Origin of the sequence: Streptomyces sp. Tu6071 (genome assembly GCF_000213055.1) — a bacterium.
In the GTDB taxonomy this organism is placed as follows: Bacteria; Actinomycetota; Actinomycetes; order Streptomycetales; family Streptomycetaceae; genus Streptomyces; species Streptomyces evansiae.
In genome coordinates this window covers 1,030,276-1,953,021 of record NZ_CM001165.1, presented here as the reverse complement: position 1 = coordinate 1,953,021, position 922,746 = coordinate 1,030,276, and the positions used below count along the sequence as shown (strand labels likewise).

Below are 922,746 nucleotides of genomic sequence, written 5' to 3'. Positions count from 1 at the left end.
ACGACTGCCTGTCGAGACGTTCCGGCGGGACGTCCTGCGCGACGGCGCCGCGGCGTTCCCGCACCCGTCGGGCCGGCGCGACCTCCCCGCGCGCTCCGTGCCGCACGACCTCGCCACGGGCCAGGTCCGCCTCGGCGCGACCCTGGACGACGCGCGCAACGCCTACGCGTACCGCACCGCCGGCTTCGCCCTCGGCTCGGAACTCCTCGCGACGTCCCTCGTCGCCGTCGGCCCCGCGGGCTCCGGCAAGACCGGCGCGCTCGTCCACCCCGTCGCCGAAGCACTGTGCCTGCAAGCCCTGGCGGGCCGCGCCGCGGTCGTCGTGGTCGGCGCGGAGAGCGCGGGGCTCGGACGTGCCGACAACTACGACATCGTCATCCGTCTCGGCCACCCCGACTCCGTCTACGACCTCGACCTCTACGGCGGCACCCACGACGCGGAGGAAGCCGCGACGTTCCTCGCCGAAGCCCTGGTCGGCGACCTCCCGCAGGCATCCAGTTCGGGGCGGCGCCCCAGCACCGTCCTCGCCCAGGTGCTGGGCCCCTTCCGCGCCGTCCACGGCCGTTTCCCGTCCGTGGCGGAACTGCGCCTCCTCCTCGACGGCTCCCCGAAGCACCTCGCCGCGCTGCGGGCCGCGCTCGCCGCCGCGGGCCACAGCGCCCTCCTGCGCGACGTGGAGTCGCGCGAACGCCAGGCCGGTCAGCCCGGCGACGCCGCGCCGCTGCTCGTCGACCGGCTCGCGCTCCTCGATCGCCCCGCCTTCGCCGACTTCTTCGACACGTCGGGGGAGGGCGCGCCGTTCTCCTTCCGCGCCCTCGACCATCCGGTACGCGTGCGCATCGAGCTGCCCTCGCGCAGCCACCCCGACGCCGCGCGCGTCCTGGCGCGGCTGGTTCTCGCTCAGTTCACGGCGAGTGTGCTGGTACGCGGCGATGTCTCGCTCTTCGCGTGCCTCGCGCTGGACGACACGGCCGGCGTCGTGACAGCCGAGTCCGTACGCGCCATCCAGTCGCTGCGCTCCGCCCACGCCGGCGTGCTCCTCGCGCTGCGCACGCTCGACGACGTACCGCAGGAACTGCGGGCGCCGCTCCTCGGCGCTGTCGGGTGCCGCATGGCGCTCTCGGGGGTCGCGCCGAGGGACGGGCAGGACTTCGCCGCTGCGTGGGGCACTGAGTGGCGCGAGATCCGCGACGTCACGGACCGGCAGATCGTCGCGGACGAACCCCTCACCAAGGTCAGCCACTTCCTGCGGAAGGCCATCACGGGCAAGGCGCCGACCGCGCAGTCCGTCACGGTGCGGCAGGTGGAGCGCGAGCGCTGGTCGGCGTCGGAACTCGCCCACGCCCTGCCCCCGGGGCACGCGGTGGTCTCCCTCACGACGGTGCGGGGCGAGCACGCGCCGCCCCTCCTGGTCGACCTGCGCCACTGACGACGCACAGGCAGCGGGGCGGCGTCGGCGCGCGTAGCGCGACGTGTGATGCGACGCGACGTGGCACAGCGAGGCGACGTGGCACGGCGAGGCCCGACGTTCAGGCGACCACGCGTCGTGCACGCCACGCGGCGTGCACGCGATCCCGCCGACGACGCGGCATGGGCGCGACGTACGACCAAGCGCCGCGACGTCCCGCCGCGCACCCACGCGCCGCACTGCGACAGCCGCGGCGCCGCCGTCGCGCCACCGCGTCCGCCCCATCCTTCCCACGCCCCATCCCGCCCCGTCCCCTCATGCATACAGTGAGGCAGACTTGGAAGCGTCGCTCGTACGCGACGGCCAAGAACCCAGCAGCACGTTCGTGCGTGCCGCGCGCGACGCCCGGAAGGTCTCATGCCGCCCACGCTCGCCTCTCTCGTCCACCACTCCGCGCTCAAGCTCACCGTGCTGGCCGGAGCGGACCGCCTGGACACCCCCGTCCGCTGGGCGCATGTGAGCGAGCTGATCGATCCGGTGCCGTACATGAACGGGGGAGAGCTCCTTCTGACCACCGCGCTCACCCTCGACGCGGAGAACCCCGAGAAGGTCCGCCCCTACGTCCGGCGCCTGGCGCGCGCCGGCGTCGTCGGGCTCGGCTTCGGCAGGGGCGTCAACTACGACGAGGTTCCCGCCGCGCTCGTGGCGGCGGCCGAGGCGGAGTCGCTGCCGCTGCTCGAAGTGCCGCGACGTACCCCCTTCCTGGCGATCACGAAGGCGGTCTCGGCGGCGATCGCGGCCGAGCAGTACCGCGCCGTCACCGCGGGCTTCGCCGCGCAGCGCGAACTCACGCGACAGGCCCTCGTCGGCGAGGGCCCCGAGGGCCTCATCGGCGCGCTCGCCGCGCAGCTCAACGGCTGGGCCGCCGTCTACGACGCGTCGGGCGCCGTTGTCGCCGCCGCGCCCGAGTGGGCCGCGCGACGTGCCGCGCGCCTCACGCCCGACGTGCGCCGCCTCCGCGACCGCCCGGCGCCGGCGAGCGCGGTCGTGGCCGCCGCCGAGGACAGGGTCGAACTGCACTCGCTCGGCGCCGCCCGCCACCCCCGCGCCGCCCTCGCCGTCGGCACCGAGGGCACGCTCGGCACGGCGGAGCGCTACTCGGTCCACGCCGCGATCTCCCTGCTCACCCTTACCACGGAGCGCTCCCGCGCCTTCCAGGCCGCCGAGCAGCGCATCGGCGCCGCCGTCCTCGGAATGCTCCTCGCCGGCGAGTCGGGCCACGCGCGCGCCGCGGCGGGGGACCTGTACGGCGCGCTGCTCGACGCGCCGTTCCGCCTCGTCATCGTCGCCGCGACGTCGCCCGTGCCGCGACCGCCCGCGACGTCCCGCGCGGCCGATCCCGCCGAGGGAGACGTGCCGCCCGAACCAGCGGCAGACCCCTTCACAGCCATGGTGGAGCGCGTCGAAGCCGCCGCGGCGCGCGCCGGTGAGCCCGTCCTCGTCGTCCGCGAGGGCGACCGCCTCGTCCTCCTCGCCGTCGACCAGGGCGCCGTCGCCGACGCCTGCGCGACGTACGCCGGGGAAACGGACCGCGCCCGCGACCCCGGGGCGGCCGCGGCGCCCGCCGCCGACAGCGCTCTCGCCATCGGCCTCTCCGCCCCATCGGGGCCGGTCGCCGCCGCCACCGCCTACAAACAGGCCGAACAGGCCCTCTCCGTGGCGCGACGTCGCGGCCGGACGCTGGTCGAGCACGAGGACGTCGCGGCGGGCTCCGTGCTTCCGCTCCTCGCGGACGACGCCGTACGCGCCTTCGCGGACGGCCTCCTGCGCGCGCTCCACGACCACGACGCGACGGGGCGCGGCAACCTCGTCGCGTCCCTGCGCGCCTGGCTCGCCCACCACGGCCAGTGGGACGCCGCGGCGGCCGAGCTGGGCGTCCACCGGCACACCCTCCGCTACCGCATGCGCCGCGTCGAGGAGATCCTGGGCCGCTCCCTCGACGACCCCGACGTACGGATGGAACTCTGGCTCGCCCTCAAGGCCACCACCGCGTCGGGCGGCGTCGGCTGACGGATGCGCTGGCACGTCACCTGGCGACGCGGGCGGTACGTGCGGAGGCGACGTGACGGGCGTGGCGCGGGGCGACGTGAGCGGCGGGCGCCGGGGCGACGTCGCGCCGTGCGTCGCGTGAAACCGCCCACACGTCGCGTCGTCCCGTACGCGACGTACGCGCAGCGCCATGACGTCCGAGGGCCCCGACGCCGCGCCGTGCGCCCTCACATCGCGGCCTCATGTCGCCTCGTCGGCTCCGTCTCCCACCCCCACGGCTATCGCCAATACGGCGCGTCCCGCTCCCCGGCCGCTACGCGACGGACAAACGATGCGGCGCGACACGGCCCTTACGGTGGCCCTGCTGAGGCGTACCGCCTCGCGCGACGCCGCGCCACGCGACGTACGCACACCCACCACTGCACTGCTGAAGGGCCGGGACTCGCGATGACTTCCACCCATGCCTTCTGGCTCGCCGGCCGCCAGGCCACTGGCGAGACCACGTTCGACGTCACCTCGCCGTGGGACGGCCGCCTCGTCGGGAAGGTCGGCATTCCCACCGAGGCGCAGGTCGAGGAGGCGGTCGCCGCCGCGTACGCGGTGCGCGAGGAGTTCGCGGCGAGCCCCGCGCACGTACGCGCCGCCGCGCTCGACCACGTCGCGAAGCGGCTCACCGAGCGCACCGAGGAGATCGCTCAGCTCATCTCGGCCGAGAACGGCAAACCCATCAAGTGGGCGCGCGGCGAGGTCGGCCGCGCCGTCTCCGTCTTCCGTTTCGCGAGCGAGGAAGCGCGCCGCTTTAACGGCGGCGAGGGGCTCCGGCTCGACACCGACGCGGGTGGCGAGGGACGCATCGGGCTCACGCGGCGCTTCCCGCGCGGCGTCGTCCTCGGTATCGCGCCGTTCAACTTCCCGCTCAACCTGTGCGCCCACAAGGTCGCCCCCGCCCTCGCGGCCGGGGTGCCCATCATTCTCAAGCCGGCCCCCGCGACGCCTCTCTCCGCGCTCGTCCTCGGCGAGATCCTCGCCGAGACGGCGCTGCCTGCGGGCAGCTGGTCCGTCCTGACCGTCGAGAACGACCGCATGCCCGCGCTCGTCCAGGACGAGCGCCTCCCGGTGATCTCGTTCACGGGCTCGGAGAAGGTCGGCTACGCGATCATGGACTCCGTCCCGCGCAAGCACTGCACCCTCGAACTCGGCGGCAACGGCGCGGCCGTCGTCCTCGCGGACTACGCCTCGGACGCCGACCTCGACTGGGCCGCGAGCCGCATCGCGACGTTCTCGAACTACCAGGGCGGCCAGTCCTGCATCTCGGTCCAGCGCGTCATCGCCGACGCCGCCGTCTACGACCGCCTCGCCGAACGCGTCGTCAAGGCCGTCGAGGCCCAGGTGACGGGCGATCCCTCCGACTCGGCGACCGAGGTCGGCCCGCTCGTCAGCGAGGACGCCGCGCGGCGCGTCGAGTCCTGGGTCGACGAGGCGGTCACCGCCGGCGCGACGCTCCTGACCGGCGGCGAGCGCGACGGCGCGTCGTACGCCCCCACCGTGCTCGCCGACCTGCCCGCCGACACGACCCTCGCGCGCGAGGAGGTCTTCGGGCCCGTGCTGTCCCTGATCAAGGTGAACGGCGAGGACGAGGCGTACGCCGCGGTCAACGACTCGAAGTACGGCCTCCAGGCCGGAGTCTTCACGCACGACGTGCAGGCGGCGTTCCGCGCCCACCGCGCGCTGGAGGTCGGCGGCGTGATCATCGGCGATGCGCCCTCGTACCGCGCCGACCAGATGCCGTACGGCGGCGCCAAGCTCTCCGGCGTGGGGCGCGAAGGCGTCCGCTCGGCGATGGAGGACTACACCTACGAGCGGATCATGGTCTTCACCGGCGTCCAGCTCTGAACGGTCCGGACCGCACGCCCGGCACATCGCCGTACGACGACGTGACGACGCGACGCCCGCGCGACACCAGCGCGGGCGCCGCGTCGCGTCGTACCCCCGTACCGACGTCGCGGCGTCGTCGCGTGCGGGTTAAACCCCTTTGACCAGGCTCCCGCCACGCGTCATGGTCACCCCCATGAGCAACTCACAGACACCGCCCCCAGCCCCTTCCTCCGCCGAGCTCGACTCGTCGGACGAAGAGCTTCGCCGCATCCTCCTCGCCGCCTACGACGCGCAACTGCGCGGCGAGAGCGAGTTCGCCGACCCGCGCGCACGCGTCGAGCACGACGGGCCCCTCGTGCGCTTCACCGGAGTCGAAACCGGCTACATCACCGGGCCGAGGGATCTCGGCGTGGAGGGCGACGCCCTGGACGCGCTGATCGCCAGGCAACGCGACAGGTATGCCGAGTTGGGTATCGAGGCCGAGTGGAAGACGCGCGGCCACGACGCCCAGAAAGACCTGCCCGAGCGGCTCCGCGCGGCGGGCTTCGTCCCCGACGAGCCCGAGACCGTCTTCGTCGGCCGCACCGAGGACCTCGCCCGGCTCGAACCGCACCTGCCGGAAGGCTTGCGGATGCGCAGCGCGACGTCCCTCGCCGACCTCCGCCGCATCGACGCCATGAACGAGGAGATCTGGGGCGAGCGCCACGCCCACGCCGACGAACTCCACCGCGTCCTGACCACGTCGCCGGAGAACGTGACCGTCCTCCTCGTCGAACCCGACCCGGACGCCGCAGCCGCGGCCACGTCGCTGACGCCGCGCCCCGACACGCCGGACGCCGCGTCCAGCGTTGCGCCAGACGCCGCGCTCGACGCCGCGCAGACGGCCGCCCCCGATGTCGCGACGCACGCCGCGCAGACCGCCGCGCCCGACGCCGCGTCCCACGCCCCGCAGACCGTCGCCCCCGCCCCGTACGACGCGACGCGCGACGCCGCGCTCCACGCCACGCCGAACCCCACACCCCACACCACCCAGAACCCCGCACCCGCGACCCCCGACGCATCACCCACCCCCACGCCTCCCCCCATCCCCCTCCACGCCTCCCGCATCGAATTCGTCCCCGGCACCGACTTCGCCGGGCTCTGGGGCGGCTCGACGCTCGCCGCGTGGCGTGGGCGCGGCCTGTACCGCGCGACGGTCGCGGCGCGCGCCCGCATCGCCGCCGCACGCGGCGTCCGGTACCTCCAGGTCGACGCGAGCGCCGACAGCGCGCCCATCCTGCGCCGCCTCGGCTTCGTGGCGCTCACGACCACGACGCCCTACATCTGGACGCCGCCCGCCGGGTGACTTCCGGGACTCGCTGTCCTCTCGCACAGGTCTTATGGCGAGAATGGGGGGATGACCGACAGTCCTGCTCCACTCGCCGACCCCCACCTCCGCTACGACGCCACGCCGGGACGCCGCGACATCGTCGTGCTCGGCTCCACGGGCTCCATCGGTACGCAGGCCGTGGACCTCGTCCTGCGCAACCCGGACCGCTTCCGGGTCACCGCGCTCTCCGCGGCGGGCGGCAGGGTCGGCCTGCTCGCCGAGCAGGCGTACCGCCTGCGCGTGGGCCACGTAGCGGTGGCGCGCGAAGACGTCGTGCCGCAGCTGCGTGAGGCGCTCTCCGCGCAGTACGGCGCGGAGCCGCTGCCGGAGATCCTCGCGGGCCCCGACGCCGCGACGCACCTCGCGGCGTCGCCGTGCCACACAGTGCTCAACGGCATCACCGGTTCCATCGGCCTCGCCCCCACGCTCGCGGCGCTGAAGGCCGGGCGCACTCTCGCGCTCGCCAACAAGGAGTCGCTCATCGTCGGCGGCCCGCTCGTCAAGGAGCTGGCGGCGCCGGGTCAGATCATCCCCGTCGACTCCGAGCACGCCGCGCTCTTCCAGGCGCTCGCCGCCGGCACGCGTGCCGAGGTGCGCAAGCTCGTCGTGACGGCGTCGGGCGGCCCCTTCCGAGGCCGTACGAGGGCCGAACTGGCCACCGTCACCCCGCAGGACGCGCTCGCGCACCCCACGTGGTCCATGGGCCCGGTCATCACCGTCAACTCCGCGACGCTCGTGAACAAGGGCCTGGAGGTCATCGAGGCGCATCTCCTCTACGACATCCCCTTCGACCGCATCGAGGTCGTCGTGCACCCGCAGTCCTACGTGCACTCGATGGTCGAGTTCGTGGACGGTTCGACGCTCGCGCAGGCGACGCCGCCCGACATGCGCGGCCCCATCGCGATCGGCCTGGGCTGGCCCGAGCGCGTGCCCGACGCGGCGCGCGGATTCGACTGGAGCGCCGCGTCGACCTGGGAGTTCTTCCCGCTCGACGACGACGCGTTCCCCTCGGTCGGACTCGCCCGGCACGTGGGGCGGCTCGCGGGGACGGCCCCGGCGGTGTTCAATGCCGCCAACGAGGAATGTGTGGACGCCTTTCTCAAGGGCGCCCTCGCCTTCAACGCGATCATGGACACGGTGACCGCCGTGGTGGCCGAGCACGGCACGCCCGCGGCGGGAACCGCCCTGACGCTTGAGGACGTTCTCGACGCGGAGACCTGGGCACGGGCCCGGGCCCGCGAACTTGCTGCGAAGGCGACAGTGGAGGCCACTGCGTGACCGTATTGATGACGATCCTCGGCATAGTCGTCTTCGTGATCGGGCTGCTGTTCTCGATCGCCTGGCACGAGCTGGGGCACCTTTCCACCGCGAAACTCTTCGGCATCCGCGTGCCGCAGTACATGGTCGGCTTCGGGCCGACGCTCTTCTCGCGCAAGAAGGGCGACACCGAGTACGGCGTCAAGGCCGTGCCGCTCGGTGGCTACATCCGCATGATCGGGATGTTCCCGCCAGGACCGGACGGCCGGGTCGAGGTGCGTTCCACGTCGCCCTGGCGCGGCATGATCGAGGACGCCCGCTCCGCCGCGTACGAGGAACTCGAACCGGGCGACGAGACGCGCATGTTCTACACGCGCAAGCCCTGGAAGCGCGTCATCGTCATGTTCGCGGGCCCGTTCATGAATCTGGTGCTCGCCGTCGCGATCTTCTTCGGCGTCATGATGACCTTCGGCCTGAACACGCAGACCACCACGGTCAGCACGGTCTCCGACTGCGTCATCAACCAGAGCGAGAACCGCGACACCTGCGCGAAGGACGATGCTCCCGCGCCCGCCAAGGCAGCGGGACTCAAGCCGGGCGACAAGATCATCGCTTACAACGGGCAGTCCGTCGACGACTACGGCGTCCTCCAGTCCCGCATCCGCGCCTCGCACGGCACGGCGACGATCACGATCGAGCGCGACGGCACCCGTCGTACGCTCCACGCCGACGTCATAGAGAACCAGGTCGCCAAGACGGACGGCGACGGCGGCGTCGTCGACGGCGAGTACGTCACTGCGGGCTTCCTCGGTTTCACTCCGGCCTCGGGCATCGTCAAGCAGTCCTTCGGTCAGTCCGTCGACCAGATGGGCACCATGATGGAGAACGGCGTCCAGTCGATGCTGGCGCTGCCCTCCAAGATCCCCGACCTGTGGAACGCGGCGTTCGACGGCGGGGAGCGCAAGCAGGACTCGCCCATGGGCGTCCTCGGCGCGGCGCGGGTGGGCGGCGAGGTCTTCACCCTCGACATCCCGCCGGAGAACCAGATCGCGATGATGCTGTTCCTCGTCGCGGGCTTCAACCTCTCCCTGTTCCTGTTCAACATGCTGCCCCTGCTGCCCCTGGACGGCGGTCACATCGCGGGCGCGCTGTGGGAAGCGGTACGCCGCCACACGGCCCGCGTCTTCCGCCGCCCCGACCCGGGCCCCTTCGACGTCGCCAAGCTGATGCCGGTGGCGTACGTGGTCGCGGGCATCTTCGTGTGCTTCACGCTGCTCGTGTTCATCGCGGACCTGGTGAACCCGGTCAAGATCACCTGACGGCGCATGTTGGCCGCCATACGTCGCGCGCCACGCGGACACGGCGCGTGGCGCTTCGGCGCGACGGCGCGTCGTGTCCACGCGGCGAGTGCGGCGCGGCACGCATCGTGCCTGGTCACACGCGACGTGGCATATGCGACGTCGCGTCGTGGCGTACGCGTCTCCGCTACGTGCACGAGGGCGCCGCGCCCGTACACGTAGCGAGGCCGCCACGCCGCGTCCCCGGCTCCACGCCGCGCCCCGGGCCGCGCGTCGTACGTCGCCTCACGCACTCCGTGCCAACGGCGTACGACGCGCGACGTAGCGCCCCGTACCGCCGCGCGCGACGACGTCAGGACGCGACGTACCGCCGCGCGACATCGCGTCGTACGTGGCGATGACGAGGCCGCACGCGACGTACCGCCGTGGTCCGTGCGGCGCCGGGCAGGTGGCGTACGACCGACGAACAGGTGACCCGGTGCGGGTCCGTGTTCCCCCGATCCGGTAGTGACGTAATCTCGGGTGACGGAGCCCGAGGATTCCGGGACCGATATCCACACGTTGGGGTTGCACTGCAGATGACTGCGATTTCACTGGGAATGCCGTCCGTTCCTACCCAGCTCGCCGAGCGCAGGAAGAGCCGGCAGATCCAGGTCGGGAGCGTCCCCGTCGGTGGTGGCGCCCCCGTGTCCGTCCAGTCGATGACCACCACACGTACCTCCGACATCGGCGCGACGCTCCAGCAGATCGCCGAGCTGACGGCCTCCGGCTGCCAGATCGTCCGCGTCGCCTGCCCGACGCAGGACGACGCCGACGCGCTGCCCGTCATCGCGCGCAAGTCGCAGATCCCCGTCATCGCGGACATCCACTTCCAGCCGAAGTACGTCTTCGCCGCCATCGACGCGGGCTGTGCGGCGGTCCGGGTGAACCCGGGCAACATCAAGCAGTTCGACGACAAGGTCAAGGAGATCGCCAAGGCAGCGGGCGACGCGGGCGTGCCGATCCGCATCGGCGTCAACGCCGGCTCGCTCGACAGGCGCCTGCTGCAGAAGTACGGCAAGGCCACGCCCGAGGCGCTCGTCGAGTCCGCCCTGTGGGAGGCGTCGCTCTTCGAGGAGCACGGCTTCCGCGACATCAAGATCTCGGTCAAGCACAACGACCCCGTCGTCATGGTCAACGCCTACCGCCAGCTCGCGCAGGCGTGCGACTACCCCCTCCACCTGGGTGTCACCGAGGCCGGGCCGGCCTTCCAGGGCACCATCAAGTCCGCCGTCGCCTTCGGCGCCCTGCTCGCCGAGGGCATCGGCGACACGATCCGCGTCTCCCTCTCGGCGCCCCCCGCCGAGGAGGTCAAGGTCGGCCTCCAGATCCTGGAGTCCCTCAACCTCAAGCCGCGCCGCCTGGAGATCGTCTCCTGCCCCTCCTGCGGTCGCGCCCAGGTCGACGTCTACAAGCTCGCCAACGAGGTCACCGCCGGCCTCGACGGCATGGAGGTCCCGCTGCGCGTCGCGGTCATGGGCTGCGTCGTCAACGGTCCGGGCGAGGCCCGCGAGGCCGACCTCGGCGTTGCCTCCGGCAACGGCAAGGGCCAGATCTTCGTCAAGGGCGAGGTCGTCAAGACCGTGCCCGAGTCCAAGATCGTGGAGACCCTCATCGACGAGGCGCAGAAGATCGCCGCCCAGATGGAGGCCGACGGCATCACCTCCGGCGAGCCCGAGGTCTCCATCAGCTGAACCAGACCGCTGACGGCCCGGGGGCGCGACGCCTCCGGGCCGCTCGTGTGCGCGGGGCCGTGGTTCGGCGCGACGCTGCGGTGGCGCGAGGCCGCGACGCTGGGATGGGTCGACGGCGCGACGCCGCGCGAGCTCCACGAGCGACCACGTCGCGCCAGGGCTGTCGCGTCGACCGCATCGTGCCTGGTCATACGCGACGTCGCATATGCCACGTCGCGCACCGGCTGGGCGTACGCCGCGCACCGTGCGATGCGTCGTCCCCTCGCCAAGGCGGCGTTGTATGTGCCACCGGCATATGCAATGCCGCGTGCCGCAGCAAGGTGCCTCTGCCGCCCCGCCCTCCCTGCCCCGCACGGTCCGCTCCTCCCCGTCCCCGGAGCGCGTCGTCCCCGCTGCGGGTACAGTGCCAAAACCAGTAGCCCGTACGGTGAGGCGCTTCGAACGTGTTGACTCAGACCACCACCAGGGTCCTCGGTCCCGAAGACCTGGACGCCGCGTTGGCCGTCCTGCACCAGGACCCGGTGGCGAACGCCTTCGTCACCTCCCGCGTCCAGGTGGCCGGTCTCGACCCCTGGCGGCTCGGTGGCGAGATGTGGGGCTGGTACCAGCGCGGCCATCTCACGTCGCTGTGCTACGCGGGCGCGAATCTCGTCCCCATCTGCGCGGTGCCCGAGGCGGTACGGGCCTTCGCGGAGCGAGCACGTCGCGCGGGCCGTCGCTGCTCGTCGATCGTGGGCCCGGCCGAATCCACGCGCCTGCTCTGGTCCCTGCTGGAACCGTACTGGGGCCCCGCCCGGGAGGTCCGCGCCTGCCAGCCCCTCATGACCACGGACCAGCCCTCCGAGGTGCCTCCCGACCCGCTCGTACGCCGCGTACGCCGCGACCAGGTCGAGACGCTGATGCCGGCCTGCGTCGCGATGTTCACCGAGGAGGTCGGGATCTCCCCGCTGGCGGGTGACGGCGGGCTCCTCTACCAGGCGCGCGTCGCCGAGCTGGTCAACGCCGGCCGCTCCTTCGCGCGCATCGACGACGGCAAGGTCGTCTTCAAGGCCGAGATCGGCGCGGCAACCCCCGAGGCGTGCCAGATCCAAGGTGTCTGGGTCGCCCCGGAATTCCGCGGCCAGGGGCTCGCGGCCCCGGGCATGGCGGCGGTCCTCGCGTACGCGCTGCGCGACATAGCCCCGGTGGCGAGCCTGTACGTGAACGACTTCAACACCGCGGCGCGCGCGACGTACCGCCGCGTCGGCTTCCAGGAGACGGGCACCTTCACGAGCGTTCTGTTCTGAACGGAGAGCCGGGCTCCGTGCCGGGGCCGGACCCGGCCCGCACGAGGCGACGCCGCGCGGCGGCCCACGCGACGTTCGTGCAGGTCGCACGCGACGTGGCACCACCCGCGCGACGTCCCCGCACGCCGCGTGCCGGGCGCCCTCACATCCCCCGAGAATCGAGGCAAGACATGACTGACCCCACCGACGGCGCCCCCACCGACGGCGCCCCCGCGAACGGCGACGCCGCTTCCCGCGACGTCGCGACGGAGCGCGCCGCCTGGGACGACTGGCGCGCGCGACGTCGCGCCGCCCTCACCGCCCCGCAGGGCAACCTCGCCCTCGTTGAGACCCGGTGGGCCCCGCCGGGCGAGCGCCCCGACATCGACGCGGCGCGGGCCGCACTGGGGGAGGGGCAGACCCTCACGACCCTGGAGCGCACCGAGCCGGTCAGTGGGCGCCCCGAGTACGGACTGCGCCGCTGGGACCCGCGCTCGCCCGCCCTGCGCCACTTCGACTCCGTCGACACGTTCCCCTACCGCCCCGAATGGGTCCTTGAGGCCCAGTACGAGCCCGTGGAGGGCGCCAGGACAGTGCCCTTCGAGCACATCCGTGACAACGGCGGCACGCGCGACCTGGTCGTCCCCGGCGACCTGCGGCTCACGCTCGATGGGACCGACTACACCCTCAGCGCCTTCGACGACGACGGCACGCTGCTGCTCGTCTTCGGCGACCCGACGAACGGAACGAGCACCTACGGCGCCGGCCGCTTCCTCTTCGTGCACCTGGACGAACGGGACGCCGGACCGCAGCGCGTCGTGCTCGACTTCAACCGTTCCTTCGTCCCCCCGTGCGGTTTCTCGGACCAGTACAACTGCCCCATGCCGCCGCGCCAGAATCGGCTGCACGTGCCCGTCGAGGCGGGCGAGACGGTGCCGGTCTTCCGGGACGGGTACGGCGCGCAATGAGGCGTCGCGTACGGCGCGTGGCAGGCGACGGGGGACGTCGCGCCCGTCACGTACAACTCACGCGACGTGTTCCCGAGTTGAGGCCCTGCGTCGCGCGGATGCCGGAAGCGCCGCACGCGACGTCGCATATGCCACGACGCCCCGCCCCCGCGCGGCACCGCCGCGGCCCGGCCACGTCACGCCCCGTGCAACGCCGCCCCGCCCCGCCCCCGCCACGTCCTCCGCCCCCGCGCCCCACCCGCACGCCCGCCCCGCTCGCTCCCCCACTCCCTCCCCGCCGCCCCACCCCCTGCGCCCGGTAGTCTCGCCGCATGTCGAGCAACCCCGGGCACACCCCCAGGACCCCGGACGAGATCACGGTCGGCCCGCTCGATCTGGCCGCCCGCGTCGACGAGGCGCTGGCCGTACAAGCGCTGGCCTTCGGCCTCACCGACGAGGAGATCGACGTACGGCACCACATCGTGCTGCGGCACCTCGGCGTTCCCGGCGCGCGGGCGCTCGGCGCCACGACGGCCGAGAACCGCCTCGTCGGTTTCGTCTACGGCCTCCCGAACGACCGGGCCCACTGGTGGTCGACGGTCGTGCAGCCGTACCTGCGCAGACTCGGCAACGACGAGTGGCTCGACGACTCCTTCGTGATCACCGAACTGCACGTCCACCCGCGTCACCAGAACCGCGGCATCGGCCGCGCCCTCATCACCGGCCTCACCGACGCCGCGCCGCAGCCCCGTTCGATCCTCTCCGCCATCGACCGCGACAGTCCCGCGCGCGGCCTCTACGCCTCGCTCGGCTACCGGGACCTCGCGCGGCAGATCGCCTTCCCGGGCGCGCCGTTGCCCTACGCGGTGATGGGCGCGACGTTGCCTCTGCGCGGCCCGCGTTCCCACCGGGCATAACCGATTTCCGCCAGCCCCTGGGCCCCGGCTAACCTCGTCACCATCACCCTTTCCTCGCAGGAGTTCACCATGGCCCAGGTCCAGCGCATGTCCCGATTGATGGTCAAGACACTGCGTGACGACCCGGCGGACGCCGAGACGCTCAGCCACAAGCTGCTGGTCCGGGCCGGCTACGTGCGCCGTACGGCCGCCGGCATCTGGTCCTGGCTGCCGCTCGGCAAGAAGGTCCTCGACAACATCTCGCAGATCGTCCGCGAGGAGATGGACGCCATCGGCGCCCAGGAGGTGCTGCTGCCCGCGCTCCTCCCGAGGGAGCCCTACGAGGCGTCGGGGCGCTGGGAGGAGTACGGCGACCTGCTGTTCCGGCTCAAGGACCGCAAGGGCGCCGACTACCTGCTCGGTCCCACGCACGAGGAGATCTTCACGCAGGTCGTGAAGGACCAGTGCACCTCGTACAAGGACCTGCCGGTCATGCTCTACCAGGTCCAGACGAAGTACCGCGACGAGGCGCGTCCCCGCTCCGGGGTGCTGCGGGGCCGCGAGTTCGTCATGAAGGACTCGTACTCGTTCGACACGACCGACGAGGGCCTCGCCGAGTCGTACGCGCTGCACCGCGAGGCGTACCGCAAGATCTTCGCGCGCCTCGGCCTCGACTACCGCATCGTCTCGGCCGTCTCGGGCGCGATGGGTGGTTCGGCCTCGGAGGAGTTCCTCGCGCCCGCCGCCGCCGGTGAGGACACCTTCGCCGACTGCCCCAACTGCGGCTTCGCCGCGAACACCGAGGCCGTCACCTTCAAGGGCGCGGCGATGGACGGTTCCGCGCACGGCCCGGTCGAGGAGCTGGACACCCCCGACACGCCGACGATCGAGAGCCTCGCCGAGCACCTCGGCGTCCCGGCCTCCGCGACGCTCAAGAACCTGCTGGTCAAGGTCGACGGCGAGATCGTCGCCGTCGGCGTCCCGGGGGACCGGGAGGTCGACCTCGGCAAGCTCGGCGAGCACCTGGCACCCGCCGTCGTCGACCTCGTCACGGCCGAGGACTTCGAGGCGAATCCCGAGCTGGTACGCGGCTACGTAGGCCCCCAGGGCCTGAAGATCCGCTACATCGCCGACCCCCGCGTCGCCCCCGGCACCGCCTGGGTCACGGGCGCCAACAAGCCCGACACCCACGCGCGCAACGTCGTCGCCGGCCGCGACTTCGAGGTCGACGACTACCTCGACGTCGTCGTGGTCGAGGAGGGCGACCCCTGCCCCAACTGCGGCCAGGGCCTCCACCTCGACCGCGCCATCGAGATCGGCCACATCTTCCAGCTCGGCCGCAAGTACGCCGACACCTTCCAGCTCGACGTCCTCGGCCAGAACGGCAAGCCGGTCCGCGTCACGATGGGCTCCTACGGCATCGGCGTCTCCCGCGCCGTCGCCGCGCTCGCCGAGCAGACCGCCGACGACAAGGGCCTGTGCTGGCCCGCCGAGGTCGCCCCCGCGGACGTCCACGTCGTCGCCGCCGGCAAGGTCCTCCAGACCGAGCTGGCCCTGGAGATCGCCGACAAGCTGGCCGCCGCGGGCGCTCGCGTCCTCGTCGACGACCGCGCCGGCGTCTCGCCCGGCGTCAAGTTCACCGACGCGGAACTCATCGGCGTCCCGAAGACCGTCATCGCCGGCCGCCGCTCCGCCGAGGGCATCGTCGAACTCAAGGACCGTCGTACGGGCGAGCGCGAGGAACTCTCCGTCGAGGAAGCCGTCGCCCGCCTCACCGCCTGAGCCGGCCGAAGCCCCCGCACCACAGAAGCGCGGGACGTCACGCGACGTTCCGCGCTTCGGCGTGCGACGGGCGCGGGCGTGCGGGGGACGGGGCGGTACGGGAACCGGGCGGGGCTCTCGGTGGTGCGCGGCGTCCGCTGGGGGTACGTCGCCATGCCGCGCGGCACGCGACGTCGCGCCGCATCGTGCCTGGTCGCACGCGACGTGGGGGTGCGTGCGGGACGCGACGCTGGGTGCGCGACGTCGGGAGGGGGCGTCGCGTCGTCGGATGCCCAGCGAACGCGACGTGGCGGAGGTCGCGCACGTTCCGTGCCGGGCCACCTCCGTACGTGACGTCGCCTCATGCACCGCGACGTCGCGCCCACCCGCTCACGGGCTCACAGCCAGGCCGCGAACTCCAGCAGCGTCTCGCCCTCCTGCCGACGCCCCGCCGTGAGCGCCGCCACCCCCGCCACCGTCGCGCGGAAATGAGCCCAGCCCTGCACCCGGTCGCGGTCCAGGTCGAGCGCGTCCGCGAGCTTGGTGACGCGACGTCGCGCGGCGCTCGCCCCGCCGTCGCTCGCGACGAGGTCCTCCAGCCGGTCACGCGCCAGGCGCGCGACATCGTAGGCGCGCTCCCCGATCACGGGCTCGGGGCCGACCGCGAGCCACGGCAGCCGCTCGCCCGCGAGGACCTTCGCCTGCCGGAAGGCGCCGTGCAGCAGCACGCGTTCCGCGTCCGGCCGCGCGGCGTCGGCGAGCAGGTCGCGCCGTACCGCGAGGGCGTTCTCGACGAGGGGCAGGACGAGCGGGCCCGCCGCCTGGCGCATGCGGGTCGCCTGCCGTTCCGTGCGCGCGGTGAGCGTCTCGAAGGGCGACTCGCCGGTCAGCGGCACCCACAGTCTGCGGACCGTCTCCGCGGCTTCGAGCATCGCCTTCGCCTGCGGCAGAGAACTCAGCGAGATCTCAGGACGCAGGCGCTCCAGGAGCAGGCCGCGCTCACTCGCGAGCGCCGCCGCCCACCCCGTCGCGTCGCCGCCGGGCGCCGCGCCGCGCCTCGCACCGTCCTCCGTGCCCGGCTCGGGCTCGGAGAGGAGGCGGCACGCGCCGAGGCCGTCCCAGCGCGCGAGCGCCGCCGCCTCTGTGGCAGGACGCGCGCGCGGCGGCGCGAGCTTGAGGACGGCGGGCGCGTCGTCCGCGTGACGTACCAGCAGGACCACGCCGCTGCGTCCGCCCGGCTGGAGCAGCCGCTCCACACGGACGCCGTGGTGCCGCGTGGCCGCCTCGACCAGCTCGGGGAGCCGGTCCAGCCAGGCTGCCGCATCGTCCGCGCCGGGGTCCTCTGCCAGGGCCCGTACGAGTCGCCGGGGAGGTTCGAGGACCATGCGGGGCGCGTCCTTTCGGCTGGTACCGGGTGGTCAGTCCTGCGGTGACGGGGAAGCCGGACGCTCCTTCCCGGACTCCTTGGCCGAATTCGATCGTTCCGCCAGACCTGGGAAGGCTACGCCGTCACCGCTCCAGCGCACCGCGCGGACCGCCGCCTCGCGCAACGCGGAGGCGGCGTCCGCGCGGCGTTGCCCCGACGCGGCGCGCACCAGGTCGGCGTACACCGCCGCGACGCGCTCTTCGAGGGCGCCCGCCAGCCGCAGCGCCGCCGCGGCATCGGGCACCGCGAACGGCAGCGTGTATGCCGCGGCGGCGGGCTCCGGCGTGCCGCCGAGGTCGGTGACGTCGCGTTCCAGCGCGTCACGTCGCGCGCGGTGCGCGTCGTACGCCGCTCGTGCGTCGTCCCGGCGCTCGGGGGCGATGCGCCCGCCCACGACTCCGTAGCCGTAGACCGCGGCGTGCTCCGCGCGCAGCGCCGCCTCCGCGGCCTTCCGCTCCCTCTCCTCGGCATCGGATTTTCCGACGCGCGTACGAGCATTTTCAGACACCGGTGACTCCTCCTGCTGGCTCCTGGTCCACCCGCCCCCGTCGGGGGCGGCTCGCGCGCGGCCTCACTTGGCCGCGGCGCCGAGTACGTAGGCGTGCGCGGCGCCGGCGGCGGCCACCGAGGCGAGCAGCCGCGCCAGTTCTCCCGGAGCGTCCACCAGGACGCGTGCGCGGTGGTCCGCGAGCTTCTTCTCCGCCGTGGCGAGGTCGCGCAGCGCTGTCTTCTGGTCGGACGCGACGGTGGGGCCGGGTGACGCGCTCGTGGCCGCCTCGTCCTCCGCGCCCGCCGCGCGCCCGGGCGCGGAGGACGAGGCGCCGGGCGGCGGGCTGCCAGTCGCCTCGCGCCCCGCGGCGTCGAACGCCTCGCGGTGCCGCGTCACCTGCGCGCGCAGCGGGCGCAACGTCGCGTCGAGCCCGGGATGCGCCGCGAGCGTCGCGTCGTAGCGCGCCGTCAGGTCGGCACTGTCGCGTGCCGCCCCGCGACTCAGCTTCTGCGCGGCGGTGGCCTCCGCCTTCGCGCGGCGTCGTGAGGCGGCGTCGGAATCGTCCGAGCAGCCGGTGAGCAGGCTCGCGCCCGCGAGCGCCGTACCCGAGGCGAGCAGCAGACGGCGCGAGAGACGGGGGAGGGGCAGCGGACCCGGTGCGGGCAGTGGCGGCACGGCGTACTTCCTCGGCGGATGCGGTGCCGACGTCGCGCGCACGTCGCGTCGTCACCCGGCGCCCACGGCGCGACGTCGCGTGGGGATGCGACGCGCGCGGCGCGGGCCGGGGTGGTGACGTGCGAGGGCGACGACGACGGCGGACGGACGACGACGGACGGGGCGACAGCGATACGACGGAGCGGCGGCGACAGGACGATGCGGTGGTGCGACGAGGCGGTGGTGCGACGAGGCGACGGTGCGGTGCGAGTGCCTCACGCCTCCGGAGCGCGCGACGCAGGACCCGGCGCGACGTGCGGTTCGGCGCGACGTGTCGCCGAAACGGCGCCGCACACGTCGCGCCGTGCGTCGCCCGCGACGCGACGTCGCGCACGGCGCCCGCGCCTCGGCCCCCGCGCCGCGCGACGTGTGTGTCGCGTCACGTCCGCGACGCGACGTCGCGCCGCCGACGACGTACCGCCCGCTCCGGAGTGTGGTGGCACTGCGGTGATCACCGTACCCGCGTCCGTGGCTCGCACAGAGGCACGGGCGCCGCGTCCGCGCCGTTCGTCCACCGGAAGGCGGCACGCGGGCGGCGACGTCGCGCCGACGCCGCGTCACGACGCGGCACGGGCGCCGTGCGCGCCGTGTCGCGCGAGGTCGCCCCGGTGCCGTACCGGGATACACCCGGTCGAGTGGCACCACTCCGTGTCGCGACCGGATACCCTTTGAGCCGAGACATGACGCACCACAACAGCACACGCGGCCGAGGAGTCACCCGGATGAGCACCACCCAGAGCGAGAGGCTGCGGGAACTCGTGGAGCCCCTCGTCACCGCCAGGGACCTCGATCTCGAAGAGGTCACCGTGACTCCGGCCGGCCGGCGCAGAGTGCTGCAGATCGTGGTGGACGGCGACTCGGGCGTCTCGCTCGACACGTGTGCCGAGCTGAGCCGCGAGATCTCCACCGTGCTGGACGACACCGACGCCATGGGCGAGAACGAGTACGTCCTGGAGGTCACCTCGCCCGGTGCCGACCGTCCGCTCACCGCCCACCGCCACTACGTGCGCGCCACGGGCCGCCTCGTGCGCTTCCAGCTCGCCGAGGGCGGCGAACTCGTGGCCCGGCTGCTGAAGGCGGACGACGCGGGCCTGGACCTGGAGGTCCCCGGCGTCAAGGGCCGCAAGCCGACCAGCCGCAGGCTGGAGTTCCCCGAGATCTCCAAGGCGCGCGTGGAGATCGAGTTCAACCGCAAGGAGAGGACGGCCGAGGCCGGTCCTCAGCACGCCGAGCAGGCCGAGGCCGAGCAGGCACCGAAGCCGAAGGAGGCGTAGCCGTGGATATCGACATGAGTGCCCTGCGGGGTCTGGTCCGGGAGAAGGAGATCTCCTTCGACCGTTTGGTCGAGGCGATCGAGTCGGCGCTCCTCATCGCGTACCACCGCACCGAGCACAGCCACCGCCGCGCGCGCGTCCACCTCGACCGCGAGTCCGGCCACGTGACGGTGTGGGTGAAGGAGGAGGAGGCGGACCTCGCCGATCTCGGTGAGGACGCCCGTCCGCGCGAGTTCGACGACACGCCCTCCGACTTCGGGCGCATCGCGGCGACGACGGCCAAGCAGGTCATCCTCCAGCGGCTGCGCGACGCGCAGGACGACGCGACGCTCGGCGAGTACGCCGGGCGCGAGGGCGACATCGTGACCGGTGTCGTCCAGCAGGGCCGCGACCCGAAGAACGTCCTCGTGGACATCGGCAAGCTGGAGGCCATCCTGCCGGTGCAGGAGCAGGTCCCCGGCGAGGAGTACACGCACGGGCTGCGGCTGCGGTCGTACGTCGTACGCGTCGCGAAGGGCATGCGCGGCCCCTCGGTCACCCTGTCGCGCACGCACCCGAACCTCGTGAAGAAGCTCTTCTCCCTGGAGGTCCCCGAGATCGCCGACGGGTCCGTCGAGATCGCCGCCATCGCCCGCGAGGCCGGGCACCGGACGAAGATCGCGGTCCGCTCGAACCGCTCCGGTCTCAACGCCAAGGGCGCGTGCATCGGCCCCATGGGCGGCCGGGTGCGCAACGTCATGGCTGAGCTGAACGGCGAGAAGATCGACATCGTCGACTGGTCGGACAACCCGGCCGACCTCGTCGCCCACGCGCTCTCCCCGGCGCGCGTCAGCCACGTCGAGGTCGTCGACCTCGCGACGCGTTCCGCGCGCGTCACGGTGCCCGACTACCAGCTCTCGCTGGCGATCGGCAAGGAGGGCCAGAACGCCCGCCTCGCCGCCCGCCTCACCGGCTGGCGCATCGACATCCGCCCCGACACGGAGACGACGGACGAGGACGGGAACGCGACGGGGAACGGGAACGAGGACCGCGACGGGAGGCGGGGCGGCGGTCGCGAGTCCGGCACCGTCGCTCCCGCCCGCGGCGCGGACCGCCGGCCGGCCCGGGGCTGACGTCGCGGCAGACGGCCAGGCGCGCCGTCGCGCGGGGCTGACGTCGCGACGCCACCGCCGCGTCATCCCGCCACGTCGCGCCGCCCTCGTCCGCGTCGCCTCGTACGTACGACGCGACGTCGCGTCGCCCCGCACCACGCGCCGTGGAATATGCCACGGCGCGTGGCGGTTCCCGATACGTAGCGCGAGGGCGACGTAGCGACGCGGCCACGTCGCGCCGCGCGGCTCACGCGCCGTACGGGCCACATGCCGCGCCGCCCACGCGCCGCACGGCCCACGCGACAGCCGCGACGCCGTACGGCACCCCCGCCCCCGACGCGCCCCGCAAGGCACGATCCCCCCAGCGGCCCCGCACCCCGCGCGGCCCCCGTGGAAGAACGTTCGCGGAACACCCCCGCGGAACACAGCACAGAACAAGCGGACTCCGCCGCGCGCGGCGGACCGCCACAGATGGCCGTTCGATCTTTCCCCCGTAGGGATGGGGTCGTTACGGGGAGGTAGACTGAAGAGTGTCTGGTCGGACGCACGCCCGCCCCTGCCCTGAACGCACATGTGTCGGGTGCCGGGAACGAGCGGCCAAGAACGAACTGCTGCGCACTGTGATGGTCGACGGAGCCCTGCTCCCCGACCCGCGCGGTACGCTGCCCGGCCGGGGTGCGTACGTACACCCCGTACCGGCCTGTACGGAGCTGGCGGTGCGCCGCCGCTCATTCCCCCGGGCCCTCCGGGTCCAGGGACCGCTCGACACGGCGGAACTCCGTCGCTATGTCGAGCAGGCAACACCGTAAGAAGCGCCGCACGGAACCGCCGTGCGGCCCAGGTACCTCGCGAGTCGGAAGTAGGTCGAGATTGCGATGAGCACTCGATGAGTACGCGATGAGTACGCCCATGAAGTAGCGACGGTCCGGCGCCCCCCGGACCTCAAAGGAGCGAAGTGGCTAAGGTCCGGGTATACGAGCTCGCCAAGGAGTTCGGCGTAGAGAGCAAGGTCGTCATGGCCAAGCTCCAAGAACTCGGTGAATTCGTCCGTTCGGCGTCCTCGACGATCGAGGCGCCGGTGGTGCGCAAACTGACTGACGCATTCCAGCAGGGCGGAGGCTCCGGCAAGTCCGGTCCCCGTCCCGGCGCGCCGCGCAAGCAGGCGCCCGCACGGCCGGCGGCACCCTCGCCGTCCACCCCCACCCCTTCCCCGGCGCCGCGTCCCGCGGCGCCCAAGCCGGCCCCCGCGCGCCCCGCCGCGCCCGAGGCCCCCGCCGCGCGCACCGAGGCCCCGGCCTCGCGCCCGGCTCCCGGCCCCCGTCCGGGCCCGGCCCGTCCGGCCGCCCCGGCGCCCTCCACGCCGGAGTTCACCGCGCCTCCCGCCGCGCCCGCTCAGAGCGGCCAGTCCGCTCCGTCGGCCCCGCGTCCCGGTAACGCGCCCAAGCCCGGCGGCAGCCGTCCCCAGCAGGGTGGCGGCCAAGGCCGTGGTGACCGTCAGGCCCCGCGTCCCGGTGGCCAGGCCCCGCGTCCGGGCGGTCGTCCCGCCGGGCCGCGTCCCGGCAACAACCCCTTCACGTCCGGCGGCTCGACCGGTATGGGCCGCCCGCAGGCGCCCCGTCCCGGTGGCGGCGCCCCGCGTCCCGGCGGTGCCGGTGCCCCCGGTGGCCCGCGCCCGCAGGGTGGCGGCGCCGGTCAGGGCGGTCCCCGTCCCCAGGGCGGCGCGCGTCCGACCCCGGGCGGCATGCCCCGTCCGCAGGCCCCGCGTCCCGGTGCCGGGCCCCGCCCGAACCCGGGCATGATGCCGCAGCGTCCCGCTGCCGGCCCGCGTCCCGGTCCTGGTGGCCGCGGTCCCGGTGCCGGTGGTCGTCCCGGTGGCGGCGGCGGTCGTCCCGGTGGCGGCGGCTTCGCCGGCCGTCCCGGTGGCGGTGGCGGCGGCGGCTTCGCCGGTCGCCCCGGTGGCGGTGGCGGTGGCGGCGGTTTCGCCGGTCGTCCCGGTGGCGGTGGCGGCGGTCGTCCCGGCTTCGGCGGCCGTCCCGGTGGCCCGGGTGGCCGCGGGGGCACGCAGGGTGCCTTCGGCCGTCCCGGCGGTCCGGCGCGTCGTGGTCGCAAGTCGAAGCGGCAGAGGCGCCAGGAGTACGAGGCCATGCAGGCCCCGTCGGTCGGCGGCGTGATGCTGCCGCGCGGCAACGGCGAGACCGTTCGCCTGTCGCGTGGTGCCTCGCTCACCGACTTCGCCGAGAAGATCAACGCCAACCCGGCCTCGCTGGTCGCGGTGATGATGAACCTCGGCGAGATGGTCACGGCGACCCAGTCCGTCACGGACGAGACGCTGGAACTCCTCGCCAACGAGATGAACTACAAGGTTCAGATCGTCAGCCCGGAGGAGGAGGACCGCGAGCTTCTCGAGTCCTTCGACCTGGAGTTCGGCGAGGACGAGGGCGGCGAGGAGCTGCTCACGGCCCGCCCGCCGGTGGTCACCGTCATGGGTCACGTCGACCACGGCAAGACCCGCCTGCTCGACGCGATCCGCAAGACCAACGTGATCGCGGGCGAGGCCGGCGGCATCACGCAGCACATCGGCGCGTACCAGGTGGCGACCGAGGTGAACGGCGAGGACCGCCGCATCACCTTCATCGACACCCCCGGTCACGAGGCGTTCACCGCCATGCGTGCCCGTGGTGCGAAGTCCACCGACATCGCGATCCTCGTGGTCGCGGCGAACGACGGCGTCATGCCGCAGACGGTCGAGGCGCTCAACCACGCCAAGGCCGCCGAGGTGCCGATCGTCGTCGCCGTCAACAAGATCGACGTCGAGGGCGCCGACCCGACCAAGGTGCGCGGCCAGCTCACCGAGTTCGGTCTCGTCGCCGAGGAGTACGGCGGCGACACGATGTTCGTCGACATCTCCGCGAAGCAGGGCCTGCACATCGACAGCCTCCTGGAGGCCGTCATCCTCACCGCCGACGCCTCGCTCGACCTGCGCGCCAACGCGGAGCAGGACGCGCAGGGCATCGCGATCGAGGCGCACCTCGACAAGGGCCGCGGCGCCACCGCGACCGTCCTGGTGCAGCGCGGCACCCTGCGGGTCGGCGAGACGATGGTCGTGGGCGACGCCTACGGCCGCGTCCGGGCCATGCTCGACGACCTGGGCAACACGGTCGAAGAGGCCGGCCCCTCGACGCCCGTCCAGGTGCTCGGTCTCACCAACGTCCCCGGCGCCGGCGACAACTTCATCGTCGTCGACGAGGACCGCACCGCCCGCCAGATCGCCGAGAAGCGCGCGGCCCGCGAGCGCAACGCCGCGTTCGCCAAGCGCACCCGGCGCGTCTCCCTGGAGGACCTGGACAAGGTGCTCAAGGAGGGCGAGATCAAGCAGCTCAACCTCATCATCAAGGGCGACGCCTCCGGTTCGGTCGAGGCCCTGGAGTCCTCGCTGCTCCAGCTCGACGTCGGCGAAGAGGTCGACATCCGGGTGCTGCACCGCGGCGTCGGTGCGGTCACCGAGTCGGACATCGACCTGGCGACCGGCTCGGACGCCATCGTCATCGGCTTCAACGTGCGCGCCGCCGGGCGTGCCACGCAGATGGCCGAGCGCGAGGGTGTCGACGTCCGCTACTACTCGGTCATCTACCAGGCGATCGAGGAAATCGAAGCGGCCCTCAAGGGCATGCTCAAGCCGGAGTACGAAGAGGTCGAGCTCGGTACGGCGGAGATCCGCGAGGTCTTCCGCTCCTCCAAGCTCGGCAACATCGCGGGTGTCCTCATCCGTTCCGGCGAGGTCAAGCGCAACACCAAGGCCCGGCTCCTCCGCGACGGCAAGGTCATCGCGGAGAGCCTCAACATCGAGGGCCTGCGTCGCTTCAAGGACGACGTCACCGAGATCCGCGAGGGTTACGAGGGCGGTATCAACCTCGGCAACTTCAACGACATCAAGGTCGACGACGTCATCGCGACGTACGAGATGCGCGAGAAGCCGCGCGTCTGACGCCGGGTCCCCGCGCCGGGCGTGCGTGAGCACGACTGACGCGGGCCGCGGCTGACACGGTCGAGCACGGGGCCGGTCGGCGGAGAATTTCCGTCGATCGGCCCCGTGCGTCGCGTGTACGGTGGGGAGGTTGCCGCCGCACGGAGGCGGCGCCTCGTACCCCGAACCGGCGGGACATCCGGACCAGCATGTATGTGGGGACCCTGTCCTTCGATCTGCTCCTGGGCGACGTGCACTCGCTCAAGGGCAAACGCTCCGTGGTCCGCCCCATCGTCGCCGAGCTCCAGCGGAAGTACGCCGTGAGCGCGGCCGAGGTGGGTGCGCAGGACCTCCACCGCAGGACCGAGATCGGCCTCGCCGCCGTCTCGGGCGACGCGGGCCACCTCAGCGATCTCCTCGATCGCTGCGAACGCCTCGTCGCGGACCGTCCCGAGGTGGAACTGCTCGCGGTACGCAGACGCTTCCACGGGGACGAGGACTGACCCCCCGCCCCGCAGCGGCGCGCGACGTCGCGTCGTACGGGGCGTCGCGCACGCGTCGTACGGTGCGCGGTACGCGTCGTACGGGGCGTCGCCTCGTGCTCGTACGGGGCGCGACGTCGCGTTCATGCGCCGCGCCGCGTACGCGACGTACCCCCGGAGGCCCAGCCCTCCACCCAGACCAACCGAGACACAACAGCACCAAGTAGGGAGACGGACCGGTGGCCGACAACGCTCGCGCCCGCAAGCTGGCCGATCGCATCCAGGTCGTGGTCGCCCAGACCCTGGAACGGCGTATCAAGGACCCGCGACTGGGCTTCGTGACCATCACCGACGCACGCGTCACCGGTGACCTCCGGGAGGCCACGGTCTTCTACACGGTCTACGGCGACGACGAGGAGCGCGCCGCGTCCGCCGCGGCGCTGGAGAGCGCCAAGGGCGTGCTCCGCTCCGAGGTGGGCCGGCAGACCGGGGTGCGCTACACCCCGAGCCTCGCCTTCGTGCCCGACGCGCTGCCCGACACGGCGCGCACCATCGACGACCTCCTGGACCGCGCCAGGCTGCGGGACGAGGAGGTGCGCCAGGTCTCGACCGGCGCGGCGTACGCGGCGGGCGCCGACCCGTACCGCAAGCCGGCCGACGAGGACGACGAGGACGACGAGGACGGCGTGGCCGGGGAGGGCGTGGCCGAGGACGGCCCGGCCGGGGACACCTCGGCGGAGCAGGGCAGGGGCAGCGGCACCGCATGACCACGCAGCGCACCACGACCCCGGACGGCCTCGTCATCGTCGACAAGCCGTCCGGGTTCACTTCCCACGACGTCGTCGCGAAGATGCGCGGCATCGCCGGCACGCGACGTGTCGGCCACGCCGGCACGCTCGACCCCATGGCGACGGGCGTCCTCGTCCTCGGGGTGCAGCGCGCCACCAAGCTGCTCGGCCACCTCGCCCTCACCGAGAAGGAGTACGTCGGTACGATCCGGCTCGGCCAGGACACCGTCACCGACGACGCGGAGGGCGAGATCACCTCGGCCACCGACGCCTCGGGTGTCGCGCGCGAGGCGATCGACGCCGAGGTCGCGAAGCTCACGGGCGACATCCTCCAGGTGCCCTCCAAGGTCAGCGCCATCAAGATCGACGGCAAGCGTTCCTACAAGCGCGCGCGGGAGGGCGAGGACTTCGAGATCCCGGCCCGCCCCGTCACCGTCTCCTCCTTCCTCGTGCACGACGTGCGCCCCGAGACGGCGCCCGACGGCACCCCCGTGCAGGACCTGCTCGTCTCGGTGACGTGCTCGTCCGGTACGTACATCCGCGCCCTCGCGCGCGACATCGGCGCGGCGCTCGGCGTCGGCGGGCACCTCACGGCGTTGCGCCGCACCCGCGTCGGGCCGTACCGCCTCGACGTCGCGCGCACCCTCGACCAGCACCAGGAGGAGCTGACCGTCATGCCCGTCGCGGAGGCCGCCGACGCGGCGTTCCCGCGCTGGGACGTCGACGCCCGCCGCGCGGGACTCCTCCTGAACGGCGTACGGCTCGCCATGCCCGAGGAGTACGCGGGCCGCGGCCCCGTCGCCGTCTACGGCCCGGACGGGGCCTTCCTCGTCCTTGTCGAGGCGGACCGCGGCAAGGCGAAGAGCCTCGCGGTCTTCGGCTGAGAGATCCGCTGCGGACGACACCGCGTCACGGGGCGCCGACGCGCGACGTGGCGGGGCCGGCGACGGGCGGCGTGGCGGGCGCGGCGACGCGACGTCGCGTGCGGAGCGGGAGGGCGAAAGGCCAGGTCGCACGCGTCGTAGCGCGCGACGGGCCCGGCGTGGCACGGACGTGGTGCGGGGTTCGGCGCGACGTGGTGCGTTGTGTGGCGCGGTGTCGTACGTCGTGGGGCGCGGCGTGGTACGCGGCGTCGGCCCCCCGCGCCGCGTCGTGGCCTCGGCGCCCGCCCGTTGCCGTGTGCACGCGACATGGCACTCTTAGACCTGCGGATTCGTGGAATCCCGACAACCGGCTCATCCCACAGGTGCGACAAGGAGCGGTCACAGTGCAGCGCTGGCGTGGCTTGGAGGACATCCCGCAGGACTGGGGGCGCAGCGTCGTCACGATCGGGTCCTACGACGGGGTGCACCGCGGACACCAGCTCATCATCGGCCGCGCCGTGGACCGCGCCAGGGAGCTGGGGCTGCGGTCCGTCGTGGTCACCTTCGACCCGCACCCGAGCGAGGTCGTCCGTCCCGGCAGCCACCCGCCGCTCCTCGCGGCGCACCACCGGCGCGCGGAGCTGATGGCGGACCTGGGAGTGGACGCGCTGCTGATCCTTCCCTTCACGACGGAGTTCTCGCGGCTGTCGCCCGCCGACTTCGCCCGCACCGTGCTCACCGAGCGCCTGCATGCCAAGGTGGTCGTCGAGGGCCCCAACTTCCGCTTCGGGCACAAGGCCGCGGGCAACGTGACGATGCTCGCCGAGCTCGGCCGCGAGGACGATTTCGAGGTGGACCTCGTCGACCTCTACGTCAGCGGCGACGCGGGCGCGGGCCAGCCCTTCTCCTCGACGCTCACGCGCCGCCTGGTCGCCGAGGGCGACGTCGCGGGCGCGGCGGAGATCCTCGGCCGCCCGCACCGTGTCGAGGGCGTCGTCGTGCGTGGCGCGCAGCGCGGCAGGGAGCTGGGCTACCCCACCGCCAACGTCGAGACGCTCCCGCACACCGCCGTCCCCGCCGACGGCGTCTACGCCGGCTGGCTGCACGTGGCGGACGAGGCCATGCCCGCCGCGATCTCGGTCGGCACGAACCCGCAGTTCGACGCCAAGCACCGCACCGTCGAGGCGTACGCCATCGACCGCGTCGGCCTCGACCTCTACGGCCTGCACGTCGCGGTCGACTTCCTCGCCTACGTGCGCGGCATGGAGAAGTTCGCCTCGATCGACGAACTCCTCACGGCCATGGCCGACGACGTGAAGCGCTCGCGTGCGCTGATCGCGGAGTACGAGGCGAACCACCAGGACTGAGCACGCGACGCGTCGCGACGTCGCGGGCGTGCAACGGGGCGGCGCCCCCCCGGGCTGGATGCCGGGAGAGGGGCGCCGCCCCGTCTCGTACGTGGCCTGCCGCCGCCCGTACGGGGCGCGACATCGCCAGCGCGACGCGTGCCCCGCACGCGACGTAGCGCCGCCTACCCGCCCGTGGTGCTCGCGACGTCGCCGCCCTGCGCCCCGTCATCGGTACGCGACGTGTCCCGGGTGCGCGACGTACCGGCGTCGCGCGACGCGCCTTCTCCACGCGACGTGTCGCCCTCGCGCCCCGTCGCCGCCTCCTCGCGCGCCGTCGCCCAGTGACACGCGACGCCCGCCTCGTGCCCGCCCAGGACCGGCAGGTCCTTCGTCCGGCACGCGTCCGCGACACCGGCCCGTTCCGCCTCGCCCGAGGCGAGGATGTGGCAGCGCGCGTGGAAACGGCAGCCGCCGGGGATGTTCGTGGGGTCCGGCGGCTCACCGCTCAGCACCACGGGCTCACCCGGCGCCTCGGGCAGCACCGAGAGCAGCGCCTGCGTGTAGGGATGACGTGGCCGTGTCAGCACCTCCTCGACGGGTCCCGCCTCGACGATGCGGCCGAGGTACATGACGGCGACGCGGTCGGCGATGTTCCACGCCAGCCCGAGGTCGTGCGTCACCACGAGGGCAGAGAGCCCCAGTTCCTCACGCAGCCGCAGCAGCAGCGCCAGGATCTCCCCGCGCACCGACGCGTCGAGCGAGGCGACGGGTTCGTCCGCGACGATCAGCTCCGGCTCCAGGGCGAGCGCGCCGGCGATGACGACGCGTTGCCGCTGCCCGCCGGACAGCTCGTGCGGGTAGCGCAGGAAGAACCGCTCCGGCGGGCGCAGTCCGGCGAGCGAGAGCGCCCGCGCGACGGCGGTGCGTTCGTCGCCCGGCGTGCGGTGGATGCGCAGCCCCTCGGCCACCGCGTCGTACACGGTGTGGCGCGGGTTGAGCGAGCCGCTCGGGTCCTGGAGCACCAGTTGGGCCCGCTTGCGGTAGGCGCGCAGTGCCCGTGAGCTGTACGAGAGCGGCTCGCCCGCGAAGGTGATCCGCCCCTCGGTCGGCGGGACGAGGCCCAGGAGGGAGCGCGCGAGCGTCGTCTTGCCGCAGCCGGACTCCCCGACGAGCGCGACGATCTCGCCCTTGCCGATGTCGAGATTCACCCCGTCGACGGCACGCGCACGCGGCGCGCCACGTCGCCCGGGAAACGTGATGCCCAGGTCCCGCGCCCCGAGCAGGGCCTGCTCCCGCGTGGTCGTACTCATGCCTGCGTGCTCCTCGCCTCGTCGGCACCGTCGTGCCCCGCGTCCCCGGGCCCTGACGCCGCGTCGCGCGCGTCGCCAGAGCGCGACGTCGCGCCGTTGGCCGTACGCGACGTCGCGTCGTCCGCCGCGCCGTCATGCGATGTCGCGTCGTCCCGCGACGTCGTGTCGTCTTCCGCGCCCCTACGCGGCGTCGCGGCGCCCGGCACGTCCTCGCCATCTCGCGACGTCGCGTCGCCCGGCGCCGTCGCCCCGTCCGGCGTCGCCTCGCCCGGCGCCGTCGTCCTGTCCGACGTCGCGTCGCCCGGCACCGGCTTCCCGCCCCGCGACGTCGCCCCGTCCGACGCCTCCTCGAACCCCTCGTCGACCCGTACGCACGCCGCGCGACGTCCCGGCCCCGCCGCGCGCAGCGGCTGCGGCTCCGTCGCGCAGGAGGGCAGCGCGACGGGGCACCGCGGATGGAAGGTGCACCCCGTCGGCAACGACGCGGGGTCCGGCGGGTCGCCCGGCAGACCGCGCGGGGCGAAGCGCGACGCCGGGTCGCCGATGCGCGGGAACGCGCCGGAGAGCGCCGCGCCGTAGGGATGTATCGCCTGCGCGTACACCTCGCGCGCGGGACCCTCCTCGACGACGCGCCCCGCGTACATGATCGCGAGCCGGTCGCACGTGTCGGCGAGCACCGCCAGGTCGTGGCTGATCATGACGAGGCCGATGCCCTTCTCCGCCACCAGGCCCTCGATGAGCCGGAGGATCTGGGCCTGGATCATGACGTCGAGCGCCGTGGTCGGCTCGTCGGCGATGATCAGCCGCGGATCGCAGGCGAGCGCCATGGCGATCATGACGCGTTGCCGCTGCCCGCCGGACAGCTCGTGCGGATACGCCGTCGCGCGCGACACCGGTAGACCGACGTGCCGCAGCAGCTCCTTGACGCGACGTCGCCCCTCCTCGGGGCCCGCCAGGCGGTGTAGGAGGATCGGTTCGAGGATCTGGTCGCCGATGCGGTGGACGGCGTTGAGCGAATGCATCGCGCCCTGGAAGACGATCGACGCGCCCGCCCAGCGCACGGCGCGCAGCCGCCCCCACGCCATCGTGCGGACGTCCTCGCCGTCGAGCAGGATCTCGCCCTCCAGCGTCGCCCCCGGCGGCAGCAGCCGCAGCAGGGCCATCGCGAGCGTCGACTTGCCGCAGCCGGACTCCCCGGCGATGCCGAGTTTCTCGCCCGCGCGCAGTGTGAGGTCGACGCCGCGCACCGCCGGCACGGCGCGCGCGCCGCTCCCGTACGTGATGCGCAGGTCGCGCACGTCGAGCAGCGGACGCGACGTGTCCCGCGACGTCGCGTCGCCCTCGCCCCGCGACGTCGCGTCGCCTTCCGCGCCCGTGCGCGACGTCGCGTCATCGGACACCGTCGCGTCGCCGCGCGACGTCGCGTCCCGCGCTCCGGCGTCCGTCGCCTGCGAGGGAGCGGGGGCCTGCGTGCCCCGCGTGGTCGGTTCAGTCATCGTCGGTCCCCCAGCTTGGGGTTGAGCACGGACTCGATGGCGCGTCCGCACAGGGTGAAGGCGAGGGCCACGAGCGCGATCGCGAGGCCGGGGGGCGCGAGGTACCACCAGTCGCCCGAGCTGACGGCGCCCGCGTCGCGCGCGTCCTGGAGCAGCCCGCCCCAGGACACCATGATCGGGTCGCCGAGTCCGAGGAAGGCGAGCGTCGCCTCGGTGAGGATCGCGTTCGAGATCACCAGGGTCGTCTGGGCGAGCACGAGCGGCATGACGTTCGGCAGGACGTGCCGCAGCATGACGTGCTTGTGCCCGCCGCCGAGCGCTCTGGCCCGCTCGATGTAGGGGCGCGACTCGACGGACAGCGTCTGCGCCCGCACCAGTCGCGCGGTCGTCGGCCACGTCGTGACGCCGATGGCGAGGATCGTCGTCCAGATGGAGCGGTCGAGGACGGTGGCGAGCGCGATGGCCAGGACCAGCGTCGGCATGACGAGGAACCAGTCGGTGACGCGCATGATCACCGTCGCGTACCAGCCCTTGAAGTGCCCCGCCGTGACGCCGACGAGCGTCCCGATCGCGACGGTGAGCACCGCCGCGAGCAGCCCGACCGCGAGCGACACGCGGGCGCCCCACACCATCAGCGCGAGCAGACTGCGCCCGAACTGGTCGGTCCCGAGCGGGAAGCGTCCGCTCGGCGACTCCAGCGACTTGCCGGGGGCTTCGGTGACGCTGCGCGAGTCGCTCCCGACGAGCAGCGGGGCCGCGAGCGCGAGCACCGCGATGAGCAGCAGCACGACGAGGCCGACGAGGCCGCTGCGGTGCGTACGGAACGTGCGCCAGAAGTCGGCGAGCGCGCGACGTCGCCGCGCCCACGCGAGCGCGCGCGGCGACGCGACGTGCGCCGCGTCGTCCGGCTCGGGGGACGCGCCGTCGCGCGGCGTGGCCACGTCTGTCGTGTCGGTCGTCATCGGCCCACCCGGGGATCGAACAGCGGATAGATCAGGTCGGCGAGGGTGTTCATGACGATCACCGCTGCGGCGAAGACGAAGAACAGCCCCTGCACGAGCGGCAGGTCGGGAATGCTCAGCGCCTGGTAGAAGAGCCCGCCGAGACCCGGCCAGGAGAAGACCGTCTCGACGAGGATCGCCCCGGCGACGGTGTTGCCGAGGTTGACGAAGAGGAGCGTCACGGTGGGCAGCATCGCGTTCGGCACAGCGTGCTTGCGCCGCACGTTGTCGTCGCGCAGGCCCTTGGCGCGCGCCGTCGTCAGGTAGTCGCTGCCCATCTCGTCGAGGAGCGAGGACCGCATGACGAGCAGCGTGCGCGCGTACTCGACCGCGACGAGCGTGAGGACCGGCAGCACCATGTGGTGGGCGACGTCCGTGAAGTACGCGAAGCCCTCCTTGCCCCCGGTCTCCATGCCCCCGGTCGGGAACATGCCGGGGATCGGCCCGATGCCCACCGACAGGACGATGATCAGCAGCAGACCGAGCCAGAAGGACGGCACGGAGTACAACGTGAGCGCGAAGGCCGTGTGGAAACGGTCCCCGAACCGCCCGTGCCGCCACGCGCCCCGCGAACCGAGCCAGACACCGAGCGCCGTGTACAGCACGAACGCGGTCCCGGTCAGCAGCAGCGTCGCGGGCAGCGCCTCGGCGATCTTGTCGATGACGGGCGTGTGGAACTGGTACGAGGTCCCGAGGTCCCCGGTGAGCGCCTTGCCGCAGTAGTCGGTGAACTGGTGCCACAACGGGAGGTCGAGCCCGAACTCCCGGCGCATCGAGTCGAGCTGCTCCTGGGAGACCTGCTTGCCGCCGGTCATGGCCTTGACCGGGTCTCCGGGGATGAGCCGGAAGAGGAAGAAACTGGTGACGAGTACGGCGAACAGGGACACGACCGCGCCGAGCAGTTTGCCCGCCACGTAGCGCAGATATCCCGTTCCCGAGCGCCGTCGGGGGCCACGGGGCGTGGCCGCGGCAGGAGCCGCGACCGCGCCGCCGGGGTCCCCCGCGAGCGCGGAGGTGCTTTCGGTGCTCATGGGCTGATCGGTCTTCCGCTGAGTGGGGCGTCCTTCCGCGAGGCGCCGAAGCGCGGGGCGCGGCGCGGGGAGGAGGACCGGACGGAGGGGAGCGACGCCGGCGCGCGGTGCGCCGACGGCTCCGGAGAAGGCGGTACGTCGCGGGCGGCGACGGGGGCGGTACGTGACGCGGGGCGCGAGGCGCGGGCTGCGCGACGCGGCGGTACGTCGTGGGCGGGGGCGGTACGTCGCGTGCGCGACGTCGAGCGGTACGTACGTGGCCGACGCGACGTCGCCTATGCCACGTCGCGTGCGACCTGCGAAAACGTCGCGACGTCGCGTACGCCGCCCGGGCCGTCCCACGCGCCGCGCGACGCCGCGACGTTGCCCGCCACGGCCCGCCGACGCGTCGCCGCGACGTCGCCGGGACGACGGGGCGCCGCCCGCTGCGGTGCCTGACGCTCACCGCGCCGCCGACGCCCCGTACCGCCCCACGTCGCGTCACCGCGGCGTCGCGGCGTCGCGACGGCACCGCGACATCCACCGTGCCGTCCCGACGCCACCCTGCGGCGTCATCCGCTACTCGCGGTCCCAGGCCGTCGCGCGCCGCCGCATCCCGAAGAACACTCCGCCGCCGACGAGGAGGACGACCACGACGCCGATCCCGATCCAGAGTCCGGTGTTGGAGCCGGAGTCCGAGTCCGAGGAAGCGTTGTCACCGGTCGCGCCGGAGGTGGCGCCCCCGGCGGGGACGGCCGACCACCAGCTCCAGTAGCCGTCCTGGCCGTAGATGTTGCCTGCGGCCGTGGGCATGGTCTCGATCGACTTGATCTGGTCGGTGCGGTACGCCTCGACGGCGTTCGGGTACGCCATCACGTTCATGTAGCCCGTGTCGTACAGCCGTGACTCCATCTGCTTGACGAGGTCCGCGCGCTTGGCGGGGTCGTACTCGGCGAGCTGCTTGTCGTACAGATCGTCGAACTTCTTGTCGCAGATGAAGTTGTCGCTCGCCGAGACCGCCTTCGGCTTCGTGGGCAGTGCCGCGCAAGTGTGGATGGAGAGGACGAAGTCCGGGTCGGGGTTGACGGACCAGCCGTCGAAGGCGAGGTCGTAGTCGCCGGCGACCCAGGGGTCGGTCACGTTGTCGAGGCAGTCGACCTTGAGGCCGATGCCGAGATCGCCCCACCACTCCTGCAAGTACTTGCTGACGGCGCGGTCGTTGGGGTCCGTCGCGTGGCACAGCATGCGGTACGAGAGCGGCTTGCCGTCCTTGCCGACGCGCTTGCCGTCACCGTTCTTCTTGTAGCCCGCCTCGTCGAGCAGCTTCGCCGCGGCCTTGGGGTCGTACTTCAGGTCCTGGTCGGCCGAGGGCTGCCAGGCGTAGTCGCCGAAGCGCGGCGGGATGTACCCCGCGCCTTCGACCGCCTGTCCTTGGAAGACCCGGTCGACGATCGCCTTGCGGTCGACGGCCATGAACAGCGCGTGCCGGACCTTCTCGTCGAGCAGCGAGGGGTCGCCCGTGCCGAACTTCTTGCCGTCCTTGGTCCGCGCGCCCGGGTTCGTGGCGATGGCGTAGAACCGCCGCCCGGGGCCGTCGTTGACCTTGATGTTCGAGGCACCCTTGAGCGACTGCGCCTGCGCGGGGGTCAGCGCGGGGCTGCCCGCGACGAACGAGACCTCGCCCTTGCGGAGCGCCGCGACGGCGGCGTCCTGGTCCTTGTAGTACCGGAAGACGATGTTGTCGAACTTCGGGCTGCCCCGCCAGAAGTCCTTGTTGGCCTTGAGCTTGACGTAGCTGTCGACCTTGTAGCCCGTCAGGATGAACGGCCCGTTCCCGACGATCGGAAACTTCTGGTCGTTGTTGAACTTCGACAGATCACCGACCTTTTCCCATACGTGCTTGGGCACGATCGGAACGTCCAGCGCCGTCATGGTCGCCTGCGGCTTCTTCAGCTCGATGACGAGCTTGTCCTTGCTGGGCGCCGTCACCTTCTTGAAGTTGGTGACGAAACTGCCGTTCGCGGTGGCCGCGCCCTCGTCCGTCATCATCTTGTTGAAGGTCCAGGCGGCGTCCTCGGCTGTCGCCTGCTCCCCGTCCGACCACTTCGAGTTCGACCGGATCTCGTACGTCCAGGTCAACTTGTCCTTTGATGCTGACCATTTGGTGGCCAGCCCGGGTATGACGTGGTTGTCCTTGGCGTCGTAATTGGTCAGGAAGTCGTACATCAGCCGGGAGACGCTGGTGCTGACGAGGCGCGTCGCGAGGAAGGGGCTCAGCGAGTCCACGCTCTGCGCGAGCGCGACGGTCAGCGTCGTCTCCTTGTCGGCCGCGGCTGCCGGTGCCGTCGCGGGGCTCAACGGCGTGGCGAGTCCCGCGGTGAGCGAGAGCGCCGCGATCCCGGCCGCCGCGACGAGCCGGAACCGGCCACGCACGCGACGTCCGGGCATCGGCCCCGCTGGTAGTGCTCTGCCGTACTGATCTGCTCTGCTCATGGGCCGCTGACCTCGTGTCATCGCTCGCGCTTCGTTAACTGGCGCATTACTGTGAGCCGTTGGGGTGATGTGAGTGTCTACCAGCGCTGGTCTAAACATGTCAACGATGCGTGAACACTGTGTGGCCTGCGACAACGGCCGAGGGCCCGCACCATTTGACCGGTACGGGCCCTCATTGGTCTAGTCCGCTGAAACCTCCCCGGTAAGGGGGGTGTTCAGGTGGCGGACGGAGGCTGCGGGGGCCACTGCGCCTCGTTCCCGCCCGCGCCGTCCGCCTCGTCCGGCGGCTCCTGCGCGCCCTCCGTCGGTCCGGCGTACGCCGACGGATTCGCGCCAGGCGCGGGCGCTCCCTGCTGCGGCCCGGGATACCCGTACGGCGCGGGCTGCGCCTGCCCCGGATACCCGTACGCCGCCCCCGGCCCGGCCGCCGGCTGCGCGGGAGGCTGGGGCTGCGGCGGATACGGGTACGGGTACGGAGCCGCGCCGGGTTGCGGCTGGGCCGCGTACGGGCCTGGCGCTGCGCCGGGTTGGGGCTGGGCTACGTGCTGGCCCGGCGCTGCGCCGGGTGTGGGCTGTGCTCCGTACGGGGCAGGTGGCGTGCCTGGTTGGGGCTGTGCTCCGTACGGGGCAGGCGGCGTGCCTGGTTGGGGCCGCGCCCCGTAGGGGCCAGGGGCCGCGCCCGACTGGGGCGGCTGTGGAGCTCCCGGCTGGGGCGGCTGCGGAGCCCCGGGCTGGGGCGCTTGCGGAGCCCCGGGTTGCGGCTGCGGCTGAGCGCCGTACGGCCCCCCGGGCCCAGTCGGCGGCTGCGGCGATGCCGCGCCCGGCTGAGCGGGATACGCGGCATCGGGCCACGGCGGGTATGCCGCGGCGGGCTGCGGAGCGTACGCCGCACCGGGCTGCTGCGGGTAGGCCGCGCCGGATTGCTGCGGGTACGCCGCCGGGGGCTGCGGGGGATACGTCGCGTTCGGCTGCTGCGGGTACGCCGCGTTCGGCGGTGGCGGGTACGTCGCGTGCGGGGGCTGCGCGACGTGCCCCGCGTCGCGTGCGCCGCCGGCCGGGGGAGTGGCGGGCGGCAGCGCGGCTCCGGGTGCGGGCTGGGCCCCCGACCGCGGATACGGCACACCGGCTTGCGGCCCGCCAGGTCGCGGCCCGCCAGGTCGCGGCGCCCCGCCTTGCCGCATCCCGGGATACGGTGCGCCGGCCTGCGGCACGCCGGGCCTCGCCGCGCCTGCCTGCCCCGTGGCGGGCTGCCCCGTACCCGGGTGTCCCGTACCCGGGTGTCCCGTACCCGGCTGCCCCGCACCGTACGGTGCGCCCGCCTGGGGCGGCTGGGGTGCCTGCTGCGGGACCTGACCCGGCAGCGGGGGAGCGGCGACGGGGGGAGGGTTCCCGTCCGAGGTCCACAGCCCCTGCGCCTGCTGGTGGCGCGCGAAGTCCTCGGCGACGACGGCCGCGAGGTCGAAGTACGCCTCGCGCACCTTCGGCCGCATCATGTCGAGATCGACCTCCGCGCCCGCCGCGAGATGCTCGTCGAACGGTACGACCACGACCTCCCGGCACCGTGTCCGGAAGTGCGACACGATGTCGTCGACCTTGATCATCTTGCCGGTCTCGCGCACCCCGGAGATGACCGTGATGCTCCGCGCGACCAAATCTGCGTACCCGTGCGCCGCGAGCCAGTCGAGCGTCGTGCTCGCACTCGACGCCCCGTCCACGGAGGGCGTCGAGACGATGATCAGCTGATCGGCCAGATCGAGGACGCCGCGCATGGCGCTGTAGAGCAGCCCCGTACCGGAGTCCGTGAGGATCACCGGGTACTGCCGCCCCAGGACATCGATCGCGCGCCGGTAGTCCTCATCGTTGAACGCCGTCGAGACCGCCGGGTCCACATCGTTCGCGATGATCTCCAGGCCCGAGGGCGCCTGCGAGGTGAAGCGGCGGATGTCCATGTAGCTGTGCAGATGCGGGATCGCCTGCACCAGGTCGCGGATGGTCGCGCCGGTCTCGCGCCGTACGCGACGTCCCAGCGTTCCCGCGTCCGGGTTCGCGTCGATCGCGAGGATCTTGTCCTGCCGCTCCGAGGCGAGCGTCGCGCCGAGCGCCGTCGTCGTGGTGGTCTTACCGACGCCGCCCTTGAGGCTGATGACGGCGATCCGGTAGCAGGACAGGACGGGGGTACGGATCAGCCCGAGCTTGCGCTGCCGCTCCGCCTCCTCCTTGCGCCCCCCGATCCGGAACCGCGAGCCGCCACCCGCCGGACGACTGCTGCGCGCCTTCTGCTTGTTGCCGCGCAACAACCGGTCCGAGGACAACTCGACGGCTGCCGTGTACCCGAGCGGCGCCCCCGGGTGGGTGCGCTGCCGCTGGTCGTGCTGCATCGGCTGCGGCCACGCCGCCCCGAGCCGCGGGTCCGCGGGCCCGGCCCCCTGCTCCGGCCCGGCCTGCGCCGGCAGCCGCGGGTCCTGCCCCTGCTGGGGCGGCCGCGGCGGCTGCGCCACGTCCCAGCGCGCGCCCGCCTGCGGCACGCCGGGCGACGCGTCCGGTGCGTGCGGCGCGGGGGCCACCTGCGGCGGCAAGGGCTGCGCCGGTACGGGCGGGGGCGCGACCGGCGCGGCCTCCGGCGTCGCGCCGCTCTCGGGTGCCACGGGGGCTTCGGGCGCGGGTACGTCGGCGGGCGGCGTCGCGGGGCGCACCCGGTGCAGGCGCGTGGTCTGGGGATCGACCGGCGACGGGCCGACTGGCGCTGGACCGGCCGACGACGGGCCGGCGGGCGACGGCCCGACTGGGGCTGAACCGGCCGGCGACGGGCCGGCTGGCGACGGGCCGACGGGTGACGGACCGGCTGGCGGCGGACCGGCCGACGACGGATCGGTCGGCGGCGTGTCGGCGGCGGGGGCCGGATAGCCGTAGCCGTCCTCGGCGCCGCGCGGCGGGAATCCGTACCCGGGCTGTGCGCCGGGGGAGGCCCCGGCGGGGGAGGAGGCCCCGGGGAAGCCGTATCCCGTACGCGGCGTATCGGATCGGGGGAAGCCGTAGCCGTCCCCCGGCCCGGGACGCGACGTGTCTCGTGACGGTGCCTCCGCGTCGGCCTCCTTCTCCTTGCGCGCGACGTTGGCGTGCGGCGGCGGGACGAGCCCCGGGAGGTCCTGCCCGGCGAGGGACGGCGGCGGCCACGGTCGCCGCGTCTGCGGCGGCACCAGGGGGCGCGGCGGCGCGGCATCCTGCGGCGGCGAGGTCGTCTGCGGCGCGGCCTCGTGCTCCGTGGACGGCGCGTCGTCGGCCGGGGTGGCGTCGACCAGGGCGTCGTCCTGCGGCGTGGCGTCCTCGACGTCGCCGCTCGCTTCCGCTTGCGCGTCGTCGTACGGCGCGGCGTCGGACGACGCGCCGTGGGCGAGCGCGAAGGAGGGAGGCAGCGCCAGGCCGCCGGGCGGCGTCGTGGGGCGGGCCCACTCGTGGTCCTCTTCCGCATCGCGCGGCGCCGCCGCGACGTCGCCCGCCGTCCCGTACCCCGACGGCGCGACGTCGCCGGACCGCGTACCCGCAGCGTCCGCAACATAGCCCGGTTCGGCGCCAGCCGCCTGGGCGGCGTCGCGCGGCCCCGTACCCGCTACGTCGCGCTGTTCTACCTCGCTCGCGTCGCGCGATCCCTCGTCGGCCGCGTCGCGCGATACGGCGTCGGCCGCGTGCGCGCCGTCGCCTGGTCCTACGCCCGCCGCGTCCGCGACGTCGCCCGCCTCCGTGCCCGCGACGTCGCGTCGTTCCGTGTCGGATACGTCGCGCCCCGCGACGTCGCCGAAGGGTGCCGTGCCATGCGTCGTCGCGTCGTCCACGTCGCGCGGCGTCGACGCGTCGTGCCCGCGCGCCGCGTCCTGTGCGCGTCGTGCGGAGGGAAGCGAAAAGCGCATCGTGTCGCCGCTCTCCAGGTCGCCGCCTTGCGCGGGCGAATCGGCCGGCACGAAACCGCTGCCCTCCGGGAGACGCGGGACCGCGGACAGAGAGCCGGGCGGGGGAGTGAAACCCGTCGCGGCCGGTGGCGTCGACGGCATGGGCGGCAGCATGAAGTAGTCCTCGTGCACCTCCCCCGGGACTGGCGCGGACTCGTCCCGCGACGCGGCGTCGTCGGGTGCCGCTACATCGGCCGCCGCGTCGTCTCGCGTCGCTTCGTCCCCCGCCGCCTCGTCTCGTGCCGCTGCGTCGTCCCGAACGGACTCGCTCGGTGTCACGTCGCCCGGCAGCGCAGCGTCCGGTGCTTCCGGCGGGGACGTAGCGGCGTCCGCGTCCGATGTCGCGCCGTCGTCCGTCGCGTCGTGGTCGCGCGGCGTCGCATATGCCACGTCGCGTACCTCGCGCAGCGCGCCGTCGGCCTGGCTCTCGTCGCGACGTCGCGTCTCGTCGGGCTCCGTCACAGCGCGACGTTCCTCGTCGTCGGCCGCGTCGTTGTGGGCCACGTCGCGTGCCCCGTCACCGTCCCCGTCCGCCGCGACGTCGCGCCTCTTCTCCTCGGCGCGCTCCGCGCCTCCGCCCCCCAGACCGGTCCAGGGCAACGCGGCCCCGATGGACCCGTCGCCCCCCTCGGTGCCGGAACCGGTCCCGAACGGCAGTCCCGCCAGTCCACCGAGCGACGTCGCCGTCCAAGAGGCGTCACCCCCGACTGGCCTCGCGTCGGACTCGTTCCCCGCCCGCTCCCCGAGGAGATCCCGGCTGGGCGTGTCCGCCGAAGCCCCGGCCCGCCAGTCCTCCGTCGCGCTCTTCTGCTCGGCGCCGCTGTGGTCGCGTTCGTCGCCGTGCGATGCGTCGTCGGCCGGTTCCTCGCGGCCCGGTGCCTCGTGGCTCGTGTTCTCGTCGCTCGACGCCGCCGTGGCCGTGTACCAGGCGGTCGACTGGTCGAAACGGAACTCGCCGGTGGTCTCGACGGCGGATTCCTCGTGGTCAGCGCCGGAAGCCGAGCGGCCCCCGCGATACGCGTCCCGGTCGCTGCTCACAGCTCCTCCAGGTGAATCGGCACTCGTGCGTCGGGGTGGCGGCGTCACGTTCCCCCGCCGTGTTCGTGGGCCTGGAGAACCGGCCCCCCCCCGTGGCGTGCTCCGTGGACCGGGAAGGTCCCGCAGCGCGCCCGACACCAGACTAGTCATCACGTATGCCGAATAGCAGGGCTGTCCACGCGCATCGGGTGACCATTGAGCCGCCTTCCCGCGAGATGATCTCCTGAAGTCACGCGACGTGTTCCCGAGTTGAGGCGGTCACACGCCCACGTCGACCGGCCCGCGCGCCATGGGTGAGCACTGCGAAAGCGCGTCACGGAGGGGTGACTTGCGTCAGGAGGCCGGACAACGCGAAGGCCGGGCGCCCGTTTTGGGTCCCGGCCTTCACACCATCGGGTTACGCGAGGTCGAACTCGCCGTCACGCGCGCCGAGCACGAAAGCGGTCCACTCGGCCTCCGTGTAGCGCAGCACGGTGTCGTGGTCGAGTGAGGACCGCATGGCCACGCCGCCTCCCGGCAGGTAGGCGATCTCGACACGCTCCTCGTCGGGCGAGGTACCGGGCGGGCCGATCCACTCGACACCCGAGATGTCGAGGGAGTACAGCTCGTTCTTCTCCCGCTCCTTGCGCGCCTTCGTCTCCTCGTCCAGCTCCACCGGCGCGGCCGGTGCCGTGGCCTCGTGCTCCTCGGACATGAATGACTGGCCCTTCCCCGAAGTGGTCCTGTGCCCAACGCGCCCGCAGGCGGCGCGCGGAGCGCGCGCCAACGACGAGCGGCCTCAGCGTACTTGCAGCGGGCGCGCCACGTACGCGATTCGGCAGGCTGTATGACAAAGCGGGTGACGCGGCTCCCGGAACCTTGACGGGTCACCCTTTCCGGTCATTACGGCCCCACCTCTGCCGCTCACCCCTCCGACCGTGCCGTTCGGGCCCCACCCGAGCCCCCCGCCGTCACGCCGCGTAAATAATCCGTACGGACACCTCGTGCCTCGCGCCGCACCGCGCCGTCGCACGTCTCCGCCGCGCCGCCCGCCCCCCTTGCGCCCAGCCCACCGCCCCCTCCGCGACGCCACCACGCCTCCGAGCGGTCGCGTCCCGCCCCCCCCGGCCCCCGGCGCACCCCGACAACCACCCACCCCGCCGTAACCCCCGCCACCCTGCCGCGCCCCCGACCCCCCACCCCGCCCGAAACCTCCCCCCACCACCCCCGAAACCCCACCCCCTCCCACCCTGCTAACCTTGACATCGGCCGTATGTGTACGCGCTCCCGGAATCTCTGGGAGCAGCGCCCAGCGCGCCCCGCCTCCCGAGTAACGGAAGCTCCCCGGCGATGCAGACCCGGGGCACTCGGTGGCTCATTGGATTCACTAGGAGATCGCGTGTCGCTCGACGCCGCCACGAAGAAGCAGATCATGGGCGAGTTCGCCACCAAGGAGGGTGACACCGGTTCTCCCGAGGTGCAGGTCGCTCTGCTCTCGCGCCGGATCTCGGACCTGACCGAGCACCTCAAGACGCACAAGCACGACCACCACTCCCGTCGTGGCCTGCTCATTCTGGTCGGCCAGCGCCGCCGGCTGCTCCAGTACCTGGCCAAGAAGGACATCGCGCGCTTCCGCGTGCTCGTCGAGCGCCTCGGCATCCGCCGCGGTGCGGCGGGCGCCCGCTGAGGTCGTCGTGAAGGGAGCGGTTCCCCTGCACAGGGAACCGCTCCTTTTGTCGTACGTGCGACAGGGACCGCTCAGTTTGTAGGCTGGACCCCGTACGCAAACAAATGAACAGGGGAAGCGACTCCACGCCGCCGCCGGTCCTCGGTAGTGGCCCCCGGAAAGGCCCACAGGCACGCAAGGCCGGAAACGGCCCGCAGACCTGGCAAGGCCCGCAGACCTGGCAAGGCCCGTAAGCCGAGCTGGGTCCCCGGACCGAGCAAGGCCGCAAGCCGGGCCAGGCCGAGCAGACCCGTAGCCCGCGCAAGGCCCCCAGGCCGAGCACGGCCCCTACGGCCCGCCCGTCCCCGTACAGCCTCCCAGGCCCGTACGGAGCACGGCCCGCAGAGCCAGAGCCCCCGGGTGCTTCGATCGAAGACCGGCCAGCAACCAGGAGCCGCTTCTCCACCGGCTGCACCGCGACCCGCCACGGGCGGACCGCACCGCGACCCCCACCGGGCCGCACCCCGCGCCCCCTCCCCGGAGGGGCTCCGCGCCGCGAGACCCGCGCCCCACCCGGACGCGGACCTCGCACCCCGCGCGTCCTCCGCCAGGGGGACTCGCACCCCGCGCGTCCCCGTAAGGGAACCCGCACCCCGCGCGTCCCCCCAAGGGACCCGCAAGCGCGACCCTCCCGGAGGGCCCCGCACCCCCGCGCGCCCCTCCCCGGAGGGACCCGCACCCCGCGACCCGCCACACGGGCGAGGCCGCGCGAAGACGAGACGTAAACGGAGAATCCCCTGGTGGAGAACGAGACCCACTACGCCGAAGCCGTCATTGACAACGGTTCCTTCGGCACCCGCACCATCCGCTTCGAGACGGGCCGCCTCGCCAAGCAGGCCGCAGGGTCCGCCGTCGCGTACCTGGACGACGACACGATGGTCCTCTCGGCCACGACCGCGTCCAAGAACCCCAAGGACCAGCTCGACTTCTTCCCCCTCACGGTGGACGTCGAGGAGCGGATGTACGCGGCCGGCAAGATCCCCGGCTCCTTCTTCCGCCGGGAGGGCCGCCCCTCCGAGGACGCGATCCTCACCTGTCGCCTGATCGACCGCCCGCTGCGCCCGTCCTTCAAGAAGGGCCTGCGCAACGAGATCCAGGTCGTCGAGACGATCATGGCGCTCAACCCCGACCACCTCTACGACGTGGTCGCGATCAACGCCGCCTCCTGCTCCACGCAGCTCGCGGGCCTCCCCTTCTCCGGCCCCATCGGCGGCACCCGTGTCGCCCTCATCAAGGGCCAGTGGGTCGCCTTCCCGACGCACACCGAGCTGGAGGACGCCGTCTTCGACATGGTCGTCGCCGGTCGCGTCCTGGAGGACGGCGACGTCGCGATCATGATGGTCGAGGCCGAGGCCACCGAGAAGACGATCCAGCTCGTCGCGGGCGGCGCCACCGCCCCGACCGAGGAGGTCGTCGCCGCCGGTCTGGACGCCGCGAAGCCCTTCATCAAGGTGCTCTGCAAGGCCCAGGCCGACCTCGCCGCGAAGGCCGCCAAGCCGACCGGCGAGTTCCCGATCTTCCTGGACTTCCAGGACGACGTGTACGAGGCCCTCACCGCCGCCGTGCGCGGCGAGCTGGCCCAGGCGCTCACCATCGCGGGCAAGCAGGAGCGCGAGGCCGAGCTGGACCGCGTCAAGGGCCTTGCCGCCGAGAAGCTGCTCCCGCAGTTCGAGGGCCGCGAGAAGGAGATCTCCGCCGCCTACCGCGCCCTCACCAAGGCCGTGGTCCGCGAGCGCGTGATCAAGGACAAGAAGCGCATCGACGGCCGTGGCGTCACCGACATCCGCACCCTGGCCGCCGAGGTCGAGGCGATCCCGCGGGTCCACGGCTCGGCGCTCTTCGAGCGCGGCGAGACGCAGATCCTCGGCGTCACGACGCTCAACATGCTCCGCATGGAGCAGCAGCTGGACACCCTCTCCCCGGTGACCCGCAAGCGCTACATGCACAACTACAACTTCCCGCCGTACTCCACCGGCGAGACCGGCCGCGTCGGCTCCCCCAAGCGCCGCGAGATCGGCCACGGCGCCCTCGCCGAGCGCGCCCTCGTGCCCGTCCTGCCGACGCGTGAGGAGTTCCCCTACGCGATCCGCCAGGTCTCCGAGGCGCTCGGCTCCAACGGCTCGACGTCCATGGGCTCCGTCTGCGCCTCGACCATGTCGCTCCTGAACGCCGGTGTGCCCCTCAAGGCCCCCGTCGCCGGTATCGCCATGGGCCTCATCTCCGAGACGGTCAAGGGCGAGACGCACTACGTCACGCTCACCGACATCCTCGGTGCCGAGGACGCCTTCGGCGACATGGACTTCAAGGTCGCCGGTACGAAGGAGTTCGTCACCGCGCTCCAGCTCGACACCAAGCTCGACGGCATCCCCGCCTCGGTCCTGGCCGCCGCGCTGAAGCAGGCCCGGGACGCCCGCCTCCACATCCTCGACGTGATGATGGAAGCGATCGACACCCCGGACGAGATGTCCCCCAACGCCCCGCGGATCATCACCGTCAAGATCCCCGTGGACAAGATCGGCGAGGTCATCGGCCCCAAGGGCAAGATGATCAACCAGATCCAGGAGGACACCGGCGCCGAGATCACGATCGAGGACGACGGCACCATCTACATCGGTGCCGCCGACGGCCCGGCCGCCGAGGCCGCCCGCACCACGATCAACAGCATCGCCAACCCGACGATGCCGGAGGTCGGCGAGCGCTACCTGGGCACGGTCGTCAAGACCACGACCTTCGGCGCCTTCGTCTCCCTGCTTCCCGGCAAGGACGGCCTGCTGCACATCTCGCAGATCCGCAAGCTCGCCGGCGGCAAGCGCGTGGAGAACGTCGAGGACGTCCTCGGTGTGGGCCAGAAGGTCCAGGTCGAGATCGCCGAGATCGACTCGCGCGGCAAGCTCTCCCTCATCCCGGTCATCGAGGGCGAGGACGGCGACGAGCAGAAGGACGACACGGACAAGTGACGTCACGCAGTCCGCGTACGACGGCCCGCCCCTCCACCAAGGGGCGGGCCGTCGCCCGTACCACCGAAACCGGCGGGACCGCCAAGGCCCGCACCCAGACCCTCCTGCCCGGCAAGGACGGCGTCGGCATCGTCCGCCGCACCACGCTCCCCGGCGGCCTCCGCGTCGTCACCGAGACCCTGCCCTCGGTCCGCTCCGCGACCTTCGGCATCTGGGCGGGCGTCGGCTCCCGCGACGAGACCCCGACGCTCAACGGCGCGACGCACTACCTCGAACACCTCCTCTTCAAAGGCACGCGACGCCGCACGGCGCTCGACATCTCCGCCGCGCTCGACGCGGTCGGCGGCGAGATGAACGCTTTCACGGCGAAGGAGTACACGTGCTACTACGCGCGGGTGCTCGACACCGATCTGCCGCTCGCCATCGACGTCGTCTGCGACATGCTCACGGGCTCGACCCTGGACGCCGCCGACGTCGACGCCGAGCGCGGCGTCATCCTCGAAGAGATCGCGATGACCGAGGACGACCCGGGCGACGTCGTGCACGATCTCTTCGCGCACACGATGCTCGGCGACACGCCCCTCGGCCGCCCCGTCCTCGGTACCGTGGACACGATCAACGCGCTCGGCCGCGAGCAGATCGCGCGCTTCTACAAGCGCCACTACGACCCCACGCACCTCGTCGTCGCCGCCGCGGGCAACGTCGACCACGCGAAGGTCGTACGGCAGGTACGCGCCGCCTTCGACCGCGCGGGTGCCCTCGGCCGCGGTGACGCGGTCCCGCTCGCCCCCCGCGAGGGCACGCGGCTCATCAAGGCCGCGGGCCGCGTTGAGGTCCAGAACCGCCGCACCGAGCAGGCCCACGTCGTGCTCGGCATGCCCGGCATCGCCCGCACCGACGAGCGCCGCTGGGCCCTCGGGGTCCTCAACACGGCCCTCGGCGGGGGCATGTCCTCGCGCCTGTTCCAGGAGGTGCGCGAGAAGCGCGGCCTCGCGTACAGCGTGTACTCGTACACCTCCTCCTTCGCCGACTGCGGTCTCTTCGGCGTCTACGCCGGTTGCCGGCCCAGCCAGGTCGACGACGTCCTGAAGATCTGCCGCGACGAGCTGGAGACCGTCGCCGCGCACGGCCTCGACGACGACGAGATCCGCCGCGCCGTCGGCCAGCTCGCCGGCTCCACCGTCCTCGGCCTGGAGGACACCGGAGCGCTCATGAACCGCATCGGCAAGAGCGAACTGTGCTGGGGCGAGCAGCTCTCCGTCGACGACATGCTCGCGAAGATCGCCGCCGTCACCCCCGACGAGGTCCGCGCCGTCGCACGTGACATCCTCGGTCAGCGCCCCTCGCTGTCGGTGATCGGGCCGCTCAAGGAGCGCCAGACGGCGCGCCTGCACGAGGCCGTCGCCTGAGCGACGCGCGACGTCGCACCGGGAACCGGGCGACGTCGCGCACCGGCCGCACCGCCGCGCGACGCCGCGTCGTCGACCCGACACGACGCGGCGTCGCGCGGCACCGGCGTCGTACGCGACGTCGCGACGTCCCCACGCGACGTCGCGACGTCCCCACGCGACGTCGCGCACGACGCCGCCCGACCCGCCCCGGACCCCGTACGCACCCGGAGGAAGACACCACATGAGCAAGCTGCGCGTCGCCGTCATCGGCGCCCGGGGCCGGATCGGCTCCGAGGCCGTCCGCGCCGTCGAGGCCGCCGACGACCTCGAACTCGTCGCCGCGACAGGCCGGGAGGACCCGCTCACGGCGCTCACCGACGCGGGCGCCCAGGTCGCCGTCGAGCTGACCCGCCCCGACGCCGTCATGGACAACCTCGCCTTCTGCCTCGACCACGGCATCCACGCCGTCGTCGGCACCACGGGCTGGACCGAGGAGCGCCTGACGCGGGTGCGCGAGCGGCTCGCGAAGACCCCCGGCACCGGCGTCCTCATCGCCCCCAACTTCTCGCTCGGCGCCGTCCTCACGATGAAGTTCGCGCAGGTGGCCGCGCCGTACTTCGAGTCCGTCGAGGTCATCGAGCTGCACCACCCGAAGAAGGCCGACGCGCCCTCCGGCACCGCCGCGCGTACCGCGCAGCTCATCGCCGAGGCCCGCGAGGCCGCCGGAAGCGCCCCCATGCCGGACGCGACGCAGACGGCGCTCGACGGCGCGCGCGGCGCCTCGGTGGACGGCGTGCCCGTGCACTCCGTTCGGCTGCGCGGCCTCCTCGCCCACCAGGAGGTCCTGCTCGGCGCCGAGGGCGAGACCCTCACCATCCGGCACGACTCGCTGCACCACAGCAGCTTCATGCCGGGCATCCTGCTCGGCGTACGCCGCGTCGTGGAAACCCCAGGGCTCACCTTCGGCCTGGAACACTTCCTCGACCTGAGCTGAGCGGAACCCGATGCGCGCCAAGCTGACCTACGCGGTCACCGCCCTCGTCCTCGTCTTCTACTTCGTCCTCGCGGGCGACCGCGGCGTCCTGCTCATCCGGCAGGGCACCGCGGTCACCGTGCTCTTCGGCGTCGCGGTGCTGATCCTGCCGCTCATCGGCATCTGGTTCCTGTGGCAGAACACGCGCTTCGTCACGCGCGCCAACGCCCTCGCCGCCGCGCTCGACGCCGAGGGCGGCCTCCCGCCCGACGAACTGGAGCGCACCCCCTCGGGCCGCATCGACCGCGCGTCGGCCGACGCCGTCTTCGCGCGCCGCAAGGCCGAGACCGAGGACCACCCCGACGACTGGCGCTGCTGGTTCCGCCTCGCCGTCGCCTACCAGGACGCCCGAGACACCCCCCGCGCCCGCAAGGCCATGCAGCACGCCCTGCGCCTGCACGACAAGGAGCGGGCCGCCGCACCGTCCCCCGCGGCTGACTGACGCGCCGCGGGACGCGCAAAGGGGCGGGCGGCACGTCCTGTGCCGCCCGCCCCTTCTCGCATCCTGATCCCGCTACGGGACACGGGTACGAGCCGCGCCTCAGCGCCGCCCGGGCGGCTGCGCCGTCACGTACTCGTCCGCCCACGCCTCCAGCGTGTCCGCCGCGCGCTCGAAGCCCTCGGCGCGCGAGAGGAAGTCCGCGCCGTGGTCCGTGAGCAGCGGCCCCGTGACGCTCTGCCGCCGCGCCGTCAGCACGACGGCCTGCCCCTGCACGCTGCGCGGCAGCCCCAGGACCCTGACCGGCTGCTGCACGGTGCGCACCGCGCCCACCTGGCTCCAGGGGTACGTACGGGTGCGCAGGAAACCGGTGCGGCGCACGCCGTGCGCGCTCACCCAGGCGCCCATCCGCAGCCCGCGCAGCGCGCCGACTATCAGCACCGCCGCGAAGATCACCGAACCGAGCGCGCCGCTCGTGTTCTTGGCGAGACCTATCGCGAGCGCGGCGACGAGCACGAAGGAGGCGAGCAGCAGGACGAGCGCGGCGAGCGCCACGCGCCAGGGCCCGGGGCGGTACGGGCGACGCCACACGTCGCGGTCGTGGTACGGCAGCGCGACGTCGTCGGCGCCCTCCTCGAAAGTGCGGTCCGCCGTCAGGAAGGGCAGGGGCACGACTGTTTCCTCACTCATTCCGCGCGCACACAGGGAGTTGCGACAGGGGGTTGTGAGCGGTGAGGCTACAGAGACCCCCGGCGGTTCACCACTCCGGGGGTCTGGGCGAGCACCTGTACGAATCCCCGCACAGGGGACGCGCGGAGGCGAAGCGGATCAGCGGGGATCGGACGCCTCGGAGTGCTGCGTGTGTTGCGGGGCCGTCTGCTCGGAGAGGGCCGGCAGGCCGAAGAGCAGGCTGCCCACGAGGCCGCCGACCACGGTCAGCCCCACGAGCGCGCCCACCAGGAGCTGGCCCCGGTCGGCCCGCTCGCGGGGCGGGGGCTCGACGTTGCTGCGGTACTTCTCCGCATCGGCCAGGAAGGTGAAGGGAACAGGCTCACGCCGTCGGAACATGTAAGGCGCTTCTCCTCGGAAACTCGTCGTGGACGGGTGCGGACTGTCCGGAAAGAAGTCGGAAAACCCGCATATCAGATTACGGCCTCCGTGTGCTTCCGAACACACCGGCCCTGCTCGTACAGACGCGCGGGAGGCGTCTGGGGTGCCCGTATTGGCGAGCTTCCGCGAAAAATGTCACGAGAGACCTCCGATCGGGGGGTGTCGTACCCGGACCGTAGAGTGGGCGCCGCCCCCACGAAGCGATTGGAAGGACCACCGCCGGTGACCGAGACCTCTCAGGTGACCCCCGCCGAGACCGTCAAACCCACGTTCCGCAGCGAGATCTCGGTCGAGCTGGTCAAGCACGCCGCCTCGGACCAGGACGTGCTGTGGGCCGCGCGGGTCTCCACCGCCGGCGAGCAGTCGCTCGACGAGCTGAAGAAGGACCCCGAGCGGTCCAAGGGCCTGATCAACTACCTGATGCGGGACCGCCACGGCAGCCCCTTCGAGCACAACTCGATGACCTTCTTCATCAGCGCCCCGATCTTCGTCTTCCGCGAGTTCATGCGGCACCGCGTCGGCTGGTCCTACAACGAGGAATCCGGCCGCTACCGGGAGCTCCAGCCCGTCTTCTACGTGCCGGGCCCCGAGCGCAAGCTCGTCCAGGAGGGCCGTCCGGGCAAGTACGTCTTCGTCGACGGCACCCCCGAGCAGCACTCCCTCACCGAGCGCTCGATGCAGGAGTCCTACCGGCAGGCGTACGAGACGTACCAGGAGATGCTGGCCGCCGGTGTCGCCCGCGAGGTCGCCCGCGCCGTCCTCCCGGTCGGTCTCTACTCCTCGATGTACGCGACGTGCAACGCGCGCTCGCTCATGCACTTCCTCGGCCTGCGCACGCAGCACGAGCTGGCGAAGGTGCCGAGCTTCCCGCAGCGCGAGATCGAGATGGTCGGCGAGCGGATGGAGGAGCTGTGGGCGGGGCTCATGCCGCTCACCCATGCGGCCTTCAACAAGAACGGCCGCATGGCTCCCTGAGCCGCCGCGATCGCGTGCGGGGGCAGGGTCCGGACCGGGGCGGGCACACATGTGCGGGCCGGAGGGAAAGTGTCCGTATTGCGGCTTTTCCTATGGTTCAACTAGCCTGGCCGAACGGGCCCGGCGCCGCGTGAACCCCCGAGCGCGCAGCGTCGGGTTCCTCTGAGCCGATGCCCCTGTCCCCCCGCCGCGACGCCCCGAGGGCCCGAGCGGAGCCGAGCACCGAGTAGCGTGTTACCCATGGCTTTGACCTCCACTCCGCAGACCCCCTTCGGGCGGGTCCTCACCGCCATGGTCACGCCCTTCACGGCGGACGGCGATCTCGACCTCGACGGCGCGCAGCAGCTTGCCGCGCAGCTGGTGGACGCGGGCAACGACGGCCTGGTGGTCAACGGGACCACCGGGGAGTCGCCCACCACCAGCGACGCGGAGAAAGCCGATCTCGTCCGGGCGGTGCTGGAGGCAGTGGGGGACCGGGCGCATGTCGTCGCCGGTGTCGGGACCAATGACACGCGCCACAGCATCGAGCTGGCCCGTTCCGCCGAGGCGGTCGGCGCCCACGGGCTGCTCGCGGTGACCCCGTACTACAACAAGCCCCCGCAAGAGGGGCTGCTGCACCACTTCACGGCCCTCGCGGATGCCACCGGGCTGCCGGTCATGCTCTACGACATCCCGGGCCGCAGCGGGGTCCCGATCTCCACCGAGACGCTGGTCAGGCTCGCCGAGCACCCGCGCATCGTGGCCAACAAGGACGCCAAGGGCGACCTGGGACGCTCGGGCTGGGCGATCGCCCGCAGCGGTCTGGCCTGGTACTCGGGCGACGACATGCTGAACCTGCCGCTCCTGTCGATCGGCGCGGTCGGTTTCGTCTCGGTCGTCGGGCACGTCGTGACCCCGGAGCTGCGCGCGATGCTCGACGCGCACCTGGCGGGCGACGTACAGAAGGCCCTGGAGATCCACCAGCGGCTGCTGCCGGTCTTCACCGGTATGTTCCGCACGCAGGGTGTCATGACCACGAAGGCCGCTCTGGCCCTCCAGGGCCGGCCGAGCGGTCCGCTCCGGCTGCCGATGGTGGGGCTGAGCGAGGAGGAGACGGCCCAGCTCAAGATCGATCTGGCCGCCGGCGGGGTAGAACTCGCACCACAGACTTCATAACCGAATAGCCCGCCCGGCCCCGGGCGGGCGCGGAGGACTCCGCGCCCACCGGGCCCGGGTACGGCACTGTCCACACAACAGCACGAACGTCACACACGCCACGTGCCCCGCACGTGGCGTGTGTGGTTGAGGAGAGTCTTTTGAGTCATCCGCACCCTGAACTGGGCCCGCCCCCGAAGCTTGCCGAAGGCGGCCTGCGGGTCACCCCGCTCGGCGGCCTCGGCGAGATCGGCCGCAACATGACGGTCTTCGAATTCGGCGGGCGTCTGCTGATCGTCGACTGCGGAGTGCTCTTCCCGGAGGAGGAGCAGCCCGGAATCGACCTGATCCTGCCGGACTTCACATCGATCCGGAACCGGCTGAACGACATCGAGGGCATTGTCCTCACCCACGGTCACGAGGACCACATCGGCGCGGTGCCGTACCTGCTCCGCGAGAAGCCGGACATCCCGCTGATCGGCTCCAAGCTGACCCTCGCACTCATCGAGGCGAAGCTCCAGGAGCACCGCATCCGCCCGTACACCCTGGAGGTGCGCGAGGGGAACCGCGAGCGGGTCGGTCCCTTCGACTGCGAGTTCATCGCGGTCAACCACTCCATCCCGGACGCCCTCGCGGTCGCGATCCGCACCCCGGCGGGCATGGTCGTGCACACCGGTGACTTCAAGATGGACCAGCTTCCGCTGGACCACCGGCTCACCGACCTGACGACCTTCGCGCGCCTCGGCGAGGAGGGGATCGACCTCCTCCTCACCGACTCGACCAACGCCGAGGTTCCCGGCTTCACGCCGCACGAGCGGGACATCTCCAGCGTCCTGCGGCAGGTCTTCGGCGGAGCGCGCAAGCGGATCATCGTGGCGAGCTTCGCGAGCCACGTGCACCGCATCCAGCAGGTGCTGGACGCCGCGCACGCGTACGGCCGCCGGGTCGCTTTCGTCGGCCGCTCGATGGTCCGCAACATGGGCATCGCCCGCGACCTCGGGTACCTCAAGGTCCCGGCGGGACTCATCGTCGACGTCAAGGCGCTCGACGACCTGCCGGACGAGGAAGTGGTGCTCGTCTGCACCGGTTCCCAGGGCGAGCCGATGGCCGCGCTCTCGCGCATGGCCAACCGCGATCACCAGATCCGCATCGTCCAGGGCGACACGGTCGTCCTGGCCTCCTCGCTCATCCCGGGCAACGAGAACTCGGTGTACCGGGTGATCAACGGCCTGACGCGGTGGGGCGCGAACGTCGTGCACAAGGGCAATGCCAAGGTGCACGTTTCGGGCCACGCCTCGGCCGGCGAGCTGCTGTACTTCTACAACATCTGCAAGCCGAAGAACCTGATGCCGGTGCACGGCGAATGGCGCCACCTGCGGGCCAACGCCGAGCTGGGCGCCCTCACGGGTGTCCCGCATGACCACATCGTCATCGCCGAGGACGGCGTCGCCGTCGACCTGATCGACGGCCGCGCCCGCATCAGCGGCAAGGTCCAGGCCGGTTACGTGTACGTGGACGGCCTCTCGGTCGGCGACGTGACCGAGTCCTCGCTCAAGGACCGTCGCATCCTCGGCGAGGAAGGCATCATCTCGGTGTACCTCGTCGTGGACTCGACGACGGGCAAGATCACGGGCGGCCCGCACATCCAGGCGCGCGGTTCGGGCATCGAGGACTCCGCCTTCGCGGGTGTGATGCCCAAGATCGACGACGCCATCGGGCGCGCGGCCAGGGACGGCGTGCTGGAGGCGTACCAGCTCCAGCAGCTCATCCGCCGCACCGTCGGCAAGTGGGTCTCGGACAACTACCGGCGCCGGCCGATGATCCTCCCGGTCGTCGTGGAGGTCTGACCCCGCGTCAGCTCGTACGAGGGAGCGGGGCGCCCGGATTTGCATCCGGGCGCCCCGCTCCAGTACGTTTGGGGACACCGCCGCTTCGGAGCCCGGCACCACTGTGTGCCCGGAGGACCGGAGGGGGGCGGGAAATCCGGCTCAGAACTTCTGATAAAGTCGGAAACGCCGAAAGGGAAACGGAAAGGCCGAAAGGCCGGGCCGGGAACCGGAAAGCACCGAGGAAATCGGGTCCGCGAGGATCTGGTAGAGTCGGAAACACGAAATACCGAAGGGAAAACGCCCGGAGGAAAGCCCGAGAGGGTGAGTACGAAGGAAGCGTCCGTTCCTTGAGAACTCAACAGCGTGCCAAAAGTCAACGCCAGATATGTTGATACCCCGACCAACGGCTGTGATGGCCTGAGGTTGAGGTTCCTTTGAAATACACACAGCGAGGACGCTGTGAACCTGGGAGATTATTCCTCTCCCGGTTCCGCTCTCGTGGTGTCTCCCGATGACGGGAAAACATTCACGGAGAGTTTGATCCTGGCTCAGGACGAACGCTGGCGGCGTGCTTAACACATGCAAGTCGAACGATGAACCGCTTTCGGGCGGGGATTAGTGGCGAACGGGTGAGTAACACGTGGGCAATCTGCCCTGCACTCTGGGACAAGCCCTGGAAACGGGGTCTAATACCGGATACTCACTGCCTTGGGCATCCTTGGTGGTGGAAAGCTCCGGCGGTGCAGGATGAGCCCGCGGCCTATCAGCTAGTTGGTGAGGTAATGGCTCACCAAGGCGACGACGGGTAGCCGGCCTGAGAGGGCGACCGGCCACACTGGGACTGAGACACGGCCCAGACTCCTACGGGAGGCAGCAGTGGGGAATATTGCACAATGGGCGAAAGCCTGATGCAGCGACGCCGCGTGAGGGATGACGGCCTTCGGGTTGTAAACCTCTTTCAGCAGGGAAGAAGCGAGAGTGACGGTACCTGCAGAAGAAGCGCCGGCTAACTACGTGCCAGCAGCCGCGGTAATACGTAGGGCGCAAGCGTTGTCCGGAATTATTGGGCGTAAAGAGCTCGTAGGCGGCTTGTCACGTCGGTTGTGAAAGCCCGGGGCTTAACCCCGGGTCTGCAGTCGATACGGGCAGGCTAGAGTTCGGTAGGGGAGATCGGAATTCCTGGTGTAGCGGTGAAATGCGCAGATATCAGGAGGAACACCGGTGGCGAAGGCGGATCTCTGGGCCGATACTGACGCTGAGGAGCGAAAGCGTGGGGAGCGAACAGGATTAGATACCCTGGTAGTCCACGCCGTAAACGGTGGGCACTAGGTGTGGGCAACATTCCACGTTGTCCGTGCCGCAGCTAACGCATTAAGTGCCCCGCCTGGGGAGTACGGCCGCAAGGCTAAAACTCAAAGGAATTGACGGGGGCCCGCACAAGCAGCGGAGCATGTGGCTTAATTCGACGCAACGCGAAGAACCTTACCAAGGCTTGACATACACCGGAAACGGCCAGAGATGGTCGCCCCCTTGTGGTCGGTGTACAGGTGGTGCATGGCTGTCGTCAGCTCGTGTCGTGAGATGTTGGGTTAAGTCCCGCAACGAGCGCAACCCTTGTCCCGTGTTGCCAGCAAGCCCTTCGGGGTGTTGGGGACTCACGGGAGACCGCCGGGGTCAACTCGGAGGAAGGTGGGGACGACGTCAAGTCATCATGCCCCTTATGTCTTGGGCTGCACACGTGCTACAATGGCCGGTACAATGAGCTGCGATACCGCGAGGTGGAGCGAATCTCAAAAAGCCGGTCTCAGTTCGGATTGGGGTCTGCAACTCGACCCCATGAAGTCGGAGTTGCTAGTAATCGCAGATCAGCATTGCTGCGGTGAATACGTTCCCGGGCCTTGTACACACCGCCCGTCACGTCACGAAAGTCGGTAACACCCGAAGCCGGTGGCCCAACCCCTTGTGGGAGGGAGCTGTCGAAGGTGGGACCAGCGATTGGGACGAAGTCGTAACAAGGTAGCCGTACCGGAAGGTGCGGCTGGATCACCTCCTTTCTAAGGAGCACTTCTTACCGGAGCTCTTCGGAGTGATGGTCAAGGGGCCAGTACATCGGCGAATGTCCGGTGCTGGTTGCTCATGGGTGGAACGTTGACTATTCGGCACTCTCGGGATTCCGGGATCACTAGTACTGCTTCGGCGTGGAACGTGACTCTTCGGGGGCTGAGGGTGCCGGGCACGTTGTTGGGTGTCTGAGGGTACGGCCGTATGGCTAGCCTTCTTGCCGACCCCAGTGAACTTGAGGTTCCTGCCTCGGGGTGATGGGTGGTTGGTCGTTGTTTGAGAACTGCACAGTGGACGCGAGCATCTGTGGCCAAGTTTTTAAGGGCGCACGGTGGATGCCTTGGTACCAGGAACCGATGAAGGACGTGGGAGGCCGCGATAGGCCCCGGGGAGCTGTCAACCGAGCTTTGATCCGGGGGTGTCCGAATGGGGAAACCCGGCAGTCGTCATGGGCTGTCACCCGCTGCTGAATGTATAGGCAGTGTGGAGGGAACGCGGGGAAGTGAAACATCTCAGTACCCGCAGGAAGAGAAAACAACCGTGATTCCGGGAGTAGTGGCGAGCGAAACCGGATGAGGCCAAACCGTATGTGTGTGATACCCGGCAGGGGTTGCATGTACGGGGTTGTGGGATTGTTCTTTCATGGTCTGCCGGCCGTGAGGTGAGTCAGAAACCGTTGGTGTAGGCGAAGGACATGCGAAAGGTCCGGCGTAGAGGGTAAGACCCCCGTAGCTGAAACATTGACGGCTCACTTGAATTATTCCCAAGTAGCACGGGGCCCGAGAAATCCTGTGTGAATCTGGCGGGACCACCCGCTAAGCCTAAATATTCCCTGGTGACCGATAGCGGATAGTACCGTGAGGGAATGGTGAAAAGTACCGCGGGAGCGGAGTGAAATAGTACCTGAAACCGTGTGCCTACAAGCCGTGGGAGCGTCGCGCAAGGACTTGTCCTTGCGTCGTGACTGCGTGCCTTTTGAAGAATGAGCCTGCGAGTTTGCGGTGTGTTGCGAGGTTAACCCGTGTGGGGAAGCCGTAGCGAAAGCGAGTCCGAACAGGGCGCTGTAGTAGCACGCTCAAGACCCGAAGCGGAGTGATCTAGCCATGGGCAGGTTGAAGCGGCTGTAAGAGGTCGTGGAGGACCGAACCCACCAGGGTTGAAAACCTGGGGGATGACCTGTGGTTAGGGGTGAAAGGCCAATCAAACTCCGTGATAGCTGGTTCTCCCCGAAATGCATTTAGGTGCAGCGTCGTGTGTTTCTTGCCGGAGGTAGAGCACTGGATAGGCGATGGGCCTTACCGGGTTACTGACCTTAGCCAAACTCCGAATGCCGGTAAGTGAGAGCACGGCAGTGAGACTGTGGGGGATAAGCTCCATGGTCGAGAGGGAAACAGCCCAGAGCATCGACTAAGGCCCCTAAGCGTACGCTAAGTGGGAAAGGATGTGGAGTCGCAGAGACAACCAGGAGGTTGGCTTAGAAGCAGCCACCCTTGAAAGAGTGCGTAATAGCTCACTGGTCTAGTGATTCCGCGCCGACAATGTAGCGGGGCTCAAGCGTACCGCCGAAGTCGTGTCATTGCAGCGTGAACGTCCCCAACGGAGGCTGTGATGGGTAGGGGAGCGTCGTGTGCCGGGTGAAGCTGCCGCGTAAGCGAGTGGTGGACGGTTCACGAGTGAGAATGCAGGCATGAGTAGCGATTCACACGTGAGAAACGTGTGCGCCGATTGACTAAGGGTTCCTGGGTCAAGCTGATCTGCCCAGGGTAAGTCGGGACCTAAGGCGAGGCCGACAGGCGTAGTCGATGGATAACCGGTTGATATTCCGGTACCCGCTGTGAAGCGTCAAACATTGAATCCAGTGATGCTAAGCCCGTGAAGCCGCCCTGATCTCTTCGGAGTTGAGGGGAGTGGTGGAGCCGGTGACCCAGGCTGGTAGTAGGTGAGTGATGGGGTGACGCAGGAAGGTAGTCCATCCCGGGCGGTGGTTGTCCCGGGGTAAGGGTGTAGGACGTTGGGTAGGTAAATCCGCCTGGCACATAGTCTGAGACCTGATGCCGAGCCGATTGTGGTGAAGTGGATGATCCTATGCTGTCGAGAAAAGCCTCTAGCGAGTTTCATGGCGGCCCGTACCCTAAACCGACTCAGGTGGTCTGGTAGAGAATACCGAGGCGTTCGGGTGAACTATGGTTAAGGAACTCGGCAAAATGCCCCCGTAACTTCGGGAGAAGGGGGGCCACGCTTGGTGATCACTTTTGCAGTGTGAGCTGGGGGTGGCCGCAGAGACCAGCGAGAAGCGACTGTTTACTAAAAACACAGGTCCGTGCGAAGCCGTAAGGCGATGTATACGGACTGACGCCTGCCCGGTGCTGGAACGTTAAGGGGACCGGTTAGCTGACTTTCGGGTTGGCGAAGCTGAGAACTTAAGCGCCAGTAAACGGCGGTGGTAACTATAACCATCCTAAGGTAGCGAAATTCCTTGTCGGGTAAGTTCCGACCTGCACGAATGGCGTAACGACTTCTCGACTGTCTCAACCATAGGCCCGGTGAAATTGCATTACGAGTAAAGATGCTCGTTTCGCGCAGCAGGACGGAAAGACCCCGGGACCTTTACTACAGTTTGATATTGGTGTTCGGTTCGGCTTGTGTAGGATAGGTGGGAGACTGTGAAGCGGCCACGCCAGTGGTTGTGGAGTCGTTGTTGAAATACCACTCTGGTCGTGCTGGATGTCTAACCCGGGTCCGTGATCCGGATCGGGGACAGTGTCTGATGGGTAGTTTAACTGGGGCGGTTGCCTCCTAAAGAGTAACGGAGGCGCCCAAAGGTTCCCTCAGCCTGGTTGGTAATCAGGTGGTGAGTGTAAGTGCACAAGGGAGCTTGACTGTGAGACCGACGGGTCGAGCAGGGACGAAAGTCGGGACTAGTGATCCGGCGGTGGCTTGTGGAAGCGCCGTCGCTCAACGGATAAAAGGTACCCCGGGGATAACAGGCTGATCTTCCCCAAGAGTCCATATCGACGGGATGGTTTGGCACCTCGATGTCGGCTCGTCGCATCCTGGGGCTGGAGTCGGTCCCAAGGGTTGGGCTGTTCGCCCATTAAAGCGGTACGCGAGCTGGGTTTAGAACGTCGTGAGACAGTTCGGTCCCTATCCGCTGTGCGCGTAGGAATATTGAGAAGGGCTGTCCCTAGTACGAGAGGACCGGGACGGACGAACCTCTGGTGTGCCAGTTGTTCTGCCAAGGGCATGGCTGGTTGGCTACGTTCGGGAGGGATAACCGCTGAAAGCATCTAAGCGGGAAGCCTGCTTCGAGATGAGTATTCCCACCTCCTTGAGAGGGTAAGGCTCCCAGTAGACGACTGGGTTGATAGGCCGGATATGGAAGCCCTGTAAGGGGTGGAGTTGACCGGTACTAATAGGCCGAGGGCTTGTCCTCAGTTGCTCGCGTCCACTGTGTTGGTTCTGAAACCACGAACAACCACACTCATGCCCGGGATCTTGTATCTCTGTGGCGGGGTGGTTGACGGTTTTATAGTGTTTCGGTGGTCATAGCGCGTGGGAAACGCCCGGTTACATTCCGAACCCGGAAGCTAAGCTGCGTAGCGCCGATGGTACTGCAAGGGGGACCTTGTGGGAGAGTAGGACGCCGCCGAACAAATATTGAAAGGGTGCCCCCGAGTCTTCGGACTCGGGGGCACCCTTTTTTGCTTTCCCAGCGTTTCTCTCCACTTCGCGTCGTGTTCATGTCGGCGGGCAACCATCCAGGCATGGACACCGCGAGATTGCTGCGAGCCGCAGGTATCGGAAGCGGGGACGAGGTCGTCATATCCGCGTTCGACGGCCCCGGGATCGCCGAGGCCGTGCTCGGTCTGGGTGCGCGTCCCGTCTTCGCCGACATCGATCCGTACACGTACAACCTGGACGTCGCCCACGTGGCGAGTGTGGTGGGGCCGGGCACGGCGGCGGTGGTCGTCGGGCACCGGTTCGGGAGGCCGGCGCCGCTCGGGGCGGTCAGGAAGTTGGGCGAGCGGCACGGGCTGCTCGTACTGGAGCACCACGAGGCCGGAGCGGAGCGAGTCGTGCCGACGGCGCGGGCCGAAGGGGCGCGGTACCTCGACGCGCGCTTGCGCGGCGTCGTCCCGCCGCGCGGTGGGGTGGAGCACAAGTACCTGCGCTACGTGGCGCGCGTGCCGGGCAACGGCCGACCCGACCGGGACGCCTTCGTCCGCGCGGCCCGCGCGAAGGGCATCGACTGCCGCATCCCCGTACCGACACCGCTGCACCGGCTGCCGGGATTCCGGCGCGACGTCTGGCTGCCCGCCACCGAGGACGCCGTGGCCGAGACCCTCGCCCTGCCCCTCGGCGACGGCCTGCCCAAACGCGAACTCCAGCGTCTCGTCGCGGTCTGCAACGCACTCGGCGGGGTCGTGCGCTTGCCCGTGCGGAGCTGAGGAGCGGGCGGGAGACGTGGTGCGGGGCAGGGGCGGGATCGGGGTATGATTTCGTTCGTCGCCACGCGCTTGGAGCGCGTGCGGGACAGGCCCCAATAGCTCAGTCGGTAGAGCGTCTCCATGGTAAGGAGAAGGTCAACGGTTCGATTCCGTTTTGGGGCTCCGCGAAAGCAGCGAAGAACGGGAAAGGCCCCCGCCGTGAGGCGGGGGCCTTTCCCGTTCTTCGCGTTCAGTCCTTGTGAATCCCCGGCAGGCGCATCGTGAGGATCGCCATGTCGTCGGACGGGGCATCCGCGGCGAAATTCGCGACGGCGCGCATGACCCGTGCCGCGACCGCGCCCGCCGTCAGCCCCGTGCAGCCCTTGAGGACCTCCGCGAGGCCGTCGTCGCCGAGCATGCGGGTTCCCTCGCGGCGCTCCGTGATGCCGTCCGTGACGCACAGCAGGACATCGCCCGGGTCGAGGGTGACCGACTCCTCGTACAGCTCCAGGTCGTCCATCACGCCGAGCAGCGGCTGCGGCTCCGCGGCCGGGCTCACAGTGCCGTCCTGGTGCAGACGCAGCGGCAGCGGGTGTCCCGCGCACACCACCTTGAGCAGGGCGCTCCCGTCCTCGCGCGGGTGCAGCTCGCCGTAGAGCAACGTGAGGAAGCGGCTGCGGGCGCCCTCGTCGAGGATCGCCGCGTTGAGGCGCTCCAGGACCGCGGGGCCCGGCAGGTTCTCGCGGGCCAGGAGGCGCAGCGCGTGGCGGGCGAGGCCCGTGACGGCGGCGGCCTCCGGGCCCGTACCGCACACGTCGCCGATCGCGAAGCCGTAGACGCCCTCACGGATCGGGAAGAGGTCGTAGAAGTCGCCGCCGACCTCGTTGCCCTCGCCCGCCGCGCGGTAGATGACCTCCACCTCGACGTTCGGGACAGGGGGAAGCGGCTCCGGCGGGAGCAGGGAGCGCTGGAGCGACTGGCTGATCGCGTTGCGCTCCGAGTACAGGCGCGCGTTGTCGAGGGCGAGCGCGGCACGGCGCGAGAGGTCCTCGGCGAGTTCGAGGATCTCCTGCCGGAAGTGCTCGTCGGCCGGCTTGCCGAGCGTCAGCATGCCGATGACGCGGTTGCGCGCGACGAGTGGCAGCACGACCGTCTCGCCGCCCACCGCCGCGGCCGTCGCGAGGGTGTCACCGATGCCCGAGCCGACGAGGGTCAGTTCGCCCGGGTCGAGGCTGCGCATCGAGTCGCGCAGCGCCGCCTGGTGCGCGGCCTCGGCGGGCTCCGTCCATACGCGCGGGCCCGGCGTCGTCACCGGCTCCGGCGGCGCCACGCGCGTCAGGAGCGCCTTGAGGCCGTCGATGCGGTCCTCGTCCTCGTGCAGCACGTACGAGAGATACGGCTCCGAGGCCGGGTCGGCGATCGTGTAGACCGCGCACCACGTCGCGACGTTCGGCACCGTCATCTGCGCCATGAGCGCGAGCGTCTGGTCCCTGTCGAGCGTGCCCGCGAGCAGGTCGGACGCCTCGACGAGGAAGGAGAGCGAGCCGCGGCGCAGCTTCTCCAGCTCGCCGAGGCGCGCGGACTCGACGGCGAGCGCGATGCGGTCGGCGGCGAACTGGAGGCGCAGCGCCTCCTCGTTGGTGAACCGCTCGGGGGCCTCCGCCGCGACGCCGAGCGACCCGGTGAGGCGGCCCTCGACCTTGAGCGGCACCGTCACCACGGAGCGCATCCCCGTGCCGTCGAGGAGCGGCACCGCACCCGGCACGTCCTTGAGGTCCTCGTGCACGGCGGGCATGCGCGCGGAGCCGTAGCGCCCGACGCCCGCCTCGACCTGGACGCGGGCGAAGCGCTGGCGCGCGGAGGGGAGGCCCGTGGAGGCGCGTACCTCCAGCTCCGTCTCGTCGTCCGTGGCGAGCAGGAGGAAGGCGGCGTCGCCTTCGAGCATGTCCCGCGCGCGTTCCACGGTGCGCTGGAGGAGACCGTCGAGGTCCTCGGGCGGCGGGGTGCCGATGAACGTCTCGAAGGCGTCGGGCGCCGTCGCCTGGCCGCGGCCCGCGCCGTCCTTGCGACTGGGGCGCAGCGGGGCCTGGAGAACGGCGCGCTCCTCGTCGTGGACGAGGAGGCAGACCGTGGACGGGGCGCCGTCGGCGTCGCGGACGCGCAGGTGCGAGGCGTAGACGGGGACGACGCGGCCCGAGGCCGCGCGGAGCCCGTAGCTGCCCTCCCAGCGCGACAGGCGCAGGGCCTCGGCGACGCCCGTACCGGTGCCCGGGGTGTGCGGCCAGGCGGCGAGGTCGGTGAGCGGCTTGCCGACGACCTGCGCGGCGGCATAGCCGAACATCTCCTCCGCGTCCTCGTTCCACGCCGCGATCGTCTCCTCGGCGTCGAGCTGGACGACGGCGACGTGGACGTGGCCCGCGGCGAGCGGGAGCAGTTCGTCGGGCAGGAGAGGCCCTGCGCTGCGGGTGCCGACCGGGCGCGCGGGCAGGTCGAGGCGGAACCAGACCGTCTTGTGGGTCGAGGAGTACTCGACGCCCCAGCGGGCCGCGAGCGCCGCGCAGAGCTGGAGGCCGCGCCCGCCCTCGCGCTCGGGGTCGGTGAGGAGGTGCGGGGCGGCGCGCAGCGGGACCTCGCGGTCCGGGTAGCGGTCGGCGACCTCGACGCGTACCCCGTCCTCCTCGCGCAGGCACAGCACCTCGGCGCTCGTGCCCGCGTGCACGACGGCGTTGGTGACCAGCTCGCTGGTGAGGACCGTCGCGTCGTCGACGAGGTCGGTGAAGCCCCAGCCCTGGAGGGTGTCGCGGACGAAGGCGCGGGCCGTCGCGACGGAGCGTCCCTCGGGGGCGAAGGTGGCGGACGCCCGAGCGGTCACAGCACTCCCTGTCACGAAGTCGGCGTTCTCTGTGGTGGCGCGGGGCTCCGCGACGCGGGGGGCCGCGGCTTCCGCCCGGTCCTCGTCCGTCCGCCGCGCGGGGGCGTCGTCCGCCCCGGGGCGAGAGTCCGGGGTGTCTTCCCCGGCGTAACCCAGTCCCATCCTCGGCCGCCCCTTTGTTGCCGTGGTGCCGCGCGGATGCCGTTGTGCCGCGCGGCAGGTTCGTGCCACCGTGCCCTCCCTGGACCGGTCGACCGGCGGGAGGGACAGTTCAGGCCCAGGTTACTTACCATCCGGGGCCCGGTGGATGCCGGTTCGCTGTGTTTCCGCCCCGAAGAGTGTCGCCGGGGCCCGAAGCTGCCGAACTGTTATGGCCTGCGGGGGGCGGGGTGAAACACTTGGGGGAGCCTTACGGAATGGACGGGCCCGCCGCCGCGCGGTCCGGCACGAGCACGAGGTCGAAGCCCACGGGAGGGACCACGGTGGAGTCTGGCGCAGCGACGCGACGTACCCGTACGCGCGCGGAGAGCGGACAGCAGTCGTCCCGGAGCGAGCCCTCCCGGAGCGGCCGGACGGGCGGGAGGGCCAGGAACGGGGGGACGACCGAGGTCGACACGACCTCGCTCAACCGGCTCCTCGGGGCTCTGGAGGCGATGCGGGACGGTAACTTCCGCAAGCGGCTCACGGTCTCGGGCGACGGGATCATGGCCGAGATCGCGGCCGTCTTCAACGAGGTCGCGGACCGTAACCTGCATCTCACGGGTGAGCTGTCGCGCGTGCGGCGCGTGGTCGGGCGTGAGGGAAAACTCACGGAGCGCCTGGAGACCGGCGTGCTCGAAGGGGCCTGGGCGACGGCCGTGACGGCGTCCAACGCGCTCGTCGACGAGCTGGCGCGGCCCGTCTCCGAGGTCGGCCGGGTGCTCTCCGCGGTCGCGGACGGCGATCTCGAACAGCGCATGGAGCTGCGCGGGCAGACGCCCGAGGGGACCTGGCACCCGCTGCGCGGCGAGTTCCTGAAGGTGGGCCGCACCGTCAACAACCTCGTCGACATGCTCTCGATCTTCACCGACGAGGTGACGAGGGTCGCGAGCGAGGTCGGCACCGAGGGCAAGCTCGGCGGGCAGGCGAAGGTACGGGGCATGTCGGGGTCCTGGAAGGACCTCACCGACTCCGTCAACACGATGGCGTACCGCCTCACCGCCCAGGTCCGCGACATCGCGACGGTGACGACGGCGGTCGCCGCGGGCGATCTCTCGCGCAAGGTGACGGTGCACGTCGAAGGCGAGATGCTGGAGCTGAAGAACACCGTCAACACGATGGTCGACCAGCTCTCGGGCTTCTCGCAGGAGGTCACCCGCGTCGCGCGCGAGGTGGGCACCGAGGGCGAACTCGGCGGGCAGGCGCGGGTCCCCGGTGTGGCCGGGGTGTGGAAGGACCTCACCGACTCGGTGAACCTCATGGCGGGGAACCTGACCGCCCAGGTGCGCGGCATCGCCGACGTCACGACGGCCGTGGCCAACGGGGACCTGTCGCGCAAGGTCGAGGTGAGCGCGCGCGGCGAGATCGCGCAACTCGCGCAGACGATCAACCAGATGACGCAGACGCTGCGTACCTTCGCCGACGAGGTGACGCGGGTGGCGCGCGAGGTCGGCTTCGACGGGCAGCTCGGCGGCCAGGCGAACGTGCCGGGAGCGGCGGGCACGTGGAAGGACCTCACGGACTCGGTCAACACCGTCTTCCGCAACCTGACGACGCAGGTGCGCGACATCGCGACGGTCACGACGGCGGTCGCGAGCGGTGACCTCTCCCAGAAGGTCACGGTCGCGGTGGCCGGCGAGATGCTGGAGCTCAAGAACACGGTCAACACCATGGTCGACCAGCTCCAGTCCTTCGGCTCCGAGGTGACCCGCGTGGCCCGCGAGGTCGGTGTCGAGGGGCAGTTGGGCGGTCAGGCGAACGTGCCGGGCGCCGCGGGGACGTGGAAGGACCTGACCGACTCCGTCAACACGGCCTTCCGCAACCTCACCGGTCAGGTGCGCAACATCGCGCAGGTGACGACGGCGGTGGCCAGCGGCGATCTCTCGCAGAAGGTCACGGTGGACGTCTCGGGCGAGATGCTCGCCCTCAAGAACACCGTGAACACGATGGTCGACCAACTGTCGTCGTTCGCCGAGCAGGTCACCAGGATGGCGCGCGACGTGGGCACCGAGGGCCGCCTCGGCGGTCAGGCGCGGGTCGACGGTGTGCTCGGTACGTGGCGGGAGCTGACCGATTCCGTCAACTCGATGGCGTCCAACCTGACCTCGCAGGTGCGGCAGATCGCGGATGTGACGACGGCCGTCGCGCGCGGTGACCTCTCGCAGAAGATCGACGTGGACGCGCGCGGCGAGATCCTGGAGCTGAAGAACACCATCAACACGATGGTGGACCAGCTCTCCGCCTTCGCCGAGCAGGTGACCCGCGTCGCGCTCGAAGTGGGTACGGAGGGGCAGCTCGGCGGTCAGGCGCAGGTGCCGGGCGTCGCCGGGGTCTGGCGGGAGCTGACCGACTCGGTGAACGGGATGGCCGGGAACCTGACCGACCAGGTGCGCAACATCGCGCAGGTCGCGACGGCCGTCGCGCGCGGTGATCTCTCGCAGAAGATCACGGTCGACGCGCGGGGCGAGATCCTGGAGCTCAAGAACACGCTCAACACGATGGTGGACCAGCTCTCGAACTTCGCGGAGCAGGTCACCCTCGTCGCCCAGGAGGTCGGCACCGAGGGCCGCCTCGGGGGGCAGGCGGAGGTGCAGGGCGTCTCGGGCACGTGGAAGGACCTCACGCAGTCCGTCAACGGCATGGCCAACAACCTGACGCTCCAGGTGCGCAACATCGCCGAGGTGACGACGGCGGTGGCGCGCGGCGACCTGTCGAAGAAGATCACCGTCGACGCGAAGGGCGAGATCCTCGAACTCGTCACGACCGTCAACACCATGGTCGACCAGCTCTCCGCCTTCGCGGACGAGGTGACGCGCGTGGCCCGCGACGTGGGCACCGAGGGGAACCTCGGCGGCCAGGCGCGCGTGCCCGGCGTGACGGGCATCTGGAAGGACCTGAGCGACAACGTCAACATCATGGCGAACAACCTCACTTCGCAGGTGCGCGGCATCTCGCAGGTCGCGACGGCGGTCGCCAACGGGGACCTGACCAAGAAGGTCACCGTCGAGGCGCGCGGCGAGGTCGCCCAGCTCGCCGACACCGTCAACATCATGGTCACGACGCTCTCCGCCTTCGCCGAGCAGGTGACACGGGTCGCCCGTGAGGTGGGCACGGACGGCATCCTGGGCGGGCAGGCGCGCGTGCCGGGGGTCTCGGGGACGTGGAAGGACCTCACCGAGTCGGTGAACTCGATGGCGTCCAACCTGACGGGGCAGGTCCGCAACATCGCGATGGTCACGACGGCCATCGCCAAGGGCGACCTGACGAAGAAGATCGACATCGACGCGCGCGGCGAGATCCTGGAGCTGAAGACGACCATCAACACGATGGTCGACCAGCTCTCCAGCTTCGCCGAGCAGGTCACGCGCGTCGCCCGCGAGGTGGGCACCGAGGGCATCCTCGGCGGCCAGGCGCAGGTCCGCGACGTGGACGGTACGTGGCGCGAGCTGACCGACTCCGTCAACGAGATGGCCTTCAACCTCACCGACCAGGTGCGGGGCATGGCCTCCGTCGCGACGGCGGTGACCCGCGGCGACCTCAACGTCTCGGCCAAGACGCAGGCGTCCGGCGAGATTCTGCGCCTCCAGGACACGATCAACACGATGATCGGCAACCTGCGGGACACGACGCTCGCCAACGAGGAGCAGAGCTGGCTCAAGGGCAACCTGGCGCGTATCTCCGGGCTGCTCCAGGGCCGCCGCGACCTCGTGGACGTCGCGCAGCTCATCATGAGCGAGCTGACGCCGGTCGTGACCGCGCAGCACGGCGCGTTCTTCCTCGCGGAGCCGCTGGAGGAGGGCGCGGAGGTCACGGACGTCGACGACGAGGCGTACCAGCTGCGGCTGATCGGCTCGTACAACTACGCGGCCGGCATGATGCCGACGACCTTCCGGCCCGGCGAGACCCTCGTGGGCACGGCGGCGCGCGAGAAGCGGGTCCTGACCGTGAACAAGGTGCCGGTCGACTACATCAAGATCGCCTCGGGGCTGGGGCAGGCGACGCCCGCGCAGGTCGTGGTGCTGCCGCTGCTCTTCGAGGGCAAGGTGCTCGGTGTCATCGAACTCGCGACGTTCAGCCAGTTCACGCAGATCCAGCGGGACTTCCTCGCGCAGATCGCCGAGATGATCGCGACGAGCGTCAACACGATCAGCGTCAACTCCAAGACGGCGGTGCTCCTCACCCAGTCCCAGGAGCTGACGGCGCAGCTCAAGGACCGCTCGGACGAACTGGAGCAGCGGCAGAAGGCGCTCCAGGAGTCCAACGCGGAGCTGGAGGAGAAGGCCGCGCTCCTCGTGCGGCAGAACAGCGACATCGAGGTCAAGAACGGCGAGATCGAGAACGCGCGGCAGGTCCTGGAGGAGCGCGCCGAGCAGCTCGCGGTCTCGATGCGCTACAAGTCCGAGTTCCTCGCGAACATGTCGCACGAGTTGCGCACCCCGCTCAACTCGCTGCTGATCCTCGCGAAGCTGCTCGCGGACAACGCGGAACGCAATCTGTCGCACAAGCAGGTCGAGTTCGCCGAGACGATCTACGGGGCCGGTTCGGACCTGCTCCAGCTCATCAACGACATCCTCGACCTGTCCAAGGTCGAGGCGGGCAAGATGGAGGTCTCGCCGACCAGGATCGCGCTCGTCCAGCTCGTCGACTACGTCGAGGCGACGTTCCGGCCGATGACGGTCGAGAAGAACCTCGACTTCTCGGTGCGGGTCTCGCCGGAGCTTCCGGCGACGCTGCACACCGACGAGCAGCGCCTCCTCCAGGTGCTGCGCAACCTGCTGTCGAACGCGGTGAAGTTCACGGGCAGCGGGGCGGTCGAGCTGATCATCCGCCCGGCGGGTGCCGATGTGCCGGACGCGATCAGGGAGCAGCTCCTCGAAGCCGGTTCGCTCACCGAGCCGGACGGGAAGATGATCGCCTTCTCGGTCACGGACACCGGGATCGGTATCGCCGAGGGCAAGATGCGCGTCATCTTCGAGGCGTTCAAGCAGGCGGACGGCACGACGAGCCGCAAGTACGGCGGTACGGGCCTCGGGCTCTCGATCAGCCGGGAGATCGCGCGCCTGCTCGGCGGTGAGATCGACGCGCAGAGCCAGCCGGGCCGCGGCTCGACGTTCACGCTCTACCTGCCGCTCCACCCCGGCGACGTCCCGGCGCAGGGCGGCATGACGGACCTCGCGCCCGCCGTCGAGACGGGCGACCGCTTCGTGCCGGGCGAGCGCCCGATGACGCCGACGCTCACGGGCGGCGCGCTCACCCCGGTCGGCGACAACCGCAACGGCCCCGCCGAGAAGTTCCGCCGCCGCCGCAAGGCGATGCAGGCGGAGGAGCTGCGGCGCAAGCGGGAGGAGAAGCGGGCGCGCGGGGAGACGGAGGACGGCGCGCACGGCGCGGAGTCCGCTGCGGCCTCCGACGGTCCCGGGACGGATACCGGTGCCGGGACGGGCACGGCTCCCGCGACGGGTACGGCTTCCGGCGCGGCCGGGGATGCGGGTGCCGTCGCCCCGGCGGCCGGTGCGGACGACGCGGCGACGGAGGACGTCGTCGGGGCGGACGCGCGGGGCGCGGCGGAGGACCTGGGCGCGACGGAGGACGGCGGTGCGGCCGGGGACGGCGGTGCGGCCGGGGATGGCGGCGCGGCCGGCTCCGGTGACTCCGCGGGCTCCGGTACGGGGGACGGGCGGGCCGAGAGCGCCGCTTCGGCCGAGGACGGCGCGGATGGCGGGGCTCCGGTCCGCGACGACGCGGCCGACGGCACCGCGGCCCACCCCGACGACAGGACCTGGGACGAGGACGACGACGGCGGGACGGACGGCCGGGAGGACGAGGCCGAGCTGCCCGAGCTGGCGCCCGGCGAGCTGCCGCCGCAGCGCAACACGTACACCTTCCACGACGAGAAGGTCCTCATCGTGGACGACGACGTGCGCAACGTCTTCGCGCTCACCAGCATGCTGGAGGAGAACGGGCTCTCCGTGCTCTACGCCGAGAACGGGCGCGAGGGCATCGAGGTGCTCGAACAGCACGACGAGGTCCGGGTGGTCCTGATGGACATCATGATGCCGGAGATGGACGGGTACGCCACGACGACCGCGATCCGGCGGATGCCGCAGTTCGCCGGGCTGCCGATCGTCGCCCTCACGGCGAAGGCGATGAAGGGCGACCGGGAGAAGGCCATCGATTCGGGCGCGTCCGACTATGTCACCAAGCCGGTCGATCCCGACCGTTTGCTGACGGCCCTGGAGAAGTGGCTGCGCACGAAGTGAGCGGCCTGGCGATGCGCCGGTGGGTGTGCTGCCGTGCGCCCCGCCGTGCCCCCGGTCGTGCGCCGGGGAGCGGCGGGTCCCGGGGCCGGGACCGGTGACGTGCGCCGCCGGGTCCCTGGCCTCGGCGAAGCGGGGCCGGGCGGCGGCGCACGGGAGGGGCCCGCGGCAGGTGTGGCCGGGCCGATAACGGGAACTTTCCCGTGGGCCCGGCCGTTCCCACCTCGTACAGCGTGACTTGGCGGTGACTGGGTGTGGCGACAAGTGGGGTGCGGCTACGATGACCGGCACAGGAACGGACGGCGCGACAGAGCCGTCCACCGGGGCGGAGCCCCGCGGATTGCCGGGGCGAGGAGGGCGGGCCATGGTCCAGAAGGCCAAGATTCTCCTGGTCGATGACCGGCCGGAGAATCTGCTCGCGCTGGAGGCCATCCTCTCCGCGCTCGATCAGACTTTGGTCCGGGCGTCGTCGGGAGAGGAAGCGCTCAAAGCGCTGCTGACGGATGACTTCGCGGTCATCCTCCTTGACGTGCAGATGCCCGGGATGGACGGGTTCGAGACCGCCGCGCACATCAAGCGCCGTGAGCGCACGAGAGACATCCCGATCATCTTCCTCACGGCCATCAACCACGGCCCCCACCACACCTTCCGGGGGTACGCGGCGGGCGCGGTCGACTACATCTCCAAGCCCTTCGACCCGTGGGTGCTGCGCGCGAAGGTCTCGGTCTTCGTCGACCTCTACAAGAAGAACTGCAAGCTCAAGGACCAGGCCGCGCTCCTCCGCCTCCAGCTCGAAGGCGAGAGCGAGGGGGCGGGCGCCGAGGGCACCGGTGGCGGGACACGCCGCAACGGCAAGGCCAACGGCGGGGTCGTCGCCGAGCTGTCCTCACGTCTCGCTGCGGTCGAGGAACAGGCCGAGGCGCTCTCCAAACAGCTCGACGACGCCGCCGACGCGGCTGCCGTCGCCACCGCCGCGCACCTGGAGCGCAAGCTCACCGGACTGCGCCGCGCCCTCGACGCGCTGGAACCGGGCTCGGGCGGCTCCGGCACGCCGAGCCTGCCGGCGCAGGGCTGACCGCAGGGCTGATACGAGGGGATAGGGGGCGGGGCGCGCGGTCCGGGTCTCCCGGCTCGCGCGGGCGACGCCTTCCGCTCCCGTATCGCCCTTTGGGCCGCCCCGCATGAGGTCGCGTCAACCTGGCGTTCATCCAAGGTGCGACACGAACGGGTGAAGCCGTAGTCACAGGTGTCCTCAGTGGTCGTGCCCGGTAACCTCAGCACATGGCTTCTCGTTCCTCCGGCAAGGGCTCTCCGAGCGCGGCGGGTCCCGCGCGACCGCGTGCCGGTGGAGGGGGCGGGGCGAAAGGTCCCGCGAAGAAGTCCGCCGCCGCGCCGCCCGCGAAGAGGGCGCCCGCGAAGAAGGGCGCCGCCAAGGCCCCGGCGAAGAAGGCCGCGGTCAAGAAGGCGCCCGTCAGACCGGCCCCCAGTCCCACCCACGGCGTCTACCGGCTCGTCAGGGCCGTGTGGCTGGGCCTCGCGCACGGCATCGGGGCGATGCTGCGCGGCATAGGGCGCGGCGCCAAGGGCCTCGATCCCGCGCACCGCAAGGACGGACTCGCGCTGCTCCTCCTGGGCCTCGCCCTCGTCGTCGCGGCGGGCACCTGGTCGCGTCTCGACGGCCCCGTGGGCGAACTCGTCGAACTCCTCGTCACCGGCGCCTTCGGCCGCCTCGACCTGCTCGTGCCGATACTGCTCGGCGTCGTCGCGGTGCGCCTCATCCGCCATCCCGAGCAGCCCGAGGCGAACGGACGCATCGTCATCGGCCTCTCGGCGCTCGTCGTCGGCGTCCTCGGGCAGGTGCACATCGCCTGCGGCGCGCCGAGCAGGGACGCCGGTATCGAGGCGCTCCAGGACGCGGGCGGGCTCATCGGCTGGGCCGCCGCGAGCCCGCTCATCTTCACGATGAGCGAGGTCCTCGCCGTACCGCTGCTGCTCCTGCTCACCGTCTTCGGGCTGCTCGTCGTGACCGCGACGCCCGTCAACGCGATCCCGCAGCGGCTGCGGCGGCTCGGGGTGCGGCTCGGGGTCTTCAGCGAGGAGGCCGGGGCCGACGAGGAGTTCGCGGGGCACGGCGCGCGGGAGGACGACGCGGACGAGCTCGCGCAGGCGAGGCGGCGGCGGACGGCGACGCGACGTCGCGGGCCCGCTCCGTACGACGTCGACGCGGAGGAGGCCGCACTGGAGCGGCGCCGCGCGAGCGGCAGCGGAGTCTTCGAGGACCGCGACCTCGACCCGGTGGACGTCGCGGCGCGCGCGGCTGCCGCGCTCGACGGCGCGGTGCTGCACGGCCTGCCGCCCTCCTCGCTCGTCGCCGACCTGACCCACGGCGTGGGGACGGGACGGCGCGAGGGCGAGTCGACGACGCCCGTACCGACGCCGCGCGAGAAGGCGGGCACGCCGCGCGAGGACGCGGCGTCGCGGGACGGCGCGCGCGACGGTGCCTCCGGCGCCGCCGCGTCGCGCGACGCGGGCGCGACGCGGCGCGGCGGACGCGACGTCACGGGCGAGGCGGCGTCCGGCGGCGTACCCGACCTGACGAAGAAGGCGCCCGAGGAGCCGCGCGACCTCCCGCCGCGCGCCGAGCAGCTCCAGCTCTCCGGCGACGTCACCTACGCGCTGCCGAGCCTCGACCTCCTGGAGCGCGGCGGTCCGGGCAAGGCGCGCAGCGCCGCCAACGACGCGGTCGTCGCCTCGCTCACCAACGTCTTCAGCGAGTTCAAGGTCGACGCGCGCGTCACCGGATTCACGCGCGGCCCGACGGTGACGCGGTACGAGGTCGCGCTCGGCCCCGCGGTCAAGGTCGAGCGCATCACGGCGCTCACGAAGAACATCGCGTACGCCGTCGCGAGCCCCGACGTGCGCATCATCAGCCCCATCCCCGGCAAGTCCGCCGTCGGCATCGAGATCCCGAACACCGACCGCGAGATGGTCAACCTGGGCGACGTGCTGCGCCTCGCGGACGCCGCCGAGGACGACGACCCGATGCTCGTCGCCTTCGGCAAGGACGTCGAGGGCGGCTACGTCATGCACAGCCTCGCGAAGATGCCGCACGTCCTCGTCGCGGGCGCGACGGGCTCCGGCAAGTCCTCCTGCATCAACTGCCTCATCACCTCGGTCATGATGCGCGCGACGCCGGAGGACGTCCGGCTCGTGCTCGTCGACCCCAAGCGCGTCGAGCTGACCGCGTACGAGGGCATCCCGCACCTCATCACGCCGATCATCACCAACCCGAAGAAGGCCGCCGAGGCGCTCCAGTGGGTCGTGCGCGAGATGGACCTGCGCTACGACGACCTCGCGGCCTTCGGGTACCGGCACATCGACGACTTCAACGCGGCGATCCGCGAGGGCAAGCTCACGACGCCCGAGGGCAGCGAGCGCGAGCTGCAGCCCTATCCCTACCTGCTCGTGATCGTCGACGAGCTCGCGGACCTCATGATGGTCGCGCCGCGCGACGTCGAGGACGCGATCGTGCGGATCACCCAGCTCGCGCGCGCCGCCGGCATCCACCTCGTCCTCGCGACGCAGCGGCCCTCCGTCGACGTCGTCACCGGGCTCATCAAGGCGAACGTGCCCTCGCGGCTCGCCTTCGCGACGTCCTCGCTCGCCGACAGCCGCGTCATCCTCGACCAGCCCGGCGCGGAGAAGCTCATCGGCAAGGGGGACGGGCTCTTCCTGCCGATGGGCGACAACAAGGCGACGCGCATACAGGGCGCCTTCGTCACCGAGGCGGAGATCGCCGCCGTCGTGCGCCACTGCAAGGAGCAGATGGCGCCGGTCTTCCGCGACGACGTCGTGGTCGGCTCGCAGCAGAAGAAGGAGATCGACGAGGAGATCGGCGACGACCTCGACCTGCTGCTCCAGGCGACCGAACTCGTCGTCTCGACCCAGTTCGGCTCCACCTCGATGCTCCAGCGCAAGCTGCGCGTCGGCTTCGCGAAGGCGGGGCGCCTGATGGACCTCATGGAGACGCGCAACATCGTCGGGCCGAGCGAGGGCTCGAAGGCGCGCGACGTCCTCGTCAAGCCGGACGAGCTGGACGGGGTCATCGACGAGATCCGGGGCGGCGGGGGAGCGGGGAGCGGTGGTGCCTCCGGGGCCTCGGGTGCCGGGGACGGCGCCGAGAGCTGAGGAGGGTGCGCAACCCTTTCGGCGGGTCGCGCGTCAACTGGGGCGGAAGCGATCCGGTGAACCGGCGCCGCCTCGTGGCCCAAGGCCCTTCATCCGTTCAGGTGCGGTGGGGGCGAGGGCGGGGGACGCGCGTGCGGAGTGCGGGATGTGTGGAGATTCCGGGGCCGGGGGCGCCCCAGGATTTCCGGGCATTCCGATGGCGTAAAACCCCGTCCGCCGGGTTGCCCGAGGCTTTTACAGCCCCCCTAGACTGAACCTCCAGCAGGTGGCTGCACGCTCGAAAGGCGCTCTCGTGTCCATCGGCAACTCCCCAGCAGAAGAACGCCCTTCCGACGACGGTCCGTCCCTCGGCGAGACGCTGCGGCGGGCCCGCGCGAAGGCCGGGCTCCGGGTCGAGGACCTCAGCGCCTCGACGCGTATCCGCGTCCCTCTCGTCCAGGCCATCGAGAACGACGATTTCTCGCAGTGCGGCGGCACCGTCTACGCCCGGGGACACCTGCGCGCCCTCGCGCGCGCCGTGGGCCTCGACCCCGAGCCCCTGCTCGCGCGCTACGACGCCGAGCACGACGGCGCCCCGCTGCCCACGCCCGCCGCGCCGCTCTTCGAGGCCGAGCGCATCCGGCCCGACCGCCGCCGCCCCAACTGGACCGCCGCCATGGTCGCGGCGATCGTCGCGGTCGTCGCCTTCGTGGGCTTCACCGTCGTCAGCGGCGGCGACGAGCCCGCGGGGACGAAGCGCCACGCCGCCGAGGGCGCCCCGGCGGGTGACAGCGCGAGCCCCTCGCCGAGCGCGTCGCAGAGCGGGAGCCCGTCCCCGGCGAGTCCCGCGAACCCCGCGGAGAGCGCGGTGGCCGCCGTGCCCGCGGACAAGGTGACGGTGAAGCTGAGCGTGCCCGAGCGCCGCTCCTGGGTCTCGGTCAAGGACCACACCGGGCGCAGCCTGTTCGACGGGGTCCTGGAGCAGGGCCAGCACAAGACGTTCACGGACGCCGAGCAGGTCGACCTCGTCCTCGGCGACGCGGGCGCGGTCCGGGTCTCGGTGAACGGCAAGCCCATCGCGGACAAGTTCCGCCCCGGCCAGGTCCAGCGGCTCTCGTACACGAAGGGCAACCCCTCGGAGGGCTGAGCGGCGCACGGGGCGGCGGGTACGGGCCGGGGGCGTCCGCCGCGTACCGCGCACCGCCCCCGGCGCCGGGCCCCGCCGCCTCGGCCCGACCCGCTCCCGAACCCCTACCGCCACCTGCGCGGAAGGCGCCGTCCGGGGACGAAGTAGTCTTGAGCCCATGCCCGAACGCCGCACCGTCGCTCTCGTCACCCTTGGCTGCGCCCGTAACGAGGTGGACTCGGAGGAGCTGGCAGGCCGCCTGGAGGCGGACGGCTGGGACCTCGTCGAGGACGCCTCGCACGCCGATGTCGCCGTCGTCAACACCTGTGGCTTCGTCGAGGCCGCCAAGAAGGACTCCGTGGACGCGCTCCTGGAGGCGAACGACCTCAAGGGCCACGGCAGAACGCAGGCCGTCGTCGCGGTGGGCTGCATGGCCGAGCGGTACGGCAAGGACCTCGCCGAGGCGCTGCCCGAGGCGGACGGCGTGCTCGGGTTCGACGACTACGCGGACATCTCCGACCGCCTCCAGACGATCCTGAGCGGCGGCATCCACGCCTCGCACACCCCGCGCGACCGCCGCAAGCTCCTGCCGCTGAGCCCCGCCGCCCGCCAGGACGCCCCCGGCGTCGCCCTGCCCGGCCACGCGCAGCAGGCCCCCGAGCCCGAGGACGTCGCGCCCGCCGACCTCCCCGACGGCCTCGCGCCCGCCTCGGGCCCGCGCGCCCCGCTGCGGCGCCGCCTCGGCACCAGCCCCGTCGCCTCCGTCAAGCTCGCCTCGGGCTGCGACCGGCGCTGCTCCTTCTGCGCCATCCCCTCCTTCCGCGGCTCCTTCATCTCGCGCCGTCCCTCCGACGTGCTCACCGAGACGCGGTGGCTCGCCGAGCAGGGGGTGCGCGAGGTCATGCTCGTCTCCGAGAACAACACCTCGTACGGCAAGGACCTCGGCGACATCCGCCTCCTGGAGACCCTGCTCCCCGAGCTCGCCGCCGTGGACGGCATCGAGCGGGTGCGCGTCAGCTACCTCCAGCCCGCCGAGATGCGGCCGGGCCTGATCGACGTGCTCACCTCGACGCCGAAGATCGCCCCGTACTTCGACCTCTCCTTCCAGCACTCCGCGGCCGGCGTCCTGCGCGCGATGCGGCGGTTCGGCGGCACCGACAGCTTCCTCGGCCTGCTCGACCAGATCCGCGCGAAGGCCCCCGAGGCCGGGGTGCGCTCCAACTTCATCGTCGGCTTCCCCGGCGAGACCGAGGAGGACGTCGCCGAGCTGGAACGCTTCCTCACCTCCGCGCGCCTCGACGCGATCGGCGTCTTCGGCTACTCCGACGAGGAGGGCACCGAGGCGGCGACGTACGCGACGAAGCTCGACGAGGAGGTCGTCGCCGAGCGCCTCGCGCGCGTCTCGCGGCTCGCCGAGGAGCTGACCGCCCAGCGTGCGGAGGAGCGGATCGGCGAGACGATGGAGGTGCTCGTCGAATCGGCCGCCACCGAGGACGAGCCGGCCCTGGGCCGCGGGCCGCACCAGGCCCCCGAGACGGACGGGCAGATCATTCTCACCGGCGGGGCGGCGCTCCCGGACGGTGCTTCGCCCCGCGTCGGCCGTATGGTCGTCGCCAAGGTGATCGGCACCGAAGGCGTCGATCTCGTGGCGGAGTGTCTTGAGGAGGCAGGCAGATGACGGGAGCCCCGGCAACCGCCACGAGCGGCACCGGCGCCCCGGGCGGCAGCACCGCCGCGGGCGTCGCGGGCACCCCCCGTATCTGGAACATCGCGAACATCCTCACGATGATCCGGCTCGTCCTCGTCCCCGGCTTCATCGCCCTGATGCTCGTCGCCGGGGGACACGACCCGGCGTGGCGCTCCGTCGCCTGGGCCGCCTTCACCGTCGCGATGATCACCGACCTCTTCGACGGCCACCTCGCGCGCACGTACAACCTCGTCACCGACTTCGGGAAGATCGCCGACCCCATCGCGGACAAGGCGATCATGGGCGCGGCCCTGTGCTGCCTCTCGGCGCTCGGCGACCTGCCGTGGTGGGTCACGGGCGTCATCCTGGGCCGTGAGCTGGGCATCACGCTGCTCCGCTTCGTCGTCATCAGGTACGGGGTCATCCCGGCGAGCCGCGGCGGCAAGCTCAAGACCCTCGCGCAGGGCGTCGCGGTCGGCATGTACGTGCTCGCCCTGACGGGGTGGCTCGCCTCGGCGCGGTTCTGGGTCATGGCCGTCGCGGTCGCGCTCACCGTCGCGACGGGGCTCGACTACGTGCGCCAGGCGGTCGTGCTGCGCCGCGAGGGCATCGCCGCGCGGCGCGCCGTCGTACTCGACGAGGCGCGGGCACGCGACCTCGGCACGGGGGACCGGGTGCAGGCGGCGGTGCGGGGGACGGTGCCGCCCGAGGTGGCGGAAGAGGGCGACGCCGACGACGCCCGCGAGGAGACGGGCTCCCGCGAGCCCTCCCGCGACGTGGCGGCCTCGGGTGAGGTCCGTCGCGAGGCCACGGCCGGTGACGGTGCCGCGCCCGGTGCCGGACGGGACCAGGGGGATGCGACAAGTGAGGACGCCGCGCCGCGCGGGCGGAGGAGCCAGGCGTGAGCGCGCGCGACGCCGGAGGCGCCCTGCCCGAGAACGCGGCGGTCGACGTCGTCGCGCTGGCCCGTGAGGCCGGGTGGACCGTCGCCGTCGCCGAGTCGCTCACGGGCGGTCTCGTCGCCGCCGAGCTGACCGCGGCACCCGGGGCGTCCGCGGCCTTCCGCGGCTCCGTCACCGCGTACGCGACCGAACTGAAGCACCGGCTGCTCGGCGTCGATGCCGCGCTCCTCGCCCGCGAGGGCGCGGTGCACCCGGAGGTCGCCGCGCAGATGGCGACCGGGGCGCGCGACGCGCTCGGCGCCGACTGGGGCGCCGCGACGACCGGTGTCGCCGGGCCCGAGCCGCAGGACGGGCGGCCCGTCGGGACGGTGTACGTGGCGGTGGCCGGCCCCGCCGGCGGGCGCGGCCCGCTCCCGCCCTCGCCGGAGACCACACCCGGCGCCGACGAGAGCTTCGCGGACCGGCTCGCCCGGCATCTCGCGCACCACGGAACCGTCGAGGGCGCGAAGAGCGTCGGGAACACGAGTGGTGCCGGAGAGACCGAAAAGCGGTCGGTAACAGGTTTGACCGGTGCACAGGGCGAGAAAATTCTGGCACTGCGGTTGAACGGTGACCGTACGGAAATTCGTAGGGATAGCGTGCGGATCGTGCTCGGCCTGCTCCGCGATGAACTCATCACCCATGCGCGCGCACAGGATACGGAAGAAATCGGGGGGACTTGATGTTTACAGCCCTGAGTGAACACGTCTTCGCTCCCCGCACGGCCACGGTCCCAAGCGGTACGGTGGGGCGAGAAGGATGCGGTTACACGGTCCGAGGAGGGAGCCACCGATGATTCTGCTCCGTCGCCTGCTGGGTGACGTGCTGCGTCGGCAGCGCCAGCGCCAGGGCCGTACTCTGCGCGAAGTCTCCTCGTCCGCCCGGGTCTCACTCGGCTATCTCTCCGAGGTGGAGCGGGGGCAGAAGGAGGCGTCCTCCGAACTGCTCGCCGCCATTTGCGACGCGCTTGATGTACGGATGTCCGAGCTGATGCACGAGGTCAGCGACGAACTCGCCCTCGCTGAGCTTGCCGAGTCGGCAGCCGCCGACCCGGTGCCGCCGGTACGCCGTCCGGTACTGAATTCGGTGTCCGTCACGGGTGTCCCGCCCGAGCGGGTCACCATCAAGGCGCCGACCGAGGCTGTGGACGTGGTCGCGGCCTGAGCGGTCGCACGACGCACGCGCCCCACGTATGGCGGAGCCCTCACCGGGTACTTCGGTGAGGGCTCCGCCTTTCGCGTACCCGGGCCCCGTCCGGCGCGCGTATCCGGCCGTCTTCCGGCGGTGGACCGGCTTTCTCCGTGTGACCTGCTTCACCGCGTTATGTCATGGTTGAGAGAGCGGAACGGGGGCACGTGAGTCGTGAGTGAGATGGAGGAATTCGGATGTACGTAGTGAAGAGTCCCCTTGCCGAAGCCGACCTCAAGATCGTTTCCGACGCGCTCCAGGGCGCGCTGGTCGACCTCGTGGACCTTTCCCTGGTCGCCAAGCAGATCCACTGGAACGTGATCGGCCCGCGCTTCCGCTCGGTGCACCTCCAGCTCGACGACGTCGTGGACTCGGCCCGTACGCACATGGACGAGGTCGCCGAGCGCGCCTCGACCCTCGGCGTCTCGCCGGACGGCCGCGTGAGCACCGTCGCCGCCACGAGTGGCCTCGGCAAGATCGGTGACGGCTGGATCAAGGACAACGACGCGGTCGCGGCCATGACCGACGCCCTCGCCGCCGCCATCACCCGGCTGCGTGAGCGGGTCGCGGCGACGGCCGACCCGGACCCGGTCACGCAGGACCTCCTCATCGCGATCACGGCGGACCTGGAGAAGCACCACTGGATGTTCCAGGCGTCGAACAACGAGTGACGTTTCCTCGCGGGGCCAGCACCCGTACGGCGGAGCCGGAGCCTCCGCGCCGCGCACGGCGGCGTGGGGGCTCCGGCTTTTGCGTGGGCGGGCGGGGGCTCGCGCCCGGCGTTCCGCTCAGTACGGTGCCGGGCCCTCCTGGCAGCGCGGGCACCAGTACGTGGGGCGGGCCTTCGTGCCGTCGCCCTGTTCGGCCTCGCGGATCGTGGCCCCGCAGCGCAGGCAGGGGCGGTGGGCGCGGCCGTAGACGTACAGGGGGGTGTCGCGGCGGCCTGTCGTGACGCGGCGGAAGGTGTCGCGGTTGGCGTCCAGGAGGCGCGCGGCGAGGGCGGTGGCGCGTGCGGGCCGGGGAACGTCGCCCACCGGGGTCCAGGGCGTGACGCGCAGCAGGAAACACAGTTCGCTCTTGTAGACGTTGCCGATCCCCGCGAGATTGCGCTGGTCGAGCAGCGCCTCCCCGAGCGGGCGTTCCGGCGCGGCGAGGAGCCTCGCGAGCGCGGCCTCGGCGTCCCAGTCCGGGCCGAGGAGGTCGGGACCGAGGTGGCCCACGGCTCGGTCCTCGTCGGCCGTACGGAGCAGCTCGACGACGGGCAGGCGGTAGCCGACGGCGGTCCGGGCCTCGGTGCCGAGGATCGCGCGGATCTGGTGTCCCGGTCCGCCGCGCCAGCGCTCGCCCGCCTCGTACACGCGCCACGCGCCGTCCATGCGCAGGTGGGTGTGGAGCGTGAGCCCTCCCGAGAGGCGGGTCAGGAGGTGCTTGCCGCGCGGCGTCACGTCGCGCACCTCGCGCCCGGTGAGGTCCGCCGTCGCGAAGCGCGGCACGCGCAGGTCGGCGGCCGTGAGCCGCTGCCCCGCGAGCGCGGCGTGCAGCCGTCGCGCCGTGTGGAAGACGGTGTCGCCCTCGGGCATGGGACTTCCCTCCTGCCGATGCCGATGCCGATGCCGATGCCGATGCCGATGCCGATGCCGATGCCGGTGCCGGTGTCCGCGCTCTACTGTGCCCGCAGCCGCAGCCCTCTCGGCGTCGCGTGGAAACCGGCCGCTTCGAGGACGGGGCCGAGCGGCGCGGTGAGCGCGGGCGCGCCGTTGATCCGCTCGACGGTCAGGGTGCCGAGCGCCCCGGCCCCTGCCGCCTCCGCGAGGGCGCGCAGGGCCTCCCCGACGCGGGGATCGTCCGGGTCGACGGCCTCGTCCGGTGTGGCGGGCCACACGAGAAGCGTCTTGCCGCCCCGTTCGACGTACACGGTGAGCGCCCCGTTGACGAGCACGACGAGCGAGCCCGCTTTGCGGCCCGGTTTGTGCGGGGTGTTCTCGGGGGGTTCGGGCCAGGGCAGCGCGGCACCGTAGGCGTTCGCCGGGTCGGCGGCGGCGAGGACCACGGCGCGGCCCGCCCGCTCGTCGCCGCGCTCGGCCGCCGTCGCGACGGCGCGCAGCCGGTCCACGGCACCCTCCACGGCGAACTGCGCGGCACCGAGCCCCTCCACCACGTACCCGCGCCGCGCCTGCCCGTTCTCCTCGAAGGCCGCCAGCACCCGGTACACCTTCGAGAAGCCGCCCTCGATGCCCTCCGCGGCGACGGTGCCGCGCGTGACGACGCCGTACCGGTCGAGGAGCGTACGGGCGAGGGCGTGCGCGCGGACCGTCGGGTCGCCCTCGCGCGGCGGCAGCAACGACCAGCGGCCCGCGACGGTGGGCGGCCCCGAGCGCGAGGCGGTGCGCGCGGCGGCGGTGAGGGAGCCGTACCGGCCGCGCGGCACCGTACGGCGCGCACGGTGCGCCGTCGATCCCGCCGTGCGCCCGGAGCCGAGCAGCGCGCGCAGCGGCGCCAGCGTGTCGTTCGTGAGGCGCCCGCTCCACACGAGGTCCCACAGGGCGTCGGCGAGTTGCGGGTCCGTCGCCTCGGGGTGCGTCGTCGCGCGGACCTGCCCGGCGATCTGGCGGAAGAAGAGCCCGTAGCCGCCCGAGAGCGCGTCCAGGAGCGACTGGTGCAGCGGGCTCAGTTCGAGGGGGAGCGGCTCGGGGAGCAGGAGGGGGGCGGAATCGGCCGGGTAGAGGCCGATCCAGCCGTCCTTGCCCGGCAGGGCGCCCGCCCCGGCCCACAGCAGTTCGCCCGCGGAGGTCAGTTCGTCGAGCAGCGCCGGGCTGTACGCGGACAGGCGCGAGGGCAGGACGAGGCGTTCGAGCGCCGAGGCGGGCACCGTCGCGCCCTGCAACTGCTCGACGGCGCGCACGAGGCCGTCGATACCGCGCAGCCCGTTGCCGTCGAGGTGCTGCCAGCGGGGCAGGAAGCCCGCGTACGCGCTCGGGGGCACCGGCTCCAGTTCGTGCCGTAGCGCCGCGAGCGAGCGCCGCCGCAGGCGTCGCAGCACCGTCGCGTCGCACCACTCCTGACCGCGACCCGCCGGGTGGAACTCCCCGGCGACGACGCGTCCGCCCGCCGCGAGCCGCTGGAGCGCGCCCTCGGTCACCGCGGTGCCGAGACCGAAGCGGGCCGCGGCGTCCGCGGTCGTGAACGGGCCGTGCGTGCGCGCGTAGCGGGCGAGGAGGTCGCCGAGCGGGTCCTTCACCGGCTCCGTGAACGCCTCCGGAACGCCCACGGGCAGCGCGGTGCCGAGCGCGTCGCGCAGCCGGCCCGCGTCCTCGATCGCCGCCCAGTGCGCGCGGCCCGCGATCCGCACCTCGATGGCGCGGCGCGACTCCGCCAGCTCCCGCACGTACGAGGGTTCCGCACCGCGCGTCGTCAGTTCCTCGTCCGTGAGCGGCCCGAGCAGGCGCAGCCGGTCGGCGACGCCCTCGGCGTCCTTCACGGCGCGGTCCTCGGTGAGCCATTGCAGCTCGCGCTCCAGCTCGGCGAGGACCTCCGGGTCGAGGAGTTCGCGCAGTTCGGCGCGGCCGAGCAGTTCGGAGAGCAGGCGCGAGTCCAGCGAGAGCGCGGCGGCGCGACGCTCGGCGAGGGGCGAGTCGCCCTCGTAGAGGAACTGCGCGACGTACCCGAAGAGCAGCGAGCGGGCGAACGGCGACGCCTCGGGCGTCGTCACCTCGACGAGGCGGACGCGGCGCGACGCGATGTCGCCCATCAGCTCGCGCAGCCCCGGCACGTCGAAGACGTCCTGGAGGCACTCGCGGACCGCTTCGAGCACGATCGGGAACGAGCCGAACTCGCTCGCGACCTGGAGCAGCTGCGAGGCGCGCTGGCGCTGCTGCCACAGCGGGGTGCGGCGGCCGGGGTCCCGGCGGGGCAGCAGGAGGGCGCGCGCGGCGCATTCGCGGAAGCGCGAGGCGAAGAGCGCGGAGCCGCCGACCTCGTCGGTGACGATCCGCTCGATCTCCTCCTGGTCGAAGAGGGTGTCCTGCGCGCCGACCGGGGCCTGCTCGCTGTCGTACTCGGTGCCCGGGGTCTTCTTCGGGGCGGCGTCCGCGTCGATGTCGAGCAGGTCGAGGCCGAGGAGGTCCGCGTCGGGCAGGCGCAGCACGATGCCGTCGTCCGCGTGCACGACCTGCGCGTCGAGGCCCAGCTTCTCGTGCAGCCGCGAGCCGATCGCGAGCGCCCACGGCGCGTGCACCTGCGCGCCGAAGGGGGAGTGCACGACGACGCGCCAGTCGCCCAGCTCGTCGCGGAAGCGCTCGACGACGATGGTGCGGTCGTCGGGGACGTGCCCGCAGGCGCGGCGCTGCTCGTCCAGGTACGCGAGGAGGTTGTCCGTCGCCCAGGCGTCGAGCCCGGCCGCGACGAGGCGCAGGCGCGCGTCCTCCTGGGACAGGCCGCCCAGTTCCCGGACGAAGGCGCCGAGCGCGCGCCCCAGCTCCAGCGGCCTGCCGAGCTGGTCGCCCTTCCAGAACGGCAGTCTCCCCGGGACCCCGGGCGCGGGCGAGACGAGCACGCGGTCGCGCGTGATGTCCTCGATGCGCCACGACGTGGTGCCGAGCGTGAAGACATCGCCGACCCGCGACTCGTACACCATCTCCTCGTCCAGCTCGCCGACGCGCCCGCCGCCCTTCTTCGGGTCCGAGCCGGCGAGGAAGACGCCGAAGAGGCCGCGGTCGGGGATCGTGCCGCCCGAGGTGACCGCGAGCCGCTGCGCCCCCGGGCGGCCCGTGATGGTGCCCGCGACGCGGTCCCACACGACGCGCGGGCGCAGTTCGGCGAAGGCGTCCGACGGGTACCGGCCCGCGAGCATGTCGAGCACCGACTCGAAGGCGGACTCGGGCAGCGCGGCGAACGGCGCGGCGCGACGGACGAGCGCGAGCAGGTCGTCGTACTGCCAGGTGTCCATCGACGTCATCGCGACGAGCTGCTGCGCGAGGACGTCCAGCGGGTTGGACGGGACGCGCAGCGCCTCGATGAGCCCGCCGCGCATCCGCTCGGTGACGACGGCGGACTGCACGAGGTCGCCGCGGTACTTCGGGAAGACGACGCCCGTCGAGACGGCGCCCACCTGGTGCCCCGCGCGGCCGACGCGCTGGAGCCCGGAGGCGACCGAGGGGGGCGACTCGACCTGTACGACGAGGTCGACGGAGCCCATGTCGATGCCCAGCTCCAGGCTCGACGTCGCGACGACGGCGGGCAGCCTGCCCGCCTTGAGGTCCTCCTCGACCTGCGCGCGCTGCTCCTTGGACACCGAGCCGTGGTGCGCCCGCGCGAGCACGGGCGGCGCCCCCTTCGCGGGGCCCGAGCCGCCCATGAGCTGCGCGGGGGCGTGGTCCTCGGGCAGGGGCTCGCCCGTGGCGCGCTCGTAAGCGATCTCGTTGAGGCGGTTGCACAGGCGCTCGGCGAGGCGGCGCGAGTTGACGAAGACGATCGTGGACCGGTGCGCCTGCACGAGGTCCGTGATGCGCTCCTCGACCTGCGGCCACACGGAGGGCGACTCGCCCTTGTCGTCCTCGCCGACGGGCGAGCCGCCCATCTCGCCGAGATCGGGCACGGGCACGACGACGGAGAGGTCGAATTCCTTGCCCGAGACCGGCTGCACCACCTCGGCCCTGCGCTGCGGCGACAGGAAGCGCGCCACCTCGTCGACGGGACGCACCGTCGCGGAGAGCCCGATACGGCGCGCGGGGCGCGGCAGCAGTTCGTCGAGGCGCTCCAGCGACAGCGCGAGGTGCGCGCCGCGCTTCGTGCCCGCGACCGCGTGCACCTCGTCGAGGATCACCGTCTCGACGCCCGTCAGCGCTTCGCGGGCCTGCGACGTGAGCATGAGGAAGAGGGACTCGGGCGTCGTGATGAGGATGTCCGGGGGACGGGTGGTGAGCGAGCGGCGCTCCGCCGCCGGGGTATCACCCGAACGGATGCCGACGCGGATCTCCGGCTCGGGCAGCCCGAGGCGCACGGACTCCTGCCGGATACCGGTCAGCGGGCTGCGCAGATTGCGCTCCACGTCCACGGCGAGGGCCTTGAGCGGCGACACGTAGAGCACACGGCAGCGCTTGCGGGCCTCGGCGGGCGGAGGCGTGGACGCGAGGCCGTCGAGCGCGGCGAGGAAGGCGGCGAGGGTCTTCCCCGAACCCGTCGGGGCCACGACCAGGACGTCCGACTCCTTCTGGATGGCACGCCACGCGCCCTCCTGCGCGGCGGTCGGCGCGGAGAAGGCACCCGTGAACCAGTCACGGGTGGCGGCGGAGAACCCCTGGAGGGCGGAAGCGGCCATGCTCCCCATCGTGCACCGTGGCACTGACAACGGCTGGGGGAGCGGGGGTGCCGGGGGCGCGGGTCGCCCGGGTGGGGTGGGGGCCTGGCGGGGTGTGCGGGACGTGGTGGGGCGGGTACGTCGCGTGGGGGAGGGAGGATGGCGCGCCGGCGTCGCGTGGCGGGCGGCGTACGTCGCGTCGGGGGCCGCTACGTCGCGTGGCGGTCATGCGCGTCGCCGTGGGCACCGATACGTCGCGTGGCGGAGCCCTACGTGTCGCGTGGCGGAGCTGTACGTCGCGTGACGCACCCCGGCGCTGCGTCGCGTCCGCAGCGTGGAACGCTCCGCCGCTCGTCGTCCGCTCCCTCGCACAATGGCGCCATGAGGGCGAGCGAGAGGACGGCGCGGGGAGCGGCCGAGCGGGCCCGGCACTGGCGGTACGCGGAACTGCCCGGCGTCGACCTCCTGCGCGCCCGCTACGTCCGCAAGACCTTCGCGCCGCACACCCACGAGCACTACGTGATCGCCGCCGTGACCTCGGGGGTCGAGGTCTTCCGGCACCGCGGCACCGAGGAGTACGCGGGCGCGGGCAGCCTCGCCCTCGTCAACCCGGACACTCCGCACACGGGACGCGCCCAGGGGCCCGAGGGCTGGCGGTACGGCGCCGTCTACCCGGCCCCCGGGCTCGTCGCGGAGATCGCGCGGGAGACGACGACGCTGCGCGGCGCCCCGGGCTTCGCGGCGCCGGTCCTGGCCGACCCGTACGCGACACGCCTCGTCCACCGCGTACTGCGCGCTGCGGAGGAGGGCGACGCGCTCACCGCGGACACGCTGCTGCGCGTCACGGTCACCCGGCTGCTGCGCCGCAACGGGGGGCCGCTGCGCGCCAGGACCGTGCGCGGCGCGGGGGCGCGCGTCGCGGCCGAGGCGCGCGACATCCTCGCCGGCCGCCTCGACGACCCGCCCTCGCTGGGCGAACTCGCCGCCGGGCTCGGCACCGGCCCGTACGCCCTCCTGCGCGCCTTCCGCGCCGCGTACGGGATGCCGCCGCACACGTGGCTCACCGACGCGCGGGTGCGGGCCGCCCGCCGCCTCCTCGACGCGGGCCTCGCGCCCGCCGACGTCGCCCACGCCGTCGGCTTCAGCGACCAGCCCCACCTGAACCGCCACTTCACCCGCATCGTGGGCGTACCGCCGGGCGCGTACCGCCGCGAGCGACTGCCGGGGGCGACGTCGGGCGGGGAGGGGGCGACGTGGTGCGCGGAGAGCGCGACGTGACGGGGGAGGGCGCGACGTGGCGCGCGGACGGCGCGGCGTCGCGTACGGACGGCGGCTCCACGTCGCGCGGGGTGCGGGCCTGACGTCGCGTGTGACCTGGGGCGATGTCGCGTGTCGCGACGCGCCATGTCGCGTGGGCGGCGGCCACGTCGCGTGGGACGCGGGCTACGTCGCGTGGGGCGGCCCCCGCGACGTCGTGCGGGGCGGGCGCGCGTCGGTGGCGCGCAAGAACGTACAAGACCACGCGTGCGGGCGCTCCTAGCCTGAGCCTGTGAACAGCGAGAACCGACCCCCGCCGCCCGGCGTCGCCCCGGCCTCCGCCCCCGACACCGCGCCGTCCGCCGCGGGCGACGTCGCGTCCCACGTCGCGTCCGGGGCGCACCCCACGTCGCGCAAACCCGACGCCGCCGTCGTGCGCGACGCGCTCGGCGTGGGCATCGCGGTGGGTCTCTCCGGCTTCGCCTTCGGGGTCACCTCGGCCGGAGCGGGACTGAGCATCGCGCAGACCTGCGCGCTGAGTCTCCTGGTCTTCACCGGGGCCTCGCAGTTCGCGCTGGTCGGCGCCCTGGCGGGGGGCGGCGGCGCGTACGCCGCGGCGGCGGGGGCCTTCTTCCTCGGCGTGCGCAACGCCTTCTACGGGCTGCGCCTGTCGCAACTGCTCCAGGTGCCCCGGGCGCTGCGGCCCCTCGCGGCGCAGTGGGTCATCGACGAGACGACCGCCGTCGCGCTCGCCCAGCCCGACCGGCGCGGCGCCCGTATCGGCTTCACCGTCACGGGGCTGTGCCTCTACGTGCTGTGGAACCTGACGACGCTCCTCGGCGCGATGGGCGCGGAGGCGATCGGCGACACCGACGCGTGGGGGCTCGACGCCGCGGGTCCCGCCGTCTTCCTCGCGCTCCTGGCGCCGATGGTGCGCGGCACCGCCGAGCGCGCGGTGGCCGCGCTCGCCGTCCTGCTCGGCCTGGGCCTCCTGCCGGTCCTCCCCGCCGGCGTCCCGGTCCTCGTCTCGGCCCTCGCCGCGCCCGCCGTGCTGTGGGCCCACGGCTGCCGGACGGCACGCGGCGCGACGGGGCCACGCCGCGCCGACACCGCCTCGTCACAAGCGCCCGACGCCGCGTCGTCGCACACCCCCGACGCCGCGACGCAACGCCCTCGCGACGACGCCCGCCCCGACGCCGCCCCCCAGGACGCCCGCCCCGACACCCCGCAGGAGGACGAACGATGAACATCTGGCTCGCCGTGGTGCTCACGGCGGTCGGCTGCTACGCGGTCAAGCTCGCCGGGCTCCTCGTGCCGGGCGGTGTCCTGGAGCGGCCCCTCGTGCGGCGGCTCGCGGCCCTGCTGCCCGTCGCGCTGCTCGCGGCGCTCACCGCGCAGCAGACCTTCGCGCACGGCACCTCGCTCGTCGTCGACGCGCGCGCCGCGGGCGTCGGCGCCGCCGCGCTCGCGCTGCTGCTGCGCGCGCCGTTCCTCGTGGTCGTCGCCGCCGCGGTGCTCGTGACGGCGGGGGTGCGGGCGCTCGCGGGGTGAGCGGCCCGCCGCGCCGGTCCACGCGGTGATCGCGGATACTGGCCTCATGCGGTTGACGGTCTTCTGGCGCAAGATGACGGAGCACTTCGGCGCGGGGTACGTGGAGTCCTTCGCGCACGACCACGTCATGTCCCAGCTCGGCGGGCGCACCGTGGAGCAGGCGCTCGCCGACGGCTGGGAGGCGAAGAACGTGTGGCGCGCGGTGTGCGAGGCGGCCGACGTACCGGAGAGCGAACGCTGACCGCGTCGCCCCGTTCCCGTACCCGCCGCGACGCGCGCGGCCCCGCTCCCGTACCGCCCGCGACGCTCGCGGCCCCCGCTCCCGTACCGCCGCAGGCACCGCCCGGCCCCGTACCGCCGGGGGCGGGAGGCCGAGTCGATCCGGCCATGATCGTGGCCGGGAAGCGTCGGTGGACCGAGCGATTGTCCGAATGTCCGAGGTGTAGGCGAGACTGACTGACGTGGCAGCGACAGACGAGACCACCGGACGCACAGCTCCGCCGGGCGCGGACGCCCCAGGGCCGCCCGCCTCCGGTTCCGGGGCAGGTGGGCAGGGCGGTCGCATGCCCCGCTGGCTGCCGCGCGCCATGGTCTCCGCGCTCCTCCTGATCGCCTGTTTCCAGCTCGGCACGTGGGCCTTCCACCGGCTCACGGGGCTGCTGATCAACGTCCTGATCGCCTTCTTCCTGGCCCTCGCGATCGAGCCGGCCGTGAGCTGGATGTCGGCGCGCGGGATGCGGCGCGGCGCGGCGACGGGCCTCGTCTTCCTGGGCGTCCTGATCTTCGCCGCAGGCTTCGTGACGCTGCTCGGATCGATGCTCGCGGGGCAGATCCAGAACATGGTCGAGGACTTCCCGAAGTACCTCGACTCGGTCATCAAGTGGGTCAACGGGACGTTCCACACCGAGCTGTCGCGCCTTGAGGTGCAGGACAGCGTGCTGCACTCGGACTGGCTCCAGCGCTACGTGCGCAACAGCGCCTCCGGGGTGCTCGACGTCTCCGCGCAGGTGCTCGGCGGCCTGTTCCAGCTCCTGACGCTGCTGCTCTTCGCGTTCTACTTCGCGGCGGACGGCCCCCGGCTGCGCCGCGCGCTGTGCTCGGTGCTGCCACCCGCGAAGCAGGCGGAGGTGCTGCGGGCCTGGGAGATCGCGGTCGACAAGACCGGCGGCTACCTCTACTCGCGCGGCCTGATGGCGCTCATCTCGGGCATCGCGCACTACATCCTCTTCCAGGCGCTCGGCATCCCCTACGCGCCCGCGCTCGGCGTGTGGGTCGGGCTCGTCTCGCAGTTCATCCCGACCATCGGCACGTACCTGGCCGGGGCCCTGCCCATGCTGATCGCCTTCACCGTGGACCCCTGGTACGCGGTGTGGGTGCTGGTGTTCGTGGTGATCTATCAACAGTTCGAGAACTACCTGCTCCAGCCGAAGCTCACGGCGCGCACGGTCGACATCCACCCCGCCGTCGCCTTCGGCTCCGTGATCGCGGGCACCGCGCTGCTCGGCGCGGTCGGCGCGCTCGTCTCGATCCCGGCGGTCGCGACCTTGCAGGCGTTCCTCGCGGCGTACGTGAAGCGGTACGACGTGACCGACGACCCCCGCGTCATGGGCCCGCGCCCGCGTCCCGGCGGCTCCCCGACGCTCGCCCGGGTGCGCCGCGCGCTGCGGGGCCCGAACGAGCCGGGCACCCCACCGTCGGCGGACGCGGACCGAGCGGAGACACCAGGCGACACCTCCTCGGAGACGCCCAGCGACGCCGCCCCGGAGGCACCGGGCGGCACCCCGGAGACGCCAGGCGGCGCCTCCCCGGCAACCCCCGGCGACGCCCCGCCGGAGGGCGGCGGACCGCGCGACGGGGGAGAAGAGCGCGACGGCGAGGGGCCCCGGCCGGGCCACTGATCCCGGGCGGCTTGCGCGTCGTACGCGGCGTGTCCGTCCCGCGCCGCCTCCGCATCAGGGCGCGAGCGTACGGATCAGCAGCGAGCCACCCATCACGAGCATCGTGGCGGCGACCACCCCGTCGAGGAGTCGCCACGCGCCGGGGCGGGCCAGGACGCCGCCGAGGAGCCTGGCCCCGTAGCCGAGACCGGCGAACCACACCAGGCTGGCCAGCATCGCGCCGAGACCGAAGACCCACCGCAGCGAGCCGCGGTCGGAGGCGACCGAACCGAGCAGCAGCACGGTGTCGAGATAGACGTGCGGGTTGAGCCAGGTCAGGGCGAGGCAGGTGAGGACGGCGGTGCGCACCGAACCGACCGCCGCGCCCCGCGCCGTCAGGGCCTGCTCCCCGGCGGGCCGCAGCGCGCGGCGCGCGGCGAGCGCCCCGTAGCAGAGCAGGAAGCCGCCGCCCGCGAGGCCGACCGCGGTCAGCGCGACGGGCCACGCCGTGACGACGGCGCCGAGTCCGGCCACGCCGAGGGCGATGAGGACCGCGTCGGACGCGGCGCAGATGCCGACGACCGCGAGCACCGCCTGACGGCGCGCCCCCTGCCGCAGGACGAACGCGTTCTGCGCGCCGATCGCGACGATGAGGGACATGCCCGTCCCGAACCCGGCGAGAGTCGCCGTGAGAATGCCGTTGTTCACGCTCCGACGCTAGGGAGCGCCACGGCATGAGTACAGCTAAAGTTTTTTACGTAGCATTAGCGCCCGTGATGGATTACCTGCCCCACGACCAGGTCCGCACGCTCCTCGCCGTCGTCGACGAGGGCACCTTCGACGCGGCGGCGGCGGTGCTGCACGTGACACCCTCCGCCGTCAGCCAGCGGATCAAGACGCTGGAGCAGCGTGCGGGGCGGGTGCTGCTCCAGCGCACGAAGCCTGTCAGGCCCACGGAGTCCGGCCAGGTGGTGGTGCGCTACGCCCGCCAGCTCGCCGCGCTGGAGCGCGACGCGTGGACGGAACTCGGCATCGCCGCCGGAGCGGGCCGGCCCGGCTGCCCATCGCGGTGAACGCGGACTCCCTGGCCACGTGGTTCCTGCAGGCTCTGACGCGCGTCCCGCAGACTCCGCCGGTCTGCTTCGAGCTGCGCCGCGAGGACGAGGCGCACACCGCCGCACTGCTGCGCGAGGGGCGCGTCATGGCGGCGGTGACCTCCTCGGCGGAGCCGGTGGCGGGCTGCACCGTACGCCCCTTGGGCCTGGAGCGGTACATCCCGGTCGCGAGCGAGGGATTCATGGCGCGCCACCTGGCGGACGGGCCGCTGGAGGAACGCCTGCCCGCCGCGCCCGTGATCGTTTTCGACCGGCGCGATGAACTCCAGGACCGTTTCGTGCGGTCCATGGTCCCCGGCGCGCCGGGCGCGGGACCGCTCCGGCACTACGTGCCCACGTCGGAGGGCTTCTGCGACGCGGTGCGCGCCGGCCTCGGCTGGGGCCTCGTACCGGAGCAGCAGGCGAACCCCCTGCTGCGCTCCGGCGCCCTCACGGAACTGGCACCCGGCCGGACGATGGACGTGGCGCTGTACTGGCAGCAGTGGAAGCTGGACGTCCCGGCGCTCTCGCTCGTCGCCGAGACGGTGGCCGCGGTGGCGGCGGAGTCCTTGCACGCGCAGAAGTGAGCGCTGCCGGCAGAGGTACGGACGGACGGCCGTCCCGCCGGGCGACGAACGGGGTGCTCCGCGTCAGCGCCTGACAGCGCCTGACAGCGCCTGACAGCACTTGTGCGCGCCTCGCCGACGACATGTGGGCGTGCGCCTCGGTCGCGGGCGGCGTGCCGACTTGACACGGAAATCGAACACGCATTCTTATGAAAAACCTGGTGCGCCGTTCTGCCCAGGTGCTGACCCCTGTCCCACGCTTCCCGCGTGTCCGGGACCGGGAGTTATCCACAGGTCAGGAGGCGGTCGCGGCGCATTGTCAGTGGCAGGCAGTAGCGTCTTCGACGTGAAGCGATCGACTCAAGCAAATCGGGTGGAACCCATGGCAGGCACGGACCGCGAGAAGGCGCTCGACGCCGCACTCGCACAGATTGAGCGGCAGTTCGGCAAGGGCGCCGTCATGCGCATGGGCGAGCGGCCCAACGAACCCATCGAGGTGATCCCCACGGGCTCGACGGCGCTCGACATCGCTCTCGGCGTCGGCGGCATTCCGCGCGGTCGCGTCGTGGAGGTGTACGGCCCGGAGTCCTCCGGCAAGACCACGCTGACGCTGCACGCGGTGGCCAACGCGCAGAAGGCCGGCGGCGCCGTCGCCTTCATCGACGCGGAGCACGCGCTCGACCCGGAGTACGCGAGGAAGCTCGGCGTCGACGTCGACAACCTGATCCTCTCCCAGCCGGACAACGGCGAACAGGCCCTGGAGATCGTGGACATGCTGGTCCGCTCCGGCGCCCTCGACCTCATCGTCATCGACTCGGTGGCGGCCCTCGTGCCGCGCGCCGAGATCGAGGGCGAGATGGGCGACTCGCACGTCGGCCTCCAGGCCCGCCTCATGAGCCAGGCGCTCCGCAAGATCACCAGCGCGCTCAACCAGTCGAAGACGACCGCGATCTTCATCAACCAGCTCCGCGAGAAGATCGGTGTGATGTTCGGCTCCCCCGAGACCACCACGGGTGGCCGGGCGCTGAAGTTCTACGCCTCGGTGCGCATCGACATCCGCCGCATCGAGACCCTCAAGGACGGCACGGACGCGGTGGGCAACAGGACCCGCTGCAAGATCGTGAAGAACAAGGTCGCCCCGCCGTTCAAGCAGGCCGAGTTCGACATCCTCTACGGGCAGGGCATCAGCCGTGAGGGCGGGCTCATCGACATGGGCGTCGAGCACGGCTTCGTCCGCAAGGCCGGCGCCTGGTACACGTACGAGGGCGACCAGCTCGGCCAGGGCAAGGAGAACGCCCGCAACTTCCTCAAGGACAACCCCGACCTCGCGGACGAGATCGAGCGGAAGATCAAGGAGAAGCTCGGCGTCGGCGTGAAGCCGGAGAAGACCGAGAAGCCCGAGGGCGAGCCGGCCGCGACCGAGGAGACGGCCGAGACCCCGGCCGGCGCCAAGACCGTGCCCGCTCCGGCGGTGGCCAAGGCGCCCAAGGGAGCCAAGGCCGCAGCCGCCAAGGGCTGAGCCGTGACACGACGCGGCGACTACACGCCCCCCTTCGCGGGGGACGGGCACGACGACGGTACGGAGGGAGGGGGGCCACCACCGGCAGGGCCCCCCTCCGCCCGGGGCCGACGCCGGGAGGAGCAGCCCCAGGACCCGGTGGAGCAGGCACGGGCGATCTGCCTGCGCCTCCTCACCGGAACGGCGCGCACCCGCAAGCAGCTCGCCGAGGCACTGCGCAAGCGGGAGATCCCCGAGGAGGCGGCCGAAGAGGTGCTTTCGCGCTTCGAGGAGGTCGGCCTCATCGACGACGCCGCTTTCGCCGGGGCCTGGGTCGAGTCCCGGCACCACAGCCGGGGACTCGCCCGCCGCGCCCTGGCGAGGGAGTTGCGGACCAAGGGCGTCGAGAGCAGCCTCATCGACGAGGCGGTGGGGCAGCTCGACTCCGAGCGGGAGGAGGCGACCGCCCGCGAACTCGTCGACCGGAAGCTGCGGGCGACACGCGGACTCGACCGTGACAAGCGCCTGCGCCGGCTCGCGGGGATGCTCGCCCGCAAGGGATACCCGGAGGGCCTGGCTCTGCGGGTCGTACGGCAGGCGCTGGAGGCGGAGGGGGAGGAACTGGAGGAGTTCCCGGACGGGGTGTAGCGGACGGAAGCGGGATGCGGAGGTGACGGGACGCGCGGTGCCGCCGGGCGGAGGGCGGTCACGCGGCGGAGCGGGCCGGAGGTGGGGGTGCGCGGGCTGCCGGAATCGCCAGGACGGGACATCCCGTCGGGCAGCGGTGACGGACGGGCCGTCACGTGGAGAGGACACACGCGGGGGTGGCCCCCGGGGTGGCGTGCGGTGGTGGCACGGCCCGGCTGTCGGCTCACCGTCGGGGTAGGGACGCGGTGCGGGGTGCGGGGCGCTGCGGTGATGTCCCCGGGGAGGCACCCGGGCGGTTGCCGTCGCGCTGTGCGGTGTCCGGGTGAGCCGTGTCCGGGTCGGAGGGGGCAGCTTCGGCAGGCCGATCCCCGGGGGGACCGGCTGGCCCTTCCCTTCCCTGACGTCACAGGACCCAGCCCCCCACGCCCGTTGCGACCGCTGCGCACGGTCTCGCGCGTGGGGGAGTCCCGGACGCGCCCCCGCCGTCCTCAGCTTTCGACGGCGGGCCGGGCCGCCGTGCCCGGCCCCGGTACAACCGGGAGGCCGGCCGCGCGCCATGCCTGGAAACCGCCGTCCAGGTCGGTGGCACGGTGCAGGCCGAGGCGGCGCAAGGACTCGGCGGCGAGGCTGGAGGCGTAGCCCTCGTCGCAGATCACCACGACACGCAGGTCGTGGCCGCTCGCCTCGCGGACGCGGTGGCTGCCCGAGGGGTCGAGTCGCCACTCCAGCTCGTTGCGCTCCACGATCAGCGCACCCGGGATCACCCCGTCGCGCTCGCGCAGCGCCGCATAGCGGATGTCGACGAGGAGAGCGCCCTCGGCGGCGGCGTCCCTGGCCCGAGGCGCGCTGAGCCGGTCGAGCCCGGCCCGGGCCCGGTCGACGAGTTCGTCTATCCCGGAGGGCCCGGGAGTCGGTGGGGTGGTCACTGCCAGTCCTCCGGACGTTCGACTTCTTCGAGACGGAGCAGCGGCCCCGTGCGGCTGTACCGGCGCATGAGCGGCAGCGGCGGGTAGTAGGCGTGCACGGAGACGGCGTGCTCGGCGCCGGATTCGTTGATCACCTGGTGGACGTGGTGGCGGCCGAAGGCACGGCCGTCGCCCGCCGAGAGGGCGCGGTAGCGGTCGACGCCGTCTTCCAGCTCCAGGGTGCGCCAGCCCTCGGTGGGCAGCCGTACGGCGAGCGAGTCCTCGCGCAAGGTCCCGGCGGCGGTCGCGAAGGCGCCCTGCGAGCCCCCGTGATCGTGCCAGCCCGTGCCGGTCCCGGGCGGCCAGCCGATCAGCCATGCCTCGCTGCCGCCGGGGCCTTCGAGCTGCACCCACGTGCGGTTCTCGGGATCGAGGGGGAGGGCGGCGACGAGGTCGGCGTCGGCTGCGGTGGTGCGGACGAATTCGAGGAGTTCGGCGGGGGTCGGTCCGGCGGGCGAGGGGGCCGGGGCCGCAGGAGCTTCGGTGCCGGGCGCGGGGACAGGGGTGGCGGGCGTGGCGACAGACATGTGAACCGTCCTGGGTTCGCTGAGGGGGCGCAACGCGAGGGGGGCCACGACAGGCCACGGCGCGTACGCGGGGGAGGGCACGAGGAGGTGCCGGAAAAGGAAGTCAGCGAGAACGGCGACACACGCAGCCCGCGTAGCGCAGCAGGTCCATATGGACCCGTCGCCACAGGCGCACATCGGTGTCGGTCATGATCCGGAGTAGACCACGGCGGCGGAGAGCCGTCAATTCACCCGTACCCGGCGGTCGATGGCGCGCGGGAGCGGGACGGGAGCCGTCACACGCCCCCGCGTCCGCCCGCCACGCGCCCCCGCGTCCGCCCGTCACGTACCGGCCGCGCGCCGTGCGCCCCCACTGCTTCCGAGCCCTTATCGGGAGTCCGCGCCCCGCCGCTCACTCGTTCCCGGGACGGGTGGTGAGCCGCCGGGTCTCCGTGTCGCCGCGCGCTCCGGAGGCGGCGCCCTCGCGCGCGGAGGACTCCCCGCGACGAGGAGCGGGCGGCTGGTCGTGCGCGGGACCGAGCGCCGGTGCGGACCGCAGGCGACGCGTCGGCGCGTCCCCGCCCCGACGGCCGTACGAGGTCTCCTCACCGCCGTCGCCGTATGCGCCGTCGGCCTCCGTCCCGTCCCGGTGGCCGCCGCCCGGCTCCGTCTCGTCCTGATAGGCCCCGCCGGGTTCCACGCCGTAGGCGCCGTCCGGGTCGTCGCCGTACGCGTCGTCCTCCGCCGCTGCCCGGCCGTCCGCCCCGCCCTCCGGGCCGCGCGCGTCGTCCCCGGGCGTGCCCGCGCCGCCGTACGCCGCGTCGGCCGCCCCGTACAACGCGGCGGGCTGGACGCCGTGCAGCGCCGTGACGAGGTGGCCGTCGGGCCGGACGAGCAGCACCGTGTGCGCGGCGGCGCCCGGGTAGCCCTCGGCGACGAGGAGTTCCGCGCGGCACGGCAGGGCGTTCACGGCGGCGGCGAGACGCGGCATGATGCCCGCCGTGCGCCAGTGCCGCGCGTCCCACACCCCCGTGCCCGGAGCGATGAGCAGGACGAGGAAGGCGCCGCGGCCGAGGCGCGCGGAGAGCGGCGCGGACGCGCCGTCCTCACCCGTCGCGGGCACGTCGGCGACCGGGGCGCCCGGCGCGGTGCCCACCGCGACCGCGCTGTCGGCCACGCGGGGCGCGAGCGGCGAGCGCGCGTACGAGGGCGCGGCGCCGAGCGGGCCGTCGCCGAGGTGCGCGTCGCTCAGCAGCGACTCCTGCCCGCGCGCCGTACCGGGGACCAGTTCGCGCAGCAGGCCGCCGCCGCGCAGTATCGGCAGCGACTGGTCGGCGGCGCGCAGCCGGGCGGCGACCGCGCCGAGCCGCTCGGCCTGGTAGCTGTCGAGCAGCGCGGGGCCCGCCTCGCCGCGCGCGGCGGCAGCGAGCTTCCAGGCGAGGTTGCGCACGTCGCGCAGCCCCTCGTCGAGACCCTGCGTGCCGACCGCGCCGACCAGGTGCGCCGCGTCCCCCGCGAGGAACGCGCGGTCCACGCGCCAGCTCCGCGCGAGCCGGTGGTGCACCGTGTACACGCCGGTGTCGAGAAGTTCGTACGGAGGAGTCTCGCCCCCGCACCAGCCGGCCAGCGTCTCCCGTACCCGCGTCACGAGGGCGTCCGGCGTGACGAGGTCGCCCTCGGCGGGCAGCAGCCAGTCGAGGCGCCACGCGCCGTCCGGCAGCGGACGCGCCGCGATCTCCGGGCTCGCGCCGCGCCACGGCGGCGAACGGTGCAGCAGCGCCTCGCCGGGGTGCGGCAGTTCCGCGCGCAGCGCGGCGACCGCGTGCCGTTCCAGGCCCGAGCGCCCCGGGAAGCGCACGTCGATGAGCTTGCGCACCGTGGAACGCGGCCCGTCGCAGCCGACGACGTGACTGCCGCGCCACCAGTTGCCTCCCGCGCCACGGGTGCGCACCGTCACGCCGTGCGCGTCCTGCTCCAGCGCGACGACGCGACTGTCGGCGACGAGCGTCACGAGCGGCGAACCGACGAGCGTCACGAGCGGCGAACCGACGAGCGCGCGGCGCAGCGCCACGGCGAGGCCGTGCTGCGGGACGTGCAACGGTGCGGCGAACGGTTCTCCCGTGCGCGACCTGGTACCGCCCGCCGTGGCCTCGTCCTCGTCCTCGCCGAAGGTGACGTGGCGCACCGTCTGCTTACGGCGCATCAGGCGCCAGCCGGACCACCGGAGCCCGGCCACCGGGGCGTCGCCCTGCGTGACCGGCGACGCGGCGGGGAGTGCGGCGTGCGTGAGGGCGGCCGATGCCGGGTCACGCCGTTCCGCGCGCGCGGGCGCGGTGCCCGGAACGCCCGCGGGGGCGGAGAGCGCGACGTCGGCCAGCCGTTCGAGCCAGCTCGCGGTGTCGGCGCGCAGCACCGCCGTACGCGCGAGTCGTGCCTCGTCCTTCCACGAGCCCTCGTCGAGGACGACGCAGGGGACGTCGTGCCGGGTCAGGGCCAGCGCGAGCGCGAGACCGACAGGGCCCGCGCCCACCACGATCACCGGTTCCACGACAGCGCTCCGGTGCGGTCCCGGCAGGAGGAGGCTTCGGTGATGCGTGCGAGTGGAAACCGGTGCGTGATCACAGACCGTATGCAACCTACTGCGGGTGCCCGCGTCAAGCGAAGCACCCCCGGGCGCGCGGGGCACGGACCCGCCGACGGCTCCGCCGGGGCGCGGCGTCGGCGCGGCGAGGGGGCGCGGGGGAGCACGTACAGGGCAACGACGCGCCCTCGGGGCAGGAGCGCGCGTACGCCCCGACGCGGCACGCGCAGCCGTACGCGCAGAGCCGCGAGGCGCGACGGACCATACGCGAAGCCGCCCGCAAAGCCGCGACGCCGCCCGCAAAGCCGCGACGCCGCACGCGCCGCGACGCACCACGCGCAAAGGCGGGACGACGCGAAGGCGGGACGAAAGCCCCCCAAGGCTCTCGTCCCGCCCTCTCGTGCGTGTCCGCGTCGCGTACCCCGCCGCCGACGGGGCACCCGTGGCGGGAGACCGGAGCCTCCCGCGTGCGGGCCGCGAGACCCGGATGTACCGGGAGTCTGTGGCAGGCCGTCAGGCGTCGGCCTTCGCCAGCGGCTGCACCCCCGTCGTACCGCTGCCGCCGGTGTCCACCGTGGTGGCGCTCAGGACCGCGCCGGTGGACTTCTTGCCCGCGCGCAGTCGCTTCTCCAGCCACGTGGCGAAGCTCGTCAGGGAGAAGTTCACGACGATGTAGATCAGCGCGACGATGGTGAAGCACGCGATCGTGTTGGCGCCGTAGGCGGCCGAGAGCGGGCGGACCGAGGCGATCAGCTCGGAGAAGTTGAGCAGCGAGCCGCCGATCGCGGTGTCCTTGACGATGACGACGAGCTGGCTGACGATCGCGGGGAGCATCGCGGTGACCGACTGCGGCAGCAGGATGGACCGCATGATCTGCCCCTTGCGCAGCCCGATCGCCTGCGCGGCCTCGGTCTGTCCCTTGGGGAGCGAGAGGATGCCGGCGCGGACGATCTCGGCGAGGACCGAGGCGTTGTAGAGCACGAGGCCGGTGATCACCGCGTAGAGCGGGCGGTCGTCGGTGGAGACCGATGTGTACTGCGCGTACACCTCGTTCGCCACGAGCATCATGATCAGGACCGGGATCGAGCGGAAGAACTCGACGATCGTCGCGGCGGGCCCCCGCACCCAGGCATGGTCCGAGAGCCGCGCGATCCCGAACACCGCGCCGAGCGGCAGCGCGATGACCACGGATATCGCCGCCGCGAGGAGCGTCTGCCCGAGGCCCGGCAGCAGGTACGTGGTCCACGCCTGACTGTCCGTGAAGAAGGGCTTCCACTTGACCCAGTCGAGCTGGTTCTTGTCGTTCAGCTTCGCGACGACCCACCACACGACGAGGGCGGCGACGACGACGAAGAGCACGGAGTAGACGATGTTGCGCCACTTGGCCCGGGGGCCGGGGGCGTCGAAGAGCACCGAGGTCATCGCTTGATCGCCACCTTCTTGCTGACCCAGCCGAGGATGAGCCCCGTGGGAAGTGTGAGCACGACGAAGCCGAAGGCGAAGACGAGCGAGATCAGGACGAGTTCCGCCTCGTTCTCGATCATCTCCTTCATCAGCACCGCGGCCTCGCCGACGCCGATCGCCGCCGCGATCGTCGTGTTCTTGGTGAGGGCGATCAGCACGTTGGCGAGCGGATTGACCACCGAACGGAACGCCTGCGGAAGGATGATCATCGTCAGAACCTGACGGAAGTTCAGCCCCAGCGCGCGAGCCGCTTCTGCCTGTCCCATCGGGACCGTGTTGATGCCGGAACGGACCGCCTCGCACACGAAAGTGGAGGTGTAGAGGATGAGTCCGAGCACTGCCAAGCGGAAGTTGATCGCCTTGAAGTCGCTCGCGCCCAGATCGATGCTGAGCGTCTGGAACAGGCCGAGCGAGGTGAAGACGATGATCACCGTGAGCGGGATGTTCCGCACGATGTTGATGTAACCCGTGGCGAAGCCACGCATCAGGGGGACAGGGCCGACCCGCATGGCGGCGAGCACGGTGCCCCAGATCAGGGAGCCCACGGCGGAGAGCGCGGTGAGCTTCACCGTCACCCAGAACGCCCCGAGCAGGTCGTAACCATCAAGAAAGTCGAACACGATCTCCCGTGCTTCCACGCGGGGGATGGGCCCGGTGGGCGGGCGTCACCGTCCGCGCACCGACCGCACCCCGACTACTGTCCCGCGCGGTCCCCGCCCGCCGCCGCGCGGGAGCGGGCGGGGAAGCGCACGCGAGCTGTCATCTGCTGAGCGCCGTCGACTACTTCTTGACGTCGCCGATCGCCGGGGCGGGCTCGTTCTTGTAGTTCGCCGGGCCGAAGTTGTCCTGGACGGCCTTGTCCCAGGACTTGTCGTCGACCATCTTCTTCAGGGCGTCGTTGATCTTGTCCTTGAGGTCGCTGGCCTTCTTGACGCCGATGCCGTAGTTCTCGTTCGTCATCTTGAAGCCGGCGAGCTTGAACTTGCCCTGGAACTCCTTCTGCGCCGCGTAGCCAGCGAGGATGGAGTCGTCCGTGGTCAGCGCGTCGACGGCCTTGTTCTCCAGGCCGGTGAGGCACTCGGAGTAGCCGCCGTACTCCTGGAGCTGAGCCTTCGGGGCCAGCTCCTTCTTGATGTTCTGGGCGGAGGTGGAGCCGGTGACCGAACACAGCTTCTTGCTGTTCAGGTCCTTCGGGTCGTTGATCTTGCTCTCGTCCGAGCGGACCAGGATGTCCTGGTGGGCGAGGAGGTACGGACCGGCGAAGTCGACCTTCGCCTCACGCTCGTCCGTGATCGAGTACGAGGCGGCGATGAAGTCCACGTCGCCGCGCTCCAGCATCGTCTCGCGGTCGGCGCTCTTCGCTTCCTTCCAGACGATCTGGTTCGTCTTGTAGCCGAGGGCCTTCGCGACGTACGTGGCGACGTCGACGTCGAAGCCGGCGAACTTGCCGCTCGGCAGCTTCTGGCCGAGACCCGGCTGGTCGAACTTGATCCCGATGGTGATCTTCTTGCCACCGCCGGAGCCGCCCGAAGCCTTGTCGTCGTCGTTCTTGCCACAGGCGCTCGCGGCGAGGCCGACGGTGAGGACCACGGCGACGGCGGCGGAAACCTTACGGAACTTCATGGTGAGTCCTTCGATAACGGTCGATCGTGATCGACGGCGGGTCGGAATCGGTGGAACGGCGGTGGCGGGTACGGGCCTGGGGACGCCCGCCGACCCGCACGGCGCACGCCGGTGAACGGCGGGACCGTGCGGTGGTGCGCCGGTGCCTGTGGGGGAGGCGCGGTTGTCCGTGGTGGTCTCCGGCGGCCGGTGGGGCCGGGGACCTCTGAGGTCCGGCGAACTATGCGTCCGGGGACCTGTGCGTCCGGCGGGGTGTACGTCGGGCGTGCTGTACGTCGGGCGGGCCGGGCTTTCGGCGGCCGGTGTGTGCCGGTGCCGGAGGACGCTCGGCGCCGCGGGTTGCTCAGTGCTGGAGGATCTTCGACAGGAAGTCCTTGGCGCGGTCGCTGCGCGGGGCGCTGAAGAACTTGTCCGGCGTCGCCTCCTCCACGATGCGCCCGTCGGCCATGAAGACCACACGGTTCGCCGCGGAGCGGGCGAAGCCCATCTCGTGCGTGACGACCACCATCGTCATGCCCTCCTGGGCCAGTTGCTGCATGACCTCCAGGACCTCGTTGATCATCTCCGGGTCGAGCGCGGAGGTCGGCTCGTCGAAGAGCATGACCTTCGGGTCCATCGCCAGCGCCCGCGCGATCGCGACGCGCTGCTGCTGACCACCGGAGAGCTGCGCGGGGTACTTGTCGGCCTGCGAGCCGACGCCCACCCGGTCGAGGAGCTGCCGCGCCTTCTCCTCGGCGGCCCCCTTCTCGGCCTTGCGCACCTTCACCTGGCCGAGCATCACGTTCTGGAGCACGGTCTTGTGGGCGAACAGGTTGAACGACTGGAAGACCATGCCCACGTCGGCGCGCAGCCTGGCCAGTTCCTTGCCCTCCTGCGGCAGCGGCAGGCCATCGATGGTGATGGCGCCGTCGTCGATCGTCTCCAGGCGGTTGATGGTGCGGCACAGCGTGGACTTCCCGGACCCCGAGGGACCGATCACCACGACGACCTCGCCGCGCCCGATCGTCAGATCGATGTCCTGAAGCACATGGAGTGCGCCGAAGTGCTTGTTCACCTTGCTCAGGACCACCAGGTCCTCGCTCGTGGGCGCGGCGTCCTTCGACACCGATACTGCGGTCATCGGCTCACAACTCCGTCCTCCTCGGTTGGGTGGACCCTAGTGAGCAGGTGCGAGCACCGTCAGCACATCTGAGCGGAAATTGAGCATCACGATCCGGGATCATCCGCGCACGTCGCGTGCCTGTTCCGCCGCCGCCTCGTACCGGCTGGATAACAGAACGCGCCCGAACCCCGAAGCCTCTTGACGCACGCCGGGCGAATCGGAGTACATGCCAAAGCGCCCCCGCGCGCTCCCGCCCGTACCACCCGCCTGCCCGCGCGCCCGCGGGGAACCGTGGGCGGCGCGGATCGCGTACGTACCAGCACACCCGGCCCCGGTGGGGGCCGGGCCACCCCAGCCGACGGAGGTGACGGACGGTGAGACTGCTGCTCGTGGAGGACGACAACCATGTCGCCGCCGCGCTCTCCGCCGTACTGGCCCGCCACGGCCTGCGGGTGACGCACGCCCGGAACGGCGAGGACGCGCTGCGCGCCCTGCTCCCCGGCGAGGAGCAGGAGGAGCCGTACGCTGTCGTCCTCCTCGACCTGGGACTGCCCGACCAGGACGGCTACGAGGTCTGCGGCAAGATACGTACGCGCTCCGCCGTACCCGTCATCATGGTCACCGCGCGTGCCGATGTCCGCTCCCGCATACACGGGCTCAACCTCGGCGCCGACGACTACGTCGTCAAGCCGTACGACACGAGGGAACTCCTCGCCCGCATCCACGCCGTCGCCCGCCGTACCCACTCCAGCGCCTCCGAGCCCGGGACGACCGCGCTCGGCCCGGTCCGCCTCACGCCGGAGACCCGCGAGGTGAGCGTCCACGGCGTGCCCGTCCAGCTCACCCGCAAGGAGTTCGACCTCCTCGCCCTCCTCGCCCTGCGCCCCGGCGTCGTCTACCGCCGCGAGCAGATCATCAGCGAGGTCTGGCGCACGAGCTGGGAGGGCACGGGGCGCACCCTGGAGGTCCACATCGCCTCGCTGCGCGCCAAGATCGGGGTCCCCGCCCTCATCGAGACCGTGCGCGGCGTGGGGTACAAGCTCGTCGTCCCCGGCGCCTAGCGGGTCCTGGTGCGCACTCGGCTCCTTCCCCTGCTCATCGTCCTGCTCGCCGGGGTCCTGCTCGCCCTCGGCTTCCCGCTCGCCATCAGCATGGCGGCGGGGGAGCAGCAGAAGGTGATCGTCGACCGCATCGACGACTCCGCGCGGTTCGCCTCGCTCGCCCAGTTCGTCAACACGGACGGCGGCGGCGCGGGCGCGACCGTCGAGGACGCCGAGCGCAGTGCCACGCTCGACACCGAACTCGGGCGCTACTACCGCCTCTACGGCATCCACGTCGGCGTCTTCGACCGCCTCGGTGAACCCTTCGCGACCGCCCCGCACAGCTGGCACCTGCCGCCCGCGGAAGCCGACGCCTCCCTTCCCGGGACGACCATTTCCCAGGGAGGAGCCTCGGCGCTTCCGGAGCCCACCGGCTCCGTCCACAGCCGCGCGCGGCCCTTCCAGGACGCGGGCGAGGAGGCGCGCTCCGCCTACGACGAGGCCCTCAACGGCCGTCGCAGCCCCGACCCCGAGCAGGTGTGGCCCTGGCAGACGAGCCGCCGCCTCGTCGTGGCCTCGCCGGTGATACGGGACGGCGATGTCATCGCCGTCGTCGTCACCGACTCCCCGACCGGCGCGCTGCGCTCCCGCACCCTCCAGAAGTGGCTCCTCGTCGCCGTCGGCGAGGGCGCCGCCATGCTCCTCGCGCTCGGCGCGGCCCTGCGCCTGACCGGCTGGGTGCTGCGTCCCGTACGCGTCCTGGACGCCACGACCCACGACATCGCCACCGGCAGGCTCAAGTCCCGCGTCGCCCCCACCGGCGGCCCGCCCGAACTCCGCCGCCTCGCCACCTCCTTCAACGAGATGGCCGACAACGTCGAGAGCGTCCTCGAACAACAACGCGCCTTCGTGGCCGACGCCTCGCACCAACTCCGCAACCCCCTCTCCGCGCTCCTGCTTCGCATCGAACTCCTCGCCCTCGAACTCCCCGAGGACAACGAGGAGGTCGCCTCCGTCCGCACCGAGGGCCAACGCCTCGCCCGCGTGCTCGACGACCTCCTCGGCCTCGCCCTCGCCGAGCACACCGAGGCCGACCTCACCCTCACCGACATCGGCGCCCTCGCCCAGGAACGCCTCTCCTCCTGGCGGCCCCTCGCCGAGGAGAAAGGCGTTCGGCTCACCGGCACCTGCCCCGCCGTCACCGGCTGGGCCGACCCCATCGCGCTCTCCAGCGCCCTCGACGCCGTACTCGACAACGCTCTCAAGTTCACCCCCGCCGATGCCGCCGTCGACCTCACGGTGGAGGCCAGACCCGGCGAGGTCGTCATCACCGTCACCGACGAGGGCCCCGGACTCACCGAGGAGGAACTCGGCCGTATCGGCGACCGCTTCTGGCGCAGCAACCGCCACCAGAACATCCACGGCTCCGGTCTCGGCCTCTCCATCACCCGCGCCCTCCTCGAAGCCGGCGGCGGCGCCCTGGAGTACCGCCACCACCACCCCCACGGCCTCAGCGCCGACCTGGTCATCCCCCGCAACCGCCCCGCGAACACGGCGCCGTTGACCGGCGAGTAGGGCGAGAGGTGCGTCCGGCCGGGGGAGGGGCTGGAGGCTTCTCGCTGTACGGCTTCTCGCTGTACCCCTGTCATGCCGTCAGGCGGTGGTGGCACCGGCAGTCACAACACCACGCGGTCCCAGCGCCGCGTACACGCCGTCCCAGTACCACGCGGTCACGACGCCGCCCGAGCCTGGCGCCACCCGACGCGCCCGACCCGGCGCGGTCACAGCCTCACGAGACCAACACCCTCACAAGACATGGCCCTCAAGCCAGAGCCCTCACGAGGACAGGGTCGTCGCGGGGCCAGGGCCGTCACGAGGTCAGCCACCACGAGGTCATGGCTTCACCGACCGGTAGTACTGCTGCGCGCCCTCGTGCAGTTCGAGGGGGTCGGTGTAGATGGCGGTGCGCAGATCGACCTTCTGTGCCGCGTGCACCTGCTGGCCTATGCCGTCGCGGCTGGCAATGACAGTCCGCGTGACTCCCTCCGTCAGGTCCGGGTCCAGGGAATCCCGGGTGACCAGCAGATTCGCGACCGCGAGCGTCATCACGGTGCCGTCGTTGTGCGCGGCGGGGTAGGCATCTCGCGGCATGACCGCCGTCCGGTAGAAACGCCCCTCGCCGCCCGCGTGCCGCACAGCGTCCACCAGGTCCCCGAGCGGCACGAACCGTACCGGGAACGTCTCGGACAGCTCACGCACGGAGACCGTAGGCAGACCGCCGGACCAGAAGAAGGCGTCGATCTTCCCGCGCTTCAGCTGCTCGTTCATCGTGTCGATCCCGATGCCCACCGGGGTGATGTCGTGCTCGGGATCGAGGCCCGCCTTCGTGAGCAAGCGGTCCGCTATCAGCCGCACCCCGGACCCCACCTGCCCCACCGCGACCCGCTTGCCCCGGAGATCGGCGACTTTGTGGATGCCGGAGGACTCGGCGACGACGAGTTGCAGGTAGTCGTCGTAGAGTCGCGCGCAGCCACGCAGGCTCTCCGCGCCCTCGCCGCCGTCCTCCCGGTACTTCTCCACGGCGTCGGCCGCCGCGATGGTGAAGTCCGCCTTCCCGGTCGCCACCCGGGCCACGTTCTCCTGCGAGCCCTCGCTCGCGCGCAACTCCATCCGGACACGCGGCAGATCACGGTCCACGGCGTGCTTGAGGAGTTCGCCGTACTTCTCGTAGACGCCCGAGCGCACCCCGGTGCTGAACACCACGGTCCCGCGCGGCTGCGCGCTCCCGAGGGGCAGCAGCCACCACAGGAGCAGCCCGATCACGACGGCACACACCGCCGCGCCGCCGAGCACCGTGCCCCGGCCGAACCGGGAGAGGAACGAGGTCATGGCCACGATCCTGCCAGTCACACAGGGTGAACACCAGAGGTTCCGGCAGAGATCAGGGATGCCTCAGGGTTCACCCTGATCGACCCTCGGGGAAGTCCCTGAGAGATCACTCAGGGGCTTCCCTGAAACATCCCTGAGCCTGTGCCCCGTCCGTCTCGGGGTTCCGCTCCGTCCCGACCGGGGACCGCGCCCGGTCCGGACCGCCGCATCCCAGTGCTCCCAAGGCTCCCGCCGGGCCCGCGCGCTCAGGGTGCGGTCTCCCTCGCCCTCAGGGTGGCCTCTGCCGCCCGTCCCACCGGCGGTCGGGCGCTTCTCCCCACTCGCCTACCCTTGTCCGCATGAGCAGCAGCGACCGGAGCCCCGTGGTGGACGTTCAGCAGGCCGGCACACAGGCCAGGACATACGAGATCCGCACCTACGGATGTCAGATGAACGTGCACGACTCGGAACGGCTCGCCGGCCTCCTGGAGGGTGCCGGATACGTGCGCGCCCCCGAGGGCGCCGAGGACGGCGGCGCGGACGTCGTCGTCTTCAACACCTGCGCGGTGCGCGAGAACGCCGACAACCGTCTCTACGGCAACCTCGGCCGCCTCGCCCCGAAGAAGACCGAGCGCCCCGGCATGCAGATCGCGGTCGGGGGCTGCCTGGCCCAGAAGGACCGGCAGACCATCGTCGACCGGGCCCCCTGGGTCGACGTCGTCTTCGGCACCCACAACATCGGTAAGCTCCCCGTCCTCCTCGAACGCGCCCGCGTCCAGGAGGAGGCCCAGGTGGAGATCGCCGAGTCCCTGGAGGCGTTCCCCTCCACGCTGCCGACCCGCCGCGAGTCCGCCTACGCCGCGTGGGTCTCCGTCTCCGTCGGCTGCAACAACACCTGCACCTTCTGCATCGTCCCCGCCCTGCGCGGCAAGGAGAAGGACCGCAGGCCGGGCGACATCCTGGCCGAGGTCGAGGCGCTCGTCGCCGAGGGCGTCAGCGAGATCACCCTCCTCGGCCAGAACGTCAACGCCTACGGCAGCGACATCGGCGACCGCGAGGCGTTCAGCAAGCTGCTGCGTGCCTGCGGCGGCATCGAGGGCCTGGAGCGCGTCCGCTTCACGTCCCCGCACCCGCGCGACTTCACCGACGACGTCATCGCCGCCATGGCCGAGACGCCCAACGTGATGCCCCAGCTGCACATGCCGCTCCAGTCCGGCTCGGACACCGTGCTGCGCGCGATGCGCCGCTCCTATCGCCAGGACCGGTACCTCGGCATCATCGAGAAGGTCCGTGCCGCGATCCCGGACGCCGCCATCAGCACCGACATCATCGTGGGCTTCCCCGGCGAGACCGAGGAGGACTTCGAGCAGACGCTGCACGTCGTCCGCGAGGCGCGTTTCGCCGCGGCCTTCACCTTCCAGTACTCGAAGCGCCCCGGCACTCCGGCGGCCGAGATGGAGAACCAGATCCCCAAGGAGGTCGTCCAGAAGCGCTACGAGCGGCTGGTCGCGCTCCAGGAGGAGATCTCCTGGGAGGAGAACAAGAAGCTGGTCGGCCGCACCCTGGACGTCATGGTCGCCGAGGGTGAGGGGCGCAAGGACGGCGCGACACAGCGGCTCTCGGGGCGCGCCCCCGACAACCGCCTGGTCCACTTCACCAAGCCGCAGGAGCCGGTGCGACCAGGGGACGTCGTCACCGTCGACATCACCTACGCGGCTCCCCACCACCTCCTCGCCGAGGGCACCCCCCGCGGCGTCCGGCGCACCCGCGCGGGTGACGCCTGGGAGAAGCGCACGACCGCCGAGACGGCAAAGCCGGCCGGCGTCATGCTGGGCCTCCCGACCATCGGCGCCCCGGCCCCCCAGCCGGCCGCCGCCGTCACGCAGGGCTGCGGCTGCGACTGACCCCTTCAGGGGCCTCGTGGAAGCACGCAGGGTGGGCGGGCCGAGGGCGCATGGAGCCGAGCTCCGTGCGTGGGTTTCAACCGGGCGGGGGCCGAGCCTCAGTGGGGGCTTGGAACGCGGGCCCTGGTGTGGCGGCGCAGGGATTGCGGTGACCAGCAGTAGGCGTACCGGCTGCGCCGCTCACTCGGCGAGTTGGGCAGTCGTACGGCGACGGGGCAACGCCCCCGGGCTGGGCGGATCTGCCGCGCTGATCCGCCGGGGGCTGCCCTCGGAAGGCGCCGCCCTCGGCGGCAACTCCGCCCCGTCCCCGGGGCCGGCGGACAGCCGAACGGCGACTGGGCAATGTCCCGGCCGGATGCGGCGCGCTGATTTGCCAGGGGACGCCCTCGGAGGGACTGGGCCCTCAGCGAGAGCTTCGCCCCGCACCCGGGGTCGACGGACAGCCGGACCGGACCGCGACGGGCGCAAAGACTTCGGCAGTTCGCACCTGCCCTGCGCGGACCTGCCGTGGATGGACGCTTGGCCTAGCCCGAGTCCCGGTTCTCGCCTGCCGACGCCCCCGCACCGCGCATGCCGAGGGCCGTTCCGCAACGCCTGCCGATGCCTTCTCCCCGCGCCAGTCGAGCCCCCGTAACGCCTCACGACGTCCTTGCCCCGTGCCCAGCCGAGCCCCCCGCAACGTCTCCGGACGCCCTAGCCTCGCGCCAGCCAGGTCCCCCGATGCCCGCCGTCGCCCCCGCGCCGTGCCTCACGACCCACCGCACCACCGCACCTGCCGTCACACCACCGCACCGCCCCGTCGCCCCGCCCCCGCCCCGCAACCCCCATCCCGTCGCCCCCACGGACTACGCTGCCGATCATGCTTGTCGCCGCAGCTCTCTGCCCGTGCCCTCCTTTGCTGGTTCCCCGGATCGCGGCGGGAGCCGCGGGGGAGCTCGACGCTTTGCGGGCCGCGTGTGCCGACGCGCTCTCCGTGCTCGCCGCGTCGCGGCCCGACCGGCTGCTCGTCGTCGGGCCCGTCGCGGGTGCCGGGGCCGTGCGACACGGTGAAGGCGCGCGTGGTGGCTTCCACGGGTTCGGCGTGCCGGTGAACGTACGGCTCGCGCGAGTGGGCCAGGCGGAGTCGGCGCGTACGACGGATGACAGGCCCGTGCTGCCCGCTTCCCTCGCCGTGGGCGCCTGGCTGCTGGAGAACGCCGCTTGGGCGGCGGCCCCCGTCTCCGGGCTCGCGGTCGGTGAGGAGAGCGGGACCGAGGAGTGCCTCGCCCTCGGCGAGTCACTGCGGGTCCCCGAGGAGCGCCTCGCGGTGCTGGCCCTCGGCGACGGGAGCACGATGCGGACGGTCAAGGCCCCCGGCTACCTGGACGAGCGCGCTGCCCCCTGGGACAGCGCCGTCGCGAAAGCACTCGCCGACGCGGACACCGAGGGCCTTGCCGCGCTCGACCCCGCCACCGCACGTGCGCTCGGCTGCGCCGGAAGGGCACCCTGGCAGGTGCTCGCGGGTGCCGCGCGCGGCACGGACCTCACGGGCAGCCTGCTCTACGAGGAGGCCCCGTACGGAGTGGGCTACTTCGTCGCCGCGTGGTCCTGAGCCCCGCCTCCGCCCCGGGCAACCCAAAGACAGGGGCCCCCGACGGCAGGCGGCGAGCCCGGCAGGCGGCGTACGGCACGGACGACCGCAGCCGGTGCGCCGCGCAGCTCCGACCCGCGCGGCGGAAAGGCCCGGTGCGAGGCGTTGGCCTGCAACCACCCGCACCGGCCCCGTAGCCCCCCGCACCGGCCCGTAGCCCCCGCACCGGCTCGTAACCCTCCGCACCGGCACCATCCGCACCGGCCCATAGCCACCCGCACCGGCCCCTACGAGCCATCGGACTCGTGAAGCGTCCGCGAGCGCGGCCTCAGCCTCCCGACGAGCCGGGCGGCTGCTGCGAGCCTCCGCCCCCGCCCGTACCGCCCCCGCCCGTACCGCCGTCGCCCTCGCCGTCCTTCTTGCCCATCCGTTCGACAGCGTCCTTGGCCTTGTCCGTGCCCGACTGGATGCGGTCGGAGTACTTGCCTTTGGTGCGCTCGTCCACGGTCTTGGCGGCCTTGTCGAGGCCGTCGCCGATCTTGTCGCCGTGCTGCTGGGCGAGATCGGTCACCTTGTCCTTCGCCGGGGACAGTCGTGCCCGGATGTTGTCGATGAAACCCATGGGGTCCCTCCTCGCCGGAAACCGGGAAGACGGCGCCCCCGCGCGGGGCGCCTACTGCTGGCTTACTACGGATCGGCCGCGCGCGCCTGTCGGGCTCCCGGGGGCGTCGGCTCGTCCCGGAGGGCTCGGCAGGCGCGCGGAGTGCCGCTCGCCCGCTCAGCGCCGTACGTGGTCGGCGGCCTCGCGCTCGGCGGCCTCGTCGACCGACTGCTGCTTGGGAATGCCGCCCTCGGCGGTCTCGCCCTCGGCGGTGGCGGCCGTGTCCGGCGCGGCGGCGGCCACGTCGGCGGACTTCTCCCCCTCTTCGGCGGTGGGAGCCGCACCGTCCGCCTCCGTGCCGGCGTCCTCGCCCCCGGCAGCGGCCTCCGGCTCGGTCGCGCCCTCCGCCTTCGGCTCGGCTCCGGCCGCGGGAGCATCCGCGTCGGCGGCTTCCGCGGCGGATTCCGTCCCCGTCTTGTCCGTAGCGGCTTCGCTACCGGCGGCTTCCGTACCTGCCGCGTCCGCGGCCACGCTCTCCGTCGCGGCGGCCTCCTCCTGCGGGGTCGACGCGGGATCGGTCGCCTGCGGCTTGCGGCGGAGGAAGGAGAAGAGGCCCATTGCGTGCTCCAAGGGACAGGTGGTGACAGGTGGATACGGGCGGAGGCAGCGCAGAGACGGCGCGCGGCCACGGCCCCGGCGGCCCGCGACCGACGGTCGGGACCTCGCAACGGCAAACGAGGCGGCCCGCGTCGCGTCACGTAACTCGTTCGAGGCGCTCCTCCTGGTTTGGGACACTGGTGCGGTGAGTACCGCACCTCCCTCCCCACGGGTCATCGCCGTCGTCGGGCCTACCGCCGCGGGCAAGTCCGATCTCGGCGTCTTCCTCGCGCAGCGGCTCGGCGGCGAAGTCGTCAACGCCGACTCCATGCAGCTCTACCGTGGGATGGATATCGGGACCGCGAAATTGACGCTCGCCGAGCGCGAGGGCGTCCCGCACCACCTCCTCGACGTCTGGGACGTCACCCGCACCGCGAGCGTCGCCGAGTACCAGGCGCTCGCGCGCGCCGAGATCGACCGCCTCCTCGCCGCGGGCCGCGTTCCCGTGCTCGTGGGCGGCTCGGGGCTCTACGTGCGGGGCGTCGTCGACCGTATGGAGTTCCCCGGCACCGACCCGGCCGTCCGCGCGCGCCTGGAGGCGGAGCTGGAGGAGGCGGGTCCCGCCGTGTTGCACGCGCGGCTCGCGCGCGCCGACCCCGAGGCCGCCGCCGCGATCCTCTCCGGCAACGGGCGTCGCATCGTGCGCGCCCTGGAGGTCATCGAGATCACCGGCAAGCCCTTCACCGCGAACCTGCCGGGGCGCGAGGCGTACTACGACACCCTTCAGATCGGGGTCGACGTCGCCCGGCCCGAACTCGACGCGCGCATCGCCGCCCGCGTCGACGTGATGTGGGAGCGCGGCCTCGTCGCCGAGGTGCGCGCGCTGGAGGCGGCGGGGCTGCGCGAGGGCCGCACCGCCTCGCGCGCGCTCGGCTACCAGCAGGTCCTCGCGGCGCTCGCGGGGGAGTGCGGCGAGGAGGAAGCGCGCGCCGAGACGGTGCGCGCCACGAAGCGCTTCGCACGCCGTCAGGACACGTGGTTCCGGCGCGATCCCCGCATCCACTGGCTCGATGGGGGACTCTCCGGACGAGCGGAACTTTCCGGGCGTGCTCTCGCGTTGGTCGAACGGGCGGTTACAGCCTGATCACGTGATGGCATCGGGACGCTCCGGGCGACATACGGGCCCCCGACGCCGTGCCATCATCAAGCTGCGATCGACCTGGCGGAGTCCGAGTGGGAGGGCACAGTGGCGATGGAGGCCGGCCCTCGTGACACCGGACGCGAAGAGCGGGACCAGCTCGTCCAGGACGGCCCGGCCGACGAACCTCCGGCGGCTGCCGACCGGACGGTGACGGACGGTGGTGTCGTGGCCCTGGGTGCGCTCGCGTCGGGCCGGGAGGACGTCACGGCGGACGAAGCGGTGGTCGAGGACGCGGCAGTGGAGGTCGAGCTGAGGCCGCAGCGCAGACTGCGCCTCTGGCAGCTGGCACCCATCGTCGTGCTCGCCGCGATCGGCTCGCTCATGTTCGCGTTCCCGCTCGCCTTCGAGGCCGGTGACGGCGGCGCCGTCGTCGCGATGCTCGGCCTCCTCCTCAGTTCCTCGGCCGCGGGTGGCGCCGTGATGGCGGCCCGTCGCGTCGGTTACAGCTGGCCGGGGCTCGCCCAGGGCGGCGGCAGGCCGCGCTGGCGCGCCATCGGCCTCTACGCGCTCGTCGTCCTCGTCGTGGCGGGCCTCGCGGTCTGGCGCGTCGCGCGGCTGCGCTGAGCCCGTCGGGTAAGCGGCCTGCCGCGTCACGCGGTGGCGCCGAGCCGTACACGCGCCGCGGGTGACGCGCGTACGGCTGCGCTGAAGCCACGCCCGAGGGGCTGCCCCCCGGGCCCGTACACCCGACATCGCTGCTCACGCACACCGCGCCCTCGCGCGCGGACCTCGCCCCGCCGGCCCCGTACGGCCGCGCGGACCTCGCCCCCCGCGCCGTACGATCGAGGGATGAGCACCGCGATCGGCTTCCTCAAGGGCCACGGCACGCAGAACGACTTCGTGATCATCCCCGATCCGGAGAACACCATCGACCTGGGCCCCGACGCGGTCGCCGCCCTCTGCGACCGGCGCGCGGGGATCGGGGGCGACGGGCTGCTGCACGTCGTGCGCTCCGCCGCGCACCCCGAGGGGCGCGCGTACGCCGACGAGGCCGAGTGGTTCATGGACTACCGCAACGCGGACGGCTCCGTCGCCGAGATGTGCGGGAACGGCGTCCGGGTCTTCGCCCGGTACCTCCAGCGCGCCGGGCACGTGGACGCCGGGGAACTGGCGGTCGCGACGCGGGCCGGGGTGAAGCGCGCCCACCTGGCCAAGGACGAGGCGCCCGGGGTCCCCGGCGAGATCACCGTGGAGATGGGCGTCGCGCGGCTTCCCGAGGGCGAGGTCGAGGTGCGGGTCGGCTCCGGGCTGCGCCCCGCCACGCACGTCGACATGGGCAATCCGCACGCCGTCACCTTCGTCACCGACCTGGCCGAGGCCGGTGAGCTGCGCACCGCGCCCGAGGTGCTCCCGGCGAGCGCCTATCCGCACGGTGTCAACGTCGAGTTCGTCGTGGACCGGGCGCCCGGAGCGCTCGTGATGCGCGTGCACGAGCGCGGCTCCGGCGAGACGCGCTCCTGCGGTACGGGCGCCTGCGCCGTCGCCGTGGCCGCCGCGCGCAGGGACGGCCTCGACCCCGCGCGTACGGGCCACCCCGCGACCTACACCGTCGACCTGCCCGGCGGCCGGCTCACCATCACGGAACGCGCGGACGGCGTCGTGGAGATGACCGGTCCCGCGGTCCTCGTCGCGGAGGGCACGATCGACCAGGACTGGCTGGCGGCGCTGACCGCTTGAGAGCCCTTGCATTGAGGGCATCGCCCCGCTGGCGGGCGACCGGCACCGGATCCTTCGGGGCCGAACGGCGCGTGCTCCGCACGTCCGGCCGGAGCGCGGAAGAACCCGGAAAAGTAAGCCGCGCGGGCGCCGCACCCCCCGGCGCGCGCCCGACGCGTATCCGGGGCAACGCGCGAGTGCCGCAAAGGTCACTGTCCGCGCTCGTGTCGCCCGCCGACTTCGCTCGAATGGGTGATCCCTTTCACGCTCGGCGAGAGGCGGTCGGCGGCGCGTGGTGGGCTCGATAGCATCAAGCACCGGCCCGGACGGGGACACCGCCCGCTGTCCCGGGGCCCCGTGCTCCGGGCACCCCGTCGACCGGTCGACGCAGCCGGAGGTGCCCATGAGTGCGGAGGCAATGAATCCAGTGACGCCCGGGGGGCCTCCCGAAGCCCTCCAGGCAGCCGGTGCCGCGCAGCCCCGCAAGCGCACCCGGCACCGCATCGACCTGCGCCGCCTCGGCCGGGCGGCCCTCCTCGGCCACACCGGGCGCGACCGTGCCCCGGACGCGATCGCGCACGTCGTCGACGCCCACCGCGCCCACCATCCCGACGCCGATGTCGACACGCTGCGCCGCGCCTACGTCCTCGCCGAGTCCTCGCACCGCGGCCAGATGCGCAAGAGCGGCGAGCCCTACATCACGCACCCCCTCGCGGTGACGCTGATCCTCGCGGAACTCGGGGCCGAGACCACGACCCTGACGGCGGCGCTCCTGCACGACACGGTCGAGGACACCGACGTCACCCTCGACCAGGTACGCGCCGGGTTCGGCAGCGAGGTCGGCTATCTCGTCGACGGGGTCACGAAGCTGGAGAAGGTCGACTACGGCGCCGCCGCCGAGCCCGAGACCTTCCGCAAGATGCTCCTCGCGACCGGAAACGACGTGCGCGTCATGTCGATCAAGCTCGCCGACCGCCTCCACAACGTCCGCACCCTCGGCGTCATGCGGCGCGAGAAACAGGTCCGGATCGCGAAGGTCACGCGCGACGTGCTCATCCCGCTCGCGGAACGCCTCGGCGTGCAGACGCTCAAGACGGAGCTGGAGGACCGGGTCTTCGCCATCCTCCACCCCGAGGAGTACGAGGAGACGCGCCGCCTCATCGTGGACCACTTCGCGTCCCCCGACCCCCTCGCCGCCGTCGCCGAGAGGGTGCGCGACGTCCTGCGCGAGGCGGATCTGACGGCGGACGTGCAGCTGCGGCCCCGGCACTTCGTCTCCGTCCACCGCGTCCACCGCAAACGCGGCCGGCTCGGCGACACCGACTTCGGGCGCCTGCTCGTCCTGGTCGGCGAGACCGCCGACTGCTACGCGGTGCTCGGCGAACTCCATACGTGCCTGACCCCGGTGGTCGCCGAGTTCAAGGACTTCATCGCCGTCCCGAAGTTCAACCTGTACCAGTCCCTGCACACCGCTCTCGCGACCTCGGAGGGCGGCATCGCCGAAGTCCTCATCCGTACGCGGCAGATGCACCGCGTCGCGGAGGCGGGCGTCGTCGCGCTCGGCAATCCGTACGCGGCGGGCGGCGACCAGGGCCGCGAGGGTACGGGGCGGGGCGACGCCAACCGGGGGACCGGCGAGCGGCGCCCGCAGGACGTGCCGGGCCCCGGCTCTCCCGACGGGACGGCCGCCGAAGCCGTCCCCGGCGCCGGGGACCCGTACGCCGCCGATGCCGAGCGGGCCGATCCGACCCGCCCCGGCTGGCTCTCCCGCCTCCTGCAATGGCAGAGCGCCGTGCCCGATTCGGAGCTGTTCTGGTCCGTGCTGCGCGAGGACCTGGCCCACAACCGCGAGATCACGGTCTTCCGCGAGGGGGGCGGCGCCCTCGGGCTGCCCGCGGGCGCGAGCTGTGTCGACGCGGCGTACGCGCAGTACGGCGAGGACGCGCACGCGTGTATGGGCGCGGTCGTCAACGGCCGCCTCGCGCCGCTGAGCACCGTCCTGGAGGACGGCGACACGGTCCAGCTCCTCATGGGCCAGGACGCCGCCGGCGGCGGCCCCTCGCCCGACTGGCTCGACCACGTACGCACCCCCGCCGCCGGACTGGCCATCCGCCGCTGGCTCACCGCCCACCCCGCGAACACCCCCGCCGAGGACGCGCGGCGTGAGGAGCCCCTGCCCCGTCCCACCCTCCCCGCGCCCGCCGCGCGGACGCTCGCCGCGAGCGTCACGGTCGACCAGCCCGGCGCGACGGTGCGCCTCGCGGGCTGCTGCACCCCGGTGCCCCCCGACGCCGTCACGGCGTTCGCGGTACGGGGCAACGCGGTCACCGTGCACCGCTCCGAGTGTCCCCGCGCGGTGCGCATGGCCGCGGCCGGACGGCGCACGGTCGGCGCGGACTGGGGCGACACCGGGGACTGCCGCGTCACGCTGCGCGCCGCGTCCTTCGGACGGCCGCACCTGCTCGCCGACCTCACGGAAGCGATCGCGGGGGAGGGCGTCGCCGTCATCTCGGCCACGGTCGAGCCCCCGAGCGAGCACGGGGTACGCCACACCTACACGCTCCACCTGCCCGACGCCACGCGTCTGCCGGGTCTCATGCGGGCCATGCGGGACGTGCCGGGCGTGTACGACGTGAGCAGGGCGCGGAGTTCGGCGCCCGCGTCCGGGGTCTGAGGGGCGGAGGCGGAGCCCGAGCAGAGAGGTTTCTGCACCGGCGAGTACGCGGAGGGCATGGGGCGCGGGGGCGGTGTGCCGTGAGCGGCGGAGGAGGTGTGCCGTGAGCCGGACGTCGAGCGATCGGACAGGGCTGCGTGCGGGGCGGCGAGTGTGCCGGTCAGCCGGGCGCGCGGCGCCGGAGACGTCAGCACAGCGTGGACGAACTGACTCCTTCGGGTTGTTCTGCCTGCCGGATGGTTGCTGTGTGTGTCCAGAGTGGTAACTCCGAGTCATGAACCTGGAGCACGACTCTGCGAACACCCTCGCGAGGCCGGGGCCCGGTGCCGGTGCGGAGCACGCGGGCCGACCGGCCCCGCCGCGTCCGCGCCGCCGTGCCTGCCGCACGGCCCGCGTCCTCGTACCGGTGCTCGCCGTCTGCCTCGCGCTCATCGCCGCCGCCGCGCCCTCCCCGGGGCCGCAGGGGATCGGGGACCGGCTCTTCCCCGCCCTCGGCAACCCCGGCTACGACGTGCTCGCCTACGACCTTTCGCTGACGTACAAGGGCGACAACCGAGCGCCGCTCGAAGCCGTCACCCGCGTCACCGCCAGGGCCGAGGCACCCCTCGACCGCCTCAACCTCGACTTCTCCCACGGCGAGGTCCACTCCGTCACCGTCAACGGCCGCGCCGCCCGCCACGCGAGCGCGGGACAGGATCTCGTCGTCACCCCGGAGGCCCGCGTGCGGCCCGGGGAGCGGCTGCGCATCGTCGTGCGGCACACGAGCGATCCACGCCCGCCGGGCGCGGGGCAGGGCGAGGGCGGCTGGGTCCGCACGAAGGACGGCCTGGCCATGGCCAACCAGGCGGACGCGGCCCACCGGGTCTTCCCCGGCAACGACCACCCCTCCGACAAGGCCGACTTCACCTTCCGCGTCACCGCGCCACGCGGCGTGACCGTGGTCGCCAACGGCCTCCTCGCGGGCCGGGCCGACGCGGCGGGCGGTGCCACGACATGGACGTACCGCACCCTGCACCCGATGGCCACCGAGCTGGCCCAACTCTCCCTCGGCCGCTCGGCCGTGCCGCGCAGGCCGGGGCCGCACGGCCTCCCGGTGCGCGACGTCGTCCCGGCGGCGGACCGCGAGCGCCTGGAGCCGTGGCTGCGCAGGACGCCGGGACAGCTCCGGTGGATGGAGAAGCGCGTGGGGACATTCCCCTTCGAGGCGTACGGAGTGCTCGTCGCCGACACGAACACCGGCTTCGAGCTGGAGACCCAGACGCTCTCGCTCTTCGAGCGGCGCCTGTTCACCGACAGTCGCTACCCCGAGTGGTACGTCGACTCCGTCCTCGTGCACGAGCTGGCGCACCAGTGGTTCGGCGACAGCGTGAGCCCCCGTACCTGGTCGGACCTGTGGCTCAACGAGGGCCACGCCACGTGGTACGAGACGCTCTACGCGGAGGAGCGCGGCGGACCCACGCTGGAGCGCCGGATGCGCGAGGCGTACGGCGCGAGCGACGAGTGGCGCGTGGAGGGCGGACCACCGGCCCGCCCCAAGGCCCCCGGCAACGGCAAGATCAGCATCTTCCGCCCCGTCGTCTACGACGGCAGCGCCCTCGTGCTCTACGCCCTGCGCCAGGAGGTCGGGGCGGACGCCTTCAGCCGCATCGAACGCCGCTGGGTCGCCGGGCACCGCGACGGCACCGCCGACACCGCCGCCTTCGTGCGCCTCGCCTCCGACGTCGCGGGGCGCGATCTCGGCGCCTTCCTCCACCCGTGGCTGTACGGGGCGAAGACGCCGCCAATGCCCGGACACCCGGACTGGACCGCCGACGCGCCCGGTACGGAGCAGCCGCGGAGCACGTCCCCGCACCGTCTCGCCGAGCCACCACGTATGCGGTGACCTGGGAGGTTTCGCGCCCTTGCCGCGCGCTGCCCGCACCCCGGCGCGCGAGGCCGCCGGGGCCCGGCCGGTCCGTCTGATAACTCGCGTGACTCCCCGAGGAGCGCCGTGGGACCATTTCCGGGCGAGCGGCGCCCATGGGCCCGGGAATTCCCGGGGCTCTCCGGGCGTTGCTCACATCGGCGGACAGGGTCCGCTCGTCGACCGCACTCGTCATTAAGGAACCAATGACCCACACCCCTCCCTTTTCCCAGGACACTTCCGGAGACCAGGACGCGCCCCTCGGCGCGGAGGACACCGTGAACGAGACGCACCCGCGGGGACAGCAGCCGTCCCACAGCCACGGCCTGCGGGCCGATGCCCTGATGGAAGAGGACGCCGCCTGGAGCCACGGGGCCGACGGCGCGCGGGACGGCGAGCAGTACGACCGTGAGGAGCGCGCGGCCCTGCGCAGGGTCGCCGGGCTCTCCACGGAGCTGGAGGACGTCACCGAGGTCGAGTACCGCCAGCTGCGTCTGGAGCGGGTCATCCTCGTCGGGGTCTGGACCTCGGGCACCGTCCACGACGCGGAGAACTCCCTGGCGGAGCTGGCCGCGCTCGCCGAGACGGCGGGTGCCCTCGTCCTCGACGGGGTCATCCAGCGCAGGGACAAGCCCGACCCGGCCACTTACATCGGCTCCGGCAAGGCCGTCGAACTGCGGGACCTCGTCCTGGAGACCGGCGCCGACACCGTCGTCTGCGACGGTGAGCTGAGCCCCGGGCAGCTCATCCACCTCGAAGACGTCGTCAAGGTCAAGGTCGTCGACCGCACGGCGCTGATCCTCGACATCTTCGCCCAGCACGCCAAGTCCCGAGAGGGCAAGGCGCAGGTCTCGCTCGCGCAGATGCAGTACATGCTGCCGCGCCTGCGCGGTTGGGGCCAGTCGCTCTCCCGGCAGATGGGTGGCGGTGGCTCCGGCTCCTCCGGCGGCGGCATGGCGACCCGCGGTCCCGGTGAGACCAAGATCGAGACGGACCGCCGGCGCATCCGCGAGAAGATGGCGAAGATGCGCCGGGAGATCGCCGAGATGAAGACCGGACGGGACCTCAAGCGCCAGGAACGCCGGCGCAACAAGGTCCCCTCGGTGGCCATCGCGGGCTACACCAACGCGGGCAAGTCCTCGTTGCTCAACCGCCTCACTGGCGCGGGGGTGCTCGTCGAGAACGCGCTGTTCGCGACCCTCGACCCGACCGTGCGCCGGGCGGAGACACCGAGCGGGCGGCTCTACACGCTCGCGGACACGGTGGGCTTCGTACGGCACCTGCCGCACCACCTCGTCGAGGCGTTCCGCTCCACGATGGAGGAGGTCGGCGACTCCGACCTGATCCTCCACGTGGTCGACGGCTCGCACCCGGCCCCCGAGGAGCAACTGGCCGCGGTGCGCGAGGTGATCAGGGAGGTCGGGGCCACCGACGTCCCCGAGATCGTTGTGATCAACAAGGCGGACGCGGCCGACCCCGTGGTCCTCCAGCGGCTCCTGCGCGTCGAGAAGCACTCGATCGCCGTCTCCGCCCGCAGTGGGCAGGGCATCGAGGAACTGCTCGCGCTCATCGACGAGGAACTGCCCCGTCCCGCCGTCGAGGTCGACGTGCTCGTCCCCTACACCGAGGGCAAGTACATCGCTCGGGCACACGTCGAGGGCGAGGTCCTCTCCGAGGAGCACACCCCCGAGGGCACCCGGCTCAAGGCCCTGGTGCACGAGGAACTGGCCGCGGAACTGCACAGGTTCAGCCCGGTCGGCTCGCACTGAGCCCGCGGGCGGCTCCCCGCCCGTAGCGCGACAGACGCCGAAAACGGCCAAGGGCCCGCACCCCGAGAGGGTGCGGGCCCTTCGCGTCGCGCGCGCGACTCGGTGGCCGGGCAGGCTCCGTACCGCCGGTTCCGTAACGGGGGAACGGTCGGCTGCCCGCTGTCGCGCCACCGTCGCGCGAGCGGTGCGGCGGCTCGGCAGGCGCCCGTATCGCCGATCCGGCGGCGGTCCGTCGACGCCCGTACCGCCGATCCGGCGGCGGCCCGTCGACGCCCGTACCGCCGATCCGGCGGCGGCCCGTCGACGCCTGTACCGCCGGTCCGGGGGCGGTCCGTCAACTCCCGTAGCCGGTCCGGCGGCAGTACGACCCCCGACTCCCGCAGCCGCGCCTCAGGAGAGGCTGTCCGCCTTGTCGCTCACCGCGCGGTAGACGTCCTCCGCTTCCTTGCCCAGGCGCGGGCCCGCGAGCCAGCCGCCCCTCACCGGGCCGATCGAGGTGTTCGAGACGAGCGCCGGCTCGCCGTCCGCGTTCCTGCCGACCCAGCCGCCGCCCGAGGCACCGCCCGTCATGGTGCAGCCGATGCGGTACATCGTCGGCTGCTCGGGGCCGAGCGAGAGGCGGCCCGGCTTCGCGGGGCACTGGTACAGGGCCTGGCCGTCGAAGGGCGGTGCCGCCGGGTAACCGGAGGCCGTCAAGGAAGGCGTCTTCGCGGCCGAAGCCGCGGCGAAGTCCACGGGCAGCGCGCCGCCCACGGTCTCCTCCAGAGATTTCCCGCCGCCGTTCTCCGGCGTCACGTGCAGGACGGCGAAGTCGTAGGGCGCCCCCGCACCTCCGGTGGGGCCGCCGCTCGCGATCCACTCCTTCGAGGTCTGCGCCCAGTCGCTCCACCACACCCCGTACGGAGCGATCTCCTCGCGCGTCGCCTTCTCCAGCTCGGCGGTCGGCTTCCCCGCGTTGTTGTACGCGGGCACGAAGGCGATGTTGCGGTACCAGCCGCCCTTCCGCCCGGCGTGCACGCAGTGGCCCGCCGTCCACACGAGGTTGGACTTCCCCGGGTGGGCCGGGTCCTCGACGACCGTCGCCGAGCAGACCATCGAGCCCTCGGGGGAGTCGAAGAGGACCTTCCCCGCCTCCGGCAGCGCGTCGTGGTACGGCGGGGTCACGGCGGCGGCCTCGACCGGCGCGGGTGCGGGGTCGGTCACGCCCCGGTCGTCCGCGAGGTCGCCGTCGTCCACCTTCTTCTGCGGGTCCTCGGCCCGGCGCATCCGGTCCGGGTCCCACAGGCCGTCGATGATCGGATTGACGTAGTCCTCGGCCTTGCGCAGCCAGGTGTCCTTGTCCCACTTGCGCCAGGCGCCGTCCTCCCACTTCCCGAGATCGATGCCGTGCTCCTTGAGCCGGTCCCGTACGCCGTCCGGGATACGGATCCTGTGCTCACCCGCCGAGGACTCCGAGGCGACGGGCTTTCCGCCGTCGTCGCCGCCCGCCGAGTCGTCCTCGGGACCGCAGGCGGTCAGCGTCAGCGTGAGGGTCAGGGCGGCCCCGACCGCCACCGGCCAGGAGCCACGACGCAGCCCCCGCCCCGTCCGTGCCCGTGTGGTGCGCATGCTCAATCCCCCTGGAAGTGCCGGACCTTGCCGCTCCCACACTATGACGGGGCCTCAACAGGCCCGCCGCGCGGCGGCAACAGTTGGGTCACAGCGGGAAGCCCCGGCCTCGCTCCCGCGTCTCAGCTCCAACCCCCCGCCCCAGCAGTCGCGTTCCGGTCGCATCGTCGGTTTCCGGCCGACTTCGCCGTGCCGGGCAAGGATCTTCGGATGAGCCGTTATCCGGAGCGGTCCGCGTCGTTGGTACGTACGGGGGTCGTCGGCATGCCCGCCCTCGGCCCCGACACGCCGTTCGCACCGCGGGAGGACCTACCGCCTTGGCCGTGACCGAGTCCGTGCCCATCGCACCGACGACCACGCAGGAAGGGGTGCTGCGCAGGCAGTCCCTGCGGGAGTCGGCCGCGAGGACCTATGCCCGTGCCCTGCCTATCGTCCCCGTCCGGGCCAGGGGCCTGACCATCGAGGGCGCGGACGGCCGCAGGTACCTGGACTGTCTCTCCGGGGCGGGCACCCTCGCCCTCGGTCACAACCATCCCGTGGTCCTCCAGGCGATCAGGGACGTCCTCGACTCCGAGGCTCCGCTGCACGTCCTGGACCTCGCGACCCCGGTCAAGGACGCCTTCGTCACCGAGCTGTTCCGCACCCTGCCCGGTGAGCTGGCCGCCCGCGGCCGTATCCAGTTCTGCGGACCCGCGGGCACCGACGCCGTCGAGGCCGCGCTCAAGCTCGTACGGCGCGCCACGGGCCGGCAGGCGGTGCTCGGCTTCACGGGCGCCTACCACGGCATGACCGCCGGGGCGCTCGACGTCTCGTCGGCCGCCACCTCGGTACGGGACACCCTGCGTCTTCCGTACCCGCAGGACTACCGCTGCCCCTTCGGGGTGGGCGGCGAGGAGGGCGCCGCGCTCGGTGCCCGGCTCGCCGAGAGCTACCTTGACGATCCCAAGTCCGGCGTACCGGAGCCGGCCGGGATGATCGTCGAGCCCGTCCAGGGCGAGGGCGGTGTGCACCCGGCCCCGGATGCCTGGCTGCGCCGTATGCGCGCGCTCACCCGCGCGCGCGGACTGCCCCTCATCGCCGACGAGGTGCAGACGGGCGTCGGCCGCACCGGTGCCTTCTGGGCCGTCGACCACGCGGGCGTCGTGCCCGACGTCATGGTCCTCTCCAAGGCGATCGGCGGCAGCCTCCCGCTCGCCGTCATCGTCTACCACGAGGATCTCGACGTCTGGGAACCCGGCGCCCACGCCGGGACCTTCCGCGGCAACCAGCTCGCGATGGCCGCCGGAGCCGCGACCCTCGCCCACGTCCGCGAGAACGGGCTCGCCGAGCGGGCCAGGCTCCTGGGCGCCCGGATGCTCTCCGCGCTGCGCTCCCTCGCGACGCGCCACGCCTGGATCGGCGACGTGCGCGGGCGCGGACTCATGCTCGGCGTCGAACTCGTCGACCCGGAGGCTGCCAGGCCGGGGTCGGACGGGCCACCGCCCGCCGATGCCGCGCGCGCCGTGGCGGTGCGCAGGGAGTGCCTGCGCCGCGGTCTCATCGTGGAGCTGGGGGGCCGCCACTCGGCCGTGGTCCGGCTGCTGCCCCCGCTCACCCTCACCGACGACCAGGCCACCGCCGTCCTGGACCGTTTCGCCGACGCGCTCGACGCCGTGGACCGCGATCCCCGCGTACGGGCGCCGCGCACCCCACCCGTCTGAGCCGCCCCTCCGCGTGCCAGTCCCCCCACCGGCCCCGTCCCCACAGCCGCGGGGCCACACGATCACGTCCCTCAAGGAAGCGCCCGTGAATCCGAACACCGCACCCGACGGCCGGTACCCCCTCGCCTCCGAGGCCGGAAGTACGAGTTCGGCATGCCCCGAAGACGGTGTCGTCCCCCGGCAGCACACGGCCGCCCCCACGGAACACCTCGACGGCGCCGCGGTCGACCTCCTCGAACACCCCGACGTGCCGACCGCCGCCGAGGCCGCGGCGCTGGAGTCGCTGCTGCGCTGCTGGGTGCGCGAGACCGGCGTCGACGCGGCGGAGCACGGGCCGCTGCGCATCTCCCTGCCGGCCCAGGAGGCGACGCTCGTCGTCCCGGTGCGGTACTGGTCCGCCGCCGGACTGCACCGCTTCGGCCTGCCCCGCCTCGAACACCACGGCCCCGCCCCCGCCCACCCCGGCGGCGCCTTCCCGCGCCGGGCCGTCGTCCGCCAGGGCAGGGCACCGCGCCTCACCGCGCCGCTGGACGCGGCCACGGTCGCGGAGGTGCTGAGCGCGGAGGTCCGCGCGGGGACGGTGACGGACGGCCCGGGACGCCTCGGGACGGCGGCGGACGGTACGGGATACGCCGGGACGACGGCGGACGGTGCGGACCAGGGCGGGAGCGCAGGCGCCGCGCGCGCCACCTCCGTACCGCCCGCCGCCGCTGACGAGCCCGCCCCCACGGTTCCGAGGCAGGCCCCGCCCGCTCCCGACGACGACCTCGTGGCACGCGTCAGGGACTCGGTACGCCGTACCGCCGTCTTCCTCTCCTTCCGCCGCCGCCACGCCGAGGACTCGCCCGCCCCCTTCCTCGCCGCCGAGCAGGCGCTCCTCCTCGGCCACCCGCTCCATCCCACGCCCAAGAGCAGGCAGGGACTCAGCGAGGCGGAGGCCCGGCTCTACTCGCCCGAGCTACGCGGGGCCTTCCCGCTGCACTGGCTGGCCGTGCACAAGGACGTCCTCGCCACCGACTCGGCCTGGACCGAGCGCGGCAGGACCGTTTCGGCCGGACAGCTCACCGAGCGCCTCGCGGGCCCGGGACTCACCCTCCCGCCCGGCACCGTCGCGCTGCCCCTGCACCCCTGGCAGGCTCGCGACCTGGCGCAGCGCCCTGAGGTGCGCGCGCTGGTCGACGCCGGGCTGCTCACGCCGCTCGGCCCGCACGGGGAACCGTGGTCCCCCACCTCGTCGGTGCGCACCGTCTACCGCGCCGAGGCCCCGGCCATGCTCAAGCTCTCGCTCGGTCTGCGCATCACCAACTCGCGCCGCGAGAACCTCCGCAAAGAACTCCACCGCGGCGTCGAGGTCCACCGCCTCCTCCGCACCGGACTCGGCGCCGAGTGGCACGCCGCCCACCCCGGCTTCGACATCGTGCGCGACCCGGCGTGGATCGCGGTCGACGGCCCGGACGGCGACCCGCTGCGCGGCGTGGACGTCATGATCCGCCACAACCCCTTCCCCGCGGCGACCGACGCCGCCTGCCTCGCCGGGCTCGTCTCGCCACGCCCCCTGCCCCCGGTCGGCGGGCACCCCGCCCAGCCGAGCGGGCTCCTCGCGCACGGCTCGCAGGCCCAGCAGCCCATGCGCTCCCGGCTCAGCGAGCTGATCACCCGGCTCGCCCAGGGCACCGGCAGGCCGCGCGGCACCGTCGCCACCGAGTGGTTCCTGCGCTACCTGGAGCGCGTCGTCCGCCCGATCCTGTGGCTCGACGGACACGCGGGCGTCGCCCTGGAGGCGCACCAGCAGAACACCGTCGTCCTGCTCGACGCCGAGGGCTGGCCGAGCGGCGGCAGGTACCGGGACAATCAGGGCTACTACTTCCGCGACTCGCACCGCGAGGCCCTGGAGCGACGGCTGCCGGGCATCGGGACCGAGAGCGACACGTTCGTCCCCGACGACGTGACGGACGAGCGCTTCACCTACTACCTCGCCATCAACAACGTCCTCGGCCTCGTCGGCGCCCTCGGCTCCCAGGGCCTCGCGGACGAGCACCTGCTGCTCGCCGCGCTGCGCGGCTTCCTCACCGGCGCCGCGCACGGCCCCGAAGCCCTCGGCTCCGGACTGCCCGCCCTGCTGCTCGACACCCCGGTCCTGCGCTGCAAGGCCAATCTGCTCACGCGGCTGCACGGACTCGACGAACTCGTCGGCCCCGTCGACACCCAGTCCGTCTACGTACGCTTCCGCAACCCCCTCCACAGCTGCTGACCGCGCGCGGGGCCGGCCCTCACCCGTCGGCCCCGCACCCCCCCCGCGCCGAACCCGCACCGCCCCGCCCGCCCCGTACGCGGACCGCCGCGCCCGTCCCCGTACCGCCTCGAACCGAGGAGTGCACCATGCCCACAGCGGACACCCCCGTCGCGGGGCCCGCGCCCGGCGCCGCCGACAGCGAGGCGCCGGGCCCCGGCATAGCCGGGGCCGGAGGACCTGGCCCGTACCCCGAAGGCGCGACGCCGCCCACCGACGCCCCGCCCGGCGACTGGGCGCCCGTCCCCACGCCGCACGGCCTCTTCCGCCTGCGGCCTGTCGCGCTGCCGCGCGACCTCGTCCTGATCGCGGGGTGGATGAACGACCCCGAAGTGGCGGCGTTCTGGGAGCTCGCGGGCTCGCCCGAGGTGACCGAGGCCCACGTCCGCGCACAGACCGACGGCGACGGACGCAGCGTGCCCTGCCTCGGACTGCTCGACGGGCGGCCGATGAGCTACTGGGAGATCTACCGCGCCGATCACGACGTCCTCACCCCGTACTACCCCGCGCGACCGTACGACGTGGGCATCCACCTGCTCCTCGGCGGCGGCACGGACCGGGGGAGGGGCCTCGGTACGGAGCTGCTGCGCGCCGTCACGTCGCTGATCCTCGCGCACCGCCCGTGCGCCACCCGCGTCCTCGCCGAACCGGACGTGCGCAACGTCCGCTCCGTCGCCGCGTTCCTGCGCGCCGGCTACCGCAAGGACCGCGAGCTGGAACTGCCCGGCAAACGCGCCGCCCTGATGATCAGGGACCGAGCCCCGACTCCTCCCGCCTGACACGCACGCGCCCTGCCGCCTGCCGCCTGTCCCCACACGGCGGGGCTTCGTACCCCGCAGCGGTACGCACTCACTCCGGCACGCCGCGCGGGCCCGGTCACGGCCCGCGCGCGCCGCCGCCCTTCCCGCGCGGGCGTGCGCCTCCCGCCGTACCCGCACGTCCGCACACCGGTCGCCACCGAAGGAGCCCTTCGTGCAGAACCTCCCCGCACCGCGTCCCCGGACAACCGCCGACGAGCTCACCGAGCCCGTGCTCCCGCCTGTCACCGCCCCCGAAGGCCCCCCGCCGTACGGGCTCTTCGCCCCGGCCGAACTGACCCCCGAGCTGTGGCGCGAGGCCGGGCAGCGGCTCCTCGCCAAGATGGTCGCGGAATTCTCGTACGAGGGCCTCTTCGATCCCCGCCCCGAGGACCCCGAGTCGCCCGACGTCCCCTTCCACCACCGCGCCTACCGGCTGCCGCTGGGGCGGCCGGAGGGGATGTCGCGGGCCGGGAGGATAACGGACGGGGCGGTACGCGGTGGCGAGAGTGCGGGGGAGACCGCGCTTCTCTTCCGCGCCGCCCGCAGCGCCTACGGCCACTGGGAGATCGACCCCGGAAGCCTGCGCCTCGACACAAGAGGGGTCGAGGACACGTCGGGCGCCGAACGCACCGGCGACGACCGCGCTTCCACCGGCCCGTACCCCGCCACCGATCCGCTCGACTTCCTCGTCCGCGCCCGCCACGTCCTCGGCCTCGACGGCGCGACGCTCGGGCACCTGCTGCGCGAGCTGAACGCGACGCTCGCCGCCGACGCGCGCCTTCTCCACACCGCCCTGACCAGCGCGGACCTCGCCGAACTCGGGTACGCGGAGCTGGAGGGGCACCAGACCGGGCATCCCTGGATCGTCCTCAACAAGGGTCGCCTGGGCTTCAGCGCGTCCGACGCCGCGCGCTGGGCCCCGGAGGGCCGCGCCGAGGCCCGCCTGCCGTGGCTCGCCGTCCGCACCCACCTCGCCACCTACCGCGGCGTCCCCGGTCTCGACACGCCCGAGCAGCTCTACGCCGCCGAACTCGCCCCCGCCGTGCGGGAGTCCTTCGACGCGGTCTTGACGGGGCGCGGCCTCGACCCGGCGGACTACCTCTACCTGCCGGTGCACCCCTGGCAGTGGGACAGCACCGTGCTGCCCCTGCACGCCGCGGGCGTCGCCGCGGGCGACCTCGTACCGCTGCCCTCGGACGGCGCCCGCCGCCTGCCGCAGCAGTCCATCCGCACCTTCCTCAACCTGGACGACCCCGCGCGCCACACGGTCAAACTGCCGCTCTCCATCCTCAACACCCTCGTGTGGCGCGGACTGCCTACCCGCCGCACGATCGCCGCGCCCGCCGTCACGGCCTGGGTGCAGTCGATACGCGACCGCGACCCCTATCTGCGCGAGGAGTGCCGCGTCGTCCTGCTCGGCGAGGTCGCCTCCGTCGCCGTGCGCCATCCCTTCTACGACGCGCTGCCCGAGGTCCCGTACCAGTACAAGGAACTCCTCGGCGCGATCTGGCGCGAACCGCTCACCCCGCTCCTCGACGAGGACGAACGCGCGCGGACCCTCGCCTCGCTCCTGCACGTGGACCGCGACGGCCGCGCCTTCGTCGCCGAACTCGTCGCCCGCTCGGGCCTCGCGCCGCACGACTGGCTGCGGCGCCTCTTCGGCGCCCTGCTGCCGCCGCTCCTGCACTTCCTCTACCGCCACGGCACCGTCTTCTCGCCGCACGGCGAGAACGCGATCGTCGTCTTCGACGCGCGCGACGTCCCCACGAGGCTCGCGGTCAAGGACTTCGTCGACGACGTCAACCTCAGCGCGCGAACGCTCCCCGAGCACGAGGACATGCCCGCGGAGGTACGCGACATCCTGCTGGCGGAAGACCCCGCCTTCCTCCCGCAGTTCATCCATTCCGGTCTCTTCGTCGGCGTCTTCCGCTACCTGGCGCCGCTGTGCCGCGCCCAGCTCGGCGTCCACGACGAGGACTTCTGGAACCTGGTACGTGCCGAGATCCTCGCCTATCAGGCGCGCTTTCCCGAGCTGAAGGAGCGCTTCGAGCTCTTCGAACTGCTCGGCCCGGAGATCGAGCGGCTCTGCCTCAACCGCAACCGCCTCCACCTCGACGGCTACCGGGACCGCGCCGAGCGGCCCCACGCGGCGGTGGACGGCATGGTGGCGAACCCGCTGCACGGGGACGCGTTCCGGCCACGGGTGGCGGCGGCCGGCGGGCTGGGGGACGGTGCGCTGGAAGGGGGCGCGGCTGGAGGGGAAGTGTCTGACGGGGGTTTGTCCGGAGGGGGTGCGGCTGGAGGGGAGGCGTCCGGCGAGGGCCTGTCCGGAGGGGGTGCGGTCGGACGGAGCGGAGCGGGAGGGACCCCGTCCGGAGAGGGTGCGGTCGGAGGCGAGCCCGTCACATGATCGGACGGGGCCTGTGGACGGAGCGGCGGGAGCTGTCGGTGCCGCGTCGTAGGGTGGTCTGGCTATGACGAAGCCCTCACTCCCCGAGCTCCTGCACGCCGCTGTCGCCGCCGTGGGCGGCACCGAACGGCCGGGCCAGGTGGCCATGGCCGAGGCGGTCGAAGCGGCCATCGACGACGGTTCCCACCTCCTTGTCCAGGCCGGCACCGGCACCGGGAAGTCGCTCGGCTACCTGGTGCCGGCGCTGGCGCACGGGGAGCGGGTGGTGGTCGCGACAGCGACGCTGGCGCTGCAGCGCCAGCTGGTGGAGCGCGACCTGCCCCGTACGGTCGAGGCCCTGCACCCGGTACTGCGCCGCCGCCCCGAGTACGCGATGCTCAAGGGCCGCTCCAACTACCTCTGCCTGCACCGTCTCCACGAGGGCATGCCGAAGGACGAGGAGGAGGCGCTCTTCGACCAGTTCGAAGCGGCGGCACCGTCCAGCAAGCTCGGGCAGGACCTCCTGCGGCTGCGGGACTGGGCGGACGAGACCGAGACGGGCGACCGCGACGGCTTGAGCCCGGGGGTCTCCGACCGTGCCTGGGCGCAGGTCTCCGTCTCCTCCCGCGAGTGTCTCGGCGCGAGCCGCTGTGCCTACGGTGCCGAGTGCTTCGCCGAGACGGCGCGTGAGCGCGCGAAGCTCGCCGACGTCGTCGTCACCAATCACGCCCTCCTCGCGATCGACGCCATCGAGGGCGCCCCCGTGCTTCCCTCGCACGAGGTCCTGATCGTCGACGAGGCGCACGAGCTCGTCGGCCGCGTCACGAACGTGGCCACCGGCGAGCTGAACCCGAACCAGGTCAACAGGGCCGCCCGCCGCGCCGCGAAGCTCGTCGACGAGAAGGTCGCCGACGCCTTCCAGGCCGGGGCCGAGGGCTTCGAACGGGTCATGGAGCTGGCGTTGCCGGGGCGGCTCGAAGCCCTCCCCGAGGATCTCGGGTACGCGCTCGCCGCGCTCCGCGACGCGGCCCGGCAGGTGATCACGGCCATCGGCAACACCCGCGATCGCTCGGTCCAGGACGAGGACGCGGTGCGCAAGCAGGCACTCGCCTCCGTCGAGACCGTGCACGGCGTCGCCGAGCGGATGACCGGCCTCTCCGAGTACGACGTGCTGTGGTGCGAGCGGCACGACCGCTTCGGCGCCTCGCTGCGGGTCGCGCCGCTCTCCGTCTCGGGGCTGCTGCGCGAGAAGCTCTTCGCCGACCGCTCGGTGACGCTCACCTCGGCGACGCTCAAGCTGGGCGGCGACTTCAACGGGGTCGGGGCCTCGCTCGGCCTCGCCCCGGAAGGAGTGGCGGGCTCAGGCGCCCCGGAGACGGACGAACTGCCCGTCTGGAAGGGCATCGACGTCGGCTCGCCCTTCGAGTACCGCAAGCAGGGCATCCTCTACGTGGCGCGCCACCTGTCCCCGCCGGGGCGCGAGGGCTCCCGTACGGACATGTTCGACGAGCTGACCGAGCTGGTCGAGGCCGCGGGCGGTCGCACGCTGGGGCTCTTCTCCTCGATGCGCGGCGCGCAGGCCGCGGCCGAGGAACTGCGCTCCCGGCTCGACGTCCCCGTCCTCCTCCAGGGCGAGGAGACCCTCGGCGAGCTGATCCGCGCCTTCGCCGAGGACCCGCGCACCTGCCTGTTCGGGACGCTGTCCCTGTGGCAGGGCGTGGACGTGCCGGGGCCGAGCTGCCAGCTCGTCGTGATGGACCGGATTCCCTTCCCGCGCCCCGATGACCCCCTGATGAGCGCACGGCAGAAGGCCGTGGAGCAGGGCGGGGGCAACGGCTTCATGGCGGTCGCCGCGACGCACGCGGCCCTGCTGATGGCCCAGGGCGCCGGCCGCCTCGTGCGGGCCACGGGGGACAAGGGAGTGGTCGCGGTTCTCGACCCCCGTCTCGCGACGGCCAGGTACGGGAGCTACCTGCGGGCCTCGCTCCCCGACTTCTGGTACACGAACGACCGCAACCAGGTCCGCCGCTCCCTCGCGGCGATCGACGCGGCTGCGAAGGCGGCGACGGCCGGGACGGCGGCGGTGGGGGCGACGCCCGGGACGACGGCGGGGGCGACGGGCGCGACGGCCAAGGAGCCGGAGGCGGGTTCGGGCGAGCAGGTAGGTGCTGACGCGGAGGGGTGAGACGGGGCGCCACGCGCTCCGTTCAGGGCCGCGCCGAGCGCGCGGATGCCGCCGAGTTGCGGATGCCCGGGCGAGAGTCGATGCGGCTGAGGCTGCGAACGGTACGGGGTGACTGCGTACGGTACGGGGGTCAGCCGCCGGGGCGCCTTGATGGCGCGAGCCTGCGCTGCCGGTACGCCGACGCCCCTGACCCCGGGTCGCGGTGCTGAGCAGACGGGCCTGCCTCTACCCCGCGCGGCCCCGATATCCGGAGCAAGAGGGGAACCGGGGTCGTGGACCGGATTCTTCGGCTCTCTGCCACGGCGTGTGCGCGACGGGCCCCGAGACCGGCGCAGTGAGTCTCAGGGCCCTGCTGAAGGAGGCGGTGCGATGACCACCGGGGGTGTGGCGGTCAGATGCGCCGGAGGACGGCGACGACCTTGCCGAGGATGGTCGCCTCGTCGCCGGGGATGGGCTGGTACGCAGCGTTGTGCGGGAGCAGCCAGACATGGCCGTCCTCGCGCTTGAACCGCTTCACCGTCGCCTCACCGTCGAGCATCGCGGCCACGATGTCGCCGTTCTCCGCCACGGGCTGGCGCCGCACGGTGACCCAGTCGCCGTCACAGATGGCCGCCTCGATCATGGAGTCGCCGACCACCTTGAGGACGAACAGCTCGCCGTCGCCCACGAGCTGCCGGGGAAGCGGAAAGACGTCCTCGACGGACTCCTCGGCGAGGATCGGGCCACCGGCCGCGATCCGGCCGACCAGAGGAACGTAGGAGGCGGCGGGCTTGCCGGTGGTGTCGGCCGGCTGCGGGCTCGGCTGATCCGAGCCGCGCACCTCGTAGGCGCGAGGGCGGTGCGGGTCGCGTCGCAGGAAGCCCTTCCGTTCGAGGGCCATGAGCTGGTGCGCCACGGAAGAGGTGCTGGAGAGCCCGACCGCCTGGCCGATCTCACGCATCGACGGCGGATAGCCCCGTCGCTGCACCGAATCCCTGATCACCTCGATGACCCGTCGTTGCCGGTCGGTCAGTCCGGTGCTGTCCGCCCGGATGCCAGGAGGTCGTCCAGGGAGTGAGCGCGCGGGCTTGCCGCCCTCCTGGAGCGTGGCGCTCTCATTGCCGAGCGCCCGGGCCGGCTGGAATCGTCCCTGGGAGCGGTCCTGGGCAGTGATGGTGGCACTGTCGGCTGTGGTGGTCACATTGGGCCCCTCTCGAATGGTCTCCCTGGCAGCACAACGGTAGTGGCTTTCGAAAGGTTGCGCCAAACACACGTTCGAGTGAAAAACCTGTACTTACCTACCGAGAACGGGGCTTGAGGTGTATGTGGGCGGGGTTATTTCGTGCGGGTAATGGGGGATTGCGCGAACTCGGCTCCGCTGTAGCAGCCTCCTGTTGCGGGCCGGCACTCGAACACCTGAGGCGGCGCTGAGCGTGTGACGCGCGAGGAAGAGGTGGGGGTCGGGGCGTGGGGCGTTGACGAAGCCGGGGTGCCCTCTCGTATACGCGAGGTCCCCGTACGCGAAAATGGGCGCCCCCAGTTTGTCACCCGCGCCAGCCCCCTGACGGGGCACCCCCCGCACCTTTCGCGCGGCGCGCGCGACGTACGCTCGCACCGCTCGGCGCCAACCTGAGCATCACGCTCCGTGTGCACTCTGGCGGTGCGAGTGGCCAAACCCGGCGGGTCGTCCTCGCGCGGCCCGTGGGTGCGGTGTCCGTTCAGGCGATGAATGCGCGCTGGAAGGCTTCCGCTCGTCTCCGCGGGGCGCCCGGTCCGCTGGCCCAGCTTCCGTGCCCGCCGCGCGACACGCGGGGCGCGCTCTTCGGCTGCGAGGCCCCCAAGGCCCAAGATCTAGTGGTCAGCCGTGTGGCACAACCTAGAACTTGTGGTCCGGGTGCTTGGTCCCTGCCGGCATCACCTATGCTGGGGGCTGCTTCCAGGGGCTCAAGTTCCTGGTGGGCGCAGAGTGTCGTGTCGTCTTGGAGGGTGGGAAGTCCCGTGCACTGTCCCTTCTGCAGGCATCCGGACAGTCGGGTCGTGGACAGTCGGACCACTGACGACGGGGCGGCCATTCGCCGCCGCCGGCAGTGCCCGGACTGCACCCGTCGATTCACCACCGTCGAGTCCTGCTCACTGATGGTGATCAAGCGGAGCGGTGTCACGGAGCCCTTCAGTCGTACGAAGGTGATCAACGGAGTGCGTAAGGCGTGCCAGGGTCGCCCCGTCACGGAGGACGCCTTGGCCCTGCTCGGTCAGCGCGTCGAAGAGGCGCTGCGGGCGACAGGGAACGCCGAGCTGAGTACGCACGATGTCGGTCTCGCCATACTGGGGCCGCTTCAGGAGCTGGACCTCGTCGCCTACCTGCGGTTCGCGTCCGTGTACCGGGCGTTCGACTCGCTGGAGGACTTCGAGGCCGCCATCGCCGAGTTGCGCGTACATCCCGAGGTTCCCACCCCGGCGGGCGCGCGCGAGTGAGTGCGGACGTGAACGGCAGTCCACCCGCTACGTAGCCGAAGCGCTGGAGCGGAGCAGATCGGATCGGATCTGCCTGAATGCGGCTACGTCCCATAAGGGGCATCGCCGCACTCGATCGATCACTTTTCGTGATCATTTTTGTTCTTTGAGTAACCAGCTCCGATGACCGCCTCTTCGGTGGCGGGGTGCGGTCGAGCGTGTGCTGTCTCTCCGTAAGGAGAGCGCCACGCGGAGAGATGCGAAAGCGGGGGCCCGGGCGAGCGAAGAAGCCCGGGAGCGGTACGGAGCGTCCCACCGGCGTTCCGTACCAGGTCGGGCCTGTGCGCGTCGTCCCGGCGGTGGGCGACGTATGGGGCCCATGGTCCCCGGGTGGCCCCGGGGAAAGCGGAGAAAACCGCGCCAGGACGGAAGTCTGGGGCGCTACGAGGCGTTGAAGCCTGGTACGAGGAGGCGGCATGACAGAGACGGCGAGTGGTCCGGCACGCGGGACCCGTAAGAACACGAAGGCGGGCAAGGGGCTCAAGGTCGAGCGCATCCACACCACCCCCGGGGTCCACCCCTACGACGAGGTGAGCTGGGAGCTGCGCGACGTCGTCATGACCAACTGGCGTGACGGTTCGATCAACTTCGAGCAGCGTGGCGTCGAGTTCCCCGACTTCTGGTCGGTCAACGCGGTCAACATCGTCACCAGCAAGTACTTCCGCGGTGCCCTCGGCACCCCGCAGCGCGAGACCGGGCTCAAGCAGCTCATCGACCGCATCGTGAAGACCTACCGGAAGTCCGGCGAGGAGAACCAGTACTTCGCCTCCCCGGCTGACGCCGAGATCTTCGAGCACGAGCTCGCCTACGCGCTCCTCCACCAGATCTTCAGCTTCAACTCGCCGGTCTGGTTCAACGTCGGCACTCCCCAGCCGCAGCAGGTCTCCGCCTGCTTCATCCTCTCCGTGGACGACTCCATGGAGTCGATCCTGAACTGGTACAAGGAAGAGGGGATGATCTTCAAGGGCGGCTCGGGCGCCGGTCTCAACCTGTCCCGTATCCGTTCCTCGAAGGAACTCCTCACCTCCGGCGGCAACGCCTCGGGTCCCGTCTCCTTCATGCGCGGCGCCGACGCCTCGGCCGGCACCATCAAGTCCGGCGGCGCCACGCGCCGTGCGGCCAAGATGGTCATCCTCGATGTCGACCACCCGGACGTGGAGAACTTCATCGAGACCAAGGTCAAGGAGGAGGAGAAGATCCGCGCCCTGCGCGACGCGGGCTTCGACATGGACCTGGGCGGCGACGACATCACCTCCGTCCAGTACCAGAACGCCAACAACTCCGTCCGCGTCAACGACGAGTTCATGACGGCCGTCGAGACCGCCGGGAAGTTCGGCCTGCGCTCCCGCCTCACCGGCGAGGTCATCGAAGAGGTCGAGGCGAAGAGCCTCTTTCGGAAGATGGCCGAGGCCGCCTGGGCCTGCGCGGACCCCGGCATCCAGTACGACGACACCATCAACAACTGGCACACCTGCCCCGAGTCCGGCCGGATCAACGGCTCGAACCCGTGCAGCGAGTACATGCACCTGGACAACACCTCGTGCAACCTGGCCTCGCTCAACCTCATGAAGTTCCTCAAGGACGACGGCAAGGGCAACCAGTCCTTCGAGGTGGAGCGCTTCGCCAAGCTCGTCGAGCTGGTCATCACCGCGATGGACATCTCCATCTGCTTCGCCGACTTCCCGACCGAGAAGATCGGCGAGAACACTCGCGCCTTCCGTCAGCTCGGCATCGGCTACGCCAACCTGGGCGCCCTCCTCATGGCGACGGGCCACGCCTACGACTCCGAGGGCGGTCGCTCGCTCGCCGGAGCCATCACCTCCCTCATGACCGGCACGGCCTACCGCCGCTCCGCCGAACTCGCCGCGGTCGTCGGCCCGTACGAGGGCTACGCCCGCAACGCCACGGCCCACAAGCGCGTCATGAAGCAGCACGCCGACGCCAACGGTGTCGCCGTCCGCATCGACGACCTCGACACCCCCGTCTGGGCCGCGGCCACCGAAGCCTGGCAGGACGTCCTCCGCGTCGGTGAGAAGAACGGTTTCCGCAACGCGCAGGCGAGCGTGCTCGCCCCGACCGGCACCATCGGGCTCGCGATGTCGTGCGACACCACCGGCGTCGAGCCCGACCTCGCCCTGGTCAAGTTCAAGAAGCTCGTCGGCGGCGGCTCGATGCAGATCGTCAACGGCACGGTCCCGCAGGCCCTGCGCCGCCTGGGGTACCAGGAGGAGCAGATCGAGGCGATCGTCGCGCACATCGCCGAGAACGGGAACGTCGTCGACGCGCCCGCGCTCAAGCCCGAGCACTACGAGGTCTTCGACTGCGCGATGGGCGACCGCGCCATCTCGCCGATGGGCCACGTGCGGATGATGGCGGCGATCCAGCCGTGGATCTCCGGCGCCATCTCCAAGACGGTCAACATGCCCGAGTCGGCCACCGTCGAAGAGGTCGAGGAGATCTACTTCGAGGCGTGGAAGCTCGGTATCAAGGCCCTCGCGATCTACCGCGACAACTGTAAGGTCGGCCAGCCCCTCTCCGCCAAGAAGAAGGAGGAGAAGAAGGCCGAGATCACGGAGAAGTCCGAGGAGACCATCCGCGCGGCGGTCGAGAAGGTCGTCGAGTACCGCCCGGTGCGCAAGCGCCTCCCCAAGGGCCGTCCCGGCATTACCACCTCCTTCACGGTGGGCGGCGCCGAGGGCTACATGACCGCCAACTCCTACCCCGACGACGGCCTCGGCGAGGTCTTCCTCAAGATGTCCAAGCAGGGGTCGACCCTCGCGGGCATGATGGACGCCTTCTCCATCGCCGTCTCGGTGGGTCTCCAGTACGGCGTCCCGCTGGAGACGTACGTCTCGAAGTTCACCAACATGCGCTTCGAGCCGGCCGGAATGACCGACGACCCGGACGTGCGCCTGGCGCAGTCCATCGTCGACTACATCTTCCGGCGCCTGGCCCTGGACTTCCTCCCGTTCGAGACCCGCTCCGCCCTCGGCATCCACTCCGCCGAGGAGCGCCAGCGTCACCTCGACACCGGTTCCTACGAACCGGCGGAAGCGGAGTCCGACACCGAAGCGCTGGCCCAGTCCGCGCCGGTCCAGAAGACGACGGTCGTGACCGGCACCGACGAGGCCGCCACTCCGGCCCCGCGAGAGGCCCACACCTCCGCCGAACTGGTCGAGATGCAGCTCGGTATCAGTGCCGACGCCCCGCTCTGCCTCTCCTGCGGCACGAAGATGCAGCGCGCCGGCTCCTGCTACATCTGCGAGGGCTGCGGCTCGACGAGCGGGTGCAGCTGACCGACCCGGCGCTCCCTCCGCCTGACGACAGCGAGCGTCCGTCGCGGAGCGCGACACACGGTGCGTGACGCGACGCACGGGTGAAAGGAGGGGGCCGTCCCACTGGGGCGGCCCCCTCCGGCGTACTGGGGCCCGGTGTGCCGTGGGCGGCCCGCATCCGTTCCGCTGCCCGGCGGCCCGCTTACGGTCGACGCTGAACCGTACGAGGCCGCTCGGGGGCGGACCTGAATTTGCCCTGAGGGGACGCGTACCCGGAGGACGGGCCGGGGGAGTCGGCTCGCCCGCTGAGCCGTGCTCCCCGTGGGTGGCTACCGCCGAACTGGCCGTCGACATGTGGACCCGGCACGAGCGGGCTGTTGGCGCGTGGCCTCGACCGATCGGGCTGTCAGCCGCCGCACGGCGCTCGGCTCGACCGGGGCGCCGCACCGGGGAAGGTCCGGTGCCGTGCCTCGTTCGTGTGCCCGCCTCGTGCACCTGGGGGCGGCCGTCTCCGCGGCCCGCAGCGTCCGCGGGGGAGTGACCTTGCCCCTGGTGCCCGCCCTTTTGCCCGCCTCTTTGTAGTACCAGCAGGTCAGCCCGTCGCCCGCTGGTGTCTCCTTTCGCGTGTCCCTCCTCTCCCCGGGCGTAACCACGCCCGCTCTCGCGCGTTGTGCGCGTCGTGACAAGTGCAGCCCACAGCCCGCATGCCCAGCCGGTTTTCGAAGCGATGCTGGACGGCTGGACACGCCAGCAACGGGCGGGCTCCTTGCCGTCGTACACCGTCCAGTCGCGACTCGACCTCGTCTATCGCTTCGCGGTCCACACCGACCGCTACCCCTGGGAGTGGGAACCGGGGCAGGCGGACGCCTTCCTCGACCACCTGCTCTCCGCCCACCTCCGCACCGCCCAGCGTCCCATCGGGCTCTCCACCATCAGCACGTACCGGCTCGCGCTGCGGCTTTTTCTGGAGTATGTGACCGACCCCCGGCACGCGTGGCTGCGGGAGTGCCAGGAGAAGTTCGGTCGTGTGCCCGTACCGATTCCGCCGGAGTGAGAGCGTCGGCTCACTGGCGGGAAAAGGGACGACCTCGGAGCGGGACCAAGGACCCCGGGAGGAGAAGAGTCGGCTGGCCGGCTCCTCCCGGGGTGTACGAGGCCATGTCCACGGCGAAGGTTTCAACGTCCGCGGTGGTGCAGCGGGCTTCGTGAGAGCAATCCTGCCAGCGAAAAAAGCGCCGAAACGGTACTGCGCTCGAATCCTCCTTCGAAAGGGTGACAGAGCGGAGGGCAAGGCAACGCAGGGTCCGGCATGTCGCGTCCTTGATCATTTCGCAGGCTCGGGAGCGCTCCCACGTCACACCTGATAAGCAAGGATGGTGTGGCTTACCGGCTTACCGGCTTACCGCCTGGCCGCTGCTCCCGTTGGGTGGGCCGGACCGCCTCAGCCGGCCTCGGGCTTGCCGCGCAGCAGCTGCAGGAAGTCGGGCAGTTCGGTGTCGTAGCCCCGTACCGTGGGCCGGTAGCCCCAGGCGCCCTCTTCCCCGCGCTGGAACTCGGCGACCACCGCGCCTGTGGCGCCTGCCAGGCTCGTGAAGTCCACGGGGCCGAGCTCGTCGTACCCCTCGCGCAGCCGGATGCCGGGCTGATGCACGTCCGCGAAGGTGCGGTGTCCGCCGTTCTGCTGGATCACCACTCCGATCGCGACCCTGCCGTAAGCCTCGGAGAGCCGGTTGAGCTCCAGGACCATGATCTCGTCGAAGCCCAGGCCCTGACCCGTACGGCTGTCACGGTTGAGGTTGATCGTGCCGTCCGGCGCGCGGTGGTCGAAGTGCACGACGTAGGCCGGTGCGCCGTGCGGGTCTTTCAGTGTGAAAACCGCCGCGACGAGATCCAGGTCCATCGCGGGTGCACCGTGCGGACTCGGGTCCCATTTGAGGGCGACCTCGACCTTCGTGAGTCCCTTGCTCAAGCTCTCCATCGGGCCTTCCCCTCACTCGGGACGGATGAAGCGACCGTATGCCTGACGCTTCGTCAGGCAAGCGTCTCTCCATATTCGTTGTCCATGGTGGCACGGGAACCGAACGGATGTCGGAGCCGCTGCGCAGGATGACCGGTACCCGCCCCACCGCCGTACGATGGCGCGGTGCTGTTCAAGTGGATTCGCTGCGAGGTCGCCGACCGGAACCGGTTCGACCGAGGTCAGCGGCGGTGGGCGGAACTCGCCGACGTACGGGGATTCAAGGGGCAGGCGGGAGGATGGAGCCGCGAACGACCCGGACAGGCCCACATCTTCGGCTTCTGGGAGAGCAGGGCCTTCTACGACTCCTTCATGGCGCGGACCCACGACCGGCTCGCCGCTGCCCAGGCCGGCAGTTGCACAGAGGTGCGCACCACGCTCTTCGATCACCGCTTCGACGTGAAAACGGGCTTCGAACCGCTCTTCCACGACGTGGACCTCGTCCGTATCGCGCACACCCGCGTGCGCCCCGAGCGCGTCGAGCACTTCACCCTTGCCCAGCGCCGCATCTGGAACCCGGCCATGGCCGGCTCGCCCGGAATGGTCCGCGGCTTCTTCGCCGAGGCTCCCGGCAGCGAGTTCCTCGTCCTGTCCATGTGGCAGTCCACCGCCGAACGAGGCAAGTACCGGCCCGAGGGTCTGCACCGGCTCTCGACGCGCGCCGAGGCGGAGGATGACCTCCTCGGCCTGGACGGCGCCATGGTCGAGCTGGAGCCTTCCTGGACCGTCTGACCGGGCCCGCGTTCCGGCTGAGCGCGGCGACGGCTGCTCCGGATGGAGCCCGCCCCGCCGCACGTCCTCGCCGAGCGCGTCCTAGGCTGGAGGGCATGGCACGACCACGACGCATCGTTCTGGTCCGGCACGGTGAGTCCGACGGCAACGCTGACGACAGTGTGTACGAGCGCGAGCCCGACCACGCCCTGTGCCTGACCGCCGCCGGGCGCGCCCAGGCCCTCGCCGCCGGGGACAGGCTGCGGACACTCTTCGGCGACGAACGCGTCAGCGTCTACGTCTCCCCGTACCGCAGAACCCACGAGACCCTGCGGCTCTTCCACCTGGACCCCGAACACGTCCGGGTCCGCGAGGAGCCGAGGCTGCGGGAGCAGGACTGGGGGAACTGGCAGGACCGCGACGACGTGCGCTTGCAGAAGGCGTACCGCGACGCCTACGGGCATTTCTTCTACCGCTTCGCGCAGGGCGAATCCGGCGCCGACGTGTACGACCGCGTGGGCGCCTTCCTGGAGAGCCTTTTCCGCAGCTTCGAAGCCCCGGACCACCCGCCGAACGTCCTCCTCGTCACGCACGGGCTGACCATGCGGCTCTTCTGCATGCGCTGGTTCCACTGGACGGTGGCCGAATTCGAGTCGCTTTCCAATCCGGACAACGGTGAGACCCGCTGTCTCGAACTCGGCCCGGACGGTCGCTATCACCTCGACCGTCCCTTCGAGAAATGGCGCGAGCCGGAGCCGTACGGTGTGACCAGCTGATTCTCGCGGTATGTCGGACGCATGGGGGGGAATCGTTTCTTCTCCCTCGGCGTACGGGGCATCGCTGGATAGAGTGATGCGGCCATGACCGCAGAACAGACCTCTTCCCCCGACTTCTCGTCCACCCCCGCGCGTCTCGCCCGCGCCCGCGCCAGCCTCGGCGGCCTCCGGATCGGCGACGCACTCGGCTCGCAGTTCTTCGTCCCCGGAAATCGCTCGCGCCTGACCGCCGGAGAGCTGCCTCCGGGTCCCTGGCAGTGGACCGACGACACAGAGATGGCCAGTTCGGTCGTGACGGTCCTGGCCACCGAAGGAAGGATCGAGGAGGACGTTCTCGCCCACTCCTTCGCTCGCCACCACGATTTCGACCGCGGCTACGGCCCGGGAGCCAACCGGCTGCTGCGCCTGGTACGCGAAGGAGGCGACTGGCGGGAACTCTCCACCGCCCTCTTCCACGGCCAGGGCTCCTGGGGCAACGGCGCTGCCATGCGCGTCGCTCCGCTCGGAGCCTGGTACGCCGACGACCCCGCGGAAGCCGCACGTCAGGCCGTCCTCTCGGCGCGCCCCACGCACCAGCACCCCGAGGGCATCGCCGGAGCAGTGGCCGTCTCCGTGACGGCGGCCCTCGTCGCTGCCGCGGGCGCCACCCCGCCGGAGCCCGCCGCGCTGCTCGACGCCGTCCTCGCACTCGTACCGCGCAGCGCCGTCGAAGTCGGACTGCGCCGGGCCGCCTCGATGCTCGACTACGACGACGTCACCACCGTCGCCGCTGTCCTCGGCTGCGGACGCCGCACGACGGCGCAGGACACCGTGCCCTTCACCATCTGGTCCGCCGCCCGTGCAGTCGGCGATTTCGAGCGCGCGTTCTGGACGACCGCCCGTGCGGGAGGGGACATCGACACGACCTGTGCCATCGTCGGCGGAATCGTCGCGGCGAGCCCCGCGGGCGCCCCGCCGCCCGCCTGGCGCGAGCAGACCGAACCCCTCCCCGCCTGGGCCGAACTCGCCTGCGAGACACCCGCCGACCGGCCTCTCCCACCAGGTCCAGGTCTCCGGTAGGTCTCATTACGGCAGCGGAGGGGAGCCGGGGTGTCGTACCGGATGAAGGGCGCGTACGCTGTCATCCGCTATGCCGTACGAAGCACCCACCCACAGCGTTGAGCGCTCGCTCCGCGCCACGACCGGAGCCAAGGTCGTGGCAGGTATCGACGAAGTGGGACGCGGGGCCTGGGCCGGGCCCGTCTCGGTCTGCGCCGCCGTCACCGGGCTGCGGCGACCCCCCGAGGGGCTGACCGACTCCAAACTCCTCACTCCCAAACGACGTGTCGCTCTCGTCGTGGAGCTGGAGCGGTGGGTCACCGCTCACTCCCTCGGTCACGCCTCGCCGGAGGAGATCGACGAGCTCGGCATGACGGCCGCCCTGCGGCTCGCCGCCGGCAGGGCCCTCGACGGACTCCCGGTTCGTCCCGACTGGGTGATTCTCGACGGCAACCACGACTACCTCGGAGCACCGTGGAACGTCCGCACGGTGATCAAGGGGGACCAGTCCTGCGTGTCGGTCGCCGCGGCGTCCGTGCTCGCCAAGGTCGCCCGTGACCGCCTGATGGCCGAACTCGGGGCTCAGCACGAAGACTTCGCCTTCGCCGCCAACGCCGGATACCCTTCGCCGGCGCACAAGACGGCCCTGGCGGAACGGGGTCCGACCCCGTACCACCGGCTTTCCTGGTCGTACCTCGACGCGATGCCCCAATGGCGGCATCTGAAGAAGGTGCGCGCCGGGACGGACGGGAGCCCTGCGGCGATCGAAGGACAGCTCGGTTTCGACTTCTGATCGTTCGACCGCCCGTACGGGCGACATCGCCGGGACGGACCCCGGCGACCAGCCCACCAGTCATGTCATGCCTCTCAGTCCCGAGGAGCCTCAGATTCCCGAGAGTGCCCAGGGTCCCCGCGCGACTCCGGCCGCAGGCCGCAGCGCCCAGACCCCCCGCCCCGTACCCGGCCCGCGTCCCGCGGCGCCGCCTCGCCCCGGTCGTCCGGGGCCCCCGCGCCCGGCAGCTCAGGCCCAGCGCGAGCAGCAGCCGAAGCCCCCGGCTCCGGCCGCCACGCAGATCCAGCTCATCCCGGCCCCCGCCGACGGCGCGCTCGATGCCGCCGAAGAGGCCGTCGACCTGCTCCTCGACTCGGGCCGCGCGCCCGGTGAGGTGCTGGTGGTGACCACAGGCGAGGCGCACCCCTGGACAGCCCACGAGCTGTCCTTCGGCGAAGCCGCCTACTGGGCCCAGCACGACGCGGGTGACGACGTCTTCTACGCTGACCTCCCGCACGTCGCTCGGCTCGCTTCCCGCCCCGTCGTGGTGGTGGCCCTCAACGGCGGTACGGACAGCGCCGTCGCCACGGTCCTGCCCGTCGCCCGCGAGCGTGCGAGCACCCTGTTGATCGTCTGCGGCGACTCGCAGCGCGTCAACGCGGTGCTGGGCGCGGGCGTCTGACCGACACCGCCCCCGCCCGGCCGCCACCGGCCGGGCGGAGCGGAGCCGGCCACCGTCGCCGGTGGGTCGGCCGCGAGGCGTTCCCGTGCAGCGCTCTTCGAACAGAAGGCGCGTCGCGGTCAGCGCACGGCGGTACGCGGCCACTGCTCCCGCGGCGCGTCGATCGGCCGGGACAGCAGTCCAGCGGCCCGTTCCGTGAGCGACTCCGCACGTCCGGTGCGCTGCTCCGGCCGCTCCGTACCCGTTCCGAAACGCTCTGTGCGGCCGGCACGTTGCTCCGGCAGGGGCCCCAACTGTCCCGTGAGGGGCGAGACCTTGTCCGCGCGGGGGACGAAAAGGGTGGTATGGGAGCCGAGCTGCGGATGGCGGCCACCACGCCCTTCGCCGAGAACCTGCCAGCCCGCGCCGGTCAGCGTCACGTACGCTCCACAGCGCAGGCCGTGCAACGTGCAGGCGTCGCGCAGCCCCCACATCCAGGCGCCGTCCTCGACCGTCCACCGGGACTCGCCCTCGCGGCAGTGCAGCAGTACCGCTGTGCGTACCGGCGTTCTGCGGCGCAGATCGTGCGGGATGACCCGGCGCAACTGGGCCAGCAGCGTGTTGCGGAAGACCCAGCCATCGGACTCGCCCGCGCGACGGGTAAAGGACGCGCTCGCTCTCAGACGTTCGTCCGGGTCGAGGACCCCCACCACCACGGTCCCCGCCGCTGGGCGGTGCCGTTCGTAGAGTCCGGTCACGACCTCGCGCGGATTGCCGAGCAGCGGGACGTTCGCGGCGGACCACTCCTGCGGGCCGACCGCACGGGGTGGTGAACCGGTGGGTTCCGCGGGCAGGGACGGCACTGGCACCAGGGGCGAGGGGGCTGTGGACGGGGGTGGTGGCGTCTTCCTCGACGCGGCGGACGGAGCGAATCCGAAGGTCACGGTCCTCCCTTCGGCTACGCGCCCGCGCTGCGGGCGGAATCGGGACGTGGGAGAGCGCACCACCAAACGGCAGCACCGGAGCCGGAATCGCCGCACGGGGAGCGACTTCAATTCTCGTACGACAAGAGAGCTGCGGCAACGAGCATTCGTCAAGCCGGGCCGATATCTGACGATGCATTCCCTATTTCCCTCCCCTCTGTCCATCCCCTCAACTCCCCGCCGTCCGCGATGCGGTACGCCCCGGCGGTAAGTGGGTGGTCCAGCCATTCAGTCCTCGGCGGCTGTCGGCGGGCGCTTCTCCGCAGCTCGTCCCTGTTGTCTCAGCCCTGAACCCCGAGCACCAGGGGCAGCACCTCCGTAGCGCCCGCGTCCTTGAGCAGGCCCGCTGCCACCGCGATCGTCCAGCCGGTGTCCGTGAAGTCGTCCACGAGGAGAACCGGCCCCGGATGCTCCTTCAGCGCCTCGGCGAGCGAGGTGGGCAGGGCGACGGCTCCCCGCAGGGAGAGGAGCCGCTGCGCGCTGTTTCCCCGGTGGACGCGCCGTGGCTCGTCCTCCTCGCGCAGGACCAATCCGCCGAGGAAGGGCAGTTGACCGATCCGGGCGACGCGGTTGCCCAGTGAGTCCACCAATTCGGGGTGAGTTCGCGAAGGAAGCGTGACCACCCCGGCAGGCCGCGTGAGCGCGTCCTTTTCGCCGGAGGCCCACCCGCCGGGCCCCTTGGCCCAGTCGGCGAGCACCGCCACCACCGCCTGGAGTACGTCGTCGGGCACCGGCCCGTCGGGCGCGTCGGGGCCGAGGAGGGGGCGGAGCCGGTTGCCCCAGCCGATGTCCGAGAGCCTGCCCAGAGCCCGTCCGGTCTCGGCCCGCTGCGAGGCCGGAATGCGCCCCTTGAGGGTCACGCCGACGGCACTCAGACCGGTCGGCCACATACGGCGCGGCTCCACGTCGACCCCGGGGCGCTCCAGCTCGCCGTGCGCGGAGGTGAGGGCGACCGGGGACACCTCCGTGCCGAAACGCGAGCCCGCGCAGTTGTCGCACCGGCCGCAGGGCACTGCGGCCTCGTCGTCGAGTGCGCGGCGCAGGAACTCCATCCGGCACCCGATGCCCGTCACGTAGTCGCGCATCGCCTGCTGCTCGATCGCCCGCTGGCCGGCCACCCAGGCGTACCGCTCGGCGTCGTACGCCCAGGGCTGCCCTGTGGCGGTCCAGCCGCCCTTCTCCTTCCGGACCGCCCCGTCGACGTCGAGGACCTTCAGCATGGCCTCCAGCCTGGTACGCCGTAGATCGACGAGCGGTTCGAGAGCCTGGGTCGACATCGGGCGGGAGGAACCGGCGAGGACGTCGATGGTCCGTCGTACCTGCTCCTCCGGAGGAAAGGCCAGCGAGGAGAAGTACTTCCAGATGGCCTCGTCCTCCTTGCCCGGCAGCAGCAGCACCTCGGCGTGTTCGACCCCGCGCCCCGCGCGGCCCACTTGCTGGTAATAGGCGATGGGGGAGGAGGGTGCGCCGAGATGGACCACGAAGCCGAGGTCCGGTTTGTCGAAGCCCATGCCCAGAGCGGACGTCGCCACGAGCGCCTTCACACGGTTCGCGAGGAGGGCCTGCTCCGCCTCCAGCCGGTCGGCGTTCTCCGTGCGCCCGGTGTACGAGGTCACTTCGTGGCCGCGCTGGCGCAAGTAGGCGGCCACTTCATCGGCGGTGGCGACGGTCAGGGTGTAGATGATGCCCGAGCCGGGCAACTCGTCGAGGTGGTCCGCGAGCCAGGCGAGGCGGTGGGCGGCGTCGGGCAGGCGCAGCACGCCGAGGCTGAGGCTCTCGCGGTCGAGCGGTCCGCGCAGGACGAGAGCACCGTCCCCGTCATCGCCGGTACCGAGTTGTTCCGCCACGTCCGCGGTCACCCGGGCGTTCGCTGTCGCGGTGGTGGCCAGCACCGGCACCCCTGTCGGCAGCTCGGCGAGCATGGTGCGCAGTCGCCGGTAGTCCGGGCGGAAATCGTGCCCCCAGTCGGAGATGCAGTGCGCCTCGTCGACCACGAGCAGGCCCGTCGCCGCCGTGAGGCTCGGAAGGACCTCGTCGCGGAACACGGGATGGTTCAGGCGTTCCGGGCTCACGAGGAGCACATCGACCTCACCGGCACGGATCTCCTCCTGGACCGCGTCCCACTCCTCGCGGTTCGCCGAGTTGATCGTGCGTGCCTTGATGCCCGCCGCAGCGGCGGCCTCCACCTGGTTGCGCATGAGGGCGAGCAAGGGGGAGACGATGACGGTCGGGCCACCGCCGCGACGCCTGATGAGCGCCGTGGCCACGAAGTACACGGCGGACTTCCCCCAACCCGTGCGCTGCACGACCAGGGCCCTGCGGTGGTGCACGACCAGCGCTTCGATGGCCTGCCACTGGTCCTCGCGCAGCCGTGCCCGACCGGAGGGGTCCCCCACCAGCTGGGCGAGTACTGCGTCGGCAGTGATGCGGAGGTCTTCGTCGTTCATGCCCCCATGCAACCTGATGGGACCGACAACAGGCGAACGAGGACTCCGTGAGCTGTGGATAACTTTCCCATCGGGAGATCATCGGATGAGCGAGCGCAAGGTTATTCAGAAAATCAGACGAACAATTTGTGCGACAAAACTCAATACGAGTGGTTATCCACAGGCGGGCGAGCGCAGTTTTTGCTTTTGCGTGCACAGTGCTCTCCATGACGCATCGCAACGACGCATCCGACTCGTCCGCCCTCCCTTTCACCGAGCGGACCACCGACCTCACCGAGCAGTCCGCCACCCCACTCGAAGGGCCGCCCGCCAGTGCGCCCGCCGGGCCGCCGAACGGCCCTGACGCGCGGGACGCGTCCCCTCCTGAGCCCAGGGACGCGGCTCAGGACCGGTCATCCCGCGCCGCCCGGGACCAGTCGTCTGACGCGGCCGAGGACCAGGCACCCGACATGGGGCAGGGCCGTTCATCCGCCGTGGCGCAGGGCCACCCCGCCCTTCAGGATCACCCTTCCGACCCTGACCAGCCCCAGCCGCCCGCCCCTGCCGCCGAAACGGATCTCTCCGGTCCGTCGCCGGTCCGCCACCCGCCTGCTCCGGAGCCGGACGTTGTCATTCCCGCGCAGCGCACAGGAGGGGACTCTCCGGCCTCGCCGCCCCAGAACCCCAGGGTCCCCGCTCAGCGGCGCTCACCGGAAAACGATCCCTCGCACCAATGGGATGAACCCATCCCCTTCGCGGCCTCCAACGTCGCCCCCGCCGCTTTCCTCCCCGAAGCGGATTCTCCTGAAAAAGGGCCGAAAGGGCTTCCGCAGCGACATGCGATCTCGCTGAAATCCATCGCGGATCTCGCCGACTCCCTCCCCTACCTTCTGGGCTACGTGCCCGGCAACAGCGTCGTCCTCCTCGCGCTGCACGGCGCACGGGGCCGACTCGGTCGGCGTACGGCCGTGCGCATTCCCGATGATCCGGCGCAGTGGCCGCAGACCGCCGAGCGGGCGGCCACGATGCTCCTGAGCTTCGCCGGGGACGCCCCCGACGGGGGAGCCGCCGCCGTCCTGCGGAAGCGGCGCGGGGGCTCCCTGCCCGACGGTGTCGTCGCCTTTCTTTTCCAGGAACCGGAAGAGGCCAGGCCCGGCGCGGTACCGCCGCCCGGTGCCGCGGAGCTGCGCGAGCGGCTGCGCCCCCTCGCCCAGGACATCCGCGTTGCCTGCGGCCGCTTCGACGTCCCAGTCGTCGAAGCGCTGTGTGTTTCCACCGGGCGCTCCTGGTCCTACGTGACGCCGCTGGAAGAACAGGAGCCGGCCGGCTCCGCCCTGCTGCCGGCCGGAAGTTCGGTCCTTGCCGCCACCTCCGTCTACGAGGGAATGCCGATCCCGCTCCCTGCCGCGGTTCTGGAAAGCCGGTTGCTGCCCTGGTGCACCGCCGCCGCCCGAGCACAGGAGCGCGTACTCGACCTGGTCGCCCTCGACCTCCTCCCGCAGATTCTGAGCAGCCGGGAGAACCTGCTGAAGATCCGGCGGGGGACGATCGGGCTGCTCGACAATGTTCTGACGCGCTTCGCAACCGCGCCTGTCCCCCCGGACCCGCTCGAAGCCGACCTCGCGGACGACGAAGCGCTCACGCACGAGGAAGCCGCGCGGCTCGTCATCGGTCTCCAGGATCGGGAGGCCCGCGACGAGGCGGCGAGCTTCCTCGCCTTCCCCGACGCCGCGCGTCGCTTGTGGCGTGCTCTCGCGCGTCGGTGTGTCCGCTCGTACAAGGAACACGCGGCAGCGCCCCTCTCGCTCGTTGGCTGGACGGCCTGGGCACTCGCCGACGAGAGCGAGGCCCGGCTGGCTCTGCACCTCGCGCTCGCCGTCGATCCTCACTACGTGTTCGCGGCGCTCCTGGACCAAGCCTTCGACAAGGGGGTCGAACCGGACGAGATTCGCCAGCAGTTGCGCGGGCGGGCGGGACGCCCGGCGGCGCGCCGTTCCGCCGCTGGGCCGGCGGCGGCATGCGACAGCGCAAGGGCCACTGGAACAGAGTCCGCCACTGCGGGCGAGCGGGAGGCCCGAGCATCTCAGAGCGTTGAGGGGACGCCGGAGGGCGGTCGAGGAGGGGAGACGACGGAACGGAGGGCGGTCGGTGGACGACGCCGCACGGGCTCCGGCGCTCGGAAGGGTTCCGCCGCTCGTACGGACTCCGCTGCGCGTCCGGCGACACGGCGGCGGGACGCCGGGCGGCCCGGCGGAGTCGCGCCGGGCGGTTCCGGAGGCAAGGCCATGAAGCGAAGGGAAGGCGGGGCGAAGGAGTCGTACGCGAGGGCCCGGCGACGTCTCGCTGTATCGCCTCCGGGATGTGAAGGTGCGCGCTCGCCGGAACGGGCCAACTCGCAGGAGCGGGAGAACTTGCCGGAGCGGGAGCGGGAGCAGGGGCGGGAACGGGACCAGCGGGGACGGGGAGTCGGGATGCCCGGGGCAAGCGATCGCCGTGCCGCGGTCGACCGCTCGCCGTTGACCGGGCGAGAGTGTCCCGACCCCGAGCCTTCGGACGCTTCCCTGCGGGCTCTGGAAGAGGGAGGGGAGGTGGAAGCCACGCAGCCCATGGACCGGATCGAGTCCCCCGTGACGAGCGGCGGACCGTCTGCGGAGGTCTCCGGCCGGGATGCCTCCGCCCAGGACACAGCCGCAGGCGGGTCCGAGGGGCCCGGTCCCGGTATGGATCAGGGCCGCAAAAAAGCGCCTGTGCCCGATTCGGGAGGCAAGAGCCGGAAGAAGACGATGGGGGCCGGTTCGGGTAGGGAGCGCCCGGAAGGCGCCAGGGCCGACTCTGAGCGACCGAGCCAGAAGACCCCCGGCTCCGGTCCGGGGCATGGCGGTCACGACGCACCCCTCACGGGAACGGAGTTGGGCGACCACAGTGCGCCCGCGGGCCGGGCGGAGTCCGGTCCGGCGGAAACGCTGACCGATGCGCAGCCCGGCGGTGACCACAGGTCTGCGAACGGCGCGGAATAGCGGTGGCTTCCTGAGGTGTGAGGGAGGGGGAAACGTGCGAGGAGGGGAGGGCACCAGGGGGCATGGACGGCAGCCCAGCGGTTCGGAGCAGGAGGCATGACGGACTGGCGGAGGAATGTCGGAGCAACTGGTCCGGAGCCCGTGACCCGTACCCCCCTTCGGGCGTTCATTCGGTGGCGGGGTCGTCCGGACCCTGCGACCGCCCCCGCCCCTCCTCCCGATCGGCACGCGGAAGAAGCCATCTGATGTCCTTGACCGCACCACGGCCCGGTGGTCGCGAGTACCGATCCGCACCGGGGAGGCCGGCGCCGGTGCCCGGCCCGCACGGCAGCGGGGGCCGCCCTCCGTCGGAACCTCCGGCGACGCACCGGACGTTGACCGCCGTTGCCCTGCCGGGCCTGGCGATCTCCGCCGAGCACGGGCAGCTGACCGGGCAAGGGCTTGAGGGCTTCTACAACTCGGGGAAGCGGTTGCTCTCGCTGTGCCGACTCCAGGTCGCGGGGCGGGACCCGCTGCCGGTGGAGGCACGTGGGGTGGGCGCGGACCGAACCCGGTTCGTGGGGGTGCTGCGGGGGCTCGGCGGACCGGGGCCCGACCCCGACCTGCTGGTGGAGCGCGAGCGGCATGCCGAGGGCAGTGAGCGCATCACCCTACGGAGCACGTCGGTGCGCCCGCTGCGACTCGTGGTCGAACTCACCCTGGGCTGCGACCTCGCGGACCTCGGGGCGGTGGCTGCCGGACGCCGGGTCCCGCCTCTGCGGGCCTCCGTGCACGGCGCCGGATTGCAGTGGGCGTCGCCGGCGGGCAAGGTGGCGCTCACGGCTGAGCCACCTGCTGCCGATGTCGTGGCGGCATCGGGCCTGTTGCGTTGGGAGTTGGAGATCCCTGCGGGAGGCAGGCAGTCCATCGAGTTGCGGCTGCGGCCGGAACTTCGTGGTGCCGTACGCCCGGTGGCGCGCGGCGGGACGCCGGTCTTCGCCGACGCCGAAGCCTCCGGAGACGATCCACGGGCCGCCGCCCTGCTGCGGGCCTCGCTCGGCGACCTCAACGCGCTGCTGGTACGGGAGCCGGGCGAAGCGGGGGAGGTGCACCTCGCCGCAGGGGCTCCCTGGCGCTGCGGACTCGCTCCCGCCGAGGCCCTGGCCGCCGCCCGCATGGCTCTGCCGCTCGGCACCCGGCTCGCGGCGGGCACTTTGCGGTCCCTGGCGCGTACTCAGGTGGGGCGCGGCCCCGAACAGGGCCGGATCCCGGGCCCTTTGCGGGACGCCGGGCCCCATCTGCCGCCGGGAAGCACGAGCGTGGAGGCGACCCTGCTCTTTCCCGCGCTGTTGTCCGAGGCGTGGAGGTGGGGGCTCGACGCCGCAGTCGTCGAAGAGCTGGCCCCGGCCGCCGAGTCCTGCCTCGGGTGGCTGCGGCGCGAGGCAGAGCGCCACGCCTACGTCCGGGACCGGGAAACCGGCGGTATGGCACGCGTCGAGACGCAGGCGCATGCCTACCGTGCCGCCCTCCTCGGAGCGGGACTCCTGGACGGGATCAACCGGCCCGGATCTGAAGAACTCCACGGCTGGTCAGTGGAGTTCGTCGATCGGTTCCGGACTGAATTCTGGTACGACGACCGTGGCGGTGGCCGCCCGCCCGCCGCGCTCGACACCGCGGGGCGCCCGGTGCCGCACCTGGGCAGCGCGGTGACGCACCTGCTCGACACCGGTTTGGGCCCGGCGGGAGAACAGGCTCCCTCGCTGCTCGACCCGGCGCGTACGGGGCAACTCGCCCACCTGCTCGGCACCCCGGTGATGGACAGCGGCTGGGGACTGCGGAGTCTCGGTGCGAAGGAGCACGGATACAGCCCCTTCGGGCACAGGGGCGGCGCGGTGCGGGTCCACGAGACGGCGATCGCCGTGACGGGGCTCGCCGCGGCTGGTTACGAGAAGCAGTCCCATGCTCTGCTGCGTGGGCTGCTCGCGGCGGCGGAGCACTTCGAGTACCGGCTGCCGGAGATGTTCGCCGGTGAGCAGCGGGGGGAGGGGAGCAGGCCCTGGCCGCACCCCGCCGCCTGTCGGCCGGCCGCCGTGGCCGCTGCCGCCGGGGTGCACGTCGTCGCGGGGCTCGTGGGTATCCGCCCCGATGTGCCCGAGGGGTCCGTCGCGCTGCGCCCAGTGCGGGGTGCGCCGCTCGGTGAGCTGGGACTGACCGGTCTCGGCGTCGCCGGGGAGAGCTTCTCCGCGCGAGTCACCCGGCTGGGGCTCGCGATGGTGGAGGAGGCGCCCGAGCGTCTGCAACTGCGGGCGTGAGGGCGCGGCCGTCGGACCGTCGCTCCCGATGCCGACTCGGGAGCGGCGGTTCGCGGCCACGCGGGACCGGTTCGGGTGGCCAAGAATGCGCAGATCAATGGCAGTCGGCGGTTGTATCCCCGGGGTCTGGGCGGGGTGAGCCAGGCAGCGAGGGGAAGCGCGGGGGGTGGGAGTGTGTCCGAGATCGTGCGGCCCGTGAATGCGAGCCTCGGGGGAGGCGGCCAGGGCCGGACACCGGGGGCTGCTGGTGGGCTCGGCCTCCTCAAGGGGCAGAGAGCCTCCGAGCTTCAGCGAACGACGTGTTTATCGTCAGGTGGACGACTATGATCGGTCGCATGGCTCCCTACGACCCCTCCGACTTCCCGCCCTTCGCTGTCACCGTCGATCTGGTCGTGCTCACGGTGCGGCACAACGGGCTGCGGGCGCTCCTCGTCCGCCGCGGGGAGGCCCCGTACCAGGGGCAATGGGCCTTGCCTGGAGGTTTTGTCCGTCCCGGGGAGGATCTGGCGGCTGCGGCGGGGCGGGAGCTGGAGGAGGAGACCGGCTTGTGCGCTCACGACGGTGAGTGCGAGAGCGGCTCCGACGGGGCACGGCATGGCGCGCACCTGGAACAGCTCGCCACCTACGGCGACCCCGGCCGCGATCCCCGAATGCGAGTGGTGAGCGTGGCCCACCTCGCGCTCGCCCCCGACCTTCCCTCGCCCACGGCGGGCGGTGACGCCAGCGGTGCCAGATGGGCGCCGGTCGAGCGGCTTCTGGGGGAGGACGCGGGGCGGGACGACGAGCAACTGCTGCCTCTCGCCTTCGACCACGCGCGCATTCTCTCCGACGGGATCGAGCGCGCCCGCTCGAAGATCGAGTATTCCTCGCTCGCCACTGCTTTCTGTCCCGCGGAATTCACGGTCGGCGAACTCCGACGGGTCTACGAGGCGGTCTGGGGCGTGGTGCTCGATCCCCGGAATTTTCACCGCAAGGTGACCGGCACCCCGGGATTTCTCGTGCCCACAGGAGGCACCACGACCCGGCAGGGCGGCAGGCCGGCGCAGCTTTTCAGGGCAGGGGGCGCCACCCTGCTGAATCCGCCCATGCTGCGCCCCGAGATCTGACGAGTTCCCTGCCGCCTTCGCTCATGCGTGAGACCCGCCGGTGCTGCCTCGGCGGTACGCACAAGAGTGCGCTTCTCACGGAGAGTAGTAGCTTGCGCCTCCCGAACAGGGCTTTCCTTCGGGAAGGTTCCGTTGCGTGATCTTGCGGCGGCCGGAAATCAGGTCTGCGCCGGGCGCGTTGGGGGGCGCGGAACCGTCGTGGCCGCTGTCGAGCGCGCACCGTACCGCAAGATGCCTTGTGCGGGGGGAAGCTGAGGGGAAACGCGCGCAACTCCCCGACCGTTGCTCGGTAATTTCCGATAAAGCGTCAATTGGTCAACGGTAAGCGATCACCCTTTCGTGTGCTTTTCACCAAAGAACTCAAGGCCGTTGAGGAGAGCGCCGACAAAGCTTTTGTGAGTACCGTTGCGCACACCATGATGACCGCCGCCCGTTCCGCCGACTCCGGCCTCGCCGGTCCGGGCGACATCGACCGCTACCCCTATGCCGAGGCCGCCCAGGACAGGATCGGAGTTCCTTCCTGGGGTGCCGCGGAGCCGGAACTTGGCCGGGTGCCACGACGCGGCGGTGCCAGCCGAGGCCGCGGCCTGCACGGCCAACTCGTTCAGCAGCTCGGCCAGATGATCGTCTCCGGAGACCTGGGTGCGGACCGCCCCCTCGTCCCCGAGGAGATCGGCCAGCGTTTCGAGGTGTCCCGTACCGTCGTGCGGGAATCCCTGCGCGTCCTGGAGGCCAAGGGCCTGGTGAGCGCCCGCCCCAATGTGGGGACCCGGGTGCGCCCTGTCAGTGACTGGAATCTGCTCGATCCCGACATCATCGAATGGCGCGCTTACGGCCCCCAGCGCGACGATCAGCGCCGTGAGCTGAACGAGCTGCGGTGGAGCATCGAGCCGCTCGCCGCGCGGCTCGCCGCCGGGCACGGCCGCGAGGACGTGCAACAGCGACTTGTCGACATGGTCGAGATCATGGGGCACGCGCTCGGACAGGGGGACGGCATCACGTTCTCGCGGGCCGATGCCGAGTTCCACTCCCTGCTCATCCAGATCGGTGGCAACCGCATGCTGGAGCACCTCTCCGGCATCGTGAGCGCCGCCCTGCACGTTTCGGGCGGCCCCGCGATGGGCTGCGAACGTCCCAACGAGGCTTCCGTCGCCCACCACGCCCGTATCGTCGACGCCCTCGCCTCGGGGGACGGGGGCGGGGCCGAGGCGGCGATGCGCCAGCTGCTCACCGTGCACCCGGAGGGTGAGCGCGTCGTGCCGGGGCCCCGCGAGCAGCACTAGCAGCACTGGTCGCGCGCACCTCGGCCCGGGGCCCCTCTCCGTATCGCACGTGTCGGAGGAGGGGCCCCGGGCGTTGTGCGGCGGACAGGACCGGGACCGGGCCGGAGACCGCACCCGATCGGAGCGGAGACCGCACCGGGATCGAGCCGGACACCGCACGAGTTTCGACCGGACGCCTGGCCGGATCGGACCGGAGACCGGCCCGGATGGGACCGGCTCGGACGGCCCCGCTCGTACCGCTGCGTCCCACCCGTCCCCGCAGCCTCTTTCGTCCCCTTCTGCCCCTCCACGCCCCCGCGTCACTCCGGTGTCCGTCACCGACCACTCCGGAACATTTGGTGAGCGCATATGCTCGTCTATGTGCCTCCTTGTGTCCTTTCGGTGTGTGACTCGGGCCACGCAGATTGTGCGTAACGCTCCCGGGTACAGCGCGATGACCTAAGAGGTGAGAGTCGCTCAGGGGAATACGGCCACTGGTTCCGGTGCTGTGGTCCCCGCGGCGCCCGCCCGCGTCGTCGGTCATCCCCACCGACGGTCGTCGGCCCCCGCCCTTCGGGCGAGAGCCGGAAGCCGTTTTCCAACGTTCCGAGAGGTTGTTCGTGTCGGCCAGCACATCCCGTACGCTCCCGCCGGAGATCGCCGAGTCTGTGTCTGTCATGGCGCTCATCGAGCGGGGAAAGGCTAATGGGCAGATCGCCGGTGACGATGTGCGTCGGGCCTTCGAAGCTGACCAGATTCCGGCCACTCAGTGGAAGAACGTACTGCGCAGCCTCAATCAAATCCTTGAGGAAGAGGGTGTGACGCTGATGGTCAGTGCCGCGGAGCCCAAGCGCACCCGCAAGAGCGTCGCAGCGAAGAGTCCGGCGAAGCGCACCGCTACGAAGACGGTGGCCACGAAGACGGCGGTCAAGAAGACCGCGGCAGCGACCGTGACCGCTCCGTCCGCCTCCGCAGCGGTGACCGTCGAGGACGAGACCGCCGAGAAGAAGACCGCCGCCAAGAAGACGACGGCGCGCAAGACCGCTGCCAAGAAGACGACGGCCAAGAAGGCCACCGCGAAGAAGACCGGCAAGAAGTCGGACGAGCTCCTCGACGAGGAGAGCACCGAGGAGACGCCGGGCAAGGGCGACGAGGCGGCAGAGCCGGCCGCCGGTGGCGAGAGCCAGGGCTTCGTCCTGTCCGACGACGACGAGGACGACGCCCCGGCGCAGCAGGTCGCCGCGGCCGGTGCCACCGCCGACCCGGTCAAGGACTACCTCAAGCAGATCGGCAAGGTCCCGCTCCTCAACGCGGAGCAGGAGGTCGAGCTGGCCAAGCGCATCGAGGCCGGTCTCTTCGCCGAGGACAAGCTCGCCAACAGCGACAAGCTCGCGCCGAAGCTCCAGCGCGAGCTGGAGATCATCGCCGAGGACGGCCGTCGCGCGAAGAACCACCTCCTGGAGGCGAACCTCCGCCTCGTGGTCTCGCTGGCCAAGCGCTACACCGGTCGCGGCATGCTCTTCCTGGACCTGATCCAGGAGGGCAACCTCGGTCTGATCCGCGCGGTCGAGAAGTTCGACTACACCAAGGGCTACAAGTTCTCCACGTACGCGACCTGGTGGATCCGCCAGGCGATCACGCGCGCGATGGCGGACCAGGCCCGCACCATCCGTATCCCGGTGCACATGGTCGAGGTCATCAACAAGCTCGCCCGCGTCCAGCGGCAGATGCTCCAGGACCTGGGCCGCGAGCCCACCCCGGAGGAGCTGGCCAAGGAACTCGACATGACCCCCGAGAAGGTCATCGAGGTCCAGAAGTACGGCCGCGAGCCCATCTCGCTGCACACCCCGCTCGGCGAGGACGGCGACAGCGAGTTCGGTGACCTCATCGAGGACTCCGAGGCCGTTGTCCCGGCGGACGCGGTCAGCTTCACGCTTCTCCAGGAGCAGCTGCACTCCGTCCTGGACACGCTCTCCGAGCGCGAGGCGGGCGTCGTCTCGATGCGTTTCGGTCTCACCGACGGTCAGCCGAAGACCCTCGACGAGATCGGCAAGGTCTACGGCGTGACGCGCGAGCGCATCCGCCAGATCGAGTCGAAGACGATGTCCAAGCTGCGGCACCCCTCGCGCTCGCAGGTGCTGCGCGACTACCTGGACTGATCAGCGGGGCCGGTGACAGGCCCCCACGAGCAGCTCCGCGAAGGCCCCGCCGGTTTCGACCGGCGGGGCCTTCGGCGTACGAGGTCGGCTGCTGCCGCACGTTCGTGTGCGGATTGGGCCGGTTGCCCGAAGCGCCGGGGCTGGGCGTGCGCTCCTCGGGTGGCTGAATCACGCTGAGTGCGAGTTCGGTACCCAGAGTGAAGGAGTACGGCATGCCGCTTCGCGGACTTCGCACCCGGGTGAGCGCGGGAGTGCTCGCCACCGCCGCTGCGCTCAGCCCCGTCCTCGTCCCAGGACCGGCCGCCGCCGACGGAGTGATCGTCGGTGGCAAGCAGGTGGCGGTGGCCGATCACCCCTGGGTGGTGGCCCTGTCCAGCCGCAGCCGCTTCGGGGCGGAGCGCTCGGGCCAGTACTGCGGCGGGGTGCTCGTCGGGCCTCGTACGGTCGCCACGGCGGCGCACTGCCTCAGCGGGAAGGTCCTCGGCGTCCCCCTGAGCCGCCTCAAGGACCTCCGGGTGCTCATCGGCCGCGACGACCTCTCGGGGCGGGCGGGCACGGAGGCACGCGTGACGAAGACGTGGATCAACCCGGACTACGACCCGGACAGCAACTCCGGCGACGTGGCCACGCTGACGCTGGAGGACGCCCAGCCGGAGAGCCACGTCCTGCCGCTCGCCCTCTCCGGGGACCCCGGTTACCGCGCGGGCGCCCGCGCGCAGGTCTACGGCTGGGGGGACACGACGGGGCGCGGCTCGTACGCCAGCACCCTGCACGCCGCCGACATCCAGGTGCTCCCGGACAGTGATTGCGGCAGTGCCTACCCGGGCAGCGGCGGTGGTGCCTACGACGCGGACACGATGCTGTGCGCGGGCGAGCGCGAGGGCGGAAAGGACGCCTGCCAGGGCGACAGTGGCGGACCGCTCGTCGCCGGGGGCAAGCTCATCGGTCTCGTGTCCTGGGGCAGCGGCTGTGCCGAGGCGGGCAGCCCGGGGGTGTACACCCGGATCTCCGCAGTGGCGGACAGCGAGGGCCTGCGCGAGCGCTGAGCGGCTCGCAGCGGCCCGGACGTCCCGGGGGCCGTCCGGGCTCTTGGAGGGGGACTGTGGAGCGTACGGGGGGTACGGGCGGCCGGAGACCCGGCGCTGCGCTCACGCGGGGCCCAAGGACCCCGTAGCGACGCCCACGCGGGACAGAGCCCCACAGGGCCGTACGAAAGCGGGCGGGTCTCCCTCTCGGGAGGCCCGCCCGCTCCACCGGCTCACACCGGTGCCGGCTCGTCGTGGGTGGATGCGACCTGGAGCCTCAGTGCTCCTCGTCGCTCGCCGTGCTGGGAGCTGTCAGGCGATCGGTCTCGTCCTGTATCTCAGCGGCGATCTTCTTGAGTTCCGGCTCGAACTTGCGCCCGTGGTGAGCGCAGAAGAGCAGTTCACCGCCGCTGGTCAGGACAACGCGCAGGTAGGCCTGGGCGCCGCACCGGTCGCAGCGGTCAGCGGCCGTCAGCGGGCTCGCGGGTGTCAGAACAGTAGTCACGTCGCCTCTTCTCTAGCTCGACGAGCTGTCGTACCAGGGTCAACATCCAACCAGGCCGAAAACGTTCCCGCTCGCGGCCTTTCTCGCGAAAAAACTTCGAGGGCGGCTGTCCGTTGCCGGTTGGCGGCGAATGTGCCGTATTACAGCGTGCGTGCTTTACGGTTTCGCGTGGTGTGCAGGGTCACATCCTCCCGGCTGGATTGCCGGTCTGTGCATGAGGACGTGCCCGGAGCCTAGATGGTTCATGCCTGGAAGGGAACGTGACATGAGAGTCACCGCCTCCCTTGATCGAACGGGTGTGTGATTCTGCACTAGGGTGGGTTTGAAGCGAGGGTGGCGTCACAGCGGCTCTACCTGGCCTCGGTACCCTCTGAGCGGCGTCCCGGACGGGACGTTGAGCCAATAGGCCCCAGAAGAAAATTCAGCGAGGAGCGAACCGCGTGACCGCCGATACATCCGTGTCGTCGACAGCTCTGCTGGCAGGAGCAGATCGCGACGACTCCAACTACACCGCGCGGCACCTGCTCGTCCTGGAGGGCCTGGAAGCGGTGCGGAAGCGGCCCGGTATGTACATCGGGTCGACCGACAGCCGTGGCCTCATGCACTGCCTGTGGGAAATCATCGACAACTCCGTCGACGAGGCCCTCGGCGGCTACTGCGACCACATCGACGTGACCCTCCACGAGGACGGCTCCGTGGAGGTGCGGGACAACGGGCGCGGCATCCCCGTCGACGTCGAGCCCAAGACCGGCCTGTCCGGGGTCGAGGTCGTCATGACCAAGCTGCACGCCGGCGGAAAGTTCGGCGGTGGCTCGTACGCGGCCTCCGGCGGCCTGCACGGTGTCGGCGCCTCGGTCGTCAACGCGCTCTCCGCGCGTCTCGACGTCGAGGTGGACCGGGGCGGCTCGGTGCACACCACGAGCTTCCGGCGCGGGGTCCCCGGCCAGTTCAAGGGCGCGGGCCCGGAGGGCGCCTTCGAGCCCACGACGGGGCTGCGCAAGACCAAGCGCATCCCGAAGACCCGCACGGGCACCCGGGTGCGCTACTGGGCGGACCGGCAGATCTTCCTCAAGGACGCCAAGCTCTCGCTGGAGACCCTGCACCAGCGGGCCCGCCAGACCGCCTTCCTCGTGCCGGGACTCACTCTCGTGGTGCACGACGAGTACGGCCTCGGCGAGGGCGGGAGCAAGGGCGAGGAGTCCTTCCGCTACGACGGCGGGATCAGCGAGTTCTGCGAGTACCTGGCCCGCGACAAGGCCGTGTGCGACGTACTGCGGCTGAGCGGCCAGGGCACCTTCAAGGAGACCGTCCCGGTCCTCGACGAGTACGGGCAGATGACGCCCACGGAGGTCGTCCGCGACCTCGGCGTGGACGTGGCCCTGCGCTGGGGCACGGGATACGAGACCTCCGTGCGCTCCTTCGTGAACATCATCGCGACGCCCAAGGGCGGCACCCACGTCGCCGGCTTCGAGCGCGCCGTCACGCGCACCGTCAACGACGTTCTGCGCAGCGCCAAGCTGCTGCGGGTAGCCGAGGACGACGTGGTCAAGGACGACGCGCTGGAGGGCCTGACGGCGGTCGTCACGGTGCGCCTCGCCGAGCCGCAGTTCGAGGGGCAGACCAAGGAGGTGCTGGGCACCTCGGCCGCGAACCGGATCGTCGCGAACGTCGTGGCCAAGGAGCTGAAGGCGTTCCTCACCTCGACCAAGCGTGACGCGAAGGCGCAGGCCCGCGCGGTCCTCGACAAGGTCGTCGCAGCCGCCCGTACCCGCATCGCCGCACGTCAGCACAAGGAGGCGCAGCGCAGGAAGACCGCTCTGGAGTCCTCCTCGCTGCCCGCCAAGCTCGCCGACTGCCGCAGCGACGACGTGGACCGCAGCGAGCTGTTCATCGTGGAGGGGGACTCCGCGCTCGGCACCGCGAAGCTGGCGCGCAACTCCGAGTTCCAGGCGCTGCTGCCGATCCGGGGCAAGATCCTCAACGTGCAGAAGTCCTCGGTCTCGGACATGCTCAAGAACGCCGAGTGCGGGGCGATCATCCAGGTCATAGGAGCCGGCTCGGGGCGTACCTTCGACCTCGACGCGGCACGCTACGGCAAGATCATCCTGCTCGTGGACGCCGATGTGGACGGGGCGCACATCCGCTGCCTCCTGCTCACGCTCTTCCAGCGCTACATGCGCCCGATGGTCGAGGCGGGCCGGGTCTTCGCGGCCGTCCCGCCGCTGCACCGGATCGAGCTGAGCCAGCCGAAGAAGGGCCAGGACAAGTACGTCTACACGTACTCGGACCGCGAGCTGCGCGAGACGCTCCTCGACTTCGAGCGCGAGAACGTCCGGTACAAGGACTCCATCCAGCGCTACAAGGGTCTCGGTGAGATGGACGCCGACCAGCTTGCGGAGACCACGATGGACCCCAGGCACCGCACGCTGCGGCGCATCAGCATGAACGACCTGGACAGCGCCGAGCAGGTCTTCGACCTGCTCATGGGCAACGAGGTCGCGCCGCGCAAGGAGTTCATCACCAATTCCGCGGCGACGCTGGACCGCTCGCGCATCGACGCGTAGGCGGCCGGGCCGCCTGGCCGGCGGGCCGCCCGCCGCCAAGGCGTCGGACTCTGTTTCTCCACCCCGGGACCCCGGATCTCCCCGGTTCTCCACCCTGGGGTGGAGAAACAGAATCCACCCGTTTTCCACCCTGGCTCCGATCCCCTGACCAGGGCCCTTCCGTAGTTTCGATGGTGTTCGAGACACCCCCGACCTACGGAGGCACACATGTCCGGGGCCCTTGAGATCCTGCTCGTCGTGGCGGCGGTCCTCCTCATCGCGTTCAGGCTGTTCCGGGCTCAGCGCATCGACAGCGGTCGGCGCTGGTGGCTCCTGCCGGTCGTCCTCGCCGTCGTCGCGCTGCGCGAACCCGGACTCCTCGATGACGCGCATCCCTCCGCGTCGGTCGCCCTCCTGCTGCTCAACGTGCTCGCCGGCCTGCTCACCGGCGCCGCCTGGGCATGGACCTCGCGGATCTGGCGCGAGGAGGACGGAAGCCTGTGGTCGGCAGGCTCGAAGGCGGCGGGGGCCGTGTGGTGCGGTGGCATTCTCGTACGGCTCGCGCTCTACGGGGTCGGCTCCTCGCTCGGGATGACGCGGCACACGCCGGTCCTCCTCCTGGGACTGGCCGCCACCTTCCTCGCCCGGGGTCTCCTCCTCAACCGCCGGGCCGCGCTTCTCGGGCCGACGTACGGTGAGGTCTCCGGAGCGCTGGACCCGGCTCGCCGGAATGCCCGCGCAGCCCGTCCGAAGGACCGTGTATGAGGAAGGACGTCTGGTCGGCCTGGCCCTCGCGCGAGGCACTTTCGCGGGAGAGCCGCCGCCGGGTGGAGAGCGAGGCCCGTACGGCCGCGACCCGGGGTGTCCGGGTCACGCTCCTGGGCTTCCTCCTGTGGGTCAGCCACCAGCTGAACCCGGACGCGGGACCGGCCCGGGTGATCGGCGGGCTCGTGCTGCTCGGCCTCGCGATCGTGGCCCTGCGGCGGTTCTTCCGGGTGACCAGGGAACAACACCTCCGGGCGGCCGTCCCCTGCATGGCGGCGCTCCTCCTCGCGGGGGCCGGGGCCTACGGTCTCGACTGGCACCTCGTCTCGTCCGTGGTCTGGTGCCTGTCGGCGATCGTCGCGCTGGAGCGGCTGCCTCTGGGCTGGGGCGGCGCCGCGGCGTTCCTGGGGCTCGGGGCGTACTTCCTGACGGACCAGGACAACTGGATCGCCACGCTCGTCACCTGCGGCGGGCTCGTCCTGGCCGGGCTCGTCATGCGGCTCGACGCGGAGGCGCGGGGGGCCGCGCACCGCCTGCTGATCGAGGAACGGTCCAGCCAGGCGGCGCGCGCGGAGTCCGCGGCCCTCGCGGAGCGGGCCAGGATCGCCAGGGAGATACACGACGTGCTCGCCCACAGCCTCTCGGCGCAGCTCGTCCACCTGGAGGCGGCCAGGATCCAGCTCGAACAGGGCGCCGACCGCCAGCAGGTCCTGGAGCGGGTCGTCGCGGCCCGGGGGATGGCGCGCGAGGGGCTGGAGGAGACCCGGCAGGCGCTCTCGGCGCTGCGCGGCGACATGGCTCCCGTGGCCGAGGCGCTCGCCGAGCTGGCCGCCCGGGAAGGCACGGTGCTGCGGGTCGAAGGCGAGGCGCGACCGGTCGCCGCCGAGGCCGGGCAGACGCTCCGGAGAGTCGCCCAGGAGGCGCTGACCAACGTGCGCAAGCACGCGCCGGGCGCGCGACCACGGTTGCGCCTCGTGTACGGGCCGGAGGCCATCGAGCTGGAGGTGCGCAACGGGCCCGGACGGCAGCCGTGGGGGGAGCGGGTGGTGTGGGGAGAGCGCGCGGAACGGGGCGAGGGTTTCGTCGGGGGCGGGCATGGTCAGCGGGGCGGCGGCGCGGAAGCGGGTGAGCGGGGCGGCGGCGCGGGAGCGGCGGGGCGCGGTGAGCGGAGGGGCGGCGGCGCGGAAGAAGGCGAGCGAGGTGACGGCTCGGGAGAAGCGGCTGGGCGTGGTGAGCGGGCCGGGCGCTTCGGAGGGCCTGAGTACGGGGAGGACGCGGCGCGTGCGGAGGGCGGGGCGGACGGAGCGGGCCCGGTGGACTCCGAGCGTGGCCGGGGTCCGGTGGAGCGGGAGCGGGGGGTGGGACCGGAAGACGCGATGGACAGGGGCGCGGCGGTGGGGGCCGAGGCACTCAGTGGTCCGGACTTGGCCGCGAGTGGCAGCGGCTACGGTGTGAGAGGCATGCGGGAGCGGGCCGAGTTGCTGGGCGGGACGCTGTCGGCAGGGCCTCCGGAGGACGGTGAGGAAGGGTTCGTGGTGCGACTGAGGGTTCCGGCGTGAGCGCGCGGGTGGTGGTGGCCGACGACCAGTCGGTGGTGCGCGAGGGCATCGTGATGCTGCTCGGACTGCTGCCGGGCATCGAGGTGGTGGGCTCGGCACGGGACGGCGAGGAGGCGGTGCGGCTCGTCGGGGAGCTGGCCCCGGACGTCGTGCTCATGGACCTGCGGATGCCGCGTTGCGACGGGGTGGAGGCGACGCGCAGAATCCGGGCGGAGCACCCGGGGACGCAGGTCGTCGTGCTGACCACGTACGCGGACGACCAGGACCTCTTCCCGGCGCTGCGCGCGGGCGCCAGGGGGTATCTCACGAAGGACGCCGGGGGCGCGGAGATCGTGCGCGCCATCGAGGACGTGCTGTCCGGCGAGGCGGGGCTCGCTCCGGGAATTCAGCGCCGCCTTCTCGACCGGATCGCGGGCGAGACTCCGGCCGACCCGCAGGCGCCGCCCTCTTCGACGGTCCGACCGGGGGAGGAGGGAGCGCGGGGTCGAGCGCGGGAGGCGACCTCGGGGCGTGCGGAGGTCCGGCCGCCGGGCTCTGGAGGGGCCGTCCCGCCGGGCCCTGGAGGGGCTGTGCCGCCGGACGGACTGACGGCGCGGGAGGCCGAGGTGCTGGCGCTCATCGCGCAGGGCCTGAGCAACGCGGACATCGCACGCGCGCTCCATGTGTCGGCCGCCACGGTGAAGACGCACATCAACAATCTGTTCGCCAAAGCGGGCCTTCGTGATCGCGCTCAGGCCGTCCGATATGCCTATCTGCACGGGATAGTTACGCCACCGGGTTCCGCTCTCACCTGAAAGGGTGAAATTTCCGGTCCCAGGCGTCTCGGGTCTTTCCGCACTGCTCATCCTTGTGCTCGCGGCTCAGCTCGCCGCGGACAAGGAGAGTTCGGTGGAAAAGCACGATGGTCGTGAAGCCGGACAGGTCCGGCTCGACGACCCCTGGCGGGATTCGCTCGCCTCCGGCTGGGGCGAGGTGGACGGTGTCGGAGCCTCGACGCCCGTCCTTCCCGCCCCCGCCTCCGAGCCGGAGCCGGCCCGTCGGGCGGCGGACGTCTACCTGGAGGTGCAGCACAGCCCCGCTTTCCAGGAAGTGCGTCGCCGGTATCGCAGCTTCGCCTTCCCGGCTGCCGCGGCGTTCTTCCTCTGGTACGTGGCCTATGTGATCGCCGCGACGATGGCGCCGGACCTCATGGGGCGGCCGGTCGCCGGGGTGATCAACGTGGCGATGGTGGCGGGGCTCGCGCAGTTCGCCACCACCTTCCTGCTGACCTGGGCCTACGCCCGTCACGCACGGCTCCGCCGGGACCGGGCAGCGCTGGAACTGCGGTGGGACACCCAGGAGATGACGCGAGGAGTGCGGCGTTGAGCAGCAACCACGAGACCCTGGCGCTGCTGCTGTTCAGCGCCTTCGTAGTGGTCACCCTGGGCATCACCACCTGGGTCAGCCGCAACAGGCACGGTTCCGCCGAGGAGTTCTACGCCGGCGGCCGGCTCTTCACCCCGATGGAGAACGGATTCGCCATCGCGGGGGACTACATGTCGGCCGCCTCGTTCCTCGGCATCGCGGGCCTCATCGCGCTCGTCGGCTACGACGGGCTGCTCTACTCGGTCGGCTTCCTCGTCGCCTGGCTCGTCGTCCTGCTGCTCGTCGCCGAACTGGTGCGCAACTGCGGCAGGTTCACCCTGGCGGACGTGGTGGCCGCGCGGATGAGCGCGCCGCGGCTGCGGGTCGCGACCGGGTCCGCCTCGGTCACCGTGTCGGTGCTCTACCTCGTCGCGCAGATGGTCGGCGCGGGCTCCCTCGTGGCGCTGCTCCTCGGGGGCACGAGCGGGGCGGCGCGGGTCTGGACCGTCATCGGGGTCGGCGCGCTCATGATCATCTACGTGTCGTTCGGGGGGATGCGGGCCACGACGTGGATCCAGATCGTCAAGGCGGTGCTCCTGATGGCGGGCGCCATCGCCCTGACCGTTCTGGTCCTGCTCCGCTTCCACGGCGATGTGAACCAGTTGCTGAAGAGCGCCGCCGAACGCAGCGGTCACGGCATGGACTTCCTCAAGCCCGGCTTGAAGTACGGCGGTGACTGGACCTCCCGCTTCGACTTCATCAGCCTCGGTCTTGCCCTCGTACTCGGCACGGCGGGACTGCCGCACATCCTGTCGCGCTTCTACACCGTGCCCACGGCCCGTGCGGCGCGGCGCTCGGTGGTCTGGTCGATCGGGCTCATCGGCGCGTTCTACCTGATGACGATCATCCTGGGCTTCGGCGCCGCCGCGCTCGTCGGCTCGGACGAGGTGCGGCGCTCCAACGCGGCCGGGAACACGGCGATCCCGCTGCTCGCCCTCGACCTCGGCGGCGGCGAGAACTCCACGGGAGGCACGGTCCTCTTCGCCGTGGTCGCCGCGGTCGCCTTCGCGACGATCCTCGCCGTCGTCGCCGGCATCACCCTCGCCTCCTCCGCCTCCGTCGCCCACGACCTCTACGCGACGCTGCGCCGCCCCGGGCGCAAGCAGCGCAGCGAGGTGGCCGTGGCGCGGCTCGCGGCGGTCGGTATCGGTGTGCTCGCGATCGCGCTGAGTCTGCTCGTGAGCAACCTCAACGTCGCCTTCCTCGTGGGCCTCGCGTTCGCGGTCGCGGCCTCGGCGAACCTGCCGATCCTGCTGTACTCGCTCTTCTGGCGCCGGTTCACGACGCGGGGCGGGGTCTGGTCCGTCTACGGCGGACTCGTGCCCGCGCTGCTGCTCGTGCTCTTCTCGCCCGTCGTCTCCGGGGGACCCGACTCCATCATCTCCGGCGTCGACTTCCACCTCTTCCCGCTGGAGAACCCGGGTCTCGTCTCGATCCCGCTCGGCTTCCTCTTCGGCTGGATCGGGACGGTCACGTCCAAGGACACGCCGGACGAGGCCAGGCACGCGGAGACCGAGGTGCGCTCCCTCACCGGGGCGGGAGCGGTCTGAGCCCGCCGGTCGGCGACACGGGTACGGGCGTCCTCCCCGCGGGGAGGACGCCCGTACCCGTACCTGCGGTCAGTGCGAGGGGGCGTCCGCCGTCAGCCGTGCGACCTCGAAGCGGGCGGTGAGGGCAGGTGCCGCGCCGCAGCTCTCCGGGCGCGCGTCCTCGGCGACTTCGCGCACCACCTCGGCCGTCCAGCGGCGGCCGTCGGCGTGGTCCACGCGGACCTGGAGCGGCGCGGTGCCCTCGCCCGGCGGCAGGGCGCGCACGGTGAGTGCTTCGGCCTGCTCCTCGCCCGTCGCCGCGCGTACCGCCAACTCGGCCACCTGCTCGGGGCGTTCCCACACCGAGCGGCCCCGGCAGCCGTCGAGGAGGACGCGGCCCGCGGCGGCGGCGTGCTGGGCGGCCAGGGCCAGGGCGGCGTCCGCGCGCCCGTAGGCGTAGCCGTACGGGAGGACGAGCAGCGTGGGGGAGAAGCGGTGGCCGCCCAGGTGCGTCACCTCCCACACGCCTTCGGTGCCCGCCGCCCGCAGTTCGGCCGCGAGAGGGCGGCCGAGGAGCGCGCAGCAGCGGTCGCGCTTGCCGTTGGCGCAGACGCAGACGAGCGGGGCGCCCGTGTAGGGGGTGCCGGAGACGCCGTGGGCCTCGTCGAGGAAGGAGGCGGCGTTGCCCGCGCCGAGTTCCTTCAGGTCCAGGGCCAGGAGCCGTTCCGCGTCGTCGGACGGGATGCTCGCCTCGTGTACCCAGCCCTGCCCGGGGACGACGTGCGCGGCGAAGACGCGGCGCGTCGGTGTCGGTGCGGTGCGGCCGGGGCGGCGGATGAGGCCGAGACGTACGCCGGTGCCGCGCGCGGCCTCCTCCAGGCGCCGTCCGAGGCCGGGATCGAGGCGGCTGGAGGTCAGTGCCTTGGCGCCCCACGGGCCCGGTTGTTCGATGAGGAGCCAGGTGCGGGCGGTGGCCGCCGTCCCGGCGAGGGGCTCGCCGAGGGCACGCGAGGCGGTGGCGCAGATACTCACGAAGGCGAGCCTAACCGCACGGGGACGGGGGCGCCCTCCGGCCGTGGCGTCGCGAGCGCTGTCGGCTTCCGTGTGCGCCGTGCGCAGCGGGACGAGCAGAATCCGGCGGAAGTCGGCAGCGGAATTTTCAGAATCCCCGCAAACGGCTTGCGGTCCTTGCGCTAATCTTTCGGCCATGACACGTCGACTAGCCCAGGTGGCCCAGAAGGTCGGAGTCAGCGAGGCCACGGTCAGCCGGGTCCTCAACGGCAAGCCGGGGGTGTCCGAAAACACGCGCCAGGCGGTGCTGTCGGCGCTCGACGTGCTCGGCTACGAGCGGCCCACGCAGTTGCGCGGGGAGCGGGCCCGTCTCGTCGGTCTCGTCCTGCCGGAGTTGCAGAACCCGATCTTCCCGGCCTTCGCGGAGGTCATCGGCGGGGCGCTCGCGCAGCAGGGCCTCACGCCCGTCCTGTGCACGCAGACCAAGGGCGGCGTCTCCGAGGCGGACTACGTCGATCTCCTCCTCCAGCAGCAGGTCTCCGGCGTGGTCTTCGCGGGTGGGCTGTACGCGCAGGCCGAGGCCCCGCACGACCACTACCGCAGGCTCGCGGAGCGCCGCATCCCCGTCGTGCTCATCAACGCGGCGATCGAGCAGCTCGGCTTCCCCGGCGTCTCCTGCGACGACGCGGTCGCCGTCGAGCAGGCGTGGCGGCACCTGGCCTCGCTCGGCCACGAGCGCATCGGTCTCGTACTCGGCCCGGCCGACCACGTCCCCTCGCAGCGCAAGCTCGCCGCCGCCCGCCAGCTCGCCGCGGCAGAGGGCCGCGAACTGCCCGAGGCGCACGTCGTCCGGGCGATGTTCTCGCTGGAGGGCGGGCAGGCCGCCGCGGCCCGGCTCCTCGACCAGGGAGTCACAGGCTTCGTGTGCGCGAGCGATCCGTACGCGCTCGGTGTGATCCGTGCGGCGAAGCGGCGCGGCCTGTCGGTGCCGGGTGAGGTCTCCGTGGTCGGCTTCGACGACTCCGCCTTCATGAATTGCACGGAGCCGCCGCTCACCACCGTGCGCCAGCCCATCGAGGCCATGGGGCGGGCCGCGGTCGACCTGCTCGCCGTCCAGATCGCGGGGGCGACGGCGACGGCCGAGGAGCTGCTGTTCGAACCGGAGCTGGTCGTACGGGGCTCGACGGGGCAGGCGCCCCGCTGACCCTCCCCATGCCCCCATCGCGTGCCCACCGCTGAACCGCCGTGGTGGGCCCCTGCCGGGCGGGGACCGCGCCGGACCCGGTACGGGACCTCCGGGTGGCGCCGCGCCGGACCCCGTACGGCCCCGGCGGGTCGCGCCGCGCCGGACTCGATACGGGACGCGCGTACCGGCTGCCGGGGCGTGGGTTCGTAGGCTGGGGCGGTGACAGCGGAAGAACAAGAGCGTGCCGTCCCCCAGCAGATCCCCGTCGTGGTGCTTTCCGGGTTCCTCGGGGCCGGGAAGACCACGGTGCTCAACCACCTGCTCCACAGCAGCCGGGGCAGCCGGATCGCGGTGCTCGTCAACGACTTCGGCAGTATCGAGATCGACGCGATGGCCGTCGCGGGACAAGCGGGCTCGACGGTCTCGCTCGGGAACGGCTGCCTGTGCTGCGCGGTCGACGTGAGCGAGCTGGACGAACAGCTCGCCCGGCTCACCGCCCCCGGGCTGCGCGTCGATCTCGTCGTCATCGAGGCGAGCGGGCTCGCGGAACCGGCCGAGCTGGTCCGCATGGTGCTCGCGGGCGACAACCCGCGGCTCGTCTACGGCGGGCTCGTGGAGGTCGTCGACGCGGCCGAGTTCCCCGCGACCCGCGCACGGCACCCCGGACTCGGCACGCGGCTCGCCGTCGCCGACCTCGTCGTCCTCAACAAGACCGACCGGATCACCGCCACCGCGCGCGCCGAACTGCTCGCGCAGGTACGGGACCTGGCGCGCGGCGCCGCCGTCGCACCCGTCACGCACGGCCGCCTCGACCCGGAGCTCCTCTTCGACCGCCGCCCCGTGACCGAGCGGCGCGGACAGCTCTCCTTCGACGACCTGCGCGCCGAGGAGGAGCCCGCACCGCACCTGCACGAGGGGTACGAGAGCGTGGCGAGGACCTACGAGGTCCCGCTCGATCCCGTACGGCTCATGTCCTTCCTGGAACGGCGGCCCGAGGGCCTCTACCGGATCAAGGGGTACGTGGACTTCGGCGCCGCCGACCCGCTCCACCGCTACGGCCTGCACGCCGTGGGCCGCTTCCTGCGCTTCACCCCCGAGCCGTGGCCGGAGGGCGCGCCCCGCCGCTCCGAACTCGTCCTCATCGGAGCCGGGATCGACGCGGCGGGCGTCGCCGCCGGACTCGACGCCTGCCGCGAGGAGGAACTCACCGCGACACCGGACGCGTTGAGCCTCGCCGGGGGAGCGGACGCGGACGGCCAGCGCCGCATGTGGGGCGTCCTGAGGTACGTACGGGACCCCGAGGCGGATGCCGCGGGGGAGCCCGAGCCGGAGTTCACGCCCTGACGCGGCGAAGCCGTCCTGGCGCGGTGGGACCGCCTTAGCGTGGCAAGACGTCCTCAGCCGGGACGGCGGGGCCGCCGCCCGCGTGCCTTACCCACGAGGTGTCGTGGACGGGCACGCGGGCGGCGGCCTTCCGTCAGGCCGGTCCCGCCACCGCGGCGACCGGCTTGTCGAGCGAGACGCCGGAGCCGTCGCGGCGCGGGTCGGGCTCGGGGAGCGTGGCCGGGGCACCGTTGCGCTGGGCCGCGCGGGCCGGGACCGGCCCCGTCCAGGCGAAGCTGAGGCAGTCCTCGCCCTTGAGGAAGCGCTGGCAGCGGACCCCGCCGGTCGCCCGGCCCTTGCGGGGGAACTGGTCGAACGGGGTGAGCTTCGCGGTCGTCTGCACCGAGTCGTCGAGTGTGCCGCGCGAACCGGCCACCGTGAAGACGGCCGCGTCGACAGCCGGGTCGACGACATCGAAGGAGAGCACCTTGGCCCCGTCGGCGAGCTTGACCCCGGCGACGCCACCCGCCGGGCGGCCCTGCGGGCGTACCGCCGACGCCTGGAAGCGCAGCAACTGCGCGTCGTCCGTGATGAAGACGAGGTCCTCCTCACCCGTGCGCAGCTCGGCGGCGCCCACGATCCGGTCGCCCTCGCGCAGTGTGATGACCTCCAGCTCCTCGCGGTTGGCCGGGTAGTCGGGCACGACGCGCTTCACGACGCCCTGCGCCGTACCGATCGCGAGCCCCGGCGAGGACTCGTCGAGCGTGCACAGGCACACGAGCGTCTCGTCGCCTTCGAGCCGTACGAACTCCGCCACCGGCGCCCCGCCCACCAGCGCGGGCCCCGCGCCCTCGGCGAGCTGGGGCAGGTCCACGACGGTGATGCGCAGGAGCCGCCCCGCCGAGGTGACCGCGCCGACCTCGCCGCGCGCCGTCGCGGGCACCGCGGAGCGGATCACGTCGTGCTTGGCGCGCTTCGCCGAGCCCTCCTGGAGCGGCTCGGTGCCCGGCGTGCGGGCGATGACACCGGTCGAGGAGAGCAGCACACGGCAGGGGTCGTCGGCGACCTGGAGCGGGATCGCCGCGACGGGGGTGTCCGCCGATTCGAGCAGCACGGTGCGACGCGGTGTCCCGTACTTCTTCGCCACGGCCGCCAGCTCGCCGGAGACGAGCTTGCGCAGCTCGGTGTCCGATTCGAGGATCGCCGTCAGCTCCTCGATCTCCGCGTTGAGCCGGTCGCGCTCGGACTCCAGTTCAATCCGGTCGAACCTGGTGAGCCGGCGCAGCGGGGTGTCGAGGATGTACTGGGTCTGCGTCTCGCTCAGCGAGAAGTGCTCGATGAGGCGCTGCTTCGCCTCCGCCGAGTTCTCGCTGGAGCGGATGAGCCGGATGACCTCGTCGATGTCGACGAGCGCGACGAGCAGGCCCTCCACGAGGTGCAGCCGGTTCATGCGCTTCGTGCGCCGGAACTCGCTGCGCCGCCGCACGACGGAGAAGCGGTGGTCGAGGTAGACCTCCAGCATCTCCTTGAGGCCGAGCGTGAGCGGCTGACCGTCCACGAGGGCCACGTTGTTGATGCCGAAGGACTCCTCCATCGGCGTCAGCTTGTAGAGCTGTTCGAGCACCGCCTCGGGCACGAAGCCGTTCTTGATCTCGATGACGAGCCGCAGGCCGTGCTCGCGGTCGGTGAGGTCCTTGACGTCCGCGATGCCCTGGAGCTTCTTCGCGCCGACGAGGTCCTTGATCTTCGCGATGACCTTCTCGGGGCCCACCGTGAACGGCAGTTCCGTCACGACGAGGCCCTTCCGGCGCGCCGTCACGTTCTCGACCGTGACGCTGGCGCGGGTCTTGAAGCTGCCGCGCCCGTTCGCGTACGCGTCGCGAATCCCCGCGAGGCCCACGATGCGGCCACCGGTGGGCAGGTCGGGGCCCGGCACGTACTTCATGAGCGTGTCGAGATCCGCGTTCGGATGCCGGATCAGGTGGCGCGCGGCGGCGACGACCTCGCCGAGGTTGTGCGGCGCCATGTTCGTCGCCATGCCGACGGCGATCCCGGAGGCGCCGTTGACCAGCAGGTTCGGGTAGGCGGCGGGGAGGGTGAGGGGCTCCTGCTCCTGGCCGTCGTAGTTGGGCGCGAAGTCGACGGTGTTCTCGTCGATCGAGTCCGTCATCAGCATCGCCGCGTCGGCCATGCGGGACTCGGTGTACCGCATCGCGGCCGGCGGGTCGTCGTTGCCCAGCGAGCCGAAGTTGCCGTGCCCGTCGACGAGCGGGACCCGCATGGAGAAGGACTGCGCCATGCGGACGAGCGCGTCGTAGATCGAGGCGTCCCCGTGCGGGTGAAGCTTGCCCATCACCTCGCCGACGACGCGCGCGCACTTGACGTAGCCGCGCTCGGGCCGCAGACCCATCTCGTTCATCTGGTAGACGATGCGTCGCTGCACCGGCTTGAGCCCGTCCCGGGCGTCGGGGAGCGCCCGGGAGTAGATCACGGAGTACGCGTACTCCAGGTAGGAGCTCTGCATCTCGTCGACGACGTCGATGTCGAGGATTCTCTCCTCGAAGTCTGCCTCGTCGGCCCGGGAGGTGCCCCGAGACGGGGTTTTCGTGCTGCGGCGGGCCATCGCTGCTGCGGCTCCTTCGCGTTCTCGTCACGGCATCGGCTGTACTGCGGCTGTACTGACGCGGACCATTGTGGACCGCCGCGCCGACAGTCCCGACCTCGACCCGTCCGCAGACGCCCTCGCGGGCCCACGGAGCCGGAGCAAGGGGGTACTTCCGGCGGAAGCGCCGCTCTCCACCCCGCGAGGGACGGCTCCCCCGCGGGAGGGACGCGTCGCGACCGCTCCGGCGTGTCCTCCCCCGCGGGTCGTACGTGCGGCAGCGCGGCGGGCACCGTCCGCCGTCCCGTACGGGACGCTCTCCTCCGTACGTACCGGAGCGGCGCGCGGGTACGTACCCGACCGGCGCGCGGAGCGGGTGCGAACCACCCCGTGCGCCTCTGCGCCGATCCGCGGGGAAGAAGTCCGGAGGCGGGAACTTCCCCGCTTGTCGGTGCGGTTGCATAGAGTGACAGCGCGACGAGACAACAGCGATCCGACTCAACAGCTGTACGACGAGCACGCCCGGCGCCTCGCGGCGGCCACGAGCGGTTCGGCGACACGAAGGGATGTACATGCCCATGGGTGACACGGCCACCGAGCGGGCCGGCTCCGGCGGTCTGACCGCGACGGAGCACCGGCTCGCCAACGGACTGCGCGTGGTCCTCTCCGAGGACCACCTGACCCCGGTGGCGGCCGTCTGCCTCTGGTACGACGTCGGCTCGCGCCACGAGGTCGCGGGGCGCACCGGCCTCGCCCACCTCTTCGAGCACCTGATGTTCCAGGGCTCGGCGCAGGTCAAGGGGAACGGGCACTTCGAGCTGGTCCAGGGCGCCGGCGGCTCCCTCAACGGCACGACGAGCTTCGAGCGCACCAACTACTTCGAGACCATGCCGTCGAACCAGCTGGAGCTGGCGCTGTGGCTGGAGGCCGACCGCATGGGCTCCCTGCTCACCGCGCTCGACCTGGAGTCCCTGGACAACCAGCGCGCGGTGGTCAAGAACGAGCGCCGCCAGCGGTACGACAACGTGCCCTACGGCACCGCCTTCGAGAAGCTCACCGCCCTCGCCTACCCCGAGGGCCACCCGTACCACCACACCCCCATCGGCTCCATGGCGGACCTCGACGCGGCGACCCTGGAGGACGCCCGCGCCTTCTTCCGCACGTACTACGCGCCGAACAACGCGGTCCTCTCCGTCGTCGGCGACATCGACCCGGAGCAGACCCTCGCCTGGGTCGAGAAGTACTTCGGCTCGATCCCGGGCCACGACGGCAAGCAGCCGCCGCGCGACGGCTCGCTGCCCGACGTGATGGGCGGGCAGTTGCGCGAGACGGTGCGTGAGGACGTGCCCTCGCGCGCCCTCATGGCGGCCTACCGGCTTCCCGAGGACGGGACCCGCGCCGGGGACGCCGCCGATGTCGCGCTCACCATCCTCGGCGGCGGCGAGTCCTCGCGGCTCTTCAACCGCCTGGTGCGCCGCGACCGTTCGGCCGTCGCCGCCGGTTTCGGGCTGCTGCGGCTGGCGGGCGCCCCCTCGCTCGGCTGGCTCGACGTCAAGACGAGCGCGGGTGTCGAGATCCCCGCGATCGAGGCGGCCGTGGACGAGGAGCTGGCCCGCTTCGCCGAGGAGGGCCCGACGGCCGAGGAGATGGAGCGCGCCCAGGCCCAGCTGGAGCGCGAGTGGCTCGACCAGCTCGACACCGTCGCCGGCCGCGCCGACCAGCTCTGCCGGTACGCCGTGCTCTTCGGAGACCCGCAGCTCGCCTTCACCGCCGTGGACCGCCTCCTCACGATCACCGCCGACGAGGTGCGCGAGATCGCCGCCGCCCGGCTCCGCCCGGACAACCGCGCGGTCCTCGTCTACGAGCCCACCGCGCCTGAGCAGACCCCCGCCGCCGAGGAAGCGGCCACCGACCAGGACGAGGAGGCGGCGCAGCAGTGAGCGAAGCCGTGCAGAGCACCATGGAGTTCCACCCGCGCCCCCAGCCGGGCCCCGCCAAGCCCTGGGCCTTCCCCGCCCCGGAGCGCTCCACCCTGTCCAATGGCCTGACCCTCCTGCGCTGCGAGCGCCCAGGTCAGCAGCTCGTCGCTGTGGAGGTGCTGCTCGACGTTCCGCTCGACGCCGAGCCGAAGGGCCTCGACGGCCTCGCCACGATCCTCGCGCGCGCCTTCACCGAGGGCACCGACAAGCACTCCGCCGAGGAGTACGCCGCCGAACTGGAGCGCTGCGGCGCGACGCTCGACGCGCACGCGGACCACGCGGGGCTCCGCCTCTCCCTCGAAGTGCCGGTCTCGCGCCTCCCCAAGGGACTCGACCTGCTCGCCGAGGCCCTGCGCGCCCCCGCCTTCGCCGAGTCCGAGATCGAGCGACTGGTACGGAACAGGCTCGACGAGATCCCGCACGAGGCCGCCAACCCGGCGCGCCGCGCGGCCAAGGAGCTGTTCAAGCAGCTCTTCCCGGCCGGCAGCCGCATCTCCCGCCCCCGGCAGGGCACGGCGGAGACCGTCGAGGCGATCGACGCGAAGGCCGTACGGGAGCTGTACGAGCGGTACGTACATCCGGCCACGGCCACTGTGGTCGTCGTCGGCGACTTCGCGGGCGCCGATCTCGACGCCCTGCTCGCCGAGAGCCTCGGCACGTGGACGGGCTCGGCCCCCGCCTCGCCCGCCATGAGCCCGATCACCTCGGACGACACCGGGCGCGTCTTCATCGTCGACCGGCCGGGCTCGGTGCAGACGCAGCTCCTCATCGGCCGTACGGGCCCGGACCGGCACGACCCGGTGTGGGCGGCGCAGGTGCTCGGCACCTACTGCCTGGGCGGGACGCTGACCTCGCGTCTCGACCGGGTGCTGCGCGAGGAGAAGGGCTACACCTACGGCGTGCGGGCCTTCGGCCAGGTGCTGCGGTCCGGGAGCCCGGCGGAGGGCACGGGGCTCGCCCCGGGCGCCGCGCTCCTCGCGATCAGCGGCTCGGTCGACACCGAGTCCACCGGGCCCGCGCTGGCGGACCTGTGGAAGGTGCTGCGCGACCTCGCGGCGGGCGGGCTCACGGACGTGGAGCGCGAGACGGCCGAGCAGAACCTCGTGGGCGTCGCCCCGCTCAAGTACGAGACGGCCGCCGCCGTCGCGGGGACGCTCGCCGACCAGGTCGAGCAGCAGCTTCCCGACGACTTCCAGGCCGCCTTCTACCGCCGCCTCGCCGAGACGGGCACGGTGGAGGCCACGGCCGCCGTCGTGAACGCCTTCCCGGCGGACCGCCTCGTGACGGTCCTCGTGGGGGACGCGGCGCAGATCGCCGATCCGGTGCGGGAGTTGGGGATCGGGGAAGTGACGGTGGTGCAGGGCTGAGGTCGTGGGGACGGGTGCGGCCGGGACGGTGGCCGCACCCGTCCGGTCGGGTTCGGTCCGGGTGAACGTGACCGGGCGGCCTGGTCGGCCTGGCTGGGCTTGTTGGCCTGCCCGCGACCGTCCGGCTCGGTCCGCTCGTCCGCTGCTACCGGCGGGCTCGGCCGGAGCGGGGATCGGGGGCGCGTCTTCACGGTGAGCCCGCCAAGGACTGCGTCAGGGCGTTGGGATCATCGCGGGGGCAACGCTGTGCGGTGCTGAACGGACAGCCGCGGTGAGGTGGTTGGGCCCGTTGGCCACAGTCCGGCGGCCTCCCTCGCCGTCGTCACCGTGCCGGGGGCTCTTGCGAGGGGCTGTGCGTCGATGTCCGGAGGACGGGACCCCCAGGCGCGCGCACGCGGTCCCCGGCGCACCCGCCCGCCCTCCCGCCGGGACCGACTGTTTCCCTCCCGCTCGCTGTCTCGCCGTCAGCCGAGCGCCCGGCAGGCGTGGTCGGTAGAGCGCGGATGTCCGTGACGGTTCGTCGGCCCTCGTGCTCGCCGTGGGCACTGACACAATTGCCCCCGTCACTCGCCCCCGCCACCCGTCCCCCGTCAACCGACCCCCCACCAGCCCCGAAGGCTCACGTCCCCGACGTGCCCCGCCCGTCGTCGTGCTCCCCCACGCAGCCGACAAGTCGCGGACATCGGGCAAGGCTCTCGTACCGGCGGCGGCTGTGCGTCTTTGTCCGGACACGGGGGTACCCAGGGGTCGGAGGCGGACCCGTGATCGTCCCGACGGGGTCGTCATCGTGTCCGTATTGGGTGCATGACGGCCTGTCTGGGGTGTGGCATGAGCAACAAAGGTGCGGTTCCGTTTGTTGCGGAAGTGTTGTCCCGCTTAGCGTCACTCCGGCTGTTCGTCAGGTATGCGCCGCGCCCGCGGCAGCGGACGGCCTTCGCCGAGTTCCGGGGCTCGTACCCGGGAGCCGGGGACCCATGTGTCCCATGGGGTGAATCGGATGCCGTCCGCCGGTGTCCGTAGGAGACCTTCCTGCTCCGAACCCGTCAGCTAACCCGGTAGGCGAGAGGGAAGGAAAGGAACAGCCGCTTCATGGCGTTCACGCGCCCCACGGGCAGGCACCGCCGCCCTGCCGTCCGAGCGTCCCGCACCGGTGCGAAGGTGGCCGGGATCGCCGCGCTCACGACCGGTTCCGTCGTCGGCACCCTCGCCGCGCCCGCGCAGGCCGCGCAGCATGAGGGCCCCGACACCGGCCTCACCCGCGTCATCGGCTTCGACAGCGTCGCCCAGGAGATCGCCACGCAGGCGTCCCTCGTGCACTCCGCCGCCGAGCAGGACGCCGCCGAGGCGGAGGCCGCGGCCCGGGCGAGCAAGGAGGCCGCGAAGGCGAAGCGCGAGGCCGAGCGGAAGAAGGAGGCGAAGGAGCGGGCCGCGCGGGCCGCCGAGCGCAAGCGCCTCAACACCTTCGTCCTGCCGATCCCCGGCTCGTACGTCTCCACCGGCTACCACGCCAGCAGCTCGCTGTGGTCGTCAGGCAGCCACACCGGCATCGACTTCCACGCGGCGAGCGGCACGAGCGTCCACGCGGTCGGGGCCGGGACGGTCGTGAAGGTCGACTGGGGCGGCGCGTACGGGAACGAGGTCGTGCTCCGTATGCACGACGGGACGTACACGCAGTACGGGCACCTGACCGCCGCCACCGTCGCGGTCGGGCAGGCCGTGACCGCGGGTCAGCAGATCGCGATCTCGGGCGCCACGGGCAACGTCACGGGTCCCCACCTGCACTTCGAGGCCCGCACGAGCCCCGAGTACGGCTCCGACATGGACCCGCTCGCCTACCTGCGCGGCCACGGCATCGACATCTGAGCCCTGGCCCGGCACGGGACCCGGTGCCGCCCCCGCACGGGAATCCCGCAGCGGTCTCGTCCGGCCCCCCGCACGGACCCCGCACCAGCCCCGCGTCCCCCGCGCGACGCCCCCGAAAGCCCCCGCCCCCCGGGGGCTTTCGGCATTCCGGCTACGGCCCCCGAGATCCCCCCGGCCCCGCACACCCCCGCCCTTTCCGCCCCGAACCGCCCGTAAACAGCGCACCGGAGCCCGGGGAAATCCGGGGAATGCGCCCTGCCGTGAGGAATTCTTCGCTGTTCTCATAGGGTCACTGCTCTAATGGAGTCACCTCGCGGACGTCCAGACAGCGTTTCGCGGTGATTAATGCGGAGGTCGGGTCATGAGCATTCCCGCGCACTCGGTATGCACGGCGATCAGGGACGATATCGTCTCGGGCGTGTACGAGCGGGGGAGCCGGCTCACGGAGGAATTGCTCGCGCGGAGATACGGGGTGTCGCGGGTGCCGGTGCGGGAGGCGCTGCGCACGCTGGAGGCGGAGGGCTTCGTGGTGACGCGCCGGCACGCGGGGGCGCAGGTCGCGGAGCCGGGGGCGCAGGAGGCCGTGGACGTCCTGGAGACCAGGCTGCTGCTGGAGCCGCTGTGCGCGGCGCGCGCCGCGCAGCGCAGGACCGAGGCGCACCTCAAGGTGCTGCGCGGTCTCGTCCGGCTCGGGCAGGAGCGGGCGCGGCGGGGGCAGGAGGAGGACCTGCGCTCGCTGGGCGGCTGGTTCCACGAAACCCTTGTCCAGGCCAGCGCGAGCGAGACGCTGACCTCGCTCCTGACCCTGCTGCGGCACAAGATCGCGTGGATGTACGTGGTCGAATCGCCCGCCCGCCCGCAGGAGTCCTGGGCCGAGCACGGCGCGATCGTCGACGCGGTGGCGCGCGGCGACGCGGAGCGGGCCCGCGCGCTCACCGCGCAGCACGCCGACCGCGCGCGCCGCGCCCACCGCCTGCGCGGCCCCGGCCCCCGCCCCCCGCGCCGCCCGCCGGGGCGCGACCCCGAGGAGGCCCCCGCCTGGTGAGGTCGCGCGCCCGCCCGGTGACCGCGCGAGCGGGTGTGACCGTGCGCGTCGGCCCGGTGGTGAGGACTTCGCAACATCCCGTAAACAATCCCGGCCTCCCGCATTAACACGGGGGCCGTATACAAAGGGATACGACATCGCGAGACCGTCACCTCGCCACCTTCGCCGTCCCGGCGAGCGGGCATTCCCTGCCCGTAATGGGGTGTGTCTTCGGTGGGCTTTATCGCTGTGCCCGCCCCGGAAATGCGCGAGGACCCGGACGCGTGGAGAACAATTCCGCGCGCCCGGACCCCCGCGTATTCCCTAAACGGTTTCCGGGAGTTCCTGGAGCCCCTCGGCCACGAGTTTGGCGAGCCGGTCCAGGGCCTCTTCCGCCCCCTCTCCCTCCGCGCTCAGCGTGATCTCCTCGCCCCCCTGCACGCCGAGGCCGAGCACCGCGAGCATGGAGCGGGCGTTGACCGCTTCGCCTTCGCTCTTGGCGACGGTCACGGGGAGTCCGGTGGCGGTCGATGCCCGCACGAAGAGGGAGGCGGGACGGGCGTGGAGGCCCTCCGGCCAGCCGACGGTGACGCGACGCTCAGCCATGGTGCAGCCCTTCGGGTCCGGGGCCCGCGCGCGTGCGGGCCCGGTGCGGATACGCGGTTGTGCAGCTTCCGGTGGTGCGGATCGGTGCGGCTTCCAGTGGTGCGGTCGGTGCGGTCTTCCGGTGGTGCGGATCGGTGCGGGGTCGCGGTACGGGCCTTCCCGTTCCGGGACGCGTTCTCCCCTCGTGGTGGCACGGCGCGCCGCGCGGCGCAAGGGGGCGGGGGCCGTACGAGGGGTGTGCGCGGGCACCAGGGGGACACCCCCGCGCCGCGCCCCGGCCCCGGGCCCCCACGCCCCGGCCCCCTGCGTCGCGCCCCCCTGCGCCGCGCCTCGCCCCCCTGCGCCGCGCAGCGCCCACCGGCCGAAAGCCCCCGCCGTCCGCCCCCTTCCGATCCCGTCGCCGCGCCCCCGCACGGCACCCCCGCGCCTCGCACACACGGTCGTACGCTGACCCCATGGAGACCCCGGCCGACCCGCCCCGCCCAGAGGAGCCCAGCTCAGCAGTGCCCGTTCCGGGAGGCGACCGCCCCCAGGACCGGCACCCCTCGGCGCAGGCGCCCGACGCCGGCTATCCCGCGCACTGGGAGGCCGATGTCGTACTGCGCGACGGCGGCACCGCGCGGATCAGGCCCATCACCGCCGACGACGCCGAACGGCTCGTCAGCTTCTACGAGCAGGTCTCCGACGAGTCGAAGTACTACCGCTTCTTCGCCCCCTACCCGAAGCTCTCCGCGAAGGACGTGCACCGCTTCACGCACCACGACTTCGTGGACCGGGTCGGGCTCGCCGCGACCATCGGCGGCGAGTTCATCGCGACGGTCCGCTTCGATCGCGTCGACGCGACGGGCCGTCCCGCGTCCGCGCCCGCCGACGAGGCCGAGGTGGCCTTCCTCGTGCAGGACGCGTACCAGGGACGCGGCGTCGCCTCGGCGCTCCTCGAACACATCGCGGCCGTCGCGCGCGAGCGCGGCATCCGCCGCTTCGGCGCCGAGGTGCTGCCCCACAACACCAAGATGATCAAGGTCTTCACGGACGCGGGCTACCAGCAGAAGCGCAGCTTCGAGGACGGCGTCGTCCACCTGACCTTCGGCCTGGAACCCACCGAGCGCTCGCTCGCGGTGCAGTACGCGCGCGAGCAGCGCGCCGAGTCCCGCTCGGTGCAGCGCCTCCTCGCCCCCGCCTCGGTCGCGGTCGTCGGCGCCAAACGCGCGGGCGGCGGCGTGGGCCGCAGCATCCTGCGCAACCTCCTCGCCGCCGGCTACACGGGCCGCCTCTCCGCCGTCAACAGCAGCTTCCCCGAGGACCAGGGCACGCTCGACGGTGTCCCCGCCTTCCGCACCGTCAAGGAGATCGGCGAGGACGTCGATCTCGCCGTGGTCGTCGTCCCCGCCGAGCGCGTGCCCGAGGCCGTCGCCGAGTGCGGCGAGTACGGGGTGCGCGGCCTCGTCGTCATCAGCGCCGGGTACGGCGAGAGCGTGACGGCGGGCCGGGCGCGGCAGCGACGCCTCGTGCGGCAGGCGCGCAGCTACGGCATGCGGCTCGTCGGCCCCAACGCCTTCGGCCTCGTCAACACCGATCCCGCCGTCCGCCTCAACGCCTCGCTCGCGCCCGAACTCGCCCCGCGCGGCCGGGTCGGACTCTTCACGCAGTCGGGCGCGATCGGTATCGCGCTCCTGTCGGAGCTCCACCAGCGCGGCACGGGGCTCTCGACCTTCGTCTCGGCGGGCAACCGCGCCGACGTCTCGGGCAATGACGTCCTCCAGTACTGGTACGACGACCCCGACACCGACGTGGCCCTGATGTACCTGGAGTCGATCGGCAACCCCCGCAAGTTCACCCGCCTCGCGCGCCGCGCCGCCGCGACCAAGCCGCTCGTCGTCGTCCAGGGCGCCCGGCACAGCGCGGCGACGCCGCCCTCGCACGCCGTCGCCGAGACCCGCCTCCCGCACGCGACCGTCTCCGCGCTCCTCGCTCAGGCCGGGGTGATCCGGGTCGAGACCGTCACCGACCTCGTCGACACCGGGGTCCTGCTCGCCGGCCAGCCGCTGCCCGAGGGGCCGCGCGTCGCGATCCTCGGCAACTCCGAGTCGCTCGGCCTGCTCACGTACGACGCGTGCCTGACCGAGGGCCTGCGCCCGCGCACCCCGCTCGACCTCACGACGTCCGCGAGCCCCGAGGACTTCCGGCGTGCCCTGGAACAGGCGCTCGCCGACCCGGACAGCGACGCCGTCGTCGTCACCGCGATCCCGTGGGTCGGCGAGGGCGCGCTCGACTGGCCCGAGGGCGAGGTGCTCGGCGCGGCGCTGCGCGAGGCGGTCGCCGCCTCGGAGTCGCGCAAGCCGGTCCTCGTCGTCCACGTCGAACTCGGCGGCCTCGCCCACGCACTCTCGGCGGCGACCGCGACCCTCCCGGCGAGCGCGGGCCCGCACACCCCGGGCGGCGCGGTCCGCGCGGACGTGCGCGAGACGGGGGTCGTACGGGACGAGGGCGAGGCGCGCGCGGCCGTACGGGAGCCGGGCGCGGCGGCGCGGGTCACCGGCGGCCCCGCTCCCGTACGGGAGCCCGAGGACCCCGCGGCCGAGGGCCGCCCCGCCACCCCGCGCATCCCCGCCTACCCCGCCCCCGAGCGCGCCGTCCGCGCCCTCGCCCGCGCCGTGCGGCACGCGCAGTGGCGTACGGACACCGAGCACCCCGGGCGCGTCCCCGAGTTCGACGACATCGACGAGCACGGCGCGGCCGAGCGCGTCGCCGCGCTGCTCGACGCCCTCCCGGCTGGCGCGCGCGGCACGACCCCCGGCCCGGAGGCCACCGAGGACCTGCTGCGCCGCTACGGAATCCCCGTCCTGCGCGCCCTGCCCGCGCCCGACGCCGACACGGCGGCGCGCGCCGCCGCCGAACTGGGCTACCCCGTCGCGCTCAAGATCTCGGCCCCGCACCTGCGGCACCGTCCCGACCTCGGCGGCGTCCGGCTCGACCTCGCGGACGAGAGCGACCTGCGCCGCGCGTACGCGGACCTCACCGCGCTCCTCGGCTCGCCCGCCGAACTGCGGCCCGTCGTGCAGTCGATGGCGCCGCGCGGCGTGGACACGGTGGTACGGGCCGTCATCGACCCGGCGGCGGGCGCGGTGCTCTCCTTCGGGCTCGCCGGGGCGCCCTCCGAACTCCTCGGCGACACGGCGCACCGCCTCGTCCCCGTCACCGACAGGGACGCGGCCGACCAGGTCCGCTCGCTGCGCAGCGCCCCGCTCCTCTTCGGCTGGCGCGGCGCGGCCCCCGTCGACACGGACGCCCTCCAGGAGCTGATCCAGCGCGTGTCCCGTCTCGTCGACGATCACCCGGAGATCGTCGCGGTCTCCCTCGAACCGGTCGTCGTGGCCCCCCGCACGGTCCGCGTCCTGGGCGCCTCCCTCCGCCTGGCCCACCCCCCGGCGGTGGGCGGCGAGGGACCGCGCAGGATGCCGATGTACTGAGGGGGCCGACCGGTCGCGGCAGACGGGGAGCCGACGCGGGTACGGGTACGTCCCGACCCCCGCCCGGCCACCGGGTCGACCCCGCCCGGCCACCGGGTTCGCGCACGCCAGGCGCCCCGCGGCTCCGCCCCGCCCCGCCCGTACCCCCGCCCCGCCCCAGGACGAACCCCCACGGAGTGACCGGGCAGGCCCCCCGCCCCCGTAGGATGGGCGCATGGCGAAGACCGGTACGACGACCCAGGGGCTGCGCGCGGCGATCGAGCGCAGCGGCTACTACCCGGCCCTCGTGGCCGAGGCCGTGGAGGCCGCGGTCGGCGGGGACCCCGTGGTGTCGTACCTGGTGCACCAGGAGACGACGTTCGACGCGAACGAGGTCCGCAGGCACGTCACCGTGCTGGTCCTCACCGAGCACCGCTTCATCGTGAGCCACACCGACGAGCAGGCCGCCGACGACACCTCGCCGACCCCGTACGCCACGACGTCCACGGAGTCCGTGCGCATCGAGCGGATCTCCTCCGTCGTGACGAGCCGCGTCGTCGCCAACCCCGAGTCGTACACGCCCGGCACCCTGCCCCGCGAGGTCGTCCTCACGATCGGCTGGGGCGCCGTCTCCCGCATCGACCTGGAGCCCGCCGCCTGCGGCGACCCGAACTGCGACGCCGACCACGGCTACACCGGCAGCTCCACCGCCGACGACCTGAGCCTGCGCGTGAGCGAGGCGGGAGACGGCCCCGAGACGGTCCGCCAGGCGCTCTCCTTCGCGCAGGCCCTCTCGGAGGCCACGGCGGCGCTCGGCGAGGGTCCCTCCGGGACCCGTCGCTGATGAGCGGCGCCCACCACACGGACTGGGACGCCTACGAGGCGCGGCACGCCCCCGACGCCTACGCCCCGCTCCCGCTCTCCTCGGCGCTCGTGCCCGAGTACGGGAGCGGCAGCCTCGCCGACCTCCTCCCCACCCTCGCCGCCGGTCTCGGCGTCCCCGGCTTCGCCCCGGTCATCGGCGAGCTGGCCCCGGCCGACCGCGCCTGCGTCTTCCTCGTCGACGGCCTCGGCTGGGAGCAGCTCCGCGCGCACCCCGACGAGGCGCCCTTCCTGCACAGCCTGCTCGGCACTTCGCGCGGCGGCACGGGCCGCCCGCTCACCTCCGGCTTCCCCGCGACGACGGCCGCCTCGCTCGCCTCGACCGGCACCGGCACGGTGCCGGGGCAGCACGGCCTGCTCGGCTACGCGGTGCGCAACCCGGCGACGGGCGCGCTCATGAACCAGCTCCGCTGGCAGCCCTGGACCGATCCCACCGCCTGGCAGCCGCACCCCACCGTCTTCCGCGCCGCCGACGCGGCCGGCGTGCACACCGCGCAGGTCTCGGCCCCGCACTTCCGCGAGACACCGCTCACCGAGGTCGCCCTCTCCGGCGGCACCTTCCACGGCCGCTTCACCGGCGAGGAGCGCATGGACCGCGCCGCCGAGGAACTGGCCGGGGGCGACCGGTCGCTCGTCTACACGTACTACAGCGAACTCGACGGCGCGGGGCACAAGTACGGCACGGGTTCCGACACCTGGCGCGGCCAGCTCATGCAGGTCGACCGGCTCGTGCAGCGCCTCGCCGGGCAACTCCCGCCGCGCACCGCGCTGTACGTCACGGCGGACCACGGCATGGTCGACGTCCCCGAGGACCCCGAGAGCCGCGTCGACTACGACGAGGACTGGGAGCTCGGCGCGGGCGTCGCCCTGCTGGGCGGCGAGGGCCGCGCGCGGCACGTGTACGCGCACCCGGGGGCGGCCTCCGACGTGCTCGCCGTGTGGCGCGAGGTCCTGGGGGACCGTTTCTGGGTCGCGAGCCGCGAAGAGGCCCTGGCCGCCGGGTGGTTCGGGCCGCCGGAGCTGTGCGAGGAACGGGTGCGCGCGCGCATCGGCGACGTGGTCGCGGCGCCGCAGGGGCTCTCCGCGATCGTCGCGAGCGAGACCGAGCCGCGCGAGACGGCGCTCGTCGGGATGCACGGCTCGCTCACGGCGGCGGAGCAGTACGTGCCGCTCATCGAGATCCGCACCTGAGCCCGGGGCGGCCCCCGCCCGCCGCTCACCGCCGCAGGTCCCCGCCCGCCGCTCACGCGGACCGCCCGCGGGTCCCCGCCCCCGTCCCCGCCCCGCCCGTGGCGTAGGGTCTGGGGTCGCCCCGGCGCGTACCGCCCCCGCCCCTCCCCGTACCACCGCCCCGCCCCGCCGCTCGGCGTCCCAGAAAGGCCCTGTCCGCTGATGTCCGAATTGGTTTTCTTCTCCGGGACGATGGACTGCGGAAAGAGCACACTGGCGCTCCAGATCGGCCACAACCGGTCGGCGCGCGGACTCCAGGGCGTGATCTTCACGCGGGACGACCGGGCGGGCGAGGGGAAACTGTCCTCGCGGCTCGGGCTCGTGACGGACGCGGTCGAGGCGACCGAGGGCATGGACCTGCACGGGTACCTCGTCGACCGGCTCTCCCGGGGCGGCAAGGTGGACTACGTGATCGTCGACGAGGCGCAGTTCCTCGCGCCGCGCCAGATCGACCAGTTGGCGCGCATCGTCGACGAACTCCGGCTCGACGTCTTCGCGTTCGGCATCACGACCGACTTCCGCACGAAGCTCTTCCCCGGCTCCCAGCGGCTCATCGAACTCGCCGACCGCGTCGAGGCGCTCCAGGTCGAGGCGCTGTGCTGGTGCGGCGCGCGGGCGACGCACAACGCCCGCACGGTGGACGGCGAGATGGTCGTCGAGGGCGCGCAGGTCGTCGTGGGAGACGTCAACCGCCGCGCGGGCGAGGTCGGTTACGAGGTGCTGTGTCGCCGCCACCACCTGCGCCGCGTGACGAGCGCGACGGCGAAGGCGGGCGTACGCTCCCCGGACGTCCTGCCGGTGCGGCAGGGCTGAGGCGGCTCAGCCGCGAGCGGCCTCCGTCCGTACGAGGGCGAAGACCGCGCCCTCCGGGTCGGCGACCGTCGCCGTGCGCCCGCGCGAGCCCTCGGCGGGCTCCTCCACGACCTGGCCGCCGAGCGCGACGACCCGCGCGCACGCTTCGGACACGTCGGCGACCTCGAAGCACGCGAGCCACCCGGCGCCGCGCTCCCGCGCCCGCGAGCGGCCCACGCCGAGCGCGGCGGCCACGGGGTGCCCGTCGCGCGTGAACGTCAGGTGGTCCGGGCCGTCCTCCCGCGCGCCGAAGCCGAGGACGGCGCGGTAGAACGGCGCGACGGAAGCCGTGTCGCGCGTGAGGAGTTCGGACCAGGAGTGGGCGCCGGGGACGCCGGTCACGGCGAAGCCCGCGTGCTCGGCGGGCTGCCACAGCCCGAAGGTCGCGCCGCCCGGGTCCGAGGCGAGCGCGAGCCGCCCGGCACCCGGCGAGTCGAGCGGGCCGACCCCGACCGTACCCCCGCAGGCGTGAACCGCGGCGGCCAGCGCGTTGACGTCCCGGGTGCCGAAGTACGTGGTCCAGGCGACCGGGAGCCCCGTCCCCGTGGGCAGTTGCCCGAGCCCGGCGACCGCGCGCCCGTCGAGCAGGGCGCGGGTGTAGGGGCCGAGCTGGTGCGGGCCGTCCGCGTACTCCCAGCCGAAGAGGCCGCCGTAGAACTCCCGCGCCCTGGCGGGCTCGCGCACCATCAGGCTCACCCAGCGCGGTCCCTCCTGCACCCCTCCCGCCATACCGTCCCGCTCCTTCGCCGCCCGTGCCTCAGCCATCGCGCCTCGCTCTCCGCCCACTCCCGCACCCAACGCACCTGCTGCCACGGTGCGTACCCGATTGTGCACCCCTCGTGGCGTGGACGACCCGTCCGGGACCGGCGGGCCCCGCCTTCGCCCCGTGAGCGCGCGCACCGGGGGACGTACGGGGCGCGCGGACGGGCACGGGGCGCGCGGGAGGGGGAGTGCGCGGGGGTGCGGCGAGACGGGGAGGGAGGTGCTGGTGCGGCGGGTGGGGGAGTGCGCCCGAGCGGCGTGGGCCAGGATGAGCCCATGACCACTTCGCAACCGGCCCCCGTTTCCCCGCTCATCGACGCGGACACCCTCGCCACGGCCCTCGCCGGCCCCCGTCCGCCCGTCGTCCTGGACGTGCGCTACCGGCTCGGGCAGCCCAGCCGGCGCCCCGCCTACCTCGAAGGGCACGTGCCGGGCGCCGTCTTCGTCGACCTCGACACGCAGCTCGCCGCCCCGCCGGGACCGCGCGGGCGCCACCCGCTCCCCGAGCCGGGGGACTTCGGCGCCGCGATGCGCGCCGCCGGGGTGAGCGCGGACAGCCAGGTCGTCGTGTACGACGACGGGCAGGGCTGGGCGGCGGCCCGCACCTGGTGGCTGCTGCGCTGGTCGGGGCACGCGGCGGTACGGGTGCTCGACGGCGGACTCCCGTCCTGGACCGGGGCCTTGGAGACCGGCGCCCCGGCCCCCGCCACGGGCGACTTCGTGCCGCGGCCCGGCGCGCTGCCGACGCTCGACGCCGGGAGCGCGGCCGAACTGGCGCGTACGGGCCTGCTGTTCGACGCGCGGGCGGGGGAGCGGTACCGGGGCGAGGTGGAGCCGATCGACCCGGTGGGCGGCCACATCCCGGGCGCGGTGTCGGCACCGACCGCCGAGAACGTGCTGCCCGACGGGCGGTTCAGGCCCGTCGCGGAACTGAGGGCGCGCTTCGCGGACTTGGGCGCGGACGGCGATCAAGCGGTGGGCGTGTACTGCGGATCGGGCGTCTCGGCGGCGCAGGAGGTCCTGGCCCTCGAACTGGCCGGGGTGCGGGCCGCGCTGTACCCGGGGTCCTGGTCGGAGTGGACGGCGGACAGCGGGCGGCCCGTCGCCACGGGGGCGGAGCGGGGCTGACGGGAGGGGGCCGGCGCGGGGCGGCGCTGTCGAAGGCGCCGCCCCGCGCGCGTGACGCGGCCATGTCCCGGGCCGGGCCCCTGCCTTCGCCCAGCCCCGTGCTCCGCCTCGCCCCGTGCTCAGTCCTGCTTCTTGCGCCGGGTCCCGAAAACGATCTCGTCCCAGCTCGGCACCGCCGCGCGGCGCCCCGGACGGACGCCGTCCGCCTCGGCCTGACGGTCGGTGGAGCCGATGAGCCGGTCGCGGTGGCTGGAGACCGCGCGCGGCATGAGCACGTCCGCGTACGCCGAACCCGCCGAGGCGGCGGGGGCCGGGGGCTCCTCGACCTCGGGCTCGCGCTCCGGCTCGTCCTGCCCCGTACGCTCCGCCGACGACCGCTCGGGCACCACCATGTCGCCGCGGAAGCTCGGCACCGCCTCCAGGAGACTCGTCAGCGAGTCGCGCCCGGAGTCGGCAGAGGCCGCGGGCGGCATGTCGTCCTCGTCCTCCTCCTCGACGGCGGGCGCCTGCGGGAGGGCCGGGGGCCGGTCGGGGAGCGCGGGACGGTCGCGGTCGAAGCGGTCGATCGTCCGCTCGCGCGGCAGCCGCGCGATCCGCGGCACGAACGGCATGGGCTCGGGCGAGGACAGCTCGTCGGACTCGCCGATGAGCGCGCGCGCCTCGTCGTCCACGGCCTGCACGAGCCGGCGGGGCGGGTCGTACGTCCAGCTCGCCGAGCGCGTCTCGCCCACGAGCCGGTAGACGAGGAGGACTTCCCAGGTGCCGTCGTCGCGGCGCCAGGAGTCCCACTGCACGGTCTCCCGGTCGGCCCCGCGCATCATCAGCCGCTCCTGCACGGCCTCGCCGAGCTGAGGTCCGGCGGACTCGCCGGGGCGGCGTACGGGGGTCTTGCGGGCCCGCTCGGCCATGAACGCGCGCTCGGCGAGGACGGGGCCCTCGAAGCGGCGTACGCGGTCCACGGGGATGCCCGCGAGCTGCGCGACTTCCTCCGCGCTCGCCCCTGCCCTTATACGGGCCTGGATGTCCCGCGGCCGCAGGTGGCTCTCGACCTCGATCTCGATCTGGCCGAGGCGCGGCCTGTCGCCGCGCACGGCGGCACGCAGCCGCTCGTCGATGGCGAGGGTGTACTCCGTGTTGTCGGCAGCTTTCAGCACAAGACGTGTGCCGTCGTTGCTGACGGCCACGACACGCAGTTCGGGCATGGGGACCTCCCGGGTGGTGCCTGCCGACGTCACGTGCGTCGCTGCTTCCGCTAGTCGAGTGTGGCCTGCCCGGGTGCAGCCTGCCACAACCTTGCCGAGTTGCCCGGCGTGTCGGGCAAGGGCCCTGACACTCCGTTATGGCACGGTACTCATTTGCAACGCTGAGTGACCACCCGGACCCCCAGAGGCGACGGGACTCTCCCACCACCGCCGGGTCGTCCCCTCGCGGCCGGACCCGCTCCGGCCGGATGGCCGACCGCTCCGGTGCGAAGAGTCCCGGGCACCCTGACGGGAGACCGGACCCAGGGCTCGCAACAGTACTCCATTCGGGCCATCAGTGGTGGGGCGACGCTCCGCCGAACTTCCCCCGCGCCGGGGACGCGCGGGGCCGGGGGCGGGAGCGCCGGGGGTTTCGGGGACGCTCGCGCGGGCACCGGGCGGGGTGCGTCCCGCCGCCGGGTGGCGCGCTTCACAAAATCCACGGAACCGGAACCAATCGATTCGCTCGACAGTCACTTCCTGCGGCAAGGTGGACGAAAGGCGATGTAAGGCAGGTAGATGCAGAAGGAAGCCGTGAAGGGCGACACACCTCACATACGTGGCGGACAGCCGACCGCGGGTGAGGCCGTCGCCGATGAGCCAAAGCCCGCCAGGCGCTTCGATCTGAGCGTGCCCCAGGTGGCCGGTTCGGCCGTCGCCTCGGTCGCCGCCGCGATCGCCGCGTCCCAACTCGGGGTCTACGGCACGGTCATCGGCGCCGGGGTCATGAGCATCGTGGCGACGACGGGCGGTAGCGTCTTCCAGCATCTGTTCCGCAGAACGGGCGAGCAGCTCCGCGACGCCGCCGGGCAGGTCATCCCCCGGCACGGGGTCCCGCAGGACGGCGCGGGCGAACCCGTACCGCCGACGTTCCTCGCGCACCCCGAGCGGCACCTCGCTGAGGTCCCCGAGCCGCGCGCCGAGGCGACGACCGTCCTGCCGCGCGCGGACGGCGACCCGACGAGCGTCCTCCCGGCCGCCGACGCGGACCCGACCACGGTGCTCCCCGCGGCGGTGCCGCACGAGGACGCGACGCGGGTGCTCCGTACGGGGCTGGAGGAGCCCGTCCCCGACGACGAGTCGCGCCTGATGCCCGCCGTCCCCGCCGACGAGGCGACACGGCTGCTCGGCGCCGTTCCCGAGGACGACGCGACGCGCGTGCTCGGGGCCGCTCCCCGGAACGAGGCGACCCGTGCGCTCGGAGCGGCCCGCGAGGAGGAGGCGACGCGGCTGCTCCGTCCCGCCGCCGACCCGTACAGCGCTCCCGTCACGCACCAGAGCGCCCGCAAGCTGCGCGGCTGGCGCAAGCCGCTGCTCACGGCCGTGGGCGTCTTCGCCGTCTCGATGGCGGGCATCACGGGGTACGAACTCGTCGCGGGCCACTCGCTGAGCGGGGGCTCGGGCTCCACGATCAGCAAGCTCGGCGGCAATGGCGGCAGCCACCACCAGGCGCCGCCCGAGCAGCCGACGGGGCCCGCGTCCACGGGGCCGACCGGCTCGACGGAGAAGAGCGAGAACGGCTCCACGTCCCCCACGCCGGGCGACAGTCCCTCGCCGAGCGGGTCCCAGGAGAAGAAGGACACGAGCAAGGACCCGAGCGCGCCGGGCGAGGACACGAAGCAGCGCGAGCAGCAGAAGCCGTCCCCGAGCACGACCCCCGACCCCACGCAGTCGACCCCCGGCACGGGCCAGGAGTCGGGCGAGGGCACGGACCCCGGCACGGGCGACCAGGGCGACACGGGCGAGCAGCCGGGGGAGGGCGCGGCGACACAGTCGCCCTGAGGGACGCCGCCCGCCCGCTCCGCGCGGCACGAAGCCCCCGTCCGCCCCTGGAATACGGCGCGGACGGGGGCTTCGCCGTACTGCGGACGCCGGGGCTTCGCCGTACTGCGGGGTGCCCCACCCCCGCACCGCCCGCCTCGGTCCCGCACCGCCCGCCTCGGTCCCGCACCGCCCGCCTCGGTCCCGCACCGCCCGCCTCAGTCCCCCAGCACCCGCCTCAGTCCCCCAGCACCCGCCTCAGTCCCCCACCACCCGCCGCAGGTAGGGGTTCGCGAAGAGGCGGTCGGGGTCGAGGCGGTCGCGGACGGCCGTGAACTCCGCGAAGCGCGGGTAGGTCTCGGAGAGGTAGGCCGCGTCGCGGGTGTGGACCTTGCCCCAGTGGGGGCGGCCCGCGTGGGCGGTGAAGATCTTCTCCGCCGCCGTGAAGTACTCGCGGTACGGCGTGCCCCGGTACATGTGGACCGCGATGTACCCCGAGTCCCGGCCGCTCGCCGTGGAGAGGGCGAGGTCGTCGGCGGGGGCGCTGCGCACCTCGACCGGGAAGCTCACCCGCAGGCGCGAGCGCTCGATCATCGCCTTCAGCTCGCGCAGCACCGCCGGGACCTCCGCGCGCGGCACCGCGTACTCCATCTCCACGAACCGCACCCGGCGCGGGCTCGTGTACACCTTGTACGGGATGTCCGTGTACGTCCGCGCCGACAGTGCCCGGCTGGAGACGCGGGCCACCGCCGGGATCGTCGCGGGGACCGCGCGGCCCAGTGAATTGACCACCTGGAAGAGGCCGTTGGAGAGGAACTCGTCCTCGAACCAGCCGCTGAGCTTCTTCACGGGGCGCGCCGGTCCCTGGCTGCGGTTGTTGCGCTTGGTGTTGGTGCTCTCCGTGTGCGGGAACCAGTAGAACTCGAAGTGCTCGTTCTCGGTCACGAGTTGTTCGTACTCGGCGAGGACCCGGTCGAGCGGCATCGGCTCCTCGCGCGCGGTGAGCAGGAAGACCGGCTCGACACGGAAGGTGAGGGCGGTGAGGACGCCGAGCGCGCCGAGACCGATGCGCCCGGCGGCGAAGACGTCCGCGTTCTCCTCGGGCGTGCAGCGCAGGAGCGTGCCGTCGGCCGTGAGGAGTTCGAAGCCCGCTATCTGCGCGGCGATCGAGCCGGAGTCGCGGCCCGTGCCGTGCGTGCCGGTGCTGACCGCGCCCGCGACGGTCTGCTCCATGATGTCGCCCATGTTGGTGAGGGAGAGCCCCTCGCGGGCGAGCGCGGCGTTGAGGCGCTTGAGCGGGGTGCCCGCCTCGACCGTGATCGTCATGGCCTCGCGGTCGATGTGCCGGATGCCGGTGAGGAGCTGCGGACGGACGAGGACGCCGTCCGTCGCGGAGATCGCGGTGAAGGAGTGCCCCGTGCCCGCCGGTTTGACCGTGAGGCCCTGCTCGGCCGCGCGGCGCAGCACCCCGGCCAGCTCGTCGACCGAGGCGGGGCTCTCCTCGCGGGCCGGGCGGGCCGTGATGTTGCCGCCCCAGTTACGCCAGGTCCCGCTCGGGCGCGCCGCCCCCGGCGCGCTCCTGGGCGCCGGTACCACCGGCGGTGTCCCGGCCGGCTCCGGCCCCCGCGCCTCCGGCACTGCCTGTTCGCTGCTCATCCTGCGCCCCTCCCCGCTCCGGAACCGGCCTGTTGAGCCGGTGGTACCCCAGGAACGCCACCACGACCGCGGCCGCCCCGGCAACCCCCGGGACCGCGTACCCCGCCTTCGGCCCCGAGGCGTCGATGACCCAGCCCGCCACGGAGGAGCCGAGGGCGACGCCGACGGCGAGACCCGTGCTCACCCAGGTCATGCCCTCGGTGAGCTTCGCGCGCGGCACGTGCTGCTCGACGAGGGCCATCGTCGTCGTCATCGTGGGAGCGATCGTGAGGCCCGCGAAGAACAGCGCCACGGCCAGAAACGGAAGGTTCCCGACCAGTTGGAGGGGGATCATACTCACGCCCACGAGGCAGACCCCGATGAGCCAGCGCCGGGCGGGCGGGCGGGTGAAGTGGAAGAGCCCGAAGACCGCGCCCGCGAGGCAGGAGCCGAGCGCGTAGACGGCGAGGACGAGGCTCGCCGCCGCCTTGTGCCCCCGGTCCTCGGCGAAGGCGACCGTGACGACGTCGATCGCGCCGAACATGACCCCGGTCGAGACGAAGGTGAGCACGAGCACCCGCAGCCCCACCGAGCGCATCGCGCTGCCGCGCTCGTGCTGCCCGGCCGGGTGCACCGCGGGTTCGGTGGCCTTCTGCCCGGAGAGCCAGAAGACGCCGACGGCGAGGAAGCAGCCCGCGAGCAGCGGTCCCGCCTCGGGGAACCACGCCGTGCACAGGCCGATCGAGATGATCGGCCCGAGGACGAAGCACACCTCGTCGACGACGGACTCGAAGGAGTACGCCGTGTGCAGCATGCGTGGCTCGTCGCGGTAGAGCGCGGCCCAGCGCGAGCGCACCATCGAGCCGACGCTCGGCACGCAGCCGATCCCCGCCGCGAAGACGAAGAGCGTCCAGTCCGGCGCCTCGTACACCGTCGCGAGCAGGAGCCCCGCCGTCGCGGCGAGCCCGATGAGCGTCGCGGGCCGCAGCACCCGCCGCTGCCCGTGCCGGTCCACGAGCCGCGAGAGCTGGGGGCCGAGGACGGCGGCGGCGAGCGCGATCGTCGCGGAGAGCCCGCCGGCGAGCCCGTACCGGCCCGTGAGCTGGGAGATCATCGTGACGACGCCGATCCCCATCATCGCGAGCGGCATCCGCCCGATGAGCCCCGCGGCCGAGAAGGAGAGGGTGCCGGGCGCGCGGAAGATCGCGCGGTAGGGGCTGGGCAAGGCGGGCTCCGGGCAGGCGTACGGGCACAGGGCGGACAGGGCCGTCGTGTGCGGGGGGAGGAGGGGCGGGAGGACTGAAAGGTAAGCAGTGAACCCGGTCCGGTGAGCTTACGCATTCGGGCGGGTTTTCGCACGGGTGCGGCGGGGCGGTACGGGGGCGGGCGGCGGAGGCGCGGGCGCGGGCGTACGGGCCGGGCGGGCGGGCTCGCGGGGGTGGGCCGTGGCGGCGTACGGGCGCGGGCGGCGTGCGGTGTACGGGCCGGGGCGGCCGGGGTACGAGAACCGGGCCGCCCCGCGCGGTGGGCCGGACACGCGCGGGGCGGGCGTCGTGCGCCGTACCGCTGGTGGCAGGATCGGAGCCATGGCCGAAGCTCTCGATCCCACCGCCTGGGGGGCCACCCCCTACGACGCCCTCCTGCTGCTCTCCTTCGGCGGCCCCGAAGGACCCGAGGACGTCGTCCCCTTCCTGGAGAACGTGACCCGGGGGCGGGGCATCCCCCGCGAACGGCTCAAGGAGGTCGGGCAGCACTACTTCCTCTTCGGCGGCGTCAGCCCGATCAACGGCCAGAACCGCGAACTGCTCGAAGCCCTGCGCACCGACTTCGCCGGGCACGGCCTCGACCTGCCCGTCTACTGGGGCAACCGCAACTGGGCCCCCTACCTCACGGACACGCTCCGCGAGATGGTCAAGGACGGCCGCCGCCGCATCGCCGTCCTCTGCACGAGCGCCTACGCCTCCTACTCCGGCTGCCGCCAGTACCGCGAGAACCTCGCCGATGCGCTCGCCGTCCTGGAGGCCGAGGGCCTTCAGGTTCCGGTCGTCGACAAGCTGCGGCACTACTTCAACCACCCCGGCTTCGTCGAGCCGATGATCGACGGCGTCCTCCGCTCCCTCGCGGAACTGCCCGAGGACGTGCGGGAGGGGGCGCACCTCGCCTTCACGACGCACTCCATCCCCGTCTCGGCGGCCGACACCTCCGGTGCCCCGGAGGCGCACGGCGACGGCGGTGCGTACGTCGCGGAACACCTCGACGTCGCCGCGCTCATCCACGCCGCCGTGCGCGAGCGGACCGGCGTCGACCACGCGTGGCGCCTCGTCTACCAGTCCCGCAGCGGCGCCCCGCACATCCCGTGGCTGGAGCCCGACATCTGCGATCACCTGGAGGCGGAGCACGCGGCCGGGGTCCCGGCGGTGGTCATGGTGCCGATCGGGTTCGTCTCGGACCACATGGAGGTCCTCTACGACCTCGACACGGAGGCGACGGCGAAGGCGGCGGAGCTGGGGCTGCCGGTGCGGAGGTCCCCGACGGTGGGAAGCGATCCGCGGTTCGCGGCGGCGGTGCGGGAACTCGTTTTGGAGCGGGCCGCCGTCGAGCGGGGGGAGCAGCCCGCGCGGTGCGTGCTCGGGTCCCTGGGCGCCAGCCACGACGTGTGCCCGGTCGGATGCTGCCCCGCGCGGGCACCGCGCCCCGCGGCGGCCGGGTCCTAGCCGCCCGGCCTTCCGGGGCCCGTCCCGGACCCGGTCCGTCCCGGACCCGCTCCTCACTCGTCCGAGGGACGGGGTTCCCTGCCAGCTCGACCTAGGAGAACCATGACCGACCCGCTTGCCCGGGAACTGCTCCCCCTCGCCCTCGAAGCCGCCCGCCGGGCAGGTGCGTTCCTGCGGGACTCGCGGCCCGCCGATCTCGGTGTCGCCGCGACCAAGACCAGTCCCGTCGACGTCGTGACCGAGATGGACCTCGCCTCCGAGAAGCTCATCACCGGCTTCCTCGCCGAGCACCGGCCCGAGGACGGCGTGCTGGGGGAGGAGGGCGCGAGCCGCGAGGGCACGAGCGGGGTGCGCTGGGTCGTCGACCCCGTGGACGGGACGGTGAACTACCTGTACGGGCTGCCGAGCTGGTGCGTCTCGATAGCGGCGCAGCGGGACGGCGAGACGATCGTCGGCGTCGTGGACGCGCCCGTGCGCGGCGAGGTCTACCACGCGGTACGGGGCGGCGGGGCCTGGCTCGGGGAGCGGGCGCTGCGTGTGCGGCCCCCGGCCGAGGAGGGCCGGGCGCTCGTCGGCACCGGCTTCGGCTACCTCGCCGAGCGCCGGGCCCACCAGGCCGAGGTCATCGCCGGGCTCATCACCTCGGTGCGCGACATCCGGCGCGGCGGCTCGGCCGCGATCGACCTGTGCGACGTCGCGGCGGGGCGGCTCGACGCGTACTACGAGCGGGGCCTCAACCCCTGGGACTACGCGGCCGGCGACCTCATCGCCCGCGAGGCGGGGGCCCTCACCGGCGGCCGCCCCGGCGAACCGCTCAGCCCCGAGCTGACCGTCGCGGCCCCTCCCGGCCTCTTCGAGAGCCTCCAGGCACGCCTGGAGGAGCTGGGGGCCTGGCACGACTGAGCGGGGCGGGAACGGACGAAGGGGCCGGTACGCGTGCTGCGTACCGGCCCCTTCGCTCGCGTGACGTACGTACGGGACGTGACGCGCCTCGGGCGGCGGCCGGGGGAGCCGCCGCCGCTCAGGCGTGCTGGACCGGGCGGGACGGCGCGTGGTCGGCGGCCTGCACGGCGTCGAAGTCGACTCCGTGCTCGGCGGCGAGCCGGCGCAGATCGTCCAGGTCCGATTCCTCCACGTCCACCAGGAAGTCGTCGCCGCTGCGACGCGCCCGGTCGAGGTCGGACTTGGTGTTCCTTATGCGCTGGAGCAGCGCGGCGGTGAAAGCGTCCATGGTGCGCCCCCTCGTCATGGTCGTGGGTCGGCGGCACGGGGTGTGCCAGACAGGGGCGGTCAGCCGGTGCCGCTCGGCTCAAAGCGGAGCGGCACGCCGTGAGGGCGTGCCGCGGACCGGACGTGATCGCGGGGTGTCCTGGGGTCATCCCCAGCGCGCCGGTTCCGGAAACCTCCCCGCTCCGTAGTCGCGCGAATTCGTGGACGGATACATGGATTTCCCCCGGTGGACGCGCCGGGTTTCCCTCGCGCACGTCCCGCGATCACGCGGACGCACGGTCCGTGACCGGGCGGGGGCGCGGTCCGTGACCGGACGGACGAGCGGTCCGCGATCACGCGGACCCCCGTTCCGTGATCCTGTGCACGCGCGTCCCGCGATCACGCGTCGCGCGCCGGGACGTCCCCGGCCCCGTGCACGCCCAGTGATAAGGCGTGGCTAAGCGCTTACCGCCGGTTTATGGCCGAAAGGGGCAGGATGGAGGCTCCACCATCTGTCGTCGTGCGCGCACCGCCACCCGCCCCGGAGCGGGCGGGTCCGCGCGCCGCGTCCCCCTGCCGGGGGCGTCCACGGAAAGGACCAGCCACGTGCGCGTACTCGTCGTCGAGGACGAGCAGTTGCTCGCCGATGCGGTGGCCACCGGACTGCGCCGGGAGGCCATGGCGGTCGACGTCGTGTACGACGGAGCCGCGGCCCTGGAGCGCGTCGAGGTCAACGACTACGACGTCCTCGTCCTGGACCGCGACCTCCCCCTCGTGCACGGCGACGACGTCTGCCGCCGCGTCGTCGAGCTGGGACTGCCCACCCGGGTCCTCATGCTCACCGCGTCGGGGGACGTCAGCGACCGGGTCGAGGGACTGGAGCTGGGCGCGGACGACTACCTGCCCAAGCCCTTCGCCTTCAGCGAGCTGATCGCCCGCGTCCGCGCCCTCGGCAGGCGTACGAGCGTGCCGCTGCCGCCCGTCCTGGAGCGGGCCGGGATCAAGCTGGATCCCAACCGCAGGGAGATCTTCCGGGACGGCAGGGAGATCCAGCTCGCGCCCAAGGAGTTCGCCGTCCTCGAAGTGCTCATGCGCAGCGAGGGCGCGGTCGTCTCGGCCGAGCAGCTCCTGGAGAAGGCGTGGGACGAGAACACCGACCCCTTCACCAACGTCGTCCGGGTCACCGTGATGACCCTGCGCCGCAAGCTCGGCGAGCCCGCCGTCATCGTCACGGTCCCCGGCTCCGGCTACCGGATCTGAGTTCCCCATGGCCCCGTCCCCCTCCCGGCAGGGCGCTGCCCGCGCGCCCCGGCCCCCCGGCCGCCCGCCCGTCCCGCCCAAGCCCGCCCGCCCCCCGTTCAGCGCGGCCGAGCCGCCGTTCCCCTGGCTGCGCCCGACCATCCGGATAAGGCTCACCCTGCTCTACGGCGGGATGTTCCTCATCGCGGGCATCCTGCTGCTCTCGATCATCTATCTGCTCGCCGTGCAGGCGGTCGGCGTCGGCCAGAAGCTGCCCTTCCAGATCTCCAGCGGCGAGGTGCGCTTCTCCAGCGACACATGCCCGCAGCTCGCGGACATGTCCGGCGCCGTGCACTCCCAGGCGGACTTCCAGGCCGCGCTCAACGACTGCGTGAACCAGCAGCGCCAGCGCGCCCTCGACCACCTGCTCTCGCGCTCGCTCCTCGCCCTCCTCGGGCTCAGCGTCATCGCCTTCGCCTTCGGCTACGCGATGGCGGGCCGCGTCCTGTCCCCGCTCGGGCGGATCACCAGGACGGCGCGTCAGGTGGCAGGTTCCGACCTCACCCGGCGGATCAAGCTCGACGGTCCGGACGACGAGCTGAAGGAGCTCGCCGACACCTTCGACGAGATGCTGGAGCGCCTGGAGCGCGCCTTCACCGCCCAGCAGCGCTTCGTCGCCAACGCCTCGCACGAGCTGCGGACCCCGCTCGCGATCAACCGCACCCTCCTGGAGGTCCAGCTCTCCGATCCGGGGGCGCCACCCGAACTCCAGCAGCTCGGCAAGACCCTGCTCGCGACCAACGAGCGCAGCGAACAACTCGTCGAGGGCCTGCTCCTGCTTGCCCGCAGCGACAACCAGCTCGTCGAGCGAGGCCCCGTCGACCTCGCCGAGGTCGCGGACCGCGCCATCGACCAGGCGCGCGGCGAGGCGGCGGCGCGGGACGTGGAGATCCGGGGCACGCGCGCCCCCGCGGTCGTCGACGGCAACGGCGTGCTCCTGGAACGCGTCGCCCTCAACCTCGTGCAGAACGCGATCCGCTACAACGTGCCGCCACCCCCGGCCGGGCCCGTGGAGGACGGCGAGGAGGCCGCCCCGGAGCGCGGCTGGGTCGAGGTGACCACCGAGGCCCAGCACGGGCAGGCGGTCCTCGTCGTGAGCAACACGGGGCCCGTTGTGCCCGCGTACGAGATCGACAACATCTTCGAGCCCTTCCGCCGCCTGCGCACCGCACGCACGGGCAGCGACAAGGGCGCGGGCCTCGGCCTGTCGATCGTGCGCTCCATCGTCCGGGCGCACGGCGCGCGCATCCACGCCGAGCCGCGGGAGGGGGGCGGGCTCGTGATGCGGGTCACACTCCCGCTGTGAGCGGAACGTGTCGGAGGGAATGCGATACGTGTTCGCCGGGTCGCCCGACACGGGAGACGACGCACTGGGTCGCGGTTGTCTTGTTCGCTTTGGGAGGAATTTTCGGGACCTGCGCCCGTGTTCGGCCTGTGTGATCGATCACAAGAGCGGGTTTTCAGACATTCACAATGGGTGACTCCTGAGGGCCCCGAAAAGCCCGGAAAATCGGGGTTTTCGCAGGGGTCGATCACGGGAAGTACACGGGGAGGCCCGTCCCCGGTGCGACTGTCGTACCGGTTACGGTGCGCACCAGCACTTCCCTACGCCCCTGGTCAAGGGGGCGCAAGAAGTGTCGATTGAGTAACAGACCTTGATGTGAGGCAAAATCTCCGCCTCGGGTCGGGCACAAGTCCGGCCTCTCACGCGTTACGAGCGCTGAGACACCGCACAGAACCCAGAGGGGGAGAGCGACATGGCTACGGACTACGACACTCCACGCAAGACCGATGACGACCTCAACGAGGACAGCCTCGAAGAGCTCAAGGCCCGGCGCAATGACAAGACCACCTCGACCGTCGACGTCGACGAGTTCGAGGAGGCGGCCGGGATGGAGCTGCCAGGGGCCGACCTCTCCAACGAGGAGCTGGCCGTCCGCGTCCTGCCCAAGCAGCAGGACGAATTCACCTGCATGAGCTGCTTCCTGGTGCACCACCGAAGCCAGCTCGCGCGGGAGAAGAACGGGCAGCCGATCTGCCGCGACTGCGACTGAGGGCGGGGCGGGCGTGAACGGCTCGACCCCTCCCTGGAAGCGGCGGCGCACCGCGTCGTCGGACGGCCCGGAGCGGCGTGCACGCGCGAACGAGCGAGGCCGGGCGGCCTCGCTCGACGAGCAGGACGCGCAGGACGCCGCTGCGGCCCTTCTCCCGGCTCAGCAGCCCCCCACCGGGGCCGAGGAGCCGGGCACCACCCTCGGGCGGGACACGGCAGCCGCACGGGGCGACAAGCCCCCGCGCGGCGGCAGGCTCACCACCCTGCGCTCCGGCGTGGGGCAGGGGCTCCGGCGCGGGCGTGATTCCGCCCGCGCGGCGGTCGGCTTCCTCGCCGACCGCATCATCGAGACCGCGCCTCGCGTGCCGGTGCGCGATCTCGCCACTCTTCGCCGCCAGTTCCCGGGCCTCGGCCCGGAGGAACTGGCCGACAAACTCGTCAACGGCGCGGCCCGCTCGGCCTCCGCCGTCGGTGCGTCGATCGGTGCCGCCGCGATGATGCCCGTGCCGCCCGCGCTGCCGGCCGAACTCGCCGCCGAGATCACCGCCGTCGCCGCGATCGAGCTGAAGCTCGTCGCCGAACTTCACGAGGTCTACGGGCACCGCCCGCCCGGCACACGGGCGCAGCGCAGCTCCGCCTACCTCACCGCCTGGACCCAGGAACGCGGCGTCGACCTGAGCAAGCCCCTCTCGCTCACCGCCGGAGGGCTCAGCGGCCAGGCGGCACGCGAGCTGCGGCAGCAGATCATGAAGCGCACGATCCGCAATCTGCCGAACCTCGTGCCCTTCCTCATCGGCGCCGCCGTGGGCGCGTACATGAACCGCAGGGACACGAGGAAGCTCGCCGAGCACGTGCGCGCGGACCTGCGCAAGCGCGCGATCGCGTGGGAGCGCCTGGAGGGGCTGCCCGCGCTGGAGGCGCCGGAGGAGCCGTACCCGGGGCTGCCGGGTCCGCGAAGGGATGCCGACTCCTGAGCCGGGCGCAGGGCCGGCTCCGGACGGCCCGGTGACGCACGCCCCGGTGGCGCGGGGCCCCAAAATCTTGGTCAAGCCCCCCGAAGGGGACCAAGTTCCCACAGGCTCAAGCCCCCGGAGGGCTCAGGCCGCCGGGCTCGTCTCCCGCGCCGCCTCGATCGCGTCCAGGAGCCGCCGCGGCTCGCGCGTGGAGAGGTAGAGGTACGGGGTGGGGTCGGCCGGGTCGGTGACCGGCACGCGCACCGCCGTCGGGATGTAGGCGCGCAGCAGCATGAACGCCCGCGGGTCCGCCTTGTGCAGCCGCCAGTCGCGCGCCGCCTCGGGGTCCAGGATCTCGCCCTCGCCCAGCGCGGTCACCGGGAGCTTCGCCTCCTCGGCGACGAGCGCCCCGCCCACGACGCGGATGCGCGCCGAGCCGTACGAGCTGGTGATCACCGCGGACACGGCGACCCCCGCGACGAGCGCCCCGAGCAGGGGCAGGGTCCCGAACGGCAGCGCCACGAGGGCGCAGACGATCCCGACCAGGACACAGACCGCCCACCACGAACGGGGCGCCGTCAGACGTTCTTCGTAAGGCTGCATGAATCCAAGCTTGGCACGGCGACCTGTGCCCTCTCGCGGCGCGGGTAGGGTCGGGCGCCGGACACCGAACGCGCACACGTCGTACCCGTCCGTGCCGCCGGACAGAAGTCACCGGAGTGAACAGTGAAGCCTGAGCCCCTGACCGTGCTGCTGCGGCGGCTCGACCCCGATGTGCCGCTCCCCGCCTACGGGCACCCCGGTGACGCGGGCGCCGACCTCGTCACGACCGGGGCCGCCGTGCTCGCCCCCGGCGAGCGCGCGGTCCTGCCGACCGGCGTCGCGCTCGCGCTCCCCGAGGGGTACGCGGCCTTCGTGCACCCCCGCTCGGGGCTCGCGGCCCGGTGCGGAGTGGCACTCGTGAATGCCCCGGGGACGGTGGATGCCGGGTACCGTGGGGAGATCAAGGTGATCGTGGTGAACCTCGATCCGCGCGAGCCGGTGCGGTTCGAGCGCTTCGACCGGATTGCGCAGCTGGTGATCCAGCGCGTCGAGCGGGCCGCGTTCCGGGAGGTCGGTGAACTCCCCGGTTCGGTGCGCGCGGCGGGCGGTTTCGGGTCCACGGGCGGGCATGCGGCCGTGGGCGATGGCACGGGTGGGAACGGTTACGCTTCGGTCGTATCCGACCGGGAAGGACAGTGACGTGTTCGGACGTCGCAAGAACAGCGGTGCCGCGGAAGACGCGGAGAGCGAGACCGAGCAGGTCGCGGACGCGCAGGCTGCCGATGGGGATTCCGCATCGGGTGCCGGGCGTCGCAGCCTTCCGCCGGCCCCCCGGCCCGACGGGCCCTGGGACATCTCCGAGCTGCACGAGCCGGGCGAGGGGCGCGTCGACCTCGGCGGTCTCTTCGTGCCCGGGGTCGAGGGCATGGAGCTGCGGGTGGAGGTCGCGGGCGACGCGATCGTCGCCGCCACCGTCGTCCTCGGCGACAGCGCGGTACAGCTCCAGGGCTTCGCGGCGCCCAAGAACGAGGGCATCTGGGGCGAGGTGCGCGAGGAGATCGCGAGTGGCATCACCCGCCAGGGCGGCCTGATCGACGAGATCGAGGGCCCGCTCGGCTGGGAGCTGCGCGCGCAGGTCCCGATCCAACTCCCGGACGGCAAGAGCGGCCAGCAGGTCGTGCGCTTCGTCGGCGTCGACGGCCCGCGCTGGTTCCTGCGCGGGGTCATCTCCGGCCAGGGCGCGGTGCAGCCGCAGGCCGCCGGGGTCCTGGAGCAGATCGTGCGCGACACGGTGGTGGTGCGCGGCGAGGGCCCGATGGCCCCCCGCGACCCGATCGTGCTCAAGCTCCCCGAGGACGCGCAGATGGTGCCCGAGGGCGTGCAGCAGGACCGCCAGGGCTCCGGTTCGCGCTTCGGCGGCGACATGGGCCAGCTCGCCCGTGGCCCGGAGATCACCGAGATCCGCTGAGCGCGCGGGGCGCAGCTCGTCCGCGTACGGCCGAAGGGGCCGCACTCCCAGTACGGGGGTGCGGCCCCTTCGTCGTACCCGCCCCCCCGCACCCGACTGGTAAAAGTCCCCACGGGACACATGTCCCCATGAGACAAAACAGGAGTACGGTGGAAGGCATGAAGGCCGAGGAGACGCGGCGGGCGCACTCGCCCGCACCCGAGGACCGCAGGCGCCGCAAGGCCCTGCGGACCAGGGAGGCGCTGGCCCGCGCGGCGATGGAGCTGGTCCTCGAAGAGGGACTCGACTCCGTCACCGTCGAGGCGATCGCCGAGCGCGCGGACGTCACCCGGCGCACGTTCAGCCGGTACTTCTCCGGCAAGGAGGAGGCCGCGCTCGACTTCGCGCGCGCCGACACCGAGCGCATCAACGCGGCCCTGCGCGCCCGCCCGGACCACGAACCGCCGCTGTCCGCCTATCGCGCGGCCGTCGCCGACTGGCTCGCCGACCCCGCCCACGCCTGGCAGGACAGCCCCGGATACGCGGGGATCTTCGCGCTCGTAGACAGCGAACCCACCATGTTCGCCGCCTTCGAGCGGGTCCGCGTCGAGGCCCAGGCCGAGTCGGTACGCATCCTCGCGACGCGACTGGGCGTCGACCCCGAGCGCGATCCGCGCCCGGCGGCCGTCGTCGGGGCGGCGGCGGGTGTACTCCTCGCCGCCCTCAGGCTCTGGGTACGCGGCGGCCACGCGAGCGGCGAGGACCTGCCGGCCCTCGTCGACCGCGTCTACGCGACCCTCGTCACCGAGGCGGGCCGGGTTCCGGTCCCGCCGCAGCACAGCACGGAAAGCGACATTCCATGAGCACCAACGCCACGAGCACCGTCGACACCACCGAATTCGCCGGCAAGACCGCCTTCGTCACGGGGGCCGCCTCCGGCATCGGCCTCGCCACCGCCCAGCGCCTCGGCCGCGGCGGCGCGAAGGTCGTCGTCGCCGACTACAACAAGGACGGCGCCGAGGCGGCCGTCGCCGCGCTCAAGAGGGAGGGCGTGGAGGCCGCCGCGGTCGCCGTGGACGTCACCGACGCCGCGTCCGTCGAGGCGGCCGTCGACTTCGCCGTGAAGACCTTCGGCGGGCTCGACCTCGCCGTCAACAACGCGGGCATCAGCGGCGAGAGCGCCCCGACCGGCGAGTACTCCGTCGACAACTGGGACCGCGTCATCGCGACCAACCTCAGCGGCGTCTTCTACGGGATGCGCTACCAGATCCCGGTCATGGCCGCCGCGGGCAAGGGCGCGATCGTCAACACGGCGTCCATCCTCGGCTCCGTCGGCTTCCCGAACGCCGTCGCCTACTCCTCCGCCAAGCACGGAGTGGTCGGCCTCACCAAGACCGCGGCCATGGAGTACGCGACGCAGGGCATCCGCATCAACGCGGTGGGCCCCGGCTTCATCGAGACCCCGCTCCTGAAGAACATGGACGAGGCCGCCCACGACGGCCTCGTCTCCCTCCACCCGGCGGGCCGCCTCGGCACGGGCGAGGAGGTCGCGGAGGTCATCGCCTTCCTCCTCTCGGACCGCGCCTCCTTCGTCATGGGCAGCTACCACCTGGTGGACGGCGGCTACACGGCGCGCTGACGCGGGTGTGCGGGAGCGGTCCGGGTTCCGCGCCGGGGAGCGGTGCTCCCGGCCCCTCTTCCGGGGCTCCGCCCCGGACCGCTCCCCAAGCACCGGAGGGGCTGATTTGTTGCCGCGTGAGGCATTCTTCAGCCCCTCCGGCGCTTGAGGAGCGGGGTTCGGGGCCGAGCCCCGTGACGGTGAATCGCTGACAGGCGTCAGAGTCGCGTCAAGGTCGCCCCCGCAAACCCGGCCAGGGCGACACCACCGACCGTCACCACGGACAATGCACGTATGGCCCGCGGCAAACTCCGTATCTACCTCGGCTCCGCCCCCGGCGTCGGCAAGACGTACGCCATGCTCGCCGAGGCCCACCGCCGCCTGGAGCGCGGCACCGACGTCGTGGTCGGCTACGTCGAGCACCACGCCCGTCCCCGCACGGAAGTGCTGCTCACCGGGCTCGAAGAGCTGCCCCGCGCCCACCACACGCACCGTGACGCCGCCTTCACCGAGATGGACGTCGACGCGGTCCTGCGCCGCGCCCCCGCCGTCGTCCTCGTGGACGAACTCGCCCACACGAACGTCCCCGGCGCCCGCAACGCCAAGCGCTGGCAGGACGTCGAGGAACTGCTCGCCGCAGGGATCGACGTCGTCTCGACCGTCAACATCCAGCACCTCGAATCGCTCGGCGACGTCGTCGAGTCGATCACCGGCGTCACCCAGCGCGAGACCGTGCCCGACGAGGTCGTGCGCCGCGCGGACCAGATCGAGCTGGTCGACATGTCGCCCCAGGCGCTGCGCCGCCGCCTCGCGCACGGCAACGTCTACGCCCCCGACAAGGTCGACGCGGCCCTCGCCAACTACTTCCGCCCCGGCAACCTCACCGCGCTGCGCGAACTCGCCCTGCTGTGGACCGCCGACCGCGTCGACGAGTACCTCCAGCAGTACCGGGGCGAGCACAACATCGAGTCCACCTGGCAGGCCCGCGAACGCATCGTCGTCGGCATCACGGGCGGCCCCGAGGGACGCACCCTCATCCGCCGCGCCGCCCGCATGGCCGCCAAGGGCTCCGGCAGCGAGATCCTCGCCGTCTACATCGCCCGCAGCGACGGCCTCACCGCCGCGAGCCCCAAGGAGCTGGCCGTCCAGCGCACGCTCGTCGAGGACCTCGGCGGCACCTTCCACCACGTCATAGGCGACGACATACCGGCCGCGCTGCTCGACTTCGCGAAGGGCGTCAACGCCACGCAGATCGTCCTCGGCTCCTCGCGCCGCCGCAGCTGGCAGTACGCCCTCGGGCCCGGCGTCGGCATGACGGTCGCCCGCGAGTCGGGCCCCGACCTGGACGTCCACATCGTCACGCACGAGGCGGCGGCGAAGGGCCGCGGCCTGCCCGTGGCGCGCGGCGCCCGCCTCGGCCGCTCCCGCATCCTCACCGGCTGGCTCGTCGGCGTCGGCGGGCCCGTCCTCCTCGCCCTCGTGCTGCGCTCGCTCGACGAGGGCCCCGGCCTCGCCAACGACGTCCTGCTCTTCCTCTTCCTCACCGTGGGCGCCGCCCTCCTCGGCGGCCTCGTCCCCGCGCTCGCCTCGGCCGCCGTCGGCTCCCTGCTGCTGAACTTCTGGTTCACGCCGCCGACGCACACGTTCACCATCAGTGACCCTTCGAACATCGTCGCGATCGTCATCTTCTTCTCGGTCGCCGTCGCGGTCGCCTCGGTCGTCGATCTCGCGGCCCGCCGCACCCACCAGGCGGCCCGCCTGCGCGCCGAGTCGGAGATCCTCTCCTTCCTGGCGGGGGACGTGCTGCGGGGCGAGACGACGCTCGACGCCCTCCTCGACCGCGTCCGCGAGACCTTCGCGATGCACTCCGTGGCCCTCCTGGAGCGCGAGGGCGACCGCGAGCCGTGGACCCCGGCCGGGAGCGTCGGCCCGCAGCCCGCCGCGCGCCCCGAGGACGCCGACGTGGACATGCCCGTCGGCGACCACATGGCGCTCGCGCTGTCCGGGCGCGTCCTGCCCGCCGCCGACCGCCGGGTCCTCGCCGCCTTCGCCGCGCAGTCGGCCGTCGTCCTGGACCGCGAGCGCCTTCAGCGGCAGGCCCGCCAGGCCCGCACCCTCGCCGAGGGCAACCGCATCCGCACCGCGCTGCTCGCCGCCGTGAGCCACGACCTGCGCACCCCGCTCGCCGCGATCAAGGCGGCGGTGACCTCGCTGCGCGCCGAGGACGTCGCGTGGTCCGAGGAGGACCGCGACGCCCTCCAGGAGGCCATCGAGAACGGCGCCGACCGGCTCGACCACCTCGTCGGCAACCTCCTCGACATGTCCCGCCTCCAGACGGGCACCGTGACCCCGCTCATCCGCGAGATCGACCTCGACGAGGTCGTGCCGATGGCCCTCGGCGGCCTCCCTCCCGACGCGCTCGTGGACCTCGACGTGCCCGAGACGCTGCCGATGGTCGCCGTCGACGCGGGGCTCCTGGAGCGCGCGGTCGGCAACGTCGTCGAGAACGCCGTCAAGTACAGCCCGTCCCGCACCCCCGTCCTCGTCGCCGCGAGCACCCTCGGCGAGCGCGTCGAACTCCGCGTCGTCGACCGCGGGCCGGGCGTCCCCGACGAGGCCAAGGACCGCATCTTCGAGCCCTTCCAGCGCCACGGGGACGCCCCGCGCGGCTCCGGCGTGGGCCTCGGCCTCGCCGTCGCGCGCGGCTTCACCGAGGCCCTGGGCGGCACGCTCTCCGCCGAGGACACCCCCGGCGGCGGCCTCACGATGGTCCTCACCCTCCCGGTGGCGCGGCGCCGCCCGAAGGAGAACAGTGCCGAAGCGGCCGACGAGGGCTCCGGCCCGCCGGAGGACCGCCCCGGTCCCGTACCGCCCGAGGACGACCCCCCGCGCGCCGCGCGACCCCAGCCCTCCTCCCCCGACAGGCCCGACAGAAAGGCAGCTCGTTCATGACCCGCGTGCTGGTGGTGGACGACGAGCCGCAGATCGTCCGCGCGCTCGTGATCAACCTCAGGGCGCGCCACTACGAGGTGGACGCCGCCGCCGACGGCGCCGCGGCCCTCCAGCTCGCGGCGGCCCGCCACCCCGACGTCGTCGTGCTCGACCTCGGGCTGCCCGACATGGACGGCGTCGAGGTGATCCGCGGGCTGCGCGGCTGGACCCGTGTGCCGATCCTCGTGCTCTCCGCGCGGCACAGCTCCGACGAGAAGGTCGAGGCGCTCGACGCGGGCGCGGACGACTACGTCACCAAGCCCTTCGGCATGGACGAACTGCTCGCCCGCCTCCGTGCCGCCGTGCGCCGCGCGGAGCCCGCCGGGGGAGAGGGCGAGATCGTCGTCGAGACGGAGAACTTCCACGTCGACCTCGCCGCGAAGAAGGTGCGGCGCGAGGGCCGCGACATCCGCCTCACGCCCACCGAGTGGCACCTCCTGGAGGTCCTGGTGCGCAACGCGGGACGCCTGGTGGGGCAGAAACAGCTGCTCCAGGAGGTGTGGGGCCCCTCGTACGGGACCGAGACGAACTACCTCCGCGTGTACATGGCACAGTTGCGGAGGAAACTGGAGAAGGACCCCGCCCATCCCCGGCACTTCCTCACCGAGCCGGGCATGGGGTACCGGTTCGAGAAGTGACCGCGGGGAAGAACAGCGAACACGGGGGAAACCCCTCCCCCCGACGTCCCCGATAGGCTGAGCATCATGAGCGGAACTCCCAGGCCGGGCAGGCCGGAGAAGGCGGAGAAGGCGGAACGACCGGCAGGGCGGCTGCGCCGCATGCTGGACCGCCTCGCCACGCCGCAGGAGGAGCTGGAGTCCGAAGAGCTCCAGGAGGACGCCCAGACGACCACGGGCTGCACCCGTATCGACGCGGCCGGCGACCGGCAGCTCGTCACGGTAACTGGTACCTTGCGCACGGTCACCCTGCGGCCACGCGCCGGGGTCCCGGCCCTGGAGGCCGAACTCTTCGACGGCACGGCCCCGCTCGACGTCGTATGGCTCGGCAGGCGCTCCATCACGGGGATAGAGCCGGGACGCAAGCTGATCGCCTCGGGCCGGGTCTGCATGAATCATGGCCGTAGGGTGCTGTTCAACCCGAAGTACGAACTCAAGCCCCTCGGACGGGAGTAACCGGTGACGTCCCTCGACAAGCCGACCAGCCACCGGAAGCAGGACGGACCGCCGGGCGCGACGCCCCAGGAAGCGGCCGACCGCGCCGTGACCGAGGCCGCGCTGCTCGAAGCCTTCGGCGGCCTGCGCGGCATGATCGAAACGGTCGTCCCCGGGCTGCTCTTCGTCACGATCTTCACGATCGACAAGGACCTGAAGATCTCCGCCTTCTCGGCGCTCGCGGTCTCGATCGTGCTCGGGCTCGCGCGGCTCGTGCAGCGCGGGACAATCAAGCACGCCTTCTCGGGCGTCTTCGGCGTCGGCTTCGGCGTCCTCTTCGCGATGTTCACGGGCAACGCGAAGGACTTCTACCTGCCGGGCATGATCTACACCTTCGGCCTGGCGCTCGCGTACATCCTCACGACGCTCGCCGGTGTCCCGCTGATCGGCCTCATCCTGGGCCCGATCTTCAAGGAGAACCTCTCCTGGCGCACCCGCAACCCCGGCCGCAAGAAAGCGTACGCGCGCTCCAGCTGGGCCTGGGGCCTGATCCTCCTCCTGAAGTGCGCGATCCTCTTCCCGCTCTACTGGTGGGGGGACACGACCTCGCTGGGCTGGGTCCTGGTCGCCCTCAAGATCCCCCCCTTCCTCCTCGCGGTCTGGCTCACCTGGATCTTCCTGGCGAAGGCCCCGCCGCCGATCGACGTCTTCGCGGAGATGGAGGCGGCCGAAGAGGCGGAACGAGCGGGCAAATCAAGCCCCTCCGGCGATTGAGGGGCGGGTGTCCGGGGGCAGCCGCCCCGGACACCGCCCCCGGCCGGACTACTCCTCCTGCCCCACCCCGTCCCCCCGCCCCGAAAGCAACGCTTCGAGCTGCTCCTCCCGCGACTGCGCCGCCACGAACAGCAGCTCGTCCCCCGCCTCCAGATGATCCTCGACGGTCGGCGCCAGCACCCGCGTCCCCCGGATGATCGTCACGAGCGACGTGTCCTCGGGCCACCGCACCTCCCCGACCCGCGTCCCGGCCAGCTCGGACTCCGGCGGCAGGGTCAGCTCCACGAGGTTCGCGTCCCCGTGGCTGAAGCGGAGCAGCCGTACGAGATCGCCGACGCTCACCGCCTCCTCCACCAGCGCCGACATCAGGCGCGGCGTCGAGACGGCCACGTCCACGCCCCAGGACTCGTTGAAGAGCCACTCGTTCTTCGGGTTGTTGACGCGCGCGACAACCCGCGGCACCGCGTACTCCGTCTTGGCGAGCAGCGAGACCACGAGGTTGACCTTGTCGTCACCCGTCGCGGCGATCACGACGTTGCAGCGCTGGAGCGCGGCCTCGTCGAGCGAGGTGATCTCGCAGGCGTCCGCGAGCAGCCACTCCGCGCGCGGCACCCGCTCCACGGAGATCGCGGTGGGCGTCTTGTCGACGAGCAGGACCTCGTGCCCGTTCTCCAGGAGTTCCCCGGCGATCGAGCGGCCCACGGCCCCGGCCCCGGCGATGGCGATCCTCATCACTGACCGCCTTCCTGCGGACCCTCGGCGAAGGCCGCCTCGACCCGCTCCACGTCGTCGCTGCGCATCATCACGTGCACGAGGTCCCCGTCCTGCACCACCGTCTGCGAGGTCGGCAGCATCGCCTCGCCGAGCCGCGTGAGGAACGCGACCCGTACCCCGGTCTCCTCCTGGAGCCGGCTCACCTTCTGCCCGACCCACGCCTCGGTCGCGTACACCTCGGCGAGTTCGACCGCGCCCGTCGGGTCGCGCCACAGCGGCTCCGCGCCCGAGGGCAGCAGGCGCCGCAGCATCTGGTCGGCCGTCCACCGCACCGTCGCGACGGTCGGGATGCCGAGCCGCTGGTAGACCTCGGCGCGGCGCGGGTCGTAGATGCGCGCGGCGACGTGCTCGATGCCGAACATCTCGCGGGCGACGCGCGCCGCGATGATGTTCGAGTTGTCGCCGCTGCTGACGGCGGCGAAGGCGCCCGCCTCCTCGATGCCCGCCTCGCGGAGGGTGTCCTGGTCGAAGCCGATGCCGGTCACCCGCCGCCCGCCGAACCCTGAGCCGAGACGGCGGAAGGCGGTGGGGTCGCGGTCGACGACGGCGACCGTGTGCCCCTGCTGCTCCAAGGTCTGCGCGAGAGCGGAACCCACTCTCCCGCAGCCCATAATGACGATGTGCACGACCGTCCTTCCGGCTGAATCGACTCGGGCGGCCCTTCGCTCGCGGGCCGGTCCGGAGCGCCTTCCCGCCGTGCGGACGGGCCGGCGAACGATTTCCGGACAAGGGGCCAAGCTACACACGTCCCGGGGCCGGTACGTATCCGCCCGCCCACCGGACCCGTGTCGCGTCAAGGCCGCGTCAAAGTTCGCGCGTACGCGTTAGGACTTCGCAAGGACGGGGGTGGGAGGTGGGTGCGCGCCTGTTCGAGCCCTTAGGATCGCCGCCGTGTCCAAATTGACCGACGTGCCCAAACGGCTCCTCATCGGGCGCGCACTGCGCAGTGACAGGCTCGGCGAGACCCTGCTGCCCAAGCGCATCGCTCTTCCCGTCTTCGCCTCCGACCCGCTCTCCTCCGTGGCGTACGCGCCCGGCGAGGTGCTGCTGGTGCTCTCGGTGGCGGGTGTGTCGGCCTACCACTTCAGCCCCTGGATCGCGGCGGCCGTGGTCGTCCTCATGTTCACGGTGGTCGCCTCGTACCGCCAGAACGTGCACGCGTACCCGAGCGGCGGCGGCGACTACGAGGTCGCCACGACGAACCTCGGCCCGCGCGCGGGGCTCACCGTCGCGAGCGCCCTGCTCGTCGACTACGTGATGACCGTGGCCGTCTCGGTCTCCTCCGGCGTCGAGAACCTGGGCTCCGCGATCCCCTTCGTCGTCGAGCACAAGGTGCTGTGCGCGCTCGTCGTCGTGTTCCTCCTCACTGTCATGAACCTGCGAGGTGTGCGGGAGTCCGGCAAGCTCTTCGCGATCCCGACGTACATCTTCGTGGGCGGCGTCTTCCTCATGATCGTGTGGGGCATCGTCCGCGGCGTCCTCATGGGGCACGACCTGAGCGCGCCGACCGCCGACTACACGGTCAAGGCGGAGCACAAGGGCATCGCCGGTTTCGCCCTCGTCTTCCTCCTCCTGCGCGCCTTCTCCTCCGGCTGTGCCGCGCTCACCGGGGTCGAGGCGATCAGCAACGGCGTCCCCGCCTTCCGCAAGCCGAAGAGCAAGAACGCGGCGTCGACCCTCGCCCTCATGGGCCTGCTCGCGGTCACGATGTTCTGCGGCATCATCGGGCTCGCGATGGCCTCGCACGTACGGATGGCGGAGAACCCGGCCGTCGACCTCCTGCACCACGGCGTGCCCGTGGGCAGCGGCTTCGTGCAGGACCCGGTCATCACACAGGTCGCCTCGGCCGTCTTCGGCAACGGCACCTTCTTCTTCGTCGTGCTCGCCGCGGCGACCGCCCTCGTCCTCTTCCTCGCCGCGAACACCGCCTACAACGGCTTCCCGCTGCTCGGCTCGATCCTCGCGCAGGACCGCTACCTGCCCCGCCAGCTCCACACCCGCGGCGACCGGCTCGCCTTCTCCAACGGCATCGTGCTCCTCGCGGGCGCCGCCGCACTGCTCCTCGCGGTCTACGGCGCCGACTCCACGCGCCTCATCCAGCTCTACATCGTGGGCGTCTTCGTCTCCTTCACGCTCAGCCAGACCGGCATGGTCCGGCACTGGAACCGCTTGCTGGCCACCGAGCGCGACGAGACCGCGCGTCGCCGGATGCACCGCTCGCGCGCCATCAACGCCTTCGGCGCCGTCCTCACCGGCATCGTCCTGGTCGTCGTGCTCATCACGAAGTTCACGCACGGCGCCTGGGTCGCGGTCCTCGGCATGGTCATCTTCTACGGAGTGATGACGGCGATCCGCAAGCACTACGACCGCGTCACCGAGGAGATCGCGCTGCCCCCGCCGGACGTCGAGGACACCGAGGACGTCCTGCGCCCCTCGCGCGTGCACAGCGTCGTCCTCGTCTCGCGACTGGGCCGCCCGACGATACGGGCACTCTCCTACGCCCGCCTCATGCGCGCCGACTCCATCGAGGCCCTCACGGTCGGCGTCGACCCGACCGAGACGAAGGCCCTGCGCGCCGAGTGGGAGCAGCGCGGCATCGAGGTCCCCCTCAAGATCCTCGACTCCCCGTACCGCGAGGTCACGCGCCCCGTCATCGAGTACGTGAAGCGACTGCGCAAGGAGAACCCGCGCGACGTCGTGAGCGTGATCATCCCCGAGTACGTCGTCGGCCACTGGTACGAGCACCTGCTCCACAACCAGAGCGCCCTGCGCCTCAAGGGCCGCCTGCTCTTCAGCCCCGGCGTCATGGTCACCTCCGTCCCGTACCAGCTCGAATCCTCCGAGGCCGCCAAGCGCCGCGTCCGCCGACGCCAGAACTGGTCCGCACCCGGCGCGGTGCGCCGCGGCCCGGTCGAGCGCAGGACGAAGGAACCGGCGGGCACGGGGAGCGCGGGCGGCACCGGTGCCGCGGGTCGTTCCGGTGGCGGGCCGAAGGACTGACAACGCCCGTGGTCCGTACGGGGGACGGCGGGCCCGTAGACTGGAGGGCTGTTGCCCTCAGTGGCCGCCGCACCCCCAGCCCCACCACGCTCAGGAGCCCCCGCCCCATGCAGGCAGAACCGAAGAAACCGCAGTCCGGGGCCTCCCTGGTGGGTCAGGAGTACGAGGTCGAGGTCGGCCCCGTCGCGCACGGCGGCCACTGCGTCGCGCGTACGGAGGAGGGCCGCGTCCTCTTCGTGCGGCACACGCTGCCCGGCGAGCGCGTCGTCGCGCGCGTCACCGACGGTGCCGAGGACTCCCGCTTCCTGCGCGCCGACGCCGTCGAGATCCTCGACGCGTCCAAGGACCGCGTCGAGGCGCCGTGCCCCTTCTCCGGTCCCGGGCGCTGCGGCGGCTGCGACTGGCAGCACGCGAAGCCGGGCGCGCAGCGCCGCCTCAAGGCCGACGTCCTGCGCGAGCAGCTCGAACGCCTCGCCGGTCTCACGCCCGAGCAGGCCAACTGGGACGGCACGGTCCTCCCGGCCGAGGGCGACAAGCTCCCGCCGGGCGAGGTGCCCGCGTGGCGCACCCGCGTCCAGTACGCGATCGACGAGGACGGCCGCGCGGGCCTGCGCCGCCACCGCTCGCACGAGGTCGAGCCGGTCGACCGCTGCCTCATCGCGGCCGAGGGCGTCAGCGAACTCGGCATCGAGTCGCGCGACTGGAGCGGCATGGACACGGTCGAGGCGATCACCGCGACCGGCTCCCAGGACCGTCAGGTCATCCTCACCCCGCGCCCCGGCGCCCGCCTGCCCCTCGTCCAGCTCGACAAGCCGGTCTCCGTCCTGCGCGTGGACGAGAAGGACGGCGGCGTCCACCGCGTCCACGGCCGCGCCTTCGTCCGCGAGCGGGCCGACGAGCACACGTGGCGCGTCGGCAACGGCGGCTTCTGGCAGGTCCACCCGAAGGCGGCGGACACGCTGGTGCGCGCCGCGATGCAGGGCCTGACCCCGCGCAAGGGCGAGACGGCGCTCGACCTGTACTGCGGCGTCGGCCTCTTCGCCGGGGCGCTCGCCGACCGCGTCGGCGAGAAGGGCGCGGTCCTCGGCATCGAAACCTCCAAGCGCGCCGTCGAGGACGCCCGCCACAACCTGGCGGAGCACCCCCGCGTCCGCATCGAACAGGGCAAGGTCGACCAGGTCCTCCCGCGCACCGGCATCACCGAGGCCGACCTGATCGTCCTCGACCCCCCACGCGCCGGCGCCGGCAAGTCCACGGTCCGCCACCTCACCACCCTCACCCCCCGCCGCATCGCCTACATCGCCTGCGACCCCGCCGCCCTGGCCCGCGACCTGAAGCACTTCGCGGAGAACGGCTACCGGGTACGGGTCCTGAGGGCGTTCGACCTGTTCCCGATGACGCAGCATTTCGAGTGCGTGGCGATCCTGGAGCCGGTGGCGAAGGGGGCCTGAGCTGCTGTTTCCCCCGTGCGCAATATGCGCGGTGTGGGCGTTACGGGCGAGATATTGACGCTGAAACGACGCTCGTGACGCTCATTAGCCAACGCCGTGACCTGCGGCGTCTGGCCGTCGAAGGTCGTTGACCTGCATGAATGCCCTTTCGGTTGTTTCAAGCTCGTCCTGGCTGATGCGACCGGAAGTCCCAGGAAGATCTCAGAGAACTCCCACGGGCAGGCGCCACTCTTTCGGCTCTGTACAGGGCATGCGAGTGCGCTGTGGGCTGGTGATCGTGGATCGACACCCGAATGAACGGCAACGCGCACCGCTCGAACGGCTGGCGGCCGGCGAGGAGCATCCCGCGGCCTGGACGCCGGAGGATTGGCGGTCGGCTTGTGCCTTGCGCGATCGAGGGATCGTAAAGGGCCAGTCATGTACGGGGCGACGGACCCCTTGACCCGGCTGCCGAGGATGCCGGATACACGTGGGCCGATGCAGGAGAAGCTCAGGCCGCATCTGAAAGAGCGGTCCCTGTACGGACCGGAACGACGGGCTGAGCGGTAACGGGGGAGGGAGCAGCCCGTCAACGGTTCCGGAATCAATGCTGTCAGTGCCCCGGCATGGAGTCGGCCCACGGCATCAGGCAGCCGCAAGGAAATCCCGGCGCCGGTCACCAACCCTTGTCCGGGAACCAGTGAGCCTTTTCAGAGCGGCCATCGGTCGGGTGAAGGCGATGAGGCCGCAACGCACGAGGCACGCGTACCGTTGAGGGAGGTGTTCAACGTCTCAACTCATCAGCGCAGATGCCTCGTTGGATCCCTCTCCTGCCGCACTCGACCTGCCGCAAGCCCTCGTCGAGTGGGTCACCATGCTCATCGTCACCCGCGAGGGTGACCGCCGCCGAAAGCTTTCGCCGTACCCGCGCGCGCTCGTCGCTCTGGTGTACCTGCGCAAGCACGACACCCTGGCCCAGCTCGATGCGGCCTTCGGCATTTCGGTCGGCACCGCCCACGCCTGCACCACCTCGGTCATCCGCGTCCTGGCCGACCGGTCCTCTGGCCTGCTGAAGACCCTGCGCGAGACAGACGCGGAGTACGTCCTGCTCGACGGGACCCTCGCCGAGTGCGACCGAGTGGGCGACGGGAATGCCGTTTACTCCCACAAACGCCGCCGCCACGCCGTGAACGTCCAGGTCCTCACCGACCCCTTCTGCCGCATCCTGTGGATCTCACCAACCCTGCCCGGCCGATGCCACGACCTGACCGCCGCCCGCACCCCCCCGCATCATCCGCATCTGCGAACGCCAAGGCATCCCGATCCTGGCCGACATGGCCCAAGGCCAACCACGCACGCTGGCCCGGCCGCCGCCACCTGCCGGTGGTCAGCGGTCAGACATCGCCAGCGGCGACGACATCAGGTGCATGTCGCCCGAGAGGATGGCCCGCTGCAGATCTTGCAGCGGGCGCCCGGGCTCGAGCCCCAGCTCGTCGTTGAGCGTCTTGCGTACCGACTGGTACGCCTTCAGCGCGTCCGCCTGCCGCTCCGAGCGGTAGAGCGCCAGCATGAGCTGGCGGTAGAACGCCTCGCACATGGGGTTCTCGGCGGTGAGGGCGTAAAGCATGCTCACCGCCTCGCGGTGCCGGCCGAGTTGGAGCTGGCACTCGACGAGCATCTCCTGGCACTCCCGGCGGATCTCGGTCAGCCAGGTCGAGAAACCGCCGATGATCGGGCCCTTGGCGCCGGTTCCGTCGCACCTGTGGCCCGGGATCGGGCCGCGCCACAGCGCGAGCGCCTGGCTGAAACAGGAGGCTGCCTCGTCCGTGCGCTGCTCGCGGAGCAACGACCTCCCCACATCGACGAGTTCGGGGAAGATCTGGGCGTCTATCTGGTCGTCGCCCTTGTGCAGCACGTAGCCCGGCGTCCGGGTCTCGACGGGGTTGCCACTCGCGCCGGCCAGTTTCAGGAACTTGCGGAGCCGGGAAACGTACACGTGCAGGCCCGCGGCGGCGCGTCGTGGCAGATTCTCGCCCCAGATCTCCCGCATCAGCTGTTCCGGGAAGACCAGATGGTCCGCCCTGATGAGCAGAACCGTGAGGACCATCTCCACTTTCTGCGCATGAAGCGTGAAGTACGTGTTCTCGTCCCGGACGCGGAGCGGGCCCAGCATCTCGTACCTCACCGGGTGCCCTCCCCCGCTGTCGTGGGTATCAGGGGACGGTGACCGCCGACCGATACGCCGGAGTGGGGGCGGTCCGACACAAGAGGGGGGAGAGAGGCAGGCACGATCTATCCCTTCGCCAGGAACGCTGACAACGTTCTCGCCACATCGCGGAGCTGGGCCCGATCATGCACGGCTCAAAGATTAAACGGCAATATAGAATAGGCGACAACGGGGCGGAATGAGACATTCTATATTCTGTGTCGCGCGTTTTTTGGACGCCAATGGTGTGGCATTTTGGAGAGGATCATTACCTCCCCTCGGTTGAATATGGCGAGACGCCGCTGACCTGGGAGATCATTAGGGCTTCGGTGACGACCGGAAACGCTCTGTTCTCTGAGGGGGGCCGGAGCAGGATTCATCGGCGCCACGATGTGTCTTGTTGTTTTCTGCCACGGGCCGTGCGGAACGCCCTAAACCGGTCGCCGCTGGACGGCGTCGGTGATCACCGCGGTCACCAACCTGTCGACGGCGTCCGTGGCCGGCGGGTCGGGGTCGCGCTGCGCGAACAGGAGATGGCCGCCACCGGTCAGGGAGAGCGTGAGCGAGTCGATGTCGACGTCGGCCGCGATACGCCCCCGGTCGCGCTCGGCGGCGAGATAGGCGGAGATGGCGCTCGAGGCCTGGGCGAGGATCGCGATGCCGCCACCGGGCATGACCTGCCGCAGCCGGGCGCGGAGCTCATCCCGGAACGTGATCAGCGGGATGATCGCCACCGGCACCGGCCCGAACAGGGTGAACAGCGCGCTGGTGAGGTTCTCCGCCACGGTGCCGGTCCCGGCCGACTCGCGCAGCGCGCTCGCCTCCTTCTCCAGCTGCCCGGCCCGGTCGAGCACGAGGTCGGTGAGGAAGGCGTCGAAGTCACTGAAATGCCGGTACAGGACGCCCTTGGCGCAGCCCGCCTCGTCGGTGACGGCCCGGCCCGTCAGGCCGTTCGGACCGCTGCGCAGGAGCACGCGCTCGGCAGCGTCGAACAACTGCTGTCTCGCGTCGCGAAGGTGCACCCCAGTCGGCACTCGCCCGTCCTCTCGTACGCCGGCCCGCCCGCGCCCGGTCGTCGCCCACTGAGCGCGCGCCCATAAAGATGGGCATCTGCTCATCTTACCGTGAGGCAACAACAACGTCTTCGGTCAGGGCGTGCAGGCGCCGACGACCCTCTGAAAGGGCCGCGCCCGCCGCGACGCGTCGAGATTTATCCGGCGACGATCCCGGCGGCGACCGCCAGACCGACCAGATGCGATTTGGTGCTGGCCCCGACACGGCGCCGCGCCTCGGTAAGGTGTTCGTCGACGGTGGTCTTCGAGATGCCGAGCCGCCGGGCGGTCTCCTTCGCCGTCAGACCCAGTGCCGCGAGCCGCACCACCTCGGTCTGTCTCGGCGTGAGCGCGTGGGCGACATCTGAGATGTCCGGTTCGAGGATGGCCATTCTGGTCCTCTCTCGTGCTCAGGCTCTGGGACGGGCTCGACGTGTTTCGGAAGTGCTCTGCGCTTTCGGAATATGACTGTGCGTCATGTCGCGGGGGCTGCGCGTTTTGCGACCATCCTGAAGGGCGCCCCTAAAGCTGTTCTTGCGCGAGTCTTGCGCCGGCCGGTCGCCGCATCGTCCCTCCGGCCCGGGTCCTCAGCGGGGGGCAGCTCCGCGCAAGACCCGGGCTAGGCCGGCTTCAGCCGCACGGGCCACACTGTGCCGGGCCGCCCGCCCGTGCATCGCGTGCCGGCCAACTACCGCCTGCCCCCGCAACGCCTACGGCGACGGCGAGGAGAACCCATGAGTAACCGGCTCGCGCACATCCTCGACGAGGTACGTCAGTACCACCGAGAGACCAGTGACGACAGGGAATTCGTCGCCGGCGTCACAGAGATCTGGCCGTCCGGGGCCGTGCTCGACGCCGCGGACAGGGCGGCCGTCGTCGAAGCGGCCCTGACCCTGCGGATCGCGGCGGGCCGATCGGCCCGCAAGTTCGAATCGGCCTTCGCCCGGCGCATGGGCCGCCGGAAGGCGCATCTCACCAACTCCGGTTCCTCGGCGAACCTCCTGGCCCTCACCGCCCTCACCTCACCCCAGCTCGAACAGCGCAGGCTCGTGCCGGGCGACGAGGTGATCACGGTGGCGGCGGGCTTCCCCACGACCGTCAACCCCATCCTGCAGAACGGCCTCGTCCCGGTCTTCGTCGACATCGACCTGCGCACGTACAACACCACCGCGGAACACGTCGAGAAAGCCATCGGGCCCCGCACCCGGGCCATCATGATCGCGCACGCCCTCGGCAACCCCTTCGAGGTGGCGGAGGTGGCCCAACTCGCCGCGGAGCACGACCTGCTGCTCATCGAGGACACCTGCGACGCGGTCGGCAGCACCTACAAGGGACAGCTCGTGGGAACCTTCGGCGACCTCGCCACCGTCAGCTTCTATCCGGCCCATCACCTGACGATGGGCGAGGGCGGCTGCGTGCTCACCTCGAACCTGGCCCTGGCCCGGATCGTTGAGTCGCTGCGGGACTGGGGCCGGGACTGCTGGTGCGAACCGGGGGAGAGCGACACCTGCCGCAAACGGTTCGGCTACCAGATGGGGACGCTGCCGACCGGCTACGACCACAAGTACATCTTCTCCCACGTGGGCTACAACCTGAAGGCGACCGATCTCCAAGCCGCACTCGGCCTGACCCAGTTGGACAAGCTCGACGACTTCTGCGCCGCGCGGCGGCGCAACTGGGGGCGGCTGCGCTCCGGTCTCGCCGAGGTGCCCTGGCTCTTGCTGCCGGAACCCACGCCCGGCAGCGACCCGAGCTGGTTCGGCTTCGTCATCACCGTCGACCCCGAAGCGCCCTTCAAGCGCGCGGAGCTCGTGGACTTCCTGGAGAGCCGCAAGATCGGCACGCGCCGGCTCTTCGCGGGCAACCTGACCCGCCACCCCGCCTATCTCGGCCGCGAGTTCCGCGTCTGCGGCGAGCTGGACAACAGCGACATCGTCACCGAGCACACCTTCTGGATCGGCGTCTACCCCGGTCTGACCGAGGAGATGATCGACTACGTCATCGCCTCCGTCACCGAGTTCGTAGGGGCCCACAGGTGACCGTGCCCAACTACATCCGGACTGAGCCGCGGCTCAAGGCCCGGCGGGCCGCCGCGTTGCCCGACCGGATCGCCCGGTCCGCGGCCGCGCCGGCCTGCGAAAGCGCGGACGAGATCCGCCAATGGATCGCGCGGCGCCGCGCGCGAACCTCGTTCGCGGTGGATCGCATCCCTTTCGAAGCGCTGGAGGACTGGTCGTTCGCCCCGGAGACCGGAAACCTCGCCCACCGCAGCGGCCGGTTCTTCACCGTGGAAGGGCTGCACGCCGCGATCGGTGAGCATCCCGAGCGGACGGAGTGGCACCAGCCCGTCATCGTGCAGTCGGAGGTCGGGATCCTGGGCATCCTCGCCCGGGAGTCCGACGGAGTGCTTCACTTTTTGATGCAGGCCAAGATGGAGCCGGGCAACCCCGGACTGCTCCAGCTCTCGCCCACCGTGCAGGCCACGTACAGCAACTACACCAAGGTGCACCAGGGCGCGGCCGTCCGCTACCTGGAGTACTTCACCGACCCCTCCCGGGGCCGCGTCCTTGCGGACGTGCTGCAGTCCGAGCACGGCGCCTGGTTCCACCGCAAGCGCAACCGCAACATGATCGTCGAGACCAGCGGGCCGGTACCCGAGCACGAGGACTTCCGCTGGCTCACCCTGCGCCAGATCCATCAGCTCCTGCGGCACGACAACACCGTGAACATGGACGCCCGTTCGGTCCTCGCAGCCCTGCCGGTGCGCGGAGCGCCACACGCGTTGCACTCGGACACGGAGCTGCTGTCCTGGCTGGCCCTGCACCGGGCCGCGATCCCCATCCGCAGCGAACGCATCCCGCTCGCCGGTGTAGCGGGCTGGACGCGCGGCGCCTCCTCGATCGACCACGACGACGACCGCTACTTCCGCACCGTGGCCGTGTCGGTACGGGCGAGCAACCGCGAAGTCGGCCACTGGACCCAGCCCTTGATCGAGCCTCGCGGTCAAGGCGTGATCGCCTTCGTCACCCGCACGTTCGCGGGCGTGCCGCACGTGCTGGCCCGGGCCCGTGCCGAAGGCGGCTCCACCGAGGTGGAGCTGGGCCCCACGGTCCAGTGCCAGCCCAGAAGCCATGCCCATCTGCCCGTCGCGGAGCGACCGCCCTTCCTCGACCTGGTCACGACGGCGCCCTCGTCGCGGGTCCGCTACAGCGCCCTGCACTCCGAGGAAGGCGGCCGTTTCCTGAACTCGGTGAGCCGCTACCTCGTCGTGGCGGCCGACGAGGGCGACGCGCCGCTCGACGCGCCGCCCGGGTTCTGCTGGGTCTCGCGGAACCAGCTCGCCGCGCTCACCCAGTACAGCCACTACGTCAACGTCCAGGCACGGACTCTGCTGTTGTGCCTGAACTCGCTGGACGGATACGCCTGAGTCGGCACCCGCTCACCGCCCGGGGCCACCGGCGAGCGGTTCCCACCAGGAGCGGTGGTCCCGGTACCAGGCAACCGTCTCGGCGAGCCCGGACTCGAAGTCGCGCCGAGGGCGGTAGCCCAGTTCGCTGCGGGCCTTGACGTCGAGGATCGAGTACCGCCGGTCGTGCCCCTTGCGATCCGCCACGTGGCGCACCTGGTCCCAGGTGCCGCCACAGGCCTTGAGCAGCAGCTCCGTCAGTTCGCGGTTGGTCAGCTCGGTGCCGCCGCCGAGGTTGTAGACCTCGCCCGGACGCCCGCCGGTGCGTACGAGATCCACCCCGCGGCAGTGGTCCTCGACGTGCAGCCACTCCCGTACGTGCTCGCCGTCGCCGTACAGCGGTACTTCGGCGCCCGTCAGCAGTCGGCAGACGAAGAGGGGGATGATCTTCTCGGGGAACTGCCGCGGCCCGTAGTTGTTGCTGCACCGGGTCACCCGGACGTCCAGGCCGTGGGTGCGGTGGTAGGAGAGAGCGACCAGATCGGAGCCCGCCTTGGACGCCGCGTAGGGGGAGGTGGGGCCGAGAGTGTCCTCCTCGGTGAAGCGGCCGGCCGCGACGGACCCGTAGACCTCGTCGGTGGACACGTGCACGAAGCGGCCGACCCCCCGGCGCAGTGCCGCGTCGAGGAGCGTCTGGGTGCCGGTCACGTTCGTACGCACGAACGCGTCCGCGCCGGCGATGGACCGGTCGACGTGGGACTCGGCCGCGAAGTGCACCACCTGGTCGGCCCGGGACATGAGGCGGTCCACCAGCGCGGCGTCGCAGATGTCTCCCTGGACGAAGCTCAGCCGCGGGTGCGTGACGTCCAGGTTGTCGATCCTGCCCGCGTAGGTCAGTTTGTCCAGCACGGTGACATGGGAGACCTCGACGGGGCCGGGCGCGAGCAGCATCCGGACGTACGCGGAACCGATGAAGCCGGCCGCGCCGGTGACCAGCAGACGCATCACTCCTCCATCAGCTCGCCGGGTGTCGGGTTGAGCTGGTGGGCGAGGGCGCTGCGCATGACGTACTGGCCGTAGGGCGAGCCGTCCATCTCGGCGCCGAGGCGGTAGCAGGCCTCCGCGCCGATGAAGCCCATGTACATGGCGATCTCTTCGACGCAGCCCAGGCTGATGCCCTGGTGATGCTGTATGTCCCGGACGAACCGGCCCGCGTCGAGCAGCGATTCGTGGGTTCCGGCGTCCAGCCAGGTGACGCCCCGGCCGAGCCACACCAGGTCGGCGCGGCCCTCGGCCAGGTACGCGCGCAGGACGTCCGTGATCTCCAGCTCACCGCGCCTGGAGGGGCGCAGCCCGCGGGCGATGTCCGTCACCGTGTCGTCGAAGAAGTACAGGCCGGGGATCGCGAGGTTGGAGCGCGGCTGCTTCGGTTTCTCCTCGATGGAGACAAGCCGGCCCTTCGCGTCGATCTCGGCGACGCCGAAGTGCTGGGGCTCGGCGACCTGGTGCCCGAAGAGGACACAGCCGCGCAGCTTGCGCACCGTTTTGCGCAGCATGGAGGGCAGCTTGGCGCCGTGGAAGAGGTTGTCACCGAGGATCAGGGCGCACTCCTCGCCCGCGATGTGCGAGGCCCCGACGAGGAAGGCGTCGGCGACACCCCGCGGCTTCTCCTGGGCCGCGTAGTCGATGCGCATGCCCAGTCTGCTGCCGTCGCCGAACAGCTTGCGGAACAGCACGAGTTCCGCGGGCCGGGCGATGATGAGCACGTCGTCGATGCCGGTGAGCATCAGCATGGACAACGGGTAGTACACCATGGGTTTGTCGTAGACCGGAGCGAGCTGTTTGGAACCCACGAGGGTGAGGGGCTGGAGCCGGGTCCCGTTGCCGCCCGCCAGGATGATGCCCTTCACCGGTGCGGATTCTTGTAGAGGGCCTGCCAGAGGTAGCTCCACGGAAGGGCGCGGCCGTCACCGACGCAGGTCCAGGCGGAGCCCGGCCGGTACCCGTCGACGAAGGCGGGAACCGCGGCCCGCACCGCCTCGCTGTCGTGGATGTCCAGCAGCTGTCGCAGGGGCCCGTTCTCCAGCGCCATCTGTACGGCCTCCTCGCCCTGCAGATAGCCGTCCAGGCTCTTGTCGATGTACTTGCCGACCGGGTTCTTCACGTAGAAGGCCGAGCAGGTCGCGTCGATCAGGTCGAGATAGGACCGGACCGTCTCCGGAGCCATCTCGGTCATCGAGTGGATGTTGATGCACAGGTCGAAACGCTCCGAGCGCAGGGAGGTGCCCGCCAGGCTCTCGACCTCGATGAAATCGATCAGCTTGAAGCGGGGCTCGTCCAGGACCTCGCGCAGATAGGCCCTGCTCAGCTCCAGCGTGTTCTTCAGATCGACGATGCAGTAGCCGGAGAGATCGTGGTTGGACATGATCATGTGGCACGTGCGTCCGTAACCGGCGCCGATCTCCAGGACCCTGGCGGCGTCCAGGTCGATCTCGCTCTCGATGAAACCGACCTCGAACGTTGCCTGCAGATAGTCCAGGCAGAGCGTCTCGCCCTGGCACCGAACCGTGGTCGGGCCGCCGACCTCCCGGTTGGGGGTCCTGCTGATCCGCGCCAGCTCCTGCGGGGTCAGCGCCATGCCCAGGTTGTAGGCCAGCGTCTTGAGGTAGCGGACCCCGTTCGTCGACGGGTCCCAGAGGGAGAGCTTGAAGTTCCTCGAGTCGGACTTCAGCTGCGTCAGGTCGGCGCCGGCGTCCTCAGTGATCCAGCGGTTCTGTATGCGCTCCCACTGGCGGCTGGCCTGGAAGTTGTGTTCCATTTCGCTCCATCCTGGTGTGACGATGCGGTGCGAACGCCTCGCGGAGCAGATCGGCGAAGGGCTCCGGGTGTTCCTGGAAACCGGTGTGTCCTGCGGGGAAGGCGGCCAGCGGGGTGTCGAGCAGCTCGGCGAGGGCCGCCGCGGTCCGGTGGTAGAGCTGCCCCCGGGACGTCGTGCCACCCGCCACGACCACGGGGACGGACGCGGTCCGCAGCGCGTCGACGTCGGGCTGGTAGCGCGTGGTGGGCTGGAGAATGCGGCCGAAGAAGCGGTCGAGGATCGCCCGGACGTCCTTCGGCGGCGTGTACAGCGCACGGGTCGACGCCTGCCCGGCCGGAGGCGGCGAGGCGAAGCCGACACCGGACAGGGCCGAGTACTTGCGCAGGGCCACGTCCCGGCGCCCTGCGGCGTAGTCCTCGCAGAGATCGTCGATGGCGGCCCGCACCTGCCGCGCGTCGGGCAGGAGCTCGGTCACCGGGGGCTCGTGCGTCACCAGGCTGCGCACCGCGTCCGGATGCCGGGCGAGCAGGGCCAGACCGGTGGTGGCTCCGCCGCTGTTGCCGAACACGTGCGCCGGTCCGGCGTCCAGCTCCGCTATCAGCCGGCGCACGTCGTCCGCGACCAGCTCGGGCGGGGCCGGCTGTTCCGGGTCGCTGAGGGTGCTGCGCAGGATGCCGCGGGGGTCGTAGGACACAACGGTGAAGTCCGCGGCGAGCAGGGTCGCGAGGGCTGTGAACCCCCTGCTGCCCATGGGCGAACCGATCATCAGGAGCAGGGGGCCGTGGCCGCGTACGTCATAGCAGAGCCGTGCTCCCGGCACGTCCAGGGTTCGGGTCGTGGTGGTGACGTGGGTCGGGCTCTCCTCGTCCGCGCCCTGCCGGGCGCCGTCCGTCGCCGCACCCATCAGTACGCTTCCTTGGCGTTGACCCAGTCCGGTACGTAGCGCTGCCCCGGCACTGGGCGGTAGTGGTCCCAGCGGGGCTTGTCGCCCGAGGGGGTGTCGCCGAGCACCACGACGCGCAGGCCCCGGCGGTGCTCGGAGTAGTCGTCGACCGCATAGTGCTGCGTGACCCTGTTGTCCCAGATCGCCACCGAGCCCGGCCGCCACTGGTAGCGGCAGGTGAACTCGGGGGAGGTGGAGAAGCGATAGAGGTACTGCAGGAGCGCGTCGCTCTCGTTCCGGTTCAGTTGCGCGATGTGCGAGGTGTGAGCCCTGTTGACGAACAGGGCCCGGCGGCCCGTCTCCGGGTGGACCCGCACGACGGGGTGCTCGGCCTGGCTGTCCAGGCCCGGAATGTGGATGGAGTGGACGGCGGTGAGCCCGTCGAGCAGATCGCGCAGCGGCGCGGACAGCCCCTCGTACGCCAGATACTGGTTCGACCACATCGTGTCGCCGCCCTGTGCGGGACCGTCCACGATCTGCAGGACGGAGCCGATGGGCGGGTTCGGGGCGTAGGTCATGTCGGTGTGCCAGATCGGGATCTTGCCGTTCTGCTCCGAGTCGATGATCTGGATCTGCGGATGCCCGTCCAGGTGAGGGAGGTAGGCGTGCTCCTCCAGCTCGCCGAACCTGCGGCCGAAGGCGATGCGCGACTCGGCCGACCAGCCTTCCTGGTCCGGAATGAAGATCACCAGGTGCTTCAACAGCAGCCGCCGCAGCTCGGCGAAGTCCGCGTCGGTGATGTCCTCGAGGCGTACGCCGTGGATCTCGGCGCCCAGCGCACTGGTGAGCGGCCTGACCTCGAAGGCCGTGGTGATGATGTCTGACACGTCAATCCCTCTGTCCGTTGTCTCGGCCTGCCGGGGTTCCACTGCCGGCCCGGTGCCCGGCAGATCGCGGGGGCGTGAACGACCGCGCTCGCAGATCGGGTACGACCCCCAACTGCACGAGCCGGTCGAACCTGGTGAGCGGGCGCATGCCGAGGCCCGACATGTTGTACGTGACCAGATAGCTCAGGCGGCGGCTTCCGGCGGTGCCGCGCATGAGGCGCCGGCCCATGATCCGGCCGCCGCGGGAGGTGCTGGTCATCATGCGCGCCGCGTTGTGACTCATGGCGTGCACGGCCTCGATCCTGCTCATCCGGTCGTCCTCGTAGCCGCGCAGCGCCCGGTCGACAGCGGGGCCGTCGGTGATGTCAACGTCCGCGAGCCGGGACGCCAGCCCCTCCGCCTCGTCGATCGAGGTGTTCATCCCCTGAGCCGCCAGGGGATGGACCACGTGCGCCGCCTCCCCGAGCAGGACGATGCCGGGCCGGACGAGCGCCGGTGCCCGGTAGTGCCAGACCGGCATCAACTGACGGTGTTCCAGGTGCGCTTGGAGCAACCCCGCGATCGGGCGCAGCGCGGGTACCTGATCAACGAGCCCCGCGCACCAGCGCCGCAGCCCGGCCGGTCCGGCCCCGCGGAGTTCGCCGGCCCCCACCTGGACGTAGACCCGGATCCGCGCGTCCGGCAGCGGATAGAGCATGACCAGGCCGCGGTCCGTGACGTGGGCCGACACCTCGTCGTCCACCGGCAGCGTGCCGGGCAGCTCGAAGGAGAGCAACCGGTGGTCGTACGCGACGGGCTCGGCGTCGATCCCCGCGAGCCCCCGCAGGCGCGAGGACATGCCGTCGGCCGCCACGACCAGGCGGGCCCGGATGTCTACGGCCGTGCCGTCCACCGTGGCGCGCACCCCCGAGACACGGCCCCCGCCGTCCGTGGCGAGCTCCTTGGCCAGCACACCGCGGCGCAGACGCACCGTCGGGCCGAGCGAGGCGGCCATGCACTCCAGAATCGTCGAGTAGCCGTGGGCGAGCATCCAGGGCCGCTCGCCGCCGAGCGTCGCGAAGTCCATCGCCATCAGCTCCTCCCCGTCGGCTGTGCGGGCGACGAGGCGGCTCAGCCGGACCGCCCTCCTGGCTTCGAGGTGGCCGAGCGAGCCCCACGTGTGCAGGGAGTCCAGGGACCCGGGCTGGAGCACCTCGCCCTTCCAGAGCGAGGGCTGGGTCTGCCGCTTGTCCACCAGGGTCACCCGCAGACCCACTCGGCCGAGGGCGCAGGCCGCCGCCGTCCCGGCGACCCCGGAACCGCAGATCAGCACGTCGGTGTCGAAGGCGGTGTCCGGCTGTCCGGTCGTCACGACGCCTCCCGTCGCGCCACCGGGCCGGCAGCGAGAGCGCTGCGGTAGGCGCCCAACGCCCGCAGTACGAGCCCGTTCCCGATCAGGCCGTCCGCGTAGTAGGCCAGACGCCGGATGTGCAGACAGACCGGGTTCGCGTCCCAGAGGCCGTCGTCGCCCTGCGCCGAGACGATCCATTCCGCCGCCCGCCGCAGCCGGTCGTCCTGGGCGGGCAGACCGGCGGCGAGCAGGCCGCGCAGGGCCCAGGCGGTCTCCTCGACGGTGCCCCGCGACGGATCGTCGCCGGGCGTGCCGGTATCGCCCGGGCCCCAGGAACCGTCGGCCAACTGTCCTGCCAGGAGCGCTTCGCGGGCGCGCCGCGCCGCGGGGTGGTCGCCCACTCCGCCGCGGGCCAGGGCCACGAGCGCCGTCGCCGTCGCCGCGGTGAGGCCCCGATACCACAGGGCCTCGTAGGTGCCGTCCGGCCGTTGGGCTGCGAGCAGCCAGTCCAGGGCCTTGGCGATCCGGGGGTCGCCGCGGGACAGACCGCCGTCGAGCAGGGACTCGACGCACTGGGCCGTCGTGTAGGGGCAAGGGCCGTCGTTGGCGAGTGTGGTGTCCGGGACGAAGGTCCCCCACGAGCCCCGGCCGTCCTGCCGCGAGACGAGCCAGTCGAGACCGGTCCGCAGGTGTTCCGCGGGCTCCTCGCGGCTGGCGGGGGTGAGCGCGGCCAGCACATTGGCGCTGTCCAGGAAGTTCGGCCACCCGTGGGGGCCTTCCCAGCCCCAGCCGCCCGGCGGGGCGTCGTAGAGGGGGAACGCCTGGTCCTGCTGGCACCCGCGCAGCCACTGCCGGGCCCGGGCCAGCCGCGGATCGTCCCGGTAACCGGCGTCCGCCAGGCCGCGGGCGACGTAGGACCCGCCGATCAGGTCGAGCCCCTGCATGATGTGCCAGGAGCCGTCGGGCCGTACGTTCGAGCGCAGGTAGTCGACGGTGGCGGCGATCATGTGCGCGGGGGCCCCGGTGCGGCACAGGCCGATACAGACCACGGCGGCGAGCCAGTTGTCCCCGCCGTATCCTCCGCGGTCGTTCTCCCCGCGCTCCATCTCCTGGAGCAGGCGCAGCGCGGTCGGCCGGGCCAGCCGATGCAGGAGCCCTCCGACGCCCTTCGGGGCGGCGTCGTGTGCCTGGATGAACGCCATGGCCACGAAGGGCGCGGCCCGGAAGGAGAGCCGCGGCCGCCAGAGCCGCCGGGGCAGCAGCAACAACTCCAGGGGGATGCGCCGCGATCCGTGCAGGCTCCGCAGCCCGGCGAGGGCGAGGAACGTCGTGGCCATGTGGACCATCCCGGGGTCGGCGAGCGACTCCACACCGCCGAGCGACCTGATCAGGTCCAGCGCACGCCGCGCAGGCTCCCCGGCCGTTCGCGGAGCCGTCAGCGTGAGGGCCGACGCCGTCACCACGGTGGGCACCAACTGCGAGGCGGCGCGGGGCACACCGCCCCAGCCGCCGTCCGCGTTCTGGGCGGCCACCAGCCACTGTGCCCCCCGCTCGATCAGATCGCGTGAGCGCTCCGGGTCGGCGAGGTGCAGGGCGACCACGGCGCCGGCGGTCCCCAGGACCGCGGTGGGGCGACGGTTCGGCCAGGAACCCTCTGGACGCTGGATCGCGAACAGCGCCTGCGCGGCGCGCGCGACCGAGCTGTCCACTCGGCTGTCCACGTCTGAGCACAAAACGAACCGTCCTCCTCAGGAAAAGCGGGCCGGTGCCGCCGCGTCCCCGTCGGGGCGGGCGGGAACGCCGTGCGGGAACTCGTGCCGGGCACGCATGGCCTGCTGGGTGCCGAGCGTGACGGCGAGCATCGGAGCGAGAATCCCGATTGCGACGAGACCGCCGAGGCCCGGTACCAGGAACACGGCAGCCAGCACCATCCGTTCGACGACCAGGACCTCGTGCGACCGCAGGGCGAGATGGGCCGGGGGCTCGGGTCCGGACGCGTACAGCATGCCGAAGGCACCGCCGCCGAGTCCCGCCGCGACCAGGAGCGTCACGAGGCCGCCCTCCCGGTCCCCCGCCATGGTGAGCAGGCCCGCCGCGGCCGCGGAGACGGCCAGCGCGTAGAGCCCCGCCGCCGTCCGGACGGCTGTCCGGGGCCCGCGGCGGACCGGGAAGGTGGCGTATCCGCCAGCGCGGTCACCGGCGACGTCGCGCAGCGTGCCGACGAGATTGGACGCGGCGTCGTGCGCCCAGAACACCGGGACGAACAGGAGGATGCGCACCGGAGGGAGGTCCGAGGCCGTCATTGCCCCGAAGACGAGCGCCCCGCCGGTCAGCGATCCGCGCACCAGATTGCCCAGCAGCCCCCTGGCCTTGAAGAAGCCGTTGTAGGCCAGCGCCCCGCCGATACCGGCCGCGGTCACCATGAGGGTGCGGTAGTTGACGACGGCCGCCGTGACGACGGCGGCCGCGGCCAGGACAGTGCCGCAGCAGACCGCCGTGCGGGGGCGGATCAGACCCGAGGGAATGGGCCGTTGCGGTTTGCTGACCGCGTCGAGCTCGCGGTCGAGATAGTCGCCGAGATAGTGCGCCGCGACCCAGATCAAGGTGGGCACGGCCCAGGCCGCCACCATCCGCGCGTCGTCGCGCCGGTCGCTGGTGATGGCGTGTCCGGCTAGGCCGACCAGGCCCACGTACCAGAGCGTGTACGGCCGCCAGGTGCGTACATGGGCCATGAGCGTGGCACCGAGCCCGTGCCCGCCCACCTCAGGCGCTCCTCGTCGCAGGACGGTCCGCGACGCTGCCGGCCGGCACGCCGCCGTTCACCGTCGGGTCGGGCGTCCACAGCCGGTCCGTCGCCGCGCCGACGGTGTGGCTCAGGGTGCCGATCCCTGCAAGGGACACCTCGACCCGATCGCCCACCGACAGGGGGCCCGAGCCGGTCGGGGTCCCGGTGAGGATCACATCGCCGGGAAGCAGAGACATGTGCCGGCTGACCACCGCGACGATCTCGTGCACCGGGGTGAGCAGGCCGCGGGTGCCGCCGTCCTGGCGGACCTCGCCGTTGACCCGGCAGGTGATCGGTACGTCCGCCGGGTCGAGATCGGTGGTCAGCCACGGCCCCAGCGGCGTGAAGGTGTCGAAGTGCTTCGCCCAGACCGGCGGGTGCCCGCTCGGTTCCTCCGGGGCCCTGCGCACGTACGCGGTGAGGTCGTCGGCGCAGGTGTATCCCGCCACGACCTCCGCCGCGCGCTCTGCGGGGACACCCTTGCAGGCCGTCCCGATCACCACCGCTAACTCGGCCTCGTGCCGCAGCTCCCAGGGCTCTCCGGGGTGGCCGACCACGGCTCCGTGCCCGACCAGCGTCGACGGCGGCTTGAGTACAACGGAGCAGGCCGCGGGGTTCGCAGGGCGCCCGGGGCCGGTCGGCGACCCCTGCGGCGCGTAGTTGAGCGCGACACAGGCGATCTTGGTCGGCTCGGCGGGTGGCAGCAGCGTGACCTCGCTGAGCGGACGCGCCGGACCGATGCCCCCGACCCAGCGCCGGGCCCGGCCGTCGTACCGTACGGGCGCGAGGAGATCACCGTTCTCTTCGTGTACGACGCGCCCGTACCCGCGCCGGCCGTGGTCGGTGTATCTGCAGATCAACACCTGTGTGCTCCCTGTTCACCAGTGCAGACGGTGGGTCTTACCAGGCGACCGGCAGCTCCTCGAGGCCCAGCGTCACGTGCCCGCCCCGCCAGCCGAGGCTCTCGAGCGGCACGGCCGGCCGCAGGTCCGGCAAACGCCGTAGGAGCGTCGAGAAGGCCGTCTTGAGTTCGAGCCGTGCCAGGGCCGCCCCCAGGCAGTGGTGCGCGCCATAGCCGAACGCGAGATGCGGGTTCGGCCCGCGCGTGACGTCGCAGCGTTCGCTGTCGGGGAAGACCGTCTCGTCGCGGTTGGCCGCGTTGACCGACACCTGGACCAGATCGCCCGCGCGGATCTCCTGCCCGCCCAGCCGCACCGTCCGGGTGGCCACCTGGACGCGGTTGACGTCGATGACGGGCTGGTAGCGCAGGATTTCCTCGACTGCGGGGACGACGAGGTCCGGGTCGGCGCGCACCTTGTCCAGCTGAGCCGGGTTGCGGAACAGCCGCACCATCCCGGCGCCGATCGCGGTCTGGGTCGTTTCCAGGCCGCCCGCGAGCACCACGACGGTCAGCGACAGCAGCTCCTCCATGGACAGCGCGTCCTCGCTGTCGTGGGCGTGGACCAGCCTGGTCAGGATGGACGTCTCCGGTGCGAGCCCGCCTCGCGCCGCCGCGCGTTCGACCGGCACCCGACGAGCGATGTAGGCACTCAATTCCTGCCACGCCCGCTGGTCGGGGCCGCCCTCGCCGAGTCTGGTGATGCGCTCGCACCAGCCGCTCAGCACCTGCCGGTCCTCGACGGGGAAGCCGAGCAGCTCGCAGATGGCGAGGGCGGGCAGCGGAACGGCGAGATGCGCCACGAGGTCCGCCGGTGGCCCCGTCTCCTCCATGGCGTCGATCAGTTCGTCCGTCCACGCCTGGATGCGGGGCCTCATGGCCTCGATCCGCCGGACGGTGAAAGCCTTGGAGACCAGGGCGCGCAGTTCGTTGTGGGGGCGGCCGTCCATGTTCACCGACCGTGCGCCGTCCGGTGTTTCGCCGGCCTGCCGGGCGCGCTCACCCATGACGTCCCGGGTGAAGCTCCGGTCGCTCAGCACGGTCCGGACGTCTTCGTTACGGGTGACCAGCCAGGCTTCTTGCCCATCTGCCAGCAGCACCCGCGGAAGCGTTTCCTGGCGGCTCAGTTCGACCAGGCGCGGCTGCAGTTCGCCCGCGGAGTCCGCGGAACTGAGAAAATCAAGAACACGGTCCATCGTCGGAAATCCGATCTGGGTGATCCGCGTGAAAGGGAGCCCTCATGGCTTCGCGTGGGCGGCTCGGGCGGCCCTCGCAACGTGGCATCACCCTGGCAGCTGCCCTCGGTGCCGACAAGCCCTCATTAGTGGGGGAGTTCGCCGGTGACGTAGCACGCGCGATCGCGGCATGGCCATCCCTAACTTTTCCCAGTTGTCGATGCCCGGGCCGTCCGACATCGTGACCACTCGAATATGGAAAGGCGGTACAGCCTGTGCCCGACACGCGAGTCTCTTTCTCCGAGGACGCCTTCTCCAACGACGGATTCTCCGAGGACCAGCTTTCCCGACAACGCCGGGTGGCGGAGGGTTTCGGCGCGGACGCCGCACGTTATGACCGGACCCGGCCCAGCTATCCGGAAGGACTGCTCCACCGCATCGTCGGAGCCCGCACCGGGCTCGACGTCCTCGACGTCGGCTGCGGTACGGGTATCTTGGCGCGGCAGTTCCAGGCGGCCGGCTGCACGGTGCTCGGAGTGGAACCGGACCCGCGGATGGCCGGGTTCGCCCGGGGGCGCGGGCTGGAGGTCGAGGAGTCGACGTTCGAGGACTGGAAACCGGCGGGCCGGTCCTTCGACGCGGTCGTCGCCGGGCAGACCTGGCACTGGCTGGACCCGGCGGTCGGGGCGGTGAGGGCGGCTCAGGCGCTGCGCCCCGGTGGGCAGCTGACGGTCTTCTGGAACGCGGAGGTCCCGCCGCCCCAGGTGCTGCGGTCCTTCGGTGAGATCTACCGGAGGGTGGTGCCCGACTCGCTCGTCGCACGCCAGTGGACGGCCAGCACCCTCGACGGATACACGATGCTGAGCGGCAAGGCGGCCGACGGGATGCAGCAGGCCGGTGTCTTCGACGCGGCGCAGGAGTGGCGCTTCCACTGGGAGAAGTCCTACACCCGGGACGAGTGGCTGGACCAGATGCCCACCCACGGCGACCTCGGCCAGCACTCCGCGGACCAAGTGGCGAAGGTGCGGGAGGGCATCAGCGCCGTCATCGACGCCATGGGCGGCGGCTTCACCATGGGCTACACCACGGTCGCGGTGAACGCGGCGCTGATCCTCGCGTGAGCGCGTACGAAGGGACGACCGAGATGACGGCGAGCGAAGAAGGGACCCGGCTGGCCGACCAGTCCGCCGATGCCGCGACGATGCTCGCCTGGTTCCGGCGGATGCGGGAGAGCGAACCCGTCAGCCATGACGAGGAAGCCGGTGTGTGGCACGTCTTCCGCCACGCCGACGTGGAGCGCGTCCTCGCTGATCCAGGCACCTTCTCCTCCGACTTCAGCTCGTTCATGCCGGCGCAGGAAGACGTGGACCGCTTCATCAAGGGCAACCTCCTGCGCAAGGACCCGCCCCAGCACCGCAAGCTGCGCACCCTGGTGAGCAAGGCCTTCACCCCGGGAGTGGTCGCGCGACTCGCCCCGCGAATCGAGGTGATCGCCGACGAACTGCTGGACGCGAAGGCCGGCGCCGACCAGTTGGAACTGGTCGCGGACCTGGCGTCCCCCCTTCCCGTCACCGTGATCGCCGAACTGCTGGGCATCCCCGCCGAGGACCGCCCGATGTTCGGGCGTTGGGCCGACTCCCTGGTCGCCCCGGAGAGCCAGACGTCCTTCATACCGAACGAGGACCGCACGAAGGCCATGGCGGTCGTCATGCGGGAGATGAACGCCTACTGCCTGGAGCACATCCGCCGGCGGCGGGCCGCGCCGAGCCAGGACCTGGTCAGCAAGCTCGTGGCGGCGGAGGTGGACGGCCAGCGCCTGGACGACGACGAGATCATCGGATTCGTGGGGCTGCTGCTGCTCGCCGGACACATCACGACCACCGCGCTGCTGACCAACGTCATCCTGTGTCTGGATGAGTTCCCGGACATCGCCGCGGCACTCCGCGCGGACCCGAGCGCCCTGCCCGGCGCCATCGAGGAGGTACTGCGCTTCCGTACCCCCTTGGCTCCGAGCATGCGCAGGACGACGCGAGAAGTCCGGGTCGGCGAGCACACCGTACCGGCGGGCAGGATCTTGCTCGCCTGGCTGGCCTCGGCCAACCGGGACGAGCGGCAGTTCACGGCGCCGGACACCTTCGACATCCACCGCGCACCCAATCCGCACCTGAGTCTCGGCCACGGGATCCACTTCTGCCTGGGAGCACCGCTCGCCCGCCTCGAGGTGCGGATCGCCGTGGAGAAGATGCTCGGCCGCTGGAGCGGGATAACGGTCGCGGACGGCGTCGAGTGCCACGACGCGCGCGGCATCGTCGGAGCCAAGAAGCTTCCGCTGCGCCTGCGTTGGGCCTGACGGCCCCCAGAAGTGAGGGTACTGCCCGGCGAACAGGGGTGCGAGGATAAGGCGCATCCTCCGTAGAACAGCACGAGAAGGTTGTCTCCCCCGCCGCGTCGGGGAATGACGCACCCTTCGTCAGGAGGAGCGAGGTTCTGTGGGCATGGTCACGGAGAATTCAGAGCCAGTCGATCCCGTTGGCGTTCTCGCTCGACTCGACTCGCTCCTCAGGGAAGTCTGGGACGACCTGCCCGCCGATGTGCCGGTGGATCGCGACGCGTCGTTCCTCAGCCTCGGCGTCGATTCGCTGACGCTGGTTCTGCTGCTCGACAAAGTAGGCGCGGAATTCGACATCGACTGGGAGACCGAGGTGTCACCGGGCGCCGCCAGTTCGCTGCGCTCGATCTCGGATCTGGTCGTGCGAAGGCGCTCCGACAACGCCGTTTGAAAAGGGGGGCTTGTGCGTATCCGGGACATCTACCTCGCCGGAATCGGCGTATTCCTGCCCACGGCGCAGAGCATCGGATCGGCGGTGAAACAGGGTCTCGTCCCGGCCGGCACGGCGGCTGAGTACGGGTTGTCGGGGGTCGTGGTCGCGGGACGGACCGCGGCGCCGGAAATGGCCCTGGCCGCCGCGCAGGAGGCGCTCGAGAGCAGCGGGACGAGCGCCGAGGACATCGGGCTGCTCCTCTACACGGGCGTCTGGCACCAGGGCCCCGACGGCTGGGGCCCCCAGGCGTATCTGCAACGGCACCTGCTCGGCGACGACCTGCTCGCGATGGAGGTCAGGAACGGTTGCAACGGAACCTTCGGCGCGCTGGAACTCGCGGCCGGGTACCTCAAGGCCTTCCCTCATGTCCCGGCGGCGCTGGTCACCGCGAGCGACAACTTCGGCACGCCGCTGATCGACAGGTGGAACCCCGGCGACGGGGTGGCCTACCTGGGAGACGGCGCCAGCGCCGTCGTGGTGAGCACTACACCGGGCCTCGCGGAGCTGCGTTCCTTGTGCACGGCCACGTTCTCGGCGATGGAGGAGGCCCACCGGGGCGGTGAGCCGCTCTTCCCGCCCGGCGCCACCACCGCCACCGCCCTGGACTACGGGGTCAGAGGCGCCGCCTTCCAGCGCGTGGCCGAGGAGGACGGCTCGTGGGTGCGGCTGCTCCTTGGCCACCAGAGGCACAACGTCGTCTGCACCGAGCAGGCGCTGGAGGAGGCCGGCGTGACGGCGGACGACATCACGCACGTCCTCATCCACGGCATGCCGCGCCGGGCGGCCGCCTCCTACCTCAGGATCCTCGGCTTCCCCCTCGAACGGTCGACGTGGGACTTCAGCAGGACCGTCGGGCACCTCGGCGCGAGCGACCACATGGCGGCGCTGCACCACCTGCTGGCGACGGAGCGACTCCACGCCGGGGATCACGTGCTGCTGTGCGGCTTCTCCCCAGGAGTGACGTACAAGGCGGCGGTCGTCCGCGTCCTCGGCACCGACCCGACTCGGAAACGTGAGGCCCAGGCCAGTGGAGTTTGACCTCACCGAGGAACAGCAACAACGGATCCGGCGCATTCGCGACGCCGCCGTCCGCATGCCCCGCCCCGAGCCGGGGGAGGCTGCCGGAAGAGACGTGTGGCAGGCCGCGGGAGAGTCCGGGATCACCGGCCTGTGCCTGCCCGAAATCCACGGGGGCGGCGGGCTCGGCGCGCTCGACACGGCTCTCGGCCTGGAGGCGTTCTGCGCCGGCGGCGCCGACACGGGGCTCGCCTTCGCGATCGCGGCGCACCTGCTGGCCTGCGGCACCGTCCTCGCGCAGCACGCCGGCGAGGCGGTCCGGGCCGAACTGCTGCGTGGCCTCGCCTCCGGCAGGACGATCGCCGCCAACGCGATGACCGAGGACGGCGCCGGATCGGACGTGAGCAGGCTCGCGACGACCGCGGTGTGCGACGGCGATGCGTACGTGCTCGACGGGGTGAAGTCCTTCGTCAGCAACGGCCCCCTGGCCGACATCCTCGTCACCTACGCGGTCACCGCGCCCGCCGCCGGGTTCCTTGGACTGTCCGCGTTCGCCGTCCCCACGGATCTGCCGGGACTGCGGATCGGCCCGCCCCTGGCCAAGGCGGGACTGGACGGTTGCGCCGCCGCCCGGGTGGAGTTCTCCGGGTGCCGCGTCCCCGGCGCGTACCTGATGGGTGCGGAAGGGCAGGGCAGCGCCATCTTCCAGGCATCGATGACCTGGGAGCGGGCGTGTCTGCCCGCGATCTTCCTGGGCACGATGGAGGTCCAGCTGCGGCGCTGCGTCACGCACGCCGGGCAACGGCGGCAGTTCGGCCGGCGCATCGCGGACTTCCAGGCGGTCTCCCACCGTCTGGCCATCATGAAACAGCGCTTGGAGAGCAGCCGCCTGTTGCTGTACCGGGCGTGCTGGCAGGTCGACAAGGGCAGCCAGGACGCGGGTCAGGCGGCGGCCCTCGCCAAGGTCGCCGTCGCGGAGAGCGCGGTAGCCAACGGTATCGACGCCGCGCAGGTGTTCGGGGCGAAGGGATATCTGACCGCGGAGGGCATCGGCGGTCGGCTGAGCGACCTCGTCCCCCTGCACATCTTCTCGGGGACGACGGACATCCAGCGGGAGATCATCGTCAAGGGGATGGGCCTGTGAGCAAGCCGGGCAACCTTCACGCGCTGCTCGCAGACGCCGCGGCGCGCACCCCCCGGGCTCCGGCCGTGGCGGGCCCCTGCGGCACGGCGACCTACGCGGAGCTCGACGCCCGCGCCGACGCCTTGGCCCGCGTCCTGGCAGGCCAGGGCGTCGGCCGCGGCGACCGGGTCCTCGTATGGGGCCCGAAATCGGCGGACGTGCTCGCCGCCATGCAGGCCGTCCTGCGGCTCGGCGCGGTCTACGTCCCGGTCGACCCCCAGAGCCCCGCGGAGCGGGTCGAGACCCTCGCCCACGAGTGCGCGGCACGTGCGCTGTGCGCCCCGGCCGAACTGTTCCCACGCGTTCCCGACCTCCTGCGCACTGCTCTGGCCTGCGTCGACGTCGAGATACCTAACGGCGCCGCCGGGACGGGCGGGGACGCGCGCGAGGCGCCGCATGTCGTCGTCGACGAAAACGAACCCGCCTACATCCTCTTCACCTCGGGTTCGACAGGCACGCCGAAAGGCGTCACCATCAGCCACCGCAACGCCCTTGCGTTCGTGGAGTGGGCCGTCGAGGAACTGTCGGCCGGTCCCGGGGACAGGTTCGCCAGCCATGCCTCGTTCTCCTTCGACCTGTCGGTCCTCGACATCTACGCCGGGTTCGCGGTGGGCGCGGCGGTCTGCCCCGTCCCCACCGAATTCGCGTATGCGCCCGAACGCCTGGTCGAGTTCCTGTACCGGGAGCACATCACCGTCTGGTACTCCGTTCCTTCCGTGCTCACCCTCATGCGGCGCGACGGCGGCCTGCTCGACCGGCCTGCCCCTGAGGCGCTGCGTGCGGTGCTCTTCGCGGGCGAACCCTTCCCCGTCCACCAGGTCCGGGAATTCGCCGAGTGGACCGACGCCCGGCTGCTCAACCTCTACGGCCCGACCGAGACCAACGTGTGCACGTACCACGAGGTCCACCCCGAGGACCTGGAGCGCGACGTCCCGGTCCCGATCGGCGCTGCCTGCAGCGGCGACCGGGTCTGGGCGGCCGGTCCCGACGGCCGGGCGGCCGGACCCGGTGAGGAGGGCGAGCTGATGGTCGACGGCCCGACCGTCTTCCTCGGGTACTGGGGGCGGCCGGCCCAGCACGGCCCCTACGGCACGGGAGACCGGGTCAGAGTCCGGCCCGACGGCTCCTTCGACTACCTCGGGCGCGCCGACGGACAGGTCAAGGTCCGCGGTCACCGCATCGAGTTGAGCGAGGTGTCGGTGGCACTGCACACGCATCCGGAGGTGGCCGAGGCCGCGGTCGCCGCCGTGGGGGACGGGCTCGAACGGCATCTGGCCGCGTTCGTGGCCAGGACCCCGGCGAGCACTCTGGGGAACATTGGGCTCAGACGCCATCTGGCACGGCGGCTGCCCCCGCAGATGATCCCCGACGACGTGCGTTTCGTCGACGCGCTGCCCCGCAACGACCGGGGGAAGCTCGACCTCACGGCCCTGGTCTCCGCACACAACATACGAGGGGTGTCAGTGACAGCCAGGCAGGAACGAGAAGAGATCGCAACGAAGCTGCTCGCGTTCATCCGGGAGAGCTTCCTGTCCGGAGACCCTCAAGGAGAGCTCGTGGGTGACACACCACTCCTTGAACTGGGCATTCTCAACTCGCTGAACACCACGGTTTTGATCGCCCACATACTCGGCGAGTTCGAGGTCAAGCTGCCCTGGAGCGATGTCACTCCGGAAAGCTTCAAGAACGTCGACAATCTCAGCGCGATGGTGTACGAGAGGCGGTCGTCCGCCCATGCGTGAGCTGAAGTCCGACATGTTCCTCCTGCACGCGCCGAGCGTCTTCGACTTCCGCGAGCGCGACGATCTCCTCTTCGCGTATCTGAGCGACAGTGACAGCGTCAACGTGACCTCTGTATACGAGATGTATCCGATCGGCTGGTTCTCGATCAAACAGCATCTGGCCGAGCACGACGTGCAGTGCGACATCGTCAATGTCGCCTCGCTGATGCTGATGCACCCGGAACTCGACGTCGAAGCGCTGATGGGCCGGCTCGAAGCACCCATCTTCGGTTTCGACCTGCACTGGATGACGCAGTGCTACGGCGCGATCGAGCTGGCGAAGCTCGTCAAGCGGATCCATCCGGACGCGCTGACCGTCTTCGGCGGCATCTCGGCGACCTACTACGCCGAGGAACTCGCCCGGTACGACGCGGTGGACGTCGTCGTGCAGGGCTACGACACCCTCGAACCCGTCCGCCTCCTCACCGAGAAGGTGCTGAGGGGAGACCGGGACTTCCGCTCGATCCCGAACCTTCTCTACACCTCCGGCGATGAGGTCGAATCCACGGGGTTCGACCACAAGCCACAGACCAACTACAACAACGTCGCCAACAGTTGGTCGTACTACAAGAAGTCGCCGGTGACGCCGCTCTCCAGCAAACTCATCATGACGCTGCCGAACACGGGATGCGCCCACGACTGCGGCTGGTGTGGAGGCTCCCGCTTCGCCTACCGCAACATCATGGACGTCCGCAAAACGCTCGTGCAGAAGGACAACGACCTGATCATCGAGGAACTCAGGACGATGGGAGAGGCGGCCAAACACACCTCCATCTACGCCCTGCAGTGCTACTCCGAGAACAAGACCCGCATGCACAGCTACCTCGACGCCGTGCACGACTTCGGTTACCGGAGCGTCTACTTCGAGCAGTTCAACCTGACGCCGGACGACACCCTGAAGAAGATGGGCGAATCCACTGACGCCTACGTCCTGCTCTCGCCCGAGTCCCACGATCCCAGGATCAGCAAGGCGGCGGGGCGCGGCACGTTCACCATGGAAGAGATGGAGCGGTGGATCCCCCGCGCGCTGGACGCCGGGATCAAGGGCGTCATGGTGTGGTTCTTCATCGGCATGCCCTACCAGGACCGCCAGTCGGTGATGGACACCGTCGCCTATTCCGAGCGCCTGATCCGCAAGTTCGACGGATGGCCCGCACTGCCGCTCATGTGCCCGATGGTGCCCTTCCTCGACCCGGGATGCCGCTTCTTCGAGGAACCCGACAAGCACGGCTACCGGATCTTCCACCGCACGCTCGAAGAACACCGGCAGGCCATGATCGAACCGATCTGGTACCGCCGCCTCAACTACGAGACGCAGTGGCTCAGCCGACGCGATCTTCAGGACGTCTCCTACGAGGCGATCGCACGGCTCGTCAGTATCAAGGGCGAATACGGCGTGCTGCGCAGCGAATTCTGCGAGGCCGTACTGGAGACCATCGACCAGACCCGGCGACTGCTCGGGGAGATGGAACGCGCCCTCAAGCTGGACGGTGAGCTGCCCGCCTCCCTCCGGGACGAGATGCGCGCGTACAACCGCAAGATCCTCGCCTACTCCAGCGATCAGATCCTGCCCGTGCCGCGACCCTTCGGCGGGCGCTGGTTCGACGACGTGACGGTGCCCGCCGAACTGATCAGCGAGTTGTCGGGCCCGAGCGCCCGGGAGGTGAGCCACCCCGTGTGAGACCCGCGTACCCGGCCCGACGGATTTCCGTTCCTGCGCATGAGACTTCCGAGGTGAGCTGTGCATGCCGAGACGGCAGCAACCCAAGACCTACGCAATCCCATCCCCCGGGACGCCGCGTCGAGGGCGACCCCGCCGGAGATCGAGCGCGTGAACCGGATGGTGACCCCGATCCTCCATCAGGCGGTCACCCGGTTCGACGACCGGCTCCGGCCCATGGTCGCCCACCACTTCGGGTGGCCGTCGAGTGATCTGCCGACGGCTACCACCAGCGGCAAGATGGTCCGCGCGACCCTCACCGTGCTGACCGGCGAGTGTTTCACCACCGATGCCGAGGCGATCTCGCGCGTCACGGCCGCGGGCGCCGCCGTGGAGATGATCCATAACTTCTCTCTCATCCACGACGACGTCATGGACGGTGACAGAGAACGCCGCGGCCGCCCGGCCGTCTGGCACGAGTACGGGATCCCGGCCGCCATCCTCACGGGCGATCTGCTGCTCGCGCAGGCCCCGTTGATGCTGGACGGGCCCTGGGCCGCCGACCCGCGCGCGACGCGGCTGCTGGCCGAGGCCGTGGCCCGGCTCGCCGCCGGGCAGATGGCCGACCTTTCGTTGGAGGGCCGGCCCGAGGCCAGCCCGGACGAGGCGCTCGCGGTTGCCGCGGACAAGACCGGGGCGCTCCTGGCCTGTGCCTGTGAGCTGGGCGCCCTGCTGGCCGGCGCCTCCGAGGAGGCGACACGACGGTTCAGCCGGTTCGGTCTCCGGCTCGGACTCGCCTTCCAGATCGCCGACGACATCCTGGGCATCTGGGGCGACCCCCGGCGCACCGGCAAGCCCGTCGGCTCGGACCTGCGCAGCAGAAAGGGCAGCTTCCCCGTGACGTCCGCCCTCGCCTCCGACACCCCGGAAGCCGCCGAACTGGCCCGCTTCTACGCCGACGAGGGACCGGTCGGGGAGGACGAGGCACGCCGCGCCACCGACCTGGTCACCCGGGCCGGCGGCTGGACGAGGGCGGTGCGGGAGATCGAGCGCTTCGAGATGCTGGCCCGCCAGGAGCTCAGCTCCGTACCGGGACTGCCGGTGGACCGCGTGGCCGCCCTGCTCTCGCTCACCAACTACCTCTCCAATCGGAACCATTGATGGGCCGGCACCCCGCACGAGCCGGAATCGGAGGCCCCGCATGAGTACCGTCGCGCGCGTCCCGCTCGGACGGCCCACGCCCCGGCGCCGTAAGACACGACAGATGATGGTCGGCTCCGTCGGCGTCGGCAGCGACCACCCCGTCTCCGTCCAGTCGATGACGACGACCGTGACCGCGCACGTGGACGAGACGCTCCAGCAGATCGCCGAACTGACAGCCGCCGGCTGCGACATCGTCCGGGTCGCGGTCCCCTCGCGAGACGACTGCGAGGCCTTGCCCGCCATCACCGCCAAGTCGCCGCTCCCCGTCGTCGCCGACATCCACTTCCAGCCCCGCTACGTCTTCGCGGCGATCGAGGCGGGCTGCGCGGCGGTGAGGGTCAACCCGGGCAACATCAAGCGTTTCGACGACCAGATCAAGGACATCACCCGCGCCGCGAGCGACCACGGCGTGCCGCTGCGCATCGGCGTCAACGCCGGGTCGCTCGACCCCCGCGTCCTGGCACGGCACGGCTCGGCGACCGCGGAGGCGCTGGTCGAATCGGCGATGCGGGAGGCCGAACTCTTCACCGAACACGACTTCCACGATTTCAAGATCTCCGTGAAGCACCACGACCCGATGGTGACGATCGAGGCGTACGAACTGCTGGCCCAGCGGTGCGAGCAGCCGCTCCACCTGGGCGTCACCGAGGCCGGCCCGATCCAGCAGGGCACGGTGAAGTCGGCGACCGCCTTCGGCTGCCTGCTCCGTCAGGGCATCGGGGACACCATCCGGGTCTCGCTCTCGGCGCCGCCGGTCGAGGAGGTGAAGGTCGGGGTCGAGATCTTGCGGTCGCTGGGGCTGCGCCCGCGGCAGTTGGAGATCGTCTCCTGTCCCTCCTGCGGACGGGCCCAGGTGGACGTGTACCGGCTGGCGGAGGAGGTGTCCGCCGGGCTCGAGGGGCTGCCCGTGCCGCTGCGGGTCGCCGTCATGGGATGCGTGGTCAACGGCCCCGGGGAGGCGCGCGAGGCCGATCTCGGAGTCGCCTCCGGGAACGGCAAGGGCCAGATCTTCGTCCGCGGCGAGGTCGTGCGGACGGTACCGGAGAGCCGCATCGTCGAGACGCTGATCGAGGAGGCGCTGCGGATCGCGGAGGAACAGGGGCAGGAACCGGGTCTGGAACCGTGGCACGAGGGCGGGCGGGGCGAGACGCGGTCATGAGCTTGCTCCAGGACATCACCTCACCCGCCGACCTCAGAAGGCTCGATCGGTCCCGCGACGGGGAACTGTGCGCGGAAATACGCGAGTTCCTCGTCCACGCCGTGGCCAGGACGGGCGGCCACCTCGGTCCGAACCTCGGCATGGTCGAACTGACCGTCGCGCTCCACCGCGTCTTCGAGTCCCCGCGTGACGTGCTCCTCTTCGACGTCGGCCATCAGGCGTACGTGCACAAACTGCTGACCGGCCGGGCAGAGCGGTTCGGCGGCCTGCGCTCCGCCGGCGGGCTGTCGGGCTACCCCTCGCGGGCGGAGTCCGACCACGACGTCATCGAGAACTCCCACGCCTCCACCGCACTCTCGTACGCGGACGGTATGGCCAAGGCGTTCGCGCTGCGCGGGGACCATGACCGCAAAGTGGTCGCCGTCGTCGGCGACGGCGCGCTCACCGGCGGACTGGCATGGGAGGCGCTCAACAACATCGGGGCCGCGCCCGAGCGGCCTCTGGTGCTGGTCCTGAACGACAACGGGAGGTCCTACCGGCCCACGACCGGGGCGCTCGCACGTCATCTGGACGGGCTCGGCAGACAGTCCACGGACCGCTCGGACTTTTTCGAGAGTCTGGGGATCGCCTACCTGGGAGCCGTCGACGGCCACAACTGCGCCGCGGTGGAGGAAGCCCTGCGGACCGCGGTGCGGCTGCGGCGCCCCGTGGTCGTCCACTGCCTGACCGACAAGGGGCGCGGCTACCCTCCGGCCGCCCGTGACGAGGTGGACTGCTGGCACGCGGTGGGGCGCTTCGACGCGGCCACCGGTGCCGTCGCGACGCCCGGCGCACCCTCATGGACCGACGTCTTCGCCGACGAGATGCTCACCCTGGCGACCGAACGCCCGGAGGTGGTCGGGATCACCGCGGCCATGACCGTCCCGGTCGGCCTGCACAAGTTCGCTGCCAAGTTCCCCGACCGGGTGCACGACGTCGGCATCAGCGAACAGCACGCGGTCGCCTCAGCCGCGGGGCTGGCCACCGCCGGGCTGCGGCCGGTGGTGGCGATCTACTCGACTTTCCTGGCCCGGGCGTTCGACCAGGTGCTGATGGATGTGGCCCTGCACCGTCTGCCCGTCGTGTTTGTGCTGGACCGGGCCGGTGTGACCGGGCCCGACGGACCGAGCCACCACGGCATCTGGGACCTGTCCTGGCTGTCGCTCGTGCCCGGGCTACGGGTGGCCGCCCCCCGCGACACGGCACAGCTGGGCCTTCTGCTGCGCGAGGCGCTCGACCGGGACGCCGGCCCGACGGTGCTGCGGTTTCCGAAAGGGCGGTCAGGAGCGGGCGTTGAGGCTGTCGAGCGGATCGACGGCCTGGACGTCCTGCGCGCGCCGCGGAATCCGGACGTGCTGCTGGCCGCCGCCGGCCCCCTGGCGAGCGCCTGCATGGAGGCGGCCGTGCTGCTGGCCGATCAGGGCGTGGAAGCGACCGTGGTCGACCCGCGCTGGGTGGCGCCCGTTCCCGACGCGTTGGTGGCGCTGGCGAGCACGTATCCGCTGACCGTGACCGTCGAGGACAACGTCGGCCGCGGGGGGTTCGGCGAGCGCCTCGGCCGGTCCGTCGCCGAGACCGGCGCCAGGAAGCGCGTGGCCTGCCTCGCCCTGCCGACGGACTTCCTCGGGCCCGGCGACCGGGACGCGTTGCTGCACGCTCACGGTCTGTCGGCACCGGGGATCGCGGAGCGGGTTCTCGCCTGGACGAGGGCGACCACCGGCACGGAGGAGGGCGCATGACCGACACCACGCGCACACAGCCCGGCAGCGCCGGACAGCCGCCCGGCGCGCGGGACATGGCCGGCGTGAAGGCCCTGGTGACGGGAGGGACCAGCGGGATCGGCCTGGCGACTGCGATGGCGTTCGCCGGGCGCGGTGCGGACGTCGCCGTCACCGGGCGGGACGAACAGCGTGGGCGGCAGGTCGTCAAGGCCATCGCCGAGGCCGGCGGCGTGGCGGACTTCATCGCCGCCGAACTGCGCGGAGAGTCCTCCGCGAGGCGCCTCGCGCAGGCCGCGGTGGCCCGGTTCGGACGGATTGACGTACTGGTCAACAACGCGGGTGTCTTTCCGTTCGGCCCGACCGAGCGGACGACGGAGGCGGACTTCGACGCGGTGTTCGGCCTCAACGTCAGGGTGCCGTACTTCCTCGTCGCGGAGCTAGCGCCCGCGATGGCCCGGCGCGGGCACGGCGCGATCGTCAACGTCACCACCGCGGCGGCCGCCTACGGCGCCGCCGGCCTGGGCCTCTACGGTGCCAGCAAGGCGGCCCTGGTGCTGCTGACGAAGGCGTGGGCCGCCGAGTACGGTCCGCGCGGGGTCCGGGTCAACGCGGTCGGCCCCGGCCCGACGCGCACGGAGGGAACCGCCCCCCGGGGCGCCGCCCTCGACCGTGCGGCGCTGGCCGGGCCCGCGCGGCGGCCGGGCACGGCGGAGGAGATCGCCGGTGCCATCGTCTTCCTCGCCTCGGAGCAGTCCAGTTTCGTGCACGGGGCGGTCCTGCCGGTCGACGGAGGCCGGGTCGCCGTCTGACGACAGCGCCGGTGGCCGGGACGGGGTCGCTGGTCGACCGGGGGCAGGTCACGCCCGCCTGTCGGACCAGAAGCGCACCGGGGACGGCTCCTCGAACCCCTTGCTTCCCCATCCCCTGCGCGCGAGCTTGCGGAACAGGCCACCGACCGGGCAGTCGGTGTCCAGGTACGCGTCGATGCGCTGCTCGCGCACCGCGGCCTGCATGTCCAGGTAGCCCTCGACGAAGCGCGCCTCGTCGAATGCCGCGGTGGAGGACGCCCCGATCCCCCGCGACCCCTTGGCCATTCGGGAGATCTGCCCCTTGTCGAGTTCCGCCCCCAGCAGCCCGGCGAACCTGTCGGCGGCAACGAGCCCCATCGCGTACGCGTTCCACTCGGCGCGGCTGGGCAGGCTGCGCGTATCGGTCTCTCCGTCGCGGATCCAGCCCGCGATCTCCTGGGCGAGGATGCCGAAGGAGTACTGGTCGGGCGGGTTGAAGACATCACGCTGGTCCGCGAGGTTCGTGCTCACGGTGACGCAGAACGGCTTCGCCGCGTTCGGGTAGGCGAGCGAGACGGACCACCAACCGAACGCGTAGTGGCCCACCGAACGGACGCAGTGGTCGGCCGTTGCCGGATCTCCGGAGAGATGGACACCGAACCCCACCTGGCTCCCGTCCCGCGCCGTCGTGCGCGGCCGCAGGATCTCCTTCGCGACGTCGCCGCCGAACAGACCCTCGCGGCCGGTCAGCGCCAGCATCAGCCGCGTGTAGTCGGCGCAGGACATGACCGCTCCGACCGCGTGGTAGGTACCGCACTCGTGCCACGGCAGCGGGACGGCGCGGTCGCCGAACACCATGTGCCCCGTCGTGCAACGGCTCCGTACCTCGTCCCAGTCGGGGCTGTCGAGCCAGGCGGTGGAACGCATGTCGAGCGGGGTGAGGATCTCGGCCTTCACGTACTCGCCCAACGGCATCCCGGTCACCGCCTCGGCCGTCAGCGCGGCCACCTGGTACATGAACGAGGACGACTGCCATCCGCTCGCGTCCGCCGAACTCACGAAGCGGGGCGCGTTCGTGCCGTACTCGTGGACGACACCGCGCTTGACCACGCGCTCGATGTAACGCATCGCCGGCTCGGGCCGCTCGACCCAGTCGTATCCGTCCGTGGCGGCGCCGCTCATCATGGACAGGGCCTTGGCCAGCGTGATCGTGCCACCGAGCGCATTGACGACCGGAAAGGGCAGATGCGCGTCGATGGGCGCGTCCAAGTCGAGCGCGCCGGAGTCGGCCAGGCGCGCGATCGCGGTGGCCACCAGGAGTTTGCCGAGGCTGCCGACGCGCATGGTGTGCGACTCGGTCACCGGAGCGCCGCTCTCCACGTCGGCGATGCCGTACGCCATGGTCAGGGGGGTCTCATTCGCGAAGCCGACGCTGATGAGAGCGCCGGGGGTGCTGGTGACTTCCAGCACCGGGGGAGCGACCCGGTCGACGGCCGCCCGCAGCGCTTCCGGCGTCAGGCTCATCGGGGTTCCTCTCGATCTTCTTCCATCGGCCCGCCGGGGGCGGACCTACCAAATGACAGGGAGGGACGTGGGAATGGCGGCGAACGAACCCGGGCGGACCGTCAGGTCCTCGACCGGAACCGTCAGGCGCATCCGCGGAAAACGCGTGGTCAACTGGGTGAGGGCGGCTTGCAGTTCAAGCCGGGCGAGGGGAGCCCCGATGCAGTACCGCAGTCCGAAACCGAAGCAGAGGTGCGGGTTGTCCTCGCGGGTGATGTCGAACCGGTCGGGGTCGGGAAAAATGCTCTCGTCATGGGTCGCCGCGTAGATGTCGAGCATCACGAGCTCGCCGCGGCGCACCTCGGCCCCGGCGATCTCCAGGTCCTCACGCGTGTACCGGATGACCGGGGGCAGCAGCCGGCTGACGACCCGCACGCTCTCCTCCGCCGCGGTGGGCGCCAGTCCGGGGTTCTCGCGCAGCGCCCGCCACTGCTCCGGGGAGTCCAGCAGGAGCGCCGTGCCGACGCAGAGCGCCGTCGCGGTGGTCTCGTAGCCGGCGAACAGCACACCCATCGCGAGCTGGGCGACCTGATCGTCGGAGAGGGTGCCGTCCTCGCACAGCCAGGAGACGACGTCCTGCGTCGGGTGCGCGCGCTTACGGGCGGCCAGTTCGTGGCCGTAGCGGTGCAGGGCGGCAAGTCCAGCCGCCGAGCGCTCCCTGTCGCGGGCGTCGCTCACCGCCGTCGTCCACTCGTCCAGCAGCTCCCTCTCCTCCACCGGGACACCCAGGAGCTCGCCGATCACCTCCCGTGGCAGGAGCAGCGCGAGGGCCTCGGCCAGATCCGCCGGCGGGCCCTGCTTCTCAAGACGATCCAGGAGTTCGCCGACCAGCGCCTCGACCCGGGGGCGCATCGCCTTCACATGTCCCGCCGAGAAGAACGGCTGGAGCCGCGAGCGCATCGTCGCGATCCATTTCTGCTCGGTGTCGTAGTCGCCGCGCGGACCGTCGAGCAGCTCCGACGCGCCACTGCGCGCGGCGTTCTCGGGGTCGTGATGGCTGCGGCCGAGACGCGGATCGGCGAGCAGCTGTTTGATCTCCTGATACCCGGTCACGAGCCAGGCGGGGTCTCCCACGGCCGTGCTGACCCGGTGCACCGGAGCCCGTTTCTGCAGCGCCCGTAGGTTGTGCTGGGGTCGAGCGGGATGCGGTGGGTCGAGCGGAAGTTGAATCTGGGCGGCCATACCTGATTACCTCTTCCTGTAAGCACCGGACGTCACCTTTCCGAAGGCCGTCGGGGTCGAACAAGCCCCGATTTTGCGGGGGGTTCCCCCGTCCGTGCCCCCGGCGTTAACATCCACCATGTCTGTGGAAAAGCGACCGGGACCGGTGAGATTCGGTGTGATCGGTTGCGCCGACATCGCGTGGCGGCGGACACTGCCGGCGATGCGGGCTGAGCCCTCCATCGAGATACGCGCGGTGGCGAGCCGCGACCTCACGAAGGCCGAGCGGTTCACCGGCAGTTTCGGCGGAGCGGCCGTAAAAGGCTACGCGGAACTGCTGAAGCGGGACGATGTGGACGCCGTCTATATTCCGCTGCCTGCGGCATTGCACACTGAGTGGGTGGAGCGTGCGCTCTTGGCGGGCAAACACGTCCTCGCCGAAAAGCCGCTCACTACCCGGTCGCCGGAGACCGCACGCCTTTTTGACCTCGCGAGCGAACGCGGGTGCCTGCTGCTGGAGAACATGATGTTCCTGCACCATCCGCAGCATCGCCGCGTCGACGAACTCGTCTCCCGCGGAGCCATCGGTGAACTCCGTTCCTTCGAGAGCACGTTCACGATTCCGCCGAGGCCGCCGGAGGACCCCCGCTACCTGCCCGACGTCGGGGGCGGCTCCCTGGTGGACATCGGGGTCTATCCCCTCCGTGCCGCACTTCACTTTCTCGGGGCACGCCTCCGTCTCGTGGGCGGGGCGCTCCGCGTCGAGCGGGCGCGGGGCGCCGTGGTGGGCGGCAGTGTGCTGCTGTCCGACTCGACCGGTGTCACGGCACAGCTCCACTTCGGCATGGAGCACTCCTATTGCAGCGCCTACGAGGTGCGGGGCTCGTCCGGGCGCCTCCGGCTCGACCGGGCGTTCACGCCGCAGCCGGACCATCGCCCCACCTTGTGGGTCGAGGGGCGGGACGGAGCCGAGGAGATCACCCTTCCCGCAGGAGACCAGTTCGCGAACATCGTCGCCGCCTTCGCCACCGCCGTACTGTCCGGCGACGGCGACGTCGCACGAGACCTGGCCGCCCAGAACGCCGACTCGCTCCGACAGGCCGAGCTCGTCGACGCCATCCGCGACGGGTCCGAGTACGCATACACGTCCTGAGCCGCGCCTCCCGGGCCGCATCAAACATGTCCGGCCGACGCGTCGAACGCGTCGGCCGGACAGCGTGACAGGCTGGCCTACGGAGCCGCGATCCCCTTGGCCCACCGCAGCATGAGGGCGCTCGTGGCCGGCGCGGTCGTCGCCAGCGCCAGATCGTGACCCGTCTGCGGGACCATTGCCACCTTGAGCTTCGCCTCCGGCAGGTAGAACTGCGACTCGTGGGCGAGCACGCTACTCGGGTCGGCGCAGTCGTACGCGGTCACCCCCTGGCACTCCAGCCAGTCCTGCGCGCCCGCGACGACGAGCACCGGCACCCTGATCCCGTACGGCGGAGCCGCCGGCTGGGTCACCGCGACCGGCTGGACGTCCTTGGTCTCCTCGTCCTTTGCCACCACCGCCGGGTCGGTCGTGGCCGGGTAGTAGAACATGGAGCCGCGCGTGCCCGGCCTGGTGGTCAAGTACCCGTTGTCGTAGCCGCTGTCCGCGAACTTCGGGTCCTGCGTCGCCGGATACGTGTTGGCGCTCACGATCGCGGCGTGATCCGGGTTGTGGCTGTTCAGCGCGCTGGTGAGGATCGCCCCGTCCACGTCGCCGTACCGCGGTATCTCGCGCCACGCGTAGAACGAGCCGAGTGCGTGTCCCACCCAGAGCACCTTCTTGAACGCCTGCCCGCCGACCGTCCCCTTGCGCAGGGCGGTGATGGCGTCGTGCAGCGCGACGGTCCCGGCGTCGCCGGTGACCACGCTGCTCTGCGGGTGTGAGCTCTTGCCCGAGCCGATCGGGTCCACGTTGAAGGTGGCGTACCCGGCCGCGACGGCGTGGCGCACATAGGAGTAATAGCCCTTGCCGACCGGGAAATCCCAATAGGCGTGATTGTAGAACCCACCGTGCACGAGGAACTGCACGGTGGTGGGGTGGCGATCGGCGGGCCGGCACAGCTCACCCCACATGGTTTCGGTCGCCTCACCCGAATCGGAGAGACGGACCGGCAGCGAGTACGACGTGCAACTCATAGCCTGCGACGCGTCTTCCGCCGCCGTGGCGGGCGTAGACGTGGCGACCAGGCCGCTGACCGTCATGAGTGCCGCAATGAGTAAGTATTTCCAGGATGCATGTCTGACTGACAAAGGATCACTGCTCCGCAACCGAAGTGAACGAATGGCACGGGGAGTTCCGGTGGCACCAGGGTCCGGACCGGAGTGGGCACCAGCTCACTATGGGGCCTGTGTTCACCTTGTCAAGAGCGCGCAGCCTCCCGTACCAGATATGCCCCTGCGGCGGTACCCCGATCAGCAAGGCTTGTCGCGACGGCCGCGGAGAGGCCACGCTGGGGGCCCACCGCCACATCTGCTGAAGAGAATGGTCGGGTATCGGATGCGCATACTGTTCATTCCGGCTTCCGCGCCGTCGCACTATTTCCCGATGGTGCCGCTGATGTGGGCCTGTCGTACCGCCGGTCACGATGTCTGTGTCGCCGCGCAGCCCTGGGGCGAATCGGTCGTCGTGAGTTCCGGGATGCCGATGGTCACCATCGCCGAGTCCTTCGACATGACCGAGGAACTGGCGAGGCACCGGAGGAGGGGACCGGTCGAGACCGCGCCGGGCGCCCCGCCCGCGCTGTATCAGACGCTGGTCGAGGCCCAGGTCCGCTTCGCCGTGGAAGCTGCGGACGAGGTCGTGTCCCTGGCCCGCGACTGGCGTCCCGATCTGGTGGTTGCCGACCCGCTCGTGCTCGCCGCGCCCCTGGCGGCAACGGCGGCGGACGCACCGCTGGTCCACCACCTCTGGGGTCCTGACCTGCTGCGCGGCTCCGGGTACGGCTACCCGGGATGCGGCATGGCGCCGGACGACTGGCCCGAACCCCTGCGCGAGCTGTACGCGCGCCATGACTGCGAGCCCCGCACCGAGAACGCGGTCACGGCGGTCGATCCCTGGCTGGAGAGCATGCAGATCTGCGAGATCCCCTCGCGGATCCCGCTGCGTTTCGTCCCCTACAACGGGACCAATGTGCTGCCGCCCTCGGTTCTCGCGCCCGCGAAGAAGCGGCGGGTGCTTCTCACTTGGGGGTCGATGCTGGTGATCAGGGACGGTATGGAGGCGTTCCCGGTCGCCGACATCGTCAAGACGCTCCACGAGCACGACGTCGAGATCGTTCTCGCGGTCAAGGGAACCGACCGCGGCCTGGTCCCCGACCTGCCCCCGGGGGCGACCGTGGTGGAGAACGTCCCCCTCAACGCGATCATGCCGTCCTGCGACGCGGTCGTGCACCACGGCGGAGCGGGCACGATCATGACGGCCGCGTACTACGGGGTCCCGCAGCTCGGCGTCGCGGCCACGCGTGACGTGCAGACCTGCTGCGCCCGGCTCGCCGCGACGGGCGCCGGTATCGCGGTCAACAGGGAGGACGCGACCGTGGACGCGCTAGCGAGCGCGGTCGCCTCCCTCCTGACCAGTGATCGGATCGGACCCGCCGCCACGGCGCTGCGTGGGGAGGTCCTCGCCCAGCCGAGCCCCGCCGAGGTGACCGACCGCCTCGCCGTCCTCGCCGCCGGCACCTCCCAGTAGCCGAGGCCGCTCGGAGGGGCGTGAGCCCCTCCGAGCGGTCAAGAAGAGAGCGCGTCCGCCACGCCGACGAGGCCGTCGTGCAGCCGGACGCGTGGCTGCCAGCCCGTGGCCGCGGAGAAGGACGACGGATCGGTGTGCACGTTGCCGAAGTCGGTGGTGTCCGCCCAGTCCGGCGGCGCCACGGTGACGACGGGCACGGGCGGGCGTCCGGTCCGCGCGGCGACGAGTCCGGCGAGCGTGCCGAACACCTCCCCGAGCCGCGCGGACCGCCCGCTGCCCACCGGCCAGCTCGCACCGCTGAGCGCCTCGGGCGCGCGCATCGCGGCGACGAAGGCGCGCGCCGTGTCCGTGACGTGCACCAGGTCCCGCTCGACGGTGCCGTCGTGCCACATGGTGATGGGCTCGTCGGCGAAGGCTTTACGGGCCATCGCGGCGACCACGCCGCGGCCCGTCGCCCCAGTCAGCGGGGTACTCCCGTAGACGGTGGCGGGACGGAGCACTATCCCGCGTACCGCGCCGTTGCGGGTCGCCTCCCGGAGCACCTTCTCGGCCGCGATCTTCTCCCGTACGTAGTCGTTGAGCGGTGTTCCCTCGGGGGCCGCCGCCTGGATGGTGCTGGCGAACACGACGATGGGCGGCTTGCCGCGCACGGAGCGGACGAGCGTGTCGAGCAGGCCCGTACTCAGCCGCTCGGAGTCGCTGCCCGGCGCACGCCACGAGCGCCCGTCGGGGAGGTGGGCCGCCAGATGGATGACGGCGTCCGCACCGTCGACGGCGACCCGTACCGCACGTGGATCGGTGAGGTCCGCGAGGTGGGTCTCGGCCGAGGAGGCCGGCAGCGGAAGTTTCCGTTCGCGGGAGACGAGTCGAAGGCGTACCGGGGCGTCGATGAGTTCGGCGGTGACCGCGGCGCCGAGAAAACCGGATGCGCCGAGTACGGCTACGAGCGGTCGGTTCCTGGTCGAGGGCAGCACGGTTGCTCCTCTCTGTCCGTCAGGCGGGGCCGGTGTAGCGGGGGAGTATCCCGGACGCCGCTGCCTGTCGCAGACCCGGCGCGGCCCTGTCCTTGTCGGAGATGACCGGTTCCTCGGAAAGGTCCCAGGGCAGGGCGAGTTCCTGGTCCAGCGGGTTGATGTCGATCTGGGAGCCCGGGACGAACCGCTCCGCGCACAGGTAGGTGATCCGGGTGTCGTCGGTGAGCGCCTGGTAGGCGTGGCCGAGACCGGGGACCAGGAAGATCAGTTCACCGGAGTCCTCGGTGAGGGGAGCGGCCTCGAACGTGCCGAAGACCGGCGAGCCCACCCGCAGATCGACCACGACGTCGAGCACCGCGCCGCGCGCGCAGCTGATCAGCTTGGCCTCGCCGGAATCTCCTCCGGTGCCGTGGACGCCGCGGATCGTCGAGCGCCTGCTGACCGAGACATTGCCCTGGCGGACCTGGAAGGGGAAGCCGGTCGCGCGCCGGAGCTCCTCGATCCGGAAGGCCTCGAAGAAACACCCTCGGCAATCATGGTACTTGTCCGGGATGATGCGGAATGCGCCCGCAATGGCCATTTCCTTGATCTCCAACGGTCGACCACCTCCGATCCGGAGACGCCTGCTTGCGTCATTGTATTGAGAAAGTAAAATACTGGTCATGCGTTCTCCAGTATTTTGCTGGAGGGGTGACCCGACGTCATCCCCCTATTTGTTGGGGTTGCATTCCCGAGTGGTTTTGCGGCTGCTTTTCTGGCTCATTCGTGACCAGCGGAAACGTGCATGGTGAAAGATTTGACCGGCGTCCGGTCGCAACCATCCATCACGGTTATCTGCCTTTACCTGGATTGGCATGTTGGTCAGGCGGGCGGACGCTTGTTAGCATCATGATCATGACTGAATCCCTGGAAACAACTTCGCCCGACCCGACTCGGAGCGGGAATTCCGATACCGGCGCCACCCCGGGTTATACGGTGCCGAAGCAGGTCAACGATATGTGGCGGGAAAAGCCTGTACGCAGATTCTCGATGCGGGACGGCCGCGAAGCCTGGCTGGTGACCGGAAGGGCCGAGGTGCGCACCGTCCTCGCCGATCCGCGGTTCAGTCGCGTCGAGGCGCGGCGGCTCGACGCCGTGATGAGCCCGGCCGTGATCTTCACCAGGCCCGGCATCCTCGACATGGACCCGCCGGAGCACACCCGGCTGCGCCGTCTGGTCGCAGGAGAGTTCAGCGCCCGCCGGATGCGCGCTCTTCGTCCCCGTATCCAGCAGATCGCCGACGAACTGATCGGGACGATGAAGGCGGCCGGGCCGCCCGCGGACCTTGCGGAAGGGCTCTCCTACCCCTTACCGATCGCCGTGATCTGCGAAATCCTCGGCGTCCCCTACGCGGACCGGGAACGCTTCCGCGCCTGGGCCGACCGGGTCAGCGCCCCCGGGACGCAGCCGCAGGAGGCGATGGCGGCGCTGCGCTCCCTCTTCGACTACATGGGCGGATTGGTCGACGACAAGCACGCACACCCGGACGGCAGCCTGCTCCACGGCCTTGTCACCGCCCGCGACGAGCAGGGCCGCCTCGACAACGAGGAGCTGGTCACCCTCGGCTGCGGTCTTCTGCTGGCCGGCTACGAGACGACCGCGACCATGCTCGGCAAGGGGCTGCTGGCGCTGCTGGACAACCCGGACCAGCTGGCCGTGGTGCGCAGCGACCCACGGGCCGTGCCCGCCGCCGTCTCCGAGGTGCTGCGCCACGTCACCCCCGGCGTCGACCCGCACACCGGGCTGATCCGCGCCACCACGGCCGACGTGGAGCTGGGTGGCACCGTCATACCCGCCCACAGCGTGGTCGTCGCGTGCAATACGGCCGCCAACTTCGACCCGGCGACGTTCAGGGACCCGGACCGCTTCGACGTCACCCGTGAGAACGCCGCGGCGCACCTGACGTTCGGACACGGGATGCACCGCTGTGTGGGTGCGCAGCTCGCTCAGATCGAACTGGAGGCCGCGTTCGCTGCCCTCTTCCCGGCGATTCCCGGACTGCGGCTCGCCGTCCCCGCTGACGAGATCACCTACACCCAATCCACGCTCATCAGGGGTCTGCGCTCTCTTCCGGTCCTTTGGTGAGTGTGGGGCAAGTGCTTGTGAAGAAGGGCGCAACCCTGGGTTGACGTAGTGGGCGCACGCCCACTACAGTCAATCCATGGCGAATTCGAAGCTCGGCGGAGAACTCCATCAGCAGCGTGGCACAGCCGAGAACTACGGCCTGGACGCAGAACGCTACGATCGAACTCGACCCCGTTATCCGGATGGCCTGGTGGACCGTATCGTGCGGTCGTGCCCGGGTGAGGAACTACTGAATGTAGGCGCGGGCACGGGTATCGAAGCGCGTCAATTCCAGGCGGCTGGATGCACGGTTCTCGGAGTTGAGCCGGATGCCCGGATGGCGGAGTTCGCGCGGACCCACGGGACGGAAATCGAGATCGCGCGCTTCGAGGAATGGGACTCGGCGGACCGGCGCTTCGACGGCATCATCTCGGGCCAGGCATGGCACTGGGTGGACCCCGAGGTGGGTGCGGCCAAGGCGGCGTCGGTGCTGCGCCCGTCGGGATGCTTCGCCGCGTTCTGGAACGTCGCGGAGCCCCCGGCGGCGGTCCGCGAGGCCTTCCGGAAAATCTACGTCGAGGTGGTGCCGGACGCGCTGGCCACGCGGGCCTACAGCATGCCAGCCCCGCCCCAGATCAGCAGCACGCCGCTGCTCACCAAGACCATCGAGGGCATCCGCAAGGTCGGCGGGTTCGGTGAGCCCGAGCAGTGGCAGTTCGAGTGGGAGTACGTCTACAGCAAGGACGAGTGGCTCGACCAGCTGCCCACCCAGGGGGATCACGGCCAGTTCCAGCCCGACAAGCTGGAGAGGGTGCTGACGGAGGTCGGCGCCGTGATCGACGTCATGGGCGGCAGCTTCGACATGAAGTACACCGCTGTCGCGGTCACCGCGACGCGTTCCGCGTCCTAGCCAAGAACGTGCCGGAAGGGCGCCTGAGCATCCTCCGACCAGCACTGCTGCTGCCCCCGACCGAGACAGTCCGGTTCGGGGGCAGCAACCTGTCGGGGGGAGCGACGCAACCCCGACGGCCAGGACGGGGGCTTCGTCCCGCAGCCGAAGCGGTGTCGAGCAGGCCAACGGCACCCTCAAGCTGCACCGGTGCCTCGCGCGCGACTACGACCGCCGACCCGACAGCCTGGCCGAGCTCGCCGCCCGCAAGGTCATCGACGGCCTCGCCCCTCCCGACCATGCAACGGCCCCCGCGGAGACCGCCACCGCCACCGTCTACAGCGCATCCGTGACCACGTTCAACGAGAACCCCTGGAAGGTGTTCCGCGTCCGCGATCCGCACGAGCACCTCGGCCTGTCCACCGACGAGCCCTCCATCAACGTCACCCGCTCCCGCCTGGGAAGACTCGTCGGCCAAGGAATCCTCGAACCGCCCGGACGTGGCCGGGCGGTAGTGCGGTTGGGCATTGGGGCGTGATTCTGGTCGTCGCCGCGACGCTCGTTTGACGCTCTCGGCCGGGTGAGGACGCCCAAAGGACCTTCTGACCCGCATCTTTGTTCGTGACAAGGCTCGTCACATGTTTCCGATGACGCAACGTTTCGAGTGCGTGGCGATTCTGGAGCCGGTCGAGAAGGGCGCTGAGCCGGGGTTCGTGGCGCAGGCGGTGCGACCGTCCTGTTCCTCTCCGGGCAGCGGGCCGAGTGGGTCGATCGCTCCTTGAAGGTCGTTCGAAGGCAGCTCACCGTGAAGGGGTCGCCCGCACGGTGCCGGGGCACACCACACGGTCGTCCTGGTCATCGCCGAACTCGTCGCTCAGCAAGGGCCTTTGGGCGAAACGGGGGTGCCGCCCCGGCGGGTTCGCGGGGCGGCTCCTGCCCAGGTCAGCGCGTCGGCGGGCGCGTCCGGGCCGACTCGATTTCGGGGACGTGCTGTTCGGCCCAGAGCCGCACCGCGCGCAACGGGACGAGCAGGGAGCGGCCCAGCGAGGTGAGCTCGTACTCGACGCGGGGCGGGTTCTCGTCGTACTCCCGTCGGCTGATCAGGCCGTCTGCCTCCAGGGAGCGCAGGGTCTCGGTGAGTGCTTTCGACGTGATCCCCCGGATGTGCGCCTTCAGTTCACTGAAGCGGCGCGGGCCGTCCTCCAGGGCGTTGACGACGAAGACGGTCCAGCGCGCGCCGATGCGGTGGAGCACCGTGCGGCTCGGGCAGGTCGCCGCCATCACGTTGTACGCCTTTCCCATGACCGTCCCGGTTTCGTTGAAGATACCGGTATCGAATCTATACCGTCAGTCGCGATTCGGAGAAGGGACGTGGAGTACGTGGACAGGATTCTGGTGATCGGCGGGGCGCGTGCGCTCGGTGCCGCCATCGCGAGGCGCGCCGCGAAGGATGGGTACGAGGTCGTGGTCGGCGCGCGCGACGTGGCGGCGGCCGAGGCGTTGGGCGCCGAGATCGGTGGCGGGGCCTTGCGGATCGACCTCCAGGACGAGGCGTCGATCGCGGCGGCGGCTGAAGTGCTGCGGGACGGGGTCGCCCACATCGTGACAACCGGTTCGGCGCCGCACGACGTGCGCGTGACGGAGCTGGACCGGGAGGGCTTGCTTGCCGCTTTCACGGCCAAGGTGATCGGCCCGATGCTCGTGGCCAAGCATTTCGCCCCGGTCCTGCGGCCGGGCGGTTCGATGGTGCTGTTCTCCGGTGTGGTCGGCTGGCGGCCGGGGCCGGGCTCGCTGGTCAAGGGGGTCACGAACGGTGCCGTCGAATACGCGGCGCGCCACCTCGCCGCGGAGCTGGCTCCCGTCCGCGTCAACGCCGTGTCGCCCGGCGTCGTGGATTCGGGTGCCTGGGACCGGCTAGGCGAGAAGCGGGCCGCTGTGCTGAGCGGAAGTGCCGCCAAGACTCTCGCCGGACGGCACGGCGAGAGCGAGGACATCGTGGACGCCGTGATGTGGCTCCTCGGCGCGGGTTTCGTCTCGGGCGAGACCATCCACGTGGAGGGCGGCTCCCGGCACAAGTTCGTCTGACCGGCCGGACGCGCGCGTCCGCTGAGGGGACGGGATTCTGCAGACCACTCAGGCCCGTCCCCCTGCCGCCGGGACGCCCCCGAGCAGGAGGGGGTCGACTTGGCGATGGCCGTGCACACGACCGAGTCGGACTCGTTCCCGTACACGGCGATCGTGGAGACGCCGGGGTTGCCCGGCCACAGCCGGGAGACCGTGACCCCGGCGCACGACAAGGCTGCGATGCGCGACAGACTGCGCGAACAGGGCGTCGACGCCACAGCCTCGCGGACCTGCCCCGGCTTTTCGCGCGCGCGGAGGAGCCGGGGGAGGACGAGCCGGGGCTCCGCGACGCGGTTCGGGCTGAAGCCGAAGGTGCGGCGCAGCGAGAGGGGCGCCGCGCTGCCCTCCACGCGTACGGTCGTGATGTCGTACGCCTCGTGCGGGGCCCAGCTCGCGCGGAGGGCGACGGAGACGCCGCCGGAGGTGGGCGGAAGCCGCGCGCGGTGTCCTCGACGTCGCCCGCCGGCCCCCGGCCCGCGCGTCGGCGCCGCGCCAGGAGGTGGCGTGGGACTGCCCGAGGAAGTCGGCCGAGACTGAGCCGAGTACCCGCGTGTAGTGCGCGACCGGGCCGAGCGACGGGCCGACCGCGTCGAGGGGGTGCCAGCCGAGATCCACGAGGGCACCGCCGTTGGAGAGGACGCCGCGGGTGAACCAGCCCCCCAGGTCCGGCACCCCCTTGGCCCGTACCCACGTCGCCTTGCCCGCCCACTCCGCGCCGTGCGCGTGCGCGGCGTCCTGGATGAGCGGGACTCCGCTGTCCGCCGAGAGCTTCGCGCGCGCGTCCATGCCGCACTTCTGGTCCGTCATGTGGACGGGCATGATCGCGGCGGTGCGCGGGGTGACCGCCGCGGCGGCGGCCGTTGTTCGCGAGCGGCAGCACCGGCGAGCGGGGATGCGCCAACTTCGCCCGTTACTTCTTCCTCGACCCCGGCTCCCGGGACTCCTCTGTCCACTGGCCGGACGGCGCGAGGGCCACGGTCACTGTGCTCCGCGCCGAAACCGGACGTGAACCCGAGGACCGGGCCCTGCGCGAGCTGATCGGGGAACCGTCCGCGCGAAGCGCCGACTTCCGCGACATGCGGGCCCGTCATGACGTCCGCATCCGTCACGAAGGCACCGAAGGGCTGGAGCATCCGGACCTCGAACGCCTGGAGTTGACCTTCCGGCACCTTGAACTGCCCCTGTCCCGACGTGCCGTCCACGACTCGACCGTCTACGCGGCCGAGCCGGGTACCCCCTCGGAAGACCGTCTCGGAGTCCTCGCCCGTCGGACCGGTTCCGCGGGCCTCGACCGCGGAACCGGTCCACCCGCCCCACTGATCTCAGGCGCTGAGGGACCGTGCCGCCTGCTCCAGGAGTTCCTGGATGCGGAGGCCGCGTGCCGCGTCCGGGGCGGTGGTGACTCCGGTGCGCACGGCGGTGGCGAAGGTGGTTCGCAGGATGGGCCAGCACTCCTCGTGGTCGATGCCCGCCGTGTCGTAGACCAGTTCCTCGTCGGGGCCGAAGAGTTCGACGCGCGTGCGGGTGCGTGGCAGGCGTACGGCGCCCGAGAGCGAGGCCTGGCTCGTCGCGCCGTTCTCGTGCGCGCAGGTCAGTTCCGTCCAGCGGCGCGGGTCGCCCGTGGCGCGGACCGAGACGATGGGGGAGACGGCCGCGTCGAGCAGGTCGAGCAGGTGGGGGCCGAGGTCGAGGAGGGCGCCGTGCTCCAGGCGCCAGGCGGTGGCCTGGTCGCCCTCCAGGAAGGCGCCGTGCAGGTAGCAGGAGCGCGCGCCGCTCGTGTCGTGGTGCGCGGCGCGGGCCAGGAAGTCCTGGGTCGCGGGGTGGTAGCGCTTGGTCAGGACGAGCTGGGAGACGACGCCGTGCTCGGCGACGGCGTCGGCGACCGCGCGTGCGGCGGCCAGGTCCGCGCCGAGCGGCTTCTCGAGGAGCAGCGCGCGACCGGCGGCGGCGGCCCGTACCGCGAGCGGGGCCTGGACGGCCGGGGGGACGGCGAAGGCGACGGCCTCGCAGGTGTCGAGCAGTTCCTCGAAGGACCCGGCGGCGGTGGCGCCGTGCTCGGCGGCGAGCGCGGCGGCGGCCTCCGGGCGGCGCGCCCACACGGCGGTGAGCCGGGTCTCGGGGCCCGCGGCGAGGACCCGCGCGTGCATCGTGCGGGCCCAGGGGCCCGCGCCGACGAGTCCGACGCGGACCGGGGCCGGGTTCCCGGCGGTGGGGGCGGCGGGGTCGTGCATGGTGTTCTCCGGGTGGTACGGGCGGGCCCGCGAGGTCAGCGGGCGGCGCCGGTGGTGGCGCGGGTGAGCGCGTGCAGGCGCGCGTCGGCCCGCTCGGGTGCGTAGAGGTGGTCCACGACCATGATCGCGGCGCCCAGGAGGCCCGCGCGGTCGCCGAGTTCGGAGGTGAGGACCTGGAGGTGGGCGGTGGTCCGCGGCATGGCGCGCTGGTAGAGCAGTTCGCGTACGCCGGTGAGGAAGGGGGTGCTCGCGAGGTCGCCGCCGAGTACGAGTACCCCGGGGTTGAGGAGGGTGACGACCGTGACCAGGACCTCGCCGATGCGCTGCCCGGCGCGGCGGCTCAGGCGGACCGCGTCCGGCTGTCCGGCGGCGAGGTGGGCGCGCACGTCGTGCCCGGAGGCGGTCGGCACGCCCGCCTCGGTGAGCTGAGCGGCGATGGCGCCCCCGCTCGCGACCGCGGCGAGGCAGCCGGTGGAGCCGCACATGCAGACGACGTCGGGCCGGTCGTGCAGCCGGATGTGCCCGATGTCGCCCGCGCCGCCGTCGATACCCCGGTAGAGGGCGCCGTCCACGACGACCCCGGCGCCGATGCCGGTGGACGCCTTGACGAAGACGAAGGCGCGGCAGTCGGGGTGGAGGGCGCGTTGCTCGCCGAGTGCCATGAGGTTGGCGTCGTTGTCGACGAAGACCGGCAGCGGTTCCTCGCGCGGCCGGCGGCCGACGTGGGCGGCGTAGTACTCGCGGAAGCGTTCGCGCAGCGGGTAGCCGTCCCAGCCGGGCATGATCGGCGGCTGGACGAGCAGCGCGCGTTCCCAGTCGACGGGGCCGGGCACGCTCAGGCCGACGCCGCAGACGCGTTCGGGCGGTTGGCCGCTCGCGTCGAGCAGTTCGGCGAACCAGCGCGCGAGTTGGTCGAGGACCACGTCGGGGCCGTCCGCTATCACCAGGGCGTCGCGGTGCTCGGCGAGGACCGTCCCGGCCAGGTCGACGACGGCCGCGCGGGCGTGCCGGGTCTCCAGGTCGGCGACGAGGACGACCGCGTGCCCGGGGTCGAACTCCAGCCGCGCGGAGGGCCGCCCGCCGGTGGAGGTGCCGCTGCTGCCGCGCAGCCAGCCGGCGGCGAAGAGCTGGTCGAGCCGGTGGCCGACGGTGGAGCGGGAGAGGCCGGTGGCCTCCTGCAACTCCCCGCGCGTGATGGCCGCGCCGCTGCGGATCAGCCGCAGGAGGTGGCCCGCGCTCGCCTGGGTGTGCGCCATCAGCGTCCTTCGTCCCCCTCAGTCGTGGCCGGGACTTTCCCCGGCGCTCACCCGGTCAGCATGCCGCGTCCTTGTTACGGGCCCGGGGCGGCCCCGTGTCCCCGGGGTCCCCCGTTCCCATGATCCACGGCTGTCGCCGTACCCGGCAGACGGTACCGCCGGTGGCGAGGGCTCCGTCCGGGACCTGTCCGGTCCTCAGCCCTTGTCGGCGCCCGCCGTCAGACCCTCGGTCAGCATCTTCTCCGCCGCGAAGAACAGGGCGACGACGGGGATGGTGAGGACGACCGAACCGGCCATCAGGACCGTCTTGGAGACCTCGATGCCGTTGGCGAGTTGCTGGAGTCCGAGGGAGACGGTCCACTTGCCGGGGTCGGCGGCGAGGAAGAGGAGCGCGAACAGGAACTCGTTCCAGGCGATCATGAAGACGTACAAGCCGGTGGCCATGAGGGTGGGCAGCGCCAGCGGCAGGATGATCTTGCGGACTGTCTGGAGCCGTGAGGCGCCGTCTATCGCCGCCGCCTCCTCGATGCTGTACGGGATGGTGACGAAGTAGTTCTTGAGCATGTAGATCGACACCGGCACCGTCTGCGCGATGTAGACGACGGCGAGGCCGACGAGGCTGCCCGAGAGGCCCATCTTCGCGAACATGACGAAGAGCGGGACGGCGAGCAGGGTGGCAGGGAAGAGGTAGACGGCGAGGAAGAGGGCGCCGACCTGCCGGTTGCCGAAGAACTTGAGCCGGCTGACCGCGTAGGCGCCCGGAACGGCCGCCGCGAGGGTCAGCAGCACCGTCGCCACGGCGACGAGCGCCGAGTTGAGGAGCATCCCGAGGAAGCCCTGCCCGCCCTCTGAGGTGGGCTTGAGGACGCTCTCGTACGTGGCGAACGTGAACTCGCGGGCGCTGATCCACAGCCGCCCCGGGTCGAGCAGCAGCGCGTCGATGGGCTTCAGCGACAGCAGCAGCATGTAGTAGAAGGGCACGATCGTGATGAGTGCCAGGAACAGGATCACGACCCAGCGCAGCACGCCGAAGAGGCGTTCCTCGAACTGGGCGCGGGTCATGCGGGACGCGCGGCTCATGCGGACTCCTCCTGCACCTTCTTGGCGAAGAACTTGAAGTAGACGCCCAGCAGGAGCATGAGCACGACGGCCAGCACGAGCGCCTGGGCGGAGGCGGCTCCCACGTCGAAGCGCGAGGTGAGGAAGTCGTAGACGCGCACGGCCACCACGTCGGTGCCCGAGCCGCCGCCGGTGAGCAGGTACACGTCGTCGAACTTGTTGAACGTCATGATGAAGCGCAGCACGCTCAGCAGCGCGATGACCGGCATGAGCTGCGGCAGCAGGATGTGCCGGAAGCGCTGGGTGGGGGTGGCGCCGTCCACCTGGGCGGCTTCCTCCAGCGAGTCGGGTACGGCCTGGAGGCGGGCCAGCAGGAAGAGGAAGGCGAAGGGGAAGTAGCGCCACGTCTCGAAGGCGATGACCGTCAGGAGTGCCAGCGGGATGTCGAAGTGCGCGCCGAGCAGGCTCACTTCGTAGGACCGTGTGGACAGGAAGGCGATCGGGTCGTCCCAGCCGAAGAGCTTGCGGCCCCACTCGTTGACGATGCCGTACTGCGGGCTGAGCGCGACCTCCCACACGAAGGAGACGGCGACGACGGGTGCCACGTAGGGCAGCAGCATCGCCGCGCGCAGCAGGCCCCGGCCGCGGAAGGGCCGGCGCAGGGCGAGGGCGGCGACGAGGCCGAGGATCACGGAACCGGCGGTCGCGCCGACGGTGTAGGCGAGTGTCGTGCCGAGGCTGCTCCAGAAGCCGGGCGAGCCGAAGACCTGGGCGAAGTTGTCGAGCGTCCACCGGCCGAAGAGCCCGTTGTCCTGGATGTCGACGAGCTTGGCGTTCTGGAAGGCGAGCAGGACGGTCCACAGGATGGGCACGATCACCACCACCAGCACCACGAGGAAGGTGGGGGTGACGAAGGCGATGCCGGCGCGGTTCTCCCGCCGGCTCGCGGTGCGCGGGGTGGCGCGGCGCTTCGTCGCGTCGCGCGGGGGTGTGCTCATGGAGTTACCTCAAGGGGGTACGGCCAGGGGAAGGGGCCTGCGGGGGACACGGCCCGGGGGAGGGGGAGCGGGGCAGGGCGGGAGGCGGACGCCCGCGGTGCCGGGCGCGGGGGGCGTCCTACGGCACCGCGCGGGGCGTCACTGGAGGGACTTGCGCAGGGCCTCGACCTCGGAGTTCGCCTCCTCGGCGGCCGAGTCCGGGGACTCCTGACCGCCGGTCATCGCGCCGATCGCCTTGGCGACGGGGAGTTCGCCGTTGGTCGCGCCCACCAGGGTGCCCTGTCCCTCGGTGAGGCCCCAGCGCCGCATTCCCTTGATGCCGTCGAGCAGTTGGTCCGTGAGGCCGTCGGGGTACGCCTGCTTGAGCGAGCGCTTCTTGTCCACGCCCATGTCCGCCTGGCGCCAGGCGGTGCGGAAGACGTCGGGGTCCTTCGGCGTGCCGTTGCGGACCGGGATCTTGCCCTCCGGGGCCATGCCGAACCAGTCCGCGTAGCCCTTGCCCATCATGTAGTCGACGAAGGAGCGCGAGGCGGCGGTCTCGGCGGTCCGGGTCACGGCCCAGGAGGTGATCTCGCCGAACTGGGCGGGCCGCTGGGCGTCGGGGCCCTGGAGCGCGGTGACGATGCCGGTGTTGCGGGCCAGGAAGTCCGGGTCCTTCTTGCACTGCGGGCAGCTCGGGAGCGCGTCGGAGCGCAGACCGGCCAGCTCGTCGAGGAGGAAGGAGGACCAGACCATCATCGCGGAGCGCCCGGCGAAGTAGGTGGCGCGGGTGGTGTCCACGCTCTGGGTGCCCGGGGCGCCGTGCTCGCGGGCCAGGGTGTCGTAGGTCTTGAAGGAGGTGCGGCAGGCCGGGGAGTCGAGGGTGACCTCCCCCTTGTCGTTCACGAGGCGGCAGCCGTTGGCGAGGGCCAGGTCCTCGAAGCTCTGCTGGGTGAACACGTCGGAGGGGTCGGTGGCGAGTGATATGCCGTCCATGTCGCCCTTGTCCAGCTTCGCCGCCGCCTTGAGGGCGCTCGCGTAGCTCGTCGGCGCCTTCAGTCCGGCCTCGGCGAAGAGGTCCTTGCGGTAGACGAGCAGTTGAAGCCACGCGTCGGACGGGACGGCCAGCCGCTTGTCGCCGTCGGCGGTGAGCGAGAGCGCGTTGGACTGGAAGGTCTTCGGGTCGAGGTCGGCGACGATCTTCCTGGTGACGTCCGTGTTGAGCAAGCCGTTGCCGTACATCTGCCAGACCTGGCCGAGCGGGACCGCGCCGATGACGTCGGGCAGCTTCCCCGCCGCCGCCGCGGACATGATGAGCTGCGGCAACTGCGCCTCGTCCACGCCCACGAGGTCGACGTGCACGCCCGATTCCTTCTCGAAGCGCCGCACGACCTTCTTCGTGGCCGCCATCCGGGGCGGCAGGTTCTCCTGCGTCCAGACCGTGATCCGTTTGTCCGGCTGTTGTTCGCCCGAGTTCCCGCACCCGGCGAGCAGCCCGGCGACGAGGGTCGCGGCGAGCCCTGCCAGAGCCGTCCTGGTCCCTCGGGCCTTCCACGCCATGCTGTTTCCTCACGCTACTTACGTTGATCGTCAACGCATCTCAGCATCACTTTTGCTTCTTGACAAGACATAAGCCTGGGATATCTTCGACGGAAGTGAGTGATCACCCGCACCACCTTCCCCTCACGACCGGAGCAGTCCCGTGGAAAGCGTCGTCCAGTTCACCGGCCCCCGACAGGTCGAGGTCGCCTCGCACGAGAGCGCCGAACTTCCCCCCGGCCACCTGCGGGTACGCACGCGCTACAGCGGGATATCCGCGGGTACGGAACTCACCGCGTACCGGGGCACCAACCCCTACCTGACGCGCACCTGGGACGCCGAGGCCCGCCTCTTCCGCGACGGCGCGGCCGGTATCGAGTACCCGGTGGCCGGCTGGGGCTACTCCGAGGTGGGCGAAGTGACCGAAGTCTCGCCCGAACTCGTCGGCCGCCCCGGCGTACCCGCTCCCGGCGACCTCGTCTGGGGCATCTGGGGCCACCGCAGCGAGGGCATCGTCCCCGTCGAGCGCATGACCGGCCACACCCTCCCGAGCGGCCTCGAACCGCTCGCCGGTGCCTTCGCCCGGGTCGGCGCCATCGCCTACAACGCCGTCCTGGCCGCCGACATCCACGTCGGCGAGGACGTCGCGGTCTTCGGACAGGGCGTCATCGGCCTGCTCACCACCCGGCTCGCCCAGCTCAACGGCGCCCGCGTCACCGCCGTCGACGCCCTCGACGGCCGCCTCGCCACCGCCCGCTCCTACGGCGCGACCCACGCCCTCAACGCCCGCACCGACGCCGTCGCCGAGCGCATCCGCGAAGCCACCGACGGCGCCGGAGCGGACGTGGCCATCGAGATCAGCGGCGCCTACCCCGCCCTGCACGAGGCACTGCGCTCGGTCACCGTGGGAGGCCGCGTCGTCGCCTCCGGCTTCTACCAGGGCGACGGCGCCGGCCTGCGCCTGGGCGACGAGTTCCACCACAACCGCGTCCAGCTCATCTGCTCCCAGATCGGCGGGGTGCCCCCGCAGCTCGCGGGCCGCTGGACGGTCGAACGTCTCCAGCGCACCTTCCTCGCCCTCGTCGCCGAGGGCAGGGTGGACGTCTCCGGCCTGGTCAGCCACGTCGTCCCGGTCGCCGAAGCAGCCGACGCCTACGCCCTGCTGGACGAGCACCCCGCCGACGCGCTCCAGGTCGTCCTCAGCTTCTGAGAGCGCGCGGGACGCGGCGGAGAGCCCCGGTTCTCCGCCTCGTCCCCCCACGCCGCATCCGGCCCCGCCCCATCCACGTCCCCCGCGTGTCGCGCCCGCGGCACGGAAAGGCCCCGCCAAGCCATGTTGAAGATCGCCTGCCAGGAACAGCTGCTGCCCGGGGGGAGCCTCCAGGAGAAGTGGGACTTCGCCCAGGAGGCCGGCTACGACGCCGTCGAGCTGCGCTCCCAGGGCGAGTTCCGCTTCCGCGACCGGCTCCCCGAACTGCTGCGCGCCCGCGCGGACGGGGTCGTCATGCCCACCGTGTGCGTCGAGATGCCGCACTTCTTCGCCGCCTTCGACGACGACCTGCGCCGCGACGCCCTGGAGCAGATGAAGTCGCAGCTCAGCGTCGCCGCCGAGATCGGCGCGCTCGGCGTGCAGACCCCCGCCTCGTACGGAATGTTCTCGCGCCGGCTGCCGCCCTTCGAGCCGCCGCGCTCCGAGGAGGAGGACCGCGAGGTCCTGCTCTCCGGGCTCACCGAACTCGGCGAGCACGCCCGCGCCGAGGGTGTCACCCTCTTCCTCGAACCGCTCAACCGGTACGAGGACCACATGGTCAACCGGCTCGACCAGGCCGCCGGACTGATCGCCGCCGTCGGCCTCGACTCGGTGCGCATCGGCATCGACAGCTACCACATGAACATCGAGGAGTCCGATCCGGCCGCCGCGATCCTGGCCGCGGCCCCCTTCATCGGGCACGCGCAGGTCAGCGACTCCAACCGCTTCCAGCCCGGCGCCGGTCACCTCGACTGGTCCGCGTGGCTGGGCGCCCTGCACACCATCGGCTTCGACGGCTACCTGGCCGCCGAGTGCCGCCTGACGGGCGACCCCCTCGAGGCCGTCCGCTCCCTCCCCGCCTTCCTGCGGAGGTCGGGGGCGTGACCGAGCCGCTCACCGCTCCCGTGCCCACCGCCGCCACGGACCTGACGCTGTGGCGCGGTGCGGCACGGGTCCTGCTCCAGAACTGGCGGGGGGACTCGACCGTCCCCTCGCCGGGGCTCTACCCCCACCAGTGGAGCTGGGACTCCGCGTTCATCGCCATCGGCCTGCGCCACCTCTCGGTGCGCCGCGCCCAGCGCGAACTGGAGACCCTGACCCTCGCGCAGTGGGGCGACGGACGCATCCCGCACATCGTCTTCAACCCCGCCGTCCCGCTCGCCGCCTACTTCCCGAGCCCGGACTTCTGGCGCTCCTCGCGAGCCGGGGCGGCGCTCGGCGCGCCCCGCCACATCGAGACGTCCGGCATCGTGCAGCCGCCCGTGCACGCGCTCGCCACCTGGCTCGTGCACCGCTTCGACCCCGCGCTCTCCCGGCGCCGCGGCTTCCTGGAACGGCTGCGCCCCCGGCTCGCCGCCTGGCACGACTACCTCACCGGGCAGCGCGACCTCGGCGGCGGCGGCCTCGCGGCCGTCGTGCACCCCTGGGAGGCGGGCATGGACAACAGCCCCGCCTGGGACGGGCCCCTCTCCCGCGTCGAACCGGTCCCGGCCGCGTCCTACCGGCGGGCCGACCTCGACCACGGCGCCTCCGCCGAACGCCCCACCGACCTCGACTACGGCCGCTACGTGCGCCTCGCGACCGACTACCGCGACGCGGGCTACCTGGACACCGCGCCGTTCTCCTTCGCCGTCGAGGACCCCTGCGTCAACGCCCTGCTCATCGCCTCCGAGCACGCCCTCGCGGACATCACCGCCGAACTGGGCGGCGACCGGGCCCCGCACGAGCGGCGCGCGGCCCGCTTGACGGACGCGCTCGTCACGCGCCTGTGGTCGCCGGAGGAGGGCATGTTCCTCAACCGCGACCTCGGCCCGGACCGGCTCGTGCCCGCGCGCAGCGCCGCCGGACTCGTGCCGCTCCTCGTCCCGGGGCTGCCCACGCACGTGGCGGACACGCTCGTACGCACGGCCAAGGGCGCGAGCTTCGGCCTCGGCACCCTGCCGCTGGTCCCCTCCTACGACCTGCGCGGCCCGGACTTCGACCCCTCCCGCTACTGGCGCGGACCCGCCTGGTTCAACATCAACTGGCTGCTGGAGCGCGGACTGCGCCTGCACGGCTACACGGGCGAGGCCGACCGGCTGCGCGCGTCGATGCTCCGCGAGGCGGGGGCCAGCGGCTTCGCCGAGTACGTCGACCCCCGCACCGCCGAGGCGCGCGGCACCCGGTCCTTCGGCTGGACGGCGGCCCTCGGCCTCGACCTGCTCGCCGCCCCGAGCCTTCCCACGCCTCGCGGGGGCGGGGACCCCGCCCCCGCCGCGACCCGGCCCGGTGCCCGAGAGAGGACCGCCGTATGAGCACCACCGACACCACTGTCCTCGTCCACGAGGGCACCTTCGCCGTCCTCGGCGCGGACGGCGGGCTCACCGGCCGCCGCGGCAGCGGCCCGGACGGCCTCTTCCGCCGCGACGCCCGCCACCTCAGCCGGTACGAGCTGACGGTGGACGGGGCGGCCCCGCAGGTCCTCGTCCCGTTGCGCGAGGAGGACGGCGGCGCCACCTGCGTGCTCGCCCCGGCCGGCACCCGGGACACCCCGCCCGCCCACACGGTCGTCCGCGACCTCGCCGTCGTCTCGGGGGCGCTCGTGGAGCGCGTCCGGCTCGTCAACAACGGCCCCGGGGCGCGCACCGCGCGCCTCGCCCTCCTCGTGGACGCCGACTTCGCCGACCAGTTCGAGCTGCGCTCCGACCAACGTGTCTACGCCAAGGACGACGCCCGCCGCACCGTGCGCCCCGAGGCGGACGGCCTGCGCTGGACCTACACGCGCGGGACCTGGGAATCGGCCACCACCCTCACCGCCTCCCCGGCGCCCGCGGCCGTCGAGGAGGCCGGGACCACCGCCCGGTGCTTGCTGTGGGACCTCGACCTGCCCGCGCTCGGCTCCGCGGAGGTCCTGCTGCGCGTCGAGGCGCGAGCGCACGGCGCCGCGGAGCCCGCGCCCGGCACCGACCCCACAGCCATCGCCGCTCGCGCCCGCGCGGACACGGGTGCGAGGAGCCTGCCCGTGCCGCCGCAGGCGCCCTCGGGACTCGCCGAGGCGTGCCGGCGCGGGCTCGACGACCTCGACCGGCTGCGCGTCACGGCGCACGGCCCGGCCGGTGCGGAACTGTCGGTCCCGGCCGCCGGGGTGCCCTGGTTCCTCACCCTCTTCGGACGCGACTCGCTGCTCACCTCGTTCTTCGTCCTGCCCTACCGCCCCGCGACCGCCGCCGCGACCCTGCGGGCGCTCGCCGCCCTCCAGGGCACCGCCTACGACGCGGAGCGCGGCGAGGAACCGGGCCGTATCGTGCACGAGGTGCGGCACGGCGAACTCGCGCACTTCCGCCAGGTGCCCTACGGGCGCTACTACGGCTCCGTGGACGCCACCCCGCTCTTCCTCGCGCTGCTCGGCGCCTACACCGAGACGACCGGCGACCCGGGCCCGGCCCGCGAACTGGAGCGGCACGCGCGCGCCGCCGTGGACTGGATGCACGGCGACGGCGGGCTCGACGCGCACGGTTACCTCGTCTACCGGCCTGACCCGGACGGCCTCGTCAACCAGAACTGGAAGGACTCGGCCGGGGCGATCTGCTTCCGCGACGGCACCCAGGCCGAGGGCCCGGTCGCCGTCGTGGAGGCCCAGGGCTACGCCTACGACGCGCTGCTGCGTACCGCCCGGCTGGCAAGGGAGCACTGGGACGACCCCGCCTACGCCACGCGTCTGGAGGAGACGGCGACGGCGCTGCGCGCACGCTTCGCACGTGATTTCTGGCTCGCCGACGAGGACTTCCCCGCGCTCGCCCTGGACGGAAAGGGCCGTCAGGTCGACGGCCTCGCCTCGGACGCGGGCCACCTGCTGTGGTCGGGCATCCTCGACGAGGACCGCGCCCGCCGCGTGGGCAACCGTCTGCTGGAGCCGGACTTCTTCACCGGCTGGGCGGTGCGCACGCTCGCCGCGGGCCAGCCCGCCCACCACCCGCTCTCCTACCACCGGGGCAGCGCCTGGCCGCACGACAACGCGGTCATCGCCCTCGGCCTGGCCCGCTACGGGATGGGGGAGGCGGTGCGCACCCTCACGGCGGCGCTCGCGGAGACCGCCGCCCACCACGGCGGGCGCCTCCCGGAGGTACTGGCCGGGTACGACCGGTCCCTGCACGCGCGCCCCGTCCCCTACCCGCACGCCTGCAGCCCCCAGGCGTGGGCGGCGGCTACCCCCCTCGCGCTGCTCACCAGCCTGCGCACGGTGGAGGAGGGGACGGCCGGTACGCGGGGCTGAGCCCGCTCCGCCCGCACGGCCTTCCGCGGGCGAAAAGCCCGGCCCGGCCCCGCGTGGTGCGGAGCCGGGCCGGGGTGGTGCGGGAACGGGACCGTGGGGTCAGTTGCCGCCGGTGGACACGGGCTTGGTCGTGAGGGCCGCGTCGAAGAGGTGCAGGACGCCCTTGTCGCTGGACTGCGGCAGGACCACGGACTTCACCCGCTTCGCCGGGTCCAGGGCCTCGGGGGCTGTGCCGAAGACGACCGTGCGGGTCGTGTCCGCGGTGCCGTCGGCGCGGTTGCGGCCCGTCGTATCCACGAGCGGCACGTTGCCGAAGCGGTAGTCGGTGCCGGGGGTCCAGTCGGTGAGCGCCACCGTCACGTCCTGCGTGGTGCCGTCCGTGTACTCGACGCGCGCCGTGCCCTGGGCCGGGCCGTTGGTGGCGAGGCCGAGGAAGGAGATCCCGGCCGCCGCGGTGCCCGTACGGCCGCCGAGGGCGATCCGCTGGCCGTGCGGAATCCAGTTGTCCGGCTCGCCGGGCGCGGTGCGCGGCCACGTGAAGGTCACGCCCGTGTCGCCGAGCGGGATCTTCGCCCCGGGAGCCGCGCCCGCCGCCGAAAGGCGCTCACGGGACAGGGAGTTGTCGCTCAGGTCGAGCGAGCCCGCCGACTTCGCGCCGTCCGCCGTCGTCCCGACGTCGTTGCGCGCGTCGGAGCCCGCGTCGTACGACGGCGGTACGTCACCCGCCCGCGTGCCCCAGTCGCCCGGCTTCGCGGCCATCGTGAAGTCCAGCGTTCCGCCGCGCCGCGCGAAGTCCTCGCCGACCCAGCTCGCCGTGCTCGTCCGGCCGTTGACCTTGAGCGAGCGCACGTACGGGCGGTCGCCCGTCGTGCCCCGCGCGTTGAGGCGCAGCGTGCGCGCGCTGTCCTGGCTGCGGATCGTGACCTGGTCGAAGAGCGGGGCGCTCAGGACCAGGTTCGCGGTGCCGTAAATGGTCGGGCTGAGACCGAGGTTGGCCCACACGTACCAGGCGGAGAGCGCGCCGAGGTCGTCGTTGCCCGGCAGGCCGTCCGGGCCCGTGCCGTACAGCTCGCTCGTCGCGCGCCGCAGCGTCTCACCCGTCTTCGCGGGCTGCCGCAGCCAGTTGTAGACGTACGGGGCCGAGAAGCTCGGCTGGTTGGAGAGGTAGGCGCCCTTCGTGCCGTACACGCCCGCGTCCAACTGGCTCAGGTGCTCGTCGAGTTCGGCGCTCACCTTCGCCTCGCCGCCGCGCGCGGCGATGAGCCCGCCGATGTTCTGCGGCACCATCCAGCCGTACTGGTAGCCGGTCGCCTGGTCGAACTGGTTGCCGCGCTGGCCGAGGTCGAAGGCGCGGTCGAAGCCGTTGCGCGAGCGCGGCCGGATCTCCCGGGTGACCGGGTCGAAGACGTTGCGCCAGTTCTGGGCGCGCGCCATGAAGCGGCTCTCGGTGTCCTTCTCGCCGAGCCTGCCCGCCAGTTGGGCTATCGCGAAGTCGTCGATCGCGTACTCCAGCGTCTTCGAGGTCGCCGAGTCGCCCTTCGCGTTCTCCACGAAGCCGGTCCCGAAGTACTGGAGCGCGGCCGTGCGCCGCGTGTTCGTGGCGGGGAGCGACTGCGTCCGGACCATCGAGCGCAGCGCGCCCTCGCGGTCGTAGTGCGTGCTGCCGAAGGCGTCGATCGCGGAGAGGACCGCTTGGAGCGAGTCGCCTGTCATCTTCTGCTGCGCCTGGTTCAGGTGCGGCCAGTTGGGCCAGGTGCCGGTCTGCTCGACCATGTCCACGAGCGACTGGTTGACGTCGTCGCCGACCTTGGGGAAGAGCAGCGCGAGCAACTGCGCCTGCCCGCGGTAGGTGTCCCAGCCGGAGTACGTCGTGTAGACGTGGTGGCCGCGCGCGACCGTGCGCACCTTGCCGTCGTAGCCCGGGTAGCGGCCCGAGACGTCGTCGGTGACGTTGGGGTGCAACTGCGCGTGGTAGAGCGCCGTGTAGAACTTCGTCCGCTCCGCCGCCGTGCCGCCCTGGATCTGGACGGTCCCGAGGTTGCGGTCCCAGGCGCGGCGGGCCAGGGCGCGTACGGCGTCGAAGGAGCGTCCGGCGCTCTCGGCCCGTACGTTGGCCGCGGCGCCGTCCACGTCGACGTAGCTCAGCCCGGTGTGCGAGGTGACCTTCGCGCCGCGCGCGAAGGTGAGCCAGGCGCCCGCGCCGTGCTTCCGGTCGCCGCCGTCCGCGCTGTCGGCGCCGGGCGTGACGCTGTCGCCCTGCCAGGTGCCGTGCGCCGTGAACGGCTTGTCGAAGGTCGTGGAGAAGTACGCGCGGTAGTGGCCGCCGCCCTCGCACACCGAGGCGGCCTCGACCCAGCCGCTCACCGTCCGCCCGGAGACGCTGACGTGGCTGTCGTAGACCTTGTTGTTGGAGCCCGCGACGTCGAGCAGCAGCGTCGCGCTGTCGCCGTCGCGCGGGAAGGCGTACCGGCTCACGGCCGAACGCGTCGTCGCCGTCAGCTCGGCCGTCACACCGTCGCCGAGCCCCGCGCGGTAGTAGCCGGGCGCCGCGTCCTCGGCGGCGTGGTCGTAGTCGAGGTAGTAGGGGGTGATGTCGGCGGCCGGGCTGCGCGGCAGGCCGCTGTCCGGGAGGGCGCCCGTGTACGGCAGGACGGGGAAGTCGAAGGCGCTGAACCGGCCTTCGCAGCCCGTGCCCGACAGGCGCGTCATGCCGAAGCCGCGCAGCTTGTCGGCCGTGTACTCGTAGCCGCCCTTCTGGTCGCCGTCCGAGGTGCGGTACGTCGTCGGGCTCGACTGGACCATGCCGAAGGGCAGCGCGGCGCCCGGCCACGTGTTGCCGTAGGCGCTGTTGCCCTTGTTCTGCGTGGTGTCGAGCTTCGTGCCGATGAAGGGATCGACGGAGTCGTAGGCGCTCGCGGCGCGGCCCGGCGCGGGCCGGGCGTGGGCCTCGGCGGCCGGGACGCTCGCGGCGATCAGGCCGAGCGAGGTCACGGCGGCGAGGAGGAGGCCCGCGCCCCGGCGCCGGGCGGGCGGTGCCGGTTCGCGGGCGGGTGTACGGGGCGTGCGCATGGCGCTTTCCCTTTCGGCGCGGTGCCCGGGGCGGGGGAGCCGGGAAGGCTGCGGCCCTCGGACAACGTTGTCATGGTGAGGCACGGTGACCGTATCCCGCTCGTGGCCAACGGGGGAGGGGCTGGTACGCGAATTCTCGGCGCCCCGCGAGGAAAGTCCCCGCGCCCTGTGCCGCCCTGCCCGGGGACGATGCGCCTGGGCAGGGCGAGTCCGAAGCCGCCGAATCCGGCCAACACGACCCCAACTCGCCGTTCGGTGAGCGTTGTTGTGGCCTTGACAGGTTCCCGGCGGCCCCGTTTCCCTGGCCCTGGAACGTATCCGCGGCCAAGAGGGAAGGTGTGGCGAGGATGAGAACGTCCGTACGCTCTGGGAGGGCGGCCCTGCTCGGCTGTCTGCTCGTCGCGACCGCGCTGGCGGTGCCGGCCACCGCCGCGCACGCGGCGGGGCAGGTGTGTAACAAGTTCTGCGACACGCGCGACCCGGCCGCCGCGAACGGCGAGCGCACCCCCGTCAGCGCCTCGCTCTACGGGAGGACGATCACCCTTCACCTGTCCGACAACGATGTCATGGGCTGGGGCTCCCTCGACAACGGCAACCCCGGCGACCAGGTGTGGCTCGACCGCTCCTTCGACGGCGGGCGGAGCTGGTCCTCGGGCAGCAAGCTCGGCGTGACCGCCGTCCCGGACGGGCGCAAGAGCTGGCGCACCCTCATGTACAACGTGGACGACTGGAACACCGGCGGCATCGGCGCCCTGCGCGCCTGCGGCAAGGCCGGGGACCGCGCCGAGATCGCCTGCACCGGCTGGGCGCGCACCGACTGGAACTCCTGGAGCCGCAGCACGGCGGCGGCGACCGCGCTCATGGCGAACTACGACCGGGGCAGCGGGAAGTTCGCCGGCTGGTGGACCTCGGCGACCGCGCTCACCTCGGTCATCGACAACATCCGCGTCAGCGGGATGCCCAGCTACAAGTACGCCATCTCCACCACGTGGGAGAAGCAACGTGGCGCCGAGGGCGGCGACTTCACCAACAGCTACCTGGACGACACCGGCTGGTGGGGGCTCGCCTGGGTCGCCGCGTACGACGTGACCCACGAGCAGCGCTACCTCGACACGGCCCGCAAAAACGCCGACCACATGGCCGCCTACTGGACCGGCACGTGCGGCGGCGGGGTCCAGTGGGCCACCGACAAGCCGTACAAGAACGCCATCACCAACGAGCTGTACCTCCACCTCAACGCGGCCCTCCACAATCGCGTCGGCGGCGACACGACATACCTCAAGCGCGCGCAGGACGAGTGGTCCTGGTTCAAGGGCAGCGGCCTCATCAACTCCGGCCACACCATCAACGACGGCCTCAAGGACTCCTGCGCCAACAACGGCGACACGACCTGGACCTACAACCAGGGCGTCGTCCTCGCGGGGCTCGCCGAACTGCACCGCGCGACCGGCGACGCGGGCCTGCTCGACAGCGCCCGTACCCTCGCCGACGCCTCCACCTCCTCCGGCTACCTCAACCCGGGCGGCACCCTCCACGAGCCCTACGAGCCGGACGGCACCGGCTGCACGTCGGACGGCGACTCCTTCAAGGGCGCCTACGCGCGCGGTCTCGGCATCCTCGACAAGGAGCTGCCCGACCACCCCTACCGCGCCTACCTCGACCGTCAGGCCGACACGGCGTACGCCAAGGACCGCAACAGCTTCGACCAGTACGGGCCGCACTGGGCGGGCCCGCTGACCGGCACGGGCAACGGCTGCCAGCACAGCGCCCTGGACCTGCTGAACGCGGCGGAGGACGACTGAGTCCGGGCGGGCGGCGCCGCACCGGCCGGGTGCCGCACCGCCCGCACCCGCCCCGGCGCCGTACCGCCCCGCACCCGCCCCGGCGCCGTATCGCCCCCACATCCGACCGGACGCCGCACCGCCCCGCACCCGGCCGGACCACTCCGCCCCGCCCCCCGGGAGGAAGCGCACCGTGACACCTACCCCCAGAGACCGCACGCGGCCCGTCGCCGCGGCCGTCCTCCTCGCCCTGCTCGCCGCCTTCCTGCCGCTGGGCGGGACGACGCCCGCGGCGGCGGCCGAGGGGGACCTGCTCACCGGGCAGTGCCCCGGGGCCGTACCGGCCGGGAACACGAGCGTGACGACGAAGGACCCCTCCTACGGATCGAGCGACCGCATCATCGACCTCGCCAACATCGGCGCCGCGCTCGCCTGGGACATCGGCGCCGTCATCGGCGCGATGATCGTGGACGAGGCGCAGAAGGCGCAGCGTGTCGAGACGTTCGTCGGCGACGTCCAGGACTGCTTCCCCGGCTACAACGTCATGGTCACCCAGCCCAAGGGCCTCACGACGCAGCACATGAAGGGCATGCTGCTGGCGAAGACGGTGTCGATCTCCAGCACCTCGTACCGCGTCCTCGTCTTCAAGGAGGGCACGTTCCACAAGGACGGCGACCTCGGCTACAAGAACTGGGGCTACAGCGGGTACTTCTCGCGTACGGACGAGAACCGCACGGTCACCTTCACCGCCCCGCCGCGGGTGACCCGCAAGAACGACTGGTACGCCTCCTCGGTGGGCGAGGAGACTCCCATGTCCTGCGAGGTGAACGGCGTCACCGCCCCCGACGCCGACCTCCAGCTCGCCGTGGGCGACGGCAGCGACGAGAACCGCGCGCGGGCCGACGAGAAGCTCCTCGCCCGGGCCATGCACTGCTGGCCCAGCCACAACATCCTGCTCCTGCACGACGGCGGCGCCGCGAAGTTCACCGGCACGGACTCGCTGAGGATGGCGGACGGCAAGCCCGCGTACAAGAAGAAGTTCGACATCGGCAACCGCACCTTCTGGCTGTACGTGACGGACACCGGGAAGGTGACCTCCACCGGGGACGGCGGCTGGCTCAACTGGGGCTACGGCGGCCACTACCAGCGCACCGAGAAGGACGGGGACGTCACCGTCGACTTCACGCGCCCCGCCGAGGCGGACCTCAACCCCTCGGGCCCCTGGACCGGCGCGACGACCGATCTCGCGCTCCCCGACGCCGCCCACTACGTGTGCGCCGGGCCCCCGCCCGACGGCGACGGCACCTTCGCCCAACGGGCCGCCGCGCGGCTCGCCGTCTGCTACCCCGGCACCAACATCCTCGTCGTCAAGAGCCTGAACGACATGCAGTTCGCCCGCGCCGAGGGCCTCCGGCACGTCTGGGAGGGCAGCGACGGCCACACCGGCTACGACGCCTTCGTGCTCCGTTCCGGCGACGTGCTCAACACCGGCGACGGCGGCTACACCAACTGGGCCTTCTCCGGCTGGTACGAGCGCCCCGAGGGCCAGGACGGGTACGTGTCCTTCTCCGCGCCGCCCGGCGACGGCGGCCAGGACCCCCGGGTGCCCGAGCTCGGCTCCCGTCCGGCGACGTTCACGGTCCGCTCGGGGAGCTCGTCCTTCGACGTCTCCCAGCCCGCCGACTCCCTCGCCACGTACGTCCTCAAGGACGGCCAGAAGCCGAGGATGACGCTCAGCGCGGCGGACGGCGCGAAGCTGAAGTACACGATGGACGACTTCGACGTGAGCGCGCAGGGACGGCAGCCCACGGCCACCGTCACCGTGGACACGGCGAAGACCCACCAGAAGATCGACGGCTTCGGCGGCGCCATGACCGACTCGGCCGCCTCCCTCATCGCCGCGTCCCCGCACCAGGACGCGATCCTCTCCCAGCTCTTCGGCACCGGGGACAAGCAGGCCGGACTCACCCTCGTGCGCTCGCCCATGGGCTCCAGCGACCTCATGGCGAACGGCACCGACGTGCACACCTACGAGGACACCAAGGGCAGCTTCTCGGCCGACGCCACCCCCGCCGACAAGCGGCAGATCGCCATGCTCCAGGCCGCGAAACGCGAGACCGGCGGCGACTTCAAGCTGCTCGGCACCCCCTGGAGCGCCCCCGCCTGGGCCAAGCGGGGCGGCAAGCTCCTCGGCGCCGAGTGCGGCACCGAGCAGAACGAACTCGACCGCGGGAAAGTGAACGAATACGCCGACTACTTCGCCAAGTACGTCAGCGCCTACGACAAGGCGGGCATCAGGCCCTGGATGGTCTCGATGCAGAACGAGCCCGAGAACTGCAAGACCCAGATGCCCACGACCCTCCTCAACCCGGACGACGAGGTCGCCCTCTCCAAGGCGCTCACGTCCCGGCTGCCCGGTGACGTCGGAGTCCTCGGCTTCGACCACAACTGGAACGACCCCGACTACGTCCGCACCCTCACCGGGCAGGGCAAGGTCGACGCGATCGGCTACCACTGCTACGACGGCACGCACTACGGCGCTCAGACCCGGAGCGTGAAGACGCTCATGACCGAGTGCTCCGGCTTCGTCGACCAGTCCTCGGACGTCGCGGGGAACATGGGCTGGGAGGTCGCCAACCTCCTCATCGGCCCGCTGCGCAACGGCTCCACGGGCTCCGTCTACTGGTCCCTCGCCCAGGACGCCCAGGGCGGCCCCGCCCTCTCCACGCCCGACGCCTGCCACACGTGCCGGGGCATGATGACCGTCGGGAGCGACGGCAGCTACACGCCCTCGCAAGACCTCTGGTTCTGGGGGCAGTTCGGGAAGTTCGTCCGCCCCGGAGCCGTACGCGTCGACTCCACGAACACCGGCGACCTCTCCACGGTCGCCTTCCGCGACGGCGACACCACGACCCTCGTCGTCCTCAACTCCCGTACCCACGCGGACGGTGGCGCGCCCGGCTCCAGCGAGTCCGACTTCCGCGGCAAGATCGTGCAGTACAAGGACGACGGGAACGCGCAGAAGACCTCCTGGCTCGTCGGCGCCGACGGCTACCGCCGCTGGGTGAGCGATCTCGACACGTACGGCTGCCTCAAGGACGAGGCCGGGAAACCGGACGCGGGCGGGCAGCCCGGCGGGACCCTCGACAAGTACGTCAACCTCAAGGACGTGTGGGCCGTGTGCGGCGCGAGCGTCATGGGCACCAACAGCGAGCTGGAGACCGGCACGTACCTGAAGTCGGGCGGCGGTGCGCGCCTGACCCTCGGCAAGGACGGCAAGCTCGTCGCCAAGGACGCCTCCGGGACCGTGCGCTGGACCGCGCCCGCCACGGGCGACCGGCTCGTCCTCCAGGAGGACGGCAACCTCGTCCTCTACGACGGCCCGTCGGCGCGCTGGGCGAGCGGCACCGACGGCAAGGGCGCCGCGTGGCTCTCGCTCCGCGACGACGGCACCTTCATCCTCTCCACGAAGGCCGACAAGACGGTGTGGACGAGCCCCGTGGACGCCGCCGCCTACCGGGGGCAGATCGTGCAGTGGGACGGCGACAAGGCGGAGCAGAAGACGTCCTGGCAGGTCGGGCACGACGGCAAACGCCGGGTCGTCCACGACTGGGACACCTTCAAGTGCCTGCACGACGCGGGCGAGGGCGACTCCCGCTCCGTCTCCAGCGACACCCTCGACAGGCTCCCCGACCTCACCGGCGTCTGGGCCACCTGCGGCGCCGACCGCGTCGGCGCGCGGGGCTCGCTGGAGAAGGGCGCGTACCTGAAGGCCGGCGACTACACCCTGGAGATGCAGACGGACGGCAATCTGGTCGAGTACCGGAGCGGGAAGGCGGTCTGGTCCACCGGCACCAAGGGGAAGGGCACCGTGCAGCTCACGCTCCAGTCCGACGGCAACCTCGTCGCGTACGCGGACGACGGCCACGCGGTGTGGGCGAGCGGTACGAAGGGGAAGCGGCCCGGCTGGCTCGTGCTCGGGGACGACGGCTCGCTGCGGCTGTACGACGCGGACGGGAAGCAGATCTGGACGCGCTGACCCGGGCGGCGGGGTCGGCCGGGTGCGTTTCGTTCACCCGGCCGACGCTGTGCGCTTGTTCCGCGGGGCGAGCCCGGCGTGCGTGTTCCGTCCAGCCCACCCGGTCAGGGCCGGTGCCGTCCGGTCGGGCGGATCAAGCGGTCCCGGCCGCTCAGCGGTCCGTCTTCACCCAAGGGGTCACGCCGAGCTTGCCCGTCGTGCCGAGGTCGATGTGTTCGGGGAGCGTCACCGGGGCGGCCCCGCTCTTCGCGCGTACGCGGGCGTAGGGGGCTGTGACCGGTGTGCCGAGGTCCGTCGTGTTGCGCCAGACGAGGTCGGCCCTCGCGGTCTCACCGGGCTTGAGGGTGACCGGGCGCGGGGGCCCGTCCCCCTCGATCGCGCTGGTGATCTCCCGGCTGCCGCGAAGGACGCGGACGCCGTCGATCGGCTCGCGGGTCTCGTCCAGGAGTTCCAGTTCGGGGTAGCCCTCGACCTCGTACTCGCGCTTGCCGCAGTTCACGAGGTGCAGGCCCACGACGCGCAGGCCCATGGCCGCGTCGCCCTTGTCGGTGCTGACCCGGACGCCGGAGGACGGGCAGGTGCCGTCGGCGCCCTGGGCCTCGGCGGCGGGCACCTCGGCGACCTCCGTCACCTTCGCGCCCGTGATCCGGGGGGTCGTGGGCGGCAGGGTTCCGGCCCCGACCCTGCCGCGCACGGTCTTTCCGGGGCGGACGCCGGGCACGGTGGTGGTCTCGTTGGCCATCGCGCCGCCGTCACCGCTCGTGAACGTGATGGTGACCGTGTAGGTCAGGGTCTCGGTGCCGTGGTTGATGATCTCGTACGCGGCGCTGATGCCCGAGTCCCCGCCGAGGTCGAGGCTCTCGGCGGAGACGGACCGGCTCCGGGAGGGGCTCGGCGAGGGGGAGGGGCGCGGCAGGGTCAGGGAGGTGACGCGGACGCCGTCCTTGCCGGGGTCGTCGACGCTCGTGCGCGAGAACGCCGCCGCCGGGGCCCCGGCCGTCGCGGAACCCGCGTCCTCCGCCCCGCAGGCCGTGAGCAGCGCAGCGGTCGCGGCGAGGAGCGCGAGGAGGGGGACGGGACGAGCGGCGGCCGGGCGGAGCGGCGTGCGTCTGTGCATCCGGTCATCTGATCAGCACGTTTCGTCGCCCGTGTGTGACGGAGGCCATAGTTCCGGTCACAGCGCTGTCACAAGTCGCCGGGGCGGGAGAATGCGGGCTGTGACTGATGACGATCCGAATCTGTGGCTGGAAGACATCGAGGGCGAGGCGGCTCTCGCCTGGGTGGGAGAGCGGAACGCCGAGGCGGAGGCCGCCCTCGCGAAGGACCCCGGGTTCACCGCGCTCGAAGCACGGGTGCGCGAGGTGCTCGACGCGGGCGACCGCATCCCCTACACGACGCGAAGGGGCACCTGCCGGTACAACTTCTGGCGGGACGCCGAGCACGTGCGCGGGCTGTGGCGGCGCACCTCCACCGAGGAGTACCGCGAGGACGCGCCCGCGTGGGAGGTACTGCTCGATGCCGACGCGCTCGCCGGGGCCGAGGGCGTCGACTGGGTGTGGGGCGGTGCCGTCGTGCGCGAGCCGGACCGGGAGCGGGCGCTCGTGCGCCTGTCGCGCGGCGGCGGCGACGCGGTCGAGGTGCGCGAATTCGACCTCGTGCGGAGGGAGTTCGTCGCCGACGGTTTCCGCGTCGCCGAGGCCAAGACCCGCATCGGGTGGATCGATGAGGACACCGTCCTCATCGGCACCGGGCTCGCGGGCGGCTCGCTGACCGACTCCGGGTACGCGCGCACGGTACGGCGCTGGCGGCGCGGGACTCCGCTCGGCGAGGCCGCCGTCGTGTACGAGGCGGAGCGGGGCGACGTCGTGGCCTGGGGCTGGCACGACCGCACACCGGGCTTCGAACGGGACTTCGTCGGCCGGGCGATCGACTTCTTCACCAGCGAGCTGTACCTCCTCGCTCCCGGCGACAGACTCGTCAAGATCGACGTGCCCGACGACGCCGAGGCGTACGCGCACCGCGAGCACCTGCTCGTGACGCTCCGGAGCGACTGGCTCGGGCACCCGGCGGGCGCCCTCCTCGCCTTCGGCTTCGACGCCTTCCTCGCGGGCGACCGCACCGCCCGCGTCCTCTTCGCGCCGGACACCCGCACGGCTCTCGTCGGCCAGGCGTGGACCCGCCACCACCTGCTCCTGACGACGATGCGCGACGTCAGCACCCGCGTCGAGGTGCTCACGCCGACGCCCGAGGGCCCCTGGACGCGCGCGCCGCTCGCCGCCGTACCACCGCTCTCCGACGTCGCCGTCATGAACACGGACCCGGACACCGACGACGCCTACGACCTCGACGTGGAGGGCTTCCTCCAGCCGTCCACGCTCTCCCAGGGCCGGATCGGCGCGCCCGCCGAGGTCCTCAAGCGCGCCCCGGCCCGCTTCGACACCGAAGGGCTCTCGGTACGGCAGTACTTCGCGATCTCGCGGGACGGCACGCGCGTCCCGTACTTCGTGACGGGCCCCGACCACGAGGCGCGCGGTCCTGGCCCCACGCTCCTGTACGGCTACGGCGGCTTCGAGGTCTCCCTGACCCCGGCGTACGGGGCCGTGGCCGGCCGGGCGTGGCTGGAGCGCGGCGGCACGCGCGTCGTCGCGAACATCCGGGGCGGAGGGGAGTACGGGCCCGGCTGGCACCGCGCCGCGCTGAAGGCCGAACGGCCGCGCGCCTACGAGGACTTCGCCGCCGTCGCCGAAGACCTCGTCGCGCGCGGCATCACCACCCCCGCCACACTCGGCGCGATGGGCGGCAGCAACGGGGGCCTCCTGATGGGCGCCATGCTCACCCGGTACCCCGAGCACTTCGGCGCGATAGTCGCCGAGATCCCCCTGCTCGACATGCTCCGCTACCACCAACTCCTCGCGGGCGCCTCGTGGATGGCGGAGTACGGGAACCCCGAGGACGAGGCCGACCTCCCGCACCTGCGCGCCCTCTCCCCGTACCACGGCCTCCGCGCGGACCGCTCCTACCCGCCCCTCCTGCTGCGCACCTCCACCCGGGACGACCGCGTGCACCCGGGCCACGCCCGCAAGTTCGCCGCGCGGATGCGCGAACTCGGCCACTCCGTCCTGCTGTACGAGAGCCGGGGCGGCGGGCACGGGGGCGGGAGCGACAACACGCAGGCGGCGTTCAACAGCGCGCTCGCGTACACCTTCCTGTGGCGCCACCTCGGTCCGCGGCGTGCCGGCGGATCAGCTCGGCCAGACCGGGCGTGAGCCGCAGGCGGTCCAGGTCCTCGGGGGCGAACCAGTGCACCAGCACGCCCTCCCGCAGGTCCACCGACTCCGCCGGGCCGCTCCACCGGCCCTCGTAGACCCGCACGGGAATGCTCAGGCCGTCCGGGCTCGTCTCGTACTGGTCCTCGTACGGGGACAGCCCGGTCGGCACGAGCCCGGGAACCTCCTCGCCCAGCTCGCGCCGCAGCGTGGCCTCGGGACTGTCGTCGCCGGGCTCCCGGCCGCCGCCCAGGAGCGCGAACGCGCCGGGCTCCCAGATGCCTTCGCGCATGTCCCGGAGATGGAGGAGGTAGCGCCCGTGCCCGTCGTGCAGGAGGAGGGAGGCGTTGAGCGGCTGCGGGGTGCCGTCCAACTCCCTCTCAGCGGCGAGCAGTTTGGCACGGAGCGTGGTGGAGCGGATCGCGGGGAACGGGAGCCAGGTGGCACCCGTGACCTCCTCCTCCTGGAGCGCGAGGGCAGGCGGGGCCTCGTCGGTGAGGTAGAAGAGGAACCGGAAGTCGTAGTGCTCGTGCGCCGGTTCGCCCTTCTCCGGTCGCGCGTCGATGGCGTGGACGTCGATGTCGAAGGGGGCGTCGAGCGCGTACGGGGTCAGGCACAAGCGGCTCGCGGGCAGCCCGGTCTCCTCGCCCACCTCGCGCACCGCGACGGCGAGGAGGCTCGTGTCGGCCTCCTCGGCGTGGCCGCCCGGCGTCAGCGTGAGGCCCGAACTCCGGTGGCCGATGTGGAGGACGCGCCGGGCGCGGTCGATCACCACGGCGCCGCACGTGACGTGCCCGGGGAGGGTGGTGCGGGCGGCGGGGAAGCGCTCGCCCGAGTCGTCGGCCAGGAGGGCGAGGAGACCGGTGAGTGCCGGGCGGTCCTCCGGGTGGAGGGCGAGGTACGTGTCGACGAGAGGGCGGAGGGCGGCGGGGGTGAGTGGCACGGGGGCACCTCGCGTGTCGGGGTGACCAGCGAAGCACGGCTCCTCAGCGCGGGACGGTCGATTCCCGCACGACCAACCTCGGTTTCAGACACAGGTGTTGGTGCCGGTGTGCCGGGTCGTTCTCGTCCAGGAGGAGCCGCGTCGCGCGCGTGCCCAGGGTGTGGGCGGGCTGGTGGACGGAGGTGAGGGGGACGGTCGCCGCGGCGGCGAACTCGATGTCGTCGTAGCCGACCAGGGCGATCTCCCCGGGCACCCGGACGCCCGCCGTGTGGAGGGACTGGAGCAGGCCGAGGGCGAGGAGGTCGTTGGCGCAGAAGACGGCGGTGGGGCGCCGGGAGAGGCCGAGGAGACGGGCGCCCGCGTCGCGGCCGCCCACCACGTCGAGGCGCTCGCCGGCCACTTCGCGCAGGGCCGAGGGAGGCAGGCCCGCCTCGGCGAGCGCCCGGAGCGCGCCGGTCCTGCGGTCGCGCACCTGGCGCAGGTGCGCGGGCCCGCTGACATACGCGAGGTCGCGGTGCCCCCCGGCGAGCAGGTGCCGTACGGCGAGCGCGCCGCCCGCCACGTCGTCCACGCCCACCGCGCACCCCTCGCCCCCCGCCGCGCACCGGTCGACCACGACGAAGGGGATGCCGTGGCGCCGGAAGTCGCGCAGCGCCGCGGGCCCGGGACCGGTCGGGGCGAGGAGGACACCCCGCACGCGCTGCTCGGCGAAGAGCGCGAGGTAGGAGGACTCCTCGGCCGAACTCCCCGCGCTGTTGCACACCATCACGCCGAGCCCCGCGGCGCGGGCCGCGCGGTCGGCGCCGCGCGCGAGGGCCGCGTAGAAGGGGTTGCCCATGTCGTGCACGAGCAGGGCGAGGATGCGGCTGTGCCCGGCGCGCAACTGCCGCGCGGAGTCCCGGCGTACGTAGCCGAGCCGCTCGATGACCGCGCGCACGTGCCGCCGGGTCGGCGCGGCGACCCGGTCCGGCTGGTTGAGCACGTACGAGACGGTGCCGGTCGAGACCCCGGCGGCGCGGGCCACGTCCTTGATGCCGAGCGGGCGGTCCGGGCGCGCGGGGGCGGGGTCCAGCGGTGCGGGTCCGGGGTCCGGCGGCGGGCGGTGCGTCACGTGCCGTCCTCCCCGTCCCCGTACCGTCGCCGCCGGACCCGTACTGTCGCCCGGCACCCCAACCGTCGCCCGGAGATCCGTACCGTCGCCCCGGGACCCGCGCCCCTCAGAAGTGGTAGTCGCCGATGTTCTTGGCGTCGAAGACGGTCGGCTTGCCGAGGCTCACCACGCCGTCCTCGCCGATCGTGAACGAGCCGAGGTCGCCGGCTTCGAAGGTCTCGCCCTGCTTGCCCGTGATCTGCCCGGACTCCAGCGCGACGGCGGTGTGCGCGGCGAGCGCGCCGAGCTTCGCCGGGTCCCACAGCTCGAAGGCGTCGACCGTGCCGTTCTTGACGTACGCGCGCATGTCGTTGGGGGTGCCGAGCCCGGTGAGCTTGACCTTGCCCTTGTACTTCGAGCCGGAGAGGTACTGCGCCGCCGCCTTGATGCCGACCGTGGTCGGCGAGATGATCCCCTTCAGCCGCGGGTGCTCCTGGAGGAGCCCCTGCGTCTGCTGGAACGACTTCTGGGCGTCGTCGTCCCCGTACACGATCTTGACGAGCTTGATGCCCTTGTACTCCGGCTTCTTCAGCTCGTCCTTCATGAAGTCGATCCACGTGTTCTGGTTCGTCGCCGTCTGGGCCGCCGAGAGGATCGCGATCTCGCCCTTGTCGCCGATCTGCTTCGCCATCTGCTGCACCTGCGTGCGGCCGAGGTCCTCGGCGCTCGCCTGCGAGACGAAGACGTCGCGGCAGCCGGTCCTGGTGTCGGAGTCGTACGTGACGACGCTGACGCCGTTCTTCATGGCCTGCTTGAGCGCGGTGCACAGCGCCCCGGGGTCCTGCGCCGAGACGGCGATGCCGTCGACCTGCTGCTGCGTGAGGGTGTTGACGTAGGAGACCTGCCCGGAGGTGTCGGTGCCGCTGCTGGTGCCGACCTCCTTGTACGTCGAACCGAGCGCGGCGAGCGCCTTCTTGCCGCCGTTGTCGGAGGTCGTGAAGTACGGGTTGTTGACCTGCTTGGGCAGGAAGGCGACCGTGAGGCCCTTCTTCGTGGCGGCGCCCGGGTCGGCCTTCGCCGCCGAACCGGAGGAGGACTCCTCCTTCTCGGTGTCGCTCTTCGTGGTGCCTCCGCAGGCGGTGGCGCCGAGGACGAGGGCCGTCGTCACGGCGAGCGCCGCGGAGAGCCTGCGGGTGCGGGCGGTCATGGACATGAGGCTTCCTTAGGGTCCGTACGGGAGGGGCGGGACGAGCCGGGGGATCAGCCGGTGGCCGGGGCGGCCTGCGTGCGCGCGCGGGCCCTCGCCAGGGCGACCCGGCGCCCGACGCGCGGCGCGAGGACGGAGACGACGAGCAGGACGCCCGTCACGACGATCTGCGACTGCGCCGAGACGTTGAGCAGGCTCATGACGTTCTGGAGCGTCCCGAGCAGGAACACCCCGGCGATCGCGCCGCCGAGGGTGCCCCTGCCGCCGTCGAAGTCGATGCCGCCGAGCAGCACGGCCGCGATGACGGAGAGTTCGAGCCCGGTCGCGTTGTCGTAGCGGGCGCTCGCGTAGTGCAGCGCCCAGAAGACGCCGGTCAGCGCGGAGAGCACGCCGGTCGTCACGAACATCGACAGGCGCAGCCGCTTGACCCGTACCCCCGCGAACCGCGCCGCCTCCTCGTTCGCGCCGATCGCGAAGAGCGACCGGCCCACGCGCGTCGCGTGCAGTACGACGACGGCGAGCACGAGCAGTACGAGAAAGGGCACGGCAGCGTACGGGAGGAAGGTCTCGCCGAAGCGGCCCGCGCCGAAGTCCAGGTACGGGGAGGGGAAGTCGGTGACCGAGTCGGAGCCGAGGACGATCTGCGCGATGCCCCGGTAGGCCGCCATCGTCCCGATCGTCACGGCGAGCGAGGGCAGGCCGAGCCGGGTCACGAGGAGCCCGTTGACGAGCCCGCAGACGACGCCGAGGAGCACGCACAGCGGGATGATCGTCTCGATCGCCATGCCGTGGTTCCACAGCGCGCCCATGACGGCGCCCGAGAGCCCCACCGTCGAGCCGACCGAGAGGTCCACCTCGCCCGAGACGACGAGCATCGTCATCGGCAGCGCGATGAGCGCGATCGGCAGCGTGTTGCCGATGAGGAACGAGAGGTTGAGGGCGTTCCCGAAGTTGTCGACGAAGGAGAAGGAGCACAGCAGCAGGACGACGAGGAGGGCGCCGACGGCGGTGTCCCAGCGCACGGCCCCGGCGAGGCGCGAGGTGTCCGGGCGCGCGGTCCCCGCGGCGGGCCGGGGGCTCGTGATCGGCTCAGGCATGACGGGCACTCCTCTTCCGCCCGGCCTGCTTGCGCAGCACGGCGGCGACGCGCAGGGCCAGGACACGGTCCACGGCGATGGCGAGCAGCAGCAGGACCCCGTTGATCGCGGTGACCCACACCGAGTTGACGCCGATGGCCGGGAGCACGCTGTTGATGGAGGTCAGCAGCAGGGCGCCGAGCGCGGCGCCGTAGACGGTCCCCGCGCCGCCCGTGAAGGCGACACCGCCGACGACGACGGCGCTCACGACGGTGAGTTCGTAGCCGTTGCCCGTCGCCGAGTCCACGTTCCCGAAGCGCGCGAGGTACAGCGCGCCCGCGAGGCCCGCGAGGACGCCGCACAGCACGTACGCGGTCAGGACGCGCCTGCGCACAGCGACGCCCGCCAGCGTCGCGGCCTCGGGGCTCGACCCGAGCGCGTACAGCTCGCGACCGCCGCGGTAGTGGCGCAGCCAGTACCCGACGGCGAGCAGCACCACGAGGGCGAGGACGGCGAGGTACGGGACCGCCCACACGCCGTCGTGCCCGAAGTCGACGAAGCCGTCCGGGAGATCGGCGGCGACGATCTGCCGCGAGCCGACCCACACGGAGTCGATGCCGCGCACGATGTAGAGCGTGCCGAGCGTGACGACGAGCGCGGGGACCTTGCCGAGGCTCACGAGCGCCCCGTTGAGCAGCCCGAAGACGGCGCCGACCGCGACCGCGTACAGCACGGCGATCCAGGGGCTGCCCCCGCCGTGCAGGTAGTCGCCCGCCGCGAAGGCGGAGATGCCGAGCACGGAGCCGACCGAGAGGTCGACGTTGCGGGTGAGGACGACGACTGCCTGCCCCGTCGCGACGAGGACGAGGATCGTCGCGTTGAGCAGGAGGTCCTTGATGCCCTGCTGCGAGAGGAACCCGGTGTGGGAGAGCTGGGTCGCGAGGAGCATGACCACGAGCACGGCGGCGACGGCGAGTTCGCGGGCCTTGAGGACCCGGTCGAGCAGCTTGCGGCCCGGGGCGGACGTGGTGGCGGGGACCGGGGCGGTGGACGCGCTCATGCCGCCCTCCCCGTCGCCGCGGCCATCACGGACTCCTCCGTCGCCTCGGCGCGCGTCAGCTCCGCCGTGAGACGGCCCTCGTGCATCACGAGGACGCGGTCCGCCATGCCGAGGATCTCCGGGAGGTCCGAGGAGATCATCAGCACCGCGACCCCCTCGGCGGCGAGCGAGGACAGCAGACGGTGCACCTCGGCCTTCGTGCCGACGTCGATGCCGCGCGTGGGCTCGTCGACGATGAGCACGCGCGGCGCGGTCGCGAGCCACTTGGCGAGCACGACCTTCTGCTGGTTCCCGCCGGAGAGCGTGCCGACGACGTCCGCGAGGCGCGTGTACTTCACCTGGAGCCGCACGGCCCAGTCCAGCGCGCGGCTGCGCTCCGCCGCGCGGTTCATGAGGCCCGCGCGGCTCGTGTCGGCGAAGCCGGTCAGGCCGATGTTGCGCGCGATGGACATGTCCATCACGAGGCCCTGGGCGCGCCGGTCCTCGGGTACGAGGGCGAGCCCGGCGCGCATCGCGAGGCTCGGCGCACCGGGCGTGAGCCGCCGCCCGAGCACCTCGACCTCGCCGCCGTCGAAGCGGTCGACGCCGAAGACGGCGCGCGCGACCTCGCTGCGCCCCGCCCCGACGAGCCCGGCGAGACCGACGATCTCGCCGCGCCGCACCTCGAAGGAGACGTCCGTGAAGACCCCTTCGCGCGTCAGGCGCCGCACGCCGAGGGCCACGTCGCCGACCTCGGCGTCCTGCTTCGGGTACAGCGCGTCGAGGTCCCGGCCGACCATGGCCCGTACGAGGGCGTCCTCGCTCAGCCCGTCGAGCGGGCTCGTGGAGACGAGGGCGCCGTCGCGCAGCGTCGTGACGCGCTGGCACAGCGCGAAGATCTCCTCCAGGCGGTGCGAGATGAACAGGACCGCCGCGCCCTGCTCGCGCAGAGCCCTGACGACGCCGAAGAGCCGCGCCACCTCGCTGCCGGTGAGCGCGGCCGTCGGCTCGTCCATGATCAGGACGCGCGCGTCGAAGGAGAGCGCCTTGGCGATCTCGACGAGTTGCTGATCGGCGATGGACAGGCCCCGCGCGGGCTGGTCCGGGTCGAGCGGGACGCCGAGGCGCGCGAAGAGCCCGGCGGTCGCCTCCCTGACGGCCCGGTGGTCGACGCGGCCGAGGGCGCGGCGCGGCTGACGGCCCATGAAGATGTTCTCGGCGATCGACAGATCGGGGAAGAGCGTGGGCTCCTGGTAGATGACCGCGACCCCCGCGTCCCGCGCGTCGGCGGGGCCGTGGAACTGGACGGGGGCGCCGTCGAGCAGGACGCGCCCGCTGTCGGCCCGGTGCACACCGGCCAGGGTCTTGATGAGCGTCGACTTGCCCGCGCCGTTCTCGCCGGCGAGGGCGTGCGCCTCGCCCGCGTACAGCCGCAAGGAGACGCCGCGCAGCGCGCGCACCGCGCCGAAGGATTTGGTCACCTCCTCCAGCGCGAGGACCGGAACGGACTCCGGTTCGGGATGCGACATGACGTGTCTCCGTGAGAGGTGCGAAGGGGGGAGCGGCCGTACGGACGCGGAGGTGACGCACGGGAGCGGCAGGGACCGGATCGCCGACAAGCAGCGTGTGAAATGTTTCAGCGAAGTTGCCGGGAAGCTAGCCCGCTCGCGGAGGGGCGGTCAAGGGGTGAGACGTGGGATGTCGGCGCGGGGAGCGTCGGGGGCCTCGCGCGTGCGACTGCCTATTTCTGCGTATGGGGCGATACGGGCGGGCGGAGTGCGGGATTGGTGGTGTGGGGCACGATTGGGTAACGCGCGGGTGGAGGGCTGCCGGTGGAGCGGGGGATGCGTTCCTGGTGGGGGGTGTGAGGGTGGCTGTGTCTATGAATCGATTCATGAAAGGGGGTCGGGGAGCCTTCGCGAGAGGCCGGCTCCCGCCGCTCGACGGGGGATCGCTGGGTGGGTCGCGGATCACCTGCCGGGCGGGGGTGGCGCGGAGCTTGCCGTGTCCCGCCCCGCGACCCGGTCCGGGGTGCCGGTGGGAACGTTCTTCGATCCGCGGGGCAGTGCCCAGGGGACCTCGCGGGGGCGCTTTCTCGGCGGTCGGCGACGCGCCTCCGGGGCATCCCTCCGGCAGAGGGGTTGGCTCAACTCTGCTGCCGGGAGCGGAACATACGATGCCGCGAGCATTGACACCTCTGGTGGGCGGCCGTCACGCTCGACGGTGCTGACAACGTTGTCCGCGTGAGGCCGTCGTCGTCTCGCCGGGAGGTCGTGAGGCCAGGAAGTGGGTGCGTGCGCGTGTTCGGGAGATCCGGCCGTGGACTCGTGGCGATCCTCGCCGCTCTGGTACTGGTCCCGCTCGGCGGGCAGCCCGTCGCGGCCGTGACCGGCGGACCGCCGGACGATTCCCCACCGGCCGGAGGGTACTGGTCCGCCTCGTACGAGCCCGGCACCTCGCGGCCCGCCGGGTTCCCGGCGGCGGGAGCGGCGCGCAACCTGCGGGGCGAGACGGCGGGACCCACCGCGCGGGTAGTGAAGGCGCGTTCGGACCACGCCAACGCCACCAGCGTCGACGAGAACGCCGACAGCCTCTTCGACCAGGACAGCGCGACCAAGTGGTACGCGAGCGGCAGCGGCCGGCCGACGGACGCCCGACCGGTCCACGTGATCTACGAGCTGCGCTCGCCGCAGGCGCTCTCGGGCTACTCCCTCACCTCCGCCAACGACGCCCCGCCGCGTGACCCCGCCGCCTGGACCGTCCTGGGCAGCAACAGCGCCGCCGCCGCCGAGAACGCCGACGACAGCTCGTGGAGCGCGCTCGGCGAGGAGAAGGACCAGCGGTTCGCCGCCCGGGGGCAGAGCAACTTCTACGCGCTGGCCACCACGCGCGCGTACCGCTACTACCAGCTCCGCCTGACGGACACCTGCGCCGACAGGTGCGAGGGCGCGACCGGTGACCGCACCAAGCTCCAGCTCGCGGACTGGACGCCGCGCGGCCTCCCGGACGCCGGGACCTCGCCGCTCGGCGTCGCGGTCGAGAACGCCGACGCGGGCGGAGCCGCCGACGGCTCGTACGCGCTGCGGTACGCGGCGCAGGTCCCGAAGTCCGGCCCGGCGCGGTCCTCCGTGGTGCTGCGGTCCGGCCTCGACGTGCCCCTCGGCGAGGGCGCGACGCTGAGCTACGCGGTCCGGCCGCAGGACGCCGCCTCCGCGCACGTGAGCGTCGACGTCGTCCACACCGCCGCGAAAGGACGCCACCCCCGCGTCCGCACCACCCGCCCGGCCGGTAAGCGCGAGGAGGCGGCGGCCCCCGGCGGGTGGCGTACCGTCTCCGTCGGCCTCGGCGCCCTCGCCGGGAGGCGCATCACCGAGGTCAGGCTGCGCTACGACGATCCGGCGGCGAAGGCCGGTTCCCGGATCTCCGGCTGGATCGACGACATCAAGCTCGGCAAGCCCCTCCTCGACGCGTCCACCACTTGGACCTATCTCGACGCGCCGGGCGTCGACCCGGCGGCCGGGGACGCGGACCGCACGGCCTGGACCCGCCCCGGTTCCCCGCCGCGGGGGGTCCCGTGGAAGACGGCCGCCGGTCCCTTCGGCGTCAAGAACCAGGGCACCGACCTCGGCCCGGACTTCCCCGTGCGCACCCGGCTGAACCTGCACAAGGACGGTTCCACGGGCGACACCGTCGAGGCGTACTTCTTCCGCACCGACTTCACCATGGACCGAGCGACGATCGACGCGAGCGGCGGGCTCGTCGGCACCGTCGTCCACGACGACACGGTGACGGTCTACCTCAACGGCCGGCGCCTCGCGGGACGCAACGACGGGGCGATCACGAAGAACCTCCAGTACCAGACCCCCGAGGGCACCTCAGGGCAGGGCGACCCTCTCCGCACCGCCTTCGTCGTCCCCGCCTCCGCCCTCCGCGCGGGCACCAACACGCTCGCCGTGGAGGTGCACCAGTGCGACCGCACCAGCTCCGACGCCTACTTCCGCCTCGAATCGCTGGTACCGGCCCAGGGTTCACTGCCCTTCACCGACGAGCAGCTCAGCACCGTCCACGACTCCGACCGGCTGCCCGCCGCTCCCGACGGCGGCGACTACTTCACGTGGCTCCTGCGCTCGTTCACCGAGGCGCGCGACACCCCGTCCCTCATGGGAGAGAACCAGGCCCTGCCCGCGGGGACGCGCTACGACGAGCTGACCGCGCTGAACGACCGGACGGTCGTCGACATCAACAACGCGCCCGCCGACGCCACCGACCCCGAGGTGCACGAGGCACTGATCGACGGCAGGAGCAGCCCCTACCGGACGATGGCCGACGGCCTGGGCGCCCGGCTCGGCACGCTCTACGCGCAGGCGCTGAAGAACGGCGAACTGCCGCGTACCGAAGCGCTGTTGTCCGGACGTGTCGAACACACCCCGGGCTCCTCGGCGGACTGGTACCAGACGGCCAAGAACACCTACCAGTACAAACGCCCCTTCGTCCGCATGGGCTTCACCGATGAGGACGGTCTCATCAAGCCGTGGGACAGTCGCGGTGGCTACGACGGCCTGGCGAAGGACGGCTCCTTCCCCAGCGGGCACACGAGCCACGGCTACGCGCAGGGCATCGTGCTGGCCACCCTTCTGCCCGAACTCGCCCCGCAGATCCTCGCCCGCGCCTCCGAGTACGGGGAGCACCGCATCCTGCTCGCCTTCCACTACCCGACCGACATCATGGGCGGCCGGATCGTGGGGGAGCGGACCGCGCAGGGCCGCTGGTCCGACCCCGGGTTCCGCACCCTGCTGGAACAGGCCCAGGACGAACTGCGGGCCGTGCTCGCGCGGAAGTGCCGCGAGTCGGGAGCCGGTGACACCCTCGCGCGGTGCATCGCGCACGACCGTCCCTACCTGCCCACGGACGAGGCGCTGGACGTCTACACCCACCGGCTGACCTACGGCTTCCCCCGGATCGGGACGAAGGACCTGCCCCCGGCCGTGCCCGCGGGTGCCGAGGACCTCCTGCGCACGGCCCTGCCGAAGCTGTCCGCCGCGCAGCGCCGCACCGTCCTGGCCGCGACCCAGCTCCCCTCGGGGTACGCCCTCGACGAGGACGGAGCGCCGGGAAGCTGGCAGCGGCTGAACCTCGCGGCGGCGATGACCGCGAAGGTCGCCGCGCACCGGGACGGGACCCTCACCGTCAACGGCGTCCACGTCGACCGGGAGGGCGTGCCGACGCACTGACGAGCGAGGGGACGAGCACCCCCACGCGACTGGGCGCCGCCCGGGGGAGGCCGAGCGCCACCCCGGGCGGCGCCCGTCTCGTACTCCGGCCGGGCGCCGCCCGTCTCTTGTTCCTGCCCCGCCGCGCCCGCCGCGCGAGTGGGTACCGCGAGGGCGGAGGCTTCCCCGACGCGGTCCCTCCATGGCAGCGCGGCCTCGTCGGCGGGAGGGCCGATGAGCCGAGCACACCGACCGCCACGCGTACGCGCTTCCTGGCCCCTACCGGCAGCGGCCGGGGTCTCCTGTCTCTGACCCACGGCGCAAATCAGCGACAGAGCTCGCAGCGGTCAGGCGCTCGTCAGTGCCTCTGCCTCTTCGTCGTGTTCGCGCCGCGCTCGCATGACGGTGGCCGGTGAGGAGTGCTGCCCTTCTCCGTGCCCGTGATGACGAGCCGCTTGGCGATGTCGCGCAGGCTCATGTCCTTCTCGTCGCGCAGGCGGAGGGCCATGGAGGGCATGCCGCCGGTGTCGCGCGGGCCCTTCAGCTGTCCGGGAAGGAATTTGCAGCCGACGTCGCTGCCCTTCCTGGGCGGACATGGCGAGAGCGATGCCGAGGCCGCGCCGTTTGTGCTCGTGGACGGCGAGGGGTGACGTGCACGCCGGAGGAAAGGATCTCCCCGGCGACTCTGACGGCCGCCTCCGAGTGTGGGCGGATGGCGGCACGGGCGGGGACTCTCTCCGAAACCCGGGTCACCCCGGCCTCGGCGGTGGGGTGCGTCCAGGTACTGCCGGGCAGCCGAGGCACGGGCGTACCCGAGTCGGACCTCTCCGACCGTCTCGGCACCGGTGCTCGCGGGCCCGGGGCGCCTCGCGCTCGCGCTTCGGCTCTCCGGCACCAGCACCGGGGCGCTTGCTGGACTCCGGGAGGGCCCGCCGCACCGGCGTGGCCCGACAGGAAGAGGACTCCGGGGTGGACGACCTCGACCCATGTGACGACGCGGCGCAGCAGTTGACCGCGGCCAGGAACCGTACTGCAGCAGCGCGCGTCTCCCGCACCATGATCCCAAGCGAGCGCCAGGAGCACTCGATTTCCACCAAGCTGGTCTCGCCGTCCGCAGTGAGTGTGGATCCGTCGAAGGCCAACGACTACGACGGCTTCGCTGAGGCGTACGCGGCCGCAAACGAAACCAATCTGGTCAATGCCTACTACGAACGGCCCGCGATGCTGGCCCTCGCTGGAGACGTGACCGGCCGGCGGATCCTCGACGCCGGTTGCGGCTCGGGGGCCCTGTCTGCCGCGCTGCGCGACCGTGGCGCCGATGTCAGTGGCTTCGACACGAGTGCCGGGCTGCTGGAGCTGGCCCGGCAGCGGCTCGGCGACGCTGCGGACCTGCAGGTGGCGGACCTGGGCGGCCCGCTTCCTTACGCTGATGACACGTTCGACGATGTGACGGCGTCCCTGGTGCTGCACTACCTGGAGGACTGGGGACCGGCGCTGGCCGAGCTGCGACGCGTACTCAGGCCCGGGGGTCGGCTGATCGCGTCTGTCGACCATCCGTTTGCCATCAATCTCATCCACCGTGAGGCCGGTCGCGAGGCCGAGTGCACATACTTCGACACCACGAGGTGGACCGTGGAGTGGACCATCGGCGGCCAGACCGCCCTGGTGAGCAGATGGCACAGGCCGCTGCACGCGATGATCGAGGCTTTCCTCGGGGCCGGTTTCCGGATAACGGTCATCAGCGAGCCTGATCCCGATCCCGCCGCCCGCGAGATGTTCCCCGAGGCCATCGCGGCCGAGCCACGATTCCTCTGCTTCCTTTTCTTCGTCCTGCAGGCCGAGTAGCAACCAGAACGACGTGACCGCTGGGGAGCGGTCAGCTGATCTCGTCGTCGGCCGCTTTCTCGTCGGTGTCCGGATCAGGCACCGGGCGCGGCCGGGCCGTCGGCGGGCGGGTGAGGGCGTAGCGGCCGAGGAAGTCCGACGCGACCTCCGACGAGAGCTGACCTGCGACGAGCTCCGGGCCGCCGAGGCCAAGAACAAGAAGGGCGGGCACCGCCCAGCCGTCCCGGCCGACAAGATCGACACCGTCCGCACCGCCTGGCGGGCCACGGTGGCGGGGTGGTGCGGGCGACCGGTCTCCCGCAGGGCCCGGAGGGTGTCGTTATAGGTCGAGCGGACAGCACGAAGCCGAGCCGGTCGGAGCGGACTTGTTCGCGACCGGTTCCCAGTCCCTGCCTACCGGTGTGTAGCACGCCACCACGTTCTCGGAGCACCGTTCCCGACACGTGCACGCCCTCCTTCGCCGACAACACGTCCGCCTCACGAGGTGGCCGACCGCGAAGCAACGGGCCCGGACAAGCGAAGCGACGGCTGCTTTTCACCGTGGGTCAGAAAGAGGAGACCGGGGCCCACAGGGGGCCCGAGCCCTCCACGACGGTACGAGACGGCGCTCGGGGCCGCCCCGGCGTACCGGACTCATCCCGGATCGTTTGCCCTTGACGACGCCCCCGCCACCTGCGCGAACGGCGTGAGCCGTGAGGCGCCGTCGCGTTGGCGCGAGCCGCCCCGGCCGACGCGTGCCCGGCCCCGCCTCTTGTGCCGTTCCCTCCGTCCGGCTTCGTTTGCCGCTCCACCCCTCGGGTACTCGCGCCGAACCCCGGCAATCGATCAATACAGGAGCATTTATGAGCGAAACGCGCGGAAACAAGAGCCTCAACGTCTTCGTCGTCGGGCTCGACGACGACAACCTCGAAACGCTCCGCGAAGTTCCCGGCGCCGACGCGCTGACCTTCCGTCCGCTCCTCACGGTCGCCGAGCTCCAGGAGGGCGAGATCGACTTCGACGGTCTGCTCGCCAAGGCGCGCGCCACGCTCGACGCGTTCGACGGGAGCGTGGACGCCGTGGTCGGGTACTGGGACTTCCCGGTGAGCGCCCTCGTACCGCTGCTGTGCGCCGAGCGCGGCCTGCAGGCGACGAGTGTCGAGTCCATCGTGCGGTGCGAGCACAAGTACTGGAGCCGGCTCATCCAGCGCGAGGCCGCGCCCGAGGCCGTGCCCGGGTTCGGGCTCGTGGACCTCGACGAGACCGAGCCGCGCCCGCCCGAGGGCGTGTCCTTCCCGATGTGGCTCAAGCCCGTGAAGTCGTACTCGTCGGAGCTGGCCTTCGGGGTCAAGGACGAGGCGGAGTTCCGCAAGGCCGTGGCGGAGATACGGGCCGGGATCGGCCGCGTCGGCGGGCCGTTCACGCGGCTCATGGACGGCATCGACCTGCCGCCGGAGATCGCCGAGGCGGGCGGTGCCGCGTGTCTCGCCGAGGAGGCGCTGACGGGGGTGCAGTTCGCGGTCGAGGGGTACGTGCACGACGGCGAGGTCGTCGTCTACGGGGTGCTCGACTCGCACACGTACCCCAACAGCGCCTGCTTCCTGCGCCACCAGTACCCGGCGGACCTGCCGGAGGAGACGACGCGACGCGTCGTGGACATCTCGCGGCGCGTCATGGAGCGGACCGGGCTCGACGCGGCGACGTTCAGCATCGAGTTCTTCTACGACCCCGAGACCGGCGACGTGAAGATCCTGGAGATCAACCCGCGCCACTCGCAGTCGCACGCCGAGATGTTCGCGCACGTCGACGGTGTCCCGAACCACCACCGCATGCTGAGCCTCGCCCTCGGCCGCGACCCGCGCGTGGCGCAGGGGCACGGGCAGTACGAGTACGGCGCGAAGTGGTACTACCGCCGTTTCCGCGACGGCATCGTGGACCGCGTACCGACCGCCGGGGAGATCGCGGAGATCGAGCGCGAGGTGCCGGGCGTGAAGGTCGTGATCGTGCCGGACGAGGGCGTACGGCTCTCCGAGATGCCGGGGCAGGACAGTTACTCCTCCGAGCTGGCGCACCTGTACGTCGGGGCCGACAGCGACAAGGAGCTGGAGGCCAAGTACGACCGTGCGGTACGGGGGCTGCGCTTCGAGATCCAGGACGTCTGAGGCGACCGCGTCGCCGCGTCACCGCCGAAGAGCCCCGTACCGGAAAGGACTTATGCGTTACGTCAGCCAACTCCCGCACCCCGTGAAGGAAGAGGAGCACGTCCTCGTCACGATGCCGGACGGCGTCCGGCTCTCGGCGCACGTGTGGCGGCCCGTCTCGTCCGACACGGAGCCCGTGCCCGCCGTCCTCGAGGCGATCCCGTACCGCAAGCGGGACTTGAGCTCGGTGCGCGACTCGATGCACCACCCCTACCTCGCCGGGCACGGCTACGCCTGCGTGCGGCTCGACCTGCGCGGTACGGGGGACTCCGAGGGCGTACTCCTCGACGAGTACCTGGAGCAGGAGCAGCGCGACACCGAGGAGGTGCTCGCCTGGCTCGCCGAGCAGCCGTGGTGCGACGGCGCGACCGGCATGATGGGCATCTCCTGGGGCGCCTTCGCCGCGCTCCAGACCGCCGCCCGCCGCCCGCCGAGCCTGCGCGCCGTCGTCCTCGCCTCCTTCACCGACGACCGCTACGACGACGACATGCACTACATGGGCGGCGCCATGCTCTCGGACAACCTCGCCGAGGCGGGCACGATGTTCGCCTACGCGACGTGCCCGCCCGACCCGGCGGTCGTCGGGGAGCGGTGGCGCGACATGTGGCACGAGCGCCTCGCGGCGAGCGGCCCGTGGGTCGTCGAGTGGCTGCGCCACCAGCGCCGCGACGCGTACTGGCGGCACGCCTCGGTGTGCGAGGACTACGGCGCCGTACGGGTGCCCGTGCTCGCCTCCAGCGGCTGGGCGGACGGCTACTCGAACGCCGTCACCCGACTCCTCGAACACCTCGACGTGCCCCGCAAGGGCCTCATCGGGCCGTGGTCGCACAAGTTCCCGCACCTCGGCGAGCCCGGCCCGGCGATCGGCTACCTCCAGGAGGTCGTGCGCTGGTGGGACCACTGGCTCAAGGGCGAGGAGAACGGCGTCATGGACGGGCCGATGCTGAAGTCCTGGATGCAGGAGAGCGTCCCGCCGTCGACGGCCTACGAGGAGCGGCCCGGCCGCTGGGTCGGCGAGCCGAGCCTGCCCTCCCCCCAAGTGCGGTCGCGCGTGCACCCGTTGACGGCACACCGCATCGAGGAGCCGGGCGCCCCGGACGGGGGGCCCGACGAATGGCTCACCGTCTCCTCGCCGCTCTCGGTCGGCCAGTACGCGGGCAAGTGGGCCTCGTACAACGCGCCGCCTGACCTGCCCTACGACCAGCGCGAGGAGGACGGCGGCTCGCTCGTCTTCGACAGCGGCGTCCTCGCGGAGCGCCTGGAGATCCTGGGGGCGCCGACCGTCGAGCTGGAGTTCACCGTGGACCGGCCCGTCGCCCAGGTGGCGGCGCGGCTCTCGGACGTGGCACCCGGTGGTGCGTCGACGCGGGTCTCGTACGGCATCCTCAACCTCACCCGCCGCGACGGGAGCGAGGCCCCCGAGCCCCTGGAACCGGGCCGCACGTACCGTGCCACGGTCCGGCTCAACGGCATCGCGCAGGCATTCCCGGCCGGTCACCGCCTGCGCCTGTCCCTCTCCACCTCCTACTGGCCGCTCGCCTGGCCCCCGCCCGAGCCGGTCATGCTCGCGGTGCGGGCGCGCACGAGCACCCTGACGCTCCCGGTCCGCCCGGTCCCGGCGCCTGACGAGGGCATCTCCTTCGGCGAGCCGGAGGCGGCGCGCCCCCTCGCGACCGAGCAGCGCGTCCCGCCCGAGCAGTCCTGGCGCGTCTCGCGCGACCTCGTCGACTACCACGGGTCCCTCGACATCGTGAAGGACAGCGGCACGACGCACTACTCCGCCATCGACCTGGACGTCGGCCGCCGGGCCGTCGAGCGCTACGACTGGAGCGCCGACGACTTCACCTCGCCGCGCGGCCACTCCGCCTGGACGATGCGCTTCTCGCGCGGCGACTGGGACACCCGCACCGAGACGACCACCACCCTCACGTGCGACGCGGACCACTTCCACGTCCACGCGACGCTCGACGCCTTCGAGGGCGGGGAGCGGGTGTTCTCGCGGAACTGGAGCGAACGGGTGGGGCGGGACCTGGTGTGAGGGGCGGTGTGAGACCTCACCCGATCTCCACCACCCGGGCCCAGGCCGGGGGGCCCGTGGGGGTGTAGGTGTCGTCGTCCTCGTCGTAGGCGGTCTCGCGGGGGAAGAGGCCGATGATCGTGCGACAGGGTGGGCGGGCGGCGGGCCAGGGGGTCTGGCCGTCGGTGAGGACGACGAGGGTGTCGGGGCGGGTGGCGAGGGCGCGGGGGAAGGCGGTCCGCAGGTCGGTGCCTCCGCCGCCCGTGAGGGGGAGGTCGGCCGCCGCGCACAGGGTGGTGGCGCGGGACGCCGCCGCGTCGCAGGAGATGACCTTGACCAGGTCGCGGCGCCCGCCCAACGCCCGTGCGATCGCCGCCAGTTCGAGTAAGGCTGAGCCGAGTTCCGCGTCGCTCACCGAGCCCGAGGTGTCGATCACCACCGTGACGCGCGGCGGCGTGCGGCGCAGGCTCGGCAGGACCGCTTCCGGGAGCGCCGCCGCGCGGCGGGGCGGGCGGCCGTAGCGGTAGTCGGAGCCCTGGCCCGCCGCCGTGGCCGCGGACCGCACCGCCGCGCCGAGCAACCGCTGCCACGGCTGCGGCGGGTGGACGACCCGCTCCGCCCAGCGCTGCCAGCCCGCCGGGGCGCTGCCCGGTGCGCCCTTGAGCGCGCGGGCCACACGGAAGCGCACCGCGTCCCTGTCCCGGCGGCCCAGCGCGTCAGTTCCGTCCGGGCCCAGGTCCCAGCGTCGCGGCAGACCGTCCGCGCCGCTGCCGCACTCCAGCCACGCGAGGTGCGCGGTGCCCGGCCCGAGGCGGAACCGGCGCAGGTAGTCCTCCATCAACGCGCCCGATTCGAGATGGAGATGGGCAGGCTGTACGGCTCCGCGCGGTGCGGCGAGCCCGTCCCCGTAGACGTCGTCGTTGATCTCGCAGTCCGCGGCGATGTTCACCCGCAGCCGCTCCCCCGGACCGTCCGCGCCGTGCAGCGCCACGTACCGCTCGCCGCGGTCGTGGTGCTCGCGCAGCAGGTGCGAGACCTCGTGCACCCACACCCCCGCGAGTTCGGCGAGCGGCGTGCGCGCGAGGAAGACGGCGTTCACGTACAGCCGCCAGTACGGGTCCACCGCCATCGTCGGCACGCGCGCCGAGGGGACGGGGGACAGCGCGAAGAGCGCGGTCGCGAGGTAGGGGCGGTGGCGGACGGCCAGGAGCCGGGCGGCGTAGAGCTTGTCGGTGTCGAGGGGGGTGGAGGGCGCGGCGGACGGTACGGGAACGGCGCGCGGTGGTATGGGCGCGGAGCGCGGTGGTACGGCGGTGCGCGGCGGTATGGCGGAGGGCGTGTCCCTTCGTGTCATCGCCACGTCTCCGCCCGTTCCCGCTCCGCCGTGCGCCGAGTCTCCTCGTCCGCCTCCGCTCCCGCGCGCGCCACGCGGTGCGAGAGCGCGACGACCCCGGAGAGCCCTTCGATCGCCGGGGGTGCCGGCCAGTCCGGGCGGCGCAGCGCGGCGAGCGTGCTCGCCGGGGTCACGAGCAGGTCGGGGGCCCCGGTACGCGCGGCATGGGCGAGGAGTTCCCAGGCGGCCTGCCATCTCCCTTGCTCAGGGCGGGCGTTGACCGCCGCGACCACCGCGTCCAGCGCCGCCTGCCTGCGATCGCCGCGCTCCGGCAGCACCGCGTGCGCGGGGTCGGCGAGCAGGTCCTCCGGGTCGGGTAGCTCCATGCGGTCCAGGTGCGCGAGGAACTCGTACCCCGGTCCGTCCCCGACCGCGCCGCGCACCAGGAGCGCGAGGACGTCCCGCCCGGCCCCCGCCGCCGAGGCGAAGGCGGTGAGCCGCAGCGCCATGTCCCAACTGCGGGGCGAGGGCCACGCGTTGCCCCGCACGGTCTCGGTGGAGGGGAGCCGGTGGACGAGGGTGGGGCGGGCGGTGAGGAAGCCGCACACCGCCTGCCGCGCGTACGCGACGGCCTCGGTGAGCCGCCCCGCGTCGAGCGCGGGCAGCGCGGCCACCGGCCATGTACCGCCGAGCCCCCGCACGACCACGCGCGGGTCGTGGCGCCACGTGAGGTGCACGAAGCGGTTGGCGAGCGGCGGGCTCAGCTCCCAGCCGTCGGCGGCCGATGCGGGCGGGTTCGCGGCGGCGACGATACGGACCGCCGGCGGCAACCGCAGCGCGCCGACGCGCCGTTCGAGCACGAGCCGCAGGAGCGCGGCCTGCACCGCCGGGGGAGCGGTGGACAACTCGTCGAGGAAGAGCAGCCCGCGACCGGCGCGCACGAGCCGCACCGCCCAGTCCGGCGGGGCCATCGGGATGCCCTCGCTCGCCGGGTCGGGACCGATGACGGGCAGCCCCGAGAAGTCGGACGGCTCGTGGACGCTCGCGATGACCGTGGTGAGCGGGAGATCGAGGCTTTCGGCGAGCTGCGTGAGCGCGGCGGTCTTGCCGATGCCCGGCTCGCCCCACAGCAGGACCGGCAGGTCGGCGGCCACGGCGAGCGTGAGGGCTTCGAGGTCGTCGTTCGGGCGGGGCTCGGTGGTGGTGTCGGCGAGGAGGCCGAGGAGCGCGGTCGCGGTGTCGAGAGGGGAGGGGGCGGGAGCGGTGGCCGGGGAAGGGGGCGCGTCGGGTGTCCGGGCGCGGGTGGCGGCAGCGGTTCGTGGCATGGGGCATCACCTGAGGGTGTGAGGAGGGAACGTGCGGTGGTCGAGCGGTGGGGCGGCGAGTGGGCGACGTGCGCTTCAGGGGGCGGGTCGGCGGCGGGGCGCCGGGGGAAGGGCTACGCGCTGGGCCGGGGACAGTCCGGTGCGGTGCAGGTCGTGGCGGAGCCGCCGTCGGCCCGCCTCTTCCAGCGCGGTCCGCAACTCCCCTTCGGGCAGCTCGTGTCGCGGGCCGAAGAGCTGGGTGACGCGCTCGGTGGCGCCCGCCACGTCCCCGTACCGCAGCAGTTCGCGCACCTCGGGGTGGGCGTCGAGCGAGCGCTCGGCCTCGCGGAGCGCGGCGAGACAGGGGAGCGGGGGTCCGCCGAGCAGGACGAGCAACCCCTCGCGCTCCAGCTCCTCCTGGGTGTGGTCGAGCGCGACGAGCGGCCCGTCCACACGCGTGCGTCCGAGCCGGTGGCGCGCGCCCTGGCACGCGATCCGCAACACGTCCGATCCCGGCGGCCGTCGCGGTACGGGGCCGGACGTGTCCGGGGTGACGAGCGGGTGCGGCGTGTCCGGGGCGAGGGCGGCGGCGACGAGCGGGTGCAGCGCGTCCGGGGTGAGGAGCCCGGCGCGCAGCAACTCCACGTCGGGCGGCACCCGGACAGCCGCGTCGGGCAGCGTGGGGACACCCGGACAGGCGCGGGCGCGCACCTCATTGGCGGCGGTCACGGACCCGTCCCGCACGTGCAGGAGCAGCCGCCGCGAACGGCCCAGCCGCACGAGCACGCGCCCCGCGTCCCCGCGCCCCTCGGCGCGCAGCAGGAGCGCGGCCTCCGCGCCCCACCGCCCGTACGCGTACGACTCCGAGCCCAACAGGTGCTGCCACGGCGGAGGTTCGGCGGGAGGGCGCATCACCGCGCGCTCGCGCAGCTCGCCACTGCGCCCGGCGTCCCACAGGTGCCGGTGCAGATCGAGGCGGAAACGGCGGTCCGGGGCAGGGCAGTCGGGTCCCGGACGGTCGCCGAGCCACAGCGTGAGGCGCTGCCCGGCCCGTACGGAGGCGGGCGGCGTCCCCGCGAGCAGGTGCACGGGCCTGCCGGTCCCGGCCGCGTACCGCGCGAGGGTCACCGCCGTGCCCGACCGGAGCAGCCCGTCAGGGCCCGTACGAGGGAAGTGCCAGCGCAGCAAGTCCGGTGCCAGCGACCGCAGATCGTCCCTGAGCCGGGACGCGAGCGCCTCGCCCCAGCGGTGCCGGACGGCGCGGAGCCCGAAGGAGACGTCGACGTCGGCGGCGGCACAGGCCCCCGCCCAGTCTCCGGCGGCACGCCGCCGTGTCGCGGTCTCGATCATGCGGGGCGGCACGGCCCACGCGCGCACGCGTCGCCAGAAGAGAAGCCGCTGGTCGTGGGGCCCGGAATCAGCCGGGCGCGGCCCGGACCCGTCCGGGCGGTGCGGTGGGGAGTCCCCGAACGCCTCGGCAGTGAGCATCAGCACTCACCGTGCGGGCGTGGGGCCTCCTCTCGGAGAGCGAGGTATGTCGTCATCGGGGCGAGCGTAGGCGCGGGGGAGGGGGAGTGCCACCCTTTTTCCGGACGTTCCCGCCGCGCCGGACGCCCTCTCCCGGACCGAACGCCCGCTCCCGGACCGAACGCCCCCTTCCGGGCGCCTCTCTCCCGGACGCCCGTTTTCCGGGCGCCCCCGTCCGCCCCCTTGTCCCGGACCTCCCCCGGCGCGCCTTTCGCGTGAGCGTCCCGTGAGGGGGTACCCACCGTGTCACCGCATACGAGGAGGTCGCCGGTGGGGCCGAGGGACACCGGGCGCTGGGCCCGCAAGGAGACGGCGGCCGTCGTCGCGACCGTGCGGACCGTGTTCCGGCAGCCGGGGCCCGAGCGCGACTCCGTCGTGCAGTCGCTCAAGGCGGCGGGGGCCGCGATCGCCGCCTGGGCGCTCGCCGGGTGGTGGCTCAAGGCACCGATGGCGCTGCTCGCCCCCTGGACCGCGCTCGCGCTCGTGGACGCGACCGTCTACCGCTCGCTGCGCGCCGGGCTCCAGCAGCTCGCCGTCATCCTCATCGGCACCCTCTCCGCCGCCGCGGCGCTCTCCCTCACGCGCGGGGACACCCTCGGCGCCATGGCCCTCGCGCTGCCGCCACTGGTCCTCGTCGGCACCTACCGGCGGCTCGGCGCGCAGGGGATCTACGGGGCGACGACCGCGCTCTTCGTCATCACCGCGACCTCGGTGAGCCCCACCGAGATCGGCCACCGCTTCCTGGAGACCGGTATCGGCGCCGTCATCGGCATCGCCGTCAACGCCTTCGTGCTGCCCCCGGTGCACCTGCGCAACGCGGGCGACCGGCTGCTGCGGCTGCCGCGCGACACCGGCCGGCTGCTGCGGGACATCGCGGGCGGCCTCCGGGGGGAGTGGTCGGCGGAACAGGCACTGGACTGGCACGACGGGGCCCGGCACGTCGAGGAGTCGCTGCGGCAGGTACGGGAGGCCAGGCTGAGCGGCGAGGAGAGCTCGCGTCTCAACCCGGGACTGCGGCTGCGCCGCGCGCGGGCCCCGCAGCCGCCGCTCGCCCTCGACGCCCGCTGGACCGCCGTCACCGACCACCTGCGCGCCGTCACCCGCACCCTCGCGACCCTCGCGCAGGGCGACAACCCGCTGCGCTCGCCCGGCAGTGGTTTCTTCACGGACTGGGCCCGGCTCGCCGAGACGCTCGCGGTGCTGTGCGAGCGGGAGTACGAGGCACTCGCGCGCCGGGAGCCGAGCGCCCCGTACCGACTGGAGTCGCGGGCGGTACCCGAGGAGGTCCGCGAGGCGTACGAGGTGCTGGACGCGTCCTTCCACGCGCTCTCCGGCACGGGCGCCGTCCCGGCCGGAGAACTGCTCGCCGAGACGAGGCAACTGCTGCGGGCACTCGTGAGCGAGGTGCCGAGCGAGGTCGGGAGCTGAGCGAGCGGAGGGCGGAAGGAGCCGTCGCGGGGCCGCTCCGGCGGCGTGGGCGGGGCCGCTCCGATGGCGTGTGCGGGGCCGCTCCGGCGGCCTTCGCGCTGCTGGGGCGCGATCCCCCCGGGGCGTGCGTGCGCCGACAGCCGGAACGGTCGCCCCAGGTATGAAAAGCCGCCGCACGGGCACCCATGGTGTCCCGGCCCCACGCCGCCCCCACCGACAGGACCTCCCCATGAACCACCGCTCCCCGCCCGCCCCCGAGCCCCCGGACGGCGGGGCTGTCCTCCCGCCGGGTGACGCGGGCGTCGCCCAGCCGGGCGATTTCGACGCCGCCTCCGCCCGCGCCGGGACCGCCGCCCGCTTCGCCGTCGCCGTGCGGCAGATCGAGGAGGGCGGGCTCCGCTTCCCGTTGCCCGGCGGCGGGGCGACCGGACTGCGCTTCGCCGGGCTGCGCGGGGTCGCCGAGGAGGACCTCGCCGTGGCCCGCCTCGTCGAGGGCCACACCGACGCGCTCGCGATCCTCGCCGAGCTGGACGGGCCGCCGCCCGCGCCCGGTCAGCGCTGGGGCGTGTGGGCTGCCGAACCACCCGGCGAGGGGGTACGGGCCACCCACGACCCGGCGGCCGACGCCTGGACGCTGAGCGGCCTCAAGCAGTACGCCTCCGGCGCCCACTCCTGCACCCACGCGCTCGTCACCGCGCGCACCGAGGACGGCCAGCGGCTCTTCGCGGTGCGGCTCGATCCCGCCGCGTACGAGCCTGTCCCCGGCACCTGGCCCGCGCTCGGCATGGCGGGCTCCGACACGCCCGACGTGCGCTTCGACGGCGCGCCCGCGCTGCCGGTCGGCGAGATCGACGCCTACGTGCGCAGGCCCGGCTTCGCGCACGGCGGGGTGGGGGTGGCCGCGTGCTGGCTGGGCGGTGCCCACGCGGTGGCGGGCGCGCTGCGCCGTGCCGCCGCGCGCCGGGCGAGCCCCTTCACCGACGCCCGTCTCGGCGCGGTGGACATCGAGCTGTACGCGGCCGGGCTCGTCATGGAACGCGCCGCCGCCGAGATCGACGCGGACCCCCAGGACACCGGGGGCGGCGCCGCGCAGCGCGCCCTGCGCGTCCGCGCTCTCGTCGCCGCCTGCTGCGAACGCGTCCTCACCCACGTGGGCCGCGCGACCGGCGCGGGACCGCTGTGCCACGACCCCCGGCACGCCCGCGCCGTCGCCGACCTCACCGTCTACGTGCGCCAGCACCACGCCGAACGCGACCTCGCCGCCCTCGGCGCGCACGTCGCGGGCCGGGCGGAGACGTGAGCGGCCCCGACCCCATCCAGGCGCCCGGCACCGACGAGGCGTTGTGGCGGGCCTGGGAGCGGTGGGCGGAGCTGCGGGAGGTGGTCCTGCCGCAAGGGCCCGTCGTGGTGGTCGCCGCGCATCCCGACGACGAGGTCCTCGGCGCGGGCGGGGCGCTCGCGCTGCTCGCCGCCGCCGGGAACCCGCTCACCGTCGTCACCGTCACCGACGGAGAGGGCTCGCACCCGCGCACGCGCGTGCTGCGGCCCCCCGCGCTCGCGGCCCGCCGGGCCACGGAACTGCGCGCGGCGCTCGCCCGGCTCGGCGCCTCGGCGGCCCGTACCGTACGCCTGCGCGTTCCCGACACGGCCGTCGCCGCGCACGAGGAAGAGGTGCGCCGGGCGCTCGTCCCGCTCACCGAGGGCGCCGCGCTCGTCCTCGCGCCGTGGACGGGCGACGTGCACGCCGACCACGAGGCGACGGGCCGCGCCGCGCGCGCCGCCGCTCGCGAGACCGGCGCCCCCTCCGCCGCCTACCCGGTGTGGATGTGGCACTGGGCCCGGCCCGACGACCCCCGGGTGCCCTGGCACCGCGCCGCGCGCCTCGACCTGCCCGCCGACGTCCGCGCCCGCAAGCGCGACGCCGTGGCCTGCTTCCGCAGCCAGATCGCGCCGCTCGGCCCGGCCCCCGAGGACGCGGCGATCCTGCCGCCCGCCGAACTGGCCCACCACGTACGTGACTTCGAGGTGTGGTTCGCATGAGCACCCCCGCCGGCTACTTCACCGCCATGTACGAGGGCGCCGAGGACCCCTGGGGTCTGCGCAGCCGCTGGTACGAGGAGCGCAAGTACGCCCTCACCCTGGCGTCCCTCCCCCGCCCGCACTTCCGTCGTGCCTTCGAACCGGGCTGCTCGGTGGGCGAGTTGACGCGGCGGCTCGCGGGCCGCTGCGAGCGGCTGCTCGCCACCGACCGCGTCCCGGAGGCGGTCGAGCGGGCCCGTGAGGCCACGAGCGGACTCGACCACGTCGAGGTCGCGCGGCTCACCGTGCCCGAGGAGTGGCCCGGGGGCACGTTCGACCTCGTCGTCCTCTCCGAACTCCTCTACTACTTCGACGCCCCCGCCCTCGACCGCCTCCTGCGCCGCACGGTGGACTCCCTCGCTCCCGGCGGCACCCTCGTCACCGTCCACTGGAACCACCCCGTGCCCGAACACCGCCTGACCGGCGCGGAACTGGCCGACCGGCTCGGGGGCGAGGAAGGGCTCGCGCTGCGGCTCGACCACCGTGAGGAGGATTTCGTGCTCCAGACGTTCACCCGCCGCACGCCGGGCGAACCGCCCGCGCCGTCCCCGGCCGCGTACGAAGGACTCGTGTGAGCATCAGGCCGCCGGACGGCGGACGGCCCGGAACGCCCGGCGAGTACGGGCCGTTCGGGCCCCCCGCCTCGTACGGGACCCCCGTCGCGCACGGAACCCCCGTCCCGGACGGCGCCCCCGTGCCGTACGGGAGCCCCGCCCTGTACGTCCCGCGTGCCGCGCGCGAGCTGGCCGCCCTCGCGGTCGTCGTCCCCGCCCACGACGAGGAGGCGCTGCTCCCGCACGCCCTCGCCGCCCTGCGCCGCGCCGCCCGCCACCCGGCCCTGCCCGTCCGGGCGCGCGTGCGGGTCGTGGTCGTCGCCGACGCCTGCGCCGACGCGACGGCGGCCCTCGCGCAGGCGGCCGGGGCGCACGTCGTACAGGTCGACGCGCGCAACCCGGGGCGGGCGCGCGCCGCCGGGGCAGCCGCCGCGCTCGGTCTCTTCGACGAGCCGCCGGAGCGCGTGTGGCTCGCCTCGACCGACGCCGACAGCCTCGTCCCCGCGAACTGGCTCGCCCGGCAGTGGCGCTGGGGGGCGCGCGGCTGGGACGCCGTCGTCGGCACCGTACGGCCGCTGGGCGGGGACCCCGCCCTCGCCGGGCTGCTCCACCGCGAGGCGGTCCTGTACCGCGCGGCCGGGGGCGCCCGGCACCCGCACGTCCACGGCGCCAACCTCGGCGTACGGGCGGACGCCTACCTCGGCGTGGGCGGCTTCCCGCCCCTCGCGACGGGCGAGGACCGCGCCCTCGTCCACGCCCTGGAGTCGGGCGGCCACCGCGTCCTGCGCACCCGCCGCTCTCCCGTGGGCACCTCGGCCCGCCTGCACCCGCGCGCGAGCGGCGGCTACGGCGCACGGCTGGCCCGGCTCGCCCTGCTCGCCGCCGCGGAGGAGACGGAGCCGGTACGGGGCGCGGGGCCGGTGTAGGCGGCGGGGTGGCGGCGCCCCGTGGGTACCATGCTCCCCCTCCGCACTACCTCTGTGACCCGCCGTGGCAACCTCCGCGCGCCGCGCCCGTGCGGGGAGGGCGGACCAGTACAGCGCCCCGTACGGCCAGGCCCACCCTTTGCGCGCCGCCCGTGACCCGGGGCACACTCGAAGGTGAGGAGGTTCCGTGAGCCGTAGCGACACGTCCGACGCACCCCCCGAGACGCCCGCGCCGCCGCAGAAGGCGCCCGCCGCGCTCCTCGTCGTGCCCTTCGACACGCTCGTCGACCTCGACAACGAGGTGGCCGCCGAGGCGGCCCTGCGCACGACCGTCGAGCGCCACCCGGCCCGGATCGTCGTGGTGCGGGTGCGGTCCCGTGTCGTGACCCCGCAGGCGCTGCGCATCCTGCTGCGCGTGGGGAGCCGTACGGCGCCGGGCGGCGTGCTGTGCGTCGCCGCCGAGTACCCGGCGGCGCGGCGCGTCTTCCACCTCACGGGGCTCGTGCGCGCCCTGCACGTCGCCGCCACCGTCCCCGGTGCCGTGCGGCGGGTGCGCGGCGGCCCCGCGGGACACACCCCGCGACCGCAGCCCAGGGTGCCCGTCCGCCCCTCGCCCGCGCTCGCCAGGGCGTGGCGCCGCGAGGGCGGCCCGCGCGGCGCGGGAAGCGCCCGCCCGCACTGACCGGCCCGCGCGGCGCGGGAACCGCCCGCCCGCACTGACGAGCCCGACCCGTCCCCCGCTGGAGGCCCCCGTGAACACGCCCGCCGCAGTCTTCGACGTGGACGGCACGCTCGTCGACACCAACCACCTCCACACCGTCTGCTGGTGGGAGGCGCTGCGGCAGGCCGGGCACCGGGTGCCGTTCACCAGGATTCTCGGCGCGATCGGGCTCGGCTCGGCCGACCTCCTCGCGCACGTCCTCGGCGAAGACCACGACCGGGACGGCGACGCGGACATCAGCGCCGGGCACAAGGCCCTGTACGGCACGTACTACGACCGTCTCGCGCCCTTCGACCGCGCCGCCGACCTCCTGCGCCAGCTCCACGTCGAGGGCTGGCCGGTCGTCCTCGCGACCTCGGCGGGCGGTCCCGAACTCGCCGCCCTGCGCGCCGCGCTCGACGCCGACGACGCGATCGACGCGACCGCGAGCGCCGACGACGTGGCGGCGGGCAAACCCGCCCCCGATCCCGTGCTCCACGCCCTCGAACAGGTCGACGCCGAGGCGGCGGGGTCCGTCTTCGTCGGCGACTCGGTCTGGGACATGCGCGCCGCGCGGGCGGCCGGGCTCCACGCGATCGGTGTCCTGAGCGGCGGAGTGCCCCGCGCGGACCTCGTCGCGGCGGGCGCGCGGGAGGTGTACGAGGACACCGCCGAACTCTTCGCGAAGCTCGGCGACAGCGCCTTCGCGCGCCGCGGGACGGCGTGACAGCGCCGGGCGGGCGAGGTCACTCCGGCGTCGCCGGAAGCGCGTACAGGCCCGGGAGGTTGACGACGACGGCCTCCTGCGTGCTGCGCGCGATGACGACGACGGCCTCCGCCTCCGGGTCGGGGTTCTCCTCGCGGTGGGGCACGTAGGGCGGCACGAAGATGTAGTCGCCCGGAGACGTGCGCAGCCGCACCTCCTCCGGGGTCTCGCCCGCGTCGTCGAGGAACACGAACTCAGGGTGCCCGGACACCACGTAGATCGCGGTCTCCGAGGCGCCGTGGTGGTGGTCGGAACTCGCGGTCGAGGGGGCCACGTGGGTCTGGCCCATCCACAGCTTCTCCGAGCCGACGGCCCGGCCGCTCACCGCCGCGAACCGCCGCATCCCGCCGGTCTGCGCGGTGTCGCCGTCGAGCGCGTCGGCGCGGATGTGGTGCAGGCGGGTGCGCAACGGCGTTACTGGGCCCGGGGGTTGCTCGTGCAGGTGCGGGTGGAAGCCCTCGCCCGCGATCGTCTCGCCCGGACTCGTCCCGCACGGGGTGGCCCCGCCCGGAGTCGTCTCGCCGGGAACGGTCTCGCCGGGGCTGGTCGACTGCTCGCTCATGGCCCGGAAGCTAGGGCCGCGCGAGAAAAGATGTCAAGAGGTGTCCAATGCTGTTCACCTGCGGCAACAATCGCCGCGAGGGCCGGACGGCTGCCCCGTTCGGGGCCGGGGCGCGCGGCGGCCGTGCATTATGGGGTCATGCATATCTCCGCGAAGGCGGACTACGCCGCGCGAGCCCTCGCCGAACTCGCCTCCCACCCCGAACACCCGCTGACCTGCGAGGCGATGGCCTCCTCGCAGGGCATTCCGTTCCGCTTCCTCAAGTCCGTCGTCGGCGAGCTGCGCCGCGCCGGGCTCGTGCGCAGCCAGCGCGGCTGCGAGGGCGGCTACTGGCTCGGCCGGCCCGCCGAGGAGATCAGCCTCCTCGACGTGGTGCGCGCCGTGGACGGCGAGGTCCTGACCGTACGCGGCGACGCGCCCGGCCACCTCGCCTATCCCGGGCCCGCCGCCGGTCTCCCCGCGCTGTGGCGCACGCTGGAGGAGCGGGCCCGCGACCTCCTCGGCGAGGTGAGCCTCGCCGCCCTCGCGCGGGAGGCGCCGACGACGCGTGCGGGCGCCGCCGTCCCCCTGCTCGCGGAGGGGAGCACGGCGTGAGCGCCGCCTCGCCCCCGGCGGTCGAAGTCACCGAGTACACCGACCCGTTGTGCCCCTGGGCCTGGGGTGCCGCGCTGCTCTTCGCACGGCTGCGGACCGCCTGGGGTGACCGGACGCGCTGGCGACGGGTGTACGCGATCCTCTTCGACGAGGACGAGGAGCCCGCGCCGGACCCGGCCGCGGAGACCGCCTGGTACGCGGGGTACGTGGCCGAGGTGTGCGCGGTCACGGGTGCCTCGTACGCGCCTCGCCTCGTCCGCGTCGCGGCCACCTCCTGGCCCGCCTCGTGCGTCGCGAAGGCCGCCGAACGGCAGGGTGCGGAGGTCGCGGAGGAGGTGCTGCGCCGCCTGCGCGCCACGATGTTCGTCCACGGCGAGCCGGCCGACACCCTGCCGCTCGCCCTCGCGGCGGCGCGAGGTGTACCGGGCCTGGACGCCGCGCGGCTCGCCTCGGACGCGGCTTCCGCAGGCGTACGCGCCGCGGTCGCCGCCGACCACGCCGAGGCGCGCCGCCCGGTCGCGGCGGCCTTCGCGGTCACGGACGGTGGACCGCACCCGGGCCGCGCGAAGGAGACCCCGGCGGGGGAGTGGCGCTACGCGCTGCCGACCCTGCGCCTGCACGGGCCGGGCGGCGAAGCGCTCGTCCCCGGCTGGCGGGCGCGGGAGGCGTACGAGGCGGCCCTGCGGACCGTGGGCGGCTGAGTGGGGCGGGAGCGGTGAGGCGACCGTGGGCGGCTGACCGGGCCGGGGCTGCGCGGAGCGAACACCTCGCCCGCACGCTGCCGGACGGGACCTCGTACGTAGGGCTCCGGAAGCCATCACCTCGCGCGGCACGGGGCGAAGAGCCACCTTCCCGTGCCCCGCCCGCTTTTCCCGCAGACCACCCGGCGCCCCCCTGGCCGGGCCCCGTGCCCCCTGGCCCGGTCCCGTGCCCCCTGGCCGGACTCCGTGCCCCCTGACCTGCGGCGTTTCCCCCGGCCACCCCTCGTCCGCCCTCCGCCGCGCCCACCCCCGCGCTCGCCTCCGCCCCCCCGCCCGGACAACTCCCGCCCCCGTCCCGCCCGATGAGACACCTCAAGGTGTCCATTGACAGTCCGGGCGCGGCGCCCCCAGGATGTGGGGCATGCACACGACTCACCCCGGTGTGGTGTGCCGCTACGTGGACCTGCGGCGCACGTCCAGCGCCCTCTGTCGCTGATCCACCCCGCCTCCCCGGCCCGGCGGCCCGCCCCCGTGCCGCCCGGTGCCCCGGTCGCTCCCTCGCGGAGCCCGCCTCCCCTCCTTTCCCCGCCCGGCCCCACCGTGCCCGGACGGCACCCGGCCCGTTCGCCGGTGCCGTCGTCCGCCCGCACGGCGGCGAGTGCCGCGCGGCGACGCCCCGCCCCGTAGCGCGTGCCCCCGTGCGCCCTGCCGGGCCGTCACAGAGAGACCGCCATGCCTGGACGCCCCCTGTCCCACGCCCCGGCGCCCCGCGCCCGCCGCCTGCCCCGTACCGCCACCGCCCTCGGTACCGCGCTCGCCGCCCTGCTCGTTCCCGCGCTGAGCGCCTGCGGGGGCTCGGGCACCGGCGCGAGCGGCACGGCGGCGACACTCAAGTGGGCCACCTCCTACTTCCCCGCGCACTGGGACCCCGTGGTCTCGGGGAGCGGCGCGCAGTTCCGTGAACTCGCCCTCGCTTATGCCTCGTTGACGAAGGTGGACGAGAAGGGGGACGCCGTGCCCGACCTCGCGAAGAGCTGGGAGTACAACGCGAGGGGCGACGAGGTGACCTTCCACCTGCGCCCGGGGCTGAAGTTCAGCGACGGCGAACCGGTCGACGCGCGCGCCGTCAAGGCGGCGATCGAGCGCGCCAAGAAGCAGAAGAACTCCGCCCTCTTCGGCGACCTCACCTCGATCAGGTCCGTCACGGCGAACGGCCTCGACGCCGTGGTCCACCTCACCCAGGTCGACCACCAGATACCCCAGCTCCTCGGCGAGCGCGTCCTCCAGATCGCGAGCCCGAAGGCCGCCGCGGACCCGGCGAAGCTCGACCAGCACCCCGTCGGCGCGGGCCCGTTCCTCGTCAAGCAGCTCATCCCCGGCACCAAGGCCGTCCTCGCCAGGAACCCGGACTACTGGGACGCGAAGCACATCCACATCGACACCGTCGAGCTCGTCTCCGCGCCCGACCCCGCCACCGTCGTCTCCGGACTGCGCACCGGCGTCTACAACTTCGCCGACATCGAGCCGAGCCAGGCCAAGGCCGCCGAGCAGGCCGGACTCGACGTCTTCGTCCAGCCCGGCTTCAACGCCTCGAACATCAGCCTCAACATCAACAAGGCGCCGTTCAAGGACCCGAAGGTCGTCGACGCGGTCCGCTACGCCGTGGACCGCCAGGAGTTCGTGGACAAGCTCACCTTCGGCTACGGCGAGACCACCGACCAGCCCTTCCCCAAGGGGTACGTGGCCTACGACCCCGCCTCCGCCGACGCCTGGCCGTACCACCCGGCGAAGGCGAAGAAGCTGCTCCAGCAGGCCGGTTACCCCGCCGGGAAGCTCAAGCTCGACCTCGTCATCCCGACCGAGGACCCGCAGGCCGAGATCGTGCAGTCGCAGCTCGCCAAGGTCGGCATCACCGTCCGCATCAAGATCGACAAGAACTGGGCGACGCCGTTCTTCGCGAAGGACCTCGCCTTCTCCCTCTACAGCACCACGGGCCGCGACTCCGCCCTCCAGACCCTCACCGCCCACTTCGGCCCCGACGGACCGCTCAACCTCAGCAGCCCCTACGAGCCCAAGGGCTTCGAGAAGGCCGCCGCGAAGGTGCGCGAGACCCCCATCGACGCGCCCGGCTACCCGAAGGTGCTGCGCGCGGCGACCCGCGCCGGGCTGGAAAGCCGCGCCCTCGTCTTCACCTACTCCGCGCCCAACCTCCTCGCCAAGAGCCCCACCGTCTCCGCCCTCCCGAAGAACCCGGCCCACCTCAACTGGACCGGCGTCACCATCGGCGCCGCCAAGTGAGCCCCGACCACCCGGAGAGGAGGGCCCGTTGACCGCCCTCGCACCACCGCCCCCGCTCACCGGCACCCCGTCCGGCACCCCCAAGTCCCGCCGCCGCGCGGGCCGCCCCCTCGCCGTCCTCGCCCGAACCGTCGCTGTCTTCTTCCCCGTCTTCCTCGTCGCCACCTTCGTCACCTTCGCGCTGCGGGCGCTCAGCGGCCTGAGCCCCGCCCGCATCCAGCTCGGTGAGCAGGCGAGCCCCGAGGCGATCGCCCGCGTCGAGGCGCAGTGGGGACTCGACCGGCCCTTCCTCGTCCAGTACGCGGACTGGTTCGGCGACGTCCTCCACGGGCAGCTCGGCACGAGCTGGACCAACGGCACGAGCGTCTCCACCCTCATCGGCCTCGGGCTCGGCGTGAGCCTCTCGGTCGCGGGGCTCGCCCTCCTCATCGGCGTCGTCGTGGGCCTCGCCCTCGGCACCCTCGCCGCCCTGCGGCGCGGCGGACCGCTCGACCGCGCCGTCACCGGCTTCGTCACCGTCATCTCGGTCATGCCCGCCTTCGTCGTCGGCATCGTCCTCGTCACGGTCCTCGCCGTCGGCCTCGGCCTCTTCCCCTCCGCCGGCTACGTGCCGCCCGAGCAGGGCCTCGGCCCCTGGCTCGCCCACATCACCCTCCCGGCCCTCGCGCTGAGCTGCGACGTCATCGCCGACGTGGCCCGCCAACTGCGCGGCGGCCTCATCGCCGCGTACCGCGAGAACTACGTGCTCGGCGCGGTCGTCCGCGGCCTGAGTCCCCGCCGGATCTTCTTCCGGCACGTCCTGCGCAACGGTGTCGGGCCCGCCCTCGCGACCCTCGGCCTCAAGTTCCCCGCCCTCGTGGGCGCCTCGGTCGTCACCGAGTGGATCTTCGGCCTCCAGGGCTTCGGACGCTTCGCCAACGACTCCGCGCAGGCCGGGGACGTCCCCGCCGTCCAGGGCGTCCTCGTCGTCTCGATCGTCCTCGTCGTCGGCTTCAACCTCCTCGTCAACCTCGTGCTCGGCCGCCTCGTCCCGGCCGCAGGCCGGGGGGTGTGACCGTGGTACGCCGCCTGCTCCGCCTCCGTACCGGCCGCCTCGCCCTCGCTCTCCTCGCCGTGATCGCGCTCCTCGCCGTCCTCGGCCCCCTGCTCGCCCCGCAGGACCCGCTCGCGACGAGCCCGGACGCGCTCGCGGGGATCTCCGGCGCGCACCCGCTCGGCACCGACAACCTCGGCCGCGACGTCCTCAGCCGCCTCCTCGACGGCTCCCGGGTCAGCGTCGTCGGCGCCCTGGAGGTCGCGCTCACCGCGCTCGTCGTCGGCGCCGTGCCGGGGCTGCTCTCGGTCCACCTCGGGCGCGTCTTCGAGTGGCTCACGCTGCGCCTCGCCGACACACTCGTCGCCCTGCCGTTCCTCCTCTTCGCCGTCGCCGTCATCGCCCTCCTCGGCAACGGCCTCACGCAGGCGATGCTCGTCACCGGCGTCCTCGTCTCGCCGCTCTTCTACCGCGTCGCGCGCGCCGCGACACTCGGCATCGCCCGCTCCCCGTACGTCGAGGCCGCCCAGCTCGCGGGCGCCTCCACCGGCTGGATCGTGCGCCGCCACGTCCTCGCCAAGGCGCTCCCGCCGCTCGCCGTCGCCCTCGCGCAGACCGTCGGCACGGGCTTCGTCATCGTCTCCAGCCTCACCTTCCTCGGCATCGGCGTCGAACCCCCGCAGGCCACGTGGGGCGGCCTCCTCGCCACCGACCTCGGCTTCCTCGCCCAGCGCCCCTGGGCACCTCTCGTACCGGCCCTCCTGATCACCCTCACCGTGTGGGCCTGCAACCTCCTCGCCGACGCCGTACGCGACGTCTCCGGCGCCCCCGCGCCCGACGCGCCCCGCCCCCGCAGCGCCCAAGCCCCCGCAGGAGGTACGAGTTGAGCGCCCCGTCCCCCTCCCTGGCCCCCGCCCCGCACCGCACGCCACCCGCCCCGCCCGTGCTCGCGCTCCACGACGTACGCGTCGGGCGGCCCGGCGGCGACGACCTCGTCCACGGGGTGAGCCTCGCCCTCGCTCCCGGCGCGACCCTCGGCATCGTCGGCGAGTCCGGCAGTGGCAAGACCCTCACCTGCCGCGCCGCCCTCGGCGTCCTGCCCCCGCCCCTCGCCCTCACCGGCGGACGCGTCGAGATCGACGGGGCCGACACCGCGCGCCTGACCCCGCGCGAGTGGACCGCGCTACGGGGCTCCACCCTCGGCGCCGTCTTCCAGGACCCCGCCTCCTACCTCAACCCCTCGCTCACCGTGGGCAGTCAGCTCAGCGAGGTGCTGCGTGTCAAGAAGGACCTCGGCCGTCGCGCGGCCCGCGAGCGCGCCACCGAACTCCTCGCCCAGGTCCACCTGCGCGAACCCGCCCGGGTCCGCTCCCAGTACCCCCACGAGCTGTCCGGCGGGATGCTCCAGCGCGTCCTGATCGCCACCGCGCTCGCGGCCGGGCCCCGCGTCCTGATCGCCGACGAGGCGACGACGGCGCTCGACGTCACCGTCCAGGCCGAGATCCTCGACCTCCTCGCCGACCTCCGCGAGGAGACGGGGCTCGCCCTCCTCGTCGTCTCGCACGACCTCGCCGTCGTCGCCCAGGTCTGCGCGGAAGTGCTCGTCATGCGCGACGGCGACGTGGTCGAACAGGGCCCCACCGCCCAGGTGCTGCACCACCCGCGCCACCCGTACACGCGCCTCCTCGTCGAGGAGCACGAACAGTACGGACTCGAGAGGTTCCTGAGCGACGAGACCACCCGGGAGGACGCGTGAGCGCCGCACCCGTCCTGCGCCTGCGCGGACTCGACGTCCACTACGGCCGGGGACGCGGCAGCCGCGCCGCGCTGCGCGGCGTCGACCTCGACCTCGCCCCCGGCGAGACGGTCGGCCTCATCGGCGAGACGGGCTCCGGCAAGTCCACCCTCGCCCGGACCGTCCTCGGCCTCGTCCGCCCCACGTCCGGCACCCTCTCCCTCGCGGGCGAGGACGTCACCGCGTACGGGCCCCGCCAGTGGCGCGCGCTGCGCCGCCGCGGCCTCGTCTCGTACGTCTTCCAGGACCCCCTGCGCAGCCTCGACCCCGACCTGACCCTCGGCCACTCGCTCGCCGAACCACTGCTCCTCCAGGGCCTCCCCGGCAAGGAAGCGGCGGCGAGGGCACGGGAGTTCGCGCCGCGCGTGCACCTCGACGCGGACCTGCTCGACCGGCTGCCCGGCGAGGTCTCCGGCGGGCAGCGCCAACGCGCCGTCCTCGCCCGCGCCCTCGTCACCGGGCCACGCCTCGTCCTCCTGGACGAACCCGTGAGCGCGCTCGACGCCGCGCACCGCGTGAAGATCCTCGACATCCTCAAGGACCTGCGCGCGCAAGGCGTCGCGCTCCTCTTCATCTCGCACGACCTCGGCTCCGTGGCCGGTACCGCCGACCGCATCGCCGTCCTCCACCACGGCTCCCTCGTCGAGGACGGACCCGCCCGCGAGGTCGTCACCCGGCCCCAGCACCCCTACACCAAGCTGCTGCTCGCCTCCGCGCCCACCCTGCGCGGCGCGGGCGGCGACCGCGCGACCCGCGCCCGCCTGCGCGCCGCCCTCACCGCCTGAGCCGCCCTCCCCGAAGTACCGCCCCTCACCCAGGAGTTCCCCATGACCACCGCCCCCCGCCGCCTCCACCTCGCCCTGCACCCCTACGGCGTCGGCGGCCCCGGCCAGCACGGCCTGTGGAAGGACCCCCGCGTCGCCAAGAACGCGAGCATCGACATCGGCTACTACATACGCCAGGCCCAGGCCGCCGAACACGCCCTCTTCGACGCCCTGTTCATCGTGGACAGCCAGTTCATCAACGCGACCTACCCCGCCCACTACCTCAACCGCCTCGAACCCCTCACCCTCCTCTCCGCCGTCGCCACGCACACCTCCCGCGTCGGTCTCGTCGGCACCGCGAGCAGCACCTACAACTCGCCTTTCAACCTCGCCCGCCGCTTCGCCTCCCTCGACCACATCAGCGGCGGACGCGCCGGCTGGAACGTCGTCACGAGCTTCGACACCGGCACCGCCCGCAACTTCGGCCTCGACGAACACCTCGACTACGCGACCCGCTACGGCCGCGCCCGCGAGTTCGTCGAGGTCGCCCGCGGCCTGTGGGACTCCTACGAGGACGACGCCTTCCCCGCCGACGTCGAACGCGGCGTCTTCCTCGACTCCACGAAGCTCCACGCGCTCGACCACGAGGGCGAGCACTTCAAGGTCGCCGGACCGCTCAACCTCTCGCGCTCCCCGCAGGGGCAGCCCGTCATCTTCCAGGCCGGCGTCTCCGAGGAGGGCCGCGACCTCGCCGCCCGCGTCGCCGAAGGCATCTACGCGCCGGGCGGCAGCCTCGCCCAGGCCCAGGAGTACTACGCCGACATCAAGCGCCGCACCGCCGCCCACGGCCGCGACCCCGAGCACATCAAGGTCTTCCTCCACGGCTCGCCCGTCGTCGCCGCCACCGACGAGGCCGCCCGCCGCCGCGAGCGCGAGATCCACGAGGAGGACAAGGATCTCGGCCGCAGCCTCGGCCTCCTCGGCCGCTCCTTCGGCGCGCACGACTTCGCGCGGTACGACCTCGACGCGCCGTTCCCCGACGTGGCCCACCTCGCCGAGAAGGGCGGACGCACCACCGCCACGAAGATCATCGAGCGCGCCCGTACGGAGAACCTCACCCTCCGCCAGGTCGCCGAGGGCCTCAACGCCTACAAGGAGGGCCCCTTCACGGGCGCCCCCGAGACCGTCGCCGACGCCCTCCAGCACTGGTTCGAGGCCGGGACGCTCGACGGCGTCAACCTCGCCTTCCGCACCGAGGAGGAACTGAAGCTCTTCGTCGACGGCGTCGTCCCGCTCCTCCAGAAGCGCGGCCTCTTCCGCACCGCCTACGAGGCCGACACCCTGCGCGGACACCTCGGCCTCCCCGTCCCCGAGAACCGCCACACCGCTGCCCGCGCCTGAACACCTCCACCGGAGTACGCACATGAGTGACCCGCTCGACTTCCACGCCCCCGAGGGCCTGCTCACCCGTGGCACGGTCCTCGTCGTGCCGGGCCGGGGCGAGACCCCTGAGACGTACACGCGTCTCGGTACCCGCCTGGCCTTCGACGCCTACCGCGTCCGTGTCATCGAGCCGCCGGGGGAGACGCTGACGGCCCGGGACCTCGCGGACGCCCTCGCGGGCACCGCGTCCGGCGACGGGAACCCGGCCGCCCCTGTCGTCGTGCTGGGCGCCGACGCGGGAGCGGCGGCGCTGGCGGCGCTGTACGCGAACGGGGACGCCCCGGCCGCCGATGCCCTGATCCTCGCCGGGCTTCCCGCCCCCGTCGCGGTCGCTGCCGAGGCGGCTGCCTGGGACGACGAACTCAACGTCCGTACCGCGTGCCCGACGCACCGGGGCCGGCTCAGTGAGGACGCGGGAGTACGGCGCGGAGCGCTCGCCGAGCCGGTGGCGCCGGAGCTGCTTGCCGCCGCCTACGCCGCCCGCCCCACCGTCCCCACCCTCCTGCTGAGCGGTGCACTGGACCCGCTCGCCGATCACTCGGCGCTGGCCGGTCTGGCGAAGTCCCTGGACCGCGCGCGTCACGCCCTCGTGCGCGGTGCTCACCACGACGTTCTCAATGACCTCCCGCACCGCTCGGTGGCCGCCGAAGTCGTCGGTTTCCTGGAGACCTTGCGTGAACAGCTCGTTGCGCGTGTCGCCGTTCAGTCCAGTACGTGGTGACCCGCGTTCCCTTTCCCCGGAAGGCACCGTCATGGCCCGTATCCTCTCCGTCTCCGGCAGTCCCTCCGCGACCTCCCGCACCGCCCGCCTCCTGCGCCACCTCGACGAGCACCTGCGCGCGCAGGGGCACGAGGTCACCGTCCTGGACGTCCGTACTCTGCCCGCAGGGCCGCTCCTGGCCGCGGAGTTCGGCCATCCCGAGATCGTCCGCGCGACACGCGCCTTCGCCGAAGCGGACGGCGTCGTCATCGGCACGCCCGTCTACAAGGCCGCGTACTCGGGCCTGTTGAAGACCCTTCTGGACGTGTTGCCGCAGTACGCGCTGGCGGGAAAGACCGTCCTCCCTCTCGCCACCGGAGGCTCCACGGCCCACGTCCTCGCCCTCGACTACGCCTTGCGCCCGGTCCTGACCTCCATGGGCGCCGCACACGTCGTCCCCGGCTGGTTCGTCGTCGACAAGGACCTCACGGTGAACCCGGACGGCACCCTCACCCTCCCCGCCGCCACCGATGAGGCCCTCACCCAGGTCACCGACGCCTTCGCCCGCGCCCTGCACACGGCGTTCCCGGCCCCCGTCCCGGTGGGGTGACGACGGAGGGGCGGGCCCCGGCCGACGGGGCCCGCCCCGGGCGGGAGTGCCTGAGCGGTGCCGGGCATCGGCCCGCCCCGCCGTCTCCCCCCTGGCTACTGTGACCCCGTGCTCCCGAGTGCTTCGCGGTCCCTGCTGCCCGTCAACCCCACGCTGGGCGTGCTGATGTGCGTCCTGCTGCTCGTCGCCGCGGGGGTCGTGCGGGTTTTCCAGCTCAGCCCCGACGAGGGGACGAACCGCTCGCGGCAGGTGCTGATCGCCGGGGTGCGGGCCGCCGTGCAACTGGGGGCCGTGTCCCTCGTCATCACGTGGGCCGTCACGAACATCGCGGGGCTTTTCGCCTTCCTGCTCGTCATGTTCGCCGTGGCGGTACGGACGGCGGGGCGGCGCCTGACGCCGAACGGCACGTGGTGGCTGACGGCCGCGCCGCTCGCCGTCGGCGTCGTACCGGCCGTGCTCGCGCTGCTGCTCACCGGGCTCGTACCGCTCAAGGGCATCTCCCTCGTACCGCTCACCGGCATCCTGCTCGGCGGCGCGCTCACCGCGACGGTGCTCGCGGGGCGGCGCGCGCTCGACGAACTGCGCACGCGCAAGGGCGAGGTGGAGGCCGCGCTCGCACTCGGCCTCCTCGACCGCGACGCGCGCCTCGAAATAGCCCGCCCCGCCGCGTCGGACGCGCTGCTCCCCGGACTCGACCAGACCCGCACCGTGGGGCTCGTCACGCTCCCCGGCGCCTTCGTCGGTGTCCTCCTCGGCGGCGCGAGCCCGCTCGCGGCCGGGGCCGTGCAGCTCTTCGTGCTGCTCGCGCTCATGGCGGTGCAGTCGCTCGCGGTCTCGGTGACGGTGGAACTCGTGGCGCGGGGGCGGATCACCAGGGACTGAACGCCGCAGCTCCCGGCTCCCTCACCGGAGACCGCGACGCGCGGTCCGCCCGGCCCCTCACGGGGACGCGACCCACCACCTGGCCGACCCCTCACCAGGTACGACCCGCCCGCCCCTCACCACGGCACGATCCGCCCCTCGCGGTCCAGGTAGGCGAGTCCGGGCCTGCCGAGCCGGGACTCCAGCACGTCCATGAGCAGCGGGACGCTCTCCTCGACCGTGTACGGGGCCTCGGGGCCGCCGAGCGCCGTGCGGATCCAGCCGGGCGCGAGCAGCAGGATCGAGCGCCGGGTCCCCGCCTGCCGGACGGCGAAGCCGCGCACGAACATGTTCAGCGCGGCCTTGCTGCCCCGGTACACCTCGCGGCCACCCGAGGTGTTGTTCGTGCTGCTGCCCTGCCCCGAGGACATCGCGCCGATGAGCCCGTCGTCGGCGACGAGGTCCGACAGGGCCTCGATGACCCGCATCGGGCCCAGCGCGTTCGTCACCATGACCCGGACGAAGTCCTCCGTCGGCACCACGCCGACCGGTGTGTCCTCGTGGTGCGTGGTGCCCGAGTTGACGAAGAGCACGTCGAGCCTGCGGCCCGCGAGGCGTTCGCGCAGTGCGGAGACCTGGCCGGGGTCGTCGACGTCGAGCCTTTCGACGGTCAGGTGCCCGGCGGAGCGCTCGGCGAGGCCGGTGAGGGGGCTCGGGGCGGCGGGGTCGCGGGCGGTGCCGATCACGTCCCAGCCCCGGTCGACGAAGGCGGCGGCGAGGCCGTGCCCCAGGCCGCGCGAGGCGCCGACGAGGAGAGCGGTACGGGGCGTGGTGACGGGGGGCATACGCGTTCCGATCCTCGGGGTCCGGGGTCCCGATGCTAAGCGGACCCGTCACGTATCCGTGTGACCTCCACGCTTCCCCGCCCCGCCGGGCGGGCGCCCGTCCTCCAGGACGACCGGGCCCCCGGCCCCGCGCGCCGCGAGCGCCGCGCGCACGCGGGGGACGTCGCTCGCGACCATGTACGCGCCCAGCTCCTCCGGCCGCGCCCACTCGAGGCCCGTCACCTCGCGGGGCGGCAGGACGACGGCGGCGAGGTCGGCGGGGGAGAGAGTGCCGCCCTCGTACACGTAGAGGTGCTCGCCGGGGAAGCCCGTGCCGCCCATGCCGGGGAGCGTGGGCGGCACCCACTCCAGGGCGAGCACGCGGGTGAAGACGCGGTCGAGGCCGAGTTCCTCGCGCACCTCGCGGGCGAGCGCGGCCGAGGGCGGTTCGCCCGCTTCCACCGCGCCGCAGGGGAGGAGGCAGTGCGGGCGGTAGTCGACGCGTTCGAGCAGGACCCTGCCCCCCGCGTCCGTGAAGAGCGCGCTCACCCCCGTCCACAGCACGGCGCGCGAAGCGCCGTACGCGGCGGGGGTGAGCGCGGTGCCGCGCGGCTCCTCATCCGTCATGGGGTGGTTCCTTCCCTCGTGCGAGGGATGCCAGTCCCGTTCTCGCACGACCACGGGACGGCCCCGGGCCGGGGCGGGCGTGACGGCGCTCAGACCATGGTCGTGACGCAGAAGGGGTGGCCCGCCGGATCGAGCAGGACGACCCACTTGTCACCGCCGGGCTGGTGCTCCGGCTTCGTCGCCCCGAGGGCGGTCAACTCCCGCTCGGCCTCGGCCAGATCGGCCACGCCGAAGTCGAGGTGCAACTGCTTGTCGTCGCCCGGCCAGGAGGGCCGGCGGAACTCGGCCGCCCGCTGGAAGCCGAGGCGCTGCGCACCGTCCGGCGTGCCGATGTAGACGAAGTCGTCGCTCGCGTAGAGCGTCTGCCAGCCGGTGAGCCCGGCGTAGAAGGCGGCGAGCGCCTGCGGGTCCGGGGCGTCGAGCGTGACGGCGGCGAGCTGTCCGATGGCGGGCATAAGGAGGTCCTTTCCACGGCCTGGCGGTGCCACCTCTCGCGGCGTGCGGAGGCGGGAGCGAGCCTAGTGGGCGCGGGGTGGAAGGGGCGGCGGAACGGGACCGGCGGGGCGAGGGCCGCGCGGCACGCGCACGCGGCCCCGTACCCCCGGTTCCCCCCGTCAGCCCCCCACCAGCGCCCGCGCCGCCGTCACCACGGTCTCGCGCCGCCGCGCCCGCTCCACGTCCCCGCCCGCCGCACCCTCGGCCGCGCCGCCCTCCGTCGTCCCGAAGGGGGAGCCGCTCAGGGTCAGCAGGACCAGGAGGTCGCGCAGGGACTCCGGCGGGAGCGTGCTCGGCACGGTGCCCGCGCGCTGGGCCGCCGCGATGCGCGCCGCCTTGTCGCGCTGCGCCGTCACCACGACCTCGGGGACGGGCGACTCGGGGCGTTCGAGCCCGCGCCAGGCCGCGAGGCGGACCGCCGCCGGGTGCGCCTCGTGGTAGTCGAACAGGCGCCCCGCGTAGCCGGGCAGGTCCTCCGCGTCGAGCGGGACGGCCTCGATCAGCTCCGTGACGACACGGCTGTACACCGTGTCGAAGAGGTCCACCTTGCTGCCGAAGTACCGGTAGAGCAGGGCGTTGTTCACCCCGGCCACCGTGGTGATGCGGTCGACCCGCGCCCCGGCGATGCCGTGGCGGGCGAACTCCTCGGTGGCCGCGGTGAGGATCTTGCGACGGGTCTCCTCCGCATTGCGCGCCATGGCACCAGCCTACCGAGACCGTAAGTAGGCACCCACTTGCATCGGGCCCCACGGCGCTCTACGGTCGAAGAAGTAGGTAGTTACTTACATACGGCGTTGCTTACATAGGGCGCGCTCCCGCGCCCCGCACCTTCCCGGAGGACCCGTGCTCACCTATGACGCGCTGTACATCGGCGGTCGCTGGACCGCCCCCACCACCACCGACCGCGTCGAGGTCCGCTCGCCGCACGACCAGTCCCTCGTCGGCAGCGCGCCGCTCGCCGCGCCCGCCGACGTGGACGCCGCCGTGGCCGCCGCGCGGCGTGCCTTCGACGCGGGGGAGTGGGCGGGGCTCGCGCCGGAGCGGCGCCGCGCGCTCGTGGAGCGCTTCAACACGCTGCACGCGGCCCGTGCGGCGGAGATCGCCCGTCTCGTCACGGCCGAGAACGGCACCCCCGCCTGGTTCACGGCCTCCCTCCAGACCTCACTCGCCGAGCAGACGGGGGCCTTCCTGCGAGCCTCGGAGGGGCTGAGCTGGGAGGAGGAGCTGAAGGACGGCAGCCTCGTGCGGCGCGAGCCGGTCGGGGTCGTCGCCGCCGTCATCCCGTGGAACGCGCCGCACCAGTCGGCGCTGGTCAAGGTGATCCCGGCGCTGCTCGCGGGCTGCACCGTGGTCTTGAAGGTCGCCACCGAGACCCCGCTGGACGGGCTGCTCCTCGGTGAGCTGTTCACCGAGGCCGGCTTCCCGGAGGGCGTCGTGAGCATCCTGCCCGCCGACCGGGGGACCAGCGAACACCTGGTCCGCCACCCCGATGTCGACAAGGTCGCCTTCACCGGTTCGACGCGCGCGGGCCGCCGCATCGCCTCGCTCGCGGGCGAACAGCTCAAGCGCGTGAGCCTCGAACTGGGCGGCAAGTCCGCCTCGATCGTCCGCGAGGACGCCGATCTCGACGCGCTCGCCGCGGGCGTCCCCTTCCTCGCCTTCAGCAACAACGGCCAGTCCTGCGCCGGGCACACGCGGCTGCTCGTGCCGCGCTCGCGCTACGAGGAGGTCGTCGAGACCGTCCGCGCGGCGGCCGAGAAGGTCACGTACGGGGACCCGGCCGACCCGGCACACTTCGTCGGCCCGCTCGTCTCGTCGGCCCAGCGCGAGCGCGTGCGCGCGTACATCCGCTCGGGCCTCGACGACGGCGCCCGCCTCCTCGTCGGCGGCCTCGACGTCCCCGCGCACCTGGAGGGCGGCAACTACGTACGGCCCACGGTCCTCGCGGACGTCGACAACTCCTGGCGCGTCGCGCGCGAGGAGATCTTCGGCCCGGTGCTCGTGCTCATCCCGTACGAGGACGAGGACGACGCCGTCCGCCTCGCGAACGACTCGCCGTTCGGTCTGAGCGGCGGCGTCTGGACCACGGACCCCGAGGCAGGGCTCGCCCTCGCCCGCCGCGTCCGCACCGGCATGGTCCTCGTCAACAGCGCGGCCCCCGGCTACGAGGCGCCTTTCGGCGGCTACAAGGCGAGCGGCATAGGGCGCGAGTTCGGGACGGTGGGGCTCGGGCAGTACGTGGAGTACAAGACGATCGCGCGGTGAGAGGGGTCCGGGAGGGGCGAGAGGCTGCCTGAGGGCCCGTCCTCCACGCCCTTCCCTCACCCCAGCTCCAGCACCCCCACCGTCTGGTCCCCGCTCGTCTCGCCCGTCGCCCGGAACCCCAGGCGGCGGTAGAAGGCCCCGGGACCGTCCGGACCCGGGTGCCACGTGGTCGTCAGGAGGTCCTTGCCCCGGCGGCGCAGCTCCTCCCCGACGGCCGTCACCGCGAACCGCCCGTAGCCGCGCCCCTGTTCGCCCGCGTCGATGTTGAGGCGCCACAGGCCGGAACGGAAGTCGGTCCCGTCGTCCTTCCAGTCGATGTCGACGAACGCCATGAGGAAACCGACGACGCGCTCCCCGTCCATGATCAGCCGGGGCCACGCCTCGGGATGCGCGTACGCCTCCGCGAGGGACTTCGCGACCGGGGCCACGGCGTGTTCCTGGTCGGGGCGGACGCGGACGGCGAGCGCGGCGTCGATGGTGGCGGGGGTGACGGGCGCGAGGTGGGGCATGGGTGCCAGGTTAGGGACGCGGCACGCCCCCGGCCAGCGGTTTTCCGGCGTCGTACGGGGCTCGGTCGTCGTGCGCGGGCCCCTCGTCGCGGTGCGCGCGCTCCACCGCCTGCCCCCAGTACGTCCCCACGAGCAGGAGCGCCGCACCCGTCGCCGCCCACGGCGTGAGGTGTTCGCCGCCGACGACCAGCCCCGTCGCGACCGCCCACACCGGCTCCGTGCCGAGCAGGAGACTCGCGCGGCTCGCCGACGTCCGCTGCACGGCCCACGTCTGCGCGAGGAACGCGAACAGGCCGCACAGCAGCGCCAGGTACAGCAGCCGCGAGCCCGTCGCCGCATCGCTCGCCGCGAGAGCGCCGAAGTGCCGCACGGCGAAGGGGAGGACGAGCACGGTCCCGGTGACCATCTGCACCGTGGTGAGGTGCACCGGGTCCACGCGGTGCCGCGCGGTCACCCGGCCGACGAGCGCGACGTGCCCCGCCCGCACGACCGCCGCGCCGAGCATCAGCAGGTCGCCCCCGCGCGGCAGCCCGAACCCCTCCCCGCCCGCCCCGATGAGCCCGACCGCGACGACGCACAGGAGCGCCGCCGCGTAGAAACGCGCGGGGAGCGGCGGCCGGGTGCGGTCGAGCGGCGGGGTGAGCACGATGGTGAGGCTGATGAGGAGACCCGCGTGCGCCGCGCTGGTGTGCGCGACCCCGTACGTCTCCAGGACGAGCACCGCCGCCTGCGTCACGCCGAGCAGCGCCCCCGCCCGCACCTCCGTACGCGTCCACGCCCGGCGCCGCACGAGGACCACGGCCCCGCACGCGAGCGCCCCGAGCGCGTACCGCGCGAAGAGCACGGCGAGCACCGGCAGGACATCCGTCGCCGACTTCGCGACGAGGTAACTGGAGCCCCAGACGAGGGCGACGAGGACGAGTACCGCATCGGTACGGCGCACGGCGAGCATGCGTCCCACGCTGCCCCACCTCGTACGTTGAAGACCAGCCACCACTTTCTTCACCAAAGGTGTAGCGGCACTAAAATAATCACCGTGGACGAACGACAGCTACGGATTCTGCGCGAACTCGGAGAGCTGGGCAGCGTCAGCGCCGTCGCCGAGGCCCTGCGCGTCACCCCCTCGGCGATCTCGCAGCAACTGCGCCTGCTCCAGCGCTCGGTGCCGCTCCCGCTCACCGAACGCGCGGGCCGCCGCGTCGTGCTGACCGAGGCGGGGCGCGTGCTCGCGGACGCGGCGATCGAGGTCGAGAGCGCCCTCGCCCGCGCCCGCCACACCCTCGCCGACTACGCGGAGCAGCCCGCCGGAGAGGTCTCCGTGGCCGCCTTCTCCAGCGCCGCCGCGGCCTTCTTCCCCCCGCTCCTGCGCGCCTGTACGGGCCCCGGAACGCCTCAACTCGCCCTCGCCGACGAGGACGTGGCCCAGGACCGCTTCCCCGCGCTGACCCGCGCCCACGACCTCGTCCTCGCCCACCGCCTCGACCACGCCCCGCCCTGGCCGCCCACGGTCACCGCGACGACACTCCTGCGCGAACCGCTCGACGTCGCGCTCCCCGCGGGCCATCCCCTCGCCGCGCACGACACGCTCACCCCCGCGCAGGTCGCGGGCGAGCCGTGGATCGCCGTCCACGACGGCTTCCCGATCCTCGCGACGCTCGACGCGGTCGCCACGGTCGCCGGCCGCCCCCTCCGACTCGTCCACCGCGTCAACGAGTTCACCGTCTCGGCCGCGCTCGTCGCCGAGGGCGGCGGCCTCGCGCTGCTCCCGCGCTGGACGGTCCCCGCCCAGGCGGGCGTGGTGCTCAGGCCGCTCGACGGGGTGCACGCGCTGCGGAACGTCGATGTGCTGCACCGGCCCGAGCGGACCGCGCGGCGGGCCGTCGGGGACGTGCTGAAGCTCCTGAAGAGGGTGGCCGACGAGGTACGGGGCGAGGCGGGTCCCGTGGTGTGACGTGGCTCTCTCGCGTGTCATCTCCCCTTGCCGCAAAGCCGAGTTGATCGATCATGGGAGCCGCGACGACGGGGGGAACGGGATGAGTCAGTACGACGAGGGGCATACGGTCGCGGGCTGGTCGGGGGCGGCCGTCGCGGTCGCGGGCTCCGCGTGCCTCGCGGTGGCGGTGGTCGGGTGGACGCCGGGGTGGTACCTCGGCCTCGTCCTCCTGGTCGTGGCGGCCGTGCTCACCTGGGTGCTGCACCTCGCGGGCTGGGGCAAAGCGGCGGGCCCGCGCCCCCGCACCGCGTGGGGCGTACGCGACACCTCCGCACGCGCGGGCCACCCCGACTGCTTCGCCTGCCGTCTCGCCGGGCGGCGCGGCGAGGTGGTGGACGCGCCGAAGCAGGCGCGGACGGTCGAGACGCGGACGGGTTGACGGCGGCGTGAGGTGCGGGTCCGACGGGCGGGCGCGGACTGGCTGACGGGGGCGTGAGGTGCGGGTGAGGCGGGCGGGCTGACGGTCGCCGGGCTGTGACGGCCGTCATCGGGCGGCCGTCGTCGGGCGGCCGGGCGCTGAGGGGCTGCCTCCTCGTTTCTCGACCGCGTGCGGGTGCGAGGGCGAGGGGCGGACGAAGGGAAGGCGAGGAGCGGGCGACGGCGCTGCTCGGCACGGCGGTCCCCGCCTCGCCCGGCGCGGAAACGGAACGTATCCCGGGGCGGCCCGACCAGGCCGTGGACGCGGATGCACCCGCGCCCGCGCGGGCCTGACAGCGCCTCCGGTGCGCGGCCGGAGAGGGGTCCCCACCCCGCGACACCCGGAGTCCCACCCCGCGACACCCGGAGTCCCGGCCCATGAGACACCCCGAGGTGTCCGTTGACAGCCCCACCGCGCCCGCCGCAGGATGAGGGACATGCACACAACCCACCCCGGTGTGGTGTGCCGCTACGTGGACCTGCGGCGCACTTCCAGCGCCCTCTGTCGCTGATCCACCGCCGTCCCGGCCCGGCGCCCGCTGCCCCTCGCGCCGCCCCCGGAGTCCCGGCCGCTCCTTCCCGAGCCGCATTCCCCCTTTCTTTCCCGCCTCAGCGCGCCCCGCGGACCGCGCGCGTTGCGTGCTGATTCGCGGTGCTCACCACGACGTTCTCAATGACCTCCCGCACCGCTCGGTGGCCGCCGAAGTCGTCGGTTTCCTGGAGACCTTGCGCGAACAGCTCGTTGCGCGTGTCGCCGTTCAGTCCAGTACGTGGTGACCCGCGTTCCCTTTCCCCGGAAGGCACCGTCATGGCCCGTATCCTCTCCGTCTCCGGCAGTCCCTCCGCGACCTCCCGCACCGCCCGCCTCCTGCGTCACCTCGACGAGCACCTGCGCGCGCGGGGTCACGAGGTCACCGTCCTCGATGTCCGTACTCTGCCCGCAGGGCCGCTCCTGGCCGCGGAGTTCGGCCATCCCGAGATCGTCCGCGCGACACGCGCCTTCGCGGACGCGGATGGCGTCGTGATCGGCACGCCCGTCTACAAGGCCGCGTACTCGGGTCTGTTGAAGACCCTTCTGGATGTGTTGCCGCAGTACGCGCTGGCGGGAAAGACCGTTCTCCCTCTCGCCACCGGAGGCTCCACGGCCCACGTCCTCGCCCTCGACTACGCCTTGCGCCCGGTCCTGACCTCCATGGGCGCCGCCCACGTCGTCCCCGGCTGGTTCGTCGTCGACAAGGACCTGGCGGTCGACCCGGAGGACGCCCTGACGATCGCCCCGGGCACGGCGGAGGCCCTCACCCAGGTCACCGACGCCTTCGCCCGCGCCCTGCACACGGCGTTCCCGGCCCCCGTCCCGGTCCCGGTGCCGGTGCCGGTGCCGGTGGGCTGAGCATGAGAGGGCGACGCGGCCCGCCCGGGACCACCCGGGTGGGCAACGTCGTCGACACCTTCGTTCAACTCCCTTGCTGATTTGGCTTGTTGAGGACCTGGACAGTCGCGCCCCGAACGCCCACGCTGAACTGCGCCGCTCCTGACGACGTCAGTCGGACAACGTTGTCAGGCCGGTGACTCCGCCGCTCGCCGCACGAGACGGGTGGCGGCCCCCGCAGTCACGCAGGCGAGAAGGGAACAGCCGAATGAGAGCGAGAGCAGGCGGCATCGCCGCACTGGTCCTGGGAGCGGCCCTCTGGTGTGCCGCCCCCGTGAGCGCCGCCCCCACCGAAGGCGTTCACCGCACGACGATCACCGCTTCGGAGCGCTCGGAGGCGCTGCGGTTCTGGACGGACGCCCGCTTGCGGTCCGCGCGGGACCTCGACGCCCCAGTCGCGTCCTCCGCCCCGCACACCTCCTCCGGCCTCACCGGGCGGCAGGCGGCCCCGGGGTCCGGTGAAGAGGTCCGGGTGGCGCCCCTGCCCGCCCCGCGCGCCGCCGCGACGGCCCCCGCCCCCTCCCTCGCGGCCTCGAACCCCGCCCCGTGGACCGGCGGCGGCCTCATCTCCACGACGGCGGGGAAGGTCTTCTTCCAGAACGCGGGCGGCGGCACCTTCGCCTGCTCGGCGACCGTCGCCAACGCGGACAACAAGTCGCTCGTCCTCACGGCAGGACACTGCGTCGTGGACGCGGGCACGGGCGAGGTCTACCGCAACTGGGTCTTCATCCCGGGCTACGCGAACGGCAACCGCCCCTACGGCACCTTCACCGCCTCGTCCCTCTTCCACCTCGACCAGTACGTGTCGACCGCGGGCAACGCCAACTACGACCTCGCCTTCGCCCGCCTCGCCCCGCTGAACGGCCGCAGCCTCGGTGACACGGTCGGCGCGCAGGGCATCGCCTTCAACTCGGCGACGGGCCGCGAGGTCCACTCCTTCGGCTACGGCGGCTCCGCGGCCGAGGGCAACGGCGAACGGCTCAACCACTGCTCGGGCGTCGAGTACCCGGACGCGGGCCGCGAGGGCTCCACGATGTGGGGCATCGACTGCGTGCAGACCGGCGGTTCGAGCGGCGGCGGCTTCCTCGCCGACTTCGACACCGCCTCCGGCGGGGGCTACCTCGTGGGCAACATCAGCGTGAGCGCCGGGAGCAGCGAGTACCACCCCGTGCTCGGCAACGAGGCCCTGGACCTGTACCGCAGGGCCGGAGCCGCCTGACCCCCCGCGGGACCGTCGTCCGGGCCCCCGTGTCCTTCCGGGGGCCCGGACGGTGTCACGCGACCGGGGCTGCCACGCGCTCCAGCCTCCGGGCTCCCGCGCGCGTCGCGAACGAGCGGGCCCAACTGCTCGTCGCGGCCGGGTCCTCCCGGTCCGAGAGGACGTAGTAGTCCATCTGGGCGCGGGCCGCGGTGACGTCGAGGACGCCGTAGCCGTGCGAGTCGAGATCGGCCCAGTGGACGTGCCGGTTCGCGGCGCGCAGCGCCGCCACGGCCACCGGTGACACCGACTGCGGCGGGACGCCGAGGATGTCGTCGATGTTGTCGGAGGTCACCGAGGTCACGACGAACTCCGTCGCCGCGCTCGCCGACAGCGGGTACGTGGCGGCGTTGACCGGCACGTCGTTGGCCCACGCGCTGTGGATGTCGCCGGTCAGGAAGACCGCGTCGCGGATGTTCTCCGCGCGCAGGTGGGCGAGGAGTTCGCGGCGGTCGTCGGTGTAGCCGTCCCACTGGTCCGGGTTGATCGCCAGACCGCCCGCCGGGATGCCCAGCAAGTCACGCAGGGGACCGAGGAGTTCGGCGGGAAGCGCGCCGAAGGCGAGCGGGGAGATCATCACGGAGGTGCCGATCAGCTGCCACTGTGCCGCCGAGGCGCTCAACCCCGCCTTGAGCCAGCCGAGTTGCGCGCGCCCCGTGATCGAACGCTCCGGATCGTCGACCGCCCCCGAGCCCGTCTTCGCCTGCTCGGAACGGAAGGAGCGCAGATCGAGCATGTGCAGCTCGGCGAGCCCGCCCCAGCCCACCCGCCGGTACACGGTCCCGGCCGTCGAGGGCCGGACCGGCATCCACTCGAAGTACGCCTGCTTCGCTGCGGCGACCCGCGCCGCCCAGTCGCCCTCCGCGCCGGGCGTGTGGTTCTCGGCGCCGCCCGACCAGGCGTCGTTGGCGAATTCGTGGTCGTCCCAGATCGCGACGAAGGGGTGGCGCGCGTGCACCGCCTGGACGTCGGCGTCGGTCTTCGTCGTCGCGTGCCGCAGCCGGTAGTCGGCGAGTGTCAGCGTCTCGTTGCGGGGGCTGTGGAGCCGGACCGGCTGCGTCGGGTAGGCGCCGCTCGCGTACTCGTAGACGTAGTCCCCGAGGTGCAGAACCGCGTCGAGGTCCGCCCGTGCGGCGAGATGCCGGTAGGCCGCGTAGTAGCCCGCCTCCCAGTTCGCGCAGCTCACGACGCCGAACCGGGCGCCGTCGACGCGCGCGCCCGCCGCGGGGGCGGTCCGGGTGCGCCCCGCGGGTGAGTGCGCGCCCTCGCGCGTGAAGCGGTAGTGGTACGTGGTCGCCGGGCGCAGTCCGCGCACGTCCGCCTTGACGGTGTGGTCCTGCTCGGGGCCCGTCCGGACGGTGCCCTGGGCCACGACGTGGGCGAAGGCGGCGTCCTCGGCCACCTCCCAGCCCACCTCGCCCGCGGCCCCGCGCCCCGAGCCCGGGGTCGCGTCCGGAGCGGGCGTCACGCGGGTCCACAGCAACACGCCGTCCGGGAGCGGGTCGCCGGAGGCGACACCGTGGAGGAAGAGCGGCGAGGCGGCGCGCGCGGCCGGCACGAGCGTCCCCGCGAGCACGGCGGAGACGGCGGCGGCCTTCACGACCGTGCGGCGGCGGGGGTGCGAAGGGTCGGCGGGGGGTCTGAGTGCGTCCTCGTGAGTCGTCACGAGCGCACGGTAGGGCGAGTGGAGCGGTCCGTGACAGGGTCCGTACGGAGGGTTTCCGCACCGTTCAGCCGGGCGTTGCCGCGCGATCCCGCCGGAGCGCGCCGTTTCGTACCGCGCTCACAGCCCCGGCGCCCCCCACACCGGGAACCACCGGCTCAGGTCCTCCTCCACGCGCAGGTCCGCGCCGAGCGCGGCGCGGACCTCCAGCTCCAGTTGGTTGTCCCGCTTCTCCCGCTCTCCCGGCAGCGGGGCGAAGGGGTAGAAGCTGCCGCGCTTGTAGAGGTAGACGAGGCCCAGGGCGCGGCCGTGCTCGTCCTGGAAGGCGAGGAGCGAGCAGAGGAGCTGGGGGCCGAAACCGCCCTCCTCCAGCAGTGTGTTCACCGCGTGCAGGTCGGTGACGAGGCCGCTCAGGTCCTCGGGCGGCTGGGTCGCGAGCAGCCACGTGTAGCCGTACGCGTCGCGGCTGAACTCGACGGGGACGCCGCCCCGCTCCGTATCGGCGTCGAGGAGTGCCCGTACGTCGTCCCGCACCCGGGCGAAGGACGCCCCCTCGGCGGCGGCGAAGCACACCGAGCCCTGTCCCGTCGGCCGGAAGCCGGTCGCCGCCTGGAGGGTGAGCGCCGCCGAGGGAACGGCGAAGAGCTGGTCGAGATCGGGGCGGACCGGCTTCGAGCGGCCGAGCAGCGCGTCGAGGAAACCCACGCGACCTCCAGTCGTGAACGGTGACGGGCGCGGCTCAGCGGGAGAGCTGGGCCGAGATGCGGGAGAGCTGGTCCAGGCGCTGCTGGAGCGTCGGGTGCGAGGAGAGCAGACGGCCGAGGCTCTCCTTCGAGGAGAAGGCGGGCACGAAGAAGAAGGCGTTGTACGGCTCCGCCTGGCGCAGGTCCCGCGTCGGGATGCGCGACATCTGCCCGCTCACCTTCGTCAGCGCCGACGCGAGCGCGGACGGCCGCCCGGTGAGGAGGGCCGCGGCGCGGTCGGCGGACAGCTCCCGGTACCGCGACAGGAGGCGGGTCAGGAGGAAGCCGATCGTGTAGACGGCCGCGCTGACCAGCGGAATCAGGAGCAGGGCCACGCCCACGGGGTCGTTCCTGTTCCCGCCGCGGGTGAGGCCGCTCCACAGGGCCATCCGGGTGATGAGCCCGGCGAGCACGCCGAGGAAGGAGGCGATCGTCATGACGAAGACGTCACGGTGCGCCACGTGCGACATCTCGTGCGCGAGCACGCCCTCCAGTTCCTCGGGCTCCAGGCGTCTGAGGAGCCCGGTCGTGACGCACACGAGCGCCGAGCGTTCGTTGCGGCCGGTCGCGAAGGCGTTGGGGACGTCGCTGTCGGCGATCGCGACGCGTGGTTTCCGCAGATCGGCCAGGGCGCAGATCCGGTCGACGACGCCGTGCAGTTCGGGGGCCTGCTCCGGGCTCACCTCGCGCGCGCCCATACCGAAGGCGGCGATGCGGTCGCTGAACCAGAACTGCGCGACGAAGAGCGCGCCGACCGCGATCAGGATGATCGGCCAGGCCCCGTGCAACACCGCGAGCAGGACGCCCACGAGGACGACATAGAGCAGACCGATGAGGAACATCGTGGTCACCATGCGCACGGTGAGCCCCTGGTCGGGTGCGTAGCGTGAACGACTGCGGGCCATTCCCGCCTCCCCTCATTGCCTTCCGCCGGTTCCGGCCGCGGCTGTCCCGCCGCCTCCGGCTTCCGCTTACTCCATAGTGCCCCCTTCTGTGTCGAATGGGCGTAAACGGATGTTCGAAAAGGGCTGCCGCACATGCCGCGGCCCCGGCGCCCCTCCGAAGAGGGCTGCCGGGGCCGCGCACGGGGTGGGGCCGGGGCCCTGGGTCAGCCGGCCGCCACGAAGCCCAGCTCGCCGTTGGTGTACGAGCCGTCGAGGTGGCCCTTCGTGATGCCGTACGGACCACCGATGTTCAGGTAGTCGGCGTTGACGTCCACGTGGGTGTACTCGGCTTCGCCGGCCACGAAGGACGGGCCCTCGTTGGCGGAGGCCAGGCTCGCGCCACCCAGAACGGCGGTGGCGGCAAGGGCGGTGGCGGCGAAGACGGTGCGAAGGCGCATGCAAACTCCTCGGTGAGGTGGGGTCGTTCGCAGCGAGACTTCCCCTGGTGAACCGTCATATCCCCTCCCGCAACTCGGATTCCATCGAATGGGTCAATGTCCGAACTGTTGACAACCACATCACATGATTGAAAACTCTTCGTGCTGGAACGCAGGAGAGCGACGGACTGACTCAAAAAATCCGCAGAACTTCTGCAAAAAACGGTAAGCGACTCTGTCTACCCCCACAGAACAGAGGACTCATGACCCACACGACACCCCGGTCCCCGCACGGCGGGCGCCACCGGGCCAGATGCCTGCTCGCCGCGGCGCCCGTCGCGGCCCTCCTCGTCGGCGGGCTGCTGCCCGCCGGCTCCGCGACGGCCGCCCCACCGGCCACCCCGGCCCCGGACCGCGTCGCGGCGGCGGCCCAGGGCGCCCAGGTCCCGTACACGGAGTACGAACTGGAGGACGGCGACTACCAGGGCACCCTGCTCACCGCCGACGCGAAACGGACGTTCGGGCATACCGACTTCGCGACCGAGTCGAGCGGTCGCAGCTCCGTGCGCCTGGAGAAGAGCGGCGACTACGCGGGCTTCACCTCCACCGTGCCCACCAACTCCCTCGTCCTGCGCGACTCCATCCCCGACGCCCCCGGCGGCGGCGGCCAGGAGGCGACGCTGAGCCTGTACGCGGACGGGCAGTTCGTGCGGAAGCTCGACCTGTCCTCGCGGCACTCGTGGCTGTACGGGAACACCGACGACCCTGAGGGCCTCACGAACACCCCGGGCGGCGACGCGCGGCGGCTCTTCGACGAGAGCCACACACTCCTCGACAAGAGCTACCCGGCGGGCACGAAGTTCCAGCTCAAGAAGGACGACGGGGACGACGCCGCGTACTACGTCGTGGACCTCGTCGACCTGGAGCAGGTCGCCCCGCCCGCCGAGAAGCCCGCCGCGTGCACCTCGATCACCGAGTACGGCGCCGTGCCCGACGACGGGAAGGACGACACCGAGGCCCTCCAGGCCGCCGTCACCGCCGACCAGAACGGCGACATCGACTGCGTCTGGATACCGGCCGGCCAGTGGCGCCAGGAGCAGAAGATCCTCACGAAGGACCCCGAGCACCGCGGCGAGTACAACCAGGTCGGCATCAAGAACGTGAAGATCGTGGGCGCCGGGATGTGGCACTCGCAGCTCTACACGCTCACCGAGCCGCAGGACGCGGGCGGCATCAACCACCCGCACGAGGGCAACTTCGGCTTCGACATCGACGACAACACGCAGATCTCCGACCTCGCCATCTTCGGCTCGGGGCGCATCCGGGGCGGCGACGGCAACGCCGAGGGCGGCGTCGGGCTCAACGGCCGCTTCGGCAAGAACACGAAGATCTCGAACGTGTGGATCGAGCACGCGAACGTCGGCGTGTGGGTCGGCCGCGACTACTCCAACATCCCCGAGCTGTGGAACCCGGCGGACGGGCTCGCGTTCACCGGGATGCGCGTCCGCGACACGTACGCGGACGGCATCAACTTCACCAACGGCACGAGCAATTCGAGCGTCACCGACTCCTCGTTCCGTACCACGGGCGACGACTCGCTCGCCGTCTGGGCCAGCCGCTACGTGAAGGACCCGGCCACCGACATCGGCCACGACAACACCTTCGCCGACAACACCGTCCAACTGCCCTGGCGTGCCAACGGGCTCGCGATCTACGGCGGTTACGGCAACAGCATCGAGAACAACCTCGTCTCCGACACGATGAACTACCCCGGCATCATGCTCGCCACCGACCACGACCCGCTGCCCTTCTCCGGCGAGACCCTCATCTCGGGCAACAGCCTCCACCGCACCGGCGGCGCCTTCTGGGGCGAGGCGCAGGAGTTCGGCGCGATCACGGTCTTTCCCGCGAGCCAGGACATCCCGGGCGTGGTCATCAAGGACACCGACATCCACGACTCCACCTACGACGGCATCCAGTTCAAGTCCGGCGGCGGCGCGGTGCCCGGCGCGAAGATCAGCGACGTGACGATCGAGAAGTCCAACAACGGCTCCGGCATCCTCGCCATGGGCGGGGCGCGCGGCGACGCGAGCCTCACGGACGTGACCATCAGCGGCTCGCGCGACGGGGACGTACTCGTCGAGCCCGGCTCGCAGTTCACGATCACCGGGGGGCCGCAAGCCGCCAGGTGAGCGCGTGGTCCGCTCCGCGCGAGCGGCCCCCACGAGACCGGCGCGGGGTTGGTGGACCCCTGCCCGCGCCAAGGACCCGTGCCCCGGGTGGACTTGCCGCCGCCCGGGGCACGGGCCGCTCCCGCGCGAGGCGGCGGGCCGCGCGGTTCCCGCCCGTTCACCCCGACTTCGGCCCGTCGCCACCGCGCGGCCGTCCCCGCGTGCGTGGATGTCCCCGTCCACCCCGCCCCGCCCCGGGAGCCCTCGTGTCCACCGTCACCCCGCCCCGTACCCCCCGCCGCCTCGGCGCGGGCCTCGTCGCCACCGCCGCGCTCGGCGCGCTCCTCGCCGCCGCGCCGCAGGCGAGCGCGGCGAGCCCGGCGCCCGCCGCGCGCCCCGGCGACCTCCTCACCGTCCGCCTCGACCAGCTCCTCCCGACCCAGCCGTCCGTCGGGAAGGACCAGATCTTCTACAAGCTCGGCCGGTACGGCAGCCGGAAGGACGAGCAGGCCGGGGACGTCAACAAGCGCTTCGACGACTGGTGCGAGACCAACGGCCAGGGCGAGGCCGAGAAGGTCCCCTCGGGCGCGCGGCTCGCCGACCCGACGAGCTTCACGTGCGAGATCCCGCTCGGCAAGGAGACCGACGAGAGCCGTGCCGCGATGAAGACCGTCGTCATCGGCCCCGGCGGCAGCCTCTACCTCACCGACGGCCACCACAGCCTGACCTCCTTCTGGGAGGCCGCGGACGGCGGCCCGGAGACTCCCATCAGGCTGCGCGTCCAGGCCGATTACAGCGGCCTGAGCCAGAGCGCCTTCTGGGACGAGATGCGCGCCCACCACTGGGTCTGGCTCCGCGACGAGCACGGCGCCCCCATCACGACGGACGAACTCCCCACCCGCCTCGGCCTCTCCCGCTTCCACGACGACCCCTACCGCTCCCTCGTCTACTTCACGCGCGACATCGGCTACACCGCGCCCGAGGACGCCGCCGAGTACCTGGAGTTCCTGTGGGGCGGCTGGCTGCGCGAGCGGCTCGACCTCGGCGCGTACGACCTCGACGACCCGGCCTCGTACCTCCGGGCGGTGCGCGACGCCTCCGAGCTGATGGTCGCCACCGACCCGGACGAGGTCATCGCGGACGGACGCACCGCCGCCGAACTCGGCCGCCTCGACGAGTGGAACGACGGCAAGAAGGCCGAGAAGGGCGAGTTCGGCAAGCTCTCGCAGCCGCTCAGCGCCGAGAAGCCCGGCAAGCTCGCCTTCGCGCTCGACTACCGCTCCCGCGTCGTCGCCCCGCCCCGCTGCACCACCACGCTGCGCGGCCCCCGCACGGGCCCGCTCGTCGTCGACTCCGGCGTCACGTGCCTCGACAACACGCGCCAGACCGGCCCCGTCGTCGTACGCGCCGGAGCGTCGCTCGTCGCGCTCGGGTCCGAACTCACCGGCCCCGTCCAGGCCGTGGGCGCGCGGAACGTCCACGTCTGCGGCACGACCATCGACGGACCGCTCTCCGTCGTCGGCTCCGGGCTCCGCACCGAGGGTCCCGGCTGCTCCGCCAACTCCTTCGCCGGACCTGTCCAGTTGGTGGCGAACACACGCGGCTGACTTGCCCCGTACCACCGTAATCCTCCCCGTTGATCCTTCAACAGGCGGACGATGCGCGGGGGTTGACCGGTCGCGCGCGTAAAGAATCCGTAGCAAAGGTTCGTACCTTCGCATTGACATCGCGCGCGGCCCGGCCGAATCTCTAAGGCGGTGCAGGTCCCTTCGCACCCCACCGGCCCCCCACGGGCCGCGCGCGGGGACCGAGCCTGTCCGGGTGGCCCCACGCCCCCGGCGGCGTGGCCGCGCACCTGGCGGGCGGCCCGTCGTACCCCCACCCGCCAGGGAGGTACCGTCATGCCCGCAGCAGCCCGTACCCGTACCCCCGGCGCCCCGCGCGCCTCCCGCACCCGCAGTCGCGGAGCGGGACGTCCGCTCGCCGCGGGGGCCGCGCTCCTCGCCGCCGCCTTCTGCGGCCTCGCGACCGCCCCGCAGGCCGGAGCGGCAACCGCTCCCGCACCCGTCGCCGCCGCCGCGCCGGGCGAGGCCCCGCCCGACTCCTTCTGGGGCGACACCTCCGCCTTCCCCGCGCCGAACAACGTCGTCACGGTCGCGGTCCTCAACCGCACCAACGGCCAGTACCCCGACAGCGAGGTCTACTGGAGCTTCAACGGCGAGACGCACTCCATCGCCGAACAGCCCTACGTCGACATGCCGGCGAACTCGGCGGGCCGCATGTACTTCTACCTCGGCTCGCCCGACAGCAAGTACCAGGACTTCATCGAGTTCACCGTCGGCGACAACGTCTTCAACGGCAACACGACCCGCGTCGACGCCTTCGGCCTCAAGCTCGCGATGCGCCTGCACGCCGAGGACGGCTACGACGTCCAGGTCGGCGAGGACTACGACACCTTCCAGCAGTCCCGCGAGCAGACCTTCCAGGAGTTCAAGGACGAGGTCCCCACCGAGTTCAAGGGCCTCGCCGACGACGCCACGCGCATCCCGGCCCCCGGCAGCTCGCCCGACTTCCGCGAGGGCGGCAAGTACGCGGACTACTTCACCGCCTACGCCCAGTCGCAGGGCGTCAACGCGCCCACCTCCGACATCACGGGCTGCGCGGGCGTGCTCGCCAACGACCCGGGCAAGTGCTCGGCGCTCAACCGCCACGTCGCGCAGCTCCCCGAGGACCAGTGGTCCACGCCGGACCTCTACTACAAGGACAGCCCGGCGAACTACTACGCGAAGTTCTGGCACGACCACGGCATCAACCACCTCGCGTACGGCTTCCCGTACGACGACTTCGCGGGCCAGTCGTCCTTCGTCTCGCACCAGGACCCGCAGTGGCTCGCGGTGGCCGTGGGGTGGTGACCTCCCGCGCACGGCGGTGACCTCCGGGGCGGTGGCATCCCGTCCCGGAGGGGCGGTGGCGTCCGGTCCCGGAGGAGCGGCGGTATCCGGTCCGGGAGGAGCGGTGGTATCCGGTCCCGGAAACTGAGCCGCCGAGGCTCCCGCACGCCGGCACGCCGGAGACACGCCACAGGGCCCGTACGAAGATCCGCTCTTCGTACGGGCCCTGTGGACAACCTGGACCTGCCGAGAACCGCCCGGCTCTCCGTGGACCTGCCCGGCTCTCCGCCGGACCTGCCCAGACGGACCGCGCGCGGGCCCCGACCCGGCCTCGCGGCCTGGACCCCAGGGGCCCGGACCGGGCCTCGCGTCCCGGACCACACGCCCCCGGCCTCAGCCCTCCGACAGCAACCCTTCCCGCAGCTTCCCCAGTGTCCGGCTCAGCAGCCGCGAGACGTGCATCTGGGACACGCCCAGCTCGGCCCCGATCTGTGCCTGGGTCAGCTCCTGCCCGAAGCGCAGTTCGAGCAGGTACCGCTCGCGATCGTCGAGCGTGCCGAGGAGCGGGCGCAGCGCCGTGAAGTTCTCGACCAGCTCCATCGCCGGGTCCCAGTCGCCGAGGAAGTCGGCGTAGGTCGTCGCGGTCTTCTGGTCCGGCTTGCCGCTCGTGCTGCTGTCGGCGGGCAGGTCGAGCGAGTCGGACATGTAGCCGTTCGCCGCGATGAGCCCGTCGATGACCTCCTCCTCGCTGATGTTCAGCTCGGCCGCCAGCTCCTTGACCCCCGGGTCGCGGTCCAGCTCGACCGCGAGGCGTTCCTTGGCCCGCGCGAGATCGACGCGCAGTTCCTGGAGCCGCCGGGGGACGTGCACCGCCCACGTGCTGTCGCGGAAGTACCGCTTGATCTCGCCGACGATGTACGGGATCGCGAAGGAGGTGAACTCGGCCTCGCGCGTGAGGTCGAAGCGGTCGATCGCCTTGATGAGGCCGATCGTGCCGACCTGGAGGATGTCCTCCATGTCGCCGTTGCCGCGGTTGCGGAAGCGGCGGGCGGCGAAGCGCACGAGGGACTGGTTCATCTCGATGAGCGTGTTGCGCGCGTACTGGTAGGCGTGCGTGCCCTCTTCGAGGACGACGAGCTGGTCGAAGAAGAGGCGCGAGAGTTCGCGGGCGTCCGTCGGGGCGATCTTCCCCGCGTCCTCTATCCAGGGCAGTCCGGCGGCGTCCGCCTCGGCCGCCGCCGGGCCGGACGTGCCCGTGCTGTGCGTGGAGATCGTCACGAGTAGCACCTTTGCAGTCGGTTGCGGTCGAAGAACTTCGACATGGCCCCGCCTGCCCCCGCGCATCGACGTCACACGCGACGAAACGCGACGATCGTGAAACGGCCCGAAATCATCAGGAGAACGGGGCCGACGAGCGCCGGAATACCGGCCTCGTCGGCACGGAAGATCTCCTCTCGGCATCCCCTTCCCCCTGCTGACCTGCCAACTCCGCACTCGATCGGCGATTTTTCACAGGGAATAAGAAAAGACACGAGCGGTCCCGAAAAATCTTGTGCATAACCGTTCCGGGGGCGGGAATTCGGGAACAAGGGTTTATGCAGGCCGACTGCCGAGGGCCCCGCCGCGCCGCACCACCCCGGTTGTTGGGTACGGTTTCCCAGGGCACCCTCAGGGTGCCGACGTACCGTCAGGCGTGCCGCCGGGGGCCGCGGGCGGGTGTGTCGCTGGTCCGCCGAACGAGTGAGGCGGGCGAGAATGAACGAATGCAGACAATCGTACGAGCCCGGACGGGGTGGGGCAGTGAACAGCCACGACGTCACTGATGAGCAGTGGGAAGGGCTCGCCCAGGTCGTACCGCTGCGCAGCAGCGACGCCTGGCCGTCCTGGCCGGGACACAGCGCGCTCCCGGACGCGGAGGCCGCCTCGCGCCGGCGCTTCGTCGTCCTGCGCGTGAACGTGTTCGCGGACGCGCGGGAGGTCGCCGAGACGCTCATGGCGCAGATCCCCGTGCTGCTCGACCTCAGCGGCGCCGAGAGCGAGACCGCCAAGCGCGTGCTCGACTTCAGCAGCGGCGTGGTCTTCGGGCTCGGCAGCGGCATGCATCGCGTCGACCGCAACGTCTTCCTGCTCGCCCCTCCCGGCACCGAGGTGCAGAGCCTGGTGGAGGGCGTGCGGGGCACGGGAACGATCGGCTGAGACGCCGTCCCCTGCGGCGAAGCGCGCGACGGGGGGCGCGGGCGCGCGCTTCGGTGGGCGGCCGGGGTGTCGCCCTGCGGGTAGGGGCGCGGGAGCCCCGGACGGTGGCGGCTCCGGGGAAACGGTTCCTCTTCGGAGCGCCGTCCGCGGGGCGAGCCGTCGTCCGGGGGGTGAGCCGTCGTCCGGGCGGCGAGCCGTTGTCCGCGAGGCGAACGACGCCGATCCGCCCCGCACCTCCGTACGTAGCACGCGCACGAGCGCCGCGCGCGGGTGCCCGCCGCCGGTGAAGCCGGGCCGCGTCGCCGGGAACGCGCACCGTTCGGTGCGGTGAGCGGCTCGCGTACCGCCTGGCGGGGTAAGGGCGGTGGGCATGCGGCGGGCCGAGGTTCGCCCGGCGGGGTGGCGGGCCTTTCCCCGGCTTCCCCCGATGGTGGGAAGCCGCCCCAGGCGAAACGGTTCGTCGCGGAGAGGCGTGTCTATCTTCCGCACATGCCTCCCACCTCAGGTCTCGGCCCCGCCGCGCAGGACGCCGAGTCACCGCAAGCCGTTCCGCCCGGCACGGACGACGCCCCCGCGCGGAGCGCCGCGCGCGTGCCCGGTCAGGCGGGCCGCGCCGACCGGAACGCGGACACCACGCCCCGGCCGCACCTGACCGAACTCCGTCTCTCCGCCTACGCCGGGCACCGCGCCACCGTCCTGCGCCTCGGCCCCGTCACCCTCCTCACCGGACCGAGCGGCGGCGGCAAGTCGACCGCGCTCGCCGCCTGCGCGGCACTCGCCGCGCTCGGCAACGGCGCCCCGCTCGCCGAGGCGTTCCCCGATCCGCGTGCCGCCGTCCCCGAGAACGCCCGCCCCGACCCGCAGCGGCGGCGCGGCTTCCGCATCGGCTGCGTCTCGGACGGCCCCGCCGGACCCGTACGTCTCGACCTCGCCGTGCAGGCGGAGCCCGAACTGCGCGTCGTGGGCGAGCGCCTCAGCGGCGACGGAGTCGTCTACCTCGAAACCGCCCTGCGCGACCCGGCCCGCCGCACCGTGCAGGCCGCCTGGCACACGGCGGGCAACGCGGCCGTCACACGCGCCCCGCTCCCCGACGACCTCCTCGGCACCACACTCCTGCCGCTGCGCGTCGCGGGCCGTACGAAGGAGCAACGACGCGTCCTCGCGGCGGCCGAGCAGACCGTCCTCGCCCTGCGCAGCCTCTTCCCGTGCGCCGCCGATCCCACGGCGATGCGCCCGCCCGCCCCCGGCGGTGACGGGCTGCTGCGCCGGGACTGCGCCAACCTCGCGGAGGTGCTGCACCGCGCCGCGCGCGAGTGCCGCACGCGGTACGGGCTCCTGGAGGCGTCCGTACGGGAGGGCTGCGCGGGCGTCGTCGACGGTCTCGCGACCGAGCTGCTGCCCGGCGGCGGCATCGCGGCACGGCTGCTGCGCCCCGAGGGCCCCGGGACGCCGCTGTCCCGTCTCGGTGACGGTGAACTGCGGTACCTGGCGATGGCGTTGGTGCTGTTCACCGGACCCGGCGTGCTCGACGTGGACCCGGCGAGCGAGGTGCCCGGCGCGCTCCAGACGCTCACCGTCCTCGCGGACGACTTCGACCTCCACCTCGACGAGCGCCAGGCCGCCCTGCTCCTGGACCTGGCGGCACGGATGGCCGCGCGCGGCCACATCCGCCTCCTCGGCGCGCTCTCCCGCCCGCCCGCGCCGCCGGGCGGCTCGCCGGGGGCGATCCCCGGGGTGCGGCTCGTGGAAGTGGGCGCGGCGGTACGTGGTACACCGGAGCGGTGACGAGTCAGACACCCCCGCCCGGGGCACCGGAAACCGCCTGGGACACGGCCCTTCAGGAGTTGCGCGCGCGCCTCACCGCCTTCGCCGCCGCCCGCGACTGGGAGCAGTACCACACACCGAAGAACCTCGCGGCGGCGCTCAGCGTGGAGACCTCGGAGCTCCTGGAGATCTTCCAGTGGCTGACCCCCGAGCAGTCGGCAGCCGTCCTGGACGATCCGGCGACCGGCTTCCGTGTCCACGACGAAGTCGCCGACGTCCTCGCCTACCTCCTCCAGTTCTGCCACGTCCTGGGCATCGACCCGGTGCGGGCCCTGCACGCGAAGATCGACAGGAACGAGGAGAGGTTTCCCGTGGAGGAGAGCGGCTGAAACGAAAATCTCGTCACTCTTCGGAGTGAGCCGTTGTGCGACTTCCCCGAAGTTATCCACAGATGTGCCGCGATGGCTTCCCGCGTCGCGCTCCGTCCAGCACGCTGAGTAGTGAACCGGCAACGGATGGACGGACTTCGGGGGACGGACGGATGGACGCGACACGGCTCGCGGTGGTGACGGCGGCGGCACTGGGCGCGGCACGCACCGAGACGGAGGTGGTACGGGAGGCGTGGCAGGCCCAGGCCCTGGCACGCGCGGTCGGCGGCGTCCTCGCGGCGACGGGCCCGCCTGCCCAGCGCGCCGAGGCCCGCAGGCTCCACGGGACGGGCGACACGGGTGCCCCGCCGTGCGTCCGGCCCCGCGCGAGCCGCCTCACGTCGGTCGCCGACCCGCCGCGCGCCCTCGACGCCCTGGAAGCGCTCCTCGAAGAGGCGGCCCACGCGCTGATCCCCCTCGCCGCGACGGCGGCGGAGAGCGGCACGTACGCGGACTGCATGGAAACGATCGAAGCGCTGGGCAACAGCCGGGACGCGGTCGGGGTGTTGCGGGGGCTGTGGGAGGAACCGGCGGAAGAGGCCGCGCGCGGAAAACCGGTCGACACCTGGAGAGGCGATCCGGGAGGCTGCGCGCGATGACAAGAATCGATGACATGCCGTCCGCGTGGGACGAGCGCACGCAGCTCACCACGTTCCTCGACTACGCGCGCGACACGGCCCGCGCCAAGTGCGAGGGCGTCTCCCCGGAGCACGCCCGCACGGCCCCCCTGCCCGGATCCCCGCTGATGACGATGAGCGGGGTGATCAACCACCTCCGGTGGGTCGAGTACTACTGGTTCCAGGTGATCCTGCTCGGCGAGGAGGACGAGGGCCCCTGGACCGACGAGGACCCCGACCGCGAGATGCGCATAGCCGTCGACTCCCCGCTCCCGCGGCTGCTCGCCGCCTACGCGGACCAGAGCGCCCGCTACCGCGAACTGGTCGCGCGCACCCCCCTGGACAAGCAGGCCCAACGCCCCACCCGCGACGGCCGCCACACCGACCTGCGCTGGATACTCCTGCACCTCACGGAGGAAACAGCCCGCCACAACGGCCACTTGGACATCCTGCGGGAACTGCTGGACGGGACGAAGGGGCAGTAGGAGGCCCGGCGGGAATACGGCGTTCGGGGGCGCTGCGTCCGGTGGGGGAGGGGCCGGCGGACAGGTGGTCCGAGGGCGGCCTTCGGCGGGCGCGGCGCGGGTGAGACGGCGTGACAACGCCCGGGCGGCGGTGGGGCGTTCGAGGGATTGGGCGGTGGCCGTACATCGGTCTCCATCCGCCGGGTCGGAGCGGTCGGAGGTGGCGCGGGAGCAGCCATGTTGAACCGAAGGCTCGCACCGGGGCGAGGGCGACCAGTCCGGCGTCGCTGAGCCGGGGCGTATGGCCGACCGGTGGGCGTGCCGTGGCGCCAGGCCGGGATGCTTCCCCCAACGGGTTGTCGTCCCCGCCGATGCGTAGTCGTCGCCGCATGGCGTGCTGTCGCGCGGCAGTCGCCGTCCTTCGCCCCGAACGATCCTGGCCACCGTATGTCTCGTCTCCGCAGCCCACCCTTGGACCACCACCAGGAGGAACCGGTGTCATCCACGCGACCGCTCACCCCCGAGCAGAAGCTCGCCGACGCGAAGGAGCTGTTGCGCCTCCCGCCTGTCGTCGTGATCTGCGGCTCCACCCGCTTCATGAGCGAGATGAACGAGGCCGATCTGCGGGAAACCACAGCCGGAAGGATCGTCGTCAAACCGGGCTGCGACATGAAGTCGCCGCACGAACTGTGGTCCGATCCTGCCGAGGCCCAGGCACTGAAGGTGCGGCTCGACGAGCTGCATCGAGCGAAGATTCGCCTCGCGGATGAAGTACTCGTCGTCGGCGACTACATCGGAGACAGCACGCGCGCCGAAATCGCCTACGCGCGGTCGTTGGGCAAGCCCGTGCGGTTCACGCACCCCGAAGTCGACCCCGACGCCTGACCGCTGGCCGTCCCCGCGACGCCCCCTCTCGGCGCACGCGGGGCGGGGTGCGGTCTTCCGGGAGGGGCGTGCCCGGAGTGGCGGTGGGCTGGGGCGGGCCCGGGGATGGTCGGTGCGGACTCGCTCTGCGGGGCCGGGGCGGGCGAGAAGATACGGCTCCGCTCCTGCGGGAACGTGGCCGGGGCCGCTGCTCGCTGCGGCTTTCGGTGGTTGCGGGCGCGGCGTCGTTCGAGAGTCTGCGGGGCCGCGCGCGCCCGCCCCGGGGGCTGAACGTTTCGTGGTGCGGGGGCGTCCAGGGGGTGTCGTCGGTCCCGGGAGGTTCGGGGTGGTCGCTTTGCGGTGGGTGGGGGCGCGGGTGGCTCTCGCGGTCGGGTTGCTCGTGGTCGGTGCGGGTTGTGGGAGGCAGGCGGGGGGCGCCGGGGACGATGCGGAGGTGTTGCGGCAGCGGGCCCGGCGGGTCGGGGCGGCCTGGGAGGGCTCCGAGGCGGCGGCCTCGTGGCGGGCGGGATACCACCCCGTGGGCGGTGCGGTGCGGCTGCCGCGCGGGGGATGGCGGAGCAGGGGTGACCGACGCGCCTATGAGCAGGGGGCATTTGCGCTGCAAGGGGAGTTGCCTCGCAGCCGGACGACGGGGGTCAGGGTCGCCTGGCCGGGGCGGGCATCGGTCGTCCGGCCGCTCGTGGGGGTCCAGGACTCGTACGCGCGGATGGCCTTCGGCCGGGGCGGCGGGCAGCCGCACCTCACTGTGACCGGGGCGCGGCTCGGCACGATGAGGGTCGCCACCACGCGTGGACCGGCGACCGTCCCGGCCTGGCTCTTCGCGCTGGACGGCTACGACACCCCGCTCCGGCGGGCCGCCGTGGCCTCCTCGCCCACCCCACGCTCCCCGATCGCCCCCACCCGCTCCGTGCCCGGTCGGCGGCTGGACCGGCTTGGCGGGGTCAGTGGGGACGGGCGCACGGTCACCGTGGTCGCTGTGCGCGGTGTGTGCGACGGGGGTGCGCGCGTAGGGGTTCTGGAGGGGCGGGACGCCGTCGTGCTGTCCGGGTCCGTCGTGAAGGGCCGGGGCTCCGGTCCGTGCACGAAGCAGGCGCAGCTCATGCCGGTCCGGGTGCGGCTCAAGCGGCCTCTCGGTGGGCGGGTCCTGCTCGACGCGCTCAGCGGAGCGCCGGTCCCGTACAGGGAGGCACCTCCGGGCTGAGCGCGCGGTGGGGCCGTCGCGGGCTTCCGGGCGGGGGCGTCCTGGCGTCTTCGGGACGGTGCGTCCGCCACGTGTCGTCGGCCCCCATACGTCACGGAACCCGTGGGGGACGGTCCGTGTGTCGGCGCCCCGGCGATTCACCCGACCGTGGAACGGGTCCCCGGCGGGGTGCGGGGCGGTCGGCGTGGGAGGGAGGGGGCAGGATGGGAGGCATGGATCTGCGTATCTTCACCGAGCCCCAGCAGGGCGCCACGTACGACACACTCCTCACCGTCGCGAAGGCGACCGAAGACCTCGGCTTCGACGCGTTCTTCCGCAGCGACCACTACCTCCACATGGGCGGCGACGGCCTCCCCGGCCCGACGGACGCCTGGATCACCCTCGCCGGGCTCGCCCGCGAGACGAAGCGCATCCGCCTCGGGACGCTCATGACGGCCGCGACCTTCCGGCTCCCCGGCGTCCTCGCGATCGAGGTCGCGCAGGTCGACCAGATGTCCGGCGGGCGCGTCGAACTCGGCATCGGCGCGGGCTGGTTCGAGGAGGAGCACAAGGCGTACGGGATTCCGTTCCCGAAGGACAAGTTCTCGCGTCTTGAGGAACAGCTCGCGATCGTCACCGGGCTGTGGGAGACGAAGCCGGGGGACACCTTCAGCTACGAGGGCCGCCACTACCAGCTGGAGAACTCCCCGGCCCGCCCGAAGCCCGCGCAGTCGCGGCTGCCGGTGCTCATCGGCGGGTTCGGCGCGAGCCGTACGCCGAAGCTCGCGGCGCGGTACGCGGACGAGTTCAACGTGCCCTTCGGCTCGATCGAGGACACCGAGCGGCAGTTCGGCCGGGTGCGCGCCGCGGCGAGCGAGGCGGGCCGCAGCCCCGAGGACCTCGTCTACTCGAACGCGCTCGTCGCCTGCGTCGGTGCGAACGACGCCGAGGTGGCGCGTCGCGCGGCGGCGATCGGCCGCGAGGTCGACGAGCTGAAGCAGAACGGGCTCGCCGGCACCCCGGCCGAAGTGGTCGACCGCATCGGTCAGTTCGCCGCGGTCGGCTCCCAGCGGATCTACTTCCAGATCCTCGACCTGGACGACCTCGACCACCTGGAGCTGATCTCCTCGCAGGTGCGGAGCCAGCTGAGCTGAGCCACGCGGGGGCGGGGCGGCGGCACGGCCGGTACACGGGCCCGAGCGTCCGTGTACGGACCGTGCCCGCCCCGGTCCGGCGGAGTGGTCACTCCGGACGGAGGTGACCGGGGGCGGCGCCTGGTTCCCGGGGGAGCTGCCCATCGCCTCGCGCGGGAGCGTGCCGGTTAAATCCGTCGTGCGTGGACCCGTGCCCACTCCATAATCACAAGGTGTTCATGACCTTGACGACCACCGGTACCCCCGAAGCGCCCGCCTCCGACCTCGGCTTTCTGCTGCACAAGCATCCCGAGCGGGCCCAGCGCTTCGACACGGCGCACGGGACGGCGCACGTCTTCTACCCCGAGGCCGGGGTCGAGCGGTGCTCGGTGGCGTTGCTCCTGGAGATCGACCCCGTGGCGCTCGTGCGGCGCGGGAAGCGCAAGGGGCGCGGCAAAGCGCCGGACGCCTCGCTCGCGCAGTACGTCAACGACCGCCCGTACGCGGTGTCCTCGCTCTTCACCGTCGCGCTCGGCACCGTCTTCAAGACGGCCATGCACGGCGACTGCAAGGCGAGGCCGGAGCTGGCCGGGCGCGTGCTGCCGCTGCGGATCGAGCTGCCCGCCGTGCCCGCGAACGGCGACCCGGGCCTCGTCGAGCGGCTCTTCGCGCCGCTCGGCTGGACCGTGACCGCCGAGCCCGTCGCGCTCGACCCCGCCTTCCCCGAGTGGGGGGACTCCCGGTACGTGCGGCTCGTGCTCGAAGGCGAGCAGGTGCTCGCCGAGGCGCTGCGCCACCTGTACGTGCTGCTGCCGGTCCTCGACGGCACCAAGCACTACTGGGCCTCGGCCGACGAGGTCGACAAGCTCCTCCGGGCCGGTGAGGGCTGGCTGCCCGCGCACCCCGAGCAGGCGTACATCACGCGCCGCTACCTCAGCTACCGCTTCTCGCTCACGCGCGAGGCCATGGAACGCCTCGAACTCCTCCGGCTCGCCGAGTCCGACGACACGGGGGCCGAGCACATCGACAACGCGGTCGAGGACGGCACGGAAGAGGCCGCCGAAGACGGCGGTACCGAGAACGAGGCCGCCGAGGCCAGCGGCATGGAGAGCGAGGCCCGTGAGGGCAGCGGCATGGAGAACGAGGCCGCCGAGCCCGCACGCCCGGTGACCCTCGCTTCCCGCCGCCGCGCCGCGATCGTCGAAGCGCTCCGCGCGGCGAACGCCACCCGCGTCCTCGACCTCGGCTGCGGCGAGGGCACGCTGGTCAGGGAACTGCTCAAGGACACGCGCTTCACGCACGTCCTCGGCATGGACGTCTCGCAGCGCGCGCTCCAGATCGCCGCGCGCCGCCTGCGCGTCGACCGGATGCCCGAGCGGCAGGCGGCCCGGCTCACGCTCGTGCAGGGCTCGCTCGCGTACACCGACCCGCGCCTCGCCGGGTACGACGCCGCCGTGCTCAGCGAGGTGATCGAGCACGTCGACCCGCCGCGCCTCGCGACGCTCGCGTACACCGTCTTCGGAGCCGCGCGCCCCGCGACGGTCGTCGTGACGACGCCGAACGCCGAGTACAACGTGCGCTGGGAGACCCTGCCCGCCGGGCACGTGCGCCACCACGACCACCGCTTCGAGTGGGACCGCGCGCAGTTCGGGCGCTGGGCCGAGGAGGTCGCCGCCACGTACGGGTACACCGTGGCGTACGCGCCCGTCGGCGACGAGGACCCCGAGGTGGGCCCGCCGACGCAGCTCGCCCGCTTCACCCGTACCGACACCCTCGCGTCCGTCACGGACACCACCACAAAGGAAGGAGCGGCGGCATGAGCGAGAACACCACCACCGAGACCGCCGCCGGCCCCGCAGGCGCCCCGGCGCCCCCCGCCCCCGCGAGAAGCCGTCGCTGCCCCGTGCCCGACCTCTCCCTCGTCGTCCTCATCGGCGCGACGGGATCGGGCAAGTCCACATTCGCCGCAAGGCACTTCAAGCCGACCGAGGTGCTCTCCTCCGACTTCTGCCGGGGGCTCGTCGCGGACGACCAGAACGACCAGAGCGCCTCGCGCGACGCCTTCGATGTGCTGCACCACATCGCGGGCAAGCGGCTCGCCGCCGGGCGCCTCACCGTCGTCGACGCGACGAGCGTGCAGCGCGAGAGCCGCAAGCAACTCATCGACCTGGCACGGGAGTACGACGTGCTGCCCGTCGCGATCGTCCTCGACGTGCCCGAGGAGGTGTGCGCCGAGCGCAACGCGGGGCGCGAGGACCGGGCGGGTGTCCCGCGCCGCGTCATCCAGCGCCACCAGCGCGAACTGCGGCGCTCGCTGCGGGGATTGGAGCGCGAGGGCTTCCGCAAGGTGCACGTGCTCAAGGGGGTCGCCGAGGTCGGTGCGGCGGAGGTCGTGCGCGAGAAGCGCTTCAACGACCTGCGCGAACTCACCGGCCCTTTCGACCTGATCGGCGACGTGCACGGCTGCTCCGCCGAGCTGGAGGAACTGCTCGGCAAGCTCGGCTACGAGGACGGGACGCACCCCGAGGGCCGGACCGCCGTGTTCGTGGGGGACCTCGTGGACCGGGGCCCCGACACGCCCGCCGTCCTGCGCCGCGTCATGGGCATGGTCGCGGCGGGGACCGCGCTGTGCGTGCCCGGCAACCACGAGAACAAGCTGGGCCGTCACCTGAGCGGCCGCAGGGTGACCGTCGCGCACGGACTCGCCGAGACCATCGAGCAGTTGGAGCGCGCCGAGGCCGAGGAGCCCGGATTCAAGGAGAAAGTCGCGGAGTTCGTGCGCGGCCTCGTGAGCCACTACGTGCTCGACGGCGGCGCACTCGTCGTCTCGCACGCCGGGCTCCCCGAGCGCTACCACGGCCGCACCTCCGGACGGGTCCGCTCGCACGCGCTCTACGGCGACACGACGGGCGAGACCGACGAGTTCGGCCTGCCCGTGCGCTACCCGTGGGCCGAGGACTACCGGGGCAGGGCCGCCGTCGTCTACGGGCACACCCCCGTGCCCACGGCGACGTGGCTCAACAACACCATCTGCCTCGACACCGGCGTCGTCTTCGGCGGCCGGCTCACCGCGCTGCGCTGGCCCGAGCGCGAACTCGTCGACGTGCCCGCGCACCAGCAGTGGTACGAGCCCGCGCGGCCCCTCGAATCCGCCGCGCCCGGCGGCCACCAGGGCCGTCCGCTCGCGCTCGGCGACGTCGCGGGCCGCCGCACCGTCGAGACCCGCACGCTCGGCCGGATCGGCGTGCGCGAGGAGAACGCGGCGGCGGCCCTGGAGGTCATGAGCCGCTTCGCGGTCGACCCGCGCCTCGTCCCGTACCTGCCCCCGACCATGGCACCGACACCGACCTCGCACCGCGAGGGCTACCTCGAACACCCCGAGAACGCCTTCGCCTCCTACCGCGAGGACGGCATCGCGCACGTCGTGTGCGAGGAGAAGCACATGGGCTCGCGCGCCGTCGCCCTCGTGTGCCGCGACGCGGCCACGGCCGTCGAGCGCTTCGGCCTCGCGGACGAGGGCGAAGCGACCCCCACGGGGGCGCTCGTGACCCGCACCGGACGCCCCTTCTTCGACGACCGCGCGGTCACCGAGGACGTGCTCGCCCGACTGCGGGCGGCGGTCGGCAAGAGCGGGCTGTGGGACGAACTGGACACGGACTGGCTCCTGCTGGACGGCGAGCTGCTGCCGTGGTCCCTCAAGTCCACGGGGCTGCTCCGCTCGCAGTACGCGGCCGTGGGCGCCGCCGCCGGGGCGGTCTTCCCCGGCGCGCTCGCCGCGCTCGACGAGGCCGCGAAGCGGGGCGTCGATCTCGGCGACCTCGGCGAGCGGCAGCGCGAACGGGCGAGCGACGCCGCCGCGTTCACCGAGGCGTACCGCCGGTACTGCTGGCCGGTGCGGGGGCTCGACGGCGTCGAGTTCGCGCCGTTCCAGCTCCTCGCCGCGCGCGGGCGGTCCCTCGCCGCCGTGCCGAACGACGCCCAACTCGCCTACGTGGACCGCATGGTGGCCGCCGAAACGACGGGTCTGCTCCGCCCGACGCGGCGCGTGTACGTGGACACCACCGACGAGGACTCGGTGCGTGCCGGGACCGACTGGTGGCTCGCGCTCACCGCCGAGGGCGGCGAGGGCATGGTCGTCAAGCCGGTCGAGGCGCTCGCCCGCTCGGCCACGCGCAAGCTCGCGCAGCCGGGCGTCAAGTGCCGGGGCCGCGAGTACCTGCGCATCATCTACGGGCCCGAGTACACCCGCCCGGAGAACCTGAAGCGGCTGCGCGAGCGCCACCTCGGCCACAAGCGCTCGCTCGCGCTGCGCGAGTACGCGCTCGGCCTCGAAGCGCTCGACCGCCTCGCCGAGGGCGAACCGCTGTGGCGGGTGCACGAGGCGGTCTTCGCGGTCCTCGCGCTGGAGTCGGAGCCGGTCGACCCCCGGCTGTGAGCCGGCCGGGGCCGCGTGGGGCGGTACGGGGCGACATGCCCCGTACCGCCCCACGTCGGTTCCGCACACCTCGTGGCGTGACGGGTGCGCGGGCCGTCCGGCGGACAAGATGACAGGCATGGCCTTCCACGTCGATTCCGAGACCGGCCGGCTGCGGCGCGTCGTCCTGCACCGCCCCGGCCTCGAACTCAAACGACTGACCCCCAGCAACAAGGACGCCCTCCTCTTCGACGACGTGCTGTGGGTGCGCCGCGCGAAGGAGGAGCACGACGCCTTCGCCGCCGTGCTGCGGGAACGCGGCGTCGCCGTGCACCTCTTCGCCGACCTGCTGCGCGAGACGATGGCGCTCCCCGAGGCGCGGCGCCTCGTCCTCGACCGCGTCTTCGACGACAAGGAGTACGGGCCGCTCGCCACCGACCGCCTCCGCGCCTCCTTCGACGCGCTCGCGGAGGACGAGCTGACCGAGGCGCTCATCGGCGGCATGACCAAGCGCGAGTACCTGGAGCGCTGGCCCGAGCCCGTCTCGGTGGGCTTCCACGTCATGGAGCCCGACGACTTCCTCCTCGGCCCGCTGCCCAACCACCTCTTCACGCGCGACACCTCCGCGTGGATCTACGACGGCGTGTCCATCAACGCGATGCGCTGGCCCGCCCGGCAGCGCGAGACCGTCCACTTCGAGGCGATCTACCGGCACCACCCGCTCTTCACCGGGCCCGAGGCGGGCGACTTCCGCATGTGGTCCGAGGGGCAGCCCGACTACCCGTCCACGATCGAGGGCGGCGACGTCCTCGTCCTCGGCAACGGCGCGGTCCTCATCGGCATGAGCGAGCGCACGACGCCGCAGGCCGTCGAGATGCTCGCCACGAAACTCTTCGCCGCGGGGTCCGCGCGCACGATCGTCGCGCTCGACCTGCCCAAGCGGCGCGCCTTCATGCACCTCGACACCGTCATGACGATGGTCGACGGCGACACCTTCACGCAGTACGCGGGCCTCGGGGACCTCCGCTCCTACACGATCGAGCAGGGCGCGGGCCCGCGCGACCTCAAGGTCACCGACCACCCGCCCGCGCACATGCGCCGCGCGCTCGCCGCCGCGCTCGGCCTCGACTCCGTACGGGTCCTCACGGCGACGCAGGACGTGCACGCCGCCGAACGCGAGCAGTGGGACGACGGCTGCAACGTGCTCGCCGTGGAACCCGGCGTCGTGCTCGCGTACGAACGCAACGCGACGACCAACGCGTACCTGCGCAAGCAGGGCATCGAGGTCGTCGAGATCCCGGGCAGCGAGCTGGGGCGGGGGAGGGGCGGGCCGCGGTGCATGAGCTGCCCGGTGGAACGGGACGCGGTGTGACGGAGACCTGCTCCACCTCCCTATCGGCCGTATAGAAATGCCTGGTACCGTATACACTTCCATTCCGTCATTCGTCGCCTCCGTACCTCCCCGTACGCGGCACCCCGGGAGCGCCCTCATGGCCCACGACGCGATCGACCTCAGCGGCCGTCACTTCCTCAAGGAGCTGGACTTCGGCGCGGCCGAGTTCCGTTCGCTGATCGATCTCGCCGCGCGGCTCAAGGCCGCCAAGCGGGCCGGTACGGAGGTGCCGCGGCTGCGCGGCCGGAACATCGCGCTGATCTTCGAGAAGACGTCGACCCGCACGCGCGCCGCCTTCGAGGTCGCCGCCGCCGACCAGGGCGCCCACACGACGTACCTCGACCCCTCCGGCTCGCAGATCGGGCACAAGGAGTCGGCGAAGGACACGGCGCGCGTGCTCGGGCGGATGTACGACGCGATCGAGTACCGGGGCGACGGGCAGGATGTCGTCGAGGAGATAGCGGCGCACGCCGGGGTCCCGGTCTACAACGGCCTCACCGACGCGTGGCACCCCACCCAGATGCTCGCCGACGTGCTCACGATGACCGAGTACAGCCCGCTGCCGCTCACGGAGACCTCCTTCGCCTACCTCGGCGACGCCCGCTTCAACATGGGCAACTCCTACCTGATCACCGGCGCCCTGCTCGGCATGGACGTCAGGATCGTCGCCCCCGAGGCGTACTGGCCCGCGGCCGGGATCGTCGAGAGGGCGCGGGAGCTGGCGAAGGAGAGCGGGGCGCGGATCACGCTCACCGACGACGTGGCGGAGGGCGTGCGGGGCGCGGGCTTCGTCGTGACCGACGTGTGGGTCTCGATGGGCGAACCGGCGGAGGTCTGGGGCGAGCGGATCGCCGCGCTGCGGCCGTACGCGGTGACGATGGACGTCCTGCGCGCCACGGGGAACCCGGACGTCAAGTTCCTGCACTGCCTCCCGGCCTTCCACGACCTCGGGACGGGGGTGGGGCGGCGCATCCACGACGAGTTCGGGCTCGACTCGCTCGAAGTCACCGACGAGGTGTTCGAGTCCGCCCACTCGGTCGTCTTCGACGAGGCCGAGAACCGGCTCCACACGATCAAGGCGGTGCTGGTCGCGACGCTGGCGGGGCCGGGGCGGGTGGCGGCGGACGAGCCCCACGAGGGCTGACGCGGGGGCGGATTCGCGGCCTCGCGTGCTGCCGGGGTCGCCTCGCGGGGCTCCGCCCCGGGCCCCGCTCCTCAAGCGCCGGAGGGGCTGGGTTTGGGGGTGGCGTGGTGGGTTGGGTTCGCGTGTTGCCGGGGTGGCCTTGCGGGGCTCCGCCCCGGGCCCCGCTCCTCAAGCGCCGGAGGGGCTGGGTTTGGGGGTGGCGTGGTGCGTTGGGTTCGCGTGCTGCCAGAGTCGCCTCTCGGGGCTCCGCCCCGGGCCCCGCTCCTCAAGCGCCGGAGGGGCTGGGTTTGGGGGTGGCGTGGTCGGCTGCGTTCGCGTGCTGGCGGGGCTGGGTTTGGGGTGGCGTGTGGGCTGGGTTCGCGTGCTGGCGGGGCTGGGTTGGCGGGGCGGGTTCGTGTGCCGGCGGGGTGGAGGGGGCGTCGCGTTGTGGCGGGATTTTTGTCGGTGCGGCCAGGCGGAACCAGACTGCCTTGCCCCAGTCCGTGGGGCGGTGGCCGCAGGCGGCGGCCAGGGCGCGGATGAGGAGGAGGCCGCGACCGCCCTCGGCGAGCGGGTCGGGGGCTTCGAGCGGGACGGGGGAGCCCAGGTCGCCCGGGGGAGCCGGGTCGCTGTCCAGCACCTCCACCTGGCAGTGGCTCGCCAGCAGCTCCACGTACAGCTCGACCGGGCGGTATCCCTCGGTGTGCTCGACGGCGTTGGCGACCAGCTCGGCGGTCAGCAGTTCGGCGGTGTCCCGGTCGGGCCCGGCCAGCGCCTCGCGGACGAGGGCACGGGCGAGCGGGACGGCCTGCGGGCTGTGCGGCAGCGTGCGGTGCCATGAGCGTATGGCGGCGGGGTCCGGCACGACGAGGTTCCGTTTCGGGTGGTGCGGGGGACGCGGGCAGGGGCGTGCCCGGGGGGACGTCTCCCTCCACCATACGAAGCCGCGCGCGAAACCGCGTCGCCCGGTCCCCGGGCCGCCTCAGCGCCCGGCCGTGCTCCCCGGCCGCGCGGTGTCCGTCTCCTCGTGCGGCGAGGTGTACGTACTGCCCCTGCCGCCGCCCACGACCCCCGCCACCAGGAAGAGCACGAGCAGCCACTTCCCGCCCGTGGAGAGCAGCAGCGGACGCGTCGCCGAGTACCGCTCCACGGGGTCCGTCACGCCGGGCTCGTCGCCGAAGAACCGCTTCGGGTAGGCGGGGGTGAGCAGCAGCCAGTACGCGGAGGTGCGCAGGTGGTAGCGCAGGGCCGCCGTGCTCGCCCCGTGCAGCGCGAGCGGCATCCGGCCGAGGACGAGCGTGATCAGCCACCAGAGCAGGCCGAGCGTCCACCAGCCGCTCATCACGAGCGAGGCGATGATCCACGCCGGGATGATCAGGACGATCCGGAAGAGGACCGCGAGCCGGTTCAGGTGCGTCGGCCGGTTCTCGAAGCGCACCTCGTAGCCGCTGGCGCGGAAGAGCGCGAAGGGCGGGTAGCGGTCCACGAGCAGCATCGCGGAGGCGCCGACGCGGGCCTCGTACGCGAGGTACGCCGCGAGATACCGGAAGACCGGTTCCGGCAGCCGCCCCAGGACGAGCGCGGCGAACCACCCGGCGATCGCCGTGAAGAAGGCGCCGAGGGAGAGGAAGAACAGCACGACGGCGTGCGGCAGGAGGAGCGGGAGCCGCAGCAGCACTGTCCACCGCCGCTGCCGCCCCGGCCCGGGGAGGTCGAGCGGGGGCAGCCACTCGAAGGCGCTCTCGGGCGGATACGGAGCCGCCCCCTGCCCCCAGCCGCCGCCCGCCCCGCCGGGTCCGCTTGGTCCGCCCCCGCTTGGTCCGCCTGCGCCGGGATCGCCTGCGCCGGGTCCGCCTGCGCCGGGTCTGACTGCGCCGGGATCGCCTGAGCCGGGCCCGTCCTCGTCCGGCTCGCCTGTGCCGGGTCTGCCCGCGCCCGGCTCGCCTGCGTTGGGTCCGCTTGCGCCGGGATTGCGTGCGCCGGGTCCGTCCTCGTCCGGATCGCCTGTGGTGGGCCCGCCCCCGCCGGGCCCACCCACCCCCGGCTCACCCGCACCCAACCCGCCCCCGCCCGGACCGCCTCCATACGCTCCGCCCCCGTACGGACCGTCCTCGTCCTGTGCCATCGCGGGCTCCTCTCGCGCGAAGCGGCGCCGCCGTTCCGGGGGTGCCTGTTCTCCACGCTTGGCGGGCCGCGCGGGGGCCGCAATCCGGGTGACCCGTCCGGCTCAGCTCTCCGGCGGCGCCGGGGGCCGCACGATCAGCGCGAGGCCGTGCGCCGAGGTGAAGAAGGGGCGGACCGTCGCGGTGCCGTGCTCGGGGTGCGGGACCGTGACGCCGGGGTAGCGGTCGGTGCGCTTGCGGTCGGTGCCGTCGCCCGTGACCCGGCCGAGCGGGACCGGCGCCCCGTCGGGTCCCGGGGTGCGCAGTTCCAGGTCCCACACCTCCTTCGGGGCCTCCTCGCCCGTCAGCGGCACGTCCCCCGCGCGCGGCAGCGGGAGCACGAAGCGGAAGGCGCCGTCCCCCGCGCCGTCGCCGCTCACCGGGACGTCGAAGGACCGCCCGCAGCCGCGCGCCCGCGCCCTGACCACGCCCCCCTCCGGGTCGGCCCCGCCCGGGGCCAGGAACCGCGCCTCGACCTCGGCGTGCGCCGCGCCGAGCCGTACCCCGGTGACCTCCGCGTGCCGGGGCCGCGCCCAGGCCCGTACCGCGAGGAAGCCGTCGCTCGTCACGTACGGCACCCGCGTGCGCAGCCCCCCGGCGTCCACGAGGGGCGCGGCGCCGAGCAGCGCGGCCTGTTCGGCGCGGACCGCGCGCAGCCGGGCGCGGGCGGACTCGTCGGCGTCGCGCGGCACCACGAAGCAGTCCCAGCGGCCCTCGGCGAGCGGGTGCGCGGCGGCGGGCAGCACCGCCTCCGTGCCGTCGAGCGGCACCCGTACGGAACGCTGTTCCGGGTCCTTGCGCAGGCGGACGAGCAGGTCGAGCGGCCCCTCGGGTAGCCCCTCGCGCTCCAGGACGAAGGAGAGCGCGCCGCCGGGGAGCGCGCGGGCCACCGCGTGCGGGGGCCTCGCGGGCGCGGGCTCCGCGGAGGCGGCCGGGGTGCGGGGGCGCAGGAGCGCGCGGAGGGCGCTGAGCGGGCGGCGGCGGCCCCGGCCCGCGCCGAGGCGGGTCAGCAGGTTCTCGTACTCCCGCGCGATCCGCTCGGGCGCGTAGCGGGCGGCGCGCTCGCGGCCCCGCGCGCCGAGCTTGGCGCGCAGCCCGGGGTCGCCCATGAGGTCGCGCAGCGCGGTCGCGTAGGCGGCGACGCGGTCGTCCTCGTCGCCGTCGAGCGGGACGAGGACCCCGGTGTCGCGGTGGCTGATGATCTCGCCGGGGCCGTAGGGGCAGTCGGTCGCGAGCACGGGCACGCCGCAGTGCATCGCCTCGACGAGGGTGAGGCCGAAGGACTCGCGGTCCGAGGAGACGGCGGCGATCGAGCCCTTGACCCACTCGGTCTCCAGGGGCGAGGCCGGGCCCATGAGGCGGGCTCGTTCGTAGATGCCCAGTTCGTCGACGAGGGCGCGCAGCCGCGCCTTGTCGGGGCCGCGCCCGTACAGCCGCAGGCTCCACTCGGGGAAGGCCGGCGCGGCGGCGGCGAAGGCGCGCAGGAGGCGGTCGTAGCGCTTGACGGCGACGAGCCGCCCCGCCGCGACGATCACGGGCGAGGCGAGCGTGGCGGGCGCGACGGCGGGGGCGGGGACGGCGTTCGGGACGCACAGGATCTCGGCGCGGACGCCGGGGAGCGCGGCCCGGTACTGCGCGGCGTCGGCCTCGGAGACGGTGACGAAGGCGTCGAGCCCGTCGAGCGTCGCGTTCTGGTCGGTGCGCAGCTGCTCGCTGTGCGCGTCCATCGCGAGGTGTTCCTGGCCGACGCGGACGAGCCCGGGGCGGCCGTGGCGGGCGAGATAGCCGTTGAGGAGGGGGCGGGTGGCGATGACCGCGTCGGCGTCGGTGCCGTCGAGCCAGGCGGCGACGCGCGCGTCGTGCAGCGCGGTGTAGCGCAGCCGGCCGAAGTCGACGCCCGAGTCCGGGAAGACGGTGTTCGGGCGCTGGGTGAGCGGGTCCTCGCCCGCGTAGCCGCGCGCGCCCTCGCGCATGTCGAGGAGGGCGCGCAGCCGCACGCGCGGGTCGAAACCGAGATCGGGGCGGTCCGAGGGGCGGTGCACGCTCACGACCTCGACGGAGTGGCCGCGCCCGGCGAGCGCGGCGGAGAGGTTCGCGACCGCGCGGACGGTGCCGCCGATCCCGTAGGCGTTGTGGATCAGCAGGGCGATTTTCATGGCGGAGGGTCCTTGGGCCTGGGGCCTCGGGGGCCTGGGGGCGACGCCGGGAAGGCGGGGCATTGCCCTGAGATGCCAGGTGGTGACCCTGTGCGCGGGCTATGTCCATATGCGGAGGTCACTGAAGAGCAGTCAAGCGATTCCGGTGGGTAAGGGGCGGGGTGGCGTGAAAGCTTCGATATGGACTGAAAGTGTTCGTTTGTTTGAATGTGCGTTCGAATATGTGGCGCACGAGGGGGACGCGGGGGGTTCGTGGGCCCCGGGGGGCGTGCGGGGTGCGGAACGCGCGGTGCGCACGAGGGCGTACGCGGTAGGGGATGCGCTGGACGAGGGTCGCGTGCGCCGGTCCGTGCGAGTGGTGCGCCGGTTGCCGATCTTCACCTCCCGCCGCAGCATGGAAACCCTGGCGCGAGGCGAACGGGTGAGCAGCACCCGGAACGCCGGCTTTCGACACTGGAGGACCCGATGGCCCCCTACTTCGAGAACAACGGCGACCGCCTCGTACCGGACGCGCTGCGAGGCTTCGCGCGCGCCCACGGGGACCTCCTCTCGCTCGATCCCGAGCACGGCTTCCTGCTCGCGCGCGACACCGCCCCCGGGCGCAGGGTCGGCCTGCTCTCCGGCGGCGGCGCGGGGCACGAGCCGCTGCACGCCGGGTTCGTGGGGCCGGGGATGCTCGACGTCGCCGTACCGGGGCGGGTCTTCGCCTCGCCGCACAACCGGCAGGTGTACGCGGCCTCGCGCGCCGGAGCGCGCGCGGACGGCGTCCTGCACCTCGTGAAGAACTACACCGGCGACCGCATCAACTTCGGCATCGCCGCCGAACGCCTCGCCCACGACGGCATCGCCTGCGCGCGCGTCCTGATCGACGACGACCTCGCCTCGGACGCCGAGGAGATCGCCTCGGGACGGCGCGGCACCGGCGGCACGGTGCTCGTGGAGAAGGTGCTCGGCGCGGCGGCCGACGAGGGCCTCGGGCTCGACGAACTCGCCGCCGTCGGCGCCGGGCTCGCGGCCCGCTGCCGCTCCCTCGCCGTCGCCTCGGCCGCGCACACCGCGCCCACGACAGGTGAGCGCGCCTTCGAACTGGCGGACGGCGAGCTGGAGTACGGGGTCGGCATCCACGGCGAGCGCGCGGGCCGCACCGTGCCGCGCGGCGAGCTGACCCCGCTCGTCGAGCGGATGACGGGCGAACTGCTCGCGGCGCTCGATCCGGGCACCGGCAGCGAGGCGATCGTCCTCGTCAACGGGCTCGGCGCGGTGACACCGCTGGAGCTGTACGGGATCTACGGCGAGGTCGCGCGCCACCTGGAGGCGCAGGGGGTGCGCCCGGCGCGCAGCCTCGTCGGCAACTACGTGACAGCGCTCGACATGCGCGGCTTCTCGGTGAGCCTCCTGCTCGCCGACGAGGAGACGCTGCGCCGCTGGGACGCCCCGGTGCGGACGGCGGCGCTGCGGTGGTGACGTGGGTCGCGGGTGTGGTGCGGCCACGAGGAGAGGGAGTGGTGTCGTGACGGAGCGAGCCATGGCATGGACGGGCCCCGAACCGGACGCGGACGGCTGGATGCGCCGCTTCGCGGCCTCCGCGCGGGCCACCGAGGCCGAACTGACCGCGCTCGACCAGCGGGTGGGGGACGGCGACTTCGGTACGAACCTGAGCGCGGGCGTCGGCGCCGCGCTGCGCCGTGCCGACGCCGCCCCCGGCACGGACACGCTGGAACACTTCGCCGAGGCGTTCCTCGACGAGGTCGGCGGGACGAGCGGCCCGCTCTTCGGGCTGCTCCTCCAGGCGATGGCGGGGGCGGTGGGCGAAGGGGGCTGGACCGTCGTCGCGCTGGCCGACGGCGTCGGCGAGGGCCTCGCGGCGATACGCCGCGTGGGCGGCGCGGCCCCGGGGGACAAGACCCTGGTCGACGCCCTCCACCCGGCGGCGGAGTCCCTGAGGGACAGCGCCGCCGACCCCGCCGGTACCCCGGGCTCCGCCCTGGCCGCCGCCGCCGAGGCCGGCTGGGCCGGAGTCCACCGCACGGCGGGGCTCCGCGCCCGTATGGGCCGCTCCAGCTACCTCGGCGACAGGGCCACGGGCGTCCCGGACCCGGGAGCGGTGGGCGTGGCCCTGTTCTTCGCCTCGGCGGGAGGAGAGGTGCGGGAGTTGGCTCCCCACCTGAGCGCTTCCGACGTCTGAGGGGCGGGGTCCGGGGCGCGGGGTCTCAGGAGCGCGACTCCTGGTCCCCCGTCACATGCGCCCGCACCCAGGCCAGCAGGACAGGCGCGTCCAGGGCGGGCACCCACAGGTGCGCCCGTTCGGCCTCCGCGGGCCGCGGGCCCACGCCGAGCACCCGCAGGCCCGCGGCCCGCGCCGCCTCCACACCGGTGAGCGTGTCCTCGACGGCGAGGGCGCGGTCGGGGTCGACGCCGAGAAGTTCCGCGCCCTTCCGGTACACGTCGGGCTCCGGTTTCGCCCGTACCTCCGCGTCCGGCACCACGACGTGCCGGAAGTGGCCGAGCAGCCCGGCCCGTCCCAGCGAGGTCTCGACGACCTCCCTGGGGCAGTTGCTCGCCACCGCGAGCGGCATCCGTTCGGCGAGTGCGCGGACGAAGGCGCCCGCGCCCGGCATGAGGACGGGGTCGGCGGCGGCGAGCGCGGTGAAGCGGCGCAGGAGTTCGGCCGTCAGTTCCTCGGTCAGCTCCGGCTTTCCGGCCTCCTCGGCCATGAGCCGGCCGCAGTCGGCGTAGTGGAGCCCGAGGGCCCGCGCGGCGAATCCGGGCGAGGGCCGCAGGCCGAGGGTGCCGAGCGTGGCGATCCTGGCCTCGTGCCAGTGCCGCTCGGAGTCGACGAGGGTGCCGTCGCAGTCGAGTACGGCGGCCTCGGGGGTCCAGGAGAGCAGGGGGTGCGTGAAGTCGTTCATGGCGGTGCGCTTTCAGGGAGGGGACGGTGCGCGACGGTGCCGCGCGAACAGGGAGAAAGCGGGAGGAAAAGGGTGCACGGGAGCGGGGGGAGCCGCACGGCGGTCGCGAGGCGCGAGTGCGGGGGAGTCAGGCGGCGATGACGGGGAAGGCGCGGGGCCGGGTACCGGGGGAGCCGGTGCCGGTGAGGGCGCGTTTCCGGACGGACGACGAGGCGGGGCGCGCTGGGTGGGCGCGCTTCAAGCGGCTCTCGTGCAAAACATCATGCGCACTACGTTATTTCCGCCCGCGAATCCCCCGCAATCGCCCGGAGTTGCGGTTGTGTGTGCGAAGCGCTCGTCCGGGGGAAGTGGCGAAGGGGTTTCGGGTATTCCGTGAAAGGTGTCAACAACGCTCTCGCGCAGTCGAGTTGGCCGCGAGTGCGCCCCTCGGCGACGTGATCGGGAAGCTGCGGGGGAGCGGGCGGGAAGCCGCGCGCAATCACCCGGAAGCGTGCATGCCCGAAAGAAAGAAACAATTTCCGGGCGTGAGCGGTCCGTTCGTATTCCCGGCGTACGCGGGCGCATTAGATTTCCCGGTTGTCACAACCATGTTGAGCGAAGGTGGACAGCACATTGCAGGAAAGGGCGCAGGCGACCCGGAGAAAGGTGCTGGAAGCGGCGGCCGACCTCTTCGCCACGCGCGGCTACGCCGCGACGAGCATCAACGACATAAGCGCCAGGTCCGGCCGGACCAGCGGAGCCGTCTACTTCCACTACACGAACAAGGAGGGCGTCGCCCTCGCCGTCGTCAGGGACCGCTTCGCCGACTGGGGCCACCTGCGGTCCAGGTACACGGCACGCGACGTGTGCCCCCTGGAGAACCTGGTCGGGCTCAGCTTCGCCGTCGCGGGCAGTCTCGCCGACGACCCGGTGGCCCGCGCCGGGGCCCGTCTGTGGGCCGAGCGCGCCACGATCGCCGCCCCGCTCCCCGACCCCTTCGGGGCCTGGACCTTCTGCGCCACCCGGCTGCTCGCCCGCGCCCGCCAGCGCGGCACGCTCAGCTCGGGCGTGAGTCCGGCCCGGACCGCTCCCGCGCTGGTCCGGGCCTTCTACGGCGTCTCCGTCCTCACCGCCCCGCTCGGCGCGCACGAGGGCGCGGGCTCCGGCAGGGGCGCGGGGGAGGGGAGGTGGCGCGGCCAGATCGTCGGCGAGCGCCTGTACGAGTGGTGGCGCCTCGTCCTCCCCGCGCTGTACGTGCGGCGGGGCGACCCCGGCCTCCTGGAGCGTGCCGCGCGGGCCGCCGTCGAGCCCGATCACCCCCTCGCGGAGCGCGCCTGAGCGCTCGCCCGGGGCCGTACCCGACGACTCCGCGCCGACCCCGTACCGGCCACTCCGCGCCGACCCCGTACCGGCCACTCCGCGCCGACCCCGTACCCGGGTCCCCGTCCGGGTCGCCCCGTACCCGGGTCCCCGTTCCGGGCCCCGGGCCCCGTTCGTGCGCCGTTCTCGCTCAGCCCTCGGTCGCCGCCGGGGTCACGACGCCGCGCCTGAGGGGCTCGCCCACCCGGTGCAGGTGTGTCAGCGCCTCCTTGTACGAGCGCAGCAGCCCCGTCTCGTGGTACGGGATGCCGAGCTCGGCGCAGTACGCGCGCACGAGGGGCTGGGCCCGGCGCAGGTGCGGGGTCGGCATGCTCGGGAAGAGGTGGTGCTCGATCTGGTAGTTGAGGCCGCCGAGGGCGACGTCGGTGACGAGCCCGCCGCGCACGTTGCGCGAGGTGAGGACCTGCCGGCGCAGGAAGTCGGGCCGGTCGTTCCCGGACAGCGTCGGCATCCCCTTGTGGTTGGGGGCGAAGGTGGAGCCGAGGTAGACGCCGAAGAGCGCCTGGTGCACGAAGAGGAAGGCGACGGCCTTGCCGGGCGAGAGGACCAGGAAGAGCGCCGCGAGGTACCCCGCCAGGTGCGCGAAGAGCAGCACCCCTTCGAGGACCGGCTGCTTCATCTCCGGCTTGCGCAGCGCCCGCACACTCGACACGTGGAGGTTGAAGCCCTCCAGCGTGAGCAACGGGAAGAACAGCGCCGCCTGGTGACCGCCGAGGAGCCGGGCGATGCCCTTGCTGTGCCGCGCCTGCTCCTTCGACCACACGAGGATGTCCGGGGCGACGTCCGGGTCCAGCTCCTCGTGGTTCGGGTTGGCGTGGTGGCGGGTGTGCTTGTTCATCCACCAGCCGTAGCTCATGCCGATGCCGAGATTCCCGAAGAGCCGCCCGCCGATCTCGCTGGGCCGCCGCGTACGGAACACCTGACGGTGCGCCAAGTCGTGTGCGACCAGGGCGACCTGGCCGAAGACGAGCGCGAGGAACGCGGCCACGGCGAGCTGCCACCAGGAGTCGCCGAGCAGCGCGAAGGCCGTCCAGCCGCCCGCGAGGGCCGCCGCGACGAGGCCGAGGCGCAGGGTGTAGTAACCGGGGCGCCGGTCGAGCAGTCCGGCCGCGCTGATGCGCTGGGCGAGGCGGGCGAAATCGCTGCCGCCGCTCCGGTCACCCGCGCCGCGCGGCGCGGGCACCGGGCGGGGTGCGAGGGGAGTCGTCGTCATGAGGCGAGTCTTCGCCTCCCGGGTCCCGGGTGGCAGCCTGCTGACGCCCGGAGCCAAGGGGGTGCCACCCGGTGAGCGGCCCGGGGGCTAACCCCCGTAACGCCTCCGTGACCTGCGAGGACTGTGGGGGTACGGAGCGGGGGTGCCCCGCGCGCTCCGCGCCGGGGGTGGGTTCCGCAGCCACCTAAGGTTAGGCTAGCCTTCGTGGCGTGAAATCAGCTGAACGAGCGCTCACCGCACCCCGTACGCGTGGCCACGGCCTCACCGCGACGGGCGTCTGTGTGGCCTACGACCGCGCGGACGTCCTCCACGACGCCGCCCTGTCGCTGCGCCCCGGCGAGGTCACCGCGCTCGTGGGACCCAACGGCAGCGGAAAGTCGACCCTCCTGCGCACCCTCGCCCGCCTCCAGCGCGCCCGCGCCGGTGACGTGCACCTGGAGGAGGACGGCACGGACCGCGTCGACGCCCTCGCGCTCGCGCCCAAGCAGTTCGCGCGCCGCGTCGCCCTGCTGACCCAGCAGCGCCCCACCCCCGGCGGGCTGCGGGTGCGCGACGTCGTCGAGTTCGGCCGCTACCCGTACCAGGGCCGCTGGGGCGGCACCGACCCCGAGGGCACGGCGGCGATCGAGCGCGCGCTGCGCCTGACGGGCGTCGAGGACCTCGCGGAGCGCGCCGTCGAGCAGCTCTCGGGCGGCCAGCTCCAGCGCGTGTGGCTCGCCGGCTGCCTCGCCCAGGAGACCGGCGTCCTCCTCCTGGACGAGCCCACCACCTACCTCGACCTGCGCTACCAGGTCGAACTCCTCGACCTCATGCGGGACCTGGCCGACGAGCACGCGATCGCCGTCGGCGTCGTCCTGCACGACCTCGACCAGGCCGCCGCCGTCGCGGACCGCGTCGCGCTGCTGCGCGACGGACGCGTCGTCGCCGACGGCACCCCCGAGGAGGTGCTCCTCTCCGAGCGCCTCACCGAGGTCTACGGCATCCGTATCGAGGTCGACACCGACCCCCTCACCGGACGGCCGCGCACCCGCGCGATAGGCCGCCACAGCACCAGAAGTGAAAGGCTCCACCCCACGCCATGAGACGACTCCTCCTCGCCACGGCCGCGGCGGCCACCGCCGCGATGACCCTCGCCGCCTGCGGCTCCTCGGAGCCCGCGAAGGACGAGCCCGCCTCCAAGGGTTCGGCCGCCGCCCAGAAGGTCTCCGTGACCGACGACAAGGGCCAGAAGATCACCCTCGACGGTCCCGCCAAGCGGATCGTCACCACCGAGTGGAACGTCACCGAGGCCGCCCTGACCCTCGGCGTCACACCCGTCGGCGTCGCCGACGTCAAGGGCTACCGCGCCTGGGACAAGGCCGCCCCGCTCGGGGACGGCGCCAAGGACATCGGCATGCGCGGCGAGCCCAGCACGGACACCGTGGCCGCGCTCCACCCGGACGTCATCATCGCGACGTCCGACCTCAAGCCCGCCGCGATCAAGCAGCTCCGCAAGATCGCCCCCGTCCTGGAGGCCACCTCGGCCAGCGGCGGTGAGCAGCTCAAGACCGTCGACCGCACCCTCGACCTCGTCGCCGCGGCCACCGGCACGACCGACAAGGCCACCAAGGTCAAGAAGGACTTCCGCGACAAGATCGCCGAGGGCAGGAAGGCGCTCGCCGACGCGGGCGCAGACAACCGCGAGATCGCCTTCGCCGACGGCTGGGCCACCGGCAACCAGGTCTCCGTGCGCCCCTTCACCGGCGCCTCCTTCCTCGGCGAGATCAACACCGAGCTGGGCCTCAAGAACGCGTGGACGCTCAAGGGCGACAAGGCGTACGGCCTCGCCTCGACCGACGTCGAGGGCCTCACCAAGCTCGGCGACGTCAACTTCGTCTACATCGCCTCGGACGCGGACGGCGGCGACCCCTTCGCCAAGCTCGCCAAGAACTCGGTCTGGAAGTCGCTGCCCTTCGTCAAGAACGACCACGTCCACCGCATGGACGACGGCATCTGGCAGTTCGGCAACACGGCCTCCGGCACCGCCTACATCGACAACCTCGTCAAGGCGCTCACGAAGTGACCCGCCCGGCGGGCCGCCGCACCTGACGGCCCGCCGCTCCCGACGGCCCCCGGGGACCCGCGTCCCCCGGGGCCGCCCGGCGTGACGGCGCGGGCGCTTCTCCCCGTACCGGCGCGGGGCGCCCGATCCCCGTACCGCCGCGAGGCCCCGTCCCCGGACCGCCGCCCCCGTGCCCGTACTTCCGCGCCGCCGCCCCCGCCGGAGCGCCCCCCATCGCCCCTTCCCTCCCGCCCCAGACGTGACGAAACAAGGCTCATGACCGCGACCGCAACGCGCCCTCCCGTCCAGGAGTCCACCGCCCCCGTGCACCGCGGGGGCGCGTCGGCCATCACGCTGGGGCTCCTCCTCGTCGTCGTGGCCCTCGCCGTCATCGACATCGCGCAGGGCACCTCGGACGTCGGCCTCTCCGACGTGTGGCACGCCGCGATCGGCGACGGCGACCACACCTCCGCCTCCGTCGTCGCCGCCTCACGCCTGCCGCGCGCCGTCGCCGGGCTCGTCGTCGGGCTCGCGCTCGGCGCGGCCGGGCGCGCCCTGCAGACGATGAGCCGCAACGTCCTCGCGTCCCCCGACACGCTCGCGGTCAACGCCGGGTCCTACCTCGCCCTCGCGCTCTTCGCCGTCACCGGCGTCTCCGTCCCGCTCCTCGCCTCCTCGGGCGTCGCCTTCGTCGGCGCGCTCGCCGCCTCCGCCGTCGTCCTCGGCGTCTCCGGACTCGGTACGGGCACGGTCCGCCTCGTCCTCGCCGGCACCGCCCTCGCCCTGGGCCTCGACGCCGTCACGCAGTCCCTCCTGCTCCTCTTCCCGCAGGAGACCGAGGGCCTGTTCCAGTGGAACCAGGGCTCCATCGCGCAGAACGGCTTCGACGGCATCCTCCAGATGCTGCCCGTCATCGCCGTCGCGCTCCTCGGCCTCCTCCTCGTCTCGCGCCGCCTCGACGCGCTCGCCCTCGGCGACGACGCGGCCCGCGGCCTCGGCGTCGCCGTGGGCCGCACCCGGCTCGTCGTCGTCGTGCTCACCGCGCTGCTCGCCGCCGCCGCCGTCACCCTCACCGGGCCGCTCGGCTACGCGGGCCTGTGCGCGCCCGCGCTGGTCCGCCCGCTCGTCGCCCGCTACAAGGGCTTCGTGCGCACCCGCGCGAACATCCCGCTCGCGGGCCTCGTCGGCGCGGGGCTCGTCCTCGGCTCGGACGTCCTGCTCCGTACCTTCGTCACCGCCGACCGCTCCACCGGCATCCCGACCGGCACCGTCACGAGCCTGCTCGGCGCGGTCTTCCTCGTCGTCATGGCGGTACGGCTCAAGGAGGGCGGCGACGCGCAGGAACCCGAGCGCACCCGCATACCGGGGCGCGTCGCGTACCTCGTCACGCTGGCCGTCGTCGCCGCCGTGCTCGTCGGCCTCGTCATCGCCGGAGCCCTCCTCGGCGACAACGTGCTCCTCCTCGGCGACCTCACCAACTGGGCCACGGGCCGCGCGGGCTCCGCGATCTCCTTCGTCCTCGACACCCGCGTCCCGCGCGTCCTCTCCGCACTGCTCGCGGGGGCCGCGCTCGCCCTCTCCGGCACCCTCGTGCAGGCCGTGACCCGCAACCCGCTCGCCGAACCGAGCGTGCTCGGCGTCTCGGGCGGCGGCGCGCTCGGCGCCGTCCTCGCCACGACCGCCGCCACCGGGATCGGCACGTGGGGCATCGCGGGCGCCGCCTTCGCGGGCTCCGCGGCGGCGGCCGTCCTCGTCTTCGGGCTCGCCGCGCGGGGCGGTTTCCGGCAGAACCGGGTGATCCTCGTCGGCATCGGGGTCTCGGCCGCGACGACCGCGCTCATCGGCCTGGTCATCGTCCTGACCGACCCCTTCAACGCGGCCAAGGCCCTGACGTGGCTCTCCGGTTCGACGTACGGGCGTGAGCTGCCCGATCTGCTCCCCGTCGGCATCGCGCTGCTGCTCGGCGGGGCCCTCGCGGTGGCCTCCCGGCGCGACCTCGACCTCGTCTCGCTCGACGACGACACGCCCCGCCTGCTCGGGCTGCCGCTCGCGCCGCGGCGGTTCCTGCTGCTCGCCACGGCGGTCGTCCTGACGGCGACGGCCGTCGCGGCGGCCGGGACGATCGGTTTCGTCGGGCTCGTCGCGCCGCACGCCGCGCGGGCGCTGGTGGGGCGGCGGCACGCGCGGGTCCTGCCGACGGCCGTCCTCCTGGGGGCGTGCCTGGTCGTCCTGGCGGACACCCTGGGACGGACCGTGATCGCGCCCTCGCAGCTGGGGGCGGGGCTGATGACGTCGCTGGTGGGGACGCCGTACTTCATCTACCTGTTGGTACGGACTCGGCGCTAGCGGGGCCGCCGCCTTCGCGCGCGCCGGGCGGGCCGTCCCCGGGGCTCCCCCTGGACCTCGGACGCCGGACGGGCTGGATTCCGGGCGGCGTGAGTGCCGGGTCCGGGCGACTACTCAACCTCTCCGGTGTGTGCGGAGCGGGGCTCGGGGCGGAGCTCCGGGGGGCCTGGGAGGGTCGGAAGGTCCGGTACGTGGTGGTCGGGGAGCTGGGACGGGGCGTGCAGCCGCGGCCCCTCCGGGAGGAGTCCGTGGGAGCCCGGCGGGTCGAGTTCGTACGTCGCCGTGCTCCCCGTGCCCGAGAGCACCGCCTCCTCCTCCGCCTCCGTCAGGGCGATCCCCTTCCCCTCCGTGGGGGTCAGCGCGATGCCCCTGCCCTCCGTCGGCGTCACCGCGATCGCCCGCTCCTCCGCCGGGGAGAGCGCGATGGCCCGCTCCTCCGCGTCCGACAGACCTATGCCGTCCTCGCCGTCACCCATGACGACCTCCTCCGTTTCTCTTCGTATGTCCCGTGACCGGTCCGTGAACCCCGTGTTGACCGGTGTCACCCGTTCCGGTTAGGTTCGTGCGGTACGGCTCCCGCGCGTGCGCGCCCGGACCCGCGACCGTAAGCGTTAACGTCACCCAACGCGTCACAGCCTTCCTGCCCAGCACGACACGGCAGGGGCGGCGCGTCGGCGTACCGCGGACCGTCTCGCCCCGCCGGGAAACGGAGTCCTTCCGGTGGTCGACAGCGCTCACCAGCCCACCGAGAGCACCGAGGACGAGCCGCCAGGTCCCGCCCTCGTCCCCGCGCAGCGCCGCCGACGCTTCACCGTCGACACCACCCCGCTCCGCATCAAGCCCTTCCGCCGCCTGTGGTCGTCCACGGTCGTCACCGCGATCGGCAGCCAGCTCACGGCCGTCGCCGTTCCCCTCCAGATCTACGACGACACCGGGTCCTCCGCACTCGTCGGCGTCGCGGGCGCCGTCGCGCTCGTCCCGCTCGTCGTCTTCGCGCTGTGGGGCGGCGCCATCGCCGACCTGCGCGACCGGCGCACGCTCCTCCTCTTCAGCAACGCCGGTATCGCCGTCACCTCGCTCCTCTTCTGGGCGCAGGCGGCGCTCGGGATGCACTCCGTCGCGGTCCTGTTCGTCCTGCTCGCCTTCCAGCAGGCGCTCTTCGGCATCAACGCCCCCACCCGCACCGCCTCCGTCGCCCGCCTCGTCCCCGAGGCCCAGTTGCCGGCCGCGACCGCGCTCACCTCCACCGTCGCCCAGTTCGGCCAGATCCTCGGCCCGCTGCTCGCCGGGGCGCTCGCCCCCGTTCTCGGCATCTCGACGCTCTATCTCGTCGACACGGTCGCCCTCGTCATCACCCTGTGGGCGGTGTGGAAGCTCCCGCCGCTGCCCCCGCTCAAGGCCGCCGCGCGCCGCGCCGGTCTCAAGGACGTCTTCGACGGCTTCCGCTATCTGTGGCCGCGCAAACTCCTCCTCGTCTCCTTCGTCGCCGACATCGCGGCGATGGTCCTCGGCATGCCCCGCGCCCTCTTCCCCGAGATGGCCGACACCTACTTCGGCGGCGACGCCGCGCTCGGCGTGCTCTACGCCGCGCTCCCCGTCGGCGCCCTCCTGTGCGGCGTCTTCTCCGGGCTCTACTCGCACATCCGCCGCCACGGCGTGATGGTCGTCCTCTCGGTCGCCGCCTGGGGCCTCGCCGTCGCGGGGCTCGGCCTCGCGCACTCCCTGTGGCTCGCCGCGCTCATGCTCGCCCTCGCCGGGGCCGCCGACATGATCTCGATGGTCTTCCGCGGCGTCATCCTCCAGTCGGAGGCCACCGACGAGATGCGCGGCCGGATGCAGGGCGTCTTCACCGTCGTCGTCGCGGGCGGCCCGCGCCTCGCCGACCTGCTCCACGGCACCGTGGGCGAGGCGGTCGGCGCGCGCGGCGCGACGGTGGGCGGCGGGCTCCTCGTCGTGGTGGCCGTCGTCCTCCTCGCCTTCGTCGTCCCCGCCTTCTGGCGGTACGTACCGGTCGCCGCCAAGCGCGAGTGAGTCAGGGGCGTGCCCGCGGCCCCCCCCGCGTCGACTTTTCTGTGCCCTTCTTGTGAAGGAAGCGTTTTCGCGGGTACTCGGGCCGAGTCCCGTCGCCTTGACGGGACGTCACCAGGCGGCCGGTCGCCGACCGGCGGAAGGGCGGGACCATGACGACGAGGCGGACGCGGACCACTGCGGCGGCCCTCGGGATGCTGTGCGCGGGGGCGCTCGCGCTGTCGGCGTGCGGCGACTCCGACGACTCGGACGAGGCGTTCAAGGGCCAGAAGCCCGACGACATCGCGGCGAAGGCCGTGGCCGCCACCGACAAGGCCCCCTCCGTCCACCTCAAGGGCACCTCGCACGTCAAGGGCGGCAACGTCGTCAAGATCGACGTGCGCGTCGACGACAAGGGCGCCTGTACGGGCACGGTCAGCGGCGACGGGGCCACGGCCGAACTGCTCCGCGACGGCGGTGACCTCCTCATCAAGGGCGACAAGAAGTTCTGGACCAACTCGGCGCGCGCGGGCGGCGGCACGGGCAGCCAGGGAGCCCAGCTCGCCGACAAGCTCGCGGGCAAGTGGGTCAAGGCCCCCGCCGACAGCGCCGACGCCGCCTTCTGCGACAAGAAGGCGTTCCTCGCCTCGATGGACCAGGACAAGTCCGAGCGCCAGGGGCTCGAGCGCGGCGACACGAGCGAGGTCGACGGCAAGGACGCGCTCACCCTCAAGAAGGAGAAGAGCGGCAAGGAGCTGCGGCTGCACGTCGCCACCGACGGGAAGCCCTACCTCCTGCGCACCGAGACGAAGGGCAGCGAACCCAACACCATGACCTTCACCGAGTACGGCAAGAAGGTCGAGGTGGAGAAGCCGGGCGCCGACGAGATCGTGGACCCGGCGAACCTCAAGGCGTGAGGCCGGGGGCGACGCGGGGCGGGTGGGCTGTGGGGCGGTAGGGGGTGGGGGCGGCGCGGGCTTGCGGGCGCGCGCGTCCGTCCCTGGGCCCGGCGGGTGTCAGCGTCCCCCGCCGGACGTGCCCTCTTCACGCCGTCCGGGTGAGCGTGTCCGTCTCCGGGCGGAGTGCGCGTTTCTCCTCTCCGGCTCCTCCCCGGCTCCTCCCCGGGCCGATTAGACGTGTCCGTCACCGGCCCGGGTGCGCCTCCTCCTCCCGGCCGGGCGCGCGTGCTCTCCCCCTCGCCGGGCGCGCGTGCTCTCTCCCCGCGCCCCCCTCCGCTCCCGCGCTCCTTCGTGTCGCGTGTCCCTTCCCCGCTCCGTTCGTTGCTCCGTACGCCGGAACCGCTCCCGCCCCCGCGGGGCCTCGGGACCGGCGCGGTTCGCGTTCCGGCGTGCGAGCGCCGGAGGATGAGGGGGGCGAATGGCTGGCTGGATCACGGCCGGGGTCATGGCGGCCACAGCGTTCTGCCCGTTGCCGGGTCACACCGGCGGGACCTCGGTGCTCATCGAGGGCGGACCGATCGGGGGACACCTCGTCGTCTGCACCGACCACGCGTGGGTCGAGATCAACGGCCACCACCACCCGCCCCGGCCCACCCCGCCACCGCCCCCCGAGCCGACACCCACCCCACCCCCACCGCCCCCGGCACCCCCCACACCGGAGCCGCCGGAGCCGCCGGAGCCACCGAAGCCCGCGCCCAAGCCCCCGGCGCCCACCCCGCCGCCCGCGCCGCGCCCCGTGCCGCCGCCACCCCCGAAGCCCCGGCCCGCCGTGGTCGTGCCGCCGCCCGCCGCGCGTCCGGTCCCGCCTCCGAGCCCGCGTCCGCGCCCCGCGCCGCCGAAACCGCCGCCGCCCGAGGCGGTCCCCGCCCCGCAGCCCGTGCCGGCCGGCTTCCGCTGGGAGCCCCGCTCGCACCGCCCCGTCGCCCAGCGCCCGAAGCCCGCGGGGATGCCGGTCACCACCACGACCCTCGTCGTGATGCTCCCCGCGGTGCTCACCGCCGTCGCCCTCCGACCGGGCGGCCGTCGCAGGCGCTGAGCCCGCGCCCCGTCCCAGGTCCGTGCCGTGCGCCGCGCGGCCCGTACCCGTACCCCCGTTCCCTCCGGCCTGCCCCCCAGGAGGCTCGCTGTGCCCCAATGGCTGATCTACACCCTCGCCTCCGTGCTCGTCTGCGCGCTCGTCGTGGGCGCCGCCGCGCTCAGACAGCGGCGCGTCACCGACGAGGACACCTCCGAGACGCCCGACGTCCTGGAGTACATGGTGATGATGGTGGGCGTCGTGTACGCCATCGTCCTCGGCCTCGCCATCGCCGGTGTCTGGGAGGCCCGCCAGGCCGCCGACGACACCGTGCAGCGCGAGGCGCAGTCGCTCTACGAGATCAACCAGCGGCTCGACGTCTACCCGGCGGCCTTCCGCGAGCAGGTGCGCACCCACATCGACGCCTACGCCCGGCACACCGTCACCTCGGAGTGGCCCGAGATGGAGGCCGGACGCGAACCCGACGCGACGGGCGCGGCGCTGCTCGCCAGGGTCCGCTCCGACCTCGCCCACCGCGAGCCCGCCGACGAACTCCAGGCACAGGCGTACCAGCCGCTCCTCGACCAGGTCGCCGCCGCCGACGACGCGCGCCACCAGCGCATCGAGTCCGCCGGGTCCACGCTCCCCGGCACCGTGTGGTTCGGTCTCATCGCGGGCGGCGTCGTGACCCTCGGCCTGCTCTACACGCTCCAGATCCGCCGCACCACCCGCGAGGTCGTGCTCGCCACGACGTTCAGCGCGCTCGTCGTCTTCCTGCTCTTCCTCGTGTGGAGCTTCGACGCGCCGTTCGGGCGCGACGGGCTCGACTCGGCGCAACCGCTCCTGGAGCTGTACGCGGCGGGCGGCTGAGCGGCACGGCGGAGACCGGCGGCGCGGCGCACGTTGTTATCGGACCTTGACCTGATCGTCCGATAGTCCGCGCGTCCAGGGGCACTCGGACGGAGTCGTCTTCGAGGGAGCTCCACCGTGTTGTTCGTCGCGTGCCTGCTGCTGCCGCTCGCCGCCGTCCTGCTCTTCGCGATGGACCGGGTGGAGGACTGGATGGGGTCCTCCGCCGGGTCGTCGCCGATCCGGCGATCTCGCCGGGAGGAAAGCGTGCCGGACGCCGGGCGCCGTACGCGTCACCTCCGGCTCGTCCGCGACACGGACGTGGCCGCGACGACCCCCGGCCTCACGGCCGCCGCGCCGCGCGAGAGCGCGGAGACGCGCCGCGCCGCCTGAGCCGCGAGCGGACACAACGCGGGGCGGACCCGGCGCACAACGCGGGGCGGACCCGGCGCACAACGCGGGGCGGACCCGGCGCACAACGCGGGGCGGACCGATGGGGGGGCACACCCCGGAGCCGGGCGCCTCCGGCTCGGGCGCACCGAACGGGCGGGCCGTTTTCTGCCCGTATCGCGCCTAAAGTTCCCCCATGCCCCCCGAGTCCACCCCCGCCGACGGCCCCCGCGTGCCCGTCGGCAGTACCCGCGACCCCGATCCGCTGTCCAGCCCGCAGGTCCGCGGGGAGCGGGTCAAGGAGCGGATCTACGCCTCGCTGACCCTGCTCGCCGTCCTCGTCGGGTACGGGCAGAGCGAGCACCCCAGTCATGAGGGGGTCGCCGTGGCCGTCGCGGCGACGGCGCTCGGGCTGTGGCTCGCGACCCTCGTCGCCGACCTCCAGGCCCACCCCGTCGCGCACGCCCGCCGGGCCGGTTCGCACGCCGTGCGCCACGCGCTCTACACGAGCAGCCCCCTGCTCACCTCCGCCGCCGGGCCCCTGATCCTGACCGCGCTCTCGGCGCTCGGGGTGATGGAGCTGGACACCGCCCTGTGGATCTCGGTCGGCAGCGAGGTCGCGGGGCTCGCGCTGTGGGGGTACGCGGGCGGACGGCGCTCGGGCCGAGGAGTGCCCCGGGCCGTGCTCTCGGCCGCGCTCAACGCGGTGATCGGGGTCTTCGTGGCGGGGGTGAAGGTGCTCGCGGGGCACTGACGGCGCCGCCCCGGCATTCAGGTGGCCGGGGACGGGCCGACGACTGCTCCCGCCCTCCACGGGGTACCCGTCAGTAACGATCAAGTCCGTGCCGTACGGCGGCACGGCGGGACGAAGGCGGTGCGGACCATGGCGGAGCGGCGGCACGGGAGCGAAGCGGGCGCGGTCGAGGGCGATTTCTTCGGGATCGTGGACCTGCTGGACGGCGAGGAGCGCAAACTCCTGGATCGCGTACGGGAGTTCCTGCGCGCCGAGGTCGCGCCGCACGCCAATGAACTGTGGGAGGCCGGGCGCAGCCCGGTCAGCCTGCGCGGGCGCATCGCCGAGCTGGGGATCACCGGTGAGGAGGGCGACGACGTCGGCGTACCGGCCCGCAGCAGCCTCTTCCGGGGGCTGCTCGGCATGGAGATGGCGCGCGTCGACCCGTCGTTCGCCACCTTCTTCGGGGTGCACGCCGAGCTGGCGATGGGCTCGGTACGGGCCTGCGGCTCGGAGGAGCAGAAGGCGCGGTGGCTGCCCGCGATGACCCGCTGGGAGAAGCTCGGCGCCTTCGCCCTCACCGAACCCCTCGTCGGCTCGGGCACCGCCGCCGGGCTCACCACGACCGCGCGCCGCGAGGGCGACACGTGGGTGCTCGACGGCGAGAAGAAGTGGATCGGCAACGGCTCCTTCGCCGATCTCCTCGTCGTGTGGGCGAGGGACGTGGCCGACGACCAGGTCAAGGGCTTCGTCGTGGAGCACGGCGCGGCGGGCCTGAGCGCCGACGTCATCCCGCACAAGATCGCGCTGCGCGGCGTGCAGAACGCCCACCTCGCGCTCGACGGGGTCCGCGTCCCCGAGGCCGACCGGCTCCAGCACGCGGAGTCCTTCGCCGACACCAACCGCGTCCTGCGCGTGACGCGCGCGGCCGTGGCCTGGACGGCGACGGGCTGCGCGCTCGGCGCCTACGAGGCGGCGCGCGCGTACGCCGTGGAGCGCGAGCAGTTCGGCCGTCCCATCGGCTCCTTCCAGCTCGTGCAGGACAACCTCGCCCGCATGCTCGCCGACATCACCGCCTGCCAGTCCCTCGCGGTGCGGCTCGCCGCGCTGGAGGAGAAGGACGAACTCAGCGACGCGCAGGCCGCGTTGGCGAAGATGTTCTGCACGACCCGGATGCGCGAGACCGTCGCGCGCGCCCGCGAGGTCCTCGGCGGCAACGGCATCCTCCTCGACCACGACGCGGCCCGCTTCTTCGCCGACGCCGAGGCGCTGTACTCGTACGAGGGCACGCGCGACATGAACTCGCTCATCGTCGGCCGCGCGGCGACGGGGCTGAGCGCTTTCGTGTGAGGGGCGCGGGGGCCCGCTCCGCCGCCACCGGTCCGACCCGGACCTCGCCCCGCGCCCCCGCGAGGAACGCGGCGAGCGCGGCCCCCTCCGCCTCGACCTCGCCCCGCTCGGCGGCCGTCAGCCTCCGCAGCGGGGTCACCGCGACGTGTCCCTTCTCCGCCCGCCACACCGCCCGCACGACGCCGTCGACGAGCACGGTGCCGGGGATGACGCCGTTCTTCGAGAAGAGGTACGGGCGTGCCGCTTCCGGCACGATGCGGCCGCGGTCGGCGTACGAGAGCAGGACGTTGTCGAACTCGGCGAGGAAGCGGACGGGCGCGGGCGCCCCGGGTCCCGGGCGGGGCGCCTCCGGCACGTCGAGGAGCGCCGCGCCGTCCTCGCCCCGCAGCCGCAGCAGGTCCGGCATCGCGTCGGTCACCTCGCGCAGGCGCGTGAGCCCGCACCACGCCTGGATGTCCGCGACCGTCGCCGGACCGAAGGCCGCGAGGTAGCGCCGCACCAACTCCGGCAGCCCGGCGGCGCGTCGCTCCGCGCCGAGCCAGGACTCGGCGGTCGCGTACCGCGTCGCGCCGCCCGCGCCCCACACGGCGCGCGGCGGCACCTGCACGAGAGCCACGGTCGTCCGCGCGACGTCCGCGAGCACCTTCGCGGGTGTCCCCGGCAGCAGCTCGGCGAGCGCGGCGCCCAGCTCGGTGGGCGTCAAGGGGCCCCGCGCGCCGAGCACTTCGCGCGTGAGCCGCGCGATCCGCTCCGCGTCGGCGAAGGCCGCGCGCACCTCCGCCCGGTGCCCGCGCACGAGCACCGGCCGCACGAGCGGGCGCAGCGCCAGGCAGTCCGCCGCGCTCACGAGGTGCACCGTGCCCCGGTGCAGCAGCACCCGCACGAGCCGCCGCGAGGTGAGCGCGTCGCCCAGCTCCTCGTGCCCGAACCCCTCGATCCGCGTCCACAACCCCGTGTACGGCGGCCACGGCGCCTGCGCCTGCATCCCGACGAGATGCTCGACCATCGCGACAGCGGTCATCCGCACCCGCACGTCGAGATGCTGGCGGGCGAGCGTGGCGCGGTTGAGCGCGCGGCGGGTGAGTACGGCGGTCACAAGGGACGCTCCTCGGTGCGGGCGGGGCGGAGCCGACGCGGGTGGGTGGAGGCCAGTGCACCGTACGCGCGAGGGCGGACGGAAGCGGTCCGCCTCGGCCCCCCGCGCGCCCCGCGCCCGGATTCCCACCGTTTTCCCACCGTCCGCCGACCCGTCCGGAACACGGCCGGGGCACGCTCGTTCCCATGGCACCGACACTCGACTCCAGGGCGCACCTGACGCGGCTGCTGCAACGCGCGGGCTTCGACGCGCGCGGTGACGCGGTGGACGCCGCGGAGAAGGCGGGCTTCGACGCGACACTCGACCGGCTGCTCGGCGCCCAGGACGCCGACGACGACTCCGGGTCCGTACCCGCCCCGCACTTCGGGCCGCTGCCGCCGCGCACCAGCGAGGCGGCGCGGCGGAAGAAGGAGGGCACGGGCGCGAAGAAGCGCGAGAAGGAGAAGAAGTCCCCGCCCGCGGCCCCCGGTGACGCGACGTCCTCCGGCGCTCCGCCCTCCCCCCGCGGGACGGCAGGCGCTTCGCCCTCCCCCCACGGCACGGAAGGCACCGATCCGCGGCAGGACCCCGTGCGCAAGCACTACCGCGAGGTACTGCGCGCGCAGCGGAAGGAGCTGACGCTGTGGTGGCTGGAGCGGATGGTCGCCACCGCGCAGCCGTGGACCGAGAAGCGCACCCTCCTGTGGCACAACCACTGGGCGACCTCGATCCAGAAGGTCAAGTCCGGCGCGGCGATGCTCCAGCAGAACGAGACCCTGCGCCGGCTCGGCGGCGGCGACTTCCGCACGCTCGCCCGCGCCATGGTCGTGGATCCCGCCCTCATGGTGTGGCTCGACGCGGACGGCAGCACCGCGAAGGCGCCCAACGAGAACCTGGGCCGCGAGTTCATGGAGCTCTTCGTGCTCGGCGTCGGCAACTACAGCGAGACGGATGTCCGGCAGGCCGCGGCGGCGCTCACCGGCTGGACGCTGGACCGCCAGGCCAACCCCTGGAAACCGGTGTTCCGCGCCGCACGGCACGCGAAGGGGCCCGAGACGGTCGTCGGGCGGACCGCGGACTTCACCGCGCGGTCCCTCGTCGATCACCTCGTCGCGCTGCCCGCCTCGCACGCCCACGTCGCCGGCCGCATGTGGGGCGCACTGGTCAGCAACGAGAACAAGCCCTCCGCGAGCGCGCTCGCCCGGCTGGTCAAGGCGTACGGCACCGAGCGCGACACCACCGCCCTCTTCCGCGCGCTCTTCACCGACGCGGCGTTCGCCGATCCCGCCAACGTCCTCGTGAAGCAGCCCGTGGAGTACGTGGTGGGCAGCCTGCGGGCGCTGGGCGTCCGTCCCCGGGACCTGCCGGAGAAACAGCGCGCCGCACTGCTCCTCCACACCCTCACCGGGCTCGGCCAGGTGCCCTTCGCCCCGGACAGCGTCGGCGGCTGGCCCGCGGGGGCCGCCTGGCTGACGACCTCCGCCGCGCAGGCCAGGATCGGCTTCGCGCAGACGCTCGTCCGCCACGCCGACCTGGGCGAGATCGAGAAGACGGCCGCGAAGGACCGCGCCGAACTGCTCGCACGCACCCTCGGCGTGGGGGAGTGGGGTGCCGCGACGCGCGGTGTGCTCACCGCGGCGGCCCGCGACCCCATGCGGATCACCGCCCTCGCCCTGACCGCCCCCGAACACCTCGTCCTGCGCTGAGCGGACCGCGCGAGGACCGCCGCGCGCACCGTGGTGGGCGCCACCGGCGCCACCGCACCGAAAGGGATCTCCCGTGGACACCTGGACCCGACGCAAGTTCCTCGTCACGAGCGGCGTGACAGCCGGCGCGGCGCTCGCCGCCGGGGCGGGCGCCTGGGGCGTGGACGAACTCCTCGCCACCGGCTCCGGCACCCCGGACGGCGAGGCGTCGACACTCGTGCTCGTCACGCTCTACGGAGGCAACGACGGCCTCAACACCCTCGTCCCCGCCGCCGACCCGCACTACCAGGACCTGCGCGGCGACCTCGCCTACGCCGAGGACGAGGTGCTGCCGCTCGGCGAGGGCCTCGGACTCAACCCGGGCCTGAAGAACCTCAAGAAGCTCTGGGACGACAAGCATCTCGCCGTCGTGCGCGGTGTCTCCTATCCCAAGCCCGACCACAGCCACTTCCGTTCGATGGCCATCTGGCAGACCGCCTCACCGTCCGGCCCGGTCCCCTCCGGCTGGCTCGGCCGCTGGCTGGACCGCGCGGGGGACGGCGACCCGCTCAAGGGCGTCTCCGTCGGCGCGACGCTCCCCCCGCTCATGGCGGGCACGAAGACGGCGGGAGCCGCCGTGCGCCTCGGCGGCAAACCGCTGCCCGACGCGTGGCAGCGCGCGTGCGAGGAACTCTCGCACCAGGACGAGGACGCGCACCCCCTCCTGCGCAGGGCGGCCACCTCGCTCGGCGATCTCCGCCAGGTGTCCCGTTCCTTCGACGCGAAGAGCGACAGCACTTCCGGCGGGAAGGGCGAAAAAGACGAGGACGGCGCCACCGAGGGGAACGAGGGCGGCTCGGCCGGGGCCGAGAGCGCGCTCGGAGCGCAACTCGACGTCGTCGCCCGCGCGATCGAGGCGGGCGTCTCGACACGCGCGTACAGCGTGAGTCTCGGAGGTTTCGACACGCACGCCAACGAGAAGGGCACGCAGTCCCGGCTGCTCGCGGGGCTCGACCGCGATCTCGGCGGCTTCCTGACCCGCGTACGCCGCACCGCGGCGGGCCGCAAGGTCGTCGTCGCCGTCTACTCCGAGTTCGGCCGCCGCCCGAAGGCCAATGCCAACCAGGGCACCGACCACGGCACGGCAGGACCGCTCTTCGTCCTCGGCGAGCCCGTCCGGGGCGGCTTCCACGGCGAACAGCCCGCGCTCGACGACCTCACGGACGACGACCTGCGGACGACGACGGACTTCCGCGCCGTCTACGCGACGCTGCTGCGCGAGGTGCTCGGCACCGACCCGGGCGCGGTGCTCGACGGCTACGACAAGACGCTCGCCTTCCTGTGAGCACCCGCCACTGCGAGTACCCGCCCCCGTGCCCGTTCACCGGGCGGCGGGCAGCACCACGGTGACCAGGGCACCGCCGCCCGGTGCCGCCGTGCACCTCGCGGTGCCGTCGTGCGCCTCGGCGACGGCGGCCACGATGGCGAGACCGAGCCCCGTCCCCTCGCCGCGCCCCGTACCGGCGCGGTAGAAGCGCTCGAAGACCCGGGCCGCGGCGGCGGGCGGTACACCGGGGCCCTCGTCGCGGACGGCGAGCACGACAGTCCCGTCGTCCCGCCGGACGGTGACGTGCGCGGCCGTCCCTTCCGGGGTGTGCCGGCGGACATTGGCGAGCAGGTTGTCCACGACCCGGCGCAGTTGCTCGGCGTCCCCGTCCACGAGGGCGCCGTCCTCCGCGTCCACGGTGAGCGGACGCCCGGGGGCCACGACACGGCCCGCGGCGACGGCCTCGCGCACGGTACCGGCGAGGTCCAGCCTCGTGTGCGTCCGGGTGGGCACGGCGTCGAGCCGGGCGAGCAGCAGCAGGTCGTCCACGAGACGCTGCATCCGCAGCGCCTCCGTCGTGATGCCCCGCATCGCGCGCTCGCGGTGCGCGGGCTCGTCCAGCACGCCCTGGTGGTGCAGGTCCGCGTAGCCGAGCACGGCGGTCACCGGGGTCCGCAGCTCGTGCGAGGCGTCCGCGACGAACCGGCGCAGCCGCTCCTGCGTGGCCCGCTGACCGGCGAGCATCGCGTTCAGTGCCGCACCGAGCCGGCCCACCTCGGTGTCCTCGTCCGCCGGTGCGACGTCGCCTCCCGCTCGCCCGGCGGTGATGGCGTCCGCGTCCCCGGCCATGACCTCCAGAGGCCGCAGCCCGCGCCGCAGCACCCCCAGCCCGGCCCCGCCGAGCAGGACCAGCACCCCGCCCGTGGCCACCGCCTCCACCACGAGCAGCCGGCGCAGGGTCTCCCGCACGTCCGTGAGCGGTACGGCGGCGACGAGCACGCCGCGCCCCGCGACCCGCTGCGTCAGCACGCGGAACTCCGGCCCGTCGTCCCGCTCCGCGCGCACGGTGACCGGGTCCCGCGTCCCCGGGCGGGGCAGCGGATCGGGCAGCCGCGGCGCGTCACCGGCCGTGCGCAGTCCCGGCGCCAGCTCGCGCACCGAGCCGTCGGGCCTGCGCAGGCGCAGGAAGAACTCCGAGGCGCCGAGGAGCCGTACGTCATTGCCGAGCGCCTGCCCCCGGGGCGCCTCGGTGAGCTGCTGGGACACCCGCTGGCGCACCGCCCGCAGCGTGGTGTCCGTACGGTCCGTGAGGTAGCCGCGCAGCGCCCCGTAGACCACCGCGTCCAGGACGAGCAGCGCGAGCGCGGCAGAGGCGAGCAGGGCGAGGAGCAGCCGTCCGCGCAGTGAGCGGGGCCGCGGCAGGCGCGCCCTCACGGTTCCTCCGGCGCGCGCAGCGTGTAGCCGATGCCGCGCCGCGTCTCGATGAGCGAGGGTCCCGCGCCGTCGAGCTTGTGCCGCAGGTAGGAGATGTACGTCTTCACCACTCCCGGGTCGCCGCCCTCCTGCCCCCACACGTGCTCCAGCAGCTGCCCGTGCGTCAGGACCCGGCCCTGGTGGGCCAGCAGGTGGCGCAGCAGCCGGTACTCGGTGGGGGAGAGGTCGACGAGCCGTCCGTCCCTGCGCACCTCGTACGTGTCGGTGTCGAGTTCCAGGTCCGCGCAGCTCAGCACCCGCGCTGCGGCGGGAGCCTCGCGGCGGCGCAGCACGGCCCGCACGCGCGCGGCGACCTCGGCGAGCCGGAACGGCTTGGTGATGTAGTCGTCGGCGCCGAGGTCGAGCCCGGCGACGATGTCCTCGGGGCTCTCCCGGGCGGTCAGGAAGACCACCGGGACGCGCCCCCCGCCCTCCCGCAGGCGGCGGACCACGGCGAAGCCGTCCAGGTCCGGGAGCACGACGTCGAGCAGGACGAGGTGGAAGCCGCCCTCGCGCGCGGCCGTGAGTGCGGCCCGCCCGGTCGTCGCCTCGGCCACCTCGTAGCCCAGGAAGCGCAGCGAGGTGGCCAGCACGTCGAGGATGGCCGGTTCGTCGTCCACCACGAGGAGCCGGGTCCCCGCGGCCATGTCGTCCCGCACAGTCATGACGGCCATCCTGGCACCGCCCGGCGCGGTGCGGGACGGGCGGGCCCGGCCCCCGGGCCGCTCAGCCCGCCGGCCGCTGGAACTCCGGCTGGTCGATGACCCGCAGCCAGCTCCCGTCCGGCTGTCGCCGAACGACCTGTGCCCGCGCGCCCGCGCCGTCCTTCGGCGGCGTCGAGGTGAGGGCGAGGTCGCCGTGGACGAGCGTGGGCAGCGGCTCCTCGGGGGTGAAGCGCGGGGCGGCGGCGAGCATCTTGCCGATCAGCTCGCGGATCGCCGCGCGCCCCGCGGTGACGCTTCCCGGCGGGTACGCCATCACGGCGTCCTCCGCGTACAGCGCCGCGACCCCGTCCGCGTCGCCCGCGTTCGCGCGCTCCACGAAGAGCCGGGTCAGGTCCTCGGGCCGCAGTGCCTTCTCGTACTCCGTCATGCTCGGTGCCTCCAGATCGGGATCGTCCGCACCACGAGTCTCGGGCGTTCCCTGTGCAGAAGTCCAAGCAATGCTTCTGATCCGGCCTATCATCCATACTTATGGAGCTGCGTCACCTGCGGTACTTCCTCGCCGTCGCCGACGAGGGCGGATTCACGCGCGCCGCCGCGCGCCTGCACGTCAGCCAGCCCGGGATCAGCGCGCAGATAGCGCAACTGGAGCGGGAGTTGGGCGCCGTGCTCTTCGACCGCTCGGCCCGCGCGGTGCGGCTCACGGAGGCGGGGGAGGTGGTGCGGCGGCACGCGCGGCAGGTGCTCGCGGCGGAGCGCGGGCTGCGCGCGGCGGTCGACGAACTCAACGCCCTGGTACGGGGGAGTCTCGTCGTCGGCATGATCATGGCCTGCACCGTCGAGCCCTTCTTCGCCGCGCTCGCCGCCTTCCACCGCGCGCACCCCGGGGTCGCGCTGCGGCTCGTGGAGGACGACTCGGACCGTCTCGCCGCGCGCGTGCGCGAGGGCACGATCGACCTCGCGCTGATCGGCGCCGTGCGCCGGGCCCCCGCGGACCTGGCGGCGCGCGAGGTCGTGAACGAACCGCTCGCCGTCGCCGTACCGCCCGAACACCCGCTGGCAGCAGGTGATTCCGTGACGCTCGACGCGCTCCTCGCGCACCCCCTCCTGTGCCTGCCGCACGGCACGGGCATCCGCGCGAGCCTGGACGCGGCCTGCGCCGAACACGGCCTCGTGCCCGCCGTCGCGATGGAGGCGAACGCGCCGGGGGCCGTTCTGCACCTCGCCGCGCGCGGCCTCGGGGCCGCCGTGCTCTCCGCCTCGATGGTGGAGGGTGTGCCGGGCCTGCGCGCGCTGCGGCTGGACGGCACGGCGGTACGGGGCGTGCTCGCCCTCGTCACCCGGCACGCCCCCGCCGCCCCGGCCCTCGCCGCGCTCCTCGCGCACTGCGACGACGCCTTCGGCACCGGGCCGGGCACGGCAGGGGGCCCGCCGCGCGCGCGACGGGCCCCCGGAGCGCACGCGTCCGCCTAGCCGTTCAGCGTCCACTTCTGGTTGGACGCGCCCGTGCACGTCCAGATCTGCGCCCGCGCGCCGTTCGCGGTCGAACGGTCGGTCACATCGAGGCACTTGTTCGCCGCCGTGTTCACGACGTCGTGGCTCGTCGCGTCGTACGTCCACCGCTGGGCGCCGGTCCCGTTGCAGTCGTAGAGCTGGAGCTTCGCGCCGTCCGCCGTCGAACCGCCCGTCACGTCCAGGCACTTGCCGTTGGTCCGGAGCGTGCCGTCGGTGCCGAGGGTCCAGCGCTGGTTGGCGGCTCCCGTGCACGACCAGGTCTGCACGGCCGCGCCGTTCGCGGTCCCCGAGGCGTCGAGGCACTTGCCGCCGAGCCCGGTGAGCGTCCCGGCGCGCTCGGTGCCGCCCCCGCCGCCGCTCTGCGTCCCGTTCCACGTGAAGGTCGCGGACGTCTTGCCGGGGAGCTGGTAAGTGAAGTGCTGGCCGCCCCAGTTGACGGTGAAGGTGCGCGCCGAGGAGGACTCGTTGTAGGCGAGGAGCGCCTTCGAGCCGTCCGTGTTGCGCCATGCGACGTTCGGCACCTCGCCGCTCGCCGTGGACGCGACACGGCTCGCGCCCGGCCGCACGAACTTCGTGAGGTGCCCCATCGTGTAGTACTCGATGGTGTAGTCGACCTGCCCGCTGCGGCTGTCCCCGTCGTGCACGGTGATCAGCCCGTCGCAGGTGCCGCAACCGCCGTTGTGCGGGCCCCTGTTCTGGTCGACGGCGAGGGACCACTTCGTCACCGACTTCGCCCAGTTGCGGGTGTAGTCGATGATGTTGCGCATGTCCTCGGTCTGCTGGTTGGCGATCCAGGTGCCGCCCGAGTGCTCGGTCTGGAAGGCGTCGAGCTGCGGGTACTTGTCGTGGATCTGCGACTGCTTGCTGACGTCGCCGCCGTAGCCGTGCCACGCGATGCCGCCGAAGTTCGGGTGGCTGCGCACGGCCGCGTCGTCCACGGTGGGCGCCGCGTAGGCGTCGTACGTGTCCCAGTTCCAGTCGTGCGCGAGGACCTTGGTCCTCAGTCCGGCCGAGGCCAGCTTGGGCAGCAGCTCGCTCTTCGTGAAGTACGCGAGTCCGGCGCCGTTCCAGCTCATCGAGGGGTAACTGTCGCAGCACGTCGGCTCGTTCTGCGCGGTCACGTAGTCGATGGGTACTCCCGCGGCCTGGTACGCCTGGATGTACTTCACGAAGTAGTTCGCGTACGTGCCGTAGTTCTCGGCCTTGAGCCAGCCGCCGTTGAGCTGCCCGTTGTCCTTCATCCAGGCGGGCGCCGTCCACGGTGAGGCGACGGTGGTGAGCTGCGGGTTGAGGCGTTTGGCCTGCTGCGTGAGCGGCAGAACCCCCGCCTGGTCGTGGGCGATCGAGAACTTCGCGAGCGAGGGATCGCTCTGCCCGGCGGGCACGTCGTCGTACGTGTAGCCGAAGCGCGCGAGGTCGGAGCCGCCCATCGGGTTGCGCAGGAACGAGAGCCCGATGCCGTCCGTCGGCGAGAAGAGCTTCGTCATCGTCTGGTCGAGTGTGGACTGCGAGAGCGCGCCGCTCTCCTTCATGAGGTAGGCGGCGGTGTCGGTGAAGGAGGCGCCGCCGCCCGTGAAGGTCTGGTAGCGCGTGTTCTCGTCCACGGAGACGGTCGTGCCGCTGTTCGCCGTGCCGGACTGGAAGGCGAACGGGGCCTGTTGCTGGAGTCCGCGCGTGACGTGCCGGCCGCCGGAGTCGTCGGTCGTCGTGAGGTACGCGGTGACCTGTTCCCCGGCCGCGTGCACGGGGGCGGTGCCCGCCGCGCCGAGCCCGGCGGCGGCGAGCGCGCCGGTGAGCAGGAGGCGGACGAGGCGGCGCGGGGGAGTGGCGGGGGTGCCGGGGCCGGACCGGCGCCGGGGTCTGAAAGACATACGGGTGCCCTTCGTGGTGGGGGTGGGGTGGGAGTGGGGGGTGCGGGGAGGAGGGGGCGGGGCGGCCTCGTCGTGTGCGCGGGGGCCGCCCCGCTCCGGTAGCAACCGGGCTGTTTCTACGGGTAGTTGGTCAGGTAGGCGACGTTGCTGCTCGGCGTCACCTTGGCGCCCGCGTTGTTGATGATGTGGTTGATGGTTCCCTTGCCGCCGAGGACGGTGGTCACCATGTCGTGGAAGCGGACCCCGCTCGTCTGCGGCACCTCGAAGGAGCGCTCCTCGACGACCGACGGGTTCACCTGGGCGAAGGCGTAGCTGCCCAGGCCCCACGCCTCGTGACTCGTCACGCCGTTGGCCACCTTGTAGGCGGGGTAGCCCTGCGTCGAGCCGTTCATCCAGGAGCCCTGGTCCGGCGGGTCGTAGGGCAGCTCGTTCTGGAAGAAGTACGTGCGTCCGCCGTTGCCGTTCCAGATGACCTGCGTCTTCTTGTAGTGCTCGACGAACAGCCCGTACGCGGTGACGTTCTGCCCGTTGACGACGAGTCCCGTGTCGGCGGTGTTGGTGTTCCAGCCGACCGTGCCGCCGTTGCCGTGGTCGGCGCGCCAGGCCCACGTGTGGTCGATGACCGTGTGGTCGCTGTTGACCACGAGGGAGGTCGTCGCCTTGCCGAGCGTCGCGCCGCCGATCCGCAGGAACACGTCGTTGAGGACCGTCGGGTTCGCGGCGTGGCTCGCCGAGGCGCCGCTCGGGCCGACCTCCATGAGCGTCTGCGAGGTGGTGGTGCCCGCGTCGATGAGGAGCCCGGCGACGCGGATGCCGTCCACGTCGGCCGTGGTGAGCGCGGTGATCCCGTTGTCAGGGACGAGCGTCGCGAGACCCATGCCGAGGACGACCTGATCGGGCCGTGTCACCTTGAGCGTCTGATTGAGGTGGTAGACGCCGGGCGTGACGAGCAGGTTCTTGCCCGAGGCGAGCGCCGCGTTCATGTCGGCGGCGGAGGCACCCGGCTTGGCCACGTAGAAGTCGTCGAGGGACAGATCCCTGCCGGTCTGCGTCTTGCCGTTCCAGGTGGTCGCCGCCGCGTTCGTCTGGAGGCCCGGCACGTAGACCTTCCAGGCGCCCGCGCCGTCGACGTGGAGGAAGGGCTTCTCGGCGTTGACCGGGGCCGCGCCGACCGTCGTGTACGTGGGGAAGTTCTGCGCGGGCGCGCCCTGGTCGCCGACGAAGACCATGTTCCAGTTCGACCCGGACCACGAGCCCATCGAGCTGTTCTTGGTGAGGAACTGCTGCTGCGAGCCGGACTGGATCTGGCCGTCGATCTTGCTGTCCGAGATGAACCCGCCGCTCGACCAGCCGCCGTCGTCCAGCTTGAGGTTCCCGCGCACGTGCATCCGCCGGTACGGGGCGGCCTGCGAGACCGCCCAGCGGTCGGAGCCGCCCGTGGGGTTGACCGACATGTTGTCGGCCTCGCGCCAGAAGTTCTGCGTCGCGTTGCCCTGGAACCAGTCGGCCTCGGCGTGCACGGCCCCGTTGATCGTCACGTCGTCGGGGCTCATGCCGAGCCCGGCGGCCTGCGTGTAGAAGCCGACGTTGACGTCCGCGCTGTACGTGCCCGGCTTGAAGAGGACCGCGTACCGCTGGCCGCCGAACTGGTTGCTCTGCTGCTGGCTGAAGATCGAGTTGAGGCGGGACTGGATCGTCGCGGCGGACATCGACGGGTCGAAGACGACCACGTTCGGGCCGAGATCGGGGTCCTTGTCGTTCGGCGGCGTCGTCGTGCCGCCCGCGTAGTCCCACTTCTGGTTCGGCGTCCCGGCGCAGTCCCAGACCTGGAGCGCGGCGCCGTTCGCGTTGTTGTTGTCCTTGATGTCGAGGCACTTCCCGGCGGCCTGGTTCACGAACTGCCCGCCCGTGTACTGCCACTTCTGCGAGGCGAGGGAGTCGTAGCAGGTCCACAGGTGGGTGGCGGTGCCGTTGGCGGTGCCGCCGTTCACGAGATCGAGACACTTGCCCCGGGCCGTGAGCGCGCCGTTGTCGCTCAGCGTCCAGGTCTGGTTGGGGCCCTGGGAACAGGTCCACATCTGGGCCGGGGTGCCGTCGGCGGTCGAACCGTCCTTCACGTCGAGGCACTTGCCGTTGCCCTGGTTGACGATCGGCCCCGGCGTCGCCGCGCTCGCGGCGGTGCCGTCCACGGCGACGAGGGTCCCGGCCCCGAGCAGCACGACGGACGCGGCCGTCGCGAGCGCCCGGGGGCGCCGTCTCGGGCGAGTACGGGGGCGGGTACGGGCAGGAGGCATGCGGGTGTCCTTCCTGGGGCGGTGGGGGTGGGGAAGGAGAACCGGCCGGAGCACCGGCCGTGAAACAATTACATGAGTGGTGCGCACCGCTGCGTACAACCGGTGAAGTTAGAGGGACGCCGGGGGAGCGTCAAGAGTAATGACGTGTACGCGCAAGAGAATTGACGGCATCGCAGGTCAATCCGGCTGACAGGTCCCCGGGGCGGGCCGTCCGGCGCGTGTCCGCCCCGTTCAGGCGTGCAAGGGATGGAGCCGGGCGGAGCGGTGGCGGTCCGCCCGGCTCCGTTTCTTGTTTCAAACGCGACATGCCGGGGGCGGCGCCGTCGAGTCCCGTACCACCAGGGGCGTCGCGAGTTCGACGTGCAGCGTGTCGACCGCGTGGCCCGCGACGAGGCGGACGAGGAGCGAGACGGCCATGCGGCCCATCTCCTCCAGCGGCTGGCGGACCGTGGTGAGCGCGGGCGTGATGCTCTGGCCCAGCTCGCTGTCGTCGAAGCCCGTGACCGAGAGGTCCCCGGGCACCGTGAGCCCCGCCTCGCGCGCCGCGCGGATCGCCCCCGCCGCCGTCTTGTCGTTGAACGCGACGAGCGCGGTCGGGCGGGGGGTACGGGACAGGAGCAGCCGGGCGGCCGTGTGGCCCTCGTGCGTCGTGGGCTCGGTGATCCCGGCCATGAGCGCGGGATCGGGGAGGAGGCCCGTCTCGCCGAGCGCGGCGGTGTGGCCGACGAGGCGGTTGCGGCTCGCGAGCCAGTCGCCCGGTCCGCCGATGAAGCCGATCCTGCGGTGGCCGAGACCGAGCAGGTGCCGCGTCACGCGCCGCGCCCCGGCCGCGTGCGCGGCCGAGACGGAGGCGACCGTCTCGGGCAGCTCGGCGCGCGGGTCCACCACGACGAGCGGGTAGCGGCGCGCGTGCAGCGCCTCCAGGTCGTGCGTCGAGCCCGGCGGCAGGACGAGCACGGCACCCGCGATCCCGTGCTGCTCGGGCAGCGCGAGCAGCGCCGAGGTGTCGTCCTGCGCGCTCTCGCCCGCGAGGACGAGCGCACGGCGGCCGTGCAGCGCCAGGGTCTCGACGACGGACGTGACGATCGTGCCGAAGTAGTCGGTCAGCGCGTACGGGCAGTACACGAGCACGGGAGGCGCGCCGCCCCGCGTGCGCGCGAAGCCGCTCCCGAGCCGCTGCGCCGCCTCGCGCACCGCCCGCTGCGTCCCCTCCGAGACCCGCGTGCTCCCGTTGACCACGCGCGAGACCGTCGCGATCGACACGCCCGCCTCGTCCGCGATGGCCCGGAACGTCACGCGCCCACCCGGCCGCCTGCCCATGCGCCTCCCCCGTTCGTCCGCCCTACCTTCCGCCAGGGGGAGGCGCGGAGACAAGGCGGGACCGCCCGGGACCTCGTCGGCGGCCCGGGTATCCCCCCGACGCCGCTCGGACTTCGTCCGCGCCGCCGAGCACGGCGAGCACCACGGGTCCCGGCGGGAGGCACGTGTCCGTTCGCCCGTCACCGCCTCCCCGAGACGGTGAGGGCTGCCACGCCGGGGCCCGGCGTGGCAGCCTCCCGCGTCTCAGACCGCCGCCGTCACCTTCCGCCCGTCGAGGAGCGAGCGGTGGATCTCCTCCGCCCGGACCGCCACGGTGGAAAGGAGCGTGCTCGTGAGGCCGTGGGTGTGCTCCGTGCCGCCCTGGAGGTAGATGCCGGCCGTGACCTCGGGGACGGTCTCCACGCGGTGGTCGCGGTCCACGCGCAGCGCGTCGCCGTCGTCGCGCAGGCACAGCTTCGCCGCGTCGCCGAGGAGCGCGCCGAGGTCGCGCGGGCGGTAGCCGGTGGCGAGGACGAGGATGTCGGCCGCCAGCACCTCGCGCTCCCCCGTGGGCAGGAACTCCACCGTGACGTCGAGCGGAGCGCCCGGGGAGACCTCCCTGATCCGCGAGACGTTGAGGAAGCGCAGCCGTTCGCGCCCGGCGACCTTCTCGCGGTACGCGGTCGCGTAGAGCGACTCGATGAGGTCCATGTCGACGACCGAGTAGTTGGTCGAGCGGTGGTAGTCGAGCAGGGACTGCTTCACCTCCGAGGGCGCCGAGAAGTAGACGTCCACCGCGTCGGGGTCGAAGACGCGGTTGGCGAAGGGGCTGTCGTCGGCGGGCGTGTACCCGTACTTGGCGAACACCGAGCAGACCTCGGCGTCCGGGAACGTCCGGTGCAGGTAGTCCACCGACTCGGCGGCGCTCTGCCCCGCGCCGAGCACGACCGCGCGCCGCACCGGGGCGCCGGAGCGCGCCAGTTCCTCCGCGCGCGGGATCAACGCGCTGTTGTGCCAGACGCGTTCGCCCAGGCTCAGCCCCGGCGGCACGTGCGCCTCCAGGCCCAGCGCGACGCTGATGTTGCGCGCCCGGTGCGTCGTGCGCGCGCCCCCGGCGTCCCGGCTCGTGACGTCGAAGCACCGCACCTCGCCGTCGTCGGCGCGCACCGGGTCCACGGCCACGACCTCGCTGCCGTACGCGACCTGGTGCGCGACCCGCGCCGCCGCCCACTCGAAGTACTCGTGGAACTCCGCCCGCAGCGGGAACAGCGTCTTCTGGTTCAGGAAGTCGATCAGGCGCCCCCGCTCGCGCAGGAAGCACAGGAAGCTGTAGTCGCTGGTGGGATTGCGCAGCGTGACGAGGTCCTTGAGGAAGGACACCTGCATCGTCGCGTCGTCGATCAGCATCCCCCGGTGCCAGCCGAAGCGCGGCTGGCGTTCCAGGAACAGCGCGTCGAGGCGGCGGTCCGCCGCGAGGTGCGCGTTGTGTTCCTCAACGGCTATGGACAGAGCGAGATTCGACGGGCCGAAACCGATCCCGACAAGGTCGTGGACGGGCTCGGAACCCGTAACCGGTGCATTCACCTTTGCATCGCCTCCTCAGGCAACGCCATGTTAGATAAGGTAAGGCTTACCTAGCAATGCGGTCGTGGAGGGATGCACATATGCGGGTCGTCATGCTCGGCTACCAGACCTGGGGTCATCGCACGCTGCGGGCGCTGCTCGACTCCGGGCACGAGGTGGCGCTCGTCGTCACGCACCCGAGGAGTGAGCACGCCTACGAGAAGATCTGGGACGACAACGTCGCCGAACTCGCCGAGAAGAACGGGGTGCCGGTCCTGCTGCGCAACCGGCCCGACGACGACGAACTCCTCGACGCCGTACGGGAGGCGCGCCCGGACATCATCGTCGCCAACAACTGGCGCACGTGGCTGCCGCCCGAGCTGTTCGACCTGCCCCCGCACGGCACGCTCAACATCCACGACTCGCTGCTCCCGGCCTACGCGGGCTTCTCGCCGATCATCTGGGCGCTCATCAACGGCGAGGAGCGCGTCGGCGTCACGGCGCACCGCATGAACGCCGAACTCGACGCGGGCGACGTCCTCGTGCAGCGCTCGGTGCCCGTGGGTCCCGCCGACACGGCGACGGACCTCTTCCACCGCACGGTCGACCTCATCGAGCCCCTCGTGCGCGAATCGCTCGACCTCATCGCCTCGGGGCGCGACGCGGGCCAGTGGGTGCCGCAGGACCGCGCCCGCGCGAGCTTCTTCCACAAGCGCGCGGACGAGGACAGCCGCATCGACTTCCACTGGCCCGCCGAGCGCCTGGAGCGCCTGGTACGGGCCCAGTCGGACCCGTACCCGAACGCCTACGCCTTCCACCGGGGCAAGCGCCTGCGCATCGTCTCGGCGGGCGTCTCCGAGGGCCGCTACGGGGGCACTCCGGGCCGGATCTTCATCCGCGAGGGTGACGGCGTGGTGGTCGTCGCGGGGCCCGAGGCGCACACGGGGCACCACCCCGGGCTGCTCGTGCGGCGGGTGCGGACGGAGGACGGCACCGAGTACGCGGCGCGGGACTACTTCCGCACGATGGGCGGCTACTTGACGTCGCGGCCCTGAGGGGCGGCGGTCCCGGCACCGACCGGGACCGCGGCAGCCTCCGGGGCGGGAATCCCGGTACGGGGCGGGGCCGCGTCGTCGGCGCCCCGCCCCGTACCCGCGTCCCCGCGCCCGCCGTCCCCGTGGTGCCTGCTCAGCGGGATGACCAGCGGGGTGCGGCTCACCGGGTCCGTCGTGATGCGGCAGCGCAGCCCGAAGACGTCCTCGACGATCGCCTCCGTGACGACCTCGGCGGGCGCGCCCTGCGCGACGATCCGGCCGGCCTTCATCGCGATGACGTGATCGGCGTACCTGCACGCCTGGTCGAGGTCGTGCAGGACCATCACGATCGTGCGGCCCTCACGCCGGTTGAGGTCCGTGACGAGGTCGAGGACGTCGACCTGGTGGGCGAGGTCGAGGTACGTCGTGGGCTCGTCCAGGAGCAGCACGGGGGTGCCCTGCGCGACCGCCATCGCGATCCACGCGCGCTGGCGCTGGCCCCCCGACAGCTCGTCCACGGCGCGGTCGGCCAGCTCCGTGAGCCCGGTCGCGGCGAGCGCCGCGTCGACCGCCTCCTCGTCCGCCTTCGACCACTGCCGCCACCACGTCTGGTGCGGGGCCCGGCCCCGGCCCACGAGGTCCCCGACCGTCAGGCCCTCGGGCGCCACGGGGGACTGCGGCAGGATGCCGAGCTTGCGGGCGAGTTCCCGCGTGGGCACCGAGTGCAGTGCCGCGCCGTCGAGTTCGACGACGCCCTCGCGGGGGGCGAGGAGACGGGCGAGGGCGCGCAGGAGCGTGGACTTGCCGCAGGCGTTGGCGCCCACGATGGCCGTCACCCTGCCGGTCGGCACGGTGAGGTCGAGGTCGGCGACGACCGGGCGGCCGTCGTAGGCGAGGTGCAGGCCCCGGGCGCGCAGCTCGGGTCCCTTCGGCTCGGTGAGCGACATGGGTTCAGCCTCCAGAGCCCGCGCGGTTGACGCGGATGAGCAGCCACAGCAGGACGGGGGCGCCGAGGGCGCCGGTGACGACCCCGACCGGCAGCTCCGTCCCCGGGATCGCCTCGCGCGCGAGGAGATCGGCGCCGAGGACGACGAACGCGCCGGTGAGACCGGAGACGAGCGGGGGCGGTGCCGAGGTGCCGGCGAGCCGCAGGGCGATCTGCGGGCAGGCGAGCGCCACGAAGGCGACCGGGCCCGCCGCCGCCGTGCCGAAGGCGACGAGACCGACCCCGGTGAGGAGCAGCGCGAGGCGCACCGGCTGCACGGGCGTGCCGAGCCCGGCGGCGACGTCGTCGCCGAGCTGGAGCGTGCGCATCCAGCGGCCGAGGCCGAGGGAGAGCGGCAGGAGTACGGCGAGGGCGATCGCGAGCGTGTCGACCTGGCCCCACGTACGGCCGTTGAGGTTGCCGACGAGCCAGCCGAGCGCGGCCTGCGCCTCGAAGCGGTTGCCGCGCGCGACGAGGAAGTCCGTCGCGCTCGTGCAGATCCACGAGACGCCGATGCCGACGAGGATGATGCGGTAGCCGGTCGCTCCGCCCTTCCACGCCAGCGCGTAGACGAGGAGCGCGGTCGCGAGCGCGCCGAGCAGGCCGAGCGTGGAGAGCCCGAGGCCGCCGGTCCAGCCGAGGACGACGGCGGCGACCACGGCGGTGCCCGCGCCCTCGGTGAGCCCGATCATGTCGGGGCTCGCGAGGGGGTTGCGGGTCATCGTCTGGAACACGGCGCCCGAGACGCCGAAGGCGAGCCCGACGAGGAGCCCGGTGAGCGCGCGCGGCAGGCGCAACTCCCGCACGATGCTGAGCGTTCCCTCGTCGCCCGCGCCGAACAGGGCCTTGACGACCCCGGTGAGGCTCACGGGGTAGTCGCCGAGCGCGAGCCCCCAGCAGAAGAGCGCGAACGTGCCGACGGCGAGCGCGATCCCGGTGAGCAGCAGGCGCGGGCGCAGGACGCCGGAGACCGGGGGAGTGCGCAGCCGGAAGGGACGGTCGCGCAGGACGGGGCGCTTCGCGGGGGCGGTCCCGGGCGCTGCGTACGAGGACGGGGCGGACACGGGCTATACCTCCGCGAGCTTCCGGCGGCGGACCAGGGCGATGAAGAACGGCCCGCCGATGAAGGCGACGAGGACCCCGGCCTGTATCTCCGAGGGCCGGTCCACCATCCGCCCCACGATGTCGGCGGACAGGAGCAGTACGGGGGCGAGCACCGCCGACAGCGGGAGCAGCCAGCGGTGGTCGGGCCCGATCCCGGCCCACTGCGCGAGGACCCGGGCGAGGTGGGGGACGACGAGGCCGAGGAAGACCACCGGGCCGATGACGGCGACCGAGGCCCCGGTGAGCAGCACGATCGCGGTCACGCCCTGGAGCCGTACGAGACCGAGCCGCCTGCCGAGCGAGGCCGCCACGTCGTCGCCGAGCGCGAGGCTGTTGAGCGCGGGCGCGCAGGCGAGGGCGAGCAGGGCGCCGACGGCGAGGAACGGCAGGATGCGCGTCAGGTCGCCCGCGTCGCGGTCGGCGAGGGTGCCCGCCGACCAGAAGCGGTAGCGGTCCAGGGCGTCCTCGTCGGTGAGGACGACGGCGCTCGTGAGCGAGGAGAGCAGCGAGGTGACGGCGACCCCGGCAAGGGCCAGCTTGACCGGGGTCGCCCCCGATCGTCCCAGGCGCCCGAGGAGGAAGACCACGACACTGGCGACGAGGGCGCCCCCGAAGGCGAACCACACGTAGCCGTAGAGCGAGGCGACCCCGAAGACGGCGACCGAGACGACGATGGCGAACGACGCGCCCGCGCTCACCCCGAGGATGCCGGGGTCGGCGAGTGGATTGCGGGTCAGGGCCTGCATGAGCGCGCCCGCCATGCCGAGCGCCGCGCCCGTCGTGAGGCCGAGCAGGGTGCGGGGCACGCGCACGGACCAGATCACGTTGTCCGTGAGCCGGTCCGGGGGGTGCCCGAAGAGGGTGCGCACGACGTCGTCGACCGGGATGCTCAGCGCCCCGAGTGCCACCGAGAGCAGGGACAGGACCAGGAGCAGGGCGACGAGGAGTGCCACCAGGGCCGTCGTGCGAAGTCTTCCGCCTGAGGTCACGTGCCGGTCTCCATGCCGTAGTTCCCCTTGTCCGAGGGCAGGTTAGGCAAGCGTAACCTCAGCCGCCTGATGCGCGCCGCCCCTGATGCCCTATCGGGTTAGGCAACCCTTACCTTACTATGCGGGTGATCGCGGTCCCACGGGGACCGCTCCGTACCGATCGGGAGGCGGGCACAGCTGTGTCGGGCACCACGCGTCACACCGCGCACACCACGGCTTCGGCTCACTGGACGACGGCTTTCGCCGACGAGGTCCCCGGCACCGCGCTGCCCCAGGACTTCCCGCACCCGCGCGAGAGCGGACCACTGGCGACCGGCACCCGGGCCCTGGAGGCCGGTGGAACCGACGAGTTGACCCGGCTCGCCGCCTTCGTCGCCCTGCTCCACCGCTACGGCGGCGGCGCGCGGGACCTGACGGTCGCGTACGAGGGGCTGCCCCTGCGCCTCACCCCGCACGAGGCCATGAGCTTCGCCGAGTTGCGCACCCACGTCGCCGAGGTGCGCGAGCGGGCCGAGGCCCACCGGCTGCCCAGTGCCGCACTCCTCGCCCTGCTCGCCCCGCCGCGGGGCCGGGGCGGCACCGTGCTGTGCGCCACCGGCTTCGGCCCCGCCGCGTGGGACGAGGGCGGCCCGCTCGACCTCGCCCTCACCGTGACGGACGAGGAGGTCCGCGCCGAGTACGCCGCCGCGCTCTTCACGCCCGCCACCGCCGCCCGCGTCCTCGGCCACTACGCGACCCTCCTCGCGGACGCCAGCGCCCGGCCCGGCACCCCGCTCGCCGCGCTCGCGCTCCTCGACGAGGCCGAGCGCCACCGCGTCCTCGTCGAGTGGAACGACACGGACCACGACGTGCCCGCGCACACCTGGCCGCGCATGTTCGCCGGACAAGTCGCCGCGCGCCCGGGGGAGATCGCCCTCGTCCACGAGGACGAACAGCTCACCTACGCGGAACTCGACGCCCGCGCGGCACGCCTCGCCCACGCCCTCGTCGCCCGGGGCGCCGGGCCCGAGCGGGTCGTCGCCCTCGCCGTACCGCGCTCGGCGGACATGATCGTCGCCGAGGTCGCCGTGCTGAAGGCGGGTGCCGCGTACCTCCCCGTCGACACCGACTACCCGGCGGACCGCGTCGCGTACATGCTCGACGACGCCCGCCCCGTGTGCCTCGTCACCACCGCCGACACGCTCCCCGACCTGCCCGCGCTCCCCTCCGGCACCGAGGCCCTGGTGCTCGACGCCCCGGAGACCGTCGCCGAACTCGCTGCCCACCCCGCGCACGACCCCGCCGCCGCCGACCGGCTCACCGTCGCGCACGCCGCCTACGTCATCTACACCTCGGGCTCGACCGGGCGCCCCAAGGGCGTCGTCCTCTCGCACGGCGGCGTCGCGAAGCTCGTCGCGACGCAGCGCGAACGCTTCGGGATCGGTCCGCACAGCCGCGTCCTCCAGTTCGCCTCGCCCAGCTTCGACGTGGCCTTCTGGGACCTGTGCCTCGGCCTGCTCTCCGGCGGCCGGCTCGTCGTCGTCCCCGCGGACCGCCGCGTCCCCGGCGCCCCGCTCGCCGACTACGCGCACGCGCACGGCGTCACCTTCATGATCCTGCCGCCCGCGCTCCTCGCCGCGCTCCCCGAGGACGTCGAACTCCCGGCCTCCGCCACGCTCTTGGCGGGGACCGAACGCGTCTCGCCCGAACTCGTGGGCCGTTACGCGCGCGGCCGGATGATGTTCAACGCGTACGGGCCCACCGAGGCGACGACCAACTCGACGCTCGGCCTGTGCGACCCGGACACGCCCGCGGGCCACATCGTGCCCATCGGCGTCCCCGACCCCGGCACCCGCGCCTACGTCCTCGACGCCGCCCTGCGGCCCGTACCGGCCGGTGTCGTGGGCGAGTTGTACCTCGGCGGCGCCGGGCTCGCGCGCGGCTACCTCGGCCGCCCCGCGCTCACCGCCGAACGCTTCGTCGCCGACCCCTACGGCGCCCCCGGCACGCGTCTGTACCGCACCGGGGACCTCGTGCGCTGGAAGGCGGACGGGCGCCTGGAGTTCCACGGCCGCGCCGACAGCCAGACGAAGATCCGGGGCTTCCGCATCGAGCCCAGCGAGATCGAGTCGGTGCTCCGCGCCCACCCCGCCGTCGGCCAGGCCGCCGTCGTCGTCCGCGAGGACCGTCCCGGCGACCGCCGACTCGCCGCCTACGTCGTCCCCTCGCTCGCGTCCGGGGCGACCGAGGCCGTCGCCGAGTGGAAGGACGTGCACGAACTCCTCTACGCGGCCGCCGGATCGGACGGCTTCGAGGAGAACTTCGCGGGCTGGAACAGCATGTACGACGGCAGGCCGCTGCCGCTCGCCGACCTGCGCGAGTGGCGCGAGGCGACCGTCGCCCGCATCCAGGAGCTGCGCCCCCGGCGGGTGCTGGAGATCGGCGTCGGCAGCGGGCTGCTCCTGTCCCGCATCGCCCCCGAGTGCGCCGAGTACTGGGGCACGGACCTCTCCGAGGAGGCCGTACGCGCCCTGCGCGCCCAGGTGGACGCCGTGCCCGGCCTCGCGGACCGGGTCACGCTGAGCGCCCGCCCCGCGCACGAACTGTCCGGGCTGCCCGAGGGGCACTTCGACACGATCGTCGTCAACTCCGTCGTCCAGTACTTCCCCGACGCCGACTACCTGACAGGCGTGCTCCGTTCGGCCGCCGCGCTCCTCGCCCCCGGCGGCGCGCTCTTCGTCGGCGACGTCCGCAACCTGCGCCTGCACCGCACCCTCGCCGCCGCCATCGAGGCCGGGCGCACCCCCGCCGACGACAAGGAGGCGCTGCGCGCCGCCGTCGACCGCGCCCTCGCCTGGGAGGGCGAACTCCTCCTCGACCCGGACTACTTCGCGGCGCTCGACGGCTTCACCGCCGACATACGCGTCAAGCGCGGCACCCACCACAACGAGCTGACGCGCTACCGCTACGACGTCGTGCTCAGGCCGGGGACCGCTCCGGCCGCCGACGCCCCCGAGACGCTGCCCTGGTCCGCGCTCGGCACGCCCGAGGCGCTCGGCGCCGCGCTCGCCGCCCGTACCGCGCCCCTGCGCGTCACCGGCATCCCCAACGCGCGCCTCGCCCCCGACCTCGCCGCGCTCGGCAGGCTCGACGACAGCAGCCGCACGGGCGGCCCCGGCATCGACCCCGAGACCCTCCACGAGACCGCGGCACGCCATGGTCGCCGCGCCGCCCTCACCTGGGCGGCGGACGCGGAGGACGGCAGCGTCGACGCGCTGTTCGCGCCCGGAACGGAGGACGCCGCGCCCGCGGGGGAGCCCCCGGCCGGTCCGCTCTACCTCCCCGGCCGCCCGCACCCGCACGCCAACCGCCCCGCACCCTTCCGCAACGTCACCGCGCTCATGACCGCGCTGCGCGCGCACGCCGCCGAGGCCCTGCCCGACTACATGGTGCCCGCCGCCTTCGTCCCCCTCGACCGCCTCCCCGTCACCCCGAGCGGCAAGCTCGACGCCGCCGCCCTCCCCGTCCCCGACTACGGGCTCCTCAGCACGGGCCGCGCCCCGCGCACCGCCCGCGAACGCCTCCTGTGCCGCCTGTACGCGGAGACGCTCGGCCTTGCCTCGGTCACCGCCGACGACGACTTCTTCGCGCTCGGCGGGGACAGCATCGTCGCCATCCAGCTCCTCGTCCGGGCCCGCCGCGCCGGGCTCGAACTGACCCCGCGCGACGTCTTCCGGCACCGCACGGCCGCCCAGCTCGCCACCGCCGCGCGCACCGCCCCGGGCACCCCGCGAACCCCCGATGACCTGCCCTGGGAGCCGCCGACCGCCGACGAACTCGCCGCGCTCCAGGCCCCCGGGGCGCTGGACGTCGCCGAGGTCCTGCCCCTCGGACCGCTCCAGGAGGGCTTCTACTTCCACGCCCTGCTCGACGGCGCCGAGCACGACGCCTACGTCGTCCAGCAGGTCATCGACCTCGCCGGGCCCGTCGACGCGCGCCTCCTGCGCCGCGCGGCACAGCGCCTCGTCGACCGCCACGCGCCGCTGCGCGCCTGCTTCCGCCCGCTCCCGGACGGCCGCCCCGCGCAGGTCGTCGCGACCGGTCTCGACCTCCCCTGGAGCGAGACCGACCTCACCGGGCAGGACCCCGCCCTCGCCGAGAGCGTCGCCGCCGCCGAACGCGCCCAGCGCTTCGACCTCGCGCACCCGCCGCTCCTGCGCTGCGCCCTGATCCGTCTCGACGAGGCGCACAGCCGGCTCGTGCTCACCTTCCACCACATCGTCGCCGACGGCTGGTCGCTGCCCGTCCTGCACCGCGAACTCCTCGCGCTGTACGGGGACGAGCCCGCGCCGCTGCCCGACGTCGCCCCGTACCGCGCCCACCTGGCCCACCTCGCCCGCGCCGACCGCGAGGCGGCGCGCGCGGCGTGGCGCACCGCGCTCGCCGGGGTCGAGGAGGCCACCCGCCTCGTCACCGCCCCGCCCGCGGGACCGATCGAGCCCGCCCAGGTCCGGATCGAACTGCCCGAGGCCACCACCGCCCGCCTCACCGCCCGCGCCCGCGCGCACGGCGTCACGCTCGGCACCGTCGTACAGGCCGCGTGGGGCCTGCTCCTGTCCGGGCTCACCGGGCGGCAGGACGTCGTCTTCGGCACCACGGTGTCGGGGCGCGACGCGGCCGTGGACGGCATCGAGTCGATGGCGGGCCTCTTCATCAACACCCTGCCCACCCGCCTCGCCTGGGCCCCCGGAGACCCGCTCGGCACCGTCCTGGAACGCCTCCAGCGCGAGCAGGGCGCGCTCCTCGACCACCAGCACCTCGGGCTCGCCGAGATCCAGCGCCTCGCCGGGCACGCGGGCGAGGGCGAACTCTTCGACACCCTCGTGGTGTTCGAGAACTACCCGGCCGACGCGGACCTGAGCGACCCCACCGGAACGGTCCGCCTCACCGGGCACACCTTCCACGACGCCGTGCACTACCCGCTCGCGCTCATCGTGAAGCCGGGCCGCCGCCTCGACCTGCGTCTCAAGCACCACGCCGAGCGCCTCGACGGGGCGGCGGTGCGCTTGCTCGCCGAACGCCTCACCCGCGTACTCGACGCGCTCGCCGAGGACACCGCGCGCCCCGCCGCCTCGCTCGACCTCCTCGGCGCCGAGGAGCACGCGCGCGCAGTCGCGCACGGCACGGGCGAACACCGCGACGTCGCCCCCCTCACCCTTCCCGCCGCGATCGCCGCGCAGACCGCCCGCACCCCGGACGCGATTGCCGTCGTGCACGAGGGGACACGTCTCACCTACGCCGCACTCGACGCCCGCGCGGCGACGCTGGCCCGCACGCTGCGCGCCCGGGGCGCCCGGCCCGAGGAGTTCGTCGCCGTCGCGGTGCCGCGCTCCGCCGGGCTCGTGGTCGCGCTGCTCGGCGTCCTCAAGTCCGGTGCCGCGTACGTGCCGATCGACCTCGACCACCCCGCCGAGCGCATCGCGCACGTCCTGGCCGACTCGGGCGCCCGCACCGTCGTCACGACCGGGGACGGCGCCGGACGCCTGCCCGCGCACCACGGCCTCGACACGGTCCTCGTGGACGGCGAAGGGCACACGGCCGACCCCTCGCGGGACACCGGGAACACGCGGAACGCGGAGACCGCCCCGGACACGGAGGCCGACTCGCAGGCGGAGACCGCCCCGTACGCGGAGGCCGCCCCCGACCACCCCGCCTACCTCATCCACACCTCGGGTTCCACGGGCCGTCCCAAGGGCGTCGTCGTCACCCACCGCGCCATCACCAACCGCCTCGCGTGGATGCAGGGCGCGTACGGCCTCACCGCCGCCGACCGCGTGCTCCAGAAGACCCCCGCGAGCTTCGACGTCAGCGTGTGGGAGTTCTTCTGGGCGCTGCGCGAGGGCGCCGCCGTCGTCCTCGCCGCACCCGAGGGCCACCGCGACCCGGCCTACCTCGCCCGCACCGTGCGTGCCGAGGGCATCACCGCGACGCACTTCGTCCCCTCGATGCTGGACGCCTTCCTCGCCTCCGAGGAGGTGACGGCCGACCCGTCCTGGGCGGCCTCGCTCCGGCTCGTGTTCAGCAGCGGCGAGGCCCTCTCCGGCCGGGCCGCCGCACACTGGACCGCGCTCACCGGGGTGCGCCCGCACAACCTGTACGGGCCCACGGAGGCCGCCGTCGACGTCACGCACCACGCCTTCGACGGCGCGCCCGACACGACCGTGCCCCTCGGCCGCCCCGTGTGGAACACCGGCCTCCGCGTCCTCGACCCCTGCCTGCGCCCCGTCCCCGACGGCGTCCCCGGCGAGCTGTACCTCACCGGGGTCCAGCTCGCGCGCGGCTACCACCGCCGCCCCGCGCTCACCGCCGAACGTTTCGTCGCCGACCCGTACGCCACCGAGCCGGGCGCCCGCATGTACCGCACGGGCGACCTCGTGCGCCGCCGCCCCGACGGCACGCTCGACTACCTCGGCCGCACCGACCGGCAGGTCAAGCTGCGCGGCAACCGCATCGAGCCCGGCGAGATCGAAGCCGCCCTCACGCGGCTCCCCTCCGTCGCGCGCGGCGCCGTACTCGTCCGCGCCCAGCGCCTCGTCGCCTACGCGGTCCCCGCCACGGGCACCGCGGAACTGGAGCCCGCCGCGCTGCGCGCCGCACTCGCCCGCGCCCTGCCCGCCGCCCTCGTGCCCGAGGACTACGTCGTCCTCGCCGACCTGCCCCTCACCCCGAGCGGCAAGCTCGACCAGGCCGCGCTGCCCGCGCCCGAGGCCGCGCGCGCCGCGCGCCGCGCCCCCGCGAACGCGCGGGAGGAAACGCTCGTCGCCGTCTTCGCCGCCGTACTCGGCCTCGACGACCTCGGTCCCGACGACGACTTCTTCCGGCTCGGCGGCGACAGCATCAGCTCCATCGGCGTCGCGAGCCGCGCCCGCGCCGCCGGTCTCGACGTGAGCCCGCGCGACATCTTCACCCACCGCACCCCCGCCGCCGTCGCCGCCCACTGCGCCTCCGCGCGCACCGCCCCGGAGGCCGCCGGGCCCCCGGCCGCGCTCTCCCTCCCCGAGGCCGCGCTCGACCGCGTCCGCGCGCTCGCCGCGCCCGCCGCCGTCACCGACGTGTGGCCGCTCGCCCCCCTCCAGGAGGGCCTGTTCTTCCACTCCGCGTACGACGAGGGCGCCCTCGACGTCTACACCGTCCACGAGACCTTCGACTTCGCCACCCGTCTCGACGCCGACCGCCTCCGCGCCGCCGCGCGCGCCCTCCTGGACCGCAACCCCGGCCTGCGCGCCGGCTTCACGAGCGAAGGACTCGACGCGCCCGCGCAGTTCATCGTGGACGCCCCGCCCGTCCCGCTCGAAGAGGTGGACCTCTCCGGCCTCCCCGCGGACCGGCAGGACGCCCGGGTACGGGAGCTGACCGACGCCGAGCGCGCGCGCCGCTTCGACCTCTCCGCGCCCCCGCTCTTCCGGCTGCTCCTGCTGCGCCTCGGCGAGGGACGCGGCGACCGGCTCGTCATCGGCCGCCACCTCATCCTGTGGGACGGCTGGTCCGCCTGGCTCTTCCTCGACGAGCTGTTCGCGCTCTACGAGAACGGGGGCGACGCCACCGCGCTCCCCGCGCCCGGCAGCTACCAGGACTACCTGACGTGGCTCGCCCGCCAGGACGACACCGCGGCGACCGCCGCCTGGCGCACCGCGCTCGCCGGGCTCGACGAGCCGACGCTGCTCGCCCCCGGAGCCGCGGACGGCCTCGAACCCGTCATCCCGGAACAGCTCGACGTGCGACTGCCCGCCGCGCTGGGAGACCGCCTGCGCGAGGCCGGACGCGTGCACGGACTGACGCTCAACACCTTCCTCAACGCCGCCTGGGGACTGACCCTCGCCACCGCCACCGGCCGCACCGACGTCGTCTTCGGCACGACCGTCGCGGGCCGCCCCAGCGAGGTCCCCGACGTCGGCGACATCATCGGGCTCTTCCTCAACACCGTCCCCACGCGTGTCGCGCTCGACCCCGCCGAGCCCGTCCTCGGCCTGCTGCGCCGCATCCAGGACGAACGCCTCGGCCTGATGCCGTACGAACACCTCAGCCTCGGCGTGCTCCAGGCCGAGACCGGGCACCGCAAGCTCTTCGACACCCTCTTCGTCCTGCGCGACAACGACACCGAGGACCGCCTCGAAGCCCTGCGCACCCGCCACGGCGCGACCGCCGTCGCCAACGTCGACGCGACGCACTACCCGGCCAACCTCGTCGTCACCCCGGGCGAGCGCGTCACCGTCTCGCTGAGCCACCGCCCCGACCTGATCCCCGCCGAGCGGGCCCGCGCCCTCCTCGACCGCTTCACGCTCCTCGTGGACCGCCTGAGCGAGGACCTCGCGGCCCCCGTCGGCTCCCTCGACGCGCTGCTGCCCGCCGAGCACGCCGCGCTGCGCGCCGAGCGGGCCGCGAGCGAGGCCGAGGTGCCCGCGAAGACCGTCGCCGGCCTCCTCGCCGAACAGGCCGCGCGCACCCCTGACGCCACGGCCCTCGTCTTCGGCGCGCGCACGCTCACGTACGCCGCGCTCGACGCCGCCGTCAACCGCGTCGCGCGCCTGCTCCTCGCGCGCGGCGCGGGTCCCGAGCGCGTCGTCGCGCTCGCGCTGCCCCGCTCGCTCGACATGGTCGTGGCGCTCTTCGCCGTCCTGCGCACCGGCGCCGCGTACCTGCCCCTGGAGCTGGACCACCCCGCCGACCGGCTCGCGGACATGCTCGCCGACGCCCGCCCGCTGCTCCTGCTCAGCCGTACGGAGGTCTCCGCGACCCTCGCCGGGGACACCCCGCGCCTCCTGCTCGACGACCCCGCCGTGGTGGCCGAACTCGCCGCGCTGCCCGACACCCCCGTACGCCTCCGCTTCAGCCTCGAACACCCCGCGTACGTCATCTACACCTCCGGCTCGACCGGGCGTCCCAAGGGCGTCGTCACCCCGTACCGGGGACTGACGAACATGCAGATCAACCACCAGAAGGAGGTCTTCGCCCCGGCCGTCGCCGCCGCCGGGGGCCGGCGCCTGCGCATCGCGCACACCGTCTCCTTCGCCTTCGACATGTCGTGGGAGGAACTGCTCTGGCTCGTCGAGGGCCACGAGGTCCACGTGTGCGACGAGGACCTGCGCCGCGACGCCGAGGCCCTCGTCGCCTACTGCGCGGAACACCGCGTGGACGTCGTCAACGTGACCCCCACCTACGCGCGCCTCCTCATCGAGCAGGGCCTGCTCGAAGGACACGTGCCACCGCTCGTCCTGCTCGGCGGCGAGGCCGTCCCCGAGACCGTGTGGACGGCGCTGCGCGACACCGAAGGCACCTACGGCTACAACCTGTACGGGCCCACCGAGTACACGATCAACACCCTCGGCGGCGGCACCCCCGACAGCGCGACCCCCACCGTGGGCCGCCCCATCCGGGGCACCCGCGCCCACCTCCTGGACGCCTGGCTGCGCCCCGTGCCGGACGGCGTGCCCGGCGAGCTGTACATCGCGGGTGTCGGTCTCGCGCGCGGCTACCTCGACCGCCCGGCGCTGACCGCCGAACGCTTCGTCGCCGACCCCTTCGGCGCGCCCGGCTCCCGCATGTACCGCACCGGGGACCTCCTGCGCCGTCGCCCGGACGGCAACCTCGACTACCTGGGCCGCACCGACGACCAGGTCAAGATCCGCGGCTACCGCGTCGAGCCCGGCGAGATCGAGACGGCGCTCAGCCGCCACCCGCTCGTCGCCCAGGCCGCCGTCGTCGTCCGCGAGGACCGCCTCGTCGGCTACGTCGTCCCCTCGGGCGCCGACGCCCGCACCGCCGCCGAGGAGGCGCAGGTCGGCGAGTGGCGCGAGATCTACACCGACGAGTACGAGAAGATCGGCACCGCCGTCTCCACCGAGCGCTACGACGGCTGGGACAGCTCCTACGACGGCGAGCCCATCCCCTTCGCGGAGATGAGCGAGTGGCGCGCGGCCACACTCGACCGCGTCCGCGCGCTCAGGCCGCGCCGCGTCCTGGAGATCGGCGTGGGCTCCGGGCTCCTCCTCTCCGGGCTCGCCAAGGACGCGGAGGCGTACTGGGCGACCGACATCGCCGCACCCGTGATCCGCAAGATCGAGGCCGAACTGCGGTCCACCGACCCGGAGCTGGCCGCGCGCGTGGAGCTGCGCTGCCGCCCCGCCGACGACCTGAGCGGCCTGCCCACCGGCTTCTTCGACACGATCGTCATCAACTCCGTCATCCAGTACTTCCCCGGCGTCGCGTACCTGACCGGCGTCATCGAGGGCGCGATGGGCCTCCTCGCCCCCGGCGGCGCCCTCTTCGTCGGCGACGTGCGCAACCTGCGCCTCGCCCGCACCTTCCACACCGAGATCCAGCGGGCGCGCGGCACCGCCCCCGAGGACCTGGAGCGCGCGGTGGCGCGCGGGCTGCGCCTGGAGAAGGAACTCCTCGTCGATCCCGACTACTTCACGAGCCTCGGGTACGGGGCCGATCTGCGCACCAAGCGCGGCCACCACGACAACGAGCTGACCCGGCACCGCTACGACGTCGTCCTCCACGCGGGCCCGGCGGACACGGACCTGCGCGCGGTGCGGGAGACCGCCTGGACGACGGAGGAGGACGCGGCCCAGCTCCTCGCCGGGACCGGGGAGGCCCTGCGCCTCACCGGCATCCCGGACGGCCGCACCCGCGCGGACGGGGTCGCGCCCGAGGCCGTGCACCGCATGGGAGAGGCCGCGGGCCGCCGCGTCCTGACCACGTGGTCCGCGCGGGACGGCGCGTACGAGGCCGTGTTCCTCGCGCCGGGGAGCGGTGAACCCCGGCTCGCCGGGGGCCTGTTCCGTCCGCGCGGCTCCGGCGCCCCGTACACCAACGACCCGACCGCCGCGCGCGGGACCGCCGCACTCGTCCGCACCCTGCGCGAGGACCTGGGCCGCACCCTGCCCGCCTACATGGTCCCCGCCGCCTTCGTGACCGTCGACGCGCTGCCCATGAACGCCAACGGCAAGCTCGACGTCCGCGCGCTGCCCGAGGCCGAGCCGGCCGTCGCGCTCGGCGGCGGGCGCGGGCCCCGCACCCCGCGCGAGGAGGTGCTGTGCCGCCTCTTCGCCGACGTGCTCGGGCTCGCGGAGGCCGGGGCCGAGGACAACTTCTTCGATCTCGGCGGCCACTCCCTGCTCGCCACCCGCCTCATCAGCCGCGCCCGCGCCGAACTCGGCGCCGAACTCGCCATCCGCGACCTCTTCGAGGCCCCCACCCCCGCGCTCCTCGCCGCCCGCGCGCACACCGGGAAGCCCGCCCGCCCCGCCCTCACCGCCCGCGCGGAGCGCCCCGACCGCGTCCCCCTCTCGGCGGCGCAGCGCCGCCTGTGGCTCGTCCAGGAGCTCGAAGGCGCGAGCCCCGCCTACAACTTCCCGCTCGTCGTACGGCTGCGCGGCGCCCTCGACACCGAGGCCCTGCGCCGGGCTCTCCACGACGTCACGGTGCGTCACGAGTCGCTGCGCACCCTCGTCGGCGTGCACGAAGGGGAGCCGTACCAGCTCCTCGTCCCCGCCGACGAGGCCCGGCCGCCGCTCACCGTGAGCGAGCGCTCCGAGGCCGACCTGCCCGCGCTCATCGAGGCCGCGCAGCGCCGCCCCTTCGACCTCACGCGCGAACTACCCGTACGCGCCGAGGTGTTCACCCTCGCGCCCGAGGAACACGTCCTCGCGCTCGTCCTGCACCACATCACGACCGACGAGTGGTCCGACCGGCCCTTCCTCGCCGACCTCGACACCGCCTACGCGGCGCGTGCGCGGGGCACCGCGCCCGAGTGGGCCCCGCTTCCCGTCCAGTACGCCGACTACACGCTGTGGCAGGAACAGCTCCTGGACCAGCTCGGCGCCCGGCAACTCGCCTTCTGGACAGAGGCCCTTGACGGCGCCCCCGAAGAGCTGGCCCTGCCCCTGGACCGGCCGCGCCCCGCCGCGCCCACCGGGCACGGCGCCGTCGTGCGCCGCGAGGTGCCCGCCGCGACCGGGCGCGCCCTGCGCGAGCTGTCCGCCGCGAGCGGCACGAGCATGTTCATGCTCCTCCAGGCCGCGACCGCCGCGCTCCTGCACCGGCTCGGCGCGGGCGAGGACATCCCGCTCGGCGCGCCCATCGCCGGGCGCACCGACGGCGGACTCGACGACCTCGTCGGCTTCTTCGTCAACACCCTCGTCCTGCGCACCGACCTCTCGGGGACCCCCACCTTCACCGAACTCCTCGCCCGGGTACGGGAGTCGTCCCTCGCCGCCTTCGAGCACCAGGACCTCCCCTTCGACCGGCTCGTGGAGGCCGTCAACCCGCCCCGCGTCACCGGGCGCAACCCGCTCTTCCAGGTCATGCTGGGCTACCACCACCGCCCCGAGGGCGACGCGGCCACTCTCCTCGGGCTGCCCGCCGAGTGGTACGACATGGACACGGGCACCGCCAAGTTCGACCTCGACTTCACCTTCGTGGACGCCTCCGACGCGGACGGCGGCATCACGCTGCTCCTGGAGTACGCGACCGACCTCGCCGCACCGGAGACGGCCGCGCTCCTCGCCGAACGCCTCGTCCTCCTCCTGGACCGCGCGGCCCGCACCCCCGGCGTCCCGCTCCGCGACCTGGACATCCTGACGCCCGAGGAGCACGCGAAGGCCACGGGCACGTGGGACGGCACGGGCACCGGGGACGGCACCGGCACGGGCGGCTGGAACGACACCGCCCACCCCGTCGAGACCCGCTCCGTGCCCGAGATCCTCGCCGACACCGCCCGCCGCGCCCCCGCGGCCACCGCCCTCGTCACCGGGCCCGACGCCGCGCCGCGCCGCACCACCTTCGCCGCCCTGCACGCCTCCGTGACCGCGCTCGCCGCCCGCCTGCGCCCGCACGTCACCGCGCCCGGTGCCGTCGTCGCGCTCGCCCTGCCCCGCGAGGAGATGGTCCCCGGGCTCCTCGGCGTCCTCGCCGCCGGGGCCGCGTACCTCCCGCTCGACGTGGCGCACCCGGCCGAGCGCCTGGAGTTCATGCTCGCCGACGCGGCACCCGTGTGCCTCGTGACGACCACGGAGTACGCGGCGGAGCTGCCCGAAGTCCCGGGAGTGCCACGCCTGTTCCTCGACGAGCCCGCGCGCCACGAACCCGGGCCCGCGTCCGCCGCACCCCCCGCGCCCCGCCCCGACCAGGCCGCGTACACCATCTACACCTCCGGATCCACCGGTCGCCCCAAGGGCGTCATCGGCACCCACCGGGGCCTGTCCAACCTCTACGCCGCCCACCTGCGCGACCTCATCACCCCCGCCGTGCGCACGACGGGCCGCGCGACCCTGCGCGCCCTGCACGCCGCCTCGTTCAGCTTCGACGGCTCCTGGGAACCGCTGCTCTGGCTCCTGGCCGGGCACGAACTCCACGTCGTGGACGAGTCGACGATGCGCGATCCGGAGGCGCTGCTCGACCGCGTCACGGACGCGCGCGTCGACTTCGCGGACCTCACGCCGACGTACCTGCGCGAACTCCTCCACCACGGCTTCCTCGCCGAGACCGGCCCCGGCGACCGCGCGCGCCACGTTCCCGCCGTCCTCGCGGTCGGCGGCGAGGCCACGCCGCCCGCCCTGTGGCAGCGCCTCACCGCGCTCCCGCACACCACCGTGCACGACCTGTACGGCCCCACCGAGTGCGCCGTCGACGCCTACGGCTGGCACCACACCCCCGAAGGCGCGTGGGCGGCGCCGCTCGACAACACGCGCGCCCACGTCCTGGACGAAGCCCTGCGCCCGGCCCCGGTCGGCGTCCCCGGCGAGCTGTACCTCGCGGGCGAGGGCCTCGCGCGCGGCTACCTCGGCCGCCCCGCGCTCACCGCCGAGCGCTTCGTCGCCGACCCGTACGCCCCGGTCGCGGGGGCGCGCATGTACCGCACGGGCGACCTCGTGCGCCGCGACGCGGACGGCACCCTCGTCTTCCTCGGGCGCGCCGACGACCAGGTCAAGATCCGCGGCTTCCGCGTCGAACTCGGCGAGATCGAGGCCGTGCTGACACGCCACCCCGCCGTCTCGGCCGCCGCCGTCGTCGTCCGCGAGGACCGCCTCCTCGCCTACGTCGTCGCCGCGCCCGGCACCGCGACCGACCCCGGAGAGCTGCGCGCCCGCACCGCCGCCACCCTCCCGGACCACATGGTCCCCGGCGCCTTCGTCGCCCTGGCCGCCCTGCCCCGTACCGTCAACGGCAAGCTCGACACGGCCGCCCTGCCCGCCCCGCCGTCCCCGGCCGCGAGCGGCGGCCGGCTGCCGCGCACGCCGCGCGAGGAACTGCTGTGCACGCTCTTCGCCGCCGTGCTCGACCAGGAACACGTGGGCCCCGACGACGACTTCTTCGCCCTCGGTGGCCACTCGCTGACCGCGATGCGCCTCGTCGCCCGCCTCCGCTCGGCACTCGGCGCCGACCTCTCGCTGCGCACGGTCTTCGACGCGCCGACCCCCGCGCGCCTCGCCGCCCGCATCGACGCGGCGACGGGCCCCGCACGCCCCGCCCTCGCCACCCCGCGCCCCGTCCCCGCGCGCCTCCCGCTCTCCTCGGCGCAGCAGCGCCTGTGGCTGCTCCAGCAGGTCGAGGAGACCGGCACCGCCTACCACATCCCCACCGCGTGGCGCCTGACCGGCGAGCTGGACCGGGCCGCTCTCGAAGCCGCCCTCCACGACGTCGTGACCCGCCACGCCCCGCTGCGCACGGTCTTCCCGGCCGTCGAAGGCATCCCGTACCAGCGGGTCCTGACACCCGAGGAGGCCGCGGTCCCGCTCACGACCGTGGGGCACGAGGAGCTGTCCGCCGAGGTCGCCCGGCCCTTCGACCTGGCCCGTGACCTCCCGCTGCGCGCCGCGCTCGCGCCCACCGGACCCGGGGAGCACGTCCTCCTCCTCGTCCTCCACCACATCGCGACCGACGAGTGGTCGGACCGCCCCCTGCGCGCCGACCTCGCCACCGCCTACGCCGCGCGCGCCGCGGGCCGCGCCCCCGACTGGTCGCCGCTGCCCGCCCGCTACGCCGACTACACGCTGTGGCAGCGGGACCTCCTCGCCGAGACCGGGCCCGCCCTCCTTGACCACTGGACCCGCGCGCTCGCCGGGCTCCCCGAGGAGCTGAACCTCCCCACCGACAGGCCCCGCCCCGCCGAGTCGAGCGGGCGCGGCGGCACCGTCGGCTTCACCGTCTCCCCGGACCTGGAGCGCGCCCTGCGCGCCCTCGCCCGCACGCACGGCGTCAGCATGTTCATGGTCGCGCAGGCAGCCGTCGCCGGCCTCCTGCACCGGCTCGGCGCGGGCGACGACATCCCGCTCGGCGCGCCCGTCTCGGGCCGCGCGGACGAAGCCCTCGAAGACCTCGTCGGCTTCTTCGTCAACTCCCTCGTGCTGCGCACGGACCTCTCCGGCGAGCCGACCTTCGCCGAACTCCTCGCCCGCGTCCGCGAGACCGACCTCGCCGCCTACGCCCACCAGGAGCTCCCCTTCGAACGCCTCGTGGAGGCCCTGCACCCCGCCCGCTCGCTCGCCCGGCACCCGCTCTTCCAGGTGATGGTCGTGCACCTCGCGGGCGAGGGCGCCGAGGCGCCGCTCCTGCCGGGGCTCGCCTCGCGGCGCGAGAGCGTCGGCCAGGACACCGCGAAGTTCGACCTCAGCTTCGACTTCGTGGAGCAGGGTGAGGGCGGCGGCATCCAGGGCTGGATCGAGTACAGCGCCGACCTCTTCGACGCGCGCACCGCCGCACTCCTCGGCGAGCGCCTCGTCTCGCTCCTGGAGCAGGCGGTCGCCGCGCCGGACGCCCCGCTCGCGACGCTCGACGTCCTGCGCGAGGACGAGCGCTCCCTCGTCCTCACCGCGTGGAACGCCACCGAGGAGGCGGGGCGGGACGTCACGCTCCCCGAGGCGTTCCGGGCCCAGGCGGCCCGCACCCCGGAGGCGACCGCGCTCGTCTTCGAGGGCGCCTCGCTCACGTACGCGGAACTCGACGCGCGCGTGGACGCCCTCGCCCGTACCCTCGCCGCGCACGGCGCGGGCGCCGAGAGCACCGTCGCCGTGGCCCTCCCGCGCTCCGTCGCCCTCGTCGTGACGCTGCTCGCCGTGCACCGCGCGGGCGCCGCCTACCTGCCGCTCGACACCGGCTACCCCCTCGACCGCCTCGCGTACACGCTCGACGACGCCCGCCCGGCGTGCCTCGTCACGACCGGGGGCGTCGCCCTCCCCGACAGCGAGGTCCCGCGCCTCGCCGTCGACCCCGACGGCACCCCCGAGCGCCCCGCCGACGCGCCGCTCCCCGCCGCGCCCGACCCCCGCCACCCCGCCTACGTCCTCTACACCTCGGGCTCCACGGGCCGCCCCAAGGGCGTCACGGTGCCCCACGCGGGCATCGCGAACCGCCTGCGCTGGATGCAGGACCACCACCGGCTCGGCGCCGGGGACCGCGTGCTCCAGAAGACCCCCGCCGGATTCGACGTCTCCGTCTGGGAGTTCTTCTGGCCGCTCGTGACCGGTGCGACGCTCGTCGTCGTCCGCCCCGGCGGCCACCAGGACCCCGCCCACCTCGCGGACCTGATCTGCCGCGAGCGCGTCACGACCGCCCACTTCGTGCCCTCGATGCTCCGCGCCTTCCTCGCCGAGCCGACCGCGCCCGGCTGCGCGTCCCTGCGCCGCGTCGTGTGCAGCGGCGAGGCCCTGCCCGCGCCGCTCGCCGCGCGCTTCCACGAGGTCCTGCCCGGGTGCCGCCTGCACAACCTGTACGGGCCCACCGAGGCGTCCGTCGACGTCACCGCGCACGAGGTGGGCGCCACGCCCGGCGGCACGGTGCCGATCGGCCGCCCGGTGCGCAACACCCGTACGTACGTGCTCGACGCGCGCCTGCGCCCGGTCCCGCCGGGCGTCGCGGGCGAGCTGTACCTCGCGGGCGTCCAGCTCGCGCGCGGCTACCTCGGCCGCGCCGCCCTCACCGCCGAGCGCTTCGTCGCCGACCCGTACGGCCCCGCCGGGGAGCGCATGTACCGCACGGGCGACCTCGCGCGCTGGACCGCCGACGGCGAGCTGGAGTACCTCGGCCGCACCGACGAGCAGGTCAAGCTGCGCGGCTTCCGCGTCGAACCCGGCGAGATCGAGGCCGCCCTGAGCACCCACGAGGACGTCGCGCACGCCACCGTCGTCCTGCGTGAGGACCGCCTCGTCGCGTACGTCGTCCCGGCGCCCGGAGCCGCCGCCGACCCCACGACGCTGCGCGCCCACGCCGCGGCGGCGCTCCCCGAGCACATGGTGCCCGCCGCCGTGCTCCTCCTGGACGCGCTCCCGCTCACCCCGAACGGCAAGCTCGACCGCCGGGCCCTGCCCGCACCGGACTTCGCCGCGGAAACCGGCGACGCGGCCCCGCGCACCCCGCGCGAGGAAACCCTCGCCGCGCTCTACGCGGACGTCCTCGGCCTGCCGCGCGTCGGCGTCGACGACGACTTCTTCGCCCTCGGCGGGGACAGCATCGTCGCGATGCGGCTCGTCGCCCGCGCCCGCGCCGCCGGACTCGCCCTCAGCCCCCGCGACGTCTTCCGCCACAAGTCCGTCGCCGGACTCGCCGCCGTCGCCACGACAGCGGACCCCGCGGCGGACGCGGACGCGGACACGGACCTGCTCGCCCTCACCGACGCCGAGCGCGCCGAACTCGCGGGCCTCCCGGCCGGGACCCGGCTGCTGCCCCTCTCCCCGCTCCAGGCCGGACTCCTCTTCCACGCCGCGCTCGACTCCGGCGACGAGGGCCCCGACGTCTACACCGTGCAGGTCTCCTACGACCTCGAAGGCCCCCTCGACGCCGCGCGCCTGCGCGCCAGCGCCCAGGACCTCCTGGACGCCCACGACAACCTCCGCAGCGGCTTCCGGCACCTCTCCACGGGCCGCCCCGTCGCCGTCGTCCCGCGCACGGCGGCACTGCCGTGGCGCACGGTGGACCTGACGGGCCCCGCCGCGAACGCCGAAGCCGACTGGACCCGCCTCCTCGCCGAGGAGCGCCGCCGCTTCGACCCCGTACGCCCCCCGCTCCTGCGCCTCCTCCTCGCCCGCACAGGACCCGGCCGCCACCGCCTCGTCCTCTCCCACCAGCACCTCCTGCTCGACGGCTGGTCCCTGCCCCTGCTCACCGCCGAACTGTGGGCCCGCTACGAGGGCCGCACCCCGCCCCCGCCCGCCCCCTACCGCGCCCACCTGCGCCACCTCGCCGCGCAGGACCGCGAAGCGGCGGCGACCGCGTGGGCCGAGGCCCTTTCCGGACTCACCGAACCGACACGCCTCGCCCCCGCCGACCCCGACCGGGCCGCCGCCGTCCCGCACACCCACACCCTGGAGCTGGACCGGGCCCGTACCGCCGCGCTGGAGGCGTTCGCCCGCTCCCGGGGCGTCACCCTCAACACCCTCGTGCAAGCCGCCTGGGGTGTCCTCCTCGGCCGGATCACCGGGCGCACCGACGTCGTCTTCGGCGCCACCGTCGCGGGCCGCTCGCCCGAACTCCCGGGCGCCGAATCGATGATCGGGCTCTTCATCAACACCGTCCCCGTGCGCGTCCGCCTGCGCCAGGACGAGAGCGCGGCGGCCCTCCTCGCGCGGCTCCAGGACGAGCAGTCCCGGCTTCTGGCACACCAGCACCTCGGCCTCGCCGACATCCAGCGCGCCGCCGGACTCGGCGAACTCTTCGACACCCTCGTGGTGTTCGAGTCGTACCCCGTCGCCGAGGACCCCGCGCGCGGCGAGGCCCCGCGCGCCACCGTGCGCGACCACGAGGACTCCACGCACTACCCCTTCGCGTGGGCCGTCGAGCCGGGCGCACACCTGCGCCTGACCGCCGAGTTCCGCCCCGACCTCATCGACGCGGCGACGGCGCGGCGCCTCGCGGACGCCCTCGCGGGGCTCCTGACGGGCATGGCGGAGGACCCCGAGCTGCCCGTGGGGCGGCTCGACCTCCTCGAGCCCGCCGAGCGCCACCGGGTCCTCACCACCTGGAACGACACCGCGCTCCCGGAACCCGCGCACCCGCACACGATCCCCGAGCTCCTCGCCGCGCAGGTCGCGGAGAGCCCCGACGCCGTGGCCGTCACGGACGGCCGCACGAGCCTCACCTTCGCGGAACTCGACCGGCGCACCGAGGAACTGGCCCGCGTCCTCGCCGCGCACGGCGCCGCGCCCGAGCGCACCGTCGCCCTCGCCCTGCCCCGCACCACCGCGCACCTGGTCGCGATCCTCGCCGTCATGCGCGCGGGCGCCGCCTACCTGCCCCTCGACACCGAACTCCCCGAGTCCAGGCTCACCGCCCAGCTCACCGACGCCCGCCCCGTCCTCGTCCTCACCACGGCGGGCACGACGCTCCCGGAGACCGGGACGCCCGTCCTCCGCATCGACACCCCGCTCGCGGCTCTGCCCCAGACCGAGCCCACCCCGCCGGAGCCCGACCACCCCGCCTACGTCATCTTCACCTCCGGCTCCACCGGGCGCCCCAAGGGCGTCGTCATCACGCAGCGGAACATCACGAGCCTCTTCCACAGCCACCGCCACGACCTCCACGAGACGGCACGCCGCCGCACGGGCCGCCGCCACCTGCGCGTCGCGCACGCCTGGTCGTTCGCCTTCGACGCCTCCTGGCAACCGCAGTTGTGGCTCCTGGACGGCCACGCCGTGCACATCGCCGACGAGGAGACGCGCCGCGACCCCGAACTCCTCGCCGCCTTCGTCCGCACCCACGCGATCGACTTCATCGAGGTCACCCCGTCCCTCCTCGCCCGCATGGCGGACAGCGGACTCGTCGGCCCGGAGGGCGACTGCCCCCTCGCGCTCGTCGGCTTCGGCGGCGAGGCCGTGCCGCCCGCGCTGTGGAGCAGGCTCGCGGCCCTCCCGCACACCGAGGCGGTCAACCTCTACGGGCCCACCGAGTCCACCGTCGACGCGCTCGTGGGCCGCGTCGCGGACAGCCCCGGGGAGCCCGTCGTGGGCCGCCCCGTGCACGGTTCGCGCGCCTACGTGCTCGACACCGCGCTGCGCCCCGTGCCGCCGGGCGTCACGGGCGAGCTGTACCTCGCGGGCCCCGGCCTCGCGCGCGGCTACCTCGACCGGCCCGCGCTCACCGCGGAACGCTTCCTCGCCGACCCGTACGGCCCCGCCGGGGAGCGCATGTACCGCACGGGCGACCTCGCCCGCTGGACCGAGGAAGGACTCCTGCGCTTCGCGGGACGCGCCGACGACCAGGTCAAGATCCGCGGCTACCGCGTCGAACTCGCCGAGATCGAGAAGGCGATCGACAGCCACCCCGCCGTCGCCCGCACCGTCGTCGTCACCCGCGAGCCCCGCCCCGGCGTCCACCAGCTCCTCGCCTACGCCGCCCCGCACGGCCCCGCGCCCGAGCCCGCCGAGCTGCGCGCCCACGCCGCCGCGACGCTCCCCGAGTACATGGTCCCGGCCGCCGTCGTCGTCCTCGACCGCCTCCCGCTGCTCCCCAACGGCAAGCTCGACCGCGCCGCGCTGCCCGCCCCCGACTTCACCGCGGCGGGCGGCGGCCGGGCCCCGGAGAACGCCACCGAGCGCACCCTGCGCGCTCTCTTCGCCGAAGCGCTCGGCCTGCCCGCCGACGCCGTCGGCACCGACGACGACTTCTTCTCCTTCGGCGGGGACAGCATCATCGCGATGCAGGTCGTCGCCCGCGCCCGCGCGGCCGGACTGCGCCTGACCCCGCGCCAGTTGCTCCAGCACCGCACCGTCGTCGCGCTCGCCCCGCTCGCCAGCCCGCTCGCCCCCGCCGAGCGCGGCACCACGCACGACGACGGCACGGGCACGGTCCCGCTCACCCCGATCATGCGCTCCCTCGTGGAGCGCGGCGGCCCCCTCGCCGCCTACCACCAGGCCGCCCTGGTCCGTACCCCCGCCGACCTCACCGAGGACGGCTTCCTCACCGTGCTCGGCGCCCTCGCCGCCCGCCACGACATGCTCCGCGCCCGCCTCGTGAGCGCGCCCGAGCCCGCGCTCACGGTCCCGGCGGCGGGGGAGTGCGACGTACGCGACTGGCTGCGGCGCGCGGACGTACGGGCCGAGGCGGACGACCCGGAGGCGCTGCGCGCCGCCGTCGCCGCGCACGCCGAGGAGGCGCGGGCCGGCCTCGACCCCGAGGCGGGGGCGATGGTCCGCGCGGTCTGGTACGACGCCGGTCCCGGGCGGGCGGGGCGGCTGCTCCTGCTCGTCCACCACCTCGCCGTCGACGGCGTGTCCTGGCGCGCGCTCCTCCCTGACCTGGCCGCCGCGTGGGACGCGGTGCGGGAGGGGCGGGCCCCCGCGCTCGCCCCGGTCGAGATGTCCTTCGCCCGCTGGTCGCGCCTGCTCGGCGCGCGGGCGGCGGAGCCCGCGACGGCCGACGAACTGCCGTGGTGGACCGACGTGCTCGCCGAGGGCGCCGGGCTCCCGCTGCCCCGCCCGCTCGACACGGCGCGCGACACGGTCGCGACGACGGGGTACGTCTCGCTGACCCTGCCCCCGCACCTCACCGGGCCCCTGCTCGGCGCCGTGCCCGCCGCGTTCGGCGCGAGCGTCAACGACGTGCTGCTCACGGCCTTCGCCCAGGCGGTGTCCGACTGGCGCGCCCGCGTGCTCGGCGGCACCGGCGGCCCCGTCCTGGTGGACCTGGAGGGCCACGGCAGGGACGAGGACATCGCGGGCGACGCGGACCTCTCCCGCACCGTCGGCTGGTTCACCACGGTCGTCCCCGTACGCCTCGACCCCGGCCCCTCCGGCGCGGATGACCCCGAGGCCGCCGTGGCCCGCGTCCGCGCCCACCTCACCGGCCTCCCCGGTGCCGGTACGGGGCACGGGCTGCTGCGCCACCTGAACCCGGAGACCGCGCCCGCGCTCGCCCGACTCGCGGAACCGCAGATCGAGTTCAACTACATGGGCCGCTTCGGGCACGCGGAGGACGCCGACTGGTCCTACGCCCCCGAGGAGGACGCCGCCGACCTCGACGCCGACCCGGACATGCCCATGTCGCACGCCCTCACCCTCAACGCCCTCACCGAGGACCGCCCGGAGGGACCGCGCCTCGCGGCGCACTGGTCCTTCGCCGCGGACCTCCTCACCGAGGACGCCGTGCGGGACCTCGGCGAGGCGTGGTTCCGCGCCCTGGAAGCCCTCGTGCGGCACGCGGAGCCCCGCGACTGACCGCCCCGCCCCGCCCCGGCCCCGGCCCGACTCCGTCCAGACCCACCCCGTCCCGATCCAGCAAGGAGCGCACACCATGAGCAGCAACCCCTTCGAGAACCCCGACGGCCACTACTCCGTCCTCGTCAACGACGAGAACCAGCACAGCCTGTGGCCCGACTTCGTCGACGTCCCGGCCGGCTGGCGCGTCGTCCACGGCCCGGCGCCCCGGCAGGAGTGCGCCGACTACATCGAGACGCACTGGACGGACATGCGCCCCAAGAGCCTCGTGGACGGCGACTGAGCGCACCGGGCGGTACGGCGGAGGGGGCGGACACCACCGGGTGTCCGCCCCCTCCGCCGTCGCCCCGCCGGGTCCTCAGGACGCCGGGTTCTCCACCTTCGTGGCGGGCTTGCCGTCCACCGCCGCCGCGAGCTGCGGCACCAGGCGGTCCAGGACGTACGGGATGCTCAGCACCGTCGAGAGCGACACGGCGTTGCCGTAGTCGCTCGTCTCCTTGACGAAGACCTCGCGCCCCTGCTTCGCGACGTCCAGGTCCCCGTAGATCTTGTCGGCGTGCAGCTTCTTCACCGACGAGGTGGTGTCCGGCGCGATCCACAGCGCGGCGTCCTGGTCGAGCAGGTCCAGCCGCTCCTTGCTGATGTTGGCGCCGAACTCGTCCCCGATCACCTTGTCCAGGTCCTTCGGCAGCTCGAAGCCGAGGTCGGACAGGAGCCGCGAGCGGGGGTCCTGGCTGCCGAAGACGAACGTGCCCTCGTACGGGGTCGCCACGACACCCGTGGCCCCCGCGAACTCGGGGTGCTCCTTCTTCGCCGCCGCGAACTTGTCCTCGACGCCCGCCACGAGCTTCTTCGCCTCGGCGGACTTGCCGAGCGCCTTCCCGATCTCCTCCGTCTGCTGCTGCCACGGCACGCCGTAGTCGTTGAACTCCTTGGGCTGCGCGACGACGGGCGCGAACTTCGACAGGCTCTCGTACTGCGCCTTCGTCAGCCCGCCGTACACCGCGAGGATGAGATCCGGCTTGAGCGCGGCGATGCGCTCCACCTGCGGCCCCGTGCCGCTGTCCTTGAGGACCGTCGGCGCCTTCGCACCGCCGAGGTCCTTGCGCGCCCAGGGCCCGATCGCGCCCTTGTAGCCCCCCAGCCACTCGGTCGTGCCGACCGGCACCTTGCCGAGCGCGAGGACGGCGTCCTGGTCGGTCAGCCCGACGGTGACGATGCGCCGCGGCTCGGACTTCACCGTCGTGCTGCCGAACTTGTGGGCGAGCGTGACGGGGAAGGCCCCGGCGGCGGCGGAGTCCTGCGACGCCTTCGTGTCGTTGTCGGCGGCGGAGTCCGAGTCGGAGCCGCAGGCGGCGGCCGTCGCCGTCAGCAGCACGGTGGAGGCGAGCAGGCCGGTCAGCCGGAGGGCTCTGGGGGCGCGGGACATCAGATGGATCCTTCTGTTCGTCGGTGCGGTAGGGGCCCCGAAGGACTCGGGGCGGCGGGCGGTGGGGGGTCGGTCGGTGGGGTCGGTCGGTGGGGCGACAGGGGTCGGTCAGCGGGGGGCTTCGGAGATCTCGGGGTGCGCGGGGGAGGGGGCGGAGGACGGGGGCGGTACGGGCGCGGGGCGGCCCTTCGCCGCGGGGACGCGGCCACCTGCAGGGGTGCCGCCCCCTGCCGGGGTGGCGTCACCTGCCGGGACGCCGCCCTCCGCCGCGCGGACGCTTTCACCGGGGGAGCGGCTGCCCGACCAGGCCCGCCACAGGGTCGCGTACGCGCCGTCGGCGGCGAGGAGTTCCTCGTGCGTGCCCTGCTCCACGATCCGCCCGGCGTCCATGACCACGACCCGGTCGGCCGCCGCCGCCTGCCCGAGCCGGTGCGCGACGACGAGCGCCGTACGGCCGCGCAGGGCGCGTTCGGCCGCCTCGTCCAGGACCCGCGCGCCCGAACTCCCCGCCTCAGCCGTCGCCTCGTCGAGCACGACGAGCGGCGGATCGGCGAGCAGCAGCCGGGCGAGCGCGAGTTGCTGGGCGCGGTCGGTGGTGAGCCGGTGCCCGCCCTCGCCCACGACGGTGTCCAGGCCCTCGGGCAGTCGATCCACCCACTCCAGCGCCCCCACGGCGGCGAGCGCCGCGCGCAGCTCCGCCTCGTCGGCGTCCGGCCGGGTGAGGCGCAGGTCCTCGGCGAGCGGCCCGGCGAAGACGTGCACCTCCTGGGTCACGAGGCCCACGAGCCGCCCCGAGGCGTCCGGCTCGGCATTGCCGACGCGGACGCTCCCCGACTCCGCGCGGTGCAGCCCCGCGACGAGCTTGGCGAGCGTCGTCTTGCCCGCGCCGCTCGCCCCGACGAGCGCGACGCGCTCCCCGGGCCGCACCTCCAGGTCCACGCCGTGCAGGACCGGCCGCCCCGGCACGTACGCGTGCGTGACACCCGAGACCACCACCCCGGGCGGCCCCGTGACGGGCGCCGCGCCGTCCGCCGCGTCCTCCTCGGCGCGTACGTCGACCACGCCGACGAGGCGCGCGAGCCCCGCCGTCGCCGACTGCGCGTCGTCGAGGAGCACGAGCGCGGTGTTGACCGGCGTGAAGAGGCTGTGGAAGTACAGCGCGGCGGCCGTCGCCGTCCCGACCGACACCGCGTCGTCCCGCACCAGGAGGAACCCGGTGAGGAGCACCGCGGCGAGGCCCAGGTACTCGGCGACGTGCAGCCTGCCGTAGAAGCGCAGCACGAGCCGCACCCCGCGCATCGTCAGGTCGACGGCGGCGCGCGAACGCGCGGTGACCCGCCGGTCGTGCTCGGCTTGGAGCCCGTAGGCGCGCACCGTCCGCGCCCCGCCGATCGTGTCGAGCAACTGCTGCTGCTGGGCCCCCGTCACGATCCGCTCGCGGGCGTACAGCGGCACCGCGTGGCGCACGTACCAGCGCGCCGTCCACGCCTGCACGGGTACGGCGACGAGCGCGGCCACCAGGAACCGCCAGTCGAGGAGCGCGAGCGCGCCCAGCGTCAGCACGATCGACAGCCCCGACTTGGCCAGCTCGGGCAGCGCCGTGCGGACCGCCTCGGCGACCCGCGACACGTCCCGCGTCACGCGCGCGTTGAGGTCCCCCGAGCCCGCCCGCTCCACGCGGTCGAGCGGGAGCGAGAGCGCGCGCTCCACGAAGAGTTCGCGCAACCGCGCGAGCGCCGTCTCGCCGAGCCGCGAGACGAGCGCCATGCCCCACGCCGTCGAGGCGCCCTGCACGAGCGCGATCCCGGCGAGGGCGAGCACGGGCCAGGTCAGCGCGTCGGGGGAGCGGTGCCGCGTCACGAGGTCGACGATCCGCCCGAGGAGCGGCTGCGTGAGCAGCCCCACCGCCGTGGCGACGACGAGCACGGCGAAGCCCGCGCCCGCGAGCACCCGGTGCGGGCGCAGGAGTTCGCGCACGGCGGCGCGCGTGCGCGCGGGCGTGGCGGTCGGGAGGAGGTCCCGCTCGGTGCCGTCCTCGGTCGTCATGCCCACACCGTCCCGCGATACGTCTCATGGGTCCGCGCGAGTTCTTCGTGCGTCCCCTCCGCCCCGACCCGCCCGCCGTCCAGGAACACCACGTGGTCCGTCACGGCGAGCAGCGCCGGGCTGTTGGTCACGACGACCGTCGTACGGCCGCGCCGGAAGTCCCCGAGCCCGCGCGCGATCCGCGCCTCCGTCGCCGCGTCCACGGCGGTCGTCGGGTCGTGCACGACGAGCACGGGCGGCGCGGCGTGCAACGCCCGCGCGAGCAGCACGCGTTGCCGCTGCCCGCCGGAGAGCGACCTGCCGCCCTCGCCGACGTCGGTGCCCGCGCCGTACGGGAGTGCGCGCGCCACCTCGTCCGCGTCGGCCGCCGCCATGGCTGGCCCGGCCGCCGCGCCGTCGGGGTCCTCGCCCGCCGCGACGACGTTCGCGGCGAGGGACCCCTCGAACAGCGCGGCGTCGTGCCGCGCGACGAGCACCGCGGCGCGCAGCGCGGCCGGGTCGACCCGGGTCAGCGGCACCCCGTCCAGCTCGACCGCGCCCGCCTCCGGATCGGCCTCCCGCCCGAGGCAGTCGAGCAGGGCGTCGGCGAGCGCCGGATCGCTCACGGCGATCCCGGTCAGCCGCCCGGCGGGCACCCGCAGATCCACCCCGTCGAGCGCCCGCAGCCGCACCCCGCTGAGCCGCAACTCCCCGCGCGCGTCGGCCGGTACGGGCTCCTCGCCGCCCGCGACGGCGGGCCCCGCGCCGAGCACCTCGGCGATCCGGGCGGCGGAGGCCCGCCCCTGCGCCAGCTCGGCGTTGACCCATGCGAAGGTCTCCAGCGGCCCCACGAGGAACAGCGCGAGCCCCACTGCCGAGACGAGCTGCCCGAGGCTGAGCGAGCCGTCGAGGGCGAGGCGCCCGCCGACCCAGGCGATCAGGGCGAGGAAACAACCGGTGAGCGCGAGAACGAGCCCCGACTGCCAGGACTCGGCCCGCGCGGCGCGCAGCGTCGCGACCAGCGAGACCCGGCTCGTACGGCGGTACCGCTCCACGGCGGCCCCCTGCGCGCCGAGCCCCCGCAGCACCCGCAGCCCCGCGACGAGGTCGGCGGCGACGCCCGCCGCACCCGCCGCCTGGTCCTGCTCGGCCTCGCTGCGCCGCTCCAGGGGCTTGCTGAGCAGGTGCCCGAGCCACAGCAGCACGGGGGTGCCGAGGAGGACGACGAGCCCGAGCGGAACGGAGGTGAGGAGCAGCGCGACGGCGCTCACGGTGATCCCGGCGAGGGCCCAGATGCCGTTCATGAGCGCCATGGTGACCGCGCCGACGCGCTTCGCGTCCTCGGTCGCCACGTTCGCCAGCTCCCCCGAGAGCCGGTCGCTCCCGGCGCCGCCCCGCGCGTCGAGCACCCGGCGCACGACGGCGAGCCGCAAGACGTGCCCGGCCTCCTCGGCGCTGCGCTCCCCGGCGAGCGCCCCGAGCCGGAAGCTCCACGACAGGCACACGTACACGACGGCGAGGACCACGAGCCACAGCACGAGCCGTCCTCCGTCCCGCCCCGCCACCGCCTGATCGATGACCACCCCGATGAGCACCGGGGTCATCGCCTCACCGAGCTGGTGCACACACCCGAGAACGGCGGCAACACCGACACGACGCCCCTGCCCCCTGACGGTGCCCCGCAGGACATCCCGCCCCGACACTGCCTCTGCTCCCACCGCGCACCCTCCGAAGACGGTTCAACTTAGGGAAGCCTATTCTAAGTTTCGCGGGCCCAGCGGTCCGAGCCCCCCAACTCCCGTCGGCCGCCCGCGCGAAGCCCCGCCACCCGACCTCGCCCGCCCCGCGACGGATGCGGAGGGAAGTTGAGGGATGAGTGGAGAAAGCCGCCACGTATGGTGTGCGCTGACATATTCACTTCATTTCGTGAGGACCACGTGACGGCGCAGAGCGGTACGAATCTCCTGGTCAGCGTCTTGGCCGAGCAGCGGGACGCTTTTCTTGAACACTGGGTCGGTGCCGTGAGCGAGGGGCTGCGCGGCCGGCTCTCCAGGGCCGAGCTCGGCCAGGAGCTGGGGGAGTTGTACGACGCCTTCCTGCAAGCCATCCGCGACGGAGGACTGGACAGCGGTGCCGAAACCTTCGGTGAGGTCCGCGGACTGCTGATCGAGCTTTCCCGCACCCGGGCCAGGCACGGCTTCACCCCCTCCGAGACGGCGCGCTGCGTGCTCGCGCTGAAGGACGTCCTCGAACCGACCCTCGCCACCAATCCCGCGGGCGCACGGGCCTACCTGCAACTCGCCCGTCTCCTGGACGACCTCGGTCTGCTCACCACCGAGGCGTACATACGGACCCGGGAGGAGATCATCTCCGCCCAGGCCGAGCAGCTTCTCGAACTCTCCACTCCCGTGGTCAAGCTGTGGGACGGCATCATCGGGGTGCCCCTCGTCGGCACCCTGGACTCCGCCCGTACCCAGGTCGTGATGGAGAAGCTGCTCCAGGCCCTCGTGGACAGCGACTCGACGCACGCCATCATCGACATCACCGGCGTGCCGACCGTCGACACCCAGGTCGCCCAGCACCTCTTCAAGACCGTCGTCGCCGCACGGCTCATGGGCGCGCGCTGCATCGTCTCCGGCATCCGCCCCCAGATCGCGCAGACGATCGTCGCGCTCGGGATCGAGTTCGGCGACATCCCCACCAACGCCACGCTCGCCGACGCGCTGCGCCAGGCACTCCAGGAGAGCGCAAGCGAGAACGACACCTCGGGGAACCTCCTGTGAGCGAGCGTGTGCCGGTCCTGAAGATCGGCAGGGTCCTGCTCGTCTCGATCCAGACGGACCTCGACGACCGGGCGGTCCTGGACCTCCAGGAGGACCTCTCCGAGCGGGTCGTCACCTCGGGCGCCGCAGGCGTCGTCATCGACATCTCCGCACTGGAGATCGTCGACTCCTTCGTCGGCCGGATGCTCGCCACCATCGCCGCGGTCTCCCGGCTGCTCGGCGCCGAGACCGTGGTGGTCGGCATGCGCCCGCCGGTGGCCATGACCCTCGTCGAACTCGGTCTCTCGCTGCCCGGGGTGCGCACCGCGCTCAACCTCGAACGCGGACTCGTGCTCGTACGGCGGCTGTCCGCGGAGACGGAATGAAGGAGTATCCGCAGGCCCGCGAACGCGCCGAAGTCCTCCCGGTCGCGTCCAGCGCCGACGTGGTGACCGCACGGCAGGCGGTCCGCGCGCAGGCCCAGCGTGCCGGGCTGTCCCTCATCCACCAGACGAAACTCGTCACCGCCGCCAGCGAACTGGGCCGCAACATGGTCGTCTACGGTGGCGGCGGTACTGTCAGCGTGGCGACTTTCGAGGAGGGCAGCCGCCACGCGGTGTGGGTCGAGTTCCGCGACGAGGGTCCCGGCATCCCGGATCTCGGCCTCGCCCTGACGGACGGCTGGACCTCGGGCAACGGCATGGGGCTGGGCCTGAGCGGCGCCCGCCGGCTCGTCGACGAATTCAGCCTCGAGTCCTCCTCTGTCGGGACGACGGTACGTATCGTGAAGTGGGGACGATGATGGCGGTGACCTCGCTCGTCGCGGAGTCCGCGGAGGTGCACTGGCTGCCGGCGGGGCCCTCCCTGCCGACGGCCGCGCGCAAAGTGGCCGCCGGCCTCGCGGCCCTGCTCACCGACGCGGCCCGTGCCGCCGCTTTCGAACAGTGCGCGACCGCGATGGCCGGCGACCTGCTCGCGCACGCCCCGGACGGGGTGCTCGCGCTGCGCGCCACGCGGGTCCGCGGTCAGGGGGCGGTCGAATGCCTCAGCATCGACGGCGGCCCCGGTGCTCGCGTACCGCAGCCCGGGGCCCCCGCCCCTCTCGCCCCTCGGCCCGCGCCCCTCGTTCCCCGGTTCTCCGGACTCGAAGGGCTCGTGGACAGCTTCGTCCTGCACAGTGCGCGCGGCGGCACGGTGGCCTGCGCCCGGTCCTGGCTCGCCGCACCGCCACCGCCCGCGCCGCTCCGGCTCGCCGGGCTGACCCGGCCCTACCCGGGCGAGCACGTGGTCGGGGACGCCTGGGCGGTACGAGAGGCCCCCGAGCAAGGCCGGGACGCCGTCCTGGTCCTCATGTGCGACGGACTCGGCCACGGGCCCCTCGCCGCCCTGGCCGCCTCCCGGGCCCTCGAGGTCTTCCGCGACGCCCCCACCACCGACCCCGCCCCCCTGCTCCGGCTGCTGCACGAAGGGATGCGCGGTACCCGGGGCGCCGCGCTCGCCCTCGCCCTCGTCACTCCGGACACGCACCGCGTCAGGCTGGGCGGAGTCGGGAACATCGCCGCCTTCGTGACCGCGGCCGACGCGTCGCGCCACAGCCTCGCCTCGCTCCCCGGGATCGTCGGCTCCGTGCTGCCCGCCCCCCGCGTCTTCGAGGCCCCCTATCCGCCCGGTGCCGTCCTCGTCCTGCACTCCGACGGGCTCTCCGAGCGCCGTCGCGACCCCGCGACCCCGCTCCCCCCGAGCCGCGAACCCCTTCTCGTCGCGGCGCAGCTCCTCAACCAGGCCGCGATTCGCCGCGACGACGCGGGCCTCGTCGTGATCGGCCACGTACCGGCGTGAGCCCCGCCGCGCACGACCTCCTGGAGCTCCGCCTGCGCGAGCCCGGCGACGTCCACGTCCTGCGGCGCTGCGCACAGACCGCGTGCCGCGCCGCCGGCATCAGCGGCAGCGCCCTCGTCCGGCTCACCACCGTGGCCAGCGAGGCCGGGGAACAACTCCTCGGGGCCACGGGCCTGACCGCCCGGCTCCGCCTGGAGGACATCGGGCCGCACGGCGGCGCCGCGCTCAGTGTCCACTTCGGCTGGGGCGACGGCCCATCCCCCACCTCCGCTCTGCTCTCCGCCGCCGCGCGACTGCTCGATCGCGGCACCTACCGTGCGCCCGAGGCGACGACCGGTACCGGGGACGCGACGACGGCCCGTACGGAATCCCCGGCCCGCACGAGCCCGCGTCCGCCCGGCGCGCCCGCCCACGCCCTGCTCCTCGCCCAGTTCCTGCCCGGCCACGCCGCGTGCTCGGACGGTCTCGCCGACGAGGTGCGTACCGCGCTCGCCGTCCCGGGGACCGCCGCCGACCTCATCGAGACCCTGCGCACCCAGAACCGGCAACTCCTCGCCGCCCTGGACGAGTCCCAGCAGCAAGGAGAGGAACTGCGCAGGCTCAACGGCGAGCTGGAGGAGACCAACGCGGGCGTCCTCGCCCTCTACCGGGAACTCGCCGGCGAACTGGAGGAGACCAACAGCGGTGTGGTCGCCCTCTACGCCGAACTGGAGGAGAAGAACCAGGAACTGGAGCTGGTGCAGGCGTACCGCGCCCGCTTCTGGGCCAACGTGAGCCACGAGCTGCGCACGCCGGTCAACTCGGTCATCGCTCTCGCCCAGCTCCTCCTCGATCCGGCGGGAGACCCGCTCTCCGAGGAACAGAGCCAGCAGGTGTCCCTCATGCGCGCCTCCGGCAGCACCCTGCTCGCCCTCGTCGACGAACTCCTCGACGTCGCGAAGGCCGAGTCGGGGCGGCTCGAACCGCTCGTGGCAGATGTCGACCTCCGTCCCCTGCTCCACCAGCTCCGGGGCACCCTGCGCGGGACAGCCCACCCGGAGGTCACCCTCCACGTCCCCGACCACCGTCAGTCCTCGGCGCTCCACACGGATGAGGTCATGCTCACCCGCGTCCTGCGCAACATCCTCTCCAACGCCCTCAAGTTCACGCGGACCGGCCACGTGCGCCTGGAGATCGAGGAGCACGGCACGGACGCCGACGCGCGCTTCGTCTTCCGCGTCACCGACACGGGCGTCGGCATCCCGGAACCCGAGATAGACCGCGTGTTCGAGGAGTTCTACCAGGTACGCGGCCCCCACCAGCGCGGCCGGGCCGGCACCGGCCTCGGGCTCCCCTACGCCCGCCGGCTCACCCAGCTGCTCGGCGGAAGCCTCACCCTGAGCAGCACGCTCGGCAAGGGCACGGTCGTCGTCATCGACCTGCCCGCCCGGCACGACCGGGACCGGGCCCCGCTCGCGACCACCGCACCGGGCACCTCCCCCGAGCGGGCACTGCGTTCCGTCGTGGTCGTCGACGACGACGCGGTGTTCGTGAACACGCTGCGCCCGATGCTCGCCCGGCTCAGCGAGAACGTGATCCACGTCGCCGACAGCTCCCGCGCCGTCGGCGTCATCGCCCGCGAGCAACCCGACGCCGTCTTCCTCGACCTCACGATGCCTGGCAAGGACGGCTACACGGTCCACGCCGAGTGCGCCGCCCACCCCGCCGTCCGGCACATCCCCGTCCTCGTGCTCACCTCCCTCGCCGCCGAGGACGTGGACCGCGGCCGTCTCCCCGGCGCCCACACAGTCCTCCACAAGACCCGCCTCACGCTGCGCACGCTCACCGAAGCCCTCGCCCCGAGCCCCAGCCGCCCCGCCCCGGCAGGCGACCCGAGGAAGACCCCGCAACGATGACCTTCTCCCCGCACGACCAGGGTCCCGCCCGCATCCTCGTCGTCGACGACTCCCCGACCAATCGCTACGTGCTCGCCACCGTGCTGCGCCGTGCCGGACACCACGTCACCGAGGCCGAGGACGGCACCAGCGCCCTCGCCCTTCTCGCGGCGCCCGGACCACCGCCCGAAGTGGCCCTCGTGGACGTACGCCTGCCGGACATGACCGGTTTCGAGGTGTGCGAACGCATCAAGGGCGACCCGGCCACGACGGCCCTGCCCGTCATCAACATCTCCGCCTCGGCCATCACCACCGACGACCGCACTCAGGGCCTCACACGGGGAGCGGACGCCTACCTCGTGGACCCGGTCGCCCCTGCCGAGCTCCTGGCCACGGTCACGGCGACCCTGCGCTACGCCCGCGCCCGCAGACGCGCCGAGAACCTCGCCGACCGGCTGCGTCTCCTGCACACCTGCACGCTGCGCCTCTACCACGCCCGTGACGCCGAGGAACTCGCGCGGGCGGCTGCCGAGGGTGCCGGGGCCCTTCTGCACTGCCGAGCGGCGGCCAGTCTCACCGCCCCGCAGGGCAGCCACCTTCTCGCCCACACCTGGGAGGATCCCGCCGAGAAGGGCCAGGGCCCCGGTCACCGCGTGCACCCCGTACCGCCGAACGAGCGCTTGCCCCTGCTCGCGTGTTGGCCGGGCGTGGACGAGGACCCCGTTCCCTTGCGCGCCGTGACCGGCCATGCCAAGCCCGAACGCCCTCCGGTCACCCTTCTCGTTCCCGCCGACGCCGTCACCGGCGAGGACGAGCACGGGCTGCTCGCCCAACTCGCCCAGGCGAGCGCCCTCGCGCTGGAGGCACTGCGCAGCTACAGCGAGGAGCACGCGCTGGCCCTCACTCTCCAGCGCAGCTTTCTGCCCGCGGCCCTGCCCGTGACGTCCCGCGCCGAACTCGCGGTGCGCTACCTGCCCGCGAACGAACGCACCGAGATCGGAGGCGACTTCTACGAGGCCATCGACACCCCCGGGGGCCTGGTCGTAGCGGTCGGCGATGTCGCCGGGCACTCACTCGACGCGGCGATGGTCATGGGCGAGGTACGGCACGCGCTGCGCGCGTACGCCGCCGAGGGCCACCGTCCCGAGGACATCCTGACCCGTCTCGACCATCTCCTCGCCTGCACCAACCCGCAGGCCACCGTGACCCTCTGCGTCCTGCTCATCGAGCACGCGACAGACTTGGTGCACGTCGCGAACGCCGGGCACCTCCCGCCTCTCGTGCGTTCGCCGGAAGGCGCCTCGTACTGCCTGCGCGAGCACGGCCCCCTCCTCGGTCTCGGCCTTCCCCATCCGCCCGCGCTCCGCGTCACCGTGCCGGCCGGCTCGCTCCTGCTGCTCGTCACCGACGGGCTCGTGGAGCGCCGCGGCGAGGACCTGGAGCAGGGCATACGCCGCCTCACCGAGGCATGGGAGAGTGCGCCCGGGCGCCCCGAAGAGGCGTGTGCCCACGTCCTGGAGCGACTCGCTCCGCAGGGCGAGGACGACGTCGCCCTCCTCGCGGTGCGCCTGCAGAAGCGCTGACGGACGGAAGCAGATCCGCCGGACCCGCCGCCGGGCCGAGCGCGGGCCGACCGGCTCGACGCGGGCACGCGCCCCCGCCCGGCCTCCGGAGCGGGGGCCGAGCGGGGACGACATCGGCGCCTCAGATGTCGCGGAACGTCTCGATCTGCGCCCCCACCGAGTTCAGGCGTTCCGCCAGGTCCTCGTAGCCCCGGTTGATGACGTAGACGTTGCGGAGCACCGAGGTGCCCTCGGCCGCCATCATCGCGAGGAGGACGACGACCGCCGGGCGCAGGGCGGGCGGGCACATCATCTCGGAGGCGCGCCAGCGGGTGGGGCCCTCGACCAGGACGCGGTGCGGGTCGAGGAGCTGGAGCCGGCCGCCGAGGCGGTTGAGGTCGGTCAGGTAGACCGCGCGGTTGTCGTAGACCCAGTCGTGGATGAGGGTCTTGCCCTGGGCCACGGCCGCGATCGCCGCGAAGAACGGGACGTTGTCGATGTTCAGGCCCGGGAAGGGCATGGGGTGGATCTTGTCGATCGGCGCCTCCAGTTTGGAGGGGCGGACCGTCAGGTCGGTCAGCCGGGTGCGGCCGTTGTCCGCGACGTACTCCGTGGAGCGGTCGTGGTCGAGGCCCATCTCCTCCAGGACGGCCAGCTCGATCTCCAGGAACTCGATCGGCACGCGGCGCACGGTGAGTTCGGACTCCGTGACGACGGCGGCGGCGATGAGGCTCATGGCCTCGACCGGGTCCTCGGAGGGCGAGTAGTCCACGTCGACGTCGATGTCGGGCACGCCGTGCACCGTGAGCGTCGTCGTGCCGATGCCCTCGACCCGTACGCCCAGGGCCTCCAGGAAGAAGCACAGGTCCTGGACCATGTAGTTCGACGAGGCGTTGCGGATCGTCGTGACGCCGCTGTTGCGCGCGGCGGCGAGCAGCGCGTTCTCCGTCACGGTGTCGCCGCGCTCGGTCAGCACGATCGGGCGGTCCGGGGCGATCGCCCGCTCCACGGCCGCGTGGTACAGGCCCTCGGTCGCCGTGATGTCGAGACCGAAGCGGCGCAGCGCGATCATGTGCGGCTCGATGGTCCGCGTGCCGAGGTCGCAGCCGCCCGCGTACGGCAGCGTGAAGTGGTCCATGCGGTGCAGCAGCGGGCCCAGGAACATGATGATCGAGCGGGTGCGGCGCGCCGCGTCCGCGTCGATCGCCGCCATGTTCAGCTCGGCCGGCGGGACCAGCTCCAGGTCCTTGCCGTCGTTGATCCAGCGCGCCTTGACGCCGATCGAGGAGAGGACTTCGAGGAGGCGGTAGACCTCCTCGATGCGGGCCACGCGCCGCAGCGTCGTACGGCCCTTGTTGAGGAGGCTCGCGCACAGCAGCGCGACGCACGCGTTCTTGCTCGTCTTGACGTCGATCGCGCCCGACAGATGGCGACCACCGACGACCCGCAGGTGCATCGGGCCGGAGTACCCGAGCGAGACGATCTCGCTGTCCAGGGCCTCCCCGATGCGGGCGATCATCTCAAGGCTGATGTTCTGGTTGCCGCGCTCGATCCTGTTGACCGCACTCTGGCTCGTGGCCAGCGCTTCGGCGAGCTGCGCCTGTGACCAGCCGCGATGCTGACGGGCGTCACGGATGAGCTTGCCGATGCGTACGAGGTAATCGTCTGCCATGGGTGCAGGCTATCTCAGATATGAGATCGTCGCCGCTTGGGGGGTGTGGGGCGCGCGAGGCGTCATACCCGTACAACCCCGGGCGCGGTGAGGGCATTTCAGTCAACCGCGTCCACGCCGCCCGCGCCACTCGGGTGACGGGCGGCCTCTCCGTCGTGGCGTTGCGCCACTCGTGTGCCCGGCCGAGGATGCGCCCATGCGCTACTCCGTGAACATCCCCAACTTCGGTGACTTCGCCGACCCGCGCACCGTCGCCCGCCTCGCCCGCGCGGCCGAGGACGCCGGCTGGGACGGGCTCTTCGTCTGGGACCACGTCCTGCACGACAGGGAGAGCCGGCGCGGCGTGTCGTTCGGCGATCCCTGGATGCTGCTCACCGCCGCCGCGCTCGCCACCACGCGCCTGCGCCTGGGCACCCTCCTCACCCCGGTCCCGCGCCGCCGCCCCCACCAACTCGCCCGCCAGGTCGCCACGCTCGACGCGCTCAGCGGCGGTCGCGTCGTCCTCGGCGCCGGTCTCGGCGGGCCGATCGAGGACGAGTACGGCAGCTTCGGCGAGCCCACCGACCCGCGCGTCCTCGCCGGGATGCTCGACGAGGGCCTCGAACTCCTCGGCCGCTACTGGTCGGGCGAGCGCGTCACGCACCGCGGCACCCACTGGACGGTCGACGACGCCCAGTTGCTGCCCGCGAGCGTCCAGCGCCCGCGCCCGCCCGTGTGGATCGGCGGCTTCTGGCCGAGCCGCCCGCCCATGCGCCGCGCCGCCCGCTGGGACGGCGCGGTCCCGCTCTTCCGCGAGGCGTCGCACGGCACGCCGCCCGATCTCGCGCAGGTCCGCGAGCTGATGGCGTACGTACGGGAGCACCGCGCCGCCTTCGCGCGCGAGCACCCCGAGGCGTACGTACGGGAGCACGCCACGCCCGCGACGCCCTTCGACCTCGTCCTCGGCGGCATCTCGCCGCGCGACCCGGACCGGGCCGCCGAACTGATCGCGCCGTACGCGGAGGCCGGGATGACGTGGTGGGACGAGCGCCAGGCCGGGGACGGCGAGCACATCGACCGGCTCGCGCCCGTCCTGCGCCGCGTGGAGGCGGGCCCGCCCGCGTACTGAGACCTCGCGGCCCGGCGTGACGCGCGCCACGCGCCCGTACCGCCACCGCAATGGCCGTACCGCGCCGGGCCGGGCGAAAGCCGCTATTTCGCCGGGGCATACCCGTACGAAAACGCCCAAGAACTCCCCGTGCTGCGGTCCCCGGGTCGCCCCGTACCGCCCGCTTCCCGGGCAGCGCGGGGCGGCCCGGGGCATGACCGGGCGGGCCGCGTGTACTAGAGTTATCTCGACATCGAGATATCTGCCGAGGCGCACCGCGACCGCCGCCCCGGGTAAGGGTTACCTAACTAAGTCTTACCTTAGCTGACGGGACCGGCGGCATGGCGGCAGCATTGTGGTGGTACGCGCACAGAAATGAAGGAGACTGTCGTGTCGGCGAACAGCTTCGACGCCCGCAGCACGCTGCGCGTGGGTGACGAGTCGTACGAGATCTTCAGGCTGGACAAGGTCGAGGGCTCTGCTCGCCTTCCCTACAGCCTCAAGGTGCTGCTGGAGAACCTGCTCCGCACGGAGGACGGCGCGAACATCACCGCCGACCACATCCGGGCGATCGGCGGCTGGGACTCGCAGGCCCAGCCGAGCCAGGAGATCCAGTTCACCCCCGCCCGCGTGATCATGCAGGACTTCACCGGCGTCCCCTGCGTCGTCGACCTCGCCACGATGCGCGAGGCCGTGAAGGAGCTGGGCGGCGACGCCTCCAAGATCAACCCGCTCGCCCCCGCCGAGCTGGTCATCGACCACTCGGTCATCGCGGACAAGTTCGGCACCAACGAAGCGTTCAAGGAGAACGTGGAGCTGGAGTACGGCCGCAACCGCGAGCGCTACCAGTTCCTGCGCTGGGGCCAGACCGCCTTCGACGAGTTCAAGGTCGTCCCGCCGGGCACCGGCATCGTCCACCAGGTCAACATCGAGCACCTGGCCCGTACGGTCATGGTCCGCGGTGGCCAGGCGTACCCCGACACGCTCGTCGGCACCGACTCGCACACCACGATGGTCAACGGCCTCGGTGTGCTCGGCTGGGGCGTCGGCGGCATCGAGGCCGAGGCCGCGATGCTCGGCCAGCCGGTCTCGATGCTCATCCCGCGCGTCGTCGGCTTCAAGCTGACCGGTGAGCTGAAGCCCGGCACGACCGCGACCGACCTCGTGCTCACCATCACCGAGATGCTCCGCAAGCACGGTGTGGTCGGCAAGTTCGTCGAGTTCTACGGCGAGGGCGTCGCCGCCACCTCGCTCGCCAACCGCGCCACCATCGGCAACATGTCGCCGGAGTTCGGCTCCACCGCCGCGATCTTCCCGATCGACGACGAGACCCTGAACTACCTGCGCCTGACCGGCCGCAGCAAGCAGCAGGTCGACCTGGTCGAGGCGTACGCCAAGGAGCAGGGCCTGTGGCTCGACCCGGCCGCCGAGCCGGACTTCTCCGAGAAGCTGGAGCTCGACCTCTCCACGGTCGTCCCCTCCATCGCCGGCCCGAAGCGCCCGCAGGACCGCATCGTCCTCGCCGAGGCCGCCCAGCAGTTCGTCGCCGACGTGCGCAACTACGTCGCGGACACGAGCGTGGACGAGGCGGGCCAGGAGTCCTTCCCGGCCTCCGACTCCCCGGCCGTCTCCAACGGCGTGCCGAGCAACCCGGCGACCGTGACCGCCCCCGACGGCACGACGTACGAGCTGGACCACGGCGCCGTCACCGTCGCCGCGATCACCTCCTGCACCAACACCTCGAACCCGTACGTCATGGTCGCCGCGGCGCTCGTGGCGAAGAAGGCGGTCGAGAAGGGCCTGACCCGCAAGCCGTGGGTCAAGACCACCCTCGCCCCGGGCTCGAAGGTCGTCACCGACTACTTCGACAAGGCGGGCCTGACCCCCTACCTCGACAAGGTCGGCTTCAACCTGGTCGGCTACGGCTGCACGACCTGCATCGGCAACTCGGGCCCGCTGCCCGACGAGGTCTCCAAGGCCGTCAACGACAACGACCTCGCCGTCACCTCGGTGCTCTCCGGCAACCGCAACTTCGAGGGCCGGATCAACCCCGACGTCAAGATGAACTACCTGGCGTCCCCGCCCCTCGTCGTCGCCTACGCGCTCGCCGGGTCGATGAAGATCGACATCACCAAGGACGCGCTCGGCACCGACCAGAACGGCGAGCCGGTCTTCCTCGCGGACGTCTGGCCGAGCGAGGCCGAGGTCAACGAGGTCGTCGCGAGCGCCATCGGCGAGGATATGTTCGAGAAGTCCTACGAGGACGTCTTCGCGGGCGACGCGCAGTGGCAGGCCCTCCCGGTCCCCACCGGCAACACCTTCGAGTGGGACCCGCAGTCCACCTACGTGCGCAAGCCCCCGTACTTCGACGGCATGCAGATGGAGCCGGCCCCGGTCGAGGACATCTCCGGCGCCCGCGTGCTCGCCAAGCTCGGCGACTCGGTCACCACCGACCACATCTCCCCGGCCGGTGCCATCAAGGCCGACACCCCGGCCGGCAAGTACCTCACGGAGCACGGCGTCGAGCGCCGCGACTTCAACTCCTACGGCTCGCGCCGAGGCAACCACGAGGTCATGATCCGCGGCACCTTCGCCAACATCCGCCTGCGCAACCAGATCGCGCCGGGCACCGAGGGCGGCTTCACGCGCGACTTCACGCAGGACGGCGGCCCGGTCGGCTTCATCTACGACGCCTCGCGCCACTACATCGAGCAGGGCATCCCGCTCGTCGTCCTCGCGGGCAAGGAGTACGGTTCCGGCTCCTCGCGCGACTGGGCGGCCAAGGGCACCGCGCTCCTCGGCGTCAAGGCCGTCATCGCCGAGTCCTACGAGCGCATCCACCGCTCGAACCTCATCGGCATGGGCGTCCTGCCCCTCCAGTTCCCCGAGGGCCAGACCGCCGAGAGCCTCGGCCTCACCGGTGAGGAGACCTTCTCCTTCTCCGGCGTGACCGAGCTGAACAACGGCACGACCCCCCGCACGGTCAAGGTCACCACCGACACCGGCGTGGACTTCGACGCGGTCGTCCGCATCGACACCCCCGGCGAGGCGGACTACTACCGCAACGGCGGCATCATGCAGTACGTGCTCCGCTCGCTGATCCGCAAGTAGGGCTCAGCCGAGCAGGACCGAGGGCCCCTTCCCGTCGCCGGGAAGGGGCCCTTTCGCGTGCTTTCCGGATAAGCCCGGAAAACGGCGCGGCCCATTCCGTGTGCGCCCTCGCGAATTCCCGTGCCCCGTCCCGTACTTCGTTGCGCGGGGGAACAATCGCCGTCGCGCTCGTCCGTAAAAAGCCCTCTGTACTGGGAAGTTGCCGACACGTCCGGCTACCTGGCGTTTCCCGGATGTCTCAACTAGGGAAAGTTCCAAGGCCAATGAGGCTTTCGATCTTGCCCCCCGTGCCGCAAGTGGACTATACCTGTCGGCGACCGCCCGGTCCGGAAAGCCGGACCCGCGCGGAACCGGGGGAGAAGGACACGGACACGCGGGCCGCCACGCCCGCACGCCGCCGTACCGCACCCAACCGGCGCGCATCACCCCGCAGTTCCAGCACGACCCCAGTCACACTTCACCGCGGTGCCGGGGAAGGTCCGGTTCACCGCCTGAGTCCTGGATGAAAGCGAGGACTTGAGCATGGGATCTTCCCGAGCGAACGGCCACGGTCTCGGCCGGCGCGACCTCATCAAGCGCTCCGCCGCGATCGGTCTCGTCACCGTGCCCACGATGAGCTTCCTGGCCTCCTGTGCCAGCAGCGACAGCGGCTCCGACGACAAGCCCGAGAAGAAGGGCACCAAGAGCAAGAAGAACCCGCTCGGCGTCAACGAGAGCGCGCCGCTCGACTTCGTGCTCTTCGACGGCGGCTTCGGCAGCGAGTACGGCAAGGACGCCGTCGCCGTCTACGAGAAGAACTTCCCCAAGGCGAAGGTGAAGTTCACCCCGACCCAGAAGATCCAGTCCACGCTCCAGCCGCGCTTCAACGGCGGCACCCCGCCGGACCTCATCGACAACTCCGGCGCCGAGCAGATGGACATGGGCGTCCTCGTCGGCAAGAAGCAGCTCGCCGACCTCACCCCGCTCCTCGACGCCCCCTCCTACGACGACCCCGCCAAGAAGGTGCGCGACACCCTGCGCCCCGGCATCGTCGAGATGGGCCAGTACGAGGGCGAGGCGTGCTACGTCTTCAACTACGCCTACACCGTCTACGGCGTGTGGTACTCGCAGACCAACCTCGACAAGCTGGGCGTGGAGTACCCCGAGACCTGGGACGACATGCTCAAGGTCTGCGCCACGGCGAAGAAGAAGGGCATCGCGGGCTGGACGTACGCCGGCAAGTACCCGTACTACCTCCCCTTCTCGCTCTTCCCGTTCATCGGCAAGATCGGCGGCCGCAAGGTACTCGACGCGATCGACAACCTGGAGCCGAACGCCTGGAAGGACCCCGCCGTCAAGGCCGGCTTCGAGGCGTACTACGAGCTGTACAAGAAGGGGTACGTCCTCAAGGGCACCCCCGGCCTCGACCACATCCAGTCGCAGACCGAGTGGACCAAGGGCAACGCGCTCTTCATCCCCAACGGCTCCTGGGTCGAGAACGAGGCGGCGAAGACCACGCCGAAGAACTTCCAGATGAAGGTCGCCGCGCCCTCCAGCCTCGACAGCTCGGACGCGCTGCCCTTCGGCACCCTGTGGGCGTCCGGCGGTGAGCCCTTCATCGTCCCGAAGAACGCCAAGAACCCCGACGGCGGCATGGAGCAGCTCCGCGTCATGCTCTCCGAGGCCAGCTCGAAGAACTTCACGCAGAAGGTGAAGTCCCTCTCCGCCCTCAACGGCGGCACCGACGGGCTCGAACTCTCCACCGCCCTCCAGTCCGGCATCGACGCCCTGGACAAGGCCGGCGAGAACGTCCTCAACCCGCGCCTCCAGGACTGGTACGTCGACCTCAACAAGCAGAAGATCGGCGTCGGCGCCCTCGGCGAGATGATGGCCGGGCGCATGACCCCTGCCGAGGCGATCAAGAAGTGCCAGGACTTCGCCGACGCCGCCGCCAAGGACGACTCGATCCCCCACTACAAGCACCGCTGATGGCGAGCGAGTACAGCGACCCCGGAGCCGGGGCGGACCTCGCGTCCGCCCCGGCCGCCGGGCGTACGCGGAAAACAGCCCCGGGCCGCGCGAGCAAGCGCCCCCGCAGTGCCGCCGACCGCGGCAAGTACCCCTTCGTCATCGGCTTCCTGATCGTCCCGCTCGCGCTCTACGCGGTCTTCGTGATCTGGCCGTTCATCCAGGCGATCTACTACTCCTTCACGGACTGGACCGGCCTGAGCCCCGACTTCAAGATGGTCGGGTTCGACAACTACAAGAAGATGTTCGACGACGACACCTTCTGGAAGTCGGCGCAGCACAGCGTCACCTACGTCGTCCTGCTGCCCGTCGTCGTCCTCGGCATCGCCCTCTTCCTCTCGTTCATGGTCAACGTGGGCGGGCGGCGCCGGAAGGGCTCGGCGATCGCAGGCGTGCGCGGCTCGTCCTTCTACAAGATCGTCTACTTCTTCCCGCAGGTCCTCTCGATCGCCATCGTGGCCCTGCTCTTCCAGTTCGCCTACAACCCGAAGACCGGCGCGCTCAACTCCGTGCTGCGCGGCGTCGGTCTCGACAGCGTGCAGCCTGAGTGGCTCGGGGACCCGAACCTCGCCCTGTGGTGCATCATGGCCGTCCTCGTGTGGACGCAGGTCGGCTTCTTCGTGGTGCTCTTCTCGGCCGGGATGGCCTCGATCCCTTCGGAGCTGTACGAGGCCGCGCTGCTCGACGGCGCGGGGCGCTTCACGACCTTCTTCCGCCTCACCCTGCCGCTGCTCTGGGACACCGTGCAGTCCGGCTGGGTCTACATGGGCATCCTCTCGCTCGGCGCGGAAGCCTTCGCCGTCGTCCAGATCATGTCGGTGGGCCCCGGCGGCCCGGCCGACTCCACCACTGTGCTGCCGCTGCTCGTCTACCAGAAGGCGTTCGGCCAGGGACAGGCGGGCTACGCCACGACCATCGGCGTCGCCCTGCTCGTCATCACGCTGATCTTCTCCGGCCTCGTGATGCGGCTGGGCAGGCGCGAGCGGCTGGAGTTCTGATGAAGACCACCGACACCCCATCCCCGGCGGAGCACGGCGAGCCGGCCGACGCGGCCCCGGGGGCCTTCGTCCCCGGGCAGGACGGGCCGGACGGCCCGGAGGGTCCGGGCGGCCCCGAGGGCCCGGTGGGCGAAACCGGCGGTACGGGCACGGCGGGTGCCCCCCGGCCGAGCGGCGGGACGAAGACGGGCGGCGTGCTCAACGTCTTCTCGCACGGCTTCCTCGTGCTCTGGGCGATCCTCGTCGTCATGCCGCTCCTGTGGGCGGTCATGACCTCCTTCAAGGACGACGGGTCGATCTTCAACCACCCGTGGGCCCTGCCGGACTCGCTGCACTTCGACAACTGGTCGCGGGCGTGGACCAACGCCCACATGAGCGACTACTTCCTCCACACGGTCGTCGTGGTGGGCTTCTCGCTCGTCGGCACGCTGCTGCTCGGCTCGATGTGCGCCTACGTCCTGGCGCGCTTCGACTTCCCCGGCAACCGGTTCATCTACTACCTGTTCGTGGGCGGGATGAGCTTCCCGGTCATCCTCGCGCTGGTGCCGCTCTTCTTCGTCATGAAGAACCTCGGGCTGCTCAACACGACGCACGGACTGATCCTCGTCTACATCGCCTACTCGCTGCCCTTCACGGTCTTCTTCCTCACCTCCTTCTTCCGGACCCTGCCGGGCTCGGTCGCGGAGGCGGCGATGATCGACGGGGCGTCCCACACCCGTACCTTCTTCCAGATCATGCTGCCGATGGCCCGCCCCGGGCTCATCAGCGTCGGGATCTTCAACTTCCTCGGGCAGTGGAACCAGTACCTGCTGCCCACGGTGCTCAACACCGACGAGGACAAGAAGGTGCTCACCCAGGGACTCGTGGCCCTCGCCACGAGCCAGGGGTACAAGGGCGACTACTCGGGCCTCTTCGCGGGGCTCGTGATGGCGATGCTCCCGGTGCTCGCCGCGTACATCCTCTTCCAGCGCCAGGTGCAGGAAGGGCTCACGGCGGGGGCCGTGAAGTAGGGGAGCGAGCGGCGCGGGAGCGCGAACGCCCGCCCCGCTCCCCGGGATTCACCCTTCGCGCAAGCGAACTGACATAGCATCGGCCCGACCGGAACGCACCGCGTCCGCCGCAGCCCCACGGGGCGGCGGCGGACGCGGTCTTCCGCGTGTCCCGGGCCGTGCCGCGCCCGGTGACGGCCCGCTCACGCCCGTACAACGAAGTCCGTCAAGGACTTGACTGCGGCAACCCCGACAGCGGAACTTGGAGTTCACAACTTGTACGTGGCCGCCGTCACTCCTTGTGACCGGTCGCGGGTGCCCCGCTGCGGGGCACCCGGTCGAGGGCGGGAGTGGATGGGGCAATGGAGACTCCGGGGTCGCAGTCGTCGCTGCACCGGGCCAATCTGGAACGCGTCGTACGGGCGGTGCGGCTCGCCGGCTCACTGACGCAGGCGGAGATCGCGCGGACGACCGGGCTCTCCGCGGCCACCGTCTCCAACATCGTCCGTGAGCTGCGCGAGATCGGCACCGTCGAGGTCACGCCCACGTCGGCGGGCGGGCGGCGGGCGCGCAGCGTCTCGCTCAGCGGCAACGCGGGCATCGTCATCGGCGTCGACTTCGGCCACACGCACCTGCGGGTCGCGCTCGGCAACCTCGCGCACCAGGTGCTCGCCGAGGAGTCCGAGCCGCTCGACGTGGACGCCTCGGCGGCGCAGGGCCTGGACCGGGCCGAGGAGGTCGTCGCGCGGCTCATCTCGGCGACCGGCGTGGACGAGGCGAAGATCGCCGGTGTGGGGCTCGGCGTGCCCGGCCCGATCGACGTCGAGTCCGGGACGCTCGGCTCCACCTCGATCCTGCCGGGCTGGTCGGGTACCCGCCCGGCCCAGGAGCTGAGCGGGCGGCTCGGGGTGCCCGTGCACGTCGACAACGACGCCAACCTCGGCGCGCTCGGCGAGCTGGTGTGGGGCGCGGGCCGCGGGGTGCGCGACCTCGCGTACATCAAGGTCGCGAGCGGTGTCGGGGCCGGGCTCGTCATCGACGGGCGGATCTACCGGGGCCCGGGGGGCACGGCGGGCGAGATCGGGCACATCACGCTCGACGAGGCGGGCCCGGTGTGCCGCTGCGGCAACCGCGGCTGCCTGGAGACCTTCACGGCCGCCCGCTACGTCCTGCCGCTGCTGCACTCCAGCCACGGCGCCGATCTCACGCTGGAGCGCATGGTGCGCCTCGCCCGCGAGGGCGACCCGGGGTGCAGGCGCGTCGTGGGCGACGTGGGGCGGCACATCGGCAGCGGGGTCGCGAACCTCTGCAATCTGCTCAACCCGAGCCGCGTCGTGCTCGGCGGGGACCTCGCCGAGGCGGGGGAGCTGATCCTCGGGCCCATCCGCGAGTCGGTGGGGCGGTACGCGATCCCGAGCGCCGCGCGGCAGCTCTCCGTCCTCCCCGGGGCCCTCGGGGGCCGGGCCGAGGTCCTGGGAGCGCTGGCCCTCGCGCTGAGTGAAATGGGGGATTCGACCCTCTTGGAAGGGCCGGTTCCGGCCGCACGTCATGCCTTCACTTAGCAAACGCATGACACCGTTGCCATCTCGTTAAGTATTAACTCCTTGACGCCGCTCGCGCGGCCGAGTTGACTTCCAGCCACCTCGGCCGCAGCGACGCGGCCTCGTCAGGGAGGTTTCAATGAACACGCGTATGCGTCGTGCTGCCTTTGCCTTTGCCGCCACCGGTCTGGCCGTCTCGCTGGCCGCTTGCGGGTCCGCCAAGGAGAGCGACGACGGCAAGAAGGACGACTCCAAGGCGTCCTCGTCGAGCAAGTCCAAGGGCGACGCGCTGAAGATAGGTCTGCTCCTCCCGGAGAACCAGACCGCGCGGTACGAGAAGTTCGACAAGCCGCTGATCACCGCCAAGGTCAAGGAGCTGACCAGCGGCAAGGGCGAGGTGATCTACCAGAACGCCAAGCAGGACCCGACCACGCAGAACCAGCAGGTCGAGGCCATGATCACCAACAAGGTCGACGTGCTGATCATCGACGCGGTCGACGCGAAGGCGATCAAGAGCTCCGTGGAGAAGGCCCACCAGGCGGGCATCAAGGTCGTGGCCTACGACCGTCTGGCCTCCGGCCCGATCGACGCATACACCTCCTTCGACAACCAGGCGGTCGGCAAGGCCCAGGGCGAGGCGCTGCTGAAGGCTCTTGGCGGTGACGCCAAGAAGGGCAAGATCGTCATGATGAACGGGGCGATCACCGACCCGAACGCCGCCGACTTCAAGAAGGGCGCGCACTCCGTCCTCGATGGCAAGGTGAACATCGGCAAGGAGTACGACACCAAGGAGTGGAAGGCGGAGAACGCCAACGCCAACATGGAGGCGGCGATCTCGGCCCTCGGCAAGAAGAACGTCATCGGCGTGTACTCCGCCAACGACGGCATGGCCGGCGGCATCATCACCGCCCTCAAGAAGGCCGGCATCGACCCGCTCCCGCCGGTCACCGGCCAGGACGCGGAACTCGCCGGTGTGCAGCGCATCCTGACGGGCGAGCAGTACATGTCGGTCTACAAGTCCTACCCGCAGGAGGCCGACACCGTCGCGCAGCTCGCGGTCGCCGTGGGCAAGGGCGAGGACCTCTCCTCGATCGCGCCCGACAAGGCGGACAACGGCACCAACGACGCCGTCCCCACCAAGATCATCCCCGTGATCTCCCTGACCAAGGACAACGTCAAGGACACGGTCATCAAGGAGAAGTACTACACGCTGGACGAGATCTGCGCCGGCAAGTACGCGAGCGCCTGCGCCAAGGCCGGGCTCAAGTAAGCCGCCCGGTGGCCGGGGCCCCGCGGCCCCGGCCACCGGCGCCCGCCGGGGCGCCCCCGCCCGCGCGCTCGCTGCCCCGCCGCGCGCGGTCGGGGGTGGCCCGGCATCTCCCCCGCGGGGGAATGGCCGCCGAGCGGCTGAGTTCCCCCCACGGACCGTCGCCACGGTGCGGTCCTCCTCACTTCTGCTCAACCTCTCCACGGCCCCGCCCATCCTTCGCGCGGCCGTGGCATCCCCGCCGGTCAGGCGGCGAAGGAGATGGTTCACGTGTCCGCTGCGCCCGTGTTGGCGTTGCGCGGGGTCTCCAAGCGATTCGGTGCCGTCCAGGCGCTCACCGATGTCGAGCTTGAGGTCCGCGCCGGTGAAGTGGTCGCCCTTGTCGGCGACAACGGCGCCGGCAAGTCCACGCTGGTCAAGACGATCGCCGGAGTCCACCCCATCGATGACGGTGTCATCGAGTGGGAGGGCAGGCCGGTCCGTATCAACAAGCCCCAGGACGCCCAGCATCTGGGCATCGCGACGGTCTACCAGGACCTCTCGCTGTGCGACAACATCGACGTCGTCGGCAATCTCTACCTCGGTCGGGAGCTGCGCCGGTACGGATTCCTCGACGAGGTCGAGATGGAGCGCCGTTCGCGCGAGCTGCTCACCTCGCTCTCCATCCGTATCCCGAGCGTCCGCATCCCGATCGCCTCGCTCTCCGGTGGTCAGCGCCAGGTCGTCGCGATCGCGCGCTCGATGCTCGGCGAGCCGAAGCTCGTGATCCTCGACGAGCCCACCGCCGCCCTCGGCGTCGAGCAGACCGCCCAGGTCCTCGACCTCGTCGAGCGGCTGCGCGAGCGTGGCCTCGCGGTCATCCTCATCAGCCACAACATGGAGGACGTGAGGGCGGTCGCCGACCGGGTCGCCGTCATGCGCCTCGGCCGCAACAACGGTGTCTTCGACGTGAAGAGCACCTCGCAGGAAGAGATCATCTCCGCCATCACAGGCGCCACGGACAATGCCGTGACCCGCCGGGCGGCGCGCGGTGTGGAGGCAGGCAAGTGAGCACCGACAAGACCCCCGAGCAGGCCCCGGTGAAGACCTCGGTCGCCAAGAGCGGGACCAAGGTCCCCGGGCAGACCTCCACCGCCAAGAGCGACGCGCCCGTCGAGGCTCCTGCGGCTGCCGCGGGCGCCGCGACCGCGATCGACCCGCGTCTCCTGGTCCGGGAGCAGGGCTTCGGCGGCTACATCAGCGAATTCGGGCGCAAGATCCGCGCCGGTGAACTGGGGTACATCCCGGTCGTCGGTGCCCTCGTGATCATCGCGATCATCTTCCAGAGCCTCAACAGCGCCTTCCTCTCGGCGGGGAACATCTCCGACATCGCTGTCGCGATGGTCGGCACCGGGACGATCGCTGTCGGCATCGTCTTCGTCCTGCTGCTCGGCGAGATCGACCTCTCGGTCGGCTCGGTCAGCGGTGTGGCGGGCGCGATGTTCGCCGTTCTCGCCGTCTCCCACGGCATGGCGGAATGGCTTGCCTTCGTCCTCGCCATCGTCTCCGGCGTGGTGATGGGCTCGATCCACGGCTTCTTCTTCTCGAAGATCGGGGTGCCCGCCTTCGCCGTCACCCTCGCGGGCCTGCTCTTCTGGAACGGCTTCATGCTGAAGCTGCTCGGCGACAACGGCACGATCAACCTCGACGGCGACGGCTTCGTCGGCAAGCTGACCGGCTACTACTTCTCCGATGTCGCCGCCGCCTACGGGCTCGCGGTCGTCGGTGTCGTGGTCTTCTTCCTCAGCTCCTTCTTCGACTCCCGCCGTCGCGAGCGTGCGGGCGTGCCGGCGCGGCCGCTCGCCGAGATCATCGTCCGCACGGTGGCCCTCGCGATCGTCGCCTTCCTGATCGCGTACCTCTTCAACCAGAACCGCGGTCTTCCGCTGGCCGTCCTGATCTTCGTCGTGATCCTTCTGGTGACCGATGTCGTCCTGCGCCGCACTTCCTACGGCCGCAAGGTCTTCGCCCTCGGTGGCAGCGTCGAGGCGAGCCGTCGCGCCGGTATCAACGTGGCGCTCGTGCGGACCTCGGTCTTCGCCATCTCCGGCGGCTTCGCGGCCCTCGGCGGTATCTTCATCGCCTCGAAGATCACTGCCGCCAACCAGAGCGCCGGCGCCGGCGACCTCCTGATGAACGCCATCGCCGCGGCCGTCATCGGCGGCACGAGCCTCTTCGGTGGCCGCGGTCGTACCTGGGACGCCCTGCTCGGTGTACTGGTGATCACCTCGATCCAGTACGGCCTGGCCCTCGAAGGCGTCGCCTCCCCGGTCCAGTACATGATCACCGGCGCGGTCCTCCTCGCCACCGTCGTCATCGACGCGATCACCCGCAAGACCCAGAAGACAGCGGGTCGCGCCTGACCGGCACGCTGCCCACGGGTCGCCCCGTCCCCTCGTCTACGGACGAGGAGGCGGGGCACCCGTATGTGGTCGTCCTTCCCCCGTGGCGCGGGGGAGGGCCACGGGGCGAACGGCCCCCCCCGGCTGGCCCCCGCCCCCGGCAGGGTGGATCATGGACCGGCCCCGCCACCGCGTACGAAGTGACACAGGTCGCCCGGAACCGGTGACGAGGCCCGGAGGCGGAACATTAGACTCGCAAGACCGCCAGACCCGGCAAGGCTCGACAGCTCTACTGCAAGGAGGCACGGGTGCCGCTGCTGACCCGCATCACGGGACCGCGCGATCTGGACCGGCTCAGCCCTGAGCAGCTCGACGAGCTGGCCGGGGAGATCAGGACCTTCCTCGTGGAGGCCGTTTCCAAGACCGGCGGCCACCTCGGCCCCAACCTCGGGGTCGTCGAACTCACGATCGCCCTGCACCGCGTCTTCGAATCGCCGCGCGACCGCGTCCTCTTCGACACCGGCCACCAGGCGTACGTGCACAAGCTCCTCACCGGCCGCCAGGACTTCTCGCAGCTCCGCACCAAGGGCGGTCTCTCCGGCTACCCCTCGCGCGCCGAGTCCGAGCACGACGTCATCGAGAACAGCCACGCCTCCACGGTGCTCGGCTGGGCCGACGGCCTCGCGAAGGCCAACCAGGTGCTCGGCAAGGACGACCACGTCGTCGCCGTCATCGGCGACGGGGCGCTCACCGGCGGCATGGCCTGGGAGGCGCTCAACAACATCGCCGCCGCCAAGGACCGCCCCCTCGTCATCGTCGTCAACGACAACGAGCGCTCGTACGCGCCGACGATCGGCGGCCTCGCGAACCACCTCGCCACGCTCCGCACCACCGACGGCTACGAGCGCTTCCTCACCCGCGGCAGGGAGATGCTGGAGCGCACCCCCGTCGTGGGCCGCCCGCTCTACGAGACGCTGCACGGCGCGAAGAAGGGCCTCAAGGACTTCATCGCCCCGCAGGGCATGTTCGAGGACCTCGGCCTCAAGTACGTCGGCCCCATCGACGGCCACGACATGGAGGCCCTGGAGTCCGCCCTCACGCGCGCCAAGCGCTTCGGCGGGCCCGTCATCGTGCACTGCATCACGCAGAAGGGCCGCGGCTACGAGCACGCGGAGCACGACGAGGCGGACCGCTTCCACGGCATCGGCCCGATCCACCCCGACACGGGGCTCCCGGTCAAGACCGCGGCGGCGAGCTGGACCTCCGTCTTCGGCGACGAGATGGTCCGCATCGGCCGCGAGCGCGAGGACCTCGTCGCGATCACCGCGGCGATGCTCCAGCCGGTCGGCCTCAAGAAGTTCGCCGAGGCGTTCCCCGAGCGCGTCTACGACGTCGGCATCGCCGAGCAGCACGCGGCGGTCTCCGCCGCCGGGCTCGCGACCGGCGGCCTGCACCCCGTCTTCGCGGTGTACGCGACCTTCCTGAACCGCGCCTTCGACCAGGTCCTCATGGACGTCGCCCTGCACAAGTGCGGAGTGACCTTCGTCCTGGACCGCGCGGGCGTCACCGGCGACGACGGCGCCTCGCACAACGGCATGTGGGACATGTCGCTGCTCCAGATCGTCCCGTCCCTGCGGATCTCCGCGCCGCGCGACGCCGAGCAGCTGCGCGCCCAGCTCCGCGAGGCCGTCGCCGTCGACGACGCGCCGACCGTGGTCCGCTACTCCAAGGGCGTCGTCGGGCCCGCCGTACCGGCCGTGGGCCGCGTCGGGGGCATGGACGTGCTGCGCGAGGCGGGCACCGAGCACCCCGACGTGCTCCTCGTCTCCGTGGGCGCGCTCGCCCCGATGTGCCTCGAGACCGCGAAGCTCCTCGACAAGCAGGGCATCTCCACGACCGTCGTCGACCCGCGCTGGGTCAAGCCGGTCGACGAGGCGCTCGCCCCGCTCGCCGAGAAGCACCGCATCGTCGTCACCGTCGAGGACAACAGCCGCGTCGGCGGTGTCGGCTCCGCGATCGCGCAGGCGCTGCGCGACGCGGGCGTCGACCTCCCGCTGCGCGACTTCGGCATCCCGCCGCGCTTCCTCGACCACGCCTCGCGCAAGGAGGTGCTCGCCGAGATCGGCCTCACGGCCCCCGACATCGCCCGCCAGGTCACAGGGCTCGTCGCGGGCCTCCAGGGCGCCTACGAGACGGAGCGGGCCACCGCCGACGAGCGGGTGGAGCGCACGCGCGACTGAGCGGGCACCGGGGCGCGCGTTCCCTCGCGCCCCGGACATGCGCGCGGGAACGCGCGCTGCTCCCTCCGGGTACGGGCCGCCGTCGAAACCCCTCTTCGGGGTGGAATCGGCGGCCCATTCGCGTGAAAGTCGCCGCGGCCGGGCACACGTGGCCCATCGCCTTCGCGATCATGCGTGCACCCGAGGGTGGGAGGTCGCCCGTTGAACAGCCACAGCCCCTTCCGTGCGAGGACCCTGTTCCGCACGAAGAACATCGAGCAGTCGATCAAGGACACCGAGGACCCGGAGCACGCGCTCCGGAAATCCCTCTCCGCTCTCGACCTGACCGTCTTCGGCGTCGGGGTCGTCATCGGCACCGGGATCTTCGTGCTCACGGGGAAGGTCGCCAAGCAGAACGCGGGCCCCTCGGTCGCGATCGCCTTCGCCGTCGCCGGGGTCGTGTGCGCGCTCGCCGCGCTGTGCTACGCCGAGTTCTCCTCGACGGTCCCGGTCGCGGGCTCCGCGTACACCTTCTCCTACGCCTCGCTCGGCGAGTTCCCCGCCTGGATCATCGGCTGGGACCTCATCCTCGAACTCGCGCTCGGCTCGGCGGTGGTGGCGGTCGGCTGGTCCGGCTACATCCGCTCCCTGCTCGACACGGCGGGATTCCACCTCCCGCAGTGGCTCAGCGGCACGCACGACGGGCACTTCGGCTTCGACCTCCTCGCGGCACTCCTCGTCCTCGTCCTCACCGGCATCCTCGTCGCGGGCACCAAGCTCTCCTCGCGGGTCACGAACGTCATCGTCGCCGTCAAGGTGACCGTCGTCCTGATCGTCGTGATCGTCGGCGCCTTCTTCGTCACGGGCGCCAACTACAAGCCCTTCGTGCCCCCCTCCGAGCCCACCGGGGGCGGCGGCGGCCTCACCGCCCCGCTCATCCAGCTCATCGCCGGATTCACCCCGTCGAACTTCGGCGTCATGGGCATCTTCACGGCCGCCGCGGTCGTCTTCTTCGCCTTCATCGGCTTCGACGTCGTCGCGACGGCCGCCGAGGAGACCCGCAACCCGCAGCGCGACGTCCCGCGCGGCATCCTCGGCTCTCTCGCCATCTGCACGGTCCTCTACATCGCCGTCTCGATCGTCGTCACCGGCATGCAGAAGTACACCGACCTCACCGTGGACGCCCCGCTCGCCGACGCCTTCAAGGCCGTCGGGCACCCCTTCTGGGCCGGGCTCATCAGCTTCGGCGCCGCGGTCGGGCTCACCTCCGTCTGCATGATCCTGCTCCTCGGCCAGACCCGCGTCTTCTTCGCCATGAGCCGCGACGGCCTGCTGCCCAAGGGCTTCTCCAAGGTCCACCCGCGCTTCGGCTCCCCCTACCGCTCCACCGCGCTGCTCGGCGGCGTCGTCGCGGTCGTCGCCGGGTTCACCTCGATCGACGAACTCGCCGAACTCGTCAACATCGGCACCCTGTTCGCCTTCGTCGTCGTCGCGCTCGGCGTCATCATCCTGCGCCGCACCCGCCCCGACCTCCACCGCTCCTTCCGCACCCCGCTCGTGCCCTGGCTGCCGATCGCCTCGGTCCTCGCCTCGCTGTGGCTCATGCTCAACCTCCCGGCCGAGACCTGGCTCCGCTTCCTCATCTGGATGGTCCTCGGCACGATCCTGTACGGGGCCTACGGGCACCGCCACAGCCGGCTCGACACCCCCGGCGGCGCACCCGGCAAGGGGTAAACCAGGGCGAAGGGGGCGGATAGGTTGAGCGTCATGCTCGCCCCGCCCCCACCGCCGTCCCCGGCCCCCGCCCCCACCGCCGCGCTCCCGCCGCCCGCCGTCCGCGACCGCTACTGGTGGCGCCTGCTCCCCGCCCTGGCGGCCCTCGCCCTCCTCGTCCGGGTCCCCTCCTTCACCCGCCCCCTGTGGAACCCGGACGAGGGCTACCTCGCCGTCCAGGCCCGCATGCTCGCCGCCGGCGGGAGCCTCTACGACACCGTCGTGGACCGCAAGCCGCCGCTCGTCCCCTGGCTCTACCAGGCGTCCTTCGCCCTCACCGGGGACACGACGCTCCTCGGCCCCCGGCTCCTCGCGGTCCTCTCCTGGCTCCTCACGGCCGCCTTCACCGCCTCGCTCGCCCGCCGCCACGCGGGCCCCCGCGCCGGAATCGCCGCCGGAATCCTGTGCCTCCTCCTCTCCGCCGGGCTCAGCCCGGCCGACTCCCAGGCGGCGAGCTTCGAGGTCTTCATGCTCCCGGCCACCGTGGCGGCGGTGTGGTGCGCCGACCGCGCCCACTGGTGCGGCGCCGGACTCGCCCTCGCCGCCGCCTTCCTCGCCAAGCAGACCGGGCTCGCCGTCCTGCTCCCGCTCCTGTGGTGCGTCCCGCACCGCGCCCCTGCCGGGGACCGGGCGCGCGCCCTCGGCCTGCTCCTCGGCTCCGCCGCCCTGCCCGTCCTCCTCGCGGCCCTCGCCACGGCCCCGCGCGGCTTCCTCTTCTGGACCCTCACGGGCTCGGGCGACTACCTCGCCTTCTCCGGCTCCCTCGCGACGCTCGCGGGCCGCGCCCTCGTCAACACCGCGCTCCTCGCCGGGGCGGTGGCCGGAGTGCTCCCCGCCGCCCTCGCGGCGGTGCGGGCCCGGCGCACCGGACTCGGCCCGGCCACGGGCTGGCTGTGGCTCTGGCTCGCGGGCGCGGCCCTCGCGACGGCGCTGGGACTGCGCTTCTTCGGCCACTACTTCCTGCACCTCGTACCGCCGCTCGCGCTCCTCGGCGCGGGCGCCCTCGCCCAGGCACCCCGCCGTGCTCGCCGCACCGCGCTCGCGGTCTGCGCCGGCTGCTGCGCGCTCTTCCTCGCCTGGGGCCTGCTCGCGCCCCGTACCGGCTACGAGCACTCCCGCCGCGTCGCCGCCGAGATCGCCCGCCGCACCGCGCCCGGCGAAGCGGTGCTCGTCTGGGGCATGCACCCCGAGACGTACTGGCTCGCCCACCGCCCGCCCGCGAGCCGCTACCTGACCGCGGGCCTTCTCACCAACTTCGGCGGCGGGCGCACGGGTACGACGGCGGTGGGCGAGAAATGGGCGGTACGGGGCGCGTGGCCCACCTTCCGCCGCGAACTCACCACCCGCCCCCCGGCCCTGGTCGTCGACGACGCCCGCGGCGCCCCCTACCGCCTCTCGCGCACCCCGACCCTGCGGTCATGGCTGCGGCAGGGATACGTACGGGAGGGAGGGGTGGACGGGGCGGTGGTGTACGTACGGCGGGGGGAGTAGGGGCGTCGCCGCTCCCCGACATCCGGCGGGGGAGGTTCCCGGGGCCGGTGTCAGGGCCGTACGGTGCGGGGGCCCGCCACCTCGGCGCCCAAGGCCGTGACCCTCGCGCGCAGTTCGCGGTCGGCCGTGATGACGAGGGCCGGGCCCGGGGCCCGCTCGACCTCCGCCACGATCTGGTCGTCACCGCTGCCGGGCGCGGCCACGACCCGTACGCCCTCGACCTCCGCCACGCCCCGCGCGGCGCCCTCGACGACGAGCACCACGTCGAGCGGCGCCGGCCAGCCGGGCAGCCCCTCGCTCCCGAACCGCGCGAGCGAGTCCCGAAGCCGCTCGGCGGCCCCCTTGCGGTCCTTCCACCAGCCGTCCGGCACCGAGCCGACGACATTGGCGGCGTCCACGACGAGTGTGCGCTGTGCGTTCATGGGGTCATCATCGCGTGGTGGGGACGGGTGCCCGAACACGTTGACCAAGTCGGCTTTTATGATGGGCGCTGCCCGGTCCCGTGACGGTCCGGGGCGGCCGGCGGTCCGGTCAGGAGAAGGAAAGGGTGGGCCGATGGCCAGAACGGCACCTAGGGACGGAGCCCCCGCGCGGCCGGACAAGGCGTCCGCACCCGCCGTGGGCACCGTGCGTGTACCAGCGGGCCGCTGGCTCGTACGAGGGACGGACGGAAGGCTCACCGCCTTCGCCTTCACCGCGGAGGGCGTACTGCGCTGGACCGAGGAGCGGCCCGGCGGTTCCGACTGGGCGGGACCCGACTTCTTCCCGGTCGCGGGCCTGGATCATCTCACCGTGTCCCAGGGCGCGAACGGCTACGCGCATCTGGTGGGGCGGCGCGTGCAGAAGAAGAAGGACGGGAGCGAGGCCGTGGACATCGTCCACGCCGTCCAGTACCAGACCGGTCGCACGCTCGGGACCTTCCGCGCCGCGGGCACCCCCTACCCCAAGAACCCCGAACGCCGTCTCGGCGCACCGGCGGTGGGCGTCGACGACGGCGGCTTCGTGCACGTGGTGGTGCTCAACCCCTACGGGGGCCTGAACCTGCGCCGGGAGGACAAGACCGGGAAGTGGGAGGCGTGGAAGGACATCAAGGGCCGGAAGCTCTACGACCCGCCCGCCATGGTGGCCACCTCCACCGGGACCGTGGAGATCTTCGCGGCGGGTGGCCAGCCGGCCTACCACTGGGTGCGGGAGAAGCCGCACGGGGCCTTCGACCGCCGCCCCGACATCCCGCTCTCCGTGCGCCCCGGCAGTCTCACCGGACTGGAGACCTCGCCGGGCCGGGTCACGTGGTACTGGACCGATCCCGAGCGCGGCACGATCGTGGCGCACCGGACGGGCGGCTGGCTCATACCCATCGGCGGGGCTCCTGACGACGGACAGCCCGCAGTGCTCCGCGCCGAGGTCGACGGGCGCGACTGCACGGTGCTCGCGCACCGGGACGCGGCCGGGGGCGTGCTGACCACCGCGTACCCCTGTGAGGACGAGCAGTCCGGGGTCTGGTGGGCCCCGACCGGGCTCACCGGTACTGGTGCCCCCGCGCTCGCGGTGGACGGCACGGGGCGGGTCGTCGTGGGCGTCTTCGGCGGGGACGGGCGGCTGAGGCTGGCCCGTCAGGCGCCGGGAAACGGACTGGCGATGGGGCCCGTACTGACGGTGTGAGGCGGCCGGGCGCCGGGATCGCCCCTTTGCCGCACGAGGAAGGGCCGGCCCCGAGGGGACCGGCCCTTTCCGCGACGCCGAGGGTGGCTCAGCCCCCCGTCGCCGGCGACTTCTTCGCCGACTCCGGGATGTCCACGTCGTTGCGGATCGCCTTCCACAGCTGGGCGGCCTGTGGTTCCGCGGGGACGACGCGGTTGGCGTCCTGCTTGTCGTAGGCGACCGGCATCATGATCGTCTCCATCGTGTTCGGGTCGATCCCCCGCATGCTCCGGGCGAACTTGGCGAGGGACGTGAGCGAGGCGAGGTCCTCGTCCGTGGTGAGCGCCTTGGTCGCGGAGTTCGCCATCTTGATGGCCTTGGTGGGGCTGCCGAGGAGGTCCTGGTTCTTCACCTCGCTCAGCAGGGCCAGCAGGAACTGCTGCTGGAGACCGATGCGGCCGAGGTCGCTGCCGTCGCCGTGGCCGTAGCGGGTGCGGACGAACTTGAGCGAGTCGGTGCCGTCGAGCTTGTGCGTGCCCTTCGGCAGGTCGAAGCCGCTCTTGGCGTCGTGGATGTCCTCGTCCGTCGTCACGGTGACGCCGCCGATCGCGTCCACGAGCCCCTTGAATCCGGCGAAGTCCACCTCGACGAGGTGGTCGACGCGTACGTCCGACATCTTCTCGACGGTCTTGACGACGCAGGCGGGCCCCGCGAGCGAGTACACCGAGTTGAACATGACGCGGTGCGCGGCCGGGAGCGTCGCGCCGTCGTGCTTCTCGCACTCGGGCCGGTCCACGAGCGTGTCGCGCGGGATGCTCACCGCGACGGCCTTCTGCCGGCCCTCGGGGATGTGCACGAGCAGCGCGGTGTCCGAGCGGGCCCCGCTCACGTTCCCCGCGTCGAGCTTGCCGTTGTCGCCCGAGCGCGAGTCGGAGCCGAGCACCAGGAGGTTGGTCGCGTTCCCGGCGGCGACGGTCTTCTTCGGGCGCGTGGACTCGTCGAGCTGCTTGCTCAGGTCCACGCCCTTGAGATTGCCGTTCAGGTGCTCGTAGTACCACCAGCCGGTCCCGCCTGCGGCGAGCACGACGACCACGAGACCGATGAGAATCCAGCGGCCGACGTGGCGCTTCCCGCTCTTCCGGCGGTCCTTGCGGCGGGATGCGGCGCGAGGGGTGGCCGGGGGGCCGGGCGGCGGCGTGTCGTCGTAGCTCATCCTGCTCCAGTCGGGTCTTCGGCGAAGGTCGCTGTGGGGGTGGCGACAGGTGCGCTGCGGGGGACTGGAGTGGGGCGCCGGTCCGCGCGTGGCCTAGAACTATAAGCCACCCCCATCGAAGAGATGTACGACGAGCGGTTGTTGGTTCCCCGGGCCGCTCCGGCGGACGCGTGCGGGGACGGACGAGGGCGGGCCGCCCCGGATGTCCCGGGGCGGCCCGCCCTCGTCCTGCCCGCTTCCGCCGGCTCAGGCCGCCGGTACCGACGCCACGCCCGGCGCCAGGAAGCGCTTGCCCGTGACGCGCTCGGTGACACCCGCGCGGTCCAGGTACGGGGTGATGCCGCCCAGGTGGAAGGGCCAGCCCGCGCCCGTGATGAGGCACAGGTCGATGTCCTGCGGCTCGGCGACGACGCCCTCGGCGAGCATGAGCGAGATCTCCTCGGCCACCGCATCGAGCACGCGGTCCCGCACCTGCTCCTCCGTCAGGGCCTTGTCGCCCTGCTGGAGAAGCGCCGCGACCTCCGGGTCCAGCTCCGGCTTGCCGGAGTCGTACACGTAGAAGCCGCGCTTGCCCGCCTCGACGACCGCCTTGAGGTTCGGCGAGACCGTGAAGCGCTCGGGGAAGGCGCCGTGCAGCGTCTCGGAGACGTGCAGGCCGATCGCCGGGCCGACCAGCTCCAGGAGCACGAGCGGCGACATCGGCAGACCGAGCGGCTCGACGGCCTTCTCGGCGACGGCGACCGGGGTGCCCTCGTCGATGACGTTCTGGATCTCGCCCATGAAGCGCGTCAGGATGCGGTTCACGACGAACGCCGGGGCGTCCTTGACGAGCACCGCGCTCTTCTTCAGCTTCTTCGCCACGGCGAAGGCCGTCGCGAGCGAGGCGTCGTCCGTGGCCTCGCCGCGCACGATCTCCAGGAGCGGCAGGACCGCGACCGGGTTGAAGAAGTGGAAGCCGACGACTCGCTCGGGGTGCTTGAGCTTCGACGCCATCTCGCTCACCGAGAGCGAGGACGTGTTCGTCGCGAGGATCGCGCCCTCGGGCACGACCGCCTCGACCTCGGCGAAGACCTGCTGCTTGACGCCGATCTCCTCGAAGACGGCCTCGATCACGAAGTCCGCGTCCGCGAAGCCCTCGGCCTTGTCCAGGACACCGCTGACCAGGCCCTTGAGGCGGTTCGCCTTGTCCTGGTTGACGCGGCCCTTGGCGAGCAGCTTGTCGATCTCGGCGTGCACGTAGCCGACGCCCTTGTCGACACGCGCCTGGTCGATGTCGGTCAGCACGACCGGCACTTCGAGGCGGCGGACGAAGAGGAGCGCGAGCTGCGAGGCCATGAGCCCGGCGCCGACGACGCCGACTTTGTTGACCGGGCGCGCGAGCGACTTGTCGGGCGCCCCTGCCGGGCGCTTCGCGCGCCGCTGCACGAGGTCGAAGGCGTACAGGCCGCTGCGCAGCTCGCCGCTCATGATGAGGTCGGCGAGCGCCTCGTCCTCGGCGTCGAAACCGGCCTGGAGGTCGCCGTCCTTCGCCGCCGCGATGATGTCCAGGGCGCGGTAGGCGGCCGGGGCGGCGCCGTGCACCTTGCCGTCCGCGAGGAAGCGGCCCGTCGCGACGGCCTGGTCCCATGCCTCGCCCCGGTCCACCTCGGGACGCTCGACGGCGATCTCGCCCTTGAGGACGGCCGCCGTCCACAGCAGCGACTGCTCCAGGAAGTCCGCGCCCTCGAAGATCGCGTCCGCGATGCCGAGTTCGAAGACCTGCACGCCCTTGAGCTGCCGGTTCTGGTTGAGCGAGTTCTCGATGACGACCTTGACGGCCTTCTCGGCGCCGATCAGGTTCGGCAGCAGCGTGCAGCCGCCCCAGCCGGGGACGAGGCCGAGGAAGACCTCGGGCAGCGAGAACGCGGGCAGCGCCGCGGAGACGGTGCGGTACGCGCAGTGCAGACCGACCTCGACGCCACCGCCCATCGCCGCGCCGTTGTAGTACGCGAACGTCGGCACGGCGAGGCCGGAGAGGCGCTTGAAGACCTCGTGCCCGCCGTGGCCGATCGCGAGCGCGTCCTCGCGGCGCTCGAGCAGCCCGACGCCCTTGAGGTCGGCGCCGACCGCGAAGATGAACGGCTTGCCGGTGATGCCGACGCCGACGATCTCGCCGTTCGCGGCCTCGTGCTCGACCTGGTCGATCGCGGCGCTCAGGTTGGCGAGCGAGGCGGGGCCGAAGGTCGTCGGCTTCGTGTGGTCGAGGCCGTTGTCCAGCGTGATGAGCGCGAAGCGGCCCGCGCCGGGGAGGTCGAGGTGGCGCACGTGCGCCTGCGTGACGACCTCGTCGGGGAAGAGCGCGGCGGCTTCCCGCAGCAGCTCGGTGGTGGTGCTCACTTGCCCTCCCAGTGGGGGTTCTCCCAGATCACGGTGGCGCCCATGCCGAAGCCGACGCACATCGTGGTGATGCCGTACCGCACCTCGGGCTGCTCCTCGAACTGCCGCGCGAGCTGGGTCATCAGCCGGACGCCGGAGGACGCGAGCGGGTGGCCGTAGGCGATCGCGCCGCCGTACTGGTTGACGCGCGGGTCGTCGTCGGCGATGCCGTAGTGGTCGAGGAAGGCGAGGACCTGGACGGCGAACGCCTCGTTGATCTCGAAGAGACCGATGTCGGAGATGCTCAGGCCCGCCTTGGCGAGCGCCTTCTCCGTCGCGGGGATCGGCCCGTAGCCCATGACCTCCGGCTCGACACCCGCGAAGGCGTACGAGACAAGGCGCATCTTGACCGGCAGGCCGTTCTCGCGCGCGAAGTCCTCGGAGGCGATGATCGACGCGGTCGCGCCGTCGTTGAGACCGGCCGCGTTCCCGGCCGTGACCCGGCCGTGCGCGCGGAAGGGGGTCTTGAGGCCCGCGAGCTGCTCGATCGTCGTGCCCGGACGCATCGGCTCGTCGGCCGTCGCGAGGCCCCAGCCCGTCTCCCCGCCCTCGGGGGACGTGCGGCGGATCGAGATCGGCACCAGGTCGGCCTGGATCCTGCCGTTCGCGTACGCCTTCGCCGCCTTCTCCTGCGAGCGCACGGCGTACTCGTCGGCGCGCTCCTTCGTCAGGTGCGGGAAGCGGTCGTGCAGGTTCTCCGCCGTCATGCCCATGAAGAGCGCCGACTCGTCGACGAGCTTCTCGGAGACGAAACGCGGGTTCGGGTCGACGCCCTCGCCCATCGGGTGGCGGCCCATGTGCTCGACGCCGCCGGCGATCACCGCGTCGTACGCGCCGAAGGCGATCGACCCGGCGGTCGTCGTGACGGCCGTGAGCGCGCCCGCGCACATGCGGTCGATGGAGTAGCCGGGCACCGACTGGGGCAGTCCGGCGAGGATGCCGGCGGTACGGCCGAGGGTCAGGCCCTGGTCGCCGATCTGCGTCGTCGCGGCGATGGCGACCTCGTCGATCTTCTTCGGGTCCAGGTCCGGGTTGCGGCGCAGCAGCTCCCGGATGGCCTTCACGACGAGATCGTCGGCGCGCGTCTCGTGGTACATGCCCTTGGGGCCCGCTTTGCCGAACGGGGTGCGGACGCCGTCGACGAAGACGACGTCCCGGATGGTACGAGGCACGTTGGCTCTCCTCCAGGGTGCGGGACGGAACTGCCACGCGGCACGGCGGGGCGTGTCGCTCCCGGCCATGCTACTCGTGGGTAACCAATGTGTGCACCCCTGCGGGGCGGAGCGGCGTAGGTCACAGGCGTACGGGGGCGCGGGGCGCCGCCTCGTGGAGCGGCAACGGCTCGCCGGGGTCCCGCCGCGCCCACCCGTCCCGCCCGTTGCGGGACGCCTGCCCGCAACGGGGGAGGGGACGCGTCGCGGGCTCAGGCCGCGTGGGCCTGGAGGGCTCGGGTCAGTACGGGGGTCACGTGCTCGATCTGCCAGCGCCTCGCCCCGTGCTCCCGCAGCGCCTCCGCGACCGCGTCCGGGTCGGGGGAGGCCGGGGGCTCCCAGCACACGCGGCGCACGGTGTCGGGCGTGATCAGGTTCTCCTGCGGCAGGTGCAGGCGCTCGGCGAGCGTATTGACCCCGGCCCGCGCGGCCGAGAGGCGGGCCGCAGCCTCCGGGTCGCGGTCCGCCCAGGCGCGGGGCGGCGGGGGCCCGGCGACCGAGGCACCCGGCTGCGGAAGCTCGCCCTCGGGCAGCTCCCTGGCCCGGTCGATCGCGGCCTGCCACTGGTCGAGCTGCCGCTTCTGCGCGCGCTGCCCGAAGGCGGGGAGCGCGCCGAGCGCGTGCACGTTCACCGGCACGGCGAGCGCGGCCTCGACGATCGCGGCATCGGGCAGGACCTTGCCGGGCGAGACGTCGCGGCGCCGCGCGATGCGGTCGCGCAGCGTCCACAGCTCCCGTACGACCGCGAGCTGACGGCGCCTGCGCACCCGGTGCATCCCCGAGGTGCGGCGCCAGGGGTCCTTGCGCGGGGCCGGCGGCGGCGCGGAGGCGATCGCGTCGAACTCCTCCAGCGCCCACTCCAGCTTGCCCTGCCGCTCCAGCTCCTTCTCCAGCGCGTCGCGCAGGTCCACGAGGAGTTCGACGTCGAGCGCCGCGTACCGCAGCCAGGGCTCGGGCAGCGGCCGGGTCGACCAGTCGACGGCCGAGTGCCCCTTCTCCAGCGTGTAGCCGAGGACGTTCTCGACCATCGCGCCGAGCCCGACGCGCGGGAAGCCCGCGAGCCGCCCGGCCAGCTCGGTGTCGAAGAGGGAGTGCGGGACCATGCCGATCTCGCGCAGGCAGGGCAGGTCCTGCGTCGCCGCGTGCAGGTCCCACTCGGCGTTGGCGAGCGCCGCGCCGAGCCCGGAGAGGTCGGGGCAGGCGACGGGGTCGATGAGCGCGGTGCCCGCGCCCGCGCGCCGGAGCTGCACGAGGTAGGCGCGCTGGCCGTAGCGGTAGCCGGAGGCCCGTTCGGCGTCGACGGCGACGGGGCCGCTGCCGCTCGCGAAGGCGGCGACCGCGGTGGCGAGGCTCTCGGGGTCCGCGATGACGGGGGGAATGCCTTCGCGGGGTTCGAGGAGGGGGACCGGTGCCGGATGCGCGGCGCCTTCGGCGGGCCCGGGGTCCGTCCCGGAGACCTGCGGTGCGGTGGCTGCTGGGCTGTCTTGGGCGTCGGTGGCATCGGTCACCGGTCAAGGGTATCCGGGGACGTGCCGGAGGCCACCGACGGAATGATCCGCCGGTGGCCTCCCTGGGGGACGGGGGAGAGGACTCAGGTACTCAGTGGATGATGCCGGTACGCAGGGCCACGGCGACCATTCCGGCGCGGTCGCCGGTGCCGAGCTTGCGCGCGATCCGGGCGAGGTGGCTCTTGACGGTCAGTGCGGACAGGCCCATCGAGACGCCGATGGCCTTGTTGGACTGGCCCTCCGCGACCAGTCTGAGCACCTCGACCTCGCGACCCGACAGCTCGCGGTAGCCGCCCGGGTGGCTCGGGGTACCCGGGGGGCGACGGTGGGTGCGGGAAGCGGCGCCGAGCTGGGCCGCGCCGGGGCGGCCGGGGAGCCCGACGTTGGTACGGGTGCCGGTGACGACGTAGCCCTTGACCCCGCCCGCGAGGGCGTTGCGCACGGCACCGATGTCGTCGGCCGCGGAGAGGGCGAGCCCGTTGGGCCAGCCCGCGGCGCGGGTCTCGGAGAGGAGGGTGAGCCCGGAACCGTCGGGCAGGTGGACATCGGCCACGCAGATGTCGCGCGGATTGCCGATGCGGGGACGGGCCTCGGCGATGGACGAGGCTTCGATGACGTCGCGTACGCCGAGCGCCCAGAGGTGCCGGGTGACCGTGGAGCGCACCCGGGGGTCGGCCACGACGACCATCGCGGTCGGCTTGTTCGGACGGTAGGCGACCAGGCTTGCGGGCTGCTCAAGAAGAACGGACACCGGGCCTCCTGTGGTGGGGGAGAGGAGCGGGACGGTCCCGGCCGGGGAAGAAGCCGGGCGAACCGTGCCGACAAGGTCGAAATGAATGTCGGCAGCACGCCTGGAGTCCTTTAGGGGATGATCACGAACGAGGGAGGAAAAAACAGGATGATTAGGACGAGTTTTCGATCACGAAGAGATCGGAACGAGAACTCGAACGAATCAGGTCCCGCGTGTCATCCGTTCGTGAACGACGTCATGTCTTCCCCTACCGGTCCGTAACCGATCCGTAATCGTCAGCCACTGTGTGCCGAGGCCTACTGCCGAGCCCGCCGCCGGAGCCACCGCCCCGCCCGCCCGTCCTCAGGAGCGCGGTCCCCTGCGCTGCGGCAGCGAGACCACCGCGGCCTCGCCCGGCCCCGTCGCCGGGGGCAGCCCGGCGATCTGCGAGAGCAGCTCGCACCACGCCGCGAGGTGCGCCGTCGTGTCGGGCACGCCGCTCGGCGACTCGCGCGGGGTCCAGGAGGCGCGGATCTCGATCTGCGAGGCGGAGGGGCGCTCGCGCAGGCCACCGAAGTAGTGCGAACTCGCCCGCGTCACCGTGCCGCCTGCCTCCCCGTACGCGAGACCGCGCGCGGTGAAGGCGCCGGTCAGCCACGACCAGCACACCTCGGGGAGCAGCGGGTCGGCGGCGAGTTCCGGCTCCAGCTCGGCGCGGACGAGCGTGACGAGGCGGAAACGGCCCTTCCACGCCTCGTGCCCGGCGGGGTCGTGGAGCAGTACGAGCCGCCCGTCCGCGAGATCGTCGTCCTCGCCGTCGGCGACGGCGGCCTCCAGCGCGTACGCCCACGGTGCGAGGCGCTGCGGGGCCCGCGTGGGGCTCAGCTCGATCTCGGGGCGGGGGCGCGCCGCGCGCAAGGCCGCGACGGCGGCCCCGAACTCGGCCGGAGCCCCCTGAAAGTCAGTCCCACCCGTACCGCCTGTTCCGTCCGTACCACCGGATTGTGGTTCCTGAGCCGCAGCCATGCGGCGAAGCGTATGCGCATTCGCGCGGGGGAATGGGGGGTGCTCGCCGTGTGGCGGGAGGTTTGGCCCGAAGTCGGGGGGCGCCTCGCGGGGCTCCGCCCCGGGCCCCGTTTCGGGCTCAGCCCGTTCTTCGGGGCTCCGCCCCGGGCCCCGCTCCTCAAACGCCGGAGGGGCTTAGATTCTGGGCTCCGCCCCGTGCCCTGCTTCCTGCATGGTGGAGGAGCGGGGAAGGGGTGGGGCCGGCAGGTGACAAACTGATCCCCGTGAGTGCCAATGACATGCCGCCGCCCGTGACCCCCCGCGACTCCGTCTTTCTCAAGGCGTGCCGGCGCGAACCCGTTCCCTATACGCCCGTGTGGTTCATGCGCCAGGCCGGGCGGTCGCTGCCCGAGTACCTCAAGGCGCGCGAGGGCATCCCGATGCTGGAGTCCTGCACGCGGCCCGAACTCGTCGCCGAGATCACGATGCAGCCGGTCCGGCGCCACAAGGTCGACGCGGCCGTCTACTTCAGCGACATCGTCGTCCCGCTCAAGGCGATCGGCATCGATCTCGACATCAAGCCGGGCATCGGCCCGGTCGTCGCGGACCCGGTCCGCGGCGCCGCCGACCTCGCGCGCCTGCGCCCGCTCCAGCCCGAGGACGTCTCCTACGTGACCGAGGCGATCGGCCTCCTCACCGCCGAACTCGGCGCGACCCCGCTCATCGGCTTCGCGGGCGCGCCCTTCACTCTCGCGAGTTACCTCGTCGAGGGCGGTCCCTCGCGCAACCACGAGCGCACCAAGGCGCTCATGTACGGGCAGCCGGAGCTGTGGGCCCAGCTCCTGGACCGCCTCGCCGACATCACCACCGGCTTCCTCAAGGTGCAGATCGAGGCGGGCGCCTCGGCCGTGCAGCTCTTCGACTCCTGGGTCGGTGCGCTCTCCCCGGCCGACTACCGCCGCTACGTCCGCCCCGCGAGCGCGAAGGTCTTCGCCGCCGTCGCCGGGTACGGCGTGCCGCGCATCCACTTCGGGGTGGGTACGGGCGAACTGCTCCACGACCTCGGCGAGGCGGGCGCGGACGTCGTGGGCGTCGACTGGCGTGTCCCGCTCGACGAGGCGGCCCGCCGCGTCGGTCCCGGCAAGGCCCTCCAGGGCAACCTGGACCCGGCGGTGCTCTTCGCCGACGAGGCCGCGATCCGCGAGAAGACGACGGAGGTCCTGGACGCGGCCCGCGACCTGGAGGGTCACATCTTCAACCTCGGCCACGGCGTGCTCCCCACGACGGACCCCGGCGTCCTGACGGACCTCGTCGCGGACGTGCACGAGCGCTCGCGACGCTGAACGGCGCGGGCGGTACGGGTACGGGCGGCGGTACGGGCCGCCCCCGCCCCCGTACCGCCGCCCCGCCCCCGTACCGGCGCCGTCACCCCGCCGCCCGTACGCAAGCCGTCATCCCGCCGCCCGTACCGCCTTGACCGCCTTGCGGGCCGCGACGAGGACCGGGTCCCAGACCGGCGAGAACGGCGGCGCGTAGCCGAGGTCGAGTGCTGTCATCTGCTCGACCGTCATCCCGGCCGTGAGTGCGACCGCCGCGATGTCCACGCGCTTGCCCGCGCCCTCGCGGCCGACGATCTGCGTGCCGAGGAGCCGCCCGGTGACGCGTTCCGCGATCATCTTGACCGTCATCGGGGCCGCGTCCGGGTAGTACCCCGCGCGGCTCGTCGACTCGATCGTCACGCTCACGTACTGGTACCCGGCAGCCGCCGCGTCCCGCTCGCGCAGCCCCGTGCGCCCGATCTCCAGCTCGCACACCTTGCTCACCGCCGTGCCCACGACGCCCGGGAACGTCGCGTAGCCGCCGCCGATGTTGGAGCCGATGACCTGGCCGTGCTTGTTCGCGTGCGTGCCGAGCGCGATGTGCCGGGTGCGCCCGGCGAGCAGGTCGAGGACTTCGACGCAGTCGCCGCCCGCGTAGATCTCCTCGTGCCCGCGCACCCGCATCGCGAGGTCCGTGAGCAGCCCGCCGGACGGCCCGAGCGGGAGGCCCGCCGCGCGCGCGAGGTCGGTCTGCGGGCGGACGCCGAGGCCGAGCACGACGACGTCGGCCGGGTACTCCGCCTCGTCCGTGCGCACCGCGTTCACGTGCCCGTCGGGCCCCGTGCCGAGCGCGGTCACCGCCGTTCCGTTGACCATCGTGATGCCCATGCCGCGCATCGCCTCGTCGACGAGCGCGCCCATGTCCGCGTCGAGCGTCGTCATGGGCTGCGGCGCGTGGTTGACGACGGTGACGTCGTAGCCGCGCCGGATCAGCGCCTCGGCCATCTCGACGCCGATGTATCCGGCGCCGACGACGACGGCCCGCTTGCCGCGCGCCCGCGTCAGCGTGGCGAGGAGCCGTTCGCCGTCGTCGAGCGTCTGCACGCCGTGCACGCCGGGGGCGTCGATGCCCGGCAGGTCCGGACGCAGGGGCGCCGCGCCGGTCGCGATGACCAGCTTGTCGTACGAAGTCCAGTACTCGCCGCCCGACTCCAGTTCGCGCGCCCGCACGCGCCGCCCCTCGACGTCCAGTTCGGTCACCTCGGTGCCCGTGCGCAGGTCGATGTCGCGGGCCCGGTGCTCCTCGGGCGTCCGCGCCACGAGGTCCTCCGGGCCCGCGACGTCGCCGCCGACCCAGTACGGGATGCCGCAGGCCGAGTACGAGGTGTGCCGCCCGCGTTCGAAGGCGATGATCTCCAGCTCGTCCGGGCCCTTGAGCCGGCGTGCCTGCGAGGCCGCCGCCATTCCCGTCGCGTCGCCGCCGATGACGACCAGTCGTTCACTCATGCGGGCAGGCTACGCGGGGTGATCACGGCCGGGCAGGGGGCTCGGGGTCCCGGCCGGGGGTGTCGGCGGCGGGGGACTCGGACACGCCGTCGGCATCGGGGGTGTCCGCCGGGTCCGGGGCGTCCGGGCCTTGCGCGGTGCTCGTCGTCTCCGGGGTGTCCGCCGTGCCTCCCGTACGCCCCCACCGTCCCCGTACGCGCCCGCGCACCGCCCAGGCCACGAGGAGCACCACGGCCGCCACCGCGAGGAACGGCAGGAGCGCGCCGAGGACGACGCCGATGACGCGCACGGTCGCGGTGAGCGCGTGCCAGCCACCCGCGAGCGCGTCGCCGAAGCTCGTGTCGTCCTTCTTCTCCTTCTTCTTCTCGGGCGGGGTCTCGGGGCCCTCGACGGTGAGCGTGAGCGTCGAGAGCGCCGTGCGGTCCCTCAGACCCGCCTGCTGGGCCAGCAGTGACTCCAAGTCGGCCTCGCGCGTGCTCAGTTCGCTCTCCAGCGCGGTCACGTCGGCGATCTTCGTCGCGTCGTCCATGAGCGCCCTGATCCGGTTCACGCTCGCGCGCATCGTCCGGACCCTGCTGTCGACGTCGACGACCTGCGAGGACACGTCCTGCGAGCGCACCTCGTCGTCGAGGAGCCTGCCGGGCCCGTCGGAGAGCGTCCGGTGCACCGCGTCGAAGGAGTCCACGGGGACGCGCAGCGTCAGCCGGGAGCGGGCGCGCTCTCCGCCCCCGCCGGTCGTCGTCTCCTCGCTCACGAAACCGCCCGCGTCGGCGGCGGCCGTGCGGGCGCGGTCCGCCTCCTCGGCCACGTCCTCGACCCGTACCCGCAAGGTCGCCGTACGGATGAGGTGCAGGCCCTTGGGGGTGGGGGCGTCCGCCTTCGTGGTCCGGCCGGTGCCACCACCGGACTTCGCGCCGTCCGCGCCCGGCCGCGCGCCGCTCGCCCCGTCCGCCACGGCCCGCTTGGCGTTCGAGCCCGCGCTGTCGGCGCCGCCGCCCGCCGTGCAGCCGCCCAGCACGAGCGCAGCGGTGAGCGGCAGCGCGAGCACCGCGAGCAGCCGGGCCCGCCCCCCGGCGCCGCGCGCCCCGTACCCGTACGCCGCGCGGCCCGCCCCGTGGCGTCCGCCGTCCCCGCCGGTCCCGCGTGTCCTCGTCATGGTTCCCCCTTGTCGGCGAGCCCCCGTGCGGGGCTCTGTCCTCAGGACGGAGGAGGACGCCGCGACGATCGGTCCGCGCGATACCGAAGCGGTCACGAGGGGGACACGGGACGGAAGCGCGGCAGCGCGGCGCGCGCCCCCCGCGCCCGCCCCCGCAAGCCCGACCCTCCCGCCGCCCGCTGTCCGTACGGTGAGAAAGTGGACCCATGAGCGAAGTCCCCAGCAGCACCCCCGTCTCCGCCACTTCCTCACCGTCCCCCGCGCCGTCCCCCGGCGTGCCCGCGCCCGGCCCTGCTCCCCGCCTCCTCGTCCTCGGCGGCGGCATCACCGGTCTCGCCGCCGCGCTGCACGCGGTCGACGCCGGTGCCCGCGTGACGCTCGTGGAGGCCGCCGCGCGGCTCGGCGGCAAGCTGCGCTCCGGCGAGATCGAGGGCGTACGGGTCGATCTCGGCGCCGAGTCGATGCTCGCCCGCCGCCCCGAGGCCGTCGCCCTCGCGCGCGCGGCCGGGCTCGGCCACAAGCTCCAGCCGCCGAACACGGCGAGCGCCTCGCTGTGGACGCGCGACGCGCTGCGCCCGATGCCGAAGGGGCACGTCATGGGGGTCCCGGCCGAGGCGGCAAGCCTCGCGGGGGTGCTCTCGGACGAGGGGCTGCGGCGGATCGACGCGGAGGCGGAACTGCCGCCGGAGGACCTGGGCGACGACGTCGCGATCGGCGAGTACGTGGCACGCCGCCTGGGCCGCGAGGTCGTCGACCGGCTCGTGGAGCCGCTGCTCGGCGGGGTCTACGCGGGCAACGCGTACCGCATCTCGATGCGCGCCGCCGTGCCCCAGCTGTGGAAGACCGTTCAGGAGCACCCGCGCCTGACCGACGCGGTGCGCGCCGCGCAGGCGAACGCGGCGCACGCGGCGGGCGGCAAGCAGCCGGGCGGGCCGGTCTTCCAGGGCCTCAAGGGCGGCCTCGGCACGCTGCCGCTCGCGGTGGCCCGCACCGTGCGCGACCGGGGCGGTGAGATCCGGACGGGGACGGCGGCCGAGGAGCTGCGCCGCACGCCCGACGCCTGGCGCGTCGTCCTCACCGACGGCGGCGTCCTCGAAGCGGACGCGGTCGTGATCGCGCTGCCCGCGCCGCGCGCCGCGCGCCTGCTCGACGCGGAGTCGCCCGCCGCGGCGGCGGAGCTGCGCGCCGTCGAGTACGCGTCGATGGCGCTCGTCACGCTCGCGTACCGCCGCGCCGACACGGCCGCGCTGCCCGCGGGGAGCAGCGGCTTCCTCGTGCCGCCCGTCGACGGGCGCACGATCAAGGCGTCCACGTTCAGCAGCCAGAAGTGGGCGTGGGTGGACGAGGAGAACCCCGACCTGCTCGTGCTGCGGACCTCGCTCGGGCGGCACGGCGACACCGCCGACCTCGCGCGCGACGACGCGGAACTCGTGAGCCTGTCGCGCCGCGACCTGCGCCTCGCCACGGGCCTGGACGCGCGTCCCCTCGCCTCCGTCGTGACGCGCTGGAACGACGGCCTGCCGCAGTACCCGGTGGGTCACCAGGGCCGCGTCGCGCGGGTGCGCGAGCACGTCGCGAAGCTCCCGGGCCTCGCGGTGTGCGGCGCGGCGTACGACGGCGTGGGCATCCCGGCGTGCGTGGCGAGCGCGCGGGAGGCGGTGGACAGCCTGCTGACCATCGGCTGAGCCGAAGGGAGCGCGACGGTGCCGAGACGCCCGTCGCGCGCAGGTCGTGAGGGACGAGCGGCCGAGCACGTCGGGTGGCTCGGCGCCGGCATCGGCGCTCCCGGAGGCGAAGCCGACGCCAGCGAAAGAAGCGGCCCGGGTCGGACGGCGGAAAGCGGAGAAGGAGAATGGACGGCATGAGTGCTGCTCCTGAGAAGATCCCCCACGCGGGCAAGAAGGCCAAGGACCTCAACGAGGTCATCCGCTACACCCTGTGGTCCGTGTTCAAGCTCCGCGACGTGCTGCCCGAGGACAGGGCCGGGTACGCCGAGGAGGTCCAGGACCTCTTCGACCAGCTCGCCGCCAAGGACGTCACCGTGCGCGGCACGTACGACGTCTCCGGGCTCCGCGCCGACGCCGACCTCATGATCTGGTGGCACGCAGAGACCTCGGACGAGCTCCAGGAGGCGTACAACCTCTTCCGCCGCACCCGCCTCGGCCGCGCCCTGGAGCCGGTCTGGTCGAACATGGCGCTGCACCGCCCGGCGGAGTTCAACAAGTCCCACATCCCGGCGTTCCTCGCCGACGAGAACGCGCGCGACTACGTCAGCGTGTACCCCTTCGTGCGCTCGTACGAGTGGTACCTGCTGCCCGACGCGGAGCGCCGCACGATGCTCGCGGACCACGGCAAGATGGCCCGGGGCTTCCCCGACGTGCGGGCCAACACGGTCGCGTCGTTCTCGCTCGGCGACTACGAGTGGATTCTCGCCTTCGAGGCCGACGAACTGCACCGCATCGTCGACCTCATGCGCCACCTGCGCGCCTCGGAGGCCCGCCGCCACGTCCGCGAGGAGGTCCCCTTCTACACGGGGCGCCGCCGGTCGGTCGCGGAGCTGGTGCGGGGCCTGGCCTGAGACGCGGGTACTTGGCGGCGACGGGCCCCACGGGCTCCGCCGCCGCCCGGTAGCGCGAGCGCGGGAGGAGGTTGCCGCGCGGATTGCCTTTTCATGGGCATCCCGTGGGGCATGAACGCATCGCGGCAGGACAGGCCCTGAACGTGATGCGTTTCGTGGTGGTCGTTCTCCTGACGATATGCGGGGCCGCCGGGGCGGTCGCCGCCCTCGCCGTCTCCCCCTGGTGGTGGTGCGGCGCGGCTCCGCTGCTCGCGCTCGCCCTGTTGGCCTGGGCCGATCTCGTCCAGCCCCGGCACTCGATCCTCCGCAACTATCCCGTCCTCGGGCACCTGCGTTTCCTGCTCGAATCGCTCCGGCCCGAACTCCAGCAGTACTTCGTGGAGCGGAACTTCGACGGCCGCCCCTACGACCGGGACACGCGCAGCATCGTCTACGAGCGGGCCAAGGGCGTCGACGCCGAGCAGCCCTTCGGCACCGAGCGGGACGTCTACGCGGTGGGCCACGAGTCCCTGGTCCCCTCCCTCGCGCCCGTCCGGCAGCCCGAGGAGGCGCCCCGGGTGCGCATCGGCGGGCCGGACTGCACCCAGCCCTACGACATGGCGCTGCTCAACGTCTCCGCGATGAGCTTCGGCTCGCTCTCCGCCAACGCGATCCTCGCCCTCAACACCGGGGCGGCGCGCGGCGGTTTCGCGCACGACACGGGCGAGGGCGGGCTCTCCGAGTACCACCTGCGTCCGGGAGGGGACCTGGTGTGGGAGATCGGCACCGGCTACTTCGGCTGCCGTACGCCCGACGGGGACTTCGACCCGGAGCAGTTCGCGGAGAAGGCCGCCCACCCGGCGGTGCGCTGCCTGTCGCTCAAGCTCAGCCAGGGCGCCAAGCCGGGGATCGGCGGGGTGCTGCCCGGCGACAAGGTCAACGCGGAGATCGCCTCCGTGCGCGGTGTGCCGCAGGGCGAGACGGTCGTCTCACCGCCGTACCACCGCGTCTTCTCGACACCGCGCGAACTCGTCCGCTTCCTCGCCCGCATGCGCGAGCTGGGCGGGGGCAAGCCGGTCGGCTTCAAGCTCTGCGTCGGCTCGCGCCGCCAGTTCCTCGCTGTCTGCAAGGCGATGCGGGAGGAGGACGTCACCCCCGACTTCATCGTCGTGGACGGCGCCGAGGGCGGGACCGGGGCCGCCCCGCTCGAATTCGCCGACCACCTCGGGATGCCGCTCACCGAGGGACTCATCACGGTGCACAACGCGCTCGTGGGCACCGGCCTGCGCGCGCGGGTGCGCGTCGGCGCCAGCGGCAAGGTCGCGACCGGTAGCGATCTCGTCAAGCGGCTGCTCATGGGGGCCGACTACACCAACGCCGCCCGCGCGATGATGTTCGCCGTCGGCTGTGTGCAGGCGCAGCGCTGCCACACCAACCGCTGTCCCACCGGAGTCGCCACGCAGGACGCGCGGCGCGCCCGTGCCCTGAACGTGGCCGACAAGTCGACCCGCGTCGCCCGCTACCAGGAGGCGACCGTCAAGAGCGCCCTGCAGATCATGGCCGCGATGGGCGTCAGCGAGCCCGGCGGCCTGCACCCGGGGCAGCTCATGCGGCGCGAGCCGGACCGGGCCTTCCGTCCCTTCGACGAGCTGTACGACTGGCTGGAGGACGGCGAACTGCTCACCGCCGCCCCCGAAGCCTGGGCCGCCGACTGGAAGCATGCGGACCCCGACGCCTTCGCGATCTGAGCCTTCCCCTCCCCTCCCTTCCCCTCGCTCCCGGCTCCCGCGCACCCGGGCCGCCTTCGTCCCGACCCCGCCCCGCCCCCCGGCGGGCCCCCGTACAGGAGAACCGTATGTCCCGCACTGTCGCCCGCCTCCTCGTCGACGCCTGGGAGGAACTGGGCGTCCGGCACGTCTTCGGCGTTGTCGGTGACGCGCTCAATCCGGTCACGGACGCCCTGCGCGCCTCGGAGTCCGTCACGTGGGTGGGCTGCCGCCACGAGGAGGCCGCCGCCTTCGCCGCCGGTGCCCAGTCCCAGCTCAGCGGCACGCTCGGCGTGTGCATGGGCACCGTGGGACCCGGCGCCGTCCACCTCCTCAACGGCCTGTACGACGCGGCCAAGAGCGGCACGCCCGTCCTCGCGATCGCCGGGCAGGTGCCGCTCTCCGAGATCGGCAGCGACTCCTTCCAGGAGGTCGACAACGACCTGCTCTTCAAGGACGTCGCCGTCTTCCGCGCCACCGTCACCTCGCCCGCCCAGTTCCCCGCGCTCCTGGAGATCGCGGTGCGCAACGCCATCGGGCGCCGGGGCGTCGCCGTGCTCACCGTCCCCGGCGACATCGGCGACCAGGAGATCCCGGACGACCGCCCGCTGCGCCTGGCCGTGACGCCCTCGCAGAACCGCCCCGACGACCCCGCCGTCGAGGCCGCGGCGGACTTCCTCGACGAGGGCGGCAAGGTCACGCTGCTCGTCGGCCAGGGGGCCCGCGACAGCCGCGCGGACGTCCTCGCCCTCGCGGACCGGCTCGCGGCCCCGATGGTCCTCACCCTCAAGGCGAAGGAGGGCCTGGAGGACGACAACCCCTTCCAGGTCGGGCAGACGGGGCTCATCGGCAACCCCGCCGCCGCCCTCGCCATGGACTCCGCGGACACCTTGCTCCTGCTCGGCACCGACTTCCCGTACCGCGAGTGGTACCCGGAGGGGAAGAAGGTCGTGCAGGTCGACCGCGTCGCCGAGCACATCGGCCGCCGCGTCCCCGCCGACGTCGCGCTCGCCGCGGACGTCGGCCCCACCGTGCGCGGACTGCTCCAGCACCTCGCCCCGCGCGAGGACCGCGCGCACCTGGACCACGCCACCGGGCTGTACGCCACGTGGCGCAAGGCCCAGGACCGGCTGACCGCGCCCGGTCACGACCGCAGGCTCCTCGGCCGGGTCCGCGCCGCCCTCGACAACCGGGACCACCTCGTGCGCCCCGAGGCGCTGGCCGCCGCCGTCGACCGGGCCGCGGCCGACGACGCCGTGTTCACCTCCGACACCGGGATGTCCACCGTCTGGCTCTCCCGCTTCGTGCACATGCGCGGCACCCGTCGCCTGCTCGGCTCCTACAACCTCGGCTCGATGGCCAACGCGATGCCGCAGGCGATCGGCGCCCAGCTCCTCGACACCGGGCGGCAGACCGTCGCCTTCTGCGGCGACGGCGGCCTGGGGATGCTCCTCGGCGACCTCATGACCGTGCGCACGCAGCGGCTGCCGCTCAAGCTCGTCGTCTTCGACAACCAGCGCCTCGGCATGGTCAAGCTCGAACAGGAGCAGGGCGGCCTCCCCGAGTTCGGCACGACGCTCGACAACCCCGATTTCGCCCGGGTCGCGGAGGCCCTCGGCATCACCGGCATCCGCGTCACGCACGCGGACGAGCTGGAGGATGCGGTGGCCCGCGCCTTCGCCTGCGAGGGGCCGGTACTGCTCGACGTCCTCACCAACCCCGAGGAGATCGCCGTTCCGGCCAAGCCCACGGTCCAGCAGGGCTGGGGCTACGCGGTCGCCAAACTGCGCGAGAACCTCTCCAGCGCGGGGGAGTGAGCACAGCGCGGGGGAGTGAGCACAGCGCGGGGAGGGGCCGCGCCCGCGCCCCCTCCCCGCGCCCCCTCCCCGCGCCCGCGTCCGGCTCAGCGCTCCCGCAGCGCCGTCCGCGCCCGCCCCTCGTCCTGGCCCTCGGCGGTCTTCGCCGGTTTCGGCTCCTTGTGCGGGGCGCAGTCCAGGGTGCCGTCCGCGGGGACGCGCCCCGTCAGGAGGTACGTGTCGACCGCCGCGTTGACGCAGTCGTTGGCGCCGCCCGCGATGCCGTGCGTGCCCGCGCCGCGTTCCGTGACGAGGGCCGCGCCGCCGAGGCGGCGGCGCAGTTCGAGGGCGCCGTCGTACGGGGTCGCCGCGTCGCGCTCGGCGGCGAGGATCAGCGTCGGCGGCAGGACGCCGGGGCGCACGCCGATGTCCAGCGGGCGCCGGCGCGGCACCGGCCAGGAGGCGCAGGGGAGGTTCATCCAGGCGTTGTCCCAGGTCTCGAAGGGGGCGACCGAGGCCAGGCGGGTGTTGTCGCGGTCCCACGTCGCGAAGTCCGTGGGCCAGGCCGCGTCGTTGCACTCGACGGCCGTGTACACCGCCGTCCCGTTCTCGTCATCCTTCGCCGCCGCGGCGCTCGGGGGCGCGGCGAGCTTGAGGAGCGGCTTGTCGTCCTTGCCGACGACGAGCCGCGAGAGCACCTCGGCGCGCGAGGCCCAGTAGTCGTCGTAGTACGCGGCCTTGAGGAACGCGGCCTGGAGCTGGGCCGGGCCCACCGTGCCGCCCGCCGGGCGCCGGGCCAGGCGTGCGCGCACCTTGTCGTAGGCGGCCCGTACCGCCGTACCGCTCGTGCCGAGGTGGTAGGCGTCGTCGTGGCGCGCGACCCAGTCGGTGAAGTCGCTCCAGCGCTGCTCGAAGGCGAAGGACTGATCGAGGTTGTTGCGGTACCAGATCTGTTCGGGATCGGGATTGACCGCCGAGTCGAGGACCATGCGCCGCACGTGGCCGGGGAAGAGCGTCGCGTACAGGCCGCCGAGGTACGTGCCGTACGAGGCGCCCATGAAGTTGAGGTCCTGCTCGCCGAGCGCCGCGCGCAGCACTTCCAGGTCGCGCGCGTTGTTGAGCGAGGTGTAGTGGCGCAGCTTCGCGCCCGACCGCTTCGCGCAGCCCTTCGCGTACGCCTCGGCGCGCGCGAGCCGGGCCCGCTTGTACGCGTCGTCCGGCAGGACGGGCGAGGTGTCCGGGGCCTTCGCGTACTCCTTCGGGTCCTGGCAGCTCAGCGGCGCCGAGCGTCCGACGCCGCGCGGCGCCCAGCCCACGAAGTCGTAGGCGGCGGCGAGCTTCTTCCACTCCGGGTACGCGCCGAGCAGCGGGAAGTACATCCCCGAACCGCCCGGACCGCCCGGGTTGAAGAGCAGCGCGCCCTGCCGCTTGGTGCGCTTCCCGCCCGCCTTCGCCGGCACGCCGGTCGCCGCGATCCTGCTCACCGTGAGGCTGATCCGCTCGCCGTCCGGGTGCGCGTAGTCGAGCGGCACCTCGACCGTCCCGCACTTCACGCTGCGCGGCATCTGCTCGACGGCGGGGCAGGTGCCGAAGGTGATGCCGCGCGCGGCGGCCCGCTCGACGCTCGTACCGACCCCGGCGGGCTCCCGCGCGGCGGACGGGGCGGGCGAGGGCGAGCGGTACGAGGGCTGCGCGCCCGCCGGGGCCGCGCCGAGGCAGCCGAGCAGGAGCGAGCCGGCGGCGGCCGGGACCAGGACGAAGCGGGGGGCGGGCCTGCGGGGGATTCTCATACGGGGCGATCCCTTCCGCCGCCACGGCTCGGCGGGCAGCGGGACGAAGAAACGATAAAAGGGATAATTCGTACGAGAGGGGGCGAAGTAAAGGACCGCCGCCCCGTGTCGGGACGACGGTCCTACGGTCGTGGGGCTGGGGCTGGGGCTGGGGCTGGGGCTGGGGCTGGGGCTGAGGCTGGGGCGGTGCGGCTCAGGCCGCCGTGCGGACCGTGAGCGCCGCCCGGAACTGCGGCTCGTGCACCGCGCGCACTCCGTGCACCGCGAGCGCGAGCGCCTCGTGACGCTCGGCCCCGCGCACCGCCTCGGCGCCGAGCGGCGTCGCCCAGCGCCCGTACGGGGCGAGATCGACGCGCGCGATGACGAGGCTGCCCGCGCCGAGCAGCAGCGGCAGCCCGAACCAGCCCGCGACCTCGGCCGCCGAGTGCCCGCCGTGCGGCAGGAGCAGGAGCGAGACGAGCCCCGCCGCGGCCACCCCGAGCACCGTGCGCCGCAACTGCCGCAGCGCCCCCGCGACGAGCGACCGGATCTCCGTGGGCACGGCGAGCCGCGCCGCGCCCAGGCGCTCGCCGAGGGCCCGTACCTCCGCCGACGCGGCGACCTCCGCGCGCAGCTCGGCGACGGGGAGTTGCAGCCCGGGACCGAGCGCGTCGAGCACCGCGCCCTCCAGCGCGTCCGCCGGGCGGTCCGCGACGGCCGTCGCCCAGCCCGTGTGCGCGAGGAGCAGCCGCCCGCGTCGCGCCATCGCCACGAGCGTCACCTCGGCGACCCGCGCGGGCCCGCCGACGAGGAACGCGGTCTCGGCGAGCCCGAGCGGTCGCGCCGCCGGATCACCCCGCCCCGCCGTGAGCCGGAAACGGGGATCGGCGGCACGCACCGCGGCACGGAAGAGCCGCGCACAGGCGACGACGGAGGCCGCCGCGGCCAGCAACAGGACCGGTATCCACAACACCTCCGCTTTGTAACGCTGTTGCGTGATTCATGCCATGACGATGCTCACAGCCGGGCGGTGACCTGCGGCACGTCGCGCCGGGCCGGACCGCGCAGCGACCTGTCCGCCGCCGAGAGGACCAGGAAGGCGGCGGAGAAGCCGAGGAGCAGGAGAGCGAGGTGGTGCAGGCCCGCCGTGTCGGCACCGCCCGCGAAGAAGGCCGCGTTCGCGACCGACGCGACGAGCGCGCCGAGGTACATGAAGGTACGGAGCAGCCCCGCCGACGCGCCCATGCGCGCCGGGTCCGCCTGCGCGTACAGGGCGCTCTGGTTGGCGAGGCCGTTGAGCCCCTGCGGCAGCCCGACGAGCGCGACCAGCGCGGCGAGCGCCCACAGCGGCGTGTGCGCGCCGAGCAGGAGCAGCACCGCGCACCCCGCGAGCTGCGCGGTCGCGCCCACGAGGAGCTTGGAACGGATCGCGGCACGCCGCCCGGTGAGCGCGGTGACGAGGAACGCCAGCGCCGGCATCGGGAGCAGCAGCAGCCCGGAGACCGAGGCGCTGAGGCCGCGCCCTTCGGCGAGCCACTGCGTGAACCCGTAGAGGAAGGCGTACGAGGTCGTGGAGGCGAGGAACTGGCGGCCGTACGTCGCGAGCAGCGGCGCGTTCCCGCCGAGCACCCGCAGGTCGATGAACGGCCGCGCGGCGCGCAGCTCGCGCACCGCGAAACCGGCGCCGAGCAGCGCGGCGAGCGCGGGGAGCCACGCGCGCCCCGGCGCGGGGCTCATGAGGAAGAGCATGAGGGTGGTGAGCGTCCCGGCGAAGAGCGCCATGCCCGCGTGGTCGATCCGCTCGCGCGCGGCGGCATGGGGGCCGGTGCGGCGCGGCAGGCGGCGGGCGCCGAGGACGAGGCACGCGAGGGAGAGCGGCACGTTGATCCCGAAGATCAGGTGCCAGCCGCCGAGGCCGATGAGCGCGCCGCCGAGCGACGGCCCGACGATCGCGATGACCTGGTTGCACAGCGAGAGCGTCGACAGGATGCCGTTCGGGCTCTCGGCACCCGTCCGGTCCGCCTCGCTCCGCAGCAACGACATCGACGCCGGGTACGCCGCCGAGGTCCCGAGCCCGAGCAGCACCCGCGAGACCACCAGGACCCACAGCGCGGGCGCGCACACCCCGAGCACGCCCGCGAGTCCCACGAGCGCCGTGCCGCCGAGGTAGAGCGGGCGCGGCCCGAAGGCGTCGACGAGCCGCCCGATCACCGGCTGGCCGACCGCCGTCGCGAGGTAGAGCCCGGTCACGAGCCACGCGGTCTGGGCGGGACCCGCGTCGAAGGCGCGCCCGATCGGGACGAGTGCGACGGCGAGCATGGAGGAGTTGACGGGGTTGAGGACGGAGCCGAGGACCATGGGCGCGATCAGCCCGCGATCGAACGCCTCGCTCTTCGCGCGGGTGGCGGGGGGTGTCCGGGCTGCGGAGGTTGTCTCGTCCGTGGTGGGCCGGGTGGGGCTCGTGTCTTCGTCGGCGGGGGCGGCGTGGGCTGTCCCGTCCTCGGCGGAGGAGCGGTCCGTTGTCTCCTCGGCCGGTGCGGGCGGGGACGGTTGGTCCTCGGCCGGACCGGTGGCGGACGGCCTGGCGGGTCCGGCGGGGGAGGTGCTGGCGGGTCCGGCGGGGGAGGTGCGGACGGGTCCCGCGGCGGAGGCGCGGACCGCTCCGGTGGCGGGCGGTTCGTCCCCGGCGGCTATCGGGCCCTCGGCCCCGGGCGCCGTCACGGCGCGTCCGCCACGGTGTCGAGGAGGGCGAGCGCGCGCAGGACGGTCTGCCGCTCCTCCTCGGTGCACCGCTCGTCGAGCGCGCGCGTGAACCACGCGTGCGCGGCGCCCCAGCTCTCCTCGCGGTGCGCGCGGCCCCGCTCGGTGAGGGCCACGAGCTGCTTGCGGCCGTCCGCCGGATCGGGGCGGCGCGCGACGAGCCCCGCAGACTCCAGCGCCGCGACGATCGTCGCCATGGACTGCGGCCGGACCCGCTCCCGTCGCGCCAGCTCACTCGACGAGGCGTCCCCCTCGCGTGCGAGCCGCGCGAGCACGGACGACTGCCCGGCGGGCATCCCGCTCTCCTCGCCGGTCAGCTCCCGCAGCCGCCGCCGCAAGCGGCTGAAGACGACCCGCGTGTCCACGGCGATCTGCTGGGCGGAAGGGGAGGTCCCCGGGGGAGGGGAGAGCGCGTCACTCATACGGGCACGGTAAGACCTTCAGGCTGGACTGTCCAGTTTCGGCTGAAGGTTCGCGTCGAGCGCCCGGCACCCCATATCTTCACGATTCCTCCCTGTGGCGGTGGCCGACGATGTGTCACCTTGGTTCGGCTGGTGACGCGTTGCCCAGAGATTGCGCAAGAGGAGCTCTCATGCGATTCCGTGCTGCCGCGGTGTCCGCGGCGGTCGTCCTGTCGACCGCCACCGGTATCGCCGTCTGCTCCTCGTCGAGCGCCGCCGACTCCGGCCTGGCCGACCGTCAGGGCGTGTCCGTGAAGACGGCCTCGCACCCGGACGCCGAGGGCGGCGCCGGGACGAGCGCGCCCCTGACGGACGCCCCTTGGGAGAACGGGGGCGAGGAACTGGACCCCTCCGCCTGTGCGACCTCCGCCGCCGAGATCCCCCCGGAGTGCGCCGTCGACGCGACATTCGCCGACATGACGGAGGGCGACACGAGGGGGGAGCCGCCCTCGGCGCCGTGACGCGGACGGGGCCCACGGCTCCGTGACGCCTACCGAGGGACAGCCGTCCGCGACGCGGTGACGAGGCGACAGGTCGCGTACCCCACGCCTCCCCGTCGTTCCCGGAGGCGGCCCCCGGCGGCGAACAGGCCGTTCCCCGGCTCGCTTCCCACCCCACCCCTACCAGTGGGCAAATGCAGCCACTACCCTCACATCTCGTTCACATGTCGTGGGAATGGCTTCGCGCGCGAGGCCGGGGTGGGGGAGACGGCCATGCGCAACAAGTGGCGCGCGAGACTCGGCGTGCTGACCGGTGCTTCGGCGCTCGTCCTCTCGGCAGTCACGGCGTCGCCGGTGGCGGCGGACGAGGCGCCCCCGGCGACTACGCGTGGGGACGAGGGCCCGCCGGGGTGGCGCGAGGTCGAGATGCCGCCCGGCACGAAGATCGCCGAGGGCGTGGCGACCGCGCAGGACGCTCCGCTCCCCGACGCGAAGGCCGCCGCGGCGGCAGCGGCCGGGCCGCCCAGCTCGTGTCTCGGCGCGACCGCCGCTTACGGCGCGGGCGGCTGCTTCGTGCCCTACGGCGACATCTTCTGGGTCGGCGACCTGCGGAAGGACGGCATGTCGGCGGCCGTGGGGATCTACACGGACTACGGCCGCGCCCCCGACGTGTGCCTCAACAAGAACGGCGTGAACACCTGGGTCACGTGCGACAAAAACTACCGCGAGGACGGCAACGTCCGGCTCCAGGTCTGGCGTTACGACAGCGGCACGGGCAAGTTCTACCAGCCCGAGGCGTGGTCCTCCTGGATTCCGGTCGACGGGCAGTACTGAGGCACTGACAGTACTGAGGGGGAGCGCCGAGGGGCGGCACCGCGCGACGGCGCGCCGAGCGACGCGCCCTCAGCACCTCGCCACCCTCAGCACCCCACCGCCTCAGCCCCTCGGCGCCCCCCGTCCCAGCCACCTCCGCGGCCCCCCGCGCGGCGGCACGGGACCCGAGCGGTCCGCGTGCCAGCGGGTGAGGGCGCGACGGGTGCGGGCGGGCAGCGGCGGGTCCGCGTGCTCCAGTACGTGCGCGGCGAAGTCCAGCGCGTCGCGGCGGTAGCCCCCGGTCAGCGGCCTTGTCGTCGCGTAGGCGCGGAACGCCGCCCGGTACCGCGCGCCGAGCAGGCGCGGCAGTTCGGGCGCCACCTTGCCGACGACCTGCCCCCGCTTGCCCGCGAGCGCCCCCGCCTGCACCGCGAGGCGCCCCGCGTCGAAGCCCCCGGGCACGGGCCCGCCCGCGACGAGCGCCGCGAGCAGCGCGTACTGCTCCTCGGCGAGGCGCGTCCGGGCGGCCTCGGGCACGGTGGCGCCTCCGGCAGGGGGCACGACGACGTTCCCGCGCACGGCCGCCGCGCTCCCGCGCACCGTCTCGCGGATCGCCCGCAACTCGCCCTCCAGCTCACCGGCGGGCGGGAAGTCGTCATCCCGTTCGAGCAGCACCCCCGGCGGCTCGGCCCGCGCGCACAACTCGCCGAGCAGCGCGAGGACCTGCGGCGGCACGGGGTGGGCGTGCGTGTCGTGCCAGACCCCCTCGCGCAGGACGCCGCCCGCGACATGCACGTACGCGAGCGCTTCGAGCGGCAGTTCGTCCAGCGCGCGCACCGCGTCCTCGCCGCTGTTGACCTGGTTCGTGTACAGGTTCGCGACGTCGATGAGGAGCCGGACGCCGGTCCGCTCGACCAGCTCGTACAGGAACTGCCCCTCGGTCAGCTCCTCGTCGGGCCACGTGAAGAGCGCCGCGATGTTCTCGACGGCGAGCGGTACGGGGAGCGAGTCCCGCGCGATGCGGATGTTCTCGCAGAGCACCGCGAGCCCTTCGCGGGTGCGCGGGACGGGCAGCAGGTGCCCGGCCTCCAGGGCACCCGCCCGTACGAACGCGATGTGCTCCGTGACGAGCGGCGAGCCCAGGACCTCGGCGCGCTCCGCGAGCGCCGCGAGCCGTCCCGGGTCGGGCCGCTCGGCGCCCCCGAGCCCCAGCCCGACGCCGTGCGGCACGACGGTCACGCCGCGCGCCCGCAGCCGCAGCAGCGACTCCGGTACGTGCCCCGGGCAGACGTTCTCGGCGACGGCCTCGACCCAGTCGACGTCCATCCGCTCCACGGCGTCCGCGATCTCGGGCCGCCACCCGATCCCGGCCCCGAGCCGAAGCCCCGCCACCGCCCGCGCCTCCACGGTCATCCCCGTCCCCCTCCTGCCGTCCGTCGTCGCGAAGGGGTGATGACCGGCCGGGGAGCGGGTCAACCGCACAGGGGACTTTCTCAGAGCTGTACTTGAGGTTCGAGGGCGCCCGCCGCCCCGGCCAGGGGTGCCGCCACGGGCCGGGTCAAGCGGATGGAGAACCCGGCGCCCGCTGTGCCTCGCCTCCCGCGTCCACGCCGCGAGCGCCCCCACTGCCGCCGGTCAGCGCCCGAGGTGCCGCCGGTCAGCGCCCGAGCTGCCGCAGGTCCGCGACCGCCGTCGCGGAACCGGGCACGACCTCCGTGAAACCCGCGTCGTGGACCACGGGGAGCCCGGCCGCGACGAGCTCCCGCCACCGCTCCTTGTCCGCCGTCCGCACCGCGAGCGGGAACCCGGCCTCCGCCCACGCGGCGCGCCGCTCGCCGTCCAGCTCCCACCACGCGAGCTGCACGGCGTGCCCCGCCTGCGCCATCGTCTTGCCCGCCGACATGTCGACCTCCGGGTTGAGCCACACGACCGGCGTGCCGGGCGCGGGGGCGGCGGGCGGCTCCGGGTCGCTCAGCTCCGTACCCGACACCTGAAGCTTCGCGAGGTCCTTGGGCCAGCCGTCGAGCGGGATCGGCGGGTAGACGCGGACCTCGGCGCTCCCGCCGCTCAGCGTCAGCCCGTCCAGCGCCTCCGCGCGCCGCCACTCGGCGCCCCGCGCGCGCCGTACGACCTTGCGGATACGGGCGTCCTGCCAGTCCCGCACCGCCTCGGCCCACGGCCCCTCGCCCTCGGCGCGCGGGTCCGAGAGCAGCGCGAGCACCGCGCGGGCCGCCGTCTCCAGGGCGTCCGTACGGGCCGGGGGCGCCGTCTTCTCCAGGTGCAGCACGAGCGGGAGGACGAACTGGGGGGCCTCGTCACGGGGCGAGTGCGCGTCGGCGAAGGGCGGGGGAGGGAAGTCGCTGCTGGTCACGCCCCCCAGTCTGCCAGGGCCCGGCAACGCCCCGCGCACGTCCCGCAACCCCTTGGCGCACCGCGCGGGCCCCGCCATGATGGGCGCATGAAGAGCGATCTGTTCGGTGCCGACTTCCTCGCCCGCTCCGCCGTCCCCGGGCTGACCGTGGAGAACCCCAAGACCCTCAAGTACGTCGTGCGCGGCGAGATGCTCGCGCGGCAGGGCGCCATGATCGCCTTCCGCGGCGACCTCCGCTTCGAGCGCAAGGGGCAGGGCATAGGGGGCCTGCTCAAGCGTGCCGTGACCGGCGAGGGCCTTCCGCTCATGTCCGTCGCGGGCAACGGCGAGGCGTGGTTCGCGCACGAGGCGCAGAACGTCTTCGTCGTCGAGATCGAGCAGGGCGACCAGCTCACCGTCAACGGGCGCAACGTGCTGTGCTTCGACCCGAGCCTCGGCTACGAGATCCAGACGGTGAAGGGCGCCGGCATGACCGGTGGCGGGCTCTTCAACAGCGTCTTCACCGGGCAGGGGAAGCTCGGCCTCATGTGCGAGGGGCACCCGCTCGTCATCACGGTCGCCCAGGGCGAGCCCGTCTTCGTCGACACCGACGCCGTCGTCGGCTGGAGCGCCCACCTCCAAACGAGCCTGCACCGCTCGCAGAGCGTCGGCTCGATGCTGCGCGGCGGCTCCGGCGAGGCGGTCCAACTGCGGCTCGACGGCGAGGGTTTCGTCATCGTACGGCCGAGCGAGGCGAAGCCGGAGCAGAAGTCGGGCTGAGTGCGCGGCCCCGCGGCCGTTACCCCGAGCAGGCGGTGCGCTGCCCCTCCAGCCAGGCGCAGCGCGGGCACAGCGTGATGCCCCGGTGCGACTCGGGGTACTCGCTCGGCTCCTGGCACAGCACGCACGCGGCGCGCGGCTCCTCGGCGGTACGCGACCGCTCGGTGCTCGGCGCGGCGCTCGCGGGGGACTGCGGGGTGTCGGGCATACGACCAGGCTACGACGGGCGGGGCGCCCCGGTCGCCCCGCCCGGTGGCCGCCCCACCGCCCGCGCCCTCACCCCTCCGCCGACGCCTCCACCAGCGGCTTCGCGTCGCGGGCCAGGGCCGTGAGCCGGGAGATCGCGCGGAAGTACTTCTTCCGGTAGCCGCCGTTCAGCATCTCCTCGGAGAAGAGCCGGTCGAAGGGCAGGCCCGAGGCGAGGACGGGGACCTCGCGGTCGTAGAGCCGGTCGGCGAGGACGACGAGGCGCAGCGCCGTCGACTGGTCGGGCACGGGAGCGACCCCGGTGAGGCACACGGCGCTCAGCCCGTCCGTGAGCGCCCCGTAGCGGCTCGGGTGCACGCGGGCGAGGTGGCCGAGGAGCGCGGGGAAGGCGTCGAGACTCGCGCCGGGCGTCGTCTCCGCCGCCCGTACCACCCGCTCCTCGGTGAACGGCGCGGGCGCCTCGGGCAGGCCCCGGTGCCGGTAGTCGTCGCCGTCGATGCGCAGCGCGCGGAAGTGCGCGGACAGGCCCTGGATCTCGCGCAGGAAGTCCTGCGCGGCGAAGCGGCCCTCACCGAGCTTGCCGGGCAGCGTGTTCGACGTCGCGGCGAGCGCCACGCCCGCCTCGACGAGCCGCGCGAGCAGCGAGGAGACGAGCACCGTGTCGCCCGGGTCGTCCAGCTCGAACTCGTCGATGCACAGCAGCCGGTGGCCGCTCAGCGTCGTCACCGTCTGCTGGAAACCGAGCGCGCCGACGAGGTTCGTCAGCTCCACGAACGTCCCGAACGCCTTCTTCTCGGGCGGCGCGTCGGTCGCGTGCCACAGCGAGGCGAGCAGGTGCGTCTTGCCGACGCCGTAGCCGCCGTCGAGATACACCCCGCGCGGCGCGGCCGGAGCGCTCGTACGGGCCTTGCGGCCGAACCATCCGCGCTTCCCGGCGGCCGGGGCCGCGTCGAGCGAGGCGGCGAACGCGGACAGTTCCCGCACGGCCTCCGCCTGGCTCGGCTGCCGCGGGTCGGGTACGTACGTGCTGAAGCGGACCGAGTCGAAGCGCGGCGGCGGCACCAGCTCCGCGACCAGGCGCTCCGGGGGGACGCGGGGCTCGCGGGCGCACAGCGACAGGGGCTGCGCCTCGGCTATGGGCGTGGAGGTCGACACGAGTACCCACTGTAAGCGCCGTGCGAGACTGCCGGTATGCGACGCCTGTTCCCCGTGACCGACCCGGCACCGAACGCGACCGACGCCGACCGCGAGTGGCCGCTCGCCGAGCTGGCCGCGCTCTACGCGTACCCCGAGCCGCTGCCCGAGGCCGGTGTACTGCGCGCCAACATGGTCACGACGCTCGACGGGGCCGCCTTCCACGACGGGCGCTCGCAGGGCATCTCGGGGCCGGGCGACATGCGGGTCTTCGGGGTGCTGCGGGCGCTCGCGGACGTCGTGGTGGTCGGTGCCGGAACAGCGCGCGGCGAGCGGTACCGCCCGGCGAAGGCGCGGGAGGCGTTCGCGGCGGCGCGCGCGGAGCGGGGACAGGCACCGGCGGCGGCGATCGCCGTCGTCTCGGCCTCGCTCGACCTGGACTTCACCCTGCCCCTCTTCACCGAGCCCGTCGTCCCCACGCTCGTCCTCACCGGCGCGGAGGCCCCCGCCGAACGGGTCGCGGCGGCGCGCAAGGCGGGCGCGGAGGTCGTCGTCGCGGGGAGCGGCCGGGGCGCGGAACCCGCCCGCCTGCGCGCCGAGCTGGCCGCGCGCGGCCTGCGCCGCCAGCTCGCCGAGGGCGGCCCCGACCTGCTCGGCCGGCTCATCGCCGCCGACACGGTCGACGAGCTGTGCCTCACCGTCTCGCCGTTCCTCACGGCGGGCGAGGCGAGCCGTATCGCCCACGCGCCCCAGGCGCTCACGACCCCCGCCCGCCTGCGTCCCGCCTCGATCCTGGCGGAGGACGGCTTCCTCTTCACGCGGTACGTACGGGACACGGCGGCCTGAGGCGCGCGGAGGGCGGGCCGCTCCCGGGAGGAAGCGACCCGCCCCGCCGCTCAGCGGCCCCTCACAGGTGCACCGCCGCCGTCACCACGAAGCCCCCGAGGGCCACGAACCACACGTACGGCAGCGTGCGGACCATGACCTGCTGCGGGCTCACGCCCGCGTACTGCGCGGCCCACACCGTCTGCGTGCTCGTCGGGTCGGCGACGCCGAAGACCTGGTTGTACGAGGCCGTGATGCCGAGCACCGCGATCGCCGGGTAGATCCCCGTCGCGATGAGCACGCCCGCGATGCCCGCGCCGAGCCCGTACACGTTGAGCGGGCCCCGGTACAGGCACAGCGGCACGAGCAGCGCGAAGACGACGACGAACAGGACCGGGTTCTCCGGCGTGACCGCGCGCACGAGCGGTTCGAGCGCGTCGATCGCGCCCGGCAGCTTGACGGCGGCGAGCAGGATGCCGATCGCGACGAACAGCGTCATCGGCGCGGCGGCGACCTCGAAGCCGCTGTACAGCGTGCGCAGCAGGCGGCGGTTCATCTCGCCGGGCCGCGTCGTCGTCACGAGCGCGTACAGCACCCCCGCGAGCAGCGAGGGGATGATCGCGACGTCGAACCCCAGCGCGAGCACGAGCGGGACGAGCGGCGTGAGCAGCGCGTACCACGGCGCGTCGCCCAGCTCGGCGCGCCGCCGCGCCGCCTTCGAGCGCGGCGCCTCGGTGCGGAAGGCCCACGCGTGCTCGACGCCCTTGCGCCGCGACTCGATCAGCACGAACATCACGGCCGCGAAGAGCGCGAACGGGAAGAGCTGGATCATGAAGTGGCGCACGTCGTGCACCGGCATGTCGAGCGCGCTGGAGAAGAACTGCCACACCGGCAGCTCGAACGGCATCCCGGCGGCGATGCCCATGAGGACCGTTCCCGCCGCCGTGACCTTCGGGATGCCGACCGCGATCATCGCGGGGATGCCGATGATGCCCGCGAGCATCGCGGCGGGCGCGGACCCGGTGACCGTGCCGATGAGCGTCGAGACGACCAGGACGCCGAGCGCGACGATCGTGGGCCGGTCGCCGCCGAACTCGACGATCTTGCGGACGAGGGTCCCGGCGATGCCCGTCTCGTCGAGCAGTTTGCCGAGCCACGAACCGAGCAGGATCGCGATCATCGTCGCGGCGAGCGCCGGGGCGCCCTCCTGGAGCACGGTGTCGAGGACGCTGTTCTTGCCGGTGAGCGGCGCGCCCGAGACGAGCGCGATGACGACACCGAGCAGGACGAGCGCGAACGCGGTGGGGAGCTTGCGGGTGAGCATCGCGGCGACACCGGCCGCCATGATGATCAGGATGATGATGCCCATGGCTTACTTCTCTCTGGCCGAGGCTGCCGGGGCGGGCACTTCGGCGGTGTAGGACGCGGCGAGCGCGGCGGACAGCAGGAGCGGGCTGCGGCCGAGACCGCAGACGGTGCGCGCGTAGGCGTGGGCGGCGAGTTCCTCCGCCCCCGCGACGTGCGCGGGCACGCGCAGCCGCCCCAGACGCAGCGCGGTGTGTCCGAGGGCCTGCTTGAGCGCGGCCCGCCCGGGACCGTGGTGGAGCCGCTCGTGCACGGCCTCGTGGGCGAGCGCGGCGGCCCGCACCGAACCGGCGGGGAACCACGCGCGCCACCCGAGCCGGGCCACGAGCCGCTCGGCGGCGGCGATCGCGTCGGTGTACAGCTCCACGGCCTGCGGACGCGACGTGTACCGGGCGAGGAGCCCGCGCTCCAGTCCGCCCGTGCTCTCCACGACGTGCGCCGGTGCGGGCGCCGGGGTGCGCGCGAGGTCCGCGCCGAAGCGGTCCGCCGCCTCGGCCCAGCGCCGCAGCACGGCGGGGTCGCGGTGCGCGTGCAGCGGCAGCGAGGCGAGGAAACGGGCCCCGTACGCGAGGTCGTCCACGGCCGCGAGATCCGCCGCGGACTCGGCGGCTTCGGTCAGGGTGCTCATGAGCGCTCCTCCACGAGGGCCACGACCCGCTCGTCCGCCGGGCGCCCCTCCAGTTCGGTACGGGCCAGGGCGAGCAGCGGCCGCGGGTCGAGCACCCCGGACAGGTCCGCGATGCGCGAGCCGATGAGCAGCCGCAGCGCCGGGGCGCGCACCCCGCCGTCCCCGTACGCCGTGGACTCGTCCACGAGCGTCGCGAGGGTGTGCGCGGCGGCGCCCACGGTCGTCGTCTCGATCCGCGCGTCCGGCGCGTGCAGCCGTACGACGCCGTCGGCGTCCACGACCCGCACCGGGTGCCTGGTGCCGCGCAGCCTGCGGTGCTTCTCGGTCCCGTAGACGGTGTACGCGTTCGTCCGGGCCAGCTCGCGCACCTCGCCCTCCGGCGCCTTCAGGCTCGTCGCCGCGAGGCGCAGCCGCTCCGCGTCGTCGGCGCGGTGGGCCCGGTCCTGGGTGCGCAGTTCGGTGGCGCCCGTCGCGACGGCCCGCACCGTGTTGGTCTGCGGGTCGACGGTCACCTCGACCTCGACCGCGTCGGCCGCCGCGCCCTGCGCGACGACGGCCCGTTCGGCCTCGGCGCGTACCGCGAGGATGTCCTCCTGGCCCGCGCCGGGGATGATCCGCTCGACCTGCTCGCGCACGAGCGCGAGCGCGACGCCGATCGGGCTGATGACCTCGTGGTGGCGCGCGAGCCGGCCTTCGAGGCCGGTGGCGACCGCGAGGTGCGGCGTGACCGAGGCGGCGCCGCCGCCCCCGCCGACGAGGAGGACGGCGTCCTTGTCGAGCCGGTAGTCCGAGATCATCGCGTCCACGACCTCGCGCACCCGCGCGGTGCCCGCGTCGAGGACCGCCGTCGCCGCGCCGTCCACGTCGGTGCCGAGCGCGGCGGCGAGCGGCGCGAGCGCGGTACGGGCCGTCTCGCGGTCCGCGTGCGCGAAGTCGTCCTCGGGGACGCGGCCGAGCGCGTTCGCCGCGCACGTCATGGTGAGCGCGTAGCGCCCGCCCGCCGCGTCGATCACGACGTGGTCGTCCGCGTCGTCGGGGGTCGGGCGCATCGTGGCGAGCTTCGCGCCCGCCAGCTCGCCGGGTGCGGCGAAGCACGCGTAGGGGAGCCCCGCGATGTGCGCGCTGCGCGGCCCGACCATGGTCACCTTGCCGCCGCTCATCCGCACCATCGAGCCCCCGCCGACCCCCACCGTGCGCACGTCGAGCGCCGACAGGTACGAGGTCTTGCCGAGCAGCGTCGCGTGCCGTACCGCGACCTTGCCGCGCCGCACGACGCTGATGTCCGTCGACGTGCCGCCGGTCTCCAGGAACACGCCTTCGCTGACCCGCTCCTGCATGAGCGCGCCCGCGACCCCGGCCGCCGGGCCCGAGAGCACCGTGAGCAGCGGGCGGCGGCGCATCTCGTCGAGCGACATGACGCCGCCGTCGCAGCGCATCACCATGAGCGGCGCCTCGACGCCCGCCTTCGTGATCGCGGCGTCCACGAGGTCGGCGGTCGCGAACATGCGCGGCAGGATCGCCGCGTTGACGACGGCGGTGCGGGTCCGCTTCTGGAGCCCGTAGAGCGAGGTGATGTCGTGCGCGGCGGTCATCGGGACGCCGCGCGCGGCGGCGGCCTCGCGCACCGCGTCCTCGCCCTCGGGGCGGTCCACGCTGAACGGCTGGCTCGCGACGACCACTTCGGCCCCGGCCCGGACGACCTCCTCGACCGCGCGCTCGACGGCGGCGCGGTCCGCGGGCTCGGCGACGTGCGCGTAGACGAGCGGGAAGTGCTTGCCGGGGATCAGCTCGGTCTTCGCGAGCGAGGCGAGACGCTTCGTGAAGAGCGCGCCCGCGCCGCCGCCGAGCCCGATGAGCCCGACGGTCGCCACATCGCCCTCCAGCAGGGCGTTGGTAGCCTGTGTCGTGCCGTGGGCCAGGAAGGACACGTCCTTGGCGGAGTGCCCGGTCTCGGTGAGCAGCTTGTCGAGCGCGGTCACGATGCCGTGCGCGACCCCGTCCTCGTGATGGTGGCTGGTCGGGACCTTCACCTGGCCGACGAGGGCGAGCGTCGCGCTGTCCACGGCGACGGCGTCGGTGAAGGTTCCGCCCACGTCGATGCCGACGCGGATGCGGTGGGTGGTCATGGTCTGGGCACCTCCTTGTGCTGGGTCGGCGCTTGCGTGGGCGGTGGGCCGGGCGGGACAGGTGGAGCTGTCCCGCCCGGCGGTCTCCGCCCCGGGTGGCCGGGCGCGCCATGGAGCTTCCCGGGCCCGGTGGGGTCAGTAGCCGCGTACCTCCGGCCAGTGCCGCTCGACGCCCGAGCGGTCGAGGAGCCCCGCGAAGTTTGCGAAGCGCCCGTCGTCCGCCTGCACCTCGCGCGGCGTCAGCCCCTCGTCGAGGCAGTGCGCGGCGAGCGCGCCCGCGACCTCTCCGATGTTCCACTCGACGGGGTGCAGCCGGTAGCAGCCGTTGGTGAGGTGCGTCGTGCCGATGTTCTTGCCGGCCGGGAGCAGGTTGCGCACGCGGCGCGGCACGAGCGCGCCGAGCGGGATCTCGAAGGGCACCGAGCCGATGTCGACGTAGTTGTCGCCGCCGGTCGAGGGGTGCAGGTCGATGCGGTAGCTGCCGACGCCGACCGCGTCCCGGTAGCGGGTGCCGCCGGTCGGGCCGACGAGGTCGATCGCGACGTCGTGCTCGGTGACGGTCGTGACGGCCTTGATGCGCCGCGACTCGCGCACGTACGGGGCCTTCGCGAGCCCGTCCTCGGTGCCCATGACGTCGGGGCGCAGCCGCAGCCCGGGGAAGCCCTTGCCGCCGTCCGCGCGCGGGGCCTCGGTCTGGAGCCAGTAGAGGACGGAGAGCGAGAGCTGCTTGGCCTCGCGGACCGCCTCCGCCGTCGTCTTCTCGCCGCCGCCTATCAGGGGCTTGAGCCAGTAGTCGTTGAGCGGCCAGTTGACGAGCGTGATGTCGGAGCCGAACGCGCCCTCGCGGTGCAGCTTGCGGGCGAGGATGCGGCGGAAGCCGAAGAGCTCCTTGTCCCCGGCGTCGGCCGACTGGTCGGCGCTCACCGCGAGCGGGTCCTGCTCCGGGTTCGGCACGAAGGTGCGGGGCACGGCCTCCAGGCTGCGCGGGTCGGGCGCGAGGAAGCCGAGGAGCGGGCCCGGCCAGAAGTCCGGCCGGTAGGAGCGCCAGAAGTCGTAGTCGGCGGGCTTCTCGATCGTGTGGTCCTCGCCCTCGTGGTGCGAGAGCGCGAAGCAGAAGGTGATGCCCTGCTGGTTGAGCGGGTCGGCCTGCTCGGGCGCGTGCGGCTCGCCGGTCTCGGCGCGCGACTCGGCGCCGAGCACGTGCTCCACGTCCGCGAGTGCGAGCAGCTCGCCGGTCTCGGTCGCGTCGAGCACGTACGGCGCCGCGAGCGTGCGACGGCTGCCGTCGCGCAGGTTCTCGACCGTGACCGAGGTGACGTTGTCGCCCTCGGTCGTCGCGGCGACGGGACGGTGCTCGGTGAGCAGCGTGAGGAGCCCGGCGGAGCGGTACGGGGCGAGCATGCCCTCCAGCGCCGCGAGTCCCGCGCGCGGCTCCGCGCACAGCTTGCTGACGCGCCCGGCGCCCGGGTTGAGCGTCGGCTGCGCCGCCGCCTCTGCGCGCAGTGGGTACAGCGTGCGGTAGTAGTCGCGGATCGCCTCGCGCAGCGCGCGGTACGAGGCCGTGACGCCGAACTGCTCGACCCACGGGTGCTCGTCCGGGGGCACGGCCTGCGAGGTGAGCTGGCCGCCGACCCAGTCGGTCTCTTCGGTCAGGACGACGGTGCGCCCCGCCCGGCAGGCGGCGAGGGCGGCGGCGACCCCGCCGAGGCCGCCGCCGACGACGAGGATGTCCGGTTGGCTGGTCACAAACTCTCCTAGGTGGTGCTGGTGGTGCGTGTCCTGCGGCCTGCGGTCCTGCGGTCCTGCGGTGTGACGGGTCCCGCCGTGTGACGGGTACGGGGTCCGGCGGCGTGTCAGGTCGCCGCCAGGTCCCGTACGGCTTCGGGCGCCGGTCCCGCGGTCGCCCCCGGCCGGAAGGCGCAGGGCACGAGCGGTTCCTCGGCGACCTCGCCCGCGACGAGCGCGGCCAGGAGCCGTACCGCCGCGGCGCCGAGGCGCGTGCGCGGGATGGCGAAGCCGGTCGGCACCGGCTCGCCCGCGAGGTCGGGGGGCGGGTCGCCGAGCAGCGCGAGGCTCAGCTCGCGCGGGCAGTCGTACCCGGCCGCGGCGACGGCCGCGCGCAGCGCCCGCCAGGCGGCGCCCGTGTCCGTCTCCTCCGCGACGAACGCGGTGACACCCTCCGCGCGCCAGGCCCGCAGCCGCTCGGGCGTCAGGTCCGCGTCCGGCGCGGCGGTACGGAAGACGGCGCCCTCCAGGGGCAGCCCGGCCTCCTCCAGGCCCGCGAGGAAGCCGCGCTCGCGGTCGGCCGTCGCGGGGGCCTCGTCGTCCTCGCGCACGAGCACGATCCGCCGGTGCCCGAGCGCGAGGAGGTGCCGTACGACCTCGCGGCTCGCGGGGGCGTAGTCGGCCCCGACCCACGCGAGCCCGTCCAGCTCGTCCCTGCGGCCCAGGTGCACGACGGGGAAGCCGTCGGCCACGAGGCGCCGCAGCTCCCGGGCGGGCGCGTGCCGCCCGAGGAAGAGGCAGCCGTCCGCGAGCCGTACGCGGCTCAGCGCCTCGGGGCCCGGGGCGGCGCCGTGCGCGCTGGACCCCGTGAAGAGCACGAGGTCGAAGCCGCGCGCGGCGGCCTCCCGCTCGACGCCCACGAGGAACGGGTAGTACGAGTGCTGCACGTCCGTCGGGAAGGTCGCCGTGAAGCTGAAGACGCCGAGCAGGTTGTTCCCGGCCCCGGCGAGGCTGCGCGCTGCGGGGTCGGGGACGTAGCCGAGGGTGCGGGCCGCGTCCATGACCTTCCGGCGCGTCTCGTCGGAGATCGTCGCGGCCTGCGGCTTGTTGCCGAGCACGAGCGAGACGGTCGCCTGCGAGACCCCCGCGAGACGCGCCACCTCCGCCTGTCGCGGACGCGCCCGTTTCGCGGACTCGCGCGGCGTTCTCGCCGACTTGCCCGGCTTGCCCCGACTGCTGTCGTTCACGTGTCGACCTCGCTCACTAATGCGTATTAGTAATGCGCATTAGTGAGCACTCTGCGACTCGTATGGGCGGACGTCAAGGGGGTGCTCGCGATTTCCTCGCGCGGGAGGTGTGGGCTGCGCCACGGGGGCGGGGGAGCGGGGGCGGCCGAATACGGCCGGAGGGCCCGGGTCCCCGGGCCCTCCTTACGGAATGTCCCGTTCCGTTTACCGTCCGCTGGGCAGACTAGGAACGCACGCCACTCCGTTCACGGGGTAGCGGGAGACCGTAGGACCGGTGAGCGCCGGTCCGTGGAGAGAAGAGGCGCCCCGAGGTGTTCACGAGCGTATTGATGATCGAACAGGCCCTGTCCACGGTGGACATCGAGTTCGTCACCACCCTGCACGGCGAGGAGGCGGTGTCCTTCCACGTCCTGATGCAGCCCCGGGGCGACCAGGACCGGCTGCTGCGCGCGGTGGACGACGTGGCGCTCGGCGAGCTGACCGACGCGGTGCGCGAGGCGGAGGTGCCCGAGGGCGAGTCCGCGGTGCCGCCCGCGAAGATCGCCCTGGAGCACTCGCTCCAGTCGCTGCGCGCGGCGGGCGCCGTGGCCGTGGGCCACGTCGTCGAGAACCACCCGCTCGATGCGGTCGCGACGGCGGTCAAGGAGACGGGGGCGGACGAGGTGATCGTCCTGACCGCGCCGCACTACGTCGAGGAGTTCTTCCACCGCGACTGGGCCTCGCGCGCCCGCCACAAGGTCGGCGTGCCCGTCCTCAAGCTCTACGCGCACACCCCGGACACCGAGAACTGACGTCCCGGCCGGGGCCCGCCCGGAACGCGAGGAGACCGGCGGCGGTGCTCGCGTTCCGGGGCGGCCGTGCCGCTGTGCGCGGCGCGCGCCCGGACCGCCTGGTCGCCGGGCATTGCCCAGCCGCTCGGCCTCGCGAAGCCGCTTGGCATTTCGTTCTAAGGTGGCCTCGAAGATTCCGTTCCGGGACGCACCGCGGTGTCCCGGCCCCCACCCCTGGAGACGCACCAGATGGCAGCCGGCCTTCCCCCCGCCCTCGACCGACCGCACTTCATCGGCATCGGTGGGGCCGGGATGTCGGGCATCGCCCGGATTCTCGCCCAGCGCGGGGCGAGCGTCGCGGGCAGTGACGCGAAGGACTCGGCCACCGCCGCCTCGCTGCGCGCCCTCGGCGCCACCGTCCACATCGGCCACGACGCGGCCCACCTCGCCGAGGACACCTCCGCCGTCGTCGTCTCCTCCGCGATCCGCGCCGACAACCCCGAGCTGGTGCGCGCCCGGGAACGCGGCATCCCCGTCGTGCACCGCTCCGACGCCCTCGCCGCCCTCATGGCCGGCACGCGTCCCCTCGCGATCGCGGGCACGCACGGCAAGACGACGACGACCTCGATGCTCGCGGTGTCCCTCACGACGCTCGGCCTCGACCCCTCGTACGCGATCGGCGGCGACCTCGACGCACCCGGCTCCAACGCCCACCACGGCACGGGCGAGATCTTCGTCGCCGAGGCCGACGAGAGCGACCGCAGCTTCCACACGTACGCGCCCGAGGTCGCCGTCGTCCTCAACGTCGAACTCGACCACCACGCCAACTACGCGTCGATCGAGGAGATCTACGAGTCCTTCGAGACCTTCGTCGGCAAGATCGTCCCCGGCGGCACGCTGGTGATCTCCGCCGACCACGAGGGCGCCCGCGAGCTGACCCGCCGCGTGCGGGACCGGGCGGACCTGCGCGTGCTCACCTACGGCTCCGCCGAGGACGCGGACGTACGGGTGCACAAGGTCACCCCGCGCGGGCTGACGAGCGAGGTCACGGTCTCGCTGAACGGCAAGCTGCTCACGTTCACGGTGTCCGTGCCGGGCAGCCACTACGCGCACAATGCGGTCGCGGCGCTCGTCGCGGGCGTCTCGCTCGGCGTCCCGCTGCACAACCTCGCCTCCGCGCTCCGCAGCTACACGGGCGTGAAGCGGCGCCTCCAGCTCAAGGGCGAGGCGGCGGGCGTGCAGGTCGTGGACTCGTACGCGCACCACCCGACCGAGATGGCCGCCGACCTGGAGGCGATGCGCGGCGCCGTCGAGGGGCGCATCCTCGTCGTCTTCCAGCCGCACCTGTTCTCGCGCACGCAGGAGCTGGGCAAGGAGATGGGCCAGGCCCTCGCGCTCGCCGACTCCTCGCTCGTCCTGGACATCTACCCGGCCCGCGAGGACCCGATCGAGGGCGTCACGAGCGAGCTGATCATCGCCGCCGGGCGCGCGGCGGGCGCCGACGTGAGCCCGCTGCACGCGAAGGACGAGGTCGCGGAGGCGGTCGCGGGAATGGCGAAGCCGGGTGATCTCGTTCTCACCATGGGAGCGGGCGACGTCACGGACCTCGGCCCCGCCGTCCTGGACCGGCTCGCCGCCGGACCGCACCACCCCGAGCAGTGAGGAGCAGGCCATGGCGTACAACGTCGAGAAGTCGGACCAGCAGTGGCGCGAGGAGCTGACGCCCAACGAGTACGCGGTGCTCCGCCAGGCCGGTACCGAGCCCGCCTTCGTCGGTGAGTACACGGACACGAAGACCAAGGGCGTCTACAACTGCCGCGCCTGCGGTGCGGAGCTGTTCACCTCGGACACGAAGTTCGAGTCGCACTGCGGCTGGCCGTCCTTCTTCGACCCGAAGGACTCCGACGCCGTCGAGCTGATCGAGGACCGCTCGCACGGCATGGTCCGCACCGAGGTCCGCTGCGCCAACTGCGGCTCGCACCTCGGCCACGTCTTCGCGGGCGAGGGCTACGCGACGCCGACGGACCAGCGGTACTGCATCAACTCGATCTCCGTGAAGCTCGTCCCCGGCGACGAGAGCTGACGCGGGAGGCCCGGGAGCGGGGATCTCTCAAAAGGCCCTGGAGCACGGGAGGGGCGGGACGGCCTGACGCCGGCCGCCCCTTCGCTCTAGGCTCTTCGGGTGACTGCAACGGGCAAGACACTGCGGGCCGTGAGCGACCTGCACATCTCGTACGAGGAGAACCGGGCCCTCACCGAGGGAATCCGCCCCTCCCACCCCGATGACTGGCTCATCGTCGCGGGCGACATCGGCGAGCGCCTCGCCGACATCGACTGGGCGCTGCGCCTCCTCGCCGACCGCTTCGCGCGCGTCGTGTGGGCGCCGGGGAACCACGAGCTGTGGACCCTGCCGGGCGAGCCGGACCAGGCGCGCGGGGTGGCGCGGTACGCGAAGCTGGTCGCGCTGTGCCGCGACATCGGCGTCCTGACGCCCGAGGACCCCTGGCCGGTGTGGGACGGGCCCGGCGGCGGTCCGGACGGCTCCGGCGGCCCGCTCCGCGTCGCCCCGCTCTTCACCCTGTACGACTACTCCTGGTACGCGCCGGGCACCACGACCCCCGAAGCCTCCCTCGCCCGCGCGCACGAGGCGGGCATCGTCTGCACCGACGAGGCCGTGCTCCACCACGAGCCGTACGCGGGCCGCGCCGAGTGGTGCGCGGACCGGATCGCCTACACCGAGAGGCGTCTCGCCGAGGTGGCGGGCGGTCCGCCGCTCGTCCTCGTCAACCACTGGCCGCTCGTGCGGCAGCCGACCGAGATCATGACGCACCAGGAGTTCGTGCAGTGGTGCGGCACGGTCCGCACCGCCGACTGGCACACGCGCTTCGACGTCCGCGCCGTCGTCTACGGCCACCTGCACATCCCCCGCTCCACCGTCCACGACGGCGTGCCCTTCGAGGAGGTCTCGCTCGGCTACCCGCGCGAGTGGAAGCGCTACGGGCGCCGCGCCGAGCTCGCCCGTCCCGTCTTCCCCGGGGCGGCCTCGTGATCGCCGCGGTCCTGCCCGAGGACATCAGCACCGCGCACCACCGCGGCACGGACCCGCACGCGACGCTTTTCCCCGAGGAGGAGCCGTTCGTGGCGCGCGCGGTCGCGAAGCGGCGGGCGGAGTACACGACGGTACGGGCCTGCGCGCGCCGCGCGCTCGCGGCGCTCGGCCGCCCGCCGGTCCCGCTCCTCCCCGGCGAGCGCGGCGCCCCGCGCTGGCCCGCCGGGATCGTCGGCAGCATGACGCACTGCCCCGGCTACAGCGCCGCCGCCGTCGCCCCCGCGCAGAGGTGGCGCAGCCTCGGCATCGACGCGGAGGAGAACGCGCCCCTGCCCCCCGGCGTCCTCGACATGATCGCCCTCCCCGCCGACCGCGAGGCCCTCGCGACCCTCCCCCCGGGCGGCCCGTCCTGGGACCGCGTCCTCTTCAGCGCGAAGGAGTCGGTCTACAAGGCGTGGTTCCCGCTGGCCCGCCGCTTCCTCGACTTCTCGGAGGCGGAACTCGTCCTGTCGGAGGACGGCACCTTCGTCGCGCGGGTGCTGGTGCCGGGCCCCGTACGGGAGTTGGGCGGGAGGTGGGCGGTGGGGGACGGCCTGGTGGTGACGGCGGTGACGGTACGGGCGTGAGGACGCCCCCGCGGCCGGGGCTCAGCCTCCCAGCAGGCGGCGCCAGCGGCTCGCGCGGGTGCGCTGGTGCCACGTCTCGAACGCGCTGACGCGGTGCGGACCGCCCGCCGCGAGTGCCGTGGTGAGCGCGGTCAGGTGGGCGCGTGACGCGGACCGCAGGGCGGGGCGCAGCACGTCGTCCAGGAGGGCCGTGCTCGTCGCCTCCCAGGCGGGGCCCGCGCCGGGGTGGGCCGTCCAGTCGACGAAGCAGCCCGCCGCCGTGGCCGGGTCGGCACGCAGGCGTTCCCCGAACCCGGCCGACTGCGCGGCCTGTCGGTAGGCCGCGAGGAGCTCCGGGTCGCCGGAGCGCGCGAGCCCGTACACCTCTCCCTCGGGGCTTCCCGGTTGCCGCAGCACGGCGGCCCCGAGGACCGCGTACACGTGCGCGAGCAGTCCGGAGGACTCCGCGACCTCGCCCGGCTCCCGCAGCGCGACGGCCTGTTCGGCCCAGTCGGTGCCGCGGCCCTCGGCGATGTCCCCGGCCAGTTCGAGGAGCCGCAGGCGGGCGCGGGTCCGCGGGGTCAGCTCGGCGGGGAAGGAGCGGAACAGGTGGGCGGCGAGCGCGCGACCGGCCGCCGCTTCCGCCTCCGTGCCCGTGCCCCCGCGTTCCGCCGCCGCGACCGCCTCGCGCCAGGTGCCCGCCGCACGGTGGCTGTCGGAGTCGGCGGCCTCCAGGATGTGCGCCATCTCGGCAAGCCCCGGGGGCTGTTCGGTCCACACGAGCCGCAACGCCGTGTACAGCAGGGCGGGTTCGGTCGACCAGGACGGGCGCGAGGTCCGCAGCAGCTCGTCCCAGGCGGCGACCGCGTCGAGCGCGAGCGCGCGGGCCGACGCGGCGCCCGCGCACATGCGCAGGTGCGGCACGGGCCTGACGGCCGCGTCGAGCGGCACGTCGACCACGTCCAACAGGGCTTGCGCGGCGAGCGGTTCGCGTGCCGCGTACCGCTCCAGGCGGGGCAGCAGCACGGCGCACAGCTCGGGGAGTCCGGCGAGCGCCCCGGGCACGGGGAGTGCTTCCTCCTCGGCGGGTACGCGCGTGAGGGCGGCCACGAGCCGGTCGGCGACGTCCGCCAGCACCGGCCCCGCGATCTCGACGCCCAGCACGGCGGCGGCCTGGAGCAGCGCGACGGAGCGGCGCGGGCCGAGCGTGGGCTCGGCGACGGCCTCGCGCAGGCGCGGCCCGAGACGCGCGGCGAGTGCGGCGCGGCCGGAGGCGGTGAGCGAGGTCGCGCCGGGCACGGGGACCCCCGTGGGCCGGTCCGCGACGAGCGCCATGAGCACGGCCCCGGCGAGCGGCGCGGTGACGTGGAGCGGCGCGCGGTCCTCCAGCCGGGCCCACACGCGCGCGAGACCGGCGGCCTCCGCGTCGCTCGCGGGCGTCTCGGCGCCGAGGAGGTCGGCCAACGCGCCGACCGCGTGCGGCAGTTCGCTGGCGGGCAGCGCGTCGAGCGCGTCGGGCAGCAGGGCCCGTACCGGTGCGGGGATCGTGAGTCCTTCGCGGTGCGCGGCGGCGACGAGGGCGAAGCCGTCGAGCGCGGGCCGCGCGCCCGCCGCGAGCGCGGGCCGTCCCTCGCGCCACAGCCACGCCGCGCCCGCCGCCCACAGGTCCGTGACCGGCTCGCCCGGGGGCAGCGCCCCGTCGAGCAGCCGCTGCCCCGCGACGGCGGGGGCGCTCCCGAGCGGCACCCCGACGACGAGCCGCCCGCTGCGCGCCGCCTCCCGCGGCCCGTACGTCGTGAACGACAGCGACCCGGCCCGCTCCGGGGGCAGCACGGCGCAGGCGAGGGCTATCCACCGCGCGACGAGCGAGGGTTCCTTCTCGGCGACGAGGAAGGGCACGCCTCCCTCGTACGCCGTCCCCTCCGCGTCCGGGGCTCCCGCCCCGTCCCGCGTCAGCACCTCCCGTACGCCTTCGAGGAACGCCGCGACCCACGGCGCCCGCGCCCGCGCGAAGTCGCCGAGCGAGGACGAGAGGGGCGGCTCGGCGCCGAGCGGGTCACCGCTGCCCCACCCCGGCGCGTCGAGAAAGGCCACGGGAGCCCTGCCCCCGGGCAGCCGCGCCCCGGCGGGCAGGTGCACGCAGTGCGCCGCGACCCCGCCGCCCTGCGCGCTCAGCCGCGTCAACACCCTTGCCCCGCCCGGCAGCACGTCGAGCACCCCCACGCTCGTCCCCGCCTCGGGCACCGGCCACCCCAGCGTGGCCACGGCCCGCACCACCTCGATCCCGGCCGTCACCCGCACCGGGCGCAGAGCGGGCGAACCCCCCGCCGCGGCGGCCGGATCGACGACACCGAGCACCATCCCGTAAGGCCCCGCGTCACCCGATCGCCCGTCCGCCATACCGTCTCCGTGTTCGTCGTACGGGCGTCCGAAAGCGCACCGTGTGCGGGGAATCGTAGCGGGGCCGCGCGACCGGGGTGGCGGGGACGGGGAGCCGACCGGGGGATCGGGCGCCGCGTCCGTCAAATGCCCTGCGGCGCGGACAAGTTGCTGCGCGGCGGGCGGCGGGCGGCGGGCGACGGGCCTGGTCCGGAGACGTGGGGACCGCGCCTCCCGCTTGCGCGAGGGGTTGCCCGGAGCGGGCACGAGGGGGGGGCGGCGTCCGGGCGGACCGCTCGTCCCGCTCCGCCCCGACCGCGACGCGGCCATGTCCCCGTCCCCGGGTGGGGCGCCTCCGGTGCGAGCTCAGCCCGGCGCGCGGTACGCGCACAGGAGGGCCGCGTCGTCGGCGAGGCGGTCGTCGGTGTGCCGGACGACGTCGTCCACGACCCGCCGCGCGAGGCGGTCCTCCTCGCGCCCGCCGATGAGGGCGAGGCGCTGCGCGAGCGGGTAGAAGGCGCCCTCGCCGTCCCGGGCCTCGATCACGCCGTCCGTGTAGAGCAACAGCGTCTCGCCGGGGCGGAAGGCGTACCGCTCCACCGTCCACGCGTCCGGGTCGAGGACCCCGAGCCCCAGCGGAGGGGCCGGGCGGGCGGCCTCCAGCGGCTCCGGGCCGTCCGCGCGGAGCACGTACGGGGGCGGGTGGCCGCACGAGAGGAGCATGATGTCCTCGCCCGCGTCCGGCACGTCCACGAGCAGGGCCGTGGCGAAGTCCTCGCCCGCGCCCTTCTGCGCGTTGCTCCACTCCAGCGCCGCGTCGAGGTGGGCGGCGAGTCCGGGCAGGCTCAGGTCGAGGTGCGAGGCCGAGCGGAAGGCGCCGAGGAGGAGCGCGGTGTCGTCCAGGGCGTCGAGACCCTTGCCCCGTACGTCCCCGATCAGCAGCCGGGTCCCCTCCCGGGTGCGCACCACCGCGTAGAAGTCCCCGCCGATCTGCGCCACTTCACCGGCCGCACGGTACTCGCAGCCGATCCGCAGCGGGCCCAGGCGGGCGGGCGGCGGGCGCAGCAGCACGTCGTTGGTGGCCTCGGCCATGGCGCGCACCCGGGCCAGTTCGGACTCGCGGCGGCTGCGGGCCCGGCTGTAGAGGACGAGGGCCAGCGAGATCACCGCGACGGCGGCCACCTGCACCGCCGTGTTCGGGGTCTCGGTCTCCGAGCGCGCCACGCCGAGCAGGAACTGGAGGGCGACGGCGAGCACCCCCACGCCCGCCGTCGTCCCGGGCCCGGCCGAGGCGGCCGTGAGGGCCGGGGCGACCGCGAGGAGCGGCCCCAGATGGACCGACCGGGGGACGACGAGGTCGATCGCGACGAGCGCCGCCATGGACAGCACCGGGACCAGCACGGCGGGACGCGGGACGCGCCGGTGCCGACGGCGGGAGGCGGGCGGGGTGACCGACTCAGACATGCCCCTATTCGTACCGCAATGCCGCATCCGGGGACCGCCTTGCGCGGACGCCGCGCGGGGCGGGGGTGGGAGGGGCAGGGGTACGGGCGGGTGGCCGGCGCTGGGGGCCGGGTGCGCGGGGCGGAGGGGGTGGGGGAGCGCGTGGCGGAGGTACGGGGCTGCTCCTGCCGGGCCGTCACCGCCCGGCGGGCGTAAGGGCGGGGGAGCGCGCGGCGGAGGCGCCGGGCCGTCACCGTCCGGCGGGCGCGCGCTCCTGCCCCGCGCGCCCCCGCGCGGTCCTCACCCCTCCACCCGCGCCCGCCCTCCCCGTGTCGACTCCCGCTCGACCAGCCAGTGCGGTGCGTGGTGCACCTCGAACGGGGGTGGGATCGTGGCGCTGATGCGGTCGGCCAGGCACTTCACGGCGAGTGCGGCGATGGCCGCCTTGTCGGGCACGACCGTCGTCAGGGACGGCGTGCCGTAGCGCGCTTCCTCGGTGCCGTCGATGCCGGTCAGGGCGATGTCCTCGGGGACGCGCAGCCCCGCCTCGTAGAGGGCCCGGCGCGCGCCGAAGGCGAGCAGGTCGCTGAAGCACGACACCGCGTCCGGGCGGCTGCCCGGCGGCAGGGCGAGCAGCGCCCGCATCGCCTCCAGCCCGTTGCGCCGGTCGAACTCGCCCACGGGCGGGGCGAGCCGGGGGTCGAAGGGCAGCCCGGCCTCGTGCAGGGCCCGCTGGAAGCCCTCCAGGCGCTGGCGGCTCGTCGCGGAGCCCTTGCGGTCGTGACCGATGGCGGCGATGCGCGTACGGCCGAGCGCGGCGAGGTGCGCGGTGGCCGCGTGCGCCGCGGCGACGTTGTCGATGAGGACGTGGTCGGCGGCGACCCGCTCGCGCGCGTAGCTGCGCTCGCCGAGCAGGACGAGCGGGAACGTGCCGGAGACGGGGGCGAGTTCCTCGGCCGTCGTGTGCAGCGGCGAGAGGATCACGCCGTCCAGGAGCGAGGCGCCCACGCCGCCCGCGAGCCGCAACTCCTCGGCCGGGTCCCCGAGGGTCTCCTCGATGAGGACCGTCAGGCCCAGCGCGGTCGCCTCCGTCCGTACGTGCTGGGCGAGTTCGGCGAAGTACGGGCTCACCAGCTCCGGTACCACGAGCGCGATCATGCCGCTGCGCCCCGTGCGCAGCCGCCGCGCGGTGGGATTGGGCCGGTACCCCAGCTCCTCCACGGCCTTCGCGACCCGCGCCCGCGTCGACTCGGAGACACGCGGCGCACCGCGTACAACGTTGGAGACCGTTTTGATCGACACTCCCGCGCGCTGCGCCACGTCCTTGAGTGTCACCGCTGCCACAACCCGTGTCCTCTCTCGGGAAAAGGCCAGTCTAGAGCCCTGATGACAGCCTGTGCCAGAGCCGTCCCGAGCGGAAGAAGTCCGCTGCCGAAGGGTTGACCCCGGCGATATACGGCGGTTACAACGTGGGAACAGCAAGCGGTTGCTGTCCGGAATCCACCGGCGGTCGCCGCCTCCCGGGTCCCCCCTGCCCGCTCCCGGGCAACGGGACGCCATCACGCCGGGTCCGCCCCTCGGGGGCCTCCACCGCCCCGTACGCACGCCGTCCGCAGAGAGGCCGCATGTCTTCGCCCACCCGCACCCCCGCCAGCCCCCCGCCCGCACCCCTGCGCACCGCGGTCGTCGGGACCGGCGGCATCGCGCGCTCCAGCCACCTGCCCGCGCTGCGCACCCTCGCCGAGGAGGGCGCGACCGAACTCGTCGCGGCGGTCGACCTCGACGCCGCCTCCGCCGCCTCCTTCGCCGCGGAAGCGGGGATCGCGCACTCCTCCACCGACCTCGAAGCGACCCTCGCCGCCGTCCGCCCCGACCTCGTCGTCCTGAGCACGCCCCCCGCCGTCCACCGCGAGCAGGCGATCGCCGCGCTGCGCGCCGGGGCCTGGGTGTGGTGCGAGAAGCCCCCGTGCCCCTCCCTCGCGGACCTCGACGCCATCACGGCCGCCGAGCCCGGGGGCGAGCGCGACCCGTACCTCTCCATCGTCTTCCAGCACCGCTTCGGCTCCGCAGCGCGCCACGTGCGCCGCCTGTTGCGCGAGGGCGCCTTCGGCAGGCCGCTCGTCGCCCACTGCCAGACCACCTGGTACCGCGACACCGCCTACTACGCGGCGCCCTGGCGCGGACGCTGGGCCACCGAGGGCGGCGGACCCGCGATGGGCCACGGCATCCACCAGACCGACCTCCTCCTCGACCTGCTCGGCCCCTGGGAGGAGGTGCGCGGCATGGCGGGCCGCCTCGTCCACGACGTCGAGACCGAGGACGTCTCGACCGCCCTCGTCCGCTTCGCCGACGGCGCCCTCGCCACCGTCGTCAACAGCGTCCTGAGCCCCGACGAGGTCAGCCGCATCCGCATCGACTGCGCCCTCGCCACCATCGAGGTCACGCACCTGTACGGCTACCGCAACGCGGACTGGCGCATCACGCCCGCCCCCGGCGTCCCCGAGGAGACCGTCGCCGCCTGGCGCGACTTCGGCCCCGACGAACCCAGCTCCCACCTCGCCCAGCTCCGCGCCCTCACCACCGACATCCTGGCCGGGCGCAGGCACCCCACCAGCAGCGAAGGCGCCCGCCGCACGCTGGAGTTCGTCACCGCCCTCTACAAGTCCGCCTTCACCGGGGACGCCGTGCGCGCCGGCGAGATCGCGCCGGGCGACCCCTACTACACCGCACTCCACGGCGGCGCCCCCGGCTGGGCCCCCGCCGAGGCAGGAGAGAACGCCGCATGACCCTCGTACTGACCCACACCCACGGCGACCGCGTCACCCTCGCCCACGAGGCGAGCGGAACCGAACTCCTCGCCTACGTCTACAAGCCCGAGGACCCCTGGGAGGCGCCCAAGCCGTACCTGCACCCGCTGCGCACCCTCTCCGGCGCCCTCGTCACCGACTACCGGCCCAACGACCACCGCTGGCACAAGGGCCTGCAACTGACCGCCTCGCACCTCTCGGGGCAGAACCTGTGGGGCGGCAACACCTACGTGCACGGCGAGGGCTACCTCGCCCTGCCCGAGCGGGTCGGCTCGATGGCCCACACCGGCTTCGGGACCGTGCGCGCCGAGGGCGACCGCGCCCTCATCGAGGAGACGCTGACCTGGCACCCCCACGACACGGCGGTGCACTGGGCCGACGAGCGGCGCCGCATCGAGGTCGTGGCCGGCACCGACTGCTGGTCGCTCACCTGGACCTCCGCCGTCACCAACCGCCACAGCGAGCCGCTGCGCTTCGGCAGCCCCACCACCCACGGCCGCCCCGACGCCGGGTACACCGGGCTCTTCTGGCGCGGCCCGCGCGCCTTCCGGGGCGGCGAGACCTTCACCGCCGAGAGCCCCGCCGCCACGACCCCCGGCGACGAGGACGGGGACCGGGACCTGATGGGCACCCAGTCCGACTGGCTCGCCTACACCGGCGAGCACGACGGCCGCGACGGACACGCCACGCTCGTCTTCGCGCACGCGCCCGGCAACGACCACCGGGGCGAGGCGGGCACGCACCCCGCCCACTGGTTCGTACGCAGCGAGCCCTTCGCCGCTGTCGCCCCCTCGTGGGCCTTCCACGAGGAACTCGTCCTCGCGCCCGGCGACTCCTTCGCCCGCACCTACCGCGTCACCGTCGCCGACGGCCGCTGGGACCGCGACCGCGTCCTCGCCCACTTCGAGGAGCAGCCGTGGTGAGCGACACGTACGAGGGCTTCCCCGGCGCCGTCGCCGTCTCCCGGCTCAGCGTCTACGACTGGCCCACGATCGACGGCCACCCCGGCGGCGGCACCCCGCACCTCCACCTCGCCTGCACCGAGGGCTACGTCGTCGTCTCCGGGCGCGGCAGCGTGCAGACCCTCACCACCTCCGGCTACCGCGAGGACCCCCTCGAAGCGGGCGCCGTCGTCTGGTTCACACCGGGCACCATCCACCGCCTCGTCAACGAGGACGCGCTGCGCATCACCGTCGTGATGCAGAACAGCGGCCTGCCCGAGGCGGGCGACGCGGTGCTCACCATGCCACCCGAGCTGCTCACCGACCCCGCCACGTACGCGGACGCCGTCCGCATCCCCGCCGAGGGCACCGAGGAGGAACGGGCCGGGACCGCGCGCCGCCGCCGCGACCTCGCCACCCGCCGCTTCCTCGCCCTGCGCGAGGCCACCGAGCAGGGCGACCCCGCCCCGCTCGCCGCCTTCCACCGCGCCGCCGCCGCCCTCGTACGGCCCCAGCTCGACGCCTGGCGCACCCGCCTGCGGGAGGGCGCCGAGGCGGCCACCCGCGCGAGCGGCGCCCAGCTCGCCGCGCTCCGCGAGGGGAACGCCGAACACCTCGCCCACGCCCGCGTCACCGCGACCGGGCCCACCGCACGCGGCCGCTTCGGCATGTGCGGACGCCTCGACGTCTACACCGGAAGCTGACCCGCCCCGTACGCGCGCCCTCACGGCACTTCGCCTCCCCCGCCACCCGCACCCCTGGGACCACCCATGCCCGAGCCACCCGTCCTCCGGCCCCGCCGACGGACCTTCCTCGCCCTGAGCACCCTCGGTGCCACCGCCGCCCTCGCCCCGCTCTCCGCCTGCTCCTCGGACGACGCGGGCGGCGGCAAGGGCGTCACGCTCACCTTCTCCTGGTGGGGCAACGACGACCGCGCCTCCCGGACGAACAACGCCGTCAAGCTCTTCGAGAAGGAACACCCCGGCATCACCGTCCGCACCTCCAACGCCGACTTCGGCTCCTACCTCACGAAGCTCGCCACCCAGGCGGCGGGCGGCGGCGTCCCCGACGTCGTGCAGCTCGACTACCGGCAGATCTCCCAGTACGCGGCGGGCGACGCCCTCGCCCGCCTGGACGAGCCGATCGACGCGGGCACCATCCGCACCGACGAGATGGACGACTCCTTCCTGCGCACCGGCACCTACCAGGGCCGCCAGTACGCGCTGCCCATGGGGCGCGGCATCACCGGCTACGCCTACGACTCCCACCTCTACGCCAAGGCCGGGATCACCACCCCCGAGCCCTCCTGGACCTGGGAGGAGTGGGCGGACGCCAACGTGCGCATCCACCGCCTCGGGCTGCACGGCCCCGACGGACGCACCGTCACGGGTTCCAACGACGGCGGCACCAATGAGGACGTCTTCGAGGACTGGCTGCGCAGCCGGGGCGGGCAGCTCTACGAGGACCAGCGCCGCCTCGCCTTCAGCGAGCGCGACCTCACCGCCTTCTGGACCTTCTGCGACACCCTGCGCAAGGAGGGCGCCGTCGCCGCCGCCCGGGACACGACCCAGGCCAAGAGCACCGAGACGAGCCCGATGGGCCGGGGACTGGCCGCCGCCGACTTCACGTGGGACGCGCCCTTCCCCGGCTACCCCGCCCTCCTGGGCGAGCAGGTCCACTACGGGCCCGTCCCCACCACCGGCGGACGCGCGGGCGCCTACTTCAAGCCGTCCATGCTCATCGGCATCGGTGCCCACTCCGCGCACCCGAAGGAAGCCGCGCAACTCGTCGACTTCCTGCTCAACGACCACCGCGCGGGCGACATTCTCGGCTTCTCCCGCTCCACCCCGCCCAACCGCGCCGTCGCCGCCCGCGTCGCCACCACCCTCAAGGGCGCCGAACGCGAGATCTACCGGTACGCGCAGGCCATGGAGAAGTACGGCCTCGCCGACCCGCCCACCGCCCCGCCCCGGGGCGACCTGGCCGTCCAGGCCGCCTTCGGGCGTACGTACCAGCGCGTCATGTTCGGCCTGTCCACCCCCCGGCAGGCCGCGCGCGAACTCATCGACCAGGCCAACCGGGAGCTGAGGCAATGAGCGTCCTGACCACCCGGCCCCCGGACCGCACCGCCGGGCCGCCCGCCCCGAGGAAGGGCCGCGCCCGGCGCCGCCGCGAACAGCAGTGGCCCGCCTACGTCTTCCTCTCCCCGTGGATGATCGGCGCCGTCGCGCTGACCCTCGTCCCGATGGCGGTCTCCCTCTACCTGTCCTTCACCGACTACAACCTCTTCGACCCGCCGCACTGGGTCGGGCTGCGCAACTACACCGAGATGCTCACCGAGGACCCCCGCTACTGGCGGTCCGTCGGCACGACGCTCCTCTACGTCGTCGTCGCCGTCCCGCTCAAGCTGGGCCTCGCCCTCGGCGTGGCGATGCTCCTGAGGAACCTCGGCCGGGGCCGCGCCTTCTACCGCTCCGCGTTCTACGCGCCCTCGCTGCTCGGCGCGAGCATGTCCATCGCGCTCGTGTGGCGCGCCCTGTTCAACGACGGCGGCACCGTCGCGCGCGTCCTGGACGCGGTCGGCATCCACACCGGGGGCTGGGTCGGCAACCCGGACTACGCCGTCTTCGCGGTCGTCCTGCTCACCGTGTGGCAGTTCGGGGCACCCATGGTCATCTTCCTGGCCGGGCTTCAGCAGATCTCGCCCGACCTCTACGAGGCGGCGGCCCTCGACGGCGCCGGCCGCTGGCGGCAGTTCCTCTCCGTCACCGTGCCGATGCTCTCGCCCGTCGTCTTCTTCAACCTCGTCCTGGAAACCATCCAGTCCTTCCAGGTCTTCACCCCGGCCTTCGCCATCAGCGGCGGCGACGGCGGCCCGGCCGACTCGACGCTCTTCTACACCCTGTACCTCTACGAACGCGGCTTCACCGCCTCCCACATGGGCTACGCCGCCGCCATGGCCTGGATGCTGCTCCTCGCCATCGGGGCCGTCACCCTCATCCTCTTCCGCACCTCGCGGTCGTGGGTCTTCTACGCGGACGAGGAGGACCGGTGAACACGCTCACGAAACGCTGGCTGCCGCACACCGTCGCCCTGGTGTGCCTGCTCCTCCTGCTCTACCCGCTCGGCTGGCTCGCCGCCACCTCGCTCAAACCGGCCACCGAGGTCGCCACGAGCCTCAAGCTGTGGCCCAGCCACTTCGAGTGGTCCAACTACACGACGGCGCTCGACGGCGTCTCCGGCGTCCCGGTCGGCCGCCTGCTCGGCAACAGCCTGCTCATCGCGGGCGGCGCCGTGCTCGGCAACGTCCTGTCCTGCTCGCTGGCCGCCTACGCCTTCGCCCGGCTGCGGTTCCGGATGCGCAAGCCGATGTTCGGCTTCATGGTGGCGACGCTCATGCTGCCCCACCACGTCGTCCTGATCCCGCAGTACATCATCTTCAACCGGCTCGGCCTGGTGGACACCTACTGGCCGCTCATCCTGCCGAAGTTCCTCGCCACCGAGGCGTTCTTCGTCTTCCTCGTCGTCCAGTTCATGCGCGGACTGCCGCGCGAACTGGAGGAGTCGGCGCGCATCGACGGCTGCGGCGCCTTCCGCACCTACTGGGCCATCACGCTGCCGCTGAGCAGGCCCGCGCTGATCACCACGGCCATCTTCACCTTCATCTGGACCTGGAACGACTTCTTCACGCAGATGATCTACCTCTTCGCGCCGGAGAAGTTCACCATCACGCTCGCGCTGCGCAGCTTCGTGGACCAGTCGAGCACGTCCGCCTACGGGCCGATGTTCGCGATGTCCGTCATCTCCGTCCTGCCCATCGTGCTCTTCTTCGCCGTCTTCCAGCGCTACCTCGTCCAGGGCATGGCCACCTCCGGACTGAAGGGCTGAACACCATGAGCCGACCCGCACCCGCTCCCGTCCGCGCACCGAGCCGTCGCGCTCCCGCGCCCGCCCCCGCAGCCGCTCCCGCACACACCCCCGCGCCCACCGACCGCCGCGAACCCGGCGAGGTCTTCGGCCCCGCCTTCACGCTCTTCGCCGACGTCCTGCTCGTCAGCCTCCTCACGAGCCTGTGCTGCCTCCCGGTCCTCACCGCGCCCGCCGCCTTCGCCGCCGCGTCCGCGACGCTGCGCGAGACGGCGGCGGGCGGCAGGAGCGCCTCGGCCCGTACGTACCTCCGCGGCGTGCGCGCCCGCCTCGTCCCGCGCTCCCTGCTCCTGGGCCTGCTGGTGCCCGCCTTCGTCGTCGCCGTCCGCGCCGACCTCGCCCTCGCGGGCGGGGAGCTGCCGGGCCGGGCGCTCGTGGGCCCCGCCCTCGTCGTGCTCGCGCTCGGCGCCGGGGTGCTCCTGCTGCGGGCGAGCGCCGCGGCAGGCCCCGTCACGGCGCGTACCGCCTGGCAGCGGGCGGCGGCCGACCCGCACGGCAGCCTCCTCCTGGTGGCCGCCCTCGTGCTTGCCGCGCTCATCGCCTGGTCGATGCCCCTCCTGCTGCCCCTGCTCCCCGGGCCCCTCGCCTTCGCCGCGACCGCCGTCGACCTGCGCGCCGCCCCGCAGGCCGAGAGCTGAGTGCCACCGTCCCACCCGCCCCCTCCCCACGGAGTTCGTTCATGCACAGCCACCTCGACGTCGCCGGCCACCCCCGGCCGCAGCTCGTCCGCGACCCGGACTGGCGCGACCTCTGCGGTACGTGGCAGTTCGCCCACGACGACGCCGACCAGGGCCGCCGCGCCCGCTGGATGGCCCCGGAGACCACCGCGCCGTGGACCCGCGCCATCACCGTCCCGTACCCGCCCGAGTCGCCCGCCTCGGGCATCCACGCCACGGACCCGCACCCCGTCCTGTGGTACCGGCGCACCCTCGACGTGACCGCCCCCGCGCCCGGCCGCCGCCTCCTGCTCCACTTCGGCGCCGTCGACCACCGCGCCGAGGTGTGGCTCGACGGGCACCTCGCGGGCCGCCACGAGGGCGGGCACACCGGCTTCACCTGCGACCTCACCGACCTCGTGACCGCCGAGGGGCCGCACGTCCTCGTCGTGCGCGCCGAGGACCGGCCGGACGCGGCGCAGCCGCGCGGCAAACAGGACTGGCGCGCCGAGCCGCACGTCATCTGGTACCACCGCACCTCCGGCATCTGGCAGCCCGTCTGGCTGGAGGAGGTCCCCGAGCAGCACCTCACCGCGCTGCACTGGGAGAGCGACATCGCCCACGCCCGCGTCCGCTGCCGCACCCGCCTGGACCGCTGGCCCGACCAGCCCCTCGACCTGACGCTCCGGCTGCGCCTCGGGGACCGCCTCCTCGCCGAGCAGCGCGTACGGCTCGAAGGGCCCGAGAACGAAATCGACATCGCCGTGCCCGCCCTGCGCCACGGCCAGGACCTCGACGACCTGCTGTGGAGCCCCGAGCACCCGCACCTCGTCGACGCGACGCTCGAACTGACCGACGCGGGGAGCGGCGCTCTCGTCGACCGGGTCCACTCCTACCTCGGGCTGCGCGACATCGGCTGGGACGACGGGGTCTTCCTCCTCAACCACAAGCCGTGCTTCCTGCGCTTCGCCCTCCAGCAGGGCTACTGGCCCGCCTCGCACCTCTCCGCCTCGGCGGCCGAACTGCGCGAGGAGGCCGAACTCGCCAAGTCCATCGGCCTCAACGGCCTGCGCCTGCACCAGAAGATCGAGGACCCGCGCTTCCTGTACTGGGCCGACCGGCTCGGCCTCATGCTGTGGGGTGAGATGCCCTCCGCGTACGCCTTCGGGACGCCCACCGTCGAACGTGTCACGGCCGAGTGGACCGCCGCCGTCCTGCGCGACGTCAGCCACCCCTCCCTCGTCGCCTGGGTACCCGTCAACGAGTCCTGGTCGGTGCCGCACCCCGCCGAGGTCCCGGCCCAGCGTCACTTCATGGACGCGCTCTACCACCTCACCAAGGCCCTCGACCCGTCCCGTCCCGCCGTCTCCAACGACGGCTGGGAGATCTCCGCCGCCGACATCTGGGGCGTGCACGACTACACCCAGAACGCGTGGGACCTGCGCGAGCGCTACGGCAGGCCCGTCCGCGCCGGCGCCTTCGGCGAGCAGTGGCCGGGCGCCCGGCGGCTGCTGCTCGACGGGGTGCGGCACACCGGACAGCCCGTCGTGCTCAGCGAGTTCGGCGGGGCGACCTTCGTGCCCGAGGAGAGCGCGCCGTGGTTCGGGTACGACACGGTGGAGAGCCCGGAGGACTTCGCCGAACGCCTCGCCTCACTCGTCTCGGCCGCCGAGGACTCCGGGCTCGCGGGCTACTGCTACACGCAGTTCACCGACACGCTCCAGGAGACCAACGGACTGCTCGACGCCGCCCGCCGCCCCAAGATCGAACGGGAGACCCTGCGCGCCATCCTCTCCGGACGCGCGCGCTCCTGACGGCCGGGGGCGCCCTTCGCGGGGGACGGCCCGCGCCTCCCGGTGTCCGCGCGGAGTCTTGACGCCGCCCCGGGCCGTCCCTACGGTGACCCACCGACAGCTCTGCAACGTTGTAAACCGTCCGTCCAGCCCGGCCGCAGGCCGGGACCGGCGTTTCACGAAGGAGCCCCCCACATGAGCGCGCCCCCGCCCCACGCCTCGCGTTCGTTCCACGCCTCGCGTTCGTTCCACGCCTCGCGTTCGTTCCGCCGCCCGCGCCTGTTCGGAGTCCTGCGCCTGTTCGGTGCTCTCGCCGTCCTCGTCCTCCTCGGCGCGGGTACGAACGCGGTCCGCCCCGACGAGGCCGCCGCCGCGCCGTCCGCCGCCGCCCAGGCAGCCGCCCCGTCCGCCGCCGCCGGGACGTTCCGCAACCCGCTCAACACGGGCCCCGACCCGTACATGACGCACTGGAACGGCAACTACTACCTGACGACCACGCAGGGGAACAGCGTCAAGATGTGGCGCTCCCCGTCCCTGAGCACCCTCCTGACGGCCGATCCCGTCACCGTGTGGACCGACACCGACACGAGCCGCAACCAGCACATCTGGGCGCCGGAGTTCTACCGCTTCGGCGACCGCTGGTACCTCTACTACACGGCCGACGACGGCACCGACGACCACCACCGCGTCTTCGTCGCCGAGTCCGAGCGCGACGACCCCACGGGCCCGTACCACTTCAAGGCGAAGCTCGCCCCGCCGAACCACGCGAACGACTTCGCCATCGACCCCGGCATCCTCCAGGTCAACGGCCGCCTCTACCTCGCCTACAGCGGCATCAACCAGTACCAGCACAACGGCCTGAACATCGCGCCGCTGTCGAACCCGTACACCGTCTCGGGCAACGCCGTCGCGCTCAACGCGGCCGGGGGCTGCCCGGAGGTGCGCGAGGGCCCGGAGTTCCTCTACCGCAACGGCCGCACCTGGATGACGTACTCCACGTGCGACACCGGCAAGCCGGACTACCAGCTGTGGATGATGTCGCTCCCGGACGGAGCCGACCCGCTCGTGCCCGGCAACTGGCAGCAGCACCAGGGGCCCGTCTTCTCGCGCGCCGACGACCACGGCGTCTACGGGCCGGGGCACCACGCCCTCTTCAAGTCCCCCGACGGCAAGGAGGACTGGATCGTCTACCACGCCAAGTCCACGTCGGTGAACACCTACAGCAACCGCACGACGCGCGCGCAGCGCATCGGCTGGAAGGCGGACGGGAGCCCGGACTTCGGCGTCCCGCTCGCGACCGGCGCGACGCAGGACCTGCCCTCGGGCGACCCGGGCCCCAGCGCCTACTGGATCAACGACGACGGCCGTTCCAGCGGCGCGGGCTCCCTCGCCTACACCGGCACCTGGAACTCCGGCACCGGCTGCGGCGTGCAGTGCTTCTGGGGCGACGACCACTGGAGCGCGACGGCGGGCAACACCGCCACGTACACCTTCACCGGCACGAGGATCGCGCTCCTCTCCGTACGGGACACGGGCAACGGCTACGCGGGAGTGAGCATCGACGGCGGCGCCGAACAGCGCCTCGACTACTACGGCACCCCGCGCACCGGCGAGAACCTCCAGTACCTGAGCCCCCGCCTGCCGAGCGGCAAGCACACCCTGCGCGTCCGCGTGACCGGCGACCACGACGGCCAGTCCGGCGCGTCCTTCGTCAGCGTGGACAGGGCGGAGGTCTGGACGAACTGACCGCGCCTCCCCGCCCCGGCCGGACCCCGCGGACGCCGCGCGGTCCGGCCGGACCCGTACCACCGGCCTCATGGCATCCCCGTAATCCCGTGGTGCGCCCGGCCGCCATTGGCGAGGATCGGGCCATGCACATCCTCCTGGAGACCGACCGCCTCACCCTCCGCGCCGTCGCCGAGGCCGACACGGACGATCTTCTCGCGCTCGACAACGACCCCGCCGTGACGCGCTTCATCAACGGGGGGCGCCCCACGACCCGTGAGGAGATCCGGAGCGGTTCGCTGCCGCGCCTCCTCCGCGACTACCCGGGCCTCGGCACGCGGGGCTACTGGGCCGCGCAGGGGCGGGAAACGGGCGCGTTCCTCGGCTGGTTCGCCTTCCGTCCCCTCGCCGAGCACAGCCCCGCCGAGGTCGAACTCGGCTACCGCCTGCGCCGGGAGGCGTGGGGGAGGGGGTACGCGACGGAGGGCTCCCGCGCCCTGATCCGCAAGGGCTTCAGGGACCTCGGCGTGCGGCGCGTCACCGCCAACACCATGACGGTCAACGCGAAGTCCCGCCGCGTGATGGAGAAGTGCGGCCTCACCTTCCTCCGCCACTTCACCGAGGAGTGGCCGGAGGTGATCGACGGCTCGGAGCACGGGGACGTGGAGTACGCGCTGACGCGGGCGGAGTGGGAGCGCGGCGCGGGTACGGGCGCGGGGAGCTGAGACCCCGCCCGCCCGCCGGCCACGGCACGCGCCCGCGCCGGAGGCCCGCCGACTTGACCGGCGCGGCGCGCGTCACGCCGCCGTGAAGCCGCCGTCCGCCGCCACCACCGCCCCCGTGACGAACGCCGACCGCGGCGAGGCCAGGAAGCACAGCACCTCCGCGATCTCCCCCGGCCGCGCCACCCTGCCGAGCGGATGCGCCCCGCCGAACGAGGCGAGATAGGCGCGGCTGTCGGGGCGGAAGGTGTCGAGGAAGTCGGTCTCGACGACGCCCGCGGCGACGAGGTTCGCGCGGATGCTCAGCGGGCCTCCCTCCAGTGCCAGCACCTTGGTCAGCTGCGCCAGCGCGCCTTTCGACGCGCTGTAGGCGGCGCCCTCGGGGAGGCCGACGGTGGCCGCGTAGGAACCGGTGGCGACGATGGAGCCGCCGCCCCGCTCCGCCATGACGCGGAACGCCTCCCTGGCGAAGAGGAAGGCGCCGCGCGCGTTGACGGACAGCACGGCGTCCCAGTCCTCCACCGTGGTGCGCGTGACGGGCTTGTTCAGGGTGCGGCCCGCGTTGTTGACGAGGATGTCGAGCCCGCCGAAGGCGTCCAGGGCGGTCCGTACGCCCCGTACGGCGGTCTCCTCGGCCGCGACGTCGCCCCTCACCGTCACGACGCCGGGGAACTCCTCGCGCAGCGCGTCGACGTCCGCCCGCCTGTCGAGCGCCACGACGCGGGCTCCGCGTGCGTGGAGCAGCGCGACCGTCTCCTTGCCGATGCCGCGCGCGGCGCCCGTGACGAGCGCGGTCAGTCCGCCGAACTCGGGAGCGGGGAGGGAGGACGCTGTGGTCACGAGGGATCTCCTTGCGTGGTGCGAGGGGCGTTCCGGAGGAGGAGGGCGCAGAGCAGCCCGGCGAGGACGGTGCCGACGACGACCGCCGTGCCCGCTCCGTGACCGGCCATGGGGTCCGCCGGGTTGGCCCGTCGCCCTGCCTCGGACACCGCGGTGACGAGGGCGAGGACGACGGCGCCGCCGATCTGCGTGAAGGTGTTGAGCAGGGCCCCCGCGAGGCCCTGCTCGCGGTCGGGGATTCCGGCCACGGCGCTCATGTTCAGCGCGGGGAACGTCGCCGCCGTACCCGCTCCGTTGAGGACCATGACGGGAAGGATCACGGTCAGGAACGAGCTGTCCGGACCGGCGCGGAAGAACAGCGCGTACGAGGCGGCGAGGAGCAGCATCCCGGTGGCGATCGTCCGGCGCGCGCCGAAGCGCGCCGTGAACCGGCCCGCGAAGGGGGCGAGCGCGCCGTTGGCGAGGCCGAGCGGCACGAAGGCCCCCGCCGTTTGGAGCGGTGTCCAGCCGAGGACGTTCTGGAAGTGCGGTGTGGCCAGAAAGGCGAACGCCGTGTACGCGCCCCACATGGCGAAGATCGTCAGGTTCACGCCCGCCGTCGTGCGCCGCCTGAGGAATCGCGGCGGGACCAGCGGCTCGCGCGCGGGACTCGACGCGCACGAACAGGGCGAGCAGGCCGACGGCCACGGCGAGGAGCACCACGGTGCGGGCGGAGAGCCAGCCGTGCGCGGGCGCCTGCGTGAGCCCGTACACGAGCACGACCAGGCCGCCGGTGGCCGTCAGCGCTCCGGGCACGTCGATCCGCGCACGGGTGCCGGGGGCGGGGTCCGCCGGGAGCAGTCGCCGCCCCGCGATCAGGGCCACCGCGGCCAAGGGCACCGGGAGCGCGAGGACGAGGCGCCACGACCACTCGGTGAGCACCCCGCCGAGCACGAGCCCGCCCACGAAACCGCAGGCGCCGGCCGTCGTGTACCAGCCGAGCGCGCGCCCGCGCCGCGGACCCTCCGGCCAGCGCGTCGTGATCAGCGAGAGGGCCGCGGGGGCCAGGAAGCCCGCCGCGATTCCCTTCACCGCGCGGGCGGCGACCAGGAGCCCGCCGCTCGGGGCCAGCGCCCCCAGGGCGCTCACCGCGCCGAAGACGGCGACGGCCGTCAGGAAGGCGCGCCGCCGCCCGTACAGATCGGCGACCCGGCCGCCCAGGAGCAGGAAGCCGCCGTACCCGAGGGCGTAGGCGGAGACGACCCACTGCAAGGACCCCGGCGCCATGCCGAGGTCGCGCTGCACGGCAGGCAGGGCGACGCCCACGTCGGAGAGGTCGATGGCGTCCATGAAGTGCGCGGCGCACAGGACGAGGAGAGCGGCCGTGCCGGGTGCGGGCGCCGCCCCCGGCCCCGCCGCGCTCTTCGCGGGGGCGGGTCGTCCCGCGCGGCGTCCGGGGGCGGCAGCCCGCCTCATGCCTCCTCCCGGTGGAGCACCAGATGCTCGTGGTACAGCACCCCGTCCCGGACATCTCCCGTCGCGGTGAAGCCGGTGTCGTCGACGTACTCGATGTGCGCGCCCGTGACGGTGTAGCTGCCGGTGTAGGCGCTGCGCCGGGTGCCGCGCGCCTCGTCGTAGCGGCCGTCCGGGAGGAGTTCCTGGCGGATGCGGCCGTCGGCCGTGACCCACATGCCGACCACGTCGACGTTCCCGGTGCTGTCTGTCATCAGGTGTCCCTTCTCGTCGGGATCACCGAGTCTGCGCAGCTCACGCGGGGGGTACCAGGCCGTTCCCCGCCTGGGTGCGGCACACCCGGGCGGGGCGGCGGGCGGGCGCCTAGCCTTGGCGGCATGGAGGAGAACCACTTGGGCGAGTTCCTGCGCGCGCGCCGCGCGGGGCTGCGCCCCGAGGACGTGGGGATGCCGAGCCACGGGGTGCGCAGGGTGAGCGGGCTGCGCCGTGAGGAGGCCGCCGTCCTGGCCGGGGTCAGCGCCGACTACTACACGCGCCTGGAGCAGGGCCGCGAACGCCACCCCTCGGCGCAGGTCCTCGGCGCCCTCGCCGGAGCCCTCCGCCTCGACGCGGACGCCCGCGCGCACCTGCACCGTGTCGCGGGGGTCGCCCCGGAGGAGGCCACGCACGTCGCGGAGCGGGTCGCGCCCGAACTGCGCCAGCTCCTCGACGGATACGCGCACACGCCCGCCCTCGTCCTGAATCGCACCCTCGACCTCCTCGCCACGAACGCCCTCGCCGACGCCCTCTACGCCCCCTTCGCCCCCGCGGACAACCTGGCCCGCATGACCTTCGCCGATCCGGCGGGCAGGGAGTTCTTCGCCGACTGGGACCGCTCGGCCGAGGCCGCCGTCGCGAATCTCCGCCAGGCGAGCGGCTACGACCCCGACCACCCGCGGCTGCGCGCCCTCGTGGCGGACCTCGGCGCGCACAGCGCGGCCTTCCGCCGCCTGTGGGCCCGGCACGACGTACGCGGCAAGACGCGGGCCGCGAAGCGGCTCGTCCACCCGGAAGTCGGCGCCCTCGCCCTGACGTACCAGTCCTTCGACGTACGCGAGGCCCCGGGCCAGCAACTCGTCATCTACCACGCCGAACCGGGCAGCCCCTCGGCCCAGGCCCTGGCCCTCCTGGGCTCCCTGCACGCGCACGCCGAGCCGTGGCACCGGTCCGGCTGAGCACGGCGTGGGCCCGCGAGCTTGGTGGGGTGCCGCACCGGCGTCTTGGATGGGCGGCATGATCCGGAACAGTGAGAGACACCCCAGCCGCCGCGCCCTGCTCGCCCTGGGCGGAGCCGGAGCGCTCTCCGCGGCGGCCGTCCCGCTCGCGACGGGCGCGGCGGCTGCCGCGACCTCTCGTACGACCGATACCGCGGCCCCTCGTCCGACCGGTGCCGCGCCCTTCCGTACAGCTGCCCCCGCGGCCTCTCGTGCGGCGGCTGCCGCGGCCCCTCCCGCCCCCGGCTCGGCCCTCCTGGTGGACTCCCCGCGGCTCGACCTGAACAGCCCGGCGGAGAACTGGATACGGGAGAAGGCCACCAAGGACCTCACCATCATCCAGTCCTTCGGCTACGACAACGCCAACGGCCACCTCTACCTCCTCCAGGTGACGCCGGGCGGTCTGCGACTGGACGGGGAATCCGCTCCCGTGAGCGCCGTGGACCGCAGCGTGCACGGCGACCTGACCCTCACCAAGTGGGACCTGTCCGGCGAGGTGCTCGGCCACATGTACCTGCGCGGCTTCGGGCACGGCATGAACATCGGCGTCGAACCGGTCGGCGGCTCGGCCTACTTGTGGACCGAGGTCGACGCCGTGCCGCTGCACGCCGCACCGCCCAACGAGAACTCCAGCCGCGGCACCCGCCTTGCCCGGTTCCCCTTCACCGACGGCAAGGTGCTCGACTCCACGGACCCCGGCCTCACCAAGCACACCCCGGTGCCCGGCTCCACGACCAACACGGCCACCGTCGACCCGGTCTACGGCCGCCTCGCCGTCCGCTACGTGGACAAGGACGGCCGCACGAAGTACCAGGTGCACGACCTCGACCTCGCGCGCCTCGGCATCTGGAGCACGCCCCTCGCCACGATCGACGAACCGAAGCCCCACGCGGTCCCCGGCTGGCCGCTCTCCACGTACGGCACCCCCTACTTCCAGGGGTACGCCGTCGTGGGCCGGTACCTCTACATGCTGCACGGCAACGCCTACGGCGACACCCAGGAGATCAACGGCGAGACGGTGGTGATCTCGCGCCCCGGCGTCGGCAACACCTTCCTCAGCGCGGTGGACCTCACCACGGGCGCCTTCGCCCCCGCCCCGCGCTCACCCTTCAACGCCCACGTCAACCCCTGCTACACCGCCGCCGCGAACAGCCTGATACATCGCGAGCCGGAAGGGCTCGGCGTCCGCGTCCCCGATCCGGCCAGGCCCGGCGTGTTCAGCATCGGCATCGGCTTCGCGGGCGGCGAGAAGGGCGAGCGCACGGCGACCATCTACGGCAAGTCCGGTCTGATCGCCCCCTCCTGAGGCCCTGCCCCCGGCGAACGCGCTCAGCGCACGGGCCTGAGCGCGTTCCTCCGCATCGACTGCCGCGCCCACAGCGCGATGACGAGCAGCACGGCCCCGCACCCGCTCCACCACCACGCGTGCGCCGCCCCGCGCACGGCGCCGACCGCCCACAGCACGGCCCACAGCGCGAGCAGCACGCAGGTCGTCGTCCAGGCGATGTCCCAGACCCGCCGCCGCGCCCCGACGCGCTGCGGCGTCCCGGGCTCCAACGGGCCGAGAGCGGTGGGGTCCTTGCACGGTCCATGCTGTGTCGTCGTCATGCCCGACGGGTACCCCGGGCGGCCCGCCCTACGTGTCGGAGGCGCTCCGCCGCCGCGGAGCCGCGCCCCCCGCCCTTCCGTCCCGCTCCAGCGGTGCAGGGCACGGGGAATCGCCTCCACCCCAGGTCAGCGTCCTTCGCCGAGCGCCCATCCGGCTAGGACGCGAGCGGAGCGGACGCCTTCCGCGCCGGAGTACCGCAGGAGACCCGTAGGTCACTCTGCCGACGGGAGACGTGCCTCGTTCGCGCTCACCGCACGGGCTGTCGTCAGGTGTTCGACGCTCGCGCTTTCGCCGTCGAGATCACCGGTCTCGCGACAGATGGCGAGGGCCTGTTCGTGTGCGGCGACGGCTCTCTCGTAGCGCCGCAGCTTACGCAGTGTGAGGCCGAGATTGTCGAGGGTCTCGCTTTCACTTTTGCGGTCGCCGATCTGGCGGTAGATGGTGACGGCTTGTTCGTATGCGAGGACGGCCTTCTCGTAGCTCTTGGCCTCGTGCAGGGCCAAGCCGAGAGCACCGAGGGTCAAGGCCGCATTCTCGCGGTCGTCGGTCTCACGGTGGACGGCGAGTGCTTCCTGATGTGCGGTGATGGCTTCTTCGAAATCTCCCGCCATGAGCAGTGCGACGCCGAGTACGTTGAGAGTCACTCCCGCGAAATGCGGCTCATCGGTTTCGCGAAGGAGCGGGACGGCTTTGTCCAGGGGAGAGATGGCCATCTTGTAATGCCCGGCTTCGTAGTGAGTAAAGCCGAGCTGGAAGAGAGCCAAGCCTTCGCTGTGGTGGTCGTCGGTCTTGTGAAGGACGGTACTGGCCTTTTCGAATGCGGTGGCGGCTTCGTCGTTGCGTCCAGCCTCTCGCAGTGCGATGCCCAGAAGGAGGTGGGCCACACCTTCGCTGTGGTGGTCGTCGGCGTTGCGGAGGATGGGCCACGCTTCTTTGAAGGCGGTGACGGCTTCTTCATAGTGTCCGGACTCGTACAGCGTTCTCCCGAGGTTGACGTAGGCGAGACTTTCGCTGTGGCGGTCGCCGATCTCGCGACAGATTTTGAGGTCCGCTCGGTGCGCCGCGAGAGCTCCCTCGAAGTCCTCCGTCTCGCCCAGGGCAAGTCCGAGGTTGTTCAAAGCTTTGCTTTCGCCTCGGCGGTCTTCGATTTCGCGGCAGATGGCGAGCGATTCCTCGTGCGCGGTGATCGCGTCGCTGTAGCGCTTGACTTCTTGCAGGGCGAGTCCGAGGCGATTGAGCGCTGTGCTTTCGCCTTGGGCGTCCTCGATCCCACGGCAGACGACGAGGGAATCTTCGAGGACGGTGATGGCTTCGTCGCAGCGTCCGACTTCTTGCAGGGCGAGCCCGAGGCCATTGAGGGCCCTGCTTTCACCTCGGCGGTCGCGGGTCTCGCGGCAGATGGTGAGGGATTCCTCGTGGGCGGCAACGGCTTCGTCGTGACGCCTCAGGTTGTACAGGGCGTTGCCGAGACAGTTCTGGGCCGCGCCTTCGCGGGCGCGGTCGCCGGTGGCGCGAAGGACTTCGACGGCCTGGCTGAAGACAGCGACGGCGTCCTCGAAGCGCCGGCGGTAATCGAGGTGCGTCGCCAGACAGAGGGCGAGGCGCGCGGTGGCGGGGTTCCGCCGTTCGCGGATGACGGCCAGCAGGTTGACACATTCGACGTCCATCCAGGCCAGGGCTTCGGCGTGGCCGGGAAAGGTGTCGGGCACCGGGGTGCCGGGCAAGGCTCGCAGATGCTGGTCGGCCGCGTCGGCCAGCACACTGTAGTGAGCGAGCAGCCAGGCGCGTGCCGCCTCGTCGTCCGGCCGGCCGTCAGGGTTGCCGGCGTCGGTCTGGTGGGCGGCGTGGTCGCGCGTGAGGTCGTGCATGGCCCAGCGGCTCCCACCCGCGACCAAGTCGTGGGTGAGAAGGTGGGCCCGGGTCAGCTCTTCCAGCTCCCGGCGGACTTCTGCCGGCTCTCGCTGAGCGAGCGCGGCCGCCGCGGGCAGGCCGATATCGGCGCCGGGTGTGAGGGCCAACAGGTGGAGAAGCTGCCTCGGGCGCGGCCGGAGTTGGTGATGGGACATGTCGAAGGTGGCGCGCAACGCGCGTTCGGAGTCGGTGCTGTGGACGTACGCGTCAAGGGCGTCGACACGCGAACGCTGCTCCTTGAGGTCTCTTAAGAGGTCACCGACGGTGAGGCTGGGGTTCAGGACGAGGACGGCGGCGCAGATGCGCAGGGCCAACGGGTGCCCCGCGCACCAGGTGACGAGGGCGCAGGCGTCCGGGTGGGCGTTGTCCACGCGTCCATCGGCAGGGCGTGTTTCCAGAAGCCTGGCCCGGAGAAGTGCGATACCCGCCCCGTTGCTGAGCGAGGCGATGTCCACGAGACGGGCGCCGAGGTCGGGGTGACTGTGCCGAGAGGTCACCAACAACCGGTGACGGCCACCGACCGGCACCAGTGGCCGGATCTGGGCTGAGGAGGAGGCGTTGTCCGCCACCAGCAGCACGCTCCGCCCCTCGCGCGCGAAGGCGGCCATTTTCGAGCTCAGCAGTCCCGCCCGCTGAAGCTGTGTCGGAGGGACATCGACCGCTTTCGGGTCCAGAGCGCGCAGAACGACTTCGAGTGCCTGGTCGGCGCTGAGGGGATCGCGGTCGTACCCACGCAGGTCCACGAACACCACATCCGTGTACCAGCCCTCTTCGTAGGCGAGATGCGCGGTGTGCAGGGCCAGGGCTGTCTTGCCGATCCCGCCCAGCCCGGTCAGCACGCTCACCACCACGGCACGCGCACGGTCGCCCTTCGACACCGGCGCGAGGACGTCACGCACCCGTGCGACCTCGTGTTCACGACCGACGAATACGGAGGGAGCTGCCGGAAGCGTCATCACCGGGCCGGGCTCGCCCGTGATCCCGTTCGCGTGGAAATATGCGTGCATCCCACCGTTGACGTAATTGGCCGCCATGCTGCGCTCGAGCGCGACGACATTGGCGTCCCTGGTCGCGCGGCTGGGAAAGGCGAATGCGCCGGGTGCGGTCAGCCCTCTTGGTTCCGCCCCGGCTGAGGAGGGGTTGGCCCTCCCGCGATCCTCACATTGCCCATGTTCACCGCCGCCGCCGAGCCGCCGTCAGCGCGCACGTGCAGGTCCCGGCCGACTACGACCCCTTTTCCCTCGGCGTTGAGCCCGCCCGGGATGTGTCCGGCGATCAGGGATCGCAGCTCTTCGGACGCGGTTGCCCGTTCCTCGTCGGACAGTCCCTCCAACAGGGTCTCCATGCGAGCCTGCCACGCGCTTTCCTGGCGCATCGACTCCCGCTCCACGTCGTCGGCTCCGCTCTGCCGGAGGGCGGTTTCCGTGCGGGTCAGCCGCTCCAGTTCCGCGTTCTCCCGTTCGGTGTCCCCGCGGCCGAACCACCGCGCCACCGCCTCGCGCACCAGCTGCCAGGCGTCAGTGCCCACCGCGGTCACTACGGCGGTTCCGCCCGACGCGGCCAGGGCCAGCAATTCCTGCTCCAGCACCGACAGTCCTCCTGACTGGACATCTTCCCCGTGTGCTGATGCTAACGGGGGAGACATGTCTGCAACGTCACTTCGGCGGGGTGGAGTTGAAATGACCGACGGCGGTCGGAGAGGGGTGTCCCACGTCCTTTGGCCGTGCGGCAAGGGGCGCCTCTCTCATCCACCGTGCCGGACACGCGCGCTGAAACGGTCAGCAGGTCCGGCGATTCCTGTTCACCGTCAGCGTGCACGGACTGCTTCGAGGAGGAAGTCGGCCCACGCGGTGGGGGCGGCGGTGAAGCCGGGGCGTGTGGTGTCCTTGGAGTCGCGGACGTGGACGGCGGCCGGGGTGAGGGCGACCTCTACGCAGCTGTCGCCCTCCGAGCTGCTGTAGGTGCTCTTGAACCAGTTGAGGGTGCTCATGTCGCGTCTCGCATTTCTTCGATCAGTCGCTTCGAGTCGGATTCGCTGAGGGCTTGCGCGGACAACTTCGCGTAGCGCTGCTTGAGGCGGCTGACCGGTTCGGGGTCGGAGATGAGCGCGCCGCTCAACTGGCCCTCTGTGTAGGCGTGCCAGCGGTGGTCCGCAGCCTCCATGAGGTGCACCGGGCCGTCGAGACCGGCGTGCTCGGGCTGGTAGCGCGGGATGATCTGCACGGACACGTTCCAGTTGTCCCGGATGACGTCGAGCAGGTGGGTCAACTGCTCCTGCGCCACACTCACTCCGCCGAAGCCCCTGTCCAGCACGCTCTGTTCGATCACGAAGCCGTAGGTGGTGGGCGGGTCGCGCTTGGTGCTGAGGAGTTCCTGCCGCGCGAGACGGCTCTCGACGCGCTCCTCGATCACCTCTTGGCGGGGCGTCGGCGGAACGGCGCGCAGCAGCGCGCGAATGTACGCCGGGGTTTGCAGGATTCCGGGCAGGAGGCGGGACTCGTACGTGTAGACGCCGAGAGCGGACCGCTCCATCGCCGCCCACTCCTGGTACCAGTTCGGCATCCCCCGGCGGCGTGAGAGGTACGGGACGAAAGCCTCCAGGACGCCGCGCGCCTCCAGCACCGCTTCGGACCGCCCGATGAAGTCCTCCGGCGGCATCCGGCGCCCCTGCTCGATCGAGGAGACCGTGGCGGGGGAGAAGCGCACCCGGTCCGCGAACTCCTGCTGCGTGAGCTCCCGCAAAACACGGAGCCTCTTGAGCACGGCCCCGAAAGCCAGCAGCACCTCCGAGCGCTCCGGCTCGCCCGTCGTCATCATCCGTGGCATCCAAGGGCCTTCCGCTCACCGCTCGTTCGTCAGCCATGGTGCGGTGATCCGGCTCGTACTGTCTACGTCCCGCACTCGTACGCTCACCCAGCGTACGCGTCCAAATCTGGTCCCACCCAGGTCAGGACGTCAGCCTTACCGCCATGACCTCCACTCAGACGCCCCACCAGTCCGCCCCCACCCCCTTCGTCCAGCGCTTCAGTTCCACCCTGCTCGGGGCCCGGCTCGCCCGGCTTCTCGTTGTGCACGAGCTCGGGACGTGGGGGTTCGGCAGCGGGAGTCCTCTCGTGCGGCGGGTCGAGACCGTCGTCGGGGAACTGGCCGCCAATGCCGTCACGCACGGCAAGGTGCCGGGGCGGGACTTCGAGGTGCCGGCGGAACTGCGCGTGACGGAGGGCGTGCTGCGGGTCGATGTCGCCGACGCGCGCGGGGAGTGCGGGCCGCCCCGGCGTCCCGCGCCGCGCGGGCCGCTCGCGGAGGGCGGCTACGGGCTCGTGCTCGTGGACGCGTGCGCCGACCGGTGGGAACTCGTGGACCGGCGCCCTGTCGGCAAGACCGTACGGGCCGAGTTCGCCGTGGACGGCGTGCTCTGAGCGGACGGGGCCGCGCCGTCGCCGTACGCTGGCGCTCGCCGTACCCGTACCGCGAAAGGCGAGCCCATGGCGACCGAGACCCCCGACCCCTTCACCCCCGCCGAGTACGAGAGCCGGATGCGGCGGGCGGCGGGGAACGCGCAGGCGGCCGGGCTCGACGGACTCATCGTGACGCCCGGCCCCGACATGGAGTGGCTGACGGGCTACCGGGTGCCCGCCGTCACCGAGCGCGCCACGATGCTCGTCCTCGCCGCCGGACGCGAACCCGTCCTCGTCGTACCCGCGCTGGAGGCGCCCGACGCCGAGGAGGCCCCGGGCGCCGGGGCGCTCACCTTCGAGGGCTGGCGCGACGGACAGGACCCGTACCAGCTCGTCGTCCCGCTCCTCCCGCTCGGCGGCCGGCTCGGCGTCAGCGACAACGCCTGGGCGCTGCACCTCCTCCACCTCCAGCGCACCCTGCGCGGCTCCGCTTTCGACTCGCTCACCGAAGCGCTGCCGATGCTGCGCGCGGTGAAGGACCAGGCCGAACTCGCCCGGCTCGCCGCCGCCGCCGAGGCCGCCGACGCCACGTACGAGGAGATCAAGAGCGTCCGCTTCGCCGGGCGCCGCGAGAACGAGGTCGCCGCCGACCTCGCCGCGCTGCTCCTCGGCCACGGGCACTCGCAGGTCGACTTCACGGTGGTCGGCTCCGGCCCCAACGGCGCGAACCCGCACCACGAGGCGGGGGAGCGGGTCATCGAGGAGGGTGACACGGTCGTCCTCGACTTCGGGGGCCTCAAGCACGGGTACGGGTCCGACACGACCCGTACCGTCAGCGTCGGCGAGCCCTCCGCCGAGGTCCGCGAGGTGCACGACATCGTGCGGCGCGCGCAGGAGGCCGGTTGCGCGGCCGTACGCCCCGGGGCGACGTGCCAGGACATCGACCGCGCCGCGCGCGCCGTCATCGACGAGGCCGGGTACGGCGAGTACTTCATCCACCGCACCGGGCACGGCATCGGCGTCACGACGCACGAGCCCCCGTACATGATCGAGGGCGAGACCCGGGAGCTGGTCCCGGGCATGTGCTTCTCCGTCGAGCCGGGGATCTACCTCCCGGGGCGCTTCGGCGTCCGCATCGAGGACATCGTGACGGTCACGGAGACCGGCGGCGAACGGCTCAACAAGACCTCGCGGGACCTCGTCGTCGTGCACTGAGCCGCCCACTCGACCCCTCCGCGAGGTGGGTGAGTGCTCACTCACCTCGCAGAGAGTGTCCCCGCCCGGGTGTCCTCGCCCGGGTGTCCCCGCCCGGGTGTCCCCGCCCGGGTGTCCCCGCTCAGGCGTCCTCCGCCAGCACCACGCACGAGCGCCCCGGCACCGTCACCGTCCCGCCGCCGTCCGGCTCCGCGACGTCCTCCCACGCCGCGAGGACCTTCACCGGGCCCGGCTCGACCGGCACGTCGACCGGCTCGGCGCCCAGGTTCACCGCGAGCCGCACGTCCCCGCGCCGTACCGCGAACCAGCCCGCCTCCGCGTCGAACGCCGTCTTCACGGCCGTCAGGTCGGGGGACTGGAGGTCGGGGCGCGTGCGGCGCAGGTCGATGAGCGTGCGGTACCAGGCGAAGAGGCGCGCGTGCGGCTCCTCGGCCAGCTCCGCCCAGTCGAGGCACGAGGCGTCGCGCGTCGCGTGGTCCTGCGGGTCGGGGATGTCCTCCTCGGCCCAGCCGTGCTCCGCGAACTCGCGCCTGCGCCCGCGCCGCACCGCCTCCGCCAGCTCCGGATCGGTGTGGTCCGTGAAGAACTGCCACGGCGTCGACGCGCCCCACTCCTCGCCCATGAACAGCATCGGCGTGAAGGGGGAGGTCAGGACGAGCGCCGCCGCGCAGGCGAGCACGCCCGGTTCGAGCTGGGCGCTCAGCCGGTCGCCGCGTGCCCGGTTGCCCACCTGGTCGTGCGTCTGCGCATAGCCGAGGAAGCGGTGCGCGGAGGCGTGCGCGCGGTCCACGGGGCGGCCGTGGTGGCGGCCCCGGAAGGACGAGTACGTGCCGTCGTGGAAGAACGCGCCGGTCAGCGTCTTGGCGAGAGCCGCGTACGGCTCGCGCGCGAAGTCCGCGTAGTAGCCCTGCGCCTCCCCGGTGAGCGTCGTGTGCAGCGCGTGGTGGAAGTCGTCGTTCCACTGCGCGTCGAGACCGAGGCCGTGCTCCGTACGGGGCGTGACGAGGCGCGGGTCGTTGAGGTCGGACTCGCCGACGAGGAAGAGCGGGCGGCCCGTCGACTCGGCCAGCTCCGCGACCGCTCCCGACAGCTCCTCCAGGAAGCTCAGCGCGCGCTCGTCGCGCAGCGCGTGCACGGCGTCGAGGCGCAGCCCGTCGATCCGGTAGTCCCGCAGCCAGGACAGCGCGCTCTCGCGCAGGTACGCGCGCACCTCGTCCGAGCCGGGCGCGTCGAGGTTGACGGCCGCGCCCCACGGCGTGCTGTGCCGGTCCGTCAGGTACGGGCCGTAGAGGGGCAGGTAGTTCCCGGAGGGGCCGAAGTGGTTGTGCACGACGTCGAGCACGACACCGAGGCCGAGCCCGTGCGCGGAGTCCACGAACCGCTTGAGCCCCTCGGGACCGCCGTACGGCTCGTGCACGGCCCACAGCGACACGCCCTCGTACCCCCACCCCCACTTCCCCGGGAAGGGGGACACGGGCATCAGCTCGACGTGCGTGACGCCCAGCTCCGCGAGGTGCGGAAGCCGTTCGGCCGCCGCGTCGAAGGTGCCCTCGCGCGTGTACGTGCCGACGTGCATCTCGTAGAGCACCGCGCCGGGGAGACCGCGCCCGGTCCACTCCGGGTGCCGCCACTCGTACGCGCCCTGGTCGACGACGGCGCTGAGCCCGTCGGGCCCGTCCGGCTGCCGCCGCGCGCGCGGATCGGGGTACGGGCCCGTCCCGTCCACGACGTACCCGTACCGCGCGCCCTGCCCGGCCTCCGCCTCGGCCGTCCACCAGCCGGGGCGGGTGGGGTCGCGCTCCATGCCGTGCGCCGACTCCTCCACCTGGAGGCGGAGCTGCTTCGCCTGCGGGGCCCACACTGAGAACTGCACCGGATCTCCTTGGTCGGGGGAGGAACGGGGGCAAGACACCGGCCCGGCCCCGGGCCGGCGCCGATCGGTGACGCTCGGTGTCCATGGTGGCGCAGATCAGCGCGATTCGGGGGGCTTTTGAGCGGGGGCGCTGTGTCGGGGGCGGGGCGGGGGCGTGAGGCCGGGGGTGCTTCCGCCGGGACGTGCGCGCGGGATCGCGTCGTGGCCGGTTCCCGCACCGGGCCGGGCGCTCGCGCGTGGACCGTGCGCGGCGCGGGCGCTTCCGCTGGCCCGAATGCCGTACCCCGGCGTCCGCCCGGTCGTCATGCCCCGCTCGGGGCCCGGCTCAGGTCGACGACGCAGAAGAGGTTGTCGTCCGGGTCGGCCAGGACGACGAAGTCGGGGTTCTCCGGATAGAGGGGCCAGTCGACGCGGCGGGCGCCCAGGGCGAGGAGGCGGGCGACCTCCGTGGACTGCTCCCCGGGGGTCTCCGTGAAGAGGTCCAGGTGGAGGCGCGGGCGGGGCTCCGGCGGGGACTGGCTGAGCATCAGGCCCAGGGCGCGGCCCGAGCCGTCCGCGTGGTGCAGCGTGCTCCAGCTCTCGCTTCGCCACTCCTCGCTCTCCACGAGAGGCAGCGCCGAGGTCCAGAAGGCGACCGCGCGGGTGAGGTCGGTGACGCCGATGACGGGAATTCCGAGGGTCAGCATGGGGGCGAGGGTAGTGGTCGCGGGGCGCGCGGGCGGTGCTACGCGTCGGGGCCAGGGGCGGAGGGCGGAGTTCGGGGGCGGCGCCCGCCTTCCGAGGGAGGGCCGTCCTGCGGCTGGGGAGGCAGGCTCCTCGCACGGGTGGCGGGGGTGGGCGTTGGCGCGGCCCCGGACGGCCGGTCGGGGATGCGGACGGCCGGTCGGGGACGCGGACGGCCGGTCGGGGACGCGGGCGGCGCTCCCCGTACGCAACGTGGCGTTGCTCCCGTACGCGATGCCCCCACGACGCGCCCGCGCCCCGGTCCGAGGAGGCCGGGGCGCGGGCGGTGGCGGGGCAGTCAGCGCATCGCTGCCGCCGCCGCGCGGGCCAGCGTGCCCGCCGCCTCGGAGCGGGCCTTCTTGGTCGCCTTGCGGTCCGCGAGGGTCTTCGCGGCGGCGGTGAGGACCTTCTTGCCCGGTTTCTTCTTCGTCGCCGGGGCCTGGGAGAGCGCGCTCGCCGCCGCCTTCTTCTCCGCCTTCGTCGGCTTGCTCGCCGCGACCGTCTTCCCGGCCGCCGAGGCGGAGCCGGAGCGGGTGGCCTTCTTGCCGGAGCCCTTCTGCGCGAGGGCGCTGCCCGCCGCCTTCTTGCCCGAGGCGGTCTTCGCCTTCCCGCCCACCGTCTTCCCGGCCGCCGAGGCGGACTTCTTGCTCGTCGTGCCGGACGCCTTCTTCGTCTTCGTCTGCGTCATCTCGTCCTCCGTGATGGTGCGTTCGTCGTGCGTGCGGTGATGCACCGTCGGGTTCCCACGGGAGGGCGCGGCACGCCCCCGGAACGCGTCCGTCAGTCCCGGTACCTGTCGAAGACGCGGTTGCCGTCGCGGACGAGCCGCGTGCGGAGGGTGTCGAGGCCGATCGCGCCGCTGTAGTACTGCTGGAGCGCCGGGGTCGCGATCTTGTCCATCCACTCGGGGTAGCCGCGCGCGCCGAGGGCCGGGGACGCCACGAGGTGCCGCGCGACCCGCGCGCCCGTGCGCCAGCCGTTCTCCTCGGTGTTCAGGGACGGGTCGCGCAGGGACGTGGTGCCGGTCGGCAGGAGCCAGTCGCCGCGCGCGAGGCGGGTGAGGGACGCGGTACGGGTCAGGAAGGCCAGGAACGCCACGGCGGCCTCCTTGTGGCGGCACGCGCGCGAGACCGACAGCGTCTGCGGGCTCACGCCCTGCGCGCGGCCTCCGTCCGGCGCCCCGCGCCCCACGGGCAGTGGCAGCGTCACCCAGTCGAAGCCCTTCGGCGCCTGCTGACCGACCTGCTGGCGGTACGAGAAACCGAGCGGGACCATCGCGTACCGGCCCGCGAAGAAGCCGGGCAGGGTGTCCCCGCCGCCCATGCCGAGCCCGCTCGCCGGGGCGGTGCGCTCGTCCCGTACCTGGCGTCGGATCAGCTCGGCGACGGCCGAGTCCGCCGCATCGAAACGGACCCGTGTGCGGCCGTCCTCGCGGTGGATGATCCGGCCGCCCGTCGTCACCGCCATGTTGACCGTCTGGTTGACCGGCTCCTTCATCGCCCAGACGACGCCGTACCGGCTCTCGCGGCCCTTCTCGTGCCGCGTCAGTTCCCGGGCCGCGTCCTCGAACTCGTCCCACCTCCAGGGGTGTGCGGCGGTGGGCGCCGCGATGCCCGCTCCGGCGAGGAGGGCGCGGTTCGCGATCAGGACACGCGGCTCCTGGAGGAACGGCACGCCGTAGAGGCCGCCGCGGAAGCGGGCCGTGTCCCAGGAGGCGGCGGGGATACGGGCGCGCAGGTCCGCCGGGAGCAGGTCGCTCAGGTCCGCGAGGTCGCCGCCGTGGCCGAAGTCGGTGAGGTCGTTCGCCTCGTCGTGGATGATGTCGGGCGCGGCGTCCCCCGCGAAGGACGTCAGCAACTGGTCGTGCACATTCGTCCACGAACCCTGTACGTAGCGGACGCGGACGGCCGGACGCGACCTGTTCCACTCCGCGACGAGCGCCTTGTTCGCGGCGACGGACTCCGCCTGCCAGGCGAGCGACAGGAAGTCGAGCGTCGGGCGCCCGTCGTCGCCCGAGCCGCAGGAGGACAGCAGGCCGGTGGAGGCGACGGCCGCCGCCCCGAGCACCGTACGGCGCCGCATCAGCCCTTCACCGCCCCGCCGAGCATCCCGCTCGCCAGGCGCCGTTGCAGAAGGCCGAAGAAGAGGAGGCTCGGCAGCGTCGCGAGGATCGACGCGGCGGCGAGCGGGCCGAGGTCGGCCGCGCCCTCCGCGCCGATGAAGTGGGTCAGGATCACGGACATCGTCTGCTTCTCCGGGGACTTGAGCAGGACAAGAGCGAAGAAGAACTCGTTCCAGGCGGTCACGAACGAGAACATGAGGGTCGCGACGAGCCCCGGCGTGAGCAGCGGCAGCACGACACTGCGCAGCGTGCGCCACCGCCCGGCCCCGTCCACGGCCGCCGCCTCCTCCAGCGAGGGCGGCACGGCACGGACGTACCCCTGGAGCATCCACAGCGCGAACGGCAGGTTCCACACGACGTACACGACGATCAGACCCGGCAGCGAATCGATCAAATGCGCGCTCCGCAGCACCAGGAACAGCGGGATGATGATCAGCACGAAGGGGAACATCTGGCTTACGAGTACCCACCCCGTACCGAGCCGGCCGAGCACCGAGCGGTACCGCACCATGACGTACGCGGCGGGGACGGCGACCGCCACCGAGATCAGCGCGGCCGAGCCCGCCACGAGCAGGCTGTTGAGGCCCGAGCGGAGCAGCGGCTGCTGGTCGAAGGCGGCGCGGAAATTGCCGAGCGTGGGGTGCGCGGGGAGCCACGTGGGGTCGACGGAGCCGAGCTCGCGCGGGGCCTTGAACGCCGTGGACAGGAGCCAGAGGAGGGGGAAGGCGAGGAAGGCGAGGTAGCAGAGGAGGGCGAGGTACTGGCCGGTGCGGCCCGCGGCGCGACGCGCACGCCGCCCGGCCGGAACAGCCGCCCGCCCGCTCGCCGGACCCGTCGAACGCTCCCCGCGCCGTCCCGCCGGAACGGAACCGCTCACTGGCCCTCCCCCTTCAGCCGCCCGCGCAGGAAGACGGCCAGGATCACCGCGATCACGGCCGTCATCACGAGCCCCATGGCTGCCGCGTAACCGAACTGCCCGTACCGGAAAGCCTCTTCGTACGCGAAGAGCATCGGAAGCCGCGTCTTCCCGCCCGGCCCCCCATTGGTCAGTACGTAGACAAGACCGAACGAATTGAAGTTCCAGATGAACTGGAGCGCGGTGATCGCGACCGCGACCGGTCGCAGCGCGGGCCACGTCACCGTGAGGAAGCGACGCCACATCCCCGCCCCGTCGAGCGCCGCCGCCTCGCGCAGTTCGAGCGGCACGTTCTGCAGCCCCGCGAGCAGGACCACCGTCGTCTGCGGCATCCCCGCCCACACCCCCACCGCGATCACGGCGGGCAGCGCGAGCGAGAGGTCCGTGAGCCAGTCCGTGTGGCCGCTCGTCAGGCGCAGATCGCGCAGCGTCGTGTTGAGCAGCCCCGCGTCCGGGTGGTAGACGAGCCGCCACATGATGCCGATGACGACCTCCGGCATCGCCCACGGCACGAGCGCGAGCGTCCGCGCCAGCCAGCGGAAGCGCAGGTTCTGGTCGAGCAGGAGGGCGAGCCCGAGCGACAGGACGAACTGGAGCGCCGTGACGGCGAGCGCCCAGGTCAGGCCGATGCGGAACGACTCCCAGAAGAGCGAGTCCCAGCGCAGCGCCGCGAAGTTGTCGAGCCCCGTGAGGGAAGTGCCGCGCGCGCTGCCCGACTGCGCGTCCGTGAAGCCGAGCGAGAGGCCGTACAGGAGCGGCACGACGCTCAGCACGAGGACCGGGATCAGGGCGGGAAGGAGCAGGAACCAGCCGTCGCGGTCGAGGCCGAGGGCGGTGCGCCGCGCGCCCGGACTCCTCGGCGGCGCGCCGCCGCGTGCGCTCGCGCGTGGCTCCGCGCGCCCGCTCGTCACCGTCATCCCGGCCCCTTCCCCCGTCATGGGCCCCGGCAGGGACGTCGGTGTCCCGTGGGTGATCCCCATGGTGCGGAGGAGGAGGGTGCGACGTCTACCCCTCGCTCACCCGGCGTGCGGAGCCGCCTTCCCGATCAGTGCGCGCGCCGCCCGGACGAGTGACGCGTTGTCGTGCGCCGCCGTACCGTCCGGCAGGAACAGCGTGTCCTCCAGACCGGTACGGGTGTCGAGCCCCAGTTCCGCCGCGAGCGCGAGGACCGGCCACGCGCCCTCGTCCTCGCCGTGCAGCAGCACGGGCACGGGCGCGGGCAGCACGGCGCCGAGCAGGACACGGGCCGTCGTGGCGGCCGACGCGGGTTCCTGGTCGGTCACCTCGGCGAGGACCCGGAGCGTACGGGGCGCGAGCGGCGAGACGCGGAAGCGGGCCGGGCCGTCGGTCCCCGACCACAGCCCCGCCTCGACCCCGATCCCGCGCTCCATCAGCAGCGCCGCCAGCTCCTCGGCGCCCGGCTCGTGCCAGTTGACGGAGGCGTGATCGGGAAGCTCCGTCCACGCCCGCACGTGCGCGAGCCGCAGCGCAGGGTCCGGCGCGGCCCACGCCCCCGTCGTCACGCCGACCGCGACCCCCGAGGGCAGCACCCCGCGCACCGCGCGCAGCACCCGCGCCACGTCGTCCGGCGCGAGCGAGTCGGCGCCCGCCGCGTCCTTCGCGTGGACGTGGACATCGACGGCCCCGGCCTCGTGCGCGGCGCGGGCCGAGGCGGCGAGCGCGGCGGGCGTGGCGGGGAACCAGCGGCCGGTGGCGGGGGAGCGGACGCCGTTGAGACAGACCTGAAGCATGGAGCCGATCCTGGCAGACGTGCCACAGGCCCGCCCCGGGCTCGCCCGGAAGCGCCTGTCCCGCTCCGCGAGGGCCCGTCCCGCCCGCGAGCGCCCGCCTCCACCCGTACGGCCGCCTGCGCGCCCTCACCCGTACGGCCGCCCGGCGTGGCGCGCGCGGTCCGCCGGTGGTGCGGTGGGAGGCCGGGACGGGAGGCGGCGGCCGTGGCACGGACAGAGGCGGGAGCGGAGGGCGGGGCGGGTGGCGGCCTCGGGCCCGTGACGGCTTCGGGGCGTCTTCCGCGCAGTCACGTCCCGGCCCTGGCCTCGCTCGCGGTCCGCGTCGCGCGCGACCCCGTTCCGTACTACCGGCTCCTGCACCGCGAGCCGGGGCCCGTGCGGGTCCCCGGCACGGCGGGCGGCGGTGACGGGATCTGGCTCGTGGGCCGCGACGCGGACGTGCGCGCGGCGCTCGCCGAGCCGGGGCTCGTGGCGGACGCGGCGACAGGGGACGTACCGGGACTGGTCGACGGGGCGGGGCTGCTCGCGGGGGAAAAGGTGGAACGTGCGGAGGGAGAGACGGGGCGTGCCACAGCGGCCGGGCACGCTCCGGGAAGGGTGCTCGCCTCCGCCGACGTGCGTGCCGACGCGCCACCGCCGCACGTCGCCGGGGTCGTCGCGCGGGCCGGGCACGTGCTCGCGGGGCGCCTCGGCTCGCGCGCGAGCGCGGACCTCGTACCGGAGTTCTGCGACTGGCTGCCCGCCGTCGCGCTCGGCGCCGCGCTCGGCCTCCCGTACCGCCGCACCGAGGCACTGCGCCGCTGGTGCCGGGCCGGCGGCCCCGCGCCGCTGCCCCTGCCCGACGCGCTCGCGGTACGGGCGCGGGGCGCCGAGCGCGCCACGGCCTACGCCCTCGCCTCCCTCCTCGGCACGCTCCTCACGCGCCCCGCGCACCTCGCGGCGGTACGGGACGAGCCCGCGCTCATCGACGCGGTGTGGGCCGAGACGCTGCGCCACGACCCGCCCGCGCCGTACCTGGTGCTGCGCGCGCGGGAACGGGTACGGCTGCCGGGCGGGGCGGTCGCGGCGGGGGAGCGGGTCCTGTGCCTGCTGGGGGCGGCGGGCTGGGACCCGGCCGGGTACCCGGACCCGGGCCGCTGGGACCCGTACCGGGCCGGGCCCGCGCCCGTACCGGCGCACCCCTGGCCGGACCTCGGCCTGCTGACGGTGCGGTACGGGCTGCCGCCGCTCCTCGGCGTGCGGGGGCTCGCGCTGGCCCCCGGGTTCGCGCCGAGGGCGGTGGGGGTGCGGGTGCGGGGGCCGAGACGGCTGCTGGTGCGGCTCGGCGGGTGAGGACACGAGGCGGGGCGGGGTGCGGAGCGCGGGCCCGCCAAGGGGGGACACGGCGCGGCCCCGCCGCACGGGGAAGCGCGGCGGGGCCGGGACCGGGCTCAGACGGTGACCGCCTCAGCCGGTGTTGCTCGGGGGGTTACTTCTTCTGCCAGCCGATCAGCTCGGGCGGGCCGAGCGAGCCGTAGTTGCCGTAGAACTGCGCGGAACCGAAGTTCGCGAGACCCTTCTTGACGGCCCAGATGGTCGGACCGTTGTGGAGCGGCATGACGCCGTAGGTCTCCATGGCCTTCTTCTCGGCAGCGGCACCAGCCTTGAGCTGCTTGTCCAGCGTCGGCAGGTCGGTGACCGCCTTGACCTCCTTGTCCATGCTCTTCGGCACGGAGCGGGAGACGTTCAGCTGGGAATCGGAGCAGTACACCTGGCAGATGTAGAGCATTCCGTTCGGGTCGCTGGAGATGAAGCCCATGCCGAAGATGTCGAAGGCACGCTCGGAGAAGACCTTGTTGAAGTCGGCGGACGGGTGCGCCTTGATCTCCAGGTGGACGCCGATGTTCTTCATCATCTGCGCGATGGCGGTGGCGCGAGCCTTGACGGTGGAGCTGTCACCGATCGTGGGGAACGTCAGGTCCAGCTTCTGGCCGCCCTTGGCGCGCACGCCGTCCGAGCCGGCCTTCCAGCCCGCCGCGTCGAGCTCCTTCTTCGCCTTGTCGGCGTCGAACTTCACGAGCTGACCGAACGAGTCCTGGTACCCCTTCTGGAAGGGGAACAGGGTCAGCGAGCCCGGAAGCGGCTCGGTGTAGCCGAGGCCCTGGAACGTGATCTTCGCGAGCTGCGCCCGGTCGATCCCGTCCATCAGCGCCTTGCGCACCGCCGCGTCCTTCAGCTGCGGCGAGGTGCTGTTGAAGATCAGCAGGTTGTTCGACGTCGTGGTGCCCCGGCGCAGCTCGCTGCCCTTGACCGACTTCACCTGGTTGAGCTGCTCGGCGTTCCCGGCGTCGACCGCGTCGATCTGCCCGTTCTTGAACGCGTTGATGCTGGCGCTCTCCTCCATCTGCACGAAGGTGAACTCGTCCAGATGCGGCTTCGCACCCCACCACTTCGGGTTGGGCTTGTAGGTGACGACACCGCCCTTGGTGTCGAACTTCGCGATGGTGTACGGGCCGGCACCCCACTCGGGGTGCGCCTTGTTCACGTACGCCTTGTTGAAGTCGTCCGCCTTCGCGATGTGCGGGTTGACGACCTGGTAGAAGAGCGACTTCCAGTACACGAACTCGCCGGAGAAGGTCACGACTGCCTCGTCGGCGTCCTTGCCCTTCTTGACCGAGGCGATGCTGGAGTACCCGTCCGTGGAACCGACGACGTACTTCTTGTCCTTGCCGTTGAGCGCGTTCCAGGTGTCGCGGAACACCGTCCAGTCGAAGTCCTGGCCGTCGTTCCACTTGGCCTTGGGGTTGATGTCGTACGTCACCTGGGTCTTGCCGTCGACCGTCGTCTGCTTGACGTCGGTGAGGTAGTCCTTGTTGAAGGTGATGTTGCCCTTCGGGTCGTTGAAGGACAGCTGCGGCTGGTAGAACCAGGCGATCTTCGACGTGTACAGGGACGCGTTGCCGTGGAAGGAGTTGAGCTGATCGGGGATTTCCACGATCGGGAGGGTCATCTTGCCCCCCTGCTGAAGGTTGCTCGCGGGCTGGGGGTTGTACGAGGTCAGCACCTCGGCCTCGGTGGTGGCGTTCTTCTGCTGCTTCTCACCGGACTTGCTGTCGCTGTCTCCACCCCCTCCACAACCGGAGAGGACGAGCGAAGCGGTGGCGGCGAACGCCACCGCGCTCAGAACGAGCTTTCTCATGACTGCCTTTCAGTGGGTACGTCGGCGGACGTGGTCAGGTCCGCCGGTGTCAAGTCCGCGAAGTGGCACGCGGAGGAGTGGTCCGGGGTGGCCCGTTCCGTGAGTTCCGGGGTGATGTCCAGGCACTGCCGCTTGCGCGACTCCGGCAGCGTCAGGTGCAGCGGGCACCTGCTGACGAAACGGCAGCCGGGGCTGTCGTCGGTCGGGCTCGGAAGGTCGCCCTTCAGCAGGACGCGCTCCCGGTTCCGCTCGGCGACCGGATCGGGCAGCGGGATCGCGGAGATGAGGGCCTTCGTGTACGGGTGGCTGGGCTGGTCGAAGACCGAGTCGATGTCGCCGATCTCGACGATCCGGCCCAAGTACATGACCGCGACCCGGTCGGAGATGTGCCGCACGACCGACAGGTCGTGAGCGACGAAGAGGTACGAGAGCCCCAGTTCCGCCTTCAGCTCGTTGAGCAGGTTGATGACACCCGCCTGCACCGAGACGTCGAGCGCCGAGACCGGCTCGTCGAGCACGAGCAGCTTGGGCCGCGTGGCGAGCGCCCGCGCGATGCCGATGCGCTGGCGCTGGCCGCCGGAGAAGGCGGCGGGGAAGCGGTCGCGGTGCTCGGGATCGAGACCCACGAGCTCCATGAGTTCGCCGATCTGGCGGCTGAGGTCCTCCTTGTCGTGCCCGCCGGCCGCCCGGAGCGGTTCGGCGAGGATGTCGAAGACCGTCATCCGGGGGTCCAGGGCGCCCATCGGGTCCTGGAAGACCATCTGCATCTCGCGGCGGACCGCGCCGATGTCCCGCTTGCCGCGGAGGTCGGCGGCGTTCTTGCCCGCGACGGAGATGCTGCCCCGTTCCGGCGCCTTGAGCCCCATGATCTCCAGGAGCGTCGTCGTCTTGCCGCACCCCGATTCGCCGACGAGACCGAGGGTCTCGCCCTCGCGAATGTCGAGGTCGATGCCGTTGACGGCGAAGACGGTGCCGACCTTGCGCTTGAGCAGGCCGCCCTTGGTGAGCGGGAAGGTCTTCGTGAGTCCGGAGAGTTCGAGTACCTTCGGGCGCTCCTCGCGGGGCACCGCGGCGGCCTCGGGCTCCCGCAGGGTGGGGACGGGGAAGACGGGCTTGCCGTCGATGAGACCGTCGCTGATCTCGGTGGCGCGGCGGCAGGCGACGGAGTGCGCGGCCCCGGGGACCTCGACGGCGGGGGAACCGCCCGGCTCACCGCGGCCGATCGTTAGCAGTTCGGGTTCGGCGGTGAGGCACGCGTCCTCCGCGACCGGGCACCGCGCGGCGAAGGGGCACGCGTCGGGCAGGTCCACGAGGAGCGGCGGCGTCCCCGGAACGGGGGTCAGGGCGTCCCTGGCCCGGTCGTCGAGCCGGGGGATCGCGCCCATCAGGCCGATCGTGTAAGGCATCCGGGGGTGCCCGAACAGTTCGTCCACCCCGGCCCGCTCGACCGGCTTGCCCGCGTACATGACCATGACGTCGTCGGCGGAGCCCGCCACGACGCCGAGGTCGTGCGTGATCATGATGACCGCGGCCCCGGTCTCGCGCTGTGCCGTCTTGAGCACGTCGAGGATCTGCGCCTGCACCGTCACGTCGAGCGCGGTCGTCGGCTCGTCCGCGATGATCAGGTCGGGGTCGTTCGCGATCGCCATGGCGATCACGGCCCGCTGCCGCATCCCGCCCGAGAACTCGTGCGGGAAGCCCTTGGCCCGCCGCTCCGGGTTGGGGATGCCGACCAGGTCGAGGAGTTCGACGGCCCGCTTCCAGGCGGCGGCCGAGGAGATGTCCTGGTGGATCTGGAGCGCCTCGACGATCTGGGCGCCGATGCTGAAGATCGGCGTGAGCGAGGAGAGCGGGTCCTGGAAGATCATGCCGATGTGCTTGCCGCGCACCTTCGACATCGCCCGGTCGTCCAGGGCGAGGATGTTGTTCCCGCCGAGGGTGACCTCGCCCGTGACGGAGGCGTACTCGGGGAGCAGCCCCATGACGGCCATCGAGGTCACGGACTTCCCCGAACCCGACTCGCCGACGATGCCGAGGGTCCTGCCGCGGTGCAGGTCGAAGGAGACGCCGCGCACGGCGTCCACGCGGCCCGCCTCCGAGGGGAAGCTCACCCGCAGGTCCCGCACGGACAGCAGCGGCTGCCGCGTGTCCGTGGCGGTCGTGATGGTGCTCTGCTCGGTCATGCGCGGCCTCCGGACTGCGAGGTGGGGTCGAGGGCGTCCCGCAGGCCGTCCCCGATGAGCGCCATTGCGACGGTGAGCAGCACCACCAGTGCGGCCGGCAGGTAGAACAGCCAGGGAGCGGTGGACAGGGTGCCCTGACCGTCGGCGAGCATCGCGCCCAGCGAGATGTCGGGCTGCTTGACGCCGAATCCGATGAAGGACAGGGCGGTCTCGGACTGCACGGTCGAGGCGACCCCGAGCGTGAACGTCACGATGAGCAGCGAACCGATGTTGGGGACGAGGTGGCGGACGATGGTGCGCATCGGGCTGACGCCCATGAAGCGTGCCGCCATCACGTACTCGCGCTCGCGCAGCGACGTGGCCAGCGACCAGATCACGCGGGCCGTGAGCATCCACCCGAAGATGGTGAGGACCACCACGAGGACCTTCCAGTCGCCGCGGTAGTGCGTCCCGACCAGCGCGATGATCAGGAAGGAGGGCAGGACGAGCAGGAAGTGGACCACTCCCAGCATCACTTGCTCGACCTTGCCGCCGAAGTAGGCGGCGGTGGTGCCGAAGAGCCCCGCGATGGCGGTGGTCAGGAGCGAGACCACCACGGCGATGATCATCGACCGGCCCAGGCCGTGCACGAGCTGCGCGTAGACGTCGTTGCCGGCGGTGTTGGTGCCGAGCAGGTGACCGCCGGTCCCGGGCGAGACGGTGAGCGCCGCGAAGTCGGCCTCGGTGTAGTCCCAGTGCGTCAGGAACCGGCCGAACGCGGCGAAGAGGACGAGCAGGACGAAGAGGACCATCCCGATGAGGGCGCCCTTGTTGCGGGCGAATCGCCGCGCGTAGAGCTTGAACGGGGAGATGCGCTTCCCGGCGGCCCCGGTCTTGGCGGGGTCGGGCGTCGCGGCATCGCCGGTGCGTACCGCCTCGGCGTCCGGTCCGACGCCTGGCATGTTGATGGCCATGTCAGCTCACCCTGATCCTGGGGTCGAGAGCCACGATGACGAGGTCGGAGAGGATCGCGCCGACAGCCGTCATGAGCGCGCCGAAGGCGGCGACGGCGACGACACCGTGGACGTCGTTCGTGCTGATCGTCTTGGTGAAGTACTCACCCATGCCGTGCCAGGCGAAGACCGTCTCGGTGATCACCGCACCCGTGAAGAGCGCCGGCATCGCGAAGGCGACCTGCGTGGCGACGGGGATGATCGAGGTCCGCAGCCCGTGCCGGTAGATGGCCTGCTTCCGGGTCAGGCCCTTGGACCGCGCGGTGCGCACGTAGTCGGAGTTGATGTTGTCCAGGAGCAGCGATCTCTGCAACAGGTGGTAACTCGCGTACGAGATGAACGTCAGCGAGATCGTGGGCAGGATCGCGTGCACGGCCCGCGAGCCGAGTACGTCCAGGAAGCCGGAGGAGTCCGGGCTCTGCGCGCCCGCGACGGGCAGCAGCGTGCTGCCGAGCCGCTGGTTGAGCGCGATGGCGAGGGCCACCACGCCGAGCGAGGCCACGGCCGAGGGCGTGTTGAAGGAGATCACGGAGATCCCCTGCCACACCCGGTCGCCCGCCTTGTACTGCCGCGAGGCGGTGTACACGCCGAGGCCGATGCCGATGACGACCGAGAGGATCGTCGAGGCGATGACCAGCTCACCGCTCACGATGATCCGGTACGACACCTGGCCGTTGACGCTGCCGCCGGTCGGCGACTGGCCCCAGTCCCAGTGGGCCACGATCCCGGTGATCCAGTCCCACCACCGATCCATGATCGGTTTGTTCGGGTTGAGGTTGTACAGCGACAGGGAGTGGTTGATCTCGGCTGGAGTTCGAGGCGGTCGCAGAGCGGTGTAGTTCGACGCGGGCTTCAGGAAGGCGTTGGCGAGGAAGTACGTGAGGTTGGTCGCGACGACGATCATCAAAAACCAGCCGACTGCTTTGCGGGCGATGTAACGCAGCACTGCTAGCCGGCCTTTCGTAAGAGCGCTTCGGCGACGCCCCCGGCGGGTGGGCCGGAGGCGTGGTCGTGTGGGGCGACCGGGCAACGGTTCGCGCGTGCACCGGACGGGACGTGCGAGATGCCCAGGTCAGAAAATGATTGGTGCGCGACAGCTCCGGCGTACGACACTGAGGTCAGCTGACGGGATGGCACCAGTGGTCGAAGCCGGTATGAGCAGTGCGCCGGGCATGGAGCGACAACCTCGCGTGTGAGTCGAGCAGTTCAGGGCAGCCGTGCGATGCGGGCGGCACTGCCGTTGACGATTCCAAGTGGCGAGATATGGCGTCAAGATTCCGCAGGTCGCGATCAGGTTAAATTGCAGGCGCGCACCACTCATTCTTCGCAAAATCTTCGCTTCGGGTCCGGAAACGCGCGGAAAACGGCGGTAGTTGCCGCCGCCACCCCGGCATCGCCGTCCGATATGCGGACGCTCATGACCGGCCCCCAGCCACCGCCGGCAGGATCTTCCCCGTCACCTCGCCGAAGCCGATCACCGTGCCGTCCGCCCCCGGGGCCGTCGCCGTGATCGTCACCTCGTCGCCGTCCTCCAGGAATGCCCGGCTCGTGCCGTCGGCGAGCTTCAGCGGCTCCTCGCCGCCCCACGTCAGCTCCATCAGGCAGCCCCGCTCCCCGGGTTCCGGGCCGCTCACCGTGCCCGAGGCGTAGAGGTCCCCGGTACGCAGCGAGGCGCCGTTGACCGTCATGTGGGCCAGCATCTGCGCGCCCGTCCAGTACATCGCCGAGAACGGGGGCCGCGCGACCGGCTGCCCGTTCAGGCGGACCTCGAGGCGCAGGTCGAGCCCCCAGTCCTCCGTCTCGCGCAGGTAGGGACGCAACGCGTGCGCCCGCTCCGGGGGTGTCACGCGCGCCGCCTCCAGGGCCTCCAGGGGCACGATCCACGGGGACACGGACGTCGCGAACGACTTCGCGAGGAAGGGCCCGAGCGGCACGTACTCCCACGCCTGCACGTCCCGCGCCGACCAGTCGTTGACGAGGCACACGCCGAAGACGTGCTCCGCGAAGGCAGCGGTGCCGACCGGCGTGCCGAGCGCCGAGCCCGTACCGACGACGAAACCGACCTCGGCCTCGATGTCGAGCCGCGCCGAGGGCCCGAAACCGGGCGACTCGCCCGCCGCTCCCGGCTTCTTCTGGCCGCACGGGCGGACGACGGGCGTCCCCGAGGCGACCACCGTGCCCGCGCGCCCGTGGTAGCCGATCGGCAGGTGCTTCCACTGCGGTGTGAGCGGTTCGGCGCCGGGGCGGAACATGCGGCCGACATTCGCCGCGTGGTGCTCGGACGCGTAGAAGTCGACGTAGTCGGCGACCTCGAAGGGGAGGTGGAGCGTCACCGCGTCGAGCGGGTGCAGGTGCGGGGTGACGGCCGCGCGGTGGCGGGCGTCGGTGAGGAGCGCGGTCAGCTCGGCCCGTACCGCCGTCCAGCGGGCGCGCCCCTGCGCGAGGAAGGGGTTGAGCGCGCCGTGCGCGAAGGTGTCGTCCCCGAGCACGGCGGCGACGTCGAGGACGTGCGCGCCGATCGCGACGCCGACGCGCGCCCGCGTGTCCCCGGCGGGCGTGAACACGCCGTAGGGGAGGTTCTGGAGCGGGAAGGGGGAGCCCATGGGCACTTCGGCCCAGGTGGCGGCGGTCATACGGGGATCTCCTGATACGTGTCGGGGGTGCCCAGCAGGTCCGCTGCCTGCCGGAGCGGGGTCGAGGTGCTGCACGAGCCGTACGAGACGAGCAGCCGGCGCGCGGCCCGCGCGCCCGCCTCGCCGAGCGCGTGCGCGCGCCGGGCCAGCCGCGCCGCGTCCTCGGTCTCCAGGACCGCCGTCACCTCGCCCGTCGTCGCGCCCCCGGCGGCGGCAGCGGTGGCGAGCAGCAGGTTGAGGTAGCCGTGGTGGCGGAAACCGGTCGCGGGCGCGGTGTGCCGCACCGCCTCGTGCAGTCCCGCGGTCGCCTTGAACGGGACGCCCGCGCGGGCGCAGGCCACGATCCACGCGGCGACCTCGGGGGCCGTCGGGAACAGCTCCGCGCGGACCCCGCCGCAGCGGAGCTTGGCACCGACGGGCCGTTCGAGCGCGCCCAGTTCGGTGAGCAGGGGTTCGTACGCGGCGCGCCCCGCCGGTTCCGCGTACACCGGTACGTCACCGGGCAGGGCGTCCAGCGCCTCGCGCACCCCGCCGGGGAACGCGGCGAGCGGCACCTCCACGAGCGCGAGCCGCAGCCTCGGATCGGCCGCGACCGCCGCGCAGTCGGCGGCGAGGCCCTCCGCGCCCCGGTCCGCGATGAGCCCGAGCGCGAGCGAGTCGCCCGGCTCCAGGCGCGCCCGCAACTCGCCGAGGCGGCTCGCGGGGACGAGGAAGCGGTGCGTGTGCAGCGGGTGTGCGGCGGCGAGGTCCGCGCGGTGGCGGGCGAGCGCGCGGTCCATCGGGAGCGCGGTCGGCGGGAAGAGGCCCGCGTCGTCGACGAGCGCGGCGAGCAGCGCGGCGGGCACGGTCATGCCTGCGGCCCCCGCCCCGCCCAGGTCCACGCGTACGCGCCGTCGTCGCTCGCCCGCCCGCCCTCGCCCAGCTCCAGGGGCCGGAACGTGTCGACCATGACGGCGAGTTCGTCGAAGGACTCCACGCCGATCGAGCGCGCGTACGCGCCCGGCTGCGGCCCGTGGCTGTGCCCGCCCGGGTGCAGCGAGACCGAGCCCTGCCCGATCCCCGAGCCCTTGCGCGCCTCGTAGTCGCCGCCGCAGTAGAACATCACCTCGTCGCTGTCCACGTTCGAGTGGTAGTACGGCACCGGGATGGACAGCGGGTGGTAATCCACCTTGCGCGGCACGAAGTTGCAGATGACGAAGTTGTTCCCCTCGAAGACCTGGTGCACGGGCGGCGGCTGGTGGACCCGCCCGGTGACCGGCTCGAAGTCGGCGACGTTGAAGGTGTACGGGTAGAGGCAGCCGTCCCAGCCGACGACGTCGAAGGGGTGCTCGGCCTGCGTGAAGCGCGTCCCGACGACCTCGCCGCCCGCGCCCCGGTGCTTCACCAGGATCGCGACGTCCTGCCCCCGGCCCTCGACGAGTTCCGTGGGGCCGTGCAGGTCGCGCTCGCAGTACGGGGCGTGTTCGAGGAGCTGCCCGTACCGCGAGAGGTAGCGCGAGGGCGGTGCGATGTGGCTGTTGCCCTCGACGCAGTAGACGCGCAGCGGCTCGTCCCCCTCGGGCAGCCAGCGGTGCGTCGTCGCGCGCGGCAGCACCACGTAGTCCCCGGTGCGGGCGTTGAGCCGGCCGAAGACCGTCTCCACGACCGCGCGCCCCGACTCGACGTACACGCACTCGTCGCCGAGCCCATTGCGGTACAGCGGCGAGGGCGCGCCCGCGACCGCGTACGAGATCCGCACGTCGCCGTTGCCGAGCACGAGCCGCCGCCCCGTCACGACGTCCGCGTCCCGCCAGCGCTCGCCCTTGACGAGGCCGTGCAGCGCGAAGTGGCGCGGCAGGAGCGGGTGGTTGGGGACGGTGCGCTGGTCGGGCAGCTCCCACACCGCGGAATCGGTGATCGCGGAGGGGATGTGGCGGTGGTAGAGGAGCGAGGAGTCGGACGAGAAGCCCTCCTCGCCCATCAGCTCCTCGTAGTACAGACCGCCCTCGGGGGTGCGGTGCTGGGTGTGGCGTTTGGGGGGAATGTCGCCGAGGGCGCGGTAGTGGGGCACGGGGTCTCCTCTCGCCCGGGTGCGGGCGCTCTGCCGGTACGGCTCGTCGGATATGCGAGCAGACTTCCCCGTCCTGGCGCGCGGGGTCGCCGTGGTGTCACCCGGACGGGGCGGCAATGCGGTACGGGTGGTGCGGTTCGGGCGCGGGGTCGCGCGGTGTTGCGATTATCGAGACACGTGGGATTGAATGTTGCAACACTGTGCGGAGACGGGCCGTGCCGCGTCAAGAGCCCGGGACGAAAGTGACGGCGAAGGAGTACCGATGACGGCGCGTGAGGCCGACCCGGGGCCTGAGGGCCCGCCCGCGCGCCGGGCGGACGGGGCGCAGACGCTGGAGCGCGGGCTCGGCGTACTGCGGATGCTCGCCGAGGCGCCGCACGGACTGCGCGCCTCGGAGGTCGCCGCCGCGCTCGGGGTGCACCGCTCGATCGCGTACCGGCTGCTCACCGCGCTGACCCGCAGCCACTTCGCCGCGCGCGACGCGGCCGGTCGCTACCGCGTCGGCGTCGCCTTCTACACGCTCGCCCAGCGCGCCCGCCCGCCGCTCGTGGACGTCGCGATGCCGGTGCTGCGCGCCCTCGCGGTCGAACTCGGCGCGACCGCCTGCCTCGTGGTGCCGGACGGCGCGCACGCGGTCGCCGTCGCGGTCGTCGAACCCCCGGGCCCGGGACCGCGCTTCTCGTACGGGGTCGGCCACCGCGACCCGCTCGACCGGGGCTCGGCGGGGCTCGCGCTGCTCTCGGCGGGGGAGCCGCTTCCCGGCGAACCGGAGCGTGTCGCCGAGGTCCGCGCGCGCGGCTGGGCGATCACCCACGAGGAGGTCACCCCCGGCACGATCGGCGTCGCCGCCCCGCTCCGCGTCCCCGAACCCGCCGACCCGGCGGCGGTCAACGTCATCACCCACCGCCGGTCCGTCGCGGACCGCGCGGTCCCGCTGGTCGTGGCGGCGGCGAGGCGGATGGAGGAGCTGCTCGCGGGGGAGGACTGAGACGGGGCCCGTGGGATGATCAGGGCCCCTGCGCGAGCCGACCGCGCGAGCCGACTGCGGAGACGACAAGGAGCCCGGAATGCCAGGGTTGTTCGACAATCTCAAGAACTTCAAGGAGAAGGCCGAGGAACTGGCCGGGGAGCACAGCGAGAAGATCGCGGACGGCCTGGAGAAGGCCGGCGACTTCGTCGACGCCCGCACGGACGGCAAGTACAGCGCGAAGATCGACACGGGCGTCGACAAGGCACAGGACTTCGTGGAGAAGCTGGGCGAGAAGCAGCGGACGGACGAGAAGCACGTCGAGGACTGAGGAACGGGACCGGCCGCTCGGCGCGGCGAGCACGCCCCCGCGCGAGTAATCCAGACCGCGCGTTTTCGCCGGGCAGGGAGAGAGCGGTGGGTGGCCGGGTCCTTGCCCGGCCACCCACCGTTCGCGTGTTCAGGGGCTCCGCTGTGAGCGGGACCCGCTGTCGGGAGCGTCCTGCGTGCCCGCCGTGCTTCCGCTCAGGAGCAGGGCGAGTGCCATGAAGACGGCGGCAGCCACTCCGATGGCGGTGGCCACGTCGCCTCGGCGCGTCTCCGGGTTCACCGAGCGGTGGTTGACATAGAAGCCGGTGGCCACGGCGAGGAGGAGGGCGATCGCGAAGCCGGGGCTGAGGGAGAAGGTCATGCGCTCGGCTCCTTCCGCTCCGGTGCGGGCTGCCGTTCGGCCTCGCTCCACAGCGGCATGGCCTCCGCCGGGGAACCACCCAGGGTGGCGACGAAGGCGCTCACGACGGGCCAGGGGCGCAGCTCGCGCCGAAGCAGGGCTGTGGCGTCGTCCCCCCTGACCCGTCCCGCGCTCCGCCGCTCGATCACCTGCGGGCTGGGCCGCCCCGCGCTCAGGTGCAGTCCCCGCAGCAGCCCCCAGAGCGTCGCTCGGGCCTCGCCGCCGGCCGCACGGGTGCTGTCGGCCCGTACGGCCGCCTCCCACAGCGCCCGGATCGTCTCCACATCCCCCTGGCAGGCGCGCGTGACACGCTCGGTCTTCTCCCACGAGGGACGCCGTTCGCCGGAGAGCATCCGGGAGAGGTACGAGGGATCGACCCCGGCCCGCCGGGCGATGGCGCGCCCGGAGAAGCTCGTCCCGTAGACGAGTTCGCCGAGCGCCATCGCGAGCAGCCGCCCCGGTTCCTCCGTGGCCGAGGCGCTTGGCGAGTGCGACGCGCTCGTGGGGCCGAAGTCGGTCGCCGGCCCGGTGGCGGCGTGGAGGGCCGCCGCCAGCCGGCGCGAGAGTCGGGCGGGCGCGAAGCGGCGCGCGAGAGTGCCGGTGCTGACGCCCAGTGCGGCGGCGATCTGCGCGGTCGGCGTGCGGGCGGCGCGAGCCTGCTGGACGAGGGCGTCGCGCATGAGCCCCACGTCCCGCTCCACGCTGTTGAGGAGCCGCAGTGAGTTGAGAGTGCGGTCGGCGCGAGCCCGATGAACGAGCTCCTCCGTGTTCTGGCGCAGCCGAGCGGCGGCGAGGTGGGTCTGGTCCCGCTCGTCGTTGCCGCGCGGTACGTCGCGCTCCCTGCGATGGGCGACGCGGCGACACGGCTCGGAGCAGTACAGGCGCGGTCGACCCGCGCCCTTGGCGGGCGGCAGGGGCCGGCCACACGAAGGGTTCCGGCAATGACCAGGAGCCGTGTAGTCATTCCGGAGCAGGTCCCTAGTCATTCCGGACCCTCGCCCTCATCCCTCAGAGGGGCGGAAAAGAGCGGTGTCAGCATTTCCGCACGCGCTGGAAGCCATTGGCATATGCCGTAGCCAAGGCCGGCCGAACTGGGCGGGGTTGCCCTCGCGCGGCGGGGTCGGAGCGGACGCCTGAGGGCTCGCGCCGGGAGAGCGCGAGAGGGGGTGTGGCGGGGTGGAAGGGCGGCGGACGTGGGCCTTTCCCGGCCGGGGGCGGTATTCCGGGCCCGGCGTCCGCCGATGTTCGCCGCGGACTCGGCCGTGCTCATGCGTCGGGGACGGTGTGCGGGGGAGGGGAGGGTCCCGTCGCCCGATACTCCGGGCACTTGGGTTTCGGTGCTGTAGCGACCGACACCACGCATGGCCCTTTTGGGTAACGTCGCATTGTCGCTGTGGAGCACTTGGCGCTTCACGCCAGCGTCGTGCGCAGGATGCATGGGCATCCCTCTCTTCTTTCGGGACGTCAAGTCCCGGGGGCGTACGAAAGGGGGAACCCCGGTGCTCAACTGGTCAAGGGGAGACCGGGGTTCCCGCTGCGACCGTAGCGCCTCACGAGGCGTTTTCCCTTACCCGCAGGGTCGCTAAATGTGATTGTGCGTTTTCTGAATCTTCGCGCGCACGTAAAAGTTTCGCCCGCGATCATTTTTGATCACGGGCTTCTGTGAAACCTTTTTATTTGTCTTACGCGTGGGGTGGGGTGACCTTTGCCTCGCGCCAGGCCCGTGCCACCTCCGCCGCGTTCTCCGCGTGGAAGCGGAAGGCGTGGGCCTCGGCTCGGGTGCCCAGCGGCCGGGTGTAGGTGAGGGGGTCGGTCAGGTTCGCGGTCAGTGTCGTGGTGCCGCCGACCGGGAGGTCCGCCGTGCCCGAGGGGTTCACCGCGCCGAGGCGGGTGTCGGGGAAGGCGCGGGCGGCGCGGAGGGTGGCGAGCTGGGCCGCCGGGACGGTCACGTCGAGCAGGGCTCCGTACCGCAGGCGCAGGGAGCCGTCGGCGCGCAGGACGTGGGGGCGTACGACGCACGAGGCGTGCAGGGCGAGGACGTACCAGCAGCCCCACAGGTCCACGACGAGGGTCAGCGCGTGCAGCCACGGCCAGGGAATGACGAGCGCGAGCGCGACCGTCTCGGCGACCGCGACGAAGAGCAGGCCGTACATCATCGCCGACTGCGCGGGCGCGTACGGGGCGGCGAGATCGCCCTCGCCGACGCCCTCAGGGCCCCGGCGCCCGGCCCAACGGGCGAGGTCGCGCCACAGGGTCAGGTGGTGGCCGACCAGGGGTGTTCTCACGGCGTCCGCTCCTTCAGGAGGCTGATCACGCGGCGCAGGACGGCGGCCTGGGCCGGGGAGAAGTCGGCGTAGACGGCGTCGAGGAAGCCGTTGTCGGGGCCGTTCCCCGGGCCGTCCCCCACGGCGAGGTCCGTGGGCAGGAGCGCGAGGAGTTCGCGGGCCGTCCCCTCGACGCGGGGGTCGTCGGGCGCGGCGTCCGCGAGGTCGTCGAGGCGCCGGTAGAGGGCGTACGCGCGGCGCGTCGTTCCCGGGTCGGCGGTGAACGCCTCGGCGAGCCGGCCGAGCCGGTCGCCCGAAGCGGGGGCGGACGTGTCGAGGAGGGCGAGGAGGCGGCGGTCGAGCGCGAGCGAGGCGGGCTCGGGGCCCGGCAGGTGCGCGGCGGCGCGGTCGAAGTCGGCGAAGAGCGCGGCGAGCGCGGGCGAGACGGGCGCCTCGGGCGGCAGGCCGCCGTCCGCGTCCGCCTGCGCGAGGAGGTCCCGCAGCCGGGCGCGGCGCCGCCGGATCGTCTCCTCCTGGCGCGCGAGGTCGGCGTCCAGCTCCGTGAGGATCTCCGCGAGGTCCTTGCCGGCGTCGTCGGCGAGCACGTCCCGGACCTCGTCGAGGCTCAGGCCCAGCTCCGTCAGCCGTCGCACCCGGGCCAGCTCGACGGCGTCCCGCAGGCCGTACTCGCGGTAGCCGTTGGGCTGTCTGGCGGGCTCGGGCAGCAGCCCGATCCGGTGGTAGTGGCGGACGGCCCGGGTGCTCACCCCGGCCACGGCGGCCAGCTCTCCGATACGCATGAGGTCAGTAGAAACCTTGACGTCGCGACAAGGTCAAGGGACACGGCAGCCGTGTGCGCGGCGGTCACCTGCGCCTTTGTCAGTAGTTTATTTAGACTGGTAGTTTTCGACCATGCCGCGACGTGCTCTCGACAACCCCCTCGTCCCCGATGTCCTCGGCCTCCTCCTGGAGGGCGACGCACACCCTCACCAACTCCTCGCCGCACTCCAGGCGGGCGGCGAGGCCCGCGCCTCGGTCGCCCACCGCGGCACCGTCTACAACACCGTCACCGCCCTCGCCGCGGCGGGCCTCATCGCCCCGCTCGGCCGCGAACGCGAGGGCAACCGCCCCGAGCGGACCGTCTACACGCTCACCCCCGAGGGCCGCGCGGAACTCGTCCGCCGGATCGACGCGCGGATCCGCGACCCGCGCCGCGAGTTCTCCCGCTTCCTCGGCGCCGTCGCCCACCTCGGCGCACTCGGCCCGCGCGGCGGCGCGTCCGCGCTCACCGAACGCGCCGCACGCCTGGAAGCCCGCATCGACGAGGACGGGAAGCGCCTGGCCGCGGCACTCGCCCAAGGGGTCCCGCGCCTCTTCGTCATCGAGGCGGAGTACGCGCTGACGCTCGCCCGCGCCGAACACGACTGGCTGCGCGGGCTCGTCGAGGAGATCCGCGGCGGGACGCTCGCCTGGCCCGCCCCGGCCACCGCACCGACCCCGGAGGAGTCCGCGTGATCTTCGGCATCTACCCCGGCGGCGCGACAGGCGACGACACCGGCGGCCTCGCGACCGGCGCGCCCGACGACCCGGCACGCGTGAGCGAAGCCCTCGACCGGCTCCAGGGCCGCGCGGGCCGCCCCTTCCTCGTCCGCGCCTACGCGCACTACGAGGACGGCGACGGCGGCCTCCTCGCCACCGCGACCCCCGCCGACGCGGAGCGGTACGCCGTACGGGGCCGCCGTCTCGACCTCGTCGCCCAGTACCGCTCCGCCTCGGGCGACGTGGCGGGCTACCGCGCCTGGCTGCGCGCGCTCGTCGAGCGGTACGGGGCGGTGACGGACACGCTCCAGGTGACCGAGGAGCCGAACGTCGTCGGCAACCCGACGCTCGACGGGGACTACCCGGGCGTGCGCGAGGCGATCGTCACGGGCGTGCGGACCGTCAAGGAGCACGCCCGCGCGCTCGGCCACACGCACCTGCACACGGGCTTCAACACGACACCGCTCTTCGGCCCGGCGACCGGCTTCGTCGCGGACCTCGTAGGGGAGGGCGGCGAGGACTTCACGACGGCACTCGACTATATCGGCCTCGACTTCTTCCCCGACGTCTTCCGCCCGGTCCCGGCCGCCGCGTTCGACGCCGCCGTCTCCGGCCTCCTCCGCCACCACCGCGAGGCGGTCCTCGGCCCCGCCGGACTCGCGGACCTCCCGCTCCACCTCACCGAACACGGCTGGCCGACCGGCCCCGGCCGCGGCCCGGAGCGCCAGGCCGAGATCGTCGGGACCGTCGTACGCCTCGCCGCCGCCGCACCCGGAATCGCGGCGTACACCCACTTCGCCCTCCGCGACGCGGACAGCGCCCGGCCAGGGCTCTTCCACCGCTTCGGCCTCATGACCGACACGTACGCGCCGAAACCGGCGTTCGACGTGCTGCGGGGGCTCGTGGAGCGGCACGGCTGAGACGCGCGGGGCCGCTCGGGTACCGCCGCCCCCGGGACGCCGGGGCGCCGGGGTGTGGGCACCGGGGTTCCGGGTCGCCGGGGCGGCGGTGGTCCAGACCGTAGGGAGTCACGGCCCGGGGCGTCAACGACAGGGGACGGGACTGGCGGGAAATGAGGGTCAGTCGGTACGGACGAGCAGGACGGCCGGGCGGGCGGCGAACAGCTCCGCGCAGGGGACTCCGCCCTCGTAGGAGCGGTCCCCGGCCGCCTCCCGCCAGCGGCCCGGGGGCAGTGTCAGCACCGTCCCGTTCCAGCCACCCTGTTCCGCGAGCCGCGCCGCGAGCCGTGTGACGGCGGTGAGGACGCGGTCCGAGCGGACGAAGGCGAGGCAGTGGGGCGCCGCGGGGCCGCTCGCGGGCAGCGGCGCGTACGACGCGTCCTCGCCGAAGCAGTCCGGCAGCTCGCGGCGCAGACGCAGCGCCGCCGCGCTCAGGGCGAGCTTCTCCTCGGGCAGATCGCGCGGCGTGCGGCCCCCGTCGAGCGCCCGCAGCGTCTCCCGCACCTCCGGAGGCGTCCGCCTGTTGTCGGGGTCCACGAGCGTCCGTGACTCCGTCTCGGTGCCCTGGTAGACGTCCGGGACGCCCGGCATCGTCAGGTGCAGGAGCGCCGCGCCGAGGACGTTCGCGCGGATGTGCGGGGCGAGTTCGGCGCGCAGCTCGGCGAGCCGCCCGCCGAGCGGCCCGCACGGCCCGGCCGCGACGAAGCGCCGCACCTCCTCCTCGTACGCGCCGTTCTGCTCCGTCCACGACGTGTGCAGGCCCGCCTCCCGTACGTGCTTGAGCAGCGCCCCGCCGAGCCGCTCCGCGTCGGCGATCCCGAAGCCGAAGGCGAGCTGCCAGGCCGCCCAGCCGAGGTGCGGATCGGGCGCGGGGCAGACGGCGGCGGCCTCCGCGAGGAACGCCGCCCAGCGCTCGGGCACCTCGCTGAGCACCGCGAGCGCCGCGCGCACGTCGGCGCTGCGCTTCGTGTCGTGCGTCGAGAGCACCGTGCCGGTCAGCGGCCAGTCGCGCTGCACGCGCCCGCAGTACGCGTGGAAGACGTCCGGCGAGAGCGCGGGCGCGCCCGGGTCGCCGCCCACCTCGTTCACCGAGAGCAGCGGCACGTACCGGTAGAAGGCCAGGTCCTCGACGGACTTCGCGCGCAGCGCCGACGCGGTCTGCGCGAACCGCGTCCGGAACGCCTCGTACGCGGGCCCGTCGCCGCGCCCGCCGAGCGCCAGCTCCCGCACCAGTGCGACCGACTCCGCCTCCTCGGGCACCGCGAAGACCGCCGAGCCCTCCTCGGCCGCCCGCACCGACAGCACGTCCTCGGGCGCGGCGCCCGCGTCGCGCGCCGGGTAGGGGCGGTAGACGGGGACGCGCACGAGGAGTTCGCGCAGCGCGGTCCGCAGCGCCCACGGCGCGTGGTCGCGCAGCGCGACGTCCGCGCGCGCGATCCGCGCCGCGTACCGCACGAGCGTCTCGACCTCGGCGGCGAGGTCGTGCGTCACGACGCGGTACGCGGCGGCGCGGGCCGTCGCGGGCCAGGCGCCCCCGCGCGCCTCGGCGGGGGCGGCGAGTGCCCGGTAGCGCGTGAGGAGTTCGCCGTGCCCCGCGGGGTCCGTGAACACGCCGTCGATGTGGCGCAGCGCGTCGTACCCCGTGGTGCCCGAGACCGGCCAGCCCTCGGGCAGCGCCTCGCCGTCCGCGAGGATCTTCTCGACGACGGTCCAGTGCCCGCCGGGCACGGCCTCCGCCGCGCGCTCCCCGAGGTGCCGCAGATAGCCGCCGGGATCGGCGAGCCCGTCCGGGTGGTCGATCCGCAGGCCCTGCACGGCTCCGGCCGCCATGAGGTCGAGGACGAGCCCGTGCGTCGCCGCGAAGACCTCCGGGTCCTCCTGCCGCACCCCGATCAGCTCGGAAATGGTGAAGAACCGGCGGTAGTTCAGCTCGGTGCGGGCCAGGCGCCACCACGCGAGGCGGTACCACTGCGCGTCGAGGAGTTCGTCGAGCGGCAGGTGCTCGGTGCCCGCCCGCAGCGGGAAGGCGTGCTCGTGGTAGCGCAGCTCGCCGTCCGCCACGGTCAGTTGGTCCTGCACGTCCGCGAGCCGGCCGCCGAGCACGGGGAGCAGGATTCGCCCGCCGCCGCCCTCCCAGTCGAGGTCGAACCAGCGCGCGTACGGCGACTCGGGCCCGTCGCGCAGGACGTGCCACAGCGCGCGTGTGTGCCGGGGCGAGGCGGCCATGTGGTTGGGGACGAGGTCGAGCACGAGGCCGAGCCCGTGCTCGCGGGCCGTCCCGGCGAGCGCGAGCAGCCCCGCCCGGCCGCCCAGCTCCTCGCGCACCCGCGTCGGATCGGTCACGTCGTAGCCGTGCGCCGAGCCGGGCACCGCCTCCAGGACGGGCGAGAGATGCAGGTGCGAGACGCCGAGCGAGGCGAGGTAGGGGACCAGTTCCGCCGCGTCCGCGAAACCGCGGCCGGGCGTGAGCTGGAGCCGGTAGGTCGCGGTCGGCGGGGCGAAGACCGCTTCGGGGGCGCGGGACGAGTCGGTGGTCATGGGGGGTTGTGTACCCGCGTGGCGGGCGAGTGTGTCATGGGGACGCGCGGACGGATGAATCGGACGCGTGAACGGGCCGGGCGGAAGCCGGGCGACGGCATGGACGGGACGGGCCGGACCCGGGCGCGGGCATGGACGGGACGGGCCGGAGCCGCGCGTGGGCATGGACGGGTCGGAGCCGGGTGACGGGACGGCGGGGGTACGGGGGCGGGCCGGCGGTACGGGACCGGTCACCCCGTACCCGCACCGCCGCCCCGCCCCGTACCCCCGCCCGTGCCTCACGCGGGCCGCTGGAGCACCACCAGGCTCCTGTCCCGCAGTTCGAGCCGCTGGCCCGCGCCCGCCTTGACGCCCGTGCCCGGCGGGAGGCCGTCCGCGCGCGAGGTGTCGACGACGACCTGCCACTCCTTGCCGTGGTTGACGGGGATGACGAATTCGAGGTCCTGCGGCGAGGCGTTGAACATCAGGAGGAAGGAGTCGTCCTGGATGCGTTCGCCGCGCGGTCCCGGCTCCGAGATCGCGTTGCCGTTGAGGAAGACGGTCATCGCGCTCGCCGTCGCCCCGTCCCAGTCGCCGCGTGTCATCTCCCCGCCCTCCGGCGTGAACCACGCGATGTCGGACAGCTCGTCGTGCGTGCCCTCGACGGGGCGGCCGTGGAAGAAGCGGCGGCGCCGGAAGACCGGGTGGTCGCGGCGCAGCCACACCATCGCGCGCGTGAACGCGGCGAGCGCCGTCTCCTCGCCCTCGCCCTCCGGCCACTTCACCCACGCCAGCTCGTTGTCCTGGCAGTACGCGTTGTTGTTGCCGCCCTGCGTGCGCCCGAACTCGTCGCCGTGACTCAGCATCGGCACACCCTGCGAGAGCATGAGCGTCGCGAGGAAGTTCCGCATCTGCCGCGCCCGCAGCTCGGTGACCTCCGGGTCGTCGCTCTCGCCCTCGGCGCCGCAGTTCCACGAGCGGTTGTGGCTCTCGCCGTCCCTGTTGTCCTCGCCGTTCGCCGCGTTGTGCTTCTCGTTGTACGAGACGAGGTCGCGCAGCGTGAAGCCGTCGTGGCACGTCACGAAGTTGATCGAGGCGAGCGGGCGCCGCCCGTCGTCCTGGTAGAGGTCCGAGGAGCCGGTCAGCCGCCCGGCGAACTCGGCGAGCGAGCCCTGCTCCCCGCGCCACAGATCGCGCACCGTGTCGCGGTACTTGCCGTTCCACTCCGTCCACATCGGCGGGAAGTTCCCCACCTGGTACCCGCCCTCGCCGACGTCCCACGGCTCCGCGATGAGCTTGACCTGGCTCACGACCGGGTCCTGCTGCACGAGGTCGAAGAAGGACGAGAGCCGGTCCACCTCGTGGAACTGCCGCGCGAGGGTCGCCGCGAGGTCGAAGCGGAAACCGTCCACGTGCATGTCCGTGACCCAGTACCGCAGCGAGTCCATGATCATCTGGAGGACGTGCGGGGACCGCATGAGCAGCGAGTTGCCCGTGCCCGTCGTGTCCATGTAGTACGTGGGGTCCTCGGTGAGCCGGTAGTACGAGGCGTTGTCGAGGCCCCGGAAGGAGAGCGTCGGGCCCAGGTGGTTGCCCTCGGCGGTGTGGTTGTAGACGACGTCGAGGATCACCTCGATGCCCGCCTCGTGCAGCGCCCGCACCGCCGACTTGAACTCCAGGACCTGCTGGCCCCGGTCGCCCCAGGAGGCGTACGTGTTGTGCGGGGCGAAGAAACCGATCGTGTTGTAGCCCCAGTAGTTCGCGAGCCCCGCGTCCGCGAGCCGGTGGTCGTTGACGAACTGGTGCACCGGCATGAGTTCGAGCGCCGTCACGCCCAGCTCGGTCAGGTGCCCGATGATCGCGGGGTGCGCGAGCGCCGCGTACGTGCCGCGCAGCTCGTCGGGCAGGTCGGGGTGGCGCATCGTCAGCCCCTTGACGTGCGCCTCGTACAGGACCGTGCGGTGGTAGTCCGTGCGCGGCGGGCGGTCGTCGCCCCAGTCGAAGTACGGGTTCACGACGACGGAGGCCATCGTGTACGGGGCCGAGTCCAGGTCGTTGCGCTTGTCGGGCGCGCCGAAGTGGTACCCGTACACCGCCTCGCCCCAGTCGATCGCCCCGCTGATCGCCTTCGCGTACGGGTCGAGAAGGAGCTTCGCCGCGTTGCACCGCTGCCCGCGCGCGGGCTCGTACGGCCCGTGCACGCGGAAGCCGTAGCGCTGACCCGGCATCACCCCGGGCAGATACGCGTGCCTCACGAAGGCGTCGGACTCGCGCAGTTCCACCGCGCTCTCCGAACCGTCGTCGTGGAGCAGGCACAGCTCGATACGGTCGGCGGCCTCCGAGAAGACCGCGAAGTTCGTCCCGGCGCCGTCGTACGTGGCACCGAGCGGATACGCCTCACCTGGCCAGAGCTGCATGAACTCGACTCTTCCGTTTCCGGCCCGGGGGAAGGGCCACCATGGGCCCGAGTCTCCCGGAAGAGGGGCCGCTCCCGTAGGACTTCTGTCCCGCCGGGGCCGCGACCACACCGACGTACGAACGAGGACGGGGCGCGGAAAGGGGCGCCGCAGTGATCCGACCACGGGAAAGGCGTCAAGCCCCCGGTCAAAAATTCAGCCTGATGAGCGATTATGGCGAGATCGCTACGGCCCCGGATCGGCCCGCCTCCGCCTGTACACCGCCGGTCAGGTGATCCCCGCAAGCCCTCCCCGCCCCGCTCACCCCGCCTCCGCCCGCCGTCCACGCCACCCCCGCACCCCCGCCCGGACCCGTTTCGGGGGCCGCGCGAGGGGAAAGGGAGCCAACGCCTCCGGCTGCACCCGGGCCCCCGTCCGGAGTAGTCTTCCTTGATCGTTGAACAGGGGCGGCAAGCGTCGCGGAAGTGGGACGAAGGGGCGGTGTGCGGGTGTCGGGAGGGCTGGAGCTGCCACCTGGCGAAGGCGGCGGCGCGGAGGGCTCCACGGCGGACCGCCCGCCCCCGCCCGTCCCGCTCACGGGCACCGTGGACGTCGCCCCGCAGATAGGCCCCGAGCTGGACTGGGGCCCCAAGGAGTGGGAAGAGGTCCGCACCCGCGCCCAGCGCGCCGGCCGCGTCTACGTGTGGCTCAATCTCGTCGAACAACGGCTGCGCGCCGTCGTCGCCGCGGTGCTGCGCCCCGTCTACGTACCGGTGCACGGCGAGGACTGGGTCACCGCCGCCGCCGGACCCGCCGGACAGGAGTGGGTGCAGCGCGCCATCGCGGTGCGCGAGGTCAGCCGCCGCAAGGGCTACCTCCTCGACCCCGCCGACGACAACGTGCTCAGCTTTCTGACGCTGCCCCAGCTCCGGGAACTGATGGTCAGCCACTGGCCCTGCTTCGAGCCGTACTTCGACGACCGCAGGGACGTCGAGCTGGCACTCGACGAGCTGGAGGTCGCGCGCAACGTCGTCTCGCGCAACCGTGCCCTCAACCCGAGCGTCCTCGCCCAGGCCGAACGCGCCTCCGCCCGGCTCCTCGACATGCTCTCGGCCGGGACCGGTATCCCCGCCACCCGCCGCCTCCCCGTCGACGCCGTCGAGGACCTGGTCGGCGACCGGTACGCGGACGTCGTCGCTGTCCACGCCGACCGCGTCCGCCTCCTGCGGCAGTTCCCCGCCGAGGACCTCTTCGCCGGGGCCCGCAGGCTCGACGCGATGGGCATCGGCCTCAACCTCCTCGTGCAGAACTTCTCCGGACGCCGCCTCGTCCGCCTCGCCGAGGAGGGCTGCCGCACCCGCCTCCTCTTCCTCAACCCCGCGAGCAGCGCAGTCAAGCGCCGCGAACGCGAACTCGGCCTCAAGCGCGGCGAGATGAGCCGCGGTGTCGAGATGAACATCCTCCACATGCGGCGCGTCCGGGCCCGGCTGCGCGACCCCGGCGCCTTCGAGATACAGGTCATCGACGAGACACCCCGCTCCAACGCCTACCTCGTCGACGGCGACACGGCGGACGGAGTCGCCGTCGTCCAGCCCTACCTGCGCCGGGCACGGGGCATGGAGTCCCCGGTCCTCGTGGTGCGCGGCGGGGGACGCCTCGTGCGCGGGGCCGCCGGCGGCGAGGGCGGCCTCTTCGACACGTACCGCGAGGAGTTCGAATCGGCCTGGGCGGACGCCCGGCCGGTCTCCTGAGGGCCCCTTACGGAGGGGCCCCGGGGGGTACGGGGGCACTGTCACAGGCGCGTGCGAGGGTGGGGACCACGCGGCGCCCGGACGGGGGGACACGTCGCCGAACACGCCGAGGGAGACACATATGACCTGGTACGAGGGGCCGCTGACCGGCTTCGACCTGGAGACCACGGGCACCGACGTCGAGCAGGACCGCATCGTCACCGCCGCGGTGATACGCCTCGACTCCTCGGGCGCCGTCGCCCACACCCGTACATGGCTGCTCGACCCGGGCGTCGAGATCCCCGCCGAGGCCACCGCGATCCACGGCATCCCCACCGCGCGCGCCCGCGCCGACGGCGCCCCCGCCCGGGGCGCGGTCGCCGAGATCACCGAGGCGCTCGCCGCCGAACTGCGCGTGGGCACCCCGCTCGTGGTGATGAACGCGCGCTACGACCTCTCCCTCCTCGACCGCGAGTGCCGCCGCCACGGTGTGCCCGCGCTCGCCGAGCTGCTCGGCGCCGAACCGGCCCCGGTGATCGACCCGCTCGTCCTCGACAAGCACGCCGACCGCTACCGCAGGGGCAGCCGCGTCCTGGCCGCCCTGTGCGCCCACTACGACGTCCGCCTCGACACCGCCCACGACGCCCGCTCCGACGCCCTCGCGGCGACCCTCCTCGCCCGCAGCCTCGGCGCCCACCACCCCAGCCTCGGCACCCTGCCCCCCACGGACCTGCACCGCCTCCAGATCGACGCGGCGGCCCGCCAGTCAGCGAGCCTCCAGGAGTACCTGCGCCGCACGAAGCCGGACGCGGTGGTGGAGGGGGCGTGGCCGGTGATACCGCGCCAGCGGACGGCGGCTTGAGGGGGGACCAGGGAGAGGGCGGGCGGGCGGTACGGGTGTAAGCGGTTGTTCGGGGGAACGGTGGGGTGCGGGCCGGGCAGCGGGATGTGGCCCGGAGCGGGGAGTGCGGGATGGGTGGGCGCGCGGGTGCCCGCGGTGGCGTGGGACGTGCGGCGAGGGGTGGGGGTGCGGCACGGGATTGCGGTGGCGGTGAGGCGGATGGCGGGCTGCCGGACGCGGCCGGGTACCTCGTACCGCCTGTGGCAGCCCTTCGCGCCCGGGCGGCGGTCCCGCCCCGGTCTCAGAAGGGGTACCAGCGCACCGTTGTGTCGCCGTCCCGCAGCGAGTTCACGCGGCGGCGGAACTCGGTCAGGGCCGCCGGGTTCGACGGGGCGTGCTGCGCCACCCACGCGCAGCTCGCCGTCTCGCGCGCCCCGCGCAGGGTGAGCCGCCCCTCCCACTCGCGCACGTCCCAGCCGTAGGCCCGTACGAACTCCTCGTACGCCTCGGTGGGGAGGCCGTAGCGGTCGCGCGAGAGGTCCATCACGACGAGGTCGTGCTCGCGCAGGTCGAAGGAGAAGGTCTCCAGGTCCGAGAGGACGGGCCCGTCGGGCCCGGCGAGCACGTTGCGCGGGAGCGCGTCGCCGTGGACCGGGCCGGGGGTCAGGTGCGGGGTGAGGGCGGCGGCGGCCGGGGCGAAGCCGTCGCGGCGCGCGCGCAGGAAGTCCGCGTCGGCCGGGTCGATCGCGTCCCCGGCGAGCCGCAGCCAGCGCTCGACGCCGCCGAGCAGCTCGCGCCGGGGCAGGGCGAAGGACGGGGCGGGCAGCGCGTGGACCCGGCGCAGGAGCGTCGCGAGGTCGGCGGGGGTGGCGGGCCTGCTCGCCTCCGGCAGCCGCTCCCACAGCGTGACGGGATGCCCTTCGACGAGCAGCGGCTCGGAGCGCGCGGCGCGGACGGCGGGGACGTCGCTCTCCTTGAGCCAGTCCGCGATGCGGAGCGCGAGCTGTGCCCGGTCGAGCAGCTCGGGTGCCCGCCCGACCTTGATCACGAGGTCCCCGGAGGCGAAGACCGCGTTCTCGCCGAGCACCATCAGCTCCGCGCCCGCGTCGAGCCCCGCCGAGCCCAGCACCTCGCGCGCCCGCGACTCGTCCATCGTCCGCCTCCCGTGCCGGGCCCCGCGGGGGCCGGTGTGCCGTGGTCACGGCGTCCGGGGTGTCCGGGACGCCGTGACCAGTTTCCCACTGGGTCACCCGCCCCCGGTCAGACCCCCACCGACTCGTCCATCTCCTCCTCCCGCTCCTCGTGCTCCTCCGGCGTCTCGTCCCGCCCGGACGGCGCCGCGTGGTGGTGCGGCGGCTCGGGAGCCGGGGCGGGAGCGGTGCGGTGGCGTCGCTCGTACAGACCGGCCGCCGTCGTCGCGAGCAGGCCGACGACGAGCCAGGCCGCCAGCGTGAGGACGTGCCGCCCGAGGCCGACGTGGTCGAAGTAGACGAGGCTGCGCAGACCCTCGACGAGGCCCGCGCCGTTCCAGAAGGAGTGCAGCGCGCCGAAGAAGCCGTTGAGGAGTTCGGGGCGGTACAGGCCGCCGGACGTCGTGAAGTTGAGCATCACGAAGAGGACCATCATCGTGAGCGTCGTCCACCGCTTCAGGAAGGTGTGCAGGCCCACGCCGAGGAAGAGGATGCCCGCCGAGTAGAGCCAGGCCATGGCCCACACCCCCCACAGCCCGTGCGAGACGACGTGGAAGACGGGTCCCGCGAGCGCCGCGCCGATGAGGCTCACGACGAAGGACGTCACGACGACGAAGGCGGCCCTGGTCCGCATCCGCAGCACGGCCCCCGCCCCGCCGAGCACCGCGACGGACGCGTACGAGCCGATGCTCACGGCGACGAGGAAGAAGAAGACACCCTGCCCCGTGGGGTCGCCGTGGGCGGGCGGGGCGAGGTCGGTGACCTTGAGCGGCTTGCCCTGCGCGGTGGCGAGCGGCGTGAAGACCTTCTCCGCCACTGTGGCGCTCGTGTCGGCGTTCGTGCTCGCGACGAGCAGCTCGGGCGCCGTGCCGGAGGGGACGAAGGCGCCGGAGAGCTGCCGCTCCATGAGCAGGTGGTGCGCCGCGTCGCGGTCGGGGACCGTGCGTACGTCGAGCGACTCGCCCGCCGCCGCTGCCTTGTCGTGGATCGTCTGGGCGAGCGCGGCGGTGCTCGGGCCCGCGCCGACGACGGCGACCGGCATGTGGTGCGGCGAGGGATTGACGAAGGCGCCGAGGTAGGCGAGGCCCATGCCGACGCACATGAGCATCGGGGTCAGCAGGTGGACCAGGACATGACGGGCCGCTGCCAGATCGCGGGCCCTGCTGGGCGCCGGGGCTTCGGCTGAACTCATCGGGAGTACTCCTGTGGAACCGCGCCGTGCCGGGGACGGGCGACGGCGGCCGGGGTGGTTGGCAAATGCAACCATGTGCTTACGTTGTACTGTACAACCAATCGGAGGAGGCGGTGTACGTGGCGCAGGACGAGGCGGGGTACGCGGCAGTCGGCAGGGATGCCGCCCTGGAGATCATTCAGCGTGAAATGACTGCCTTCGCGCGCAGGGCCAGGGGGGTCGCCGCGCACATGCATCCGGAATTGTCGCTCGTTTCCTTCACGCTGCTGAGCCACGTCGAATTTCAGCCGGGTTGCCGGGCGACCGATCTGGCCGCGCATTATCTGCTCGACAAGTCGACTATCAGTCGCCAGGTATCCGTTCTCGAACGGGCCGGTCTCGTCGCGCGCAGCGCCGATCCCGTCGACGCGCGGGTGCACGTGCTGCACCTGACCGACCATGGCGTGGAGGTGCTCGCACAGGTGAACGAGGCGCGGCGGCGGGCCTTTCGGCAGCGTCTCGCCGACTGGGGCGAGGCCGACCTCGACCGCTTCGCGGGCTACCTGCTGCGGTACAACGCGCCGGGCGGCGAGACCGGTGACGAGTCCGGGCGGGAAAGCGTTCCGTCCGTCGAATAACAACGCGGCGCCCAATGGATAACGCCGGAATAACACGCGCGAAAAATGGAGAAATTGTGTGCGCGGGGCGGCGTAATCGGGCGGGGAGACCTGCGGAGTGACCCGAGGGTTGCACTTGAAGACCCTTGTTTCTTCGGTGAACGCGTCCCTACCGTGGGGTGAACTCTCCGCAACGGCAGGAAAACGAGAATGGCTCACGAGCACGAAACGCTCGCCCCCACGGACCCCGCATCTCCGGGCGGCGACGCCGCACCCCACCCCGCCCCGGTCGTGCCGGGACGGCCCGCCGCCCCGGCGCAGGGCCGTCCCGCCCCGTACGACCGCCGCAGCACCCCGCCGGTGCGCGAAGTGCGCAAGCTCGTACAGAAGAAGCGCGACGCGTGGTGGACCGTCCTGCTGGTCGACCCGCTCGCGACCCCCCTCGTCCGGCTCACCGCCCGCTACACGCGGATCACCCCGAACCAGATCACGTGGGCCGCGCTCGTCCTCGGCCTCGGTTCCGCGGCGCTCTTCGCGCTCGGCGACTGGCAGTGGATCGTCCTCGGCGCGGTCGTCTACCACTTCAGCTTCGTCCTGGACTGCATGGACGGGAAGGTCGCCCGCCTCACCGGGCGCGGTTCCGTCTTCGGCGCGTGGCTCGACTACATCTTCGACCGCATCCGCGTCGCCGCCTGTGCCGTCGCGCTCATGTGGGGCCAGTACCACCGCACCGACAACACCCTCTACATCTGGCTCGCGGTGCTCGTCGTCTTCTGCGACGCGCTGCGGTACATCAACGCCCTGGAGACCTTCAAGACCCGCCTCACCATGCGGCGTCAGATCAAGGCCAGGATGCGTGCCGCGCGCAAGGCGCAGAACAGCGAGCAGGTCGCCTTCATGGAGGACCTGCTGCGCGCCAACCCCGAGGCCGACATCGAACAGGACCTCAACCGCGCGGCCGATACGACCGCGCCCACCGATCCCGACGAGGACGGCGCCGACGAGGCCCCGGCCGCCACGCGGTCCCCGTACGCGTACGCCGCCGGGGAGCGCCCCGGCGCGGCCGGGGCCGGGCGCGACGCCCTCGACCTGCCCGGCTCCGAGGACCTCGACGAGCAGGACCCGACCGTCAAGGACCCCTCGGGCGCCGACCTGCCCGGGGCGAGCGGGCTGAGCGACGAGGACACCCCGCCGGTCAGGGCGAAGCAGGTCATCGACCTCCAGCAGGAGTTCCGCCGGAAGTTCCCCCTCTACCTGCGCTTCCGCTCCGCCCTGCTGCGGCACCGCATCCGCCCGCACCTCGTGAGCGGCATCGAGTTCCAGATGGGCGTCTTCATCGTCGGCCCGCTCTTCAACGTGGTCCTCGGCGCGACGCTCGTCTCGGCCGCGCTCATGCTCGTCTTCGAGCTGGCCATCGTCTACAAACTCCTCCTCTCCACGCGCGACTTCGGCCGCACGCTGGAGTCCATACCGCTGCCGCCCCCGGCCCTCGCCGAGGAGGAGCTCGCGCGCGTCGCCGACGCGACCGGCGCCGCCTACCCGGGCGAGCAGGCACGGGAGGAGCAGACGATCGCCTTCGGTACGCAGGTTCCGGCCCAGCGCGGCGAGCGGGAGGCCCCGCGCTCCCCGGACTCGCCCTCCTGACACCCGCTCCCGCGCGGGGCGGAGGAGACCGCCCCGCCGCCGTCGCGGTCCCTCCCCCCCCGGCTGCCCCACGGCGCCGGGGGGAGCGGCTTTTCCGGAGGCCGCCGCGTCTTCCCGGCCGCCTTCCGGCCGTTGTCGGTGGCGGCGGCTACGGTGCGGGGCATGACGAGTGCTTCGGTCGCCCTGCTGCGGGGCGTGAACGTGGGGACGGCGCACAAGGTGCCGATGGCGCGGCTGCGCGAACTGGCCGCCGGGCTCGGGCACCGGGCCGTGCGCACCCATCTCAACAGCGGGAACCTCGTCTTCGTCCCGGGCGAACCACGCCCGCCCGAGGAGCACGCCGCCGCGCTCGCCGCCGCTCTCGAGGGGGAGTTCGGCTTCGCCGTCCCCGTTCTCGTGCTCGACGCGGAACGGCTGCGGGCGGCGCTCGCCGCGAACCCGTACCCCGAAGGCACCTTCCAGGGCTCACGGCTCCAGTTCGTCTTCCTCTCGGGACCCGCCGACCCCGCCCGCTTCACCGACCTCGACCCCGCCGCGCACGCTCCCGACGACTACCGCATCGGCGACCGCGTCCTCTACCTGCACACCCCGGACGGCCTCAGCCGCTCCGCCCTCGCCACCGAACTCCTGCGCCCCGCCCGCCTCCCGGGCCTCTTCACGACGACCCGCACCTGGAACACGGTGGGGAAACTCCTCGCCCTCGCGGAGCAGGCGGAGGAGGATACGGGGCCATGACGGCCGACACGCCCCGGGAGATCGGCTCCCACGACGACGCACCCGGCTCCCTCGACTCGGGCTCCCGTCACGAGCCCCGCCCCCATCACGAGCCCCGCTCGCACGACGACCCGTACCGGCCCCGCGACCCCGATCTCGCCGAAGTCGTCGCCCGCGAGCTGCGGATGCTCCGGCCGGAGGTGCGCCGTGATCCCGCCGCTCTCCTGCGCGACCTCCACCCGGAGTTCCACGAGGTCGGCGCCTCGGGGCGGCTGTGGGACCGTGCCTCGGTCGCCGCCGTGCTCTCGCCCGCGACCGCCGCCCCGGACAGCCCCGGGGACAGGCCGAGCCGGGTCACGGCCATGACCGCGACCCGGCTCGCCCCCGATCTCGTACACCTGCGCTGGGACACCGACGACGGCGAGCGCACCGTGCACCGCGCCTCGCTGTGGCGCCGCGAGCCGGGCCCGGGGGAGTGGCTGCTGTGGTTCCACCAGGGGACGCCGTACACCGTGGAGGCGCCGGACGACGGCGCTCCCTGAGAGGACCGCGGGCGCTCACGTCCGTACGCCGGCAGGACGCGCCCCCGCCCCCGTCAGGCTGCTCGGCCCCCGGGCCCGAACCCTTCCAGCCCCCGCAGCCACGCCAGGCGGGCCGCCTCCTGGTGGGTGCCGCCGCCCTCGTGGCCGTTGAACTCGTAGACCTTGATGTCCTTCTCCGCGACCGGGTACGCGTTGAACGCCGCGTACACCGTCGACGGCGGGCAGACCTCGTCCTCCAGGGCCGTCGAGAAGAGCGCGGGCGCCGTGCCGCGCGCGGCGAAGTGCACGCCGTCGAAGTAGGCGAGCGTGGAGCGCACGGCGGCGATGCGGTCCCGGAAGACGTTGAGGTACGCGCCGATCTCGCGGTACGGGTGCTTGTTGGTCAGCGTCGTGGCGCGCGGGAAGTCGCACAGGAACGGCACGTTGGGCGCGATGCCCGCGAGGTCGGGCACGAGGCCGCCGACCGCGAGCGTGATCCCGCCGCCCTGGCTGGTCCCCGTCGCGACGGTGCGGCTCGCGTCGGTGAGCGGGTGCGAGCGCGCCGCCTCCACGGCCCGCACCGCGTCGGTGAAGACGCGCCGGTAGTAGTACGCGTCCGGGTCGTCGATCCCGCGCGTCATGTAACCGGGCACGGCGGGGCCGCTGCCACCCGGGTCCGGGGTGTCGCCACCGCCCCAGCCCGCGCCCTGGCCGCGCGTGTCCATCACGAAGTGCGCGTAGCCCGCGCTCGCGGTGAGCAGGTGCGTGTGCGGCAGGCCGCGCCCGCCCCCGTACCCGAGGAACTCGACGACGAGCGGCAGCGGTTCGCTCGTCCCTGCGGGCAGGACGAGCCAGCCGCGTATCCGGTCGCCGCCGAAACCGGAGAAGCTCGCGTCGTACACCTCGACCGTCGTCAGCGGGACGTCGACACGCGCGAAACGGGCGTCGAGCGGGTGCGCGCGGGTCTCGGCGAGCGTCCGGGACCAGAAGGCGTCGAAGTCCTCCGGCTCCACGGACGCGCTGCGGTAACCGGGCAGCTTGTCGAGGGACAGGTCGAACAGGGCCATGGGGGCCTCTCCTCCAGCACACGGTGCGTGAACGCACGAAGACGATGCGTCGCTCCCCGGCAGCACGGGGCGACGTGCGACACCCCACGCTATGCCGCCGGGGCCCACCGGGGGAACGGTGTCCGGGGAAAGCGCTTCCTGCGGCGTGAGGTGCGAAGGACCCGCGTCCGCCGCGCGAGGGGGGCCCGCGCCGTACGCGGGTCGCCCGCCCCGGTGCACCGGTCGACGGCCCCGTACGCGGACCGCCCGCCCTTGCTGCGCGCGACACCCGTTGCCGGGCGGCGGTGGGTCACTCCTCGGTCGGCAGCCAGCTCCCGTGCAGCCCGAGCGGGACGCGGACCGGGACACGGACCTCCGCGACCGGTCCGGAGCCAGGGGCCGCGGCGGACAGCACGAGGAGGCGGCTCGACCCGTCCGTGCGGTCGGTCGCGAAGGTGAGCCACCAGCCGCGCGCGCTGTCCCGCGTGCCCGGCTCGGGCGCGAAGACCGGCTCGCCCACCGCGAGGTCGCCCGCGTCCCAGCTCACGGCGGCGATCTCCGGCCCTCCCACCTCGTAGAAGCGCAGCGCGTCGTACTCGCCCGGCAGCAGGTCCCGCGCGCGTCCGCTGCCCGCGGCGACGGCGAGGCGGTCGTGCGGGCGGGAGAGGACGCGGTCGTCGATACGGGGCAGCTCCACGCGCGCGTCGTCGAGCCGCGTGCGGCGCACCGTGCCCGCGACGGGGTCGACGACGGCGCGCGTGAGCCCGTGCGCGGCCCCCGGCGCGGAACGGCGCTCGTGGCGCGCCCCGAGGGACAGTTCCGGCCACTGCACGTAGTCCAGGACGACGTCTCCGTCCCCGGGCCGCTCGTAGGCGTTGACGGTGTGCCACAGCCAGAACGCCTCGTCCTCCGCCCAGCGCACGGGGCCGCCGTCGCGCGGGATCAGCGCGAGGCGCGTGCCGCGCTCGGGGCGCCAGTGGAGGAAGGAACCGCCGCGCAGCGCCTCGTCCAGGGTGAAGAAGGCGGGCGCGAGGACCAGGACGAGGTAGTGCGCGGTGAGCGCCATGTCGTGGATCATGCGGGGCTCGTCCACGCCCGCGACCGGCGTCGGGCCGCGCCGTACCGTCCCGTCCGGGCCGATGAGCGACCACGTGAGGTACGGGGGCTCCAGCGCGTAGCAGAAGGCGGCCAGTTCGCCGGTCACCGGATCGGTCTTGGGGTGCGCGGTGATCCCGGCGGGCAGCCGGCCGTCGAAGGTCTCCCTGCCGAGCGTGTCGAGCCCGGGGGCGAGGCGGTACGGGCAGTCGGACTCGGCGAGCGCGAGCAGCCGCCCCGCGTGCCGGACCACGTTGATGTCGGGCAGCGGCTTGAAGGTATCGGCGAGGTCTTCCCCGACCTCGGACGCGTCCGGCAGGATCAGCGATTCCAGGCCGCCCCACAGCGCCCGCCCGGCGCGCTCCTCGGCGCGCATCGCCTCGGTCCGTACGAACCGGTTCCGGTACCTGGCCCGCCCGCCGGAGAGCCACACGCCGTGCACCATGCCGTCACCGTCGAGCGGGTAGAGGTAGCTGCCGACCGGGGTGAACCGGGGATTGGGCCCGTTGCGCAGGTACACGCCGTCCAGTGCCTCCGGCAGCTCCCCGACGACCGTCAGGTCCACGGCGTCGACCTCGTCCGTGACGGGGGCGAAGGGGCCGTTGAGGTGGGGGACGCGGGTGGGGTCGAAGGCGGTCGGCATGGGCTCATGATGGGGCGATCCGGGCAGCCGCGCACACCGGGCCGGGCCTGCCGGGCCCCGGCGACCGTCCCTGTGGCAGGCTCCCCCGCATGCGATACATCGTGGTCGGGACAGGGGCCGTCGGCGGGACCGTGGGCGCGCGGCTCGCGGGGAGCGGACGCGAGGTGGTGTGCGTCGCGCGCGGGGCGCACCGGGAGGCCCTGGAGCGGGACGGGCTGCGGCTCGTGACACCCGAGGGGGAGCACGTGGAGCGCGTGCGCGTGGTCGGTGGGCCCGAGGAGCTGGGGGAGCTGCGCGCGGACGACGTGCTGCTGCTCGCCGTCAAGAGCCAGGACACCGTGGCGGCGCTGGACGCGTGGGCACCGCGTCCCGTCGCGGGCGGCGGTACGGCGGGGGAGCGGCTGCCCGTGCTGTGCCTCCAGAACGGCGTCGCGAACGAGCGCACGGCGCTGCGCCGCTTCGCTAGGGTCGTCGGCGTGTGCGTGTGGCTGCCGTCCACGTTCCTCGAAGCGGGCGTCGTCGGCGCGGGCGGCGACCCGCTCACCGGCATCCTGCACCTCGGCGCCTACCCGCCGGGCCGCCCCGAGCCCGTCCTCGAAGCCGTCGCGGCCGACCTGCGCGCGAGCCGCTTCGACGCGCCGCTGCCCGCCGACGTCATGCCCTGGAAGTACGGCAAGCTGCTCGACAACCTCCCCAACGCGATCGAGGCGTTGACGGGGCCGGTCGAGGGCCCCGACGCCCTCGCCCTCGTCGACGAGGCGCGCGCGGAGGGCATCGCGGTGCTCGAAGCGGCCGGGATCGCGACGGTGGGCGAGGAGGAGGCGCGTGCCGCGCGCGGTGAGCGGATGCGGCTGCTCCCCGTGCCCGGCGTCCCGCGCGGCGGCGGCTCCACGTGGCAGAGCCTCAAGCGCGGGGCCGCCTCGGTCGAGGCCGACTGGCTCAACGGCGAGATCGTCCTCCTCGGCCGCCTGCACGGCGTTCCCGCCCCGGTCAACGAGACCCTGCGCACCCTCGTCAACGAACTGGCACGCACGGGCGGCGGCCCCGGCGCCCGCACACCCGCCGAGGTCCGCGAACGGATCGCGAGGGCGGCACGGGAGTAGCGAGGGCGGCACGGGGGTAGCGACGGCGGAAGGCGGGAGGCGCGGCCCCGCCCGGGGACGCGCCCCGTACCGGCGGCGGCCCGGCCGCGCGTCGCCCGACTGGCGGCCCCGCCCGCCCGACGCTCTCAGCCGCGCGCCGTCTACCCGGCGGTCTCAGCCGCGCCCCGCCCGCCCGGCGCTCTCAGCCACGCGCCGCCCAGCCTTCCGCCGTCGAGGTCAGCAGGCACGTCACGTGGCCGTCGTCCTCCTTGACCTCGCGGCGGCGCGCGTAGCCGAGGCGTTCGAGGAGGGTGAGGGAGGGGGCGTTGTGGGAGTCGACCGTCGCGTGGACCTCCGCGAGGCCCAGGGTCTCGTGGCCGTACGCCGTGAGCGCCGCCGCGACCTCCGTGCCGAGGCCCCGGTGCTGGTGGCGCGGGGCGAGGCCGTAGACGATCTCGTGCCCGTCGAGCCACGGCGCGGGCGAGGGCTTGATCTCGGCGTGCCCGGCGTACGCCCCGTCGAGCCGCACCGCCCACACGGGGAAGCGCTCCTCGGCGTAGACGTAGCTGAAGATCCGCGCGAACAGGGCGCGGTCCTGCTCGGGCGACTGCATGCCGTCGCCGAAGTGCTCGCCGAAGGCGGCCGTCTGGAAGAGGGAGACGAAGTCCTCCTCGTCGGCTCGGACGTACGGGCTCAGTACCAGGCGCTCGGTGCGCAGTTCCGGAGTCACGCGGCCCACCATAGTGGGGATCTTCGAACGGCTGTACGTCAGGCTGCCGCCGCGAGCCGGGGCCTCGGCGCGAGCAGCGCGTCCTCGTACCGCCGTACGAGGAGCCGCGCGACCTCGGGCGCGGGACCCAGCGCCTCCGCGAGGACGTCCGCGCCGGACTCGCGCGCGCCCCGCGCGATGCGGTCGGGGAGGAAACCGGGGGCGAGGACGTACGGCGCGACCGCGATCCGCGCCCAGCCCGCCGCGCGCAGCGCCCGTACCGCCTCCTTGGTACGCGGCCCGCGCGCCGAGGCGTACGCGAGCCGCACCGCGCCCCAGCCCGCGCCCCGCCACTGCCGCGCGAGCCCTTCGAGCACGGTGGCGGCCTCCGGGTCGCTCGACCCGGCCGCGGCGAGCACGACGGCGGTCGAGGCGCGTTCGGCTCGCCGTACCCCCGCCTCCGCGAGCCGCCGCTCCAGGGCCGCCGTCAGGAGCGGCGAGGGACCGAGCACGCGCGCGAGCCGCACCCGCACCCGCCGCCCCGGCAGCGCGCGGCTCGCCGCGTCGAGCACCGCCGGGATGTCGCTCTTGGCGTGGAAGGCGCGTGTGAGCAGCAGCGGCAGCGCGACGACCTCGCGCGCCCCCGCCCCTGCCGCCGCGAGCCGCTCCAGCGCCTCCGGCACGGACGGCTCGACGAAGTCGAGGAACGCCGTCTCGACGGCGAGCCCCGGCCGCAACCGTTCGACGCGCGCGACGAGTTCACGCACCGTCGCGGCATGGCGCGGATCGCGGCTGCCGTGCGCGACGACCAGCAGGGCGGGGCGGGACGCGGGCATGGCTCAGCTCCTGACGAGCAGCCCGCGCGTGCGCAGCACCCTGCGCTCCAGCGGGCTGAAGATGAGCAGGTCGATCGCGATGCCGACGATCAGGATGAGGAAGATCGCGAGGAACACCATCGACATGCTGCTGTTGGTACGGCCGTTCTCCAGCAACTGTCCGAGGCCGATGCCGAGATCGGGCGAGGACGCGATGATCTCGGCGGCCATGAGCGAGCGCCACGAGAACGCCCACCCCTGCTTGAGCCCCGCGAGGTAGCCGGGCAGTGCGGCGGGCAGCACGATGTGCCAGGTGCCGCGCAGGCCCGTCGCGCCGAGCGTGCGCCCGGCCCGCAGGTACAGCGGGGGCACCTGGTCGACGCCGGAGACGAGGCCGTTGGCGATCGAGGGGACCGCGCCGAGGAGAATCACGGCGTACATCATCGAGCTGTTGAGCCCGAGCCACAGCACGGCGGGCGGCACCCACGCGACCGAGGGCAGCGACTGGAGCCCGGAGAGGATGGGCCCGATCGCCGCGCGCACGAAGCGCACCCGCGAGACGAGCAGCCCGAGCGGCGTGCCGATGACGAGCGCGAGGAGGAAGCCGAAGAGGCCCCGCGAGACGCTCGTCCAGATGTAGCCGAGCAGCTTTCCCTGCGTCCACGCGTCGCTCAGCTCGCCCCACACCGCGCCCGGCGAGGGCAGCTTGTAGGAGTCGGTGACCTTCGCCCAGACGAGGATCTGCCACACGGCGAGGACGAGGACGACCGAGATGAGGGGCGGCAGGACCTTGCGGACCAGGACCTCGCGCGCCCCGGGACGCCCCGTGCCGCCCGCGCCGCCCGCCGTTTCGAGCGCGTCGAGCCCGGCGAGGTCGCCGTCCCCCTCGCTCCCCGGGTCCTTGTTCAGCCGGGTGCTTGTCTCAGTGCTGGCCATGACGGCGGATCTCCCCCCGCAGTTCCTCGGTGATCTCGGCGGACAGCTCCGCCACGGCGGTGTCCTCGATACGGCGCGGCTGCGGGATGTCCACGCGCCACTCGCGCGCGATCCGTCCCGGGCGCGAGGAGAGCAGCACGACGCGCTCCGCGAGCCGCACCGCCTCGCGCACGTTGTGCGTCACGAAGAGCACCGAGAGCCGCGTCTCGCGCCATACCCGGGTCAGCTCGTCGTGGAGCAGGTCCCTGGTGATCGCGTCGAGCGCGGCGAACGGCTCGTCCATGAGCAGGACCCTGCTGTCCTGCGCGAGCGCGCGGGCGAGCGCCACGCGCTGCCGCATCCCGCCGGACAGCTCGTGCACGCGCTTCCCGTACGCCCCTTCGAGCCGTACGACATTCAGCAACTCCTCGGCCTTCGGCCGCCGTTCCGGCCTCGGCACGCCGCGCAGCTTGAGCGCCAGCTCGATGTTCTTGCCCGCCGTGAGCCAGGGGAACAGCGCGTGCTCCTGGAACATGAGCGCGGGCCGCGCGCCCGGCGTGCTGATCTCGCCCGTCGACGGCGCGTCGAGCCCGGCGACGAGGTTGAGCAACGTCGACTTGCCACAGCCGGAGGCCCCGAGCAGGGTCACGAACTCGCCGGGGGCGACGTCGAGCGAGATGTCGTCGAGCACGAGGTGCTGCCCGGCGGGGGTGGGAAAGGACTTGGAGACGTGGGCGAGCCGGGCGGCGGGACCCGCGTCACGCGTACTGCCGTCCGTGGCCTCGGCGTACGTCGTCGCCATGGGACACCTCCTGAAGACGGGGCGGGGGATGGGTACGGGGGGCGGAGGGGCGCGGTGCGCGGACGGCGGCACCGCGCCCCCGCGCCGCTACTTCACGCCGAGTCCGGCGTCGTCCACCGCCGGCCGGCCCTCCGCCTTGAGCACCTTGTTGAGCGGCCCGAGGTCGTAGATCCCCTTGAGCTGCGGCTTCTTGAGGAGCCCGGCCTTGACCGCGTGGTCGGCCTCGGCCTGGAGCGTCGCGGCGAGCGGGTCGTCGAGGATCTCGATGGACTTCCACGCCGGGTCGAGCTGCTCGGCGGGCAGGGCCTTGCCGCTCAGCTTCTTCAGCGCGTCGTTCGCGGCGGTCTTCGCCGCCTCGTCGTTGTCCTTGATCCACTTGTTGGTCGTGACCGAGCCGCGCAGCACCGCCTCGACGACGTCCGGGTGCTCGCTCAGGAACTTCTGCGACACGATGATGTTCGTGATCACGAACTTCTTGTCGGGCCACAGGTCCCGCTCGTCGAGGATCTCCTTCGCCCCCTCCGAAACGAGCTTCGACGCGGTCGGCTCGGGCACCCACGCCCCGTCGATGGAACCGGACTTGTAGGCGTCCGGCGTCACCTTGTTGTCGGAGCGGACGACCGACACGTCGCCCTTGCCGCTCTGCGCGTCGACCTTCCAGCCCTTCTCCGCCGCCCAGTTGAGGAAGGCGACGTCCTGCGTGTTGCCGAGCTGCGGGGTCGCGATGCGCTTGCCCTTGACGTCGTCGAGCGACTTGATCTTCTTCGGGTTCACGACGAGCTTGACCCCGCCGGAGGCCGAACCCCCGATGATCCGCAAGGACTTGCCCTGCGACTGCGTGAAGCCGTTGATGGAGGGCGACGGGCCGATGAAACCGATGTCGATCGAACCGGAGTTGAGCGCCTCGATCTCGGAGGGCCCGGCGTTGAAGGTCGACGGCTTGACCGCGGTCGCGCCCAGCTCCTTCTGGAACAGGCCCTTCTCGATGCCGACGAGGGCGGTCGCGTGGGTGAGGTTCGGGAAGTACCCGATCCGCACGCTCGACGCCGAGAGCTTCTTGGCGCCGGCGGCGACGGGCGCCTTCGACGCCTTGTCGCCGTCGTCCGAGTCCGAGCCGTAGCCGCAGGCCGTGGCGACGAGGGCGAGCAGGGGCAGGGCGGTGGCCGCGGCGAGCGAGCGGCGCAGTCTTGCGGAAGGCACGGGAGGGGGTCCTCTCGTTGGCCCGGTCCTCGTCGGGTCCCCGTGGGGGAGGGTCGTCAGAAGGCTTCGGGGCGGATGGAAGGTCTTCGGTGGTGGAGCGCGGGGAGCGCGTGCGCGTTCCCCCGGGGACGGCGCGGGCCGCGGTTCACACACATCGCGCGACACCCCCGGTCCCGGCGCCCAGGGCGCCGCTGCCCACCCGGCCGCCCTCCTTGGCGAAGCCGCCGTACACGTCCCTGAACACGGGGGAGCCGTCCCCCGGCACGGCGGCGACGCGGAACCCGGCGGCGCGCGCGCCGTCCGTGCCCCGTACCGCCACCGCTCCTTGCGAAGTCATCAGAAGTCCCAGCCCTCGTCGTCGGCCGCCGGGGAGTCGTCCGGTGCGGCGCTCCCGCCGAAGGCCGCGCCCGCCATGCCCGCGGCGAGCGTCGTGCCGTCCGCCGGGTCGATGAGCAGGAAGGAGCCCGTGCGGCGCGAGCCCGCGTAGTCGTCGAGCGCGAGCGGGTCCGCGGTGCGCACCACGACCCGGCCGATGTCGTTGGCGACGAGCCGCCCGGGACCGGCGTGCTGGGTGAGGTCGTCGAGCGAGAGCCGCGAGGGGATCTCCTTGACGATCGCCTTCACGGTCCGGGTCGTGTGCTTGAGCAGCACGCGGTGCCCCACCGTCAGCGGTGTGTCCGCGACATGGCACACCGTCGCCGTCACGTCCCGCGTCACCGCCGGGAGTTCGTCGGCCGGGGCGATCAAGTCGCCGCGCGAGACGTCGAGATCGTCGGTGAGCCGCACGGTCACCGACTGCGGGGCCCAGGCGATGTCGACCTCCTGGCCGAGCGCGTCGATCCCCGCGATGGTGCTCGTACGGCCCGAGGGCAGTACCGTGACGCGCTGCCCGACCCGCAGCGCCCCGGAGGCCACCTGGCCCGCGTAGCCCCGGTAGTCGGGGTGCTCGGCCGACTGCGGGCGGATCACGTACTGCACGGGGAAACGGGCCGGGCAGCCGGTGAGGTCGTGGCTGACCGGGACCGTCTCCAGGTGTTCGAGCACGGTCGGGCCGCCGTACCAGTCCATGCGCGCCGAGGGCTCCACGACGTTGTCCCCGGCGAGTGCCGAGATCGGGATCGCGGTCACCTCCGGGACGCCGAGGCGCGTCGCGTACGCCGTGAACTCCTCGGCGATCGCCGCGAACACCGGCTCCGCGTACTCCACGAGGTCCATCTTGTTGACCGCGAGGACGACGTGCGGGACGCGCAGGAGCGCCGCGACGGCCGCGTGCCTGCGGGTCTGCTCGACGACGCCGTTGCGCGCGTCGACGAGGACGACGGCGAGTTCCGCCGTGGACGCGCCCGTCACCATGTTCCGCGTGTACTGCACGTGCCCCGGCGTGTCCGCGAGGATGAAGCGGCGGCGCGGGGTCGCGAAGTAGCGGTAGGCGACGTCGATCGTGATGCCCTGCTCGCGCTCGGCGCGCAGCCCGTCCGTGAGCAGCGCGAGGTCGGGGCCCGAGCGGCCCCGGTCGAGCGAGGCGCGCTCGACGGCTTCGAGCTGGTCGGTCAGGACCGACTTGGAGTCGTGCAGGAGCCGCCCGACGAGCGTGGACTTGCCGTCGTCGACGGAACCGGCGGTCGCGAAACGCAGGAGCGTCGTGGCGCTCGTGTCAAGGGCCTGGGTGGTGGTCATGGCTAGAAATACCCCTCGCGCTTGCGGTCCTCCATGGCGGCCTCCGAGAGCTTGTCGTCGGCGCGGGTCGCGCCGCGCTCGGTGAGCCGCGAGGCGGCGATCTCCGCGATGACCGCGTCCAGCGTCGTCGCGTCGGAGTCGACGGCCCCCGTGCACGACATGTCGCCGACCGTGCGGTAGCGCACGAGCCGCCGCTCGACCGGCTCGCCCTCCTTCGGCCCGCCCCACTCGCCCGCCGTGAGCCACATCCCGCTCCGCGAGAACACGTCCCGTTCGTGCGCGAAGTAGATCTCGGGCAGCGCGATGCCCTCGCGGGCGATGTACTGCCACACGTCCAGCTCGGTCCAGTTGGAGAGCGGGAAGACCCGGACGTGCTCGCCCGGCGCGTGCCTTCCGTTGTAGAGCTGCCACAACTCGGGGCGCTGGCGGCGCGGGTCCCACTGCGAGAACTCGTCGCGCAGCGAGAAGACCCGCTCCTTCGCGCGCGCCTTCTCCTCGTCGCGCCGGCCCCCGCCGAACACGGCGTCGAAGCGCCGCTCGCGGATGGCCTCCGTGAGCGGCACGGTCTGGAGCGGGTTGCGGGTGCCGTCCGGGCGCTCGCGCAGCGTCCCGTTGTCGATGTACTCCTGCACGGAGGCGACGTGCAGCCGCAGCCCGTGCTCCGCGACGACGCGGTCCCGGTAGGCGAGCACTTCGGGGAAGTTGTGCCCCGTGTCGACGTGCAGGAGCGCGAAGGGCACCGGCGCGGGCGCGAACGCCTTGAGCGCCAGGTGCAGCATCACGATGGAGTCCTTGCCGCCCGAGAAGAGGATCACCGGGCGCTCGAACTCGCCCGCCACCTCCCGGAAGATGTGCACCGCCTCGGATTCGAGCACGTCCAGGTGGCTCAGCGCGAACGGGCTCTCGGTACCGCTCCCCGCGGTCGTCGCCGTCGTCGTCATACCAGTCCCCTCTCCGTGAGCAGCGCGTGCAGCGCGGCGGCCGAATCGGCGACCGGCTGCGTGTGCGACTCGATCCGCAGGTCCGGCGCCGCGGGGGCCTCGTAGGGGTCGTCGACCCCGGTGAGTCCCGTCAGCTCCCCGGCCGCCTGCTTGGCGTACAGGCCCTTCACGTCGCGCTCGGCGCACACCTCGACGGGGGTGGCCACGTGCACCTCCAGGTACGGGGTGCCCTCGGTCCGGTGCCGCTCGCGCACCGCCTCGCGGCTGTCGGCGTACGGCGCGATGACCGGTACGAGTGCCAGTACCCCGTGCGAGGCGAGGAGTTCGGCGACGAAGCCGATCCGCCGGACGTTCGTGTCCCGGTCGGCGCGGGTGAACCCGAGCCCGGCCGAGAGGAACGCGCGGATCTCGTCGCCGTCCAGTACCTCGGCCCTGCGGCCCTCGGCGCGCAGCCGTTCGGCCAGCGCGTAGGCGATCGTGGTCTTGCCCGCGCTCGGCAGGCCCGTGAGCCAGACGGTCGCTCCCGTCACCTCGTACCCCTCCTCGTGCCCGGTCGTCCCTCCGGGCGTCTCTCGCGTCGTCGTCCCGCTCCGTGCGTGCGGTACGGGCCCTGCGTGCGTGCGTGCGGTACGGGCTCCGCGTACGAGCCGTACCGGCCCCGGCGTCAGCCGTGCAGCCCGCACTCCGTCTTCGCGCGCCCGGCCCAGCGGCCCGCGCGCGCGTCCTCGCCCGCGAGCAGCCTGCGGGTGCAGGGCGCGCAGCCCACCGAGCCGTAGCCGTCCATGAGCAACGGGTTGGTGAGCACGCCGTGTTCGGCCACATAGGCGTCCACGTCGTCCTGCGTCCAGCGGGCGATGGGCGAGACCTTCACCTTGCGGCGCTTCTCGTCCCAGCCGACAACGGGTGTGTGCGCGCGGGTCGGTGACTCGTCGCGGCGCAGACCCGTCGCCCAGGCGCGGTAGTCGGCGAGACCTTCGGCGAGCGGGGCGACCTTGCGCAGGGCGCAGCACAGGTCGGGGTCGCGGTCGTGGAGCTTGGGCCCGTACGCGGCGTCCTGCTCGGCGACGGACTGGCGGGGCGTGAGGGTCAGGACGCGGACGTCCATGACGGCCTCGACCGCGTCGCGCGTGCCGATGGTCTCGGGGAAGTGGTAGCCGGTGTCGAGAAAGACGACGTCCACCCCGGGGCGCGCCCGCGAGGCGAGGTGCGCGACGACCGCGTCCTCCATCGAGGACGTGACGCAGAAGCGGTCCCCGAAGGTGCCGGTCGCCCAGCGCAGGATGTCGAGCGCGTCGGCGTCCTCCAGCTCGCGGCCCGCCTGTTCGGCGAGTGCGCGCAGTGCGTCGTCCGTGAGGGTGCCGGGGTCCGTGGCGGGTATGCCGGGGTGGCTCATGTCCGTTGTTCCCCTTCGCCGTTGGGGTCTTCGGTGGTGGTACGGGAGTGGGACGACGTGTCCTCGTGCGCCGTGCCGCGTACGAAGCCGCGCGCGAGCAGGCCCAGGAAGCCGAGGCGGAAGGCGCGGTTGCAGGCAGCGCACTCCCACGTCCCGTGTCCCTCCTCGCCCGGCCGCAGGTCCTCGTCCCCGCAGTACGGGCAGTAGAAGGGCACCGCGCGCTGCGTGCCGCCGCTCGCCCGGCTCACGACAGGGCCTCCTGCGGGGCGCGGCCCGCCCAGGCGGCGAAGCGCTCGCCCTCCTCGCGGTCCGCGAGGTAGCGGCGCAGCACGCGCTCGACGTAGTCGGGCAGCTCCTCCGCCGTCACCTTGAGCCCGCGCACCTTGCGACCGAAACCGGCCTCCAGGCCGAGCGCCCCGCCCAGGTGCACCTGGAAGCCCTCGACCTGGCGGCCCTCGTCGTCCAGGACCAACTGCCCCTTGAGACCGATGTCCGCGACCTGGATGCGGGCGCAGGCGTTTGGGCAGCCGTTGACGTGGATCGTGAGTGGTTCGTCGAACTCGGGCAGCCTGCGCTCCAGTTCGTCGATGAGCGCGGCGCCGCGCGCCTTCGTCTCGACGATCGCGAGCTTGCAGAACTCGATGCCGGTGCACGCCATCGTGCCGCGCCGGAACGGCGAGGGCGTCACCTGGAAGCCGAGCGCCTCCAGGCCCGCGACGAGCGAGCCGACGCGCTCCTCCGCCACGTCCAGCACGAGCATCTTCTGCTCGACGGTCGTACGGAGCCGGTCGGAGCCGTGCGCGGCGGCCAGGTCCGCGATCTTGCTGAGCAGGGTGCCGTCCACGCGCCCGACACGCGGGGCGAAGCCGACGTAGAACCGCCCGTCCTTCTGCCGGTGCACGCCGACGTGGTCGCGCCAGCGCGCGACCGGCTCGGCGGGCGCGGGGCCGTCGACGAGCTTGCGCAGCAGGTACTCGTCCTCCAGGACCTGCCGGAACTTCTCCGCGCCCCAGTCGGCGACGAGGAACTTCAGGCGCGCGCGGGTGCGCAGGCGGCGGTAACCGTAGTCGCGGAACACGGAGATGACGCCGACGTGCACGTCCGCGACCTCCTCCAGCGGCACCCACGCGCCGAGCCGCACGCCGAGCTTCGGGTTGGTCGAGAGCCCGCCGCCGACCCACAGGTCGAACCCGGGCCCGTACTGGGGGTGTTCCACGCCGACGAAGGCGATGTCGTTGATCTCGTGCGCCACGTCGAGCAGCGGCGAACCGGAGATCGCCGTCTTGAACTTCCGGGGCAGGTTGGAGAATTCGGGGTTCGCGATGACGCGGCGCTGGATCTCCTCGATCGCGGGCGTGCCGTCGATGATCTCGTCCTCCGCGATCCCCGCGACCGGCGAGCCGAGCACGACGCGCGGGGTGTCGCCGCACGCCTCCGTCGTCGAGAGCCCGACGCCCTCCAGACGGCGCCAGATCTCCGGGACGTCCTCGATCCTGATCCAGTGGAACTGCACGTTCTGCCGGTCGGTGAGGTCGGCGGTGCCGCGCGCGAACTCCTGCGAGATCTCGCCGATCACCCGGAGCTGGGCCGTCGTCAGGCGACCGCCGTCGATGCGGACGCGCAGCATGAAGTACTCGTCGTCCAGCTCCTCCGGCTCCAGGATCGCCGTCTTGCCGCCGTCGATGCCGGGCCGCCGCTGCGTGTACAGGCCCCACCAGCGCATGCGCCCGCGCAGGTCGTTGGGATCGATCGAGTCGAAACCGGCCTTCGAGTAGATCGTCTCGATGCGTGTCCGCACATGGAGACCGTCGTCGTCCTTCTTGAACTGCTCGTTGCCGTTGAGCGGGGTGAAGTGGCCCACCGCCCACTGGCCTTCACCACGGTGGCGGCTCGCCTTGCGGCGGGAGGCGGCGGGGGGCGTCGGGGCGTCGGCCATGGCGGTACGTCCTTCGGGGCGTGCGGGCGCGCTGCGCGCGGCTCGGCGGGGCGCGGCATGCGGGCAGGCGGCGGCTCGGGCCTGCGGAAACGGTGGCCGTGCGCGGCGCTGCGCAGGCGGGGGAGGGGGCGGCCGTGGGGTGAACGGGCCGCGGGGGACGGGGCGGTGGGACCGTCAGCGCGCCCGACAGATGGCGCTGGACATGCGGCAGAGATCGACGTGCCGTCGACTTACCAAGGCGATTCCAGCGGAAGACATGGCGGAAGCGTGGCACGGGGGGATTGGGGGAGTCCACCGTTGTCCACGGGGTGGACGCAGACGTGTCGGTATGTGGACGCCTGCCCGTGGTGGGCCTCACGGGGCTCCGCCCCGGGCCCCGCTCCTCAAGCGCCGGAGGGGCTGATGTGTGGGGCTCCGCCCCATGCCCCGCTCCTCAAGCGCCGGAGGGCTGGAATGTGGGGGTCTGGCAGGTGGGGCTCGGCGTCATGCTCCCGGCCAGGGGCCCGGGGTCGGTACCGCTTCTTCCTGTTCCACCTCCGTGCGGTGGAGCCGGAAGCCCCTGCGCTCGTAGTTCGCCCTCGCGTGGCGGCCGTCCTTGCTGCACGTGTGCAGCCAGACGCGGCCCTCGGGGCCCGCCAGGTCCCAGGCGCGGGCCGTCGCGTACGACAGGAGGTGCGCGCCGATGCGGCGGCCCCGGAAGGCGGGGAGGAGGCCGAAGTGGACGATCTCCACCGAGCCGTCCTCGCGGGCCGCCAGCTCCGCGTACCCGGCCGGGGTGCCGCGCTCGTAGGCGACCCACGTCTGCGTGCCGGCCAGTTCCTTCGTCCAGCGGGCGTGGTCCCAGCCGAGGCGGTCGGTCCAGGTGACGTCCTGGCCGACCGCCGTGTAGAGGAAGCGGCTCAGCTCGGGCGAGACGATCTCGGCGTGGACGACCCGGACACCGTCCGGCGCCGGGACGAGGGGGCCCGCGTCCTGGGGCGAGGTCTGTTCCAAGTACCAGGTGGTGACGTCGACGGTGCTCATGGGCTCAGGGAATCACACGCCCCCCGGCCCCTGACCACCAGCGGCGACCGGGAGGCGGGGAGCAGGTCCCCGGGGCCGCTCGGCAGCCGCAGCTCCGTCTCCCAGCCGTCCCTGAAGCGGTACGGGCGGTGGTCGAGCACCCCGTGCAGCGTCCGCCGCAGCCGCGACAGCTCGGCCCGTACCGTCACCGTCCTGCTCGCGTCGCCGAAGAGGTCGAGCGCGAGCTGCGCCGCCGTACGGCCCTCGCGGTGCACGGCGAGCACGTACAGGATCTCCGCGTGGCGCGGGCTCAGCCGCGCCGACCAGCTTCCGCCCGCGCCGCCCGCGACCGTGAGCACGGCCCGGCGCCCGCCCGTGAGGTCGAGGACGATACGGCCCGGCCCGTCACCGTCCTCCGGCGCCTCCTCGCGCACCCGCAGCAGCCAGCCCCCCGGCAGCGGTTCGACCGCGCACGGGCCGAGGCCGGGCAGATCGACGCTGTCGCCGGGCGCCCCGGGCAGCGGCAGGCGGCGCGGCGGTGTGAGTCCCGTGGCGCCCGCGACCCAGCCCTGCGGGTCCACGACGAGCGCGGGGCCGCCGATACGGCTCAGGAGCGGCGCGGCGACCGCGCGCAGCACCTCCACCGACTCCAGGTGCCGCAGCCGCAGCTCCGACTCCGCGAGCCGCGTCACCGACTGGACGAGCGCGAGCGCCGCAGGGTGGAACGTCGAGCGGGGCCCGCTCAGGTCCACGACCCCGATCAGCTCCCCGTCGCGCGGGTCGTGGAGCGGGGCCGCCGCGCACGTCCAGCGGTGCAGCACCCGGACGAAGTGCTCCCCGCCGTGCACCTGCACCGCCGTTCCCGTCGCGAGCGCCGTGCCGATCGCGTTGGTGCCCGTCGCCCGCTCCTCCCACGCGGCGCCCTCGGCGAGCGAGATCGTGTTCGCGAGCCGCAGCGTCCGCCGGTCCCCCGAGCGCCACAGGACCCGCCCCTCGGCGTCCGCGACGATCATCACCTGACCCGCCGACTGCGCGGCCCCCGCGAGCCCGCGCCCCAGCTCGGGCAGCACCTCGCGCAGCGCCGACGTACGCCGCCGCCCCTCCAGGACCTCGCGGTCCAGGCGTTCGCTCTCGGTGCCCTGACCGGGGACGACACCGTCCCGGCTGACCCGCCGCCAGGACGCGTCGATGACGGGGCGCGGCGGCGCCCCCTCGCCCCGCGACCCGGCGGTGCGCGGGGACGGAGGCTGCGTGCGCGGCACGGGCGGCTCCCGGAAGGTTCTCGTCGGTACCGGCTCCCCCGTGGGCGCCGGCGCTGCGGGTCCCATCCTGCTGCCCCCGGCGCCGTCCGCGCCGCGAATCGGCCATGCCCGGTGCAACCTTCTGCAACTCTCGCGCGCCCGCCCCCTCCCGCGCGATGCTGGCGGCGGCACCCGCGAGGGTGCCCGCGCCTTTCGGGGCCGCGTCCCGGGGTGGTGCCGTGTCGGCGCGGCACCACCCCGCCGCGTACCCGAAGGGTGCTCCCCTCGGGGCGCGACCGGGCAGCCGCCCGGTTGCCGCCTCGCGGAGCGCTACTCCAGCGCCACCCCGGCCCGCGCCACGATCGCCGCGGTCGGCGCCGTGTGCGGCAGCGTGCCGAAGGCCGCGCCCCAGTCACCGCCCAGACGCGAGGCGCAGAAGGCGTCCGCGACCTCCGGCGGGGCGAAACGGACCAGGAGCGAGCCCTGCAGGACGAGGGCCATCCGCTCCACGAGGCGCCGGGCCCGCGCCTCAATGCCCTCCAGGTCGGCCAGCTCCTGGAACAGGTGCTTCACCGCCGCGTCCAGCCTGTGGTCCGCGCCGCGCGCGGCCCCGAGTTCGCCGAGGAAGGCGTCGAGCGCGCCCGGCTCGCGCTGGAGCGCGCGCAGCACGTCGAGCGCCTGCACGTTCCCCGAGCCCTCCCACAGCGAGTTGAGCGGCGATTCGCGCAGCAGCCGCGGCAGGCCCGACTCCTCCACGTACCCGTTGCCGCCCAGGCACTCCAGGGCTTCCACGACCACGGGCGTGCACCGCTTCGTCACCCAGTACTTCGCGACGGGCACCGCGAGCCGCAGCAGTGCCCGCTCCCGCTCGTCGCCCGCGCCCGCCGCGTCGTACGCGGCGGCGAGCCGCAGCGCGAGCGTCGTCGCCGCCTCCGACTCCAGGGCGAGATCCGCCAGGACGTTGCTCATGAGCGGCTTGCCGACGAGCGGCCCGCCGAACGCCTCGCGGTACGTGGCGTGGTGGATCGCCTGCGCGACCGCCTGCCGCATGAGCGCCGCCGAGCCCAGCGCGCAGTCCAGGCGCGTCGCCGAGACCATCTCGATGATGGTCCGCACCCCGCGCCCCTCCTCGCCCACGAGCCGCGCCCAGGTCCCGTCGAACTCGACCTCGCTCGACGCGTTCGAGCGGTTGCCGAGCTTGTCCTTGAGCCGCTGGATCGCGAAGACGTTCCGCTCCCCGTCCGCGAGGACCCGCGGCACGAGGAAGCAGCTGAGCCCGCCCGGCGCCTGCCCGAGCACGAGGAACCCGTCCGACATCGGCGCCGAGCAGAACCACTTGTGCCCGGTCAGCGCGAAGGCGCCGTCCTCGGCGAGCGGCACCGCGCGCGTCGTGTTGGCGCGTACGTCGCTGCCGCCCTGCTTCTCCGTCATGCCCATCCCGAAGAGCGCGCCCGCCTTCGCGGACGCCGGGCGCAGCCCCTCGTCGTACACCCGCGAGGTCAGCAGCGGCTCCCACTCGGCGGCGAGATCCGGCTGCGCGCGCAGCGCCGGGACCGCCGCGTGCGTCATCGACAGCGGGCAGCCGTGCCCCGCCTCGGCCTGCGTCCAGGTCAGGAACCCCGCCGCCCGCCGTACGTGCCCGCCGGGCCGCGCCCACGCGCTCGTGAGCCCCGCCGAGACCGCGTGCCCCAGCAGCCGGTGCCACGCCGGATGGAACTCGACCTCGTCGATCCGGTGACCGAAACGGTCATGCGTGCGCAGTTTCGGCGGGTTCTCGTTCGCCTGCGCCCCCCACTCCTGCGCCTGCGCCGATCCCGCCGCCCGTCCCAGCTCGCTCAGCTCGGTCCGTGCCGTGGACAGCAGCGCCGGATGCAGGTGGCGTTCCACGGCCTCGCTCAGCGCCCGGTCGGCACCGAAGACGTCGTACCCCACCAGGGGCGGCGGCTGGTTGGTCACTGTGTGGGTGCGCGATGCCATACGGATACGGTAAGGACGTGCACCAGGCAAAAGAAACAGCTACGCGGAGGAGACCGGGTCGTCTCCGCCGCGTCCGGGCGCTTTATCGCAATGTGTCCAAGCGTCGCACCGCCTGGTTGCTCGTGAAGGACACCGTCAACTCCTGCATGGAGTACCGCATCCTCGGCCTCGCCGCCGAGGCCGCGTTCTTCACGCTGCTCTCCGTGCCGCCGCTGCTCCTGTGCCTCGTCGGCCTCCTCGGCTACGTGGACGCGTGGACGGGCGCGGACACGATCGCGGGCTTCGAGCAGCACTTCCTCGACGCGTCCCGCACCGTCCTGTCCGACCAGGGCGTCCACGACATCGCCGAACCGATCTTCGAGGACGTCACGCGCGGTCGCCCCGACGTCATCTCGATCGGCTTCGTCTTCGCGCTGTGGTCCGGCTCGCGCGCCGTCAACGTCTTCATCGACACGATCACCGTCATGTACGGGCTCGACGGCGTGCGCGGCATCGTCGCGACGCGCCTGCTCTCCTTCGGCCTCTTCATCGTCGGCCTGCTCGTCTGCTCCATCGCGCTGCCGCTCATGGTCGCCGGGCCCGACACCGTCGTGCACCTGCTGCCCTGGAGCGGCCTGGCCGTGCAGATCCTGTACTGGCCGGTGGTCATCATCCTGTGCGTCGTCTTCCTCACGACGCTCTACCACGTCTCCGTCCCCGTCCGCTCGCCGTGGATCGAGGACGTGCCGGGCTCCTTCGTCGCCCTCGCCATGTGGTTCGTGTGCAGCTTCGCGCTGCGCATCTACCTCACCTCGACGATCGAGGGACCCACGATCTACGGCTCGCTCGCCGCGCCCGTCGCGGTGCTCCTGTGGATCGGCGTCTCCGCCTTCGCCGTGCTCGTCGGCGCCGCGATGAACGCCGCGATCGACCGCGTCTGGCCCTCCGTCGCGACCTCGGCGGCGCGCGAGGCCAACGAGCGGGCCCGCGAGGCCGAGGCCGTGGGGGCCATGGCCCGCTACGCCGCCGAGCGCGCCGGGCACGGCGAGCCCGGCGACCCCGACATGCCCTCCGAGTACCCGGAGCGCTGGGCGGGCTTCCTGCCCCCCGAGGACGTCTCCTCGCGCCTGCGCGCCCACGTCAAGCGCCGCCCCGGCAAGCACGCCAAACGCGCCGACTCGGGCGCCGGGACGGGTACGGGCCAGGGCGGCGCGAGCCCGGCCGCCCCGCCCGGCGCCGACCCCACCCAGGCCCCGCCGGGCGAGCCCCCCTACGAGAGCGAACGGCCCTACGAGGGCGAACCGCCGTACAAGGGCGAACACGGCTACGCCTCCGGCGGCGGCCAGCACCGGGGCACGGGGCGGCACGAGGGCGACGGCGGAGGGTGGCCGCACGGCGGCTGAGCGCCGCGCGCTCCCGCACGCCCGGCCGTCCAGCGCGCCGCCCCCCGGCCGCCACGGCGGGCGCCGCCGAGCCCCCGCTACCGGCCCAGCACCCCCCGTACCACCTCGTTCGCGAACCGGCCCCGGGGATCGCACTCGCGCGCCAGGTCCGCGAAGTCGTCCATCCGCTCCCAGCGCCCCCGCAGCTCCCGCGCCGGGACGGTGCTCACCTTCCCCCAGTGCGGCCGGGGCGCGAACGGCGCGAGCGCCGCCTCCAGGGCCCCGCACGCCGCCCGTACGCGCTCCGCGTCCGGCACCCACGTGAAGTGCAGCGCCACCGTTCCACGCCCGTACGCCGGGCTCAGCCACAGGTCGTCGGCCGCGACCGTCCGCACCTCGCTGATCTGGAGCACGGGCGCGATCCGCTCCCGCACCCCCGCCACCGCGCGCAGCGCCGCCACCGCGTCCGAACGCGCCACGAGGTACTCGGACTGGATCTCCGCCCCGTTGCTCGGCGTGAACTCGGGCCGGAAGTGCGGTAGCCGCTCGTGCCAGGGACCGACCGCGCCGAGCTGCGGCGTGCACGCCGTCGCGTCCATGCCCGGCACCGGGTGGACGGGCTCCGTCGCGGGCGCCGCCCACGGGAAGTCCGGCGCGCCGAGATCGGTCCGCTTGAGCCACACCTGCCCGAAGCGCGGCTCCTTCCAGTCCGTGAACAGGCTCACGCTGTGCGCCGCGCCCGTGATCGCGTCGAAGTGCGCGGCGAGCGTGTCGAGAGCGAGGCCCGTGAAGACGTCCTGCCGCACCAGGAACGCCGGGACCACGTCCAGCGTCAGCGCCGTCACGACCCCGAGCGCCCCGAGCGCGACGACCGCCCCCGCGAACCGCTCCCCGTCCGCCTCGCGGCTCAGGACCCGTACGTCCCCGTCCGCCGTGAGCAGTTCCAGGGACCGCACCTGCGTCGCGAGCGAGCCCACCGCGTCGCCCGAACCGTGCGTGCCGGTGGCGACCGAACCGGCCACCGAGATGTGCGGCAGCGAGGCCATCGTCGGCAGCGCGAGCCCGTGCGTGTCCAGGACCCGCGCCAGCTCGGCGTACCGCACGCCCGCCCCGACCCGTACCGTCCGGGCCACCGCGTCCACCTCGACGAGCGGAGCGAGCGCGCCGAGCGAGACGAGGAGGTCGTCCGGGGCGTCCACGTCCGCGATCCGGTTGAAGGAGTGCCCGCTCCCGAGCACGCGCACGCGCCGCTCGCCCGCGCCCGTCACGAGCGCGGCGAGCGCCTCGGTCGACGCGGGGCGGTGCAGCACACCGGCGCGGAAGGTCTGGTTGCCCGCCCAGTTGCGCACCGGGCCGGGAACGGTGCCGCTCGGCGCTGCTTCGGGGGAGGGCGCGGCGGAGGTCTCGCTGTTCATCATCGGATCATCTCACCAGGGGTGTGCGGCGCTCCGGCCGCTTCCGCGCGCGGTACCTTGCCGACACGTCCCCCGACCCCGCCGGAAGGGAGCCCCGTGCCCCCGGTTGTCATCGACCTCAACGCCGACCTCGCCGAGAGCTTCGGCCACTGGGAACTCGGCGACGACGAGGCCCTCCTGCCCCTCGTCACGAGCGCCAACGTCGCCTGTGGCTTCCACGCGGGCGACCCGCGCGTCATCCGCCGCGCCTGCGCGGGCGCCGCGCGGCACGGCGTCGCGATCGGCGCCCAGGTCTCCTACCGCGATCTGGCCGGTTTCGGCCGCCGCTTCATCGACGTGCCGCCCGCCGAGCTGACCGACGACGTCCTCTACCAGCTCGCCGCCGTCGACGGCCTCGCCCGCGTCGAGGGCTCGGCGGTCCGCTACGTGAAACCGCACGGCGCCCTCTACAACGCGATCGTCCACCACGAGGAGCAGGCGGCGGCGGTCGTCGCGGCGGTCCGCGCGTACGACCCGGCGCTCGCCGTGCTCGGCCTCCCCGGCTCCGCCTGGCTCCGGCTCGCCGCCGAGGCCGGGCTGCGCACCGTCCCCGAAGCCTTCGCCGACCGCGCCTACACCCCCGAGGCGACCCTCGTCCCCCGCCGGCGGTCCGGCGCCGTCCTCCATGACGCCGAAGCGATCGCGGAGCGCGCGCTGCGCCTCGCGCGCGGCGAGGAGATCGAGGCGAGCGACGGCAGCCCCCTGCGCGTGGATGCCGCCTCGCTGTGCGTCCACGGCGACACCCCCGGAGCGGTCGCGATCGCGCGGGCGGTACGGGAGCGGCTGAGCGCGGGGGGCGTGACGGTACGGGCCTTCACCGGGTGAGCGACGGCCCCGGCCCCCGCACCCGACGCCGCCTCCGCCACGTGCCCGGCCCGCCACGTACGCGCCCCGTCCCGCCACGTACCACACCCGCCCGCTCGTGAAGGGTTGAATGCCCGTCATGCTCTTCCTGCCCTGCGCCGACCACGGCCTCCTCGTGGAACTCGACGACCGCGAGGCCGCCCACGCCCTCTACACCGCACTTGCCGCCGATCCGCCCGAAGGCGTCGCCGACCTCGTGCCCGCCGCGCGCACCGTCCTGCTCCTCTTCGGCCCCGGCGCCGAGCGCGCCGCCGTCGAACGCGCCGTACGCGCCGTGCGCCCCGCGCCCGGCGGCGAGGCGGCGGGCCCGCTCGTCCGCGTCCCGGTCGTCTACGACGGCGAGGACCTCGGCGAGGTCGCCGACCTCGCCGGGGTGAGCCCGCGCGAGGTCGTCGCGCTGCACACGGGCACCGAGTGGACCGTCGCCTTCGGCGGCTTCGCGCCCGGCTTCGGCTACCTCACCGGCGGCCCCACGGAGCTGATCGTGCCGCGCCGCACCGAGTCCCGTACCCGGGTCCCCGCCGGGGCGGTCGGCCTCGCGGGCGAGTACAGCGGGGTCTACCCGCGCTCCTCGCCCGGCGGCTGGCAGCTCATCGGCCGCACCGAGCTGTCCGTCTGGGACCCCGAGCGCGAGCCGCCCGCGCTGCTGCGTCCCGGCGTCCGCGTCCGCTTCGAGGAGGTCCGATGACCACGCCGCCCCACCCGCCGAACCGCCCGCCCGCGCCCGACGCCGCCGTGCAGGCCGCGCTCGACGTCCTCGCCACCGGCCCGTTCGCGACCCTCCAGGACCTCGGCCGTCCCGGGCTCGCGCACATCGGTGTCGGCCGCTCGGGCGCCGCCGACCGCGCCTCCTTCGCGCTCGCCAACCGCCTCCTCGCCAACCCCGAGGACGCCGCCGGTATCGAGGCGACCCTCGGCGGCCTCGCCGTCCGCGCGCTGCGCCCGCTCCTCGTCGCGGTGACGGGCGCGCCCTGCCCCGTCTCGGTGGACGACACGCCCGTCGCCTTCAACGCGCCCGTCGAGGTCCCGACCGGCGCGGTCCTGCGGCTCGGCCGCCCGGCGAGCGGGCTGCGCACGTATCTCGCGGTACGGGGCGGGCTCGCGGTGCGGCCCGTACTCGGCTCGCGCGCCACCGACGTCCTCTCCGGGCTCGGCCCCGACCCGCTCAGCCCCGGCACGGCGCTCCCGGTCGGTCCGCCGCCCGCCGCGCACCCGCGCGTCGACCTCGCCCCGGTGCCCGACCCTCCGGCGGGCGGGCTGACGCTCCAGGTCGTGCCGGGACCGCGCGCCGACTGGTTCACGCCCGCCGCGCTCGCGACGCTCCTGGAAAGCGAGTGGGAGGTGAGCGCGCAGAGCGACAGGGTCGGGATGCGGCTCACCGGACCGGAGCTGGAACGGGTGCCGGACAAGGGGGAGTTGCCGAGCGAGGGCATGGTCGCGGGCGCCCTCCAGGTCCCGCCCTCGGGCCGCCCCGTGCTCTTCCTCGCCGACCACCCGGTCACCGGCGGCTACCCGGTCATCGCCGTCGTGACGCGCGCCGACGTGGACCGCGCGGCACAGGCCCGCCCCGGGCAACGGCTCCGCTTCGCGACGACGGTGGGCCCGGCGCACGACGCGCACCGGCCTCGAACGCCGTGAGGGGGAGCAGTGGAGGGCGGCCTTCCGGGCGCGTCCGCGCGGGGTGCCCGGATGCGTTCGCGCGAGATGCCCGGATGTGTCCGCGCGAGGTGCCGGGGTGTGTCCGCGTGGCCTCTCGCGCATCTCGGCGCGACCTGTCCGGCTGCCCTGGCGCGCACCCGGGAAACCCCTAAGGTCCACATAAAAACGCCTGGTGTGAGCGGCGGTTGAGGGGGCACTCGCAGCATCGGAGGTTGATGACAATGGTTCCCCTGCTGCTGGTCCTGCTGCTCGCCCTGATCCTTTTCGGCGCCGGTTTCGCCGTCAAGATCCTGTGGTGGATCGCCATCGTCGTACTGGTGATCTGGCTCCTCGGATTCCTGGTGCGCCCGACGACGTCCGGCCGCCGAGGCCGCTGGTACCGATGGTGACACGGGGCTGACACCCCGCCGACCGCGAAGGGCCCGGCGCCGTTGAGGCGCCGGGCCCTTCGCGTGCGCCGCGAGAGGCGTATGCTGCCTCACGCGTTCACATTCCCCCCACAACTTGTTCGGCTGCCCGACCACCGGTCCGGCGGCCCCGTGGAGGGGGAACTCCTGTGCACCATCAGTCCGTTGTGCCGCTCACATCCCGCGCACGCCGCGCACTCGCCGTCGCTGCCGCCGGGGGAGCGCTGGTCTCCGTCACGGCGTGCGGGAGCGGGGAGGCGGGCGGCGGGGAAGGGCCGCAGAAGGTCGCGGTCGAGGCCGGCGGCAAGGCACTCGACACGATCGCCTCGGCATCCGCCTCCGCGACGCCTCACAAGTCCGCGCGCACGCCGTCCCCTTCGGCGTCCGGGAGCGTGAGCCCGAGCCCCGGCGCCTCGGTGAAGCCCTCCGCGAGCGCGTCGGCCGGGGAGGGCAAGCCGGTCGCCTCCTCGACGGGCGACGGCGGTACGGGACGCGGGAGCACCCCGTCCGGCGCCGGGACGGCCCCCCGCTTCCCCGTCCCCGCCCAGCCCGGCGACGCGAGCCAGCTCATCACCGTCCGGGCGAACGGCTCCTACGCCACGGTCACCGCCTGGGACAAGGGCCCCACCGGCTGGAAGGCCGCATTCAGCACGAGCGCGGGCCGCGTCGGCGCGAACGGCGTCACGAACGGCGCCACGCGCCGCCAGAACACGTACACGACCCCGAGCGGCACCTACTCCCTCACCGAGGGCTTCGGCGTCGAGGCGGGCGGCACCCGGATGCCGTACCGCGTGGTCAGCGGCTCCGACTGGTGGGTCGAGGACCCGCGATCGGCCTTCTACAACCAGATGCACAGCGCGGTGGGCGCCGACTTCCCCCTCACCGAGGCGGGCGAGCGGGGCAGCGAACGCCTCGCCGACCACCCCACGCAGTACGCCAAGGCCCTCGTCATCGACTACAACCGCCGCCCCGCCACCCCCGGCCGGGGCGCGGGCATCTTCCTCCACATCAACGGCGCGGGTGCCACGGCCGGTTGCGTCTCCGTCCCCCGCCCCACGATGGACCGGATCATGACCTGGATCAGCCCCGCGGCCCACCCGCGCATCGCGATCGGCTGAAGAGCGAGGAGCGAGGAGCGAGGAGAGGGGAGCGGGGAGAAGGGAGCGAGGAGGGGGGCGGGCGTGAGGGGGACGGCCTGATGGCGGCCGTCCCCCTCCGCGTGTTCCCCCGGTACGAAGGCCACGACGCCGGGACAGGACATCGCCTGCCCGGTGACAACGGTCGCGCAGGCGGATCTCGGGTGTTGTCCACTTGATGTAGGCCCGAGTGCCCCCGGAACCCGGATCGGGGCCCCGGTGTCACCTTGCTGCCGCTCGCGCCGTCCGGAGCCCCTTGCCCAGCCCTCGGTCGCACTTCTAGCGTCAAACCGCGGTGCGGGGGCGGCTCTTCCACCCATGCTCCGAGGCCACGCGCTGGCCGGGTCCCCGCGGCACACCGGCCGCACACGGGACCGCGCTCCACGCACCATCCCCCTCTCCGCCGTTCTGCACGAACTCTTTCCGGAGGAACGCCGTGACGAACCCGTTCGACGACGACGACGCGCTGTTCAAGGTGCTGTACAACGACGAGGGCCAGCACTCGCTGTGGCCCGCGACCGCGGCGGTGCCCGCCGGGTGGACGGTGGCGCTGGAGGACACCTCCCGGACCGAGTGCCTGGAGTACGTCGAGCGGAACTGGACCGACATGCGGCCGGCTTCGCTGATCCGGGCGATGGACTGACGCGTCGTGCCCGCCGACGACAACCTCGACGCCCTCCTCGACCTGGACACGCTGCACGCCTCGTTGCGGCATGCCAACGTCGAGTCGATGACCTTCCTCAACGAGGTCGCCCAACTGTTCCCGGACGCCGTGTCGTTCGCGGCGGGCCGACCGTGCGAGCGGTACCTGAGCGTGGAGGCGGTCCACCGCTACATCGACCTCTACCGCGACCATCTCGCCAAGGAACTCGACGGCGACCTGGCCAAGGTGCACCGCACGATGCTCCAGTACGGCCGTACCAAGGGGATCATCGACGACCTGGTGGCCGAACACCTCGCCGTCGACGAGGCCATCCACGTGGACCGCGAGTCCGTCGTGGTGACCGTGGGATGCCAGGAGGCGCTGTTCCTCACCCTCCGGGCGCTGCGACGCACCGAGCGGGACGTGGTGCTGACGGTACGCCCGGCGTACGTCGGGATCACCGGAGCCGCACTGCTGACGGACATGCGCTTGCTGTCCGTGGCCGACTCCCCGGGCGGACTCGACTTCGACGACCTGGAACGGGTGCTGCGCGAGGCGCGCGAAGAGGGCCTGCGACCCAGGGCCCTCTACATCGTCGCCGACTTCGCCAACCCCTCCGGCGCCACCCTCGACCTGCCGTCCCGGTACCGCCTGCTGGAGCTGGCCGAGGCGTACGACTTCCTCGTCCTGGAGGACAACCCCTACGGCTTCTTCACCGGGGACGACGAGGACGGCCTGCCGACGCTGAAGTCGCTCGACCGCTCGCAACGGGTCGTCTACCTCGGCTCGTTCGGCAAGACCGGTGTGCCCGGCGCGCGGGTCGGATACGTGGTGGCCGACCAGCGGATCTCCGTGGCGGAGGACCAGACCGAGTTGCTGGCCGACCAGCTCGCCCGCCTCAAGAGCATGCTGACCGTGAACACCTCGCCCATCGGACAGGCGGTGATCGGCGGCAGACTGCTGGAGCACAACCTGAGCCTGCGCGCCGCGACACTGCGGGAACGGCAGATCTACCGCGAGAACCGGCGGCAGGTGACCGAAGGGCTGGCCCGCAGGTTCCCGCCCGGGGAGGGGCCCGAGGTCACCTGGAACAGCCCTCGGGGCGGATTCTTCCTGGTGCTCGACGTGCCGTTCCCCGTCACGGACGAACTGCTCGAACACGCCGGGCGCGAGCACAAGGTGCTGTTCACCCCCATGCACCACTTCTACGGCGACGGCGTCCCCGTTCCCCGCATGCGCCTGTCCGCCAGCCAGCTGACGGCCGACGAGATCGAGACCGGACTCGACGCGTTGGCCCGGTTCATCCACGAGCAGGTCGACTGAAGCGCCTCGGCAGCCTACGGGAGGAACGGTACCGATGTATCCCTTGTCATCTGGGCAGCGCAGATTGTGGCTGGTGGACCGCCTGGAAGGCGCGTCGGCCATGTACAACGTGCCGGTCGTGACCCGGATGCGGGGCCCGCTGGACATCGAGCGGCTCGCCGCGGCGCTGACGGACGTGGTCGGCCGCCACGAGGCGCTGCGCACCGTGTACGCCGAGCACGACGGCGAGCCCGCCCAAGTGGTCGTCGCCGCCGAAGAGGCCCGCGTGGCGGTGGGACTCACGGAGTGCGGGCCGGAGCGGGCCGACGCCGTGGTCGCCGAGCACAGCGGGCACGTCTTCGACCTGTCGCGCGACCTGCCGGTCCACGCCCACGTGGTGCGCCTCGCGCCGGACGACCACCTCCTCGTCCTGGTGCTGCACCACATCGCCGCCGACGGCTGGTCCATCCACCCCTTCGGCAAGGACCTCGCGCACGCCTACGCCGCGCGTCTCGGCGCCACCGCTCCCCAGTGGCCGGACCTCCCCGTGAACTACGCCGACTACGCCCTGTGGCAGACCGATCTGCTCGGCGACCCGGACGACCCCGCGAGCCTGGTCTCCACCGAGCTGGCGCACTGGAGCGCGGTCCTGGCGGAACTGCCTCAGGAACTGCCCCTTCCGGCGGACCGCGCACGGCCACGCCGGGCCTCGCACCGCGGCGCGTCCGTACAGCTGCGCGCGGGCACCGGCCCGGCCCGGCGCGTGGCGGAACTGGCGCGCCGCTCCGGCGCGACACCGTTCATGGTCACGCACGCCGCGCTCGCGGCCACCCTGTCCCGCTCCGGCGCCGGCACCGACATCGTCGTCGGCACCCCCGTGGCCGGGCGCACCGAGGAAGCCCTCGACGACATGGTCGGGTTCTTCGTCAACTCCCTGGTACTGCGCACCGACACCTCCGGCGACCCCACCTTCGCGGAGTTGCTCGACCGCGTCCGCGAGACCGATCTGACCGCCTACGCCCACCAGGAACTCCCCTTCGACCGTCTCGTGGAGCACCTGCGCCCCTCGCGCAGCCTGGCCTCCCACCCCCTCTTCCAGGTCTCCTTCACGCACACGACCGGCCCGGAGCAGCCGCTCACCCTGCCCGGCCTGCGCTGCGCACCCGCGCCGACCCTGCTGGAGGCGGCCAAGTTCGACCTCGATGTGACGGTGGTCGACGAGGGGCCCGCCGGTCTCGCGGTGCGCATCGGGTACGCGACGGAACTCTTCGACGAGGACACCGTCGTGGACCTGGGCGAACGCTTCCTGCGCCTCCTGGACGCGGTGACGGCCGAGCCCCGGACCCGGATCTCCCAGGTGGACGTCCTCTCCCCGGCGCAGCGGCAACTGGTACGGGACACGTGGCCGGGTGCCCCGGCCGAACCCCCCGCCGGAACGGTGCTCGACGCGCTGGACGCGCGGGCCGACGCGACGCCGGACGAACGCGCCCTCGTCTTCGGCGACATCACACTGACCCGCGCCGAGCTGCGGGACCGGGTCAACGGTTACGCGCACGCCCTCACCGCGCGCGGCGTCGCGGCGGGCGAGGTGGTGGCGGTGGCGCTGCCGCGCTCGGCGGAGTCCGTCGTGGCCGTGCTCGGTGTCCTCCGGGCGGGCTCGGTGTGCGTCAACGTCACCCGGCAGGACCCGCGCGCCGGACACCTCCTCACCGACAGCGGCGCCGTCCTGGTGATCGGCGAGAGCGACGCGTACGAGGGGCTGCCGGTGCTCACCCCCGGCGAGGTCTCCGCGTCGTCCCGGCCGGTGGCGCCTCCCGCACCCGCCTCGGCCGCGTACGTGGTCTACACGTCCGGATCGACCGGCCGCCCCAAAGGGGTGGTCGTCTCCCACCGCTCCCTGGCGAACCTGCTGCGGGCCCACCGCGAGGACCTGCTGACGCGGCTCCCCGCCGGCCGGTCGCGCATCGCCCTCACGGCCGCGTTCACCTTCGACGCGTCGTGGGACCCGGTCCTGTGGATGCTCGCCGGACACGAGCTGCACGTCATCGACGACGACACCCGGCGCGACGCGCACGCCCTGGCCGAACACGTGGTCCGGGAGCGCATCGACGTGGTCAACAGCACCCCCTCCTTCGTCTCGCTCCTGCTCGCCACCGGGCTGTTCCGGCGGGAGCACCACCCGTCGTTCCTGGTCCTGGGCGGGGAGCCCGCGAGCGAGGAGATGTGGCGGGCGCTGACCGAGCTGCCGGGGGTGGACGCCGTCAACGTCTACGGGCCGACCGAAGCCACCGTGGACGCCACCCTCGCCGCCGTCCGCGGTGACGAGCCGGTGATCGGACGGCCCCTGCACGGCGTGGTCGCCCGGGTCCTGGACGCCACGCTCTCGCCCGTCCCGCCCGGCGTCCCCGGAGAGCTGTACCTGTCGGGCGGGTCGCTGGCCATGCACTACCTCGGCCGGCCCGGTCCGACCTCGGTCTCGTTCGTGGCCGACCCCCACGGGGAGCCCGGCACCCGCATGTACCGCACCGGGGACGTGGTGCGCTGGAACCGCGACGGCCGGCTGGCGTTCGTCGCGCGCGCCGACGAGCAGGTGAAGTTGCGGGGCTTCCGTATCGAACCGGGCGAGGTCGAGGCCGCGCTGCGCGCCCTGCCCGGCGTCGGGAGCGCGGTGGTCGTGCCCCGCGAGTACGGGCCCGGTGACACCCGCCTGGTCGGCTACTACACCGGTACCGCGGAGCAGGACGGGCTCCGTGGAGCGCTGACACGGCGGCTGCCCGACTACATGGTGCCCGCCGCCCTGATCCGGCTGGAGACGCTGCCGCTGACCGCGCGGGGCAAACTCGACCGCGCGGCGCTCCCGGCCCCCACCGGCGACCGGCGGCGCTCGACGTCCCGCACGCCGCGTACCGACGTGCTGTGCCGTCTCTTCGCCGAGGTGCTGGGACTGCCGGAGGTCGGCCCCGGTGACGGCTTCTTCGACCTGGGCGGCCACTCGCTGCTCGCCGTCCGGCTGACCCTCCGCCTCCGCGCGGTGCTCGGTGTCGACGTGGCACTGCACACGCTCTTCGAGCACGCGACTCCCGCCGCGCTCGACCGCGTTCTGGACAGCGAGGCCCGCACGGGACGGCCCCCTCTGCGGCCCTACGCGCCCCGGCCCGACGTCCTGCCCGTCTCCTCGGGGCAGCGGCAGCTGTGGCTCACGGATCTGGTGACCGGCGCCGGTGCCGCCTACAACCTGTCCACCGTTGTGCGGGTGGTGGGTGGTGTGGATGTGGGGGTGTTGGCGGGGGCGTTGGGTGATGTGGTGGGTCGGCATGAGGTGTTGCGGACGGTGTTGGTGGAGGGGGGTGGTGGGGTGGTGCAGGTGGTGTTGCCGCCGGTGGGTGAGGTGCGGGTGGGGGTGTGTGAGGTGGGTGCGGACCGGGTGGATGCGGTGGTGGCGTCGTTGTGCGGGCGGCGGTTCGATCTGTCGGGTGAGTTGCCGTTGCGTGCGGATGTGGTGCGGGCCGGGGGTGAGGAGGTGCTGGTCCTGGTGTTGCATCACGTGGCGGTGGACGGGTGGTCGATGGGCCCGTTCTTCGCCGATCTGGAGCGTGCGTACGGGGCGCGTGTCAAGGGTGGGGTGGTGGCGTGGGAGCCGTTGCCGGTGCAGTACGCGGATTACGCGTTGTGGCAGCAGGAGTTGCTGGGTGGTGGTGGTGATGCGGGCGGTGTGGTCTCGCGGGGGTTGGCGTATTGGGAGGGGGTGCTGGAGGGGTTGCCGCAGGAGCTGGAGTTGCCGGTGGACCGGCCGCGTCCGGTGCGTCCGTCCTATCGGGGTGGGGTGGTCGCGTCGGGTGTGGGTGCGGGGGTGCACGGGGCTCTGGTGGGGGTGGCCAGGGGGGCTGGGGCGAGTGTGCTGATGGTGGCGCAGGCGGCGTTGGCGGTGGCGTGGTCGCGTTCGGGTGCGGGTGTGGATGTTCCGGTGGGGACGGTGGTGGCGGGGCGGGGGGATGAGGTCCTGGACGAGGTGGTGGGGTTCTTCGTCAACACGCTGGTGCTGCGGACGGATGTTTCGGGTGATCCGTCGTTCGGTGAGTTGCTGGAGCGGGTGCGGGAGGCGGACCTGGGGGCGTTCGCGCATCAGGAGGTGCCTTTCGAGTATCTGGTGCGCGAGCTGAACCCGGACCGGGTCGTGGGCCGGCACCCGCTGGTGCAGACGATGCTCAGCATGGACACCGAATCCCCGGCCGCGTTGTCGCTGCCCGGCCTGCGGTGCACGCCCGTAGAGGGGGCCGGGGAGAGGGTGGCGAAGTTCGATCTGGACGTGACGGTGCGGGAGCTCCCTGGTCAGGGGGGTGTTCAGATCTCCCTGGTCTATGCGGCGGATCTCTTCGACGAGGCGACCGCGCAGGGGCTGGTGGACCGGATGAGCCGGGTCCTGGAAGCAGCCGCCCTGGACCCGGGGGCACCGATCAGCACCATCGACGTCCTCACCCCAGGTGAACGCGCCGATCTGGAGCGGTGGGGGACGGGACCACAATTCACGCCGGAGGAATCCACGGTGGCGGGGGCGTTTCTCGCGCGGGCCGGACGGTGCCCGCAGGCGGTCGCGGTCGTGGACGCCGCTTCGGGCGCGGAGCTGACCTACCGCGAACTCGAACACCGGGCACGGGCCTTCGCGAAAAAGATACGAGGCGCGTTCGGGGAGGTGACGGACGTGGCGGTGCCGGTGCTCGCCGAGCGGGGCCTGGATCTGGTCGTGGCCTTCACCGGCATCCTCCTGGCCGGGGGTGCCTACCGGCCCGTCCACCTCGGACACCCTTTGAACAGGCAACGCGACTCACTCACCGACGGCGACGGAACCCCGTTTCTTGTCGTCGACACGGCGCACAGTGATCATCCGCTGACGGAAGGCCGGAGGGTCCTCACCATCGCGGGCGAGGAGGAAGTAGCCTCCACTGATGTCGTGTTGCCGACTGTGTTGCCGGATCAGCTTGCGTATGTGATGTCGACGTCCGGGTCGACGGGGCGGCCGAAGGCGATCGCCATCACGCACCGTTCGGTCGTCGATCTCGCGGTCGATCCCGCCTGGGAGATCACCGCGGACGACCGGGTCCTGATGCAGGCCCCGCACGCCTTCGACGGCTCCACCTACGAACTCTGGGCCCCACTCCTGGCCGGGGCCACCGTGGTCATCGCCCCGCCCGGCGAACTCACCGCCGCCCGCGTCCGCGACCTCACCCACACCCACCACCTGACCACGATCAGCCTCACCGCCGGCCTCTTCAGCGTCCTGGCCGAGGACGACCCCCACGTCTTCACCCCCCTGCGGGAAGTCACCACCGGCGGCGACATCGTCCCGCCCGCCGCCGTCCACGCACAACCACCACCACCCCCAGCACCACACCCCACACCCCCCACGAACACCTCCTCACCACCCTCTTCGCCACCACCCTCAACCTCCCCACCCTCAACACCCACGACAACTTCTTCACCCAAGGCGGCAACTCCCTCCTCGCCATCCGCCTCACCAACCACATCAACACCACCCTCAACCTCAACCTCAACACCCAGGACATCTTCGCCCACCCCACCCCCACCACCCTCGCCCACCACCTGTACAGCGCCTCCCCCCGCGACGGGCTGCGCCGTGTGCTCTCGTACCGCACGACAGGGTCCCGGGCGCCGATCGTCATGCTGCCCGCCGCCAACGGCCTGGGGTGGTGCTGGTCGGGTCTCATCAGCCACCTGCCCGAGGACCATCCCGCGCACGTGCTCCAGGACGCCAGGCTGATGTCCGAGCAGGTCCCTCCCCGGTCGGTCGCCGAACTGGCGGCGGAGTACCGCGAACTCATCAGGGAGATCGTCCCGAACGGCCCGGTGATCCTGGTGGGCTGGTCCTTCGGCGGGACGCTCGCGCAGCGGATCGCCGCCTCACTCGACACCGCGGCCCTGGTCCTCCTCGACTCCCATCCCGGCGGGCTCCCGGACCCCGGGGAGACCGATGTCGCCGAGCTGCTGGCGACCGCGCTGGACGGCCTTGAGGCGGCGGAGCACTGGCGGACGGTCCCGCCGCCGGCCGAGCTGGCCGAGCACCTGCGCCGGGTGGGCAGCCCTCTGGCGAGCCTCGACGAGCAGGTGCTGGGCAACCTGGTGGCGGTGGCGCGGGAGAACCGGCGGGCCATGGCCGCGCACCGGGCGGGCCCCAGCTCCGTACCCACGCTGTTCGTCGACGCGAAGCAGCCCGACGGGTACGCCCCGGCCTCCGACTGGTGGCGTGGCATCGCGACCGGCTCGTTCGAGACCCACCAGGTGCGCTTCGGCCACCTGGATCTCCTCCACTCCGACGCCGTGCCCGAGATAGGCGCGGCCATCACCAGGAAGATCACCTATGCCACCGCATGAAAGGCACCTCCGCCGGACCCGGGGAAAGCTCCGCAGCTGGGGATGGATGTACCGATGACTCCTCCTCAGACCGTGGCGCTGCCTCACCCCGGTGCCATACGCCCGGCGCCGGACAGTCCGCTCGCGCACTCGGGCTGCGCGCGTCTGGTGGGCGCCGGTACCGCCGTCCCCGCCACCTCCTACTCCCAGCAGGACGTCCTGGACATCTTCGGGATCGAGGACCCGCGGGTCCGGTCGGTCTTTCTCAACAGCGCCATCGACCGCCGTTACCTGACCCTCCCGCCCGAGGGGCCGGACGGCCGCCGCGTGGCGGAGGAGCAGGGAGCGTTGCTGGCGAAACACCGCGAGCAGGGCATCGACATGGGAGTCCGTGCCGTGCTCGCCTGCCTGAAAAGCGCCGGCGCGGAGCTGTCCGACATCGGGTACCTGTGCTGCGTGACCTCCACGGGCTTCCTCACGCCCGGTTTCAGCGCGCTGCTGATCCGTGAGCTGGGAATGGACCGGCACACCAGCCGCGTCGATGTCGTCGGCATGGGCTGCAACGCCGGTCTGAACGCGCTCAACGCGGTCAACGGCTGGGCCCGTACCCACCCCGGCGAGCTGGCCGTGATGGTCTGCGTGGAGGCGTGCTCGGCGGCTTACGTGTTCGACGGGACGATGCGCACCTCCGTCGTGAACAGCCTGTTCGGCGACGGAGCCGCGGCGGTCGCGGTGATCGCCGACGACCCCGCCGCCCGGCCGGGACCGGCGATCCTGAAGTTCACGAGCTGCGTCATCCCCGAGGCCGTGGGCGCGATGCGCTACGACTGGGACGACGACCAGGGGCGGTTCAGCTTCTTCCTCGATCCCCACGTGCCCTACGTGGTGGGCGCGCACGCGGAGATCGTCGTCGACAGACTGCTCAGCGGGACCGGTCTGCGCCGCGCCGACCTCGCGCACTGGCTGGTGCACTCGGGCGGCAAGAAGGTGATCGACTCCGTACGGGTCAACCTCGGCCTCACCCAGTACGACGTCCGGCACACCACCGAGGTGCTGCGCGACTACGGGAACGTCTCCAGCGGCTCCTTCCTGTTCTCCTACGAGCGGCTCAGCTCCGAAGGGGTCGCGCTGCCCGGTGACTACGGGCTCCTCATGACCATGGGCCCCGGCTCGACCATCGAGACCGCGCTCGTCCGCTGGTAGCACGTCCCGCCACGACTCGAAGGAGTGCCCATGCTCACCGCATCCGCCCATGCCACGGTCGAGTTGACCATCGACGGCGCGGAAGACCTCACGCCCCCACTCGTCGCGCGCGTCCAGGATTTCTGCGACAGAGCCGAGGACGCCGACCCGGGGACACCGGCCGTGCTCCGCCTCGGCGGCGCCGCGAACGGCGCCGCCCCGCTCGATGTCGCCCTCGTGAACAAGTGGGAACGCGCCCTGCGCCGCGTCGAGCGACTGCCCGTCACCACCGTGGCCGTCGTCTCCGGTGCGTGCGGCGGCCTCGCCCTGGAAGCGCTGCTCGCCACCGACTACCGGATCGCCACCGCCGGGACCAGCCTGACCGTACCGGTGCGGGACGGCGCCGCCTGGCCGGGCATGGCGCTCTACCGCCTGGCGAACCAGGTGGGTGTCGCCGCCGTCCGCCGGAACGTGCTGTTCGACGAGCCTCTCGCGGCCCCCGCGGCGCTGTCGCTCGGGCTGCTGGACCGCCTCGTCGACGACGAGGCTGAGGCCGTGTCCCTCGTGGGCGCGCTGCCGAAACCGGGCGGGGCGCCGGGCCCGCTCCGGCAGTTGCTGCTGGAAGCCACCACCACGACGTTCGAGGAGGCGCTCGGCCGGCACCTCGCCGCCTGCGACCGTGTGCTGCGGGGTGGTGAGCGGTGACGGGGGACTTCGACGACAGTCTCCGCCCGGTCGCCGCACTCGGCGAACTCACCGCCAGGAAGCTGGCCGCTCTGCCCCCGCCCGCCGCACGGACGCCCGCGGAGCGGGAAGCGGCGGCCGAGACGAAACTCGAACGGCGGCGGGTCTGTCAGCGGTTCCTGCGGGTCCACGCGCCCACCGTCTACCGGCGGCTGACGCGTGACTTCCAGGAGCGGCCGAGGCTGGCGGAACTGCTGACCGGCGCGGCCACCGAGTTCCCGGGGCTCGTCCCGTCGCCCGAGGCCATGGCGGAGGAGAACGGACGGCCGCAGGCGGAGAAGGAGGGCCTGGAGATCGATCAGGCGCTCTTCGTCGGCGAGGTGCTGCGCGACCCCGCGTCCGGCACGCACCTGATGAACACGATGCTCACGCCGACACCCCGCGCCCTGGAACTGCTCCCCGACTACCTGCTCAAGGGGGAGCTGACGCTCCGTTCGGTCCGTCTCCGCCGCAGGGACGGAGCCGCCCACCTCACGCTGACCCGGGAGGACAGCCTCAACGCCGAGGACGACGAGCAGGTCGACGACGTCGAGACGGCCGTCGATCTGGCCCTGCTCGACCCGGAGGTCCGTGTGGGCGTGTTCCGCGGTGGGGAGATGACCCACCCGAAGTACGCCGGCCGACGCGTCTTCAGCGCGGGGGTGAACCTCAAGGCCCTCCACGCGGGCCGGCTCTCGTGGGCGGACTTCTTCATGCGCCGGGAACTGGGGTACCTCAACAAGATCGTGCGGGGAACCGCCGTGGACCACGACGGCTCCTGGCGCGGCCCGAACATCGAGAAGCCGTGGCTGGCCGCGGTGGACTCCTTCGCCATCGGCGGCGGTGCGCAGCTCCTGCTGCTCTTCGACCACGTGCTGGCGGCCTCGGACTCCTTCTTCAGCCTGCCCGCGGCTCAGGAGGGCATCATCCCGGGAGCCGGCAACTTCCGCCTCACGCGCGCGGTCGGCCAGCGGAGGGCCCGCCGGATCATCCTCATGGGCGACCGGGTCGCCGCCACCTCGCCCGACGCCGGCCTGCTCTTCGACGACGTGGTCGGTCCGGGCGAGCTGGACGAGGCGGTGGAGCGCGGGGTGCGTGCGCTGGACAGTCCCGCCGTGACGAGCAACCGCCGCATGCTCAACCTGGCCGACGAGCCGCTGGAGGCGTGCCGCCTCTACTTCGCGGAATTCGCGCTCCAGCAGGCGCTGCGCCTCTACAGCGAGGACGTCCTGGGCAAAGTGAGCCGGTTCGCGGCACACGGCTGAAGCCGGCGGGGCCGCCACGCGTGCCGGCCCCGCCGGAGCCGTCGCCCCCGGGAGGAGCCGGGCCGGGGCGGGCTCGTGCGCGCCCGGGTGTCAGTCGGTGCCCGGTTCGGCCGGCATGTCGAGGAGGTGGCCGGGCGGCCGGAGGCCCGAGGCCATGGCCAGCTGGCCGATCCTCAGCCCGGCCTCGAACCGGGATCTGACGTTGAGCGTCTTGATGATCGCGGCGACGTGTCTGCGAAAGGAGCGCACCGACACACGCATCTGCCGCGCCGACGTCTCGTCCTTCGCCCCCAGGCAGAGCATGCGGAGGACCTCGACCATCAGGTCCTTGTCCAGTAACGCCGCCGAGGCCACCCAGTGGTCGAAATCCGCGGCGACGTCATGGAGCACCGCGGTGAGCTGATGGAGCGCCTGGACGGCATCCGGGTCCCGGAGCAGCCTGACCGCGCCGCTCTGGCCCGGACGCGTCGAGTTGACCAGCGCGAGTTCGCTCCCCACCACGATCACGCCGGTGGCCTGTCCGGGCACCACCTTCACCGTGGCCCCCTTGGCCGAGAGCCCGGAGAGCCGGTCGCGGTCGACCGTGTCGAGCAAGTGCGCCTCGCGTTGCAGGACCGTCAGGCCGTGCCCCCCGGTGAGCACATCCCCGAGGAGGAACCTTTCCGCACCTTCGCCCAGCATGTCGGTCGTGGCCGTGCGCCAGTGCCCCAGCACCACCACGGACAGCGAGATGCCGCGGCAGGCCGCGGCGTCGAGGCAGTCGCGTACCGCCTCCAGGCAGGTCTGCGGGCTCGCCTGGCTGTCCCTGACGTTCCGCTGTTCACGGCGGTAGGCGTTCAGTGCCGAGTGCAGCAGGTGATGTGCGTCGTCGAGCGCGCGATCACTCGGTATCGTCTTCAGATTTCCAGACGTATTCATTATTTCTCACCCCTCAGGCAAGCGGAAAACAGCACTCGATCATGGCCGTACTGGTGGTTGACGCGCGTAGCGCGGGTCGCCGGTTTTTCCGCCGATGGCAGATGAAATTCAACGGATGGTGAGTGAAATCATCGCGCGCGACGCGAAGAAGCAGAGGCCGGAACGGGGCGGCACTCGCGTCGGTCGCCGCCGGTACAGACCGGTGAGGAACGGGCAGGGTTCCTCGGCCACCGCATCGGGAATTGAATGCCGGGGGCGAAAAGGAGGCGGCGCCGCTGCCGGAACGCCGGACGGAAGTCGCGGCGGCGCGGGTTCGTCCCCAACCATGCGAAATCCATGTGCTCCCCATATCAACCGAACGACTTCGGGATGCTAACCGACCTTGTGGCGCGATGGAAAGAGGGGACGAGCGGCGCCGCCAGGGCAGCCCTTGCGCGATGGGGCAGGTGATTCTTTTGTGACGCGAGGGAAGTGCGGAATAGGCGAGAAATAGCCCCTGGTCGAGGGGTTGACAGGCCGGGCGATGGCCGTGGCCGGTGGTAATGGCGAGCCGGGAGCGGCGCGGGGGCGCGGGTGGCCGCATCACGGCCGATCGCCGGGCTCCCGCCGCGTCACCACCGGTCCCGGGGAGGCCGGCACCGAACGGCCGGTACCCGCTCCGGGCGCTGCCTCCGCGCCCGCGGTACCTCGGTCCCCGCACGAGGGGCTGCCGGGGCCCTTCGCCGACGGCCGGAGGCGGGCCGGGGTGCTGTCCCGGCCCGCCGTCCGAACCGGCTCAGCGGTGCTGCCAGATGGTGACGTGTGACTCGAAGTAGTCGTACTCGCGGGGGTTCTGGCACAGCACACCCGCCTGCTCGGACTCGGCGACCAACGTGAACCGGTCGCGGAGCGCCGCTTTCAGGGCATGCTCGCTGGAGTGGTCGGGGCGGTCGGCACCGAACCATGCCGCCGGGTCGGTGTACTCCGGGTACCACGACCACGGGCAGGCGATCACGAGGAGGCCGCCCGCGCGCAGGACGCGCTCCGAGTCGTGGAACTGCGCCAGGCACGCGGCCGGATCGGCCACCCGGTCCAGGATGTTGGAGACCAGGACGGCGTCGTACCCCCCTGGCCGGCCGGCCAGTGCCTCGCCGTCGCCCGTCTCGAACCGCAGCTCCGCCCGCTCGCGACGGTCGGGCAGCCGGAAGCGGACGGTGCGGGTACCCGCCCCCTTGACCACGCTGAACGAGCCGCCACCGGCGTCGGTCACCCGGCGCGCGACCTCGACCGCCCGGGGGCTGAGGTCGACACCGACCACCGAGTCCTCCACCCACCGGGCCAGTTCGTGGCTCACCCCGCCGACGTTGCAGCCGACGTCCAAGGCGTCGCGGACCCGGCAGCCGGTCAGCTCCGCGGCGGCGCGCAGCGCCTCCGAGAGCCGGTGCGCGTAGCCGTAGGCCCCGGCGAGCGGGTGGTCCGGACGCTCGAAGGTGTCCTCGAACGAGCCGTAGTGCATCAGCAGATACCGGGAGAGTTCCCTCGGCCGGTCGTACTGCGGGTCGGGCGACTCCGCCCGGAGCAACTCGTCGCCGCGCAGAAGGATGTGCCCGAGAGCTCCGTCCGTGCTCGCCGTCTCATCGGTGGTGATAGTTGTCGTCGGCATGTCACACCTGCCCCGTTCTCCGTCGCAGGGCGGGCCGTGGCCGCGCCGCAGTGTCGTCGAGGTTGTCGAGTCGCGCCGCCAACTCCGCCACCCGCGGGTACTGGAAGAGGAGGTTGACGGGGAGGTGCACACCGATGGCGGTGTGCACCTTCTTGCTGAGCGCGATGGCCATCAGGGAATGGCCGCCCAGATCGAAGAAGCTGTCGTCGATGCCCACCCGCTGAGCGCCGGTCACCTCCGCGAACAGCGCGCAGAGCACTTCCTCGCGCGGGGTGCGCGGCGCGCGGAACGCCTCGCGGGGCCCGGGGGCCGGCAGCGCGGCGGTGTTCAGCTTGCCGTTGCTGGTCAGCGGCCAGGACGCCACCGGTATCAGCGCGGAAGGCACGGCTTGCGAGGGCAGCCGTGCCATCAGCCGCCCGCGCACCACGTCCTCGGCCGCTTCCCCGGTGTAGTAGCCGATGAGGGACTTGTCCCCGGGCCGGTCCTCCCGCACGACCACAGCGGCCTGGGCGACACCGTCGACCGCCGCCAGCTCGGCGGTGACCTCGCCGACCTCCACCCGGAAGCCGCGCACCTTGACCTGGTTGTCCGCGCGGCCCAGGAAGCCCAGCGTGCCGTCCCGCTCCCAGCGCACGATGTCGCCGGTCCGGTACATCCGCGCACCCGGCTGTCCGAACGGGCACGCGACGAAGTGCGACGCGCTCGCGCCGGGCCGGCCGAAGTAGCCGCGCGCCACTCCCGCCCCCGCGATGTACAGCTCCCCGGCCACGCCGGGCGGGGCGGGACGCAGGCAGTCGTCCAGCACATGCAGCGAGGTGTTCGCCAGAGGCTCCCCGAGGGGGATCGGTGCCGGAACCGGGTCGGCGGACGTGAGCCGCGAGAACGTCGCGCACATGGTGATCTCGGTCGGCCCGTAGGTGCTGTGGACGAGGATGTCCGGGCAGGCGGCCAGGACCGCGCGCACCGCCTCGGGGGAGATCACGTCGCCGCCGGTGATCACCTCGGTCAGCCCGGTGAACGCGGCCGGATCGGTCTCCGCGAGCACCCGGAACAGGCCCGCGGTCAGGCTGATCCGGGTCACCCCGTGCCGCTCGGCCACCGTCCGCAGGGAGAGCGAGGTGAGGTCGCCGGAAGGCATCACCACGACGGCCGCGCCGGTCATCAGGGGCGCCCACACCTCGTAGGAGGACCCGTCGAACGCGTGCGGGGCCTGCATCAGGACCCGGTCGCCGGGACCGGTGCCCCAGGAGGGGGCCAGAGCGAGGTCGAGCACGTTCTGGTGCGTCGCCGCGACGCCCTTGGGTTCGCCGGTCGACCCGGAGGTGTACATCAGGTAGGCGAGCTGGTCGGGGCGCACCATGGGCAGCTCGGCCTCCGGCGCCGTCGGCTCGTGCCCGACCACCAGCACGGTGCCGATGCCACCGGCCAGCTCGTGGGACGCGTGGGCGCCGTCGACCAGGAGCACCCCGGCGGCACTGTCCGCCACGGCACCGCGCATCCGGTCCGCCGGGTGCGCCAGGTGCAGGGGCAGGAAGGTTCCGCCCGCCTTGAGGACGCCGAGCATCGCCACCAGCAGGTCGACGCCGCGGTCCATCAGCAGCGCGACGACGTCCTCCGGCCGCACTCCCGCCGCCACCAGCGCTCTCGCCAGCCGGTCCGAGCGCCGGTCCAGCTCCCTGTAGGACACCTCCCGGCCCCCGTCGATCACCGCGGTCAGGTCCGAGTCGGCCCAGGCCGCGAAGCCCGAGACCAGGGTGCCGACCGTGCGGGGGCCGTCGGCGGCGCCCCGCCCGGCCAGCCACGCGTGTTCGGCCGGAGTGAGCAGGTCGATCGCCCCGATCCGGGTGTCCGGTTCGGCCACCCCGGCCGTCAGAGTGGCCAGCAGCCGCCGGCCGAGACCGGCCACCGTGTCCCGGTCGAACAGGTCGGTGGCGTAGGTGAGTTCGATGGCGATGCCCTCGGCCTCCTCCCGGAACACGATGTCGAGGTCGAACTTGGCGACGGGCTCCCCGGTACCGGGGAACGGGAGGGTGTCGAGGCCGGGAAGAGTCACGGCGTCCTCGCGGCCGGTGCTCCAGCTCAGCATCGTCTGCACCAGCGGGTGACGGGCCAGAGTGCGCTCCGGGCGCAGTTCCTCGACGATCCGGTCGAACGGGACATCCTGGTGCCGGTAGGCGTCCAGGTCGGTGCGGCGCACCCGGTCGAGGAGTTCCCCGAAGGTGGGATCGCCCGAGGTGTCCGTACGCAGCACCAGCGTGTTGACGAAGAAACCGACCAGCTCCTCCAGGGCCTCGTCGTGGCGCCCGGCGACCACGGTGCCGATCGGGAGATCGGTGCCCGCCCCGCTGCGGGTGAGGGTGGCGGCGAGCGCGGCGTGCGCGACCATGAACGGTGTCGCACCGTGCCCGCGGGCCAGGGCGGCCAGGGCCGCGCGGGTGTCGGCATCGAGCCGGAGCGAGACGGTGTCCCCCCGGAAGGAGGGGCGCGGTGCCCGGGGGCGGTCCGCCGGCAGCGCCAGCTCCTCCGGGGCTCCGGCGAGGGCCCGCGTCCAGTGGCCGAGCCCGGCCCGGGAGTTCTCCCGCTGCCACAGGACGTAGTCCACGTACTGCGCGGACAGCGGCGTCCACTCGGGGACCTTGCCCTCGGCTCGGGCGGCGTAGGCGTGGGCGAGGTCCGCGGTGAACGGGCCCATGGACCAGCCGTCGACGGCGATGTGGTGCAGGACCAGGACGAGCACCTGCTCGGCCTCGCCGCGCAGTACGTGCGCGTGCACGGGGAGATCGGTGCTCAGGTCGAAGGCGTGCCGGCACTCGGCGGCGACCGCCGCTTTCATCCGCGCCCGGGTCACGTCCGAGCAGCCGACCGGCACCGGCGCGTCCTCGACCGGCCGGACGATCTGGACGGGTTCCCCGTCGCGGTTCGCGAAGACGGTGCGCAGGACCTCGTGCCTGCCGACGACGTCGGTCAGCGCGTCGGCCAGCGCCGCGCGGTCGAACTCACCGGTCGTCCGGGTGGCCAGAGCGACCGTGTAGACGTGGTCCGGCCGGTCCTCCAACTGCTCGGTGAACCACAGCCCGCGCTGGGCGTGCGAGAGCGGCAGGGACTCCGGGCGCGGGGACACCGGGACCACGGGCGGGGGACCGGCCAGGGCGGAGTCGATCAGCCGGTCGATCCCGGCCACCGTCGGGTGCTCGAAGACCTCCCGCAGGTCCAGCCGCACACCGAACGCCGCGCGCACCGCATTGACCAGCCGGGTGGCGAGGAGCGAGTGGCCGCCCAGGTCGAAGAACCCGTCGTCCACGCCGACCGCGAGCAGCCCGAGGAGTTCGGCGAACAGACCGCACAGGATTTCCTCGCGCGGAGTGCGCGGACCGCGCGAGGAGGTCGTGCGATCGGGCGCGGGCAGGGCCCCCCGGTCCAGCTTCCCGCTGTGGTTGCGTGGGATGGCCGTCATCGGGACCAGGGCGGACGGCACCATGTACTCGGGCAGCCGCCGCGCCAACTCCGCCCGGGTGCGCAGGGGATGAGCGGGGCCGGTGTAGTAGGCGGTCAGCTCGGCCTCCCCGGGGCGGTCGGTACGGACCACGACGGCGGCGGTGTCCACCCCGGGCAGGGCGCACAGCTCCGCCTCGACCTCTCCGGGCTCGATCCGGAAGCCGCGGATCTTGACCTGGTCGTCGGACCGCCCCGCGAACAGCAGCCGCCCGTCGTTCCTCCAGCGCGCGAGGTCGCCGGATCGGTACATCCGCGTTCCCGCGGGGCCGAAGGGGTCCGCCACGAAGCGTGAGGCGGTCAGCGCGGGGCGTCCGGCGTACCCGCGGGCCAGAGCGGCACCGGCGATGTACAGCTCGCCGACCACACCCGGGGGGACCGGACGTAGCGCGGCGTCCAGCACGTACACGCTGGTCGAGGGCACCGGGCGGCCGATGGTGACCGGCAGACCCGGGGGCAGTGGTCCGCCCGTGGCGCAGACCGTGGTCTCGGTGGGCCCGTAGGAGTTCTCCACCGTGCGGTCCCGCCCCCACCGGTCCACCAGCCACTGCGGGCAGGACTCGCTGGCCGTGATCACCACGATGCCGGGGGGCAGCGCGTGGTCCGGCATCGCGGCGAGCATGGACGGCGTGACCAGCACGTGCGTGATGTCGGGCGCGTGGCCGGGGGCGGCGGTGAGCAGTTCCTCGGGCTCGCCGACGACGAGGGTGCCGCCGAGCAGGAGGGCCATCACGACCTCCCACACCGATCCGTCGAAGCCGATCGAGGCGAGTTGCAGCACGCGGTGTCCGCCCCCGTCGGGCACGAAGTCGCGGTGCCGGAGGGCCAGGCGGCTGATCCCGGTGTGCGCCAGGAGGACGCCCTTGGGCACTCCGGTCGAGCCCGAGGTGTAGATCATGTAGCACGCGTTGGCGGTCCGCAGGGGCAGGCGCCGCTCCTCGTCGGCTACCGGGCCGTCGGAGTACGTGCTCAGGTCGATGTCGGCCGGCACGCCGACCACCGCACCGGAGCCCGGCAGGTCGGCCGGGTCGTCGACGAGCGCGAAGCGCGGTGCGCTGTCGTCGAGGATGAACCGCTTGCGCGCCGACGGGTACGCCGGGTCGACGGGCAGGTAGCCCGCGCCGGACTTGAGGACGGCCAGCATCGCCGTGACCCACCCCAGCCCACGCCGGGTGGACACCGCGACGAGATCCTCCGGTCCGGCCCCGGCCGCGATCAGGTGACGCGCGAGCCGGTTGGACCGGGCGTCGAGCTCGCGGTAGGAGACCCGCTCGCCCCGATGCTCCACGGCGATCTCGTCGGGGTGGGCGCGCACCTGCTCGTCGAACATGTCGGGCAGGGTGCGCGGCACCGGGAGGGCCGTCGTGTTCCACGTGTGCAGGATGCGGTGGCGTTCGTCGCCGTCGAGCAGGTCGATCCCGCCGCAGCGCACGGCGGGGTCGGCGGCGACGGCCTCGGCCATGCGCGCCAGTCGGTCGACGATGTTCTCGGCGGTGGCCGGGTCGAACAGGTCGAGGGCGTACGTGAGGTCGATCTCCAGGGCACCGCGGCGCCCCTCGGCTCCCTCGTGCTGGGTGATGCCGAAGTACAGGTCGAACTTCGCGGCGTCCAGTGGGGGACGGACCGGGGTCGACTCCAATCCCTCCAGCTTCGGCACGGGGCTGGGCGCGGCCACACCGAAGGCCACTTGGAAGAGCGGATGGGCGGCCAGCGAGCGCGGGGGCTTGAGATGCTCCACGAGCCGGTCGAACGGCACGTCCTGGTGGGCCAGAACGGTCAGGTCGGTACGGCGGACCCGGTCCAGCAGCTCGGTGAAGGCCGGATCTCCGGAGGTGTCGGTACGCAGCACGACACTGTTGAGGAAGAAGCCGACCAGTTCGTCCAGCACCTCGTCCGAGCGGCCGGCGACGACCGAGCCGAGCGGTATGTCGTCCCCGGCCCCGAGCCGGGTCAGGGTCGCGGCGAGCAGTGCCTGCACCACCATGAACAGGGTCGCGTCGTGCTCCTGGCCGAGGAGCAGCAGCCGCTCGTGGACGCGCGGGTCCAGCGTCCGCCGCACCGAACCCCCGCGGGAGGAGGCGCGCGCCGGGCGGGCGCGGTCGTAGGGGAGGTCGAGCTGCTCGGGGAGCCCGCGCAGGGCGTTCTCCCAGTATGCGAGACCTGAGTCCCGGCCCGCGGCGTCGGCGTCCCGCTGCCGGAGCGTGTAGTCGGCGTACTGCACCGGCAGCGGGGCGAATCCGGGCTCCTCGCCCCGCAGTCGGGCCGCGTAGGCGCGGGCCAGGTCCGCGCAGAGGGGCTCCATGGACCAGCCGTCGGCGGCGATGTGGTGCACCGTCAGGACCAGATGGTGGACGTCGCCGGAGCGGACGACGTGGGCGCGGACCGGCAGTTCCGTGTCCAGCGCGAAGGGACGCGCGCACTCCTCGGCGAGTACACCCTCCAGACGGGACGGCGGGCACTCGGTCGTCCCGATCACCGGACGGGCCCGCTCGACCGGTAGCACCACCTGCGCCGGCTCCTGGTCGCGCTCCGTGAACACGGTGCGCAGCACCTCGTGCCGGGCCAGCACGTCGGCGAGGGCCGCGGTGAGAGCGTCGAGATCGGGCGCACCCGACAGACGGGCTATCAGCGGAATGTTGTAGGTCGGGGTCGGTCCGTCCAGCTGGTACAGGAACCACAACCGGCGTTGCGCGTCCGACAGCGGCAACGGGTCGGGCCGCTCGGCCACCTTGGTGATCCGCGGTCGGGAAGTGCCGGTCAGTCCGGTCAGGTGGTGGGCGAGGGTGGTGGGGGTGGGGTGGGCGAAGATGTCCTGGGTGTTGAGGTTGAGGTTGAGGGTGGTGTTGATGTGGTTGGTGAGGCGGATGGCGAGGAGGGAGTTGCCGCCTTGGGTGAAGAAGTTGTCGTGGGTGTTGAGGGTGGGGAGGTTGAGGGTGGTGGCGAAGAGGGTGGTGAGGAGGTGTTCGTGGGGGGTGTGGGGTGTGGTGCTGGGGGTGGTGGTGGTTGTGGGGTTGGTGGGGGTGGGGAGTTGGGTGTGGTCGAGTTTTCCGTTGGGGGTGAGGGGCCAGGTGGTGAGGTGGTGGAGGGTGGTGGGGGTCATTTGTGGGGGGAGGGTGGTGGTGAGGTGGTGGTGGAGGGTGGTGGGGGTGGTGGTGCCGGTGTAGTAGGCGGTGAGCTGGGTGTGGGGGGTGTGGGGGTGGTGGGCGATGACGGCGGCGTGGGTGACGCCGTGGTGGGTGGTGAGGGCGGTTTCGATTTCGTTGATCTCGATGCGGGTGCCGCGGATTTTGATCTGGTGGTCGTTGCGGCCGTGGAAGGTGAGGGTGCCGTCGTGGTGGAGGCGGGCGAGGTCGCCGGTGCGGTACATGCGGGTGCCGGGTGTGCCGTGGGGGTCGGCGGTGAAGCGGGTGGCGGTGAGGGCGGGCTGGGCGAGGTAGCCGCGGGCGAGTCCGGTTCCGGTGAGGTAGAGCTCGCCCAGGACGCCGGGTGGGCAGGGGCGCAGGGCGGGGTCCAGGACGCGCAGGGTGGTGTTGTTCATGGGGGTGCCGAGGGGGACGGGGGTGGGGATGGTGTCGTGGGGGTGCCAGGGGGTGTGGGTGACGCAGAGGGTGGTTTCGGTGGGGCCGTAGGTGGTGCGCACGGTGGTGTGGGGGCTGGCGGTGAGGACGGCGTGGACGGCGGCGGGCGGGACGATGTCGCCGCCGGTGGTGACTTCCCGCAGGGGGGTGAAGACGTGGGGGTCGTCCTCGGCCAGGACGCTGAAGAGGCCGGCGGTGAGGCTGATCGTGGTCAGGTGGTGGGTGTGGGTGAGGTCGCGGACGCGGGCGGCGGTGAGTTCGCCGGGCGGGGCGATGACCACGGTGGCCCCGGCGAGAAGTGGGGCCCAGAGTTCGTAGGTGGAGCCGTCGAAGGCGTGCGGGGCCTGCATCAGGACCCGGTCGTCCGGGGTGATCTCCCAGGCGGGATCGACCGCGAGATCGACGACCGAACGGTGCGTGATGGCGATCGCTTTCGGCCGCCCCGTCGACCCGGACGTCGACATCACATACGCAAGCTGATCCGGCAACACAGTCGGCAACACGACATCCTCGTCCGTGCGAGACACGACCGGCCCGGCATCGGCGGAGGCTGCTTCCTCACCGCTGGTCGCCCCAGCCAACGCACTGGTCCCGGTGGTTACCGTGTCGTCCCCGGTGATGGTGAGGACCCTCCGGCCTTCGGTCAGCGGGTGATCACTGTGCGCCGTGTCGACGACGAGGAGCGGGGTTCCGTCGCCGTCGGTGAGTGAGTCGCGTTGCCTGTTCAGGGGGTGTCCGAGGTGGACGGGCCGGTAGGCACCCCCGGCCAGGAGGATGCCGGTGAAGGCCACGACCAGGTCCACACTCCGCTCGGCGAGCACCGGCACCGCCACGTCCGTCACCTCCCCGAACGCGCCTCGTATCTTTTTCGCGAAGGCCCGTGCCCGGTGTTCGAGTTCGCGGTAGGTCAGCTCGACACCCGAGGCGGCGTCCACGACGGCGACCGCCTGCGGGCACCGTCCGGCCCGCGCGAGAAACGCCCCCGCCACGGTCGGCTCTTCCGGGGTGGAACGTGGTCCTGTCCCCCAGCGCTGCAGATCGGCGCGTTCACCTGGGGTGAGGACGTCGATGGTGCTGATCGGTGCCCCCGGGTCCAGGGCGGCTGCTTCCAGGACCCGGCTCATCCGGTCCACGAGCCCCTGCGCGGTCGCCTCGTCGAAGAGATCCGCCGCATAGACCAGGGAGATCTGAACACCCCCCTGACCAGGGAGCTCCCGCACTGTCACGTCCAGATCGAACTTCGCCACCCTCTCCCCGGCCCCCTCTACGGGCGTGCACCGCAGGCCGGGCAGCGACAACGCGGCCGGGGATTCGGTGTCCATGCTGAGCATCGTCTGCACCAGCGGGTGCCGGCCCACGACCCGGTCGGGGTTCAGCTCGCGCACCAGATACTCGAAAGGCACCTCCTGATGCGCGAACGCCCCCAGGTCCGCCTCCCGCACCCGCTCCAGCAACTCACCGAACGACGGATCACCCGAAACATCCGTCCGCAGCACCAGCGTGTTGACGAAGAACCCCACCACCTCGTCCAGGACCTCATCCCCCCGCCCCGCCACCACCGTCCCCACCGGAACATCCACACCCGCACCCGAACGCGACCACGCCACCGCCAACGCCGCCTGCGCCACCATCAGCACACTCGCCCCAGCCCCCCTGGCCACCCCCACCAGAGCCCCGTGCACCCCCGCACCCACACCCGACGCGACCACCCCACCCCGATAGGAGGGACGCACCGGACGCGGCCGGTCCACCGGCAACTCCAGCTCCTGCGGCAACCCCTCCAGCACCCCCTCCCAATACGCCAACCCCCGCGAGACGACACCGCCCGCGTCACCACCACCCGCCAGCAGCTCCTGCTGCCACAACGCGTAATCCGCGTACTGCACCGGCAACGGCTCCCACGCCACCACCCCACCCTTGACACGCGCCCCGTACGCACGCTCCAGATCGGCGAAGAACGGGCCCATCGACCACCCGTCCACCGCCACGTGATGCAACACCAGGACCAGCACCTCCTCACCCCCGGCCCGCACCACATCCGCACGCAACGGCAACTCACCCGACAGATCGAAACGCCGCCCGCACAACGACGCCACCACCGCATCCACCCGGTCCGCACCCACCTCACACACCCCCACCCGCACCTCACCCACCGGCGGCAACACCACCTGCACCACCCCACCACCCCCCTCCACCAACACCGTCCGCAACACCTCATGCCGACCCACCACATCACCCAACGCCCCCGCCAACACCCCCACATCCACACCACCCACCACCCGCACAACGAGGGGGATGTGGTAGGCCGTCCCGAGTCCGGCGACCTGCTCGGAGAGCCAGATCGCACGCTGCGCCGCGGACGCGGGCACGATCTCGGGGCGGGGGCGCACCGCGCGCAGCCGGGGGCGGACGGGTGCCGCGGCGCTCTCCACGGCCTCGGCGAGCGCCGCGACGGTACGGGCGCGGTAGACGGTCCGCAGCTCCGTGGAGACACCGAAGGCGGAGCGGATCGCGTTGACGAGGCGGGTCGCGAGCAGGGAATGGCCGCCCAGCTCGAAGAAGTCGTCGTCCGCGAGGTCGCAGTCCACGCCCAGCAGATCGGAGAAGAGGGCGCAGAGCGTGAGTTCGGTGCTGGTCTCCGCCGCGCGTCCCCGCTTGCCAGTGGCGGCCTGAGGGCGGGGGAGTGCCGTGCGATCGAGCTTCCCGTGCGGGGTCAGCGGGAGGGCGTCGAGCACCACGAAGGCGGACGGCACCAGGTGGGCGGGGAGCACCCGCCGCACGTGTGCGCGGGCGGCGGAGATCAGCTCCGCCTCGGCGCGCGGGCGGGCGGGCTGGTTCGTCAGCACGCGGCTGGCGGTCGGGGGGATCTCCGGAGCGCCGCTGGCGATCTCGACGCCCGTGCCGTCTCCGAGGGGAACGAACAGTACGTCCACGGCGGCCTCGTCCCGCGCCGACCAGGTGACCTGCGCCCGGTGGCCCGTGCGTGCGGCGACCTCGTGCCAGTACTCGGGGTGCACGCCCTCGGCGGCGGTGAGCAGCGCGCGGGCCTCGTCCGCCGTGGCGCCGTCCTGGAGCGCCTGATGCGCGCGAATCTCACCGAGCACGCGGCCGTTGGGGACGCCGGTCACCCGGAGGATCCCCTCCGAGGCGGACAGCGCGGTGTCCAGGTCCTCCATGCCCGACCAGGCGTGTTCGCATACCCCCGCCGCCTCCGTGACGGTCGCCGGGGCACGGTGGAGCACCACGTCGTAGCGGTGCCGGGTCAGCTCGTTGTCCGCGAGGCCCCGCTTCAGCCGTACGTCCACGGCGGCCACGCGCGGGTCGCCGCGGCGCAGCAGGTCGAAGTGCCCGGGGTCGACCAGCAGCTCCTCCTCGGCGGCGAGCATCCGTTCGGCGGCGGCCAGGGCGTCGGCCGGGACGACCGGTCTGCTCAGCACCACGGCGGACCCGAAGGCGGGCAGCAGCCGCAGATTGCGGAGGTCGCCCAGGAACAGGCGACCAGCCGGAGCGAGCAGGTCGAGCGCCTTGTCGATCACGTCGGCGAGGTAGGCGGCGCTCGGGAAGTACTGGGCCACGGAGTTGATCACGAGCGTGTCGAAGTGCCCGGAGGGCAGGCCCTCGGTGCTGTGCGCGGCCTGAGCACGCAGACGGACCCGCGCGGCCAGTCCGGGTACGGCCTCCACGCGAGCGCGCAGGTGCCGGACCGCCACCTCGGACAGGTCGGTGGCCCAGTACTCCTCGCAGTCCGGGGCGAGCCGGGACAGCAGCAGACCGCTGCCGACGCCGATCTCCAGCACTCGGCGGGGCGCGCCCTCGCGGATGCGCTCGACCGTGGCGTCGCGCCACTGCCGCATCTCCTCCTCGGGGATCGCCTCTCCGGTGTAGCTGCTCGACCAGCCCGCGAAGGACTCCCCCTCCGTCTGCCGGTAGTGCTCGTCCCCGAGCCGCTTCCAGTCGTCGACCTGGTGCCGCTCGCCCTCGTCGGACGTGGCGGGATCAGGGACCAGGTAGGCCACCAGTCGCCGGTTGTCGTCGGCGCCGTCGACCACCACCGCCGAGCGGCCGACGCCGGGCGTGGTGTCCAGGGCCGAGGCGACCTCCGCGGGCTCGATCCGGAATCCGCGGATCTTGACCTGGTCGTCGCCGCGTCCGGCGAACTCCAGCCCGCCGGTCGCCGACCGCCTGACCAGGTCGCCGGTCCGGTACATCCGGCTGCCGGGCGCGCCGAACGGGTCGGCGACGAACCGGCTCGCGGTCTGCGCGGCGCGGCCGTGGTAGCCGAGCGCCAGCCCGGTGCCCGCGACGTACAGCTCACCCGTCTCCCCGGGCCCGACGGGGCTGAGCGTGTCGTCGAGGACGTGGACGGTGGTGGAGTCGATCGGGACGCCCAGCCCGATCCGTTCGCCCGGTACGAGGGGCCGGGGCATGGAGGTGGCGCAGACGGTCGTCTCGGTCGGGCCGTAGGCGTTGACGAGCCGGTGCACGGCGGCCCACCGGTCCGCCAGCGACTGGGGGCATGCCTCGCTCGCGGTGATGACCGTGCTCGCGGGCGGGAACGTCTCCGGGGAGATGGCACCCATCAGCGAGGGGGTCAGAGTGACGTGCGTGATGCCCTCCGGTGCCCGCTCCCCGGCCAGCAGCTCCTCGGCGCGGCCGAACACCACCGTGCCGCCCGAGAGCAGGGCCATCACGAGTTCCCACACCGAGGCGTCGAACCCGATGGAAGCCAGTTGGAGGACCCGGTGCCCCGGGGTACCGCCGGTGTAGCCCCGGTGGGTCCGGCGCAGCCGGTCCAGGCCCGAGTGCGGGACCAGTACGCCCTTCGGCGTCCCGGTGGACCCGGAGGTGTAGATCAGGTAGGCCGGGTGGAGCAGGCGCAACGGCGAGAGCCGGTCCTGGTCGGTGAGGTCCGCGTCCTCTTCGCCGGGGCCGGTGAAGTCCACCGAGGGGAGCACGAGTTCGTCGGCGGTGGTCCGTCCGGGGCGGTCGACCAGAGCGAGGGCGGCTCCGCAGTCGCCGAGCACGAACTCCTTGCGCGCCTCCGGGTAGTCGGGGTCCAGCGGCACGTACACGCCGCCCGCCTTCACGATGGCGAGAAGCGAGACGACCAGGCCGGCCTCCCGCGGCATGCAGACCAGCACCGCGGTGCCCGGTCCGACACCCCGCGAGACCAGCAGCCGGGCGAGCCGGTTGGCACGCGCGTTCAGCTCCGCGTACGTCATCCGGTCCGCGCCGCGTTCGAGGGCGACGACCGCGGGTGTGCGTGCGGCCTGCTCCTCGAACATGACCGGCAGAAGGTGCCGAGGTGCCCGGCGGCCGTCGTCGTCAAGAGAAACGGGATCGACTGCGCTGTGCACGTAACCCTCCCAGAGGAAACGGAACTGGTCGACTGCCGGGACCACGGGGCGTCGTGTTCCTGGCCCTCCCGCGCGGGGACGCGGTCGTGCCGTGGAATCGGCCCGGGAACTGCCGGGCCCGTGGCGGGACGGAATGAGACGTGCCGGTACCGGTCCGCGGTACAGACGGGGTGGCGCTGAGCAAGAGTCACTGCTGGTCGCGTGCCGGAAACCGGACGGGTGCGGCATCACGCCGCGTCCGATCATAAGAAGGCGTCGCGGCCGAAAATGCGGGCGGCAACGGACTGTCAGTAACGTGACAGGGGCCGGGCTCGCCCGCACAACAACGTTCGCCCGGTGTCCAGTTGCTGCCCAGGCGGGGGCGGCTCGGCCCTTCGGCCCGCTGATACATTTCGGCCTTCGGACAGCGAAACGGCTCTGCGGCCTCCCCCGCTCGCCGCACCCGCCCGGAGGCCGACGACTCTCCGACAAGGGAGGACTTCCCCATGCCCGATGCCGCCCCGGCCACCGAGCTCCCGCTGCGCGCGAACCGCGCCTTCCACCTGTTGTGGTCGGGCTCGGCGCTCTCCGTTCTGGGGCTTGAGGTGGCCGATGTGGTGTGGCCGCTGGTGATCCTCGCGGTCACGGGGTCCCCGGCGTCCGCGGGTGTCTTCAGCGCGGTGCAGCTGTGTACGGCGCTGGTGCTCGGCCTCCCGGCCGGTGAGCTGGCCGACCGCGTGGACCGGCGGCTGCTGATGATGGCGGTGGAGGGCGTCCGGGCGGTGAGCGTGGGCAGTGTGGCGGTGGCCCTGCTCCTTGACGAACTGTCGCTGACCCACCTCCTGGTGGTCGCCGTGGTGATCGGTGCCGCGAGACCGGTCAGCGCGACGTGCCGGATGCTGATGGTGCGCGCGGTGGTCCCGCGCAGCCAGCTCACCACGGCGCTGACCACTGAGGAGGTGCGCAACAACGCGGCTTCCCTCGTCGGTCCCGCGCTTGGCGGCGCGCTCTACGGGGCCTCCAGGGCCCTGCCGTTCGGCGTCATGGTGGCGGCCTTCGTGCTGTCGGCCCTGTGCGTGCTGCTGGTGCGCCTCCGTCCGGGAGAGAGCGCCACTCCGCCGCGTCGCGAAGAGGGCCCTCGTCTGCGCCAGTTGACGAAGGGCCTGGCCGTGCTCTGGAGTTCGCCGGATCTGCGCGGCACGACCCTCTTCACCGCCGCGATGAACACCGCCACCGCGCCCCTGGTCCTGATCGTCGCCGTGCACCTGACCGCTCAGAAGGCGTCCTCGGGGGAGATAGGCATCGCGGTCGCGGGGCTGGCTGTCGGAGGACTCATCGGGTCCGCCTTGATCAAGCCCCTGCGCCGCTTCTCGCCGGCCTTACTGATGTTCAGCCAACTCCTTGTGTTGGCCGGACTTTTGTGCCTGATGGGACTGCCCATCGGCCCGTGGTGGACCGGGCTCCTGCTGGTCGTGATCATGCTCGGCGTGCCGACCATGCGCATCCTGGCGGACCTGGTGATCTTCCGCCAGGTGCCCGACGAACAGCGCGGGCGCGTCATGTCGGCCGCCGGAACCCTGTGGGGCCTGGGCGCGGCGGCGGGGACGCTGGCCGCCGGGCTCGCACTCGACTTCTTCTCCGCGAGGGCAACGCTCCTGGCCATCGCCGGTGCGCTCGCCCTGGTCTTCCTCGCCGGGCTGTTCAGCCCCGCCTTCCGGGGAATCCGCTGGCCGTCCGACGTGGACTGACCGGACGGCCGGAGCGGAAGCAGGCCGACCGCCGGATACGCGCACCGGACCGGGCGGCCCGCCCGGCGAGCGGCTCCTAGGCGCCCGGCGTGGCGCACTGCGGTACCCGGCGCCGGTGACGGTCGCGCTGCCGCTGCCGCTGCCGCTGCCGCCGGGGCCCGCGCTTCGGGCCCCGGCGAGACGCCCCCCGGGGCCCACCCCTCGTGCCGGGAGCGGGGCCCTAGCGTCCCTGCCAGCGCGCGGCCCGTTTCTCCGCGAAGGCCCTCGGGCCTTCCAGCGCGTCCGCGCTGCGCATGCGGCGCCTCTCCCACTCGTAGTCCGCCGCGAAGGCGTCCGGCAGGGAGAGCGATGCCGACTCCCTGGCGACCTCCTTCATCGCCCGCACGGACAGCGGAGCGCATGTCAGCACGTCCGCCACCCACCCCGCCACACAGTCGTCGAGCTGTCCGGCCGGAACCACCTCGTTCACCAGCCCCAGCTCGTACGCCCGGTCGGCGGTCATCCGTCGTCCGGTCATGAGGTAGCCCATCGCCGCGCGGTACGGAGCCTGCCGGGTCAGCCGGAACACCCCGCCCGCCCCGGCCATCAGACCCAGCCTGGCCTCCGGCAGACCGAAAGTGGAACGGTCGGACGCGATCACCAGGTCGCAGGCGAGCACGAGCTCGAAGCCGCCGCCGAGTGCGAAGCCGTCCACCCGGGCGATCACGGGCTTGCTCAGGCCGAATCGTTCGGTCAGCCGCGGGTATCCCGGCTTGCCCCGGCTGCCGAAGCTGGAGGTCCCCGCCGTCCCGGCCCGGTTCCTGCGGTCCAGCTCCTTGAGGTCCTGACCCACCGAGAACGCCCGGTCCCCGGCACCCGTGAGCACCACGGCCCACACGTTGTCATCGGCTTCGACGTCGTCCCACACCTCGGCCAGTTCCTCGTGCATCCGCAGATCCATGGCGTTCAGCGAGCGAGGGCGGTCCAGCGTGACGGTGGCCAGGTGCCCCTCCTTCTCGTACCGGACCCGGGGAACGTCGGCCATCCGCTCGTCAGCCATGTCTCTCCTTGATCGATGAGTTCGGTGTCCGCGCGAAGGGCCCGGCACGCTTCGACGCGACGGCCCCGGCAGTCGATCCGTACCCCGGCGCACACGCGTCCAGCCCACGCGCGTCGTCCGAGGTCGCTCCGCCCTCCCGGGCGCCCGCACCGGGCCCGCTCACCCCTGCTGAGCCGCCCCGCGGAAAAGAAGTGGTCTTCGGCGAGGGACGCGGCTACTGTCGCCTCGTTCCCAGCGGCCGGTGAAGGGCGCCGTTGGACACGCGTGAATGAGGAGGTGCGAAAGATGGCTGTCGTTGCGACGGGCGTTGCCCGCATGCGGAAGTTCGTCAAGTCCACCTCCGTGGCCACCGGCTGATCTCACTCCACTCACGCGCCCATGCGCGCGGCGCCGGGGCCACCCCTGTGAAGGGTCACCCCTTGTCTTTCTCTGCTTCGCAGAACTCCATGCCCGCTCACCCCCTCGCTCCCTACGGCTGGGACGAGCAGTGGGCCGAAGTCTTCGCTCCGTACGGCGCCGAAGGGCTCGTCCTCGGGCGGGTCGTCCGTGTCGACCGGGGGCAGTGCGATCTCGCCACCGCCGAGGGCACTGTCCGCGCCGACACCGCCTTCGTCGTGCCCCGGGACCCCAGGAAGGTCGTCTGCACCGGGGACTGGGCCGCCGTCGACCCGGCGGGCACGGACCCCCGGTACGTGCGGACGCTGCTGCCCCGCCGTACCGCCTTCCTGCGCTCCACCTCGTCCAAGCGCAGCGAGGCGCAGGTCCTCGCCGCCAACGTCGACTTCGCCGTCGTCGCCATCTCGCTCGCCGACGAACTCGAACTCTCCCGCGTGGAACGGTTCCTGGCCCTCGGCTGGGAGTCCGGGGCCACCCCCGTCCTCGTCCTCACCAAGGCCGACCTCGTGCCCGATCCCGAGACCCGCGCCCATCTCCTCGTCGACGCCGCCTCGGCCGCTCCCGGCGTCGAGGTGCTCGCTGTCAGCGGGGACACGGGGGAGGGGGTGCCCGAGCTGCGGCAGGTGCTCGCCGGGGGGACCTCCGTCCTGCTCGGCCGCTCCGGCGCGGGCAAGTCCACGCTCGCCAACGCCCTCGCCGAGGCCCCGCACATGCGCGTCCAGGCCGTGCGCGACCAGGACGGCAAGGGGCGGCACACCACCACGACCCGCAACCTGGTCCCGCTTCCCGCCGGGGGCGTCCTCATCGACACGCCCGGACTGCGCGGGGTGGGGCTCTGGGACGCGGGGCACGGCGTCGGCCAGGTCTTCGCCGAGATCGAGGAGTACGCCACCGGCTGCCGCTTCCTCGACTGCGCCCACGAGAGCGAGCCGGGGTGCGCCGTCCGCGAGGCCGTCGAGAGCGGCGCGCTGCCGCAGCGCCGTCTCGACAGCTACCGCAAACTCCAGCGCGAGAACACCCGCATCGAGGCCAAGGCCGACGCCTTCCTCCGCGCCGCCCAGCGCCGCGAGTGGAAGATGCGCGGCGCCGAGGGCCGCGCGGCGATGGACCTCAAGCGGTACGGGGCGGTCCCGGAGCGGGGGCGGAAGGGGCGCCGCTGACGGGAGGCGGGGCGGGGCCTTGCGCGGTGGGGGCCTTGTAGACCGGGGGTCCTTGCGGTGCGAGGGCCCTGTAGAGCGGGGCGCCTTGCGGGGCGGACCGGAGTGGGCGGGGGAGAGGGTGCGGAGGTCGGCGCGGGCGCTGGGCTCCGTAGCCACCCCCGCCGGTTCGGGTCCGCCTGCCGGTCCCGGTCCGCCTGCCGGTCCCGGTCCACCCGCCGAGTCCGGTCCGCTTGCTCGTGTCGGCCCACCCGCCGAGTCGGGCCCGCCTGCTCGTGTCGGCCCACCCGGTGGTCCCGGTCCGCCGCTCGTCGGCGGGGGGACGGGTACGGGTACCACGGGGGCGGCAGCCCCGGCCCGTACCCGTCCCCACCGCACCCTGGGCCCCGCGTGGAATAGGGGTGGGGCGGGGCGGGTTGGGCCGTCCATGTCCCGTTCCTTTCTCTTCCTCCTCGCCAGTGCCCGGCCCGAGGGCAATTCCCGCCTCCTCGCCGAGGCCACCGCCGCGCAGCTTCCAGGGACGTACTCCCGCCGCTGGATCGACCTCGCCGCGCTCTCGCTCCCCGCCTACGTCGACGGCCGCCACGCGCCCGGGGGGCACACCCCCGTCTCCGCGGACGAGGCGCTGCTCCACGAGGCCACGCTCGGGGCGACCGACCTCGTCGTCGTCTCGCCGCTCTACTGGTACGCGCTGTCCTCGTACGCGAAGACCTACCTCGACCACTGGTCGAAGTGGCTGCGCACGCCAGACCCGGCGTTCCGCGAGAAGATGGCCGGCCGCACGCTGTGGGGCGTCACGGCGATGGCCGACGAGAACCGCGCGGTCGCCGAGCCCCTTGTCGGGACCCTCCGTCTCTCCGCCGCCTTCATGGGGATGCGCTTCGGCGGCGTCCTCCTCGGCAACGGCTCGCGCCCCGGCGACGTCCGCACCGACGCCCGCGCCCTGAGGGAGGCCAAGACCTTCTTCACGCGGGAGGCCCCGCTCGCGCGCTTCCCGGCCGAGGCGTGAAGGGGAGCTAGTCCCTCGGCGCGGCGGCCCCCACGGCCGCCCTCAGCCCCACACCTCCGCCCCCGCCCACGCCCCCGCGATGAGCAGGCAGCTGAAGAGCTCGACGAGGACGCTCGTGCCCATGGCCCGCATCACCGTACGGGTCGACGCGGCCGCGTCGCCGTGGCTCCCGAGCCTGCGCCGTTCGGCGAGGTACATGCCGCCCACGTAGCCGGGGAACGCGCCCAGCACCGGCACCAGGACGAAGCCGAGCAGCGCGCCGGTCCCCGCCCACGCCATCATCCGCCGGTTGACCCCCGAGCCCCGCACCCGCCGCTTCGGCAGCAGCCAGCGCACGAGGTTGCTGAGCAGCAGCACGACCGTGGAGCCCACCAGGACCCCCCACGACAGCGGCCGGGGGGACTGGAGCGCCCACCACAGGATCGCCGCCCACACCAGCCACGGCCCCGGCACGCCCGGCACCAGCACCCCGACGAGGCCGAGCAGCAGGACGAGCGCGACGATCAGGACCTCCCACACACTCATGGCCCCACCCTGCGCGCCCACGCCCGCCCGCGCAGTCCGGATACGCCCGAGGAGCCCATACGGAGTACCCGGCCCCCGCCACGGCCCGTCTCCTGCCTCCCGGCCCCCGCCCCCCGTCCTCCTGCCGCGCTGTCTGTTCCCGCCCCCGCGTCCTCCGGACTCCCTCCCTGTTCCCGCCCCGGGTCCTTCCGCCGCCCGCCCCGGCTCCCCTCCCCGCCCGCCGCCACCCGGCTCCCTCACCGCCCGCTCCGCAGCACCCCGAGCACCCGCAGCGCCGCCCGCCGCCGCTCGGGCCGCCGCGACCACACCGCCGGGAGCACCACCCCGCACAGCACCCCGCCCGCGCAGAGCGCCCCGCCCAGCCCGTACACCACGCGCACCACGTCCATCACGCCCACCACACCCCTCCGCTCCCGACGACGCGCCGTCCTCCGGCCAGGGGTCCAGGCTCGCCGAGGCCCTCCTGTCACGGCCACGATTCCGAAATACCCTGAAACGAAAGGGAGTCGCGCAGCTCGGGATGCCGGTGGACCCCGCGCGCGCGGGACGCCGCGAAAACGGGTGGGGGGCGGGGGCAGGCATGGAAGACACCGATTACCCGGTCCCGGTCGTGTTCTTCTGCCGCACCCTCGGGAGCCTCGTCGCGGCCTGCGGCCTCCCGCACACCGCGCTGACGGGCCCGCTCGGGCGCGGCGACTCGGCCGTCTCGCAGCTCCTCAACGGCCGGCTCAGACGCCCGCCGCCCTGGGAGACCGTCGCGCGCGTCCTGGAGTGCTGTCACGCGCACCGCGCGGGCCGCCCGCCGCTCCACCACACCTTCGACCCCGCCTTCTGGCGACAGCTCCACCACCAGATGGTGACGCTCACCGAACGCGAGCGGCCCGTGCCGCGCCCGCGCCGGGGGAGCACCCCGGCGTTCCGCCCGGCCGAAGCCGTCCCGGAGGATTTCGCCGAGGCCGTGGACGTCCTCGTGGGCGGCCGTCCGGGGCTCGAAGGGATCGCCGAGGAACTGCTCGCCCCGCTGCGCCTCGGCGGCGCCGCGCCCGTCGGGACCGAGCATCTCCTGCGCGGCTTCGCCGCCCGCGTCCGCGCCCACCACGGCACCACGAGGACCGCCCTGCTGTGCGCCGCCGACCGGGTGATCCTCGTGACCGCCTTCTGCGAGGCCGTCGGTACGTCCGGGCTCCATCACGGGGCGGAATTCGCCTCCGCGCACGCCGACTTCGACGGGGACGTCGTCACCGAGCTGAGCCGCGTCGCACTCGGCTCCACCCGGGTCCGCGCGCCCGCCGACATCCGTGAGGACATCCTCCGGGCGTACTCCTTCGCCGCCGACCTCGTGTACGGCGCGGTCGACCCGCCGTACGACGAGACCGCCGACCTCGTGCGGCGCGCCTGGCATCGTTACGAGGCGCTGCTCTCCGACGCCCTCCACGAGTGCCCCGAACTCCGGCTCACCTCCGCGACCGAGGACCCGCCCGAAGCACTCGACCCGGCCCCGCGCCCCGTACCCCGCGGGCTGAGCGAACTCTCCTCCCTCCTGCAGGAGTTCACGGGGAATCCCGCCCCCGCCCACCGGCTCCTGCACGAACCGCTGGCCGCCGCCGAGGATGCCGGACCCGTCCCGCCGCGCCTCCGGGACGGCTACGTCGACCCCGCGTACCGCCTCGCCGGAGAGGGAGCCCGCCCCGGGGACCTCGCCCGCGAGGACTGGTGGCGTACGAGACCCCCGCGCGACGACCTCGACGCCTTCCTCGCCGCCCACTTCCTCACCGACGACGCGACACGCGCACCCCTCCTCGTCCTCGGCCACCCGGGCTCCGGCAAGTCCCTGCTGACCCGGCTCCTCGCGGTTCGCCTCCCGACCGCCGAATTCGCGTGCCTGCGCCTGGAGTTGCGGCATGCCCCGCCGGGTTCCCTCGCCCCGTACCTCGCCGCCGAACTCCACCGCACCGCGCCGCCCGCGTCGGTCGCCGGAACCGATGTCCCGCCGCGCGTGCTCCTCCTCGACGGGCTCGACGAACTGCTCCAGGCCGGGGCCGACCGTCCCGACGCCGCTGACGGACGGCAACTCATGGTCGAGATCGAGGAGTTCCAGAGCGCGGAGACGCTCGCGGGGCGTCCCCTCATCGCCGTCGTCACGAGCCGTACCCTCGCGGGCGCACGCATGTTCAGCCCGCGCCGCGGCACCGTGATCCACCTCGAACCCTTCGACGACGCGCGGATACGCGCCTGGGTCGCGGCGTGGAACACCCGCAACAAGCGCTGGTTCGTCGCGCACGAAGTCCAGCCCCTCGACAGGGACTTGCTCCGCCCGTACGGGGAACTCGCCTGCCAGCCGCTGCTCCTGCTGATGCTCGCCCTCTACGACGCCTCGGACAACGCGCTGCGCGCGGCGGCCGGGGCGGGCTTCGGACGGCTCGGGCTCTACGAACGGCTGCTCACCGCCTTCATCCGCCGACAGCTCGCCAAGCGGAGCGGCCCGCTCCCGGAGGAGGAGCAAAGGGCGGCCGTGGAAGGAGAGTTCCTGCGGCTCTCCGTCCTCGCGTTCGGCATGTTCCGCCGTCACCGCCAGTCGCTCACCGCCCGCGAGGCCGCCGCCGACCTCAGCGCGGGACCAGGCCCCGCACACGCCGTGCCGGGGCCGGTCCTCTTCGGCCGCTTCTTCTTCGTCCGCACCTCGCGGCGCGAAGGGGAGGGCGAGGAGGACCAGTCGTACGAGTTCCTGCACGCCACCTTCGGGGAGTTCCTCGTCGCCCGGCTCCTCGCCGCCGAACTGCGGGCCCTCGCCGAGGGAGGCGACGACAGGCGGCTGCGGCCCCTCCTCGCCCACGTCCCGCTCGGCGACCACCCCGAAGTCCTCTCCGCCGTGGCCGAACTCGTCCGCTCGCGGGATTCGGCGGCCGTCGTCCACGCCCTCGGCGCCCACCTGCGCGCGAGCCTCGACGGAGTCCCCGGGCGCCCTCAGTCCCCGCACCGGGTCGCCACGTACACCGCCAACCTCGTCCTGCTCGCGGTACGGCTACGGCCCGGCCTCACCGCCTCCGCGCTCCTCGGCACGGCCGACCCGGTCGGGCGCTGGCGCGCCTGCGCACGGCTGTGGCACGCATGCCTCACGGAGACCTCCTGGGCCGCGCTCTCCCGCCACGTGCGCCCCGCCCCCCACCCGCGCGAGTCCGACCTGCGCCTCGGCAGGCCGCCCGACACCGCGCCCCCGGCCTGGGAACTCCCCGCCCGCGCCCGCCGCGCGGAACGCCCCCTGCGGGACCAGCTCGCGGACCTCGCCCGCGACGCGCGCCTCGGCCACGAGCCCGCTCTCGCCCGCGCCCTCCACGCCCTCGCCCCGCTCGTCGACCGCCTCCCCGCGCTCTTCGAGGCGGAGAGCGCCGAGGAGCCGCGCCACTCCGCCGCCCACGCGATGATCTCCCTGCTCACGGACCACCCCGTCCCCTACGAGGAGATCCCGCCCCTCCTCCAGCCGCTGCCCCCCGAACAACTGGCCCCGGCGCTCGACACCTTCGTCCGTCACTTCGCCGCGGCGGCCCCGGCCCTGCCCCCGCGAACGGTCGCGAAGGTCCTGTCCCAGCTGACGACGGGCCGCTTCACCAAGGCGACGACGCGGGCCCACCAAACCCTTCTCGCGGACATCCCGCACCCCGCTGTCGGGGAACCCCGCACAGCCGACGGTCCGGGGCACCGAAAATCCAGCTCCTCCGGCGCTTGAGGAGCGGGGCCCGGGGCAGAGCCCCGCGACGGGGCCCCGGCACGGCCCTCACCGCGCCACCCATCCCCTCTCGTACGCATGCCACCCCAACTGCAAGCGCGTCGTCGACCCCGTCAGCTCCATCAGCCCCTTCACCCTCCGCTGCACCGTCCGCAGGCCGAGATCGAGCTGTTTCGCCACGCTCGCGTCCGTCATCCCGGCCAGCAGCAGGGAGAGCACCTCCAGGTCCGTGCGGTCCGGAGCCGGTTCCCCGCCCTCGTCGAACTCCCCGGCGGAGGCCCCGAGCCGCAAAGGCAGCGCCTCGCGCCACACCGACTCGAAGAGCCCGCTCAGGGCGTCGAGCAGTCCGCTCGCGTGCACGACGAGCGCGGCGGGCTCCGGGCCGCGCGAGGTGAGCGGCACCATCGCGAGCGTGTCGTCGGCGAGGACGAGCTTCGTCGGCACCTCGTCCACGACCCGTACCCGCTCCTCGCGCCCCAGCGCGGCCGACAGTTCGACGAGCCCCGAGGGCTGGTGCAGCACCTCGCGCTCGATCACCACGCGGTAGGCGACCCCCCGCCCCACCACCTCCTCCTCCGCGTCGTTCTCCATCCCCGACACGGCCACGGGCGCCCCGGTGACGAGTGCCCGCACCGACTCCTTGGCGCCCAGCTGGAGCTGGATGAAGCGCTGCGCGATGGCGGTCGTCCCGGTCACCACCTCCAGCAGGTCGTGCGCGGGCGTGCGTTCGCCGCCCGCCCGGTACTCCTCGGCGAGCAGGGCCGCCGCGAGCTCCGCCTGGTCCAGCTCGTGGCGCCGCTGCGTGAGCAACGCGCCCAGCGCGACGCCCGGCGGCGCCGCGACCCAGCGGCCGGGGCCCGCCGAGGAACGCGCCGCGAGCCCGTGCAGCTCCAGGGCGTGCAGCGCGGCCCGTGTCTCCCCCTCGCCCCGCCCGAGCCGCCGCGCGAGGGCGCCGAGTTCGGCCGCGCCCTCCGCCACGAGTGCCCGGTACGCCGCCTCGTGCGGCTCGTCCAGTCCGATCGCGCCCAGCATTTTCCGCTTCCCCTCCCCGGCCGTGGCACACACAGACTTCTGGCGGAAACCGGCCACGGCGTAAACCCGCCAGTTCCTATCATCGTCCCCCCGCGCCGGATCTGACACAGTGACCGTGTCTTGGCCAAAGGTCGGCGACCGGGCATCCGTGGGGGGTGCGCGTCGCAGCCTCTTCCGCGGCCGGACTTCTCCGGGTGACTCCGCGCCGTCACGGCGTGGTACGGCCGTGGCGGCGCCCCCGTCAGGGCCCGGAACGTCACCCGCGTCGCCGGGCGGTCCTCCCGTGGGGGGTAGGGCCGCCCGGCAGGCGCGATTCCCTCCGGACTGGCCGGTAATCTCTCCTCGCCCCGTTTTCGTACCGCCTTCGCGGTGGACAATAAGGGCATGAGCCAACAGGGGGACGCGCGCGACGACGACTGGTGGGATCAGCTGTACGAGGAGTCGGCGCCCGACACGGGCCCGGACCGCGCGGCCGACACACTGGACGACCGCTTCGCCTCGGCGGTCCACACGGTGAAGCCGCCGCAGGAGCCGGTCGACCGCGCTGACTCGCCACCCCCCTGGACCCCCGGACCACCACCTGCCTCCCCGCGTTCCTCCGCCCCCGCGCCCCCCGAGCCGGCCGCCCCCTGGCCCGTCGCCGAACGCCTGGGCCGCCCCTACGTGCCCGGCGCCCGGCCGCTCCCCGCCGACGCGGAGGACGAGGGGCCGCGTCCCCAGGAGACGGGGGACAACCCGCCCCTCCCGCAACGGCCCCTCCCGCGCGAGGCGGAGGGGAATCCGCCCCTTCCGCAGCGGCCCCGCGCCGCCGGGACGGCGGACAGCCCGCCGCTCCCGCAACGCCCCCCGCGCCGCCCACCCGCGACACCGGACGGCTTCAACGGCTGGTTCGGCACCTCGCCGGAGCGGAGCCCGGGGGAGACCCCGCCGCCACCCCTCCCGGCCGAGTGGACCGGCGTCGCCCCCCGCCGCAGGCCGGGACCCCCGGTGGACGGCACGGGAACCCCCGAGGCCGAACCGCGGGCCGAGGAGAGCGCACCCGGCGGACCCGGGCCCGCCGGGACGGAGAAGCGGGGCGAACCCGCAGGGGAATCGGCACGGGACGAGACGGCGCCGTCCGGGGCCGGGCGCGGTGGCCCGCAAGGACCCGTGGCGCACGAGACAGGAACGACGGCGGAAGGGACGGCCCCCGAGGCCCCGCCCGAGCCGGACGAGCCGGAGGGCTTCGGCCCGGTGCGGGGCGCGTTCGCGCGCGGCACGTCGGACGCCACCACGACCGCACGGGACGAGCCGGAGCCCGTACGGAGCGAGTGGACGCCGCCCGAGCCCGCACGGGGTGAGTGGGCGCCGCCCGCGCCCCTGCCGAGCGAGCCGTCGCCGCCCGCGCCTGTACGGGACGAGCCCGCCCCGCCGCCCCGCGTCCCGCGACACGCGCTTCCCCCGTCCCCGCCGCAGCGCGCCGATGCGGACCCCGCCCCCACCGCCCAGGGGACCCCGGACCAGCCGCCCTCCCCACCTGGCGGCCCCGCCCCCTGGCAGGGCGCCCCGCCGCGCACCGACAACGCGGCGACCGCTCCCGTGCCGCCCCTGCCGCCCCGCCCCGTCCCCGGCCTCCCTCCCGGTGGTCCGGCGTGGCCGGGGACCGGTGCCGAGTCGACGGCGAGCCCGACCGCACCGTCCCAGGCCCCCGTACCCCCGCCGTCCCCGGCCGCGTCGTCCCCCGCCCCCGTACCCCCGCCGTCCCCGACGGCCCCGTCCCCCCGCGCCCAGCGGTCCGCCTCCCCGGGCGAATCCGCGCGGCCCGGACCGGGGGAGACCTCCCCGGAGGCATCGGGGCCACCCGTCGCGCCCCCCGTCTCCTACGTCGGCGACCGGCCTCCCACCTACGAGGCCGAGCCCACCGCCCTCGCCGAGAGCGACCCCGGGGCGCTCGACGCGTACGTGCCCGACACCGTGCTCGAAGGGGGGCGGTTCGGGGGGAGCACCTTGCGGGCCGTCTCGCAGCGGGGGGACTCGGCGCGGTATCGCGGGGAGGCGCGCAGGGACGCGCTGCTCGTGGTGCGGTTCGGGGCGGGGGAGGACGGGATCGTGCTCGTCGCGACGGCGACCGGCGCGCGGGCCTGTCCCGAGGCGCACCGGGCCGCGACCGAGGCCGTGCGGTCGATCGCCGCCGCCGTGGGCCGCAGCCACCGCCGCCTCGCCGACGACATCCGCGCCGCCCGCCGCGGCGATCTCAAGTCCGGCCTGCACCGCCTCACCGACCGCACGCTCGGCCGCCTGCGCGCCGCGGCGGCCGAACGCGGGCTCGCGCCCGAGGAGTACACCGCGAGCCTGCGCTGCCTCCTCCTGCCCACCGACGCCCAGTGCCGCACCCGCGTCTTCTTCGGCGCGGGCGAGGGCGGGCTCTTCCGGCTGCGCGGCGGGGAACTGCGCGACATCGAACCCGAGGTCCCCACCGACGGGCAGCCCCGTTCCGGGCCCGAGGCCGGGGCGCGCACCCTCGATCCCGGCATCGGGCGGCCCCCGAGCCCGTACGCCCCCGTGGAGGAACCCCGCCGCGAACCCTTCCGCTTCCACGCCTCCATCGCCCGATCGGGCGATGTGCTGCTGCTGTGCGGCACAGGGCTCGCCGAGCCGCTGCGCGGCAGCCCGCCGCTCGCGAGCCGCCTCGCCGAGGAGTGGTCCGCTCCCGAACCCCCCGGGCTCGCCGCCTTCCTGGCCACGAGCCAGACGCGGGTCAAGGGGTACGCGGACGACCGCACCCTTGCCGCCGTCTGGGAGAGGTGAGCCCCGACACCCCCGAGTTTGCCGGGCACGATCGCGGTCACTGTGACTTCATGGACCCACGGAGCACAGAAGGGGTGCGAGTGCCATGGCCAAGCAGAACGTAGCCGAGCAGTTCGTCGACGTCCTCGTCCGCGCGGGCGTCCAGCGGCTGTACGGCGTGGTCGGGGACAGCCTCAACCCCGTGGTCGACGCGATCCGCCGCAATTCCGCGATCGACTGGATCCACGTCCGCCACGAGGAGACCGCCGCCTTCGCCGCCGGCGCCGAGGCCCAGATCACCGGCAGGCTCGCCGCCTGCGCGGGCTCGTGCGGCCCCGGCAACCTGCACCTCATCAACGGGCTGTACGACGCCCACCGCTCCATGGCGCCCGTGCTCGCCCTCGCCTCGCACATCCCCTCCAGCGAGATCGGTCTCGGCTACTTCCAGGAGACCCACCCGGAGCGCCTTTTCACGGAGTGCAGCCACTACAGCGAGATGATCTCCAACGCGGCGCAGATGCCGCGCGTCCTCCAGAGCGCGATCCAGCACGCGGTCGGTCAGGGCGGCGTCGGCGTCGTCACCCTCCCGGGCGATGTCGCCTCGCACGACGCGCCCGAGCGGGCCACGGAGCAGGCGATGATCACCGAGCAGCCCACGGTGCGCCCCGGCGACGACGAGATCGAGAAGCTCGCCGCGCTCATCGACGGCGCGAACCGGGTCACGCTCTTCTGCGGCGCAGGGACGGCGGGCGCGCACCCCGAGGTCATGGAACTCGCGGAGAAGATCAAGGCCCCGGTCGGGCACGCGCTGCGCGGCAAGGAGTACATCCAGTACGACAACCCGTACGACGTCGGCATGAGCGGGCTGCTCGGCTACGGGGCCTGCTACGAGGCGACCAACGAGTGCGACTTGCTGATCCTGCTCGGCACGGACTTCCCGTACACGCCCTTCCTGCCCGACAAGGACGTCAAGATCGTCCAGGTCGACATCCGCCCCGAGCACCTCGGGCGCCGCTGCAAGCTCGACCTCGCGGTGTGGGGCGACGTGCGCGAGACGCTGCGCTGCCTGCTGCCGCGCGTCAAGCCGAAGGAGAACCGCCGCTTCCTCGACAAGATGCTCAAGAAGCACGCCGACGCGCTCGAAGGCGTCGTCAAGGCGTACACGCGCAAGGTCGAGAAGCACACCCCGATCCACCCCGAGTACGTCGCCTCCGTCCTCGACGAGATCGCCGCCGAGGACGCCGTCTTCACGGTCGACACGGGCATGTGCAACGTGTGGGCGGCGCGGTACATCACCCCCAACGGCCACCGCCGCATCATCGGCTCCTTCCGGCACGGCTCGATGGCCAACGCGCTGCCGCAGGCGATCGGCGCGCAGTTCACCGACCGGAACCGGCAGGTCGTCTCGATGTCGGGGGACGGTGGTTTCTCGATGCTCATGGGCGACTTCCTCACCCTCGTGCAGTACGACCTCCCGGTGAAGGTCGTCCTCTTCAACAATTCGTCGCTCGGGATGGTCGAGCTGGAGATGATGGTGGGCGGGCTGCCGTCCTTCGGGACGACCAACAAGAACCCGGACTTCGCCGCCGTCGCCCGCGCGGCCGGTGCCTACGGGGTACGGGTCGAGAAGCCCAAGCAGTTGGAGAGCGCCCTGCGCGACGCCTTCGCGCACAAGGGCCCGGCCCTCGTCGACGTCGTGACCGACCCCAACGCGCTCTCGATCCCGCCGAAGATCAGCGCCGACATGGTCACGGGCTTCGCGCTCTCGGCGAGCAAGGTCGTCCTCGACGGCGGCGTCGGCCGCATGCTCCAGATGGCCCGCTCCAACCTCCGCAACGTGCCCCGCCCCTGAGCCCTCCGCCGCCCGGTCCGACCGCGCGCTCCCGCCGCCCCGCGCACGCTCCCGCGCGGGGCGGCCCCCTGCGCCCGGCGCGCGGTTTCGGCCGTGTGCGTCAGGGTTTCGTCGTGGGCACGCCGAGGAGGCGTCAGGTACGGACTAAGCGGGCATGGTCCTCGTATACACGTTCGTGACATGAAGACATGTGACGAGAGTCGACAGCGTCGTCGAGGTGGTGTTCGCAGACCCCGTGCCCGGAAGCGTGCCGGGGCGGGGCCGACCGGCGGAGTGGTCCGTCACGGGGGTGGAGCGGTAGATGGACGGGCACAGGACCGAACGGCGCGGCCCGCTCGGACGGGGGGCGAGTGCCCGGCGGGTGCTCCCGCGCCGCCCGCCGCGCGGGCACCGGCTCACGAGAAAGCTCGCCCGCGCCGATCTGCGCGCGGTCGGCGAGGCGCGGCACGCGCTGCGTGAACTCCTCGACCGGCACGGCCAGGAGGCGTCCTGCGCCGACACCGCCGAGCTGCTCACGAGCGAACTCGTCACCAACGCCCTCGTGCACACCGCCGACGACGCCGTCCTCACGGCCGTCGTCCGGCGCGGCCGGCTCCGCGTCGAGGTGCGCGACCGGGCCAAGGGGGTGCCCCGGGCCGGTACCGCCGTCCCGGAGGAGCACACGGGCGGTCGCGGTCTTGGCCTCGTGCAGAGCCTCGCGGACGCGTGGGGGGTCAGGGCGGTGGGCGCGGGCAAGGCGGTGTGGTTCGAGCTGGAGACGGGGGCGGCGGGGCCCGGTTAGCCGGGTCGGCCGGGGCGGGCCTTGCGGCGCGGGGCCCGGCCAGGGGTGTACGACGCGGGGCGGCCCGCACCCGGGGAGGGTGCGGGCCGCCCCGCGAGGAGATCTGTGCCGCGGTGCCGGCTCAGCCGAACTGCCGCTCCATCTCCTTCAGCTTGCGCTCCAGGTTGTCGAGCCGGGGCAGGGCCTGGGTGTCGTCCTCGGCCGTCAGGTCGACAACGGCTCCTTTGGCAGGCTCCTCCGGAGAGGACGCCGCGTCAGTCTTCGTGGTGAGGGCCTGCAAGGAGGGCCGCCCGGAAGGCAACTGCTCGCTTTCCGGTATGGCGGGGTCCGAGTCGACCTGTCCCAGACCGGCCATGGCCTGCTGCACGTCGACCTGCCGGCCGCCCCCGCGCCCGCCCCAGCCACGCGTGCTGCGGCTGATCGCCTTGAGCTGAGCCTTCTTCAGGCGCGCCTGCTCGCGGTCGCGCTGACGGCCCACCTGCTTCTGGCGCTTGTCGTCCCGTACCTCTTCGACGGCCTCGTCCAGGCTGCGCACGTTCTCCAGCAGCATGAGCGACCAGGCGCCGAAGGTCTCGCGCGGGGCGCGCAGCCAGCGCACGATGCGGATCTGCGGCAGCGGCCTCGGCACCAGGCCCTGCTCGCGCAGCGCCGCGCGGCGGGTCTGCTTGAGGGCGCGGTCGAAGAGCACGGCGGCCGAGAGCGACATTCCGGAGAAGAACTGCGGGGCACCCGCGTGACCGGTGCCGCGCGGCGCGTGCACCCAGTTGAACCAGGCCGCCGCGCCCGCGAAGGTCCACACGAGCAGTCGCGAACCGAGCGCCGCGTCGCCGTGGCTCGCCTCGCGCACGGCGAGGACGGAGCAGAACATCGCCGCCCCGTCCAGGCCGAAGGGCACCAGGTACTCCCAGCCCCCGGAGAGGTTGAGGTTCTGGCGGCCGAAGCCGACCAGGCCGTGGAAGGAGAGCGCCGCCGCGACGGCCGCGCAGCAGAAGAGGAGGACGTAGGAGGCGCTGCCGTAGACCGCTTCCTTGCGGCGGCGGCGCTCCTCGCTGCGTTCCCAGGAGTCCTCGGCCGCCGCCGCCTTCGCCCCGGCCCGCCTGCCGCGGGTGAGCACCGCAACCGCCGCCAGCATGCCCAGGAGCAGTACGGCGCCGGGTACGAGCCAGTCCAGCGATATGTCGGTCATTCTCATCAGGGGGGTCCCTTGCGTCGGTAGGGCCTTTCGGGCGCCATCGTGGCGCATGCCGAAGGGCCGTCAGGTGGTTTCCGGGCAACTGGACGCCAATGGGGGGTACCGGGCACCGGATAGCGTCGACCTGCTCGAACTCTTGCGCGAAGACAGGGAGTTCCGTGCGAGACAGAATACTCGTAAGGGTGAGCGGGCGTGAAATGGTTGCATGTGGGAACGCGGGGCCGCGATGTCCGTCCTGATTGCCGTGTTCCGGAAGGGACGGGAGAGGTGGAGCGAGGCCGGAAATCGCTGGTGTGAAGCCGGTCTTGAGTGGGTAACCGGCCGAGGCGCGAGGAGGTGACGGGGGCGCGCCGCGTCGATGCGAATGCGACGGGGCGCGAACGGGGCGGGTGAAAGGCGCGGACACGGGGCCCCGGGGGCTGACCCGTACTCAGGCCGCCGCGGCCTCTTCCGCCCGAGCGGCCCCGCCGCCGGCCCCTTCGGCGGCGACGCGTTCGGCGCTGAGACGGGCGACGCGCTCGCTGTCGCACAGGCGGGGGCACGTCCCGCAGATCTCCTCGGCCCCCAGCGTGTACGACAGGCAGCAGCTCACACGGTCCCTGGTCGGCAGCCTCTCGCCGTCGGGCCCGGTCAGCTCGCGGAAGCCCGGCGTGCCCACGTACGGCTTGATCGTGCCGGGCAGCAGCGCCTCCAGCTCGGCGGCCGTGCGCGCCTGGTCCCCGAGGAGTTCCCCCATGTACGCGAGGCCCTCGACGATCTCGTCCGTGACCATGCCCCACAGCGCCCGGCCCCGGCGGCGCATGCGCGGGCCGATCCCGTCGAGCAGCGGCCCGAGGTGGGCGGCCACCGCGTCCCGCACCTCGGCGCGCAGCGCGTCCTCGTCCGGCACGACGACCGCGAGCGGGTGCCCGGCCTCGGGGTCGTCGGGCAGGCAGGCGAAGGGCACCGCGCGGACCGTCATGCGGTAGCGGGGACGGTCGAAGTACACGTCGCCCGCGCCGTACCGGGGCACGCGGCGCACCAGGAGCCACGGCAGCGTGATGAGCAGGCAGGCGGGCCACGCGTAGCGGTGGAAGCCGAAGCTCGCGACGACGTCGGGACGCGGCGTGCGCCCGTAGTCGCGCTCGATCTGCTCGTGGTCCCAGCGCAGGTACCCGTCCAGCTCGGCGCCCGCGGCGGCGAGTCCCGCCGCGCTCACCCAGTCGCCCCCCGTGGGCCCCGGCTCGTCCGCCGCCAGCTCGGTCACCCGCAGTTCGGGGAACACCTCGGCCAGGCGCTCCCACGCGGCGCCGACCGGCGAGGCGACCGCGACCGGCACCGGGAGGGCGGAGAGCTGGGGGGAGTGCAGCATGCGCGGACCACCGAATCGCACGTCGAAAAACCGGGATTTACAGGTAAGCCTTACCTTACCGGAAGTGATCGGGATGGGAACCGGCGCCCTCTGCCTCTATCGTGCTGAAAGCGCGCGGAGCCCGCACGCCGCGAGCACGCACACCCGAGCGGTACGGAGGAAGGCCCCGTGGAACGCGAACCGGCCCCCCGAGGGCCGCACCCGGCGGACCGGGCCGAGGAGCGCGTCCCCCCGCCCCGCCGTCCGGGTGAAGACGGGATCGGCGACGCGCGCGGGCGTGGCGCGGCGCGGAGCGGCGGTACGGGCGCACCGCGTCCGGGCGGTCCGGCACGCCCCGGCCCCGCGCACCCCGCCGACCCCGCGCACGGGGCCGCGCACGGACAGGACCACCCGGGCCACGCTCGTACCCCCCTGCGCCGCACCTCGGTGCGCGGCCAGGTGCTCGACGCGCTGCGGACCGCGCTCGACTCGGGCGAGCTGGAGCCGGGCCGGGTCTACTCGGCGCCCGCGCTGGGGGAGCGGTACGGGGTCTCGGCGACGCCGGTACGCGAGGCGATGCAGCGGCTCGCGGCCGAGGGCGCCGTCGAGACGGTGCCCAACCGCGGCTTCCGCGTCCTCGCCCGCACCGCCGACGACGCGGCAGCGCTCGCCGAGGTGCTGTTCCTCATCGAGCTGCCCGTCCTCACGCGGCTCGCCGCGACGCTGCCCGCGCTGCCCCCCGAGCTGCGCCCGCTCGCAAGGCGGACCGAGGAGCTGGCCCGCACGGGCGACCGCACCGGCTACGCCGAGGCGGACCGCGCCTTCCATACGGCGCTGCTCAGCCTGCACGGGAACCCCCAGCTGACCCGCGTCGCCGACGCGCTCCACCGCCGCGCGGGGAGCCCGCGCGCCGGCACCGCGCGGTCCTGGGCCGAGGAGGCGGCGCAGCACGCGACGCTCCTCGACGCCATCGAACGGGCCGACACGGCGACGCTGGCGACGGTCCTGCGGGGGCACCTGGGCGTGCGGGGCTGAGAGCGGGCGGAGCTGAGGGGGCGGGGCCGAGGGGGCGGCGCCGAGGCGGGCGGAACGGGGTCGAGGCGGGCGGGGCCGGGGCAGGGAACGGGGCTGAGACGGGCGGCTCGGTTCGCTGCTCCCGGACCGACACCCGCCGTCACTCCCCCCGCCGTCCTTCCACCCGGCGTCCTTCCACCCGCGTCACTCCACCCCCAGCCGCCCCTCCAGCAGCCTCGGCACCCCGCCGAGGAGCCGCCACAGCCTCCGCGCCTCGGTGCGGAGCCGTTCCGCCTCCGGTTCCGGGGCGGTGTCGGCGAGGGCGGCGAGGGTCGGGGGTGTGCCGACGAGGTCGCCCAGGGCCTCGCGCAGGGCCAGGCTCTGCGTGAAGCCGTGCCGGGCCTCGGCCACCTCGCCCTCGCGCAGCGCGAGTTCGGCGAGGCGGTACCAGGTGCGGGCGAGGAGGAAGCGGTCGCCGTGGGCCGTGGCGCCCGCGTGGGCGCGGCGGTAGGCCGCGCGGGCGGGCTGGGGCGCGTGGGCGAGGTGCTCGGCGATGAGGCCGCGCCGGTAGTCGAGGAGCGGGCGGTGCGGGGAGCCGGGGGCGAGCAGTGCCGCCGCCCGGCCGAGCGCCGAACTCGCCTCGTCGGCGCGGTCCCTGATTCCGAGCGAGGTGGAGAGGTAGGCGAGGTGGCCGCGTTCGCACGCGGCCGTGCCGCGCTCGTCGTCACTGTGCGCGAGCGCCTCGGCCGCGCGCAGCGCGTCCTCCGCCTCCGCCCAGCCCTCGCCCGTGTACAGGCAGCGCTCCGCGAGGAGTTCGCTGCGCCGCAGTGCGGCTTCCGCTCCGGGGAGCGGGGTGAGCAGAGAGACCGCCTCGGTCCAGCACCCGCGTGACCGCAGCCGCCACACCGACCGGTCGAACACTTCCGTCTCCCCCGCAGGTCCCGGCTTCGACGTCGATACGGACCAAGGCATGGCGGTGTCCGCCACAGTCCCCTCCTCACATCACGCGCGCCGGTGAGCTGTGACGTGCATCTCAGCACGGCGGGCGGCGGGCCGCCAAGGGGGTGGGTGAAAGTTTTCACAAACGCGCCGGGCGCGTGTCGGGCCCCCTTCGCGAGCCCCACGCGCCCCCGTACCGCCCGACCTGCGAGGGAACGGCGGAGGCCGGGCCTCCGCCGGTGCGCGACGGCCCCGGATCAATCGCGGCGCGCGGTCCCGTATCCGCCACGGCACGACGGTCCCGGACCGCCCGGGGCGCGACGGTCCCGGACCGCCCGGGGCGCGACGGTCCCGGACCGCCGGGGTACGAGGCGTCCGGATCGCCTGCGGCGGGGCCGTCGCGCCCGCCCGCGTCCCGTCCTCAGCTCATCCGCAGCGCCAGGAAGAAGTCCAGCTTGTCCTCCAGACGCGACAGGTCACGCCCCGTCAGTTGCTCGATCCTGCCCACCCGGTAGCGGAGGGTGTTCACATGCAGATGGAGCCGGGCCGCGCAGCGCGTCCAGGAGCCGTCGCTGTCGAGGAACGCCTCCAGGGTGGGGATCAGCTCGGCGCGGTGGCGGCGGTCGTAGACGCGCAGTGGGTCGAGGAGCCGGGCCGTGAAGGCGCGGCGCACGTCGTCGGGCACGAAGGGGAGGAGCAGCACGTGCGAGGCGAGTTCCTGGTGCCCGGCCGCGGTGACGGGCCCCGGGCGGGCCGCCGCGACGCGGCGCGCGTGGCGGGCCTCCTCCAGGGCGCCGCGCAGGCCCTCGGCGGAGTGCACTGCCGCGCTCACGCCGAGCGTGAGCCTGCCCTCCGCGCCCAGCCCCGCCGCGAGCGGCGCGCCCGCGGGGCCCACGAGGCCGGCCGCGTCCAGCTCGGCGCCCGCGTGCTCCTCGTCCCCCGAGCGCGCGGGCAGCGGCACGAGGGCGACGGCCTCGGCGCCGAGCTGTGTGACGGCGGCGCGGTCCGCCGCCTCGTCCTCGCCCTCCGGGCCCGTCAGGTCCGTCGCCGCCGGCTCGGGGGGCCCGTCCGCCGCGGCGCGGCCCCGCGCGCCCGTACTCCCCGCGAGCACTTCCTCCAGGAGGCCGCGCGCGAGGCGGCCCGTCGTCTCGGAGGGTGTCTCGCCCTCCCACTCGACGGAGGCGACGACGATCTGCCAGTACGGGGCGCTGCTCGCGCCCGGCAGCAGGAGCGGGCCGGCGGCGCGCAGGCGCGCGGCGGTCTCGGCGGCCGGGGCGCCGCTCTGCACGAGGTCGAGGACCTCGCCCGCGAGGCGCCGCCGTACCGAGCGCCCCGCGTCCCTGCGGTCGCGCTCGACGGCGATGAGCTGGGTGACCCCGTCGAGCAGTTCGCGCCGCTCGGCGGGCCAGTCGGAGGCGTCCGCCGCGACGGCGAGCACCCACTGGCCGAGCCCGGCCCGGCGTGCGTCCAGGGGGCTCGGTGTCGTGGAGTGCACGGGGAAGAGCGAGTAGACGGTGTCGCCGACGGTGACGCGCTGCGCGCCGAGCCGTCCGGTCCGTACGGCGTCGAGGCGGGCGGAGGCGAGGGTCTCGCGGACCTCGGGGGCGAGCGCGGGCGCGCCCGTACGTGCCGAGCCGGCGAGCTCGCGGCCCGTCGCCGAGAGCACCCAGGCGTGCAGGTCGAGGTCGTTGCCCAGCAGGTCGAGCACCGCGCCGGGGCCGCCCGCCGGGCCGCCCGTCATGAGCTTGCGGTGCCGGTCCACGACCGCGGCGAGGTCCCCGGCGCGCTCGCCCGAGACCTGCCGCACGATGTGCTCGGTGATCGTCGCGAAGGCGACGGACTCGCTCACCGAGAAGAGCGGGACCCGGTACCGGGCGCACGCCGCGACCAGGTCCTCGGGGACGGGGCCCAGCTCCGCCTCGCCCGCCGCGAGCGCCGCGACGCCCGCCTCCGCGACGATCCGCACGAAGGACTCGGAGTCCTCGGGCGCGTGCCGCCAGGCGAGCCCCGTGAGGACCAGCTCGCCGCCCGAGAGGTAGCGGCTCGGGTCGCGCAGATCGGTCGTCATGACCCCGCGCACCGTACGGTCCAGTTCCTCGGCGCCGCCGAGCAGCCGGAGCCCCAGCGTGCCGCTCTCCAGCAGTGCGCGCAGCCGCATGTCCTCGCCGCCGATCCGTGTGGGTTTCCTGGGCGAAACAGCGAAGTTAAACGCCCTCATTCTTCATATGAATCTACAAGACGAGGCCCCTGGACAGCCAATTCGTTCATGGGTTCGGTGACTGTGCGGATCGGCCCTGTCACCGCTTCACTGGGCGCACCCGTGGTACGGCCGTACGGGAGCCCGCCCGACCGCAACCCGACCGCCCCCTCCTTCCGGCCGCACGACCGACCGGGAGAGACCCGCATGGAGTCCGCATGGAGTTCCTGAGACCAGCCAGCTGGGAGGAGGCGCTCGCCGCGAAGGCCGCGCACCCCGCCGCCGTCCCGCTCGCGGGCGGCACCGACGTCATGGTCGAGCTGAACTTCGACCACCGCAGGCCCGCCCACCTCATCGACCTCGGCCGCGTCGCCGTGCTGAGCGCCTGGGAACGGGACGGGGACACGGTACGCCTCGGCGCCTCGGTCCCGTACACGCGGATCATGACCGAGCTGTCCGCCGAGCTGCCCGGCCTCGCGCGCGCCGCGCACACCGTCGCCTCGCCGCAGATCCGCAACCGGGGCGGCGTCGGCGGCAACCTCGGCACCGCCTCGCCCGCCGGGGACGCGCACCCCGCGCTCCTCGCCTCGGGCGCCGACATCGAGGTGGCCTCCGTACGGGGCACGCGCCGCGTCCCCGTCGACGACTTCTACACCGGCGTCAAGCGCAACGCCCTCGCGCCCGACGAACTGATCCGCGCGATCCACCTGCCCGCCGCGCGCGGTCCCCAGCAGTTCTCGAAGGTCGGCACGCGCAACGCCATGGTCATCGCCGTGTGCGCCTTCAGCCTCGCGCTCCACCCCGACCGGCGCACGCTGCGCACCGGGATCGGCTCGGCCGCGCCCACCCCCGTGCGCGCGAAGGCCGCCGAGGAGTTCCTCACCTCCGTACTCGACGAGGAGCGCTGCTGGGAGACCGGCAGAGCGCCGGGCGAGGCGGCGCTGCGGCAGTTCGGGCAGCTCGCCTCGGGCGCCTGCAACCCCATCGACGACGTCCGCGGCTCGGCCGCCTACCGCAGGCACGCGGTCGGCGTCATGGCCCGCCGCACCTTCACCTGGGCCTGGCAGGCCCTCGGCACCGAGCAGCGCCGGAACGGAGCATCATGCGCGTGAACCTCGTCGTCAACGGACGGCGCCAGGAGGCCGACGACGTGTGGGAGGGCGAATCGCTCCTGTACGTGCTGCGCGAGCGCCTCGGCCTGCCGGGCTCCAAGAACGCCTGCGAGCAGGGGGAGTGCGGCTCCTGCACCGTCCGGCTCGACGGGGTGCCCGTCTGCGCCTGCCTCGTCGCCGCCGGACAGGCGGAGGGCCGGCGCGTCGACACGGTCGAAGGACTCGCGGAGTACGCGGCCAGGCGCACGGGCGCGGACCCCGCGGCCGTCCCGTCCGACGACCCGCGCCGCTGGGAGGCGAGCCCCCGCGAGCCGGGCGGCCCCGCGCTCTCACCCGTCCAGCAAGCGTTCGTCGACGCGGGCGCCGTCCAGTGCGGCTTCTGCACCCCGGGGCTCCTCGTCGCCGCCGACGACCTCCTCGAACGCGTCCCCTCGCCCAGCGACGCCGACATCCGCGAGGCCCTGTCGGGGAACCTGTGCCGCTGCACCGGCTACGAGAAGATCCTCGACGCCGTCCGCCTCGCCGCCGCCCGCCAGGACACGGCCCGCACGGAGGAGGCCCGGTGACCCGCACCCGTACCCGTACCGAGGAGGCCCGGTGACCACCCCCCGTACCCCCACCGGCGTCCCCACCCACCTCACCCAGGGCCGCCCCGGCACCACGACCCCCGGCGGCATCGGCGAGTCGACGCTGCGCCCCGACGGCATCCTCAAGGTCACGGGCGAGTTCGCCTACGCCTCGGACATGTGGCACGAGGACATGCTGTGGGGTCACACGCTGCGCTCCCCGCACGCGCACGCCGAGATCCGTTCGATCGACACCGCCGAAGCCCTCGCCACCCCCGGCGTGCACGCCGTCCTCACGTACGACGACCTGCCCACCGCCGTGCGTCACTACGGACTGGAGATCCAGGACACGCCCGTCCTCGCCCACGGCCGCGTCCGCCACCACGGCGAGCCCGTCGCGCTCGTCGCGGCCGACCACCCCGAGACCGCGCGCCGCGCCGCCGCGAAGATCCGCGTCGACTACCGCGAACTGCCCGTCGTCACCGACGAGGCGTCCGCCACCGCGCCGGGCGCCCCGCTCCTCCACGAGGGCCGCGCCGACCACCACGCCGGGCACGTCCCGCACCCCAACATCGTCCACCGCCAGCCGATCGTGCGCGGCGACGTCGGCGAGGCGGCCCGGCGCGCCGACGTCGTCGTGCGCGGCGAGTACCACTTCGGGATGCAGGACCAGGCGTTCCTCGGCCCCGAGTCCGGGCTCGCCGTGCCCGCCGAGGACGGCGGCGTCGACCTCTACATCGCGACGCAGTGGCTCCACTCCGACCTCCGCCAGATCGCCCCCGTCCTCGGCCTGCCCGAGGAGAAGATCCGCATGACCCTCTCCGGCGTCGGCGGCGCCTTCGGCGGCCGGGAGGACCTGTCCATGCAGATCCACGGCTGCCTCCTCGCGCTCCGCACCGGCAAACCCGTCAAGATCGTCTACAACCGCTTCGAGTCCTTCTTCGGCCACGTCCACCGCCACCCCGCCAGGCTCTGGTACGAGCACGGAGCGACCCGCGACGGCAAGCTCACCCACCTCAGGGCGCGCATCGTCCTCGACGGCGGCGCCTACGCCTCCTCGTCCCCGGCCGTCGTCGGCAACGCGGCCTCGCTCGGCGCGGGCCCCTACGTCGTGGACCACGTCGAGATCGAGACGCTCGCCCTCTACACCAACAACCCGCCGTGCGGCGCGATGCGCGGCTTCGGCGCCGTGCAGGCGTGCTTCGCCTACGAGGCGCAGATGGACAAGCTCGCCGCCGCGCTCGGCATGGACCCCGTGGAGCTCCGGCGCCTCAACGCGATGGAGCAGGGCGCCGTCATGCCGACCGGGCAGGTCGTCGACTCGCCCGCGCCCGTCGCCGAACTCCTGCGCCGCGTCAAGGCCCGCCCCCTGCCGCCCGAACGCCAGTGGGAGTCCAGCGAGGGCGCCGACGTGCGGCACCTGCCCGGCGGACTGTCGAACACCAGCCACGGCGAAGGCGTCGTGCGGGGCATCGGCTACGCGGTCGGCATCAAGAACGTCGGCTTCTCGGAGGGCTTCGACGACTACTCGACCGCGCGCGTGCGCCTGGAGAGCATCGCGGGCGAGGCCGTCGCGACCGTCCACACCGCGATGGCCGAGGTCGGCCAGGGCGGCGTCACCGTCCACGCCCAGATCGCCCGCACCGAACTCGGCGTCACCCAGGTCACCATCAACCCCGCCGACACCCGCGTGGGTTCGGCCGGATCGACGTCCGCCTCACGCCAGACCTACATGACGGGCGGTGCCGTCAAACACGTGTGCGGACTCGTCCGGGAGCGCGTGCTCGACCTCGGCCGCGTCAAGTTCGGCACGTACCACCCCGCCTGGGCGCACGCCGAACTCCTCCTGGAGGACGGCAAGGTCGTCACCGACAGCGGCGAAGTCCTCGCGAGCCTCGCCGACGTGCTGGGGGACGAGAGCGTCGAGATCGAGGACGAGTGGCGCCACCGCCCCACCGAGCCCTTCCACCGGCGCACCGGACAGGGCAAGGGGCACGTCCAGTACTCCTTCGCCGCGCACCGCGCCGTCGTCGAGGTCGACACCGAACTCGGTCTCGTCAAAGTCGTCGAACTCGCCTGCGCCCAGGACGTCGGCAAGGCGCTCAACCCGCTCTCCGTGCAGGGCCAGATCCAGGGCGGCAGCACGCAGGGGCTCGGCATCGCCGTCATGGAGGAGATCCTCGTCGACCCGGTCACGGCGAAGGTCCGCAACCCCTCCTTCACGGACTACCTCATCCCCACCATCCTCGACACGCCCACGATCCCCCTCGACATCCTCGAACTCGCCGACGCCCACGCCCCCTACGGCCTGCGCGGCATCGGCGAGGCCCCCACGCTCTCCTCCACGCCCGCGATCCTCGCGGCGATCCGCGCCGCGACGGGCCGCGCGCTCGATCGCACCCCCGTACGCCCCGAACACCTCGTGGACTGACCCCTCTCGGAGACCGCCATGCTCGACCTCGCCCCCACCCTGCGCCGGTGGGCCGCCGAAGGCCGCGCCTTCGCCGTCGCCACCGTCGTCGCCGTCACCGGCAGCGCGCCCCGCCCGCCCGGCGCGGCGCTCGCCGTCGACGCGGCGGGGGAGGCGGTCGGCTCGGTCTCCGGCGGGTGCGTCGAGGGCGCGGTGTACGAGCTGTGCCGCGCGGCGCTCGCCGAGGACCGCCCGCTCGCCGAGCGCTTCGGCTACAGCGACGAGGACGCCTTCGCCATCGGCCTGACCTGCGGCGGGGTCATCGATGTCCTCGTCGTCCCGGTCCGGCCGGGGAGCGCGGCGGCACGGCTGTACGGGGACGTCCTCGCCGCCGTCGCCGACGGCGCCCCGCGCGCACTCGCCCGCGTCGTCGAGGGGCCGCCCGCGCTCCTCGGCCGCCCCCTCGTCGTGGACGGCTCCGGCACGGTACGGGGCGGCTGCGGCGGCCCGCCGGAACTCGACCGCTCCGCCGCCGCCGAGGCCGCGGCGCTGCTCGCCCTCGGGCGCACCGGCACCGTGACGATCGGAGCGGACGGCTCGCGCTGCGGGCGGCCCGTCACACTCCTCGTCGAGTCGAGCGTCCCGCCGCCCCGCATGATCGTCTTCGGCGCCATCGACTACGCGGCGGCGCTCGCCCGCGCCGGGTCCTTCCTCGGCTACCACGTCACCGTGTGCGACGCGCGCCCCGTCTTCGCGACCCGGGCCCGCTTCCCCGACGCGGACGAACTCGTCGTCGCCTGGCCCCACACGTACCTCGACCGGACCCCCACCGACGCGCGCACCGTCCTGTGCGTCCTCACGCACGACGCCAAGTTCGACGTCCCCCTCCTCGCCCGCGCCCTGCGGCTGCCCGTCGCCTACGTCGGCGCGATGGGTTCGCGCCGCACCCACGAGGACCGCCTGCGCCGGTTGCGCGCCGAGGGGCTCACGGAGGCCGAACTCGCCCGGCTGCGCTCCCCGATCGGCCTCGACCTGGGCGCCCGCACCCCCGAGGAGACGGCCCTGTCCATCGCCGCCGAGATCGTCGCCCACCGCCACGGCGCCACGGGCGCCCCGCTCACCGGCTCACCCGCGCCGATCCACCGGCGGGACCGGGCGGGGTCAGGGGTGTGAGGGCCGGGCGCGCGGCGTCTCGGCGCGGTACGACGCGCCCGGCTCGGCGCCCGGCCCGAAGCAGTGGCGGAAGCTGTGGACGAGCGGGCTCCGGGCGCTTCCGGCGTGCTCGCGAGGAGCGTGTGCGCGTGCCCGTGCGTCAGGAGGTCGGCAGGTGGAAGGAGGCGTACAGGGACCGCGCCGAGAGGTCGGCGGGCGCGAGGCCGCTCACGTACCCGACGAGCCCCGGCGGGAACTCCGCGTCGGCCGCCCGCAGCACCCGGTGCGTACGGAGCAGCAGCCGCCCCTCGCACAGCGTCGTCGACGTGCCCTCGGGCCCCGACACGACCCCGCTCGGACGCGCCTCGCCCTCGGGCAGCGGACCGTCCCAGCGGCCGTGCACGCTCGGGTCCGGCGTGTCGCTCAGGCTCTGCGCCTGCGCCTCGGCCGTCCCCCGCGCGAGCGCGAGCAACTGGGCGCACAGCACCGCGTCGTGCGCTCCGTCGTACACCCAGCGCTTGCCGAGCACGCCGTGCTCGCTCGTCCCGACGAGCGCCGCTTCGAGCCCGTCGACCGGCGCGCCCCGGTAGGTCAGCGGCACGTGGTACGTGACGACCTCGGCGCCCGCCCGGTCGGTGACCGCCATGAACTCGATCCCGACCTCGCCCGCCGGGTCGTCGAGCCGGAAGCCCCCGGCCTTCTCCAGCTCGGCGGGACCGCCCCCGCCCTGGTACCAGGGCTGCTTCGGCAGCCACACGGCGAGCAGTTCGAGCTTGCTCGGGGTCAGGGTCGTGCGGTGGATCTCGGCCATGGATGTCTCTCCTGCTCGCGCGGTCCGGGAGACGACAGTAGCGGGGCTCAGCCGTCCAGGACGAGCCATTGCCTTCCGTCGAGCAACTCCCGTACGGCGTCGGCGTGCCCCGCGTGGCAGGCGGTCTCCGTGAGGGCGTGCACGAGCACTTCGCGGACGGTGTGCAGCCGGTACGAGCCGAACAGCTCGCCCGGCCACCACGCGGGCGGTTCCGTGGCCCCGAGCCCCGCGAGCACGGCGTCCGCGCGCGCGGCCTCCGCCCGGTACAGCGCCCGCAGGCTCTCCCCGCTGTCCCCGGGCGCGGGCCGCCACGCGTCGTCACCCGCCGTCGTCCCCGTCACGGCGGCCACGACCTCCGGATCGGCGGCGAGCACGCCCCGGAACCAGAACCGCTCCACGTCGAGCGCGAGGTGCCGCAACAGCCCGAGGCACGACCACCCCGAGGGCAGCACCCCGCGCCGCAACTCCTCCTCACCGAGCCCTTCCAGCGCCCCGAGCACGTGCGCCCGCTGCGCGCGCAGCGCCTCGCGCAGCACGGACACCTCCGGGTCCACCCGCTCCCCGCTCCGCGCGTCCGTCCCCTCCACCCCCACCGTCTCCCCGGCCACGACGGCCTCCTCCCGTTCAGGTGGGGACCACCGTAGGACGAGGGTCTGACAACCGCCCCGGTCCGGGCCGCCCGCCGCCGCCCGCCGGGGCGTTCGCGACGACGCCTGCCGACGCGCTCGCCCCGGAGACCCGCGCCCCCGCCCGCGTCCCCCTCACGCCACGACCCCCGCTCGCCGCGCCACCGCGACCGCCTCGCCGCGCGTGCGCGCGCCCAGCTTCCGCATCGCCGCCCGCAGGTACGCCTTCACCGTCTCCGGGCGCAGCCCGAGCCTGCTCGCGACCGCCGCGTTGGTCGCGCCCTCGGCGACGATCACCAGGACCTCCACCTCGCGCGGGGTCAGCGGCGGCGCCTGCGTGTCGCGGGGCGGCCCGGCGTCCGCCGCCGCGAGGCGCGCGCACACGCCGAGGAGTTCGGCCCGCAGCGCCGGGTCCGTGAGGCGGTCGGCGAGGCCGCGCAGGTGGGCGCCCGTGTCCCGTACCTCCTGCCAGGACCCCGCGCGCGCCGCCTCGCCGCCCGCCGCCGCGAGGGCCCGCGCCTCGTCCCTGACCACCAGCGTCTGCTCCACGTCGCGCGCCGCCTCGACCGCCGCGCGCAGCGTGCGGTCCCCGAGCGGCTGCGGCGCGCGCAGGGCCCCGTACAGCACCGCCCGTACCCGCCGCCGCACCACGACGGGCACCGCGAGGACCGAGCGCAGGCCCTCCGCCGCCACCGGCGTGTCGTACTCGTGGCTGATGGAACGCGCCACGCGGTAGTCGGTGACCGTGCAGGGGCGCGTCAGCGTGATCGCCTTGCCGCCCAGGCCGTTGCCCGCCGAGACCGCGAGGCCGTCGAGCGCCGCCGTCGCCGTACCGCTCAGCTCGCCGATCCGCACCCGCGTGGCCCCCGCGCCGACGAGCGGCCCGCCGAAGGCGACCGGCAGCCCGGTGGCGCGCCGCAGCCGCAGGAGCGCCGCCCGGATCTCCGCCGCGTCCGCCGCCCACTCCGCGTCCCGCCCCGCGCCGCGTACTCCCGTGTGCCCCGCCATGACCGTCCTCCGTCCCGCAGGTGCCGCTCAGCGTGCCATCCGCGCCCCCCACCCCCGAACGGGGGTAGTGAGACCTGTGTCACGCATCTCACGATGAGTACGAGTGGTTTCGCAACCTGGAGGACACATGTCGGCAACGCCCCCCGCCGCCCCGCCCGGTGAACCGGCCCCCGGAGACGGCGAACCCGCCGCGACCGCCGCCTTCCGCGCCGCCCGCGACTTCCTCCTCCGCCACGGCGAGGACTACGCGGCGGCCCACGCCGGCTTCGCGTGGCCCCGCCCCGAGCTGTTCAACTGGGCGCTCGACTGGTTCGACCGGATCGCCGAGGGCAACGAGCGCACCGCGCTCCACATCGTCGAGGAGGACGGCTCGCGCCTGGAACTGTCCTTCGCCGAACTGTCCCTGCGCTCCGCGCGCGCCGCGAACTGGCTGCGCGGCCTCGGCGTCGCCCCGGGCGACCGCGTCCTCCTCATGCTCGGCAACCAGGCCGAGTTGTGGGAACTCATGCTCGCCGCGATGAAGCTGCGCGCCGTCGTCATCCCGGCGACCACGCTCCTCGGCCCCCTCGACCTGCGCGACCGCGTCGAGCGCGGCGAGGTGCGCCACGTCGTCGCCCGCTCCACCGACCTGGAGAAGTTCGCGCAGGTCCCCGGCGACTGGACCCGCGTCGCCGTCGGCGCGCCCGTCCCCGGCTGGCACGACTACGCCGAGGCCGCCGCCGCGAGCGCCGCGTTCGTCCCCGAGGGCCCCACCCGCTCCGACGAGACCCTCATGCTCTACTTCACCTCCGGTACCACCGCCCGCCCCAAACTCGTCGAGCACACCCACCTCTCCTACCCGGTGGGCCACCTCTCGACGATGTACTGGATCGGGCTGCGCCCGGGGGACGTCCACCTCAACATCTCGTCGCCCGGCTGGGCGAAGCACGCCTGGTCGAACTTCTTCGCACCGTGGAACGCCGAGGCGACCGTCTTCATCTTCAACTACACGCGCTTCGACGCGGGCCGCCTCATGGCCGAGATGGACCGCGCGGGCGTCACGAGCTTCTGCGCCCCGCCCACCGTGTGGCGCATGCTCATCCAGGCCGACCTGAGCGGCCTCAAGACCCCGCCGCGCTCCGTCGTCGCCGCCGGGGAACCCCTCAACCCCGAGGTCATCGAGCACGTGCGCCGCTCCTGGGGCGTCACGATCCGCGACGGCTTCGGCCAGACCGAGACCTCCGTCGCCGTCGCCAACTCCCCGGGCCAGCCCCTCAAGCCCGGCTCCATGGGCCGCCCCAGCCCCGGCTTCACGATCGAACTCCTCGACCCCGTGACCGGCGCACCGGGCGCCACCGAGGGCGAGATCAGCCTCGACCTCTCGGCCCGCCCCGTCGGCCTCATGCGCGGCTACCACGGCGACCAGGAACGCACCTCCGCGGCGACGGCCGGCGGGTACTACCGGACGGGCGACATCGGCGCCAGGGACGAGGACGGCTACCTCACCTACGTGGGCCGCGCCGACGACGTCTTCAAGGCGAGCGACTACAAGATCAGCCCCTTCGAGCTGGAGAGCGCGCTGCTCGAACACCCCGCCGTCGCCGAGGCGGCCGTCGTGCCCGCGCCCGATCCCGTACGGCTCAACGTCCCCAAGGCGTACATCGTCCTCGCCGAGGGGTACGCCCCGGACGCCGCGACCGCGAAGCTCCTCTTCGCCCACTCGCGCGCCGTCCTCGCCCCGTACAAACGCCTGCGCAGACTGGAGTTCGGCCCGCTGCCCAAGACCATCTCCGGCAAGATCCGCCGCGTCGAACTCCGCGAGGCGACCGCGAGCGGCTCCGAGGCCGAGTACCGCGAGGAGGACCACCGATGACCACCACAGGCCCCCTGACCGCGCCCTCGTACGCGCACGGCACCTCGACGACGCCCCTCATCGGCGAGACGATCGGCGAGAACCTCGCGCGGATCATCGCCGCCCACCCCGGCCGCGAAGCCCTCGTCGACGTCCCGAGCGGCCGTCGCTGGACGTACTCCACCTTCGGCGAGGCCGTCGAACGCCTCGCGCGCGGCCTCCTCGCGCGCGGCGTCCTCAAGGGCGACCGGGTCGGCATCTGGGCCGTCAACAGCGCCGAGTGGGTCATGCTCCAGTACGCGACCGCCCGCGTCGGCGCCGTCCTCGTCAACATCAACCCCGCCTACCGCGCCCACGAACTCGGCTACGTGCTGCGGCAGTCCGGCACCCAGCTCCTCGTCGCCTCGCTGCGCCACCGCGACACCGACTACCGCGCCTTCGTCGACGAGGTGCGCCCCGAGTGCCCCGAACTGCGCGAGACCGTCTACATCGGCGACCCGAGCTGGGACGCCCTCGTCGACGCGGGCGCGGACATCCCGCTCGCACGACTGCACGCGCGCGAGGCGGAGTTGTCCTGCGACGACCCCGTCAACCTCCAGTACACCTCCGGCACCACGGGCTTCCCCAAGGGCGCCACCCTCTCCCACCACAACCTCCTCAACAACGGCTTCTGGGTGGGCGAGACGATCGGCTACACGCCACGTGACCGCGTGTGCCTGCCCGTTCCCTTCTTCCACTGCTTCGGCATGGTCATGGGCAACCTCGGCGCCACCTCGCACGGCGCCTGCATCGTCATCCCCGCGCCGTCCTTCGAGGCGCGCGCGACGCTCGAAGCCGTCGAGAAGGAGCGCTGCACCGCGTTGTACGGGGTGCCGACGATGTTCATCGCGGAGCTGAACCTCCCCGACTTCGGCTCCTTCGACCTCACCTCGCTGCGCACGGGGATCATGGCGGGTTCGCCCTGCCCCGTCGAGGTCATGAAACGCGTCGTCGCCGAGATGCACATGGCCGAGGTCTCCATCTGCTACGGCATGACCGAGACCTCGCCCGTCTCCTGCCAGACCCGCGCCGACGACGACCTCGAACACCGCACCGGCACCGTGGGCCGCGTCCTGCCGCACCTGGAGGTCAAGGTCGTCGACCCCGTCAGCGGCGTCACCGTGCCGCGCGGCACGCAGGGCGAACTGTGCACGCGCGGCTACTCCGTCATGCTCGGCTACTGGGAGGACCCCGAGCGCACCGCCGAGGTCGTCGACCCCGGGCGCTGGATGCACACCGGGGACCTCGCCCTCATGCGCGAGGACGGCTACGTCGAGATCGCGGGCCGCATCAAGGACATGATCATCCGGGGCGGCGAGAACATCTACCCGCGCGAGATCGAGGAGTTCCTCTACACCCACCCGAAGATCTCCGACGTGCAGGTCGTCGGCGTCCCCGACGCGCGCTACGGCGAGTCCGTCCTCGCCTGCGTCATCCCGCGCGACCCCGCCGACGCGCCCACGCTCGACGAGATCCGCGCCTTCTGCCGCGACCGCCTCGCCTCCTACAAGATCCCCAGCCGCGTCGAAGTCCTCGGCACCTTCCCGATGACGGTCTCGGGGAAGGTACGGAAGATCGAACTGCGCGAGACGTACGGGGACGGGGACGCCTGAGCGGCGCGGTACGGCGCCCCGCGTGAAGCCGTCGCGCACGGAGGCGCCGTACCGCCTACGCGTGCCCCAGCCGCTCCGCCGCCTCGTTCAGCGGCCGGACGAGGCCCGTCGCCTCCAGCGCGAAGAGCGGCACCCCGAGCCGGGCCGCGCTCTCGGCCGCCTCGGGCTCGGGGCCGCCCCGGGTGAAACCCACCGGGTCGGCACCGGCGGCGAGCGCCGCGAGCCACAGGCACTCCACGTCCCGCACCGTCAGGCGCCGACGGCTCGGCTCGACGTGGGCGAGCAGCCCGCGCGCGGCGAGCGCGACGCCCGCCGGGGCCGGTTGCGCGGCCCGGTGTATCTCGCCGTGGCCGAGCCGCCCGAGGTGCAGCGCCGCCGCCGTCACGGCGTCCCGCGCCGAGCGGATCGGCACGAGCGTGCCCGGCTGCCGCGCGAGCGGTACGGTCCCGGGGGCGCCGCCCCCGTCGACCGCGAGCCGGAGCAGCGTCCCGCACGGGCAGCCGTACTCGGGCCGTGGCCACCGGGTCGTCCGCGCGCAGGCCACGCACCGCACCGCGAGCCACTCCTCGGCCCAGTCGCGCCGCTCCACCGGCTCGCCCATGCCGCCGTCCACGAGCGGCAGGACCACCGGCACCCCGCAGGCGCAGGGCAGCTCGGGCGGGAGGTGGCTGCCGACGCGGCGGCAGACCGGGCAGGTGACGGCGACGGAGGCCATGACGTGCTCCAGGACCTTGACGGACAGGCCGCGCGCACGGCAACGCGCGGGCGTACGAGGGGCGCCCCGCTGCGTACGGGGCGTGCCCCCATCATCCTCCCGTTCACCGCCGCCCCGCCGGGAGTTGGGGTGACAGGGCGGACCCGCGTGCGGCTCCCGCGCGTGCCCCGGCGGGGCCCCCGCCCGGCCGCTCCCCGTGCCGCGCCCCGCTCCGGGCCCGTCGGCTAGGGTCGCTGCGGCGGCCCCGAGCGGGGACGCGCGGCCACGGCGAGAGGCGTCTCATGCGGTTGCGGGTCGAGTTCACCACCGAGCCCTTCGACCTCGAACAGGCGCCCCGGCACGCGCTCGTCGCCCGCGAGGTGCTGCGCGCCGCGCCGCTCGAAGGCATCGACGTCGGGCCCTTCGGCAACACGGCCGAGGGCAGCGCCGAGGACGTCGTCGCGACCGTCACCGAACTGCTCCGCACGACCATCGACGCGGGCGCCGACCGCGTCTCGCTCCAGGTCAGCGTGATCGCGGAGGACGAGCGGTGAGCGCGCCCAGGCCCGTACCGCGCCACGAGGGGTCGGTGCCGCCCGCCGAGGGGCCCGTACCGCGCCACGAGAGGCCCGTACCGCGCCACGAGGGGCCAGTGCCCTCCGCCGAGAAACCCGTGCCGCACCCGCTTCTCGAAGCCGTCCGTCCGCTCGTCGACGCGATGGGCGGGGAACTGCTCGCCCCGGCCGCCGCCGCGCCCGAGGACGTCGTGCTGCGCTGGGAGGGCGAGGAGGTCGTCGCGGTGCGGCTGCCCGGCCTCGGGGACGACAGCCTGGACCGGATCGTCGAAGGGCTCGAACGGGTCCACGGCCCCCTCGCCGCGCTCGACCGCCGGACCAAGCAGGACCTCGTGCGGCAGTTGGAGGCGCGCGGCGCGTTCACGGTGCGGCACGGCGTCGAGACCGTCGCCGCCGCCCTCGGCGTCTCGCGCTTCACCGTCTACAACTACTTGCGGCACGTCAACGAGCAGCGCGCCAAGGAGCGTTGAGGAGAGATCCGCCGACCGGTCGGCTGTCCGGGACGCCCGGCCGACGGGCGGACTTCAGGGCGCCACGTGCTCCGGTACCCGCACGGGCGACCGCGAGGAGGCCCCGCGTGCTCGGGGTCCACGCCCACAACACCAGCGCGGACCCCGAGAACGGGGGCGCCGGGGACGGGGGCGCCGGGAACGGGGGCGCCGTGGGGCACTCGGACACCAGCCCCTCGGATGCCGGGCACGAGACGCGCTGAGGCCCCGGACGGGGGGAGCCGTCCGGGGCCTGTCCGGGGAGCGGGTGAGGGTTTCGCCGGTACGGGGGACCGGGGCCGCTTACCGGCGCCGGGGCCGCCTGCGGCGCGGTCCCCCACCCGCGCGGGGGCGTCGCCCGCTCAGCCGAGTGCGAACTTCTGCGCCGCGCTTCCGTTGCAGTCCCAGATCCGCAGCCGTGTGCCGTTGGCGGTCGCGCCGTCCGGTGAGTCGAGGCAGCGCCCGGACTGCGGGTTGCGCAGCGAGCCGTCCGCCTGCTGCTGCCAGACCTGGCCACCCGCGCCGCCGCAGTCCCAGAGCTGGACCTGCGTGCCGTTCGCCGTGCCGTTGCCCGTGATGTCGAGGCAGCGGCCGAGCGTGCGCAGCCGTCCGTCCTGGCCGAGCGCCCAGTGCTGGTCGGCCGCGTACGACTGGCAGTCCCACAGCTGCACGGCGCTGCCGTTCGTCCCGCTGTCGTCGGCGGCCACGTCGGCGCACTTGCCGCCGGGCCCCTTGACGGGCGCCCCGCCGTTCACGGCGAACTTCTGCGCCGCCGCGCCGTTGCAGTCCCAGATCCGCAGCCGCGTGCCGTTGGCGGTCGCGCCGTTCGGCGAGTCGAGGCAGCGTCCCGACTGCGGGTTGCGCAGCGAGCCGTCCGCCTGCTGGACCCACTTCTGGCCGCCCGCGCCGTCGCAGTCCCACAGCTCGACCTCGGTGCCGCCCGCCGTGCCGTTGCCGTTGATGTCGAGGCAGCGGCCGAGCGTCGCGAGCGAGCCGTCGGCGCGGTGCTCCCAGTGCTGGTCCTCGGCGTACGACTGGCAGTTCCACAGCTGTACGGCGGTGCCGTTCGTGCCCGTGTCGTCCGCCGCGACGTCCACGCACTGGCCGCCGGGGCCCGTGATCGTGCCCTGCGGGCCGTTGGGGACGCTCGTCTGCCCGCGGTAGCCGACCGAGACGATGTTCGCCTGCACCGCGTTCTCGGTCGCGTCACCCGGGTAGCCCGAGACCATCGCGCCCTCGAACCACGTGCCCATGTTCCGGTTGCTGTTGTCGCCCCCGGTCGCGAGGATGATGCCGCCCTCCTGCTTCATGGGCCGGTACCCCGCGCGGGTCGGCAGCGGCCCGTCCCACCACGTCGTCAGCCCGCCCGCGGTGGAATCACCGCCCTTGAGCGCGTACTTCGTCTGCCCGTCGTTCTTCAGCACGGCGGTGACGTACGGGGTGGCGTTCCCCTTGTTCGCGGTGTTCGAGCCGTTGTCGCCCTGGAACATGCCGTTCTCCAGGTCGGCCTCGACCCATGGACCGCTGCCCGAGCACGGCGCGAAGTAGCACGTCGTGGCGATCGAGACGGCGTCCATGTGCCCGTTGCCCGTGTCGGCCGGGGTGGACTCGGCGTTCCCGTAGTCGAAGCAGCAGTCCGAACCCACGTGCGTGCCGCTCGCGACCATGTACACGCCCTCGGGCTGCCCGTTCACCGCCGTCCCCGAGGCCGCGCCGTGCGAGCGGTAGCCCACGCCGGGCGTGCCCCAGATCCCGTACACCTTGTGGCCGCCCGCCGTCACCGCGATCTCGCTCGCGTCCGCGCCCCGGTCGGCGCCGCCCGCCGTCCCCGCGGGGCCCACGAAGAGGTCGTTGTGACGCGTGGTCTGGTCGTAGATCCTCGTGATCGAGCAGGACGTGTTCGCGCAGAAGGCGTCGTGGTGGGCCGCGTCCGCGTACCCGCCCGCCGCGAGCGTCCCGACGTCGCTCGTGGCACGGTCCGAGGCCCGCGTGAGCTGGTAGAGCGGCCCGTTGTACGCGGAGAAGAGCGCACGGGTCGTGCTGTGCGCCGCGACGCACGGGGTGCCGCCCGTCGCGTACAGGTCGCAGGGCAGGGAACCGGCGGCCTGCGCGGGCGCCGGGAGGGCGAGCAGCGCCCCGAGCAGGAGCCCGAGGACGCCGAGGACCGAGGCCACCGCGCGGCGCGCGCGCCGGACGGTGGCCTCGGGCGAGGAGGGACGGGACGGGAAGGTACGGGGTCTGCCGCGCATGGGCGCTCCCGGAGAGGAGGGGGGACGAACAGGCCGATGGGGGCGGCGAGTTCGCTGAGCCGTCTGGCTGACCGGGAACGTAGAACCGTTGCGCGGTTCCGTCAATATTTGTTGCTTTCTTTATTCCTCTCCTGGAGTTCTTGTCTGAATCTGTTGGATTGCCGCGACGGGTACGTTCCCGTGCGCCCCCTCACGCGCGCACAGCCGGTTCCAGGACCTCCTCGCACCACGTGCGGAAGCTCGTCGGGCTCGCGGTTTCAGGAGTCCGCCCCACTCCCGCGTCGAGTCCCGCCTCCTTCGCCCGCAGCATCGCGACGAAGCCCTCGACGATCGCCGCGCCCGCGCCCGCGCCGCCGAGCACCGCCCGCAGGTCCGCCTCCGACTGCCGCTCGTAGCGCACCGGACGGCCGAGCACCTCCGTCATGACGGCCGCCATCTCCCGCGCCGACAGGTCCTCGGGCCCCAGGACCGGCACCTCGCCCGCCCCCGACCACGAGCGGTCGAGCAGCAGCCGCGCGGCTACCGCCGCGATGTCCCGCACCGCCACGAGCGGCGCGGCGACGTCGGCGCGCACCACGTTCGCGTACACGCCCTCGTCCCTGATCCGCGCCGCCTGCGGCAGCAGATTGTCCATGAAGGTCGGGTTCGCGAGCGCCCGGTAGGCGACGCCCGTGCCCGCGATGAGGTCGTCCATCGCGAGCGAGGCCGTCACATGGCCCGCGTGCCGCGCGAACGGCGTGCCGCGCCCGAGCGCCGACACGCCGACGACGTGCCCGACGCCCCGCCGCGCGAACGCGCCCGCCGCCGCGAGCGTGAACCCCGCGTACGCCGCGTCGAGATCCGCCGTGCGCGGGTCCGGCGGCACGAGCCAGAACACCGCGTCGGCGCCCGCGAACGCCTCGTCCACGACGTCCGGCTCGCGGTGCGAACCCACGACGACCTCGACGCGGTCGCGCACCCCGGCGGGCAGCCGCGCCGGGTCGCGCACCACGACGCGCAGTCGCTCGCCGCGCGCGGGCGCCTCGTCGAGCAGCAGGGGGAGGAGGGAGCGGCCGATGCGGCCGGTCGGTGAGGTGATGACGATCATGCGTCGAGTCTCGGCGCGGCCTCCGGACCGGTCCAATGCTCTTCCCGGCGATTGATACCTTGCAGGCATGGATCTGGATCTGCGCAAGCTCCGGTACTTCGCCGCCGTCGCCGAGCACCTGCACTTCGGACGTGCCGCCGAGGAGCTGTACATCACCCAGCCGGTGCTGAGCCGTCAGATCAAGGCACTCGAAGCCGAGCTGGAGTGCGCGCTCCTCGTCCGCACCACCCGCGCCGTCGCCCTCACGGCGGCCGGCGCCCAGCTCCACGAGGAGGCCCGGCGCCTCCTCGCCGCCGCCGACACCGCGCTGCGGCGCGTCAAGGACGCCGACCTCGGCACCCGGCGCCTCGCCGTCGCCTTCTCGCCGGGCCTGCACGTCGCGGACGCGCTCCGCGCCTTCGCCGCGCGCCACCCCGAGGTCCCCACCGACGTCGTCCCCGCACCCTGGTGGGAACCGGACGCCCCGCTGCGCGACGGCCGCGCCCAGGCCGCCTACCTGCGCCGCCCCTTCGACGACACCGGGCTGCGCACCGTGCCCATCGGCCACGAACGCCGCGTCGCCTGCCTGCCCGTCACCCACCCGCTCGCCTCACGCGCGCACCTCACCCCCGAGGACCTCGACGGCGTGGAGCGGTCCGGGCCGTCCATCCGCCGCACCGCCTCGGCCGAGGAGAAGTTCGAACTCCTCGCCTCCGGCACGCGTGGCATCGCCCTCGTCCCCGTCGGCGTCGCCCACGCCTACTACCGCCCCGACCTCGCCTACCTCGACGTCCCCGGCATCCCCGGCGTCGAAACGGTCCTCGCCACCCACGCCCACGCCCGCGACCCCCTCCTGCGCGACTTCATGGACACGGCCCTCACCATCCTGCGTGCCGCCTGACCGCTCGCGGCGACGCGGCGCGGGTGCTGGGGTGCCGGGGTGCTGGGGTACTGGGGTCGAGGTGGCGGGGCGCGTCCCGCTGTTTCGGGTGTGTGGCGGCCGTTTCGCCACGTGTGCCCCCGTTGCGTCGCACATGGCCCTCGTCGCGCCGCGCGTCCCGCCGTTTCGCCACGCACACCACCGTTCCGCAGTGCGCCCCGCCGCTTCACCACGGGCCCCCTTCCGCCCTCCCGGCCTGTTGCTCCGTCCGGCCCTCCACGTTCGCGCCCCCCGCGCGCCCGCGAGAGCCTGAGCCCTCCCGCCTCGCCGGAAGCAAGGGAACGCCATGGCCCGCCCGCACACGTCCCCCTCCGTCCCCCGGGCCGAGCCCACCTCCGCCCGTCGCCTCCTGTCCGGCGCCATCGCCGCCCTCGCCTGCCTCCTCTACGGCTACTGCAGCGGCGTCGTCGCGGGCGCCCAGCTCTACGTCAGCCGCGACTTCTCCCTCGGCACGACGGCACAGGGCGCCGTCGTCTCCGTCTTCCTCCTCGGCGCCGCTGCCGGTGCCCTCGGCGCGGGACGCGTCAGCGACCGCTACGGCCGCCGCCCCGCCCTCCTCCTGAGCGCTCTCCTCTTCGGCGCGGGCCTCGCCCTCGCCGCCTTCGCGCCCGGACTGCCGCTCCTCCTCGTCGGCCGCGTCGTGCAGGGCCTCGCCGCGGGGCTCGCCTCCGCCGTCGTCCCCGTCTACCTCTCCGAGATCTCCACCGACCGCGCCCGCGGGCGCATGGGCACGCTCAACCAGTTCATGGTCACGGTCGGCCTCCTCGTCTCGTACCTCGTCGCGCTCGCCTACTCGTCCGGCGGTGAGTGGCGCTGGATGTTCGGCGCCGGGCTCGCCGGCGTGGCCCTGTTCCTGCTCGCCCTGCCGCTCCTGCCCGAATCCCCCGCCTGGCGGGCGCGGGGCGCCGGCACGGCGCGGAAGAGGCCCGGTCCGCGTGCCGCGCTGCGCGTCCTCACCGCGCGCGGCGTACGGCCCGCGCTCCTCGTCGGTGTCGGGCTCTGCCTGCTCCAGCAGTTCTGCGGCATCAACGCGGTCCTCTACTTCGCGCCCACGATCATCCGCTCCACCGGGCTCGGCGCGTCGAACGCGATCCTCTACTCGGTGTACATCGGCGCCCTCAACGTCGTCATGACCATGGTCGCCGTCGAACTCGTCGACCGCTGGGGCCGCCGCCCGCTCATGCTGCTCTCGGTCGGGCTCATGTTCGTCGCGCTCGTACCGCTCGGCGTGAGCTTCATGTGGGACGTGCCCGCGCACAGCCTCGTCGCGCTCCTGTGCCTGCTCGCCTACGTGGCCGCCTTCGCGATCGGCCTCGGCCCGATCGTGTGGCTCCTGCTCGCCGAGATCTTCCCGCCGGAGCGGCGGGCGCTCGGCACCGCCGTGTGCACGACCGTCAACTGGCTCGCCAACTTCGTCGTCAACCAGTTCTTCCTGACCCTCGTCGGCGCGCTCGGCCAGGGCGAGACCTTCTGGCTCTTCGCCGGGGTCTGCCTCCTCGGCCTCGGCTTCGTGTGGCACCGGCTGCCCGAGACCAGGGGCCGCGACGACGCCACGATCGCGGCGGCCCTCGGGACGGGAACCGTCCGCTGACCGCGGCCCCCGTCCCGGCCTCCGCTCACGCTGCCGTCACGACCTCCGCGCGCAGCGCCGCCGACCACTCGGCGAGCAGCGCCTCGTACTCCCCGCGCCGCTCCTCGGCGAGCCGCCCGCCCGCGCACCACAGCGCGCGGATCTCCGCGTTGACCACGGCGGCGGAGCGGGGTGGCGGCGCGACGGACCGCGCGGCGGGGGAGGCCGTGTCGAGCACGGCGTCGCTGCGGGGCGCGGTGACAGGACGGGACGTCTGAGTCATGGGCACCACCGTAGAGGGCGCCACTGACAACGGGGCTACGCCGATGTGAACACCCCGGCCGCCCCCACCCCCCCCCGTTCGGCCCCGTGACACGCCCGGACACACCCTCCCCAAGTGCCCCGCTTTACGCCCGTGTTACTTCGGCGTATCCGCTCGCCACCTCATTTCAACAAAGTGTTGACGCGCCCTCGGGGGAAGGTCTTAGCTGTCCGCAGCCGCACCGCGGCACGACCGCACCAGGACCCGGGAGGTCCCCGTGACGCTCAGCCGGTTCAACGCCCTGCCCGCCCCCGAGGCCCGCTCCGCCCTCGGTGAGGTCTGCTCCAGCGGCGCCTGGGTCACGGCGGTGCTCGCCGGACGGCCGTACGAGAACACCGCCGCGCTCCACGCGGCGAGCGACGCGGCGACGGCCGCCCTGGAAGGCCCCGACCTCGACGACGCCCTCGCCGGGCACCCGCCCATCGGCCGCCCCGGCGACGCCACCTCGGCGCGCGAGCAGAGCGCCGTGGCCGAGGCGCCCGGGGAACTGCGGGCCCGGGTGCGGGAACTCACGCTCGCGTACCAGGAGAAGTTCGGGCACGTCTTCCTCATCCGCGCCACCGGACGCAGCGCCGCCGACATCCTCGCGGCCTTGGAGGAACGCCTCGGCAACACGCCAGCGACCGAGCGCGCCCGGTCCCGTACCGAACTCGCCGCCATCCACCGCATCCGCCTCGACCGCCTCTTCCCCGACCCCTCTCCGCCCGCCGCGCCCGCCACCGTCTCCACGCACGTCCTCGACACGAGCGCGGGCCGCCCCGCCGCCGGCGTCCCCGTCACCCTCTCGGCCCGCTCCGGCGAGAAGGCCCCCTGGACCGTCGTCGGCTCCTCCGAGACCGACGCGGACGGGCGCTGCCGCGACCTGCCCGCGCCTCCGCTCGGCACCACCGAGGTCCGCCTGGAGTTCGCCACGGCCGGTCACGTCCCGGCCGCCTCGTTCTTCCCCGAGGTCGGCCTCGTGTTCCGCGTGACCCCCGGCGAGCACCACCACGTACCCCTGCTGCTCAGCCCGTACGGCTACTCCGCATACCGAGGGAGCTAGGCACCATGCCGAAGACCGGCCCCGACACCACCACCCCCGAAGCCGACGCGGCCCCCGCCCCCGCCGTCTCCGTGCTCGGGCAGAACCAGTACGGCAAGGCCGAGGTCCGCGTCGTCCGGGTCGTCCGCGAGGGCGCGGTCCACCACCTGCGCGACCTCAACGTCTCGATCGCCCTCTCCGGCGCCCTGGACGACGTGCACCTCACCGGCTCGAACGCCAACTGCCTGCCCACCGACACGATGAAGAACACCGTCTACGTCTTCGCGAAGGAACACGGCATCGCCTCGCCCGAGGAGTTCGCCACCCGCCTGGCCCGCCACTTCGTCACGACACAGCCGAGCATCCACCGGGCCCGGGTCCGCGTGGAGGAGTACGCCTGGGACCGCCTCACGGACCCCGCCGCAGGCCCCGCGCACTCCTTCGCCCGGCGCGGCGGCGAGACCCGCCTCGCCGAGATCGCGTACGAGGACGGCCACTGGCAGGTGATCTCCGGGCTCAAGGGCCTCACCGTCCTCAACACGACGGACTCCGAGTTCCACGGCTTCGCCAAGGACCCGTACACCACCCTCCCCGAGACCCACGACCGCATCCTCGCCACCGAGGTCTCCGGCCGCTGGCGCCACACCTGGACCGAGGACACCCAGGAGGCGCCCGACTGGGACACCTCCTACCGCGAGACCCGCGCCCACCTCCTCGCCGCCTTCGCCGGTACGTACTCGCTCTCCCTCCAGCAGACGATGCACCGCATGGGCAGCCGCATCATCGAGCACCGCCCGGAGATCGCCGAGGTGCGCTTCTCGCTGCCGAACAAGCACCACTTCCTCGTCGACCTCGCCCCCTTCGGCCTCGGCAACGACAACGAGGTCTACTACGCGGCCGACCGCCCCTACGGACTCATCGAGGCGACGATCCTGCGCGCCGGCCACGAGGCCCGCATACCCGTCGACCACAGCAACCTCTGAGCCGTACCGCCCGCTCGCCAAGGAAGCGCACCGTGACCCCACCACCCGTCCCGCAGGGGCGCGTCGTCATCGAGAACGTCGCCCTCGCCACCGTCGACACCGAGGGCACCGAGCACAGCTCCGGCCACCTCGTCGTGCACGGGGACCGCATCGAGTCGCTCGGCCCGGGACCCGCCCCCGCCGGGCTCACGGACGTCCGCCGCCGCGTCGACGGCACCGGGCACCTCCTGACCCCCGGACTCGTCAACACCCACCACCACTTCTACCAGTGGCTCACCCGCGGACTCGCCACGGACCACAAGCTCTTCGACTGGCTCGTCGCCCTCTACCCGACGTGGGCGCGCATCGACGAGCCCATGGTCCGCGCCGCCGCGCGCGGCTCGCTCGCGATGATGGCGCGCGGCGGCGTGACCTGCGCGATGGACCACCACTACATCTACCCGCGCGGCGCGGGCGATCTCTCCGGGGCCCTCGTCGGGGCGGCCCTCGACCTCGGCGTGCGCTTCACGCTCGCGCGCGGCTCGATGGACCGGGGCACCTCGGACGGCGGCCTCCCGCCCGACTTCGCCGTCGAGGCCCTCGACGAAGCCCTCGCCGCGACCGAGGAGACCGTCGACCGCTTCCACGACACCGCCTTCGGCGCGATGACCCACGTCGCCGTCGCCCCCTGCTCCCCGTTCTCCGTCTCGACGGAACTCATGCGCCAGGGAGCGGAGCTGGCGCGCCGCAAGGGGGTGCGGCTGCACACGCACGGCTCCGAGACCCGCGAAGAGGCCGAGTTCTGCCGCGAGTTGTTCGGCATGGGCCCCACCGACTACTTCGCCTCGACCGGCTGGCTCGGCGAGGACGTGTGGATGGCGCACTGCGTCCACATGGACGACGCGGACATCGCCGCCTTCGCCCGCTCCGGCACCGGCGTCGCGCACTGCCCCTCGTCCAACGCCCGCCTCGCCGCCGGGATCGCCCGCGTCCCCGACCTGCTCGCCGCCGGGGTCCCCGTCGGTCTCGGCGTGGACGGCACGGCGTCGAACGAGTCCGGCGAACTCCACACCGAACTGCGCAACGCCGTCCTCGTCGCCCGCCTCGGCCCGCACCGCGAAGCCGCCCTCACCGCCCGGCAGTCGCTGCGCCTCGCGACAGCCGGGGGCGCCCGCGTCCTCGGGCGTCAGGACGAGATCGGCTCCCTGGAGCCCGGCAAACTCGCGGACCTCGTGCTGTGGCGCCTGGACACCCTCGCGCACTCCACGATCGCCGACCCCGTCGCCGCCCTCGTCCTGGGCGCCCCCGCCCCCGTCACCCTCTCCCTCGTCGGCGGTCGTCCCGTCGTCGAGCACGGCCGCCTCGTCCACGCCGACGAGGACCTCGTGGCGCGGGCGGCCCGCGACGAGGCGGGGCGGCTGGCGGCGCTGATGGGCTGAACTCCCGGCGGGCTCCCGCGGGCGGGGGCGGTCAGTCCGCCCGTGCGAGCGCTCGCGCCACCTCCTCCGCCACCTCGTGCACCTGCCCGCGAGGCTGGGTCGCGAGGGCACCCGGGTTCCGCGTCCACCGGTCCTCCAGCGCGAACCAGTCCACCGCCACCGGCTTCCGCCCCTCCTTGAGCGCCGCCGACAACTCGTCGATGTACGTGCTCCAGCGCAGCCGGTACAGCCCGCCCACCAGCCCCGACCACTCCCGGTTCGCGTAGTCGCGCAGACCCGCGTCCGCTCCCTGCCGCGTCCCCCACGTCGTGAGCAACGACAGCGCGTCGTACTGGAGCTGGCTCTTCTCCCGCGCGCTCCCGCCCCAGGCCCTGGCCGACTCGACCCACCGCCCGAGCAGGTGGTTCTCGTCCGTCGCGACGAGCTGTTCGAGGAGGTCCATCAGCGCGATCCAGCGGCGCCCGAGCCGCGCGAACTCGGCCTGATTCTTCGCCTGGTAGGCGGCGGCCAGGCGCGGCAGCAGGGTCCGGCTCCGGTTGGCGAGCGCCTGCCGCGCCACGTCGAGCAGGTCCCTGCGGTACGTCGCCGAGTCGCGCAACTCGGCGCGCACCGCCAATAGTTCATCGAGCGCGGGCTCGAAGGAGGCGGCCGGGTACCGCAGTGCCTTCGGCGACCACTTGCCCGCTGAGACGGCGTCGAGCGCGGGTCGCGCGCCGAAGAGCCCGTCGGCGGGCTCCGACCACCGGTCGTCGCGGCGCGTTCCGTACGCCGTCGTCCGCAAGATGTCCCACGCCGCCTCGGCGTGCGCGTCGCTGCCCCCGTACCGCACCCGCGCGTACTCGCGGAACCAGTCCGTCAGGTCGACGGGCCCTTCGGTCCACGGCAGTTCGGCGAACAGCTCGAAGGCGGCCGGGTTGTTGTCGGCGGCCTCCGGCATGAGCGCGATGCCGGAGAGCCGGCTGCCCGAGCGGTCCCGCCAGCGAGGGTAGAGGTCCACCCAGTCGCGGGCGTTGGCGCCGAGCGCGGTGTGGCCGCCGAAGTTCCAGATCGAGCCGAAGGCGTACGGTGTGCCCTGCCAGTCGCTCTCGCGGTCGTTCACCTCCGAGAAGCGGTCGCTGAGCCCGTCCACGACGAGCATCGCCTCACGGTCCGCCGCGGCGACGACCTCCTTCGGCGGGTTCTTCTGCCAGCCGAGGATGACCCACACCGCGTCCGGACGCGCCGCGCGCAGCGCCCGCTGCACCCCGCGCGTCGCATCCCCCACCGGCACGTTCCCGGCGCTCCCGCCCTCGTGCAAAAGATCCATCTTGTAGAGCGTGCCGCGCCCGTACAGCTCCTCCTGGATCTCGTAGAACGCTGCCGCGACCTCGGCGAAGAGGTCCGTGCGCGGGTCGAGCCAGTCGGGCCGCGCGAAGCCCATCCACTTTCCCTGCGGCACGGTCTTCGCGCCCGGGTTCCGGTCGGCGAAACCGGCCGGGACGGTGCCGAAGTAGCCGGGGAGCACGGGCGACATGCCGAGTTCGCGCAGCCGCCCCACGATGCGGGCGCCGAGCGCCGCTCGTTGCTCGATCAGCCGCGCCGTGACGGGCTCGGGGAACGAGGAGAGGTTCTGGAGCAGCCACCACGGCTGGTGCGCGGGCCCGGGAATCCATGCGCGCACCTCGTCGTCGCTGTACCCGTACCGCTGGAAGAGCCGCTGATAGACGGCGTCCGCGCCCGCGTAGACGAGCACTTCGTTGAAGCCGTGCAGCGCGAGCAGGTCGATCTCCCGCTCCCAGTAGGCCCAGTCGTGGTACGGGCCGGTGTAGCCGTCGTTCGTGTCGTTGAGCACGAAGCGGTGCGGCGTGTCGGCGCGCCCTTCGAGCCGGCCGCCCTCGGGGGCGGGAACCCGCTCGGGCAGTCCGGCGCGGCTCCCCGCCCAGGTGAACTGTGCGAGGCCCGCCTGCTTGAGGTACCGCCGCAGTCCCGCGAGCTGGGTCGCCGGGTTCGTTCCCGCGATCGTGATCTGTCCCGCCCGGCCGCTGACGGCGAAGCGGTCCCGGCCCTCGGTGTCCGGTGCGAGGGAGGTGAAGAGGAACTGGTCGGCGCGGGCGCCGAGGAGGCGCCGGGCCGCAGCGGCGGCGGGATCGGAGGGCGCGAAGGGCGTTGGCGTTCGGGGTGCGCCTGTGTGGGCGGCGGCCGTGCCGCTCCCGGCGACGGCGGCGATTCCGGGCGCGCCCGCGAGCAGTCCCAGGAAGGTGCGGCGGTCCCATGGCATACGGCGACTCCTCGGCTCGACTGCGTTGTCCCCCGCGAGGAGTACCCCGTCCGCCCGTCCGCCTCCCACCCCTACCCGCCGTGTCGGCCGGATGGGGCACACGAACGACCCGGAAGCATCTTTTGTCCGACCGGCCGTCAGAATCCGAGCCGCGCCGAGTCGGTGGCGAGCGCGTGCACCCGCTCGCGGGGATCGGGGACGAGCCGCCGCTCCCGCAGATCGAGGATGCCGCCGACCCCGGTGACCTCGGCGGCGACGACCCCGTCTGTTCGGGTGATCGTCTGCTCGACGCGGAACGTCTTCCCGCCGCTCCACAGGATCGCGCAGCCGATCGTCACCTCGTCCCCGGCCCGCAACTCCCGCAGGTACCGGATCGTCGTCTCCAGGACCACGGGCCCGATCCCCGCCTTCGCGAGATCCCCCTGCGTGATGCCCGCCGCGAGGAACAGCTCCCACCGCGCGTGCTCCGCGTACTGGAGGTACACGCTCTGGTTGAGGTGCCCCTGCACATCGGTCTCGTAGCCGCGTACTCGCACGGTGACGCTGAACTGCTGCTCGGACATTGCCCACTCCCGATCTCGGGTCCCGTTCTGGCCGCCGTCCATTCTCGTACGGGACCGACAGCGCTCCGCGTGTGTACGAGCCCGCGAACGCGCGAATTCCCTGGGGGGAGGGGGTGGCCGAGGTGAGTGAGCGCACACTCGCCCGCAGAGCTTTTACGTATCGTCACCACCCTTTTGAGTGGCGGCATTTTCGGATTGGGCGGAGTTATCCACAGATTTCGGTGGGTGGCGGAGAACGGCTTGCGGAGTGCGAGAGACTGGTATTGGGGTAGCCCCCCGGGCGGGAGGGGGCTGTTCGCCGGACGGGAACTGTGCGCGGCGGCGGCCGTTGGGTCGTGGCCGTCGTGGCCGTCGTGGCCGTCGTGGCCGTCGTGGCCGTCGTGGCTGTCGGGCCCTTCGGGGCGGACCCCCAGCGCCGCCACCAACGACTGCCCCCTGCGCCCGGGTCTGCTCAGCCAGCGGGGCCGGCCCCGTACGGAACGGCTTGACCACGGAGCCAATGGCCGGTCTACCTTCGCGGCGGTGAGGCGATCACCACGCGCCCTCCGCGCCGGTCCCCGTGCTCGCTCACCTGCCACCCCGCCGCCTCCAGTGCCCCCGCGCACAGCGCCAGTTCCCGGCCGGGGTCGGTCACCGCACCACCCGCCCCCGGAGCCGCCGCTGTTCCGGCGGCCCCGATCCCTGCGACGCCCGCCCCTGGAGCTTGGGCAGCCTCACCCGTCCCGACTTCCGGTCGGCGGCCCTTCCCGGCTTCTGCCCGTGGGGCCCCCGCCCCTCTGCCCGCCTCGCTCCGTGCCCCGCTCGCTCGGGATGCCCCCCTCACCCGCACCTCCACCGCCTCCGGCTGCGGTGATTCTCCGACCACGTAGCCGCCTCGGCCCGCGAGCGCCGGGACCCGGCCCGCCGCCTCCAGAGCGAGTGCCGCGGCCCGTACGAGGTGAGCGCGTTCCCAGGCGCAGGGGCGGCCCATGTCGCCGTCCGCCCGCGTCATCCGGCGCAGTTCCAGAAGGCCCTGCCAGGCCGCGTGCACCTCGCGGGCGCGCGTGGCGGGGTCCGCGGGGGGCTCGGTCTCCTCGCCCGTACGTGCCGCGAAGACCCCGTCCGCCGTCGCGGGGCGGGGCGCGGGCTCGGGGGAGGCGGGCGGTGCCGGGGGTGCGGTGCGGGCGCGTTGACCGGCCGGGGTCAGGAAGCAGTCGTGCGGCGGGCGCGGGTGGCGGAAGGCGAGGCCCAGCTTCACGAGCCGGTCGAGCACGGCCGCCGGTCCGCGCAGCCGTCCCGTCACCGGTTCCGCCGCCTCCATCACGCGCCGTTGCGCCGCCGTCAGCTCCCGCGTCATCCCGCCGCCCCTCATCCCGTACCGCCGTCACCGTCCCCCGCCGTCGATAGTGCCGCACCCCACCGACACCGCCCGGTCGTACGCGACAGCCCCGGCCGGTACGCGTAGCCCCCACGAAACAGGTCCGCGCGCACGGCCGCGCTCAGCCTCCCCGCACGCGCGCCCGCTCCCCGACATCGCCCCGCCCGCGAGACGGTCGCCGCCCGTGCTCCGTAACCCCGCTCACCCTCGGCGCGGTACGCCTGCGACCCGCCGCGCGCAAGCGCCCCGCACGCGCCTGCGGCCCGCTCATCCCCGGCCCGTACGCCCCCGCCCCCCGTTCAGGCCACCGTCCCCGCCCACTCCCGCAACCGCTCCCAATGCGCCTCGCGCAGCCCGGTGCGGGGATCGATGCGCAGGAGCAGTGCGTGCGGGCCGTGTGTTTCGGCGACGTACCGGACGTCGAGGTCGGTGACCATGTCGTCGATCCAGGCGAAGGGTCGCCCGGCCGCCCATGCGACGACGTACCGCGTCTTCCAGTACAGGCCCTCGGGGTCGGTCTCGAAGAGGCGCGGCCAGTCGATGACGGGGAGCGGTTCCTCGATGCCGAGGGCCGGGGCGATCATCTCGTTCGCCTCGTGCGCCCAGGTCGTCGCCCACACGGGGGTGTACGGGAGCGCGAGGAGCCGGGGCCCGTCCGCCGCCCGCAGGCGCACGCGCAGGCCGCGCCGCAGCGCCCGCGAGCCCTCGGCGTGCCGGGCCGACCACACCGAGGGCCACATCCGGTGGCTCGCGTACCCGTGCCGCCGGGCCCACCGCGCCCGGTACGGGTTCAGCGGCCCGTCCACGTCGATCAGCAGCAACGGCCGCGCGTCCCCCTGGCTCTCGCTCATACGGAGGACATACCCGGCCGGAGCTCCGGCCGCACCCGCCGGTCGTGGCGGGCCGCGCCCAGGGTCCACGCGTCCCGGCGGCGCGCTCACGCGCCCGTCAGGCCCGCCTCCGCCTTCGCGGCCCGCTCGCCCATGCGGCGCGCGAGCCGGTGTACGCGGGCGTCGCCGTCCGTGCGGCGCAGTGCGGTCGCCAGGGTGCGGGTCTGGGCGAGGTGTTCGCGGAGCGCGGCGCGCAGCAGTTCGTCGAAGCGGGTGCCGCGCGCGCGTTCCAGGGCGCGTCGTTCGGCGGCGTTCACCATGCCGGGCATGTCGTGGCCCTCGTGCGGGTTCTCGCCGTCGAGGCCCGCCGCCGCGAGCAGGGCGCGCAGGGTCGTGAGGTCGGCGCGCTGCCCCTGGGCGAGGTCTCCCGCCCAGGTGGCCAGCGCCGGGTCCGCGCCGTGGGTGGGGGCCAGCTCCAGAAGGGCGAGGGACTGTTCCTCCATCGCGAGGGAGAGGTGCAGCCAGCCCGTGTCCGTGGGGCCGAGACCTCCGGGAGACGGCGTGCTCGCGACGGCCGGGGGCGGACTCGCCTCCGCTGCGGGGCGGCTCGTCCCGGTCACGGGTGCGCTCGCGCTCCGGGGGGTCGTGCCGTCCGCCCCGCACCCCGCCGCGAGCGCCGCGCACAGGAGGGGGCCGAGGCCCGCTCGTACCGCTCTCCGTACCGCCGTGCGGTGTCCTGCCGTAGCCGTCATGCTCGGTCCTTTCCGCCGTGTCGCGGACGACGGCCCCGCCCGGCGGGAGCGGACTCCCACCGGGCGGGGCGCCGTTCAGGACGGGGTGCCGTCCGCCCCGCACTTGACGATCGCGTTGATGCAGGTGGTGACGCGCCGCTGCATCTCCGCCGCGGGCCACGCGTTGAAGAAGTCGCCGTGCATGGTGTAGCCGGGACCCGAGGCCAGCCGGAAGGCCGCGGGGTTGCCCGAGACCGGGTACCGCAGCACCTGCCGCAGCTTGGGCACGGGGACCGGGTGGCTCGGCGGGCAGGCCCCGTTCACCGGGTAGGACATGTGGCTCTTGTGGTCGGCGGAGTCGAGGTCCCTGCCGTTCCAGCACTGCGGGAAGTCGAGGTAGGACTCCAGCATGGAACCGGGCGGGCAGTTCACGAAGTCCTTCGACGGGTTGACCTCGCCGTGGTGCAGGCAGGACCAGCGGGCGATCGACGTGGGGTCGTTCGTGCCGGTCGCCTTGGCGTTGCCCGCGACGATCCGCAGGCCCTGGGGGAGCGGCTTGATCTGCCGGATGATGTCGTCGCGCACCCCTTCCCCCAGGTAGTAGAAGGTGGTGCCCGTCGGTTCGACGGCCTGGTCGTTCGCGTACAGGGTCGGGACCCAGTACGAGGACGTGTCGGTGCTCGGGCTGCACGTGGACGCCGCGCCGAGGAGGTCGTTCACCGTGGTGTGCGCGTTCGTCGCGTGGCTCCCGAAGAAGCTGTGCATGTGCGAGGCGCCGGGCAGGTTCGGGAAGACGATCGGGTCGTCGGGCAGGCGGTGGCTGTAGGGACACTCGGCGAGGAACTCCGCGACGCGGACCACGTCGGCCTTCTGCGCGCCCGGCTGCGGCGAGCGGGGTTCGGCGCCGGCCGTGGAGCCGGTGAACACCATCGTGAGCAGGAGCCCGAGGGCCGCGAAGAGCGGCGGCCACAGGCGTCGGCGCCCGTGCGGGGGGCCGGATGAGCGGGGGGAACGTCTGAGCAGCACAGCACTCCTCCTTCAGGGGAAGTGTGGTGGGGTGTGCCCGCACCTGAGGTGCGCAGGCCGTGCGGGGGCCTTGCGGAGTGAGTGAAGCGGCAAGCGGCAACCGCGTCAATACTTCTCGTACACAGAGAAAGGACAACGCGGCTTCTGTGTAAGGAGGTTGAAGTAACGCCCTGAGGGGTGCGCGTCCGGTATCCGTGCGTGGCGTGAAGCCGTGGTGCGTCAATGGCGCCTGGGCTGAGGGAATGCGGAAGCGCGCAGGCTTGAACCGGCCTTTACCGGAACGTGGATCGCCGCCCCCTGCATTCATGTCGCGAATGCGGAGAGCGGCGATCCGGGCCGTGCCGCGTCAACAGGCCCCGTCCGCCAGCTCCCAGGAGTCCGGGCCCGTCTGCCGCAGCGTGTGCGTGACGAAGACGTTGTACAGGCCCATGTTCTGGTTGCCGCCGTTCGTGTAGGCGTACCCGCCGCTCACGTGGGCGCGTCCCGCGGCCACGTGGGCGTAGTTGTTCGCCGTGACGCACGTGGCGGGGGTGCCGCCGCCCGTCGTACTCGCCGTCACGGGGGCCGAACGCGCGCCCTCCTTACCGGTGTTGTCGACCGCGGTGACCGTCCAGGTGTACGAAGTCCCGGCCGTCAGCGCCGAGTCGGTGAAGCTCGTCCCGCTCGGTGTGCCCACCCGCGTACCGCCCCGGTAGACGTGGTACGAGGCCGCGCCCGCGACGGCCGACCAGCTCAGCGGCACCGAAGTCGCCGTGGGCGTACCGGCCTTGAGCCCTGCCGGGGCGGGCAGGGCGTCGCCGTCGCCCGGTCCCGTTCCCGCTCCGTCGAGACCCCAGAAGTGGGCCGTGTAGTAGCTGGAGCAGATCGTGTCGAGGAAGTACGCGGCGCTCTTGCCGCACTGCTCCTCGCCCGTTCCCGGGTCGACCGCGAGCCCGTGGCCCATGCCCGAGATCTGGTACAGCTGCACGGCCGGCTCGCCGCCCGCGTCGTCGTAGCTGGTCAGTGTGGTGCTGCCCGGGAGCGTGGTGGTCGAGGAAGGCGTCTGCGAGAGGCCCCACACGTTCGTCCACTGGTCCCGCAGCTCGGTCGCGTTCACCGGATAGACCGTGTAGTCCGACGTGCCCTGCCAGATCGCGACGCGCGGCCACGGGCCCGCGTACCCCGGGTTCTGCGCGCGCACCTTGTCGCCCCACTGCGCGGGCGTCAGGTTCAGGCTCCCGTACTGGCAACCGGACGCCCCCGTCTGGCTCGTGGCGCACTGCGCGGGCAGCCCCGAGTCGACCGCGCCGCCCGCGAACACGTCCGGGTAGGCGGCGAGCAGGTTCGCGGTCATGCCGCCGCCCGCCGACAGGCCCGTCACGTACACCCGCGCGCGGTCGGAGCCGTAGAGCTGCGCGGCCTTGTCCACCATGCTCACGACCGACGCCACCTCGCCCTTGCCCCGCCCGGTGTCGGCCGGGTCGAACCAGGTGAAGCAGGAGAGCGAGTTGTTCGCCGCGCTCGTCTGCGGGAAGACGACCGCGAACTTGTAGCGGTCGGCCATCGTCGTCCAGCCGGAGTTGGCGTAGTAGTCGTTCGCCGACTGGGCGCAGCCGTGCAGCGCGACGACGACCGGCGCGTTCGGCGGCAGGCCGTCGGGCACGTACGTGTACATCGCGAGGTTGCCGGGGTTGGAACCGAAGCCGGTGACCTGCGTGAGCCCGCCCGCGGCGGAGGCCGGGGACGGGAGCGCGAAGGTGCAGGCGGTCGCCGCGAGGAGCGCGGAGACGAGGAGACGGCCGAGCCGTCGGAGCAGGGGTGGGCGCACGGTGGGGTACCTCCGGGGCGTGCGGGGTGCGGGGTGCGGGTGCGGGGCCGGGTGCCCGGCCTCCGCTGCGCGAGGCTAGGACCGCGCGCCGCGCCCGCCCTATGGCGAGCCGGGCCACACCCGGCGCCCGAAGGTGTGGGCCCGCCCCCTTGCCCGTACGGCGCCCGCCCACCGCCCGCCCGCTCGCCGCCCGGCCCGCGCCCCGGTCAACGGCCCGCCCGTACGCACCGGCCGTCGCCGGTACGGTCCACCGCCGCTCGCCCGCACCGTGCCCCGCCGCCCGCACCGGGCCCCGCCCTACGGACCCAACCCCGGCCGCGCCCCCGTACGCCCCCCGCCCCCGTACCCCCGCATGGACCACCCCACCACCCCGTCCCGGGGGATTGTGTGGACCGGCCACATGTCCGCCCCTCCGCGCGCTTCCTACGGTGACGCCCATGGAGACCACTTCGCGCCCCGCCGCGGGCCCCCGCACGGATGCGGCCCCGCAGCCGCGGACCGCCCGCCTCGACGGCAGGACCGCGCTCGTCACGGGCGCGGCGAGCGGGATCGGGCGGGCCTGCGCGCTCGCCCTCGCGGGGGCCGGGGCCGAGGTCCTCGTGGTGGACGTCGACGCGGAGGGGGCCGAGCGGGTCGCGGCCGGGACCGGGGGCACCGCCCTCGTGGCCGACCTCTCGGACCCCGCGCAGGTCGACGCGCTCCCCGACCACGCCGACATCGTCGTCAACAACGCCGGGCTCCAGCACGTCGCCCCCGTCCACGAGTTCCCCGCCGAGCGCTTCGCCCTGCTCCAGCGCGTCATGCTGGAGGCCCCCTTCCGCATCCTGCGCCGCACGCTGCCCGGGATGTACGCGCGCGGCTGGGGCCGGGTCGTCAACATCTCCTCCGTGCACGGGCTGCGCGCGAGCCTCTACAAGTCCGCGTACGTCGCCGCGAAGCACGGCCTGGAGGGGCTGAGCAAGGTCGTCGCCCTGGAGGGCGCCCCGCACGGCGTCACGAGCAACTGCGTCTGCCCCGGCTACGTCCGCACCCCGCTCGTCGAGGGTCAGCTCGCCGAGCAGGCACGGCGGCACGGCGTCCCCGAGGACGAGGTGCTCGACAAGGTCCTGCTCGAACACAGCGCGATCAAGCGGCTCGTGGAGCCCGAGGAGGTCGCCGCGGCGGTGCTGTGGCTGTGCGGCCCGCACGCGTCCTCCGTCACGGGCACCTCGCTGCCCATGGACGGGGGCTGGACGGCGACGTGAGCGCGGCGACGTGAGGACGGGGACGCGAGGACGGCGGCGCGCGTACGCGAGCGCGGCGGCGGCCCGGAGGGCGAGGTGACCGCGGCGGTGGGGCCGGCCGGTGCCGGGAGCCGCCCCGCCGCGCGCCCGGCGTGGTCACGGAAGCGTAAAGATCCCTGGTCGGTGGTGTCCGGTGGGGTGACCGCCGCCCCGGGCGCTGGCAAGGTGAGCCCCGGCGAGGCGCCCGGGGGCGCGGGGAGAACGGACGCGGGACACTGACATGAGCACGCCATCACACGCACCCGCCTCCGCGGTCCCTCATCTGCGCCACCTCCTCGAACTCCTCGCGGAGGACGCCGCCGAGGACGAGTTCAAGGCCGTCGAGGAGCGGGCACGGGCCGCCGGGGTCCCCGCGGCCGACCTCGCCGAGACCGGACGGGCCGTCGCCTCCGCGCTCCGCGTCCGCGCCCTGCTCCGTACCCACCGCCGCCGCGAACGCGAGCTGACCGCGCTCTTCGACACCGCGACCGACCTCGCCGCGACCCGCGACCCCGACGCCGTGCTCAAGGCCATCGTGCGCCGCGCCCGCCGCCTCCTCGGCACCGACACCGCCTACCTCACGCTCCCCGACGAGGAGGCCGGGGACACGTACATGCGCGTCACGGACGGCTCCGTCTCGGAGGTCTTCCAGAACCTCCGGCTCGAACTCGGCGAAGGGCTCGGCGGCCTCGTCGCGCAGACCGCCCGCCCCTACGCCTCGCCCGACTACCGCACCGACGAACGCTTCCGGCACACCCGCGACATCAACGCCGGTGTCTTCGACGAGGGCCTCGTCGCGATCCTCGGCGTCCCGCTCCTGCTCGGCTCGGTCCACGGCGGCGACCGCAAGGTCATCGGCGTGCTCTTCGCCGCCGACCGCTCGCCGCGCGCCTTCGCCCCCGAGGAGGTCGCGCTCCTCTCCTCCCTCGCCGCGCACGCCGCCATCGCCCTCGACACCGCGCGCGCCCTCGACGACACGCGCGCCGCCCTCGCCGGGCTCGGCCGCGCGAACGAGGTCGTACGCGCCCACGCCGCCGCAGTCCAGCGCGCCGAGGAGGCGCACGACCGGCTCACCGACCTCGTGCTGCGGGGCGGCGACGTGCGCGAGGTCGCCGCGGCCGTCGCCGGGCTCCTCGCGGGCACCCTGAGCGTCCACGACCCCGGCGGTCGCCCGCTCGCCGCCGTGCGCCACGACGGCGGGCCCGTCGCGGCCGACTCGATGGACGCGCGCTGGCTCGTCGCCGCCGCCGAGGAGTCGCGTACGGCGGCGCGCGCGGTGCGGCGCGGCGGGCGCTGGATCTGCGCGGTGCTCGCCGGGCAGGAACTCCTCGCCATCATGGTCCTGCACCGGCGCGCACCCCTGGAGGACGCCGACCGCCGCCTCTTCGAGCGCGCGGGCGTCGTCACCGGGCTGCTCATGCTCCTGCGCCGCACCGTCGCCGAGACCGAGAACCGGGTGCGCGGCGAACTCGTCAACGACCTCCTCACCGACGCGGGCCGCAACCCCGGCCTGCTCACCGAACGCGGGCACCGCCTCGGCATCGACCTCGCCCGCCCCCACCTCGTCCTCGTCGCCGACACCGTCCCCGAGGCACGCGACCGGCTCGGCTCCGCGGCCGTGCGCCACCTCTTCGGCTCCCCGCCGGGCAGCGCGAGCGCCGAGCACGCGGGCGCCGTCGTCCTCCTCGTCCCCGCCGGGACCGGAGAAGGCCCCTCCTCCGGCGACCGGCCGCCCGGCGAGGCGGCGCGCGCCGCGGCGGCCCAGCTCGGGCACCTCACCGGCGCCCCCGTCACCGTCGCCGCCGCCGGGCCCGTCGCGGGCCCCGCGCGCCTCGCCACCGCCCACGCCGAGGCCGTCCGCTGCCTGCGCGCACTGCACGTGCTCGGCCGCGCGGGCGAGGGCGCCTCGGCGGCCGAACTCGGCTTCCTCGGGATTCTGCTGGGCGACGACAAGGACCTCGACGGCTTCGTCGAGAAGACCCTCGGTCCGCTCCTCGCCTACGACGCCCAGCGTGCCACCGAACTCGTCCGCACCCTGCGCGCCTACTTCGGCGCGGGCGGCAGCCTCGTCCGCGCCAAGGAGACCCTGCACGTCCACGTCAACACCGTCGTCCAGCGCCTCGAACGGGTCGAGGCGCTCCTCGGCCCGGACTGGAACACCCCCGAACACGCCTTGGAACTTCAACTCGCGCTGACGCTCGTGCAGTTGCGGGAAGGATGACGGACCGGGGTAAGGGACGGGGCGGCGCCCCCACGCGGAAGCGGCGCCCCCACGCGGAAGCGGCGCCCCCACGCGGAAGCGGCGCCCCCACGCGGCAGCGCCGCCCCGTCCCGTACGACCGCCGCCCTCGCTCAGCCCCGCCCCGCCGCCGCGAGCAGCAGTCCGGCGATCCGCGCCGCCCCCGGTTCGCCCGTCAGCAGCGTGTAGTGGTTCGTCCCGGGGGCCGGTTCCGGGGTGACGCGCGTGTCGGCGAGCGCGGCCCCGGCGAGGCGTTGCTCGTCGTACAGGCCCTGCGGCTCGTCCATGAGCCCGCGTTCGGCCCACAACAGCGTCGCGGGCGAGGGAAGGCGGCGCACGGCGGCGAGCACGTCGGGGTCGAAGAGCCCGACACCGTCGGTGCGGACCGCCTCCAAGCGGCACGAGGACCGCAACTCCGGTTCCCGGCCCGTGAGATCGCGCTGGATGTACGCGTCGACCTCCGCCGACCACTGCTCCGCGAACGCCGGGTGGACCCGCCAGAAGTCCCGGTAGGCCGACCGGTCGGGGAAGGTCATCGAGAGCCGGTCCATCGCGGGACCGATGACGGCCGTCATCAGCTCGTCCGGCGAGAGGTGCGTGGGCGCGGGGAAGCCCACGCCGCCGTCGACCAGGAGCAGCCGCCCGAAGGAATCCGGGTGCCGCACGGCGGCGAGGGCGGCGACGAACGCCCCCATCGAATGCCCGGCGAGCACCGGCCGTTCGAGGCCCAGCCCCGCCACGAGCGCGGCGGCGTCGTCCGCGTGCGCCGCGATGCCCCACGGTCCGGGCAGCTCCGCGCTGCCCGCACGGCCGCGCAGGTCGGGCGCGAGGAGCGTGGCGCGCCCCGCGAGGTGCCGCGCGACCGCGCCCCACGACAGGCCGTTCGCCGTGATGCCGTGCAGGGCGAGGACAGCGGGTGCGTCCGGCTCGCGCGCGGGCCAGCGCAGCACCGCCAGGGCGCCGCCGCTGACCGGCACCCTCACCTCGTCGAAGGGCAGCGGGGAAGTGCCGAGGTCGGTCGTGCTCACGCGTCGTGCCTTTCGGTGGGGGCCGGGGAGGCGGCCGGGCTGTCGCCGCCGGTGGTACGGGTACGGGACCGCGCCGCGCGGACGCGCCCCGGGAGGGCCGCGAGCCCGCCCGGCAGCACGTTGACGACGACCACGAAGAGTACGCCGAGGAGGAAGAGCGGCTGGCTCAGCGGGACCCGCAGCACCCCGGGGAGGTCCGCGACGGTCGCCGAGTTCGCGAGATCGCCGAGCCGGTGGTCCGCCCACGTGTAGAGGATGCCGCCGAGCATCGGCCCCCACCGCGTGCCCGAGCCGCCGAGCACGACCATCACGAGGAGCGACAGCGTGAACTCGGAGGTCGTCGTGGCGGGCGTCGAGCCGCCCGTCAGGAGGAGGTGCACGATGCCGCCGAGCGCGGCGAGCGTGCCCGCGACGACGAAGGCGACGAGCTTGAACCCGTACGGGCGCAGGCCGAGCACCTCCACGCGCCGCTCGTTCTCCTTGATGCCCTCCCACACGCGGCCGGTGGGGGAGTGGGTCGTCCGGTGCACGACCGCGAGGCACAGGACGAGGAAGGCGAGCGCGATCCAGTAGAGGTTCGCGGTGTTGCCGATCCCGACGAGCGAGGCCGGCAGCGCGTCCCCGGGCGCGGAGATGCCCTCCTCGCCGCCCGTGAAGCCGCCCGGGTCGCGCGAGACGAGGAGCGAGGCTGCCTGCGCGAAGGCGAGCGTCACCATCGAGAAGCCGATGCCCGTCACCCGCAAACTCACCGCGCCGAAGAGCAGCGCGACGGCGACCCCGAGGACCAGCCCGAGCACGGCCGCGAGCCAGAACGGCAGGCCCGCCTCGCGCAGGAAGGTGTTGGTCGCGTAACTGCCCGCCGCGAAGTACAGCGCGTGCCCGAAGGAAAGCAGCCCCGTGCGGCCGAGCAGCAGGTCGTACCCGGTCGCGAGCCCGCCGAACAGGAGGCACAGCGCCAGGAGTTGGAGGCTTCCCGCGCTGCCCACGGGTCCGTCGAGCAGCCCGGGGACCTCCACCGTGCCGTACGGCAGCACGAAGAGGACGACGAGCGCGACGACCGGCCACCACCGCAGGAGCCGCCGCTTCGGGTCCGGCGCGCCCGGCTTCTTGACGAGTCCGGCCGGTGTCCCTGTCATGGTGCTCACGCGAGCCTCCCCGTCAGTCCGCGCGGGCGCAGCAGCAGGAGCGCGGCGAGCAGGACGACGACGGCGAGGTCGCCGAGCCCGGCGGTGGTGTAGTAGTTGGCGAACTGCTGGACGAGGCCGATGACGACCGAGGCGACGGCGGCGCCGCTCACGGAGCCCATGCCGCCCGTCACGACGACGACGAACGCGAAGATGAGCAGCGAGGTGCCCTGGCGCGGGTCGACCGAGCCGAAGTAGAGCCCGCCGAGCGCCCCGCCGAGCGCCGCCGCGGCGCCGCCGATCGCGAAGACCAGCGTGAACGCCTTGCGCACGTCGATGCCGAGCGCGGTGACCATCGCGCGGTCCTCGACCCCGGCACGCACGACGAGCCCGTACCGGGTGCGGTCCAGGAAGAGCTTCAGCCCGGCCCACACCACGACGGCGGCGGCGACGAGCACGAGCCGGTTCACCGGCACGCGCGCGCCGAGCAGCCCGAAGGTGTCGCCGAGCGCCTCGGGGCCGGGGAACCTGTGCGCGTCCGAGCCCCAGATCCCCGCGAGCAGCGCGGGCACGGCGAGCGAGATCCCCACGGTGGCGAGTACTTGCTCGCGGGGGCGCGTGTACAGCGGCCGTACGACGAGGAGCTCGACGAGCACCGCCGCGACCGTTCCCGCGCACACGCCGAAGACGACCGCCAGTACGAAGCCGAAACCGCCCGGACCGGCCCCCTGGAGGTGCCCGGACGCGGCCCACCACGTGGCGTAGGCGCCGATGGAGAGCAGCGCGCCGTGCGCGAAGTTGAGCACGTCCATGAGCCCGAAGATGAGCGAGAGCCCGGAGGCGACGAGGAAGTAGAGCGCGCCGAGACCGAGTCCGGTCAGGACGAGCAGGACGACGGTGGACATCAGGCACCCGCCTTCTTCTGTGCGCCGGGGACTCCGGGGGTACGGGCCCGTCCGACGCCGAGCAGTCGCCTCGTCGCCTCCGGGTCGCTCAACAGCGCCTCCGCGGGGCCCTGGTGCGCTGTGCGGCCGTCCGCGAGGACCGTGCAGCGCGTGGCGAGCCTGCGCACCATCGCGAGGTTCTGCTCCACGAGCAGCACGGGCACCGCCTCGGCCGCGCGCTCTAGGACGTGCGTCACCTCGGTGACGACCTTCGGCGCGAGGCCCTTCGTCGGCTCGTCGGCGATGACGAGCCTGTTCCCGTTGAGCAGCGTCCGCCCGATCGCGAGCATCTGCTGCTGACCGCCCGAGAGCGTGCCCGCCAACTGTTTCTCCCTGTGCTTGAGTTCGGGGAACAGCTCATGAACCCGCGCGTAGTCGGGTGTGCCGCCCGCGCGTTCGGCGAGCCGCAGGTTCTCGGCGACCGTGAGCGAGGCGAACACGCCCCGGTCCTCGGGCGCGTAGCCGATCCCGCGCCGCACGAGCGCGTGCGTCGCGAGCCCCACCGTCTCCGCGCCGTCGAACACGACGCTTCCCGAGCGCGGTACGAGCCCGAGCACGCCCCGGACCGTCGTCGTCTTGCCCGCGCCGTTGCGCCCGAGCAGCGCGGTCACGCCCGAGGCGGCCACGTCGAGGTCGACGCCGTGCAGGATGTGCCGCCCGCCGATGAGGACCCGCAGGCCCCGCACCGCGAGCAGGGGTGTCGTGGTGTTCACAACGCCTCCCCGAGATAAGCCTGCTGGACGGTCTCGTCGGCGATCACCGCGTCCGGCGCGTCGAGCGCGAGGAGCCGGCCGTGGTGCATGACGGCGAGCCGGTCGGCGAGACCGAGCAGGACGTCCATGTGGTGCTCGACCATGAGGACCGTGCGGCCCTCGTCGCGGTGCAGCGAGCGGATCAGCGCGGTGAGCGCTGGGACCTCCTCGGCGCTCACCCCCGCCATCGGCTCGTCGAGCAGCATGAGCCGTGGCTCGGCGACGAGCAGCACCGCGAGCTCCAGCTTCCGCTTCTCGCCGTGCGAGAGCGCGGAGGCGAGGGCCTCGGCGCGGTGCGCGAGGCCCGTGCGCTCCAGCACGTCCGCGACCTTCTCGCGGTACGGGGCCGCCCTGCGCCACACGCGGTAGGAGCCGCCCGCCGCTGCCTGCGCCGCGAGCCGCACGTGCTCGGCGACCGTCATCGCGGGCCACAGGCTCGACGTCTGGAAGGTCCGCCCGAGGCCGCGTCGCGCCCGCGCGTGCGGGGCCGCGCGCGTGAGGTCCTCGCCGTCGAGCAGGACCCGCCCCGACGTGGCCGGGACGAGGCCGCTCACGAGGTTGAACAGCGAGGTCTTGCCCGCCCCGTTGGGCCCGATGAAGGCGAGGAACTCGCCCTCGCGGACCTCCAGGGACACGTCGTCGAGGATGCGGGCCCCGCCGACCGTCCAGCCGACGCCTTCGAGGGCGAGGACGGGCGGGGCCGACACGACCGTCTCGCGCGGTGCTGGTGCCGTGCTCATCCCGGTCAGCCCTTCATCGGCTGGACCGGCGGGGTGACCTCGTCCTTGTCGAGCTTCTTGACGAGCTTCGGCTCGGCGCCCGCGCCCGTGCCCTCCAACTTCGCCTGGAACATGGGCTGGAGCAGTGCGTGGTCCTCGGCGCGCACCTCGGTCGCGCCCTTGACGCCCTCGAACGACCAGCCCTCCAGGGCCTTGATCATCCCGTCCGCGTCCTCGGGGCTCTCCTGTGCGGCCCGCACCACCATCTGCGCGGCGGTGAAGCCGTCCGGGGTGAAGAGATCGGGCACGCCGCCCTGTTCCTTCACCGACTTGGTCATCGCCTTTTCGGCCGCGGTGCCAGCCGCGCCGCCGAAGTAGTGCGCGAGGAAGGTGATCTTGTCACCGCCCTTGCCGAAGACGGGGTACGAGGCGGTGCCCGCGAGGCCCGTCGTGACCTTCGACGCGCTGAGCACGCCCTGCTGGTCGAGCGCCGTCCACAGCGCGGGCGCGGTCGCCCCGGCCCAGGCCACGAAGACCAGGTCGGGCTTCGCCGACCTCACCTGCCGCGCGAACGGCGTGAGGTCGGTCGCCGACGGCGGCGCGAGCACCTTCGAGACCTTCGCGCCCTCCTTGCCGAGCACCGCCCGCACGGCGGCCACGTTCGCCTGCCCGAAGGTCGAGTCCTGCGCGAGCACCGTGACCTTCTTGCCCTTCGCGTCGCCGAGCATCGCGGCGGCGGTCAGGGTGTCCTGGTAGGACTGCCGGCCCGAGCGGAAGGTGTACTTGTTGATGCCGGTGACGGCGTCGGTCGCGGCGGGCCCGTCGAGGAAGAGCACCTTGTTCTGCGCGGCGAGCGGCGCCATCTGGAGCGCGATGCCCGAGTCCGTCGTCCCCGCGAGGATCTTGTAGCCCTTGCCGATGAGGTCCTTGCCCGCCGCCGTCGCCTTCGCCGCGTCCCCCGCGTCGTCCCGCTCGGTCACCACGATCTTGTGGCCGCCCACCTTGTTGGTGCCCTTGGTCGCGTACTCCAGACCGGCCTTGAACCCCTGGAGGTACTGCTTGCCGTAGTCGGCGAGGGGGCCCGTCCTGGAGTAGACGAGACCGACCTTCACGGGCGCGGACTCGCCCTTGGCCCCGTCCGGGCCGCCTGTGCCGGGCGAGGCGCAGGCGGAGAGGAGCAGCGTGCCGAGCGAGAGCGCCGAGGCGGCGGCGAGCGCTCCGGAGCGGCGCGGGCGGGCGGCGGTGTGCGACATGACGGACCGGCTTTCGCTGGGGCCACCAGGGCCGGCGTCCCGCTGGGGGGACGGACCTGCGACGGACGACGGTGGCGGCGCGGGTGAACTGTCGGCCAGACCGTAGGTTCCGGGCGGGGCCCCGGGACATGGTGCCGCGCACCGTACCTGCGGGGACGGGGATGTGGGCACGGCACATGCGGGAGCGGCGCTTGGGACGCGGCACATGCGGGAGCGGGGCTTGGGACGCGGCACGCGCGGGAGGGGCACGCTCGGGCGCGGCACACGGGCCCGTCGCGGGGGCGCGGCACACGGGCCCCTCCCGAAGGCGCGCGGCGGCGGGGCGGCTCAGTCCTCGGGCACCGCCGCGTCGAGCAGCGGGCCCAGCTCCCGTACGACGTCGTCCAAGGGGCGTACGTCGCGCGTGGCGCGCGCGAGCAGCAGCGCGCCTTCGAGGGAGCTGATCATGAGCGTCGCGAGGGCGTGCGTACGGGCCTCGGGCACGCCCATCGCGCGCAGCGCGCCCGCGACGGCGGTGAGCCAGCCGTCGAAGGCGCGCGCGGCGGCGGTACGGGTCGACGCGACCGCGTCCGCGCTGTCGACCGTCGCCGCGGCGACCGGGCAGCCGGCGGCGAAGCCCGCCTCGCCCTCGTACTCCTCGGTCCACTGCCCCACCATCGCGGCGAAGAGCCCGCTCGGCGAGGGGGTGTCGAGCGCGGCGACGAAGCGGTCCACGCGGCGGGCCGCGTACCGGCCCGCCCAGTCGACCGCCTCGTTGACCAGCTGCTCCTTGCCGCCGGGGAAGTAGTGCTGGAGCGAGCCGCGCGGCGCCCCCGCGCGCGTCACGGCCTCGCGCATCCCGGTCCCCGCGACGCCGCCCCTGCGCAGCAGTTGGGCGGCGCTGAACACGACCCGCTCCCGCGGACTCCGCTCCGCCATCCCCGCCGCCTCCCTCGCGCACCGGCCGCCAGCATAACGACGCCCCCCGTCATGACAGCCGTCATAGTCCGCCCTTATTATGACGGCGGTCATGATCCCGTCGCGCCGAGGAGACCCCGTGCCGCCCACGCCCGAAGACGCCACCCCGACCGGCTTCGTCGGACTCGGAGTCATGGGGCACCCCATGGCGCTCAACCTGGTCCGCGCGGGCACCCCGCTCGTGGTGTGGAACCGCACCGCGCCCCGCGCGGAGCCCCTGCGCGCGGCGGGCGCCGAGGTCGCGGACAGCCCCGCCGAGGTCTTCCGCCGCTGCCGCACCGTCTTCCTGATGCTCGCGGACGAGGCCGCGACGGATGCCGTACTGGCACGCGGCACAAGGGAGTTCGCACGCCGCGTCGCGGGCCGCACGCTCGTCGTCACGGGCACGAACCCGCCCGCGTACGCGCGGGCCCTGGAGGCGGAGGTACGGGAGGCGGGCGGTGCGTACGTCGAGGCCCCGGTCTCCGGCTCGCGCGTCCCCGCGGAGGCGGGCGAGCTGGTGGCGATGCTGGCGGGAGGGGCCGAGGACGTCGCCCGCGTACGCCCCCTGTTCGCGCCGCTGTGCAAGGAGACTTTCGTGTGCGGCGGGGCGGCCCCGCAGGCGCTCCTCATGAAGCTCGCCGTCAACCTCTTCCTGATCACGACGGTCACGGGCCTCGCCGAGTCCTTCCACCTCGCCGCCCGCCACGCCCTCGACCTCCCCCAGTTCCTCGCGATCCTGGAGGCGGGCCCGATGGCGAGCCCCGTCTCCCGCACGAAGTCCCCGAAACTGCTCGCCCGCGACTTCGCCCCCCAGGCCACGATCGAGGACGTCCTGAAGAACAACCGCCTCATCGCCGAGGCCGCCCGCGCGTCCGGAGCGGCCTCCCCCCTCCTGGACGCGTGCCACGCCCTGTACGGCGAGACGTTCGCGGGGGGCTTCGGCCGGGAGGACATGGTCGCGGTGGTACGGGCGCTGGAGGGGCGGGCGGGGGAGACGCCCGCCGCGAGCGGGGACCGGAGCCCGTGAGGGACCGGTCCTCGCCGGCGTCGGCCCCTTCCGCCCGCCGCGCGGCCCGCCCCGCGCCGACGCGCGCCGGGACCCCGCCCCGCGTCCCCTCGCTCAGAAAGCGACAGAATCCGACGTTGTTATTGTCTCGGTTCTGTTCTCTTCCTAGGGTGGGCGCGGTTCCGCACGACCCCCCGGCCGGAAGGGCACAGCCATGCCACACCCGTCCAGCGTGAACGTAAGCCGCCGACGACTCCTGGAGGCGGGGGCGGTCGTGCTCGGCGCGCTCGCGCTGCCCCGAGTGCCCCCCGCGGCAGGGGCTTCCGGTGCGTCGGGGGACGTGAGCGCGGGGGGCGTGAGTGCGGGGGGCGACGAGTGGAACGGGCACATCGACGTGTTCCGCCTCGGCACCGAGCCCGCCCACACCACCCTCATGCCGTACGAGAGCGTCCGGCAGGCACTCGCCGCCGACCGCACGCGCTCCCCCTACCGGCAGAGCCTCGACGGGAACTGGAAGTTCGCGTACGTGGAGCGGCCCGCCGACGCGCTCGACGACTTCTACCGCACCGACCTCGACGACTCGGGCTGGGAGACGATCCCGGTGCCGTCGGCCTGGCAGCTGCACGGCTACGACAAGCCCCTCTACGTCAACATCACCTACCCGTGGTGGGGCGCCAACGGGCTCGGTGAGGAGGCCCAGCCGCCCGCCGCGCCGACCCGGTACAACCCGGTGGGCCAGTACCGGCGCACGTTCACCGTGCCGAGGGGCTGGCGCGGGCGGCGTACCTTCCTGCACTTCGAGGGCGTCAAGGCGGCGCACTACGTGTGGGTCAACGGGCAGCTCGCCGGGTACCACGAGGACGCGTACACGCCCGCGGAGTACGACGTCACCCCGTACCTCGTGGACGGCACCAACCACGTCGCCGTCGAGGTGTACCGCTACTCGGACGGCGACTGGCTCCAGGACCAGGACATGATCCGGCTGAGCGGCATCTTCCGCTCCGTGTACCTGTACTCGACGCCCCCGGTGCACCTCAGGGACTTCAAGATCGAGACCCCGCTCGGCGACGGCTACAGGGCGGCGGAGCTGTCGGTCACGGCGCACGTACGGGACTACGGGGGCGACGCCGACGGGGCCGCGTACACCGTCGAGACCCAGCTCCACGACGCCGACGGGCACGCCGTGTGGAGCCGCCCGCTGACCGGCCCCGCCACCCTCACCGCGTCCGAGGTGAGCGTCGAGTACGCGAAGTCCGTCCCCTCACCGCGCCTGTGGTCCGCCGAGGACCCCTACCTCTACACCGTCGTCCTGCGGCTGCGCGACCCGCACGGGAAGGTCGTCGAGACGCTCTCGCACCGCGTCGGCCTGCGCGAGTTCGCGCTCAAGGACGGCCTCATGCGGATCAACGGGCAGCCCGTCTCGCTGCGCGGCACCAACCGCCACGAGATGGACCCGGACCGCGGCTCCGCCCTCAGCCGCGCCGACATGGTCCGCGACATCCGCGTCATCAAGCGGCTGAACATCAACTCGGTGCGCACCTCGCACTACCCCAACAACCCGGTGTGGCTCGAACTCGCCGACGAGTACGGCCTCTACCTCGTCGGCGAGACCAACCTGGAGACCCACGGCATCCGCGACGAGTACCCCACCAGCCACCCCGACTGGACGAAGGCGTGCGTCGACCGCGCGCGGAACATGGTCCACCGCGACAAGAACCACGCCTCCGCCGTCATCTGGTCGCTCGGCAACGAGGCGGGCAGCGGGTCCGCCTTCACGGCCATGTACGACTGGATCCACGGCTACGACCCGACCCGCGTCATCCACTACGAGGGCGACGACCGGCCGGGCGTCAGCGACATCCGCTCGAAGATGTACGAGTCGCCGGACCAGGTGGAGGCCCGCGCGAAGGACACCGCGGACACCCGCCCCTACGTGATGGTCGAGTACGCCCACTCGATGGGGAACTCGACCGGCAACTTCAAGGAGTACTGGGACGTCGTGCGCCGCTACGACGTCCTCCAGGGCGGCTGGATCTGGGACTTCGTCGACCAGGCCCTCAACTGGCCGACCCCGCGGCGCCTCCTGTTCACCGAGACCGGGCCCGCCCGCCTGAAGGGCCAGGTCGTCAACCCGTCCGGCTCGTTCAGCCGCGACAAGGGCCTCTCCGGCGCGACCGCCTTCGCCCGCGACGACGGCCTCGACCTGCGCGGCTCCCTGACCCTCGAAGCCTGGGCCACCCCCGGGGTGCGCGGCTACGAGCAGCCGATCCTCGCCAAGGGCGACACCCACTACGCGCTCAAGCAGTCGGGGAAGACCCTGGAGTTCTTCCTCTACGCGGACGGCCAGTGGATCGCGGCGTCCTGGACGACGCCCGACGACGGCTGGACCGGCGTCGAGCACCACATCGCGGGCGTCTTCGACGCGGACAAGGGCACCCTCACGCTGTACGTGGACGGCGAGGCCAGGGCGACGAAGACCACGACGCGCACGCCGTCCGGCTCCACCGCGCCCCTCTCCCTGGCCGGTGAGGTCGAGAACCCCGTCCGCGAGTTCAGCGGCACGATCCGCCGGGCCCGGGTGTACGCCCGCGCCCTGGAGGCCGCCGAACTCGCCGACGACGGGCGCGGTCCGGACGACGACGGCGTGCGCTTCTGGTTCGACGCCCGCACGGTCGGCCACGAGGCGAGGAAGGCCCGGGACAGGACCTTCGCCGCGTACGGCGGCGACTGGGGCGACAACCCCAACGACGGCGCCTTCAGCGGCGACGGCATCGTCCTGCCCGACCGCGGCCACACCGGGAAGGCCGCCGAGGTCAAACGGATCTACCAGACGATCGGCGCGACGCCCCAGGACGGCGGCAGGCCCGGGGACATCACCCTCACCAACGAGAACCTCTTCACCAACCTCCGGGCCTGGAACGGAAGCTGGGAGCTGGCCTGCGACGGCCACGTGGTCCGGCGCGGGAAGCTCACCCGCGCACAGCTCGACCTCGCTCCCCTGAGCAGCAAGGACATCACCGTCCCCGTCCACCTCCCGGACGACCCGGCCCCCGGCGCCGAGTACTTCCTCCAGCTCTCCTTCACGACCAGGGAGCGCACCCCGTGGGCCGACGAGGGCTTCGAGGTCGCCCGCGTCCAGCTCCCCCTCGACGCGGGCAGCCCCGAAGTGAGGCCCGTCCCGCTCGCGGAGGTGCCGAAGCTGTCGTACGAGGACGGCTCCGCGCGGATCACCGTCACGGGCGGCAACCGGCTCAAGGTCGTCGTCGACAAGTCGACCGGGCTCCTCACGACGTTCGAGGCGGGCGGCACCGCGCTGCTCGTCACGGGAGCCGTCCCGAACTTCTGGCGCGCCCCGACCGACAACGACCACGGCAACGGCCAGCACACGCGCAACCAGACCTGGCGGGACGCGGGCGCCCGGCGGGCGGTCGACAAGGTGACGGCGCGCCCGCTCGACGGCGGTCGCGCGGTCGTCGTGACCGTCGAGGGCACCCTGCCGACGTCCACGAAGTCGGCGTACAGCACGGTCTACACCGTCTTCGGCAACGGCGAGATCAAGGTCGACAACACGCTCCACCCGGGTGTCGCGGACCTCCCCTACCTCCCCGAGGTCGGCACGATCCTGCACCTGCCCGCGGCCCTCGACCGGCTGCACTACTACGGGCGCGGGCCCGAGGAGAACCACTGGGACCGCAAGGACGGCACCGACGTGGCCCTCTGGTCCTCCACCGTGAGCGAGCAGTGGACGCCGTACATCCGGCCGCAGGAGAACGGCAACAAGACGGACGTGCGCTGGGCGGCCCTCACCGACCGGCGCGGGCGCGGCCTGCTCGTGTGGGGCGAGGAACTCCTTGAGGTCAACGCCTCGCACTTCACCCCGGAGGACCTCTCCCTCGGGGCCCGCCACGACTACCAGCTCACCCCGCGCGACGAGGTGGTCCTGCGCGTCAACCACCGGCAGATGGGCGTCGGCGGCGACAACAGCTGGGGCGCGCAGACCCACGACCCGTACAAGCTGCCCGCGGACCGGGACTACGCGTACACGTACCGGCTCCGGCCGCTCACCGACGTCGCGGACGCGGGACGGGCCGTCCGGCGCCCCACGGGGACGGAGTAGTCCGCCCGGACGACGAGAAGGACCGGGGTACGGAGCGCCGCCTCCCGGCCGCGCCCCGTACCCCGCCCGTCCTCGCGAGGGCGCGCGAGCACCGCCGTCGCCGCGCACGACGGGCGACGTGACACGATCGGTGGCATGGACGCCTTCCGCACCCCCCGGCCCCTCCCCGGCCGGGGTGACACCGAGCCGGGCATCGCCGCGGAATCCGCACCGCACGAGCGACGGAGCCCGGGGACATGCTGAGAGAGGTCACCGCGACCCGCTACGTCGAGTCCCTGTTCTCCGGCGGCTCCGTACCCGGCGTCGTCGAGGCCGACGACCTCGGCACGTACGTCGTGAAGTTCGCCGGCGCCGCGCAGGGGCGGAAGGCGCTCGTCGCCGAGGTGATCGTGGGGGAACTGGGGCGGCGCCTCGGGCTCCGGGTGCCCGAGCTGGTGCTGGTCGACTTCGATCCGGCGCTCGGGGCGGGGGAGCCGCACCAGGAGGTGCGGGAACTGCTCGACGCGAGCGGCGGGACCAACCTCGGGATGGACTACCTGTCCGGGGCCGCCGACTTCGTCGCGGGCGAGTTCCCCGTCGATCCCGTGGAGGCCGGGCGGATCGTGTGGCTCGACGCGCTCACCGCGAACGTCGACCGCACCGTGCACAGCCCCAACCTGCTCGTATGGCCCACGCGCGGCGTCGCGCCCCCGCGCCTGTGGCTCATCGACCACGGCGCCGCGCTCGTCTTCCACCACCGCTGGGCGGGCGCCGGGGACGCGCGCGGCAAGGCGTACGACTTCCGGGCACACGCCCTCGGCGGCTACGCGCCCGACACGCGCGCCGCCGACGCCGAGCTGGCCCCGAAGGTCGGCGAGGAACTGCTGCGCGAGGTCGTCGGGCTCGTACCGGACGCGTGGCTCGAAGGCGAGGACGGCTTCGCGACGGCCGGCGAGGTCAGGGACGCCTACGTACGGCACCTCGCCGAGCGCGCCGCGCTCTCCGCGCGCTGGCTGCCGACCGGCTTCCCGAGCGCGGGCGAGCTGTCCGAGGCCGACCGCCGCCGCCGCGACGCGAGCCGCGCGGGCCGTCCCGCGTGGCTCCAGCACGTGCCCGACCTGCACGGCCGCCGCTGAGACCCGGGGCGGCCGTGCGGCGCGGCTCAGCCGCGCAGGCGCGCGTACGCGGGGACGGTCAGGAAGTCCGCGTACGTGTCGGCGAGAGCGACCTCCAGGAGCAGCGCGTACGCCTCGTCCCAGCGGCCCGCCGCGTACGTCTCCGCGCCGAGCTCGGCGCGGAGCGCGGCCAGGTCCTCGTCGGCGACGCGGCGCACCAGGTCGCGCGTGACGAGGACGGGCGTGCCCTCGTGCTCGACCTCGACACCCGCGTTGATCCACTGCCACAGCTGCGAGCGGGAGATCTCGGCGGTCGCCGCGTCCTCCATCAGGTTGAAGATCGCGACCGCGCCCGAGCCGCGCAGCCACGCCTCGATGTAACGGATGCCGACCCGCACCGCGTTGACGACACCGTCGTACGTCGGCCTCGCGTCGAGCGAGTCGATCGCGATGAGGTCCCCGGCGGCGACCTCGACGTCCTCGCGCAGCCGCTCCTTCTGGTTCGGGCGCTCGCCGAGCACCGCGTCGAAGGACTCCAGCGCGACGGGGACGAGGTCGGGGTGTGCGACCCACGAGCCGTCGAAACCGTCCGCCGCCTCCCGGTCCTTGTCGGCGCGGACCTTCGCGAAGGCCGTCTTGTTGACCTCCGGGTCCTTGCGCGAGGGGATGAACGCGGCCATGCCGCCGATCGCGTGCGCGCCGCGCTTGTGGCAGGTGCGGACGAGGAGTTCGGTGTAGGCGCGCATGAACGGGGCCGTCATCGTCACGGCGTTGCGGTCCGGCAGGACGAACGTGGCGCCGCCGTCACGGAAGTTCTTCACGATGGAGAAGAGGTAGTCCCAGCGGCCCGCGTTGAGCCCGGCCGCGTGCTCGCGCAGCTCGTAGAGGATCTCCTCCATCTCGTAGGCGGCGGTGATCGTCTCGATGAGGACGGTGGCGCGGATCGTGCCGCGCGGGATGCCCAGCTTCTCCTGCGCGAGCGTGAACACGTCGTTCCACAGGCGGGCTTCGAGGTGCGACTCCGTCTTCGGCAGGTAGAAGAACGGGCCGAGGCCGCGCGCGGCGAGCCGCTCGGCGTTGTGGAAGAAGTAGAGGCCGAAGTCGACGAGGCCGCCGGGGACCGCCTCGCCGTCGACCTCCAGGTGGCGCTCGTCGAGGTGCCAGCCGCGCGGGCGGACGACGACGGTCGCCAGCTCCTCCTCGGGCCGCAGCGCGTAGCTCTTGCCGGTGCGCGCGTCGGTGAAGTCGATCTTCCGCTCGAAGGCGTCGATGAGGTTGGCCTGGCCGCCGATGACGTTCTCCCACGTGGGGGCCGAGGCGTCCTCGAAGTCGGCGAGCCACACCTTGGCGCCCGAGTTGAGCGCGTTGATCGTCATCTTGCGGTCGGTCGGGCCGGTGATCTCGACGCGGCGGTCCTGGAGCGCCTCGGGCGCGGGCGCGACGCGCCAGGAGTCGTCCTCGCGGATCGCGCGCGTCGCGGGAAGGAAGTCGAGCGAGGCGGTACGGGCGATCTCCGCGCGGCGCTCGGCGCGGTGCGCGAGCAGTTCGGCGCGGCGCGGCGCGAAGGCGCGGTGCAACTCGGCGAGGAAGGCGAGCGCGGCCGGAGTCAGGATCTCCTCCTGCCGGCTCGCGTGCGGGGCGCCTGCGGCGACGACGGCGGGAGCGGGTGCGGACATGAGGGGCACTCCTTCGGCTTCGGCGGGGACGGCACGTAATGTGTGGCACTGCGTGCCATGGAGTATCGGGGGCGGATGGGGCGGCATGGCGGGCGTGTGGATGAGAGGAACGCTGCTCTCTGCTTGCTAGTGGATACTAGTTTTCTCATCGCGGAAGTCAATGGCTGGGGCCTTCCGGGCTGATGTCCCTCGGTGCCACCCCGGCCCGTGCGTGCCTCAGGACGTCTCCCGCAGCCGCCGCAGGTCCTCGGGGGTGTCGATGTCGTACGGGTCGCACAAGTCCCCGCACTCCACGAGCCGGACCCCTTGCGCGTGCTCCCGCAGGTAGGCCCGCGCCCCCCGGTCGCCCTCGGCCGCCGCGGCGACCCCGGCCCAGTGCGCGGCGCCGAGCAGCACCGGGTGGCCGCGCCCGCCCCCGTACGCCGCCGCGGCGAGCGTCGCCGGGCCCTCGTACGCGTCGAGGACCCGCGCTACCGCCTCCGGTGTGATGCCCGGCTGGTCCACGAGCAGCACGAGCGCCGCGCGGGCTCCCGTCCCGGCGAGCGAGGCGAGCCCGGCCCGTAGCGAGGACCCCATGCCGGACTCCCACGCGGGGTTGCGCACCCATGCCTCCGGCGCCGCCCCGGCGCGTTCACCGGCCGCGCGCGCCCCCTCCGCCTCGGCGCCCGTCACGACGTGCACGCGCCCGCAGCCCCCGGCCCGCGCGAGCGCCACCGCGCGTGCGACGAGCGGTGAACCCCCGTACTCCAGAAGCGCCTTGGGCCTGCCCCCGAGCCGCCGCCCGCCCCCGGCGGCGAGCACGATCCCGGCCGTCCCGCCCTCCGCGTCCCGCGCCATCGCTGCCTCCCTCCCGCCGGTCCGCACCGGCGCGCGTGTGCGGCGACCCTACGGGCGGGGCGCGCACGGAGCGGGTGGGGCGCGTACCGGCTGGCGTGTCGGCGCGCGGTGGCGAATACTGGGCACCGTTCGCGCCGCCTTGCGCCTGACCAGCCGTGAGACGCGAGCGAATCGGGGTAGACGCACGAGGTCGTGCGAAGGGGGAGGAGTCTGCTTGTGACCGGTACGGAGGGGACGGGTGTGCCCGTCGCCATCACGGGGGGACCGGCGGGGGACCAGCGGCCCGCCGAGGACCAGGAGGATCCGCGCATCGCGGAGTTGCGCGAGGCCGTGACGGTCCTGCGCCGCGCCCTGGCCGGGCTGCCCGTCGCCCTCGCCGACAGGGACCTCGCCGAGGAGGAACTCGCGGCTCTCACCGCCCTCCTGTCCGGCCCGGCCCCGAGCCCGGCCGCCCTCAGTGGCCCCCTGCTGCGCCTCGCCGCCACCACCGGCTCGGTGAGCGCCCTCGCCCCCGCCCTCGCCCGACTGCGCGCGGCGGTCGAGCTGTTCGGGGGCGCGGGCGGGCGCTGAGGGGCGCTCGGTGGGGGAGCGGGGCGGCTTCTGCGCGTACGGGCGAGGTCCGGCGTGCAGGGGCGTGCTTCGGCGCGTGCGGGCATGGTGCGGCGTGCGGGGGTGCGGTTCGGCGCGTAGGCGCGCGGTTCGGCGCGTGCGGGTGCGCCGCGGAGCCCACGGGTGCGCGGGGGCGCGCGAGGTGTGGCTGCGGGGCGCGGTCGCCGCGTGCGCCCCGCAGCCGGTCGGGACCCGCTACCAGGCGCGTCCCTCCGGCAGTTCGCCGATGCCGGGGGCGGACAGGTGCAGCACCTCGTAGCGCTCCGTCGCTTCCTCGTCGGGCGCGGCGGAGTCCGCCCACAGCACGAACCGCAGCAGTTGCCAGTGGTGGGGATCGACGGCCAGTGCGGCGGTGTGCACGTCGTCGTGGGTGGCGAGTGTCCGCAGGTGCGCGGTCTCCCGCTCGATCAGCGCGGACAGGCCGAGCCCCGTGCCGTCCGTGTCCGGGTCGGCGGGTATCGGGGTGAGGCGGCGCGAGGCCGCCCGGGGCACGGCAGCGCGGGCGGGCCCCGCGTGGCAGGCGATGCCCGCCCAGTGCCGGGCGACGGGGCGCCCGAAGTCCCGCACGATGTTCTGGAAGCCGCCGCCCCCGACGAGGAACCGGGCCATGGCCCCGGTGTCGTTCCACAGGTAGAAGGGGGCGTACTGGTTGACGGGCGAGCCCTCGACGCCGCGCTCCCTGATGACGTACGCCTTCAGGCCCAGTCCGGCCCGGTCGTCGAGGACATGGCCGCCCACGGCGACGCGGCGCCGGATGACGCCCATGTCGTAGTCGGCGGGCAGGGTGATCTCGTACTGCTTCGCGTGCACGGGTGATGCCTTTCCGGGGCGAGGTGAAGGGGTCTCGATTGCCGCCGTGCGTACGGTCCCGGCGGCCCGCGCTGTGCGCGGCTCAGCGCGGCCCGGCAGGAGCGGCCAGGAGACCGAGCACTCCGGCGATCGCCTGGTCGAACGGCTCCACCGATCCGGCGGCGCGCGCCAGCACGTAGCCGCCCTGGAGGGTCGCGACGATCGTCGCCGCCGTCGTCGCCGGGTCCAGCGCGGCGCTCAGCTCGCCGCGCTCGCGGCCCTCCGCGAGCAGCTTCGCGAGGCGTTCCCGCAGCCAGTCGAGCGTCTCGCCGACGGGGGCGCGCAACTCGGCGTCGGCCATGATCTCGGGGTCCTGCGTGAGGCGGCCGATCGGGCAGCCCTTGAGGACGTCACGCTCCCGGTGGAGGTACGCGGTGACGCGCTCGATCGCCGTGCCCGGCGCGGAGAACAGCTCCTCCGCCTTGGTCCGCATCTCCCGCGCGGTGCGCCGGATCGCGGCGAGCGCCAGATCGGGCTTCCCGGTGAAGTGGTGGTACATGCTCCCCTGCCCGGCTCCGGCCCGCTGCTGGATGGCCTTCGGGCTGGTGCCGGTGTAGCCGCGTTCCCACAGCAGGGCGCGCGTGCTCTCGATCAGTCGTTCCGCGGTGTCCATGGGCCGGAGTGTACATACCAGTAGGTACAGAAGGGGTCGCGTGAGCGGGGCGCCGCATCAGGAGGCCGTGTCGGGGGGACGTCGCGTCAGGGAGGCGATGCATCCCGCCTGTTCGGCACCCCGCGCCGGACGGCTCCGCCCGCCGGGGCCCGCGCCGGACGGCTTCGCTAGCCCTGTTCCGCGCGGCGCGCGAGCGCCTCGGACAGTTCGGCGGCGACCTGCCGCAGTACGGGTACGTGGCGCACCATCGCCTCGTCGGTCAGGCGGCCCGCGGGGCCCGAGACCGAGAGCGCGGCCGTCGTGGGGGAGTGCGGGACGGACACCGCGAGGCAGCGCACGCCGATCTCCTGCTCGTTGTCGTCGACCGCGAAGCCCCGTGCCCGCACCTCGTCGAGCGCCGCGAGGAAGGACTCGGGCGTCGTCAGCGTGCGGTCGGTCGCGGCCGGCATGCCGGTACGGGCGAGCAGCGCGCGCACCTCGCCCGGGGTGCTGTCGGCGAGGAGGGCCTTGCCCACGCCCGTCGAGTGCGGCAGGACCCGGCGGCCGACCTCGGTGAACATGCGCATCGAGTGCTTCGAGGGCACCTGCGCCACGTACACCACCTCGTCGCCGTCGAGCAGCGCCATGTTCGCGGTCTCACCCGTCTCCTCGACGAGCCGCGCGAGGTACGGGCGCGCCCACGTGCCGAGCAGTCGCGAGGCGGACTCGCCGAGCCGGATCAGGCGGGGGCCCAGCGCGTACCTGCGGTTCTCCTGCTGGCGCACGTACCCGGTCGAGACGAGCGTGCGCATGAGGCGGTGGATCGTGGGCAGCGGGAGGCCGCTGCTCGTGGCGAGTTCGCTCAGCCCGACCTCGCCGCCGGCGTCCGCCATCCGCTCAAGGAGGTCGAAGGCGCGCTCCAGGGACTGCACGCCCCCGGCGACCGCGGACTTCGGGGGAGCGACGGCATCGCTGGTGCTCGGCGTCGGCACGGCGCGGTCCTTTCGGGGGACGGACGGGCGAACCAGCAGCCTACCGGGCGGGATCTTTCGGGCCGCACGGAGGACGGTGTTACATGAAAGTTTATTTCCGGTTACCGAAAAGGGGCAGGGTGGCTCCCGCCGTACGGCGCTCTTGACGGGGCCTTTGGGGCGGCAGAGACTCGCGGCAGGGATTCAACAGAACGTTGAACGCTTCCGCAGGCGTTGACCAGGGGGCCCGCCATGACCGCCGCCGCACCGCCCGACCTCCTCCTCCGCTCCACCCGCGCCGTACTCCCCGAGGGCCCGCCGCGCCCCGCCGCCGTCGCCGTCACCGGCCCGGTGATCAGCGCGGTCCTCCCGTACGGGAGCGCGGCGCCCGAGGGCTGTCGCGTCCTCGACCTCGGCGACGACGCCCTCCTGCCCGGACTCGTCGACACGCACGTCCACGTCAACGACCCCGGGCGCGCCCACTGGGAGGGCTTCACGACCGCGACCCGCGCGGCTGCCGCCGGGGGCATCACGACGCTCGTCGACATGCCGCTCAACTCCCTCCCGCCCACCACCACCGTCGACCACCTGCGGCGCAAGCGGGAGGTCGCGGCTCCCCGCGCGCACATCGACGTCGGCTTCTGGGGCGGCGCGATCCCCGGCAACGCGGCCCACCTCCGCCCGCTCCACGAGGCCGGGGTCCTCGGCTTCAAGTGCTTCCTGTCCCCGTCCGGCGTCGACGAGTTCCCGCCCCTTGACGCGGCAGGGCTCGACACGGCCCTCGCCGCCCTCGCCGCGTTCGACGGCCTCCTCCTCGTCCACGCCGAGGACCCCCACCACCTGGCCGCCGCGCCCCGGCCGACCGGCCCCCACTACCGCGACTTCCTCGCCTCGCGCCCGCACGCCGCCGAACGCGAGGCCGTACGCCTCCTGTTGGAGGCCGCCGCCCGCCACCCCGGCGCCCGCGTCCACGTGCTGCACGTCTCCAGCGCCGACGTGCTGCCGCTCCTCGCCGAGGCGAAAGCGGCCGGGGCGCGCGTGACGGCGGAGACCTGCCCGCACTTCCTCACTCTCACCGCCGAGGAAGTCCCGGACGGCGCCACGGAGTTCAAGTGCTGCCCGCCCATCAGGGAGGCCGCCAACCAGGAGGCCCTGTGGCAGGCGCTCGCCGACGGCACGCTCGACTGCGTCGTCTCCGACCACTCCCCGTCGACCGCCGACCTCAAAACCCCTGATTTCGCCGGGGCGTGGGGCGGCATCTCCTCGCTCCAGCTCGGCCTGCCCGCCGTCTGGACCGCCGCCGAGGCACGCGGGACGGGGCTCGCGGACGTCGTCCGCCGCATGTCCGCCGCACCCGCCGCCCTCGCGGGACTCTCCGCGAAGGGCGCCCTCGCCCCGGGCAAGGACGCCGACTTCACCGTCTTCGCGCCCGAGGCCGCCTTCACCGTCGAGCCCGCCCGCCTCCACCACCGCAACGCCGTCACCGCCTACGCGGGCCGCACCCTGCGCGGCGTCGTCCGCTCCACCTGGCTGCGCGGCCGACGCGCCTACGAGGCGGGCGAGTTCACCGCACCGAACGGGAAGCTGCTGCGCCTGGAGCCGTGACCCGCGCGCACCCCGAAGCGACGAAAGGAACCACGCCCACCGTGACCGCGACGCCCCCTGCCTTCACCGGTCCCGCCCAGCCCTACAGCGGCGGCGACCCCTACGCCGACTACCGCGCCACCGCACACCCCTTCACGGACCTCCCGGACCTCGCCGACCGCGGGCTCGGCGGCTGCGTCGTGGCCGCCAACGACGAGTTCTTCGCCGAGCGCGAGAACCTGCTCGTCCCCGACCGTCCCCGCTTCGACCCGGCCGCCTACGGCCACAAGGGCAAGATCATGGACGGCTGGGAGACCCGCCGCCGTCGTGGTACGGACGCCGCCCACCCCTGGCCGGACGCCGATGACCACGACTGGGCGCTGATCCGCCTCGCCACCCCCGGCGTCGTGCGCGGACTCCTCGTCGACACCGCACACTTCCGCGGCAACCACCCCCGCGCGGTGAGCGTCGAGGCCACCGCGCTGCCCGGCCACCCGAGCCCCGGGGACCTGCTCGCCCCCGGCGTGCGCTGGACCACCCTCGTGCCCCGCACGGAGGTCGGCGGGCACGCCGCGAACGGCTTCCCCGTCGCGGTCGAACGCCGGTTCACGCACGTACGGTTGCGGCAGTACCCGGACGGGGGGATCGCCCGGCTGCGCGTGCACGGGGACGTCGTGCCCGATCCGCGCTGGCTCGCCGCGCTCGGCACCTTCGACCTCGCCGCGCAGGAGCACGGGGGCCGGGCCGAGGACGCCTCCGACCGCTTCTACTCGCCGCCCGCCCACACGCTGCGCCCCGGGCGTTCGCGGTCCATGCACGAGGGCTGGGAGACGCGGCGGCGGCGCGACGACGGGCACGACTGGGTGCGGTACGCCCTCGCCGGGCACGGCGAGATCCGCGCCGTCGAGATCGACACCGCCTGCTACCTCGGCAACGCGGCGGGCTGGGCGGCCCTCTCCGTGCGCGAGGACGACGGACCCTGGACCGCCCTCCTGCCGCCCACCCGTCTCCAGCCCGACACCCCCCACCGCTTCCTCCTCGACCACCCCGTCCCCGCGACCCACGCGCGCCTCGACATCCACCCCGACGGCGGCGTCTCGCGACTGCGGCTGCACGGGACCCTGAGCGAGCGGGGGAGGGGCGAACTGGAGCGGAGAGTAAGGGAACTGGGCGAAGGGTGAGGTGACGCGTGCGGGGGCGCGGCGGGGGAGTGCGGCCTGTCGCCCGCGTACGCCCGGGGGCGCGCGTCCCGCGCCGACACACACCGCGTGCACCAGCCGTTCACCAACACACGGAACTTTCACCCGGGTTGACATGGACACTGGCGTCTACGCGCGTCATCGTGGATGTCATGCGACGACACCCCCACACCTCGTCCCGCACCCCCCGACTCGCCGCCCTCGCCGCGCTCGGCGCCGCCCTCCTGATCGGCGGCCCGGCCGCCACCGCGCAGGCGCAGGCCCCGGCCCCCGTCTCCGTCCTCGCCCCGGCGCGCGCGGCGGCGGTCGGCGACATCTGCTCCTCGGCCCTGCCGAGCCAGGCCCACGACACGCTCGAACTCATCGACAGCGGCGGCCCGTTCCCGTACCCGCAGGACGGCATCGTCTTCCAGAACCGCGAGGGAATCCTCCCCGGCCAGTCCACCGGCTACTACCACGAGTACACCGTGAAGACGCCCGGCTCCTCGGACCGCGGCGCGCGCCGCATCGTGACCGGCGAGAAGACCGACGAGGATTACTACACCTCCGACCACTACGCGAGCTTCGACCTGATCGACTTCACCTGCTGAACCCGCCCCAGCGGCATCCACGGGCCCAACCGGCCCACCGCCCGGCCCTGTTGACCATCTCCCCCCGGCGCCCCGCCGGTAGCCGGCACCCACCGGCCCAGGCGCCCCCCGCCCCACCGCGCGTCCCCCCACGGCTCGACGGCGCGCGGCGGGGCGGCGTGCCGCCCGCACGGAGCCGCGACGCGGCCACACGGAGGGCCGTGATTCGCTCGCCGGAGGGGTGGTGCGCCTCCCCCCGGCGAGGCCGACCGCGTCCCCACGGAGCGGGAGCCCGACCTGTCCCTGGACGTACGCGACCCGGGTGCGCTCTTCCTCGGCGGCACGGCGCCGGGCACCCTCGTACGCGCCGGGCACGTCCGGACCCACCACCCGGAAGCCGCGGCCCCGCCGACGCCCTCTTCCGTACCGCACGCGCCCCCCACTGCCCGCACTGGTTCTGAGCCGCCTCCCGTCCCGGGGGCCGGCTCGCCGGGCCCGGGAGGGGGTAGCTGACGTGCGCGGAGCCGCCTCCCGGCCCGGGGCCCCCTCCGACTTTCGTACCGCTCCGTGGACTTTCGGATGCACGTGCGTCCCGGCCGCCCGCAGCGCCGTCGCGGCCCCGTAGATTTGTTGACTATGGCGACAAAGGTGGCACCCGGACCGCGCACGGCGCAGGAGGACGGCACGGCCCGCGAGACCGGAGGACGGTCGCGGGCCGGGGAGGCCGTCGCCCGCCTCCGCGCCGCGCTGCCCGCGGGCACCGGGGGCGGCGAGCCGCGCGGCCCCGTCCGGCCCGAGTACCCGTGGCTGCTCCCCTCCGCCGTCGTGGACCTCGCGCCCCCGCGCCGCGCGCGGCGCACCGTGCGGGACTGGATCGTCGACAGCCTCTGCTTCCTCTCGGCGCTCCTCGTCGGCGTGCTCAGCCTCGACACCCTCAGCCGCAGCGCCTCCAACGCCGAGGTACTCGTCGACGTGCTGCTCGGCTCCCTCGCCTGCTGCGCCCTGTGGACGCGGCGCCGCAGGCCGCTGGGGCTGGCGCTCGTCCTCCTGGTCGTGGGGCTCTTCTCGGAGACCTCCGGCGGCGCGATCCTCGTGAGCCTCTTCACCCTCACCGTGCACCGCCCCTTCCGGTACGTGGCCTGGGTCGGCGCCCTCACGCTGCTGCTCGTCCCGCCGTACTTCCTCGTACGGCCCGACCCCGACATGTCCCTGACCGCTGCCACGGCCTTCGTCTCCGTCATGGTCGTCACCGTGATCGGCTGGGGCATGTTCGTCCGCGCCCGCCGTCAGCTCGTGCTCTCGCTGCGCGACCGCGCCGCGCGCGCCGAGGCCGAGGCGGCGCTGCGCGCCGAGCACGCGCAGCGGCTCGCCCGCGAGGAGATCGCCCGGGAGATGCACGACGTGCTCGCCCACCGCCTCTCCCTGCTCAGCGTCCACGCGGGCGCCCTCGAATTCCGGCCCGACGCACCGCGGCCCGAGGTCAGGCGCGCGGCGGGCGTCATCCGCGACAGCGCCCACGAGGCGCTCCAGGACCTCCGGCAGATCATCGGCGTGCTCCGCGCGGGCGACGAGGGCGAGGACCCCGGCCGCCCCCAGCCCACGCTCGCCGCGCTCGCCCGCCTCACCGAGGAGAGCCGGGAGGCGGGCGCCGACGTGGACCTCGGCGTCGATCTCGGCGGGCAGCTGCCCGAGACCGTGCCCGCCGCGAGCGGGCGCACCGCCTACCGCATCGTCCAGGAGGGCCTGACCAACGCCCGCAAGCACGCCCCGGGCGCCCCCGTCACGTGCCGCGTCCACGGCCGGCCGGGCGAAGGGCTCACCGTCGAGGTCGCCAACACCGCGCCGCCCGGCGCCCCCGCCCCCGTACCCGGCTCGGGCCAGGGACTCATCGGCCTGCGGGAGCGCGCCACGCTCGCCGGGGGCCGCCTGGAGCACGGGGCCGCGGGGAACGGCGGCTTCCGCCTCGCCGCCTGGCTACCGTGGCCCGCATGACCGTGACCGTGCTCCTCGCCGACGACGACGCCCTCGTACGTGCCGGGCTCCGCCTCATGCTCGGCGGCGCCCCCGAGCTGGAGATCGTCGGCGAGGCCGCCGACGGCGAGGAGGCGGTACGGCTCGCCGAGGAGCTGGGCCCGGACGTCGTCCTCATGGACCTGCGGATGCCCGGCACGGACGGGCTCACCGCGACCGAGCGGATCAGGGAGCGGCCGGAGGCCCCCGAAGTCCTCGTCCTCACGACCTTCCACGCCGACGAACAGGTGCTGCGGGCGCTGCGCGCGGGTGCGGCGGGCTTCCTGCTCAAGGACACCCCGCCCGCCGAGATCGCCGCCGCCGTGCGGGAGGTCGCCCGGGGCCGCCCCGTGCTCTCGCCGCTCGTCACGCGCCGCCTCATCGCCCAGGTCGCGGGCGGCGATTCGCCCCACGCGCGCCGCGACCGGGCCCGCGCCCGCCTCGCGCGCCTCGCGGAGCGCGAACGCGAGGTCGCCCTCGCGGTCGGCAGGGGCGCCTCCAACGCGGAGATCGCCGCCGAGCTGTACCTGAGCGTCCCCACGGTCAAGGCGCACGTCTCCCGCGTCCTCGCGAAGCTCCACCTCAACAACCGCGTCCAGATCGCCCTCCTGACCTACGACGCGGACCCCACCGCGACCACGTGGGACGACCCGGCCTGAACGCCGTCGCGTGCGGCGTTGGTCACGGACGCCCGCCCGTGAGCCGCCTGCCGGGACCTCCGGACCGTCACCACCCGACCCCGCACTGTGGCCGGAGGAGGCGCGGGCAGGGGTCGCGCGCCACGACGCCCCGGGGCCGTACCGCCTTTGCCCCACGGCGAAGTTGACCACCCGCGCCCGCCACACCCCGCGGGAGGCCCGTGCGGGCCATTGACGCGGGCGGCCACTCTCCGTTACAACTCTGCGAGCCGTCAGCGTTCCCCACCCGCCGCCGTGCGGCCGGGGACCGGTGCACGATACTTGGTCGGTCGGGGCGGCCGGCGGCGCCCGCAACGGGCGGCCCTCCCCGGCCCCCGGCCGGGGACCCCGGTCCCCGTGGACCGTGCGCCCACCGGGCGCGGCGGATTCGACGCACGAACGGCAAGACGAGAAGGGCTGGTCCTGGTGGCACGCTTTCGTACCTGGGTGAGTGTCGCGGTGGCCGCGGCGCTCGGCCTCTCCCTCGCGGGGTGCAGCAGCACCGGCGGCAAGCGCGCCGAGGACGCCCGCAAGGCCGCGGCGGCCGGTGGCAAGGCCGCCGTGAACACCCCGCGCTGGACGGTCGCCATGATCACCCACTCCGGCGACGGCGACTCCTTCTGGGACATCGTGCAGAACGGCGCCAAGCAGGCCGCCGTCAAGGACAACATCAAGTTCCTCTACTCGCACAGCGACCAGGGGCAGGTCCAGGCGCAGTACGTCGACGCCGCGATCGACAAGAAGGTCGACGGCATCGTCGTCACGCTCGCCAAGCCCGGCGCGATGAAGTCCGCGCTCGCCCGCGCCAAGAAGGCCGGCATCCCCGTCGTCACCGTGAACTCGGGCGCCGACGACTCCAAGAAGTTCGGCGCGCTCGCCCACATCGGGCAGGACGAGAGCGTCGCCGGTGAGGCCGTCGGCGACGAACTCAACAAGCGCGGCAAGAAGAAGGCGCTGTGCGTCCTGCACGAGCAGGGCAACGTCGGCCACGAGGACCGCTGCGCCGGAGCGAAGAAGACCTTCGACGGCACGATGGAGAACATCTACGTCACCGGCACCAACATGCCCGACGTGCAGTCCGCCCTCCAGGCCAAGCTCCAGACGGACAAGAAGATCGACACCGTCGTCACCCTCGGCGCGCCCTTCGCCGACGCCGCCGTCAAGGCGAAGGACGAGGCGGGCAGCAAGGCCGAGGTCGACACCTTCGACCTCAACTCCGAGGTCGTCGACGGGCTCAAGGCCAAGACCCTCGGCTTCGCCGTCGACCAGCAGCCCTACCTCCAGGGCTACGAGGCCGTCGACCTGCTGTGGCTCTACCGCTACAACGCCGACATGCTCGGCGGCGGGCAGCCCGTCCTCACGGGCCCGCAGATCGTCACGCGCGACGACGCCGACGCCCTCGCCGAGTACACGAAGCGGGAGACCCGATGAGCGCCCTGGCGGGCGGTGACGAACGGCTCCTGCGCACCCCCGGCTGGCGCAGGCTCCTGCGCCGCCCGGAACTCGGCTCGATCGTCGGCGCGATCGCCGTCTTCGTCTTCTTCGCCCTCGTCGCCGACAGCTTCCTGAAGCCCGCGAGCCTCGCCACGATGCTCTACGCGGCCTCCACCATCGGCATCATGGCGGTCCCCGTCGCGCTCCTCATGATCGGCGGCGACTTCGACCTCTCCGCCGGTGTCATGGTGACGACCTCCGCGCTCGTCTCCACGATGTTCAGCTTCCAGCTCACCGCGAACACGTGGGTCGGCGTCGGCGTCTCGCTCGTCGTCACCCTCGCGATCGGCTTCTTCAACGGCTACCTGCGCCAGCGCACGAAACTGCCGAGCTTCATCATCACGCTCGGCACCTTCCTCATGCTCACGGGCCTCAACCTGGGCCTCACGAAGGCCATCAGCGGCGGCGTCTCGACCAAGAGCATCTCCGACATGGAGGGCTTCTCCTCCGCGCACGCCCTCTTCGCCTCCACGCTCACCCTCGGCGGCGTCGACTTCAAGGTCACCATCCTGTGGTGGTTCGGGCTCGTCGCGCTCGGCACGTGGATTCTGCTGCGCACCCGCGCGGGCAACTGGATCTTCGCCGTCGGCGGCGACGACAACGCCGCCCGCGCGGTCGGCGTCCCCGTGACCAGGACCCGCATCGGGCTCTACCTCGGCGTCTCCTTCGCCGCCTGGATCTCGGGGCAGCACCTGCTCTTCTCCTTCGACCAGGTGCAGTCCGGCGAAGGCGTCGGCAACGAGTTCATCTACATCGTCGCGGCCGTCATCGGCGGCTGCCTCATCACCGGCGGCTACGGCTCGGCGATCGGCTCCGCCGTCGGCGCGCTCATCTTCGGCATGACGAGCAAGGGCATCGTCTACGCCGAGTGGAACGCCGACTGGTTCAAGTTCTTCCTCGGAGCGATGCTCCTCCTCGCCACGCTCCTCAACGCGTGGGTGCGCAAGCGAGCGGAGGCCACCTCATGACCACCCCCACAGCCGCCGATCCCGGCGAGCGCGTCCCGCTCGTCGAGCTGGACGACGTCAGCAAGTACTACGGGAACGTCCGCGCCCTCGAAGGCGTCTCGCTCAGCGTCCACCCCGGCGAGATCACCTGCGTGCTCGGCGACAACGGCGCGGGCAAGTCCACCCTTATCAAGATCATCGCCGGGCTCCACCAGCACGACGCCGGAGCCTTCCGCCTCTCCGGCGAGGAAACGAGGCTGTCCTCGCCCCGCGAGGCGCTCGACCTCGGCATCGCGACCGTCTACCAGGACCTCTCCGTCGTCCCGCTCATGCCTGTGTGGCGGAACTTCTTCCTCGGCTCCGAGCCCGTCAAGGGCACGTGGCCCCTCACGCGCATGGACGTGAACCTCATGCGCGAGACGACCCGCTCCGAGCTGGCCCGCATGGGCATCGACCTGCGCGACGTCGACCAGCCGATCGGCACGCTCTCCGGCGGCGAGCGGCAGTGCGTCGCCATCGCCCGCGCCGTCTACCTCGGCGCGAAGGTCCTCGTCCTCGACGAGCCGACGGCCGCGCTCGGCGTCAAGCAGTCCGGCGTCGTCCTCAAGTACGTGGCCGCCGCGCGCGACGCCGGGCTCGGCGTGGTCCTCATCACGCACAACCCGCACCACGCCTACCTCGTCGGCGACCACTTCGTGCTCCTCAAGCGCGGCACGATGGCCGGCAGCCACCCCAAGACCGGCATCAGCCTCGACGAACTGACCCGGCAGATGGCGGGCGGCTCGGAGCTGGAGGAACTCAGCCACGAACTCCGGCGCGCCCCGGTTCCGGACCACCTGGGCGGGCACCCGGTCGAGGACGCGGACTGAGCGTTCCCGCCCCTCCGCTCCGGGCACGCGTCCCACCGCGCCGGGGACCCCGGGCCGAAGGCCCGGGGAGGGCGGGCACAGCGGGGGCCCGGTCCCGGCCGTACCCACGCCGGGACCCCACCCGGCCCCCCGGAATGGCACAATCGGCCCCGGTGGGTACCCGCCCGCCCCGGCCGAGTGCCGCGCCCCCGACCGAGCAGGGACCCGATGAGCACGTACCGCGGCGCCGCCCGCGCCACCGTCCTGCGTACGCGCACCGTGGGCACCCGCGAACGGCGCTCCCACCTCAGCGCCCCGCGTGTCCCCACGGTCGGCATCGACATCGGCGGCACCAAGGTCATGGCCGGAGTCGTGGACGCGGACGGCCACATCCTGGAGACGCTCCGCACCGAGACGCCCGACAAGTCGAAGAGCCCGAAGGTCGTCGAGGACACGATCGTCGAGCTGGTCCTCGACCTCTCCGACCGGCACGACGTGCACGCGGTCGGCATCGGCGCGGCGGGCTGGGTCGACGCGGAGCGCAACCGGGTCCTGTTCGCCCCGCACCTCGCCTGGCGCAACGAGCCGCTGCGCGACCGCCTCTCGGGCCGCCTCGCGGTCCCCGTCATGGTCGACAACGACGCGAACGCCGCCGCGTGGGCGGAGTGGCGCTTCGGCGCGGGGCGCGGCGAGGACCACCTCGTGATGATCACGCTCGGCACCGGCATCGGCGGCGCCATCCTGGAGGACGGCAGGGTCAAGCGCGGCCAGTTCGGGGTCGCGGGCGAGTTCGGGCACATGCAGGTCGTGCCCGGCGGCCACCGCTGCCCCTGCGGGAACAGGGGCTGCTGGGAGCAGTACAGCTCGGGCAACGCGCTCGTGCGCGAGGCCCGCGAGCTGGCCGCCGCCGACTCGCCCGTCGCGCACGGCATCATCGACCGCGTCGGCGGCAACATCAACGACATCACCGGGCCGCTCATCACCGAGCTGGCCCGCTCGGGCGACGCGATGTGCGTCGAACTGCTCCAGGACATCGGGCAGTGGCTCGGCGTCGGCATCGCGAACCTCGCCGCCGCGCTCGACCCGTCCTGCTTCGTCATCGGCGGCGGCGTCAGCGCGGCGGACGACCTCCTCATCGACCCGGCCACGGACGCCTTCCGCCGTCACCTCACCGGGCGCGGCTACCGCCCCCAGGCCAGGATCGCCAAGGCGCAGCTCGGGCCCGAGGCCGGGATGGTCGGGGCGGCCGACCTCGCCCGGCTCGTCGCCCGCCGCTTCCGCCGCGCCAACCGCCGCCGCGTCGAGCGGTACGAGCGGTACGCACAGGCATCCGGCGTCCCCAACGGGGAGGACCGCGCGTGAGCCTCGGCCGGCAGAGCCTTCCCCAGCAGCCGGGACCGTTGCGGGCGACGCGCGCGGAGCCCCGCGGCCACATGATCCGCCGCCGCTCCCTGACGCTCCTCATCATCGTGCTGCTCATCGGCGTGCCCGCCGGATACCTCCTCGTCTCCGCCTCGCAGAGCCGCGACTCCGGGCGCGACAAGGAGAACAAGTACTCGGCGACGGGCCTGAGCGCGGGCTGGCCCTCGAAGGTGCAACGGCGCATCTACGAGGTCGACATCCCGCCCAAGTCGTCGTTCGTCGCGTACTACGAGACGAACAACTGGAAGGCCAGCCGCCTCTACACCCAGTTCCGCACGACCCACAAGGGACTGACGAAGTTCCTCCACACCCTCGGCAAGACCCGCGCCGACCTCGACGACGGCGTCACGATCAAGAAGCGCGACCGCGACATCACCCGCTGGAGCTTCGACCCGGCGGTGCACTGGACGGGCCTGCGCCACAAGCAGGACGACCCGCGCCCGAGCCAGGACATCACGGTCGACCGCACGGACCCCCAGCACCCGATCGTCTACGTCGTCTCCGCGACAACGCCCTGACCAGCGCCGATCCGCCGCACGGCCCGGATTGTCAGCCCCGCCCCGTAGAGTCGGACACGGCCTCGCCGACGGGGCCGCACACGGCCGCGCCACCGGGGTGAGGGCCGCGGGACGAGCGCGGGAAGGAGTGGTCCGCATGCGCGGCAGTGGTACGCACCGGTGCCCCGCCCACCGCGACGCCACCCTCCGGCCCCCTCGGTCCTCGCCGGTCCGCCACGCCGGGGCGGGCGCCGCCTCCCGGCCTCCCGCCGCGGTCCGGGGAATCCGTACGGCCGCGAGGCGCCCGCGATGACCACGCACACCCCGCCCCGCCTCCACCACCTCGCCCCGGTCTTCCTGCCCGCCGAGCTGCCCCGCGCGGGCGCCTTCGCCTGGTGGGACCCGGCCGGGGAGCCGATCCCCGGCGCGGGGGACACCCTCACCGTCGTCCGACCGCGCGCCGACGGACGCCCCCGCCGCGTCGAAGTCCCCGCCCTGCGCCTCCCGCTCGCCGAAGCGCTCCCCGTGCTCCTCGCCGCCCCCGAGCCGGGCGCGCACCCGGCCGCCGCGTGCTGGGCGGGCGCGGTGCGGCTCGCGCTGCGGCTCGTGGCGCGCGGCAGGCTGCGCCCCGCGCTCGCCCCCGGCAACCTCGACACCTGGCGCGCGGGACCGCTCGACGCCGCCAGACCGCGCAGGCCCGCGCGCTCGCCGCCGCGCTCCCCGTCGAGGGCTGCGCGGTGCCCCTGCCGGGGACGGGCCCGCTGCGCCTGCCCGAACCGGCGGCCCTGGTGCGGGCGCTGCTCGACGCGGTCGCCGACACCCTGCCCCGCACGCCCGCGGCCCCGTACGCGCACGGCGTCCCGTTCGCCGCGACGAAGGCGACTGCACTCCCCGGGGCCAGGGACTGGGCCGCCGAGGCGGCGGTCGCGCCCGGCGCGGGCGTGCGCGTCTCACTGCGCCTCGACCTCTCCGCGCGCACCGTCTTCGACGCGGGCCCCGGCGGGGCGCACAGCCTCGGCTCGACCGTCCTCGTCCAGGTCCACAGCCTCGCCGATCCGACCCTCGTGACCGACGCGAGCACCCTGTGGCAGGGCGAGGCCGACCCCGCCTTCGGGCCCGCCGCACAGGTCGAGGCCGCGCTCGCCCTGCGCCGCGCCGCCCACGTGTGGCCCCCGCTCGGACGCCTCGCCGAGCTGGACGTGCCCGGCGTCCTCGCCCTCGACGAGAGCGAGACGGAGGACCTCCTCGGCCGCGCCGCGACACGGCTCGACGCGGCGGGCGTCGCCGTGCACTGGCCGCGCGAGCTGACCCGCGACCTCACCGCGACGGCCGTCGTGCACTCCGCGCCCGGCTCGGCGGCGAACGGCACCGGCCTCCTCGACAGCTCGGGGCTGCTCCGCTTCGAGTGGCGGCTCGCGCTCGGCGACGAGGAACTGACCGACGCCGAGATGGACCGCATCGCGGAATCGCACCGCGCCGTCGTGCGCCTGCGCGACCAGTGGGTCCGCATCGACCCCGAGCTGGCCCGCCGCGCCCGCAAGCGCCAGCTCGGCCTCCTCGACCCGCTCGACGCGCTCTCCCTCGCGCTCACCGGCACCGCCGAGATCGACGGCGAGACCGTCGCGGCCGTCCCCACGGGCGCCCTCGCGGCCCTCCGCGACCGGCTCCTCGCGGGCGTCCCTGCCGCCCCCGAGCCGCCCGGACTGCGCGCGACGCTCCGCGACTACCAGAAGCAGGGCCTCGGCTGGCTCGACCTCATGACCTCGCTCGGTCTCGGCGGCGTCCTCGCCGACGACATGGGCCTCGGCAAGACCGTCACCGTCATCGCCCTCCACCTCACCCGCGCCCAAGAGACCCCCAAGGCGGCGACGCTCGTCGTGTGCCCCGCCTCCCTCCTCGGCAACTGGGAGCGCGAGATCCACCGCTTCGCCCCCGGCACCCCCGTGCGCCGCTTCCACGGCGCGGGCCGCGACCCCGTGCCCCCGTCCGGCGGCTTCCTCCTCACGACGTACGGGACGCTCCGCTCCTCCGCGCCCCGGCTCGCCGAGCAGGACTTCGGCCTCGTCATCGCCGACGAGGCCCAGCAGGTCAAGAACCCGCACTCGGCGACCGCGCGCGCCCTGCGCACCGTCCCCGCCCGCGCCCGCGTCGCCGTCACGGGCACCCCCGTCGAGAACAACCTCTCCGAGCTGTGGGCCCTCCTCGACTGGACCACGCCCGGCCTCCTCGGCCCCCTCACCGCCTTCCGCGCCCGGCACGCCCGCGCCGTCGAGAACGGCGAGCACCTGGAGAACCCGGAGGCCGCCGAGCGCCTCGCCCGCCTTCTCAAGCCGTTCCTCCTGCGCCGCCGCAAGACGGACCCGGGCATCCTCCCCGAGCTGCCCCCGAAGACCGTCACGGACCACCCCGTCGCTCTCGGCGCCGAGCAGGCCGGGCTCTACGAGGCCGTCGTCCGCGAGTCCCTCGCCGCGATCGAGTCCGCCGAGGGCATGAGCAGGCGCGGCCTCGTCCTGCGCCTCATCACCTCGCTCAAGCAGATCTGCAACCACCCCGCGCAGTACCTCAAGGAACACCCCGACACGGCCCGCCTGCCCGGCCGCTCGGGGAAGCTCGACGCGCTCGACGAACTCCTCGGCACGATCCTCGCCGAGGACGGCTCCGTCCTCGTCTTCACGCAGTACGTGCGCATGGCGCGGCTCCTCGCCGCGCACCTCGCCGCGCAGGCCGTCCCCGCCGGGCTCCTCCACGGCGGCACGCCCGTCGACGCGCGCGACCAGCTCGTGGACCGCTTCCAGAGCGGCGCCCTGCCCGTCCTCGTCCTCTCCCTCAAGGCAGCGGGCACGGGCCTCAACCTCACCCGCGCCGGGCACGTCGTGCACTACGACCGCTGGTGGAACCCGGCCGTCGAGGACCAGGCCACGGACCGCGCCCACCGCATCGGCCAGACCCGGCACGTCCAGGTCCACCGGCTCCTCGCCGAGGGCACCGTCGAGGACCGCATCGCCGACCTCGTCGCCGGTAAGCAGGCCCTCGCCGACGCCGTCCTCGGCACCGGCGGCGAACCCGCCTTCACCGAACTCACCGACCGCGACCTCGCCTCGCTCGTCTCCCTGCGGAGGGACGCGTGAACGGGGAGCGGGAGGACGAGGAGTACGGGGCCGCCGCGACGGGGGCGGACGCCGATGCCTCCGCCGCCGACGGGCCGGCGGTGGAGGACGCCGCTGTCGGCCGGACGGAGGAGGACGCCGCCTCCGCTGCCGAGTCCTCCGCCGCCGCGCTTGCTCGTGCCGCCCTCCGGCAGGCGCCGCGTCCGGCCCCGCTGGGCCCGGCGGCACGGGCCCGCGCCCGGCGCGCGGCGAGCGCGGCGGCGGCGCGGCGCAGAGAGGCCGCGGAAGCGGGCGACACCCCGGCCGACCGCGTGCGCGCGGGGCTGCGGCGCGTGGGAGAGCCGGGCGGCTACGGGGACGAGGCGGCCCCGGAGGCCCCAGCGGCCTCCGCCGACCGCCCCCGCCCGGCCGACGCGGCCCGCGCCGCCCTGCGCGACAGCAGGCGCGGGGCGGCCGTACGGGGCGACGGAACGGCGGCGGCCCGCACCGAGGGGCCGGCCACCGAGGGCGAGAGGCGTGCGTTCGCGGGCGAGAGGCCCGCGTCCGAGGCCGAGACGCCTGCGTCCCAGGGCAAGACGTCCGCGTCCGACGACGAGTCGCCCGCGTCCGAGGGCGGCCTGCCCACGTCCCGGGGCGAGAAGGGTCTGTCCAGCGGCGAGGCGCCCGCACCCGACGACGCGGTCCCCGCCGACCGGGCCGCCACCGACGAGCCCGCGCCCGCCGTCGTACCGGGACCTCCGCGCCCCCGTCCCGAGCCCGCCGCGGCCACGCGCCCCGCCGACCTCGCCCGCGCCGCCCTCCGCCACGCCCGCGCCCGGCAGCCCGCACCGGAGCCCCCCGAGCCCGCGCCCGCCCCTCGCACCCCGCACGGCCCCGGGCCCGCCCCGGTACCGGCCAGGGATCCCGACTCGGCGCCGGTCGAGGCGGCGGCCCGGCCGCCGCGCCCCGCCGCGCCGACCGCCGCCCCCGCGGGGGCGCGCCGCACGTACCGTCCGGACACCGCGACCGGTGCCGGTGCGCCCGGGACGCCCTGGTCGGAGGGCTGGGAGCGGGCCGTGGCCGCGCTCGCCGCCGAGCCGGGACGGCTCGCGCGGGCGCGGGAGTACCTGCGCGAGGGCAGGGTCGGAACCGTCACGCTCACCCCCGGTACTGCCCTCGCCTACGTGCGGGGCGGCAGGGCCCGCCCGTACCGCGTGAGCCTGCGCACGCACCACGTGCCCGAGCCCGCCTGGGAACGCCTCACCGACGCCTGCGCCGCGCGCGCCGACCGGCTCGCGGTACTCCTGGACGGGGGCCTGCCCGGCGCGCTCGCGGCGGCGGAGGGTGAGGGGCTGCTCCCCGGGCCGGGCGAGCCCGTGCTCGACTGTGCCTGCCCCGACCCCGTACGCCCGTGCAAGCACGGACTCGCGCTCGCGTTGCGTCTCACCGGGCTGCTCGCCGAGGAGCCGCAGGCGCTGCTCCTGCTGCGCGGGCGCGACCCCGGGACCTTCACCGCCGAGCTGAGCCGTAGGCACGCGCGTCTCGCGGCCCGGGGCGACGCGGGCGCGACCGCGCTTCCCGGCGTGAAGGCGGCGGAGTGGTTCGGGCGCGAGCCCGGACCGCTCCCGCCGCCTCTGCCCGTACCGGAGGCGACGGAGCCGCCCCCGGCGTACCCGGCGGGGACGTCCGTGCCCGATCCGCTCACCCTGGACCGCCTCGCGAGCGACGCGGGCGCCCGCGCCCTCGCGCTCCTGCGCACCGGCGCCGACCCGCTCGCGGGCCACGGGGTGTGGGAGGACGCGGTACGCCTCGCCGCCGAGCACCCGGGGACGGGCCTCACCGGCACCGGTCGCGCCCTCTACACGCGGCTCGCGCGCGCCGCCGGGGCCGAGCCGGGCGCGCTCCACCGGGCCGTCGCGGCCTGGCGCGGCGCGGGGGCGGCGGGGCTGCGCGCGCTGGAGGACCCGGCGTGGAACCCCCCGGCGGGCCCCTTCGACCGCGCCCGCTCCCTCCTCCTCGCGGCGGGACACCCCCCGTACCGCCCGCACGACAACCGGCTCACGAGCCCGGACGGCACCCGTCAGCTCCGTATGGACCGCGAGGGCACGTGGTACGCGTACGAGTCCGAGCCGGGCGCGGAGGACTGGTGGCCGCGCGGCACGGCGGCGAAGGACCCGGCGGCGGCGCTGGAGAGCGCGGAGCCCGAGCGGGACGAGGAGGAGGACGAGGCCGACTGGTGGGCGGAGCCGTACGTCTGACGGACACGGACCCGTCCCTCCGGGACCCGTCCCTCCGGGACCCGTCCACCCGGTGCCCGGAAGGCTCGGTGAGGATGTCGCGGCCCGGTCGGCCGGGTCGGCCGGGTCCGCCGGGTCGGCCGGGTCCAAGGGGTCCAAGGGGTCCAACGGGATCTACGGGACGCCCCTAGAGCTGCGACGCACCTCCGTCGACGGGGAACTCCGCTCCCGTCGAGAAGGTCGCGCCGAACGCCAAGTACGCCACCGCCGCGGCCACTTCCTCGCTCGTCCCCAGCCGCCGCATCGGGATGGTGCTCCGGTAGTCGTCCTTCATCGTCTCCGCGACGTCGGCGGGTACGGAGCGGTCCAGGACGCCCGTGTCGGTCGGGCCGGGGCTCACGGCATTGACCCGCACCTTGCGGGGCAGCAGCTCGCGGGCCAGGGTGCGTGTCATCGACCGCAGGGCGGCCTTGCTCGCCGAGTAGGCACTGAGCGCGTCCAGGCCCAGGACGTTCACCACCGACGTGGTGAGGACCACGCCGCTTCCCTCGCGCAACAGCGGTGCCAGCGCCTGCACCGTGAAGTACGGGCCCTTGGTGTTGGTGTCGAACAGCGCGTCGTACATCTCCTCCGTCGTCGCGCCGAACGGCGCGGACGCGGTGATGCCGGCGTTGACGAAGAGCGCGTCCACCGCGCCGAACCGCCCCCGCACCGTGTCGGCCAGAGCCCTGATGTCCTTCAGGGACGCGGCGTCGCTGCGGACGCCGATCGCACGGTGCCCCAACTGCTCCAGCGCGGTGTCCAGGGTGGACCGGGTGCGGCCGGTGATCAGTACGTGTGCCCCGCCGTCCGCGAACAGGCGGGCGGCAGCCAGGCCGATACCGCTGCTTCCGCCAGTGATCACGATCTTCTTGCCGTCGTAAGTGCTCATGCCTCCAGCCAACCGGCCACCGGCAGACCGTGTCCAAGACCTCTTCCGTATGCCGCCATGCGCCAAAGGCATGACGGTGTGCGACGTACGCTTTCCGGATGGACCTCGATCTGCGGCTCGTGCGGTATTTCACGGTCGTGGCGGAGTACGGCAATTTCGGCCGGGCCGCCACCGCGCTGCACCTGGCGCAGCCGTCGCTGAGCCGCCAGATCCAGCGACTGGAGGCTCAGGTCGGTGTCCGGCTTCTCGACCGTTCGCCGCAGGGCAGCAGCCTCACCGGCGCGGGGCGGGCGTTCCTCCCCCGGGCCCGGACCCTGCTCGGCGAGGCCGAGCACGCCGCTCGTGCGGCCAGAGCCGCCGCGCGGCCCCGTACCGTCACCGTCGGCCACGCCGAAGGGCTGGTCGTCACCGCCTGCACGCAGGAACTGCGCCGCAGGCACCCCGAGGGCCAGGTCCGCACCCGGCACCTCGACTGGCGGGACACGCGCGCTCTCTCCGAGGGCCGGGTGGACGCCCTCTTCGCCTACCGGCCCTTGGCGTTTCCCGTGGACGGCTTCCGGGTGACCACGCTCCACGAGGAGCCGAGGGTGCTCGTCGCGTCGACGAGTCACCCTCTGGCGAACGAGGAATCGGTCAGCATGCGGGCTCTGTCGGACGAGTAGCTGGTCTCGTGTGCCAGTACCCCGGTCGTCTGGAGCGCGCCCAAGCCGGTCGGCGATCGCCCGGCGCCGCCTCCGCCGACGAGCGACGACAGCTACGAGGACAAGCTCGAACTCGTCGCCACCGGCCACTGCGTCGCCCTCTTTCCCGCCGGTGACCGGCGCCCCGCCGTGCGCCGGGACCTCGCCCTGGTGCCCGTCGTCGACGCCGATCCCTGCGAGATCGTGCTCGTCACGCGCGCCGACGACCCGAATCCGCTGCTCGGGACCCTGGAAGACGTCGCACGTACCTTGTTCGGCCCGGTCTCCGGGCGGGACAGGGCGCTGCCGGTCGGCCGGCGCGCCGCGGCGGTGTCCGTCGACGTCCCCGCCGCCCCGGCCGTGGCGGGCCCCACGGGCCCCGCCGTCGGCCGCCGCTCCTCTCACGCCTCCGTATAAGACCCCGCCGCGATGTCCTCCAGCAGCGTCGGGCCGCTCGGGGCCCAGGTCAGCAGGTCGCGGGTCGCGGTGCTGTCGGCCGTCAGGGTCCGGGCGAAGAAGTGGCTGACGAAACCGAAGTGCTTCTCCGCGTCCTCGGGGTCGACGGAGACGACCGGGAGGCCGAGCGCGGCGCCGATGGCCTCGGCGATCGCCCTGGTGGGGACGGCCTGTTCGGCGACCGCGTGCAGCCGGGTGCCGGCCGGGGCGGACTCCAGGCCGAGGCGGATGAGGCGGGCCGCGTCGCTCACGTGCACCGCCGACCACGCCTGCGTGCCGTCCCCGATGTAGCCCGAGACGCCGTTCTCGCGCGCCGCCGCCGTCAGGAAGTTGACGAAGCCCCAGTCCCCGCGCCCGTGCACGCTCGGCGCGAAGCGCACGGCGAGGGAGCGGACGCCGCGCGACTCGGCGTCGAGGGCGAGGTTCTCGGAACCGCCGCGGTCCGCGTCGGGGCCCACGGCGGGCGAGGCGTCGGATTCGAGCGCCGGGCGGCCCTCGACGATGCCCGAGAGACCGTTCGCGATCACGAAGGGCTTCGTCGAGCCCGCGAGCGCGTCGAGCATCGCCTCGACCGCGAGCCGTTCGGCGCGGTCGGTGCCCTCCGGGTCGGCCCAGTCGTGCTTGTTGGCGAGGTGGACGACGGCGTCGGCCCCGGCGGCGCCGCGCCGCAGCGAGCCGAGGTCGTCGAGGTCGCCGCGCAGCGCCTCGGCGCCCTTCGCGGCGAGCGAGGCCGCCGAACTGTCCGAGCGGGCGAGGCCGACGACCTCGTACGCATGCCGCAGCAGCTCGTCCACGGTCGCCGAACCGATCCAGCCGGTCGCACCTGTCACGAAAACGCGCATGACGCGTTGCTCCTCTCCGCCCTTCCGGGCGACGGTCCGCCCCTCTCGGGCGGAGCGCGGGCATCCACGCCCGCATTTACGAGTCACTGTGTATTGAAAAGGTAGCACGGGTGGTCCGTGCGTGCGGCGCGACCGCTCCGCGCGGTGCGGGGACCGGCTTGATGATCTTGTGGGGGACTTCCCGAACCCGTGTCTCGCCGTGTCCGCGTCAGGCGCCGCCTCGTTCCCCCGGGTGCTGTATCCAGCTACTTTCCGAAGTCGGGTGACCACGTGAACCAGAAGACGAAGAAGGCCGTGCGCTCCACGGTCGTGGCCTTCGCCGCCGCGACCGCGCTCGCGGCGACGCTGCCCACGGGCAACGCCTACGCCATCGACCACATCCCCTGCCGCGCCGGGGAGAACTACCTCAAGATCTGGTCGCACCTCAACGGCAAGGACAGCGTCGACTGCTACGCCAACAAGGGGAAGATCTCCTTCGGCAACTGGTGGGTCGACCGCATCTCCACCGGCAACAACGACCTCATCTACAGCGACGCCAACGGCGACTCCGTACGGGTGAACCGCTGGACCGACATCACCTACCCGAACCGCCCCCCGAAGGTCTCGTACATCGAGATCCTCTGACCGTGCGCAAGGGCGGGGGTCGCCGCGCCGGTGGCCCCCGCCCGCTCGCCCCGGTGTCTGGTTCTCGCCGGTCCGCGTTAAATGCCTGGACTGCGCACCTTGCGCGACGCGAGACTTCCGCTTTCCGAACGACGGGGAGTGAGATGGGAACAACGGACACCCAGGAGACGAAGCCGCCGGGCAGGAGCGCCGTCCTGCTGGCGCTGCGCCACTACGGCCTGGAACTGCGACGGCAGCGCTCCCTCGCGCTGCCCGCGCTCCTGCTGCCTGCTCTCGGCAACATCGGCATCCGCTATCTCGGCCCGCTGCTGATCGCGAAGCTCGCCGGACAGGTCGCCGAGGAGCACCGCCTCACGCTCGGCGGGGCGGCGCCCTACGTCATCGGCTTCGGCCTGACGCTGCTCGTCGCCGAGGTGCTGTGGCGCATCGGGATCCACTGCCTCAACCGGGTCGAGGCGCGCGGCATGGAACGCCTCTACGTGCAGGGGATGGACGAACTCCTCGCCAAGGACCCGGCGTTCTTCCACGACAACTTCGCGGGCTCCCTGACCAAGCGCGTCCTCAGCTACGGCAAGCGCTTCGAGGACGTCGTCGACACGATGATGTGGAACGTCCTCGGCAACCTCGTGCCGCTGCTCTTCGGCGCGGTGGTGCTGTGGCTCTACGAGCCGCTGCTCGTCGTCGGCCTCGTGCTGATGATCACGCTCACGGCCGCGGCGGCGACCCCGCTGATCCGGCGCAGGCAACGCATCGTCAACGACCGCGAGGCGGCCATCGCCCGCGTCTCCGGGCACGTCGCCGACAGCCTCACCAACATGGAGACCATCCGCGCCTTCGCCGCCGAGGACAAGGAGGCCGGGGAGCACCGCGAACGGGTCGCCGAGTCCCGCCGCCTGACGCTGCGTTCGTGGGACTACGGCAATCTGCGCGTCGACACGCTCATCGCGCCCATGTCCGTGCTGACGAACGTGCTCGGCCTGGTCGTGGCCATCGCCTTCTCCGGCGGGGACGCGGGGGTCGAGGAGATCATCGTGGCCTTCACGTACTTCTCCAACGCCAGCGCGATCATGTTCGACTTCAACCAGATCTACCGGCGGCTCGAGAGCTCGGTGACCGAGGCCGCCCAGTTCACCGAACTGCTCCTGGAACCGGCCACGGTCCTCGACCCACCGGAGCCCGAACCGCTCGCCCCGAAGGACGCCTCCGTCCGCTTCGACGCGGTGGACTTCGCGCACTCCGGCACGAAGCCGCTCTTCCGGGGTCTCGACCTGGACGTGCCCGCCGGGGCGCGGATCGGGCTCGTCGGCAGATCGGGTGGCGGCAAGACGACGCTGACCCGGCTCCTGCTGCGGATGTCCGACGTCGACGGCGGGCGCATCCTGATCGGCGGTCAGGACATCAGCCGGCTCCGCCAGCGGGACCTGCGCTCGCTCCTCGCCTACGTACCGCAGGAGCCCGCGATGTTCCACCGCAGCCTGCGCGACAACATCGCCTTCGCCCGGCCGGGCGCCACCGACGCGGAGGTCCGCGCGGCGGCCGAGGCCGCGCACGTCACCGAGTTCGCCGACCAGCTCTCCGAAGGCTTCGAGACGCTGGTGGGGGAGCGGGGGGTCAAGCTCTCGGGCGGCCAGCGCCAGCGCGTCGCGCTCGCACGGGCCATCCTGCGCGACGCCCCCGTCCTCCTGCTCGACGAGGCGACGAGCGCGCTGGACTCGGAGAGCGAGATCCTCGTCCAGGACGCCCTGTGGCGGCTCATGGAAGGGCGTACGGCCCTCGTCGTCGCCCACCGGCTGAGCACCGTGGCCGACATGGACCGCCTCGTCGTCCTCGACCGGGGCAGGGTCGTCGAGCAGGGCAGCCACGAGGAACTCCTCGCCACGGAGGGCACGTACGCGAGGCTGTGGCAGCACCAGTCGGGCGGCTTCCTCGCCGAAGGCGAGGAGCCCGAGGGCCGGGAGGCGCGGGGCGCGGGGGCCGACAGCGGCTTCCCGGCCGCCGTGCCCCCGGGCGGACTGCCCGGACCGGCCGATCCGGCGCGGGCCCTCTGACGGCGGTGCGCCGGACGGCCGACGGCGGGTGTCCGGCTCGTACGGGGGTGCCCCCTGTGCGAGCCGGGCCGTCTGACGGGGCGGGCCCGCGTCATTCCCGTACGGGTCCGGATTCGTGGCGAGAACCGCCGTTCCGCCGCACCCCCTCCGCGTGGTGCCCCGCCGGGCGGGCGGCCGAAATCTAGGGTGCCCTCATGCGACACGTTCCCGGGTGGGCCCTGCTCGCCGCCGTGTGCGCCCCCCTGCTGCTGGTCGGCGCCTGGTCGGCCGCCGAGGCTCTCCAGGGGCCCGGGTACGACCCCGCCACCACGACCATCAGCGTGCTCGCCGCCTACGGCGCTCCCGGGTACTGGCTGATGACCGCCGCCCTGCTCGCCCTCGGCGCCTGCTACATGACGATCGCCGCCGGGCTGCGTCCGGCCGCGCGCGCCGGGCGCCTCGCGCTCGCGGGCGGGGGAGCCGCCGCGATGGGTCTCACGCTCGTCCCCGCGCCGCTGCGGGGCGGGGACCTCGGGCACGGCACCGTCGCCACCACCGGCTTCGTGCTGCTCGCCCTCTGGCCGGTCCTGGCAGCCGACCGCTCCCGCGCGCCCGCCCCCTGGGGGCTGCGCCCGCAGGTCTGCGCGGGCGCGACCGCGGCGATGGCGGCGGGCGCCGTCCTCTTGCTCGGCTCACTGCTCGCGGGATGGGTCCCCGGCGTCACGGAGCGCGCCCTGACCTTCGCCCAGGCGTTGTGGCCGCTCCTCGTCGTCCTGTCCTGCCGCCGGGCGGCGCGGGCCGCCAGGGGAGTGCGGGGGTGAGGCTTGGTGGGGCGTTTCCGCGCGTGTTCGGTGCGGGCGGGGGCGGGTTCAGGGGGATCCCCCTCGCCGCCCGCACCGGCCGGCGCGCCCGCCCCTCCAAGTTCCTCTCGTTCGCGGTGATCGGCGCGCTCCTCGCGGTGCTGCTGGTCTTCTTCGTGCTGCCGGTCGTCTGGCTGCTGCTCGCGCCGTCCAAGACGGCCGGGCAGATCACGCACGACAACCCGCTCTCCTTCGGCTCCTTCGGCCAGATCGGCACCGCCTGGCAGCACCTGTTCGACTTCCAGGACGGCGTCATGGCGCACAGGTTGCTGAACTCGGCGCTCTACAGCGGCGGTTCGCTGATCCTGGCGCTCGCCGTCAGCATCACGGCCGGGTACGCGCTCGCGCTCACCAGGTTCAGGGGCCGCAAGACGCTGCTGACCGTCACCCTCGTGACGATGATCATGCCGCAGGCGACGCTCGTGCTCCCGGTCTTCCTGGAGCTGAACCGCTTCCACCTCATCGGCACGGTCTGGTCCGTGATCCTGCCGTTCTCGTTCTACCCCTTCGGCGTGTACCTCGTGTACATCTACTTCGGCAGCAGCCTGCCGCGCGACCTGCTCTCGGCGGCGCGCATGGACGGCTGCAACGAGTGGCAGCTCTTCACGAGGATCGCGCTGCCGCTCGCCAAGCCGGTCGTCGGGCTCGTCGCCTTCTTCAGCTTCGTGGGGAACTGGAACAATTTCTTCCTGCCCTACCTCGTGCTGCCGGACAGCGACCAGTTCCCGGTGCAGGTGGGCCTCAACCAGCTCCTCACCTCGACGCCGAGCTTCGACCCCGTCGCGGGCGCGGGCCTCAACATCACGATCCCCGAACTGTCGCTCGCGATCGTCGTGGCGATCCTCCCGGTCCTCGTCCTCTTCCTCTTCTCGCAGCGCACCCTGGTCTCCGGGATGCTCGCGGGAGCGACGAAGGAGTAGCGCGCGGCGCGGCGGCGGGTTCCCGGGCCCTCGGGGGCGTCCGGAGAAACCACCGCGCCGCCGCGCGCACGCGCGGGGGCCGGGCGGGCTAGGCGGCACCCCCGCTCACGCGGACCGAGGAGATCCTGTCGTTCGCGCCGAGGGCGACGAGATCGGGCGTGTCCCCGGTGAAGACCCAGCGGGTGCCGGTGAATCCGGCGTCCGCGTAGGCGGTGACCGTGTAGCCGTCCGGGACGCGCAGCGAGGAGACGCTGTCGTTGCCGAGGCCCGCCGTGCGCAGGGCCGGCAGGTCGTGGTCACCGGGCGCGAGGACCGCCGAGGTGCCCGCGTAGCCGCCGTCGGTGTAGAGGACGGGGCCCTTGGCGGCGGTCGTGCCCGTCGAGCCGTAGACCGCGAACTCGTAGAGGGAGTAGCCGTACGGGGTGTGCGGGGTGATGCCGCGCATGCGTACGTGCCGGGCGCGTTCGCGGACGGCGACCGTCTCGGTGCCGCCGCGGCCCCCGGTCACGGTTGCCGCGTCCCGCCACGTCGTGCCGTCGTCGGAGACCTGGACGCGGTAGGAGTCGGCGTAGGCCGCCTCCCAGGAGAGCGAGACGCGCGAGAGGTCGTAGGCGGCGCCGAGGTCGACAGCGAGCCACGCCTGGTCGTCACCGCTGTTGTTGCTGGACCAGCGCGTCGCGGGACGTCCGTCGATCGCCTTGTCGGCGGTCAGGTCCTCGTCCTCGTGCGAGGCGCTCGCCTTCGCGTCCTTGCCGAGCGAGAGGTTGCGGGGCGTGCCGGGACGCGGCGCGGGGACGGCCGGGACGGTCTGCCCGGCCGGCGGCCACAGGGTCACGGTGTTCCTGCCGTCGTGCGCGCCCGCGAAAGGACCGGGCAGGAGGTGCGCGGTGTCCAGCGGCTTGCCGAAGAAGTCCGTCGTGACGTCCCCGGGGATGCCCTGGTTCGCGCGCGGGATCGCGCCGACGCGGGCCTCGGTGACCGGGGTGGCCGCGGGCAGGCGGGAGGCGTCCAGATCGAAGGTGAGCTGGAGGCCGGCCTCGTTCGCGGTGTAATCGACGCCGGACAGGGCGCCCTCGGCGTTGCCGTCCTTGACGTGCGTCTTGTTCGGCGCGTCGGTGGGCAGGGCGGTGTCCTGCACGAGGTTGTTGAACCAGAAGAACTTCTGCGGCGAGGTGAGCGCGGTGCTCTCGTTCATCGTGCCGGGCTGGAAGTAGTAGGCGTCGCGGCCCTCGCCGTCGATGTTGATCTTGTTGTTGTCGAGGAAGAGGTTGTGCGCGAAGACGACGCCGGTCGCGTCGAGCGTGCGGATGTCGCTGTTGCCGATGAAGACGTTGTTGTCCACGAGGATCGGCCCGTGCACGGCCTCCGCGTAGTAAACCCAGGGGCTGTTCATCACGACGTTGCCGGTGATGCGTACGTGCTGGTTGCCCCAGTCGGTCCAGATCCCGGCCGAGTTGCCGCCCTGCGAGTTGCGGACGAAGTTGCCCTTGATGAGGCCGTCGTTCATGTAGTGCACCTTGATCGGTGCCGTCTCCGCGCCGCTGAACTCGTTGCGGTAGTTGGTGTCCTCGATGCGGTTCCAGAGGATCTGCGACTTCCACGAGAAGACGCCCGCGATCCCCGACTGCCCGCAGCGCGCCAGGTAGTTGTCGCGGACGATGTGCTCGCCGTACTTGCTCGTGTCGTGGAAGTCGGTCCGGGTCTCGCCGGGCCGGTTGCCCGCCCACTCGTCGCTGCCGAGGCCGATGTCGATGCCGATCGTACGGGCGTTGAGCACCGTGTTCCGCTCGATGATCCACTTGCGCCCGCCGTTGACGCTGATCGCGCCGGCCTGGCGCCGCGAGGGCGAGTCGGGGAAGTCCGAGTAGGTGTTCGCGGCGTGCATCACGGTGAAGCCGCGCACGGTGATGAAGCCGAGGCCCCAGGCGTCGGGGGCGAAGACCTGGCGGCGGACGTTGATCTCGGCGAGCCCCGTGTTCGGGTCGGCGCCGTCGAAGTTCGCGTAGATCGTGGTCCGTCCGCCGCTGACCTCGGCGAACCAGCCGCGCGGCGTGGAGTCGACCTTGCCCCGGTCGGGCTGCTCGGCGTAGGCGTCCTCCTCGAAGTAGACGTCGCCCGCCGTGTAGCCGGGGAAGGTCTGGCCGCCGCCCTGCGGCTGGCCGGTGGCGTACGGGTTGTAGTCGCCGAAGTAGCTGTCGGGGAGGCTCACGCTCCACACGTCACCGCTCGCGCGGGTCCAGGAGTTCACCTCCTCGGAGCCCTTGACCACGACCTCGCCGTCCCCGGCGCTCGTGTACGTGATGCGATGCTGCTCGTCGCTGCCGCCGCGCGCCGGTTTCACGGTCTCGCGGTAGAGGCCCGCGTGCACCGAGACGGTGTCGCCGGGCCGCGCCACCCGCGCGGCCTTGTCGATGGTGCGGTACGGGGCGGAGGCGCTGCCGTCGTGGGAGTCGTCGCCGTTCACGGCGACGTGCAGGACGCGGCCCGCCGGTTCGGCGGCGTGGGCGCCGGCGGCGGGCAGCAGCGCGGGCACGAGCGCGAGGACGCCGAGCGAGGCGACGAGGCGGACGAGCCGCGGCAGCCGGCGGGTTCTTCTGCGGGTGGGGTGTCTCATGCGGGGGCTCCTCGGCGCGGACACGGCCGCGCGCCCGGCGGTGGAGGCCGGGGTGACAGGGGGACGTGGAGGGACGTCCTCCTGTTTACCACCTGGTTACATTATTAATCTATGTTCCTGCCGCGAAAAATTCCGCACACCAACTCCCGTGCCGCGCCCGGCCGCTGGGACCCCCTCACTCCCGCCCCGGTACGCGTGGCCCGTGCCCCGGTGCCACCGAACCCTGGAGGACGAGCGCCGCTCCGCCGATCGCCGCCGCGTCGCGGGGGTTGCTGGAGAGGTCCACCGCCACCTCGTGCACCTCGCGCGTGAACGCCGAGGCGGCAAGGCGCTCGCGGATCGCGCTCACGTAGAGGGAACCCGCCACGGCGAAGCCGGGCCCCGCGAGGACGAGCGTGTCGAGGTCCCACAGGTTGGTGAGCGTCACCGCCGCCTCGGCGAGGAGTTCCGCCGACTCGTCGAGGAGTGCGCGGGCCGCCCCGTCCCCGTAGAGCGCCGCCCGCGCGAGCACGTCGAAGGCGCGGTCCACCGGATCGCCCTCCGCGATGCGCAGCCGCCGCGCGAGTCCCGGCAGGGCGCGGGCGCGCTCCACGAGGACGCGCGGGGCCGCGTACTGCTCCAGGCACCCCCGGCTGCCGCACGGGCACTCCCGCCCGCCGCGCACGACCGCGGTGTGCCCGAGCTTGCCCGCGTTGGAGCTCGCGCCCCGGTGCAGCGCCCCGTCGAGCACGACGCCCGAGCCGATCCCCGAGTTCATGTACAGGCAGCCGAAGGTGCGGGCCCGCGAGACCTGCCGCCCCCAGAACTCCCCGACCGTCGCCGCCGAGGCGTCGCTGTCCACGAGGACGGGCACGCCGAGCGCGGCGGCGAGCGTCGGGGCGAGCGCGGGACCGGGGGCGGGGGAGCGGCCCGGGAGGGCGAGGAAGGAGCCCTGCGCCACGTCCACGGGCCCCGGGCCCACGACCGCGAGCCCCGCGATCCCGCGCGCGGGCAGCCCGAGCCCCGCGACGACGTCCCGGTACAGGCCCGCGAGGGCCTCGGCCACCGCCCCGGGGTCCTCGGCGGGCGGCGCGGCGACGAGGAGCCGCCCCACCGTGCCGCCCCGGGTGTCGGTCACCACGCACGTCAGCGCGTCCGTGGCGAGGTGGATGCCGACCCCGTACGCCGCGTGCGAGTTGATGACGAGCAGCGAGCGGGGCTTGCCCCGGGTCGCCACCGTGTCCCCGGTCTCGCGCACGACGCCGTCCTCGATGAGGCGGCGCACGATGTTGGAGATCGTCGGCTGCGTGAGCCCCGTGCTCTTGACCAGTTCCACCCGGCTGATCGGCCCGGAGGAGCGGATCAGGTCCACCACCAGGGCGCGACTGCCGGGACCGGTGGCCAAGGACTCCCGTCGGGCCACGCCCCACCGCCCTCTCGTCTCGCCGTACGCTGTCGGACGACTACGTTATCCGGCGACGGCGCGGGCGAACCGGAGGGCAGCATGAGTGGGGCACCGAGCAGGGGCACCGGAGCGGCGCCCGGCGGGGCCGCGAGGCCCGGACCCGGTGAGGGAACCGGTGGCGGGGCTGTGGGGCTCGCGCTCGTCCGGGACGCCGAAGTGCTCGGCAGCGAGCCCTTCTTCCACGAGTTCATCGCCGGGATGGAGCGCGTCCTCGTCCCGCGCGGCATGCCCGTGCTCCTCCAGGTCGTCGCCACCGTCGAGCAGGCCGCCGAGCGGATGCGCTCCTGGGCCGCGCTCGGCCAGGTCGCCGGGGTCATCCTCATCGACCTGCTCCCGGGCGACGAACGGATCGGGCTCGTCCGCTCCCTCGGGCTTCCCGCCGTCGTGATCGGCGACCCGGAGACGGCCGCCGGGCTGCCCGCCGTGTGGACGCAGGACGACGTGGCGATGCGCGACGTGGTCGGGGAACTCGTCGCCGCCGGGCACCACCGGCTGGGGCACGTGCGCGGGCCCGCCGAGATGGCGCACACGATCATCCGCAGGGAGACCTTCGTCGCCGCCGCGCGCGAACACGGCGCCCGCACCACGTGTTTCGACGGCGACTACTCCGAGGCGGCCGGTCGCGAGGCCGTCGAGCGGCTCGTACGGCTGCGGGCCGCCGAGCGGCCCACCGCGCTCGTCTTCGACAACGACGTCATGGCGCTCGGCGCCCTGCATGCCGCCCAGCGCCACGGGATCGGCGTCCCCGGCGACGTCGCGCTCGTCGCCTGGGACGACTCGGCGCTGTGCCAGCTCGCCGCGCCGCCGCTCAGCGCCGTCAGCCACGACGTGCAGGAACTCGGCGAACTCGTCGCGGACGTGATGCTGGAGACCCTGGCCGCCGGGCCCAAGCCCGGGGCGGCGCGCGTGGAGACGGCGGCGCCGGTCCGCCTCGTGGTGCGCGGCGGACTGTAGGCGGCCGGGGGCCGCGGGCGGTTGGTGGGCGGGTGCGGGCGCGGAGGCGCCTTCCCGTGCTGCGGGTGCTGAGGCGCCTCCCCCTGGGGCGGGGCCTCGCACACCGCTCGGAAGCACTTTCATTGATTAGTAATCTTAGTTATTGACTTGGCCGGAAGCGTGCGGAACTCTGTGAGCCGGGCCCGACGACGGGTGGTTTCCGGCCACCTTCCCGCGCCCGGGGACGGCCGTCCCCGGGCGCTCGCCGGGCGGCGGCGCCCACCCCCCCCTCGGCAGGGTCCCCCGCACCCGCCGCAGGCGCTCCCTCCGTACCCGCCCGCGCGGCAACACGCCCGTACGACAAAGGACTTCTCATGCAGCAGCTCAGCAGGCCACGTGCCGCGCGCCTCGCGGCGGCGCTCGCCACCGGGGCGCTCAGCCTCTCCCTCGCCTCCTGCGGCACCGGCGGCGACGGCACGGGCGGCGCGGGCGACGACGACACCCTCTCCGTCGTCACCCGCTGGTCCTCGGGGAACACGGCCGCCGCCGCGCAGAAGCGCGCCTTCGCGGCCTTCACCAAGAAGACCGGCATCAAGATCAAGGCGACCGACGGACTGGAGAACGTCGACGACCAGGTCGAGAACGCCGTCGCCGCCGGGAAGTCCCCCGACCTCGTCATCGTCAACCTCTACGACAAGACCCTCGGGTGGAAGGACGCCGGGGTCACCGTGCCCGTCGACAAGTACGTCAAGGAGTGGGGGCTGGAGGACAGGATCAAGCCCGCCGCGCTCGACGAGTGGCGCGTCGGCTCCACGCACGGCGGCGAGGCCCAGGGCCTGCCGTACTCGGGTTTCAGCTGGCCCGTCTGGTACAACACCGACCTGCTCAAGAAGGCCGGGGTGCGCGAGATCCCCCGGACGACCGACGAACTCCTCGCCGCCGCGGAGAAGTTGCGCGCCAAGGGCATCGGCCCGCTCGCCGCGGGCGGCAACGACTGGACCGGGCAGAAGCTCTTCTACCAGTTCGCGCAGTCCTTCACCGAGCCCGCCGCGATGCGGAAGGTCATGAAGGAGGGCGGCTACTGCGCGACCCCCTCCGTCATGAAGGGCATCGAGCTGTTCACGAAGCTCCGCGACGGCGGCGTCTTCGTGGACGACGCCGCCGGGCTCACCGCCGACTCCATGTACGCCTCCTACTTCGCGGGCAAGACCGCGATGATGTCCGCCGGTTCCTGGGCGTACACCGAGGCCGCCGCCTCCCGAACCGGCGTCGAGAAGCACACCGAACTCGGCGGGCTCCCGCTCCCCGAGGGCGCCGTCTTCGACAAGCCCACCGCCTTCCAGGGCTTCACCGGCGTCGGCTTCATGATCACCAAGCACGGCGCCGAGTCCGGCCGGATCGACAAGGTCCGCAAGCTCGTCACGAGCTTCTACGCCCACGACACGATCGGCGGCTTCGTCAAGGACGCGAGCATCCTGCCGCCGACCACCGGGGACTTCAGCGCCTCCGCCACCGACCCGCTCCTGAAGAAGTCCCTCGACCTGGACGCGAAGGTCGACTACGCGACCGTGCCCGACGTCTTCATCGGCTCGGCCTCCGACCGCATCGTCAAGGTCCTCACCGCCGCGTACGGCTCCTCCTCGCCCCGCGAGATCTGCAGCGGACTCGACACCGCCACCAAGGGCTGATCCCGGCCGGCCGCACCGGGGCACCGCCCGCGCGGTGCCCCGCCCGCCCGAAGAGAAGGAACCATGTCACCGACCAGCCCCCCGGCGGCCCCCCTCGCCCCCGGCCGCCGCCGCGGCCCCCTCGACTCCCCGCGCCTGCTCTGGCTCACCGTCCCCTCCCTCGTGTGGTTCGCCGTCTTCTCGGTCGGCCCGCTCGTCGCGATGTTCGTCATCGCCACGCTGGAGTGGAAGGGCCTCATCTACGAGCCCCACTACACCGGCACCGAGAACATCCGCCACGTCCTCGGCGACGACGTCTTCCTCGACGCGCTGCGCAACAGCGCCGTCCAGATCGCCGTCGTCCTCCCCGTGATGATCCCGCTCGCCTTCATGCTGGGCCACCACCTGAGCACGCGCCCACGCGGCTACCGCGTCCTGTCGGTCCTCTACTTCTCGCCGGGGCTCATCTCGATCTCCGTGACCGGCATGATCTTCTACGGGGTCCTCTCGCCGGACGGCGGCGCCAACGGCCTCCTGCGCGCGACCGGCCTCGACGCGCTCACCCACTCCTGGCTCGCCGACCCGGGCACCGCCCTGCCCGCCGTCATCGCCATCGACCTGTGGCGCGGCATCGGCTGGACCGCCGTCCTCTTCGCCTCCCGCCTGTCGAGCGTGCCGGGCGAGGTCGTCGAGGCCGCGCGCCTCGACGGCGCCGGGACCTTCCGCGTCATGTGGCAGATCACCTTCCCCATGGTCAAGGACTACGTCCGCACGCTGACGATGCTCCAGTTCCTCTGGACGCTGTTCACCTCGGCGGCGCTCGTCCTGCTCCTCACCAAGGGCGGCCCCGGCTCCTCCTCCACGACGCTCTCCTACCTCGTCTACGAGAAGGCGTTCGCGCAGAGCGACCTCGGCTACAGCCAGGTCGTCGGCGTCGTCCTCCTGCTCCTCGGCGTCGCCGGGATGCTCCTGATCCACCGTCTCCTGCGCGACCGCGACCCCGGGGAGCAGACCCGATGACCCCACCCCGCACCCCGACCCTCGCCCGGCCCCCGGCCGCCCCCGGAACCCCCGCCGCGCGCCCGGCCCCCGCCCCGCGCGCCCGCGCCCGCCGCCGGGCCCGTACCCCGCTCGCGAGCCTGCTCTCCTGGCTCTACGCGCTGCTGCTCGCCGCGCCCCTCTACTACCTGCTCGTCAGCTCCCTCAAGACCAACATCGAGATCTTCACGCGCCCCTTCGCGCTGCCCCGCGACTGGCTGTGGGGCAACTTCTCCACCGCGTGGCGCACCGCCCGGCTCGGCCCCGCGCTCCTCAACTCCGTACTGGTCTCCGGCGTCGCCATCGCGCTGACCCTCGGCCTCGCCGTCCCGGCCGCCTACGCGCTCGCCCGGCAGGACGGCCGCCTGGCGCGGCTCATCACCGGGACCTTCTCGCTCGGCTTCCTCATCCCGCCGTTCGCCGCGCTCATCCCGACCGTCATCCTCGCCATCAAGCTGGAACTCTTCTACACCCGCGAGTTCCAGATGCTCTTCCTCCCCGCGAGCGCCCTGCCCCTGTCCGTCCTGCTGCTCACGCAGTTCATGCGCACCGTCCCGCACGCGCTCGTCGAATCCGCGACCCTCGACGGCGCCGGGAACCGGCGCCTGCTGCGCCACGTGTTCCTCCCCATCGCGATGCCCGGGGTCGTCAGCGTGACGATCCTCCAGCTCCTCACCTTCTGGAACGAGTACTTGTTCTCCCTCACCATCACCGGCACGGACCCCGAGCTGCGCACCGCGCAGGTCGCCCTGCCGACGCTGATCTCCGACTCCACCGCCTTCGGCGTCCTCACCGCCGGTACCGTGCTCACGCTGCTGCCCGTCTACGTCGCGTACGCGCTCGCCAGCCGCCGCATGCAGGAAGCCCTCACCTCCGGGGCGGTGAAGGGATGACCCGCACCCTGGCCGCCGAGGCCGCCCCGGCCCGCACCCGTGCCCCGGCCCCCGCCCGTCCCGTCCACCGCGCCGACCTCGGCGGGACCTGGGAGCTGCGCTGGCAGGACGGCCCCGCCGACACCCCCGAGGCCGTCCGCGCCACGACGCTGCCCGCCCAGGTCCCCGGCGAGGTCCACACCGCGCTCCTCGCCACCGGCTGCCTCGCCGACCCCGAGCGCGGCACCGGCGAGCGGGACCAGACCTGGGTCGGGCACTCCCGCTGGGTCTACCGCCGGCACGTCGAGTGGACCCCGGTGCCCGGCGCCCGTACCGACCTCGTCGCCGAAGGGCTCGACACCGTCGCCGAGGTGCGCGTCAACGGACGGCTCCTCGGCTCCGCCCGCGACCAGCACCTCGTCCACCGCTGGCGCGCCGACCGGCTCCTCGCCGAGGGCGACAACCTCGTCGAGATCACCTTCTCCTCCGCCTGGGAGGCCGCCCGCGCCCACGAACGCGCCCACGGCGCCCTCCCGAGCCCCTACGACGAGCCGTACGCACACGTCCGCAAGGCCGCCGCGAACTTCGGCTGGGACTGGGGCCCCCACTTCGTCACGGCCGGGATCTGGCGCCTGGTGCGCCTGGAGACGTACACCGCGCGCATCGACCACGTCCGCCCCCTCGTGGCCCTCGCCCCCGGCCACCGCGCCGCCCGCGTCACCGCGCACGTCCGCGCGGACGCCCCGGACGGCTCCCTCGTACGCGCCGAACTCACCGCCCCCGACGGGAGCGTGGCCGCGCACGGCACCGCCGCCGTCGCGGACGGCGAGGCGGTCGTCGCGCTCGACGTCACCGACCCCGCGCTGTGGTGGCCGACCGGGCTCGGCGCCCAGCCGCTGTACACCCTGCGCGCCGAACTCCTCGACGCGGAAACGGTCCTGGACAGCGCGACCGTCCGCGTCGGCCTCCGCGAGGTCGCGCTCGACGAGCACCCCGACGCGCTCGGCGCCCGCTGGGCCCTGCGCGTCAACGGGCGCCGCGTGCGCACGCGCGGCTACAACTGGATTCCCGACGACACCTTCCCGAGCCGCGTCACGCCCGAACGCCTCGCGACCCGCCTCGACCAGGCCCTCGCGGGCAACGCCAACCTGCTCCGCGTCTGGGGCGGCGGCCACTTCGCGAGCGAGGAGTTCCTCGACGGCTGCGACGAGCGCGGCCTGCTCGTGTGGCACGACTTCCTCTTCGCCTGCGCCGCCTATTGCGAGGACGAGGAGATGACCGACCTCGTCACGCGCGAGGCCGAACAGGCCGTCTCGCGCATGGCCGCGCACCCGAGCCTCGCCCTGTGGTGCGGCGGCAACGAGACCGTGCTCGGCCACCGGCACTGGGGCTGGAGCGACCAGACCGGCGACCGGGGCTGGGGCGCCGCGTACTACCTCGACGTCCTGCCCCGCGTGCTCGCCCGCCTCGACCCGACCCGCCCGTACGTCGCCAACTCGCCCTGGTCGGGGACGATCGACCGCGACCCGGCGGCGGACAGCCACGGTCCGAGCCACCTGTGGACCCCGTGGAACGAGGCCGACTACGCGCACTACCGCGACCACGACCCCGCCTACGTCTCCGAGATGGGCTGGTGCGGCCCGCCCGCCTGGACCACCCTCACGCGCGTCCTCGACGGCGAGACACCCGGCCCGGACTCGCCGCGCACCCGCCACCACCTGCGCGCCATCGACGGCATGCACAAGCTCACGCGCGGCCTCCAGCCCCACTTCCCGCCGCCCGCCGACGGCGCCGACTGGCACTGGGCGACCCAGCTCGTCCAGGCCCGCGCCGTCGCGGCGGGCACCGAGTGGCTGCGCTCGCGCGAGCGCGGCGCCGGAGTCGTCGTGTGGCAGCTCAACGACTGCTGGCCCGCCGTCAGCTGGGCCGCCGTCGACAGCTCCGGCATCGAGAAACCGCTCTGGTACGCGCTGCGCCACTCCTTCGCGCCGCGCCTCGCCACGATCCAGCCGCCGCGCCCCGGCCCGACGCACGACCCGGCGGGCACCGGGGGCCTGCGCCTGACCCTCGTCAACGACGCGGACACCCACTGGCACGCCGAGGTCCATGTCCGCAGGCTCGGGCTCGACGGCCGGGTCCTCGCCTCGACCCGCCTGCGCGCCGACTGCGCCCCGGACGGCCTCACGCACCTCGCGCTCGACCCGGCGCTCGCCGCTCCCGGTGACCCGGCGGCCGAGATCCTGGTCGCCGACACGGACGGGCGGCGCACGGTGTGGACGTACCGCCCGGACCGGCTCCTGCGGCAGCCCGCGCCCGCCCGCCGGGTCCGGCTCGCCCTGGACGAGGACGGGCTGCGGGTGACGGTGACCGCGCTGAGCCTGCTGCGCGACGTGTGCGTGCACCCGGACCGGCTCGCGGTGCCGCTCGGCCTGGACGCGGCGGCGCTCCTCGCCGACGACAACCTGCTGACCCTCCTGCCGGGCGAGGAGCACACCTTCCACCTCACGCGGCGCGACGGCGGCCCGCTGCCCCGGGCCGGTGCGGAGACGCTCGCCCGGCTGGAGCCGCACCTCACGCACGCGGTGCGCTCGGCGGGCGAACTCGTCGGGGGTCAGAGGGACGCGGGGGTCGGGGTCTAGGGGGATGCGGGGAGGGGTCTGGCGGGCACGGGGGGGAAGTGGTGGGCGCGCGGGGTGTGGCGGGCTGAGGCCGGGGGCGGGTTGAGGCCCGGGAGCGGGCGCCGGGGGATCGGCTCCCTCGGGCCCGCCTCTGAGCCCCGAACCCCGGCCTCTCCCGGGCCCGCGCCCGGTTCGGGCTCGACCCCGGGCCCGGTTCGGGCTCGACCCCGCGCCCGGTTCGGGCTCGACCCCGCGCCCGGTTCGGTCTCGGCTCCGCCCCCGGGCTCGCCTCGGCCCCCGCTCCGCCGCCTCACCCCGGCGCCCCGCCCACCTCACTCCCGCCCCCCGCTCGCCCCCGTCCCCAGCGTCCCGCCCGCCGCGAGCGGCACGTGCGTCCATGGTGACGCCTGTTCGAAGGCCGCCGCCGCGCGCAGGACCGTGGCGTCCGCGAGGTGGCGGCCGACGAGCTGGAGGCCCACGGGCAGCCCGGCGCCCGTACGTCCGGCCGGGAGGCTGAGCGCCGGCTGGCCCGTGAGGTTCGCGGGGGCGCAGAAACCGGTCCACGCGGTCGGCGGCACGGGGCGCCCCGCGATCGTGGCGGGACCCTCGATCCCGACCGGGAAGGCCGGGACACAGCTCGTCGGGGTGAGCAGCAGGTCGTAGCGCGACATGAGCCGCGCCATGCGGTTCACGACGCCCTTGCGGACCATCTCCGCGTCCGTGAACTCCTCCGCCGTCCAGGCGCGCGCCAGCATCGCGCGCAGGTGCGGGGACATCGCCTCGCCGTGCTCCGCGACGAGCGCCCGCATCCCGCGCAGATCGGTGTCGGCCATGATGAGCGCCGCGAAGGCGTCGCCCGGGTCCGCCCAGCCCGGCTCGACCCGCTCCACCTCGCAGCCGAGCGCGTCCGCGAAAACACTCGCCGCCGCGTCCACGACCCGCCGCACCTCCGGGTCCACCGCGAGGTACCCGAGGTCGGGGCTGTACGCGATCCGCAGGCCCGCGATCCCCTCCCCGGCCCCGCGCCGTACCGCTCCGCGCCAGTCCACGTCGCCGCAGGGGATCGAGTGCCGGTCGCGGGGGTCGGGTCCGGCGAGGACGGAGAGCGCGAGCCCGATGTCCGCCACGGTGCGGGCGAGCGGCCCGATGTGCTCCAGGGACTCCCAGCCCGAGACGCCGGGCAGCGCCTCGTCGCGGCACCCCGGGTAGACCGGTACACGGCCCATCGACGCCTTGAAGCCGACGAGCCCGCACAGCGCGGCGGGCACCCGTACCGAGCCGCCGCCGTCGCTGCCGAGCGCGAGCGGCCCCGCCCCCGCGGCGACCGCCGCCGCGCTGCCCGCGCTCGAACCGCCCGGGGTCAGCCGGGTGTCCCACGGGTTGCGGGTCGTCTCGAAGAGCGGGTTGTGGCCCGTCGCGCTGTACCCGAACTCGCTCGTGTTGGTCTTGCCGAGCACGACGGCGTCCGCCGCGCGCACCCGCTCCACGACGATGTCGTCCTCGTCGGGCACGAAGTCGCGGTAGGCGACCGAGCCCGAGGTGGTGCGCAGCCCGCGCGTCGGGAGCAGGTCCTTCACGCCGAGCGGCACGCCCGCCAGCGGCCCCGCCGTACCGCCGCGCGCGAGCCGGTCGGCGAGCGCCCGCGCGCTCGCCCGCGCCCGCTCGGGCACGGGGGTGCAGAAGGCGTGCAGCCGCGGTTCGGTGGCCTCCATCCGGGCGAGGACCGCGTCCACGACCTCGACGGGGGAGACCTCGCGACCCCGCACGAGGGCGTTCAGCTCCGTCGCCGGGAGTGCGCAGAGGGCGTCGGCTGCGGGGGTGGTCATACGGCTCCTTGCCTCGACGGTGCGGCGAGGGACGCGCGCGGGGCGCTTTCCCCCGGTGCGGGTTCCCCCGGGGTCAACGATGCCTCCCCGGCGGAACGGGAGCGGCGGCGGGTGAGCAGGACGAAGCTCGCGGCGGCCACGGCGATGCCCACGAGCGCGTCCACGGCGGCCGGTGCCAGGTAGTGCGCGAGAGCGGCGGCCCCGGCGCCGAGCGCCCAGGCGAGGAACGCCGGGGCGTGGTGCCCGCGCGGGACGGGGAACGGCGCGCGGGCGCGCCGTAGTTGATCGACGATGAGGACCGCGCCGATCGGCGGGACGAAGACGCCGAGCAGGTTGAGCCAGTCGAGGAACGCGTCCCACACCCCGGTGAGCGCGGCGAGCAGCCCGAGCGCGCCGAGGACGACCGCGAGGGGCCGCATACGGGCCGGGGTGATCGCCGACCAGCCCACCGCCGCGTTGTAGAGGCAGTGCGTCGCGACGGAGCCGAGGTTGGCGAAGACGAAGAGCACCGCGACCGGGGTGAGCAGAGCGCCGTGCCCGCTCAGCAGCCCGAGGAAGCCGCCGCCGTCCACCGCCGGGTCCGCCGCCCCGCCGATCGCGACGACGAGCCCGCCGACGCCGAAGGCGACGCCGTTGGCGAACGGGAACGCGCCGAGCGTGGCCACGAGGGCGGAGCGCCCGTCCTTCGCCCAGCGCGTGAAGTCGGCGGTCATCGTGCCCGAGTCGGCGAAGCCGGCGATGACGATGCTCATCGCCGCGCCGAAGGAGAGCGCGTGCCCGCCGCCCCCGTAGGAGAGGGCGTCGCCGAGGGAGACGCCGCCGTCGTCCACGCCGAGGGCGAGCGCGATGCCCGCGAGGACGACGAAGAGCGGCACGGCGACGAAGCCGAGGAGCGAGAGCGCCCTGATCCCGGCGACCGTGATCGCCGTGTAGACGATCCCGCCGACGACGGCCCCGAGCCACGGCGACCAGCCGAGGATCTGGTGCAGGGTCGTGCCGGTCAGCCCGATCTGGAAGGAGAACCAGCCGACGACGACCGTGGCGAGGAAGGCGGCGGCGAGCTTCCGGCCCCGCTCGCCGAAGGCCCCGGCGGCCTGGAGCGAGAAGTTCTCGCCCGTGCGCGCGGCGGCACGGCTCAGCAGGCCCACGTAGCCGAGCAGGACGAGGTTCCCGGCGAGGATCGCGCCGAAGCCCCACAGCAGGCCGAGGTGGTAGACGATGACGCCGCCGAAGACGGCGTTGCCGAGGTTCATCGGGAAGCCGAACCACACGGAGGCGACGGACCACAGCCCGCGCCGCGCGGCCGGGGGCACCGGGGCGTGTTCGTACTCGTCGGACGCGTCGGGGCCGTGGCCCCGCGCGCTGGTTTCGGTCGTCATGGGGCGGTCTCCCGGGGAGTCGGCGGGACGAGAGGACGGAGGGGGCGGGGGCTCACGCGGCGTCCGCCCCGGTGACGGGCGCGTCCGCGCGGGCGGGCGCCGCTTCCCGTACGGGGAAGGCCAGCCGCGTCGAGAGGTGTGCGAACACCGGGCCGAGCGCGTTCATCGCGACGACGCAGAGCCACGCCGCCCACGGGTTGCCCGGGTCGTAGCCGAAGCCGCCGAAGAAGGTGGCGAAGTAGCTCGCGAAGCCGAGGAACATGCCGGGCACGAGCACGCCCAGCCTGCCCGTGTACATGAGCGCGGTGTTGACGACGAGGATCACGAGCGCCTGGAAGGCGTTCCGGGCGGTCTGCCCCTCGCCGAAGGCGCCGCCCGCGTGCTGCTCGACGAGCACGATGACGAGGGCGAAGGCGGACCCGGCGGGCATCGCGCACCACAGGCGCACGGCGCGGTCCCCGCGGGGGCCGCCCAGCAGGAAGACGGCCGCCCAGGACAGGAAGACCGCCCAGGGCGGCAGGTGCAGGGCGTTCCCGCCGAGGAAGGCGGTGAGCCCGGCGAGGACGGAGGCGACGATCTCGTGCGGAAGGCGTTCGCGCATGGGTCACTCCTGTGACGTAGGGGACGGGACGGGGTGCGCAAAGCCGTGCGGGTGCGGGTGCTTGCGGGTGCGGGTCGGGCGCCAGTGGTGCGGGGCGTGTGGCGCGGTGGTGGCCGGTGCGGGTCTCAGGGCACGAGGAGCGTGCGGGTGCGGGTCGAACGGGCCACGACACGGCCGCCCTTGAGGACGTACGCGCGCTCGGGCCGGTCGAGGACGATGTCCTCGGGGACGGTCGTGTCGAGCACCACGAGGTCGGCGCGGGCGCCCGCCCGTACGCCGTACTCGTCCGCCCGGCCGACCACGCGCGCCGCGTCGTCCGTGACCATGCGCAGCACGCGCGCGAGGTCGTCCGCGCCCGAGAGGTGGCCGGTCTGGGCGAGGAGCAGCGCCGTGTCCAGCGGGTCCGCGCTGCCGTAGGGGGTGAACGCGTTGCGGATGTTGTTGGAGGAACAGGCCGTCACCACGCCCGCCTCCCACAGCTCCCGGACCCGCGCGACCCCCCGGCGCACGGGCCGCTCCTCGTCGCCCCGCCCGCCGAGGTGCAGGTCCGTCGCGGGCAGGCTCACGACCGCGACCCCGGCGGCGGCGAGCGCCTCCGCGAGCCGCAGCCGCTCCGCGCGCGGGAGCGCGGCGGGCGAGGTCATGTGGCCGAGCGTCACCCGGCCCCCGAGGCCCCGGCGCGCGGTCTCCTCGGCGACGTACCCGGCGAGCGCGTAGCGCGGGTCCTCGGTGTCGTCCCCGAAGTCCGCGTGCAGGTCGGCGGGGACCCCGTGCTCCTCCGCGAGGTCGAGGACGAGCCGGATCTGCGCCCGGCAGTCCGCGACGCTCTCCTCCTGGTACGTGCAGCCGCCCACGACATCGGCGCCCTTGCCGAGCGCCGCGCGCAGCAGCGCCTCGGTCCCCGGCGTGCGCAGCACGCCCTCCTGCGGGAAGGCGACGACCTGGAGGTCCACGGCCGCCGCGTACCGCTCCCGCAGCTCCGCCAGCACCTCCACACCGAGCAGGCCCACCACGGGATCGACGTCCGGGTGCGCGCGCACCAGCGTGGTCCCGTTGAGGACCGCGTCCTCCAGGACCCTGCTCGCCCGCGCGCGGACGTCCTCGGCGGTGAAACCGGCCTTCAGCGCGGCCGTCACCGAGAGCGCCCCGGCGAGCGTGCCGTCCGGGTTGGGGCGCACCGCGTCCAGGTGCGCCTTGTCGAGGTGGAGGTGGGGTTCGACGAAGCCGGGCAGGACGACCCGGCCCGCGCAGTCGATCGCGTCGTCGGCGCGGGGGTGTGCGGCGGGCTCGGCCGCCGGGGTGACGGCGGTGACGCGCCCCTCGGCGAGGTGGATGTCGCACAGCGCGCGGTCCGCCGCGCGTCGCGCCCGGCGCAGTACGAGCGGTGCCGCGGCGGCGGGCGACGAGGGGGCAGGCGTACGGGACATGCGGGGCTCCTTCAGGAGGGGAAGTCCGACTTCCGGATGAGGCAGTGCACTCCCTGGACACGATCCACGACCTGGCTCACCTCGAAGTCGGCCGCCGCGCTGAGGTAGGCGTACGCGGCGTGCCCGTCCATCCCGTGCCGCTCGCGCAGGAAGTCGAGCGCGGCTCGCACGGCGTCCCGCATCGCCTCGCCGAGGTCCTCGTGCAGCCCGACGGGTATCCAGTGCGCGCGGGTCTCGGCGAACGGGCGGCGCAGCAGGTGCGCCGCCGCGTCGCGCAGGACCGTGAGCCGGAACGTGGCCCGCAGGGGCGCCTCCAGAGCGGTGAGCGCGACTTCGCCGTTGCCCTGCGCGTAGTGCGGGTCGCCCGCGTAGAAACCGGCCCCGTCGACCTGCACCGGCAGGTACAGGGTGCTCCCGGTGACGAGGTGCTTGATGTCGAGATTGCCGCCGTGCCGCCCCGGCGGCACCGAGTGCGCCGGTTCCCCGCCCGCGGTCGCGACGCCGGTCAGGCCGAGGAACGGGGCGAGCGGGAAGCGTGCCTCGCGGCCCGCCCCGTAGGCGATCCGCCCCGTGCCGTCCTCGGCCCGGCAGAAAGTGAACTCCGGTTCTCGCGCGGCGAACTCGCCGGGCAGCGCGCCGCGCCCGTGCCGGGTCGAGACGATGCCGTACGGCGCCCGGCGGCGCAGCGACAGCGTCTCGACCCTCAGGACGTCGCCGGGCCGCGCCGAGGCGACCCGGACCGGCCCCGTGACGACGTGCGGCCCGTCGCGCTCCGGGTCGCGCGGCACGGCGGAGGCCGCCAGCTCGCGCGCGTCCCGCAGGACGCCGTCCGGGCGTACGCCGAACGCGCCGAAGAAGGCCACCGGGTCGCGGCCCTGGTCCTCCAGGATGCCCTCGTGCGAGACGGTGTCGAGCGTGACCGTGCCCCCGGAGGGGATCTCGGCGACCGGGGGCGTGTCCGCGCAGGGCAGGCGCCCCCAGCGCACGGTCCTCGCGCTCGCGGGCACGTACACGGCGCCGTCGATGGGGCCCGTACCGGTCTCCAGCATCTTTCCTCTTCTCGGGGTGGGTGCGGCCGTCCTCGGACGGGGCCGGGTCACGGGAGCCGTCCGGCGGGGGACGGTGGGGGACCGGGGGCGTGCGCGGCGGCCGGACCCGGGCGGATGCGCGTACCGCCGTGCCCCGCGAGCGCGTCGGGCAGCCCGGCCACCGACGTGATGAGCGCCTCGCGGCCCGGCGCGCCCGTGACGAAGCGCAGCGCGCCCCGGATCTTCGGCCCCATGCTGCCCTCGGGGAAGTGCCCCTCCGCGAGCAGCCGCCGCGCCCCGGCCACGTCGAGCCGGTCGAGAAAGCGCTGCCCCGGACACCCGAAGTCCACCGCGACGCGGTCCACACCGGTCGTGATCACCAGGAGGTCCGCGCCCACCTCCCCGGCGAGCAACGCCGAGGTGAGGTCCTTGTCGACGACGGCTTCCACCCCCCGATACGTGCCGTCGGGGCGCTCCACGAGCGGGATGCCGCCGCCCCCGCCCGCGACGACCGCGATCCCGGCCGCGAGCAGCGCCCGTACCGCCTCCGTCTCCAGGACCGCCCGGGGCGCGGGGGAGGGCACGAGCCGTTCCCCGCCGGGGGCGGGTTCCCGCGCGCTCCCGCGGCCGGAAACGGAGCCGATCGGTTTCGTCGGCCGCGCGAAGGCGGGGTCGTCGGCGTCCACGACGGTGTGCGTGAGCAGCCCGGCGACCCCCGGGCGGGGGCCGCCCGCCGCGCGCAGCCGCCCCGCGAGGGTGCTGACGAGGAGGTAGCCGAGGCTGCCCTGCGAGTCGGCGACGCACATGTCCAGCCCGAGCGCGGGGAGTTCGGGCGCGAGCGGGGCCACCAGCTCGGAACGGCGCTGGATGAAGCCGACCTGGGGGCCGTTGCCGTGCGTGACGAGGAGCCGGTGACCCGCGCCGAGCAGCCCGGCGAGCGGGACGGCGAGCCGCGCGGCGGCCTCGAACTGCTCGGCGACCGTCGCCCGTTCCCCGCCGCGCAGCAGGGCGTTGCCGCCGACGGCGACGACCACGGTGCGGGCCGCCGGGGAGGCCGACGGCCGCTCGGGGGAGGGAGGAGGGGGAAGCATGCGGAAACGGTAGGGAGCGGCGCGCGCGCCGGTCATGGGCGGCGGGAGCCAGCGCGGGGGCCCGGCCGTTGACAGCTCGTGACAGTCCTCGTGGCGGCTCCCGCGCGAAACGCGGAAGTTACCTCCGGGCCATCTAGGGGTGCATACGACGGCACACAGTGAATGGGCATGACCGCCACCCACCCCGCCCCGGCCGCCTGTTCCGTCCCGGCCGCCCGCTCGGTCCCGGCCGTACTTCCCGCCCCGGGTGCCAGTTCCGCCCCGGCCGTGCTCCCCGCCCAGGACCCGCTACCCCCCGGCGCCCCGTCCCTCCCCGTCCAGGGCACCGTGCTCAGCCTGCGGGACGCGCTCGCGCTGCCCTCGCTCGCCGGGGCGCGGCTCGTCGCGGGGGAGCGCGGCGCGGGCCGCGCCATCCGGGTCGTCAACATCATGGAGGTCCCCGACATCGTCCGCTGGATGCGCGGCGGGGAGTTCCTGCTCACCACCGCCTACCCCGTGCGCGACGACGCCGAGGCCCTCACCCGCCTCGTCCCGGTCCTCGCCCGGCGCGGGCTCACCGGGCTCGGCGTGAAGGTGGGCCCGTACCTGCCCGCGCTGCCTCCCGCGCTCCTCGACGTCTGCGCGGAACTGGGCTTCCCGCTCGTGGAGTTGCCGGGCGACGCGATGTTCAACGACATCCTCTCCGAGGTCCTCGGTACCGTCCTCAACCGGCAGGCCCTCGCGCTCGAACGCTCCCGCGCGATCCACGAGCGCTTCACCGCCGTCGCGCTCGGCGGCGGTTCGTACCAGGAGCTGATGAACGTCCTCCTGGAGCTGACCGGGCTCGCCGCCGCCGTGCGCGACGAACAGGGCCTCGTCCTCGCCTCGGCCGGGGCACCCGCGACCGAGCGGCCCCCCGCCGCCGTCCGCCCGGTGCGCCACGGCGCCGGGCCCGGCGGCACGGTCGGCCTGTGGGCGGAGCCCGGCCACACCCCCGACCCGTACCAGCTCGTCGCCCTCGAACACGCCACGACCATCGCGGCGACCCTCGCCGCGCAGGAACGCGCCCTCGCCGTGCGCGCCCAGCGCTACCGTGCCCTGCTCCTGACCGAACTCGTCTCGCACACCCCGCGCGACCGGGCCGAGACCCTGCGCCGCGCCGCGGCCATGGGCTGGAACCTCGGCGTCCCGCGCGCCGCCGTCCTCGTCGAGACGGACGACACCCGCGAACCCGGGACCCCGGGTGGCGCCGAACTGGGCACCGAGGAGCGGCTGCTGCCGCTCGTGCGGCACGCGGCGGGCGAGGGCGCCATCGTGTGGGGCGGCGGGAGCGGCCTGACGCTGCTCGTGGAGCCCGGCGCCTCGCTCGACGCCCGCTGCCACGCCCTGCACGCGGCCCTCACCGCCGCCCGCCCCGGGCGCCGCGTCGTCGTCGCGGCGGGCACCGTACGCGCCGACTTCACCGAATTCGCCGAGAGCTACGCGGAGGCCGCCGAGACCCTGAGCCTCGGGCGCGAGGTGCACGGGGACGACTTCGTCGCCGGGTACGAGGGGCTCGGCGTCTACCGGCTCCTGGGCCGGCTCCCCGCCGAGGAGCTGCGCCGCCTCACGCACGAGGCGCTCGCCCCGCTCCTCGCCTACGACGAGGCGCACGACGGGAGCCTCGTGGACACCCTCTCCGCGTACCTCCTCCACGACCGCAACAAGGTCGCCACCGCGGCCCGCCTGCACGTCCACTACAACACCCTGCGCTACCGGCTGCGGCAGATCGACCGCCTGACCGGCGGCCTCGACCGCCACCCCCTCTCCCGCCTCCAGACGGAACTCGCCGTCCACGCCCGCCGCCTCCTCGCGGCCCGCGCCCGGGGCTGAGCCTCCGCCCGCCCGCACTGGCACCCGTCGCCCGAAACCGGCGCCCGACGCTGTCACCGCGCGCCATCCCCCGCCCGCCCCGCGCTGCCTAGAGTCACCGCCATGGTGCTGATCAACGCCGTGCGCAAGGACCTGTACGCCGACTCCGTCGCCCTCATGCGGATCGCCGCGACGCTCACGGGGGAACGAGGCGTCGAGACGGTGAGCCTCGTCATGGGCACGCCCGCCAACAAGGAGGTCCTGAGCGCTTCGGGCCTCCTCACCGCGGACGGCACGGCGGCGGGCCCCAACGACCTCCTCCTCGCCGTCCGGGGCACGCGCGAGGCGGCGGACACCGCCCTCGGCCGCGCCGTCGCCGCGCTGCGCGACAGCGGCCCGGAGCCCACCGGGCGGGCCGAGGGGGAGGAGGACCTGCCGGTCCGCTCCCTCGCCACCGCGCCCCCGGGCACCGACCTCGCCGTCATCTCCGTCCCCGGCGCCTACGCGGCGGCCGAGACCCGCAAGGCGCTCCGCGCCGGGATGCACGCCTTCGTCTTCAGCGACCACGTGGACCTCGCGGACGAGGTCGCGCTCAAGACGGAGGCCGCCGCGCGCGGACTGCTCGTGATGGGCCCCGACTGCGGTACGGCCGTCGTCGCCGGCGTCCCCCTCGGCTTCGCCAACGCCGTACGGCCCGGACCCGTGGGACTCGTGGGGGCCTCGGGCACCGGGCTCCAGCAGGTCGCGTGCCTGCTCCACGCGCGCGGAAGCGGGGTCAGCCACGTCCTCGGCACCGGCAGCCGCGACGTGAGCGGCGAGGTCGGCGGCCTGACCATGCTCGCCGCGCTCGACGCGCTCGCGGCCGACCCCGCGACCGAGCGGATCGTCCTCGTCTCCAAACCACCGGACCCCGAGGTCGCCCGCCGCGTCCTCGCCCGCGCGGCGGCGTGCGGCACACCCGTCGTCGCCTGCTTCCTCGGCTGGGAGGGCCCCGTACCGGAGGGCGTCGTCCGGGCCACGACCCTCGCGGAGGCGGCGGAGGCGGCGGCACCGGGGAACGCGCCGCGCCCGGACGCCGCGTACCCGGACAGTCCGCTCTCGCGTCCCGCCGCCGCCCCGCTCCTGCGCGCCCTCTACACCGGCGGCACCTTCGCCCACGAGGCCCACCAGCTCCTCGCCCCACGCCTCGCCGACGGCATCCTCAGGCAACTCCCTGCCAACGCGGGGGAGTTGCCCGCCCGTCACCTCGTCCTCGACCTCGGCGACGACGCCTACACGGCGGGCCGCCCGCACCCCATGATCGACCCCACCGTCCGCACCGCCCTCCTGCGCGCCGCCCTCGCGGACCCGAGGACGGGCCTCGTCCTCGTGGACGTCGTCCTCGGGCACGGCGCGGCGCCCGACCCGGCCGGCGCCCTCCTGGACGCCCTCGCCGCCGCCGGGCACACCCCCGCGAGCGGCCCGCCCGTCCTCGCCTTCGTCGTCGGCACCGACGCCGACCCGCAACCCGCCGCCGAGGCGCGCCGCCGCCTGCGCGCGGCCGGGGTCCTCCTCGCCGACAGCTCCACCCACGCCGCCCGCCTCGCCGCCGCCCACCTGGCCCCGGCGCCCGCCCCCGTCCCCGCCCGAGGAGGAGCCCGCGCATGACCCCCTCCCTGCTCGACCACACCCCCCGGATCGCCGCCGTGGGTGTCGACGGCTTCGCCGCGCCCGCCCGCGCCGCGGGCGCCGACGTGCGGCAGCTCGCCTGGCGGCCTCCCGCCGCGGGCGATCCCGCGCTCGGCGCCAAACTCGCCCGGCTCAGCGCGCACCCCGCCGTGGAGGCCGCCAACTCCCGCGCCCTGGAAGCGATCCGCGCCGTACAGCCGCTCCTCACCGACGTACGCCCCGCCGCCGAGGTCATTCCTGCGCTCGCCGGGGAACGGCTCCTGCTCCACGCCGGGCCGCCGCTCCCGTACGAGGAGATGTGCGGGCCGATGCGCGCCGCCGTCACCGGGGCCGTCATTCTGGAGGGCTGGGCGTGCGACACCGAGTCCGCCGAACACCTCGCCCGCTCCGGCGGCATCCGCTTCGCGCCCTGCCACCACCACGACGCGGTCGGCCCGATGGCCGGGATCATCTCGCCCTCCATGCCGCTCCTCGTCGTCGAGGACGCCGCGACGGGGCGCCGCGCGTACTCCAACCTCAACGAGGGCAAGGGGCGTTGCCTGCGCTACGGGGCCCTCGGCGCGGACGTCTCGGCGCGGCTGCGCTGGATGGGCGAGCGGCTCGGCCCTAGCCTCGGCGCGGCGCTGCGCGCCCGCCGCGAACCGCTCAACCCGCGCGCGCTGACCGCGCAGGCCCTCCTCATGGGCGACGAGTGCCACAGCCGCAACACCGCCGCCAGCGCCCTCTTCGCGCGCGAACTCGCCCCGGACCTCGCCCGGCAGGCCGCGCTCGGCGGTATCGAGGCGCTCGACTTCCTGCGCGACAACGACTACTGGTTCCTCAACCTCTCCATGGCCGCGAGCAAGCTCGCCATGGCGGCGGCCGAGGGCATCGCGCACTCCACCGTCGTCACGACCTTCGCCCGCAACGGCGTCCGCGTCGGCATCCGCACGGCCGGGACCGGGGCGGAGTGGTACACGGCCCCCGCCGCGATGGTCGAAGGGCTGTACTTCGCCGGGTACGGGCCCGAGGACGCCAACCCGGACATCGGCGACAGCGCGATCACCGAGACCCACGGCCTCGGCGGCTTCGCCCTCGCCGCCGCGCCCGCGATCACCGGTTTCGTCGGCGGCACCCCCGCCCTCGCCCGCCGCGTCAGCCGCGAGATGGCGCGCCTGACCGTGGGCCGCCACCACGACTACCGCCTGCCGGGCCTCGACTTCGCGGGGAGCCCCCTCGGCATCGACCTCCGCGCCGTCGTCGACACGGGCCACGAACCCGTCGTCACCACCGGCATCGCCCACCGCGAACCGGGCATCGGCCAGATCGGCGCGGGCCTCACGACCGCCCCGCTCGACTGCTTCGTCCAGGCCCTCGCCGCCTTCCCGGAACCCTCGTGAACGGCGGCCCGGGGCCGGAGCGCGGCCCCGTCCTGGCGCGCGCCCTCGTCCTCGCCGACGCCGCCGGACCCGCGCACGCCCTCGCCCACGGCCCCCGGAGCCCCGCCCGGGTCGTCGCCGCCACCCGGTACGCCGTCTACCTCGCCACGGACCGTACGGACCTGCCCGCCCTCGCCGTCGTCCGCCCGGACGCGATCCGCACCCCGAACGCGGCGGTCCTGCGCGGACCCGCCGCCCCCTGGCCCGCCCCCGGCACGCCCGCCGCGTACGGGGAGGGGGAGATCCGCCTCGGCGCGCTGACCGTGCGCGTCGGCACCACGCCCTGGTCCGCGCCACGCGTCCACGGCCTCCTCGCCGCCGGGGCGCGCGCCGACCGCCTCGCCGAACTCGCCCGCGCGGTCCGCGCCCGCCCCCTGGACCCCGCCTGCGCCACGCCCCTGCGCGTGCTGCGCCGCGCGCTGCGCGAGAACGACGACGAGGCGGTGCGGCGCGCGGCGCGCACCCTGCTCGGGCGGGGCCCCGGGCTCACCCCCTCCGGCGACGACATCCTGTGCGGCGTCCTCCTCGCCGCCCACGCGCTCGGCACCCCGGCCCCCGGCATCGCGGCGGAGGTCACCGCCCCGGACGCCGTGGCGCGCACGCCGCTCGTCTCGCTGGCCCTGCTGCGCCACGCGGTACGGGGCGAGTGCGTTCCGCAGGCCGCGTCGCTGCTGCGCGGCCTCGCCGCCCCGTACCCGCTCGACCCGGACCCGCTCCTCGCCGTCGGCCACCACTCCGGCACCGACCTCGCGCGCGGCCTCCTCGCGGGGCTCGCCGCGCGCCGCTGAGCCCCGCGGGGACGCCGCCTCAGACCACCGAGCCGGTACGGCTCACGGCGCCCGTCTCGATGTGCCCCGCGAAACGCTGCGAGAAGGCGGCGTCACCCGCCACCGTCACCGTGAAGTCGTACCAGCCGTCCGCGTACACCACCTGCTGGAAGTAGTCCGAGACGCTCTTCCCCGGCGCCACCTCGTACGTCCACGTGCCACTGCGGTAGTGCGTCGAGGTGGCGGTGAAGGTGAGCGTGCGCCCCGGGTCGTCGTTGAGGAACGTGAACCAGAGGGCGAGCTTCCCGTTGTACGTGTCGAAGCTGCTGCGCACGCGGGCGGACCGCCCCGCGCCCGCGCCCGAGTCCCCGCGGAAGCGGCGCAGGAAGCGGTTGGGCCCGGTGACCGAGAGGTCGTAGCGACCGCCGCCGTAAGCGGCGCCGATGTTGAAGAAGTCGCTCGTGGCCGCGTCCGGGCCCACCGTGTACTGCCAGGGGCCGCCGCCGCGGTAGCCGTTGGCGTACGCGGCGAAGTGCGCGGCGGAGGTCGCCTGGGCGCCCTTGTTCTCCAGGTTCACCCATATCTTCTGCGTACCGGAGGGGCTGCTGCCCTCGTACCGGTCGAGATAGGCGTTGACCTGGTAGGGCAGCGCGCACGCGGGCTTGTTGCCGCTCTCCTGGACCGGCAGGGTCCCCGTGCCGGACGGGGCACTCGGCGCGCTCGTCACCGAGCACGCGTTCGTGTCCATGACCGGCTGGCCCGCCGGGGTCACCCCGGGCAGCGCGGGGAGCGGCCCGAAGACCGGGTTGGCGAAGTCGAAGGCCGACGTGAGGTCGCCGCACACCGCGCGCCGCCAGGGGCTGATGTTCGGGCAGCCGACTCCCGTCCACTTCTCCAGGAAGCGCAGCACCGACGTGTGGTCGAAGACCTGCGAGTTGACCCGGCCGCCGCGCGTCCACGGCGAGGCGATGATCATCGGCACGCGGAAGCCGAGCCCGACCGGGGCCCCGCCCGAGTACTCCGTCGCGTCGCCGGTGTCGGCGGGCACGGGCGGCGGCACGTGGTCGAAGAAGCCGTCGTTCTCGTCGTAGGTGAGGATGAAGACCGTCGAGTCCAGCGTCTTCTGGTCGGTCGCGAGCGCTTCGAGCACGCGCTTCGTGACGGTCGCGCCCTTGCCCGGACTCGCGTTCGGGTGCTCGGAGTTGGCGTAGTCGGTGACGATCCACGAGACCTGCGGCAGCGTCCCCGCGCGCACATCGGCACGGAGCGCGGCCACGAGCGCGTCCGCCACGTCCCCGCCGTCGTACGGGACCCCGGCCACGCCGCGCTGCCACAGGCTCGCGTCGCCCTTGCCGTCCTGCGCGGAGTCCTTCGTCAGGAACGGCTTGAAGTACTCCAGCGCGTTGTCACCGTAGTTGAGGGAGGCGTCGCGGTCGTGGACCTGGTACACCTTCCAGCTCACCCCGGCGCCCTGGAGCGCCTCCGCGTACGTCTGCCAGTTCTGTTCCTTGCGCCGGAAGTCGCCGCCGTTGGTGTTGGCCTGGTTCGCGCCCGCGAGCCCGACACCGGTCGAACCCGACCACAGGTAGTTGCGGTTGGGGCCGGTGCCGGTGAGCGAGGAGCAGTGGTAGGCGTCGCACACCGTGTACGCGTCGGCGAGCGCGTACGTGTACGGGAGGTCGGCGCGGGCGTGGTAGCCCATCGTCATCCCCGTGCCGCTCTTCGCCGCGTACCAGTTGTTCATCCGGCCGCCGCTCCAGGCGCTGTGCTGGTCGCTCCAGCTGTGCCCGCCGCCGTCCACCTTGCACTGCGCGCTCTGCCAGCCGCCCCCGCCCGCGCTGAGCTGCCAGGGGAAGAGCGAACCGGTGCCGCGCGGCTGCTGGAAGACGGAGCGGCCCGAGGGGCCCGAGGCGGAGCCGGGCAGGTCGATCGCGGTGTGGTCGCCGAAGCCCCGTACGCCCTTGAGCATGCCGAGGTAGTGGTCGAAGCTGCGGTTCTCCTGCATGAGGATCACGACGTGCCGCACCGGCGCGAGCCGTGGATCGGCCGTGACCGCCACGGGCGCGGCGGCGGTCGCGGACCCGGCGGCGCGCGCGGCGCCACCGGTCATCGCGGAGGCCGCGACGGCCGTCGCGGAGACGAGGAACGTTCTGCGTGAGGGAGTGTGAGCCATCGGGTCGCTTCCTGAGCCTCGCGGACGTAAGGACATCGAACATCGTCTTCCTCGGTGACCACCCCACCAACAACACCCGAACGACCGCCGAACGTACCCCTCGCACGCCCCGCGCGGAACCCCGCCCGCGCGCCGGACCCGCTTCCCTTCGTCCGGGTGAGGGCGCCATCGGCGGAAACGCGGGCCGCCGCCCCGGCTGTCAGGTCCGGGGCGGCGGCGTCGGGTGGATGCCGTGCGACACGCGTTTCGCGCGACGTGTACGCGCGACCTGTACGCGCGCTCGCGGCGTGCGCGCGGCGCGCCTCACGTGTGCCGAGGTCGTCCGCCGCTCACGTCGCATCGGCATCGTCGAGCAGCTTCGCGTAGACCACGACGTTGTCGCTGTAGTGGTGGGCGCTGCCGCTGTACTCGCCTCCGCAGGTGATGAGGCGCAGTTCGGCGCCCGGGGTGTTGCCGTAGACCTCCAGGCTCGGGAAGCGGTCCTTCGCGTACTGGGTGAGGCGGGTGACCCGGAAGACGGCCGTGGTGCCGTCGGAACGGCGGACCTCGACGCGCGCGCCGGGGCGCAGGCGGGCCAGGTCGAAGAAGACGGCCTTCGCGCCGTTCCAGGTGACGTGGCCGGCGATCACGGCGGGGCCGCGTGCGCCGGGGGCCGCGCCCTGTGCGTACCAGCCCGCCTCGTCCGGGTCGCGGGGCGGCGTGAGGGCCTTGTGCTCGTCCAGACGGAGCCGTTCGAGGGAGGTGGAGACCTTCAGGGAGGGGATGGTCAGGCGGGTCGGCCTCGCGGCGGGCAGGACGGGGGGCGGGGCGGTGGCCGCGGTGCCGGGCGACGGGGTGGCGGAAGGGGTGCCGGGGGACGGGCTGCCGGGGGAGGGGTGCGCCGCGATGCCGGGCGGGGCCGGGTCCTGGTCCTGGTCCGCCAGGCCCGTACCGAGGGCCACCGCCCCGGCGGCGAGGAGGGCGCACCCGAGAGCGGTGAGCACTCCTCGCCGCCGCGCTTTCCCCGGTTCTGCGCCGGATGCGCGGCTCGTCACGGGCCGTCAGCTCCGGGGGGCGCCGTGCGCGGAGCGGTCGCGCCGCATGGCGAGGCCGAGGGCTCCTGCTCCGAGGACCGCCGCCGCGCCGCCCGCGAGCAGGACCCCGTTCTCCACGCCCTGCGAGCTGCCTCCGCCCGTCTCCACGCCGCCCACCGGCATGGAGCCCACGGCCGCGCCCGCGAGCATCCCGCAGGACGCGGGAGCGGTGGCCTCCTGCGGGAGCTTCGGGTCGAGTTCGCTCTTGCCCTTGCCGAAGTCGTACTTCTTGTTGCCGTTCGGGTCGATGCCGTGCTGGACGACGTGGAGGTCCTTGATGTGGTCGGCGACGGCCTGCGAGACGGTCAGGGTGCGCTCGTAGGAGAGTTTGCCGTCCTTGTCGGCGACGGGCATCCGGGCCACGTCGAGTCCGCTCTTCTTCGAGGTGTCGCCCTTGGTGGTGAGGGAGATGTTGATGTCCCCGTACATGGGCAGGCCTTCGGCGGTGGTGATGATCCCGTCGTGGTTCTTGTCCGCGCTCGCGTCGGGGCAGTGGAAGTCGTGCCCGTCGGTGGAGCCGTGGAGGTGCTGGGCGTGGGGCTGGCCCGGGACGAGGCCGGTGGCCGTTATCTTCACGTTCAGTTCGTGGCCGTCGAGGGTGAGCATCGCGGTGCCGTGGGCGCCGGAGTCGTTGAGCTGGTCCAGGTCGACCTGGTAGGAGTGCCCGTCCGCCGCGCTCGCCTGTTCCCCGTGGCCCGAGTGGGCGGCGGCGGGGAGAGCGGTCGACAGGGTGAGGGCGGCGGAGGCGGCCAGGAGGGCGGTCAGTCGGGCGGTCGAACGGCTGGTCACGAGTGGGGTTCCCTTCGTTGTCCGCCCCGGATCGACCGGGAGGGAGGTGTCAGCGGTGACACAAGGGATTCGCACAGGTGTCCCCCGCGGATTGGTCCCGATGCGCCGCCGTACGGGTTTGTTCTGCCCTGAGGTGTTTGGGGGGTACGGAGCCCGCTCGGCCGGGGCGGCGGGTCGTGCCGCGTGACGGGGCGGCCCCGGGCGCCCGCCCTTCCGTGCCGCCCCTCCGTCACCGCCCTCCGTCCGGTCCTCGCGAACCCGTCGGCCTGAACCTGCCTCCGCAGGGGCAAACGGCTGAGGACCGGTGGAAGCGAGCCGGCCGGGAGCGCGCCCATGCGGGCGCCGAATGTGGGGGGACCGATGTCCGTATCCGTGCCAGCCGCACCAGCGGAGAAGCGCACGCGCCGCCGGGGGATGACTCTGCCGCGCGGCAGCGCCGGAGCCGTCGGCCGTATCGCCGTGCTGACGGCCACCCAGGCCGGGCTGCTCGTCGGCGCCGGGCTGCTCATCACAGGACCGGCGAAGCACGTGTGGCCGATGACCGCCGAGGACGGGATCGACGAGGGGCTGGAGGGGATACGCACCGGCACCCTCACCACCCTCTCCTCCGTCGCCTCGGAGGGCGGCAACACCCTCACCGTGATCATCGGCACGCTGATCGTGTGCCTGGGACTGCTGCTGATACCCCGGCTGCCGCGGTGGCGCCAGGCCGTCTTCCTCGCCGTCGCCGTCTCCACCCAGGCGCTCGTCTTCCTCGTCATCACGCTCTCCGTGGACCGCCAACGGCCCGAGGTGCACCGCCTCGACGCCTCGCCGCCCACGTCCTCCTACACCTCCGGGCACACCGGAGCGGCCACCGCCCTCTACACCGGGCTCGCCGTCCTCGTCCTGACCCGGATGCGCTCCCCGTGGCGCAAGGCGCTCGCCGGTCTCCTGATGCTGCTGCCGCTCGTCGTGGCCATGGCCCGTCTCTACCGCGGGATGCACCATCCGACCGACGTCGTCGGCGGGCTCGTCAACGGCGCGATCTCCGTCGCCGTCGCCGCCCGGCTCCTGCTCGTGGACGCCACCGTGACCGCCGAGCCGCACGCCACGACCGACGACCCTGCGGGGGGCCCCGCCCCCGCCGCCACGGAGACGCCCGCCCTCGCCCGGGGCACGGTCTTCGTCGTCCACAACCCCTCCGTGACCGGCGCGGGCGCCCGCGCCGAACTGCGCGCGCTGCTCGGGCGGCACGGCTGGGACGACGTCGTGTTCCTGGAGACGACCCCCGAGGACCCGGGCCCCGGCCAGGCGCGCGAGGCGGTGCGCGGGGGAGCGGCGCTCGTCGTCGTGTGCGGCGGCGACGGGACCGTACGGGCCGTCGCCGGGGAACTCGCCGACACCGGCGTGCCCCTCGCCCTCGTGCCCAGCGGCACGGGCAACCTCCTCGCCCGCAACCTCGGCCTGCCCCTCGACCCGGCGAAGGCGCTCGAGGCCGCCCTCACCGGGCGCGCCCGGCGCATCGACCTCGGCCGCGTCGAGGGCGACGGGCTGCCCGCCACCGCCTTCGCCGTCATGGCCGGCGCCGGGCTCGACGCGGCCGTCATGGAACGCACCGGGGACCGCGCCAAGTCCGCCCTCGGCTGGCCCGCGTACGTCCTCGCCGGGATGGAGGAGATCGGCAACGGCCCCGCCGAGGTGACGCTGCGCCTGGACGACGGCCCCGCGCTGCGCCGCGAGGCCCGCATGGTCCTCGTCGCCAACGTCGGCACCCTCCAGGGCGGCGTCCGGCTCGTCCCGCGGGCCAGTGCCGACGACGGCCACCTCGACCTGCTGGTCCTCGACCCGCGCGGCGCCGGCGGCTGGCTGCGCGCCCTGCGGGCCCTGCTGAGCCACAAGGACGGCACCGCGGCCGGGCAGGACCTCCCGCCCGTCGAGTACTTCCGCTTCCGGCACGCCGAACTCACCTTCGCCACCCCGCAGCCGCGCGAGTACGACGGCGAGAGCGCCCCGCACGGCACCCGGCTCACGGTCTCCGTGCTCCCCGGCGCGCTCACCGTCCTCGTCCCGCGCGAGGAAGGCGCCGCGCCGGACGCGCGCGCGGCGGCGCGGGTGGTGAACGAGTAGATGGGCACCGTCTCGAAGGTCCCGGTGACCCGGGACATGACCGGTGAGGAGCTGTCCGCCGACGAGGCGCTGGCCGCGCTGCGCCGCTACGGCCGCTGGCAGCTCGTCCGGGACTCCTTCGTCCGCTTCCGGTACGCGGACGGCTTCACCAACGCGCGCGCCCTCGCGCTCCAGACCGTGCTCGCCGTCATCCCGCTCGTCATCGCCTTCGTCGGCCTCTCCACGTCGCTGCACACCGAGGACCTGGGGCGCCTCGCGCAGCTCACGATCCACAGCGTCGCCGCCGGGCCCAGCACGGAGGTCGTCGACGAGGCCCTGGAACGCGGCGAGTACGCGGCCGGCGACGGCGACGAGATCGCCCTGTGGTTCGGCGCGATCTTCTCGCTCGTCAACGTCACGACCGCGATGTGCCAGATCGAGCGCGGCGCCAACCGCATCTACGGCAACGAGCGCGACCGCCCCTTCCACCTCAAGTACGGGCGCGGCCTCGTCATGGCGCTCACCGCGGGCATCCCGCTCGGTCTCGGCTTCGTCGTCATGATCGCGGGCGGCGACCTCGCGGGCGCCGCGACCACCGTCTACGGGCTCGGCGACCACGCCCGCACGGTGTGGGAGTACGCGCGCTGGCCCGTCGGGCTGCTGCTCGCGCTCATCGCCGCGAGCGTCGTCTTCCGCAGCGCCCCGCGTCGCAAGCAACCCGGCTACACGTGGCTCGCGTTCGGAGCCGGCGTGTACCTGAGCCTGTGGACGCTGCTGACCTGGCTGCTGAGCCTGTACCTGCGCCTGAGCGGTTCCTTCGACACCGTGTACGGACCGCTCAGCGCCTTCATGTCGCTGCTGCTGTGGGCGTACCTCACCTCGGTGGCCCTCTTCCTCGGGCTCTCCTTCGCCGCCCAGCTCGAGGCATCCCGCGCCCACGTGCCCGGGCCCGTGCAACCCGACCCCGGAGTGTGAACCGTGCCCCTGCTGCGCCGCCTCGCCGACCGCTACCGGCGGCCCGCCGACCGCAGGTTCGGTGTCCGGCTGCTCGGTGCCGCCGCCGTCACCGCGCTCGGCGCCGTGCCCTTCGGGCTGCTCGTGGTGCTCGTGGAGACCAAGTGGCAGCCGCTGCACCGGGTCGACGCGGGCGCGGCGGGGCGGCTCAACCGGGTCGCGCTCGACCACCCGGCGTGGACCTCGACGCTGCGCCTCCTGTCGGACCACGTGTGGGACCCGGTGACGCTGCGTCTCGCCGTCGCCGCGCTCACCTGCTGGCTGCTGTACCGGCGCGCCTGGCGGCTCGCCGCCTGGTCAGGGGTCACGGCGGTCGCCGGGGGGCTCGTGGGACTGCTCGTGAAGCTCGCCGTGGAGCGGGCCCGCCCCGCCTTCCAGGACCCGGTGGCGCACGCGCCCGGCTACTCCTTCCCCTCCGGCCACGCGATGACGGCCACGACGTCCTTCGCCGTCCTCGTCCTCGTCCTGCTGCCCTTCGTGCCGCGGGCCTGGCGACCCGTGTGCTGGGCGGTCGGCATCGTCTCCGTCGTCGGCGTGTGCTTCACGCGCGTCGCGCTCGGCGTGCACTGGTTCAGCGACGTCGTCGGCGGCTGCCTGCTCGGCCTCGTGGTCGTCGCGGCGACCGCCTGGGCCTTCCGGAGCTGGCGCACCGACACCGGGCACGCCGGGGAGGCGCTCGCGGACGGCCTGGAACCCGAGATCACCGACGCGCACCCGGAGCCGGACCCGCACGAGAGCAGGCCGGCGAGGGGCTGAGGCGGGGCCGTGGCTTGCCTCAGCCGCCCACGGGGCCGGGGCTTCGGCCGCTAAGGGGGGCGGGGCCGCACGCGCTGCGGGGTTTCACCCGCTCCCTCGGGGCCGCACGCGCTGCCGGACCTCACCCGCTCCCTCGGGGCCTCACCCGCTCCTCGGGGCTTCACCCCCTCTCTCGGGTGCTTCACCCGCTCTCGTCGAGCGCCCGCAGTCCCTCCTCCCAGCGCCGTTCACGCGCCGCCGTGTCCTGCTCCCACCACGGCGGCTCGCCCCGCTCGCCCAGCGCCCGCTTCGCGATCCCCACCCGCTCCCGGGCCGCCCGCTCGGCCGCCGCGTCCTCCGCGCGCAGCGCCGCGCCCACGGCCCGCCGCGCGGCCATCAGGTGGTGCCGCAGCCGCCGCGCGACCTCCTCGGGCAGCGCGGGGTCGGTGGCGCGCCAGCGGCGGCCCCGTACGAGCACGTAGCGCCCGTCCGCCGTCCGTTCCGGTTCCCGCTCCTCTGTCACCTCCCCAGCTCTACCCCGCCCGCGTCCGCCCCGTCCGGGTGGACACACCGCCCGCGCATGTTTCGCCTCCGTCCCAAGGGATACGCGGACGGAGCGGCCCCGGCCCGTCTCCGGCGGAGCGGAGCGCCGCGCACGACAGCGAGGAGAGGCGGCCACATGTCCGACATCCCGGCGACCACCACGGACTCGGGGGCGCCCGTCGAGAGCGACGAGCACTCCCTCACCGTGGGAGCGGGCGGGCCGCTGCTGCTTCAGGACGGGTATCTCATCGAGCAGATGGCCCAGTTCAACCGGGAGCGCATCCCGGAGCGGCAGCCGCACGCCAAGGGCAGCGGCGCCTTCGGCCACTTCGAGGTGACCGGGGACGTGACGGCGTACACGAAGGCGGAGGTGTTCCGGCCCGGCACCCGTACCGAACTGCTCGCCCGGTTCTCGACCGTGGCGGGGGAGCGGGGGAGCCCGGACACGTGGCGCGACCCGCGCGGTTTCGCCCTGAAGTTCTACACCTCGCAGGGCAACTACGACCTCGTCGGCAACAACACCCCGGTCTTCTTCATCAAGGACCCGATGAAGTTCCAGCACTTCATCCGCTCCCAGAAGCGCCGCGCGGACAACAACCTCCGCGACCACGACATGCAGTGGGACTTCTGGACGCTCTCGCCCGAGTCCGCCCACCAGGTGGCCTGGCTCATGGGCGACCGGGGCATCCCGCGCACGTGGCGGCACATGAACGGCTACGGATCGCACACCTACCAGTGGAGCAACGCGAGCGGCGAGCGGTTCTGGGTCAAGTACCACTTCAAGACCGACCAGGGCCTGGAGCACTTCACCCAGGACGAGGCCGACCAGATGGCCTCGGCGGACACCGACTACCACACGCGGGACCTCTTCGAGCACATCAGGGACGGCGAGTTCCCGAGCTGGACGCTGTACGTGCAGGTCATGCCGTACGCGGATGCCGAGGGCTACCGCTTCAACCCCTTCGACCTCACGAAGGTGTGGTCGCACGGCGACTACCCGCTCATCGAGGTCGGCCGCATGACACTCGACCGCAACCCCACCGACCACCACGCCGAGATCGAGCAGGCGGCCTTCCAGCCGAACAACTTCGTGCCCGGCATCGGTCCGAGCCCGGACCGGATGCTCCTGGGCCGCCTCTTCTCCTACGCGGACGCCCACCGCTACCGCATCGGCGCCAACTACCAGCAGCTCCCCGTCAACGCCCCGGTCGTCCCCGTCCATTCGTATGCGAAGGACGGCCAGATGGCCTTCCGCAAGACGACGGACCCGGTCTACGCGCCCAACTCCAAGGGCGGCCCGGCGGCCGACACCGAGCGCTTCGGCACCCCGCCGAGCTGGCACGCCGACGGCGAGATCACCCGCGTCGGCTACGTGAGCCACCCCGAGGACGACGACTGGGGACAGGCACACACGCTGGTACGGGAGGTCATGGACGAGGCCGCGCGCGAGCGCCTCGTGGAGAACGTCGTCGGCCACCTGCTCAACGGCGTGACGGAACCCGTCCTGGAGCGTGCCTTCGCCTACTGGCGGCACATCGACGAGGAGACCGGCACCCGCATCGAGAAGGGCGTGCGCGCGAAGGCCGCGGAGCGCGACCCGAAGGCGGACAAGCAGGCGAACCCCGCCCGGGAGTCCATGCAGCACAAGGCATGAGCCCCGCCCCTTCCCGGCCCCGCCATCCCGACCCGGGTGGCGGGGCCGGGGTGTGCCGGGGAGCCCGCCGCTCGCGCGGCAGGGCGGGCGGTCGGCGGTGTCGGTGAGCTGTCGCGTCCGCGGTCGGTCGGTCGTGTCCGCGGTCGGTCGCGCGGGCCCGCCGAGCAACGTCGGCAAGGCGGCACCGCACCGTTCGGCCCGCGTGCCGCGCGACGGCCTCTAGACTCTCCGCATGTTGGCCTACGCCCCCGCGGCCGTGACGTTCCTCGTGTTCTGCGTGGGGGTGCTCAGGGACCGGCGCCGCTTCAGCAACGCCGTCCTCCTCGGCCTGTCCCTCGTCTTCGCCCTCGCCGCCTGGTGCTTCACGCTCATACGCGAGGACACCCTCGCCGGGCGGGACGTGGCGGTGGCGGGCGTCGTCGTCGGCGCGCTGTGCGTCCTCGTACCGGTTCCTTTCCTCCTCGCCAACGGCGTCACGATGGTCCGCAGGGAAGGCCGAGGGCCCGCCAACCTGCTCTCGCTCCTCGCCGGGCTCGGGCTGCTCGCGCTCGCCGCGCTGCTCGTCACCGCCTTCGTCCTGCACGCCCGCACCCTGCTCGTGCTCGCCGGCACGATCACCGCGATCGCCGGGTACTTCGGCTTCCTCTTCGCCTGCATGCTCGCCTACGCCTTCCTCTACGGGCACGTCCGCGTCCGCCGGAGGACCGACTACGTCGTGGTGCTCGGCGCGGGACTGCTCGGCGGCGAACGCGTCTCGCCGCTGCTCGCCGCCCGGCTCGACCGGGGACTCTCCGCGCACCGCAAGCTCACGAAGCGGGGGCGCGAGCCGCTCCTGCTCCTCTCCGGCGGCAAGGGCGGCGACGAGGCGCTCCCCGAGGCGGAGGCGATGGCGCGGTACGTCCGGGAGAAGGGTTTCCCCGAGCGGCTCCTCGTGCGCGAGGAGCACTCCGCGACGACCGGCGAGAACCTGCGCAACAGTCACGCGCTCATGGCGAAGGCGAGGCCCGGCTACCGGTGCGTCGTCGTGACGAGCAACTACCACGTCTTCCGCACCGCCGTCACCGCCCGCCGCGTCGGCGTCCGCGGCCACGTCGTCGGGGCGCCCACGGCCCCGTACTTCTGGCCCAGCGCCACGATCCGCGAGTTCGTCGCCCTCCTCGTCGACTACCGCCGCACGAACGCCGCCCTGTGCCTCCTCCTCGTCCTCGGCGGGGCGCTCGTGTGGTGGCTGAGCCGGTAGCGGACAGCGACTCGCGGACGACCCGCCGCCGCGGAAACCCGTCGCCACGTAGCCGTACCGCCGCCGGGAATCGGCCGCCGGAATCCTGCCACCGGCGGAATCCGGCCGCTCGCGGTGAGGAAACGTCAAGCGGACGGGCGCGCGAGGAGATTCCCCGCGAAAAATCCGCTCCGCGCGTCGTGCGCGGCCAGGGGCCGGGTACACGCCCGGCATCCTCGCCGGGGCCCACCGGACGGGGTCCTCGCCGCACCCGTACCAGGAGGCCCCCATGCCCCGCGCCGCCCGCCGCCCCTCCGTCCGCTCACGCCTGGGCGACGCCGCCCGCGAGGTCTTCGGCTGGGAGGAACTGCGGCCCGCGCAACTCGCCGCCATGGAGGCCGTGATGGCGGGCGAGGACACGATCGTCGTGATGCCGACCGGCGCCGGGAAATCCGCGGTCTACCAGGTCCCCGGTGTCCTCCTGGACGGCCCCGTGCTCGTCGTCAGCCCCCTCATCGCGCTCCAGCGCGACCAGGTCTCGGCCCTCGGCCGCAGCGCCGGGGCCCGCGCCTCGGCCGTCAACTCCTCGCAGCGGGCGCGCGAGAACGCCCAGACTTGGGAGCGGGTGCGCGAGGGCGCGCTCGACTTCCTCTTCGTCTCGCCCGAACAACTCGCCAAGCCCGACGTGCTCGCCATGGTCGGCGGCGCCGGGCCCGCCCTCATGGTCGTGGACGAGGCGCACTGCGTGTCCAGTTGGGGTCACGACTTCCGCCCCGACTACCTCGCGCTCGGCCGTGTCCGCGACCGGATCGGCCACCCGCCGCTCCTCGCCCTCACCGCGAGCGCCGCGCCGCCCGTCCGGGCCGACATCCTGCGCCACCTCCGTATGCCCGGCGCCCGCGAGATCGTGTCCGGCTTCGACCGCCCCGAGATCCACCTCGAAGTGGTCCGGCACCGGGACGAGGAGGCCAAGTCCCGCTGGGTCGTCGAGCGCGCGGCCGGCGAGGCGAAGCCCGGCATCGTCTACGCCGGAACCCGCAAGGAGACCGAGCGGTACGCGGCGGAACTCTCCTCGCTCGGCTTCTCCGGCGCCGCCTACCACGCGGGGATGACCGGAGCGGCCCGCTCCGCCGTCCACGACGCCTTCCACACGGGCGAACTCGACGTCGTCGTGGCGACCTCGGCCTTCGGCATGGGCATCGACAAGACCGACGTGCGCTTCGTACTGCACGCCTCCGTGCCCGGCTCGCTCGACGCGTACTACCAGGAACTCGGCCGCGCGGGCCGCGACGGGCGCCCCGCCCGCGCGATCCTCGGCTACCGCTCCGAGGACCTCGGCGTCCAGCGCTACCGCGCCTCCGGCCACCCCGACGAGGCCGCGCTCGCCGCGCTCATGGACCGGGTGCGCGCGCACACGGGCCCGGTACCGCCCACGGTGCTGCGGGAGGAGACCGGGCTGACCCACTCCGCGCTCACCTCCCTGGTCCACCTGCTCTCCGAGGCCGGGGGACTCCTCCTGGAGGAGGCGGGGATACGCGCGGTGCCCGGCGCGCGCAGGGACACCTGCGCGCGGGAGGCGGTACGCCTCGCCGAGGCCCGCACCCGCCTGGAGCGCAGCCGCGTGGAGATGATGCGCGGCTACGCGGAGAGCGAGGGCTGCCGTCGCCGCGCGCTGCTCGGCTACTTCGGCGAGGACCTCCCGGCGGGGGAGTGCGCGGGCTGCGACAACTGCGAGGCGAGCGAGCACGCGGACGGGGCGCGCGGTCCCGCCGTGCTCGCCGGGACCGGCGGCTCCACCGCACCCTCGGCCGCGATCCCCACCGCCCCCGAGTTCCCGCCCGGCACCCGGGTCAGCCACCGCGCCTGGGGCGAGGGCGAGGTCATGAGCGGCGAGGCGGACCGCCTCACGGTGCTCTTCACCGAGGCGGGCTACCGGACCCTCTCCCTCGACGCCGTACGCGAACAGTCGCTCCTGACCCCGCTCGTCGGGGCCTGAGCACACGCGCCCTCGCCGGGCGTCAGGGGAGGAGGTCGGCCGCGAGCGTCCGGGCCAGCCACTGCCGGTACTCGGAGGCGGGCCACTGCCGGGCGCCGGTGAGCCGGTCGTAGACGTGCGGGCCGGTCAGTGCCCAGACCCCGTCGGCCGCGCGGGCCGGGTCCGTTCCCGCCCGTAGCAGTCCCCGCTCGGCGAGGTGCCCGGTGAAGGCGGTGACGCCGACGAGGCGCTCCCGCTCGGTCTCCGCCAGCACCTCTGCCACCTCGGCACCGGCCTCGCTCAGCAGCGAGAACAGCGCGGCGGTGCGCTGGTGGACGCCGCACACGAAGGCCGCGTACCCGCGCAGCTTCTCGTGCGCGTCCGGCTCGGCCCACACCTGGCGCAGGGCGGCCCGCTCGGACATCGGCACGGGCTCGTCGTCCCCGGCCAGCGTGGTGTCCCACAGCGCTTTCATCAGCCCGGCCTTGCCGCGGTACGCCTTGTAGACCATCTCGGGCGAGACCTCGGCGCGCGCCGCCACCGCGCGGATCGTCGTCGCCCGGTAGCCCTCGGTCAGCAGCAGTTCCCGGCAGGCGCCCAGGACGGCGGCGCGCGTGCGGCGGGCCGCCGCCCGGCGTCCGCTGGCGTCGTACACCCTGCGCCCTGCCGGATCGGTTGACGGCACGCGCGAGCCTCCCCATATTCAGTACAGTACGTTGTAACGAAAATAGCGCGGCGGCGCTTCCCGCCGCGCCACCGCGCCATTCTCCCGCGCGGTCCACCCCGCACCCCGCCGGAGCCGATCATGAGCCGCACCTCCCGCGTCCGCGCCGTCGCCCCCGGCATCGACCGCCTCGGCGACGACGTGGTCAACTTCTATCTGGTGCACCATCAGGACGGCCTCCTGCTCGTGGACGCGGGCCTGCCCGCCCACCTGCGGCAACTGCGCGCGCACCTCGCCACCACCGGCCGCGCCCTCTCCGACATCCGCGCCGTCCTGCTCACCCACACCCACCCGGACCACACCGGCCTGGCCGCCCCTCTGCACGCGGCCGGCGCCGAGATCTGGACCCCACGGGCTGACGCGGCCACCCTCACGGACGGGCCGCGCAGCTCCCTGCGCCACGCCAAGCCGGAACGCTCCATGGCGCCCTACCTCCTGCGCCGCCCCGCCGCCCTCGCGACCCCCCTGCACATGGCGCTGCGCGGCGGCTTCACCGCCGCGCCCTTCCCGCACGCGCGCGCCTTCGACGGCGACCACACCTTCGATGCCCTCCCCGGCCGCCCCAGGGCGCTGACCACGCCCGGCCACACCCCGGGCAGCACGACCTATGTCTTCCCGGGGCACGACGCGGTCCTCACCGGCGACGCCCTGGTCACGCTCGACGGCATGACCGGCCACCACGGACCCGGCACCGTCTGCCGCGCCTTCACCGCCGACAGCGCCACCGCCCTCGCCTCCCTGGACCGCCTCGCCGCACTCCCGCAACACCTCGTCCTGCCCGGCCACGGCGCCCCCTCCGCCAAGGGCCTCACCACCGCGACACGCGAGGCGCGGGCACGGGGCATCTCCTGACGACCACGAGAACCGGGGCGGGCACGGGGGCTGGAGCTGCCGGACACGCGGATCGTGACGCAGCTCCAGTGGCAGGCCAAAGCCCGGGTGGATGAGGGCTGTTCCGGCGTTCCCCACACCCGTGCGAGCCCGATGGCGGGTGCGGGGGAGCGGCCCCGGCCGCACTCATCCTCGGGCTTCGCGCACCCGTCCGAGGTCCTGTGCCGAACGCCCCCTCGGCAGCGGGGCGGCCAGGCGGTCAGGCCGCTAGGCGGCGCCGTGGTCCGCACCCCGGTCGCCGTCCGGGACCCCGCCGTAGAGCACGGTGTCCACCATCGCCATCAGCTCGTCGGTGATGTCGAACGGGGCGGGCTCCTCGCTGACCCACGTGACGAGGATGACGAAGTACGCGCCCGACAGGAGCAGGCCGAGACGATCGGCGTCCAGGCCGGGCGCGAGGTCGCCCTCGGGCGTGGCCGTGCGGACGATGTCGGCCAGTTCGGCGGCCAGCGGCGACCTGCGCCAGATGTCCGTCGCGTGGACCGAGCCCGTGAGCATGGCGACGCTCGCCTCCCGCGTCCCCTGCGAGACCCGTCCCAGCTCGCCGAAGTAGCGCAGGAGGACCGCGCGCAGCGAGGTGTCCGCCGCGTCGGACCGGTGGGCGGCCACCAGCGCGGCCTCCCGGCGTCGCCGCGCCCATTCCTGGAGGAAGACGGCCTTGCGGGGGAAGTGGTTGAAGACCGTCGCCCGCGCCACGTCCGCGCGGTCGGCGATGTCCTCCATGGTCGTCCCCTCGTAGCCCTTCTCGACGAACAGCCCGAGGGCGACGTCGTAGAGCTCGTTGCGGCGGCGCAGGCGCTGGCGCTCGCGGCGCCCTCCGCCGGCACCGGGTTCCGGACGGGCCGTTTCGGGGGCAGGAAGGGGGGAGTCTTCGCGCATTACCTCTTCTTTGCTTTCGTCGCGCCTGCGGGTGTGCTCTACTTTCGATGGACGCCAGTCCAAAGAGTGAACCCCAGGCTGGTTCTATTCTGGCGTCCATCCTAGCTCTCCCCTCCCTTCACCTCCCTGGACGAAAACCATGAACAGACCTGCCCTGCCCGACCCGGGCGCCTTCAGCGCCGCTCCCCCGTCCTACGTGAGCGTCGACAACGGCCGCATCGCCTACGAGTCGACGGGCGACGGGCCGCTGATCGTGCTCTCGCACGGCATCGGCGACCTGCGTCAGTCGTACCGCTTCCTCGCGCCCCTCCTCGCCGCGGCCGGCTACCGGGTCGTGGCCGCGGACCTGCGCGGGCACGGCGACTCCAGCACCGGCTGGGCGTCGATCTCCCGCTCCGACGTCGCCTCCGACCTGCTGGCACTTGTCCGGCACCTCGGCGGGCCCGCCGTCCTCGTCGGCCAGTCCCTCTCCGGCGGCGCGGCCACCATCGCCGCCGCGCGGGCCCCCGAACTCATCAGCTCGGTCGTGGAACTCAACCCCTTCACCCGCGTGCCCAAGACGGACCTCGGCGCCATGCTGCGCGTACGCCGCTACCGGCGCGGCGGACTGCTCATGGGCGCCACCGTCGCCTTCCGCAGCCTCGGCATGTGGCTCCGGTACCTGAACGCCGCCTATCCGGCCAAGCCGGCGGACTGGGCCGAGTACACCGCCGCGCTGCGTGCCAAGCTCTCCGAGCCCGAGCGCATGGGGCAGTTCCTCCTCACCATGAAGACCAACGGGGCGGACGCCGAGGCGGAACTCGCCCACGTCACCGTCCCGGTGCTCGTCGTCATGGGCTCGGCGGACCCGGACTTCCCCGACCCCGCGGCCGAGGGCGCGGCGATCGTGGCCGCCCTGCCCCCGGGCACCGGCACCCTGGAGGTCGTCGAGGGCGCCGGGCACTACCTCCACGCGGAACGCCCCGCCGAAACCGCCGCCCTCATCACCCGCTTCCTCGCGAGCCACGCCCGTGCCTGACCACTCCTCGCGCCTCGCCAAGCCCGGCCACGACAACCTGCGCGGCGGCCTGCGCTTCGCCACCGAACTCATCGCCTGGGTCGCCACCCCCTGGGCCCTGTGGCCGCACTCGATCCTCCTCGCGGTCCTCGCCGACGTCCTCCTCATCGGACTGCCCGCCGTCTTCTCCACCCCGGGGGACCGGCCCGGCGGCGACTCGCCCGTCGCCGTGCCCGGCATCGTCACCATCCTGCTCCTGCTGCTCCAGCTCGTCGCCGCCACCGCCTCCGCCTGGGTCCTGTGGCCGGTCTGGCTCGCCGTACCGGTGACGCTGCTCTGCCTCGTCGTGCCGTTCTCCGAACTGCCGCGCTGGCGCGTCTTGGTGGGCACACCGGTGGGCTGACCCCGGCCCACCGGCCGACCGCGCGCGGCCCCGCCGCCGGCCGCGCGCAAGCCCGCAGGGGTCACCCCGTCCTGGGGGCCAGGAGAAGTGGGGGCAGGGGGCCGGTCAGGCGCGGCGGCGCAGCGTCTTGTCCGCGAGGGCCGGGATCTCGGCGTCGTAGTTGTCCGCCGGGTTGAGGTCGCTGCCGGGCGCCACGATCTCGTCGATGCGGTCGAGGGCCGCCGCGTCGAGCGTGACGTCGGCCGCCGCGAGCAGGTCGTCGAGCTGCTCCGGCGTGCGCGGCCCGATGAGCGCCGTGCTGACCGCCGGGTGCGCACGGACGAAGGCGAGCGCGAGGTGCGTCATGGGCACGCCGATGCCGTCCGCCAGTTCGCGCAGTTCCTCCGCCGCACGGACCTTCGCCCGGTTGGCGGGGCTGTCGAGGTCGAAGACGTGCTTCTCCATCCGCGCGCGCGGCCCACCGCCCGGCTCGGCCCGCCCCGCGAGCCAGCCGCTCGCCAGCGGGGCGTAGGTGAGCGCCCCCATCCCGTACGCGCGCAGGGCGGGGAAGACGTGCGCCTCGGGGCGGCGGTTGAAGACCGAGTAGCGCGGCTGCTCGGTGACGAAGGGCCGGTGCCCGCCCTTCTCGGCCGCCCACCGCGCGGCGACGATCAGCTCCGGCGGGAAGGTCGAGGAGCCGATGGCGCGGATCTTGCCCTCGCGGACGAGGTCGCTCAGCGCGCTGAGGGTCTCGTCCAGGGCCGTCCGGTAGTCGGGGCGGTGCATCTGGTAGAGGTCGATGTGGTCGGTGCCGAGGCGGCGCAGGCTGTCCTCGACCGCGCGCCTGATCCAGCGCGGCGAGCCGCCCGCCCGGTTCGGGTCCTCGCCCATGGGCAGGCCGAACTTCGTCGCGAGGACGACATCGGCGCGACGCCCCTTGAGGGCGAGGCCCACGACACGCTCCGACTCCCCGTTCGTGTAGACGTCGGCGGTGTCGACCAGATTGATCCCGGCGTCCAGCGCGCGGTGCACCATGGCGACCGCCTCCTTGTCGTCCGGCCCGCCGGGGAAGCCGAAGTTCATCGCGCCGAACGCCAGGTCGCTGACCACGATGCCGGACGCACCGAGCGTGTTCTGTCGCATACCGGGCTCACCATCCCTTTCGTCCTTGATGGCTGGTTCTTTTCCACTGCATCACGGGAGCGGCGAGGGCGACACGTCGCGCTGGGACGGGGTGACGGGCAGAGGGGGTACCGGCAGACCCCCCGCTGCGCCCGGCCCGCGCGGCTAGTCTCGGAGCATGAGCGACCCCGCCGCCAACGACCTGCGCGCATTCCTGCGCACGCGTCGTGCCCGTATCAGCCCGCAGGACGCGGGCCTGCCGGCCTCCATGGGGGTGCGCCGGGTGCCGGGGCTGCGGCGCGAGGAGGTGGCCCTGCTCGCCGGGGTCAGCGCCGAGTACTACGAGCGCCTGGAGCGCGGGCGTACCAAGAACGTCTCGGCCGCCGTGCTCGACGCGGTCGCCCGTGTCCTGCGCCTCGATCCGGCCGAACGGGACCACCTCTTCGCCCTCGCCGGACCGGCCCGCGCCAGGAGCGCCGCCGCCCCCGTCCCGCGCCTGCGCCCCGGACTGCGCCGCGCGCTGGACCTCATGGCCGACGTGCCCGCGCTCGTCCTCGGACCGCGGCAGGACCTCGTCGCCGTCAACCCGCTCGGCGCCGCCTTCTACACCGGTCTCGACTCCCTGCCCCCCGGGCAGCGGAACATGGTCCGCTACCTCTTCACGGTGGACGCGGCCCGCGAACTGTACGAGGACTGGGCCACCACCGCCCGCAAGATCGTCGCCGAGCTGCGCCGGTACGCGGGCGCGCACCCGCACGACCCCGGGCTCGCCGATCTCGTCGGCGACCTCGCCGTGCGCGACCCCGACTTCCGCCGCTGGTGGGCCGAGCACGACGTGTACCTGCGCGAGCACGGCAGCAAGTGCTACCACCACCCCGTCGTCGGCCCCATGGAGCTCGGGTACGAGGCGTTCACGCCGGTCGGGCAGCCCGAACTGGTCCTCGGAATGCACACCGTCGAACCGCACTCACCCTCCGCCGAGGCCCTCGCGCTCCTCGCGGACCGGGCCACGGCCGGGAGCGGCGAGGGCCCGACCGGGGACGGTGCCGCCCACGCCGCGCCGGACCCCGGAACGTCCTGAGACCCGCCGGGCGGGCACGGCTCAGCGACTGCACCACAACTCCCACCGGCCCGAGGCCGGCCGGCCGCCCCGCGGGGTGCCCGCCGGGCCCGCACTCGTTCCGCCGCCACCCCTGCCCGGCATCCGTCACTCGCTCTCCCACGCGCGCTTCCTCGCGGCCGGGCCCGATCTTTCGCGGACGGGCCCGATCGGGCGAGCGGCAATGTGAGGATGGGCGCGTACCGCATACCGGCGGGGAGCACCGGGGGCTTCGTCGCCACGACGCTGTTCGCGGTGAGCGAGGACCACGACACGTACGTGCGAGGGTCTGGAGGGCGGCGTCGAGCCCGAGCGGCTCGTGCTGCGGCTTGGGTTTTCGCGGCCGGCCACACGGTCGAGTGCGGGGGTGAACAGTCGTTGCGCGGCGTGCTCGCCGTACTGGGCGGTGATCGCCCTCGATCTCGTGGAGAGCGTAGCCACCGCCGCGACGCGAACACCGGCAGCATGACCCTGAGCCCGCACCCGGCGCCCCGGGCTTCAGCGACCGCCTGCGACGTGCCTGATCAGGGCACCAACGCCTCGGCGGGTCGCACCCGAAGGGTCTTCGCGCCGAGCCCGGGCCAGCTCCCGCCGTCGGCAGTGGCGAAGGCGCTGCCTTCCCGGTCCCCGTGCGGTCGCGAGAAGACGTCCCGGCCGGGTACCGGAACGCGCTTCACGCCCAGCGGCAGACCATCGTTCGGTCTTCATTCGCTCCTGGGGGTGACCCGGGCTGTCGGGTGGGTCACCCGCGCGTGCGAACCCGGCCATACTCGCCCCTCCCGGCGCGGGTGGGCGGAGTCTGCTCGCCGAAACGATTCCCCTCTGTACCGGCGGGAGTCGCGGAGCGAAGGGGGCGTGGCCGCACGGCTGGTCTGCCGCTCCTCGGCCTCACACAGCGCTCGGTCGCGGCCTTCAGGCTGAGCGAGTGGCGTCGACCGGCACGGCCTCGGTTCGCCCGGGGCTGTCCGGGCCGTTTCCAGCCGGCGCCGTGACGCGATGACCGAAGACCCGCCATCGAAGGAGAACAATGTCCACGTTCCGTCCCCGTCGTGCCCTGACCGCGGCCGCAGCCGCCGTCACTCTTCTCGCCACCTTCGGTGCGGGAAGCGCCTCGGCGGCCGACCGCACGGGCCAGGACCTGATCAACCGGACGGACGGGAGCCGCCTCGCGCTGTACGGCGACTCCACGGCCGAAGGCGCCACCGCGGTCTCCCTGCGCGACCCGGCGTGGAAGCACAAGACCGAGGCATGGGACGAGGTGGACGGCAAGTGGGAAGGCGGACGCTACACGCTGACCTTGAAGAACAAGGCCGCCGACAAGTGCCTCCAGCCGTCCGACGCGAAGCCCGCCCGCGGCACCACGATCGTCGTGCGGACCTGCGACGGGTCCGATCTCCAGCGATGGGTCCTGCGTCCCGAGGGTGACAACACCTCCCGCTGGTGGCTCTGGCAGCCCAAGGTCGACACCGACCTCGCCATGACCCTCAACCGCTACAACGACGGCAGCTGGAACACTCTCCACCTCGACACCTCCTACCCGAGCGCCGACCGCCTCTGGCACCTCGCGGACGACAACTCCAGCTGGTGACGGCGATCCCGCCCCTTCGCTCACGCCCGGACTGAGCGGGGCGCGGACGGCGAGCCCACCGCAGTCCCCGGCCGCGGGGCCGGGGACTGCGCACTTCCCCCTGGGACGGGCGTCAGGGGCATGGGCGGCCTTCGTACGCCGCCGGAGCCGGTGGTCGGACCGTGCCGGTGAAAGCCGCGCGGGCGGGCCACTCGAAGCCGCCGGAGGGCCGCGTTGCCGGCCGACGACCCATGACACGCCTCTGCACCCTGCCCGTCCGGATACGGGGGCGGTCACGGGCCGCCTGTCGCGCGGGCCGCGGGCGACCGCGTCGTGGGCGGCATGTCGCTCGTGCCATTCGGTGCGGGCCACCAGGTTCCGTGCCGTCCCGGGTCCGGCATCGGTGTTCGTGGCGGACGCGGCGCCGCAGCGACTGACACTTCCCTCAGGAGCCGGTCGGCGAGGAAGCCCTGCGAACGTCCGCTGCCACGCCTCTTCGGCCGTCGTCCTATATCGGACCTATCCGTGGGGGACGCCTGCGCGCATCCCTTGTGTCACCGCTGACACTCTCTCCCGGTCCCTCCAGGGCTCCACCAACGGGCGCGACTTCCCGGGGCCCCGCCCCAGTTCGCCCGTCCTCCCCCTGGCTCCGCCCGGAGGCGCCCGCTGCGTCGAGCGGCGCTCTCGCCGTGGGGGTGATTGAGGGGAAGGCTCGGTCCGATCCGGCTCGGGTCGAGCGCGACAGGCCATGTCCTGTGCCACTGCGGGGGCGTTGGGAACCTCTTCGCAGCACTGGGCGTCCCTCTCAATACGCTGTGGAAGGGGTTGAGATGGATCCGGGCTCAGGCGACGTGGGGCGCGTCCCGCAGCCGCCGCCTCGTCCCCCGCGGCGTCCACCCGTCCCGCCACGTCCCTACGTGCCGCTGTGGCGGGTGGTGCGTGAGGATGAGTGGCCGCGGCCGGCCGAGTTGCTCCCGGGTCCGCGTCCGGGAAGTGTGCGTCCTGCTGCCTTGGTGCTTTTGGTGCCGTGCATGTGGTGGCTCACGGTGCCGCTGCTGGTCTTCTATCAAGTGGCCAGGTCCGCGCGGCGGGTTGCCCGTCGTTCTTTTCCCCGTCATCCGCGAGGGCGGATCGTGGACGATGCGGTGTTGAGGGCGCAGCGGATACGTGCGTGGGCTGCCGTCGCCGTATCCGGTGGGCTGTTGGCTGTCTACGGTGGGGTGGCCGACGCGTTCGATCAGTTCGTGCAACGGCTGTATCTGGCGCCGTGGTTGGCGTTGGCCAGTGCGGTGGTGGTGGCTGCGGCGCTGTACGGGATCGCCACGCGGCAGCGGCGGTTGCTGATGAGGGCGCACTTCAGGGACGGTGGCCTGACTGTCCTGAAGTATGTGGGTGCCTGGCTGCTTCTGCCGGCTCTGTTCGTCGGGTCGTTGACGGCTCTGTCGTCTGTCATGCCGCAGACGGTGACCGAGGACAATCTGCTTTTTGTCTGCGTGGCAGCTTTGGTCATCTGGGCGCCGTTCTGGTGGATCGTCTACTTCGTGTGCTTCGTGTCGGGGCCGGCGGTCCGTAATGGTTTCAGCTTTTCCGCCCTTCATCCCGCGCTGCCGGCCCTGACGACTGGTATCGCGGTCTGGGTGTTTGCTCTCGTCAGTCAGTCAGCGGGCGGCTTGCCGCCGTTTCCGCGGCCGGTGGCGATCAGTGCCGTCCTCGGTGGGCCGGTCACCGTATCGGTCCTGGCGTGGTGGGAGATTCATCGCCTGCGCCACCACCACGGCATGCGGTGGCGCCGCTGACCCGCTGACCGCACGTACCCCGGCAGCATGCCCCGCTGCGATGAATTGGCCATCTCCGGAAAGCGACTTCCATGAGTTTCATTTTCCTGGTAGCGAGCCTCATCCCTTTCCTTTTCGCATTCCGTGAGGTGCGGGTGCAGTACCGTCTGAAACATCGCGGAACGTACGCCAGGGGTCGCGTGGTTTCGCACAACGCGGCGCACGACGCCGTCTTCGCAATCATCGACTTCACCGACGCGGACGGCACCCGGTACACGTTCCAATCCCAGTCCTCAGGAGTCGGGAAACTCCCCCTGGGCCGGGAAGTTCCGGTGCGCTACGAGGCGCACGATCCGAACATCGCGCGCATCGACCTGCCAGGAAGGAAGATCGTCAACATCGCAATCCCCGCGCTGATCGGAGTCTGGCTCCTGGGTGCCGCACTATTCCTCGCCCTGCACCACGAGACGTACTCGGGCCCCCCGCACGGCCGCTGACCACTCACCACCCCTCACGGGAAGCAAAAGGACCGACCACGTACCGCACGCGCCGGCCAATCACGGCCGCGCCGACGAAGGTGGCAAGGCTCTCCTCCCGGCAGCTCGCGGTTGAGCGGGAACTACGTAAAAGGTAATAGTCAACTGGAACCCGGTCGGACATGAAACAGAAAGGCGGGGGCAGTCTCCCGGGAGGTCGCCCCGCTCGTTGTGTTCTGCTGTTTTTTCTAAGTTCTTAGTAGTTGCGGGTACTGAAAAGGGTGCGCGGATCTCCGTTGACAAGGTTGTGCGCCGATTCGTGGCGCCGATGCCGCCCGGGTTGCGTCTCGTGGGAGGAAGGCGTCGAGGGCATCAACCGGCCTTCCGCCGCGAGGAGCTGGGCGCGCAGGAAGATGTCCTGCGGACTCAGACCGAGTTCGCCGGCGACGGTCCGCATGTCCAGTCCCGATCTCCAGCTCCACTGGAGCACCGAGTCCATGTGCTCGTTCCAGGACACGACCGTGTCCTCGGGCGGCGCCGCCCCGGCGTTCGTCTGCGTCCACGACGCCGGTGCGGGGGTTTGCGCTCGCGGGTGCGGAATGAACGTTTCCGCTCCCTCGGCCTGCCGCTCGCCCTCCCACGTCGTGACTGGCTCCGGTGCGGACTCCGGACCTGGGCCGTCGGGGAGAGGATTCGTTTCCGCAGGAGCGGATCGCGCGGCAGGAGTACTCAGCAACTGGTTGGCCACGTCCCGGGCGTCGTCCTTGCCCACCGTCCGCCGCGCCAGGCGTACTTCCCGCTCGCCCAGGCCCATCAAGTTGGCGACGGCGGTGTCGCTTCCGACGGTGACGGCAAAGGCGGCGAGCACCCGGGTCCGGCTGGCCAGAGCCTCGTCCATCGCCGACTGCGCTTTCCGGACCCAGTCATCCGCTCCGCAGAATGCTTCCGCGAGCAAGGTATTGCGTTCCCACAGTTCGCGAGGTTCCATGCCAATTCAACGCCCCGGACATCCCTAGGGCACCTCATCGGCCGCGCATCACCTAATGGGAGCAATTGCAGGAGATAATCCCATGAATCACGCCCGTTTGTGGACCCGGGAAGCCCCTTCCCGGGACAATCGAGCCGGGAAACACCTGCGAGGAGAGCCACAGCAATGCACAGTGAGCCGGAGGCCAGGGTCGTCGAGGGCGATCTGACCTGCCTCGTCCCGGCCACCGAAGCGCATCTGGCCCTGCTCACCCGCTGGTTCGCCGACCCCGAATTCGTACGGTACTGGGGTGGGCGACCCCTCACCCGCGACGAAGTCGCCGCGAAGTACACGGGCCGACGCCGCCCCGACGTGGAGTCCTTCGTGATCCTCTCCCGGCCCGTCCCGGTCGGCTATGCCCAATACGTGCCCGCCGGTCCCGACCAGGGGGGCATCGACATGGTCCTCCTGCCTCAGGCCCAGGGCAGAGGTCTCGGCCCTGACGCCGCCCGCGCACTCGTCCGGCATCTCCATACGGTGCTGGGCTGGACGCGGGTGACTGTCGACCCCGAAGCGCGGAACGCCCATGCCATCCGGGCCTGGGCGAAAGCGGGCTTCCGCCCGGTCGGTGGGCAGGGCGGCCATCTGCTGATGGAGTGCCTTCCCGCTCACGACCTCTCACCGACGGAGAGGCACGACGCGAGCCGCACCCCCGAGAACTGACCAGAGACGGCCCTACGGCCGCTCCTGGGCCACGGATGGGGATGATCAGGTCCGGCTCGATCCGCTCGGCCTGCACGGCGGTGCGACGGAAGAACAGGTGTGAGCCGACCGGTCTTCCAGTCGCGCGACTGGACAAGCCCCCTGGCCCGTGGCCGTGAGGCCCGCTGGGTGTTCGTCTGTCGGCGAGGGACCGGTGGCGGCCGGAATCACGAGGGCTCGTCCCTCGATGGCCCCGTCGCCCACCAGGGGAGGACTGAACTCGTGCACCGCTCGGCGTTCGGGCTGCTCGCCGAGGACAGCCCGGAGGGCGTGCGGCCAAGACAGTTCATCGCCCCAGCAGGACGCCGGTGGACACGATGACGCGTACGTGCCTCGTAGTTGAGCCCTCTGAGGGGGGCGGCAGGGCGGAGACCGTCGTGGTGAGAGGGACAAGAGCCCCTGGGCAGAGACCGGCGATGTGGGATCTCGTGGGGGATGAGAGGGTCTGAGGGTGAGCGAGATAGCACCGAACCCCCTGCAATACCGCCTTGACGGGCCAGAACACGCTCCGGTCCTCGTCCTCGGCCCCGCCCTCGGTACCACGTGGCACATGTGGGACCGGCAGGTTCCGGAGCTGAGCAGACAGTGGCGCGTGCTGCGGTTCGACCTGCCCGGTCACGGCGGCGCCGCGGCCTATCCGGCGGACTCGGTGGGGGCCCTCACGGACCGGCTCGTGCAGACGCTGGAGAGCGCCGGGATACGGCACTTCGGGTACGCGGGCTGCGCCTTCGGCGGGGCCATCGGCATCGACCTCGCGCTGCGCCACCCGCAGCGCCTCGCCTCGCTCGCGCTCGTCGCGACCGCGCCCCGCTTCGGCACGGCCGACGAGCACCGCCAGCGCGGCGTCGTCGTCCGCACGAACGGGCTCGACACCGTCGCCCGTACCTCGCCCGAGCGCTGGTTCACCCCCGGGTTCGCCACCGCGCAGCCCGCCATCACCGACTGGGCGGTGCAGATGGTGCGCACCACCGACCCCGGCTGCTACATCGCCGCCTGCGAGGCCCTCGCGACCTTCGACACGAGCGCCGTGCTCGACCGCGTCACCACGCCCACGCTCGTCGTGGTCGGCGCCGAGGACTCCCTCACGGAGCCCGGCCAGGCCCGTACCCTCGTCGCCGGGATCAGCGACGCGCGCCTCGCGCTCGTCCCCGGCGCCGCCCACCTCGCTCCCGTCGAACAGCCCTCCGCCGTCACGGACTTGCTCGTACGGCACTTCTCGACGAGCTGGTCGCCGCAGGCCGCGCTGCCCGTCGCCGCCGCGCCCAGCGCGGCGCCGCCGCTCGCCGCCCCGCGCCCCGAGATCGCCCCGTACCAGGGCACGACGGGCGCGGACGGCGGCGCGGACACCCGCACGGCCGGGATGCGGCTGCGGCGCGAGGTGCTCGGCGACGCGCACGTGGACGCCGCGCTCGCCGCGACCGACGAGTTCACCGAGGACTTCGACGACCTCCTCACCCGCCACGCCTGGGGCGAGGTGTGGCAGCGCCCCGGACTCGACCGCCGCCACCGCGCCTGCATCGCCCTCGGCGCGCTCGCCGCCGCCGGGCACTTCGAGCAGTTCGCCGTGCACGTGCGCGGCGCGCTCCGCAGCGGCCTCACGCCCGCCGAGATCAAGGAGGCACTGCTCCAGATCGGCGTGCACTGCGGACTCGCCACCGCCGAACGCGCCTTCCAGGTCGCGCGCGAGGTCGTCCGGGAGGAGACGAGCCCGCGCAAGTAGACCCGCTCGCGAGGAGACACGACCGCGCGGGGGCGGACCCCTGGAGCGCCGCCCCCGCGCGGTGCGCGAGGATGGGGCGCATGGAGCTGATCAAGAAGACCCACGCCTGTGTCCGGCTGGAGCACGAGGGCCGCGTCCTCGTCATCGACCCGGGCGCCTTCAGCGAACAGGACGCCGCCGCCGGGGCCGACGCCCTCCTCGTCACCCACGAGCACCCCGACCACTTCGACGCGGCCAAGCTCAGCGCCGCGCTGGAGGCGAACCCCTCCACCGAACTGTGGACCCTGCGCTCCGTCGCCGAGCAGCTCTCCGCCGCCTTCCCCGGGCGCGTCCACACGGTCGGCCACGGCGACGCCTTCGAGGCCGCCGGTTTCGACATCGAGGTGCACGGCGAACTCCACGCCGTCATCCACCCCGACATCCCGCGCATCACCAACATCGGCTTCTTCGTGGACGGCACCGTCTTCCACCCGGGCGACGCGCTCACCGTCCCGGACCGTCCCGTCGAGACGCTGCTCCTGCCCGTCATGGCGCCGTGGAGCAAGCTGTCCGAGGTCGTCGACTACGTGCGCGAGGTCGCCCCGCAGCGCGCGTACGACGTCCACGACGCGCTCCTCACCGACCTCGCGACGCCGGTCTACGAGGGCCAGATCGGCGCGCTCGGCGGCACGGACCACCACCGCGTCAAGCCCGGCACGCGGCTCACGGTCTGAGGAACGGCGCGGCGCGCGCCGGGCACGGGGTCACGGGCGGGGGCGGGCCGCGGCCGTCTCCGTACGACCCGACCCCGGCGCGCGCCGTGACCGGACACGGCGGCCCCCGCCCCCGGCGCGGGGCGGCGTTGTCGGAGGCGGCCGGTAGGTTGGTCGGCATGCGTATCGCGACGTGGAACGTGAACTCGATCACCGCCCGGCTGCCGAGGCTGCTCGCCTGGCTGGAGTCGAGCGGCACCGATGTGCTGTGCGTCCAGGAGACCAAGACCACCGCGGAGGGCTTCCCCACCGAGGCATTGCGCGAGGCGGGTTACGAGTCCGCCGTCAACGCCACGGGCCGATGGAACGGCGTCGCCGTGATCTCCCGCGCGGGCCTCGACGACGTGGTGAGCGGACTGCCCGACCAGCCCGCCTACGACGGCGTCATGGAGCCCCGCGCCCTCGGCGCCACCTGCGGCCCCGTCCGCGTCTGGTCGGTGTACGTGCCGAACGGACGCGAGGTCGGCCACCCGCACTACGCGTACAAACTGGAGTGGCTGGAGGCCCTGCGCACGGCCGTCGCGGGCGACGCCGCCGGTACGCGGCCCTTCGCCGTCATGGGCGACTACAACGTGGCGCCGGGCGACGAGGACGTCTACGACCCGGCCGTCTTCGAGGGCCTGACCCACGTCACCCCGCCCGAGCGCGCCGCACTCGCGGAACTGCGCGCCACGGGCCTCGGCGACCTCGTCCCCCGCCCCCTCAAGTACGACCGCCCCTACACGTACTGGGACTACCGCCAGCTCGCCTTCCCCAAGAACCGGGGCATGCGCATCGACCTCGTCTACGCCAACGCGGCCTTCCGCAGCGCCGCGAAGGACGCCTACGTGGACCGCGAGGAGCGCAAGGGTAAGGGAGCCTCCGACCACGCGCCCGTGGTGGTGGACCTGGACGTGTGAGCGCCCGGACGGGCCCCGGCGGTACAGGCGCACTGCCCCCGCGCGAAGTGCGAGGCCCGCGCGGGCCTCAGCGCGGTCGCAGCGCGTCGAGGTCCACCGCGTCCGCCATGCGCGCGAGCGCCTCGGTGGACGGGTGCAGGTGGTCCCCGCTGTCGTACGCGGGCAGCAGCCGCCCGGGCCGCCCGGGATCCCGTACGACGCGGTCGAAGTCGACGACCGCGTCGAAGCCACCGCCCCCGGCGCGCAGCCACGCGTTGACGGCCCGCCGCCGCGCGTCCACCCCGGGCGTGCACCGGCTGCCGCCCCCGCACGGCGTGAGCGTCGCGGCGAGCACCCGTACGCCCCGCGCCCGCGCCTGCCGCGCGACCTCGCCGAGCGCGGTCCGCACCTCGGCGGCCGACGAGCCCCAGCGCAGGTCGTTGAGACCCAGGTAGACGAGCGCGGTGCGCGCGGAGGTCTGCGCGAAGAGGTCGCGGTCGAGGCGGTGGGCGAGCCGCACGCCGCTCGTGTCCTCGTCCGCGCCCGCGCCCGGGTAGCGGTCCTTCAGCAGGCGGTTCGCGGTGAGGGCCTGATTGAGCACGCCGTAGCGCGGGACCGTGTCCTGGGCGCGCAACCGCGCGGCGAGCGCGTCGGTCCACCGCTCGTCGGCCCCGGTCCGCGTCTTCGCGCCGGTCGTCGTGGAGTCGCCGAGCGCGACGACGCTGCCGGGCCCGCCCGCGACGTCGAGCCCGGTGAGCAGCGGCCAGTGGTCCAGCTCCTCGGTGAAGCCCGCGCCCGCGCTGCTCCCGGTACGGTCCCCGGCCGCGTCGGCGACGTACCCCGGCTGCTTCGCCGCCGTCCGCACGGGCAACGAGGAGACGCGCCCCGGCAGCGACACACTCACCAGCAGATCCTTCCCGGCCTCGACACGGAAGGGCAGCGGGTCGCTGCGGCCCTGCGCCCCCGCCGCGAGCGTCACGCCCGCGTGGCCGCCGAAGCGCAGCGGCACCGGCTTCCCCCGCGCGCCCGCCCCCTTCTCCCGTACCGCGACGGAGACCCGCCCGAGCCGGACCGGGGAGGCGGCGAAGGTGTTGTCGAAGCGCAGCCGCACCCGTTCCCCGCCCACCGAGGGGCGCACGACGAGGCGCAGGGTCGGGTCCTGCCAGGGACCGACCCGCATCCGCGCCGCCGTGGCCGCCGACCAGGAGCCGGTCCACCCGCTCGTCAGCGGACGCACCCCGAGCGCGAAGACGTGCAGGCTCGCGGGCCCGACCGGATCGCGCGGCAGCGTCACGGCCCGTACCGCCGCGTCACGGCGCAGCGGCACGGTCACGACGTACAGCGCGGCGCGTGCCTCCCGGGGGCCCTCGGGGGTGCTGATCCGGGGGAGCGCGAGGGCGCTCGTGGCGAGGGTGCCCGTGCGCCACTCGGGCGCTTCGAGTCGGTACGAGGAGCGGCGGCCGTCCGCGTACTCGACGATCCCGCGCCCGGGAGCCCGGCCGCCGGTCGCCGTGACGAGGAAGGCGAGGGCGTCGCCGCGTCCCGTCACGCGCACCCGCTGCCCGTCGGCGCGGACGTTGTCGGGGGCGCCGGGCGGGGGCGCGGGCAGCCGCAGCGGTGCGCCGGCCACGGTCAGCCCGGCGCCGGGCGCCCAGCCGGCGTCGCGCAGGGCCTCGGCGGACAGGGCGCGGCCGTGCCCGTCGAGATCGGCCCCGCCGCCCCGCGCGCCCGCCCCGATCCCGCGGTTGTCGAAGAGGTGCGCCAGGGGCCGCGGCGGGGGCTCGGGCGGGGCGGCGGTGGAGGGGGAGCCGAGGAGGCCCGCGGAGCCGAGGACCACGAGCAGGGACACGGCGGTGCGGAAGGGGCCGCGGGCGCGGGCTTGTTTCACGGTCTCCTCGCCGGGGGGAGTGGGGCGGCGGCGTCGGTCGCTGGGGGCTGGGGCCGCGACTACGGCTGTGGGTGTCACTACGGCTGTGTCTGGGGCTGCGGTGTGGGTGCCGGTGATCGTTCTGGCTCGCTGCTGGCGGGAGTTGTCGTCTTCGGACGGACTTCTGCCCAAGAAGTGGCCGGTACGCATCATGGTGGCGGGAAATTGGCCGGGACAGGAAGTGCGGGGGAGCGTGGTGCGGAGGCCGTGCGGTGGGACGGTGGAGAGGCCGTGGGGTGAACGGGGTGACAGGGCCCGCGTTTTGCCGATCACTTGGGAACGCTTGGGAGAGCCCGTCTGCGCGCCCTGTGGTGCGAGGAGGTGGCCCGGTGTCAGGCTGGTGGTATGAGGATTCCCTTCTTCGGTGGACGCCCGGAGCAGCGCGGTGCGGCGGATGACGCCCGTCGTGGTGCGGATGACGCGGTGGACGGTGCGGGTGGCGGGACGCGTGAGGGCGGTGGGAAGGAGGAGGGCCCCGCGGGCGGTTCGGGTGGTGCGCCGGGGGCCGGTGGTGAGGCGGTGGGGGCGACGCGTGCGACCGCGACGGCGACCCGTGGTGACGGCGGCCGGGGGGCGACGCTGGTGGCAGGAGGTGAAGGGGCGGGGGAGTCGTCCGGGGTGGACGGCCCGCCGCGGCCGGTCGGCGAACTCCTGGAGCAGGACCCGCGCGCGGCCGTGGAGCTGTTCGCCGAGTGCGAGCTGCTGCGGGCGGAGGCCGCCGAGGCGGGAGTCGTGCTCGACGACTCCCCGGAGTCCCTGGAGGCGCTCGACCAGTTGCTGCCGCGCTGGCGCTCCGACCCCGAACTCCTCGACCACCTCGGCAACGACGCCGGTTTCTACCTCGGCACCGTCGTCGCGCGCACGGTGCCGGGAGCGGTGTGGCGGCTCGGCGGCGACGGCACCCCGGTCGTCCTGCTGCCCTCGGGCCGCGAACTCGCGGTCGTGGAGGACGGCCTGAGCTGGGCGGAGTCGGGAGCGCCGGAGTTGTCGCAGGTGTACGGGGAGGTCTCGGAGGGGTGAGGGGGCGCCCTCGCGGAATGCCGAAGACCACGCGCCGGTGGTGACGAGGCCGATCGCGCCCTCGTTCAGCCGTTCAGGGGAGCGGTCGGCGTGGGCCGGTCGAGGACCGCTGGCGATTCGTCGACGAGCCCGGTCAGGCGCGCGACCTCGCCGTCGGCCAACCGCTCGGCGACGCCGAATGCGGGCTGCGGCGCCCCGTCTTCTCCCCGCAGATGTACGGCGGCGACCGGCCCGGCCGCCGCCCGCCCGCCGCGTGGGAGGCGCGGGAAATCCTCCTGGCGTTCCCCGGCCGCGTCGCCGCCGAAGGCCGCCTGCGGGAAGCGCTCATCGACGCCCTGACGACCGACGCGAGACCGGTTCCGGACGCCTCCCTCGCCGCGCGCGCCCTCGCGTTCGACGCCACCCTCGGCGGGGCCGACCCGGCGGCCGTCCCGCTCCGCCTCGTCGAGACGGCACTCCTGCGGGACTGGCTCCGGCGGCTCGCCCCTTTGGGCGAGAGGATGAGCGGGCGAGTCCGGTCGTGAAGGCCGCTGGTCGGACCTCGTGCCGCCCGGCCCCGTCCCACCCGCCCCCTCTGTGGACCACTCCGCAGGATTCGCAAGCGGCTCACTCGTTGAGGTGAGCCGCTTTTCGCGTCTCCTTTCCGACCCGCCCTCGAAGGGGTGAACTCCCGGGCCGCTCAGGGTCCGTGAAGCCCTTTTGTCGCGCCGATCGGGAGGGGATATCCACAAGCTCGGCCGCAAATACGGTTAATGCCCGCATGTGCGTGTCGCCCGCCAAGCCCCATATCGGGGTGGGTAGTTTGCGCGGACCGATACCGCTACGGATGGGCTGGTCTCTTGCCGATGGCCGTCGAGCCACTGATCGAACTGCGTGACGTCAACAAGTACTACGGGCAGTTGCACGTACTCCAGGACGTCTCGCTCACCGTGCACCGCGGGGAGGTGGTGGTCGTGATCGGCCCCTCGGGGTCCGGCAAGTCCACGCTCTGCCGCACGGTCAACAGGCTGGAGACGGTCCAGTCCGGCTCCATTCTGCTCGACGGAGAACCACTGCCCGACGAAGGGCGCGGCCTCGCCCGGCTGCGGACCGAGGTCGGCATGGTCTTCCAGTCCTTCAACCTCTTCGCGCACAAGACCGTGCTCCAGAACGTCTCGCTCGCGCAGATCAAGGTCCGGGGACGCAAGCGCGAGGACGCCGACCGGCGCTCGCGCGAACTCCTCGCCCGCGTCGGGCTCGCCCCCCAGGCCGACAAGTACCCCGCCCAGCTCTCCGGCGGCCAGCAGCAGCGCGTCGCGATCGCGCGCGCCCTCGCCATGGACCCGAAGGCCCTGCTCTTCGACGAGCCGACCTCCGCGCTCGACCCCGAGATGATCAACGAGGTCCTCGACGTCATGAAACAACTCGCCGAGTCCGGCATGACGATGGTCGTCGTCACGCACGAGATGGGCTTCGCCCGGTCCGCCGCCGACCGTGTCGTCTTCATGGACGGTGGCCGCATCGTCGAGGACCGCACGCCCGAGGAGTTCTTCACCGCCCCGGAGAGCGAGCGCGCCAAGGACTTCCTCTCCAAGATCCTCAAGCACTGAGCGGAGAGGACGCCCTCGTGACCAGCACCAGCACCGACATCCCGGACGCGGGCCACCACTCGCGCGAGCGCTCGCCCCACCGCTCCCGCACGCACTCGCACGGCCGCTCCCGCAGGTCCGCGCACCACCACTCCCGAAAGCCCCGCCACCACTCCCGGCGCACCGCCCTCCTCCTCGCGCTCCTCTGTCTCCTCGCCGCCGCCTGCGGCAAGGAAGGCAGTCCCCCCGCGAAAGGCCCGAGCGCCGCCGAACTGCCGCGCTACCGCGTGGACTCCGGCTTCCGGCTGCCCGACTCGGCGACGTGGCGCAAGGCCAGGGCGCGTGGCCGGCTCGTCGTCGGCGCCAAGGAGGACCAGCCGTACCTGGGCGAGAAGGACCCGGCGAGCGGCAGGTACAGCGGCTTCGACATCGAGATCGCGAAGATGGTCGCGGCGGGACTCGGCTTCCCCGCGAACCGGATCAGCTTCCGCACGATCGCCTCCGCCAACCGCGAGACCTCGCTCCAGAACGGCCAGATCGACTACTACGTCGGTACGTACACGATCAACGACAACCGCAAGAAGCTCGTCGGCTTCGCCGGGCCCTACTACATGGCCGGTCAGGGCCTGCTCGTGCGCAAGGACGAGGACAGCATCAAGGGGCCCGCCGACCTCGACGGCAAACGCGTCTGCTCGGCGGCCGGATCGACCCCGTACCAGCGCATCCAGCACGACTACCCGAAGGCCGACCTCGTCTCGTACGACACGTACTCGATCTGCGTCGACAACCTGCTCACCTACCAGGTCGACGCCGTCACGACCGACGACTCGATCCTGCTCGGCTACGCGGCGAAGGTGCCCGAGGAGCTGAAGGTGGTCGGCAAGCCCTTCTCCGAGGAGCCGTACGGGATCGGCGTGCCCCGCAAGGACAACGCGCTGCGCCTCGCGATCGACGGCATCCTCGCCGCGCGCGAGCGCGACGGCACCTGGAAGAAGGCGTACGACGCGACGCTCGGCCTCTCCGGCGTCCCCGCCCCGAAGCCACCACCGATCGACCGCTACCCGGCCTCCTGACAGGCTCCACGCACCCGCCGGGCGACACCACGGCCCCCCGACTCGCGGAACGCGACGCGGGACACCGCACTCGCAAGGAATCACGCACCGCAAGCGACCACGTCAAGCCAGGCACCGCGCAGAAAGCACCCCCGGACCGCCCATGGACGTACTGACCCAGAACTTCTCGGAATACGGAAAGGGTTTCCTCGGCACGCTCGAACTCACCGTCTACGCCTCGCTGCTCGCCCTCGCCCTCGGCTTCGTCATGGCCTCCTTCCGGGTCGCCCCGGTCGGCAGCCTGCGCGCCTTCGGCACCGCGTGGGTCACGGTGCTGCGCAACACGCCGCTCACACTGCTCTTCTTCGCGGTGCTGCTCGGGCTGCCGCGCTTCGGGCTCGTCCTGCCCTTCCAGCTCTTCGCCGTGCTCGCGCTCGGCTGCTACACCTCGGCGTTCATCTGCGAGGCGCTCCGCTCGGGCATCAACACCGTGCCCAAGGGACAGGGTGAGGCGGCGCGTTCGCTCGGCATGAGCTTCGGTCAGACCCTCACGACAGTGATCCTCCCGCAGGCGTTCCGTGCCGTGATCCCGCCCGTGGGCTCGCAGTTGATCGCCCTCGCGAAGAACTCGGCGATCGCGGGCGCCTTCAGCGTCACCGAACTCCTCGGCACGTACAAGACGCTCAACGAACTCGGCTTCAACATCGTGTGGGTCTTCGTCTGGATCGCCGTCGGCTACCTCATCCTGACCCTCGCCATCAGCGCCCTGTTCAACTACCTCGAACACCGTTGGGGGGTGCCCCGGTGAAGTCCGTCCTCTCGCCCCGCGGGGAGCGCGGGGCCAGCGCCCTCTACGACATCCCCGGGCCGCGCACCCGCCGCCGGCACGCCCTCTACGGCGTGGCCGCGACCGCGGTGCTCCTCGGCCTCCTCGGCTGGCTCCTCTACCTGCTCTTCGACACCGACCAGTTCACGGCGGCCAAATGGACTCCCTTCGAGTACGTCGGCATCCAGGAGCTCCTGCTGCGCGGGCTCGGCAACACGCTGAAGGCGTTCGCGATCTCGGCGGTGCTCGCCCTCGCGCTCGGCACCCTCCTCGCGGTGGGGCGCCTGTCCGAGCACCGCCTCGTCCGCTGGCCCGCGACCGCGCTCGTGGAGTTCTTCCGGGCGATGCCGGTCCTCGTGATGATCTTCTTCGTCTTCATCGCGCTGAAGGTCCAGCCCCTGCCCGCCCTTGTCACCGGGCTCACGCTCTACAACGGCTCGGTGCTCGCCGAGGTGTTCCGCTCGGGGATCGCGTCCGTCGACCGCGGCCAGCGGGAGGCGGCGTACGCGCTCGGCATGCGCAAGACGCAGGTCATGGCGTACATCCTGATCCCGCAGGCCGTCCGTGCCATGCTGCCCTCGATCATCAGCCAGCTGGTCGTGGCGCTCAAGGACACCTCGCTCGGATACCTCATCACCTACGAGGAGTTCCTCCATGCCGGGAAACTGATCGCGTCCAACCTCGACTACGACCTGCCCTTCATCCCCGTGGTGATGGTCATCTCGCCCGTCTACATCGGGATGTGCATGCTCCTGTCCTGGCTGGCGCAGTGGCTCGCGCGGCGGGAGCGCCGCGATCCGAGGGCCGAGGCGGCCAGGACACCGGAGCCGGGCCCCGGTGCCCCGCTCCAGAACACCGCGCCCCCCGCCCGCTGAGGACGGGGGACGCCGAGGGTGGTGTGACCCGTCCGGCGCCAGCCGGGGATCACTGCTCGCGCAGCGGTACCGACAGATACGAGGGGTCGGCCGCGGGCGAGGAGAAGGTCAGCTGAGCGCCGGCCGGGTTGTGCTCGATGTAGAGCGGGTCGACCGTGTCCACGACGAGGGCGAGCTTGTGGCCCGCGGGGACGTCGTACGCCGTCGCGTACAGGTCCAGGTCGACGGCGAAGGGCTGCCCCGGGGTGCGGTCGTGGAAGGTGTACGGGGCGTGGGTGACGAGTTTGCCCACGCCGAGCGGGCCCACGTCGTAGAGGTACGCGACGAAGGTGCCGTCCGCCTTGGTCGGGGTCACCGTCGTGTGCAGGCGGGTCGTGCCGCGCACGTGGCGCTCGCTCCCGTACGCCGAGGACTGCCACACCCCTGTCCAGGCGCGCGGAAGGAGCGGCACCGAGACGGCGGGGGGCAGCTTGACGAGCTGGTCGAGTGCGTTGGACAGGAGGGTGACGCCGCCGTCGGCGCCCGAGTCGAGGTTCGTGGCGATGCGCTGACTGCCGCCGAGGTCGAGCTTCGTGGCGGCCTTGCCGACGTCCTGCCAGCTCGCGTAGTCCTCGTAGCCGCCGCCCGAGCGCGAGGAGAGGTGCACGGGCGCCTCGTTCCGCACGCCGTTGTCCTCGCCCTTGAGGTAGTGGTCGAGCCAGCGACGCGTGTCGGTCCACGTGTCGTTGGGCAGCCCGAGCAGACCCGTCGCCTCCGACGTCGCGTGGTCGCCGGGGCGGAACTCCAGGCGCTTGGGGCCCGCGAGCTTGGAGAAGAAGTCGGCGTACTGGTTGGGCGGGAAGAAGGAGTCGCCCCAGGCGTTGCCGAGGAAGACCGCCGGCTTGTTGCGGTTGATGCCGTCGAGGTACGTCGCGGGGGAGCGGACCTTGCCCCACGCGATCATCTCGTCCTCCTTGGCCAGGTTCGAGCCGAGGAAGTCCTTCAGGATCTGCTGGAACTCGGCGCTCGGCCGCCCGGTGAGGAAGCCGAGGCCGCCGAGGAGTGCGCCGGCCATCGCGTGCTGGGTGCGACCGCTGTAGATCGAGTCGATCAGGTCGCCCCAGCCGCTCAGCGCGGCGACCGCCTTGATCCGGGGGTCGTGCCCGGCCGCGAGCAGGCTGATCCCCGCCCCGTAGGAGACCCCGGCCATGCCGATGTGCGCGGCGTCGGCGGGGGTGTGGGCGAGCGCCCAGTCGATGACCGCCGAGGCGTCCGCGACATCCTTCGGGCCGCCGACCTCGATCTCGCCGCCGGACTGGAGGAAGCCGCGCGAGTTGTACGTGACGACGACGTACCCCGTCTCGGCGAGCTTCTGGGCCTGCGCAAGGTATTCGATCTGCGGCACGGACCAGCTCGTGGGCAGGACGACGAGGGGGTACGTGCGGCTCGTGTCGGCCGGGGCGACGACGTTGCCCTTGAGGACGGTGCCGCCGTCGCCGGGGATGTCCGCGAAGCGGACGGTCGGGGCGGCGGCAGCGGCGGCGGGGGCCGCGACGGCTCCGGCGGCGGCCGGCCCGGTGAGCAGGAGTGCCGCCGCCAGGACGGCGAGCGTGGGGGAGGAGCGGGGAGCGCGCATGGGTCACCTCTCGGGAAGGGTGAGCGACGCGGTGAGGACCGCTAAGTGACCCGACGGTAACCGGAGGGTCTTACTGGAGGTAACCGGTCGGTATGTTACGCGCGAGTAACGATTGCGTGAGGGGGCTACGGTGCGGGTGCTCCTGCCCGCGCGACGCGGGTGCCCCTGCCCGCGCGGGACGCGGGTGCCGCTGCCGCTGCCGCGCGACGCGGGTGCCGCCGCCCCCACGACACGGCAGGCGCCCCCGGCCCGTACGGACCGAGGGCGCCGCGCGGCGCGACCCGCTCAGGCAGCCCCCTCCGCCTCACCCGGAGCCGCCCCGCCCTCACCCTTGCGCACCGACGTCTGGAGCGACTCGTCCCCCACATCCACGACCACCGTGTCCCCCGGGTCCGCCTCGCCACCGAGGAGCAGATCGGCGATGCGGTTGTCCAGCTCCGCCTGGAGCGTGCGGCGCAGGGGCCGCGCGCCGAACTCCGGTTGCGTGCCGTGCGCGACGAGCAGCTTCTTCGCCGCCGGGGTGATCTCCAGGCCGAGCCCCTGGGCGCGCACCCGCCGCTCGCTGTGGGCCAGGAGCAGGTCGAGGATCGAGGTCAGCTCCGTGTCGCCCAGGCCGTGGAAGACGATGATCTCGTCCACGCGGTTGAGGAACTCCGGCAGGAAGCGCCCCCGCAGGTCCTCCATCAGCTCGTCCTTGATGCCGCTGACGTCGCCGTGGTGGTCGAGGATGCGCTGCGCCCCGATGTTCGACGTCATGATGACGACGGTGTGCCGGAAGTCCACCGTGCGGCCCTGCGCGTCGGTGAGCCGTCCGTCGTCGAGCACCTGGAGCAGCGTGTTGAAGACGTCCGGGTGCGCCTTCTCGACCTCGTCGAACAGCAGCACGCTGTACGGGCTGCGGCGCACCTTCTCGGTGAGCTGCCCCGCCTCCTCGTGCCCGACGTAGCCGGGCGGGGCACCGACGAGCCGCGAGACGGTGTGCTTCTCCTGGAACTCGCTCATGTCGAAGCGCACCATGCGGTTCTCGTCGCCGAAGAGCAGCTCCGCGAGCGCTTTCGCCAGCTCCGTCTTGCCGACCCCGGTCGGGCCGAGGAAGAGGAAGGAGCCCACGGGCCGGTCCGGGTCGCCCATCCCGGCCCGGTTGCGGCGCACCGCCTGCGCGACGGCCGTCACCGCCTCCTCCTGCCCCACGACGCGCGAGTGCAGCGCCTCCTCCAGCTTCATGAGCTTCTGCTTCTCGTCCTCGGTGAGCTGCGCGACGGGGATACCGGTACGGCGCGAGAGGACCTCCGCGATGTCGTCGACCGTCACCTCGCGCACGCCCTCGCGCCGCTCGGCGATCCCGTCCAGCTCCCCCCGCGCCGCGGCGATCTCCCGCTTGAGGCCGTCCGCCCGCTCGAAGTCCTCGGCCGCGACCGCCTGGTCCTTCTCGCGGCCCAGCTTCGCGAGCCGGTCCTCCAGCTCCGTCGCCTCCGTCGAGCCGCCGAGCGAGCGCAGCCGGACGCGCGCCCCCGCGGTGTCGATGAGGTCGATCGCCTTGTCCGGCAGGAAGCGGTCCGTGACGTAGCGGTCCGACAACTCGGCGGCCCCGGCGAGCGCCTCGTCGGTGAATCGCACCTGGTGGTGCGCCTCGTACGTGTCGCGCAGGCCCTGGAGGATCTGCACCGTCTCCTCGACGCTCGGCTCGGAGACCATGACGGGCTGGAAGCGGCGTTCGAGCGCCGCGTCCTTCTCGATGTTCTTGCGGTACTCGTCGATCGTCGTCGCGCCCACGACGTGCAGCTCGCCGCGCGCGAGCGCCGGCTTGAGGATGTTGCCCGCGTCCATCGCGCCCTCGCCGCCCGCACCGGCGCCGACGACGGTGTGCAGCTCGTCGATGAAGAGGATCGTCGAGTCCCGCGCCGCGCGCACCTCGTCGATGACCTTCTTCAGGCGCTCCTCGAACTCGCCCCGGTACTTCGAGCCCGCGACGAGCCCCGGCAGGTCGAGCGCGACGACGCGCCGGTCCTTGAGCGTTTTCGGCACATCGCCGCTCACGACGCGCTGCGCGATGCCCTCCACGATCGCGGTCTTGCCCACGCCCGGCTCCCCGATCAGCACGGGGTTGTTCTTCGAGCGCCGCGACAGGACCTCGACGGTCTGCTCGATCTCCTCCGCGCGCCCCACCACCGGATCGAGGCGGCCCGCCTTCGCCTCCTCCGTGAGGTCGCGGCCGTACTCGTCGAGCGTCGGCGTGGCACTGTCCTCACGGCCCGCGCCGCCCTGCCGCCCCGCACCCGTGCCGTCCTCGCCGCCGCGCCCGGCCTCCTCGCGCATCCGCTCCGCGTCGGCGCCACTGTCCCCGAGGACCCGTTCGACGGCCGGGGACGAGCCGTCGACCAGGCTCGCGAGGATGTGCTCGGGGCCGATGTACGAGACCCCGGCGGCCTGCGAGCGCGCGTGCGCGCCGATCAGCACCCGCTTCGCCGCCGGGGTGAGCCCCGGCTCGGCGGAGGGGACCGCGCTCTCGCCCGGCAGCACCCGCGCGAGCCGCTCCGCGAGCGCCTCGGGATCGGCCCCGGCCCGCGCCAGGAGCGAACGGGTCGGCTCCACCTGGGTCGCCGCCCACAGCAGATGCTCCGTGTCCAGGTCGGCGCTCCCGTCCTGCTCGGCCCGCCGCGACGCCCGCGCGAGCAGTTCACGCGCCGAGTCGCTCAGCAGCCGCCCGATCGGCACCCGCTGCACGGCGGGCGGCGAGGACCCGGGGGACATCCCGAAGAAGCGGTTGAGCAGGTCGGAGAAGGGGTCCTGACCGCCGAGGGACCCGAAGGACGACAGTGACATGAGCGCTCCCTGTGAACGGCACGCACGAATGCCGGGGCACGTGCCGTGTCCGGACGTGTCCGACGACGGGCGTCTTCGCCCCCACCACACAAACACCGCCGTATGGGGGGTGCAAGCGGGGGGGCGCGGAGCCGGGGCAAGCGTGCGGGGGGCTCCCGGTCAGGCGCGCGGTCCCGCGCCCGGGGCTTTCCCGCCGGGACGCCCCGGCTGGTGGCCACGGGGACGCGCGAGCGCGGTACGGCCACGTCGCTCGTCGGCGCGGACGCGCAAGCGCGGTACGGCCACCGCGTCCATGCCCGCGCCATGCGGCCGACGGGGGTCCGCACGCCCCGCGACGCCGGGTCCCGCTCGGCGGAAGGCTTCCCGCGACGCCGCTCGTCCTGAGCGGGGCCACGAGGAAGACGCCCGCCCGGCGCTGCCACACTCCGCCGTGCCGGGCATCCCGCTCCCTCCGCCTGCGGGGCCGTCCCCTACGACAGTCCCGTACGGCCATTCGCCGCGCCCTGCCGTTGTGGCAGCGCACGCGCACCGCCCTCCGTCACGGCGGTGGCCCGGTCACGCCTCGGCGGTGTCCGCTGCCCGTCCCGTCTCCGGCGTGGGCTCGGCGCGGGTCATCGCCAAGCGGGTGACGTCGCCGACGAGTTCGACGACGTCCGGGCCGTACGCCGCCGAGTTCACGACCCGCAGCAGCAGGACGAAGGAGTCGCGGCGGTAGCGGCGGCGCAGGCGCTCCCGGTGGGTCACGAGGTAGCGCGCGGCTGCCTGGTTGTTCACCGAGCGCTGCCCGCACAGCAGGAACACCGGCCGCGTCAGCTCCTCGCGCCCCGTCGTGAGCCGCGCGAGCAGGACGTACTCGGACTGGCCGTGGTCGAGCGCGTACCGCTCGCCGCCGATGACGAAGGCGTTGCGCTCGGGGCTCGGGTCGGTCTCCACCCGTATCCCGGGAAGCAGCGCAGCCAGGTGCGCCGCCGTCCGGCGGTTCGGACGCATTCCAAGAGTCCCACCTTGAACTCACCTTCGTGACCGGCATTTGACCTGCGTATATGCGAAGGCCTCGGTTCCTGCGGGGGGCCTTCGCATAGGCACGATTTTCGCCAGCTCACGCAGCCCCTCCCGCCCGGCCGTCGTCACGGGGCCTCGACATGGCGCGCATCGTCGTCGCCGTCGATCGGGAAGCGCTCGCGCGGGATCACCCGCGACCAGACGTTGGGGGCGCTCGCTGAGGGCGTCGAGGTGTGCGACCACTGCCGACCCGACACCGCGCTCGGGTGGATGGGCTGACCGCCAGCCATAGCAGGGGGACCTACGAAAATTCGGAGGTGAGATGAACGAGCTGAGGTGCCGCACGCCTCAGCGCTGTCGCGCGGACGCCCACGCTGTTGACCCGACCCGACGTTGCAGCCTACTCACGTGAGTAGGTCACATCAACGTTGAGGTGTGGGTCTTTGCCGCTGCTGGCCAGGCTTTTCGAGTGGAATGCCACGAGAAGGTCGAGGACACCCACCCCATTTCGTAACCCCTACCGCTTCGTTGGCGGCACCTACGAGAAGACCACTTGCTACGTGAAATTCGGCCAACGCTGGTACGACCCCACCACCGGCCGCTTCACCACCCAGGACAAGCTCAGTTTCCTCGCCAATCCTGACCGAGGAAACCACTATGCGTACGCTGGCGACGACCCCATCAATAATATTGACCCGACAGGGAAGTCGTTTCTCGCCTCCTTGTCCAAGGTCGGTGGCTACGCGTGGAAATCTGTAAACGTAGCGAATGACTTGGCAACAGTGGGGAAAATGTGGAACGCGACTCTCGACGGTGATTACGGCAAGGCTGTCGGCATCGGTTTTGGGTTGGCCGTAGGAAAGGCTGTTGAGGGTGCCTGCATAGGGGTGCCACCGTAGCCGCGGGTCCCGCCGCAGGAGCCGTATCCACTATCCCTTGCGCGATGGCCGGGGAAGCGGCGGGCTCGTTCGCCGAGGACGCGGGCCTGCGGCCTGAGTTTCCTCGACCAGGTGCTCGACGTGCGAGGGCAGGCCTTGGAGCACGGCGACGAGCGGTCGGTACGCCTCGCTCGCGACCATCCTCTCCCCGTCCTCGTCGGTCTGGAGGAAAACGGGCACGATGATCCGCGCCGTCCCGCCCGGTCACGCATCGCGCGGATTCTCGGGGGCGCCGCTGCCAAGAGCAAGGCGCCCCTCGCCGAGCGGGTGGATTCGTATCCGCTCGGCGGGGGGCGCTTCTTGGCTGTTGTCGGGTGTCCGAGGCGGTCGGGGCCCGACGGGCAGGGTTGAGTCAGGGCGCGGCAGCGCCCGGGACTCGGTATGCCTGGATCAGTACTGTCCGTCGACGGGAATCCAGCTGGACCACGCCTCGGGCTGGTAGAACTTGCCGGTGTCGCCGTCGTAACGCCATACCTGCAGACGTACGTTGCCCTTTTCGCTGTAGTCCTTGTTGCAGGTGGCCCAGGTGTTGACCCCGAGGGTGTCAAGGCATGCTTCGGCGGGTCGGCCGTAGTCCGTGTAGACGCCGACAGCTGCGGACATGCCGTCCTTTTCGGTGTCGCCCGCCCAGATGATGTCGCCGTTGTGCTGGAAGCAACCGTTGGAGCCGTAGGCGGCGGTCTTCCCCAGGCACGTGCTGCCCGGGGAGGAGGCCTTCGCTACGTCACTCATATCAGGCAGGGGGGTGCCAGGTGCCGGTGCCACACCTTCGGTGATCTTCATACCAGGCGGCACGTCCACCTCGACCCATCCCGGCGGAGCGGCATCGTCAGCCTGCGCCGGCCACGCCGCCGCGGACGAGAGAACCAAGGCCGAAGCCCCCGCCAACACAGCAAGCTTGCTACGCCACTTGATGCGCATCTGTAACCGTCCCCCACTCAGACCTCACACCGGAGGTTATTGTGATGATCCAATGAACAAAGCGTGAGGGTACCCGAGCGGCTGGTGCGCCAACAAGGAATGATCACAACGACTTGTGGCGTTGCGTGGGCCGGAAGCGAGAGCCGCTGGCCTGCGGGAAGCGCCGCTCGCGCGCAGTGAGACGTGAAGGCGGGCAGTGCCACATGTGGCACTGCCCGCCTTCACGTCTCAGGCTCGGGACCGCTGTCGGCGGGATCACTCCGGCGCCGGGACTCCCACGGTGGTGTCGGCGTACGGAGTGTCCGAGGCGCACTCCGGCGGGATCGCCGAAGCGGACGTAGCGCACGCGGAGGGATCAATCGTGCTTCCGGTGGCCGCTTCGCCCTGATGGTCGGCAGCCGGTTTCGCCGAGGTTCCCGGCCGGACGGACCGGCCTGCGCTGCCTGACTCATCCGTCGACGAGCAGGCAACCGCTCCCGCGAGCGCGGTCACCACGAATGCGGCAGAGACGGCAATTGCCGGAAACCTCATAGGAAATCCCCCCTTGACCCGGAGCCTTCGAGTCAAACAGATCAGAGCGAGCAGACAGATGGGAAAAAAATTCCACACTTCTCCCGGGAGTAGGCGGAGAGGGAGTGAAGATCTGCCGTGGGGCAGGCGAAAGTTGACGCCCAGGCGGGTCATCGCACAACGGCAGAACCGGGAGCTTTGATCGAGTTGATCGGCACACCGCCGCCGGGGCGCGTTGTCCCCAGGCGGTGCTCACCCCCGCCGGTCCCTCTCGCTCAGCACTCGCGCGCACGTCCACGCGATCGCGCGGGTCCTCGGCGCGGGACCTCCTCGGGGATTTTTACGAGACGTACTGCGCCCGCGCGCGGCTCAAGAACCGCGGCCAGAGCGGCCAGCGTACGGACCGGCGCTCCCGCCGTTTCGCTCTCTGCTCCGATCACCCCACTGCCCGCCGCCGCGGCACCCCGGCGCCCGGCGAACAACCCCGACTACGTCTCCGCGAGCTTCGACACGTTCCCGCAAAGAGGGGCTCAACAGGAGGGTGCGGAGACAGCGACGACACGGGGGCCGGCTCCATGCGAGCCAGAAGCCTCCGCGTGGGCGAAGCGGCGGGGCGGCGCGGGTGCAGCCGAGTCAGGCGGCGGTGAGGGTGGGTCGCTCAGGGTGTCGTCGCGGTCGGGTTGGAGGGACCGCTCCCCGCTCCCTGCTCCGGCAGGCGGGCGGGCTGCTTTCGTCGTGCCGGGGGGCTTACCGTCGCCAGACGTTGACCTTCTCCGTGGGCAGCAGCGGCGCACCGTCCGGGCCCTTCACGTGCGACGGGACCCATCGCTTGCTCGCGCGGGTCTCTTCGCTGTACCGCTCGGATCGGTGCTTCCTCCAGTGCCCGCTCGCCACCCACCGGTGCCGGTAGCGCCGGCCATCGCCCGCGAGCACGGGGCGCGCTGGGAGGGGCTGATCCCCCTCACCGCTCGTGAGCTGGCCGGTGTCGGTTTCTGTTCGTGGGCCACGGATGATGACGCGACCGTGTGCGGGCGCGCCCTGCCCAGCGCGTCCCGCTGACGGCGCAGGCCCGTATGGGGGTCAGAGACCGTGTGCGTCGGTGGTGGCGGGCCGCTCGACCTCGGTGCGGTAGTCGATGCCCGCACGGGGATTCCCCGGGAACGCCGAGGAGGGCGCGGGCCAGGCCCCGGCAGGCCAGGTGCACGAGGTAGGTGTCCGGCTGCTCCCGAAACGCGCCGCGGACGGGGACGCGGGCGGCGAGGGTGCCGTCGATGGCGCGGGTCAGGGCGCCATGGAGGGGCAGTTCCTCGGCGGGCAGAAGAGACAGGGGCCGGCCGATGTGCAGGGCGACGCGCACGGCCGCCTCCTCGAGGCCGGCTCCCTCAGGCAGGCGCAGTCCTTTCACCGCCGAGCGGGCGCTGCGGAAGAGCGCGCGAGTGCCGCCGCTGCTGCCGGTTCTTCATATGTGCGTCTCGTTCCGTACGGCCCGGGGATAGGTGTGACATGCAGCTTTTCGTGCGGTGCGGCAGCGTGACCAGAGGATTGGGCAGGTGAGGGCGCTCACCCCCTGGCCTGCGGTGGCGGGATCCCGGGATCGCGCACCTCGGCCGCGCCCGTCTCGAACCCGGGTCGCGATACGGGAGTGGTGGTGTCGGGGAGGTGTTCGCGGTCCTGGGGGCCGGGCTGTACGGGCACGTGTAGAGTGCCGCCCGCGACCGGCGCGGCGGCCTTGCGGTGCGCGTGGCGGTGTGCGGCCTCGTCCGGGTCGCCGAGCGGCCGGGTCAGCCCCTCCGCCTCCTCCCGCCGCTCTGCCGCTGTAGGGCGGCGGGTGCGCTCGCCCGCCAGGTAGTCCAGATCCTCGGGCCCGGGGACGCCGACACCGGTCCGTCGCCGGTCGACCGGCGGAAGACGGGCAGCAAACAACGAAACGGTACCGATCCTGCGCAGTAGACCGACCAGTCGTGGGGTCGTACCAGCGCTGGTCGAACTTCACGTAGCCCGTTGTCTTGTCGTAGGTGCCGCCGACGAAGCGGTAGGGGTTCTGGGTGCCGGCGGTGCCGGTTTCCTTCGTCGTCTGAACGGTGCCGTAGGGGTTGTAGTCGTAGATCGTGGACTGGACCGTGGACTGGTTGATGATCTGGACCGGGTTCCCGATGCCGTCGACGATGTAGTACGCCTCGTACCCGTTCGTCGTCCGGAGCGAGAGGGGCTGACCGGTGGTGGGATCGTGGTCGATGTACGCCGTCCCCTCCTTCGGCGTGACCTGCTCGATGACGGGCATGCCGTACTGGTCGGGGGCGCCGTAGACGTAGCTCGTCTTCCCGCCCTCGTCTGGTGGCGAGTGCGTCTTGCTGGTCCGAGAGCACGTTGACGCCGAAGCGGCCGGTGGCCAGGACGTGCTCCAGCAGCCGGGAGCCTCGATCCAGAGCGATCGAGATCAAGGGCGGCCGCATGGACAGGGACGCCAAAAAACTGTGCGTGATCGTCACGCACGCACGACGGCCTGAAGTCGCCCTGCCACCCGAGATATCAAACAGCCTTGCTGGGACAAAGAGCTCTTTTGAGCAGGGTGCTGGGCGGTCGCGCTCAGTCCAGGTCCTCGTCGTCCGCGTCTTCTTGCATGCTCTCGTATCCGGTGCGGAAGAGAGCGTAGAAGCTGGGGTGCTTGGTGGTGTCGCCGTACTTGGGTGCGAATTCGTAGGCGGCCCATTCGCCGTCTGGCCCGGCCTCGGTCGGATCCAGCAGCCAGAAGTCCTCGCCCCGGGCGATCTGGAGAGACCGGCGGAACAGTTCGACGTCGTCCTCGTTGCCGGTGATGGAGGCGTAGGTCTCGATTACGCGACTGCCGGCCTCGCTGTCGCGCATCCACCCCAGGCGGCCGCAAGGGTGGACGGCGTCCACGTTGTCCTCAAGGCGCGTCCACCCGTCACTCGCCAGGAAGAACCCGCGCAGGCTGGGCGGGAAGGTCACGCCGAGCCGATCTTCGGCAACGTCGAGAGCTTCCTCCCGGGCGGCGGCCCCGCCGAGCCACAGATCGACGCGCCCGCCTTCTTCCAGTGCCTCGATCTGGTCCTCGTCCAGGAGATCGCCCAGCTCTTCCTCGTCGGCGCGGACTTTCGCATACAGCAAGCTGTACTGCTCCAGAAAGCCACGCCACTCCTGGGGCGTGGTCAGGACAGCAACTTCGTTGTCTTCGGCTTCCGTTGTCTCGCTCATGCCGATCATGGTGCCAGGTGACATGATCGATGCTGAAGGCTGGGTGCAGCACGACGGCCCGCCGATCGTCGTCCACGTCCTTGCTTCTTACGCGCTCCTGGGGCGGTCGGTCGGGTCTGCCGTTCCCGTGTAGACGGCAAGTGCGGTGACGCCGGTCCAGGTCCCTACTTCGTCTTCGGTGGCAACCAGGCCGTCGCTGAGCCAGTTGTCGATGAGGCTGAGGACGGCGCCGACTGCCGCTGCCGCGGCTGCCCGGGCCTGCCTGGTGGGCAAAGAAGTCGTGTCGTCCTGCTGCGGCGTGGAAGTTCGGTGTGCGGGAAGTCGCTCGACGAGGATGGCTGGCTCCTCAACGGCCGTCCTACGGCGTTGGGTGACGGGCCCATCCGCGGCGTGGGCTGCTCCGATGAAGCGGCCTTTGGCGGGTGTGGCCATGTCGAGGCTGAGGAGCTCGCCGACGGAGCGTCCCAGACACGCACGGTGTAGGGGCCTACTGCGTGGTCGCCGGGTTGGTGACGCGGATCCGTCTCCGGCGGTGACCACCCGCCCACCTCTGGAACGGGGGCAGCGGCACGCCTGCCTCGGCGTTCCTTGCGAGCGATGCACAGCCGAGACGGGGACGAGAGTCCCGCTCACCCGCGTGGGGTTCGTCCGGCGTGTTTGAGGAGGGTGGGCCGCAGGCGGCTGTACCCGCGTACGGACACGGGGCGGAGCGCGGTGAGCTCGTAGTGCGCGCAGCCGTGGAGTTCGCTCGCCAGGGCGGTGTCGATCAGGACCGTGCCGGAGCGGGCGAGACTGGTCAGGCGTGCGGCGACGTTGACCACCGCGCCGTATACGTCACCGAACCGGTGAAGCACCTCCCCGTATGCCAGGCCCGTGCGCACGGTGGGCAACTGCCCGGTTCCGGATCCGGCCGCCAGTTCGAGTGCGATGCTCGCGGCGGCGGCGGGCGATTCGCAGACGTAGAGGATCTCGTCACCGATCGTCTTCACGCTTCGCCCGCCGCCGTCGACGACCGCACTTGAGGTGAGTTCCTCGAAGGAGTCGAGTACCCGCATGAAGTCGGTCGAGCTCGGTGCGCGGGTCAGGCGTGTGTAGCCGACCATGTCGGTGAAGCCCACGGCGAGCGTGCGCAGGCCGGCGTCCCCGGGCGGCAGGTGCTCAGCCCTCGACGCGCTGGAGGAAGCCGCGCGGGCGGGCCGCGTCCCCCTTGCCGCGGAGGAGCCGTATCGTGTCTCCGCGCGGGCGCGCTGGGTGCGGGCGGCGAGATGGCGGCGCCACACGTGTCGTTGCAACAATTCCATCTCCGGCAGCAGCGCGAGAGCGTGAGTCGCCAGAGCCCCCTCACCGCCCTCGGGGAGGTCGTCGGGCTCGAGCCAGGCCAGCAGGGTGTCGACCTGCCATTCCGCCAGCCTCGACAAATGATGTCCCAGGGCGCGCGCCATCGCCGTCTCGCTGTGCTCGGTCATCAGACCCGCGGCGATCAGGCGCTCTCCGACCCGCAGGGCCTCGACATCGGCATCCGTGAAGACCCTCGCCTTGTCGTCGGCGGTGGGAAAGCCCAGCGCCTTCCAGATCCGTTCGGTCCGCTCGCCCGGTATGCCGGCCAGCTCGGCGACCTCGCGTCGCGTCCACCGGCGTGCGCCGCCGAGGAGTGCCTCCTCCAGCGAAGGGTGCGCCCCGGGAGCGTCGGCCTGATCGGCGCCGGTCTCCGCGCCACTCACGTCGTGTGCACGATCAGCACGTCCAGGCGGGCCTTACGGGCGATGTCCGCGGGAACCGATCCCAGAATGCGTCCTGCCAGGGAGCGGAGTCCTCGGTTGCCGACGACCAGGAGGTCGGCGGAGTGCTTTCGTGCTGCGCGCGTCAGCACTGCCACCGGCTCCCCCTGCACCGCCGTGGTCCTCACCTGCTCGGCACCCTGTGCACGAGCGCGGTCCGCTGCGATACGCAAGCCGCTCTCGGCGGGTGCCGAGCCGACCACCTGGTATGCCTCTGTCCCCAGTCTGTCCTGCGCCCTCACGAGCTCGGACCCCTCCATCGGATCGTAGGCGCAGACGATGACGAGTCCCGCTCCGCACGTTGCGGCAAGCCGGGCCGCACTCTCCACGGCTGCGAAAGACGATTCGGACCCGTCCGTCCCGACCATGATCATTTCATAGCCGCTCATCTTCAACTCGCCTTCCAGCAAAGGAAATTACTTGAGAGTAGTGTCAAGGGGCCGGTGGAACAAGGGGGTGCATCCGGTGGTCGCCCCATCCGGCTGACGCTCTCGCCCACAGGATCGGCCAGGACTCCGCCCGCGACGCGACATCCGGGGGCCGGGCAGCGGAATTCTGCGACCACCGCTCCTGTACGGAGGCTGCCCGGCCCTCGGAGGCGGGGTCGCGGTTCCGGACGTGGACGGTCACCCGGGCCCCATGGGCGCGGGCTGTCGCGTGCTCATGAGAATGGAGCCGCAGAGTGCGTCTTTTCGCGCCCCCGGATCGGCCGGCGGGGGCACGCCGAGTGCCCGGACCGCGGCGAAGCGGTCGAATTCCACCTCCCCCGCCGCCTCCTGCATGACGGGCGTGACGGTGCCGGTATGCGCGGCGTGATCTCGCGGGCCTGCGGCCTCGCACCTGCAAGGGCGTGCGATGAAACGGGGCCTGCGCCACTGCGAGATCTTGCAGCAGCCGAGTGTCCTCGGGATGGGCCGCGGTCAAGGCCCGGGCGTGGACAACGAGGTAGAGCAGTCCGCCGCCGGGGCGGCCCTGCTCGCGTACGGTGGCGCTGATCGCTGTGGCGTCATTGCGGCGACTCCCTGGAGTCCGTAGGGACAGACTCGGCTGCACGAGTTCGGCCAGTACGGCGACCGCGGCGATCCATGCTGTGCGGGAGTGCTTCTTCTGCCGCGGATGGGCGTGATCGTCCACGCGCCGAGCAGCACGGCGACTCCCACGTTGCCGTCGACCACGTACCGATCGACGAAGGGGAGCTTCACCAGCGAGAGGACGGGCGGCAGGAGACGCGGGAGCACGAGGATCGGTACGGCCGGGGGCGGAAGCCCTACCGGCCCCTGAGCCCTCAGGGTCTCCAAAGCGCGCGCGACGCCGACGCCGGCCACGATCAGGAGGTGGTGAGGCCGCCCCGGTCCCTCGATCCGGGACACCCGCGCCGACTGGCCCGCACCCATGACGGCCAGCGGTGCAATGCCCACAGCGGCCACACCCCGTGCGCGCAGCACCGGTCGCGTGACACGGGAGACAGCCAGCGTGACGCCATGGCCGACGAGAGCGAGAACCGCGAACTCGTGCAGTGAACAGGCCAGAAGCATCAGGCGGCACTCCACCGCCACCGGGCGCGACACGGGACGTCGACCACAAGTACGTAAGAGGCCCAGGTTGCCTGGGCGCAGACCATGGCGTGCGAGCGGCCTTGCCGCGGTATCTCTGCACTTGGGGTAGGAGGGGGAACACGAGCCCGAGCCCCGCAAGGAGTCCGGCGCGCGGGCCCGTCAGACAAGCCCCAGCAGCGCGCTCCGCTCGCAGCCGCGGACGTGGCCGGCACGGAGGGGCGGTCGCAACGACAGCAGCCCCGCGCGGAAGACATCGAAGGCGAGCGCGCCGCCTCGGCGCCGTCTGCGGGCCGTCCTCGCCGTCGTGGTGACTATGGCGCTCGTCGCGTCGCGGCTCGGCGCTGCCGATCCGACGACCTGGGTGCTGGAGACGGTGCGGGTGATGGCAGGCCTGCCCCCAGGCGATCCTGCTGCGCTGCCGTCTTACGCTGAGTGACCTGTTGTGCGGGCTGCTGGCGGCGCACGCGCCGAGCCTCGTGGTGGGCGGTCACTACGCCTACGCGGAGGTGCCGGCAGGGGACTGGGTGCGTGACCGGCTCGGATGGGAGCGCAACCTGTACGACCGTCTCGGCCACCTCGTTCAGGGCTTCGTCCCAGCCGTCCTGGTACGCGAACCCCTGGTCCGTACCCCCCCGTCGCGCGGCGGCCGCTGGCTTGCGCCGCTCACCGTCTGTGCCCGCCTGGCCTTCAGCGCCGTCTTCGAAGTGCTGGAACGGCTCGCGGCGGTCACCGGAGGCGAGGCCGCGGACGCGTTCCTGGGCACACAGGGGACGCCTGGGACACCCAGTGGGACATGCTCTGCGCCCGTGACCAGGGCCACTTGCGCCCTGCTGCTCCTGAGCCGCGTCCGCCGTGGCGTGCAACTCCAGCTCACTCGTACTTCCGACGGCAGCCGCCGCCTGTGGACCGGCCTCGACTGCGAGGTCCGGCACGCAGGCCGCCCCGCCTCCTCCGGGCCCGCGGTCAGGGTGCTCACGAGATGTTCAAGTACTGCTCAATCGGGCTCACAGGAGGGCAGTCGTAAACCCTGAAATGTTTGAATACTCGCGGTAGCAGGCGAGAAGGGCGGAAATCCATGGCTGAGCAGCCCCCTGTGAGCGTCGGCGGCGTCACGTACCGCGTCACGCCGGAGTACCTGGCCAACGCGTCCAGCAACACGGCCAGTACCGCGACCGAGATCGCGACCCAGCTCGGCGAGCTGAAGACGTACGTGCAGAGCCTGGAGGCGAGCTGGCAGGGCATCGCCCACACCCAGTTCCAGACGCTCATGGCCGAGTACGACATCTACGCACGAATGCTGCACGACGCCCTCGAGGGCATTTCCAAGGGCCTTCAGGGCAACTACGTGAACTACAAGGAATCCGAGCAGCAGAACATCAACAACCTCGTCGCACTCGGCCAGGACGTGCCGAAGGCGCCGGCGGGGACCAACTTCAACTGATCCGCCGCCCCGGGCGGTGTCCCGGGGCCGACGGCCGGACAACCAAGGAGAGACCATGCCCAATGTCGACGGTACGCCGATCTACGTAGGCGAGGGCCTCGCCGCCGCGGGCGGTACGCTCAACGCGCGGGCGGGGGAGATCTCCGGCGAGCTCCAGGCGCTGAAGTCGCAGCTCGCCCCGCTGGCCGACGCCTGGCGCGAGAGCCAGGCGGCGTCGTACTACCAAGACCTGCAGAACGAGTGGGACATGGCCGCCGAAGGGCTCTTCGGGCCCGACGGAGTGCTCGGCCGCATCGCCCAGGCGATGCACGTCAACTGGAACAACTACAGCGACGCCGAGTGGTCGAACATGTCGACCTGGCGGCACTGAGCTCTCAACTCGCGGGGACGGCGGCCCCGTCCGCCTCCCGACTGGTTCCGCACGCCCATATCGAAGGAACATTTTCGTGCCCGATGAACGTTGCCGGGTCACTGTCGTCGGCGAGCGCAGACGCGTCGACCTCGCGCTTCCCGCGCAGGCACCCATCGCCGAGTACACACCTCGGCTCGCGACCCTGTGCGGCCAGACGGAGCCCGAGGACCTGGCTCCGGTCTGGTCGCTCGCCGAGTCCGGGGGCATGCCCCTCGCTCCCGGCTCCTCCCTTGCGGCAGCGGGCGTACTCGATGGTGCCGTGCTCTATCTGCGGGACCAACGTGCCGCGGAGCGCGATGAGTTGCAGGTCACCGACCTCGACGAGCAGGTGGCGAGTGCCCGCAGTGACGGCGCGTTGTGGAACGCGCGACGGCGGGCCCAGAGCGTCGTGCTCGCCGGGCTCCTCGTCACCCTCGGCTCGGCGTCCTGGCTCGGCGCGCACCGGCCGGTCGCCGCCTCCTGGGTGCTCGTCGCGCTCACCTCCCTCGGCTGCGCCCTCCTGGCCCGCTACGCCACGCGCAAGAACTGGCCCGTACCGCCCGTGGTGCGCCGCATCCTCGCCCTCGCGGCCTGCCCGCTCATGGCGATGGCGGGACTCGGTGGACCGGTGCAAGGACCGCACGCCACGCCGGTGGCGGTCGCGGTGGCGGCCGTGGTCGGGGCCCTGGCCGGGCTCCTCGCCCTGCCGACGGCGAGCACCGTGCTCCTGCAGATCTTCGCCGTGATCGTGGCGCTGTTCGTCGTCCCGCTGGCGCTGTCGCACGCGAGTGCCGTCGGCTCGGCCGCCGTGGTGGCCACGGTCCTGTTCCTCCTCGCCGGGCTGCTGCCCCGGCTCACCAGCCTGATCGCGGTGCTCGTCCCGATGAGAGCGGACACCGGAGCCGAGATCATCGACCCGGACGACGTGGCGGCCGTCGTACGGCGCGGCAACTGGCTCCTCACCACACTCAGCGCCGTGGCCTCCGCCGGGCTCGCCTCCTCCTTGCTCGTCCTCGCCTTCACCGATGACCTGTACGCGCTCGTGCTCGCCGCGTGCGTCGGCGTGGGCCTGCTCCTGCAGGCCGGGAGCGTGCGGGTGCTCAGCGCTGTGGGCCCACAGCTCGCTGCGGCCGTCCTCGGTCTGCTCGCCCTCGCCGTCCGCGTTCCCGAGTACGTGCTCGACTCCCCGTCGGCCGGGCCGCTCGGCGCCTTCGTCGCGGGGATCGTCGTGCTCGCCTGCGGGCTGTTCCTCGCTTTCGGCGCGGCTCTGCGCCCCGCCGAGCAGGAGCGACCGAGCTGGCCAAGTGGCCTCGCCACAGTCCTGGCGGTCGTCTCGGTCCCTCTCGCGGCCGGTGTCTTCGGCCTCTTCGACACACTCGCCAACCTCGGGAGCAGTCTGTGAGGCCCGCCCCCCGTGCGTCGGCAGTGCGTGAGCCACGGGCTCGGCGGACCGGGGCCCGGCGGGCGGAGGCGTGATGAGGGCTGCGGCCGAACGCGTCGCCCCGGGGAGCTGGGGCGGCCACCGGACGATCGGTGCGGCGGTACGCGCGGCGAAGCCCGGCGCCGTGGTCACCGTCCAGGCCGGCACGTACACCGAGAGCCTGGTCCTGGACCGGGACGTCAGCCTCGTGGCGAAGGGCACCGTGCGGCTCGTCGCCGCCCGCGGTCCCGCCCTCACGGTGCACTCCGGGCGGGCGGAGATACGCGGCTTCGCCATCGAGTCCGACGCTCCCCGTGAGCCGGCCGTTCTCCTGCGCGGCGGCGAACCCGCATTGCGCGGCTGCGAGATCAGCGGCGGGCGCGTCGAAGTCGCCGGTACGGCCCGAGCGGTGCTCGTCGACTGCTCTGTCAGGCGCTCGGGCGCCGCCTCGCTGCGCCTGACGGGCACCGCCCGGGCCGCGTTGGAGAACGTCACCCTGGCCGGTGGCACCGGCGAGGGCTTGCGCGTCGAGGACGAGACGCGCGTCGAGGTGGTCGACTCGCTGATCGACGGCGTCACCGGCCACGGCGTTCTCGTCACCGGCGCGGCACACCTGCGACTGAACCGCTGCGAAGTGCGCGCGAGCGGGGAATCCGCCGTCCTCGTCGTCGGCCATGCCACGGCGAGCCTCGACGAGTGCCGTCTCCACCAGACGGGAGGCCAGGGGCTGTGGGCCCGGGGCGCCGCCGGACGGCAGGCCGAGGCGCACCCCGAGCCGGCGCGTGTCGATGGCGCCGCCGGGCACGGGGTACGCCTGCGCGGCTGCGAGATCTTTCGCACCCGGGGCGCCGGAGTGCTCGCCGAGGACGGCAGCGCCGTACGGCTCGACGACTGCCACGTCCACCACACCGACGGCGCCGCCGTCCTCCTCTCCGGCGAGGCGCGCGGCGAACTCCACTCCCTGCGTGCGGTGGACTGCGCCGACAGCGCCCTCGTGGTACGCGACGGCGCCCACGTCTCCGCCCATGAGTCCACCTTCGCCCGCACCGGGGCCAACGGGCTCTACGCCGTCGGTGAGTCCGGCCTCGCGCTCACCGGCTGCACCGTGCGCGACACCGCCTACACCGCCGTCCACCTGGGCGGTGCCGCCCGGCTGGAGGCGCGCGACTGCGTCGTCAGCGGATCGCCCGAGTACGGGCTCCGCGTCACCGCACGGGCCGAACTCCTCGCCACCGGCTGCGAGGTGAGCGGTGCCGAACTGGCCGCCGTCGTCGTCGAGGACGGTGACGCGGCGCTGCGCGAGTGCCGCTTTACCGGTGGCCGCGACGGCGTCCTGCTGCGCACCAGCCACCGTCCGCTCCTCGCTCGCTGCACGGTCTCCGGCACCACCGACGGCGGCGTCCGGGTCGGTTCCCGCACCGGGGCCCGCTTGGAGGAGCTGACGGTCTCCGGCAGCGGCGGGGCCGGAGTGGTCGCGGAGGAGGAGAGCACCGTCGTCATCCAGGGCGGCACCGTGACCGCGCCCGGGGGCAGCGGGCTCGTCGTACGCGCCGGGGCCCGGCCCCAGGTGCGCGGCCTCGTCGTCGACGGCGCCGCGAAGAACGCCTTGTTCGTCGACGAGGGCGGCACGGGCACCTACGAGGACTGCCGCTTCAACCGCAGCAGCTTCCCCGCGGTCTACGCCGCCGCAGGCAGCGACATCGTGCTGCGCCGCTGCACGGTCGCGGCCACGGGGAGTGACCTGCTGCGCGCGGAGGGCGCCACCGTGCGCGCCGAGGACTGCGAGGTCGAAGACGTCGCCGAAGCGCTCTTGCCCGGACTCGGCGGCGAGGACGGCAGGCCCCCCGTCCTCGCCGCCACTCCCGCCCTCCGCACACCGGGCGTGACGGAGGAGGAGCCGGGTGCCGGAGAGGCCGAAGAGGGGACCGGTGACGACGCCGCCCGGCTCGCGGAACTGCACGCCGAACTCGACCGCCTGGTCGGTCTCGACGGCGTCAAGCGCGAAGTGCTGACCCTGACCCGGCTCATGCAGATGGTCAAGGTGCGTCAGGACGCCGGGCTCGCCCCGCCGCCGCTCAGCCGCCACCTCGTCTTCGCCGGCAACGCCGGCACGGGCAAGACCACCGTGGCCCGCCTGTACGGCGGCTTTCTCGCCGCCCTGGGCCTGCTCAGCCGGGGGCATCTCGTCGAGACCGACCGCTCGGACCTGGTCGGCGAGTACGTGGGGCACACCGCGCCCCGCACTACCGCCGTCTTCAAACGCGCCCTGGGCGGCGTGCTCTTCATCGACGAGGCGTACTCCCTCGTCCCGCAAGGGCAGGTGACGGACTTCGGTGCCGAGGCCGTCTCGACGCTCGTGAAGCTCATGGAGGACCACCGCGACGAGATCGTCGTCATCGTCGCCGGTTACCCCAGCGAGATGGACCGCCTGCTGGGCTCCAACGCGGGCCTCGCCTCTCGCTTCACCCGCACCCTCTCCTTCGAGGACTACTCCTCCGCGGAACTGGTGCGCATCGTCGAGTACCAGGCCACGCGTCACGAGTACACGTGCGCGCCACAGACCCTGGAGGCGCTGCACAACTACTTCGAGACGCTGCCGCGCGGCGAGCGCTTCGGGAACGGGCGCAGCGCTCGGCAGGTGTTCCAGCGCATGACGGAGCGGCACGCTCAGCGCGTCGCGGAACTCGACCTCGGCCCGGCCGGGCTGGCCGCCGCCGAACCAGGGCTCCTCACGGTGCTCCTGCCGGACGATCTGCCGCCCGAGGGCACGCTGTGACCGGCGCGCTCCTTCACCCCGCGCGCGTCCCGTACGCCGCGCAGCGACCGCAGACCCCGGGCGACCGGGGGAGAGGAAGGTGTGCCAGGCATGGCTGAGGAGATCACCTTCGAGGAGTTCAAGGCCGACCTGGCGGAACTGCGGGACACGCTCGGATACGTCCGGACATCGTCCCAGCACGTCAACGAGCTCATGGACGACATCGACACGGCCATGAAGAGCGTCGGCGACGACTGGCACAGCCCGGCCTTCGGCACCTTCGACGAGATCACGAACTGGTTCCACAGGTGCCAGGAGGACCTCAGGAAGGTCCTCGCGGACATCATCACCAAGATGCAGACGAGCTATGACAACTACCACGCTGCCGAGGAGAAGAACGAGCGCAACCTCCACGGGGAGGGCGGCGGGGGCGCGGATGGCTGAGCGTCGCCGCGGCGCACGCCCTCAGAAGCCCCTCGGCCGACCCGTCCGGTACGGGGCGGCCGAAGGGCGGGCCTCAGGCGTTGCCGGGCGGGGCCGGGAAGCGCGACTCGCGGTCGGCGTGTCCGTAGACCTGCCCCGAGTGGTTGACCAAGGCGATGTACTCGCCGAACTTCTCCAGGGACGAGCCGACCTGGAGCAGCGCGCGCTCCATCGCCGGGTTCATCTCGGCGGCGAACTCGCGTGCCGCGGGGGCGAAGGGGTTGTCGGAGTCCTCGGCCGGGGGCTTGTAGCCACTGGCCAGGCTCGTGTGGCCCTCACCACTCTCGGCTTTGTCCTTGGCGGTCTGCCCGAAGACGGTGTCCTTGGCGGAGGCGACGAGCGCGCGTACCTCCTCGTACTTGGCGACCATCGCGCGCGCCTCCACGAGCATGGACGCCTCGGCGGTGCGCAGGGAGGCGAGATCGACGTCGATGTCGCCGGAGGGCGGGCCGGGGTCCTTCTTGTCCGCCTCGTCGCCGCCGCCGCCGATGTCCTGCGGTTCGTCGTTGAAGGAGGGAGCGGTCGTCCAGGCGACCTTGTCCTCCGGGACGAGTCCGCTGAGGTCCTTGCCGTTGTCGGCGCTCTTCTCCGAACCGTCGTCCGATTCGTCGGGCTCCGGCAGGGGGGTCTTGTCGTACGCGGACTCTATTCCGCCGCTCATGCACGCTCCCTTGTCCGCCCGGCACCATCCTGGGGCTGTGGCGACCGGGGATCTGTTCTGAACAACTCTGCCAGCTCTACCACTTATACAGGTATTTGCCAGCGCGGAAGTGATGTCGAGTACGGGAGCAACTCCCGCGCCCGGCAACGCATTTCGCCGGAAAGGTGCGTCATGGCAGCCAACGGCGAGGCCGACTACGACTCCTCCTCCCTCAAGATCTCCCCGCAGGGGATGGCGTCGTCGGCGAAGAAGCTGACCGAACTGAGCAAGGAGGTTTCGGAGACCACCAAGGCCATCGGCGACCGCATCTTCGGGCTGCGGCTGCGCTGGGAGGGGAAGGCCGCCTCCGACGCTCAGGCCGTTGTGGACGAGTGGAACCGCGTGATGCGTGAACTGTTCGGCCTCAAGGACGACGACACCCCCGCCGTGCTGCCCGTGCTCGCCGGCGGCGTCTCGGACGCCGAGCACAACTACAGCCTGGCCGAGAACGGCATCAAGGACGGCTTCAGCAAGTTCCACGACGCGCTCACCGGCGGCGGGTCCGGCGAGGACCCCAAGGACACGCCGCCCGCCGAGGAGACCGACACCAACAAGACGGCCATCACGATGACCTTCCCCGACTGAGCTCCCCCGCCCCGCGCCCCGCCCCGTCCGACGACAGCCCACTAGGCAGCCACCGTGAGTCGAATACCTTTCCACCGTCCAGTGCGGATCACGCCGCCTCCCGCCCCGCGGGGCGGCACGACGCTCGCCGCCCCACCGCAGCGCCCCCAGCCCCAGGGCGCGGCGAGCTGGCTCATGCTCCTGCTCCCCCTGCTGTCCAGCGTCAGCATGGCGGCGTACATGGTCGCCTACGGGCGGGCCTGGATGATTCTGCTCGGTATGGCCTTCGTGGTGGTCTCGGTGGGCATCACCATCGGGGTGCGGATGCAGCTGCGTGGCAGCCGCCGCCGCAACCAGTTCCGCCAGCGCGACCGGTACATGGAATACCTCGCGGGAATGCGCAAGGAAGCCCTGCGCACCCGTGCGGAACAGCGTGCCGCGGACGCCTGGCGCCATCCGCATCCCGACCGGCTCTGGGCGCTGGCCACCCGCCGCCGCAGGGTATGGGAACGCCGCCCCGGGGACGACGACTTCCTGCGCCTGCGCGTCGGCACCGGTAGCGTGGCGCCCCTCGCCCCGCTGCGCCTGCACGAGCAGAGCGACCCGACCGTGGAGTTCGACAGCACCTGCCGCCATGCCGCCGCCGAACTCGTCGAACAGCACTCCGCCATCGAGGACCAGGCGGCCTGGCTCGACCTCGGCGCATCCGGCGTTCTCAGCGTCCTCGGCCCGCGGGCCAAAGGCCGCGAACTCGCCCAGGCGCTGCTGCTCCAGCTCTCCACCCTGCACGCGCCGGACGACGTCCGGGTCGCCGTCGTCACCGGGGGGCACTCCGCCTGGGACTGGGCCAAGTGGCTGCCGCACGCCCAGCCCGCGGAACAGGAAGGCGCGCCCCGCGAGCAGGAACTCGTACCGATGCTCGCCGACGACCTCACGGGCCTCCACGACCACCTGCGCGCCCTCCTCGACCAAGCGCTCCTCGCGCGCGCCGAGCGGGGCAACCGCCTGCTCACCCAGCGCGGCACCGGCGCCCGGCGGCACCTCGTCGTCTTCATCGACGACTACGACCCCGAAGCCGCCTGGGCCCGCTCGGCACTCCTGAACGACCTGCTCACCGAGGCCGGCCCCGAGATCGGCCTGCATCTCGTGTGCCTCGTGGACGAAGAGCGGTCGGAGCCGGGCCGCGTCGACGTGCGCGCGCGCCTCGACGCGCGCGGCGAGCTCGTCCTGGAGAGCCGAGACTCCGCCCTGCACGCGAGCGTGGCGAACGCCACCGTCGACACCGCGGCCCCCGGCGTCCTGGAGGCCGCGGCCCGCGCCCTGGCCCCGCTGCTGCTCTCCGGCGAGCGCGAACAGGTCCTGTCCGAGCACGTCTCGCTCTCCGGGATGCTCGGTATCGCCGACATCGCCTCCTTCGACCCGCGCGACCGCCGCCGGGCCCCCGACGGCCGGGACCTGCTCAGCGTCCCCCTCGGCGTTACGGGCAGCGGCCAGCCCCTCGTCCTCGACCTCAAGGAAGCCGCCCAGGGCGGCATCGGTCCGCACGGCCTCGTCGTCGGCGCCACCGGCTCCGGCAAGAGCGAGCTGTTGCGCACCCTCGTCACCGGGTTGGCGCTCACCCACTCGCCCGAACACCTCGCCTTCGTCCTCGTCGACTTCAAGGGGGGCGCGACCTTCGCCGGCGTCACGGAACTGCCGCACGTCTCCGGCCTCATCACCAACCTCGCCGACGACCTCGCCCTCGTCGACCGCATGCGCCAGGCGCTCCAAGGCGAACAGCAGCGCCGTCAGCGGATGCTGCGCGAAGCCGGCAACGCCGACTCGGTGCGCGAGTACCAGCTGCGCCGCGAGGCCGGCGCCACCGACGCCGAGGGCCGTCCGCTCGAACCGCTGCCGCACCTGCTCGTCGTCGTCGACGAGTTCGGTGAACTCCTCTCCCAACGACCCGACTTCATCGACCTCTTCGTGCAGATCGGCCGCGTGGGCCGCTCCCTCGGCATCCATCTGCTGCTCGCCACGCAGCGCTTGGAGGAAGGGCGCCTGCGGGGCCTCGAATCGCACCTTTCCTACCGGATCGGTCTGCGCACCTTCAGCGCCGCCGAGTCCCGCGCCGTCCTCGGCACGGCGGATGCCTACAGCCTCCCCGCCATCCCCGGTTCCGCCTACCTGAAGGTCGACGAGACGGTGTACGAGCGCTTCCGCGTCGCCCACGTCTCCGCCCCCTATCACGGCCACGATCCGGAGGCGCCCGCTGCGGCGCTCGACCCGGTGCCGTTCGCCGTCCACGGCGAACTCCCCCCGCCTGTACCGCAGGAGGAGAAACCGGACTGGGCGTGGACCGGCAAGAACACCACCACCGAGCTGGCGCTCGCCGTCGAGCGGCTGCTCGGCGGGGACACCCCCGGCCACCAGGTGTGGCTGCCGCCGCTGCCCGCGCGGATCAGCCTCCTTCCTCTGCTCGGCGAACCCGCGGAAGACCCCGAGCGGGGCCTCGTCGCACCGCTCTGGCCGCTGCCGGGCACCCTCAAATTCCCCGCCGGCGTCATCGACCTGCCGTCCCGCCAGGAACAGCGCCCCATCGGCATCGATCTCACCGGACGTCAGGGACACATCGCCCTCGTCGGGGCGCCGCAGAGCGGGAAGTCCACCTTCCTGCGCACCGCGATGCTCAGCGCGATGCTCACCCACACGCCCGACGAAGTGGAGTTCTACGTCATCGACATGGGAGGCGGCACGCTCCACGGGCTCGCCGACGCCCCGCACGTCGCGGGCATCGCCGGCCGTCGCGACCAGGATCGCGTACGCCGCGTCCTCGCCGAGACCAGCCGCCTCATCAACGCGCGGGAGGCGATGTTCCGCGAGCTGCGCATCCAGTCCGCCGCCGAACTGCGCACCCGACGCCTGGCCGGGGAGCTGCCCGAAGGCGTGCGCGGCGCCGACGTCGTCCTGGTCGTCGACAACTGGCCGGCCCTGCAGACCGCCGAGGACGACGCGGCCGCCGCGCTGACCGACATCGCCGCACGCGGGCTCGGTGTCGGCGTCCACCTGTGGCTCACCGCCAACCGCTGGGCGGAGATACGTCCCGCTCTGCGCGACAGCATCCCCGGCCGCCTCGAACTGCGACTGAACGATCCCAGCGAGTCCGAGATCAACCGCGCCGCCGCCCGAGGAATCGGACAGGGCCTGCCCGGACGCGGCATCCTGCCGCCGGGCCTCACCCACCACGTGGCACTTCCCCGCCTCGATGGCGTGGACACGACCGAGGGACTCGCCGAGGCCGAGCGGACCCTTGTCGCCAGGATCGCCGCCGCGTGGAAGCGACCGGCGGCTCCCGCCCTGCGGGTCCTCCCCCGCCGCGTCACCGTGCGCGAGCTCGCCGGCGCGGCCACGTCCGGCCCCGCCAACCGCTGGGAGGGGCACGGCCCGGGTCTCGGCGGGCGCGAGGTGCCCATCGGCCTGCGCGAGTCGGACCTCGCCCCGGTCGGCCTCGACCTGACTTCCGGCGCGCCGCACTTCGTCGTCTTCGGGGACTCGGGTTCCGGCAAGACCGCCTTCCTGCGCGCCTGGATGCGCGGCCTCGCGGACCGCTGCTCCGCGAAGGAGGCGCGGCTCATGGTCGTCGACTACCGGCACAGCCTGCTCGACATCGTGCCGCCCGAGTACATCGGCGCACGCGGAAGCAACGCCGAGCTGGTCGCCGGTCAGGCCCAGGCCCTCGCCGAGACACTGCGCACCAGGATGCCCCCGCCGGACATCACAGCCGCCGAACTCGCCGCCCGCAGCTGGTGGCAGGGGCCCGAGCTGTACCTCGTGGCGGACGACTACGACCTCGCCTCCGGAGGCATGGGGCAGGGCCCGCTCGCTCCGCTCGCTCCCTTCCTCGCGCAGGCCGAGGAGATCGGGTTCCACGTCGTCCTCGCCCGCCGGGTCGCCGGCGCCGGGCGCGCCCTGCTCTCCGACACCCTGCTGAGCAAGCTCAAGCAGGACGGCACGAGCGGCCTCCTGCTGTCGGGCGACCACCGCGAGGGCGTCCTCCTGGCCGACCAGCGCGCGCGCCGCGCAGATCCGGGCCGCGGCCTGCTCATCCGCCGCGAGCACGAACCGACCGTCGTGCAGATCGCGATGGACGAGCGCGACGAGGCGCGGACGTCCGGTGCCGCCGCGCGTCACGACGACGGCCCGCCGCCGCACGAGGCAGTCGTCGCCCGCTCCTGACCCCCTGGCGCGGGGCTCACCGGCCCCGCGCTCCTCCCCCCGCCCGCACATCAGCAGTACGCCCGAGGAGGGCGCTCCCATGGCTTCCGCGGATTCGGTACTCAACACCATCAAGCTCGAGGACATCTACGCCCTCGGCAACGCCTGGATCAAGCTGGGGGACGAACTCCACGAGCGCCGGACCGCGGTCGACTCGGACGTGGCCGGCATGACGTGGACGGGGGCGGCGGGCAACGGGGCCCGGCTCGCCTGGACGGACGCGACCGCCAAGAACCTGGACGACGCGATCGAGACCGCCTGGACCGTCGGGCAGACGATCAACCGGTACGCCGACAAGCTGCACGAGGCGGCCGAGGAGTACGCGAAGAAGCTCAACGCGATGATGTGGGCCGACATCCTCGGTGCCCTCCTCGGTGCGGTCTTCTTCTACCTGGGGCCGCTCCTGGAGAGCGTGCTCGCCATGATCGGGCAGCTCATCGCCCGGCTCATCCCGGTCATCGCCTCCATGGCGGGACGCCTCGGCCCGATCGGCAGCGCCGTGGTCGGTTCGATCGGCGGCGCCGTGATCGGGTCCGCGTCCGGGCTCGCGTTCGATCTGGGGGTCGGCGCGGCAGGAGCCGCGATCGCGCACACGGACTACGACATCGACTGGGGTGCCGAGGCGCTGACACTCGGTATCGGTGGCGGCTTCGGCGGGATCGCGGGAGGCCTCGGGGGATACCACGGCGTGCCGAAACCCGGGTCGCCCGGTGGCGTCCCCGCCGGGAGCCCGCCCGTGAAGACCCCTCCGGTCCCGAAGACGGACCGCACCGGCGACGCCGACTCGGTCGTAGGAGGCGGCAAGGACAACACCTTCAACCCACCGCCCCCGCAGACCAGGCGCGGCGGCAACGAGTCCCCGGCCGGCTCCGGCGGAACTCCACCTCCTGTCAAGGGCGGCGTCTCCGTCAACGACTCGGCACCCACCAGCAGCGGCCCGGCCGGCGGGAACCGCACGCACGATGTCGGGATGCCCCCACCGCCCGCAGCGCGCGCCGAAGGCGCCGGGCGCGCCACCGGCACGCCCGCCCCGCTCACCAATAAGGCCGAGATCCGGAACGGCTCGTACTCCGGTGGCGAGCGCACGGGGGGAGAGGGAACGCGTTCCACGCCCCCGCCCACGACGGCCCCCCGACAGAGCACCCCGGACGGGACGCCCGAGGGCGGGAGCCAGTCGCGGCCTGTCCCCGTGAACCGCGTCGCGGAGAACACGGGCCCGCACGGGGACCGCTCCGGGCCGGGAGGCAACGGACAGGACACCCGCGCGGTGCCCCCGCCCGCCACCTCCGAACACGGCGTGAGCCATGCCGGGCCCCCGGCCCGCGACCCGGGAGGGCGGGCGCCTGCCGGCTCCGGCGACCGCGTCCAGAACGACGTGCCGCGTCGCGGCACCTCCTCGTCCCGGGAGCCTGTCGGGAACCAGGGGACGCGTACCGCTCCTCCGGTGACCGAACCCGCCAGGCAGGCGCCGGGCGGCGAGGGGGCGCAGAACAGTACGCCGCCACGTGCCGGCGGGCGCGGTGCCGACTCGCTCGGCACCGCGCCGCCCGCGGCCGAACGCCCCGGGGGGACGAACAGCCGCGACGATGACACGAACCGCTCCGCCCAGCGCGCGCCCGCGGGCGGTCACTCCGAGCGGATCGGCGACCAGGGCGCGGTGCCGAAGCCGCCCGCGCACGGCAATCCGGCCGAGCGAGTGCGTACGGGAGACAGCTCGGACCATCTCGCCCAGCCGCCGGCGAATCGGAGTGGTGAGCCCGGGGGAGTGGACGATCCCTCACGGCAGTCCGCCGGGACCGGCGGCGAGCGTCGGAACACTCCCGTACCGGGCGGCGGCTCCCGCGACACGACCGAGACGGGACCGGGCGACGCCGTTCCGCGGGCTTCCCGTCCCGCGCCGGGAGACCAGCCGGTCGCGCCGCCGCCGGCGCGCCGTCCCGACGCGGACGGACGGACCCAGCAGCCCCCGGCCGGCGAGCGGCCCGTCACCGGGACATCGCGGACCGGTGACGGCCATGAATCGCACTCCGCTCCGCCGCCTCGTGGCGACCGGCGCGGCTCGGACACGGACGGCTCGGGCTCCACTCCCTTGCGGGAGAGCCCGGGGTGGAGCCGGCGACGCGTCGACCGGATGTGGGAGGACGCCCGCGACAGCGGCCTGTCCGAGTCCAGGACTCGCGCCCTGTACGACGACTGGGCCGACGCCCGTGTCTCCGGTGACAAGGCGGCCGAGAACAAGGCCGCTTCCGCCTGGTTCGACGCCGTCGCCGACGCGCGCGTCGAGAAGCAGCTGAACGGTATGCGCGACCACCGCCCGCCGAGGACGCACGGGCAGGACGACACCTCCTCCTCGGCGGCCCCGCGGCCGGGGGACGGACGGGGTACCGGCGGCGGTGACAGGGACGGTCATGGCCGTCAGAACACCGGCGGCCGTGGCAGGGACGGCGACGGACAGAACCGTCCGGGTGAGCCGTACCCCGGTCAGGAGCGCCATGGCGCCCCTCCGCTCAAGGAGAGTCCCGGCTGGAGCCGGCGCCGCCTGGACGCCATGTGGGAGGACGCCCGCGGCAGCGGGTTGTCCGCCGCCAGGACCCGGGAGTTGCACGACGACTGGGTGCGGGCGCGGGCCACCGGCGACTCCCCGGCTGAGAACAAGGCGGCCACCGCCTGGTTCGACGCCCTCCGTGAGTCCCGTGCGGAGCAGCAGGCGCACAGCACGAGCGACCATCGGACTCCGCATCCCTCCGCCCAGGACGGCACCTCCTCGTCCCCGCTCCCCAAGCCCGTTGACCGGCCGGGGAACGGCGGCGACGGCCGCGGCGGGGCCGCTCACGGTGACACGCTCCCGGACGGCTCACGCTCCGGCGGAGCGCCCGAAGCCGGTGGCGCGGGCCGGGGTGAGAACGGTGGTGGCGGCAATGGCCCACGCACCTCGCGTACCGGTTACGGTGACGACGGCGACGACGCGTACGGTGGCCGCGACGGCCGGGCCGGTCGCGACGACCGGTCCGGCGGCGACGGCCTCGACCGAAGCGGACGGTCCGACGGCGACGGGCACGGCGACGTCTCGCGGCGATCCCCGGGCGGTGGCGCTCCCGTCACCGAACGACCCGGAAACGGACGGGTGACGGTCGCGGAACGCGAGCGCCCGTCCGTCCCCGACTGGCTCGACTCACTCGGCAAGCACAAGCGTGACGCCCTGTGGGACCAGGTCCACGGGGCCAGGGACGGGGAGACGGGGCCCCCCGCCGCTCCGGCCCGCGAGAGCGGTCCGGACTCGGCCGGGCGGAACGACTCCTCCGATGTGCCCCCGCCCGCCCGGGACCACGGCACGCCGTCCGGCACCGCGCGGCGGGAGGCGGGCGAGGAGACGCCTCCCCCCGCGCCCGGTCGGACCGATGACCCGGCCCCCACCCTCCGGCCCGGTTCGGGCGGGGACCGGTCGGGGGTGGATCGGGAGATCGCGGAGCGGGTGGCGAACCGTACGCCGGAGCAGTTCGGTGATGTCGTCCGGCGTCATGCCGAGCGCAACGGTATGTCGTCGGCGGAGGCCGGTGGTTGGGCGAAGCAGGGGGAGCGGGCGTGGGCCGCGGGTGGGGACCTCGGGCGTTTCCGGGAGCGTTTCGATCAGCGGGTCGAGGAGCTGGGGGCGAAGAGGCACGAGGGCACGGCGGGCGCGACGACGCCTCCGGCGAGGGACGAGCCGACGAGCGCGGCGCCTGTCACGAGCCGTCCGGCTCCCCAGCCGACCAAGGAGGAGGGCGTTTCGGCGCTGCCGTCCGGGCACGGCGTGTACGAGGGAATGCTGCGGGACCACGGTCTCTTGAAGGACGGCCAGGGCGTGTCCGGTCGCGCCCGCGACGAGGTGTACGAGGAGCACGTCCCGGCAAAGCCCTCGGCGTCCGCCACGAGGGAGACGCACGCACAGGAGGCCGTGCGGAGTCCCGCCACCGAGACGGGTCAGCGCGAGCGGATCGCGGGGATGTCGCCGGACGAGTGGGGCAGGGCGATGGAGCGGCACGCCCGGGGGCAGGGCCTCGACGCGCGGGAGGCGGCGCGGTTCGGCGCGGCGTATCGCGAAGCGCGCATGGAGGGCGACGCACGCGGGTGGCAGCGCGTCGAGGAGAGCGTGGCGAGCCGCTTGCTGGACCACGCGATCGAAGACCGGGTGGCGAACCGTTCCCCCGAGCAGTGGAGCGATCTCGTCCGTCGATTCGCCGAGCGTCACGGTATGTCGTCGGCGGAGGCCGGTGGTTGGGCGAAGCAGGCGGAGCGGGCGTGGGCCCCGGGCGGGGACATCGCACGTTTCCGGGAACGTTTCGACCAGCGGGTCGAGGAGCTCGCGACCGCGAGGATCACCGACGACACGTCCCGCACGCCGTCGCCCGTCGCCACGAACGGAGAGGACGCGGGGGCGTCGGGCACCGGCCTGCCCGCGATCTCCCCCGAGCGTGCCGGCGTCGAAGCCCAGCGGCGCGGGGGAGGAGAGCCCGCGCGCGAGGAGGCTTCTCGGGAAGCCCCCGCTCGCGCCGTGCCCGCCCCGGAGGAACCCACCACCCGGCGGCGGGACACCGCAGAACCGGCGACCCGTTCCGGGGCCGGACCAAGGGGCGCGGTAGACGACACGGTCCCTGCGACGGCCAAGCCGGCATCGCCCGCGTACGAGGCCGTCCCGGCCGTGGTGAAGCCCGCTCCGGGCAGGGAAGAACCCGCCGACGAGCCGGTCGGCGGCGTGCCGGTGGTCACCTATCCCGCGACAGCCGGCCCCACCCGGCACACCTCGAACGCGGCGAACAGGGCGCCCGTGGAAGACCAGCCGGATACCTCGCGCACCGAATCCGTCGAGACGGCGGACCCCTCGCGCGGCGAGCCCGCCGGAGAGCGGGACGCCGCACCGACCGGGCCCGTTTCCCCTGTGCGGGAAGCGACCCCGGCCCCCCCGCCGCCACTTCCGCACACGGGAGCGCAGGCTGCTGCGGGGCAGCGGCCCGTCGGCGCCGCCGCCGACGAATCGGTGCGGCTCGCCCCGCAGGCACCCGGGCAGTCCTCTTCGTCCGGCCGGGTCCCCGGGATCATTCGGGAGTGGGTGCAGCGTTCGGGTGGCGGGCGTCGTTCCGAGGAACTGCGCGCGGTCGATCGCGCGGTGCGGCGTCTCCAGGAAGGCTGGGGTGGCCCGAACGAGGCGGCACTGCGCGACCGTGTGACGCACAGGATCGCCGAGTGGCGGGCGACGAAGAGTGGAAGGAGTTCGCGCGACGAGGCGGTCAGGCGTCTTCGGCGGGAGATCGAGGAGCGCTCGGCGCAGCCGGCGGCGGGTGCGGCGGGATCATCCCGCCGACGCTCGCCGCGCGACCTGGGGCAGAGGAGTGCCGCACCGCTGCTGCCGTCGCCGGAACACACCCCCCAGGTCGAGGGTTTCGCTCCGGCGCGAGGCTTCGAGGCCGAGGTGCACCTCATGCGTGTGGCCGTGCCGCGTGACGTGGACCATCGCGCGCTCGGCACGCTGGTGAGTGTGGACGGCTTGCTCGACATCACCATCGATCACGTGGGCGAGCATGCCGTCCTGGAGATCGTCTCGCGCCCGGCTCGTGCCCTCGCGGGCGGCCAGGACGACGGACGCGCGGAGCCGCGAGCGGTGGCGACGGCGTTCCTGGACGCCTTGCACCGCATCGCGCACGCGCCCCGTACTGCTCGTTTCCCGGCGCTTTTCCCCGCTTCGCACGGTTACACCGTCGACATGGAAGCGGAGGAGTTGTGGCTCCAGGAGCACCCCTCCACCCAGATCCTGGTGCACCACACCGTGGCCGTGCCAGTGGCTGGCTATCCCGCCTTGTTGCGGCATGTGCTGGGCCGTATGCGTCCGGCCGCCGGGCCCGTCCTGACGGCCGCGCACGAGGACGGCCGTCAGGCTCTCCTCGTGGGCGAGGCTGGTGGTAGCCGGTTCGCCGAGTGGCTGCGGACGTACCCCGAGTGGGCGGAGGCGGCCACGGCGTCCGACATGGCGGATCTCGTGGGTGCTCTCACCCTGGGGTACGCGCAGGTGGCCTCGGCCTTCCGCGGTCGTCAGCCCAGGACGAACTATCCCAAGGACTGGACGGCGGCGACCTCGCGCGAGTCGCTGGCCGCGGTCCGTGCCTCTCTCGGTGCCGCGCCCCGCGCCTTCCTCGAGCACCAGGCCGCGACTCTGGCGGGGGTGATGGGCTCCGCTCTGGGCTATGACGGCGATCCGCTGACGCAGCGCTTGCGGGACGTCGGTCTGGGCCCGCGGCCCACCCTCGGCGAGTACCTGGACAACTTGCTCCGGGAGAGTCCCGCCCGCCCCGTGGACCAGTACGAATCGCACGTGGTCCGCTCGAACTTCGACACCCTCGACAGCAACCCCGACGGCTGGGGGCGTCCGCGCATCGTGCCGGCGGCCGTGCGGGTGGAGGTCCGCTCCTACGCGCCTGTCGACTCTCGTGATGACGATGTTCTCGAACAGTCGGACACCCTGGCCGGGGTGGCGCTGGAAACCTACAACGAGGCCCGCGCGGTGCGCGGCCTGCCGCCGGTCGGCTATGCCGCCTACCCCGCGCCCCCGGCGCCGGTGCTCGACCGGCCGCGCCGCGTTCCCGCGACCGAGACACCGCGTTCGGGGCCGGTGCCGGTCCCCGCGCCAGGGACGGGGAGAGTACTGCCCGCAACCCTGGCGGAACTGGCCGACACCCTTCCCGGCCTGAGCGCGTCGGAGCGCGACGCGCGGCTGGGGGCGCTCGCACCGGGTGACAGGTCCCGTCTGGTCGCCGATCCCGGGCTCGTGCGGGCCATGCGCGAGAGGCTGGATGACGCCGCATTCCGGGAACTGGCCGCCGATTGGCTCGTCGTGGTGCCCGACGGTGTCCACGACCCGGAGGAGGCGCGCGCGGAGGCGCGGCGTCTGGTCGAGGAGATGACCGCCGACGCCGATGTGGCCGAGGCGCTGCTCACCACGGGCCGTCACCTGCTCGTCGTGCCCCGCGACGTTCCTTTCACCGATGTCGATGCCTTCCGCGGCCTGCGGGGCTCCGACGGTCGCTCGCTGCGCACGGCGCGAGGCGGCTACGCCCGCGGGCGTGCGGGCGTGCCGGAGGAGAATCTGCTCGGTGAACCCGCCGCGGTCCACGGTGCGGGTACCTACGCGGACGGCTACTCCAGCGCACGCCACGAGTGGGCCCACGCCGTCGAGTCCGTCCTTGATCCGGCCGACCGGCAGCGGATCGAGGACGTCTTCCACGCCAAGCGCGCCGCCCAGGCCGCAGGTGAGACCGTTCACTGGCCCGACGGAGCCTTCCCCAACTATTCGTCCTCGGACCCGCACGAGTACTTCGCCCAGCTCACGACCGCCTACCACGCCGCGAACGCCGGGATCGACGAACTCTCCGGGGCCCGCCGCAACAACGGCGCCGACTGGGTCGAGCGACACGATTCCGCCCTCCTGCCCCTCCTCCAGCGCCTTTACGGTCCCGGCCGTCCCGCCGCACGCGGCGGCCTCGACAATCCGCTCGTCCTCAGCGCCTTCCGGGCCTTTTGGACACGCGTCGAAGAGACCCCCTCCCCGACACCCCTCCCGGACTCCTCCGCGGTAGTCGCTCACCCCCTCACACCGCGTGGCGGTACCGAAGGCACCGCCTGGCATCCCGCCCCGCCGACCGGCGACGGCTCCGCCGCGCGGGCCGCCATCGATCCCAGGATGGCCGGAGTGCTGCGGCGCGCCTTCGGCGAGGGCGTCGAGGCCAGCGGTCAGTTCCCGGGTCTCTACACCGCCCTGCACACGCTCGTCGGCGCCCACCAGGCCACCCCCCGTCTCACCGGGACCCCCTTCGACTTCGACTCGGTCGTCCGGCGCCTCCTGCGCGTGGCCCCGGGACAGGAGGTCGGACCCCAGCAGCGTATGGAGGCGTTGCAGACCGTCTCCAGCGCGGCGCGCGCGGGCTGGTCCGGCGACCTGCCCTCCCTCGTCGCCTACCGTGTGGGAAGGATGGGCGCCTTCGGGCCCGCGTCGGTGCTCACCGACGCCTCCGGCACCTTCCTCGGCCGCAACTTCACCGGCCGTACGGGGCTGGTCCTGGACGCGGACAGCGTCCTCGCGCCGGGGGAGGACAACCGCCTGCACACCGCTCGCGGCCCCTGGAGCGGAACCCGCCCGCACGTGGCCGTCGCCGAGCGCGACGAGGAGGGCGGAGACGTCCTGGTCGCCGTCGGGAATGGCGACACGGTCACACTCGACGAGGCCGAGTTCGCCGCGCTCGTCGGTGCCGACCCGAGGCGCGACCCGAACGCCGCCGTCGTGGTGGGTGTCGGGCCCCGTCCCCGCGACACCTCGGAGGTGCTGACCCGGCTCGTCGCGGACGCGGCCGGGACGCGCGCGTGGGGCGTCACCAGGCCCTACCGGCTCCAGCCCGTCGCCGAAGGAATCCGGGCCTTCGCCTTCCCCCCCGTCGCGGACGGCGAGATGACCCCCGTGGGCCTCTGGGTCCCCGCGGACCCCGGCCTCGTCCCCGGGCCCGGATCGACGATCCAGGCGGCCGACGCCACGATGTTCGCCGACGAGGACCTGTCCTCCTACCCAATCCTCACGGCGGACGGGCAGGAACTGGCCGGGCGCGCGCACCTCGACGAGGCCGATGTCGCCCGTCGTGAGGAGGCGCTGCGCCACGTCTCCGAGATGCTCTACTACTACGACGACCTGGAGCCGATCCCCGGTCTCACCAGCGGTGCCTCGGGCCCACTGCTCCTCCTGCCGCGCGGCCTCTCCGGTTCCTACGTGTCCATCGGCCACGGCGAACGCGGCCGTGTCGTCCTGCCCCGCCGCGGCACGGGTGCCAACCACGCCGTCCCGGCGCGCGAACTCGGCGGCGTGCTCGCTCGGCGGCCCAGCGTGCGACGGCTCGCGCCGGACGTACCACTGTGGCTTCTGTGGTGCGAGATCGCCATGGTGCGACCGGGCGCCGACCCGCTCACGCGCCCGGCGGCGGCCCAGGAGGTCGCCAACCGGACCGGACACCCCGTGCTCGCTTCGGACGCCGCCGTCGCCATCGAGGAGGCGCATGGCGATAATCCGCCACGCGTCGTCAAGACGGACGACCCGGCACGGCCCCGGTACTCGTGGTACCAGTTCCTTCCCGAGCCGGACAGCCGGCGGCTGGACGCGTTCGCCGACCTCGCCGGGATGGCGGCGGACACGGCGCGGCGCACCACACGCGTCCTGCGCTGGATCCGCGCGCTGCGTCTCGTCCAGGGGTTCGACATCGACACGCGCCCGGAGCGCCAGGACGAGTTCCTGCCCCTCCTCACCGGCTTCGGCACGCTGGAGAGGCTGCGCCTGTCGCAGGGGGCCGGCCCGCTCGGGTGGCGGGAACTCGAAGTCCTCACCCACGCCGAGGCGTCGCGGTCCGGCGCCGAGCCCGGGCCGGTGAACCCCGACACGCTGCGCGCCGTGCTGGACGCCGCGAACACCGGCACGTTGCGCCTGCCCGCCCCGTCCCGGGACGAGGACGTCCGGCAGGCGCCCCCGGCGCCCGACCACCCGGCGGCCCACTCGTCGGAAGAAGCTCTGCTGGCCCCGCCCACCCCCCCGGCGCCGTCCCGTGAGACGCCGGCGGGCAGCGGCCGCGTCGCCGACATCGTGCGCATGTACGAGGAGATGAGCCGCCGGGTCGAGGAGCACGAGGCGGCCACCACACCTCCCGCACCGGAAGAGGACGGCGTCACCGGGACGGAGACTCCGCCACGGGACGGATCGCGTCCCGTGGCGGAACGGGTCACCGGTGTACCCGCGACGGTGCGTGAAGTCCCCGCTACCGCAAGGGGAGGCGAGTCCCCCGCCCCTGCGCGGAAGGACGAGCCCCCCGCTCCGGGCCGGGAGGCCCCGGCGCGCGTGACGCCGGACGCCTACCTGGAGGAGCGCGGACTGACACCCGTGCACATCCTCCCCACCGGCGACACGACGACACACCTGCTCACCGCAGTCGCCCCGGCCGAGACCTCCGCGCTCGCACGAGGCGAACGGCCCGTGACCCCGAGCGAGCTGAGGGAACGCTTCGCGGACGAACTGGCCGCGGAACTCGCGCTGCCCGAGGCGCGGCGTACGCTCGCGCTGCCTGCCGAGGGCCCTCACCCCGGCGTTCCGCTGCTGCCCGGCGCCGAGCCGGACGCGCTCGTGGCCGGAATGCGGACGGGTACCGGCCCGGCCGCCTCCGAGTGGCTCGCTCTCGCGGTGGCCGGGCCCGTGCTCGGCCTCCGCGTCGTCGTGCTGCTGCCCGACGGCCGGGCCTGGGCCGCGGGCCCGCGCGAGGGACGCGAGGTCGTCCTGTTGCACACCCCGGACCCCGCCCCGCACACCTCGCGGTGGGTCGCCACGGAACGCGCGGGCGCCGCCCGCGAAGCGGCCCGGACCACGCCGCCTCCGCCTGCCGTGCGCCCCGCCCCGGCAAAGCCGTCCCCCGCACCGACGGTGCCCGAGACCTTCTTCGGGATCGATCCCCGGCCCGTGCCCGCGCCGCTGCACCCGGCCGGCACCGCACCCCTCCCGCGCCCGGAGGAAGCCGCCCCCGCCCCGGGCGCCGCCCCACGAGTCATCCCCGCGCGGGAGGTGGCGCCGGCAGCTGCCGGCACCGCGCCGGGAACCCGGACGTCGACGCGAGCGACGGAGGGGAGAACTCCCACCGAGGCCGGAACATCTCGCCCCTCCGAGGAGGCCACGAGCGGAAGGACCCACGTCCCGCCTGCTGAGGAAGCCGCCGCGGAGGAGACGGAAACCCGTACCGGGCCTCGTGAGGAGGCCGCCACCACGGAGACCACCGAGACGCCTGCCACGACGGAGATCACCGGAACGCTGCCCGCCTTCTCGCCGTACATCCAGGCTTACGGAGCGCGCCACGACGGCTCGGTCGGCTTCGTGGCCTGGGAGCTCCCCTCCGCCGAGGTGCTGAGCGGCCTGCGCGGCCAGATCGTGGCCGCGCTGCCGATGGACGCCGACGACACGCGGGAGACGGTGCGCGCACACCTGAACGAGACGCTGGGCTCCGCCGAGATCGCCGAGAACCTGCCCCGGATCCGTGGCAGCAGAGGCCATCGCATGACGGTACGCGTCGGTGAGGTCACGCACACGGTGGACATACGGCTGCGCCTCACCACCCCGCGCCCGGACCCGCGCACCGGCATCACCCGGAACCTGCCGCGCACCCGCCGCCTGGAACGGCAGAGCGAGGGCGTCCAGGCTCTCACCTCGACGCAGGGCTCCGGCACTTCGCGCACCTTCTCACTGCCCTACGTCGCATTGCCCCAGCCCGCCTCGGGCCCGGTCCGCTGGATCGCCGTGACGGTGACGCCCAACGTGACCATGCGTCAGCGCACGCTCAACGTCGGCCTCAGCGAGAGCCTTTCGGTCAAGGTCCTCCAGCGGGCGGGCGACGACGCCGGCGCCGTGCGCTTCGACGGCGTCTGGCAGGTCCGTGTGGACGGCGCGGCGGACAGCGCCGAAGGCTGGGGCCCGGAACACGTCCACGGGCCCATGCACCTCTGGTTCCCGGGCAACCGGATCGGCGCGGAGGGGACGGCGGCGCCGCTGCCGCGCGCCGCGGGACTCGACACCTTCCCGCTGTGGGGCATCGACGACGTCCTGGACACCGACCTGCGCCCCGCACAGATCATCGAGCACCCGCAACTCCCCGGGCTGCGCGCCCTCGGCGAGGGATCACGCCACGCTCTGGAGGGCTTCCTCGACGAGCAGATGAACAGGGGCTCCCTGCACCTGCAACGCGACCGCGGCGTCATGTCCCCGCTCCTCACCGACGACGAGGGAACGGCTCTGGGCCTCCTCCGCGTGCGTGCCGTCGTCACACCCGGCGAGCCCACCGCCCAGACAGCCGACGGGGACAAGTCGCTCGAACTCCGGTTCACGCACACCACGGGCACCGAGCGCACGGCGCGCTCGGTCAGCGGTGCCGGCCTGACAGTCAACGTGGCCCCCACCTTCACCCCCAGCACGGCGGCCGGTCATCCCGGCGCCGAGGATCGCTGGGGCGGCCGGGTATACGCCAAGTTCCTGGGGTCCTGGCAGTCGGGGGACACGTTCAGCACCACGTCCAAGGCCGGACTGATGCACGGACTCACGGCCTCCAGCGGGCAGTTGCTGACCCCCGCCGCCGTCGTCTACGAGTTCACCCTCCTGCGCGCCGGAGGCGGGACGCAGGGCCCTGTGCGGGTCGAACGCGGCGGGGAGAGCGTCCAACTGCGGCTGCTGCCGGAGGAGACCGCCGCGGGAGCCCCGCCCACGGACGAGGAGGCCCGCGTCCTGCCGGCCCACCTCGACGCACTCGCCGCCATCGGCTACACCGCTGTGCCACTCGCCCTCGAGGGCGTGGACGAGATCTTCGATCGCGCCGAGACGCGGCTGCGGGAGCTGCGCTACCTGCCGCCGCTCGCACACCAGGTGTGGGAGGGACGGCTCCAGGACAGGCGCGCCCGTGCCCAGCTGACCAACCTCCAGCGCTTCGAGCAACTGCGTTCCCGCATCGGCCGTGCCGCGGCCCTGCCGGACGCGGTCGAGGGCGGGCGGTCGCTGTGGCTCGAACTGCCCACGACAGCCGGCACCACCCGGGCCGAACTGCGTCTGGGCGTCACCCGCGACCGAGTGCCGCGCGCCGGAGACGCGGGGGCTCCCGCCGCCCGCCACGAGCTGCGACTACCGGGCATCGGCACGACCGCCACCGGCTCGCACGAAGCGCGTGGGACCCGGGAACGTTCCACCGCGTTCGGCGGAGGCGCCGGATTCGGCGGTGGCCCCCGCCAGCCGGCCGGAAACTGGTCCGTGGACTACGGTTTCGACGGTGTCGCGAACCGGACATGGGCCCACGCCGCGTCCAGCGGCTCCGCCATCGCGACCGAGCAAGCGGTGGGCAACCCCAGTGACGGTACGGAGATCTTCTCCGTACCCGCCCGCGTGGCACTCGACCTCTACGAAGGCACGTCGCCGGAGCCGGTCGCCCGATTCGCGGAGCCCCCGGCGCCGCGGGCCGAGCCCCTGGAGCGGATCACCGTCGCCACGGATCCCGAGGAGGACGTGCCGGGCCTCGATGTCCCGCCCGGCACGGAGACCGCCCCGCTGAGGACACTCGCACCGCGCCCGGCGACCACCGGCGCGGAAGACACCGAGGAGCCGCGCACCGAGGAGGATCTCGCCGACAGCGCCGATGAGACCGAGGCTCCCCCACCGGTCCAGGCGCCGCCCGGCACCGTGACCGCGACCGTCCGGCTCGCGGTCACGCACCACCGGACGGAACCGGACCCCGGCCGGGCCCCGGCCACCGGCAGCGCCACCACCACCGGCACCGAGGCTCCCGCCGCACCGCGGGAGGTGCCGGAGGTGCCCGCTTACACGATCCGCGCGCCCCGCACCGGTCCCGGTCAGGACAACGACCGCTTCCGGCTCGGCCTCGTCGACGCCGAGGGCAATCCGCTGCCCGGCATCACCAGGCTGCCCGACGACGCCACCGCCGACATCTTCCGTGCCACCGAAGCGATCCAGGAGGCCCTGCGTCTCGTCGCCGCCGAGACCTACCCGGGACGGCCCGCCCCCGGCGTCTTCGGCCGCGTGACCGCGGCCGCCTCCCGCGGGGCCGCCGTCCTGCCGGTCGTCTCCTCGGCCGTCGCCCACCTCGCCGGTCAGGACCCGCGCGACTGGGGCGCCTTCGCCAACGAGAGTGCCTACCAGCAGGTCCGCGTGGCGAGCCTCCTCGCGCGGGCCCATCAGATCCTCAACGGTGTCTACACCGCGGAAGGAATCGTCCTGCCCGGCCTCGGCGCCGACCGTCACCTCGCCGTGGACGTGGAGGGCTACCTGCACCACCCGGCGGTGCGGAGCACCTTCCCCGTCTCGGGCCAGAGCGACGTCAACGCGACGGACCTCGCCACCACGCGACGCACCCGGAGCAGCGCCGTGACCGGCAACGCCGAGCTGACCGCTCTGCGCGCCGCCCCCCGCCCGACGCCGCAGGGCACGGTGGCCCGGATCATCCAGGGCAACGTGGCAGGTACGCTCTCGCGCGCACACCGGGACGAGCACTTCGACGACATCGCCGCCACCAGTGCCACCACACGCGGTGGCACGGAAGGCGCGGGACAGCACCTCGTCACGACGGACCTCACCCTGCTGCTCACCGTCCGGCGCGGCACTGCCAACGTCCTGGGCAACGCCGTCGGCATCGGCAGCGAGCAGGACATCACCCTCGCCATCGATCTGCCCGGCGCCGTCCAGTTCCGGCTCTCCCCGACACAACTCCTCCGGGAAGCACGCTGGTTCACAGGAATAGAGGGCATCGACCTCCCGGCCGTCCCGGAGACGACCGTGTCACCGCCCGACGACTTCGCCCGCACCCGGACGCCCGGCTTCGGGGCCGTTCTGGCCGTCACCCCCCTCGACGACGCGATCACGCGCAGGCTGAGCCGTGACCGTCTGGGACGGGAAGCGGCGCGACTGGTGGAGCGCGTGGCTCCGGGCGTCACCCGCCCCGGCCACATCGCACACCTGCCGGGCGTCGCCTCCCGCATCGCGGACCTCACCGCCTCGCCGGGACTGCGCGCCCTCGTGGCGCGCGGCTCCGTCAGCCTGTGGTTCCGCTACGGGGCACGGGCCGACGCCCGCCTGGTCGAGCTGACGCTCGTAGCCGAGACCGAGGCCCAGACTCCTGCCCTGCGCGAAGTCCGGGGACGTCCCGGTGCGGAGAAGACAGGGGTCGAGCAGCAGTCCACGCACGCTCCGGGGAACACGATCGAGAGCGACACCGTCTCGCGTGTCGTCACCGGCCTGCTCGACCTCGGCCTGCGTGCTCCGCGAGGGCGTTCCCGCTACATCGACCGCTGGTCGGCACTGCCCTCCGCGAGCCGCACCCACGCGCTGACCCGCCGCTCCGACCACACCGCCGACGAGCGTTTCTGGCAGCGCACCGACAGCGTCGCGGACTTCGACCGGGTCGGCTACCGCCTGACCGCTTCGGTACGCACCACCCTCATCTCCACGGACGTCTTCGAGCTGCTGGGCGGGCTGCTCGGCGGGAGTCTGACCGCCGTGGCGCACCGCGGCGAGCGCCCCCTCCTCGAAGCCGTCCTGGATGGCTTCCTGCGCGGGGTGCCCCCTCAGGAGTCCACCGTCCCGGCCGACGTGGCGCTCCGTTTCGCCTCGGCCGACACCCGCGTCCGTTCCGCCGGCGAGGGAACGGCACCGACCGGCGTCGAGTGGACGCCGCTGCGCCCGCGCGTGAACGAGGAGGACCCGCGCCTGGCGCCGGCCGCCGTCGAAGGAGCGGAGGCGTCCCGTACGCTGCGGACCCACCCGCGGTTCGTCCCCACCGGGACCACTCCGCTCAGCCATTTCAACGCCTTCCCGGAGCTGGCCGAGGCGATTCGCGCCGTCGCGCCCGGTGTCGAGGGGCACTGGGGCCTGACGGCTGACAGCAACCCTGACGCGGCCAACGCGCGCCTCACCGAACTCGCCCACGCCGGACGCGGAGCGGCGCTCACCGCCCCCGGCACGGCGGCCGGCCTCCACCCCAGAATGCCCGGCAGCTGGCCCCTCTCGACGGACAACGCCTCGCACGTCTCGCTCCAGGTGGATGTCTACGACCCGCGGCCCTTCACGCCTGCCGCATCCGATGTCGCCGCGGACAGCGCCCGGAACAGCACGCGAGTCGACGTGAGCACCGCGAGCAGCAGCCAGGGCCTCGAACTGGGCCAGCGCTTCGCGCTCAGTGCCGATCGCGGCAACAGGCACGTGCCCGGTGGCAGCCAGCCCCTGTTCTCGGCGCAGCCCGTCACACGGAGCACCGACAGCAATGTGACCACCGGCGGCCAGTACCGGGTCAAGACCGGCACCGCCTCGGCAGGGGACACCTACACACACCTCGCGCACGCCGACGCTGTCGTCACCGTCACGGGGCCGCGGGGCATCCGCTATGTGACCGGCAGTGTGACCCTGCGCGCGGGGGAACGCGACCTGCTCGGCTACGGGGTCGTCAGCGAACCCTCCCAGCCCTGGGCGTACGACATGGACGTGCTGCTGCGTCGGCAGCGCCCTTCGCCCGCCACAGGGCGGGAGGAGGCTGTCGCCGCCCCACGGCACGAGGCGGCCGACTCCCGCGCCTGGATCCGGGAGCCGGTCACCGAGCTTCCCCGCCTGCTCGCCTCCGGGCTCGCACCGGAGCCGGACGGTGCGCAGCTGTGGGTGGATGTCGGCGAAGACCCGGACGGTTCCGTTCTCGGCAGGGCCCTCTACGTGGGCATTCGCGTCGCGGAGATCGCCCACCGCCGGGTGGAACTCGCCGTACGCGGCGCTACCGGGCTGCGATTCTGGCCGATCGAACCCGATGGTTCGCTCTCGGACGTGACCGCTACGACGCGGGAGGGATGGGAGGAACTGCGAACGGCCGGCAGCACCTACACCGCCGAGACCGAGGCGGAGGCGATGGCCCTGGCGGAGCAGCAGCCTCTGGAGGCCCGCCTCGACGGCCTGCGCGCGAACGTCGCGCGGACCGAGGGCGAGAGCGAGCGACTGCGCATCCGCGTGGAGGCGGCACGCACCTCCTACGAAGAAGCACAGTCCGCCGAGAACGGCGCACGCACCCGGCGCGGGGACACCGCGGGACGACTCACCGAGGGGCTCCGGGCTGTCGCCACGGCTGAGACCGAGGTGGAGGAGGCCGAGGAGTCCCTCCGCGCGTCGGACGAGCGGGTCCTCCGCGCGCGTGCGGCCGCCGTCCCCGCGCCGGACGGTACCCCCGCGCCGGACGCCGCCGTCGACGCCCTGCGCGCCGCCGAGCAGCTACAGCGCGAGGCGTTGCGCGCGTGGGGAAGCAGCGAGGGCGCACTGCGGGCGAGCCGCGCGGAGGTCGCCCGTCTCACCGAAAGGCTGGAAAGCCTGCAGGCCGAGCTGAGGGCCGCCGAGGGAATCACCGAATCCAGCCGGCTCGCTCTCCAGGAGCTCCGGGAGGACCACCGGAGGGCCGTCCAGAGACGGGGAGAGGCCGCGCGTTCCCTCGACGCCGTCGTGGAGGAGCTTCGCCGCCTGCGGCAGGAGCAGCGCGAACACCGCGCCCTGGCGCAGCGGGCGTGGCAGAGTCTCGCGGGCCTCGCGGGACGCCTGAGTGCCGACCGCTGCGCGGAGCTGACGGGCGGTTCCGGCTTCCCGCTGGACACCCTGACACCAGGTCCTCGGGGAAGGTGAGCACGGCCCGTCCGGAGCAGGACGTGCGAAGGGCCCGGCCGGGGAACTCCCCAGCCGGGCCCGTACGGAGAGGGTGGCTCCGCTCAGTCCGCCCGACCCGCGCTCAACTCAGCACGATCCAGCGGCTGTCGGCGTCAGTGCCGCACTTGTCGAGCTGGAGCCGGGCGGCGCGTTGCGTGGAGTCGTCCTTGACCTCCATGCACAGATTGCCGCTCGCCAGGTTGCGGATGCGCACCGTGCCCCCACCCGCAGGGTCGAGCCACCACTCCTGGTTGTCGGCGGTCGCGGTGTTGCAGACCCCCTCGACGAGGCCCCAGCCGGGCGAGAGCCCCTTGTAGCCGGGCAGGTCGATGCACAGATCGTCCTTGACGTTGATGAAGGAGACGAGGTCGGCACCGCCCGGTCCCTTGCCCGCGCGCCGTACGACCATGCTCCACAGCTGGTTGTCCTTGGCGCTCCCGTCGCAGTAGTACTGCATGACGTACCCGTTGACCTTGCCCGCGCCGTAGCCGCTGATGTCGGCGCACATGCCGCTCTTCACGTTCTTGAGGAGCACGCGGGAATGCCCCGCTGCCAGCAGGCGGTTGACCGTGCTGTCCGATTTCTTCGCGGCTGTCGGTGAGGGGGAGTCCTCGGCTGTCGGCGAGGAGGAGGGGGAGGGCGCCGCCTCGCGCGTCGGTGCCGCGACGACTGCGGCACCGCTCCCTGCCGCCGGCGCCTCGGCCGTCCTCGCCTTCTCCGCGGGCTTCTCGCTCGCCGAGGCCGAGGCGGAAGGCGAGGAGGGGACGATTCGCCGCTGCTGCGCGGCCTCCTTCAGAGCCAGCTTCTCCTTCGAGTCCTGATCGGACTGGTAACTGCGCCAGGCGCCGATGCCCATCGTGGCTCCGGCGGCGAGCGCGAGCACGGCCGCCGCCCCCGCGACCTTCGTGCCCACCCGGGAGCGGTCCCCCGGCTGCTGGGCGGTCTTGGTCAGCGCGTCGACGAAGCGTGCCCGCTGCCGTCGTTTCGTGTCGTCCTGTTCCGTGTCGCTCAACGTTCGTCCCCAAGTCAACGATGCTTCCAGTTCCCGATGGCCGCCCGGCCGCTTGTTCTCCGTGCCGGACTGCCGCGCACCACCTGCCGTCCGGCCACGCCTCACACGGCGTGCCCCACGGGGCGCACGCCGGGGCGGGCGGGGGGCCTCGACGTCCGTGGTCCCACGGTCTGTTCACCGGACCCCGACTCCGTACAGCATCCGCTCGCGCAGGAGCTCCGCGGCCTTCGCCAGTGCCTCCGCGTGGCGGCGCCGGTAGGTGCTGAAGGAGAGCCGCGCACGGCTGGCCGCCGCCCGCTGACTGCGCCGCTCGCCCAGGTACGTGATCTCCAGGATTTCGCCGAGTTGCGGCTGCCCCGTGTACTCGGGCAGCCGACGCACGGCCTCCACGAGCGCCCCTCGCAGCGCCACCGCGTCTCCTCCCGGCGGCACCAGACGTGTCGCCAGCAGGGGACTGTCGGCGAGCAGCCGCGGGTCCCGCGCGTTGCGGTAGGCGTCCTTGACGGCCTCCGCGAAAGCCGGCCAGGGCATCTCGGTCTGCGAAGGGTCGCTCGACGGGGCACTCAGCGCCGTCGGGTCGTCGGTGAGCAGCCGCTCGCACAAAGTACCCGCCCACGCGGCGAAACCCGTACCGCGCCAGTCCTGCGCGTACAGGAGAACGACCTCGCCCTGCCCGTTACTCACCGGGGCCTCGGCCCGCTGCCCGTACAGAGCGAGGAGCGTGGCCAACCCTGTCTGCCGCACGGGGACGCAGGTCCAGCTCACCGCGAGTCGCGGCACCCCGGCCCACAACGTGGTCAGTGCGAAGGCCGTCGCGGCCGGGGAGCCCGTACTCCACCGGGCGAGGAGTATCCGCTCACCCCGTCGCAGCGGGGCCCGTTCCCGTGTACGGGTCAGCGCCGCCTCCGCGACCGGGTCGTCGGGCAGCCCCGTCGCCCCAGCCTCCAGCCAGGGGGCGCAGAGGACGCCGGCGAGGACTCCGCCCTCCTCGGCGATCGAGAACGCGGACGGCTGCCGCTCCCACCAGGCGCCCGCCGTCGCGGCTGCCGCCGCGCCGTGTTCGGTGCCGATGGCACGGAGGACCGCGTCCTTGTCGTCGGGGCGGGCCGAGCGCAGGTGGAGCCGGTCGGACCCCTCCCAGTCCACGGCTTCCCGCACCGCACGGCTGAGGCTGCCCAGGTGGGTCAGGCCCGCCCCGAGCGCCCAGCGTCCGCCGGTGCGCCGCGTCAGCCGCTCCGTCAGGTGCGCGTGCAGTGAACGGTGCAGACGCTCGTACCTCTCCAGCCCCCGCCAGCGCAGGTCCGCGAGCAGCGTCCGGCGCACAAGCGGGTGTGGCACGAGTCCCTCGGCGGTGCTCCGTACGAAGGAGAGGTCCCGCAGCCAGTTCCCCAGCGCGTGAGCCTCCGCCAACCCCACGCCGAGCGTGTGCCGTATGAGTTCCTCGGTCGTGACACGAGCCAGGGCGAGAACCGCGAGGGCGTCGCTTCTGTCAGGGGTGGGGCTCTCGCGCAGCAGGAGGCGCAGCAGTTCGCCCACCAGCTCGGGTGACTCCTCCAGCGGGCCGATCGGGCCCGTTCCCTCGGTCTCGGCCTGCTGGCGGGCCTCGGCGAAGAGCGCGAGCGCCAGGGGAAGCCCGCACGCGGCCCGTGTCAGCGAGGCAACCGAGGAATCGGGCACACCTCGGTCACGCAGCAGCGCTTCCGCTTCGGTGTCGCTCATCGGGCCGAGTACGGCGGTGTGCAGCATGTCCCACCACTGAGGATCGGTGCGCCACTCGGCCGAGGGAGGGCGCCGGGCACCTACCAGAACCGGACGCTCGGCGGGCAGTCCCGGCAGATAGACGTCCCGGAGCCACGACTCCAGCGGGCCGAGCAGCTCCGCGGAGTCGATGACGAGCAGTTCGGGATCCTCCGGCCCGCCGGGGGCCCGCAGCGCGCTGAGGAAACCTTTCGGCGTCGGCGCCGTACTGCGCATGTCCACGAAGCGCACTGCCTTGCCCGACTCCCGCGCTTCCGCGACGAAGAGCCGCAGCAGCGTGCTCTTGCCCACACCGGCCATCCCGTGCAGCCAGAGGACCTGGCAGCCCGGCGGCGTGCCGAGCAGCGAGTCCCGCAGCAGCTGCAGTTCGGCGACCCGGCCGGTGAAGAGCCGCTGCCGCCGGGCCCAGGCCGTCCCCGCGCGGTGATCCGCGGGTCGCGCCTGGGGGGAGAGGGCTATGTGCATGGTCCACCTGTCGGACTGCTCCGGACGCGGTCGAGACGGCGCCCGAGAAGTGGGGGAGGGGGAAGCGAACGCTGCTCGCAGGAGCTCGGGGAGGCCACCCGTGCGGACCTTCACGGCGCTGTGTTCACGTCATGGCGCTACGGGTTCAACCGCCACCGAATACGAGCGCCTCGCGGGCCCGTCCCGGCGATGCCACTCCCGCCCGTGTCCGAGAACCCCATGCGTCATGAGAAGGACCGTACCTTCTGCCGTGCCCTGGTTCCCACTTGGCAAACCAATCGAGGACCACAGGCGGAGCCCGTTTTCTGCCCGTTCTGCCCCCCCGCGGGCAGAGAGAGGAGTGCGCTCCGGCGGGAACGGACCGAGCGCCCGTCACGGGAAAGGGCGTGAGGGCCATGGCTGGGGAAGCCGTGTGACGCGCCCGGTCCGGTGCCGTCCACCACCCGGTGGAGCTGCACGAGGATGTTGTCGCCGTCACCTGAGGACGCCGATGCTGTCGCACCCGCGTTTCCCGAATGCCATGGCCGGAGCAGTAGCACGGGGAGTCGCGACAGCCGGCTTTTTCAGCTGCGGATGGCTGAGGCACGGGTAACGGTGCGTGAGGTCCGCGCTGTCGGGGGCCGGTGTTCCGTCATGGTTCCGTCCGGGTGACTCGGACGGCGAGTACTGCCACGTCGTCCCGTTGCGGGATGTCCGCCAGGCCCTCGGAGAGGGCTTCCAGGAGGAGGGGCAGGGGTTTGTCGCGATGGCGGGCGAGCACGGCAGTCGTGCGGGCGGTGCCGATGTCGATGTCCGCGTCGCGGCGTTCGACCAGGCCGTCGGTGTAGAGGAGGAGCACACTGCCCGGCGGAAGATGGCGCGTGTGGTCGTGGCGGGACGGGTCGTCCCCCGATGTGCCGAGGAGGAGCAGATCGTGGTCGCCCAGGGAGGAGACGCCCCTTTCCGGGGTGTACAGCAGCGGCGGCGGGTGTCCGGCGTTGGACCAGGTCAGCCGCCACTGGCCATCGTCGAGGTCGAGGCGGGCGTGGACCGCCGTGACACCCAGACCCAGGGGCAGGGTGCCGATGGCCCGGTCGATCGCGTCGAGGGCGGCGGAGGGGGAGTGGGCCGGGTCGTCGAGGCTCGCCTGTCGGAGCATGCTGCGGATCTGGCCCATCACTGTGGCGGCCTGGACGTCGTGCCCGATGACATCGCCGATCGAGACCATCAGGGCGCGCCCGGCCGCCGGCGGCACCGTCGGCAGCGGATACGCGTCGTACCAGTCGCCGCCGACCATGTCCTGGTCGGCGGCCGGCAGATACAGGGCCGCCATGTCCAGGCCCGGCACGTCCGGCAGCTCGGTGAGCATCGCGGCCTGCAGTTGCTCCGCGGTGCTCAGCCGGTCGGCCACGAAACGGGTACGCTCCACCGCTTGGCTCACGTACCCCGCCACCGTGGTGAGGACGGCCTCCTCCGTGGGCGCCAGCACATGGGGGCGGGACCAGCACCACGTCAGGACACCGCGCCGGTCCGGCAGCGGAACGCACATCACGGACTCGAGACCCAGCGAGTCGTACCCGGCGACGGCCTCGGGCCCGTAGCCGCGCAGGAGCGTGGGACGGTTCGGTACGAAGACGGCGCGTTGCTCGCGCATGGCCAGGGCGCTGGGGAAGCAGGCGTCCCACTCCAGATGGTCGATGGTGCTCTCCACCGGCCGTACGTCCTCCGGGTCGATCACGCGCCACAGCTTTCCGCCGTCCGCCAGGAGCAGGCCCACGAAGGTGGGTTCGGCCGGCCCCTGGAACAGGTGGCGCAGGCGCCGGGTCAGATCCGTGAGATCGCGGGCGTGGGCGAGCTCGACGGCCGCGCGCAGAAGGAGGCCGGCGTGGTCGCGGTCGCGCTGGATCAGCTCCGAGGCGATCCTCAGCCTCAGCTCCATCGAGCAGGCCGCGGTCAGATCCTCGAGATCGCGCAGCTCGTCCGCAGTCCACTCGCGAGGCTCGTGATCGATGGCGCAGAGCGATCCGAGGACTTGCCCGTCCGCGTCGGTGAGCGGCATACCGGCGTATGCGATCACTTGGAGGTCGGGGATGGCGAGGCTGTCGCAGGTGCGGGGAGACGACCGGGTGTCGCTGAGGATCAGCGGCTTGCCGTCCGCGACGACGTGCTGGCAGAAGGAGTGGCTCAAGGGGGTTTCGCGCCGGGCCGCCCAGAGCCCGGACAACCCGACCATCCCGGGAAACACCTGCCGGTCGGCCTCCAGCAGCGAGACCAGGGACACCGGAACGCGCAGAACCCGCGTGACCAACCGGGCGAAGCGGTCCATGCCGGGGTCGGCCGCCGCGGTCAGCCCCGCCAGCCGCAGCGCTTCCAGCCTTCCGGAGTCCGTCATCCCGCGGCCTCCGTCGACTTGGCGGCGGAAGGCATGACCTTTGTCGAGCGCATTATCCAAATATAAAGGGAAAAAACATGATGTCCCAGCTACCGGGGAGGCGAAGTGGACGGGCGCGGGGGACGCGACGAGGAGGCGGTGATGCGCGCGTGGGCCGAGCCGGCGCGGGAGGGGCTGGCGGCGGAAATGCCGGCCGGGCAGCGGGGTGCGGAGGTGCGTCAGCTCGCGGCGATGGTGAGGGCGATGCCCGCGGGCCCGGCTCGTGACGCCGTGCTCCGCGAGGCTCAAGACATCGGCAGCATCGCCGCGGGGAAGACACGCGCGCGGGTCGGGGGGCGTGGCCCCGTACCAGAGCTGAATGCCTGGTGCCTGGGGGCATGGCGCCGGGGTGAGGGCCCGTACGGTGCGGCCTGCCGAGGCGCTGGCCGGCCGCGACGACCTGGGCTTGCCGCAGGCGGGCTCGGCGGTCCGGACCGGCGGGCGCGGCCTCGACGTCTCCGGCAGGAAGGGGCGGCCACTCGGCCTGCTCCAGGCGTCATCGGGCACGCTTTACGGGAACGCGCCGCAGCCCGGCGCCGACGCGGCGGCCCGTCGAGGTGGCAGGCGTGGTCCTGACTTCGGCCGGGCGGCCTCCGGCGGCTCCGCTCGTTCAACCGCAGGAGGGACGTGGAAGGTCAACTTGTACCTGCCAGTCACCCGCCTGCGTCACCCCTGCCTCCAGACGCCCCCCAGCCGCCGTGACCCGCTCCCGCAGCCCCACCAGTCCGTGGCCGCCGCTTCCTCCCGCCGGGTTGGTGATCGCTTTGGGGGGCTGGGGGTTGGTCAAGGCCAGGTGGACGGTTCCGGGCGCGGCATCGAGGCGGACGGTCAGCGGGGCGCCGGGCGCGTGCCGGAGCGCGTTCGTCAGCGACTCCCGCACCACGGCACACTCAGTACGGGCGGTAGTGGCCCCGAGCGGGCCGCGAGGTTCGCCTCGAAGTGCGGGACGGGGTCGTGGCGGGCCAGGAGGGCCTGGATCTCGGTGAGCGGGTCGGTCGCTTCGCGCGGCGTTTCCTCACGCAGGACCCGGACGAGCGCGCGCATCGCGTCGAGCGATTCCGTGCCGCCGCGCGCGATCGACTCCAGGGTCTCCTCGATGCGGCGCCGCTCCCCGATCCGCAGCGCCGCGTGCGCCTGCACGATGATCCCCGTCACGTGGTGACCGAGCAGGTCGTGTACATCGCGCGCGAGCGCCCTGCGTTCCTCGCTCAGCGCCTCCCGCGAGCGCCGCGCCGAGGACCGGACCGAGGCGCCCAGGACGAGGGCCCCGGCGAGCGCCGCCGCGAGCACGTACAGGCCGCCGAAGAATGCGCCCGTATCGCGCAGCCGCAAGGGTTGGAGCAGCAATGCCACCGTGAGTACCGCGGCGAGCAGCCCGGGCGCCCGCACCTCCGCGAACACCCGTACCAGGAGGACGAGCAGCGCCAGGGACTCCAGGACCCCCCAGTTCGCCGGCGCGCTCCCCTGCCACGGTGCCGCGAGCGTCACCGCGAGCGAGAGCGCCGCGATGCCCAGCGCCCGCACCCGCAGCGTGAGCGCGGGCAGGCGTGGGTGGTCCGGGAGCGCGCAGGCGGCGAGCGGACCGGTCAGCAGAACGGAGAGCCAAGCGGTGAGCGGTACGCCCCCGCCCCGCTCAGCTCCGGCGCGCAGCAGTCCCACGTCCGCGAGCCACACGAGCAGCAGGGTAGCGAGCGCCGCGGTCGAGAGCAGACGGCGGACGAGGGGGGCAAACGGAATTCTCCAGTCCATTCCTCAAGGGTAGGGAAGCCGCTCAGGGAGCGTGGCGGCCCCTCCGGAATCGCGTGGGTATGGCTTGTCGGCCGGACGACCCACACGGGTTCCGGCGAGCCCTCCTCGCGGACGAGGCCGCCCGCCCCCGCTCTGAAGAAGATTGGACCCGTACTCGCACAGCGAAGGGAACCACCATGCAAGGCAAGGTCGCGATCGTCACCGGAGCGGGCGGGGGCATCGGCGCCGCCACGGCGGCGGAGCTCGCCACCCGGGGCGCCTCCGTCCTCCTCACCGACCTCGATGCGGAGTCCGCCACCGCGCGGGCCGAGGAAATCGTGCGGAGGGGCGGGACAGCGTACGCCGCGGGCACGGACGTACGGGACGAGGCCGCCGTCCGCGCGATGACCGAGGAAGCCACGCGCCGTTTCGGCCGCCTCGACATCCTCGTCAACAACGCCGCCGCCACCGTCGCGTCACAGGGCGATGACGACCTCGTCACGATGGAAGCGGAGCTGTGGGACCTGAGCCTGGAGGTCAACCTGCGGGGCCCGATGCTGGGATGCAAGTACGCGATACCTCACTTCCGCCGGACAGGCGGCGGCGTGATCGTCAACATCTCTTCAGGCTCCGGCGTCGTCGGCGAGCCCACACGCTTCGCGTACGGGGCCTCGAAAGCCGGGATCAACTCGCTGACCCGCTCCGTCGCCGCCAAGTACGGCAAGGACAACATCCGCTGTGTCGCCGTGATGCCCGGCATCACGATGGCCGACGAGGCGCGCGCCGCGCTCGGCGGGACGAGGTGGCTGGAGATGATGGACCGGCACCACGCGACTCCCCGGCTCGGGCGGATGGCGGACATCGCGAAGTTCGTCGCCTTCGTCGCCTCGGACGACGCGGGCTTCGTGACCGGCAGCAGTCACGCGGTGGACGGCGGGGTGCTGAGCATGGCCCCCTACGCGGCGGACATGCGGGAGTTCGGGACACAGCCGTTCCGAGCCGACGAGAGGGCGCGGGGCGGGGCCTGAGCGCGGGCGGCGGGCCGGAGGCGCTTCCCTGCCGCCGCCGGCACCGCCCGGCGGTTCAGCGTCCTCTGCCCCCTGCCTGCACGAGCCCCCGTTCCCAGGCCCAGGCTGCGATCTCGACCCGATTACGTAAGCCGAGCTTGGTGCGGACACGGTCGAGGTAGGTCTTGACGGAGGAAAGGGAGAGCCCAAGGGCGGTGCCGATCTCCTGGTTGGTGCGGCCCTGGGCGACGTGCTCGGTGATCTCCTGTTCGCGCGCGCTGAGCACGGTCGGCTCCGGGTCCTGGGGGGCCAGCCCGCGCAGCAGGCGCAGGGTGAGCGAGGGGGAGACGAGCGCGTCACCGCGCGCGGCGGCGCGCACGGCCTCCACGAGCAGCGCCGGGCTCGCGTCCTTGAGGAGGAATCCGCTGGCCCCCAGGCGCAGTGCGGCTCGCAGCACGGTGTCCTCGTCGAAGGCTGTGATGAGCACGACGCCGATCGGCGTGTTCGCGAGCGCACGCGCCACCTCGACCCCGTCGAGCAGCGGCATCCGTACATCTGCGAGCACGACATCGGGGCTCAGCCTCCGCGCCGCCTCGACACACGCGGCCCCGTCCCCGGCCGTCGTCAGGACCTGGATGCCCTCTTCTGCGTCGAGGATCGCGGCGAAGGACTCACGCACGAGGCGCTCGTCGTCGGCCACGACGACGGTCAGGAGGGTCATGAGGGCAACGGTAGTCGTACGGGGAGCGGCAACCGCCACGACCGCGGGGCCGCGGAAGCCGTGTTTCCCGCCCGAGCCTGATGGACCTCCTCAGCTGAAAAACTGTCCGCCACCGTCCACAGGGAGCGTGCACCCCGTGATGTACGCCGCGTCCGGGCCAGCGAGGAAGACGACCGCGCGGCCGACATCGGCCTCGGCATCGCCCGCGCGCCGCAGCGAGGTCTTCGCCAGCAGACCGGACAGCTCCTCGGGGCGATCGGCGAACCAGTGCCGCGCCCGCTCGCTCAGGACGAAGGGAGAGATCGCGTTGACGGTGATGCCGTATGTGCCCCACTCGCGTGCCGCGACGCGCGTGAGCGCCGCGATGCCGCCCTTGGCGGTCACGTACGCCCCGTAGCCCGCGAGTCCGTCGAGCTCCGAGCCCGACCGGAAGTTGACGATCCGCCCCCCGCCCTCCGACGCGCGCAGGTAGGGGAAGCACGCGCGCATGAGCAGGAAACTACCCAAGGGGCCCACGCGATAGGTGAGTGCGAAGTCCTCCTCTGCCAGCTCCGCGAGCGGGACGCCGGGACGCTGGGCCATCGCGTTGTTGACGAGGACATCGACGGTGCCGAAGCGCTCGACAATCGTCGCGACCGCTGCCGCGACCTGTGCGGCGTCACTCACGTCGCAGCGCACCGCGAGTCCGCCCACCTCCGCCGCGACCGCCTCAGCCCGCCCTGCGTCGAGGTCGAGCACAGCCACGTCCGCGCCCTCGTCGGCGAGCGCCCGCGCGATACCCGCGCCGATACCCTGACCCGCTCCTGTCACCAGCGCAACCCGCCCCGCGAGTACGCCCGTCGCCGTCGTCATGAGATCACCCGCATTCATTGAAGTACGTGACGCTTCACGCGTCTTCGGCGCCCTGGTGCCGAAGGCGCGCCATCGTTCAGGCGACCGTAGGCGAGCGGCACGAGAAGGACATCGCACCTGTGGAAACACGCGCCGAAGGCCCCTCCCGCGCCGAAAACGCGCATCCGGGTGGGCCTGCACCACCCACCCCCTTCACCGAGTCCGACCTCGCCCTCCTCCACGCCCTCCAACTCGCCCCCCGTATCCCGTGGAGCGCCCTCGCCCCCGTCCTCGGTGCCTCTCCCACGGCACTCGCCGCGCGCTGGGCCCGGCTGCGCGAGCGGCGTCTCGCCTGGCTCTGCGCGAGCCCGCCGAGCGGGGTCGGCGGAGCCACCGCGCAGCGTGCGCTCGTCGAGGTCGACTGCGCTCTCGCCGACCTGGACACCGTGGTCAGCGCACTGGAGGCCCTTCCATTCGTGCGCGGCCTCGCCTTCGCCGCGCGCGGGAGACAACTCGTCCTGACCCTCGCCGCCTCTTCCTTCGCCGAACTGTCCCGGCTGCTCCTGGACGAGGTGAGCCGCGTGCCCGGCATCACCGCGCTGCGCAGCCATCTCGGCACGATGGTCCACCGGGACGGCGGCGGCTGGCGCCTCGGCGCGCTCGACCCGGCCCAGTGCGCGACAATCGGCGCCCACCCGCGGGCCACCCGCACGCGGGCCCCGCTCACCGCGGGCCCGATCGACCTCCAGTCGCCCGTGTACGCGCCGCTCGTCGCCGCTCTCGCCGAGGACAGCCGCACTCGCGCGGTCGACCTCGCGGTCCGCACGGGACGGCCCGCCGCGACGATACGGCGGCAGGTCAACCGGCTCCTCGGCGCCGGAGCGCTCGTCCTTCGCTGCGAGCTCGCGCAACCATGGACCGGGCGCCCGGTCGCCGGGGTGTGGTGGTGCGCGGCACCACCCGTGCGGCGCGAGGCCGCGCTCGCACGGCTGTGTGTCGACCCACGCGTGCGGCTTTGCCTGTCAACGACCGGCCCCGCCGCACTTGTCGTGACGGCCTGGACGAGCGGACTGCTCCAGGCCGACCGCTTCCAGACCCGATTGGAGGAGTTGCTCGGCGCTGGCGCGGTTCTCGACAGCGCCATCTTGTTGCGCACCCGCAAGCGCGCGGGCCGGCTCCTCGCCCCGGACGGCCGCCGTGCCTGAGCCCGCGTCCGCACCGCCGCCGCGGCGGCTCGACAACCCTTGCAGCTGCCGGCCGGACGGCTGTGGGGCGAGCGCCCGTCCGCCCGCTCACGACCGTGCCTCCTGCGCTCCGTCACCCTCACCCCCTGCTGCCCGAGGGGGCTGCCATGTGCTTCCACTCCTGCCGGGTGCCGGGGACCTGGAGAGTGTATGAGAGGCCACGGGCCCCAGCGCGGGATCGTTGACGTCTCGCTCCTCGCCGGCCGGTCCACTGTCCCGGCCAGGCAACGGAGCAGGTCGAGGTCGAGCGTGATCACCTCGCGCTGGACGACTGAGCCGAGCGAGTAGCCGGAGGTCATGGTGGCGGCCGAGGCCGATGTTCCGCACGGCTGCCCAGGCGACCGCACTCACGGTGTACGTGACGGGCCGACCTGTCCGTTGCTCCAGTGACACGCGAGGACGCCGGCGGCCGAGATGGTGCCGCCCAGCAGCGGGACGGCTGAGGGCCGCTCGCGGTACCGCTCCCGCACGGCCGCCGAGGCAGGACAAGCTCGACGCAGAGCCGTTGGACGCCGGGGAGGCCGGTGGTCGGGCATGATCCGGCCGGTGGGCACGGTGCGCAGCGGCCAGCACCTTTCCCCCTTCGGGTTGACGACTTCTGCCGCCTGTCAGCCGGTGCCTGAGGGTAAGTCAGCACTTGGCGGATGACGCGTAGCGCGATCGATTACGGGCATGTGCCTGCACATCATGCTCCCGCGACGGACCGGCCGATCCGCTCCGCCGCGGACGGCACCATGCCTGCACTGGAGAGCATCCGTGACTGAGCCCGAATCCGCACCCGCACCCGGCGGCGCGCCCCCCGACCACCCCGAGCCGGCCGGCAACGACTCACCGGCCGACAGCCGTGATATGTACGCCATCCACGCCATGCTGCGCAGGGAGTTGGCTGATCTCCCCGCGTACGTCGAGGACACCGGGGCGGGAGACGGTGAGCGCGTCGAGGTCGTCGCCGACCACATCGACTTCGTCACCCTGATCCTGCACGCCCATCATGAGGGCGAGGACGTACTCGTCTGGCCGAAGCTCGCCGAGCGCGCCCCGGCAGACGCCGCGCCCGTGCTGGCCACGATGCAGGCCGACCACGCCGGGATCGACCGGGGGTTGGCCACGCTCACCGGCGCGGCCGCGTCCTGGCGGGCCAACCCCGACGCGGTGCGCCGCGGGGCCGTCGTGGACGCGCTGCGCGAGCTGATCCCGGTCGTGGAGGCGCATCTGAAAGCCGAGGAGACCCACGCACTCGTCCTCATCGACACGTGGCTGAGCGCGCCGGAGTGGGGCGAGGTGGGGATGCACGGGATCGCTTGCCTGCGGCCGGAACAGTACCCCCTGTTCTTCGGCATGCTGCTGCACGACATCGATCCGGAACTGTACGGGGTGCTCGAAGCCTCCTTGCCTCCCGATCTGTTCACGCAGCTCGCCGTCAGCGGCCCGCGGGAGTACGCGCGCTACCGGCGGCGGCTGGCCGCAGCGGCTTGACGAGCTCCTTCGGATGAGCAGTCGGCATGACTGGGCGACGGACCGCGATACCACGCACCTCGATGAAAGGCTGAAAACGAGTTGACCAGCATCCTCATCGTCGGCGCCACACAGGGCACCGGACGCGAACTGGCGGCCGCTTACCTGCGCGACGGCGCGAAGGTGGTCATCACCGGGCGCGACGCCGACCGGGCCGAGACCGTGGCCTCCGAACTCACCGCCGAGGCGGCGGGGGCACGTGGTGCCGCTCAGAGCAGCTCCACCGTGCCCGGCCATCCACCGGCCCTCACCACGAGCGGCGGCCGACCTTGTGCCGACGCGGTCACCGGCCTGGCGCTTGACCTCAGCCGTCCGGAGACCGTGGCCGCGGCACTCGCCCCGGTCGGGCGACTCGACCGGCTCGTCCTGGCCGGGATGGTCCGCGACCGGAACACCCTGTCCGGCTTCGACATAGCGGCCGCCAGCACGTTGGCCGTGACCAAGATCGTCGGGTACACGGCCGTCATATCCGCCCTCGCGGAACGACTGGCGCCGGATGCGGCGGTGCTGCTGTTCGGCGGCGGCGCCAAGGACTACCCGTATCCCGGTTCGACGATCCTGACGGCCGTCAACGCCGCCGTGACCGGCATGGTGCGGACCTTGAGCACCGAGCTCGCGCCGGTCCGGGTGAACGCGATCCACCCCGGGCCCATCGGCGACAGCCCGTTCTGGCAAGGCAAACCTGAACTGAGCGACGCTTTGGCCACATTCCGGGCGCAGACGTTGACCGGTGAGCTCGGCCGCATGGCCGACGTCGTCGGCGCCAGCCGGTTCCTGCTGGAGAACCGCCTGGCCAACGGAATTGATCTGCCCCTCGACGGGGGGCATCCGTAGGACACGCGGACATCCGTGATACGGGGCACGCCACTCCGCCGTTGTCCTGCCGGTGGCTCCGGCTCACCGGACGCCCAGGGCACCTCCACCGCCCATCACTCCCGAGCCTCCGAAGGAGCGGCAAGCGCCGCAGGGCGATGCCACGGGGAAGCACGAAGATCCGACCCACCCACCACTCGCACAAGGAGCACAGCTCATGAAGATCGGTATCGGGATCCCCAATCAGATACGCGATGTCAAAGCGGACATCATTCCGGAATGGGCACGGCGTGCCGAGGACGCGGGCTTCTCCACCCTGGGCAGCGTGGGCCGTATCGCCTACCCGGGGGTGATGGACACGGTCGCGCTCGCGGCGGCGGCGGGCGCCACCAGCAGGATCGGGCTCATCAGCAACGTCCTGCTCGGCCCGGTCTGGCCCGCTCACCTCCTGGCCAAGGAAGCACAGGGCATCGACGGTGTCTCGGGCGGGCGTCTCACCCTCGGCATCGGCCTTGGAGGACGGGCCGACGACTTCGTCGTGGAGGGCCTGGGCGCGCGCGGCACGGGCAAGCGGCTCGACCGCGACATCGAGACCTACAAGAGCGTGTGGCGCGGCGAGACCCCCGCCGGCTGCGACAACCCGCTGGTGCCCAAGGGCAGCCGTGAGGTGCCTCTGCTCTTCGGTGGCATGGTCCGGGCCTCGTACAACCGGGTGGCGCGCTCCGGCCGCGGCTACATCGGCGCTTCGGTACCGGCGGACATGATCGCCGGTTCCTTCGACAGCGTGCGCGCAGCCTGGAAGGAGGCCGGACGCGAGGGTTCTCCGTACTTGGTCGCCATCGCCTACTACGCCATCAAGGATGCCGAGGGCGGGCGCGCGAACGTCTACGACTACTACTCCACCGCGGGAGCGGAGACAGCCGGTTTCATCGCGTCCGCGGTGAGCGGAGGGGCGGACGTGGTCAAGAAGACCGTCGATGAGTTCGAAGCCATCGGTGCGGATGAGCTGATCCTCAACCCGACCAGCGACGACATCGACGAGATCCGCCGACTCGCCGACGTCGTGCTCTGACGCCGGGACCACGAGGAGAACCCGCCCCAACCCCCACCTGGGAACTGTCCGGCCGCTCATGCGAACTTCCAGGCCGGCCGTTCCTGGACCGGGTGCCACCTGCGACGGTGATGGCTCGCGCAACGGTCGTCGCGCTGACATGGAGGGAATCATGGAGCCGTACGCGGGCGGCACAGGGCAGGGGGCATTGCTGTCGGTGCGCGGCGCCGCAGCGGCTCCGGGAGACTGATACCCGCCGCAGCGCCGCGCGTTGCTCCCCTTACAGCAGGCCGTCGCGCTGGGCCTGGTGGACGGTGGGGACGGTGGGGGTGAAGCCCAGGGTGCGCAGGAGGGTGCCGTCGGCGCGGCCCGTCCAGGGGTCGTGGAGTGGTTCGGCGGAGGGCTCGTAGGGGGCGCCGACGATCTGGGCGATTTCGTAGATGGTGGTGGGGGCCTCGTCCACGACGTTGACGGTGTGTCCGTCGAGCGCCCCGGCGAGGGCAAGCCTCACGGTGGTGGCGATGTCGCGGTGGTGGATGAGGCTGAGGGTCTGGGCGGGGTGCCACTTCCAGCCGCCCATGAGGGCGGGGGCGGATTCGAGGTGGCCGTCCTTGTCGCCGTAGACGAAGCCGAAGCGCAGGATGTTCCAGTTGAGGCCGCTGGCTTTGAGGTCGGCCTCGGCCAGGATTTTGCTGGCCGGGTAGGGGAGGTCGGCGGTGGTGGGGTCGCCCTCGCGGGCGGGGCGGGTCAGGCCGGAGCCGTAGACGAGGTTGGTGCTGGCCATGGTGAAGCGTGCCTGCGGGGCCTGGGCCCTGGTCGCCGCGATGAGATTGCGGGTGCCCTCGACGTTGGTGCGGTGGATGGCGGCCGTGTCCTGGGTGCGGAACAGGGCGGCCAGGTGGACGACGTCGGTGACGCCGTCGAGTGCCCCGTCGAGGGAAGCGGGGTCGAGGATGTCGCCTTCGACGGGCGTGGCGCCTTCGGGGGCGGACTTGCCGGGGCGGACGAGGGCGCGGCAGTCGATGCCGGCATCGACGAGGCGGGGCAGGAGGCGCGCGCCTACCAGTCCGGTGGCGCCGGTGACGAGGATCGTCATGAGGGGGTTGTCTCTTCCTTCAGATGGTGGGCGAGTCGTTCGGTGGCCCCGCGCAGCACGGCGGCGACCCGTGCCTGCTCCTCCTCGCTCACGCCATCGAAGGCGACGGCGAGGATGCGGGCGACGGGGTCGGGCAGCCGTGTCCACAGTTCGCGGCCAGGTTCGGTCAGGCGCAGCGTCTTCTGACGCATGTCTCCGGGGTCGGGTGTCTGTTCGACGAACCCCTTGCGGACCAGTGCGGACGCGACGCCGGTCATCGTGGCCCGCTCTATGCGCAGCGCGCGCACGAGGTCGCGCTGCTTGGTCGGACCGTCGTGAGCCAGGTGATACAGCACGTACCACTGGGTCGGCCCGAGCCCGTAGGGGCGCAGGACCGATTCCAGAGCCGCTTGACTGGTCTGGTAGTACCGCTTCGCCCACGCACCCGCGGACTCGTGCTGTCCGTGCATCTTTTCGCTAGCCACCTAACCAATAATGTTAGGGCCCTAGCGATATGTCAAACGAGATGGGGCGGACGCGTACGCACCAGGTTCCGTCCGGCGGATCACTGGTGGCTCCAGCGCCGGAGTGCCGCGGCGGTGACGGTGGCATGGAAGCGGCGATCCGTTGCCGGCCGGAATCCGCCCGCACAGTCGGCGGCGCCGGGACGGGCACCTCGCCCGGGCAGGTGCACCCCTGCCGGTAGGGCGATTACCCGATCTTCGGCAACTCGGTGTGGCCTCGACACCGTGCGCACCGCCTTTCCGCTCGTCTCGTGGCGCCGCTATCCCGGCCGAGCCCGCACTCGGGGGTGAACAGGTCCCTGTGCCCGGGTTGGCCGCACCGGCCGGATACGGAAGGGCTTGGGTTCGGGAGGGTCTGAGCGGCGAGGTGGCGGAGGTTGCGTGGGCGGACGACTCCACCTGCTCCAGGTACCCCTCGTCGCAATATGCGATTTGCCGTTTTTCGGGTGATAGTGAAGATTGAGGCGCGGTGCCTAACTGCCGGCGCCTCGGGGGTCACCCAAGGGACCGCGGGCGCGCCCCACACCTCCGAGAAGGGACCACCATGCCTGTCTGCACGACGCGTGACGGAGTCGAGATCTTCTACAAGGACTGGGGCCAGGGCCGCCCGGTCGTCTTCATCCACGGGTGGCCGCTGAGCGGTGACGCCTGGCAGGACCAGCTCAAGGCGGTCGCCGACGCCGGCTACCGGGGCATCGCGCACGACCGGCGCGGCCACGGCCGCTCGACGCCGGTCTTCGACGGCTACGACTTCGACACCTTCGCCGACGACCTGAACGACCTCATCACGCAGCTCGACCTGCGTGACGTCACGCTCGTCGCGCACTCGATGGGCGGCGGCGAACTCGCCCGCTACATCGGCCGCCACGGCACCGAGCGCGTTCACTCGGCCGTCCTGCTCTCGGCGATCCCGCCGCTCATGCTCCAGGGCCCCGACAACCCCGAGGGCGTCCCCCAGAGCGTCTTCGACGACATCAAGAACGGCATCCTCGCCGAGCGCTCGCAGTTCTGGCGCGACACCGCGGTCGGCTTCTTCGGCGCCAACCGCGAGGGCAACAAGGTCACCCAGGGCAACAAGGACGCGTTCTGGCTCATGGCCATGAACGAGACCATCGAGGGCGGGGTGGCCTGCGTCGACGCCTTCGCGGGGACCGACTTCCACGAGGATCTCAAGAAGTTCGACATCCCCACCCTCGTCGTGCACGGCGACGACGACCAGGTCGTCCCTTTCGAGGCCACCGGCAAGAAGACGGCCCAGCTCGTCTCCGGCGCCGAACTCAAGGTCTACGAGGGCGGCTCCCATGGCATCGCCCTCGTCCCGGGCGACAAGGAGAAGTTCAACAAGGACCTCCTGGAGTTCCTCAAGGTCTGACCCGGCGAACAGGGACGCCGGACGGCGTAGTGGGAGGGGCTGGAGCGATCCGCCGGCCCCTCTCCCCGTAGCAACGCAGCTCGTGCGCAAACCCCGGGGATCGGTTCTTCAGCACGGAGGCCGCCCGCGCGGCCACCGCGCTGGAAACGGGTACCTGACCGGGGCGGTCGAGCCCCGCAGGTACGGTCGATCCCCCGGCACACTCCTCCCGGCGCACCGCGAGCTCACCACCACGTGTGCTGCCCTCACGGTCCCTGCGCGGCGCTGCCGGTCACGGCCGGGCCGATGCTCCCGTAGGAAAGGCCGGACGGATTTCGAGGGCCCGTGTGCACCCGGCACCTCCCCCGGACGGAGCGGGGAGGAGCGGGTCATCGTGTTCCGCGAGCGCGAGGGGATGCTCGCGGCGGAGATCGTGACAGTGCCCGCGACGCGCCAGCTCAGTGCGCCGGCAGGAAGTGCATCGGTGTGGAGGGGGTGAACCGGGCGGAGACGTCCCCGACGAACCCGCCGCTGAGACCGGTGTCGTCGGCAAGATCGAGCTTCATGGCGGGCGCGCCCTCGGAGAGGTCGAGTTCCGACATGCGCACCCAGATGATGTTGGGCCGCGAAGTCGATTCGTACACGTAAATACCGTGGGTCAGATCGATGACCGTGCGCCAGATCGTCTGCGAGGCGTAGGGCTTGTGGGGGTCGGGCACCCGGAATGGCTGGGCGGCGTTGCGCATGACGCTCAGGAGCGAGGCGACCGCTTCGGAGGTGCTGGTCGGCTGCGGCAGCCGGGTGAGGTAGTAGGCCGCGCGGGCGAAGCGGTCGGAAGCATCGGTGCCACCGGGCAGCGGGGTGCTGCCTCCCAGTCCCTGAATGGTTTTCAGGTGAGCCAACTGCTGCTCGTAGGGGGGTGAGTTGGTGACGACCGTGTAGGCGTGGTCGTGGTGCACCTGCGGAATTCCGTCGAGGTACTCGATGATCGCGGAATCTCCCGAGCGGTCCTCCAGCGCGAGATGCAGGTTCACCGCCTTGCCGCTCGACGGGTCGCTCTGTGTCACGATCTGGAGCTGAGAGGAGACCATCCAGTTGACGGACTCGGCGACGGTCGTGAAGTTGTCAAGGACGTACTGCATCCACACCGCGACGCTCAGAGCGACACGGCCCTCGTCCCGCTGCCCGTAGTCGGATTCGGCGAGGAAGAGCTGATGAGCTGCGAGCCCCTCCTCGTTCAGTCCGTCGACAGTCGCCAGATCATGGGCAGCGGCCACGAGACTTCCGTGGGACGACTTCCACGTGAGCGTCCCGCCGAGACCGTCGACCCGCTCCATGCCCCGGGGGAACACCCACAGGTTGGTTCCCAGGTCCTCTTGCCAGTCCATGTTCCGGCCCGCGAGAACCGCGTCACCAGAATGCGTCCAGACCGCACGCGTGCACATGATCGCTCCTTTCAGCGCCTCAACCGCTCACCAGGCCTCACGGACCCTCACAAATGATCAGCCTGACCTCTTCAGCAGAAATACTCGTTCCTGCGTTGCCATCCCGCGACAGATGCCCGCGCGACCGGGCGACAGCACGGGATCTTTCCTCGCCGCCGCTGTGACCGGACCGGACCGCGGAAGAACGAACGCGAAGCTCAGCGCGAGCGCGTGACGCACGAGCTGTGGGCGAGCCTTTCTGGCGGAGTGGATGCGGGCGCGCGGTCGCATCAAGCAGGTCGGCGAGGCCCCGGCCGCCCCGGCGGCCGGGGCCTCGCCGACCGCAAGAGCGGCTGCTCAGTCGTCGCTGTGGTCGCCGTAGCCGTGGTCCGGCTTGTGGCTGGGTGCGGGCTTCGTCGGGGTGGGAGTAGGACGATGCGTGACCGGCGGCTTGGTGACGGGGGGCTTGGTCGGCGGAAGGGTGACCGGGGGAACCGTGACCGGCGGAACGGTGACCGGGGGCACGGTGACGGGCGGGATGGTGACGGGCGGGTCGGTCATCGGCGCGACGGTGACGGGAGGCACGGTGACCGGCGGAACGGTCACCGGCGGAACGGTCACCGGCGGAACGGTGACGGGCGGGTCGGTGACCGGCGGCGGAGGGGGCGGAGGTGTGGTGACGGGCGGTGTGGTGGTGTCGTCGCAGGTGACGTTCACGTGGCCGAGCTCGGCGTCGACGAGGGGTCCGTCGTAGAGCTCTTGGCCGTCCTCGTCGCGCAGGTTCCCGGAGATGGTGATGTCCAGGCCCGCCCGGGCGGAGGTCTGCGCCTGGTAGGTGCCCCCGGAGGGGTCTTCGATCCGGTTGTACCGGACGGTGAGGGTGGCTGTGCTGACGTCCTCGGCGCCCAGCTCCGCTCCGGTGACCTCCAGTTGTGTCGTCCCGGTGGGCACCTGGCGTCCCAGGACACCGATGGTGTTGGAGTCGGTGCGCGCGTAGGCCAGGGCGAGCGGGCCGATCGGGGCGGGGACGCACTCGGCGTAGGCGTCCAGGGACCCCACGCTGAGGAAGTCCCGCTCGTTCAGCGAGAGGGTGAACCCGGAGGCCTGTGCCTGCGCGAAGTTCCTCTGCGCCTCGGCGTTCGTCCTGGCCACCGCCTGACCCCGAACGGTCAGAAAGTCCAGGACACCCGACGGGTCGGAGAGGTCCCCGTTGTCCAGTCCCCCGTTCGGCGGGGAACCGGCCGTGCCGAAAACACCGGTGAAGGCGTTCAGCCCGGCCACGGGCACATCGGAGAGGGTGAGATCGGCCAGGACGCTGTTGGCCACATCACCGTCAGCGGCCCTCGCGCCGGTACCGGACAGCGAGAAACCGGCGGCGGTCACGGTCGCCGCAGTGACGACGGCCAAAGCGGCGCGAAACGCGGAACGTCGCACGCCACGACGCTCACCAGGGACATGGACAGGCAGGGTTGTCGGCATGTGCCCATAGGAACGGACCACCGCCCCAACCAGGCGGATTGACCACCCCAACAATCGCCATGTGTCCCACAGCACAACCACCTGGCGCAACGCCGCCCACCCCCAGCGGTCGGATCGCGTGGCAGCAGCGGTCGGCGAGAGAGGCGGGCAGAGCAGGAGCTCCGGCTCGAAACGCCCGGGCACCGGCGCCTCGCGGCGGGCCCGGTGCGACCCGTGCAGCGGATGCTGCCGGCGAAGGCGAGGGCGGCCTTCCCGCGTGGCTTCGCGGTACGTGCGCGGTGGGTCGCGCGGAAGAGAGCGGAGCGGCCCGTCCCCTCGGGCCTCGGGGGAGGACCATGGGCTTGAGGGCTACGAGGGCCTGGGCGTGGGGGTGGCGCAGCCGGGCCGAGAACGGCGTCCCGGCGCAACTCACCCAGAGGGGAAGGCGACCTGTCCGGCGCGTACGAGGTTTCTCAGCTGCCGCAGGGGCAGTCGGCGGCCACCGGTGCGGTCTCGGCCGCCTCCGGCTGGCCCGCACAGCAGGTGTCGCCTTGCAATGCGGCGTTTTTGCCGAGCTGGCCGGCGTCGGCCTTGACGACATAAACCTCCCACGGTTCCTTGCCGGGCCCGTGGACCCACACCTTGTCCTGGAGGGCGTAGCAGCAGGGCGTGTCGTTCTCCTCGAACGTGGCGAGCCCGGAGTCTTTGAGCCGGGCGGTGGCGGCGGTGACCTCGTCGGTGCTCTCCACCTCAACACCGAGGTGGTCCAGGCGGGTGACCTGGCCCGGCTCGCCCTCGATGAGGACGAGCTTGAGCGGCGGCGTGGCGATGGCGAAGTTCGCGTATCCGGGGCGGCGCTTGGTGGGCTCGACGCCGAACATCTTGGAGTAGAAGGCGATCGATGCTTCGAGGTCGGCGACGTTGAGCGCGAGCTGGACACGGGACACAGTAGTCTCCTCGATCAGGTTGCATTGATGTCTGTCGATGCAACCTTGCGACCTGAATAGAAAAACGTCAACATAGAAGCATGTCAAAACAAGGATTTGCGGTGCTCAGTCAGGACGGCGCCGGCGGATGCTGTCCGGGGCTGCTGACCGCCCCACTGGACGAGGATCAGGCCGAAACGCTGGCGAAGGTGTTCAAAGCCCTGGGCGACCCGGTGCGCCTGCGGCTGCTGTCGATGATCGCGTCCCGCGCGGGCGGGGAGGTCTGCGTCTGTGACCTCACCCCGGCCTTCGACCTCTCCCAGCCGACGATCTCCCACCACCTCAAGCTGCTCAAACAGGCCGGCCTCATCGACTCCGAGCGGCGCGGGACCTGGGTCTACTACCGGCTGCTGCCCGAGATGACCGACCGCCTCGCCGCGATCCTCACCCGGCCCGCCGGGCGGCCTGGGACCGAGAGCGCGCACTCCGGGACCGCCGCATGAGCGCCGAAACCGCCACCACGGCGCGGCCCGGCGGACCGGTCGCCGGGCGACTGTCGTTCCTCGACCGCTTCCTGGCCGTTTGGATTCTGGCCGCGATGGCCGCCGGCCTCGGCCTTGGCCGCCTGGTGCCGGGCCTGGGTGACGCGCTCGCGAGGGTGACCGTCACCGGGGTCTCTCTGCCGATCGCGTTGGGCCTGCTCGTGATGCTGTACCCGGTCCTGGCCAAGGTCCGCTACGACCGGCTCGACACTGTCACCCGCGACCGGCGCCTGCTCATCCCGTCCCTGGTCCTGAACTGGATCGTCGGCCCGGCGCTGATGTTCGCGCTCGCCTGGCTTTTTCTGCCCGACCTGCCCGAGTACCGCTCCGGACTGATCATCGTCGGGCTGGCCCGCTGCATCGCGATGGTCATCATCTGGAACGACCTCGCCTGCGGCGACCGGGAGGCCGCAGCCGTCCTCGTCGCGCTGAACTCCGTCTTCCAGGTCCTCGCCTTCGGCCTGCTCGGCTGGTTCTACCTGACCGTGCTCCCCGGCTGGCTCGACCTCCAGCAGACCGCCCTCGACGTCCCCGTCTGGGAGATCGCTCGCTCGGTGCTGATCTTCCTCGGCATCCCGCTGCTGGCCGGGCTCCTCACCCGCCGCCTCGGTGAGAAAACCAAAGGACGCGCCTGGTACGAGACCACGCTGATCCCACGCATCGGGCCGTTCGCCCTGTACGGGCTGCTGTTCACCATCGTCGTACTCTTCGCCCTCCAAGGCGACGCCATCACCTCTCAGCCGCTCGACGCCGTACGGATCGCGCTGCCGCTACTGGCGTACTTCGCCGTGATGTGGGCCGGATCCATGACCGCCGGCCGCGCGGTCGGACTCGACTACCCGCGTGCCACCACGCTGGCGTTCACCGCCGCGGGCAACAACTTCGAACTGGCCATCGCGGTCGCCATCGCCACCTTCGGCGTCACCTCCGGCCAGGCGCTCGCCGGAGTGGTCGGGCCCCTCATCGAGGTGCCCGTCCTGATCGGCCTGGTCTACGTCGCCTTGGCCGCCCGCCGCTTCTTCCCCCAGCCCGCTGAAGCGGCTGCACCGGCCGTCTCCCGCGAAGGTTCCGCCCGTGTCTGAGTCCAAGCCGTCCGTGCTGTTCGTGTGTGTGCACAACGCCGGCCGCTCGCAGATGGCCGCCGCCTTCCTCACCCACCTCTCCGAAGGCCAGGTCGAGGTCCGTTCCGCCGGGTCCGCACCAGCCGACGCCGTGAACCCCGCCGCCGTGCTAGCGATGGCGGAAGCCGGCATCGATATGTCCGCCGAGACGCCGAAGGTGTTGACCACGGAAGTCGTTCGGGCGTCCGACGTGGTGATCACCATGGGCTGCGGCGACACCTGCCCGGTCTTCCCCGGCAAGCAGTACCTCGACTGGAAGCTCGACGACCCGGCCGGGCAAGGCATCGACGCCGTCCGCCCGATCCGCGACGCGATCGAGCGGCGCATCCGCAGCCTGCTCGCCGAACTCCAGCCTCGCTGACACCTTCCGTGGCAGAACGACTGACGTTGTAGTGGCAGACGACAGCGCGCCCAGCTCGTCACGCTCGGAGTGCCCTGGGCCACGTGACCGGCAGACGGCTAGGGTGGCCGGAGTGGGCCCCGTGCCGTGGGGTGGCCGGTCGTACCCTCGCTGGTGTGACCGATTTCCCCGACGATCTCCTCGCAGCACCGATTAGGCAGCCCGGCTCGGAGCCGAGGAGTTTTTCGTCCATGGATTGCAGGCAAGCACCACGCCTCGGGCGTCCGTGGCGTACACACCTGCGCCCGCCGCCTCAAACAACAGGGTCATCAATGCCCCACCGGCCAGCGGACCGACCGGGGTACCGCCCTCCGTAAACTCTCCACGTTGCGCATTGCGCCGAACCCGGCGCGGGGCCGGAAGTTTCCTTGGCTGGCTCTCTGTTCACTGAAGGTTTTGGTCTGATGCCGAGGCGAGGTCGGGGTAGCAGTCGATCTCCGTGTCCATCCCGGTCAGGGTCAGCAGCCGACGAACCTGCCCGCTCAGCCCTGCCAGCCGGACGCTGCCGTTGTGCTCCTCGACCGAGCGCATCGTGTAGACGAGGACGCCCACACCGGAGGAGTCCATGAAATTCACGCGCTTCAGATCCCACACCACCCACACCCGGCCATCGGCGACAAGCTCGTCAACCGCCTCCCGTACCCGAGTCACCAGGCTCAGGTCGACCTCCCCGGTCAAGGCGAGCACCGCCCACTGCCCGGCATCAGCAACACGCTCCACATCTGGCACCTGAACCATGGAGGCTCCTCTCACCTGGCATGCCAGGATCATCGCACCGACCGGACTCCAGTGAGCACCCCAGCGCCTAGGAGCTGTCCGGTCGATCATGTGCGGAGCCAGATGACGAGACTTGCTGCGGTGGCGGTGCCGAGGAAGACGTGGCCGCTTTTGTCGTAGCGGGTGGCCACGGCTTGATGGTTGTTGAGCTTGTTGATGGCCCGTTCGACGGTGTTGCGTTTCTTGTAGCGGTCTTCGTCGAAGCTGGGTGGCCGTCCGCCGTGTGAGCCTTTGCGCAGGTGGCCGGCCTGACTGTCGGTCTTCTCGGGGATCGTGTGCGGGATGCCGCGACGTCGCAGGAATGCGCGGCAGGGGCAGTTGCTGTGTGCCTTGTCCGCAGCGACGCTGTCGGGCTTCTTGCGGGGCCTGCCCGGTCCGGGGCGAGGCTCGCGGATCTTCTCCAGCACCGGCCTCAACTGGGGGCTGCCGCCCCGCTGTCCGGCGGTGAGCAGCAGGGAGAGCGGTCGGCAGCGTCCGTCGGCGCTCATGTGGATCTTGCTGGTGAAGCCGCCCCGCGAGCGGCCCAGTCCCTCACCTCCCGCACCACCTTCGCCAGGCGGGCGACCAGGCTCTGCCACGGAGGTTCGGCCTGGTGTTCTGCCGCCGCGCCCCCTTTGAAAGGGACAGTGCGGGTGGTGGTTCCTTGCGGGCGCCCGCCGCCTGCTGATGAGCGCGCACGCTGGTCGAATCGACGGAGACGTCCCAGTCGACGTCCCCCGCCGCGTCCGCTGCGGCCTGGACGTGCGGCAGCAGGTTCTCCCAGGTGCCGTCCGCCGACCACAACCGATGGCGCTCGTAGACCGTCTTCCACGGCCCGAACCGCTCCGGCAGATCCCGCCGCCACACCCCGGTCCGCACCCGGTGCAAAATACCGTCGATCACCTGCCGGTGGTCCCGCCACCGGCCGCAACGGCCGCAGCCGTTCCCACTCGGCATCCGACAAATCACCCCGCAGAGCCCGCCCCATGCTCAGACCAACGAGCCACGAGCGAACCTGTCACATGATCGACCGGACAGCTCCTAGTCATCCGCTGCCGCCCCGAGCCCGCACCGCCGCCACCTCGACGTGGACGAGACGCTCGGCCGGGTGGAGGCACTGGGCGGCTCGGTTCGCAGCGGCCCCAACGACATGCCGTGGGGACGGCGCGTCGCCCACATCCAGGACCCCGACGGCAACCCGGTGAACCTCACTCGGCCGATCCCGGCCCGGTGACGCTGTTCCGGGGCATGTGCTGATCGTGGGCTGCCTGCGGTAGAGATCAATTGTCGGTAGTGACCTCGATGTTCGTCAGGACGAGCAGCGCGCGAAACAGGTGGGTGGCGCGGGCGGGGTAGGTGCGGAGCTTGGTGAGGATCCGCCGGTTCTTCAGGTGGGCGAAGCCGCGTTCGACGGGGACGCGTCCGGCGGCCAGCACCCGGTTGGCTTGTTTCTCGGCAGGGTTGAGCTTGCGGGCGCGGGTGGCTTTGAAGCCGGTGACGACCACGGGGTCGTCCGGATCGTCGTCCAGGCCCAGGAAGCCGAGGTCGGCCAGGGTGCCGAGGCCGGCGGCGCGGAGATGGTCGAGGATGTGATCGCGGCGGGCGGCGGTGATGTCGTGGGTGCGGCCGGGCCGGGCAGCGGAGATCCAGATCAGGCGGCCGTTTTCGTCGGTGAGGGCGAGGGCGCGCAGGCCGTGGCGGTGGTGCTTGCCGGAGTAGTTCGGCCGGTTCGCCTTGCCGGTGCGGCGCGCTGGGTGGGGATGAGGGTGCCGTCGATGAGGACGATCTCCCCGCCCCGCTTGGCGATCTTCTTCAGGGCGCGGTCCAGACGCGGGGCCTGGACGGCGAGCAGGGCGGTCAGCTCGTCGCGCCAGCGCCGTACGCTGGTGGCGGAGATGTCGTTGCCGCCGGCCATGTCGGCCAGGCGCTGGGCGTGCCGCAGGGCGGCAGCGCCCGCCACCTGGATCCGATCGCCTTCAGATGCCGTCGCAGTAGGTCCGCGAGGTGGGTGATGGTGTGTTTGGACAGCGGCAGGCGGCACTGGTAGACAAGGAAGACGGTGTCCCCGGCGCGCTCTTTGGTTTTCTTCACACAATTCCAACAGCTGCCGTGATAACTGCGGTTACGGATAGTCGCGCCCCTGCAGTACCGCAGTGTGCGGCCTTCAAGGTCACGGGCGCAGGACGAACCGGCCATCGGGGCGCTTGTGCAGCCAGCCGCGGTCGGCCAGCTTCGTCCGCTTCCCGCACGGTGGTTCCAGCTTGCCCCGCACCCCGGTGTCCAGGCCCAGCGCCTCGCCGACCTGCCGGGTCGCCACCGGGCCCTAGGCCTGCCGCACGGCGGCCAGGATGCGCTGGTATTCCGGCGGCAGTGCGGACTCCTCCAGCCCCGGCGCGCGGTCCGGCACCAGGCGTACCGCCCGGTCCGTCACGTGGGTGGCCTGCGACCCAACCACCGCCTGCTCCTCGGCGATCTGCTCGCTCATCCGCTGCAGTACTCGCTCGGCCACGGCGAGCGCTCCGCTCGTCGTGCGGCGATCCGCTCCAGCACCTCGGGGTCCGTCATGCGCCGGATCGTAGGAGCGGTACCGGCGACGAGGAGCGGGAATCCGCAAAGATTGCCCTGCCAGACGATCTACACGGCGGACTGCCGCCCACGACCAGCACGGGCAGCCCGATGCACCGCCATGCCACCCTGCTGCGCAGCCACTTCAAGATGGCGGAGCTTCACTGTGCGGCGTGGGTGAGGTGTTGCAGAGCTTCGTGGATGAGAGCGCTGACGTTCCCGGGCGCGTCGGTTTTGGTTCTTGCCTGGGCGATCGTGACGGTGTGTGTGGTGCGGGGGTGAGGTCTGCTCGGGCGATGAGCTGGTCGTGGTGGAGGAGGGGGCAGACATTGTAGCCGTGCTCGCGTTTTGCGGCGGGTTTGTAGGTCTCCAGGGTGAGGGTGAAGCCGAAGAGGCGGTGGATGCGGGGGCGGTTGAAGATGAGGTTGTGTCGAAGGGGCCGAGGAAGACGGGTGGGGCGTCTGCCGGGGCGGTGGGGTGAAGGCGCCGGGGTGGGCCGAGGCCGGTTCGGTCCATCCTTGGACGGTGGCGGGCAGGAGTGGGGTGTGCGGGAGGAGAGCGGCGGTGGTGCGGGTGGAGATGTGGAGATAGTCGGCGAGGTCAACGGTGATGCCGATGCCGATGCCGATGCCGATGCCGAGGGCGCGAGCGGCGCGAGGAAACGAAACACTTGTGCTTCGGAGTTGAGAGGCCGAGTTGCTGACTCGCGGGCACGGACGCCTTGTACGCCGAGGCCACCATCACTCAGCGGGGTGGCCGTCGCGCAAACGCTCTCGGTCCGGCGAAAAAGGGGCGCTTCACATCCTTCTCACCTCACGACTACCCTGGTTGCCACGAGGAGCGCGCATCGGAGGGGAGCCCACGGGTGGATGCGGGGATTACCGAACTGAGGTTGGCAAAAGGTGTGTTGGTGCCGATCGTGCGGAAGCTGGTCAGTACCTCTGTCCCTCCGGCCGCGTACGGGAACAAGCCGGTACGGCTGCGCAGCCTGTCCACCTTCCTGGGGCAGGAAGGCCGGCTGTCTTCGGCGCAGGTGGAGAAGGTGTGCAAGGAGATCGTCGCGAAGGCCGTGGCCGCGCAGGGAAGGGGAGGATCACCTGCTCTGGTCGAGGGACAGGATGCCCTCGCCGCGGCTCTCGCCGTGCGACTGCACGCTCTGGGTGATCTCACCATCGACGAAGCGTTCGCATACGACATGAACGAGACACGCTTCGCGCGGCGACTGTGGGACGCGGGGGGACACGTCGAGCTGCCTGACCGACTTGAGCCGTGGTTCGAGAGTCTGGCTGTCCTGGTCTGCCGCGATCTGCTCGCGCATTTCACTACGTTGCCGGGGTTCGAGGCGCGCGCGCACATCGAGACAGTGAGCCGCGTCTCGCATCTCCAAAACGGCGTTCACGCTCTCACCGAGGAACTCAGAGCCACCAGGAGGACGGAGGCCGGTGACGACATCGACTTCGAGGAGCGTTACGCGAACTGGGCCGCCAAATGGTTCAACCGAATCCAGATCATGGGGCTTCCTGCCGAATTCGAGCAGAAGATCTGGCAGCTCGACACCGCCTATCTGACCCTGGAAGCTGACGCCGGATATGCCACAGGCCCTGGTGGCGCACCCATCGGGCGGCTACAAGACACAGCGACCGTCCTCCTCGGGAATGAACGGGTGCTTCTACGTGGCGCGGCCGGCTCGGGGAAGACAACCCTCGCCCACTGGCTCGTGGTGACCGTGGCGCGCCAGCAGGAACTCACCCTGGAAAAGGAAGAGTTTAAGGCGAAAGTGCCCTTCCTGTTGCAGCTGCGCAAATTACCCAAGAAGTGGAGCACCATCCAGCTGATCGGACCGGAGCAACTCGTGGAGGCCGTCGGCTGCCGCATGCCGGCACCGGCAGGCTGGGCGGACCGCTTACTCAGGGGCGGCCGAGCCATTGTGGTCGTCGATGGCGTCGACGAAGTACCCCAGGCCGAGAGGGCCGCGGCGCGCGAGTGGCTTGATCAAATGCTCACCACCTATCCGGGCAACCGTTGGCTGGTCACCACTCGCCCGTCCGCAGTGCCGGTGGACTGGCTCGAAGCGCATGACTTCGCCGAGTTCTCGCTGACACGGATGCGGCGGGAGAACGTCGCCCTGTTCGTGCGGCGCTGGCACGAGGCCGCGGGGGTGGACGCCCGGCAGGGCGAGGAGCTGATCGCGGCGATTCACAGCACGCCGCAGCTGAGTCAGCTCGCCAAGGACCCACTGCTGTGCGGGCTGCTGTGCGCGCTCTACGAACGCCGGCAGGGCACGCTGCCGTCCGGGCGTCGGCAGCTGTACGACGACGCGCTCAAGATGCTGCTCGTGGAGCGGGACCGCTGGCGCAAGGTGTCGCGCGCGGAGGATATCGACCTCCCGGAGGAAGCGGCGTTCGCCATGCTTCAGCACATTGCGTGGCACATGGTCGAGGAGGAACTACCGGAGATCTCGGCCGAGCACGCGGTGGACTTCTTCAGGGACATTCTTCCCCGCTATCCGGCGGTCGCCGAGCAGGGCACGCCCCAGCAAGTGCTGCGGCATCTCCTGAACCGTTCGGGAGTACTGCGCGCGCCGGAGCACAACCGTGTTGAGTTCATTCACCGCACCTTCCAGGACTATCTGGCAGCGCTCGCTCTCGGCCGCAACAAACGCATGAAGAGGCTCAAGGAACAAGCACACAACGACGTGTGGGAGGACGTACTGCGAATGGCCCTCGTGACGGGGGACCAGTCACGTCGCGAAGAGCTACTCACGTATTTGCTAGAGGAGGAGAACCACCAGCTCTGGTCCAAGGCGGCGAGTCTGCGCATCACGCTCCTCGTGCTGTCGTCGATCGACGGGTACATCGAGCTGGAGCCGGAGTTCCACCGGCGGATCGAGGCGCTGCGCAGGCAGCTGATACCGCCGCAAACCGAAGAGGAGGCACTGGCGCTGGCACAGTGCGGGCCGATGGTGCTGCGCTTGCTGCCTGATCCACGGACTTGCACCGCGGATGAACGCGAGTACCTCGCGTCAGCGCTGTCGAGAGCTGGGGGTGACGAGGCCATTCCCTATCTCGGCAAGCTGGCGTCCTTCGAGGAGTCACCGGTCGATTCGTGGCTCCTCAGCTCCTGGTTTCGTTTCGACACCGCGGAGTACTTCCGGGAGGTCATCTCACCGGTGGTCGCGCGCTCGCCCGAGCGGGCGGTCGCCGTCCAGTCCGCGGTCGAACTCGCGACAGTGACCGGCAGCGGACTCGAGGTGCGCAGTCTCTATGTCGCCGTCACGGAATCTCACATGGACCTGTCCGGTCTGTCCCGTTGCATCTCGCTGGAACGCTTGTCCGTGGTAGCTGACCGGTGTGAGGACCTGGTCTGGCCGGCCGACATGCCAGCGGTCGAAGAACTCTCCGCCGACCATACCGCTCTGATGTCCCTGATTGCCCGGAACATTCCCTTGGGCACGGTGACAGCTGTCGCTTTCCTCGGAGAGGTCACTCTGCCGATGGAGACGGGGTTCCTCCTGCCGCGAGTCAGGAGCACGGATTTCCGCAATTGCCGACGCGTCGACCTGCGGCCCCTCGCCAGGTTCGCCGATCTGGTTCGAGTGGGCGTGCCGCTCGATGCGACAATTGAGGGTCAAGACGCACTCGCGGATCGTGTCGAGTTGGTCGTCACAGCGTTCTGACGCCTCGGAGCCCCCTGAACACCTCCCGCCTCGCGATCCCGTCCTTCGTGCTCACCGTCCCTGCTTCGTCAGCCGTGGCCTGAAGGATCGCCGTGAACTGTTCCAGACGTTCCGGGTACTGCGCCGCCAGTTCCTCGCGGACCTGTGCCAGGTGCTCCGCAGTCACCTGCTCGTCCGCTGCGCGATGGATCTGGCGGGTGAGCTGGACACGGATCATCCTGCAACGGGTGAAGGCGAGGTGCAGACCTTCGAGACGCTCGGCCAGCCTGGGCAGACGAAGCGCGTCGAGATCCGTTCGCCGACCGGGGGAGCTCGCGCGGGGTGCGCCGATCTGCTGTGTGGTCCCGGCTTCCCTGGCCGCCTCCGCGTAGAGCCGGCGCAGCGTGCGGTCGGTGCGGTTGAGCATTGAGGGGTGGAGCAGCGGGTGGCTGCTGCCGGGTGGACGTCCGGCCCCGGCGAAGCCTGCGGCGAAGTCCTCCACGGCCCGTGTCAGCGTCTCGACGTCCGACGCGCGCAACGCGGCGATCTCCGGCGTTTCAGCAGATGCGTGGCCCTCCTCGACGAGCCAGGGGAGCCATGTCTCCGGGGCGCCGTCAGCCGCGTACGCCAGGGCGGGCGACACTCCCGCCGCGGCAAGCCGCTCCGCGAGCAGGTCGGAGAATTCGTCCGAGTGGAAGGCCGCCAACCAGGACCGCGCACGCTCGGCGACAGTCGTGCGGTAGCGCTCTTCCTCATGCGGACGGACACTCCCGGGCTGAGAACGCGGCTGGGCCGCCGCGTCGGCCCGCTCCGCGAGAGCGCGACGAGTCACCGAGGTGCGGGCGCGGCGCAGGTCGCTCTCCCAGCGGTGTACAAGAGCGCCGATCGTGCCGATCGACCGGTCGTCGGCCAGTTCGGAGAGGACGTCCAGCGGGTCGCTGAGCAATTCTGGCGAGTGAAGCTCCTCGGGCGACGTGAGCACCTCGATCAAGAACTGGGCCAGCCGCCTCGCTTTAGTCGAGCGGCGCGCCGTGGGCGCGGTGTCCAAGAGCACGGCCCGTCCGGTGAGCGCGTCCAGGAGGTCGTTCGCGGGCTGAGCGCCGACCGGCCATGCGGAGGGCGGCAGCATTCCGTCGGGCGCTGCGATGCGCACTCGGGCGATCAGGGTCTCGATCTGGCGCCGCGTGGCGCCGTCGAGCACGGCCAGTTCGAGGTCTGCGTTCTCGGGGAAGATGCGCACAGCCTCCCGCAGCGCCACCAGCCAGGCGATGTCCGGGCCGTTGGCGGCACCGAGCCTGAGCCTGTAGTACCCGGCGATCGCAGTGGATTTGGAGGGCATGAGCACGAACGTGCCATAGCGTTCCCCCGCGACGGCGTCCACGACCGCGAGCACCGGTGTACCTGGAGTCCGGAGTACGGATAGTTCGCGCCCCAAAGTCAGATCGGCGCACCTGATGTCGTCGACCTCCGGGGCGGCCACCGTTCTGGGGACTGGCCGCGCTACTCCGAGCACTGCGGCCAAGGCGGCGTGCCTGGCCTCGGTGAGCATGTGGCCGGCTTCGGGCGTGCCGCTGGGCAACAGCCCGCTGGGACCCGCATGCGGGGTGAGGGACGCTTTGATGCTGTGCAGTTCGGTGCGGTACTTGCGGCGCAGGTCACCCAGCACGGCTGCTTCTGCGGCAACGACATTGGTCGTCAATGCCCGGCTGCGGTGCCGCATTTCCGAGATTATCCAGCGGGCTTCCAGATGACGCCAGCGCACTTTGGCGATGAGCTGGCGGTTCCACTGGCGGCGCAGCCGCGTCAACTGACCGTATAACTGCGGCCGGACGAGACGTGGAGCGAGATACTCGACGGGGTGGCGCGGCGTGCCGGGCCCCAGGGACGGGGCGTGCAGCAGGTGCAGCCGTTCCAACTCGGACATCCAGCGGTCCAGGACCGCTGGAGCGCGCAGGGCGTCCTCGGTCCGGCGCCCCCAGACGTCGTCGAGCACGGCGGCCGCGAAGGATCGCTCGCCGAGGCCGAGGAGCTCGGCCGAGCGATCGCTGTCCGCAGGCCCCGGCAGATCCCGTCCGGCGCTGAGCAGTGTCTCGGCGAGTTCGCCAGGCGACTGGCGCCGATCGGACAACATATCTGAGTTTTCCTCTGGAGCAGTGGTGTTGAGCTTCCACAGCCGGCCGGCCTCCGCAGAGTGGAGCTGCGCCAGCCAGAGCAGGGCCTGTCTGTGGACAGTGAGGCGGCCGGGTAGCTCGTGGGTGTCGAGGCTATTGCGAATCAGCGTGTCCAGGCCCTCGCGCACTTGATCGAAGCGCCACTGTGCGGCGTCGGCGACATCCACCCAGGGCATGGCATCCGAGGCGGTGACGGAGCCGTCGTCATCGCGGCCGATGAGATTGCCGCGGACCCCTGCGTGGCAGACCCACTCGGCGAGGGTGTCCGCCCAGAGCGCGCGCAGCCGTTCGTGCCCCAGATCGGCGGCCAGCGATTCGGGCACCTGTGGAACCAGCAGCACATTGGTCATGCGATGCGGGTGCTGGTAGGCGTAGGCGTGCAGCGCCTCGGCAAGCACGGCCTCCGCAAAGGAGACGAAGCTCGCGGTCGGACTGTCTGCCGCTGTGCCGGAGGCGGCGAGCCCTGCGAACGTGCTGCCCAGAGTTGTCTCGTTCGGCCCTTTCGGTGCGATCTGAGCATGCACCGGGCGCCCCTGCCGGGCGAGCCACCGACGCGTCCGGTTCCGGACTGTCGCCCAGCTGGGCGGTACGGGGTCTTCAGCGATCCATGAATACAACTCGGCCGCTTCATGCAGGGGTTGGCCAGCCATGGCCAGCAGTTGGGTGAGCCGGGCCAGCAGGGAGGACCAGGCGAGCAGGCCGGACGCGGAGTTGTCGTAGCGCTCCGGCTGGCCGCGTTCCAGGACGTGCAACTCACCCCGGCGCAGCCGGACCCGTAGCTCAAGGGAGCGGGCGAACTCCCGGCTCGTCGGTGGGGGCTCGCTACCCGGGTGTTGCCCGTCCCTGAGCAACAACTCTCGGACGCGCCGTGAATGGCCCAGCAGCTGCAGCGGCTGCAGGGATCCGGCCCGTGTGTACTGATCGAGCGCCGCCTCGACGGCGAACAGTTCTCCGTCCGTGGGGTTCGCTGCGCCTGACGGGTCACGAAACCACCCCGTCACCACAGCGCCGTTGGGTGCGACCGTGGCGAATGCCCCTCGCGCACTGAGAGGGTCATCGGCCACGCCGGTGACGGCGTAATGGCCGGGGGTGGCACTCGGGGGCAGTTCGATTGCGAACGTGCGTCGCTCCTGGACGCTGACGTCCGACCACCCTCGGCGCGCTACGCTCAACGCCAGGTCGACCGGTGTGGGTACGTCCCGCCGCGGCTTCCCCTCACTCCCTGGCAACGGTATCGCCCCCACGATCGGCCCACTTCCAACTGAACTCCATCCGTGTCCAGTTGACGAGCAGTCGAGTATACGCGCCACCTTCCCTGCACCAGCCGGGCATCGACGGCATGCGCCCCAGCCCCGGCTCCCCGGGCCGGGGCGCAGGAACCTGGTATCAAGTCAGGACGCGGCGTGTCCGCGCCGGACCTTCGTCGAGCGGGTTCCTGGTCTGACGCGGAAGCACTGCCAGCGCACCGAACGGCTGCGCTCCACCCTGGCTTCGGTGGGTCTCGCTCTGGCGGGCCGGGCCGGAGCTCGCCTGTCCGCGCTTCTGGGCGTGTCCGTCAGCCGCAGCACCGTCCTGCGCCTGGTCAAGTCCCTGCCCGAACCCCACGTCCCGTCTCCGCGAGTGGTCGGCGTCGATGAGTACGCCACTCGCAAGGGCCACGCCTACGGCACCGTGCTGATCGATATCGAGACCCTGCGACCGGTGGGTCTGCTGCCCGACCGGGAAGCCTCCAGCGTGGCTGGGGGGCTCGCCGCCCGGCCCGGGATCGAGGTCATCTGCCGCGATCGTGCCCCGTTCTTCGCGGAAGGCGCCAGGACTGGGGCACCTCAAGCCGTGCAGGTCGCCGACCGCTGGCACTTACTGATCGTTTCAGAATGAAGTTCGCTGTAGGGCCTGGCAGTTGGGTGTTGTGTCGGCAGGATTCGTTGGGTGTCCGCTGATCTTGTGCCTGATGACCTGTGGGAACGCGTGGTGCCGCTGTTGCCTCCTCGGCCGCCCAGGCGGCATCGGTATCCCGGCCGGCTGCGTGCGGATGACCGGGCTGCGCTGCGGGGCATCGTTTACGTGCTGTGCAAGGGCGTGAGCTGGCGGGATGTCCCCACGGAACACATCGGCTGCAGCGGGGTGACGGCCTGGATGGATGCCCTCGCTGCGGCGCCTGCCGGGCAGCAGGTCCAGGAGGTCGTCGACGAGCTCGTCCCGGAGGACCTGACCCGTGAGCAGATCCTCAACTGGCGCGCCCGCGCCATCTACAACCACCAGGTCGTCCTCGACCACATCGCCCGCTACGGCGAGCACTCCGCGCAGCGGCTGTTCACCCGCGCGCTCGTCGCCACCGTCCACCGCGTGACCGGCCGCGACCACCTCACCCTCACCACGAGCCCCTGGGGGACCGCATGAGCAGCACCGAGAACTCCCCCTGCGGCGCGGACCTGGCCGGGGTCGCGTTGCGGGCGGCGATGGAGGCCGTGCGGAAGAACGGCGGCTGCCCCGTGAGCACGACGCCGCGCTCCACCCGCACCGGAGCCCGGCGAGGCGGGCGTGAACCGCTCGGGCTCGGCGCCGCCCTCCAGGCCCTGCTCGCCGAGCGCGCCTGGGAACTCCCTGCCGCAGGAGCCACGCTCCGCGACCGCTGGGCCGCGATCGTCCCCGACCTCGCCGGATCCGTCGCCGCCGTCGGCTACGACGCGGCCAGCGGGTGCCTGACCCTGCGGCCAAGCTCGGCGGTCTGGGCCACCGAGAGCGACTACGGCAGGCCCAGGTCATTGAGGCCGCGAACGCCTCAGCGAGCCGCATCGTGGTCCGGGCTGTACGGATCCTCGCCCCCGGCACCGGCCCCGCGCCCGTACGGACGCGGGAGACCACCTCACCCGGATACCGCACCGCGCTCCGCGCCCACCAGCAGGCCGCCCCCGCCCAGCGCATCGACCACGACGTCCTCGAGGCCGACCGCCGCGCCGGCGAGCGCCAGGCGGCCGCGATGCGCGCCCTGTCCCACCGCGCCTTCCCCGACGAAGTGCCCCGTCTCTCGGCGCGCGAGGACGTCGACGCGGAGCGGCGCACCGGTGCCGAGATCGAGGCGGCCGCACGTCGCCGGGCCCGCGCGGACCGGGCCCCGCGTCGTGCGATCCGGTAAGGCGACACGATGATGCCTGGAACACGCCGAGTGACCGCCCCCCGAGCGCGGTCCAACTGCATGTGCTCCAGACCGGCCTGCACGCCCGCCGGAAGATCCCCGCAGGCGCGGGGCCGACTGGTCGGACGCCGACCGCAAGAACGTCGCCGACGGAAGATCCCCGCGCTCGCGGGGCCGACGCCCCCGCGCACGCCCTCGAAGGCCTGCGCCAGGGAGGATCCCCGCGCTCGCGGGGCCGACAGAAGGAGAGCCCTCGCGCGGGCGAGGCCGACCTTATCGTCGCCAAGCACCGCAACGGCCCCACAGCCAAGCTGACAGTGGCGGCGCAGCTGCACTACAGCCGTTTCATCGACATGGCTCAGGTATAGCCCCGCCCCGTGTAGGGTCTCAGATTCCGCTGCATAATCTCAGCACCGACTGCATATGGGTTGCACTTGTGCAGTCGTCGTGAGACTCGCAGCTCAGAGCGCCCACTCTTTCGGGTGATGAGCGGAGGTTCCGCAACGCCCGAGTTTCGGAACTGGCACCTTGGCCTCGCGGGCAGGGGCTGAGACAGCGCAGAAAGTTGCTGGTCAGGACTGGCGCGTTCACTTCTCGAGTGATCGGCCGATTTGCCGATCACGCAGGTCGTTGGCGGTTCCCGCGACAGCTGGACCGCAATCGGCCTTCAGAGCACCTACCACCAAGGCGATCGCGTGCTCGGCCGTGTCGGCCTCGCCGATCACAGTGCCCCGGGAGGGACCGCAAACGCGATAGCGACCGTCGCTCAGCGGATCGACGAACGGCACGTTCCATGAGTACGGGAATCCGGTGCAGGTCGTGAAGTGAAGTGACCAGTGGCTGGTGAACGGATACAACTGCCGCAACTTCGGTTCGGCCGAAGCCGTTTCGGCGAGCGCCAGTGTCTGGCGGGCGAGGCCGAGCCGGCGTGCCTCCTGGCGCAGGTCCTCCAAAAGGAGCCGCCACTGCGCGATGACTGCTTCGGCTGGACCGCGCTCATGCGCCTCGGCCAGCTCGCTCACCTCGATGAAGGGGGCAGCCTCCTCGATCTCGCGGAGCATGGCCCCTTTTCGCCAACCTGCCGCAGCTCGGGCCAGCTCTCCCAGATCGGAGGTCGAGCCCGAGAGTAGCTGAACGCCTCGACACAGGCCATTGATGTTGAACCAGCGGCTCTCCGACCCGATGAAGATCCAGCAGGCTTCCCGGCCAGGAGCCGTGCTGGCGACGCCAGCTGTCCGCAGCGGATCCGAATCGTCGCTCAGCACCGTGCCGAGGTTGAGCCCCTGCTCGGCGGCAGCCACCTCCAGGGCCGCGGCCAGACTGCCGGCAGCCACGAGATCGGGATAGAGACCAGGGTCGGCAGGAGCGGGTTCGTGTCGAGCAGCGCGCGGGGTGTTTGAGGTCACCGCCGGAGTCTGCCGTCTGACCCTCCACCTCAACACCGTAACCCCCGAAAGCCGCTCGACGGCGCGGCTGATCCCACGAGCGGGGTGCTGACAGGTTCGGCCGGCGCGCGCCGCCCCGAGCGGCAGGAAGATCCCCGCGGGCGCGGGGCCAACGGGGTGGCCGCCGCCCACTGGACCTGATAGACCGGAAGATCCCCGCGGGCGCGGGGCCAACGATGGGCGGCGGGGGCGCGGGCCGGCTGCGGCCGGAAGATCCCCGCTGCGCGGGGTCGACGGTCGGGCGTTGACCGGGCATGGAGGGAGGATCCCCGCAGGCGCGGGGGCAACAGGCCGAGGCATGCCTGGAACCACGGCGGGATCGGAAAATCCCCGCAGGCGCGGGGGCAACCCGCTCTGAGCCAGCCAGCGCAGCGAAGCCGTCGCCCAGGCGCACGCCGACTTCGCCGATCTCCAGGACGCTGACGACATCCCCCGCCCCGCCGAGTTCGCATCCGGCAGCCGGACGACCCGCTCACCCCGACACCCAGCCGGACCATGATCAATCTCAACGGCACTTCCTGTACCGCAACTACTCACACCCGGGGAGCCCCATGGGTTCAGGGAACCTGAAGCCTGTTCGGCGGGAACTCGCGGTCGGTCCGTGAGCATCAGCTGGGCGTGCCCGTGGATTCGGCTGGAACGTGGGGGTGGGCTGCGAGGCGGCGCGCTTCGGCGATGACCTCGGCATCAACGTGGTCCACAGTTTCGTCGCCGTATTCGAGGACGTCGTACTCGTCATCGAGTTCGGCGAGCCGCTCAGTCAGTGGCAGCTCATGTCCGTAGCGCTGGTGAATGCGGACTGTGAACTCCCGAGGTGTCAGCTCACCCGCGAGCATGCGGCGTGCGAGCGCTCGGGCAGCGGCTTCTTGGCCGACATCGCTGGCGATGGGATAAAAGGTGAGGCCGAGTTCGTTGAGTGCCTCAGGAAGCAACTCGTGGACGTCGTAGTCCGACTCGGCGCGTGTGCAGGCGGCGAGGACTCGAAGGCCGGGGGTGTCGAGTCCGGCGACGAGCGCCTCACAGGCGGCATTGACGACATCGCTCGCACGGATTTCCCCCATGCTCCAGAGGGCGGCATGGTCCTGTAGAGCGATTGCTGCTGCTTCGGTCGACGTCACTCGCCCATGATTCCCTCCACGGTGCGTCCTGGTCGAGCAGGTTTCATCGAAGTTGCTGTTCAGCGCCCTGTTCAGCAAGGCTCGTGCGGAGTCCGCGTAGCGCATCGCTGTCTTCTCGTCGAGACCGAACACCTCGGCGAGATGGAGTGGATCGGGCCCGTGGGTCAGGACCTCTTCGAGTTGCCGGTCGACGCGGAGCCGCTCCAGTGTCGCGTCCCCGCGCTGCGGGGGTGAGCCGTCGCCGACCACCGTGTTCGCGTTCAGCGACGGGTTTTCCCCGCGCTGCGGGGGTGGGCCGCCGTCGATCGCGGACTGGTTCCCCATCGCGGTGTTTTCCCCGCGCTGCGGGGGTGAGCCGTGCCGCTGGGCGGCGCCCTGGTGCCCGGCGTCGTTTTCCCCGCGCTGCGGGGGTGAGCCGGACCACAGTCAGGGCCGCTGGAAGACGCGGGAGTTTTTCCCGCGCTGCGGGGGTGAGCCGAGCACCCTGCTCACGGGCGCCATGCTCGCCGGGTTTTCCCCGCGCTGCGGGGGTGAGCCGCCCCCTCATGATTGGTCGTCTTGTGGGGGCCAGTTTTCCCCGCGCTGCGGGGGTGAGCCGCCCCTCGACGCGCAGGCCAACAGCCACGAGGCGTTTTCCCCGCGCTGCGGGGGTGAGCCGATCTGGGAGCTGAGCTACAGCACCGTCCTGAAGTTTTCCCCGCGCTGCGGGGGTGAGCCGACGCTGGAGAACCTCAACCTGGTCATGCCGAAGTTTTCCCCGCGCTGCGGGGGTGAGCCGCATCGCTGTACGTCGGCACACAAGACCCCGAAGTTTTCCCCGCGCTGCGGGGGTGAGCCGGCCCGCCCGGCCTCGGTCCCGGCGAGGTCGTCGTTTTCCCCGCGCTGCGGGGGTGAGCCGGCGGCCTCCCGACTCGGGACCACGGCGCGGATGTTTTCCCCGCTCTGCGGGGATGAGCCGATGCTCGCCGCCCGCACGGACGGGGTCGCCACGTTTTCCCCGCGCTGCGGGGGTGAGCTCGCGCGCTTGCGGTTGAGGCGGGCGGCGTCCGCTCGGCCTCGGCGGCGAGCCGCTCCCGCTCCGTGGCGCGCTTGGTCAAGGCTCGGTCGCCGAGATCGCCATACGGGCGGGCGGTCCACAGGGCGACGGGGCGCTCGCGGGCGCGCCGTACGAAGGGGGCGAGCAGCGGCTCGCCCCCGCCGTGCGCCCTCCGCTTGGCGGGGCTCGATGCGCGCCTGGGCGGCGGTACGAGCCCGCGCGAGGCGCCGCCCTCAAAGCGCTGCTCGCCGAGCGCGCCTGGGAGCTCCCCGCCGCGGCAGCCACGCTCCGCGACCGCTGGCAGCGATCGCACCCGCACCTCGCCGGATCCGTCGCAGCCGTCGGCTACGACGCCGACACCGGGTGCCTGACCCTGCAGCCAAGCTCGGCGGTCCGGGCCACCGAGACCCGACTACGGCAAGCCCGGATCATTCAAGGCCGCGAACACGGCGTCGGGCCACACCGCGGCCCCCGCACCGCCGACGGCGAAGGCCTCGCCGCACCCGCGCCCTGACGGACCCGGGAGAACGCCTCGCGATACCGTGTCACGCTCCGCGCCCACCAGCAGACCGCCCCCGATCAGCGCGTCGACCATGCCGTCCTGGAGGCCAATTGCCGCGCCGGGAAGCACCAGGAGGCGGCAATGCACGCTTTGTCCTTCGGCTCCTTCCCCGACGAGGTGCCCCGACCCTCGGCGCGCGAGGACGTCGACGCGGAGCGGCTTAGCAGCGCCGGGATCGAGGCGGCCGCACGCCGCGGGGCTCGCGCGGACAGGGCCGCGCGTCGTGCGATCCCGTAAGGCGACATGATCATGCCTGGAGCAGGCCGAGTGACCGCCCCCCACGAGCACGGGGTCGTCGCGTACGCACGTGCCGTCACCCACCAACAGCAGAGGATCTCCGCGAGCGCGGGGCCGACTGGCTGCGCGCCAACAGCCCTGACCTGGTCATCGGAAGATCCCCGCAGCGCGGGGCGGATGTCGACGGCAAGGGCGGCGGCGACCTGGAGCCCGGCTCACCCCCGCAGTGCGGGGCGGATGGGTGCCGGGCCTGGTCCTCAACGGCATTGTGTTGTGGACGACGAAGTACCTCGACGTCGCCGTCGCCCAGCTCCGCGCCGAGGGCCACGAGATCCGCGACGAGGACATTGCCCGTCTGTCCCCGCTCAAGCACCGCAACCTGAACCTGCTCGGCCGCTACAGCTTCACCGCCAGCGTCCCGGCCGCCGGCGCCCTGCGTCCGCTGCGATACCGGACACGCCCGAACTGGACGAGGACGAGGACGGGAGCAGCCAGGAGTGACGGGCCGACGGCGCACGGCGCGCGGCCCTGGCTCAAAGGGCCTGCGGGGCGCCATGTCGCAGGCCGTCGAAGAGGAGGGCGGTGATCTGCCGGGCCTCTGCCAGCCAGCCCTCCGTGGCGCGCATTCCGCAGACGCCGCCCAGCGCACGCAACAGGGTGGGCCCTGTGACGTCGTCGCGGACGGTGCCCGCCGCGCTGCCAGCTTCGAGCAGCAGAGAGAGGGCGTCGGCCATCCGCGTACGGGCGTCGTCGAAGACCGGTGAGTCCGTCGCCATGATGCTTTCCAGCACACCGGCCATCCCCTTGCCCACCGCCGCGTGGTCCACGAGCAGCAGCAGGAAGCGTCGCAGTGCCTCCTCCGGAGCGTGTTGGTCCAGCAGGACGCCGGGCGCGGTGCACAGGTCGTCGACTTCTTTGCGGTAGACCTCCTCGATCAGCGCGTCGCGGGTTTCGAAGTGGCGGTAGAGCGTTCCGACAGCGACGCCGGCGCTGCGGGCGATGTCCTCGACGTGCGCGTCGGCGTCACCGCCGAGGAACGCCTGGCGGGCCGCGGACAGCAGTGCCTCTCGGTTGCGTCGCGCGTCGGCGCGCAGCGGGCGTGATGCCGACAAGAAAACCTCCATAAGGTGAGTCCGGTTCCGTTTGCGTGTACCGTTTCCGGAGTCAGGTTCATCTTACGGAGGAGAGATCCATCCCATGGCCATCACGGACAAAAGCCTCGACGGCCTTCGGGTCCTGGTCACCGGCGGCAGCCGCGGCCTGGGCGCGGCGACCGTGCGCCGCTTCGTCGCCGCGGGCGCGACCGTGCTGGCGGCCTCTCGCAGCCGGCCCGAGAAGGACAGCGGTGCCACATTCCTCGCAGCAGACCTCTCCACGCAGCAGGGCGTGGCCGAACTCGGCCGCCGCGTCGTCGAGCAGGTGGGCGGTGTGGACGTGCTCGTGAACAACGCGGGCGCGGCGAGCGCCCCGTCGCCGACCCTGAGCCGGTCGGACGAATCCTGGAGGGCGGACCTGGAGATGAACCTCCTCAGCGCCGTGCGCCTGGACCGGGCCCTGGTGCCGGGAATGGTCGAGCGGGGCTCCGGCGTCGTCGTGCACGTCTCCTCGATCGCCAGCCAACTGCCTCAGCGCACCGAGGCGTCCTACGCGGCCGCCAAGGCCGCGCTCAACACCTACAGCCGTGAACTGGCAACCGAGGTCGGCGCGCACGGCGTGCGCGTCGTCTGCGTCCTTCCCGGCTTCGTCGTCACCGACGGCGCCACCGCCCACCTGAAGCACATGGCCGAGAAGCAAGGCATCACCACCGAAGAGATCACCCGGCAGATCGTGGAACACCTGAACGTCCCCATGGGCCGCCCCGGTGACCCCGAGGACGTCGCCGAGATGATCGCCTTCCTCGCTTCCAGCCGCGCGAAATGGCTCACCGGAGCACAGTTCCGCGTCGACGGCGGCATCATCCCGACCGTCTGAGCAAACACCGACAGCACGAACAGGACACCCCATGCCCATCACCCTGACCTCCGTGATCATCGACGCCGCCGACATCGAGAAGGAAGGCTCCTTCTGGCACCGGCTGCTAGGAGGCTCCCTCACCCCCACGCAGACCCACCACTTCATCCAGGCCCCCGGTCTCCCGGTGGTCGTCGTTCAGTCCGCCCCCGGACACACCGCCCCGAACTGGCCGGACGGTACCTCGCAGCAGATACACCTCGACTTCGGCGTTGACGACCTCGCAACCGCCGACCGCACGGCCACCGACGCCGGCGCCACCCGACTGCGCCCCACCGACGAGATCACCCCAGAGACCCGCACCGGTAGCCGCATCTACGCCAGCCCGGCCGGACACCCTTTCTGCCTGCGCACGGCCTGAGCTCGCCCCCCGGAGCGCCGACGGCGAAGGCCCCGCCGCACCCGCGCCCTGACGGACCCGGGAGAGCGCCTCGCGATACCGTGTCACGCTCCGCGCCCACCAGCAGGCCGCCCCGACCAGCGCGTCGACCACGCCGTCCTCTACGCCGATCCCCGCGCCGGGGAGCACCAAGAAGCGGCGATGCGCGCCACAGTCTCATCGCGCCTTCCCCGACGAAGTGCCCCGGCTCTCGGCGCGCGAGGACACCGACGCGGAGCGGCGCACCGGTGCCGAGATCGAGGCGGCCGCACACCGGGCCCGCGCGGGCCCGGTGTGCGTCGTGCGATCCCGTAAGGCGACACGAAGATCATCCCAGGCTGGTTAGGGTTTCCCCTTCAAGGCGACGGCCCGGAGACGGATCATGGAACAGGATGAGGCCCTGCAACTCGCGGTGGCGTTTCTTGCGGACAGCCAACGCGATGACGAGCCGCCTCTCGCGATCGACGCCGGGTTCGCGTGAGCAACGGGCTCCTGATCGTGCCCTACAACTCTGTTCCGTACCTCGCCTCGCGGGAGCCGAGAGAGCAGCTGTTGGACTGCTGGCCCGTCCTCGTCGACCTTGCACGGGGAGAGGTGCGGTTCGGGACCCTGGACGAGCGACACCTGTGGAGAAACCCGAGCGCCTGACGCCTGTCCGTAGCCCCAGTTACGGGACAGCCCTTATAGCGCGGTGTCACGCGCTCAGCAGGTGCTCGGCGCCACCCGCCCCGCGAAACGGTCCTTCAGCCAGGGCGCGCCCTGGTTGTTCGTCGCCGCCGTGGCGAGGATGTGGCCGAGGACGCGGTTCGGCGAGAAGTTCACCTTCGTGCCGAGGGCGCACCAGTCCTTGCCGAGCTGTTCGCCGTCCCGGAACGGGATGTCGCCTAGTTCGATCGCCAGCAGTGAGCGGACGAAGGCGGTGCGGGCCACGAAGGTGCGGTAGACGTTGTCGAAGGAATACCGGGGGCGGCGAGTGCAGCCAGCCAGGACACACCGGCCCTCGGCGGCAAGCGCGAGCCGCTTGAACGCCTCCTCCTTAGGAGGAGCAGTCTGGGCGTCGCAACCGAGGTGGTCCAGGGTGACGCGCCTGGCTGGCCAGGTGCACGAGGTAAGTGTCCGGCTGTTCCTGGAACGCGCCGCGGACGGGGACGTGGATGGCGAGGTGCCGTCAGTGGCGCGGGTCAGGGCGCCGTTGAGGCCGTTCCTCAGCGGCAGGAGGGCGAGGGGCCGGCCGATGTGCAGGGCGACGCGCACGGTCGCCTCCTCACGGCGCGCCCCGCGGGGCAGGCTCAGGGCCTTCACCGCCAGGCGGGCGGTGCGGGTGAGGGTGCGCGAGCGGCGCCGCTGCCGCCGGGTGGCTTCATGCGCGCCTTGCTTCGCTGCGGCCAGAGAGTAGATGTAGCTGGCAGCTTTTCATGCGGCGTGGCGCAGGGCCAGGGGGTGGGCAGGGGGCGCTCACCCCCTGGCCTGCGGCGGTGGCCCCTGCGCACCGTGCGGGCGCGGTGACGTCCGGACGCCGCCCTCCTCCCCCGCGTCCGATGCGGGCGTGGGGGAGGCCTGGGGCGCGGGCTGGGTGGGGCGGGGCAACGGCTCGCGGTCCTGCGGGCGGGGCTGGACGGGGACGCGGACCTTTCTCCCCGCGACCGGTGCGGTGGTGGGTCTGCGTGCGGAGCGGTGTGCGGCCTCGTCCGGGTCACCGAGCGGCCGGGTCAGCCCCTCCGCCTCCTCGCGCCGCTCTGCCGCGGTGGGGTGGCTGGTGCGCTCGCCCGCCAGGTAGTCCAAGTCGTCGGGCCCGCCCGGCTCCACCTCGTCGCTGTCGTCGTCCTCGCCCATGAAAGCGACGATCCGGCCCGGAGGCCGGTGGGGGTGAGGGCGCTCGGAGGGTGCACCGGTGCAGTAGCCGGTCACCCCGCTCCTCGCGTCCCGCGGGTATTCGCCCGCCTCTTTGGGAGCGGCGCGGCTTGGGTTGTGGGGTCAGGTGCGCAGGCGGGTGACGGTGGCGGTGGCGTGCCGGGTGGAGCCCGCGAGGACCTCCACCACGAGTGCGGCGTCGGTGAGGTGGAGGGGGCCGGTGTCGGGGTCGTGGGTGGTGCCGGTGTCGTGCCCGGGCAGGTGGTGGCCGAGTTCGGCGGCGAGCGCGGCGGGGAGGTGCTGCGAGCGTACGGTCCGCCCGTCGGCCAGGAGGACGAAGAGGTGCGAGGGCCGCGAGGGCCGGCCCTGGTAGCCGGTGACGACACCGTCGACGGTGTCGGCATGACGCACCTTCACCCACTCCCGGCGGCCCGTCCGGTACTGGCCTGTGCCGCGCTTGGCGACGATCCCCTCGATGCCCTGGGGGCGCAGGCTCGTCATCCACGTGTCGGCGACGTCGCGGTCGTCGGTGGCGGGGGTGGCCTGGAGCGGGGGCCCGAGCGGCTCGAGGACGACCAAGAGCAGGGCGCGCCGCGCCTCGTACGGCAGGCCGCGCACGTCCTGGCCCTGGTGCATGAGGATGTCGAAGGCGGCGTAGTGGGCGGGGTGGCGGGCGACGAGGTCCTGCAGGCGCCGCCCGCGGCTGGAGGCCCGGGCCCGTACGGCGCCGAAGTCGAGCACGCCGTCGCGGTAGACGACGAGCTCGCCATCGAGGACGGTTCCGCGCGGCAGGTCCATGGCGGGGGTGGTGAGGTCGGGCCAGGCGGCGGTGATGTCCCTGCCCGTGCGGGACTGGAGACGGACGGTGTCCAGCCGCCACAGGACGCACCGGTCGCCGTCGTACTTCGGCTCGAACCACCACCCGTCGCCGGCCGGGAGTGCGGCGGCCGCGCGCGCGAGCGCCACCCGCACCGGATACTCCATCCCCCCACCCTCACCCCACCCACGCCGCCACGCGCGGCATCTACCCCCAGCCGAGATGGATGCTTTTCCGTTCAAGGGCAGGTGGCACTTCGGAAAGGGTGGTCGGCGGCGAGCGTGTTTCCCCGGCGCGCCGTGGCGCAGTTCCGCTCAGCCAGCTGGGTGTAGGACTGTGCGGGGTCTGATGATCTAGGCATCAGGCAACGTTCCTGCAAGCCAAGCAGCCGACGCTCGTTTTTTCATGCACCATACAGTCATTATCTCTCGCCCTGGGAAGCTCAAGGGACCCTCAACTAATCTCAGGCGCTGTTGACCCAATGAAACTCCACTGCCACGATCTGTGAAGGCGAGCCCCACAGGGATCGCACAGAAAAACGGGGGGGGAGAAGGCGGTTAAATTCGCGAATCTTTCGTGGGTGCCGCCTGATCGCTCTAACCAAACAGGGGGGAAATGACGCATGAGTACTGCGTCTAGATTTGGCGTTTTTACCTCTACCGCTGCTGCACTGGCAGGGCTCGGGGTGGTTTTCCTGTCCGTACCTGCACAGGCCGCGACAGACAGTGCCGTGGGTGCGCAGATCTCCAATTTCCAGACGGAGATGACCGAGCTCTCCGGCCAGGGGGATGCTCAGGCTGCAGAAGTTCTGGGTCAGTTCAACGCGCTCCCCAACGGGGACAAGGAGCGCTTTGTCCAGGTGCTCAACGACCCGGAGATCTTCAAGGAGATGTTCGAGTTGTCGGAGCAGATCCCTGGTCCTGAAGCGCCGTCCGTGGCCACGCTGGCAGATGGAGACCTCGTGGTCGAGGTGACGAGCGAGACGGGCTTCAGCGAACCTGGGGGCCCGCGGCTCGCGGATGCGACGACGGTCACGCGGTGGGCCAGCCACACGCACACTGACAAGCTCCTGGGGATCAAGATCTCCGCGACCAAGGTCAAGACGAACTACCAGACGAAGGGCAAGGACACCACCAAGGTCCTGCCCGGCACTGCAGAGTCGTATGAGTACATCCCTGGGTGCTCGCTCGGCCACGGGGTAGTGGACGAGTGGATCTCCGCTGCGCCCGCTGACAACGCCCAGACGGAGACGATCTGGACGGCCGATTGCGGGGGAAGCACCTGGGATGGCCGCCAGCGAGTCTGGGGAGACTACCGAGGTTACGTCGGTGGCTACCTCAAGGTTTTCAAGTAGAGATTTCCACCGGCAGTCGGCTCGTGACCCGAGTCTCGCAGTTAACCGTCCCGGAGAAGGAGAAAGCGATGTTTTCGCAAGCTGGCGTGGCACCGTTCATCTGGACAATCATCGTCCTGCTAGTTCTCGCCGCCGGGATCGGGATATGGGTGAGGGGCCGATCCCGCTCAAGGCGATGACGCAGTCGAGAGAGGTAAATTGGGAGATCTGACTAATCGCACTTTGGCCCCCTGTGTTGTCGCGCGGGGGGCCAAAAGCGTTCTTAGCGCCGCATCACCAGGACTATTGCGATCTCGTTCTGTTTCCGAAAAAACGGATAGAACGGTACCGCGCTAATCCCAAGCGGTTGCAGTCGTACGGGCAAACGAGATGAAGCCGCCACGAGCGTTCGGTGGCGGCATTGTCGCTCCAGCCGTCCTTGCAGCTCATGTGGCCGAACGTGCTGCGGAAGTGGCGGGCCCAGCCGCCTTGGTCTGCGATGCCATCGCAGACCAAGGCACGGCCCTTCCGAGGCGAGGCCGATACGCAGGGAGTGCCCCAGTCCCGGCAACCGGGACTTGCTCGCGTACGGAGCGGGGGGCGGCTTCGGCCCGAAGCGGCGCCCGCACCGCCGCCCGGCCGAGCCCCCCCCGGGGGCCGGCCTCTGGTTGGTGCCCCGCCCCCCGGCAGCGACGGCGCGGGGGTCGCTTCACGCCCGCAGCCGCGCCGCGGGGATGCGGCCACACTTGTACAGCATGCTCTCTCGTCAAAGAGCCGGTGCACGGCGGAAGTTGGTCGACCCGGGGGGCGCGGGTTGGAGGTGCAGCAGGGGCGGGGGCGCACGCGGGGGGGGTGCCCCTATGTGTTTGGTCAAGGTGGTGGGCCAGGATGGCGGCATGACGACCTGGTTCCGCACCTACTACGAGGACGAAGATCTGTGGCTGTATTTTGAGGTCGATGACGGGGGCTGGGCGGTGCGTCAGGTTGAGGTCCGGGGGCAGGACGCGCGGGCGGTGACGGCGGCTTCCTTGGCGGAGGTCGTGCACTTGCGCGACCATGCCGATCTTGCGTCGATGGGCCGCTATGAACGGCAGTACGGCGTTCTCGCCGACGGCCCCATGGACGGCTGGCAGGACCAGCCGCAGGCGGCCGTGATCTCTGCGGAGGAGTTCGAGCGGCTGTGGACTGAAGCAAGGCAGGCTCTCGGCGACTCAGCCTGACCTGACCGGCTGCGGTTCGTAGAAGGTGCCGTCGCGGAGCATCGCGAACAGGACGTCGGCCCTGCGCCGGGCGAGACAGAGGAGGGCCTGGGTGTGGTGCTTCCCCTGGGCGATCTTCTTGTCGTAGTAGGCCCGCGATGCCGGGTCACCCAGAGCGGCGAACGCGGATAGGAAGAAGGCCCGTTTGAGCTGCTTGTTTCCTCGCCGCGACGGCTGTTCGCCTCGGATCGAGGAGCCTGAGCTCCGGGTTGCCGGGGCGAGTCCGGCGTAAGCGGCGAGGTGGCCGGCGGTCGGGAAGGTGCTGCCGTCGCCGACCTCGATCAGGATCCTGGCTCCGGTCCTGACGCCGACGCCCGGCATGGACGTCAGGACCTTCGAAAGAGGGTGGTCCTCCAGCAGTTCCTCGATCCGCCCGGCCAACAGTTTCCGCTGGTCAAGCACGGCGGTGAGTGACCCAGCCAGGCTCGGGACGATCAGCGCGGCCGCCTCGGTCCCCGGAACGGTCACGGTCTGCTCGTCCAGTGCGGCGAAGATCTCCTCGACCAGCCGCTCGGCCATCCTCGGCGCCTTCGGCCGCAGCAGCGTGACCAGCCGCCGCCTCCCCGCCTTGCGTATCTGGGCCGGAGACCCGAACCGTTCCAGCAGTGCCAGGACGGCCGGGTGCTGCAACCGCGGCCCCAACACCCGCTCCAGGGACGGGTGGATCTGGGTGAGCAGGCCGTGGAGCCGGTTGGCGACGCGGGTGGCCTCGCCAGCCAGGTCGTCGTCGAACCCGACGATCATCTCCAGCTCGGCGATCGTCTCGTCCTCGCCGTCGATCGCCCGCAGCGTGTGCGGCATCGCGCGGGCCGCGTCCGCGATGATGAACGCGTCTCTCGCGTCGGTCTTGGCCTCGCCCGGGTAGAGGTCGGCGATCCGCCGCATCGTCAGCCCCGGCAAGTAGGCGACCGGGCAGCCCATGTCCCGCGCGACGGCCAGCGGCAGGGCGCCGATCGAGGCCGGCTGATCGACCACGACCAGCACCGTTCCGTGCTTGGCCTGGAGTTTGGCGAACAGCTCGCGGAGCTTGGGCTCGGTGTTGGGCAGGCGCTTGTCGAACGCCTTCTTTCCAGCCGGGGTGACGGCGGTTGCGTGGTGTTCGCCCTTGCCGACGTCCAGGCCGAGGAAGACGTCGATGTCGCCGGTGTCGATCACGTACAGGCCCCTCCATCACGCTTTCGTCCGGCCTTGCCTCGGCGCCGAGCTGCCACATCCACGTTACGGAGAGCTCTTCCGGCCTGGGTGAAGCCGGTGCTCAAGCCCCTCATCAGCGGTCCGTCGATGCCTCCGGGTCCGGTGACACCACCCCCCGGATCATGAACAACAAGGGGGGGAAGTCATGCCGGACCCGAAGGCCGGAGGCCCCATTGCGGAGCCACGAAAAGGTAACGGGGGGGGCACGCGGTTGTGACGTAGGACACCCATGGTGATTGGTCGAGACCTGTAAGTGATGCCGTTCTTGCTGCTCACTGCCCTCTTGCGCCCGCTTTGATCTTGCTCACGGTGAAGCGTCGGACACAGAGGGGAATTTATTTCTCAGGGGCGGATGAGTGTTCGGGTCGTGAAATCGCTTCAGTGGGGCCAGGACCACAGCCGGTCCCGGCGCTCCCGGAGCGCCGTTCACCTCGACGACGAGGAGTTCCCCCGCCGGAGGTGCGCGTGAGCACCCCCGCCCCCCGCTCCGGCCGTCGGCCCGCCCCGATCCGCTGCGCCACCGAGGACCTCGTGCCGCCGCCCCTGGAGGAGCCCTCGTCCTTGGAGGACTACGACTTCGAGGCGTTCTACCTGAGCCAGCAGGAGTTCTTCCACGCCTACGCCGAGCTCCAGCTCGGTACGCGCGCCGCCGCCGAGGAACTCGTCCACGAGACGTTCCTGAAGATCCAGGACAGCTGGGAGCAGATCGCGACGGAGGGCAAGGCCGAGCAGCAGGCGCTGCTCCTCCTGCACGCGGAGGTCAAGTGGCGCCTGCACATCGAGGGCCGCGACCCGTCCTTCGTCAGGAACGGCCCCGTACGGCAGCACAACCTCGCCGCGATCCGTGAGCAGCTCGAGCTCCACGACAGCCCGCGCGGCCTGTACGCCGCGATCGCCGCGCTGAACGACCGGCAGTTCGACGCGGTCCTCGTTCTGTGGCTGATCGCCGCCCCCTGACCGGCACTCGCGAAGCGGCCCCGGCAGTGATGGTGCCGGAGCCGCTTCATGTCTAAAGCCCTGGCGGTCGCGTAGGGGCTCCCAGGGCTGCGGCCACACCTCGACAGCAGCCTCTCTCACCAAAGCGCCTGGGCGAGACGGAAGTTGCTCCATCAGGGGGCGAGAGTGGAGGCGCGACGCCCACCCGCCACGTCGAACTCCACCGACAGGTCCAGCTATCCGCGAGATCGAGTTGATCCCGAAATGCGGCATCCCCGCTGTATCCCGCGACAAGCTCATCGAGGCGACTCGAGTCCGACCGGATCCTTGGCCTGGCTACATCGCTCACTCACCCAGAGCATCACCAGCAGCATGGCGACAGGGCCCGATCTTCGGAACTGATCACAACTGTGACTTAGCGCTGCAATTTGGCCCCTCTGGCAACCCGAACGCTCAGCGGCGGGACCGCGGGCTCGGCGTTCGGGGATCAGTTGCCGGCCAGGCCCCATGCATCGAGCCCGCCGTAGATATGGGCCCTCAGGCAGTGGGGGGCGCTGAAGCCTGAGGCTTCGCCGCGGTAGATAGCGATGAGCGAGTCCTTGCCCCGCCACCAGGTGTCAGCGAGTCCCTGGACTTCGGGTACCGGCTCGAATCCGTCGAGGTTCAGGTCCTCAACAGCGCTGCCTTTGATCTTCGTGATGGTCTTGGCCCAGTAGCCCGCGTGGCTGGCAAGTGCCAGGGCTTCCACCCATCCCTCTGTGCTGGCGTGCAGCGGCGTCCAGTGGTCAGCGTCGATCCCGAACTCACCTCCTGGCCCGATCATGAACCCGTGGGCCATGGAGACACGGCAGTAACCAGCCGGGAACCGCCATCCGTTCGCGGCCGAGCCTTCCGGGGCATCGGCTTCCAGAACGCGCGGGCCGCCCTCGTATTCGGGGGCCGGGGGCAGGGCAAGACCGCCCCAGCGCTCTTGGAAGGCGACAGCCCGGTCGATCTCGGCATCCGGAATCCCTTGCTTGAGCCATGCCTCCCGAAAGAGCTTGAGGTCGCGGTGTGGAACACGCAGCCCGTGTCCCTCAACGAAGTAACGAGCTCGCCGGCTCAAGCCCTCAGGCGCCTGAGGAATCACCGGCACTCGGGGGTCCGCCGTCACGGTTGCTGCCCCTCGCATGGAGAGGTCGGTGCGGCCGGGTGAGGCGGTGCCGACGGCTGCTGAGCGCTGGACCAACGGACAGGGGCGCCGCCGGAGCCGCCGGTGAGCCAGGAACCATCGCCCAGGGGCACCAGCTCGTACGGGTTGCTCGCCTCAACGGTGAACTCGCTGCTGAGGGTGCCCGTGCGTACGTCGACCAGGTGGTGACGGAACCACTCCTCCTCGTCCTGACTCTCACCGCCCAGGGTGACGATGGCCGTGTCCTCGCTCAGGTAGCCGCCGCTCCATTCCACGAAGGACTCCTCCGGGTCGTAACCGAAGGCCTCGACGGAGAGGGTGAAGAGTACGTCCCCATCGGGATGGCCGTGGAAGGCGACGTCCGCCTGACCGTGGTCCACGGTCATGAACTGGCGTCCGGACGGCGCCAGGTCGATCAGGCAGCGGTCCTGCCACGGATACGTCACGAACTCCGGCCCGCTGTCCGCCCCGCTCGTACCCCGGAGAATGACAGAGCCGTCCTGGCCCTCACCGATGTCGAGGTAGATGCTGCCGTCCACGGGATGCACGTGGTGGAAGGCGCCGTGCCCGACCGTCTCCAGCTCACAGCGGGCGACAACCACACCGCTGTCGGCGTCGTGCACGACCCACTGGTCCCCGCCCCCGCGGCCCGCCATCGCGTCCGGCCGGTAGACCCACACCGTCCGGCCGTCCAGAGACAGCGCACAGCCAGGCTGGTGGCCATGGCGTACGTCAGAGTGCGGTTCGAAGTCCGAGGCCCACATGAGGTTGCCGTCGCGCGTAAGGCAGACGACTCCGTTCAGCGTCGTGTACACGACCCGCTCCAAATCCTGCCGGACCACCGACGCTACGACCTCCTCGCCATCCCGCGGCTGAAAAACCGCTGCGGGCTCCAGCCTCCCGTAGGCACCGGCGCCCACGACGTAGGCGTGGATCCGCCCGTCGCGGAGACGCGTGAGGACCTTCGGTGGCGGCTCAGGAATCATCCGCTGAGGCTAACGCCCAGCTAAGGAACCTCATGAGCCGGGGCGGTGGGCGCCCGAGTCGGGTAGTCGGGCCGAGCACGACAGTTGGCCCCACTGGACAATTCCGATGCACGACCACAGACCGGTTGCTCAGAACAAGGAGTCCCAGAGGACCTCTTCCGGGTCAGGTTCTTCTGGGTGGAGCATGCAGCGAATGCAGCGCAGGAGTCCTGGTTCGTTAGTGCCCGAGGCGGCGCTCATCCACGGCAGGGCCTCCATGGCCTGTGCGCGCTCGTTGTCGGCGAGGGTGTCGACGGCCCGGCGGAGCTCCTCCGGTGCGGATTGGTCGGTGAGGCAGAGCCAGCCGAACGCCGCCGACAGACGGGCTTCGGGGGCCTCCGCTCGGTCGTGCCACCGTTCGCGCAGCCACCTGACAGTTGGCGGGTGCGGGTGGGCCCGGGTGATCTCGGCGGCGGCCAGGAGCAGGGCGGCGCGGACCATGGCGTCGCCTTCGGTGGCGAATCCGTTGGCCAAGGCAGTCCGGATGGTGTGGGCGGGGTCGGCGGCGGTCGCGCCCTTTCCCTGATCACCACCAACTGGCCGGAGGGCCCTCGGCGAGGCCGTGCTCTGGGGTGGTACGCCACCGCCGGGGCCTGCGGCTTCATCGGAGGGCTCGTTCTCGGCGGGGTGCTGACCGAAGTGTCGTGGCGGCTCGTCTTCGCGCTTCCGGTGCCCATCGCCGTGGCGGCACTGCTCGCAGGGCTGCGCCTGCTCCCGGCGGACCGCCGGGGCAGCGCCCGCGAGAAGCTCGACATTCCCGGTGCGCTGACGGCCACCGGAGCGCTGATGCTCCTGGTCTACGCCCTTACGCAGGCTCCGGCGTACGGCTGGCTGTCCGCCCGCACTCTCGTCCTCTTCGCTGCCGCGGCCTGCTTGCTCGCCCTGTTCCTGCGCGTCGAGTCCCGCTCACGCAAGCCGTTGGTCCCGTTGTCCTTCCTCACTCGGCGTGCGACCGCGCGCACCAACCTGACGATCTTCGCGATGTGGGGCGCCTACACGTCGTTCGCGTTCCTCGCCACGCTCTATCTGCAGAACGTGCTGGGCTGGACGCCGTTGCAGACGGCCGGTGCCTTTGTCCCGCTCGGCCTCGCCAATGGTGCGCTGGCGCCGTTCGCGGGCCGGATCGCCGCCCGGTTCGGCGTGCACAGGACGATCGCCGCCGGGATGCTGCTCCTCGCGCTGTCCTACGCGCTGTTCTTCCGGATCGACCCCGGCAGCCCATTTCTCACGGTGATCCTGCCCGTCATGGTCGTCAACGGGATCGGTACCGCCGCGACGTTCCCCGCGCTGAACATGAGTGCGGTGGCCGGGGTGCCCGACCGGGACCAGGGGCTGGCGGGAGCCTTGCTCAACACCTTCATGCAGATCGGCGGTGCTGTGGTCCTCGCCCTCGTCACCGCGGTCGTCGAAGCCGAGCAGCAGGCGGACCGCTCCGACCCTCTGGCGGACTACACCCCTGGCACCGCCGTCATCGTCGCCGCCGTACTCGCCGGTCTGGGCGCCGCCGTGCTCATCCGGCACCGGACCGACAGCCGCAATCACTGACGCAGTGGCCCTCCGCCCTGCCACGAAGCCATCCGTCGCCGGGCACCGACACCCGACCACCACCCCATCAGGGAGTACCCGCATGACCTCCAGGCCCCTGTCCACCGAAGCCGTCGAAGCTGGCGAGTTCGCCGGAAAGACCGCCCTCGTCACCGGCGCCGCACGCGGCATCGGCAAGGAGACCGTGGCTCTCCTCCATGCCCGCGGCGCACACGTCGTCGCCCTCGACGTGCGCCCCGAACTGGCCTCGCTGGCACAGGAGTTTCCCGGGACCGTGACAGTGACCGGCGATGTCACCGCGGAAGAGACCTCCACCCGCGCGGTCGGGTCCGCCGTCGACGCCTTCGGCGGACTGGACATCCTGGTCAACAACGCCGGACGAACCCTGAACAAGCCGGTCACGCACACCACGGCCGAGGACTGGGACAGCGTGATGGACGTCAACGCCCGTGGCGCATTCTTCTTCGCCCGTGAAGCCTTCCGGGCCATGAAGGAGCGCGGGGGCGGCGCCATCGTCAGTACCGGGTCCTACGCGTCCGCCGTCGGCCTGCCCGAGGGAGCCGCCTACAGCGCGTCGAAGGGTGCACTCGCCCAGCTGACGAAGGTGCTGGCCCTGGAGGGCGGCCCCTTGGGCATCCGCGCGAACCTTGTCGCTGCGGGCGTCGTCGAGACCGACTTCCTCGACACCTTCCGCCTCGACAGCCGCGCCTATCTCGCGTCCTTCGGGAACGTCCACCCCCTGGGCAGGGTGGCGCAGCCGCACGAGATCGCGGAAGTCCTGTGCTTCCTGGTCTCCCCGCGATCCGCCTTCGTCACGGGAGCCGTACTCGCCGCGGACGGCGGCTTCACCGCGGGCTGATCCACCGTCCTGTCACCCGTCGACAGACATAAGAACACTTGTTCCTTACGTAGTGTACGTTTGTTCTTATGTGGGAGAAAGAAACATCCGAAGAACAAGGCGCGGCGGGCGGTGAGGGGCGACGCACGCGCCGGCACGATCCGCGCCGTCGGGAGCGGGTGCTCGACGCCGCGCTGGAGGTGCTCGTCGAAGACGGGGTCGCCGGGATCACGCACCGCAAGGTGGCGGCCCGCGCCGACGTGCCACTGGGCTCCGTCACCTACCACTTCGCAAGCCTGACCGAACTGTGCACGCAGGCGTTCGCCTGGTACGTCGAACAGCGCACCGCCGAATACGAGGCCCTGTTCACCCAGGTGGCATCGCGCGAAGACCTGATCGACGTCCTGGTGACGGTGGTCCAAGGAGGACCGGCCCGGCATCGCAGCGCGGTTCTCGGCTTCGAACTGCATTTGGCGGCGCTGCGCGATCCCGCGCTGCGCGTCCTAACCCAGCAGTGGACCAGCTCCAGCCGGGCGGTGCTGGCCCGCTTCACCGGGCCGCGGGCCGCCGCCCGCCTCGACGCCCTCCTGGAAGGAATGATCATGCACGCACTGCTCTCCACGGACCAGGAACCGCCCGAGGCGACCCGGGAGGCCCTCGTGCAGACGCTCAGCCCGGCCGCCGGGCCGAGTAAGTGAATCCCCGTGCCGCGGCAGGCTCGTACGCACGCGAGACCGCGAGCGCCGTACGGGCGACCTACCTCGTCTTCGCCCTCCTGGGCCTGGCCGGGGCCACCTGGGCGTCCCGCCTGCCGCAGATCCGGGACCGCATGGATCTGGACGCCGCGGCAGTGGGCCTCCTGTTGCTCCTCCTCGCGGTCGGCGATCTGGTGGCGTTGCCGCTGGCCGGTCCCTGCGTCGCACGGGTCGGGCCGCGCCGGGCCGTCACCACGGTGGGCGCGTTCGTAGGTGCCGGCCTCGCCGCGGTGGCGACCGGCTTCGCTCTCTGGCCACCGCTGCTTCTCATCGGCCTCTTCGTCCTGGGCACTGCCACGGGCTTCTGGGACGTCGCGGTCACCGTGCACGCCGCGGCCCTCGAACGACGACTCGGTCGCGCTCTGATGCCCCGCTTCTTCGCCGGGTTCAGCCTCGGCACCGTCGTCGGCGTCTGCCTCGGCGCGCTCCTGACGGCGCTGAGCGTAACGGTGAGCCTGCACATCGGCGCGGTGGCCCTGCTCATCACCGTGCTGACACCCGTGGCCGTACGCCGCTTCCTCCCCCGAACCGCACCCCCGGCATGGTCACCGCGCGGGACGACGCGGGAGGCCGGGCCACGCGCATGGCGCGACCCACGCACGGTCGTCCTCGGCCTCGTCGCCCTGGCCTTCGCGCTGGCGGAAGGAGCGGGGAGCAACTGGGTCAGCCTCACCGTCATCGACCGCCACCGCACCACGGCCGCCGTCGGTACGCTCGCCTACGCCGCCTTCCTCGCGGCCGTCACCCTCGGCCGCTGGCTCGGACCGCTGATCGTCGACCGCCTGGGCCGGCCAGGAGCACTGCGGGTGTCCGCGTCGGCCGCCTGCCTCGGGGTGGTCCTGTTCGCGGCCGGGCCCGGCCTCTGGACGGGGTTCGCGGGGGCGCTGCTGTGGGGAGCGGGCGCAGCACTCGGCTTTCCCCTCGCCCTGAGCGCCGGTTCGGACGACCCCGCCCAGGCGGCCGCCCGGGTCGGCGTGATCACCTCGATCGGGTACTGCGGCTTCGTCTGCGGCCCGCCCCTGTTCGGCGCCCTTGCCGGCCGGAGCGGCCTCGCACCTTCGTTGCTGGTGGTGGCCGCCGTCATGGCCGCGTCCCTCACCCTCGCGGGCGCCCTGAGGGAGACCCCGCGGGTCGCGCGTGAAGAGGCGATCGACACAGCCGGCGTCGCGCCGACGCCCTTGCACTGATGAACACACACCCGCGCCGGCCCTGAACGTGGTCGCCGCCCCCACCCTCGCGGGTGCCGGGAGGACCACTTCCGCGGGTCACGCACGGGAAAGCGAACGGCACCGCCGCCGTACCCCTGCACATCACGACCCCTGCACATCACGCACATGAAGGAGCACACCGTGCCGATCAGCAAGCCCGTCATCCAAGTCACGGACGCCGACTTGGAAGACCTCCGCACCCGGCTGCGCGCCACTCGCTGGCCCGAGCCCTGGCCGGTCGACGGCTGGCAGGCGGGTACCGACGCAGCCGAACTCCGCCGCCTCGTCACGTACTGGGCCACCGACTACACGTGGCGCACCCACGAAGCCGCCATAAACGCGCTGCCCTCTCATTTCGCCGACATCGACGGCACACGAGTGCACTACCTGCGTTACGAGGCCGAACACCCCGACGCCCTCCCAATCGTGCTCACCCACGGCTGGCCGAGCACCGTCATGGAACTCACCGCGCTCGCCGAACGGCTCGCCGCCCCCTCCCGCCACGGAGGCGACGCCCGCGATGCCTTCACCGTCATCGTCCCGTCCCTGCCCGGCTTCACCTTCTCGCCCCAGCGCCCCGCCCTCACCGACGCCGAACAGACCCACGACCTCTGGCACCGGCTGATGCACGACCACTTGGGCTTCCGACGCTACGCGGCCCACGGCGGAGACCTGGGCGCCGGCGTCACCTCACGGCTCGCCGAGGCCCACCCCGAGGCCGTCGTCGGCATTCATCTGCTCGCCGCGGCGGCCCCGGCCGAGTACGATCCGGCCTCGCTCACCCCTGAGGAGAAGACCCACCTCGTGTCCGCCGCGGCCTGGCAGGCGGAGGAGGGCGGCTACATGCACCAGCAGAACACCCGTCCCCTCACCCTCGCGCCCGCACTGAACGACTCGCCCGCAGGACTACTCTCCTGGATCCTTGAGAAGTACCGCGCGTGGACCGACTGCGGCGGCGACCTGTCCACCCGCTTCGGCGACGACTTCCTCCTCACCCAGGCATCGCTCTACTGGTTCACCGGCACGATCTCCACGTCCTTCCGCCCGTACTACGAGTACGCGCACCAGCTCACCCGGCGCGTGCGGCGGGTCGACGTCCCCACCGCCCTCGCCCTGTTCCCCGCAGACCTCGCCCAACCGCCCCGGAGCTGGGCGGAGCGCACCTACCACCTCACGCGCTACACCCGTATGCCCCGCGGCGGCCACTTCGCCGCACACGAGGAACAGGTCTTGCTCGCCGACGACATCACCGCGTTCTTCCGCGACCTCCGTTAGGCCGTGTCTGACAAATGATCTCTGCAAAGGTTCGGTGTCGGAGGCTGAGGAGGGGTCATGGGGATCGAGCTGGAACTGCACTCGGGGCGACCCGCGCGAAAGGGGTCGTCCCGGGACACCTTGCTGCGGGGGACATACGAGCACGGTGAAGCGTTGGCGAGAGTGCTGAACAACCTTGACCGGCATGGCTCGGGCAAGCTCGGCTGGGTGGATCCGTACGGAGACACGCTGTTCAACGAACAGGAAGCTCAAGTCGCTCGCCAGGAAGTCGCCGCCCTGGCACAGAGGTGTACTGACGACCAGCAGAAGGCGGCTCTGCTCGACCTTGACGAGCTACTCAAAGCGTGTGCAGCGACGCCGGGCAGCTACTTGTGGTTCATGGGTGACTAAAGCGTGTTGCAGAAGCCCGTGCTGCGGGTATTTCTCCTGTATGGGTGGGGTGTTGCGGGCTGAGGCGTTGTGGGTGGAGACGTTTACCGGGCTGCGGATGCGGCAGTTCGAGCGGCTGCTGAAGGCGGTGCGCGAGCGGGGCGGGAACGGGCCTGGTGTGGGCCGGCCGTGGTGTCTGCCGCTGGCGGAGCGTGTGTTGATGGTGGCCGTCTACTACCGGACGAACCTCACGATGCGGCAGCTCGCGCCGCTCTTCGGCTGCTCCCCGGCCACGGTGTGCCGGGTCATCCAGAAGCTGCGGCCGCTCCTGGCCATCGAGCCCGCGATCCGCCCGGCCGACGCCATGGAGAGGCTGTGGATCGTGGACGGCACGCTGATCCCGGTCCGGGACCGGAAGGTCGGCGCCTCCTCCCGCAACTACCGCTTCTCCGCGAACGTGCAGGTCATCATCGACGCCGACACCAAGCTCGTGATCGCGGCGGCCCGCCCCGTTCCCGGCAACACCGCAGACGCCAAGGCATGGCGAAACTCCGGCCTCGCCGACATCTGCCAGGACGTGACCGTGCTCGCCGACGGCGCCTACACCAATACCGGGCTCGTCATCCCGCACCGCAAACGACCCGGCCGCCCCCTGCTGCCCGGCGAGGAAACGGACAACGCCGCCCACCGAAAAGTACGGGCCCGCGTGGAACACGCCTTCGCCCGCATGAAGCACTACAAGATCCTCCGCGACTGCCGGCAACGAGGCAACGGCCTCCACTACGCAGTCCAAGCCGTCGCCACACTCCACAACCACGCCCTCACACCATGATCAACACACCTCTAGGACACGGCCCCGCACGCCCACCCACAGGCTTCTGCAACACGCTTTAAGACGGACCGCGCCGACGCGAGGCTGATCGCCTCGATGGCGTTGGCGGGGGAGTGCCGCCCCCTCGTCGTGCACTCGCCGCAGGCGCGGGCTCTGCACGTCGTCGCGCACGCTCACACCGTCCGAGGACGGAGGTGTTCACCCCCAGGCGGTGAAGACCCCGGGAGAGGCGGGCGGGCCGTGGTACGCCTGAAACTATCCCCGAAGCCTCAGAGCCCCGACGTGGGAATGGCGCCCACAGCCCCCGCCCGCCTCGCTGGATACGACGCCCGAAGCCCGGCCTCCGCACGAGGAGAGCCGGGCTTCGGGCGTCGCCCGTGTTCCGCCCGGTGTATTGACCCGCAGGGCGGCTGTCCCCGCACGACGGCTACGCACCATGCCGTGGGGACAGCCCGTCCAGCACGATGTCGACCGCCCTGTTCACGACGGCCCGGTCGCCGGGGGCGTTGGCCAGCGCCCTGATTAGCACGTAGATCTCGTCCACGGTTGCGTCTGCGCGTACCTCGCCGTCTTTCTGGCCCCGCGACAGCAACACCCCGACTGCGTCCTGCAAGGCGGAGGCCGCAGCTTCCACCGTATCGGGGGCGCCGGCCGGAGTGGCGGATTCCTCCAGCAGCGCGAGGAGCGTGAGCTTGGCCGGCGCGCCTGAGACCATCTCCCGGAACGTCGTCCGGAAGGCAGCCCCTGCCTCGCTGCCCTCGCCCCGCGCACGCGCAGTGTCGGTGAACAGGGTGAGGTGCCGCACGATCGTGGCCTCGATGAGCAGTCGTTTGGTCGGGAAGTGCCGGAACACGGTGCCGATCCCGACGCCGGCCCGGCGGGCGACCTCCTCGGTCGAGCCAGCTCTGCCGAACTCGCCGAATACCTCTTCGGCTGCGGCCAGCACCCGGTCCCGGTTCGCCTGCGCGTCGCTTCGCATCCGGTCATTCTCCCTCTCCAGGTGATCCTCTCGCTGCAGTTGGATCCGCACGCCACTTGCAATCGGAGTCGCCACTCCGTATGTTCCGGAGTTGAGACTCCGGTTAGAAGGGTAACCATCATGCGAACCTCCGAGGAGACGGTCCTCGCTATGCTCGACGGCGCCTGCCGGCTGAACAACGGCGACCGCAGCCAGGTCAACAAGCTGGCCGAGTTCTACGCAGAGGAAACCTACGTGCGACACCCGATGGCCCCGCTCGGCGATACCCCGCTGCTCAGCCGCGAAGCACTCCGACAGCACTTCACTGCGGCAGTGTCGGCCGGTCTGGCAGGCGTCCGGGTCGAGGACGTCCACGTCCACCGGACCGCTGATCCGGAGGTGGCCATCGGCGAGTTCACCTACCGCGGCGATGGGGGCTGGGCCGCGCCGGGCATCATCGTCTTCCGGATCCGTAACGGGCTGATCGTGGAGTCCCGCGACTACATCGATCACCTCGGGCTCGCCCGTGCCACCCATACGCTCGACGCCCTCTGCGCGCAGCTGACAGACGCATAGAGAGGGGGGCGGGGATACGACGCGGGGCACCGCGTCCCGCCGTGACACGGGTGTCGAGGCGAACATCTGAGCTGACCACGGTGGCACTCTTCACGTCTGCGGGATCTGCGCCGGCGGATCTTCCGAGGGCGAGAGCAGTAGGCCCGACCTCGCTGAGCCATGCGGGCCAGTTGTTGCGGCAAGCGCCCGCCACGAGCTGGTCGGCGCCGCGTTGGGGACAAGCGCGGCGTCGCGCCCGTGGAGTTCGGTGACGACTTGTGCGGTGGTGAAGGCGGTGGGCCCGGGCGCGTGGGAATGAGGTGGCGTTGGCCGCCGGCTTGAGGCGTATACCGTGCGGGTAATTGACCACCCATACCGCCGCCGCGCCGGACCGTTCAACCCGCTGCGGAGGGCATCATGCCGACACCTGGAGATCATCCGTGACTGAGTCTGTATCCGCTTCTGCGCCGGACACCGCGCACGCCGCAGACCATGCACCGGCCGACAGCCGGGACATGTATGCCATGCACGCCATGCTCCGCCGGGAGCTGGCAGAGCTTCCCGAATACGTCGCGACCGTCCCGCCCGGGGACCGCCGGCATGCCGAGATCGTCGCCCGGCACATCGATTTCGTGGCCCTGGTCCTGCACGTCCACCATGAGGGTGAGGACATCCTTGTCTGGCCGAAGCTGGCCGAACGCGTACCGGCAGACGCCGCGCCCGTGCTGGCCGCGATGCAGGCAGAGCACGCCGGGATCGACTGCGGGCTGACCGCGCTCACCGACGCGGCCGCGTCCTGGCGGGCGAACCCCGAAGTGGCGCACCGCGAGGCCGTCGTGGACGCGCTGCGCGAGCTGGCGCCCGTCGTGGACTCGCACCTGGCAGCCGAGGAAGCCGACGCGCTCGTCCTCATCGACACCTACCTGAGCGCGCCGGAGTGGGCCGAGGTGGGGATGCACGGGATCGCCCACCTGCAGCCGGAACAGTTCCCCCTGTTCTTCGGCATGCTGCTGCACGACCTGGATCCGGAGCTGTACAAGGTGCTCCGGGCCACCCTGCCTCCGGACCTGTTCGCGGAGCTCTCCGTCAGCGGCCCGCAGGAGTACGACCGGCACCGCCGCCGGCTGGCCACGGCGGCTTGACGGCGCTGCGGAGGGCGGGTGCGTTGGTGGCACCGGTTGTGTACTCACCGCATGGGCACGGACCGGCGGCGGAACTGATGAACAGATCTCGCTTCCGTATCGCTTCGCCGGGCTGGTCTCCCTGCTCGGCTTGGCGGCGGCGCGCTCCGAGCGGATCGAGGGGGCAGACGACCGGACGCGCCCGCGTCGACTGCCCTTTGAACTCCCGTCGTGAGCAGGCGACGTGCCTGTAGCGGACTGCGGCACCATCCACACCGACGGAAGGTTGAACACGAGTTGCGTAACGTCCTCATCGCCGGCGCCACGCAGGGCACCGGCCGGGAACTAGCCGCCGCCTACCTGCGCGACGGCGCGAATGTCGTCGTCACCGGGCGCGAGGCCAAGCGGGCCGAGACCGCGGCCGCCGAGGCCACCGCGGCGGTGGCGGGGCGGCCACCGGCCCTCACCACAGGCGACAGCCCGGCCCTCCCCGGTGTGGCCACCGGCCTGGCGCTTGACCTGAGCCGCCCGGACACCGTCGCCGCGGCGCTCGCTCCGTTCGGGCAGGTCGACCGGCTCGTCCTGGTCGGTATGGTCCGCGACCGTAACACTGTGGCCGGCTTCGACACAGCGGCTGCGAGTCAGCTGGCCGTCACGAAGGTCGTCGGCTATACGGCCGTCATCGCCGCTCTGGCCGAACGCCTGGCGCCGGGCGCGGCGGCGCTGCTGTTCGGCGGCGGCTACAAGGACTGCCCGTACCCCGGCTCGACGACGCTGACAGCCGTCAACGCCGCCGTGACCGGGATGGTGCGGACGCTGAGTATCGAGTTGGCGCCGGTGAGGGTGAACGCGATCCACCCCGGGCCGATCGGCGACAGCCCGTTCTGGCACGGCAAGGCGGAACTGGCCGACACGCTGGCCAAGTTTTGGGCGCAGACGCTGACCGGAGAGCTCGGCGACATGGCCGACGTCGTCGACGCCTGCCGGTTCTTGCTGGAGAACCGGCAGGCCAACGGGATCGACCTGCCCCTCGACGGCGGACACCCATAGGACAGGCCACGGTGTGCCCCTGTGAGCCTGCGGTCCGTTAGAGATCGTCTCATTTGGCTCGGTAGGCTCTGGGGCGTGACGGGAATCGTTGAGCGGCTGGTGCCGGATGAGCTGTGGGAGCTGTTCCAGCGGGTGGTGCCGGAGGCTCCCTCGCGGCCTCAGGGTGGCGGTCGTCGGCGGCACGGTGACCGTGAGGTGCTGGCGGCGATCATCTTCGTGGCGATGTCGGGCTGCACGTGGCAGCAGGTCCCTGCGGCGTCGTTCGGACCGTCCGGGCCGACGGCTCACCGCCGCTTCTCGGAGTGGTCGAAAGCCCGGGTCTGGGCCAAGCTGCACCGCCTGGTCCTGGACGAGCTCGGCTCCCGCGGCGAGCTGGACTGGTCGCGGTGTGCGATCGACTCGGTGAACATGCGGGCCCTGAAAAGGGGGAGCTGACAGGTCCGAATCCTGTCGACCGGGGCAAGTACGGCTCGAAGGTCCATTCGATCACCGAGCGGACCGGTCTGCCCCTGTCCGTCGGCATCTCGGGCGCCAACGTCCGCGACAGCCAGGCCCTGATCCCACTCGTGAAGGGCATACCACCGTCAGGCCCCGCCACGGTCCCCGCCGACGCAGGCCCGGAAAGCTCCACGCCGACAAGGGCTACGACTACCGTCACCTGCGGCGATGGCTGTCCCAGCGAGGCATTCGGCACCGCATCGCCCGCAATGGCGTCGAGACCTCGCAGCGGCTGGGACGGCACCGCTGGACCATCGAACGCACGATGGCCTGGCTCGCCGGCTGCCGCCGCCTCCATCGGCGCTACGAACGCAAGGCAGGACACTTCCTCGCCTTCGCCGGTATCGCCTGCACCCTCATCTGCTACCGCAGACTCGCCAAATGAGACGACGTCTCAATATCGGGGGGTCGATCGTCGAGCTTGGCGGCGCACGCACCGGCTCCCGCTGAGGCGATTCCCAGATCGCCGACCCGATCGATGCCTATGACAACAATCCGGCCCGCGCCTTTCGGGCCATGCTGGATCCCGCGAACGGGGTGGCGCCCGGTGACCCGCAACGGATGGTCGTCCACACTATCGAGTCCGTCGGCACCGCACCTGCCCCGTTGCGGGTTGTGCTCGGCTCCCAGGCCCTGGGCGCCACCCTCACGGGCCCCATGTGCAGCGGGTTTGACCGCGATGCTCACCAGGATGGACTGCCCCGCGACACGATCGTCGTCCGTCGCCACCGCGGCCCCATTTGGACGATCCGGGCCGCGAGCCGGCCCGCCTCCCGCTCCGGGGTAGCACGTCGACGCGCACATCCTCGTCCTGCGCCGTGTCCCTATCGTTCTATCGCGCACGGCAGAAAAAGAAGATCGCCAAAGGACTGGAATAAGCGGTTCCGGCATGTCAGCCTAGAACACCTCATTAGGCGGGTGCGCGAAATGGCATTGCTGAAATCGCGTCCCCTGACAACGGGGATTTAAGTGTTGCTCGGCAGGTCAAAGGGAGGCGCTTCGGAGTGCGGCGGGACTGTAACCCGGGATCACCGGTTAGCCAAACCGGCGATCCCGGAGACCATTGAAGAGTCTGGCCATGCTTGGCGGTGGGGCTGGAGCCAGGTGTGGCGCGGCCCCCTGCTGGCCTGCATGCGTGTTCCCCCATCAGTCGATCACGCAGGATTTCCTTATATGCGCAAACAGGCGTGCACTTTCCGTGCGGCGCTCGCCAAAAGGCCGGGCGCCCCGTCCTGGTGAGGACCAGAGACAAGCTGTCGGTGGATGATATCTGCGAGGAACCGCAGATTGCTCGATCGGCATTCTGTGACTGGCGGGCCGAAGGATGACGGCTGGCGTGTATTCGACTGCCCCATGGTGCTCTTCGTGTGCCGGAGCGATTTCGAGAATTAGCTAAGTAATTGTGAGGTGCTTTGACGGAAACCTCCTGGCGGGTTCGTCCCAAGCGGCGTTTCTTGCGGACATTCAACACCAAAGCGCTGGCGGATGCAGAGCGGTACAAGCTTCTGACGGCCGCCAAGCTCGGCGACTCCCTCGCTCTCGAGACAGGGCGCCCCGGTGTCGTACGGCACCGGAACCGGCGAGGTGAGTTGGCGCAAGTGCGCAGTTGAACTCGTAGACGGCGCCTGGCCGGGTGCTCGGCTCACCAAGAACGTGGCCAAGACCCTTATGGTCGCGACGATCCCGCTACTCCGCACCCCGCCACCGGTTTGCTTCGACCCGGTCCGTGTCCGGACAGCCTTTCGTGAATGGGTCTTACGTGCACTAGATATCGCGACATAGGGTCTCGGGTGTGCACTGCATCACAGAGTCGAATTCGCGTCGTGAGGGCGCTTGAATTGAAAAAATCAACAAATTGTAAGGGAAGGGTGCCTATGCGAATAGATCACTCAATGCCGGTTGACGCGGCCAATAAGTGGCTACATGAATACTTCAAAAACGATCCAGCACCCCGTGTCGATATCAGCTTCAGGGACGAGGAACCGGACCCAGTAGCCTACCGGCGCATCCTGGAAATCCTCTTTCGACCTCGCACCGACACACCCGCAGCATACGATCTACGCCACATGGATGACCCCGGCGACACTGCGAATGCCCCGGTGCCTGGCCAGTCGCGAAAGGACTGACATGGGCAAGGCTCTCACGCGTGCAGTTGACACCGCACGTCGAACCACCGGCACGACCACACTGCGAGCCGTGGACTACCTCCGCGTGTCCACTCAGGATCAGGCCAACGGATACGGCATCGCCTACACCGGAAAGAAGACGGGCCGCTACATACAGAAAAAGGGCTGGGAGCACGTTGGCACGTACGCCGACGAAGGCTTCAGCGGCAGCCTAGAGGCCGACGACAGACCGGACCTGCGACGCCTCATGAAGGACGCCCACCAAACCCCGCGCCCCTTCGACATGGTCGTGGTCAACGAGGGCCGCGGCATCGGCCGCACCGGCCGCGCCTTCTGGAAATGGGTCTGGGACCTCGAAGACCTCGGCGTATACGTCGCCGTGGTCAAGAAGGACTACGACAACTCGACACCGGCCGGCCGCAGCCAAATGCGCAAGGACGCCGACTACGCCGAGGAAGAGCGCGAGCTGATCCGCGAACGCACCCAGGGCGGCATCCAGGAGAAAGCCGAGGACGGCCTGTACCCGGGCGGCGTTGTCCCCTTCGGCTGGGACGTCGCCGAGCGCGGCAAGAAGGGCGCCTCGCGCTACGCCATCCACAGGGAGGAGGCATCGACCCTGCGCCGAGCGCGGGAGGTCTTCCTGGAGAAGCGCAGATGGGAGGAGACGGCACTGATCCTCAACAGCGAGAAGCGCCTGACCCGATCCGGAAACGGATGGACCGCGAAGAACATCCGCTCTCGCCTCCTGGGGGATGCGGCCCTCGAAAGCCGCGTCACATGGCGAGGCCGCCAAGCGCAGCGAGACCAGGACGGCAACCCCATCTACGGGGAAACCGTCGTGATCAACCTGCCGTCAATCTTCACGGACGAGGAAGTCCAGGAGCTGAAGTCCGCCATGGCGAGCCGTCGGCCGTGGAACAAAACCCGGTCACGCATCTACCTCCTGACCACCCTCATGACCAGCCCCTGCGGCAAGACCTACGAGGGCCACCAGCACCGCCCCACAGAGGTCATCTACCGATGCAAGGGCCGGCACGAGTCGTACGCCGGAGCGGGCGACCGCTGCACCTGCCCCTACCTCGAAGCAACCAGCATCGAGAAGCAGGTCTGGAAGGACGTCATGGCGACGCTCGGCGACGCCAACCGCATGAAGGCCATGGCCCAAGACTGGCTGAACGCCACCAGCCACAAACGTATGGACTACACCAAGCGCATCGCCGAACTGGACCAGCAGATCACCGAAACCGAAGACCTCATCGACATCACCGCAGCCACCGCCGCCAAACGCGCCCTGCGCCGCGGCCTAAGCCGTGAGGCGGCCGAGGAGGCCGCGGAGCGGGCCGCCAAGCCCCACGAAGACGAACTCGCCGGGCTGGAGAAACTACGCGGAGAGGCAGAAGCGTGGCAGAAGGAGGCCGCAGAGGCAGGCAGCTGGCTCCAGAACCTGGAGCACCTGGCCGAGATCGCCGGGCGCAACCTCCAGGACGTCGAGCCAGCCGAAAAGGCCGAGCTGCTGCGCATGATGAAGACACGAGCGGAAGTCATCCGCTGCGCTCCGAGGCGAAAGGGTGTTGCCTGCGCGATACGTCAATGGTTCGTGACCGCTGGCCGCGCCGTCCCCGTCCTTACGGACGATGCCTGGGAACGGATCGCACCGCTGATGGGCGGTTCGCGCAGCACCATCGACCGCCGAGTGATGGTCGAAGCACTCCTGGAGAAGGCCACCTCGGGGGCTCGCTACAAGGATCTGGCTCCGAAGTATGGTGTGTCCGGGAAGGCGCTCCAGACCCAGGCAGACAGGTGGCTGAGCGGGGGTGTCTGGGCCGAGGCGATGAAGGCGTTGGCCGACGCGGAGTGCGTCCCGGTGTGGCAGCCGGACCCGGTCGAGATCAAAGTGACTTTCGCGCCGCTGGCTATTGAGTCCAGAGTGGGAGTCGAGGAACGGGGCGGTTCGAGTACGGGCCGCCGACGCAGAACTCGGCCAGTTCGCCGAAGCCGCGCCGGGCCTCGTCGTGGGCCAGGACCTGGGCACGCGCCCCGCACTCCTTGATCAGCGCCGCGAGTTCGAGGAGCGCGTACGCGTCGAAGCGGGCGACGGCGAAGTCCGCGCCGCCCGCGTCCTTGTTCACCACGAGCAGCGCCTCGCTGTGCGCGGGCAGCCCGAAGAACTCCCTGGTGCGGCCGAGGTGGCGACGCCCGACGAAGGCGCGCGCCGACCAGGCGAGCGCGGCGCTGATGGCCGAGGCGAGGAGGCCGAGCAGGATGTCGCGTACGTCGTCCGTCATGGCGCGCGATCGTACCGGCTCCCGAGTCCAACCGGCCGGTGTGCGGGGCGGGTTGGGGACCGGGCCGCGCGTCCGCTCCGTGGGAGTCGTGGGGCGGTGCGGTGCCCGCGTGGCGTTCTGGTGGCGGGGTGGGTGTCAAGTTACGCTGCGCGGACGGCTGTTGACTGGAGGAAGACCGGATGTCTCATTCCGCGGCGCGGCGCGTCGGGCGTCGCCGCACCCTCTCGTACCTGTCCCTGACCGCCGTTGTCGCCGGGGCGCTCAGCCTCGGCGCGGCGCCACCGCAGCACGGCTCGCCGAAACCGCCCGTGAAGACACCCGTGGCCACGGGCTGGGGCGGGGCCGTCGCGAGCGTCGACGCGGACGCGAGCGCCGCTGGGATCGAGGTGCTGCGCAAGGGCGGCAACGCCGTCGACGCGGCCGTCGCGACGGCCGCCGCGCTCGGCGTCACCGAGCCCTACTCCTCGGGCCTCGGCGGGGGCGGCTACTTCGTCTACTACGACGCCCGCACCCACCGCGTCCACACCCTCGATGGCCGCGAGACCGCGCCCCGCACCGCCGACAAGAACCTCTTCGTCGAGGACGGCAAGCCACTCGCCTTCGCCGACGCGGTCACGAGCGGCCTGAGCGTCGGCACCCCCGGCACGCCCGCGACCTGGGACGAGGCGCTGCGCTCCTGGGGCCGCAAGTCCACCCGCGACGTCCTCGCGCCCGCGACGCGCCTCGCCCGCCAGGGCTTCACGGTCGACGGCACCTTCCGCCAGCAGACCGCCGACAACGCCGCCCGCTTCCGGGACTTCCCCGCGAGCGCGAAGCTCTTCCTGCCCGGCGGCGAGCCCCCGGCGGTCGGCACCACCCTCAAGAACCCCGACCTGGCCCGTACGTACGACGAACTCTCCCGCAAGGGGCTCCGCTCGCTGTACGGCGGCGCCCTCGCCCAGGACATCGTGCGCACCGCGACCCACCCCCCGCTCGCCCCGGGCTCGACCCGCGTCGCGCGTCCGGGCAAGCTCGCGCTGGCCGACCTGCGCGCCTACGACGTCAAGCACCAGGCCCCGACCCGCACCGGCTACCGGGGCCTCGACGTGTACTCGATCGCGCCCTCGTCCTCCGGCGGCACGACCGTCGGCGAGGCGCTGAACATCCTGGAGAACGACAAGCTCGGCAAGCTCTCGCAGGAGCAGTACCTGCACCACTTCATCGAGGCGAGCCGCATCGCCTTCGCCGACCGGGGCCGCTGGGTCGGCGACCCGAGCCGCCAGGACGTGCCGACGAGGGAACTCCTCTCGCAGCGCTTCGCCGACTCGCGCGCCTGCCTGATCCAGGACGACGCGGTCCTGAAGAGCCCGCTCGCCCCCGCCGACCCGCGCCACCCCGGCAAGGGCTGCGCGCCCGCGGGCAAGGGCGTCGACACGACGTACGAGGGCGAGAACACGACACACCTGACGACCGCCGACCGCTGGGGCAACGTCGTCTCGTACACCCTCACCATCGAGCAGACCGGCGGCAGCGCGATCACCGTGCCGGGCCGCGGCTTCCTGCTCAACAACGAGCTGACCGACTTCTCCTTCAGCCAGGCGAACCCGGCCGTGCCGGACCCGAACCTGCCGGGGCCGGGCAAGCGCCCGCGCTCGTCCATCTCCCCGACGATCGTCCTCGACCGGCACGGCGAGCCCGTCGTGGCGCTCGGCTCCCCGGGCGGCGCGACGATCATCACGACCGTGCTCCAGACCCTCACCGGCTACGTCGACCGCGGCCTCCCGCTCGTCGACGCGATCGCCGCGCCGCGCGCCAGCCAGCGCAACGCGGCGGCGACCGAACTCGAACCCGCGCTGTACGACAGCGCGCTGCGGGGCAGGCTGGAGGCGATCGGGCACGCGTTCACGCAGGTGCCCGAGATCGGCGCGGCGACCGGGATCGAGCGGCTCAAGGACGGCCGCTGGCGGGCCGTCGCCGAGCCCGTACGACGCGGGGGCGGCAGTGCGATGGTGGTCACGCCGACGCGGTAGCGCGGCGCGATGCGAAGGGCGGCCGGGGTCCCGCGACGGGGTCCCGGCCGCCGCTCGTGGAACACCCGTCAGGCGTCCCCGCGCGTGGGGCGTCAGGCGTCCGTGGGCGTCCGGGGTGCGGGTGCGTCAGGGTGCTTGCGCGCCAGATGTCATGGCTGTCAGGCGTCCGTGCCCGTCAGCCGTTCGACAGTTCCCAGAGCCGGCGCGCGTTCTCCCGGTCCAGGGCGTACGCGGCGACTCCGCGCCGTACTCCCTCCGTGTGGGGACCGGCCTCCTCGCAGTCCTCGAAGTAGCGGCCCGTGACGCCCTCGACCAGCGGCGAACCGGCGAGGAGCGCGGAGGTCGCCGCGCCCTGCGCAGTGTCCTTGACGGACACGCCTGTCGTACCCGCCGGGTCGAAGGACGCGGGCGGGGCCTGGAGGTGGCGGCCAAGCGAGGTCTCCGCGATCCGGCCCGGGTTGAGCGCGTTGACCGCGATGCCGTCCTTCGCCCAGCGGGCAGCCGCCTCGACGGCGAAGAGGATGTTCGCCGTCTTCGACTGCGCGTAGGCGAGCCAGGGGTCGTACGGCTCCCGCGTGAAGTCGGGGTCCTCGAAGCGGACCGGGCCGTTGATGTGGCCGACCGAACTCACCGCGACGACACGGGCGTTCCCGGCTGCCGCGAGTGCCTCGTGCAGCCCGGTGGCGAGTGCGAAGTGGCCGAGGTGGTTGGTCGCGAACTGGAGCTCACGGCCCTCGGGGGTGCGGGTCTCCGGAGTCGCCATGACGCCCGCGTTGTTCACGAGGATGTGCAGGGGGCCCGACCAGCCGGAGACGAAGGCGGCGACGGAGGCGGGATCGGCGAGGTCGAGAGCCGCGCCGCGCACGGCGGTGTTGCCCGTCGCGGCGGCGATCTCCCTGGCCGCCTCCTCGGCGGCGGCGACGCGACGGGTGGCGAGGACCACCTCGGCCCCGGCGGCGGCGAGGGCGCGGGCGGTCTCGCGGCCGAGCCCACCGGCGCCGCCGGTGACCACCGCGCGCCGCCCGCCGAGCCGGACCCCGGCCAGGACGTCGGCGGCGGTGCTGGTGGCCCCGAAAGGAGTGGTGACGCGATCGGGCGTGGGGGAGGGCATGGGGAAGCTCCTTCTGCCGACCGCCCGCCCTCCCCGACAAGCGGGGACAGGGACCGGTCGGCGGACGTACGGTAAACGGAGTCGGGTCCGCTTATGGGTCCACGGTAAGCGGAGCCGGGTCCGCTTCGCAAGGATGAGCGAGAATCCACAGAGGCCGTGTGGACGGCACGGGCCGCGTGCACCGCTTGAGGTACGCGGGCCGCCCGGTCGTAGGGAATCGCGAGGAGGAGTCATGGGCAGCTCGCTGCGCGCCGACGCGCAGGCCAATCACGACCGTCTGCTGGAGGTCGCGGCGCGCGCGTTCGCGCGGGAGGGCGCGGACGCCTCGCTCAAGGCGATCGCGAGCGAGGCCGGGGTCGGGATAGGCACCCTCTACCGCCGTTTCCCGGCCCGCGAGGACCTCATCGAGGCCACCTACCGCGCCGAGACGACACGTCTGGCCGACTCCGCGCGCACCCTCGTCGCGACGCGCCCGCCGGTCGAGGCCCTGGCGGCGTGGATGGCGGACTTCGTCGCGTACATGCGCACCAAGCGGGGCATGGCCGAGGCGCTGCCCGCCATCCTCGCCACGCGCGAGGGCCTGCGCCTGTGCAGCCGCGAGGCGCTGGGCGAGGCCGTCGCCGCACTGCTGCGCCACGGCGCGGCGGCCGGTGCCCTGCGCTCCGACGTCACGGCGCGCGAGGTCCTCATGGCGCTCGGCGGCATCACCATGATCAGCGGCCACGAGGAGGACCCCGCCCTCGCCGCCCGGCTCGTCGGCCTTCTCGTCGACGGCCTCGTGACGGCGCGCGGGGCGGGGCCGGGCGGGGCGCGCGGGAGCGAGTAGGGGGCCCGGCGTGAGTGGTTACAGCGCCGTGAGGATCTGCGGGCCCTCCTCCGTCACGGCCACCGTGTGCTCCACGTGCGCGGCGCGCGAGCCGTCGTTCGTGCGCAGGGTCCAGCCGTCCGGGTCCGGGTGGTACCCGTCGGTGCCGCCCGCGATGACCATGGGCTCGATGGCGATGACGAGCCCGGGGCGGAGCACCATGCCGCGCCCTGGTCGTCCCTCGTTGGGCACGCCCGGGTCCTCGTGCATCGCGCGGCCCACGCCGTGCCCGCCGAAGTCCTCGGGGATGCCGTACCCCTCCGCCCGGCACACCGTGCTCACCGCGTACCCGATATCGCCGATCCGCGCGCCCGCCTTGGCCGCCTCGATCCCGGCCGCGAGCGCGCGCTCCGCCGTCGCGATGAGCTTGACGTCCTCGGGGCGCGGCGTCCCCACCGTGAAGCTGATCGCCGAGTCACCGGCCCAGCCGCCGAGGAGCGCGCCGAAGTCCGCGCTCACGAGGTCGCCGTCGCGCAGCGGCTCGTCTCCCGGGATGCCGTGCACGATCGCGTCGTTGACCGAGATGATGAGCGTCGCGGGGAACGGGACCGGGGCGAAGTGCGGGTGGTAGTCCAGGAACGGCGAGTCCGCTCCCGCCTCCCGCAGCACCTCGCGTGCCACCTCGTCCAGCTCGCGCGGCCTCACGCCGGGAGCGGCGGCCTCCCGCACCGCGTGCAGGCCGCGGGCCACCACCCGCCCGGCCTCGCGCATCTCAAGAATCTCGGCTGCTGTCTTCCTTCGCACCATGCCAATTACTATACCGCAATTCTTATACCGGTCGCGCGTCCGGTCACCGCGCCGAACCCGTCCGGACCGTCGCTCGCGCGCACGCGGTGCGGGCCGCCCGGGGCGCGAGGTATCCGAGCGGTACGGGCCCGTCCTGATCGCGCCCCCCGTTCGCCGTGCGGGCCCCGTAGAATCGCCGTATGGTCCGTACTCCGCTCACCCCCGAGGAACGCGCCCGCGGCGAACGGCTCGGGGCGCTCCTCCGGGACGCGCGCGGCGGACGCAGCATGGCCGAGGTCGCCATCGAGGCGGGTATCTCCGCCGAGACCCTGCGCAAGATCGAGACCGGGCGGGCTCCCACCCCGGCGTTCTTCACGGTCGCGGCGCTCGCCCGCGCGTTGGAGCTGTCGCTCGACGCCATCGAAGAGGCGTGCGGCGCGGCCCCCCTCAGCGCGGCGAGCTGAGCCGCCCGCGCGGGAGCCGCTGCGGTGTAACGCCCCGCACCCCGCTCCTCGAACGCCGGAGGGGCTGACAGGTGCGCCGACGGGGCTGATGGGCGAGCCGGCGGGTGCGACGACGGGGCTCAGCCGTGCGCCGTCGCCCGTCTCAGCGAGGCCACCAGCGCCCGCTCGAAGCCCGTGCGCGTCTCCGCGTCGAGCAGCCCGAGCGACAGGTACGGGTTGTGGTCCTCCAGCTCGACGAGCAGCAGGTCTCCCTCCGGCGTACGGCACGCGTCCACCCGCTGGATGCCGTACGGCAGGGCGTTCCAGTCGACGAAGCGGCGCGCGAAGGCGAGATCGGCCGCGCTCGCCCGGTACGGCACCAACTCCCAGCGGCGCGCGGGGTCCGGCGCGTACAACGCGTACTGGAAGTCCCCGTCCACGAAGGTGAAGGAGACCTCGTACCGGAACGGGATGTACGGCTGGACCAGCGTGCCCGCGTCCGGGGTACGGGCGGCGAGCGCGACCGGGTCGAGGTGCGCGAGGCCCACCGAGTCCGCGCCGTCGACCGGCTTGACGACGTAGGAGCCGGACGCGGGCAGTCGCTCGGGCGGCGTGTCGCCCGCGTACGTCGGGATGACGGGCAGGCCCGCGCGCGTCAGCTCCACGAGATATCCCTTGCCCGCCATGTCGGCGCGGCCCGTGAGCGGGTTGTGCACGGGGATGCCGCGCCGCAGCGCCTCGGCGCGGAACCCGGCGTAGGCGGCGCGGTAGTGGAGGACGGGGCCGCTGTTGCGGACGAAAACGGCGTCGAAGCCGTCCATGAGGCGGGCGGCGTCGCGCGGATCGCACAGGGCGAGCGGGAAGTCGGCGCGCAGGCGGGCCGAGAGCTCCAGGTCCTCGTCCGCGTAGCGGCGGCCCGCGGCCCGGTAGGCGAGGTCCGTCACGTAGAGCAGGCGGGGGGCGTGCCGGGTCATAGGGTGTCAGTCCTCGTGCGCGGAGCGGCCCGGTGCGTCGTCGGCGGACCCGCCGCCGTGCGAGCGGCTCATCTCGATGCGCAGCGGGACGGCGACGCAGACGACCGCCGCGGTCAGGAGCAGGCCGAGCACGAGGAGCCAGTCGAGACCGGGTAGCGAGACGCCGACCCAGGCCGTCCCGTCCTGCTGTGTCATCCTGTGCGACTCCTCCGTCGTGCCCCCGGGCGTGCCGGGGCTCTTGTGCCCCGCTCGGGCGGCGCCATGCCTCGTTGCCGACAGGGTCCACCATGCTCCGGAACGGCCGGTAACCGGAAACCGGCGCGGGGGACTCGCCCCGGTACGCCACGAAGATCACTTCGGGTCCGGCCCCGAGTCGTGTACGGAGCGGGCGGCGAAGGCGAGGCGACGGCCGCCGCGGAGAGGGCCGCCACGACCGGGCGCTGGGGTCGCGCGTGGAGTACGGGGCGGGAGCGGCCGTACGCGGCGGCCGGGCACCCCGGGCGCCGCGTACGGGCTCCCCGCTTCCCGCCCGTCACTCCGTCGCTCCCCGAAAAGCCCGTGTAGCCGCCGCGTAACACGGCGGGTGTTTCCTTCCGCACCAAAGGACGCCGCAGTGGGAGCGGGGCACGCGTGGTGGGACAACTTCCCTTCCGGATAGACCAGTTCGAGAACCCCGGGGTACGGGACCCGGTCGCGGACTTCGCGCGCGTCTTCGGCGAGCTGCTCGCGGGACTCGACCCGGGCGGCGGCTGGTGCCAGGTCTTCTGGGCCCGCGACCCCCGGGGGATGCGGGCCTGCGTCGACGGTACGGAGACGCCACCGTGGGACGTCGTCGAAGCCCTCGTCGAGGACCACGTGGCGCGCACGGCGCCCGGGACGGAGCCGCGGCAGGCCGCCGCCGGGCTGCGTACGGCGTACCTGGCCGCCCTCACCGCGCGCGACACCCGCCCCGGCGCGGCCCGGGAACTCTCCCGCCGCCTCCCCGGCATGGTGCGCGAACGCGAGCGCGCCGCCACGCGCGTCGCGGACCTCGAACGCGGGCTCGCGGGAGCCGACGGCACAGCGGCGGCCCACCTGCACGGACACCTCGCGTGGGCCCGCGACGACCTGCGGCGCGCGGAGGCCCGCTGCGCCGAACTCGCCGACCGGCTCGCACGCTTGGAGCCGGGGGAGGGGTACAGGGCGGAGGGTGGCCCGGGGGCTGTGGGGGAGTGGGACGGCGGCGGGGCGGCCGTATCGGGACGGGGTGGCGTGTCCGTACCGGGTCGGGGTGGCGCGTCCGTAGCGGACCGGGGCGGTGCGCCCGTGCCGGAGTGGGCCGGAGGCGCCGCGCCCGTACCGCCGGGCACCGGTCGGCGGCCCGCCGGGGCGTTTCCGTCGCCGCGCGAGGCCGTCTCGTCGGGGCGCGCTCCCGAGACCGTACGGGACGCCGCCCCGCACTCCTCGGGGCCGCGCCCGGCACCCGCGCGCGAGCCCGCCCGGGACGGCTCGGTCAAGCCCGCCAAGTCCGCCAGGAAGCGCAGGCGTTCGGCGCGGTTCGCCGGGGTCGACGACGCGCTCGTGGGACCCGGCAGTGTGCTGCCGCCGAGCGGCGCGCCGCTCGCGGAGGGGACTGCCGGTACGCGGGAGGTGCCCACGGGGGCGCGGTTCGCCGGGAGCGCGGCGCACGAGAGCCGCGAGGCGAGCGCGCCGGACGCCGAGGGCCTGCGGCGGGCCGGGGAACTCCTCGGCCGGCTGGACCGCTTGCGTGCCGAGGGCCGCGAGGGCGAGGCCCATATGCTCCTCGTGGACGCCGCGCACTGGCCGCCCGCCCACGTCTGCGCGCTCGGCGCGCGCCTTGCCGCCGACGGGCTCGCCGCCGACTGGAGCACCGTGCTCTGGGAGGCCGCCGCGCTCCCGCTGCCGCCCCTGACCGCGCTCGCGACCGCGCTGGAGGCGGCCGGGCACCAGGCCGACGCCGCGCGCATCCTGCGGCAGGGCGTCGTACGGCCCCTCCGGGAGGTCGCCGCGGCCCTCGCCGACCCCGCCGTCACCGGCGTACCGGGCGCGCTCGAACGCCTCGCCGCGTCCTGCGTCACCGCCCGCAGCGCCGAGGACCTGGCCCGTATCGCCGCCTCCGCGCCCGCCACCCTCACGGCTCCCCTCCTGGCCGCTGCGGCCCGCACCTCGGAGTTCCGCCGCGAGGCGCTGACGCACGCGCTGAGAGTGGCGGGGGTGACGGGGGGCTGAGGGAAGGCGGGACCTCCTCGGGACGGGCCACGGGCCCTTCGGCTCTGCCCGCCGCCGCTCCACCGGGCCCCTTTCGTCGGCTCCGCCCGCCGCCGCTCCACCGGGCTCTGTCGCCGCCCCGGCACCTTCGTGGGTCCCCGCCGTCTTCGTCGGCCCCTGCCGCCGCTCCGCTGGCCCCCGCGCCCCCGCGCCCCCGTACCTCCCACGCCCGGCCCGCCCCCCCTCGCCCCCCTCACCCACCCGCCCCGCCCCCGCTCACCCGCTGGGGTGGCATCCCCCGTGTCCGTCGACCCGGCGGTCTTGCCCCGTTACCGCCCTGGGCTTACGTTCGTGCCTCTACAGCCCGGGGCTCCGGGCGGTAGTGGCTCTCTGACGTCTTGTCGAAGGAGCACTGCTCATGGCTGCCTCCGTCGTCCGCGCCGCACTCGTCCAGGCCACCTGGACCGGCGACACCGAATCCATGATCGCCAAGCACGAGGAACACGCCCGCGAGGCCGCCCGGCAGGGCGCCAGGATCATCGGCTTCCAGGAAGTCTTCAACGCCCCGTACTTCTGCCAGGTGCAGGAGGAGGAGCACTACCGCTGGGCCGAGCCCGTCCCCGACGGGCCGACCGTGAGCCGGATGCGGGACCTCGCCCGCGAGACCGGCATGGTGATCGTGGTGCCGGTCTTCGAGCGCGAGGCGGAGGGCTTCTACTACAACACCGCCGCCGTCATCGACGCCGACGGCAGCTACCTCGGCAAGTACCGCAAGCACCACATCCCGCAGCTCAAGGGCTTCTGGGAGAAGTTCTACTTCCGTCCCGGCAACGCGGGCTGGCCGGTCTTCGACACGGCGGTGGGCCGCGTCGGCGTCTACATCTGCTACGACCGCCACTTCCCCGAGGGCTGGCGCCAACTCGGCCTGAACGGCGCCCAGATCGTCTACAACCCCTCCGCCACCTCGCGCGGCCTCTCCAGCTACCTGTGGCAGCTCGAACAGCCCGCGGCGGCCGTCGCGAACGAGTACTTCGTCGCCGCGATCAACCGCGTCGGCCAGGAGGAGTACGGCGACAACGACTTCTACGGCACGAGCTACTTCGTCGACCCGCGCGGGCAGTTCGTCGGCGAGCCCGCGAGCGACAAGGAGGAGGAACTGCTCGTCCGCGACCTCGACCTCGCCCTCCTCGACGAGGTGCGCCACCAGTGGGCCTTCTACCGCGACCGCCGCCCCGACGCCTACGAGGGGCTGACCCGCCCGTGAGCGAACTCCTCGCGCGGCACCGCGCCGTACTCCCCGACTGGCTCGCCCTCTACTACGAGGACCCCCTCGAACTCACCCACGGCGAGGGCCGCCACGTGTGGGACGCCGGGGGCCGCCGCTACCTCGACTTCTTCGGCGGCATCCTCACCACGATGACCGCGCACGCCCTCCCCGAGGTGACCAAGGCCGTCAGCGAGCAGGCCGCACGGCTCGTCCACTCCTCCACGCTCTACCTCAACCGCCCGATGATCGACCTCGCCGAGCGGATCGCGGCCCTCTCCGGCATCCCCGACGCACGCGTCTTCTTCACCACCTCGGGCACCGAGGCCAATGACACCGCGCTGCTCCTCGCGACCGCGTACCGCCGCTCCAACCAGATCATCGCGATGCGCAACAGCTACCACGGTCGCTCCTTCTCCGCCGTCGGCATCACGGGCAACAGCGGTTGGTCCCCGACAAGTTACTCCCCCCTCCAGACCCTGTGGGCGCACGGCGCCGTTCGCGGTCGCGGCCCCTTCGCGCACCTGGACGACCGGGAGTTCACCGAGGCCGCCGTCGCCGACCTGCGCGACCTGCTCGGCCAGGCACGCGGACAGGTCGCCGCGCTCATCGCCGAACCGGTGCAGGGCGTCGGCGGGTTCACCTCGCCGCCGGACGGGCTGTACGCCGCGTTCCGCGACGTCCTCGCCGAGCGCGGCATCCTGTGGATCGCCGACGAGGTGCAGACCGGGTGGGGCCGCACGGGCGACCACTTCTGGGGCTGGCAGGCCCACGACCAAGCGGGGCCACCGGACTTGCTCACCTTCGCCAAGGGCATCGGCAACGGCATGTCCATCGGCGGTGTCGTCGCCCGCGCCGACATCATGAACGTCATCGACACCAACTCGCTCTCCACATTCGGCGGTTCACCCGTCACGATGGCCGCCGGGCTCGCCAACCTCACGTACCTCCTGGACCACGACCTCCAGGGCAACGCCCGCCGCGTGGGCGGCCTGCTCCGCGAGCGGCTGCGAGCGGGGACGGCCGGCATGGCGCACGTACGGGAGGTGCGCGGGCGCGGGCTCATGCTCGGCGTCGAACTCGTCGAGCCCGGCACGGACCGCGCCGACCCCGCGCGCGCGAGCGCCGCCCTGGAGGCCGCCCGCGCCGCCGGACTCCTCCTCGGCAAGGGCGGAGGCCACGACACGAGCGTCCTGCGCGTCGCGCCACCGCTGAGCCTGACCGTCGCGGAGGCCGAGGAGGGCGGCGACCTCCTCCTGTCTGCACTGCGCGCGACGGCCTGAGCGGTACGGGCGCCGCGCGACGGACCAGGCGCGACGGATCAGGCGGTACGGGTACGGGTACGGGTGCGGCGTCGCGGGGCCGCCCCGTACTCGTACCCGCCCGCCCCGCGTCCCCGTACGCGCGCCCCCCCGCGTCCCCGCACGCGCTCGCCCCGTCCCCGCCCCGTACGAGAGCTGACCACCCGAGCCCAAGGAGAAGGAGCCCCATGAGCAACCGCACCCTGATCCGCGGCGGACTCGTCGTCACCGCCGCCGAGGAGACCCACGCCGACGTGCTCGTCGAGGACGGGCGGGTCGCCGCGCTCGCCACGAGCGGTTCGGCCGCCGCCGAGGCGTGGACGGCGGAACGGGTCATCGACGCGAGCGGCATGTACGTGATCCCCGGCGGCGTCGACGGGCACACGCACATGGAGATGCCCTTCGGCGGCACGTACGCGTCCGACACCTTCGAGACCGGCACCCGCGCCGCCGCCTGGGGCGGCACCACGACGATCGTCGACTTCGTCGTGCAGAGCGTCGGCCACGGCCTGCGCGAGGGGCTCGACGCCTGGCACGCGAAGGCCGAGGGCAACTGCGCGATCGACTACGGCTTCCACATGATCCTCGCCGACGTCACCGAGGACACCCTCAAGGAGATGGACCTCCTCGTCGGTGAGGGCGTCACGAGCTTCAAGCTCTTCATGGCTTACCCGGGGGTCTTCTACTCCGACGACGGCCGCATCCTGCGCGCGATGCAGCGCGCGGGCGAGAACGGCGGCCTCACGATGGTGCACGCCGAGAACGGCATCGCGATCGACGTCCTCGTCGCACAGGCGCTCGCCGCCGGCCGCACCGACCCGCGCCACCACGGCGAGGTCCGCAAGGCCCTGCTGGAGGCGGAGGCCACGCACCGCGCGATCCAGCTCGCGCGCGTCGCGGGCGACGTACCGCTCTACATCGTGCACGTCTCGGCGCAGGAAGCGCTCGCGGAGATCGCCGCCGCGCGGGACCTGGGCCTCCCGGTCCACGGCGAGACGTGTCCGCAGTACCTCTTCCTGTCCACCGACAACCTCGCCGAACCGGATTTCGAAGGCGCCAAGTACGTGTGCTCGACGCCGCTGCGTCCCCAGGAGCACCAGGCGGCGCTGTGGCGCGGGCTGCGCACGGACGACCTCCAGGTCGTCTCGACCGACCACTGCCCCTTCTGCTTCAGCGGCCAGAAGGAGCTGGGCCGGGGCGACTTCTCGAAGATCCCCAACGGGATGCCCGGCGTCGAGCACCGCATGGACCTCCTCCACCAGGCCGTCGTGGACGGACACATCTCCCGCCGCCGCTGGATCGACCTCGCCTGCGCGGCGCCCGCCCGCATGTTCGGCCTCTACCCGAGGAAGGGCACGATCGCCCCCGGCGCGGACGCGGACCTCGTGATCTACGACCCGCACGCGGAACAGGTCCTCTCGGCCGCCACCCACCACATGAACGTCGACTACTCGGCCTACGAGGGCAAGCGCGTCACGGGCCGCGTCCGCACGGTCCTCTCGCGCGGCGTCCCCGTCCTGGAGGACAGGGAGTACGTGGGCCGCGCGGGGCACGGGGTGTACGTGCCGAGGGGACTGAGCACCTACGGGAGCTGACCGGCGCGAGGCACGGCGGCAGGGGGCGGGGCCCGTACGGGGCACGGAACCGTCGATGCCCGATTGGCCCCCTTCGCGCGGTATCGCCTGACACAATCATGCGCACCGTCGTCCGCGGCCCGGCCGTACGACGCCGCCTCAGGAGCCCCGACCACAGGAGCAGTTGTCATGGACTTCGGACTCGTTCTCCAGACCGACCCGCCGGCCTCCACCGTCGTCGACCTCATGCGCCGCGCCGAGCAGCAGGGCTTCACGCACGGCTGGACCTTCGACTCCGCCGTCCTGTGGCAGGAGCCCTTCGTCATCCACAGCCAGATCCTGGAGCACACCGAACGGCTCGTCGTCGGCCCGATGGTGACCAACCCGGGAACCCGTACGTGGGAGGTCACCGCGTCGACCTTCGCGACGCTCAACGACATGTTCGGCAACCGCACCGTGTGCGGCATCGGGCGCGGCGACTCCGCGATGCGCGTCGCCGGCCGCCCCCCGAACACCCTCGCGCGCCTCGGCGACGCCATCGACACCATCCGCGACCTCGCCGAGGGCCGCGCAGCCCAGCTCGGTGACACCGAGGTGCGGTTGCCCTGGGTACGGGACGGGCGGCTGCCGGTGTGGGCCGCCGCGTACGGGCCGAAGGCGCTCGCCCTCGCCGGGGCCCGCGCCGACGGTTTCATCCTCCAGCTCGCCGACCCCTACCTCACCGCCGCGATGGTCGAGCAGGTCCGTACCGCCGCCTCCGACGCGGGCCGCGACCCCGCCTCCGTCACGATCTGCGTCGCCGCCCCCGCCTACGTGAGCGAGGACCTCGCCCGCGCGCGCGAGCAGTGCCGCTGGTTCGGCGGCATGGTCGGCAACCACGTCGCCGATCTCGTCGCCCGCTACGGCAGGCAATCCGCTTCCGTACCAGCCGAGTTGACCGCGTACATCGCCGGCCGCGACGGTTACGACTACAGCCACCACGGCCGGGTCGGGAACAGCTCGACCGGCTTCGTGCCCGACGAGATCGTGGACCGCTTCTGCGTCCTCGGCCCCGTCGAGGCGCACATCGAGAAACTGCGCGAACTGCGCGCCATCGGCGTCGACCAGTTCGCCGTCTACGCGATGCACGACGCGCGCGAACAACTCATCGACGTGTACGGGAAGGAGGTCATCCCGGTCCTCAACGCCTAGCGGGGGAGCGGCTCTTATCCGCCCTCGCGCGACCCTCGGCAATCGCCCTTCCGTACGCCCCGTAAGCCTCCCCGCACTCGTACGATTCCCCGCTCCCGCCCTCGCATCCGCCCTCACACCCGCACGGCACCCCACGGCACCCGAGCACGGCACCGCATCCTCCCCGCACCGTTCTCCCCGAAGGGTCCCGCCATGACCGATGCCCTCGCCACCCCGCCCGGCACCCCGCCCGGTCCACCGCCCCACTCGCACGCGGCCACCGCGCCGGGGCAGCACCTCACCCCGGACGGCCGCGTCGAACTCGACCCGGGCGCCTTCCCCGCCGACTCGCCGCACGCCAACGAGGATCTGCGCCCGATCCCCGTCGCCCAACGCCACTGGGGCACCTACAACTTCACCGCCCTGTGGATCGGGATGGCGCACAACATCCCCTCCTGGACCCTCGCTTCGGGCCTCGTCGCGCTCGGCATGGACTGGAAGCAGGCCGTCCTCACCATCGCCCTCGCCAACATCGTCGTCCTGCTCCCGATGCTGCTCACCGGGCACGCGGGGCCCAAGTACGGCATCCCCTTCCCCGTCCTCGCACGCGCCTCTTTCGGGCTGCGCGGCGCGAACCTTCCCGCGCTCCTGCGGGCGGCCGTGGCCTGTGGCTGGTTCGGCATCCAGACGTGGATCGGCGGGCAGGGTGTCTTCGTCCTGCTCGACAAGCTCCTGCCGGGGTCCTGGGCGGGCGCCTCGCACCTGGGCGGGCAGCCGTGGCCGCTGTGGGTGTGCTTCGGGATCTTCTGGCTGCTCCAACTCCTCATCATCCACCGGGGGATGGAGACGCTGCGGCGCTTCGAGAACTGGGCCGGGCCCTTCGTGTTCCTCGGCGCGCTCGCGCTGCTCGTGTGGATGGCCGACGCGGCGGGCGGTTTCGGCCCGCTCCTCGACCAGCCGTCGCAGCTCGGCTGGGGCGGCGACTTCTGGCCCGTGTTCTTCCCCGCGCTCATGGGGATGATCGGCTTTTGGTCCACGCTCTCGCTGAACATTCCCGACTTCACGCGTTTCGGGAAGGGCCAACGCGCACAGGTCTGGGGGCAGTCGCTCGGCCTGCCCACCACGATGACGGCCTTCGCGCTCCTCTCCGTGCTCGTCACCTCGGGCTCGCAGGCCGTCTACGGCGAACCCGTCTGGGAGCCGGTCGACTTGGCGGCGCGCGCGGACAACACCTTCGGCCTGCTCTTCGCGTTGATCACGGTTCTCGTCGCGACGATCTCGGCGAACCTCGCGGCGAACGTCGTCTCGCCCGCGTACGACCTCGCGAACCTCGCCCCGCGCTTCATCAGCTTCCGCACCGGGGCGCTCGTCACCGGGGTCGTGGGGGTGCTGATCATGCCGTGGAAGCTCATCGCGACGCCGGAGCTGTACATCTACACGTGGCTGGGTGTGGTCGGTGGGCTGCTCGGCACGGTCGCGGGCATCCTCATAGCCGACTACTGGCTCGTCCGGGGCACCTCGCTGCACCTCGCGGAGCTGTACCGCAGGGAGGGCCGTTACTGGTACCGGGGCGGCTGGCACCCGGCGGCGGTCCTCGCCTTCCTCGTCGGCGGGGTCCTGGCGGTCGGCGGCTCCCACTCGGCGCCCGGCAAGGGCCCCTTCCCGGAGGACGGCCTGATCCCCTTCCTCAAGCCGCTGGCCGATTACGGCTGGGCGATCGGCTTCGCCTCGTCGCTGCTCGTGTACGTGGTCCTCGCGGGGCGTTCGGGGAGGCGGGCGGAGCGGGGGTGAGGGGGTGGTGGTGCGGGGACGGTGCGGAGTTCTGTGTGGGGGGCTCGTGCCCGTGGTGCCGGTCGGTTTGAGGCGTGGGCGGGGCGCGGATGCTTGCGGGTCGGTCGGTTGGCTCCGCCCACGCTCGGGGTGGGGCGTGCCGGAGAGTGCCGGCGTACCTTCTCGCTCTGAGTGGGTGAGTGCTCACTCACCTCTGGCAGTCGCGTCACTCGAATGGCTGTGGATGAGGGGCTGCGTGAACGTTTCTCCCTCGGGGATGCGCGCAAAGTTCTCACCCTTCCGGGTGGGCGGTGTGGCGGGTTTCGCGGAGTTGTCCACAGATGAGGCGTGAGGGGCACGGAGGGCGGCCGACTTGCGGAAGACTGTTAGAAGGGGAGCCCCCCAGGGCGGGTGGGGGCTGTCCGCAGGCTCAACCGTGACGCGCGCCCACCACACAAGGCGGCGGACGGTACGAGGCAGAGGCGCGTCGGTGCGAGCGGCGCGCGACCTCACTCGCAGCCCCTGTCGCCGGCCCCACACGTCTGTCCCCCGCCAGTCCCTATCGCCCTACCTCCGCCTCCACCTTCACCACCGGCCTCGCCCGCCCCGCCCGGCCGCCCACTTGCCCCTCGCCCGTCCTCCCGCGCCGCCGGGCACTTACGCCCCCGTACGTCCCGCAGGCCCCGCACCCCTCGCTCGTCCTCCCGCCCCATACATCCCGCCCCCCGTCCCCGCTCGCTCGTACCGCCCTCCCCGCCCCTGCACCGCCTACCGTCCCGGCCGCGCCCCCGCTGCTGCTGCCGCCGCCCGCCCCGCTCTCGCCCGCCCCGCCACCGCCCACCCCCGGCTCCCCGCCCACCCCCGGCTCCCCGCCCACCCCCGGCTGCCCGCCCACCCTGGCCGCGTCCTGCCCTCCCGGCTGCGCCCCGCCACCCCTGCGGTTAGCGTGGCGGAAGGGCTGGGCCCTCCCGGCCGGCCGGTCCCGAGCCGGAAGGACGTGTGCCATGCGAACGCCCCGTACCGGACCCCACACCCGAACCCGCACCGGATCCCACAGCCGAACCCATACCGGACCCCACACCCGAACCCATACCGGACCCCACACCCGCACCCGCACCGGACCACACACCCCCACCGAAACCCGCACCACCGCCGGAGCCGTGCGGTGACCGCCCCCGAGCGCGGGCTCGCTCCCGTCATGACCGGTATCGCGGCGATGGTCTTCGACGTCGACGGGGTCCTCACCGACTCCGCGCGCGTGCACGCCGAGGCGTGGAAGGAGGCGTTCGACGCCTGCCTGCGTGAGCATCCGCCCGCCGACACGGCGCTCGACAGGCCCTTCGACGCCGCCGACGACTACCTCCGCTACGTGGACGGCAAGCCCAGGGCCGACGGGGCCGCCGCCTTCCTGCACGCCCGCCGTGTCCCGATCCCGGACGGCAGTCCGTCCGACGCCCCCGGTACCGACTCGGTCGCCGCCGTCGCCGCGCTCAAGGACGGCATGTTCACGCGCCGCATCCGGCAGCACGGCATCGAGCCCTTTCCCGGCTCCGTACGGCTCCTGAAGGCGCTGCGCTCCGCGGGCATTCCCATGGCCGCCGCCTCGTCCTCGCACCACGCGCGGGACGTCCTCGAAGGGGCCGGGCTCCTCGACTACTTCGTGACCCTCGTCGATGGCGACGAGTCCCACCGCCTCGGCCTGGCCGGCAAACCCGATCCCGCGCTCTTCCTGGAGGCCGCGGGCCGCCTCAGGGTCGAGCCCACGCACGCCGCCGTCGCCGAGGACGCCCTCGCGGGGGTCGAGGCGGGGCGGCGCGGCGGCTTCGGCCTCGTCGTCGGCGTCGACCGCGCCCACACCACCGACACCGCCAGGGATCTGCGGGAACACGGCGCCGACCTCGTCGTCGACGACCTCGCCGACCTCCTGCGCGCCCCCGGCACGGACGAACACGCCCCCGGCACAGACGAACACGCCCCCGGCCCGGACGACCGCGCCTCCACCACCGATAACCGCGCGCACCGCGCCCCCGCCACCGACGACCGCGCACCCGGCCCCGACGGCAAGGAGTGACCACATGTCCGAGTGGACGTGGGAGTACGAGGGCTACGGCCCCGCCGAGGAGACGCTGCGCGAGTCCCTGTGCAGCCTCGGCAACGGCTACTTCGCCACCCGGGGCGCGGCCCCCGAGTGCCCCGCGGGCGGCCCGCACTACCCGGGCACCTACGCCGCGGGGGTCTACAACCGGCTCACCTCGGAGGTCGCCGGGCAGACCGTGTCCAACGAGGACATGGTCAACCTCCCCAACTGGCTGCCCCTGCGCTACCGTCTCACCCCGCCCGGGGGCGGCAGTGGCACCGACTGGTACACGCCCGACGACGCCGCGCTGCGCTCGTACCGCCAACTGCTCGACCTGCGCGCCGGGATCTACGAGCGCCACCTCGTGTACGAGGACGCCTCCGGCCGCAGGCTGCGCGTGCGCCAGTTCCGCGTCGTCCACATGGACGATCCCCATCTCGCCGCGCTGCGCACCGAATTCACGGCCGAGAACTTCGACGGGACCCTCGAAGTCGAGTCCGCGATCGACGCCGGTGTCACGAACGACGGTGTGGCACGCTACCGCGAGCTGAACGGCCAGCACCTCGCGGAGATCATGAGCGGCTACCCCGAGGACTGCACCGTGTGGGTCCGCGCGCGCACCGTCAACTCGGGCATCACCGTGGCCGTTGCCGCCCGTACGTACAGCAGCGGGGGCCCCGCGTGCGAACCGCGCCCCTCCACCGGCACCCCGACGCGACCGGCGACGCGCATCAACCTCACGCTCAAGCAGGGCGAGACGGCGGCGGTCGACAAGATCGTCGCGCTGCACACCTCGCGGGACTCGGCGATCAGCGACCCGCTCGACGCCGCGCTCGACGGCGTGCGCAACGTACCCGGCTGGGACGAACTGCTCCTCGACCACCGCCTCGCCTGGCAGCGCCTGTGGCACCGCGCGCTCCTCGAAGTCCCCGACGAGGCGGGCCACATCCTGCGCTTCCACCTCTTCCACGTGCTCCAGACGGTCTCCCCGCACACCGCCGACCTGGACGCCGGTGTGCCCGCGCGCGGACTCAACGGGGAGGCGTACCGGGGGCACGTCTTCTGGGACGAACTCTTCGTCCTGCCCTACCTCAACCTGCACTTCCCCGAGGTCTCCAAGGGCCTCCTCCGCTACCGCCACCGCCGCCTGGACCGCGCCCGCCGCCTCGCCCGCGACGCCGGGTTCGACGGCGCCATGTACCCCTGGCAGTCCGGCAGCGACGGGCGCGAGGAGACCCAGGAACTCCACCTCAACCCGAGTTCGGGACGCTGGCTCCCCGACAACTCGCGGCTCCAGCACCACATCGGCTCCGCCGTCGCGTACAACGTGTGGAGCTACGCGCGCGCCACGGGCGACGCACGCTTCATGGAGCACGAGGGCGCCGAGATGCTCCTCCAGATCTCCCGCTTCTGGGCCTCGAAGTCCGAGTGGGACGGCGACCTCGGCCGCTACCGCATCCGCCGCGTCGTCGGCCCCGACGAGTACCACGACGCCTACCCCGACGCGACCGAACCCGGCCTCGACGACAATGCGTACACCAACGTCACCGCCGCCTGGGTCCTCCAGCGCACCCTCGAATCCCTCGCCGCGCTCCCCGAGGAACGCCGCGCCGAACTCGCCGAGCACACCGGTCTCGACGACACCGAACTCGCCCACTGGGACGACATCTCACGCCGCCTCCACGTCCCCTTCCACCAAGGCGTCGTCAGCCAGTTCGAGGGCTACGGGGAACTGCGCGAACTCGACTGGGTCGGCATGTCCACCAAGTACGGCGACATCCGCCGCCTCGACCGCGTCCTGGAGGCCGAGGGCGACAGCGTCAACCGCTACCAGGCGTCCAAGCAGGCCGACACCCTGATGCTCGGCTACCTCTTCCCGCCCCGCGAACTGCGCGCCCTCTTCGCCCGGTTGGGCCATCGGCTCGACGACGAGACCTGGCGCCGCACCGTCGACTACTACGTCGCCCGCACGAGCCACGGCTCCACGCTCAGCGGCCTCGTGCACGCCTGGGTCCTGGCCCGCGTGCGGCCCACGCAGGCGTGGGGTTTCTTCCAGGAGGCGCTGCGCGGCGACGTCGCCGACCTCCAGGGCGGTACGACCGGCGAGGGCATCCACCTCGGCGCCATGGCGGGAACCCTCGACCTCGTGCAGCGCTGCCTCACCGGCCTGCGCATCCGCTCCGACGGCGCCCTCGGTCTCGACCCCGTGCCCCAACCGGAGCTGTCCGGATACGACTTCGCGATCCACTACCGCCACCTGTGGGGCGTGCGCTTCCGGATGCGCTCGGGCGGCCTCGACATCAGCCTCCCCGAGAGCAACCGCCCCTCGCTCGACATCCGGCTCGTGGACCGTACGGTGACACTGCGGCCGGGGGACTCCTTCCACCTGACCCTGCCGGAGGGCGACTGAGGGACCCCGACAGTGCCGGGGCCAAGTACGCCGCAACAGGCCGTACTTGGCCCTTCGCCGCGCCCGTCACCCGCCCCGGCCACGGCCCCCGCGCGGAACCCGTCAGAGAACTCCGGAAAAGGAACTCCGGAAAGGGAACTCCGCGAAAGAGAACGCAGGACGACCTCAGGGAACTCGCGCCGTCCATTCCTGCGAGTCGAACTTCGTGCGCGCCAGTTCGCGCGCGCGCGCCATCTCCTCGTCCGTCACGGAGCCCTCCTCGAGCCCGTACCGGCTGCGGAAGGAGGCGACCATGTTCGCGATGACGGTCTCGCGCGGCAGACCGGTCTGCCGCCGCAGGGGGTCGACACGCTTCTTGGCACTCGTCGTGCCCTTGTCGGAGAGCTTCTCCTTGCCGATCCGCAGCACCTCGGTCATCTTGTCGGCGTCCATGTCGTACGCCATCGTGACGTGGTGCAGTACGGCGGGCACCCCGCCCTGCGGCGCGGCGACGCGGCGCTGCGCGGCACCCGCGATCTTCCCCGCCTCGGTCGCGATGTCGTTGAGCGGCTGGTACCACGCCTTGATGCCCATGTCGCCGAGCGCCGACAGCACCCAGTCGTCCAGGTACGCGTAGCTGTCGGCGAAGGACAGGCCCTCGACGAGCGCGCTCGGCACGGAGAGCGAGTACGTGATGCTGTTGCCCGCCTCCATGAACATCGCCCCGCCACCGGTCACGCGCCGCACCACGGTCACGCCGTGCTTCGCGGCGCCGTCCGGGTCCACCTCGTTGCGCAGCGACTGGAAACTGCCGATCACGACGGCCGGGTCCTGCCACTCCCACACCCGCAGCGTCGGCGGACGGTGCCCGACGGCGACCTCCTGCGTGAGGATCTCGTCGAGCGCGAGGTGCAGGCCCACCGGCTGCGGGCCGTCGTGGATGAGCTGCCAGTCGTAGTCGGTCCAGTCGGTGGCCCGCGCGAGCGCCCGCCGCACCGCGACCCCGATGCCCTCGGGGGTCAGCCCGTACATCACCGTGCCCGGCGGCAGCGCGGCCTGCACCCGCGCGGCGAGCCCGCCACCGTCCGTGCCGGAGGGGGCGCCTTCGAGCGCGGCGTTGATCGCGTCGATGGCCTCGTCGGGTTCGAGGAAGAAGTCCCCGGCCACGCGGACGTTGCGCAGCACCCCGCCCTCCTCGTCGAGGTCCACCACCACGAGCTTCCCGCCCGGGATCTTGTACTCACCGTGCACGGCCGCCGCCTCCCACTGTTCGCGCCCGGGACGGGCACTTCGGTCATTTCCCTGCGGACAGGGCAACGTTAGCGGGGGGTGCGCGATTCCCGTGGCGGGGGTGCGGGCGGGTCGGGAAGGGACGTGGCGGGGCGCCGCGCCGGTACGGGGCGAGGCGGTGCCAGCCGTACGCGGCGGGCGGGGGATGCCATCGGTACGCGGCGGGCACCCGTACGCGGCGGCGCGAGGCGGTGCCACCCGTACGCGGCGGGGCCGGGCGACCCGGCGCCCGTACCCCCTCGCGCTCCGCCCACCCCGTCCGTTCCCCTCCCCGCAAGCCCCCGTTTCCCCTCGCTCCCCCCGATGTCAGTGGCACGTGCTCTCATGAACCCATGCTCGAAGACCTGCGCGATTCCGCCCCGGCCCACCCCGCCACCAGCGCCTTCGCCGTCCCCGACGCCGTGACGGCGCTCGCCGCCGCGCTCGACGCCGACCGCGTCGCCGCCGTCGAGGCCGCCGTCCGCTCCGCCGTCGACCGCGCCGTCCTGCCCCGCTTCCGCCACCTCGCGGACGGCGAGGTCAGCACGAAGTCCGGGCCCCACGACCTCGTGACCGTCGCCGACCGCGAGGCCGAACAACTCCTCACCGAGAGCCTGCCCGCCCTCCTGCCCGGCTCCGTCGTCCTCGGCGAGGAGGCCGTCGCCGAGGACCCCGCGCGGTACGAGGCGCTGCGCGGCGCCGCGCCCGTGTGGATCGTCGACCCGGTGGACGGTACCCGTCAGTTCGTCCGCGGCGAGCCGGGTTTCTGCACGCTCGTCGCGCTCGCGCTCGAAGGCGAGGTCGTCGCCTCCTGGACGTACGCGCCCGTCCTCGGCCTCATGGCCGTGGCGCTACGCGGCCGGGGTGCCCTGCTCAACGGCGAACCCCTGACCCGTACGGCCGCCGTGCCGGGCGCGCCGCTCAGCGTCGCCTGCTCGCACCCCGACTACACGACCGGGCCCCAGCAGGCCCAGCTCCGCCGTCTCACGGTCCCCGGCCTCGCGCCACGCCACTGCGGCTCCGCCGGGCTCGAATACCTCGCGATAGCGCGCGGCGAACTCGACGCCACGGCCTTCAGCTGGGAGCTGGCCTGGGACCACGCGGCTGGGCTCCTCCTCGTCGAGGAGACCGGCGGGGCACACCTGACGACCGACGGCGCCCCGTTCCGTATCACCGGGGGCAACGCGCTGCCCTTCACCACCGCGCGCGACGCGGCCACGGCCGAGCGGGTCCGCGCGCTGCTGGCGGGGGAGACGGGGGACAGCGGGGCGTGAGGGAGCGTCAAGGGCCGGGAAAGCGTGGCTTCGGGCGGTGCCGGACGGCATATCCTGACCGCCGGGCCATCGGCTGACGTGAGGAGTCCGGAGGTGTCGACTTTGCTGGACGCGGTCGTCGTGGGAGCAGGACCCAACGGGCTCACCGCCGCCGTCGAACTGGCCCGCCGGGGCCTCTCCGTCGCCGTCTTCGAGGCCGCGTCCGAGGTCGGCGGCGGCTCCCGCACCGAGGAGCTGACCCTCCCCGGCTTCCACCACGACCCGTGCGCGGCGGCGCACCCCCTCGGCATCGCCTCACCCGCCTTCCGCGCCCTGCCCCTCGCGCGGTACGGGCTGCGCTGGCTCCACGCCGACCTGCCGATGGCGCACCCGCTGCCCGGCGGCGACGCCGTCGTGCTCGCGCGGTCGATCGGCGAGACCGCCGCCTCCCTCGGCGCGCGCGACGCGGGCACGTACCGGCGCCTCGTCTCCCCGCTCCTGCGGCACTGGGACGCCGTACTGCGCGACTTCATGGCGCTCCCGTCCACGGCGCTGCCCCGGCACCCGCTCGCCCTCGCCCGCTTCGGCCTCGCCGGGCTGCCACCCGCCCACGTCCTCCTCGCCCGCTTCCGCGAGGACCGCGCCAAAGCGATGCTCGCGGGGCTCGTCGGCCACGTCATCGCCCCGCTGAGCGGCCCCGCGACCTCCGCCGTGGGGCTCCTCTTCGCGCTCGCCGCGCACTCCCGCGGCTGGCCGGTCGCCGCGGGCGGCTCGGGCGCGATCACCGGCGCCCTCGCCGCGTACCTCAAGGACCTCGGCGGCACCGTCGAGACCGGCTTCGAGGTCCGCCGCCTCGACGACCTCCCGCCCGCGCGCGCCTACCTCTTCGACACCTCCCCGCACGCCCTCGCCCGCATCGCCGGGCTCGGCGCCCGCGCCTACCCGAACTACCGCTACGGCGCCTCCGTCTTCAAGCTCGACTACGCACTCGACGGGCCCGTCCCCTGGGCCTCCGAGGCGGCCCGCCGCGCCGGTACGGTGCAGCTCGGCCCCGGCAGCCGCGACATCTCCCGCGCCCTTGTGGACGTCTCACGGCGCGGCGTCCCGCCCGCCGATCCCTTCCTCATCACCGTCCAGCCGAGCCTCGTCGACACCGCCCGCGCCCCCGAGGGCAAGCACGTCTTCTGGGCGTACGGGCATGTGCCGCACGGCTGGGAGGGCGACCTCACCGACGTCATCGAGCGCAAGATCGAACGCTTCGCCCCCGGCTTCCGCGACCTGATCCTGGCCCGCGCCACGGCCGGTCCGCCCCAACTCGCCGCCCGCAACCCCAACTACGTCGGCGGGGACATCGCCTGCGGCGCCGCGAGCGGCCTCCAGCTCCTCCTCCGCCCCCGCCCCACCCTGCACCCCTACGCCACCCGGCACCCCGCCGTCTTCCTCTGCTCGTCGGCGACCCCACCGGGCCCCGGGGTCCACGGAATGAGCGGCCACAACGCGGCACGAGCGGTCTGGCGAGCCCTGAGAGCGCGGGACGCGGCGCAATGACGACCGGGGACTGAGACACCGAGGGGCCCGGCCCGGCGGGGCGCTCACCCGCGAGATGCGGTCCCACCCCGCCCGAGCCCCCGGCGGCCCACGGGCGCCCCAGAAGCCGACCCGGGAGACCTCGTTACCCGAACGACGGCCACCGCCATGCCGCCCACTGCCGCCACGTCGTCCAGCCGGCGGGCGGATCGTCCGTCGCGGTCCCGTCGAGTTCCGCCGCGTCGGGCTCCTCGAAGTGCGCTCGGCCGAAGGCGATCTCGGCCTCCGTCATCGGGAACGTCTCGCCGGGCGTGGTCGCCCAGCGGTGGGCGATGCGGGCGCGCCGGGTCTCCTCGGCGAGCGGTAGGTGGACCATGCGGAAGCGAGCCCCCTCGGCCTCCGCCAGGCAGCGGATCGCGGAGCGCTCGGCGCGGGACCAGCATCCGTAGTCGAGGACGACGTGCGTGCCGAGCCGCACCGTCTCCAGCGCCAGCCACAGCAGCCGGCCCTCCAGCACGTCCCGTTTCCCGTCCGGGTCCGACGCGCCGAAGAGCGGGAGCATCCACTCGTCGGGCGTCAGGCGCAGGGCGCCGTGCTCCTCCGCGAGCCGCCGGGCTCGCGTCGTCTTACCGGCCCCGGGCAGGCCGACCAGCAGGAACAGGTCCGTCACGTCTCGTCCGGTTCCCCGGCCACGAGCCGGTCGTCGGGGCGCCGGTGCCTACCGCCGACGGGGAGGGCCCCGCGTCCCGGGCCCGTGCGCTGGACCGGTTGGGACCACGTCGAGCCGGGGCACGTCGGCTTCCGGGGGGCTGACGGACGCTCGTTGACCGACCGCGGCGGGTCAGGGCGGTCCAGGATCTCTCGCACGCCGGAGGTCTACCACCGGGCCCGCGGCGCCGCGACGGGTTTTTCCCGCCCCGAACCGCCGCGCGACACCGCACCCCCCGTCCTCCCTCGGCGCCACCCGTCCCGCGTGCCAAGTCCGCGCTCTCACCCCGCCGCCTTTCCCAGCGCATCGAGCACCGGACGGATCAGTGGGTGTTCCTCCGCCCCGCACCGCACCGCCGCGAAGACCCTGCGGGTCGGGGCCGCGCCGTCCACCGGGCGGACCACCGCGCCGTCCAGGTCCATGCCCCGCAGTGCCGAGCGCGGGACGAGTGCCACTCCGGCGCCCGCCGCCGCGAGGGCGACGACCGCGCGGAAGTCGTCGGAGAGGTGTTCGATGGGGGGCTGGAAGCCCGCGTGTTCGCAGGCGAGGACGACGACGTCGTGGCAGGGGTTCCCGGGGAAGGGGCCGATCCACGGGTCGGCGGCGAGGTCGGCGAGCGGGACGCTCTCGGCTGCTGTGAGGGGGTGGCCCGGCGGGAGGACCGCGTCGAAGGGCTCCGCGTAGAGCGGGACGCGGGTCAGGCGCGGGTCGTCGGCGCCCGGGGCGCCCCGGTACTCGACGGCCACGGCGACGTCCGTACGGCGGTCGAGGACCATCCGCAGGCTCGCGTCGCCCTCGGCGTCCCGCACCCGGACCCGTATCCCCGGCGCCGTCCCGGCGAGCACCGCGAGCGCCGGGGCCACGACGAGATTGATGCCGGTCGCGAAGGACGTCACCGTGACCGTGCCCGAAGCGCCCGTGCGGTAGGCGGCCAGCTCGGCCTCCGCGCGCTCCAGCTCGGCGAGCACCGCGTGCGTGTGCGCGAGCAGGATCTCGCCGGGCGGCGTGAGCCGTACGCCCCGGGCGCCGCGCTCGACGAGCCGGTGCCCGGTCTCCTGCTCCAGGGCGCTCAGCTGCTGCGAGACGGCCGAAGGGGTCAGGTAGAGCGCGGCGGCTGCCGCGGTCACCGTGCCGTGGTCCGCCACCGCGCGCAGGATGTGCAGCCGCCGTGCCTCGATCATGGGAACGATTGTCGCAAATCGGCGGAGCGGACGGTCCCGGGGCGATCCACCGCCCCGGGAGCCGCCCGCCCGGTCGCCCTCGGCTCAGACCGCCGGCTTGTCCGTCGCCGAGGCGTCGCGCGCCGAGACGAACGCCGCGACGGCGCGGTCCACGTCCTCCGCCGAGTGCGCAGCCGAGAGCTGCACGCGGATGCGCGCCTGCCCCTGCGGCACGACGGGGTACGAGAACGCCGTCACGTACACGCCGCGTTCGAGCAGCAGCTCCGCCATGCGGCCCGCGAGTGCCGCGTCGTGGAACATGACCGGCACGATGGGGTGCTCGCCCGGCAGCAGCTCGAAGCCGGCCTCGCTCATCGCCGTACGGAAGCGCGCGGTGTTCTCGCGCAGCCGCACGCGCTGGTCCGAGGCGCTTTCGAGGAGGTCGAGGACCTTGAGCGAGGCGCCCGCGATGACCGGCGCGAGGCTGTTCGAGAAGAGGTACGGGCGCGAGCGCTGGCGCAGCAGCGCGACGATCTCGGCCCGCGCGGCCACGTAGCCGCCCGAGGCCCCGCCCAGCGCCTTGCCGAGCGTGCCCGTGATGATGTCGACGCGATCGCTCACGCCCGCCAGCTCCGGGGTGCCGCGCCCGTTCTCGCCGACGAAGCCGACCGCGTGCGAGTCGTCGACCATGACCATCGCGTCGTAGCGCTCGGCGAGGTCGCAGATCTCCCGCAGCGGGGCGAGGTAGCCGTCCATCGAGAACACGCCGTCGGTGACGACGAGGCGGCGGCGCGCGTCGCCCGCCTCCTTCAGGCGCTGCTCCAGCTCGGCCATGTCACGGTTCGCGTACCGCAGGCGGCGCGCCTTCGACAGGCGGATGCCGTCGATGATCGAGGCGTGGTTGAGGGCGTCCGAGATGACGGCGTCCTCGGGGCCGAGCAGCGTCTCGAAGACACCGCCGTTGGCGTCGAAGCACGAGGAGTAGAGGATCGTGTCCTCCTGCCCGAGGAACGCGGACAGGCGCCCCTCCAGCTCCTTGTGCACCTCCTGCGTGCCGCAGATGAAGCGGACCGAGGCCATGCCGTAGCCCCAGCGGTCGAGTGCCGCGTGCCCGGCGGCGATGACCTCCGGGTCGTCGGCGAGGCCGAGGTAGTTGTTCGCGCAGAAGTTGAGCACCTCGCCGGGCAGGCCCCCGGCGGTGACGTCGACGGTCGCGGACTGCGGGGTGCCGATGACGCGCTCGGGCTTGTACAGGCCCTCGGCGGTGATCTCGTCGAGGGTGGTACGCAGCTGGTCGCGCACGGAGCCGAACATGGGGGTTTCCTCCGGAGGGGTGGATGCGGGGCGGTACGAGGCGGTTCAGGCCGTACGGGGACGGCTCACGCGGTCCAGTCCATGACGACCTTGCCGCCGTGCCCGCTCGCCGCGTCCGCGAACGCGGCCTCGAACTCGGCGGCCGGGTAGCGGCCCGTGATGACGGGGGCGAGGTCGAGGCCGCCTTCGAGGAGGACGGACATCGCGTACCACGTCTCGAACATCTCACGGCCGTAGATGCCCTTGATCGTGATCATCGAGGTGACGATGCGGGCCCAGTCGACGGCGAACTCCTGCGAGGGCAGGCCGAGCATGGCGATCCTGCCGCCGTGCGTCATGTTGGCGAGCATGTCGCGCATCGCGGCCGGGTTGCCGGACATCTCCAGGCCGACGTCGAAGCCCTCGCGCAGCCCGAGGAGCCGCTGGCCGTCCGCGATGGACGCCGAGGAGACGTCGAGCGCGAGATCGGCGCCGACCTTGCGGGCCAGGTCGAGCCGCGCCTCGCTCACGTCGGTGATCGCGACGTTGCGCGCCCCCGCGTGCTTGGCGACGGCCGCCGCCATGAGCCCGATGGGGCCCGCGCCGGTGATGAGCACGTCCTCGCCGACGAGCGGGAAGGAGAGCGCGGTGTGCACGGCGTTGCCGAAGGGGTCGAAGATCGCGGCGATGTCGAGATCGACCGGGTTGCGGTGCACCCACACGTTGGAGGCCGGAAGCACGACGTACTCGGCGAAGCAGCCGTCGCGCCCGACACCGAGACCGACCGTCGCGCGGCACAGGTGGCGGCGGCCCGCGAGGCAGTTGCGGCACTTGCCGCACACGAGGTGGCCCTCACCGCTGACGAGGTCCCCCACCTCGATGCCGGCCACGTCCCGGCCGGTCGAGACGACCTCGCCGGAGAACTCGTGGCCGACGACGAGCGGCGCGCTGACGGCCTGCTGGGCCCAGCCGTCCCAGGCGCGGATGTGCAGGTCCGTGCCGCAGATCCCGGTGCGCAGCACCTTGATGAGCACGTCCCCGGGACCGGCCTCGGGCTCCGGGACCTCCACGAGGCTCAGACCCGGCGCGGCTTTCTCCTTGACCAGTGCCTTCACTCCGGTGGCTCCTCTTCTGTGCGCGCCGCACCGCGCGACCGGGCGGACCGGCGGCGGGTACGGAGGGGTGGGGGACGGCCGCGGCCCGACAGGGCGCGTACGACCGGCATCAAGATCCTGCCGCCCCGCACGCCACCAGGTCCATCGAGGTTTTCTTAACCGCGCCTGCGGCTTTCCTACAGGCTGCGGGCGCCCGGCGACGCGCGCGGCACGCCGTCCCCCGCCCGGTGCTCAGCGCGGCGGGAGGTCGTTCAGGAGGATCTGGAAGAGCTTGTGGTCGCGCCACGCCCCGTTGATGTGGAGCATCCGCGGGGCCACGCCGAACTCGGTGAACCCGGTCCTGGCGAGGACGCGCTGCGAGGCGAAGTTGTCGAGCAGGGTGCCGGCCTCCACACGGTGCAGGCCGAGCACCTCGTTCGCGTACCGGACGACGAAGGCGGCGGCGGCGCCGGTCAGGCCGCGGCCCGTGTACTCCTTGTCGACCCAGTAGCCGAGGTTCGCGCCGTTCAGCGGGCCGCGCACGACCTGCGAGAGCGTGATCGTGCCGATGATCCGCTCGCCGTCCACGAACACCCAGCCGAAGAGCGCCCCGGCCTCCTGCGCCGCGAGCTGGCTCGTGAGCCGCTCGCGCTGCCCGGCGAGCGTGTAGAACTCCTCGGTCCGCACCGGCTCGAAGGGCTGGAGGTGGGAGCGGTTGCGCACGTAGGCGTCGCGCAGGGCGGGAGCGTCACCCTCGGCGAGCGGGCGCAGGAGGATGCCTTCGGAGAGGATGGTGTGATCATCATTCGACATGCCGGGAGGCTATCCGACCGGTCGCGGGCGGTGCCCGGGACCAGCGAGAACGCCGTACGGGGGAGGGGGCGCGGCCCCCGGGCTCGCTCCGACCCCCGTACGGAGTGCGGCCCCCGGACCTCGCCCCGCCCCGTACGGCGCGGGCGCCCCGGGCCCGTCCCCCCCCGTACGGCGCGCGATCCCCGGGCCGTCCCCCCCCGTACGGCGCGCGATCCCCGGGCCGCCCCGCCCCCGTACGGCGCGCGCTCACTGCCCTCCGAGCCCCGTCGTCGCCACGGACTTCACGATCTGCCGCTGGAAGACCATGAAGACGATCACGAGCGGCAGCGAGGCGAGCATCGCCGCCGCGGCGGACTGCGCGTACTGGAGGCCGTAGGAGTCCTTCACCGTCGAGAGGCCGACCGGGAGCGTCATGAGGTTCGGGTCGCTCGTGCTGATGAAGGGCCACAGGAAGTTGTTCCACGTCGTGATGAACACGAAGATCGCGACGGCGGCGAGGATGGGACGCGACAGCGGCAGCACGATGCTCCAGAAGACGCGCAGGCTCCCGGCCCCGTCGATGCGCGCCGCCTCCTCCAGCTCCCGCGGCACCCCGTCGAAGAAGCGCTTCAGGATGAACACCATCGCGGGCGCCACGACCTGCGGCAGGATCACCGCCCAGTAGGTGTCGGCGAGGTGCGCCGTGATCATCTCGCGGAACAGCGGCACGATGAGGATCTGCGGCGGCACCATGATCGACGCGAGCGTCAGCCCGAGGAGCGCCTTGCGGCCCCGGAAGAGAGTGCGCGAGAAGCCGTACGCGGCGAGCGCCGACACGGCGACGGTCAGCGCCGTCACGACGACCGTGATGAGCAGGCTGTTGAGCGCCCACAGCGGCAGGTTGCCCTGGTCGAGGATCTGGCGGTACGCGCCGAGCGTGAAGCCGTGCGCGGGTATCCAGCCGTCGTCGGGGGTCGCCGCGTCCGTCTCGCTCTTGAAGGACGTCACGAGTCCCCACGCGAGCGGGAGCAGCCACAGCACGGTCGCCGCGAGCAGCACGACGAGCGCGACGATCTTGGGCAGCGGCCCGGAGCCGAGTACGGGCCCGGGGCGTACGGAGGAACGCTGCCCGCGCGGGACGGGCGAGGTCCGGCGGCGGGGCGCGGACACGGGCGGTCGCCCGGCGGACGGAACGGTCTGGGTGCTCATGTGTCACGCCTCCTTGCGCGAGAAGATCTTGAACTGCGCGAGCGACAGGATGACGAGGATCGCGAAGAAGACGTACGAGATGGCCGAGGCGTAGCCGAGCCGGTACCCGGTGAACCCGGTGTCGTAGATGTACTCCAGGATCGGCCGCGTCGAGCCGTTCGGGCCGCCGCGCGTCAGCAGGTAGATCTGGTCGAACACCTTGAGCGAGGCGAGGACCTGGAGCACGGCGATGAGGCCCGTCGTGCGCCTGAGCTGGGGCAGCGTGATGGACCACAGGCGGCGCCAGGCGCCCGCGCCGTCGAGCGCGGCGGCCTCGTAGAGGTGGTCCGGTACGGCCTGGAGCGCGGCGAGGTAGAGCAGGAAGTTGAAGCCCGCCGTCCACCACACCGTGACGAGGACGACCGCGTACATCGCCCACTTCTCGTCGACGAGCCAGCCGACGCTGTCCAGGCCGAGCGCGCCCAGGAAGTTGTTGACGAGCCCCAGATCCGGCTGGAACATCATCGACCACACCTGCCACACGACGGCGACGGGCAGCACGTACGGCGCGAAGAACGCGAACCGCCACAGCCACTGCCCCGGCAGGTTCGCGTGCACGAGCAGCGCCATCGCGAGCGCGAGCACGACGAGCGGTACGGAGGAGAGCACCGTGAAGACGGCGGTGTTGCCGAGGCTCTTCCACACCTCGGAGTCGGTGAGCGCCTCGGCGTAGTTGCCGAGCCCGGCGAAGGAGCTGTCGCCGTGTCCGGTCAGGCTCGCGTCCGTGAAGCTCATCCAGAGCCCGTAGACGAGCGGGACGAGCAGGAAGAGCCCGAAGAAGATCATGAACGGGGCGACGAAGAGGCCGCCCGAACCGCCCCGGCGGGAGCGGGTTCCGGAGGCGCGCGGGGACGCGGCGGGAGCGTCCGCGGCGTGGGCGGGTTCGGGGGCGAGGCTCGCCGGGCCCGTGGTGGGGACCGTACTCATCGTTGAGCGCCTTTCTGTCCCGGTCAGGCCGGATTGGGCTTGGAGAGGAAGAAGTCGAGGCCGGAGAGCATCTCGGCCACCGTCCCCTTCGCGGAGTCGGCACCGCGCATCCCCTGCTGGAGGGCGCTGCACATGCGCGCCTGGAAGTCCGATCCGGCGCCGGTGAACCACGCGGGCGGGTCGATCGCGGGGTGTTCCGCCGCCGGGGCGTACGAGGACTGCGGGTCGAGCTTCGCGTACGCCTTCGACCCGACGACCGGCAGGTAGGCGGGGATGTGGCCCGCCTGCGCCCACGTCATGCTGCCCTTGAGGAGTTCGGCCACGAGCTGATGGGCGGCGCGCCGCCGTCCCTCGTCGGCGTTGTCCTGGTGCGGCAGCACGAAGGAGTGGCTGTCGGCGTACGAGGCCGGGGAGCCGAACAGCGTCGGCATCGGGGAGGCCCCGAGGTCGAACTTCGCGCCCTGGAACGTGGGGAGTTCCCACTCGCCCGAGAAGATGAAGGGCGACTGCCCGGTGGTGAAGGCGGCGACCCCGGCGGGGTAGTCCATCGACCGCGAGTCGACGGCCACCTTCTGGAAGAACTCCACCACCTCGACCATCTTGTCCCGGTCGACGCCCGGCTTCCGGCCCGAGAGGTCGAAGGCGCCGCCGGTCTGGCTGTAGAGGCCCCAGAACATGCGCCACGCCTGCGCCGTGTCGTTGAACAGGCCCATGATCGGGCCCAGTTTGCCCTTCCGCTCGCGCAGGCGCTCGGCCATCTCCAGGAAGTGCGCGGGTGACTCGGGCGGCAGGAGCCGCCCGTCGCTGTCGAGCAGCCCGGCCTTGTCCATGACGGTGCGGTCGTAGAAGACGACGAAGGGGTGCGTGTCGAAGGGGATCGCGTACGGCTGCTTCTCGAACCGCCCGAGCGCGCGCACGCGCGGGTTGATGCGCGCCTGCGGGACGCCGAACTCCTCGAGGAGCGCGGTGTCCCAGGGGTCGAGCAGCCCGCCCGGCGCGTATCCGGCGAGCCGCGAGAGGTGCATGATCGCGAGGTCGGGGGCCCGGCCGCCCGCCGAGGCCATCGCGAGCTTCGTGTAGTACGCGGCGCCCCAGTCCAGGACGGTGTCCTCGGGGTCGAGGCCGGGGACGTCCGCGCGCACCTTCGCGAGCATCCGGCGCATGAGCGCCCCGTCACCGCCCTGGAAGAGGTGCCAGAAGCGCACCTTGCCCGCCGAGGAGGACACCGAGCCCGCCACCGAGCCGCAGGCGGCGAGGGCGGGGGCGAGAGCGGCGGCCGAGAGCCCGGCGACGGCGCCGCGCAGCAGACCGCGTCTGGTGGTCGTCACGCTCACCGCTCCTCTCCGGCGGCGTCCGCCGTCGCGCCCAGCTCGTAGGCGGCGGGACGCAGTTGGGCCTCCCGCACCCGGCTCACGTCGAGCTTGTCCGAGCGGTCGAAGCGGTAGACGCCGTTCTGCTCCTGGAAGACGTCGGTGAGCTGCGTGTAGCAGTAGCCGAACATGAGCGGGTCGTCGAGGAGGACGCCCGTGAGCCCCGTGAAGCGCGCGTGGAACTCCTCCTCGTCGCGCGGCCGTTGCCCGTATCCCCACGACACGTCGCGGTCCTCGCCCGCCGCCGCGGCCTCCTCCGGGTTCCACCAGATGCCGCCGAACTCGCTGACGAAGTAGGGCTGTCCGCGATACGGGAGCGACCACACCCGATCCGGCTCCTGGTCCTCGGGGTTGACGAACGGAGTGTCCTCCGCGAGCCCCGCCATCTGCTTCGCGAAGGCGGCGGGGTCCTGCTCGTAGCTGTGCGAGTCGTACACGTCGGTCTCGGCGACGCGGTGCGCGTAGCCGGAGGCGTCGATGACCGGGCGCGAGGAGTCGGCGGCCTTCGTCGCGAGGAACATCGCCCGTGTCACGTCGTCGAGTTGGGTGCGGCGGTCGTGGAGGAGCTGGTGCGTCTCGTTGAGCGGGCACCAGCCGACGATCGAGGGGTGCGCCTGGTCCCGCTCGACGGCCTCCAGCCACTGGTGCACGAAACCGGCCGTCGGCTGCTGGTTGTCCCAGGCCGTGCCGCCGCCCGTGTGGGCGCCCCAGTCGCCGAACTCGCCCCACACGAGGTAGCCGAGCCGGTCGGCGTGCCACAGGAAGCGCTCCTCGAAGACCTTCTGGTGCAGCCGCGCCCCGTTGAAACCGGCGGCGAGGGACAGCTCGATGTCCCGCACGAGCGCCGCGTCGTCCGGGGCCGTCATGAGGCCGTCCGGGTACCAGCCCTGGTCGAGCACGAGGCGCTGGAAGACCGGCTCGCCGTTGAGCAGGAACCGCTTCCCGTCGAGCGAGACCGCGCGCAGCCCCGCCGTGCACACGGCCCGGTCGACGACCTCGCCCGCCGCGTCGGTCACTTCGAGCAGCACCTGGTACAGGTGCGGGTCCCCGGGCGACCACGTGCGCCGCCGCGCGGGCGGCACGGCGAGGACGAGGCGCGGCGCGAGGTCGAGATCGGCCCGTACGGCGGCCTGCGCGACCGTTCCCTCGGCGTCGAGCAGCCGCGCCCGCACGCGGTGCCCCGGGCGGTTGGCGGAGAGCGGCAGCTCAAGGTGGAAGCAGCCGCCCGCGAGGTCGGGCGTGACGCGCGGGCGGCGCAGGTGCACGTCGGCGACGGGTTCGAGCCACACCGTCTGCCAGATCCCCGTCACGCGCGTGTAGTTGCACGCGTGGTTGGCGTACTCGGTGGACTGCTTGCCGCGCGCCTGCGGCCCGTGCGCGGCGTCCCGCGCCCGTACGACGACCACCGCCTCCTCGCCCGCCGCGACGATCCCGCCCAGATCCGCGCTGAACGGGGTGAAACCCCCGCTGTGGCGGGCCACTTCGGTGCCGTTGACCCACACCGTCGCGTCGTGGTCGACGGCGCCGAAGTGCAGCACCGGGCGCCGCCCGGCCCACGCGGCGGGGATCGTCACGGTACGGCGGTACCACACCGCGTGCAGGAAATCGGTGTCCCCGATCCCGGACAACTCGGACTCGGGGCAGAACGGCACCGTGATCCGCTCGGGCAGCTCCTGGCCGACGAGCCCGCGTTCGAGGCCGCTGTCACCGGGGTCGCGCGCGAACTCCCACGTGCCGTTGAGATTCAGCCACTCCGTACGCGCGAACGAGGGGCGCGGGTACTCGGGCCGGGGCACGTCGGGGCCGGCGTCGAGCGGATGCGGACAGATGCCGTCGTACTCGGGCATGAACTCTCCTCGCGGGGACACCACTTGGGACATCACTTGGTGGGATCACATGTCAGCACTCGGATTACATCGTTGTAAAGAGGTGGTGGCGGGGTTTCCTGCGTGTGACGGGGGGAGCACGGAACGCCTTGTTCCGGGGGCGCGGGCGAGAAGGACGCATTCGCGGGGGATCGCGGCGGACCGTGCGGTGCGAGGACGCCCGGACAGCGGCGGGGTCCGCGCGTCAGCCGGTGGCGGGCGAGGCGCGGTACGGGTGGCGGACCGCGAGGCCGGGGACAGCCGCTCCGGGGGCCCGTCCGCCGGGGGTCCGCGCATCGTCATGTCGGATTTCCGCCAGCTCCGCCCCCGGGGATGTCGCATGCTTGAGGCATGTCAGCCACTCCAGGGGCGGCCCCGGAAGCCGCCGTGACCAGCGCCGTCGTCGGCGGCCCGCAGGGCGGTCTGCACGCGGACCGGGACCGGTGCGTGCGGGCGGTGCGCTCGCGGGACGCGCGGTTCGACGGGTGGTTCTTCACCGCCGTCACGTCGACCGGCATCTACTGCCGCCCGAGCTGCCCGGCGCTCACGCCCCGGCCCGAGAACATGGTCTTCCTGCCGAGCGCCGCCGCCTGCCAGCAGGCCGGTTTCCGCGCCTGCAAGCGGTGCCGCCCCGACGCGAGCCCCGGCTCGCCCGAGTGGAACCACCGCGCCGACCTCGTCGCCCGCGCCATGCGGCTCGTCGCGGACGGCGTCGTGGACCGCGAGGGCGTCCCCGGGCTCGCCGCACGCCTCGGCTACAGCGCCCGCCAGGTCGAGCGCCAGCTCAACGCCGAACTCGGCGCGGGCCCGCTCGCCCTCGCCCGCGCCCAGCGCGCGCAGACCGCGCGCCTGCTCGTCGAGACGACGACGCTGCCGATGGCCGACATCGCCTTCGCCTCCGGCTTCTCCTCGATCCGCACCTTCAACGAGACCGTCCAGGAGGTCTACGCCCTCGCCCCCTCCGCCCTGCGCGCCCGCGCCGGGGGCACCGCCGAGCCCGGCGCGGGCACCGTACGGCTCCGCCTCCCGCTGCGCGGCCCCTTCACGCCCGACAACCTCTTCGGCCACCTCGCCGCGACCGCCGTGCCCGGCGTCGAGGAGTGGCGCGACGGCGCCTACCGCCGCACCCTCGACCTCCCGCACGGGCCCGGCATCGTCGCGCTGAGCCCCCTGCCGGAGTACGTGGACTGCCGCCTGCGGCTGCGCGAGCTGCGCGACCTGCCCGCCGCGATCAGCCGCTGCCGCCGCCTCCTCGACCTCGACGCGGACCCCGAGGCCGTCGACACGGTCCTCGCGGCCGACCCGGACCTCGCGCCGCTCGTGCGCAAGGCCCCCGGGCGCCGCGTCCCGAGGACGACGGACGAGGCCGAGTTCGCGGTACGGGCCGTGCTCGGGCAACAGGTCTCCACCGCCGCGGCCCGCACCCACGCGGGACGCCTGGCCGCCTCGTACGGCACCCCGGTCGACGACCCGGACGGCGGCCTCACCCACCTCTTCCCCGGCCCGGCCGCGCTCGCCGCGCTCGACCCCGAACAACTCGCCATGCCGCGCAGCCGCCGCCGCACCCTCACGGGCCTCGTCGACGCGCTCGCCGGAGGCACGCTCGCGCTCGGCGCGGACAGCGACTGGGACCTCGCCCGCGCGCGGCTCGCCGAGCTGCCCGGCATCGGCCCCTGGACCGTCGAGGTCATCGCCATGCGGGCGCTCGGCGACCCCGACGCCTTCCCCGTCACCGATCTCGGCGTCCGCCAGGCCGCCGAAGCGCTCGGCCTGCCAGCCACCCCGGCGGCGCTCACCCGCCGCGCCGCCGCCTGGCGCCCCTGGCGCGCCTACGCGACGCAGTACCTGTGGGCGACGTCCACGCACCCCATCAACGTCATGCCCGGTTCCTGATCCCCCCACCTGCCTGAGGAAGTGTTTCCCGTGCGCCGTCAGCACACCCTGACCGACAGCCCCTACGGCACCCTCACCCTCGTCGCCACGGACGGCGTGCTCAGCGGCCTCTACCTGCCGCAGCACCGCCACCGCCCCGCCGAGGAGACCTTCGGCGAGCGCGACGACCGCCCCTTCGGGCCCGCGCTCGACCAGCTCGCCGCCTACTTCGCGGGCGACCTCACGACGTTCGACCTCCCGCTGCACCAGGCGGGCACGCCCTTCCAGCGCACCGTCTGGGACGCCCTCGTCCGCATCCCGTACGGCGAGACCCGCAGCTACGGACAGCTCGCCGCGGCACTCGGCAACCCCGGCGCCTCCCGCGCCGTGGGCCTCGCCAACGGCCGCAACCCGATCAGCATCGTCGTCCCCTGCCACCGCGTCGTCGGCGCGAACGGAAGCCTGACGGGGTACGCGGGCGGCGTCGGCACGAAGAAGGCGCTGCTCGCCTTCGAGCGGGGGCGGACGGGGGCGACGGGAGTGCCGGGGAGCGGGGCGCTCGGCGAGGACACTCTGTTCGCGCTGTCCTGACCGGCGGGTTCCACGCTGTCTGTCCTGACCGGCGGGTTCGGCCGGACGGAGCCCGGACGCCGGGGGGCTCTTGCGAGGAGGCGGGGACCCCACGCGGGCGCCCCGGCGGAAGCGGAAGCTGAGGCGGAGCCGCCCCACCCCGTCTCAGCGCACCCGCAGCACGAGCTTGCCGCCCGCCTTCCCCGACAGGCTCCGCTCGGCCGCCGTGCGCCAGTCCTCCAGCGGGTGGACGCCCGCGAGCGGGACCGCGAAGCGTCCCTCGGCCGCCCGCCGCGCGTACACCGGCAGGGCGTGGTGGTGGTAGGTGTTGCCCTCCTCGCCGAACTGGTAGCGCACGCCCAGCTCCTCCGCCGCCGCGAAATCGCTCATCGTCATGACGTCGCGCGGTGCCGCGACGGTACGGATCAGCTCCGGCAGCCCGCCGGTGGGCGGCGCCGCGTCGAGGGCCAGGTCCACGTCGCCGCCGGCCAGTTCCCGTACCCGGGCCGCCATGCCCTCGCCGTACGGGGTGACTTCCGCGCCGAGCCCGCGCAGCTCCTCCGCGCGCCTCTCCCCGGAGGTCGCGAGGACGCGCGCGCCCTGATGGAGCGCGATCTGCACGGCGGCGTGGCCGACCGTCGAACCGGCGCCGTGCACCAGGACGGTCAGCCCCGGCGCGGTGTCCGCGGTGACGCCGAGCCCGGCGAGGCCCCGGTGCGCGGTCTCGACGGCCATCGGGAGCGCGGCGGCCTCGGCCGGGTCGAGCTTCTCCGGGCGGGGGAACCACACGTCCAGGAGGGCGTGGTCCGCCGCTCCCGCGCTCGGTCCGGTGAAGGGCACGGGCCCGAACACCTCGTCGCCGACCGCGACGCCGGTCACGTCCGCGCCGAGCGCGTCGACCGTGCCCGCGGCCTCCAGGCCGATCCCGCGCGGCAGCTCCCCGGCGAAGAGACCGCCCGCGAGCGCCCAGTCGGCCGGTGTCAGGCCGCACATCGTCACGGCCACGCGGATCTGCGCGGGCCCCGGCTCGGGCACGGGGGCCTCTTCGAGCCGGATCACGTCGAGCGCGGGTCCGTGCGTGTGGAAGCGCAGAGTACGCATGAGGGTCTCCCGGTGGGTACGCCGAAGTGACAGCAGGTGCTGTCGTCACTCCACCGTAGCAAAGTGACGACAGTATCTGCTGTCACTCGGGAATCTCCCTACACTGGCCCCATGGCACGCTGGGAAGGCAATACGCGCGGGCGGCTCGAACGAGCGGCGCTCGACCTCTTCACGGAGCAGGGCTACGACCGCACGACGGTCGCGGAGATCGCCCGCCGCGCGGGGCTGACGGAACGGTCTTTCTACCGCTGGTACACGGACAAGCGGGAGGCGCTGTTCGGCGGCGGCCAGGAACTGGAGGAACTGCTCGTCGCCGCGGTCGCCGAGGTCCCCGAGGGCACGGCCCCGCTCGACACCCTCCTGCGCGCCTTCACGAAGGCCCCCGAGGTCTTCCGGCCCCGCGAGTTCCTGCGTGCCCGCGCCGCCGTCATCGCGACCAGCCCGCCCCTGCGCGAACGCGAACTGATCAAGACGGCCTCCATGTCGGCGGCGCTCAAGAAGGCACTGGAGAACCGCGGGCACCCCCCGGCGTCCGCCCGCCTCGCGACCGACGCGGCCATGGCGATCGTGCGGGTCGCGGGGGAGCGGTGGGCAGCCGACGAGTCGGCGGACTACGAGACGCTCCTGCGCGCCGCGGAGAGGGAACTGCGGGCGATCGTCTGCCCCTGAGCCCTGCGGGCCCTGAGGCCGCGTCCGCCCGATCCGATTCCGGAGGAGCCCCTACGGCTCAGAGCAGCCCCTCGCGCACCGCCCCGTGCACGGTCGGCACGCGCGCCACGTAGCCGAGCGAGCGCAGCAGGCCGCCGTCCGTGCGGCCGTTCCACGGGTCCTCCAGGGGCTCGGCGGACGGAGGGTACTCGGCGCCCACGAGGGCGGCGGCCTCGTACGTCGTGACGGGGGCCTCGTCCACGAGGTTGACCGTCCGCCCGTCCATGGCCCCGCTGAGCGCCAGCCGGACGGCGCCCGCGATGTCGCGGTGGTGCACGAGGGAGTGTGCCTGCGCCGGGTGCGTCTTCCAGGAGGCGGCGAGTCCCGGCAGGCTTTCGAGGTGGCCGTCCCCCTCGCCGTACACGAAGCCGAAGCGCAGGACGGACCAGTTCAGGCCGCTCTCCCTGACCAGCGCCTCGGCGAGCAGCTTCGTCGCCGGGTAGGGGGCTTCGGCGGTCGTGGGGTCGTCCTCGCGGGCGGGGCGCGTGCGGCCCTGCCCGTAGACGAGGCTGGTGCTCGCGAGGAGGAAGCGCGCCCCGGGCGCCTGCGCGCGCACCGCGTCGAGGAGCGTGCGGGTGCCCTCGACGTTGACGCGGCGGATGGTGTCGGCGTCGGGCGTGCGCAGGACCGCGGCCATGTGCAGGACATCGGTCACGCCTTCCAGGGCGCCCGCGAGCGAGTCCGGTTCGAGGATGTCGCCGTGGACGGGTGCGACGCCCTCGGGGAGGGTCCTGCCCGCCCGGACGAGCGCGCGGACATCGAGGCCGGCCGAGACGAGACGGGGCAGGAGGCGCGTGCCGACGAGGCCGGTCGCGCCGGTGACGAAGAGGGTCATGAGGAGTCCTCGCTTCACGTTCTCAGAGGCACGGCCACCCAGCGGCGACCGCACGCTTCCCGGCCCGGTGGCCGGTCATTTCCTGGGGTGGCGCGCCGGGAGCCGCGCGGTCAGCCGCTCGGTCGCCGCGCGCAGCACGTCGATCGCGTGGTCCTGCGCCTCCTGAGGAACGCCCTCGAAGGCGATGGCGAGAATCTCGTCGACGGGGTCGGGAAGCCCTAGCGAAAAAGCAAACGGCGCTGGCATTTCCCGCCGGGGGTCCCGGCGAGGCACACGGCGCGCTTCCCGCGGACGCTCCGCCGTCCGGCCGGTCGCTCAGCCCTCCGTCCCGCGCGGCAGCACCCCGTCCACCAGCTCCACCGTTCCCTCGCCCCGGTCGAGCACGTCGAGTGCCGCCGTCACCCGTGCCGCCAGTTGTGGGGGGAGGAACTCGGTGAGGCGCGTCCTCGGCACCATGCGCCACGAGAGCAGCTCGGACTCCTGGAGCCGGATCTCGCCGAGCCGGCGCTCGGTCAGCACCCCGCCGTCGTACAGGTGCATGACGATCGGCGGGCGTGCCGGGCCGCGTGACCAGTCGACCGCGAGGAGCCGGCCGAGCGGCAGGTCGAGGCCGATCTCCTCCCGTGTCTCGCGACGCGCCCCCTCGCGCGGCGACTCGCCCGTGTCCGACTCCACCGTCCCGCCGGGGAGGCCCCACCCGGGCCGGTAGTTGGGCTCGACGAGCAGCACCCGCCCCTCCGCGTCCCGGAAGAGCGCCGCCGCCGCGGCGAGCACGCGGGGCAGGCCCGCGATGTAGTCGGTGTACTCGCTGTCCACATTGTTCTGACTCACGGTCACCGACCCTAGCGCCCGCCGCCCGGCCCCGCCCCGCCTTCCGGCCCACTCCCCGGACGCGCCCCGGCCCCCGCCCGCCCCGCCGGTTAGGGTCGCTGCGGCGTGCGCGACCTGGAGAGACGGGGCCGCGTGCGCGACCGAGCCGCGAGAAGGAGAGCTGTGACCGAGGAGCAGGGGCGCCCGAGGGTGCTGATCGCCGCCGACAAGTTCAAGGGCTCGCTGACGGCCGTCGAGGTGGCGGAGCGCGTGGGCGCCGGGCTGCGGTCCGCGCGGCCCGGCCTCGCCGTCGAGGCGCTGCCGGTCGCGGACGGGGGCGACGGCACGGTCGCCGCCGCCGTCGCCGCCGGGTTCACGCGGCACGAGGCGGCCGTGACGGGTCCGCTCGGCGAGGCCCGTACCGCCGCCTTCGCCCTGCGCGCGGACACCGCCGTCGTCGAGATGGCGGAGGCGAGCGGGCTCCAGCACCTGCCCCCGGGGCGCTTCGCGCCGCGTACCGCGACGACGTACGGGACCGGCGAGCTGCTGCGGGCCGCGCTCGACGCGGGCGCGCGGAGCATCGTGCTCGGCGTCGGCGGCAGCGCGACGACGGACGGCGGCGCGGGGATGCTCACGGCGCTGGGCGCGCGGTTCCTCGACGGGACGGGCGCCCCGGTCGGCCCGGGCGGCGCCGGGCTCGCCGCGCTCGCCCGCGCGGACCTGAGCGGCCTCGACCCGCGCCTCGCCGCCGTCGACCTCGTGCTCGCCTCCGACGTCGACAACCCGCTCACGGGCGAACACGGCGCCGCCGCCGTCTACGGCCCGCAGAAGGGCGCGGACCCGGAGGACGTCGCGGCGCTCGACGCGGCCCTCGCGCACTACGCGGACGTCCTGGAGGCGGGCGCGCGGGCCCAGGCGCCGGGTGCGGGCGCCGCGGGCGGTCTCGGCTACGGGGCGCTCGTGGGCCTCGGGGCGCGCTTCAGGCCGGGCATTGAGGTGCTGCTCGACGTCCTCGGCTTCGCGCCCGCGCTGGAGCGCGCGGACCTCGTCGTCACGGGCGAGGGCTCGCTCGACGCGCAGACGCTGCGCGGCAAGGCGCCCGCCGGGGTCGCCGCCGCGGCCCGCGCGCGGGGCGTCGAGGTCGTCGCCGTGTGCGGGAGGCTCGCGCTGGCGCCGGAGGAACTGCGCGCGGCGGGCATCGCCGCCGCGTACTCGCTCACCTCGCTCGAACCCGACGTGGACACGTGCGTCCGCGAGGCGGGGCCGCTCCTGGAGCGCCTGGCGGCCCGCATCGTCCGCGAACGTCTGTAGGCCGCCCGCGAGCGCCGGCGGCACGCGGAAACCGCCGCACGCGGCAGCACGGCGCTGAGCGCGAAAGCCGCACGCGAAGGGCCCCGCACCACCGGGCAGGCGGTGCGGGGCCCTGTCACGTCACGCGAGCGCCGCTACGGCAGTCGTACCGCCCGTGCCTCGCGACGGTTGCCCCGGAAGTTGTTGACCCGGCGCGCGGTCGCGAAGAGCGGGATGACGGCGGCGAGCACGAGCTGGAGCGCGCAGCCCGTCTGGAGCAGGAGCTGCCCGCCCGGGGCGTCGAAGGCCCAGGCGGCGAGGAGTCCCATCGCCGCGACGATCCAGCTCAGCATCGCGACGGCGAGTGGCCCGCGCGGCTTCGGGTACTCGACGCGGCTCACCATGAGCCACGCCGTCCCGATGATCGCGAGCAGCGTCGCCACGAACGGCAGCTCCAGGAGCACGACGGACACGACCGTGAGCGCCCCGAACGGGCTCGGCATCCCCTGGAAGACGCCGTCGCGCAGCGTCACGCAGGAGAAGCGGGCGAGCCGCAGCACCACCGCCAGGAGCACGACGATCGCCCCCAGCGCGGCGACTCTCTGGTGCGCGTCGTCCGCGACCAGCCCGTACACGAGCACGAAGTAGGCCGGAGCGAGACCGAAGCTGATCAGGTCCGACAGGTTGTCCAGCTCGGCACCCATCGGCGAGCTGCGCAGCTTGCGGGCCACGAGGCCGTCGAAGAGGTCGAAGACCGCCGCGCACAGCATGAGGATCACCGCGGTCGCCGCCGAGTGGCGCGCCATGCCGAACTCGTCGCTGCCGGTGAGGTGCGGGATGAGGATGCCGGTGGTGGTGAAGTACACCGCCATGAACCCGCACGTCGCGTTACCGAGCGTGAGGGCGTCGGCGATCGAGAGGCGCAGCGACAGAGGCATCTCGGGCTCGCCCGCCTCGTCGGCGTCGAGCCCCCACGGGTCCCCGGTCTCCGGGTCGTGTGTTTCGCGGTCGTGGGTACCGCGGTCAGTCACGGTCAATGCGAGTCACCCCCGCGAGCGTCGGCTGCCCGACCTCCACGGCGACCTCGACCCCCTCCGGCAGATAGAGGTCCACGCGGGAGCCGAAACGGATCAGCCCGATCCGCTCGCCCTGCTCGACCTTGGTGCCGCTCGGCACGTACGGGACGATGCGGCGCGCCACGGCCCCGGCGATCTGGATCATCTCGATGTCGCCGAGCTCCGTGTCGAAGTGCCACACGACACGCTCGTTGTTCTCGCTCTCCTTGTTGAAGGCGGGCACGAAACCACCGGGAACGTGTTCCATGGAGGTGATGGTGCCGGCCAGCGGAGCGCGGTTGACGTGCACGTTGAGCGGGCTCATGAAGATCGCCACGCGCGTGCGGCCGTCCTTCCACGGCATGACGCTCTGCACCACTCCGTCGGCGGGCGAGATGACCCTGCCCTCGGAGATCTCGCGCTCGGGGTCGCGGAAGAACCACAGCATCCCCGCGGCGAGGGCCGTGGCCGGTACCGCGAGCGCCGCCGCGCGCCCGGAGCGGCGGGCGCGGCCGAGGGAGAGGGCCGCCGTGGCGACGGTGGGCAGCAGCCAGGGAGAGGCGCCGCGGGCCAGGCGGACCCGGCCGCGAGTTACAGGGGTGTGGCTGTCGGGCATGGATGACCTTCGTAGCGGATGAATGCCGCGCGGACGAGACGGGGGACGGCGGCTTTCCGGGGATGGTATCGGTTGCGGCCCGCAACTGGGCAAGCCAGGAAGCGAGTCGACGGGCGAACAGCCCTCACCGGATGTGATCAGGGGCACCTCCGTACGTGCGAGGTAAACCCGTAGTCCTTCCGTCAGTCTTTTCATCATCCCACGCCAACTTCCTGTGTGACAGGGATCTCGCCGGGCGGTACGGAGCACGGGCGGCGCGCGGCGCGGCGGGACTCCGCGCCCGCGCCCCTCACTCCGGCGCCGTGAACGAGGTCGTGCGGGCGAGACCGGCCGCGCGGCCCTTGCCCGCGATCACGAGCGCCATCTTGCGGCTGGCCTCGTCGATCATCTCCGTGCCGAGCATCGCGGCGCCCCGGGCCCCGCCCGCCGCCGAGGTGTGGTGGGCGTAGGCGTCGAGGATCAGTTCGGCGTGGTCGTAGTCCTCCTGCGCGGGCGCGTAGACCTCGTTCGCCGCGGCGATCTGCGCCGGGTGCAGGACCCACTTCCCGTCGAAGCCGAGGGCGGCGGAGCGCCCCGCGACGGCGCGGAAGCCGT

At 72.9% G+C, this 922,746-nt stretch carries 693 protein-coding genes, 1 tRNA gene, 3 rRNA genes, 24 pseudogenes, 1 CRISPR repeat array and 1 riboswitch (2 of these 723 cut by a window edge); of the genes and pseudogenes, 415 read left to right on the top strand and 306 right to left on the bottom strand.

Annotation, left to right across the window (positions count from 1 at the left end):
* From STTU_RS34085 to STTU_RS07805, 11 genes and pseudogenes are all read left to right on the top strand, one after another.
* Nucleotides 1–1,429, top strand: partial view of an ATP-binding protein gene (locus STTU_RS34085; RefSeq protein WP_043254514.1) — the 3' portion only. Its footprint begins 884 nt before the window's first position; the window shows 1,429 of its 2,313 coding nt (coding positions 885–2,313); the start codon falls outside the window, past its left edge; it ends in the stop codon at nucleotides 1,427–1,429.
* A 396-nt stretch (nucleotides 1,430–1,825) separates the two neighbouring features.
* Nucleotides 1,826–3,478: a PucR family transcriptional regulator gene (locus STTU_RS07850; protein WP_007821533.1), complete on the top strand. Its 1,653-nt coding sequence runs from the start codon at nucleotides 1,826–1,828 to the stop codon at nucleotides 3,476–3,478.
* Nucleotides 3,479–3,904: 426 nt separating this feature from the next.
* The gene (locus STTU_RS07845) at nucleotides 3,905–5,350 is read left to right on the top strand and encodes an aldehyde dehydrogenase family protein (RefSeq protein ID WP_007821529.1); all 1,446 of its coding nucleotides are present in this window, start codon (nucleotides 3,905–3,907) and stop codon (nucleotides 5,348–5,350) included.
* 1,093 nt (nucleotides 5,351–6,443) lie between these two features.
* Nucleotides 6,444–6,677: pseudogene (locus STTU_RS34880) on the top strand (GNAT family N-acetyltransferase); the annotation flags it as partial.
* A 51-nt stretch (nucleotides 6,678–6,728) separates the two neighbouring features.
* Nucleotides 6,729–7,979 carry a 1-deoxy-D-xylulose-5-phosphate reductoisomerase gene (dxr, locus tag STTU_RS07835; RefSeq protein WP_007821522.1) on the top strand — a complete coding sequence of 417 codons (1,251 nt, stop codon included), beginning with the start codon at nucleotides 6,729–6,731 and terminating at the stop codon, nucleotides 7,977–7,979.
* The gene (locus STTU_RS07830) at nucleotides 7,976–9,277 is read left to right on the top strand and encodes a M50 family metallopeptidase (protein WP_043254512.1); all 1,302 of its coding nucleotides are present in this window, start codon (nucleotides 7,976–7,978) and stop codon (nucleotides 9,275–9,277) included. Before dxr ends, STTU_RS07830 begins: the two co-directional genes overlap by 4 nt.
* Before the next feature lie 557 nt (nucleotides 9,278–9,834).
* Nucleotides 9,835–10,989 (top strand): flavodoxin-dependent (E)-4-hydroxy-3-methylbut-2-enyl-diphosphate synthase, encoded by a 1,155-nt coding sequence (gene ispG, locus STTU_RS07825; RefSeq protein ID WP_009068955.1) that lies wholly within the window; start codon nucleotides 9,835–9,837, stop codon nucleotides 10,987–10,989.
* A gap of 443 nt (nucleotides 10,990–11,432) precedes the next feature.
* Nucleotides 11,433–12,275 (top strand): GNAT family N-acetyltransferase, encoded by an 843-nt coding sequence (locus tag STTU_RS07820; RefSeq protein WP_043254510.1) that lies wholly within the window; start codon nucleotides 11,433–11,435, stop codon nucleotides 12,273–12,275.
* 170 nt (nucleotides 12,276–12,445) lie between these two features.
* On the top strand, nucleotides 12,446–13,222 hold the full coding sequence (locus STTU_RS07815) for a DUF1684 domain-containing protein (protein WP_007821510.1): 777 nt from the start codon (nucleotides 12,446–12,448) through the stop codon (nucleotides 13,220–13,222).
* A 311-nt stretch (nucleotides 13,223–13,533) separates the two neighbouring features.
* On the top strand, nucleotides 13,534–14,118 hold the full coding sequence (locus STTU_RS07810; protein ID WP_007821506.1) for a GNAT family N-acetyltransferase: 585 nt from the start codon (nucleotides 13,534–13,536) through the stop codon (nucleotides 14,116–14,118).
* Nucleotides 14,119–14,187: 69 nt separating this feature from the next.
* A complete protein-coding gene (locus tag STTU_RS07805) occupies nucleotides 14,188–15,879 on the top strand; it encodes a proline--tRNA ligase (protein WP_007821504.1) in 1,692 nt (563 codons plus the stop codon).
* A gap of 377 nt (nucleotides 15,880–16,256) precedes the next feature.
* Here STTU_RS07805 and STTU_RS07800 read toward each other — a convergent pair whose 3' ends face one another.
* From STTU_RS07800 to STTU_RS07790, 3 genes are all read right to left on the bottom strand, one after another.
* Nucleotides 16,257–17,243, bottom strand: a complete 987-nt coding sequence (locus STTU_RS07800; RefSeq protein ID WP_007821501.1) for an aminoglycoside phosphotransferase family protein — start codon at nucleotides 17,241–17,243, stop codon at nucleotides 16,257–16,259.
* 33 nt (nucleotides 17,244–17,276) lie between these two features.
* Complete coding sequence (locus STTU_RS07795; protein WP_007821499.1) at nucleotides 17,277–17,792, bottom strand: ferritin-like domain-containing protein; 516 nt, start codon at nucleotides 17,790–17,792, stop codon at nucleotides 17,277–17,279.
* Nucleotides 17,793–17,855: 63 nt separating this feature from the next.
* Entirely contained in the window at nucleotides 17,856–18,449 is a 594-nt protein-coding gene (locus STTU_RS07790) for a hypothetical protein (RefSeq protein WP_052862337.1), read from the bottom strand.
* A gap of 761 nt (nucleotides 18,450–19,210) precedes the next feature.
* On the opposite strand from STTU_RS07790, the gene rimP reads away from it, so the two are divergent.
* The 8 genes from rimP (at nucleotide 19,211) to STTU_RS07750 (ending at nucleotide 28,317) form a co-directional block, all read left to right on the top strand.
* On the top strand, nucleotides 19,211–19,762 hold the full coding sequence (rimP, locus tag STTU_RS07785; protein WP_009068963.1) for a ribosome maturation factor RimP: 552 nt from the start codon (nucleotides 19,211–19,213) through the stop codon (nucleotides 19,760–19,762).
* Nucleotides 19,763–19,764: 2 nt separating this feature from the next.
* Complete coding sequence (gene nusA / locus STTU_RS07780) at nucleotides 19,765–20,874, top strand: transcription termination factor NusA (protein ID WP_007821490.1); 1,110 nt, start codon at nucleotides 19,765–19,767, stop codon at nucleotides 20,872–20,874.
* Nucleotides 20,875–21,383: 509 nt separating this feature from the next.
* Complete coding sequence (locus STTU_RS32835) at nucleotides 21,384–21,662, top strand: YlxR family protein (protein WP_009068965.1); 279 nt, start codon at nucleotides 21,384–21,386, stop codon at nucleotides 21,660–21,662.
* A 146-nt stretch (nucleotides 21,663–21,808) separates the two neighbouring features.
* Nucleotides 21,809–24,838 (top strand): translation initiation factor IF-2, encoded by a 3,030-nt coding sequence (gene infB, locus STTU_RS32830; RefSeq protein WP_078518943.1) that lies wholly within the window; start codon nucleotides 21,809–21,811, stop codon nucleotides 24,836–24,838.
* A 188-nt stretch (nucleotides 24,839–25,026) separates the two neighbouring features.
* The gene (locus tag STTU_RS07765) at nucleotides 25,027–25,320 is read left to right on the top strand and encodes a DUF503 domain-containing protein (RefSeq protein WP_009068967.1); all 294 of its coding nucleotides are present in this window, start codon (nucleotides 25,027–25,029) and stop codon (nucleotides 25,318–25,320) included.
* Nucleotides 25,321–25,538: 218 nt separating this feature from the next.
* On the top strand, nucleotides 25,539–26,066 hold the full coding sequence (gene rbfA / locus STTU_RS07760; protein WP_007821482.1) for a 30S ribosome-binding factor RbfA: 528 nt from the start codon (nucleotides 25,539–25,541) through the stop codon (nucleotides 26,064–26,066).
* Nucleotides 26,063–26,971: a tRNA pseudouridine(55) synthase TruB gene (truB, locus tag STTU_RS07755; RefSeq protein WP_043254507.1), complete on the top strand. Its 909-nt coding sequence runs from the start codon at nucleotides 26,063–26,065 to the stop codon at nucleotides 26,969–26,971. The genes rbfA and truB overlap by 4 nt, the downstream gene beginning before the upstream one ends.
* A 383-nt stretch (nucleotides 26,972–27,354) precedes the next feature.
* On the top strand, nucleotides 27,355–28,317 hold the full coding sequence (locus STTU_RS07750) for a bifunctional riboflavin kinase/FAD synthetase (protein ID WP_010277856.1): 963 nt from the start codon (nucleotides 27,355–27,357) through the stop codon (nucleotides 28,315–28,317).
* A gap of 164 nt (nucleotides 28,318–28,481) precedes the next feature.
* Here the strand turns inward: STTU_RS07750 and STTU_RS07745 are convergent, their stop codons facing one another.
* The 7 genes from STTU_RS07745 to STTU_RS07715 all read right to left on the bottom strand — a co-directional run bounded on the left by STTU_RS07745 (nucleotide 28,482) and on the right by STTU_RS07715 (nucleotide 41,285).
* Entirely contained in the window at nucleotides 28,482–29,609 is a 1,128-nt protein-coding gene (locus tag STTU_RS07745; RefSeq protein ID WP_043254505.1) for an ABC transporter ATP-binding protein, read from the bottom strand.
* Nucleotides 29,606–31,105 carry an ABC transporter ATP-binding protein gene (locus STTU_RS36030; RefSeq protein ID WP_043254503.1) on the bottom strand — a complete coding sequence of 500 codons (1,500 nt, stop codon included), beginning with the start codon at nucleotides 31,103–31,105 and terminating at the stop codon, nucleotides 29,606–29,608. Before STTU_RS36030 ends, STTU_RS07745 begins: the two co-directional genes overlap by 4 nt.
* Nucleotides 31,102–32,067 (bottom strand): ABC transporter permease, encoded by a 966-nt coding sequence (locus STTU_RS07735; RefSeq protein WP_009068973.1) that lies wholly within the window; start codon nucleotides 32,065–32,067, stop codon nucleotides 31,102–31,104. Before STTU_RS07735 ends, STTU_RS36030 begins: the two co-directional genes overlap by 4 nt.
* On the bottom strand, nucleotides 32,064–33,137 hold the full coding sequence (locus STTU_RS07730; protein ID WP_009068974.1) for an ABC transporter permease: 1,074 nt from the start codon (nucleotides 33,135–33,137) through the stop codon (nucleotides 32,064–32,066). Before STTU_RS07730 ends, STTU_RS07735 begins: the two co-directional genes overlap by 4 nt.
* 558 nt (nucleotides 33,138–33,695) lie before the next feature.
* Nucleotides 33,696–35,564: an ABC transporter substrate-binding protein gene (locus STTU_RS07725; RefSeq protein ID WP_007821469.1), complete on the bottom strand. Its 1,869-nt coding sequence runs from the start codon at nucleotides 35,562–35,564 to the stop codon at nucleotides 33,696–33,698.
* Between the two features lie 260 nt (nucleotides 35,565–35,824).
* The gene (locus STTU_RS35845; protein ID WP_007821467.1) at nucleotides 35,825–40,591 is read right to left on the bottom strand and encodes an SCO5717 family growth-regulating ATPase; all 4,767 of its coding nucleotides are present in this window, start codon (nucleotides 40,589–40,591) and stop codon (nucleotides 35,825–35,827) included.
* Between the two features lie 397 nt (nucleotides 40,592–40,988).
* Nucleotides 40,989–41,285, bottom strand: a complete 297-nt coding sequence (locus STTU_RS07715) for a DUF397 domain-containing protein (RefSeq protein ID WP_007821465.1) — start codon at nucleotides 41,283–41,285, stop codon at nucleotides 40,989–40,991.
* A gap of 684 nt (nucleotides 41,286–41,969) precedes the next feature.
* Here STTU_RS07715 and rpsO point away from each other — a divergent pair.
* The 5 genes from rpsO (at nucleotide 41,970) to STTU_RS07690 (ending at nucleotide 48,119) form a co-directional block, all read left to right on the top strand.
* A complete protein-coding gene (rpsO, locus tag STTU_RS07710) occupies nucleotides 41,970–42,257 on the top strand; it encodes a 30S ribosomal protein S15 (protein ID WP_007821463.1) in 288 nt (95 codons plus the stop codon).
* Nucleotides 42,258–43,036: 779 nt separating this feature from the next.
* Complete coding sequence (locus STTU_RS07705) at nucleotides 43,037–45,253, top strand: polyribonucleotide nucleotidyltransferase (protein ID WP_007821461.1); 2,217 nt, start codon at nucleotides 43,037–43,039, stop codon at nucleotides 45,251–45,253.
* Complete coding sequence (locus STTU_RS07700; RefSeq protein ID WP_043254500.1) at nucleotides 45,250–46,662, top strand: M16 family metallopeptidase; 1,413 nt, start codon at nucleotides 45,250–45,252, stop codon at nucleotides 46,660–46,662. Before STTU_RS07705 ends, STTU_RS07700 begins: the two co-directional genes overlap by 4 nt.
* Before the next feature lie 223 nt (nucleotides 46,663–46,885).
* Nucleotides 46,886–47,638: a 4-hydroxy-tetrahydrodipicolinate reductase gene (gene dapB / locus STTU_RS07695; RefSeq protein ID WP_007821459.1), complete on the top strand. Its 753-nt coding sequence runs from the start codon at nucleotides 46,886–46,888 to the stop codon at nucleotides 47,636–47,638.
* Between the two features lie 10 nt (nucleotides 47,639–47,648).
* Nucleotides 47,649–48,119: a hypothetical protein gene (locus tag STTU_RS07690; RefSeq protein ID WP_007821458.1), complete on the top strand. Its 471-nt coding sequence runs from the start codon at nucleotides 47,649–47,651 to the stop codon at nucleotides 48,117–48,119.
* A gap of 99 nt (nucleotides 48,120–48,218) precedes the next feature.
* On the opposite strand, the gene STTU_RS07685 is transcribed toward STTU_RS07690, so the two are convergent.
* The gene (locus tag STTU_RS07685; protein WP_043254498.1) at nucleotides 48,219–48,788 is read right to left on the bottom strand and encodes a PH domain-containing protein; all 570 of its coding nucleotides are present in this window, start codon (nucleotides 48,786–48,788) and stop codon (nucleotides 48,219–48,221) included.
* Nucleotides 48,789–48,944: 156 nt separating this feature from the next.
* The gene (locus tag STTU_RS07680) at nucleotides 48,945–49,184 is read right to left on the bottom strand and encodes a hypothetical protein (protein ID WP_007821456.1); all 240 of its coding nucleotides are present in this window, start codon (nucleotides 49,182–49,184) and stop codon (nucleotides 48,945–48,947) included.
* A 264-nt stretch (nucleotides 49,185–49,448) separates the two neighbouring features.
* Between STTU_RS07680 and thyX the strand changes: the two genes are divergently transcribed.
* The 8 genes from thyX (at nucleotide 49,449) to STTU_RS07640 (ending at nucleotide 59,835) form a co-directional block, all read left to right on the top strand.
* On the top strand, nucleotides 49,449–50,201 hold the full coding sequence (gene thyX / locus STTU_RS07675; protein ID WP_043254496.1) for an FAD-dependent thymidylate synthase: 753 nt from the start codon (nucleotides 49,449–49,451) through the stop codon (nucleotides 50,199–50,201).
* A gap of 240 nt (nucleotides 50,202–50,441) precedes the next feature.
* Entirely contained in the window at nucleotides 50,442–51,356 is a 915-nt protein-coding gene (gene dapA / locus STTU_RS07670) for a 4-hydroxy-tetrahydrodipicolinate synthase (protein ID WP_007821454.1), read from the top strand.
* 140 nt (nucleotides 51,357–51,496) lie between these two features.
* Nucleotides 51,497–53,182, top strand: a complete 1,686-nt coding sequence (locus STTU_RS07665) for a ribonuclease J (RefSeq protein ID WP_009068986.1) — start codon at nucleotides 51,497–51,499, stop codon at nucleotides 53,180–53,182.
* A 507-nt stretch (nucleotides 53,183–53,689) separates the two neighbouring features.
* A 16S ribosomal RNA gene (locus STTU_RS07660) occupies nucleotides 53,690–55,218 on the top strand.
* Nucleotides 55,219–55,533: 315 nt separating this feature from the next.
* Nucleotides 55,534–58,658 (top strand): 23S ribosomal RNA (locus tag STTU_RS07655).
* 102 nt (nucleotides 58,659–58,760) lie between these two features.
* A 5S ribosomal RNA gene (rrf, locus tag STTU_RS07650) occupies nucleotides 58,761–58,877 on the top strand.
* The 16S, 23S and 5S rRNA genes sit together here, the layout of an rRNA operon.
* Before the next feature lie 112 nt (nucleotides 58,878–58,989).
* Complete coding sequence (locus STTU_RS07645; RefSeq protein WP_007821452.1) at nucleotides 58,990–59,673, top strand: DegT/DnrJ/EryC1/StrS family aminotransferase; 684 nt, start codon at nucleotides 58,990–58,992, stop codon at nucleotides 59,671–59,673.
* Between the two features lie 89 nt (nucleotides 59,674–59,762).
* A tRNA-Thr gene (locus tag STTU_RS07640) sits at nucleotides 59,763–59,835 on the top strand.
* 67 nt (nucleotides 59,836–59,902) lie between these two features.
* Here STTU_RS07640 and STTU_RS07635 read toward each other — a convergent pair.
* Entirely contained in the window at nucleotides 59,903–62,686 is a 2,784-nt protein-coding gene (locus STTU_RS07635; protein WP_007821451.1) for a SpoIIE family protein phosphatase, read from the bottom strand.
* A gap of 320 nt (nucleotides 62,687–63,006) precedes the next feature.
* Here STTU_RS07635 and STTU_RS07630 point away from each other — a divergent pair, with 320 nt between their 5' ends.
* The 9 genes from STTU_RS07630 to STTU_RS07590 all read left to right on the top strand — a co-directional run bounded on the left by STTU_RS07630 (nucleotide 63,007) and on the right by STTU_RS07590 (nucleotide 78,759).
* The gene (locus STTU_RS07630; RefSeq protein WP_043257192.1) at nucleotides 63,007–68,982 is read left to right on the top strand and encodes a HAMP domain-containing protein; all 5,976 of its coding nucleotides are present in this window, start codon (nucleotides 63,007–63,009) and stop codon (nucleotides 68,980–68,982) included.
* A 361-nt stretch (nucleotides 68,983–69,343) separates the two neighbouring features.
* Nucleotides 69,344–70,054, top strand: coding sequence for a response regulator (locus STTU_RS07625; RefSeq protein WP_007821448.1), 711 nt, complete (start codon nucleotides 69,344–69,346; stop codon nucleotides 70,052–70,054).
* A gap of 206 nt (nucleotides 70,055–70,260) precedes the next feature.
* The gene (locus tag STTU_RS07620) at nucleotides 70,261–73,167 is read left to right on the top strand and encodes a DNA translocase FtsK (protein ID WP_007821447.1); all 2,907 of its coding nucleotides are present in this window, start codon (nucleotides 70,261–70,263) and stop codon (nucleotides 73,165–73,167) included.
* A gap of 292 nt (nucleotides 73,168–73,459) precedes the next feature.
* Nucleotides 73,460–74,293, top strand: a complete 834-nt coding sequence (locus tag STTU_RS07615) for a helix-turn-helix domain-containing protein (RefSeq protein WP_007821445.1) — start codon at nucleotides 73,460–73,462, stop codon at nucleotides 74,291–74,293.
* Between the two features lie 157 nt (nucleotides 74,294–74,450).
* On the top strand, nucleotides 74,451–75,950 hold the full coding sequence (gene rimO, locus STTU_RS07610) for a 30S ribosomal protein S12 methylthiotransferase RimO (protein WP_007821444.1): 1,500 nt from the start codon (nucleotides 74,451–74,453) through the stop codon (nucleotides 75,948–75,950).
* Nucleotides 75,947–76,864: a CDP-diacylglycerol--glycerol-3-phosphate 3-phosphatidyltransferase gene (gene pgsA / locus STTU_RS07605; protein WP_043254494.1), complete on the top strand. Its 918-nt coding sequence runs from the start codon at nucleotides 75,947–75,949 to the stop codon at nucleotides 76,862–76,864. Before rimO ends, pgsA begins: the two co-directional genes overlap by 4 nt.
* Complete coding sequence (locus STTU_RS07600) at nucleotides 76,861–77,583, top strand: CinA family protein (protein ID WP_234019189.1); 723 nt, start codon at nucleotides 76,861–76,863, stop codon at nucleotides 77,581–77,583. Before pgsA ends, STTU_RS07600 begins: the two co-directional genes overlap by 4 nt.
* Before the next feature lie 109 nt (nucleotides 77,584–77,692).
* On the top strand, nucleotides 77,693–78,064 hold the full coding sequence (locus STTU_RS07595) for a helix-turn-helix domain-containing protein (RefSeq protein ID WP_007821437.1): 372 nt from the start codon (nucleotides 77,693–77,695) through the stop codon (nucleotides 78,062–78,064).
* A 221-nt stretch (nucleotides 78,065–78,285) separates the two neighbouring features.
* Nucleotides 78,286–78,759 (top strand): Dps family protein, encoded by a 474-nt coding sequence (locus STTU_RS07590; RefSeq protein ID WP_007821434.1) that lies wholly within the window; start codon nucleotides 78,286–78,288, stop codon nucleotides 78,757–78,759.
* Between the two features lie 117 nt (nucleotides 78,760–78,876).
* Here the strand turns inward: STTU_RS07590 and STTU_RS07585 are convergent, their stop codons facing one another.
* Complete coding sequence (locus STTU_RS07585) at nucleotides 78,877–79,668, bottom strand: DNA-formamidopyrimidine glycosylase family protein (protein WP_007821433.1); 792 nt, start codon at nucleotides 79,666–79,668, stop codon at nucleotides 78,877–78,879.
* 83 nt (nucleotides 79,669–79,751) lie between these two features.
* Nucleotides 79,752–84,404 carry an ATP-dependent helicase gene (locus STTU_RS07580; protein WP_007821431.1) on the bottom strand — a complete coding sequence of 1,551 codons (4,653 nt, stop codon included), beginning with the start codon at nucleotides 84,402–84,404 and terminating at the stop codon, nucleotides 79,752–79,754.
* A 360-nt stretch (nucleotides 84,405–84,764) separates the two neighbouring features.
* Between STTU_RS07580 and STTU_RS07575 the strand changes: the two genes are divergently transcribed.
* The 5 genes from STTU_RS07575 to STTU_RS07555 all read left to right on the top strand — a co-directional run bounded on the left by STTU_RS07575 (nucleotide 84,765) and on the right by STTU_RS07555 (nucleotide 89,089).
* Nucleotides 84,765–85,661, top strand: a complete 897-nt coding sequence (locus STTU_RS07575) for an AraC family transcriptional regulator (protein ID WP_007821429.1) — start codon at nucleotides 84,765–84,767, stop codon at nucleotides 85,659–85,661.
* Between the two features lie 412 nt (nucleotides 85,662–86,073).
* The gene (locus STTU_RS07570; protein ID WP_234019368.1) at nucleotides 86,074–86,886 is read left to right on the top strand and encodes an AzlC family ABC transporter permease; all 813 of its coding nucleotides are present in this window, start codon (nucleotides 86,074–86,076) and stop codon (nucleotides 86,884–86,886) included.
* On the top strand, nucleotides 86,883–87,191 hold the full coding sequence (locus STTU_RS07565) for an AzlD domain-containing protein (protein ID WP_009069003.1): 309 nt from the start codon (nucleotides 86,883–86,885) through the stop codon (nucleotides 87,189–87,191). The genes STTU_RS07570 and STTU_RS07565 overlap by 4 nt, the downstream gene beginning before the upstream one ends.
* Nucleotides 87,192–87,237: 46 nt before the next feature.
* A complete protein-coding gene (locus STTU_RS07560; RefSeq protein WP_007821421.1) occupies nucleotides 87,238–87,432 on the top strand; it encodes a DUF3046 domain-containing protein in 195 nt (64 codons plus the stop codon).
* Between the two features lie 322 nt (nucleotides 87,433–87,754).
* Nucleotides 87,755–89,089 (top strand): AI-2E family transporter, encoded by a 1,335-nt coding sequence (locus STTU_RS07555; protein ID WP_043254491.1) that lies wholly within the window; start codon nucleotides 87,755–87,757, stop codon nucleotides 89,087–89,089.
* Between the two features lie 54 nt (nucleotides 89,090–89,143).
* On the opposite strand, the gene STTU_RS07550 is transcribed toward STTU_RS07555, so the two are convergent.
* Entirely contained in the window at nucleotides 89,144–89,776 is a 633-nt protein-coding gene (locus tag STTU_RS07550; protein ID WP_007821417.1) for a LysE/ArgO family amino acid transporter, read from the bottom strand.
* Nucleotides 89,777–89,844: 68 nt separating this feature from the next.
* Here STTU_RS07550 and STTU_RS07545 point away from each other — a divergent pair.
* The 3 genes and pseudogenes from STTU_RS07545 to recX all read left to right on the top strand — a co-directional run bounded on the left by STTU_RS07545 (nucleotide 89,845) and on the right by recX (nucleotide 92,874).
* A pseudogene (locus STTU_RS07545) lies at nucleotides 89,845–90,749 on the top strand (LysR family transcriptional regulator ArgP).
* A 361-nt stretch (nucleotides 90,750–91,110) separates the two neighbouring features.
* A complete protein-coding gene (gene recA / locus STTU_RS07540) occupies nucleotides 91,111–92,247 on the top strand; it encodes a recombinase RecA (protein WP_009069008.1) in 1,137 nt (378 codons plus the stop codon).
* Between the two features lie 3 nt (nucleotides 92,248–92,250).
* Nucleotides 92,251–92,874, top strand: a complete 624-nt coding sequence (recX, locus tag STTU_RS07535) for a recombination regulator RecX (protein WP_078518942.1) — start codon at nucleotides 92,251–92,253, stop codon at nucleotides 92,872–92,874.
* Between the two features lie 488 nt (nucleotides 92,875–93,362).
* On the opposite strand, the gene STTU_RS07530 is transcribed toward recX, so the two are convergent.
* From STTU_RS07530 to STTU_RS07500, 8 genes are all read right to left on the bottom strand, one after another.
* Complete coding sequence (locus STTU_RS07530; protein ID WP_043254488.1) at nucleotides 93,363–93,800, bottom strand: rhodanese-like domain-containing protein; 438 nt, start codon at nucleotides 93,798–93,800, stop codon at nucleotides 93,363–93,365.
* Complete coding sequence (locus tag STTU_RS07525) at nucleotides 93,797–94,366, bottom strand: cysteine dioxygenase (RefSeq protein WP_007821402.1); 570 nt, start codon at nucleotides 94,364–94,366, stop codon at nucleotides 93,797–93,799. The genes STTU_RS07530 and STTU_RS07525 overlap by 4 nt, the downstream gene beginning before the upstream one ends.
* Nucleotides 94,367–94,469: 103 nt before the next feature.
* Nucleotides 94,470–94,556 carry a putative leader peptide gene (locus tag STTU_RS36025; protein WP_324603596.1) on the bottom strand — a complete coding sequence of 29 codons (87 nt, stop codon included), beginning with the start codon at nucleotides 94,554–94,556 and terminating at the stop codon, nucleotides 94,470–94,472.
* Nucleotides 94,557–94,757: 201 nt separating this feature from the next.
* Entirely contained in the window at nucleotides 94,758–96,893 is a 2,136-nt protein-coding gene (locus tag STTU_RS07520) for an FAD-dependent monooxygenase (RefSeq protein WP_007821398.1), read from the bottom strand.
* Nucleotides 96,894–97,439: 546 nt separating this feature from the next.
* The gene (locus STTU_RS07515; RefSeq protein ID WP_043254486.1) at nucleotides 97,440–98,348 is read right to left on the bottom strand and encodes an amino acid ABC transporter permease; all 909 of its coding nucleotides are present in this window, start codon (nucleotides 98,346–98,348) and stop codon (nucleotides 97,440–97,442) included.
* Nucleotides 98,345–99,010 (bottom strand): amino acid ABC transporter permease, encoded by a 666-nt coding sequence (locus STTU_RS07510; protein WP_043257186.1) that lies wholly within the window; start codon nucleotides 99,008–99,010, stop codon nucleotides 98,345–98,347. Before STTU_RS07510 ends, STTU_RS07515 begins: the two co-directional genes overlap by 4 nt.
* A gap of 160 nt (nucleotides 99,011–99,170) precedes the next feature.
* Nucleotides 99,171–100,013 carry a glutamate ABC transporter substrate-binding protein gene (locus tag STTU_RS07505; protein WP_007821392.1) on the bottom strand — a complete coding sequence of 281 codons (843 nt, stop codon included), beginning with the start codon at nucleotides 100,011–100,013 and terminating at the stop codon, nucleotides 99,171–99,173.
* Nucleotides 100,014–100,356: 343 nt separating this feature from the next.
* Nucleotides 100,357–101,133, bottom strand: coding sequence for an amino acid ABC transporter ATP-binding protein (locus STTU_RS07500; RefSeq protein WP_009069016.1), 777 nt, complete (start codon nucleotides 101,131–101,133; stop codon nucleotides 100,357–100,359).
* A gap of 356 nt (nucleotides 101,134–101,489) precedes the next feature.
* On the opposite strand from STTU_RS07500, the gene STTU_RS07495 reads away from it, so the two are divergent.
* Together STTU_RS07495 and STTU_RS07490 are read left to right on the top strand one after the other, a co-directional pair.
* On the top strand, nucleotides 101,490–102,176 hold the full coding sequence (locus STTU_RS07495; protein ID WP_007821389.1) for a response regulator transcription factor: 687 nt from the start codon (nucleotides 101,490–101,492) through the stop codon (nucleotides 102,174–102,176).
* A gap of 9 nt (nucleotides 102,177–102,185) precedes the next feature.
* Nucleotides 102,186–103,730: a sensor histidine kinase gene (locus STTU_RS07490; RefSeq protein WP_007821388.1), complete on the top strand. Its 1,545-nt coding sequence runs from the start codon at nucleotides 102,186–102,188 to the stop codon at nucleotides 103,728–103,730.
* A gap of 318 nt (nucleotides 103,731–104,048) precedes the next feature.
* On the opposite strand, the gene STTU_RS07485 is transcribed toward STTU_RS07490, so the two are convergent.
* Nucleotides 104,049–105,044 carry a TAXI family TRAP transporter solute-binding subunit gene (locus STTU_RS07485; protein WP_043254484.1) on the bottom strand — a complete coding sequence of 332 codons (996 nt, stop codon included), beginning with the start codon at nucleotides 105,042–105,044 and terminating at the stop codon, nucleotides 104,049–104,051.
* A gap of 338 nt (nucleotides 105,045–105,382) precedes the next feature.
* Between STTU_RS07485 and miaB the strand changes: the two genes are divergently transcribed.
* Both miaB and STTU_RS07475 read left to right on the top strand, forming a co-directional pair.
* Nucleotides 105,383–106,927, top strand: a complete 1,545-nt coding sequence (gene miaB, locus STTU_RS07480) for a tRNA (N6-isopentenyl adenosine(37)-C2)-methylthiotransferase MiaB (protein ID WP_078518941.1) — start codon at nucleotides 105,383–105,385, stop codon at nucleotides 106,925–106,927.
* Between the two features lie 859 nt (nucleotides 106,928–107,786).
* Nucleotides 107,787–108,518 (top strand): class III extradiol dioxygenase subunit B-like domain-containing protein, encoded by a 732-nt coding sequence (locus STTU_RS07475; protein ID WP_199785005.1) that lies wholly within the window; start codon nucleotides 107,787–107,789, stop codon nucleotides 108,516–108,518.
* Nucleotides 108,519–108,825: 307 nt separating this feature from the next.
* Here STTU_RS07475 and STTU_RS07470 read toward each other — a convergent pair whose 3' ends face one another.
* On the bottom strand, nucleotides 108,826–109,119 hold the full coding sequence (locus tag STTU_RS07470) for an antitoxin (RefSeq protein WP_007821380.1): 294 nt from the start codon (nucleotides 109,117–109,119) through the stop codon (nucleotides 108,826–108,828).
* A gap of 156 nt (nucleotides 109,120–109,275) precedes the next feature.
* On the bottom strand, nucleotides 109,276–109,716 hold the full coding sequence (locus STTU_RS07465; protein ID WP_007821378.1) for a hypothetical protein: 441 nt from the start codon (nucleotides 109,714–109,716) through the stop codon (nucleotides 109,276–109,278).
* 184 nt (nucleotides 109,717–109,900) lie between these two features.
* Here STTU_RS07465 and miaA point away from each other — a divergent pair, with 184 nt between their 5' ends.
* The 6 genes from miaA to hflX all read left to right on the top strand — a co-directional run bounded on the left by miaA (nucleotide 109,901) and on the right by hflX (nucleotide 118,898).
* Nucleotides 109,901–110,839, top strand: a complete 939-nt coding sequence (gene miaA, locus STTU_RS07460) for a tRNA (adenosine(37)-N6)-dimethylallyltransferase MiaA (RefSeq protein ID WP_007821376.1) — start codon at nucleotides 109,901–109,903, stop codon at nucleotides 110,837–110,839.
* Nucleotides 110,840–110,947: 108 nt separating this feature from the next.
* Entirely contained in the window at nucleotides 110,948–111,460 is a 513-nt protein-coding gene (locus tag STTU_RS07455) for a hypothetical protein (protein ID WP_007821375.1), read from the top strand.
* A gap of 225 nt (nucleotides 111,461–111,685) precedes the next feature.
* The gene (gene dapF, locus STTU_RS07450) at nucleotides 111,686–112,573 is read left to right on the top strand and encodes a diaminopimelate epimerase (protein ID WP_007821373.1); all 888 of its coding nucleotides are present in this window, start codon (nucleotides 111,686–111,688) and stop codon (nucleotides 112,571–112,573) included.
* Between the two features lie 382 nt (nucleotides 112,574–112,955).
* On the top strand, nucleotides 112,956–115,226 hold the full coding sequence (locus tag STTU_RS07445; RefSeq protein ID WP_043254481.1) for a RelA/SpoT family protein: 2,271 nt from the start codon (nucleotides 112,956–112,958) through the stop codon (nucleotides 115,224–115,226).
* A gap of 274 nt (nucleotides 115,227–115,500) precedes the next feature.
* Nucleotides 115,501–117,108 (top strand): M1 family metallopeptidase, encoded by a 1,608-nt coding sequence (locus tag STTU_RS07440; protein ID WP_007821369.1) that lies wholly within the window; start codon nucleotides 115,501–115,503, stop codon nucleotides 117,106–117,108.
* A 227-nt stretch (nucleotides 117,109–117,335) separates the two neighbouring features.
* A complete protein-coding gene (gene hflX, locus STTU_RS07435) occupies nucleotides 117,336–118,898 on the top strand; it encodes a GTPase HflX (RefSeq protein ID WP_007821367.1) in 1,563 nt (520 codons plus the stop codon).
* A 390-nt stretch (nucleotides 118,899–119,288) separates the two neighbouring features.
* Here hflX and STTU_RS07430 read toward each other — a convergent pair whose 3' ends face one another.
* On the bottom strand, nucleotides 119,289–120,506 hold the full coding sequence (locus STTU_RS07430; protein WP_199785004.1) for a trypsin-like serine peptidase: 1,218 nt from the start codon (nucleotides 120,504–120,506) through the stop codon (nucleotides 119,289–119,291).
* A 317-nt stretch (nucleotides 120,507–120,823) separates the two neighbouring features.
* Here STTU_RS07430 and STTU_RS07425 point away from each other — a divergent pair, with 317 nt between their 5' ends.
* The 5 genes from STTU_RS07425 (at nucleotide 120,824) to STTU_RS07405 (ending at nucleotide 129,870) form a co-directional block, all read left to right on the top strand.
* Nucleotides 120,824–122,206, top strand: coding sequence for a diaminobutyrate--2-oxoglutarate transaminase family protein (locus STTU_RS07425; protein ID WP_043254478.1), 1,383 nt, complete (start codon nucleotides 120,824–120,826; stop codon nucleotides 122,204–122,206).
* An 85-nt stretch (nucleotides 122,207–122,291) separates the two neighbouring features.
* Nucleotides 122,292–124,457, top strand: coding sequence for an IucA/IucC family protein (locus STTU_RS07420; RefSeq protein WP_007821349.1), 2,166 nt, complete (start codon nucleotides 122,292–122,294; stop codon nucleotides 124,455–124,457).
* A 128-nt stretch (nucleotides 124,458–124,585) separates the two neighbouring features.
* On the top strand, nucleotides 124,586–125,275 hold the full coding sequence (locus STTU_RS07415; RefSeq protein ID WP_007821348.1) for a GNAT family N-acetyltransferase: 690 nt from the start codon (nucleotides 124,586–124,588) through the stop codon (nucleotides 125,273–125,275).
* Nucleotides 125,276–125,525: 250 nt separating this feature from the next.
* On the top strand, nucleotides 125,526–127,706 hold the full coding sequence (locus tag STTU_RS07410; RefSeq protein WP_234019367.1) for an IucA/IucC family protein: 2,181 nt from the start codon (nucleotides 125,526–125,528) through the stop codon (nucleotides 127,704–127,706).
* 64 nt (nucleotides 127,707–127,770) lie between these two features.
* Entirely contained in the window at nucleotides 127,771–129,870 is a 2,100-nt protein-coding gene (locus STTU_RS07405) for an ATP-dependent DNA helicase (RefSeq protein ID WP_007821346.1), read from the top strand.
* A gap of 391 nt (nucleotides 129,871–130,261) precedes the next feature.
* On the opposite strand, the gene lexA is transcribed toward STTU_RS07405, so the two are convergent.
* Nucleotides 130,262–131,050, bottom strand: coding sequence for a transcriptional repressor LexA (lexA, locus tag STTU_RS07400; RefSeq protein ID WP_029396911.1), 789 nt, complete (start codon nucleotides 131,048–131,050; stop codon nucleotides 130,262–130,264).
* 797 nt (nucleotides 131,051–131,847) lie between these two features.
* On the opposite strand from lexA, the gene nrdR reads away from it, so the two are divergent.
* The 3 genes from nrdR (at nucleotide 131,848) to STTU_RS07385 (ending at nucleotide 136,692) form a co-directional block, all read left to right on the top strand.
* Entirely contained in the window at nucleotides 131,848–132,324 is a 477-nt protein-coding gene (gene nrdR / locus STTU_RS07395; RefSeq protein WP_050781397.1) for a transcriptional regulator NrdR, read from the top strand.
* 455 nt (nucleotides 132,325–132,779) lie between these two features.
* Nucleotides 132,780–135,659 (top strand): vitamin B12-dependent ribonucleotide reductase, encoded by a 2,880-nt coding sequence (locus STTU_RS07390; protein WP_043254475.1) that lies wholly within the window; start codon nucleotides 132,780–132,782, stop codon nucleotides 135,657–135,659.
* A gap of 658 nt (nucleotides 135,660–136,317) precedes the next feature.
* Complete coding sequence (locus STTU_RS07385) at nucleotides 136,318–136,692, top strand: integrase (RefSeq protein WP_234011021.1); 375 nt, start codon at nucleotides 136,318–136,320, stop codon at nucleotides 136,690–136,692.
* A gap of 387 nt (nucleotides 136,693–137,079) precedes the next feature.
* Here STTU_RS07385 and STTU_RS07380 read toward each other — a convergent pair whose 3' ends face one another.
* Complete coding sequence (locus STTU_RS07380) at nucleotides 137,080–137,616, bottom strand: TerD family protein (RefSeq protein ID WP_007821338.1); 537 nt, start codon at nucleotides 137,614–137,616, stop codon at nucleotides 137,080–137,082.
* 165 nt (nucleotides 137,617–137,781) lie between these two features.
* On the opposite strand from STTU_RS07380, the gene STTU_RS07375 reads away from it, so the two are divergent.
* The 5 genes from STTU_RS07375 to STTU_RS07355 all read left to right on the top strand — a co-directional run bounded on the left by STTU_RS07375 (nucleotide 137,782) and on the right by STTU_RS07355 (nucleotide 141,634).
* Nucleotides 137,782–138,387: a YdbC family protein gene (locus tag STTU_RS07375; protein ID WP_009069042.1), complete on the top strand. Its 606-nt coding sequence runs from the start codon at nucleotides 137,782–137,784 to the stop codon at nucleotides 138,385–138,387.
* Between the two features lie 95 nt (nucleotides 138,388–138,482).
* Complete coding sequence (locus tag STTU_RS07370; RefSeq protein ID WP_009069043.1) at nucleotides 138,483–139,142, top strand: histidine phosphatase family protein; 660 nt, start codon at nucleotides 138,483–138,485, stop codon at nucleotides 139,140–139,142.
* 84 nt (nucleotides 139,143–139,226) lie between these two features.
* The gene (locus STTU_RS07365; protein ID WP_043254473.1) at nucleotides 139,227–140,201 is read left to right on the top strand and encodes an ADP-ribosylglycohydrolase family protein; all 975 of its coding nucleotides are present in this window, start codon (nucleotides 139,227–139,229) and stop codon (nucleotides 140,199–140,201) included.
* Nucleotides 140,202–140,271: 70 nt separating this feature from the next.
* Entirely contained in the window at nucleotides 140,272–140,973 is a 702-nt protein-coding gene (locus STTU_RS07360; RefSeq protein ID WP_043254471.1) for a ribonuclease HII, read from the top strand.
* A 67-nt stretch (nucleotides 140,974–141,040) separates the two neighbouring features.
* Nucleotides 141,041–141,634, top strand: a complete 594-nt coding sequence (locus STTU_RS07355) for a hypothetical protein (RefSeq protein WP_043254469.1) — start codon at nucleotides 141,041–141,043, stop codon at nucleotides 141,632–141,634.
* A gap of 119 nt (nucleotides 141,635–141,753) precedes the next feature.
* On the opposite strand, the gene STTU_RS07350 is transcribed toward STTU_RS07355, so the two are convergent.
* Nucleotides 141,754–142,482, bottom strand: coding sequence for a hypothetical protein (locus tag STTU_RS07350; protein WP_052862334.1), 729 nt, complete (start codon nucleotides 142,480–142,482; stop codon nucleotides 141,754–141,756).
* A gap of 395 nt (nucleotides 142,483–142,877) precedes the next feature.
* Nucleotides 142,878–145,043 (bottom strand): RecQ family ATP-dependent DNA helicase, encoded by a 2,166-nt coding sequence (locus STTU_RS07345; RefSeq protein ID WP_007821330.1) that lies wholly within the window; start codon nucleotides 145,041–145,043, stop codon nucleotides 142,878–142,880.
* A gap of 206 nt (nucleotides 145,044–145,249) precedes the next feature.
* On the opposite strand from STTU_RS07345, the gene STTU_RS07340 reads away from it, so the two are divergent.
* The 6 genes from STTU_RS07340 to STTU_RS07315 all read left to right on the top strand — a co-directional run bounded on the left by STTU_RS07340 (nucleotide 145,250) and on the right by STTU_RS07315 (nucleotide 155,903).
* The gene (locus tag STTU_RS07340; RefSeq protein ID WP_234019187.1) at nucleotides 145,250–148,039 is read left to right on the top strand and encodes a DUF4192 domain-containing protein; all 2,790 of its coding nucleotides are present in this window, start codon (nucleotides 145,250–145,252) and stop codon (nucleotides 148,037–148,039) included.
* A 374-nt stretch (nucleotides 148,040–148,413) separates the two neighbouring features.
* Nucleotides 148,414–150,330, top strand: coding sequence for a glycogen debranching N-terminal domain-containing protein (locus tag STTU_RS07335; RefSeq protein ID WP_007821328.1), 1,917 nt, complete (start codon nucleotides 148,414–148,416; stop codon nucleotides 150,328–150,330).
* Nucleotides 150,331–150,665: 335 nt separating this feature from the next.
* Nucleotides 150,666–151,436 (top strand): NUDIX hydrolase, encoded by a 771-nt coding sequence (locus STTU_RS07330; protein ID WP_043257180.1) that lies wholly within the window; start codon nucleotides 150,666–150,668, stop codon nucleotides 151,434–151,436.
* Nucleotides 151,437–151,831: 395 nt separating this feature from the next.
* Nucleotides 151,832–152,719, top strand: coding sequence for a FadR/GntR family transcriptional regulator (locus STTU_RS07325; RefSeq protein WP_086021175.1), 888 nt, complete (start codon nucleotides 151,832–151,834; stop codon nucleotides 152,717–152,719).
* Nucleotides 152,720–153,312: 593 nt separating this feature from the next.
* Nucleotides 153,313–154,857 (top strand): RNA polymerase sigma factor, encoded by a 1,545-nt coding sequence (locus STTU_RS07320; protein ID WP_009069053.1) that lies wholly within the window; start codon nucleotides 153,313–153,315, stop codon nucleotides 154,855–154,857.
* 212 nt (nucleotides 154,858–155,069) lie between these two features.
* On the top strand, nucleotides 155,070–155,903 hold the full coding sequence (locus tag STTU_RS07315; RefSeq protein WP_043254467.1) for a S1 family peptidase: 834 nt from the start codon (nucleotides 155,070–155,072) through the stop codon (nucleotides 155,901–155,903).
* A gap of 256 nt (nucleotides 155,904–156,159) precedes the next feature.
* Here the strand turns inward: STTU_RS07315 and STTU_RS07310 are convergent, their stop codons facing one another.
* Nucleotides 156,160–156,387 carry a DUF7455 domain-containing protein gene (locus STTU_RS07310; protein ID WP_007821322.1) on the bottom strand — a complete coding sequence of 76 codons (228 nt, stop codon included), beginning with the start codon at nucleotides 156,385–156,387 and terminating at the stop codon, nucleotides 156,160–156,162.
* Between the two features lie 440 nt (nucleotides 156,388–156,827).
* Here STTU_RS07310 and STTU_RS07305 point away from each other — a divergent pair, with 440 nt between their 5' ends.
* The 6 genes from STTU_RS07305 (at nucleotide 156,828) to STTU_RS07280 (ending at nucleotide 164,208) form a co-directional block, all read left to right on the top strand.
* Nucleotides 156,828–158,951: a DNA gyrase/topoisomerase IV subunit B gene (locus STTU_RS07305; protein ID WP_043254465.1), complete on the top strand. Its 2,124-nt coding sequence runs from the start codon at nucleotides 156,828–156,830 to the stop codon at nucleotides 158,949–158,951.
* Between the two features lie 207 nt (nucleotides 158,952–159,158).
* The gene (locus tag STTU_RS07300; RefSeq protein ID WP_007821318.1) at nucleotides 159,159–159,695 is read left to right on the top strand and encodes a DUF1453 family protein; all 537 of its coding nucleotides are present in this window, start codon (nucleotides 159,159–159,161) and stop codon (nucleotides 159,693–159,695) included.
* Nucleotides 159,692–161,254, top strand: a complete 1,563-nt coding sequence (locus STTU_RS07295) for a histidine kinase (protein WP_043254463.1) — start codon at nucleotides 159,692–159,694, stop codon at nucleotides 161,252–161,254. Before STTU_RS07300 ends, STTU_RS07295 begins: the two co-directional genes overlap by 4 nt.
* Entirely contained in the window at nucleotides 161,251–162,048 is a 798-nt protein-coding gene (locus STTU_RS07290) for a response regulator transcription factor (RefSeq protein WP_043254461.1), read from the top strand. The genes STTU_RS07295 and STTU_RS07290 overlap by 4 nt, the downstream gene beginning before the upstream one ends.
* Before the next feature lie 55 nt (nucleotides 162,049–162,103).
* Nucleotides 162,104–162,619, top strand: coding sequence for a DUF485 domain-containing protein (locus STTU_RS07285; RefSeq protein WP_007821315.1), 516 nt, complete (start codon nucleotides 162,104–162,106; stop codon nucleotides 162,617–162,619).
* Nucleotides 162,616–164,208: a cation acetate symporter gene (locus STTU_RS07280; protein WP_043254460.1), complete on the top strand. Its 1,593-nt coding sequence runs from the start codon at nucleotides 162,616–162,618 to the stop codon at nucleotides 164,206–164,208. The genes STTU_RS07285 and STTU_RS07280 overlap by 4 nt, the downstream gene beginning before the upstream one ends.
* A 69-nt stretch (nucleotides 164,209–164,277) precedes the next feature.
* Here STTU_RS07280 and STTU_RS07275 read toward each other — a convergent pair whose 3' ends face one another.
* Complete coding sequence (locus tag STTU_RS07275) at nucleotides 164,278–165,219, bottom strand: sucrase ferredoxin (RefSeq protein WP_007821313.1); 942 nt, start codon at nucleotides 165,217–165,219, stop codon at nucleotides 164,278–164,280.
* 175 nt (nucleotides 165,220–165,394) lie between these two features.
* Between STTU_RS07275 and STTU_RS07270 the strand changes: the two genes are divergently transcribed.
* Both STTU_RS07270 and STTU_RS07265 read left to right on the top strand, forming a co-directional pair.
* Complete coding sequence (locus tag STTU_RS07270) at nucleotides 165,395–166,402, top strand: LacI family DNA-binding transcriptional regulator (RefSeq protein ID WP_009069063.1); 1,008 nt, start codon at nucleotides 165,395–165,397, stop codon at nucleotides 166,400–166,402.
* Nucleotides 166,403–166,603: 201 nt separating this feature from the next.
* Nucleotides 166,604–167,728 (top strand): CobW family GTP-binding protein, encoded by a 1,125-nt coding sequence (locus STTU_RS07265; protein WP_007821311.1) that lies wholly within the window; start codon nucleotides 166,604–166,606, stop codon nucleotides 167,726–167,728.
* A gap of 133 nt (nucleotides 167,729–167,861) precedes the next feature.
* Here the strand turns inward: STTU_RS07265 and STTU_RS07260 are convergent, their stop codons facing one another.
* Nucleotides 167,862–170,330, bottom strand: a complete 2,469-nt coding sequence (locus STTU_RS07260) for a DNA gyrase/topoisomerase IV subunit A (RefSeq protein WP_007821310.1) — start codon at nucleotides 170,328–170,330, stop codon at nucleotides 167,862–167,864.
* A 545-nt stretch (nucleotides 170,331–170,875) separates the two neighbouring features.
* Between STTU_RS07260 and STTU_RS07255 the strand changes: the two genes are divergently transcribed.
* From STTU_RS07255 to STTU_RS07240, 4 genes are all read left to right on the top strand, one after another.
* On the top strand, nucleotides 170,876–172,249 hold the full coding sequence (locus tag STTU_RS07255) for a M16 family metallopeptidase (protein WP_007821308.1): 1,374 nt from the start codon (nucleotides 170,876–170,878) through the stop codon (nucleotides 172,247–172,249).
* A gap of 20 nt (nucleotides 172,250–172,269) precedes the next feature.
* Nucleotides 172,270–173,655 (top strand): M16 family metallopeptidase, encoded by a 1,386-nt coding sequence (locus STTU_RS07250; protein WP_202531110.1) that lies wholly within the window; start codon nucleotides 172,270–172,272, stop codon nucleotides 173,653–173,655.
* Between the two features lie 925 nt (nucleotides 173,656–174,580).
* Nucleotides 174,581–174,732: riboswitch (cyclic di-AMP (ydaO/yuaA leader) on the top strand.
* A 12-nt stretch (nucleotides 174,733–174,744) separates the two neighbouring features.
* Entirely contained in the window at nucleotides 174,745–175,518 is a 774-nt protein-coding gene (locus STTU_RS07245; protein ID WP_043254452.1) for a M23 family metallopeptidase, read from the top strand.
* 361 nt (nucleotides 175,519–175,879) lie between these two features.
* Nucleotides 175,880–176,563, top strand: a complete 684-nt coding sequence (locus tag STTU_RS07240; protein WP_043254451.1) for a GntR family transcriptional regulator — start codon at nucleotides 175,880–175,882, stop codon at nucleotides 176,561–176,563.
* A 303-nt stretch (nucleotides 176,564–176,866) separates the two neighbouring features.
* Here STTU_RS07240 and STTU_RS07235 read toward each other — a convergent pair whose 3' ends face one another.
* Nucleotides 176,867–177,148 carry an HPr family phosphocarrier protein gene (locus STTU_RS07235; protein WP_007821302.1) on the bottom strand — a complete coding sequence of 94 codons (282 nt, stop codon included), beginning with the start codon at nucleotides 177,146–177,148 and terminating at the stop codon, nucleotides 176,867–176,869.
* A 455-nt stretch (nucleotides 177,149–177,603) separates the two neighbouring features.
* Here STTU_RS07235 and STTU_RS07230 point away from each other — a divergent pair, with 455 nt between their 5' ends.
* From STTU_RS07230 to STTU_RS07215, 4 genes are all read left to right on the top strand, one after another.
* Complete coding sequence (locus STTU_RS07230) at nucleotides 177,604–180,618, top strand: bifunctional GNAT family N-acetyltransferase/acetate--CoA ligase family protein (protein ID WP_234019186.1); 3,015 nt, start codon at nucleotides 177,604–177,606, stop codon at nucleotides 180,616–180,618.
* 214 nt (nucleotides 180,619–180,832) lie between these two features.
* On the top strand, nucleotides 180,833–181,441 hold the full coding sequence (locus STTU_RS07225) for a DUF5998 family protein (RefSeq protein ID WP_007821300.1): 609 nt from the start codon (nucleotides 180,833–180,835) through the stop codon (nucleotides 181,439–181,441).
* Nucleotides 181,441–182,670 carry an alkaline phosphatase family protein gene (locus STTU_RS07220; protein WP_007821299.1) on the top strand — a complete coding sequence of 410 codons (1,230 nt, stop codon included), beginning with the start codon at nucleotides 181,441–181,443 and terminating at the stop codon, nucleotides 182,668–182,670. Before STTU_RS07225 ends, STTU_RS07220 begins: the two co-directional genes overlap by 1 nt.
* A 201-nt stretch (nucleotides 182,671–182,871) precedes the next feature.
* Nucleotides 182,872–183,522: a thymidine kinase gene (locus STTU_RS07215; RefSeq protein ID WP_007821298.1), complete on the top strand. Its 651-nt coding sequence runs from the start codon at nucleotides 182,872–182,874 to the stop codon at nucleotides 183,520–183,522.
* Between the two features lie 6 nt (nucleotides 183,523–183,528).
* Here STTU_RS07215 and STTU_RS07210 read toward each other — a convergent pair whose 3' ends face one another.
* Nucleotides 183,529–184,326, bottom strand: a complete 798-nt coding sequence (locus STTU_RS07210) for a VOC family protein (RefSeq protein WP_007821297.1) — start codon at nucleotides 184,324–184,326, stop codon at nucleotides 183,529–183,531.
* A 273-nt stretch (nucleotides 184,327–184,599) separates the two neighbouring features.
* On the opposite strand from STTU_RS07210, the gene STTU_RS07205 reads away from it, so the two are divergent.
* Nucleotides 184,600–185,451, top strand: coding sequence for a sulfurtransferase (locus tag STTU_RS07205; RefSeq protein WP_043254450.1), 852 nt, complete (start codon nucleotides 184,600–184,602; stop codon nucleotides 185,449–185,451).
* A 119-nt stretch (nucleotides 185,452–185,570) separates the two neighbouring features.
* Here the strand turns inward: STTU_RS07205 and sepH are convergent, their stop codons facing one another.
* Complete coding sequence (gene sepH / locus STTU_RS07200; RefSeq protein ID WP_007821295.1) at nucleotides 185,571–186,653, bottom strand: septation protein SepH; 1,083 nt, start codon at nucleotides 186,651–186,653, stop codon at nucleotides 185,571–185,573.
* 558 nt (nucleotides 186,654–187,211) lie between these two features.
* On the opposite strand from sepH, the gene STTU_RS07195 reads away from it, so the two are divergent.
* Nucleotides 187,212–188,474: a hypothetical protein gene (locus STTU_RS07195; RefSeq protein ID WP_007821294.1), complete on the top strand. Its 1,263-nt coding sequence runs from the start codon at nucleotides 187,212–187,214 to the stop codon at nucleotides 188,472–188,474.
* A 237-nt stretch (nucleotides 188,475–188,711) separates the two neighbouring features.
* Here the strand turns inward: STTU_RS07195 and STTU_RS07190 are convergent, their stop codons facing one another.
* Nucleotides 188,712–190,049, bottom strand: coding sequence for a D-arabinono-1,4-lactone oxidase (locus tag STTU_RS07190; protein ID WP_043257179.1), 1,338 nt, complete (start codon nucleotides 190,047–190,049; stop codon nucleotides 188,712–188,714).
* Nucleotides 189,991–191,313: an MFS transporter gene (locus STTU_RS07185; protein ID WP_043254449.1), complete on the bottom strand. Its 1,323-nt coding sequence runs from the start codon at nucleotides 191,311–191,313 to the stop codon at nucleotides 189,991–189,993. Before STTU_RS07185 ends, STTU_RS07190 begins: the two co-directional genes overlap by 59 nt.
* A 361-nt stretch (nucleotides 191,314–191,674) precedes the next feature.
* Here STTU_RS07185 and STTU_RS07180 point away from each other — a divergent pair, with 361 nt between their 5' ends.
* Both STTU_RS07180 and STTU_RS07175 read left to right on the top strand, forming a co-directional pair.
* Complete coding sequence (locus STTU_RS07180) at nucleotides 191,675–192,802, top strand: ferrochelatase (protein ID WP_043254448.1); 1,128 nt, start codon at nucleotides 191,675–191,677, stop codon at nucleotides 192,800–192,802.
* A gap of 102 nt (nucleotides 192,803–192,904) precedes the next feature.
* The gene (locus STTU_RS07175; RefSeq protein WP_007821288.1) at nucleotides 192,905–193,705 is read left to right on the top strand and encodes an inositol monophosphatase family protein; all 801 of its coding nucleotides are present in this window, start codon (nucleotides 192,905–192,907) and stop codon (nucleotides 193,703–193,705) included.
* Between the two features lie 118 nt (nucleotides 193,706–193,823).
* Here STTU_RS07175 and STTU_RS07170 read toward each other — a convergent pair whose 3' ends face one another.
* The gene (locus STTU_RS07170) at nucleotides 193,824–194,033 is read right to left on the bottom strand and encodes a hypothetical protein (protein WP_010274628.1); all 210 of its coding nucleotides are present in this window, start codon (nucleotides 194,031–194,033) and stop codon (nucleotides 193,824–193,826) included.
* A 584-nt stretch (nucleotides 194,034–194,617) separates the two neighbouring features.
* Here STTU_RS07170 and STTU_RS07165 point away from each other — a divergent pair.
* The 4 genes from STTU_RS07165 (at nucleotide 194,618) to STTU_RS07150 (ending at nucleotide 198,337) form a co-directional block, all read left to right on the top strand.
* Nucleotides 194,618–195,271, top strand: a complete 654-nt coding sequence (locus STTU_RS07165) for a response regulator transcription factor (RefSeq protein WP_008745216.1) — start codon at nucleotides 194,618–194,620, stop codon at nucleotides 195,269–195,271.
* 7 nt (nucleotides 195,272–195,278) lie between these two features.
* Nucleotides 195,279–196,616 carry a HAMP domain-containing sensor histidine kinase gene (locus STTU_RS07160; RefSeq protein WP_043254444.1) on the top strand — a complete coding sequence of 446 codons (1,338 nt, stop codon included), beginning with the start codon at nucleotides 195,279–195,281 and terminating at the stop codon, nucleotides 196,614–196,616.
* Nucleotides 196,617–197,067: 451 nt separating this feature from the next.
* On the top strand, nucleotides 197,068–197,364 hold the full coding sequence (locus STTU_RS07155) for a DUF4193 domain-containing protein (RefSeq protein WP_007821276.1): 297 nt from the start codon (nucleotides 197,068–197,070) through the stop codon (nucleotides 197,362–197,364).
* Nucleotides 197,365–197,377: 13 nt separating this feature from the next.
* Nucleotides 197,378–198,337 (top strand): hypothetical protein, encoded by a 960-nt coding sequence (locus STTU_RS07150; RefSeq protein ID WP_007821273.1) that lies wholly within the window; start codon nucleotides 197,378–197,380, stop codon nucleotides 198,335–198,337.
* A gap of 123 nt (nucleotides 198,338–198,460) precedes the next feature.
* Here the strand turns inward: STTU_RS07150 and STTU_RS07145 are convergent, their stop codons facing one another.
* The gene (locus STTU_RS07145; protein WP_007821272.1) at nucleotides 198,461–198,919 is read right to left on the bottom strand and encodes a DUF3093 domain-containing protein; all 459 of its coding nucleotides are present in this window, start codon (nucleotides 198,917–198,919) and stop codon (nucleotides 198,461–198,463) included.
* A gap of 123 nt (nucleotides 198,920–199,042) precedes the next feature.
* On the opposite strand from STTU_RS07145, the gene dut reads away from it, so the two are divergent.
* The 8 genes from dut (at nucleotide 199,043) to STTU_RS07105 (ending at nucleotide 206,801) form a co-directional block, all read left to right on the top strand.
* Complete coding sequence (dut, locus tag STTU_RS07140) at nucleotides 199,043–199,558, top strand: dUTP diphosphatase (RefSeq protein WP_009069086.1); 516 nt, start codon at nucleotides 199,043–199,045, stop codon at nucleotides 199,556–199,558.
* Between the two features lies 1 nt (nucleotide 199,559).
* Nucleotides 199,560–200,327 carry a DUF3710 domain-containing protein gene (locus STTU_RS07135; protein WP_007821270.1) on the top strand — a complete coding sequence of 256 codons (768 nt, stop codon included), beginning with the start codon at nucleotides 199,560–199,562 and terminating at the stop codon, nucleotides 200,325–200,327.
* Between the two features lie 158 nt (nucleotides 200,328–200,485).
* Nucleotides 200,486–201,169 (top strand): TetR/AcrR family transcriptional regulator, encoded by a 684-nt coding sequence (locus tag STTU_RS07130; RefSeq protein WP_010274615.1) that lies wholly within the window; start codon nucleotides 200,486–200,488, stop codon nucleotides 201,167–201,169.
* Nucleotides 201,166–201,945 (top strand): SDR family NAD(P)-dependent oxidoreductase, encoded by a 780-nt coding sequence (locus STTU_RS07125; protein ID WP_010289467.1) that lies wholly within the window; start codon nucleotides 201,166–201,168, stop codon nucleotides 201,943–201,945. The genes STTU_RS07130 and STTU_RS07125 overlap by 4 nt, the downstream gene beginning before the upstream one ends.
* Nucleotides 201,946–202,218: 273 nt before the next feature.
* Complete coding sequence (locus STTU_RS07120; protein ID WP_007821258.1) at nucleotides 202,219–204,876, top strand: sensor histidine kinase; 2,658 nt, start codon at nucleotides 202,219–202,221, stop codon at nucleotides 204,874–204,876.
* On the top strand, nucleotides 204,873–205,553 hold the full coding sequence (locus STTU_RS07115) for a response regulator (RefSeq protein WP_029397251.1): 681 nt from the start codon (nucleotides 204,873–204,875) through the stop codon (nucleotides 205,551–205,553). The genes STTU_RS07120 and STTU_RS07115 overlap by 4 nt, the downstream gene beginning before the upstream one ends.
* Nucleotides 205,554–205,619: 66 nt before the next feature.
* Nucleotides 205,620–206,048, top strand: coding sequence for an OB-fold nucleic acid binding domain-containing protein (locus STTU_RS07110; protein ID WP_009069090.1), 429 nt, complete (start codon nucleotides 205,620–205,622; stop codon nucleotides 206,046–206,048).
* A 3-nt stretch (nucleotides 206,049–206,051) separates the two neighbouring features.
* The gene (locus tag STTU_RS07105; protein ID WP_007821254.1) at nucleotides 206,052–206,801 is read left to right on the top strand and encodes a DUF3159 domain-containing protein; all 750 of its coding nucleotides are present in this window, start codon (nucleotides 206,052–206,054) and stop codon (nucleotides 206,799–206,801) included.
* A 48-nt stretch (nucleotides 206,802–206,849) separates the two neighbouring features.
* On the opposite strand, the gene STTU_RS07100 is transcribed toward STTU_RS07105, so the two are convergent.
* Both STTU_RS07100 and STTU_RS07095 read right to left on the bottom strand, forming a co-directional pair.
* Nucleotides 206,850–207,533, bottom strand: coding sequence for a potassium channel family protein (locus STTU_RS07100; protein ID WP_007821252.1), 684 nt, complete (start codon nucleotides 207,531–207,533; stop codon nucleotides 206,850–206,852).
* Complete coding sequence (locus STTU_RS07095; protein ID WP_009069092.1) at nucleotides 207,533–208,201, bottom strand: potassium channel family protein; 669 nt, start codon at nucleotides 208,199–208,201, stop codon at nucleotides 207,533–207,535. The genes STTU_RS07100 and STTU_RS07095 overlap by 1 nt, the downstream gene beginning before the upstream one ends.
* A gap of 265 nt (nucleotides 208,202–208,466) precedes the next feature.
* Between STTU_RS07095 and STTU_RS07090 the strand changes: the two genes are divergently transcribed.
* From STTU_RS07090 to STTU_RS32805, 3 genes and pseudogenes are all read left to right on the top strand, one after another.
* Nucleotides 208,467–210,575 carry an APC family permease gene (locus STTU_RS07090; RefSeq protein WP_043254439.1) on the top strand — a complete coding sequence of 703 codons (2,109 nt, stop codon included), beginning with the start codon at nucleotides 208,467–208,469 and terminating at the stop codon, nucleotides 210,573–210,575.
* A gap of 107 nt (nucleotides 210,576–210,682) precedes the next feature.
* Nucleotides 210,683–212,026 carry a class I SAM-dependent RNA methyltransferase gene (locus tag STTU_RS07085; protein ID WP_043254438.1) on the top strand — a complete coding sequence of 448 codons (1,344 nt, stop codon included), beginning with the start codon at nucleotides 210,683–210,685 and terminating at the stop codon, nucleotides 212,024–212,026.
* 796 nt (nucleotides 212,027–212,822) lie between these two features.
* Nucleotides 212,823–213,345, top strand: a pseudogene (locus STTU_RS32805) (transposase family protein); the annotation flags it as partial.
* A 47-nt stretch (nucleotides 213,346–213,392) separates the two neighbouring features.
* On the opposite strand, the gene STTU_RS07080 reads toward STTU_RS32805, so the two are convergent.
* The 3 genes from STTU_RS07080 to STTU_RS07070 form a co-directional block, all read right to left on the bottom strand.
* Nucleotides 213,393–214,190 (bottom strand): AfsR/SARP family transcriptional regulator, encoded by a 798-nt coding sequence (locus tag STTU_RS07080; RefSeq protein WP_007821239.1) that lies wholly within the window; start codon nucleotides 214,188–214,190, stop codon nucleotides 213,393–213,395.
* A 452-nt stretch (nucleotides 214,191–214,642) separates the two neighbouring features.
* The gene (locus STTU_RS07075; protein WP_007821237.1) at nucleotides 214,643–215,245 is read right to left on the bottom strand and encodes a TetR/AcrR family transcriptional regulator; all 603 of its coding nucleotides are present in this window, start codon (nucleotides 215,243–215,245) and stop codon (nucleotides 214,643–214,645) included.
* A 176-nt stretch (nucleotides 215,246–215,421) separates the two neighbouring features.
* Nucleotides 215,422–215,655, bottom strand: coding sequence for a helix-turn-helix domain-containing protein (locus STTU_RS07070; RefSeq protein ID WP_007821235.1), 234 nt, complete (start codon nucleotides 215,653–215,655; stop codon nucleotides 215,422–215,424).
* Nucleotides 215,656–215,997: 342 nt separating this feature from the next.
* Here STTU_RS07070 and rfbH point away from each other — a divergent pair, with 342 nt between their 5' ends.
* Both rfbH and STTU_RS07060 read left to right on the top strand, forming a co-directional pair.
* Nucleotides 215,998–217,302, top strand: a complete 1,305-nt coding sequence (gene rfbH, locus STTU_RS07065; RefSeq protein ID WP_007821233.1) for a lipopolysaccharide biosynthesis protein RfbH — start codon at nucleotides 215,998–216,000, stop codon at nucleotides 217,300–217,302.
* The gene (locus STTU_RS07060; RefSeq protein ID WP_007821231.1) at nucleotides 217,299–218,690 is read left to right on the top strand and encodes an NDP-hexose 2,3-dehydratase family protein; all 1,392 of its coding nucleotides are present in this window, start codon (nucleotides 217,299–217,301) and stop codon (nucleotides 218,688–218,690) included. The genes rfbH and STTU_RS07060 overlap by 4 nt, the downstream gene beginning before the upstream one ends.
* A gap of 12 nt (nucleotides 218,691–218,702) precedes the next feature.
* Here STTU_RS07060 and rfbB read toward each other — a convergent pair whose 3' ends face one another.
* From rfbB to STTU_RS07010, 10 genes are read right to left on the bottom strand one after another with little or no spacing between them, the layout of a single operon-like run.
* Nucleotides 218,703–219,674 carry a dTDP-glucose 4,6-dehydratase gene (gene rfbB / locus STTU_RS07055; protein ID WP_007821229.1) on the bottom strand — a complete coding sequence of 324 codons (972 nt, stop codon included), beginning with the start codon at nucleotides 219,672–219,674 and terminating at the stop codon, nucleotides 218,703–218,705.
* Nucleotides 219,674–220,579, bottom strand: coding sequence for a glucose-1-phosphate thymidylyltransferase RfbA (gene rfbA / locus STTU_RS07050; RefSeq protein WP_007821227.1), 906 nt, complete (start codon nucleotides 220,577–220,579; stop codon nucleotides 219,674–219,676). The genes rfbB and rfbA overlap by 1 nt, the downstream gene beginning before the upstream one ends.
* Nucleotides 220,576–221,487 carry a putative sugar O-methyltransferase gene (locus STTU_RS07045; RefSeq protein ID WP_007821225.1) on the bottom strand — a complete coding sequence of 304 codons (912 nt, stop codon included), beginning with the start codon at nucleotides 221,485–221,487 and terminating at the stop codon, nucleotides 220,576–220,578. Before STTU_RS07045 ends, rfbA begins: the two co-directional genes overlap by 4 nt.
* Nucleotides 221,426–222,391 carry an alpha/beta fold hydrolase gene (locus STTU_RS07040; protein WP_007821223.1) on the bottom strand — a complete coding sequence of 322 codons (966 nt, stop codon included), beginning with the start codon at nucleotides 222,389–222,391 and terminating at the stop codon, nucleotides 221,426–221,428. The genes STTU_RS07045 and STTU_RS07040 overlap by 62 nt, the downstream gene beginning before the upstream one ends.
* Nucleotides 222,391–223,257: a TauD/TfdA dioxygenase family protein gene (locus STTU_RS07035; protein WP_007821221.1), complete on the bottom strand. Its 867-nt coding sequence runs from the start codon at nucleotides 223,255–223,257 to the stop codon at nucleotides 222,391–222,393. Before STTU_RS07035 ends, STTU_RS07040 begins: the two co-directional genes overlap by 1 nt.
* A 1-nt stretch (nucleotide 223,258) precedes the next feature.
* Nucleotides 223,259–224,608 (bottom strand): FAD-dependent oxidoreductase, encoded by a 1,350-nt coding sequence (locus STTU_RS07030; RefSeq protein WP_007821219.1) that lies wholly within the window; start codon nucleotides 224,606–224,608, stop codon nucleotides 223,259–223,261.
* Nucleotides 224,605–226,308, bottom strand: coding sequence for a prenyltransferase/squalene oxidase repeat-containing protein (locus STTU_RS07025; RefSeq protein ID WP_234019184.1), 1,704 nt, complete (start codon nucleotides 226,306–226,308; stop codon nucleotides 224,605–224,607). The genes STTU_RS07030 and STTU_RS07025 overlap by 4 nt, the downstream gene beginning before the upstream one ends.
* A gap of 27 nt (nucleotides 226,309–226,335) precedes the next feature.
* Nucleotides 226,336–227,319, bottom strand: coding sequence for a UbiA family prenyltransferase (locus STTU_RS07020; RefSeq protein ID WP_063894633.1), 984 nt, complete (start codon nucleotides 227,317–227,319; stop codon nucleotides 226,336–226,338).
* A 31-nt stretch (nucleotides 227,320–227,350) separates the two neighbouring features.
* Nucleotides 227,351–228,235 (bottom strand): fumarylacetoacetate hydrolase family protein, encoded by an 885-nt coding sequence (locus STTU_RS07015; RefSeq protein WP_007821211.1) that lies wholly within the window; start codon nucleotides 228,233–228,235, stop codon nucleotides 227,351–227,353.
* A 37-nt stretch (nucleotides 228,236–228,272) separates the two neighbouring features.
* Entirely contained in the window at nucleotides 228,273–229,466 is a 1,194-nt protein-coding gene (locus tag STTU_RS07010; RefSeq protein WP_007821210.1) for a cytochrome P450, read from the bottom strand.
* A gap of 254 nt (nucleotides 229,467–229,720) precedes the next feature.
* Between STTU_RS07010 and STTU_RS07005 the strand changes: the two genes are divergently transcribed.
* The 11 genes from STTU_RS07005 (at nucleotide 229,721) to STTU_RS06955 (ending at nucleotide 242,839) form a co-directional block, all read left to right on the top strand.
* Complete coding sequence (locus STTU_RS07005; protein WP_007821209.1) at nucleotides 229,721–230,566, top strand: class I SAM-dependent methyltransferase; 846 nt, start codon at nucleotides 229,721–229,723, stop codon at nucleotides 230,564–230,566.
* A complete protein-coding gene (locus STTU_RS07000; protein ID WP_234019183.1) occupies nucleotides 230,563–231,795 on the top strand; it encodes a cytochrome P450 in 1,233 nt (410 codons plus the stop codon). The genes STTU_RS07005 and STTU_RS07000 overlap by 4 nt, the downstream gene beginning before the upstream one ends.
* 145 nt (nucleotides 231,796–231,940) lie before the next feature.
* Entirely contained in the window at nucleotides 231,941–232,225 is a 285-nt protein-coding gene (locus tag STTU_RS06995; RefSeq protein ID WP_158678788.1) for a phosphopantetheine-binding protein, read from the top strand.
* A 12-nt stretch (nucleotides 232,226–232,237) separates the two neighbouring features.
* Nucleotides 232,238–233,305, top strand: a complete 1,068-nt coding sequence (locus STTU_RS06990; protein WP_007821207.1) for a ketoacyl-ACP synthase III family protein — start codon at nucleotides 232,238–232,240, stop codon at nucleotides 233,303–233,305.
* Nucleotides 233,280–234,428: an acyl-CoA dehydrogenase family protein gene (locus tag STTU_RS06985; protein WP_324607874.1), complete on the top strand. Its 1,149-nt coding sequence runs from the start codon at nucleotides 233,280–233,282 to the stop codon at nucleotides 234,426–234,428. The genes STTU_RS06990 and STTU_RS06985 overlap by 26 nt, the downstream gene beginning before the upstream one ends.
* Entirely contained in the window at nucleotides 234,425–236,209 is a 1,785-nt protein-coding gene (locus STTU_RS06980; protein ID WP_007821202.1) for a non-ribosomal peptide synthetase, read from the top strand. Before STTU_RS06985 ends, STTU_RS06980 begins: the two co-directional genes overlap by 4 nt.
* Nucleotides 236,202–237,929 carry a B12-binding domain-containing radical SAM protein gene (locus STTU_RS06975; RefSeq protein WP_234019182.1) on the top strand — a complete coding sequence of 576 codons (1,728 nt, stop codon included), beginning with the start codon at nucleotides 236,202–236,204 and terminating at the stop codon, nucleotides 237,927–237,929. Before STTU_RS06980 ends, STTU_RS06975 begins: the two co-directional genes overlap by 8 nt.
* A 159-nt stretch (nucleotides 237,930–238,088) precedes the next feature.
* Nucleotides 238,089–239,069: a polyprenyl synthetase family protein gene (locus STTU_RS06970; protein ID WP_234019364.1), complete on the top strand. Its 981-nt coding sequence runs from the start codon at nucleotides 238,089–238,091 to the stop codon at nucleotides 239,067–239,069.
* A gap of 40 nt (nucleotides 239,070–239,109) precedes the next feature.
* Entirely contained in the window at nucleotides 239,110–240,270 is a 1,161-nt protein-coding gene (ispG, locus tag STTU_RS06965; protein ID WP_007821190.1) for a flavodoxin-dependent (E)-4-hydroxy-3-methylbut-2-enyl-diphosphate synthase, read from the top strand.
* A complete protein-coding gene (locus STTU_RS06960) occupies nucleotides 240,267–242,048 on the top strand; it encodes a 1-deoxy-D-xylulose-5-phosphate synthase (RefSeq protein ID WP_007821189.1) in 1,782 nt (593 codons plus the stop codon). The genes ispG (STTU_RS06965) and STTU_RS06960 overlap by 4 nt, the downstream gene beginning before the upstream one ends.
* 56 nt (nucleotides 242,049–242,104) lie before the next feature.
* Entirely contained in the window at nucleotides 242,105–242,839 is a 735-nt protein-coding gene (locus tag STTU_RS06955; protein ID WP_007821188.1) for an SDR family NAD(P)-dependent oxidoreductase, read from the top strand.
* Nucleotides 242,840–242,887: 48 nt separating this feature from the next.
* On the opposite strand, the gene STTU_RS06950 is transcribed toward STTU_RS06955, so the two are convergent.
* Together STTU_RS06950 and STTU_RS06945 are read right to left on the bottom strand one after the other, a co-directional pair.
* Nucleotides 242,888–244,342, bottom strand: a complete 1,455-nt coding sequence (locus STTU_RS06950) for a serine hydrolase domain-containing protein (RefSeq protein WP_007821187.1) — start codon at nucleotides 244,340–244,342, stop codon at nucleotides 242,888–242,890.
* A 45-nt stretch (nucleotides 244,343–244,387) separates the two neighbouring features.
* Nucleotides 244,388–245,476 carry a cytochrome P450 gene (locus tag STTU_RS06945; protein ID WP_199785003.1) on the bottom strand — a complete coding sequence of 363 codons (1,089 nt, stop codon included), beginning with the start codon at nucleotides 245,474–245,476 and terminating at the stop codon, nucleotides 244,388–244,390.
* Nucleotides 245,477–245,681: 205 nt separating this feature from the next.
* Here STTU_RS06945 and STTU_RS06940 point away from each other — a divergent pair, with 205 nt between their 5' ends.
* Nucleotides 245,682–246,695: a Gfo/Idh/MocA family protein gene (locus STTU_RS06940; protein WP_043254430.1), complete on the top strand. Its 1,014-nt coding sequence runs from the start codon at nucleotides 245,682–245,684 to the stop codon at nucleotides 246,693–246,695.
* A 77-nt stretch (nucleotides 246,696–246,772) separates the two neighbouring features.
* On the opposite strand, the gene STTU_RS06935 is transcribed toward STTU_RS06940, so the two are convergent.
* The gene (locus STTU_RS06935; RefSeq protein WP_052862333.1) at nucleotides 246,773–247,708 is read right to left on the bottom strand and encodes an alpha/beta hydrolase; all 936 of its coding nucleotides are present in this window, start codon (nucleotides 247,706–247,708) and stop codon (nucleotides 246,773–246,775) included.
* Between the two features lie 409 nt (nucleotides 247,709–248,117).
* Between STTU_RS06935 and STTU_RS33820 the strand changes: the two genes are divergently transcribed.
* Nucleotides 248,118–249,260 (top strand): nucleotide disphospho-sugar-binding domain-containing protein, encoded by a 1,143-nt coding sequence (locus tag STTU_RS33820; protein WP_158678787.1) that lies wholly within the window; start codon nucleotides 248,118–248,120, stop codon nucleotides 249,258–249,260.
* Nucleotides 249,261–249,298: 38 nt separating this feature from the next.
* Here STTU_RS33820 and STTU_RS06925 read toward each other — a convergent pair whose 3' ends face one another.
* Together STTU_RS06925 and STTU_RS06920 are read right to left on the bottom strand one after the other, a co-directional pair.
* Nucleotides 249,299–250,234, bottom strand: coding sequence for an NAD-dependent epimerase/dehydratase family protein (locus tag STTU_RS06925; RefSeq protein WP_007821181.1), 936 nt, complete (start codon nucleotides 250,232–250,234; stop codon nucleotides 249,299–249,301).
* Between the two features lie 19 nt (nucleotides 250,235–250,253).
* A complete protein-coding gene (locus STTU_RS06920; protein ID WP_007821178.1) occupies nucleotides 250,254–250,829 on the bottom strand; it encodes a dTDP-4-dehydrorhamnose 3,5-epimerase family protein in 576 nt (191 codons plus the stop codon).
* Between the two features lie 299 nt (nucleotides 250,830–251,128).
* Between STTU_RS06920 and STTU_RS06915 the strand changes: the two genes are divergently transcribed.
* The 3 genes from STTU_RS06915 to STTU_RS35280 all read left to right on the top strand — a co-directional run bounded on the left by STTU_RS06915 (nucleotide 251,129) and on the right by STTU_RS35280 (nucleotide 253,764).
* Complete coding sequence (locus STTU_RS06915) at nucleotides 251,129–252,358, top strand: cytochrome P450 (RefSeq protein ID WP_007821175.1); 1,230 nt, start codon at nucleotides 251,129–251,131, stop codon at nucleotides 252,356–252,358.
* A 76-nt stretch (nucleotides 252,359–252,434) separates the two neighbouring features.
* A complete protein-coding gene (locus tag STTU_RS06910) occupies nucleotides 252,435–253,247 on the top strand; it encodes a class I SAM-dependent methyltransferase (protein WP_007821173.1) in 813 nt (270 codons plus the stop codon).
* A gap of 328 nt (nucleotides 253,248–253,575) precedes the next feature.
* Entirely contained in the window at nucleotides 253,576–253,764 is a 189-nt protein-coding gene (locus tag STTU_RS35280) for a hypothetical protein (RefSeq protein WP_106432118.1), read from the top strand.
* 404 nt (nucleotides 253,765–254,168) lie between these two features.
* Here the strand turns inward: STTU_RS35280 and STTU_RS06905 are convergent, their stop codons facing one another.
* Nucleotides 254,169–254,528, bottom strand: coding sequence for a winged helix-turn-helix transcriptional regulator (locus tag STTU_RS06905; protein WP_007821169.1), 360 nt, complete (start codon nucleotides 254,526–254,528; stop codon nucleotides 254,169–254,171).
* Nucleotides 254,529–254,597: 69 nt separating this feature from the next.
* On the opposite strand from STTU_RS06905, the gene STTU_RS06900 reads away from it, so the two are divergent.
* Entirely contained in the window at nucleotides 254,598–255,311 is a 714-nt protein-coding gene (locus STTU_RS06900; RefSeq protein ID WP_007821165.1) for an SDR family oxidoreductase, read from the top strand.
* A 735-nt stretch (nucleotides 255,312–256,046) separates the two neighbouring features.
* On the opposite strand, the pseudogene STTU_RS35275 reads toward STTU_RS06900, so the two are convergent.
* Nucleotides 256,047–256,208, bottom strand: a pseudogene (locus STTU_RS35275) (DegT/DnrJ/EryC1/StrS family aminotransferase); the annotation flags it as partial.
* Nucleotides 256,209–256,210: 2 nt separating this feature from the next.
* Between STTU_RS35275 and STTU_RS32790 the strand changes: the two are divergent.
* Nucleotides 256,211–256,543, top strand: a pseudogene (locus STTU_RS32790) (DNA-binding protein); the annotation flags it as partial.
* Nucleotides 256,544–256,672: 129 nt separating this feature from the next.
* Here the strand turns inward: STTU_RS32790 and STTU_RS06890 are convergent.
* The 5 genes from STTU_RS06890 to STTU_RS06870 form a co-directional block, all read right to left on the bottom strand.
* A complete protein-coding gene (locus tag STTU_RS06890; protein ID WP_007821161.1) occupies nucleotides 256,673–257,581 on the bottom strand; it encodes a Gfo/Idh/MocA family protein in 909 nt (302 codons plus the stop codon).
* A gap of 35 nt (nucleotides 257,582–257,616) precedes the next feature.
* Nucleotides 257,617–258,837, bottom strand: coding sequence for an ROK family transcriptional regulator (locus STTU_RS06885; protein ID WP_007821160.1), 1,221 nt, complete (start codon nucleotides 258,835–258,837; stop codon nucleotides 257,617–257,619).
* Nucleotides 258,838–259,032: 195 nt separating this feature from the next.
* Nucleotides 259,033–259,917: a carbohydrate ABC transporter permease gene (locus STTU_RS06880; RefSeq protein WP_043254424.1), complete on the bottom strand. Its 885-nt coding sequence runs from the start codon at nucleotides 259,915–259,917 to the stop codon at nucleotides 259,033–259,035.
* Entirely contained in the window at nucleotides 259,914–260,894 is a 981-nt protein-coding gene (locus STTU_RS06875; protein WP_007821154.1) for a carbohydrate ABC transporter permease, read from the bottom strand. Before STTU_RS06875 ends, STTU_RS06880 begins: the two co-directional genes overlap by 4 nt.
* Nucleotides 260,895–261,032: 138 nt before the next feature.
* Nucleotides 261,033–262,433, bottom strand: a complete 1,401-nt coding sequence (locus tag STTU_RS06870) for an ABC transporter substrate-binding protein (RefSeq protein WP_007821153.1) — start codon at nucleotides 262,431–262,433, stop codon at nucleotides 261,033–261,035.
* Nucleotides 262,434–262,575: 142 nt separating this feature from the next.
* Here STTU_RS06870 and STTU_RS06865 point away from each other — a divergent pair, with 142 nt between their 5' ends.
* From STTU_RS06865 to STTU_RS06850, 4 genes are all read left to right on the top strand, one after another.
* On the top strand, nucleotides 262,576–263,622 hold the full coding sequence (locus tag STTU_RS06865) for a zinc-dependent alcohol dehydrogenase (RefSeq protein WP_007821152.1): 1,047 nt from the start codon (nucleotides 262,576–262,578) through the stop codon (nucleotides 263,620–263,622).
* A gap of 123 nt (nucleotides 263,623–263,745) precedes the next feature.
* The gene (locus tag STTU_RS06860) at nucleotides 263,746–264,546 is read left to right on the top strand and encodes a sugar phosphate isomerase/epimerase family protein (protein WP_007821151.1); all 801 of its coding nucleotides are present in this window, start codon (nucleotides 263,746–263,748) and stop codon (nucleotides 264,544–264,546) included.
* Nucleotides 264,543–265,955 carry an MGH1-like glycoside hydrolase domain-containing protein gene (locus tag STTU_RS06855; RefSeq protein WP_043254422.1) on the top strand — a complete coding sequence of 471 codons (1,413 nt, stop codon included), beginning with the start codon at nucleotides 264,543–264,545 and terminating at the stop codon, nucleotides 265,953–265,955. Before STTU_RS06860 ends, STTU_RS06855 begins: the two co-directional genes overlap by 4 nt.
* Entirely contained in the window at nucleotides 265,952–267,913 is a 1,962-nt protein-coding gene (locus STTU_RS06850; protein WP_043254420.1) for a glycogen debranching N-terminal domain-containing protein, read from the top strand. The genes STTU_RS06855 and STTU_RS06850 overlap by 4 nt, the downstream gene beginning before the upstream one ends.
* A gap of 99 nt (nucleotides 267,914–268,012) precedes the next feature.
* Here STTU_RS06850 and STTU_RS06845 read toward each other — a convergent pair whose 3' ends face one another.
* Nucleotides 268,013–270,982: a GH92 family glycosyl hydrolase gene (locus STTU_RS06845; protein WP_007821140.1), complete on the bottom strand. Its 2,970-nt coding sequence runs from the start codon at nucleotides 270,980–270,982 to the stop codon at nucleotides 268,013–268,015.
* A 347-nt stretch (nucleotides 270,983–271,329) separates the two neighbouring features.
* Between STTU_RS06845 and STTU_RS06840 the strand changes: the two genes are divergently transcribed.
* Together STTU_RS06840 and STTU_RS06835 are read left to right on the top strand one after the other, a co-directional pair.
* Nucleotides 271,330–272,784 carry a glycoside hydrolase family 76 protein gene (locus STTU_RS06840; protein WP_043254418.1) on the top strand — a complete coding sequence of 485 codons (1,455 nt, stop codon included), beginning with the start codon at nucleotides 271,330–271,332 and terminating at the stop codon, nucleotides 272,782–272,784.
* A 172-nt stretch (nucleotides 272,785–272,956) separates the two neighbouring features.
* Nucleotides 272,957–276,802 carry a hypothetical protein gene (locus STTU_RS06835; RefSeq protein ID WP_007821136.1) on the top strand — a complete coding sequence of 1,282 codons (3,846 nt, stop codon included), beginning with the start codon at nucleotides 272,957–272,959 and terminating at the stop codon, nucleotides 276,800–276,802.
* Between the two features lie 151 nt (nucleotides 276,803–276,953).
* Here STTU_RS06835 and STTU_RS06830 read toward each other — a convergent pair whose 3' ends face one another.
* Nucleotides 276,954–277,919 (bottom strand): DUF4232 domain-containing protein, encoded by a 966-nt coding sequence (locus tag STTU_RS06830; protein WP_007821134.1) that lies wholly within the window; start codon nucleotides 277,917–277,919, stop codon nucleotides 276,954–276,956.
* Between the two features lie 91 nt (nucleotides 277,920–278,010).
* Here STTU_RS06830 and STTU_RS06825 point away from each other — a divergent pair, with 91 nt between their 5' ends.
* A complete protein-coding gene (locus STTU_RS06825) occupies nucleotides 278,011–280,068 on the top strand; it encodes a prolyl oligopeptidase family serine peptidase (protein WP_043254416.1) in 2,058 nt (685 codons plus the stop codon).
* Here the strand turns inward: STTU_RS06825 and STTU_RS06820 are convergent.
* The 6 genes from STTU_RS06820 to STTU_RS06795 all read right to left on the bottom strand — a co-directional run bounded on the left by STTU_RS06820 (nucleotide 279,983) and on the right by STTU_RS06795 (nucleotide 286,952).
* Nucleotides 279,983–281,011: an NUDIX hydrolase gene (locus STTU_RS06820; RefSeq protein ID WP_007821121.1), complete on the bottom strand. Its 1,029-nt coding sequence runs from the start codon at nucleotides 281,009–281,011 to the stop codon at nucleotides 279,983–279,985. The genes STTU_RS06825 and STTU_RS06820 overlap by 86 nt on opposite strands.
* A 43-nt stretch (nucleotides 281,012–281,054) precedes the next feature.
* The gene (locus STTU_RS06815) at nucleotides 281,055–282,083 is read right to left on the bottom strand and encodes a LacI family DNA-binding transcriptional regulator (protein ID WP_043257157.1); all 1,029 of its coding nucleotides are present in this window, start codon (nucleotides 282,081–282,083) and stop codon (nucleotides 281,055–281,057) included.
* Nucleotides 282,084–282,228: 145 nt separating this feature from the next.
* Nucleotides 282,229–283,308 (bottom strand): rhamnose ABC transporter substrate-binding protein, encoded by a 1,080-nt coding sequence (gene rhaS, locus STTU_RS06810; protein WP_420713570.1) that lies wholly within the window; start codon nucleotides 283,306–283,308, stop codon nucleotides 282,229–282,231.
* A 53-nt stretch (nucleotides 283,309–283,361) separates the two neighbouring features.
* Nucleotides 283,362–284,405, bottom strand: coding sequence for an ABC transporter permease (locus STTU_RS06805; protein ID WP_043254412.1), 1,044 nt, complete (start codon nucleotides 284,403–284,405; stop codon nucleotides 283,362–283,364).
* A complete protein-coding gene (locus tag STTU_RS06800; RefSeq protein WP_043254410.1) occupies nucleotides 284,398–285,444 on the bottom strand; it encodes an ABC transporter permease in 1,047 nt (348 codons plus the stop codon). The genes STTU_RS06805 and STTU_RS06800 overlap by 8 nt, the downstream gene beginning before the upstream one ends.
* Complete coding sequence (locus tag STTU_RS06795; protein WP_043254408.1) at nucleotides 285,441–286,952, bottom strand: sugar ABC transporter ATP-binding protein; 1,512 nt, start codon at nucleotides 286,950–286,952, stop codon at nucleotides 285,441–285,443. The genes STTU_RS06800 and STTU_RS06795 overlap by 4 nt, the downstream gene beginning before the upstream one ends.
* Before the next feature lie 798 nt (nucleotides 286,953–287,750).
* Between STTU_RS06795 and STTU_RS06785 the strand changes: the two genes are divergently transcribed.
* Nucleotides 287,751–290,654, top strand: coding sequence for an acid phosphatase (locus tag STTU_RS06785; protein ID WP_007821114.1), 2,904 nt, complete (start codon nucleotides 287,751–287,753; stop codon nucleotides 290,652–290,654).
* A gap of 337 nt (nucleotides 290,655–290,991) precedes the next feature.
* On the opposite strand, the gene STTU_RS34870 is transcribed toward STTU_RS06785, so the two are convergent.
* A complete protein-coding gene (locus STTU_RS34870) occupies nucleotides 290,992–291,150 on the bottom strand; it encodes a hypothetical protein (protein WP_199785001.1) in 159 nt (52 codons plus the stop codon).
* A gap of 539 nt (nucleotides 291,151–291,689) precedes the next feature.
* Between STTU_RS34870 and STTU_RS06775 the strand changes: the two genes are divergently transcribed.
* A complete protein-coding gene (locus STTU_RS06775; RefSeq protein WP_199785061.1) occupies nucleotides 291,690–292,478 on the top strand; it encodes a class I SAM-dependent methyltransferase in 789 nt (262 codons plus the stop codon).
* A gap of 31 nt (nucleotides 292,479–292,509) precedes the next feature.
* Here STTU_RS06775 and STTU_RS06770 read toward each other — a convergent pair whose 3' ends face one another.
* Nucleotides 292,510–292,689: a hypothetical protein gene (locus tag STTU_RS06770; RefSeq protein ID WP_043254402.1), complete on the bottom strand. Its 180-nt coding sequence runs from the start codon at nucleotides 292,687–292,689 to the stop codon at nucleotides 292,510–292,512.
* Between the two features lie 631 nt (nucleotides 292,690–293,320).
* Here STTU_RS06770 and STTU_RS06765 point away from each other — a divergent pair.
* On the top strand, nucleotides 293,321–294,619 hold the full coding sequence (locus tag STTU_RS06765) for an ATP-grasp domain-containing protein (protein WP_007821102.1): 1,299 nt from the start codon (nucleotides 293,321–293,323) through the stop codon (nucleotides 294,617–294,619).
* Between the two features lie 52 nt (nucleotides 294,620–294,671).
* On the top strand, nucleotides 294,672–296,696 hold the full coding sequence (locus STTU_RS06760; protein ID WP_007821100.1) for a CocE/NonD family hydrolase: 2,025 nt from the start codon (nucleotides 294,672–294,674) through the stop codon (nucleotides 296,694–296,696).
* A gap of 16 nt (nucleotides 296,697–296,712) precedes the next feature.
* Here the strand turns inward: STTU_RS06760 and STTU_RS06755 are convergent, their stop codons facing one another.
* The 3 genes from STTU_RS06755 to STTU_RS06745 form a co-directional block, all read right to left on the bottom strand.
* Nucleotides 296,713–298,029 (bottom strand): DUF2201 family putative metallopeptidase, encoded by a 1,317-nt coding sequence (locus STTU_RS06755; protein ID WP_078518936.1) that lies wholly within the window; start codon nucleotides 298,027–298,029, stop codon nucleotides 296,713–296,715.
* Nucleotides 298,026–299,333: an AAA family ATPase gene (locus STTU_RS06750; RefSeq protein WP_007821098.1), complete on the bottom strand. Its 1,308-nt coding sequence runs from the start codon at nucleotides 299,331–299,333 to the stop codon at nucleotides 298,026–298,028. The genes STTU_RS06755 and STTU_RS06750 overlap by 4 nt, the downstream gene beginning before the upstream one ends.
* A gap of 75 nt (nucleotides 299,334–299,408) precedes the next feature.
* Nucleotides 299,409–300,800 carry a hypothetical protein gene (locus STTU_RS06745; protein ID WP_234019178.1) on the bottom strand — a complete coding sequence of 464 codons (1,392 nt, stop codon included), beginning with the start codon at nucleotides 300,798–300,800 and terminating at the stop codon, nucleotides 299,409–299,411.
* Between the two features lie 309 nt (nucleotides 300,801–301,109).
* Between STTU_RS06745 and STTU_RS06740 the strand changes: the two genes are divergently transcribed.
* The 7 genes from STTU_RS06740 to STTU_RS06710 all read left to right on the top strand — a co-directional run bounded on the left by STTU_RS06740 (nucleotide 301,110) and on the right by STTU_RS06710 (nucleotide 307,253).
* Complete coding sequence (locus tag STTU_RS06740; protein WP_007821085.1) at nucleotides 301,110–302,267, top strand: FUSC family protein; 1,158 nt, start codon at nucleotides 301,110–301,112, stop codon at nucleotides 302,265–302,267.
* Between the two features lie 229 nt (nucleotides 302,268–302,496).
* Nucleotides 302,497–303,567 (top strand): hypothetical protein, encoded by a 1,071-nt coding sequence (locus tag STTU_RS06735; RefSeq protein WP_007821083.1) that lies wholly within the window; start codon nucleotides 302,497–302,499, stop codon nucleotides 303,565–303,567.
* Nucleotides 303,564–304,307, top strand: a complete 744-nt coding sequence (locus tag STTU_RS06730) for a PIG-L deacetylase family protein (RefSeq protein ID WP_043254398.1) — start codon at nucleotides 303,564–303,566, stop codon at nucleotides 304,305–304,307. The genes STTU_RS06735 and STTU_RS06730 overlap by 4 nt, the downstream gene beginning before the upstream one ends.
* Entirely contained in the window at nucleotides 304,304–304,921 is a 618-nt protein-coding gene (locus STTU_RS06725; protein WP_010270037.1) for an SAM-dependent methyltransferase, read from the top strand. Before STTU_RS06730 ends, STTU_RS06725 begins: the two co-directional genes overlap by 4 nt.
* Nucleotides 304,918–305,826, top strand: coding sequence for a glycosyltransferase (locus STTU_RS06720; RefSeq protein ID WP_234019177.1), 909 nt, complete (start codon nucleotides 304,918–304,920; stop codon nucleotides 305,824–305,826). The genes STTU_RS06725 and STTU_RS06720 overlap by 4 nt, the downstream gene beginning before the upstream one ends.
* Before the next feature lie 187 nt (nucleotides 305,827–306,013).
* Complete coding sequence (locus tag STTU_RS06715; RefSeq protein WP_007821079.1) at nucleotides 306,014–306,508, top strand: hypothetical protein; 495 nt, start codon at nucleotides 306,014–306,016, stop codon at nucleotides 306,506–306,508.
* 70 nt (nucleotides 306,509–306,578) lie between these two features.
* Complete coding sequence (locus tag STTU_RS06710; RefSeq protein ID WP_007821075.1) at nucleotides 306,579–307,253, top strand: HAD family hydrolase; 675 nt, start codon at nucleotides 306,579–306,581, stop codon at nucleotides 307,251–307,253.
* 19 nt (nucleotides 307,254–307,272) lie between these two features.
* Here STTU_RS06710 and STTU_RS06705 read toward each other — a convergent pair whose 3' ends face one another.
* Complete coding sequence (locus STTU_RS06705; protein WP_007821074.1) at nucleotides 307,273–307,854, bottom strand: cupin domain-containing protein; 582 nt, start codon at nucleotides 307,852–307,854, stop codon at nucleotides 307,273–307,275.
* Between the two features lie 138 nt (nucleotides 307,855–307,992).
* Here STTU_RS06705 and STTU_RS06700 point away from each other — a divergent pair, with 138 nt between their 5' ends.
* The 11 genes from STTU_RS06700 to STTU_RS06650 all read left to right on the top strand — a co-directional run bounded on the left by STTU_RS06700 (nucleotide 307,993) and on the right by STTU_RS06650 (nucleotide 318,674).
* The gene (locus STTU_RS06700; protein WP_007821073.1) at nucleotides 307,993–308,448 is read left to right on the top strand and encodes an RrF2 family transcriptional regulator; all 456 of its coding nucleotides are present in this window, start codon (nucleotides 307,993–307,995) and stop codon (nucleotides 308,446–308,448) included.
* A complete protein-coding gene (locus STTU_RS06695; protein ID WP_043254397.1) occupies nucleotides 308,445–309,149 on the top strand; it encodes a DsbA family oxidoreductase in 705 nt (234 codons plus the stop codon). The genes STTU_RS06700 and STTU_RS06695 overlap by 4 nt, the downstream gene beginning before the upstream one ends.
* A 732-nt stretch (nucleotides 309,150–309,881) precedes the next feature.
* Nucleotides 309,882–311,447: an ABC transporter substrate-binding protein gene (locus tag STTU_RS06690; RefSeq protein ID WP_007821070.1), complete on the top strand. Its 1,566-nt coding sequence runs from the start codon at nucleotides 309,882–309,884 to the stop codon at nucleotides 311,445–311,447.
* A 28-nt stretch (nucleotides 311,448–311,475) separates the two neighbouring features.
* Nucleotides 311,476–312,501 (top strand): ABC transporter permease, encoded by a 1,026-nt coding sequence (locus tag STTU_RS06685; protein ID WP_007821069.1) that lies wholly within the window; start codon nucleotides 311,476–311,478, stop codon nucleotides 312,499–312,501.
* Nucleotides 312,502–312,503: 2 nt separating this feature from the next.
* Nucleotides 312,504–313,367: an ABC transporter permease gene (locus tag STTU_RS06680; RefSeq protein WP_007821061.1), complete on the top strand. Its 864-nt coding sequence runs from the start codon at nucleotides 312,504–312,506 to the stop codon at nucleotides 313,365–313,367.
* Complete coding sequence (locus tag STTU_RS06675) at nucleotides 313,364–314,236, top strand: ABC transporter ATP-binding protein (RefSeq protein WP_043254395.1); 873 nt, start codon at nucleotides 313,364–313,366, stop codon at nucleotides 314,234–314,236. The genes STTU_RS06680 and STTU_RS06675 overlap by 4 nt, the downstream gene beginning before the upstream one ends.
* Entirely contained in the window at nucleotides 314,233–315,060 is an 828-nt protein-coding gene (locus tag STTU_RS06670) for an ABC transporter ATP-binding protein (RefSeq protein ID WP_007821058.1), read from the top strand. The genes STTU_RS06675 and STTU_RS06670 overlap by 4 nt, the downstream gene beginning before the upstream one ends.
* Nucleotides 315,061–315,102: 42 nt before the next feature.
* Nucleotides 315,103–316,440, top strand: a complete 1,338-nt coding sequence (locus tag STTU_RS06665) for an NtaA/DmoA family FMN-dependent monooxygenase (protein WP_007821056.1) — start codon at nucleotides 315,103–315,105, stop codon at nucleotides 316,438–316,440.
* Nucleotides 316,441–316,462: 22 nt separating this feature from the next.
* Nucleotides 316,463–317,203, top strand: coding sequence for a hypothetical protein (locus STTU_RS06660; RefSeq protein ID WP_007821055.1), 741 nt, complete (start codon nucleotides 316,463–316,465; stop codon nucleotides 317,201–317,203).
* 31 nt (nucleotides 317,204–317,234) lie between these two features.
* The gene (gene ssuE / locus STTU_RS06655) at nucleotides 317,235–317,792 is read left to right on the top strand and encodes an NADPH-dependent FMN reductase (RefSeq protein WP_007821054.1); all 558 of its coding nucleotides are present in this window, start codon (nucleotides 317,235–317,237) and stop codon (nucleotides 317,790–317,792) included.
* 108 nt (nucleotides 317,793–317,900) lie between these two features.
* The gene (locus STTU_RS06650) at nucleotides 317,901–318,674 is read left to right on the top strand and encodes an ABC transporter permease (protein ID WP_007821052.1); all 774 of its coding nucleotides are present in this window, start codon (nucleotides 317,901–317,903) and stop codon (nucleotides 318,672–318,674) included.
* 116 nt (nucleotides 318,675–318,790) lie between these two features.
* Here STTU_RS06650 and STTU_RS06645 read toward each other — a convergent pair whose 3' ends face one another.
* The 4 genes from STTU_RS06645 to STTU_RS06630 form a co-directional block, all read right to left on the bottom strand.
* Nucleotides 318,791–319,498: an SDR family oxidoreductase gene (locus STTU_RS06645; protein WP_007821051.1), complete on the bottom strand. Its 708-nt coding sequence runs from the start codon at nucleotides 319,496–319,498 to the stop codon at nucleotides 318,791–318,793.
* A gap of 48 nt (nucleotides 319,499–319,546) precedes the next feature.
* Nucleotides 319,547–320,104 (bottom strand): NUDIX domain-containing protein, encoded by a 558-nt coding sequence (locus STTU_RS06640; protein ID WP_007821050.1) that lies wholly within the window; start codon nucleotides 320,102–320,104, stop codon nucleotides 319,547–319,549.
* A gap of 89 nt (nucleotides 320,105–320,193) precedes the next feature.
* Nucleotides 320,194–320,559 (bottom strand): VOC family protein, encoded by a 366-nt coding sequence (locus tag STTU_RS06635; RefSeq protein ID WP_010269517.1) that lies wholly within the window; start codon nucleotides 320,557–320,559, stop codon nucleotides 320,194–320,196.
* A gap of 159 nt (nucleotides 320,560–320,718) precedes the next feature.
* Complete coding sequence (locus tag STTU_RS06630; protein WP_043254392.1) at nucleotides 320,719–321,297, bottom strand: TetR family transcriptional regulator; 579 nt, start codon at nucleotides 321,295–321,297, stop codon at nucleotides 320,719–320,721.
* 145 nt (nucleotides 321,298–321,442) lie between these two features.
* Here STTU_RS06630 and STTU_RS06625 point away from each other — a divergent pair, with 145 nt between their 5' ends.
* Complete coding sequence (locus STTU_RS06625; RefSeq protein ID WP_007821047.1) at nucleotides 321,443–322,864, top strand: aldehyde dehydrogenase; 1,422 nt, start codon at nucleotides 321,443–321,445, stop codon at nucleotides 322,862–322,864.
* Between the two features lie 56 nt (nucleotides 322,865–322,920).
* Here STTU_RS06625 and STTU_RS06620 read toward each other — a convergent pair whose 3' ends face one another.
* A complete protein-coding gene (locus STTU_RS06620; protein ID WP_007821045.1) occupies nucleotides 322,921–323,373 on the bottom strand; it encodes a GNAT family N-acetyltransferase in 453 nt (150 codons plus the stop codon).
* Between the two features lie 10 nt (nucleotides 323,374–323,383).
* On the bottom strand, nucleotides 323,384–324,325 hold the full coding sequence (locus STTU_RS06615; protein WP_007821041.1) for a DMT family transporter: 942 nt from the start codon (nucleotides 324,323–324,325) through the stop codon (nucleotides 323,384–323,386).
* An 84-nt stretch (nucleotides 324,326–324,409) separates the two neighbouring features.
* Between STTU_RS06615 and STTU_RS06610 the strand changes: the two genes are divergently transcribed.
* The 5 genes and pseudogenes from STTU_RS06610 (at nucleotide 324,410) to STTU_RS06595 (ending at nucleotide 328,431) form a co-directional block, all read left to right on the top strand.
* A complete protein-coding gene (locus STTU_RS06610; protein ID WP_007821039.1) occupies nucleotides 324,410–325,324 on the top strand; it encodes a LysR family transcriptional regulator in 915 nt (304 codons plus the stop codon).
* 82 nt (nucleotides 325,325–325,406) lie between these two features.
* Entirely contained in the window at nucleotides 325,407–325,745 is a 339-nt protein-coding gene (locus tag STTU_RS06605; RefSeq protein ID WP_043254390.1) for a hypothetical protein, read from the top strand.
* A gap of 656 nt (nucleotides 325,746–326,401) precedes the next feature.
* Nucleotides 326,402–326,560, top strand: a pseudogene (locus STTU_RS35270) (alpha/beta hydrolase); the annotation flags it as partial.
* Nucleotides 326,561–326,591: 31 nt separating this feature from the next.
* Entirely contained in the window at nucleotides 326,592–327,173 is a 582-nt protein-coding gene (gene ssuE / locus STTU_RS06600) for an NADPH-dependent FMN reductase (protein ID WP_007821029.1), read from the top strand.
* Between the two features lie 247 nt (nucleotides 327,174–327,420).
* On the top strand, nucleotides 327,421–328,431 hold the full coding sequence (locus STTU_RS06595) for a trypsin-like serine peptidase (protein WP_234019176.1): 1,011 nt from the start codon (nucleotides 327,421–327,423) through the stop codon (nucleotides 328,429–328,431).
* A 55-nt stretch (nucleotides 328,432–328,486) separates the two neighbouring features.
* Here the strand turns inward: STTU_RS06595 and STTU_RS06590 are convergent, their stop codons facing one another.
* From STTU_RS06590 to STTU_RS06575, 4 genes are all read right to left on the bottom strand, one after another.
* Entirely contained in the window at nucleotides 328,487–330,136 is a 1,650-nt protein-coding gene (locus STTU_RS06590) for an alkaline phosphatase D family protein (RefSeq protein ID WP_420713546.1), read from the bottom strand.
* A gap of 117 nt (nucleotides 330,137–330,253) precedes the next feature.
* Nucleotides 330,254–330,838 (bottom strand): PspA-associated protein PspAB, encoded by a 585-nt coding sequence (pspAB, locus tag STTU_RS06585; RefSeq protein WP_007821015.1) that lies wholly within the window; start codon nucleotides 330,836–330,838, stop codon nucleotides 330,254–330,256.
* Nucleotides 330,839–330,872: 34 nt separating this feature from the next.
* A complete protein-coding gene (gene htpX, locus STTU_RS06580) occupies nucleotides 330,873–331,781 on the bottom strand; it encodes a zinc metalloprotease HtpX (RefSeq protein ID WP_043254388.1) in 909 nt (302 codons plus the stop codon).
* 203 nt (nucleotides 331,782–331,984) lie between these two features.
* The gene (locus STTU_RS06575; RefSeq protein WP_007821012.1) at nucleotides 331,985–332,218 is read right to left on the bottom strand and encodes a hypothetical protein; all 234 of its coding nucleotides are present in this window, start codon (nucleotides 332,216–332,218) and stop codon (nucleotides 331,985–331,987) included.
* Between the two features lie 242 nt (nucleotides 332,219–332,460).
* On the opposite strand from STTU_RS06575, the gene STTU_RS06570 reads away from it, so the two are divergent.
* The 3 genes from STTU_RS06570 (at nucleotide 332,461) to STTU_RS06560 (ending at nucleotide 337,280) form a co-directional block, all read left to right on the top strand.
* On the top strand, nucleotides 332,461–334,389 hold the full coding sequence (locus tag STTU_RS06570) for a glycosyl hydrolase family 28-related protein (protein ID WP_007821009.1): 1,929 nt from the start codon (nucleotides 332,461–332,463) through the stop codon (nucleotides 334,387–334,389).
* Between the two features lie 245 nt (nucleotides 334,390–334,634).
* Nucleotides 334,635–335,975, top strand: coding sequence for a ParB/Srx family N-terminal domain-containing protein (locus STTU_RS06565; protein WP_043254385.1), 1,341 nt, complete (start codon nucleotides 334,635–334,637; stop codon nucleotides 335,973–335,975).
* A 294-nt stretch (nucleotides 335,976–336,269) separates the two neighbouring features.
* Nucleotides 336,270–337,280 carry a glycoside hydrolase family 64 protein gene (locus STTU_RS06560; protein ID WP_007821006.1) on the top strand — a complete coding sequence of 337 codons (1,011 nt, stop codon included), beginning with the start codon at nucleotides 336,270–336,272 and terminating at the stop codon, nucleotides 337,278–337,280.
* A 372-nt stretch (nucleotides 337,281–337,652) separates the two neighbouring features.
* Here STTU_RS06560 and STTU_RS06555 read toward each other — a convergent pair whose 3' ends face one another.
* The gene (locus STTU_RS06555) at nucleotides 337,653–338,537 is read right to left on the bottom strand and encodes a SigB/SigF/SigG family RNA polymerase sigma factor (protein ID WP_007821000.1); all 885 of its coding nucleotides are present in this window, start codon (nucleotides 338,535–338,537) and stop codon (nucleotides 337,653–337,655) included.
* A gap of 522 nt (nucleotides 338,538–339,059) precedes the next feature.
* Here STTU_RS06555 and STTU_RS06550 point away from each other — a divergent pair.
* The 12 genes from STTU_RS06550 (at nucleotide 339,060) to argF (ending at nucleotide 352,877) form a co-directional block, all read left to right on the top strand.
* A complete protein-coding gene (locus tag STTU_RS06550; RefSeq protein WP_007820996.1) occupies nucleotides 339,060–339,455 on the top strand; it encodes a cell division protein SepF in 396 nt (131 codons plus the stop codon).
* Between the two features lie 489 nt (nucleotides 339,456–339,944).
* Nucleotides 339,945–341,240, top strand: coding sequence for a hypothetical protein (locus STTU_RS06545; RefSeq protein ID WP_043254383.1), 1,296 nt, complete (start codon nucleotides 339,945–339,947; stop codon nucleotides 341,238–341,240).
* Nucleotides 341,237–341,608: a nucleotide pyrophosphohydrolase gene (locus STTU_RS06540; protein ID WP_009069186.1), complete on the top strand. Its 372-nt coding sequence runs from the start codon at nucleotides 341,237–341,239 to the stop codon at nucleotides 341,606–341,608. Before STTU_RS06545 ends, STTU_RS06540 begins: the two co-directional genes overlap by 4 nt.
* 152 nt (nucleotides 341,609–341,760) lie before the next feature.
* Nucleotides 341,761–342,246 carry a DUF6099 family protein gene (locus STTU_RS06535; RefSeq protein ID WP_010269575.1) on the top strand — a complete coding sequence of 162 codons (486 nt, stop codon included), beginning with the start codon at nucleotides 341,761–341,763 and terminating at the stop codon, nucleotides 342,244–342,246.
* Nucleotides 342,243–342,749, top strand: coding sequence for a DinB family protein (locus tag STTU_RS06530; protein ID WP_043254380.1), 507 nt, complete (start codon nucleotides 342,243–342,245; stop codon nucleotides 342,747–342,749). Before STTU_RS06535 ends, STTU_RS06530 begins: the two co-directional genes overlap by 4 nt.
* Nucleotides 342,750–343,175: 426 nt before the next feature.
* Entirely contained in the window at nucleotides 343,176–343,613 is a 438-nt protein-coding gene (locus STTU_RS06525) for a hypothetical protein (RefSeq protein WP_086021129.1), read from the top strand.
* Between the two features lie 610 nt (nucleotides 343,614–344,223).
* Complete coding sequence (locus tag STTU_RS06520; RefSeq protein ID WP_093852783.1) at nucleotides 344,224–344,814, top strand: hypothetical protein; 591 nt, start codon at nucleotides 344,224–344,226, stop codon at nucleotides 344,812–344,814.
* Between the two features lie 212 nt (nucleotides 344,815–345,026).
* Entirely contained in the window at nucleotides 345,027–345,947 is a 921-nt protein-coding gene (locus tag STTU_RS06515; protein ID WP_043254374.1) for an LLM class F420-dependent oxidoreductase, read from the top strand.
* A gap of 218 nt (nucleotides 345,948–346,165) precedes the next feature.
* Nucleotides 346,166–347,746 (top strand): 3' terminal RNA ribose 2'-O-methyltransferase Hen1, encoded by a 1,581-nt coding sequence (locus STTU_RS06510; RefSeq protein WP_043254372.1) that lies wholly within the window; start codon nucleotides 346,166–346,168, stop codon nucleotides 347,744–347,746.
* Nucleotides 347,743–350,361 (top strand): polynucleotide kinase-phosphatase, encoded by a 2,619-nt coding sequence (locus STTU_RS06505; protein ID WP_234019175.1) that lies wholly within the window; start codon nucleotides 347,743–347,745, stop codon nucleotides 350,359–350,361. Before STTU_RS06510 ends, STTU_RS06505 begins: the two co-directional genes overlap by 4 nt.
* A 118-nt stretch (nucleotides 350,362–350,479) precedes the next feature.
* Nucleotides 350,480–351,712: an arginine deiminase gene (locus tag STTU_RS06500; protein WP_007820980.1), complete on the top strand. Its 1,233-nt coding sequence runs from the start codon at nucleotides 350,480–350,482 to the stop codon at nucleotides 351,710–351,712.
* Nucleotides 351,713–351,830: 118 nt separating this feature from the next.
* Nucleotides 351,831–352,877 carry an ornithine carbamoyltransferase gene (argF, locus tag STTU_RS06495; RefSeq protein ID WP_007820978.1) on the top strand — a complete coding sequence of 349 codons (1,047 nt, stop codon included), beginning with the start codon at nucleotides 351,831–351,833 and terminating at the stop codon, nucleotides 352,875–352,877.
* 424 nt (nucleotides 352,878–353,301) lie between these two features.
* On the opposite strand, the pseudogene STTU_RS32785 reads toward argF, so the two are convergent.
* From STTU_RS32785 to STTU_RS06480, 3 genes and pseudogenes are all read right to left on the bottom strand, one after another.
* Nucleotides 353,302–353,721: pseudogene (locus STTU_RS32785) on the bottom strand (ATP-binding protein); the annotation flags it as partial.
* 117 nt (nucleotides 353,722–353,838) lie between these two features.
* Nucleotides 353,839–354,534, bottom strand: a complete 696-nt coding sequence (locus STTU_RS06485; protein ID WP_007820975.1) for a DUF4389 domain-containing protein — start codon at nucleotides 354,532–354,534, stop codon at nucleotides 353,839–353,841.
* A gap of 549 nt (nucleotides 354,535–355,083) precedes the next feature.
* Nucleotides 355,084–357,174 (bottom strand): glycosyltransferase, encoded by a 2,091-nt coding sequence (locus STTU_RS06480; protein WP_007820974.1) that lies wholly within the window; start codon nucleotides 357,172–357,174, stop codon nucleotides 355,084–355,086.
* 465 nt (nucleotides 357,175–357,639) lie between these two features.
* Here STTU_RS06480 and STTU_RS06475 point away from each other — a divergent pair, with 465 nt between their 5' ends.
* Entirely contained in the window at nucleotides 357,640–358,638 is a 999-nt protein-coding gene (locus tag STTU_RS06475) for a dihydroxyacetone kinase subunit DhaK (protein WP_007820972.1), read from the top strand.
* 61 nt (nucleotides 358,639–358,699) lie between these two features.
* A complete protein-coding gene (locus STTU_RS06470) occupies nucleotides 358,700–359,359 on the top strand; it encodes a DAK2 domain-containing protein (protein ID WP_007820971.1) in 660 nt (219 codons plus the stop codon).
* 25 nt (nucleotides 359,360–359,384) lie between these two features.
* On the opposite strand, the gene STTU_RS06465 is transcribed toward STTU_RS06470, so the two are convergent.
* Nucleotides 359,385–360,083: an HAD family hydrolase gene (locus STTU_RS06465; protein ID WP_007820970.1), complete on the bottom strand. Its 699-nt coding sequence runs from the start codon at nucleotides 360,081–360,083 to the stop codon at nucleotides 359,385–359,387.
* A gap of 645 nt (nucleotides 360,084–360,728) precedes the next feature.
* On the opposite strand from STTU_RS06465, the gene STTU_RS06460 reads away from it, so the two are divergent.
* Nucleotides 360,729–361,400, top strand: coding sequence for a ScbR family autoregulator-binding transcription factor (locus STTU_RS06460; RefSeq protein WP_007820968.1), 672 nt, complete (start codon nucleotides 360,729–360,731; stop codon nucleotides 361,398–361,400).
* Nucleotides 361,401–361,572: 172 nt separating this feature from the next.
* Here STTU_RS06460 and STTU_RS06455 read toward each other — a convergent pair whose 3' ends face one another.
* Nucleotides 361,573–362,655: a fatty acid desaturase family protein gene (locus STTU_RS06455; protein WP_007820966.1), complete on the bottom strand. Its 1,083-nt coding sequence runs from the start codon at nucleotides 362,653–362,655 to the stop codon at nucleotides 361,573–361,575.
* Between the two features lie 209 nt (nucleotides 362,656–362,864).
* On the opposite strand from STTU_RS06455, the gene STTU_RS06450 reads away from it, so the two are divergent.
* The 3 genes from STTU_RS06450 (at nucleotide 362,865) to STTU_RS06440 (ending at nucleotide 367,042) form a co-directional block, all read left to right on the top strand.
* A complete protein-coding gene (locus STTU_RS06450) occupies nucleotides 362,865–363,737 on the top strand; it encodes an ABC transporter ATP-binding protein (RefSeq protein ID WP_009069204.1) in 873 nt (290 codons plus the stop codon).
* Nucleotides 363,734–364,717: an iron-siderophore ABC transporter substrate-binding protein gene (locus STTU_RS06445; protein ID WP_043254366.1), complete on the top strand. Its 984-nt coding sequence runs from the start codon at nucleotides 363,734–363,736 to the stop codon at nucleotides 364,715–364,717. The genes STTU_RS06450 and STTU_RS06445 overlap by 4 nt, the downstream gene beginning before the upstream one ends.
* Nucleotides 364,718–364,972: 255 nt before the next feature.
* The gene (locus tag STTU_RS06440) at nucleotides 364,973–367,042 is read left to right on the top strand and encodes an iron ABC transporter permease (RefSeq protein ID WP_043254364.1); all 2,070 of its coding nucleotides are present in this window, start codon (nucleotides 364,973–364,975) and stop codon (nucleotides 367,040–367,042) included.
* 110 nt (nucleotides 367,043–367,152) lie between these two features.
* Here the strand turns inward: STTU_RS06440 and STTU_RS06435 are convergent, their stop codons facing one another.
* Entirely contained in the window at nucleotides 367,153–367,518 is a 366-nt protein-coding gene (locus STTU_RS06435) for a hypothetical protein (protein WP_234019174.1), read from the bottom strand.
* Nucleotides 367,519–367,762: 244 nt separating this feature from the next.
* Here STTU_RS06435 and STTU_RS06430 point away from each other — a divergent pair, with 244 nt between their 5' ends.
* The 7 genes from STTU_RS06430 to STTU_RS06400 all read left to right on the top strand — a co-directional run bounded on the left by STTU_RS06430 (nucleotide 367,763) and on the right by STTU_RS06400 (nucleotide 374,345).
* Entirely contained in the window at nucleotides 367,763–369,073 is a 1,311-nt protein-coding gene (locus STTU_RS06430; protein WP_007820961.1) for an MFS transporter, read from the top strand.
* Nucleotides 369,074–369,222: 149 nt separating this feature from the next.
* Nucleotides 369,223–369,966 (top strand): hypothetical protein, encoded by a 744-nt coding sequence (locus tag STTU_RS06425; RefSeq protein ID WP_007820960.1) that lies wholly within the window; start codon nucleotides 369,223–369,225, stop codon nucleotides 369,964–369,966.
* Between the two features lie 460 nt (nucleotides 369,967–370,426).
* Nucleotides 370,427–371,044, top strand: coding sequence for a hypothetical protein (locus STTU_RS34860; protein ID WP_199784999.1), 618 nt, complete (start codon nucleotides 370,427–370,429; stop codon nucleotides 371,042–371,044).
* A 90-nt stretch (nucleotides 371,045–371,134) separates the two neighbouring features.
* Nucleotides 371,135–371,893, top strand: a complete 759-nt coding sequence (locus STTU_RS06415) for a DUF4239 domain-containing protein (protein ID WP_043254361.1) — start codon at nucleotides 371,135–371,137, stop codon at nucleotides 371,891–371,893.
* Nucleotides 371,894–372,010: 117 nt separating this feature from the next.
* A complete protein-coding gene (locus STTU_RS06410) occupies nucleotides 372,011–372,265 on the top strand; it encodes a hypothetical protein (RefSeq protein WP_043257149.1) in 255 nt (84 codons plus the stop codon).
* Between the two features lie 193 nt (nucleotides 372,266–372,458).
* Nucleotides 372,459–373,016 carry a hypothetical protein gene (locus STTU_RS06405; protein WP_052862330.1) on the top strand — a complete coding sequence of 186 codons (558 nt, stop codon included), beginning with the start codon at nucleotides 372,459–372,461 and terminating at the stop codon, nucleotides 373,014–373,016.
* 129 nt (nucleotides 373,017–373,145) lie between these two features.
* The gene (locus STTU_RS06400; RefSeq protein WP_043254359.1) at nucleotides 373,146–374,345 is read left to right on the top strand and encodes an acyl-CoA dehydrogenase family protein; all 1,200 of its coding nucleotides are present in this window, start codon (nucleotides 373,146–373,148) and stop codon (nucleotides 374,343–374,345) included.
* Here the strand turns inward: STTU_RS06400 and STTU_RS06395 are convergent.
* Nucleotides 374,302–375,441: a winged helix DNA-binding domain-containing protein gene (locus STTU_RS06395; protein ID WP_007820951.1), complete on the bottom strand. Its 1,140-nt coding sequence runs from the start codon at nucleotides 375,439–375,441 to the stop codon at nucleotides 374,302–374,304. The two genes, STTU_RS06400 and STTU_RS06395, sit on opposite strands and share 44 nt — an antisense overlap.
* 185 nt (nucleotides 375,442–375,626) lie before the next feature.
* Between STTU_RS06395 and STTU_RS06390 the strand changes: the two genes are divergently transcribed.
* On the top strand, nucleotides 375,627–377,126 hold the full coding sequence (locus tag STTU_RS06390) for a DUF1800 family protein (protein ID WP_007820949.1): 1,500 nt from the start codon (nucleotides 375,627–375,629) through the stop codon (nucleotides 377,124–377,126).
* Nucleotides 377,127–377,199: 73 nt separating this feature from the next.
* A complete protein-coding gene (locus STTU_RS06385) occupies nucleotides 377,200–378,450 on the top strand; it encodes a DUF1501 domain-containing protein (RefSeq protein WP_007820948.1) in 1,251 nt (416 codons plus the stop codon).
* A gap of 36 nt (nucleotides 378,451–378,486) precedes the next feature.
* On the opposite strand, the gene STTU_RS06380 is transcribed toward STTU_RS06385, so the two are convergent.
* From STTU_RS06380 to STTU_RS06370, 3 genes are all read right to left on the bottom strand, one after another.
* Complete coding sequence (locus tag STTU_RS06380) at nucleotides 378,487–379,866, bottom strand: sensor histidine kinase (protein ID WP_043254356.1); 1,380 nt, start codon at nucleotides 379,864–379,866, stop codon at nucleotides 378,487–378,489.
* Nucleotides 379,863–380,570, bottom strand: a complete 708-nt coding sequence (locus STTU_RS06375) for a response regulator transcription factor (RefSeq protein ID WP_078518935.1) — start codon at nucleotides 380,568–380,570, stop codon at nucleotides 379,863–379,865. Before STTU_RS06375 ends, STTU_RS06380 begins: the two co-directional genes overlap by 4 nt.
* A gap of 61 nt (nucleotides 380,571–380,631) precedes the next feature.
* On the bottom strand, nucleotides 380,632–380,997 hold the full coding sequence (locus STTU_RS06370) for a YybH family protein (protein ID WP_007820945.1): 366 nt from the start codon (nucleotides 380,995–380,997) through the stop codon (nucleotides 380,632–380,634).
* Between the two features lie 101 nt (nucleotides 380,998–381,098).
* On the opposite strand from STTU_RS06370, the gene STTU_RS06365 reads away from it, so the two are divergent.
* A complete protein-coding gene (locus STTU_RS06365; protein ID WP_043254354.1) occupies nucleotides 381,099–382,040 on the top strand; it encodes a LysR substrate-binding domain-containing protein in 942 nt (313 codons plus the stop codon).
* Here the strand turns inward: STTU_RS06365 and STTU_RS06360 are convergent.
* From STTU_RS06360 to STTU_RS06345, 4 genes are all read right to left on the bottom strand, one after another.
* Nucleotides 382,037–383,953, bottom strand: a complete 1,917-nt coding sequence (locus STTU_RS06360; RefSeq protein ID WP_234019173.1) for a ricin-type beta-trefoil lectin domain protein — start codon at nucleotides 383,951–383,953, stop codon at nucleotides 382,037–382,039. The two genes, STTU_RS06365 and STTU_RS06360, sit on opposite strands and share 4 nt — an antisense overlap.
* A 116-nt stretch (nucleotides 383,954–384,069) precedes the next feature.
* Nucleotides 384,070–386,247: an RICIN domain-containing protein gene (locus STTU_RS06355; RefSeq protein WP_234019172.1), complete on the bottom strand. Its 2,178-nt coding sequence runs from the start codon at nucleotides 386,245–386,247 to the stop codon at nucleotides 384,070–384,072.
* Between the two features lie 294 nt (nucleotides 386,248–386,541).
* The gene (locus STTU_RS06350) at nucleotides 386,542–387,567 is read right to left on the bottom strand and encodes a LacI family DNA-binding transcriptional regulator (protein ID WP_009069219.1); all 1,026 of its coding nucleotides are present in this window, start codon (nucleotides 387,565–387,567) and stop codon (nucleotides 386,542–386,544) included.
* Nucleotides 387,568–387,810: 243 nt separating this feature from the next.
* Complete coding sequence (locus STTU_RS06345) at nucleotides 387,811–389,130, bottom strand: lysine N(6)-hydroxylase/L-ornithine N(5)-oxygenase family protein (protein ID WP_007820938.1); 1,320 nt, start codon at nucleotides 389,128–389,130, stop codon at nucleotides 387,811–387,813.
* 80 nt (nucleotides 389,131–389,210) lie between these two features.
* Between STTU_RS06345 and STTU_RS06340 the strand changes: the two genes are divergently transcribed.
* The gene (locus STTU_RS06340; RefSeq protein WP_043254349.1) at nucleotides 389,211–390,164 is read left to right on the top strand and encodes a methionyl-tRNA formyltransferase; all 954 of its coding nucleotides are present in this window, start codon (nucleotides 389,211–389,213) and stop codon (nucleotides 390,162–390,164) included.
* On the opposite strand, the gene STTU_RS06335 is transcribed toward STTU_RS06340, so the two are convergent.
* Genes STTU_RS06335 through STTU_RS06325 form a run of 3 tightly spaced genes read right to left on the bottom strand, consistent with a single transcriptional unit; the run spans nucleotide 390,143 to nucleotide 393,221 of the window.
* Nucleotides 390,143–391,090 carry an ABC transporter ATP-binding protein gene (locus tag STTU_RS06335; RefSeq protein WP_007820936.1) on the bottom strand — a complete coding sequence of 316 codons (948 nt, stop codon included), beginning with the start codon at nucleotides 391,088–391,090 and terminating at the stop codon, nucleotides 390,143–390,145. The genes STTU_RS06340 and STTU_RS06335 overlap by 22 nt on opposite strands.
* A gap of 4 nt (nucleotides 391,091–391,094) precedes the next feature.
* Nucleotides 391,095–392,192: a FecCD family ABC transporter permease gene (locus STTU_RS06330; protein ID WP_007820931.1), complete on the bottom strand. Its 1,098-nt coding sequence runs from the start codon at nucleotides 392,190–392,192 to the stop codon at nucleotides 391,095–391,097.
* Nucleotides 392,193–392,195: 3 nt separating this feature from the next.
* Complete coding sequence (locus STTU_RS06325; RefSeq protein ID WP_007820930.1) at nucleotides 392,196–393,221, bottom strand: FecCD family ABC transporter permease; 1,026 nt, start codon at nucleotides 393,219–393,221, stop codon at nucleotides 392,196–392,198.
* Between the two features lie 179 nt (nucleotides 393,222–393,400).
* On the opposite strand from STTU_RS06325, the gene STTU_RS06320 reads away from it, so the two are divergent.
* Together STTU_RS06320 and STTU_RS06315 are read left to right on the top strand one after the other, a co-directional pair.
* The gene (locus STTU_RS06320; RefSeq protein ID WP_007820929.1) at nucleotides 393,401–415,408 is read left to right on the top strand and encodes a non-ribosomal peptide synthase/polyketide synthase; all 22,008 of its coding nucleotides are present in this window, start codon (nucleotides 393,401–393,403) and stop codon (nucleotides 415,406–415,408) included.
* A gap of 76 nt (nucleotides 415,409–415,484) precedes the next feature.
* Complete coding sequence (locus STTU_RS06315; protein WP_007820928.1) at nucleotides 415,485–415,691, top strand: MbtH family protein; 207 nt, start codon at nucleotides 415,485–415,487, stop codon at nucleotides 415,689–415,691.
* Nucleotides 415,692–415,766: 75 nt separating this feature from the next.
* Here STTU_RS06315 and STTU_RS06310 read toward each other — a convergent pair whose 3' ends face one another.
* From STTU_RS06310 to STTU_RS06300, 3 genes are all read right to left on the bottom strand, one after another.
* Nucleotides 415,767–416,837 carry an iron-siderophore ABC transporter substrate-binding protein gene (locus STTU_RS06310; RefSeq protein ID WP_007820927.1) on the bottom strand — a complete coding sequence of 357 codons (1,071 nt, stop codon included), beginning with the start codon at nucleotides 416,835–416,837 and terminating at the stop codon, nucleotides 415,767–415,769.
* Nucleotides 416,838–416,945: 108 nt separating this feature from the next.
* The gene (locus STTU_RS06305; RefSeq protein ID WP_234019171.1) at nucleotides 416,946–418,883 is read right to left on the bottom strand and encodes an ABC transporter ATP-binding protein; all 1,938 of its coding nucleotides are present in this window, start codon (nucleotides 418,881–418,883) and stop codon (nucleotides 416,946–416,948) included.
* The gene (locus STTU_RS06300; RefSeq protein ID WP_007820916.1) at nucleotides 418,880–420,565 is read right to left on the bottom strand and encodes an ABC transporter ATP-binding protein; all 1,686 of its coding nucleotides are present in this window, start codon (nucleotides 420,563–420,565) and stop codon (nucleotides 418,880–418,882) included. Before STTU_RS06300 ends, STTU_RS06305 begins: the two co-directional genes overlap by 4 nt.
* Nucleotides 420,566–420,799: 234 nt before the next feature.
* On the opposite strand from STTU_RS06300, the gene STTU_RS06295 reads away from it, so the two are divergent.
* Genes STTU_RS06295 through STTU_RS06270 form a run of 6 tightly spaced genes read left to right on the top strand, consistent with a single transcriptional unit; the run spans nucleotide 420,800 to nucleotide 426,920 of the window.
* Nucleotides 420,800–421,645: an STAS domain-containing protein gene (locus STTU_RS06295; RefSeq protein WP_043254343.1), complete on the top strand. Its 846-nt coding sequence runs from the start codon at nucleotides 420,800–420,802 to the stop codon at nucleotides 421,643–421,645.
* On the top strand, nucleotides 421,642–422,010 hold the full coding sequence (locus STTU_RS06290) for an STAS domain-containing protein (RefSeq protein ID WP_043254341.1): 369 nt from the start codon (nucleotides 421,642–421,644) through the stop codon (nucleotides 422,008–422,010). The genes STTU_RS06295 and STTU_RS06290 overlap by 4 nt, the downstream gene beginning before the upstream one ends.
* Nucleotides 422,007–422,426, top strand: a complete 420-nt coding sequence (locus STTU_RS06285) for an anti-sigma regulatory factor (protein ID WP_043254339.1) — start codon at nucleotides 422,007–422,009, stop codon at nucleotides 422,424–422,426. The genes STTU_RS06290 and STTU_RS06285 overlap by 4 nt, the downstream gene beginning before the upstream one ends.
* Nucleotides 422,426–423,463 (top strand): SpoIIE family protein phosphatase, encoded by a 1,038-nt coding sequence (locus STTU_RS06280; protein WP_007820910.1) that lies wholly within the window; start codon nucleotides 422,426–422,428, stop codon nucleotides 423,461–423,463. The genes STTU_RS06285 and STTU_RS06280 overlap by 1 nt, the downstream gene beginning before the upstream one ends.
* Entirely contained in the window at nucleotides 423,460–425,358 is a 1,899-nt protein-coding gene (locus tag STTU_RS06275; protein WP_234019170.1) for a hybrid sensor histidine kinase/response regulator, read from the top strand. The genes STTU_RS06280 and STTU_RS06275 overlap by 4 nt, the downstream gene beginning before the upstream one ends.
* A complete protein-coding gene (locus STTU_RS06270) occupies nucleotides 425,355–426,920 on the top strand; it encodes a fused response regulator/phosphatase (protein WP_043254335.1) in 1,566 nt (521 codons plus the stop codon). The genes STTU_RS06275 and STTU_RS06270 overlap by 4 nt, the downstream gene beginning before the upstream one ends.
* Before the next feature lie 121 nt (nucleotides 426,921–427,041).
* On the opposite strand, the gene STTU_RS06265 is transcribed toward STTU_RS06270, so the two are convergent.
* Nucleotides 427,042–428,571 (bottom strand): UDP-N-acetylglucosamine 1-carboxyvinyltransferase, encoded by a 1,530-nt coding sequence (locus STTU_RS06265; protein WP_007820904.1) that lies wholly within the window; start codon nucleotides 428,569–428,571, stop codon nucleotides 427,042–427,044.
* Nucleotides 428,572–428,767: 196 nt separating this feature from the next.
* On the opposite strand from STTU_RS06265, the gene STTU_RS06260 reads away from it, so the two are divergent.
* The 12 genes from STTU_RS06260 to STTU_RS06205 all read left to right on the top strand — a co-directional run bounded on the left by STTU_RS06260 (nucleotide 428,768) and on the right by STTU_RS06205 (nucleotide 447,435).
* Nucleotides 428,768–429,679, top strand: coding sequence for an LLM class flavin-dependent oxidoreductase (locus tag STTU_RS06260; RefSeq protein WP_007820895.1), 912 nt, complete (start codon nucleotides 428,768–428,770; stop codon nucleotides 429,677–429,679).
* Nucleotides 429,680–430,048: 369 nt separating this feature from the next.
* The gene (gene acnA, locus STTU_RS06255; RefSeq protein ID WP_043254333.1) at nucleotides 430,049–432,769 is read left to right on the top strand and encodes an aconitate hydratase AcnA; all 2,721 of its coding nucleotides are present in this window, start codon (nucleotides 430,049–430,051) and stop codon (nucleotides 432,767–432,769) included.
* A 522-nt stretch (nucleotides 432,770–433,291) separates the two neighbouring features.
* Nucleotides 433,292–434,737, top strand: coding sequence for an N-acetylglucosamine/diacetylchitobiose ABC transporter substrate-binding protein (gene ngcE / locus STTU_RS06250; RefSeq protein WP_007820892.1), 1,446 nt, complete (start codon nucleotides 433,292–433,294; stop codon nucleotides 434,735–434,737).
* Nucleotides 434,737–435,774, top strand: coding sequence for a carbohydrate ABC transporter permease (locus STTU_RS06245; RefSeq protein WP_007820890.1), 1,038 nt, complete (start codon nucleotides 434,737–434,739; stop codon nucleotides 435,772–435,774). The genes ngcE and STTU_RS06245 overlap by 1 nt, the downstream gene beginning before the upstream one ends.
* The gene (locus tag STTU_RS06240) at nucleotides 435,774–436,784 is read left to right on the top strand and encodes a carbohydrate ABC transporter permease (RefSeq protein WP_007820888.1); all 1,011 of its coding nucleotides are present in this window, start codon (nucleotides 435,774–435,776) and stop codon (nucleotides 436,782–436,784) included. Before STTU_RS06245 ends, STTU_RS06240 begins: the two co-directional genes overlap by 1 nt.
* Nucleotides 436,785–437,125: 341 nt before the next feature.
* Complete coding sequence (locus STTU_RS06235) at nucleotides 437,126–438,325, top strand: ROK family transcriptional regulator (protein ID WP_007820883.1); 1,200 nt, start codon at nucleotides 437,126–437,128, stop codon at nucleotides 438,323–438,325.
* A 118-nt stretch (nucleotides 438,326–438,443) separates the two neighbouring features.
* Nucleotides 438,444–439,574, top strand: a complete 1,131-nt coding sequence (locus STTU_RS06230) for a sugar ABC transporter substrate-binding protein (protein WP_043254331.1) — start codon at nucleotides 438,444–438,446, stop codon at nucleotides 439,572–439,574.
* 258 nt (nucleotides 439,575–439,832) lie between these two features.
* Nucleotides 439,833–440,621, top strand: a complete 789-nt coding sequence (locus STTU_RS06225) for an ATP-binding cassette domain-containing protein (RefSeq protein WP_043254329.1) — start codon at nucleotides 439,833–439,835, stop codon at nucleotides 440,619–440,621.
* Entirely contained in the window at nucleotides 440,618–441,973 is a 1,356-nt protein-coding gene (locus tag STTU_RS06220; protein ID WP_078518934.1) for a sugar ABC transporter permease, read from the top strand. Before STTU_RS06225 ends, STTU_RS06220 begins: the two co-directional genes overlap by 4 nt.
* A gap of 287 nt (nucleotides 441,974–442,260) precedes the next feature.
* Nucleotides 442,261–444,192, top strand: coding sequence for a 1-deoxy-D-xylulose-5-phosphate synthase (dxs, locus tag STTU_RS06215; protein WP_007820877.1), 1,932 nt, complete (start codon nucleotides 442,261–442,263; stop codon nucleotides 444,190–444,192).
* Nucleotides 444,193–444,393: 201 nt separating this feature from the next.
* Nucleotides 444,394–445,905, top strand: coding sequence for an amino acid permease (locus tag STTU_RS06210; RefSeq protein ID WP_043254327.1), 1,512 nt, complete (start codon nucleotides 444,394–444,396; stop codon nucleotides 445,903–445,905).
* A 33-nt stretch (nucleotides 445,906–445,938) separates the two neighbouring features.
* Nucleotides 445,939–447,435 (top strand): ArnT family glycosyltransferase, encoded by a 1,497-nt coding sequence (locus STTU_RS06205; RefSeq protein ID WP_007820874.1) that lies wholly within the window; start codon nucleotides 445,939–445,941, stop codon nucleotides 447,433–447,435.
* A gap of 50 nt (nucleotides 447,436–447,485) precedes the next feature.
* On the opposite strand, the gene STTU_RS06200 is transcribed toward STTU_RS06205, so the two are convergent.
* Complete coding sequence (locus STTU_RS06200) at nucleotides 447,486–447,857, bottom strand: NTP pyrophosphohydrolase (RefSeq protein WP_043254324.1); 372 nt, start codon at nucleotides 447,855–447,857, stop codon at nucleotides 447,486–447,488.
* A gap of 205 nt (nucleotides 447,858–448,062) precedes the next feature.
* On the opposite strand from STTU_RS06200, the gene STTU_RS06195 reads away from it, so the two are divergent.
* Nucleotides 448,063–449,097, top strand: coding sequence for a hypothetical protein (locus tag STTU_RS06195; RefSeq protein WP_234019169.1), 1,035 nt, complete (start codon nucleotides 448,063–448,065; stop codon nucleotides 449,095–449,097).
* A gap of 88 nt (nucleotides 449,098–449,185) precedes the next feature.
* On the opposite strand, the gene STTU_RS06190 is transcribed toward STTU_RS06195, so the two are convergent.
* The 6 genes from STTU_RS06190 to STTU_RS06165 all read right to left on the bottom strand — a co-directional run bounded on the left by STTU_RS06190 (nucleotide 449,186) and on the right by STTU_RS06165 (nucleotide 457,179).
* Entirely contained in the window at nucleotides 449,186–450,289 is a 1,104-nt protein-coding gene (locus STTU_RS06190; protein WP_007820868.1) for an LCP family protein, read from the bottom strand.
* Between the two features lie 246 nt (nucleotides 450,290–450,535).
* Nucleotides 450,536–452,665 (bottom strand): 3-hydroxyacyl-CoA dehydrogenase NAD-binding domain-containing protein, encoded by a 2,130-nt coding sequence (locus STTU_RS06185; RefSeq protein ID WP_043254320.1) that lies wholly within the window; start codon nucleotides 452,663–452,665, stop codon nucleotides 450,536–450,538.
* On the bottom strand, nucleotides 452,662–453,876 hold the full coding sequence (locus STTU_RS06180; RefSeq protein WP_007820865.1) for a thiolase family protein: 1,215 nt from the start codon (nucleotides 453,874–453,876) through the stop codon (nucleotides 452,662–452,664). Before STTU_RS06180 ends, STTU_RS06185 begins: the two co-directional genes overlap by 4 nt.
* 251 nt (nucleotides 453,877–454,127) lie before the next feature.
* Entirely contained in the window at nucleotides 454,128–455,423 is a 1,296-nt protein-coding gene (locus STTU_RS06175) for an HRDC domain-containing protein (RefSeq protein WP_007820864.1), read from the bottom strand.
* A gap of 91 nt (nucleotides 455,424–455,514) precedes the next feature.
* A complete protein-coding gene (locus tag STTU_RS06170) occupies nucleotides 455,515–456,174 on the bottom strand; it encodes a helix-turn-helix transcriptional regulator (RefSeq protein ID WP_007820863.1) in 660 nt (219 codons plus the stop codon).
* A 342-nt stretch (nucleotides 456,175–456,516) separates the two neighbouring features.
* Nucleotides 456,517–457,179, bottom strand: coding sequence for a DUF3000 domain-containing protein (locus STTU_RS06165; RefSeq protein ID WP_007820861.1), 663 nt, complete (start codon nucleotides 457,177–457,179; stop codon nucleotides 456,517–456,519).
* Between the two features lie 278 nt (nucleotides 457,180–457,457).
* Between STTU_RS06165 and hemE the strand changes: the two genes are divergently transcribed.
* Nucleotides 457,458–458,501, top strand: a complete 1,044-nt coding sequence (gene hemE / locus STTU_RS06160; RefSeq protein WP_086020897.1) for a uroporphyrinogen decarboxylase — start codon at nucleotides 457,458–457,460, stop codon at nucleotides 458,499–458,501.
* A 108-nt stretch (nucleotides 458,502–458,609) separates the two neighbouring features.
* On the opposite strand, the gene STTU_RS06155 is transcribed toward hemE, so the two are convergent.
* A complete protein-coding gene (locus STTU_RS06155) occupies nucleotides 458,610–459,983 on the bottom strand; it encodes an FAD-dependent oxidoreductase (protein WP_007820857.1) in 1,374 nt (457 codons plus the stop codon).
* 22 nt (nucleotides 459,984–460,005) lie between these two features.
* On the bottom strand, nucleotides 460,006–461,139 hold the full coding sequence (locus STTU_RS06150; RefSeq protein ID WP_007820852.1) for a DUF4349 domain-containing protein: 1,134 nt from the start codon (nucleotides 461,137–461,139) through the stop codon (nucleotides 460,006–460,008).
* A 206-nt stretch (nucleotides 461,140–461,345) separates the two neighbouring features.
* Between STTU_RS06150 and hemG the strand changes: the two genes are divergently transcribed.
* The 4 genes from hemG (at nucleotide 461,346) to STTU_RS06130 (ending at nucleotide 467,279) form a co-directional block, all read left to right on the top strand.
* A complete protein-coding gene (hemG, locus tag STTU_RS06145; protein ID WP_007820851.1) occupies nucleotides 461,346–462,824 on the top strand; it encodes a protoporphyrinogen oxidase in 1,479 nt (492 codons plus the stop codon).
* A 176-nt stretch (nucleotides 462,825–463,000) separates the two neighbouring features.
* Nucleotides 463,001–463,717, top strand: a complete 717-nt coding sequence (gene hemQ, locus STTU_RS06140) for a hydrogen peroxide-dependent heme synthase (RefSeq protein ID WP_029397215.1) — start codon at nucleotides 463,001–463,003, stop codon at nucleotides 463,715–463,717.
* Between the two features lie 146 nt (nucleotides 463,718–463,863).
* On the top strand, nucleotides 463,864–465,444 hold the full coding sequence (locus STTU_RS06135) for an FMN-binding glutamate synthase family protein (protein WP_007820849.1): 1,581 nt from the start codon (nucleotides 463,864–463,866) through the stop codon (nucleotides 465,442–465,444).
* Between the two features lie 107 nt (nucleotides 465,445–465,551).
* On the top strand, nucleotides 465,552–467,279 hold the full coding sequence (locus tag STTU_RS06130) for a thiamine pyrophosphate-dependent enzyme (RefSeq protein ID WP_007820848.1): 1,728 nt from the start codon (nucleotides 465,552–465,554) through the stop codon (nucleotides 467,277–467,279).
* An 86-nt stretch (nucleotides 467,280–467,365) separates the two neighbouring features.
* Here STTU_RS06130 and STTU_RS06125 read toward each other — a convergent pair whose 3' ends face one another.
* The 4 genes from STTU_RS06125 to STTU_RS06110 all read right to left on the bottom strand — a co-directional run bounded on the left by STTU_RS06125 (nucleotide 467,366) and on the right by STTU_RS06110 (nucleotide 472,209).
* A complete protein-coding gene (locus tag STTU_RS06125) occupies nucleotides 467,366–469,048 on the bottom strand; it encodes an alpha/beta hydrolase (protein ID WP_007820847.1) in 1,683 nt (560 codons plus the stop codon).
* Nucleotides 469,049–469,241: 193 nt separating this feature from the next.
* On the bottom strand, nucleotides 469,242–470,000 hold the full coding sequence (locus tag STTU_RS06120) for a TIGR04222 domain-containing membrane protein (protein WP_007820846.1): 759 nt from the start codon (nucleotides 469,998–470,000) through the stop codon (nucleotides 469,242–469,244).
* A gap of 44 nt (nucleotides 470,001–470,044) precedes the next feature.
* Entirely contained in the window at nucleotides 470,045–471,748 is a 1,704-nt protein-coding gene (locus STTU_RS06115; RefSeq protein ID WP_234019168.1) for an MFS transporter, read from the bottom strand.
* Complete coding sequence (locus STTU_RS06110; protein ID WP_043254316.1) at nucleotides 471,745–472,209, bottom strand: MarR family winged helix-turn-helix transcriptional regulator; 465 nt, start codon at nucleotides 472,207–472,209, stop codon at nucleotides 471,745–471,747. Before STTU_RS06110 ends, STTU_RS06115 begins: the two co-directional genes overlap by 4 nt.
* Before the next feature lie 170 nt (nucleotides 472,210–472,379).
* On the opposite strand from STTU_RS06110, the gene STTU_RS06105 reads away from it, so the two are divergent.
* Together STTU_RS06105 and STTU_RS06100 are read left to right on the top strand one after the other, a co-directional pair.
* The gene (locus STTU_RS06105) at nucleotides 472,380–472,709 is read left to right on the top strand and encodes a hypothetical protein (protein WP_007820843.1); all 330 of its coding nucleotides are present in this window, start codon (nucleotides 472,380–472,382) and stop codon (nucleotides 472,707–472,709) included.
* A gap of 252 nt (nucleotides 472,710–472,961) precedes the next feature.
* Nucleotides 472,962–473,522, top strand: coding sequence for a hypothetical protein (locus STTU_RS06100; RefSeq protein ID WP_043254314.1), 561 nt, complete (start codon nucleotides 472,962–472,964; stop codon nucleotides 473,520–473,522).
* Between the two features lie 102 nt (nucleotides 473,523–473,624).
* On the opposite strand, the gene STTU_RS06095 is transcribed toward STTU_RS06100, so the two are convergent.
* Both STTU_RS06095 and STTU_RS06090 read right to left on the bottom strand, forming a co-directional pair.
* A complete protein-coding gene (locus STTU_RS06095) occupies nucleotides 473,625–474,914 on the bottom strand; it encodes a DUF692 domain-containing protein (RefSeq protein ID WP_043254312.1) in 1,290 nt (429 codons plus the stop codon).
* A 244-nt stretch (nucleotides 474,915–475,158) separates the two neighbouring features.
* Complete coding sequence (locus tag STTU_RS06090) at nucleotides 475,159–475,872, bottom strand: peptidyl-tRNA hydrolase (protein ID WP_007820836.1); 714 nt, start codon at nucleotides 475,870–475,872, stop codon at nucleotides 475,159–475,161.
* An 87-nt stretch (nucleotides 475,873–475,959) separates the two neighbouring features.
* On the opposite strand from STTU_RS06090, the gene STTU_RS06085 reads away from it, so the two are divergent.
* Entirely contained in the window at nucleotides 475,960–476,631 is a 672-nt protein-coding gene (locus tag STTU_RS06085) for an AIM24 family protein (RefSeq protein WP_007820829.1), read from the top strand.
* Nucleotides 476,632–476,650: 19 nt separating this feature from the next.
* Here STTU_RS06085 and STTU_RS06080 read toward each other — a convergent pair whose 3' ends face one another.
* Nucleotides 476,651–476,839, bottom strand: coding sequence for a hypothetical protein (locus STTU_RS06080; protein WP_043254310.1), 189 nt, complete (start codon nucleotides 476,837–476,839; stop codon nucleotides 476,651–476,653).
* Between the two features lie 68 nt (nucleotides 476,840–476,907).
* A complete protein-coding gene (gene zapE / locus STTU_RS06075; protein WP_007820827.1) occupies nucleotides 476,908–477,993 on the bottom strand; it encodes a cell division protein ZapE in 1,086 nt (361 codons plus the stop codon).
* 36 nt (nucleotides 477,994–478,029) lie between these two features.
* On the opposite strand from zapE, the gene STTU_RS06070 reads away from it, so the two are divergent.
* Entirely contained in the window at nucleotides 478,030–478,818 is a 789-nt protein-coding gene (locus STTU_RS06070; RefSeq protein WP_007820818.1) for a pyrimidine reductase family protein, read from the top strand.
* A gap of 61 nt (nucleotides 478,819–478,879) precedes the next feature.
* Here the strand turns inward: STTU_RS06070 and STTU_RS06065 are convergent, their stop codons facing one another.
* From STTU_RS06065 to STTU_RS06045, 5 genes are all read right to left on the bottom strand, one after another.
* Nucleotides 478,880–480,166, bottom strand: a complete 1,287-nt coding sequence (locus STTU_RS06065; RefSeq protein WP_007820809.1) for a TRAP transporter large permease subunit — start codon at nucleotides 480,164–480,166, stop codon at nucleotides 478,880–478,882.
* 3 nt (nucleotides 480,167–480,169) lie between these two features.
* Complete coding sequence (locus tag STTU_RS06060; RefSeq protein WP_043254307.1) at nucleotides 480,170–480,790, bottom strand: hypothetical protein; 621 nt, start codon at nucleotides 480,788–480,790, stop codon at nucleotides 480,170–480,172.
* Nucleotides 480,787–482,916 (bottom strand): hydantoinase/oxoprolinase family protein, encoded by a 2,130-nt coding sequence (locus STTU_RS06055; protein WP_007820807.1) that lies wholly within the window; start codon nucleotides 482,914–482,916, stop codon nucleotides 480,787–480,789. Before STTU_RS06055 ends, STTU_RS06060 begins: the two co-directional genes overlap by 4 nt.
* Nucleotides 482,917–483,051: 135 nt before the next feature.
* Nucleotides 483,052–484,662: an FAD-dependent oxidoreductase gene (locus STTU_RS06050; protein WP_007820806.1), complete on the bottom strand. Its 1,611-nt coding sequence runs from the start codon at nucleotides 484,660–484,662 to the stop codon at nucleotides 483,052–483,054.
* Between the two features lie 107 nt (nucleotides 484,663–484,769).
* Nucleotides 484,770–485,801 (bottom strand): LacI family DNA-binding transcriptional regulator, encoded by a 1,032-nt coding sequence (locus tag STTU_RS06045; protein WP_007820805.1) that lies wholly within the window; start codon nucleotides 485,799–485,801, stop codon nucleotides 484,770–484,772.
* Between the two features lie 416 nt (nucleotides 485,802–486,217).
* On the opposite strand from STTU_RS06045, the gene STTU_RS06040 reads away from it, so the two are divergent.
* The 5 genes from STTU_RS06040 to STTU_RS06020 all read left to right on the top strand — a co-directional run bounded on the left by STTU_RS06040 (nucleotide 486,218) and on the right by STTU_RS06020 (nucleotide 490,333).
* On the top strand, nucleotides 486,218–486,679 hold the full coding sequence (locus tag STTU_RS06040) for a hypothetical protein (protein ID WP_043254305.1): 462 nt from the start codon (nucleotides 486,218–486,220) through the stop codon (nucleotides 486,677–486,679).
* A gap of 228 nt (nucleotides 486,680–486,907) precedes the next feature.
* Nucleotides 486,908–488,320, top strand: coding sequence for a UDP-N-acetylmuramate--L-alanine ligase (murC, locus tag STTU_RS06035; protein WP_007820803.1), 1,413 nt, complete (start codon nucleotides 486,908–486,910; stop codon nucleotides 488,318–488,320).
* A 10-nt stretch (nucleotides 488,321–488,330) separates the two neighbouring features.
* On the top strand, nucleotides 488,331–488,741 hold the full coding sequence (msrB, locus tag STTU_RS06030; RefSeq protein ID WP_007820802.1) for a peptide-methionine (R)-S-oxide reductase MsrB: 411 nt from the start codon (nucleotides 488,331–488,333) through the stop codon (nucleotides 488,739–488,741).
* 129 nt (nucleotides 488,742–488,870) lie between these two features.
* A complete protein-coding gene (locus STTU_RS06025; RefSeq protein WP_007820801.1) occupies nucleotides 488,871–489,707 on the top strand; it encodes a metallophosphoesterase family protein in 837 nt (278 codons plus the stop codon).
* Nucleotides 489,704–490,333 (top strand): 4'-phosphopantetheinyl transferase family protein, encoded by a 630-nt coding sequence (locus tag STTU_RS06020; protein ID WP_043254303.1) that lies wholly within the window; start codon nucleotides 489,704–489,706, stop codon nucleotides 490,331–490,333. Before STTU_RS06025 ends, STTU_RS06020 begins: the two co-directional genes overlap by 4 nt.
* A 21-nt stretch (nucleotides 490,334–490,354) precedes the next feature.
* On the opposite strand, the gene STTU_RS06015 is transcribed toward STTU_RS06020, so the two are convergent.
* The 3 genes from STTU_RS06015 to STTU_RS06005 all read right to left on the bottom strand — a co-directional run bounded on the left by STTU_RS06015 (nucleotide 490,355) and on the right by STTU_RS06005 (nucleotide 495,478).
* Nucleotides 490,355–492,712 (bottom strand): GTPase-associated protein 1-related protein, encoded by a 2,358-nt coding sequence (locus tag STTU_RS06015; RefSeq protein WP_234019167.1) that lies wholly within the window; start codon nucleotides 492,710–492,712, stop codon nucleotides 490,355–490,357.
* Between the two features lie 345 nt (nucleotides 492,713–493,057).
* Nucleotides 493,058–494,155, bottom strand: coding sequence for a PP2C family protein-serine/threonine phosphatase (locus STTU_RS06010; RefSeq protein ID WP_010272073.1), 1,098 nt, complete (start codon nucleotides 494,153–494,155; stop codon nucleotides 493,058–493,060).
* A gap of 279 nt (nucleotides 494,156–494,434) precedes the next feature.
* Nucleotides 494,435–495,478, bottom strand: coding sequence for a LacI family DNA-binding transcriptional regulator (locus STTU_RS06005; RefSeq protein WP_007820793.1), 1,044 nt, complete (start codon nucleotides 495,476–495,478; stop codon nucleotides 494,435–494,437).
* Between the two features lie 281 nt (nucleotides 495,479–495,759).
* On the opposite strand from STTU_RS06005, the gene STTU_RS06000 reads away from it, so the two are divergent.
* From STTU_RS06000 to STTU_RS05955, 10 genes are all read left to right on the top strand, one after another.
* Nucleotides 495,760–496,920 carry a Gfo/Idh/MocA family protein gene (locus STTU_RS06000; protein WP_007820792.1) on the top strand — a complete coding sequence of 387 codons (1,161 nt, stop codon included), beginning with the start codon at nucleotides 495,760–495,762 and terminating at the stop codon, nucleotides 496,918–496,920.
* Nucleotides 496,917–497,864, top strand: coding sequence for a PmoA family protein (locus tag STTU_RS05995; protein WP_043254300.1), 948 nt, complete (start codon nucleotides 496,917–496,919; stop codon nucleotides 497,862–497,864). Before STTU_RS06000 ends, STTU_RS05995 begins: the two co-directional genes overlap by 4 nt.
* Nucleotides 497,858–498,586 (top strand): cupin domain-containing protein, encoded by a 729-nt coding sequence (locus tag STTU_RS05990; protein ID WP_256055707.1) that lies wholly within the window; start codon nucleotides 497,858–497,860, stop codon nucleotides 498,584–498,586. The genes STTU_RS05995 and STTU_RS05990 overlap by 7 nt, the downstream gene beginning before the upstream one ends.
* Before the next feature lie 66 nt (nucleotides 498,587–498,652).
* The gene (locus STTU_RS05985) at nucleotides 498,653–499,978 is read left to right on the top strand and encodes an ABC transporter substrate-binding protein (RefSeq protein WP_007820789.1); all 1,326 of its coding nucleotides are present in this window, start codon (nucleotides 498,653–498,655) and stop codon (nucleotides 499,976–499,978) included.
* Nucleotides 499,975–500,937 carry a carbohydrate ABC transporter permease gene (locus STTU_RS05980; protein WP_010272061.1) on the top strand — a complete coding sequence of 321 codons (963 nt, stop codon included), beginning with the start codon at nucleotides 499,975–499,977 and terminating at the stop codon, nucleotides 500,935–500,937. The genes STTU_RS05985 and STTU_RS05980 overlap by 4 nt, the downstream gene beginning before the upstream one ends.
* Nucleotides 500,934–501,770 carry a carbohydrate ABC transporter permease gene (locus STTU_RS05975; protein ID WP_010272060.1) on the top strand — a complete coding sequence of 279 codons (837 nt, stop codon included), beginning with the start codon at nucleotides 500,934–500,936 and terminating at the stop codon, nucleotides 501,768–501,770. Before STTU_RS05980 ends, STTU_RS05975 begins: the two co-directional genes overlap by 4 nt.
* Nucleotides 501,771–501,775: 5 nt before the next feature.
* A complete protein-coding gene (locus STTU_RS05970; protein WP_007820786.1) occupies nucleotides 501,776–502,447 on the top strand; it encodes a hypothetical protein in 672 nt (223 codons plus the stop codon).
* Nucleotides 502,448–502,488: 41 nt separating this feature from the next.
* On the top strand, nucleotides 502,489–504,279 hold the full coding sequence (locus STTU_RS05965; protein WP_007820785.1) for a glycoside hydrolase family 2: 1,791 nt from the start codon (nucleotides 502,489–502,491) through the stop codon (nucleotides 504,277–504,279).
* Between the two features lie 174 nt (nucleotides 504,280–504,453).
* Nucleotides 504,454–506,004 carry a family 43 glycosylhydrolase gene (locus STTU_RS05960; protein ID WP_007820784.1) on the top strand — a complete coding sequence of 517 codons (1,551 nt, stop codon included), beginning with the start codon at nucleotides 504,454–504,456 and terminating at the stop codon, nucleotides 506,002–506,004.
* 125 nt (nucleotides 506,005–506,129) lie between these two features.
* On the top strand, nucleotides 506,130–506,708 hold the full coding sequence (locus STTU_RS05955) for a GNAT family N-acetyltransferase (RefSeq protein ID WP_007820783.1): 579 nt from the start codon (nucleotides 506,130–506,132) through the stop codon (nucleotides 506,706–506,708).
* Between the two features lie 72 nt (nucleotides 506,709–506,780).
* On the opposite strand, the gene STTU_RS05950 is transcribed toward STTU_RS05955, so the two are convergent.
* From STTU_RS05950 to STTU_RS05940, 4 genes and pseudogenes are all read right to left on the bottom strand, one after another.
* A complete protein-coding gene (locus STTU_RS05950) occupies nucleotides 506,781–507,545 on the bottom strand; it encodes an SDR family NAD(P)-dependent oxidoreductase (protein WP_043254298.1) in 765 nt (254 codons plus the stop codon).
* Nucleotides 507,542–508,195, bottom strand: a pseudogene (locus STTU_RS35265) (MFS transporter); the annotation flags it as partial. The gene STTU_RS05950 and the pseudogene STTU_RS35265, both read right to left, overlap by 4 nt.
* Nucleotides 508,196–508,280: 85 nt before the next feature.
* Nucleotides 508,281–508,874 (bottom strand): annotated as a pseudogene (locus STTU_RS35260) (MFS transporter); the annotation flags it as partial.
* A gap of 122 nt (nucleotides 508,875–508,996) precedes the next feature.
* Entirely contained in the window at nucleotides 508,997–509,251 is a 255-nt protein-coding gene (locus tag STTU_RS05940) for an Atu4866 domain-containing protein (RefSeq protein ID WP_043254297.1), read from the bottom strand.
* A gap of 123 nt (nucleotides 509,252–509,374) precedes the next feature.
* Between STTU_RS05940 and STTU_RS05935 the strand changes: the two genes are divergently transcribed.
* The gene (locus STTU_RS05935; protein ID WP_043254295.1) at nucleotides 509,375–510,211 is read left to right on the top strand and encodes a helix-turn-helix transcriptional regulator; all 837 of its coding nucleotides are present in this window, start codon (nucleotides 509,375–509,377) and stop codon (nucleotides 510,209–510,211) included.
* Nucleotides 510,212–510,269: 58 nt separating this feature from the next.
* Nucleotides 510,270–511,556 (top strand): teichoic acid biosynthesis protein C, encoded by a 1,287-nt coding sequence (locus STTU_RS05930; RefSeq protein ID WP_234019166.1) that lies wholly within the window; start codon nucleotides 510,270–510,272, stop codon nucleotides 511,554–511,556.
* Nucleotides 511,557–511,579: 23 nt separating this feature from the next.
* Here the strand turns inward: STTU_RS05930 and STTU_RS05925 are convergent, their stop codons facing one another.
* The 5 genes from STTU_RS05925 to STTU_RS05905 form a co-directional block, all read right to left on the bottom strand.
* The gene (locus tag STTU_RS05925; RefSeq protein WP_043254291.1) at nucleotides 511,580–511,858 is read right to left on the bottom strand and encodes a hypothetical protein; all 279 of its coding nucleotides are present in this window, start codon (nucleotides 511,856–511,858) and stop codon (nucleotides 511,580–511,582) included.
* 213 nt (nucleotides 511,859–512,071) lie between these two features.
* Nucleotides 512,072–514,804 (bottom strand): tetratricopeptide repeat protein, encoded by a 2,733-nt coding sequence (locus STTU_RS05920; RefSeq protein WP_086021128.1) that lies wholly within the window; start codon nucleotides 514,802–514,804, stop codon nucleotides 512,072–512,074.
* Nucleotides 514,805–514,875: 71 nt separating this feature from the next.
* Nucleotides 514,876–515,358, bottom strand: coding sequence for a hypothetical protein (locus tag STTU_RS05915; RefSeq protein ID WP_007820765.1), 483 nt, complete (start codon nucleotides 515,356–515,358; stop codon nucleotides 514,876–514,878).
* A 219-nt stretch (nucleotides 515,359–515,577) separates the two neighbouring features.
* Nucleotides 515,578–515,760: a DUF397 domain-containing protein gene (locus tag STTU_RS05910; RefSeq protein ID WP_043254287.1), complete on the bottom strand. Its 183-nt coding sequence runs from the start codon at nucleotides 515,758–515,760 to the stop codon at nucleotides 515,578–515,580.
* Complete coding sequence (locus tag STTU_RS05905) at nucleotides 515,757–516,596, bottom strand: helix-turn-helix domain-containing protein (RefSeq protein ID WP_007820763.1); 840 nt, start codon at nucleotides 516,594–516,596, stop codon at nucleotides 515,757–515,759. The genes STTU_RS05910 and STTU_RS05905 overlap by 4 nt, the downstream gene beginning before the upstream one ends.
* Before the next feature lie 143 nt (nucleotides 516,597–516,739).
* Here STTU_RS05905 and STTU_RS05900 point away from each other — a divergent pair, with 143 nt between their 5' ends.
* Nucleotides 516,740–517,189, top strand: a complete 450-nt coding sequence (locus STTU_RS05900) for an ATP-binding protein (protein WP_007820762.1) — start codon at nucleotides 516,740–516,742, stop codon at nucleotides 517,187–517,189.
* A gap of 66 nt (nucleotides 517,190–517,255) precedes the next feature.
* Nucleotides 517,256–518,383 carry an aminopeptidase P family protein gene (locus STTU_RS05895; RefSeq protein ID WP_007820759.1) on the top strand — a complete coding sequence of 376 codons (1,128 nt, stop codon included), beginning with the start codon at nucleotides 517,256–517,258 and terminating at the stop codon, nucleotides 518,381–518,383.
* 121 nt (nucleotides 518,384–518,504) lie between these two features.
* Here STTU_RS05895 and treZ read toward each other — a convergent pair whose 3' ends face one another.
* From treZ to STTU_RS05860, 7 genes are all read right to left on the bottom strand, one after another.
* A complete protein-coding gene (treZ, locus tag STTU_RS05890; protein WP_043254286.1) occupies nucleotides 518,505–520,256 on the bottom strand; it encodes a malto-oligosyltrehalose trehalohydrolase in 1,752 nt (583 codons plus the stop codon).
* A 302-nt stretch (nucleotides 520,257–520,558) separates the two neighbouring features.
* Entirely contained in the window at nucleotides 520,559–520,942 is a 384-nt protein-coding gene (locus STTU_RS05885; protein WP_007820755.1) for a VOC family protein, read from the bottom strand.
* A 335-nt stretch (nucleotides 520,943–521,277) separates the two neighbouring features.
* Entirely contained in the window at nucleotides 521,278–521,712 is a 435-nt protein-coding gene (locus STTU_RS05880) for a hypothetical protein (protein WP_007820753.1), read from the bottom strand.
* A gap of 47 nt (nucleotides 521,713–521,759) precedes the next feature.
* Nucleotides 521,760–523,061 carry an ABC transporter substrate-binding protein gene (locus STTU_RS05875; RefSeq protein ID WP_007820752.1) on the bottom strand — a complete coding sequence of 434 codons (1,302 nt, stop codon included), beginning with the start codon at nucleotides 523,059–523,061 and terminating at the stop codon, nucleotides 521,760–521,762.
* Complete coding sequence (locus STTU_RS05870; RefSeq protein WP_043254284.1) at nucleotides 523,061–523,978, bottom strand: carbohydrate ABC transporter permease; 918 nt, start codon at nucleotides 523,976–523,978, stop codon at nucleotides 523,061–523,063. The genes STTU_RS05875 and STTU_RS05870 overlap by 1 nt, the downstream gene beginning before the upstream one ends.
* Nucleotides 523,975–524,934, bottom strand: a complete 960-nt coding sequence (locus STTU_RS05865) for a carbohydrate ABC transporter permease (protein WP_043254282.1) — start codon at nucleotides 524,932–524,934, stop codon at nucleotides 523,975–523,977. Before STTU_RS05865 ends, STTU_RS05870 begins: the two co-directional genes overlap by 4 nt.
* A 99-nt stretch (nucleotides 524,935–525,033) precedes the next feature.
* Nucleotides 525,034–525,768 (bottom strand): 3-keto-5-aminohexanoate cleavage protein, encoded by a 735-nt coding sequence (locus STTU_RS05860; RefSeq protein WP_007820740.1) that lies wholly within the window; start codon nucleotides 525,766–525,768, stop codon nucleotides 525,034–525,036.
* 204 nt (nucleotides 525,769–525,972) lie between these two features.
* Between STTU_RS05860 and STTU_RS05855 the strand changes: the two genes are divergently transcribed.
* Nucleotides 525,973–527,100 carry a cytochrome P450 gene (locus STTU_RS05855; protein WP_234019165.1) on the top strand — a complete coding sequence of 376 codons (1,128 nt, stop codon included), beginning with the start codon at nucleotides 525,973–525,975 and terminating at the stop codon, nucleotides 527,098–527,100.
* A 136-nt stretch (nucleotides 527,101–527,236) separates the two neighbouring features.
* Here STTU_RS05855 and STTU_RS05850 read toward each other — a convergent pair whose 3' ends face one another.
* The 7 genes from STTU_RS05850 to STTU_RS05820 all read right to left on the bottom strand — a co-directional run bounded on the left by STTU_RS05850 (nucleotide 527,237) and on the right by STTU_RS05820 (nucleotide 536,804).
* Entirely contained in the window at nucleotides 527,237–528,946 is a 1,710-nt protein-coding gene (locus STTU_RS05850) for an ABC transporter family substrate-binding protein (RefSeq protein ID WP_202531348.1), read from the bottom strand.
* Nucleotides 528,943–531,129 carry an ABC transporter ATP-binding protein gene (locus STTU_RS05845; protein WP_043254280.1) on the bottom strand — a complete coding sequence of 729 codons (2,187 nt, stop codon included), beginning with the start codon at nucleotides 531,127–531,129 and terminating at the stop codon, nucleotides 528,943–528,945. Before STTU_RS05845 ends, STTU_RS05850 begins: the two co-directional genes overlap by 4 nt.
* Nucleotides 531,126–532,082, bottom strand: a complete 957-nt coding sequence (locus STTU_RS05840) for an ABC transporter permease (protein WP_007820733.1) — start codon at nucleotides 532,080–532,082, stop codon at nucleotides 531,126–531,128. The genes STTU_RS05845 and STTU_RS05840 overlap by 4 nt, the downstream gene beginning before the upstream one ends.
* Nucleotide 532,083: 1 nt before the next feature.
* Nucleotides 532,084–533,067 carry an ABC transporter permease gene (locus STTU_RS05835; RefSeq protein WP_029397191.1) on the bottom strand — a complete coding sequence of 328 codons (984 nt, stop codon included), beginning with the start codon at nucleotides 533,065–533,067 and terminating at the stop codon, nucleotides 532,084–532,086.
* A gap of 469 nt (nucleotides 533,068–533,536) precedes the next feature.
* Complete coding sequence (gene fahA / locus STTU_RS05830; RefSeq protein WP_043254278.1) at nucleotides 533,537–534,754, bottom strand: fumarylacetoacetase; 1,218 nt, start codon at nucleotides 534,752–534,754, stop codon at nucleotides 533,537–533,539.
* Nucleotides 534,751–535,605 carry a hypothetical protein gene (locus STTU_RS05825; protein ID WP_043257137.1) on the bottom strand — a complete coding sequence of 285 codons (855 nt, stop codon included), beginning with the start codon at nucleotides 535,603–535,605 and terminating at the stop codon, nucleotides 534,751–534,753. Before STTU_RS05825 ends, fahA begins: the two co-directional genes overlap by 4 nt.
* Nucleotides 535,602–536,804 carry a homogentisate 1,2-dioxygenase gene (locus tag STTU_RS05820; RefSeq protein WP_007820725.1) on the bottom strand — a complete coding sequence of 401 codons (1,203 nt, stop codon included), beginning with the start codon at nucleotides 536,802–536,804 and terminating at the stop codon, nucleotides 535,602–535,604. Before STTU_RS05820 ends, STTU_RS05825 begins: the two co-directional genes overlap by 4 nt.
* 262 nt (nucleotides 536,805–537,066) lie before the next feature.
* Here STTU_RS05820 and STTU_RS05815 point away from each other — a divergent pair, with 262 nt between their 5' ends.
* Both STTU_RS05815 and STTU_RS05810 read left to right on the top strand, forming a co-directional pair.
* Nucleotides 537,067–537,792 (top strand): IclR family transcriptional regulator, encoded by a 726-nt coding sequence (locus STTU_RS05815; RefSeq protein ID WP_007820723.1) that lies wholly within the window; start codon nucleotides 537,067–537,069, stop codon nucleotides 537,790–537,792.
* 79 nt (nucleotides 537,793–537,871) lie between these two features.
* Nucleotides 537,872–538,102 (top strand): antitoxin, encoded by a 231-nt coding sequence (locus STTU_RS05810; RefSeq protein WP_234019164.1) that lies wholly within the window; start codon nucleotides 537,872–537,874, stop codon nucleotides 538,100–538,102.
* A gap of 129 nt (nucleotides 538,103–538,231) precedes the next feature.
* On the opposite strand, the gene STTU_RS05805 is transcribed toward STTU_RS05810, so the two are convergent.
* From STTU_RS05805 to STTU_RS05790, 4 genes are all read right to left on the bottom strand, one after another.
* Nucleotides 538,232–538,462 (bottom strand): hypothetical protein, encoded by a 231-nt coding sequence (locus STTU_RS05805; RefSeq protein WP_043254275.1) that lies wholly within the window; start codon nucleotides 538,460–538,462, stop codon nucleotides 538,232–538,234.
* Nucleotides 538,459–539,181, bottom strand: a complete 723-nt coding sequence (locus STTU_RS05800) for a helix-turn-helix domain-containing protein (protein ID WP_043257135.1) — start codon at nucleotides 539,179–539,181, stop codon at nucleotides 538,459–538,461. Before STTU_RS05800 ends, STTU_RS05805 begins: the two co-directional genes overlap by 4 nt.
* Nucleotides 539,182–540,183: 1,002 nt before the next feature.
* The gene (locus STTU_RS05795) at nucleotides 540,184–540,786 is read right to left on the bottom strand and encodes a hypothetical protein (RefSeq protein WP_043254273.1); all 603 of its coding nucleotides are present in this window, start codon (nucleotides 540,784–540,786) and stop codon (nucleotides 540,184–540,186) included.
* Nucleotides 540,783–541,565 carry a MerR family transcriptional regulator gene (locus STTU_RS05790; protein ID WP_007820718.1) on the bottom strand — a complete coding sequence of 261 codons (783 nt, stop codon included), beginning with the start codon at nucleotides 541,563–541,565 and terminating at the stop codon, nucleotides 540,783–540,785. Before STTU_RS05790 ends, STTU_RS05795 begins: the two co-directional genes overlap by 4 nt.
* A 112-nt stretch (nucleotides 541,566–541,677) precedes the next feature.
* Here STTU_RS05790 and STTU_RS05785 point away from each other — a divergent pair, with 112 nt between their 5' ends.
* Together STTU_RS05785 and STTU_RS05780 are read left to right on the top strand one after the other, a co-directional pair.
* A complete protein-coding gene (locus STTU_RS05785) occupies nucleotides 541,678–542,280 on the top strand; it encodes a PadR family transcriptional regulator (protein WP_007820717.1) in 603 nt (200 codons plus the stop codon).
* Nucleotides 542,277–543,224, top strand: a complete 948-nt coding sequence (locus STTU_RS05780; RefSeq protein WP_043254271.1) for a hypothetical protein — start codon at nucleotides 542,277–542,279, stop codon at nucleotides 543,222–543,224. Before STTU_RS05785 ends, STTU_RS05780 begins: the two co-directional genes overlap by 4 nt.
* A gap of 159 nt (nucleotides 543,225–543,383) precedes the next feature.
* Here the strand turns inward: STTU_RS05780 and treY are convergent, their stop codons facing one another.
* Entirely contained in the window at nucleotides 543,384–545,801 is a 2,418-nt protein-coding gene (gene treY, locus STTU_RS05775; protein WP_007820715.1) for a malto-oligosyltrehalose synthase, read from the bottom strand.
* Nucleotides 545,802–546,079: 278 nt separating this feature from the next.
* Nucleotides 546,080–548,197: a glycogen debranching protein GlgX gene (gene glgX, locus STTU_RS05770; RefSeq protein ID WP_007820711.1), complete on the bottom strand. Its 2,118-nt coding sequence runs from the start codon at nucleotides 548,195–548,197 to the stop codon at nucleotides 546,080–546,082.
* 488 nt (nucleotides 548,198–548,685) lie between these two features.
* Here glgX and STTU_RS05765 point away from each other — a divergent pair, with 488 nt between their 5' ends.
* The gene (locus STTU_RS05765) at nucleotides 548,686–549,927 is read left to right on the top strand and encodes an SAV2148 family HEPN domain-containing protein (protein ID WP_043257133.1); all 1,242 of its coding nucleotides are present in this window, start codon (nucleotides 548,686–548,688) and stop codon (nucleotides 549,925–549,927) included.
* A 121-nt stretch (nucleotides 549,928–550,048) separates the two neighbouring features.
* Nucleotides 550,049–550,768, top strand: coding sequence for a 3'-5' exonuclease (locus STTU_RS05760; RefSeq protein ID WP_007820707.1), 720 nt, complete (start codon nucleotides 550,049–550,051; stop codon nucleotides 550,766–550,768).
* Between the two features lie 280 nt (nucleotides 550,769–551,048).
* Here STTU_RS05760 and STTU_RS05755 read toward each other — a convergent pair whose 3' ends face one another.
* Both STTU_RS05755 and STTU_RS05750 read right to left on the bottom strand, forming a co-directional pair.
* Nucleotides 551,049–551,900, bottom strand: a complete 852-nt coding sequence (locus STTU_RS05755; RefSeq protein ID WP_007820705.1) for a phosphotransferase enzyme family protein — start codon at nucleotides 551,898–551,900, stop codon at nucleotides 551,049–551,051.
* A gap of 107 nt (nucleotides 551,901–552,007) precedes the next feature.
* Entirely contained in the window at nucleotides 552,008–553,129 is a 1,122-nt protein-coding gene (locus tag STTU_RS05750; protein WP_043254269.1) for a membrane protein, read from the bottom strand.
* Between the two features lie 113 nt (nucleotides 553,130–553,242).
* Here STTU_RS05750 and STTU_RS05745 point away from each other — a divergent pair, with 113 nt between their 5' ends.
* The 4 genes from STTU_RS05745 to STTU_RS05730 all read left to right on the top strand — a co-directional run bounded on the left by STTU_RS05745 (nucleotide 553,243) and on the right by STTU_RS05730 (nucleotide 556,625).
* Nucleotides 553,243–553,746: a MarR family winged helix-turn-helix transcriptional regulator gene (locus STTU_RS05745; RefSeq protein ID WP_043254267.1), complete on the top strand. Its 504-nt coding sequence runs from the start codon at nucleotides 553,243–553,245 to the stop codon at nucleotides 553,744–553,746.
* A 189-nt stretch (nucleotides 553,747–553,935) separates the two neighbouring features.
* Complete coding sequence (locus tag STTU_RS05740) at nucleotides 553,936–555,369, top strand: CDP-alcohol phosphatidyltransferase family protein (protein WP_007820700.1); 1,434 nt, start codon at nucleotides 553,936–553,938, stop codon at nucleotides 555,367–555,369.
* Nucleotides 555,370–555,531: 162 nt separating this feature from the next.
* Nucleotides 555,532–556,104, top strand: a complete 573-nt coding sequence (locus STTU_RS05735) for a DUF1697 domain-containing protein (protein ID WP_007820699.1) — start codon at nucleotides 555,532–555,534, stop codon at nucleotides 556,102–556,104.
* Nucleotides 556,101–556,625, top strand: coding sequence for a DUF4440 domain-containing protein (locus STTU_RS05730; RefSeq protein ID WP_043254265.1), 525 nt, complete (start codon nucleotides 556,101–556,103; stop codon nucleotides 556,623–556,625). The genes STTU_RS05735 and STTU_RS05730 overlap by 4 nt, the downstream gene beginning before the upstream one ends.
* Nucleotides 556,626–556,678: 53 nt before the next feature.
* Here STTU_RS05730 and STTU_RS05725 read toward each other — a convergent pair whose 3' ends face one another.
* Both STTU_RS05725 and STTU_RS05720 read right to left on the bottom strand, forming a co-directional pair.
* Nucleotides 556,679–557,671: an acetylxylan esterase gene (locus tag STTU_RS05725; RefSeq protein ID WP_007820696.1), complete on the bottom strand. Its 993-nt coding sequence runs from the start codon at nucleotides 557,669–557,671 to the stop codon at nucleotides 556,679–556,681.
* A 289-nt stretch (nucleotides 557,672–557,960) separates the two neighbouring features.
* Nucleotides 557,961–559,388 carry a carotenoid oxygenase family protein gene (locus STTU_RS05720; protein ID WP_007820695.1) on the bottom strand — a complete coding sequence of 476 codons (1,428 nt, stop codon included), beginning with the start codon at nucleotides 559,386–559,388 and terminating at the stop codon, nucleotides 557,961–557,963.
* Nucleotides 559,389–559,477: 89 nt separating this feature from the next.
* On the opposite strand from STTU_RS05720, the gene STTU_RS05715 reads away from it, so the two are divergent.
* Nucleotides 559,478–560,491: a ketopantoate reductase family protein gene (locus STTU_RS05715; RefSeq protein ID WP_043254263.1), complete on the top strand. Its 1,014-nt coding sequence runs from the start codon at nucleotides 559,478–559,480 to the stop codon at nucleotides 560,489–560,491.
* A 181-nt stretch (nucleotides 560,492–560,672) separates the two neighbouring features.
* Here the strand turns inward: STTU_RS05715 and STTU_RS05710 are convergent, their stop codons facing one another.
* The 16 genes and pseudogenes from STTU_RS05710 to STTU_RS05645 form a co-directional block, all read right to left on the bottom strand.
* Nucleotides 560,673–561,212, bottom strand: coding sequence for a GNAT family N-acetyltransferase (locus STTU_RS05710; RefSeq protein WP_043254262.1), 540 nt, complete (start codon nucleotides 561,210–561,212; stop codon nucleotides 560,673–560,675).
* Between the two features lie 26 nt (nucleotides 561,213–561,238).
* A complete protein-coding gene (locus STTU_RS05705) occupies nucleotides 561,239–562,015 on the bottom strand; it encodes a sirohydrochlorin chelatase (protein ID WP_007820693.1) in 777 nt (258 codons plus the stop codon).
* Nucleotides 562,016–562,018: 3 nt separating this feature from the next.
* Nucleotides 562,019–562,930: an ABC transporter permease gene (locus tag STTU_RS05700; protein ID WP_043254260.1), complete on the bottom strand. Its 912-nt coding sequence runs from the start codon at nucleotides 562,928–562,930 to the stop codon at nucleotides 562,019–562,021.
* Complete coding sequence (locus tag STTU_RS05695; protein WP_007820691.1) at nucleotides 562,917–563,711, bottom strand: ABC transporter ATP-binding protein; 795 nt, start codon at nucleotides 563,709–563,711, stop codon at nucleotides 562,917–562,919. Before STTU_RS05695 ends, STTU_RS05700 begins: the two co-directional genes overlap by 14 nt.
* A gap of 87 nt (nucleotides 563,712–563,798) precedes the next feature.
* Nucleotides 563,799–564,911, bottom strand: coding sequence for an aliphatic sulfonate ABC transporter substrate-binding protein (locus tag STTU_RS05690; protein ID WP_007820690.1), 1,113 nt, complete (start codon nucleotides 564,909–564,911; stop codon nucleotides 563,799–563,801).
* A 145-nt stretch (nucleotides 564,912–565,056) separates the two neighbouring features.
* Nucleotides 565,057–565,248, bottom strand: a complete 192-nt coding sequence (locus tag STTU_RS34585) for a hypothetical protein (protein WP_129285034.1) — start codon at nucleotides 565,246–565,248, stop codon at nucleotides 565,057–565,059.
* Complete coding sequence (locus STTU_RS05685) at nucleotides 565,248–566,588, bottom strand: sulfate adenylyltransferase subunit 1 (RefSeq protein WP_007820688.1); 1,341 nt, start codon at nucleotides 566,586–566,588, stop codon at nucleotides 565,248–565,250. Before STTU_RS05685 ends, STTU_RS34585 begins: the two co-directional genes overlap by 1 nt.
* Before the next feature lie 2 nt (nucleotides 566,589–566,590).
* Entirely contained in the window at nucleotides 566,591–567,529 is a 939-nt protein-coding gene (cysD, locus tag STTU_RS05680; protein WP_009069440.1) for a sulfate adenylyltransferase subunit CysD, read from the bottom strand.
* Nucleotides 567,526–568,059 carry an adenylyl-sulfate kinase gene (gene cysC, locus STTU_RS05675; RefSeq protein WP_007820686.1) on the bottom strand — a complete coding sequence of 178 codons (534 nt, stop codon included), beginning with the start codon at nucleotides 568,057–568,059 and terminating at the stop codon, nucleotides 567,526–567,528. The genes cysD and cysC overlap by 4 nt, the downstream gene beginning before the upstream one ends.
* Nucleotides 568,060–568,193: 134 nt before the next feature.
* Nucleotides 568,194–568,922, bottom strand: a complete 729-nt coding sequence (locus tag STTU_RS05670; RefSeq protein WP_052862328.1) for a phosphoadenylyl-sulfate reductase — start codon at nucleotides 568,920–568,922, stop codon at nucleotides 568,194–568,196.
* A 59-nt stretch (nucleotides 568,923–568,981) separates the two neighbouring features.
* A pseudogene (locus tag STTU_RS05665) lies at nucleotides 568,982–569,170 on the bottom strand (hypothetical protein); the annotation flags it as partial.
* A complete protein-coding gene (locus STTU_RS05660; RefSeq protein WP_007820682.1) occupies nucleotides 569,167–570,858 on the bottom strand; it encodes a nitrite/sulfite reductase in 1,692 nt (563 codons plus the stop codon). The gene STTU_RS05660 and the pseudogene STTU_RS05665, both read right to left, overlap by 4 nt.
* A 174-nt stretch (nucleotides 570,859–571,032) precedes the next feature.
* Nucleotides 571,033–571,116, bottom strand: a complete 84-nt coding sequence (locus STTU_RS36020) for a putative leader peptide (protein ID WP_311607211.1) — start codon at nucleotides 571,114–571,116, stop codon at nucleotides 571,033–571,035.
* Nucleotides 571,117–571,341: 225 nt separating this feature from the next.
* Nucleotides 571,342–571,881: a GNAT family N-acetyltransferase gene (locus STTU_RS05655; protein WP_043254256.1), complete on the bottom strand. Its 540-nt coding sequence runs from the start codon at nucleotides 571,879–571,881 to the stop codon at nucleotides 571,342–571,344.
* Nucleotides 571,878–573,122 (bottom strand): GAF domain-containing protein, encoded by a 1,245-nt coding sequence (locus tag STTU_RS05650; RefSeq protein WP_043254255.1) that lies wholly within the window; start codon nucleotides 573,120–573,122, stop codon nucleotides 571,878–571,880. The genes STTU_RS05655 and STTU_RS05650 overlap by 4 nt, the downstream gene beginning before the upstream one ends.
* 309 nt (nucleotides 573,123–573,431) lie before the next feature.
* Nucleotides 573,432–575,078, bottom strand: coding sequence for an acyl-CoA dehydrogenase family protein (locus STTU_RS05645; RefSeq protein WP_158678786.1), 1,647 nt, complete (start codon nucleotides 575,076–575,078; stop codon nucleotides 573,432–573,434).
* Between STTU_RS05645 and STTU_RS05640 the strand changes: the two genes are divergently transcribed.
* Entirely contained in the window at nucleotides 575,072–576,460 is a 1,389-nt protein-coding gene (locus STTU_RS05640; RefSeq protein ID WP_199784998.1) for a YihY/virulence factor BrkB family protein, read from the top strand. The genes STTU_RS05645 and STTU_RS05640 overlap by 7 nt on opposite strands.
* A gap of 77 nt (nucleotides 576,461–576,537) precedes the next feature.
* Here STTU_RS05640 and STTU_RS05635 read toward each other — a convergent pair whose 3' ends face one another.
* Entirely contained in the window at nucleotides 576,538–577,788 is a 1,251-nt protein-coding gene (locus STTU_RS05635; RefSeq protein ID WP_043257127.1) for an FAD-binding protein, read from the bottom strand.
* A gap of 162 nt (nucleotides 577,789–577,950) precedes the next feature.
* Between STTU_RS05635 and STTU_RS05630 the strand changes: the two genes are divergently transcribed.
* From STTU_RS05630 to dpgC, 13 genes and pseudogenes are all read left to right on the top strand, one after another.
* Nucleotides 577,951–578,718, top strand: a complete 768-nt coding sequence (locus STTU_RS05630; protein ID WP_007820666.1) for a LamB/YcsF family protein — start codon at nucleotides 577,951–577,953, stop codon at nucleotides 578,716–578,718.
* Between the two features lie 118 nt (nucleotides 578,719–578,836).
* A complete protein-coding gene (locus STTU_RS05625; RefSeq protein WP_043257125.1) occupies nucleotides 578,837–579,445 on the top strand; it encodes a 5-oxoprolinase subunit B family protein in 609 nt (202 codons plus the stop codon).
* On the top strand, nucleotides 579,442–580,395 hold the full coding sequence (locus STTU_RS05620; RefSeq protein WP_043254252.1) for a biotin-dependent carboxyltransferase family protein: 954 nt from the start codon (nucleotides 579,442–579,444) through the stop codon (nucleotides 580,393–580,395). Before STTU_RS05625 ends, STTU_RS05620 begins: the two co-directional genes overlap by 4 nt.
* A gap of 242 nt (nucleotides 580,396–580,637) precedes the next feature.
* Nucleotides 580,638–580,805, top strand: coding sequence for a hypothetical protein (locus STTU_RS05615; RefSeq protein ID WP_007820661.1), 168 nt, complete (start codon nucleotides 580,638–580,640; stop codon nucleotides 580,803–580,805).
* Nucleotides 580,806–580,990: 185 nt separating this feature from the next.
* Nucleotides 580,991–581,941, top strand: coding sequence for a L,D-transpeptidase family protein (locus STTU_RS05610; RefSeq protein ID WP_007820659.1), 951 nt, complete (start codon nucleotides 580,991–580,993; stop codon nucleotides 581,939–581,941).
* A 454-nt stretch (nucleotides 581,942–582,395) separates the two neighbouring features.
* Nucleotides 582,396–582,602, top strand: coding sequence for an MbtH family protein (locus STTU_RS05605; RefSeq protein WP_007820657.1), 207 nt, complete (start codon nucleotides 582,396–582,398; stop codon nucleotides 582,600–582,602).
* Nucleotides 582,603–582,608: 6 nt separating this feature from the next.
* Nucleotides 582,609–583,925, top strand: a complete 1,317-nt coding sequence (locus STTU_RS05600) for a PLP-dependent aminotransferase family protein (RefSeq protein WP_007820655.1) — start codon at nucleotides 582,609–582,611, stop codon at nucleotides 583,923–583,925.
* A 34-nt stretch (nucleotides 583,926–583,959) separates the two neighbouring features.
* Nucleotides 583,960–589,203 (top strand): annotated as a pseudogene (locus tag STTU_RS32415) (amino acid adenylation domain-containing protein); the annotation flags it as partial.
* 173 nt (nucleotides 589,204–589,376) lie between these two features.
* A pseudogene (locus STTU_RS36170) lies at nucleotides 589,377–589,445 on the top strand (hypothetical protein); the annotation flags it as partial.
* Between the two features lie 135 nt (nucleotides 589,446–589,580).
* Nucleotides 589,581–590,291 (top strand): alpha/beta fold hydrolase, encoded by a 711-nt coding sequence (locus STTU_RS32780; protein WP_234019162.1) that lies wholly within the window; start codon nucleotides 589,581–589,583, stop codon nucleotides 590,289–590,291.
* A gap of 54 nt (nucleotides 590,292–590,345) precedes the next feature.
* Nucleotides 590,346–591,473, top strand: coding sequence for a 3,5-dihydroxyphenylacetyl-CoA synthase DpgA (dpgA, locus tag STTU_RS05585; RefSeq protein WP_175417845.1), 1,128 nt, complete (start codon nucleotides 590,346–590,348; stop codon nucleotides 591,471–591,473).
* Between the two features lie 30 nt (nucleotides 591,474–591,503).
* Nucleotides 591,504–592,157: an enoyl-CoA-hydratase DpgB gene (dpgB, locus tag STTU_RS05580; protein ID WP_007820647.1), complete on the top strand. Its 654-nt coding sequence runs from the start codon at nucleotides 591,504–591,506 to the stop codon at nucleotides 592,155–592,157.
* The gene (gene dpgC / locus STTU_RS05575; protein ID WP_043254246.1) at nucleotides 592,154–593,440 is read left to right on the top strand and encodes a (3,5-dihydroxyphenyl)acetyl-CoA 1,2-dioxygenase DpgC; all 1,287 of its coding nucleotides are present in this window, start codon (nucleotides 592,154–592,156) and stop codon (nucleotides 593,438–593,440) included. Before dpgB ends, dpgC begins: the two co-directional genes overlap by 4 nt.
* A 90-nt stretch (nucleotides 593,441–593,530) precedes the next feature.
* On the opposite strand, the gene STTU_RS05570 is transcribed toward dpgC, so the two are convergent.
* The 3 genes from STTU_RS05570 to STTU_RS32410 form a co-directional block, all read right to left on the bottom strand.
* Nucleotides 593,531–594,358: a helix-turn-helix transcriptional regulator gene (locus tag STTU_RS05570; protein WP_007820643.1), complete on the bottom strand. Its 828-nt coding sequence runs from the start codon at nucleotides 594,356–594,358 to the stop codon at nucleotides 593,531–593,533.
* A 775-nt stretch (nucleotides 594,359–595,133) separates the two neighbouring features.
* Nucleotides 595,134–596,000, bottom strand: a complete 867-nt coding sequence (locus tag STTU_RS05565; RefSeq protein WP_007820641.1) for a class I SAM-dependent methyltransferase — start codon at nucleotides 595,998–596,000, stop codon at nucleotides 595,134–595,136.
* A gap of 1 nt (nucleotide 596,001) precedes the next feature.
* Nucleotides 596,002–608,355 carry a non-ribosomal peptide synthetase gene (locus STTU_RS32410; protein ID WP_043254244.1) on the bottom strand — a complete coding sequence of 4,118 codons (12,354 nt, stop codon included), beginning with the start codon at nucleotides 608,353–608,355 and terminating at the stop codon, nucleotides 596,002–596,004.
* Nucleotides 608,356–608,912: 557 nt separating this feature from the next.
* Between STTU_RS32410 and STTU_RS05555 the strand changes: the two genes are divergently transcribed.
* Complete coding sequence (locus tag STTU_RS05555) at nucleotides 608,913–610,154, top strand: MFS transporter (protein WP_007820637.1); 1,242 nt, start codon at nucleotides 608,913–608,915, stop codon at nucleotides 610,152–610,154.
* 220 nt (nucleotides 610,155–610,374) lie between these two features.
* On the opposite strand, the gene dpgD is transcribed toward STTU_RS05555, so the two are convergent.
* A complete protein-coding gene (gene dpgD, locus STTU_RS05550) occupies nucleotides 610,375–611,193 on the bottom strand; it encodes an enoyl-CoA-hydratase DpgD (protein WP_043254242.1) in 819 nt (272 codons plus the stop codon).
* Between the two features lie 446 nt (nucleotides 611,194–611,639).
* Between dpgD and rsgA the strand changes: the two genes are divergently transcribed.
* Nucleotides 611,640–612,749 (top strand): ribosome small subunit-dependent GTPase A, encoded by a 1,110-nt coding sequence (rsgA, locus tag STTU_RS05545; protein ID WP_007820631.1) that lies wholly within the window; start codon nucleotides 611,640–611,642, stop codon nucleotides 612,747–612,749.
* Between the two features lie 424 nt (nucleotides 612,750–613,173).
* Nucleotides 613,174–613,755: a flavodoxin family protein gene (locus STTU_RS05540; protein ID WP_007820630.1), complete on the top strand. Its 582-nt coding sequence runs from the start codon at nucleotides 613,174–613,176 to the stop codon at nucleotides 613,753–613,755.
* A gap of 42 nt (nucleotides 613,756–613,797) precedes the next feature.
* Here STTU_RS05540 and STTU_RS05535 read toward each other — a convergent pair whose 3' ends face one another.
* Nucleotides 613,798–614,280, bottom strand: a complete 483-nt coding sequence (locus STTU_RS05535; RefSeq protein ID WP_007820629.1) for a DUF456 domain-containing protein — start codon at nucleotides 614,278–614,280, stop codon at nucleotides 613,798–613,800.
* A gap of 236 nt (nucleotides 614,281–614,516) precedes the next feature.
* Nucleotides 614,517–614,669, bottom strand: coding sequence for a hypothetical protein (locus STTU_RS34855; protein ID WP_199785097.1), 153 nt, complete (start codon nucleotides 614,667–614,669; stop codon nucleotides 614,517–614,519).
* Between the two features lie 191 nt (nucleotides 614,670–614,860).
* Between STTU_RS34855 and STTU_RS05530 the strand changes: the two genes are divergently transcribed.
* Entirely contained in the window at nucleotides 614,861–618,004 is a 3,144-nt protein-coding gene (locus STTU_RS05530; RefSeq protein WP_007820626.1) for an NACHT domain-containing protein, read from the top strand.
* A gap of 48 nt (nucleotides 618,005–618,052) precedes the next feature.
* Here the strand turns inward: STTU_RS05530 and STTU_RS05525 are convergent, their stop codons facing one another.
* A complete protein-coding gene (locus STTU_RS05525; RefSeq protein ID WP_007820625.1) occupies nucleotides 618,053–619,036 on the bottom strand; it encodes a hypothetical protein in 984 nt (327 codons plus the stop codon).
* Between the two features lie 384 nt (nucleotides 619,037–619,420).
* On the opposite strand from STTU_RS05525, the gene STTU_RS35840 reads away from it, so the two are divergent.
* The 3 genes from STTU_RS35840 (at nucleotide 619,421) to STTU_RS05510 (ending at nucleotide 624,435) form a co-directional block, all read left to right on the top strand.
* Nucleotides 619,421–621,823, top strand: a complete 2,403-nt coding sequence (locus tag STTU_RS35840; protein ID WP_007820623.1) for a protein phosphatase 2C domain-containing protein — start codon at nucleotides 619,421–619,423, stop codon at nucleotides 621,821–621,823.
* A gap of 85 nt (nucleotides 621,824–621,908) precedes the next feature.
* Nucleotides 621,909–623,654, top strand: a complete 1,746-nt coding sequence (locus tag STTU_RS05515; protein ID WP_007820621.1) for a pyruvate dehydrogenase — start codon at nucleotides 621,909–621,911, stop codon at nucleotides 623,652–623,654.
* A gap of 301 nt (nucleotides 623,655–623,955) precedes the next feature.
* Entirely contained in the window at nucleotides 623,956–624,435 is a 480-nt protein-coding gene (locus tag STTU_RS05510; protein ID WP_007820619.1) for an ATP-binding protein, read from the top strand.
* 121 nt (nucleotides 624,436–624,556) lie between these two features.
* Here the strand turns inward: STTU_RS05510 and STTU_RS05505 are convergent, their stop codons facing one another.
* On the bottom strand, nucleotides 624,557–625,627 hold the full coding sequence (locus STTU_RS05505; RefSeq protein WP_009069504.1) for a DUF2637 domain-containing protein: 1,071 nt from the start codon (nucleotides 625,625–625,627) through the stop codon (nucleotides 624,557–624,559).
* Nucleotides 625,628–626,057: 430 nt separating this feature from the next.
* Nucleotides 626,058–626,978 (bottom strand): (2Fe-2S)-binding protein, encoded by a 921-nt coding sequence (locus tag STTU_RS05500; RefSeq protein ID WP_007820615.1) that lies wholly within the window; start codon nucleotides 626,976–626,978, stop codon nucleotides 626,058–626,060.
* A gap of 168 nt (nucleotides 626,979–627,146) precedes the next feature.
* On the opposite strand from STTU_RS05500, the gene STTU_RS05495 reads away from it, so the two are divergent.
* The gene (locus STTU_RS05495) at nucleotides 627,147–627,992 is read left to right on the top strand and encodes a GntR family transcriptional regulator (protein ID WP_007820613.1); all 846 of its coding nucleotides are present in this window, start codon (nucleotides 627,147–627,149) and stop codon (nucleotides 627,990–627,992) included.
* A 183-nt stretch (nucleotides 627,993–628,175) separates the two neighbouring features.
* On the opposite strand, the gene STTU_RS05490 is transcribed toward STTU_RS05495, so the two are convergent.
* Both STTU_RS05490 and STTU_RS05485 read right to left on the bottom strand, forming a co-directional pair.
* Nucleotides 628,176–628,892, bottom strand: coding sequence for a hypothetical protein (locus tag STTU_RS05490; protein ID WP_007820611.1), 717 nt, complete (start codon nucleotides 628,890–628,892; stop codon nucleotides 628,176–628,178).
* A 439-nt stretch (nucleotides 628,893–629,331) separates the two neighbouring features.
* Nucleotides 629,332–631,068, bottom strand: a complete 1,737-nt coding sequence (locus tag STTU_RS05485) for a PucR family transcriptional regulator ligand-binding domain-containing protein (RefSeq protein ID WP_043254240.1) — start codon at nucleotides 631,066–631,068, stop codon at nucleotides 629,332–629,334.
* A 257-nt stretch (nucleotides 631,069–631,325) separates the two neighbouring features.
* Here STTU_RS05485 and STTU_RS05480 point away from each other — a divergent pair, with 257 nt between their 5' ends.
* The 4 genes from STTU_RS05480 to STTU_RS05465 are packed head-to-tail and all read left to right on the top strand — an operon-like array spanning nucleotide 631,326 to nucleotide 636,368.
* Nucleotides 631,326–632,219, top strand: coding sequence for an FAD binding domain-containing protein (locus STTU_RS05480; RefSeq protein ID WP_007820597.1), 894 nt, complete (start codon nucleotides 631,326–631,328; stop codon nucleotides 632,217–632,219).
* Nucleotides 632,210–632,785, top strand: a complete 576-nt coding sequence (locus tag STTU_RS05475) for a (2Fe-2S)-binding protein (RefSeq protein ID WP_043254238.1) — start codon at nucleotides 632,210–632,212, stop codon at nucleotides 632,783–632,785. The genes STTU_RS05480 and STTU_RS05475 overlap by 10 nt, the downstream gene beginning before the upstream one ends.
* A gap of 31 nt (nucleotides 632,786–632,816) precedes the next feature.
* Nucleotides 632,817–635,216 (top strand): xanthine dehydrogenase subunit D, encoded by a 2,400-nt coding sequence (gene pucD, locus STTU_RS05470; protein WP_007820594.1) that lies wholly within the window; start codon nucleotides 632,817–632,819, stop codon nucleotides 635,214–635,216.
* 18 nt (nucleotides 635,217–635,234) lie between these two features.
* Complete coding sequence (locus STTU_RS05465; RefSeq protein WP_007820592.1) at nucleotides 635,235–636,368, top strand: XdhC family protein; 1,134 nt, start codon at nucleotides 635,235–635,237, stop codon at nucleotides 636,366–636,368.
* A gap of 139 nt (nucleotides 636,369–636,507) precedes the next feature.
* Here STTU_RS05465 and STTU_RS05460 read toward each other — a convergent pair whose 3' ends face one another.
* The 3 genes from STTU_RS05460 to STTU_RS05450 all read right to left on the bottom strand — a co-directional run bounded on the left by STTU_RS05460 (nucleotide 636,508) and on the right by STTU_RS05450 (nucleotide 638,792).
* Nucleotides 636,508–637,158 (bottom strand): maltokinase N-terminal cap-like domain-containing protein, encoded by a 651-nt coding sequence (locus tag STTU_RS05460; RefSeq protein ID WP_007820589.1) that lies wholly within the window; start codon nucleotides 637,156–637,158, stop codon nucleotides 636,508–636,510.
* A 47-nt stretch (nucleotides 637,159–637,205) separates the two neighbouring features.
* A complete protein-coding gene (locus STTU_RS05455) occupies nucleotides 637,206–637,766 on the bottom strand; it encodes a DinB family protein (protein WP_007820585.1) in 561 nt (186 codons plus the stop codon).
* Nucleotides 637,767–637,919: 153 nt separating this feature from the next.
* Nucleotides 637,920–638,792, bottom strand: a complete 873-nt coding sequence (locus STTU_RS05450; protein WP_007820583.1) for a helix-turn-helix transcriptional regulator — start codon at nucleotides 638,790–638,792, stop codon at nucleotides 637,920–637,922.
* Between the two features lie 127 nt (nucleotides 638,793–638,919).
* Here STTU_RS05450 and STTU_RS05445 point away from each other — a divergent pair, with 127 nt between their 5' ends.
* Nucleotides 638,920–640,644 carry an AMP-binding protein gene (locus tag STTU_RS05445; protein ID WP_043254234.1) on the top strand — a complete coding sequence of 575 codons (1,725 nt, stop codon included), beginning with the start codon at nucleotides 638,920–638,922 and terminating at the stop codon, nucleotides 640,642–640,644.
* Nucleotides 640,641–642,275: an AMP-binding protein gene (locus tag STTU_RS05440; RefSeq protein ID WP_007820579.1), complete on the top strand. Its 1,635-nt coding sequence runs from the start codon at nucleotides 640,641–640,643 to the stop codon at nucleotides 642,273–642,275. The genes STTU_RS05445 and STTU_RS05440 overlap by 4 nt, the downstream gene beginning before the upstream one ends.
* A 55-nt stretch (nucleotides 642,276–642,330) precedes the next feature.
* On the opposite strand, the gene STTU_RS05435 is transcribed toward STTU_RS05440, so the two are convergent.
* A complete protein-coding gene (locus tag STTU_RS05435; protein ID WP_007820577.1) occupies nucleotides 642,331–642,990 on the bottom strand; it encodes a hypothetical protein in 660 nt (219 codons plus the stop codon).
* A 281-nt stretch (nucleotides 642,991–643,271) separates the two neighbouring features.
* On the opposite strand from STTU_RS05435, the gene STTU_RS05430 reads away from it, so the two are divergent.
* The 3 genes from STTU_RS05430 to STTU_RS35835 all read left to right on the top strand — a co-directional run bounded on the left by STTU_RS05430 (nucleotide 643,272) and on the right by STTU_RS35835 (nucleotide 644,256).
* Nucleotides 643,272–643,523 carry a hypothetical protein gene (locus STTU_RS05430; RefSeq protein WP_007820576.1) on the top strand — a complete coding sequence of 84 codons (252 nt, stop codon included), beginning with the start codon at nucleotides 643,272–643,274 and terminating at the stop codon, nucleotides 643,521–643,523.
* 164 nt (nucleotides 643,524–643,687) lie between these two features.
* The gene (locus STTU_RS05425; RefSeq protein WP_052862467.1) at nucleotides 643,688–644,014 is read left to right on the top strand and encodes a helix-turn-helix domain-containing protein; all 327 of its coding nucleotides are present in this window, start codon (nucleotides 643,688–643,690) and stop codon (nucleotides 644,012–644,014) included.
* A gap of 107 nt (nucleotides 644,015–644,121) precedes the next feature.
* Nucleotides 644,122–644,256, top strand: coding sequence for a hypothetical protein (locus STTU_RS35835; RefSeq protein ID WP_007820571.1), 135 nt, complete (start codon nucleotides 644,122–644,124; stop codon nucleotides 644,254–644,256).
* Nucleotides 644,257–644,394: 138 nt separating this feature from the next.
* On the opposite strand, the gene STTU_RS05420 is transcribed toward STTU_RS35835, so the two are convergent.
* A complete protein-coding gene (locus STTU_RS05420; protein WP_007820570.1) occupies nucleotides 644,395–646,281 on the bottom strand; it encodes an arabinofuranosidase catalytic domain-containing protein in 1,887 nt (628 codons plus the stop codon).
* A 190-nt stretch (nucleotides 646,282–646,471) separates the two neighbouring features.
* On the bottom strand, nucleotides 646,472–647,368 hold the full coding sequence (locus tag STTU_RS05415) for an NAD(P)H-binding protein (protein ID WP_007820561.1): 897 nt from the start codon (nucleotides 647,366–647,368) through the stop codon (nucleotides 646,472–646,474).
* A gap of 67 nt (nucleotides 647,369–647,435) precedes the next feature.
* Here STTU_RS05415 and STTU_RS05410 point away from each other — a divergent pair, with 67 nt between their 5' ends.
* Complete coding sequence (locus STTU_RS05410; protein ID WP_007820559.1) at nucleotides 647,436–648,248, top strand: LysR family transcriptional regulator; 813 nt, start codon at nucleotides 647,436–647,438, stop codon at nucleotides 648,246–648,248.
* A gap of 325 nt (nucleotides 648,249–648,573) precedes the next feature.
* A complete protein-coding gene (locus STTU_RS05405) occupies nucleotides 648,574–649,878 on the top strand; it encodes an MFS transporter (protein ID WP_007820556.1) in 1,305 nt (434 codons plus the stop codon).
* Nucleotides 649,879–649,903: 25 nt separating this feature from the next.
* Here STTU_RS05405 and STTU_RS05400 read toward each other — a convergent pair whose 3' ends face one another.
* Complete coding sequence (locus STTU_RS05400) at nucleotides 649,904–650,140, bottom strand: hypothetical protein (RefSeq protein ID WP_007820555.1); 237 nt, start codon at nucleotides 650,138–650,140, stop codon at nucleotides 649,904–649,906.
* A gap of 256 nt (nucleotides 650,141–650,396) precedes the next feature.
* Between STTU_RS05400 and uraD the strand changes: the two genes are divergently transcribed.
* Genes uraD through STTU_RS05385 form a run of 3 tightly spaced genes read left to right on the top strand, consistent with a single transcriptional unit; the run spans nucleotide 650,397 to nucleotide 653,601 of the window.
* Nucleotides 650,397–651,221, top strand: coding sequence for a 2-oxo-4-hydroxy-4-carboxy-5-ureidoimidazoline decarboxylase (uraD, locus tag STTU_RS32400; RefSeq protein WP_007820553.1), 825 nt, complete (start codon nucleotides 650,397–650,399; stop codon nucleotides 651,219–651,221).
* Between the two features lie 5 nt (nucleotides 651,222–651,226).
* Nucleotides 651,227–652,183 carry a factor-independent urate hydroxylase gene (gene pucL, locus STTU_RS05390; RefSeq protein ID WP_007820551.1) on the top strand — a complete coding sequence of 319 codons (957 nt, stop codon included), beginning with the start codon at nucleotides 651,227–651,229 and terminating at the stop codon, nucleotides 652,181–652,183.
* A 32-nt stretch (nucleotides 652,184–652,215) separates the two neighbouring features.
* Nucleotides 652,216–653,601 (top strand): 8-oxoguanine deaminase, encoded by a 1,386-nt coding sequence (locus tag STTU_RS05385; RefSeq protein WP_007820549.1) that lies wholly within the window; start codon nucleotides 652,216–652,218, stop codon nucleotides 653,599–653,601.
* 31 nt (nucleotides 653,602–653,632) lie between these two features.
* Here the strand turns inward: STTU_RS05385 and STTU_RS05380 are convergent, their stop codons facing one another.
* The 7 genes from STTU_RS05380 to STTU_RS05350 form a co-directional block, all read right to left on the bottom strand.
* On the bottom strand, nucleotides 653,633–655,858 hold the full coding sequence (locus STTU_RS05380) for an alpha-N-acetylglucosaminidase (RefSeq protein WP_007820548.1): 2,226 nt from the start codon (nucleotides 655,856–655,858) through the stop codon (nucleotides 653,633–653,635).
* A 137-nt stretch (nucleotides 655,859–655,995) separates the two neighbouring features.
* Nucleotides 655,996–656,421, bottom strand: coding sequence for an acyl-CoA thioesterase (locus STTU_RS05375; RefSeq protein ID WP_007820547.1), 426 nt, complete (start codon nucleotides 656,419–656,421; stop codon nucleotides 655,996–655,998).
* Between the two features lie 508 nt (nucleotides 656,422–656,929).
* Nucleotides 656,930–657,757 (bottom strand): hypothetical protein, encoded by an 828-nt coding sequence (locus tag STTU_RS36165; RefSeq protein WP_007820546.1) that lies wholly within the window; start codon nucleotides 657,755–657,757, stop codon nucleotides 656,930–656,932.
* A 320-nt stretch (nucleotides 657,758–658,077) separates the two neighbouring features.
* Nucleotides 658,078–658,629 carry an HAD domain-containing protein gene (locus STTU_RS05365; protein ID WP_007820544.1) on the bottom strand — a complete coding sequence of 184 codons (552 nt, stop codon included), beginning with the start codon at nucleotides 658,627–658,629 and terminating at the stop codon, nucleotides 658,078–658,080.
* 86 nt (nucleotides 658,630–658,715) lie between these two features.
* Entirely contained in the window at nucleotides 658,716–659,360 is a 645-nt protein-coding gene (locus tag STTU_RS05360; RefSeq protein ID WP_234019161.1) for a DUF305 domain-containing protein, read from the bottom strand.
* A gap of 75 nt (nucleotides 659,361–659,435) precedes the next feature.
* On the bottom strand, nucleotides 659,436–660,365 hold the full coding sequence (locus STTU_RS05355) for a DUF1996 domain-containing protein (protein ID WP_007820542.1): 930 nt from the start codon (nucleotides 660,363–660,365) through the stop codon (nucleotides 659,436–659,438).
* A 346-nt stretch (nucleotides 660,366–660,711) separates the two neighbouring features.
* Nucleotides 660,712–662,172, bottom strand: a complete 1,461-nt coding sequence (locus STTU_RS05350) for a PHB depolymerase family esterase (protein WP_007820541.1) — start codon at nucleotides 662,170–662,172, stop codon at nucleotides 660,712–660,714.
* Nucleotides 662,173–662,609: 437 nt separating this feature from the next.
* Between STTU_RS05350 and STTU_RS05345 the strand changes: the two genes are divergently transcribed.
* Nucleotides 662,610–663,416 carry a 3-hydroxybutyrate dehydrogenase gene (locus STTU_RS05345; protein ID WP_007820539.1) on the top strand — a complete coding sequence of 269 codons (807 nt, stop codon included), beginning with the start codon at nucleotides 662,610–662,612 and terminating at the stop codon, nucleotides 663,414–663,416.
* Nucleotides 663,417–663,675: 259 nt separating this feature from the next.
* A complete protein-coding gene (locus STTU_RS05340) occupies nucleotides 663,676–665,655 on the top strand; it encodes a helix-turn-helix domain-containing protein (RefSeq protein WP_007820537.1) in 1,980 nt (659 codons plus the stop codon).
* Nucleotides 665,656–665,786: 131 nt separating this feature from the next.
* Here the strand turns inward: STTU_RS05340 and STTU_RS05335 are convergent, their stop codons facing one another.
* The 7 genes from STTU_RS05335 to STTU_RS05305 all read right to left on the bottom strand — a co-directional run bounded on the left by STTU_RS05335 (nucleotide 665,787) and on the right by STTU_RS05305 (nucleotide 672,411).
* Nucleotides 665,787–666,701, bottom strand: a complete 915-nt coding sequence (locus STTU_RS05335) for an alpha/beta hydrolase (protein WP_043254229.1) — start codon at nucleotides 666,699–666,701, stop codon at nucleotides 665,787–665,789.
* The gene (locus tag STTU_RS05330; RefSeq protein WP_043254227.1) at nucleotides 666,698–667,846 is read right to left on the bottom strand and encodes a branched-chain amino acid ABC transporter permease; all 1,149 of its coding nucleotides are present in this window, start codon (nucleotides 667,844–667,846) and stop codon (nucleotides 666,698–666,700) included. Before STTU_RS05330 ends, STTU_RS05335 begins: the two co-directional genes overlap by 4 nt.
* On the bottom strand, nucleotides 667,843–668,730 hold the full coding sequence (locus STTU_RS05325) for a branched-chain amino acid ABC transporter permease (protein ID WP_007820533.1): 888 nt from the start codon (nucleotides 668,728–668,730) through the stop codon (nucleotides 667,843–667,845). The genes STTU_RS05330 and STTU_RS05325 overlap by 4 nt, the downstream gene beginning before the upstream one ends.
* Complete coding sequence (locus STTU_RS05320; RefSeq protein WP_043254226.1) at nucleotides 668,730–669,482, bottom strand: ABC transporter ATP-binding protein; 753 nt, start codon at nucleotides 669,480–669,482, stop codon at nucleotides 668,730–668,732. Before STTU_RS05320 ends, STTU_RS05325 begins: the two co-directional genes overlap by 1 nt.
* Nucleotides 669,479–670,261 carry an ABC transporter ATP-binding protein gene (locus STTU_RS05315; RefSeq protein WP_007820531.1) on the bottom strand — a complete coding sequence of 261 codons (783 nt, stop codon included), beginning with the start codon at nucleotides 670,259–670,261 and terminating at the stop codon, nucleotides 669,479–669,481. The genes STTU_RS05320 and STTU_RS05315 overlap by 4 nt, the downstream gene beginning before the upstream one ends.
* A gap of 5 nt (nucleotides 670,262–670,266) precedes the next feature.
* Nucleotides 670,267–671,493 carry a substrate-binding domain-containing protein gene (locus tag STTU_RS05310; protein WP_007820530.1) on the bottom strand — a complete coding sequence of 409 codons (1,227 nt, stop codon included), beginning with the start codon at nucleotides 671,491–671,493 and terminating at the stop codon, nucleotides 670,267–670,269.
* Between the two features lie 327 nt (nucleotides 671,494–671,820).
* Nucleotides 671,821–672,411 carry a TetR/AcrR family transcriptional regulator gene (locus tag STTU_RS05305; protein ID WP_043254222.1) on the bottom strand — a complete coding sequence of 197 codons (591 nt, stop codon included), beginning with the start codon at nucleotides 672,409–672,411 and terminating at the stop codon, nucleotides 671,821–671,823.
* A gap of 91 nt (nucleotides 672,412–672,502) precedes the next feature.
* Here STTU_RS05305 and STTU_RS05300 point away from each other — a divergent pair, with 91 nt between their 5' ends.
* From STTU_RS05300 to STTU_RS05290, 3 genes are all read left to right on the top strand, one after another.
* On the top strand, nucleotides 672,503–673,459 hold the full coding sequence (locus STTU_RS05300; protein WP_052862466.1) for an NAD(P)-dependent oxidoreductase: 957 nt from the start codon (nucleotides 672,503–672,505) through the stop codon (nucleotides 673,457–673,459).
* Between the two features lie 193 nt (nucleotides 673,460–673,652).
* Nucleotides 673,653–677,555, top strand: coding sequence for a glycoside hydrolase family 2 TIM barrel-domain containing protein (locus STTU_RS05295; protein WP_007820505.1), 3,903 nt, complete (start codon nucleotides 673,653–673,655; stop codon nucleotides 677,553–677,555).
* Nucleotides 677,556–677,791: 236 nt separating this feature from the next.
* Nucleotides 677,792–678,670 carry a HipA family kinase gene (locus STTU_RS05290; RefSeq protein ID WP_007820504.1) on the top strand — a complete coding sequence of 293 codons (879 nt, stop codon included), beginning with the start codon at nucleotides 677,792–677,794 and terminating at the stop codon, nucleotides 678,668–678,670.
* A gap of 26 nt (nucleotides 678,671–678,696) precedes the next feature.
* On the opposite strand, the gene aceB is transcribed toward STTU_RS05290, so the two are convergent.
* Together aceB and STTU_RS05280 are read right to left on the bottom strand one after the other, a co-directional pair.
* A complete protein-coding gene (gene aceB, locus STTU_RS05285) occupies nucleotides 678,697–680,325 on the bottom strand; it encodes a malate synthase A (protein ID WP_007820503.1) in 1,629 nt (542 codons plus the stop codon).
* A 216-nt stretch (nucleotides 680,326–680,541) separates the two neighbouring features.
* Nucleotides 680,542–681,162: a nucleotidyltransferase family protein gene (locus STTU_RS05280; protein ID WP_007820502.1), complete on the bottom strand. Its 621-nt coding sequence runs from the start codon at nucleotides 681,160–681,162 to the stop codon at nucleotides 680,542–680,544.
* 216 nt (nucleotides 681,163–681,378) lie between these two features.
* Here STTU_RS05280 and STTU_RS05275 point away from each other — a divergent pair, with 216 nt between their 5' ends.
* The gene (locus tag STTU_RS05275) at nucleotides 681,379–681,732 is read left to right on the top strand and encodes a DUF5955 family protein (protein ID WP_007820501.1); all 354 of its coding nucleotides are present in this window, start codon (nucleotides 681,379–681,381) and stop codon (nucleotides 681,730–681,732) included.
* Between the two features lie 234 nt (nucleotides 681,733–681,966).
* On the opposite strand, the gene STTU_RS05270 is transcribed toward STTU_RS05275, so the two are convergent.
* The 3 genes from STTU_RS05270 to STTU_RS05260 all read right to left on the bottom strand — a co-directional run bounded on the left by STTU_RS05270 (nucleotide 681,967) and on the right by STTU_RS05260 (nucleotide 684,204).
* Entirely contained in the window at nucleotides 681,967–682,581 is a 615-nt protein-coding gene (locus STTU_RS05270; protein WP_007820500.1) for a DUF4865 family protein, read from the bottom strand.
* An 82-nt stretch (nucleotides 682,582–682,663) separates the two neighbouring features.
* Entirely contained in the window at nucleotides 682,664–683,233 is a 570-nt protein-coding gene (locus STTU_RS05265; protein ID WP_007820499.1) for a TetR/AcrR family transcriptional regulator, read from the bottom strand.
* Nucleotides 683,234–683,400: 167 nt separating this feature from the next.
* Nucleotides 683,401–684,204: an IclR family transcriptional regulator gene (locus tag STTU_RS05260; protein ID WP_007820498.1), complete on the bottom strand. Its 804-nt coding sequence runs from the start codon at nucleotides 684,202–684,204 to the stop codon at nucleotides 683,401–683,403.
* Nucleotides 684,205–684,435: 231 nt separating this feature from the next.
* Here STTU_RS05260 and allB point away from each other — a divergent pair, with 231 nt between their 5' ends.
* The 13 genes and pseudogenes from allB to STTU_RS05200 all read left to right on the top strand — a co-directional run bounded on the left by allB (nucleotide 684,436) and on the right by STTU_RS05200 (nucleotide 700,774).
* Nucleotides 684,436–685,788 carry an allantoinase AllB gene (gene allB, locus STTU_RS05255; RefSeq protein ID WP_007820497.1) on the top strand — a complete coding sequence of 451 codons (1,353 nt, stop codon included), beginning with the start codon at nucleotides 684,436–684,438 and terminating at the stop codon, nucleotides 685,786–685,788.
* Nucleotides 685,789–685,829: 41 nt separating this feature from the next.
* Entirely contained in the window at nucleotides 685,830–686,948 is a 1,119-nt protein-coding gene (gene alc / locus STTU_RS05250; RefSeq protein ID WP_007820496.1) for an allantoicase, read from the top strand.
* Between the two features lie 170 nt (nucleotides 686,949–687,118).
* A complete protein-coding gene (locus STTU_RS05245; protein ID WP_010265038.1) occupies nucleotides 687,119–687,556 on the top strand; it encodes a ribonuclease domain-containing protein in 438 nt (145 codons plus the stop codon).
* 237 nt (nucleotides 687,557–687,793) lie between these two features.
* A pseudogene (locus STTU_RS35245) lies at nucleotides 687,794–687,996 on the top strand (sterol carrier protein domain-containing protein); the annotation flags it as partial.
* 187 nt (nucleotides 687,997–688,183) lie between these two features.
* Nucleotides 688,184–689,527: a sensor histidine kinase gene (locus STTU_RS05240; protein WP_007820494.1), complete on the top strand. Its 1,344-nt coding sequence runs from the start codon at nucleotides 688,184–688,186 to the stop codon at nucleotides 689,525–689,527.
* Nucleotides 689,524–690,204, top strand: a complete 681-nt coding sequence (locus tag STTU_RS05235; protein WP_043257113.1) for a response regulator transcription factor — start codon at nucleotides 689,524–689,526, stop codon at nucleotides 690,202–690,204. The genes STTU_RS05240 and STTU_RS05235 overlap by 4 nt, the downstream gene beginning before the upstream one ends.
* 444 nt (nucleotides 690,205–690,648) lie before the next feature.
* Nucleotides 690,649–691,653, top strand: coding sequence for a sugar ABC transporter substrate-binding protein (locus STTU_RS05230; protein WP_043254218.1), 1,005 nt, complete (start codon nucleotides 690,649–690,651; stop codon nucleotides 691,651–691,653).
* On the top strand, nucleotides 691,650–692,684 hold the full coding sequence (locus STTU_RS05225) for an ABC transporter permease (RefSeq protein WP_009069573.1): 1,035 nt from the start codon (nucleotides 691,650–691,652) through the stop codon (nucleotides 692,682–692,684). Before STTU_RS05230 ends, STTU_RS05225 begins: the two co-directional genes overlap by 4 nt.
* The gene (locus STTU_RS05220; protein WP_043254217.1) at nucleotides 692,681–693,532 is read left to right on the top strand and encodes an ATP-binding cassette domain-containing protein; all 852 of its coding nucleotides are present in this window, start codon (nucleotides 692,681–692,683) and stop codon (nucleotides 693,530–693,532) included. The genes STTU_RS05225 and STTU_RS05220 overlap by 4 nt, the downstream gene beginning before the upstream one ends.
* Nucleotides 693,533–693,739: 207 nt before the next feature.
* On the top strand, nucleotides 693,740–694,873 hold the full coding sequence (locus STTU_RS05215) for an ROK family glucokinase (protein ID WP_007820489.1): 1,134 nt from the start codon (nucleotides 693,740–693,742) through the stop codon (nucleotides 694,871–694,873).
* Nucleotides 694,874–694,944: 71 nt separating this feature from the next.
* The gene (locus STTU_RS05210; RefSeq protein WP_007820488.1) at nucleotides 694,945–695,451 is read left to right on the top strand and encodes a hypothetical protein; all 507 of its coding nucleotides are present in this window, start codon (nucleotides 694,945–694,947) and stop codon (nucleotides 695,449–695,451) included.
* 288 nt (nucleotides 695,452–695,739) lie between these two features.
* Nucleotides 695,740–698,558: pseudogene (locus STTU_RS05205) on the top strand (DEAD/DEAH box helicase).
* Nucleotides 698,555–700,774 carry a hypothetical protein gene (locus tag STTU_RS05200; RefSeq protein WP_052862327.1) on the top strand — a complete coding sequence of 740 codons (2,220 nt, stop codon included), beginning with the start codon at nucleotides 698,555–698,557 and terminating at the stop codon, nucleotides 700,772–700,774. Before STTU_RS05205 ends, STTU_RS05200 begins: the two are co-directional and overlap by 4 nt.
* Before the next feature lie 166 nt (nucleotides 700,775–700,940).
* Here the strand turns inward: STTU_RS05200 and STTU_RS05195 are convergent, their stop codons facing one another.
* Complete coding sequence (locus STTU_RS05195; RefSeq protein WP_007820485.1) at nucleotides 700,941–701,684, bottom strand: SDR family oxidoreductase; 744 nt, start codon at nucleotides 701,682–701,684, stop codon at nucleotides 700,941–700,943.
* 98 nt (nucleotides 701,685–701,782) lie between these two features.
* Here STTU_RS05195 and STTU_RS05190 point away from each other — a divergent pair.
* Nucleotides 701,783–702,781, top strand: a pseudogene (locus tag STTU_RS05190) (LysR family transcriptional regulator).
* Here STTU_RS05190 and STTU_RS05185 read toward each other — a convergent pair.
* Entirely contained in the window at nucleotides 702,766–703,662 is an 897-nt protein-coding gene (locus STTU_RS05185) for an SDR family oxidoreductase (RefSeq protein WP_007820483.1), read from the bottom strand. The pseudogene STTU_RS05190 and the gene STTU_RS05185 sit on opposite strands and share 16 nt — an antisense overlap.
* 270 nt (nucleotides 703,663–703,932) lie before the next feature.
* Between STTU_RS05185 and STTU_RS05180 the strand changes: the two genes are divergently transcribed.
* The 4 genes from STTU_RS05180 (at nucleotide 703,933) to STTU_RS05165 (ending at nucleotide 708,093) form a co-directional block, all read left to right on the top strand.
* Nucleotides 703,933–704,286 carry a beta/gamma crystallin domain-containing protein gene (locus STTU_RS05180; protein ID WP_007820482.1) on the top strand — a complete coding sequence of 118 codons (354 nt, stop codon included), beginning with the start codon at nucleotides 703,933–703,935 and terminating at the stop codon, nucleotides 704,284–704,286.
* A gap of 143 nt (nucleotides 704,287–704,429) precedes the next feature.
* On the top strand, nucleotides 704,430–706,334 hold the full coding sequence (locus STTU_RS05175; protein ID WP_007820481.1) for an ABC transporter ATP-binding protein: 1,905 nt from the start codon (nucleotides 704,430–704,432) through the stop codon (nucleotides 706,332–706,334).
* Between the two features lie 194 nt (nucleotides 706,335–706,528).
* Nucleotides 706,529–707,134: a DUF998 domain-containing protein gene (locus STTU_RS05170; RefSeq protein ID WP_007820479.1), complete on the top strand. Its 606-nt coding sequence runs from the start codon at nucleotides 706,529–706,531 to the stop codon at nucleotides 707,132–707,134.
* A 116-nt stretch (nucleotides 707,135–707,250) separates the two neighbouring features.
* Complete coding sequence (locus STTU_RS05165; RefSeq protein WP_234019159.1) at nucleotides 707,251–708,093, top strand: carbohydrate ABC transporter permease; 843 nt, start codon at nucleotides 707,251–707,253, stop codon at nucleotides 708,091–708,093.
* A gap of 88 nt (nucleotides 708,094–708,181) precedes the next feature.
* On the opposite strand, the gene STTU_RS05160 is transcribed toward STTU_RS05165, so the two are convergent.
* On the bottom strand, nucleotides 708,182–710,707 hold the full coding sequence (locus tag STTU_RS05160; protein WP_007820477.1) for a discoidin domain-containing protein: 2,526 nt from the start codon (nucleotides 710,705–710,707) through the stop codon (nucleotides 708,182–708,184).
* A gap of 175 nt (nucleotides 710,708–710,882) precedes the next feature.
* Nucleotides 710,883–712,091: an ROK family transcriptional regulator gene (locus STTU_RS05155; protein WP_234019158.1), complete on the bottom strand. Its 1,209-nt coding sequence runs from the start codon at nucleotides 712,089–712,091 to the stop codon at nucleotides 710,883–710,885.
* A 99-nt stretch (nucleotides 712,092–712,190) separates the two neighbouring features.
* On the opposite strand from STTU_RS05155, the gene STTU_RS05150 reads away from it, so the two are divergent.
* The 5 genes from STTU_RS05150 (at nucleotide 712,191) to STTU_RS05130 (ending at nucleotide 719,300) form a co-directional block, all read left to right on the top strand.
* On the top strand, nucleotides 712,191–713,105 hold the full coding sequence (locus STTU_RS05150) for a LacI family DNA-binding transcriptional regulator (protein ID WP_234019157.1): 915 nt from the start codon (nucleotides 712,191–712,193) through the stop codon (nucleotides 713,103–713,105).
* 353 nt (nucleotides 713,106–713,458) lie between these two features.
* Entirely contained in the window at nucleotides 713,459–714,772 is a 1,314-nt protein-coding gene (locus tag STTU_RS05145) for an ABC transporter substrate-binding protein (RefSeq protein WP_043254214.1), read from the top strand.
* Nucleotides 714,773–714,835: 63 nt separating this feature from the next.
* The gene (locus tag STTU_RS05140; RefSeq protein WP_043254212.1) at nucleotides 714,836–715,771 is read left to right on the top strand and encodes a carbohydrate ABC transporter permease; all 936 of its coding nucleotides are present in this window, start codon (nucleotides 714,836–714,838) and stop codon (nucleotides 715,769–715,771) included.
* On the top strand, nucleotides 715,768–716,682 hold the full coding sequence (locus STTU_RS05135) for a carbohydrate ABC transporter permease (protein ID WP_007820472.1): 915 nt from the start codon (nucleotides 715,768–715,770) through the stop codon (nucleotides 716,680–716,682). The genes STTU_RS05140 and STTU_RS05135 overlap by 4 nt, the downstream gene beginning before the upstream one ends.
* The gene (locus tag STTU_RS05130; RefSeq protein ID WP_063894601.1) at nucleotides 716,679–719,300 is read left to right on the top strand and encodes a glycoside hydrolase family 2 protein; all 2,622 of its coding nucleotides are present in this window, start codon (nucleotides 716,679–716,681) and stop codon (nucleotides 719,298–719,300) included. Before STTU_RS05135 ends, STTU_RS05130 begins: the two co-directional genes overlap by 4 nt.
* Before the next feature lie 311 nt (nucleotides 719,301–719,611).
* Here STTU_RS05130 and STTU_RS05125 read toward each other — a convergent pair whose 3' ends face one another.
* The 6 genes from STTU_RS05125 to STTU_RS05100 all read right to left on the bottom strand — a co-directional run bounded on the left by STTU_RS05125 (nucleotide 719,612) and on the right by STTU_RS05100 (nucleotide 726,631).
* Nucleotides 719,612–721,105 carry an amidase gene (locus STTU_RS05125; RefSeq protein ID WP_043254210.1) on the bottom strand — a complete coding sequence of 498 codons (1,494 nt, stop codon included), beginning with the start codon at nucleotides 721,103–721,105 and terminating at the stop codon, nucleotides 719,612–719,614.
* A complete protein-coding gene (locus STTU_RS05120; RefSeq protein ID WP_007820469.1) occupies nucleotides 721,102–722,484 on the bottom strand; it encodes a cytosine permease in 1,383 nt (460 codons plus the stop codon). Before STTU_RS05120 ends, STTU_RS05125 begins: the two co-directional genes overlap by 4 nt.
* Before the next feature lie 52 nt (nucleotides 722,485–722,536).
* On the bottom strand, nucleotides 722,537–723,085 hold the full coding sequence (locus STTU_RS05115; RefSeq protein ID WP_007820468.1) for a DUF1097 domain-containing protein: 549 nt from the start codon (nucleotides 723,083–723,085) through the stop codon (nucleotides 722,537–722,539).
* 125 nt (nucleotides 723,086–723,210) lie between these two features.
* The gene (locus tag STTU_RS05110; protein ID WP_007820467.1) at nucleotides 723,211–724,512 is read right to left on the bottom strand and encodes an amidohydrolase family protein; all 1,302 of its coding nucleotides are present in this window, start codon (nucleotides 724,510–724,512) and stop codon (nucleotides 723,211–723,213) included.
* An 11-nt stretch (nucleotides 724,513–724,523) separates the two neighbouring features.
* Nucleotides 724,524–725,561, bottom strand: a complete 1,038-nt coding sequence (locus STTU_RS05105; RefSeq protein ID WP_007820466.1) for an acetamidase/formamidase family protein — start codon at nucleotides 725,559–725,561, stop codon at nucleotides 724,524–724,526.
* A 47-nt stretch (nucleotides 725,562–725,608) separates the two neighbouring features.
* Complete coding sequence (locus STTU_RS05100; RefSeq protein WP_007820465.1) at nucleotides 725,609–726,631, bottom strand: carbamate kinase; 1,023 nt, start codon at nucleotides 726,629–726,631, stop codon at nucleotides 725,609–725,611.
* Between the two features lie 168 nt (nucleotides 726,632–726,799).
* On the opposite strand from STTU_RS05100, the gene STTU_RS05095 reads away from it, so the two are divergent.
* From STTU_RS05095 to STTU_RS05080, 4 genes are all read left to right on the top strand, one after another.
* On the top strand, nucleotides 726,800–728,482 hold the full coding sequence (locus STTU_RS05095; RefSeq protein WP_106432114.1) for a PucR family transcriptional regulator: 1,683 nt from the start codon (nucleotides 726,800–726,802) through the stop codon (nucleotides 728,480–728,482).
* A gap of 102 nt (nucleotides 728,483–728,584) precedes the next feature.
* Nucleotides 728,585–730,108 carry an acyl-CoA synthetase FdrA gene (fdrA, locus tag STTU_RS05090; protein ID WP_007820463.1) on the top strand — a complete coding sequence of 508 codons (1,524 nt, stop codon included), beginning with the start codon at nucleotides 728,585–728,587 and terminating at the stop codon, nucleotides 730,106–730,108.
* Complete coding sequence (locus STTU_RS05085; RefSeq protein WP_043254207.1) at nucleotides 730,105–731,508, top strand: DUF1116 domain-containing protein; 1,404 nt, start codon at nucleotides 730,105–730,107, stop codon at nucleotides 731,506–731,508. Before fdrA ends, STTU_RS05085 begins: the two co-directional genes overlap by 4 nt.
* Nucleotides 731,505–732,335, top strand: a complete 831-nt coding sequence (locus tag STTU_RS05080; RefSeq protein WP_052862326.1) for a DUF2877 domain-containing protein — start codon at nucleotides 731,505–731,507, stop codon at nucleotides 732,333–732,335. The genes STTU_RS05085 and STTU_RS05080 overlap by 4 nt, the downstream gene beginning before the upstream one ends.
* 19 nt (nucleotides 732,336–732,354) lie before the next feature.
* Here the strand turns inward: STTU_RS05080 and STTU_RS05075 are convergent, their stop codons facing one another.
* From STTU_RS05075 to STTU_RS05065, 3 genes are all read right to left on the bottom strand, one after another.
* Nucleotides 732,355–734,487: a phosphocholine-specific phospholipase C gene (locus STTU_RS05075; protein ID WP_007820460.1), complete on the bottom strand. Its 2,133-nt coding sequence runs from the start codon at nucleotides 734,485–734,487 to the stop codon at nucleotides 732,355–732,357.
* Between the two features lie 329 nt (nucleotides 734,488–734,816).
* Entirely contained in the window at nucleotides 734,817–735,470 is a 654-nt protein-coding gene (locus tag STTU_RS05070) for a class F sortase (protein WP_007820459.1), read from the bottom strand.
* Between the two features lie 57 nt (nucleotides 735,471–735,527).
* A complete protein-coding gene (locus STTU_RS05065) occupies nucleotides 735,528–736,349 on the bottom strand; it encodes a hypothetical protein (protein WP_007820458.1) in 822 nt (273 codons plus the stop codon).
* 414 nt (nucleotides 736,350–736,763) lie between these two features.
* Between STTU_RS05065 and STTU_RS05060 the strand changes: the two genes are divergently transcribed.
* Genes STTU_RS05060 through STTU_RS05050 form a run of 3 tightly spaced genes read left to right on the top strand, consistent with a single transcriptional unit; the run spans nucleotide 736,764 to nucleotide 740,207 of the window.
* On the top strand, nucleotides 736,764–738,458 hold the full coding sequence (locus STTU_RS05060) for a diacylglycerol kinase family protein (RefSeq protein ID WP_043254205.1): 1,695 nt from the start codon (nucleotides 736,764–736,766) through the stop codon (nucleotides 738,456–738,458).
* Nucleotides 738,459–739,412, top strand: a complete 954-nt coding sequence (locus STTU_RS05055) for a YihY/virulence factor BrkB family protein (protein ID WP_007820456.1) — start codon at nucleotides 738,459–738,461, stop codon at nucleotides 739,410–739,412.
* Nucleotides 739,413–739,415: 3 nt separating this feature from the next.
* Nucleotides 739,416–740,207, top strand: coding sequence for a phosphatase PAP2 family protein (locus tag STTU_RS05050; protein ID WP_007820455.1), 792 nt, complete (start codon nucleotides 739,416–739,418; stop codon nucleotides 740,205–740,207).
* 181 nt (nucleotides 740,208–740,388) lie between these two features.
* Here the strand turns inward: STTU_RS05050 and STTU_RS05045 are convergent, their stop codons facing one another.
* Nucleotides 740,389–740,709, bottom strand: coding sequence for a hypothetical protein (locus STTU_RS05045; RefSeq protein ID WP_010266956.1), 321 nt, complete (start codon nucleotides 740,707–740,709; stop codon nucleotides 740,389–740,391).
* A gap of 156 nt (nucleotides 740,710–740,865) precedes the next feature.
* On the opposite strand from STTU_RS05045, the gene STTU_RS05040 reads away from it, so the two are divergent.
* The 3 genes from STTU_RS05040 (at nucleotide 740,866) to STTU_RS05030 (ending at nucleotide 745,598) form a co-directional block, all read left to right on the top strand.
* Nucleotides 740,866–742,383, top strand: a complete 1,518-nt coding sequence (locus tag STTU_RS05040) for a catalase (protein WP_007820451.1) — start codon at nucleotides 740,866–740,868, stop codon at nucleotides 742,381–742,383.
* Between the two features lie 232 nt (nucleotides 742,384–742,615).
* Nucleotides 742,616–743,623 (top strand): YdcF family protein, encoded by a 1,008-nt coding sequence (locus STTU_RS05035; protein ID WP_043254202.1) that lies wholly within the window; start codon nucleotides 742,616–742,618, stop codon nucleotides 743,621–743,623.
* 268 nt (nucleotides 743,624–743,891) lie between these two features.
* Nucleotides 743,892–745,598: a RecQ family ATP-dependent DNA helicase gene (locus STTU_RS05030; protein ID WP_007820447.1), complete on the top strand. Its 1,707-nt coding sequence runs from the start codon at nucleotides 743,892–743,894 to the stop codon at nucleotides 745,596–745,598.
* Between the two features lie 22 nt (nucleotides 745,599–745,620).
* Here STTU_RS05030 and STTU_RS05025 read toward each other — a convergent pair whose 3' ends face one another.
* Entirely contained in the window at nucleotides 745,621–746,232 is a 612-nt protein-coding gene (locus tag STTU_RS05025) for a TetR/AcrR family transcriptional regulator (protein WP_007820445.1), read from the bottom strand.
* A gap of 150 nt (nucleotides 746,233–746,382) precedes the next feature.
* Between STTU_RS05025 and STTU_RS05020 the strand changes: the two genes are divergently transcribed.
* A complete protein-coding gene (locus STTU_RS05020; RefSeq protein WP_007820444.1) occupies nucleotides 746,383–747,153 on the top strand; it encodes an MBL fold metallo-hydrolase in 771 nt (256 codons plus the stop codon).
* Between the two features lie 246 nt (nucleotides 747,154–747,399).
* Here the strand turns inward: STTU_RS05020 and STTU_RS05015 are convergent, their stop codons facing one another.
* A complete protein-coding gene (locus STTU_RS05015) occupies nucleotides 747,400–748,071 on the bottom strand; it encodes a TetR/AcrR family transcriptional regulator (protein ID WP_007820443.1) in 672 nt (223 codons plus the stop codon).
* Nucleotides 748,072–748,210: 139 nt separating this feature from the next.
* On the opposite strand from STTU_RS05015, the gene STTU_RS05010 reads away from it, so the two are divergent.
* A complete protein-coding gene (locus STTU_RS05010) occupies nucleotides 748,211–749,089 on the top strand; it encodes an alpha/beta fold hydrolase (RefSeq protein ID WP_052862325.1) in 879 nt (292 codons plus the stop codon).
* Entirely contained in the window at nucleotides 749,082–749,471 is a 390-nt protein-coding gene (locus STTU_RS05005) for a hypothetical protein (RefSeq protein ID WP_007820441.1), read from the top strand. Before STTU_RS05010 ends, STTU_RS05005 begins: the two co-directional genes overlap by 8 nt.
* 105 nt (nucleotides 749,472–749,576) lie before the next feature.
* On the opposite strand, the gene STTU_RS05000 is transcribed toward STTU_RS05005, so the two are convergent.
* Nucleotides 749,577–750,593 (bottom strand): aldo/keto reductase, encoded by a 1,017-nt coding sequence (locus tag STTU_RS05000; protein WP_007820440.1) that lies wholly within the window; start codon nucleotides 750,591–750,593, stop codon nucleotides 749,577–749,579.
* A gap of 157 nt (nucleotides 750,594–750,750) precedes the next feature.
* Between STTU_RS05000 and STTU_RS04995 the strand changes: the two genes are divergently transcribed.
* From STTU_RS04995 to STTU_RS04980, 4 genes are all read left to right on the top strand, one after another.
* The gene (locus tag STTU_RS04995) at nucleotides 750,751–751,653 is read left to right on the top strand and encodes a helix-turn-helix transcriptional regulator (RefSeq protein WP_043254200.1); all 903 of its coding nucleotides are present in this window, start codon (nucleotides 750,751–750,753) and stop codon (nucleotides 751,651–751,653) included.
* A gap of 1,045 nt (nucleotides 751,654–752,698) precedes the next feature.
* A complete protein-coding gene (locus STTU_RS04990) occupies nucleotides 752,699–753,259 on the top strand; it encodes an RICIN domain-containing protein (protein WP_007820437.1) in 561 nt (186 codons plus the stop codon).
* A 1,112-nt stretch (nucleotides 753,260–754,371) separates the two neighbouring features.
* On the top strand, nucleotides 754,372–755,034 hold the full coding sequence (locus STTU_RS04985) for a hypothetical protein (protein ID WP_078518930.1): 663 nt from the start codon (nucleotides 754,372–754,374) through the stop codon (nucleotides 755,032–755,034).
* Between the two features lie 71 nt (nucleotides 755,035–755,105).
* The gene (locus STTU_RS04980) at nucleotides 755,106–755,510 is read left to right on the top strand and encodes a DUF3592 domain-containing protein (RefSeq protein WP_043254197.1); all 405 of its coding nucleotides are present in this window, start codon (nucleotides 755,106–755,108) and stop codon (nucleotides 755,508–755,510) included.
* A 235-nt stretch (nucleotides 755,511–755,745) separates the two neighbouring features.
* Here STTU_RS04980 and STTU_RS04975 read toward each other — a convergent pair whose 3' ends face one another.
* The gene (locus tag STTU_RS04975; RefSeq protein ID WP_234019154.1) at nucleotides 755,746–756,477 is read right to left on the bottom strand and encodes a hypothetical protein; all 732 of its coding nucleotides are present in this window, start codon (nucleotides 756,475–756,477) and stop codon (nucleotides 755,746–755,748) included.
* Nucleotides 756,478–756,642: 165 nt separating this feature from the next.
* Here STTU_RS04975 and STTU_RS04970 point away from each other — a divergent pair, with 165 nt between their 5' ends.
* The 4 genes from STTU_RS04970 (at nucleotide 756,643) to STTU_RS04955 (ending at nucleotide 760,589) form a co-directional block, all read left to right on the top strand.
* A complete protein-coding gene (locus tag STTU_RS04970) occupies nucleotides 756,643–757,179 on the top strand; it encodes a GNAT family N-acetyltransferase (RefSeq protein WP_007820433.1) in 537 nt (178 codons plus the stop codon).
* A 490-nt stretch (nucleotides 757,180–757,669) separates the two neighbouring features.
* Nucleotides 757,670–758,938, top strand: coding sequence for an alpha/beta fold hydrolase (locus STTU_RS04965; RefSeq protein ID WP_078518929.1), 1,269 nt, complete (start codon nucleotides 757,670–757,672; stop codon nucleotides 758,936–758,938).
* A gap of 71 nt (nucleotides 758,939–759,009) precedes the next feature.
* Nucleotides 759,010–759,651 (top strand): MBL fold metallo-hydrolase, encoded by a 642-nt coding sequence (locus STTU_RS04960; protein WP_007820429.1) that lies wholly within the window; start codon nucleotides 759,010–759,012, stop codon nucleotides 759,649–759,651.
* A gap of 158 nt (nucleotides 759,652–759,809) precedes the next feature.
* Entirely contained in the window at nucleotides 759,810–760,589 is a 780-nt protein-coding gene (locus STTU_RS04955) for an exodeoxyribonuclease III (protein WP_007820427.1), read from the top strand.
* A gap of 67 nt (nucleotides 760,590–760,656) precedes the next feature.
* On the opposite strand, the gene STTU_RS04950 is transcribed toward STTU_RS04955, so the two are convergent.
* On the bottom strand, nucleotides 760,657–762,456 hold the full coding sequence (locus STTU_RS04950; protein ID WP_052862324.1) for an SGNH/GDSL hydrolase family protein: 1,800 nt from the start codon (nucleotides 762,454–762,456) through the stop codon (nucleotides 760,657–760,659).
* Between the two features lie 657 nt (nucleotides 762,457–763,113).
* Here STTU_RS04950 and STTU_RS04945 point away from each other — a divergent pair.
* From STTU_RS04945 to STTU_RS04920, 6 genes are all read left to right on the top strand, one after another.
* A complete protein-coding gene (locus tag STTU_RS04945; protein ID WP_043254193.1) occupies nucleotides 763,114–763,515 on the top strand; it encodes a DUF6278 family protein in 402 nt (133 codons plus the stop codon).
* A 212-nt stretch (nucleotides 763,516–763,727) separates the two neighbouring features.
* On the top strand, nucleotides 763,728–764,039 hold the full coding sequence (locus tag STTU_RS04940; RefSeq protein ID WP_052862323.1) for a hypothetical protein: 312 nt from the start codon (nucleotides 763,728–763,730) through the stop codon (nucleotides 764,037–764,039).
* Nucleotides 764,040–764,360: 321 nt separating this feature from the next.
* Nucleotides 764,361–765,104 (top strand): amino acid ABC transporter ATP-binding protein, encoded by a 744-nt coding sequence (locus tag STTU_RS04935; protein ID WP_043254191.1) that lies wholly within the window; start codon nucleotides 764,361–764,363, stop codon nucleotides 765,102–765,104.
* Between the two features lie 17 nt (nucleotides 765,105–765,121).
* Nucleotides 765,122–766,156 (top strand): glutamate ABC transporter substrate-binding protein, encoded by a 1,035-nt coding sequence (locus STTU_RS04930; protein ID WP_234019153.1) that lies wholly within the window; start codon nucleotides 765,122–765,124, stop codon nucleotides 766,154–766,156.
* A 142-nt stretch (nucleotides 766,157–766,298) separates the two neighbouring features.
* Nucleotides 766,299–766,943, top strand: coding sequence for an amino acid ABC transporter permease (locus tag STTU_RS04925; protein ID WP_007820418.1), 645 nt, complete (start codon nucleotides 766,299–766,301; stop codon nucleotides 766,941–766,943).
* Nucleotides 766,940–767,836, top strand: a complete 897-nt coding sequence (locus STTU_RS04920) for an amino acid ABC transporter permease (protein WP_043254188.1) — start codon at nucleotides 766,940–766,942, stop codon at nucleotides 767,834–767,836. Before STTU_RS04925 ends, STTU_RS04920 begins: the two co-directional genes overlap by 4 nt.
* A gap of 49 nt (nucleotides 767,837–767,885) precedes the next feature.
* Here the strand turns inward: STTU_RS04920 and STTU_RS04915 are convergent, their stop codons facing one another.
* The 3 genes from STTU_RS04915 to STTU_RS04905 form a co-directional block, all read right to left on the bottom strand.
* Nucleotides 767,886–769,451, bottom strand: coding sequence for an alpha/beta fold hydrolase (locus tag STTU_RS04915; protein ID WP_007820415.1), 1,566 nt, complete (start codon nucleotides 769,449–769,451; stop codon nucleotides 767,886–767,888).
* Nucleotides 769,452–769,736: 285 nt separating this feature from the next.
* On the bottom strand, nucleotides 769,737–772,274 hold the full coding sequence (locus STTU_RS04910; RefSeq protein WP_043254187.1) for an ATP-dependent Clp protease ATP-binding subunit: 2,538 nt from the start codon (nucleotides 772,272–772,274) through the stop codon (nucleotides 769,737–769,739).
* A gap of 555 nt (nucleotides 772,275–772,829) precedes the next feature.
* Complete coding sequence (locus STTU_RS04905) at nucleotides 772,830–773,264, bottom strand: hypothetical protein (RefSeq protein ID WP_007820400.1); 435 nt, start codon at nucleotides 773,262–773,264, stop codon at nucleotides 772,830–772,832.
* Nucleotides 773,265–773,309: 45 nt separating this feature from the next.
* Here STTU_RS04905 and STTU_RS36015 point away from each other — a divergent pair, with 45 nt between their 5' ends.
* The gene (locus STTU_RS36015; RefSeq protein WP_324607903.1) at nucleotides 773,310–773,555 is read left to right on the top strand and encodes a DUF6233 domain-containing protein; all 246 of its coding nucleotides are present in this window, start codon (nucleotides 773,310–773,312) and stop codon (nucleotides 773,553–773,555) included.
* A 164-nt stretch (nucleotides 773,556–773,719) separates the two neighbouring features.
* Nucleotides 773,720–774,175 (top strand): RHS repeat-associated core domain-containing protein, encoded by a 456-nt coding sequence (locus STTU_RS35235; protein ID WP_234019152.1) that lies wholly within the window; start codon nucleotides 773,720–773,722, stop codon nucleotides 774,173–774,175.
* 429 nt (nucleotides 774,176–774,604) lie between these two features.
* Here STTU_RS35235 and STTU_RS04895 read toward each other — a convergent pair whose 3' ends face one another.
* From STTU_RS04895 to STTU_RS04865, 7 genes and pseudogenes are all read right to left on the bottom strand, one after another.
* Nucleotides 774,605–775,135: a hypothetical protein gene (locus STTU_RS04895; protein WP_043254184.1), complete on the bottom strand. Its 531-nt coding sequence runs from the start codon at nucleotides 775,133–775,135 to the stop codon at nucleotides 774,605–774,607.
* Between the two features lie 2,070 nt (nucleotides 775,136–777,205).
* Nucleotides 777,206–777,568, bottom strand: a complete 363-nt coding sequence (locus STTU_RS04885; RefSeq protein WP_078518926.1) for a hypothetical protein — start codon at nucleotides 777,566–777,568, stop codon at nucleotides 777,206–777,208.
* 19 nt (nucleotides 777,569–777,587) lie between these two features.
* Nucleotides 777,588–777,926, bottom strand: a pseudogene (locus STTU_RS35230) (RHS repeat-associated core domain-containing protein); the annotation flags it as partial.
* A gap of 100 nt (nucleotides 777,927–778,026) precedes the next feature.
* Nucleotides 778,027–778,098, bottom strand: a pseudogene (locus STTU_RS34845) (hypothetical protein); the annotation flags it as partial.
* Nucleotides 778,099–778,231: 133 nt separating this feature from the next.
* A complete protein-coding gene (locus STTU_RS04880; protein ID WP_007820388.1) occupies nucleotides 778,232–778,870 on the bottom strand; it encodes a hypothetical protein in 639 nt (212 codons plus the stop codon).
* A 620-nt stretch (nucleotides 778,871–779,490) separates the two neighbouring features.
* Nucleotides 779,491–780,582, bottom strand: a complete 1,092-nt coding sequence (locus tag STTU_RS04870) for an adenylate/guanylate cyclase domain-containing protein (protein WP_007820385.1) — start codon at nucleotides 780,580–780,582, stop codon at nucleotides 779,491–779,493.
* Nucleotides 780,579–781,028, bottom strand: a complete 450-nt coding sequence (locus tag STTU_RS04865) for a universal stress protein (RefSeq protein WP_043257095.1) — start codon at nucleotides 781,026–781,028, stop codon at nucleotides 780,579–780,581. The genes STTU_RS04870 and STTU_RS04865 overlap by 4 nt, the downstream gene beginning before the upstream one ends.
* Before the next feature lie 1,480 nt (nucleotides 781,029–782,508).
* On the opposite strand from STTU_RS04865, the pseudogene STTU_RS32740 reads away from it, so the two are divergent.
* The 6 genes and pseudogenes from STTU_RS32740 to STTU_RS04835 all read left to right on the top strand — a co-directional run.
* A pseudogene (locus STTU_RS32740) lies at nucleotides 782,509–783,073 on the top strand (DUF2238 domain-containing protein); the annotation flags it as partial.
* A 197-nt stretch (nucleotides 783,074–783,270) separates the two neighbouring features.
* Entirely contained in the window at nucleotides 783,271–783,636 is a 366-nt protein-coding gene (locus STTU_RS04855) for a WXG100 family type VII secretion target (protein ID WP_043254177.1), read from the top strand.
* Nucleotides 783,637–783,691: 55 nt separating this feature from the next.
* Nucleotides 783,692–784,006 (top strand): WXG100 family type VII secretion target, encoded by a 315-nt coding sequence (locus STTU_RS04850; RefSeq protein WP_007820375.1) that lies wholly within the window; start codon nucleotides 783,692–783,694, stop codon nucleotides 784,004–784,006.
* Nucleotides 784,007–784,082: 76 nt separating this feature from the next.
* Nucleotides 784,083–785,429, top strand: coding sequence for a type VII secretion integral membrane protein EccD (gene eccD, locus STTU_RS04845; protein ID WP_043254175.1), 1,347 nt, complete (start codon nucleotides 784,083–784,085; stop codon nucleotides 785,427–785,429).
* Nucleotides 785,430–785,502: 73 nt separating this feature from the next.
* The gene (locus tag STTU_RS04840) at nucleotides 785,503–788,223 is read left to right on the top strand and encodes a right-handed parallel beta-helix repeat-containing protein (protein ID WP_043254173.1); all 2,721 of its coding nucleotides are present in this window, start codon (nucleotides 785,503–785,505) and stop codon (nucleotides 788,221–788,223) included.
* Between the two features lie 90 nt (nucleotides 788,224–788,313).
* Nucleotides 788,314–788,646 (top strand): WXG100 family type VII secretion target, encoded by a 333-nt coding sequence (locus STTU_RS04835; RefSeq protein ID WP_043254172.1) that lies wholly within the window; start codon nucleotides 788,314–788,316, stop codon nucleotides 788,644–788,646.
* Nucleotides 788,647–788,719: 73 nt separating this feature from the next.
* Here the strand turns inward: STTU_RS04835 and STTU_RS32185 are convergent, their stop codons facing one another.
* Nucleotides 788,720–789,346 (bottom strand): hypothetical protein, encoded by a 627-nt coding sequence (locus STTU_RS32185; protein WP_007820357.1) that lies wholly within the window; start codon nucleotides 789,344–789,346, stop codon nucleotides 788,720–788,722.
* Between the two features lie 171 nt (nucleotides 789,347–789,517).
* On the opposite strand from STTU_RS32185, the gene STTU_RS04825 reads away from it, so the two are divergent.
* The 3 genes from STTU_RS04825 (at nucleotide 789,518) to STTU_RS04815 (ending at nucleotide 811,439) form a co-directional block, all read left to right on the top strand.
* Nucleotides 789,518–789,970: a WXG100 family type VII secretion target gene (locus tag STTU_RS04825; RefSeq protein WP_007820356.1), complete on the top strand. Its 453-nt coding sequence runs from the start codon at nucleotides 789,518–789,520 to the stop codon at nucleotides 789,968–789,970.
* A 54-nt stretch (nucleotides 789,971–790,024) separates the two neighbouring features.
* Nucleotides 790,025–794,164, top strand: a complete 4,140-nt coding sequence (gene eccCa, locus STTU_RS04820) for a type VII secretion protein EccCa (protein ID WP_078518925.1) — start codon at nucleotides 790,025–790,027, stop codon at nucleotides 794,162–794,164.
* 79 nt (nucleotides 794,165–794,243) lie between these two features.
* The gene (locus STTU_RS04815) at nucleotides 794,244–811,439 is read left to right on the top strand and encodes a hypothetical protein (protein WP_007820354.1); all 17,196 of its coding nucleotides are present in this window, start codon (nucleotides 794,244–794,246) and stop codon (nucleotides 811,437–811,439) included.
* Nucleotides 811,440–811,542: 103 nt separating this feature from the next.
* On the opposite strand, the gene STTU_RS04810 is transcribed toward STTU_RS04815, so the two are convergent.
* The 4 genes from STTU_RS04810 to STTU_RS04795 all read right to left on the bottom strand — a co-directional run bounded on the left by STTU_RS04810 (nucleotide 811,543) and on the right by STTU_RS04795 (nucleotide 818,854).
* Nucleotides 811,543–812,472, bottom strand: coding sequence for an RICIN domain-containing protein (locus tag STTU_RS04810; protein WP_007820353.1), 930 nt, complete (start codon nucleotides 812,470–812,472; stop codon nucleotides 811,543–811,545).
* 174 nt (nucleotides 812,473–812,646) lie between these two features.
* On the bottom strand, nucleotides 812,647–814,695 hold the full coding sequence (locus tag STTU_RS04805) for an ATP-binding protein (RefSeq protein ID WP_043254168.1): 2,049 nt from the start codon (nucleotides 814,693–814,695) through the stop codon (nucleotides 812,647–812,649).
* Nucleotides 814,696–815,326: 631 nt separating this feature from the next.
* A complete protein-coding gene (locus STTU_RS04800) occupies nucleotides 815,327–817,066 on the bottom strand; it encodes a GAF domain-containing SpoIIE family protein phosphatase (protein ID WP_043254166.1) in 1,740 nt (579 codons plus the stop codon).
* Nucleotides 817,067–817,969: 903 nt separating this feature from the next.
* Nucleotides 817,970–818,854, bottom strand: a complete 885-nt coding sequence (locus STTU_RS04795; protein WP_007820349.1) for a histidine kinase dimerization/phosphoacceptor domain-containing protein — start codon at nucleotides 818,852–818,854, stop codon at nucleotides 817,970–817,972.
* A 176-nt stretch (nucleotides 818,855–819,030) separates the two neighbouring features.
* Between STTU_RS04795 and STTU_RS04790 the strand changes: the two genes are divergently transcribed.
* On the top strand, nucleotides 819,031–819,861 hold the full coding sequence (locus tag STTU_RS04790) for an SDR family NAD(P)-dependent oxidoreductase (RefSeq protein ID WP_007820348.1): 831 nt from the start codon (nucleotides 819,031–819,033) through the stop codon (nucleotides 819,859–819,861).
* Between the two features lie 55 nt (nucleotides 819,862–819,916).
* Here the strand turns inward: STTU_RS04790 and STTU_RS04785 are convergent, their stop codons facing one another.
* Both STTU_RS04785 and STTU_RS04780 read right to left on the bottom strand, forming a co-directional pair.
* Nucleotides 819,917–820,561 carry a response regulator gene (locus STTU_RS04785; RefSeq protein ID WP_043254164.1) on the bottom strand — a complete coding sequence of 215 codons (645 nt, stop codon included), beginning with the start codon at nucleotides 820,559–820,561 and terminating at the stop codon, nucleotides 819,917–819,919.
* Between the two features lie 90 nt (nucleotides 820,562–820,651).
* Complete coding sequence (locus tag STTU_RS04780) at nucleotides 820,652–821,431, bottom strand: SDR family NAD(P)-dependent oxidoreductase (protein ID WP_007820346.1); 780 nt, start codon at nucleotides 821,429–821,431, stop codon at nucleotides 820,652–820,654.
* A gap of 101 nt (nucleotides 821,432–821,532) precedes the next feature.
* Between STTU_RS04780 and STTU_RS04775 the strand changes: the two genes are divergently transcribed.
* From STTU_RS04775 to STTU_RS04760, 4 genes are all read left to right on the top strand, one after another.
* Nucleotides 821,533–822,597, top strand: coding sequence for an Lrp/AsnC family transcriptional regulator (locus tag STTU_RS04775; RefSeq protein WP_078518923.1), 1,065 nt, complete (start codon nucleotides 821,533–821,535; stop codon nucleotides 822,595–822,597).
* Nucleotides 822,598–823,392: 795 nt separating this feature from the next.
* Complete coding sequence (locus tag STTU_RS04770; RefSeq protein ID WP_106432112.1) at nucleotides 823,393–824,112, top strand: hemerythrin domain-containing protein; 720 nt, start codon at nucleotides 823,393–823,395, stop codon at nucleotides 824,110–824,112.
* An 81-nt stretch (nucleotides 824,113–824,193) separates the two neighbouring features.
* On the top strand, nucleotides 824,194–824,985 hold the full coding sequence (locus STTU_RS04765) for an SDR family NAD(P)-dependent oxidoreductase (protein ID WP_043254160.1): 792 nt from the start codon (nucleotides 824,194–824,196) through the stop codon (nucleotides 824,983–824,985).
* 196 nt (nucleotides 824,986–825,181) lie between these two features.
* On the top strand, nucleotides 825,182–826,036 hold the full coding sequence (locus STTU_RS04760) for an LLM class flavin-dependent oxidoreductase (RefSeq protein ID WP_043254158.1): 855 nt from the start codon (nucleotides 825,182–825,184) through the stop codon (nucleotides 826,034–826,036).
* A gap of 259 nt (nucleotides 826,037–826,295) precedes the next feature.
* Here STTU_RS04760 and STTU_RS04755 read toward each other — a convergent pair whose 3' ends face one another.
* Together STTU_RS04755 and STTU_RS04750 are read right to left on the bottom strand one after the other, a co-directional pair.
* On the bottom strand, nucleotides 826,296–827,111 hold the full coding sequence (locus STTU_RS04755; protein WP_043254156.1) for an NAD-dependent epimerase/dehydratase family protein: 816 nt from the start codon (nucleotides 827,109–827,111) through the stop codon (nucleotides 826,296–826,298).
* Nucleotides 827,108–827,575 (bottom strand): MarR family winged helix-turn-helix transcriptional regulator, encoded by a 468-nt coding sequence (locus STTU_RS04750; RefSeq protein ID WP_234019151.1) that lies wholly within the window; start codon nucleotides 827,573–827,575, stop codon nucleotides 827,108–827,110. Before STTU_RS04750 ends, STTU_RS04755 begins: the two co-directional genes overlap by 4 nt.
* Before the next feature lie 583 nt (nucleotides 827,576–828,158).
* Here STTU_RS04750 and STTU_RS04745 point away from each other — a divergent pair.
* Entirely contained in the window at nucleotides 828,159–828,986 is an 828-nt protein-coding gene (locus STTU_RS04745; RefSeq protein WP_043254154.1) for an alpha/beta fold hydrolase, read from the top strand.
* 437 nt (nucleotides 828,987–829,423) lie between these two features.
* Here the strand turns inward: STTU_RS04745 and STTU_RS04740 are convergent, their stop codons facing one another.
* From STTU_RS04740 to STTU_RS04730, 3 genes are all read right to left on the bottom strand, one after another.
* Nucleotides 829,424–830,410 carry a linear amide C-N hydrolase gene (locus STTU_RS04740; RefSeq protein WP_043254153.1) on the bottom strand — a complete coding sequence of 329 codons (987 nt, stop codon included), beginning with the start codon at nucleotides 830,408–830,410 and terminating at the stop codon, nucleotides 829,424–829,426.
* A gap of 336 nt (nucleotides 830,411–830,746) precedes the next feature.
* The gene (locus tag STTU_RS04735; RefSeq protein WP_234019149.1) at nucleotides 830,747–831,823 is read right to left on the bottom strand and encodes a hypothetical protein; all 1,077 of its coding nucleotides are present in this window, start codon (nucleotides 831,821–831,823) and stop codon (nucleotides 830,747–830,749) included.
* A 497-nt stretch (nucleotides 831,824–832,320) separates the two neighbouring features.
* Complete coding sequence (locus STTU_RS04730) at nucleotides 832,321–832,794, bottom strand: ArsI/CadI family heavy metal resistance metalloenzyme (protein ID WP_043254149.1); 474 nt, start codon at nucleotides 832,792–832,794, stop codon at nucleotides 832,321–832,323.
* 80 nt (nucleotides 832,795–832,874) lie between these two features.
* Between STTU_RS04730 and STTU_RS04725 the strand changes: the two genes are divergently transcribed.
* From STTU_RS04725 to STTU_RS04715, 3 genes are read left to right on the top strand one after another with little or no spacing between them, the layout of a single operon-like run.
* Complete coding sequence (locus tag STTU_RS04725; RefSeq protein ID WP_043254147.1) at nucleotides 832,875–833,276, top strand: ArsR/SmtB family transcription factor; 402 nt, start codon at nucleotides 832,875–832,877, stop codon at nucleotides 833,274–833,276.
* Nucleotides 833,273–834,397: an ACR3 family arsenite efflux transporter gene (gene arsB, locus STTU_RS04720; protein ID WP_052862322.1), complete on the top strand. Its 1,125-nt coding sequence runs from the start codon at nucleotides 833,273–833,275 to the stop codon at nucleotides 834,395–834,397. The genes STTU_RS04725 and arsB overlap by 4 nt, the downstream gene beginning before the upstream one ends.
* Nucleotides 834,390–834,797, top strand: coding sequence for an arsenate reductase ArsC (locus tag STTU_RS04715; protein WP_043254146.1), 408 nt, complete (start codon nucleotides 834,390–834,392; stop codon nucleotides 834,795–834,797). The genes arsB and STTU_RS04715 overlap by 8 nt, the downstream gene beginning before the upstream one ends.
* A gap of 423 nt (nucleotides 834,798–835,220) precedes the next feature.
* Here the strand turns inward: STTU_RS04715 and STTU_RS04710 are convergent, their stop codons facing one another.
* On the bottom strand, nucleotides 835,221–835,574 hold the full coding sequence (locus STTU_RS04710) for an STAS domain-containing protein (RefSeq protein WP_007820325.1): 354 nt from the start codon (nucleotides 835,572–835,574) through the stop codon (nucleotides 835,221–835,223).
* An 86-nt stretch (nucleotides 835,575–835,660) separates the two neighbouring features.
* Nucleotides 835,661–836,580 (bottom strand): annotated as a pseudogene (locus STTU_RS32735) (IS5 family transposase).
* 96 nt (nucleotides 836,581–836,676) lie between these two features.
* On the opposite strand from STTU_RS32735, the pseudogene STTU_RS04700 reads away from it, so the two are divergent.
* Nucleotides 836,677–836,826: pseudogene (locus STTU_RS04700) on the top strand (VOC family protein); the annotation flags it as partial.
* 46 nt (nucleotides 836,827–836,872) lie between these two features.
* Here the strand turns inward: STTU_RS04700 and STTU_RS32730 are convergent.
* From STTU_RS32730 to STTU_RS35220, 3 genes are all read right to left on the bottom strand, one after another.
* Nucleotides 836,873–837,466 carry a transposase family protein gene (locus tag STTU_RS32730; protein ID WP_234019361.1) on the bottom strand — a complete coding sequence of 198 codons (594 nt, stop codon included), beginning with the start codon at nucleotides 837,464–837,466 and terminating at the stop codon, nucleotides 836,873–836,875.
* Between the two features lie 296 nt (nucleotides 837,467–837,762).
* Nucleotides 837,763–837,909 carry a hypothetical protein gene (locus STTU_RS35225; RefSeq protein WP_007820311.1) on the bottom strand — a complete coding sequence of 49 codons (147 nt, stop codon included), beginning with the start codon at nucleotides 837,907–837,909 and terminating at the stop codon, nucleotides 837,763–837,765.
* Nucleotides 837,910–837,915: 6 nt separating this feature from the next.
* Nucleotides 837,916–838,077 (bottom strand): hypothetical protein, encoded by a 162-nt coding sequence (locus tag STTU_RS35220; RefSeq protein WP_234019148.1) that lies wholly within the window; start codon nucleotides 838,075–838,077, stop codon nucleotides 837,916–837,918.
* A gap of 945 nt (nucleotides 838,078–839,022) precedes the next feature.
* Between STTU_RS35220 and STTU_RS04675 the strand changes: the two genes are divergently transcribed.
* Nucleotides 839,023–841,833 carry an NACHT domain-containing protein gene (locus STTU_RS04675; RefSeq protein WP_007820302.1) on the top strand — a complete coding sequence of 937 codons (2,811 nt, stop codon included), beginning with the start codon at nucleotides 839,023–839,025 and terminating at the stop codon, nucleotides 841,831–841,833.
* Here STTU_RS04675 and STTU_RS04670 read toward each other — a convergent pair.
* On the bottom strand, nucleotides 841,820–845,047 hold the full coding sequence (locus STTU_RS04670; protein WP_158678784.1) for a hypothetical protein: 3,228 nt from the start codon (nucleotides 845,045–845,047) through the stop codon (nucleotides 841,820–841,822). The two genes, STTU_RS04675 and STTU_RS04670, sit on opposite strands and share 14 nt — an antisense overlap.
* A 430-nt stretch (nucleotides 845,048–845,477) precedes the next feature.
* Here STTU_RS04670 and STTU_RS04665 point away from each other — a divergent pair, with 430 nt between their 5' ends.
* The 5 genes and pseudogenes from STTU_RS04665 (at nucleotide 845,478) to STTU_RS35200 (ending at nucleotide 847,119) form a co-directional block, all read left to right on the top strand.
* A complete protein-coding gene (locus STTU_RS04665; RefSeq protein WP_234019147.1) occupies nucleotides 845,478–845,861 on the top strand; it encodes a transposase in 384 nt (127 codons plus the stop codon).
* A gap of 51 nt (nucleotides 845,862–845,912) precedes the next feature.
* Nucleotides 845,913–846,119: pseudogene (locus STTU_RS35215) on the top strand (transposase); the annotation flags it as partial.
* Nucleotides 846,120–846,383 carry a hypothetical protein gene (locus STTU_RS35210; protein ID WP_007820299.1) on the top strand — a complete coding sequence of 88 codons (264 nt, stop codon included), beginning with the start codon at nucleotides 846,120–846,122 and terminating at the stop codon, nucleotides 846,381–846,383.
* A pseudogene (locus STTU_RS35205) lies at nucleotides 846,380–846,682 on the top strand (DUF721 domain-containing protein); the annotation flags it as partial. The gene STTU_RS35210 and the pseudogene STTU_RS35205, both read left to right, overlap by 4 nt.
* Nucleotides 846,682–847,119 carry a hypothetical protein gene (locus STTU_RS35200; RefSeq protein WP_007820298.1) on the top strand — a complete coding sequence of 146 codons (438 nt, stop codon included), beginning with the start codon at nucleotides 846,682–846,684 and terminating at the stop codon, nucleotides 847,117–847,119. The pseudogene STTU_RS35205 and the gene STTU_RS35200, both read left to right, overlap by 1 nt.
* A gap of 587 nt (nucleotides 847,120–847,706) precedes the next feature.
* On the opposite strand, the gene STTU_RS04645 is transcribed toward STTU_RS35200, so the two are convergent.
* Both STTU_RS04645 and STTU_RS32720 read right to left on the bottom strand, forming a co-directional pair.
* Nucleotides 847,707–848,525: a DUF6193 family natural product biosynthesis protein gene (locus STTU_RS04645; RefSeq protein WP_007820297.1), complete on the bottom strand. Its 819-nt coding sequence runs from the start codon at nucleotides 848,523–848,525 to the stop codon at nucleotides 847,707–847,709.
* A gap of 647 nt (nucleotides 848,526–849,172) precedes the next feature.
* Entirely contained in the window at nucleotides 849,173–849,682 is a 510-nt protein-coding gene (locus STTU_RS32720; RefSeq protein ID WP_106432194.1) for a hypothetical protein, read from the bottom strand.
* A 210-nt stretch (nucleotides 849,683–849,892) separates the two neighbouring features.
* Nucleotides 849,893–850,700: a CRISPR direct-repeat array (repeat unit 28 nt; unit sequence GTTTTCCCCGCGCTGCGGGGGTGAGCCG).
* Between the two features lie 1,064 nt (nucleotides 850,701–851,764).
* Here STTU_RS32720 and STTU_RS32710 point away from each other — a divergent pair.
* Nucleotides 851,765–852,018 (top strand): annotated as a pseudogene (locus STTU_RS32710) (Tn3 family transposase); the annotation flags it as partial.
* A gap of 32 nt (nucleotides 852,019–852,050) precedes the next feature.
* Here STTU_RS32710 and STTU_RS04630 read toward each other — a convergent pair.
* Nucleotides 852,051–852,629, bottom strand: coding sequence for a TetR/AcrR family transcriptional regulator (locus STTU_RS04630; RefSeq protein WP_043257074.1), 579 nt, complete (start codon nucleotides 852,627–852,629; stop codon nucleotides 852,051–852,053).
* An 85-nt stretch (nucleotides 852,630–852,714) separates the two neighbouring features.
* Between STTU_RS04630 and STTU_RS04625 the strand changes: the two genes are divergently transcribed.
* Entirely contained in the window at nucleotides 852,715–853,488 is a 774-nt protein-coding gene (locus STTU_RS04625) for an oxidoreductase (protein ID WP_007820287.1), read from the top strand.
* Nucleotides 853,489–853,519: 31 nt separating this feature from the next.
* Nucleotides 853,520–853,888 (top strand): VOC family protein, encoded by a 369-nt coding sequence (locus tag STTU_RS04620; protein ID WP_007820285.1) that lies wholly within the window; start codon nucleotides 853,520–853,522, stop codon nucleotides 853,886–853,888.
* A 720-nt stretch (nucleotides 853,889–854,608) separates the two neighbouring features.
* On the opposite strand, the gene STTU_RS35195 is transcribed toward STTU_RS04620, so the two are convergent.
* From STTU_RS35195 to STTU_RS04600, 3 genes are all read right to left on the bottom strand, one after another.
* Nucleotides 854,609–855,160, bottom strand: a complete 552-nt coding sequence (locus tag STTU_RS35195) for a DUF6420 family protein (protein WP_234019146.1) — start codon at nucleotides 855,158–855,160, stop codon at nucleotides 854,609–854,611.
* A gap of 201 nt (nucleotides 855,161–855,361) precedes the next feature.
* On the bottom strand, nucleotides 855,362–855,739 hold the full coding sequence (locus tag STTU_RS04605; protein ID WP_043257072.1) for a hypothetical protein: 378 nt from the start codon (nucleotides 855,737–855,739) through the stop codon (nucleotides 855,362–855,364).
* Between the two features lie 141 nt (nucleotides 855,740–855,880).
* Nucleotides 855,881–856,741 (bottom strand): ATP-dependent DNA ligase, encoded by an 861-nt coding sequence (locus STTU_RS04600; protein WP_007820268.1) that lies wholly within the window; start codon nucleotides 856,739–856,741, stop codon nucleotides 855,881–855,883.
* Nucleotides 856,742–857,304: 563 nt separating this feature from the next.
* Between STTU_RS04600 and STTU_RS04595 the strand changes: the two genes are divergently transcribed.
* Both STTU_RS04595 and STTU_RS04590 read left to right on the top strand, forming a co-directional pair.
* The gene (locus STTU_RS04595; RefSeq protein ID WP_007820267.1) at nucleotides 857,305–857,928 is read left to right on the top strand and encodes a hypothetical protein; all 624 of its coding nucleotides are present in this window, start codon (nucleotides 857,305–857,307) and stop codon (nucleotides 857,926–857,928) included.
* A gap of 875 nt (nucleotides 857,929–858,803) precedes the next feature.
* Entirely contained in the window at nucleotides 858,804–859,127 is a 324-nt protein-coding gene (locus tag STTU_RS04590; RefSeq protein WP_043257069.1) for a hypothetical protein, read from the top strand.
* Here the strand turns inward: STTU_RS04590 and STTU_RS04585 are convergent.
* Nucleotides 859,119–860,321 carry an IS110 family transposase gene (locus tag STTU_RS04585; RefSeq protein WP_007820266.1) on the bottom strand — a complete coding sequence of 401 codons (1,203 nt, stop codon included), beginning with the start codon at nucleotides 860,319–860,321 and terminating at the stop codon, nucleotides 859,119–859,121. The genes STTU_RS04590 and STTU_RS04585 overlap by 9 nt on opposite strands.
* A 504-nt stretch (nucleotides 860,322–860,825) precedes the next feature.
* Here STTU_RS04585 and STTU_RS34030 point away from each other — a divergent pair.
* Nucleotides 860,826–861,317 (top strand): sigma-70 family RNA polymerase sigma factor, encoded by a 492-nt coding sequence (locus tag STTU_RS34030; protein ID WP_199784997.1) that lies wholly within the window; start codon nucleotides 860,826–860,828, stop codon nucleotides 861,315–861,317.
* A gap of 466 nt (nucleotides 861,318–861,783) precedes the next feature.
* Here STTU_RS34030 and STTU_RS04575 read toward each other — a convergent pair whose 3' ends face one another.
* The 3 genes from STTU_RS04575 to STTU_RS34025 form a co-directional block, all read right to left on the bottom strand.
* Nucleotides 861,784–862,449 (bottom strand): hypothetical protein, encoded by a 666-nt coding sequence (locus tag STTU_RS04575; protein WP_234019145.1) that lies wholly within the window; start codon nucleotides 862,447–862,449, stop codon nucleotides 861,784–861,786.
* A complete protein-coding gene (locus STTU_RS04570; RefSeq protein WP_043254126.1) occupies nucleotides 862,446–863,453 on the bottom strand; it encodes a hypothetical protein in 1,008 nt (335 codons plus the stop codon). The genes STTU_RS04575 and STTU_RS04570 overlap by 4 nt, the downstream gene beginning before the upstream one ends.
* Before the next feature lie 129 nt (nucleotides 863,454–863,582).
* Nucleotides 863,583–863,966, bottom strand: a complete 384-nt coding sequence (locus tag STTU_RS34025; RefSeq protein WP_234019144.1) for a hypothetical protein — start codon at nucleotides 863,964–863,966, stop codon at nucleotides 863,583–863,585.
* Here STTU_RS34025 and STTU_RS04560 point away from each other — a divergent pair.
* From STTU_RS04560 to STTU_RS04530, 7 genes are all read left to right on the top strand, one after another.
* The gene (locus STTU_RS04560) at nucleotides 863,877–865,037 is read left to right on the top strand and encodes an MFS transporter (RefSeq protein ID WP_324607870.1); all 1,161 of its coding nucleotides are present in this window, start codon (nucleotides 863,877–863,879) and stop codon (nucleotides 865,035–865,037) included. The two genes, STTU_RS34025 and STTU_RS04560, sit on opposite strands and share 90 nt — an antisense overlap.
* Before the next feature lie 82 nt (nucleotides 865,038–865,119).
* Nucleotides 865,120–865,896 (top strand): SDR family NAD(P)-dependent oxidoreductase, encoded by a 777-nt coding sequence (locus tag STTU_RS04555; protein ID WP_007820261.1) that lies wholly within the window; start codon nucleotides 865,120–865,122, stop codon nucleotides 865,894–865,896.
* Between the two features lie 68 nt (nucleotides 865,897–865,964).
* Entirely contained in the window at nucleotides 865,965–866,573 is a 609-nt protein-coding gene (locus STTU_RS04550; RefSeq protein ID WP_007820260.1) for a TetR/AcrR family transcriptional regulator, read from the top strand.
* Nucleotides 866,570–867,817, top strand: a complete 1,248-nt coding sequence (locus STTU_RS04545) for an MFS transporter (RefSeq protein ID WP_052862319.1) — start codon at nucleotides 866,570–866,572, stop codon at nucleotides 867,815–867,817. Before STTU_RS04550 ends, STTU_RS04545 begins: the two co-directional genes overlap by 4 nt.
* 162 nt (nucleotides 867,818–867,979) lie before the next feature.
* Nucleotides 867,980–869,113 carry an epoxide hydrolase family protein gene (locus STTU_RS04540; RefSeq protein ID WP_234019142.1) on the top strand — a complete coding sequence of 378 codons (1,134 nt, stop codon included), beginning with the start codon at nucleotides 867,980–867,982 and terminating at the stop codon, nucleotides 869,111–869,113.
* Between the two features lie 57 nt (nucleotides 869,114–869,170).
* Nucleotides 869,171–869,503, top strand: a complete 333-nt coding sequence (locus STTU_RS04535) for a hypothetical protein (RefSeq protein ID WP_043254124.1) — start codon at nucleotides 869,171–869,173, stop codon at nucleotides 869,501–869,503.
* A gap of 40 nt (nucleotides 869,504–869,543) precedes the next feature.
* Nucleotides 869,544–870,314: an IS5/IS1182 family transposase gene (locus STTU_RS04530; RefSeq protein ID WP_043254122.1), complete on the top strand. Its 771-nt coding sequence runs from the start codon at nucleotides 869,544–869,546 to the stop codon at nucleotides 870,312–870,314.
* A gap of 427 nt (nucleotides 870,315–870,741) precedes the next feature.
* On the opposite strand, the gene STTU_RS04525 is transcribed toward STTU_RS04530, so the two are convergent.
* Nucleotides 870,742–871,293 carry a TetR/AcrR family transcriptional regulator gene (locus STTU_RS04525; RefSeq protein WP_007820249.1) on the bottom strand — a complete coding sequence of 184 codons (552 nt, stop codon included), beginning with the start codon at nucleotides 871,291–871,293 and terminating at the stop codon, nucleotides 870,742–870,744.
* A 120-nt stretch (nucleotides 871,294–871,413) separates the two neighbouring features.
* Here STTU_RS04525 and STTU_RS04520 point away from each other — a divergent pair, with 120 nt between their 5' ends.
* The 6 genes and pseudogenes from STTU_RS04520 to ggt all read left to right on the top strand — a co-directional run bounded on the left by STTU_RS04520 (nucleotide 871,414) and on the right by ggt (nucleotide 880,916).
* Entirely contained in the window at nucleotides 871,414–871,848 is a 435-nt protein-coding gene (locus STTU_RS04520) for a nuclear transport factor 2 family protein (RefSeq protein ID WP_043254121.1), read from the top strand.
* A 494-nt stretch (nucleotides 871,849–872,342) separates the two neighbouring features.
* Nucleotides 872,343–872,969: a hemerythrin domain-containing protein gene (locus STTU_RS04515; RefSeq protein ID WP_078518916.1), complete on the top strand. Its 627-nt coding sequence runs from the start codon at nucleotides 872,343–872,345 to the stop codon at nucleotides 872,967–872,969.
* Between the two features lie 276 nt (nucleotides 872,970–873,245).
* Nucleotides 873,246–873,998 (top strand): SDR family NAD(P)-dependent oxidoreductase, encoded by a 753-nt coding sequence (locus tag STTU_RS04510; protein ID WP_007820246.1) that lies wholly within the window; start codon nucleotides 873,246–873,248, stop codon nucleotides 873,996–873,998.
* Between the two features lie 84 nt (nucleotides 873,999–874,082).
* Nucleotides 874,083–874,881: pseudogene (locus tag STTU_RS32680) on the top strand (IS5 family transposase).
* A gap of 1,811 nt (nucleotides 874,882–876,692) precedes the next feature.
* On the top strand, nucleotides 876,693–878,672 hold the full coding sequence (locus STTU_RS04495) for a recombinase family protein (RefSeq protein ID WP_234019141.1): 1,980 nt from the start codon (nucleotides 876,693–876,695) through the stop codon (nucleotides 878,670–878,672).
* A gap of 414 nt (nucleotides 878,673–879,086) precedes the next feature.
* On the top strand, nucleotides 879,087–880,916 hold the full coding sequence (ggt, locus tag STTU_RS04490) for a gamma-glutamyltransferase (RefSeq protein ID WP_043254119.1): 1,830 nt from the start codon (nucleotides 879,087–879,089) through the stop codon (nucleotides 880,914–880,916).
* Nucleotides 880,917–881,091: 175 nt separating this feature from the next.
* Here the strand turns inward: ggt and STTU_RS04485 are convergent, their stop codons facing one another.
* Complete coding sequence (locus STTU_RS04485) at nucleotides 881,092–882,027, bottom strand: SDR family NAD(P)-dependent oxidoreductase (protein WP_007820240.1); 936 nt, start codon at nucleotides 882,025–882,027, stop codon at nucleotides 881,092–881,094.
* A 232-nt stretch (nucleotides 882,028–882,259) separates the two neighbouring features.
* Between STTU_RS04485 and STTU_RS04480 the strand changes: the two genes are divergently transcribed.
* Nucleotides 882,260–882,853: a TetR/AcrR family transcriptional regulator gene (locus STTU_RS04480; protein WP_007820239.1), complete on the top strand. Its 594-nt coding sequence runs from the start codon at nucleotides 882,260–882,262 to the stop codon at nucleotides 882,851–882,853.
* Nucleotides 882,854–882,871: 18 nt separating this feature from the next.
* On the opposite strand, the gene map is transcribed toward STTU_RS04480, so the two are convergent.
* Nucleotides 882,872–883,639 carry a type I methionyl aminopeptidase gene (gene map, locus STTU_RS04475; protein ID WP_007820232.1) on the bottom strand — a complete coding sequence of 256 codons (768 nt, stop codon included), beginning with the start codon at nucleotides 883,637–883,639 and terminating at the stop codon, nucleotides 882,872–882,874.
* 179 nt (nucleotides 883,640–883,818) lie between these two features.
* On the opposite strand from map, the gene STTU_RS04470 reads away from it, so the two are divergent.
* Complete coding sequence (locus STTU_RS04470; RefSeq protein WP_009069680.1) at nucleotides 883,819–884,082, top strand: helix-turn-helix domain-containing protein; 264 nt, start codon at nucleotides 883,819–883,821, stop codon at nucleotides 884,080–884,082.
* A gap of 119 nt (nucleotides 884,083–884,201) precedes the next feature.
* On the opposite strand, the gene STTU_RS04465 is transcribed toward STTU_RS04470, so the two are convergent.
* On the bottom strand, nucleotides 884,202–885,035 hold the full coding sequence (locus tag STTU_RS04465) for a hypothetical protein (protein ID WP_007820230.1): 834 nt from the start codon (nucleotides 885,033–885,035) through the stop codon (nucleotides 884,202–884,204).
* Nucleotides 885,036–885,041: 6 nt separating this feature from the next.
* Nucleotides 885,042–885,230, bottom strand: a complete 189-nt coding sequence (locus tag STTU_RS04460; RefSeq protein WP_010270929.1) for a hypothetical protein — start codon at nucleotides 885,228–885,230, stop codon at nucleotides 885,042–885,044.
* Between the two features lie 435 nt (nucleotides 885,231–885,665).
* Here STTU_RS04460 and STTU_RS04455 point away from each other — a divergent pair, with 435 nt between their 5' ends.
* The 8 genes from STTU_RS04455 to STTU_RS04420 all read left to right on the top strand — a co-directional run bounded on the left by STTU_RS04455 (nucleotide 885,666) and on the right by STTU_RS04420 (nucleotide 898,809).
* The gene (locus tag STTU_RS04455) at nucleotides 885,666–887,264 is read left to right on the top strand and encodes a hypothetical protein (RefSeq protein WP_158678782.1); all 1,599 of its coding nucleotides are present in this window, start codon (nucleotides 885,666–885,668) and stop codon (nucleotides 887,262–887,264) included.
* A gap of 397 nt (nucleotides 887,265–887,661) precedes the next feature.
* Complete coding sequence (locus STTU_RS04450; RefSeq protein ID WP_007820226.1) at nucleotides 887,662–888,507, top strand: nitrilase-related carbon-nitrogen hydrolase; 846 nt, start codon at nucleotides 887,662–887,664, stop codon at nucleotides 888,505–888,507.
* Nucleotides 888,504–889,790: an aspartate aminotransferase family protein gene (locus STTU_RS04445; protein WP_043254117.1), complete on the top strand. Its 1,287-nt coding sequence runs from the start codon at nucleotides 888,504–888,506 to the stop codon at nucleotides 889,788–889,790. Before STTU_RS04450 ends, STTU_RS04445 begins: the two co-directional genes overlap by 4 nt.
* Nucleotides 889,791–889,996: 206 nt before the next feature.
* A complete protein-coding gene (gene hydA / locus STTU_RS04440) occupies nucleotides 889,997–891,403 on the top strand; it encodes a dihydropyrimidinase (RefSeq protein WP_043254115.1) in 1,407 nt (468 codons plus the stop codon).
* 168 nt (nucleotides 891,404–891,571) lie between these two features.
* On the top strand, nucleotides 891,572–892,573 hold the full coding sequence (locus STTU_RS04435; protein WP_007820220.1) for a TIGR03842 family LLM class F420-dependent oxidoreductase: 1,002 nt from the start codon (nucleotides 891,572–891,574) through the stop codon (nucleotides 892,571–892,573).
* A gap of 192 nt (nucleotides 892,574–892,765) precedes the next feature.
* Nucleotides 892,766–894,343 (top strand): NCS1 family nucleobase:cation symporter-1, encoded by a 1,578-nt coding sequence (locus tag STTU_RS04430; RefSeq protein ID WP_007820219.1) that lies wholly within the window; start codon nucleotides 892,766–892,768, stop codon nucleotides 894,341–894,343.
* A 1,144-nt stretch (nucleotides 894,344–895,487) separates the two neighbouring features.
* Nucleotides 895,488–896,393, top strand: coding sequence for an HAD family hydrolase (locus STTU_RS04425; protein ID WP_007820217.1), 906 nt, complete (start codon nucleotides 895,488–895,490; stop codon nucleotides 896,391–896,393).
* A 4-nt stretch (nucleotides 896,394–896,397) separates the two neighbouring features.
* Nucleotides 896,398–898,809: a glycoside hydrolase family 65 protein gene (locus STTU_RS04420; RefSeq protein WP_007820216.1), complete on the top strand. Its 2,412-nt coding sequence runs from the start codon at nucleotides 896,398–896,400 to the stop codon at nucleotides 898,807–898,809.
* A 165-nt stretch (nucleotides 898,810–898,974) separates the two neighbouring features.
* Here STTU_RS04420 and STTU_RS04415 read toward each other — a convergent pair whose 3' ends face one another.
* On the bottom strand, nucleotides 898,975–900,039 hold the full coding sequence (locus tag STTU_RS04415; protein WP_007820215.1) for a lipoate--protein ligase family protein: 1,065 nt from the start codon (nucleotides 900,037–900,039) through the stop codon (nucleotides 898,975–898,977).
* Nucleotides 900,040–900,410: 371 nt separating this feature from the next.
* On the opposite strand from STTU_RS04415, the gene STTU_RS04410 reads away from it, so the two are divergent.
* Both STTU_RS04410 and STTU_RS04405 read left to right on the top strand, forming a co-directional pair.
* On the top strand, nucleotides 900,411–901,331 hold the full coding sequence (locus STTU_RS04410) for an inositol monophosphatase family protein (RefSeq protein WP_007820214.1): 921 nt from the start codon (nucleotides 900,411–900,413) through the stop codon (nucleotides 901,329–901,331).
* Between the two features lie 93 nt (nucleotides 901,332–901,424).
* Nucleotides 901,425–902,858, top strand: a complete 1,434-nt coding sequence (locus STTU_RS04405) for a phytoene desaturase family protein (protein WP_007820213.1) — start codon at nucleotides 901,425–901,427, stop codon at nucleotides 902,856–902,858.
* Nucleotides 902,859–902,982: 124 nt separating this feature from the next.
* On the opposite strand, the gene STTU_RS04400 is transcribed toward STTU_RS04405, so the two are convergent.
* The 9 genes from STTU_RS04400 to STTU_RS04360 all read right to left on the bottom strand — a co-directional run bounded on the left by STTU_RS04400 (nucleotide 902,983) and on the right by STTU_RS04360 (nucleotide 913,277).
* Nucleotides 902,983–903,507 (bottom strand): AAA family ATPase, encoded by a 525-nt coding sequence (locus STTU_RS04400; protein WP_007820204.1) that lies wholly within the window; start codon nucleotides 903,505–903,507, stop codon nucleotides 902,983–902,985.
* 320 nt (nucleotides 903,508–903,827) lie between these two features.
* A complete protein-coding gene (locus STTU_RS04395; protein ID WP_007820201.1) occupies nucleotides 903,828–904,727 on the bottom strand; it encodes a LysR family transcriptional regulator in 900 nt (299 codons plus the stop codon).
* A gap of 84 nt (nucleotides 904,728–904,811) precedes the next feature.
* Nucleotides 904,812–906,020, bottom strand: a complete 1,209-nt coding sequence (locus tag STTU_RS04390) for a glycine C-acetyltransferase (protein ID WP_007820200.1) — start codon at nucleotides 906,018–906,020, stop codon at nucleotides 904,812–904,814.
* Nucleotides 906,021–906,085: 65 nt separating this feature from the next.
* Nucleotides 906,086–907,114, bottom strand: a complete 1,029-nt coding sequence (gene tdh, locus STTU_RS04385) for an L-threonine 3-dehydrogenase (RefSeq protein WP_043254113.1) — start codon at nucleotides 907,112–907,114, stop codon at nucleotides 906,086–906,088.
* Nucleotides 907,115–907,345: 231 nt separating this feature from the next.
* Entirely contained in the window at nucleotides 907,346–907,906 is a 561-nt protein-coding gene (locus tag STTU_RS04380) for a GNAT family N-acetyltransferase (protein ID WP_007820195.1), read from the bottom strand.
* A 246-nt stretch (nucleotides 907,907–908,152) separates the two neighbouring features.
* Entirely contained in the window at nucleotides 908,153–909,094 is a 942-nt protein-coding gene (locus STTU_RS04375; protein WP_043254111.1) for a carbohydrate ABC transporter permease, read from the bottom strand.
* 3 nt (nucleotides 909,095–909,097) lie between these two features.
* A complete protein-coding gene (locus tag STTU_RS04370) occupies nucleotides 909,098–910,060 on the bottom strand; it encodes a carbohydrate ABC transporter permease (RefSeq protein WP_007820190.1) in 963 nt (320 codons plus the stop codon).
* Between the two features lie 23 nt (nucleotides 910,061–910,083).
* Nucleotides 910,084–911,394 carry an extracellular solute-binding protein gene (locus STTU_RS04365; protein WP_043254110.1) on the bottom strand — a complete coding sequence of 437 codons (1,311 nt, stop codon included), beginning with the start codon at nucleotides 911,392–911,394 and terminating at the stop codon, nucleotides 910,084–910,086.
* The gene (locus STTU_RS04360) at nucleotides 911,391–913,277 is read right to left on the bottom strand and encodes a glycoside hydrolase family 2 protein (protein ID WP_043254108.1); all 1,887 of its coding nucleotides are present in this window, start codon (nucleotides 913,275–913,277) and stop codon (nucleotides 911,391–911,393) included. The genes STTU_RS04365 and STTU_RS04360 overlap by 4 nt, the downstream gene beginning before the upstream one ends.
* Before the next feature lie 441 nt (nucleotides 913,278–913,718).
* Here STTU_RS04360 and STTU_RS04355 point away from each other — a divergent pair, with 441 nt between their 5' ends.
* The gene (locus STTU_RS04355) at nucleotides 913,719–915,188 is read left to right on the top strand and encodes a DNA-3-methyladenine glycosylase 2 (protein WP_043257056.1); all 1,470 of its coding nucleotides are present in this window, start codon (nucleotides 913,719–913,721) and stop codon (nucleotides 915,186–915,188) included.
* A 30-nt stretch (nucleotides 915,189–915,218) separates the two neighbouring features.
* Nucleotides 915,219–915,758 (top strand): methylated-DNA--[protein]-cysteine S-methyltransferase, encoded by a 540-nt coding sequence (locus tag STTU_RS04350; protein WP_007820172.1) that lies wholly within the window; start codon nucleotides 915,219–915,221, stop codon nucleotides 915,756–915,758.
* A gap of 144 nt (nucleotides 915,759–915,902) precedes the next feature.
* On the opposite strand, the gene STTU_RS04345 is transcribed toward STTU_RS04350, so the two are convergent.
* A complete protein-coding gene (locus STTU_RS04345; protein WP_007820169.1) occupies nucleotides 915,903–916,838 on the bottom strand; it encodes an NADP-dependent oxidoreductase in 936 nt (311 codons plus the stop codon).
* Between the two features lie 111 nt (nucleotides 916,839–916,949).
* On the opposite strand from STTU_RS04345, the gene STTU_RS04340 reads away from it, so the two are divergent.
* The gene (locus STTU_RS04340) at nucleotides 916,950–917,507 is read left to right on the top strand and encodes a TetR/AcrR family transcriptional regulator (RefSeq protein WP_007820168.1); all 558 of its coding nucleotides are present in this window, start codon (nucleotides 916,950–916,952) and stop codon (nucleotides 917,505–917,507) included.
* Between the two features lie 58 nt (nucleotides 917,508–917,565).
* Here STTU_RS04340 and STTU_RS04335 read toward each other — a convergent pair whose 3' ends face one another.
* The 3 genes from STTU_RS04335 to STTU_RS04325 all read right to left on the bottom strand — a co-directional run bounded on the left by STTU_RS04335 (nucleotide 917,566) and on the right by STTU_RS04325 (nucleotide 919,197).
* A complete protein-coding gene (locus STTU_RS04335; protein WP_043254106.1) occupies nucleotides 917,566–918,381 on the bottom strand; it encodes an NAD-dependent epimerase/dehydratase family protein in 816 nt (271 codons plus the stop codon).
* A 75-nt stretch (nucleotides 918,382–918,456) separates the two neighbouring features.
* A complete protein-coding gene (locus STTU_RS04330) occupies nucleotides 918,457–918,627 on the bottom strand; it encodes a hypothetical protein (protein ID WP_234019140.1) in 171 nt (56 codons plus the stop codon).
* Nucleotides 918,628–918,696: 69 nt separating this feature from the next.
* Nucleotides 918,697–919,197, bottom strand: a complete 501-nt coding sequence (locus STTU_RS04325; protein ID WP_043254105.1) for an NUDIX domain-containing protein — start codon at nucleotides 919,195–919,197, stop codon at nucleotides 918,697–918,699.
* A 177-nt stretch (nucleotides 919,198–919,374) separates the two neighbouring features.
* Here STTU_RS04325 and STTU_RS04320 point away from each other — a divergent pair, with 177 nt between their 5' ends.
* Nucleotides 919,375–920,502, top strand: a complete 1,128-nt coding sequence (locus tag STTU_RS04320; protein WP_043254103.1) for a glycerate kinase — start codon at nucleotides 919,375–919,377, stop codon at nucleotides 920,500–920,502.
* Nucleotides 920,503–920,636: 134 nt separating this feature from the next.
* On the opposite strand, the gene pssA is transcribed toward STTU_RS04320, so the two are convergent.
* From pssA to STTU_RS04305, 3 genes are all read right to left on the bottom strand, one after another.
* A complete protein-coding gene (pssA, locus tag STTU_RS04315; RefSeq protein ID WP_007820160.1) occupies nucleotides 920,637–921,419 on the bottom strand; it encodes a CDP-diacylglycerol--serine O-phosphatidyltransferase in 783 nt (260 codons plus the stop codon).
* Between the two features lie 85 nt (nucleotides 921,420–921,504).
* Nucleotides 921,505–922,152, bottom strand: a complete 648-nt coding sequence (locus tag STTU_RS04310) for a phosphatidylserine decarboxylase (RefSeq protein ID WP_007820157.1) — start codon at nucleotides 922,150–922,152, stop codon at nucleotides 921,505–921,507.
* Between the two features lie 289 nt (nucleotides 922,153–922,441).
* On the bottom strand, nucleotides 922,442–922,746 hold the 3' portion of the coding sequence (locus STTU_RS04305) for an HpcH/HpaI aldolase/citrate lyase family protein (protein ID WP_007820155.1). It continues 664 nt past the right edge of the window; 305 of the gene's 969 nt are visible here — the last part of the coding sequence; its start codon lies off the right edge, out of view; its stop codon occupies nucleotides 922,442–922,444.

Bases quoted from the DNA above. Each gene is read 5' to 3' on its own strand.
- STTU_RS04955 (WP_007820427.1), top strand. From the start codon at position 759,810: ATGCGTATCGCGACGTGGAACGTGAACTCGATCACCGCCCGGCTGCCG.
- STTU_RS06800 (WP_043254410.1), bottom strand. From the start codon at position 285,444: ATGAGCGCGTCCACCGCCCCGGTCCCCGCCACCACGTCCGCCCCGGGC.
- STTU_RS06365 (WP_043254354.1), top strand. From the start codon at position 381,099: ATGGAGCTGCGTCACCTGCGGTACTTCCTCGCCGTCGCCGACGAGGGC.
- STTU_RS06545 (WP_043254383.1), top strand. From the start codon at position 339,945: ATGCCTCCCACCTCAGGTCTCGGCCCCGCCGCGCAGGACGCCGAGTCA.
- STTU_RS04960 (WP_007820429.1), top strand. From the start codon at position 759,010: ATGGGGCGCATGGAGCTGATCAAGAAGACCCACGCCTGTGTCCGGCTG.
- STTU_RS35840 (WP_007820623.1), top strand. From the start codon at position 619,421: ATGAGCCAACAGGGGGACGCGCGCGACGACGACTGGTGGGATCAGCTG.
- STTU_RS05900 (WP_007820762.1), top strand. From the start codon at position 516,740: ATGACCTCCACTCAGACGCCCCACCAGTCCGCCCCCACCCCCTTCGTC.
- STTU_RS06500 (WP_007820980.1), top strand. From the start codon at position 350,480: ATGGCCTTCCACGTCGATTCCGAGACCGGCCGGCTGCGGCGCGTCGTC.
- STTU_RS07240 (WP_043254451.1), top strand. From the start codon at position 175,880: ATGAGCATTCCCGCGCACTCGGTATGCACGGCGATCAGGGACGATATC.
- STTU_RS05825 (WP_043257137.1), bottom strand. From the start codon at position 535,605: ATGACCGTGCCCGCCGCGCTGCTCGCCGCGCTCGTCGACGACGCGGGC.
- STTU_RS06635 (WP_010269517.1), bottom strand. From the start codon at position 320,559: ATGCCCGCCATCGGACAGCTCGCCGCCGTCACGCTCGACGCCCCGGAC.
- rimO (WP_007821444.1), top strand. From the start codon at position 74,451: ATGCCCGAACGCCGCACCGTCGCTCTCGTCACCCTTGGCTGCGCCCGT.
- STTU_RS04410 (WP_007820214.1), top strand. From the start codon at position 900,411: ATGCTCGAAGACCTGCGCGATTCCGCCCCGGCCCACCCCGCCACCAGC.
- STTU_RS06260 (WP_007820895.1), top strand. From the start codon at position 428,768: ATGCGCTACTCCGTGAACATCCCCAACTTCGGTGACTTCGCCGACCCG.
- STTU_RS04850 (WP_007820375.1), top strand. From the start codon at position 783,692: ATGCCCAATGTCGACGGTACGCCGATCTACGTAGGCGAGGGCCTCGCC.
- STTU_RS05150 (WP_234019157.1), top strand. From the start codon at position 712,191: ATGAGTGGGGCACCGAGCAGGGGCACCGGAGCGGCGCCCGGCGGGGCC.
- STTU_RS06470 (WP_007820971.1), top strand. From the start codon at position 358,700: ATGGCATGGACGGGCCCCGAACCGGACGCGGACGGCTGGATGCGCCGC.
- STTU_RS06955 (WP_007821188.1), top strand. From the start codon at position 242,105: ATGGCCGGCGTGAAGGCCCTGGTGACGGGAGGGACCAGCGGGATCGGC.
- STTU_RS07260 (WP_007821310.1), bottom strand. From the start codon at position 170,330: ATGGCCCGCCGCAGCACGAAAACCCCGTCTCGGGGCACCTCCCGGGCC.
- STTU_RS34860 (WP_199784999.1), top strand. From the start codon at position 370,427: ATGGCTGGCTGGATCACGGCCGGGGTCATGGCGGCCACAGCGTTCTGC.
- STTU_RS04710 (WP_007820325.1), bottom strand. From the start codon at position 835,574: ATGGTTCAGGTGCCAGATGTGGAGCGTGTTGCTGATGCCGGGCAGTGG.
- STTU_RS05410 (WP_007820559.1), top strand. From the start codon at position 647,436: ATGGATCTGGATCTGCGCAAGCTCCGGTACTTCGCCGCCGTCGCCGAG.
- STTU_RS04530 (WP_043254122.1), top strand. From the start codon at position 869,544: ATGGGTGGGGTGTTGCGGGCTGAGGCGTTGTGGGTGGAGACGTTTACC.
- STTU_RS05645 (WP_158678786.1), bottom strand. From the start codon at position 575,078: ATGGCATCGCGCACCCACACAGTGACCAACCAGCCGCCGCCCCTGGTG.
- STTU_RS05310 (WP_007820530.1), bottom strand. From the start codon at position 671,493: ATGTCGCACACCGCCGCCCGCCCGCGCCGCTCCGGAGCGCTCGCCGCC.
- STTU_RS05175 (WP_007820481.1), top strand. From the start codon at position 704,430: ATGGGAACAACGGACACCCAGGAGACGAAGCCGCCGGGCAGGAGCGCC.
- STTU_RS07070 (WP_007821235.1), bottom strand. From the start codon at position 215,655: ATGGCCATCCTCGAACCGGACATCTCAGATGTCGCCCACGCGCTCACG.
- STTU_RS05965 (WP_007820785.1), top strand. From the start codon at position 502,489: ATGCACAGCCACCTCGACGTCGCCGGCCACCCCCGGCCGCAGCTCGTC.
- STTU_RS06825 (WP_043254416.1), top strand. From the start codon at position 278,011: ATGCGGGCTGTGACTGATGACGATCCGAATCTGTGGCTGGAAGACATC.
- STTU_RS05075 (WP_007820460.1), bottom strand. From the start codon at position 734,487: ATGGCTCACACTCCCTCACGCAGAACGTTCCTCGTCTCCGCGACGGCC.
- STTU_RS05010 (WP_052862325.1), top strand. From the start codon at position 748,211: ATGAACAGACCTGCCCTGCCCGACCCGGGCGCCTTCAGCGCCGCTCCC.
- fahA (WP_043254278.1), bottom strand. From the start codon at position 534,754: ATGACCGCCGCCACCTGGGCCGAAGTGCCCATGGGCTCCCCCTTCCCG.
- miaB (WP_078518941.1), top strand. From the start codon at position 105,383: ATGAGCAGCAGCGACCGGAGCCCCGTGGTGGACGTTCAGCAGGCCGGC.
- STTU_RS04390 (WP_007820200.1), bottom strand. From the start codon at position 906,020: ATGTTCGGCTCCGTGCGCGACCAGCTGCGTACCACCCTCGACGAGATC.
- STTU_RS07745 (WP_043254505.1), bottom strand. From the start codon at position 29,609: ATGAGTACGACCACGCGGGAGCAGGCCCTGCTCGGGGCGCGGGACCTG.
- STTU_RS06280 (WP_007820910.1), top strand. From the start codon at position 422,426: ATGGCGGTGACCTCGCTCGTCGCGGAGTCCGCGGAGGTGCACTGGCTG.
- STTU_RS07470 (WP_007821380.1), bottom strand. From the start codon at position 109,119: ATGGGTTTCATCGACAACATCCGGGCACGACTGTCCCCGGCGAAGGAC.
- STTU_RS06335 (WP_007820936.1), bottom strand. From the start codon at position 391,090: ATGTCGCTCACCGAGCCGAAGGGACCCGAGCTGCGCGCCCGGGGCCTG.
- STTU_RS07500 (WP_009069016.1), bottom strand. From the start codon at position 101,133: ATGACCGCAGTATCGGTGTCGAAGGACGCCGCGCCCACGAGCGAGGAC.
- STTU_RS04525 (WP_007820249.1), bottom strand. From the start codon at position 871,293: ATGCGAAGCGACGCGCAGGCGAACCGGGACCGGGTGCTGGCCGCAGCC.
- STTU_RS05875 (WP_007820752.1), bottom strand. From the start codon at position 523,061: ATGCGGCGCCGTACGGTGCTCGGGGCGGCGGCCGTCGCCTCCACCGGC.
- STTU_RS07180 (WP_043254448.1), top strand. From the start codon at position 191,675: ATGGCCGAAGCTCTCGATCCCACCGCCTGGGGGGCCACCCCCTACGAC.
- STTU_RS06000 (WP_007820792.1), top strand. From the start codon at position 495,760: ATGTCTTCGCCCACCCGCACCCCCGCCAGCCCCCCGCCCGCACCCCTG.
- STTU_RS05480 (WP_007820597.1), top strand. From the start codon at position 631,326: ATGGAGTTCCTGAGACCAGCCAGCTGGGAGGAGGCGCTCGCCGCGAAG.
- STTU_RS06205 (WP_007820874.1), top strand. From the start codon at position 445,939: ATGCTCGCCCCGCCCCCACCGCCGTCCCCGGCCCCCGCCCCCACCGCC.
- STTU_RS05345 (WP_007820539.1), top strand. From the start codon at position 662,610: ATGGAGACCACTTCGCGCCCCGCCGCGGGCCCCCGCACGGATGCGGCC.
- STTU_RS05960 (WP_007820784.1), top strand. From the start codon at position 504,454: ATGAGCGCGCCCCCGCCCCACGCCTCGCGTTCGTTCCACGCCTCGCGT.
- STTU_RS05235 (WP_043257113.1), top strand. From the start codon at position 689,524: ATGACCGTGACCGTGCTCCTCGCCGACGACGACGCCCTCGTACGTGCC.
- STTU_RS05565 (WP_007820641.1), bottom strand. From the start codon at position 596,000: ATGCCGACGACAACTATCACCACCGATGAGACGGCGAGCACGGACGGA.
- STTU_RS05525 (WP_007820625.1), bottom strand. From the start codon at position 619,036: ATGCTGGGCGCGATCGGACTGGACGAGCCGCACGAGGCGGCGTACCGG.
- STTU_RS05140 (WP_043254212.1), top strand. From the start codon at position 714,836: ATGTCACCGACCAGCCCCCCGGCGGCCCCCCTCGCCCCCGGCCGCCGC.
- argF (WP_007820978.1), top strand. From the start codon at position 351,831: ATGGCCCACGACGCGATCGACCTCAGCGGCCGTCACTTCCTCAAGGAG.
- STTU_RS06240 (WP_007820888.1), top strand. From the start codon at position 435,774: ATGAAGACCACCGACACCCCATCCCCGGCGGAGCACGGCGAGCCGGCC.
- STTU_RS06735 (WP_007821083.1), top strand. From the start codon at position 302,497: ATGAACCACCGCTCCCCGCCCGCCCCCGAGCCCCCGGACGGCGGGGCT.
- STTU_RS05805 (WP_043254275.1), bottom strand. From the start codon at position 538,462: ATGACCTTCTCCCTCAGCCCCGGCTTCGCGATCGCCCTCCTCCTCGCC.
- STTU_RS07445 (WP_043254481.1), top strand. From the start codon at position 112,956: ATGAGTGCGGAGGCAATGAATCCAGTGACGCCCGGGGGGCCTCCCGAA.
- STTU_RS07465 (WP_007821378.1), bottom strand. From the start codon at position 109,716: ATGGGCCTCTTCTCCTTCCTCCGCCGCAAGCCGCAGGCGACCGATCCC.
- STTU_RS06940 (WP_043254430.1), top strand. From the start codon at position 245,682: ATGTCTGTGGAAAAGCGACCGGGACCGGTGAGATTCGGTGTGATCGGT.
- htpX (WP_043254388.1), bottom strand. From the start codon at position 331,781: ATGGCCCGCAGTCGTTCACGCTACGCACCCGACCAGGGGCTCACCGTG.
- STTU_RS07115 (WP_029397251.1), top strand. From the start codon at position 204,873: ATGACCCGCGTGCTGGTGGTGGACGACGAGCCGCAGATCGTCCGCGCG.
- STTU_RS05865 (WP_043254282.1), bottom strand. From the start codon at position 524,934: ATGACGGTGACGAGCGGGCGCGCGGAGCCACGCGCGAGCGCACGCGGC.
- STTU_RS04600 (WP_007820268.1), bottom strand. From the start codon at position 856,741: ATGGAGTATCCGGTGCGGGTGGCGCTCGCGCGCGCGGCCGCCGCACTC.
- STTU_RS07045 (WP_007821225.1), bottom strand. From the start codon at position 221,487: ATGGAACACAACTTCCAGGCCAGCCGCCAGTGGGAGCGCATACAGAAC.
- STTU_RS07620 (WP_007821447.1), top strand. From the start codon at position 70,261: ATGGCTTCTCGTTCCTCCGGCAAGGGCTCTCCGAGCGCGGCGGGTCCC.
- STTU_RS05430 (WP_007820576.1), top strand. From the start codon at position 643,272: ATGCGGTTGCGGGTCGAGTTCACCACCGAGCCCTTCGACCTCGAACAG.
- STTU_RS05955 (WP_007820783.1), top strand. From the start codon at position 506,130: ATGCACATCCTCCTGGAGACCGACCGCCTCACCCTCCGCGCCGTCGCC.
- STTU_RS06640 (WP_007821050.1), bottom strand. From the start codon at position 320,104: ATGACGGATGAGGAGCCGCGCGGCACCGCGCTCACCCCCGCCGCGTAC.
- STTU_RS06870 (WP_007821153.1), bottom strand. From the start codon at position 262,433: ATGGCGTGGAAGGCCCGAGGGACCAGGACGGCTCTGGCAGGGCTCGCC.
- STTU_RS06065 (WP_007820809.1), bottom strand. From the start codon at position 480,166: ATGGGCATCATCATCCTGATCATCATGGCGGCCGGTGTCGCCGCGATG.
- STTU_RS05860 (WP_007820740.1), bottom strand. From the start codon at position 525,768: ATGCTTCAGGTCTGTCTCAACGGCGTCCGCTCCCCCGCCACCGGCCGC.
- STTU_RS07100 (WP_007821252.1), bottom strand. From the start codon at position 207,533: ATGAGGATCGCCATCGCCGGGGCCGGGGCCGTGGGCCGCTCGATCGCC.
- STTU_RS05510 (WP_007820619.1), top strand. From the start codon at position 623,956: ATGGACGGGCACAGGACCGAACGGCGCGGCCCGCTCGGACGGGGGGCG.
- STTU_RS36025 (WP_324603596.1), bottom strand. From the start codon at position 94,556: ATGACCGACACCGATGTGCGCCTGTGGCGACGGGTCCATATGGACCTG.
- STTU_RS04940 (WP_052862323.1), top strand. From the start codon at position 763,728: ATGTACGGCGGCGACCGGCCCGGCCGCCGCCCGCCCGCCGCGTGGGAG.
- STTU_RS04995 (WP_043254200.1), top strand. From the start codon at position 750,751: ATGAGCGACCCCGCCGCCAACGACCTGCGCGCATTCCTGCGCACGCGT.
- STTU_RS04975 (WP_234019154.1), bottom strand. From the start codon at position 756,477: ATGGAACCTCGCGAACTGTGGGAACGCAATACCTTGCTCGCGGAAGCA.
- STTU_RS07355 (WP_043254469.1), top strand. From the start codon at position 141,041: ATGCCTCTCAGTCCCGAGGAGCCTCAGATTCCCGAGAGTGCCCAGGGT.
- STTU_RS07515 (WP_043254486.1), bottom strand. From the start codon at position 98,348: ATGACCTCGGTGCTCTTCGACGCCCCCGGCCCCCGGGCCAAGTGGCGC.
- STTU_RS06700 (WP_007821073.1), top strand. From the start codon at position 307,993: ATGCATATCTCCGCGAAGGCGGACTACGCCGCGCGAGCCCTCGCCGAA.
- STTU_RS06690 (WP_007821070.1), top strand. From the start codon at position 309,882: ATGCCTGGACGCCCCCTGTCCCACGCCCCGGCGCCCCGCGCCCGCCGC.
- cysD (WP_009069440.1), bottom strand. From the start codon at position 567,529: ATGACGACGACGGCGACGACCGCGGGGAGCGGTACCGAGAGCCCGTTC.
- STTU_RS05215 (WP_007820489.1), top strand. From the start codon at position 693,740: ATGAGCACGTACCGCGGCGCCGCCCGCGCCACCGTCCTGCGTACGCGC.
- STTU_RS07010 (WP_007821210.1), bottom strand. From the start codon at position 229,466: ATGGACCGTGTTCTTGATTTTCTCAGTTCCGCGGACTCCGCGGGCGAA.
- STTU_RS07440 (WP_007821369.1), top strand. From the start codon at position 115,501: ATGAACCTGGAGCACGACTCTGCGAACACCCTCGCGAGGCCGGGGCCC.
- STTU_RS05020 (WP_007820444.1), top strand. From the start codon at position 746,383: ATGAGCCGCACCTCCCGCGTCCGCGCCGTCGCCCCCGGCATCGACCGC.
- pssA (WP_007820160.1), bottom strand. From the start codon at position 921,419: ATGCCTCTGTCGCTGCGCCTCTCGATCGCCGACGCCCTCACGCTCGGT.
- STTU_RS07680 (WP_007821456.1), bottom strand. From the start codon at position 49,184: ATGTTCCGACGGCGTGAGCCTGTTCCCTTCACCTTCCTGGCCGATGCG.
- STTU_RS05810 (WP_234019164.1), top strand. From the start codon at position 537,872: ATGCCAGGGTTGTTCGACAATCTCAAGAACTTCAAGGAGAAGGCCGAG.
- STTU_RS07040 (WP_007821223.1), bottom strand. From the start codon at position 222,391: ATGGGTGCGGCGACGGACGGCGCCCGGCAGGGCGCGGACGAGGAGAGC.
- STTU_RS07220 (WP_007821299.1), top strand. From the start codon at position 181,441: ATGAGCGGCGCCCACCACACGGACTGGGACGCCTACGAGGCGCGGCAC.
- STTU_RS07555 (WP_043254491.1), top strand. From the start codon at position 87,755: ATGCCCCGCTGGCTGCCGCGCGCCATGGTCTCCGCGCTCCTCCTGATC.
- STTU_RS06305 (WP_234019171.1), bottom strand. From the start codon at position 418,883: ATGACGACCGAGGACGGCACCGAGCGGGACCTCCTCCCGACCGCCACG.
- STTU_RS07525 (WP_007821402.1), bottom strand. From the start codon at position 94,366: ATGTCTGTCGCCACGCCCGCCACCCCTGTCCCCGCGCCCGGCACCGAA.
- rfbB (WP_007821229.1), bottom strand. From the start codon at position 219,674: ATGCGTCTGCTGGTCACCGGCGCGGCCGGCTTCATCGGTTCCGCGTAC.
- STTU_RS07430 (WP_199785004.1), bottom strand. From the start codon at position 120,506: ATGCGCACCACACGGGCACGGACGGGGCGGGGGCTGCGTCGTGGCTCC.
- STTU_RS05840 (WP_007820733.1), bottom strand. From the start codon at position 532,082: ATGGCCATCAACATGCCAGGCGTCGGACCGGACGCCGAGGCGGTACGC.
- dapA (WP_007821454.1), top strand. From the start codon at position 50,442: ATGGCTTTGACCTCCACTCCGCAGACCCCCTTCGGGCGGGTCCTCACC.
- STTU_RS05305 (WP_043254222.1), bottom strand. From the start codon at position 672,411: ATGGCGGAGCGGAGTCCGCGGGAGCGGGTCGTGTTCAGCGCCGCCCAA.
- treY (WP_007820715.1), bottom strand. From the start codon at position 545,801: ATGACCACCGACTCGTCCCGCGCCCCCGAAGCGGTCTTCGCCCCGCCG.
- pucL (WP_007820551.1), top strand. From the start codon at position 651,227: ATGCCGAAGACCGGCCCCGACACCACCACCCCCGAAGCCGACGCGGCC.
- STTU_RS05465 (WP_007820592.1), top strand. From the start codon at position 635,235: ATGCTCGACCTCGCCCCCACCCTGCGCCGGTGGGCCGCCGAAGGCCGC.
- STTU_RS07690 (WP_007821458.1), top strand. From the start codon at position 47,649: ATGCGCGCCAAGCTGACCTACGCGGTCACCGCCCTCGTCCTCGTCTTC.
- STTU_RS06095 (WP_043254312.1), bottom strand. From the start codon at position 474,914: ATGACCGTGGAGGCGCGGGCGGTGGCGGGGCTTCGGCTCGGGGCCGGG.
- STTU_RS04555 (WP_007820261.1), top strand. From the start codon at position 865,120: ATGACCTCCAGGCCCCTGTCCACCGAAGCCGTCGAAGCTGGCGAGTTC.
- pgsA (WP_043254494.1), top strand. From the start codon at position 75,947: ATGACGGGAGCCCCGGCAACCGCCACGAGCGGCACCGGCGCCCCGGGC.
- STTU_RS05995 (WP_043254300.1), top strand. From the start codon at position 496,917: ATGACCCTCGTACTGACCCACACCCACGGCGACCGCGTCACCCTCGCC.
- STTU_RS05315 (WP_007820531.1), bottom strand. From the start codon at position 670,261: ATGAGCACGGCACCAGCACCGCGCGAGACGGTCGTGTCGGCCCCGCCC.
- STTU_RS06910 (WP_007821173.1), top strand. From the start codon at position 252,435: ATGGCGAATTCGAAGCTCGGCGGAGAACTCCATCAGCAGCGTGGCACA.
- STTU_RS07205 (WP_043254450.1), top strand. From the start codon at position 184,600: ATGACCACTTCGCAACCGGCCCCCGTTTCCCCGCTCATCGACGCGGAC.
- STTU_RS05130 (WP_063894601.1), top strand. From the start codon at position 716,679: ATGACCCGCACCCTGGCCGCCGAGGCCGCCCCGGCCCGCACCCGTGCC.
- STTU_RS06840 (WP_043254418.1), top strand. From the start codon at position 271,330: ATGAGAACGTCCGTACGCTCTGGGAGGGCGGCCCTGCTCGGCTGTCTG.
- STTU_RS04825 (WP_007820356.1), top strand. From the start codon at position 789,518: ATGGCAGCCAACGGCGAGGCCGACTACGACTCCTCCTCCCTCAAGATC.
- STTU_RS04835 (WP_043254172.1), top strand. From the start codon at position 788,314: ATGGCTGAGGAGATCACCTTCGAGGAGTTCAAGGCCGACCTGGCGGAA.
- STTU_RS06665 (WP_007821056.1), top strand. From the start codon at position 315,103: ATGACCACCGCCCCCCGCCGCCTCCACCTCGCCCTGCACCCCTACGGC.
- STTU_RS07590 (WP_007821434.1), top strand. From the start codon at position 78,286: ATGTACGTAGTGAAGAGTCCCCTTGCCGAAGCCGACCTCAAGATCGTT.
- dapB (WP_007821459.1), top strand. From the start codon at position 46,886: ATGAGCAAGCTGCGCGTCGCCGTCATCGGCGCCCGGGGCCGGATCGGC.
- STTU_RS06970 (WP_234019364.1), top strand. From the start codon at position 238,089: ATGGTGACCCCGATCCTCCATCAGGCGGTCACCCGGTTCGACGACCGG.
- STTU_RS06505 (WP_234019175.1), top strand. From the start codon at position 347,743: ATGAGCGAGAACACCACCACCGAGACCGCCGCCGGCCCCGCAGGCGCC.
- STTU_RS07370 (WP_009069043.1), top strand. From the start codon at position 138,483: ATGGCACGACCACGACGCATCGTTCTGGTCCGGCACGGTGAGTCCGAC.
- STTU_RS06755 (WP_078518936.1), bottom strand. From the start codon at position 298,029: ATGACACGAAGGGACACGCCCTCCGCCATACCGCCGCGCACCGCCGTA.
- STTU_RS05375 (WP_007820547.1), bottom strand. From the start codon at position 656,421: ATGTCCGAGCAGCAGTTCAGCGTCACCGTGCGAGTACGCGGCTACGAG.
- STTU_RS05935 (WP_043254295.1), top strand. From the start codon at position 509,375: ATGGAGGAGAACCACTTGGGCGAGTTCCTGCGCGCGCGCCGCGCGGGG.
- STTU_RS07020 (WP_063894633.1), bottom strand. From the start codon at position 227,319: ATGGCCCATGTACGCACCTGGCGGCCGTACACGCTCTGGTACGTGGGC.
- STTU_RS06830 (WP_007821134.1), bottom strand. From the start codon at position 277,919: ATGCACAGACGCACGCCGCTCCGCCCGGCCGCCGCTCGTCCCGTCCCC.
- STTU_RS06390 (WP_007820949.1), top strand. From the start codon at position 375,627: ATGGCACCGACACTCGACTCCAGGGCGCACCTGACGCGGCTGCTGCAA.
- STTU_RS04430 (WP_007820219.1), top strand. From the start codon at position 892,766: ATGACCGATGCCCTCGCCACCCCGCCCGGCACCCCGCCCGGTCCACCG.
- STTU_RS06360 (WP_234019173.1), bottom strand. From the start codon at position 383,953: ATGTCTTTCAGACCCCGGCGCCGGTCCGGCCCCGGCACCCCCGCCACT.
- STTU_RS05105 (WP_007820466.1), bottom strand. From the start codon at position 725,561: ATGCTGGAGACCGGTACGGGCCCCATCGACGGCGCCGTGTACGTGCCC.
- STTU_RS07340 (WP_234019187.1), top strand. From the start codon at position 145,250: ATGACGCATCGCAACGACGCATCCGACTCGTCCGCCCTCCCTTTCACC.
- STTU_RS04380 (WP_007820195.1), bottom strand. From the start codon at position 907,906: ATGTCGAATGATGATCACACCATCCTCTCCGAAGGCATCCTCCTGCGC.
- STTU_RS07850 (WP_007821533.1), top strand. From the start codon at position 1,826: ATGCCGCCCACGCTCGCCTCTCTCGTCCACCACTCCGCGCTCAAGCTC.
- STTU_RS06775 (WP_199785061.1), top strand. From the start codon at position 291,690: ATGATCCCAAGCGAGCGCCAGGAGCACTCGATTTCCACCAAGCTGGTC.
- STTU_RS04725 (WP_043254147.1), top strand. From the start codon at position 832,875: ATGTCAAAACAAGGATTTGCGGTGCTCAGTCAGGACGGCGCCGGCGGA.
- STTU_RS04970 (WP_007820433.1), top strand. From the start codon at position 756,643: ATGCACAGTGAGCCGGAGGCCAGGGTCGTCGAGGGCGATCTGACCTGC.
- STTU_RS05620 (WP_043254252.1), top strand. From the start codon at position 579,442: ATGACCACGCCGCCCCACCCGCCGAACCGCCCGCCCGCGCCCGACGCC.
- STTU_RS06875 (WP_007821154.1), bottom strand. From the start codon at position 260,894: ATGAGCACACCCCCGCGCGACGCGACGAAGCGCCGCGCCACCCCGCGC.
- STTU_RS07160 (WP_043254444.1), top strand. From the start codon at position 195,279: ATGGCCCCGTCCCCCTCCCGGCAGGGCGCTGCCCGCGCGCCCCGGCCC.
- STTU_RS04480 (WP_007820239.1), top strand. From the start codon at position 882,260: ATGGGCAGCTCGCTGCGCGCCGACGCGCAGGCCAATCACGACCGTCTG.
- STTU_RS05440 (WP_007820579.1), top strand. From the start codon at position 640,641: ATGACCACCACAGGCCCCCTGACCGCGCCCTCGTACGCGCACGGCACC.
- STTU_RS06310 (WP_007820927.1), bottom strand. From the start codon at position 416,837: ATGTCCCGCGCCCCCAGAGCCCTCCGGCTGACCGGCCTGCTCGCCTCC.
- STTU_RS06630 (WP_043254392.1), bottom strand. From the start codon at position 321,297: ATGGCGCGCAATGCGGAGGAGACCCGTCGCAAGATCCTCACCGCGGCC.
- STTU_RS04780 (WP_007820346.1), bottom strand. From the start codon at position 821,431: ATGAATGCGGGTGATCTCATGACGACGGCGACGGGCGTACTCGCGGGG.
- STTU_RS33820 (WP_158678787.1), top strand. From the start codon at position 248,118: ATGGTGCCGCTGATGTGGGCCTGTCGTACCGCCGGTCACGATGTCTGT.
- STTU_RS05110 (WP_007820467.1), bottom strand. From the start codon at position 724,512: ATGTCCCGTACGCCTGCCCCCTCGTCGCCCGCCGCCGCGGCACCGCTC.
- STTU_RS05115 (WP_007820468.1), bottom strand. From the start codon at position 723,085: ATGCGCGAACGCCTTCCGCACGAGATCGTCGCCTCCGTCCTCGCCGGG.
- STTU_RS05540 (WP_007820630.1), top strand. From the start codon at position 613,174: ATGTCCCGTTCCTTTCTCTTCCTCCTCGCCAGTGCCCGGCCCGAGGGC.
- STTU_RS06100 (WP_043254314.1), top strand. From the start codon at position 472,962: ATGCGCAACAAGTGGCGCGCGAGACTCGGCGTGCTGACCGGTGCTTCG.
- STTU_RS05420 (WP_007820570.1), bottom strand. From the start codon at position 646,281: ATGCGCGGCAGACCCCGTACCTTCCCGTCCCGTCCCTCCTCGCCCGAG.
- STTU_RS06845 (WP_007821140.1), bottom strand. From the start codon at position 270,982: ATGCGCACGCCCCGTACACCCGCCCGCGAACCGGCACCGCCCGCCCGG.
- STTU_RS06620 (WP_007821045.1), bottom strand. From the start codon at position 323,373: ATGCCCCACCTCGCGCCCGTCACCCCCGCCACCATCGACGCCGCGCTC.
- STTU_RS05295 (WP_007820505.1), top strand. From the start codon at position 673,653: ATGCCACACCCGTCCAGCGTGAACGTAAGCCGCCGACGACTCCTGGAG.
- STTU_RS05515 (WP_007820621.1), top strand. From the start codon at position 621,909: ATGGCCAAGCAGAACGTAGCCGAGCAGTTCGTCGACGTCCTCGTCCGC.
- STTU_RS05910 (WP_043254287.1), bottom strand. From the start codon at position 515,760: ATGAGCACCCTCAACTGGTTCAAGAGCACCTACAGCAGCTCGGAGGGC.
- STTU_RS06245 (WP_007820890.1), top strand. From the start codon at position 434,737: ATGGCGAGCGAGTACAGCGACCCCGGAGCCGGGGCGGACCTCGCGTCC.
- STTU_RS07145 (WP_007821272.1), bottom strand. From the start codon at position 198,919: ATGCAGCCTTACGAAGAACGTCTGACGGCGCCCCGTTCGTGGTGGGCG.
- STTU_RS06435 (WP_234019174.1), bottom strand. From the start codon at position 367,518: ATGGGTGACGGCGAGGACGGCATAGGTCTGTCGGACGCGGAGGAGCGG.
- rhaS (WP_420713570.1), bottom strand. From the start codon at position 283,308: ATGACCGCCCGCACCCGCAGGCTCTCCGCGGCGCTCGCCGTGACGACG.
- STTU_RS05755 (WP_007820705.1), bottom strand. From the start codon at position 551,900: ATGGACGAGTCGCGGGCGCGCGAGGTGCTGGGCTCGGCGGGGCTCGAC.
- STTU_RS04465 (WP_007820230.1), bottom strand. From the start codon at position 885,035: ATGACCCGGCACGCCCCCCGCCTGCTCTACGTGACGGACCTCGCCTAC.
- STTU_RS06400 (WP_043254359.1), top strand. From the start codon at position 373,146: ATGGCGGAGCGGCGGCACGGGAGCGAAGCGGGCGCGGTCGAGGGCGAT.
- STTU_RS04375 (WP_043254111.1), bottom strand. From the start codon at position 909,094: ATGAGCACCCAGACCGTTCCGTCCGCCGGGCGACCGCCCGTGTCCGCG.
- STTU_RS07195 (WP_007821294.1), top strand. From the start codon at position 187,212: ATGCAGAAGGAAGCCGTGAAGGGCGACACACCTCACATACGTGGCGGA.
- STTU_RS06605 (WP_043254390.1), top strand. From the start codon at position 325,407: ATGAGTCAGTACGACGAGGGGCATACGGTCGCGGGCTGGTCGGGGGCG.
- hemG (WP_007820851.1), top strand. From the start codon at position 461,346: ATGAGCGAAGTCCCCAGCAGCACCCCCGTCTCCGCCACTTCCTCACCG.
- STTU_RS04785 (WP_043254164.1), bottom strand. From the start codon at position 820,561: ATGACCCTCCTGACCGTCGTCGTGGCCGACGACGAGCGCCTCGTGCGT.
- STTU_RS07560 (WP_007821421.1), top strand. From the start codon at position 87,238: ATGCGGTTGACGGTCTTCTGGCGCAAGATGACGGAGCACTTCGGCGCG.
- STTU_RS04435 (WP_007820220.1), top strand. From the start codon at position 891,572: ATGGACTTCGGACTCGTTCTCCAGACCGACCCGCCGGCCTCCACCGTC.
- STTU_RS05850 (WP_202531348.1), bottom strand. From the start codon at position 528,946: ATGAGAAAGCTCGTTCTGAGCGCGGTGGCGTTCGCCGCCACCGCTTCG.
- STTU_RS05615 (WP_007820661.1), top strand. From the start codon at position 580,638: ATGGTTCCCCTGCTGCTGGTCCTGCTGCTCGCCCTGATCCTTTTCGGC.
- STTU_RS06440 (WP_043254364.1), top strand. From the start codon at position 364,973: ATGACCGCGACCGCAACGCGCCCTCCCGTCCAGGAGTCCACCGCCCCC.
- rsgA (WP_007820631.1), top strand. From the start codon at position 611,640: ATGCCCGCTCACCCCCTCGCTCCCTACGGCTGGGACGAGCAGTGGGCC.
- STTU_RS05800 (WP_043257135.1), bottom strand. From the start codon at position 539,181: ATGCGCGACGCCCTCGTCCAGCAGGCTCGCGCCGCCCGCACGCCGACC.
- STTU_RS06225 (WP_043254329.1), top strand. From the start codon at position 439,833: ATGGTTCACGTGTCCGCTGCGCCCGTGTTGGCGTTGCGCGGGGTCTCC.
- STTU_RS06355 (WP_234019172.1), bottom strand. From the start codon at position 386,247: ATGCCTCCTGCCCGTACCCGCCCCCGTACTCGCCCGAGACGGCGCCCC.
- STTU_RS05015 (WP_007820443.1), bottom strand. From the start codon at position 748,071: ATGCGCGAAGACTCCCCCCTTCCTGCCCCCGAAACGGCCCGTCCGGAA.
- STTU_RS05145 (WP_043254214.1), top strand. From the start codon at position 713,459: ATGCAGCAGCTCAGCAGGCCACGTGCCGCGCGCCTCGCGGCGGCGCTC.
- STTU_RS05790 (WP_007820718.1), bottom strand. From the start codon at position 541,565: ATGCGTATCGGAGAGCTGGCCGCCGTGGCCGGGGTGAGCACCCGGGCC.
- STTU_RS06475 (WP_007820972.1), top strand. From the start codon at position 357,640: ATGGCCCCCTACTTCGAGAACAACGGCGACCGCCTCGTACCGGACGCG.
- STTU_RS04915 (WP_007820415.1), bottom strand. From the start codon at position 769,451: ATGCGCGCTCCCCGCTCCTCCCCCACGCTCGCCGTCCTGGCGGCGGCA.
- STTU_RS05660 (WP_007820682.1), bottom strand. From the start codon at position 570,858: ATGGCCGACGCCCCGACGCCCCCCGCCGCCTCCCGCCGCAAGGCGAGC.
- STTU_RS05400 (WP_007820555.1), bottom strand. From the start codon at position 650,140: ATGACTCAGACGTCCCGTCCTGTCACCGCGCCCCGCAGCGACGCCGTG.
- STTU_RS07175 (WP_007821288.1), top strand. From the start codon at position 192,905: ATGACCGACCCGCTTGCCCGGGAACTGCTCCCCCTCGCCCTCGAAGCC.
- STTU_RS06575 (WP_007821012.1), bottom strand. From the start codon at position 332,218: ATGCGCCTTCGCACCGTCTTCGCCGCCACCGCCCTTGCCGCCACCGCC.
- STTU_RS07215 (WP_007821298.1), top strand. From the start codon at position 182,872: ATGTCCGAATTGGTTTTCTTCTCCGGGACGATGGACTGCGGAAAGAGC.
- STTU_RS07725 (WP_007821469.1), bottom strand. From the start codon at position 35,564: ATGCCCGGACGTCGCGTGCGTGGCCGGTTCCGGCTCGTCGCGGCGGCC.
- STTU_RS05500 (WP_007820615.1), bottom strand. From the start codon at position 626,978: ATGCTGCACTCCCCCCAGCTCTCCGCCCTCCCGGTGCCGGTCGCGGTC.
- STTU_RS36020 (WP_311607211.1), bottom strand. From the start codon at position 571,116: ATGTCTTCCGCTGGAATCGCCTTGGTAAGTCGACGGCACGTCGATCTC.
- STTU_RS07085 (WP_043254438.1), top strand. From the start codon at position 210,683: ATGCAGGCAGAACCGAAGAAACCGCAGTCCGGGGCCTCCCTGGTGGGT.
- STTU_RS06265 (WP_007820904.1), bottom strand. From the start codon at position 428,571: ATGGCAGACGATTACCTCGTACGCATCGGCAAGCTCATCCGTGACGCC.
- STTU_RS07390 (WP_043254475.1), top strand. From the start codon at position 132,780: ATGACAGAGACGGCGAGTGGTCCGGCACGCGGGACCCGTAAGAACACG.
- STTU_RS07225 (WP_007821300.1), top strand. From the start codon at position 180,833: ATGGCGAAGACCGGTACGACGACCCAGGGGCTGCGCGCGGCGATCGAG.
- STTU_RS07845 (WP_007821529.1), top strand. From the start codon at position 3,905: ATGACTTCCACCCATGCCTTCTGGCTCGCCGGCCGCCAGGCCACTGGC.
- STTU_RS06885 (WP_007821160.1), bottom strand. From the start codon at position 258,837: ATGGCGCACACCCAGGCGAGCGCGGGCCACCTCCTGCGGCTGATCCGC.
- STTU_RS06860 (WP_007821151.1), top strand. From the start codon at position 263,746: ATGTTGAAGATCGCCTGCCAGGAACAGCTGCTGCCCGGGGGGAGCCTC.
- STTU_RS06315 (WP_007820928.1), top strand. From the start codon at position 415,485: ATGAGCAGCAACCCCTTCGAGAACCCCGACGGCCACTACTCCGTCCTC.
- STTU_RS05930 (WP_234019166.1), top strand. From the start codon at position 510,270: ATGATCCGGAACAGTGAGAGACACCCCAGCCGCCGCGCCCTGCTCGCC.
- STTU_RS07735 (WP_009068973.1), bottom strand. From the start codon at position 32,067: ATGACGACCGACACGACAGACGTGGCCACGCCGCGCGACGGCGCGTCC.
- STTU_RS07250 (WP_202531110.1), top strand. From the start codon at position 172,270: ATGGAGTTCCACCCGCGCCCCCAGCCGGGCCCCGCCAAGCCCTGGGCC.
- STTU_RS07575 (WP_007821429.1), top strand. From the start codon at position 84,765: ATGAGGGCGAGCGAGAGGACGGCGCGGGGAGCGGCCGAGCGGGCCCGG.
- STTU_RS06130 (WP_007820848.1), top strand. From the start codon at position 465,552: ATGTCCCGCACTGTCGCCCGCCTCCTCGTCGACGCCTGGGAGGAACTG.
- STTU_RS06995 (WP_158678788.1), top strand. From the start codon at position 231,941: ATGGTCACGGAGAATTCAGAGCCAGTCGATCCCGTTGGCGTTCTCGCT.
- allB (WP_007820497.1), top strand. From the start codon at position 684,436: ATGACCGCCGCCGCACCGCCCGACCTCCTCCTCCGCTCCACCCGCGCC.
- STTU_RS06015 (WP_234019167.1), bottom strand. From the start codon at position 492,712: ATGGCGGACGGGCGATCGGGTGACGCGGGGCCTTACGGGATGGTGCTC.
- STTU_RS06155 (WP_007820857.1), bottom strand. From the start codon at position 459,983: ATGAGTGAACGACTGGTCGTCATCGGCGGCGACGCGACGGGAATGGCG.
- hydA (WP_043254115.1), top strand. From the start codon at position 889,997: ATGAGCAACCGCACCCTGATCCGCGGCGGACTCGTCGTCACCGCCGCC.
- STTU_RS06935 (WP_052862333.1), bottom strand. From the start codon at position 247,708: ATGAGTTGCACGTCGTACTCGCTGCCGGTCCGTCTCTCCGATTCGGGT.
- STTU_RS05940 (WP_043254297.1), bottom strand. From the start codon at position 509,251: ATGACAGACAGCACCGGGAACGTCGACGTGGTCGGCATGTGGGTCACG.
- STTU_RS07635 (WP_007821451.1), bottom strand. From the start codon at position 62,686: ATGGGACTGGGTTACGCCGGGGAAGACACCCCGGACTCTCGCCCCGGG.
- STTU_RS05220 (WP_043254217.1), top strand. From the start codon at position 692,681: ATGACCACCCCCACAGCCGCCGATCCCGGCGAGCGCGTCCCGCTCGTC.
- hemQ (WP_029397215.1), top strand. From the start codon at position 463,001: ATGAGTGCTGCTCCTGAGAAGATCCCCCACGCGGGCAAGAAGGCCAAG.
- STTU_RS06125 (WP_007820847.1), bottom strand. From the start codon at position 469,048: ATGAGAATCCCCCGCAGGCCCGCCCCCCGCTTCGTCCTGGTCCCGGCC.
- STTU_RS04360 (WP_043254108.1), bottom strand. From the start codon at position 913,277: ATGCCCGAGTACGACGGCATCTGTCCGCATCCGCTCGACGCCGGCCCC.
- STTU_RS05290 (WP_007820504.1), top strand. From the start codon at position 677,792: ATGCTGAGAGAGGTCACCGCGACCCGCTACGTCGAGTCCCTGTTCTCC.
- STTU_RS06110 (WP_043254316.1), bottom strand. From the start codon at position 472,209: ATGAGTGACGCGCTCTCCCCTCCCCCGGGGACCTCCCCTTCCGCCCAG.
- STTU_RS05135 (WP_007820472.1), top strand. From the start codon at position 715,768: ATGACCCCACCCCGCACCCCGACCCTCGCCCGGCCCCCGGCCGCCCCC.
- STTU_RS05380 (WP_007820548.1), bottom strand. From the start codon at position 655,858: ATGCCATGGGACCGCCGCACCTTCCTGGGACTGCTCGCGGGCGCGCCC.
- STTU_RS06725 (WP_010270037.1), top strand. From the start codon at position 304,304: ATGAGCACCCCCGCCGGCTACTTCACCGCCATGTACGAGGGCGCCGAG.
- STTU_RS05210 (WP_007820488.1), top strand. From the start codon at position 694,945: ATGATCCGCCGCCGCTCCCTGACGCTCCTCATCATCGTGCTGCTCATC.
- STTU_RS05405 (WP_007820556.1), top strand. From the start codon at position 648,574: ATGGCCCGCCCGCACACGTCCCCCTCCGTCCCCCGGGCCGAGCCCACC.
- rimP (WP_009068963.1), top strand. From the start codon at position 19,211: ATGAGCACCACCCAGAGCGAGAGGCTGCGGGAACTCGTGGAGCCCCTC.
- STTU_RS06465 (WP_007820970.1), bottom strand. From the start codon at position 360,083: ATGAACGACTTCACGCACCCCCTGCTCTCCTGGACCCCCGAGGCCGCC.
- STTU_RS06085 (WP_007820829.1), top strand. From the start codon at position 475,960: ATGAAGAGCGATCTGTTCGGTGCCGACTTCCTCGCCCGCTCCGCCGTC.
- dapF (WP_007821373.1), top strand. From the start codon at position 111,686: ATGAGCACCGCGATCGGCTTCCTCAAGGGCCACGGCACGCAGAACGAC.
- STTU_RS07365 (WP_043254473.1), top strand. From the start codon at position 139,227: ATGACCGCAGAACAGACCTCTTCCCCCGACTTCTCGTCCACCCCCGCG.
- STTU_RS07295 (WP_043254463.1), top strand. From the start codon at position 159,692: ATGAGGAAGGACGTCTGGTCGGCCTGGCCCTCGCGCGAGGCACTTTCG.
- STTU_RS06445 (WP_043254366.1), top strand. From the start codon at position 363,734: ATGAGACGACTCCTCCTCGCCACGGCCGCGGCGGCCACCGCCGCGATG.
- STTU_RS07805 (WP_007821504.1), top strand. From the start codon at position 14,188: ATGGCCCAGGTCCAGCGCATGTCCCGATTGATGGTCAAGACACTGCGT.
- STTU_RS04925 (WP_007820418.1), top strand. From the start codon at position 766,299: ATGGACGTACTGACCCAGAACTTCTCGGAATACGGAAAGGGTTTCCTC.
- STTU_RS04815 (WP_007820354.1), top strand. From the start codon at position 794,244: ATGGCTTCCGCGGATTCGGTACTCAACACCATCAAGCTCGAGGACATC.
- STTU_RS35220 (WP_234019148.1), bottom strand. From the start codon at position 838,077: ATGAGCGAGCAGATCGCCGAGGAGCAGGCGGTGGTTGGGTCGCAGGCC.
- STTU_RS07345 (WP_007821330.1), bottom strand. From the start codon at position 145,043: ATGAACGACGAAGACCTCCGCATCACTGCCGACGCAGTACTCGCCCAG.
- STTU_RS05920 (WP_086021128.1), bottom strand. From the start codon at position 514,804: ATGGCGGCCAATTACGTCAACGGTGGGATGCACGCATATTTCCACGCG.
- STTU_RS06235 (WP_007820883.1), top strand. From the start codon at position 437,126: ATGGAGACTCCGGGGTCGCAGTCGTCGCTGCACCGGGCCAATCTGGAA.
- STTU_RS06375 (WP_078518935.1), bottom strand. From the start codon at position 380,570: ATGACTGTGCGGGACGACATGGCCGCGGGGACCCGGCTCCTCGTGGTG.
- STTU_RS07625 (WP_007821448.1), top strand. From the start codon at position 69,344: ATGGTCCAGAAGGCCAAGATTCTCCTGGTCGATGACCGGCCGGAGAAT.
- STTU_RS05815 (WP_007820723.1), top strand. From the start codon at position 537,067: ATGACGGCGCGTGAGGCCGACCCGGGGCCTGAGGGCCCGCCCGCGCGC.
- STTU_RS04980 (WP_043254197.1), top strand. From the start codon at position 755,106: ATGAGTTTCATTTTCCTGGTAGCGAGCCTCATCCCTTTCCTTTTCGCA.
- STTU_RS04590 (WP_043257069.1), top strand. From the start codon at position 858,804: ATGACGACCTGGTTCCGCACCTACTACGAGGACGAAGATCTGTGGCTG.
- STTU_RS05535 (WP_007820629.1), bottom strand. From the start codon at position 614,280: ATGAGTGTGTGGGAGGTCCTGATCGTCGCGCTCGTCCTGCTGCTCGGC.
- STTU_RS06960 (WP_007821189.1), top strand. From the start codon at position 240,267: ATGAGCTTGCTCCAGGACATCACCTCACCCGCCGACCTCAGAAGGCTC.
- STTU_RS06880 (WP_043254424.1), bottom strand. From the start codon at position 259,917: ATGAGCCGCGCGTCCCGCATGACCCGCGCCCAGTTCGAGGAACGCCTC.
- STTU_RS05970 (WP_007820786.1), top strand. From the start codon at position 501,776: ATGAGCCGACCCGCACCCGCTCCCGTCCGCGCACCGAGCCGTCGCGCT.
- STTU_RS07155 (WP_007821276.1), top strand. From the start codon at position 197,068: ATGGCTACGGACTACGACACTCCACGCAAGACCGATGACGACCTCAAC.
- STTU_RS07800 (WP_007821501.1), bottom strand. From the start codon at position 17,243: ATGGTCCTCGAACCTCCCCGGCGACTCGTACGGGCCCTGGCAGAGGAC.
- STTU_RS07125 (WP_010289467.1), top strand. From the start codon at position 201,166: ATGAGCACCAACGCCACGAGCACCGTCGACACCACCGAATTCGCCGGC.
- STTU_RS04800 (WP_043254166.1), bottom strand. From the start codon at position 817,066: ATGACGGACTCCGGAAGGCTGGAAGCGCTGCGGCTGGCGGGGCTGACC.
- STTU_RS05555 (WP_007820637.1), top strand. From the start codon at position 608,913: ATGCCCGATGCCGCCCCGGCCACCGAGCTCCCGCTGCGCGCGAACCGC.
- dxr (WP_007821522.1), top strand. From the start codon at position 6,729: ATGACCGACAGTCCTGCTCCACTCGCCGACCCCCACCTCCGCTACGAC.
- STTU_RS04840 (WP_043254173.1), top strand. From the start codon at position 785,503: ATGAGGGCTGCGGCCGAACGCGTCGCCCCGGGGAGCTGGGGCGGCCAC.
- STTU_RS07210 (WP_007821297.1), bottom strand. From the start codon at position 184,326: ATGGCTGAGGCACGGGCGGCGAAGGAGCGGGACGGTATGGCGGGAGGG.
- hflX (WP_007821367.1), top strand. From the start codon at position 117,336: ATGACCCACACCCCTCCCTTTTCCCAGGACACTTCCGGAGACCAGGAC.
- STTU_RS04345 (WP_007820169.1), bottom strand. From the start codon at position 916,838: ATGCGTACTCTGCGCTTCCACACGCACGGACCCGCGCTCGACGTGATC.
- STTU_RS05030 (WP_007820447.1), top strand. From the start codon at position 743,892: ATGCCCCGCGCCGCCCGCCGCCCCTCCGTCCGCTCACGCCTGGGCGAC.
- STTU_RS34870 (WP_199785001.1), bottom strand. From the start codon at position 291,150: ATGCCCTCCATGGCCCTCCGCCTGCGCGACGAGAAGGACATGAGCCTG.
- STTU_RS05670 (WP_052862328.1), bottom strand. From the start codon at position 568,922: ATGAGCCACCCCGGCATACCCGCCACGGACCCCGGCACCCTCACGGAC.
- STTU_RS05095 (WP_106432114.1), top strand. From the start codon at position 726,800: ATGACCGCCACCCACCCCGCCCCGGCCGCCTGTTCCGTCCCGGCCGCC.
- STTU_RS05530 (WP_007820626.1), top strand. From the start codon at position 614,861: ATGGAAGACACCGATTACCCGGTCCCGGTCGTGTTCTTCTGCCGCACC.
- STTU_RS05340 (WP_007820537.1), top strand. From the start codon at position 663,676: ATGAGCACGCCATCACACGCACCCGCCTCCGCGGTCCCTCATCTGCGC.
- STTU_RS34585 (WP_129285034.1), bottom strand. From the start codon at position 565,248: ATGACTTCGCAAGGAGCGGTGGCGGTACGGGGCACGGACGGCGCGCGC.
- ispG (WP_009068955.1), top strand. From the start codon at position 9,835: ATGACTGCGATTTCACTGGGAATGCCGTCCGTTCCTACCCAGCTCGCC.
- STTU_RS04485 (WP_007820240.1), bottom strand. From the start codon at position 882,027: ATGCCCTCCCCCACGCCCGATCGCGTCACCACTCCTTTCGGGGCCACC.
- STTU_RS34855 (WP_199785097.1), bottom strand. From the start codon at position 614,669: ATGGACGTGGTGCGCGTGGTGTACGGGCTGGGCGGGGCGCTCTGCGCG.
- map (WP_007820232.1), bottom strand. From the start codon at position 883,639: ATGGTGCGAAGGAAGACAGCAGCCGAGATTCTTGAGATGCGCGAGGCC.
- STTU_RS06890 (WP_007821161.1), bottom strand. From the start codon at position 257,581: ATGCACGACCCCGCCGCCCCCACCGCCGGGAACCCGGCCCCGGTCCGC.
- STTU_RS04460 (WP_010270929.1), bottom strand. From the start codon at position 885,230: ATGACACAGCAGGACGGGACGGCCTGGGTCGGCGTCTCGCTACCCGGT.
- STTU_RS04865 (WP_043257095.1), bottom strand. From the start codon at position 781,028: ATGAGCGGCTATGAAATGATCATGGTCGGGACGGACGGGTCCGAATCG.
- STTU_RS06560 (WP_007821006.1), top strand. From the start codon at position 336,270: ATGCCCGCAGCAGCCCGTACCCGTACCCCCGGCGCCCCGCGCGCCTCC.
- STTU_RS32780 (WP_234019162.1), top strand. From the start codon at position 589,581: ATGCTGCCCGCCGCCAACGGCCTGGGGTGGTGCTGGTCGGGTCTCATC.
- STTU_RS04790 (WP_007820348.1), top strand. From the start codon at position 819,031: ATGCAAGGCAAGGTCGCGATCGTCACCGGAGCGGGCGGGGGCATCGGC.
- STTU_RS07645 (WP_007821452.1), top strand. From the start codon at position 58,990: ATGGACACCGCGAGATTGCTGCGAGCCGCAGGTATCGGAAGCGGGGAC.
- dpgA (WP_175417845.1), top strand. From the start codon at position 590,346: ATGACTCCTCCTCAGACCGTGGCGCTGCCTCACCCCGGTGCCATACGC.
- STTU_RS04910 (WP_043254187.1), bottom strand. From the start codon at position 772,274: ATGTCACTGTCGTCCTTCGGGTCCCTCGGCGGTCAGGACCCCTTCTCC.
- STTU_RS04895 (WP_043254184.1), bottom strand. From the start codon at position 775,135: ATGCGCATCAAGTGGCGTAGCAAGCTTGCTGTGTTGGCGGGGGCTTCG.
- STTU_RS06230 (WP_043254331.1), top strand. From the start codon at position 438,444: ATGAACACGCGTATGCGTCGTGCTGCCTTTGCCTTTGCCGCCACCGGT.
- STTU_RS07405 (WP_007821346.1), top strand. From the start codon at position 127,771: ATGACGAAGCCCTCACTCCCCGAGCTCCTGCACGCCGCTGTCGCCGCC.
- STTU_RS05280 (WP_007820502.1), bottom strand. From the start codon at position 681,162: ATGGCGCGGGACGCGGAGGGCGGGACGGCCGGGATCGTGCTCGCCGCC.
- STTU_RS06760 (WP_007821100.1), top strand. From the start codon at position 294,672: ATGCGTTACGTCAGCCAACTCCCGCACCCCGTGAAGGAAGAGGAGCAC.
- STTU_RS05640 (WP_199784998.1), top strand. From the start codon at position 575,072: ATGCCATACGGATACGGTAAGGACGTGCACCAGGCAAAAGAAACAGCT.
- STTU_RS06975 (WP_234019182.1), top strand. From the start codon at position 236,202: ATGCGTGAGCTGAAGTCCGACATGTTCCTCCTGCACGCGCCGAGCGTC.
- STTU_RS06525 (WP_086021129.1), top strand. From the start codon at position 343,176: ATGTCTCGTCTCCGCAGCCCACCCTTGGACCACCACCAGGAGGAACCG.
- STTU_RS06660 (WP_007821055.1), top strand. From the start codon at position 316,463: ATGAGTGACCCGCTCGACTTCCACGCCCCCGAGGGCCTGCTCACCCGT.
- STTU_RS05485 (WP_043254240.1), bottom strand. From the start codon at position 631,068: ATGCGGCTGCGCGCACTGCTGGAGAGCGGCACGCTGGGGCTCCGGCTG.
- STTU_RS05035 (WP_043254202.1), top strand. From the start codon at position 742,616: ATGTTGGCCTACGCCCCCGCGGCCGTGACGTTCCTCGTGTTCTGCGTG.
- STTU_RS05120 (WP_007820469.1), bottom strand. From the start codon at position 722,484: ATGACGACCGAAACCAGCGCGCGGGGCCACGGCCCCGACGCGTCCGAC.
- STTU_RS06950 (WP_007821187.1), bottom strand. From the start codon at position 244,342: ATGAGCCTGACGCCGGAAGCGCTGCGGGCGGCCGTCGACCGGGTCGCT.
- STTU_RS06200 (WP_043254324.1), bottom strand. From the start codon at position 447,857: ATGAACGCACAGCGCACACTCGTCGTGGACGCCGCCAATGTCGTCGGC.
- STTU_RS07580 (WP_007821431.1), bottom strand. From the start codon at position 84,404: ATGGCCGCTTCCGCCCTCCAGGGGTTCTCCGCCGCCACCCGTGACTGG.
- STTU_RS05625 (WP_043257125.1), top strand. From the start codon at position 578,837: ATGCTCTTCCTGCCCTGCGCCGACCACGGCCTCCTCGTGGAACTCGAC.
- STTU_RS05265 (WP_007820499.1), bottom strand. From the start codon at position 683,233: ATGGACACCGCGGAACGACTGATCGAGAGCACGCGCGCCCTGCTGTGG.
- STTU_RS06645 (WP_007821051.1), bottom strand. From the start codon at position 319,498: ATGCCCCCCGTCACCACGCCCCGTACCGCTCTCCTCGTCGGCGCCTCG.
- STTU_RS04605 (WP_043257072.1), bottom strand. From the start codon at position 855,739: ATGGGCGAGGACGACGACAGCGACGAGGTGGAGCCGGGCGGGCCCGAC.
- STTU_RS06270 (WP_043254335.1), top strand. From the start codon at position 425,355: ATGACCTTCTCCCCGCACGACCAGGGTCCCGCCCGCATCCTCGTCGTC.
- STTU_RS04795 (WP_007820349.1), bottom strand. From the start codon at position 818,854: ATGGACTGGAGAATTCCGTTTGCCCCCCTCGTCCGCCGTCTGCTCTCG.
- ssuE (WP_007821054.1), top strand. From the start codon at position 317,235: ATGGCCCGTATCCTCTCCGTCTCCGGCAGTCCCTCCGCGACCTCCCGC.
- STTU_RS04855 (WP_043254177.1), top strand. From the start codon at position 783,271: ATGGCTGAGCAGCCCCCTGTGAGCGTCGGCGGCGTCACGTACCGCGTC.
- STTU_RS05415 (WP_007820561.1), bottom strand. From the start codon at position 647,368: ATGATCGTCATCACCTCACCGACCGGCCGCATCGGCCGCTCCCTCCTC.
- STTU_RS05085 (WP_043254207.1), top strand. From the start codon at position 730,105: ATGACCCCCTCCCTGCTCGACCACACCCCCCGGATCGCCGCCGTGGGT.
- STTU_RS06190 (WP_007820868.1), bottom strand. From the start codon at position 450,289: ATGAGCTACGACGACACGCCGCCGCCCGGCCCCCCGGCCACCCCTCGC.
- STTU_RS05750 (WP_043254269.1), bottom strand. From the start codon at position 553,129: ATGAGTTCAGCCGAAGCCCCGGCGCCCAGCAGGGCCCGCGATCTGGCA.
- STTU_RS06595 (WP_234019176.1), top strand. From the start codon at position 327,421: ATGAGAGCGAGAGCAGGCGGCATCGCCGCACTGGTCCTGGGAGCGGCC.
- STTU_RS06510 (WP_043254372.1), top strand. From the start codon at position 346,166: ATGACCTTGACGACCACCGGTACCCCCGAAGCGCCCGCCTCCGACCTC.
- STTU_RS07315 (WP_043254467.1), top strand. From the start codon at position 155,070: ATGCCGCTTCGCGGACTTCGCACCCGGGTGAGCGCGGGAGTGCTCGCC.
- murC (WP_007820803.1), top strand. From the start codon at position 486,908: ATGGCAGCCGGCCTTCCCCCCGCCCTCGACCGACCGCACTTCATCGGC.
- STTU_RS06615 (WP_007821041.1), bottom strand. From the start codon at position 324,325: ATGCTCGCCGTGCGCCGTACCGATGCGGTACTCGTCCTCGTCGCCCTC.
- STTU_RS32185 (WP_007820357.1), bottom strand. From the start codon at position 789,346: ATGAGCGGCGGAATAGAGTCCGCGTACGACAAGACCCCCCTGCCGGAG.
- STTU_RS07585 (WP_007821433.1), bottom strand. From the start codon at position 79,668: ATGCCCGAGGGCGACACCGTCTTCCACACGGCGCGACGGCTGCACGCC.
- STTU_RS04535 (WP_043254124.1), top strand. From the start codon at position 869,171: ATGGGGATCGAGCTGGAACTGCACTCGGGGCGACCCGCGCGAAAGGGG.
- STTU_RS07415 (WP_007821348.1), top strand. From the start codon at position 124,586: ATGCCCACAGCGGACACCCCCGTCGCGGGGCCCGCGCCCGGCGCCGCC.
- STTU_RS05225 (WP_009069573.1), top strand. From the start codon at position 691,650: ATGAGCGCCCTGGCGGGCGGTGACGAACGGCTCCTGCGCACCCCCGGC.
- STTU_RS05195 (WP_007820485.1), bottom strand. From the start codon at position 701,684: ATGAGCACTTACGACGGCAAGAAGATCGTGATCACTGGCGGAAGCAGC.
- recA (WP_009069008.1), top strand. From the start codon at position 91,111: ATGGCAGGCACGGACCGCGAGAAGGCGCTCGACGCCGCACTCGCACAG.
- STTU_RS05980 (WP_010272061.1), top strand. From the start codon at position 499,975: ATGAGCGTCCTGACCACCCGGCCCCCGGACCGCACCGCCGGGCCGCCC.
- STTU_RS07565 (WP_009069003.1), top strand. From the start codon at position 86,883: ATGAACATCTGGCTCGCCGTGGTGCTCACGGCGGTCGGCTGCTACGCG.
- dpgD (WP_043254242.1), bottom strand. From the start codon at position 611,193: ATGGCTGACGAGCGGATGGCCGACGTTCCCCGGGTCCGGTACGAGAAG.
- STTU_RS05845 (WP_043254280.1), bottom strand. From the start codon at position 531,129: ATGACCGAGCAGAGCACCATCACGACCGCCACGGACACGCGGCAGCCG.
- STTU_RS06010 (WP_010272073.1), bottom strand. From the start codon at position 494,155: ATGTCTGAGTCGGTCACCCCGCCCGCCTCCCGCCGTCGGCACCGGCGC.
- STTU_RS07130 (WP_010274615.1), top strand. From the start codon at position 200,486: ATGAAGGCCGAGGAGACGCGGCGGGCGCACTCGCCCGCACCCGAGGAC.
- STTU_RS05695 (WP_007820691.1), bottom strand. From the start codon at position 563,711: ATGGCGACGACGTACGCCGAGGCCACGGACGGCAGTACGCGTGACGCG.
- STTU_RS05365 (WP_007820544.1), bottom strand. From the start codon at position 658,629: ATGAGCGAGAGCCAGGGGGACGCGCGGCCGTTGCTGCTGATCGACGTG.
- STTU_RS07235 (WP_007821302.1), bottom strand. From the start codon at position 177,148: ATGGCTGAGCGTCGCGTCACCGTCGGCTGGCCGGAGGGCCTCCACGCC.
- ispG (WP_007821190.1), top strand. From the start codon at position 239,110: ATGAGTACCGTCGCGCGCGTCCCGCTCGGACGGCCCACGCCCCGGCGC.
- STTU_RS07715 (WP_007821465.1), bottom strand. From the start codon at position 41,285: ATGTCCGAGGAGCACGAGGCCACGGCACCGGCCGCGCCGGTGGAGCTG.
- glgX (WP_007820711.1), bottom strand. From the start codon at position 548,197: ATGCAGCTCTGGCCAGGTGAGGCGTATCCGCTCGGTGCCACGTACGAC.
- STTU_RS05700 (WP_043254260.1), bottom strand. From the start codon at position 562,930: ATGGCCAGCACTGAGACAAGCACCCGGCTGAACAAGGACCCGGGGAGC.
- STTU_RS07230 (WP_234019186.1), top strand. From the start codon at position 177,604: ATGGAGACCCCGGCCGACCCGCCCCGCCCAGAGGAGCCCAGCTCAGCA.
- STTU_RS07765 (WP_009068967.1), top strand. From the start codon at position 25,027: ATGTATGTGGGGACCCTGTCCTTCGATCTGCTCCTGGGCGACGTGCAC.
- STTU_RS04745 (WP_043254154.1), top strand. From the start codon at position 828,159: ATGCCTGTCTGCACGACGCGTGACGGAGTCGAGATCTTCTACAAGGAC.
- STTU_RS05925 (WP_043254291.1), bottom strand. From the start codon at position 511,858: ATGACGACGACACAGCATGGACCGTGCAAGGACCCCACCGCTCTCGGC.
- STTU_RS04905 (WP_007820400.1), bottom strand. From the start codon at position 773,264: ATGCGTCCGAACCGCCGGACGGCGGCGCACCTGGCTGCGCTGCTTCCC.
- STTU_RS07330 (WP_043257180.1), top strand. From the start codon at position 150,666: ATGGCTCCCTACGACCCCTCCGACTTCCCGCCCTTCGCTGTCACCGTC.
- STTU_RS04395 (WP_007820201.1), bottom strand. From the start codon at position 904,727: ATGATCGAGGCACGGCGGCTGCACATCCTGCGCGCGGTGGCGGACCAC.
- truB (WP_043254507.1), top strand. From the start codon at position 26,063: ATGACCACGCAGCGCACCACGACCCCGGACGGCCTCGTCATCGTCGAC.
- STTU_RS05435 (WP_007820577.1), bottom strand. From the start codon at position 642,990: ATGGCCTCCGTCGCCGTCACCTGCCCGGTCTGCCGCCGCGTCGGCAGC.
- STTU_RS06340 (WP_043254349.1), top strand. From the start codon at position 389,211: ATGCGGGTCGTCATGCTCGGCTACCAGACCTGGGGTCATCGCACGCTG.
- STTU_RS05760 (WP_007820707.1), top strand. From the start codon at position 550,049: ATGACCTGGTACGAGGGGCCGCTGACCGGCTTCGACCTGGAGACCACG.
- STTU_RS05905 (WP_007820763.1), bottom strand. From the start codon at position 516,596: ATGCCACGGATGATGACGACGGGCGAGCCGGAGCGCTCGGAGGTGCTG.
- STTU_RS04570 (WP_043254126.1), bottom strand. From the start codon at position 863,453: ATGATTCCTGAGCCGCCACCGAAGGTCCTCACGCGTCTCCGCGACGGG.
- STTU_RS06905 (WP_007821169.1), bottom strand. From the start codon at position 254,528: ATGGGAAAGGCGTACAACGTGATGGCGGCGACCTGCCCGAGCCGCACG.
- STTU_RS06150 (WP_007820852.1), bottom strand. From the start codon at position 461,139: ATGACGAGGACACGCGGGACCGGCGGGGACGGCGGACGCCACGGGGCG.
- STTU_RS04310 (WP_007820157.1), bottom strand. From the start codon at position 922,152: ATGCCCGACAGCCACACCCCTGTAACTCGCGGCCGGGTCCGCCTGGCC.
- ssuE (WP_007821029.1), top strand. From the start codon at position 326,592: ATGGCCCGTATCCTCTCCGTCTCCGGCAGTCCCTCCGCGACCTCCCGC.
- STTU_RS06405 (WP_052862330.1), top strand. From the start codon at position 372,459: ATGCCCCCCGAGTCCACCCCCGCCGACGGCCCCCGCGTGCCCGTCGGC.
- STTU_RS05245 (WP_010265038.1), top strand. From the start codon at position 687,119: ATGCGACGACACCCCCACACCTCGTCCCGCACCCCCCGACTCGCCGCC.
- STTU_RS05715 (WP_043254263.1), top strand. From the start codon at position 559,478: ATGCGATACATCGTGGTCGGGACAGGGGCCGTCGGCGGGACCGTGGGC.
- STTU_RS05570 (WP_007820643.1), bottom strand. From the start codon at position 594,358: ATGAATACGTCTGGAAATCTGAAGACGATACCGAGTGATCGCGCGCTC.
- STTU_RS06080 (WP_043254310.1), bottom strand. From the start codon at position 476,839: ATGCCCGACACCCCGCAGTCCCCCGCGAGCGCCGCGCCGAGCACCGAG.
- STTU_RS05425 (WP_052862467.1), top strand. From the start codon at position 643,688: ATGGGCGGGGAACTGCTCGCCCCGGCCGCCGCCGCGCCCGAGGACGTC.
- dpgB (WP_007820647.1), top strand. From the start codon at position 591,504: ATGCTCACCGCATCCGCCCATGCCACGGTCGAGTTGACCATCGACGGC.
- STTU_RS06535 (WP_010269575.1), top strand. From the start codon at position 341,761: ATGGACGCGACACGGCTCGCGGTGGTGACGGCGGCGGCACTGGGCGCG.
- STTU_RS04420 (WP_007820216.1), top strand. From the start codon at position 896,398: ATGTCCGAGTGGACGTGGGAGTACGAGGGCTACGGCCCCGCCGAGGAG.
- STTU_RS05475 (WP_043254238.1), top strand. From the start codon at position 632,210: ATGCGCGTGAACCTCGTCGTCAACGGACGGCGCCAGGAGGCCGACGAC.
- STTU_RS07360 (WP_043254471.1), top strand. From the start codon at position 140,272: ATGCCGTACGAAGCACCCACCCACAGCGTTGAGCGCTCGCTCCGCGCC.
- STTU_RS05100 (WP_007820465.1), bottom strand. From the start codon at position 726,631: ATGCTTCCCCCTCCTCCCTCCCCCGAGCGGCCGTCGGCCTCCCCGGCG.
- STTU_RS36030 (WP_043254503.1), bottom strand. From the start codon at position 31,105: ATGACTGAACCGACCACGCGGGGCACGCAGGCCCCCGCTCCCTCGCAG.
- STTU_RS04935 (WP_043254191.1), top strand. From the start codon at position 764,361: ATGGCCGTCGAGCCACTGATCGAACTGCGTGACGTCAACAAGTACTAC.
- STTU_RS05885 (WP_007820755.1), bottom strand. From the start codon at position 520,942: ATGCTGACCCTCGGAATTCCCGTCATCGGCGTCACCGACCTCACCCGC.
- STTU_RS36165 (WP_007820546.1), bottom strand. From the start codon at position 657,757: ATGACGCGGGAGCTGACGGCGGCGCAACGGCGCGTGATGGAGGCGGCG.
- STTU_RS04340 (WP_007820168.1), top strand. From the start codon at position 916,950: ATGGCACGCTGGGAAGGCAATACGCGCGGGCGGCTCGAACGAGCGGCG.
- STTU_RS05040 (WP_007820451.1), top strand. From the start codon at position 740,866: ATGTCCGACATCCCGGCGACCACCACGGACTCGGGGGCGCCCGTCGAG.
- STTU_RS06915 (WP_007821175.1), top strand. From the start codon at position 251,129: ATGACTGAATCCCTGGAAACAACTTCGCCCGACCCGACTCGGAGCGGG.
- STTU_RS05685 (WP_007820688.1), bottom strand. From the start codon at position 566,588: ATGACCACCACCCAGGCCCTTGACACGAGCGCCACGACGCTCCTGCGT.
- STTU_RS05730 (WP_043254265.1), top strand. From the start codon at position 556,101: ATGACGGCCGACACGCCCCGGGAGATCGGCTCCCACGACGACGCACCC.
- STTU_RS05360 (WP_234019161.1), bottom strand. From the start codon at position 659,360: ATGACGGCTACGGCAGGACACCGCACGGCGGTACGGAGAGCGGTACGA.
- msrB (WP_007820802.1), top strand. From the start codon at position 488,331: ATGGCGTACAACGTCGAGAAGTCGGACCAGCAGTGGCGCGAGGAGCTG.
- STTU_RS04625 (WP_007820287.1), top strand. From the start codon at position 852,715: ATGGCCATCACGGACAAAAGCCTCGACGGCCTTCGGGTCCTGGTCACC.
- hemE (WP_086020897.1), top strand. From the start codon at position 457,458: ATGCCGCCGCCCGTGACCCCCCGCGACTCCGTCTTTCTCAAGGCGTGC.
- STTU_RS07120 (WP_007821258.1), top strand. From the start codon at position 202,219: ATGGCCCGCGGCAAACTCCGTATCTACCTCGGCTCCGCCCCCGGCGTC.
- STTU_RS04515 (WP_078518916.1), top strand. From the start codon at position 872,343: ATGTATGCCATGCACGCCATGCTCCGCCGGGAGCTGGCAGAGCTTCCC.
- STTU_RS07815 (WP_007821510.1), top strand. From the start codon at position 12,446: ATGACTGACCCCACCGACGGCGCCCCCACCGACGGCGCCCCCGCGAAC.
- STTU_RS04335 (WP_043254106.1), bottom strand. From the start codon at position 918,381: ATGACCCTCTTCGTCACCGGCGCGACCGGCCTCGTCGGCACGCGCCTC.
- STTU_RS35210 (WP_007820299.1), top strand. From the start codon at position 846,120: ATGGATGCCCTCGCTGCGGCGCCTGCCGGGCAGCAGGTCCAGGAGGTC.
- STTU_RS04370 (WP_007820190.1), bottom strand. From the start codon at position 910,060: ATGAGTACGGTCCCCACCACGGGCCCGGCGAGCCTCGCCCCCGAACCC.
- STTU_RS04880 (WP_007820388.1), bottom strand. From the start codon at position 778,870: ATGATCGGCATGAGCGAGACAACGGAAGCCGAAGACAACGAAGTTGCT.
- STTU_RS32410 (WP_043254244.1), bottom strand. From the start codon at position 608,355: ATGTTCGAGGAGCAGGCCGCACGCACACCCGCGGTCGTCGCCCTCGAA.
- STTU_RS06750 (WP_007821098.1), bottom strand. From the start codon at position 299,333: ATGCCACGAACCGCTGCCGCCACCCGCGCCCGGACACCCGACGCGCCC.
- STTU_RS06530 (WP_043254380.1), top strand. From the start codon at position 342,243: ATGACAAGAATCGATGACATGCCGTCCGCGTGGGACGAGCGCACGCAG.
- STTU_RS05450 (WP_007820583.1), bottom strand. From the start codon at position 638,792: ATGGCGGGGCACACGGGAGTACGCGGCGCGGGGCGGGACGCGGAGTGG.
- STTU_RS04990 (WP_007820437.1), top strand. From the start codon at position 752,699: ATGTCCACGTTCCGTCCCCGTCGTGCCCTGACCGCGGCCGCAGCCGCC.
- rfbH (WP_007821233.1), top strand. From the start codon at position 215,998: ATGAGTAACCGGCTCGCGCACATCCTCGACGAGGTACGTCAGTACCAC.
- STTU_RS07170 (WP_010274628.1), bottom strand. From the start codon at position 194,033: ATGGACGCTTTCACCGCCGCGCTGCTCCAGCGCATAAGGAACACCAAG.
- STTU_RS06570 (WP_007821009.1), top strand. From the start codon at position 332,461: ATGACCCACACGACACCCCGGTCCCCGCACGGCGGGCGCCACCGGGCC.
- STTU_RS06425 (WP_007820960.1), top strand. From the start codon at position 369,223: ATGACGACGAGGCGGACGCGGACCACTGCGGCGGCCCTCGGGATGCTG.
- STTU_RS06135 (WP_007820849.1), top strand. From the start codon at position 463,864: ATGCGTTTCGTGGTGGTCGTTCTCCTGACGATATGCGGGGCCGCCGGG.
- STTU_RS06060 (WP_043254307.1), bottom strand. From the start codon at position 480,790: ATGAGCACCCTGACCGAAGCCGCCGAGTCCGCGGCGGATCTCGCGGCC.
- STTU_RS04470 (WP_009069680.1), top strand. From the start codon at position 883,819: ATGGTCCGTACTCCGCTCACCCCCGAGGAACGCGCCCGCGGCGAACGG.
- STTU_RS05000 (WP_007820440.1), bottom strand. From the start codon at position 750,593: ATGCGACAGAACACGCTCGGTGCGTCCGGCATCGTGGTCAGCGACCTG.
- STTU_RS06515 (WP_043254374.1), top strand. From the start codon at position 345,027: ATGGATCTGCGTATCTTCACCGAGCCCCAGCAGGGCGCCACGTACGAC.
- STTU_RS05740 (WP_007820700.1), top strand. From the start codon at position 553,936: ATGGCTCACGAGCACGAAACGCTCGCCCCCACGGACCCCGCATCTCCG.
- STTU_RS07255 (WP_007821308.1), top strand. From the start codon at position 170,876: ATGTACATGCCCATGGGTGACACGGCCACCGAGCGGGCCGGCTCCGGC.
- STTU_RS05735 (WP_007820699.1), top strand. From the start codon at position 555,532: ATGACGAGTGCTTCGGTCGCCCTGCTGCGGGGCGTGAACGTGGGGACG.
- STTU_RS07505 (WP_007821392.1), bottom strand. From the start codon at position 100,013: ATGAAGTTCCGTAAGGTTTCCGCCGCCGTCGCCGTGGTCCTCACCGTC.
- STTU_RS04805 (WP_043254168.1), bottom strand. From the start codon at position 814,695: ATGCACATAGCCCTCTCCCCCCAGGCGCGACCCGCGGATCACCGCGCG.
- STTU_RS07730 (WP_009068974.1), bottom strand. From the start codon at position 33,137: ATGAGCACCGAAAGCACCTCCGCGCTCGCGGGGGACCCCGGCGGCGCG.
- STTU_RS05985 (WP_007820789.1), top strand. From the start codon at position 498,653: ATGCCCGAGCCACCCGTCCTCCGGCCCCGCCGACGGACCTTCCTCGCC.
- STTU_RS04740 (WP_043254153.1), bottom strand. From the start codon at position 830,410: ATGTGCACGCGTGCGGTCTGGACGCATTCTGGTGACGCGGTTCTCGCG.
- STTU_RS06040 (WP_043254305.1), top strand. From the start codon at position 486,218: ATGATCGAACAGGCCCTGTCCACGGTGGACATCGAGTTCGTCACCACC.
- STTU_RS07455 (WP_007821375.1), top strand. From the start codon at position 110,948: ATGGAGGCCGGCCCTCGTGACACCGGACGCGAAGAGCGGGACCAGCTC.
- STTU_RS06350 (WP_009069219.1), bottom strand. From the start codon at position 387,567: ATGGGCAGGCGGCCGGGTGGGCGCGTGACGTTCCGGGCCATCGCGGAC.
- STTU_RS05705 (WP_007820693.1), bottom strand. From the start codon at position 562,015: ATGCCCGCGTCCCGCCCCGCCCTGCTGGTCGTCGCGCACGGCAGCCGC.
- STTU_RS05720 (WP_007820695.1), bottom strand. From the start codon at position 559,388: ATGCCGACCGCCTTCGACCCCACCCGCGTCCCCCACCTCAACGGCCCC.
- ngcE (WP_007820892.1), top strand. From the start codon at position 433,292: ATGGGATCTTCCCGAGCGAACGGCCACGGTCTCGGCCGGCGCGACCTC.
- STTU_RS05505 (WP_009069504.1), bottom strand. From the start codon at position 625,627: ATGAGAATGACCGACATATCGCTGGACTGGCTCGTACCCGGCGCCGTA.
- STTU_RS06765 (WP_007821102.1), top strand. From the start codon at position 293,321: ATGAGCGAAACGCGCGGAAACAAGAGCCTCAACGTCTTCGTCGTCGGG.
- STTU_RS06055 (WP_007820807.1), bottom strand. From the start codon at position 482,916: ATGACCACCCACCGCATCCGCGTCGGCATCGACGTGGGCGGAACCTTC.
- STTU_RS05710 (WP_043254262.1), bottom strand. From the start codon at position 561,212: ATGGTGGGCCGCGTGACTCCGGAACTGCGCACCGAGCGCCTGGTACTG.
- STTU_RS05445 (WP_043254234.1), top strand. From the start codon at position 638,920: ATGTCGGCAACGCCCCCCGCCGCCCCGCCCGGTGAACCGGCCCCCGGA.
- STTU_RS05725 (WP_007820696.1), bottom strand. From the start codon at position 557,671: ATGGCCCTGTTCGACCTGTCCCTCGACAAGCTGCCCGGTTACCGCAGC.
- STTU_RS04550 (WP_007820260.1), top strand. From the start codon at position 865,965: ATGTGGGAGAAAGAAACATCCGAAGAACAAGGCGCGGCGGGCGGTGAG.
- STTU_RS05325 (WP_007820533.1), bottom strand. From the start codon at position 668,730: ATGTCCACCGTCGTCCTGCTCGTCCTGACCGGACTCGGTCTCGGCGCG.
- STTU_RS05055 (WP_007820456.1), top strand. From the start codon at position 738,459: ATGGGCACCGTCTCGAAGGTCCCGGTGACCCGGGACATGACCGGTGAG.
- aceB (WP_007820503.1), bottom strand. From the start codon at position 680,325: ATGTCCGCACCCGCTCCCGCCGTCGTCGCCGCAGGCGCCCCGCACGCG.
- STTU_RS06455 (WP_007820966.1), bottom strand. From the start codon at position 362,655: ATGACGACGACTCCCCTCGCACCCCGCCCGGTGCCCGCGCCGCGCGGC.
- STTU_RS06165 (WP_007820861.1), bottom strand. From the start codon at position 457,179: ATGGCTGCGGCTCAGGAACCACAATCCGGTGGTACGGACGGAACAGGC.
- STTU_RS06480 (WP_007820974.1), bottom strand. From the start codon at position 357,174: ATGAAAATCGCCCTGCTGATCCACAACGCCTACGGGATCGGCGGCACC.
- STTU_RS05060 (WP_043254205.1), top strand. From the start codon at position 736,764: ATGACTCTGCCGCGCGGCAGCGCCGGAGCCGTCGGCCGTATCGCCGTG.
- STTU_RS05300 (WP_052862466.1), top strand. From the start codon at position 672,503: ATGATCCCGTCGCGCCGAGGAGACCCCGTGCCGCCCACGCCCGAAGAC.
- STTU_RS06370 (WP_007820945.1), bottom strand. From the start codon at position 380,997: ATGACGGAGTACGAGAAGGCACTGCGGCCCGAGGACCTGACCCGGCTC.
- STTU_RS05655 (WP_043254256.1), bottom strand. From the start codon at position 571,881: ATGAGCACCGTCGACGTCACCACCTGGTACTTGGAACAGACCTCGCCC.
- ggt (WP_043254119.1), top strand. From the start codon at position 879,087: ATGTCTCATTCCGCGGCGCGGCGCGTCGGGCGTCGCCGCACCCTCTCG.
- STTU_RS05185 (WP_007820483.1), bottom strand. From the start codon at position 703,662: ATGCGCGTTTTCGTGACAGGTGCGACCGGCTGGATCGGTTCGGCGACC.
- arsB (WP_052862322.1), top strand. From the start codon at position 833,273: ATGAGCGCCGAAACCGCCACCACGGCGCGGCCCGGCGGACCGGTCGCC.
- STTU_RS07270 (WP_009069063.1), top strand. From the start codon at position 165,395: ATGACACGTCGACTAGCCCAGGTGGCCCAGAAGGTCGGAGTCAGCGAG.
- STTU_RS04620 (WP_007820285.1), top strand. From the start codon at position 853,520: ATGCCCATCACCCTGACCTCCGTGATCATCGACGCCGCCGACATCGAG.
- STTU_RS06070 (WP_007820818.1), top strand. From the start codon at position 478,030: ATGCGACGCCTGTTCCCCGTGACCGACCCGGCACCGAACGCGACCGAC.
- STTU_RS05895 (WP_007820759.1), top strand. From the start codon at position 517,256: ATGGCGACCGAGACCCCCGACCCCTTCACCCCCGCCGAGTACGAGAGC.
- STTU_RS06850 (WP_043254420.1), top strand. From the start codon at position 265,952: ATGAGCACCACCGACACCACTGTCCTCGTCCACGAGGGCACCTTCGCC.
- sepH (WP_007821295.1), bottom strand. From the start codon at position 186,653: ATGCCCGAACTGCGTGTCGTGGCCGTCAGCAACGACGGCACACGTCTT.
- STTU_RS07245 (WP_043254452.1), top strand. From the start codon at position 174,745: ATGGCGTTCACGCGCCCCACGGGCAGGCACCGCCGCCCTGCCGTCCGA.
- STTU_RS04760 (WP_043254158.1), top strand. From the start codon at position 825,182: ATGAAGATCGGTATCGGGATCCCCAATCAGATACGCGATGTCAAAGCG.
- STTU_RS07595 (WP_007821437.1), top strand. From the start codon at position 77,693: ATGATTCTGCTCCGTCGCCTGCTGGGTGACGTGCTGCGTCGGCAGCGC.
- STTU_RS04520 (WP_043254121.1), top strand. From the start codon at position 871,414: ATGCGAACCTCCGAGGAGACGGTCCTCGCTATGCTCGACGGCGCCTGC.
- STTU_RS06795 (WP_043254408.1), bottom strand. From the start codon at position 286,952: ATGTCGCATCCCGAACCGGAGTCCGTTCCGGTCCTCGCGCTGGAGGAG.
- STTU_RS05460 (WP_007820589.1), bottom strand. From the start codon at position 637,158: ATGGCCGAGATCCACCGCACGACCCTGACCCCGAGCAAGCTCGAACTG.
- STTU_RS04330 (WP_234019140.1), bottom strand. From the start codon at position 918,627: ATGCCAGCGCCGTTTGCTTTTTCGCTAGGGCTTCCCGACCCCGTCGAC.
- STTU_RS07485 (WP_043254484.1), bottom strand. From the start codon at position 105,044: ATGACCTCGTTCCTCTCCCGGTTCGGCCGGGGCACGGTGCTCGGCGGC.
- STTU_RS05170 (WP_007820479.1), top strand. From the start codon at position 706,529: ATGCGACACGTTCCCGGGTGGGCCCTGCTCGCCGCCGTGTGCGCCCCC.
- STTU_RS06705 (WP_007821074.1), bottom strand. From the start codon at position 307,854: ATGAGCGAGCAGTCGACCAGCCCCGGCGAGACCGTTCCCGGCGAGACG.
- STTU_RS06285 (WP_043254339.1), top strand. From the start codon at position 422,007: ATGAAGGAGTATCCGCAGGCCCGCGAACGCGCCGAAGTCCTCCCGGTC.
- STTU_RS06745 (WP_234019178.1), bottom strand. From the start codon at position 300,800: ATGCTCACTGCCGAGGCGTTCGGGGACTCCCCACCGCACCGCCCGGAC.
- STTU_RS07300 (WP_007821318.1), top strand. From the start codon at position 159,159: ATGTCCGGGGCCCTTGAGATCCTGCTCGTCGTGGCGGCGGTCCTCCTC.
- STTU_RS07810 (WP_007821506.1), top strand. From the start codon at position 13,534: ATGTCGAGCAACCCCGGGCACACCCCCAGGACCCCGGACGAGATCACG.
- STTU_RS05785 (WP_007820717.1), top strand. From the start codon at position 541,678: ATGCCGCGACGTGCTCTCGACAACCCCCTCGTCCCCGATGTCCTCGGC.
- STTU_RS04450 (WP_007820226.1), top strand. From the start codon at position 887,662: ATGGCTGCCTCCGTCGTCCGCGCCGCACTCGTCCAGGCCACCTGGACC.
- STTU_RS06105 (WP_007820843.1), top strand. From the start codon at position 472,380: ATGCGATTCCGTGCTGCCGCGGTGTCCGCGGCGGTCGTCCTGTCGACC.
- STTU_RS05125 (WP_043254210.1), bottom strand. From the start codon at position 721,105: ATGACCACCCCCGCAGCCGACGCCCTCTGCGCACTCCCGGCGACGGAG.
- STTU_RS07475 (WP_199785005.1), top strand. From the start codon at position 107,787: ATGCTTGTCGCCGCAGCTCTCTGCCCGTGCCCTCCTTTGCTGGTTCCC.
- STTU_RS06805 (WP_043254412.1), bottom strand. From the start codon at position 284,405: ATGCCTGAGCCGATCACGAGCCCCCGGCCCGCCGCGGGGACCGCGCGC.
- STTU_RS07110 (WP_009069090.1), top strand. From the start codon at position 205,620: ATGAGCGGAACTCCCAGGCCGGGCAGGCCGGAGAAGGCGGAGAAGGCG.
- STTU_RS05160 (WP_007820477.1), bottom strand. From the start codon at position 710,707: ATGAGACACCCCACCCGCAGAAGAACCCGCCGGCTGCCGCGGCTCGTC.
- STTU_RS04755 (WP_043254156.1), bottom strand. From the start codon at position 827,111: ATGACGATCCTCGTCACCGGCGCCACCGGACTGGTAGGCGCGCGCCTC.
- fdrA (WP_007820463.1), top strand. From the start codon at position 728,585: ATGGTGCTGATCAACGCCGTGCGCAAGGACCTGTACGCCGACTCCGTC.
- STTU_RS07380 (WP_007821338.1), bottom strand. From the start codon at position 137,616: ATGGAGAGCTTGAGCAAGGGACTCACGAAGGTCGAGGTCGCCCTCAAA.